General features: G+C 66.8%; 903 protein-coding genes, 14 tRNA genes, 3 rRNA genes and 3 pseudogenes (2 of these 923 running past the window's edge). 442 read left to right on the top strand and 481 right to left on the bottom strand.

Going from position 1 to position 881700, the window contains the following annotated elements:
- Both ACOZ4N_RS08980 and ACOZ4N_RS08975 read left to right on the top strand, forming a co-directional pair.
- Positions 1-574, top strand: partial view of a helix-turn-helix transcriptional regulator gene (locus ACOZ4N_RS08980; protein ID WP_424019585.1) — the 3' portion only. The gene continues 194 nt to the left of window position 1, outside the view; the window shows 574 of its 768 coding nt (coding positions 195-768); its start codon lies beyond the left edge, outside the window; it ends in the stop codon at positions 572-574.
- Between the two features lie 85 nt (positions 575-659).
- Positions 660-1001 (top strand): DUF7344 domain-containing protein, encoded by a 342-nt coding sequence (locus tag ACOZ4N_RS08975; RefSeq protein ID WP_424019584.1) that lies wholly within the window; start codon positions 660-662, stop codon positions 999-1001.
- Positions 1002-1007: 6 nt separating this feature from the next.
- Here the strand turns inward: ACOZ4N_RS08975 and ACOZ4N_RS08970 are convergent, their stop codons facing one another.
- Positions 1008-1445 carry a GNAT family N-acetyltransferase gene (locus ACOZ4N_RS08970; protein ID WP_424019583.1) on the bottom strand — a complete coding sequence of 146 codons (438 nt, stop codon included), beginning with the start codon at positions 1443-1445 and terminating at the stop codon, positions 1008-1010.
- A 39-nt stretch (positions 1446-1484) separates the two neighbouring features.
- Positions 1485-2444, bottom strand: coding sequence for an alpha/beta hydrolase (locus ACOZ4N_RS08965; protein WP_424019582.1), 960 nt, complete (start codon positions 2442-2444; stop codon positions 1485-1487).
- Positions 2445-2750: 306 nt separating this feature from the next.
- Here ACOZ4N_RS08965 and ACOZ4N_RS08960 point away from each other — a divergent pair, with 306 nt between their 5' ends.
- The 4 genes from ACOZ4N_RS08960 to ACOZ4N_RS08945 all read left to right on the top strand — a co-directional run bounded on the left by ACOZ4N_RS08960 (position 2751) and on the right by ACOZ4N_RS08945 (position 6066).
- Positions 2751-4037 carry a digeranylgeranylglycerophospholipid reductase gene (locus ACOZ4N_RS08960; protein ID WP_424019581.1) on the top strand — a complete coding sequence of 429 codons (1287 nt, stop codon included), beginning with the start codon at positions 2751-2753 and terminating at the stop codon, positions 4035-4037.
- A gap of 99 nt (positions 4038-4136) precedes the next feature.
- Positions 4137-4925 carry an aldo/keto reductase gene (locus ACOZ4N_RS08955; RefSeq protein ID WP_424019945.1) on the top strand — a complete coding sequence of 263 codons (789 nt, stop codon included), beginning with the start codon at positions 4137-4139 and terminating at the stop codon, positions 4923-4925.
- A 99-nt stretch (positions 4926-5024) separates the two neighbouring features.
- Positions 5025-5804, top strand: coding sequence for a hypothetical protein (locus tag ACOZ4N_RS08950; protein WP_424019580.1), 780 nt, complete (start codon positions 5025-5027; stop codon positions 5802-5804).
- Between the two features lie 70 nt (positions 5805-5874).
- Complete coding sequence (locus tag ACOZ4N_RS08945; RefSeq protein WP_424019579.1) at positions 5875-6066, top strand: DUF7333 family protein; 192 nt, start codon at positions 5875-5877, stop codon at positions 6064-6066.
- Here ACOZ4N_RS08945 and ACOZ4N_RS08940 read toward each other — a convergent pair.
- The 5 genes from ACOZ4N_RS08940 to ACOZ4N_RS08920 form a co-directional block, all read right to left on the bottom strand.
- Positions 6060-6572 carry a DUF7122 family protein gene (locus ACOZ4N_RS08940; RefSeq protein ID WP_424019578.1) on the bottom strand — a complete coding sequence of 171 codons (513 nt, stop codon included), beginning with the start codon at positions 6570-6572 and terminating at the stop codon, positions 6060-6062. The genes ACOZ4N_RS08945 and ACOZ4N_RS08940 overlap by 7 nt on opposite strands.
- 142 nt (positions 6573-6714) lie before the next feature.
- Positions 6715-7620, bottom strand: a complete 906-nt coding sequence (locus ACOZ4N_RS08935) for an RsmB/NOP family class I SAM-dependent RNA methyltransferase (protein ID WP_424019577.1) — start codon at positions 7618-7620, stop codon at positions 6715-6717.
- A 174-nt stretch (positions 7621-7794) separates the two neighbouring features.
- Positions 7795-8079: a hypothetical protein gene (locus tag ACOZ4N_RS08930; protein WP_424019576.1), complete on the bottom strand. Its 285-nt coding sequence runs from the start codon at positions 8077-8079 to the stop codon at positions 7795-7797.
- 62 nt (positions 8080-8141) lie between these two features.
- A complete protein-coding gene (locus ACOZ4N_RS08925) occupies positions 8142-8471 on the bottom strand; it encodes a DUF6114 domain-containing protein (protein ID WP_424019575.1) in 330 nt (109 codons plus the stop codon).
- Between the two features lie 39 nt (positions 8472-8510).
- On the bottom strand, positions 8511-9428 hold the full coding sequence (locus ACOZ4N_RS08920; protein ID WP_424019574.1) for an SDR family NAD(P)-dependent oxidoreductase: 918 nt from the start codon (positions 9426-9428) through the stop codon (positions 8511-8513).
- A gap of 159 nt (positions 9429-9587) precedes the next feature.
- Here ACOZ4N_RS08920 and ACOZ4N_RS08915 point away from each other — a divergent pair, with 159 nt between their 5' ends.
- The 4 genes from ACOZ4N_RS08915 to ACOZ4N_RS08900 all read left to right on the top strand — a co-directional run bounded on the left by ACOZ4N_RS08915 (position 9588) and on the right by ACOZ4N_RS08900 (position 12338).
- Positions 9588-10319 carry a proteasome assembly chaperone family protein gene (locus ACOZ4N_RS08915; protein ID WP_424019573.1) on the top strand — a complete coding sequence of 244 codons (732 nt, stop codon included), beginning with the start codon at positions 9588-9590 and terminating at the stop codon, positions 10317-10319.
- A 167-nt stretch (positions 10320-10486) separates the two neighbouring features.
- Complete coding sequence (locus ACOZ4N_RS08910; protein WP_424019572.1) at positions 10487-10633, top strand: hypothetical protein; 147 nt, start codon at positions 10487-10489, stop codon at positions 10631-10633.
- Positions 10634-10690: 57 nt separating this feature from the next.
- Positions 10691-11812: a pyridoxal phosphate-dependent aminotransferase gene (locus tag ACOZ4N_RS08905; RefSeq protein ID WP_424019571.1), complete on the top strand. Its 1122-nt coding sequence runs from the start codon at positions 10691-10693 to the stop codon at positions 11810-11812.
- A gap of 139 nt (positions 11813-11951) precedes the next feature.
- Positions 11952-12338, top strand: a complete 387-nt coding sequence (locus tag ACOZ4N_RS08900) for a hypothetical protein (RefSeq protein WP_424019570.1) — start codon at positions 11952-11954, stop codon at positions 12336-12338.
- Here the strand turns inward: ACOZ4N_RS08900 and ACOZ4N_RS08895 are convergent, their stop codons facing one another.
- Entirely contained in the window at positions 12339-13520 is a 1182-nt protein-coding gene (locus ACOZ4N_RS08895) for a redox-regulated ATPase YchF (RefSeq protein WP_424019569.1), read from the bottom strand.
- A gap of 124 nt (positions 13521-13644) precedes the next feature.
- Here ACOZ4N_RS08895 and ACOZ4N_RS08890 point away from each other — a divergent pair, with 124 nt between their 5' ends.
- Positions 13645-15297 (top strand): DUF7282 domain-containing protein, encoded by a 1653-nt coding sequence (locus ACOZ4N_RS08890; protein WP_424019568.1) that lies wholly within the window; start codon positions 13645-13647, stop codon positions 15295-15297.
- Between the two features lie 11 nt (positions 15298-15308).
- On the opposite strand, the gene ACOZ4N_RS08885 is transcribed toward ACOZ4N_RS08890, so the two are convergent.
- Positions 15309-16442 (bottom strand): polymer-forming cytoskeletal protein, encoded by a 1134-nt coding sequence (locus tag ACOZ4N_RS08885; protein ID WP_424019567.1) that lies wholly within the window; start codon positions 16440-16442, stop codon positions 15309-15311.
- A 145-nt stretch (positions 16443-16587) separates the two neighbouring features.
- On the opposite strand from ACOZ4N_RS08885, the gene ACOZ4N_RS08880 reads away from it, so the two are divergent.
- Positions 16588-16785, top strand: coding sequence for a DUF5800 family protein (locus ACOZ4N_RS08880; RefSeq protein ID WP_092693266.1), 198 nt, complete (start codon positions 16588-16590; stop codon positions 16783-16785).
- 44 nt (positions 16786-16829) lie between these two features.
- Entirely contained in the window at positions 16830-16967 is a 138-nt protein-coding gene (locus ACOZ4N_RS08875) for a hypothetical protein (protein ID WP_424019566.1), read from the top strand.
- A 128-nt stretch (positions 16968-17095) separates the two neighbouring features.
- Here ACOZ4N_RS08875 and pan1 read toward each other — a convergent pair whose 3' ends face one another.
- On the bottom strand, positions 17096-18310 hold the full coding sequence (gene pan1, locus ACOZ4N_RS08870; RefSeq protein ID WP_424019565.1) for a proteasome-activating nucleotidase Pan1: 1215 nt from the start codon (positions 18308-18310) through the stop codon (positions 17096-17098).
- 156 nt (positions 18311-18466) lie between these two features.
- On the opposite strand from pan1, the gene ACOZ4N_RS08865 reads away from it, so the two are divergent.
- From ACOZ4N_RS08865 to rad50, 4 genes are all read left to right on the top strand, one after another.
- Positions 18467-18739, top strand: a complete 273-nt coding sequence (locus tag ACOZ4N_RS08865) for a winged helix-turn-helix domain-containing protein (RefSeq protein ID WP_092693274.1) — start codon at positions 18467-18469, stop codon at positions 18737-18739.
- An 88-nt stretch (positions 18740-18827) separates the two neighbouring features.
- Positions 18828-19205, top strand: coding sequence for a hypothetical protein (locus tag ACOZ4N_RS08860; RefSeq protein ID WP_424019564.1), 378 nt, complete (start codon positions 18828-18830; stop codon positions 19203-19205).
- On the top strand, positions 19180-20499 hold the full coding sequence (gene mre11 / locus ACOZ4N_RS08855) for a DNA double-strand break repair protein Mre11 (protein WP_424019563.1): 1320 nt from the start codon (positions 19180-19182) through the stop codon (positions 20497-20499). Before ACOZ4N_RS08860 ends, mre11 begins: the two co-directional genes overlap by 26 nt.
- Positions 20496-23186: a DNA double-strand break repair ATPase Rad50 gene (gene rad50, locus ACOZ4N_RS08850; protein WP_424019562.1), complete on the top strand. Its 2691-nt coding sequence runs from the start codon at positions 20496-20498 to the stop codon at positions 23184-23186. Before mre11 ends, rad50 begins: the two co-directional genes overlap by 4 nt.
- Here the strand turns inward: rad50 and ACOZ4N_RS08845 are convergent.
- From ACOZ4N_RS08845 to ACOZ4N_RS08835, 3 genes are read right to left on the bottom strand one after another with little or no spacing between them, the layout of a single operon-like run.
- On the bottom strand, positions 23183-23629 hold the full coding sequence (locus tag ACOZ4N_RS08845; protein ID WP_424019561.1) for a DUF7346 family protein: 447 nt from the start codon (positions 23627-23629) through the stop codon (positions 23183-23185). The genes rad50 and ACOZ4N_RS08845 overlap by 4 nt on opposite strands.
- Before the next feature lie 46 nt (positions 23630-23675).
- Positions 23676-24026 (bottom strand): DUF7322 domain-containing protein, encoded by a 351-nt coding sequence (locus tag ACOZ4N_RS08840; RefSeq protein WP_424019560.1) that lies wholly within the window; start codon positions 24024-24026, stop codon positions 23676-23678.
- Between the two features lie 47 nt (positions 24027-24073).
- Positions 24074-24256 carry a DUF7331 family protein gene (locus tag ACOZ4N_RS08835; RefSeq protein ID WP_077205259.1) on the bottom strand — a complete coding sequence of 61 codons (183 nt, stop codon included), beginning with the start codon at positions 24254-24256 and terminating at the stop codon, positions 24074-24076.
- A gap of 113 nt (positions 24257-24369) precedes the next feature.
- Here ACOZ4N_RS08835 and ACOZ4N_RS08830 point away from each other — a divergent pair, with 113 nt between their 5' ends.
- Positions 24370-27135, top strand: coding sequence for a DNA-directed DNA polymerase (locus tag ACOZ4N_RS08830; protein WP_424019559.1), 2766 nt, complete (start codon positions 24370-24372; stop codon positions 27133-27135).
- Here the strand turns inward: ACOZ4N_RS08830 and ACOZ4N_RS08825 are convergent.
- On the bottom strand, positions 27128-28918 hold the full coding sequence (locus ACOZ4N_RS08825; protein ID WP_424019558.1) for a histidine kinase N-terminal 7TM domain-containing protein: 1791 nt from the start codon (positions 28916-28918) through the stop codon (positions 27128-27130). The two genes, ACOZ4N_RS08830 and ACOZ4N_RS08825, sit on opposite strands and share 8 nt — an antisense overlap.
- A 272-nt stretch (positions 28919-29190) precedes the next feature.
- Between ACOZ4N_RS08825 and ACOZ4N_RS08820 the strand changes: the two genes are divergently transcribed.
- The 3 genes from ACOZ4N_RS08820 to sufD are packed head-to-tail and all read left to right on the top strand — an operon-like array spanning position 29191 to position 32841.
- Positions 29191-30123, top strand: coding sequence for an ABC transporter ATP-binding protein (locus tag ACOZ4N_RS08820; RefSeq protein ID WP_424019557.1), 933 nt, complete (start codon positions 29191-29193; stop codon positions 30121-30123).
- Between the two features lie 54 nt (positions 30124-30177).
- Positions 30178-31608, top strand: a complete 1431-nt coding sequence (gene sufB / locus ACOZ4N_RS08815; RefSeq protein ID WP_424019556.1) for a Fe-S cluster assembly protein SufB — start codon at positions 30178-30180, stop codon at positions 31606-31608.
- A 15-nt stretch (positions 31609-31623) separates the two neighbouring features.
- On the top strand, positions 31624-32841 hold the full coding sequence (sufD, locus tag ACOZ4N_RS08810; RefSeq protein WP_424019555.1) for a Fe-S cluster assembly protein SufD: 1218 nt from the start codon (positions 31624-31626) through the stop codon (positions 32839-32841).
- Between the two features lie 32 nt (positions 32842-32873).
- Here the strand turns inward: sufD and ACOZ4N_RS08805 are convergent, their stop codons facing one another.
- Complete coding sequence (locus ACOZ4N_RS08805; protein ID WP_424019554.1) at positions 32874-33896, bottom strand: DUF2332 domain-containing protein; 1023 nt, start codon at positions 33894-33896, stop codon at positions 32874-32876.
- 122 nt (positions 33897-34018) lie between these two features.
- Between ACOZ4N_RS08805 and ACOZ4N_RS08800 the strand changes: the two genes are divergently transcribed.
- The 5 genes from ACOZ4N_RS08800 (at position 34019) to ACOZ4N_RS08780 (ending at position 36170) form a co-directional block, all read left to right on the top strand.
- Positions 34019-34498: a ferritin-like domain-containing protein gene (locus ACOZ4N_RS08800; RefSeq protein WP_424019553.1), complete on the top strand. Its 480-nt coding sequence runs from the start codon at positions 34019-34021 to the stop codon at positions 34496-34498.
- 31 nt (positions 34499-34529) lie between these two features.
- Positions 34530-34961: a metal-dependent transcriptional regulator gene (locus tag ACOZ4N_RS08795; protein WP_424019552.1), complete on the top strand. Its 432-nt coding sequence runs from the start codon at positions 34530-34532 to the stop codon at positions 34959-34961.
- A gap of 61 nt (positions 34962-35022) precedes the next feature.
- Positions 35023-35769 (top strand): HNH endonuclease, encoded by a 747-nt coding sequence (locus tag ACOZ4N_RS08790; protein WP_424019551.1) that lies wholly within the window; start codon positions 35023-35025, stop codon positions 35767-35769.
- A gap of 27 nt (positions 35770-35796) precedes the next feature.
- A tRNA-Gln gene (locus ACOZ4N_RS08785) sits at positions 35797-35920 on the top strand.
- Between the two features lie 91 nt (positions 35921-36011).
- On the top strand, positions 36012-36170 hold the full coding sequence (locus ACOZ4N_RS08780; RefSeq protein WP_424019550.1) for a hypothetical protein: 159 nt from the start codon (positions 36012-36014) through the stop codon (positions 36168-36170).
- On the opposite strand, the gene ACOZ4N_RS08775 is transcribed toward ACOZ4N_RS08780, so the two are convergent.
- Positions 36140-36655 carry a pyridoxamine 5'-phosphate oxidase family protein gene (locus ACOZ4N_RS08775; protein WP_424019549.1) on the bottom strand — a complete coding sequence of 172 codons (516 nt, stop codon included), beginning with the start codon at positions 36653-36655 and terminating at the stop codon, positions 36140-36142. The genes ACOZ4N_RS08780 and ACOZ4N_RS08775 overlap by 31 nt on opposite strands.
- Positions 36656-36729: 74 nt before the next feature.
- Here ACOZ4N_RS08775 and ACOZ4N_RS08770 point away from each other — a divergent pair, with 74 nt between their 5' ends.
- Positions 36730-37395 carry a DUF502 domain-containing protein gene (locus tag ACOZ4N_RS08770; protein ID WP_424019548.1) on the top strand — a complete coding sequence of 222 codons (666 nt, stop codon included), beginning with the start codon at positions 36730-36732 and terminating at the stop codon, positions 37393-37395.
- Here the strand turns inward: ACOZ4N_RS08770 and ACOZ4N_RS08765 are convergent.
- Positions 37386-38117 (bottom strand): GNAT family N-acetyltransferase, encoded by a 732-nt coding sequence (locus ACOZ4N_RS08765; protein ID WP_424019547.1) that lies wholly within the window; start codon positions 38115-38117, stop codon positions 37386-37388. The genes ACOZ4N_RS08770 and ACOZ4N_RS08765 overlap by 10 nt on opposite strands.
- Positions 38118-38347: 230 nt before the next feature.
- Here ACOZ4N_RS08765 and ACOZ4N_RS08760 point away from each other — a divergent pair, with 230 nt between their 5' ends.
- Positions 38348-39079 carry an HD domain-containing protein gene (locus ACOZ4N_RS08760; RefSeq protein WP_424019546.1) on the top strand — a complete coding sequence of 244 codons (732 nt, stop codon included), beginning with the start codon at positions 38348-38350 and terminating at the stop codon, positions 39077-39079.
- On the opposite strand, the gene ACOZ4N_RS08755 is transcribed toward ACOZ4N_RS08760, so the two are convergent.
- Genes ACOZ4N_RS08755 through ACOZ4N_RS08745 form a run of 3 tightly spaced genes read right to left on the bottom strand, consistent with a single transcriptional unit; the run spans position 39076 to position 41339 of the window.
- Positions 39076-39771, bottom strand: a complete 696-nt coding sequence (locus tag ACOZ4N_RS08755; protein ID WP_424019545.1) for a LysE family translocator — start codon at positions 39769-39771, stop codon at positions 39076-39078. The genes ACOZ4N_RS08760 and ACOZ4N_RS08755 overlap by 4 nt on opposite strands.
- 3 nt (positions 39772-39774) lie before the next feature.
- Positions 39775-40965: a threonine synthase gene (locus ACOZ4N_RS08750; protein ID WP_424019544.1), complete on the bottom strand. Its 1191-nt coding sequence runs from the start codon at positions 40963-40965 to the stop codon at positions 39775-39777.
- 53 nt (positions 40966-41018) lie between these two features.
- A complete protein-coding gene (locus ACOZ4N_RS08745; RefSeq protein WP_424019543.1) occupies positions 41019-41339 on the bottom strand; it encodes a hypothetical protein in 321 nt (106 codons plus the stop codon).
- 89 nt (positions 41340-41428) lie between these two features.
- On the opposite strand from ACOZ4N_RS08745, the gene ACOZ4N_RS08740 reads away from it, so the two are divergent.
- Positions 41429-42682 carry an NAD(P)/FAD-dependent oxidoreductase gene (locus ACOZ4N_RS08740; RefSeq protein WP_424019542.1) on the top strand — a complete coding sequence of 418 codons (1254 nt, stop codon included), beginning with the start codon at positions 41429-41431 and terminating at the stop codon, positions 42680-42682.
- Here the strand turns inward: ACOZ4N_RS08740 and ACOZ4N_RS08735 are convergent.
- The 7 genes from ACOZ4N_RS08735 to ACOZ4N_RS08705 form a co-directional block, all read right to left on the bottom strand.
- Positions 42674-43366, bottom strand: coding sequence for a metallophosphoesterase (locus ACOZ4N_RS08735; RefSeq protein ID WP_424019541.1), 693 nt, complete (start codon positions 43364-43366; stop codon positions 42674-42676). The genes ACOZ4N_RS08740 and ACOZ4N_RS08735 overlap by 9 nt on opposite strands.
- Before the next feature lie 42 nt (positions 43367-43408).
- The gene (locus ACOZ4N_RS08730) at positions 43409-43987 is read right to left on the bottom strand and encodes a J domain-containing protein (protein WP_424019540.1); all 579 of its coding nucleotides are present in this window, start codon (positions 43985-43987) and stop codon (positions 43409-43411) included.
- 66 nt (positions 43988-44053) lie between these two features.
- The gene (locus tag ACOZ4N_RS08725; RefSeq protein WP_424019539.1) at positions 44054-44812 is read right to left on the bottom strand and encodes a proteasome assembly chaperone family protein; all 759 of its coding nucleotides are present in this window, start codon (positions 44810-44812) and stop codon (positions 44054-44056) included.
- A gap of 5 nt (positions 44813-44817) precedes the next feature.
- The gene (locus tag ACOZ4N_RS08720) at positions 44818-45000 is read right to left on the bottom strand and encodes an RNA-protein complex protein Nop10 (protein WP_424019538.1); all 183 of its coding nucleotides are present in this window, start codon (positions 44998-45000) and stop codon (positions 44818-44820) included.
- A gap of 29 nt (positions 45001-45029) precedes the next feature.
- Positions 45030-45830: a translation initiation factor IF-2 subunit alpha gene (locus ACOZ4N_RS08715; RefSeq protein WP_424019537.1), complete on the bottom strand. Its 801-nt coding sequence runs from the start codon at positions 45828-45830 to the stop codon at positions 45030-45032.
- Positions 45831-46004 (bottom strand): 30S ribosomal protein S27e, encoded by a 174-nt coding sequence (locus ACOZ4N_RS08710; protein ID WP_092693317.1) that lies wholly within the window; start codon positions 46002-46004, stop codon positions 45831-45833.
- Positions 46005-46006: 2 nt separating this feature from the next.
- Complete coding sequence (locus ACOZ4N_RS08705; protein ID WP_077205237.1) at positions 46007-46291, bottom strand: 50S ribosomal protein L44e; 285 nt, start codon at positions 46289-46291, stop codon at positions 46007-46009.
- Between the two features lie 156 nt (positions 46292-46447).
- On the opposite strand from ACOZ4N_RS08705, the gene ACOZ4N_RS08700 reads away from it, so the two are divergent.
- Positions 46448-46702, top strand: coding sequence for an HAH_0734 family protein (locus tag ACOZ4N_RS08700; RefSeq protein ID WP_424019536.1), 255 nt, complete (start codon positions 46448-46450; stop codon positions 46700-46702).
- On the opposite strand, the gene ACOZ4N_RS08695 is transcribed toward ACOZ4N_RS08700, so the two are convergent.
- Positions 46699-49182 (bottom strand): DUF2298 domain-containing protein, encoded by a 2484-nt coding sequence (locus ACOZ4N_RS08695; RefSeq protein ID WP_424019535.1) that lies wholly within the window; start codon positions 49180-49182, stop codon positions 46699-46701. The two genes, ACOZ4N_RS08700 and ACOZ4N_RS08695, sit on opposite strands and share 4 nt — an antisense overlap.
- Positions 49183-49277: 95 nt before the next feature.
- On the opposite strand from ACOZ4N_RS08695, the gene ACOZ4N_RS08690 reads away from it, so the two are divergent.
- The 4 genes from ACOZ4N_RS08690 to ACOZ4N_RS08675 all read left to right on the top strand — a co-directional run bounded on the left by ACOZ4N_RS08690 (position 49278) and on the right by ACOZ4N_RS08675 (position 51644).
- Positions 49278-50042, top strand: a complete 765-nt coding sequence (locus tag ACOZ4N_RS08690) for a glycosyltransferase (RefSeq protein ID WP_424019534.1) — start codon at positions 49278-49280, stop codon at positions 50040-50042.
- Entirely contained in the window at positions 50039-50497 is a 459-nt protein-coding gene (locus tag ACOZ4N_RS08685) for a GtrA family protein (protein ID WP_424019533.1), read from the top strand. The genes ACOZ4N_RS08690 and ACOZ4N_RS08685 overlap by 4 nt, the downstream gene beginning before the upstream one ends.
- 69 nt (positions 50498-50566) lie before the next feature.
- Positions 50567-50641 (top strand) — tRNA-Met (locus ACOZ4N_RS08680).
- Between the two features lie 631 nt (positions 50642-51272).
- Positions 51273-51644: a hypothetical protein gene (locus tag ACOZ4N_RS08675; RefSeq protein ID WP_424019532.1), complete on the top strand. Its 372-nt coding sequence runs from the start codon at positions 51273-51275 to the stop codon at positions 51642-51644.
- A 37-nt stretch (positions 51645-51681) separates the two neighbouring features.
- On the opposite strand, the gene ACOZ4N_RS08670 is transcribed toward ACOZ4N_RS08675, so the two are convergent.
- From ACOZ4N_RS08670 to ACOZ4N_RS08635, 8 genes are all read right to left on the bottom strand, one after another.
- The gene (locus ACOZ4N_RS08670) at positions 51682-52113 is read right to left on the bottom strand and encodes a hypothetical protein (protein ID WP_424019531.1); all 432 of its coding nucleotides are present in this window, start codon (positions 52111-52113) and stop codon (positions 51682-51684) included.
- 4 nt (positions 52114-52117) lie between these two features.
- Positions 52118-52687, bottom strand: a complete 570-nt coding sequence (gene hpt, locus ACOZ4N_RS08665) for a hypoxanthine/guanine phosphoribosyltransferase (protein WP_424019530.1) — start codon at positions 52685-52687, stop codon at positions 52118-52120.
- 38 nt (positions 52688-52725) lie between these two features.
- Positions 52726-54594: a hypothetical protein gene (locus ACOZ4N_RS08660; protein ID WP_424019529.1), complete on the bottom strand. Its 1869-nt coding sequence runs from the start codon at positions 54592-54594 to the stop codon at positions 52726-52728.
- Positions 54591-55073, bottom strand: a complete 483-nt coding sequence (locus ACOZ4N_RS08655) for a hypothetical protein (RefSeq protein ID WP_424019528.1) — start codon at positions 55071-55073, stop codon at positions 54591-54593. Before ACOZ4N_RS08655 ends, ACOZ4N_RS08660 begins: the two co-directional genes overlap by 4 nt.
- A 102-nt stretch (positions 55074-55175) precedes the next feature.
- On the bottom strand, positions 55176-55706 hold the full coding sequence (locus tag ACOZ4N_RS08650) for a type IV pilin (protein WP_424019527.1): 531 nt from the start codon (positions 55704-55706) through the stop codon (positions 55176-55178).
- A 149-nt stretch (positions 55707-55855) separates the two neighbouring features.
- The gene (locus ACOZ4N_RS08645) at positions 55856-56386 is read right to left on the bottom strand and encodes a type IV pilin (RefSeq protein WP_424019526.1); all 531 of its coding nucleotides are present in this window, start codon (positions 56384-56386) and stop codon (positions 55856-55858) included.
- A gap of 135 nt (positions 56387-56521) precedes the next feature.
- Positions 56522-57052, bottom strand: coding sequence for a type IV pilin (locus ACOZ4N_RS08640; protein ID WP_424019525.1), 531 nt, complete (start codon positions 57050-57052; stop codon positions 56522-56524).
- A gap of 146 nt (positions 57053-57198) precedes the next feature.
- Positions 57199-57711 (bottom strand): type IV pilin, encoded by a 513-nt coding sequence (locus tag ACOZ4N_RS08635; RefSeq protein WP_424019524.1) that lies wholly within the window; start codon positions 57709-57711, stop codon positions 57199-57201.
- Positions 57712-58190: 479 nt separating this feature from the next.
- On the opposite strand from ACOZ4N_RS08635, the gene ACOZ4N_RS08630 reads away from it, so the two are divergent.
- The 10 genes from ACOZ4N_RS08630 (at position 58191) to ACOZ4N_RS08585 (ending at position 67269) form a co-directional block, all read left to right on the top strand.
- Positions 58191-59213 carry a monovalent cation/H+ antiporter subunit E gene (locus ACOZ4N_RS08630; protein WP_424019523.1) on the top strand — a complete coding sequence of 341 codons (1023 nt, stop codon included), beginning with the start codon at positions 58191-58193 and terminating at the stop codon, positions 59211-59213.
- Entirely contained in the window at positions 59210-59485 is a 276-nt protein-coding gene (locus ACOZ4N_RS08625) for a monovalent cation/H+ antiporter complex subunit F (protein ID WP_424019522.1), read from the top strand. The genes ACOZ4N_RS08630 and ACOZ4N_RS08625 overlap by 4 nt, the downstream gene beginning before the upstream one ends.
- A complete protein-coding gene (gene mnhG, locus ACOZ4N_RS08620; RefSeq protein WP_424019521.1) occupies positions 59486-59809 on the top strand; it encodes a monovalent cation/H(+) antiporter subunit G in 324 nt (107 codons plus the stop codon). It abuts the gene before it with no gap.
- A complete protein-coding gene (locus tag ACOZ4N_RS08615) occupies positions 59806-60342 on the top strand; it encodes a DUF4040 domain-containing protein (RefSeq protein ID WP_424019520.1) in 537 nt (178 codons plus the stop codon). The genes mnhG and ACOZ4N_RS08615 overlap by 4 nt, the downstream gene beginning before the upstream one ends.
- On the top strand, positions 60339-60863 hold the full coding sequence (locus ACOZ4N_RS08610) for an MnhB domain-containing protein (protein ID WP_424019519.1): 525 nt from the start codon (positions 60339-60341) through the stop codon (positions 60861-60863). Before ACOZ4N_RS08615 ends, ACOZ4N_RS08610 begins: the two co-directional genes overlap by 4 nt.
- Positions 60860-61246 (top strand): cation:proton antiporter subunit C, encoded by a 387-nt coding sequence (locus tag ACOZ4N_RS08605; RefSeq protein ID WP_424019518.1) that lies wholly within the window; start codon positions 60860-60862, stop codon positions 61244-61246. The genes ACOZ4N_RS08610 and ACOZ4N_RS08605 overlap by 4 nt, the downstream gene beginning before the upstream one ends.
- Entirely contained in the window at positions 61239-62744 is a 1506-nt protein-coding gene (locus ACOZ4N_RS08600) for a monovalent cation/H+ antiporter subunit D family protein (RefSeq protein ID WP_424019517.1), read from the top strand. Before ACOZ4N_RS08605 ends, ACOZ4N_RS08600 begins: the two co-directional genes overlap by 8 nt.
- Positions 62741-64570 carry a cation:proton antiporter gene (locus ACOZ4N_RS08595; protein WP_424019516.1) on the top strand — a complete coding sequence of 610 codons (1830 nt, stop codon included), beginning with the start codon at positions 62741-62743 and terminating at the stop codon, positions 64568-64570. The genes ACOZ4N_RS08600 and ACOZ4N_RS08595 overlap by 4 nt, the downstream gene beginning before the upstream one ends.
- The gene (locus ACOZ4N_RS08590; protein WP_424019515.1) at positions 64570-66306 is read left to right on the top strand and encodes a Na(+)/H(+) antiporter subunit D; all 1737 of its coding nucleotides are present in this window, start codon (positions 64570-64572) and stop codon (positions 66304-66306) included. Before ACOZ4N_RS08595 ends, ACOZ4N_RS08590 begins: the two co-directional genes overlap by 1 nt.
- A 69-nt stretch (positions 66307-66375) precedes the next feature.
- A complete protein-coding gene (locus ACOZ4N_RS08585; RefSeq protein ID WP_424019514.1) occupies positions 66376-67269 on the top strand; it encodes a hypothetical protein in 894 nt (297 codons plus the stop codon).
- 25 nt (positions 67270-67294) lie between these two features.
- Here ACOZ4N_RS08585 and ACOZ4N_RS08580 read toward each other — a convergent pair whose 3' ends face one another.
- The 3 genes from ACOZ4N_RS08580 to coaBC are packed head-to-tail and all read right to left on the bottom strand — an operon-like array spanning position 67295 to position 69801.
- Positions 67295-68068 carry an SDR family NAD(P)-dependent oxidoreductase gene (locus tag ACOZ4N_RS08580; RefSeq protein WP_424019513.1) on the bottom strand — a complete coding sequence of 258 codons (774 nt, stop codon included), beginning with the start codon at positions 68066-68068 and terminating at the stop codon, positions 67295-67297.
- A 42-nt stretch (positions 68069-68110) separates the two neighbouring features.
- Entirely contained in the window at positions 68111-68584 is a 474-nt protein-coding gene (locus ACOZ4N_RS08575) for a molybdopterin-dependent oxidoreductase (RefSeq protein WP_424019512.1), read from the bottom strand.
- Between the two features lie 38 nt (positions 68585-68622).
- Entirely contained in the window at positions 68623-69801 is a 1179-nt protein-coding gene (gene coaBC, locus ACOZ4N_RS08570; RefSeq protein ID WP_424019511.1) for a bifunctional phosphopantothenoylcysteine decarboxylase/phosphopantothenate--cysteine ligase CoaBC, read from the bottom strand.
- 135 nt (positions 69802-69936) lie between these two features.
- Between coaBC and ACOZ4N_RS08565 the strand changes: the two genes are divergently transcribed.
- Entirely contained in the window at positions 69937-70452 is a 516-nt protein-coding gene (locus tag ACOZ4N_RS08565) for an SCP2 sterol-binding domain-containing protein (RefSeq protein ID WP_424019510.1), read from the top strand.
- 67 nt (positions 70453-70519) lie between these two features.
- Here ACOZ4N_RS08565 and ACOZ4N_RS08560 read toward each other — a convergent pair whose 3' ends face one another.
- The 3 genes from ACOZ4N_RS08560 to trpB all read right to left on the bottom strand — a co-directional run bounded on the left by ACOZ4N_RS08560 (position 70520) and on the right by trpB (position 73082).
- On the bottom strand, positions 70520-70975 hold the full coding sequence (locus tag ACOZ4N_RS08560; RefSeq protein ID WP_424019509.1) for a YbhB/YbcL family Raf kinase inhibitor-like protein: 456 nt from the start codon (positions 70973-70975) through the stop codon (positions 70520-70522).
- A gap of 154 nt (positions 70976-71129) precedes the next feature.
- Positions 71130-71867: an FAD-dependent oxidoreductase gene (locus tag ACOZ4N_RS08555; protein ID WP_424019508.1), complete on the bottom strand. Its 738-nt coding sequence runs from the start codon at positions 71865-71867 to the stop codon at positions 71130-71132.
- 42 nt (positions 71868-71909) lie between these two features.
- Positions 71910-73082, bottom strand: coding sequence for a tryptophan synthase subunit beta (gene trpB, locus ACOZ4N_RS08550; RefSeq protein ID WP_424019507.1), 1173 nt, complete (start codon positions 73080-73082; stop codon positions 71910-71912).
- Positions 73083-73186: 104 nt separating this feature from the next.
- On the opposite strand from trpB, the gene ACOZ4N_RS08545 reads away from it, so the two are divergent.
- Positions 73187-73717, top strand: a complete 531-nt coding sequence (locus ACOZ4N_RS08545; RefSeq protein ID WP_424019506.1) for a type II toxin-antitoxin system RatA family toxin — start codon at positions 73187-73189, stop codon at positions 73715-73717.
- 21 nt (positions 73718-73738) lie between these two features.
- Here the strand turns inward: ACOZ4N_RS08545 and ACOZ4N_RS08540 are convergent, their stop codons facing one another.
- Positions 73739-74467 (bottom strand): halocyanin domain-containing protein, encoded by a 729-nt coding sequence (locus tag ACOZ4N_RS08540; RefSeq protein WP_424019505.1) that lies wholly within the window; start codon positions 74465-74467, stop codon positions 73739-73741.
- A gap of 99 nt (positions 74468-74566) precedes the next feature.
- Here ACOZ4N_RS08540 and ACOZ4N_RS08535 point away from each other — a divergent pair, with 99 nt between their 5' ends.
- From ACOZ4N_RS08535 to purL, 4 genes are all read left to right on the top strand, one after another.
- A complete protein-coding gene (locus ACOZ4N_RS08535; RefSeq protein ID WP_424019504.1) occupies positions 74567-74983 on the top strand; it encodes a DUF7541 family protein in 417 nt (138 codons plus the stop codon).
- A gap of 77 nt (positions 74984-75060) precedes the next feature.
- The gene (locus ACOZ4N_RS08530; protein WP_424019503.1) at positions 75061-75312 is read left to right on the top strand and encodes a DUF6684 family protein; all 252 of its coding nucleotides are present in this window, start codon (positions 75061-75063) and stop codon (positions 75310-75312) included.
- Between the two features lie 161 nt (positions 75313-75473).
- Positions 75474-77270, top strand: a complete 1797-nt coding sequence (gene ctaD, locus ACOZ4N_RS08525) for a cytochrome c oxidase subunit I (RefSeq protein ID WP_424019502.1) — start codon at positions 75474-75476, stop codon at positions 77268-77270.
- Positions 77271-77367: 97 nt separating this feature from the next.
- Positions 77368-79512: a phosphoribosylformylglycinamidine synthase subunit PurL gene (gene purL, locus ACOZ4N_RS08520; protein ID WP_424019501.1), complete on the top strand. Its 2145-nt coding sequence runs from the start codon at positions 77368-77370 to the stop codon at positions 79510-79512.
- A gap of 12 nt (positions 79513-79524) precedes the next feature.
- Here purL and ACOZ4N_RS08515 read toward each other — a convergent pair whose 3' ends face one another.
- The 3 genes from ACOZ4N_RS08515 to ACOZ4N_RS08505 all read right to left on the bottom strand — a co-directional run bounded on the left by ACOZ4N_RS08515 (position 79525) and on the right by ACOZ4N_RS08505 (position 80728).
- Complete coding sequence (locus tag ACOZ4N_RS08515; protein WP_424019500.1) at positions 79525-80016, bottom strand: cupin domain-containing protein; 492 nt, start codon at positions 80014-80016, stop codon at positions 79525-79527.
- A gap of 61 nt (positions 80017-80077) precedes the next feature.
- Entirely contained in the window at positions 80078-80500 is a 423-nt protein-coding gene (locus ACOZ4N_RS08510) for a hypothetical protein (protein WP_424019499.1), read from the bottom strand.
- Between the two features lie 42 nt (positions 80501-80542).
- Entirely contained in the window at positions 80543-80728 is a 186-nt protein-coding gene (locus ACOZ4N_RS08505; RefSeq protein ID WP_424019498.1) for a DUF7550 family protein, read from the bottom strand.
- Between the two features lie 109 nt (positions 80729-80837).
- Between ACOZ4N_RS08505 and ACOZ4N_RS08500 the strand changes: the two genes are divergently transcribed.
- The 4 genes from ACOZ4N_RS08500 to ACOZ4N_RS08485 all read left to right on the top strand — a co-directional run bounded on the left by ACOZ4N_RS08500 (position 80838) and on the right by ACOZ4N_RS08485 (position 84212).
- Positions 80838-80969 carry a hypothetical protein gene (locus ACOZ4N_RS08500; RefSeq protein ID WP_424019497.1) on the top strand — a complete coding sequence of 44 codons (132 nt, stop codon included), beginning with the start codon at positions 80838-80840 and terminating at the stop codon, positions 80967-80969.
- A 70-nt stretch (positions 80970-81039) separates the two neighbouring features.
- Positions 81040-81855, top strand: a complete 816-nt coding sequence (gene hisF / locus ACOZ4N_RS08495) for an imidazole glycerol phosphate synthase subunit HisF (protein WP_424019496.1) — start codon at positions 81040-81042, stop codon at positions 81853-81855.
- A gap of 66 nt (positions 81856-81921) precedes the next feature.
- Positions 81922-82893, top strand: coding sequence for a phosphomevalonate decarboxylase MvaD (gene mvaD, locus ACOZ4N_RS08490; RefSeq protein ID WP_424019495.1), 972 nt, complete (start codon positions 81922-81924; stop codon positions 82891-82893).
- A 65-nt stretch (positions 82894-82958) separates the two neighbouring features.
- Positions 82959-84212: an NAD(P)/FAD-dependent oxidoreductase gene (locus tag ACOZ4N_RS08485; protein WP_424019494.1), complete on the top strand. Its 1254-nt coding sequence runs from the start codon at positions 82959-82961 to the stop codon at positions 84210-84212.
- Here ACOZ4N_RS08485 and ACOZ4N_RS08480 read toward each other — a convergent pair.
- Together ACOZ4N_RS08480 and ACOZ4N_RS08475 are read right to left on the bottom strand one after the other, a co-directional pair.
- Positions 84209-85498, bottom strand: a complete 1290-nt coding sequence (locus tag ACOZ4N_RS08480; protein ID WP_424019493.1) for a chemotaxis protein CheW — start codon at positions 85496-85498, stop codon at positions 84209-84211. The genes ACOZ4N_RS08485 and ACOZ4N_RS08480 overlap by 4 nt on opposite strands.
- On the bottom strand, positions 85495-86394 hold the full coding sequence (locus ACOZ4N_RS08475) for a ParA family protein (protein WP_424019492.1): 900 nt from the start codon (positions 86392-86394) through the stop codon (positions 85495-85497). The genes ACOZ4N_RS08480 and ACOZ4N_RS08475 overlap by 4 nt, the downstream gene beginning before the upstream one ends.
- Before the next feature lie 174 nt (positions 86395-86568).
- On the opposite strand from ACOZ4N_RS08475, the gene ACOZ4N_RS08470 reads away from it, so the two are divergent.
- Complete coding sequence (locus ACOZ4N_RS08470; RefSeq protein ID WP_424019491.1) at positions 86569-87666, top strand: DUF4352 domain-containing protein; 1098 nt, start codon at positions 86569-86571, stop codon at positions 87664-87666.
- 3 nt (positions 87667-87669) lie between these two features.
- On the opposite strand, the gene cysS is transcribed toward ACOZ4N_RS08470, so the two are convergent.
- Entirely contained in the window at positions 87670-89148 is a 1479-nt protein-coding gene (gene cysS, locus ACOZ4N_RS08465; RefSeq protein ID WP_424019490.1) for a cysteine--tRNA ligase, read from the bottom strand.
- Between the two features lie 56 nt (positions 89149-89204).
- A complete protein-coding gene (locus ACOZ4N_RS08460) occupies positions 89205-89708 on the bottom strand; it encodes a DUF7523 family protein (protein ID WP_424019489.1) in 504 nt (167 codons plus the stop codon).
- A gap of 141 nt (positions 89709-89849) precedes the next feature.
- On the opposite strand from ACOZ4N_RS08460, the gene ACOZ4N_RS08455 reads away from it, so the two are divergent.
- The 4 genes from ACOZ4N_RS08455 (at position 89850) to ACOZ4N_RS08440 (ending at position 91862) form a co-directional block, all read left to right on the top strand.
- Positions 89850-89996 carry a hypothetical protein gene (locus tag ACOZ4N_RS08455; protein ID WP_424019488.1) on the top strand — a complete coding sequence of 49 codons (147 nt, stop codon included), beginning with the start codon at positions 89850-89852 and terminating at the stop codon, positions 89994-89996.
- An 84-nt stretch (positions 89997-90080) separates the two neighbouring features.
- Positions 90081-90959, top strand: coding sequence for a CbiX/SirB N-terminal domain-containing protein (locus tag ACOZ4N_RS08450; RefSeq protein ID WP_424019487.1), 879 nt, complete (start codon positions 90081-90083; stop codon positions 90957-90959).
- A gap of 218 nt (positions 90960-91177) precedes the next feature.
- Positions 91178-91549 carry an ArsR/SmtB family transcription factor gene (locus tag ACOZ4N_RS08445; protein WP_424019486.1) on the top strand — a complete coding sequence of 124 codons (372 nt, stop codon included), beginning with the start codon at positions 91178-91180 and terminating at the stop codon, positions 91547-91549.
- Position 91550: 1 nt separating this feature from the next.
- Positions 91551-91862, top strand: a complete 312-nt coding sequence (locus ACOZ4N_RS08440) for a DUF7521 family protein (protein ID WP_424019485.1) — start codon at positions 91551-91553, stop codon at positions 91860-91862.
- Positions 91863-91886: 24 nt separating this feature from the next.
- Here ACOZ4N_RS08440 and ACOZ4N_RS08435 read toward each other — a convergent pair whose 3' ends face one another.
- Complete coding sequence (locus tag ACOZ4N_RS08435) at positions 91887-93110, bottom strand: LolA family protein (protein WP_424019484.1); 1224 nt, start codon at positions 93108-93110, stop codon at positions 91887-91889.
- Between the two features lie 55 nt (positions 93111-93165).
- Entirely contained in the window at positions 93166-95145 is a 1980-nt protein-coding gene (locus ACOZ4N_RS08430) for a LolA family protein (RefSeq protein WP_424019483.1), read from the bottom strand.
- Positions 95146-95518: 373 nt separating this feature from the next.
- On the opposite strand from ACOZ4N_RS08430, the gene ACOZ4N_RS08425 reads away from it, so the two are divergent.
- Positions 95519-96604, top strand: a complete 1086-nt coding sequence (locus ACOZ4N_RS08425; protein WP_424019482.1) for a DR2241 family protein — start codon at positions 95519-95521, stop codon at positions 96602-96604.
- Here ACOZ4N_RS08425 and ACOZ4N_RS08420 read toward each other — a convergent pair.
- Positions 96601-97182 carry a DUF7524 family protein gene (locus tag ACOZ4N_RS08420; RefSeq protein ID WP_424019481.1) on the bottom strand — a complete coding sequence of 194 codons (582 nt, stop codon included), beginning with the start codon at positions 97180-97182 and terminating at the stop codon, positions 96601-96603. The two genes, ACOZ4N_RS08425 and ACOZ4N_RS08420, sit on opposite strands and share 4 nt — an antisense overlap.
- 38 nt (positions 97183-97220) lie before the next feature.
- The gene (locus tag ACOZ4N_RS08415; protein ID WP_424019480.1) at positions 97221-97415 is read right to left on the bottom strand and encodes a methytransferase partner Trm112; all 195 of its coding nucleotides are present in this window, start codon (positions 97413-97415) and stop codon (positions 97221-97223) included.
- A 159-nt stretch (positions 97416-97574) separates the two neighbouring features.
- On the opposite strand from ACOZ4N_RS08415, the gene ACOZ4N_RS08410 reads away from it, so the two are divergent.
- Entirely contained in the window at positions 97575-97937 is a 363-nt protein-coding gene (locus tag ACOZ4N_RS08410) for a group I truncated hemoglobin (protein WP_424019479.1), read from the top strand.
- Here ACOZ4N_RS08410 and ACOZ4N_RS08405 read toward each other — a convergent pair.
- Entirely contained in the window at positions 97934-99310 is a 1377-nt protein-coding gene (locus ACOZ4N_RS08405) for an adenylosuccinate synthase (protein ID WP_424019478.1), read from the bottom strand. The two genes, ACOZ4N_RS08410 and ACOZ4N_RS08405, sit on opposite strands and share 4 nt — an antisense overlap.
- A gap of 212 nt (positions 99311-99522) precedes the next feature.
- On the opposite strand from ACOZ4N_RS08405, the gene ACOZ4N_RS08400 reads away from it, so the two are divergent.
- Entirely contained in the window at positions 99523-99828 is a 306-nt protein-coding gene (locus ACOZ4N_RS08400) for a hypothetical protein (protein ID WP_092693407.1), read from the top strand.
- An 8-nt stretch (positions 99829-99836) separates the two neighbouring features.
- Here ACOZ4N_RS08400 and ACOZ4N_RS08395 read toward each other — a convergent pair whose 3' ends face one another.
- Positions 99837-102326, bottom strand: a complete 2490-nt coding sequence (locus ACOZ4N_RS08395; RefSeq protein ID WP_424019477.1) for a DUF7527 domain-containing protein — start codon at positions 102324-102326, stop codon at positions 99837-99839.
- Positions 102327-102494: 168 nt separating this feature from the next.
- Here ACOZ4N_RS08395 and ACOZ4N_RS08390 point away from each other — a divergent pair, with 168 nt between their 5' ends.
- Positions 102495-102779: a DNA-directed RNA polymerase subunit L gene (locus tag ACOZ4N_RS08390; protein WP_424019476.1), complete on the top strand. Its 285-nt coding sequence runs from the start codon at positions 102495-102497 to the stop codon at positions 102777-102779.
- Here the strand turns inward: ACOZ4N_RS08390 and ACOZ4N_RS08385 are convergent.
- The 17 genes from ACOZ4N_RS08385 to ACOZ4N_RS08305 form a co-directional block, all read right to left on the bottom strand.
- On the bottom strand, positions 102776-103642 hold the full coding sequence (locus tag ACOZ4N_RS08385; protein WP_424019475.1) for a hypothetical protein: 867 nt from the start codon (positions 103640-103642) through the stop codon (positions 102776-102778). The two genes, ACOZ4N_RS08390 and ACOZ4N_RS08385, sit on opposite strands and share 4 nt — an antisense overlap.
- 183 nt (positions 103643-103825) lie before the next feature.
- Positions 103826-105355 carry an NADH-quinone oxidoreductase subunit N gene (locus tag ACOZ4N_RS08380; RefSeq protein WP_424019474.1) on the bottom strand — a complete coding sequence of 510 codons (1530 nt, stop codon included), beginning with the start codon at positions 105353-105355 and terminating at the stop codon, positions 103826-103828.
- Positions 105355-106893 carry a complex I subunit 4 family protein gene (locus ACOZ4N_RS08375; RefSeq protein WP_424019473.1) on the bottom strand — a complete coding sequence of 513 codons (1539 nt, stop codon included), beginning with the start codon at positions 106891-106893 and terminating at the stop codon, positions 105355-105357. The genes ACOZ4N_RS08380 and ACOZ4N_RS08375 overlap by 1 nt, the downstream gene beginning before the upstream one ends.
- On the bottom strand, positions 106894-108963 hold the full coding sequence (gene nuoL / locus ACOZ4N_RS08370; RefSeq protein WP_424019472.1) for an NADH-quinone oxidoreductase subunit L: 2070 nt from the start codon (positions 108961-108963) through the stop codon (positions 106894-106896).
- A gap of 1 nt (position 108964) precedes the next feature.
- The gene (gene nuoK / locus ACOZ4N_RS08365; protein ID WP_092693418.1) at positions 108965-109267 is read right to left on the bottom strand and encodes an NADH-quinone oxidoreductase subunit NuoK; all 303 of its coding nucleotides are present in this window, start codon (positions 109265-109267) and stop codon (positions 108965-108967) included.
- Positions 109268-109618, bottom strand: coding sequence for a proton-conducting membrane transporter (locus ACOZ4N_RS08360; protein ID WP_424019471.1), 351 nt, complete (start codon positions 109616-109618; stop codon positions 109268-109270).
- Positions 109615-109890, bottom strand: coding sequence for an NADH-quinone oxidoreductase subunit J (locus ACOZ4N_RS08355; RefSeq protein ID WP_424019470.1), 276 nt, complete (start codon positions 109888-109890; stop codon positions 109615-109617). Before ACOZ4N_RS08355 ends, ACOZ4N_RS08360 begins: the two co-directional genes overlap by 4 nt.
- Positions 109891-110091: 201 nt before the next feature.
- Entirely contained in the window at positions 110092-110553 is a 462-nt protein-coding gene (locus tag ACOZ4N_RS08350; RefSeq protein ID WP_424019469.1) for a NuoI/complex I 23 kDa subunit family protein, read from the bottom strand.
- 25 nt (positions 110554-110578) lie between these two features.
- Positions 110579-111625: a complex I subunit 1/NuoH family protein gene (locus ACOZ4N_RS08345; RefSeq protein WP_424019468.1), complete on the bottom strand. Its 1047-nt coding sequence runs from the start codon at positions 111623-111625 to the stop codon at positions 110579-110581.
- Complete coding sequence (locus tag ACOZ4N_RS08340; RefSeq protein WP_424019467.1) at positions 111625-113301, bottom strand: NADH-quinone oxidoreductase subunit D; 1677 nt, start codon at positions 113299-113301, stop codon at positions 111625-111627. The genes ACOZ4N_RS08345 and ACOZ4N_RS08340 overlap by 1 nt, the downstream gene beginning before the upstream one ends.
- A 79-nt stretch (positions 113302-113380) precedes the next feature.
- Entirely contained in the window at positions 113381-114085 is a 705-nt protein-coding gene (locus tag ACOZ4N_RS08335; RefSeq protein ID WP_424019466.1) for an NADH-quinone oxidoreductase subunit B, read from the bottom strand.
- A gap of 3 nt (positions 114086-114088) precedes the next feature.
- Positions 114089-114499 carry an NADH-quinone oxidoreductase subunit A gene (locus ACOZ4N_RS08330; RefSeq protein WP_424019465.1) on the bottom strand — a complete coding sequence of 137 codons (411 nt, stop codon included), beginning with the start codon at positions 114497-114499 and terminating at the stop codon, positions 114089-114091.
- 121 nt (positions 114500-114620) lie between these two features.
- On the bottom strand, positions 114621-115376 hold the full coding sequence (locus ACOZ4N_RS08325; protein ID WP_424019464.1) for a hypothetical protein: 756 nt from the start codon (positions 115374-115376) through the stop codon (positions 114621-114623).
- A gap of 77 nt (positions 115377-115453) precedes the next feature.
- The gene (locus ACOZ4N_RS08320; RefSeq protein ID WP_424019463.1) at positions 115454-116218 is read right to left on the bottom strand and encodes a hypothetical protein; all 765 of its coding nucleotides are present in this window, start codon (positions 116216-116218) and stop codon (positions 115454-115456) included.
- A gap of 80 nt (positions 116219-116298) precedes the next feature.
- Positions 116299-116940, bottom strand: coding sequence for an AIR carboxylase family protein (locus tag ACOZ4N_RS08315; protein WP_424019462.1), 642 nt, complete (start codon positions 116938-116940; stop codon positions 116299-116301).
- Entirely contained in the window at positions 116937-118085 is a 1149-nt protein-coding gene (locus ACOZ4N_RS08310) for a 5-(carboxyamino)imidazole ribonucleotide synthase (RefSeq protein ID WP_424019461.1), read from the bottom strand. The genes ACOZ4N_RS08315 and ACOZ4N_RS08310 overlap by 4 nt, the downstream gene beginning before the upstream one ends.
- 61 nt (positions 118086-118146) lie before the next feature.
- Complete coding sequence (locus ACOZ4N_RS08305; RefSeq protein ID WP_424019460.1) at positions 118147-120021, bottom strand: flippase activity-associated protein Agl23; 1875 nt, start codon at positions 120019-120021, stop codon at positions 118147-118149.
- Positions 120022-120150: 129 nt separating this feature from the next.
- Between ACOZ4N_RS08305 and ribH the strand changes: the two genes are divergently transcribed.
- Together ribH and ACOZ4N_RS08295 are read left to right on the top strand one after the other, a co-directional pair.
- The gene (gene ribH / locus ACOZ4N_RS08300) at positions 120151-120552 is read left to right on the top strand and encodes a 6,7-dimethyl-8-ribityllumazine synthase (protein ID WP_424019459.1); all 402 of its coding nucleotides are present in this window, start codon (positions 120151-120153) and stop codon (positions 120550-120552) included.
- The gene (locus ACOZ4N_RS08295) at positions 120549-121697 is read left to right on the top strand and encodes a pyridoxal phosphate-dependent aminotransferase (protein ID WP_424019458.1); all 1149 of its coding nucleotides are present in this window, start codon (positions 120549-120551) and stop codon (positions 121695-121697) included. The genes ribH and ACOZ4N_RS08295 overlap by 4 nt, the downstream gene beginning before the upstream one ends.
- Before the next feature lie 84 nt (positions 121698-121781).
- Here ACOZ4N_RS08295 and ACOZ4N_RS08290 read toward each other — a convergent pair whose 3' ends face one another.
- Both ACOZ4N_RS08290 and ACOZ4N_RS08285 read right to left on the bottom strand, forming a co-directional pair.
- Positions 121782-122861: a PGF-CTERM sorting domain-containing protein gene (locus tag ACOZ4N_RS08290; protein WP_424019457.1), complete on the bottom strand. Its 1080-nt coding sequence runs from the start codon at positions 122859-122861 to the stop codon at positions 121782-121784.
- Positions 122861-127927, bottom strand: coding sequence for a hypothetical protein (locus tag ACOZ4N_RS08285; protein ID WP_424019456.1), 5067 nt, complete (start codon positions 127925-127927; stop codon positions 122861-122863). Before ACOZ4N_RS08285 ends, ACOZ4N_RS08290 begins: the two co-directional genes overlap by 1 nt.
- 358 nt (positions 127928-128285) lie before the next feature.
- Between ACOZ4N_RS08285 and ACOZ4N_RS08280 the strand changes: the two genes are divergently transcribed.
- Positions 128286-128669 carry a pyridoxamine 5'-phosphate oxidase family protein gene (locus ACOZ4N_RS08280; RefSeq protein WP_424019455.1) on the top strand — a complete coding sequence of 128 codons (384 nt, stop codon included), beginning with the start codon at positions 128286-128288 and terminating at the stop codon, positions 128667-128669.
- A gap of 173 nt (positions 128670-128842) precedes the next feature.
- On the opposite strand, the gene ACOZ4N_RS08275 is transcribed toward ACOZ4N_RS08280, so the two are convergent.
- On the bottom strand, positions 128843-129271 hold the full coding sequence (locus ACOZ4N_RS08275) for an adenylyltransferase/cytidyltransferase family protein (RefSeq protein WP_424019454.1): 429 nt from the start codon (positions 129269-129271) through the stop codon (positions 128843-128845).
- Positions 129268-129774 (bottom strand): Mov34/MPN/PAD-1 family protein, encoded by a 507-nt coding sequence (locus ACOZ4N_RS08270; RefSeq protein ID WP_424019453.1) that lies wholly within the window; start codon positions 129772-129774, stop codon positions 129268-129270. Before ACOZ4N_RS08270 ends, ACOZ4N_RS08275 begins: the two co-directional genes overlap by 4 nt.
- A 104-nt stretch (positions 129775-129878) precedes the next feature.
- On the opposite strand from ACOZ4N_RS08270, the gene ACOZ4N_RS08265 reads away from it, so the two are divergent.
- Both ACOZ4N_RS08265 and ACOZ4N_RS08260 read left to right on the top strand, forming a co-directional pair.
- Positions 129879-131783, top strand: a complete 1905-nt coding sequence (locus tag ACOZ4N_RS08265) for a DHH family phosphoesterase (RefSeq protein ID WP_424019452.1) — start codon at positions 129879-129881, stop codon at positions 131781-131783.
- A 154-nt stretch (positions 131784-131937) separates the two neighbouring features.
- The gene (locus ACOZ4N_RS08260; protein WP_424019451.1) at positions 131938-132795 is read left to right on the top strand and encodes a hypothetical protein; all 858 of its coding nucleotides are present in this window, start codon (positions 131938-131940) and stop codon (positions 132793-132795) included.
- A gap of 34 nt (positions 132796-132829) precedes the next feature.
- Here ACOZ4N_RS08260 and ACOZ4N_RS08255 read toward each other — a convergent pair whose 3' ends face one another.
- Positions 132830-134503 (bottom strand): phospholipase D-like domain-containing protein, encoded by a 1674-nt coding sequence (locus ACOZ4N_RS08255; RefSeq protein ID WP_424019450.1) that lies wholly within the window; start codon positions 134501-134503, stop codon positions 132830-132832.
- Between the two features lie 213 nt (positions 134504-134716).
- Between ACOZ4N_RS08255 and ACOZ4N_RS08250 the strand changes: the two genes are divergently transcribed.
- Positions 134717-138979, top strand: coding sequence for a PAS domain S-box protein (locus ACOZ4N_RS08250; protein WP_424019449.1), 4263 nt, complete (start codon positions 134717-134719; stop codon positions 138977-138979).
- 4 nt (positions 138980-138983) lie between these two features.
- Here ACOZ4N_RS08250 and ACOZ4N_RS08245 read toward each other — a convergent pair whose 3' ends face one another.
- From ACOZ4N_RS08245 to ACOZ4N_RS08230, 4 genes are all read right to left on the bottom strand, one after another.
- On the bottom strand, positions 138984-142046 hold the full coding sequence (locus ACOZ4N_RS08245; protein ID WP_424019448.1) for an FAD-binding and (Fe-S)-binding domain-containing protein: 3063 nt from the start codon (positions 142044-142046) through the stop codon (positions 138984-138986).
- Between the two features lie 84 nt (positions 142047-142130).
- Complete coding sequence (locus ACOZ4N_RS08240; protein WP_424019447.1) at positions 142131-143438, bottom strand: HEAT repeat domain-containing protein; 1308 nt, start codon at positions 143436-143438, stop codon at positions 142131-142133.
- 35 nt (positions 143439-143473) lie between these two features.
- Positions 143474-144238, bottom strand: a complete 765-nt coding sequence (locus ACOZ4N_RS08235) for a protein sorting system archaetidylserine synthase (RefSeq protein ID WP_424019446.1) — start codon at positions 144236-144238, stop codon at positions 143474-143476.
- 48 nt (positions 144239-144286) lie between these two features.
- Positions 144287-144556, bottom strand: a complete 270-nt coding sequence (locus ACOZ4N_RS08230) for a hypothetical protein (protein ID WP_424019445.1) — start codon at positions 144554-144556, stop codon at positions 144287-144289.
- Between the two features lie 107 nt (positions 144557-144663).
- Between ACOZ4N_RS08230 and ACOZ4N_RS08225 the strand changes: the two genes are divergently transcribed.
- Positions 144664-145161 carry a plastocyanin/azurin family copper-binding protein gene (locus ACOZ4N_RS08225; RefSeq protein ID WP_424019444.1) on the top strand — a complete coding sequence of 166 codons (498 nt, stop codon included), beginning with the start codon at positions 144664-144666 and terminating at the stop codon, positions 145159-145161.
- A gap of 90 nt (positions 145162-145251) precedes the next feature.
- Here the strand turns inward: ACOZ4N_RS08225 and ACOZ4N_RS08220 are convergent, their stop codons facing one another.
- Genes ACOZ4N_RS08220 through ACOZ4N_RS08205 form a run of 4 tightly spaced genes read right to left on the bottom strand, consistent with a single transcriptional unit; the run spans position 145252 to position 147752 of the window.
- The gene (locus ACOZ4N_RS08220; RefSeq protein ID WP_424019443.1) at positions 145252-145926 is read right to left on the bottom strand and encodes a 30S ribosomal protein S3ae; all 675 of its coding nucleotides are present in this window, start codon (positions 145924-145926) and stop codon (positions 145252-145254) included.
- Positions 145923-146144, bottom strand: a complete 222-nt coding sequence (locus tag ACOZ4N_RS08215) for a KEOPS complex subunit Pcc1 (RefSeq protein ID WP_424019442.1) — start codon at positions 146142-146144, stop codon at positions 145923-145925. The genes ACOZ4N_RS08220 and ACOZ4N_RS08215 overlap by 4 nt, the downstream gene beginning before the upstream one ends.
- Positions 146141-147289, bottom strand: a complete 1149-nt coding sequence (locus ACOZ4N_RS08210) for a hypothetical protein (protein WP_424019441.1) — start codon at positions 147287-147289, stop codon at positions 146141-146143. Before ACOZ4N_RS08210 ends, ACOZ4N_RS08215 begins: the two co-directional genes overlap by 4 nt.
- A gap of 1 nt (position 147290) precedes the next feature.
- A complete protein-coding gene (locus ACOZ4N_RS08205; RefSeq protein ID WP_424019440.1) occupies positions 147291-147752 on the bottom strand; it encodes a 30S ribosomal protein S15 in 462 nt (153 codons plus the stop codon).
- 314 nt (positions 147753-148066) lie between these two features.
- On the opposite strand from ACOZ4N_RS08205, the gene ACOZ4N_RS08200 reads away from it, so the two are divergent.
- Complete coding sequence (locus ACOZ4N_RS08200; protein WP_424019439.1) at positions 148067-149623, top strand: DUF7289 family protein; 1557 nt, start codon at positions 148067-148069, stop codon at positions 149621-149623.
- Here ACOZ4N_RS08200 and ACOZ4N_RS08195 read toward each other — a convergent pair.
- Genes ACOZ4N_RS08195 through ACOZ4N_RS08175 form a run of 5 tightly spaced genes read right to left on the bottom strand, consistent with a single transcriptional unit; the run spans position 149620 to position 152917 of the window.
- Positions 149620-150372, bottom strand: a complete 753-nt coding sequence (locus tag ACOZ4N_RS08195) for a DUF7289 family protein (RefSeq protein WP_424019438.1) — start codon at positions 150370-150372, stop codon at positions 149620-149622. The genes ACOZ4N_RS08200 and ACOZ4N_RS08195 overlap by 4 nt on opposite strands.
- Positions 150369-150818, bottom strand: coding sequence for a DUF7266 family protein (locus tag ACOZ4N_RS08190; protein WP_424019437.1), 450 nt, complete (start codon positions 150816-150818; stop codon positions 150369-150371). Before ACOZ4N_RS08190 ends, ACOZ4N_RS08195 begins: the two co-directional genes overlap by 4 nt.
- The gene (locus ACOZ4N_RS08185) at positions 150811-151755 is read right to left on the bottom strand and encodes a DUF7261 family protein (protein WP_424019436.1); all 945 of its coding nucleotides are present in this window, start codon (positions 151753-151755) and stop codon (positions 150811-150813) included. The genes ACOZ4N_RS08190 and ACOZ4N_RS08185 overlap by 8 nt, the downstream gene beginning before the upstream one ends.
- Positions 151743-152324: a DUF7288 family protein gene (locus ACOZ4N_RS08180; protein WP_424019435.1), complete on the bottom strand. Its 582-nt coding sequence runs from the start codon at positions 152322-152324 to the stop codon at positions 151743-151745. Before ACOZ4N_RS08180 ends, ACOZ4N_RS08185 begins: the two co-directional genes overlap by 13 nt.
- Entirely contained in the window at positions 152318-152917 is a 600-nt protein-coding gene (locus tag ACOZ4N_RS08175; RefSeq protein WP_424019434.1) for a DUF7287 family protein, read from the bottom strand. The genes ACOZ4N_RS08180 and ACOZ4N_RS08175 overlap by 7 nt, the downstream gene beginning before the upstream one ends.
- A 240-nt stretch (positions 152918-153157) precedes the next feature.
- Here ACOZ4N_RS08175 and ACOZ4N_RS08170 point away from each other — a divergent pair.
- The 3 genes from ACOZ4N_RS08170 (at position 153158) to ACOZ4N_RS08160 (ending at position 156521) form a co-directional block, all read left to right on the top strand.
- Positions 153158-153229, top strand: a tRNA-Ala gene (locus ACOZ4N_RS08170).
- Positions 153230-153567: 338 nt separating this feature from the next.
- Entirely contained in the window at positions 153568-154101 is a 534-nt protein-coding gene (locus tag ACOZ4N_RS08165; protein ID WP_424019433.1) for a hypothetical protein, read from the top strand.
- 161 nt (positions 154102-154262) lie between these two features.
- Complete coding sequence (locus ACOZ4N_RS08160) at positions 154263-156521, top strand: vWA domain-containing protein (protein ID WP_424019432.1); 2259 nt, start codon at positions 154263-154265, stop codon at positions 156519-156521.
- A gap of 34 nt (positions 156522-156555) precedes the next feature.
- Here ACOZ4N_RS08160 and ACOZ4N_RS08155 read toward each other — a convergent pair whose 3' ends face one another.
- The 9 genes from ACOZ4N_RS08155 to ACOZ4N_RS08115 all read right to left on the bottom strand — a co-directional run bounded on the left by ACOZ4N_RS08155 (position 156556) and on the right by ACOZ4N_RS08115 (position 167260).
- Complete coding sequence (locus tag ACOZ4N_RS08155; RefSeq protein ID WP_424019431.1) at positions 156556-157371, bottom strand: DUF7289 family protein; 816 nt, start codon at positions 157369-157371, stop codon at positions 156556-156558.
- Complete coding sequence (locus ACOZ4N_RS08150; RefSeq protein WP_424019430.1) at positions 157368-158672, bottom strand: PKD domain-containing protein; 1305 nt, start codon at positions 158670-158672, stop codon at positions 157368-157370. Before ACOZ4N_RS08150 ends, ACOZ4N_RS08155 begins: the two co-directional genes overlap by 4 nt.
- Positions 158669-159706, bottom strand: a complete 1038-nt coding sequence (locus ACOZ4N_RS08145; protein WP_424019429.1) for a DUF7261 family protein — start codon at positions 159704-159706, stop codon at positions 158669-158671. The genes ACOZ4N_RS08150 and ACOZ4N_RS08145 overlap by 4 nt, the downstream gene beginning before the upstream one ends.
- Positions 159700-160323 (bottom strand): DUF7288 family protein, encoded by a 624-nt coding sequence (locus ACOZ4N_RS08140; protein ID WP_424019428.1) that lies wholly within the window; start codon positions 160321-160323, stop codon positions 159700-159702. The genes ACOZ4N_RS08145 and ACOZ4N_RS08140 overlap by 7 nt, the downstream gene beginning before the upstream one ends.
- A gap of 1 nt (position 160324) precedes the next feature.
- Entirely contained in the window at positions 160325-160852 is a 528-nt protein-coding gene (locus ACOZ4N_RS08135; protein ID WP_424019427.1) for a DUF7287 family protein, read from the bottom strand.
- A gap of 13 nt (positions 160853-160865) precedes the next feature.
- On the bottom strand, positions 160866-162902 hold the full coding sequence (locus ACOZ4N_RS08130) for a type II secretion system F family protein (RefSeq protein ID WP_424019426.1): 2037 nt from the start codon (positions 162900-162902) through the stop codon (positions 160866-160868).
- Position 162903: 1 nt separating this feature from the next.
- The gene (locus ACOZ4N_RS08125) at positions 162904-165447 is read right to left on the bottom strand and encodes a type II/IV secretion system ATPase subunit (RefSeq protein WP_424019425.1); all 2544 of its coding nucleotides are present in this window, start codon (positions 165445-165447) and stop codon (positions 162904-162906) included.
- A 182-nt stretch (positions 165448-165629) separates the two neighbouring features.
- Positions 165630-166769: a pyridoxal phosphate-dependent aminotransferase gene (locus ACOZ4N_RS08120; protein ID WP_424019424.1), complete on the bottom strand. Its 1140-nt coding sequence runs from the start codon at positions 166767-166769 to the stop codon at positions 165630-165632.
- Between the two features lie 2 nt (positions 166770-166771).
- Positions 166772-167260: an Lrp/AsnC family transcriptional regulator gene (locus tag ACOZ4N_RS08115; protein WP_424019423.1), complete on the bottom strand. Its 489-nt coding sequence runs from the start codon at positions 167258-167260 to the stop codon at positions 166772-166774.
- Between the two features lie 142 nt (positions 167261-167402).
- Between ACOZ4N_RS08115 and ACOZ4N_RS08110 the strand changes: the two genes are divergently transcribed.
- Positions 167403-167711 carry a hypothetical protein gene (locus ACOZ4N_RS08110; RefSeq protein WP_424019422.1) on the top strand — a complete coding sequence of 103 codons (309 nt, stop codon included), beginning with the start codon at positions 167403-167405 and terminating at the stop codon, positions 167709-167711.
- Here the strand turns inward: ACOZ4N_RS08110 and ACOZ4N_RS08105 are convergent.
- Positions 167708-169360: an acyl-CoA synthetase gene (locus ACOZ4N_RS08105; RefSeq protein WP_424019421.1), complete on the bottom strand. Its 1653-nt coding sequence runs from the start codon at positions 169358-169360 to the stop codon at positions 167708-167710. The two genes, ACOZ4N_RS08110 and ACOZ4N_RS08105, sit on opposite strands and share 4 nt — an antisense overlap.
- A 53-nt stretch (positions 169361-169413) precedes the next feature.
- On the bottom strand, positions 169414-170127 hold the full coding sequence (locus tag ACOZ4N_RS08100; RefSeq protein ID WP_424019420.1) for a YqjF family protein: 714 nt from the start codon (positions 170125-170127) through the stop codon (positions 169414-169416).
- 85 nt (positions 170128-170212) lie between these two features.
- Here ACOZ4N_RS08100 and ACOZ4N_RS08095 point away from each other — a divergent pair, with 85 nt between their 5' ends.
- The gene (locus ACOZ4N_RS08095) at positions 170213-170629 is read left to right on the top strand and encodes an EamA family transporter (protein ID WP_424019419.1); all 417 of its coding nucleotides are present in this window, start codon (positions 170213-170215) and stop codon (positions 170627-170629) included.
- Positions 170630-170670: 41 nt separating this feature from the next.
- Complete coding sequence (locus ACOZ4N_RS08090) at positions 170671-171237, top strand: thioredoxin family protein (RefSeq protein WP_424019418.1); 567 nt, start codon at positions 170671-170673, stop codon at positions 171235-171237.
- Positions 171238-171342: 105 nt separating this feature from the next.
- Here the strand turns inward: ACOZ4N_RS08090 and ACOZ4N_RS08085 are convergent, their stop codons facing one another.
- Together ACOZ4N_RS08085 and ACOZ4N_RS08080 are read right to left on the bottom strand one after the other, a co-directional pair.
- Positions 171343-171642, bottom strand: a complete 300-nt coding sequence (locus tag ACOZ4N_RS08085) for a hypothetical protein (RefSeq protein WP_424019417.1) — start codon at positions 171640-171642, stop codon at positions 171343-171345.
- A 14-nt stretch (positions 171643-171656) separates the two neighbouring features.
- The gene (locus ACOZ4N_RS08080; protein ID WP_424019416.1) at positions 171657-172196 is read right to left on the bottom strand and encodes a DoxX family membrane protein; all 540 of its coding nucleotides are present in this window, start codon (positions 172194-172196) and stop codon (positions 171657-171659) included.
- Positions 172197-172395: 199 nt separating this feature from the next.
- Here ACOZ4N_RS08080 and ACOZ4N_RS08075 point away from each other — a divergent pair, with 199 nt between their 5' ends.
- The 7 genes from ACOZ4N_RS08075 to ACOZ4N_RS08045 all read left to right on the top strand — a co-directional run bounded on the left by ACOZ4N_RS08075 (position 172396) and on the right by ACOZ4N_RS08045 (position 178523).
- Positions 172396-173217: a BtpA/SgcQ family protein gene (locus tag ACOZ4N_RS08075; protein ID WP_424019415.1), complete on the top strand. Its 822-nt coding sequence runs from the start codon at positions 172396-172398 to the stop codon at positions 173215-173217.
- Between the two features lie 56 nt (positions 173218-173273).
- Positions 173274-174224 (top strand): mechanosensitive ion channel family protein, encoded by a 951-nt coding sequence (locus tag ACOZ4N_RS08070; RefSeq protein ID WP_424019414.1) that lies wholly within the window; start codon positions 173274-173276, stop codon positions 174222-174224.
- 59 nt (positions 174225-174283) lie between these two features.
- Positions 174284-174952, top strand: a complete 669-nt coding sequence (locus ACOZ4N_RS08065; protein ID WP_424019413.1) for an O-methyltransferase — start codon at positions 174284-174286, stop codon at positions 174950-174952.
- A gap of 112 nt (positions 174953-175064) precedes the next feature.
- On the top strand, positions 175065-175658 hold the full coding sequence (locus ACOZ4N_RS08060; RefSeq protein WP_424019944.1) for a chemotaxis protein CheC: 594 nt from the start codon (positions 175065-175067) through the stop codon (positions 175656-175658).
- A 68-nt stretch (positions 175659-175726) separates the two neighbouring features.
- Positions 175727-177385 (top strand): long-chain fatty acid--CoA ligase, encoded by a 1659-nt coding sequence (locus ACOZ4N_RS08055; RefSeq protein ID WP_424019412.1) that lies wholly within the window; start codon positions 175727-175729, stop codon positions 177383-177385.
- A 132-nt stretch (positions 177386-177517) separates the two neighbouring features.
- Positions 177518-177979: an Lrp/AsnC family transcriptional regulator gene (locus tag ACOZ4N_RS08050; protein WP_424019411.1), complete on the top strand. Its 462-nt coding sequence runs from the start codon at positions 177518-177520 to the stop codon at positions 177977-177979.
- A 181-nt stretch (positions 177980-178160) separates the two neighbouring features.
- Positions 178161-178523: a DUF7344 domain-containing protein gene (locus tag ACOZ4N_RS08045; protein WP_424019410.1), complete on the top strand. Its 363-nt coding sequence runs from the start codon at positions 178161-178163 to the stop codon at positions 178521-178523.
- A 21-nt stretch (positions 178524-178544) separates the two neighbouring features.
- On the opposite strand, the gene ACOZ4N_RS08040 is transcribed toward ACOZ4N_RS08045, so the two are convergent.
- Positions 178545-179402 (bottom strand): SDR family NAD(P)-dependent oxidoreductase, encoded by an 858-nt coding sequence (locus tag ACOZ4N_RS08040; RefSeq protein WP_424019409.1) that lies wholly within the window; start codon positions 179400-179402, stop codon positions 178545-178547.
- Positions 179403-179551: 149 nt separating this feature from the next.
- On the opposite strand from ACOZ4N_RS08040, the gene ACOZ4N_RS08035 reads away from it, so the two are divergent.
- On the top strand, positions 179552-180700 hold the full coding sequence (locus ACOZ4N_RS08035) for an acyl-CoA dehydrogenase family protein (protein WP_424019408.1): 1149 nt from the start codon (positions 179552-179554) through the stop codon (positions 180698-180700).
- A 26-nt stretch (positions 180701-180726) separates the two neighbouring features.
- Here ACOZ4N_RS08035 and ACOZ4N_RS08030 read toward each other — a convergent pair whose 3' ends face one another.
- The 6 genes from ACOZ4N_RS08030 to ACOZ4N_RS08005 all read right to left on the bottom strand — a co-directional run bounded on the left by ACOZ4N_RS08030 (position 180727) and on the right by ACOZ4N_RS08005 (position 186593).
- Entirely contained in the window at positions 180727-181383 is a 657-nt protein-coding gene (locus ACOZ4N_RS08030) for a hypothetical protein (RefSeq protein ID WP_424019407.1), read from the bottom strand.
- Positions 181380-182228 carry an ABC transporter permease subunit gene (locus ACOZ4N_RS08025; RefSeq protein ID WP_424019406.1) on the bottom strand — a complete coding sequence of 283 codons (849 nt, stop codon included), beginning with the start codon at positions 182226-182228 and terminating at the stop codon, positions 181380-181382. The genes ACOZ4N_RS08030 and ACOZ4N_RS08025 overlap by 4 nt, the downstream gene beginning before the upstream one ends.
- Entirely contained in the window at positions 182225-183157 is a 933-nt protein-coding gene (locus ACOZ4N_RS08020) for an ABC transporter ATP-binding protein (RefSeq protein ID WP_424019405.1), read from the bottom strand. Before ACOZ4N_RS08020 ends, ACOZ4N_RS08025 begins: the two co-directional genes overlap by 4 nt.
- A 131-nt stretch (positions 183158-183288) precedes the next feature.
- Positions 183289-184314 (bottom strand): sensor histidine kinase, encoded by a 1026-nt coding sequence (locus ACOZ4N_RS08015; RefSeq protein WP_424019404.1) that lies wholly within the window; start codon positions 184312-184314, stop codon positions 183289-183291.
- A gap of 153 nt (positions 184315-184467) precedes the next feature.
- A complete protein-coding gene (locus ACOZ4N_RS08010) occupies positions 184468-185739 on the bottom strand; it encodes a PQQ-binding-like beta-propeller repeat protein (RefSeq protein WP_424019403.1) in 1272 nt (423 codons plus the stop codon).
- A 134-nt stretch (positions 185740-185873) separates the two neighbouring features.
- The gene (locus ACOZ4N_RS08005) at positions 185874-186593 is read right to left on the bottom strand and encodes a DICT sensory domain-containing protein (protein WP_424019402.1); all 720 of its coding nucleotides are present in this window, start codon (positions 186591-186593) and stop codon (positions 185874-185876) included.
- 241 nt (positions 186594-186834) lie between these two features.
- On the opposite strand from ACOZ4N_RS08005, the gene ACOZ4N_RS08000 reads away from it, so the two are divergent.
- From ACOZ4N_RS08000 to ACOZ4N_RS07960, 9 genes are all read left to right on the top strand, one after another.
- Positions 186835-188739 carry a 2-oxoacid:acceptor oxidoreductase subunit alpha gene (locus ACOZ4N_RS08000; RefSeq protein WP_424019401.1) on the top strand — a complete coding sequence of 635 codons (1905 nt, stop codon included), beginning with the start codon at positions 186835-186837 and terminating at the stop codon, positions 188737-188739.
- Positions 188740-188741: 2 nt separating this feature from the next.
- Entirely contained in the window at positions 188742-189677 is a 936-nt protein-coding gene (locus ACOZ4N_RS07995; protein ID WP_424019400.1) for a thiamine pyrophosphate-dependent enzyme, read from the top strand.
- Positions 189678-189797: 120 nt separating this feature from the next.
- Entirely contained in the window at positions 189798-190226 is a 429-nt protein-coding gene (gene lrpA1, locus ACOZ4N_RS07990; protein WP_424019399.1) for an HTH-type transcriptional regulator LrpA1, read from the top strand.
- A 67-nt stretch (positions 190227-190293) separates the two neighbouring features.
- The gene (locus ACOZ4N_RS07985; protein WP_424019398.1) at positions 190294-191853 is read left to right on the top strand and encodes a DHH family phosphoesterase; all 1560 of its coding nucleotides are present in this window, start codon (positions 190294-190296) and stop codon (positions 191851-191853) included.
- A 54-nt stretch (positions 191854-191907) separates the two neighbouring features.
- On the top strand, positions 191908-192714 hold the full coding sequence (locus ACOZ4N_RS07980) for a CBS pair associated ParBc domain-containing protein (RefSeq protein ID WP_424019397.1): 807 nt from the start codon (positions 191908-191910) through the stop codon (positions 192712-192714).
- A gap of 54 nt (positions 192715-192768) precedes the next feature.
- Entirely contained in the window at positions 192769-193545 is a 777-nt protein-coding gene (locus ACOZ4N_RS07975; protein ID WP_424019396.1) for a crotonase/enoyl-CoA hydratase family protein, read from the top strand.
- Positions 193546-193598: 53 nt separating this feature from the next.
- On the top strand, positions 193599-195299 hold the full coding sequence (locus ACOZ4N_RS07970) for an acyl-CoA mutase large subunit family protein (protein WP_424019395.1): 1701 nt from the start codon (positions 193599-193601) through the stop codon (positions 195297-195299).
- Positions 195300-195438: 139 nt separating this feature from the next.
- Positions 195439-197787, top strand: a complete 2349-nt coding sequence (locus ACOZ4N_RS07965) for an ATP-binding protein (RefSeq protein ID WP_424019394.1) — start codon at positions 195439-195441, stop codon at positions 197785-197787.
- 75 nt (positions 197788-197862) lie between these two features.
- Positions 197863-199482 (top strand): long-chain-fatty-acid--CoA ligase, encoded by a 1620-nt coding sequence (locus tag ACOZ4N_RS07960; RefSeq protein ID WP_424019393.1) that lies wholly within the window; start codon positions 197863-197865, stop codon positions 199480-199482.
- Positions 199483-199485: 3 nt separating this feature from the next.
- On the opposite strand, the gene ACOZ4N_RS07955 is transcribed toward ACOZ4N_RS07960, so the two are convergent.
- The gene (locus ACOZ4N_RS07955) at positions 199486-199761 is read right to left on the bottom strand and encodes a DUF7520 family protein (protein WP_424019392.1); all 276 of its coding nucleotides are present in this window, start codon (positions 199759-199761) and stop codon (positions 199486-199488) included.
- 189 nt (positions 199762-199950) lie between these two features.
- Complete coding sequence (locus ACOZ4N_RS07950) at positions 199951-200415, bottom strand: halocyanin domain-containing protein (protein WP_424019391.1); 465 nt, start codon at positions 200413-200415, stop codon at positions 199951-199953.
- Positions 200416-200640: 225 nt separating this feature from the next.
- Here ACOZ4N_RS07950 and ACOZ4N_RS07945 point away from each other — a divergent pair, with 225 nt between their 5' ends.
- Positions 200641-201861: a TIGR04347 family pseudo-SAM/SPASM protein gene (locus ACOZ4N_RS07945; protein WP_424019390.1), complete on the top strand. Its 1221-nt coding sequence runs from the start codon at positions 200641-200643 to the stop codon at positions 201859-201861.
- 13 nt (positions 201862-201874) lie between these two features.
- Here the strand turns inward: ACOZ4N_RS07945 and ACOZ4N_RS07940 are convergent, their stop codons facing one another.
- The 5 genes from ACOZ4N_RS07940 to ACOZ4N_RS07920 form a co-directional block, all read right to left on the bottom strand.
- Positions 201875-202276, bottom strand: coding sequence for a DUF4260 domain-containing protein (locus ACOZ4N_RS07940; RefSeq protein WP_424019389.1), 402 nt, complete (start codon positions 202274-202276; stop codon positions 201875-201877).
- Positions 202277-202341: 65 nt separating this feature from the next.
- Positions 202342-210000, bottom strand: a complete 7659-nt coding sequence (locus tag ACOZ4N_RS07935) for a PKD domain-containing protein (RefSeq protein WP_424019388.1) — start codon at positions 209998-210000, stop codon at positions 202342-202344.
- A gap of 251 nt (positions 210001-210251) precedes the next feature.
- The gene (locus ACOZ4N_RS07930; RefSeq protein WP_424019387.1) at positions 210252-212606 is read right to left on the bottom strand and encodes a DEAD/DEAH box helicase; all 2355 of its coding nucleotides are present in this window, start codon (positions 212604-212606) and stop codon (positions 210252-210254) included.
- Between the two features lie 68 nt (positions 212607-212674).
- On the bottom strand, positions 212675-213358 hold the full coding sequence (locus tag ACOZ4N_RS07925; protein WP_424019386.1) for a halocyanin domain-containing protein: 684 nt from the start codon (positions 213356-213358) through the stop codon (positions 212675-212677).
- A 97-nt stretch (positions 213359-213455) separates the two neighbouring features.
- Positions 213456-213893 carry a universal stress protein gene (locus ACOZ4N_RS07920; RefSeq protein ID WP_424019385.1) on the bottom strand — a complete coding sequence of 146 codons (438 nt, stop codon included), beginning with the start codon at positions 213891-213893 and terminating at the stop codon, positions 213456-213458.
- Positions 213894-214027: 134 nt separating this feature from the next.
- Between ACOZ4N_RS07920 and ACOZ4N_RS07915 the strand changes: the two genes are divergently transcribed.
- Positions 214028-214801, top strand: a complete 774-nt coding sequence (locus ACOZ4N_RS07915) for an SCO family protein (RefSeq protein WP_424019384.1) — start codon at positions 214028-214030, stop codon at positions 214799-214801.
- A gap of 28 nt (positions 214802-214829) precedes the next feature.
- Here the strand turns inward: ACOZ4N_RS07915 and ACOZ4N_RS07910 are convergent, their stop codons facing one another.
- Positions 214830-215123, bottom strand: coding sequence for a DUF7521 family protein (locus ACOZ4N_RS07910; protein WP_424019383.1), 294 nt, complete (start codon positions 215121-215123; stop codon positions 214830-214832).
- Entirely contained in the window at positions 215120-215497 is a 378-nt protein-coding gene (locus ACOZ4N_RS07905) for a helix-turn-helix domain-containing protein (RefSeq protein WP_424019382.1), read from the bottom strand. Before ACOZ4N_RS07905 ends, ACOZ4N_RS07910 begins: the two co-directional genes overlap by 4 nt.
- Positions 215498-215728: 231 nt before the next feature.
- Here ACOZ4N_RS07905 and ACOZ4N_RS07900 point away from each other — a divergent pair, with 231 nt between their 5' ends.
- Complete coding sequence (locus tag ACOZ4N_RS07900; RefSeq protein ID WP_424019381.1) at positions 215729-216412, top strand: PHP domain-containing protein; 684 nt, start codon at positions 215729-215731, stop codon at positions 216410-216412.
- On the top strand, positions 216412-217527 hold the full coding sequence (locus ACOZ4N_RS07895) for an asparagine synthase C-terminal domain-containing protein (protein WP_424019943.1): 1116 nt from the start codon (positions 216412-216414) through the stop codon (positions 217525-217527). Before ACOZ4N_RS07900 ends, ACOZ4N_RS07895 begins: the two co-directional genes overlap by 1 nt.
- Before the next feature lie 61 nt (positions 217528-217588).
- On the opposite strand, the gene ACOZ4N_RS07890 is transcribed toward ACOZ4N_RS07895, so the two are convergent.
- Entirely contained in the window at positions 217589-218575 is a 987-nt protein-coding gene (locus ACOZ4N_RS07890) for a transcription initiation factor IIB (RefSeq protein WP_424019380.1), read from the bottom strand.
- 215 nt (positions 218576-218790) lie between these two features.
- Here ACOZ4N_RS07890 and gatC point away from each other — a divergent pair, with 215 nt between their 5' ends.
- Together gatC and gatA are read left to right on the top strand one after the other, a co-directional pair.
- Complete coding sequence (gene gatC, locus ACOZ4N_RS07885; protein ID WP_424019379.1) at positions 218791-219069, top strand: Asp-tRNA(Asn)/Glu-tRNA(Gln) amidotransferase subunit GatC; 279 nt, start codon at positions 218791-218793, stop codon at positions 219067-219069.
- The gene (gene gatA, locus ACOZ4N_RS07880; RefSeq protein ID WP_424019378.1) at positions 219069-220349 is read left to right on the top strand and encodes an Asp-tRNA(Asn)/Glu-tRNA(Gln) amidotransferase subunit GatA; all 1281 of its coding nucleotides are present in this window, start codon (positions 219069-219071) and stop codon (positions 220347-220349) included. The genes gatC and gatA overlap by 1 nt, the downstream gene beginning before the upstream one ends.
- A 46-nt stretch (positions 220350-220395) precedes the next feature.
- Here gatA and ACOZ4N_RS07875 read toward each other — a convergent pair whose 3' ends face one another.
- The 11 genes from ACOZ4N_RS07875 to ACOZ4N_RS07825 all read right to left on the bottom strand — a co-directional run bounded on the left by ACOZ4N_RS07875 (position 220396) and on the right by ACOZ4N_RS07825 (position 234391).
- The gene (locus ACOZ4N_RS07875; protein ID WP_424019377.1) at positions 220396-221211 is read right to left on the bottom strand and encodes a hypothetical protein; all 816 of its coding nucleotides are present in this window, start codon (positions 221209-221211) and stop codon (positions 220396-220398) included.
- A gap of 93 nt (positions 221212-221304) precedes the next feature.
- The gene (locus ACOZ4N_RS07870) at positions 221305-222255 is read right to left on the bottom strand and encodes an MBL fold metallo-hydrolase (protein ID WP_424019376.1); all 951 of its coding nucleotides are present in this window, start codon (positions 222253-222255) and stop codon (positions 221305-221307) included.
- 101 nt (positions 222256-222356) lie between these two features.
- Entirely contained in the window at positions 222357-223061 is a 705-nt protein-coding gene (locus ACOZ4N_RS07865; RefSeq protein WP_424019375.1) for a hypothetical protein, read from the bottom strand.
- 32 nt (positions 223062-223093) lie between these two features.
- Positions 223094-223438: a helix-turn-helix transcriptional regulator gene (locus tag ACOZ4N_RS07860; protein ID WP_129069012.1), complete on the bottom strand. Its 345-nt coding sequence runs from the start codon at positions 223436-223438 to the stop codon at positions 223094-223096.
- Positions 223439-223463: 25 nt separating this feature from the next.
- Complete coding sequence (locus ACOZ4N_RS07855) at positions 223464-224204, bottom strand: NRDE family protein (protein WP_424019374.1); 741 nt, start codon at positions 224202-224204, stop codon at positions 223464-223466.
- Between the two features lie 54 nt (positions 224205-224258).
- Complete coding sequence (menE, locus tag ACOZ4N_RS07850; protein WP_424019373.1) at positions 224259-225755, bottom strand: o-succinylbenzoate--CoA ligase; 1497 nt, start codon at positions 225753-225755, stop codon at positions 224259-224261.
- Positions 225755-226786 (bottom strand): o-succinylbenzoate synthase, encoded by a 1032-nt coding sequence (gene menC / locus ACOZ4N_RS07845; RefSeq protein ID WP_424019942.1) that lies wholly within the window; start codon positions 226784-226786, stop codon positions 225755-225757. Before menC ends, menE begins: the two co-directional genes overlap by 1 nt.
- A complete protein-coding gene (locus ACOZ4N_RS07840) occupies positions 226786-227736 on the bottom strand; it encodes a 1,4-dihydroxy-2-naphthoate polyprenyltransferase (protein WP_424019372.1) in 951 nt (316 codons plus the stop codon). The genes menC and ACOZ4N_RS07840 overlap by 1 nt, the downstream gene beginning before the upstream one ends.
- A 108-nt stretch (positions 227737-227844) precedes the next feature.
- Positions 227845-229947, bottom strand: coding sequence for a PKD domain-containing protein (locus ACOZ4N_RS07835; protein WP_424019371.1), 2103 nt, complete (start codon positions 229945-229947; stop codon positions 227845-227847).
- 83 nt (positions 229948-230030) lie between these two features.
- Entirely contained in the window at positions 230031-233411 is a 3381-nt protein-coding gene (locus tag ACOZ4N_RS07830; protein ID WP_424019370.1) for an Ig-like domain-containing protein, read from the bottom strand.
- A 104-nt stretch (positions 233412-233515) separates the two neighbouring features.
- Positions 233516-234391, bottom strand: coding sequence for a 1,4-dihydroxy-2-naphthoyl-CoA synthase (locus ACOZ4N_RS07825; RefSeq protein ID WP_424019369.1), 876 nt, complete (start codon positions 234389-234391; stop codon positions 233516-233518).
- Positions 234392-234493: 102 nt separating this feature from the next.
- Between ACOZ4N_RS07825 and ACOZ4N_RS07820 the strand changes: the two genes are divergently transcribed.
- On the top strand, positions 234494-235450 hold the full coding sequence (locus ACOZ4N_RS07820; RefSeq protein WP_424019368.1) for a J domain-containing protein: 957 nt from the start codon (positions 234494-234496) through the stop codon (positions 235448-235450).
- Positions 235451-235453: 3 nt separating this feature from the next.
- Here ACOZ4N_RS07820 and ACOZ4N_RS07815 read toward each other — a convergent pair whose 3' ends face one another.
- The 7 genes from ACOZ4N_RS07815 to ACOZ4N_RS07785 all read right to left on the bottom strand — a co-directional run bounded on the left by ACOZ4N_RS07815 (position 235454) and on the right by ACOZ4N_RS07785 (position 244303).
- Complete coding sequence (locus ACOZ4N_RS07815; RefSeq protein WP_424019367.1) at positions 235454-236455, bottom strand: AIR synthase-related protein; 1002 nt, start codon at positions 236453-236455, stop codon at positions 235454-235456.
- Positions 236452-237582 (bottom strand): ABC transporter ATP-binding protein, encoded by a 1131-nt coding sequence (locus ACOZ4N_RS07810; protein WP_424019366.1) that lies wholly within the window; start codon positions 237580-237582, stop codon positions 236452-236454. Before ACOZ4N_RS07810 ends, ACOZ4N_RS07815 begins: the two co-directional genes overlap by 4 nt.
- Positions 237582-239363: an ABC transporter permease gene (locus ACOZ4N_RS07805; RefSeq protein WP_424019365.1), complete on the bottom strand. Its 1782-nt coding sequence runs from the start codon at positions 239361-239363 to the stop codon at positions 237582-237584. Before ACOZ4N_RS07805 ends, ACOZ4N_RS07810 begins: the two co-directional genes overlap by 1 nt.
- Before the next feature lie 2 nt (positions 239364-239365).
- The gene (locus ACOZ4N_RS07800) at positions 239366-240430 is read right to left on the bottom strand and encodes a thiamine ABC transporter substrate-binding protein (RefSeq protein WP_424019364.1); all 1065 of its coding nucleotides are present in this window, start codon (positions 240428-240430) and stop codon (positions 239366-239368) included.
- Between the two features lie 71 nt (positions 240431-240501).
- Positions 240502-242277, bottom strand: coding sequence for a 2-succinyl-5-enolpyruvyl-6-hydroxy-3-cyclohexene-1-carboxylic-acid synthase (menD, locus tag ACOZ4N_RS07795; protein ID WP_424019363.1), 1776 nt, complete (start codon positions 242275-242277; stop codon positions 240502-240504).
- The gene (locus ACOZ4N_RS07790) at positions 242274-243617 is read right to left on the bottom strand and encodes an isochorismate synthase (protein ID WP_424019362.1); all 1344 of its coding nucleotides are present in this window, start codon (positions 243615-243617) and stop codon (positions 242274-242276) included. The genes menD and ACOZ4N_RS07790 overlap by 4 nt, the downstream gene beginning before the upstream one ends.
- An 89-nt stretch (positions 243618-243706) precedes the next feature.
- Positions 243707-244303: a sulfite oxidase-like oxidoreductase gene (locus tag ACOZ4N_RS07785; protein ID WP_424019361.1), complete on the bottom strand. Its 597-nt coding sequence runs from the start codon at positions 244301-244303 to the stop codon at positions 243707-243709.
- 224 nt (positions 244304-244527) lie between these two features.
- Here ACOZ4N_RS07785 and ACOZ4N_RS07780 point away from each other — a divergent pair, with 224 nt between their 5' ends.
- From ACOZ4N_RS07780 to ACOZ4N_RS07770, 3 genes are all read left to right on the top strand, one after another.
- Positions 244528-244743: a ribbon-helix-helix domain-containing protein gene (locus ACOZ4N_RS07780; RefSeq protein ID WP_129068998.1), complete on the top strand. Its 216-nt coding sequence runs from the start codon at positions 244528-244530 to the stop codon at positions 244741-244743.
- A gap of 164 nt (positions 244744-244907) precedes the next feature.
- Positions 244908-245186, top strand: a complete 279-nt coding sequence (locus ACOZ4N_RS07775) for a UPF0058 family protein (protein ID WP_092686485.1) — start codon at positions 244908-244910, stop codon at positions 245184-245186.
- Between the two features lie 134 nt (positions 245187-245320).
- Complete coding sequence (locus ACOZ4N_RS07770; protein ID WP_424019360.1) at positions 245321-246040, top strand: hypothetical protein; 720 nt, start codon at positions 245321-245323, stop codon at positions 246038-246040.
- A gap of 13 nt (positions 246041-246053) precedes the next feature.
- Here the strand turns inward: ACOZ4N_RS07770 and ACOZ4N_RS07765 are convergent, their stop codons facing one another.
- The 3 genes from ACOZ4N_RS07765 to ACOZ4N_RS07755 are packed head-to-tail and all read right to left on the bottom strand — an operon-like array spanning position 246054 to position 248616.
- Positions 246054-247211, bottom strand: coding sequence for a thiolase family protein (locus tag ACOZ4N_RS07765; protein ID WP_424019359.1), 1158 nt, complete (start codon positions 247209-247211; stop codon positions 246054-246056).
- The gene (locus tag ACOZ4N_RS07760; RefSeq protein ID WP_424019358.1) at positions 247208-247624 is read right to left on the bottom strand and encodes a Zn-ribbon domain-containing OB-fold protein; all 417 of its coding nucleotides are present in this window, start codon (positions 247622-247624) and stop codon (positions 247208-247210) included. The genes ACOZ4N_RS07765 and ACOZ4N_RS07760 overlap by 4 nt, the downstream gene beginning before the upstream one ends.
- On the bottom strand, positions 247621-248616 hold the full coding sequence (locus tag ACOZ4N_RS07755) for a hypothetical protein (RefSeq protein ID WP_424019357.1): 996 nt from the start codon (positions 248614-248616) through the stop codon (positions 247621-247623). Before ACOZ4N_RS07755 ends, ACOZ4N_RS07760 begins: the two co-directional genes overlap by 4 nt.
- A 287-nt stretch (positions 248617-248903) precedes the next feature.
- On the opposite strand from ACOZ4N_RS07755, the gene ACOZ4N_RS07750 reads away from it, so the two are divergent.
- From ACOZ4N_RS07750 to ACOZ4N_RS07740, 3 genes are read left to right on the top strand one after another with little or no spacing between them, the layout of a single operon-like run.
- Positions 248904-250862 (top strand): 3-hydroxyacyl-CoA dehydrogenase/enoyl-CoA hydratase family protein, encoded by a 1959-nt coding sequence (locus ACOZ4N_RS07750; RefSeq protein ID WP_424019356.1) that lies wholly within the window; start codon positions 248904-248906, stop codon positions 250860-250862.
- Positions 250863-251348: a PaaI family thioesterase gene (locus ACOZ4N_RS07745; protein WP_424019355.1), complete on the top strand. Its 486-nt coding sequence runs from the start codon at positions 250863-250865 to the stop codon at positions 251346-251348. It begins immediately after the preceding gene.
- Positions 251345-251791: a MaoC/PaaZ C-terminal domain-containing protein gene (locus tag ACOZ4N_RS07740; RefSeq protein ID WP_424019354.1), complete on the top strand. Its 447-nt coding sequence runs from the start codon at positions 251345-251347 to the stop codon at positions 251789-251791. Before ACOZ4N_RS07745 ends, ACOZ4N_RS07740 begins: the two co-directional genes overlap by 4 nt.
- 26 nt (positions 251792-251817) lie before the next feature.
- Here the strand turns inward: ACOZ4N_RS07740 and ACOZ4N_RS07735 are convergent, their stop codons facing one another.
- The 3 genes from ACOZ4N_RS07735 to ACOZ4N_RS07725 are packed head-to-tail and all read right to left on the bottom strand — an operon-like array spanning position 251818 to position 254402.
- Complete coding sequence (locus tag ACOZ4N_RS07735) at positions 251818-252339, bottom strand: Lrp/AsnC family transcriptional regulator (protein ID WP_424019353.1); 522 nt, start codon at positions 252337-252339, stop codon at positions 251818-251820.
- Between the two features lie 51 nt (positions 252340-252390).
- The gene (locus tag ACOZ4N_RS07730) at positions 252391-253266 is read right to left on the bottom strand and encodes an alpha/beta fold hydrolase (RefSeq protein ID WP_424019352.1); all 876 of its coding nucleotides are present in this window, start codon (positions 253264-253266) and stop codon (positions 252391-252393) included.
- 2 nt (positions 253267-253268) lie between these two features.
- A complete protein-coding gene (locus ACOZ4N_RS07725; protein ID WP_424019351.1) occupies positions 253269-254402 on the bottom strand; it encodes an acyl-CoA dehydrogenase family protein in 1134 nt (377 codons plus the stop codon).
- Between the two features lie 173 nt (positions 254403-254575).
- Here ACOZ4N_RS07725 and ACOZ4N_RS07720 point away from each other — a divergent pair, with 173 nt between their 5' ends.
- Positions 254576-255559, top strand: a complete 984-nt coding sequence (locus ACOZ4N_RS07720; protein WP_424019350.1) for an MBL fold metallo-hydrolase — start codon at positions 254576-254578, stop codon at positions 255557-255559.
- A gap of 18 nt (positions 255560-255577) precedes the next feature.
- On the opposite strand, the gene ACOZ4N_RS07715 is transcribed toward ACOZ4N_RS07720, so the two are convergent.
- Complete coding sequence (locus tag ACOZ4N_RS07715) at positions 255578-255889, bottom strand: hypothetical protein (RefSeq protein ID WP_424019349.1); 312 nt, start codon at positions 255887-255889, stop codon at positions 255578-255580.
- Between the two features lie 153 nt (positions 255890-256042).
- Here ACOZ4N_RS07715 and fer point away from each other — a divergent pair, with 153 nt between their 5' ends.
- Both fer and ACOZ4N_RS07705 read left to right on the top strand, forming a co-directional pair.
- Positions 256043-256714 (top strand): ferredoxin Fer, encoded by a 672-nt coding sequence (gene fer, locus ACOZ4N_RS07710; RefSeq protein WP_424019348.1) that lies wholly within the window; start codon positions 256043-256045, stop codon positions 256712-256714.
- Between the two features lie 70 nt (positions 256715-256784).
- Positions 256785-257162 (top strand): putative zinc-binding protein, encoded by a 378-nt coding sequence (locus ACOZ4N_RS07705; RefSeq protein ID WP_424019347.1) that lies wholly within the window; start codon positions 256785-256787, stop codon positions 257160-257162.
- A 203-nt stretch (positions 257163-257365) separates the two neighbouring features.
- Here the strand turns inward: ACOZ4N_RS07705 and ACOZ4N_RS07700 are convergent, their stop codons facing one another.
- The 7 genes from ACOZ4N_RS07700 to ACOZ4N_RS07670 all read right to left on the bottom strand — a co-directional run bounded on the left by ACOZ4N_RS07700 (position 257366) and on the right by ACOZ4N_RS07670 (position 264225).
- On the bottom strand, positions 257366-258577 hold the full coding sequence (locus ACOZ4N_RS07700; RefSeq protein WP_424019346.1) for an MFS transporter: 1212 nt from the start codon (positions 258575-258577) through the stop codon (positions 257366-257368).
- Positions 258578-258648: 71 nt separating this feature from the next.
- The gene (locus tag ACOZ4N_RS07695) at positions 258649-259245 is read right to left on the bottom strand and encodes a hypothetical protein (protein ID WP_424019345.1); all 597 of its coding nucleotides are present in this window, start codon (positions 259243-259245) and stop codon (positions 258649-258651) included.
- Entirely contained in the window at positions 259232-260296 is a 1065-nt protein-coding gene (locus ACOZ4N_RS07690) for a DUF3179 domain-containing protein (protein WP_424019344.1), read from the bottom strand. The genes ACOZ4N_RS07695 and ACOZ4N_RS07690 overlap by 14 nt, the downstream gene beginning before the upstream one ends.
- A 111-nt stretch (positions 260297-260407) precedes the next feature.
- Positions 260408-260764 carry a DsrE family protein gene (locus ACOZ4N_RS07685; RefSeq protein ID WP_424019343.1) on the bottom strand — a complete coding sequence of 119 codons (357 nt, stop codon included), beginning with the start codon at positions 260762-260764 and terminating at the stop codon, positions 260408-260410.
- 85 nt (positions 260765-260849) lie between these two features.
- Complete coding sequence (locus ACOZ4N_RS07680; protein ID WP_424019342.1) at positions 260850-262280, bottom strand: dihydrolipoyl dehydrogenase; 1431 nt, start codon at positions 262278-262280, stop codon at positions 260850-260852.
- A 63-nt stretch (positions 262281-262343) separates the two neighbouring features.
- The gene (locus tag ACOZ4N_RS07675) at positions 262344-263372 is read right to left on the bottom strand and encodes a patatin-like phospholipase family protein (protein ID WP_424019341.1); all 1029 of its coding nucleotides are present in this window, start codon (positions 263370-263372) and stop codon (positions 262344-262346) included.
- Positions 263365-264225, bottom strand: a complete 861-nt coding sequence (locus ACOZ4N_RS07670) for an SDR family oxidoreductase (protein ID WP_424019340.1) — start codon at positions 264223-264225, stop codon at positions 263365-263367. Before ACOZ4N_RS07670 ends, ACOZ4N_RS07675 begins: the two co-directional genes overlap by 8 nt.
- 189 nt (positions 264226-264414) lie before the next feature.
- Between ACOZ4N_RS07670 and ACOZ4N_RS07665 the strand changes: the two genes are divergently transcribed.
- Positions 264415-264591 (top strand): hypothetical protein, encoded by a 177-nt coding sequence (locus ACOZ4N_RS07665; RefSeq protein WP_424019339.1) that lies wholly within the window; start codon positions 264415-264417, stop codon positions 264589-264591.
- Positions 264592-264694: 103 nt separating this feature from the next.
- Here ACOZ4N_RS07665 and ACOZ4N_RS07660 read toward each other — a convergent pair whose 3' ends face one another.
- Complete coding sequence (locus tag ACOZ4N_RS07660; RefSeq protein ID WP_424019338.1) at positions 264695-264901, bottom strand: hypothetical protein; 207 nt, start codon at positions 264899-264901, stop codon at positions 264695-264697.
- Between the two features lie 120 nt (positions 264902-265021).
- Here ACOZ4N_RS07660 and ACOZ4N_RS07655 point away from each other — a divergent pair, with 120 nt between their 5' ends.
- The 3 genes from ACOZ4N_RS07655 (at position 265022) to ACOZ4N_RS07645 (ending at position 267132) form a co-directional block, all read left to right on the top strand.
- The gene (locus ACOZ4N_RS07655) at positions 265022-265579 is read left to right on the top strand and encodes a carboxymuconolactone decarboxylase family protein (protein ID WP_424019337.1); all 558 of its coding nucleotides are present in this window, start codon (positions 265022-265024) and stop codon (positions 265577-265579) included.
- Complete coding sequence (locus ACOZ4N_RS07650; RefSeq protein ID WP_424019336.1) at positions 265576-266535, top strand: sulfite exporter TauE/SafE family protein; 960 nt, start codon at positions 265576-265578, stop codon at positions 266533-266535. Before ACOZ4N_RS07655 ends, ACOZ4N_RS07650 begins: the two co-directional genes overlap by 4 nt.
- Before the next feature lie 141 nt (positions 266536-266676).
- On the top strand, positions 266677-267132 hold the full coding sequence (locus ACOZ4N_RS07645) for a hypothetical protein (RefSeq protein ID WP_424019335.1): 456 nt from the start codon (positions 266677-266679) through the stop codon (positions 267130-267132).
- Here ACOZ4N_RS07645 and ACOZ4N_RS07640 read toward each other — a convergent pair.
- Complete coding sequence (locus tag ACOZ4N_RS07640; protein WP_424019334.1) at positions 267036-267554, bottom strand: HTH domain-containing protein; 519 nt, start codon at positions 267552-267554, stop codon at positions 267036-267038. The two genes, ACOZ4N_RS07645 and ACOZ4N_RS07640, sit on opposite strands and share 97 nt — an antisense overlap.
- 194 nt (positions 267555-267748) lie before the next feature.
- Here ACOZ4N_RS07640 and ACOZ4N_RS07635 point away from each other — a divergent pair, with 194 nt between their 5' ends.
- The 4 genes from ACOZ4N_RS07635 to ACOZ4N_RS07620 all read left to right on the top strand — a co-directional run bounded on the left by ACOZ4N_RS07635 (position 267749) and on the right by ACOZ4N_RS07620 (position 270580).
- Positions 267749-268021, top strand: a complete 273-nt coding sequence (locus ACOZ4N_RS07635) for a MarR family transcriptional regulator (protein ID WP_424019333.1) — start codon at positions 267749-267751, stop codon at positions 268019-268021.
- Positions 268022-268090: 69 nt separating this feature from the next.
- On the top strand, positions 268091-268681 hold the full coding sequence (locus tag ACOZ4N_RS07630) for a helix-turn-helix domain-containing protein (RefSeq protein ID WP_424019332.1): 591 nt from the start codon (positions 268091-268093) through the stop codon (positions 268679-268681).
- A 111-nt stretch (positions 268682-268792) separates the two neighbouring features.
- Positions 268793-269215 carry a winged helix-turn-helix transcriptional regulator gene (locus ACOZ4N_RS07625; protein WP_424019331.1) on the top strand — a complete coding sequence of 141 codons (423 nt, stop codon included), beginning with the start codon at positions 268793-268795 and terminating at the stop codon, positions 269213-269215.
- Positions 269216-270580, top strand: a complete 1365-nt coding sequence (locus ACOZ4N_RS07620) for a dihydrolipoyl dehydrogenase (RefSeq protein WP_424019330.1) — start codon at positions 269216-269218, stop codon at positions 270578-270580.
- A 254-nt stretch (positions 270581-270834) separates the two neighbouring features.
- Here ACOZ4N_RS07620 and ACOZ4N_RS07615 read toward each other — a convergent pair whose 3' ends face one another.
- Together ACOZ4N_RS07615 and ACOZ4N_RS07610 are read right to left on the bottom strand one after the other, a co-directional pair.
- Positions 270835-271140: a hypothetical protein gene (locus tag ACOZ4N_RS07615; protein ID WP_424019329.1), complete on the bottom strand. Its 306-nt coding sequence runs from the start codon at positions 271138-271140 to the stop codon at positions 270835-270837.
- A gap of 583 nt (positions 271141-271723) precedes the next feature.
- A tRNA-Glu gene (locus ACOZ4N_RS07610) sits at positions 271724-271798 on the bottom strand.
- Positions 271799-272271: 473 nt separating this feature from the next.
- On the opposite strand from ACOZ4N_RS07610, the gene ACOZ4N_RS07605 reads away from it, so the two are divergent.
- Positions 272272-272946, top strand: a complete 675-nt coding sequence (locus tag ACOZ4N_RS07605) for a DUF6230 family protein (protein ID WP_424019328.1) — start codon at positions 272272-272274, stop codon at positions 272944-272946.
- A gap of 35 nt (positions 272947-272981) precedes the next feature.
- On the opposite strand, the gene ACOZ4N_RS07600 is transcribed toward ACOZ4N_RS07605, so the two are convergent.
- Together ACOZ4N_RS07600 and thyX are read right to left on the bottom strand one after the other, a co-directional pair.
- Positions 272982-274193 carry a helix-turn-helix transcriptional regulator gene (locus ACOZ4N_RS07600; protein WP_424019327.1) on the bottom strand — a complete coding sequence of 404 codons (1212 nt, stop codon included), beginning with the start codon at positions 274191-274193 and terminating at the stop codon, positions 272982-272984.
- A gap of 139 nt (positions 274194-274332) precedes the next feature.
- Positions 274333-275076, bottom strand: coding sequence for an FAD-dependent thymidylate synthase (thyX, locus tag ACOZ4N_RS07595; protein ID WP_424019326.1), 744 nt, complete (start codon positions 275074-275076; stop codon positions 274333-274335).
- 95 nt (positions 275077-275171) lie between these two features.
- On the opposite strand from thyX, the gene ACOZ4N_RS07590 reads away from it, so the two are divergent.
- On the top strand, positions 275172-275510 hold the full coding sequence (locus ACOZ4N_RS07590) for a cupin domain-containing protein (protein WP_424019325.1): 339 nt from the start codon (positions 275172-275174) through the stop codon (positions 275508-275510).
- Here ACOZ4N_RS07590 and ACOZ4N_RS07585 read toward each other — a convergent pair.
- Both ACOZ4N_RS07585 and ACOZ4N_RS07580 read right to left on the bottom strand, forming a co-directional pair.
- On the bottom strand, positions 275507-276175 hold the full coding sequence (locus ACOZ4N_RS07585; RefSeq protein ID WP_424019324.1) for an RAD55 family ATPase: 669 nt from the start codon (positions 276173-276175) through the stop codon (positions 275507-275509). The two genes, ACOZ4N_RS07590 and ACOZ4N_RS07585, sit on opposite strands and share 4 nt — an antisense overlap.
- On the bottom strand, positions 276175-276759 hold the full coding sequence (locus tag ACOZ4N_RS07580) for a HalX domain-containing protein (RefSeq protein WP_424019323.1): 585 nt from the start codon (positions 276757-276759) through the stop codon (positions 276175-276177). Before ACOZ4N_RS07580 ends, ACOZ4N_RS07585 begins: the two co-directional genes overlap by 1 nt.
- Positions 276760-276920: 161 nt before the next feature.
- Here ACOZ4N_RS07580 and ACOZ4N_RS07575 point away from each other — a divergent pair, with 161 nt between their 5' ends.
- Both ACOZ4N_RS07575 and ACOZ4N_RS07570 read left to right on the top strand, forming a co-directional pair.
- The gene (locus ACOZ4N_RS07575; protein ID WP_424019322.1) at positions 276921-277499 is read left to right on the top strand and encodes an MBL fold metallo-hydrolase; all 579 of its coding nucleotides are present in this window, start codon (positions 276921-276923) and stop codon (positions 277497-277499) included.
- A 106-nt stretch (positions 277500-277605) separates the two neighbouring features.
- Positions 277606-278745: a GAF domain-containing sensor histidine kinase gene (locus tag ACOZ4N_RS07570; protein ID WP_424019321.1), complete on the top strand. Its 1140-nt coding sequence runs from the start codon at positions 277606-277608 to the stop codon at positions 278743-278745.
- 12 nt (positions 278746-278757) lie between these two features.
- Here the strand turns inward: ACOZ4N_RS07570 and ACOZ4N_RS07565 are convergent, their stop codons facing one another.
- The 3 genes from ACOZ4N_RS07565 to ACOZ4N_RS07555 are packed head-to-tail and all read right to left on the bottom strand — an operon-like array spanning position 278758 to position 280104.
- Positions 278758-279558 (bottom strand): ATPase, encoded by an 801-nt coding sequence (locus tag ACOZ4N_RS07565; RefSeq protein WP_424019320.1) that lies wholly within the window; start codon positions 279556-279558, stop codon positions 278758-278760.
- Positions 279555-279851, bottom strand: a complete 297-nt coding sequence (locus ACOZ4N_RS07560; RefSeq protein WP_424019319.1) for a DUF5827 family protein — start codon at positions 279849-279851, stop codon at positions 279555-279557. The genes ACOZ4N_RS07565 and ACOZ4N_RS07560 overlap by 4 nt, the downstream gene beginning before the upstream one ends.
- A gap of 52 nt (positions 279852-279903) precedes the next feature.
- Entirely contained in the window at positions 279904-280104 is a 201-nt protein-coding gene (locus tag ACOZ4N_RS07555) for a hypothetical protein (protein ID WP_424019318.1), read from the bottom strand.
- A 113-nt stretch (positions 280105-280217) separates the two neighbouring features.
- Here ACOZ4N_RS07555 and ACOZ4N_RS07550 point away from each other — a divergent pair, with 113 nt between their 5' ends.
- Positions 280218-280604 (top strand): DCC1-like thiol-disulfide oxidoreductase family protein, encoded by a 387-nt coding sequence (locus ACOZ4N_RS07550; RefSeq protein WP_424019317.1) that lies wholly within the window; start codon positions 280218-280220, stop codon positions 280602-280604.
- Here the strand turns inward: ACOZ4N_RS07550 and ACOZ4N_RS07545 are convergent, their stop codons facing one another.
- The gene (locus ACOZ4N_RS07545; protein ID WP_424019316.1) at positions 280605-282080 is read right to left on the bottom strand and encodes a lipase maturation factor family protein; all 1476 of its coding nucleotides are present in this window, start codon (positions 282078-282080) and stop codon (positions 280605-280607) included.
- Between the two features lie 107 nt (positions 282081-282187).
- Between ACOZ4N_RS07545 and ACOZ4N_RS07540 the strand changes: the two genes are divergently transcribed.
- A complete protein-coding gene (locus ACOZ4N_RS07540; protein WP_424019315.1) occupies positions 282188-283372 on the top strand; it encodes an alpha-hydroxy-acid oxidizing protein in 1185 nt (394 codons plus the stop codon).
- 77 nt (positions 283373-283449) lie between these two features.
- On the opposite strand, the gene sod is transcribed toward ACOZ4N_RS07540, so the two are convergent.
- The 3 genes from sod to ACOZ4N_RS07525 form a co-directional block, all read right to left on the bottom strand.
- A complete protein-coding gene (gene sod, locus ACOZ4N_RS07535; RefSeq protein ID WP_424019314.1) occupies positions 283450-284055 on the bottom strand; it encodes a superoxide dismutase in 606 nt (201 codons plus the stop codon).
- Positions 284056-284188: 133 nt separating this feature from the next.
- Entirely contained in the window at positions 284189-285895 is a 1707-nt protein-coding gene (locus ACOZ4N_RS07530) for a histidine kinase N-terminal 7TM domain-containing protein (protein WP_424019313.1), read from the bottom strand.
- 64 nt (positions 285896-285959) lie between these two features.
- Positions 285960-287384, bottom strand: coding sequence for a cryptochrome/photolyase family protein (locus tag ACOZ4N_RS07525; RefSeq protein ID WP_424019312.1), 1425 nt, complete (start codon positions 287382-287384; stop codon positions 285960-285962).
- 93 nt (positions 287385-287477) lie between these two features.
- On the opposite strand from ACOZ4N_RS07525, the gene ACOZ4N_RS07520 reads away from it, so the two are divergent.
- The 10 genes from ACOZ4N_RS07520 to ACOZ4N_RS07475 all read left to right on the top strand — a co-directional run bounded on the left by ACOZ4N_RS07520 (position 287478) and on the right by ACOZ4N_RS07475 (position 296912).
- A complete protein-coding gene (locus tag ACOZ4N_RS07520) occupies positions 287478-288245 on the top strand; it encodes an SDR family NAD(P)-dependent oxidoreductase (protein ID WP_424019311.1) in 768 nt (255 codons plus the stop codon).
- A gap of 118 nt (positions 288246-288363) precedes the next feature.
- The gene (locus tag ACOZ4N_RS07515; protein ID WP_424019310.1) at positions 288364-289155 is read left to right on the top strand and encodes an enoyl-CoA hydratase/isomerase family protein; all 792 of its coding nucleotides are present in this window, start codon (positions 288364-288366) and stop codon (positions 289153-289155) included.
- A gap of 97 nt (positions 289156-289252) precedes the next feature.
- On the top strand, positions 289253-290629 hold the full coding sequence (locus tag ACOZ4N_RS07510) for an ABC transporter substrate-binding protein (protein WP_424019309.1): 1377 nt from the start codon (positions 289253-289255) through the stop codon (positions 290627-290629).
- A gap of 33 nt (positions 290630-290662) precedes the next feature.
- The gene (locus ACOZ4N_RS07505; RefSeq protein WP_424019308.1) at positions 290663-291535 is read left to right on the top strand and encodes a branched-chain amino acid ABC transporter permease; all 873 of its coding nucleotides are present in this window, start codon (positions 290663-290665) and stop codon (positions 291533-291535) included.
- Positions 291536-291539: 4 nt separating this feature from the next.
- On the top strand, positions 291540-292739 hold the full coding sequence (locus ACOZ4N_RS07500; RefSeq protein ID WP_424019307.1) for a branched-chain amino acid ABC transporter permease: 1200 nt from the start codon (positions 291540-291542) through the stop codon (positions 292737-292739).
- Positions 292736-293536, top strand: a complete 801-nt coding sequence (locus ACOZ4N_RS07495) for an ABC transporter ATP-binding protein (protein WP_424019306.1) — start codon at positions 292736-292738, stop codon at positions 293534-293536. The genes ACOZ4N_RS07500 and ACOZ4N_RS07495 overlap by 4 nt, the downstream gene beginning before the upstream one ends.
- Positions 293533-294288, top strand: a complete 756-nt coding sequence (locus ACOZ4N_RS07490; RefSeq protein ID WP_424019305.1) for an ABC transporter ATP-binding protein — start codon at positions 293533-293535, stop codon at positions 294286-294288. Before ACOZ4N_RS07495 ends, ACOZ4N_RS07490 begins: the two co-directional genes overlap by 4 nt.
- A gap of 140 nt (positions 294289-294428) precedes the next feature.
- Positions 294429-295994 (top strand): long-chain-fatty-acid--CoA ligase, encoded by a 1566-nt coding sequence (locus ACOZ4N_RS07485; RefSeq protein ID WP_424019304.1) that lies wholly within the window; start codon positions 294429-294431, stop codon positions 295992-295994.
- Between the two features lie 92 nt (positions 295995-296086).
- The gene (locus tag ACOZ4N_RS07480; protein WP_424019303.1) at positions 296087-296575 is read left to right on the top strand and encodes an Lrp/AsnC family transcriptional regulator; all 489 of its coding nucleotides are present in this window, start codon (positions 296087-296089) and stop codon (positions 296573-296575) included.
- Between the two features lie 79 nt (positions 296576-296654).
- Positions 296655-296912, top strand: a complete 258-nt coding sequence (locus ACOZ4N_RS07475; RefSeq protein ID WP_424019302.1) for a HalOD1 output domain-containing protein — start codon at positions 296655-296657, stop codon at positions 296910-296912.
- A 27-nt stretch (positions 296913-296939) separates the two neighbouring features.
- On the opposite strand, the gene ACOZ4N_RS07470 is transcribed toward ACOZ4N_RS07475, so the two are convergent.
- Both ACOZ4N_RS07470 and ACOZ4N_RS07465 read right to left on the bottom strand, forming a co-directional pair.
- The gene (locus ACOZ4N_RS07470; protein ID WP_424019301.1) at positions 296940-297218 is read right to left on the bottom strand and encodes a DUF7553 family protein; all 279 of its coding nucleotides are present in this window, start codon (positions 297216-297218) and stop codon (positions 296940-296942) included.
- 71 nt (positions 297219-297289) lie between these two features.
- Complete coding sequence (locus ACOZ4N_RS07465) at positions 297290-297436, bottom strand: DUF7560 family zinc ribbon protein (protein WP_424019300.1); 147 nt, start codon at positions 297434-297436, stop codon at positions 297290-297292.
- A gap of 183 nt (positions 297437-297619) precedes the next feature.
- On the opposite strand from ACOZ4N_RS07465, the gene ACOZ4N_RS07460 reads away from it, so the two are divergent.
- A complete protein-coding gene (locus tag ACOZ4N_RS07460; protein WP_424019299.1) occupies positions 297620-298945 on the top strand; it encodes a P-loop NTPase in 1326 nt (441 codons plus the stop codon).
- Positions 298946-299062: 117 nt separating this feature from the next.
- Here the strand turns inward: ACOZ4N_RS07460 and ACOZ4N_RS07455 are convergent, their stop codons facing one another.
- Positions 299063-299698, bottom strand: coding sequence for a helix-turn-helix domain-containing protein (locus ACOZ4N_RS07455; RefSeq protein WP_424019298.1), 636 nt, complete (start codon positions 299696-299698; stop codon positions 299063-299065).
- 614 nt (positions 299699-300312) lie between these two features.
- Here ACOZ4N_RS07455 and ACOZ4N_RS07450 point away from each other — a divergent pair.
- From ACOZ4N_RS07450 to ACOZ4N_RS07425, 6 genes are read left to right on the top strand one after another with little or no spacing between them, the layout of a single operon-like run.
- Positions 300313-303483, top strand: a complete 3171-nt coding sequence (locus tag ACOZ4N_RS07450) for a molybdopterin-dependent oxidoreductase (protein ID WP_424019297.1) — start codon at positions 300313-300315, stop codon at positions 303481-303483.
- 11 nt (positions 303484-303494) lie between these two features.
- The gene (locus tag ACOZ4N_RS07445) at positions 303495-304667 is read left to right on the top strand and encodes a 4Fe-4S dicluster domain-containing protein (protein ID WP_424019296.1); all 1173 of its coding nucleotides are present in this window, start codon (positions 303495-303497) and stop codon (positions 304665-304667) included.
- A 10-nt stretch (positions 304668-304677) separates the two neighbouring features.
- Entirely contained in the window at positions 304678-305403 is a 726-nt protein-coding gene (locus tag ACOZ4N_RS07440) for a TorD/DmsD family molecular chaperone (protein ID WP_424019295.1), read from the top strand.
- Positions 305400-306497, top strand: a complete 1098-nt coding sequence (locus ACOZ4N_RS07435) for an ethylbenzene dehydrogenase-related protein (protein ID WP_424019294.1) — start codon at positions 305400-305402, stop codon at positions 306495-306497. Before ACOZ4N_RS07440 ends, ACOZ4N_RS07435 begins: the two co-directional genes overlap by 4 nt.
- Positions 306494-307450, top strand: a complete 957-nt coding sequence (locus ACOZ4N_RS07430; RefSeq protein WP_424019293.1) for a HEAT repeat domain-containing protein — start codon at positions 306494-306496, stop codon at positions 307448-307450. Before ACOZ4N_RS07435 ends, ACOZ4N_RS07430 begins: the two co-directional genes overlap by 4 nt.
- 9 nt (positions 307451-307459) lie before the next feature.
- Positions 307460-308014, top strand: coding sequence for a hypothetical protein (locus ACOZ4N_RS07425; RefSeq protein ID WP_424019292.1), 555 nt, complete (start codon positions 307460-307462; stop codon positions 308012-308014).
- Here the strand turns inward: ACOZ4N_RS07425 and ACOZ4N_RS07420 are convergent, their stop codons facing one another.
- Positions 308015-308536, bottom strand: coding sequence for an HPP family protein (locus ACOZ4N_RS07420; RefSeq protein WP_424019291.1), 522 nt, complete (start codon positions 308534-308536; stop codon positions 308015-308017).
- 117 nt (positions 308537-308653) lie between these two features.
- Positions 308654-309607 carry a glycosyltransferase gene (locus ACOZ4N_RS07415; protein WP_424019290.1) on the bottom strand — a complete coding sequence of 318 codons (954 nt, stop codon included), beginning with the start codon at positions 309605-309607 and terminating at the stop codon, positions 308654-308656.
- 101 nt (positions 309608-309708) lie between these two features.
- Between ACOZ4N_RS07415 and ACOZ4N_RS07410 the strand changes: the two genes are divergently transcribed.
- Together ACOZ4N_RS07410 and ACOZ4N_RS07405 are read left to right on the top strand one after the other, a co-directional pair.
- A complete protein-coding gene (locus ACOZ4N_RS07410; RefSeq protein ID WP_424019289.1) occupies positions 309709-311079 on the top strand; it encodes a sulfatase in 1371 nt (456 codons plus the stop codon).
- Between the two features lie 140 nt (positions 311080-311219).
- Positions 311220-312245 (top strand): lysylphosphatidylglycerol synthase transmembrane domain-containing protein, encoded by a 1026-nt coding sequence (locus ACOZ4N_RS07405; RefSeq protein WP_424019288.1) that lies wholly within the window; start codon positions 311220-311222, stop codon positions 312243-312245.
- Here ACOZ4N_RS07405 and ACOZ4N_RS07400 read toward each other — a convergent pair.
- Complete coding sequence (locus tag ACOZ4N_RS07400) at positions 312242-313081, bottom strand: extracellular solute-binding protein (RefSeq protein WP_424019287.1); 840 nt, start codon at positions 313079-313081, stop codon at positions 312242-312244. The two genes, ACOZ4N_RS07405 and ACOZ4N_RS07400, sit on opposite strands and share 4 nt — an antisense overlap.
- A gap of 161 nt (positions 313082-313242) precedes the next feature.
- Here ACOZ4N_RS07400 and ACOZ4N_RS07395 point away from each other — a divergent pair, with 161 nt between their 5' ends.
- Positions 313243-313569, top strand: coding sequence for a DUF7521 family protein (locus ACOZ4N_RS07395; protein WP_424019286.1), 327 nt, complete (start codon positions 313243-313245; stop codon positions 313567-313569).
- A 54-nt stretch (positions 313570-313623) separates the two neighbouring features.
- Here ACOZ4N_RS07395 and ACOZ4N_RS07390 read toward each other — a convergent pair whose 3' ends face one another.
- The gene (locus ACOZ4N_RS07390) at positions 313624-313947 is read right to left on the bottom strand and encodes a PadR family transcriptional regulator (protein ID WP_424019285.1); all 324 of its coding nucleotides are present in this window, start codon (positions 313945-313947) and stop codon (positions 313624-313626) included.
- A 268-nt stretch (positions 313948-314215) separates the two neighbouring features.
- On the opposite strand from ACOZ4N_RS07390, the gene ACOZ4N_RS07385 reads away from it, so the two are divergent.
- Both ACOZ4N_RS07385 and ACOZ4N_RS07380 read left to right on the top strand, forming a co-directional pair.
- Positions 314216-314494, top strand: coding sequence for an ArsR family transcriptional regulator (locus tag ACOZ4N_RS07385; RefSeq protein WP_424019284.1), 279 nt, complete (start codon positions 314216-314218; stop codon positions 314492-314494).
- 70 nt (positions 314495-314564) lie between these two features.
- Positions 314565-315365, top strand: coding sequence for a hypothetical protein (locus ACOZ4N_RS07380; protein WP_424019283.1), 801 nt, complete (start codon positions 314565-314567; stop codon positions 315363-315365).
- A 269-nt stretch (positions 315366-315634) separates the two neighbouring features.
- Here the strand turns inward: ACOZ4N_RS07380 and ACOZ4N_RS07375 are convergent.
- The 10 genes from ACOZ4N_RS07375 to ACOZ4N_RS07330 all read right to left on the bottom strand — a co-directional run bounded on the left by ACOZ4N_RS07375 (position 315635) and on the right by ACOZ4N_RS07330 (position 322158).
- A tRNA-Thr gene (locus ACOZ4N_RS07375) sits at positions 315635-315708 on the bottom strand.
- Positions 315709-315725: 17 nt separating this feature from the next.
- Positions 315726-316229 carry a GNAT family N-acetyltransferase gene (locus ACOZ4N_RS07370; protein ID WP_424019282.1) on the bottom strand — a complete coding sequence of 168 codons (504 nt, stop codon included), beginning with the start codon at positions 316227-316229 and terminating at the stop codon, positions 315726-315728.
- Positions 316229-317419, bottom strand: coding sequence for a phosphoglycerate kinase (locus tag ACOZ4N_RS07365; RefSeq protein WP_424019281.1), 1191 nt, complete (start codon positions 317417-317419; stop codon positions 316229-316231). The genes ACOZ4N_RS07370 and ACOZ4N_RS07365 overlap by 1 nt, the downstream gene beginning before the upstream one ends.
- A 69-nt stretch (positions 317420-317488) precedes the next feature.
- Positions 317489-318058, bottom strand: coding sequence for a cyclic nucleotide-binding/CBS domain-containing protein (locus ACOZ4N_RS07360; protein WP_424019280.1), 570 nt, complete (start codon positions 318056-318058; stop codon positions 317489-317491).
- A 100-nt stretch (positions 318059-318158) separates the two neighbouring features.
- On the bottom strand, positions 318159-318920 hold the full coding sequence (locus ACOZ4N_RS07355; RefSeq protein ID WP_424019941.1) for a GTP cyclohydrolase III: 762 nt from the start codon (positions 318918-318920) through the stop codon (positions 318159-318161).
- A 64-nt stretch (positions 318921-318984) separates the two neighbouring features.
- Positions 318985-319353 carry a DUF7344 domain-containing protein gene (locus ACOZ4N_RS07350; protein WP_424019279.1) on the bottom strand — a complete coding sequence of 123 codons (369 nt, stop codon included), beginning with the start codon at positions 319351-319353 and terminating at the stop codon, positions 318985-318987.
- A 99-nt stretch (positions 319354-319452) separates the two neighbouring features.
- A complete protein-coding gene (locus tag ACOZ4N_RS07345; RefSeq protein ID WP_424019278.1) occupies positions 319453-319749 on the bottom strand; it encodes a DUF5785 family protein in 297 nt (98 codons plus the stop codon).
- A gap of 32 nt (positions 319750-319781) precedes the next feature.
- Entirely contained in the window at positions 319782-320864 is a 1083-nt protein-coding gene (locus ACOZ4N_RS07340; RefSeq protein WP_424019277.1) for an ATP-binding protein, read from the bottom strand.
- Positions 320865-321272: 408 nt separating this feature from the next.
- Positions 321273-321356 (bottom strand) — tRNA-Ser (locus ACOZ4N_RS07335).
- Positions 321357-321408: 52 nt separating this feature from the next.
- Entirely contained in the window at positions 321409-322158 is a 750-nt protein-coding gene (locus tag ACOZ4N_RS07330; RefSeq protein ID WP_424019276.1) for a hypothetical protein, read from the bottom strand.
- A gap of 91 nt (positions 322159-322249) precedes the next feature.
- Between ACOZ4N_RS07330 and ACOZ4N_RS07325 the strand changes: the two genes are divergently transcribed.
- The gene (locus ACOZ4N_RS07325; protein ID WP_424019275.1) at positions 322250-322468 is read left to right on the top strand and encodes a hypothetical protein; all 219 of its coding nucleotides are present in this window, start codon (positions 322250-322252) and stop codon (positions 322466-322468) included.
- A 1-nt stretch (position 322469) separates the two neighbouring features.
- Here ACOZ4N_RS07325 and ACOZ4N_RS07320 read toward each other — a convergent pair whose 3' ends face one another.
- Positions 322470-323099 (bottom strand): uracil-DNA glycosylase, encoded by a 630-nt coding sequence (locus ACOZ4N_RS07320; RefSeq protein ID WP_424019274.1) that lies wholly within the window; start codon positions 323097-323099, stop codon positions 322470-322472.
- Between the two features lie 116 nt (positions 323100-323215).
- Between ACOZ4N_RS07320 and ACOZ4N_RS07315 the strand changes: the two genes are divergently transcribed.
- Both ACOZ4N_RS07315 and ACOZ4N_RS07310 read left to right on the top strand, forming a co-directional pair.
- Positions 323216-323425 (top strand): hypothetical protein, encoded by a 210-nt coding sequence (locus tag ACOZ4N_RS07315; protein WP_424019273.1) that lies wholly within the window; start codon positions 323216-323218, stop codon positions 323423-323425.
- 25 nt (positions 323426-323450) lie between these two features.
- Positions 323451-324068, top strand: a complete 618-nt coding sequence (locus tag ACOZ4N_RS07310) for a class I SAM-dependent methyltransferase (RefSeq protein ID WP_424019272.1) — start codon at positions 323451-323453, stop codon at positions 324066-324068.
- Here the strand turns inward: ACOZ4N_RS07310 and aroC are convergent.
- Positions 324065-325297 carry a chorismate synthase gene (gene aroC, locus ACOZ4N_RS07305; protein WP_424019271.1) on the bottom strand — a complete coding sequence of 411 codons (1233 nt, stop codon included), beginning with the start codon at positions 325295-325297 and terminating at the stop codon, positions 324065-324067. The two genes, ACOZ4N_RS07310 and aroC, sit on opposite strands and share 4 nt — an antisense overlap.
- 207 nt (positions 325298-325504) lie before the next feature.
- Positions 325505-326797 (bottom strand): 3-phosphoshikimate 1-carboxyvinyltransferase, encoded by a 1293-nt coding sequence (aroA, locus tag ACOZ4N_RS07300; RefSeq protein ID WP_424019270.1) that lies wholly within the window; start codon positions 326795-326797, stop codon positions 325505-325507.
- 89 nt (positions 326798-326886) lie between these two features.
- Between aroA and ACOZ4N_RS07295 the strand changes: the two genes are divergently transcribed.
- Positions 326887-328080, top strand: a complete 1194-nt coding sequence (locus ACOZ4N_RS07295; protein ID WP_424019269.1) for a M24 family metallopeptidase — start codon at positions 326887-326889, stop codon at positions 328078-328080.
- On the opposite strand, the gene ACOZ4N_RS07290 is transcribed toward ACOZ4N_RS07295, so the two are convergent.
- Entirely contained in the window at positions 328056-328880 is an 825-nt protein-coding gene (locus ACOZ4N_RS07290; RefSeq protein WP_424019268.1) for a DUF7537 family lipoprotein, read from the bottom strand. The two genes, ACOZ4N_RS07295 and ACOZ4N_RS07290, sit on opposite strands and share 25 nt — an antisense overlap.
- Positions 328881-328964: 84 nt before the next feature.
- Between ACOZ4N_RS07290 and ACOZ4N_RS07285 the strand changes: the two genes are divergently transcribed.
- Entirely contained in the window at positions 328965-329711 is a 747-nt protein-coding gene (locus tag ACOZ4N_RS07285) for a Gfo/Idh/MocA family oxidoreductase (RefSeq protein ID WP_424019267.1), read from the top strand.
- Positions 329708-331123: a small ribosomal subunit Rsm22 family protein gene (locus tag ACOZ4N_RS07280; protein ID WP_424019266.1), complete on the top strand. Its 1416-nt coding sequence runs from the start codon at positions 329708-329710 to the stop codon at positions 331121-331123. Before ACOZ4N_RS07285 ends, ACOZ4N_RS07280 begins: the two co-directional genes overlap by 4 nt.
- A 1-nt stretch (position 331124) precedes the next feature.
- Here ACOZ4N_RS07280 and ACOZ4N_RS07275 read toward each other — a convergent pair whose 3' ends face one another.
- On the bottom strand, positions 331125-331436 hold the full coding sequence (locus ACOZ4N_RS07275; protein ID WP_424019265.1) for a hypothetical protein: 312 nt from the start codon (positions 331434-331436) through the stop codon (positions 331125-331127).
- Positions 331437-331541: 105 nt separating this feature from the next.
- On the opposite strand from ACOZ4N_RS07275, the gene surE reads away from it, so the two are divergent.
- From surE to ACOZ4N_RS07260, 3 genes are all read left to right on the top strand, one after another.
- A complete protein-coding gene (surE, locus tag ACOZ4N_RS07270) occupies positions 331542-332345 on the top strand; it encodes a 5'/3'-nucleotidase SurE (RefSeq protein WP_424019264.1) in 804 nt (267 codons plus the stop codon).
- Positions 332346-332428: 83 nt separating this feature from the next.
- Complete coding sequence (locus ACOZ4N_RS07265; RefSeq protein WP_424019263.1) at positions 332429-332674, top strand: DUF7120 family protein; 246 nt, start codon at positions 332429-332431, stop codon at positions 332672-332674.
- Between the two features lie 114 nt (positions 332675-332788).
- Complete coding sequence (locus ACOZ4N_RS07260) at positions 332789-333469, top strand: carbonic anhydrase (protein WP_424019262.1); 681 nt, start codon at positions 332789-332791, stop codon at positions 333467-333469.
- A gap of 4 nt (positions 333470-333473) precedes the next feature.
- On the opposite strand, the gene ACOZ4N_RS07255 is transcribed toward ACOZ4N_RS07260, so the two are convergent.
- The 3 genes from ACOZ4N_RS07255 to ACOZ4N_RS07245 are packed head-to-tail and all read right to left on the bottom strand — an operon-like array spanning position 333474 to position 335469.
- Positions 333474-334316: an ion transporter gene (locus tag ACOZ4N_RS07255; RefSeq protein ID WP_424019261.1), complete on the bottom strand. Its 843-nt coding sequence runs from the start codon at positions 334314-334316 to the stop codon at positions 333474-333476.
- 38 nt (positions 334317-334354) lie between these two features.
- Positions 334355-334660 (bottom strand): chorismate mutase, encoded by a 306-nt coding sequence (locus tag ACOZ4N_RS07250; protein ID WP_129068928.1) that lies wholly within the window; start codon positions 334658-334660, stop codon positions 334355-334357.
- Entirely contained in the window at positions 334618-335469 is an 852-nt protein-coding gene (locus ACOZ4N_RS07245) for a shikimate kinase (RefSeq protein WP_424019940.1), read from the bottom strand. The genes ACOZ4N_RS07250 and ACOZ4N_RS07245 overlap by 43 nt, the downstream gene beginning before the upstream one ends.
- A gap of 91 nt (positions 335470-335560) precedes the next feature.
- On the opposite strand from ACOZ4N_RS07245, the gene ACOZ4N_RS07240 reads away from it, so the two are divergent.
- Positions 335561-335992 carry a DUF5796 family protein gene (locus tag ACOZ4N_RS07240; RefSeq protein WP_424019260.1) on the top strand — a complete coding sequence of 144 codons (432 nt, stop codon included), beginning with the start codon at positions 335561-335563 and terminating at the stop codon, positions 335990-335992.
- A gap of 127 nt (positions 335993-336119) precedes the next feature.
- On the opposite strand, the gene ACOZ4N_RS07235 is transcribed toward ACOZ4N_RS07240, so the two are convergent.
- From ACOZ4N_RS07235 to ACOZ4N_RS07225, 3 genes are all read right to left on the bottom strand, one after another.
- Positions 336120-337061 (bottom strand): hypothetical protein, encoded by a 942-nt coding sequence (locus ACOZ4N_RS07235; protein WP_424019259.1) that lies wholly within the window; start codon positions 337059-337061, stop codon positions 336120-336122.
- Between the two features lie 198 nt (positions 337062-337259).
- Positions 337260-338258: a DUF5784 family protein gene (locus ACOZ4N_RS07230; protein ID WP_424019258.1), complete on the bottom strand. Its 999-nt coding sequence runs from the start codon at positions 338256-338258 to the stop codon at positions 337260-337262.
- 74 nt (positions 338259-338332) lie between these two features.
- The gene (locus tag ACOZ4N_RS07225; RefSeq protein ID WP_424019257.1) at positions 338333-338458 is read right to left on the bottom strand and encodes a hypothetical protein; all 126 of its coding nucleotides are present in this window, start codon (positions 338456-338458) and stop codon (positions 338333-338335) included.
- A 104-nt stretch (positions 338459-338562) separates the two neighbouring features.
- On the opposite strand from ACOZ4N_RS07225, the gene ACOZ4N_RS07220 reads away from it, so the two are divergent.
- Positions 338563-340494, top strand: a complete 1932-nt coding sequence (locus ACOZ4N_RS07220; protein ID WP_424019256.1) for an ABC transporter ATP-binding protein — start codon at positions 338563-338565, stop codon at positions 340492-340494.
- 74 nt (positions 340495-340568) lie between these two features.
- On the opposite strand, the gene ACOZ4N_RS07215 is transcribed toward ACOZ4N_RS07220, so the two are convergent.
- Complete coding sequence (locus tag ACOZ4N_RS07215) at positions 340569-340946, bottom strand: hypothetical protein (RefSeq protein WP_424019255.1); 378 nt, start codon at positions 340944-340946, stop codon at positions 340569-340571.
- A gap of 197 nt (positions 340947-341143) precedes the next feature.
- Entirely contained in the window at positions 341144-341623 is a 480-nt protein-coding gene (locus ACOZ4N_RS07210) for a redoxin domain-containing protein (RefSeq protein ID WP_424019254.1), read from the bottom strand.
- 145 nt (positions 341624-341768) lie between these two features.
- Here ACOZ4N_RS07210 and ACOZ4N_RS07205 point away from each other — a divergent pair, with 145 nt between their 5' ends.
- A complete protein-coding gene (locus ACOZ4N_RS07205) occupies positions 341769-342134 on the top strand; it encodes a hypothetical protein (protein WP_424019253.1) in 366 nt (121 codons plus the stop codon).
- 70 nt (positions 342135-342204) lie between these two features.
- Here the strand turns inward: ACOZ4N_RS07205 and ACOZ4N_RS07200 are convergent, their stop codons facing one another.
- The 18 genes from ACOZ4N_RS07200 to ACOZ4N_RS07115 all read right to left on the bottom strand — a co-directional run bounded on the left by ACOZ4N_RS07200 (position 342205) and on the right by ACOZ4N_RS07115 (position 358178).
- The gene (locus ACOZ4N_RS07200; protein WP_424019252.1) at positions 342205-342579 is read right to left on the bottom strand and encodes a VanZ family protein; all 375 of its coding nucleotides are present in this window, start codon (positions 342577-342579) and stop codon (positions 342205-342207) included.
- Positions 342580-342624: 45 nt separating this feature from the next.
- A complete protein-coding gene (locus tag ACOZ4N_RS07195) occupies positions 342625-343416 on the bottom strand; it encodes a cytochrome c oxidase subunit 3 (protein ID WP_424019251.1) in 792 nt (263 codons plus the stop codon).
- A gap of 10 nt (positions 343417-343426) precedes the next feature.
- Positions 343427-344158 (bottom strand): cytochrome c oxidase subunit II, encoded by a 732-nt coding sequence (coxB, locus tag ACOZ4N_RS07190; RefSeq protein ID WP_424019250.1) that lies wholly within the window; start codon positions 344156-344158, stop codon positions 343427-343429.
- Positions 344159-344161: 3 nt separating this feature from the next.
- On the bottom strand, positions 344162-345166 hold the full coding sequence (locus tag ACOZ4N_RS07185) for a transcription initiation factor IIB (RefSeq protein ID WP_424019249.1): 1005 nt from the start codon (positions 345164-345166) through the stop codon (positions 344162-344164).
- A gap of 36 nt (positions 345167-345202) precedes the next feature.
- On the bottom strand, positions 345203-345517 hold the full coding sequence (locus ACOZ4N_RS07180) for a hypothetical protein (RefSeq protein WP_424019248.1): 315 nt from the start codon (positions 345515-345517) through the stop codon (positions 345203-345205).
- Positions 345514-346608, bottom strand: a complete 1095-nt coding sequence (locus tag ACOZ4N_RS07175; protein ID WP_424019247.1) for a hypothetical protein — start codon at positions 346606-346608, stop codon at positions 345514-345516. The genes ACOZ4N_RS07180 and ACOZ4N_RS07175 overlap by 4 nt, the downstream gene beginning before the upstream one ends.
- A 37-nt stretch (positions 346609-346645) precedes the next feature.
- Positions 346646-346963, bottom strand: a complete 318-nt coding sequence (locus tag ACOZ4N_RS07170; protein ID WP_424019246.1) for a hypothetical protein — start codon at positions 346961-346963, stop codon at positions 346646-346648.
- Positions 346960-347442, bottom strand: coding sequence for a hypothetical protein (locus tag ACOZ4N_RS07165; protein ID WP_424019245.1), 483 nt, complete (start codon positions 347440-347442; stop codon positions 346960-346962). Before ACOZ4N_RS07165 ends, ACOZ4N_RS07170 begins: the two co-directional genes overlap by 4 nt.
- 80 nt (positions 347443-347522) lie before the next feature.
- Complete coding sequence (locus ACOZ4N_RS07160) at positions 347523-349091, bottom strand: cbb3-type cytochrome c oxidase subunit I (RefSeq protein WP_424019244.1); 1569 nt, start codon at positions 349089-349091, stop codon at positions 347523-347525.
- A gap of 23 nt (positions 349092-349114) precedes the next feature.
- Positions 349115-350500, bottom strand: coding sequence for a hypothetical protein (locus ACOZ4N_RS07155; RefSeq protein WP_424019243.1), 1386 nt, complete (start codon positions 350498-350500; stop codon positions 349115-349117).
- Positions 350493-352052, bottom strand: a complete 1560-nt coding sequence (locus ACOZ4N_RS07150) for a permease (RefSeq protein ID WP_424019242.1) — start codon at positions 352050-352052, stop codon at positions 350493-350495. Before ACOZ4N_RS07150 ends, ACOZ4N_RS07155 begins: the two co-directional genes overlap by 8 nt.
- A 136-nt stretch (positions 352053-352188) precedes the next feature.
- The gene (locus tag ACOZ4N_RS07145; RefSeq protein WP_424019241.1) at positions 352189-352392 is read right to left on the bottom strand and encodes a heavy-metal-associated domain-containing protein; all 204 of its coding nucleotides are present in this window, start codon (positions 352390-352392) and stop codon (positions 352189-352191) included.
- Positions 352393-352457: 65 nt separating this feature from the next.
- Positions 352458-353480: a hypothetical protein gene (locus tag ACOZ4N_RS07140; RefSeq protein WP_424019240.1), complete on the bottom strand. Its 1023-nt coding sequence runs from the start codon at positions 353478-353480 to the stop codon at positions 352458-352460.
- A gap of 5 nt (positions 353481-353485) precedes the next feature.
- Positions 353486-354283: a DUF2182 domain-containing protein gene (locus ACOZ4N_RS07135; RefSeq protein WP_424019239.1), complete on the bottom strand. Its 798-nt coding sequence runs from the start codon at positions 354281-354283 to the stop codon at positions 353486-353488.
- 151 nt (positions 354284-354434) lie between these two features.
- Entirely contained in the window at positions 354435-355604 is a 1170-nt protein-coding gene (locus ACOZ4N_RS07130) for a hypothetical protein (protein WP_424019238.1), read from the bottom strand.
- Complete coding sequence (locus ACOZ4N_RS07125) at positions 355601-356737, bottom strand: TIGR00341 family protein (RefSeq protein ID WP_424019237.1); 1137 nt, start codon at positions 356735-356737, stop codon at positions 355601-355603. The genes ACOZ4N_RS07130 and ACOZ4N_RS07125 overlap by 4 nt, the downstream gene beginning before the upstream one ends.
- A 75-nt stretch (positions 356738-356812) precedes the next feature.
- The gene (locus ACOZ4N_RS07120; RefSeq protein WP_424019236.1) at positions 356813-357379 is read right to left on the bottom strand and encodes a hypothetical protein; all 567 of its coding nucleotides are present in this window, start codon (positions 357377-357379) and stop codon (positions 356813-356815) included.
- 256 nt (positions 357380-357635) lie between these two features.
- Entirely contained in the window at positions 357636-358178 is a 543-nt protein-coding gene (locus tag ACOZ4N_RS07115; protein WP_424019235.1) for a HalX domain-containing protein, read from the bottom strand.
- 125 nt (positions 358179-358303) lie between these two features.
- On the opposite strand from ACOZ4N_RS07115, the gene ACOZ4N_RS07110 reads away from it, so the two are divergent.
- Positions 358304-358438, top strand: coding sequence for a hypothetical protein (locus ACOZ4N_RS07110; protein WP_424019234.1), 135 nt, complete (start codon positions 358304-358306; stop codon positions 358436-358438).
- 82 nt (positions 358439-358520) lie between these two features.
- Positions 358521-360515 (top strand): AMP-dependent synthetase/ligase, encoded by a 1995-nt coding sequence (locus ACOZ4N_RS07105; RefSeq protein ID WP_424019233.1) that lies wholly within the window; start codon positions 358521-358523, stop codon positions 360513-360515.
- 62 nt (positions 360516-360577) lie between these two features.
- Here ACOZ4N_RS07105 and ACOZ4N_RS07100 read toward each other — a convergent pair whose 3' ends face one another.
- Together ACOZ4N_RS07100 and ACOZ4N_RS07095 are read right to left on the bottom strand one after the other, a co-directional pair.
- Positions 360578-360937 (bottom strand): DsrE family protein, encoded by a 360-nt coding sequence (locus ACOZ4N_RS07100; protein ID WP_424019232.1) that lies wholly within the window; start codon positions 360935-360937, stop codon positions 360578-360580.
- A 57-nt stretch (positions 360938-360994) separates the two neighbouring features.
- Entirely contained in the window at positions 360995-361474 is a 480-nt protein-coding gene (locus ACOZ4N_RS07095) for a redoxin domain-containing protein (RefSeq protein WP_424019231.1), read from the bottom strand.
- Positions 361475-361585: 111 nt separating this feature from the next.
- Here ACOZ4N_RS07095 and ACOZ4N_RS07090 point away from each other — a divergent pair, with 111 nt between their 5' ends.
- On the top strand, positions 361586-361825 hold the full coding sequence (locus ACOZ4N_RS07090; RefSeq protein ID WP_424019230.1) for a glutaredoxin family protein: 240 nt from the start codon (positions 361586-361588) through the stop codon (positions 361823-361825).
- 6 nt (positions 361826-361831) lie between these two features.
- On the opposite strand, the gene ACOZ4N_RS07085 is transcribed toward ACOZ4N_RS07090, so the two are convergent.
- Positions 361832-362230, bottom strand: a complete 399-nt coding sequence (locus tag ACOZ4N_RS07085) for a cupin domain-containing protein (protein ID WP_424019229.1) — start codon at positions 362228-362230, stop codon at positions 361832-361834.
- Positions 362231-362306: 76 nt separating this feature from the next.
- Complete coding sequence (locus ACOZ4N_RS07080; RefSeq protein ID WP_424019228.1) at positions 362307-363071, bottom strand: SIR2 family NAD-dependent protein deacylase; 765 nt, start codon at positions 363069-363071, stop codon at positions 362307-362309.
- A gap of 131 nt (positions 363072-363202) precedes the next feature.
- On the opposite strand from ACOZ4N_RS07080, the gene ACOZ4N_RS07075 reads away from it, so the two are divergent.
- Positions 363203-363502, top strand: a complete 300-nt coding sequence (locus ACOZ4N_RS07075) for a hypothetical protein (RefSeq protein WP_424019227.1) — start codon at positions 363203-363205, stop codon at positions 363500-363502.
- A 1-nt stretch (position 363503) separates the two neighbouring features.
- Here the strand turns inward: ACOZ4N_RS07075 and ACOZ4N_RS07070 are convergent, their stop codons facing one another.
- Positions 363504-363773 carry a DUF7538 family protein gene (locus ACOZ4N_RS07070; protein ID WP_424019226.1) on the bottom strand — a complete coding sequence of 90 codons (270 nt, stop codon included), beginning with the start codon at positions 363771-363773 and terminating at the stop codon, positions 363504-363506.
- Positions 363774-364015: 242 nt separating this feature from the next.
- Entirely contained in the window at positions 364016-364465 is a 450-nt protein-coding gene (locus ACOZ4N_RS07065) for a universal stress protein (RefSeq protein ID WP_424019225.1), read from the bottom strand.
- A gap of 100 nt (positions 364466-364565) precedes the next feature.
- Between ACOZ4N_RS07065 and ACOZ4N_RS07060 the strand changes: the two genes are divergently transcribed.
- Positions 364566-364814: a DUF7385 family protein gene (locus ACOZ4N_RS07060; protein WP_424019224.1), complete on the top strand. Its 249-nt coding sequence runs from the start codon at positions 364566-364568 to the stop codon at positions 364812-364814.
- 75 nt (positions 364815-364889) lie between these two features.
- Here the strand turns inward: ACOZ4N_RS07060 and ACOZ4N_RS07055 are convergent, their stop codons facing one another.
- The 3 genes from ACOZ4N_RS07055 to ACOZ4N_RS07045 form a co-directional block, all read right to left on the bottom strand.
- Entirely contained in the window at positions 364890-365339 is a 450-nt protein-coding gene (locus tag ACOZ4N_RS07055; RefSeq protein WP_424019223.1) for a universal stress protein, read from the bottom strand.
- A 119-nt stretch (positions 365340-365458) separates the two neighbouring features.
- Positions 365459-366679 (bottom strand): acyl-CoA dehydrogenase family protein, encoded by a 1221-nt coding sequence (locus ACOZ4N_RS07050; protein ID WP_424019222.1) that lies wholly within the window; start codon positions 366677-366679, stop codon positions 365459-365461.
- 89 nt (positions 366680-366768) lie between these two features.
- Positions 366769-369171 carry a hypothetical protein gene (locus tag ACOZ4N_RS07045; RefSeq protein ID WP_424019221.1) on the bottom strand — a complete coding sequence of 801 codons (2403 nt, stop codon included), beginning with the start codon at positions 369169-369171 and terminating at the stop codon, positions 366769-366771.
- A gap of 252 nt (positions 369172-369423) precedes the next feature.
- On the opposite strand from ACOZ4N_RS07045, the gene ACOZ4N_RS07040 reads away from it, so the two are divergent.
- Both ACOZ4N_RS07040 and ACOZ4N_RS07035 read left to right on the top strand, forming a co-directional pair.
- Positions 369424-370590 (top strand): CaiB/BaiF CoA transferase family protein, encoded by a 1167-nt coding sequence (locus tag ACOZ4N_RS07040; protein WP_424019220.1) that lies wholly within the window; start codon positions 369424-369426, stop codon positions 370588-370590.
- Between the two features lie 63 nt (positions 370591-370653).
- The gene (locus ACOZ4N_RS07035) at positions 370654-371634 is read left to right on the top strand and encodes an LLM class flavin-dependent oxidoreductase (RefSeq protein ID WP_424019219.1); all 981 of its coding nucleotides are present in this window, start codon (positions 370654-370656) and stop codon (positions 371632-371634) included.
- A gap of 235 nt (positions 371635-371869) precedes the next feature.
- On the opposite strand, the gene ACOZ4N_RS07030 is transcribed toward ACOZ4N_RS07035, so the two are convergent.
- From ACOZ4N_RS07030 to ACOZ4N_RS06995, 8 genes are all read right to left on the bottom strand, one after another.
- Complete coding sequence (locus ACOZ4N_RS07030; protein ID WP_424019218.1) at positions 371870-372652, bottom strand: SDR family NAD(P)-dependent oxidoreductase; 783 nt, start codon at positions 372650-372652, stop codon at positions 371870-371872.
- 122 nt (positions 372653-372774) lie between these two features.
- A complete protein-coding gene (locus ACOZ4N_RS07025) occupies positions 372775-373500 on the bottom strand; it encodes an HAD family hydrolase (RefSeq protein WP_424019217.1) in 726 nt (241 codons plus the stop codon).
- Positions 373497-374486 carry an MBL fold metallo-hydrolase gene (locus ACOZ4N_RS07020; protein ID WP_424019216.1) on the bottom strand — a complete coding sequence of 330 codons (990 nt, stop codon included), beginning with the start codon at positions 374484-374486 and terminating at the stop codon, positions 373497-373499. Before ACOZ4N_RS07020 ends, ACOZ4N_RS07025 begins: the two co-directional genes overlap by 4 nt.
- 161 nt (positions 374487-374647) lie before the next feature.
- Positions 374648-376225, bottom strand: a complete 1578-nt coding sequence (locus ACOZ4N_RS07015) for a class I adenylate-forming enzyme family protein (RefSeq protein WP_424019215.1) — start codon at positions 376223-376225, stop codon at positions 374648-374650.
- A 75-nt stretch (positions 376226-376300) separates the two neighbouring features.
- Positions 376301-377467: an ABC transporter permease gene (locus ACOZ4N_RS07010; RefSeq protein WP_424019214.1), complete on the bottom strand. Its 1167-nt coding sequence runs from the start codon at positions 377465-377467 to the stop codon at positions 376301-376303.
- Between the two features lie 22 nt (positions 377468-377489).
- On the bottom strand, positions 377490-378671 hold the full coding sequence (locus ACOZ4N_RS07005) for an ABC transporter permease (protein ID WP_424019213.1): 1182 nt from the start codon (positions 378669-378671) through the stop codon (positions 377490-377492).
- Positions 378668-379387 carry an ABC transporter ATP-binding protein gene (locus ACOZ4N_RS07000; RefSeq protein WP_424019939.1) on the bottom strand — a complete coding sequence of 240 codons (720 nt, stop codon included), beginning with the start codon at positions 379385-379387 and terminating at the stop codon, positions 378668-378670. The genes ACOZ4N_RS07005 and ACOZ4N_RS07000 overlap by 4 nt, the downstream gene beginning before the upstream one ends.
- Before the next feature lie 59 nt (positions 379388-379446).
- Positions 379447-380952 carry a hypothetical protein gene (locus ACOZ4N_RS06995; protein WP_424019212.1) on the bottom strand — a complete coding sequence of 502 codons (1506 nt, stop codon included), beginning with the start codon at positions 380950-380952 and terminating at the stop codon, positions 379447-379449.
- Positions 380953-381172: 220 nt separating this feature from the next.
- Here ACOZ4N_RS06995 and ACOZ4N_RS06990 point away from each other — a divergent pair, with 220 nt between their 5' ends.
- The 9 genes from ACOZ4N_RS06990 to ACOZ4N_RS06950 all read left to right on the top strand — a co-directional run bounded on the left by ACOZ4N_RS06990 (position 381173) and on the right by ACOZ4N_RS06950 (position 392531).
- Positions 381173-381946 carry an SDR family NAD(P)-dependent oxidoreductase gene (locus ACOZ4N_RS06990; RefSeq protein ID WP_424019211.1) on the top strand — a complete coding sequence of 258 codons (774 nt, stop codon included), beginning with the start codon at positions 381173-381175 and terminating at the stop codon, positions 381944-381946.
- 124 nt (positions 381947-382070) lie between these two features.
- Positions 382071-383072 carry a TIGR04024 family LLM class F420-dependent oxidoreductase gene (locus tag ACOZ4N_RS06985; protein WP_424019210.1) on the top strand — a complete coding sequence of 334 codons (1002 nt, stop codon included), beginning with the start codon at positions 382071-382073 and terminating at the stop codon, positions 383070-383072.
- 249 nt (positions 383073-383321) lie between these two features.
- Positions 383322-384338 (top strand): TAXI family TRAP transporter solute-binding subunit, encoded by a 1017-nt coding sequence (locus tag ACOZ4N_RS06980; RefSeq protein WP_424019209.1) that lies wholly within the window; start codon positions 383322-383324, stop codon positions 384336-384338.
- A 42-nt stretch (positions 384339-384380) separates the two neighbouring features.
- A complete protein-coding gene (locus ACOZ4N_RS06975) occupies positions 384381-386753 on the top strand; it encodes a TRAP transporter permease (RefSeq protein ID WP_424019208.1) in 2373 nt (790 codons plus the stop codon).
- Between the two features lie 138 nt (positions 386754-386891).
- The gene (locus tag ACOZ4N_RS06970) at positions 386892-388337 is read left to right on the top strand and encodes an ATP-binding protein (protein ID WP_424019207.1); all 1446 of its coding nucleotides are present in this window, start codon (positions 386892-386894) and stop codon (positions 388335-388337) included.
- Between the two features lie 112 nt (positions 388338-388449).
- Positions 388450-389271: a hypothetical protein gene (locus tag ACOZ4N_RS06965; RefSeq protein ID WP_424019206.1), complete on the top strand. Its 822-nt coding sequence runs from the start codon at positions 388450-388452 to the stop codon at positions 389269-389271.
- A gap of 126 nt (positions 389272-389397) precedes the next feature.
- A complete protein-coding gene (locus ACOZ4N_RS06960; RefSeq protein WP_424019205.1) occupies positions 389398-391092 on the top strand; it encodes a thiamine pyrophosphate-binding protein in 1695 nt (564 codons plus the stop codon).
- A 73-nt stretch (positions 391093-391165) separates the two neighbouring features.
- Positions 391166-391738: a GNAT family N-acetyltransferase gene (locus tag ACOZ4N_RS06955; RefSeq protein ID WP_424019204.1), complete on the top strand. Its 573-nt coding sequence runs from the start codon at positions 391166-391168 to the stop codon at positions 391736-391738.
- 100 nt (positions 391739-391838) lie between these two features.
- Complete coding sequence (locus ACOZ4N_RS06950; protein WP_424019203.1) at positions 391839-392531, top strand: CDP-alcohol phosphatidyltransferase family protein; 693 nt, start codon at positions 391839-391841, stop codon at positions 392529-392531.
- Positions 392532-392550: 19 nt separating this feature from the next.
- Here ACOZ4N_RS06950 and ACOZ4N_RS06945 read toward each other — a convergent pair whose 3' ends face one another.
- A complete protein-coding gene (locus ACOZ4N_RS06945; RefSeq protein WP_424019202.1) occupies positions 392551-393978 on the bottom strand; it encodes an FAD-binding oxidoreductase in 1428 nt (475 codons plus the stop codon).
- 159 nt (positions 393979-394137) lie between these two features.
- Here ACOZ4N_RS06945 and ACOZ4N_RS06940 point away from each other — a divergent pair, with 159 nt between their 5' ends.
- From ACOZ4N_RS06940 to ACOZ4N_RS06930, 3 genes are all read left to right on the top strand, one after another.
- Entirely contained in the window at positions 394138-395010 is an 873-nt protein-coding gene (locus tag ACOZ4N_RS06940) for a universal stress protein (RefSeq protein WP_424019201.1), read from the top strand.
- Positions 395011-395092: 82 nt separating this feature from the next.
- Positions 395093-396064: a quinone oxidoreductase family protein gene (locus ACOZ4N_RS06935; RefSeq protein ID WP_424019200.1), complete on the top strand. Its 972-nt coding sequence runs from the start codon at positions 395093-395095 to the stop codon at positions 396062-396064.
- Between the two features lie 63 nt (positions 396065-396127).
- Complete coding sequence (locus tag ACOZ4N_RS06930; RefSeq protein ID WP_424019199.1) at positions 396128-396826, top strand: hypothetical protein; 699 nt, start codon at positions 396128-396130, stop codon at positions 396824-396826.
- A gap of 39 nt (positions 396827-396865) precedes the next feature.
- Here ACOZ4N_RS06930 and ACOZ4N_RS06925 read toward each other — a convergent pair whose 3' ends face one another.
- The 3 genes from ACOZ4N_RS06925 to ACOZ4N_RS06915 form a co-directional block, all read right to left on the bottom strand.
- Complete coding sequence (locus ACOZ4N_RS06925; RefSeq protein ID WP_424019198.1) at positions 396866-397552, bottom strand: 6-hydroxymethylpterin diphosphokinase MptE-like protein; 687 nt, start codon at positions 397550-397552, stop codon at positions 396866-396868.
- 188 nt (positions 397553-397740) lie between these two features.
- Positions 397741-398886, bottom strand: a complete 1146-nt coding sequence (gene folP, locus ACOZ4N_RS06920; RefSeq protein ID WP_424019197.1) for a dihydropteroate synthase — start codon at positions 398884-398886, stop codon at positions 397741-397743.
- A 57-nt stretch (positions 398887-398943) separates the two neighbouring features.
- The gene (locus ACOZ4N_RS06915) at positions 398944-401079 is read right to left on the bottom strand and encodes a PAS domain S-box protein (protein ID WP_424019196.1); all 2136 of its coding nucleotides are present in this window, start codon (positions 401077-401079) and stop codon (positions 398944-398946) included.
- A 136-nt stretch (positions 401080-401215) separates the two neighbouring features.
- Here ACOZ4N_RS06915 and ACOZ4N_RS06910 point away from each other — a divergent pair, with 136 nt between their 5' ends.
- Positions 401216-401740, top strand: coding sequence for a hypothetical protein (locus tag ACOZ4N_RS06910; RefSeq protein ID WP_424019195.1), 525 nt, complete (start codon positions 401216-401218; stop codon positions 401738-401740).
- Positions 401740-402474, top strand: a complete 735-nt coding sequence (locus tag ACOZ4N_RS06905) for an RNA methyltransferase (protein WP_424019194.1) — start codon at positions 401740-401742, stop codon at positions 402472-402474. The genes ACOZ4N_RS06910 and ACOZ4N_RS06905 overlap by 1 nt, the downstream gene beginning before the upstream one ends.
- Here ACOZ4N_RS06905 and gatE read toward each other — a convergent pair whose 3' ends face one another.
- Complete coding sequence (gene gatE / locus ACOZ4N_RS06900) at positions 402475-404352, bottom strand: Glu-tRNA(Gln) amidotransferase subunit GatE (protein WP_424019193.1); 1878 nt, start codon at positions 404350-404352, stop codon at positions 402475-402477.
- A 144-nt stretch (positions 404353-404496) separates the two neighbouring features.
- On the opposite strand from gatE, the gene ACOZ4N_RS06895 reads away from it, so the two are divergent.
- Entirely contained in the window at positions 404497-405069 is a 573-nt protein-coding gene (locus tag ACOZ4N_RS06895) for an SCP2 sterol-binding domain-containing protein (protein WP_424019192.1), read from the top strand.
- Here ACOZ4N_RS06895 and ACOZ4N_RS06890 read toward each other — a convergent pair.
- Together ACOZ4N_RS06890 and ACOZ4N_RS06885 are read right to left on the bottom strand one after the other, a co-directional pair.
- Entirely contained in the window at positions 405066-405674 is a 609-nt protein-coding gene (locus ACOZ4N_RS06890) for a hypothetical protein (RefSeq protein WP_424019191.1), read from the bottom strand. The two genes, ACOZ4N_RS06895 and ACOZ4N_RS06890, sit on opposite strands and share 4 nt — an antisense overlap.
- Positions 405675-405716: 42 nt before the next feature.
- Entirely contained in the window at positions 405717-407477 is a 1761-nt protein-coding gene (locus tag ACOZ4N_RS06885) for a histidine kinase N-terminal 7TM domain-containing protein (RefSeq protein ID WP_424019190.1), read from the bottom strand.
- 245 nt (positions 407478-407722) lie between these two features.
- Here ACOZ4N_RS06885 and ACOZ4N_RS06880 point away from each other — a divergent pair, with 245 nt between their 5' ends.
- The 4 genes and pseudogenes from ACOZ4N_RS06880 (at position 407723) to ACOZ4N_RS06865 (ending at position 409979) form a co-directional block, all read left to right on the top strand.
- Entirely contained in the window at positions 407723-408499 is a 777-nt protein-coding gene (locus tag ACOZ4N_RS06880) for a hypothetical protein (protein WP_424019189.1), read from the top strand.
- An 81-nt stretch (positions 408500-408580) separates the two neighbouring features.
- On the top strand, positions 408581-409366 hold the full coding sequence (locus tag ACOZ4N_RS06875; protein WP_424019188.1) for a zinc ribbon domain-containing protein: 786 nt from the start codon (positions 408581-408583) through the stop codon (positions 409364-409366).
- Between the two features lie 4 nt (positions 409367-409370).
- Positions 409371-409436, top strand: a pseudogene (locus ACOZ4N_RS06870) (zinc-ribbon domain-containing protein); the annotation flags it as partial.
- 63 nt (positions 409437-409499) lie between these two features.
- A complete protein-coding gene (locus ACOZ4N_RS06865) occupies positions 409500-409979 on the top strand; it encodes a hypothetical protein (RefSeq protein ID WP_424019977.1) in 480 nt (159 codons plus the stop codon).
- Positions 409980-410273: 294 nt separating this feature from the next.
- On the opposite strand, the gene ACOZ4N_RS06860 is transcribed toward ACOZ4N_RS06865, so the two are convergent.
- The 6 genes from ACOZ4N_RS06860 to ACOZ4N_RS06835 all read right to left on the bottom strand — a co-directional run bounded on the left by ACOZ4N_RS06860 (position 410274) and on the right by ACOZ4N_RS06835 (position 416141).
- Positions 410274-411686 carry a class II fumarate hydratase gene (locus tag ACOZ4N_RS06860; protein WP_424019187.1) on the bottom strand — a complete coding sequence of 471 codons (1413 nt, stop codon included), beginning with the start codon at positions 411684-411686 and terminating at the stop codon, positions 410274-410276.
- A gap of 63 nt (positions 411687-411749) precedes the next feature.
- Positions 411750-413351: a PH domain-containing protein gene (locus tag ACOZ4N_RS06855; RefSeq protein WP_424019186.1), complete on the bottom strand. Its 1602-nt coding sequence runs from the start codon at positions 413349-413351 to the stop codon at positions 411750-411752.
- A complete protein-coding gene (locus tag ACOZ4N_RS06850) occupies positions 413348-413809 on the bottom strand; it encodes a PH domain-containing protein (protein WP_424019185.1) in 462 nt (153 codons plus the stop codon). The genes ACOZ4N_RS06855 and ACOZ4N_RS06850 overlap by 4 nt, the downstream gene beginning before the upstream one ends.
- Positions 413810-413884: 75 nt before the next feature.
- Positions 413885-414496, bottom strand: a complete 612-nt coding sequence (locus ACOZ4N_RS06845; protein WP_424019184.1) for a hypothetical protein — start codon at positions 414494-414496, stop codon at positions 413885-413887.
- 79 nt (positions 414497-414575) lie between these two features.
- Positions 414576-415556, bottom strand: coding sequence for a flap endonuclease-1 (gene fen, locus ACOZ4N_RS06840; RefSeq protein WP_424019183.1), 981 nt, complete (start codon positions 415554-415556; stop codon positions 414576-414578).
- A 45-nt stretch (positions 415557-415601) separates the two neighbouring features.
- Entirely contained in the window at positions 415602-416141 is a 540-nt protein-coding gene (locus tag ACOZ4N_RS06835; RefSeq protein ID WP_424019182.1) for a GNAT family N-acetyltransferase, read from the bottom strand.
- A 72-nt stretch (positions 416142-416213) separates the two neighbouring features.
- On the opposite strand from ACOZ4N_RS06835, the gene ACOZ4N_RS06830 reads away from it, so the two are divergent.
- Positions 416214-416795, top strand: a complete 582-nt coding sequence (locus ACOZ4N_RS06830) for a class I SAM-dependent methyltransferase (RefSeq protein ID WP_424019181.1) — start codon at positions 416214-416216, stop codon at positions 416793-416795.
- Positions 416796-416842: 47 nt separating this feature from the next.
- Positions 416843-417277, top strand: a complete 435-nt coding sequence (locus tag ACOZ4N_RS06825; RefSeq protein WP_424019180.1) for a DUF3054 domain-containing protein — start codon at positions 416843-416845, stop codon at positions 417275-417277.
- Here the strand turns inward: ACOZ4N_RS06825 and ACOZ4N_RS06820 are convergent.
- Positions 417243-418481: an MFS transporter gene (locus ACOZ4N_RS06820; RefSeq protein WP_424019938.1), complete on the bottom strand. Its 1239-nt coding sequence runs from the start codon at positions 418479-418481 to the stop codon at positions 417243-417245. The genes ACOZ4N_RS06825 and ACOZ4N_RS06820 overlap by 35 nt on opposite strands.
- A 180-nt stretch (positions 418482-418661) precedes the next feature.
- Complete coding sequence (locus ACOZ4N_RS06815) at positions 418662-418826, bottom strand: DUF7331 family protein (RefSeq protein ID WP_424019179.1); 165 nt, start codon at positions 418824-418826, stop codon at positions 418662-418664.
- A 476-nt stretch (positions 418827-419302) separates the two neighbouring features.
- On the opposite strand from ACOZ4N_RS06815, the gene ACOZ4N_RS06810 reads away from it, so the two are divergent.
- On the top strand, positions 419303-419530 hold the full coding sequence (locus ACOZ4N_RS06810) for a hypothetical protein (RefSeq protein WP_424019178.1): 228 nt from the start codon (positions 419303-419305) through the stop codon (positions 419528-419530).
- A gap of 109 nt (positions 419531-419639) precedes the next feature.
- Positions 419640-420647 (top strand): ornithine cyclodeaminase family protein, encoded by a 1008-nt coding sequence (locus ACOZ4N_RS06805; RefSeq protein ID WP_424019177.1) that lies wholly within the window; start codon positions 419640-419642, stop codon positions 420645-420647.
- On the opposite strand, the gene ACOZ4N_RS06800 is transcribed toward ACOZ4N_RS06805, so the two are convergent.
- From ACOZ4N_RS06800 to ACOZ4N_RS06770, 7 genes are all read right to left on the bottom strand, one after another.
- Positions 420648-420848 (bottom strand): hypothetical protein, encoded by a 201-nt coding sequence (locus ACOZ4N_RS06800; protein ID WP_424019176.1) that lies wholly within the window; start codon positions 420846-420848, stop codon positions 420648-420650.
- 31 nt (positions 420849-420879) lie between these two features.
- Positions 420880-421914 (bottom strand): presenilin family intramembrane aspartyl protease PSH, encoded by a 1035-nt coding sequence (locus ACOZ4N_RS06795; protein WP_424019175.1) that lies wholly within the window; start codon positions 421912-421914, stop codon positions 420880-420882.
- Positions 421915-421977: 63 nt separating this feature from the next.
- Complete coding sequence (locus ACOZ4N_RS06790) at positions 421978-422379, bottom strand: PIN domain-containing protein (protein WP_424019174.1); 402 nt, start codon at positions 422377-422379, stop codon at positions 421978-421980.
- Between the two features lie 3 nt (positions 422380-422382).
- Positions 422383-422649 carry an AbrB/MazE/SpoVT family DNA-binding domain-containing protein gene (locus tag ACOZ4N_RS06785; protein ID WP_424019173.1) on the bottom strand — a complete coding sequence of 89 codons (267 nt, stop codon included), beginning with the start codon at positions 422647-422649 and terminating at the stop codon, positions 422383-422385.
- A gap of 84 nt (positions 422650-422733) precedes the next feature.
- Complete coding sequence (locus tag ACOZ4N_RS06780; protein WP_424019172.1) at positions 422734-422961, bottom strand: H/ACA ribonucleoprotein complex subunit GAR1; 228 nt, start codon at positions 422959-422961, stop codon at positions 422734-422736.
- Positions 422962-422963: 2 nt separating this feature from the next.
- Positions 422964-423242: a signal recognition particle subunit SRP19 gene (gene srp19, locus ACOZ4N_RS06775; protein ID WP_092659734.1), complete on the bottom strand. Its 279-nt coding sequence runs from the start codon at positions 423240-423242 to the stop codon at positions 422964-422966.
- 46 nt (positions 423243-423288) lie between these two features.
- Positions 423289-424413 carry a PGF-CTERM-anchored ABC transporter substrate-binding protein gene (locus ACOZ4N_RS06770; protein ID WP_424019171.1) on the bottom strand — a complete coding sequence of 375 codons (1125 nt, stop codon included), beginning with the start codon at positions 424411-424413 and terminating at the stop codon, positions 423289-423291.
- Positions 424414-424474: 61 nt separating this feature from the next.
- Here ACOZ4N_RS06770 and btuC point away from each other — a divergent pair, with 61 nt between their 5' ends.
- The 3 genes from btuC (at position 424475) to ACOZ4N_RS06755 (ending at position 427586) form a co-directional block, all read left to right on the top strand.
- Entirely contained in the window at positions 424475-425575 is a 1101-nt protein-coding gene (gene btuC / locus ACOZ4N_RS06765) for a vitamin B12 ABC transporter permease BtuC (protein ID WP_424019170.1), read from the top strand.
- Positions 425572-426801, top strand: coding sequence for a heme ABC transporter ATP-binding protein (locus ACOZ4N_RS06760; RefSeq protein WP_424019169.1), 1230 nt, complete (start codon positions 425572-425574; stop codon positions 426799-426801). The genes btuC and ACOZ4N_RS06760 overlap by 4 nt, the downstream gene beginning before the upstream one ends.
- A gap of 80 nt (positions 426802-426881) precedes the next feature.
- Positions 426882-427586 carry a DUF5518 domain-containing protein gene (locus ACOZ4N_RS06755; protein ID WP_424019168.1) on the top strand — a complete coding sequence of 235 codons (705 nt, stop codon included), beginning with the start codon at positions 426882-426884 and terminating at the stop codon, positions 427584-427586.
- A gap of 4 nt (positions 427587-427590) precedes the next feature.
- Here the strand turns inward: ACOZ4N_RS06755 and ACOZ4N_RS06750 are convergent, their stop codons facing one another.
- Positions 427591-428013: a universal stress protein gene (locus tag ACOZ4N_RS06750; protein WP_424019167.1), complete on the bottom strand. Its 423-nt coding sequence runs from the start codon at positions 428011-428013 to the stop codon at positions 427591-427593.
- Positions 428014-428063: 50 nt separating this feature from the next.
- Positions 428064-429812: an acyl-CoA carboxylase subunit beta gene (locus ACOZ4N_RS06745; RefSeq protein WP_424019166.1), complete on the bottom strand. Its 1749-nt coding sequence runs from the start codon at positions 429810-429812 to the stop codon at positions 428064-428066.
- 93 nt (positions 429813-429905) lie between these two features.
- Between ACOZ4N_RS06745 and ACOZ4N_RS06740 the strand changes: the two genes are divergently transcribed.
- From ACOZ4N_RS06740 to ACOZ4N_RS06730, 3 genes are all read left to right on the top strand, one after another.
- Positions 429906-430469 (top strand): MaoC family dehydratase, encoded by a 564-nt coding sequence (locus ACOZ4N_RS06740; protein ID WP_424019165.1) that lies wholly within the window; start codon positions 429906-429908, stop codon positions 430467-430469.
- A complete protein-coding gene (locus tag ACOZ4N_RS06735; protein WP_424019164.1) occupies positions 430466-431914 on the top strand; it encodes an acetyl-CoA hydrolase/transferase C-terminal domain-containing protein in 1449 nt (482 codons plus the stop codon). The genes ACOZ4N_RS06740 and ACOZ4N_RS06735 overlap by 4 nt, the downstream gene beginning before the upstream one ends.
- Positions 431915-432039: 125 nt before the next feature.
- On the top strand, positions 432040-432639 hold the full coding sequence (locus ACOZ4N_RS06730; RefSeq protein ID WP_424019163.1) for a hypothetical protein: 600 nt from the start codon (positions 432040-432042) through the stop codon (positions 432637-432639).
- A gap of 13 nt (positions 432640-432652) precedes the next feature.
- On the opposite strand, the gene ACOZ4N_RS06725 is transcribed toward ACOZ4N_RS06730, so the two are convergent.
- Positions 432653-433510 (bottom strand): class 1 fructose-bisphosphatase, encoded by an 858-nt coding sequence (locus tag ACOZ4N_RS06725; RefSeq protein WP_424019162.1) that lies wholly within the window; start codon positions 433508-433510, stop codon positions 432653-432655.
- Positions 433511-434326, bottom strand: coding sequence for a class I fructose-bisphosphate aldolase (locus ACOZ4N_RS06720; RefSeq protein ID WP_424019161.1), 816 nt, complete (start codon positions 434324-434326; stop codon positions 433511-433513).
- Positions 434327-434480: 154 nt separating this feature from the next.
- Here ACOZ4N_RS06720 and ACOZ4N_RS06715 point away from each other — a divergent pair, with 154 nt between their 5' ends.
- Positions 434481-435344 (top strand): 3-hydroxyacyl-CoA dehydrogenase family protein, encoded by an 864-nt coding sequence (locus tag ACOZ4N_RS06715; protein WP_424019160.1) that lies wholly within the window; start codon positions 434481-434483, stop codon positions 435342-435344.
- Positions 435345-435359: 15 nt separating this feature from the next.
- Here the strand turns inward: ACOZ4N_RS06715 and ACOZ4N_RS06710 are convergent, their stop codons facing one another.
- Positions 435360-435842, bottom strand: coding sequence for a hypothetical protein (locus ACOZ4N_RS06710; RefSeq protein ID WP_424019159.1), 483 nt, complete (start codon positions 435840-435842; stop codon positions 435360-435362).
- A gap of 32 nt (positions 435843-435874) precedes the next feature.
- On the bottom strand, positions 435875-436570 hold the full coding sequence (locus ACOZ4N_RS06705) for a TOBE domain-containing protein (protein ID WP_424019158.1): 696 nt from the start codon (positions 436568-436570) through the stop codon (positions 435875-435877).
- Positions 436571-436637: 67 nt separating this feature from the next.
- Here ACOZ4N_RS06705 and ACOZ4N_RS06700 point away from each other — a divergent pair, with 67 nt between their 5' ends.
- From ACOZ4N_RS06700 to ACOZ4N_RS06655, 10 genes are all read left to right on the top strand, one after another.
- Complete coding sequence (locus ACOZ4N_RS06700) at positions 436638-437687, top strand: extracellular solute-binding protein (protein WP_424019157.1); 1050 nt, start codon at positions 436638-436640, stop codon at positions 437685-437687.
- A 47-nt stretch (positions 437688-437734) separates the two neighbouring features.
- Positions 437735-438712 (top strand): ABC transporter permease, encoded by a 978-nt coding sequence (locus ACOZ4N_RS06695; RefSeq protein WP_424019156.1) that lies wholly within the window; start codon positions 437735-437737, stop codon positions 438710-438712.
- Positions 438709-439686: an ABC transporter ATP-binding protein gene (locus ACOZ4N_RS06690; protein ID WP_424019155.1), complete on the top strand. Its 978-nt coding sequence runs from the start codon at positions 438709-438711 to the stop codon at positions 439684-439686. The genes ACOZ4N_RS06695 and ACOZ4N_RS06690 overlap by 4 nt, the downstream gene beginning before the upstream one ends.
- A 71-nt stretch (positions 439687-439757) precedes the next feature.
- Positions 439758-440663: an alpha/beta hydrolase gene (locus ACOZ4N_RS06685; RefSeq protein WP_424019154.1), complete on the top strand. Its 906-nt coding sequence runs from the start codon at positions 439758-439760 to the stop codon at positions 440661-440663.
- Between the two features lie 46 nt (positions 440664-440709).
- Complete coding sequence (locus ACOZ4N_RS06680) at positions 440710-441852, top strand: acyl-CoA dehydrogenase (protein ID WP_424019153.1); 1143 nt, start codon at positions 440710-440712, stop codon at positions 441850-441852.
- A 212-nt stretch (positions 441853-442064) separates the two neighbouring features.
- Positions 442065-443114 (top strand): hypothetical protein, encoded by a 1050-nt coding sequence (locus tag ACOZ4N_RS06675; RefSeq protein WP_424019152.1) that lies wholly within the window; start codon positions 442065-442067, stop codon positions 443112-443114.
- Complete coding sequence (locus tag ACOZ4N_RS06670) at positions 443105-444811, top strand: GMC family oxidoreductase N-terminal domain-containing protein (protein WP_424019151.1); 1707 nt, start codon at positions 443105-443107, stop codon at positions 444809-444811. The genes ACOZ4N_RS06675 and ACOZ4N_RS06670 overlap by 10 nt, the downstream gene beginning before the upstream one ends.
- Before the next feature lie 85 nt (positions 444812-444896).
- Positions 444897-445223: a hypothetical protein gene (locus tag ACOZ4N_RS06665; RefSeq protein WP_424019150.1), complete on the top strand. Its 327-nt coding sequence runs from the start codon at positions 444897-444899 to the stop codon at positions 445221-445223.
- Between the two features lie 103 nt (positions 445224-445326).
- Entirely contained in the window at positions 445327-445992 is a 666-nt protein-coding gene (locus ACOZ4N_RS06660; protein WP_424019149.1) for a helix-turn-helix domain-containing protein, read from the top strand.
- 81 nt (positions 445993-446073) lie between these two features.
- The gene (locus tag ACOZ4N_RS06655; RefSeq protein WP_424019148.1) at positions 446074-446424 is read left to right on the top strand and encodes a hypothetical protein; all 351 of its coding nucleotides are present in this window, start codon (positions 446074-446076) and stop codon (positions 446422-446424) included.
- Position 446425: 1 nt separating this feature from the next.
- On the opposite strand, the gene ACOZ4N_RS06650 is transcribed toward ACOZ4N_RS06655, so the two are convergent.
- Positions 446426-446704, bottom strand: a complete 279-nt coding sequence (locus ACOZ4N_RS06650; RefSeq protein ID WP_424019147.1) for a helix-turn-helix transcriptional regulator — start codon at positions 446702-446704, stop codon at positions 446426-446428.
- Between the two features lie 26 nt (positions 446705-446730).
- The gene (locus ACOZ4N_RS06645; RefSeq protein ID WP_424019146.1) at positions 446731-447492 is read right to left on the bottom strand and encodes a DICT sensory domain-containing protein; all 762 of its coding nucleotides are present in this window, start codon (positions 447490-447492) and stop codon (positions 446731-446733) included.
- 130 nt (positions 447493-447622) lie between these two features.
- Here ACOZ4N_RS06645 and ACOZ4N_RS06640 point away from each other — a divergent pair, with 130 nt between their 5' ends.
- Together ACOZ4N_RS06640 and ACOZ4N_RS06635 are read left to right on the top strand one after the other, a co-directional pair.
- Positions 447623-448738 (top strand): hypothetical protein, encoded by a 1116-nt coding sequence (locus ACOZ4N_RS06640; RefSeq protein WP_424019145.1) that lies wholly within the window; start codon positions 447623-447625, stop codon positions 448736-448738.
- Positions 448739-448802: 64 nt separating this feature from the next.
- A complete protein-coding gene (locus tag ACOZ4N_RS06635) occupies positions 448803-449084 on the top strand; it encodes a DUF7111 family protein (protein WP_424019144.1) in 282 nt (93 codons plus the stop codon).
- 1 nt (position 449085) lies between these two features.
- Here the strand turns inward: ACOZ4N_RS06635 and ACOZ4N_RS06630 are convergent, their stop codons facing one another.
- Positions 449086-449742, bottom strand: a complete 657-nt coding sequence (locus tag ACOZ4N_RS06630; protein WP_424019143.1) for a helix-turn-helix domain-containing protein — start codon at positions 449740-449742, stop codon at positions 449086-449088.
- 268 nt (positions 449743-450010) lie between these two features.
- Between ACOZ4N_RS06630 and ACOZ4N_RS06625 the strand changes: the two genes are divergently transcribed.
- From ACOZ4N_RS06625 to ACOZ4N_RS06615, 3 genes are all read left to right on the top strand, one after another.
- Positions 450011-451309 carry a YncE family protein gene (locus tag ACOZ4N_RS06625; protein WP_424019142.1) on the top strand — a complete coding sequence of 433 codons (1299 nt, stop codon included), beginning with the start codon at positions 450011-450013 and terminating at the stop codon, positions 451307-451309.
- 123 nt (positions 451310-451432) lie between these two features.
- Complete coding sequence (locus tag ACOZ4N_RS06620) at positions 451433-452602, top strand: thiolase C-terminal domain-containing protein (protein ID WP_424019141.1); 1170 nt, start codon at positions 451433-451435, stop codon at positions 452600-452602.
- Positions 452599-452985 carry a Zn-ribbon domain-containing OB-fold protein gene (locus ACOZ4N_RS06615; RefSeq protein ID WP_424019140.1) on the top strand — a complete coding sequence of 129 codons (387 nt, stop codon included), beginning with the start codon at positions 452599-452601 and terminating at the stop codon, positions 452983-452985. Before ACOZ4N_RS06620 ends, ACOZ4N_RS06615 begins: the two co-directional genes overlap by 4 nt.
- Here the strand turns inward: ACOZ4N_RS06615 and ACOZ4N_RS06610 are convergent.
- From ACOZ4N_RS06610 to ACOZ4N_RS06575, 8 genes are all read right to left on the bottom strand, one after another.
- Positions 452982-453380 (bottom strand): hypothetical protein, encoded by a 399-nt coding sequence (locus tag ACOZ4N_RS06610; protein WP_424019139.1) that lies wholly within the window; start codon positions 453378-453380, stop codon positions 452982-452984. The two genes, ACOZ4N_RS06615 and ACOZ4N_RS06610, sit on opposite strands and share 4 nt — an antisense overlap.
- A gap of 1 nt (position 453381) precedes the next feature.
- Positions 453382-454371: an alpha/beta fold hydrolase gene (locus tag ACOZ4N_RS06605; protein ID WP_424019138.1), complete on the bottom strand. Its 990-nt coding sequence runs from the start codon at positions 454369-454371 to the stop codon at positions 453382-453384.
- 60 nt (positions 454372-454431) lie between these two features.
- Positions 454432-455241 (bottom strand): ABC transporter permease, encoded by an 810-nt coding sequence (locus ACOZ4N_RS06600; RefSeq protein WP_424019137.1) that lies wholly within the window; start codon positions 455239-455241, stop codon positions 454432-454434.
- Complete coding sequence (locus tag ACOZ4N_RS06595; RefSeq protein ID WP_424019136.1) at positions 455238-456089, bottom strand: ABC transporter ATP-binding protein; 852 nt, start codon at positions 456087-456089, stop codon at positions 455238-455240. The genes ACOZ4N_RS06600 and ACOZ4N_RS06595 overlap by 4 nt, the downstream gene beginning before the upstream one ends.
- A complete protein-coding gene (locus tag ACOZ4N_RS06590; protein ID WP_424019135.1) occupies positions 456086-457981 on the bottom strand; it encodes a NosD domain-containing protein in 1896 nt (631 codons plus the stop codon). Before ACOZ4N_RS06590 ends, ACOZ4N_RS06595 begins: the two co-directional genes overlap by 4 nt.
- A complete protein-coding gene (locus ACOZ4N_RS06585) occupies positions 457981-458601 on the bottom strand; it encodes a nitrous oxide reductase accessory protein NosL (RefSeq protein ID WP_424019134.1) in 621 nt (206 codons plus the stop codon). Before ACOZ4N_RS06585 ends, ACOZ4N_RS06590 begins: the two co-directional genes overlap by 1 nt.
- A gap of 137 nt (positions 458602-458738) precedes the next feature.
- Positions 458739-459782 (bottom strand): methylmalonyl Co-A mutase-associated GTPase MeaB, encoded by a 1044-nt coding sequence (meaB, locus tag ACOZ4N_RS06580; RefSeq protein WP_424019133.1) that lies wholly within the window; start codon positions 459780-459782, stop codon positions 458739-458741.
- Positions 459779-460198, bottom strand: coding sequence for a cobalamin B12-binding domain-containing protein (locus tag ACOZ4N_RS06575; protein WP_424019132.1), 420 nt, complete (start codon positions 460196-460198; stop codon positions 459779-459781). The genes meaB and ACOZ4N_RS06575 overlap by 4 nt, the downstream gene beginning before the upstream one ends.
- A 103-nt stretch (positions 460199-460301) precedes the next feature.
- Here ACOZ4N_RS06575 and ACOZ4N_RS06570 point away from each other — a divergent pair, with 103 nt between their 5' ends.
- The 3 genes from ACOZ4N_RS06570 to ACOZ4N_RS06560 are packed head-to-tail and all read left to right on the top strand — an operon-like array spanning position 460302 to position 461905.
- Positions 460302-460790 (top strand): DUF3592 domain-containing protein, encoded by a 489-nt coding sequence (locus tag ACOZ4N_RS06570; protein WP_424019131.1) that lies wholly within the window; start codon positions 460302-460304, stop codon positions 460788-460790.
- Positions 460791-460835: 45 nt separating this feature from the next.
- Positions 460836-461495 (top strand): DUF420 domain-containing protein, encoded by a 660-nt coding sequence (locus tag ACOZ4N_RS06565; RefSeq protein WP_424019130.1) that lies wholly within the window; start codon positions 460836-460838, stop codon positions 461493-461495.
- Positions 461496-461551: 56 nt separating this feature from the next.
- The gene (locus ACOZ4N_RS06560) at positions 461552-461905 is read left to right on the top strand and encodes a hypothetical protein (protein ID WP_424019129.1); all 354 of its coding nucleotides are present in this window, start codon (positions 461552-461554) and stop codon (positions 461903-461905) included.
- Between the two features lie 21 nt (positions 461906-461926).
- Here ACOZ4N_RS06560 and ACOZ4N_RS06555 read toward each other — a convergent pair whose 3' ends face one another.
- From ACOZ4N_RS06555 to cyoE, 5 genes are read right to left on the bottom strand one after another with little or no spacing between them, the layout of a single operon-like run.
- A complete protein-coding gene (locus ACOZ4N_RS06555) occupies positions 461927-462700 on the bottom strand; it encodes an ABC transporter permease (RefSeq protein ID WP_424019128.1) in 774 nt (257 codons plus the stop codon).
- Positions 462697-463677: an ABC transporter ATP-binding protein gene (locus ACOZ4N_RS06550; RefSeq protein ID WP_424019127.1), complete on the bottom strand. Its 981-nt coding sequence runs from the start codon at positions 463675-463677 to the stop codon at positions 462697-462699. The genes ACOZ4N_RS06555 and ACOZ4N_RS06550 overlap by 4 nt, the downstream gene beginning before the upstream one ends.
- A gap of 48 nt (positions 463678-463725) precedes the next feature.
- Positions 463726-463956 carry a SelT/SelW/SelH family protein gene (locus ACOZ4N_RS06545; protein WP_424019126.1) on the bottom strand — a complete coding sequence of 77 codons (231 nt, stop codon included), beginning with the start codon at positions 463954-463956 and terminating at the stop codon, positions 463726-463728.
- A 38-nt stretch (positions 463957-463994) separates the two neighbouring features.
- Entirely contained in the window at positions 463995-464681 is a 687-nt protein-coding gene (locus ACOZ4N_RS06540) for a DUF7546 family protein (RefSeq protein ID WP_424019125.1), read from the bottom strand.
- Entirely contained in the window at positions 464678-466111 is a 1434-nt protein-coding gene (gene cyoE / locus ACOZ4N_RS06535) for a heme o synthase (RefSeq protein WP_424019124.1), read from the bottom strand. Before cyoE ends, ACOZ4N_RS06540 begins: the two co-directional genes overlap by 4 nt.
- A 144-nt stretch (positions 466112-466255) precedes the next feature.
- On the opposite strand from cyoE, the gene coxB (ACOZ4N_RS06530) reads away from it, so the two are divergent.
- On the top strand, positions 466256-467254 hold the full coding sequence (gene coxB, locus ACOZ4N_RS06530) for a cytochrome c oxidase subunit II (RefSeq protein ID WP_424019123.1): 999 nt from the start codon (positions 466256-466258) through the stop codon (positions 467252-467254).
- A gap of 52 nt (positions 467255-467306) precedes the next feature.
- On the opposite strand, the gene ACOZ4N_RS06525 is transcribed toward coxB (ACOZ4N_RS06530), so the two are convergent.
- The 3 genes from ACOZ4N_RS06525 to ACOZ4N_RS06515 all read right to left on the bottom strand — a co-directional run bounded on the left by ACOZ4N_RS06525 (position 467307) and on the right by ACOZ4N_RS06515 (position 469009).
- A complete protein-coding gene (locus tag ACOZ4N_RS06525; RefSeq protein WP_424019122.1) occupies positions 467307-467573 on the bottom strand; it encodes a hypothetical protein in 267 nt (88 codons plus the stop codon).
- A gap of 102 nt (positions 467574-467675) precedes the next feature.
- Entirely contained in the window at positions 467676-468413 is a 738-nt protein-coding gene (locus ACOZ4N_RS06520; RefSeq protein WP_424019121.1) for a CAP domain-containing protein, read from the bottom strand.
- Positions 468414-468553: 140 nt separating this feature from the next.
- Entirely contained in the window at positions 468554-469009 is a 456-nt protein-coding gene (locus ACOZ4N_RS06515) for a MaoC family dehydratase (protein ID WP_424019120.1), read from the bottom strand.
- A gap of 91 nt (positions 469010-469100) precedes the next feature.
- Between ACOZ4N_RS06515 and ACOZ4N_RS06510 the strand changes: the two genes are divergently transcribed.
- Positions 469101-469952 carry an HpcH/HpaI aldolase/citrate lyase family protein gene (locus tag ACOZ4N_RS06510; protein ID WP_424019119.1) on the top strand — a complete coding sequence of 284 codons (852 nt, stop codon included), beginning with the start codon at positions 469101-469103 and terminating at the stop codon, positions 469950-469952.
- A gap of 79 nt (positions 469953-470031) precedes the next feature.
- On the top strand, positions 470032-471291 hold the full coding sequence (locus ACOZ4N_RS06505; protein WP_424019118.1) for a Glu/Leu/Phe/Val family dehydrogenase: 1260 nt from the start codon (positions 470032-470034) through the stop codon (positions 471289-471291).
- Here ACOZ4N_RS06505 and ACOZ4N_RS06500 read toward each other — a convergent pair.
- A complete protein-coding gene (locus ACOZ4N_RS06500; RefSeq protein WP_424019117.1) occupies positions 471288-472268 on the bottom strand; it encodes a hypothetical protein in 981 nt (326 codons plus the stop codon). The two genes, ACOZ4N_RS06505 and ACOZ4N_RS06500, sit on opposite strands and share 4 nt — an antisense overlap.
- Positions 472269-472458: 190 nt before the next feature.
- On the opposite strand from ACOZ4N_RS06500, the gene ACOZ4N_RS06495 reads away from it, so the two are divergent.
- Positions 472459-472938 (top strand): SRPBCC family protein, encoded by a 480-nt coding sequence (locus ACOZ4N_RS06495; RefSeq protein ID WP_424019116.1) that lies wholly within the window; start codon positions 472459-472461, stop codon positions 472936-472938.
- 45 nt (positions 472939-472983) lie between these two features.
- Positions 472984-474741 (top strand): MutS-related protein, encoded by a 1758-nt coding sequence (locus ACOZ4N_RS06490; RefSeq protein ID WP_424019115.1) that lies wholly within the window; start codon positions 472984-472986, stop codon positions 474739-474741.
- Here ACOZ4N_RS06490 and ACOZ4N_RS06485 read toward each other — a convergent pair.
- Entirely contained in the window at positions 474738-474902 is a 165-nt protein-coding gene (locus ACOZ4N_RS06485; RefSeq protein WP_424019114.1) for a hypothetical protein, read from the bottom strand. The two genes, ACOZ4N_RS06490 and ACOZ4N_RS06485, sit on opposite strands and share 4 nt — an antisense overlap.
- An 88-nt stretch (positions 474903-474990) precedes the next feature.
- A complete protein-coding gene (locus tag ACOZ4N_RS06480) occupies positions 474991-475269 on the bottom strand; it encodes a HalOD1 output domain-containing protein (RefSeq protein WP_424019113.1) in 279 nt (92 codons plus the stop codon).
- 216 nt (positions 475270-475485) lie between these two features.
- On the opposite strand from ACOZ4N_RS06480, the gene ACOZ4N_RS06475 reads away from it, so the two are divergent.
- Complete coding sequence (locus ACOZ4N_RS06475; protein WP_424019112.1) at positions 475486-475719, top strand: hypothetical protein; 234 nt, start codon at positions 475486-475488, stop codon at positions 475717-475719.
- A gap of 31 nt (positions 475720-475750) precedes the next feature.
- Here ACOZ4N_RS06475 and ACOZ4N_RS06470 read toward each other — a convergent pair whose 3' ends face one another.
- Together ACOZ4N_RS06470 and ACOZ4N_RS06465 are read right to left on the bottom strand one after the other, a co-directional pair.
- Positions 475751-477697, bottom strand: a complete 1947-nt coding sequence (locus ACOZ4N_RS06470) for a DEAD/DEAH box helicase (protein WP_424019111.1) — start codon at positions 477695-477697, stop codon at positions 475751-475753.
- Between the two features lie 79 nt (positions 477698-477776).
- Positions 477777-477911 (bottom strand): DUF7128 family protein, encoded by a 135-nt coding sequence (locus ACOZ4N_RS06465; protein ID WP_424019110.1) that lies wholly within the window; start codon positions 477909-477911, stop codon positions 477777-477779.
- A 77-nt stretch (positions 477912-477988) separates the two neighbouring features.
- Here ACOZ4N_RS06465 and ACOZ4N_RS06460 point away from each other — a divergent pair, with 77 nt between their 5' ends.
- The 3 genes from ACOZ4N_RS06460 (at position 477989) to ACOZ4N_RS06450 (ending at position 481793) form a co-directional block, all read left to right on the top strand.
- Positions 477989-480133 carry an AAA family ATPase gene (locus ACOZ4N_RS06460; RefSeq protein ID WP_424019109.1) on the top strand — a complete coding sequence of 715 codons (2145 nt, stop codon included), beginning with the start codon at positions 477989-477991 and terminating at the stop codon, positions 480131-480133.
- Between the two features lie 187 nt (positions 480134-480320).
- Positions 480321-480458, top strand: coding sequence for a hypothetical protein (locus ACOZ4N_RS06455; protein ID WP_424019108.1), 138 nt, complete (start codon positions 480321-480323; stop codon positions 480456-480458).
- 57 nt (positions 480459-480515) lie between these two features.
- Positions 480516-481793 (top strand): hypothetical protein, encoded by a 1278-nt coding sequence (locus ACOZ4N_RS06450; RefSeq protein WP_424019107.1) that lies wholly within the window; start codon positions 480516-480518, stop codon positions 481791-481793.
- A gap of 1 nt (position 481794) precedes the next feature.
- On the opposite strand, the gene ACOZ4N_RS06445 is transcribed toward ACOZ4N_RS06450, so the two are convergent.
- Genes ACOZ4N_RS06445 through ACOZ4N_RS06435 form a run of 3 tightly spaced genes read right to left on the bottom strand, consistent with a single transcriptional unit; the run spans position 481795 to position 484380 of the window.
- Positions 481795-482508, bottom strand: coding sequence for a cytochrome c biogenesis CcdA family protein (locus tag ACOZ4N_RS06445; protein WP_424019106.1), 714 nt, complete (start codon positions 482506-482508; stop codon positions 481795-481797).
- Complete coding sequence (locus tag ACOZ4N_RS06440) at positions 482505-483044, bottom strand: TlpA family protein disulfide reductase (RefSeq protein WP_424019105.1); 540 nt, start codon at positions 483042-483044, stop codon at positions 482505-482507. Before ACOZ4N_RS06440 ends, ACOZ4N_RS06445 begins: the two co-directional genes overlap by 4 nt.
- A 43-nt stretch (positions 483045-483087) precedes the next feature.
- Positions 483088-484380 carry an RNA-guided endonuclease InsQ/TnpB family protein gene (locus ACOZ4N_RS06435; protein ID WP_424019104.1) on the bottom strand — a complete coding sequence of 431 codons (1293 nt, stop codon included), beginning with the start codon at positions 484378-484380 and terminating at the stop codon, positions 483088-483090.
- 226 nt (positions 484381-484606) lie between these two features.
- Here ACOZ4N_RS06435 and ACOZ4N_RS06430 point away from each other — a divergent pair, with 226 nt between their 5' ends.
- The 3 genes from ACOZ4N_RS06430 (at position 484607) to ACOZ4N_RS06420 (ending at position 486645) form a co-directional block, all read left to right on the top strand.
- Positions 484607-485218: a DUF998 domain-containing protein gene (locus ACOZ4N_RS06430; protein ID WP_424019103.1), complete on the top strand. Its 612-nt coding sequence runs from the start codon at positions 484607-484609 to the stop codon at positions 485216-485218.
- A gap of 177 nt (positions 485219-485395) precedes the next feature.
- Positions 485396-485671 (top strand): HalOD1 output domain-containing protein, encoded by a 276-nt coding sequence (locus tag ACOZ4N_RS06425; RefSeq protein WP_424019102.1) that lies wholly within the window; start codon positions 485396-485398, stop codon positions 485669-485671.
- Between the two features lie 134 nt (positions 485672-485805).
- Complete coding sequence (locus tag ACOZ4N_RS06420; RefSeq protein WP_424019101.1) at positions 485806-486645, top strand: DUF7537 family lipoprotein; 840 nt, start codon at positions 485806-485808, stop codon at positions 486643-486645.
- On the opposite strand, the gene ACOZ4N_RS06415 is transcribed toward ACOZ4N_RS06420, so the two are convergent.
- Positions 486642-488273, bottom strand: a complete 1632-nt coding sequence (locus ACOZ4N_RS06415) for a potassium channel family protein (protein WP_424019100.1) — start codon at positions 488271-488273, stop codon at positions 486642-486644. The genes ACOZ4N_RS06420 and ACOZ4N_RS06415 overlap by 4 nt on opposite strands.
- 100 nt (positions 488274-488373) lie before the next feature.
- Here ACOZ4N_RS06415 and ACOZ4N_RS06410 point away from each other — a divergent pair, with 100 nt between their 5' ends.
- Complete coding sequence (locus tag ACOZ4N_RS06410) at positions 488374-488613, top strand: CDGSH iron-sulfur domain-containing protein (protein ID WP_424019099.1); 240 nt, start codon at positions 488374-488376, stop codon at positions 488611-488613.
- Between the two features lie 18 nt (positions 488614-488631).
- Here ACOZ4N_RS06410 and ACOZ4N_RS06405 read toward each other — a convergent pair whose 3' ends face one another.
- Positions 488632-489429 (bottom strand): enoyl-CoA hydratase/isomerase family protein, encoded by a 798-nt coding sequence (locus ACOZ4N_RS06405; protein ID WP_424019098.1) that lies wholly within the window; start codon positions 489427-489429, stop codon positions 488632-488634.
- A gap of 148 nt (positions 489430-489577) precedes the next feature.
- Here ACOZ4N_RS06405 and ACOZ4N_RS06400 point away from each other — a divergent pair, with 148 nt between their 5' ends.
- From ACOZ4N_RS06400 to ACOZ4N_RS06370, 7 genes are all read left to right on the top strand, one after another.
- Positions 489578-490321 (top strand): ABC transporter ATP-binding protein, encoded by a 744-nt coding sequence (locus ACOZ4N_RS06400; protein ID WP_424019097.1) that lies wholly within the window; start codon positions 489578-489580, stop codon positions 490319-490321.
- A 2-nt stretch (positions 490322-490323) separates the two neighbouring features.
- Entirely contained in the window at positions 490324-491733 is a 1410-nt protein-coding gene (locus ACOZ4N_RS06395; RefSeq protein ID WP_424019096.1) for a hypothetical protein, read from the top strand.
- 111 nt (positions 491734-491844) lie between these two features.
- Positions 491845-493236 carry an ATP-binding protein gene (locus ACOZ4N_RS06390; protein ID WP_424019095.1) on the top strand — a complete coding sequence of 464 codons (1392 nt, stop codon included), beginning with the start codon at positions 491845-491847 and terminating at the stop codon, positions 493234-493236.
- A 65-nt stretch (positions 493237-493301) separates the two neighbouring features.
- Positions 493302-494087 carry an HAD-IIA family hydrolase gene (locus tag ACOZ4N_RS06385; RefSeq protein WP_424019094.1) on the top strand — a complete coding sequence of 262 codons (786 nt, stop codon included), beginning with the start codon at positions 493302-493304 and terminating at the stop codon, positions 494085-494087.
- 90 nt (positions 494088-494177) lie between these two features.
- Positions 494178-494774, top strand: coding sequence for a DJ-1/PfpI family protein (locus tag ACOZ4N_RS06380; RefSeq protein WP_424019093.1), 597 nt, complete (start codon positions 494178-494180; stop codon positions 494772-494774).
- 50 nt (positions 494775-494824) lie between these two features.
- Entirely contained in the window at positions 494825-496072 is a 1248-nt protein-coding gene (locus ACOZ4N_RS06375) for a PQQ-binding-like beta-propeller repeat protein (protein WP_424019092.1), read from the top strand.
- 2 nt (positions 496073-496074) lie between these two features.
- Entirely contained in the window at positions 496075-496902 is an 828-nt protein-coding gene (locus ACOZ4N_RS06370) for a hypothetical protein (RefSeq protein ID WP_424019091.1), read from the top strand.
- A gap of 12 nt (positions 496903-496914) precedes the next feature.
- On the opposite strand, the gene ACOZ4N_RS06365 is transcribed toward ACOZ4N_RS06370, so the two are convergent.
- From ACOZ4N_RS06365 to ACOZ4N_RS06345, 5 genes are all read right to left on the bottom strand, one after another.
- Positions 496915-497706, bottom strand: coding sequence for a cyclase family protein (locus ACOZ4N_RS06365; RefSeq protein ID WP_424019090.1), 792 nt, complete (start codon positions 497704-497706; stop codon positions 496915-496917).
- A 42-nt stretch (positions 497707-497748) separates the two neighbouring features.
- Entirely contained in the window at positions 497749-498648 is a 900-nt protein-coding gene (locus ACOZ4N_RS06360) for a phosphatase PAP2 family protein (protein WP_424019089.1), read from the bottom strand.
- Positions 498649-498702: 54 nt separating this feature from the next.
- On the bottom strand, positions 498703-499257 hold the full coding sequence (locus ACOZ4N_RS06355; RefSeq protein WP_424019088.1) for a metal-dependent hydrolase: 555 nt from the start codon (positions 499255-499257) through the stop codon (positions 498703-498705).
- 93 nt (positions 499258-499350) lie between these two features.
- Positions 499351-500271, bottom strand: coding sequence for an arginase (gene rocF, locus ACOZ4N_RS06350; protein ID WP_424019087.1), 921 nt, complete (start codon positions 500269-500271; stop codon positions 499351-499353).
- 30 nt (positions 500272-500301) lie between these two features.
- The gene (locus tag ACOZ4N_RS06345; RefSeq protein ID WP_424019086.1) at positions 500302-501219 is read right to left on the bottom strand and encodes an NAD-dependent epimerase/dehydratase family protein; all 918 of its coding nucleotides are present in this window, start codon (positions 501217-501219) and stop codon (positions 500302-500304) included.
- A gap of 157 nt (positions 501220-501376) precedes the next feature.
- Here ACOZ4N_RS06345 and ACOZ4N_RS06340 point away from each other — a divergent pair, with 157 nt between their 5' ends.
- The 6 genes from ACOZ4N_RS06340 (at position 501377) to ACOZ4N_RS06315 (ending at position 508013) form a co-directional block, all read left to right on the top strand.
- Positions 501377-501910, top strand: coding sequence for an Rrf2 family transcriptional regulator (locus ACOZ4N_RS06340; RefSeq protein ID WP_092687071.1), 534 nt, complete (start codon positions 501377-501379; stop codon positions 501908-501910).
- A 190-nt stretch (positions 501911-502100) separates the two neighbouring features.
- Positions 502101-503264 carry an NAD(P)/FAD-dependent oxidoreductase gene (locus tag ACOZ4N_RS06335; RefSeq protein ID WP_424019085.1) on the top strand — a complete coding sequence of 388 codons (1164 nt, stop codon included), beginning with the start codon at positions 502101-502103 and terminating at the stop codon, positions 503262-503264.
- Positions 503265-503314: 50 nt separating this feature from the next.
- Positions 503315-503530, top strand: coding sequence for a hypothetical protein (locus ACOZ4N_RS06330; protein WP_424019084.1), 216 nt, complete (start codon positions 503315-503317; stop codon positions 503528-503530).
- 58 nt (positions 503531-503588) lie between these two features.
- Entirely contained in the window at positions 503589-504224 is a 636-nt protein-coding gene (locus ACOZ4N_RS06325; protein WP_424019083.1) for a rhomboid family intramembrane serine protease, read from the top strand.
- Between the two features lie 181 nt (positions 504225-504405).
- Positions 504406-505383 (top strand): twin-arginine translocation signal domain-containing protein, encoded by a 978-nt coding sequence (locus ACOZ4N_RS06320; RefSeq protein ID WP_424019082.1) that lies wholly within the window; start codon positions 504406-504408, stop codon positions 505381-505383.
- A gap of 404 nt (positions 505384-505787) precedes the next feature.
- Positions 505788-508013, top strand: coding sequence for an alkaline phosphatase D family protein (locus ACOZ4N_RS06315; protein ID WP_424019081.1), 2226 nt, complete (start codon positions 505788-505790; stop codon positions 508011-508013).
- A gap of 39 nt (positions 508014-508052) precedes the next feature.
- On the opposite strand, the gene ACOZ4N_RS06310 is transcribed toward ACOZ4N_RS06315, so the two are convergent.
- Together ACOZ4N_RS06310 and cdd are read right to left on the bottom strand one after the other, a co-directional pair.
- A complete protein-coding gene (locus ACOZ4N_RS06310; RefSeq protein WP_424019080.1) occupies positions 508053-508868 on the bottom strand; it encodes a nucleoside phosphorylase in 816 nt (271 codons plus the stop codon).
- 2 nt (positions 508869-508870) lie between these two features.
- Positions 508871-509260 (bottom strand): cytidine deaminase, encoded by a 390-nt coding sequence (cdd, locus tag ACOZ4N_RS06305; protein ID WP_424019079.1) that lies wholly within the window; start codon positions 509258-509260, stop codon positions 508871-508873.
- Between the two features lie 96 nt (positions 509261-509356).
- Here cdd and ACOZ4N_RS06300 point away from each other — a divergent pair, with 96 nt between their 5' ends.
- Positions 509357-510154, top strand: a complete 798-nt coding sequence (locus ACOZ4N_RS06300) for a hypothetical protein (protein ID WP_424019078.1) — start codon at positions 509357-509359, stop codon at positions 510152-510154.
- Here the strand turns inward: ACOZ4N_RS06300 and ACOZ4N_RS06295 are convergent.
- Together ACOZ4N_RS06295 and ACOZ4N_RS06290 are read right to left on the bottom strand one after the other, a co-directional pair.
- Positions 510151-511497 carry a phosphomannomutase gene (locus tag ACOZ4N_RS06295; RefSeq protein WP_424019077.1) on the bottom strand — a complete coding sequence of 449 codons (1347 nt, stop codon included), beginning with the start codon at positions 511495-511497 and terminating at the stop codon, positions 510151-510153. The two genes, ACOZ4N_RS06300 and ACOZ4N_RS06295, sit on opposite strands and share 4 nt — an antisense overlap.
- Before the next feature lie 61 nt (positions 511498-511558).
- Positions 511559-511999 (bottom strand): DUF5793 family protein, encoded by a 441-nt coding sequence (locus tag ACOZ4N_RS06290; protein ID WP_424019076.1) that lies wholly within the window; start codon positions 511997-511999, stop codon positions 511559-511561.
- A 116-nt stretch (positions 512000-512115) separates the two neighbouring features.
- Here ACOZ4N_RS06290 and ACOZ4N_RS06285 point away from each other — a divergent pair, with 116 nt between their 5' ends.
- From ACOZ4N_RS06285 to ACOZ4N_RS06260, 6 genes are all read left to right on the top strand, one after another.
- Entirely contained in the window at positions 512116-512730 is a 615-nt protein-coding gene (locus tag ACOZ4N_RS06285; protein ID WP_424019075.1) for a DUF7549 family protein, read from the top strand.
- A 123-nt stretch (positions 512731-512853) separates the two neighbouring features.
- Entirely contained in the window at positions 512854-514485 is a 1632-nt protein-coding gene (locus tag ACOZ4N_RS06280) for a type II/IV secretion system ATPase subunit (protein WP_424019074.1), read from the top strand.
- Position 514486: 1 nt separating this feature from the next.
- Positions 514487-516901 (top strand): type II secretion system F family protein, encoded by a 2415-nt coding sequence (locus tag ACOZ4N_RS06275; protein ID WP_424019073.1) that lies wholly within the window; start codon positions 514487-514489, stop codon positions 516899-516901.
- A gap of 36 nt (positions 516902-516937) precedes the next feature.
- Complete coding sequence (locus ACOZ4N_RS06270) at positions 516938-517600, top strand: class I SAM-dependent methyltransferase (RefSeq protein WP_424019072.1); 663 nt, start codon at positions 516938-516940, stop codon at positions 517598-517600.
- A gap of 154 nt (positions 517601-517754) precedes the next feature.
- Positions 517755-517825 (top strand) — tRNA-Gly (locus ACOZ4N_RS06265).
- Between the two features lie 382 nt (positions 517826-518207).
- On the top strand, positions 518208-518525 hold the full coding sequence (locus tag ACOZ4N_RS06260; protein WP_424019071.1) for a DUF6684 family protein: 318 nt from the start codon (positions 518208-518210) through the stop codon (positions 518523-518525).
- A 27-nt stretch (positions 518526-518552) separates the two neighbouring features.
- Here the strand turns inward: ACOZ4N_RS06260 and ACOZ4N_RS06255 are convergent, their stop codons facing one another.
- On the bottom strand, positions 518553-519245 hold the full coding sequence (locus ACOZ4N_RS06255) for a phosphoribosyltransferase (protein WP_424019070.1): 693 nt from the start codon (positions 519243-519245) through the stop codon (positions 518553-518555).
- 83 nt (positions 519246-519328) lie between these two features.
- Positions 519329-519754 (bottom strand): hypothetical protein, encoded by a 426-nt coding sequence (locus ACOZ4N_RS06250; protein WP_424019069.1) that lies wholly within the window; start codon positions 519752-519754, stop codon positions 519329-519331.
- A 100-nt stretch (positions 519755-519854) separates the two neighbouring features.
- Between ACOZ4N_RS06250 and pdhA the strand changes: the two genes are divergently transcribed.
- Complete coding sequence (gene pdhA, locus ACOZ4N_RS06245; protein ID WP_424019068.1) at positions 519855-520970, top strand: pyruvate dehydrogenase (acetyl-transferring) E1 component subunit alpha; 1116 nt, start codon at positions 519855-519857, stop codon at positions 520968-520970.
- 1 nt (position 520971) lies between these two features.
- On the opposite strand, the gene ACOZ4N_RS06240 is transcribed toward pdhA, so the two are convergent.
- The 3 genes from ACOZ4N_RS06240 to ACOZ4N_RS06230 form a co-directional block, all read right to left on the bottom strand.
- Complete coding sequence (locus ACOZ4N_RS06240; RefSeq protein WP_424019067.1) at positions 520972-522267, bottom strand: MFS transporter; 1296 nt, start codon at positions 522265-522267, stop codon at positions 520972-520974.
- An 82-nt stretch (positions 522268-522349) separates the two neighbouring features.
- Positions 522350-523183 (bottom strand): HD domain-containing protein, encoded by an 834-nt coding sequence (locus ACOZ4N_RS06235; protein WP_424019066.1) that lies wholly within the window; start codon positions 523181-523183, stop codon positions 522350-522352.
- A gap of 45 nt (positions 523184-523228) precedes the next feature.
- The gene (locus ACOZ4N_RS06230; protein ID WP_424019065.1) at positions 523229-523702 is read right to left on the bottom strand and encodes a redoxin domain-containing protein; all 474 of its coding nucleotides are present in this window, start codon (positions 523700-523702) and stop codon (positions 523229-523231) included.
- A 136-nt stretch (positions 523703-523838) separates the two neighbouring features.
- Here ACOZ4N_RS06230 and tatA point away from each other — a divergent pair, with 136 nt between their 5' ends.
- Positions 523839-524138: a twin-arginine translocase TatA/TatE family subunit gene (gene tatA, locus ACOZ4N_RS06225; protein ID WP_424019064.1), complete on the top strand. Its 300-nt coding sequence runs from the start codon at positions 523839-523841 to the stop codon at positions 524136-524138.
- A gap of 98 nt (positions 524139-524236) precedes the next feature.
- Here tatA and ACOZ4N_RS06220 read toward each other — a convergent pair whose 3' ends face one another.
- Positions 524237-524713, bottom strand: coding sequence for a cupin domain-containing protein (locus ACOZ4N_RS06220; protein ID WP_424019063.1), 477 nt, complete (start codon positions 524711-524713; stop codon positions 524237-524239).
- An 82-nt stretch (positions 524714-524795) separates the two neighbouring features.
- Between ACOZ4N_RS06220 and ACOZ4N_RS06215 the strand changes: the two genes are divergently transcribed.
- Both ACOZ4N_RS06215 and ACOZ4N_RS06210 read left to right on the top strand, forming a co-directional pair.
- A tRNA-Arg gene (locus ACOZ4N_RS06215) sits at positions 524796-524868 on the top strand.
- Positions 524869-525356: 488 nt separating this feature from the next.
- Positions 525357-526211, top strand: a complete 855-nt coding sequence (locus ACOZ4N_RS06210) for a DUF4399 domain-containing protein (RefSeq protein WP_424019062.1) — start codon at positions 525357-525359, stop codon at positions 526209-526211.
- A 313-nt stretch (positions 526212-526524) separates the two neighbouring features.
- Here ACOZ4N_RS06210 and ACOZ4N_RS06205 read toward each other — a convergent pair whose 3' ends face one another.
- Positions 526525-526812, bottom strand: a complete 288-nt coding sequence (locus ACOZ4N_RS06205; protein ID WP_424019061.1) for a ubiquitin-like small modifier protein 1 — start codon at positions 526810-526812, stop codon at positions 526525-526527.
- Between the two features lie 121 nt (positions 526813-526933).
- Between ACOZ4N_RS06205 and ACOZ4N_RS06200 the strand changes: the two genes are divergently transcribed.
- Positions 526934-527872, top strand: coding sequence for a haloalkane dehalogenase (locus ACOZ4N_RS06200; protein ID WP_424019060.1), 939 nt, complete (start codon positions 526934-526936; stop codon positions 527870-527872).
- Here the strand turns inward: ACOZ4N_RS06200 and ACOZ4N_RS06195 are convergent.
- Positions 527869-528849 carry a halocyanin domain-containing protein gene (locus tag ACOZ4N_RS06195; RefSeq protein ID WP_424019059.1) on the bottom strand — a complete coding sequence of 327 codons (981 nt, stop codon included), beginning with the start codon at positions 528847-528849 and terminating at the stop codon, positions 527869-527871. The genes ACOZ4N_RS06200 and ACOZ4N_RS06195 overlap by 4 nt on opposite strands.
- A 126-nt stretch (positions 528850-528975) precedes the next feature.
- Here ACOZ4N_RS06195 and ACOZ4N_RS06190 point away from each other — a divergent pair, with 126 nt between their 5' ends.
- Entirely contained in the window at positions 528976-530499 is a 1524-nt protein-coding gene (locus tag ACOZ4N_RS06190) for a cryptochrome/photolyase family protein (RefSeq protein ID WP_424019058.1), read from the top strand.
- Here the strand turns inward: ACOZ4N_RS06190 and ACOZ4N_RS06185 are convergent, their stop codons facing one another.
- Together ACOZ4N_RS06185 and ACOZ4N_RS06180 are read right to left on the bottom strand one after the other, a co-directional pair.
- Positions 530500-533115, bottom strand: coding sequence for a heavy metal translocating P-type ATPase (locus ACOZ4N_RS06185; protein ID WP_424019057.1), 2616 nt, complete (start codon positions 533113-533115; stop codon positions 530500-530502).
- 120 nt (positions 533116-533235) lie between these two features.
- On the bottom strand, positions 533236-533832 hold the full coding sequence (locus ACOZ4N_RS06180; protein ID WP_424019056.1) for a winged helix-turn-helix transcriptional regulator: 597 nt from the start codon (positions 533830-533832) through the stop codon (positions 533236-533238).
- Positions 533833-533969: 137 nt separating this feature from the next.
- On the opposite strand from ACOZ4N_RS06180, the gene ACOZ4N_RS06175 reads away from it, so the two are divergent.
- Complete coding sequence (locus ACOZ4N_RS06175) at positions 533970-534365, top strand: hypothetical protein (RefSeq protein WP_424019055.1); 396 nt, start codon at positions 533970-533972, stop codon at positions 534363-534365.
- Between the two features lie 255 nt (positions 534366-534620).
- Here the strand turns inward: ACOZ4N_RS06175 and ACOZ4N_RS06170 are convergent, their stop codons facing one another.
- The 5 genes from ACOZ4N_RS06170 to ACOZ4N_RS06150 all read right to left on the bottom strand — a co-directional run bounded on the left by ACOZ4N_RS06170 (position 534621) and on the right by ACOZ4N_RS06150 (position 541999).
- Positions 534621-538469: an Eco57I restriction-modification methylase domain-containing protein gene (locus ACOZ4N_RS06170; protein ID WP_424019054.1), complete on the bottom strand. Its 3849-nt coding sequence runs from the start codon at positions 538467-538469 to the stop codon at positions 534621-534623.
- Positions 538470-539618: 1149 nt separating this feature from the next.
- Positions 539619-540671: a tyrosine-type recombinase/integrase gene (locus ACOZ4N_RS06165; protein ID WP_424019053.1), complete on the bottom strand. Its 1053-nt coding sequence runs from the start codon at positions 540669-540671 to the stop codon at positions 539619-539621.
- Entirely contained in the window at positions 540668-541180 is a 513-nt protein-coding gene (locus ACOZ4N_RS06160; RefSeq protein ID WP_424019052.1) for a hypothetical protein, read from the bottom strand. The genes ACOZ4N_RS06165 and ACOZ4N_RS06160 overlap by 4 nt, the downstream gene beginning before the upstream one ends.
- Before the next feature lie 26 nt (positions 541181-541206).
- On the bottom strand, positions 541207-541797 hold the full coding sequence (locus ACOZ4N_RS06155; protein ID WP_424019051.1) for a peroxidase-related enzyme: 591 nt from the start codon (positions 541795-541797) through the stop codon (positions 541207-541209).
- Between the two features lie 43 nt (positions 541798-541840).
- Positions 541841-541999, bottom strand: coding sequence for a hypothetical protein (locus ACOZ4N_RS06150; protein ID WP_424019050.1), 159 nt, complete (start codon positions 541997-541999; stop codon positions 541841-541843).
- Between the two features lie 80 nt (positions 542000-542079).
- Here ACOZ4N_RS06150 and ACOZ4N_RS06145 point away from each other — a divergent pair, with 80 nt between their 5' ends.
- Positions 542080-542568: a metal-dependent hydrolase gene (locus ACOZ4N_RS06145; RefSeq protein ID WP_424019049.1), complete on the top strand. Its 489-nt coding sequence runs from the start codon at positions 542080-542082 to the stop codon at positions 542566-542568.
- Between the two features lie 26 nt (positions 542569-542594).
- Here ACOZ4N_RS06145 and ACOZ4N_RS06140 read toward each other — a convergent pair whose 3' ends face one another.
- On the bottom strand, positions 542595-542846 hold the full coding sequence (locus ACOZ4N_RS06140; protein ID WP_424019048.1) for an MTH865 family protein: 252 nt from the start codon (positions 542844-542846) through the stop codon (positions 542595-542597).
- A gap of 230 nt (positions 542847-543076) precedes the next feature.
- Between ACOZ4N_RS06140 and ACOZ4N_RS06135 the strand changes: the two genes are divergently transcribed.
- On the top strand, positions 543077-544777 hold the full coding sequence (locus ACOZ4N_RS06135; RefSeq protein ID WP_424019047.1) for an acyl-CoA carboxylase subunit beta: 1701 nt from the start codon (positions 543077-543079) through the stop codon (positions 544775-544777).
- Here the strand turns inward: ACOZ4N_RS06135 and ACOZ4N_RS06130 are convergent.
- Positions 544774-545538: a universal stress protein gene (locus tag ACOZ4N_RS06130; protein WP_424019046.1), complete on the bottom strand. Its 765-nt coding sequence runs from the start codon at positions 545536-545538 to the stop codon at positions 544774-544776. The genes ACOZ4N_RS06135 and ACOZ4N_RS06130 overlap by 4 nt on opposite strands.
- Entirely contained in the window at positions 545535-546959 is a 1425-nt protein-coding gene (locus tag ACOZ4N_RS06125; RefSeq protein ID WP_424019045.1) for an APC family permease, read from the bottom strand. Before ACOZ4N_RS06125 ends, ACOZ4N_RS06130 begins: the two co-directional genes overlap by 4 nt.
- 190 nt (positions 546960-547149) lie before the next feature.
- Between ACOZ4N_RS06125 and ACOZ4N_RS06120 the strand changes: the two genes are divergently transcribed.
- Entirely contained in the window at positions 547150-547383 is a 234-nt protein-coding gene (locus ACOZ4N_RS06120) for a hypothetical protein (RefSeq protein ID WP_424019044.1), read from the top strand.
- 77 nt (positions 547384-547460) lie between these two features.
- Here ACOZ4N_RS06120 and ACOZ4N_RS06115 read toward each other — a convergent pair whose 3' ends face one another.
- Genes ACOZ4N_RS06115 through ACOZ4N_RS06100 form a run of 4 tightly spaced genes read right to left on the bottom strand, consistent with a single transcriptional unit; the run spans position 547461 to position 550227 of the window.
- Positions 547461-547658: a CbaC protein gene (locus tag ACOZ4N_RS06115; RefSeq protein ID WP_424019043.1), complete on the bottom strand. Its 198-nt coding sequence runs from the start codon at positions 547656-547658 to the stop codon at positions 547461-547463.
- The gene (locus ACOZ4N_RS06110) at positions 547655-549370 is read right to left on the bottom strand and encodes a b(o/a)3-type cytochrome-c oxidase subunit 1 (protein WP_424019937.1); all 1716 of its coding nucleotides are present in this window, start codon (positions 549368-549370) and stop codon (positions 547655-547657) included. The genes ACOZ4N_RS06115 and ACOZ4N_RS06110 overlap by 4 nt, the downstream gene beginning before the upstream one ends.
- 47 nt (positions 549371-549417) lie before the next feature.
- On the bottom strand, positions 549418-549987 hold the full coding sequence (locus ACOZ4N_RS06105) for a cytochrome c oxidase subunit II (RefSeq protein WP_424019042.1): 570 nt from the start codon (positions 549985-549987) through the stop codon (positions 549418-549420).
- Positions 549988-549993: 6 nt separating this feature from the next.
- Positions 549994-550227 carry a hypothetical protein gene (locus tag ACOZ4N_RS06100; protein ID WP_424019041.1) on the bottom strand — a complete coding sequence of 78 codons (234 nt, stop codon included), beginning with the start codon at positions 550225-550227 and terminating at the stop codon, positions 549994-549996.
- A gap of 99 nt (positions 550228-550326) precedes the next feature.
- Here ACOZ4N_RS06100 and ACOZ4N_RS06095 point away from each other — a divergent pair, with 99 nt between their 5' ends.
- The 4 genes from ACOZ4N_RS06095 (at position 550327) to ACOZ4N_RS06080 (ending at position 553961) form a co-directional block, all read left to right on the top strand.
- Positions 550327-550539 carry a hypothetical protein gene (locus tag ACOZ4N_RS06095; RefSeq protein ID WP_424019040.1) on the top strand — a complete coding sequence of 71 codons (213 nt, stop codon included), beginning with the start codon at positions 550327-550329 and terminating at the stop codon, positions 550537-550539.
- Positions 550540-550562: 23 nt separating this feature from the next.
- Entirely contained in the window at positions 550563-551375 is an 813-nt protein-coding gene (locus ACOZ4N_RS06090) for a sulfite exporter TauE/SafE family protein (protein WP_424019039.1), read from the top strand.
- Positions 551372-553696, top strand: coding sequence for a heavy metal translocating P-type ATPase (locus tag ACOZ4N_RS06085; RefSeq protein ID WP_424019038.1), 2325 nt, complete (start codon positions 551372-551374; stop codon positions 553694-553696). Before ACOZ4N_RS06090 ends, ACOZ4N_RS06085 begins: the two co-directional genes overlap by 4 nt.
- Positions 553697-553769: 73 nt before the next feature.
- Positions 553770-553961: a DUF7501 family protein gene (locus tag ACOZ4N_RS06080; protein ID WP_424019037.1), complete on the top strand. Its 192-nt coding sequence runs from the start codon at positions 553770-553772 to the stop codon at positions 553959-553961.
- A gap of 72 nt (positions 553962-554033) precedes the next feature.
- Here ACOZ4N_RS06080 and ACOZ4N_RS06075 read toward each other — a convergent pair whose 3' ends face one another.
- Both ACOZ4N_RS06075 and ACOZ4N_RS06070 read right to left on the bottom strand, forming a co-directional pair.
- Positions 554034-554918, bottom strand: coding sequence for a 3-keto-5-aminohexanoate cleavage protein (locus ACOZ4N_RS06075; RefSeq protein ID WP_424019036.1), 885 nt, complete (start codon positions 554916-554918; stop codon positions 554034-554036).
- Positions 554915-555721, bottom strand: coding sequence for an enoyl-CoA hydratase/isomerase family protein (locus tag ACOZ4N_RS06070; RefSeq protein ID WP_424019035.1), 807 nt, complete (start codon positions 555719-555721; stop codon positions 554915-554917). Before ACOZ4N_RS06070 ends, ACOZ4N_RS06075 begins: the two co-directional genes overlap by 4 nt.
- Positions 555722-555881: 160 nt before the next feature.
- On the opposite strand from ACOZ4N_RS06070, the gene ACOZ4N_RS06065 reads away from it, so the two are divergent.
- Together ACOZ4N_RS06065 and ACOZ4N_RS06060 are read left to right on the top strand one after the other, a co-directional pair.
- Positions 555882-557705: an acyl-CoA dehydrogenase family protein gene (locus ACOZ4N_RS06065; RefSeq protein WP_424019034.1), complete on the top strand. Its 1824-nt coding sequence runs from the start codon at positions 555882-555884 to the stop codon at positions 557703-557705.
- A 45-nt stretch (positions 557706-557750) separates the two neighbouring features.
- Positions 557751-558971, top strand: coding sequence for a hypothetical protein (locus ACOZ4N_RS06060; protein WP_424019033.1), 1221 nt, complete (start codon positions 557751-557753; stop codon positions 558969-558971).
- 43 nt (positions 558972-559014) lie between these two features.
- On the opposite strand, the gene gyrA is transcribed toward ACOZ4N_RS06060, so the two are convergent.
- Entirely contained in the window at positions 559015-561498 is a 2484-nt protein-coding gene (gene gyrA / locus ACOZ4N_RS06055; RefSeq protein ID WP_424019032.1) for a DNA gyrase subunit A, read from the bottom strand.
- The gene (gyrB, locus tag ACOZ4N_RS06050; RefSeq protein ID WP_424019031.1) at positions 561495-563420 is read right to left on the bottom strand and encodes a DNA topoisomerase (ATP-hydrolyzing) subunit B; all 1926 of its coding nucleotides are present in this window, start codon (positions 563418-563420) and stop codon (positions 561495-561497) included. Before gyrB ends, gyrA begins: the two co-directional genes overlap by 4 nt.
- Before the next feature lie 246 nt (positions 563421-563666).
- On the opposite strand from gyrB, the gene ACOZ4N_RS06045 reads away from it, so the two are divergent.
- Both ACOZ4N_RS06045 and ACOZ4N_RS06040 read left to right on the top strand, forming a co-directional pair.
- The gene (locus ACOZ4N_RS06045; RefSeq protein ID WP_424019030.1) at positions 563667-566054 is read left to right on the top strand and encodes a DNA topoisomerase VI subunit B; all 2388 of its coding nucleotides are present in this window, start codon (positions 563667-563669) and stop codon (positions 566052-566054) included.
- 1 nt (position 566055) lies between these two features.
- Positions 566056-567159 carry a DNA topoisomerase IV subunit A gene (locus tag ACOZ4N_RS06040; protein ID WP_424019029.1) on the top strand — a complete coding sequence of 368 codons (1104 nt, stop codon included), beginning with the start codon at positions 566056-566058 and terminating at the stop codon, positions 567157-567159.
- A gap of 19 nt (positions 567160-567178) precedes the next feature.
- Here the strand turns inward: ACOZ4N_RS06040 and ACOZ4N_RS06035 are convergent, their stop codons facing one another.
- The 3 genes from ACOZ4N_RS06035 to ACOZ4N_RS06025 form a co-directional block, all read right to left on the bottom strand.
- Positions 567179-567877, bottom strand: a complete 699-nt coding sequence (locus ACOZ4N_RS06035; protein ID WP_424019028.1) for an MBL fold metallo-hydrolase — start codon at positions 567875-567877, stop codon at positions 567179-567181.
- 39 nt (positions 567878-567916) lie between these two features.
- The gene (gene ligA / locus ACOZ4N_RS06030) at positions 567917-569572 is read right to left on the bottom strand and encodes an ATP-dependent DNA ligase LigA (protein WP_424019027.1); all 1656 of its coding nucleotides are present in this window, start codon (positions 569570-569572) and stop codon (positions 567917-567919) included.
- A 123-nt stretch (positions 569573-569695) separates the two neighbouring features.
- A complete protein-coding gene (locus tag ACOZ4N_RS06025) occupies positions 569696-569872 on the bottom strand; it encodes a hypothetical protein (RefSeq protein ID WP_424019026.1) in 177 nt (58 codons plus the stop codon).
- Positions 569873-570157: 285 nt separating this feature from the next.
- Here ACOZ4N_RS06025 and ACOZ4N_RS06020 point away from each other — a divergent pair, with 285 nt between their 5' ends.
- Together ACOZ4N_RS06020 and ACOZ4N_RS06015 are read left to right on the top strand one after the other, a co-directional pair.
- Positions 570158-570532: a DUF555 domain-containing protein gene (locus ACOZ4N_RS06020; RefSeq protein ID WP_092687222.1), complete on the top strand. Its 375-nt coding sequence runs from the start codon at positions 570158-570160 to the stop codon at positions 570530-570532.
- Between the two features lie 43 nt (positions 570533-570575).
- Entirely contained in the window at positions 570576-571118 is a 543-nt protein-coding gene (locus tag ACOZ4N_RS06015; protein WP_424019025.1) for a CBS domain-containing protein, read from the top strand.
- Positions 571119-571145: 27 nt separating this feature from the next.
- On the opposite strand, the gene ACOZ4N_RS06010 is transcribed toward ACOZ4N_RS06015, so the two are convergent.
- From ACOZ4N_RS06010 to ACOZ4N_RS05990, 5 genes are all read right to left on the bottom strand, one after another.
- Positions 571146-571406, bottom strand: coding sequence for a hypothetical protein (locus ACOZ4N_RS06010; RefSeq protein WP_424019024.1), 261 nt, complete (start codon positions 571404-571406; stop codon positions 571146-571148).
- A gap of 345 nt (positions 571407-571751) precedes the next feature.
- Entirely contained in the window at positions 571752-572729 is a 978-nt protein-coding gene (gene purM, locus ACOZ4N_RS06005) for a phosphoribosylformylglycinamidine cyclo-ligase (RefSeq protein WP_424019023.1), read from the bottom strand.
- Positions 572730-572778: 49 nt separating this feature from the next.
- Positions 572779-573639, bottom strand: coding sequence for a hypothetical protein (locus tag ACOZ4N_RS06000; RefSeq protein WP_424019022.1), 861 nt, complete (start codon positions 573637-573639; stop codon positions 572779-572781).
- Between the two features lie 60 nt (positions 573640-573699).
- Positions 573700-574296, bottom strand: a complete 597-nt coding sequence (locus ACOZ4N_RS05995) for a metalloprotease (RefSeq protein ID WP_424019936.1) — start codon at positions 574294-574296, stop codon at positions 573700-573702.
- Positions 574297-574298: 2 nt separating this feature from the next.
- Positions 574299-575831, bottom strand: coding sequence for a TraB/GumN family protein (locus ACOZ4N_RS05990; protein ID WP_424019021.1), 1533 nt, complete (start codon positions 575829-575831; stop codon positions 574299-574301).
- Between the two features lie 108 nt (positions 575832-575939).
- On the opposite strand from ACOZ4N_RS05990, the gene ACOZ4N_RS05985 reads away from it, so the two are divergent.
- Complete coding sequence (locus ACOZ4N_RS05985; protein ID WP_424019020.1) at positions 575940-576395, top strand: acyl-CoA thioesterase; 456 nt, start codon at positions 575940-575942, stop codon at positions 576393-576395.
- A 63-nt stretch (positions 576396-576458) separates the two neighbouring features.
- The gene (locus tag ACOZ4N_RS05980) at positions 576459-576914 is read left to right on the top strand and encodes a hypothetical protein (RefSeq protein WP_424019019.1); all 456 of its coding nucleotides are present in this window, start codon (positions 576459-576461) and stop codon (positions 576912-576914) included.
- Here ACOZ4N_RS05980 and ACOZ4N_RS05975 read toward each other — a convergent pair whose 3' ends face one another.
- Entirely contained in the window at positions 576915-577058 is a 144-nt protein-coding gene (locus tag ACOZ4N_RS05975) for a rubrerythrin-like domain-containing protein (RefSeq protein ID WP_424019018.1), read from the bottom strand.
- Between the two features lie 129 nt (positions 577059-577187).
- On the opposite strand from ACOZ4N_RS05975, the gene ACOZ4N_RS05970 reads away from it, so the two are divergent.
- The 3 genes from ACOZ4N_RS05970 to cutA all read left to right on the top strand — a co-directional run bounded on the left by ACOZ4N_RS05970 (position 577188) and on the right by cutA (position 577966).
- Entirely contained in the window at positions 577188-577367 is a 180-nt protein-coding gene (locus ACOZ4N_RS05970) for an HEWD family protein (RefSeq protein ID WP_424019017.1), read from the top strand.
- 84 nt (positions 577368-577451) lie between these two features.
- A complete protein-coding gene (locus ACOZ4N_RS05965; protein WP_424019016.1) occupies positions 577452-577613 on the top strand; it encodes a hypothetical protein in 162 nt (53 codons plus the stop codon).
- Positions 577614-577654: 41 nt separating this feature from the next.
- Positions 577655-577966, top strand: coding sequence for a divalent-cation tolerance protein CutA (gene cutA / locus ACOZ4N_RS05960; RefSeq protein WP_424019015.1), 312 nt, complete (start codon positions 577655-577657; stop codon positions 577964-577966).
- A gap of 14 nt (positions 577967-577980) precedes the next feature.
- Here cutA and ACOZ4N_RS05955 read toward each other — a convergent pair whose 3' ends face one another.
- Both ACOZ4N_RS05955 and ACOZ4N_RS05950 read right to left on the bottom strand, forming a co-directional pair.
- Positions 577981-578505, bottom strand: coding sequence for a gamma carbonic anhydrase family protein (locus ACOZ4N_RS05955; RefSeq protein WP_424019014.1), 525 nt, complete (start codon positions 578503-578505; stop codon positions 577981-577983).
- A gap of 40 nt (positions 578506-578545) precedes the next feature.
- On the bottom strand, positions 578546-579838 hold the full coding sequence (locus ACOZ4N_RS05950; RefSeq protein ID WP_424019013.1) for a glycosyltransferase: 1293 nt from the start codon (positions 579836-579838) through the stop codon (positions 578546-578548).
- 262 nt (positions 579839-580100) lie between these two features.
- Here ACOZ4N_RS05950 and ACOZ4N_RS05945 point away from each other — a divergent pair, with 262 nt between their 5' ends.
- The gene (locus ACOZ4N_RS05945) at positions 580101-580340 is read left to right on the top strand and encodes a hypothetical protein (protein WP_424019012.1); all 240 of its coding nucleotides are present in this window, start codon (positions 580101-580103) and stop codon (positions 580338-580340) included.
- Positions 580341-580385: 45 nt separating this feature from the next.
- Here ACOZ4N_RS05945 and ACOZ4N_RS05940 read toward each other — a convergent pair whose 3' ends face one another.
- A complete protein-coding gene (locus ACOZ4N_RS05940) occupies positions 580386-583445 on the bottom strand; it encodes an oligosaccharyl transferase, archaeosortase A system-associated (RefSeq protein WP_424019011.1) in 3060 nt (1019 codons plus the stop codon).
- 221 nt (positions 583446-583666) lie between these two features.
- Between ACOZ4N_RS05940 and ACOZ4N_RS05935 the strand changes: the two genes are divergently transcribed.
- The 10 genes from ACOZ4N_RS05935 (at position 583667) to ACOZ4N_RS05890 (ending at position 594428) form a co-directional block, all read left to right on the top strand.
- Positions 583667-584134 carry a hypothetical protein gene (locus ACOZ4N_RS05935; RefSeq protein WP_424019010.1) on the top strand — a complete coding sequence of 156 codons (468 nt, stop codon included), beginning with the start codon at positions 583667-583669 and terminating at the stop codon, positions 584132-584134.
- A 35-nt stretch (positions 584135-584169) separates the two neighbouring features.
- On the top strand, positions 584170-585090 hold the full coding sequence (gene aglG, locus ACOZ4N_RS05930; protein ID WP_424019009.1) for a glucosyl-dolichyl phosphate glucuronosyltransferase: 921 nt from the start codon (positions 584170-584172) through the stop codon (positions 585088-585090).
- Between the two features lie 75 nt (positions 585091-585165).
- Positions 585166-586350, top strand: coding sequence for a glycosyltransferase (locus ACOZ4N_RS05925; RefSeq protein ID WP_424019008.1), 1185 nt, complete (start codon positions 585166-585168; stop codon positions 586348-586350).
- Positions 586343-587854 (top strand): alkaline phosphatase family protein, encoded by a 1512-nt coding sequence (locus ACOZ4N_RS05920; RefSeq protein WP_424019007.1) that lies wholly within the window; start codon positions 586343-586345, stop codon positions 587852-587854. The genes ACOZ4N_RS05925 and ACOZ4N_RS05920 overlap by 8 nt, the downstream gene beginning before the upstream one ends.
- Positions 587851-588648 carry a hypothetical protein gene (locus ACOZ4N_RS05915; RefSeq protein WP_424019006.1) on the top strand — a complete coding sequence of 266 codons (798 nt, stop codon included), beginning with the start codon at positions 587851-587853 and terminating at the stop codon, positions 588646-588648. The genes ACOZ4N_RS05920 and ACOZ4N_RS05915 overlap by 4 nt, the downstream gene beginning before the upstream one ends.
- Positions 588649-588705: 57 nt before the next feature.
- Positions 588706-590088, top strand: coding sequence for a sulfatase (locus ACOZ4N_RS05910; RefSeq protein ID WP_424019005.1), 1383 nt, complete (start codon positions 588706-588708; stop codon positions 590086-590088).
- Positions 590089-590149: 61 nt separating this feature from the next.
- Positions 590150-590983, top strand: coding sequence for a hypothetical protein (locus ACOZ4N_RS05905; RefSeq protein ID WP_424019004.1), 834 nt, complete (start codon positions 590150-590152; stop codon positions 590981-590983).
- A 76-nt stretch (positions 590984-591059) separates the two neighbouring features.
- Complete coding sequence (locus ACOZ4N_RS05900; protein ID WP_424019003.1) at positions 591060-592070, top strand: sugar phosphate nucleotidyltransferase; 1011 nt, start codon at positions 591060-591062, stop codon at positions 592068-592070.
- Positions 592067-593017: an NAD-dependent epimerase/dehydratase family protein gene (locus ACOZ4N_RS05895; RefSeq protein ID WP_424019002.1), complete on the top strand. Its 951-nt coding sequence runs from the start codon at positions 592067-592069 to the stop codon at positions 593015-593017. The genes ACOZ4N_RS05900 and ACOZ4N_RS05895 overlap by 4 nt, the downstream gene beginning before the upstream one ends.
- A gap of 55 nt (positions 593018-593072) precedes the next feature.
- Entirely contained in the window at positions 593073-594428 is a 1356-nt protein-coding gene (locus ACOZ4N_RS05890) for a sulfatase-like hydrolase/transferase (RefSeq protein ID WP_424019001.1), read from the top strand.
- On the opposite strand, the gene ACOZ4N_RS05885 is transcribed toward ACOZ4N_RS05890, so the two are convergent.
- The 4 genes from ACOZ4N_RS05885 to ACOZ4N_RS05870 all read right to left on the bottom strand — a co-directional run bounded on the left by ACOZ4N_RS05885 (position 594425) and on the right by ACOZ4N_RS05870 (position 598880).
- Positions 594425-595285: a hypothetical protein gene (locus ACOZ4N_RS05885; protein WP_424019000.1), complete on the bottom strand. Its 861-nt coding sequence runs from the start codon at positions 595283-595285 to the stop codon at positions 594425-594427. The genes ACOZ4N_RS05890 and ACOZ4N_RS05885 overlap by 4 nt on opposite strands.
- Before the next feature lie 65 nt (positions 595286-595350).
- Positions 595351-596880 carry an oligosaccharide flippase family protein gene (locus ACOZ4N_RS05880; protein WP_424018999.1) on the bottom strand — a complete coding sequence of 510 codons (1530 nt, stop codon included), beginning with the start codon at positions 596878-596880 and terminating at the stop codon, positions 595351-595353.
- Positions 596877-597983 carry a glycosyltransferase family 4 protein gene (locus ACOZ4N_RS05875; RefSeq protein ID WP_424018998.1) on the bottom strand — a complete coding sequence of 369 codons (1107 nt, stop codon included), beginning with the start codon at positions 597981-597983 and terminating at the stop codon, positions 596877-596879. Before ACOZ4N_RS05875 ends, ACOZ4N_RS05880 begins: the two co-directional genes overlap by 4 nt.
- A 48-nt stretch (positions 597984-598031) precedes the next feature.
- Positions 598032-598880, bottom strand: coding sequence for a TrmB family transcriptional regulator (locus ACOZ4N_RS05870; protein WP_424018997.1), 849 nt, complete (start codon positions 598878-598880; stop codon positions 598032-598034).
- Positions 598881-599158: 278 nt separating this feature from the next.
- Here ACOZ4N_RS05870 and aglJ point away from each other — a divergent pair, with 278 nt between their 5' ends.
- The gene (gene aglJ, locus ACOZ4N_RS05865) at positions 599159-600202 is read left to right on the top strand and encodes an S-layer glycoprotein N-glycosyltransferase AglJ (protein WP_424018996.1); all 1044 of its coding nucleotides are present in this window, start codon (positions 599159-599161) and stop codon (positions 600200-600202) included.
- Here aglJ and ACOZ4N_RS05860 read toward each other — a convergent pair.
- A complete protein-coding gene (locus tag ACOZ4N_RS05860; protein WP_424018995.1) occupies positions 600199-600525 on the bottom strand; it encodes a hypothetical protein in 327 nt (108 codons plus the stop codon). The two genes, aglJ and ACOZ4N_RS05860, sit on opposite strands and share 4 nt — an antisense overlap.
- 121 nt (positions 600526-600646) lie before the next feature.
- Between ACOZ4N_RS05860 and ACOZ4N_RS05855 the strand changes: the two genes are divergently transcribed.
- Positions 600647-600856: a ribbon-helix-helix domain-containing protein gene (locus ACOZ4N_RS05855; RefSeq protein ID WP_424018994.1), complete on the top strand. Its 210-nt coding sequence runs from the start codon at positions 600647-600649 to the stop codon at positions 600854-600856.
- Here ACOZ4N_RS05855 and ACOZ4N_RS05850 read toward each other — a convergent pair.
- The gene (locus tag ACOZ4N_RS05850; RefSeq protein WP_424018993.1) at positions 600853-601263 is read right to left on the bottom strand and encodes a hypothetical protein; all 411 of its coding nucleotides are present in this window, start codon (positions 601261-601263) and stop codon (positions 600853-600855) included. The genes ACOZ4N_RS05855 and ACOZ4N_RS05850 overlap by 4 nt on opposite strands.
- Positions 601264-601426: 163 nt before the next feature.
- On the opposite strand from ACOZ4N_RS05850, the gene ACOZ4N_RS05845 reads away from it, so the two are divergent.
- Entirely contained in the window at positions 601427-601720 is a 294-nt protein-coding gene (locus ACOZ4N_RS05845; RefSeq protein WP_424018992.1) for a PadR family transcriptional regulator, read from the top strand.
- Between the two features lies 1 nt (position 601721).
- On the opposite strand, the gene ACOZ4N_RS05840 is transcribed toward ACOZ4N_RS05845, so the two are convergent.
- On the bottom strand, positions 601722-602402 hold the full coding sequence (locus ACOZ4N_RS05840; RefSeq protein WP_424018991.1) for a hypothetical protein: 681 nt from the start codon (positions 602400-602402) through the stop codon (positions 601722-601724).
- 155 nt (positions 602403-602557) lie between these two features.
- On the opposite strand from ACOZ4N_RS05840, the gene ACOZ4N_RS05835 reads away from it, so the two are divergent.
- From ACOZ4N_RS05835 to ACOZ4N_RS05825, 3 genes are all read left to right on the top strand, one after another.
- Positions 602558-603244 carry a VOC family protein gene (locus ACOZ4N_RS05835; protein ID WP_424018990.1) on the top strand — a complete coding sequence of 229 codons (687 nt, stop codon included), beginning with the start codon at positions 602558-602560 and terminating at the stop codon, positions 603242-603244.
- 101 nt (positions 603245-603345) lie between these two features.
- Positions 603346-603687 carry an ArsR/SmtB family transcription factor gene (locus ACOZ4N_RS05830; protein WP_424018989.1) on the top strand — a complete coding sequence of 114 codons (342 nt, stop codon included), beginning with the start codon at positions 603346-603348 and terminating at the stop codon, positions 603685-603687.
- Position 603688: 1 nt separating this feature from the next.
- Positions 603689-604006 (top strand): DUF7521 family protein, encoded by a 318-nt coding sequence (locus ACOZ4N_RS05825; protein WP_424018988.1) that lies wholly within the window; start codon positions 603689-603691, stop codon positions 604004-604006.
- Between the two features lie 99 nt (positions 604007-604105).
- On the opposite strand, the gene ACOZ4N_RS05820 is transcribed toward ACOZ4N_RS05825, so the two are convergent.
- The 3 genes from ACOZ4N_RS05820 to ACOZ4N_RS05810 form a co-directional block, all read right to left on the bottom strand.
- The gene (locus ACOZ4N_RS05820; protein ID WP_424018987.1) at positions 604106-605119 is read right to left on the bottom strand and encodes a lysostaphin resistance A-like protein; all 1014 of its coding nucleotides are present in this window, start codon (positions 605117-605119) and stop codon (positions 604106-604108) included.
- A 290-nt stretch (positions 605120-605409) separates the two neighbouring features.
- Positions 605410-605700, bottom strand: a complete 291-nt coding sequence (locus ACOZ4N_RS05815) for a DUF5779 family protein (protein WP_424018986.1) — start codon at positions 605698-605700, stop codon at positions 605410-605412.
- A 57-nt stretch (positions 605701-605757) separates the two neighbouring features.
- Complete coding sequence (locus ACOZ4N_RS05810; protein ID WP_424018985.1) at positions 605758-606420, bottom strand: hypothetical protein; 663 nt, start codon at positions 606418-606420, stop codon at positions 605758-605760.
- Positions 606421-606513: 93 nt separating this feature from the next.
- Between ACOZ4N_RS05810 and ACOZ4N_RS05805 the strand changes: the two genes are divergently transcribed.
- The 8 genes from ACOZ4N_RS05805 to ACOZ4N_RS05770 all read left to right on the top strand — a co-directional run bounded on the left by ACOZ4N_RS05805 (position 606514) and on the right by ACOZ4N_RS05770 (position 615784).
- Positions 606514-607788, top strand: coding sequence for a LeuA family protein (locus ACOZ4N_RS05805; protein WP_424018984.1), 1275 nt, complete (start codon positions 606514-606516; stop codon positions 607786-607788).
- A gap of 282 nt (positions 607789-608070) precedes the next feature.
- Positions 608071-609864: a biosynthetic-type acetolactate synthase large subunit gene (ilvB, locus tag ACOZ4N_RS05800; RefSeq protein ID WP_424018983.1), complete on the top strand. Its 1794-nt coding sequence runs from the start codon at positions 608071-608073 to the stop codon at positions 609862-609864.
- Positions 609865-609866: 2 nt separating this feature from the next.
- Positions 609867-610514: an acetolactate synthase small subunit gene (gene ilvN, locus ACOZ4N_RS05795; protein WP_424018982.1), complete on the top strand. Its 648-nt coding sequence runs from the start codon at positions 609867-609869 to the stop codon at positions 610512-610514.
- The gene (gene ilvC, locus ACOZ4N_RS05790) at positions 610507-611508 is read left to right on the top strand and encodes a ketol-acid reductoisomerase (protein WP_424018981.1); all 1002 of its coding nucleotides are present in this window, start codon (positions 610507-610509) and stop codon (positions 611506-611508) included. Before ilvN ends, ilvC begins: the two co-directional genes overlap by 8 nt.
- A gap of 109 nt (positions 611509-611617) precedes the next feature.
- Complete coding sequence (gene leuC / locus ACOZ4N_RS05785) at positions 611618-613039, top strand: 3-isopropylmalate dehydratase large subunit (RefSeq protein ID WP_424018980.1); 1422 nt, start codon at positions 611618-611620, stop codon at positions 613037-613039.
- Positions 613036-613770 (top strand): 3-isopropylmalate dehydratase small subunit, encoded by a 735-nt coding sequence (gene leuD / locus ACOZ4N_RS05780; protein WP_424018979.1) that lies wholly within the window; start codon positions 613036-613038, stop codon positions 613768-613770. Before leuC ends, leuD begins: the two co-directional genes overlap by 4 nt.
- A 146-nt stretch (positions 613771-613916) precedes the next feature.
- The gene (locus ACOZ4N_RS05775; protein WP_424018978.1) at positions 613917-614666 is read left to right on the top strand and encodes a hypothetical protein; all 750 of its coding nucleotides are present in this window, start codon (positions 613917-613919) and stop codon (positions 614664-614666) included.
- Between the two features lie 137 nt (positions 614667-614803).
- The gene (locus ACOZ4N_RS05770; RefSeq protein WP_424018977.1) at positions 614804-615784 is read left to right on the top strand and encodes an isocitrate/isopropylmalate dehydrogenase family protein; all 981 of its coding nucleotides are present in this window, start codon (positions 614804-614806) and stop codon (positions 615782-615784) included.
- A 9-nt stretch (positions 615785-615793) separates the two neighbouring features.
- Here ACOZ4N_RS05770 and ACOZ4N_RS05765 read toward each other — a convergent pair whose 3' ends face one another.
- The 3 genes from ACOZ4N_RS05765 to ACOZ4N_RS05755 all read right to left on the bottom strand — a co-directional run bounded on the left by ACOZ4N_RS05765 (position 615794) and on the right by ACOZ4N_RS05755 (position 619946).
- Complete coding sequence (locus ACOZ4N_RS05765) at positions 615794-615949, bottom strand: DUF7576 family protein (protein WP_424018976.1); 156 nt, start codon at positions 615947-615949, stop codon at positions 615794-615796.
- A gap of 35 nt (positions 615950-615984) precedes the next feature.
- Positions 615985-616332 (bottom strand): HalOD1 output domain-containing protein, encoded by a 348-nt coding sequence (locus tag ACOZ4N_RS05760; protein WP_424018975.1) that lies wholly within the window; start codon positions 616330-616332, stop codon positions 615985-615987.
- 104 nt (positions 616333-616436) lie between these two features.
- Positions 616437-619946, bottom strand: coding sequence for a PAS domain S-box protein (locus ACOZ4N_RS05755; protein ID WP_424018974.1), 3510 nt, complete (start codon positions 619944-619946; stop codon positions 616437-616439).
- A 236-nt stretch (positions 619947-620182) separates the two neighbouring features.
- On the opposite strand from ACOZ4N_RS05755, the gene ACOZ4N_RS05750 reads away from it, so the two are divergent.
- The gene (locus ACOZ4N_RS05750) at positions 620183-620335 is read left to right on the top strand and encodes a DUF7557 family protein (protein WP_424018973.1); all 153 of its coding nucleotides are present in this window, start codon (positions 620183-620185) and stop codon (positions 620333-620335) included.
- Here the strand turns inward: ACOZ4N_RS05750 and ACOZ4N_RS05745 are convergent.
- The 3 genes from ACOZ4N_RS05745 to ACOZ4N_RS05735 all read right to left on the bottom strand — a co-directional run bounded on the left by ACOZ4N_RS05745 (position 620329) and on the right by ACOZ4N_RS05735 (position 622153).
- Entirely contained in the window at positions 620329-620793 is a 465-nt protein-coding gene (locus tag ACOZ4N_RS05745) for a DUF5799 family protein (protein ID WP_424018972.1), read from the bottom strand. The genes ACOZ4N_RS05750 and ACOZ4N_RS05745 overlap by 7 nt on opposite strands.
- Before the next feature lie 323 nt (positions 620794-621116).
- The gene (locus ACOZ4N_RS05740) at positions 621117-621845 is read right to left on the bottom strand and encodes a metal-dependent hydrolase (RefSeq protein ID WP_424018971.1); all 729 of its coding nucleotides are present in this window, start codon (positions 621843-621845) and stop codon (positions 621117-621119) included.
- A 62-nt stretch (positions 621846-621907) separates the two neighbouring features.
- Entirely contained in the window at positions 621908-622153 is a 246-nt protein-coding gene (locus ACOZ4N_RS05735) for a hypothetical protein (RefSeq protein WP_424018970.1), read from the bottom strand.
- 62 nt (positions 622154-622215) lie between these two features.
- On the opposite strand from ACOZ4N_RS05735, the gene ACOZ4N_RS05730 reads away from it, so the two are divergent.
- Together ACOZ4N_RS05730 and ACOZ4N_RS05725 are read left to right on the top strand one after the other, a co-directional pair.
- Complete coding sequence (locus tag ACOZ4N_RS05730) at positions 622216-622989, top strand: fumarylacetoacetate hydrolase family protein (protein ID WP_424018969.1); 774 nt, start codon at positions 622216-622218, stop codon at positions 622987-622989.
- A gap of 99 nt (positions 622990-623088) precedes the next feature.
- A complete protein-coding gene (locus tag ACOZ4N_RS05725; protein ID WP_424018968.1) occupies positions 623089-624717 on the top strand; it encodes a GMC family oxidoreductase in 1629 nt (542 codons plus the stop codon).
- Positions 624718-624736: 19 nt separating this feature from the next.
- Here the strand turns inward: ACOZ4N_RS05725 and ACOZ4N_RS05720 are convergent, their stop codons facing one another.
- Positions 624737-625192 carry a transporter gene (locus ACOZ4N_RS05720; protein ID WP_424018967.1) on the bottom strand — a complete coding sequence of 152 codons (456 nt, stop codon included), beginning with the start codon at positions 625190-625192 and terminating at the stop codon, positions 624737-624739.
- A gap of 93 nt (positions 625193-625285) precedes the next feature.
- Between ACOZ4N_RS05720 and hisC the strand changes: the two genes are divergently transcribed.
- The 4 genes from hisC to ACOZ4N_RS05700 all read left to right on the top strand — a co-directional run bounded on the left by hisC (position 625286) and on the right by ACOZ4N_RS05700 (position 628114).
- Positions 625286-626359, top strand: a complete 1074-nt coding sequence (hisC, locus tag ACOZ4N_RS05715; protein ID WP_424018966.1) for a histidinol-phosphate transaminase — start codon at positions 625286-625288, stop codon at positions 626357-626359.
- Positions 626356-626862, top strand: coding sequence for an adenylate kinase family protein (locus tag ACOZ4N_RS05710; protein WP_424018965.1), 507 nt, complete (start codon positions 626356-626358; stop codon positions 626860-626862). The genes hisC and ACOZ4N_RS05710 overlap by 4 nt, the downstream gene beginning before the upstream one ends.
- Positions 626859-627485 carry a CDP-alcohol phosphatidyltransferase family protein gene (locus ACOZ4N_RS05705; RefSeq protein WP_424018964.1) on the top strand — a complete coding sequence of 209 codons (627 nt, stop codon included), beginning with the start codon at positions 626859-626861 and terminating at the stop codon, positions 627483-627485. The genes ACOZ4N_RS05710 and ACOZ4N_RS05705 overlap by 4 nt, the downstream gene beginning before the upstream one ends.
- A gap of 65 nt (positions 627486-627550) precedes the next feature.
- Complete coding sequence (locus ACOZ4N_RS05700; protein WP_424018963.1) at positions 627551-628114, top strand: multiprotein bridging factor aMBF1; 564 nt, start codon at positions 627551-627553, stop codon at positions 628112-628114.
- Here ACOZ4N_RS05700 and ACOZ4N_RS05695 read toward each other — a convergent pair.
- A complete protein-coding gene (locus ACOZ4N_RS05695; RefSeq protein ID WP_424018962.1) occupies positions 628111-628677 on the bottom strand; it encodes a response regulator in 567 nt (188 codons plus the stop codon). The two genes, ACOZ4N_RS05700 and ACOZ4N_RS05695, sit on opposite strands and share 4 nt — an antisense overlap.
- 102 nt (positions 628678-628779) lie before the next feature.
- Between ACOZ4N_RS05695 and tpiA the strand changes: the two genes are divergently transcribed.
- Together tpiA and ACOZ4N_RS05685 are read left to right on the top strand one after the other, a co-directional pair.
- Positions 628780-629427 carry a triose-phosphate isomerase gene (tpiA, locus tag ACOZ4N_RS05690; RefSeq protein WP_424018961.1) on the top strand — a complete coding sequence of 216 codons (648 nt, stop codon included), beginning with the start codon at positions 628780-628782 and terminating at the stop codon, positions 629425-629427.
- Positions 629428-629482: 55 nt separating this feature from the next.
- Positions 629483-630193, top strand: coding sequence for a hypothetical protein (locus tag ACOZ4N_RS05685; protein WP_424018960.1), 711 nt, complete (start codon positions 629483-629485; stop codon positions 630191-630193).
- Positions 630194-630202: 9 nt separating this feature from the next.
- On the opposite strand, the gene ACOZ4N_RS05680 is transcribed toward ACOZ4N_RS05685, so the two are convergent.
- Positions 630203-632092 (bottom strand): helicase HerA domain-containing protein, encoded by a 1890-nt coding sequence (locus tag ACOZ4N_RS05680; RefSeq protein WP_424018959.1) that lies wholly within the window; start codon positions 632090-632092, stop codon positions 630203-630205.
- Positions 632093-632226: 134 nt separating this feature from the next.
- Here ACOZ4N_RS05680 and ACOZ4N_RS05675 point away from each other — a divergent pair, with 134 nt between their 5' ends.
- Positions 632227-632616 carry a hypothetical protein gene (locus ACOZ4N_RS05675; protein WP_424018958.1) on the top strand — a complete coding sequence of 130 codons (390 nt, stop codon included), beginning with the start codon at positions 632227-632229 and terminating at the stop codon, positions 632614-632616.
- Between the two features lie 27 nt (positions 632617-632643).
- On the opposite strand, the gene ACOZ4N_RS05670 is transcribed toward ACOZ4N_RS05675, so the two are convergent.
- The 5 genes from ACOZ4N_RS05670 to ACOZ4N_RS05650 all read right to left on the bottom strand — a co-directional run bounded on the left by ACOZ4N_RS05670 (position 632644) and on the right by ACOZ4N_RS05650 (position 637952).
- The gene (locus ACOZ4N_RS05670) at positions 632644-633261 is read right to left on the bottom strand and encodes a class I SAM-dependent methyltransferase (RefSeq protein ID WP_424018957.1); all 618 of its coding nucleotides are present in this window, start codon (positions 633259-633261) and stop codon (positions 632644-632646) included.
- 77 nt (positions 633262-633338) lie between these two features.
- A complete protein-coding gene (gene dinB, locus ACOZ4N_RS05665; protein WP_424018956.1) occupies positions 633339-634619 on the bottom strand; it encodes a DNA polymerase IV in 1281 nt (426 codons plus the stop codon).
- Between the two features lie 70 nt (positions 634620-634689).
- A complete protein-coding gene (locus ACOZ4N_RS05660) occupies positions 634690-635244 on the bottom strand; it encodes a hypothetical protein (RefSeq protein ID WP_424018955.1) in 555 nt (184 codons plus the stop codon).
- Complete coding sequence (locus ACOZ4N_RS05655) at positions 635241-636875, bottom strand: FAD-binding oxidoreductase (RefSeq protein WP_424018954.1); 1635 nt, start codon at positions 636873-636875, stop codon at positions 635241-635243. The genes ACOZ4N_RS05660 and ACOZ4N_RS05655 overlap by 4 nt, the downstream gene beginning before the upstream one ends.
- A 246-nt stretch (positions 636876-637121) precedes the next feature.
- The gene (locus tag ACOZ4N_RS05650) at positions 637122-637952 is read right to left on the bottom strand and encodes a hypothetical protein (RefSeq protein ID WP_424018953.1); all 831 of its coding nucleotides are present in this window, start codon (positions 637950-637952) and stop codon (positions 637122-637124) included.
- A gap of 148 nt (positions 637953-638100) precedes the next feature.
- Here ACOZ4N_RS05650 and ACOZ4N_RS05645 point away from each other — a divergent pair, with 148 nt between their 5' ends.
- Entirely contained in the window at positions 638101-640353 is a 2253-nt protein-coding gene (locus ACOZ4N_RS05645; protein WP_424018952.1) for an NADP-dependent malic enzyme, read from the top strand.
- 4 nt (positions 640354-640357) lie between these two features.
- Here the strand turns inward: ACOZ4N_RS05645 and ACOZ4N_RS05640 are convergent, their stop codons facing one another.
- Positions 640358-641851: an FAD-binding domain-containing protein gene (locus ACOZ4N_RS05640; protein WP_424018951.1), complete on the bottom strand. Its 1494-nt coding sequence runs from the start codon at positions 641849-641851 to the stop codon at positions 640358-640360.
- Positions 641852-641946: 95 nt separating this feature from the next.
- Here ACOZ4N_RS05640 and ACOZ4N_RS05635 point away from each other — a divergent pair, with 95 nt between their 5' ends.
- Positions 641947-642315: a DUF2237 family protein gene (locus ACOZ4N_RS05635; protein WP_424018950.1), complete on the top strand. Its 369-nt coding sequence runs from the start codon at positions 641947-641949 to the stop codon at positions 642313-642315.
- A 34-nt stretch (positions 642316-642349) separates the two neighbouring features.
- On the opposite strand, the gene ACOZ4N_RS05630 is transcribed toward ACOZ4N_RS05635, so the two are convergent.
- The 3 genes from ACOZ4N_RS05630 to ACOZ4N_RS05620 all read right to left on the bottom strand — a co-directional run bounded on the left by ACOZ4N_RS05630 (position 642350) and on the right by ACOZ4N_RS05620 (position 643712).
- Positions 642350-642527: transfer RNA gene (locus ACOZ4N_RS05630), tRNA-Trp, on the bottom strand.
- Between the two features lie 45 nt (positions 642528-642572).
- The gene (locus tag ACOZ4N_RS05625) at positions 642573-642800 is read right to left on the bottom strand and encodes a DUF5795 family protein (RefSeq protein WP_424018949.1); all 228 of its coding nucleotides are present in this window, start codon (positions 642798-642800) and stop codon (positions 642573-642575) included.
- A gap of 48 nt (positions 642801-642848) precedes the next feature.
- The gene (locus ACOZ4N_RS05620; RefSeq protein ID WP_424018948.1) at positions 642849-643712 is read right to left on the bottom strand and encodes a DUF5794 domain-containing protein; all 864 of its coding nucleotides are present in this window, start codon (positions 643710-643712) and stop codon (positions 642849-642851) included.
- A gap of 437 nt (positions 643713-644149) precedes the next feature.
- Between ACOZ4N_RS05620 and guaB the strand changes: the two genes are divergently transcribed.
- On the top strand, positions 644150-645631 hold the full coding sequence (guaB, locus tag ACOZ4N_RS05615; protein ID WP_424018947.1) for an IMP dehydrogenase: 1482 nt from the start codon (positions 644150-644152) through the stop codon (positions 645629-645631).
- A gap of 4 nt (positions 645632-645635) precedes the next feature.
- Here the strand turns inward: guaB and ACOZ4N_RS05610 are convergent, their stop codons facing one another.
- The 5 genes from ACOZ4N_RS05610 to ACOZ4N_RS05590 form a co-directional block, all read right to left on the bottom strand.
- Positions 645636-646196 (bottom strand): hypothetical protein, encoded by a 561-nt coding sequence (locus ACOZ4N_RS05610; RefSeq protein WP_424018946.1) that lies wholly within the window; start codon positions 646194-646196, stop codon positions 645636-645638.
- A gap of 113 nt (positions 646197-646309) precedes the next feature.
- A complete protein-coding gene (locus ACOZ4N_RS05605; RefSeq protein WP_424018945.1) occupies positions 646310-646882 on the bottom strand; it encodes a hypothetical protein in 573 nt (190 codons plus the stop codon).
- A gap of 72 nt (positions 646883-646954) precedes the next feature.
- On the bottom strand, positions 646955-651316 hold the full coding sequence (locus ACOZ4N_RS05600) for a DUF7286 family protein (RefSeq protein ID WP_424018944.1): 4362 nt from the start codon (positions 651314-651316) through the stop codon (positions 646955-646957).
- Positions 651317-651318: 2 nt separating this feature from the next.
- Complete coding sequence (locus ACOZ4N_RS05595) at positions 651319-652287, bottom strand: DUF7284 family protein (protein ID WP_424018943.1); 969 nt, start codon at positions 652285-652287, stop codon at positions 651319-651321.
- A 284-nt stretch (positions 652288-652571) separates the two neighbouring features.
- A complete protein-coding gene (locus tag ACOZ4N_RS05590) occupies positions 652572-652697 on the bottom strand; it encodes a hypothetical protein (RefSeq protein ID WP_424018942.1) in 126 nt (41 codons plus the stop codon).
- 84 nt (positions 652698-652781) lie between these two features.
- On the opposite strand from ACOZ4N_RS05590, the gene ACOZ4N_RS05585 reads away from it, so the two are divergent.
- Complete coding sequence (locus tag ACOZ4N_RS05585) at positions 652782-653876, top strand: ATP-binding protein (RefSeq protein ID WP_424018941.1); 1095 nt, start codon at positions 652782-652784, stop codon at positions 653874-653876.
- Positions 653877-653891: 15 nt separating this feature from the next.
- On the opposite strand, the gene ACOZ4N_RS05580 is transcribed toward ACOZ4N_RS05585, so the two are convergent.
- Entirely contained in the window at positions 653892-655205 is a 1314-nt protein-coding gene (locus ACOZ4N_RS05580) for a PQQ-dependent sugar dehydrogenase (RefSeq protein WP_424018940.1), read from the bottom strand.
- Positions 655206-655401: 196 nt separating this feature from the next.
- Positions 655402-655475 (bottom strand) — tRNA-Lys (locus tag ACOZ4N_RS05575).
- Between the two features lie 130 nt (positions 655476-655605).
- Between ACOZ4N_RS05575 and ACOZ4N_RS05570 the strand changes: the two genes are divergently transcribed.
- Complete coding sequence (locus tag ACOZ4N_RS05570; RefSeq protein WP_424018939.1) at positions 655606-657060, top strand: DHH family phosphoesterase; 1455 nt, start codon at positions 655606-655608, stop codon at positions 657058-657060.
- A 6-nt stretch (positions 657061-657066) separates the two neighbouring features.
- Here the strand turns inward: ACOZ4N_RS05570 and ACOZ4N_RS05565 are convergent, their stop codons facing one another.
- Entirely contained in the window at positions 657067-657363 is a 297-nt protein-coding gene (locus ACOZ4N_RS05565) for a PRC-barrel domain-containing protein (protein ID WP_424018938.1), read from the bottom strand.
- Positions 657364-657498: 135 nt separating this feature from the next.
- Between ACOZ4N_RS05565 and ACOZ4N_RS05560 the strand changes: the two genes are divergently transcribed.
- The gene (locus ACOZ4N_RS05560; protein WP_424018937.1) at positions 657499-658017 is read left to right on the top strand and encodes a hypothetical protein; all 519 of its coding nucleotides are present in this window, start codon (positions 657499-657501) and stop codon (positions 658015-658017) included.
- A gap of 12 nt (positions 658018-658029) precedes the next feature.
- On the opposite strand, the gene ACOZ4N_RS05555 is transcribed toward ACOZ4N_RS05560, so the two are convergent.
- A complete protein-coding gene (locus ACOZ4N_RS05555; RefSeq protein WP_424018936.1) occupies positions 658030-659364 on the bottom strand; it encodes a metallophosphoesterase in 1335 nt (444 codons plus the stop codon).
- Between the two features lie 216 nt (positions 659365-659580).
- Here ACOZ4N_RS05555 and ACOZ4N_RS05550 point away from each other — a divergent pair, with 216 nt between their 5' ends.
- Positions 659581-659892: a HalOD1 output domain-containing protein gene (locus tag ACOZ4N_RS05550; protein WP_424018935.1), complete on the top strand. Its 312-nt coding sequence runs from the start codon at positions 659581-659583 to the stop codon at positions 659890-659892.
- Positions 659893-659920: 28 nt separating this feature from the next.
- On the opposite strand, the gene ACOZ4N_RS05545 is transcribed toward ACOZ4N_RS05550, so the two are convergent.
- A complete protein-coding gene (locus ACOZ4N_RS05545; RefSeq protein ID WP_424018934.1) occupies positions 659921-662110 on the bottom strand; it encodes an LUD domain-containing protein in 2190 nt (729 codons plus the stop codon).
- Complete coding sequence (locus ACOZ4N_RS05540) at positions 662107-662604, bottom strand: LutC/YkgG family protein (protein ID WP_424018933.1); 498 nt, start codon at positions 662602-662604, stop codon at positions 662107-662109. Before ACOZ4N_RS05540 ends, ACOZ4N_RS05545 begins: the two co-directional genes overlap by 4 nt.
- A 128-nt stretch (positions 662605-662732) precedes the next feature.
- Between ACOZ4N_RS05540 and ACOZ4N_RS05535 the strand changes: the two genes are divergently transcribed.
- Together ACOZ4N_RS05535 and trxA (ACOZ4N_RS05530) are read left to right on the top strand one after the other, a co-directional pair.
- Entirely contained in the window at positions 662733-663026 is a 294-nt protein-coding gene (locus ACOZ4N_RS05535) for a HalOD1 output domain-containing protein (RefSeq protein WP_424018932.1), read from the top strand.
- 121 nt (positions 663027-663147) lie between these two features.
- The gene (gene trxA / locus ACOZ4N_RS05530) at positions 663148-663549 is read left to right on the top strand and encodes a thioredoxin (RefSeq protein ID WP_424018931.1); all 402 of its coding nucleotides are present in this window, start codon (positions 663148-663150) and stop codon (positions 663547-663549) included.
- Here the strand turns inward: trxA (ACOZ4N_RS05530) and ACOZ4N_RS05525 are convergent.
- From ACOZ4N_RS05525 to ACOZ4N_RS05515, 3 genes are all read right to left on the bottom strand, one after another.
- The gene (locus tag ACOZ4N_RS05525) at positions 663546-664082 is read right to left on the bottom strand and encodes a DUF7504 family protein (protein ID WP_424018930.1); all 537 of its coding nucleotides are present in this window, start codon (positions 664080-664082) and stop codon (positions 663546-663548) included. The two genes, trxA (ACOZ4N_RS05530) and ACOZ4N_RS05525, sit on opposite strands and share 4 nt — an antisense overlap.
- 84 nt (positions 664083-664166) lie before the next feature.
- The gene (locus ACOZ4N_RS05520; RefSeq protein WP_424018929.1) at positions 664167-664601 is read right to left on the bottom strand and encodes a hypothetical protein; all 435 of its coding nucleotides are present in this window, start codon (positions 664599-664601) and stop codon (positions 664167-664169) included.
- Positions 664598-664879, bottom strand: a complete 282-nt coding sequence (locus ACOZ4N_RS05515) for a hypothetical protein (protein ID WP_424018928.1) — start codon at positions 664877-664879, stop codon at positions 664598-664600. The genes ACOZ4N_RS05520 and ACOZ4N_RS05515 overlap by 4 nt, the downstream gene beginning before the upstream one ends.
- A 150-nt stretch (positions 664880-665029) precedes the next feature.
- Between ACOZ4N_RS05515 and ACOZ4N_RS05510 the strand changes: the two genes are divergently transcribed.
- From ACOZ4N_RS05510 to bioD, 5 genes are all read left to right on the top strand, one after another.
- Complete coding sequence (locus tag ACOZ4N_RS05510) at positions 665030-666082, top strand: hypothetical protein (RefSeq protein WP_424018927.1); 1053 nt, start codon at positions 665030-665032, stop codon at positions 666080-666082.
- A 63-nt stretch (positions 666083-666145) separates the two neighbouring features.
- Positions 666146-667273: a biotin synthase BioB gene (gene bioB, locus ACOZ4N_RS05505; protein WP_424018926.1), complete on the top strand. Its 1128-nt coding sequence runs from the start codon at positions 666146-666148 to the stop codon at positions 667271-667273.
- Between the two features lie 33 nt (positions 667274-667306).
- Positions 667307-668365, top strand: a complete 1059-nt coding sequence (locus ACOZ4N_RS05500) for a transcriptional regulator (RefSeq protein WP_424018925.1) — start codon at positions 667307-667309, stop codon at positions 668363-668365.
- On the top strand, positions 668365-669618 hold the full coding sequence (locus ACOZ4N_RS05495) for an aminotransferase class I/II-fold pyridoxal phosphate-dependent enzyme (RefSeq protein WP_424018924.1): 1254 nt from the start codon (positions 668365-668367) through the stop codon (positions 669616-669618). Before ACOZ4N_RS05500 ends, ACOZ4N_RS05495 begins: the two co-directional genes overlap by 1 nt.
- Positions 669615-670301 (top strand): dethiobiotin synthase, encoded by a 687-nt coding sequence (bioD, locus tag ACOZ4N_RS05490; RefSeq protein WP_424018923.1) that lies wholly within the window; start codon positions 669615-669617, stop codon positions 670299-670301. The genes ACOZ4N_RS05495 and bioD overlap by 4 nt, the downstream gene beginning before the upstream one ends.
- 161 nt (positions 670302-670462) lie before the next feature.
- On the opposite strand, the gene ACOZ4N_RS05485 is transcribed toward bioD, so the two are convergent.
- The 3 genes from ACOZ4N_RS05485 to ACOZ4N_RS05475 all read right to left on the bottom strand — a co-directional run bounded on the left by ACOZ4N_RS05485 (position 670463) and on the right by ACOZ4N_RS05475 (position 674307).
- On the bottom strand, positions 670463-671530 hold the full coding sequence (locus ACOZ4N_RS05485) for a phosphotransacetylase family protein (RefSeq protein ID WP_424018922.1): 1068 nt from the start codon (positions 671528-671530) through the stop codon (positions 670463-670465).
- Entirely contained in the window at positions 671527-673632 is a 2106-nt protein-coding gene (locus tag ACOZ4N_RS05480) for an acetate--CoA ligase family protein (RefSeq protein WP_424018921.1), read from the bottom strand. The genes ACOZ4N_RS05485 and ACOZ4N_RS05480 overlap by 4 nt, the downstream gene beginning before the upstream one ends.
- A gap of 81 nt (positions 673633-673713) precedes the next feature.
- Positions 673714-674307 carry a protein sorting system archaetidylserine decarboxylase gene (locus ACOZ4N_RS05475; RefSeq protein ID WP_424018920.1) on the bottom strand — a complete coding sequence of 198 codons (594 nt, stop codon included), beginning with the start codon at positions 674305-674307 and terminating at the stop codon, positions 673714-673716.
- Positions 674308-674389: 82 nt separating this feature from the next.
- Here ACOZ4N_RS05475 and ACOZ4N_RS05470 point away from each other — a divergent pair, with 82 nt between their 5' ends.
- Together ACOZ4N_RS05470 and dpsA are read left to right on the top strand one after the other, a co-directional pair.
- The gene (locus tag ACOZ4N_RS05470) at positions 674390-674761 is read left to right on the top strand and encodes a hypothetical protein (RefSeq protein WP_424018919.1); all 372 of its coding nucleotides are present in this window, start codon (positions 674390-674392) and stop codon (positions 674759-674761) included.
- 102 nt (positions 674762-674863) lie between these two features.
- Positions 674864-675409 carry a DNA starvation/stationary phase protection protein DpsA gene (gene dpsA, locus ACOZ4N_RS05465; protein ID WP_424018918.1) on the top strand — a complete coding sequence of 182 codons (546 nt, stop codon included), beginning with the start codon at positions 674864-674866 and terminating at the stop codon, positions 675407-675409.
- A gap of 48 nt (positions 675410-675457) precedes the next feature.
- Here dpsA and ACOZ4N_RS05460 read toward each other — a convergent pair whose 3' ends face one another.
- Both ACOZ4N_RS05460 and ACOZ4N_RS05455 read right to left on the bottom strand, forming a co-directional pair.
- Positions 675458-675628 (bottom strand): DUF7331 family protein, encoded by a 171-nt coding sequence (locus tag ACOZ4N_RS05460; protein ID WP_424018917.1) that lies wholly within the window; start codon positions 675626-675628, stop codon positions 675458-675460.
- Positions 675629-675668: 40 nt separating this feature from the next.
- On the bottom strand, positions 675669-676253 hold the full coding sequence (locus tag ACOZ4N_RS05455) for a DUF7504 family protein (protein WP_424018916.1): 585 nt from the start codon (positions 676251-676253) through the stop codon (positions 675669-675671).
- Positions 676254-676391: 138 nt separating this feature from the next.
- On the opposite strand from ACOZ4N_RS05455, the gene ACOZ4N_RS05450 reads away from it, so the two are divergent.
- From ACOZ4N_RS05450 to ACOZ4N_RS05440, 3 genes are all read left to right on the top strand, one after another.
- Complete coding sequence (locus tag ACOZ4N_RS05450; RefSeq protein ID WP_424018915.1) at positions 676392-676970, top strand: DUF7547 family protein; 579 nt, start codon at positions 676392-676394, stop codon at positions 676968-676970.
- Positions 676971-677083: 113 nt separating this feature from the next.
- Positions 677084-677584, top strand: coding sequence for an HTH domain-containing protein (locus ACOZ4N_RS05445; protein WP_424018914.1), 501 nt, complete (start codon positions 677084-677086; stop codon positions 677582-677584).
- An 89-nt stretch (positions 677585-677673) separates the two neighbouring features.
- The gene (locus ACOZ4N_RS05440; protein ID WP_424018913.1) at positions 677674-678156 is read left to right on the top strand and encodes an HTH domain-containing protein; all 483 of its coding nucleotides are present in this window, start codon (positions 677674-677676) and stop codon (positions 678154-678156) included.
- Here ACOZ4N_RS05440 and ACOZ4N_RS05435 read toward each other — a convergent pair.
- Both ACOZ4N_RS05435 and ACOZ4N_RS05430 read right to left on the bottom strand, forming a co-directional pair.
- The gene (locus tag ACOZ4N_RS05435; RefSeq protein ID WP_424018912.1) at positions 678098-678469 is read right to left on the bottom strand and encodes a Zn-ribbon domain-containing OB-fold protein; all 372 of its coding nucleotides are present in this window, start codon (positions 678467-678469) and stop codon (positions 678098-678100) included. The two genes, ACOZ4N_RS05440 and ACOZ4N_RS05435, sit on opposite strands and share 59 nt — an antisense overlap.
- Complete coding sequence (locus ACOZ4N_RS05430) at positions 678469-679623, bottom strand: thiolase C-terminal domain-containing protein (RefSeq protein ID WP_424018911.1); 1155 nt, start codon at positions 679621-679623, stop codon at positions 678469-678471. Before ACOZ4N_RS05430 ends, ACOZ4N_RS05435 begins: the two co-directional genes overlap by 1 nt.
- A gap of 120 nt (positions 679624-679743) precedes the next feature.
- On the opposite strand from ACOZ4N_RS05430, the gene ACOZ4N_RS05425 reads away from it, so the two are divergent.
- From ACOZ4N_RS05425 to ACOZ4N_RS05415, 3 genes are read left to right on the top strand one after another with little or no spacing between them, the layout of a single operon-like run.
- Positions 679744-680208 carry an MOSC domain-containing protein gene (locus tag ACOZ4N_RS05425; RefSeq protein ID WP_424018910.1) on the top strand — a complete coding sequence of 155 codons (465 nt, stop codon included), beginning with the start codon at positions 679744-679746 and terminating at the stop codon, positions 680206-680208.
- Positions 680209-680252: 44 nt separating this feature from the next.
- Positions 680253-681062 carry a YqcI/YcgG family protein gene (locus ACOZ4N_RS05420; RefSeq protein WP_424018909.1) on the top strand — a complete coding sequence of 270 codons (810 nt, stop codon included), beginning with the start codon at positions 680253-680255 and terminating at the stop codon, positions 681060-681062.
- Positions 681049-681624 (top strand): cysteine hydrolase family protein, encoded by a 576-nt coding sequence (locus ACOZ4N_RS05415; protein WP_424018908.1) that lies wholly within the window; start codon positions 681049-681051, stop codon positions 681622-681624. Before ACOZ4N_RS05420 ends, ACOZ4N_RS05415 begins: the two co-directional genes overlap by 14 nt.
- 79 nt (positions 681625-681703) lie before the next feature.
- Here ACOZ4N_RS05415 and ACOZ4N_RS05410 read toward each other — a convergent pair whose 3' ends face one another.
- From ACOZ4N_RS05410 to ACOZ4N_RS05400, 3 genes are read right to left on the bottom strand one after another with little or no spacing between them, the layout of a single operon-like run.
- Entirely contained in the window at positions 681704-682018 is a 315-nt protein-coding gene (locus tag ACOZ4N_RS05410; RefSeq protein ID WP_424018907.1) for a hypothetical protein, read from the bottom strand.
- Positions 682015-683595 (bottom strand): acyl-CoA carboxylase subunit beta, encoded by a 1581-nt coding sequence (locus ACOZ4N_RS05405; protein WP_424018906.1) that lies wholly within the window; start codon positions 683593-683595, stop codon positions 682015-682017. Before ACOZ4N_RS05405 ends, ACOZ4N_RS05410 begins: the two co-directional genes overlap by 4 nt.
- Position 683596: 1 nt before the next feature.
- The gene (locus ACOZ4N_RS05400) at positions 683597-684337 is read right to left on the bottom strand and encodes a beta-ketoacyl-ACP reductase (RefSeq protein ID WP_424018905.1); all 741 of its coding nucleotides are present in this window, start codon (positions 684335-684337) and stop codon (positions 683597-683599) included.
- A 230-nt stretch (positions 684338-684567) separates the two neighbouring features.
- Here ACOZ4N_RS05400 and ACOZ4N_RS05395 point away from each other — a divergent pair, with 230 nt between their 5' ends.
- From ACOZ4N_RS05395 to ACOZ4N_RS05370, 6 genes are read left to right on the top strand one after another with little or no spacing between them, the layout of a single operon-like run.
- Positions 684568-685731, top strand: a complete 1164-nt coding sequence (locus tag ACOZ4N_RS05395; protein ID WP_424018904.1) for an alpha-1 4-glucan-protein synthase — start codon at positions 684568-684570, stop codon at positions 685729-685731.
- Positions 685732-685773: 42 nt separating this feature from the next.
- Positions 685774-686982 carry an extracellular solute-binding protein gene (locus ACOZ4N_RS05390; protein ID WP_424018903.1) on the top strand — a complete coding sequence of 403 codons (1209 nt, stop codon included), beginning with the start codon at positions 685774-685776 and terminating at the stop codon, positions 686980-686982.
- A gap of 23 nt (positions 686983-687005) precedes the next feature.
- Positions 687006-688631, top strand: coding sequence for an ABC transporter permease (locus ACOZ4N_RS05385; RefSeq protein ID WP_424019935.1), 1626 nt, complete (start codon positions 687006-687008; stop codon positions 688629-688631).
- On the top strand, positions 688631-689788 hold the full coding sequence (locus ACOZ4N_RS05380; protein ID WP_424018902.1) for an ABC transporter ATP-binding protein: 1158 nt from the start codon (positions 688631-688633) through the stop codon (positions 689786-689788). Before ACOZ4N_RS05385 ends, ACOZ4N_RS05380 begins: the two co-directional genes overlap by 1 nt.
- Positions 689769-691799, top strand: coding sequence for a glycosyltransferase family 39 protein (locus ACOZ4N_RS05375; RefSeq protein WP_424018901.1), 2031 nt, complete (start codon positions 689769-689771; stop codon positions 691797-691799). Before ACOZ4N_RS05380 ends, ACOZ4N_RS05375 begins: the two co-directional genes overlap by 20 nt.
- A 24-nt stretch (positions 691800-691823) precedes the next feature.
- Positions 691824-692414, top strand: coding sequence for a gluconate 2-dehydrogenase subunit 3 family protein (locus tag ACOZ4N_RS05370; protein WP_424018900.1), 591 nt, complete (start codon positions 691824-691826; stop codon positions 692412-692414).
- Between the two features lie 6 nt (positions 692415-692420).
- Here ACOZ4N_RS05370 and ACOZ4N_RS05365 read toward each other — a convergent pair whose 3' ends face one another.
- The 4 genes from ACOZ4N_RS05365 to ACOZ4N_RS05350 form a co-directional block, all read right to left on the bottom strand.
- Positions 692421-693131, bottom strand: coding sequence for a dolichyl-phosphate hexose transferase (locus ACOZ4N_RS05365; protein ID WP_424018899.1), 711 nt, complete (start codon positions 693129-693131; stop codon positions 692421-692423).
- A 315-nt stretch (positions 693132-693446) separates the two neighbouring features.
- Positions 693447-693878, bottom strand: a complete 432-nt coding sequence (locus ACOZ4N_RS05360; protein ID WP_424018898.1) for a universal stress protein — start codon at positions 693876-693878, stop codon at positions 693447-693449.
- Positions 693879-693947: 69 nt separating this feature from the next.
- Positions 693948-695174: a permease gene (locus tag ACOZ4N_RS05355; RefSeq protein WP_424018897.1), complete on the bottom strand. Its 1227-nt coding sequence runs from the start codon at positions 695172-695174 to the stop codon at positions 693948-693950.
- A gap of 32 nt (positions 695175-695206) precedes the next feature.
- A complete protein-coding gene (locus ACOZ4N_RS05350) occupies positions 695207-695404 on the bottom strand; it encodes a heavy-metal-associated domain-containing protein (protein ID WP_424019934.1) in 198 nt (65 codons plus the stop codon).
- 564 nt (positions 695405-695968) lie between these two features.
- On the opposite strand from ACOZ4N_RS05350, the gene ACOZ4N_RS05345 reads away from it, so the two are divergent.
- The 4 genes from ACOZ4N_RS05345 (at position 695969) to rrf (ending at position 700986) form a co-directional block, all read left to right on the top strand.
- Positions 695969-697441 (top strand): 16S ribosomal RNA (locus tag ACOZ4N_RS05345).
- A gap of 118 nt (positions 697442-697559) precedes the next feature.
- A tRNA-OTHER gene (locus tag ACOZ4N_RS05340) sits at positions 697560-697624 on the top strand.
- Between the two features lie 170 nt (positions 697625-697794).
- Positions 697795-700715, top strand: a 23S ribosomal RNA gene (locus ACOZ4N_RS05335).
- Between the two features lie 149 nt (positions 700716-700864).
- Positions 700865-700986: ribosomal RNA gene (rrf, locus tag ACOZ4N_RS05330) — 5S ribosomal RNA — on the top strand.
- The 16S, 23S and 5S rRNA genes sit together here with 1 tRNA gene alongside, the layout of an rRNA operon.
- A 243-nt stretch (positions 700987-701229) precedes the next feature.
- Here rrf and ACOZ4N_RS05325 read toward each other — a convergent pair.
- Both ACOZ4N_RS05325 and ACOZ4N_RS05320 read right to left on the bottom strand, forming a co-directional pair.
- Positions 701230-703059: an archaea-specific SMC-related protein gene (locus tag ACOZ4N_RS05325; RefSeq protein ID WP_424018896.1), complete on the bottom strand. Its 1830-nt coding sequence runs from the start codon at positions 703057-703059 to the stop codon at positions 701230-701232.
- 177 nt (positions 703060-703236) lie between these two features.
- Positions 703237-703716: an Lrp/AsnC family transcriptional regulator gene (locus ACOZ4N_RS05320; protein ID WP_424018895.1), complete on the bottom strand. Its 480-nt coding sequence runs from the start codon at positions 703714-703716 to the stop codon at positions 703237-703239.
- A gap of 481 nt (positions 703717-704197) precedes the next feature.
- Between ACOZ4N_RS05320 and ACOZ4N_RS05315 the strand changes: the two genes are divergently transcribed.
- From ACOZ4N_RS05315 to ACOZ4N_RS05290, 6 genes are all read left to right on the top strand, one after another.
- A complete protein-coding gene (locus ACOZ4N_RS05315; RefSeq protein WP_424018894.1) occupies positions 704198-705070 on the top strand; it encodes a CoA transferase subunit A in 873 nt (290 codons plus the stop codon).
- Positions 705067-705858 (top strand): CoA-transferase, encoded by a 792-nt coding sequence (locus tag ACOZ4N_RS05310; RefSeq protein ID WP_424018893.1) that lies wholly within the window; start codon positions 705067-705069, stop codon positions 705856-705858. The genes ACOZ4N_RS05315 and ACOZ4N_RS05310 overlap by 4 nt, the downstream gene beginning before the upstream one ends.
- 79 nt (positions 705859-705937) lie before the next feature.
- Positions 705938-706909, top strand: coding sequence for a hypothetical protein (locus ACOZ4N_RS05305; RefSeq protein ID WP_424018892.1), 972 nt, complete (start codon positions 705938-705940; stop codon positions 706907-706909).
- A gap of 6 nt (positions 706910-706915) precedes the next feature.
- Positions 706916-707314, top strand: coding sequence for a Zn-ribbon domain-containing OB-fold protein (locus ACOZ4N_RS05300; protein ID WP_424018891.1), 399 nt, complete (start codon positions 706916-706918; stop codon positions 707312-707314).
- Positions 707311-708474, top strand: coding sequence for a thiolase family protein (locus ACOZ4N_RS05295; protein WP_424018890.1), 1164 nt, complete (start codon positions 707311-707313; stop codon positions 708472-708474). The genes ACOZ4N_RS05300 and ACOZ4N_RS05295 overlap by 4 nt, the downstream gene beginning before the upstream one ends.
- A gap of 83 nt (positions 708475-708557) precedes the next feature.
- Positions 708558-709337, top strand: a complete 780-nt coding sequence (locus ACOZ4N_RS05290; protein WP_424018889.1) for an enoyl-CoA hydratase/isomerase family protein — start codon at positions 708558-708560, stop codon at positions 709335-709337.
- A 5-nt stretch (positions 709338-709342) separates the two neighbouring features.
- Here ACOZ4N_RS05290 and ACOZ4N_RS05285 read toward each other — a convergent pair whose 3' ends face one another.
- Positions 709343-710476 carry an acyl-CoA dehydrogenase family protein gene (locus tag ACOZ4N_RS05285; protein ID WP_424018888.1) on the bottom strand — a complete coding sequence of 378 codons (1134 nt, stop codon included), beginning with the start codon at positions 710474-710476 and terminating at the stop codon, positions 709343-709345.
- 181 nt (positions 710477-710657) lie between these two features.
- Between ACOZ4N_RS05285 and ACOZ4N_RS05280 the strand changes: the two genes are divergently transcribed.
- The 7 genes from ACOZ4N_RS05280 to ACOZ4N_RS05250 all read left to right on the top strand — a co-directional run bounded on the left by ACOZ4N_RS05280 (position 710658) and on the right by ACOZ4N_RS05250 (position 717581).
- On the top strand, positions 710658-711827 hold the full coding sequence (locus ACOZ4N_RS05280) for an acyl-CoA dehydrogenase family protein (protein WP_424018887.1): 1170 nt from the start codon (positions 710658-710660) through the stop codon (positions 711825-711827).
- The gene (locus ACOZ4N_RS05275) at positions 711817-712743 is read left to right on the top strand and encodes a TIGR03619 family F420-dependent LLM class oxidoreductase (RefSeq protein ID WP_424018886.1); all 927 of its coding nucleotides are present in this window, start codon (positions 711817-711819) and stop codon (positions 712741-712743) included. The genes ACOZ4N_RS05280 and ACOZ4N_RS05275 overlap by 11 nt, the downstream gene beginning before the upstream one ends.
- A gap of 220 nt (positions 712744-712963) precedes the next feature.
- A complete protein-coding gene (locus ACOZ4N_RS05270) occupies positions 712964-714127 on the top strand; it encodes an ABC transporter substrate-binding protein (RefSeq protein WP_424018885.1) in 1164 nt (387 codons plus the stop codon).
- 50 nt (positions 714128-714177) lie between these two features.
- A complete protein-coding gene (locus ACOZ4N_RS05265; protein WP_424018884.1) occupies positions 714178-715074 on the top strand; it encodes a branched-chain amino acid ABC transporter permease in 897 nt (298 codons plus the stop codon).
- Positions 715071-716129, top strand: coding sequence for a branched-chain amino acid ABC transporter permease (locus ACOZ4N_RS05260; RefSeq protein ID WP_424018883.1), 1059 nt, complete (start codon positions 715071-715073; stop codon positions 716127-716129). The genes ACOZ4N_RS05265 and ACOZ4N_RS05260 overlap by 4 nt, the downstream gene beginning before the upstream one ends.
- Positions 716122-716871 (top strand): ABC transporter ATP-binding protein, encoded by a 750-nt coding sequence (locus ACOZ4N_RS05255; protein ID WP_424018882.1) that lies wholly within the window; start codon positions 716122-716124, stop codon positions 716869-716871. The genes ACOZ4N_RS05260 and ACOZ4N_RS05255 overlap by 8 nt, the downstream gene beginning before the upstream one ends.
- On the top strand, positions 716868-717581 hold the full coding sequence (locus tag ACOZ4N_RS05250; RefSeq protein WP_424018881.1) for an ABC transporter ATP-binding protein: 714 nt from the start codon (positions 716868-716870) through the stop codon (positions 717579-717581). Before ACOZ4N_RS05255 ends, ACOZ4N_RS05250 begins: the two co-directional genes overlap by 4 nt.
- A gap of 6 nt (positions 717582-717587) precedes the next feature.
- Here ACOZ4N_RS05250 and ACOZ4N_RS05245 read toward each other — a convergent pair whose 3' ends face one another.
- From ACOZ4N_RS05245 to ACOZ4N_RS05235, 3 genes are read right to left on the bottom strand one after another with little or no spacing between them, the layout of a single operon-like run.
- Complete coding sequence (locus ACOZ4N_RS05245; RefSeq protein ID WP_424018880.1) at positions 717588-719252, bottom strand: class I adenylate-forming enzyme family protein; 1665 nt, start codon at positions 719250-719252, stop codon at positions 717588-717590.
- A gap of 28 nt (positions 719253-719280) precedes the next feature.
- Entirely contained in the window at positions 719281-720288 is a 1008-nt protein-coding gene (locus tag ACOZ4N_RS05240) for an LLM class flavin-dependent oxidoreductase (RefSeq protein ID WP_424018879.1), read from the bottom strand.
- The gene (locus tag ACOZ4N_RS05235) at positions 720285-721835 is read right to left on the bottom strand and encodes a class I adenylate-forming enzyme family protein (RefSeq protein ID WP_424018878.1); all 1551 of its coding nucleotides are present in this window, start codon (positions 721833-721835) and stop codon (positions 720285-720287) included. The genes ACOZ4N_RS05240 and ACOZ4N_RS05235 overlap by 4 nt, the downstream gene beginning before the upstream one ends.
- Before the next feature lie 103 nt (positions 721836-721938).
- Between ACOZ4N_RS05235 and ACOZ4N_RS05230 the strand changes: the two genes are divergently transcribed.
- Positions 721939-723090 carry an acyl-CoA dehydrogenase family protein gene (locus tag ACOZ4N_RS05230; protein ID WP_424018877.1) on the top strand — a complete coding sequence of 384 codons (1152 nt, stop codon included), beginning with the start codon at positions 721939-721941 and terminating at the stop codon, positions 723088-723090.
- Between the two features lie 370 nt (positions 723091-723460).
- Here ACOZ4N_RS05230 and ACOZ4N_RS05225 read toward each other — a convergent pair whose 3' ends face one another.
- Positions 723461-724267, bottom strand: coding sequence for an enoyl-CoA hydratase/isomerase family protein (locus ACOZ4N_RS05225; protein ID WP_424018876.1), 807 nt, complete (start codon positions 724265-724267; stop codon positions 723461-723463).
- Positions 724264-725121, bottom strand: coding sequence for a 3-hydroxyacyl-CoA dehydrogenase family protein (locus ACOZ4N_RS05220; protein ID WP_424018875.1), 858 nt, complete (start codon positions 725119-725121; stop codon positions 724264-724266). The genes ACOZ4N_RS05225 and ACOZ4N_RS05220 overlap by 4 nt, the downstream gene beginning before the upstream one ends.
- A 102-nt stretch (positions 725122-725223) precedes the next feature.
- Here ACOZ4N_RS05220 and ACOZ4N_RS05215 point away from each other — a divergent pair, with 102 nt between their 5' ends.
- Positions 725224-725517 (top strand): winged helix-turn-helix transcriptional regulator, encoded by a 294-nt coding sequence (locus ACOZ4N_RS05215; RefSeq protein WP_424018874.1) that lies wholly within the window; start codon positions 725224-725226, stop codon positions 725515-725517.
- Between the two features lie 109 nt (positions 725518-725626).
- On the top strand, positions 725627-726649 hold the full coding sequence (locus ACOZ4N_RS05210) for an FAS1-like dehydratase domain-containing protein (RefSeq protein WP_424018873.1): 1023 nt from the start codon (positions 725627-725629) through the stop codon (positions 726647-726649).
- Positions 726650-726668: 19 nt separating this feature from the next.
- Here the strand turns inward: ACOZ4N_RS05210 and ACOZ4N_RS05205 are convergent, their stop codons facing one another.
- From ACOZ4N_RS05205 to ACOZ4N_RS05195, 3 genes are all read right to left on the bottom strand, one after another.
- Entirely contained in the window at positions 726669-726974 is a 306-nt protein-coding gene (locus ACOZ4N_RS05205) for an ArsR family transcriptional regulator (RefSeq protein WP_424018872.1), read from the bottom strand.
- A 61-nt stretch (positions 726975-727035) separates the two neighbouring features.
- Positions 727036-728019, bottom strand: coding sequence for a cyclase family protein (locus ACOZ4N_RS05200; RefSeq protein ID WP_424018871.1), 984 nt, complete (start codon positions 728017-728019; stop codon positions 727036-727038).
- 4 nt (positions 728020-728023) lie between these two features.
- Positions 728024-729013: a TAXI family TRAP transporter solute-binding subunit gene (locus ACOZ4N_RS05195; protein ID WP_424018870.1), complete on the bottom strand. Its 990-nt coding sequence runs from the start codon at positions 729011-729013 to the stop codon at positions 728024-728026.
- Positions 729014-729189: 176 nt separating this feature from the next.
- On the opposite strand from ACOZ4N_RS05195, the gene ACOZ4N_RS05190 reads away from it, so the two are divergent.
- A complete protein-coding gene (locus ACOZ4N_RS05190; protein WP_424018869.1) occupies positions 729190-731193 on the top strand; it encodes a TRAP transporter permease in 2004 nt (667 codons plus the stop codon).
- Between the two features lie 28 nt (positions 731194-731221).
- Here the strand turns inward: ACOZ4N_RS05190 and ACOZ4N_RS05185 are convergent, their stop codons facing one another.
- From ACOZ4N_RS05185 to ACOZ4N_RS05155, 7 genes and pseudogenes are all read right to left on the bottom strand, one after another.
- Complete coding sequence (locus ACOZ4N_RS05185) at positions 731222-731950, bottom strand: cyclase family protein (protein ID WP_424018868.1); 729 nt, start codon at positions 731948-731950, stop codon at positions 731222-731224.
- Positions 731951-732014: 64 nt separating this feature from the next.
- Positions 732015-733199, bottom strand: coding sequence for a CaiB/BaiF CoA transferase family protein (locus tag ACOZ4N_RS05180; RefSeq protein WP_424018867.1), 1185 nt, complete (start codon positions 733197-733199; stop codon positions 732015-732017).
- Positions 733200-733261: 62 nt separating this feature from the next.
- On the bottom strand, positions 733262-734479 hold the full coding sequence (locus ACOZ4N_RS05175) for a CaiB/BaiF CoA transferase family protein (RefSeq protein ID WP_424018866.1): 1218 nt from the start codon (positions 734477-734479) through the stop codon (positions 733262-733264).
- 116 nt (positions 734480-734595) lie between these two features.
- Complete coding sequence (locus ACOZ4N_RS05170) at positions 734596-735369, bottom strand: SDR family NAD(P)-dependent oxidoreductase (protein ID WP_424018865.1); 774 nt, start codon at positions 735367-735369, stop codon at positions 734596-734598.
- A gap of 49 nt (positions 735370-735418) precedes the next feature.
- Positions 735419-736588 (bottom strand): annotated as a pseudogene (locus ACOZ4N_RS05165) (3-hydroxyacyl-CoA dehydrogenase); the annotation flags it as partial.
- Positions 736589-736668: 80 nt separating this feature from the next.
- Entirely contained in the window at positions 736669-737409 is a 741-nt protein-coding gene (locus tag ACOZ4N_RS05160) for an SDR family NAD(P)-dependent oxidoreductase (RefSeq protein WP_424018864.1), read from the bottom strand.
- A gap of 25 nt (positions 737410-737434) precedes the next feature.
- Positions 737435-738652 (bottom strand): MFS transporter, encoded by a 1218-nt coding sequence (locus ACOZ4N_RS05155; protein WP_424018863.1) that lies wholly within the window; start codon positions 738650-738652, stop codon positions 737435-737437.
- 289 nt (positions 738653-738941) lie between these two features.
- Here ACOZ4N_RS05155 and ACOZ4N_RS05150 point away from each other — a divergent pair, with 289 nt between their 5' ends.
- The 3 genes from ACOZ4N_RS05150 (at position 738942) to ACOZ4N_RS05140 (ending at position 742556) form a co-directional block, all read left to right on the top strand.
- On the top strand, positions 738942-740186 hold the full coding sequence (locus ACOZ4N_RS05150; RefSeq protein ID WP_424018862.1) for an MFS transporter: 1245 nt from the start codon (positions 738942-738944) through the stop codon (positions 740184-740186).
- A gap of 110 nt (positions 740187-740296) precedes the next feature.
- Positions 740297-741310: an alcohol dehydrogenase catalytic domain-containing protein gene (locus tag ACOZ4N_RS05145; protein ID WP_424018861.1), complete on the top strand. Its 1014-nt coding sequence runs from the start codon at positions 740297-740299 to the stop codon at positions 741308-741310.
- A gap of 76 nt (positions 741311-741386) precedes the next feature.
- Positions 741387-742556 carry an acyl-CoA dehydrogenase family protein gene (locus ACOZ4N_RS05140; protein ID WP_424018860.1) on the top strand — a complete coding sequence of 390 codons (1170 nt, stop codon included), beginning with the start codon at positions 741387-741389 and terminating at the stop codon, positions 742554-742556.
- Between the two features lie 180 nt (positions 742557-742736).
- On the opposite strand, the gene rdfA is transcribed toward ACOZ4N_RS05140, so the two are convergent.
- The 4 genes from rdfA to ACOZ4N_RS05120 form a co-directional block, all read right to left on the bottom strand.
- Positions 742737-743327, bottom strand: a complete 591-nt coding sequence (gene rdfA, locus ACOZ4N_RS05135) for a rod-determining factor RdfA (RefSeq protein WP_424018859.1) — start codon at positions 743325-743327, stop codon at positions 742737-742739.
- 241 nt (positions 743328-743568) lie between these two features.
- The gene (locus tag ACOZ4N_RS05130) at positions 743569-744606 is read right to left on the bottom strand and encodes a tyrosine-type recombinase/integrase (RefSeq protein WP_424018858.1); all 1038 of its coding nucleotides are present in this window, start codon (positions 744604-744606) and stop codon (positions 743569-743571) included.
- The gene (locus tag ACOZ4N_RS05125; RefSeq protein ID WP_424018857.1) at positions 744603-744986 is read right to left on the bottom strand and encodes a DUF5805 domain-containing protein; all 384 of its coding nucleotides are present in this window, start codon (positions 744984-744986) and stop codon (positions 744603-744605) included. Before ACOZ4N_RS05125 ends, ACOZ4N_RS05130 begins: the two co-directional genes overlap by 4 nt.
- Before the next feature lie 506 nt (positions 744987-745492).
- Positions 745493-745645 carry a DUF7560 family zinc ribbon protein gene (locus ACOZ4N_RS05120; RefSeq protein ID WP_424018856.1) on the bottom strand — a complete coding sequence of 51 codons (153 nt, stop codon included), beginning with the start codon at positions 745643-745645 and terminating at the stop codon, positions 745493-745495.
- Between the two features lie 155 nt (positions 745646-745800).
- Between ACOZ4N_RS05120 and ACOZ4N_RS05115 the strand changes: the two genes are divergently transcribed.
- The 8 genes from ACOZ4N_RS05115 to ACOZ4N_RS05080 all read left to right on the top strand — a co-directional run bounded on the left by ACOZ4N_RS05115 (position 745801) and on the right by ACOZ4N_RS05080 (position 750687).
- On the top strand, positions 745801-746217 hold the full coding sequence (locus tag ACOZ4N_RS05115) for a universal stress protein (protein ID WP_424018855.1): 417 nt from the start codon (positions 745801-745803) through the stop codon (positions 746215-746217).
- 112 nt (positions 746218-746329) lie between these two features.
- Positions 746330-746488 (top strand): DUF7560 family zinc ribbon protein, encoded by a 159-nt coding sequence (locus ACOZ4N_RS05110; protein ID WP_424018854.1) that lies wholly within the window; start codon positions 746330-746332, stop codon positions 746486-746488.
- Between the two features lie 80 nt (positions 746489-746568).
- Positions 746569-747030, top strand: a complete 462-nt coding sequence (locus tag ACOZ4N_RS05105; RefSeq protein WP_424018853.1) for a pyridoxamine 5'-phosphate oxidase family protein — start codon at positions 746569-746571, stop codon at positions 747028-747030.
- A 112-nt stretch (positions 747031-747142) separates the two neighbouring features.
- A complete protein-coding gene (locus ACOZ4N_RS05100) occupies positions 747143-747367 on the top strand; it encodes a DUF7511 domain-containing protein (protein ID WP_424018852.1) in 225 nt (74 codons plus the stop codon).
- A 139-nt stretch (positions 747368-747506) separates the two neighbouring features.
- On the top strand, positions 747507-749075 hold the full coding sequence (locus tag ACOZ4N_RS05095) for an ABC1 kinase family protein (protein ID WP_424018851.1): 1569 nt from the start codon (positions 747507-747509) through the stop codon (positions 749073-749075).
- Positions 749076-749143: 68 nt separating this feature from the next.
- A complete protein-coding gene (locus ACOZ4N_RS05090; RefSeq protein WP_424018850.1) occupies positions 749144-749515 on the top strand; it encodes a truncated hemoglobin in 372 nt (123 codons plus the stop codon).
- Positions 749516-749556: 41 nt separating this feature from the next.
- On the top strand, positions 749557-750192 hold the full coding sequence (locus ACOZ4N_RS05085) for a helix-turn-helix domain-containing protein (protein ID WP_424018849.1): 636 nt from the start codon (positions 749557-749559) through the stop codon (positions 750190-750192).
- 102 nt (positions 750193-750294) lie between these two features.
- Positions 750295-750687: a helix-turn-helix domain-containing protein gene (locus ACOZ4N_RS05080; protein WP_424018848.1), complete on the top strand. Its 393-nt coding sequence runs from the start codon at positions 750295-750297 to the stop codon at positions 750685-750687.
- A gap of 33 nt (positions 750688-750720) precedes the next feature.
- Here ACOZ4N_RS05080 and ACOZ4N_RS05075 read toward each other — a convergent pair whose 3' ends face one another.
- From ACOZ4N_RS05075 to ACOZ4N_RS05060, 4 genes are all read right to left on the bottom strand, one after another.
- The gene (locus tag ACOZ4N_RS05075) at positions 750721-751449 is read right to left on the bottom strand and encodes a DUF2270 domain-containing protein (RefSeq protein WP_424018847.1); all 729 of its coding nucleotides are present in this window, start codon (positions 751447-751449) and stop codon (positions 750721-750723) included.
- A 79-nt stretch (positions 751450-751528) separates the two neighbouring features.
- On the bottom strand, positions 751529-752722 hold the full coding sequence (locus tag ACOZ4N_RS05070; RefSeq protein WP_424018846.1) for an MBL fold metallo-hydrolase: 1194 nt from the start codon (positions 752720-752722) through the stop codon (positions 751529-751531).
- Between the two features lie 111 nt (positions 752723-752833).
- Entirely contained in the window at positions 752834-753292 is a 459-nt protein-coding gene (locus tag ACOZ4N_RS05065) for a YeeE/YedE family protein (protein ID WP_424018845.1), read from the bottom strand.
- A complete protein-coding gene (locus ACOZ4N_RS05060; protein WP_424018844.1) occupies positions 753289-753762 on the bottom strand; it encodes a YeeE/YedE family protein in 474 nt (157 codons plus the stop codon). Before ACOZ4N_RS05060 ends, ACOZ4N_RS05065 begins: the two co-directional genes overlap by 4 nt.
- A gap of 246 nt (positions 753763-754008) precedes the next feature.
- Between ACOZ4N_RS05060 and ACOZ4N_RS05055 the strand changes: the two genes are divergently transcribed.
- The 3 genes from ACOZ4N_RS05055 to ACOZ4N_RS05045 all read left to right on the top strand — a co-directional run bounded on the left by ACOZ4N_RS05055 (position 754009) and on the right by ACOZ4N_RS05045 (position 755368).
- Complete coding sequence (locus ACOZ4N_RS05055; protein WP_424018843.1) at positions 754009-754266, top strand: sulfurtransferase TusA family protein; 258 nt, start codon at positions 754009-754011, stop codon at positions 754264-754266.
- Positions 754263-754862 carry a DsrE/DsrF/DrsH-like family protein gene (locus ACOZ4N_RS05050; protein ID WP_424018842.1) on the top strand — a complete coding sequence of 200 codons (600 nt, stop codon included), beginning with the start codon at positions 754263-754265 and terminating at the stop codon, positions 754860-754862. Before ACOZ4N_RS05055 ends, ACOZ4N_RS05050 begins: the two co-directional genes overlap by 4 nt.
- A 101-nt stretch (positions 754863-754963) precedes the next feature.
- A complete protein-coding gene (locus ACOZ4N_RS05045) occupies positions 754964-755368 on the top strand; it encodes a helix-turn-helix domain-containing protein (RefSeq protein ID WP_424018841.1) in 405 nt (134 codons plus the stop codon).
- A 162-nt stretch (positions 755369-755530) separates the two neighbouring features.
- On the opposite strand, the gene trxA (ACOZ4N_RS05040) is transcribed toward ACOZ4N_RS05045, so the two are convergent.
- Positions 755531-755935 (bottom strand): thioredoxin, encoded by a 405-nt coding sequence (trxA, locus tag ACOZ4N_RS05040; RefSeq protein ID WP_424018840.1) that lies wholly within the window; start codon positions 755933-755935, stop codon positions 755531-755533.
- A 190-nt stretch (positions 755936-756125) separates the two neighbouring features.
- Between trxA (ACOZ4N_RS05040) and ACOZ4N_RS05035 the strand changes: the two genes are divergently transcribed.
- A complete protein-coding gene (locus tag ACOZ4N_RS05035; protein ID WP_424018839.1) occupies positions 756126-756347 on the top strand; it encodes a YgaP family membrane protein in 222 nt (73 codons plus the stop codon).
- A gap of 84 nt (positions 756348-756431) precedes the next feature.
- On the opposite strand, the gene ACOZ4N_RS05030 is transcribed toward ACOZ4N_RS05035, so the two are convergent.
- The gene (locus ACOZ4N_RS05030) at positions 756432-757322 is read right to left on the bottom strand and encodes a universal stress protein (RefSeq protein WP_424019933.1); all 891 of its coding nucleotides are present in this window, start codon (positions 757320-757322) and stop codon (positions 756432-756434) included.
- A 260-nt stretch (positions 757323-757582) separates the two neighbouring features.
- On the opposite strand from ACOZ4N_RS05030, the gene ACOZ4N_RS05025 reads away from it, so the two are divergent.
- Positions 757583-758233 carry a helix-turn-helix domain-containing protein gene (locus ACOZ4N_RS05025; protein ID WP_424018838.1) on the top strand — a complete coding sequence of 217 codons (651 nt, stop codon included), beginning with the start codon at positions 757583-757585 and terminating at the stop codon, positions 758231-758233.
- Between the two features lie 30 nt (positions 758234-758263).
- Here ACOZ4N_RS05025 and ACOZ4N_RS05020 read toward each other — a convergent pair whose 3' ends face one another.
- The 4 genes from ACOZ4N_RS05020 to ACOZ4N_RS05005 all read right to left on the bottom strand — a co-directional run bounded on the left by ACOZ4N_RS05020 (position 758264) and on the right by ACOZ4N_RS05005 (position 761914).
- A complete protein-coding gene (locus tag ACOZ4N_RS05020) occupies positions 758264-759160 on the bottom strand; it encodes a hypothetical protein (protein WP_424018837.1) in 897 nt (298 codons plus the stop codon).
- 42 nt (positions 759161-759202) lie between these two features.
- Positions 759203-760483 carry a hypothetical protein gene (locus ACOZ4N_RS05015; RefSeq protein ID WP_424018836.1) on the bottom strand — a complete coding sequence of 427 codons (1281 nt, stop codon included), beginning with the start codon at positions 760481-760483 and terminating at the stop codon, positions 759203-759205.
- Between the two features lie 111 nt (positions 760484-760594).
- Positions 760595-761425 carry an MBL fold metallo-hydrolase gene (locus ACOZ4N_RS05010; RefSeq protein ID WP_424018835.1) on the bottom strand — a complete coding sequence of 277 codons (831 nt, stop codon included), beginning with the start codon at positions 761423-761425 and terminating at the stop codon, positions 760595-760597.
- A 93-nt stretch (positions 761426-761518) separates the two neighbouring features.
- Positions 761519-761914, bottom strand: a complete 396-nt coding sequence (locus ACOZ4N_RS05005) for a YlbF family regulator (protein WP_424018834.1) — start codon at positions 761912-761914, stop codon at positions 761519-761521.
- 183 nt (positions 761915-762097) lie between these two features.
- Here ACOZ4N_RS05005 and ACOZ4N_RS05000 point away from each other — a divergent pair, with 183 nt between their 5' ends.
- From ACOZ4N_RS05000 to ACOZ4N_RS04990, 3 genes are all read left to right on the top strand, one after another.
- On the top strand, positions 762098-763522 hold the full coding sequence (locus tag ACOZ4N_RS05000; RefSeq protein WP_424018833.1) for a hypothetical protein: 1425 nt from the start codon (positions 762098-762100) through the stop codon (positions 763520-763522).
- A gap of 69 nt (positions 763523-763591) precedes the next feature.
- On the top strand, positions 763592-764647 hold the full coding sequence (gene dph2 / locus ACOZ4N_RS04995; RefSeq protein ID WP_424018832.1) for a diphthamide biosynthesis enzyme Dph2: 1056 nt from the start codon (positions 763592-763594) through the stop codon (positions 764645-764647).
- A gap of 154 nt (positions 764648-764801) precedes the next feature.
- Complete coding sequence (locus ACOZ4N_RS04990) at positions 764802-765692, top strand: hypothetical protein (protein ID WP_424018831.1); 891 nt, start codon at positions 764802-764804, stop codon at positions 765690-765692.
- 31 nt (positions 765693-765723) lie between these two features.
- On the opposite strand, the gene ACOZ4N_RS04985 is transcribed toward ACOZ4N_RS04990, so the two are convergent.
- On the bottom strand, positions 765724-766665 hold the full coding sequence (locus ACOZ4N_RS04985) for an alpha/beta hydrolase (protein WP_424018830.1): 942 nt from the start codon (positions 766663-766665) through the stop codon (positions 765724-765726).
- A gap of 215 nt (positions 766666-766880) precedes the next feature.
- Between ACOZ4N_RS04985 and ACOZ4N_RS04980 the strand changes: the two genes are divergently transcribed.
- Positions 766881-767504 (top strand): METTL5 family protein, encoded by a 624-nt coding sequence (locus ACOZ4N_RS04980; protein ID WP_424018829.1) that lies wholly within the window; start codon positions 766881-766883, stop codon positions 767502-767504.
- Here the strand turns inward: ACOZ4N_RS04980 and ACOZ4N_RS04975 are convergent.
- Together ACOZ4N_RS04975 and ACOZ4N_RS04970 are read right to left on the bottom strand one after the other, a co-directional pair.
- Positions 767501-769183 carry a rhomboid family intramembrane serine protease gene (locus tag ACOZ4N_RS04975; protein ID WP_424018828.1) on the bottom strand — a complete coding sequence of 561 codons (1683 nt, stop codon included), beginning with the start codon at positions 769181-769183 and terminating at the stop codon, positions 767501-767503. The genes ACOZ4N_RS04980 and ACOZ4N_RS04975 overlap by 4 nt on opposite strands.
- Before the next feature lie 42 nt (positions 769184-769225).
- The gene (locus ACOZ4N_RS04970) at positions 769226-770446 is read right to left on the bottom strand and encodes an acyl-CoA dehydrogenase family protein (protein WP_424018827.1); all 1221 of its coding nucleotides are present in this window, start codon (positions 770444-770446) and stop codon (positions 769226-769228) included.
- 190 nt (positions 770447-770636) lie between these two features.
- On the opposite strand from ACOZ4N_RS04970, the gene ACOZ4N_RS04965 reads away from it, so the two are divergent.
- The 4 genes from ACOZ4N_RS04965 (at position 770637) to ACOZ4N_RS04950 (ending at position 776129) form a co-directional block, all read left to right on the top strand.
- A complete protein-coding gene (locus tag ACOZ4N_RS04965) occupies positions 770637-771713 on the top strand; it encodes a phosphotransferase family protein (protein WP_424018826.1) in 1077 nt (358 codons plus the stop codon).
- 62 nt (positions 771714-771775) lie between these two features.
- A complete protein-coding gene (locus ACOZ4N_RS04960; protein ID WP_424018825.1) occupies positions 771776-774604 on the top strand; it encodes a PAS domain S-box protein in 2829 nt (942 codons plus the stop codon).
- Positions 774601-775044: a response regulator gene (locus ACOZ4N_RS04955; protein WP_424018824.1), complete on the top strand. Its 444-nt coding sequence runs from the start codon at positions 774601-774603 to the stop codon at positions 775042-775044. The genes ACOZ4N_RS04960 and ACOZ4N_RS04955 overlap by 4 nt, the downstream gene beginning before the upstream one ends.
- 2 nt (positions 775045-775046) lie before the next feature.
- Positions 775047-776129 (top strand): ATP-binding protein, encoded by a 1083-nt coding sequence (locus tag ACOZ4N_RS04950; RefSeq protein WP_424018823.1) that lies wholly within the window; start codon positions 775047-775049, stop codon positions 776127-776129.
- A gap of 24 nt (positions 776130-776153) precedes the next feature.
- On the opposite strand, the gene ACOZ4N_RS04945 is transcribed toward ACOZ4N_RS04950, so the two are convergent.
- Positions 776154-776744 (bottom strand): flavin reductase family protein, encoded by a 591-nt coding sequence (locus tag ACOZ4N_RS04945; protein ID WP_424018822.1) that lies wholly within the window; start codon positions 776742-776744, stop codon positions 776154-776156.
- A 56-nt stretch (positions 776745-776800) separates the two neighbouring features.
- Positions 776801-777220, bottom strand: a complete 420-nt coding sequence (locus ACOZ4N_RS04940; RefSeq protein WP_424018821.1) for a DoxX family protein — start codon at positions 777218-777220, stop codon at positions 776801-776803.
- A gap of 139 nt (positions 777221-777359) precedes the next feature.
- Between ACOZ4N_RS04940 and ACOZ4N_RS04935 the strand changes: the two genes are divergently transcribed.
- The 3 genes from ACOZ4N_RS04935 to ACOZ4N_RS04925 all read left to right on the top strand — a co-directional run bounded on the left by ACOZ4N_RS04935 (position 777360) and on the right by ACOZ4N_RS04925 (position 779757).
- Positions 777360-777713 (top strand): winged helix-turn-helix transcriptional regulator, encoded by a 354-nt coding sequence (locus ACOZ4N_RS04935; protein ID WP_424018820.1) that lies wholly within the window; start codon positions 777360-777362, stop codon positions 777711-777713.
- 339 nt (positions 777714-778052) lie between these two features.
- Positions 778053-779396: an ammonium transporter gene (locus ACOZ4N_RS04930; protein WP_424018819.1), complete on the top strand. Its 1344-nt coding sequence runs from the start codon at positions 778053-778055 to the stop codon at positions 779394-779396.
- Entirely contained in the window at positions 779389-779757 is a 369-nt protein-coding gene (locus ACOZ4N_RS04925; RefSeq protein WP_424018818.1) for a P-II family nitrogen regulator, read from the top strand. Before ACOZ4N_RS04930 ends, ACOZ4N_RS04925 begins: the two co-directional genes overlap by 8 nt.
- 14 nt (positions 779758-779771) lie before the next feature.
- Here the strand turns inward: ACOZ4N_RS04925 and ACOZ4N_RS04920 are convergent, their stop codons facing one another.
- The gene (locus ACOZ4N_RS04920) at positions 779772-780803 is read right to left on the bottom strand and encodes a tyrosine--tRNA ligase (RefSeq protein ID WP_424018817.1); all 1032 of its coding nucleotides are present in this window, start codon (positions 780801-780803) and stop codon (positions 779772-779774) included.
- A 105-nt stretch (positions 780804-780908) separates the two neighbouring features.
- On the opposite strand from ACOZ4N_RS04920, the gene ACOZ4N_RS04915 reads away from it, so the two are divergent.
- Positions 780909-781364: a hypothetical protein gene (locus ACOZ4N_RS04915; RefSeq protein WP_424018816.1), complete on the top strand. Its 456-nt coding sequence runs from the start codon at positions 780909-780911 to the stop codon at positions 781362-781364.
- Here the strand turns inward: ACOZ4N_RS04915 and ACOZ4N_RS04910 are convergent.
- Positions 781361-781993: a hypothetical protein gene (locus ACOZ4N_RS04910; protein WP_424018815.1), complete on the bottom strand. Its 633-nt coding sequence runs from the start codon at positions 781991-781993 to the stop codon at positions 781361-781363. The two genes, ACOZ4N_RS04915 and ACOZ4N_RS04910, sit on opposite strands and share 4 nt — an antisense overlap.
- A 79-nt stretch (positions 781994-782072) precedes the next feature.
- A complete protein-coding gene (locus tag ACOZ4N_RS04905; protein WP_424018814.1) occupies positions 782073-783167 on the bottom strand; it encodes an Mrp/NBP35 family ATP-binding protein in 1095 nt (364 codons plus the stop codon).
- 137 nt (positions 783168-783304) lie between these two features.
- Between ACOZ4N_RS04905 and moaA the strand changes: the two genes are divergently transcribed.
- On the top strand, positions 783305-784285 hold the full coding sequence (moaA, locus tag ACOZ4N_RS04900; protein ID WP_424018813.1) for a GTP 3',8-cyclase MoaA: 981 nt from the start codon (positions 783305-783307) through the stop codon (positions 784283-784285).
- On the opposite strand, the gene ACOZ4N_RS04895 is transcribed toward moaA, so the two are convergent.
- Positions 784286-785101 (bottom strand): hypothetical protein, encoded by an 816-nt coding sequence (locus tag ACOZ4N_RS04895; protein ID WP_424018812.1) that lies wholly within the window; start codon positions 785099-785101, stop codon positions 784286-784288.
- A 166-nt stretch (positions 785102-785267) separates the two neighbouring features.
- On the bottom strand, positions 785268-786086 hold the full coding sequence (locus tag ACOZ4N_RS04890; RefSeq protein WP_424018811.1) for a hypothetical protein: 819 nt from the start codon (positions 786084-786086) through the stop codon (positions 785268-785270).
- Positions 786087-786275: 189 nt separating this feature from the next.
- Here ACOZ4N_RS04890 and ACOZ4N_RS04885 point away from each other — a divergent pair.
- The 17 genes from ACOZ4N_RS04885 (at position 786276) to ACOZ4N_RS04805 (ending at position 796295) form a co-directional block, all read left to right on the top strand.
- Positions 786276-786360, top strand: a tRNA-Ser gene (locus ACOZ4N_RS04885).
- A 20-nt stretch (positions 786361-786380) separates the two neighbouring features.
- Positions 786381-786911 carry a 30S ribosomal protein S13 gene (locus ACOZ4N_RS04880; RefSeq protein ID WP_424018810.1) on the top strand — a complete coding sequence of 177 codons (531 nt, stop codon included), beginning with the start codon at positions 786381-786383 and terminating at the stop codon, positions 786909-786911.
- Positions 786911-787429, top strand: a complete 519-nt coding sequence (locus ACOZ4N_RS04875) for a 30S ribosomal protein S4 (protein WP_424018809.1) — start codon at positions 786911-786913, stop codon at positions 787427-787429. The genes ACOZ4N_RS04880 and ACOZ4N_RS04875 overlap by 1 nt, the downstream gene beginning before the upstream one ends.
- 1 nt (position 787430) lies before the next feature.
- Positions 787431-787820, top strand: a complete 390-nt coding sequence (locus ACOZ4N_RS04870) for a 30S ribosomal protein S11 (protein ID WP_424018808.1) — start codon at positions 787431-787433, stop codon at positions 787818-787820.
- A gap of 1 nt (position 787821) precedes the next feature.
- Complete coding sequence (locus ACOZ4N_RS04865) at positions 787822-788589, top strand: DNA-directed RNA polymerase subunit D (protein WP_424018807.1); 768 nt, start codon at positions 787822-787824, stop codon at positions 788587-788589.
- Positions 788590-788706: 117 nt separating this feature from the next.
- Positions 788707-788791, top strand: a tRNA-Leu gene (locus ACOZ4N_RS04860).
- A 167-nt stretch (positions 788792-788958) separates the two neighbouring features.
- Positions 788959-789309: a 50S ribosomal protein L18e gene (locus tag ACOZ4N_RS04855; protein WP_092658964.1), complete on the top strand. Its 351-nt coding sequence runs from the start codon at positions 788959-788961 to the stop codon at positions 789307-789309.
- Positions 789306-789743 (top strand): 50S ribosomal protein L13, encoded by a 438-nt coding sequence (locus ACOZ4N_RS04850; RefSeq protein WP_424018806.1) that lies wholly within the window; start codon positions 789306-789308, stop codon positions 789741-789743. Before ACOZ4N_RS04855 ends, ACOZ4N_RS04850 begins: the two co-directional genes overlap by 4 nt.
- Positions 789737-790135 carry a 30S ribosomal protein S9 gene (locus ACOZ4N_RS04845; protein ID WP_424018805.1) on the top strand — a complete coding sequence of 133 codons (399 nt, stop codon included), beginning with the start codon at positions 789737-789739 and terminating at the stop codon, positions 790133-790135. Before ACOZ4N_RS04850 ends, ACOZ4N_RS04845 begins: the two co-directional genes overlap by 7 nt.
- A gap of 12 nt (positions 790136-790147) precedes the next feature.
- Positions 790148-790339, top strand: a complete 192-nt coding sequence (locus ACOZ4N_RS04840) for a DNA-directed RNA polymerase subunit N (protein WP_092692413.1) — start codon at positions 790148-790150, stop codon at positions 790337-790339.
- Between the two features lie 3 nt (positions 790340-790342).
- Complete coding sequence (locus ACOZ4N_RS04835; protein WP_424018804.1) at positions 790343-790519, top strand: DNA-directed RNA polymerase subunit K; 177 nt, start codon at positions 790343-790345, stop codon at positions 790517-790519.
- The gene (gene eno, locus ACOZ4N_RS04830) at positions 790516-791718 is read left to right on the top strand and encodes a phosphopyruvate hydratase (RefSeq protein ID WP_424018803.1); all 1203 of its coding nucleotides are present in this window, start codon (positions 790516-790518) and stop codon (positions 791716-791718) included. The genes ACOZ4N_RS04835 and eno overlap by 4 nt, the downstream gene beginning before the upstream one ends.
- Positions 791715-792527, top strand: a complete 813-nt coding sequence (gene rpsB, locus ACOZ4N_RS04825; RefSeq protein ID WP_424018802.1) for a 30S ribosomal protein S2 — start codon at positions 791715-791717, stop codon at positions 792525-792527. The genes eno and rpsB overlap by 4 nt, the downstream gene beginning before the upstream one ends.
- Before the next feature lie 188 nt (positions 792528-792715).
- Positions 792716-793078, top strand: coding sequence for a DUF5518 domain-containing protein (locus tag ACOZ4N_RS04820; RefSeq protein ID WP_424018801.1), 363 nt, complete (start codon positions 792716-792718; stop codon positions 793076-793078).
- Positions 793079-793117: 39 nt separating this feature from the next.
- Entirely contained in the window at positions 793118-794110 is a 993-nt protein-coding gene (gene mvk / locus ACOZ4N_RS04815; RefSeq protein WP_424018800.1) for a mevalonate kinase, read from the top strand.
- A complete protein-coding gene (locus ACOZ4N_RS04810) occupies positions 794107-794859 on the top strand; it encodes an isopentenyl phosphate kinase (protein WP_424018799.1) in 753 nt (250 codons plus the stop codon). Before mvk ends, ACOZ4N_RS04810 begins: the two co-directional genes overlap by 4 nt.
- Positions 794860-794990: 131 nt before the next feature.
- Positions 794991-796295, top strand: a complete 1305-nt coding sequence (locus ACOZ4N_RS04805) for a hypothetical protein (RefSeq protein ID WP_424018798.1) — start codon at positions 794991-794993, stop codon at positions 796293-796295.
- A 149-nt stretch (positions 796296-796444) separates the two neighbouring features.
- Here ACOZ4N_RS04805 and ACOZ4N_RS04800 read toward each other — a convergent pair whose 3' ends face one another.
- Both ACOZ4N_RS04800 and ACOZ4N_RS04795 read right to left on the bottom strand, forming a co-directional pair.
- Positions 796445-798664: a hypothetical protein gene (locus tag ACOZ4N_RS04800; protein WP_424018797.1), complete on the bottom strand. Its 2220-nt coding sequence runs from the start codon at positions 798662-798664 to the stop codon at positions 796445-796447.
- Between the two features lie 233 nt (positions 798665-798897).
- Complete coding sequence (locus tag ACOZ4N_RS04795; RefSeq protein WP_424019932.1) at positions 798898-800031, bottom strand: acyl-CoA dehydrogenase family protein; 1134 nt, start codon at positions 800029-800031, stop codon at positions 798898-798900.
- Positions 800032-800172: 141 nt separating this feature from the next.
- On the opposite strand from ACOZ4N_RS04795, the gene ACOZ4N_RS04790 reads away from it, so the two are divergent.
- Positions 800173-800982 (top strand): SDR family oxidoreductase, encoded by an 810-nt coding sequence (locus ACOZ4N_RS04790; protein ID WP_424018796.1) that lies wholly within the window; start codon positions 800173-800175, stop codon positions 800980-800982.
- Positions 800983-800991: 9 nt separating this feature from the next.
- Here ACOZ4N_RS04790 and ACOZ4N_RS04785 read toward each other — a convergent pair whose 3' ends face one another.
- Positions 800992-802464 (bottom strand): methyl-accepting chemotaxis protein, encoded by a 1473-nt coding sequence (locus tag ACOZ4N_RS04785; protein ID WP_424018795.1) that lies wholly within the window; start codon positions 802462-802464, stop codon positions 800992-800994.
- 686 nt (positions 802465-803150) lie between these two features.
- Here ACOZ4N_RS04785 and ACOZ4N_RS04780 point away from each other — a divergent pair.
- From ACOZ4N_RS04780 to ACOZ4N_RS04730, 11 genes are all read left to right on the top strand, one after another.
- A complete protein-coding gene (locus tag ACOZ4N_RS04780; RefSeq protein ID WP_424018794.1) occupies positions 803151-804500 on the top strand; it encodes an RNase J family beta-CASP ribonuclease in 1350 nt (449 codons plus the stop codon).
- Entirely contained in the window at positions 804497-805540 is a 1044-nt protein-coding gene (idsA3, locus tag ACOZ4N_RS04775; protein WP_424018793.1) for a geranylfarnesyl diphosphate synthase, read from the top strand. The genes ACOZ4N_RS04780 and idsA3 overlap by 4 nt, the downstream gene beginning before the upstream one ends.
- Positions 805541-805641: 101 nt before the next feature.
- Complete coding sequence (locus ACOZ4N_RS04770; RefSeq protein ID WP_424018792.1) at positions 805642-806169, top strand: hypothetical protein; 528 nt, start codon at positions 805642-805644, stop codon at positions 806167-806169.
- A 42-nt stretch (positions 806170-806211) separates the two neighbouring features.
- Complete coding sequence (locus ACOZ4N_RS04765; protein ID WP_424018791.1) at positions 806212-806937, top strand: MBL fold metallo-hydrolase; 726 nt, start codon at positions 806212-806214, stop codon at positions 806935-806937.
- Positions 806938-806988: 51 nt separating this feature from the next.
- Positions 806989-808761 carry a glutamate--tRNA ligase gene (locus ACOZ4N_RS04760; RefSeq protein WP_424018790.1) on the top strand — a complete coding sequence of 591 codons (1773 nt, stop codon included), beginning with the start codon at positions 806989-806991 and terminating at the stop codon, positions 808759-808761.
- Positions 808762-808813: 52 nt separating this feature from the next.
- Positions 808814-809143 (top strand): 4Fe-4S dicluster domain-containing protein, encoded by a 330-nt coding sequence (locus ACOZ4N_RS04755; protein WP_092692384.1) that lies wholly within the window; start codon positions 808814-808816, stop codon positions 809141-809143.
- Positions 809144-809314: 171 nt separating this feature from the next.
- Positions 809315-810169 (top strand): electron transfer flavoprotein subunit beta/FixA family protein, encoded by an 855-nt coding sequence (locus tag ACOZ4N_RS04750; protein WP_424018789.1) that lies wholly within the window; start codon positions 809315-809317, stop codon positions 810167-810169.
- 2 nt (positions 810170-810171) lie between these two features.
- A complete protein-coding gene (locus ACOZ4N_RS04745) occupies positions 810172-811836 on the top strand; it encodes an electron transfer flavoprotein subunit alpha/FixB family protein (RefSeq protein WP_424018788.1) in 1665 nt (554 codons plus the stop codon).
- A complete protein-coding gene (locus tag ACOZ4N_RS04740) occupies positions 811829-813496 on the top strand; it encodes an FAD-dependent monooxygenase (RefSeq protein ID WP_424018787.1) in 1668 nt (555 codons plus the stop codon). The genes ACOZ4N_RS04745 and ACOZ4N_RS04740 overlap by 8 nt, the downstream gene beginning before the upstream one ends.
- 15 nt (positions 813497-813511) lie before the next feature.
- Positions 813512-813898: a hypothetical protein gene (locus ACOZ4N_RS04735; RefSeq protein ID WP_424018786.1), complete on the top strand. Its 387-nt coding sequence runs from the start codon at positions 813512-813514 to the stop codon at positions 813896-813898.
- Between the two features lie 86 nt (positions 813899-813984).
- On the top strand, positions 813985-814389 hold the full coding sequence (locus ACOZ4N_RS04730; protein WP_424018785.1) for a DoxX family protein: 405 nt from the start codon (positions 813985-813987) through the stop codon (positions 814387-814389).
- 18 nt (positions 814390-814407) lie between these two features.
- Here ACOZ4N_RS04730 and ACOZ4N_RS04725 read toward each other — a convergent pair whose 3' ends face one another.
- Complete coding sequence (locus ACOZ4N_RS04725) at positions 814408-816294, bottom strand: PAS domain S-box protein (protein WP_424018784.1); 1887 nt, start codon at positions 816292-816294, stop codon at positions 814408-814410.
- Between the two features lie 165 nt (positions 816295-816459).
- On the opposite strand from ACOZ4N_RS04725, the gene ACOZ4N_RS04720 reads away from it, so the two are divergent.
- On the top strand, positions 816460-817194 hold the full coding sequence (locus ACOZ4N_RS04720; RefSeq protein ID WP_424018783.1) for an N-acetyltransferase family protein: 735 nt from the start codon (positions 816460-816462) through the stop codon (positions 817192-817194).
- On the opposite strand, the gene ACOZ4N_RS04715 is transcribed toward ACOZ4N_RS04720, so the two are convergent.
- From ACOZ4N_RS04715 to tmcA, 4 genes are all read right to left on the bottom strand, one after another.
- Positions 817191-817346, bottom strand: coding sequence for a hypothetical protein (locus ACOZ4N_RS04715; protein ID WP_424018782.1), 156 nt, complete (start codon positions 817344-817346; stop codon positions 817191-817193). The two genes, ACOZ4N_RS04720 and ACOZ4N_RS04715, sit on opposite strands and share 4 nt — an antisense overlap.
- Before the next feature lie 60 nt (positions 817347-817406).
- A complete protein-coding gene (locus tag ACOZ4N_RS04710; RefSeq protein WP_424018781.1) occupies positions 817407-818510 on the bottom strand; it encodes a glutamate-cysteine ligase family protein in 1104 nt (367 codons plus the stop codon).
- Positions 818511-818727: 217 nt separating this feature from the next.
- Complete coding sequence (locus tag ACOZ4N_RS04705) at positions 818728-819240, bottom strand: DUF456 domain-containing protein (protein ID WP_424018780.1); 513 nt, start codon at positions 819238-819240, stop codon at positions 818728-818730.
- Positions 819237-821480 carry a tRNA(Met) cytidine acetyltransferase TmcA gene (gene tmcA, locus ACOZ4N_RS04700; RefSeq protein ID WP_424018779.1) on the bottom strand — a complete coding sequence of 748 codons (2244 nt, stop codon included), beginning with the start codon at positions 821478-821480 and terminating at the stop codon, positions 819237-819239. Before tmcA ends, ACOZ4N_RS04705 begins: the two co-directional genes overlap by 4 nt.
- A gap of 93 nt (positions 821481-821573) precedes the next feature.
- On the opposite strand from tmcA, the gene ACOZ4N_RS04695 reads away from it, so the two are divergent.
- The 6 genes from ACOZ4N_RS04695 (at position 821574) to ACOZ4N_RS04670 (ending at position 824883) form a co-directional block, all read left to right on the top strand.
- On the top strand, positions 821574-822602 hold the full coding sequence (locus ACOZ4N_RS04695) for an NAD(P)H-dependent flavin oxidoreductase (protein ID WP_424018778.1): 1029 nt from the start codon (positions 821574-821576) through the stop codon (positions 822600-822602).
- A 214-nt stretch (positions 822603-822816) separates the two neighbouring features.
- Positions 822817-823179, top strand: coding sequence for a 50S ribosomal protein L7Ae (gene rpl7ae / locus ACOZ4N_RS04690; RefSeq protein ID WP_424018777.1), 363 nt, complete (start codon positions 822817-822819; stop codon positions 823177-823179).
- A 10-nt stretch (positions 823180-823189) separates the two neighbouring features.
- Complete coding sequence (locus ACOZ4N_RS04685) at positions 823190-823420, top strand: 30S ribosomal protein S28e (protein ID WP_092662976.1); 231 nt, start codon at positions 823190-823192, stop codon at positions 823418-823420.
- On the top strand, positions 823420-823908 hold the full coding sequence (locus tag ACOZ4N_RS04680; RefSeq protein WP_424018776.1) for a 50S ribosomal protein L24e: 489 nt from the start codon (positions 823420-823422) through the stop codon (positions 823906-823908). The genes ACOZ4N_RS04685 and ACOZ4N_RS04680 overlap by 1 nt, the downstream gene beginning before the upstream one ends.
- Positions 823905-824378 carry a nucleoside-diphosphate kinase gene (ndk, locus tag ACOZ4N_RS04675; RefSeq protein WP_424018775.1) on the top strand — a complete coding sequence of 158 codons (474 nt, stop codon included), beginning with the start codon at positions 823905-823907 and terminating at the stop codon, positions 824376-824378. The genes ACOZ4N_RS04680 and ndk overlap by 4 nt, the downstream gene beginning before the upstream one ends.
- A gap of 121 nt (positions 824379-824499) precedes the next feature.
- A complete protein-coding gene (locus tag ACOZ4N_RS04670; RefSeq protein ID WP_424018774.1) occupies positions 824500-824883 on the top strand; it encodes a hypothetical protein in 384 nt (127 codons plus the stop codon).
- 25 nt (positions 824884-824908) lie between these two features.
- Here ACOZ4N_RS04670 and ACOZ4N_RS04665 read toward each other — a convergent pair whose 3' ends face one another.
- Positions 824909-825130 (bottom strand): hypothetical protein, encoded by a 222-nt coding sequence (locus tag ACOZ4N_RS04665; protein WP_424018773.1) that lies wholly within the window; start codon positions 825128-825130, stop codon positions 824909-824911.
- 117 nt (positions 825131-825247) lie between these two features.
- Here ACOZ4N_RS04665 and rbcL point away from each other — a divergent pair, with 117 nt between their 5' ends.
- Positions 825248-826495 carry a type III ribulose-bisphosphate carboxylase gene (gene rbcL, locus ACOZ4N_RS04660; RefSeq protein WP_424018772.1) on the top strand — a complete coding sequence of 416 codons (1248 nt, stop codon included), beginning with the start codon at positions 825248-825250 and terminating at the stop codon, positions 826493-826495.
- Here rbcL and ACOZ4N_RS04655 read toward each other — a convergent pair whose 3' ends face one another.
- The 3 genes from ACOZ4N_RS04655 to ACOZ4N_RS04645 all read right to left on the bottom strand — a co-directional run bounded on the left by ACOZ4N_RS04655 (position 826496) and on the right by ACOZ4N_RS04645 (position 829954).
- Positions 826496-827377, bottom strand: coding sequence for a carbohydrate kinase family protein (locus ACOZ4N_RS04655; RefSeq protein WP_424018771.1), 882 nt, complete (start codon positions 827375-827377; stop codon positions 826496-826498). It lies immediately after the preceding gene.
- Between the two features lie 10 nt (positions 827378-827387).
- Complete coding sequence (locus ACOZ4N_RS04650) at positions 827388-828344, bottom strand: ribose 1,5-bisphosphate isomerase (protein WP_424018770.1); 957 nt, start codon at positions 828342-828344, stop codon at positions 827388-827390.
- 65 nt (positions 828345-828409) lie between these two features.
- Positions 828410-829954 carry an alkaline phosphatase family protein gene (locus ACOZ4N_RS04645; RefSeq protein ID WP_424018769.1) on the bottom strand — a complete coding sequence of 515 codons (1545 nt, stop codon included), beginning with the start codon at positions 829952-829954 and terminating at the stop codon, positions 828410-828412.
- 223 nt (positions 829955-830177) lie between these two features.
- Here ACOZ4N_RS04645 and ACOZ4N_RS04640 point away from each other — a divergent pair, with 223 nt between their 5' ends.
- A complete protein-coding gene (locus ACOZ4N_RS04640; RefSeq protein ID WP_424018768.1) occupies positions 830178-831053 on the top strand; it encodes a polysaccharide deacetylase family protein in 876 nt (291 codons plus the stop codon).
- Between the two features lies 1 nt (position 831054).
- Positions 831055-832089 carry a lysylphosphatidylglycerol synthase transmembrane domain-containing protein gene (locus tag ACOZ4N_RS04635; RefSeq protein WP_424018767.1) on the top strand — a complete coding sequence of 345 codons (1035 nt, stop codon included), beginning with the start codon at positions 831055-831057 and terminating at the stop codon, positions 832087-832089.
- A 10-nt stretch (positions 832090-832099) separates the two neighbouring features.
- On the opposite strand, the gene ACOZ4N_RS04630 is transcribed toward ACOZ4N_RS04635, so the two are convergent.
- The 3 genes from ACOZ4N_RS04630 to ACOZ4N_RS04620 are packed head-to-tail and all read right to left on the bottom strand — an operon-like array spanning position 832100 to position 835987.
- Positions 832100-833896 (bottom strand): ArnT family glycosyltransferase, encoded by a 1797-nt coding sequence (locus ACOZ4N_RS04630; protein WP_424018766.1) that lies wholly within the window; start codon positions 833894-833896, stop codon positions 832100-832102.
- A 40-nt stretch (positions 833897-833936) separates the two neighbouring features.
- Complete coding sequence (locus tag ACOZ4N_RS04625; RefSeq protein ID WP_424018765.1) at positions 833937-834995, bottom strand: methionine synthase; 1059 nt, start codon at positions 834993-834995, stop codon at positions 833937-833939.
- Positions 834992-835987 (bottom strand): 5-methyltetrahydropteroyltriglutamate--homocysteine methyltransferase, encoded by a 996-nt coding sequence (locus tag ACOZ4N_RS04620; protein WP_424018764.1) that lies wholly within the window; start codon positions 835985-835987, stop codon positions 834992-834994. Before ACOZ4N_RS04620 ends, ACOZ4N_RS04625 begins: the two co-directional genes overlap by 4 nt.
- A gap of 275 nt (positions 835988-836262) precedes the next feature.
- Between ACOZ4N_RS04620 and ACOZ4N_RS04615 the strand changes: the two genes are divergently transcribed.
- Positions 836263-836451: a hypothetical protein gene (locus ACOZ4N_RS04615; protein WP_424018763.1), complete on the top strand. Its 189-nt coding sequence runs from the start codon at positions 836263-836265 to the stop codon at positions 836449-836451.
- 25 nt (positions 836452-836476) lie between these two features.
- On the opposite strand, the gene ACOZ4N_RS04610 is transcribed toward ACOZ4N_RS04615, so the two are convergent.
- The 19 genes and pseudogenes from ACOZ4N_RS04610 to ACOZ4N_RS04520 form a co-directional block, all read right to left on the bottom strand.
- Positions 836477-837046, bottom strand: a complete 570-nt coding sequence (locus ACOZ4N_RS04610; RefSeq protein WP_424018762.1) for a HemK2/MTQ2 family protein methyltransferase — start codon at positions 837044-837046, stop codon at positions 836477-836479.
- On the bottom strand, positions 837043-838299 hold the full coding sequence (locus ACOZ4N_RS04605) for a mechanosensitive ion channel family protein (protein ID WP_424018761.1): 1257 nt from the start codon (positions 838297-838299) through the stop codon (positions 837043-837045). The genes ACOZ4N_RS04610 and ACOZ4N_RS04605 overlap by 4 nt, the downstream gene beginning before the upstream one ends.
- Complete coding sequence (locus ACOZ4N_RS04600; protein ID WP_424018760.1) at positions 838296-839165, bottom strand: 16S ribosomal RNA methyltransferase A; 870 nt, start codon at positions 839163-839165, stop codon at positions 838296-838298. The genes ACOZ4N_RS04605 and ACOZ4N_RS04600 overlap by 4 nt, the downstream gene beginning before the upstream one ends.
- A 34-nt stretch (positions 839166-839199) precedes the next feature.
- The gene (locus ACOZ4N_RS04595; RefSeq protein ID WP_424018759.1) at positions 839200-839796 is read right to left on the bottom strand and encodes a DUF655 domain-containing protein; all 597 of its coding nucleotides are present in this window, start codon (positions 839794-839796) and stop codon (positions 839200-839202) included.
- Positions 839797-839847: 51 nt separating this feature from the next.
- Positions 839848-840204, bottom strand: a complete 357-nt coding sequence (locus ACOZ4N_RS04590; protein WP_424018758.1) for an RNA polymerase Rpb4 family protein — start codon at positions 840202-840204, stop codon at positions 839848-839850.
- Positions 840201-840491, bottom strand: coding sequence for a 50S ribosomal protein L21e (locus tag ACOZ4N_RS04585; RefSeq protein ID WP_424018757.1), 291 nt, complete (start codon positions 840489-840491; stop codon positions 840201-840203). Before ACOZ4N_RS04585 ends, ACOZ4N_RS04590 begins: the two co-directional genes overlap by 4 nt.
- 72 nt (positions 840492-840563) lie before the next feature.
- Positions 840564-842843: a methyl-accepting chemotaxis protein gene (locus ACOZ4N_RS04580; protein WP_424018756.1), complete on the bottom strand. Its 2280-nt coding sequence runs from the start codon at positions 842841-842843 to the stop codon at positions 840564-840566.
- A gap of 193 nt (positions 842844-843036) precedes the next feature.
- On the bottom strand, positions 843037-843303 hold the full coding sequence (locus ACOZ4N_RS04575; RefSeq protein WP_092692295.1) for an elongation factor 1-beta: 267 nt from the start codon (positions 843301-843303) through the stop codon (positions 843037-843039).
- A gap of 38 nt (positions 843304-843341) precedes the next feature.
- The gene (locus tag ACOZ4N_RS04570; protein ID WP_092663026.1) at positions 843342-843521 is read right to left on the bottom strand and encodes an HVO_2753 family zinc finger protein; all 180 of its coding nucleotides are present in this window, start codon (positions 843519-843521) and stop codon (positions 843342-843344) included.
- Positions 843522-843605: 84 nt separating this feature from the next.
- Positions 843606-844232: a DUF2391 domain-containing protein gene (locus ACOZ4N_RS04565; protein ID WP_424018755.1), complete on the bottom strand. Its 627-nt coding sequence runs from the start codon at positions 844230-844232 to the stop codon at positions 843606-843608.
- Positions 844233-844236: 4 nt separating this feature from the next.
- Positions 844237-845136 carry a 3-hydroxyacyl-CoA dehydrogenase family protein gene (locus ACOZ4N_RS04560; RefSeq protein WP_424018754.1) on the bottom strand — a complete coding sequence of 300 codons (900 nt, stop codon included), beginning with the start codon at positions 845134-845136 and terminating at the stop codon, positions 844237-844239.
- A 50-nt stretch (positions 845137-845186) separates the two neighbouring features.
- Positions 845187-846608 carry a zinc ribbon domain-containing protein gene (locus tag ACOZ4N_RS04555; protein WP_424018753.1) on the bottom strand — a complete coding sequence of 474 codons (1422 nt, stop codon included), beginning with the start codon at positions 846606-846608 and terminating at the stop codon, positions 845187-845189.
- Positions 846605-847834: a thiolase domain-containing protein gene (locus ACOZ4N_RS04550; RefSeq protein WP_424018752.1), complete on the bottom strand. Its 1230-nt coding sequence runs from the start codon at positions 847832-847834 to the stop codon at positions 846605-846607. The genes ACOZ4N_RS04555 and ACOZ4N_RS04550 overlap by 4 nt, the downstream gene beginning before the upstream one ends.
- Before the next feature lie 105 nt (positions 847835-847939).
- The gene (locus tag ACOZ4N_RS04545) at positions 847940-848782 is read right to left on the bottom strand and encodes a hypothetical protein (RefSeq protein ID WP_424018751.1); all 843 of its coding nucleotides are present in this window, start codon (positions 848780-848782) and stop codon (positions 847940-847942) included.
- A 47-nt stretch (positions 848783-848829) separates the two neighbouring features.
- Positions 848830-849201 carry a hypothetical protein gene (locus tag ACOZ4N_RS04540; RefSeq protein ID WP_424018750.1) on the bottom strand — a complete coding sequence of 124 codons (372 nt, stop codon included), beginning with the start codon at positions 849199-849201 and terminating at the stop codon, positions 848830-848832.
- A 104-nt stretch (positions 849202-849305) separates the two neighbouring features.
- Positions 849306-850406 (bottom strand): P-loop NTPase, encoded by a 1101-nt coding sequence (locus ACOZ4N_RS04535; protein ID WP_424018749.1) that lies wholly within the window; start codon positions 850404-850406, stop codon positions 849306-849308.
- Between the two features lie 97 nt (positions 850407-850503).
- A pseudogene (locus ACOZ4N_RS04530) lies at positions 850504-850701 on the bottom strand (hypothetical protein); the annotation flags it as partial.
- A gap of 35 nt (positions 850702-850736) precedes the next feature.
- Positions 850737-852065, bottom strand: a complete 1329-nt coding sequence (nrfD, locus tag ACOZ4N_RS04525; RefSeq protein WP_424018748.1) for an NrfD/PsrC family molybdoenzyme membrane anchor subunit — start codon at positions 852063-852065, stop codon at positions 850737-850739.
- Positions 852062-853309, bottom strand: coding sequence for a 4Fe-4S ferredoxin N-terminal domain-containing protein (locus ACOZ4N_RS04520; protein ID WP_424018747.1), 1248 nt, complete (start codon positions 853307-853309; stop codon positions 852062-852064). Before ACOZ4N_RS04520 ends, nrfD begins: the two co-directional genes overlap by 4 nt.
- A 263-nt stretch (positions 853310-853572) precedes the next feature.
- Here ACOZ4N_RS04520 and ACOZ4N_RS04515 point away from each other — a divergent pair, with 263 nt between their 5' ends.
- The 5 genes from ACOZ4N_RS04515 to ACOZ4N_RS04495 all read left to right on the top strand — a co-directional run bounded on the left by ACOZ4N_RS04515 (position 853573) and on the right by ACOZ4N_RS04495 (position 857324).
- A complete protein-coding gene (locus ACOZ4N_RS04515; RefSeq protein WP_424018746.1) occupies positions 853573-854427 on the top strand; it encodes an NOP5/NOP56 family protein in 855 nt (284 codons plus the stop codon).
- Positions 854420-855052 carry a fibrillarin-like rRNA/tRNA 2'-O-methyltransferase gene (locus ACOZ4N_RS04510; protein WP_424018745.1) on the top strand — a complete coding sequence of 211 codons (633 nt, stop codon included), beginning with the start codon at positions 854420-854422 and terminating at the stop codon, positions 855050-855052. The genes ACOZ4N_RS04515 and ACOZ4N_RS04510 overlap by 8 nt, the downstream gene beginning before the upstream one ends.
- A 78-nt stretch (positions 855053-855130) precedes the next feature.
- Positions 855131-856213 (top strand): glutamate--cysteine ligase, encoded by a 1083-nt coding sequence (locus ACOZ4N_RS04505; protein ID WP_424018744.1) that lies wholly within the window; start codon positions 855131-855133, stop codon positions 856211-856213.
- A 49-nt stretch (positions 856214-856262) separates the two neighbouring features.
- On the top strand, positions 856263-856766 hold the full coding sequence (locus tag ACOZ4N_RS04500; RefSeq protein WP_424018743.1) for a winged helix-turn-helix transcriptional regulator: 504 nt from the start codon (positions 856263-856265) through the stop codon (positions 856764-856766).
- Between the two features lie 60 nt (positions 856767-856826).
- Positions 856827-857324 carry a phosphopantetheine adenylyltransferase gene (locus ACOZ4N_RS04495; protein WP_424018742.1) on the top strand — a complete coding sequence of 166 codons (498 nt, stop codon included), beginning with the start codon at positions 856827-856829 and terminating at the stop codon, positions 857322-857324.
- Position 857325: 1 nt separating this feature from the next.
- Here ACOZ4N_RS04495 and ACOZ4N_RS04490 read toward each other — a convergent pair whose 3' ends face one another.
- The gene (locus tag ACOZ4N_RS04490; RefSeq protein WP_092692259.1) at positions 857326-857634 is read right to left on the bottom strand and encodes a cyclin; all 309 of its coding nucleotides are present in this window, start codon (positions 857632-857634) and stop codon (positions 857326-857328) included.
- Between the two features lie 54 nt (positions 857635-857688).
- Here ACOZ4N_RS04490 and ACOZ4N_RS04485 point away from each other — a divergent pair, with 54 nt between their 5' ends.
- On the top strand, positions 857689-858204 hold the full coding sequence (locus ACOZ4N_RS04485) for an MOSC domain-containing protein (protein WP_424018741.1): 516 nt from the start codon (positions 857689-857691) through the stop codon (positions 858202-858204).
- A gap of 1 nt (position 858205) precedes the next feature.
- On the opposite strand, the gene ACOZ4N_RS04480 is transcribed toward ACOZ4N_RS04485, so the two are convergent.
- On the bottom strand, positions 858206-859564 hold the full coding sequence (locus ACOZ4N_RS04480; RefSeq protein WP_424018740.1) for a DolP-mannose mannosyltransferase: 1359 nt from the start codon (positions 859562-859564) through the stop codon (positions 858206-858208).
- A gap of 109 nt (positions 859565-859673) precedes the next feature.
- Between ACOZ4N_RS04480 and ACOZ4N_RS04475 the strand changes: the two genes are divergently transcribed.
- Positions 859674-859758: transfer RNA gene (locus tag ACOZ4N_RS04475), tRNA-Leu, on the top strand.
- A gap of 125 nt (positions 859759-859883) precedes the next feature.
- Here the strand turns inward: ACOZ4N_RS04475 and ACOZ4N_RS04470 are convergent.
- Positions 859884-861701 (bottom strand): ArnT family glycosyltransferase, encoded by a 1818-nt coding sequence (locus ACOZ4N_RS04470; RefSeq protein ID WP_424018739.1) that lies wholly within the window; start codon positions 861699-861701, stop codon positions 859884-859886.
- 151 nt (positions 861702-861852) lie between these two features.
- Between ACOZ4N_RS04470 and ACOZ4N_RS04465 the strand changes: the two genes are divergently transcribed.
- The 3 genes from ACOZ4N_RS04465 (at position 861853) to ACOZ4N_RS04455 (ending at position 864884) form a co-directional block, all read left to right on the top strand.
- A complete protein-coding gene (locus ACOZ4N_RS04465) occupies positions 861853-862479 on the top strand; it encodes a universal stress protein (RefSeq protein WP_424018738.1) in 627 nt (208 codons plus the stop codon).
- An 82-nt stretch (positions 862480-862561) separates the two neighbouring features.
- Positions 862562-863629: an mRNA surveillance protein pelota gene (locus tag ACOZ4N_RS04460; RefSeq protein ID WP_424018737.1), complete on the top strand. Its 1068-nt coding sequence runs from the start codon at positions 862562-862564 to the stop codon at positions 863627-863629.
- 103 nt (positions 863630-863732) lie between these two features.
- Positions 863733-864884 carry an ATP-binding protein gene (locus ACOZ4N_RS04455; protein ID WP_424018736.1) on the top strand — a complete coding sequence of 384 codons (1152 nt, stop codon included), beginning with the start codon at positions 863733-863735 and terminating at the stop codon, positions 864882-864884.
- On the opposite strand, the gene ACOZ4N_RS04450 is transcribed toward ACOZ4N_RS04455, so the two are convergent.
- The 3 genes from ACOZ4N_RS04450 to ACOZ4N_RS04440 form a co-directional block, all read right to left on the bottom strand.
- A complete protein-coding gene (locus ACOZ4N_RS04450; protein WP_424018735.1) occupies positions 864885-866411 on the bottom strand; it encodes a globin-coupled sensor protein in 1527 nt (508 codons plus the stop codon).
- Between the two features lie 126 nt (positions 866412-866537).
- Entirely contained in the window at positions 866538-867314 is a 777-nt protein-coding gene (locus ACOZ4N_RS04445) for an MBL fold metallo-hydrolase (RefSeq protein ID WP_424018734.1), read from the bottom strand.
- Between the two features lie 69 nt (positions 867315-867383).
- The gene (locus tag ACOZ4N_RS04440) at positions 867384-867554 is read right to left on the bottom strand and encodes a hypothetical protein (protein ID WP_424018733.1); all 171 of its coding nucleotides are present in this window, start codon (positions 867552-867554) and stop codon (positions 867384-867386) included.
- Between the two features lie 160 nt (positions 867555-867714).
- Here ACOZ4N_RS04440 and ACOZ4N_RS04435 point away from each other — a divergent pair, with 160 nt between their 5' ends.
- Together ACOZ4N_RS04435 and ACOZ4N_RS04430 are read left to right on the top strand one after the other, a co-directional pair.
- Positions 867715-870453, top strand: coding sequence for an ATP-dependent helicase (locus ACOZ4N_RS04435; RefSeq protein WP_424018732.1), 2739 nt, complete (start codon positions 867715-867717; stop codon positions 870451-870453).
- A gap of 170 nt (positions 870454-870623) precedes the next feature.
- Positions 870624-870758, top strand: a complete 135-nt coding sequence (locus tag ACOZ4N_RS04430; RefSeq protein ID WP_424018731.1) for a DUF7331 family protein — start codon at positions 870624-870626, stop codon at positions 870756-870758.
- Positions 870759-870889: 131 nt separating this feature from the next.
- Here ACOZ4N_RS04430 and ACOZ4N_RS04425 read toward each other — a convergent pair whose 3' ends face one another.
- The 4 genes from ACOZ4N_RS04425 to ACOZ4N_RS04410 all read right to left on the bottom strand — a co-directional run bounded on the left by ACOZ4N_RS04425 (position 870890) and on the right by ACOZ4N_RS04410 (position 875739).
- The gene (locus ACOZ4N_RS04425; protein ID WP_424018730.1) at positions 870890-871300 is read right to left on the bottom strand and encodes a hypothetical protein; all 411 of its coding nucleotides are present in this window, start codon (positions 871298-871300) and stop codon (positions 870890-870892) included.
- Between the two features lie 127 nt (positions 871301-871427).
- On the bottom strand, positions 871428-871649 hold the full coding sequence (locus ACOZ4N_RS04420; protein ID WP_424018729.1) for a hypothetical protein: 222 nt from the start codon (positions 871647-871649) through the stop codon (positions 871428-871430).
- A 69-nt stretch (positions 871650-871718) separates the two neighbouring features.
- Positions 871719-872954 carry a lactate racemase domain-containing protein gene (locus ACOZ4N_RS04415; protein WP_424018728.1) on the bottom strand — a complete coding sequence of 412 codons (1236 nt, stop codon included), beginning with the start codon at positions 872952-872954 and terminating at the stop codon, positions 871719-871721.
- 40 nt (positions 872955-872994) lie between these two features.
- Positions 872995-875739, bottom strand: a complete 2745-nt coding sequence (locus ACOZ4N_RS04410) for an AAA domain-containing protein (RefSeq protein ID WP_424018727.1) — start codon at positions 875737-875739, stop codon at positions 872995-872997.
- 144 nt (positions 875740-875883) lie between these two features.
- Here ACOZ4N_RS04410 and ACOZ4N_RS04405 point away from each other — a divergent pair, with 144 nt between their 5' ends.
- From ACOZ4N_RS04405 to ACOZ4N_RS04390, 4 genes are read left to right on the top strand one after another with little or no spacing between them, the layout of a single operon-like run.
- The gene (locus ACOZ4N_RS04405; protein ID WP_424018726.1) at positions 875884-876759 is read left to right on the top strand and encodes a DUF4129 domain-containing protein; all 876 of its coding nucleotides are present in this window, start codon (positions 875884-875886) and stop codon (positions 876757-876759) included.
- Complete coding sequence (locus ACOZ4N_RS04400; protein WP_424018725.1) at positions 876756-877343, top strand: DUF7269 family protein; 588 nt, start codon at positions 876756-876758, stop codon at positions 877341-877343. The genes ACOZ4N_RS04405 and ACOZ4N_RS04400 overlap by 4 nt, the downstream gene beginning before the upstream one ends.
- A complete protein-coding gene (locus ACOZ4N_RS04395) occupies positions 877340-878617 on the top strand; it encodes a DUF58 domain-containing protein (protein WP_424018724.1) in 1278 nt (425 codons plus the stop codon). Before ACOZ4N_RS04400 ends, ACOZ4N_RS04395 begins: the two co-directional genes overlap by 4 nt.
- Positions 878614-879378, top strand: a complete 765-nt coding sequence (locus ACOZ4N_RS04390) for a DUF7519 family protein (RefSeq protein ID WP_424018723.1) — start codon at positions 878614-878616, stop codon at positions 879376-879378. The genes ACOZ4N_RS04395 and ACOZ4N_RS04390 overlap by 4 nt, the downstream gene beginning before the upstream one ends.
- Here the strand turns inward: ACOZ4N_RS04390 and ACOZ4N_RS04385 are convergent.
- The gene (locus ACOZ4N_RS04385) at positions 879375-879764 is read right to left on the bottom strand and encodes a cupin domain-containing protein (protein WP_424018722.1); all 390 of its coding nucleotides are present in this window, start codon (positions 879762-879764) and stop codon (positions 879375-879377) included. The genes ACOZ4N_RS04390 and ACOZ4N_RS04385 overlap by 4 nt on opposite strands.
- A gap of 81 nt (positions 879765-879845) precedes the next feature.
- Between ACOZ4N_RS04385 and ACOZ4N_RS04380 the strand changes: the two genes are divergently transcribed.
- Both ACOZ4N_RS04380 and ACOZ4N_RS04375 read left to right on the top strand, forming a co-directional pair.
- A complete protein-coding gene (locus ACOZ4N_RS04380) occupies positions 879846-880745 on the top strand; it encodes a hypothetical protein (protein WP_424018721.1) in 900 nt (299 codons plus the stop codon).
- Positions 880746-880811: 66 nt separating this feature from the next.
- Complete coding sequence (locus ACOZ4N_RS04375; protein ID WP_424018720.1) at positions 880812-881354, top strand: hypothetical protein; 543 nt, start codon at positions 880812-880814, stop codon at positions 881352-881354.
- Here ACOZ4N_RS04375 and ACOZ4N_RS04370 read toward each other — a convergent pair whose 3' ends face one another.
- Positions 881355-881700 carry the 3' end of a carboxylesterase/lipase family protein gene (locus ACOZ4N_RS04370; protein WP_424018719.1) on the bottom strand. It continues 1313 nt past the right edge of the window, so 346 of the gene's 1659 nt are visible here — the last part of the coding sequence; the start codon falls outside the window, past its right edge; its stop codon occupies positions 881355-881357. It lies immediately after the preceding gene.

Raw genomic sequence — 881700 nt, 5'->3', positions numbered from 1 at the left:
GTTGACCAACTTCGGGGACCTCTGCTGTGCGGAGTTCGAGCGTGTGGCCGGGACGCTGGAGACACTCACCGAGGCCGAGACGTTGCTCTCACACCTCCCGCGCGACGCCGGACTCGACATGCGGCTTCTGGAGGGGGCCGAGGTCCACCACGCCGAGGATCACGCGCCCCACGAGCCACTGACGGAGATGGTCGACCTCGCCCGATCCGCCAGCGAGTTCTACGGCTACTCGAACCGGATCATCCCCTACATCGTCGAGGGGTTCTACCGACTGACCGTCGAAGAGGAAAAACCGGCCCGCCTCGTCCTCTCCGAGGAAGTCGTCGAGACCGGGCTGGCGAACTACCCCGAGAAGTTCGGCGCTATCGTCGACGCCGACACCACCACGGTGTACGCGACCGACCACGCATACAACTACGGCGCGGCGGTGGGTGACGGCCGCGTCGCCGTCTCCGTCTCCAACGACATGGACCGCCTGCTGGCAGTCGTCACGAACGACACCGACGCCGCCGTCGAGTGGGTCGAGGAGTTCCTCGACGGGATCGTCGCGTCCGACGACACACGCGAACTCTGAACACGATCACTTCGTGATCCTCGATCAGGATCTGATCGAAAGTCGCTCAGTAATACTTTCGCGGTGTAGTCCATACCCGCACTCGATGAACCAGCAGTCGGTTGGCGGACTCTCGGGATTCGGAGAGCTTTCGACGGATGCCGCGCTCGAAGCGCTCGCCGACGAGCGCCGGCGGGCCGTCGTCCGTGTCCTCCACGGGACCGAGGGGACCGTGACCACCCGGGAACTGGCGACCGAAATCTGTCTCCACCCGGAGACGCCACAGGACAGCGACCGGGTCGTCGTCGACCTGCACCACCGGACGCTCCCGAAACTCGACGCGCTCGGGGTCGTCTGCTACGATCCCGAGGCGACGGTGGTGGAGCCACGGCCCCCGCTCGACGATCTGGTCGGCCTCGTGGAACACGTCGAGTTCACGCGCCGCTGACCCCGTTCAGTCCAGTGCCCGGACCATCTCGACGTGGGGAATCCCTGCCTCCTCGAACTCGTCGCTCACCGTCCGGTAGCCGAGTCGCCGGTAGAACCCCTCGACCTCGGTCTGGGCGTGCAAGACGAGTCGCGTGAGTCCGCTCTCGCGGGCCGCGGTGTGGACGGTCGCCATCACGCGCCGGCCCCACCCTTCGCCGCGTCTCTCCTCGCGGACGGCGACGCGCTCGACTTTCCCCGTTCCCGTCTCGGGCTCGCGGAGCCGGGCCGCTCCGATGGGGTCTCCGTCGTCGTACGCGACGACGTGGACCGCCTCGTCGTCCAGCCCGTCCAGTTCGCGGTCCTCGTCGATACCCTGGCCCTCGACGAAGACGGCGTGACGGACGGCGAGGGCGTCGGCCCGCTCGCGTTCGGTGTCGGCGACGACGACGCCGGACTCGATCATACCGACAGGTAGTGAGCCGCCAGTAAAAACGCCGCGCCGTCAGGCTTTGCGGATCTGTTCGGCGACTTCCTCGACGCCCTCGTAGGTGTGGTCGACGATGCCTTCCATGTTGAGGAAGCCGTGGATCATCGACTCGTGGTTGCTGTACTCCACGTCGACGCCGGCCTCGGCGAGTTCCTGGGCGAAGGCGTGGCCCTCGTCCCGGAGCGGGTCGAACCCGCAGGTCAGGACGAACGCCGGCGGCGTCTCGGCGAGTTTGTCACGCCGAGCGTTCAGCGGGAACGCCCACGGGTGGTGAGCGTCGATCTCGTCGTCGATGTAGTGTTTGACGAACCAGAGCATGTCCTGGGCCGTCAGGAAGTAGCCGTCCCCGTTCTGTGCCCGCGAGGGCATCGGGTCCATGTAGGTCGTCGCCGGGTAGAGCAGGAGTTGCCGGTCGATGTTCGGCATGCCGCGCTCGGCGGCCATCAGCGAGACGACGGCGCTGAGGTTCCCGCCGGCGCTGTCGCCCGCGACCACGTGCGTGCTCGTGTCCCCGCCGTACTCGTCGGCGTTGCGGCTGGTCCACTGCGCGCCGGCGTAGGCGTCCTTGATCGGTTCCGGCCACGGGGCCTCCGGTGCCTTGCGGTACTCGACGGAGACGATCACCGCCTCCGCGCGGTTGGCCAGCATCCGGCAGAGTTCGTCGTGGGTGTCGATGTCGCCCGCGACGAAGCCGCCGCCGTGGTAGAACGTCACCGTCGGGTGGCCGTCTCCGGCCGGGGCGTACACCCGAGCCGGGATGGGTTCCTCACCGTTTCCGGCGCCCGGAATCTCGACGTCCTCGACGGTGTCGACGTCTTCGGGCTCGCCCGTCGAGAGGTTCGTCATGATCGTCAACTGCTCGCGTGCGTCCTCCGGTGTCCCCTTCGAGAGTGTGATGTCGTAGTCGTTGAGCAAGTCGAGCATGTTCTCGACGTGTTCGTCGAGCTCCCCCCGTACCGGCTGGTCGTCGAACATATGCCTTTCTTTCACACCGGGCCCCTGATGAACGTTCTACCTCTCACTTACGGCCACTTTTAAGCGCCCGCGATCCAGGCCGCGAGAGCCGGCTGTTTTCGCCGCGGAGAGGGTCCTTTTTTAGGAGATGAGGCGATAATGGAGAACAATGAGTGCGCAGTCCGAAAACATCGTGGGGGGTGACGCGGTGGGGGCCGTCGTCACGGACTCGGCGTCGGGGTGTCGGTGTTGCGCACGACGAGACGGTTCGGTTTCCGGTGGGGAACAGCGCCACGAGAACGGATCTGCAGTTCACAATACGACGCTATGACTGATCACTACGACGTAGTCGTCGCCGGTGCAGGACCGGCTGGAGCACAGTGCGCTCGCGACCTTGCGGCACGGGACTACGACGTCCTCGTCCTCGAAACGGAGGCCGAGGACGAGTTCCCGCGCCAGAGCAACAAGTCGACCGCCGGCACGTTCCCGTCGATGATGGCCTCGTTCAACGTGCCAAGCGACGTGGTGATGAACTACACCGACAACGTCGTCCTGGAGTCGCCCAACGACCACTACGTCCAGGAACGGGCCGGTGCGGTCCTCGAATTCGCGGACTTCAAGCAGTGGCTGGTCGAGGAAGGCCGCTCGAAGGGCGCGGAGTACTGGTTCGACGCCCGCGTCGCCAACCCCATCATGGACGGCGGCGAGATCGTCGGCGTCGAGTACAACGGCTCCGAGGAGGTCTACGCCGACGTGATCATCGACGGGACCGGCCCGTCCGCGCCGCTGGCCCGTGAACTGGGTGTGAGCGACCTGGAACGCCAGAACCAGGCTATCGGCATCGAGTACGAGTTCGAGGGCATCGACGTGGACCACGACCAGTACGCCGACCTGACCGACGCGATGATGCTCCGGCTCGACCACGACCTCGCGCCGGGCGGCTATTCCTGGATCTTCCACACCGGCGAGGACACCGCCAAGGTCGGCCTCTGTTACATCCAGAACGAGCGCTTCCAGTCCCGGGGGAAAGACGGGATGACCATCGACGAACATCTGGACTACTGGCTGGAGACCGATCCCCGCTTCGAGAACGCGACCAAACTCGAAGGCAAGATGCACCGCGGATCGGCCCACATCCAGATGCCCGGCCGGCTGAGTACGGACAACTTCATGGCCATCGGCGACACCGTGCCGACCATCGACCCGCTGTGGGGCGAGGGCATCCACAAGTGCATGGAGTCGGGCCGCGTCGCGGCCGTCACGGCCGACAAGTGCCTCACGCCCAACGAGCCCGACACCTCCGCCGAGAACATGGCGACCTACGACGACCTCTGGCACGACCGGGTCGCCCCACGGATGCGCAACCGACTGCTGATGACGAAGCTCCTCTATCTCGCCCCCAACGAGCGCTACGACCAGCTGATGGCGGACCTACGACAGACGCCCGACGAGACGCTGGCCAAGGCCAACAAGGGGAGTCCGCTGGCCATCGGGAAGCTCATCCACACCGGCGACCTCCCCCTGCTGGTCGACTACGCGAAACAGCGGTTCGACGGTGCCGGGTCCAACCCCGCCAGCGCCGTCGCGGCCATCGCGAAGCTCTTTCAGAACTAGATCGGTGCCGGTTTCACAACGGTTTTGCGCGCGGCACCCATTCCTCCAGTGACTATGACTCCCCAACTCGACTCCGAGAGCGTCCCGCGAGCCAGCGGCATGCCGATGCTCGGTCTCGGCACCTGGCAGAACGACGACGCCGACCAGTGTGCCGAGAGCGTCCGGACCGCGCTGGAGATGGGCTATCGCCACATCGACACCGCGCAGGCCTACGGCAACGAGGACGCCGTCGGTCGCGGCATCGCCGAGGCCGACGTGGACCGCGAGGACGTGTTCCTCGCGACCAAGGTGTGGATCTCACAGCTCTCCCACGACGACGTGATTCGAAGTACGGAAGACAGTCTCGACAAACTCGGCGTCGACTCCGTGGACCTGCTGTACATCCACTGGCCGGCCCGCGAGTACGACCCCGAAGGGACCATCTCGGCGTTCAACCAGCTGTACGACGAGGGCAAGATCGAACACTTCGGCGTGTCGAACTTCGAGCCCGACCACGTCGAGGAAGCCCGCGACCACGCCGACATGCCCGTGTTCGCCAACCAGGTGGAGATGCACCCGCTCCTGCCCCAGGAGGAACTGCGGGCGTTCGCCGCCGACACCGACCTCGAACTGGTCGCGTACTCGCCGCTGGCCCGCGGCCAGGTGTTCGAGAACGACACCATCGTCGACATCGCCGAGGCCCACGACGCCAGCCCCGCGCAGGTCAGTCTCGCCTGGCTCACCGAGAAAGGCGTCACCGCCATCCCGAAGGCCACGAGCGAGGCCCACATTCGGGACAACTTCGGGAGCGTCGACCTCGACCTGACCGACGAGGATATCGACCGGATCGACGCCATCGAGGAGCGCGACCGCCGCGTCCACCCGGACTTCGCACCCGACGCCTGGTGACCGACCGGAACGGCCGCCGAGCCGCTCGAATTCACTCGCGCTGACACTCGTCTGACGAGGCCAGAATGATTATGCCCCCCGCGTCGTAACCCGCCGCACATGGCAGCGGGACGCGGACGCGCGTCGGGCGGTGTCGTCGACGATATCCGCTTCGATCTCCGGCGGATGCACGAGACCTGGATGGAGCTGTTCTTTCCGCGCCAGCGCAACGCTTCGAGTTCGGTCCTCGGGAAGTGGCAACCGAAGACGGCCCGGGAGAAGGTGACCTACAACACCTGGTACTACCTCGGGATTCCGATCATCGGACTCGTCTACCCACTCGTCTTGCTCGGCGTGATCCTGCGCTTCCAGAGCCGGCGACTCGACAGCGCGGCGCTCCGACTCGGGACCGTGGGCGTCGTCGCCCTCTTTATCGTCCTCTGGGGCGCGCTGACTGCGGCGTCGTACGTCCGGTTCGACGGGCTCACGGAGGGCTTTTTCGCGGTCGCGGCCGCCTCGACGGTCGCGGTCGTCGCCGCGGCGCTGGCGGTCGGCTTCCGCGTCATCGGCGGCCGGGGAACGACGGTCCTGTTCGCGTGGCCCTTCGCGATGACGGCGATCTTCCTCCCGCCGGTCGTCGCGGCGCTGTACTCGCCGACGGTCGCGGAGGTCGTCCTCCCGCGGAGCGAGAGCCTCGCGATCTGGCTCCTGGAGAACCCGCTCGACTTCGCCGACGTGAACGCGTACCTCCGGACCCGCTACGACCTGGAAGGGATCGCCTTCGCCGGAATGTGGTTCGGGCTCTCGGTCCCCGTGGGCTGGGTCCTGGGCATCCTGGTGACGCTGGCCGACCTCGTCCGGCCGAAAGCCGACAGCGGTGACGACGGCGACGACGACTGAGGCCGCCGAGAGGAGCGCCGTCCCGCCCGGAAACACAATCCTGATTTTCGTCGCCCCCCACGGGTCAGATATGGAGTTCGACCTGACGAAGACGGTGGTACTGTTCGCGGCGGTGATCGCCGTCGGTGTGGGCGCGTTGCTCGTCGCGCCGATGATGGGGACACGGACGGTCCTGATGATGGTCCTGCCGTCGATGGCCGTCTTCGGGGCGATCTGTCTGTTCCTGGGCGTCAAACACGGGGAGTACCGCGCCGGTTACTGATCCGCACCGAGGTCCCGCCGCCGCCCTTTCGGGATCTGTGACCGCAACTCCCCGTGGAGGTAGAGGCCGACGCCGAGCGGTTCGGTCTCCCCGGCGATGTCGTGGGTGGCGATCAGGTAGCCCCAGTCGCCGTCCCACGGAAGCTCCTGATCCTCGCCCGCGACGAACGCCTCGGCCTGCTCGCGGGTGAGGTGGATCACGTTTCGCTCCGCTCGATTTCCGAACCGCTGGGCCGCGTTCGTCGTCGGTTTCCAGTGGTCGCCACGGGTCCGCAGGACGCTCATGCCGAGTCCCTCCACCTGGACGGGCGAGTCGGTGTCGGCGTGGAACGCCCAGATCTTCCCGCGACCCTTCTCCCAGTAGCTGAACTCGGCGAGGAAGTCCCGCGAGATTCCGAACCGCTCGTCCCACCAGTCGAGGACTTCTTCGCGAGTCGGCTGATCCTCGTGAATCCGGTCGTCGGGATCGGTCGGGAGGCGGACGAAGGTCTGACCGTCGTGGTTCACGCGAACCACCCCGTGTGGTGAGCGTGAGCAGGGAGTGGGAGACGAGCGAGCGGCAGATGGCGCGAAGCGCCCTGCCCGAGCGAGTGGGAACGACCGTGCTCCCGCGAGCGAAGCGAGTGGGAGGGGAGCGGAGCGACCGAGGTCATCCAGTCACCTCCAGTTTCGCACAGAAGAAGCCGCCCGTATCGTTGTGGTGCGGGTAGATTCGCTTCGCTTTCCGGACCGACTCGTCGAAGGTCTCGTCCGCGAACGCGGTGACGCCGGGCGCGTGGTCGAGGGGCAGATCGAACTCGACCAGCCGGCAGTCCTCCTCTGCCAGCACGTGGTCGAGGACGGCCTCGTTCTCCTCGGGTGCGAAGGTACAGGTCGAGTAGACGATGTGGCCGCCCTCACGGACCGTCTGGACCGCGCGTCGGAGGATGCCCTTCTGCGAGCCGGCGATGCCCTCGACGTGTTCGAGCGACCACTCATCCAGGGTGTCGGGGTTCTTCCGGATGGTGCCCTCGCAGGAACACGGTACGTCGACCAGCGCGGCGTCGTAGGGTTTCGACTCCCAGGGTTTCAGCGAGTGGTTGCGCGCGTCCTCGCGGGTGATGGCGACGTTCGTGACGCCCAGTCGTTCGGCGTTGCTCCGCAGTGCGGAGATGCGACCGAGATTGTTGTCGGTAGCCACCAGCAGGCCGCGGTCTTCCATCTGCGCCGAGAGCTGGGTGGTCTTGCTCCCGGGCGCGGCGCAGGCGTCCCACACCCGGTCGCCCGGGTCGGGATCGAGGACGGTCGCGGGGACGGCCGAGACCTCCTCCTGGCCGTGGAGCCAGCCGTGGTAGTAGGGCCAGTTCGCCCCGGGCTGAGTGTCCAGCCTGAACAGGCCGGGATGCCACTCGCAGGCGTCGACCTCGATCCCCTCGGCTTCCAGGGCTTCCCGTGCGGTCTCGGGGTCGGTCTTGATCGTGTTCACGCGAACCACCGACGGCAGGGGGCGTTCGCAGGCCGCACGGAACGCCTCGAAGTCGTCGATCAGCGGTTCGTAGCGGTCCAGTACCTCCATCGACCGTCCGTTCGCTCCCGGCGGTAAAAACGTCGGCCATCCGGCTCGGGAGACTCGACCAGCGGGAGCGTCTCCGAACGAGCGAGCGGGGACCGTCGGAGCCGCGAGCCGGGAGACTCGACCGGCGGGAGCGTCTCCGAACGAGCGAGCCGGGGCCCCACTCGGTCGGCGCGGTCAGTACGCTTCGCTCTCGATGTCTTCGAGGTGGGCCTGCAGGTCGGGGAACTGTTCCACGTCTGCGAAGCCGTACTCGGCCCCGCCGTAGAACGATTCGGGAATCTCGGTCTCGACGAGGACGTCCTCGGCGTCCCCGTCGACGTGGTTGACCTTGTCGAGGGGCACCAGGCGGACCGAGTCCTCGTCCGCATGCACGCAGACGACCAGCCGATCCCGGAACAGGACGGCGTCGAACGCCTGCGGCTCGTACTCCGACGTGGTAAAGAGGGTGATCGAACCCATACGGGACGCGACGAGTCCGAGACACAAAACCCTCTCGCGGCTCGGGACACCGGTCGGCCCGGTCACTCCGTCGACGGCTTCCAGGCGACACAGAGGCTCCCGCCGACGACGCCGAGCAGGAGGCCGACGACGAGGCCGCCGAGTGCGCCGAACACCGACAGCAGAGAGAGGCCGATGGCGACCACACCGAGTTCGGTCGTGAACGAGGGCTGGAGGTGGGCGGCCACGCCGACGAGGACGAGGGCACCACCGATCCCGAGCGCGACCGTCGGCACGCTGTCGGCACCGAAGACGGCGAGTACGTCCCCGAACAGGACGGGCACGGCGACGATGACGGCTCCGGCGAGGACGACCACGAACGGGCCGGCGACGGGACCGCGGTTCCCACGCATACCGGCACGTCCACGTTCGGACGGAAAACCCTTGGCTCGTCAGGCGTACTCGGCGAGCGGTTCCTCGATGCCCAGCAGGTCGGCGCTGCGCTTCCAGAGGTCGCGCTGGGCCGTCTCGTCGCGGGCGTCGGGCGCGGGGCGGCGCTTGCGACAGCGTGCGTAGTACTTCCCGGTGTCCCCTTCGACATCCCCGGACGCGGCGAGGTAGGTCATGGTCGCGGCCCCGTCCTCGGGCGAGTCCGTCAGCGGCACGTCGTCGAGCAGGTCGGTGACCTGCTGGACCGGGCCCGGGAGCGCACGCGAGAACTCGCTGCCGGGAATGATGCCGGGGTGGAAGGAGTTCGAGGTCACGTCGCTCCCGGCGTTGTCCAGTCGGCGCGCGAGTTCGTTCGCGAAGTGGATGTTCGCGAGCTTCGACCGGCAGTAGGCCGCCCACTCCGAGAACGGACTCGGTTCGATCAGGGCGTCGAGGTTCAGCGAGGAGACGCGGTGGCCGATGGAAGCCGTCGTGACGACGCGTGCGTCCGGCGCGAGCGTGTCGAGCAGTTCCGTCGTCAGCAGGAACGGCGAGAGGTGATTGATGTGGAAGTTCCGATCCACGCCGAGTTCGGTCGTCTCGCCGTCCTCGAACAGTCCGCCGGCGTTGTTACAGAGTACGTCGATCTCGTCGACGGACGCCTCGACCTCGGCGGCCATCTCTCGGACTGCATCCACGTCGGTGTAGTCCGCCGAGACGAACTGGGCATCCGAGCCGAGTCCGTCCAGTTCCCGGACGGCGCTCTCGCCTGCTGTCTGGTCGCGCCCGTGGACGATCACGTCGGCTCCGAGCCGTCCCATCGCCATGGCCGCCTGCCGACCGACGCCGCTGGTCGACCCGGTCACCAGCACCGTCTGCCCGGACATGTCCACGTCCTGTACCCCCGCTTTCACTTCCGGATCCCGTTCCCCGAGTATCATCACCCGACACTACCGTACAAATGCACATAATATTCGTGGAATTGTCCGCGGAGAGAACGCCTCTCTGGCCCTCGGGGATCGCCGACCACCCGTCCGGCCCCCGACCGCCACACGGCGACGGCCCGGAGGCTTTTATTCGCGCCCGTTCCATGATGGGCTATGGCACACGTCGAAGTCCACGACGACCGCTCGCTGGAATCCCCGGTCCTGATCGAAGGACTGCCGGGCGTCGGGCTCGTCGGGAAGATCGCCACCGACCACCTCGTCGACACGTTCGACATGAGTTACTACGCCTCCTGTCGGTGTGAGGGGCTCCCCGACGTGGCCGTCTATCACGAGGGCGATCCCGCAGTCGAGCCGCCGGTCCGGATCTACGCCGATCACGAGCGGGACCTGCTGGCCCTCCAGAGCGACGTGCCAGTCTCCCCCAGCGACGCGACGGAGTTCGCGGCCTGTCTCTCCGGCTGGATCGACGAGCAGGACGCCCTGCCGCTGTATCTCAGCGGTCTCCCGGCGGAGAAGGACGGTCCGCCGAAACTCCACGGCATCGCCACCGGCGAGGCCGGCGACCTGCTGGAGGAGTACGACATCCCCGCCCCGCCACAGAGCGGGCTCATCAGCGGCCCCACCGGGAACCTGCTCTCGCGGGCCGAGCAGGACGACCTCGACGGACTCGGATTCGTGGTCGAGTCCAACGCCCAGTTCCCCGATCCCGAGGCCGCGCGAACACTGTTGCTCGACGCCATCGCCCCCGTCGCCGGGATCGACGTCGACACCCAGAAGCTGGTCGACCAGGCCGAGGAGATCGCCCAGGCCCGCCAGCAACTCGCCCAGCAGATGGGCCAGGCCGGCGACGAGAGTTCCCAGGCTCAGCCCATCGGCTTCCAATGAGTCTAAATTTTTGCACCGTCGCTCGCGGTCCGCGAGGCTGACCGCCCGCTCGGGCAAAATCAGTCCTCGTTCGGTCGGCGCGCTCCGCTCGGTCGCGCGCTGAGCACGCTCGCGAACCCAATCTCGCCTTCGCAACCTTCACCCGCCCGCCTCTCGCAGGTTTCGGTATGACCGACACTGACGCCGCAGTCGAGCAGTTCCTGGCAGAGGCCGAGACCGTCTTCGAGGAGTACGATCAGGGCTACATGAACCCGGACGTGGCGCTGGAGCGCCTCCGGGGCCACATCGAGGACCTGGAGGAAGCACGCGACTGACGCCACCGAGGGCGACAACCCGGGGGAATTATCGGGGTCGGTGCCCGGGAGTAGCATATGACGGAGTTTTCCCACCGGATCGAGCAGGTGTCGATCTCGGGCATCCGCGAGGTGTTCGAGGCCGCGGGCGAGGACGCGATCAACCTCGGGCTCGGCCAGCCGGACTTTCCCACGCCCGACCACGTCCGCGAGGCCGCCGTCGACGCCATCGAGGCCGGCGAGGCCGACGCCTACACCTCCAACAAGGGGACCCGGGAACTCAGAGACGCGATCTCCGCGAAGTACGACCGGGACTACGGGCTGACTGTGGACCCCGAACACGTCATCGCGACCGCGGGCGGCAGCGAGGCCCTCCACGTCGCGCTGGAGGCCCACGTCGATCCCGGCGACGAAGTGATCTACCCGGACCCGGGCTTCGTCTCCTACGAGGCGCTGACCCACATCGCGGGCGGCGACCCCAAGCCCGTCCCCCTGCGCGAGGACCTGACGATGGACCCGGTGACGGTCGAGGAGGCGATCACCGACGACACCGCCGTCTTCGTCGTCAACTCCCCCGCCAATCCGACGGGCGCGGTGCAGTCGCCCGAGGACATGCGCGAGTTCGCCCGCATCGCCGACGAACACGACGTGCTCTGTCTCTCCGACGAGGTGTACGAACACATCGTCTTCGAGGGCGAACACCGCTCACCCCTCGAATTCGCGGAGACGGACAACGTCGCCGTCGTCGGCGCGTGTTCGAAGACATACTCGATGACGGGCTGGCGGCTGGGCTGGATCACGGCCAGCGAACGCCGGGTCGAGCGGATGCTCCGGGCCCACCAGTACGGCCAGGCCTGTGCGACCGCCGCCAGCCAGCACGCCGCCGAGGCCGCGCTGTCGGGCCCCCAGGAGCCCGTCGAGGAGATGGTCGCGGCCTTCGAGGAGCGCCGGGACGTGTTGCTGGACGGTCTGGCCGACATCGGCCTCGACTGTCCCACACCGGAGGGGGCGTTCTACGCGATGCCGCGAGTGCCGGAGGGGTTCGTCGACGAAGTGATCGACCGCGGCGTCGTGGTCGTCCCCGGCGACGCGTTCGGCGAACACGGTGCGGGCTACGCCCGCATCTCCTACGCCGTCGACGTGGAGACGCTGAAAGAAGCGCTGGAGATCATGGACGACGCGGCCGCGGCAGTTCGGTAATCTCGGCCGCCCGTTCCGTCGAAATTGCTTTCTGACCCCTCCAGTCGGTAATAATCAACTTTCTTAAAAATAAGGGGGTATAGCCGGCATCACCCCTACCGGGGAGTAGGTCCTCGTGAGTCGTACGGGAAGGGGTCACATGCCGACGTTTCAGAAAGCAATCTCCAAAGCACTGGAAGTTACCGAGGCGGAACTCGAATCGCTGGTCGTCGCCGACGACGCGATGTCGCTGGGCTATCGCGTCGCGGACACAGACGACCCGGACGCCGTGACCGAGCGGGTCGCGGCCGTCGCAGGCGCGTACCTGCTGGCGGTCCGCGACGGCGCGGGCCGGCCGCAACTGACGGTACACATCTACGGCGGCGAGGCATCCGTGCCCACGGCGTCGTACGTGATCGACGCCGACTGGGCGCGGGCCTGTGTCCTCGGCGACGTGAGCCACAGCGAGTACCTCCAGCGCGTGCTGGACACGCTCGCGTCCCGCCAGCAGCGGGCCGCCGGGAAAATCGAGATCGCCGAAGCCTGACTACTTGGCCGAGCTGACGATCTTGACCACGTCGCCTTCTTCGAGTTCGTGGTCGTCGCCGATCTTGCGGCCGTCCTTGGCGTCGACGGCGTGCAGGTACCCGTCGCCGATGTCGGAGTGGACGGCGTAGGCCAGGTCCGTCGGCGTCGAGCCGTCGGGCAACAGGAACGCGTCGGGCAGGACGTTCCCGGTGCCGTCGGTCCACTTGCTCTCGTTCTGGACCGGGTAGGCCGTCAGGTGATCGAGCAGGTCGTACACCGCGGTGTTCAGCGACTGCTGGACGCCCGTGCCACCCCACTCCTGCATGACCTCGCGGATGCGTTCGAGGCCCTCGGCCTGCTGGTCGCTCACGTCGCCGACGATGGAGAAGTCCGGGTCGCCCGGGTCGTAGTCGACGATGCCCGCCTCGGCCCCGTTCCGGAGGGCCAGCTCGCCGTCGGCGGTCGCGGGCACGACGTACTCGGCGGCCTCCCGGAGGCGCTCGACGTTGCCCTCGGGCGCGATGTCGGCCTTGTTCGCGACGACGACGATGGGTTTGGTCCGCTGGCGGATCTCGCTCGCCAGCGCCTCGCGGTGCTCGTCGGTCCACTGGATCGGGTCGTCGGGGTAGTCGAGTTCCCGGAGGGTCCGGGCCACGTCGAGTTCCGTCGCGCCGACGCCGGTGAGCATCTCCGCCAGCGCCTCGTCGATGTCGAAATCGGGCGAGCGGGACTGCCGTTCGACCGACTCCCAGTTGCGGTCGACGATACTCGCCAGCCAGAGGTCCATCTCCTCCTCGACGAAGTCCACGTCCTCGACGGGGTCGTGTTCGCCCACCTCGACGGGTTCGCCCTCCTCGTTGGTCCCGCCGGAGGCGTCCACGACGTTCAGGATGGCGTCGGCGTTCGAGAGTTCGTCGAGGAACTGGTTGCCCAGTCCTCTGCCCTCGTGGGCACCGGGGACGAGGCCGGCCACGTCGAGCAACTCGATGGGGACGTAGCGCTTGCCGTCCCGGCAGTGTTCGTCGCCACAGCGCTCGTCGCGTTCGAGGCAGGGGCACTCCGTCCGGACGTAGCTGACGCCCCGGTTGGCGTCGATGGTCGTGAACGGGTAGTTGCCCACGTCGACGTCGGCCATGGTGGCGGCCTTGTAGAACGTCGACTTGCCGGCGTTTGGCTTGCCGGCGAGTGCGACCGATAGCATGCCCCCTGATACCCGGGATGCGTGGAAGGGGCTTTCGGTCTCGGGGGGTCCTGATGAGCGCGTGGGACGTGCCGCGAAAACGTGTAGGACAAAGTACTTGTTCGGCACGGCCGAGTCGGCGGGCATGGCGACGGTCACCCGCGCTCTCCCTGCCCTCTGTCTGGTCCTCGCCGTACTCGCACTCGGTGCGTTGGGGGTTGCCACTGGAACTGCCGTGCAGACCGACGATCAGACGGCCAATGAGACGCGGGGGAACGAGTCCACGAGGTCGGTGAATGGGACAACCGTCACGAACGCGACGACGGCCGACGAGAACGCGTCCGTCACCGTCGGCAACGTTACAGTCTGGACCGGGAAGCCGGCGATCCGTGATCGCCTCGACGACTGGGCGGCCTTCGAGCGGGCCACTGAACACGGGACGCTCACACGGAAACCGTGGCTGCTCTGGAACGATACACTGGTCCTCCAGCTGAACGCCACCGGGCTGGATCGGCGGCTGGCGGCCGCCAACGGGTCGAACCTGACGATGCGGTTTTTCGACGCCACACACGGTCCGGACAGCGCGCTGACGCTCAGGCAGTCATACTCGACCGCTGAACGCGATCCGATTGGGGCGCTGTTAAACCAGACTGCGGCGACCAGTGTCATTGCCGATACAGCGAACGACAGCTATGCGCTGGTCGTCGATCTCCGGAGGCTGCGTGGCGAACGTGTCGACGACGATGAAATACCGCGCCCGGTCCAGCCAGTTCCGGACTACTATCCCACGTTCGGGTTGAACGTCACCCTCGACGGACACACGTCGCTGTTCAGGCCCGACCAGTACGGTAGGCCTATCCTCTTTCGCGTGCCGGATCTCGATGCAAGGGTCGTGACACGGGCCCGGAGTAGGCCAACTGGCCTTCCGCCCAGGGAGAACCAGTCTCTGCTGATCGAGGGTTCCGTGCCGACCGGCGTGAACGTCACACTCCGACTCGGGAACCGGTCTGACGGTGGCCCTCCGCTCCGACGGACCGTCCGAGCTCGTGGGGGCCGCATCGACGACGAGTTCATGCATATGGAGTGGAACACATCAGAAACGACGACCGTCGACCTGTCGGGGCTGGCTGCCGGGACGACGTTCGAGATACTGGTCTCCGCTCGCGGGCACCTGATCGACCGAGTCGACGGCTCGATCCGGCCCCGTTCCAGATTCATCACGGCACCCGAACGGATCAACTGGCAGGACGGCCAAGTCGTCGTGCCCCACCTCACCCTCCGCAGAGATGGCTACCTCGTTGCGATGCAAGGGAACTGGTCAGGGCTTGCCTGGCCGGAGGCGATGCACGCCGATCAGTATCTCGGCCACACCGCGCTCGATGCAGGTGTCCACGAGAACGTGACCGTCGAAACGCCGGACGTCTTGTACGAGGGTCGGACGCGTAATCCGGAACAGCCCGTCACGCTCGTCGCCGTCGTCGAAGCGAACGAGAACGGTCGGTACGATCCCGGGGATCACCAGTACGTCGAGAACGGGCGACTCGTCGCGGCGACCGTGCCGTCGATCTATAGTGACCTCACCGGTGACGGGGAGGCGTGGAACAGCACGGACCCCCAGGGACCGCGACCGCCCCTGACCCCGATCACTGAAACCAGAACTGTCACGACTACCGATCCGCCGTCAGCCACGCCGACGGGGCCAGCGACGACGACCGGCGAGAACGGCCCCGGATTCGGTGTCCTGGCGACGGTCGCCGCTGTCCTCGCACTGTTCCTGCTCGCCACTCGCCGGGACTAGAAAGCGCCGACTTACTCCGCGAGGCCGGCCTCGTGGCCGTTCTCGCGGTAGTCGTCGTCGGTGTCGACGGAATCGGACTCGTCTTCGGGCGCAGTCACACGCTCACCCGTCGAGTCCTCGGCAGTCACACGCTCCGTCTCCGCGTCGTCGTCCTCCTCGGGCACAGTCACACGCTCGTCGTCGGTCGAGTCGTCGGCCGCGTCGGCCGAGTCCTCCTCCGAGTCGCCCGTTTCGTCGGCGCCCGAGTCGTCGGCCTCGGTGGCCGCGTCGTCGGTCGCCGAGTCGGCCTCCGGCGCTCCAGTTCCGGAGTACGATTGCAACATGGTCATCTCACCGCGCGCACGGATGGATCCCTCGACGGTCGCGTCCTCGTGCAGTTGCACGTCGGTCGCGGAGATGTCGCCCCAGACGGTCACGCCCGGTGCGACGCTGACGGTGCCGTCCCGGGTCGTCACGTCGCCTTTGATCTCCGTGCCTGCGCCGACGTGCACGTCGGATTTGGCGCGGAGACTCCCGAAGACGACGGTGTCCTCGCCGACGGCCAGCCGCTCGGCGCGGATGTTGCCGTGCAGTCGGCAGTCGTCGCCGACGGTGGCCGGCGTCGAGACGCGCCAGGCGTCGTCGCTGACGCTCCCGTTCCGGGGGATCAGGACCGGATCGCTCTCGGCCCCGTCGTCGCTCAGCACTTCGGAGACGACCTCGTCGGCGGCCTCCTCCTCGCCGATCCGGAGGAGATGCGAGAGGTACACGAAAAGGAAGACGATGGTCGGCATCGGGTTGCGGATGACGATCCAGCCGTTGGCCTCGAAGCCGTCCTCGATGTCGACCTCGTCGCCGATGTCGAGGTCGCCCGAGACCATCAACTGGCCGCCGATGTGGACGCGCTCGCCGATGTAGGCGTTCTCACCGACGAGGACGTTCCCGGCCACGTCGCTCCACATGTCGAGCCGACAGTCGCCTTCGGCCTCGATGTCGCCGCCGAAGCGGACGCGCTCGCCCGCGATGACGTTGTGTCCGCGGACGCCGAACTCGACGGTACTCTGGCCGCCGACGATCACGTCCCCGTCGGTGACGAGGTCGTGTTCCTCGACGGTGGTCCCGTCCGGGATCTGCAGTTCGTCCAGGAGATCCGAGCGCAGCGGCACACCCGCATAACTGTCGGGCCCGATATTAAACTCGGGGGCAACGTCTGACGCCCGTCTGACGCCGGGGACGGCGCACGGGTGCTGGGACCGATCCGCCGACTGTGACACCGCGCAGTTTTTTACCGGCGACGGCCAACGTCGCGGCATGACGGCGCTTTCCTTCGACGAACAGGGTGTCGACGTGGTGTACCAGGGCACCGAATTCCGCCTGGAGAAGTCTCTCATCGAGGACGCTATCGGCAAGTCCTACCCCGACGTGACCGACCACGAGGTCCTGAAGATCGTCGCCGAGGACCCGGCGCTGTCGGGCGAGCCACGCCGCATCGCCGAGATCCTCGCCTGAATCGAGTCGGTACAACTAAATTCCGCGCCACGAATGTCTCCTGCATGAACGACCTCGTCGAGAAGTTCGATCATCCGTCGTGGTTCACTATCGGTGGGACAGTCGCCGGCTACGGGCTCATCCTCGTGGCGATGTTCGTGTTGCTGTTCGTGGTTCCGTTCCTCATCTTCTCGGTGCTGTGACGGCCGCAAGACGTTGATTCTCGGGCCCTGACCGTGCGTTTCCGCTCGCGTAGCGAACGCTGAAGCGAGTCGCCGTCAGAGTCGGTTCGACACCGTCGAAAAGTAGTCCCCTGGACCGTCGGTCCGCCCTAGGCGAACGTCTTCGAGACGTCTTCGTCCTCGTCGGCCTCCTTCTGGATCTTCTCCCAGGCCTCCTCGAAGTCCGTCATGCGGACTTCGGTACGGTCGTCGCGGATGGCGAACATCCCGGCCTCGGTACAGATGGCTTTCACGTCGGCCCCGGAGGCCTCGTCGGCCATCTCGGCGAGTGCCGCCCAGTCCACGTCGTCGGAGACGTTCATGTCACGGGTGTGGATCTGGAAGATCTGTTCGCGGCCCTCCGCGTTGGGCTTGGGCACTTCGATGAGGCGGTCGAAGCGACCGGGCCGGAGGATGGCGCGGTCGAGCATGTCGAAGCGGTTGGTGGCGGCGATGATGCGGATCTCACCGCGGTCCTCGAAGCCGTCCATCTCCGAGAGCAGTTGCATCATCGTCCGCTGGACCTCGGCGTCGCCGGAGGTCTTCGATTCCGTGCGCTTGGCCGCGATGGCGTCGATCTCGTCGATGAAGACGACGGCAGGTTCTTCCTGGCGGGCCAGGTCGAACAGGTCCCGGACGAGTTTCGCGCCCTCGCCGATGAACTTGTGGACGAGTTCGGAGCCGGCCATCTTGATGAAGGTGGCGTCGGTCTGGTTGGCGACGGCCTTGGCCAGCATCGTCTTCCCCGTACCTGGCGGGCCGTGGAGCAGCACGCCGCTGGGCGGATCGATGCCGACTTCCTCGAACATCTCGGGGTTCTTCAGGGGCATCTCGACGGTCTCGCGGACCTCCTCCATCTGGTCCTCGATGCCGCCGATATCCTGGTAGGTCACGTCGGGACTCTGGTCCACCTGCATGACACGGGCGCGGACGTCCGTCTCGTCGTCCAGGGACTTGACGATGGAGAGGGAGTTGTTGACGGCGACCCGGCTGTCGGGTTCGAGGTCCTCGCGCATCTCGTCGGTGACCTCCGTCAGGGCTTCCTGGTTGTTGCCGTGCTGTTTGATGATGACGCCCTCGTCGGTGAGTTCCTGCACCGTCGCGACGAACAGCGGGGACTGTTTGAGCTTCTTGTTCTCGTGGGTGAGCCGTTCGAGTTTCTGCTGGTACTTGTTGTTCTCGGCGTTGGCGTCCAGCAACTTGTCCCGCATCTCCTCGTTCTGGGACTCGAGGACTTCGAGCCGTTCCTGGAGGGCGTTGATCTTCTCCTGCTGAGAAGCGTCCTCGTCGTACGGCAACTCGACGTCGTCCACGGTGTCAGTCATTGACACCGGATAGGGGATGTAGTAATAAGAGACTTCGGGTAGACACAAGCACCGAAGGAAGCCCGAAGGCGCGCGATTCCGAATCCGGGCGATTACTACGGAGAATAAAATAGAACAGGAAATATTATTAGCCTGTATGTGAAACTGACGGGTAACATGAGTGCCTCAGAGTCCGCCGGAACGGACGCCGATGCCGCGGGCTGGGACGCGGTGCGGGAGCTCCCGCCCAGCGCGAAGCTGGTCGCGAAGACCTTGGAGTACAACGACACGCTGACCCAGAGTCAGCTGGCCGAGGAGACGCTGTTGCCGCCCCGGACCGTCCGCTACGGGTTGAACAGGCTGGAGGAAGTCGGCGTCGTCGAGTCGCGGTTCTCGTTCTCGGACGCGCGCAAGCGCATCTACACGCTGACCATCGACGAGTCCCGCTGAGCGGACTGCTCCGCCTCGACCGTCGCAGTCGCCAGTACACGAGCAACCGGCCGAAGGTTCAAGTACGGACAGGCGACCATGCCGGCGTGTGCCCGATACAGCAACCGTCAAACGAGCCCTCTCCCGTCTCGCGGAGCAGTCAGCGGACGCGCGGGCCGTCGAGGGCGGGTGGTTCGGCGGCGAGGAGTACCGGACCGTCGTCACGACGGCGGACGACGCCGTCGAGTCCGTCGGGGCGGCCGTCGAATTCCTCGAAAACGGCGGGCTCGACCGGCTCGACGATGCCATCGAGGCGGCCGAGGACGTGGGCGACCACGCCGCCGTTCGCCGTGGCCGGCGCGCCCGCGACGCCCTGACCGACTTCCGGCGGGCGGTTCGGTCGGACCAGTTTCACTCCGGTCGCGGAACCACTTTAGGGGGTGGTGCCCAAGGGGATGGAAATGACACGGGTGATACATACGGGTGATACCCACCTCGGGTACCGGCAGTACCACCGGCCCGAGCGCCGCGAGGACTTCCTCGCGGCCTTTCGACGGGTCGCCGAGGACGCGGTCGAGGACGACGTGGACGCCCTCGTCCACGCCGGCGACCTCTTTCACGACCGCCGGCCGGACCTGCCGGACATCCTGGGGACCCTCTCGGTCCTGCGTGACCTGGCCGACGCCGACGTGCCCTTCCTCGCCATCGTCGGCAACCACGAGACCAAACGCGACGCCCAGTGGCTCGACCTGTTCGAGTCGCTGGGGCTGGCGACCCGACTGGGCGACGATCCGGTCACCGTCGGTGACACCGCGTTCTACGGCCTCGATTTCGTCCCGCGGTCCCAGCGCGAGGACCTGGACTACGACTTCGAGCCACACGACGCCGCCCACAGCGCGCTCGTGGCCCACGGTCTGTTCGAGCCCTTCGACTACGCCGACTGGGACACCGAGCGCCTGCTCGCCGAGTCGACCGTCGACTTCGACGCCGTCCTGCTCGGGGACAACCACAAACCGCAGAAAGCCGAGATCGAGGACACCTGGATCACCTACTGCGGGTCGACAGAACGGGCGAGCGCCGACGAGCGCGAGGATCGGGGGTACAACATCGTCGAGTTCGACGAGCAGGTGTCGATCAGGCGGCGCGGGCTCCCGACCCGCGAGTTCGTCTTCGTCGAGGTCGAACTCGGCGAGGGTGAGGGCGTCGAGCGCGTGCGGGAACGCGTCGGCCAGCACGACCTCGACGACGCGGTCGTCGTCGTCCATATCGAGGGCGAGGGCGATCCGGTCGCACCGGCCAGCATCGAGGAGTACGCCGACGAGGAGGGCGCACTCGTCGCCCGCGTCACCGACCACCGCGAGGTCACCGACAGCGGCGAGATCGACGTGAACTTCGCTGACCCCGACGACGCCGTCGCCGAGCGCATCCGCGAGATGGGGCTCAGCCAGGCGGCCCGCGACATCGACGAGACCGTCCGGGCGAGCAAGACCGCCGACTCGAACGTCACCGACGAGGTGGAACGGCGCGTCCGGGACATCCTCGACGAGGGCGACGACGCCGCCTTCCGGGCCGCCGAGTCCGAGACTGCCGACGACGAACCGGCCGACGAGTCAGCCGCGGCCAACGACGCCGCCGAGTCCACGCCGGCCGAGGAACCGACGAAGACCGACGGCGGTGACGCGGGCGAGGGAACGTCGGCGGAGGACGACGCTGACACGGACCCGGACGCTGACGCCACTGCCGACGGGAACGGCCAGCCCTCGCTGGGTGATTTCGAATGAGATTCGAGCGCGTCAGGCTGGAGAACTTCAAGTGCTACGGGGACGCGGACCTGACGCTCGACAGCGGGGTGACGGTCATCCACGGCCTGAACGGCAGCGGGAAGTCGTCGTTGCTGGAAGCTTGCTTCTTCGCGCTGTACGGGGCCCGGGCGCTGGACGAGACCCTGGACGAGGTGGTGACCATCGGGGCCGAAGACGCCACGGTCGAGCTGTGGTTCTCCCACGGCGGCGGGTCCTATCACATCGAACGCCGGGTTCGCGTGACCGACGACCGCGCGACCACGGCCAGGTGCGTGCTGGAGACGCCCGAGGCGACCTACGAGGGTGCGCGCGACGTTCGCGGGCACGTCGCGGAACTGCTGCGGATGGACCACGAGGCGTTCGTCAACTGCGCGTACGTCCGTCAGGGCGAAGTGAACAAGCTCATCAACGCCTCTCCCGCCGACCGACAGGACATGATCGACGACCTGCTCCAGCTCGGCAAGCTCGAGGACTACCGCGAGCGGGCCAGCAAGGCCCGGCTCGGCGTCAAACACGTCCGGGACGGCAAGCGGGAACTGCTCGACGATCTCGAATCTCAGATCGAGCGGAAGGAAGACCAGGACCTCCACGGACGGCTCAACGCGCTCCAGACCGAGCGCAAGGACCTCGAAGCCGAGATCGAGCGGTTCGACGAGAACCGACAGGAGGCCGTGAAGACTCGCGACGAGGCCGAGGCGATCCTGGAGGAACACGAGGAGAAACGCGAGCGCCTCGACACGCTCGAAACCGAGATCGAGGAGCTGACCGAGACCATCGAGGAGACCGAGCGCGAACGCGAGCGCCTCGGCGACCGGATCGGCGAGCTGAAAACCGAGATCGAGGAGATCGAGGCCGAACGCGAGGATCTGCTCGCCGACGCGGAACTCGACGACCCCGACGAGGCGACCGTCGGCGAGACCATCGCGGACCTCGAAGCCCGGGACGAGCAGTTGCGCGACGACGTCGAGGACCACCGCGTCGCGGCCAGCGAACACACGAGCGAGGCCGAATCGCTCCGGGAGAGCGCCGAGGATCTGACGACCCGCGCGGACGAGAAACGCCAGGAGGCCGAGGAACTGGCGAGCGACCTCGCGGCGACCCGGGAGAAACTCTCCCAGCGGCGCGACCAGATCGAGCAACTCGAAGCCGACATCGAGGCCAAACGCGAGGCCTTCGAGGACGCCCCGGTCGCGGTTGGCGAGGCCGACGACCACTGGGACGAACTCGTCGACGAGTTGAACGAGACTCGCGAGCGACAGAAGGAACTGGAGACCAAGCTCGAAGCCGAACAGCGGAGTCTCGACGAGGCCGAACAGTTGCTCGACGCCGGGAAGTGTCCCGAGTGTGGCCAGCCCGTCGAGGACTCCCCGCACGTCGAGTCCATCGACGAGCACCGCGAGCGGATCGACGACCTGCAGGACGAACTCGTCTCGGTTCGCCAGCGCCGCGAACGGCTGGAGGAGGAGGTCGACGCGGCCAGCGATCTGGTCGACCGCGAGAACGAACTCCAGACGCTCCGGAACGACCTGGAGAACGTCGAACAACTGGTCGAGGAGAAAGAAGACGGGCTCGACGACACCGTCGAGAAGATCGAACAGCTCCGGGAGGAAGCCGAGGAACTGGACGCCGAGGCCGAGGACAAGCGCGATGCCGCCGACGAGGCCGAGTCGGCGGCCCGAGCGAAACGCGAGGCCGTCGCCGAGTGCAACGAGGAACGCGAGGAGATCGGCGACCGCCTCGACCGCCTGGAAGCCATCGCGGAGACCTTCGAGCGCGTCGCCGACCGCGAGGACGAGATCGAGCGCCTGCGCGAGCAACGGACCAACAAGGCCGAGTTGAACGACGAGCGCCGCGACCGGCTGGCGGACAAACGCGACCAGCGCGACGAACTCGACGCCGAATTCGACGAGTCGGCGGTCGAGCAGGCCCGCAGGGAGAAAGAGCGGGCGGTCGAGTACATCGAGAAAGTCGAGCCGAAACTCGACGAACTCCGCGCCGAGCGCGACGACCTGATCGACGAGATCGGCGGTGTCAAACAGGAGATAGAGGAACTGGAGGACCTCCGGGAACGCCACGCGGACCTCGAAGCGACGGTCGAGCGGCTGGACTCGCTGTACGGCGAGACCGAGCGACTGCAGGAGATGTACGGGCAGTTACGCGCCGAGTTGCGTCAGCGCAACGTCGAGAGCCTCGAACGGATGCTCAACGAGACGTTCGACCTGATCTACGGGAACGACTCCTACTCCCGGATCGAACTCGACGGCGAGTACGAACTCACGGTCTACCAGAAAGACGGCCAGCCCCTCGACCCCGAACAGCTCTCCGGCGGGGAGCGGGCCCTGTTCAACCTCAGTCTGCGGTGTGCGATCTACCAGCTCCTGGCCGAGGGGATCGAGGGTGCCGCGCCGATGCCGCCCCTGATCCTGGACGAACCCACGGTGTTCCTCGACTCGGGCCACGTCTCGCGGCTCGTCGACCTCATCAGACACATGCACGACCTCGGCGTCGAGCAGATTCTCGTCGTCAGCCACGACGAGGAACTGTTCGGTGCGGCCGACGATCTGGTGATGGTCTCGAAAGACGCCACGACGAACCGGTCGACGGTGGTACGGAAAGACCCCGACGAGGCGACGCGGGAGGCCGTCGCCGACGCCGCGACGGACTAATCGCTGTCTGCGGTCCCGGTCGTGCCGTCACGGAGGTGAGAAAGCCCCTCGCGCCCCACGTCGGTGAGTTCGTAGCCACGCTCGCCGGCGACGGTCGCTTCGGCGACCAGGCCGGCGGCGCGGAACTCCCCGAGCAGGCCGTGGAGGTCGCTCTCACAGAGGTCGTACCCGCTCATCAGATCGCGCACGGCGACCGCGCCGCGTCGGTCGAGTTCGAAGAGCAGACCGAGTGCCCGGTCGTCGCGAACGGCGGTCAGGACCGTCCGCGCCGGGGCTGGAACGGAGCGCGCGGCGGTCTCCAGGGGTGACTCGTCGACGAACTCCAGGTCGTCGTTGGGGACGTACCGCTCCTCGCCGGTTTCGGGGTCGCGGACGCGACTCGAATCGCCGGACTGTTTGACTAGCAACAGCCGCCTGCCGGACTCGTCGCGGACGGTACGCATCGCTCTGGGGTAGCACTCGGGGACGGGTAACCGTTCTGGACCGCGTTCACTCGTCGTCGGCGAACCGGTCTCTGGCGCGCTGGTACCGGACGTAGCCGTAGAAGAAGAAGGCGACGCCGAGGAAGAACACGGCTCCGCCGTCGACCAGGTCGCCCCGGAAGACGACGAGCATCGGGCCCAGCGCGATGGCGAACAGCGCGACGTTGAAGATGGCGACGAGCTTCCAGAACGACCGGACCAGCCCCTCCGGTGCGTCGTTCTCGGATGGGTCGGGCGGCTCGGGGATGTCGACCGACGGAGCCTCGGGAGCCAGATCCGACTCCGGATCGGGTTCGAGGTTCCCGGGACTCCCCGGGTCGTCGGGTTCGGCCGGCCAGCGCTCCTCGTCCTCGCTCACTACTCCATGCGTCGGATAGCCGCCGAGAAAAGGGTTCCGTGACTGGCTTACACCGCGTCCTCGAGCGTCGTCGCCGCACTCGACTGGACCCACGCGAGCGGGTTCTGGGCGTCGTAGAGGACGACTCCGTCGTCGGTCTCGTAGGCCTCGATTGTCTCGACTTCGGGGCCGTCCGGTCCCGTTTCGGCACTGTCCAACTCCGACCGACTTCCGTTTGCGCGGTCCGTCATGTCGCTTCAGTCTGTGGTATGATGTGTCATGGCATATACCTTGTGTTCCAGTCGCGGCTCGAAACGCGGGGACCGTCGGGATTTTAGTCGGGGGTCTCGAACGGGTGGACAGTATGGACGAGACCGGGGACGGAACACAGACAGGTCTCTCAGCCTTCGAGGACGGGACGGGGAGCGAGGACGCCGACCGCGAGGACGAGCGAAACGCCGCCGCCGAAGCCGCGGCCGTCGCGGGTAACGGCGGCGACACCTTCGAGATCGTCGACCTCGACGACATCCGGTATCCCGACGCCGACGAGTACGTGACCTTCGCGGTGACACAGGTCGACTACACCGTCGAGGGCCGGGGCGACGACGAGTTCCCCGTCGTCCACCTGTTCGGCCGCACGCCCGAGGCCGAGGAACTGGTCCACGTCGAAGTCTACGAGTTCAGACCCTACTTCTACGCGCCGACCGACTCGCTCACCGACGCGGACCTCCAGCGCGACCGGATCACCGGCTGGGAGGAGGAAGACGAGGACGGCGAGCCCTACGAATCCATCCGGGGCGAGCGCCTGACCAAGATCTTCGGCCAGACGCCCCGGGACGTGGGCCAGATGCGCGACGAGTTCGATCACTACGAGGCGGACATCCTGTTTCCCAACCGCCTGCTCATCGACAAGGACATCACCAGCGGCGTGCGCGTGCCCGTCCGCCGCGAGGCCGCGGACGAACCGATCCGGGTGCCCCACGAGGAGATCGAAGCCGTCGACGTAAGCGCCGAGCCCCGCGTCAACACCTTCGACATCGAGGTCGACGACCGCCAGGGGTTCCCCGAGGACGGCGAGGAGAAGATCGTCTGTCTCACCTCCCACGACTCCTACGACGACGAGTACATCACGTGGCTGTTCGACGCCGACGAGGGCATCGATCCGCCCGAGGCCCTGGCCGCCTACGACCCCATCGAGGACGACTTCGACGCCGACGTGCGCGTCTTCGAGGAGGAGGAGGCGATGCTCGAAGCGTTCGTGGACTACATCGAGGAGACCGATCCGGATCTTCTGACCGGCTGGAACTTCGACGACTTCGACGCACCCTACTTCCTCGACCGACTCGAAGAACTCCAGGGGCCACACCACGACTACGACCTCTCGATCGAACGGCTCTCCCGCGTGAACGAGGTCTGGCGCAACAACTGGCAGGGTCCAAATATCAAGGGACGCGTCGTCTTCGACCTGCTCTACGCCTACCAGCGCACGAAGTTCACCGAACTCGACTCCTACCGCCTGGACGCCGTCGGCGAACAGGAACTGGGCGTCGGCAAGGAGCGCTATCCGGGCGACATCGGCGACCTCTGGGAGGACGACCCCGAGCGCCTGCTGGAGTACAACCTCCGGGACGTGGAACTCTGCGTGGAACTGAACGAGCAACAGGAGATCATCCCCTTCTGGCAGGAGGTCGCCTCCTTCGTCGGCTGTAAACTCGAAGACGCCACCACGCCCGGCGACGCCGTCGACATGTACGTCCTGCACAAACTCCACGGCAACTTCGCACTCCCCTCCAAGGGACAACACGACGCCGAGGACTACGAGGGCGGCGCGGTGTTCGACCCCATCACCGGCGTCCGGGAGATGGTGACGGTGCTGGACCTGAAGAGCCTCTACCCGATGTGCATGGTAACGATTAACGCATCCCCCGAGACCAAGGTCGATCCCGATGCCTACGAGGGAGATACCTTCCGCGCCCCGAACGGCCAGCACTTTCGGAAGGAACCCGACGGCGTCATCCGGGAGATGGTCGACGAACTGCTGACCGAGCGCGAGGAGAAGAAATCCCTCCGGAACGACCACGATCCCGACTCCAGCGAGTACGAGCAGTTCGACCGACAGCAGGCAGCTGTCAAGGTAATTATGAACTCTTTATACGGCGTTTTGGGATGGGATCGATTCCGACTGTACGACAAGGAGATGGGCGCTGCGGTCACTGCAACGGGTCGTGAGGTTATCGATTACACCGACGAAGTCGCGGGCAGAATGGACAAAGAGGTCGTCTATGGTGACACTGACAGCGTGATGATAGAACTCGGTGGCGACATGTCGAAGGAGGCGGCTATCGACCAGTCGTTCGAACTGGAGGAACAGATCAACGACGCCTACGACGAGTTCGCCGAAGAGGAACTGAACGTCGACCTCGATGCCGGCGAGGGCCACCGCTTCGAAATCGAATTCGAGAAGCTCTACCGCCGCTTCTTCCAGGCGGGCAAGAAGAAACGCTACGCGGGCCACATCGTCTGGAAGGAGGGGAAAGACGTCGACGACATCGACATCACGGGCTTCGAGTACCAGCGCAGCGACATCGCGCCGATCACCAAGGAGGTCCAGAAGGAGGTGATCGACCGCATCGTGAAAGGCGCGGACAAAGCGGACATCAAGGACTACGTCCACGAGGTGATCCAGGACTTCGAGGCCGGCGAGATGAGTCTGGACGACATCGCCATCCCGGGCGGGATCGGGAAGAAACTGGACAACTACGATACGGACACGGCGCAGGTCCGCGGGGCGAAGTACGCCAACCTCCTGCTGGGGACGAACTTCTCCTCGGGGTCGAAACCCAAGCGAGTCTACCTCGACCGGGTACACTCGGACTTCTGGGACAAGGTCGAGGCCGAACACGGGCTGGACCCCTCGACGGACCCGCTGTACGGCGAGTTCCGGCGCGATCCGGACGTGATCTGTTTCGAGTACGAGGATCAGGTGCCCGAGGAGTTCGAGGTCGACTGGGAGAAGATGCTCGACAAGACGCTCAAGGGGCCAATCGAGCGGATTCTGGAGGCGCTGGACATCTCCTGGGACGAGGTCAAGAGCGGGCAGGAACAGACCGGCCTCGGCAACTTCATGTAGCGTTGGCGACCGACTCGACGTCGACGCCGTCGTCGGGGGAGTCCGGTGCCGTCTCGAACTCGAACCGTGCACCGGAAGACTCACTCCGTTCGTCTTCCGAACCCCCGCGCGTCTCACTCGCGGGGGTGCCCCCCGTCTCGGCCTCGGTGACGGTTATCTCCCAGCCGTGGGCATCGGCGATGGACTGGACGATGCTGAGTCCGAAACCGGTCCCGGACTCGCTGGTGGTGAAGCCCTTCTCGAAGATGTCGTCGCGCTTGTCCTCCGGGATTCCGGGGCCGTCGTCGGCGACGAAGAAGCCGTTCTCGAAATCCCCGACGGTGACGGTCACGTCCGGGCCGCCGTGTTCGACCGCGTTGCGAAAGAGGTTCTCGAACAGTTGCGTGAGCTGTGAGCCGTCGGCCGAGACGGTTCGGTCCGTCGTGATTTCGACGGTCGCCGACCGCGTGTCGACGTTCTCCCACGCGGATCGACAGATCCGGTTGAGCGGCACTGGCTCGCGGCTCAGGACGGTCTGTCCCTGTCGGGCCAGCGTGAGCGCGTCGGAGATGAGTTCGTCCATTCGTTCGTGGGCCTCGGCGATCTTCGCCATGTGGACGCTGTCGTACTCGTCGCGAGCGAGTTCGAGGCGGCCGTCAGCGACCGAGAGCGGGTTGCGGAGGTCGTGGGACAGGATGCTGGCGAACTCCTCTAACCGTTCGTTCTGTTCTTCGAGGCGCTCTTTCTGATCGCGGAGCTGTCGTCGCGCCTCGATCTGTGCGGTCACGTCCTGAAAGAGGACGACCGAACCGGTGTCCGGAGCCGTCCCGTCGTCGCTGGGACCGAGCGCCGACGTTTCGACGTTGTAGTACCGTTCGTCGCCGTCCTCCGCCCGGGTGATGGTGTTGAAGCCGTCGTCGCCTTCGAAGGCAGCCGCCACTTCGGGGAAGGTCGATTCGAGGACGCCCCGGTCACAGCCGAGCAGTCGTTCGGGGTCGATACCGAGCAACTCCGCGGCGCGGTCGTTGACGTCGACCACCACGTCACCGCGGTCCAGCACGAGGTAGCCGGTGTCCATCTCCTCGACGACGGACGAGCGCGCGACCGGAATGAGACGGAGGATGCGGTAGCGAAAGACCATCAACACGCCGATGGGCAGGGCGGCGGCGAAGCCGATGCTCGTGTAGTTGAACGCGGTCAGGTCGGTGAGATAGGCCACGTTGAGGAACCACGGAATGGTGAGCGCGCCGACGATGGACCACACCTGGCCGCGATAGTGACGGTTGGTCGTCTCGTAGGTGAGGAACATGAACGCGGCGCCGGCGACGAAGCAGTAGGCCAGGCCGTGGTGGAGGTAGAACATGGGGCCCCAGGTCACGTCGGCGACGACGGTGCCGTCGCGGGTGACGGTGGTCGCAGACCGGATCGTCCACGAGCGAAAGTTCGTGACTTCGAGGCCGGTCGAGACCAACAGCGGGGCGGTGACGAGCCCGAGCCGGCTCGGTCGGAGCCAGGCAGTCCGCTCGGTGTAGTCGGCGGCGAAGACGAACAGCGAGACCACGACGACGGTCCCCATGAGGTAGTAGCCAGGGTACAGCGCGAGTTTCGCGTCGATGCCGGTGACCGCGAGCCGCGCCGCGTCGCTGAGACACCACAGCGACACCGCGACGATCAACACGAGGGGTGGAATCGGCGACAGGCGGGGGTTCTCGAAGTTCCGGACGATCACGAGAATCGTCGGCACGGCGACGAGAAGCGGGAAGACGAGCGGCAAGAGGAGCCAGCTGAACTGCAACATTCCCATCAGGACTATTCAGCTACGGGGCATGAATGTTGTGGGCATTTCACGCACTCGCTGGCGAAAACAGGTGGCAACCGTCGGTTCGGTGGTCGACGGTTCCGCCGTGACGGACGACCACGATCCGCCACCGAGTGACGGCCTGTCTCGCCGTCGGGAGGCCCGGTTTTCCAGAATACGAAATCAAATTTTCCATTGCCGAAATCCTAACTGGGTGAATGCGAAAGCATTATGAACGTCTCGCACGGAGTTTGGGACGACTTAGGTGTCCCTAAACAATGGCAACACTCGAAATATCCAACCTACACGCTGAAGTTGCCGAGGAGGGCGGCGAGCAGATCCTGCGCGGGGTCGATCTCGAAGTCGAATCCGGCGAGATCCACGCGCTGATGGGTCCCAACGGGAGCGGGAAGTCGACGACCGCCAAGATCATCGCCGGCCACCCGGCGTACGAAGTGACCGACGGCGAAGTCCTGTTGCACATCGAGGACGACGAGTTCGACGACCTCGACGAGGAGATCCCCGAGGATCTCCGCACGTGGAACCTTCTTGACTTGGAACCCAACGAGCGCGCCGCGCTCGGTATCTTCCTGGGCTTCCAGTACCCCGCGGAGATCGAGGGCGTCACGATGGTCAACTTCCTGCGGACGGCGCTGAACGCCAAACTCGAGGAGCGCGAGGAACTGTTCGAGGAGGACGACGAAGACGAGGAGGCCGACGCCGACGACACCAACGAGGACGCGGCCGGCTACGACACGTCCCCGATGGAAGGGCCGGCCGACGAGGGCGACATCGGTGTCGCGGAGTTCCAGGAGATCCTGCAGGAGAAGATGGAACTGCTGGACATGGACGAGCACTTCGCCCAGCGGTACCTCAACGCCGGCTTCTCCGGCGGGGAAAAAAAACAGAACGAGGTCCTCCAGGCCGCGATCCTGGAGCCTTCCATCGCCGTGCTCGACGAGATCGACTCCGGGCTGGACATCGACCGCCTCCAGGACGTATCCAACGGCATCAACGCCCTGCGCGACGAGCAGGGCGCAGGCATCCTCCAGATCACCCACTACCAGCGCATCCTCGACTACGTCGAACCCGATCACGTCCACGTCATGCTGGACGGCCAGATCGCCAAGTCCGGCGACGCGTCGCTGGCCGAGGAACTCGAGGACAAGGGGTACGACTGGGTGCGCGAGGAGACTCTGGAGACCGCGTAACCGTGCAAGGCTAGCACAGGCTAATATAGCTAGAGAAATAAACCAACACCAACAATGAGTTCAGATCAAGATCATCTCAAAGAGACCGACACCGAGGCTCGCTTCGAGTTCAAGAAGGAGGAGAACTCCGCGTTCAAATCCGAGAAGGGCCTCACCGAGGAGACCATCCGGGTCATCAGCGAGGACAAGGACGAGCCCGAGTGGATGCTCGAACGGCGACTGCGCGCGCTCAAGCAGTTCCAGGAGATGCCGATGCCCGACGACTGGCCGGGTGCGCCCGACCTGAGCGAGGTCGACTTCGACGAGATCGTTCCCTACATCCGCCCCGACATCGAGACGCGCGGCGGCGCCGAGAACTGGGAGGATCTCCCCGAGGAGATTCAGGACACGTTCGACAAGCTGGGCATTCCGGAAGCCGAGAAGAACGCCCTCTCGGGCGTCGGTGCCCAGTACGAATCGGAGATCGTCTACCAGAACATGCAGGAGCGCTGGGAGGAGAAAGGCGTCATCTTCTGTGACATGGACAAGGCCGTCCAGGAGCACGAGGAGATCGTCAAGGAACACTTCATGACGAAGTGTGTCCCCCCGAGCGACAACAAGTTCGCCGCGCTCCACGGCGCGGTCTGGTCCGGCGGGTCGTTCGTCTACGTCCCCGAGGACACCACCGTGGAGATGCCCGTGCAGGCGTACTTCCGGATGAACTCCGAGGGGATGGGCCAGTTCGAGCACACGCTCATCATCGCCGAGGACAACTCCGAAGTCCACTACATCGAGGGCTGTTCCGCGCCGAAGTACTCGGCCTTCAACCTCCACAGCGGGGGCGTTGAGGTCTTCGTCGGCGAGAACGCACACGTCCAGTACTCGACGGTCCAGAACTGGTCGAAGAACACCTACAACCTCAACACCAAGCGCGCCATCTGCGAGGCCGACGGCACGATGGAGTGGGTGTCGGGGTCGATGGGATCGAAGGCGACGATGCTGTACCCCTCGACCATCCTGAAGGGCCCGGGCGCGACGGACAACCACATCACCATCGCGTTCGCGGGCGAGGGCCAGAACATCGACACCGGTGCGAAGGTCTACCACAACGCGCCGGACACGAAGTCGACCATCGAGTCCAAGTCGATCAGCAAGGACGGCGGCCGCACGAACTACCGCGGTCTGGTCCACATGTCCGACGGCGCGGAGAACTCCTCGACCTCGGTCGAGTGTGACGCGCTGATGTTCGACAACGAGTCCACGTCGGACACGATGCCGTACATGGAGATCCAGGAGAACAAGGTCGACGTGGCCCACGAGGCGACCGTCGGGAAGATCGGCGACGAGGACGTGTTCTACCTGGAGACGCGTGGCCTGGACGACGACGACGCCAAGCAGATGATCGTCGCGGGCTTCATCGAGCCGATCACCGAGGAACTGCCCATCGAGTACGCGGTCGAACTCAACCGCCTCATCGAACTCGAGATGGAGGGCTCGCTCGGGTAATCCCCGGATTCCACTATGAGCACGCAGGTACACGCAAACCTCACCGAGGAGCAGGTAACGGAGATCAGCGAACAGTTCGACGAGCCCGAGTGGCTGCTGGAGACACGACTCGACGCGCTCGACGCGCTCGAAGACCTCGACATGCCCGCGGTCATCGAGACGCCGGGCCGGGAGTGGACGAACCTCGACGCGCTCGACTACGAGAGCTTCGTCGATCCCCTCGAGATGGCCCAGGAGAAAGACCGCGTGGACGCCGAGGGCGTCGACGTGCTCTCCTGGTCGGAGGCGCTGGACGAACACGGCGACCTGATCGAAGAGCAGTTCGGCAGTGTCGTCGATCCCCAGCGCAACTACCTCACGGCGCTGTCGACGGCGCTGTTCTCGGCCGGGACGGTCGTCTACGTCCCCGAAGGCGTCGACGCCGAGGACGTGAAGATCCGGACCCGGATGAACTCCCGGGCGCTGTTCAACTACACGCTGGTGATCGCCGAGGAGTCCGCGTCGGTCACGATCCTCGAACGGCAGGAGACCGGCGAGGACGCCAGCGACGAGGACGCCCGCTACTACAGCGGCGTCGTCGAAGCCATCGCCGGCGAGAACGCCCACGTCCAGTACGGCGCGCTCCAGAACCTGGACGAGGACACCTACAACTACCAGGTCAAGCGCGGCCACACCGACCAGTACGCCACGGTCAACTGGATCGAGGGCAACATCGGGTCGCGCCTGACCAAGACCAGCGTCGAGACGCGCCTGCTCGGCGATAGCTCCGAGAGCAAGATCGTCGGTGCGTTCTTCGGCCACGAGGACCAGCACTTCGACCTCGGGTCGCGGGTCTGGCACGAGGCCGAACACACCACCGCCGACCTCGTGACCCGCGGCGTCCTCGACGACACCGCCCGCTCGGTCTACGAGGGCGTCCAGGACGTGGGTCGGGAGGCCTGGGACACCAACTCCTACCAGCGCGAGAACACGCTGATGCTGAGCGACGAGAGCGAGGCCGACGCCTCCCCGAAGCTGATCATCAACAACCACGACACCGAGGCCAGCCACTCCGCGACGGTCGGACAGGTCGACGCCGAGGACATGTTCTACATGACCTCCCGATCGATCCCCGAACAGGTCGCCGAGAACATGCTGGTCGAGGGGTTCTTCGAGCCCGTCCTCACCGAGGTCGCGGTCGACGAGTTCCGCGATGATCTCGAAGATCTGATCGCGCGCCGACTGCGCCAATAGCGGACTGCCGTTTTGCGGTCTCGTCTTTCAGGTCACGCCAGCCAGGAGAGCCAGCTCCCGTAGGCCTCGAACTCGGCGATGTCGGCGGACTCGGCCGTGCCGTCCTCGAAGCGGACGTGCCGGTAGGTCGGATCGCTGGGTGGCGTCGACGGATCGCCCGAGAGCCAGTGGACGGGGCGGTCGTGGCTGACCTCGGCCAGTGACTCTCGGACCGCGGCCACGGCGTCGTCGGGGAACTGGTAGAGCGCGATGGTACTGAACACGACGAGCGTCGCGTCCGTCGGCGCGTCGCCGAGGCGGTCGGGCAGGACCGCGGCGGCGTCACCGGCCACGAGTTCCGGGGGGTCGTCGGCGGCCAGGTCCAGCGCGGCGGCCAGCCGTTCGTGCCGTCGGTGCTGGTTGGGCAGGACCAACGCTCGGAGCCAGCGGGCGTCGGCGTCGTCGGTCACGTCGAGGGGATTCAGGTCGACACCCCACCGCTCTGTGACGGTCGGCGGTTCGTCGGGCAGTGGCGGCGTTCCGTCCCGGACGGTGGTCTCGATGCGAACCGGAGCGTCGGGGTCGCCGACGACGCGCCCGTCGAACTCGTAGCGGTACCGGTCCCACAGCAGGTTCAGCCCGGCGCTGGCCCCGAGTTCGACGAGGGCGAGAGGGCCGCCGTCGGCGTCGGCGACGCGAGCGAAGGCCGGGTAGAGGACGGCCGAGCGACCGACGTCGTTGGTCTGGACCAGCCGACTGTCGAGTCGCGCGCGGATCGCCTCGCGGTGGTCGCGACAGAACGCCTCGAACGCTGGAAAGGGATCGCGCTCGGTCGGGTCGGTGGGGTCCTCGGTGATAGTGGGATAGAAGTCGGCCAGCTGGTGGTCGACGCCGGAGAGGAGGAGGTCGTGGACGGCACCGAGCAGGAGGTTCGGGGCGGGTTGACTCGACGGGGCCGTCGCGGCGAGGTCGAGGAGGGCGTCGTCGTCGGCGGCCGCGCGGCTCAACCGTTCGTACAGCGGGGACTGGTCGCTCGCCCAGTCGGCGTAGTCGTGAAACTCGTCGGCGCGAGGCATGGTCACTGGTGCCCCAGCGGCCGCTTAGGGGTGTCGGTCCCGAGGGAACGGCTTAAGTTCCCGCCTCCCCGATTCCTGGGTATGCAGGCGGGACAGAGTCGATACCGCTGGCGGTGGTCACCGTGAGCGTCCAGCAACCGGTGTCCAACGACCACCAGCTGGCGCGGTTGTTGCAGATCGGCGTCGTCCTCGAAGAAGTCGTGGAGGCGCGAGCGGGCGAACACGCCCGGACGATGGAGGTCGACGACCCGGAACTGGAGGCGTTGCTCGCCGAGGCCGCCGAGGAGTCGGCCGGCCACCGCGAGCAACTGGAGGACCTGATCGACGACCTCGAAGCCGACACGATTCCGTTCGAGGAGATCAAGGGGCTGGTCAAGGCCCAGTACGAGTCCGAGGCGGACTTCGACGGCGTCCTCTACGACCAGCTGTGTAACGAGGAGACGGCCTACAAGTTCTACGACGACCTCATCGCGGCCATCGAGGACTCCGACGCGGCACTCAGCGTCGACCGGGAGCAACTGATCGAGACGCTGTCGTCCATCCGAGAGGAGGAAGCCGAAGGGGTCGAAGAGGTCACCGAACTCATGGAGAAACGAGAATGACTGGGAGCTATCCGTACGGAGGGGGTCTCGCGTGAACACGTCCGACCAGTATCTCAAGGCGATCTATCTCGTCCAGCAGGAGGAGGACGGTCCGGCCTCGACCGGCCGCGTCGCCGACATGCTCGACGTGAGCCCCGCGAGCGCCAACGAGATGATCGGCAAACTCGAGGACCAGGAACTGCTCGAACACGAGAAGTACAAGGGCGTCACCCTCACCGACGAGGGCATCGTCCGCGCCCGGGACGCGCTGCAGACCTACTGTATCATCGAGCGATTCCTGCTGGAAGTCCTCGAAGTCGAGGAGTTCCGGACCGAGGCCGAGCAACTCGAACCCGTCATCGACGAGACCGTCGCCGACCGGCTGGACACCATCATCGACCGGGCCCCGCAGTGTCCGGACTGCTTCGACCCCGAGAACGACGCCTGCAAACTGCTGGAAGTCGAGCCCGACCCGGCGGACTGACTACTTTTAGTTTCACTCCGGCTGGCTCGCATATTTGTGACTCTCAGTCGAACGGCTGTCCATGGAGTGTCCAACCTGTGGTAAGTCACTCACGACTGAACGTGGTGTCAAACAACACCATACGAAGGTCCACGACGACCCACTTCCGAACCGGGAGTGTGCTGGCTGTGGGACAGAGTTTTACGATCCGAAGGCTCGTCTGACGTACTGCGACGACTGCAATCCAAATTCCGGCGAACACAACGGCAACTGGAACGACGCGAAAGAGACGACGGAGTGCGAACGCTGTGGTGACGAGTTTGAGTATTACCCCTCAGATAAGAAGGGAGTCTACTGTCCGACGTGCGTTGAGGAAGCGGATGATTTCCTCGGGACCCATTACGCAGACGTTCACGACATCGAACCGGTATCACGTGAATGCAAGCAGTGCGGGAAACAGTTCGAGATTCTTCCCTGTTTTACAAGAGACGGGGACCGGAAGTTCTGTGACCACGATTGCCTCAGTTCGTGGCTCTCTGAGGAGTGGGGAGACGGGACTGCAGTATACAATGGCGACTGGCGTTCGATTCGGAGGCGAGCGCTTGAGCGGGATGATCATCAATGTCGTTTCTGTAGTAAGGACCGTGATGAGATGGGCCGTAATCCTGACGTTCATCATATCAGACCGGTACGGGATTTCGACGACCCGCAGGATGCCCACGTTATCGACAACGTGATCTCGCTCTGCCGGAGTTGTCACGGACTGGCCGAACACGGGAGCATCCCGGCATCGGTGCTTAGCGTCATGGCGAAATCCCGGAATCCATAAGACGCCAGAACCAGAACGGAGTATTGCAGTCCCGTGGTGTAGTGGCCAATCATCTAGGCCTTTGGAGGAGTGCACCCTGTACACGCTTGGAAACCCCAGCGGTGTATTCCGAGGATAGCCTAGGACGGCGGTTCGAATCCGCCCGGGACTACTAATATTTTACACAGCTTCCTACTCCGAACACGTTCCACCGGAACCGAAGCAGTTGAATCTCCGGGTAGCCTACGCGCTCACAGAGGACGATGATCGACCCGGTGTTCGCACACGCAGGTTCCTCGGAACTCCCCTTCCCGCACGCCGTCGTCGACGGCGTCGTTGGGGTGGGTGCCGGACTGGTGGTCGTGGCGCTGTTTTACCTGTTCCTGCGGTACTACGCGGGGTCGCCGCGGTCCGAATCCTGAACGTCTTTCATTCGGTCTGAGTAGTCCCAGGTGGCGACACGGGTCGGATCGATACGGATTTTGACTTCCTCGCGGTCCTTGTCGAGCAGTCGCTGGGCCAGCGCGGAGTCGGTGCCGCCGAGATAGCGGTCGATGAGCGACCGCAGGACGGTCTTCTCGGGGTCGGGGTCGACGGTGGCCTCGCCCTGGCCGCGGACGCCCCGGTAGGGCGGGTCGTTGACCGAGACCTCGAAGGCGACGCCGGGGTCGTGGTCGAGGAACTCTATCACGTCGGCGCTGGCGGCGGTGGCACAGTAGAGGGCGTCGTCGCGGAACTCGTACCACAGCGAGAGCATCCAGAGCCCGCCGCCGGGGGTTCGACAACTCAGCCGGATCGGGACGCGACTGTCGGTGAGGAAGGCGGCCGCCTCCGCGCGGGTCCAGGGGCCGGAGGGGTCCCACGACCGGTCGGCCTCGGCTCCGGTGGGTCGGTCGCTGTCGGTCACGGCTCGTAGGAAGGGCCCCAGACGGAAATGAGCGTGGGGCGGGTTCTTTTGTCGGCCCGGGGATACTGTCGGGCATGCGAGTCCGACAGGTACTCCGGAACAGTTTCATCGCGGGACTGGCGCTGCTGGCACCGCTGGTCGTGACCGTCGTCGCGATGCAGTTCCTGGTCGGCTGGGTGACGACGCTGATCGACCCGGTCGTGCAGGGGACGCGGCTGACCCAGTACACGGCCAACATCGAGGCGGTCGCGCAGGTGCTGGCACTGCTGCTGATCGCGGGCATCGTCGTTCTGCTGGGCTATCTCGCGCAGGGCCGGATCGGCCAGCGCGTGTTCGCCTGGATCGACCGCGGAATCGGCGTCGTCCCGCTGGTCAGCATCGTCTACTCCAGTGTCAGGCAGGTCGCGAACGCGCTGACAGAGGGCTCGAACCGCTACAAGCGCGTCGTCATGGTCGAGTATCCGCGCGACGGGGTCTACAGTATCGGGTTCGTCACGGGTGACGGCCCCGAAGAAGCCGCGAGCGCGGCCGGCGAGCAGTTGTACAACGTCTTCCTGCCGAACAGCCCGAACCCCACGGGCGGGCACTTTCTCATGGTGCCCGAGGACGAAATTCACGAACTCGACATCAGCGTCCGTCGCGGGGTTCGGTTGCTCGTGACGACCGGAATCGCCGAAAGCGACGAGGAGATGGCCGAATTGCGAGCCGAGGCGGACCTGCCCCGGTCTGACTACATGTAGGCCGCGTCCCAGCGCGTGGGTTTGCGGCTGTTGCCACACTCACCGCACTCGATGCGGCCCATGGCGTCCATCGCGTTGGCCAGCGAGTCGCACTTCCCGCAGTGGTAGCCGTACTTCTCCTCGCGGGTCTCGTCGGTGTAGACGACGTGGAAGGGCCCGGCCGAGCCCTTGTCCACGTCGTCGTGGTCGATGTACACCGTCTGGCCCTCGTCGGTCGTGCGCGGCTCCAGTCCCTCCGGTTCGGCTTCGAGGTAGAGCGCCTCGGTGTAGGGACTGCCGTCGATCTCGACTTCCCCCTCGCCGACTTTCTCGAAGCCGCGCTGTTTGTAGAAGGTGTTGCCGACTTCGTTCATCGAGAGGACGCGCCCGCGGAGCTGGGTGATGCCCTGCTCGCGGAGGCGGTCGCGGACGGCGTCGAACAGATCCGAGCCGATCCCCTCGCCACGGTAGTCCGGGTGGACGTGGAGCCACAGCAGGTCCGCGCCGGTCTCGTCGTCGTGGATCACGGTCTCGGTGAACGCGACCGGCTCGCCGTCGTATTCGGCCAGCAAGAAGAGCATGTCCTCGCGGTCCACCTTCTCCGCGTACTCCTCGTCGTCGTACCACTGGTGGACCGTCCCCTCGATGGTCCCGGGACTGAGGGTGTAGGACGCTTGCAGCGACCGTTCGGCGATCTCCATAATCGCTTGCTGATCGTCAGGAGTTGCCGCTCTGACTTCCATATGTTACAGTACGGCGGTGGCTCTCATAAATCCATGTCACAGCGTCTCGGTGTGGCGTGGGCTCACGACCCGGAGCGGACCGCTCGGGGTCCGTGCCGTCGCGCCGGAACCGGGATGCGGGGCTCGAATTCGGGGGTGTGGTAGATTTCAAGGTGTCGTAACGCTAAAGACCCGCACTCGCTTTTATATCCGTAAGATGAACAGCGAACGTCACGTCCGGAGGTGGTCCCGTGGGTGTTGAAATACGGGAGTCGCCCGTCTCGGACGCGGAATTCGAGGCGATGCAGGTCTTCGTCCACGACTACCTCGAAGCGAGCGTGGTCAACGAGGACGAAGGCGGGCGGATGCGGTGGTATCCCTGGCACTCGGCGGCCTATCGGTTCAACCACATCATGAACGTGGTCGAGCTGGCGACCGACATCGCGCGCGAGGAGGGCGCGAACGTCGACGTGACGCGCGTCGCGGCCCTCTTTCACGACATCGCCAAGCTCGAAGCCGACCAGGACGTCCACGCTGAGGAGGGCGCTCGCATCGCTCGCGAGTACCTGACCACCCACTGCGACTACCCGCAGTCGTTCGTCGACGAGGTGTGTACCGCGGTCGAGGACCACTCATACCAGGGGCCGCTCTCGGACCTGTCGCTGGAGACCCAGTGTCTCATCGAGGCCGACCTGCTCGACAAGGTCGGCGCGAACGGCACGGCGCTGATGCTGTTGCGGATGGGCTACGAGTCCCGCACGCACATGGACGCCGCGGAGATGGTCGGGCGCGTCCTCGAACGCGGCCGCGACGCCGCCGAGCGCGTCGAGAGCGACACGGCCGAGAGCGTCGTCCACCAGCGGCTCAAACGCGTCAAGTGGTTCAAGGAGTGGCTCGAATCCGAGGTGGCCATGATGGGCGACTCCGACGCCGAGTTGAGCCCCGGCATGGAGAAGGAACTCGACGACGAGATCGACGACTAGAGGAGCGCGCCGAGGCCGTCGGCCACGAACAGGAGGCCGAAGCCGGCCAGCACCACCGCGCTCCCGCCGGCGACCAGCGGCGTGAGTCGGTCGACCCGTCGCCCAGCCGCACGTAGCGCCGCGGGAAAGCCGACGATCCAGCAGACGATACCGCCGAACAGTCCCGCGAGCAGGAGCGGGCTTCCGGTCCGGACGACGACCAGCCCCGCCAGTTCCGCGCCGACGTAGGGCGTCTTTTCGAGGACGTCCACGGTGCCGGGTTCGAGCAGGCCCACGCCGACGGTCAGCCAGAACGCGATCTGGTAGGGGTTGGTCAGCGCCAGCACGAACGCCTTCCGGAACCCGCGGCCCATCCCGCCGTCGGTCGTCTCGCCCCCCGAGTCGACGCTCAGGGCCGCCTGCGCGCTCGTCGCGGCCCCGACCGCGAAGTACAGCATCAGTCCGCCACCGGCGAGGATCATCGCCGCTCGCAGGGTCGGGGCGTTCTGGACGACCGTGACGACGCCGGCCAGCGCGAGCGCGAAGAAGCAGGCGTCGGCGGTCATCGCACCGAGGCCGGCGGTGAAACCCGCCAGCCAGCCACGGAGGACGCTCTCCTCGGCGATGACGGCGTTCATCGGCCCGGGCGGTGCCGCCAGCGCCAGACCGAACAGAACGCCGGCACCGAGCGACGCGACGGGGCTGGCCGCCATGCCTCAAATGCCCTTGCTCACCAGGTGGTTCCGGAGGATGTCCGCTTCCGCGTTGCCCGGGAGCGTGTTGACCAGCACGACGGTGTCGTCGGGGCCGAACTCGCCCCGGTCGGCCAGCGCCGCCGCGCCGCTGGCCGCGACGCCCGCCGACGCACCGATCTCGACGCCCTCGGACTGGGCGATGCTCACCGCGCCTTCGAGGGCCTCGCGGTCCTCGGTGGCGACCGCACCGCCGTCGCTCTCCCGGATCGCCGCGAGTACGTCGGCCCCGCCCGCGGGGTCGGGTATCTCGATGCCGCCACAGATCGTGTCCGGCCGCTCCCAGACTTCGGTGTCCTCGTCGCCGGCCTCGAACGCCTCGACGACGGGCGCACAGCCATCTGCCTGTGCGGCGTACATCGCTGGTGTGTCCTCGACGATCCCCAGCTCTGCCAGTTCCTGCGCCCCGGCGTGTGCGCCGACGAGACCGACGCCCTCGCCGGTCGGGTAGACCACCGCGTCCGGCGCTGCCCAGTCGAGTTGTTCGACGAGTTCGTAGGCCAGCGTCTTCTGGCCCTCCCGGCGGTAGGGTGTCCCGAAGGGGGACAGCGAGTGCCAGCCCTCCTCGGCGACGGTCTCGCGGAACGAATCGACGGCGTCGCCGTAGCGGCCGCCGACGACCTCCATGTCGCCGCCGTGGACGTTGATCATCGCCTTGGCGTCGAAGGTCGCCCGCGAGGGGACGAACGAATGCGAGTCCAGTCCGGCGCGGGCGGCGTAGGCGGCCGCGGCCTGCCCTTCGATGCCCGTCGTGGGCAGGGCCACGTCCTCAGCGCCGGCCTCGACGGCCGCGGTCACCGCGACGGCCATCCCGCGGTCCGCGACGCTGCCCGTCGGATTCCGCCCCTCGTCTTTGACGTAGACCTCGCCGACGCCCCACTCGTCGGCCAGGTCGGGGCAGGCGACCAGCGGCGTCGCGCCCTCGTCCATCGTCACGAGCGTCTCGGCGGTGAAGGGGAGCAACTCGGCGTAGCGGGCGATCCCCTCGTACCGGCGGTCGGTGGCGGTCTCGGGGGTGAAATCCACCGCGTCGAGGTCGTATGAGACGGTCAGGTGGCCGTCACACGACGGACACGGGCCGGTCGTCTCGGCGGGGTCGAACGAGTCGCCACACGCTCGGCAGGTGAGGTCCCGAACGGCCGAATTGCGGGTCATGTCCGCCGTTCGGGGCGCGACGGACTAAGCCCTGTCCGTTCGCTCCCGGGCGGTCAGCGGTCGTGATCGTCGCCGTTGAACGCCGGCCCCGTCCGGCCGTCGGCCATCCGATCCATCGAGTCGGCCATCGACTCCATCGCCGCCGTCCGGCGCTCGTAGGCGGACGTGAACCACCTGACGAACCGCCAGACGACGTAGAGGCCGATCACCCACGAGGCGACGAGTCCGCCGAGGAGCGGTTGCTGGACGACGAGGAGGCTGTAGAGCACGACGAGCGTGGCGACCGTCAGGATCGCACCGAACGCGGCGTTCGACGCGAGTAGCGGCCGTCTGGTCGCACTCCCACCCGAACCGGAGGACGCTTCAGGGCACATCGACCCGGACTTGTCACGGCGTCTGAATAACCGTTGCCCTCGCGACCGACCGCGCGGGCTTTTAGTGGTCGCCGCCCCTTCCCCCGGTCATGACAGACGCCGTGGTCGTCGGTGGCGGACTGGCTGGACTGGTCGCGGCCCGCCACCTCGCCGACGCGGGCAGGGACGTGACGGTGCTGGAACGGCGCGACGCGGTGGGCGGCCGGGTCCGCTCGACCCGCGAGGACGGGTTCGTCTTCGACCGCGGCTTCCAGGTCCTCTTTACCGCCTACCCCGCGGCCAGGCGGGAACTGGACTACGACGCCCTCGATCTGCGCTACTTCTCTGCCGGCGCGACCATCGCCAACCCCGGTCGCCGGTCCGTGCTGGCCGACCCCCTCTCCAGTCCGGGCGACCTCTCTGACACGCTGTTCAACACCGACGTGACCCTGGGCGACAAGCTCAGACTGTTCACACTCCAGCGCGAGCTGAAGGCCGCCGACGTTGGGACGCTGTTCGATCCCGACGAGCGCCAGGACGTGCGGGCGTATCTGGAAGACAGGGGCTTCTCCGAGAAGTTCGTCGAGAACTTCGCCGCACCATTTTACGGCGGGATCACGCTGGACCGCTCGCTGTCGACCGACGCCGGCGTGTTCCGCTACACGTTCAAGATGCTTTCAGAGGGCGAGACCGCCGTTCCCGCCGACGGAATGGGGGCGATCAGCGAGCAACTCGCCGACCGCGCCCGCGCGGCCGGTGCCGACATCGAACTCGGGACCACGGTGACGGACCTCGACGCCAGCGAGGGTGGCGTCACCGTCGAGACCGACGGGGAGACGATCAGCGCCGACGGGGCGGTCGTCGCGACGGACCCGCCGACTGCGGCCGAGCTGACTGACGTGTCGGTCCCGACCGAGACCAGCGGCTGTGTCACCCAGTACTACGGCCTCCCCGGCCACGTCGAACTGGAGACCGGCAAGAAGATCGTCCTGAACGCCCGCGACGCGGAACCCAACCAGATCGCGCCGCTCTCGGCGGTCGCGCCCGAGTACGCGCCCGACGACCGGACGCTGGTGAGTGCGACCTGGCTGGGCGAGCGCGACGAGAGCGACGCGGAACTCCAGGCCCGCGGCCGCGAGGTACTGGGCCAGTGGTATCCCGAACGCCAGTTCGACGCCCTCGAACTCCTCCGGACCGACCGGATCGACGTGGCGCAGTTCACCCAGCCCCCCGGATTCCGTGCCGACCTCCCCGCGGTCGACGCGCCCGAGGGCCCCGTCGTCCTCGCGGGCGATTACACCCGCTGGTCGGCGATCCAGGGTGCACTGGAGAGCGGGCGGGTCGCCGCCCGGAAGTTAGAGTAGGTCGCGGAACTCGCCGAGGGGCGGGAACTCCCGGATCTCCTCGCGCTCGTCGTCCCAGACGATGGGTCGGAACTGGTCGAGGTCGCCGATCAGGGGCGAGTTCGTCGTGGCGGTGCCGCCGTAGCGCCGGTTGATCGAGACGCCCTCGATCAGGTGGGAGAAGGCGGGGAGGACGAGCAGGTCCGCTCCCTCGTAGACTTCGCGGCCGTAGAGATAGCAGTGCCACTTCTGCCCCTCGATGGTGATGGTGGGGTGGTCGTGGCCGACGACGTACAGATCGGCATCGGTCTCGGGTTCGAGGTGTCCGTGACAGACGACGGCCCGCCCCTCGTCGGTCCCGATCTCGAACTCGTGGGCGGTCGGGCCGGACCAGACCACGTCGAGCATCGCGTCGTGGTTGCCCGGCGTGACGAGCGGCGTCGCGCCCGTGTCCCGCACCGTCGTCTCCAGCGCGGTGACGGTCTCCTCGGCGGCCGAGGCGACCCGGTCGAACGAGTGGAGCAGGTCGCCGGCGAACACGACCGTCTCCGGGTCGTATCGGTCACAGAGTGCGGCCACGCGGTCGACGAGGTGGTCGCGCTCGCCGAGGGGGAGCGAGACGTTCGCCGCGGCGGCCTTCCCGACGTGGAGGTCGGCACAGACCAGTACGTCGCCGAGCAGGGCGGCCCGGTCTCGGTAGGTCACGTCCACACTCCCCGTCGGGTTCTGTGGTGTAAATGCCTGCCGTTAGCTGGCGTGTTGTTTGGCCGTGGTGTAGGCCTCGCGGACGCGTTTGAACTCGTCCTCGTCGCCGCCGTGGTCCGGGTGGACCTCCTTGACCTTCTCGCGGTAGGCGCGCTTGATGTCGTCGAGGCCGGCCCCGACCGGCAGGCCGAGGACGGCGTGGGCGGCCTCGCGCGGGTCGAGTTCACCGTCGGACTCGTCGTCGAAGCTGATCTCGGGCGTCTCGAAGGGGAGTCGTGCGCCGAGCGCGATACCCGGTAACTCGTGTTCGACGAGGACAGGAAACGTATCCGAGCGTTCGATGCGGTAGTACGCCCGGGCGTCGAAGGTGATCGCCACGTCGCGTTTGGGCAGGTAGAAGGCGACGTGTTGCCCTTCGACGAAGTGGCGCTCGGCGTACTGTTCGCCGATAGCGTCGAGATAGGTGCGGATCTCGTCACGGCGGTGTGATTCGCCGCTCGGTTCGCGGCCGTCGACCGCACCGCGGCCGGGAAATCTGGTGACCCCCACGTAGAACACGGCAGCGATTACGGCGCTGAGCGCGAGCCCGAGCAACGCCCCGTCGATGAGCCACTGTGGCAAACCCTCGAACACCTCCGGATACACGAACACGTTAGGGGATCATCGCTAAAGAACCCCTCGGAGCCGTCAGCCGATGTAGCGCAGGTCCTCGTCGGCTGGCCCCGCCGCCGCACTGCTCTCCATCTCCTGGATCTTCCGGACGACCTCCTCCATCTCCTCGGCCCGGTCTTCGAGCGAGCCGAAGTCGACCTCGAAGCCGACCAGATCTTCGAGGACCGTGAGGACCGCCTGCGCGCTCTTGGGGTCGACGAGATAGCCGCTGGTCTCGCCCATCAGGCAGGCCGCCTCGAAACCGCGGCGCTCGCCCAGGCCCAGCAGGAGGCCCGAGACGCCGACGATCCCGCCGGCCGGTTCGTCCTCGCGGAACTCCACGTCCGCCGCCTCGAGGTCCTCGACGAACCCCTCGTCGGTCGCGGCCCCGAGTACGTCGTACTCCTCGATGAGTTCGCCCGTCGGAACGCCCCCCAGGGCGAACACGCGCTCGACGCCGAACTCGTCGGCCACGTCGAGAATCCGGTCGGTCAGGCGGTAGTGGCCCTGGTTGTCCTGTGCCTGGTGGTCACCGGTCAACACGAGCAGGTCCTGCCCCTGTTCGGTCTCGACCGCGTGGAAGGCGGCGCCGGCGAGTTCCGAGCGCCCGTCGTCGATGCTGACCTGCGGCGGGAAGTGCTGTGAGTAGAGGCGGCGCACTTCCTCGCCGTCCAGTTCTTCGAGCAGGTGCTCGGCGGCGAGTTTCCCCACGTGACCCACGCCCGGCAGTCCCTCCACGAGCACTGGGTCCGTCAGCTCCGGGTCCGCGAGCGTCTCGATTTCGAACTCGTCCATACCCGCTACTGGCGGTTCCGGCGCTTAATAGCGCGTCGATATTCACCGTACCTGTCAGTTGGATCGAACGGCGCCGGGGCGCTGTTCTCCGCCGCGGCCCCACACTCCGGACAGGTCCCCGCCAGCGTGTACACCGGTCGCTCGTGGGCCGACTCCCAGGCCGAACAGACGCGGATATCCGATTTCATGACAAAAGCGGCGTGGCCGGAACGGTCGGTTACTCCTCGTCGGTGTTGCGTTCGCGGTGGTACTCGCCCGTGCCGCCGTGGTCGGCGACGACCGCGCTGGCGCGGTCGGCGCTCTGTTCGAGGTGGGACTCGGCGGTCTTGTAATCGGGCGCGCGGACGCGGATGCGGTACTCCGGCGAGCCGACGTAGGTGACTTCGAGTTCCACTTCCTCGGGGATCTCTCCGTTGCCCTCGGCGGCCTGCAGGGCCTCCTTGATCACGTCGACGCCGTCGGCCGTCGGGACCGAGAGGTCCACGTAGCCGGTGACGTTGACGTAGGGCACCGAGACGTTCTCGCGGGCGGTCTCGACGATCTGCTCGACCTCCTCGTCGTCGAGGTCGGTGTCGTCGAGGGCTTCCTGGCCGTGGATGGCCGCCTGCTCGAAGCCGTCGTACATCGAGCCGAACTCCGCGAGGAACTCGTTGGCGATGGCGGCGTAGGTCTCGTCGTCCAGGTCCTCGCCGAAGGCCAGTTCCATCCAGTTGTCGGCCTTCTGCTCGTTTTTCCACTCCTGGATCTTCTCTTTGCGCTGGTGGTCGTTGACGTCCTTGATCGAGAGGTCGACCTGCTGGGACTCCTCGTCGACTTCCAGCACTTTGGCGACGACCGTCTGGCCCTCGTTGACGTGGTCGCGGACGTTCTTGATCCAGCCGGAGGCGACCTCGGAGATGTGACACAGCCCGCGCTTGTCCTCGTACTCCAGCATGTCGACGAACACGCCGAAGTCCTCGATCTCGTCGATCCGGCCGACGACGAGTTCGCCGGGGTCGGGCCAGCCACTGTATTTCATCTATCGCGCCTCGACGGTGTCGGTGATTTCGCCCTCGATGGCCGCCTCGCCACCGGTCGGGGTCGCGAGCTGGTGGCCACACACCGCGCAGGCGACCTCCGTGGCGGCCTTGCCGAAGACGATCTGTTCGTTCTCACAGTCCGGACACGCGACGCTGTAGAAGTTTCCTGCCATTGTTACTCCTGGAATTCGAGTCGGCCGGCACGCCATCCCTCGCGGAGGTGGGCCTTGCCACACTCCGAGCAGCGGTACTTGAGGTCGGTCTTCTTGGTGGGCTTGTCCCCACCGGGCACCTTCGAGAACTTACCCTTGTTCCCGATCCCGGTGCCGCGTCGCTTGCGCTGGCGGTCGTTGACCTTCTTCATGCCCGAGGAACGCCCCGAGCGGACCTTTTCGACCTCCACTTCGTGGTGTTCGTTGCAGTGCGGGCAGTACGTGTTAAATCGGCGTGGCATCTCCATAGATATCTACCTTGTCCCGTGGTTAGACAGTGCCCGTTAAAACCCGTTTGGTTTCGGTATCCGCAATCGGCCGCGCTGGTGAGCGTGTGCGACCCGTCCACCGCCCGTTTTCTCGGCATCGAAGCGCTTAACAGCGATTCGGGCCAACCGGCGAGCATGAAACAGCTCATCATCAACGGGGACCCCGGTATCCGGAAAAACGCCGTCATCGAGTACGACGGCGAGGAGTACGTCTGTTTCGCCGTCGCACGGCAGGGCGACTGGCACGGCCCCGACCGGGTCCAGTTGTGGTGTACCGTCGGCTCCGAGGACGAACGCGAGGACTACCAGTACCGCCGGTACATCCCCAACCACCTCGACACGATGTCGGCCGACGCCGAAGCCGTCACCGTCGTCGAGTCCGCGACCTAGAGCCTCGACTGCTCGACTTCGTAGATAGTCACCGCGTCCCACTGTTTCGCGACCGTCACGCCGTCGACCTCGTCGACGGTGATCCCCTCCAGCGAGGTCCCGTAGGTCGCCCGTTCTGCCGGCCCGACGTAGACGTACCGCACGTCGTACGCTTTCAGCAGGGCCGCGCTCTCGTTGGGGTCGCCCGTGTAGATCGTCGTGAGATCTGCGGCCCGGCGGTCGTACGCTTCCTGCCCGCGGTAGCCAATCTCGTGGTGCCAGCCCAGAACCGTCGGCACGCCGGTCAGACTCGACGGCGCGCTGGACCCGCCGTTGCGCTCGCCGTCCCAGACGTAACTCCCGGGTGCGGTGGTGATCGTCGGTCGACCGTCCAGCCTGTCGATCCAGCGGATCGCGGCGGCCTCCTTCGGGTGGACGCGCTCGACGAACGCCGTCGCGTCCAGCGTCGGGTCGTCGGTCTGGGCGTACACCGAGTCGCTGGCGAAGTGGCTGGTCAGCGCGAGGCCGCCGTACACCGACGTGCCCGCGATCAGGAGTGCGGCGAACACCTGCAGGGCGGGTCGCCAGCGGCCACCGCTGAGTGCGAGTCCCGGCCGGTGTCGCCAGACCAGATGCGCCAGCGCCGCGCCGGCCGCGACCGCCCACAGCGCCCAGACCTGCGCGTAGGTCTTGAACACCGTGTTCATGCGGCCGGGGCCGGCCTGCTCTTTGACGTAGACGAACTCGACGAGCAGGACCAGTCCCGCGCCGGCGACGAGCAACACCGTCTCGAAGCCGGGGAGCGGGAGCGAGCGTCCGTCCGCGTCAGCCGATTCGTCGCCCCCTGTGCCGGCGTCCCCGTCGCCACCGTCGGCGCTCACGGCAGTCTCGGCGTCCGCCCGGTCGGATCGAAGCCGGTCCCCCATCCGCGTGCCGACGCCGCCGGGCAGGTCCCGCCAGCGGAGCAACGCCCAGCCGACGCCGACCAGCGGGAGGAAGAGGACGACCGCGGACGCCTGGCTCAGGACCGCGATCACGGCGACGACGGCGAGCATCGCGGCCGTGCGCCAGCCGTCCCGGAGCCGCGGGAGCGCGTGCCGGAGCAGGTAGGGGACGAACACCGGCAGGAACGTGCCGTGAACCAGCACGAGCGCGCCGAGACCGCTCCGGGGCGGGAACAGTGCGATCTCACGCCCGCTGGCCGCGATCAGCCAGAACGGCGCCGAGAGGAGGAGTCCGCCGACCACGACGACGGCCCCGGACCCCGCGGCGATCAGTAGCGTCAGGAGTTCGTCCAGCCGCCAGTCGTCGGTGTCGAGCCACTCGGCGACCGGTTCGGGCAACAACGTCCGGGCGGACGCGGGCGCGAACAACACCGTGAGTACCGTCAGCCCGGCGACGCTGGGGAACGACCAGGTGTTGACGACCGCCAGCAGGCCGGCCAGCGCCGGGAGCACACCGAACAGGAGTCCGCGCCGTCGCCAGACCGCTTCGGCCGGCGTCAGGTAGTACGCGAGACACACCGTCGCGGCCAGCAGGAGGAACGGCGGCCCCATCATGTGGGCGTGGAGGTCGCCGTTGAGCCAGGCGAACAGGGGGAACTCGTTGATCGTCCCGTCGATGACGCGGCTGGCGTCCCAGTAGTCGAACTTCCCGAGCCCGTTCGCGAGGCCGTCCGTCTCGACGCCGAGTATCTCGATCAGCGCGCCGATCAGCCCGTCGAGGACCGCGAAGACGAGCCGGACTGGGGTCAGGACGGTGCCGAGGATGCCGCCCAGTCCGCTCAGGGCCGCCGCCCAGCCGTCGACGAGTCCGACCACCAGCCGGAGCGGGGTCGTGAGGTTGCTCGCGATACCGACGAAGAAGGCACCGAAGACGCCGCCGAGCCACCGCGGACTGTCCCGGCTGGCGGCGACGGACCCCGCGAGCCCGTAGGCCGCGGTGACGAACGCCGCGAAGTAGCCCGCCAGGGCGAGGTTGTAGGCGAAGCGAGCCTCGGTCGCGGTGAGCCGGGCCAGCAACGAGGCCAGCAGGTGCCCGCCGTAGTAGTAGCTCACCGGTTCGCCGGCGAACCACATGTCCTCGGGCGGGAGCGTCTCGGCTCGCAGGAGCGACTGGAGCAGGCCGAAATCGAGGAACTTCTCGCCGCCCGGCGGGTGGACGGCGGGGTCGACCGCCCGGATCGCGACGAGAAAGAGGAAGGCGAGGGTGAACACGCCGACGGTCTCGGCGAGGACGCGGCGATCCAGTTCGACGCCGCGCCAGGCGACGAGGCCGCCCGCGAGGGCGAGCAGGGCGGCGACGGCGACGAACGGTGCGGCATCGAGCGAGACACGACCGACCCAGTAGGCCACGAGCCAGACGACGGTGAACGAGCAGACGAGGGCCACGCCGACACCCCGGTCGGCGAGGCGACCGAACAGCGCGTCGGCCAGCGGGAGCCCGGCCAGAAGCAGGGCCAGGAAGACTCCCAACCACAGGGCGACGAGCAGGAACTCCATCACCTGTGGGAGACGCCCCCGTGCCTATACCTTTTCTTGTTCGCCACCGTATCGAGACGAACCGTTTTTACTCACCCCGCGGAATTCTGGAGACGATGAGCCGGTCCCTGGGTGTCGTGGTCCCCGCCTACCGCCCGGACGTTGAGCGACTGTCGGCATACGTCGAGGCCATCGACCGGCGACTCGACCCGGCGGCCATCCGCATCGAACTCGACGCCCCCGACGAGCAGGTGCTCGACCGCCTCCGCGACCTCCCAGCCTCGCTCGGGGTCGTCCCCTATCGCCGCGGGAAGGGGGCGGCGGTCACCGCCGGGTTCGAGGCGCTGTCGACGGACGTGCTCGCCTTCCTCGACGCCGACGGGAGTACGACGACGGACTCGGCGGCCGCCGTCGTCGAGCCCGTTCTCTCGGGCGAGGCCGACCTCTCTGTCGGATCCCGACGCCACCCCGACGCGACCGTATCGGACCACCAGACGACGGCCCGCCGGTGGCTCGGCGAGGGCTTCGTCTGGCTCGCCCGTCGGTTGCTCGACGCGAAACTCCACGACTACCAGTGCGGCGCGAAGGCGATCACCAGGACGGGCTGGGAACGGATCCGGGAACACCTCTACGAGGCGGGGTTCGCCTGGGACATCGAACTCGTCGCCATGGCGGCCGCGTTCGACCTGCGGATCGCGGAGGTCCCGATCACCTGGGAAGATCAGCCGGGCTCGACCGTCGAACCGATCCGGACCTCGATCCGGATGGCCAAGGCGCTGTTCACCGCCCGGCATCGGGTCAAGCAGGTCCGGAACAGCCGACTCCACACCGCCATCGCGGACCGCCGGGAAGACGAGGAGGCCCTGATCGACAAACGATGAGTGACCGGGAACTCCCACGCAAACTGGACTCGCTGTTGTCCGGTGTCCGATTCGGGCAGTTCGTCTCAGTCGGGGTCGTGGGTCTGATCGCCGACACGATCACCCTCGTGGCCCTGACGGAACTGGTCGGCGTCGAGCCCTGGCTCGCGGGCCTGCTGAGCATCGAGGCGGCGATTCTCGTGATGTTCGCGGTCAACGAGCGCTGGACGTTCGCGGGCGTCGGTGAACCGGGAAAACTGCTGCGGCGGCTGGTGAAGTCCCACGCCGTGCGGTCGGTCGGGTCGTCGGTGCAGTACGGCATCTTCTACGGACTCGTGACGTTCGCCGGAATCTCGGTGACGCTGTTCGGGAACGACATCTGGTACCTGTTCTCGAAGTGGATCGCGGTCGGGGTCGCGATGTTCGTCAACTACGCGTTCGAGAGCCTGTTCACGTGGCGTGTTCACGCGGAGTGATCACGGGAGAAATTGACGGACGGCTTCGGAATCACAACCCTTAATTGGCGGTCGGGTTTACGAAGGTGTAGCGGGATGGGATAGCCAGGAGATTCCGGCGGGCTCATAACCCGCAGATCGGTAGTTCAAATCTACCTCCCGCTACTTTTTGACGCGACCAACGACGAGGAGCGAAGCGACGAGTCCCGGGAGCGTCAAAAATGGCAGAGTAGATTTGAGCCCTGCCACGAGCGACCGACGGGAGCGAAGTGGCTCCGGTTCAAATCTACCTCCCGCTATATTCTGTCGCTCACAATCCGTGAGCGACGAATGTAGACCGTTGTAGTTTGAACGAGAGAAACGCGAGCGGTGCGAGCGTTTCGCGTAGTTCAAATCTACCTCCCGATATTCTCGCGACGAACAAATCCGTGAGTCGCGAGAATCAGTTGTGTCGATTTGAACCCTGCCACGAGCGACCGACGGGAGCGAAGTGGCTCCGGTTCAAATCTACCTCCCGCTACTTTTTGACGCGACCAACGACGAGGAGCGAAGCGACGAGTCCCGGGAGCGTCAAACATGGCCGAGTAGATTTGAAGTAGACCACGAGGGAGCGACGCGACCGACGTGGGCGTAGTTCAAATCTACCTCCCGCTATATTCTGTCGCTCACAACCCGTGAGCGACGAACATGCGTCCCAGTCTGAACGAGAGAACGGTGAGCACACCGAGCGGTTCGCCTGGTTCAAATCTGCCCCCCGCGATGATTTATTTACGTGTCGCGAAGGACGGAGACGCGTATGGAGAGCGAACAGGGAACGACGGTGATTCGGACGGAGTTGTTCGTCGCGCTCTGTAGCCTGATCTCCGCATTTCTGATGTTCCCCACACGTCGACCGGGTGGCTGGCCGATTGCAGTCGCTGTCGCAGTGACGAGTGGCGCGATCTTCCTCGTGGCGGACCGGAGTCGTCGCGGGTTGTGGCTGCTGATCGGCACCGGGATGCTCTTTCTGTGGGTTCTTCCCATCGCTATCGCGACAGACGTTCTCACTTTCGGTGTCGTCCCGTGGATCGTTCTCGGTGTCGTGAGTGCGTTCACGCTCAACCGGGTCGTCTTCGGACTCGTTCGGCCCGTGCCGGCGTTTCGGCGGCAGCGTCGGGGCCTGCGATAACCGTCCCTCGAACGCTATTCTACGGCGGACACGGGATCTATCGTGCCGACTCGCGCTCCCGTTGCCACGCCCGGAACAGCGCACCGACGAGGCCGATCGCGCCGACGACGGCCGCCGCACCACCGGTGACGACAGCCACCAGATGTGCGAGCGTCCTGTCCTCTGCGGGGTCACCGACGACGACGCGGAGGCGATAGACCGACCCCTCGTAGCGGACGTAACTCGCGTTGGGACGCTGGTCGGGGTCGACCCGAGTGGACCCGTTCGCGTCGAGCGCATCGCTGACGAGTCGGCGGTCGCCGTCCGAGAGGTTCTGGAAGGCGGTGATCGTGGCGTCGTCGGGCGGGTCGACGGCGGTGAGTTCCAGCGTCTGTGGGCCGGCGGCCTGTTCGGGGGCGGTGGCGATCACGTAGCCGGTGCCGGCGAGACCGAGGACGAACAGGGCGGCGAACGCGAGGACGAGTCGCATCGCGTCAGTCGTCGCCGAACTCGTCGACGACGACCACTTCGCCGTCGACCACGTCGACGTTGATGAGCGTCTTCACGTCGTAGTCGGAGCCTTCGATCTTGTTCTCGCCGCCGACCTTCTTGATGACGGCGACCACGTCGACCACGTCCGCGCCGATGTCTTCGAGCGCGCCGGTCAGCGCCTTGAGGGTGCCGCCGGTCGAGAGTACGTCGTCGAGCAGGAGGACGCGGTCCCCTTCGTACACGTCGTTGACGTACATCTCGCTCTCGGAGTAGCCGGTGACCTGCGAGAGCGAGACTTCTCCGTCGAGGCCGTACTGGCGCTTGCGGACGACGACCAGCGGGATGTCGGTCATCAGGGAGACGGCCGTGGAGATGTGGATGCCCATGGCCGCGGGGGTGACGATCTTGTCGACGTCTTCGAGTTCGGCTTTGCGGATGATCTTGATGACGATCTCCCGGAGCAACTCGGGTTTGAGCATCGGCACGCCGTCGCTGATCGGGTGGACGAAGTAGTGATAGCCGTTCTTCTCGATGATCGGGGCCTCGCGAAGTGACTCCTGCAGTCGATCCATGTCGCGCGAGTTTGCCCCCGACGACTAAAAGGTGCCCGTCACGCGAGCGGCAGTGCTGCCGAGAGCCACCTGACGACCGGGAGTGCGAACTCCCCCGCGTACGCGAAGTACTCGATGCCCGACAGCAACACGAAGATCGTGCCGACACCGGCAGCCGCGCCGAGGACGACCGCGCCCGCGCGCTCGGAGACGGTATCGGAGAGCGTTCGGGCGACGGCCCAGACTGCGAGGACGGTCGCGGTCGCGAGCGCGAGCAGGGCGTGGAACTGGACCGCCTCACCGAGGCCGGGCTTGATGGCCGTCAGCGCGATGACGACGAGCTGGCCCCCGATGAACACTGTCCCACCGTACCCAAGCCCGGTCGTCCGCCAGTGATTCGTCACGGCGGACCGGACCGCCGGCAGTCTGGCGAGTCCGTACACGCCCAGCAGGAACAGCGGGTGGAGGTATCGGACGGTCACCTGTGCGTGGAGCGGGAGTCGGGGGAGAAAGAGGAACACGAACAGCACTCCCGACCCGAGCGCGACGGTATCGACGACGCCGGCCGCCGACTGGAGGTGTGACCCGAGGGCGGCGCGACCCCGGTCCCGGAGCCACAGGCTCGCCGCGACCGGGGCGGCGGCGAGGCCGGCCAGGAGCGGTGCGGATTCGAGGACCGTCAGTCGGATGGCCTGGAAGCCGTCCTCCGAGGCGACTGCGGGGATGTACCCGCCACGGAGGAACGTGCGGAACCACCGGCCAGGTTCGGTGAACGCGACGACGGCACCCTCCGAGAGCAGGGAGACGAACCGCATCACGATCCGTAGCAATCCGCCCACGAGCGGGATCGCAGTCAGGAGTCCGCCTCCGCCACCGCCACCGCCACTCAGGTCGAGCCCTTCCATCGCGCCGTAGGACGGGAGCATCCGCGGCGGTTCGACGGGATTGCCCGCGACCAGCAGGTTCGTGACGAAAAACGGGACGAGCGAGAGCGCGAAGGTGCCAGCGATCACCGCGAGCGTCCGCCGGTCGTTGGCGTCGGCCGTCGCGAAATCGACGACCACGAGCGGGACGAACAGGAGCAGTGCCTCGGCGGCGTGAATCCAGGCCAGCAGTGCAACCGGGACGTACGCCAGCGCCCGCAACCGGCGAATCCCGTCCGGTTCGCTCGCGGTGCGACTGCGGGCCAGCGCGTACAGCGCCGCCGCGATGCACAGCACGGTGAAGGAGTGTCGTTTCAACAGCGCCGCCCAGAAGGCGATCGGCGTGGCCACCAGCACGGCCGCCCCGGCGGCGACGCCGATCCGCCGCCCGTGCAGACACGCCACCAGACGGTAACAGAACACGCCAGAGAGCGCGGCGGCGACCATCCCCACGACCTGGAGCGCGAGGATGGGATACAGCGTCGGCGCGACCGGTGTCGCGAACGCGACGTTCGCGAGGAAGGCCAGCACCGCCGCGGCGCTCCCGCCGACGACCACCCACTCCCGGTCGACCAGCCGCCCGACGGTCGTGACGGCCCCGACGAGCGCCAGCGACCAGACGCCGATCAGGACGACACCGAGATCCAGCACCGCCCCGAGTCCTTGCAGGGCGTAGAGGACCGGCACCGCGAGGACGACGATCCCGTAGTTGCGGCCGACCGGCCCGTCGTCCCCGATGTAGGTCCCCGGAGCCTCCAGCCCGCTCCCGTACGGGACCTCGGTCAGGACGACGCGGCCCTCGGCGACGTTGACGAGCGTGTTCGCGATGGCGCTCCCGTCGGTGATGTAGATCCCCATCCGCCAGTAGAGACCGAAAAAGCAGAGCCCGCACAGAAAGAGTGCGAGGCCGACTCGATCACCGAACAGCACTCGCCACACGCCCGTCCGGACGGCCTCGGTCCGCGCGGCGAGTCGCTCCGTGACCCCCGAGTCGAGCGTACTCATCGCCGCACCTGCACTGTCACGTTTCGCTCCGCGACGACCCGTGATTCCTCGCCGGTCCGGTCGACGACGCGCAACACGCCCGCGTACGACTCGTTTTGCACCTTCTCCGGGGCGAGCTGGTCACGTTCGAGCGAGAGTTGCATCCGGTCGCCGGTGTCCGGCCCGAGGAAGAACGCCGACTCCCGGCTGTACTCCAGGCCGTCGATCTCCAGTTTGTAGGTCAGGATCGGTCGTCCCTCGACCTGCTCGAAGATCACGGTCGCGTCGGGAACCTCCAGAGAGTAGCTCTGTTCCCCGAACTGGCCCTGCTGGAGCGTCGCCGTCTCGGGCAGTCGGACCTCGCTGACGGTGACCGAGCCCGTCCCGACACCGCCGGTCTGCTCGGCGGGGCGGTCGGCCAGGGCGAACGGGCCGGACGCCAGCGTCCCGACGAGGATCAGCGCGGCCGCGACGGCGGGCGCGTACGAGCCGAAATCCATCTATGCTGTGACTGGTGTAACGGGGGCATAAACCTGACGCGGGTGTGACTGGTCGATGGCCGTCGCTGGTCGGCGTGAAGAAAACGAAAAGTGCGCGGTCAGTTATGCGTCGGGACCGGTCTGCTCGGAGAGGGTGGCGGAGGTGTCGCCTTCCTGGGGTTCCCAGACGAGCGACATCTCGAAGTCACTTGCTGCACCGATGCTGATGGTGTTGCCGCCGACGACGGCGGACTGGTCACCAATCTTACCGGAGGCGTTCGCACCGTCCCACTGTGTGCCGGACGTGGTTATCTGCGGATACTCGCTTGACGTACTGATCGCCGTTACGCCACTCGGTGGAGACCCATCAGTCGGATCCGCAAACCCAGTGCCGCGGAAGTACAGTTCGTTGGCTTTGATCGAGTCGCCACCGTCGTGGCTGACTTCAGCAATCCCTTCACCAACGTCCGTGCCGGTGACGTTGTTGTAGTCCCACGAGAACGAGGCCTGTGGCGTTTGCTGCTGGCTCCCGCCGAGTCCCAGCACGAACGAGGCGATCACGGCGGCCAGAATGACTGTAATCGCGACCATCAGGATGACCCCGATGACCGGACTCACTGCGTCGTCTTCTTCTAGCAGTTGGCGTACCTGCATGGGACTCTGTTACTTACTCCCTAACTTATACGTTCGGGTCGGCTCAACGGCCGAGTGAGGCGTTCCGACGACGAATTTGCGAAAATAAGTCGTGTCGGTAAACCAGGCCTTAATTGGCCGTTGCATCGAAAGAACGAATTAATGCGCCGTTACGCGTCGGGGCCAGTCTGCTCGGAGAGGGTGGCGGAGGTGTCGCCTTCCTGGGGTTCCCAGACGAGCGACATCTCGAAGTCACTTGCTGCACCGATGCTGATGGTGTTGCCGCCGACGACGGCGGACTGGTCACCAATCTTACCGGAGGCGTTCGCACCGTCCCACTGTGTGCCGGACGTGGTTATCTGCGGATACTCGCTTGACGTACTGATCGCCGTTACGCCACTCGGTGGAGACCCATCAGTCGGATCCGCAAACCCAGTGCCGCGGAAGTACAGTTCGTTGGCTTTGATCGAGTCGCCACCGTCGTGGCTGACTTCAACAATCCCTTCACCAACGTCCGTGCCGGTGACGTTGTTGTAGTCCCACGAGAACGAGGCCTGTGGCGTTTGCTGCTGGCTCCCGCCGAGTCCCAGCACGAACGAGGCGATCACGGCGGCCAGGATGACTGTAATCGCGACCATCAGGATGACCCCGATGACCGGACTCACTGCGTCGTCGTCTCGTAACAGTTCACGCACCTGCATACCACACCTGTTATTTGGTGCTTGTATTATACATTCGGGTCAACTCAGCGACGAAATCGAACTCGGGCACGCGAAGAAATGACTGCTTGAAGGTGGCGGTTAACGCAGTGTTAAAGCGGGGAAAACAGGGTAAATTTATGCGTCGGGCCCAGTCTTTTCCGAGAGGGTGGCGGAAGTATCGCCTTCCGAGGGCTCCCAGACGAGCGACATCTCGAAGTCACTTGCTGCACCGATGCTGATGGTGTTACCACCGACAACGGCGGATGTGTCTCCGATTTCGCCAGTCGCGTTCGCTCCATCCCACTGCTGTCCTGAATCCACGATCTGCGGGTACTCGCTTGACGTACTGATCGCCGTTACGCCACTTGGCGGGGACCCGTCAGTCGGATCCGCATACCCAGTGCCGCGCAAGTACAGTTCGGTATGTTTGATCGAGTCACCACCGTCATGGCTCAGTTCAACGATACCTTCTCCAGTATCCGTTCCAGTGACGTTGTTGTATTCCCACGAGAACGAGGCCTGCGGTGTCGATTGCTGGCTCCCGCCGAGTCCCAGCACGAACGATGCGATGACCGCAGCCAGAATGACCGTGATCGCGACCATCAGGATGACCCCGATGACCGGGCTGACTGCGTCGTCGTCTTGCAGTAGTTGGCGTACCTGCATAGGGAACCTGTTATTCTGACCATTACTTATCTATTTTGACTCGACATAACCAGGCATTAACCTCTGAAGATGGTGAGAAAAAGTCCGAGGAAATCGCGGGACTGCGCGTAGTAATCGCCGATTGAAACCGGAAAATAACTGGCCGGTTACGCGTCGGGGCCTTCCCACGTGGCGAGCGTCGCAGAGGAGTCGCCCTGCTGTTGCTCGTAGATGAGTCGGATCTGGCCGTCGGTTCCGATACCCATTTCGAGGTAGTCACCGCCGGTCACCGCGCTGGTACTCCCGATCTCACCGCTGGCGGTGCCAGAGGTACTCGCGCCGTACCCACTGGGGCCGCTTAACATGTTTTTCCAGGTGTTGTCGTACTGGAATGTACTGACGGCGTTCGAGCCGTTCTGCCCGCGCAGATACAGTTGCGTGGCCTTGACCGAGTCACCGCCGTCGTGGGTGATGGTCAGTCTGCCAGCTTTGTCGGTGTTGGTCTCGTCGAACTGGAACGCGAAGCTCGCCTGCGGTGCGGTGGAACTGACCTGCTCACCGAGCCCGAGCACGAAGGTTGCGATTACTGCTGCCAGGATGACCGTAATCGCGACCATCAGGATGACCCCGATGACCGGGCTCACGGCATCGTCGTCGGAAAGTAACTGTTTCAGTTGCATGGGTGGGGTGGGTATGGGGGCACGCGCGCCGTTGGGGTCGTCCCGGCCGGACTCGAATCGCCCGGACGGACGTCGTTCCCGTGGGGAGCGAGCGTGCTTACAGTCTGACAAGGCGGTGGCGTTACATAAAGGCTCGTACTGTTTTAATCGCCGTTTACACCCCCTTCACGCCATTCTACCTGCTGAAACGTAGTCCTCCCGTCCCCCGGTTTTCTCACTCGCCCCGCCAGCCGCCGCGTTTCGAGCTATGGCCTGCCATAACATGTCACTATTCTGGAATCGCGGCCGAGTGGACGGCGACTGTGGGGCTGGAGGGGCGGTGCCGTCGCGGTCCGGTGGTGGGTCGGCCGTCTGAAAACACAATGGCTTTGATTCGGACCTGCCATGGGCATCACGACAACAGTGACTGCTGTCAACTATCCAGCGGCCGAGTCAGGCCGGTCGGCGGTCCGGCGGCCCGCCACTGCGGGGGGCCGACCGTGACGGGCGAAAAACTGCTCGTGCCCGTCAGCGAGTCCCCGACGCTCCGGAATACGGTGGCCTACGCCGTCCGCAACGCCGTCGAGGGCGAGAGCCGCTACGACGCGGTCCACTTCGTCTACCCCGCTTCCCGCCGCATCGCGGGCGAGGAGTACATCGAGAGCGCCCGCGAGTTACTCGAACGGGTCGAAGTCTGGGCCGGCGAGGACCTCGGCGAAGACGACCCCGAGATCGCCGTCGAGACCGCGCTGATCGGTGTCGACGACTACCTGTTCAGCCCCGGCGACTACGTCGAGTTGCTGGCCGACTACGCCGACGCCAACGGGATCGCGTCGGTCCTGCTCGATCCCGAGTTCAACCCAGGCGAGAACACGCCGCTGTTACCGCCGCTGGAATCCGAACTCGAACGGGCCGGCCTCGTCGTCGAGACGGCGCCCGTCGAGCGCGGGACGCGCCGCGCCCGGCTCGTCCGACGCGCCGGTCTCGGCCAGTTCGTCCTGCTCGCCGCTCTCTCCTACGGTTTTTACCTCCTCATCGGCGGCTCGCTGGCCGTCTTCGATCTGGTGACCGGTGCGGTCAGCGCCGCCATCGTCGCCACGGTCCTGTGGCGCATCTCGCTGACCGGGCCGGTTCGGCCCGGGCGGCTCGTGGCTCGACTCGCCCGGATGCTCGTGTTCACGCCGTATCTCCTCTGGGAGATCGTGGTGGCGAACCTCCACGTCGCGTACGTGGTCCTCCACCCGAGTCTGCCCATCGACCCGGAGATGGTCGAGTTCGACGCCGCCGTCTGGTCGGAGATCCCGGTCACGACGCTGGCCAACAGCATCACGCTCACGCCGGGGACCCTGACGGTCGACGTGACCCGCCAGCACTTCACGGTCCACACGCTCACCGAGAGTTCCCGCGAGGACCTGCTGGACGGCGGACTGGAACGCGCCGTCCGGTTCGTCTTCTACGGTCGCGCGGCCGCCCGCGGTCCCGGTCCGCGCGAGCGGGGCGACGACGGAGGTGAGGAGTCGTGACGCTGGTCACCGACGCCCTGCTTGTCGCCGCGGCCGCCTACGTCGTCCTGTCGGTCGTGATCGTCTACCGGATCGTCCGCGGCCCGACGATGCAGGATCGGGTCATCGCGGTCAACGTCGTCGGGACGAACACGGTCGTCATCATCGCGCTGTTCGCCGCGGCGCTGGACTCGCCGGGCGTCCTCGACATCGCGCTGGTGTACGCCCTGCTCAACTTCCTGATGAGCATCGCCATCTCGAAGTTCACCGTCGAGCGCGGAGGGGTGATGTAGATGGTCACGCTCTACGAGGGCGCGGTCCTCGCCTTGCTCGTCGGCGGCGTCTTCTTCGGCATCGTCGCCGCCGTCGGCCTGCTCCGCCTGCCCGACCTGTACACACGCGCACACGGTGCTTCGAAGACGGACACGCTCGGGGCTGGCCTGTCGCTGGCGGCCGCCGCCGTGGTGCTGGGTTCTGGCCTGCCGACGGTCAAGGTCGTCCTCCTGCTCGTGTTCCTGTTCATCACCAACCCGACGGCGGCCCACGCGATCACTCGCGCGGCCGCCGACCAGGGCATCGAGCCCTGGACCTCCGAGGACGGGGGTGACGGCGAGTGATCGAGGTCGTCCCCGTCGTCCTGCTCGGACTCGTGATCGCCTGTGCGCTGGCGACCGCCGTCCTGCGGGACGTGCTGGCCGCGATCATCGCCTTCGCCGCGTACAGTCTCGGTATCGCGATGATCTGGGTCCTCCTGCAGGCACCCGACGTGGGCCTGACCGAGGCCGCGGTCGGCGCGGGCGTGACGACCGTCCTCTTCTTGCTCACCATCGCCAAGACCGTCCGGCCACCGGGCGACGACATCTTCGAGTCCGTCGACCCGAAGGGACTCGTCGTCGCGGTCCTGATCGTCGGCGTCCTCGCGTCGACGCTGGGGGCGCTCCCGCCGGTCGGCTCGGCGGAGACGCCGGTCGCCCAGTCGCAGGTGACCGACTACTACCTCGACAACGCCTACGAGCAGACTCACGTGAAAAACGCCGTGACGGCAGTGCTGGCGGCCTACCGTGGGTTCGACACCATGGGCGAGGCCGTCGTGGTCTTCGCCGCCGGCGTCGGGCTACTGGTCGTCCTCGGCCGGGAGGTGTTCGCATGAGCGCCGACGAATCCGGGAACGGCGACGGGACCGCAGTCGAGGCGGGCGAGAACCGCTCGCTGTACGTCGAGAGTCCGATCATCATGGCCACCGTCAGAGTCGTCGCGCCGTTCGTGTTCACCTTCGGCCTGTTCATCATGTTCCACGGCGCGAACTCGGCGGGCGGCGGCTTCCAGGGCGGCGTCATCGTCAGTACGGTCATCCTGATGCTGGCCGTCGCCTTCGGCGTCGAGTCCACGCGCGACTGGGTCACGCCCGAACGGCTCGTGGCCCTCGTCGGTGTCGGGGTCTCCGTCGTCTTGCTGATGGGCATCGGGACCGTCGCGCTCGGCGGCGGCTTTCTGCAGTACGACGTGGTCCCGATCTACCACTTCACGAAGTACGGGATCGAACTGTTCGAACTCGGTATCGGCATCATCGTCTCCGGTATCGTCACCGGCCTGTTCTTCGGGCTGGCCGCCGGGGCCAGCGGCGAGGGCAGCGCCGACCGTGATCCGGACGAACGGGAGGGGTTGCTATGATCGACGCACTCGCGACCGGCCCGGTCGACCTGCTCGCCACCCGGTCGTACTACGCCGGGACCTTCCTCCTGCTGGGGATCGGCGCGTACGTCATGATCGCCAGCCCGAACCTCGTCAAGAAAGTGATCGGCATGAACATCTTCCAGACCGGTATCTTCCTGTTTTTCATCGCCTCTGCCTACGTCGAGGGCGCGAAGAGCCCAATCGTCGGACCGAAGGCGACGGGACCGTTCGTCAGCCCACTGCCTCACGTCCTGATCCTGACCGCAATCGTCGTCGGGGTGAGCCTCACGGCCGTCGCCCTCGGGCTCATCGTCCGCATCTACAACGAGTACGGCACGCTCGAAGCCGACGTGCTCCAGGAGGTGCGTTCCGATGACTGACCTGCCACCGTTCCTCGTCGCCCTGCCGCTGGTGGCGTCGGTCGTCGTCCTGTTCGCCGGCCTCGCGCGCTCGGAGACCGGCTGGCCCATCGCGGCACTCGCGGGCCTCGGCCAGCTCGGCCTCGCCGTGACCGTCGCCTACCGCGTGTTCACGGCCGGCCCGATCAGCTACGTCGTCGGCGGGTACGAGGCCTTCTACGGCATCGAACTCGTGATCGACGGGCTGTCGGCCTCGGTCGTCGTCCTGATCGCGGCCGTCTCGCTCGGGATTCTCGCGTACGCTCGCACCGCGGGCCCGCGCGGGAACCCGTTCTACGCGACCTACCTGTTGCTCGTCGGCGGCCTGACCGGCGTCGCGGTCACCGGCGACGTGTTCAACATGTACGTCTTCATCGAGATCTCCGGACTCACCGCCTACGCGCTGGTCGCGAGCGGTGACACGGGGCGCTCGGCGGTCGCCGCACTGAAGTACCTGATCGTCGGGACCGTCGGCGCGTCCCTGTACCTGCTGGGTGTGGGCTACGCCTACATCGGGACGGGGACGCTGAACATGGCCGACCTGTCGGCCATGCTGGCCGATGTGGGGTATCAGTCCACGCTGGTCCAGACGGCCTTCGCCTTCATCGCCGTCGGCCTGTTCATCAAGACCGCCGTGTTCCCGCTGCACACCTGGCAGCCCGAGGCCTACGCGGGCTCGCCCGACAGCGTCAGCGGGTTCATCTCCGCGCTGGTCTCGACGACGTTCGCCTACGCGCTGATCCGCATCTCGCTGACGGTCTTTACCCCCGAGTTCTTCGCCGCGGTCGACCTCGCCCAGACCCTGCTGATCGTCGGGGCCATCGTCAGCATCGTCGCGGGGAGTCTGCTCGCGGTCTCACAGACCGAGATCAAGCGCATGCTCGCGTACTCGTCGGTCTCGCAGTTCGGCCTCGTGCTGGCTGGCCTCGCCGTGCTGAACCAGACCGCCATGATCGGCGCGACCGTCCACCTGTTGGGCCACGCCGTGATGAAGGGCGGCCTGTTCCTCGCGGCGGGGCTGATCGCCACCGCCACGGGAGCCCGCGAGGTCCACGAGTACGAGGGGCTGAGCGAGCGGATGCCCTACGCCGCCGGTGCGTTCGCCGTGCTTGCGTTCTCGATGGTCGGCGTCCCCCCGACGGTCGGGTTCGTCGGGAAGTGGTACATCGCCTTCGGGGCCGTCGAGGCCCAGCTGTGGCCGCTGGCGGCGATCATCCTCGCCTCGACGCTGTTGACGCTTGCCTACTTCGCACGGCTCGTCGAGCGGATGTACTTCCGAGCGCCAGCCACGACCGACGACCACGCCGCGGGTGAGGCCACGGAGGCCCAGCCGGACGCGGTGGTCGCCGACGGCGGGCGTCCCTCGCTGGGGATGTACGCCGCCGTCCTCGTGGCGGCCGTCCTGGCGGTGACCCTCGGTGCGGCAGTCGTTCCGTTCGCCGAACTGCTCGATCCGACCCTCGAACTCCTCCTGCCATGACCGAGATCTACTCACTCCGACCGCTCGCGGCGGTACTGGTGTCGGCAATCGCCGTCGTCCCGATCCTGCTGTCGGGTCGGCGACCCAACGTCCGGGAGTCCTGGACGGTGCTGGCCGCGCTGGCCAAGTTCGGTCTCATCGCCAGCATGGTGCCTGGCGTCCTCTCGGGCACCGTCTACGCGACCCGGCTGGGCACCTTCCTGCCCGGCGTCGAGTTCACGCTCCGGGCCGACCCGCTCGGCCTCCTCTTTGCCCTGCTGGCGAGCCTGCTGTGGATCATCACGAGCTTCTACTCGATGGGGTACATGCGCGGGCTGGACGAACACGCACAGACCCGATACTTCGCCGCGTTCGCGGCCAGCGTCTCCTCGGCCGTGGGCGTCGCCTTCGCCTCGAACCTGTTCGTCCTGTTCGTGTTCTACGAACTGCTGACCGTCGCGACGTACCCGCTGGTCACCCACGACGAGACCGATCAGGCCCGCGCGGCCGGCCGGAAGTACCTCACCTACACCTTCGGCGGCGGCGTCGCCGTCTTCGCCGGTGCCGTCCTCGTCTACTGGCTGACCGGGGGCGTCGCCTTCACCCCGGGCGGCATCGCGGACCTCGCGAACGCCGATCCGATGATCGCCCGACTCGCCTTCGCCCTGCTCGCGGGCGGGTTCGGCGTCAAGGCGGCGCTGATGCCACTGCACTCCTGGCTCCCGGACGCCATGGTCGCGCCGACGCCCGTCTCGGGCCTGCTCCACGCGGTCGCGGTCGTCAAGTCCGGCGTCTTCGGCATCGCCCGCGTCGTGCTGGACATCTACGGTCCGGGCCTCGTGGGCGAACTGGGCATGGGCACGATCCTCGCCGCCGTCGCCGCCTTTACCCTCGTGGTGGCCAGCGTCATCGCGCTCCGGCAGGACAACCTCAAGCGCCGGCTCGCGTTCTCGACGGTGAGCCAGCTCTCCTACATCGTCCTCGGACTGGCCGTCGGCGCTGTCGCGGTGGGGTCACCCGGAAACGCCTCGGCGTACGCCCTCGTGGGCGGCCTCCTGCACATCCCCGCCCACGCGTTCATGAAGCTCACCCTGTTTTTCTGTGCGGGTGCGCTCCACGTCGAGACCCACACCGACGACATCTCCAACATGGCCGGGATCGGCCGGCGGATGCCCGTCACGATGGGTGCCTTCGCCGTCGCCGCGGCGGGGATGGCCGGCATCCCCCTCGTAGCCGGCTTCGTCAGCAAGTACTTCCTGTTGATCGGGTCGGTCTCGGCCGGCGGGACGATCTACGCGGTCGCCCTGCTGGTCTCGGGCGTCCTCAACATCGCCTACTTCTGGCCGGTCGTCTACACCGCCTTCTTCGAGTCGCCGACCCAGCGCGACCCCAAACCGCTTGTCGAGGGGCCGCTCGGCGGCCGGTTCGGGGCGGCGGCATCGGCGCTTCGATCCGACGGCGGCGATTCCTCGTCGGACCTCCGGTCCGACGGTGGTCCCGCGAGCGGGGAGAGTGGGTCCTCGTCGGACCTCCGGTCCGACGGTGGTGAGCCGGACGACGGGTCCGAGGCCGAACAGGACGACCACGGCTTCGCGGCCGACCACGAGGGGCAGGGCATCCAGGACACCATGGAGACGGTCGAGCAACTCGACGAGGACCACGGCGAGGACGACCGACTCGACTGGGAACACCGGCGCTGGACCGGTGAGGAGTCCACGTGGCTCATGCTGGGGCCGATCTGTTTCGCCGCGGCCGGCTCGGTCGTCCTCGGGATCGTCCCCGACCTCGCCGTCTTCCTCAGGATCGTCCGCCTGATCGTCGCCGGCGTGACGGGGGTGACCGTCTGATGGTCGATCCCGTCGTCCCGCCGTTCGTCCCCGTCCTGCTGGCGACCCTGTTGCTCCCGCTGGTCGGGAAGTACCTCGGCCGGCGCGCGGCCCACGCGCTGGGCATCCTGGCGACTGCGGTCGTCGTCCCATACGTCTGGCTGGTGCCCGACGGCGTCTACTTCGCGGGGATCGATCTGTTCGGGTTCGAGACGGTCGTCTTCCACGTGGACGTGTTCTCGCGGCTGATGGGTCTGATCTTCGGGTTCATCGGCGCGGTCGCGGTGGCCTACTCCTGGGCCAGCGACGCCGACACCGTCCAGACGGCCTTCGCGCTCTCCTACGTCGGGACCAGTCTCGGCGCGGTGTTCGCCGGTGACTGGCTCACCCTGATCTTCTTCTGGGAGCTGATGGCCGTCACCTCGACCCTGCTCGTGTGGCACTACGGCGGGCAGGCCGTCCGCGCCGCCTTCCGCTACGCCCTCTTGCACGGCATCGGGGGGACGCTCCTGCTCGCGGCGATCATCTGGCAGTACGCCGCCGTGGGAACCTTCCTGTTCGGGAGTCTCCCGGGCGTCCAGCACGCACCGGGAATGGCCGGCACCGTCGCGCCCGTCCTCGCGGCGCTGGGTATCGGCGTCAACGTCGGCTTCGTCGGCCTGCACGCCTGGCTCCCCGACACCTACCCGCGGCCCCACGTCGCCGCCAGCGTCTTCCTCTGCGTGTTCACCACCAAGACCGGCGTCTACGGCATGTACCGGGCGTTCCCGGAGGGCGAACTCGCCATCGCGTACATGGGCGGCGCGATGGCCGTCTTCGGGGCCTGCATGGCCCTGCTCCAGAACGACATGCGCCGGCTCCTGTCCTACCACATCCAGTCGCAGGTCGGGTACATGGTCGCCGGTGTCGGCATCGCGGGCCACCTCGCGACCGCCGGAGCCTTCGGCCACGTGTTCAACCACATCCTCTACAAGAGTCTGCTGTTCATGACGGTCGGCGTCGTCATCTACCGCACGGGCGAGGAGAGCCTGAAGAAACTCGGCGGGCTGGGCCGGCAGATGCCGATCACCGCGATCACGTTCTTCGTCGCCGCGCTCTCCATCGCCGGGTTCCCCGGGTTCAACGGCTTCGTCTCGAAGGGCATGGTGATCGTCGCGGCCCACAAGAAACACTACGACCTGCTGTGGTATCTCCTGCTGGCCGGCGGCGTCGGGACCTTCCTCTCCTTCATCAAACTCGGCTACTACGCCTTCATCCACGGCGAGTACGACGGGTACGTCGAGGACGCCAGCATCGGGCAGGCCGTGCCGATGGTCGCCGTGGCGGCGCTGTGTGTCCTGTTCGGCGTCTACCCGCCCGCGCTGTACGAGATCCTGCCGGCGGGTGCCGATCTGGACTACACCGTCTTCACGTTCAAACACGTCCTCGAAGGCGTCGCGCTGGCGGCCGCCGGCGTGATCGGCTTCGTCCTGCTGAAGACGCCGCTCTCACGCGTGGCGAAGATTCCCGATATCGACCGGCTCTACAACCCCGGCACGATGTACGGCACCCGCGCCCTCGTCGTCGGCACGACCGAACTGTACGCCGCGGTCGACCGCACCGTGGTCCGGGCGACCCGGGTGACGGTTCGGCTGGTCCGCGATCCGCGGTCGGTGATCGACGACGCGACGGTCGACCGGATCACCAGACAGGACACCATCGGCTTCGGCGTCCTGCTCGTGGTGATCACACTGGCCGTGGCGGTCGTGGTGCTGTGAGGTCGTGCCCACGCGACCGCACCGACCTGTCTCGACCGATTTAAATCCGGGAACTCCTTTCATCGCCCCGTGCGACGAGCCCTCCAGACCGTTGCAGTCGTAACCCTCCTGCTGGTGGCCGGCTGTAGCGGACCGAGCGGACAGACGACGACCACTGCGCCCGACGCAGACCCCGCCTCGCCGACGATCACCGACGGGTCCACACCTGACCCGGCGAGCGATCGACCGGCAGCACAGACGACCGGCGGCCCGGCGACCGTCGATGGACCGGCGAACGATTCGGCAGCCGACGCGACAGCGTATCCACCCGGCGTGTCGGCCGACGGTGTGGTGAACGCGACGGCCCTGGTCGACGCGCACCGGAGCAGCGTCGTCTCGAACGGTGCCACGATGCGAACTACGACCCGGGTTAACGGCAGTGTCAACGGGACCGTGATCCGCATCCGCGGCAACGAGACCGCTCGTCTCGCGCCGGGGGCTGCACGGCTCCGGTGGACGGCCGGTGCGACCACCACTCGTGGGAACCAGAGCAGCGTCCTCGACGAGCGCTACTGGGCCAACGAGTCGGTGCTCGTCTCGCGGGTCGCCACCGCGGACGGGAATAGGACGGTGAACGTGCGAAACCGGAGCGCCACCATCGAACGGGTCGTCGTCTCCGCCGCGGCCAAAGCGCGGATCCTGACCCCGACGCTGTCGAACGTGGACTACGACATCGCGAACGTGACCGAACGCGACGGCCGACGAGTGACCACGCTCGTCGCGAGGAACGGGACCTACAGCGGACGCCGTCCGGTCACGACCTACGACGCGACCGTCACTGTCGCTGCCTCCGGGCGCGTACTCTCACTCGACCGGACCTGGACGACGGCCAACACCCGATACCACGACGAGTACGTGTGGACGGCGGCGACGCCGGTCGAGAAACCCGACTGGGTACCGACGAACGTGACCGCGACCCCCTGACGTCGCTCTCCGGGGAGCCTAACGCTCAGAAACAGGTCCCGCCGGCGTCGACGGCGATCTCCTGCCCCGTGATCTTCCGGGCGTGCGGCCCGGCGAGGTAGGCGACCTGCTCGGCCACGTCCTCGGGATCGATGAAGTACTCGGGCAGCGTGAAGTCGTCACCGCCGACGCTGGCGGGTTCGGCGTTCTCCACGTCGGCCAACTCGGCCTGTTCCTGGATCGCGTCATCGATCCGGTCGCCCTGCACCGGCCCGGGCTGGATCACGTTGACCGTCACGTCGTCCCGACCCAGTTCGGCGGCGAGCGTCCGGCTCAGCCCGACCAGTCCCATCTTCGACGCGCTGTAGGGCGTGCGGTTCGCGTAGGGGCGTTTGCCGCCGATGGAGCCGATGTTGACGACGCTGCCCTGATCGCTCTCGCGGAGGTGCGCGCCGGCCTGTTTCACACAGCGCCACGCGCCGATCAGGTTCACGTCCAGCACCTGCTCGAAGTCGGCCTCCTCCACCCGGTCGTAGGGCTGGACCGGACCGGCGATGCCGGCGTTGTTGACCAGACAGTCGAGGCCCCCGAAGGTGTCGACCGTCTCCCGGATGGCGGCTTCGACCGATTCCTCGTCGGTCACGTCGGTCTCGACGGCGAGCGTGCGGTCGGGGGCGTCGATGGCGTCGGCGGTGTCGTGGATGCCGTCCCCCCGCGCGGCCAGCGCGACGTTCGCGCCGTGGTCGGCGAGGGTGATCGCGATCTCGCGGCCGATGCCCTGGCTCGCGCCGGTGACGAAGGCTGTAACGTCGTCGAGCATGGGAGAGCCTCGGGGGTGTCCCGCAAAGGCGTTCCGACTCTCTCACGGCTCGACAGCGGGATCGCTCGCCGGTGCCAGCGATTCCAGTTCGGTCGGATCGGTGTCTGCGTCGAGCGCCACCGGTTCGATCCGGACGACGCCCTTCGCGCTCCGCCCGCTGTCGATCCCCGGTCCGACCACCCGAATCTCGTCCGGGTCGAGCGGGTCACCGTCCCGGCGGTAGGCCAGCACCCCCGACAGCGCGTCGGTCACGTCGAGACAGACCCGATACCCGTCCCGGCAGGTCACGAGGACGTGCGTGGCGTCGGGCGGGCTCTCGGCGGCCGTCAGGAGGTCGCCGAGGTCTAGCCCGGTCCAGGGGCCGTCGATGGGGCCGCTGTCGTCACACGCCATGTCCGTCCGTATCTCGACCGGTTCGAACCCCTCGCAGGCGTCCAGCGTCGTCGGGAGCAGGAGCTGTCGCTCGCCTTCGATCTCCACGTAGGCCGCCCCGGGCCGCTCGTGCTCGCCAGTCACGTCGGTTCGGTGTCGTGTCGGCGCACACAAAAGCCCGGCTACACGTTCTCGGAGTCCGGGAACGACAGTTCGGTCGCGAGCTCCTCGGCGACGCGCGCGCCGAGGCCAGCCTTGCCCCCGGCGTACTCGTCGGTCCCGTCCCGGCGGATCACGAGCGCCTCCGTTTCGGCCTCGCCCATCACGTCCGCACGGTTCCCGACGACGAAGGACAGATCGGCCCGCTCCATCGTCTCGCGGGCGCGCTCCACGAGGGTCTCCTCGTCGCCTTCCGTCTCGACCTTGAACCCGACGATGGACAGGTCGGGGTGGGCCTCCCGCACGGTGTCGATCAGTTTCGGCGTCGGCGTCAGTTCGAGCGTCAACTGCTCGTTCCCGGACTTGATCTTCTCGTCGGCCGCCTCGACGGTGTAGTCGGAGATGGCCGCCGCCGAGACCAGCGCGTCGGCGTCGTCGGCGTGCGCCTGCACGGCGTCGAGCATCTCCGCGGCGCTCTCGACCTGTTCCACGTCGGCGTAGTGAACGTCCGGCCCGTCGTGTACCAGCGTCACGTCCGCGCCGCGGACGTAACAGGCACGCGCCACTGCGCGGCCGGTCTTGCCCGACGCGCGGTTCGAGAGCGTCCGGACGGGATCGACGGACTCGGTGGTGGCCCCGCTCGTGACGATCACGTGTTCGCCCGCCAGCGGGTCGGGCGTCGTCGCGCGGGCGACGCCGGTGACGATGGCGTCCTCGGTGGCGATCTTGGCCTTGCTCTCCTCGATCCGCGGGTCGACGAACTCGACGCCCCAGGACTCGACGCGGGCGATGGTTTCGAGGACACCCGGGTGGTCGTACATCGGTTCGTGCATCGCGGGCGCGACGACGACGGGCACGTCCGCGCCCAGCGCCGTCGTGGCACAGGTCGTCACCGGCGTGTCGTCGATGGCCGCCGCCAGTTTCCCGACGGTGTTCGCCGTCGCCGGCGCGATCAGCAACACGTCGGCCCAGCCCTCACGACCGCACAACTCGACGTGTTCGACCTGCCCGGTGATCTCGGTGACGACGGGCTCGTCGGTCGCGAAGTCGACGGCCCACGGGTGGACGATCCCCGTGGCGCTGTCGGTCATCACGGCCCTGACCGACGCCCCCTGGCGGCGTAACTCGTGGGCCAACTCCACCGTCTTGACCGCCGCGATGGACCCGGTGACCCCGAGTGCAACGTTCACTCCGGAAAGCATTATCACCCCGTTGGCCCCCGCGGGGTAAATCCGTAGGGGTTCCCTTAGCGAGCCCCCGATTTGGGGGTGCTTAAAAAGAGGCCGTAGATTTCCCCGTGAAGTTTTACTAGGGTTGGGGTCTCACGTGGTGATGCTATGGCAGATGGACTCATATTCCCGAGTTCGGAATGGTTCGAAGACTACCAGGAAAAAGTAAACAGTAACGAGGAGTACGCGGAGAAGTCCGCCGGGTGGGGGGTCGACTTCAACGGCGACTTCATTTTCAAGATGACCGACATGCCGCTCGACGATATCGACGTCGATGCCATGCCCGAACACATCCAGGACGAACTCGATCAGTACGTTTCGGAGGGTGCTTCGGGGTACACCGGGCAGACGTTCGTCGGCCTCGAAGACGGGAAGTGTACCGACGCGTACCTCATCGAATCCGAGGACGAGGTCGACAACGGCTTCAAGCTCACCGGCACCTACGAGAACTGGGTCGAGCTGACCAAAGGCAACATCGGTGCCGTCGACGGCATGATGTCCGGCAAGTTCGAGCTGGACGGCGACATGCAGAAGATCCTCCAGTACTCCGACGCCGCGACGCTGCTGACCGAGTGCGCGACACAGGTCGACTCCGTGTTCGCACACGAGGAGTATTCGCAGTAAGCGACTCCCGGAACCGTCGAACCGCGCCTGGCACCCCTGGGGGTGGGGCGCGCGAACTTCGTCTTTCTTAGGGTGCGTACGTTCCCTCCAGCCGCGCGTTCGCCAGTACCTGTCCCATCATCTCGTCTTCCAGGTCGCCCTTGCCGGTCGATGCCGGCAGGTCCAGCGTCGCGTCGAGGGCGTACAGGCGGAACCGGTAGGTGTGTTCCCGATCCGGCGGGTTCGGCCCGCCGTAGCCGTGTTCGCCGTAGTCGTTTTGCCCCTCGGTAGCGTCGTCGGCCGCCCAGTCCTCGGGAATCTCCCCGATGTCTGGGTCGATGTCCCAGACGAGCCAGTGGTCCCAGATCTTCCCCGCCGGCTCCATCGCGTCCGGGTCGTCGACGATCAACACCAGCGACACCGCGCCGTCGGGCACGTTCTCGACGTGCAGTGGCGGGTTCACGTCGTCCTCGGTGTAGCCGTACTTTTCGGGAATGCGCTCCCCGTCCTCGAAGGCCGGACTCTCCAGTCGTAGGTCGCTCACGGTATCCCTCCACCGGCAATAGAACCGCCCGAGGGAAGAAACTACGGCGTGGCTTCGCCGCTCGCGCGTTCGGCGGCCTCCCTTCGGTCGTCCGCCTACTCCCGGTTCCTGCGTCACCGCTCGCGCGTTCGGCGGCCTCCCTTCGGTCGTCCGCCTACTCCCCGTCCTCGGCGACACTCGGATGCTGGGTCGGCTCGTCGGGGTGGCGCTCGGCGAACGCCTCGGTCATCACGTCCATGGCCTCGCGTTCGCGGACTTCCCGCTCGGCCCCGTCGATCTCCTCACAGCCCGGCGGCACGTCCCGACCCCGGCCCGAGAAGTACCCCTCCGGTGCCACCCAGTCGTGGTAGAACGGCCGGTCGTCTTCCTCCAGGAGCGTGACGGCGACCTCGGCCCCGTGGCCTGCACAGACCGCCGTCTGGTGGGGTTTCTCGGCCAGTCGCCCGGCGGCGTAGAGGCCGTCGACGCCGGTCCGCCCGCGCTCGTCGGTATCGACGTACATCTTCCCGCGGTCGACGAAGCCGACGCCCTCGATCCCGCGGAGGTAGTCGACCGTGTTCTTCGTCGCGGCCACGACGTAGTCCGCCCAGAACTGGTCGCCGGCGGCCGTTTCCACGTCGAACCCCTCGTCGTCGACGGTGACACCCGTCACTTCGGCCTCGTGGAAGGCACAGCCCGCTTCCTCGGCCTGCTGTTCGAGGAGGTCGAGGAACCGCCGCGCGTTCACGCCGGCGGGGAAGCCGGGCACGTTCTCCAGATGGCCGTTCCGTCGGAGGAGCGACTCGCCGTCGTTCACGACGGTCGTCTCCAGCCCGTGCCGGGCGGTGAACACGCCCGCGCTCAGCCCGGCGACGCCGCCGCCGACGATCAACACGTCCGTGGTTTCGGTCATGACAGCGGGGAGTTGACCGGCCCCCGAATAGAATGGTTCGGTTTACTCGCCGAGATCGAACTGCTCGGCCGCGGTCTCCATGTCCTTGTCGCCCCGGCCCGAGAGGTTGACCACGATGGTCTCGTGGTCGGTCTCCGCGGCCACCTTCCTGGCCATCGCCAGCCCGTGGGCCGTCTCCAGCGCCGGGATGATCCCCTCGGTCATCGAGAGCGTCCGGAACGCCTCCAGGGCCTCGTCGTCGGTGATGGCACGGTACTCGGCGCGTCCCATCTCGCGGAACCGGGCGTGTTCGGGGCCCACGCCGGGGTAATCCAGGCCCGCCGAGACGGAGTGGACCTCCACGTCCTCGTCGATCACGCGGGTCTTCATGCCGTGGATCACGTCCTCTTTGCCCTCGTCCAGCGGTGCGGCGTGGCGACCCGAGCCGGCCCCCTCGCCGCCGCCTTCGCCGCCGTAGAAGGCCACGTCGTCGTCGCGGAACGCGTGGAACAGGCCGATGGCGTTCGAGCCGCCGCCGACGCAGGCCACACAGGCGTCGGGGAGTCCGCCGATCTGTTCGATGGCCTGCTCGCGGGCCTCCTTGCCGATGACCGACTGGAACTCACGGACCATCCGCGGGAACGGGTCGGGGCCGACCACCGACCCCACCATGTAGTGGGTGTCGTCGATGTTCTCCATGAAGTCCTCGAGGGCCACGTCGACGGCGTCGGCCAGCCCCGCGCCGCCCTGCGTGACGGGGTTGACCTGCGCGCCCATCAGCCGCATCCGGAAGACGTTCATCCGCTGGCGCTCCACGTCCTTTTTCCCCATGTAGATCTCCGTGTCCAGGTCGAACAGCGCGCCGACCATCGCGGTCGCGGTGCCGTGCTGGCCAGCGCCCGTCTCGGCGATCAGTCGCTCCTTGCCGGCCTTCTCGGCGAGCAACGCCTGCCCGATGGCGTTGTTGATCTTGTGGGCCCCGCCGTGGAGCAGGTCCTCGCGTTTGAGGTAGATCTCGGCACCGTACGCCTCGGAGAGTCGCTCGGCGTGGTACAGCGGTGTCGGACGGCCTGCGTAGGATTCGAGGATCGACCGGAACTCCGCCTCGAACTCCTCGGTCTGTGCGATGTCCTCGAACGCGGCCGCGAGCCGCGCGAGCGGTTCCTGCATCGGTTCGGGGACGTGTCGGCCGCCGAAACCACCGAACGCATCGTCCGTGTCGTCGTGTTCACTCATGTCGATCCCAGTGTCTCGGGAATGCACATATGTCTACTGTTTGCCGACTGGTCGCCTCGCCGAGCCTGCGGAATACTTACGGCGCGGTCGCACCCAAAGGGGGTGTGGACAGAGTCGAGGTCAGCACCGTCGTCTACCTGCCACCCGAGGAGATCTACGAGTTTCTCGAGGACTTCCCCGGGTACGCGGAGTACTCGAAGTACCTCAGGGAGGTCCGCAGCGACGGCGACGGCAGTCCGGGGACGCGCTACTTCCTCACCTTCGCCTGGTGGAAACTCACCTACACCGCCCACTCGAAGGTGACCGACACCGACCCGCCGAACCGGATCGACTGGGAGATCACGAAAGACATCGACGCCGAGGGCCACTGGACCGTCGAACCGATCCCGGACGAACGCCCCGACAGCCAGGAACACGCCTGTCGCGTGCGCCTGACCGTCACGTTCCGCCCCGATTCGGCGGACTCGGGCGTACTCGATCTCCCGCGATTCGTCTCGATGGACTGGGTGATCGAGAAGGTGAAACCGAAGATCCAGGCCGAGGCCGAGCGGGTCGTCGAGCGCATCGTCGCCGACCTCGAAGGCCGTCAGCGCGAGGTCGACCTCGAAATCGAAACCGTCGATACGTCGGTGTGACCGGCCGTCCGCCCCGCGGCGCTACTCGTCGACCTCGTAGTCGCCGCCGTACTTCATGAAGATGTAGGACAGCCCCAGCGACGCGCTCATGACCAGCGCCGTCGCGACGCCGATGGCCTTCGCACTGCCGGGGAGTGCGGGGCCGCCGCCACCGCCGCCGCTCTGGGGTTCGATGGTCGGGTAGTCCGTCCCGACGACGACCGAACCGAGCATTCCCTGACCCTTGTGGGGGCTGCAGTAGTAGTTGTAGATGCCGTCTTCCTCGAAGGTGTGCTCGTACTGGACGCCCGAGCCGCCGACCGGGGACCCGGAGTCGAGCGGTCCCTCACCCTCGGAGACGACGTTGTGCGCGCCACCCTCGCCGGTCCACTCCCACTGGACGGTCGCGCCGTTGTCGACGTGGACGCCTGCGGGACTGAACGCGAACCCGTCGCCGGCACCGACCTGCACCGTGACGGTACTCTGTCCGGTCTTGTCGGTGACGCTTCCGCCGTAGGTGTTGGCGCCGTCCAGATAGCCGCCGAGGTCGGGGATGCCGCCACCGCCGCCACCGCCGCCTTCGGTCCCTTCGGGGGCGCTCGTCCCGTTGGTGGCCGTCCCGTTAGTTGCCGTCCCGTTCGCCGTCGCGGTGCCGCCAGTCTGTGTGGTCTCCTGGGCAGCCGCCGTGCCCGCGACGCCGGCGGCCGCAGCGCCGCCCGCCGTCGCCATGAGGAAACCCCGTCGTGACACGTCCTCCGAACGGTCGCTCATGGTCGGGCGTTAGAAGGGGGTGGTAGTGAATATGTTGGTTCCGAGTCGACGGCTCGGGGTTTCGATGCGCATTTTACGCGTGAGCCCTACTGTCTGGGCATGGAAGAGGAACCCGGCCTGAGCGACCAGTACCGGAAAGCCAGCCCGTGGCCCATGTTCGTCGCGCTCGGGTTCGTGCTCTCGGAGGTCGGCATCATCGTCGGCATCTTCTCGATCGCCGTCGGCGGCCTGTTGCTGTTCGGCGGGAGCGTCGCCGGCATCCTCAAAGAGTCGGCGTACGTCGAGACGCTCTGGGGGTCCCTGCTCGCCTTCGGTGGCGTCCTCGCGGCCATCGGCGTCGGCGTCGTCGCCTGGCGGGTCGGCGTCGATCCCGGCGTGCTGGTCGACGTGATCGCCACGCCCGGTGACTTCGGACTCCTCGTCCCGCGCGCACTGGCGGTGGCGGTCGCCGGCATCATCCTGCTGGCCGCCGGGGGGACAGTCCAGGCCCTCGAACGGAACGTCGACGCTCGCTAGCTGGGACGACTCCGGGCCGTGACCGATCACGCGACGATTCCGACAACCTATTTATCGTCGTCTCCAAACCGGTTGGTATGCTCCCGAGTACATTCGACCGCGAAACCATCCTCGATCTCACGGTCAACATGATCCCGCTTGGCATCCTGTTGTTCTTCATCGTGGCGTTCGGCCTGGTCAACCCCTTCGGCTGGAACAACGTCATCTCCTCGCTCCAGTTCGGTATCCTGATCGCCTCGTTCGTCCTGCTGGCCATCCTGACCTACTACTCCGGGAAGGCCATCTCGAAGGCCGAAGCCGAGATGGAAGACGAAGACCACACGGCCTGAATCGACGCTCGTTTCTCTCTCTGTTCTCTCGGGCGTTTTCGCTCCGATAGTCGCGCCGCCGCGACACCGCTGTATCGCCGCGTCGTCCCCCGACGAACACGTTCGCGCCGGGAATCAAAGGGAATCTTTCTTTAGCCCCCAGTCCTGAGAGTCGAGTATCAATGGCTGCAGGACAGCTCGCACTAACGGTGCTGATGGGCGTGTTCCTCATCGCCGTGGCAGCGTTGCTGACACGGATCGAGGACTGGCGCTCGTACACGCCACTCGCCGGCGGCGGTGCCATCGGCGAGGAGGCGGGGTACGGGCACGACGAAAAGCCCGGCGGAATCGTGCGGTGGCTCACCACCGTCGACCACAAAGATATCGGGATGCTGTACGGCACCTACGGGGTGCTGGCGTTCGCGGTCGGTGGCATCATGGCCTTCCTCATCCGGATGCAACTCATCGTTCCGGCAGGGGCCATCATCGAGAACGGCTTCTACAACGCCATTCTGACCAGTCACGGCATCACGATGCTGTTCCTGTTCGGGACGCCCATCATCGCGGCGTTCTCGAACTACTTCATCCCGCTCCTGATCGGTGCGGACGACATGGCGTTCCCGCGGATCAACGCCATCGCGTTCTGGCTGCTTCCGCCCGGCGCACTGCTGGTCTGGGGCGGCTTCCTCATCCCCGGCATCGGCACCGCCCAGACTTCCTGGGTGATGTACCCGCCGCTGTCGGTCGAACAGACCCAGATGGGGGCCGACCTGATGATGCTCGGCCTGCACCTCACGGGGGTCTCGGCGACGATGGGTGCGATCAACTTCATCGCGACCATCTTCACCGAGCGCAGTGAGGACGTGACCTGGGCCAACCTGGACATCTTCTCGTGGACGATCCTCACCCAGTCGGCGCTGATCCTCTTTGCCTTCCCCCTGCTGGGATCGGCGCTGATCATGCTCCTGCTGGACCGGAACTTCGCCACGACGTTCTTCGCCGTCGAGGGTGGTGGGACGATGCTGTGGCAACACCTGTTCTGGTTCTTCGGACACCCCGAAGTGTACATCCTCGTGCTCCCGCCGATGGGGCTCGTGAGTTACATCCTGCCCCGCTTCGCGGGCCGGAAGCTGTTCGGGTTCAAGTTCGTCGTCTACTCCACGCTGGCCATCGGGGTCCTCTCGTTCGGCGTGTGGGCCCACCACATGTTCACGACCGGGATGGACCCGCGACTGCGGGCTAGCTTCATGGCGGTCTCGTTGGCGATCGCGATACCGAGCGCCGTGAAGACGTTCAACTGGATCACGACGATGTGGAACGGCAAGATCCGGCTGGCGGCACCGATGCTGTTCTGCATCGGCTTCGTCTCGAACTTCATCATCGGCGGTGTCACCGGCGTCTTCCTCGCGTCGATCCCCGTCGATATGATCCTCCACGACACCTACTACGTCGTGGGCCACTTCCACTACATCGTGATGGGTGCCATCGGCTTCGCCGTCTTCGCGGGCATCTACTACTGGTTCCCGATCTTCACCGGTCGGATGTACCAGCGCACGCTCGCGAAGTGGCACTTCTGGCTGTCGATGATCGGCACCAACATCACGTTCTTCGCCATGCTGGCGCTGGGGTACCTCGGGATGCCGCGCCGGTACGCCACCTACGAGTTCTCCGAGACTATCGCGCCGCTGGCGTCGGTCACCACCTTCCACCAGCTGGCCTCCGTGGGCGCGTTCATCCTGCTGGTCGGCCAGCTCATCTTCGTCTGGAACCTCGTCCAGTCGTGGCTCGAAGGCCCGCGCGTCGGTCCGGACCCCTGGAACCTCAAGGAGGAGGCGCCGGAACTGTTCGGCCGCGAGTTCACCTGGCACGAGAACCGCCTCGAAACCCAGATTGCCACGGACGGCGGTGACGAGGAGGAGGTCGCGGCCGACGGTGGCGAGCCTGTCGAGACCGAATCTGAAGACGACACCGCCGAGTAATCGCGGCCGACGACGAATCGCCGTTCGCCGCTCTTTTTCGCCGTCCGCACGCGCGACATGGAAAGCGATTTAGCCGGCCTGTGGCTACCCGTGCCCAATGAGTCTGTCCGATCAGGACCACGATCTCGTCACCGCGGAACTCGGCCGCGAGCCGACGCCGGCCGAGGCCGCGCTCTTCGAGAACCTCTGGAGCGAACACTGCGCGTACCGCTCCTCGCGACCACTGCTGTCGGCGTTCGACAGTGAGGGCGAGAACGTCGTCGTCGGCCCCGGCGACGACGCGGCCGTCGTCTCCCTGCCCGACGGCGAGACCTACATCACGCTGGGCATCGAGAGCCACAACCACCCCTCCTACGTCGATCCGTTCGACGGCGCGGCGACCGGCGTCGGGGGCATCGTCCGGGACACCCTCTCGATGGGGGCCTACCCCATCGCGCTCGCGGACTCGCTGTACTTCGGCGACTTCGACCGCGAACACTCCCGCTATCTCTTCGAGGGCGTCGTCGAAGGGATCAGCCACTACGGCAACTGTATCGGCGTCCCGACGGTGACGGGCAGCGTCGCCTTCCACGACGACTACGAGGGCAACCCGCTGGTGAACGTCTCCTGTATCGGCCTGATCGAGGACCCCGACCGCCTCGTGACCGCCGAGGCCCAGGAACCGGGCAACAAACTCGTTCTGGTCGGCAACGCCACGGGCCGGGACGGCCTCGGCGGAGCCTCCTTCGCCAGTGAGGACCTCGCGGAGGACGCCGAAACCGAGGACCGACCCGCCGTGCAGGTAGGCGACCCCTACACGGAGAAACTCTTGATCGAAGCCAACGAGGCCCTGATCGACGAGGACCTGATCGAGTCGGCCCGCGACCTCGGCGCGGCGGGCCTGGGTGGCGCGACCAGCGAACTCGTCGCGAAGGGCGGGCTGGGGGCCCACATCGAACTGGAGCGGGTCCACCAGCGCGAGCCCAACATGAACGCGCTGGAGATCCTGCTCGCCGAGTCCCAGGAGCGGATGGCCTACGAAGTGACACCCGAGAACGTCGACCGGGTGGCCGAGATCGCCGAGCGGTACGACCTCGGATGCTCGGTCATCGGTGAGGTGACCGACGGCAACTACGTCTGTGAGTTCGAGGGCGAGACCGTCGTCGATGCGCCCGCGGAGTTCCTCGGTGACGGCGCGCCGTTCAACGACCTGGACTCGGTGGAGCCGAGCCAGCCCGAGCGGGACCTCCCGGAGAGGGACCTCGGTGACGCGTTCGAGGCCGTCGTCGGCAGTCCCAACACGGCCTCCAAGCGGTGGGTCTATCGGCAGTACGACCACGAGGTGCAGGTCCGGACCGCGACGCCGCCGGGCGACGACGCGGCGATTCTGGCGATCCGGGAAGCCGAAACCGGGCTGGCCTACTCCGCCGGAGCCGACCCCAACTGGACGGACGCGGCACCCTACGACGGCGCGCGGGCGGTGGCGCTCGAGAACGCGACCAACGTCGCCGCCAAGGGCGCCACCCCGCTCGCGGCCGTCGACTGCCTCAACGGCGGCAACCCCGAGAAACCCGACGTGTACGGCGGGTTCGAGGGGATCGTCGACGGGCTGGCCGACATGTGCGCCGAACTCGACGTGCCCGTGGTCGGCGGGAACGTCTCGCTGTACAACGACTCGAACGCGGGGCCGATCCCGCCGACGCCGACGCTGGCGCTGGTCGGGACGAAGGATGGGTACGAGGCCCCGCCCGCCGCACTCTCCGGCGAGGCCGACCTCCTCGTGGTCAACGACCGCGCGCTCTCGGGCGAGGCCGACCCCAAACTCGGCGGCTCGGAGTACCTCGCACAGCACGGCGGAAGCGACGGGTTCCCGACCCTGCCCGACGACCGCGCCGCGTTCGTCGAGACGCTCGCGGACGTGGCCGACCACGAGGCCACGCTCGCGGTCCACGACGCCAGCCACGGCGGCCTCGCGGTGACGCTCGCGGAGATGGTCACCGAGACGGCCGGCGCGGACGTGACCCTCGACGGCGACGCCTCCGCCGCCGAACACCTCTTTCACGAACAGCCCGGTCGCGTCGTGATCGAGACCGACGATGCCGACGCCGTGGCCGCGGCCTTCGAGGGCGTCGCCCCCGTCGAACACGTCGGGTCGGCCGACGACTCGGGCGCGCTGTCGCTGTCGGTCGGCGACGCGACGCTGGACTACGAGGCCGCGGAGATCGCGGACCTGCGGTCGGTCATCGAACGCGAACTGGAATAACGTCCGCGTCTATCACTCCTCGTCCTCGTCGTCCGGCCAGTACGCCACCTCGTCGTCCGTGGGGTAGTACCCCTCGAAGGTGCGTTCGTCGCGGCCGCCGGGCGGCGAGCCGACGTAGACGCCAAACTTCTCCATCTCCGGGTAGATCGTCACGTCCGGTTCGTTCATCGTCGAGACCATCAGGTACCGGAGGGTATCGTCGCCGTCGTTGACGACGCGGTGGCCGCCGGACTCGTCGGCCGGGAGGGTGACGAAATCGCCCGCCTGGAGGTCGTGTTCGCCGTCCTCCGCCCGGAGCAGGCCCTCGCCGGCCAGCACGTAGATCGCCTCCTCGTTGGCGGTGTGGTAGTGGTACGGCCAGGCTCGGGTCCCCGGCGGCATCTCGTAGAGGCTACAGCCCAGGTCGTCGGCCTCGACGGCCGCGCCGAGTTCCTTCCGGTGGAACGTCGCGTCGCCGTTGTCGTAGGTCTTCCAGTCCAGGTCGGACTCGTTGATCTTGTCCATCGGTTGGCCGTACTCGAACCAGTTACAAAACCCACACGAATTTTCACCAGAATTGCGAGCGTCACTCGCGGTAGTAGTCGGGGTCGTCGCTGGAACCGATCCATTCGCTGATATCGCCGTCCTCGCGGACGCGAAACGTCACCGACACGAACTGGTCGTCCTCGCCGAAGTCGGCGGCGTCTACGTCGGTGACGGTGTCCTCGTGCCGTGCGGTGACCGTGTACTGTCCTGGCTCGTCGACCGGTGACGGAATAACCACACGCGTCCGGGTGTCGTACCCGCCGAGTACTGTGACCGTCTCGGTGAACTCAGTCGCGCCGTCTTCGGCGATCTCGACGGTCAGGTCCATCGGAATGCCGGTCGTGTTGACCAGTTCGACGTGGTCGACGAGTACTCCGTCCGGGCCGAGAACACTGTCTAGACAGCCACTCACCGAGAGACAGCCGACACTGGCGAGAAGGCAGAGAGACTCCCGTCGCTCCATAGTTGCGATGCTGGCAGGACGAACAAAACGTCACCGACTGCGCTACAGCAGGAACGGGATGCCGAACGTGACCGCGAGGCCGATCACGAGGACGACGAAGCCGAAGCCGACCTGACTCATCGTGTAGTCGCTCTGCGGTGCGGTGCTGCGTAGCGGCGGTTCCCCGTCGGGAATCTCGGGACTCTCCGGATCGTACTCGGGTCGGTCCTCGTCGTGGTCGTCGCTCATACCTCGGCGTTCGCAGTCGGTGTACTTCGGTGTGTCGGAACCGCGGTCCGCACGACTCAGCGACCGATACGCGGCGAGCGCTGAAGTAGCACTCCGCCTATCCCCGTGTATGTTCGGAGCCGAGTTCGTCGCCGGAATCGCCCTCGCCGCACTGCCCTGCATGATCGCGCTGTTCTACGTGTTCCTCCGTTTCGAACCGGCCGAGGAACCCGTGGTCGAGGCCGACGGGCTTTCGCGGTAACCTCTGTCGGGGCCCCGACTGCGGGAATCAGACGCCTTTTGTCGGGCGGTACCGTAGCCGGAGGCAACTGATGACCCTCACGAAACGGATCATTCCCTGTATCGACGTGGACCTGGACGACGAGGGCAACGCGGCGGTGTACACGGGCGTCAACTTCGAGGATCTGGAGTACACCGGCGACCCGGTCGAGATGGCCAAGAAGTACAACGAGGCCGGGGCCGACGAGTTCGTCTTCCTCGACATCACCGCCTCCGCCGAGGGCCGCGAGACCATGCTCCACGTCGTCGAGTCCATCGCCGACGAGGTGTTCATCCCCCTCACCGTCGGCGGCGGCATCCGCACCCGCGAGGACGTGAAAGAGACCCTGCGAGCGGGCGCTGACAAGGTCTCGATCAACACCGGCGCGCTCCAGCGCCCGGAACTCATCGAGGAGGGCGCGGCGGCCTTCGGCAGCCAGTGTATCGTCATCAGCGTCGATGCCCGCCGCCGGTTCGACGAACAGGGCGACCACTACGTCGAGGTAGACGGCGAGTCCTGCTGGTTCGAGTGTACGGTCAAGGGCGGCCGCGAGGGCACCGACATCGACGTGATCTCGTGGGCCGAGGAGGCCGAAGACCGCGGCGCGGGCGAACTGTTCGTCAACTCCATCGACGCCGACGGAACCAAGGACGGCTACGATATCCCGCTCACGAAAGCCGTCTGTGATACCGTCTCGACGCCCGTGATCGCCTCCTCGGGCTGTGGGAGTCCCGAAGACATGTACGAGGTGTTCACTGAAGCAGGCGCGGATGCCGGGCTGGCGGCCTCTATTTTCCACTTCGGCGAGTACTCGATCCAGGAGACCAAGGAGTACCTGGACGAGCGCGGTGTGCCGGTGCGCTTTTGAGAGCTGCGTGTGGGTGCCTGCGAGGAACTCCGGTTGTAATAAGTTCCGGTGCCCGAATCGGGACGTATGAAAGCGACGGCGAAGGCACATCCGATTCAGGGGTTGGTGAAGTACCACGGGATGCGCGACGAGGAGTTGCGCCAGCCGTACCACGACTCGATCAGCGTCAGCACGGCACCGAGCAGGACGGTGACGACCGTCGAGTTCGAACCCGACAGCAACGAGGACGTGTTCCTGATCGACGGCGAGGCAGTCGAGGGTCGGGGCCGCGAACGCATCGAGAACGTCGTCGATCACGTCCGCGACCTCGCGGACATCGACCACGCCGTGCGGTTCGAGTCCGAGAACGACTTCCCGACGAACATCGGGTTCGGGTCGTCGTCGTCGGGCTTCGCCGCCGCCGCGCGGGCCCTGGTGGGAGCCACCGATCTGGACATGACGCTCCCGGACATCTCGACGGTCGCGCGTCGCGGCTCGGCCTCGGCCGCACGGGCCGTGACGGGCGCGTTCTCGCACCTCCGGACCGGGCTGAACGACGCCGACTGTCGCTCCGAGCGTATCGAGACCGCCCTCGAAGACGACCTCCGGATCGTCGGCGCGGAGGTGCCGGCCTACAAGGAGACCGAGGAGGCCCACCGCGAGGCCGCCGACAGCCACATGTTCGAGGCGCGGATGGCCCACATCCACGGCCAGATCGCGGAGATGCGCGACGCCCTGCGCGAGGGTGACTTCCACCGCACCTTCGAGCTGGCCGAACACGACTCGCTGTCGCTGGCCGCGACGACGATGACTGGCCCGGCAGGGTGGGTCTACTGGCAGCCCCGGACCATCGAGATCTTCAACACGGTCCGGGAACTCCGCGAGGAGGGCGTGCCGGTCTACTTCTCCGTGGACACGGGCGCGAGCGTCTACGTCAACACGACCGCCGACCACGTCGACCGCGTCGAGGGTGCCGTCGCGGATTGCGGCGTGGATACCCGCGTCTGGGAGGTCGGCGGGCCGTCGCAGTTGCTCGACGAGAGCGCGGCGTTGTTCTGAGGCCGACTCCGCGGGTCCGGGGATCGGCGGAGCGCTTTACCCCTCGGCGACCCAACGGGAACATCATGAACGTCGCAGTGTTCGGGGCCGGCTACGCCGGCCTGACGCTCGCTCGCCGGTTGGAGCGACGGCTCCCGCCGGCGGCAAACCTGATCGTCGTCGACGAGAGCGAGGACCACCTCGTCCAGCACGAACTCCATCGCGCGATCCGCCGGCCGTCCATCACGGAGGACATCACGGTCCCCATCGCGGACTGTTTCGACCGCGCCGAGATCCGCCAGGCTCGCGTCACCGACGTGGACGCAGAAGCCGGGGTCGCCACGCTCGACGGCACGGACGAACTCACCTACGACGTGGGGGCGGTCTGTCTCGGCGCGGCGACGGCCTTCTACGACCTGCCGGGGGTCGAGGACCACGCGACGCCGCTGAAGCGTCTCGACGACGCCGAGCGGATCAGGGCAGACGTACTCGACGCCTTCGACGCCGGCGACGCCCGGATCGTCGTCGGCGGGGCCGGACTGTCGGGTGTCCAGGTCGCGGGCGAACTCGCCGCGCTGGCCCGCGAGGAGGGCGCGAACGATGCGGTCGAGATCACACTGCTCGAACAGGAGGGGGCCGTCGCGCCGAACTTCCCCGGCCCGTTCCAGCGTGCCGTCGACCAGCAGCTCCGCGACCGCGGGATCACGGTCCGGACGGACGCGGCCGTCGCCGGAGCCGACGAGTCGACGATCACGCTCGACGATGGCTCGGAACTCGACTACGACGAGTTCGTCTGGACCGGCGGGATCCGCGGCCCGGACGCGCTGGCCGGCGACCGCCCGATAGTGCGAAGCCGGCTCCAGCTGGCCGGCGACACGTTCGTCGTCGGTGACGCCGCGCGCGTCGTCGATGCCGACGGGCAGGCCGTCCCGGCGAGCGCGCAGGCGGCCATCCGGGAGGCCCGCGTGGCGGCGGCGAACGTAGAAAAACTCGTCGACCACCGCCTCGGGGACGGAAGTGGGGGCTTCGAGCCGCGACTCGACGACTTCCAGTTCGACTCGCCGGGCTGGCTGGTCAGCGTCGGCGACGGAGCCGTGGCTCAGGTCGGGGGGACGGTGCTGACCGGTCCGGCCGCGGTGGCGCTCAAGACGACCGTCGGCGTCGGCTACCTGACTTCGGTCGGGGCCGTCCGGAGAGCCGTCGGACTCGTGGGCGAAGAACTGGATCTTGACGGCGTCCCCGACGAGGCCGCCGACGCTATCGACGGCGAGGCGGGAGACGGCGAGTCGGGGACTGTCGACGTGACTGTCGGCAGTGACGACGAAGACGGCGGCAGTTAGGACGAGGAGTTCAGCGCGAGGTCGGGCGTCGTCCAGACGATGAAGTCGTCCTCGTCCTCGCGGTTGATGATGCCGTTGATGTGCTCGTCGTCCTCGTCGGGCGACTCGTTGACCTCCTCGTCGCTGACGGGCGTGACCTGCCGGACCTCGTCGACGACCCAGCCGAGGTGGCCCTGTTCGTCCATCTCCTCGGAGTCGAAGACGACGATGAGATCGCCCCGGCCGTCGTCCTCGACTGCGAGGGCGTCTTTCGGGTTGATGATAGCGGTCACCTGCCCGCGCAGGTCGACCACGCCCTCGACGTAGGACGGCGAGTTGGGCACGCGGGTCATGTTCTCCAGCTCGACGATCTCCTCGATGTACTCGATGTCGAGACAGAACCGCTCGTCGCCGAGTTCGAACTCCAACACGCGGGTGCGGTCGCCGGCGTGGGCCGTGCGTCGGCCCGCCGCGGCCGCTCGCGCCGCGGCGACGGTTCCCTCCCCGTCCAGCATCGACTGCTCGTCGTCCTCCGAGACCGTCGTCGCCTGCTCCGGGATGGCGAACGTTTCGCTCCCCGAGAGTGCGTCGACGGCCTCCGCCGCGTCCGCGGAGGACACCGAGGCCGCGACGCCGGACTGCGGTGTCGTCCGCTCGGCCGCCTCGGCCGCCGCGTCCGCGGCCGTCGACTCCCCGTCGTCCTCGCGCTCACCAGTCTGGTCGTCCCCGTCCCCGTCCGTGGGTTCGTCACCGGCCGACTCGGCGAACTCGAAGCCGCTGGTCTCGACCGCGTCGGATTCGTCGGCGGCGGGTTCGTCGGCGGCACCCTCGTCGTCGCCTCCGTCAACCTCGTCGGTCTCCGCGCCATCGTCGTCCTCGGTCGCGGGGTCGACCGCTTCGGACGCCTCGTCGGCCGATGGTTCCTCGGTCGACTCGCTCGCCTCGGCCGGGGCGTCGGCTGTCGTCGATTCCGCGGCCGGGTCGACCGTCTCGTCGATGGTCGGCGTCGATTCGACGGGCTCGTCGGTCCCGGTGTCGTCCGCGTCCTGATCGCCGCCCTCGTCGTCGATGGGTTCCGGATCGGCTTCGTCCGAATCGGCCTCGGCCGCGGCCTCGTCCGTCGCGTCGGCCACGTCGGCCGCCGGTTCGCTCTCGGCCTCGCCGCCGTCGGCGGTCGCGTCGGCCGCGTCCGCGTCTGTGTCCGCGCCGTCGCTGTCCTCGTCGGCTGTGCGGCGTCGTCCTTCGCGCATCTCTCGAATGCGGTTCGCCCGTTCCATCCGGTCGTTGGTGTCGTCCTCGTCGGTCATTGTGGTATCTCCTCGGCGAATCCGAACTGTCTGTCGAGGTCGGCGGCGATCTCCAGGAACACGTCGGCCATGTCGACGCTCGGGTCGTACGCGAACAGCGACTGGCCGCTGGAGAAGGCCCGCTGGAGCGCGACGCGCTTGCGGACCGACCAGACCGGCACGTCCTCGAACACCGCCTCCAGCCAGTCGAGCATCTCCGTGTCTTCGTTGGTCGACTCCACCCGGTTTGCGACGACGCCGACCTCCCGCACCGTCTCGCCGGTGCGGTCCTCCAGCGCCGCGATCTGGTCGAACAGGAGTTCGATGGCCCGTTCGGAGGTGGCCTCTGTCAGCGCCGGGATCAAGACGTTCCCCGTCGCGTAGATCGCGGTGTCGGTCAACTGACCGTAGAAGGGTGGCGAGTCGACGACCACGTAGTCGTAGCCGGTGAGTTCGTCGAGTACCTTGTCCAGCCCGTCCAGTGCCGTGTCGCCGCTGACGGTGTCCGGCCCGACGTTGATCGTCAGCGGTTCCAGCACCGCCGGATCGACGTCGAGCGTCGGGTCGGCGTCGAGTTTGGCCATCACGTTGGCCAGCGTCAGCTCGTGTTCGGCCTGGAGCATGTCGATGCTACTGGGCAACACGTCCATCTCGTCGTGGGGGCGGATCAGGTCGTGGACCGCCGACCGCTGCTCCGGGTCGGTCAGCACGTCGAACAGCGTGGGCGGTGCCGCGTCGTAGGCCTCGACCAGGCCCAGCCCCTCCGTGGCGTTGCCCTGCGGGTCGAGGTCGACGAACAGCACGTCCCGTCCGCGTTCGTTCAACGCGCCCGCGACGTTGATCGCCACCGTCGTCTTCCCCGTCCCGCCCTTGGCGTTTGTGACACAGAGCGCCGCGGGACGGTCGTTTCGATCCATCGCTACTACCGGTGCTGGGTCACCGCTCCTTATAAAAATCCGCTCCCGATTCTCAATTGTTGTAGAGAGCGCCTGTCCGTGGTTCACACCCTCGCGTTCAATCGGTACGTCGTCAGTTTCGAAGTTGAGTATCGGTGGTGACGATTATAATTCGGCCTGACCGTACAGTCGTGTATGGAGACACGACGGCGCTTGCTTCGGCTCGTGGGTGCGAGCGCGACGGTGACGGCAATCGCCGGTTGCACGGACGGCGGGTCCGGTCCCGGCGGTACCGATGAGTCCGGCGAGAACGGCGATACGGCGGGTTCCCCGGACGGGTCGGACGGCACGGACGAGGCGGACCTCGGGGTCCAGGGACGGGACCTCGGAGAGTCGGTCACGTTCACCAACGGTGACAACGAACTCCGACTGGCTGCGACCTCGGTTCGGTTGACAGACCTGCTGGTCGGTGCCGAGTACGCATCGCTGGCCTCGCTCACGCCCGAAGATCCGTGGGTGGGGTCGGACGCGGACGACCTGTTCTTGCTCGTCGAACTGCAGGTCGAAAACACCGGGAGTACGACGTACCAGCAGCCGCTGGGCTTCAGGTTCGAGACCGCCGAGGGGACCGAACACGAACGGGTCGCGTTCGAGGAGATCTCCGGATTGGGGTTCGCCTTCCCCATCCGCCAGCAGTACGGCCAGCTTCAGGCCGGCGCGGAGCGGACCATGTGGATCGGGTTCCCCGTGCCGGCGGACACGGCCGCCGGGCGGCTGGTGGCCGACCTCGACATGGCCGCCTTCGATCCGGAGCCGGAAGCCTGGGCGCTCGATCTGTCCAGTGTCACCCCGGAAACGCACGACTTCGGGACACTCGACGTCGGCGAGGGCGCGACCGTCGGGGACTCGTCACTGGGACTTCGCGCGACCGTCCGGAACGTGCGCGAGGAGACTGGCCAGTTCGAGACCACCTACTCGGGCAACGAGTTCGAGTACGACGCGCCCCCCGAGGGCGAGAAGTACGTCCTCGTGGACTTCGCACTGGAGAACGTCTCGACGCGACAACTCGGGGCGATCCGACCCTACAAGATGACGCTCCGGGGCGACGGCTGGGAGGAAGAAAACGCGTCCTACACCGCGGACGATACCTACCACCGTGGCACCTATCAGGGCCTCGACCCCGGCGAGACCAAGGCCGGAATTCTGCTGTACACCGTTCCGGCCGATGCGAACCCCGAGACCTTCGCCGTCGAGATGACCTCCCACGTGACGCTCACGTGGTCGCTGAACTGAGCGTCAGTCGAACCGCGCCACCGGCCCGTCGTCGGTGTCCTCGACCGTCGCACCCAGCGCTTCGAGTTCGTCGCGCAACTCGTCGGCCCGTTCGTAGTTGCCCGCCTCGCGTTCCTCCTCCCGGACCGTGAGGAGCAGGTCGGCCAGTTCCTGCGCGACGCGCACGTCGCCCTCGTTCTCGCCGCCGAAACTGAGTCCCAGCACGCCCTCGCCCAGGTCCTCGAAGGCCTCGATGGCCCGCCGCAGGCCCACGTAGTCGTACTCGTCGTGGTCGTCGACGTGACGGTTGACCGCGCCCGCCAGATCCAGCAGTGCCGTCGTCGCCTCCCGCGTGTTGAAGTCGTCGTTCATCGCCGTCGTGAACGCCTCGCGGATCTCGGCGACCGTCTCCCGGAGGGCGTCGTCCTCGACCGTGGTGTGGGCGTCGACGCTGTCGGCCGCTTCGACGGCCCGCCGGTGCCCCGTCCGGAGTCGCTCCCACCGTTCCTCGGCTTCGGCGACGGTCTCGGCGCTGTAGGTGGCCTTGCTGTGGTAGGCCGTCGAGAGCAGGAAGGTCCGCGCGACGTTGGGACCGTGTTCACCGACGAACTCCGCGACCGTCGAGAAGTTGCCCAGCGACGAGGACATCTTCTCGTCTTTCGTTTCGAGCAGGCCGACGTGGAGCCAGTAGCGGGCGAACTGCTGGCCGGTCGCGGCCTCGCTCTGGGCGATCTCGTTCTCGTGGTGGGGAAAGACCAGATCCTGCCCGCCGACGTGGATGTCGATGGTGTCGTCGAGGTGGGTCGTGCTCATGGCCGAACACTCGATGTGCCAGCCGGGGCGACCCTCGCCCCACGGCGAGTCCCACGTCTGTGCGGTTTCGCAGGCCTCCTCGGGTGAGGCCGCGCCCTCGTGCTGGTGTTCGGCGATGTCCTCGGGGTCGACGCCCCCGGCCTTCCAGAGCGCGAAGTCGGCGGGGTTGCGCTTCTCGCCGGTGTGTTCGCCCTGGGCGTCGAGTTCGTCGACCTGCTGGTTCGAGAGTTTGCCGTAGTCGTCGAAGGCGGTCACGTCGAAGTAGACCGAGCCGTTCACCTCGTAGGCGTAGCCCCGCTCCAGCAGCGTCTCCACGAGGTCGATGATCTGGGGGACGTGCTCGGTGACGCGGGGGTACACGTCCGCGCGCAGGAGATTCAGCGAGCGCATGTCCCGGATCACCTGCTGGACGTAGGTGCGGGCCACGTCGGCCTCGCTCTCGCCGTCCTCGCCGACGCGCGCGACGATCTTCTCGTTCACGTCGGTGAAGTTCTCGACGTGGCGGACGTCGTAGCCCAGGTGGTCGAGCCACCGGTGCATCACGTCGACGTGGACCCAGCCCCGGGCGTGGCCCAGGTGTGCTGGGTCCGAGGTCGTCAGACCGCAGTAGTAGAGCAGCACTGAGTCGGGGTCCCGTGGCTCGAACTCCTCGCGCTCGCCGGTGAGCGTGTTCGTCACGCGAAGCGTCATTACCGGAGTGGAGCGCGGGGGACGGTTTCAATGCGTCGGAAAGCCACCGCTCGCCGTCAGTCGCCGGTCGCCGGCGTCGTCTCTAGCGCCGCCTCGACCGCCCTGACGGCGTCGGCCCCGGCGCGACGCTCGACGACGACCAGCAGTGCGTCACCGCCGACACCGGCGGCCGTCACCGCCACCTCCTCGGCCCGGAGGTGGTTCAGGACGTGCGCGAGCGCCGTGGCGTCCACCCCGCCGGTCGCCAGAATGCCCGTCAGTTGCCCGCCACCGGGGACCAGCGCGGTGTCGCCGACGGCCAGGAGCGCGTCGGCGGAATCGCCTTCCTCGACTTCGCCCAGCCCGCTCTCCATCGAGACGCGTGCCTCGGTTCCCGCCGGGTCGTACTCGGGCAGATCCTCGGCGTAGCGACGGAGCGCGGCGACGACTGCCTCGTGGTCGTCCGCGCCGAGGTCCAGATAGCGTGCGGCGGCGGTGTAGTTGACGACGCCTGCCCGCAGTCCCTCGTAGAGAAACGGATGGGTGCGGACGGCCTCACGTGTGCGGGATGCCAGCGACATACCGCTCCTGGCGCTCGCGGCGACAAAAAACGCCCCGCCTCGACGGGGTACTAAAACGCCCGTAACTTTGTGGCAGTTCAGCTATTCCCGTGGGGATGGACCACATGGACGTGTCGGGGGAGTGCCCGACCGGGACCCAACATGACCGACTTCACGATACCGAACTGCACGGAGAACTGTCCGTACAAGCAACCAGTCAGCGGTGCCTGCGACCACGACCTCGAACAGTCGCTGGTCCAGGAGTTCCTCGACAACCCGGAACAGGGGTGTCCGTTCGGGTCCGAGTGACGCACGCACCCAGCGGACCGACGCCGAGACGATTCCCTCGCGAACATCCGAACCCCTAAGACTCGCCTGTGCCTAGGTCGGGATATGCAAGCGCTGGTCATCGCGGCCCACGGGTCACACCTCAACGCGGAGTCGAGCACGCCGACGTTCGACCACGCCGACACGATCCGGCGGTCGGGCGCGTTCGACGAGGTCCGCGAGAGTTTCTGGAAGGAGGAGCCACACTTCCGGGAGGCGCTTCGGACGCTCGAATCCGACGAGGTGTACCTCGTGCCGCTGTTCGTCAGCGAGGGCTACTTCACCGAGCAGGTCATCCCCCGCGAGTTCCGCCTCGACGAGTGGGACGTCGACCAGTGGGACTCCGACGGCACCGGCGCGACCCACACCACGCTGACCGCGACCGACACGGGCCAGACCGTCCACTACTGCGGCCCGGTCGGCACCCACGACGCGATGAGCGACGTGATCGTCCAGCGCGCCGAGTCGGTCACCGGCGACCCCGAAGTGGGGGACGGGTTCGGTCTCGCCGTCGTCGGCCACGGGACCGAGCGCAACGAGAACTCGGCGAAAGCCATCGAGTACCACGCCGACAGCATCCGCGAACGAGGCCGCTTCGACGAGGTCGAGGCCCTCTACATGGACGAGGACCCGGAAGTCGACGACGTGACCGACTTCTTCGAGAGCGACGACGTGGTGGTCGTCCCGCTGTTCATCGCCGACGGCTACCACACCCAGGAGGACATCCCCGAGGACATGGGCCTGACCGACGACTACCGCAACGGCTGGGACACGCCCGCCGAGGTCGACGGGCATCGGATCTGGTACTCGGGGGCGGTCGGCACCGAACCACTGCTGGCCGACGTGGTGCTGGAACGCGCGGCCGACGCCGGTGCGGACGTGCGCGAGGCCATCGAGCGGGTCCGTGAGGAGACCGGTGGCGGGCGAGTGACGGCGGACGACTGACGGGCGACGCGACCGGGGCGTGGACGACCGAAGGGAGTCCTCGGACAGTCGAGCGGTGAAACCGCGAGACGGGGAGCGTCGCCGAACGGTCGAGCGGCGCGGGCGCGAGACTGCGTAGCCACGGAACGAGTGTCCGGCCCGTGCGTCCGTTCCGCCCGTTTTCAGAGTCGGAAAGCGACTGTGGGCTTTTAACCCCTGGTGGTGCCAACCCTCGACTCGTGAGTGAGGATTGGGAGCTGGCCGAGGTCCTCGACCTGCTCAGCGACGAGTACGCCCGCTCAATCCTCGCGGCAACGAGTGTCGAACCCATGTCCGCCAAACAGCTCTCCGAACAGTGCAACGCGTCCCTCCCGACGGTCTACCGACGGATCGAGTGGCTCCAGGAGTACGATCTGATCGAGGAACGCACGAAAGTCGAATTGAGCGGTAACCACCACAAGGTGTACTCGGCCACTCTGGACGAGTTCGCGATGGACCTCGACGACGGCGGCTACGAAGCCACCATCGAACGAACCTCCCGCGCCGAATTCCCCGGCGAAGACGCCGACGACACCGCCGACCGATTCACCAAAATGTGGGAGAACCTCTAACATGATCGGGACCGACCAACTCGCGTACTGGCTGATATTCGCCCTCTCGGCCGGCTCGGTCGTCGTCGGGAGCTACGTCGGCTACCAGGCCTACCGTGGGTTCCGCCGCCACGACAGCCGACCGATGCAGTACCTCTCTATCGGTCTGTTCCTGCTGACGGCCGTCGCCTTCGGGCTCTCGTTCGTCGGTTCGATCCTGCTGCAGATGCAGGTGCTTCCACCGGAGACCTTCCAGCAGCCGCTGACGCTTCTGACGCGGTTGCTCCAGTTCCTCGGCGTCTTCTTCATCGCCTACTCGTTGCACAAGCGGTAATCCGGCCGGGCGGACACTCGACACTCACTCGCAGCCGACTGACCTGGCGACCTCGATCAGCAGTTTCGGCGAGACGGCTTTGCCCGACACCTGATAGTGGTATCCGTCACACGACCAGGAGACGTAGGTGGTGTAGCCGACGCTCACGTTCGCCTGCTGGCCGGCGACCCGTGTCGACCGGTCGGGTGTCGGTGGGTAGAACAGGCCCTCGACCTTCGAGACGGAGATCTCCGTGCTGGCGTTGACGTACTTCAGACCGAGGCTCGTGATGCGGGGGCTCTCGGTCTTCGAGGCGAACTGGAGCTGGAACGACGGCGGGAGGTCCGGCGTCGGAACCGAGACGTTCGTCACCCGTCGCAGGGCCGCCGTCGACGCGTAGAAGTCCCGGCGCGGCGTGTCTTCCAGTTCGACGGAGACGTTCGCGGACGGGTCGAACCGGAACACGGACTCGTCGAGGCCCGGATTGAACGTGACGTTCTCGTAGACGACCGTCTTCGCGTGCTGGACGCCGTTCGAGCGCCACTCGGAGTGGCGTTTGAGCGGGAAGAACCACTCCGTGTCGACCCACAGCGTCTGCCGGAAGTCGCCCACCAGTGACCCGTTCCGGGGCGTGATCTTCAGGACGTGGACCGACCGGCCGTCGACGGTGTCGGTGCCGTTGTAACTCACGGCGAAGGCGGCGTTCCCGACGCCGTCCGGTCGCTCACCGGCCTGCCCCTCGGGGGCACCGCCCGACTGCGGGACGGCGGGCAACGGGTTGATGCCCGGCGTCGGCGTCGCGGCCGTCCGGTCCGTGCCGTCGGTCACGTTCAGCCGGGCGAACAGTCGTTCGATCCGCTCTCCCTCGGTGCGCTGCGCGGAGAGACTCGGGTTGCTCAGGTTGAGCCGCTCGACGACCCCCGACGTTCGGTTTTGCCACCACATCATCGACCCGTTCGAGACGGTCAGGTTGTGCCGGTGGCGCGGACCGTACAGCAACCGCTCGCGGAACCGATCCGTCCCCGGACGCATCGAGACGCGATAGACCGACCGGTTCACCTCGTCGCCCTCCCGGTTGATCGTGGTCCGCGTCGCGTTGAGTCCCTCGACCGCCGCGTATCGCTCCGAGGCGTTCGCGCCGATCTGCCGTGGCGTCGGCTCCTCGGTGCTATCGGCCGACAGAAATCCGACCGCGAGAACGCCCCCGACGAGTGCCAGCAGACAGATCCCCGCGAGGATCTGTTTCGCTGTGACGGTTCCGCGAGACATCTGCTCGTTCGACTAGAGGTCGAGACGTGTTGATAGTCGTTTCGAGACGCGCGGTTCAGGGACAGGGCATCGATTCGGCCACCTCGACCAGCACGGGTTTCGAGACGAACCGGCCGCTGACGCTGTACCGAACCTCGCCACAGGACCACGACACCGAGCGGGCCAGTCCGGTCTGCGTGTACCGGCCCGTCCGGTTTCCGATCCGTATCCGCTCGCCGGTGGCGACCCCGTCGTCCGTCTCGTTCCCGGGCAGCGCCGACTCGTTGGTCGCGTACGCACTGACGATCAGCCGCGAGGTCTCGTTTCGGTACGTCAGCGTCACCGATTCGACGTACTTCGAGTCCGCCGTCCGACCCGAGGTGAACGAGAAACTCGGCGGCACGGTCGGTTTCGCGACCTCGATGGTCGCGTTCTCGACCGTCGCGTCCGCGCTCTCGTAACTCTGTGAACTACCGAGGTCGCTCCGCGTGACGTTCGCGTCCGCCGGTGGCTCGAAGGTGAAGGTCCCCTCGGCGAACCCGTCGGTGATCGTCACGTTTCGGTAGGTGACCGACACGGTGAACCGGTCGTCGCCGGTGCCGAACTCCGTGCGCTGTTTCACCGGGAAGAACGTCTCGGCGTCGATCCACAGCGTCTGTGAGTAGTTCGCCAGGGTCGACCGGTTCCCCGTCGCGTTTCGGTCCCGTTCCGGGCGTATCTCGAGGACGTACGTCGTCCGTCCGTCGACCTGTGCGGCCCGGTCGAGCGAGACGCCGAACTGATCGGCGGGGAGTTGCGGCGTCGGCGTGGACGGTCCCGACCCGGGAACCGGGGTGAGTCCGGGCCCCGGAATCGACGCTCCGTCGTCCGGCGTCGTCCGCGTCCGATTCAGCCGGGCGAACAGCTGTTCGATCCGTCGGTACTGCTGTCGTCGCCCGGTGGCGTCGACCTCCAGCCGCGTCGCGTTGTTCGCGGCGCTGTCGTACAGCCACGACACCGATCCGTTGGAGACCAGCAGGCTGTTGTTGGCCGTCCCGGGGACCGACGAGGAGCGCAACACCTCCACGCGCTGTTTGCCCGTGCCCGGTACCATCCGCACCCGCTGGACGGTCTCGTAGGTCGTCTCGTCGGTCCCGTTCGACCCGCTCAGGTTCAGTCCGCCGTAGCGTCGCTGAAGCGTGGCCGAGAGTCCGTCGATCCGCTGGATTCGCTCGCTGGCGTCCTCGCCGAGGTTCGGCGTGACCACCGCGGCGTCAGCGGGCGGCTCGTAGTCGAACGCGTCGTCGCTCAGGCCGGGATCGAAGGTCGGGTCGCGGTACTCGACGGTCGCCGTGACCGGCTCGCCGTCGTCGACCCACTCGGTCCGGTACTTGAGGGGGACGAACCACTCGGCGTCGACCCACAGCGTCTGTGAGACGGTCGTCGCCGCGCCGTCACGGGGCCGCACGTGGAGGACGTGGACCTCGCGACCGGAGACCGTCGTCGTCCCGTCGTAACTCACCGTCACCTGGTCGCCGCTCCGGTTGGTCACCGGGGCGTCGGGTGTGTCCGGCCCCTGGGGCATCACCGGCAGCGGCGAGACGCCCGGTGTCCGCTCCCTGGAGGCGGTCTCCGTCCCGTCGGAACCGACCGCACGGTCGAAGAGGCGTTCGATCCGCTCGCCGCGCGTCCGCAGTCGCTCGCTCACCCTGCCGGCGTCGGTCCGGCTCACGAGCCCCGTCTCGGGGTCGTAGGTCCACTTGGTCGACCCGTTCGTGACGACGACAGCGCCGTCGTCCGTCGACCCATCGACCGTCCGCAACCGCACCTGGCCGGCCCCCGGACGCATGGCGACCGCTCGGACGGTCCGGTTGGTCTCGCCACCGCGCTCGACGGTCGTGACGACCGTCGCGTTCAGGCCGTCGAGGGCGACGTACTGTTCGGACGCGTTGTGACCCACCGGCGGTGACGCCTGCCCGCCGGTCGTCAACAGCCCGACGGCCACGGCACCGCCGGCTATTGCGAGTACGCCGACGACTGCGAGGACCGTCGTGGGGGAGGGCTCATCGAACGGCATTCGTATAGTTGGACGACACGACAGGAGGCCGAAATAGTTTTCGTACGCCGACAGTACCGCGCGGTGTGCGTGTATACATCCGTGGAAAGATTGGGGAAGGGCGGTGGTCACGGGCGAGGGGGGCCGAAGCGGGACCGGGTGGGCCGAAGCGTGGAGGGCCGAAGCATGGTCGCGGGCAACCGATTGCTGACAGGGCGGCACCCATCGTCAGCGTGAGACCATGCACTGCTACCTATACCCCCCTGTACCAAAAAGGGGGAATCGACGTTTCCGACCCGGAAGTTCGGCCAAAAATATAAATACGAGAAAGAAATTCCCGGCGGTTCGGGACGGAAAGACGGAGTTTATTCGACTGGCATCCCACCGTTCGGGTATGAGCGAGACGGCGGTTCGCCGGTTGGCGGAAGCCGCGAGTGAGGGCGGCGTCGACTGTGACGGTCTCCGGGCGGAGACGACGGATGCGGGCTATCGCTTCCGGACGCCCGACATCGACCGTGCGGGACTCACCGAGGCCGAGTTCGAGGCGGTCGCGTCGGAGAACCCGGCCTACGTCACGAACTGGGACTTCTGGACTCGCGTCGCGCCCGACGCGCCAGCCGACCGGGCCTACCTGCGCTGGCTCGAAGGTGCCGAGGAAGGGGCCGTCCCCGAGCGTTACGACCGACTGGCCGAGGGAGTGACCCGCGAGTGGGGCCAGTTGCGCCTCGCCGTCGAGCGGGCCGAGGACGGCCAGCGCCGCTACGAGGTGCGTCACGTCGACGACGCCGACGCGGCTGTCGCGGACCTGGAACGCCACGACGACCCGCTGGACGCCCGTCGGATCGCCAAGCACGACGAGCGCGACCGGTACCGGCCGCTGAAGACAGCGCCGACGCTTCGGTCGGGCTGGGTGTTCCCGGAGCTGAGCCCGCGAGAACTGGTCAGCACGGTCGACTTCTTCTACCCGGCGACGGTCGTCAACTGGCACCGCGAGCGCGAGGGCGAACTCGACGTGGACCACTGGACGGAGACCATGGGTCGGCAGTCGGGCATCTACGGCGTCATCCAGACCTGGGACCGCGGCGAGGGGTACGAACACGTCAACTGGGTGGCCGACGCCTGCTGTGACGACTCGCAGTGTCTCAAGCGCCGCGAGTGGGAGTACGACGACGAGACCGACCTCGACGTGGACGGCGGCGACGGCGCGTTCCCCTGCCGGGAGCCGTGTTCGCTCGTCGTCTCGGCCGCGCGCCAGTGGACGAAACTCGAAGGCGAGCAGTCACGGACCTACGAGTTCGAGCTGACGCCCAGCGAGAAAGAACAGATCGAGGCGATCATCGACGCCGTCGCCGAGGGCCGGAGCGACGAGATCCGCGAGGCCGACGTGTACGACGACGCGAACCGCTATCGCACACGATACCTCCGGGCGAAGCTGTTCGACGACGACGGCAACCTCTGTGGCGTCGAAACTGAGGACTAGCGAACGAGCAGGTAGCCGGCCAGCAGGACGGCGACGAAGACCGCGACTGCGCCGGCGGCGACCAGTCCGCTCTCGAAGACCGCCGCCGCGCCGACGGCGACGGCCACTGCCAGCGCACCCAGCACCAGCACCGGCAACGCCGGACGATCCGCGAGTACCGAGCCGGAGGCGGCCCCGTCCGTAGCGCGCTCCTCGTCCGTGTCGCGCTCGCCGCCACCGGGTTCCGCGAGGCTCTCGTCGACCTCGACGCTCCCGGCGTCGTCGGGTTCGGTCAGCTTCACGTCGACCCACCGCGTCGTCGCCCCGTAGCCCGCCGAGAGTTTGATCTTCCCGTGGACGACGCCGTGTTCGTGGACGCTCACCGGAATCGCCTGCGCGCTGTTTGCCTCGACGTAGTAGTTGGTGTCCTCAAGCGAGGCGACCGCCGAGAGGTTCTCGTCGAGGTGGACGTGGACCCGGCTCGCGTTCCCGTGATTCCGGACCCTGATGACGAACGAATCGTCGGTCTCGATGGACGCCGGGACGTTCAGGGAGTTGCGCTCCCGGCGGTTCACGTCGACGGGTAACTCGTCGGGCACACCGCCACCTGCGCGTGGCGGGGGGAAAAAGGTTCAGTCTACGCCGGTGACTCCTCGCGCATGTCCGGCGGCAGGAGGTTCGGAATCCCGTCCTCGACGGGATACTCCTCGCCACACTCGGTACAGACCAGTCGCCCCTCCATGATCTCCTCGTCGTCCCGGCGGATGACCTCCAGGTCGAGTTCGTGTTTGTCGAGTGGACAGCAGATGATGTCCATCAGGTCCTCGCGCATACGTCTACCTCCGGCCGGCCGAGGCAAAAACGTGCCGAACCGACCCCCGCCGCGCTCGGGCGACACACATAAATCCTCTCCCGAACGTATTCGCAACGTACACGCCTGCTACGCCCTGTTTACGGCACTCTTTTCACCGGTCCACCGCCCTCCCCGGACATGGAGGCAACGACCCTCTACGAGAGACTGGGTGGCGCCGACGGGATCGAGACCGTCGTCGACGAGTTCTACGACCGGATGCTCGACGACGAACGGATGCAACCGTTCTTCGAGGACGTGGACATGGACCGCCAGCGCCAGCACCAGACGCTGTTCATCAGTCAGGTCGCCGGCGGGCCCGCGGAGTACAGCGGCGAGAACATGCGCGCGGCCCACCGTGACCTCGCCCTCACGCAGGACGACTTCGAGACGGTCGTCTCGCACCTCCGGGCGAGTCTCGACGCCTGCGGGGTCGACGACGCCGACGCTGACGAGGTGGTCGCGGCGGTGCGGGGACTCGAAGACGACGTTCTCTGTCGCTAGAAGGGACGTTCCCGGACGATGGTCTGGGACCGTCCCGGGCCGACGCCGACCGCGTAGATCGGCGTGTCGAGTTCGTCGCTGAGGTAGTCGAGGTACGCCCGCGCGTTCTCGTGGAGCGCGTCGTACCCCTCGCTCGCGACCGCGGCCCAGTCCTGCTCGGGCCAGCCATCGAAGGTCCTGAGGTTCACCTCGCAGTCGGCCCACTGCTCGGTGGTGGCCGGCATCGTCTCCAGGGTCTCGCCGTCCAGTTCGTAGGTGTGGCCGACCTGTAACTCGTCGAGGCCGGCCAGCGTGTCGACGTGGTTGACCGCGAGGCCGGTGAACCCGCTCGCGCGGGCGGCGTGGCGGAGCATCGGCATGTCGAGCCAGCCGACCCGGCGCGGGCGGCCGGTGACGGTGCCGTACTCGTCGCCCTCCTCGCGGATGTAGGTGGCCAGTTCCTCGTTCTCGCCCTCGCCCTGTTCCTCGTAGCCCGGCGTGTCGCCCTCGACGCCGCCGAGTTCGGTCGGCATCGGGCCGCTCCCGACGCGGGTCAGGTAGGCCTTGACGATGCCGACGACTTCGCCGTCACCGACGACGCCCGGGGAGAGCCCGGTCCCGGTGCAGGCCCCGCCCGCGGTGGGGTTCGAGGAGGTGACGAAGGGGTAGTTGCCGTGGTCGATGTCGATGATCGTTCCCTGGGCCCCTTCGAGGATGACGTTCTGGCCGTCGTCGATGGCGCTGGCGAGGAACTCGCCCGCGTTGACGGTCATGCCTTCGTCCGCCAGTCGACGACCGAACTCGCGGAACTCCTCGTAGAGCGCGTCCACGTCGAGCGCGTCGGGGTCGTCGAGGTCCGCCACGTCGAGACCGTACACGTCCTCGACGATGGCGCGTTTCTGCGGGACGACGTACTCCAGTCGGTCACGGAGGACCTCGGGGTCGAGCAGGTCGCCGACGCGGACGCCGCGGCGACCGGCCTTGTCCTCGTAGGTGGGGCCGATGCCGCGGCCGGTGGTGCCGACCTCGTCGTCGGTCTCGCTCTTTACCTCCTCCTCGATACCGTCGAGAACCCTGTGGTAGGGAAGAATAACGTGTGCGCGCCGGGCGACCCGCACGTCGGGGTCGAGCCCGCGGTCCCGGAGCGCGTCGAGTTCGTCGAACAGGGTCCGCGGGTTGACGACACAGCCGTTGCCGAGGACGCCGACCTTGCCGCGGACGGCTCCGCTCGGGACGAGCGACAGTTTGTACTCCTCGTCCCCTTCGACGACGGTGTGACCGGCGTTGTCGCCACCCTGGTAGCGGACGACGACGTCGGCGGCGTCGCCGTACAGGTCGACGATGCCGCCTTTGCCCTCGTCGCCCAGCTGGGACCCAACGATAGTTACGGTCATCACCGGGGTTTCTGCCCATCCCGATAAACAGGTTACGGTCCCCTCGCAATCGTCCACTGCACGCGCACAGCGCCGCCCGCTCGGGCGGCCCGTGCCGTGTGGTATCATACAAAGTTTTAAACCCGTACCCGTCGAACACGTAATTTGAGGCTGCTCTTTAAGTAGGCCGGACAGCAACCTTTAAAACCTGCGAACACAAGTTAACAATTGCCATGATAGACAGGCTTGAGAAGGAAGTAGATATGCTCGAGCGCCATCTGCAGGTCCTCCGGATGGTAATCGAGAACGAGCCGATCGGCATCGTCAAGATGTCGAACGAGACCGGCTACCCACATCACAAGGTTCGGTACTCGCTGCGCGTCCTCGAGGAGGAGAACCTCATCGAACCCTCGAGTCAGGGCGCCATCACGACCGAACAGACCTCCGAATTCGTCGACGATCTCGACGAGAAGATCGATCACATCATCGAGAAACTCGACGACATGAAGATCGAAGACGTCGCCGAAATCGAAAACTGAACCCTCTCTCAGATCTCGGGCACGGAGAGGTTGAAATTCTCCTCGCGCGCTTCCACCAGGCAGAGGTGGAATCCGTCTTTTCGAGAGAGCTTCACGAAGCTCTCGCGTTTGTCACGGCTGAGCAGACCGCTCCCCGTCGCGTCCGAAGCCGCCTCCATCGCTTCCGGCTCGAAGAAACTCGACGTGACGAGGAAGGCACCGGCCAGTGACTCCTTGGACTCGCCGACCCGCTGTGAGGCCGTGATCAGCCCCTCCATCATGCTCTGGCTCGCGGGCTGGCGGGACTCGTTCATGTTCGCGACGATCAGCGGATTGCCCATCCGGTCGCGCAACACCACGTCGAAGCTCTCCTGACTGCGGTGTTCCTCGCCGTCTTCCTGGTACTGGACGGTGATCGCGCCGTTCAGCTCCGCCCGGTCGATCTTCGGGAGCGCGTCGTACAGCGGGCCCAGCGCCTCCTGGTGGCCCGTATCGCGGATCTCGTAGGGCAGAACCCGCACGACCCACTCGACGAAGCTGTACTGGATCGTGTCCGTGAGGTAGGCCGCGAACGGCTCCCCGTTGACGGCCACGTCGTCGGCCTCGAACTGGGTGTGGAACTGGATCTGCATGTTGTCGTTGACCGCACCAGCCTCGGCGTTCCCGGCGTGGGCCGCTTCCAGCGTCGCGTCGCCTTTCGAGGCGTACCGGACGAAGAGGTTCGTCCCCTCGATGGCCTCGGCTGGGCTGAGCCGCTCCCGGTCCGCGACCGACTCTCCGCCCTCCTCGGTGCGGAGTTCGTCGATCCGGCGTTCGAGCTGTTCGACCCGCTCGCGGAGTTCGTCACGCTCGGCCGCCAGCTCGTCGCGTTCCGCCTCCAGTTCGTCGCGCTCGTCCTCGACCGTCGCCAGCGTGGATTCGAGTTCGTCGATCTCCTCCTCCCGTGCCTCCAGTTCCGCCTCTAGCTCCTCGATCTCGGCCGGCGCAGGGCCGTCGGGTTCGGGGTCCGGCTCCGTATCGGCCGGTTCCCGGTGTGGCTCGCCCTGCTGACCCTCCGCCGGCGGCCGCTCGGGCTGGCCCCGATCCCGTCGTGGCGTCCCCTGCCGCGACGCGGACTCCGGCCCCTGACCCGCCGGTCCCGATCCGCGACGAGGTTCACTGCCCGGATTTCCTGCGGGCCCGGGGTCGGGTTCCGAACGCGCGTTCGACCCGGCCGCCGTCGGCCCCTGTTGCCCGTTCCCGTCGTCCGGCTCGCTCGTCCGGTCGGGATCGAGCGACGGGATGGATCGGGTCTCCAGTTCACCGACGTTGCCGGTACTGCTCTGCTGTTGCTTCTGGCGCGCGCGGGGGGACTCGCCAGCCCCCGACCGAGGCCCGCTCGCACTCCCGGTGGTCCCGGCACTCCGTGATCCGGTATCGCGCTGTGCGTCTCTCGGCGTCGGTTCCTGGGCGCTGGATCGCTGCTGTCGGGGCTGTGTCTCACCGCTCCGCGAGGACGCCCCGCGGTCGGACCGTTCTCGCTGTTGCTCAGTCCCCGTGGACTCGGTACGCTGGCTCTCGCGTCGCGATCCACTGGACTGCTGTCGGTCGGGTTCGTCCCGCCCCCGCTCGTCACGCGCGGCCGCCCCCGCCGTGCCACTGCTGGCCGCGCCGCCGCGTCCCTGGTCCCTCGTCTCGGCCGACTCCGGCGTGGATTCGGACGCGGACTGGTCCGCTGTGTCCGCCTCCGCTCGCGCTGGTTCGGACTCGTCGGCCGGTGGCTCGCTCGTCTCCTCGGCGTCGTCGGGGGCCGGCTCCCCCTCGTCTCCCCCCGCCTCGCTGGCGTCGTCGGCCGTCGACGGTTCGGCTGGGGAGGCCGGTTCGGCCGGCTCGTCGCCGGCCGCTTCCGGGCTGGTCGCCTCGGACCCGGTATCGCTCTCGGCCGTCGTCGCGGCCGCCGTGCCGGTCTCCGAGGTGGACCCGCCGGTCGCGGGTTCGGTCGGCTCCGGAAGCTCGACGACCTCGATGTCGACGGGTCGCACCTCGTAGATGCCGACCTCGCCGTTGGCCTGGTCGAAGGCCTCGTCGTCGATCAGGAGTTGCTCGCTCGCGCCGACCCAGGCGACGCTCATCGAGCGGCCCTGGTGGTAGACCAGATAGTAGTCGCCGCTGAGGACGTTCTCGGACAGTTCGACGTAGCCCGTGAAGTTCCCCTGCGTGAGTGTCCGGTCGACTTCCTCGATGCTCGTCTCCTCGGTGTAGTACTGGGCGCGGACCTCGTCGCTGCGCTCCTGCATGACCGAGAGCAGGGGCAGCGCCGGCGAAGGTGCCTCGTAGGCGGTCCCCTCCGCGTCCTCGAAGTCCTCGATGGTGCCGTCGAGGATGCCGATCACCCGGCCGGAGGTCATGCAGAGTCGCGTCGGTCCCGCCGCGACGATACCGGAGAAGTCGTCGTCAGCCAGGTCGTGCAGGCCGCGGTACCCGCCGGAGAACGGGCGGGAGTCCCAGTCGTCGACCTGCTCGACCGCGCGTGTCGTCATTACCTCACACAAGTCCCATGCGGTCCTAATACTTTGCGGGGAAAACGCGGCCCGCCGGACGTGACCCGGTGCGCCGGGGACCGACCCGGCCGGTCGGGGTCACGAACCGGCGAGACCGCCCCTCCCGTGTTCGTAAGCTTCAATGCCGCCAAGTGTGGACGGGAGACCATGGAACTGCGGGTCATCGAGAAGACCGACACGGAACTCTCTATCGAGATCGCGGGCGAAGACCACACCTTCATGAACGTCCTGAAGGGCGCACTGCTGGAATCGGACGGCGTCGAGGCCGCGACCTACGACGTGAACCCAGAACAGTCCGGTGGGCAGACCGAGCCGATTCTGACGGTCAAGACCCAGGAGGACGTGGACGCACTCGACGCGCTCGAAGCCGGTGCCGAACGCGTCATGGAGAAAGCCGACGACTTCCGGTCGGCCTACGAGGCGGCGGCCTAACAGACGATCCGCGTGACGTAGAGGACGCCGTCCGGCCCCGCGTGGAGATCGACGCCGATCACTGCCTCCGGTGCCTCCTCGAAGGAACGGGTCTGGTCGTAACTCGCCGCGAGCCGCCGCGCCAGTTCGCGCTCCGTGGGCGTGTCGCTCGCCCGATCCAGGTCGTAGGAGTACGTCGCGGGCGCGTACCCGTCCGCGCAGGCGTCACCGAGCCGTGACCCGACTTCGGACTCGTCGATGGTCGGGCTTTCGTCGGTGTACTGCGCCCGCACCACCTGCTGGTTGATGTACGTCGCCGCCGAGGCGAGATTCCCGTCGGCGGTCAGATTCGCGAACCCATCGGCGGACCGCCGCGCGTTCAACTCGTCGACGTAGGCCGACTCCACGTCCGCGAACACCAGGCCGTCCGCGGCGGTGGCGTTCCCGGGCACCGGTGGCGCGGGGGAGATCCCCGGGATCTGGACGATCCCGAGAAAGCCCAGCGCCAGATACGCCACCAGCGCGGCCACGCCCAGAAAGAGCAAGACGAGCTTGGCGTCGAGGACCTCCAGATAGCTCACGTCCGCGCTCGGGGTCCGCCCGGAACTGTCCTCCAGCATCTCGGAGACGATCTCGTCCTCGTCGTAGCTCAGCTCCCGGCGTTCCAGTGTGGCGTTCCCACACCGGTCACAGGGCGGCGTGTGCTTGGGATGGTCGTTGCCACACTCCGTGCAGATCCAGGCGTAGGTCTTGCTGGCCTCCTCGTCGTCGGCTTCCGGGGCCATCGGCACGACTGCCTTCTCGAACTCGCTGTGGCCACAGTTGTCACAGGGTGGATCGTTGCGTTCGTGTGGCTTCCCACAGTGCTCACACCGCCACTTCATCGGCCGGAGCGAGGGACCCGTAGACGGAAAGGCTGTCGGTTAGGAGAGGCGACCGACGAGAGTCTCTCCGGACAGGTGAGCGGGGAGCGCCAGCGACCCGCGAGCAGGACGACGCGAACGGAGTGAGCGTCGTCGAATGCGCGAGCGGCGAAAACGAGCGACGAGCGAAAGCGACCCGCGGCGTCAGAAGAGCGCGGCCGCGGCGTCGAAGGCCGTCCCGGAGACGACGCCGAAGGCCGGCAACAGGAGGAAGGTCACGATGGCCGCACCGACGACGGCCGCGTAGAGGCCGGTCGGGTACGACGAGACCTCGAAGTCACCGGTCGGTTCTTCGATCCACATCGCCTTGACGACCCGGGAGTAGTAGAACAGCGACAGCGCGCTGTTGACGATCAGTGCCGCCGCGAGCAGGTATGCACTCAGCGTGGCGGCGCTGGCCGTCGCCGACAGGAGCGCCCACTTCGAGAGCGCGCCGCCCCCGATGGGCAGGCCCGCGAGGCTGAACAGGAAGATCGTCATCGCGAAACAGGCGACGGGTGCCTGCTTCGCCAGCCCGTTGTAGTCCTCGAAGGTCCGGCCGACGCCCCAGTACTCGACCAGGGCGACGAACAGGAACGCGCCGGTGTTCATGAACCCGTAGACGAACAGGTGGAGCATGCTGGCCCCCAGGGCGTAGCCCTGGTTGGCCGTCCCGGTCACGATGGCGATACCGATCAGCGCGTAGCCGGCGTGGCCGATCGAGGAGTACGCCAGCATCCGCTTGACCTTGTCCTGGGTGGCCGCGGCGAAGTTGCCGAGCGTCATCGTCACCAGCGCCAGCACGGTGAACGCGAGCGTCCAGTCGAGGGTGCCGGCGACGACTTCCAGCGGGAAGGCCGTGACGAACACGCGGAAGGCGAGCACGAACCCGGCGGCCTTCGAGGCCGAGGAGAGGAACCCGGAGATCGGGGCCGGCGCGCCCTCGTAGGCTTCCGGCGCCCAGAAGTGGAAGGGCACGGAGGCGGTCTTGAACGCGAAGCCGCCCGCGACCATCAAGATGCCCACGCCGAGGACGCCGAGCGTCCCCTGTCCCGCGACGCCGCCTTCGAGTGCCGTCGCGATTGCGGGCAGTTTCATGACGCCGGTCGTGGCGTACACGAGGCTGATCCCGTAGACCAGCACGGACGAGGAGACGGCACCGATCAGGAAGTACTTCAGGCCCGCCTCGACGCTCCCGCGGTTGTTCTTGAGGAACGCGACCAGGCCGTAGGACGGGAGACTGGACAGTTCCAGCGCGACGAACGCCGTCGCGAGGCTGTTGGCCGAGGCCATCAGCGTCATCCCGGTCGCCGCGAGCAAGACGAGCGCGTAGTACTCGGCCTGGTGGGCGCGGTCGGCCAGGTAGTCGTAGCTGGCGACGCTCACCAGCGCGGACACGCTCGCGAAGATGAACGTGAAGAACAGGCTCATCCCGTCGATGATCAGCTGGCCGTTGAACAGCTCGATCGCGCCGCCGGTCCGGGGCATGCCCGTCCCGGCTACCAGGTACCAGCCCGTGACGACCATCGCCAGAACCGAGCCCAGCGTCGCGACGCCAGCGAGCAGGCCCGGCGAGTCCTCGTCCGGGTCGATACTGTCGACGAGCAACAGGGCCAGCGCGGTCAGCCCGAGCAGGAGTGTCGGGGCCAGCGCCGCCCAGTCGGGCAACGTACTCTGTGTCTGGAGTGGAATCATCAGGCACCACCTCCCAGGCCCAGTGCCGTCACTTCGAACACTGCGTCCTGGATCATCTGGTAGAACAGATCAGGCGCGACGCCGAGCGCGATGACCAGCGCCAGCAGGACGAACAGCGGTGCCACGTCCTGTAGCGGGGCACGCCCGATCTCGTAGTCCGTTTCGAGCCGGAAGGGCCCGAACAGCGTCTTCTGCATCGCACGCAGCAGGTAGCCCGCCACGATCACGATACCGAACATCGCGATCCCGGTAAAGAGCGGGGCCATCGGAATCGTCGTCGACCGGAACGCCCCCATGAACACGAGCACTTCGGCCGCGAAGCCGCTCATCAGCGGCAGGCCCATGTACCCGAAGGCGGCCGCGACGAACACGCCCGCGGTGACGGGCATCCGGTCGGCCATCCCGGACATGTCGCCGATCATCCGGGTGTGAGTCTCGTTGTAGATGACGCCGACCGCCATGAACATCAGCCCGGAGATCAGGCCGTGGCTGACCATCTGGAAGGTCGCACCGCCGACCCCGTGGGGCGTGAAGGCGACGAGTCCCAGGATGACGTAGCCCATCGAGGAGATAGAGGAGTAGGCGACGATCCGCTTGAGGTCCTGCTGGGCCAGCGCCAGCATGGCCCCGTAGATCACCGAGACGACCGCGAAGATAGCGATGAGCGCGGCGTTGGCCCGCGCCACGTCCGCGAGCATCGTGAAGTTGAACCGGAGCAGCGCGTAGGTCCCCATCTTCAGCAGGACGCCGGCCAGCAGCACCGACACCGGCGTCGGGGCCTCGACGTGTGCGTCCGGGAGCCACGTGTGGAACGGGACGACCGGCACCTTGACCGCGAAGCCGAAGAACAGCGCGGCGAAGGCGGCCAGCTTGACGGTGCCGGGGCCGAAGCCGCCGACGCTGCCGAGCTGTCCCGCTTCGAGCGCCTGCGCGATTGCCGGCAGGCCCAGCGTGCTGATGGAGTCACCGAGCCCGAAGACCAGCGTGAAAAAGCCCGCGAACATCACGAGGCTGGCCACGTTGGTGTAGACGAAGAACTTGATCGCGGCGTACTTCCGGCGCGGCCCGCCCCAGACGCCGATGAGGAAGTACATCGGCACGAGGACGGCCTCCCAGAAGACGAACCACAGCAGGAAGTCCAGCGCCGCGAAGACGCCGATCAGCGCGGCCTGCATGAACAGCACCAGGCCGTAGAACTGGGACTTCCGTTCGTCGATGGGCGTCCACGCGCTGACGATGGCCAGCGTGGTCAGGAGCGTGGTCAACACGACCAGCGGCATGCTCACGCCGTCGAGCCCGACGTGCCAGCTGATCGCGTACGGCCCGAGCGTGATCCAGTTCGCCACCGTCTCGAAGGCGGGCTGCCCCCCTTCGAGCAGGGCGTTGCCCGTGCCGTCGAAGACGCTGTACATCCACAGGCTCACGCCGACGGGCACGAGACTGAGGACGGCCGCGAACTGGCCCGCGTACTCGTCGGGGACGAGGAAGACCAGTCCCGCCGCCATCAGCGCGAAGACGATGAGCAGTTCGACCAGCATTCAGAACCACCCCCCGACGATGCCGAAGGCGATCAACAGGAGCGCGAGCCCGATGGTCAGCAGGGCCGCGTAGTTGGAGACGACGCCGGTCTGGATCCGCCGGACGCGGTCGCCCGAGAACAGGCTCACGCTAGAGATTCCGTTGACGACGCCGTCGATGATTCCCTGGTCGAACGTGTCGGCCACGCGGGCCAGCGGGAGGGTCACACCCTCCGCCAGCCACACCTGGTACTCGTCCTGGTAGTAGTTGTGCATGAGCAGCGTCCGCAGTCCGCCGAGTTTCTTCGTGTGTTCGACCGGCTCCGGCACCGCGTACAGCCGGTAGGCCAGTCCGACACCGGCCAGTGCCAGCCCGAGCGACAGCGCCGCCGAAATCAGCAGTGTCGGAATCTCACCGCCAGCGATGTAGCTCGCCTTGATGCCGGCGACCTCCTTCAGGATCGGCTCGTAGTGGTGGAGTCCAGTCAGGAACTCCGCGTTGACCGCTTCGGACCCCATCAGCCACTGGTGCAGGTAGTCGATCTTCAGCCCGGTCAGCTTCTTGATCGGCACCATGTTGATGAAGCCGATGGTCGCCGCCAGCACGCCGAGGATGCCAAGCGGGAGCTTCACGTTCCAGCGCACCGACTCGGGGTCCTCGGCCGTGTCGGACCGCGGTTCACCGTGGAAGGTCAGGAAGACCATCCGGAAGGTGTAGAAGCCGGTCAGGAAGACCGCCAGCAGGCCCATCGCCCACGCGACGAGCAGGACCGGGTTACCGAGGCCGTGGATCAGCGCCTCGTACAGCACTTCGTCCTTGGACCAGAAGCCCGCGAAGGGCACGATCCCCGCCAGCGCGAGCGAGCCCGAGAGGAACGTCCAGTAGGTCACGGGCATCTTCTCCTTGAGCCCGCCCATGTCCCACATGTTCTCGTTGTGGTGCATCGCGATGATGACCGACCCCGCGCCGAGGAACAGGAGCGCCTTGAACACGGCGTGAGTCGTCAGGTGGAAGACCGCGGCGACGTACCCGCCCGAGCCCAGCGCGAGCATCATGTACCCGTACTGGGAGATGGTCGAGTACGCCAGCACCTGCTTGAGTTCCTGCTTGACGACGCCCATCGTCGCCGCGAACAGCGCGGTGAAGCCACCGATCAGCGCGATGATGGCCATCGTCGTCGGGGTCAGCAGGTAGAACCCGTACATGCGCGCGACCAGATAGACACCGGCCGCGACCATCGTCGCCGCGTGGATCAGCGCGGAGACGGGGGTCGGACCTTCCATCGCGTCGGGCAGCCAGGTGTGCAGCGGGAACTGCGCCGACTTGCCGACGACCCCGCCCAGCACGAGCAGGCCCAGGATGGTGAACCACTGCTGGGCACCCATGCCGACCGCACCGAGGAACTCGCCGACCGGCCCGGGCATCTCGCCGGTGATCGCCTGCTCGGCCATCGCGGGGAAGCCCGCCTCCGTGGCGAACAGACCCGTGCCGAAGGTGGCGAAGATGCCGACGACGCCGATCAGGAAGAAGAAGTCACCGAAGCGGGTGACCAGGAACGCCTTCTTCGCGGCGCTGGGCGGCGCGTCCTCGCGGAACCAGAAGCCGATGAGCAGGAACGAACACAGGCCCACCAGCTCGAAGAACATGAACGCCATCAGGATGTTGTCCGCGAAGACGAAGGCGAGCATGCTGAAGCTAAAGAGCGAGAGCGAAGCGTAATACCGGGGCAGCCCGGTTTCGTCCTCGTCGTTCATGTACCCGAGCGAGAAGATGAACACGAGGACCGAGATCAGCGAGACGATCAACAGCATCAGCGAGGAGAGCGGATCGACGAAGACCCCGAGATGCAGGTCGAAGGTTCCGAGCCCCGTCGCGAACGTCCAGATTTCCTCGTGATACGCCGTCTCCGAACCGAGGATGCCCGCGACCGTCAGTGCGGTCCAGATCGAGATGAGCAGGGAGCCGACCGTCGCGAAGATCCCGGCCAGGGCACCCTTCTTGGGCATCCACTTTCCGAAGGTCAGCGCGACCACGAACGATACGAGTGGCAACACCGCGATCGCCGGAACGAACTCGAATGCACTCACCATCTTACCACCTCATAGTCGTCGGTTTGGTCACGTCGATGTCCGCGAAGTTGCGGTACAGCACCAGGATGATCCCGATCCCGATGGCGACCTCGGCCGCGGCAAGCGCCATCGTGAACAGGCTGAACACCTGTCCCGTGAGGTTCCCCCACTGGTAGGAGAACGCCACGAGGTTGATGTTCGCCGCGTTGAGCATCAGCTCGACGGACATCAGGAAGATCAACGCGTTACGCCGCGTGAGGATGCCGAACAGCCCGATACAGAACATCGCGGCCGACAGCAACAGGTAGTACTCGGCTGGGACCATTCAGTCGTCACCTCCGTCCCGTTTCTGGTCACGCCCGCCGTCGGTCAGCACGCCGAGGACGGACCCGTCGTCGCGCCGGGCCAGCATGACGGCGACGACCAGCGCGGCCACCAGCACGAGGTCGATGATCTCGAACACCACCAGGAAGTTCTCGCTCGGGAACGTGGCCTGATCGGGCATGTCGAACATCGCGTAACCGATACTCGCCGTGATCGACCCCTCGCCACTGAACCCTGCCGCACCGGGGAACCCGGCAGTGACGAAGACGGCCGCCAGCACGGCGAACAGGCCGAGGGCAGCGACGCCGGCGACCCAGTTGGCGTCGTCGGCCAGACGCGGCCGAGTGGTCATGTTGTCACCTCGGGCGACTCCGCCGGCTCGTCCTTGCGGGTGAGCATCACGGCGAAGGTGATCAGGATCAGGACGCCGCCCACGTACACGAGTATCTGCATCGTCGCGACGAACTCCGCGTGCAACATCACGTAGTGGATCGCGACGCTGAGCAACGCGACACCCAGCATGAGCGCCGAGTGCCACATGTCCCGTAAGAGGACGACGCCGAGGCTGCTCGCAATCGTGACGAACGCGAACAACCCGAATGCTATGGTTTCGTACAGTGCCATCTTACTTCACTCTCCAATCGGCGGGCCTTTGAAGATTTCTTTATCAGATTCGCGCGCGCGTCGCCGAGATCGGGTTCTCGACCGAGACGCGTCTGTTCTCCCGCCGGTGTGATTGTCGTGTGTCATGTGTGTCTGGTGTTACGTGTCGTTCAGACGGATCGGGGAAAAAGCTGCACCCGGACGGCGGTCGGTCGTCCGTGGTTACTGGTAGTCGAGTTCGCCCTCGCCTTCGCCGATCCACGCGCCCCGGTCCGGTTCGCGGGACTCGAGCGGATCGATGTCCTTGTACCAGGGAACGTTCTTGAGCTGTTCCTTGTTGTAGGCGAGTTCGTCTTTCGTGTCGGCGGTGAACTCGAAGTTCTGGGTCAGCAGGATGGCGTCGACGGGACAGACCTCCTCACAGAGCCGGCAGTAGATACACTGGCCGATGTGGAGGTTGTACTCCTCGCCGTTGCGCTGTTCGTCGGTGACGATCTGGATCGTGTCGTTCGGGCAGACGTTCTCGCACTGCCGACACCAGATACAGCGCTCCTGGCTGAACTTGTGGACCCCGCGGAACCGGGGGCTCACTTCGGGTGCTTCTTCGGGATACTCGACGGTGAACGTCTCCCCGTCGAGCGCGTGTTTCATCGTCGTCGCCATGGATTTGAGCAGTCCGATCATGAGTTACCTCCGAAGGTCACGTCGGTCATGCGGCGATCACTCCGACGATGATTGCCGTCAGGACCAGGTTGGCGAAGGAGAGCACGAGCATCCCCTTCCAGCCGATCTCGATCAGCTGGTCGATACGAACCCGGGGCAGCGCCGACCGCGCCCACTGGGTGAACAGGAACACCGCCCAGATCTTGATCAGGAACCAGACGATCCCGGGCAGGACCGGTCCGGCCGGCCCGCCGAGGAAGATCGTCGTGATGATCGCACCACCGAGGAAGATGTGAATGAACTCCCCGAGGTACATCAGCACGAAGTACACCGAGGAGTACTCGGTCTGGTACCCGGCGACGATCTCGGTCGGCGCTTCCGGCGTGTCGAACGGATTCCGGCCGACCTCCGCCAGATTGGCCGCCAGGAACAGCACGAACGCGAACGGGTTGACGAACGCGTACCACGACGGGATCCCGATGCCGGCGATGGTCACCAGCGTCTCGGTCTGGGCCGTGACGATCTCGCTCATCTGGAGCGTGCCGGCGAAGATGACGACCGACGCGCCCGTCAGCACGAGCGGAATCTCGTAGGCCAGGTTCTGCGCGACCGCGCGCAGGCCACCCAGCATCGAGTACTTGTTGTTCGACGCGTAGCCGGCCATCACGAGGCCGATAGAGGCCAGCGACGCGACCGCGAACACGTACGCCAGGCCGACCTCGGGGTCGGCGACCTGCACGCCGCTCCCCATCGGAATGACGGCGAAGCCAAAGAGCGCGGACCCGGCGATGATCAGCGGCGCGAGGTCCCACGCCGGCCGGTCGACTTTCTCGGGAACGATCAGTTCCTTCGACAGCAGTCGCACCGCGTCGGCCACGATGATCATCAGGCCGAACGGTCCGATCCGGTTGACCGCGATCCGGTCGGTAAAGGTCGCGGTGATCTTCCGCTTGGCCCACGGCCCCGCGATAGCGACGTTCACGAGCATGAACGTGCCGACGATGGCCGACGCGATGATCGCCGCGACGAAAAACTGCAGCGGATCGTTCGCGTTCAGACCGAGCAGCCCGGCGATGGTGTCCGACAGCGTCATCAGCGGTCCACCTCGCCCATGATCGTGTCCAGGCTACCCAGCGACGCGATCAGGTCGGCGATGTACTCGCCCTCGGCCATCTCCGGCAGGGTCTGCAGGTTGGAGAACGACCCCCCGCGGATCTTGAATCGGGCGGGACTGTCGGTCCCGTCCGAGCGGATGTAGATCCCGAGTTCGCCCTTCGCGGCCTCGACGGACTTGTAGACCTCCGTGTCCGGTTCGGGCTTGATCGTCCGGGGCACGTTGGCCTGAATCGTGCGGTCCTCCTCCGGCCAGTCCTCCAGCAGGTCGACACACTGGTTGATGATCTTGGCCGACTCCTCGACTTCCTGGAGCCGCACCAGCAGACGGGCGTAGTTGTCACAGCCGTCCTCGGTGACCACGTCCCAGTCGAGTTTGTCGTAGTAGCCGTAGGGATCGTCCCGCCGGATGTCGTAGTCGATACCCGAGCCACGGGCGACCGGCCCCGTCGCGCCGTAGTTCTTGGCGACTTCCGGGTCGAGGTAGCCGGTATCGACGGTCCGGACCTGCAGGATCTCGTTGCTGGTCAGCAGGTTGTGGTACTCCTCCAGCTTCTCGGGCAGGTCGTCGATGAACGCCCGAATCTTCTCGAAGAACTCCTCGCGGGGCTCGGGCAGGTCCCAGGCGACCCCGCCCAGCCGGAAGTAGTTGAACATCAGCCGCTGGCCGGTCAGGTCTTCGAGGATGTTCTGAACCGTCTCCCGGTCCTGCATCCCGTACATGAAGGTTGCCGTGAAGTCGCCGACGATGTCCAGCGCGTACGCGGCGACCGCGAGCATGTGCGAGAGGATCCGCGACAGCTCGGCGGACATCGTCCGGATGACCTGTGCGTACTCGGGCACGTCGATGTCGGCCAGCGTCTCGGCCGTCCGGGCGTAGGCCCACTCGTTCAGCAGGCCCGCTCCGCCCCAGTCCCAGCGGTCGGGGTAGGGCATGATCTGGTGGCGGTAGGTGCCCTGCTGGCACATCTGCTCCTCACAGCGGTGGATGTAGCCGATGTCGGGCTCCACGTCGGCGACCTGCTCGCCGTCCAGCGTGGCCTCCACGTGGAGGACGCCGTGGGTCGCCGGGTGGTGGGGCCCGATGTTGAGCAACATCGTGTCGCTGTCGTCGTCGAGCCGCTGATCCTCCTCGAGCGGGTTCTTGTTCTCCCGCAGCGTGACGATCTGTGGCTTGGTCTGGTCGTAGTCCATCGAGAGCGGATGGCCCTGCCAGGTCTCTGGCAGGAGGATCCGGCGCAGATCCGGATGATCCGCGTACTCGATACCCACCAGGTCGTAGGCCTCCCGCTCGTGCCAGTCGGCCGTCCGGAACACCGGTTCGGCCGACTCCGAGACGGGGTCGTCCTTGCTCGTGGGGACGACGACGCCGACCTCCTGTGTCCGGTCGTCGTACTTGGTGAGGTGGTAGATCGTCTCGTAGCGGTCCTGGTACTCCTGTGCGGTGACGCAGTTGCAGTTGTCGAAGCCGGCCTCCTCCTTCAGCGTCGAGAGGGTGTCCTGCACGGCGTCGGGCCGGATCACGAATGCCTCTGCGTTGAGGTGGGTCTCGCGATCCAGCACCGCGTCGCCCAGCAGGGCTTCGAGTTCGTCGTAGTCGACTTCGCCCGCTTTCGTGAGGCCCACGTCGCGTGGTCCCGGTTCCTCTAGGCTCATGCGAGCCACCTCCGGTGGCGAGCATGAGTAGATGAGTCGCAGCCCGCGCAGTTACGCGAGCAGGAACGTCTTAGCGTACTCATGGCGAATCAACCCAGTTGTACCGCATGACGAGATCGTCGTGATCGATCTGGTCGGCGAGTTTCTCGACGAGTTCGTCCCGTTCGAGGTCGCCGAACTGCTCCAGTTCGTACGGTTTGACCGTCACGGGCGCGGACTCGCCGTTGGCGACCCGTTCCTGGAGCTTGGCGATCCCGTAGATCAGGGCTTCCGGGCGGGGCGGACAGCCCGGGACGTGGATGTCGACCGGGATGACCTCCTCCGCGCCCTTGATCACGTTGTACCCCTCCTGGAACGGTCCGCCGGAGATGGTACACGAGCCCATACCGACGACGAACTTGGGCTCGGGCATCTGGTCGTACACCCGCTTCATCCGCGGGGCGAACTTCGAGACGATGGTCCCGGGGACGATGATCACGTCGGCCTGTCGCGGCGAGGCCCGCGGAACGCCGGCCCCGAATCGGTCGAGGTCGTGCTTGACCGAGTACGTGTGCATCATCTCGATACTGCAGCAGGCGATCCCGAACTGCAGCATGAACATCGACGAGCCCCGAACCCAGTTCATGAACTTGTCGAACTTCGTGAGGATGAACGGGGACGAGCCCAGCGCCTTCCGGAGCGGGGAGTTGAATCGGTTGTCCGCGCCCTCGCCCATGCGGGCGTCCTGTGTCGACTGTCCGGTGTCGGCACCGACCGTGTCCGTAAGTTTGTCTTGACTACTCATGTGTTACCTGGCATCTTTGCGTTTCTCGGCCCGCGGTGAGCGGACCCACTTGACCGCGCCGTTGCGCCACGCCCACCCGAGACCGACGACGAGAACGCCGATGAACACCAGCATTGGCCCCAGCGTCTTCGTCAGCCCGACGCCGTTCTCCAGTGCGCTGCGGTAAATGACCGTCCACGGGAAGATCAGGACGGTCTCGATGTCGAAGATCACGAACAGCAGCGCGACCATGTAGTACTGGATGTTGAACCGAATCCGGGTGTCACCGGTCGGAATCTCACCGCTCTCGTAGGTGGAGCGTTTTCCCTGCTCGGGCACGCTGGGCCGGAGAAGCTTCGATATCACCATCATCCCGACTGGGATGAGAAGACCGACCAGCGCCAGCGCCCCGATGGCTATCCATGGATTGCCCATCCGTGTACACCTATCGTTCTACGGGTTAGGAACGGTGGCATATAAGGGTTCATAGATTCCACGCGCCGGAAAACCACGGTTTCGACCGTTGACAGGAGTTCGGTCCTCGCTCACCGGGCGATCAGGGTCGCTGGAAGTCGGCCAGCCGGTAGTCCTGATCGCTCGTATCGACTGCCAGCGCGAACGGCCAGTCGTACTTCACGCAACTCGTCGGACCGGTCTCGTTCCCCGTGATCCGGAGTTCCATGGTGTAACAGGTCTCACCGGCGACGGTCGCCGTACCGGTGATCTCCGCCGTCGCCTCGTCCCAGCTCACCGCGAACCCGTCCCCGACGGTCACCTCGTCGCCCCGGACCGTCCACGAGTTGCCCACGGTCAGATCGTGGCCGTAGGCGATGAGTACCGGTATCCTGACGTACCGGAACTCGCTGCCGACGGACCCCTCCGTGATCGTCTCCGTGAAGATATTCGACTGGGTCCCGGTGCTGGTATTCGAGTACGGGCCGACGGTGACGTTGACGGTGATCTCGTCGTCCAACAGTGGCCGCCCGTCCGGCGCGGCCGTGACGACCCACGACATCCGGGTCGTCGTGTCGGAGTAGTTGGCGAGGTAGCCGTACGCCTCGCTCTCGTTGAACAGGAAGAACGTGTCCCACTCCTCGTCGACCGCCGGTTCGCCGTCGCTCTCGTCGCCCCCGGTCTCCCCGCCGCCGGTCGCCGTGTCGGTCGTCGTGACGGGCGTCTCCGTCACTGTCTCGGTGACGGTGTCCGTCCCTGCCGGGTCACTGTTGGCACCGCCGCCGCTACAGCCCGCCAGAACGAGCAACAGCGCCAGTAGTACTGTACCCCCAACCGTCCGCGTCCGCAACGTCCCCATAGATACCTCTACTGCAGTCTGGTGTTTAATTTTACTGAATACGTCACCGCAGGTGAAAGAACCGATCCGGCCCGTGCCTACGGTCGGTTGTAGTCGACCAGCACGAACGAACTCGTCTGCGTACTCGTCTGGGTCTCGCCGCCGGTCGTGGTCCGGGTCTGCAACTCGAACGTGGCCGACAGTGCGAAGGGCCAGCCTTCCTTGACACAGCCGCTGAACGTCTGGTTCTCCGTGGTCGCCTCGAACGTGTAACACTGCGTGCCCGAGACCTGTGAGGTGCCGGTCACGCTCACGTCGATCTCCCGGGACTGCTGTTGGGTCTGGAGCCCGCCCGTCTCGAATTCACTGCTGGACACCGTCCAGGAGTTCCCCGGCGAGAGCTCCCGGCCCTGGACGAACAGCTGGGGGACCTGCATCAACACGAACGTGAACGCCTGGGGGTTCTGGCTGGAGCCACTGAAGATGTCTCCCTGCGGCCCAGTGAGCGTCGATGTCTGGGTCTGGCCGCCGAAACTGCTCGACAGGTCGGCCGTCACCTGTCCGTCGCTCACGTCGGTGACCGTCCAGGAGTATTCGCTGGTACTCCCCTGTGCGGCCTCGCTCTCGTACGTGTAGGATTCCCCTTCCTGCCACTGGTAGTCCACCGCCGGGATGTCCGCCTCGCCACTCGCCTCGGCCTCACCGCTGGCCGTCATCTCGGCGCTGGCCGTCCCGTTCGTGTCTGTCGATTCGTCCGGAGCCTCCGTCGTTGCAGGGCCGCCACCACCCGAGCAGCCTGCCAGGACCATCGTCGCGGCCAACAGTATCGCGACGATGACCTGTCGGTTGCCAATACTGGACATACCCGCCCTTTGTGAGAATGGTTGAAAAGTCTATGGGATCGATCAGTTTCGAATCGGTCGGGGGAGTTCGGGGCCGCGGTTCACTCCTCTCGCGTCCTGAACGCCGGCGTCCCGAGTTCGTGCAGGTCGCGCGAGACATCGGCCACACCGTCCTGCAGTCCCTCGTGGTACTCGACGAGGCGGTCCCGCAACTCCTCGTGCTGGCGCGCGAGGTACTGGACCGCCGACAGCGCGGCGTTGAACGACTTCCCCGCGTCGACGGCGGTCAGCGGCGCGCCCTGTGGCATCCCGATCACCGAGTCGACCGACTTCTCCTGGACGGGAACGCCGATCACCGGCAGGGGATAGGCGATGGAGGCGGTCATGTTCGGCAGATCCGCCGACTTCCCGCCCGCGCCGGCGATGATCACGTCAAGCCCGCGGTCCTCGGCCGTCTCCGCGTACGCGTACATCAGTTCAGGCGTCCGGTGGGCCGAGACGACGAACGTCTCGAACGTGAACCGCGCCTCGGGTGGCTCGTCGTAGCTCGTCTGCTCCGCAAAGCCCAACTCCTCGGTCAGGGCGTCGTAGGCCCCGGGACGGCCCGACTCGGAGCCGGCCATCACGTCCAGGTCCGAGTCCGAACCCATGACGATGCCGATCTCGGGAGTGTCCTCGGCCGGTCTGTCCCGCGTTGCTTCCTCGTGCAGTTCCTCGATCAGTGCGTCGACGTTGTCGCTCATTCGAAGCTGAGTTCGTCGCGTAGTTGTCGTGCCGATGCCAGTAGTTCGTCGGTCCCCTCGCCGTCGCCGGTCAGCGTGACGTGACCCGTCTTCCGGAGCGGGTACACCTCGCGTTTCCCGTACCAGTGGAGGTGTGCACGGTCGCGCTCGAAGACCGCGTCCGCACCGGTGAGCCGCGCTTCCCGCCGCTCCTCGCCGTCACCGAGGATGTTGACCGAGACGGTCGGGTCCCGGCGCTCGGTCGAGCCGAGCGGCCGCCCGGTCACGGCCCGGACGTGCTGCTCGAACTGTGAGGTGTGACAGCCCTCGATGGTCCAGTGCCCGGAGTTGTGCGGTCGCGGCGCGATCTCGTTCAGCAGGATCTCCTCGCCCGTGTCGAACAACTCGATGCCGTAGACGCCCCGCCCCGCCATCTCGCCCAGCACGTCCCGGGCGACCTCGCGGGCGGCGTCGATCCGCTCGTCGGGCGCTCGGGCGGGCGAGACGGATTCCCGGAGGATCTCCGCCTCGTGGATCGTCTCGGTGACGGGGAACGTGTCGGTCCCGTCGGCTCCGTTACAGCCCATCACCGCCAGTTCGCGCTCGAAGGGGACGAACGCCTCGACCATCGCCGGGCCGGCGATCTCGTCCATCGCCGACTCCACGTCCTCGCGAGTCTCGACGAGGACGTTGCCGCGCCCGTCGTAACCCCCCTGTCGCGCCTTGAGCATCGCGGGCGTCCCGAGGTCGTCCAGCGCGGCGTGGAGGTCTTCGACCGAGTCGACCTGTCGGAACTCCGGCACTGGAATCCCCGCCTCCCGGAGGCGCTCCTTCTGGACGAGTTTGTCCTGGATCAGCCGGAGGGTCTCCGGCGCGGGGTGGACCGGGACGCCGGTCTCCTCGCTGACTGCTTCCAGCAGGTCGGGATCGGCCAACTCGATCTCGAAGGTGAGGTAGTCGGACCGTTCGGCGAGTGCCCGCAGTGTCTCGCGGTCGTCGAAGTCGCCGACGAGCTGGTCGCGGACGACCGGCGCGGCCGGCGCGTCCGGCGTCGGGTCCGACACCACGAGTTCCACCCCGAGCGGTGCCGCGGCCTCGCCGAGCATCCGGCCGAGCTGGCCACCCCCGACGACGCCGAGGGTCGGGCCTGGCGACGTGAGTGTCATCGACCGGCGCTTCCCCGGGCACGCGCTTAAGGATTGTCAACCCGGGAGCCAGCGGCCGCGATCACTCGGGCGGCGTCGCCGACGCGTTCACCTCGCCCACGTAGTCCGGGTGGATCAGAAAGACCGTCTCGGTCCCGTAGGTCCGGAGTTCGTACGTCGCCGTCCAGTACTCCGGGAACTGCGCGCGGGCCTGTGCCTCCTCGTTCTCCTGATCGTCCTCGTCGTCCTCGTCGTGGGCGCGGACGATGACGACCGGCGGCTCCGACTCGGCCGCGTCCTCCAGTTCGAAGGTGCTGTCGGCACAGCTCACGTTCGCCCCACTCTTGTTGAAGTACCACGGGAGCGGCAGCGCGTTGAACCAGTCCGCGCACGCGGGGGAGAGCGTGATCCCACGCTCGTCTTTGGGCACCAGTTGCGAGTCCCGCGGGTAGCCATTGTACACGAAGTCGGTCGTGGCGTTGGTCCCGCGGTCGACGAAGAAGTCACCGTACAGCAACACGTCGGTCCCCTCGTTGGCGGCGGCGGCCATCTCCATGCTGTCCAGCGCCGGCCGCAGGTCGTCGCCCGGCTGTGCGTACTGGACGAGCGCGTTCTCCCCTTCCTGGGCCTGCGGTGCGAGATAGACGCCGTAGACGCCCATGCCGACGACGAAACTGACGGCGACGATCACGACGACCGCGGCCGCGCCCATCCCGACGGGGTCGTCCTCGGCGAGCGCGTCCCGGCCCCACCGGAGGACGAGTCCAAGCCCCACTGCCGCGGGGATCGCCAGCGGCACCACCGCGTGGAGCGCCGCCCACGGGGCCTGAATGTCCGTCACGATGGGATAGCCCAGGACCGAGACGAATCCACAGTAGAACGAGAAGGCCACCAGATCACGCGGCCGTTCGCCCGAATACCGGTCGACGACGAACCCGATCACCGCGAACACGACGAGCGCGAGCGCACCGTACCCGAGCGTCTCGGCGAGGTCGCCGAGATAGGGGATGTAGGCGTGGTCGCTCATTCCGCCGTCGATCCACAGCCCGTAGAACTCCTTCCACGAGCCGACGATGGCCCGGTCGACCACCGTCGCGAACATCCCGATGTCGCCCTGGCCGATGGCGTTGTACAGCCCCACGTCGCCGGGGTCGCCGTCCCGAGGTCCGTAGAAGAACACGATGATCGCGACGAACTCCAGGACTGCGAGCAGAATCCAGTGGGCCCAGTTCCAGAGCCCGTAGACGACGCCGACGATCCGGTCTTTCAGGATCGTCGTCCACGCAGGGTCGCCGTCGCGGGCGAGAAACAGCCGGTGATCGAGCAGGAGGACCAGCGCGCCGATCCAGGTAACCGGGTAGATCAGCGCGTTCTCTTTCGCCGTGAGCGCGAGCGCGACGCCGGCGACGCCCAGGAACAGGTACCGCGCCCGCCGGAAGTCGATCAGGCGGACGAAGGCGACGACTGCCCCGAACATGAAGAACGCGACGATGGGGTCGCCCCGCATGAACCGCGAGTAGTACAGCAAGAGCGGGTTGGCGGTCAGAAAGAGGGCCAGCAGGGCGACCTCGATGTCGCGCAGGCGGTGGCGCAGACCGAGCGCGGCCAGTGGCGTCAGCCCGCCCAGCAACGCCACGACTGCCCGCATCCAGAAGTCGGTGGTCCCGAACACGCTGAACAGGAGGCCGTTGACGTGGTGGTAGAACGGGCCGTGGATGATCGCCCGATACGCGTAGTCGCCGGTGTGGACGTACTGGAGGATCCACCAGCCGACTCGCCCTTCGTCCCAGTGGGCGATGCGCTCGCCGAGGAACAGGAAGCGAGCGAACAGCGCGAACGCGGTGATGACGGCGACGACCAGCACGAGGCGGTCGACGCCGAACCACGTGGGGAGGGCGGACTCGGACCGCTGGGCGGCGGACTCCGTCGCCGAATCGTCGTCCTCGACCGTTGCCATTGTCGGTGCAGTCTGTCCGGGGATTTAGAACCCTTCTGGTTGCAAACGAGCGGTCGTCGGATCGGTATCGGCTCCACCCGACGACCGCCGAACGGTATTTCTTTAGGTCGGCGTTGCTATCGCCACCACATGGTACGGCTCGGACTGGTGGTCGCGGAGTTCAACCGCGACGTCACCGAGGAGATGGAGGCGGCGGCAAAGGCGCGCGCCGACGAGCTGGACGTGGAGATCGTCGAGACCGTTCACGTCCCCGGCGCGTACGACTCGCCGCTGGCCGCCGACCGGCTGGCACGCCGGGACGACGTGGACGCCGTGACGGTCGTCGGCGCGATCAAGTCCGGCGACACCGACCACGACCAGGTGATCGGCAACGCCATGGCCCAGGGGCTGACCGACGTGAGCCTCGACCGGGACACGCCCGTGACGCTCGGCGTCACCGGCCCCGGCATGAGCATGGACGAAGCCCGCGCCCGCACCGACTACGGTGCCGCCGCACTGGACGGAGCCGTCGACCTCGTGGAGGAACTATGACTATGGACTTCGCATCCCGCGTACAGCGAGTGGAACCGTCCGCAACCCTGGCGATCAGCAACCTCGCCGCCGAACTCGAAGCCGACGGCGTCGACGTGGTGGACCTCTCGGTCGGCGAACCCGACTTCGACACCCCCCAGAACATCAAAGACGCCGGCGAGGCCGCCATGGAAGCCGGCCACACCGGCTACACGTCCTCGAACGGCATCCCCGAACTCAAGGAGGCCATCGCCGCGAAACTCGACGACGACGGCCTCGATCACACGACCGACGAGATCATCGTCACCCCCGGCGGCAAGCAGGCCCTGTTCGAGATCTTCATGTCGCTGATCGACGACGGGGACGAGGTCTGCCTGCTCGACCCCGCGTGGGTCTCCTACGAGGCCATGGTCAAGATGGCCGGCGGCAGTCTCTCCCGCGTCGACCTCTCGCCCCACGACTTCCAGCTCGAACCCGCACTCGACGCCCTCGGCGAGACCGTCTCGGACGACACCGAACTGCTGGTCGTCAACTCCCCGTCGAACCCGACCGGTGCCGTCTACTCCGACGCCGCCCTCGAAGGCGTCCGGGACCTGGCGGTCGAACACGACATCACCGTGATTTCCGACGAGATCTACAAGGAAATCACCTACGGCGTCGAGCCGACGAGTCTCGGCGCTATCGACGGCATGGCCGACCGGACGATCACCCTCAACGGGTTCTCGAAGGCCTACGCGATGACCGGCTGGCGGCTGGGCTACTTCGCCGGCCCCGAAGAACTGGTCTCCCAGGCCGGGAAGCTCCACAGCCACTCGGTCTCGTGTGCCGTGAACTTCGTCCAGCACGCGGGCGTCGAGGCCCTCGAAAACACCGACGAGGCCGTCGTGGAGATGCGAGACGCCTTCGAGGAACGCCGCGATATGCTCGCCGACCTGTTCGCCGACCACGGCGTCGACGTACCCGTCGGCGACGGCGCGTTCTACATGATGCTGCCCGTCGACGACGACGACCAGGCCTGGTGTGAGGGCGCCATCGAGGACGCCCACGTCGCCACGGTTCCGGGGAGCGCCTTCGGGACGCCCGGCTACGCGCGGCTGTCCTACGCCGCGAGCAAGGAGCGCCTGCAGGAAGGCGTCGAGCGACTGGCCGAGCACGGCTACCTGTAACCGGCAGAGTCGGTTCTTTCGCCACTGCTACCGGTGTAGTGACGATCAAACCGAAAAAACGGGCGCGCCGCGATTACCGTTCTGCTACAGTCGCCGCCGAACCAGCAACGCCACGGCCAGCAGTGCGGCCACGGCGAGGGAGACGCCGAAGCCCGGACCGGACCCTGCCGTCGTCCCGGCGGCGGTCGCGCCGGACCGTTCGGTCTCCGCCGGAGCGTCGGTCGGTGCCATCGTCGCCGGCTCGTCGTCGCTCGTCGCGTCCATCGCGGTCCCACTGTCCGTCTGGCCGTCGGACCCGCCGTCGTCGCCGGTGGCGGTTCCGTCGCCCGAGTCCGAGTCCGTTGCCGTCGCCGTCTCGGTCTCCGTAGTGGTCTCCGTGGTGGTCGACGTGTCGGCGGTACTCGATCCGCCACCGCCGCCACCGCCGTTGTTGTTGTTATTGTTGCTCGTGCTGGCGACCGAAAGCGACTCGCTCTCGCTGATCGACTGGCCGTTGCCGCCACTCAGGCTGGCGGTGAGGGTGTAGTCGCCGCTACTGTCGCCGGTGACGGTGTACTCGACGGTCTCGGTCGCACCGCCGGCGACGGTCCCGCTGGCCGAGCCGGTACTCAGGCTCGTCGAGTACCCGCTCGCCGAGGACAGCGACAGGCTGTAACTCGTCGAGGCGTCCCCGGAGTTGTGGACGACGGTCGTCAGCGTGGTCGATTTCCCCTCGTCGATACTGCCCGAATCCAGCGAGGTGGACAGCGTCAGACTGGCGGGGCTGATCACGTCCAGCCCGGCCTGGGTCGACCGCGAGGGGTCCGGATCGTCGCCGGAGCTGACGCCCGAGGCGCTGACGGTGATCTCGCCGCTGTAGTCGCCTTCCACGTCGGCGGTGCAGTCGAAGCTCGCCTGCGCGGTGCCGCTACTCAGCGTGACGGTCTGTGATCCCGACGGTGAACACGAGAGACCGTCGGGCAGGGTCAGCGACACGTCGACCTCGTCGTTCTGTAGCTCCTCGCCGGAGACCGAGACGGTGAGGTCGAACGAGTCGCCCTGCGAGACGCTATCGGGCATCGACACGTCCGTGATCGAGAGTTTCGTGTCGGCGGCCGCGATGCCCGTGGTTCCGACGAGTACGGCGAGCGTGACGACCACGACGAGGGTCGGTCGTCGCGACATCAGTCACTGACCTCCACGAGCGTGTCGTCGACGCTCGTCGCCTGCTCCGAATCGAGCCTGACGAGATACACGTCTGCGGGCCGATCCGTCGAGAGGACGCCGTAGTAGGTGTCCCCGCTCTGTTGATCCAGCTCGATCTCGTAGGTCGCGTTCCGACTGATAACGGTCGCAGTCATGCCTTTCTCGTTGGTCTTCACGTAGATGTCCTCGGTCGTCGAGAACGTCGTCGCGTTCGCGCTCACGCTGGTTCCGGTCCAGACCGTCTGTTCGCCGCTGGCCGGCTGGACCTCGATGACCTCGGTCAGCGTGCCGACGCTGGGCACCGACAGCTTCACGATGTAGGTCCCCGGCGACCCGATGGTCATCGACTTGTCGGTGTCGCTGGAACTGGACACCGACACGCTGTCGTTGAACGCGACCGTCTCGGCGTTCGGCGAGAAGGCCGTCAGCGTGGCGGTCGTGTCGACGCTCCCGTTGACCGTGACGGTCGTCGCCTGCCCGGCGGTGACCGGGCCCGCGATGGAGAGGTTCGCGCTCTCGGAGTCGTCGCGCACCTCGACCAGCGTCGAGTCGGTGTCGCTGGTGCGGTCCTTCTGGAGCGTCACGCTGATCGGGCGCGTCCCGGTGACGCTCCCGTCGTCCGGCACGGTCACCGATACGGTGTACGGCGACGAACCGGACAGCGACAGGGCCTGCTCTGCGTTGCTCCCGGGGAGGACCAGACTCAGCGAGCCGCCGGTCGCCGACACGGCGTCACCGTTGGAGTCGTTGGCGAACACCGTCAGCGAGACGCTGTCGCCGGGTGCGAACGGCCCGTCCTCGGCGCTGATGCTCACGTCGAAGTCACGGACCCGGAAGCCGCTGTACGCCCGGATCGACGCGGTGTCGTTCAGCGCGGTCTTCAGGACGTACTCCCCGTTGGCGTCCGACGGGATCTCGTAGTCGTAGGTCGCGACGCCGTCTGCGTTGGTCGAGACCGTCGCGACCCGGTTCTCGGCGCTCCCCTCGGCCTGGAGGACGAAGTCCACGTCCTCGTTGGCGATGGGTGCCCCGTCGCCGGTGGTCACCGTCGCGGACAGCCGTGCGGAACCACCGGGCGTGTAGGCACTCTCGTTCGTCGCCGCGCTCACCTGTTTCGCGTTCGCGCCGGTGACGTTCAGCACGCCGGCGGCGGTGCCGGTGCCCTCCGTCGTCGTCACGCCGACTGCGAGGCCGTACTCGCGGGCCGGGACCGACTGGGGCACGTCGAAATTGATACTCGCCTCGCCGTTCGTCGTCGTGGCACTGCCGAGTTCGATCCGCTGGTCGAACGCGTCGACGAACGCCGTCACGTTCGAGCCGTCGGGGACGGCACCGCCGCCCGCCTTCGTGGCGTCGACGTACAGCGTCTTCGTCGTCCCCGGTTCGGCCTCGTAGCCCTCGACCGCGTTCCCGCTGCTGTCTTCCAGCCGGACGGACACGTCGCTGACGAACAGCCCGAGGTATCGCTCCTGCTGGCCCACGGTCACCTTCACGAAGTGGCCGCCGCCGGAGCTGGACGACAGCGAGAACGACGCTTCGCCGCTCGACCCGGTGGTCTTGCTTCCGGAGTCGACCTCCCCGGGGCCACTGGCGTTCAGCGACACGTCGACGGTCTGTCCGGAGACGGCGGTGCCGTCCGGTTTGCGGACGCCGACGGTCAGCTCGATCGTCTCGCCGGTCTCGAAGGATCGCTTGTTGAGCGACGCCGAGATGTCGTAGCTCTTGATCGGGACCTGCGTCGTCGCCGTCTGTGCGACACCGGACCCCGTCGTCACCGTCGCGGTCACGATGTGGTCACCGACCGGGAGCTGTCCCAGGTCGACCCGGTAGAGGCCGCTGGCCGGGTTCGAGACGGCACTGCCGCCGATGCTCACCTGCTCGCCGTCGAGTTCGGTGACTTTGACGGAACTGATCGTCTTGTCCGTGGGGACGAACACGTCAATTTTCGCCGCTTCGCTCGGCGTGAACGACCGGCTCGCGGGTGCGGCCCGCGCCTCGAAGGCACGGACCTCGAACCCGGTCCCGGTGGTCTTCCGGACCACGCCGGTGTCGGTCTGCTGGATCAGCGTCACCGTGATCGGGTGCCCGCGGTTCCAGCTGCCGCTCTGGGTGTACTCGCTCGGATCGAGACGGATGGTCGACTCGCCGTTCGCGTCGGTCGCGGTGATGTTGCGCGAGCCGTTGATCCGGAGTTCGACGGTCGCGTCCTCGATGGCGTTCCCGCTGGTCGCGTCCGACGCCTCGACGTTCACGGTGACCGTGTCGGTCGGGCTGTAGGTGCGCTTGTTCGTCTCGACTTCGAGATCGACCTGGCTGACGCGGACGGTCCGCTGGGCGATGCCCTGTTTGGTGCCGGTGTCGACTTTCGTGGTGACGCGGTAGCGACCCGGATCGTCCGGCATCGACACGCTGAACGACCCTTCGCCGCTCGTGATGCCGTTGTCGGGGTTGGTCGTCGAGACCTGCTTGCCGTTCTCGTCGTACACCGAGATGTCCACGTCGCTCGCGCTCGCGCTGACACCAGTCCCGTCGTCGTAGGCCGTCACGAGGCCGAGGAGTTTCGACCCAGGGGCGACGGTCCGGGAGCTGAACTCCATGGACGTCTGGATACCCGTCACCTGCGCGGGCGCGCTGACGGTCGTGTTGTACGTCCTGGTTCCCGCGGTGTGTGAGGCGGTGATCGCGATATCGTAGGTGCCGGCGTCGACGCCCTGTGCTTTCGGTTTGAACGTCTTCGTGTCGAAGCTCTGGTCCGTGCTGTTGTAGCTCAGGGTCACCGGCGTCATCGTCGTGGTGCCGTCGGGGGCGAGGAGCTGTGCCTTCACCGTGAGTTCGCTGTCGGTGAGCAGGTTCCCGGTCGCGGGGTCGACCACCTGCACCGCGAGCGTGTTCTCCCCGTCGCGTTTCAGCGAGCGCTCGAACCGGTCGAAGATCGGCCGGATCTCGAACGACCGGCCGCGGTCGAGCGTCACGGTCTCGTGAGTGCCCGACGTGACCGATACCTTGGCGGTGTCGTTGACCGTCGTCCACTGGCTGAACTCCCCGCGCGGACGCAATTCGAGTTCGTAGTCGCCCGCGGGCACCGGGATACTGACGTTCGTCTTCGGCCCCTTTCGCTGGACGAACGATTGCTGTGCCCCGTCGGGACCCAGGTAGGCGACGACGTCACCGTTCGTGGCTTTGCGGACGACGAGTTCGTTCTCGAAGAAGAACCCGAAGTCCTCGACGGCCGCCTGCCGCGACGTGCTCTGCTGGACGATACTCCGGTACTCGTCGACGCGGAGGTCGATGTACCCGCCGTTGGCGAGGCTACAGGTCGAGGCCGTGTCCTGTCCCTGAGACACGTCGACGTTGTTGGCACAGAGATACTTCCCGATGCTCTGGCCGAGCCCCCAGACGTTGTAGGTGACCTGGGTGTCACTGCCGGTGGTCGGGGCCAGCAGATCCACCGACGCACTCTTGGGCGTCTGCCGGCCGAACGCCAGCGTCGTGAAGGTGTTGGCGTTGGCGGTCCGGGTCAGTTGCGGGAACGCCGACGAGACCTGTGAGAGCGACGTGAACACGGTGCTGGCGGGCAGTTTCGTCTTCTTGCTCGTCACGTCCACCTTGATCCGACCGCCTTTCTGGAGCACCATCGGCGGCAACACGGTCTTGCCGGACTGGACCGTGTACCCCTCGCCGTCGTTCGTGTCGGTCGTGGGGTAGTAGACCGGCGTCCCGCCGCTGGTGTCGGTGCCGACGATCCGGAAGCCGATGCCGTCCTCGAACTGGTCGGTCTCGGGGACTTTCATCGAGAACAGCCCGTTCGAGTCGGTACTGGTCGAGTTGTACACCTCCAGCTGGCTCCCGGCGGTTCGTTTCGGCTGGGCGATCACGACGGCGTCGGCGACCGGGTTGCCGCTCTCGTCGACGACCTGACCCGCGACGGTCGATCTGTCGACGCTCCCGGTCGGAATCTTCAGCGACGCGCCCGAGGTCCCCTTCGCGGGATAGACGAGCGTCCGGTTGTAGGTGCCGAAGGTGCCGCCGTTCTCCAGGCTGACTACGTAGCGCGTGTTCGGGCGCAGGAAGACGGGCACCATCGTCTCCCGGCTCACGCCGGAGTCCCTGTAGACGACGTTGTCAGTGTCGCTCGCGACGACGGAGATGTTCTCGACGTCGGGCAGTGGATTGTTCCGGAGTGAACTACCCCAGTTGACGAACACTGGCGCTCTGGGGTTGTCGGCCGTGAGTGACACCGACCCACGGCTCCCCGGATCGACCTTCTTCGAGGCGTTCGACTGCGAGAGTGCGAACGTCTGGAAGGTCACCGGTGCGGCACTCGAGGCCGGACTCTGACCGGCGGGGACGACGGTGCCGGCCGTGTCGGTGTCCGGGTTCGTACACGTGCCACTCTTGTCGAACCCCTGGCAGTGGAACCCCTTCGCACTCCCGCTGAGGAAGGCGAATCCGCCCGACTCGTTCGTGCCCTCCTGATAGAACATGATGGGCACGCCGCTGAGGGTGTTCCCTTTGTGGTCGACGCCGCTCACCCGATAGTGGTTGGCGGTGATTATCGACCGGTTCCCGGTGTCCGCGTTGCTGTATTTCGTGTCGTACCCGGTCACGTTGACTCGGAACGCGTTCTGGACGTAGTCGAACCCGTTCTTGCTCGAATCGAACGTGAAGGTCACCATCCCGTTGTCGCCTGCGCCCTGGTGTACCGGGTCGCCGACCTCGTAGGCGGTCCTGTTGTCGTACACCGCCGAGACGAACGCCGAGGCGTTGCTGTACTCCAGCGGTCCCTGCGTACTGCCACCGGTGAGGTCCCGGTAGGTGAAGTTGAGGTCGGTGACGTGTTTACTGCTCGTTCCCCGAACGGTTACGGTGAGATCGCCCGAATTCTGTCCCACGTCGACGATCTCGATCCGTGACGGCGTCGTCTCGGAGTTGCCCGCTGCGGCGGCCGTCCCCGACAGGGCGACCACGCCCACGAGGACCGACGCGACCATCACGGCGGTGAGCGAAACCGCGAGCAGTTTCTCGCGCTCGGCGCGCTCGCTCATTCTACTGTCCCTCCGTGACTCGCTCGCCCGCGATCACTGCATCGACGATCCAGTCGTCGACGAAACTCCGGGACGCTCACCCGGTTTCGGTTATTTTCGAAAATGATTCCAAACTGTTCCGATACCCGACTCAGCATAGCCTCAGAATCTCATACTTGCAAATATAGCTAGGGTGCTGACTATCATCCGTAATATTGGATTTACACTGGCAAGAAAGATGCGCGAGAAGTTAACGGAATGTCACACGTCTCGACCTCGATTGACCGGTGGTATCCGGTGACACACTGGTCCCGCTCCACGTTCGTATCGCCGTCACGGGGGCGCCTACATTCAGGTGGCTGGGGGCCGAACTCCGGATATGGCGTCCATTCCGCCGGAAGCCGAGGACCACCTCACGAGCGAACTGCTCGTCGCCCATCTCGCGACCAGTCGGGACGACCGCCCCCACGCCGCGCCGGTCTGGTACGTCTACCGCGACGGGGCCATCGAGATCGCGACCACGGGGACGAAACTCGCCAACATCCGCGCGAATCCCCGCGTCGCACTCTCTATCCAGAAGGTCGAGGCGGGTGATCCCCTGTGGGGGATGACGATTCGGGGGACGGCGACGGTCGTCGAATCCGAGAGCGACGGGATCAATCGCCGACTCAACGAGAAGTACGGGGCCGACGAGGACGCCTGGACCGAGAACACCGGCGTCCGGATCGACGTGGGGTCGGTCGATCACTGGACGTACGATTGAAGGCTCATCGTACGCGCAGCGCGGCTCCGCCGCGCGAGCGCACGCCTGAAATCAACTGGCGTGATTTCCGAGCAGTCAGAGCGCGACGCGCTCTGACGACGCCGACGAGCGACCAACGGGAGCGAGGTGTACTAAATTTTGCCCGAGCGAGCGTAGCGAGTGAGGTGTAAAATTCAGCAGCGCTCGTCGCAGATCCGGTCGATGATCTTCCCCGTCGAGAGGAGTTCGTCGTCGTGTACCTGCTCGCGGCCGGACGCGCGCTCGACCCGGCAATCCAGGCCCGCTTCGTCCAGTGCGCCGGCGAGTTTCTCCTCGTCGTGGTGCTGGTCGTAGCCCAGCGCGATCACGTCCGGGTCGATCTCGCGGATCGGGACGAAGAAATCCTCCGGGTGGCCGACGTGTGCTTCGGTCACCGCGTCCAGCGCCGCCACCATGTCCCGGCGCTGGCGGTTCGAGAGGACCGGCGGGTCCTTGTGGGTGACGTTCTCCCGGCGGGCGACGATGACGTGGAGTTCGTCGCCCATCCCGGCGGCTTCTTCGAGGTAGTGAACGTGGCCGGGATGGAGAATGTCGAACGTCCCCTGGGCGACGACGGTCGTCATCGGACGCCCCCGTCGAACTCCTCGTCGCGCAACTCCGCGTCGATGTCGGCCTGCGTGAAATCGAAGAACTCCTCCTCGGGGAGGTCGATGTCGAGCACGTCGAGTTTTCGTGGGTTCCCTTCCTGATCGAAGGCCTGCCAGTCGGTCTCGCCGTAGGGCGCGCCGACGATGATGTGGACTTTCCCCTTGTTGAACGTCGCGAGGTCGGCGTCGCTCGGGCGGAGGACACCGTTGGGGTGTGAGTGGACCGACCCGGCCGCGCGCATGTCGTTTGGAATCATGTTCGTCTTGACGGTGGCGCTGACGGGGTTGGACTCGGTGCCCGGGATCACGAGTACGTCGGTGATGACAGTTCCCTCGCGGTCCAGGCCGACTTTCTGGGCGCGTTCGCCCCGGAGCAACCCCATGTACTCGTTGGGGTGCGCGTCCTCGGAGGCTTCCAGCGCGAACTCCAGCGCGTCCTCGGCGATGCCGAGGATTTCGCCCGACCGGAACAGCCGCATGTGTCCATCTCGGGCCGGTTACCTTCTAAGGGTTCCGGATGCGCCGGGACCGACTCGTCAGCGTTTCCAAAGGTTAAAACACGCGAGCGCCGAACCTCTGGCAAATGTCTCCACAGACTCCCGATGACGGGGCGGAGGTCTCCGCCGACGGGGTTCCTACGGTTTACGACCTCGCTGACGGCTGTTCGCTCGACGACGTCGAACGCGGCGAGTACTACCGGGCGACGGTCAACGGCGTCGTGGCCTACGGCGTGTTCGTGGACCTCACCGAGGGCCTCTCCGGCCTCGTCCACGAGTCGAACCTGCTCGGCACGTACGACGTTGGCGACGAGTTGCTCGTCGAACTCTCGGAGGTCCGCGAGGACGGCGACGTGAGCTTCGAGGAAGTCGAACTGGCCGACTACGAGACCGAGCGGGTCGACGCCGGCGAGTCGGTCGCCATCGCCGACCTCGAAGACGCCGTCGGATCGACGGTCACGCTGGACGGGGAAGTCGTCCAGATCAAACAGACCGGCGGCCCGACCATCTTCCACGTCCGCGACGAGTCGGGGGTCGTCCCCTGTGCCGCCTTCGAGGAGGCGGGCGTCCGGGCCTACCCCGAGATCGAACTCGACGACGTGGTCAGGCTCACCGGCCGCGTCGAGATGCGTGAAGCGGCCGTCCAGATCGAAGTCGACAGCCTGGAGCGCTACGAGGGCGAGGCTGCCGACGAGACACGCGAACGGCTCGACGACGCGCTGGAGGAGTACGCCGAACCCAACGCCGTCGAGCCCATGGTCGAGTGGGAGGCCTTCGAGAAACTCCGACCCGACCTCGAACGGGTCGCCCGACGGCTCCGCGAGGCCGTGCTGGAAGGGCGCCCGATCCGGATGCGCCACCACGCCGACGGTGACGGCCTCTGTGCGTCGGTTCCCCTCCAGCTGGCACTGGAGCGGTTCATCAGCGAGCACCACCACGACCCCGACGCACCGCGGCACCTGCTCAAGCGCCTCCCGAGCAAAGCGCCGTTCTACGAGATGGAGGACGTGACCCGTGACCTCAACTTCGCGCTGGAAAATCGCAAGCGCCACGGGCAGAAGCTCCCGATGCTCCTGATGCTGGACAACGGGTCGACCGAGGAGGACACGCCGGCCTACCGGAACCTCGCGCACTACGACGTGCCCATCGTCGTCGTCGACCACCACCACCCCGACCCCGACGCCGTCGGCCCGCTGGTCGACGAACACGTCAACCCGTACCTCCACGACGAGGACTACCGGATCACGACGGGCATGATGTCGGTCGAACTCGCGCGGATGATCGACCCGTCGCTCACCGACGAACTCGGCCACGTGCCCGCCGTCGCCGGCCTCGCGGATCGCTCGCAGGCCGAGGTGATGGACGAGTTCATCGACCTCGCCGCCGAGAAGGGCTACTCCGAAGCCGACCTCCGGGACGTGGGCGAGGCGCTGGACTACGCGACCTTCTGGCTGAAGTACAACGACGGTCGCGAACTCATCAACGACGCACTGAACGTCGCCTGTGACGACCGCGAGCGCCACGAGGAGCTCGTCGAGTTCCTCGCCTCCCGGGCCGAACGCGACGTGGACAAGCAACTCGACGCCGCGATGAGCCACGTCGAACACGAGCGCCTGGACAACGACGCCCACCTCTACCGGATCGACGTGGAGAACTACGCCCATCGGTTCACCTACCCCGCACCGGGGAAGACGACGGGCGAGATCCACGACCGGAAAGTCGAGGAGACGGGCGATCCCGTCATCACCATCGGCTACGGCCCGGACTTCGCGGTCCTCCGATCCGATGGCGTCCGGCTGGACATCCCGGAGATGGTCGAGGAACTCGTCGACGAGATCGACGGCGGCGGCGTCTCCGGCGGCGGTCACCTCGTCGTCGGTTCGATCAAGTTCGTCGAGGGGATGCGCGAGGAAGTCATCTCGGCGTTGGTCGAGAAGATGGCCGACGCGGAACTCGACGAGGACCTCGCCGCGACGCTGCCCGACGAATAACCGACGCTCGCGGCTCCGGCCCACCGCATTGGGCACGGCTTACTCGTTTTCACGCACGTTCGATACGCCACATCCAGCGGCTACCGGCGGTTTGGGCGCGCTTATCCAGTCTACGCCACCCATAACGAAACGTGGCCGGACGGAATCGACGGCCATGAGCGACAGCGAGGACGACACCGGGACGGACTTATCGAAAAAGGAGCGACTGATCAACGCCTGGATCGCCGTCGGGCCGGAGGGCAAGACGACAGACGTGAGCGACCTCACCGGCTCGTCGCGGGGATACGCGTCCGACATCAGACGTGCGATGGCCGGCGAAGAGGACGACGACGACCTCTCGTTCGAGGAGATCGCCGCCGCACACGAACCGAAACTGGTCGCGCGGTACCGCTCTGACCTCGCCGACGACGACATCGACGGTCGATGGCCCTTCGCCGACCGACTCGAACCGGCCGAATCCAGTCGGTCCGCGGACGAACCAGCACCCCCCGAACCGACGACGGGCAGTCCGGTCCCGCGGTCCCGGACTGGTCCGACACAGCCCTCCTCACCCCCGCCGACCGGAAGCCAGCCACCGACGGCCGGTCGAACCGGCGCGGCCCGGCCACCGCAGCAGTCTCCCCGACAGCCACCGGCGTCGGGTGTACAACCGTCTCAGCCGAGCGGCCCGTCTCAAGGGCAGGGTGGGGTTCCACCGTCACAACCGACTGCCGCCGGTCACCCTCGGCCACCGGCGGGTGGCGGGCGAACCCCGCCCGCGGCGCAGACTCGGCAAACAGGCCACCAGCAACCGGCCCCGGTTCACTCGAATCAGCCGGCGACACCTAGGTTCCACGACCGACTCGCCGAACTCGACCGTCAACTGATGGTCCAGCAACAGCAGGCGACCGCCGAGTTGAACTCCGTGCCACAGGGTTCACAGGCCCAGACAATCGCGATCTCCAAGTACAACCTCGTCGTCGACCTGCGCGAGTCACTCCGGCAACTGGCGGCTGTCGCCCCAGGCCCCTGATTTCCTATCGCGAATAGTAGTTTACGAGACCCACTCACGGCGCCGGACGGGTCTCGAACTCGAACCGGCGTGCGACCAGTACAGCCCCCAGCGCGGCCAGAGCCACGACGAGTAGCAGGCTGGCCGGGAGCCGCCAGTCGCCACCCTGCCAGTCCGCCCGGAACACGCCGACGAAGTAGCCGGCGACGCCCTCGCCCTCGATCAGAACCGCGACCTCGCGGTTCTCGCGCGCGGAGTTGTTGTTCCAGTTGAGCGAACCGACCAGTACCTGGTCGTCGTCGACGATCACGCCTTTGGCGTGGATCTTCTCGAACCGGCCGTTCGGGTCGGCGACCCGGGCCGTCAGCGGCAGGTCATCGCGGGCCGCCCGCTCGTTCAGCCACTCGACCAGCTCTCGGTTCTCCTCCTCGACGTACCAGGCCCCGCTGAGCAGAATCCGCACGTCGACGCCCCGCCGTGCGGCCGCGAGCGTCGCGCGAAGGAACGGCTGGCGTCGGCTCCCGATGGAGACCTGCTCGATACGGATGGTCTCGTCCGCGTTCCGGAGCAGGCGGCGGACGCGCCGCTCGGCGTTGTCGGGCGCTCGCAGTAACTCGACGCGCTCGGGATCGAAGCGGCGTGGACTGGCCCTTTCCGGAAAGGTCCCGTTCGCTGGGGGACCGTCCGCCGGCTCGAAGCGCTTCCCGGCCCGATACCGACGCCAGGACTCCGCGTCCAGCCCGCTCGCGTCGGCCTGGAACGTCGCCGCCAGCGCGGAGACGATTCGATCCGATCGCACGACGACACCCCAGCCGCGGCTGGCGTGGCCGCCGGTGCCCGCCGGCTTCCAGTTCTCCGTGGTGACCAGGGCCCGCCCGTCGACGACGGCGTATTTGGCGTGGTGGAAGGCGTACCGTGCGGGGTCGCCGGAGAGAACCGTGACCTCGACGCCGCGTTCGGCGAGTGTGTCGAGCGTCCGCGCGGACCGACGCGACAGCCCACCGACCGGACTGCCGTCGACGAGGACGCTGACCGCGACGCCGTGGCGGGCCGCCGCGACGAGTTCCCGCTCGACCCGCGGCGAGGTGAGCGTGTAGCCCGCCAGCAGGATTCGCTCGTCTGCGGCGGCGAGCGTCTCGGCCGGGACCGCCGCGCCGTCGGGCAGGACGAACGCCCGAGTCGATTCGCCCGGGGCGGCCACGACGGGGAACTCCGTCGCGCCGACCGGTCGCCAGCGGATGCCGTCGCGCCCCGGGATGGCGATCTCCCCTTCCGGTGCGTCCGCGTACCGAATCGTGTCGACTGGCTCGCCGTCGCGTGAGAGCGTGACGTGATCACCGCCGTTCGCGAGCGCCAACCCCTGGCCGAGCGCCAGGATTCGGGCGTCCGTCCGGTTTCGCGTCAGGTTGGGTGCGGTCGTGAGTGCGATCCGACCCTCGACGGTCCGGTCCGGGAGTCGAATTCGGTCCTCCCCGTCCGTGATCGTGTAGTTCCCCAGCGATGTCGGCGTCGTGACGTTCAGGATCACGAACTCGCCGGCGTCGCCGTCGGGAACCGGATTGGGGTAGACACCGGTTAGCCCGACGGGTACTGTCTCGTTGATCGGTGCCGGAGCGACGCCGGCTACCTGTTCCGGCCCTTCGTCGAAACCGGCCGCTGGCGCAACGATGAGACCGAATCCGGCTGCCAGAAGCACGAACACGGCGACCGGCGCTCTGAATCGGGGCACGCGATCGGGTGGTCCCGGCTTGGATCATAAACCCTCGGCCGCGATATCGATTCACTCGCTCGTCGGCCGGCGCCTACCCGGTCGTCAGGCGAGGGACCACGGAGTTATCATACTGTAGAATGGAGAGTACGATTCATCTATCTACGGTTCCTAGATTGTGCAACCGTGTCGACGCCAAGCGACGAATCTAACGAGTCTATACGCGTTCTCTACGTGAACGACGACGAAGCGTTCGCCGATCTCGTGCGGACCAAACTCGATCTAATCACTCCCAGTGTAGATCTCGCTGTTGAGAACGGCCTGGAACCGGCGCTGGACCGACTGGACGAGGGTGTCGACTGTGTGGTCACCGCGTATTCGGTGGCCGGCGGGAGTGGGATCGACCTCATCGAGCGCGTGCAGGGGCGTGACGCCGACGTTCCGACGATTCTGTTTACTGGCCGTGGGAGCGAGCGAATCGCGAGTCAGGCGACCCAGGCGGGGGTTTCGGACTACATTCCGATCCAGTCCGAACAGGACGACTTCGAAATTCTCGCGGCGCGCATCGAGACGCTGGTCGATGCGGCCCGGCAACGACGGCGGGCCGACGCGGTGACCGACCGGTTCCGTCGGACGATCGAACGGACGACGGACGCGATCTACGCCGTCGACTCGGACTGGCGCATCGAGTACATGAACGAACGGATGGCGACGCGGGTCGACTGTGACCCCGACGCGGTTGTCGGAACAGTCCTCTGGGAACAGTTTCCGACAATCCTGGGGACGGACCTGGAAGCGAACTACCGGGAGGCGATGGCTTCGGGCGAGCCGATCTCGTTCGAGCAGTACCTCGACGAGCCCTACGACTACTGGGTCCAGGTGCGTGCGTTCCCGGACGAGGACGGATTGACGGTGTTCTCCCGCGAGATAACCGGCCAGCGTGAACGCCAACTGGAGTTACAGCGACAGGAGCGAATCCTGCAGAACGTCCACGACGTGGTCTTCGCCGTCGATGAAGACCTCGACGTCCGCTTCGCGAACTCGGCGGCCGCTCGGCTGTTGGGACAGGACAGCCCGGCCGACCTCGAGGACCGGTCGCTGGCGGCGCTCGTCGACGGAATGGCGACCGCCGAGGCTGTCGAGGAGTTCCGGACGGCAGTGAGTCGGACTCTCTCGGGGACCGGGACCGAATCCGACGGGGGGCTCACGGGACTGTACGACTTCGACCTCAGAATCGACCTGGAGACGCGGGCCGGGAAGCGGACCTTCGACGTGCGGCTCACGCCGTTCGAGGCGGCCGACGTTCGGCAGGTGCTCGTGGTGGCACGCGATGTCACCGACCAGAGCGAGGCTCGAACGCAACTCGAACGCGAGCGCGACGCGCTGGGCGAGATCCAGCGCGTGATGGCCGACAGCGACCTGACGACGGACACTCGACTGCAGCGAGTGCTGGCGAGTGCCCGTGAGGTCCTCGACCTCGACGTTGGGATCCTCGCGGAGATCGACGGCGACGACTACGAGATCACCGCCGTTTCGGCACCGGATATTCCGCTCAGCACCGGTGACGAGTTCGACCTCGGCGAGACGTTCTGCGATCTGGTCGTCGAGCGGGGCGAACCGGTGAGTTTCCGCAGTGCCAGCCGCGGTGACGTGGCGACACACCCGGCCTACGAGAAACAGGGGATGGAGTCGTATCTCGGTGCGCCGGTCGCCGTCGACGGGTCCTTCTACGGGACCCTGAACTTCTCGAGTTCGGACGGCCGTGACCGACCGTTCAGCGCCTTCGAGACGACGCTCGTCCGCCTGCTCGCACAGTGGATCGGCACGGAGTTGAGCCGTCGCCGGAGCAAAGAGCGGGCCGAAGCGAGCCGTGACCGATTGCGACAGATCATCGATATCCTCCCGCACCTCGTGTTCGTCAAGGACGCGAGTGGCGAGTATCTCCTCGCCAACGAATCGCTGGCCGAGGCGTACGGAACCTCCGTCGACGAACTCGAAGGGGCCACGGATGCGGCCTTCGCCGCCTCCCCCGACGAGGTCGAGCAGTTCCAGACCGACGACCTAGAGGTCATCGAGTCCGGCGAGCCCAAACACATCCCCGAAGAACCGCTCACGACCGACGACGGCGAGCGGCGCATCGTCGAGACGACGAAGATCCCGTACGAACCCATCGACGCCGATGGCGACGCCGTCCTCGGGGTTGCGACGGACATCACCGAACGCAAACGCCGCGAGCGGGAACTGGCCCGCTACGAGGCGCTCGTCGAGAGCATGGACATCGGTGCAGTTGTCGTCGACAGCGACGGACGGCTCGAATACGTCAACGAGCGCATCGTTGAGCAGTCCGCGGACTCCCGGGCGGAACTGGAGGGTCGCCCGGTAATGCCGTTCGCGCGCGAAGTGACCAGCGACGCGTCCGATCTCGATCAGTTCGAGGCGGCACTCGACGCCGCGCTCGCCGGCGAGGACGTTCCCCACGACCGGGTGGAACTCGAAGTCGAGGCGGCGACCGGCGACCGGACCGTCGAGTACCTGTTCTCGTCGTTCCGTCACGACGACGAGCGGAAGGCAGCCATCGTGACCCGCGATATCACGGACCGGACCGAGCGCGAACAAGAACTCCGGGAGATCAAAGAACGTCTCGATCTGGCGGTCACGGGTGCCAACCTCGGCGTCTGGGACTGGAACGTCGAGACGGGCGAGGTAACGTTCAACGACCAGTGGGCCGAGATGCTGGGGTACGCGCCCGAGGACATCGAGAACACCCTCGACGCCTGGGAACGGCGCGTCCACCCCGACGATCTGCCGGAGATCGAAGCCACGCTCCAGCGCCACCTCGACGGCGAGACCGACTACTACGACACCGAACACCGGATGCGGACCAAAGACGGGGACTGGATGTGGATTCGCGACGTGGGCAAAGTCGTCGAGCGCGGCGACGACGGGACGCCGAAACGCGCCGTCGGCATCCACATCGATATCGACGAGCGGAAAACCTCGGAGGCCTCGCTGGAGGAGGAGCGCGATATGTTCGCCGAGGGGCCAGCGGTCGTGTTCAAGTGGCGCAACGAGGACGGCTGGCCCGTCGAGTACGTCTCGGACAACGTCACCGAGACGTTCGGGTACTCGCCGGAACAACTCCAGTCCGGTACCGTTCCCTACAGCAATCTGGTCCACGACGACGACCTCGAACGCGTCGGTGAGGAGGTCGAGGCCAACAGTGACGACACGACCGAACGGTTCAGTCACGATCCCTACCGCATGGTGACGGCCGACGGGGCGGTGAAGTGGGTCACCGACAACACGAAGATCGTCCGGGAAGACGGCGAGATCACCCACTATCTCGGGTACCTGATCGACATCACCGAGCGAAAGCGACTCGAACGCAGGCTTCGTGCCCTCCAGCGGGTCGCCAGCGACCTGGCGACCGCTCGCTCCGTCGAGGAAATCGGAGAGATGGCCGTGGACGCGGCCAACGACATCCTCGGTCTCGATCTCACGGGCATCTGGGTCTACGACGAGCGGGCCGAGGCGCTCGAACCGGTCGCCGGGACCGAGAGCGCACGGGCGGTGATCGGTGACTCACCCAGGTTCACACCCGGAGACAGCCTCGCCTGGGCGGCCTTCGAGGCGGGCGAACTCCGCACGTACGACGACGTGTCCGAGATCAAAGGCCGATACAACGACGGAACGCCCATCCAGAGCGAGATCATCCTCCCGCTGGGCGATCAGGGCCTCATGTCCACCGGTGCGACCGAGCCACGCGAGTTCACCGAGATGGACGTCGATCTGTTCAGGGTTCTCGGTGCGGCTGTCGAGGCGGCGATGGTCCGGGCCGAACGCGAACACGAGTTGCGGCGACAGAACGAACGCCTCGACCGCTTCGCGAGCGTCGTGGCCCACGACCTCCGGAACCCGCTGTCGGTCGCGAAGGGGTTCCTGGAAGTCGTCGAGGAAACCGGTGACCTGAATCATCTGGAGCGCGTCGCGTCGGCCCACGACCGGATCGAACATCTGATCGACGACCTCCTGACGCTGGCCAAGGGCGAGTCGACGGTCGAGGACCCCGAACGGATCGCCCTCGACGCCGTCGCCACGGAGGCGTGGGGCTACGTCGACACCGACCAGGCGTCGCTGACGGTCACGGAACAGGCTCCCACGATCCACGGCGATCCGGGCCGCGTAACCCAGTTGTTCGAGAACCTGTTCCGTAACAGCGTGGAACACGGCGCGACGAGTGGTGACACGGAGACCGACCTGACGATCACCGTGGGCGCCCTCTCGGACCGGGACGGCTTCTACGTCGAGGACGACGGCGTGGGAATCCCGCCGGACCGCCGCGACGAGGTTCTCGAACACGGTGTCAGCTACGGCGAGGGCGGCACCGGGTTCGGGCTCTCGATCGTCTCCGACATCGCGAGCGCCCACCGGTGGGACGTGTCGCTCACAGAGGGGTCGGACGGCGGTGCCCGCTTCGAGTTCGAGACGACCGCGTAGCCCGTCACTCCGCCAGCGCGTCCGCGACCGACTCGATGGGGTGGGGTGGCTCCGCGTCGGCGTCGGGACGGTCGCCGAGTTGCGTCCGGCAGGACGCGCCGGGTGCGACGACGCGCTCGCCCTCGCTGTCTGCCACCTGCTCGAACAGGATCTCGCCGATGGCGCGGCTCATCGAGTAGTGTTCGGCCTCGTAGCCGAAGGAACCGGCCATCCCACAACAGCCCGAGTCGAGCGGGTCGACGCGGTAGCCGGCCCGCCGGAGGACGCCGACGGCGTGGTGGTCCTTGGCCGTCGCCTTCTGGTGGCAGTGGCCGTGGTAGGTCAGGTGCTCGTCGGGCGCGTCGAACTCCATGCCCGCGTCCAGCCGGTGGGTATCGAGGTACTCCAGCACGCCGTACGCGTTCTCGGCGACGGTCTCGGCGGCCGCCGCGTCGTCGGTATCGCCCAGCAGGTCCAGGTAGTCCGACTGGTACATCACCGCGTCGGAGGGTTCGACGACGACCACGTCCCAGCCGTCTTCGACCCGCGGCGCGAGGTCGGCGACGTTCGTCCGGGCCGTCTCGCGCGCTTTGCCGAGAAAGCCCTTCGAGAACGCCGCGCGGCCGCTGTCGGTCAGGCTCGCGGGCACCGCGACGTGGACGCCCGCCGCCTCTAGCACACGGACGGCCGCTTTCCCCGCTTCCGGGCGACTGTAGTTGGTGTAGGTATCCGGCAGGAGGAGGACCCGCCGGTCGGCCGCGTCGGCCGGAACGTGGCTCCCGCGCTTGCGGAACCACTTCGCGAAGGTCCCTCGACGGAAGGTCGGGAGCGACCGCTCGCGGGCGATGCCGACGGTCTTCTCGATGGCCGTCCGCGCACCCGGTACCTTCGCCGCGAGGTTCGAGAGCGGCGCCAGCGCGCTCCCGACGGCCGACAGCGTGTCGACGTTGGCGAACAGCCGGTCGCGGAGACTCGCCCCCTCGCGCTGGTGGTGTTCGTGCGTGAGTTCGGCCTTGAGCTTCGCCATGTCCACCTCGCTCGGGCAGTCGTGGGCACAGCCCTTACAGCCGATACAGAGGTCCAGCACCTCCGTGACGAACTCCTCGGAGAACTGCTCGTCCTCGGGGAGTTCGCCCGACATCGCTCGCCGGAGGCTGTTCGCGCGGCCCCGCGTCGACAGCGACTCCTCCTCGGCGGCCCGGAAGGTGGGGCACATCACGCCGCCGGTCGTGTCCTGGTGGCCCCGACAGCCGCCACAGCCGTGACAGAGTTCGGCCATCCCCTGGAGCCCGTTCTCGTCGTCCCACTGGAGTTCGGGCTCGAACCCCGCATCGAACTCGTAGTCGGGGTCGAACCGGAGGTGCTCGGTCATGTCCGTCGGGTCGTCGGGTCTGGAGACGACCTGTCCCGGATTCAGGAGCCAGTCGGGATCGAACGCGGTTTTGAGATCCCGGAAAGTCTCCCACACGTCGTCGCCGTACAGTTTGCGGTTCCACTGGGTGCGCGCGCGGCCGTCCCCGTGTTCGCCCGAGACCGAGCCCCCGTACTCGACGACCAGGTCGGTCACGTCGTCGGCGATGGCTTCCATCTGCGCGACGCCGGCCTCGGTCTTGGTGTTGACCAGCGGTCGGATGTGGAGGACGCCCGGGCCCGCGTGCGCGTAGAAACTGGCGTACGTGTCGTGCTCGTCCAGCACGGCCCGGAAGTCCGCGACGAACTCGGGCAGGTTCTCCGGCGGGACGGCGGTGTCCTCGACGAACGCGACGTGTTTCGCGTCGCTGGTCCGGCCCAGCAGGATCGGCAGGCCCGACTTCCGGAGCTTCCAGAACTGCTCGCGCTCGTCCTCGCCGTGGGCTTCGTCGGCCGACGCGGCCCGGATCGGGGCGTCCGTCTGCACGCCGTCCCCGGTCGGCTCGGCCAGCGTCTCCGTTCCCGGTGCGCGGTCGGCCAGCAGGTCCGCCACCTTCTCCCGGCCCTCGGCGTCGTCGTCCGCGTAGAACTCCACGAGCAGGACCGCGCCAGTACCAGTCGGAACCATCTCGTCGACGAGCGCTCCGAACTCGGCGGTGTCACGGGACAGGTCGAGGAGTACGTCGTCGAGCACTTCGACCGCGGCGGGATCGTGGTCGAGGATCGGCGCCACGTCCTCCATCGCGTCGAGCAGGTCGTCGTACCGCAGGAGTGCGAGCGCCTTCGTCTCCGGCACCGGTTCCAGCGAGACTTCGGCCTCGGTGACGACCGCGAGGGTGCCCTCGCTCCCCGCGAGCAGACCGGGCACGTCGACCACGCCGTCCTCGCGGGCGCGTTCGATCAGCCAGTCGAGGTTGTAGCCAGAGACGTTGCGCTTGAGGTCTGGGTAGGCGTCGGCGATGTCTTCGTCGTCCAGCAGGTCCCGGACCGCCGCGTAGATCCGCGCTTCGAGGCCGCCGTCGGGGTCGGCCAGTTCGTCCAGTTCGTCGACGGGGACCGGTTCGAACGTGGTGACGGTGCCGTCGGCCAGCACCACCTCGCAGGCCTCGACGTAGGCGTCGGTCTTGCCGTACTGGAGTGAGTGAGCGCCGGTGGAGTTGTTGCCGATGGCTCCACCGAGGACAGACTTGTCGCCCCAGGCGGGGTCGGGCGCGAACTTCAGGCCGTCGTCGGCCAGCGCGGCGTTCAGGTGACCGAGCGTGATCCCCGGTTGTGCGCGGGCGCGTCGTGCGTCCGCGTCGACTTCGAGGAGGGCGTCCATGTGCTTCGAGAAGTCGAGGACGACCGCGCGGTTGACCGTCTGTCCGGCGAGGCTCGTCCCCGCGCCCCGCGGGAGGACGGGAATCCCGCGGTCGGCGCAGTACTCGACGACGGCGGCCACGTCGGTCGTCGAGGTGGGGAACACGACGCCGACGGGGGTCACCGCGTAGATGCTCGCGTCGGTGGCGTACTGTTCCCGGGAGTACTCGTCGAAGCGGACCTCGCCGTCGATCAGAGACTGGAGGTCGGCGACGAGCCCCGGCCGCGCCACGTCGCCGCCCTGGTAGTCGTAGGCCGCCCGGTCGTCGGAGCGGGGATCGTCCGACGACGTACCGCTGGCTCCCGACTCGGAACTCATAGACGGTGATAGCGGCCGGAGCAGGGAAACAGTTGGCGTTGCGGAACGGGAGGGCGGTTCGCGGGCGGTGAGTCCGGCGACGGCTCAGGCCGACGTGGACTCGGCGGCCTTCTCGGCCTCGACCTGCACGAGGTAGGCGCGGTCGTCGGCGTAGTCGGCGGCGGCCTCGCGGGCGCGCTCGGTCCCGATGGCGTTCAGCGCCCAGGCGGCACTGGCCCGCACCTCGTCGGCGTCGTCCTCGGCCAGCACGTCGGCCAGCGGGTCGATGGCGCGGGTGTCGCCGATCAGCCCCAGCGCGCGGGCGGCCGTACTGCGGACCTCCGCGTCGTCGTCGACGAGCTGGTCGGCCACGACCTGCGTCGAGCGCTCCTGCCCGATAGCGCCGATGGCGCGCAGGGTCACCTTCCGGAGCGCCACGTCGCCGCCCTCGACGTACTCCTCGATGGTGTCCAGTGCCTCCTCGGCCCCGATCCGGCCGAGGATGCGGATGGCCTGCTTGTTGCGTTTCTCGGCCATCGCCAGCAGGTCCTCGGTGGCTTCGGGCGGGGCGATCCGCTCCAGCGAGTCGAGGACGTTCTCCTCCATGAAGTCCGACTCGAACTTCTCCAGTCCCAGGAGGATCATCTCGACTGCCTCCTCGTCACCGTCTTTGTAGGCTTTCTCGTGGAGCTTGACGGCGTTCCACTCGGCCGGGAAGTCCTTCCGGTTTTCCGGGTCGAGCGGATCGTAGAAGCCCTGTGCGTCGAGCTGTTCCCGGACGAGCAGGTCGTCCCACTCCTCGGCATCGTCGAGCGCGGTTTCGAGGCTCTCGCCGGCCTCCAGCAGCGTCTCGATGGTCTCGGCGTCCTCGTCGGCGTCGAGGTCGGTGTCCGCGACGATCTCGCTCACGGTCCGGAGTTCGGCCGCGAGGTCGCCCATCTCGTCGCTGTCGGGCTCGAAGGTCTCGACGAGTTGACTGCCGGCGGTGTCGAGGAACTCCTCGACGGCCGGGATGACTTCGAGTTCGCCGTCCTCGGTCCACTCGGTGGTCTCGACGGTGTCGGCGGCGGTCTCGATGATCTCGGTCACGTCCTCGGCGTAGGGGCCGCGCTGGCTCGCCACGTCGTCACGGAGCGAGTCGAGGCGGTCGCGCAGGTCCGCGGCTTCCTCGTTCTCCTCGTCTTCGTCGTCGGGTTCCAGGGCCTCGACGGCCTCCTCGATGGCGTCGAGGTCCGCGTCGATTGCGTCGAGGTCGGCCTCGGTCTCGGCGTCCTCGAGTGCCTCCTCGACCGAGTCGAGCCGGTCCCCGACCGCGTCCGCGTCGGCCGCGGGTACGTCGGCTCCGCCCTCGGGTGTACTCTCGGCGTCGGTGTCGGCCTCGTTCGCGCCGTCCCCGTCGTCGCCGTTGCTCATACCCGAACACTCGACTGTCCACACAAAAGGCGTTTCTATTCGGTATCCGCGCCTGGGGCCGGGTCCGGGCTCTCCTCGGCCCCCTCATCGGGCGCGTCGACGAGGTACCGCCGGTAGAACCACGGCCCGATCAGGTAGAGGACTGCGCCCACGAGCAGGGCCCGGGGAAACAGCCGACCGAAGGCGGTCGGCGCGACGATGGCTCCCGCCTGCACCGCGCCCATCCCCAGCGCGTGGGACGCGCGCAGTTCCGGGTAGGTGATCGTCGTGATCATCAGGTACGTGAACACGGCCGTCATCGCGAGCAACGCCGTCGCGCCGCGAGCGCCGGGGACGCCCGCCAGGTAGACGACGGCCAGAATCGTGGCCGCCAGCGTCGTCTGGACGCCCTCGGTCTCGTCGCTGCCGATGTCGTAGGCGGTGTACATCCCAAGCCGGACGACACCCGACCCGACGAACAGCGCCGGGACGACGAGTGCCGTCGCCAGCAGTGCCGGCGGATCGGCCCCCGAGAGGGTCAGCCCCCACTCGGCGCTGGCGACGCTGTAGACGAAGATGGCGGGCGCGACACAGAACGAGGCCACGTCGGCCAGCGAGTCGATGAACTCACCGACTGGTGTACTCCCGACCTTCCGGGCGAGGACGCCGTCGAGCCCGTCGGCGACGGCGGCCAGGAGGATCAGGCGCGCGCCCAGGGCCGGACTGGCGGTGGCGGCGACCGCGGCCGCGAAGCCCAGGCCTGCGTTTGCCACCGTCACCAGGTCGGCGAGTCCCAGCCGACCGACGAACCGCGGCTGCATATCACGGGCTCGGTGGACCCCAGCCTTAATCGGTTCGGTACGACCCCGCTACTCGATGCGGTGCATCAGCGCGGTCACGAGTAACCCGAAGGCCGCGACCGCCCCGAAGACCACGAGGACGCCCGCGATCCGGTTGTCCCCGTCGGGATCGAACCCGTAGCCGAGCACACTCGCCAGGCCGAGCAGCGCGACGACCGCGCCCGCGCCCACGCCGACACCGGTCAGTCGCGGGATCTTCGTGCCGAACTCCACCACGGCGGCCGCGACCGTCGCGAGCCCGACCGCGAGCAGGCCCGCTCCGAACTGCGTTCGCTCCATACCCCCCGTCCGAGCGCCGGGTAGAAAAGTCCGCTCACTCCGGGTCACGCCGCCCGCGCCCGTCCGAAACCGCGCGACATATCACGCTCCGGTCCTGACCTTCAGGTATGCGCAGACGGGCCTTCCTCGCGAGCGTCGGTGGCACGGCCGTCACACTGTCGGTCGCCGGTTGCCTCGGCTCGGGCGGCGCCGGAACGGCGGACGACGAGTACGACATCGGCATGTCGACCTCCGCGTTCCGCCCGGCGGAGTTCTCGGTCGCCTCCGGGACGACCGTGGTGTGGAAGAACACGAGCAAGAGCACTCACACCGTCACGGCCTACGAGAGCGCCATTCCGGACGAAGCGGACTTTTTCGCCTCCGGGGGGTTCGAGAGTACGAAGGCCGCCCGCGACGGCTGGTTGCAGAACAGCGGCGGCGGGTTCTCCAGCAACGAGACCTACGAACACACGTTCACCGTCCCCGGTACCTACGAGTACTTCTGTATCCCCCACGAGAAGACCGGGATGGTCGGTACCATCGAGGTCACCGAGAACGCCACCCGCACGCCGAAGACGCCGGTGAGGACCGCGGACGGCACCCCTTCCGGGACCGACACCGAGTGATCGATCCGGGCCCGGCCGCCCCAGCCATCCCGACTGTTGTGGCCAGCGTCGCCACTCCCGGAGCGTGAAAAAATCGAAAAGCGAGTCGGATTACTCCTCGTCGGCGTCCGCGTCGGCCTCGTCGGTCTCGGTGACCTCGGAGTCGTCCTCGCCCACGTCGACGCTGGTCTCCTCCTCGGCGGCGACTTCTTCCGGGCGGGCTTCCAGCGTCGTCTTCTGGATCTCGACGCGGCGCACCGGGTAGATCTGCTTGGCCTCGTTGTAGATGGCCGATGAGAGGCGACCTTCGACGACGCTGTCGACCAGGTCGCTGAAGGTGCGGTCGCTCGCGCTCTCCTCGACGAGGTCGATCATCGTCCGGCGGATGGCCTTCTCCTGGCTGTGGTCCGCGGACTTCGTCGTGTAGGCGACGGGCTGGACCTGGAGGCGGTAGTCGTCGGTCGTCAGGACCGTCACGAAGGCCTCGATCTTCGAGGAGCCCCGGCGGACGAGGCTCCGCTTGTAGTCGCGTGTCAGCTCGAAGGTGTCGAACTGGGTGTAGGCGGAATCGCCGGCCACCTCGTCGACCTGGAAGGTGAGCTTCTTGTTGTTCTCGCTGGCGTCGTTTTTCAGATCGCCCAGCGTGGTTTCGATGGTCCGTCCGAGGACCTGTTCCGATTCTTCTGCGGGCGTGTCACCGAGTTCCTCGCGCTCGAACTGCTCGGGCGAGAACACGGTGTACCACTGCTTGCCCTGCTTCTGCCGTGAAACTGATCGTTCGCTCATGTCTGTGTCTGTGTGAGTTCGTCCGCAACTGTACAGTTGACCACGTAGTCGTCGACCGTCGCGTGTAACCCGCCGGTCGACGCCCGTTCGATCACCGTCCTGACCGTCTCGCCGTCGACCGTCGTCTCCATCTCGTCGGTGTTGTCGGGGGCGAGCGCGGCCGCGACCATCGCGGCCCGCTCGTGAGTGCCGTGGGTCGTCTCGATCACGGCTCTCATAGTGCCTCCCTGAACGCCTCGATGAACGTCGCGGTGTCGGTCTCGAAGGACGCCCGCGCGCGCCGGCCGGTGCCGGCCGCGCGACCGCCCGCGCTCTCGACTGCCGCGTCCATCGTCGCGCCGAGCTGGCGGTCCGCGACCGACGCCGCGGCGGCCTCGCCGTCGGTGACGAACAGCGCCACCGGCTCCGGCGACCGGAAGTCCCGGCACAGGCGCGCGGCCGTCGCGACGGGCGGTTCGGCGTCGCCATCTCCCGCGCCTCGCGCGACGAACAGGCCGTCGTACCGGCCGGTCGTCGCGTTCGCGAGCGCGCGGTGTGCGCGCTCGCCGTGAGTGCGCCACGCGTCGAGGGCCGCCTCGCGCGCGTCGTGGCCCAGCGCCAGCGCGACGCCGGTGCCGGGCCGAACGCGAGCGACCGCATCGAGTACGTCGCCGTACCCCTCGACGGTCCCGAAGGGACCGCCATCGTGGGGGCGGAGCGCGTCCTCGACACACTCGGCGGCGCGCCGACTCGCGTCGTCGGTCCCGACGGTGCGGAGCGCGACCATCGAGGCCAGTCTGCGGCGGTCGTCCTCGTCCATGCCGTCGGCGTCCTCGGCCGCGAGCATGAGGTTGCATTCGGCCAGCGCCGTCCGCACGGACTCGGGGTCGCCCGAGAACGGTGCGTGCAGGCGCGTGCCGTAGGCCAGTCCCTCGGTGAGGTCCGGTGTCGGCGTCGCGACGCCGGGGCGGCGCTCGACGCCCGCCGCGTCGGCGAGCGTGGCGCTCGGCGTGGCGTCGGCCACGGTCGCACCGGCCAGCGCGAGGACGGCGTCGGCACTCCCGAGTTCCTCGGCGGCACGGAACGCGACCTCGCTCACGGGTTCTGGCCCGGTCGGAATCGCCGCGTCGGCGGCCGCGTCGGCGCGGCCCAGCGTGACCGTCGCGTCGGCCTCGGTGGCGCGCTCGGCGGTCGCGGTCGGGGCGACGACGCTGGCCTGGAAGGGCCGGTCGGCCGCCGCGAGCGCGCGGGCGAGAACGCCGGTCGCCGCGAGGGCGTCACCGTCGGCGGTCGCGACGAGCCGAACGAACTCGGCGTCGCGACAGACCGCGGCGACGTCGCTGGCGGCGGACGCGGACTCGGTGGGACGGTCGGCGGTGGACATCCTACAGGAGTTCCTTGGCGGTGTCGTAGGAGTACGTGAACTCGACGTCGAGTTCGTCGCCGCGGTAGTAATCGACCAGGCGGCGGATCTTCGATTCGGTGTTCTGGAGCGCGCGCTTGTTCTGATGGTCGTTTGGGTTCTCGTTCATGTGCTCGCGCAGGCGAACGGCCCGCTCCATCAGGTTGCGCAGGTCTTCGGGCAGATCGGGCTCGGCGTCGTGTTCCTCGAGGATCTCGGTGATCTTCTTGTCCGTGGCGAGAGTCACGTCGGGGACCGGGGTCCCCTGGACGCCCTCGTCACGGAGCTTCAGCCCGATCTCGCTGGGACTGTGCCCCTGCTCTGCCAGTTCGACGACGCGTTCCTCGACGGCATCGGCGTCGACGTCGCTCCACTCCGGCGGTTCGTCTGCCACGGGCTTGTCCGAGTCGGACGAGCCGCGGCGGCGTGTGTGCATTCGTGCCATAGTTAGATTGGAACCGCGACGACCGCTGTCCGGCGTGCCGGCAGGCGGTGCTGGCCGCTGGGGCGCACACCGCGGGCCGGCGGACTGCCGAAACACTACCGCAATCCCAAGCCGCGTAAGTGATCGTCGCGGCGAGTCGGATTTGCGGTCGTGCTGTTCCCACCCCAACCTTCCCGCTCTCCCACTTTACGGTTTCTACTCGCGGCCGCCGACTCGACGGTCGCGCTGGCCACGCGCCGTCTGTACCCGCGATTCTCAGATCTCGTGCTCACGGCCAGAGCGCTTTTGCTACTCGGTACGTAACGTGAGTGAACATGGCAGCAGGGACGCGGCGGCCGGGCACGCGCGCACAATCCGGTCCTATCGGCTACGTTCTCGTCTTCGCCATCGTCATGGCCGGGATGGCGATCATCGTGCTCATCGGCGTCGGCGGACTGTCCGAGACCCAGTCCCAGTCGGAACTCCAGCGGGCCGAACACTCGATGACGCTGTTTGACTCCCGGGCGGCGATGGTCGCGCTGGGCGACTCCAACGGACAGAGCATCTCGTTCGGCCAGGGCGGCGGGACCTTCGAGGTCGAGGAGGGGACCGGCTGGATGCGGATCGTCCACAACAATTACACCGACGACGGCGACGACGAGCGCGAGGTCATCTACAACAAGTCGATGGGGTCGCTGACCTACGAGAACGGCGACCGGCGACTGGCCTATCAGGGCGGCGGCGTCTGGGAGCGCTCAGCCAACGGCGAGGCCGGCATGATCTCCCCGCCGGAGTTTCACTACCGGGGCGCGACGCTGACGCTCCCGATCATCCGCACGCTCGGTGCCGGCAACGCCAAGGGGAGCGTCGACGTGTCGATCCAGCCCCAGAAACAGGCCGACCTCGTCTTCCCCGCCAAGTCGCCGCCGACCGCCGGCGACGAGGTCGGTGTCCCCTACAACGGGACCGACCGCAACTACACGAACCCGATCCGCAACGGGACGGTCAACGTCACGGTCCGCAGTGACTACTACCAGGCCTGGGCCGAGTACTTCCGTGAGCGGACGACCGGGGAAGTCACCGTCTGGGACGCCAATCGAACCGTCCGCCTCCAGCTGAAGTCCATCGGCGGCCCGCCGGGCTCGTTCACCATCCCCGAGGAGGGTGAGAGCGTCCCCGCCGACGGGATCGCAGACGGCCACCCGCTCACGGAGTTCGAGTTCGACATCGTCTACACCAACGGGAACAACGACCACTTCTCGCTGTACGACGAGAAGAACAATCAGGAGTACGAGTTACACGTCGTCCCGACGGGGAGCAACTACCACAACAGCTGTCCGTCCACGCCGACCTCGGACGTGTACGTCGGGATGTACTACTACTCCGGAGACGGCTCCGGCGAGTACGAGTTCTGGGAGGCGACGATCGACCCCTCCAACAGCGCCATCAGCTGGAGCTGTACCAGCGACGGCCCACAGCTGTCAATCGACATGTTGTCGAGCACCGTCGACATGGACTACGACCAGAACGCGCCCGGGATCAGCTGTGGGAACAACGGCAACAAGTGGCGCTTCGGCGAACACATCAAGTGTGACTACACCCACGGCGACGCCACGCTCGACCAGCACGACGGGGACGTTGGCTGGGAGCCGGCCGGTCCCTACTCCCCGGGCGACACCTCGACCGGGCGCACGCTCGACGAGATCGTCAACCACTACACCTCGCTGATGGGGCCGGACATCGACATGACCTCACAGATGGGACCGGGCAACAGCCGCGCCATCGTGCAGGACGCATCCTCGGGCTCGCTCAACTACAAGACGGCGAGTGGCGCGGAGTACATCACGTACCTGCACGTGACCGAAAACGAGATCGCGGTCGAGTTCGACTAGGTCTCGAACTCGAAGTTGATCAGCGTCCGCGTGACCGCCAGCCGCTTCGGATCGTCGATCCGACACTGGACCGTCTCCGGGCGAGTCACCGTACACGTCGCGTCGGCGTCGTCTTCCAGGTAGCGTCGCCAGAGCCGATACCGGGGCGAGGTGACGTTGACGATCAGGGCGTCGAAGTCGGCCTCCCGCTGGACGAATTCGGGCAACGGCTCACGAACCGCTCGCTCGGCCCGCACCCGAACCGTCCCGCCGCTGACGCTCGTGGCGTTGCCCATCTGCTGGGTCTGGATGATCGGGATGATCACTTCGCCGTCAGAGAACCGGAACGGCGGCTGTTCGCTGACGACGCCGCCCTGTGGCGAGTCACGGAAGACGGCACCGCCCTCGTAGACGATGGCCGTGTCGCTGCGCCCCTCGTACATGATCGGGATCGCCGAGTACGAGACGTTGGGGTTCGTGCCGCTCGGATCGACGCCGGTGACGTTGATCTCGACGGGGGATCGCACCTCTAGCCGTGCGTTGTCGAGTTTGATCTCCGTCGAGCGGCTCGGCGCGCCCTCCTGGTGGATGTCGGCCATGTTGTCCGCGAGCACGTCGAAGGCCCGCTCGGCGTTGTTCACCTGCTCGGCGTCGCGTGCGTCCTGCAAGATGCCGATACCGGTGACGGAGACGATGCCCACGGTCGCCGCGACCAGCGAGAAGACGATCACGAACCCGAGTACGTCGCTCACTGCACGATTCCGGCTCATATCGATTCGTCCTCCAGTCTGAGTTCGTCGCTCGCGGTGAGGTTGATCGCGATGGTCCCGCCGGACACCGACGAGGCTTCTATCGGTGTCGACGTCTTGACGGGGACCGTGACGGAGATCTCGGGGTCGGTCGTCCGGACGACGACCTGCGGGTCCGACCCCCCTTCGATACTGATCTCGTAGGTGCTCCCGGCGACGCGTGGCGGGAGGCTACGGCCCACCTGGACCGACTCGTTGTCGCTCGTCGTCTCGGCCAACCGGTCCGCCATCATCACGTCGGAACTCACCTGTTCGCCCAGCACCTCCAGTTCCGTCTCGATGCTCCGGTCGCGCTGGTCCTCCACGAACGTCCCGCCCGCCAACAGCAGGCCCGTGATCAGGATGAGCGCGATAGCCAGACCGAGGACGTAGTTCAGCGTCGTCGAGACGCCGCGGTCGTCAGTCATCGCTCTCACCCGGGCGCACCCGCGTGTCGGTCGCGTACGACAGCGACGTGGACTGATACTCGACGTGGACCGTCGCCTCGTAGACCGCCGGCAGTGCGAACGGCACGTCGGGCGCAGTCCCGTAGTTCGTCGAATCGATGGTCGCATCCCGGACGACCAGCGAGTAGGTGCCCTGGAACTGGCGGCCGTTCCGGACTTCGATATCGTAGGGCGCGGCGACGCCCTCCCCGTAGTCGAGCGCCGGACAGTCCGTCCCGTTGAACGTACCCGCCGTCAATCCGACGGTGGGGTCGGACCCGGCCGAACAGACGCGGGACGGTCCCGATGGCGGATCGACCTCGATTGCAGTCACGGAGCCGTCGCTGACGTTCTTGAACAGCGTGAGCGTCCAGGTCGAGCCGTCGGTGACCCGGAATTCGAGCGGGGAACCGGTGTCGAGGGCCAGTTCCGACGAGTCGGTCACGTTGAACCGTGCCGAGCGCGTCGCCGCGACGCCCGTGGCGACCGTCCAGTCGCTGGCCACGTCGGCGCTTGCCGGCACCGTCGAGTTGGTGAAGTTCCCGGTCGTCCGATTCTGGCCGATACGGGTCCCCCACTCGACCGAAACCAGCGTCGCGTTGGCACTGATCCCGCGCAACACCTGGAACTGCGCGGCCCGGCGACTCGTCGAGACGACCGCCCGCGAGAGTTTGTCCCGGAGGACGGACTGTGTCGACCCGTTCCGGTTGACCGACTCCACGACCGACTCCAGGCCGTCGGCCACGTCGTTGCGATAACTGATCGCGTCACCGCCCCCGGCGTCGTCCCCGCGGGTGGCGAGGTTCTCCGTGTAGATGACCGAGTTCAACACCAGCGTCAGCGCGACGAACGACGCCGCGAGGACGAACCCCGCGACCAGCAGGACCTGCGCCCGGTCGTCGCTCCTCAGATCCGCCACACGACCACCTCCACGCGAAGCACGTCGAAGACGGGTCCCTCGCCGTTCTTGTCGGCGTAGAAGTTCGAGCTGTTGATCCGGGGCCCGCTGGTCATGTTCTCGTTCAACAGGTGGGTGTCGTTCGCGATGACGACCGTCCTGCCCGCCGACACCGCGTTGTCGGTCGGCTCACCCCGGTAGAGGATCGCCTTGCGCTGTGGCCGCCCGGACTTGTAGTAGGTCACGTAGACGTTGTAGGCGATGCCGCGGTCCCCGAACGTCTGTTCGAGCTTCTGGCCCAGTTCCGTCGGGAGCGAACGGGTGTAGAACCCGTTGACCGTCGCGCCGTGGAACCGACTCGCCGTACTGTTCCAGTACAGCACCGTCTCGCGCAAGGAGTCGTCCCGGGCCGCCATCGCCAGCACGCCCGCCGCGCTGGCCTGCTGCTGGTTCTCGATGTGCTGACTCGACGTACTCGCAGATAGCGGCGTCACCGCCGTCATCTGGAGCGCGAAGACGATACTCGACGTCAACAACAACCCCGCGACGATAGCCTCCAGCGTGTGAACTTGCCCGCGCTCGCTCACCATAGTTTCACCACCAGCGAGACGCTGGTCCCGTTGATCGACACCGCACGACGGGCCGTCACCGACGACTGCGCGCCCGATTCGGCATCGTCACCGACCGCGAGCGTCTCCACGTCGGCCGCCGTGCAGTCCGTGTCGCCCTGCTCGACCAGCTCCCCGGCCGTCTCGTCCCAGCAGAGCAACTCGTTGGGCGATGCCGACCCGCTCACGTTCCCGCGTATCGTCACGTTGAGGAACGCACTCCCGGTCACGCCGACCTGCTCGTCGAGTGGTTGGTCACTGAACCGGCAGTCCGCAGGTGGACTCCCGCCCTCGAAAAACGCCACCGTACAGTCCGTATCGAGGGTGTAAGGTGTGTCCGGATCGCCGAGCGTGTCTTGCCCCAGTCCGTCGGCGACTCTGTTGACCGCCACGATATCCTCCTGATCGCCCGTCGTGAACGGCTGGACGGTCCCCGCCACGAACGCGAAGATGGCGACCAGGACGAACACGAACAGCACGACACCGGTCGTGAAATCGAGCGTCGTCTGCGCGCGTCTCCGTGACCGGTGACTGCTGGCCGCGTTCGTCCCGTCGGCCGCGCTTCCGTTGTCCATGCAAATCCCTCGTCTGAACGAGGCCGAACAGTCTCCACTCGATTCCCGCACGTCGCCCGGCCCGCTGCCGACTCGTACTCTCAACTACCCCTAATCACAGCACCGGGAATATAGGAATTGTGGCCGTCACCGCTTGCATATAATGATTTTGGCCGGGCCAACACGTTGTGAGTTGTCCTCCCCCGCGGGGGATCTCCTTCGATGGGTTTAAGAAAACTCGACGGATACCGATGAGTGCGCGGGCTCGTAGATCAGCGGTAGATCATCCCCCTGGCACGGGGAAGGCCCGGGGTTCAAATCCCCGCGAGTCCATGATTCATGCGTCGCTCACACATCGTGAGCGGCGCGAATCGTCGTCGAAGCTGGGATTTGAACCCTGGAAGTCGCAGCACCGAGCGGAGCGAGGTGACCGTCTTCCTCTGGTTCAAATCCCCGCGAGTCCACTCGTTTCCTTCCGTCGCTTCGCTCCGTCAGTCACTCGTTCCCTCGCGTGGTCCCACTCACTTCGTTCGCGGGACCCCCGCGAGTCCACCCGATTCATTCGGTGTATTCATCGCTCGCCGAGTTATCGCACGGCAGCCACGACAGTGCCGCTCGCCACCAGCGACCGACCGGAATACACAACACGCCGTCGTCCGTTGGCACGTGGCATGGGGTTGCTGAAAGACGTGGGGCCGGCGGGGCTGGTGCCGGCGGCCTGGATCTTCGCCGCGGCGGCGGTGCTGGGGCTGGTCACGGCCCGGACCGTCCTGATCGCGATGGTGGTGATGGACGTACTGCTGGTGACCTTCTTCGTAACGACCCTGTCGGAGATGACCGGCCCGGTCCTGAGCGCGTGGCAGCGCGTCCTGGCGGTCGGAGCGGTCGTTAACGTTCTCGGGACGGTAGACCTGGTCGCCACGCCGGGGAGTGATCCGCTGGCCGCGCTGGCGCTGTACGCCTGGATCGCCCTGCCGGCGGCCGCCTACGTCAGGACGTGGACGGCGATGTCGGGGCCCGCCTACCGACACGTCTATCTGGTGGGCGCGGCGCTGTCGCTCGTCGGGCTCGGGCTGTTCGCGGCTGGCGGGGCAGCGCTCCTCGACGAGGCGGTGGTCGCGGTTGCGGGGCTGGCGGTCGTCGGGCTCGGACAGACGGCTGGCATCGTGACGGCGGCGCTCCAGAACGGCGGTCGACTCGGTTGAGCGTCACGCGGTGGTATCTGCTCACGGCCGGTACGTCGCGGACGGTCGTCGCTGTCGCCGTCGAGGCGGAACTGCAGGACGGGAACGCTATCGGTCGCGTGTGCCGAACTATCCGGCAAATTTATAGCTCCTGATTAACAATTCAAGGTGATTCAGAGCGTATGACCGGAGACAGGTGTCTACTGACGGGGGACGAACGGGGTGTTTCGGAGGTCATCGCGTACTCGCTAATCATCGGTATCGCGGCGCTGGGGTCGATCCTGGTCGTGGTTTTCGGTGGGGGTGTACTCGATCAGGCTACCAGCCAGAACCAGCAACAGAGTGCCGAGCTGGTGCTACAGGAGATGGACTCGCGGTTGTCGACGCTCTCACAGCTTGACGACATCGGCGCTGTCGAGTTCAATCTCGGCGGTGCCGCCCCGGAGAGTCTCAGCACGCGCGAGGGGGGAACGGTGAACGTCACGGTCAACAGGAACGTCTCCAGATCGGGGCCGGACTGCCGGGCGGTCGTGGGCTTCGATACCGTCGAGTACCAGACCGAGGACGGGAACAGAATCGCCTATGAGGCCGGTGGCGTGTTCAAGGGCGGGCGGGACAACGGGAGTTCGCTCGTGACGCCGCCGTCACTGACGTTCCGGAACGGGTCGCTGTCCATCTCCGTCGTCAACATGTCCGGCCGGGTCACGGCCGAGCGGAACGAGGCCGTCCTGAACGTCGGGACCTCGCGGACACAGAGTGAGAACGCGTCGTCGACCGTCCTCGACGGCCCGTGTATCAGGCCCAACAATGTCACGATCAAGGTCCAGAGCGACTACTACCGTGCCTGGGGCGCACACATGGAGACCGAGTTCGGGAACACCGCACGCGTCGAGACGTTCGAGGAGAACCGAACTGCGTTCGCGTACGTCCCACAGGACGGCCTGCCCCGTTCGCTCGACGACGAGGTCAACCGCGTCGTCAATCTCTCGGGCGCGTCGTACATGACCGTCGCCAAGACGGTGAAAGACGACAGTGACAGCCTGCCACCGTACGTGGAGATCTCCAAAGAGGACGCCACGACGACGCTGGACAACCGCTACCGCGTGAACATTCGCCCGCTCGCGAACGGGTCGTTCATGATCGGGAACACCACGACCGTCACCACCGTCACCACCAGCAACCCCAAAACGCGTGACGTGGTGTTCGTGCTGGACGACTCGGGGTCGATGGCTTGCTTGAGTAGTAACGCCCCATCAGAGCCCGAATGTCAGTATCTGAGTAATTACGGTGAAGAGAAAATAGAATCCGCGAAGACCGCTGCAAAAGCAGGTGGGATCGCCGCACTCAACGCGACTGACCGGGCTGGTATCGTTGGTTACGACGATACGGCTCGATATCCTGGTGCTGGCGACCACGCCTACCTGACCCGCAACTTCGAGGCGGTCAACGACAGCATCGACACCCTCACTGCCAATTCCCAGACGTGTATCAATTGTGGTCTGAATGCTGCACTCCGAGCATTCAGCGCCACGGGCGGACAGTCGCAAAACCGGTCGGTCGTGCTGCTCTCGGACGGGAAAAACACTGCGAGCGGCGCATCGGACTCGGCGACGCTCGATGCCGCGCAAAGGGCCGCCGACCGTGGCATCGTCATTCACACGGTGGCGTTCGGATCGGGCGCCGACACCGGACTGCTCGAAGACATTGCCGACATCACGGGCGGTCAGTACGAGCAGACCGGGACGCCCGACGAAGTCCGTGAATTCTTCCGCGAGGCCGTCACCAACCCGGTGTCGGAGGATCGCGTCCGGTTGACGGCGATGACGACCAACGCGACCGCGGGTGGCGGCCTCGACGGCGTCCGGGCCCCGTACCTCACCGGCGAGACCGGCCAGATTTCCTTCTACGAGGCCGGCGGGACGGAGTTCCCGAACATCAACGATCCGAAGGCCCCGTCGACGTTCCGGCACAGCTTCGCCGTCGAGGACGGCGAGAAGGTGTTCCTCGGCGCGTCCTGGTACGGGTGTGAGGAGTGGCGCGTCCTCTCGCTCCAGGCCGACGGCAAGCGGGTGAGCCGCTGTGCGAAGCTGAACGAGGACAACATGCACAACGTCTCCGAGGAGAACGTCGGCATCTACCTCGACGGCTACGACGCCGAGTCGAACCTCTTCGACAGGAGCAACCCCCGCAGCTACTCCTGGCAGACCCCGTTCCACGAACACATCGAGGAGTTGCTGGTCGACACCGACGGTGACGGAGACGGCGACGAACTCGAACTCGCGAGCAACCAGGCGCTGGTCGTCTACAACTTCTCGATCTCCGGTGAACCCGAAGACAGGTACAACCGCCTGCCGGTCATCTACGAGGTCGGCCTCTCCGAGGACGCCGTCCAGCCCGAGGACGTGATCAACATTCAGGTCCGGAACGTCCGAGTCGACTGACCCCGGCGGGACCGTTTTCTGACGCTTCCGTTCGTCACCGCGACGCCGTCACGGTGAGGACCGTCTCCCGGACGTAGACGCGACCGTCCGACCCCACGTCACATTCGACGGTCCCGCTCGTCGCGCCGTCCTCCCACGCCTCGCCCTCGGTGACGAGGTAGTTCTCCCAGCCGCGGTCGAACACGGTGTTGAACTCGACGGTGACGCCGGTCGCGCTGGTGGCGTTTTTCGCGCCGGTCAGGTTCGTCGGATAGAGCACACGCGTGTGCTCCTGGTAGCCGGTGATCTGCACCGTCCCGGAGCCGTACCCCACGTTGATGCTCTCGTTCAGTCGGACGAACGAGAGGATGGCCGTCTCCTCGCGACAGACCATTCGCGGCTCGTTCTGGACGACGGCGACCCCGTCTGCCTGCGTGTTCCCACGGAGAGTCGCCCCGTTCTCGTAGACGATCCGTTCGCTGCTGCCCGACCCGGTGCCGAACTCTATCGACCCGGGATAGATATCGTAGACTGCCGGACTCGCCGTGCCGTCGTGCTCGACCGTCACGATCATCCGTGACTCGTTGCGGACGTAGAGCGACCCGTCGCTCAGATCGAGTTCGCTGGACCGTCGCGGTCCTTCTCCGCTCGCGAGGGCATCGAAGTTGTTCGCCAGGACGCTCAGCGCGAGTTCGGCGTTGTCGTCCTGTTCTGCCTGCTGGACGTTCTCCAGGACACCGATGCCGAATATCGAGACGAACCCGACGGCCGTGATGATGACCGCGAACGCGAGGACGAAGCCGATGACGTTACTCAGCGCGCGATCCGACTCCTCGAAATCACTGATTCCGTTCCCGTCGTTTCCCATCATGGTTCAGGTGGTGCTGTAGCTTCGAACGAAGTCGCGTTCGTACGGCCGTTGACAGTGTGTTCGATGACAATTCTGAGTGGCTCATTCTCTGGCCACGGATCAGGTTCCACGATCCCGACCGTTCCCAGTTGCCCCGGTCCGAACGTCGCCGGATTCGTAACCGAGGATCCTTCGGGAATGATGACTCCTCTTTCGGTGACCTCCGGATCGTACCTGATCCATTCGACGTAATTGTCGCCGTCGTCGTCGATGCCGACCCAGTCCGTCTCGAACGTCACCCCTGGCGTCGTCGCGTTGATATAGATGCCCGTAATTTCGATGTCGTAACTCGCCCACTGGTTTCGCATGTCGAACAGGATGCAATCCCCGCTACAACCGATGCTGAACCCACCTACCAATTCGAGCCCGGAGACGCTGATATTCCTGCTGACGTACGTCGACCGACCGTTGCCGTTCCGGTCGGTCACGTTCAGCGTGACGTTGTAGACGCCGGGCGAGTCGAAGTACTCCGAGTTTCCGCCGAGGACCGTCGTCTGCTGGCCGGTGCCGTTCCGGTCCCAGTTGCCGTCGTCGTCGAAGTCCCACCGGTAGTAGAGCTTCGAGTCGTCACCGTCGGGGTCGCTTGCGCCCGGAATCCCGTCGTCGTACGCCACGAACGTGATGTCGCTCCCGACGGACGGGTAAGATGGGTCGGTCCGGAAGGTAGCCACCGGTGGCACGTTCGTGACGCCGCCGTCGGTCGAGCCGAAGGTCTCCTCGCTGACGTTCTCTCCGATGCCGAGCTGGAGGCTCGCCCGGAGCGACGAGACTGCCCGGTCCGGACCGGCACGGGTTGCGATCCGGCTCGATCCCTCCGAGACGTACCGGAACCGGCCCTGTGTGCCCTGCGAGATTTCGATATTCGTCTCGTTCTGCAGTGGCACGTACTCCGTCAGCTCCGGCGTCACCGATTCCAGTATCACACAGCTCTCGGTCGTAATTGTCGGCACGTCACACTCCGACCCGTGTTCTATTCGGACGGAGTAACTCGATCCCGCGATCCGGTCGGGGTGGCTCGCCTGCATGCTGACGTCGGTCTTGCTGGCCTGCAACCCGTCGAGCATGGTCAACTCGTTGGCGATGTTGTTCCCGACCGACTCTAGCCCCTGCCGGACCGCGGTCTCTTGCTGGTCCGCGAGGTAGGAGTTGGCGGCGAACAACAGCGTGACGACCAGGAGGCTCGCGATGCCGATCGCCAGGACGTGGCTCACGTTGGCCGCGATCGCACGCCGGTCGTCGCTGAATCTGGGTCGCCTGCTCATGGGTAGATGCTCACGTTGTGTTGGCGGCTGTAGTCGATGCGATCCGACTGGTAGGTGACGGTCGCGTTCGCGATCCAGACCGCCGGCGTCGCACAGGGATCGTCACCCGGTGGTGCCACCGGCGGTGCCGGAGCCGTGCAGTCGTCGTACGGGAAGTCCGTCAGCGACAGGTCGTCGGCGTACTCGACCGATCTGTTCATCACGAGACTGAACTTTCCGACGACGCTGGCACCGCCTTCGACCTGGACGCCGTAGGGCGGCTCCAGCGTTCGTGACGGATCGCTCGTGTTGACGATGCCGCCGAACGAACACTCGGCGTTGAACGCCGATCCGGTCTTCAGCTCGACCAGCAGCCGGTCCTGTGTCGGACTACAGCTGGTCTCCGGCGGGTCCGGCGCAAAGTTTCGGACGGTGTCGACGAGCACGCTGTCGTTGGTCTCTTTCTCGACCCGAATCCGGGTGGTGTACCCCGTACTCTCGTTCGTGACGGTGACGACCATCGGATTCGTCTCGCTTCTCGTCACGTTCATGTTGACGACGAACCGGCCGATGTCGGCGTTGTCGTCGCCGTCAGACCGGTCGTTGACCACTGGACGCCAGTCACTGCTGTTGGTCGATGCGGGTGATACGATCCCGTCGTCCGTCACCTGGACCACCCGCTGGCCCCAGGTACTTCTCCCATCGGCGAACTCGATGTTCACCCAGGCGCCCTCGTCCCGGACTGTCGTCTGGGCCAACAGCTGGCTGTAGTTTCGGATACTGCTGTTGATCCGGGACGAGATCTGGTCCTGCGTCCGGAGCCGTGAGCGGTGATTCAGCCGGAGGACGATCTCGCGGACGTTCCGGACCGCCTCGGCGTCGAACCCCGTCGCCTCGTCGGCGACACCGACCGATTCGCTCCGGGCCACGTTCTCGGTCAACAGTACGGAGTTGACGACCACCGCGAGGCCGATGACGACCACGGCGATGGCGAGGCTCCCGACGAGCAGGAGTTGCGCCCTGTCGGATCGCTCCGGGTCGCGTAGTGTCACCATACTGTCACCCGTACCTTGACGACGTTGTAGACTGTGCCGTTGACGGCGTTCGGAATCGGATAGTAACTCGCCTCGCTGTTGGTCGCGTTCGTGTCGTACTGCCGGAGCCGTGCCCGCGACGAACTCGGCGCAGTCAGCGTCTGGTTGTCGTACAGCGTGACGACCTGCGAGACCGTCACCGCATCGTCGGACGGCTCACCACGGTACACCATCGTGATCGAGCGCGTACCGTTCGAGATGTTCTTCCGCTGATACTCGACCTCGATGTTGTACGTCTCGCCACGGGCGGTGAACACTTCCTCAAGCAGGACGCCCAACTCGCCGGGCGGCCGGCGATCCCCGTACCCGATCCGCGTGTTGATCGCACCCTGGAACGTCAGCGCGTCCGGCGACCAGTACCGCACGAGTTCGCTGAGTCCGAAGCTCTCGTTGGCCGCAACCGAGGTCAGGATGTCCTTGGCCTCCGCACGTGTGTCCGATTGCACGCGTTCGTCGATGGCACCGCCGGTCGTCGGCGTCACCGCGACCGACTGGACGGCGAACAACACCGCCGTGACGAGTACGAGCCCGGCGGTGAGCCCTTCGAGCGTGAACGCTTGCCCTCGTGTTTCCTTCATGTTACCACACCTTGACGATCAGTCGACAGCCCGGCTGGCACTTCTCGCTCCCCGCGATGGAGACGATCCGTGAGACCGAGCCGCTGGTCTCGTTGGCCCGGTCGCTCCCCATGGCGAGTGTCGTCCCGTCGTACCTGACGATTCGCCGTCCGTCGATCTCGCGAACGGTGACGTTGATGCTGGCCGTCGTCGCGAGCGCGAACCGCTCGCGAAACGTCGACTCGGGCTTTTGCATCGTATCGGCCAGCTGTGTCCCGTTCAGCGTGTTGTCGGCCGCCTCGACCGAGTGATTCTCGATCAGATTGCGCGCTAGACGGTCCGCCTGTGCCCGTTCGGCCGCGTCGACGCCCGCCGTGAACGGCGACAGGAAGTTCGGGAACAGCCCGAACACGAACACGACGACGATGAGGAAGATGCTGACGCCCAGGACGAAATCCTGTAGCGTCTGTCCCCGGTCGTCGCTCAGCAGTCCTTCGTCGCCCGACGGCTCCTGTCCTGTCTCGAATTCCATGACTTCTGAATCCCCCACTGTCGACACTCCGTTACCCCACCGCCATCCACGTGATGAGCGCGATCGTCGGCAGGATGACGGCGAATTTGACCCCCGAGATCAGGTCGACCTCGCGGATGTATCCCGCGATGAACGACGACAGGACCGCCTGCAGCGTCACCGCGTGGAAGAACAACACCGACAGCAGGCCGGTGTCGACGTTCGAGCCGAACTGGCCGCCACCAGCCGCCGCGGAACTGCTGCCCCCACTCCCGCCGACCTGATTGGCCAGGCCGGACATGACGTCGAGGAACTGCGTCTTCAGCAGTGCCATCACGCCCAGCAGGGTCAGGTAGGTCATGATGATGATGACCACCTGCATCCGCGTCCGGGACTTCCGGTCGCGGTCGATGTCGTCCTGATTCTCCGAGGCCTGTGCCGCCGTCGTCAGCACGTCCTCGATCTGACTCGACGCTTCCTGAGCCTTGCTGATGAGTTTGACGGTCCGCGCGAGCCGCGGGATGTGATACTTGTTGTTGAACTCCCGCAGCGCGTCTTTCAGGTTCGTCCCGTAGTTGACCTTCGCGTACATCGTCTCGAACTCGTCGGACAGTTTGCCCGAGGAGGTCTCGGAAACGACGTTCAGCGACTCCAAGAGCGTCATCCCGGTGTCGTTCGCACTGGAGAGTTTCCGGAGGTTCTCCGAGAGCTGGCTGACGACGCCCCGCCGCGAGCGAACGTTCCACTCGTAGAAGATCATCAGCGGGACGAAGTTGACGTACAGCGGGACGTAGAACCAGAAGAACGTCGAGCCGACCGGATTCTCGACGAACCCTTCCGGGGACAGCGGCGCGAACCCGTACAGCACGGCCAGCACGACCGCCACGAGGGAGATGGGAATCGTCAGTCCGAGGACGACCGTCGGGTTGTCCCGGAAGAAGATGTGTGGCCGCCGGAGGATCGAACTCAGTTCGTAGGATCGCTCGCGGCTCTTGATCTTCTCGAAGACCCCGTGGTCGCCGGTGTATTTCTCGACGAGGCCGAGGTTCAGCACATCCAGCCCTTCGCGGACGACCACGTCGTCGCGGCCACCCTCGGGCCGGAGGTACCCGTCACCGATCTCGTCTTGCGTGACCGTCGACACGAGCACCAGGAACCCGACCCCGGTCAGCGGGATCAGGCCGTAGACCGTACCGAGAAGCAGGAACTGCTGGGAGTTGCCCATCATCGACATGATGACGAGGATGATGATGAGCAGGAGGGGGAACAGCGAGAGGGTCATGTACATCTCGCCGAACAGTTCCATCGTCTCCAGCACCATCTCCTGTTCCTGCTTTGCCGTCCGCATGTGCTTCTCCTTCTGGTCCTCGAGGAAGCCGGTCATGTCACCCCCCGAGTCGACGATGGAGAGCATGTCCGTCAGGAACTGCGCCAGCTCGTCGCTGGGCGTCTGGAGCGCCTGGTTCCGGATCGCCGTCCGGTAGTCCGTGTCGAAGTACTCCGTCTCCAGCACGATGGACTGGAACTCCTTGGACACCTCGCCGTAGGTGTCGTCGGCGCGGGCCATCGCCTGCAGGATCTCCAGCTGGTTGAGCCCCCCGACCGACAGCGCGTACATGAACGAGATCGAATCGGACAGCAAGACGTTGATCTCGCGTTTGCGCGCCCCCGCACGGAAGTACGGGATCGAGACCATCGAGCCGAAGCCGATGCCGAAGCCGATCAGCCCGAACACGATGCCGGTGACGAACACCAGGAACGGGATCTTCAACTGCAACAGGATCGGCGGGATCTGGCTCTCGGCGAGGCCGAGCAACACCGGCGCGTCCGGCAGGAACAGGGCGAAGATGAGGTAGCCGAGCAGTGAGCCGACGATCCACAGCGTCACGCCGGCCAGCGCGCCGACGCCGAGGGCTCGCGAGAGGAACAGCTCGACGTTCTGTGGCATCCGGGCCTGGGCGAGTTTGTTCTCGACGCCGCTGACGAAGTCGCCCTCGCTGTCGAACAGCGACTCGTAGAGGGGATAGAACGTGTCCCCCAGCGTGCTGGTGCTACCGACTGTCTGCCCGCTTCGCGTGTCGAGGCTCATGTTAGTCCCCTTCCTCTGCTTCCGCGCCGGCTTTGGTCACGAACTGTCCGAAGTCGATCTCGGTGTCGTCTTCCTCCTCCTCGGTGGCGGGCACGTCCTCATCGGTCTCGATGCCCGACAGCGCCTTCACGATCTCCGGGGTGTCCATGCTCTTGTACCGGTCGAACAGCGGCGTGGCGTTGTCGAGGATGTTGCTCGTCTCCTCGCTGATCTCCTCGCCGGCGTCCGGCCGGGGGACCATCTCCTCTTTCTTGGGGTCGATGTTGATCTTGACCGACTCCATCTCCCGGAGGTCTTCGAGACTGTTCTCGAGTTGATCGTGGGCGATCAGCGTCAGGATCGTGTCGGGGTCGTTGATGAACGCCTGGATCGTCGCCGCCACCTGCTGGTAGGTGTTGATCCCGTTGTTGATGAGGTAAGCCAGGACGACCTTCCGCTTGAACAGTTCCTCGTCGAGTTTCTCCTGGTCCCACCCGCGGTCGAACTTGATCTCCTCCAGCGTGTTGGACTGGCCCATCTGGATGAACGTGTCCGTCTCGGCCTGCCACTGGTAGACGTCCCTGACGTTGATTTCGTCGTTCTCCGCGGAGTACTCGTTGATCTCGGTCAGGGTCTTGTTCCGACGGACCTTCCGGCCGCCCGTCCGGGTCTGGGTCTGGATACTGACCAGATCGAGCGCGGTAAACAGCGTCTTCGAGACGTTGATCGGCTCGGTCGTAAAGCGCTTGATGACCTCGCCCACCGAGTCGGCGTGGAACGTGGTGTAGGTGGTGTGCCCGGTCGACATGACCTGAAAGAGGGTCCGACCTTCCTCACCACGGATCTCACCCATGACGATGTAGTCGGGACGCTGACGCAGTGCGGCCTCCAGCAGGTCGAACTCGTCCACGTCGCCCGTGTCGTCCTCACCGAACGAGGGCCGGGTGACGCTGGCGACCCAGTTTCGCTGGGGCAGTTCGACCTCCCGGGTGTCCTCGATGGAGACGATCTTGGCGCTGGAGGGGATAAAGAGCGACACCGCGTTCAGGCTGGTCGTCTTCCCCGACGCCGTACCGCCCGCGAAGATGAGGCTCTTGTTGTTCTCGATACAGAGCCACAGGAAGGCCATCTCGTCGAGGCTGAAGGTGTTCCAGTTGATCAGGTCGATGGGCGTGAACGGCACGTCCTTGAACTGACGGATGGTGTAGTTGGTCCCGTGGTCGGACACCTCCCGACCCAGGGTTAGCTGGGCACGCGATCCGTCCGGGAGGGTGGCGTCGACCTGTGGCTGACGCTTGGAGATACCTTTGCCCGAGCGCTGGGCGAGTTTGACGACGAAGTCGTCGAGTTCCTCCTCGCCGTGTTCGACGTTGGAGATGATCTGCTCGTAGTCGGTGTGGTAGACGAACACCCGACTGTTGTACCCGTCACAGGACACGTCCTCCACGTTGATGTCGTGTTTGACCGGGTCGATCTTCGCGAACCCGATGAAGTTACGTTTGAGGACGTACAGCATCTTCTCGACCTGGTACTCGCTGAGCGTGTCGGGGTCCTCGTCGAGGATGGCGGGCTCGGGCCGGGCCTTGATGCCAGAGAGGTCACCCGACGGCGTGGTGGGCAAATCGACCTCCATCCCCATCATCTGCTTGAACTTGCCCATGGTTCCCAGGTCCGGCTCGACCGCGCCGTCCTCGCGCAACAGGTCGTACCGGTCGAGCAACCGCTGGGCCTCCCGCTGGATGACCTCGGCGCGGTCCTCCTCGCTCCCCTCCACGACCACGTCGTCTTCGGAGTACTTGATCGCCGTCCGGAGCTTGCCGGCGAGGAAGTCCTGTAGCTCCTCTTCTATCGGATTGAGGTGTGGCTCGATGACGTAGTACTTCTTCTCGTTTTCCTTCTTGGAGTGGAAGATGATGACGCAGGCGTAGGGCTTGTTCACCCAGTAGCGTTCGATCTCCTCGAAGTGGGATTTCTTCGATATCGGGACGGCCTTCTCCACGTCGTAGCGGTTGACGACCGTCGTCTTGCCGTCGACGGTCGAGAAGAACATGTCCTCGTCGAGATCCTCGTTGACGTTGACGGTCCGCTCCTCGACCATCTCGTCGAGTTCGGAGGCCAGCCCCTCGCCGAAACTCAGGACGCCCTCGGTCTTCTCGGGGTCGAACCCCAGGGCGTCGGCCGGGTCGAACTCCTTTTTCTCCCCGTCGCTCGTCGTCGGCGGCGTCCCGTCGGTGTAGTAGTACTCCTGCTTGTAATGTTCCCACTTGTAGGTGTCCTTGACGACGGGTGCCTTCGTCGGATCGAGAAACTGCTCGAAGGGCTCGTGTAGCCCCTTCGCGGCGCTCGCACCCTGGATCAGTTTGTCCTCCGTTTTCCGGGGATCGAACCCGAGAAACTCCGTGCGGTCGAACGGACCACCAGTGTGAAACTCGCGTCGGAAGTCCTCCCAGGTATACTCTCCGACTGTGGCACGTTCGACCCGAGCGAGTACCTCCTCCGCGTCGGCGCTGGATTCCTCGGCGTCGACGGGATCGGCATCGCCCCCCTCTTTGTCATCGGTTGCCATTGCTCATCACTCTGCTGTTACGAGGGAAAAAAGTTTATGTCCACATTACCAGCCGTAAGCCGACGTTACGACCGGCGGAGATGGCAACTAACCGACCGCTCGACCGATCTGTGGCTTTATTCCGGATTTCTAACAGGGGATTCCCGATCCCCCGGCAGACGGCGTACTGTGCCCGATACGTGTCAGTCTATGAACGATTCGATGCGGTTCAGTGCCGTTTTGAGGTCGTCCAGTCCCGTCGCGTACGACACGCGCAGGTGGCCGGACCCGCCCGCGCCGAACACGTCGCCGGGGACGACGGCGACTTTCTTCTCCTGGATCAACTCCTCGGCGAAGGCCTCGCTGTCGTCGGTCGGGCACTCGGGGAACGCGTAGAAGGCCCCGGAGGCCTCGAAGCAGTCGATACCCATCTCCGCGAAGCGCGAGAGGACGAAGTTCCGGCGGCGGTCGTACTGCTCGCGCATGTCGGCCACGTCGTCGTCGCAGTTCTCCAGCGCGTCCAGTGCCGCGTGCTGGGCGGTCGTCGGCGCCGACAGCATCGTGTACTGGTGGACGCGGTTCATCGCCCCGATGGCCTCGGGTGGCCCCATCGCGTAGCCCAGCCGCAACCCCGTCATGGCGTAGGCCTTCGAGAACCCGTTGAACACGACGGTCCGCTCGCGCATCCCCGGGAGCGTCGCGATGGACGTGTGGTCGTGTTCGTAGGTCAGCGCCGCGTAGATCTCGTCGGCAAGCACGATCAGGTCGTGTTCGCGACAGAAGGCGGCGACTTCCTCGAGTTCGTCGCCGGTCATCGTCGCCCCGGTCGGGTTGTTCGGGTAACAGTAGACCAGCGCGTCGGCCTCCTGTGCGCCCGCGTCCTCCAGCACCTCTCGGGTCAGCTTGAACTCGTCTTCGGCCCGAGTCGGCACTGGCAGTGGCTCTCCGCCGGAGAAGATGACGCCGGGGACGTAGGAGATGTAACTCGGCTGGGCCACCGCCACGGTGTCGCCGGGGTCGACCAGCGCCCGCATGGCCAGGTCGATCCCCTCGCTGGCCCCGGTCGTGACGATGACCTCGTCGTCCGGGTCGTACTCCAGCCCGTAGTTCTCGGCCTGGTGGTCGGCGATGGCCTCGCGGAGTTCCCGCTTCCCACGGTTGGCGGTGTAGGAGGTTTCGCCCCGTTCCAGCGAGGCGATGGCGGCGTCGCGGGCGCTCCAGGGGGCCGAGAAGTCCGGTTCGCCCACGCCCAGCGAGATGAGGTCGTCCATCTCCTCTGCGAGTTCGAAAAAGCGCCGGATGCCCGACGGCGGCACGCCGTCGACGCGATCTGACACCTGCATGGTTACGGGGACACGGAGAGGCGGTCGTCGTCGTCGCCGTCGCCGAAGACGATGCCCCGCTCCTTGTAGGACTCCATGACGTAGTGGGTCACCGTCTGGGTGATCTCGGGGACGGGCGCGACCTTCTCGCTGATGAACCGCGAGACCTCGCTCATGGAGTCGCCCTCGACCTCCATGTCGAAGTCGTAGTCGCCGCTCACCAGCCGGAGGCCCTCGACCTCGGGGAACTTCGCCAGCCGTTCGGCGATGTCGGCGTAGCTGGTCTCGCGGTCCAGCGTGACGTTGAGTTCCACCAGCGCGCGCACGCGCTCGTCTTCCAGTTTGCTGTAGTCGAGAACCGCCTGGTAACCTGCGATGACGCCGTCGGCCTCTAACTCTGCGATCACGTCCTCGACGTCGGCTGGGTCGAGGTCGGTCTGGCGCGCCATGTCCTCGGCGGAGTAGCGCGCGTTCTCCCGGAGCAAGGCCAGTATCTCGGCGCGACTGCTCATACCTAACCCCACCAGAGCGCGGACTAAAGACTTGCTATCGACCGGTCGAACCCGGTCGCCGTCCTCGCTTCCGTCGGGACCTCGACAGCGAATACCGTTCCTAGCTTTAAGCCACCCTCGTCCGTAGCGGTGTCTCAGTTACATGCAGAGCGACACACGGGCCGACAGCGGCTGGGGATTCGTCGCGGACCACGACTCCATGGCGACGATCATCGACACGCTCCTCGACCTCGACCCCGAGGAGACCTACACCCGCTCGGAACTGGCCGACGAGACCGGCATCGCCCTGAAGACCCTCCACCTGATGGACGACGTGGACGGCGTCGTCGACCTCGGGATGCTCGACAAGCACCACCCCGAGGACGAGGAAGTCTACTACACGGTCAACGCCGATAGTCCGGTTCTCGAAGCCGCCCGAGAGTTCGAGCGCGCGGTCGAGGCGAACCGCTAGTCCTGCCCGCGCAACTCCGTCCGGCGGATCTTGCCGGTCGTGGTCTGTGGCAGTTCGTCGACGAACTCGATCTCGCGGGGGTACTCGTACTCGGCCAGCCGATCCCGAACTAACTCGCGAATCTCGGCCCGGAGCGCGTCCGACCCCGCGACGCCGGCCGCGGGTTCGACGTAGGCCTTGATGATCTCCCCGCGGGTCTCGTCGGGAACGCCGACGACGCCGACCTGTGCCACGTCGTCGTGTTCGAGGATCGCCTCCTCGACCTCCATCGGACCGACCCGGTACCCGGCGGTGATGATCACGTCGTCCTTGCGCGATTTGAACCAGATGTACCCCTCCTCGTCGCGCTCGGCCAGATCGCCGGTCAGGAACCACTCGCCGACCTGCTTGGCCGCCGTCTTCTCGGGCAGGCCCAGATACTCGTCGAAGAAGACCGACCGGTCGTGTGGGCGGACGGCGATCTCGCCGGTCTCGCCCCGCGGCAGGCGCTCGATCTCGCCCGCGTCGGCGGCCTCGGGATCGAGGATCGCCACGTCGTAGCCCGGGAGCGGCTTGCCCATGCTCCCCGGTCTGGTCTCGAACCAGCCCGTGGAGTTGGCGACCACGAGGTTGAGTTCGGTCTGACCGTAATACTCGTTGACCGCCACGCCGTCGAGTTCCTCGTCGGCCCAGTCGAGGATCTCGGGCGTCAGCGGTTCGCCCGCGGCGGCGACGGTCTCCAGCGAGAGGTCGTACTGTTCGGTCGGATTCGCCACGTCCATCAGCAGTCGCAACGCCGTCGGCGGCATGAACGACTGGGTCACGTCGAACTGCTCCAGCAACTCGAAGGCCGCCGCCGGGTCGAACTTCTCCGAGGGGTACGCCACCATCGTCCCGCCGTGGTGCCAGGTGGCAAAGAGCGTCCCGCCCAAGGCCGACCCCCACGCCCAGTCCGAGGGCGTCCAGACCGTCGCCTCGGGACCGAGGCCCCGATCCATGTAGTTGTACGACGCCGCCGCCCGACCGAGCCAGAGCGCGTGGGAGTGGAGGACACCCTTCGGCGGGCCCGTCGAGCCGCTCGTGTAGAGGATGGCGCTCTCGGTGTCCGGCGTCGCGTCGTAGGCGTCGACCGACGCGCTGGAGTCGGCCAGCACGTCCTCGAAGGCCACGGCGTCGCCTGTCGCCGTCTCCGTCTCGATCTCGATCACGTGATCCAGGGCCGGGCAGTCCCGGCGGGCCTCGTCGATCTCCTCGCGGACCGCCGGGTCGACGACGACGGCTTTCGCGTCGGCGTCGGCCAGTCGGTACTGGAGTGCGTCGGGACCGTAGAGAACGGAGAGTGGCACCGACAGCGCACCGAGCTTCCAGTTGGCCAGGTGCGTGATCGGGTTCTGTGGCTTCTGTGGCACGATGACGCCGACCCGATCCCCGGGGCCGACGCCCAGGTCCCGGAGACCCGCGGCGAGGCGGTCGGATCGCTCGTCCAGGTCCCGGAACGTGTAGGAGGCTCGCTCGCCATCGGGCGTCAGGTACTCGAGCGCCGTCCGCTCGGGGTCGTCGTGTTTGCGGAGAAAGTCGACTGCTGGGTTGAACTCGTCGGGTAAGTCCCACTCGAACTCCTCGCGCGCGGTCGCGCGGGACTCGAAATCCGGCATGACGCTCCAGGGCATGCTCGAACCGTCACCGTCCATCCCGTTTCACCTTTCGGTTGCCACGAACCGAGTCACAGCGGGAGCAGACTCGACCCGTCCACGGGGCGGAGCGCGCTCGCTTCCACGTCCACGCCGGAACTGTAGTGGACCAGCGGCTCTCCCGCCGGTTCGTCGAACCCGTTGGCGGCGAACAGGTCGTTCTCGCGGACTTCCAGCGCCGCGCCCTGGAGCGGCCAGGGTGGATGCTCGACCGGGCCGACGTACACCCGGCCGCCGTCGTCGGCCACGTAGAAGCGATACCGCTCGGTGAGGAAGTGTTCGAGCGACCCCGGGTCGGGTTCGGACGGGTCGCCCGTCGGCCGGTAGGTGGCGTCGAAGCCGGCCATCGGGACGCCGGGGTGGACCCGACCGCTCCGGAGTCGGAACCCGTCGGCCGACTCGGCCAGGTCCATCTCCGCCCGGTAGTAGGGCAGTTCGAAGAACTGGCGGGCGACGGTCACGCCCAGCCAGTCGTCGGCGTCGAGATTGAAGAAGTAGATGCCCGGCCCGTCCGGGCCGTCGACGTAGGTCCGGAGATTCAACTCGGGGAACGAGAGGCCGACCGGCGCGCCGCGGGGCCGGATCGACTCCATCTGGAACCCGATCACGCCGAGGTACGCCTCGCCGTCGAACGTGTCGGCCGAGAGTCCGTCGGGGAGCTTCGCGTCGACGACCGCCGGGTCGACGCTCCAGTGTGCGAAGAGGACGTCCGCCCAGCGCATCGCCAGCAGTGACGGCGCGTTCATGCCCGGGCGTAGGGTCTCGACGCGTTTCGACCTGTCGGCTGGGGGAACCGGAACGGATTTGTCGTTCGGTTTTGCCTCTCCGACGATGAGCTATCTCCTCTGGGCACTCCTGGCGTTGCTCGCGTACAGTCTGGTCGCACCGCTGGCGAAGGTCGCGACGGCGGAGATTCCGAGTACGGTGGTGCTTCTGATCTCCAACGGGATGCTCGTGGTGGTCGCGACGGGCGTCGTCGTCGCCACCGACACCCCCGTCCTCCAGTACCTCTCTCACGACCGGGCGGTCTACGCCTACGCCGCGGGGCTCGCGCTCGCGGTCGGCATCCTCGCGTACTACCGGGCGCTGGCGGCCGGCCCGGTCAGCGTCGTCGTCCCGATCTTCGGCCTGTTCATCGTCACGAGTTCCGTCCTCGGGATCGCGTTCCTCGACGAGTCCCTGACCGCCAGGAAAGTCCTGGGGATCGCGCTGGCGGTCGCGGCGGTGTACCTGACCGCCGTCGAGTGACTCGACCCTTTTTGTCCGGCACGGCCGTACCACCGCCCGTCATGGTCGCACTCGACTCCGAAGACGACGCCATCCAGCGGGGCGAACCGGCACCCGACTTCGAGTTGCCCGGCGCGGACGGCGAGACGTACTCGCTGTCGGACTTCGCCGACCGCGAGGCCCTGCTGGTGGTGTTCACCTGCAACCACTGCCCGTACGCACAGGCCAAGTTCGACGAGCTGAACCACCTCGCCAGTCATTACGACGACCTCGCCGTCGTCGGGATCAACCCCAACGACGCCGAGGAGTATCCCGACGACTCCTTCGAGGCGATGCAGGACCTCGTCGACGACGGCACCATCCAGTACGACGCCTACCTCCGCGACGAGAGCCAGGCCGTCGCTCGCGAGTACGGCGCGGTCTGTACGCCCGATCCGTTCCTGTTCGAACGTACTGGAGACGATTTCGAGCTGGTCTATCACGGCCGCATCGACGACGCGCTGAATCCCGACGACGAACCGACCGAGATGGAGATGCGCGATATCGTTGACCGACTGCTGGCCGGCGAGACGATCGACGACGAGTTCAAACCGTCGCGGGGCTGTTCGATCAAGTGGAGCGAGGAGTGAGCGTCACAGAGCCGCCGCTGTCGGGTATCGGTCGGACCTGAGCGGCGACGAACTAGCGTCGGTTCGCGGGTGTGACGCGATGGTCACACCGGAGCGGTGCGCCGATCATTCGGTCATCGCGGCGGTGCCGGTCGGAGCGCCCTCACCGCCGGTCGGGGCGGCGAGCTTGTAGACGCCGTAGCAGCCCCAGACCAGCAGGCCGAGGCCGATCAGCGTCGCCCTGATCTCGACCGGGATCGTCGGGGCCGCGATCACGTCGCCGGCTTCGTTGGTCACGGGAACCGGACTGGGGTTCCCGACGAACGTCTCGATCAGACCGAGGACGACGGTGCCGATGACGATCAGCGAGCCACCGACGAGCATCGCCGCCCTGTCAGCCGCGGACATCGTGGGTGTGTCTGTCATATCCTGTCACCTCGTTAGCCGAGCAGGTACTTCAGGCGCGGGTGGTTCTGGACCAGGTCCCAGTTCTCGACGTACCGGTCGAGGCCCATGATCCGGCCCGCGCCGAGGACGATCAGCGTCACGAACAGCAGCAGGCCCATCAGGTCGCCGTTGACGAACCCGTGGCTGAAGCCGGCGTTCCCGAGGTAGAAAAAGGCCATCAGGAACGCGCCCCAGAAGGCCGCGAACCTGACGAGAACCCCGAGGAGCAGGGCCAGCCCGATCAGCGTCTCGCCGAGCGGGATCATGAAGTTCACGAACCACGCGGCGTTGTTGCCGAACCAGACGGTGATCGGGGCCACGACGGTCCCCTGGGTCGCGCCGGTCAGCCAGCCGGTCGCGGTGAACGGCTCGGCGCTCGTCCAGAGGTTCGCGTACTTGGTGATCCCTGCGTGGAAGAACCACCAGCCGGTCAGGAGTCGCAGCATGGCGACCCAGTAGCCGGCCCAGGTCCCCGACAGCTCCAGCGAGACGCCCTCGCCGAGGACGTTCCGGGTGTCGACGTTCGTTGCCATTGTTGTAGCACCTCTACAGGTGAACCTACACGGCCAGTATATATCAAACGAATATGGCATTTTCAGCACGTTGGAATCCCGCGACGTTCCGGCCAGATCGAACGAATACGGTAAATTCCGTCCCGAATACGTTCGGATGCTGCTCGTCACTGGCCGCGACGCCGGAGCGACTATACGGATCGTCACTGAACGGTGACATATGTCACTCGATCTCGACGCGACGTTCGGGACGACCAGTCCGGTCGTCGGCATGGTCCACCTCCCACCGCTCCCCGGATCGCCGGAGTACGACCCCGACGGGGGTCGCGAGGCCGTGCTGGAACGCGCCCGGACCGATGCTCGCGCGCTCGCCGACGGCGGCGTCGACGGCCTGATCGTCGAGAACTACGGTGACGCGCCGTTCCACGCCGAGGACGTGCCCCACCACGTCGTCGCCGGGATGACGCGTGCGGCAACGGCGGTCACGGAGACCGTCGACTGCCCCGTCGGGATCAACGTCCTCCGGAACGACGCGACTGCGGCGCTATCGGTCGCGGCGGCGGTCGACGCGGCCTTCGTTCGCGTGAACGTCCACACCGGCGCGCGCGTCACCGATCAGGGACTCGTCGAGGGCCGGGCCGCGGAGACTATGCGCCTGCGCGAGCGCATCGACGCCGACGTGGCCGTGCTGGCGGACGTGGCGGTCAAACACTCCGCACCGCTCGGTGAGCGGGACCTCGGCGCGGCAGTCGCCGACGCGATAGGTCGGGGCCGCGCGGACGGACTCGTCGTCTCCGGTCCGGCGACCGGGTCGGTGACCGACGCCGACGACTTGCGGACCGTCGCGGCCGCCCGCGACGACACCGACCCGGACGTGCCCGTGTTCGTCGGGAGCGGGGTCACCGCCGACTCGGTGGCGGAGCTCCTGTCGGTCGCAGACGGTGCCATCGTCGGGACGGCCCTGAAAGAAGACGGGGAGACGACGAATCCGGTCGATCCCGAACGGGTAGCCGCGCTCGTCGCCGCCCGGGACGAGGGATAGCCCCCGATCCGGTAGGCGACCAAAGCGTTTAGTCGCCGCCACGAGCAGAAGTCGGGGTGAAGCGTCCGCTGGGGTACCTCTCGTTGCTCGCCGCCGTCGGCTGTGGCGTGGCGGCCGCCGTGATCGGTCGAACGTCGCCGCTCGGGACGGTCGCGGGACTCGAACTCGCCGCGGTCGCAGTGAAACTGCTGTCGGTGCTGGCCGTCGTCCTCGCTGGATTCGGCTTCTACCTGCTGGTCGCGGGGTCGATGTCGCGGTTCGGCGCGAGCAAACGCCGCCAGCACGACGTGCGCGGCGTCCTGCGACTGGCCTTCGGCGCCGGGACGCTGGTGGCGGTGCTGGGCGTCCTCACCGAGCAGTGGGTCGGCCTGCTGTTCTCGCTCGGTGTCGTCGGGTTCGCGGTCACGTTCGCGCTCCAGCAACCCCTCTTTTCGCTTTTGGGCTGGATCTACATCATGCTCAAGCGGCCCTACCAGGTCGGGGACCGGGTCGCCATCGAGGACTCGAAGGGCGACGTGGTCGAAGTCTCCTTTCTCGTGACGACGCTGTGGGAGATCGACGGCGAACTGGTCTCCTCGAACCAGCCCTCGGGCCGGATCATCACCCTGCCAAACAGCGTCGTCCTCTCCAGCCACGTCAAGAACTACACGCGCGAGGAGTTCCCCTACGTCTGGAACGAGCTGACGATACAGGTGGCCTACGAGACGGATCTGGCGTTCGCCCGGGAGACGATGGCCGGCGTCGCCGACGACTTTCTGGGCGACCAGATGGCCGACCGCATCGCCACGTATCGGGAGCGACTGGACGAGACGCCCGTCGAACTGGAGGTCCAGGACCGCCCGTCGGTCAACGTCGTCCAGCAGGAGTCGTGGGTGGAGCTTCGGCTCCGGTATCTGGTCGATCCGAAGCGCGGCCAGCGGACGCGAAACCAGCTCTACGAACGCGTCCTGGCGGCGTTCAACGAACACCCCGACCGGGTGGACTTCCCGCTCGGGCGCAACCGATAGGTGCCGCGGCTGGCACCCGAGGACCAGCTCTTTTGCCTGGGCCCGCCGAATCCCGGAGCATGGCCGACATTCTGCCCGACGCCACCGCCGCGTTCGCCCGCGAAATCGGTCCCGAACCCGACGGCGTAATCGAGGAAATGGACGCGCAGGCCGAGAGCGAGGGCTTTCCGACCGTCGGCCCCGAAGTCGGGGGCTGGCTCCAGTTGCTGGCTCGCGTGGTCGACGCCCGACGGGTCTTCGAGTTCGGCTCCGGGTTCGGCTACTCGGCGTACTGGTTCGCCCGCGCGCTCCCCGACGACGGCGAGATCGTCCTCACCGAGATCGACGCGGACGAACTCGACCAGGCCCGCGAGTACATGCGCCGCGGTGGGTTCGACGACCTGGCCAGCTACGAACTCGGCGACGCCATCGAGACGGTCGACGTGTACGACGGGCCGTTCGACGCCGTGCTGATCGACAACGAGAAACACCGCTACCGCGAGGCCTTCGAGGCTGTCCGTCCGAAGGTTCCCGAGGGTGGGGTCGTGATCGCGGACAACGCCGTGACTGCGAGTCCCATCGACTTCGAGGCGCTGTCGGCGCTGGTGCGGGGCGACGATCCGGGCGAGGTTGACGAACACACGGCGGGCGTCGCGGACTATCTCGGTGCGGTCGGCGACGATCCGGCCTTCGAGACGGCGCTGATTCCACTCGGGGAGGGGATTGCCGTGAGTCTCCGGGTTGACTGACGGGCCGTGGTTTCGCCGCGCAGACGTTACAGCATTTGATATTCGCTGGGTATCAGTTATATACGGCCGACCGGAAGGATTCGCTACCTCGGGGTCTCACATGAGCGAGTTGATGATCGATATACGGAAGTTGAGTATTTTCAACAAGATGGCCAAGGAGGGTGGGAACACGGTCGCCAACCACATGAGCCAGATGACCGGGATGAACACCGAGATGGAGATCACGAAGATCAACTTCATCGACATCCCGGACATCAAGACACACGTCGGCCACGACGAGCAGATCGGGATCTACATCGAGATGCAGGAGCCACCGCACGGCCACGTCCTCTTTCTGTTCAACGCCGACAGCGCCAAGCGTCTGGCCGCCGGGATGCTCGGTGACATGGGCGGGACCGACCCGGATTCGGAGGGATTCACCGAGATGGAAAAGAGCGCGATCCAGGAGATCGGCAACATCATGACCAGCGGGTTCATCGACGGCTGGGCCAACGTGCTGGAGACGACAATCGACATGTCGACGCCGAACTTCACGTTCGGGCCCGGGAGCGGCACCGTCGACGAGATCATCGGCGACCGCGACAGCGACATGGCCCTCATGTTCGACTCCCGCGTCCACGCCCAGGACGCGGACATCAACGTCAAGGTCTACACCTTCCCACAGCTCGAAGAACTCGTCGGCCTGATGCAGCGTCTGGAAGTCTGACCGTTCTTGACGGTCCTCCGTCACATCCGAGGGGAACTATGATATGACATGCGCCGCTGGTATAGCGCATGCCAGGAGGCACTGACCAGACACTGCGGCCGTTCCTGTGGCGTGCGGAGAACCTCTATCCCGACACGGAGATCGTCTCCCGGACACACGAGGGAATCGAACGCTACACCTACGAGGAGTACAGCGACCGCACGGCCCAGCTGGCCCACGCCCTGACCGACGCGGGCATGGGCGAGGGCGACCGCATCGCGACGTTCTGCTGGAATCACCACCGTCACTTCGAGACCTACTTCGGCATCCCGACGCTGGGCGCGCAACTCCACACGATCAACCCCCTCCTTCCCGACGAGCACATCCAGTTCATCGTCGAGAACGCCGCCGACAAGGCGATCTTCGTCGACCCGTCGCTGGCCGAGAAACTGGCCGGTGCCTACGACCCCGACTCCTTCGACAGCGTCGACCAGTTCGTGGTCATGGGCGACTCGGTGCCGGACCTGCCGTTCGACGCCGTTTCCTACGAGTCGTTCATCGAGGGCCACGAGACCGAGTACGACTGGCCCGTCGTCGATCAGGACCAGCCCGCCGGGATGTGTTACACCTCCGGGACCACGGGCAAGCCCAAGGGCGTCGAGTACACCCAGCAGATGCTCTGGGGCCACACCATGGCGACGATGACGCCCCAGGGACTGGGCATCGAGGACGACGACGTGGTGATGCCGGTCGTCCCGATGTTCCACGTCAACGCCTGGGGGATGCCGTTCTCGACGACCGCCGCCGGCGCGAAACACGTCTATCCCGGCCCCTCGCCCGAACCCGCGGACATCGCCCAGTTGATCGAAGAGGAAGGGGTCACCATCACCGCGGGCGTCCCCACGGTGTGGCTCGGCCTCCAGGAGTACATGCAGGCCGGCAACGAGGTCGACCTCTCCGAACTGGAGACCGTCATCATCGGCGGGTCGGCCGCGCCGAAGGCCATGATCGAGTGGTTCGACGAGTACGGCGTCTCCGTCACCCACGCCTGGGGCATGACCGAGATGAGTCCCATCGGCTCGGTCGCTCACCTCAAATCCGGACTGGCCGAGGAACTCAGCTACGAGGAACAGATCGACCGCCGGGCCAAGCAGGGTCTGATCGTCCCCGGTCTGGAGTTCAAGGTCATCGACGACGAGGGCAACGAGGTGCCCTGGAACGGCGAGGACTTCGGTGAACTGTACGTCCGCGGTCCCTGGGTCACCCAGGAGTACTTCCAGCGGCCCGAGGCCAACGAGAACGACTTCGAGGGCAACTGGCTCAAGACCGGCGACGTGGTGACCGTCGACGAGGACGGCTACATCAAGATCGTCGACCGCGCGAAAGACGTGATCAAGTCCGGCGGCGAGTGGATCTCCTCGGTGGAACTGGAGAACGCCATCATGGCCAACGACGACGTGGCCGAAGCCGCCGTCGTCGGCGTCCCCCACGAGCGCTGGCAGGAGCGGCCCGTGGCCTTCATCGTCCCGGTCGAGGGGGCCGACCCCGACGCCGTGGCCGACGAACTGCGCCAGGAAATCTCCGAGGACTACCCCAAGTGGTGGCTCCCCGACGACTTCATCCAGATCGACGAGGTGCCAAAGACCGCGACGGGCAAGTTCTCGAAGAAGGACCTCCGCGAGGAGTACGCCGACGAGGATCTGGTCGAGGGCCAGGTGCCCGAGGACGCCGCGCCCGAGAGCGAGTAGTCCGCGACCGCACCGAATCACCGCTGTTCTTTCGCGAATCGACACGAGGCGCGACAGTTCCGGTCGTCCCGAGCGCCGCCACCGTCGCTCGTTCGAACGGGAATTATGGTCTCTCGGCGCGACGGTACACGTATGAGCGAGGTTGCACTCGACGAGGTGGATCGTGGTATCCTGTTCGCCCTGCAACGGGACGCGCGCAACACGACGATCGAGGAGATCGCGAGCGAGGTCGACGTGTCCCCGAGTACAGTCCGGAACCGGATCGACCGGATGGAATCGTCGGGCGTCATCGAGGGCTACTACCCGAAGATCGACTACGAACAGGCCAACTTCCCGTTGCACGTCCTGTTCGTCTGCAGTGCCGCGTCCGACGAACGCGAGGAACTGGCGGCCAAGGCACTCGACGCCCGCGGGGTCATCGACGTGCGGGAACTACTCACCGGCAAGAATAATCTCTACATCGAAGTCGTGGCGACGGACACGCGCGACCTGACCGAACTCACGAACGAACTGTCCAATCTCGGCTTTCAAGTCGAATCCTCGGAGATCATCACGAACCACTCCGTCCAACCCTGGGGCGAGTTCGAGTTCTGACCCGGGACGGTCCAGCACAGGACGACAGGCTCACGACAGAACTGTGCTTTTCACAACTCGGTGTCGAAAATTGCGGAAAATACTAACATGTAAGAGCGGATGAACGCAACACTTTTGCGATTGCCACAGAGTAAGGGGTGTAGGGAAGGCGGTTGGCTGTGCCGCGTTCTCGAACCCAACAATGAACGACACCAGTACCGCGACGGGCGGTGGTGAGCGCGACTCGAACAAACCGGACCTCGACCGTGTGTTTCGAGCCCTGAGTCACCAGTACCGCCGTCGCACCCTCCTGGTTCTCGCGACGGCCAACCCCCGCGACGAAGACGAGTTCTCCCCGGCGGAACTGCGGGCCGAGGACGACGACCTGGAACTGTTCGAGACGGAACTGTTCCACGTCCACCTTCCGAAACTCGAAGCGGCGGGCTACGTCGACTGGGACCGGGAGAATAACACGATTACGCGGGGCGACAACTTCGACGAGATCGAGCCGCTGATCCAGTTGATGCAGAACCACGAGGACGAACTGCCGGCCGACTGGCGCTGAGCCGGCCCCGGGCGCGTCGCGTTATTCCAGCAGTTCGTCGAATCGCTCGCTCAGTTTCTCGACCGTCCAGCCCTCGGAATCGACCATCGAGTTCTCGTCTTTCGGATCGGCCACGAGCGACACCATGTCGCCCTGCGCGCGGACGGTCTTGCCGTTGACGCCCTCGGCGGCCTCGCTGACGAGGTAGCCGACGACGGGCGCGACCTTCTCGGGCGGGAAGTCGTCCTCGCCGAAGGGCTGGTGGGGCATGTCCTCGATCATCCGGGTGTACGCGATGGGGAGGAGTGCGTTGGCACGAGCGTCGAAGCGGGGCAACTCCGCCGAGGCGGTGCGGATGAGCCCGAGGACGCCGGCCTTGGCCGCGGCGTAGTTGGCCTGCCCGGCGTTACCCAGCGCGGAGGGGCTGGTGACGCCGACGAAGGCCCGCTCGCGGTCGGCCTCGTCGGCCGTCTCGTCCCAGTGGCGCGCGAGGTTCCGGAGCAGGGCGAAGTGCCCCCGCAGGTGCACGTCGATCACCGTGTCCCAGTCCTCGCCGGTCATCTCGGTCAGGTAGGCGTCCCGCAGGACGCCCGCGAAGTTGACGGCGGCGTCGACGCGGCCGAACTCGGCGGCCGTGTCCGCGATCAGTTCCTCGGTGTAGTCCAGGTCGGTCACGTCGCCGAAGTGTGCCATCGCGGTGCCGCCCGCGTCGCGGATGGCCGCCACGGTCTCGTCCGCGGGTTCCTCGCTCGCGCCGTCGCCCGAGAGTGTGGTCCCGAGGTCGTTCACGACGACCGTCGCGCCCTCGCCCGCCAGGTGTTTGGCCGTCGCCTCGCCGAGGCCGCGGCCGCCACCAGTCACGATACAGACCGTCCCGTCGAGCGGACCTGTGTCCGTCATCACCCGTGTAGCTGTCCGGCTCCGTGATAGGAATGTCGACAGCGAACGGCCGCCAGCGGGACCCACCGCCGAAAGAAACTCGAACTCCGTTCACAATTTACAATGTTCCAGTCCGTTTTTGTTTGTGCAGGCCTTGTTAACTCTCGGTCATGGAACTGCTAACGGAAGACGTGGTGCCGGCCGAGGCCCGCGACGTGAAACAGGAGGCTCGGGAGTTCGCGGAAGAACACATCGAGCCGGTGGCGGCGGACTACTACGAATCCGGCGAGTACCCCTGGGAGGTGCTGGAAGCCGGGATGGAGGCCGGGCTGGTCGCTCAGGACATCAGCGAGGAGTACGGCGGTCGCGGGCTGGAGCTGCAGGAGATTCTCGCCATCGCCGAGGAGTTCTACCGGGCCGATGCCGGAATCGCGCTGACCCTCCAGCTGGCGAGTTTCGGCGCGGAGATGCTCCAGGAGTACGGCGACGACTGGCAGAAAGAGGAGTTCCTCCGGCCCGTCGCGGAGAACGAGCAGTTGACGGGGCTCGCGGTGTCCGAACCCGACACGGGGAGCGACCTCGCCGGGATGGAGACCACGGCGGAGAAGGACGGCGACGAGTGGGTGATCGACGGCGAGAAGTACTGGATCGGCAACGGCGTCGAGGCCGACTGGGTGACGCTGTACGCCCGCACGGGCCACGACGAGAACGACCGGTACGGCAACTTCTCCCTGTTCATCGTTCCCACCGACACCGACGGCTACGAGGCCGAACACATCCCCGAGAAGATGGGTTTCCGAGCCTCGAAGCAGGCCCACATCCACCTGAACGACGTTCGGATTCCCGAAGACCACGTCATCGGGACCGAGGGGACCGGCTTCTACATGCTCGCGGACTTCTTCAACCACGGGCGCGTGGTGGTCGGCGGGCACGGTCTCGGCCTCGCCGCGGCGGCCATCGAGGAGGCCTACGACTTCGTCCACGGCCGGCAGGCGTTCGGCCGCGACGTGAGCGAGTTCCAGAAGGTCCAGCACATCCTCGCGGACATGCGGACCGAATTCGAGGCCGCCCGCTCGCTCAACTGGCGGGCCGCCGAGAAGGTCGCCAACAACGACAACTCCGGGTTCTGGGCGGCACAGGCCAAGGTCAAATCGACCGAGACGGCGACGATGTGTGCCGAACGCGGCATGCAACTCCACGGCGGCCGCTCGGTCCTCACCGAGAACCGCATCTCCCGGGTCTACCGCGACGTGCGCATCCCCGTCATCTACGAAGGGGCCAACGAGATCCAGCGCAACCTGATCTACGGGCAGTGGTAACCGCCCGCGACAGGGAGTCGTGACAGCTACGGTTTCGACCGGAGATACCCGCCGCTCCCGAGCATGACGACGCCCGCCAGGACCGCGACGAACCGGAGCAGGTTCCCCGAGTCCGTCAGGGGCGGTTGCCCGAGGCTGGTCCGGAGCAGCGTGTACTCGTTTTCCTCTTGCTGTTCGGGCGGCCGGTCGCCAGTCCCGTCGGCAGGTGTCTCCGTCGTGTTGCTGGACTCTCCCACGGTCTCGCTGCTGCCAGTCCCGGCAGCCTCGTCTGGTTCGCTGTCCGGGGGTCGGCGGTCCGGCACTCTCTCGTCGAGTGTCGGCAGGTCACTGTCCTCGGGCCGCTCGATAGCGATAACTCGTGGACCGAACCGCCGTCGCGGCTCGCTCTCGTCGTCGGCCTCGAGTTCCGTGCGATACTGGAAGTCCGACGCGCCCTGTCCAGCTGGAACCTGATAGTCGCCGCCGTTCCGGAGCGCCCGCTCGTACAGGTCCTTCCCGCGGTCGGACAGGTTCTCGTAGGCGATTACGTCGACGCCGCGCTCTTCGAGAGCCGACTTTTCTGTGATGAGCGGGCCGTCGACCTCGTGATAGAGCACGGGCTGGACCGGCGCCAGCGCCGGTGCGATCAGCAGGACGGCACCGACCACGAGGAACGCGGCCGAGATTCGCGACCGGGAGATCACTGCAGATCACTCCGTTGGAACCGCACGTAGCCGAGCGCGAGCGGGATCACCAGCCAGGCCGCGAACACGACGACGGAGAACTCGTCGGTGAGATAGACCGGAATCGACTGGCGGGCCTCCTCGGGCAGTCGGAAGATGTTTCGTTCCATCGCCGCGGGATAGACGAGGTTAGCCGCCTTCTGGAGGGCGATGTACGGACTGACGTAGTCGACGGCGGCGTATAGATGCGGGTTCTCGCCCAGTCCGAGGATCGTGTCGTAGACCAGTCGGACGACCTGCGAGAACCGGACGGTCAGGTTGAGGATCACCAGCAGGAAGTACGACCCGACCGCCGCGGCGATGGCCTGGCTCCGGCTGGCGGTCGCCGAGGAGAACGCGACGGAAAGCGCGACGAACACCCAGGCGTACACCAGCGTGACCGCGAACACGCCGACGGCGACGCCGATTGGCAAGACGCCGTACTTCGCGACCGTGATGGCCGTCGCCGAGACGAACATGAACAGCACGATGACGCCGACGACGGCCAGCCGGCTGAGGAGCTTGCCGACGAACACGTCCCGGCGCGTGTTCGGGAACGCGAGCAGGAACTTGATGCCACCGGTGGCGCGCTCGCCGGTGATCGACATGTAACTCGCGACGATGGCGACGATGGGGACCAGCACGCCAACGAGCCCGACCAGCAGGCCGTAGGCGTTCTGGGCTTCCCTGAGCGGCGGCGCGCCGTGGCCGAGGTTGACGTACGCGACCATCGTCGCGAGCATGGCCAGACAGACCGCGACGCCCCAGAGCGCGCCGGACCGGCGGACACTCGTGAGGTCCTTCGAGAGGACGCTCTCGATGCTCACTGTGCCACCTCCGGGGCCGCCTCGCCCTCGCGGCCGCCCTCGGTCAACTCGTTGAACAGCGTCTCCAGAGACACCGTCGTCGAGAGGATGTCGACGACATCGGCACGCTCGGCGACGTGTGTGACCACGTCGACCTTCCGGTCGGGTTCGACGCAGGTGACCGTCAGCGTGTGGTCCTCGACGGTCACGTCGACCACGCCGTCGAGTGCCTCGACCCCCAGGTCCGTCGGTGGCGACGCACACTCCAGTTCGATGGCGGCGTGTCCGCCGACGGTGTCGCGGAGGCCGTCGATGCTGTCGACCGCGACCAGTTCCCCCTCGTTCATCACGCCGACGCGGTCACAGACCGCCTCGACCTCGTTGAGGTGGTGGCTCGAGAAGAACACCGTCGTCCCGTCGGCGGCCACGTCGGCGACGACTTCCCGCATCGTCCGGATGCCGTTGGGGTCCAGACCCGTGGAGGGCTCGTCGAGGATCAGCAGCTCCGGGTCGTCGACCAGCGCCATCGCGAAGGCGAGGCGCTGTTGCATCCCCTTGGAGTAGTCCGCGGCCATCCGGCCGGCGTCGTCCGTCAGACTCACCAGGTCGAGTAGCTCCTCGGGATCGTCGTCGGCGTCTTTCGTCCGGATCGCCCAGTCGAGGTACTCACGACCCGTGAGCGGATCGTCGAAGCCGTAGCCTTCCGGGAGGACGCCCACGCGCTCGCGGATCTTCGCCGGGTGTCGCTGGGCGTCGATGCCGAACACTTCGACGCGCCCGCTCGTGGGGCGGATGTAGTCGAGCAGGAGGTTGATCGTGGTCGATTTGCCCGCGCCGTTGGGGCCGAGAAAGCCGAAGACCTCACCCTCGTCGACCGTGAGGTCGAGGTCGAGGACGGCATCCACGTCGCCGAAGGATTTCGTCAGCCCGCGGGTCTCGATGGTGGGCACGGTCAGGTCACCACCGGATCTCGTCGGGCGGGGTCGTTCACCGTCGCTGTGCGTGGAGGGGCGTCACTGGACAGGGGACCGTCCATACCGGGCGTCGTGCATCCGAATTGATGGGTTTTCCGGTCCGACACTCAGGCCGCCGGCAGGCGGAGGTCCACGGCCGCGCCGTCCTCGCTCCGGATCGCCATCTCGCCGCCGTAGGACTCCGTGATCGCTCTGACGGTCCAGAGACCCAGCCCGGTCCCGTGTTCGAGCTGGGTGATGTCCCGCTCACCGAGGACGACCCCCCGCTCCACGTCCGGGATGCCCGGGCCGTCGTCGGCGACGGTACAGACGACGTAGTCCCCTTCCTGTCGTGCCGATAGCGTGATGTCGGGGTCCTCGCCGGCGTACTCCACGCTGTTCTCGACGAGGTGGAATAGCGCCGTCTCCAGGTGATCGTCCGCGCGGACCGCCAGCCCGTCGGGCACGTCGATGGCGACCGTCGCGCCGTCCGCCGCCCGGGCGACGACGCGCTCGGCGAGGTCGTCGAGCGCGACGACCGATTCGGTCCCGGGGTCGTGTTCGACGGCTTCCTGGTAGTCCTTGAGCGTGTCGTTGAGACCCGCCAGTCCTTCGGCGTTCCCCCGGAGTTTGCGGGCGATGTCGGCGAGGTCCTCGTCTTCGATTCTGTCGGCGAGTACGTCCGCGAGTCCGACGATCACCTGCGTATCGTTGCGGAGGTTGTGCCGGGTCAGCCGGTTGAGGACCGCCAGTTTCTCGCGTTCCTTGGCCAGTTCGCCGGCCCGGATGCGGCGCACGTCGTTGACGCCGATCAGGACGTGAGCCACCGCGCTGACGCCGAGGACGACCGCGGCGACGAACGGCGGGAGTCTCGCGCCGGGATAGGCCAGCACCAGCAGGAGGACGGCCCCGAGCGCAACCAGCCCGAGCAGGTTCCAGCCGGCCACCCGGAGCGCCCGGTTGCCGGCGAGGTCGCTCCGTGCGAGCCAGCCACCGCCGGCCACGAGCAGGAGGCCGAGGACGACGCCGATGCCCGCGACGAGACTCCCGTACAGGCCCAGGCCGCCGCTCAGCAGGGCCAGCAGAGGGGGACCGAGGACGCCGGCACCCGTCAGCGCGACCGACGCGCCCGCGAGCAGTCGCTTCGGGTTCATCGTCGCGTGCGTTCCGGAGAACCACGTCGTTGGGAGGCCGAGCGGGGGAGACCGGACGAACGGATCATGCCTCTCCCTGCGTGTCCGACGGCAAGAAGTGTTGGTCTCGGCTCAGTGGTCGAAACGGTGGCGAAGCGGACGCGTTCTGGCGTCCTACTCCCCCGTCAGCTTGTGGAGTTTGTCCCCGACGGCGGTGAAGATCGCACCGTCCTGGAGTGCCGCCGGCCAGGTGACGCCGTCGTCACCCGTCCCGGACAGGGACAGCGAGATCGTCTGGGTCCCGTCGGCGGTATCGAACGCCAGCAACTTCCCGAAGTCGAGCCCGAGGTACACGTGTCCGTCGGCGACGACCGGTGATCCCTCGGCACGGTACTGGACGTTGGCGGTCCAGTCGACGGTGCCACTGCTGGCGTCTATCGCGTGGAAGGAACTCCCGGTCTGGGACGTGACGTAGACCTTGCCGTCGGCGACGGCCGGTGAGGTAGTCATCCGCCCGCTCAGCCCGGTTGCCCACAGTTCCGACCCGTCCGCGGCGTCGATGGCCCGGACGAACCCTCGTTCGGGCCGGTTGTCGACGACGTAGATGGTCCCGTCGGTGGCGGCCGGCGTCGGCGTGTTCACCGTCGAACCGTCACCCACGTCGGCCGTCCACCGCAGCGTCCCGTCGAACGGATCGACGGCGTGGAGCACGTCGTTCTCGGACTGGATGGCGACGACACCTTCCTGATGTTCGACGACGGGCCAGTGGTACAGGTAGTCGCCGACGAGTGCGGGGTCGGGCTCCGAGTTGAGGTCGCTGTACTGCCAGTACACGGAGCCGTCGTACGAGTCGAGCGCACGGATGCCGGTTCGGGCCGCGATGAAGGTGATGCCGTACGAGACGGTCGGCACGCCGGGCGAGGGTCCGTCACCGGTCTCGCTCGACGTTTCGTAACTCCACAGGATGCTCCCGTCGCCCGGGTCGTGTGCCGTGAGGTAGTTCCAGCGACTCGCGAGTATCGCGTCGCCGCTGTGGGCCAGCGCATCGGCCTGACTCCACTTCGTGCCCGGGTAGAACGTCCACTCGACCGACCCATCCGCGGTGTCGAACGCGAACAGCCCCTTACTGCAGGCGGCGTAGGCGGTCCCGTCGACCACGACGACGTTCGACTGGAACGGGTTGTGATCCGTCTGTTCGAACAACGGCGTATCCTCCGTCTCGTAAGACCACGCGACCGAGGGATCGGCAGTCGGGGGCGACACGTCCGTGTGGTGGCCAGTGTTCCCCTCGTCGGCCTGATGTTGTACCCAGTCGCTACCAGTCGCCTCGGCCCCGGCGGTCCCCGTCAGTGCCGTCGAGACGACGCTACCGGCCGCGAGCGCACCTGCCGTCCGAAGTAGTGATCGTCGATCCAACCCAGAGCGGTCTATGTGTTTCTCGGACATCATTTTACTGAATAAAACGTTCAATTAAATAACTTATGCAAAAGGAAAATGTCCCGTGGTGACTGGTCACAGCTGTGACTGCTCGGGAGTGTCGTCGCAGTGTTCCGGGGGCGAGAAGCGCGGTCGGCAGGCGGTTACTGTTCGAGGACGCCGTAGGTGGAGTCGAGGTGGTCGATTATCCAGTCGACGGTGTCGGGGTCGTAGGTCCAGAAGCCGTAGAACTTCCGTGGTTCGCGCTCCTCGGCCAGCAGGGCGCACTTGTTCTCGTCGACGCCGTCACCGTCGAACACGACGAACCACGACTTCTCGATCTCCTCGGCGCGTTCGATGTGGAGGGTGAACCCTTCGTGTTCCGGCGGGTCCTCGTCGGGGGCGGCGTACGCGTGTACGTCGAGGTTCTTCGAGCCGAGTCGCTCGTAGACGGGCAGTTCGCCCCGGAGCGTCGAGAGGTACTGGAACCCGGCGTGGAGCGATCCGTCGCCGACCCGCCAGGCCCGGTCTTCGATCTCCCGGGAGGCCGCGACCATCTGCTCGATGCTCCAGGAGGTGAACATGGTCTCGTCCATGTGATCGAGGATCGGCTGGTACGGGCTGTCCGCGAGGCCCAGCGCCACGTCCGCGTCCTCGATCATCCGCTGAAGATCGGTGATACTCGTCGCCGTCAACACCTCGCCGTCCTCGCTGAGGGTGACGAACTCGCCCGGTTTCCCGCTCGGTGTCGACTCCTGCCTGACCGTCACGTTCCGGTCCGCGAACCGCTCGCGAAACGCCGCGACCACGTCCTCGCCCGCGTTGAAAACCGTCAGCGTCTTCTCGTGTTCCTCGACACCCGCGATCAGTTCCGAAAGAGACATTCGCTTCGTCAGACCCACGTCCTCGGTGCGTAAATCGTTTGCGAGACGTTGCCGTACCACCGCGACCTCTCGGATTCCGAAGACGCGCGCCGCGCTCCGGATCGGCCAGCTCCGACCCCATCTCCCGACTGTGTGAATCAAGTGCAACTGTCATGATTAATGTGTGGTAACGCGTCGCAAACTCTTTTGTCCCGGCGCGCCGTTTCTCCGCTAGGGCGGCCGATTCGGCCACTGATTTATCATGACAGAACTAATGTGGCGCATCGCTGGTGGCTCCGGCGACGGGATCGATTCCACGAGCCAGAACTTCGCCAAGGCCCTGATGCGCGCGGGACTGGACGTATTCACGCACCGGCACTACCCATCACGGATCCGGGGCGGCCACACCTACGTGGAGGTACGGGCCGACGCCGACCCCGTCCGGTCGCGGGGCGACGGCTTCAACTTCCTGCTGGCGCTCGGCGATAGCTTCGCCCGCAACCCACAGGAAGGGGCCGACACCGTCTACGGCAACGAGGAGATCAAACCGCTCTCGGAGAACCTGGACGACCTCAACGAGGGCGGCGTGATCGTCTACGACGAGGGCCTGCTCGACGAGGAGACCCTGGAGCGTGCCGATCTCGACCTGGAGGCCCGGGCCGAGGAGAACGACTGGCACGTCTACCCCCTCGACCTGCGCGGCCTCGCCCGCGAACACGGGCGGGAAGTGATGCGAAACACCGCCGGCGTCGGCGCGACCGCCGCCTTGCTCGACATGGACCTCCAGCACATCGAGGACCTGATGGAGGACGCGATGACCGGCGACGTACTCGAAGCCAACCTCGACATCCTCGAACGCGCCTACGACTCGGTGCGCGAGGAGTACGAGATCACCCACGACCTCCGGGTCCCCACCGGCGACCACGACGAACAGCAGGTCCTGATGTCCGGGAGCAACGCCGTCGCCTACGGCGCTATCGACGAGGGCTGTCGGTTCATCGCCGGCTACCCGATGACGCCCTGGACCGACGTGTTCACGATCCTCTCGCAACATCTCCCCAAGTTCGGCGGCATCGCCGAACAGGTCGAGGACGAGATCGCCGCGGCGTCGCTGGCCGTGGGGGCGTCCCACGCCGGCGTCAAGGCCATGTCCGGGTCCTCCGGCGGCGGGTTCGCGCTGATGTCCGAACCCCTCGGCCTCGCGGAGATGACCGAGACACCCATCGTCTTGATCGAGGCGATGCGGGCCGGCCCCTCGACGGGGATGCCGACCAAACCCGAACAGGCCGACCTCGAACACATCCTCTACACGAGTCAGGGCGACTCCTGTCGGGTGGTGTTCGCGCCCGCCAACGTCCGGGAGTGTTACGAGCAGACCCGCGCGGCTTTCCGGCTGGCCTACGAGTACCAGCTCCCGGCCATCGTCGTCATCGACCAGAAGCTCTCGGGCGAGATGCGCAACGTCGACGAGTCGTTCTTCGACCGCGAACCGAACGCCGACCCGGGGAGCGTCCTCACCGAGGAGGAGATCCGCGAGGCGGCCCACCACGAGTCGGGGAAGTTCAAACGCTACCAGCACGACGCCGAGAACGGCGCGAGCCCGCGGTCGATCCCCGGGCAGAAGGACGGCCGCTTCCTCGCGTCGGGCAACGAACACACCCCGGAGGGCCACATCAGCGAGAGCCCGACCAACCGGGTCGCACAGATGGACCGCCGGATGCGGAAACTGGAGTCCATCCGTGCGGAACTGGACGAGGGCGACGGCTCCCACCAGACCCACTACGGCCCCGACGACGCCGACTACGGCCTGCTGGTGTGGGGTAGTCAGCAGGACACCGTGTTCGAGGCCGTCGACCAGTTGACCGACGCCGGCGAGTCGGTGAAGGCCCTCGGCGTCAGCGACATGCTCCCCTACCCCGAACAGGAGGTGACCGACTTCCTCGAATCCGTGGAGTCGTGTCTGGTCGTCGAGATGAACGCCTCGGCGCAGTTCAGGGGGCTGACCCAGAAGGAACTCGGTCGCTTCGGGCCGAAGCTCAACAGCCTCCTGAAGTACAACGGCGAGGCCTTCGAACCCTACGAGATCGTGGAGGGCTTCGAGCGCATCGTCTCCCGGGACGCCGCGATCCCGGAGGGAACGAAGTTCGTCCCCGCGGCAGGTGACTAACCATGAGTGTATTCAGTGCAATCGGCGAGGACCGCGAGATCGACCGCGACGAGTTCACACCCGGCATCGAACCGCAGGCGACGTGGTGTCCGGGCTGTGGCGACTTCGGCGTCCTGAAGGCGCTGAAACAGGCCATGCCCGAGGTGGGCCGGACGCCCGACGAGACCCTCCTCGTGACGGGCATCGGCTGTTCGGGCAAGCTCTCCTCCTACTTCGAGAGTTACGGCTTCCACAGCATCCACGGCCGGTCGCTCCCGGTCGCCCGGGCCGCGAAGCTGGCCAACCCGGGTCTGGAGGTCATCGCGGCCGGCGGTGACGGCGACGGCTACGGCATCGGCGGCAACCACTTCATGCACACCGCCCGGGAGAACCACGACATGACCTACATCGTGTTCAACAACGAGATCTTCGGGCTGACGAAGGGCCAGACCTCCCCCACGAGTCCGAAGGGGCACAAGTCCAAGACCCAGCCTCACGGGAGCGCCAAGGACCCCGTGCGGCCCATGTCGCTGTCGCTGGCGTCCGGGTCATCGTTCATCGCCCGCACCGCGGCGGTCAACCCCAACCAGGCCAAGGAGATCCTGATCGAGGCCATCGAACACGACGGGTTCGCCCACGTCGACTTCCTCACCCAGTGTCCCACCTGGAACAAGGACGCAAAGCAGTACGTCCCCTACACGGACGTGCAGGACGACGAGGAGTTCGACTTCGACGTGACCGACCGGCGCGAGGCCGCCGACGCGATGTACGAGGCCGAGTCCCGCCTCTACGAGGGCGAGGTTCTCACGGGGCGGTTCTACGTCGACAGCGACCGCCCGTCCTACGGGACGGAGAAGCGCGCCACCGGGGAGATGCCCGAAGACCCCCTCGCGGAGCGGTACCTCGACGCGGACAGCGAGTGGGAGCGCTCGGCGGACCTGCTCCACCACCACCGCTGAGGGCGGCCCCGTGGCCGATCCCGGCGTTTGCGCTTTCGGTTCGTGAGGTGAAACTTTCGGCCTGTTCGACCCGTTTTCGGGTTCGGAAGATATTTTTTCTCGGACGCAAAACCTACCCCTATGGCAGCCGAGTCCACGGAGGAGCGCATCCTGTCCGTCCTCGAGGAGGACGCACAGGCCTCCTACGCAGAGATCGCCGAGCGGGCCAACGTGTCCAAGCCGACGGTGCGCAAATACATCCAGCAACTGGAAGACGAGGGTGTGATCGTGGGCTATTCAGCGGACGTGGACCCGAAGAAACTCGCCTCCAAGTCCATCGCGCTGGTTGGGATCGACGTGGAGAGCGAACGCTACGTCGAGGTGACCCGGGAACTCAAAGAGATCGACGCCATCGACTCCCTCTACACGTCCAGTGGCGACCACACGCTGATGGCGGAGGTCCACGCCTCCGACGGCGACGCGCTCGGTGACGTGATCAACGAGGAGATCGTCGCCCGCGACGGCGTCGCCGCCGCACACCCTTCTTTCCTCCAGGAACGGCTGAAGTAACGCGTCTCCGTGGACGCGGCTCGGCCGAAATCGAAGGTTTATGCCCGCTCGTCCGTGATGGAGCAACATGGAAACCCGGCTGGTCGTGGGGTGTGGATCGGTCGGTTACGACCTCGTCTCGGCGCTCGCGGACAGGCCGGGAACGGTGTCGGTGCTGGAGGAGAGCGAACGGCGCGTCGAGCGCCTGCGCGAGGAAGGCGTCGCCGCGACCCACGTCGAGTCGCTCGACGCCGCGACACTGGCCGAACACGCCGACGGCGTCGATACGGTCGTCGTCGCCGGTGACGACCCACGGGAGAACTACCGCCGCGCCTCGGTCGCCAGCGAGGCCGTCCCCGACGCGATGCTCTTTGCCTTCGCCGGCCTCGAACCCGACACGGCCGTCCTCGAACGACTCCGTGACCTGACGGACACGCTGGTCGAACCGGGAGCCGCGACCGCCGACTTTCTCGGCCGCCGGATCGGCGACGAGGGCCTGCAGACGCGAAAACTCCGTCAGGCGTTCTGGGAGGTCGAGGAACCGCTGGCGATCGTCGCTCACGACAATCCCGATCCGGACGCCATCGCGAGCGCGGTGGCACTCCAGCGGATCGCGGCCGTGCTGGGCGTCGAGGCCGAGGTCTGTTACTACGGCCGCATCTCCCACCAGGAGAACCGGGCGTTCGTCAACCTGCTTGAGTTCGATCTCACCCGGCTGGAACCCGACGCGGACCTCGACCGGTTCGGCGGCTTCGCGCTGGTCGATCACTCCCGCCCGGGCGTCAACGACCAGTTGCCCGAGGACACGCCCGTCGACATCGTGATCGATCACCACCCGCCACGTGCGCCGGTGGACGCCCGCTTCGTCGACCTCCGGAGCAACGTGGGCGCGACCAGCACGCTGCTGGTCCAGTACCTCGACCAGTTCGGCATCACCATCGAGGAGGACGTGGCGACCGGCTTGCTCTTTGGCATCCGGATCGACACGAACGACTTCAGCCGGGAGGTCTCGACGGCCGACTTCGAGGCGGCCGCGACGGTCGTCCGGGCCGCCGACATGGGCGCGCTCGACCGGATCGAGTCCCCGTCGATCAGCGGCGACACCTTCGAGACCATCGCGCGAGCCATCGGCAACCGCCACCGCCGCGGCCCCGTCCTGACCAGTTGCGTCGGCGAGTTGAACGACCGCGACGCCCTCGCGCAGGCCGCCGACCGACTCCTGAATCTGGAGGGGGTGCAGGCGACCGTCGTCTACGGCATCATCGACGGCGTGATCTACGTCTCCGGCCGCGCTCGCGGGACCGACCTCGACCTGGGCGAGACGTTGCGCTCGGCGTTCGACCAGATCGGGAGCGCCGGCGGGCACGCCGACATGGCCGGCGCACAGATCCCCGTCACCGACACCGCGCTCGATCCCGCCAGCGACGGCGCGGACGCCGCCGGGGCAGTCGAGACCGCGGACGCCGACGGGAGGCCCGACGAGCGAGCGGACGGGGAAGCCGGGAGCGCCGACGGTGCCGAACTCGCCGGCGACCTGGAGGAGTTCGTGGCCGAGCGGTTCTTCGAGGCGCTCCGGGAGCGCCCGCCGGGCGAGCGGACGGGGCTACTGCTCGGCGGTCCGTTCGCGACCGAGGACGCTGGCTGGTGATCGCGAGTCCGTCCGCCGAAGGGGTTTTCCCGGCGCGGGGAGATGTCACGGACGATGGATTCCGAGGACGAGAAGCCACGCGTCAAAGACTACATGACCAGGGACGTGGCGACCGTCTCGCCCGACGACACGGTCGAGGCCGTCGCCCGCCGGATCGCCGACAGCGACGACACCCACAGCGGGTTCCCTGTCTGTGACGGCCGCCACGTCGAAGGGTTCGTCAGCGCCCGCGACCTCCTGCTCGCGGAGGACCACGACCCCATCTTCAAGGTCATGACACAGGATCTGCTGGTCGCCCACCCGGACATGAAGCTCAACGACGCCGGGCGCGTCATCCTCCGGTCGGGCATCCAGCGGCTCCCCGTCGTCGACGACGCGGGCAACCTCGTCGGAATCATCTCCAACGCCGACGTGATCCGCAGTCAGATCGAACGCGCCACGCCCGGCAAGGTCGACAAACTCCAGCGCACCCTCGAAACGATCCACGGCATCGAGGCCCGCGAGGACCGCCGCGAAGTGCCCCTGGAGAAACTCACACCCACCCAGAGTCGCGTGTACGCCGACGAGCTAGAGGGCCGGCGCTACGAACTGGAGCGCGGGCTCGCCGAACCCCTCGTCGTCATCGACAACGACGGGGAGTTCCTGCTGGCCGACGGCCACCACCGCGTCAAGGCCGCCGACAGCCTCGGCATCGAGGAGATGGACGCCTACGTCATCGTCATCGACGAGCGGGTCGAACTCGGGATGGCCGAAACCGCACGGAAGGAGAACCTCGACTCCATCGACGACATCGAGGAAGTCGAGTACGCCCACCACCCGCTCGTGGAGACGACCAAGCGCCTGCAGGAAGACGAGGCCTGAGGTCGCTTCGCCCCGTGGTTCTATCACTTCTCCCCCGTACTGTGAGCGCGTACCATGGTCAGCTACGAGCGTGACGGCCCGGTCGCCGTCGTCTCGATAGATCGTCCGGACGCGAAACACGCAATCGACGGCGAGACGGCCCGCCAACTCCGGGCCGCCTGGGAACGGTTCGACGACGACGAGGACGCCGCCGTCGGCGTCCTGACCGGCGACGAGGAGACGTTCTCGGCGGGCGCGGACCTCGAAAAGATGGATCTGGAAGACGGCCCCGAGGGGTGGCTCGGCTTCACCCGGACCACGGTCGACAAGCCAACCATCGCGGCCGTCGAGGGCCACTGTATCGCCGGTGGCCTGGAGATGGCGCTGTGGTGTGATTTACGCGTCGCGGGCGAGAGCGCCACGTTCGGCTGTTTCGAGCGTCGGTTCGGCGTCCCACTGGTCGACGGCGGCACCCAGCGCCTCCCCCGCGTCGTCGGGCAGGGCCGGGCGCTGGAGATGATCCTCACCGGTCGCCCCGTCGAGGCCGAGGAGGCCCGGGAGTGGGGGCTGGTCAACCGCGTCGTCGACGACGGCGACGCTCTCGATGCGGCCCGGGAGATGGGCGAGACCATCGCCGAGTTCCCACAGCAGACCGTCCGGACGGACCGGGCGGCGGTGTACGACGGCGCGGGCCTCCCGCTGGACGAGGGGCTGAAAGTCGAGGCCTGGCACGGGAGCCGGTCGCTCTCGACGGCCCACGAGGGGGCCGAGCGGTTCGCCAGTGGCGAGGGGCGACACGGCGAGGGGATCGAGGGTGTGGACGGCGACGACCCGCCCGGTTCGACGGACTGACCCTCGTCACTCCGGCCGAACTGTTAAGCGAACTCCGTGTGTAATTGACTGGCATGTACGACGAGGACGACCTCGCGGCAATCCGGGAGGACCGCGAGGAGTGGGAGCGCGAGACGCTCGACCCCGTACTCGACCGACACGGCGAGCGCCGAGACCGGTTCGCGACCGTCTCGAACCACGAGGTCGACCGGCTGTACACCCCGGAAGACGTGGCCGACCTCGACTACGGCGAGGATCTGGGGTTCCCCGGCGAAGAACCGTACACGCGCGGGGTCTACCCGACGATGTACCGGGGCCGGACCTGGACGATGCGCCAGTTCGCCGGCTTCGGCACGGCCGAGGAGACCAACGAGCGGTTCCACTACCTGATCGATGAGGGCCAGACCGGGCTCTCGGTGGCGTTCGACATGCCGAGTCTGATGGGACTGGACAGCGACGACCGGATGAGTCAGGGCGAGGTCGGCAAGGAGGGCGTCGCCGTCGACACGCTCCGGGACATGGAGATCCTGTTCGACGGGATCGACCTGGGCGAGGTCTCGACGTCATTCACCATCAACCCGAGCGCGCCGGTCATCTACGCGATGTACCTGGCGCTGGCCGACCGGCAGGGCGTCCCCCGCGAGGAGATCCGGGGCACCCTCCAGAACGACATGCTCAAGGAGTTCATCGCCCAGAAGGAGTGGGTGGTCCCCCCGGCGGCCTCGCTGGATATCGTGACCGACGTGATCGAGTTCGCCGTCGACCAGACCCCGAAGTTCAAGCCGGTCTCGGTGTCGGGGTATCACATCCGCGAGGCCGGCTCGACCGCGGTGCAGGAGCTGGCGTTCACCCTCGCGGACGGCTTCGCCTACGTGGAGGACTGTCTGGATCGCGGCCTCGATATCGACGCCTTCGGCCCCCAGCTGTCCTTCTTCTTCAACTCGCACAACTCCATCTTCGAGGAGGTGGCGAAGTTCCGGGCGGGGCGGCGCATCTACGCCCGGCTGATGGACGAGTGGTACGACGCCGAGAGCGACGCGGCGAAACAGATGAAGTTCCACACCCAGACGGCCGGGCAGTCCCTGACTGCACAGCAACCGCTCAACAACATCGTCCGCGTGACGATCCAGGCCCTGGCGGGTGTGCTGGGTGGGACCCAGAGCCTCCACACCAACAGTTTCGACGAGGCGCTGGCCCTGCCCAGCGAGGAGGCGGTCCGGGTCGCCCTGCGAACCCAGCAGATCATCGCCGACGAGTCCGGCGCGGCCGACATCGTGGACCCGATGGGCGGGAGCTACGCCATCGAGGCCCTGACCGACGAGGTCGAGGCCGAGACGATGGCCTATCTCGACGAGATCAGGGAGATGGGCGACGGGTCGGTCCGGGACGGCGTGCTGAAAGGCATCGAGGACGGCTACTTCCACCGGGAGATCCAGGACGCGGCCTACGAGTACCAGGAGCGCGTCGACGAGGGCGAGGAGGTCGTCGTCGGCGTCAACCGGTACACCATCGACGAGGACACGTCGCCGGACCTGTTGCGGGTCGACGAGACGACCGGCGAGCGCCAGCGCGAGCGCCTGGCCGAAGTGAAAGCCGAGCGCGACGACGGCGCGGTCGACGACGCCCTGGCCGACGTGCGCGCGGCCATCGAGAACGGCGAGAACGTCATGCCGGCCATCGTCGACGCGGTGAAGGCCTACGCGACGATGGGCGAGATCATGGGCGTCTTCGAGGACCACCACGGCTCCTACCAGGAGACCGTCGGACTGGCCTGACGCGGGTCTCGGGCCACGAACCGTCCCGTACTTTGATGCTGGTTCCGTTCCTCGGGGTGAGCATGACTGACCGAACGACGCTCTCCATGCGGTCTGCAGACGCCCCATCCCGCGCCAGCACCCGGGTACCGATCCAGGGATGACGGCGCGACTCACGACGGAGGTCGTCACCGACGGCGAGGCCGTCCGCGGTGACGTTCTGCGGGCTCTCGAAACCGTTTACGACGACGTTATCGTCGCCGACGAGGACGGGACGGTGCCGGACTGTGTCGTCGCCGTCGCGCCGCTCTCGGACGCCGACTGGGAATCGCTCGGCGACCGGGACGGCGTGCCCCTCGTCGTCCTCACGACGCCGACCGACGCGCCGGGGGTCCGCCCCCGGGCGTCCGAGGCCGACGCGACCGACGTGGTGGTCGCCGACGAGGACCGTTACACGGCGCTGGCCAATCGTGTGCGCGGCGTCGTCCAGGGTCGGCGAACACGCGCCGACTCGCCGACGCCCGACGTGCCCGCCGACGGGCGGTATCTGCGTGACCTCTACGACGTGGCGACCGACGAGACGCTTTCCTTCGAGGCGAAGGCCGACCGCATCCTCGGTATCGGCCTCGACAGGCTCGGCGTCGAGAACGCACACCTCTCGACCATCGACCGCGACCCGGAACGGTACGAGGTGGTCGCGAGCGTCGGCGAGTTACCCATCGAGCCCGGGGAGTTGATGGAACTCCCGACGACGTTCTGCCGCCGAACCATCGAGTCCGAGGACGTGCTGGCCTTCGAACACGCCGCCGAACAGGGCTGGCTCGGCGACCCGGCCTACGAGGCAAACGACATCGAGTGTTACCTCGGTGCCCGCATCACGGTCGGCGGATCGCTGTACGGCACCGTCTGTTTCATGGACCGGTCGCCACACGGCCCCTTCAGTGAGGCCGAACAGGCGTTCGTCAGCCTCGTCGCGCGGTGGCTCAGCCACGAACTCGAACGGACGCGCCGCGGGACGGCACTGGACGCGCTCCACGACGGCACCGCCGACCTGATGCGGGCGACGACGGCCGATTCGGTCTGTGACACGGCCGCCGCGGTCGCCGTGGCCGCGCTCGACGCACCGCGGACGCGCGTGTGGCTCGTCGACGACGACCCCGGGACGACGCTCCGGGCGGCCGCGAGTCACGGCTGCCCGGCCGACCCGGACCCGCTCGACCGGGCCGACGGCCAGGGGACCTGCCTCTGGGACGCACTGGACGACGGCGACCTGTGCCAGTACGACGACGCCGACGGTCTGGACGGGACCGGCTTCGCCGAGACGACGCGGAGTCTGGTGGTCGTACCGCTGGACACCGAGGGCGTGCTGGTCGCCGGGTCCGGGACGGCCGCGGCCTTCGACGACATCGACCGGTCGATGGCCGGAATGCTAGGTTCGAACGTCGTGGCCGCCCTCGAACGGACCGACTGGATCGACCAGCTCCGGACCGCACGCGAGCGGTTCAGCCGGATGTTCGAGTCCGCCAGCGACGGCCTGCTCCTGGTCGAGCCCGACGCCGACAGCGTCGTCGACTGCAACGACCGGGTGTGTGAACTGCTGGGCTACGACCGCGCGACCCTGCGGACCGTCGCGCCGTCGACGATCTGTCGCGACGACCTCGCGGACTTCCAGCGGCTGGTCGCGACGGCACTGGACACCGGCCGCGCGCGGGCCGACGAACTCCTCCTCCGGCACCGCGACGGGAGCCGAATCCCGGTCGAGGTGTCGGCCGCCGAACTCGAACTCGACGGTACCGACCACGTCCTCGCGAGCATCCGCGACGTGCGCGACCGGAAACACCGCGAACAGGCGTTGAGCGTCTTCAATCGCGTCCTCCGACACAACATCCGCAACGACATGAACGTCATCATCGGGCGGGCCTCGATGCTCGAAGACGCCATGGCGTCGGGCGACGAACAGGCCCACCTCGCGCGCATTCTCGACACGGCTCGCGGCCTGACCGAACTGGGCGAGAAGGCCCGGACCTTCGGCCAGCTCGACGAGCGCGACCCCGACGCCGACAGCGTCGAGATCGGCCCGTTGATCGACCGGGTGTGTGACTCGCTGTCCGAGGCGTACCCCGACGCGCGGATCACCGTCAGGGGGGACGCCGACGCCGTGGCCGCCGTCGAACCGACGCTCGACGTGGCCATCCACGAGCTACTGGAGAACGCGATCAAACACGCGACGACGGACGCCCCGACCGTCGCGGTCGACATCGACAGCGACGGCGACGACGTGACGGTCCGGGTCGCCGACGAGGGCCTGGGCCTCCCCGAACAGGACCGCGCCGTGCTGGAAGGCGGCTCCGAGACGCCGCTGGACCACGGGAGCGGTCTCGGCCTGTGGCTGGCCAACTGGGTCGTCACCGCGGCCGGGGGGTCGATCACGGTCCGCGAAGCCGGTTCCGACGGCTCGGTCGTCGTGCTGTCCCTGCCCGTCGACCGCGACGCGACGACTCGCCCGTGACGCCCGAGCGGTCGTTCTCACGCGGCGGGATCGTCGAAAACTTCTATTAGGTTTTCCCCCGTTTTGCGAGGCGCGATGGAAAAACCACTGCTGGTCACGGACTTTCTGGATCGGGCACGACGCCACTACGGCGACGAGGAGGCCGTCGTCGCGACGACCGGGGAGCGGTACAGTTACGACGAACTCGGCGAGCGCGCCGACCGTTTCTCGGCGTTCCTGCAGGATCGGGGCATCGAGAAAGGCGACCGCGTGGCGGTACTGGACCCGAACACCCACTACCACCTCGAAGCCGCCTACGGGAGCATGCAGGTCGGTGCGGTCCACACACCCCTGAACTACCGGCTGGTTCCCGACGACTTCGAGTACATCCTGTCAGACGCCGAGGTCGACGCCATCTACGCGGATCACGAGTACGCCGACCGGATCGAGGCCGTCCGGGACGACGTGCCGACAGACACGTTCGTGACGAACGACGCCGACGCCGTCGACGGGGACTGGGAGTCCTTCGACGACGTGATCGACGCCGCCGGCACCGACTACGACCGGCCGGAGATGGACGAGGACGACGACATCACGATCAACTACACCTCGGGGACGACCGGCGATCCCAAGGGCGTCGTCCGGACCCATCGAACCGAGACGATCCACGCGTACCTCGTCTCCGTCCATCAGGAGATTCGCGACGACGACGTGTACCTCTGGACCCTGCCGATGTTCCACGTCAACGGCTGGGGCCACATCTACGCCGTCACCGGCATAGGTGCGACCCACGTCTGTACCCGCGGCGTCGACGCCGAGTGGATCTTCGACACCGTCGCCGAGGAGGACGTGTCCTACATGTGCGGTGCGCCGACCGTGTTGAACATGCTGAGCGATCACTACGAGAGCGAGGACGGCGACGTGGCGACGACCGGCGCGAACGAGGTCCGCATCGCCACCGCCGGGAGCGCGCCGCCGGAAGCGACCATCCGCACGGTCGAAGACGAGTTCGGCTGGCACCTCAAACACGTCTACGGCGCGACCGAGACCGGGCCGCTCATCACCACCTCCGACGCCAGACGGCTGTACGACGACGACAGCGACGCCCGGTTCAAGATCAAGAAACGACAGGGCCTGGGCTATCTCGGGACGGACGTGCGCGTCGTCGACGAGAATGGCGAGGAAGTCGAGTGGGACGACGAGACCATCGGCGAAGTCGTCGTCCGTGGCAACCAGGTGATGGATCGGTACTGGAACAAGCCAGACGCCACCGAGGAAGCCTTCACCGACCGGATCGAGGGCTACTACCACACCGGCGACCTCGCCGTCGTCGACGACAACGGGATGATCTCCATCCAGGACCGGAAGAAAGACATCATCATCTCGGGCGGGGAGAACATCTCCAGCATCGAGCTGGAGGACACCCTCTACGAACACGACGCGGTGAGTCAGGTGGCGGTCATCCCCGCGCCCAGCGAGGAGTGGGGCGAGACGCCCAAGGCGTTCGTCGTCCCCGCCAACGACGACCCCGAGAACCCGCCGGTCTCGACGGACGAACTCAAGGAGTTCTGTGAGTCGCGGCTGGCCGGTTACAAGGTCGTTCGCCGGTTCGAGTTCGTCGCGGAACTCCCGACCACGGCGACCGGGAAGATTCAGAAGTACGAGTTGCGCGAGCGCGAGTGGGACGACGAGGACAGCATGGTCGGGCAGGGCTAGAACTCAGTCGCTCCCCGCGTACCGATCCGAGACGTAGATCACCAGCCCGAGCATGATGCCCAGCCCGATAGCGACAGTCAGCATCCCGTACAGGGCGGTCCCGAAGGCGTTGGGCGGCAACTGGATGAACCCGAACAGCTCCGGGTCGAGGTCCTCCGGGCGGGCGTTCCCGAGGATGAAGCCCATCACGCCGGCGATGGCGACGATGGCGACGTAGATGAACAGGACGACGCGAGTGCCCGGACGACCGGCCGGAGACCGGGTGACCGTGTCTGTCATTGCCCGAAGTTAGAGACGAAGGTAATTAGCCGTTTCACTTCCTACTGGGAGTAATGTCCGAGAAAGACCTGCTCTTTCTGGTCCTGGCCGGGATCGCACTGCTGATGTTCGTGACGGGGTTCGTGCTGGTCGTCAGCTGAGCCGGTGCTGGTCGGCCGGGCGCACCGAAAAAGTAGAAGACTGCCGCCGTTACTCGACGATGACTGCGGCGTGCATCCCCAGCTGTTCGTGGGGCACGCAGTAGTAGGTGTAGTTGCCGGCCTCCTCGAAGGTGTGTGCGAAGGTCGAGCCGGCGCTCGACATGCGTTCGCTCTCGAACGCGTCGTCGGTCGAGACGACGTTGTGCTGGCCGCCGTTGCCCGTCCAGACCCACGTCACTTCCGTCCCGGCCGAGACCACGACTGCGGCGGGGTCGAAGGCGTACCCTCGGTCCCCGGCACCGACGCTGATCTCGACGGTATCCTGGCCGGTCATGTCGGCCGCGGAGCCATCGTACCCGTTGGCGTCGTTGTCGTTCAGGTAAGTGTCGACCTCGCTGGGAACGCTGGCACCGCCACCGCCGCTCGTGGTGGTGTTGTTCCCGCCGCCGTCGTCGCCACCGTCTCCGTCGTTCCCACCGCCGCTACAGCCTGCCAGCGCGCCGGCCACTGTCATCGCTCCGATTCCACGCACGAACGTACGTCTCTCCATCTCACTGGTCACCTCGATAGTAACTCAGGGGTGGACACGGGTAAATAGCGGGATCCGTTCCCAGGGTGTGAGAACGCACAGTGACTGTTTGTGAACGTGTTCCCTTCGCTCACGTATGTCGCCGAGACTGCAGACTCGCGCCCGCAGTATCGTGGGTCCCGACCGGTCGCCGACGGCAGGGGTGGACCGATGATCTCGGTCAGCAAACTCCTCTGTGACCTGGACGCCGAGGGCGACGGCCTGCGGTACGACGCCGCCGACGAGTCCGACCGCGAGCAGATCCGCGAGGAGAAACAGCGCCGCCCGGTCGTCGTCTGGAACACCACCAAACAGTGCAACCTCTACTGTGACCACTGCTACGCCGCCGCCGACACCGAGTGTGCCCCCGGCGAACTCTCGACCGCCGAGGGCAAACGCCTGCTCGACGACCTGGCCGACTACGGCGTCCCCGTCGTCCTCTTTTCCGGCGGCGAACCCCTCGTCCGCGAGGACCTCGAAGAACTCGTCGCCTACGCCGCCGACGCGGGGATTCGCCCGGTCCTCTCGACCAACGGGACGCTCATCACCGAGGAGCGCGCCCGCGACCTGCAGGCGGCGGGGCTGAAGTACGCCGGCGTCTCCGTCGACGGCCTCCCCGAGCGCAACGACGCCTTCCGCGGGGAGGAGGGCGCGTTCGACGCCGCACTCCGGGGGATCGAGGCCTGCCAGTCGGCCGGCCTCAAGACCGGCCTCCGCTACACCATCACGAAACACAACGCCGACGACCTCGAGGACGTGGTCGCCCTGCTCCACGACGCCGGCCTCGACCGGTTCTGTTTCTACCACCTCGATTACGGCGGTCGCGGGTCGGAGATTCAGGACGTGGACCTCACGCCCGAGGAACGCCGCGAGGCCGTCCGGACCGTCTGTGACATGACCCGCGAGTACCACGCCCGCGGCGAGGAGATCGAGACCCTGCTGGTTGGTAACTACGCCGACGCCGGCTACCTCGTCGAGTACGCTCGCGAACACCTGAGCGAGGCCGCCGCCGAGCGGATCTACCGGTACCTGCAGGTCAACGGCGGCGATCCGACCGGCGAGCGCGTCGCGGACGTTGACTACCAGGGCAACGTCCACCTCACCCAGTTCTGGCAGGGCTACTCGCTGGGCAACGTCCGGGACCGCCCGTTCGGCGCGATCTGGGAGGACGAGTCGAACCCGCTCCTCGAACAGCTGCGCAACCGCGAAGACCATCTCAAAGGCAAGTGCGCCGACTGTGCCTACCAGTCCATCTGTCGCGGTGGCTCCCGCCTCCGCGCCCTGTCGGTCCACGACGACCCGTTCGCCCCCGATCCGCAGTGTTACCTCCACGACGACGAGATCGAGGGGCAGAACCCGGTCTTCGACACCGGGCCGGAACCGGCGGACTGATCGCCGAGGGGTCTCAGTCGCTCGGCTCCGGCTCGACCGGCGGCGCGTCCACCGATCCGGCCACGCTCGTCCGGCTCAGGTGCGTGTCTCCGAACCCGCTCGGGTACTTCAGCCCGTAGCCGACGGCACGGTCGACGCCGATGTGGGCCGTCCACACCAGCGCGACGGAGACGGCCAGCGGCGTGGTCACCCAGACGCCAGCGGCCCCCAGCAGGAGCGGCCCGACGTACGTGTGTGCGGCGTTGTAAAGTCGACTCCCGCTCACCGGGCCGGCGAGGTACCCGAGCATCGCGAGGTCGGGGGCGAGCGCCAGCAGGAGAAACAGCCAGAGCGGGCCGCCGAGCCAGAAGTACGCCGCCGTCGCGACGCCGAAGACCGCCAGCCCTTCCGCTCTGAGTATCGGTCGCGGGTTCATACGCCAGTAACGCGCCCCGAGGAGATATAGGTATCTGGCCCGCGGCGGCTGGGGCCGCGGTGCGTTCACTCCCGCCGTCTGCGAGCCGTGAGTGCCAGCGAGCCGATCAGCGCCACCAGCGTGACGACGAGTCCGAAGCCGGGGCCGTCCGCGGTGGTCGTCTCGGTCGCGCCCGGGTCGTCGGCCGGTTCGTCCGCCCCACCGGTCGGCGGGGTCACCGGGTCCGGTGACGCGGTGGGTGGGGCGGTCGTGGCCGGCGGTTCGGGCTCGTCCGTCGTCACCGGGCGCGTCGTCGTCTCCGTCTCGGACCCCTCGCCGTCGGCCGTTCCGTCGTCGGTGGTCGTGACGACCCCGGGACCGTCGGCGTCGATGTCGACCGGCCCGTCGATGCCGCTGGGGCCGGTACCCGCACTCTCGCCGCCGTCGCTACTCCCGGCCCCGTCGTCGCCACCGGTCCCGCTGTCACCCTCGCCGGCGTCGCTTCCGTCGGGACCGCCGGTGGTGTCGGTCGCGGCCACGACGATCCGGTAGTCGCCCGCAGGGAGCGTCACCGAGAGGTTGCCGCGCCTGCTGCTCGTGTCCAGTGCCGTCGGAGTGCCACCGCCCACGGCGTAGGCGGTTGCGTTGCCGGCGGTGCCGGGGAGTCGGACCGTCGCGTTACCGGTGCCCTGGACCGTGGCGTCGTACCCGGCGACCGGGGTGCCGGTGACCGACGCCTGCCCGGTCCCGGCCGCGTCGAGGTGGACGCCCGTGACCGTTCGGTCGGCCGCCACGAGGCTCGCGTTCGCGACCGACGTGTCCAGCGCCAGGACCGACAGGCCGGTCTCGACCGAACCGGCGGTCTCGGCGCTGACGTTGACCGTCCCGGTGAACCGCGTGGCGTCGTCGGCGGGCAGATCGACGGTCGCGGGCAGGTCGACGGTGAGGTTCGCGGTCACCGTCTCGCCCGCGGGCACGCGCTCGATTCCGTCGAGCGTCACCGCGTCAGCCGGCAGTTCCACACCGGCACCGTTCGTCAGGTTCCCGACGGTCACCGTCGGGTCTGCGATGGCTCGCTGGCCGCCGACTTCGGCGATGTCGAGCGCCGCCGACCGCTCGCTGCCGGGCGTGGCCGACACGTCGACCGCCGACGGGATCACGCCCATCATCGCCGGGCGCTCGGGCGTCTCGATAGCGATGACTTCGACCGGGACGGCCCCCTCGCGACCCCGCGCGTTGGCACTCGCCGTGACCGAGAGTTCCAGCCCGCTCGCGTTCTCGATCCGGACGCGGTTGACGACGCCGCCGTCCCCGTACCGGGAGTCGGGAATCGCCGCCGTCGTCCCGTCAGTGGTTCGGCCAGCGCCGTCGGTCACCGAGAGCCCGGTGTCGGCGTCCGGTGGGCCGATCAGCACGAGCGTCAGGCTGTCGGTGTCCTCGCCGGTCGTCAGACTGGCCGCCGCCGATCCCTGCGGACCGAGTTCGGTGTCGACCAGCGTCCGCACGCGCGGTTGTTGCTCGCCGAACGCCTGGCGAGTCATCGCCCGGCCGGGCACCGACTCGGCGGTCGTGTACACGGCGTCGGGCGTCCGCATCCGGTCGGCGGTCCCACCCGTCGCGGCCAGTCCCGCGCCGGCGGAGACGTCCGGTCCACTGGCGGGCTGACTCGGCGGGCCGTCGTCGCCGTCGATCTCGGTGAAGTCGTAGCCCAGCCGCTTGTCCGGGTCGACCGTGCAGGGCTCGCCGTAGGGCCCCTCGCTGGCGCTCGTCTTGTAGTTCGCACAGTCCGTGGTGGATATGTTGACGAACGTCCAGTCGGTCTCGTGATCGACCTGTTTGCCCTCCATGACGAGCATGGTGTGGACGAAGTGGACCCGGAGCGGATCGGTCTCGGGTTCGCCGATGGTGACCGTCGCGTCCCGGCGAACCGTCTCGCCCGGCTGGAGGGTCAGCGCGTCCTCGCTGGGCTCCGGGACCGTCGTCGCCTCGCCGTAGAGGCCACGCGACCCCTCGCCCTGCTCCGAGTGGTAGGAGCCGGCCACGACGACGCGCGTCGGCACGGCTGCCTCGCCGGTGTTCGTTATCGCGACCGGTCGCTCGTCCACGTAGCGCGTCCGGGTGTCGGTAAAGCCCGTGTCTCTGGGGCGGTTCGCCTTCACGACGTTGACGCCGTACCCGTTCTCCTCGAACTCCGGACTGTCGACGATCTCGCCGGAGACGTTCCCGACCGAGGGATTCCGGTACTCGGTTTCGAGCCAGTCCGCGATGTCTCGGTTGATCATCCCGACGTTCTCGATGTCGTGGAGCGCGTACAACTGCGTCCGGACGTTCCGTTTCACCGTCTCGTAGCGGGCGAGTTCCGTCTTGACGCCGAACAGGACCTCGCCGCCGGCACCGACCGCCTCCACGCCGGACCCGACGACGACCCCGAGTGCGTTCCCGTGGGCGGCACTCCCGGTCGAGATGACGCTGCCGACCTTGCCGACGAACGACGAGAGCTTCTTGGCCCCACTGGAGCCCTTGAACTTCCGATAGGCCCGCTTGTGTGCCTGGCGTGCCCCGCTGGTCTTGTTGATCGAGTACACGTCACCGTTCGGCGTCACGACGAGGCCCTGCGTGAGCCACTGGCCCGTCACCGCACGCTTTTGAGTCTGCACGACGTCTCCGACCGCCGCCGGGTCGAACGACTCGGGCGGGCGCTCGGGCACCCCCTCACCCCGCCGGATCAGTTCGGTCCGTTCGTGGTTGTTGTAGACCTGCTGTTTCGCGTCGGCGACGTGTGAGATGCTGTCGAAGGCGGCGCCCGCCTTTCCGGCCTTCCCGGGCGCGTAGCGGAAGTCCGTCATCCACTCCGTCTCGCTGAGCGTCCCGGCGTAGGCGGCGTACCGCTCGGCGTCGGAGCGCTGTGCGGCGGCGAACGCCCACTCCCCGTAGAGGCGCTTGATCTGGTTGCGCGTCGCCCTGACGAGCGCGCTCTTTGCCAGTTCGGTCGCGAACGTCGTCACCGCCTCCTTGGCCGCGGCCTTGGGATTGGCGCCCCGCTTTGCCGATGCCAGCGCCGCTTCTTCCATCCCGGCCCGGATCGAGCCGATGGTGTTTTTCAGCGTCACCGGTTTCTTCCCGGCCAGCACCTCGCCAGTATTGAGGTAGGCGTTGGTCGCGAGCCGACCGGTCTCGCCGATCTTGCCGAGCGACCCACGCTCGATCCGGTAGAGGTCGTCGGACAGGTGATCGAGGCTGGTGTCGTTCGTGTGCGTGACCGTCACGTCCTCGACGGCACTTCCGGACACCGTGACACACTCGGTCCGGACGTTCCGCGGGCTGTAATCCGGCGGCGCGACCAGCAGGCAGTACTCGCCCGCCGTCAGGTCGGTTAGCCGAACCAGGCCCTCCGGCCCGGTGCGGTAGAAGTTCCCGTCCGGCCCGCCGGGGAGTGTCCGCGGATACTGCGTGTACTCGGTCAAGGCGCGGAAGGTTCTAATCTCTCCCGTCCGCTCGTCGTAATACTCGAGCCCGTCGTACCACTCGAGCAGGTCAGCAGTGGTGAGCGGATCGGCACCGCCCGTCAGTTCCTCGCTCTCGTAGAGGTAGACCTTCACGCCCGCGAACGGCCGGTCGTCGGTTCCGTTGTTCACGTCGACCGAGATACCGATGGCGTCCTCGCTCGCCGGTTCGCCGAGCGGGTTCCGGCAGGTGACGTTGCCGAGACAGCCGTCGAACGCTCCTGGCCCTCGCGGCGTTCCCCACCAGTTCCGGCGGGCGTTCCCGCGTGGATCGGCCCGCGTCGCGTCGATCGTCGCGCCCGCCACCAGGTTCGTCCGGTGGACCGCCCACCGGCCGGTCGTGCCAGTCGCGACGAGACCGTTGTTCGTCAGATCGGTCGTTCCCTCGACCGACCAGTTGCCGTCGGCGTCGCCGGCGTCGATTCCCGCGCCGTCGTTGAACTCGACGGTCGCGTTGTCGACCGTCCAGTCGCCGGTACTCCGGGGCGCGACCACGCCGTCGCCGTTCCGGCTGACCGACGTGTCGACGACCTGCCAGTCGCCCGCGGTCCCGGTCGCTTTGACCCCCGCACCGGCGTTGCCCTCGACCACGCTGTCGGTGACGAACCACTCGTCGGTCGCGTCGGTCGCGAGGACACCGATCCCGTTCGCGCTGACGTTGCTCACCTGCACCGACCAGGCACCGGTCGTCGCCGCGGCATCGACACCTGCGGCGTCGTTGGCCCGGACCGACGAGTCGGTGACCAGCCAGCCGCCCGTGGCTTCCACCAGCGAGAGCCCGTCGTTGCCGTTCCCGACGACAGTTACGTTCTCGAACCGTGCGTTCCCGCCCAGTCTGGCCGCCGCGATCCCCCGACCGGCGTTGTCCCGAACCCGCGTGTCGAGGACTTCCCAGTCGGTCGGGTTCTGTGTGCCGCCAAGTCCCGGTGGGACGCTCCCGCTGGACTCGTCGGCCACGTCCCGGAGGACGAGTCCGGGACCGCCGTTCTCCGAGATCCGCGCGTCGAGGATGCGGAGCCGACCGCTGGACTGGCTCGCCGCGATCCCTGCGCCAGCAGTGCCGGTGACGGCTGTCTCCACGATCCGTCCGAAGCCACCGGTCTCGCGCACGTCGATCCCGTCCTCGTGGTCCCGGATCACCACGTCGCTGATCTCCCAGCCGCCGTCGGTCCCCGCCGCGTCGATGGCGGTCGCCGACCCGGACTCGACCGTCGTGTCGCTGATCGTCCAGTCGCCGTCGGCCGCGTTCGCGGCGATCCCCTCGGTGCCGTCGAGTCGCGCGTCCGTGATCGTCCACGCTCCGTCCGACCCCGAGACTTCGAGGCGGCCGCCGTCGGTGACCGTCACGCCGCTGATGGTCCAGTCGCCGTCGGCGTCGCGTGCCTCGACCGGGTGATCGTCAACGCTCGATATCGTCGCGTCCGTCAGCGTCCAGTCGTCGTCGGTTCCCGTCGCGTCCAGCGCCGTGATGCCCTCGAACGCGAAGCCGCGGATCGTGGGTGCCGCCTCGCTCCCCGCCGGAATCCGGAAGGCCACGTCGGTGGTGCCGGAGCCAGCGCCCACCGTCGGCTCGTCCGTCCCGACCAGCGTGACGTTCTTCCCGACCGTGATGCCACCGTCGTACCGGCCGGCTTTCACGACGATTCGGTCGCCGTCGGAGGCGTTCTCCACGGCCGGTTCGATGGCGTGGTACACGTCCGACCCACCGTCCTCGTCGACGACGAGTCGCGTGTCGGGTGCCGAGACGTTCACCGTCCGCGAGAACGTTTCTTCGAAGCCCTGGCGGTAGGTTATCGTCAACTCGACCGTGTACTCGCCGGACTCGTCGTAGGTGTGTGTCGTCGTCTCGCCGTTCCCGACCGACCCGTCCCCGAACGCCCAGGCGTAGCTGCCGACCGAGTCCGGGGCCGCCGGGTCGGCCGCGAACGTCACCGGCACGTCGACCGTCGCGTTCTCGGGATCGACGGTGAACGCGTCCGTCCCTTCCTCACCGACTTCGACCGTGGTGGTCGTCGCGTTCGTCAGCCCCTGATCGTCGGTGACGGTGAGTTCGACGGTGTAGGTTCCGGGGTCCTCGAACGCGTGTGTGACCGTCTCGCCGTCGCCACGCTCGCCGTCTCCGAACGACCAGTCGTAACTCTCGATGGTGCCGTTGTCCGTCGAGTCGGACCCGTAGAACGTGAGTTCCTCGCCGACGGTCACGTCCGTCGCCGACACGGCGAGGACCGCACTCGGTGGATTCGGCGTGGGACAGTCCGTGTCGACGCCGTCGGGCGCGGTCACGCCGTCGGGTGCCTCGACACACTCCGTGTCGTCGCCGTCGGTGCCGTCGCCGTCGGTGCCGTCGCCGTCGGACGGGCCGTTCGTGCGTTCCAGCGTCAACCGATAGGTGAACGACTGATCGGAGAGGTTCACGGCGTCGGTCCGGTCGTAGTACGTCTCGCTCCCCACGTCGATGCTGAAGGTGCCGTTCTGTTCGAGCGTCGCCGTCATCGTCGCGGGGTCGTTGCCGAACCCACTCCGACCGACCCAGCCGAGGCCACCGTCTGCACCGGGCCGGACCTCGATGAACGGCGAGTCGTCGGTCGGGGTGAGTGCTTCCAGCGTGATCCGGATCCGGTCACCCGCCGACCCCTGGAACTCCACGTAATCGTTGTAGCCGCGGGTGGTCTTCCGGTCGCTCCCGTCCAGCCGACCGACCACCGTCTCGCCGTAGCTGATGGACTCGGGATCCTCCGCGTCGACCGTCGGTCCGTCGCTGGTCCCGTCACTCGACCCGTTCGTCCCATCGGTCTCGTTCGTCGACTCGTCGCCGTTTCCGGATCCGCCGCCCGTGTCCACGTCCTCACAGACCGACGCGATCCGATCCAGGGGCAGCAGCGACGACTCCGGGAGCGAGCGGTTCGCGGCCGCCCGCTCGAACCGTCCACAGTACTCGGTCGCGTTCGCCGACTCGACCGTGATCGACCCGTCGAAGGTCTTGACGGTACCGCCGACACCGGTCACCGTCAGATCGTAGTCGTAGCTCCCGGGTCCGTCGTAGGTGTACCGCACCTCGGATCCGGTCTTCGTCGTCCCGTCGTGGAACGTCCACTCGTAGGACTGTGGCGGCTGTTCGTCGATCTCGGCGCTGGCCCCGAACAGGCCGACCGGTCCCACCGCGAAACTGTACTGGGTCACGTTGTACGGAACCGTCTCGTCGGTCCCGTTGCCGGCGTCCGTTCCGTTCGTGCCCGACGAGCCGTCGCCCCCATCGGCGCTGTCGGTGACGGTGATCTCCACTGTCGTCGAGTTGGTGAGTCCCTGATCGTCGGTGACGATCAGTTCGGCCACGTAGGTATCCGGGGTACCGTATGCGTGACTGACCTCGACGCCGGTCGCACCCTCACCGTCGCCGAACGTCCAGCCGTAGTTCTCGATGGTGCCGTTGTCCGTCGAATCGGAGCCGTCGAACGTGACCTCCTCACCGACGGTGACGGTGGTCGCCGAGGCACTGGCGACGGCCGTCGGCGGGTTCGGTGTCGGACACGGATCGGCGTCGACACCCGGTGCCGGGGCCACGCCGTCGGGCACCTCCACACAGTCCGTCGTGTTCGTGTCGCCGGTGTCGTCCGTGCCGTCCGACCCGTTGGCCGGGTCCGACCCGCCGTCACCGTTCTCGTCCTGCGGAGGCTCGATCCAGATGGTCCCGACCAGCGTGTCCGTCTGTCCCTCGTCGTCGGTCACCGTCACGCTTGCCCCGTAGGTACCGGGCTCGTCGTAGGCGTAGGCCACCGTCTCGCCGGTCGCGGTCGACCCGTCGCCGAAGTCCCACTCGTAACTCACGATGGAGCCGTCGTCGCTCGACCCCGACGCGTCGAACCGAATCGTCTCGCCGACCGTCACCTGCGTCCGCGACGCGATGTAGTCGGCCGTCGGCGGATCAGAGGTCGGACCGCTTTCGTTCTGCTCCGTGTCGTTCGTCGTCCCGCCGCCGTCCCCGCTCGTCTGGTTGCCGCCGCCACCGCCACCACCGCCGCCCTCGAAGTAGTCGTCGTCCGCCGCGGCCGTGGCGGGTACCGTCGCTCCGACACCGAGTGTCCCGACCACCGGTGCAGTCACCAGCGACAGCAATACCGTGAAAAAGACCAGCCGTCCGACCAGCCCGCGGACCGTCACCCGGGCGTGCGTTCCGTCCGATCTGTACGTCTGTCCACCCGCTGGTCCCGTCCCACCGGGACCCTGACCCCACTGCCGATCCATACCTCTGGTTTTAATTTTTCTGACCGCTGGTATAGTATAAATCTACTGAACTTACGGTTACAACAGACATCCTGGGTCGTGTATATTTCCGTCTCGACAGGACCGAGATTCGGGACGTCAGCCGATCTGCTCGGGGTCGTGCCGGTCGTGGACCCCATCGCCGAACAGTGGAAAACGGCGTGCCGGATTGGTCGGTCGGGTGATGGGCTATCCCCACGCAGTCGACGGGTTCGCCGTCCAGCGACGGGCGGTCATCCGTCCTCGTCCAGTTCCCGGAGCAGGTCCAGCGCCAGGTCCTTGTCCAGCGGGTCGTTTGCGTTCCCGCAGTGGGGCGACTGGACGCAGGCCGGACAGCCGTCGGCGCAGTCACAGGAGGCGACCATCCGGCGGGTCGTCGACACGAGCGATCCGATGTCGGCGTAGGCGCGTTCGGTCAGGCCGACGCCGCCGGGGTAGCCGTCGTAGACGAAAATCGTGGACTGGTCGGTGTGGGGATGCAGGGGCGTCGACAGGCCGCCCACGTCCCGGCGGTCACAGAGCAACTCCGCGGGCATCATCGCGATCATCGCGTGTTCGGCGGCGTGGATGCCGCCCCCGAACGCCTCGTCGGTGTCGCCGGTCTCGCTCCGTTCGCTCGCCCGCTCCCGCATCGCCGCCTCGACCGGCTCGGGGACGGTGAAGTAGAAGGCCCGGGTCTCCAGGGTGGTCTCGGGCAGGTCGAGTGCGAACCGTCCCAGGGGTTCGCCGCTGGAGCCGTCCCGGCGCTCGTAGCCCGTGATCTGCTTGCGCATGGTCACGTCGGCCAGCCGGAGTCGGCTGTCCTCGCGCCCGGGCATCGGTCGCTCGTCGTGGTCGTCCTCGACAGTGATCGTCTTGTCGTGGAGGACCTTCGTGTAGTAGTCGGCGTGGGTCCGTGAGAGTTCGGCCACGCCCAGATCGAGGTCCAGGTCGACCACCTCGTAGGTCCGGCCCTGGTGGTGGTAGATCGCGCCGGGGTGGGCGTCGCGCAGGGCGTCGCCGAAGGGGAGTTTCGCGACGGTGTCGCCGCTGGAACGGTCACGCAACTGGACCTGCTGGTCGTCGATGGTCCGGAGGCTCATCTCGTGCTGGGGGCTCCCGTCGGCGTCGTAGAGCCAGCGGATGCCGGCGTCCGTCTCCCGCCGGTCGAGGTCGCCCGTGTCGGTCAACTCGGCCACGACTTCGGGGAACTCCGGCCCGAAGTGGCGGTCGTCCGTCGGCGTCAGCCAGGTCTCGCGGGCCGCCGAGCGGACGTGCCCGGGCATGAGCTGGCGGTTCTCCGGGTTCGAGATGGCTCGCTCCGGCTCCGCATCGAAGAACTCGGTCGGATTCCGCATGAAGTACTGATCCAGCTGGTCCTCGCCGCCGACGAGGACGACGAGGCTCGGATCGGTGCCCCGTCCGGCCCGGCCGGCCTGCTGGAAGGCCTGCATCCGCGTCCCGGGGTAGCCGTCGAGGACGACGGCGTCGAGGCCGCCGATGTCCACGCCGAGTTCGAGCGCGTTCGTGCTCCAGACGCCCCGGATCTCGCCGGACTGGAGCCCGTCCTCGACCGACCGACGGCGTTCGTTCGTCAGCGCCGCCTGGTACGCCGTCACCGTCTCGGCGGCGTCGCGGTCGCCCCGCCGGCGCAACTCGTCGGCGCTCTCGGTGGCGTAGCGCTCGGCGGTCTGGCGCGAGCGGGTGAAGACGACCGTCTGGAAGCCACGGCTCACGAGGTCGACGAACAGCCGTTTCGTCTCGGTGTGACTGGACTTCCGGCGGCCGCCGCCCCAGCCCTCCTTGTCTTCGTATTCGGGCGGGTTCCAGAACAGCCAGTGGGTCGGCCCCGTGGCGCTCTCGTCGTCGGTGAGCGCCGCGAACGAGGACTCGGGCCGGCCCGTCACGGTCGCGGCGTGTTCGACCGGGTTGCCGATGGTCGCCGAACAGCAGACGTACTGCGGCGACGAGTCGAACCGCTCGCAGACGCGGTTGAGTCGACGCATCACGAGCCCCACCTGACTGCCGAACACGCCGCGGTACTCGTGGACCTCGTCGATCACGACGGTCTCCAGGCGCTCGAAGAACCACTCCCACAGGCGGTGGCTGTGGGGCAGGATGCCGTAGTGGAGCATGTCCGGCGTCGTGAGCAGGACCGTGGGCTGGCGCTCGCGAATATCTCGCTTCTCGGATTTGGACTGGCGGCCGGTGTACTGGGCGACGGTGACGCGACTGCCGAAGCCGAGGCCGCGTGCGAGGTCCTGGAGGGCGTCGGTCTGGTCCTCGATGAGCGCGACCTGCGGGGCGATATAGAGGGTACAGCCGGTGTGATCGAGGGCGCGCTCGAAGGCGGGGACGGTGTAGGCCAGACTCTTGCCGCTGGCGGTGTCGGTCGCCAGCACCACGTCGTCGCCGTCGCGGACGCGCTCGACCGCGGCCGCCTGGTGGCCGTACAGCCGCTCGATTCCCTGCTTTTCGAGCGCGGTGGCCAGGCGATCCGGGAGGTCCAGATCGGCGAAGGTCGCGTCGTGTCCGGGGACCGTCTCGTGGTGGGTGAGCTGCCCGTCGTAGTAGGGGCGGTCGCGGAGCCAGCGGATCGTCTCGTCCACGGCCCGGCTTACGGGGCGACGGTGCTAACTGTTTCGTCGCCGGTGCGGTCCGGGGGCGGAGTCGACCCTCAGGAGTCGATCCGCTTGAGGTCGCCGTCGCCGGAGTTGCCGCCGCCGCCGAGTTTGTCGCTGTTGAGCGAGAGGTGGATCGCGAACAGGATCGGCGAGAGGACGCCCAGCACGATGGCGACGCCCATCGCCAGCAGGCCGTCCGTCAGGACGAGTTTGCCGCCGCCGTGTTCGCCGCCACCGTGCTCGCCGCCCATGGCCGCCTCGCCCACGACGACGACGCCCTGCATGACGCCGGCGTGGGGCTCACAGAGGTACTTGACGACGCCTTCTTCTTCGAAGGTCTGCTCGAAGGTCGTCCCGGTCTCGCTCGTCGGTTCGCCGCTGTCGAAGTCGCGGTTCTCGCCGACGACGTTGTGGCGGCCGCCCTGCCACTCCCAGGTGACCGTCGTCCCGGGATCGACCTGTACTGCGGGCGGATCGAACACGAGGCCGTCGCCGCCGACCCCGATGGTGACCGCGTCCTCGCCCGTCATGTCGACGACTTCGCCGTCGTAGTTGGTCGTGTCCGACAACCAGCCGTCGAACGTCGGCCCGCCGGACTCCGTCCCTTCCTGTGCCGTCGCCGTGCCGGACGCACCGGCCGCGACGCCCGCGGCCGCCGCGCCCGTCGCCGCAGTCCGCAGAAAGCCGCGACGACTGGCCGTCGACCCGTCGGATTCGCTCGAACGTTCTGTCTCCATACCCGTCGGTTTTTCACCATCCTGTATAAGCCCGACTAAACGTGACAGGGGTTGGGAACCCGTTTCACACTTCCCGAAAAGTCGGGGCGAGCGGGCCTCAGCGGATGATCGTGACGGGACAGTGCGCCCGTCTGAGTACCGTCTCGGCGACGCTACCCAGCAAGATCCGGGAGACGCCCGAGCGGCCGTGGCTCCCCATGACGACGTGATCGACGGGTTCGGTGTCGGCGAACTCGACGATGCTCCGGGCCGGCTTGCCCAGCGTCGTCTCCGTCTCCAGGGTGACGCCGTACTCGTCGGCGGTCGCCTGTGCGTCCTCGAACAACTGTTCGGCGTTCGCCTCCTCGCTCTCGTACCAGTCCTCCCAGTAGCCCGGGAGCGAGGCCTCCATCGGTGCGCCGTAGCCCGCCTCGACGAAATCCAGGACGTGCAGGACGGTGATCGTCGCGTCGTCGGCGTACTCGTCGAGGGCGAACTCCAGTGCGCGTTCGGACAGCGGCGACGCGTCGAGCGGGACCAACACGTGATCGGTCATACCCCATCTTGGCGCTCGCCCGGATTAGTATCCGTCGAGATTCCAGGGCTCCGGGAATCGCCGTCCGTGCGCTCACCGCACACGACCGCGGGAGAACGCGACGCTTTACTCCGTCCAGTCGCAACGTCCGCACAATGGACAGACGACAGTACCTCCGGACCGCCCTCGGTACGACGGCGGGAACGGTCGCGGTCGCCGGGTGCCTCGGTGGGGGCGACTCGGCCGACGAGTACCCCAATATGAAACTGCCCAAACAGGAGATGTCGTTCGACCCCGAGGACGTGCGGTTCCCGGCGTGGGGCCAGCGGATTCCGGCCGCGACGCTTCCGCGGGCGCTGGGCGAGGGTGAGATGTCGACGCGGGGGTTCGACGAACCGCTCGCGCTAACCTTCGTCTTCAGCAACTGCATGACGGCCTGTCCGCTGTTGACGCAGGCGCTCGTCTCCGCCCAGGGCAAAGCCCTCGACGAAGGGTGGGGCGACGCCGTCGAATTCGCCGAAATCACGTTCGATCCGGCGCGGGACACGCCCGAGCGCCTCCGCACCTACGCCGACGAGCGAAACGTCGCGCTCGACGCCGGCAACTGGACGTTCCTCCGTCCCGAGACGGAAGCCCGGGCGAAGGCGGTCGTCCAGGAGCAGTTCGGCGTCCACTTCGAGAAAGCGTACCCCGAGAACGGGACGGGGACCGACTCGACCGGGACCGAGACGGACGCAGACAGTTCCACGCCGTCGACGGCGACCGCGTCCGAACCGAACGACTCCGAGGGCTACATGTTCACGCACCGCTCGCTGATCCTGCTGGTCAACGCCGAGGGCTACGTCGAACGGTTCTGGCGCGGAGACGCGGCGACCTCGACGGCCGCGGCGGAGCTACCAGACGCGATGAATCGGCTCAGAACGGCCTGAGTTCGGTCCGGCCTGCCGACGGCCCCGCTCACCTGGCGTACAGCGAGTAGACGATGACGCCGAAGCCAAGCGCCGTCAGCCCCGTCTCGGCGATGATGGCGTACTCCCGGGGGAGCGCCAGGCCGAGATCGAACACGCCGGCCAGGATGCTCCCGAGGGTGACGACCGCGAACCCGAACGCGAGCAAGCCGAGCGGTTTCGCGCCGGTTCGGCGGTAGGCCTTGTACGAGAAGAACGTGATCATCGCGCCCAGCACGAGCGTGACCGTCTTGAGCGCGGTGATGACCGTCGGCAGGTGGACGAGGGGATAGAGTTCGATCACGTTTCTTTACGCACCTCCGACCAGAGATCGCGCAGTCGTTCGTCCGCGGTCCGGGGGACCCGGCTGATCCCGACCTCGAACGCCCGGTCGTCGTCGAGGCCCACGACGACCTCCTCGAAGTCCACCTCGTACTGGCTGGCGTGTTGCCCGTCGGGGCGAATCTCCATGCCCTCCCGGAGCAGGGACGCCTCGGTCAACAGATCCAGTTTCCGGTAGGTGGTCGAGAGGGGAACGTCACAGACCTCCGAGATCTCTTCGGCTGTCATGGGTTCGTCGAGGTTCCGGACGATGGCTCGACACTTCGGGTCGTCCAGCGCGTCGAGCACGTCCTGTAGATCCGGCTGGTCCTCGTCCGCGAACGGGTCTCGGACCATGTGTCCGCATCTGGACGGGCGACGCTTATAATCGCTCCGACACGCGACCGCCGACAGCGGCCGTGCGTCCGCCTCTGGCCGCCCGTTCGAGGGAACATGTTCGAGCGCCGTGTCGTGGACCCCGTGACGTGTCAGCGGATCGGAAACCGCCGCGCCACGTCCCGGCTGTGTCGGCGGACACGCGATTGGCGGACCGGTTCGCTTTTGACAGGCCCGGGTCAATGAACGGACGTGCTCGCCGCCGAGTTGCACTCCCACTCGTCGCTGTCTCACGACGGCCGTGATCCCATCGAACTGCTTCTGGGACAGGCCCAGGCCGTCGGACTGGACGCGCTGGCCGTCACCGATCACGACGAGATCGAGGCCAGTCTGGCGGCCGTCGAGAAGGCCGAGGAGTACGGCCTCGTCGGCATCCCGGGCATGGAAGTCTCGACGGCCGCCGGCCACGTCCTCGCGCTCGGCGTCAGGGAAGCGGTCCCGCCCGGGCTCTCCTTCGGCGAGACGCTGGACCGCATCCGCCGGCTCGGCGGCATCGCCGTCGTGCCCCACCCGTTCCAGGAGTCCCGGAGCGGCGTCCTCGCGAACATCTCACAGGAGACGCTGACGGCCGCCGACGCCATCGAGGTGTACAACTCGCGCCTGCTGACGGGCCGGTCGAACCGCCAGGCCGAGCGGTTCGCTCGCCGCAACGGCATGCCCATGACCGCCGGGAGCGACGCTCACATCAGCGAGATGGTCGGCCAGGCCGTCACCCGTATCGACGCGGCAGAGCGAAGCGTCGACGCCATCCTCGACGCTATCCGCGAGGGCCACACCACCGTCGAGGGCAAGCGCACGCCCTGGCGGATCAGCTTCCGGCAGGCCGCTGGCGGGGTCAAGCGCCGCGTCGCGCGCCGCCTCTCCGATCTGCGATGATCGACGGTGCCGACCCGGCGACTGTCCGGGCCGCACTCGACAGTGGCGACCCACTGCCCGGGACCCGCGGATTCGCCGGACGACTCGACGCCGAGGACGGATCGCCCCGGCTCGTTCGTGACGTTCTCGGTCGGTACCCCTGCTTTTCCGAGGCCGACGATCCGGCCGCCTGGAGTTTCGACCCCCGAGATCTGACCGAGCCCGACCCCGTTCCGGCGGGCCACGCCCGAACCGCCGACGGCGACGAACAGGTCTGGACGCTGCCGGACCCGCCCGCGAGCGACGACGACGCGGCGGCAATCGAGGTGGTGCGGGAGGCGGTCGCCGCGAGTACCGCCGCGGTCGACGCGGCGGGCCTCGCGGTCGCGTTCTCCGGCGGCGTGGATTCGGCGATCCTGGCCGCCCGGCTCGACGCGCCGCTGTACGTCGCGGGGTTTCCCGACAGCCACGACGTGGAGGCCGCCCGTTCGGCCGCCGCCGCGATGGATCGCGACCTCACGGTCGTCGAACTCACGCACGACGACCTCGAACGCGCGGTGCCCGAACTCGTCGCCGCCACGGGCCGGACCAACGCGATGGACGTGCAGATCGCCCTCCCGCTCTATCTCGTGGCCGAACGGGTCGCCGCCGACGGCTACGACCGACTCGCGGTAGGCCAGGGTGCCGACGAACTGTTCGGCGGCTACGCCAAAGTCGCGAAAGCACCCGACGACCCGCGCGTCGACGCCGAGACGGTCCGGGGCGCGCGCCGCGAGGTCGTGACCACCCTGCCCGACCAGCTGGAGCGGGACGTACTCGCACTGCGGGCCGCGGGCGTCGAACCCGTCGCGCCGTTGCTGGACGACCGCGTGATCGACGCGGCGCTCCCGCTCCCAGGGCACCTGCTCGTCGCCGACCCCGAACCGGGCGCGGACCGCGGGGACGCCGAGCGGAAGGTCGCGCTCCGGCGGGCGGCCGAGTCGTGGCTCCCCGAGGCGGTCGCGGGGCGGGACAAGAAAGCGGTCCAGTACGGGAGTCTCGTGGCCCGGGAACTCGACCGATTGGCCCGACAGGCCGGCTACAAGCGGCGGATGGACGATCACGTCACGAAGTACGTCCGGTCGCTGGTGGAGTGACCGTCGGTGATCGCGTTGTCGTCGCTGTCGGGCACTGCGACAGCGAGAGGAGAGCGGTGAGTTACTGGGAGACCGTGTCTTCGGCTTCCAGCAGTTCGTGGTAGCGGTTACGGATGGTGACCTCGGAGATGGATGCGACTTCGGAGACTTCCGACTGGGTGACCTTCTCGTTGGCCAGCAGCGAGGCGGCGTAGACGGCGGCCGCCGCGAGGCCGACCGGGGACTTCCCGGAGTGGACGCCCTTCTCCTTGGCGGAACTCAGCAGGTCCCGCGCCCGACGCTCGACCTCCTCCGAGAGGTCGAGATCGGAGGCGAAGCGGGGGACGTAGCTCTCGGGGTCTGCCGGCTGGATCTCCAGGCTCAGCTCCCGGACGACGTAGCGGTAGGTCCGGGCGATCTCGTCCTTGTCGACCCGGGAGACCGAATCGATCTCGTCGAGGCTTCGCGGTGTGCCCGCCTGCCGCGCGGCGGCGTACAGCGAGGCCGTCGCGACGCCCTCGATGGAGCGGCCCGGGAGGAGGTCCTCGTCGAGCGCGCGGCGGTAGATGACGCTGGCGGTCTCCCGGACGTTCTCCGGGAGGCCGAGCGCGGAGGCCATGCGGTCGATCTCGCCCAGCGCTTGCTTGAGGTTGCGCTCCTTGGAGTCACGGGTGCGGAACCGCTCGTTCCAGGTGCGCAGTCGCTGCATCTTCTCGCGCTGGCGCGAGGACAGGGAGTTCCCGTAGGCGTCCTTGTCCTGCCAGCCGATGTTGGTCGAGAGCCCCTTGTCGTGCATCATGTTGGTGGTCGGGGCACCGACCCGGCTCTTTTCGTCTTTCTCCTTGGCGTCGAAGGCGCGCCACTCCGGCCCGGGGTCGACCTCGTCTTCGGAGACGACCAGTCCACAGTCTTCACAGACCGTCTCGCCGCGCTCGGAGTCGGTCGCCAGCGAGCCGCCACACTCCGGACAGGCGACCTGCTCCTCGTTTTCCCGTTCGTCCGATTCCGTCGGCTCTTCGCGCGTGCGCTCGCGCTCGCCCGTATACTCTCTGATGGTGGTGTCGGTCATTGGTTGAATCGGCGGGCGCTGGTGCCCGGAAAACTCTCTAATGCGTTATTATGTTGTGGGTCCGCCGACTTAAAACTTTTGGCCTCTTGAGCGGTCGTACGTGCCGATTTCGGCCGTTGAACGTGCTGCCTCGCGCGAGCGCGCTCGCGGGCGACCCACTGGAAGAAAGCCCGAGTATCGAAACCCTTACCGCCGGTCCGGGCCTCGCCGCGAACATGAGCGATTCGGCCGTCGAACCCGAGGACGTGCGCCACGTCGCCTCGCTGGCCCGCGTCGACCTCGACGACGAGGAGGTCGACCGGTTCGTCGAGCAGTTCGCGGACATCCTCGACTACTTCGAGACGCTGGACGAGGTCCCGGAGGTCGACTCCGAGACGGACCTCGCGAACGTGATGCGGGCCGATGAGGTTCGCGACTCCCTCGATCAGGACGAAGCGTTGCGAAACGCCCCCGAGAGCGAGGAGGGCTTCTTCAAGGGGCCGAAGGTCTCGTAATGTCGCACAACGCCTACATCACCGACGAGCGGATCGAGAGCGACGACGACGGCCCGCTGGCCGACCGGACCGTCGCCGTCAAGGACAACATCTCGACCGAGGGCGTCCGGACCACCTGCGGGTCGGCCATGCTCGACGACTACGTCCCGCCCTACGACGCGACGGTCGTCGAACGCCTCAAATCGGCCGGCGCGACCATCACGGGCAAGACCAACATGGACGAGTTCGGGATGGGAACCACGACCGAGACCTCCGCGTTCGGCCCGACCGAGAACCCCGCCGCGCCGGGCCACGTCCCGGGCGGCTCCTCCGGTGGCTCGGCGGCGGCCGTCGCCGCGGGCGAAGCCGACCTCGCACTTGGCACGGACACCGGCGGTTCGGTGCGCTGTCCCGCCGCGTTCTGTGGCGTCGTCGGCATCAAGCCGACCTACGGCCTGGTCTCGCGGTACGGCCTGATCGCCTACGCCAACTCGCTGGAACAGATCGGTCCCATCGCGCCCAGCGTCGAAGAAGCCGCCGAACTGCTGGGAGTCATCGCCGGCCCCGACGAACACGACGCGACGACCCGGGAGGCAAGCGAGGAGGGGGCCGACACCGATTACGCCGCCGCCGCGGACGGCGACGTGGAGGGCATGGAGATCGGGATTCCGACGGAACTGGTCGAGGGAGCCGACGAGGGGGTCGTCGAGACCTTCTGGGACGCCATCGCCGACCTCGAAGCCCAGGGGGCCAGTTACCACGAGGTCGACCTTCCGTCGGTCGAACACGCCGTCGAGGCCTACTACGTGATCGCCATGTCCGAAGCCTCCTCGAACCTCGCGCGGTTCGACGGCGTCCGCTACGGCCCCAGCCCCGACTACGAGGGCAACTGGAACGAGGAGTTCGCGGGCGTCCGCGAAGACGGGTTCGGCGAGGAGGTCAAGCGCCGTGTCCTGCTCGGGACCTACGCCCTCTCGGCGGGGTATCACGACAAGTACTACAAGAAGGCCCAGGACGCCCGGGCGTGGGTGAAACAGGACTTCGACGAGGCCCTGACGGAGGCGGACGTGCTGGCCTCGCCGACGATGCCCGTCCCGCCGATGGAGATGGGCGAGAGCCTGTCGGACCCGCTCACGATGTATCTCGCCGACGCCAACACGACCCCGGTCAACCTGGCGAACCTGCCCGCGATCTCCGTGCCCGCAGGCGAGACCGACGACGGCCTCCCCGTCGGGATGCAGTTCGTCGGGCCGGCGTTCGGTGAGACGGAGATTATCCGGGCCGGGAGTGCGCTGGCGTAGGTTCGCTCCGAGAGCAAGGCTGCTTTTGCGTGGATGCAGGGCCCGATCAGACGATCAATTCGGCGTCGTCGAGGTACTCGTTCCGGATGCGTTCGACTTCGGGCCCCTCCGGGACCAACCCGGGGGTCGTCGCGGGCTCGTCGAAGCGGTCCGGGTCCGGCGTGACCGATTCGAGGACTTCCGAGAACACGGGGCCGTCTCGACCGGTGATGTGAACGAAGCCGCCGTACTGGCGGTCTTCGGCGCGCGACGCCGCCGGGTCCGGGAACGCAACTCGGATCAGATCGGTTCGTTCGCGGATGTACTCGGCCGCTCTCCGCTGTGAGTACTGGCATTCCGCGTGGTAGCGGTCTCGATACCGGGAGTCGAGGTCCGACTCGTCGTGTTTTGGCGACTCGTAGCGGATGGCGTCGCCGGCCACCTCGCCGTCGAAGAAACTGAAGTTCACGGTAAAGGAGTCCGGGTAGCGAAGGACGGTCAGCACGCAGATATCGTCGTCGACGGTGAACCGTTCCTGCAACCGGCAGTAACACTCCTGATAGTAGACGGCGAGCGCGCCGATCCAGTCGTCACGCTCGCCGCGAAGATACTCGTCGGCGACGGCGTGATACTCCTCGCCGACGATCTGCTGGAGCCGGTGTTTGAATCCCTGACTCATCTCGTCGAGCTCGTACTCGTAGGCGTCGGTGAGCGGCACGTCGGGATCGGCGAGTAACTCGGCCTTCCGGTCACCGGCGTCCGCGATGCGGTGCATGTTCTCGTGGAGCGTTCGCTCGGCAGCGTCGTCCGGCAGCGGCACCCTGACGGCCTGCCGAGCGAGAATGTCGGTCCCGCGTCCCAGTCGCTGTCGCCAGTCGTCCATTTCCCGACCCGGGATTCCGCCGTGGGCTTGAAAACTGTCGTGACGGACTCACCGGTCGATGCGAACGAAACTGCGGGACGGCTCTCGCTCCGCTCACTCGGCGGCGGGCCGCTCCCGCTCGTCCCGCGGGGCTCCCTCCTGCTGGTCGAGATACGTCACTGCCCCCGAGAAGTTCATCCGGAGTTCGCCGTACTCCAGATCGTCGCTCCAGCCCTCTGGCACGTCGTTCACCTCTAGCAAGTGCTTGAACGCCGCGCGGTCGTCGTCCTGCCGGCGGCGCGTCTGTGCGACCCGGGCGACCCAGGCTTTCAACACGTCGGCGTAGGCGTCGAGCGCGCCGTCCGCTGGTCGGGGTCCGAAGTGGCTGTACAGGAGGGTCTCGGCGTCGATCTCGCGGAGTACTTCGATGTCGTCCAGACACTGGTCGAGATCGAACGTGGGCGGCGGCGTCGCGACCCGAGCGGTGTCGAACTGCTCGTAGAAACAGCCCAGTACGTCGGCGGTGAACACGGCGTCGTTGGCAGGATCGTGGTAGACCACCTGATGAGTGGCGTGACCCGGGGCGTAGTGGACGGCGAGTTCGTGGTCACCCAGGTCGATCACGTCGCCGTCGGTCACCTCGCGAATCCGATCCTCGGAGATGGGCTCCGGGTCCGTGTAGAACTGCCAGCCGGACTCGCCGACGACTTGCTTCGTCCCGGCGACGAGCGTGGCGGGATCGACGAGGTGGGGCGCCCCCTGTTCGTGGACCACCACCTCCGCGTTCGGGCACGCCGCGGCGAGTTCCCCGGCCCCACCGGCGTGATCGAGGTGGACGTGCGTGAGTGCGATTACCTCGATCTCCTCGCGACTGATCGCCAGTTCGTCCAGCGCGGCCAGCACGCGGTCGGTGTGTTTCCCGATCCCCGACTCGATGATCGCCGGCCGCTCCCCGTCCAGCAGATACACCGACGTGTGTCCCGACACTTCGTACACGCCGGGATCGACGTAGTACAGGTCGGTGCAACTCCCCGTCTCGACACGACGCATGTCCCCAATTCCCATGGCGTGCGGTAATTTCCTCCATCGTAATGAATGTAATGAAGCAAGCAATCCGGAATGGGCGCTGGGCGGCCGGGTTGGTCCCAGTACTGACAACGCAGACACTATTCTGCGTCCCGACGAGCCAGCCAGAGTCTGTGCCCCCGGGTCAGGAACCCGAGGCCGAGGAGTGCGGCCAGCAGCGACAGCACGATCAGGCCGGGTGGACCGTCCCTCTCGCCGAGTTCGATCACGTAGTAGTAGCGGTCGCCGTCCCGGACGAGCAGGCCTCTTTCCATCTCGGTCTCTCCGTACGCCGATCCGCTCCGCACGGCGTTGGCGACCGGGGGACGTGCGTCCGACAGGGCGACGCTCACCGCCGCGGCGACCCGTTCGCCGTCGACGGGCTCGTAGGAGACCGTCGTCGACTCGTTCCCGCTACGGATCGTTCGTCTGTAGAAGCCACCCTCGAAGTCCGAGTAGAACGTGGGGAAGTGGACGTACCTCGTGGGCGGTCGGTCGTCGTACTCGACAGTGTCGACGGTGACGTTCCCGGTCCGGACGACGTGTTCCTGGAGGTAACAGTCCCAGGTCTCCCACCGGAAGCCACAGTCGATGCCTGACACGCCGCCGGTGAAGATGACGCCGCTCTCGCTGTCGAACCGGATGGTGTCCGCGGTCGGTTCGGCGTCGTACGCGACGTACTCGTACCGCGGCTCGTCGAGATCGAACGCCTGGACTGCGAGCGGATTCAGGACCAGCGCGAGACCGACGATCACATAGAAGCCGATTCGCGTTCGTTCGCCGGGGGACCAGCCGCGGGCGACCATGCCCGCCAGTTTTCACGCCACTCCGATGACAGTTACTCCTCGTAGGCGAGGTTCATGACCCACTGGGAGAAGGCGTCGGAGTGTGGGTCGACTTCCTCGTCACCGATAAAGGGCGAGAGCATGTCGCCGGCCATCAACAGGGAGAAATCGAGGTCGCGGGGCGCGGGGGTGAGGTGGTAGGTGTTGTGGCCCTCGTAGACGGTCTCCTCGCGCTGGATGAGACCCTTGTCGGCCAGTGACTCGACGATGCGGCTTCCCTTGCGGGAGGAGACGTCGAGTTCCTTCCAGAATTCGCTCTGGTGGATGCCACCGGTCTCCCGGACGAGTTCGAGGCCGCCACGCTCGTCCTCGGTGAGTTCGGATTCGGGCGTAACCATACCCGTCTCTGGGACTCTCTGCGGTTTAAAACTGACTTTCGACCGGCCGATACTCGGTCTCGCAGGGTGGGCCGTCGGCGAACCGGTAGCGACTCCCTTCGGGACCGATGGTCACGAGCGAGGACGAGCGCGTCCCGAACCGATCCCGGTGGACGCAGACGCCGTACTCGTGGTCTGCGATCACGTCGGCCGCGCGCTCGATCCACGCGCCAGCTCGCTCGCCGGGTTCGGGTCGGAGTGCGGTCCGGACCGCCGCGGCGTTCTCGCCCTGCTTTCGGCCGTCCTCGGACTTTTCGTCGGGAATTCGCCAGTCGCCGTCCGCGCCGACGTTGACCACGACGTGGACGCCGGGCTGGAAGTTCCGGACGGCGAGCTGGCCGTCCCACTCCAGCAGGAGGGCGGCGTTCTCGTCGGCCACGACGAGATTGAACCCCTCGAACTCGTGCTCGCGGACCTCGCTCTCGATGAACCGAGCGGCCTCCTCCGCACCCTCCTGCCGGAGGGCATCCCTGGTGAGCAGACCCCGGGAGCGCTCGCCCGCCAACTCGGCGTCGGTCCACCGGTTCGTGATGCCGACGAACAGCCCGTGTTCGTTGTGCCCGATCCAGGTCCCGCCGGCCTCGCTGTCACGCGGTGCGATCACCGTGGGCTCGTCGTCGAGCCGTTGGGGTGGTTCCGAGGGGCGGTCGACCATCTCGTCGCGGTTCGCCGCGACGGCGACGGGCGTGTCGGCGAACACCTGCCAGGCGAGAACGAGTGTGCACACGGACTTCCGTAGTGGCTCGGGCCGCTTAAGCGGTCGGTGAGCGAGCGGTAACCCTCACCCCCGCCGGTCGCGCAGGCGCTCCCGCACCCGTTCCCGGTCGACGGTCCCCGACGCCGTCCGCGGCAGTTCCTCGGCGAACGCGACCGTCCGCGGGAGTTTGAACCCCGCCAGTCGCTCCCGGCAGTGGGACTCGATGTCCTCGGCGGTGAGGTCTATCCCGTCTTCGGGGACCACCAGCGCCGCGACCCGCTCGCCCCACTCCGGGTCGTCCAGTCCGACGACGGCGGCGTCCCGAACGCGGTGATGCTCGCGCAGGACCGCGACGACCTCGCCGGGGTCGACGTTCTCCCCGCCGGTGACGATGCGGTCGTCTTTGCGGTTGTGGACCCAGAGCCGCCCGTCCTCGTCCCGGGACCCAACGTCGCCGGTGTGCAGCCCGTCCGGGCCGAACGCGTCCTCGGTGACCGCGGGGTCGAGATAGCCCGGCGTCACGGTCGGGCCGGAGACGACGATCTCGCCCGTCTCGCCCGGCGCGACGGGATCGCCGGCCTCGTCGACGACCGTGACGGTGGTATCGACGAGCGGCTGCCCGACCGTCCCCTCGTGGGCGGCCGCCTGTTCGGGCGTGGCCGTGGCGATCTGTGAAGCCGTCTCGGTCATGCCGTAGGTCGGGCAGGCTGGCACGTCCCGCTCCCGACAGCGCGCGAGCAGTTCCTCGCCGGCCGGCGCACCGCCGAGCAGGACGAACCGCAACCGCTCGGGTGGCTCCCAACCCGCGTCCAGCAGTCGAGTGAGCATGGTCGGGACGAGCGAGACACCGGTGATCTCGAACTCGTCGAACACCCGTGCGGTCTCCGCGGCGTCGAATTCCCGCTGGATCACGACCGTCGAGCCGTACAGCGCCGACCGGACGACCGGCGCGAGTCCGCCCATGTGGTAGGTCGGGAGGCAACAGAGCCACCGATCATCGGAGGAGACACCGAGCCGGAAGGCCGAGGCCGTCGCGCTCGCCACGAGATTCCCGACTGTCAGTCGGACGCCCTTGGGTCGGCCGGTGGTCCCGGAGGTGAACATGACCAGCTGTTCGGTCTCGGCGGTCAGCGTCGCCGGTTCGACCGGGGGGCCGTCGATTTCGTCGAGCGCCCGCACGCCGTCCTGTTCGGTCCCGTCGACCGACGCAATCGGGCCCTCGAACACCTCGGTGGCCGTCGCTGCCGTCGCCGATTCACAGACCAGCGCGTCGGGATCGGTACGTTCGATCTGTTCGGTCACTTCGGCGGGCGTCAACCGGACGTTCAGCGGGACGACCGAGACGCCCAGCCGCATGGCCGCGAAGAACAGTTCGGCGAAGGCCGGTCGGGTGTCGAGTATGAACGCGATCCGGTCGGTGTCGTCGTCCGTCAGCCCGGCCAGCGCCGCCGCCCGACGGCCGACCGCCGCGTCGTACTCGCGGTAGGTGATCGACTCGTCGCGGTCGGCGTCGATCAGGGCAGTTCGATCCGGCGTCGCGGCGGCGCGGGCGGCCACGAGGTCCCGGGTCGGCCAGTCCATCACTCGTCCCCGAGGTCGACGCCCAGCCCCTTGTCCTGTGGGACTTCGATCTGGCCGTCGGCGACCGGCGCGGGGTCGGGGCCGAGGTCGTCGGCCAGCCAGCCGGCCGTCGCCAGGCCACAGGCCGGGATCTCGGGGACGGCCGCGGCGACGTGGACCGCCGCGGTCCGCGCGACGACGCCGTCGATCGTCGTGGAGATCACGGGCGTCACGCCGGCCTGTCTGGCCTGTCGCGCGACGTTTCTGGCCCTGTCGGGGCCGCCCAGCGCCATCGGCTTGAGGACGAGGTAGTCGGCGGCCTCGGCGGCCAGCAGGTCCGTCACCGGCCGCTCGGCCAGCGACTCGTCGAGGGCGATGGGGACCTCGTTGCCCCCGTTTCGGAGGCCGGCGTGGGCCGCCACTTCCTCGGCGGGCATGGGTTGCTCGACGTACTCCAGATCGAGGGGTTCGACGGCTTCGAGCGCGCGCTCGGCCTGCTCGCGGTCCCACGCGCCGTTGGCGTCGGCCCGGAGCGTCACCTCGTCACCGACGACCTCCCTGACCCGCCGGAGGCGGTCGGCGTCTTCCGCGACGCGCCGTGCGCCGACCTTGATCTTCACGCAGTCGAAGCCGTCCTCGACGGCCTCTTTGACTTCCCGGGCGGTCGTCTCGGCGTCCGCGTCGCCGACGGTCGCGTTCACCGGCACCCGGCGCACGAGTCGCTCGTTGCCGAGGTAGCGGTACAGCGGCGTGTTGTCGAGTTTCGCCCGCGCGTCGGCGAGTGCCAGCGCCAGCGCGTGGCGGGCCGCCGGCGCGGAGGTCTCACCCAGGGCCACGCCCCAGTCCTCGTCGCTCGCGAGTTCGGGCGCGTACTCCAGAGCCTCTCGACAGGCATCCAGCGATTCCGTCCAGCCGGGAAGCGGTGCGGCCTCGCCCAGTCCAACCTGATCGGCGTACTCGACCCGCACGAGGAAGCCCTCGCGCTCGTCCATCTCGCCGCGGGCGGTCGAGAGCGGTCGTGCCAGGTCCAGGTGGTAGGGTTCGATGTCGATCATGCGAGTGCGAGTCCGGCCGCGAACAGCGCGGAGTGGGCCGCCAGCAACTGGCCGGTCCGTTCGAGTGCCGGGTTGAGCGCCGCGCCGTCGGTTCGTTTCATCACTGTGGCCCCGACCCTGACAGCCAGCGGCAGGGTCACAAGCGGTGCGAGCGCGGGGAGACCGAAGGTCGGGTCCAGCGCGAACAGGACGGGGACGACGTAGGCCATGCCGACCATCGCCAGCCACTCGATCCGGCTGAACGTGTAGCCGAAGATCACCGCGAGCGTCCGCTTGCCCGCCGCGGCGTCCTCCTCTTTATCGCGGACGTTGTTCGCGATCAGGATCGCGGTCGAGAGGCCGGCCGCCGGGAGGCTCGCGACCAGCGCGGCCGCGGTCACGGTGCCCTCGGGAATCCCCATCGCGAGCGGCTGGACGCTCGCCAGCGCGGCCGCGGCCTGCACGTAGTAGGTCCCGACGACGGCGATCACGCCGAAGTAGAGGAACACGAACAGATCGCCCAGCCCGCGGTAGCCGTAGGGGTAGGGCCCGCCGGTGTAGGCGATGCCGGCGGCGATGCTTGAGAGCCCGACCACGAGGATCGGAAGGCCGCCGACGTAGACGAGATACAGGCCGACGACGACCGCCAGTGCGTAGGTCGCGGCCATCGCCTGCTTGACGCGAGTGGGCTCGATCAGTCCGCCGGCCGTGACACGGGTGAACCCCTCGCGGTCGGCCGAGTCGGTCCCCTTGACGGCGTCGTAGTAGTCATTGGCGAAGTTGGTCCCCACCTGCAGGAGGAGCGCCCCCAGCAGCGCCGCTATCGCCGCGGCCGGCGCGAACACCCCGTCGTGGAGCGCTAGCCCCGTCCCCACGACGACCGGCGCGGCCCCCGCGGGCAGGGTCTGGGGCCGTGCGGCCATCAGCCACGCCTTCGTGCGCGATACCTCCGCGTCTGCCGTTGCCATTGCCGTACAGTTGGTGGTCCAGCCGTGTGAAGGTTGCCACTGTGAACGTGAACTGTGCGCATCGAACATCGTGTGACGGGTCGGTCGGCCCGACTGCACGGCGACCGGTCAGTCGCGCGTGATCAGCAGGGTCGCGAGTACCAGCGTGACGGCACCGACCATCGGACCGAACCCGGAGCCGACGGCGGCCGTTCCCTCACTCGAGGCACTCGAAGCGGTCCCGCCGTTCTCCGTCGTCGGCAGGTCTCCAGCGTTTCGGTCGACGACCTCACCCTCCACACCACGGGTTAGCTCGACTGACTCGTAGTCCGATCCGCCGTACTCGTCGGCGAGCCTCGCCTCGACAGTAGTCCCCAGTTCCCGGAACTCGAAGCTGATCGCGTGTCCGGTCAGGACGGTCCCGTTCGGGAGTCGCCAGCGGACCGTCGCGTTCCCGACGGCGTTGGTCACGTCGGCCACGAGCCGGGCCTCGTAGCCCTCGTCGTACGACTGCGAGGAGATGTCTTCGACCGACAGGGCGAGTTCCGGCGGATCGTTTCGCCGGGTCTCGATCAGCCGCGAGGTGGTGTCGCGCTGTCCCGCTCCGTCGACGACTGTCAGTCCGACTTCGTAGGAACGGTTTCGCCCGCCGAACGCGTGGACGACCGTCTCGTTGTCGGTCGTGGTCTCCGGCTGGCCGTCGCCGTCGAAGTCCCAGCGGTACGTCAGAATCGCCCCGTTGTCACGGCTCCCGGCCGCCGACAGGGTGGTCGGTTTTCCGGCGGCCACCAGCCCCGACGATGGCCGGGAGATCACCGCAGTCGGTGGGGTCGTGTCCGTCACCTCGACGGCCGTGGTCGCGGTCGCCGTGTCGATCCGTCCGCCAGCGTCCTCGACTGTGACTCGTGGCCGGAACGTGGCGGTCTCCGTCGGGACGTACCGCAAGATCGGTTCCCCGGTGGTCCGGTCGGCCGTACCGTCGCCGTCGGTGTCCCAGTGGTATCGCGCGACCCCGAAGTTGTCGGTCGAGTCGTTCGCGCGGAGTGTGACGGTCGTGTTCCCGACTTCTGCACGGTCGGTCCCGACCGTGATCGCGGCGGTCGGGGGCCGGAAGTCGATCCGCGTCGCGTAGGCGTCGAGGTGCCCGCCGTTCGACCGCGCACCGACGGCGACGGTCGTTCCGTTTCGCACCGGGAGCAGTCCGTTGATTTCGGTGCCGTGGCGGCCACGCCACCGCTCCCGGCCGCCAGCGCCGAACTGGGCGACGACGCCGGTGCCGTTTCCCGTCTCGCCCGCGGCGAGTACCGTCCCGTCCGGGCCCCGGGCCACTGCATCGACTCGGCCGCCGTCCGGGAACGGTCGGCGCGTCCACAGCGCGTCCCCGTCCGCGTCCAGACGTGCCAGCCAGCCCCGCTCCCCGTCGGTCCCACCGACGACGATGTCGTCTCCGACGGTCGTGATAGCCCGCAACCGAACCGACTGCTCACCGACCGTCCGGCTCCAGTGACGAGTCCCGTCGGGGCCCAGTTCGGCTACGTACCCGGCCGTCACGCCGTCGGTCGTCTCTCGCGCACCGGCCACGAGAACGCCGTCGTCGGTCGCCGTCCCTGCCCGAAGTGTGACCGCACTCGGCGGGGTGTGGGTCCACGTACGGCCGCCGTCGTCACGGGCCGTCTCGACGGCCCAGACCCGCTGGGACCCGACCGCGACGACGTGGGTCGTGTTCAGCGGGAACACGTCGTAGAACGCGCCGTGGCCGCGAGCGTACCGCCAGGTGTGGACGTTGCCAGTGTTGTCGAACAGGAGGTAGTTGCCCACGCCGGTCATCGACGGGGCGTTGGTCGTCCCCGCGAAGACGTACCGGCCGTCGTCGAGTTTCAGGCCGTCGTGAAGGGCGCGCGTGTGCGTCGCGGCGTGCATGTACGGCCGGCCCCAGGTCTGGCGACCGTCGCGTGTCGCCTCGGCGGCGTAGGCGACGACCTCGTCACCGAACAGGTCGCCCCGGCCCGTCCCGACCAGCAGGAGACCGTCGTCCGTCCGCGAGACGCCGTAGAGTCGCTGATCCCACTCGTCTCTGGCGCTCGTGAAGTAGTCCTGCGACCAGAGGCTCCCGTTGTCGGTCGGCTCGTCGGTGGTCTGGGCACCGGTCGCGCCGGCGCTCACCCCGGCGACGGTCGCGACGGCCGCCAACAGGAGTACGCCGACCGCGACACTGCGCGCGATACTCGTCACGGGCGGCAATTGTCACGCTATCGGTAATAAGTGGTCGGGCCGGCCGAGTGTCGGACGCCCGGTCGGTCCCGACAAACGGTGGTTCAGTTCCGGCGAGCCCCCTCGCTCCGCTCGCGGGACTTCCGGCGGAGTCGAACCACGGCGAGCGTCAGCGCCACGAGCGCGGCGACGACGCCGAACCCGGGACCGTCGCCCGCCGATGTCCCGGAACCGTCGTCCTCGTCGTTTGGATCGTCGGCCGCCGCGACCGAGACAGTGACGTTCGCGGTGTCGGTGATTCCCTCCGATCCCGTGACGAGCAACGACACCGTGTGCGTGCCGGCGTCCGCGAACGACGTGTGTGTCCGCCGGCCACTCGCTTCGGTACTCCCGTCCCCGTCGAGGTCCCAGGCGTACCGCTCGACCGACCCGTCGAGGGAGAACGACGAGGACGCGTCGAGCGCGACTGCTTCGCCGGGTCTCGCCGTCCGCGGACTCGCCTCCGCTACGGCGATGATCCGCGCGTCCAGGGCTGGCACACTCGCGCCCGGTTCCACGGTCCGGTTCGTCGCCACGCCCGTCGCCGCGTCCGCCACCGCGTAGCTACCGTTCCGTCGGACGACCCGGGGATCGTCTCCGGTCCGCGTGACCGCCGTTCGGTAGGCGAGGGTCACGTTCCCGCGAGCGGCACCCCCCGTCGCCGGAGACGAGGCCGCGCCGTCGCTCCGGACGCGGAACCGGACATCAGCGTCCCGCGGGACCGAGATCCACTCCAGGCCGTCCCGGTCGCCGGACGCTCTCGCCCCCGGAATCTCGGTCACGTACTCGCCGCTCGCGGTGACGCCGACACGTCGGCCCCGGTCGTCTATCGCGAGCAGATGGAGGTCCTGTCCGTCGGTCCGGTTGCCGGGCGCGGCGATGATCCGGTCGGGTCCCGTTCGTACCCGATCCTGCATGACGACCGTGTGCGTGTTCGGCCGCGGCGTCGTGGACGCGACCGAGACCGTCGCCCCGTCGTCGCTTTTACCCGTCAGCCCGAACCGGAGGAACGTCGGCGATCTGATACCGGTCGGGTACCGGAGCGACTCGCCGACCGTGGTGAGGGTCCCGATCCGCTCTCTGACCTCGCCGAAGAGCCCGGAATTCGCCCGGTAGAGCCAGAGGACCGTCTTCTCGTAGCCTGGCGGCCGTCGGTATCCGGGGACGAACGTCGACCGTCCGTCGATCACCGGCACCTCGTCACCGAGAGCCAGCGTTTCGAGCCGCGGAACTTCGACCGCGACGCCGTCCGACTGGAGGTCGGCGACGGATATCCGACTCGCGTCGAGCCACTTGACCCCCGGTTCCCACGAGCCGTTGTTCAGCCCGAGTCGGCTGAGCGTCCCGATTTTCCGGTCAGTCAGTCCGGCACCCATCAGCGTCGCGATCGAACTCCCGCCCTCGTAGAGGTCGTCGAGCCCCCGGTCGTGGCCGAACTCGTGGAGCCACACGTCGTTCCCGTGTCCCCCGTCACCGACCAGCCCGGTCGCGGTCACGTACACCGTCCGGGCTCCGGACCCGGAGTTGTCACACCCCCACCCATAGAAGTCGAGTTCCGTTCGGAGTCCCTTCTCGGGGAGTTGCGGGCAGAAGAACGCCCGACCGAGGGGCTTGCCCGTATGGGACGCGACCCAGAAGTCGAAGCGCTCGAAGGCGATCTCCGAATCGACGACCGCGCGGAGGTCCTTGGCGAACCGCGGATGTGCGTCGTCGTCCTCGTAGGTGGAACGCGTGCCGTCGACCCGGTAGAGGTCGCCGTCGTTGGTGAACAGCTCGAGGGTGAACCCGACGGCACCCATCGACCCGTTCCCGGAGCCGTAGTAGTCGTTGACCGACAACTCGCGGGCGAAGCGCCACTCGCGACGCCCCTCGCGGCCGGGAATCTCACTCCTGGGGACCGGTTCGTCGGCCAGTTCGCCGACGACCACCGCCGCGTCTCTGACCCGCTCGAAGAGGTAGTAATCGAGGTCGAGGTCGGTCGTCGACGCGACGGCACCCGGCGGCGCAGCGCCGCCGTAGAACCGGTCCAGCGTCGCTGATCCGGCGTCGTTTTCCGCCCGGACGGTCAGGTCGACCTCCGCCCCGGCGTCGAGGCCGTCCAGTACTGCGGCGTCGTCGAGGTCAGTCGTCCAGCGGTCGCCGCCGGCGTTGATCATCGGCACCGTCGCGGTCTCGTCGCTCCCTACGGGATCGACGACGACCGACGCGGACTCGGCGTTCGCAATGTCGACCTCGACCACCGGATCCGTACCGACGGGAACGGGATAGGGTCTGAGCCGCAGTGACGATGCATCGACGCTCGGCGCGCCGGTGCCGAGGCCGTCGAGCGGGAACCGGAGATTGGTGTTCCCGAACCAGTACTTGCCGTTCGAGAGCCGCGGGGTCCCGTCCGCGTACGTCGACCCGTCCTCCCGGGCGAGGGGTTCGACGCGCATCTCGACGCCCGTCGGAGCCGAGGTGATCGTGTCCCCCGGTTCGTAGGGCTGTGCCGGGCGCAGGTTCGAGAACCGGACGGTCTGCGTCGTCGCCCCGGTCGACAGCGTCACGTTGTCGATCCAGTGTTCTACACCGCCGACGCTGAAGGACGTAATGTCGCCTGATAAGACGATTGTACCGGCCGATCCGCCATCACCGTGTTCCCGTACCGACACGGTCGCGCCGCCGACGGTCGCCCCGTCCAGCGACGGGAACGCCGCGAACCGGCGGTCGCCGTTGACCGCCAGGTTCGGGTCGGGGCCGTAGTTCCGGTAGTCGAACGCGATCCGCGAGACGCCATCGCCCTCCGACTCCTGGACTTCGACCGTGACGCTCGCCGTGTCGGTCCTGCCGTTCCCGTCGCGCACCCGATACTGGAACCCGGCGGTCCCGGTGAAGCCGGCTGGCGGCCGGTAGGTAAACTCGTCACCGGTCACCTCGACCGTTCCGTGGGTCGGACGCTGGACGAGAGAGTACTCCAGCGAACCGCCGTCGGGATCGGTCGTGTCGAAGGTCCCCGACACCGCCGCCCCCGCTGTCGTCGAGACCGTCACATCCTCGGCCGTCGGTGGCGCGTTCCCGAGGGGCATCACCGGGACGACGACCTCCCCGGCAGCGGCACTCTCGATCACGAACGGCGAGTCGCGGTGGTACCGCTGTGACACCACGGTGATCTCGACGCGGGCACCTCGTGGCACGTCCAGCAGCACCCGGCCGTTGGGTTCGGTCTCCTCGAGTACCGAACCGCCGTCCCACTCCGCGAAGACGCTGATCCCATCGATCGGATCCTCCGATCCCGCTTCGATCACGGCGACCTCGACGGAGGCCTGCTGTGCGCCCCCGACTGCGGTCGCGTTCGTGGCCGTCACCGCTCCCGAAGCCGTTGCCGTCCCCGTCGCGAGACCGAAGACCGCCGCCGCCGCGACGATCAGTGCGGCGACCCGTAACCGTCGAAAAGACTCCTCTGACACACCCTGGGGATATGACTGGGGATTTATAAAAATTATCTATCGAGAGATCGCCACCTCCGCGGTTCGGTCGCTCGCTCACCGGCCAGAACGGTGTCGAATGATTGTCAGTAGTGCCAGGGGAATTCGGAGAAGTCCGGCTCGCGGCCCTCGACGAAGGCGTCCCGGCCCTCCTGGGCTTCCTCGGTCATGTAGCCCAGTCGGGTCGCTTCCCCGGCGAAGATCTGCTGACCGACCAGCCCGTCGTCGGCGAGGTTGAAGGCGTACTTGAGCATCCGGATCGCCGTCGGCGATTTGGTGTTGATCGCCTCGGCCCAGGCCAGGGCGACCTCCTCCAGTTCCTCGTGGGGGACGACCTCGTTGACCATGCCCATCTCCTCGGCCTCGTCGGCGTCGTAGGTCTTCCCGAGGAAGAACACCTCGCGGGCCTTCTTCTGGCCGATCTGCTGGGCGAGCAGGGCAGAGCCGAAGCCGGCGTCGAAAGAGGCCACGTCGGGGTCGGTCTGGAGGAACTTGGCGTGTTCCTCGCTGGCCAGCGTCATGTCACAGACGACGTGCAGGGAGTGGCCGCCGCCGACGGCCCAGCCCGGCACCACGCAGACGACCGGCTTGGGCATGAACCGGATGAGTCGCTGGACTTCGAGGATGTGCAGACGGCCGGTCTTGCCTTCCTCGTCGTATTGATAGCCGTCCGGTCCGCGAACGCGCTGATCGCCGCCGGAGCAGAACGCCCAGCCGTCGTCTTTCGGGGAGGGGCCGTTGCCGGTCAGGAGGACACAGCCCACGTCGGTCTGCCGTTTTGCGTGGTCGAGCGCGACGTAGAGTTCGTCCACGGTCGGCGGGCGGAAGGCGTTGCGTACTGCGGGGCGGTCGAAGGCGATGCGGACCGCACCGGTGTCGGTCGCGCGGTGGTAGGTGATGTCCTCGAAATCGAACTCGTCGACCGCCTCCCAGCGGTCGTCGTCGAAAAGTGCCGAGACCATACGCGGACTCGGGCCGGTGCCGTCAAATAGGTTCCCGGTCACGGCCGGTATCAGCGCCGAGAACGCGGGGGGAGATTTATCAGCACGCTCGCGTAATTCCGTGTGAACGAATCCCGAAGCCGTGCCCGCTCGGTGTCGCCCCGCAACTACCCCACCCACCCACCACAACCCCCGATGCACGCCCAGCCCACGTTCTACGACGTGCTCGACGTGCCGCCCGACGCCTCCCGCGACGAGATCAAGGCCGCCTACCGCGAGAAGGCCAAGGAGACCCATCCCGACGTGAGCGACCACCCCGACGCGGAGCAGCGGTTCAAACGCGTCACGCGAGCCAGGGAGGTGTTGACGGACCCGGACGAACGGGCCCGCTACGACCGACTGGGCCACCGACAGTACGTCACGGACGCGGGCTGGGCCGCGGACGACACCGACGCGGACGGGTTCCACGAGCAGGACCGATCCGACGAGGCGACGGGCCAGCGCGACGCGGAGCGAACCGCCAGTCAGTCGACCAGTGACACGACGGGTCACGCCCGCTCGTCGGACAGCGCAGATCCCAGCGCGGGCGGATCGACAGGTGCGAGCGGTTCGGAGGCGGCCGACGCCACGACGGGGAGTGCCGCTGGCGGGACCGACTGGCGGGAGACGGACAGTCGACGCGGCGGTGCGAGCGCGACGACGGCCGGCTACGCCACACGGACGGACTACAAGGAACAGTCCTTCGACCGCGTTCGGGTGCCGTTGACACCGCAGTCGCTCATCCAGGTCGGGACGATGTTCGCGTTCTACCCGCTGTTCCTGTTCGCCTCGGTGGGGCCCGTCTTCCCGTCGGTCGTCAACCTCGTCGTCGGACTCTGCACGCTGTTCGTGATCGGCTATCTCCTCTCGATCCCGGAGGTCGGGATGGTCGTGTTCGGCGGCTGGGGCGTGCTGGCCCCGGCCGTCCTGATCGCGTTGCCCGGCGTCGGCGTCGTCTCGCTCGTCGGTGTCATCGCACTGACTGCCTGCTGGGTCCCGTTCGGCCTCGCGGTGCTGACCCGGGCCGCACTCCGGACCTGACCGTCACGAGAGTCGCTCGAAGGCGTCCCACGCGGGGTCGCTGTCGGGCGGTTCGATAGCCTCGCCGTCGACGGCGACACCCGACCCGTCGGTCACGGACCCGACGACGGCTGCGGCGGTCCCGCGCCGTCGCACTGCCTCGGCGACCGCCGCTCCCTCGCCCGACTCGACCGCCATCAGGAGCGTCCCGGCGCTGGACACCCGCCACGGGTCCACGTCCACCGCGTCACAGACCGCCTCGACGCCCGGAGCTACGGGTACCCGGTCGGACTCGATCTCGAACCGCACCCCCGCGCCGCGGGCCATCTCGGTCAGCCCGCCGGCGACGCCCCCCTCGGTCGCGTCGTGCATCGCGGTGACCGCCCCTGCGTCGAACGCCGCGCGTGCATCGGCCACGGCCGCGATGTCGTCGACGCGTTCCTGTGCTATTGCGACGGTCTCGGCGTCCAGCCCCAACTGCTCGGGAAACAGCGTCGCGAACAGGCCGGTCATCTCCGCGGCCGGCCCCGTGGTCAACACGAGGTCGTCGCCGGGACTCGCGCCGTCGGGCCGAACCACGTCCTCGGGGTCGCCCACGCCCAAGACTGTCGCCCCGCCGACCCAGGAACTGTCGACCTCGGGGTATCGCGCGGTGTGGCCCGTGACGACGCTCACGCCCAGCCGTTCGGCGTGGTCGGCGAGCCCGGTCCACACCGCGGCCAGGCCCTCGTCGCTCCAGTCCGGCGGGAGCGTCAGGCTGATCGCCAGGTGTGTCGGGGGGATGCCGGACACGGCCACGTCGGTCAGGACGACCTCCAGCGCGAAGCGCCCCGCCCGTTCGAGGCCCAGTTCGGGCAGCAGCGAGACCGGATCGGCCGCCAGCACGACCGCGCGCTCGCCCACCTCGACGACGCCGAAGTCGATCCCGTGTTGCGGGCCGAGCGCCACGTCGTCCCGGTCAGCGCCCAGCGCCGGGTAGATCACCTCCCGGAACACGTCGCGGTCGATCTTCCCGAGGTCGGTCATCGGTCACCTCCGGTTCCCGCGGGCCGGTCGCCGTTCGAGAGGACGTGAACCGCGTCGGGCTCGAACCCGAGCGACACCGCTCCCTCGGGCGGGCTCGTGCTGTCGGTCTTGACCGTGACCGGCCGGTCGTCCCACCGGCAGTGGACGCGGTAGGCGTCCCCGAGGTACTCGACGGTCTCGACGCTCGCGGATCGTGTCACCGCGGTTCCCGGTTCCCGCTCCGCCGCCGAGCCGTCCCCGTCGGTCTGTGCTCGTTCCCGGTCGCGGATCGAGATCGCCTCCGGTCGAACGGAGACCGTCGCACTCGCCCCGGCCGTCAGGTCGGTCCCGGCGGGGAGCGGGAGCGTCGCCGTCCCGTCGACGGCGATCCGGTCGCCCGCCTCCGTGACGACGCCGTCGAAGACGTTGTTGTCGCCGACGAACTCCGCGACGAAGCGGGTGGCCGGTTCGCGGTACACGTCCTCCGGCGTTCCGACCTGTTCGATCCGTCCGTCGCGGACGACGGCCACGCGGTCGCTGATCGCCAGCGCTTCGCCCTGATCGTGGGTGACGTACACCGTCGTGATGTCGAGGTCGCGTTGAATCGAGCGGATCTGCACCCGGAGCCGCTTCCGGAGGCTGGCGTCCAGCGCCGACAGCGGCTCGTCCAGCAGGAGCACGTCGGGTTTCGGAGCCAGCGCGCGGGCCAGTGCGATTCGCTGTTGCTGGCCGCCCGAGAGCTGGTCGGGTTCCCGGTCGGCGACGCCAGCCAGATCCACGAGGTCGAGCAGTTCGCCGACCCGCTGGTCGTCGGGTTCGGGGAGGTCGTGGAACTGGAGCCCGTAGGCGACGTTCTCCCGGGCGGTCATGTGGGGAAAGAGCGCGTAGTTCTGGAAGACGACGCCGACGCCGCGGTCTTCGGGCGGCTCGTCGGTCGCGTCCCGGCCGTCGATCCGGACCCGGCCCGCGGTCGGCGTCTCCAGGCCCGCCACCGTGCGCAACAGCGTCGTCTTCCCACAGCCCGAGGGACCGACGAGCGTGAAGAACTCGCCGTCGTCGATGGACAGCGACACGTCCACGAGCGCCTCCACGTCGCCGAAACTGACCGTCAACTCGTCCACGTCGACGCCGCCGTCTGCGCCAGTCATCACTCCCACCTCCCGCCGACGCGGTCGATCAGTACGAAACTGACGGTCGTCACCGCCAGCAGGACGGTGCCCATCGCCGTCGCCGGGCCGAGGTTCGGGCCCAGCGAACGGTCGCCGACGTACCGTTCGAGCGCGACCGGCATCGTCGCGCTGTCGACGCCCGTCGAGAGCAGGACGGTGGAGTCGAACTCCCCGACGCTGATCGCGAAGGCGAAGGCCGCGCCGGCAACCAGCGCGGGCGCGACCAGCGGGAGTTCCACGTCGGTCAGCACGCGCGTCCGGTCGGCCCCGAGCGAGCGCGCGGCCTCACCCAGTCGGTCGTCGATCGAGCGAAGCGCCGGGGTGACACTGCGGGAGACGAACGGGTAGGCCGCGACGGCGTGAGCGGCCACGATGGCGACCGGTCCGGTGACGGTGAGCCGGTAGCCGAACAGTGTCGTCCCGAACACGAGCGCCTGCAACATCCCCAGCCCGAGGACGATGCCGCTGACCGCCAGCGGGGCCGTCAGCAACGCCTCGGCCGCGCGGGAGCCACGGCCCCCGCGGGTCGCGACCACGGCGACGACGACACCCATCGGGATCGACACGAGGAGCGTGCCCACGCCGAACAGCAGGGAGTTGACGACGGCCGGGAACGGACGGACGGTCCCCGCGGCCGTTGAGGCCTGTCGCGCCAGCAGGAACGCGTAGTAGTCGAGCGTCGGCTGGCCCGCGGGCGTCGTGACGCTCTCGATCACGAGGCTGACCAGCGGCCCCGCGAACAGCACGAGGGCGACGACACCGTACGCGAAGATCGCGACCCTGCGGGGGTCGACCAGCGACCGAACCCCGTCGACCAGCGGCCGGCGGGACAGCCCGCGACTCGTTCCCCCTGGTTCGGTCCGGCGGGCCTCGTAGCGCAGGTAGACGTACAGCAGGCCCAGCGAGAGGGCGGTCTCGATGGCACCCAGCGTCGCCGCCTCCGTCAGATCGAGGCTCTGGACGCGTGCGAACAGCCAGACCTCGACCGTCGCCAGCTCCAGCCCACCGAGCGCGAGGACGATGGGGAACGACATGAACGTGAACACGAAGGTCAGGACTGCGGCCGTCGCCAGCGCCGGCAGGAGTTGCGGGAGGATCACGTCCCGGAACGCTCGTGCGGGGGAGGCCCCGAGCGTCCGGGCGGTCTCGACGCGGTCGGCGTCGACCGATTCCCAGGCCGCCGTCACCAGCCGCGTCACCAGCGGCGCGTTGTAGAAGGCGTGCGCGAGGACGACGATCTCCAGCGTGAAGGTCAACTCGACGGGCCCGAGACCGACGATTCCGAGCAGGTCGTTGAACAGGCCCGTCCGGCCGAACATCGCGAGGAAGCCGACCGCGACGAGGATCGACGGCAGGACGAACGGGATGATCGTCACCGACCGGAGGAATCGCCGGCCGGGGAACTCGAACCGGGCCAGCACGTACGCGCCGGGGAGGCCGACCAGCACGCTGACGAGCGTCGAGAGTAGCGCCTGGTAGGCCGTGAAACCGAACAGACCGAACTCGACGGGCGGTGCGCCGGCCGCGAGCCAGCGGACGATCCCCGACGGCACCGCCCCAGGGTCGGTCACGAGCGTGTGCGCCGCGCCGGTGTAGAACGGATCGCCAAGCACCGAGGCGACCGGGGCGAGCGAGAACTGGCCGTCGACGGCCACCGCGTCGGCGAAGACGCGGCCCACGGGGTAGTAGAAGACGACGACGAGCGTCGCGAGCGTCGCGGCGACGCCGATCCACAGTGCCCAGCCGTCCCGGCGGGCCATCGCTACTGGCCTGCGATCTGGCGCGCCCAGTCCTCGATCCAGCCGTCGACGTTGCCGGCGAGTTCGTCGTAGTTGTACGTCACCGGTTCGGGCGGTCTGAGCGCGTACTTCCCGAAGTCACCGCCCGGCTCGACGCCCTCGACCGCCGGGAACTGGACGTTGCGCACTGCGATCTCCTTCTGTGCCCGCTCGGAGAGGACGAACGACATGAACTCCCGGGCCAGCTCCGGGTTGTCGGCGTCGGCGAACTGCGCCATCCCCTCGGGGTTGGCGTAGCCCTGATCGTTCAGGAACCCGACCTGGTGGCGCGACATGTCGACGCCCTCGCCGTGGTAGTACACCTGATCCGTGGAGTAGGAGACGACCATCGGCGCTTCCTCGTTGGTGTAGGCCTGATACGCCGGCTGCCAGTCCGAGAGGATCTGGACACCGTTGTCGACCAGCCCCTCCCAGTAGTCGAGGTAGCCGTCGGGTCCCTTGGCCTTGATCGTCCACAGCAGGAAGGCACGGCCGGGGTCGGACTGCTGGGCGTTCTGGGCGATCAGCCCGTCCTCGTAGGCCGGTTCGAGCAGCGCGTCGAAGGTCCCCGGCGCGTCGACCTCGCCCTCGTCGTACACCAGACTGATGAAGCCCGTGTCGTAGGGGATCGCCCGGCCCTCGGGGTCGAACGACAGCGAGGGATCGACCGTGTCGGCCCCCTCGACGCTGTCTTCGACCGTCGCGAACAGTGACTCGTCGAGTTGCTGATCGACCCGGACGAGTTCGCCCGTGTTCAGCCCGACGAACAGGTCGGCGTCGACCGTCGCACCCGACGCCTTCCGCTGGATGAACCGGTTGATCCCGTTCTCCGGCGTCCGGAACTCGACGGTCGCATCGGAGTGTTCCTCCTCGAAGGCCGACTTGAGCCAGTTGCCCGCCGTGTCTTCGCCGGTGAAGGAACTGTACGTCGCGACCGTCAGCGTCCCGTCGCCCGAACCGGAGTCCGACGAGTCGCCCATGCATCCGGCCGTCGCCGCCAGTCCTGCCGTCGCGAGACCCGCTCGCGAGAGAAACCTGCGTCGTTGCATTACCCAGTGGTCACACCGGGTCATACTTGACGCTGGCGTTTGGGAGCGACGGTTTCGGCGGCCTCGCTCGCTCAGCGGCTGGATTCGACCAGTCCGACCGCTCGCTCGTGGATCGCCTCCCGCGTCCGGTGGCTCGACTCGGCGTCGAACACGACCTCGATCACCTGCGTGCCGTCCATCTCCCGTGATTCCGCGAACGCGTCGGCGAAGCCGTCGGGTCGCACGCGCTGGAAGGCGAGGCCGTAGAGGTCCGCCGTCGGCTCGAAGTCCAGGCCGTGGGGCGTCCGGAACTGCTCGGTGAACGGCGGGTCGAAGTCCTCGATCGGGAGGATGTGGAAGATGCCGCCGCCGTCGTTGTTCACGAGGACGATGGTCGCGTCGACGCCACAGCGGGCGACCGAGAGCAGGCCGTTCGAGTCGTGGTAGTAGGCGAGGTCGCCCGTCACGAGGACCAGCGGGTCGTCGGTCGCGCTCCCGGCCCCCAGCGCCGTGCTGGTGATCCCGTCGATGCCGCTCGCGCCGCGGTTGCCCAGCACTGTGAGGTCCGCCGCACGGGGCCGCCCGAACCGGTCCAGATCGCGGACGGGCATGCTGTTCGAGACGAAGACGGTGGCTGGATCGGGCGACCGCTCGGCGACCGTCGCCAGCACCTGTCCCTCGAAGGTCTCGTCGGCGCGGGCGTCGTCGATCAGGTCCCAGTACTCGCGCTCGGCGGCGGCGAAGCGGTCGCGGTAGTCGGCCGTGGGTCCGGCCGCGCCCCCGCTGACCTCCGCCGCCAATCCGGCCGCCAGCCGCGAGGGATCGGCCACGAGATGATCGGTGGCGGTGAACTCGGCCTCCCGCCAGCCGCCGGCCGGGTCGACGACGAACTGTCGGCCCGCGTGGTCCCGGAGGTACTGCCGGAGGACCTTCGAGGTCGGCGAGGCTCCGATCCGGAGGACGACCTCGGGGTCGGGCCACGCGCTCGCGCCGGCGAGATAGGAGTCGTAACCGCCACAGACGGTCACGCCGTCGCGGTCGAGGTGGTCGCCGAAGCGCAGTCCCGAGAGCGGGTCGGCGAGGATCGGGAAGCCGGTCGCGGCGGCGAGGTCCGCCACCGCGTCGGCGTCGAGTGCGGGCGCGTCGGTCGGCCCGGCGACGAGCAGGCCGCGGTCGGCCTCGTCGAGGGTCGCGGCGACCGATTCGACCTCTCCATCGGTCAGGGTCGGCCGGCCGCCGGTCCGCTCGACGAAGGGACCGTCGCGGCCCTCGACGGCCAGCGGCGCGCGCTCGGCCAGGTCCTCTGGTACGTCGCCCTCGACCGCCACGGGTTCGAGGGGCTTCCGGAACGGGCAGTTGAGGTGGACCGGGCCGGCCGGGACGCCGGTGGTCTCGCCGACGGCCCGGTCGATGGTGGTCCGGAGCGAGCGGAGTTTTCTGTCGGTGGGTTCGGGTTCGGGGAGCGTGCGGTACCACCGGACCGCGTCGCCGTACAGTTTCTCCTGGTCGACGGTCTGGTTGGCCCCGCTGTCGGCGAGTTCGGGCGGGCGGTCGGCGGTCAGGAGGAGCAAGGGCACCCGCGACTGGCTGGCCTCGATCACCGCGGGGTGGTAGTTCGCCGCGGCGGTCCCGGAGGTACAGACGACCGCGGTGGGGTCGCCGGTCCGGCGGGCCCGACCGAGCGCGAAGAACGCCGCCGAGCGCTCGTCGAGTACGGAGAACGTCTCGATCCCGTCGTGGTCGGCGACGGCGACGGTCAGCGGCGTCGAGCGACTGCCGGGGGAGAGGACCGCGCCAGAGACGCCGGCCGCGGCGAGTTCGTCGGCGATCACGCGACCCCACAGCGTGTTGCGGTTCGGCGCGGTCATTCCCGTTCGAGTTCGTCGAGGATCGGCCGGTACTTGTGTTTGACCTCGTCCCACTCCTCGTCGGGGTCGGAGTCGGCGACGATGCCGTTGCCGGCGAACAGCGTCGCCCGTCGCCCGCCGGCCACGCCCGAGCGGATGCCGACGGCGAACTCGCCGTCCCCGTCGCTGTCGAACCAGCCGACTGGCGCGGCGTACCAGCCCCGCTCGAACGTCTCCGTGTCGCGGATGACTTCCCAGGCCCGCTCCGGCGGGAGCCCGCCGACGGCCGGCGTCGGGTGGAGCGCCTCGACGATGGTGAGGACGTGTTCGTCGTCCGCGAGCGTCGTCTCGATGGGCGTCTGGAGGTGCTGGATGTTCGTGAGCTTCCGGACGCCCTGCTCGCCCTCCGCAACGTCGCCCAGCGGTGCGAGCTGGTCCATGATGGCGTCGACGACGAGCCGTTGCTCGTGCTGGAGTTTCTCGCTCTCCAGCAGGGACTGGGCGTGATCGGCGTCTTCCTCGGGTGTCTCGCCCCGCGGGACCGACCCGGCCAGCGCCTCGGTCTGGACGTGCCCGTCGGTCAGTTTCACGAGCCGTTCCGGCGGCGGGCCGAAGAAGGCCGCCTCGTCGGTCGGCTGGACGAGGAAGCGATAGCAGTTGGGGTAGGTCCGGCGGAGCCGTTCGAGCACGTCCGGCACGTCGATTTCGTCGGCGAGGTCGACCGACAGCGCCGTCGCGAGGACGACCTTCCGGAGGTCGCCGTCGGCGATACGGTCGATGGCCGCCTCGACCTGCGTGGTCCACTCGGCCTTGGTGGGCGTGACTTCGGTGCGCTCGACGCCCGGCGGACCGCCGCTGGGACACATCGAGGGGAGCGTCTCCAGGTCCTCGCGGGTCCGCTCCAGCCGTTCGACCACCTCGTCGGGCGAGACGTCCTGCCCGTACTCCCGCACGGTCAGCCAGGTCGTCCCGTCGGCACGGGTCAACTGTGTCTCGGGGAGCGAGAACGCCGCCGCGGGGAAGCCCGTCCAGGGCGGTGCCGGATCGTGGTTCTCGTTGAACGCCAGACCGCCGAGGAATCGCGGTCGCGTCTCGGTCGGGCCGGTACGGTCGACGTCGCCGAAGACCGTCGCCGCGTCCTCGCGGAGTCGACCGAACCGGTCCGTCCCGTGGGCCGTGAGCGTCACTGCCGCCCCGCTGCCGACCACTTCGAGGCCGTCGGGTGCGGCCCAGTGAAGCCGCGGGGCCGGGTGGCTGGACAGGAACGCCCGGTAGGATACGTCGGGTACCTCGCAGGTACGACTGACCAGCACCGCACCAGCGCGTGGACCCACTCTCTCCTCGCGTTGGGCCGGTTCCATTCCCCTGAATCTCAGGGTTGGTCCCTCTTGAGACTGTCCTTCCAGCGCGCGAGAACGAGTCGCCGACCCGGCCAACGCCGCGCTCGCGGTCAGCTGTACCGGTCTTCCGCCCACGGGTCGGCCGTGACCGAGTACCCCCGCTTCTCCCAGAACCCACGCTCGGGCTCGGTGAGGAACTCGACGCCACACACCCACTTCGCGCCCTTGTAGGCGTACTTGTGGGGCGTCACGACCCGGAGCGGACCGCCGTGGTCGGCGGGCAGGTCGTCGCCGTCGAACCCGTAGGCGAACAGGACTTCCTCGCGCATGCAGTCCCCGAGGGGCAGGTCCGTCGTGTAGTCGTCCAGGGAAGTGAACATGACGTGACAGGCGTCGTCGTGGACGCCAGCGCGCTCGGCCAACTCGGGGAAGGTGACGCCGGTGAACTCGCAGTCGAACCGGCTCCAGCCGGTGACACAGTGGAAGTCCTGTCGCTGTGTGACACTGGGGAGGTCGGTGAACTCGTCCCACGATAGTTCCAGCTCCTCGTCGACGGCCCCGCTGACCCGGAACGTCCACGTCTCGGGGTCCCACGTCGGGGTGTTCCCCTTCGACAGGATCGGGAAGTCGCTGGTCTCGTGCTGGCCGGGCGGGAGCCGCTCGTCGCCGAACTCCTCGTAGAGGTCCGTAACGTCGGTAACGGGCACAGCAGAGCGAACGGGCCACAGCTACGTATGCGTGCCGGATACGGGTGGACGAACGTATCGGATCGGCGACTGCTTGCCGATTGCGGAACCCTAATGCCGTATTCTGGAAACAGAACGCGCGTGTCTGAAAAGACAAGTTTGCGAATGATGACGAAATCTTTTACGCGAACCGAAGAACCCCCGTCAGAGTTAAATACCCCTCAGTCGAAACCTCGAACGTTCAAATGCCGAAGGCAGAGATAACGATCCCCGAGCACCTCGAGATGCAGATCGCCCAGCTCGTCGAGAAAGGGGAGTTCCTGAACCGCGAAGAAGCCATCGAAGACCTCCTCTCGACCGGTATCAAGGCGTACAAGACCAGCGGTCCGGTCGACGACGACGAGGAGGCCGGCCTCGAAGACGACGGGATGATGGGTCACGACGACGAGTACGTCTTCTGACAGACCGGGGAGCCACCCCGGGCCCGACTCCCCGCTTGGGACCCGCCGCCGTCGGCCGAAGTAGCTGCTGTGGGCTCTCGACCCCGCCCACGGGGAGTGTGCGGACCTGTGACACGGGTTGTCAAAAACCCTTAAACAGTGCTTTTGCGTATGTCACAGTAGAGATGCACAAAGACGAACTGCTCGAACTGCACGATCACATGGTGCAGATCAAAGATTACTTCTCGGATCTGGAGGACGTCGATTCGGAGCTTTTCGACCCGTACGAGGAACTCGACGTGACGCCCAACGACGTACACAAGTCGAAAAGCGAACACAAACACGCCGTCTTCGTCCTCGGGAACGCGCTGGCCACCGCGATGAGCGAAGACGAGTTCTCCGACGCCGGCCGGATCGGCAAGCGGATGAAGGAACTCGCCGAGGACGCCGAGAGCAAACTCTAATCCGGGTACGTCGGTCGGGCTGGGCTCCCCGAGGAGTCGCATCGCGCGCTGGAACGTCCGGAACGTTCCCGTTCGTTTGATTTGTTCGGAAACCAATGGGTTGATGACCCCCGGGTGTGGTTGTATCGAACGAGATGGCGTCCCTCCACCACGCGACACTCACAGCCGTGCTGACGTTCGTCGTCCTCGTCAGCGGCGCCGGCATCGTCCCCGGAACGGGGGCCACGTCTGTCGGCGAGCAGGCGGTCTCGATCCAGTCGGACGCGCTCGACGCGATGGAATCGGTCGACAGCTACCGGGCGGTCACGAACATGGACGTGTCCATCGGCGCGAACCGCACGTTCAGCAACGTCACGACGCTGGCCAACCGGTCGCTGGACGCGACGAGCGTCTACAGCACCGACAGCAACTACACCACCCACGTCGTCGACGACCGGGCCTACCGCAACACCAGCGACGGCTGGGAGCCGTTGCCCAGCGAGTCCGCCGACGTGAGCGACCCCGCACGCGCGCAGGCCGCCCTCCTGACCGCAGCGACGGTGACCGACTTCCAGCGGGCCCGGACGAACGGCCGGCTGACGTACCAGCTCGAACTGGCCCCACGGAACAGCACGCTCGCGGGAATCCTGGCGGACCAGCCCGGCAACGGAATCGAGCTGGCCGGGTCGGTGACGGTACTCGACCGCTCCTACGAGATGCACGTGAACCGGACGACACACCGCGTCCAGCGGGTCGAGATGACGCTGAAGTTCCGGCACCGATCCGAGATCGGGCGCGCCACGATGGTGACCTGGTTCACCGGATACAACGAGACGGTGCCGACGGTCCCCGACCGCGCGTCGCTCGAAAACTGAGACGCGACGCGTCTCAGGGCCGCTCCAGAATGTTCACGCAGGAGACTGCGCCGGTCGCGTTGCGGCCGATACCGATGTTGTGCTGGAGGCCGACCTCCGGACTGTCGACCTGCACGTCACCGGCTTCGCCGCGCAACTGTTCGAAGATCTCCGCGATCTGCGCGACGCCCGTGGCCCCGATGGGGTGGCCCTTCGAGAGGAGGCCGCCCGAGGGGTTGACCGGTTTGTCGCCGTCGAGGTGGGGCCGTCCCTCGTCGACGAACTGGCCGCCCTTGCCCTCCTCGCAGAAGCCGAGGTCCTCGTAGGTGATCAGCTCCGTGATGGAGAAACAGTCGTGGACCTCGGCCACGTCGATGTCGTCGGGGCCGAGTCCGGCGCGCTCGTAGGCCTGACTGGAGGCCTGCCGGGTGGCCGGGAAGTTCGTCAGCGCCTCCGGTGCGCCCCGCTGGAAGGTGTCGCTGGCGAGGCCGTAGCCCGCGACACGGATCGGGTCGTCCGTGAACTCGCGGGCGCGCTCCTCGCTGGTCACGAGCACCGCACACGCGCCGTCGGTGACCGGACAGCAGTCGTAGAGGTTCAGCGGGTACGAGACCGTCGGGGACTCCTTCACGTCCTCGACGGTACACTCGAACTGCTGGTGGGCGTGGGGGTACTTCGTCCCGTTCTCGTGGTTCTTGACGCTGATCTCCGCGATCTGCTCGCGGGTGGTCTCGTACTCCTCGAGGTGGCGGGTCGCGCGCATCCCGAAGTACGCGGGCATGGTGACGCCGCGGCCGCGCCAGAGCCGTTCGAGGGCGGCGCTGGCGATCAGCCCCTCGGTGGAGTCGGTCATCTTCTCCGCGCCGACGACCAGCGCCACCTCTGCGTCGCCCGCCTTCACGGCCTGGGCCGCGTTCCGGAACGCGTCGCTCCCGGTCGCACAGGCGTTCTCGACGCGCGTGATGGGGGTCTCGAACAGGCCGGTGGCGTGGGCGACGGCCGACCCGGACGACCCCTCGTTGGCGATGTCGATGGTGCCGTACCAGGCCGCGTCGATGTCGCTCGGGTCGACGCCCTTGTCGACGTTCTCGATGAGCGAGAGGTAGGCCGATTCGAGCAGGTCGTCGAAGCTCTGCTCGTACAGTTCGCCGAAGTCGATCATCCCTGCGCCGACGACGTGTGGATCCGTCATGCTTTCTCCTCCCGCGGAACGCTGAATTTGAACGAGTTGATCGGCCGCTCGCCGTCGCTGAACAGTTCCCGGAACCGGGCGACGACCTCGGTACCCACGTCGATCTCGTCGAGGTCGGTCTCGGTCAACAGGCCGTAGGCCCGCGCCGGTTCGCCCTCGCCCTCCTGGGGCAGGTCGACGATGGCGACGGGCTGGGGCGTCTCGATGTCGTCGGGGAGGTACTGCTGGACGACGAACGTCTGGATCTCGCCGCGCTCCTCAAGTCGTACCTCCGCCATCTCGGCCGGGGCGTCTCCACAGCGCTTGCAGGTCCGTTTCTCCTCGGGGAAGGAGACCCAGCCACAGGCCTGACACTCGAAGCCGATCAGGTGCTGGTCCTGGCGCTTGCTCCGGTCGTAGCGCGGGCCGCTCATGGCGTCTTCACCCCCTCGTACTCGACCGGCTCACGGTATTCGAGGTGTTTGGCGTAGGTCGTCTCCTCGCTGGCGTCGAGGTAGGTGGCGACCGACTGGGCGTCGGCGGGCCCGACGCCATCGGCGGTCTCCAGGGCGACCGCGCCGGCACCGCCAGCGCCGTATGCGACCACGAGTGCGGTCTCACCGGCCGCTGTGGTCTCCAGCAGGTGCGCCAGGTCGAGCAGGGCGGCGGCCGCGCCGGCGTCGCCGACCTGATCGCGGGTCGAGACCCGTTCGGCGTCGACACCACCGAGGGCGGCCCCGGCGAGTCGGTCACTCGGGGCTGCGGCGACGGCTTTCGCGGGTGTCGCGCCGTCGAGCGCGCGCTCGGTGGCCGCGGGTGCGGCCTCGGCCACGCCGTGCTGGCTCTCGAATTTGGCGTCGCCCGTCTCGGCGGCCTCGCCGTGACGGCGGTGGTGTTCGACGAAGCCGGTGGTCTCCTGCGCGACGCCGACGAGTTCGGCAGCAGGGCTGTCGGCGTCCGAGCTGAGGACCACCGCGCCCGACCCCGCGCCGGCCTCGGCCACGTCGTCGCTGTCCGGGTCGGCGGGGAGTACGTCCACGCCCACCACGAGGGCTGGCGCGTCGTTCGCGGCGACGAACTCCCGGGCCGTCGCGAGCGCGTCGGTGGCCGCGCGGCGGCTCCCGCGCAGGTCCGCCGTGCGTACGTCGCCGGTGGCACCGAGCCGGTAGGCGACGTGGGCCGCGATCCCGTGTTCCGCGAACGGGTCGCTCACGCTCGCGGTGACGACGGCACCGAGGTCCTCGCCGGCCACGTCGGCGCGGCCCAGCGCGTTGTCGGCGGCCTCACAGGCCATCGTGACGTGGTTCTCGTCGCGGGCCGGCACGGCGCTCTCGCCGCGGCCCCGGCCGCCGTGCTGGGCGGCCACTTCGCTCCTGTCGACGCGGTACAGCGGGACGTACCCGCCGTGTCCGTCGATCACGACCATTCCGACCACCTCACGGCGACCGGATCGATGCTGCGTTGCCAGTGCATACCATTAACGCTCCACGAAGGCCTGGTAGTAATCCCTTCCGATGGAAGACGAAAAGCATATATACGAAACGTTGGAAGAAGCTGATGGGTTGCAACCTGTACCCGGTGTACCAGGCAGGTCTTAACACGATCACCTGCTCACCCCTCTCTACTTTACGACCGACGAGATAAATCTGAATTAATCTAACACTGTTCCACTGCTCCGGTGGAGTTATACCGGTGGGGGTACAGCTACCCCGCATGTCAGTTGACGACATCGAGCGAGTCGCAGTACTCGGCGCCGGGAACATGGGTCACGGCATCACAGAAGTCGTCGCCATCGCCGGCTACGACGTGGTGATGCGTGACATCGAACAGGAGATCGTCGACGAGGGCTACGAGGACATCCAGTGGAGCCTCGAGAAGCTCTCGGAGAAGGGCATCGTCGACGAGGACCCCGACGACGTGATGGCCCGGATCGACACCGAGGTCGACCTGGAGACCGCCGTCGAGGACGTGGACCTCGTGATCGAGGCCGCGCCCGAGCAGATGGACCTCAAGAAGGACATCTACTCCGATCTCACGGAGTTCACGCCCGAGGACGCCATCCTCGCGTCGAACACGTCCTCGCTGTCGATCACGGAGATCGCGACGGCCACGGACAAACCCGACAAGGTCGTCGGGATGCACTTCTTCAATCCGCCGGTGAAGATGGACCTCGTCGAGGTCATCTACGGCGAGGAGACCAGCGACGAGACCGCCGAGACGACCTACGACTTCGTCGAGTCTATCGACAAGACGCCGATCTACGTCCGGAAGGACGTGAACGGCTTCGTCGTCAACTCGGTGCTGGGCCCGTTCGGCGACGAGGCCGGCTGGATGGTCAGCGCCGACGAGGCCACCATCCGCGAGGCCGACGCCACGATGGTCCACGAGCGCGGCTACCCGATGGGGCCGTTCGAGCTGGGCGACCTCACCGGCATCGACATCGGCTATCACGTCCGGAAGGAAGCGGGCAAGCCGGTCCCGCCCATCGTCGAGGAGAAAGTCGAGGCCGACGAACTCGGCCAGAAGACGGGCAAGGGTTACTACGACTACGAGGACGGTGACGGGGCCGATTACGGCCACGAGGACGTGTCCGAGGACTTCGACTGGCTCCGCATCGAGGCCCGGATGGTCAACGAGGCCGCCAAGCTCATCGGCAACGACGTGGCCACGCCCGACGCCATCGACACCGGGATGCGCTTGGGCGCGGGCTTCCCCGAAGGCCCCTGCCGCCGCGCGGACAAGATCGGACTGGACCAGGTACTCGACAAACTCGAGCACCTGTACGAACAGACCGAGGCCGAACGCTACCGGCCGGCCGACTACCTCGTCGAACTCGTCAACAACGGTCACACCGGCGAGGACGCCGGGCAGGGCTTCTACGAGTACGGCGGCGACGACGGCGACCGCGAGTACCGCACCCTGAACGTCCTCCGCGAGGACGAGGTGCTGGCCATCGAACTCGACCGGCCCGAGCGGATGAACGCCCTGAACGAGGACCTGATGGACGAGATCGAACACGTCCTCAACAACGCCGACCTCGACGAGGTGCGCGTCGCGACCTTCGAGGGCGCTGGCGACCGCGCGTTCTGTGCCGGCGCGGACATCGGCGGCTTCGCCGGTGCGAAACCCTGGGAGCGGGGCACCATCACCTCGATGTTCGAGACGGTCAACGACTTCCCCAAGCCCACCATCGCCAAGATCGACGGCTTCTGTCTCGGCGGCGGCCACGAACTCGCGCTGGCCTGTGACCTCCGGATCGCGACCACCGAGTCGGAGTTCGGCTTCCCCGAGATCAACCTCGGCCTGCTGCCCGGCGGCGGCGGCACCCAGCGCACGATGCGGATGATCGGCGAGGCACGCGCCAAGGAACTCGTCTTCCGCGGCGAGCGCATCTCCGCCGAACGCGCCGAGAACTGGGGCCTGATCAACCGCGCGGTCGAACCCGAGGAGTTCGACGACGTGTGCGCCGAGTTCGTCGACGACATCGTCGAGGGCCCGCCGGTCGCGCTCGACTACGCGAAGAAGGTCATGAACCGCGGCGAGGACGCGAGTCTGGAGGCGGCGCTGACCATGGAGAGCCAGAGCTTCGGCCTGCTCCTGAGTACCGAGGACGTGCTGGAAGGCACCTCGGCGTTCGCCGAGGACCGCGACCCCGAGTTCGAGGGCAAATAGATGGGCGAGGACGGTGACGACGCCCCGGAGAGCCCGGTCGACATCGACCCGGACGCCCCGAGCGCGGAGGTCGCCGCGTACGTCCTGGAGAACCACGGCTACCTCTCGTGGCTGAACATCACGGTCGAGGACCTGGAGGAGGGCCGCGCGGTCATGCACTTGCCCTACCAGGAGAAACTCGCCAACTGGGTGACGGGCACCATCCACGGCGGCGTGACCGCCACGCTGATCGACACGTGTAGCGCGTTCGCGCTCCGGACCACGATGGACGACCCGATGGAGACGACGCTCGCGACGACGGATCTGGACGTGAAGTACGTCCGACCGGCGACCTCGGACATCGAGGTCGAGGCGGAGGTCATCCGCTCGGGCACGTCGACCGGGGTCACCCGCGTCACCGTCACTGGCGAAACCGACGACGGCGAACGCAAGGTCGTGGCTATCGGCGCGACGACCTACCGACTCTTCACGGACAGCAGCCTATGACAGAGAGCTACTTCGAGACGGTCGAGATCGGCGAACAGCGCGAGACACAGGCCCGGACGGTCACGGAAGCGGACGTGGTCAACTTCGCGGGCGTCAGCGGCGACTTCAACCACCTGCACACGGACGCGGAGACGATGGGCGAGTCGGACTTCGGCGAGCGGATCGCCCACGGCATGCTGGTGTTCTCCATCGCGACGGGCCTGCTCTGGCAGTCCCGGTCGGAACTGGAGCGCGACGCCGTCGTCGCGTTCTACGGCATCGACAAGGTGCGGTTCGTCGGGCCGACGTTCATCGGCGACACGATCCACGTCGAACTCGAAGTGATCGACAAGGAAGAACGGGATCACCCGGTCGCGACCGGCGTGGTCCGGTACGACATCGACGTGGTCACCCAGGACGACGACACGGTGTTGTCCTGTGAGATGCTCTCGCTGGTGACCTGACGCGAACGAGCGGAACTCGCGGGTCTTCAGTCCTCTTCGTGGAGCGTCTCCAGAATCTCCGGATCGGTCCGGAACTTCAGGACGTTGTGGACCACGGAGTTGCGGATGTTGTGGACGACGTGGCCGTGTTCCTTGTAGAAGTCGTGGATCCACTTGGATTCGGTCTGGCGGTCGGGGAACATCATCACCGACTTCCACTGGTACTCGCCGTCCGAGAGGAAGTACATCAGCGTGTTCGGCGAGTCACGGATGTACTCCATGGCGTCGCGCCAGCCTTCCTCGAACTTCTCGGGATTGATCTTGAACTCGAACATCCCGAAGATGAAGTACTCCTCGTTGGGGATGATCGCCTCGCGGAAGACGCCTTCCTCGCGCATCCCGCGGATCGACTCGCTGACGGTGACGTGGGACACCTCGATGTCGTGTTCCGTTTCGAGGATTCTGGCCAGGTCACGCGAGGACAGCTGTGGGTCCCGCGATAGCTCGCGCAGTATCAGTACGTCCCGTTCCTTGAACTCCCAGTCCGGTGCGTCTCGTTCTCCGCTCACGCGTCTCCCTCCATCGTTTGAGTGGTGGTTTGTACGTTCATTTTACCCTTTTCACTTGGACACAAACTGCGACACTTCCTCGGCGAACCGCTCGGGACGGTCCTCGACGACCCAGTGGTAGGCGTCGAGTTCGATCACCTCGCCCCCGACCTCCTCGGCCAGTCGTTCCCCGTACTCCAGGGGCTGGAAGGTGTCGTCCGCGCCCCACAGACAGAGCAGGTCCGCCGAGATGTCGCCGTAGTCGATCTCGGTGGTGTGATTGGTGTTGGTCGCGACGGCGTTGCGGGACAGTGAGGTCTGGCCTTCCTCTGAGTCCCAGGGGGCGACCATCCCCTCGACGAAGGCGTCGTCGGCCTCCTCGGCGTAGACGCCCTGACTGAACGCCCCTTCGACCTGACCGATGACCGCGCCGTGATCCCGGTCGGCCACCTCGGGCAGACCGAGGTTGGTGATGAAATCGACCGGCCAGGAGTCGTAACAGACCGCGTTGGCCATCACCAGATCGGTCACCTCGTCGGGCCGGTGGGCGGCGTACCGCACCGCCGCGCCGCCGCCGATGTCGTGGGCGACCAGCGCGAACTCGTCGATTTCGAGTTCCTCCAGCAGGTCCCGGAGCATCAGCTCCTGGGCGCGGACCGACCGGTCGAACCCGTCGTGCATCGCCGAGTTGCCGTAGCCGAGCAGGTCCGGGACGATCACCCGCCGATCCGTGGCCTCGGCGACCGCCGGGGCCACGTCCCGCCAGAGGAACGACCACGTCGGGATGCCGTGCAGGAAGACCACCGGCGGGTCGTCGTTGGCGGTGTCGGCCTCGCCCTCGTCCGCAGAATCCCAGAAGGCGACCGACAACTCGTGCCCGTCGACGGTGACGGTCGCGTCGCTTTGCTCGCTGGACCACTCGTCGTGTGTGTAGCGTGTCTCGGACATCGTTAGAGGTGTTCCGCGATGATGTTCTTCTGAATCTCGCTGGTACCGTCGTAGATCTTGGTGATGCGGGCGTCGCGGTAGAACCGCTCGACCGGGTGATCGGTGACGTACCCCGCGCCGCCGTGGACCTGAAGTGCCTCGTCGGTCACGTCGACGGCCCGTTCGGAGGCGAACAGCTTCGCCATGCTGGCGAGTTTCGTCGCCAGCGCGTCGTCGCCGGAGTCGATGGCCGCGCCGGCGCGGTAGGCCATCGACCGGGCCGCCTCGACGTTCGTCGCCATCTCGGCGAGTTTGTGCTGGATGGCCTGGAATTCCGAGATCTTCCGGTCGAACTGCTCGCGCTCGTCGGCGTAGTCGAGGGCGGCGTCGAGCGCCGCCTGCGCGACGCCGGTGGCCTGTGCGGCCACGTCGGCCCGCGCCGGGGCGAAAAACTCCATGAGCTGGTAGAAGCCCCGGTCGACCTCGCCGACGACGTTCTCCTCGGGGATGCGCAGGTCGTCCAGCACGATCTCGGCGGTGTCCTGGGCGCGGATGCCCAGTTTGTTGTCGATGCGGGTGGCCTCGTAGCCGTCCACGTCGGTCGGCGTCAACAGTGCGGAGATGCCGCCGTGGCCCTCGCCGCCCGTCCGGGCCATGATGATGGCCACGTCGGCGACCGTGCCGTTCGTGATCCACATCTTCTGGCCGTCGACGACGAACTCGTCGCCGTCTTTTTCGGCGGTGGTCTCCATGCCCGCGACGTTGCTCCCGTGGGCCGGTTCGGAGATGCCCGTACAGATGGGCGTCTCGCCGGCCGTGATCTTCGGGAGCCACCGCTCTTTCATCCAGTCGTCGCCGTACTCCAGGAGCATCTCGGTCCCGAAGCGGGCGGCAGAGATGGACCCGCCGATGCCGGGGTCGGCCCGCCACAGCTCCTCGGTCACGAGGAGTTCGCTGACGGGGTCCATCCCCGCGCCCCCGTACTCCTCGGGGACGTTCGGTGCGACGAAGTCCAACTCGGCGGCCGCTTCGAGCAGGCCGTCCGGATACCGCTCGGCGGCCTCGTACTCGCGCGCGACCGGGCGGATCTCGGCCTCGCCGAACTCCCTGACCGCCTCCCGGACGGCGCGTTGCTCCGCTGTCAGCCGGAACGACATACCGGCCCATCGTTACCATTGGAAAAATAAGTTCCGGGCGGCGGAAACGCCGTTAACTTCCTCGGCGGCCGACGCAGTAGGCCAAACAGCGGCTATCACCGCGCAGTACGGTGAATCGGGGCGGATTTCCGGGCACGTCCGTTTTATGATGGTTCGACCTGTACGAGCGTTCGATGGAACGGATCACACTCGGAAACACGTACTTCGAGGGCGAGAACGACACCTATCTGTTCACTGGCGACCGGACGACGCTGATCGACACCGGCATCGCGACCGAGGGGACTCGCGAGCAACTCGCCGACGGCCTGGCCGAGTACGGCGTCTCGTTCGCCGACGTGGACGACATCTTTCTCACGCACTACCACGCGGACCACGCCGGCCTCGCCGCCGAGATTCAGGACGCTGGCGGTGCCACCGTCCACGCCCACCCCGAGGACGCACCCCTGATCGAGGGCGACGACGACGCCTGGGACGACTTCCGCGACCAGCAGCGCCGCGCCTTCGACGAGTGGGGGATGCCCGAGGACCGACAGGAGGCGCTGTTGACGGTCATGCAGACCGGTGTCGACCACCACGCGGCCGGGAGCGAGGTCGAAACCTTCGCCGACGGCGACCGCTTCGACGTCGGCGAGACCACGCTCGAAGTGATGCACACTCCCGGCCACACGGCCGGTCTCAGTTCCTTCGTGCTGACCGACCGTAACGAAGTGTTCACTGGCGACGCGGTCCTCCCAGTCTACACGCCCAACGTCGGTGGCGCGGACGTTCGCGTCGACCGTCCGCTGGCGCGGTACGTCGACGCACTCGGCAGAATCGCCGACGCGGACTTCGACCGCGCCTGGCCGGGCCATCGCGACCCCATCGACGACCCCACGGCTCGCGCCGAGGAGATCGTTCACCACCACGAGGAACGCGCGTATCGGGTCCTCCGAGCGCTCGACGACCTCGGCCCCGCGACCGCCTGGGAAGTCAGCGCCGAACTGTTCGGCGACCTGGAGAACATCCACGTCCTCCACGGGCCCGGCGAGGCGTCCGCCCACCTCGACCACCTGACTCGCGCGGGTGCCATCGAGAGAGACGACGACGGAACCTACACGCTCCCCGCCGACACGCGCGAGCGGTTCGCCGACCGCGACGACGGTCGCTGGCCGCTCTGAGAAACCGCTCGTCCGCGATCAAGCGCCCTGTTCGGGGTCTGCCGCCATGTCGCCGAAGCCGGCGAGCCGGAACGCTCGCGAGTCGGTGCAGTCCTCGACGGCGGCGGCGAGGGTACCGATGGTGTAGTCGAACCGGTGTTCGAAGGATTCGTAGCTGTCGTCTGCCAGGCGGTCGGTCACCTCCGCGACCGTGAGGTCCTCGTGGTACTCCTCGCGGAAGGCCGCCGCCTTCTCCGCGGCGGCCGCCGCCGTCTCCTCGTCGGCCTCGAACTCCTCGACGAACGCCGTTTCGAGTTCCCTCGCGAACTCGCTGTCGTCTGTCTCGCTCATACTCTGTCCACCGGCGGCGTGCCACCTATTCGTTGTGGATTCCGGTCCGTCCCGGGCCCCACCACCCAGCTTCGTGGGGCATGTCCACGTCCCCCACCCGGAATAACTTGTTGCGGAAGGAGGGGCTTTATACGACAGAGCCGTAGCGAAAGCGTGGACTCCCCATTCGACGTTCTCGGGATCGACCCTGACGCCGACGACGCGGCGATCCGCGACGCGTACCGTCGGCGGGTAAAGGAGGCCCACCCCGACCGCGGTGGGTCCGCCCGCGAGTTCCAGCGCGTCAAGGAGGCCTACGAGAAGATCGAGAACGGATGGGAGCCCGACGAGCAGTCCGAGCCTGGTCCCCCACAGCCCGGTCAGTCGGCGTCGAGCGCCGACGAGACGACACACGAACCGGACGGTGCCCGCGTCGAGTACCTCAACTACGAAGTCCTCGACGACCACGGCTGGGAACTCACCGACGACGACCTCTTCGAGAAGGCCGCCGGTGCGTACCTCGACGACGACGATTACGGCGAACTGCGGGTCGAGGACAACCAGTCGCTGCTCGAAGCCGCCGAGGACGACGGCCACGCCTGGCCCTTCGCCTGCCGTGGCGGTGCCTGTACGAACTGCGCCGTCGCCGTCGTCGAGGGCGAGATGCCGACACCGACCAACCACATCCTCCCCCAGGAGATGCTCGACCGCGGCATCCGCCTCTCCTGTATCAGTTCGCCCGTCTCCGACGACGCGAAGATCGTCTTCAACGTCAAGTACCTCCCCGGCGTCAACGAACTCCTCTTGCCCGCCAGTCGGTTCGAGGGCGCATCGACGACCGATTGAGCGGTCCCGTCGCCCCGATCCCGACGTGTTCGGGACACCGCTTATCGCCCTGCCCGAAGGAGAGTCGACCATGTCCGACGACTACGACGACCTGCCGCTGGTGTACGCCTGTTCCGGGTGTTCCAGCGCCGCGCAACTGGCCAACGACCTCGCCGTCTGGCTCGACAGGGAACGACTCGCCGAGATGTCCTGTATCGCCGGCGTCGGTGGTGACGTGGCACCCCTCGTCGAGACCGCGAAAAGCGACCGCCCCATCGTCGCCATCGACGGCTGTCCCCTCGAATGTGCCAAGAACTGTCTGGCGAACCACGACGTCAGGCCGGACGAGCACTACCAGCTCACGGCCGAAGGCATCGCCAAGGAGTACCACACCGACTACGACGCGGACGAGGCCGCGGCACTCCGCGAGCGACTCGCCGACGAGGTTCCGGCGCTGTCCTCGGCCTGATCGCTGTCCAGCCGGGTCGCAGTCACCTCGACAGCTGCGCTGAGATCGTTCGGTCAACCGAGTCGGTCGGCCCCGGCAGGGCGTACCGCGGGACGGCGGCGTTCCAGTGCCGGTCCCGTTCGGAGCCCCGTCGGACTGCCCGCCCGAACACCCTGCCAGGGCACCTATCGCACCAACACCACCGAGTCGCGAACGGTTCACACTCACCTGTTCCCGTCGGCGAGTCGGCTCGCTGCCGAGGACCCCCTGAGCGTCAGCATCGACGCGGTGCCGACGACGGGGCCGACAGCCAGCGGCGCGAACGCCCACTGCCAGCCGACGATGTCCGCGATCATCGGCACTGCCTGAATCGAGACCGTGGTGAGCAGGAACCCGATGGCCGTCTGGAGCGTCAGCGCCGTGCCGACGTAGGATTCCTCGGCGAGTTCGGACACGGCCGCCGAGAACTGGGCAGAATCGGCCACGATGGCGACCCCCCAGATCAGGAGGAAGGGGACGAGGACGAGCAGCGAAGCGCCGAACAGGAACCCAGCCGCGAGACACGAGAGGCCACTGACGGCCATACTCACGCTCGTCACGCTGGTTCGACCCCAGCGGTCGGCAGCCGAGCCCGCGAGTACGGCACCGACACCGCCGATGGCTATCGTGGCGAAGGCCAGCAGCGATCCGAGTCCGGCACCACGCCCGGCGGATCCGGACGCCGCCAGACTGGCCGCCAGGAACGTCGGGATCCACGTCCAGACGGCGTACAGCTCCCACATGTGCCCGAAGTAGCCACCGTTGGCCAGCATCGTCGGGCGGTCACGGAGAATGCGGCCGAGCGCACCGGGATCGAACGGCGCTGCCGGTGCCTGATGTGGTCCCGGCTCGACGAACAGCGCCAGCAGGCCGCCCAGGGTCGCGACGATCGCCGCGCCGTAGAGGACGAGTTCCGGATCGCCGACGCCGCCGACGCCGCGAAAGAGGTGCGGGAGCGCCGAGCCGACGGTCAACGCGCCGATGAGGAGGCCGATCGCGAACCCGCGTCCCTCCTCGAACCAGCCAGCGAGGATCTTCATGCCCGGCGGGTAGACGCCGGCCAGCGCGACGCCGGTGAGAAATCGGAGCCCGATCGCGGGCAGGGCGCTCGTCACGACGCCCGCGATGAGTGCGGTACAGACCGCGCCGGCGACGGCCGAGACGGCGAACAGATATCGCGGCCGGATCACGTCGGACAGCGTGAAAAACGAGGAGAGCAAGGCTCCGGCGACGAACCCCAACTGGACCGCGTTGGTCAACCAGGTGGTCTCCGTCGGAGTCAAATCCCAACTCGCCGCCAGTTCGGGCGCGACCGCCGTCGCGCTGAACCAGAGCGACATCGTCAGCAACTCGGCGACCGCGATGACGACGAGAACGTTCCGTTTGCGAGCGGCCATCGGACGTAGTTCGACTCCGTCCCTCAAAAAGTATCAGTTACCTTCGAGTAAGTCGCAACCGGCAGTCCGGGTCACTCCGCGAGGGTCACCCGTCGCCCGACCAGCACGAGACTCCCGACCAACAGTAGCACGGCCACTGGGAGGAGCAACTGGAAGCCCGTCAGGAGGACGCCCGACGCCTGGACGCCGACCACGAGCAGGACGACGGGTCCACAGCAGGCCGTGCCCGAGAGCAGTGCCGGCACGCCCGCGAGCAATCCCGTCGACGACCGACCGATGCCACAGGCCGCTGGCTGTCGCCAGATCAGATACGTCAGCGCCAGGTTCAGGCCGACCAGCGCGGCGAGCCCGAGCCCGACGAGAGTGTTCAGCGAGAACAGGTAGGTCACGGGACCGAGGGCAACTCGGGCGACCGGCGTGAAAGAGAACGGACCGAGTTCCGGCCGCAGGAGCTTCCCGAGCGGGTCGGCGACGATCAGCAGATCGAACCCACCGAGGCCCGGCGCGAGATGACCGATGGCCCAGAGGTACGTGAGGAGATAGAGCCCGGTGACGAGGGCGAACACGGAGAGGCTATCGCGTCGACGGAAGACCAGTGCGGAGGCCGCCCGCGTCCGCGACACCGCGGTTCGGACCCTGCTCGCGAGGTGGCGCTCACTCGGCGACATCGGTCTCGGGGTAGTAGCCCGCCCACGCGAACCACATCGAATCGAACGTGTGGACGCGGGAGAGCGGCAGTGCATCCGGCTCGTGGGCGGTACCGCTCGCGTCGACCAGTCGGTTGCCGTCCCGCTCGAAGGACTGGTCGTCGGGGTTCAGGTAGCCGTAGCCGGTATCGTAGCGGTCGTCGTAGACGGCGAGAACCGGGGTCTCGCCGACACTCCCGCGCAGTTGGCCCGCCGAGCGGAGCGCGTCTTTCGGGAACGCGGCCGCACCGCTGGGCGTCCGCAAGCCCATGACCACTCGCTTGGGGCCGAAGCGGTCGCTCCCGTTCAGCGCCGGAAACAGGAGGTCGTCGTCCGCGTAGTAGCCCCTGCGCGGATTGTACGAGCCGTAGGGATCACGGCTGTAGTTTTTCGCGTGCCCGGTATTCGTCGAGAGGACCCGTGTCTCGGGGTTGTGGTCGCGCCACTGCTTCCAGGTCGTCCAGAGCAGTCGGAACTCCCGGAGCGACCGGATCTCCGGGTCGGTGTTCCACGGTCCCGGGATCGACGTGGCGAGCATCTGGGGCCACCACGTCTCGGTGTGGCGGTCGTACATGACGAGGTTGCTGTTGATGAGACGGCCGGAGACACCGAACGTCGTGTTCCCCCGCTCGAACCCCTGGACGGTGCCGGTGAGCGGACAGTATGTGACGCTGACCGGGGTGCCGGCGAGCGTGTCGTTGACGATCTCGTGCTGTGCGAGGATCTTCTGGGGGTAGGCCTTCGCCACGCCGTCACGGACGACGCCGAACACCGGGTCACCGTCCGCGAGGAAGTCCGCCTCGGACGGCCCGACGAACCGCGGATCGTCGATCGATGGGATCCCGTCTTTCGAGGGGCCACCCGAGCGGGCCGCATCCCGAAGCCGCGCCGGTGACGCTGGTAGCGGCAAGCGCTCGTCCGCGGTCGGTAAGGAGAGCGGACCGCTGGGCGTTTTCGAGGCCGAATCGCCGAGACAGCCGGCGACTGCAGTGAGTCCGACTGTGGCGAGGAATCCGCGTCTCGAAGCGGGCATGACCGAAATAACGGGGGGTGACCGGTTAACGGTTGAGCGAGTGTGCGGGACTGGTACATAACGGCACACCCGGGAGGCGATCCGCTCGGCTACAGCGCCGCCGCGGGCCGCTCAGAAGGTGATGATCTCGTAGTCGTCGTCGACGAGCGAGCGGATGCTCGGGTGGCCGTCGTGGTCGTCGAGTCGGACGACGCCGGCGTCGTCTACCGCGTCGTCGACGCCGAACGCGCCGGCACAGAAGTCACACACTGCGGCGTCGTCGCTGACGGCCCGGTACAGTTCGTGGTAGTCGCTGTCCTCGTCTTCGAGTTCCGGAATCCACTCCGTCCCGGCACCGTCGAAGATGACCTCCACCTCGTCGCCCTCGGTCTCCTCGAACTCTTTGGCGGCTTCGAGCCCGTTCACGAGCCGACCGGTGTCCGCGTGCGATTCCGTCCCTGCGAGGATTACGATTGCTGCGTTTGCCATTGCGGATTACGATACCGTACCGAGTTACTAAATCGTACCCGAACGTTCGGGTAACCCGCTGACATCCGTGTCACCGCCGGGGGCCTCAGTGGTGCTGGTGGCTGTCTCCGCGGCTGAACTGCCCAGAGAACGCGCGCTGGACGACCTCGGGGAGCGCGGGGTGGACGTGGATCGACTCCCGGATGTCGCGGACCGTTCCGGTCCCGGCTTTCATCGCCACGACGACCTCCTGGATCAGCGTCGACGCATCGGGGCCGACGATGTGACAGCCCAGAATCTCGCCCTCCGGATCGATGATGGCTTTCACGAAGCCGGTGGCGTTCATCGCGTCGCCGCGGGCGGTGTCCGCGAACTGGTAGGTGTTGGTCGCGTACTCGCGACCCGCCTCTTGGAGTTCTCGCTCCCGCGCGCCGACGCCGGCGACCTCGGGCGAGGCGAACACGGCGAACGGCATCGCGGTGTAGTCGACCGGTTCGAGGTCGCTCCCGAACAGGTTCCGCGCGACGGCGCGGGCCTCGTGATTGGCGCTGTGTTTCAGCAGGTACTCGCCCGCGATGTCGCCGAGCGCCCAGACGCCGTCGACGGTCGTCCGCAGGTACTCGTCGGTCTCGACGAATCCCTGCGCGTCGGTCTCGATGGCCGTCCGGTCCAGACGCAGTGTGTCCGTGTTCGGCGTCCGCCCGGCCGCCACCAGCAACTCGTCGCCGGTGACCGTCACGCCGTCGGCGTCCGCGACGAGGCCGCCGTCGTCACCGTACTCGTACGGCCGTGCTTCGACCGTTATCGTCCCGTCGTCGGCCGAGACGGCCGTCGCCGCGTGGCCGGTGTGGAGGGTGAACCGATCCGCGTACATATCGGTGAACGCCGCGGCGACCTCGGTGTCGGCCTGCGGGAGCAGGTTTGGCCGCCGACCCACGATGGTCACGTCGCTGCCGAAGGTCCCGAAGAAGTGCGCGAGTTCGGCCGCGATGTAGCCGCCCCCGACGATTACGAGATGCTCCGGCGGGTCTTCGAGCTGGAGGGCTTCGGTACTCGTCAGGTAGGGCACGTCCTCGATACCGTCGATGTCCGGAATCGCAGGTCGGGTTCCCGCCGCGATCAGAACCGTCTCGGCCTTGAGTCGTGCCCCGTCGTCCTCACCGCCGACGATTTCGACGGCCCGGTCGTCGACGAACCGTCCCTCCCCCTGGTAGAGGTCGTGCTGGGACGAGGATTCCAGTCCGCGTCGGATTCCCGCGGCGTCCTCGCCGACCTCCTCGTTGACTTTCCCGACGATGTCGGCGAAGGCCACGTCCTCGACGGTCGCCTCGATGCCGAACTCGTCGGCGCGCTGGATCGTCTCGAGTACGTCTGCGTGGTACAGCAGGTGTTTCGAGGGGATACAGCCGCGATTCAGACAGGTACCGCCGAGCGGCCCCTTCTCGATGACGGCGACCGATTGGCCCTGTCTTGCCGCGACGTTGGCGACTTCGAGGCCGGAACCCGATCCGACGACGAGAAAGTCGTATTCGTCCATGGCCAATCGGTGTGGCTGGACACTATTCAACGGCCCAGTTACGTGGGACTCACCGCCGGGCGGTCACTTCTCGTCGAGAAACTGGGCCGCCTGCTCGTGGCCGAGTTCCATCAGTTCGTTCAGAAAGTCCCTGTCGCGGTCGACTTTCGTCGAGCAGTGGAACCGCTCGCCCATCTCGATCCGGTGAATCTCAGTGCGTGAGAACTCCGATTCGGGGAGGTAGCCGTCGTCGATCCAGTCGTTGACGCGCTCGATGAAGTGTAGTTCCTGATTGAGCGAGATGTTCCCCGACAGCTCGTTGCGCCGGTCCGCGATCACGTCGAGCGTGTCGGGTTCGCCCTCGAACTCCTGGGGGTTGATCTGGACGATCCAGAGTTCGTCGGGTTTGCGCTCCGGAGGGACCGACATGAGGGCATTGATCGGCGGATTCTGGGAGAACAGGCCGTCCCAGTGGTAGTGGCCGTGAATCTCGACGGCCTCGAAGAAGTTCGGGACGGCCGCCGAGGCCAGCACAGCCTCTGGTGTCACGTCTTCGTTCGTGAACGTCTCGAAGTGGCCGCCGTTCACGTCGACGGTCCCGACCACGAGTTCCGGCGATTCCCGGCCACAGAAGTCCGGGATGGACTCGAAGTCGATGTGCCGTTCCAGCGTCTCGGTGATCCGCTCCTTGCCGACCTCTGGGCCGGGAATCTGATACGGACTGACCGACGGGATCGGGAGCCCGCTACTTTCGAGGCGGGACATCCCGGTCACCCACTGGTTCATCATCCGGTCGGCCCAGCCGTCGGTGGCCAGGTCGTCCCAGATGGCGTCGAGGGTGTCGATGGCCTTCCCGTGGTCGCCGGTGACGATGCCGTACCAGGCCGCCAGCGCGTTGTACGCGCCGCCGGAGGTGCCGCTGATGCCGACCAGTTCGTATTCGTCCTCGTCCCACACCTCCAGGAGGTGCTGGAGGACGCCCGCGGTGAACGCGGTGTGGCTCCCGCCGCCCTGGCAGGCGATGGCGACGTTGGTCAGTTCGTCGTCGCCAGCGCCGCCGTCGGGGACGACTCGCGGTCCGTCTCGCTCGTCGCGCTCCGCTGACTCACTCATACGTGTGGGTGTAGCCGCCGTCGAACAACAGGTCCGCGCCGTTGAGGTGGCTGGCGTGACTGGAGAACCCGAAGGTGAACAGATTCGCGACCTCGGCGGGCGTCATCATCTCCTTGGTGCGGGCCTGGCCGAGCATCACGTCCTCGACGACTTCCTGCTCGGAGATGCCACGTTCCGCGGCCGTGTCCGCGATCTGGTCGACCATCAGCGGGGTCAGGACGTACCCGACGCTGACGGAGTAGCCGCGCAGGCTCCCGTCGCCTTCGGCGGCGATGGCCCGAGTGAGGCCCGTGATGCCGTGCTTGGCGGTGATGTAGGCGGGCTTGTCCTTGGTCGCGTAGTGGCCGTGGACCGAGGACATGTTGGCGATGGCACCGACTCCATCGTCGGTCTCCCGGATGTGTGGCATCGCCGCCTGTGCCATCTTGAACGGGGAGCGCAGCATGATGTCGGTCAGCAGATCGTACTTCTCCATCGGGAACTCGTGGATGCCCGCGATGTGTTGCATCCCGGCGATGTTGGCGACGAACCGCAGGTCGCCCTCGTCGGCGGCCGCCTCGACGACGGCCTCCACGTCGCCGTCGTCGGTCAGGTCCGTCTCGATACCGTGGATCGTCCCCGACACGTCGAGGTCGGCGGCGATCGATTCGGTCTCGTCCAGCCCCTCGGCGTCGATATCGGCACCGACGACGGTGAGGTCGTTGGCCGCCAGTCCGACCGCCGTCGCGCGGCCGATGCCCGAGGCCGCGCCGGTCACGATGGCAACCGTCCCCGGACCGAAATACGGATCTTCCAGGACGAGCAGGTCCTCACGGGTCAGTTCGGGCGCGCTCAGATCGAAATCTCCAGTCATGGACTCGTCCGAAGGAACGGCTCCCTGACGGTTAACTGCACCTCACGTCAGCGTAACTCCGACTGGACGACCGGGGCGACGAACCGAGTTACCGGTGGGTAACCAGGTGAGCCAGGGGTTCGAGAACGCCTATGAGTTACCAAACGTAACTTCCCTACACGGGCTGGCGACGCCAGCACGACACCCACGATGCCAACGAACACCGCCGACCCCGGGGACGGACTCCCCACGACCGGACCCGCGACCGCGTCGTACGACCAGTACAGCTACGTTTCCACCGACAGCGGTGGAATAGTCTATCACGTCGACCGTCCCGAGGAGTGGGTCGAAGCGGACCTGATCCTCGACCTCGGCGACTGGCAGTAGCCGATTCCGTTCGAGAATCAGTTCCAGGACGTATCAGTACCGGCCAAGCTCCGTCTCGCTCGCCACCGTCCGGGAAACCGCGGCCATACCGATGGCCGGTCCGTCACTCCGGCGACCACTCGCAGGCGTCGCCGCTCGTGAGGTCGTTCTCGTCGATGTGGGCCGACAGACACGCGTGGTTACAGAAGTACGTCGGCGAGCCGCAGTCGTCCGTGCAGTCCCGGACGCACACGGGGTCGTGGTCGAAGATCCGCGAGCCACAGTACGCACACGACTCGTCGGCCTGAGGTGTCTCGATTGTCGTCGACATACCCGAACGGAGGCGACGATTCGCGGAAAAGCTTTCGCCCGTACGGGTAACTGCGCGCGGATTCACCGGGTTACTGCGGTGTGAGCTACGGATTTAACGCCCCGTGGTGATCTGTCGAGCGTGACCCGAGTCGATCTGCTCGAACTGGACGAGATCCCCGAGGAGTACCACTACCTGTTCACCGAGGACTACCTGGGCGACCGCCACATCTTCCGCGCCTGGGCGCACAACCCCGAGGTGCTGGAGGCGACCCTGGAGTACCTGAACACGCTGTACGACCAGCTGACGCCCCGGACGAAGGAACTGGTGATCCTGACGGTGGCGTGGGCCCGCGGGGCACGCTACGAGTGGCACCAGCACGTCGACATCGCTCGCGACAAGGGCGTCACGACCGAGGAGATGCGGGCCATCGGCGGCGGCGACTTCTCCGGATTCGACGACGCGGAGTTCGTCCTCCTCCAGTACGCCCAGGCCGTCGCGGAGGGCGAGGTGACCGACCAGATTCATCGGGCGCTGACGACCCACTACACGGACGCCGAGATCGTCGCGGTCGGCCTGCTGGTGGATTTCTACGTCGGCCTGTGTAACTACGTGGCGTCGGTGGACCTGCCCTTCGAGGGCGGAGAGTTCGTCGGCTGGACGCCCACGGACGAGACCGTCGACGAGCTGTTCGCATGAAGCGGACGCTCGGGACCGCGCTGGTCGCAGTCGGATTGGTTGTCACCGTGGGGACGGCCCTCGGGTCGACGGGTGGCGGATCGGCGGTCCCGGGTGGGTTTCCAGTAGACCGGTTCCTCACCCACTGGTGGGTGTTCCCGGCCTCCATCGCGTTCTCGACGGTCGCGCTGGCCTCCGGCGTCTCCGGCGCGCTCTTTTTCAGTCCGTTCTTCATGCTCGGAGTCGGGCTCACACCATCCCAGGCCATCGGTGCCGGCCTGCTGACCGAGGTGTTCGGCATGGGGAACGGCCTGCGATCCTACGTCAAACAGCAGGTCGTCGACTTCCGGACGGCGAAGTGGCTGCTGGCCGGCGCGGTTCCGGCCGTCGTCGTCGGCGCCTTCGCCGCACACTTCGTCGACCCGCAGATCCTGAAGGGCATCTTCGGCGTCGGACTGGTCGGACTCGGTGCATTCCTGGTCTACTACGACCCCCCGGAGGAGTGTGTGCCCGGCGAGTGCGAGGGCGAGTTCCTGCAGGAGAAGAACTCGGGCCGTGGAACGACGACCATCGAGGCGGCCGACGGCGAGACGTTCACCTACGACACCTGCTGGCGGCCCCCGGGCGTGGCGCTGTCGACGGTCGGTGCGTTCGTCACCGGCCTCATCAGCGCCGGCCTGCCCGAGATCGTCACGACCCAGCTGATCGTCCGCTGTCGGATTCCGCCCCGCGTGGCCGTCGCAACGAGCGTGTTCGTCCTCGCGATTGCGGCGGGTGCGGGCGCACTCGTCCACGCACTCACCGCGACGCCCGTCTGGTACGTCGTCGCCTGGTCGATCCCCGGCGTCCTGATCGGCGGGACCGTCGGCACCCGCGTCGGGAAGTACGTGCCGAGTGACCTGATGGAGGTCGGCCTCGGGGTCGTCTTCGGCCTCGTCGGTCTGCTGATCCTCCTTACCGAGTTCGTGATCGCCTGACTGGTCGTGCGCGACGCCGACGAGCCGGGTTTCCCCGGCGTAACCGGCTTTCCTCTAATTCAGCAGACAATTATTACCGCTGACAGTCAGTAGGTTACTAGAGGTAACCCAGTTCCGGGTAACGCCTCGATCAAAGAGACCATGGCTGACCCAACGATACTCAACGGACTGGCAGGCGGACTGATTGCGACCATCGTCATGACGGTGTTCATGATGGCACTGGGCGACGACTCGCCGCCACCGACGGCGGCGCTGTGGTCGAAATACGTCGGCGACGGGCCGCCCGAGGAGTACATGCCACAGGGGATGGCCTTACACATGCTGTACGGCATCGGGGCTGGTGTGGCGTTCGCCGTCGCGTTTCCGTTGCTCGGCGTGAGTCTCACGCTCGCGACGGCGGTCGGGCTCGGACTCGTCTACGGGATCGTCCTGACCGTCGTCGGGATGGTGCTGTGGATGCGGATCGTCCTGGCGATGGAGCCCCACCGAAGACGATGGGGCTATTTTTCTTCTTCCACCTGGTCTACGGTGGCGTCCTCGGCGCGTGGCTCTCGCTGGGCCTCGTCTGATAGACCGTCGACACTCCCCCGTTCGTAGTCACCCAGCCGATCCGCGACGGTCGTCTGCTCACCGTCGTCACTCGACGGTGCGACGAACGTGAGTTCCCCGTCGCGGTACTCGGCCAGCGTGAGCCGCGGAAAGACGATTCCCGTGACGGTCGCTCCGGTCAGTATCGACTTCGTGTCCCGTTTCTCGAAGCCGACGAGGTCTCGGCCGGTCTCCTCGGCCCACGTCTGAAACGCGTCGTGCCGGTCGAGGAGGAACTCTCCGGGGTCCGTCTCGGCCGTCGCCGCGCGTGGACAGACACACTCCCCACAGAGGACGACCTCGAATCCCCGGATTCGGCCCGCCTCGTCGAGCCCTCGCAGCCGCTGGACGATACGGTCCTGTTGTTCCCGACCCGTACTGGGTGCCAGTGAGCGACAGAGGAGTTCGATCCGCGGTGACTGCCGCGCCATCACTATCCAGCCTCGGCGGAACCGTGGTCCACACCCGTCAGCTGTCGTCGCCGATACATATCACACGATATACGAAGGCCCCTCTTGAGAATGGCTGAGGTCGAGGTAACAGGGTGAGGAGAAGGTACACAAGAAGTTTTAGAAGACGATACTAACACACAGGCTACACGCGACTCCTCGCCAGTCACCGATCAATGACCCCCTCACCATACCGCCTGCTCGAATTCGTCGCCGGGACCTACGACGACCTCGAACGACCGCTGACGCCGGCCGACGCTGCGACCCGGTTCGGGATGACACGCGAGCAAGCCGACGAGTGTTTCGACCGACTCGTCGAGTGTGAGCTTCTCACGAGGGTCGACGACGGGTATCGGCCGACGATCACGGCCAGAGAACTGCTGGAACTGAATATCGACGACGAGTTCGTGGTCGTGGACGCGAGTCTCGACGAGTGTGATTCGGACTAGCACTAGGTTTTAATCTCTCGCATTCGATTCCCAGTACGAGACGGCTACTCGGGTGGCCAAGTCCGGATCATGACCGACGACGATACTACTGTGAACGAACCGGCCGGGGAAAGCGACCTCCGGGACCGCCAGTACGGTATCTACCAGTGTAACGACTGCGAGAACGTCGTCCTGACGTTGCAGGACTGTGACGGCGGCATGACCTGTCACGGACAGGTGATGGAGCGGGTTACGGACGTGAACATCGACATCCAGCCACCGGACGTGAAACAGGTGTTGCTCGACGCGTTCGGCCTCCCGAAGCCCGGTCTGGACATCTGTCTCTGCGTGATCGGTGAAGGACCGATGCCACCCGCGGACGTGGCCGAGCATCTGGACTACGACGAGACGACCGTTCGTCGCTATCTCAACCGCCTGGTCGATATCGGCCTGCTGGAGAAGTCTCAGTTGAACCGTGAAGGCGGGGGCTTCGTCAACGTGTATCACTCCATCGACGTGACGGAGATGCGCAGGGACACGCTGATCGGCTTCTACGCCTGGGCGGGCGAAGCCGCGGCACTCATCGAGGAGGCCAACCTCACCAAAGAGGAGTACCTCGACGAGGACTACTCCGAGGGACTCAACGACGTCTTCTGGGAGAAATTCGAGAGCGAATCGTGAGGCCGCCGGCGGTCGCTGGCTGATTCTGGTATAAATATTTACTGGGGACGCGAACTACTGGCACGCGTCCGGGCCGTCTTGAATACGGTCTCGGTCGTCGGATGAGGCACGATGAGTTCGGAATCCAGACTCGACCGGACCGGCGACGCTCGGGGGCCTTCGGGCCCGCTGTTTACCGGCGTCGAGGAGACGCTGCTGTCGATGCAGGAGATCATCGGCCGGAAGTGGCAACCGATCATCGTCTACCACCTGCTCGACGACGGGCCACTGGGCTTTAGCGCGCTCAAAGACCGCGTCGACGACATCTCCTCGAAGATGCTCTCGGAGAGTCTCGACGATCTGGAGGCGGCGGGCCTGGTCGACAGACGCCTCCTCAGCGACAAGCCGGTCCGTGTCGAATACGAACTCACCGAGGCCGGCCGTTCCCTCGAACCGCTCATCACCGAGATGGTCAACTGGGGGGCCGAACACGACGTGACCGCCGACGAATCCGAAACGGCGGGGCAATCCGAGATACTCGTGGAGGGCGAGTAGATGCCCCACCACGATCTCCTGGTGATCGGTGGCGGCACCGGCAACAACGTCGCGGCGGCCGGGGCCGACGCCGGACTCGACACCGCGCTGATCGAACCGGGACCGCTCGGCGGCACCTGTCTCAACCGCGGCTGTAACCCCTCGAAGATGCTGATCCAGGCCGCGACCGCCGCCAATCACGTCCGTGATGCCGAGACGTTCCATCTCGACGCCTCACTCGACGGCGTGGACTTCGCGGGGATCGTCGACGACATGGACGAGACGCTGTCGGCGCTGGCCGAGGGCATGGAAGCCAGCTACCGCGAGAAAGACGCCCTCACGATCTACGACGACTACGCGGAGTTCGTCGACGAGCGCACGCTCGACGTCGACGGAACGGAGGTCAGCGCCGACAAGGTGGTCGTCGCGGCGGGGAGTCGACCGCTCGTCCCACCTATCGACGGACTGGACGACGTGGAGTATCTGACCAGCCAGGACGCGCTGTACCTGCGCGAGCAGCCCGATTCGCTGGTCATCCTCGGCGGCGGCTACATCGCCGTCGAACTCGGCTACTTCTTCGAGTCGCTGGGCACCGACGTGACCATCGTCGAGATGATGGACTCACTCGTCCCTCGCGAGGACCCGGACGTGGCCGAGACGTTCACGGAGATCGCGAGCCAGCGCCACGACGTGTACACCGGCCACCGCGTCACGGCCGTCGAGTCCGACGGCGAGATGGTCAGGGCCCACGCCGAGACCGAAGCCGGCGGTGAGGTTTCGGTGACCGGCGACGAACTGCTCGTGGCCCTCGGCCGTCGACCCAACACCGACACCCTGGCTGTCGAGGCTGCCGGGATCGAGACAGACGACAACGGGTTCGTCGCCACGAACGACCGTTTGGAAACCTCCGCCGAGAATGTCTGGGCGCAGGGCGACATCGCCGACAATGCGATGTTCAAACACTCGGGCGACTACGAGACGCAGGTTACCATCGAGAACGTCCTCCACGGGGGCGACGCGACCGCCGACTTCACCGCGATGCCCCACGCCATCTTCACCGAACCGCAGATGGCCGGCGTCGGCGAGACCGAGGCGGAACTAGAGGAGGCCGGGGCGGAGTACGTCGTCGGCCGCGCGGACCTGCCGGACACGCCGATGGGTCGCGCGAAGAAACTCGACGAGGGATTCGTGAAGGTGCTGGCGGCCCCGGACGGCGAGATCCTGGGCTGTCACGCCCTGGGCTACGAGGCCTCGACGATGATCCACGAGGTCGTCGTCGCGATGCGTGCCGGGTCCGGGCAGGTCTCGGATATCACCGAGACGATCCACGCCCATCCGACGCTGAACAAGGTCGTCGAGTACGCCTTCGACGACGTACCGCTGTGATCGTTCACCGCTCAGGCGGGACCGAGACAGGACCGAACCGACCGACAGGAACTGAGTCGCCTGTGCTAGAGACGACCCGGATCAGTCGCCGAAGTTCTCCTCGTACTTCTCCGGATGTTCCTCCTTGGCGTGTACTCTCAGTTCGATGAACTCACGAATCTCCGCGGAACTGTACTCCAACTCTAGATCGTCGACAGTCATTCGTACTGACCTCGTTTCTCGTCGTCTCCATTCACATCAACCGACTGGGAGCATCACCCGTTGGTCACCAGTCGCTCGACGCTCTCGACACAGACCGCGTCGGAGAGTCGCTCACGCAGGTCCTCGAGGGACGCGTCGCTCTCGACGGTGACGGCGAACGTCACCAGGGTCGCGGTGAACCGCGGTTCGAGGCCGCGGAGGCCGTCGACAGTCACACTGCGGACGCCCGCTATCCGGCCGAGTCGCCGCTCTGCATCCGTTGCCAGGTCGGCCCCGGCGCTGTCGGGGATCCGGACGGCGATGATCCCCGTCGCAGTCGTCCTTCGCGTCGATTCCGTGTCGGTGTCTGTAATCGTCATGCTTCGGAGAGTGCTGATCGGATACGCCAGTCGCGTCGGCAGGCTACTGGCCCGCCGTCGGTCGGTGGACAGCCACTCGAGTGGGCAGTCACTGGCAATGCGTGAACGGACCGAAAATAGCCACAGAACCGTGAACGCCGCTCTCGGCGTCTGGAACTGTGGTGTCCGGGTTCCCGGCCCCCGACGGGTAGTCCGTGTGTGGGGGCCGGTTGTCCGGACTTAGACGTGGCCTGCGCCACGTGCAGTGAGTGCGGCGTCTACCGCCGCCCGACCGGGCGCGACGGCGAGTGACAGCCAGGGAGAATCGTGGACACCGCTCGCGCTCGGGCCGAACGAGCGTCCTCCGTCCGATCTGGCTGTGTGCATGGATTGCCACCTCTGGGGCACGCCGTCGTGACTGCCCGCGTTCACTTCCAGAATACCGATAGTGGGTATTAAATTTAGTTAGGGTGTGTGAGTCACACCCACCGCGTTCGACAACCGATCCCGAGGCTACGGTTACGTGTCTCGCGCGGTCTCGAAGGTGTCAGCACGACCCACTGCGTAGCCACACACGTCACTCGTGGATCGATTCCGACAGAAGTGCTCCGACAGGGATTTGAACCCTGGTCATTGCCGTGAGAGGGCAATATGATTGGCCGGACTACACCATCGGAGCGCACCGGCTTCGGGCGTCCCGCACGCCCTCGGCGCGTCTACTCCACGGTAACCGCGAGTTGTGTTTAACAGTTCCGTTTTCGGACCACCGTGGTCCGGTGTACCAACCGGTCTCTGCCACTGGAAACCAGGGACGACGGGGACGACAGCCTGCGCTTGGGTACCACGTTGCTACTGACTCCACCGGACCGTGGTCCGGATCGGGCCGGTATGCGAAGTGAACGCGAAAGCGGCCGGTAACGGGGTGGATGTGTCCGGCCCGTGTCGGGGGCCAGTTCGTCGCCAAGTGCCGACTGGTCGGCCGCTTTCCCGCGAAAATACTCACACTGGACACTCACGTAGGGATGCAGGTGGTTGTGGCGTGGGACGGCCGAGTGAGGATCGGCCAGTAGAGGGGGTCGGCGACTCCTGGGGGCGGACCGGCACCGTCGAGCGGCGGGACTCCCGGCGGGGCGGTGGAGCCTGTGACGCCGCGTGGCCGACGAGGCAACCACGAAAGGGAACACCATGTACGACAAATCACTACTGGCAAAGAGTACCGGCGTCTCGCTGGGCGTGATCGCGATCATCGGCCTGCTCTTTCTGAGTACCGGAACGGGACTGGCCGTCCCGGTCGCCGGCATCGGCGGGTTCACAATCGAGGCCGACAGTATCGAGGGTGACGATCTGATCCTCTATCCCGACGTTGTCGAACGGGAGCAGGGATCGGACGCCCCGCAGGCGATCATCGAACTCCAGGCCAACCGTATCGAGGGCCTGCGACTCGTCAAGACCGTCGACCTCGGTGACGTGTCCGTGGACACCCTCGACGGCACCGTCCGCATCCTGATCGAGTCCGGCGGGACCGTCGAGACCGACCAGATCCTCATCCAGTCGCCGGGACTGAACGCGAGCGAGGGAACGTTCAACGGCCTCCAGATGCGTGGGTCCGACTCCGACGACCTGACAGAGACGTTCCAGATCTCGGCCCCCTCCGAACCGGTCGAGGGGAAGACGGTGGACCTCGACGGCGGTGAGAACCCCGGGATCGAACTCACCGATCCCGAGATTCACGCGACCTACCTCGCGACCAACCAGATCACGCTCCCGGAGCTGGAACTGCGCGTGCAGTACGACTCCGACGACGACGGCGAGTACGAGTTCGGATAGCGCGCGTCCACGTCAGCCTGCGCCGTCGGTCCCGCTCACTCGTCGTCGAACGGCGAGCCGGCGGCGTCCGGCTCGTGGCCTTTGAGACTGATGATGTTCTCGCGCCCGACCCGCAACTTGCTGATGTGTTCTTCGTCTTCCATGTCCGAGAGGAGCATACTGACCTTCGACTTCGACCAGCCGGTCTCGTCGACGATGTTTGCCTGTTTCATCCGCCCGCCGTTGTCCTCGAGCAGCGAGAGGACTCGATCCTCGTCGGTCAGCAACTCCTCGTCCGGGATCGGTGACTCCTCGTCCGGTTCGCCCGCGGCCTGTTGCTCGGGTTCCGTCTCCGCCGCGGCGCCGCCGGCCGGGCCGTCCGTGTCGTCGGTCTCGGTCGTCGTCGACCCGAACATCCCGGTCCGCCAGGCGATGCCCGCGCCGGCACCGACGGCGACGACCAGCACGCCGACGAGGACGATGGGGAGGAGGCCACCGCCGTCGTTGGACACCTGATCGGGGTTGCCCGTGGTGGTCGCTACACCGCCGCCGTTACCGAGCGCGTCGGGCTCGCCGCTCGTGAACACGACCTGTGGGTTGTCGTCGGCGAACGACTGCGGGCCGGCCCAGCTGACCGACGCCGTCTCCCCGCCGGTCGTGCTGTCCGGTTCGGGGGCGGTCCGGTCCGTCACCAGGGAGAGGTCGGGACCGGCCTGGAAGACGAGTTGCTGACTCTCTCCGACGTAGAACTCGCCCTGGAACACGTCGCCGACGGTCACGCTGTCGCCGGCCACCTGCGCGAAGTTCGTCCACAGGAACGACATCTCGACGACGCCGCTGTTGCCCTGCGGGTTCAGCCCGGCCGTCCGGGTGAACTTCGTGGCGGTCATGTTCCGACCGGTCGCGTCACTGCCGGCGGCGGTCAGCCCTGCCGCGCTGTCCTGGAAGTTCGTCCAGAGGTCGGTCTCCTCCGTACGGAACCGCTCGGCGTAGTCCTGAAACTGCGCGCGTTCGCTGTCGTTCAGTGGCCCGCCGGTGAAGTGCTTGAACGTCCACCGTGCGGAGCCGTTCGCGTACACCGTGACGACGAATCGCGTCGACTCGAACTGCTGTGGCGTCGCGAGCGCTCGCCCGTCGCCGGCCTGTGCCGATGGGCCGTCGACGGCGGCCGCCCCACTGCCCCCCAGAGGAGCGGCGACCACGCTCTGTCCGAGGGCGACCCCGGCCAGCAGGAGACAGACGAAAGCGAGCGAGAGCGGACGAGACATCTAGTGGGAGAAAGAACCCCCGGACTCCATAAAAACACTGTGTCTGACCCACGTTCGTCGATGCCGACAGGTCAAGTACCCTATCGCCTTCTGGCGGTTAGTCGGTCACGAGTGGGCGTCGGCTGGTCGTCGCCCGCTCTCAGGGTGCCAGCCGGTTCTTCCGGTTTTTCATGTGTTCGTCGTAGTACTCGAAGGTGATCGGACACCACTCGGCCGCCAGGTCGAGGACGCTCTCGGTCAGTTCCCGAATTTCCCACTGGGCATCGGCGGCCGCTCGCATGTCCGCCACGTGCATGAGCATCCGGACGTTCATCGACATGACCATGTTGACCTCGGTGCCGATGGGCAGCACGAACCGGGCGTCCTCGGGGGGCATCCCGAGATCGAGCAGTTCCTGATAGGACTCGACGGCGTCGGCGACGGCCTCCTGGAAGACTTCCTCGCGCTTCTCTGCCGTCTCCTCGCCCACCGCGCCGCTCTTTTGATTGCGCCCTACCCAGTCGGGATCGGTCGCCGACGGCGGAGTGACGACCATCTCCCCCTCGCGCACGTCGTCGGGGTCGACTTCGTCGAAGGAGACGTAGCGCATCGACTGGATGTCGAACGAGACGTGCCTGTGACGGGTGATCTGGGCCATACAGGAGCGGCTGATCCCCTTCACTGCGAAGGTGGCCTGTGGATGCTCGAACGGGCCGAAGTGGCCGTGATCGAGCAGGTGGCCGATCAGCGTCTCCTGTTTGTCTGCGAGCGAATCGCCGTCGATGGACGCCATGACATCGTCGAACGGTGTCTCGCCGACGAACTCCGCCATGTAGTCGTTGCGGGCCGCTTTGCAGACGAGTTCCTCAGGGTCCTCGGTGGCTTCGAGTAGGCGGACCTCCATACCCTCACGCCGGAGCGGAGAATGATAAAGTCACCTTTCGATCACTCGACCCACCCCGTCGGCGGATTGAAACCGGCCGCGGTCGAAGAACCGACATGGCCTACCAGAAAGCCTCGACCGACGACGTGGAATCGGTGATCGACGACGAGTACGGCGGCATGTGGTTCCTGAAGGAAGCCCTCGACACCGACGAGGTGGGCGTGACCGTGATGCGCCTGGAACCCGGTTCGAAGGGCAAACCCCACGACCACAGCGAGGACGGCCAGGAGGAAGTCTACTGCGTGGTCGAGGGTGAGGTCGTCGTCGAGTTCGACGGCGAGACGGTGACGCTCGGCGAGAACGAGGCCGTGCGGATCGATCCGGACCAGCGCCGCCAGATCCGAAACGAGAGCGACGACCTGGCGCGGCTGGTGCTGGTCGGCGCGCCGATCTAGAGCGACTGCCAGTCCGTGGGGCCGTCGGTCAGCCCCATGACGCGTGCCTCGCGGCCGGCGTCGCCGTCGCGGACTTCGATCAGGCCGTCGAAGGCCTGTTTGATGACCTGGAGCGTCTGGTCGTCGTGGGCACCGCTGTCGATGGTGAACACGCCGATGTAGCCCGCGGCGTCCAGCCGCGAGGAGAGGACGTGACAGAACTTGAACACGGTCTCGCGGTTCGTGTAGGTGAGCATCGTCGACAGCGAGATCAGGGCCATCCGCCCCTCCTCTGCGCCCGCGCCGTGGAGCGCTTCCAGACACTTCGTGATCCCGATCCCGATGCCGGTCAGGTCTCCAGGTGAGGAGACCTTGTGAACGTACAGGCCGGGCGGGGTGTCGCCGTCGGCGAGGCCGCCGCCGGACCCTTCCGCCCGGCAGTCGACGACGCCCAACTGGAGGTTGGAGACGCCGGCGACGCGGTCGCGGTAGTCCTCGACGATGGTCTCGGCGCTGTCGCTCGTCGAGACGACCAGCGCGCCGTCGCCGTTCCGCGAGCCCTCGGCCAGAATCTCCATCGCGAGGCTCTCTTTGCCCGTCATCGCCGGGCCAGCGATCAGGACGCTGGTCCCCGGGCGGACCTCCGACACTGCCTCAGTTTCCAGAACAGATGATAGGTCGTACATTACGTGTCCTCACTCCCGCCGATCTGCTGAATCGCCGTGATGAAGTCGGCGTCGTCCTCGACGCCGCCCATCGTCTGTGAGAGTTCCTCCTGCAGCTCGGCGATCCGGTTCTGTAGCTGTGCGTATTCGTCGCTCTCTGCGAGTTCTGCGCCACTCTTTGCCGTTTCGAGCGTGGCCTGCTTCTCGACCAGTGCGTAGTACTTCTGGAGCAGGCGGTCGTAGGTCGATCGTTCGAGGAGTTTCTCGACGGTCTCGATGAGTTCCTCGCTCCTGATCGGTTTGCTGAGATAGGCGTCGAACCCCATCTCCAGAATGTCGAAGTCGGGTTCGACGGCCGTCACCATCGCCACCCGACAGCCCAACTCCCGCTCCCGAATGCGTTCGAGCACCTCGTCGCCCGACAGTCCGGGCATCATCCGGTCGAGCAGAACCACGTCTACCTCCTCGTCGAGTTTGTCGAGCCCCTCGTCACCGTCCCCCGCGATCCGCACCTCGTAGTCGTCGGCGAGCCAGAGGTTGTAGGTCTCGGCGACGTCGGGCTCGTCCTCGACGATGAGCACGACAGGTGCTGCTGAATCAGTCATCTGCGCTCTTGTACGCTTTTACCATTCCTCATACATAGCCCTGTGGGTCGATACTCGCGCCTGATACCGATCCACGGGTCTCCTCACACGGATCAACCGCCTGTCAGGTCGTGTCAGTCTGAAGCGACACGCAAAAGCCGCCGGTCGCTGTAGCGGGGGCCATGATCGTAAACCTCGCTCGTGGCGTCCGCGCGTTCACGAGCAACGTCTTCCTGGTGGACGGCGACCGGACCGTGATCGTCGACGCCGGCAACGAGTTCGACGTCGTCGACGCGGCCCGCGAGTACGTCGACGACGTGGATGCCCTCGTGATGACGCACACACACCCCGACCACGTCGGCAACCTCCCCGACATCGTCGACGAGTTCGACGTGGACGTGTGGGGCTACGACACCGACCAGTCCGGCGTCGACCACGCCATCGACGACGAGGAAACCGTGACGCTTGGCGACCACGACTACCGCGCGCTCCACACCCCCGGCCACAAGGACGACCACCTCTGTTTCTACTCGGCGACCGCCAGCACCCTGTTCGCGGGCGATCTGATCTTCGCCAACGGCGGGTTCGGCCGGACCGACCTCGCCGAGGGGAACCGCGAGGTCCTGATCGACAGCATCGAACGCGTCCGTTCGGTCGTCCCCGAAGACCTCGGCGAGATGCACACCGGGCACGGTCCGAGCGTCACCACCAACCCCTACCAGGACATCGAACTCGCCGCACAGGCCGCCAGGATGGGATAACCCGATTTCGAGCGCGGAAACCCCCTCAGGATTTTAGTCGAGCAGTCGCTTTCGTGGGTGTATCACCGATCCCACTGAGCCGGACGGGTCGGCAGACCTCGACGCGATGACGGCCCGCCGACGCCTCTACGAGGTGATGCAGGGGGACGCTCCCTTCGAGGCCAAGGCCGAACAGGCGCTGGCGCTCGGCGAGGAGTACCTCGGCGTGACCTACGGCCGTCTGACGCGGATCGACCCGGAGAGCGAGTACTGGCGCATCGTCGTCAGCACCGATTCGGCCGACGACGAGTATCCGCCGGGCCTGGTCCTGGATCTGGGGATGACGTACTGTCGCCACACCATCGGTGCCGAGGACTCGGTCGAGATCGACGACGCGCTGGAGAGCGACTGGGAAGCGGATCCGGCCTTCCAGCGCCAGGGATTCCGGTGTTACCACGGGACTACGATCACCGTCGAAGGGGAGGTGTACGGCACGGTCTGTTTCGCCGCCGAGGAGCCACGCGAGGAGTCGTTCTCCGAGGACGAGACGCTGTTCGCGGAACTCATCGGTCGGATGCTGGAGCACGAGCTCGAACACCAGCGGACCCAGCGCAAACTCGACCGGCTCGACGAGTTCGCAGACATCGTCTCCCACGACCTCCGCAACCCCCTGAACGTCGCGCAACTGAACCTCGAATCCGTCCGTGCCGACCGGGACGACGAACGCCTCGGGCGTGCCGACGACGCGCTCGACCGGATGGAGGGCCTCATCGACGACGTTCTCACGGTCGCCAGACAGGGCCAGCACGTCACCGAGACCGAGACGGTCTCGCTGTCGAGCGTCGCCGAGGACTGCTGGACGATGGTCGACACCCGCGACGCGTCGCTCGTCGTCGCGGACGACCTGCAGTTTCGCGCCGATCCGGATCGGCTGCGACGGCTGTTCGAGAACCTCTTTCGAAATTCGGTGGAACACGGCGAGCCCGGGGTGACCGTCCGGGTCGGCACCCTCGGCGACGACGGGTTCTACGTCGAAGACGACGGCCCCGGGTTCCCGCCGGACGAGCGCGAACGCGCCTTCGAGAGTGGCTTCTCGACCACCGACGGCGGGTCGGGCCTCGGCCTCGCTATCGTCGGGAGCATCGTGGACGCCCACGAGTGGTCGATAGAACTCACCGAGAGCGCGGACGGGGAGAGCGCCGACGACGCCGGATCCACCGGCGCACGCGTCGCGATCACCGGCGTGGTCGTCGACCAGACCGACTGACGCACCGACGAGTCACGGGAGAGCCGCCAACAGTGCCTCGTACCCCTGTTCGTACGCCGCCGCCACCGCAGACGGGTCCTCGCGGTCCTCGCCGGACAGCGCCGGAAGCGGTACCGACTCGACCGGGTCGATCAGGTCGACGACGCCCGGAACGCGTTCCTCCAGTTGCCCTTCTTCCGGGCCCCCGCTGGTGATCGAGCAGGCCTTGCGGTAGCGCTGGCCCTCGTAGATCCGGACGCGGGCGGGTTCCACGACGGCCACGGCGTCGGGCTCGAACTCCCGGAGCGGCCGGGCCACGTCGCCGTAGGACTCGACGACCGCGTGCTCTCGCGCTTCGATTCGGCGGGCGATGCCGTCCAGCGCGACCAGGTGGAGGTTCTCCATCACCTCGTTCAGTTCTGGGAGCGAGGAGACGTGGATCGCCTCGTCGAGCGGCAGGGACTTCCGGACTTCCGCCGGGATCTCGACGGTGTCGTTGACGACGTAGTTCTCGGCGACGCGGTCCACGACGAACTCCCGGTCGGTCTGGCCGAGCATCCCCGCGCCCGACCCCGGCGAGGGCCGCCAGAGCCGGTGGATCGGGTTGATGTCCTCCGGATCCAGGTCGTCGGGACTGGCCGCCGCCAGCCGCTTCGCGTCCTTCCCGAACAGGCGGCCCTGCTCGACGGCGTGGCGGTAGTCGTCGTGGTGGAACCAGTGGTCGTTGCCCGCGCGGGGTTTGAAGCCCACGGCGTCGAGGCGGTCGAGCAGACCGACGGTGAAGGTGGTCTTGCCGGCGTCGACCCGGTCTGCCCCGGCGACGAGCAGCTTCATTCCTCGCCGGTCCCGCCGCCCGTGCTGTCGGTCGCCAGCCCGTAGTGGCCGGGCTCGTCGTCGTCGGCCGGTTCGGCGAACACGAAGGCCTCGCTGTTGTCGAGCATCCACGGGATGGTCCAGTCGAGCAGGATGTCCTCGGTCGCCGGATCGAGGTCCTGACCCGGTTCCAGCCCCTGGAACAGGCGGGCGATCTCGTAGACCGTGTACATCTCGTCGGGGTCGAGTACCTCGTCGGGATCGCGGAACTCCAGGGAGCGCAGATCGTCGAATTCGGACTTGGGTACTGGCATGGCGGTGGATTACCGCCCGCCGCTCAAAACCCTCCCGTCTCGTGCTGACCGGTCAGAGCGACAGTTCGCTGTAGATTCCCCAGGCCAACCCGGCGACGCCCGCCACGGCCAGAGCGACGCCTGCCAGCCACGGGAGTGAACCGACCCGGAAAAGCGCCGTCAGCCAGAGGCCGGCGACCATCGTGATACCGCCCGCGACGACGGCCTGGACGAACCGCTCGACCGTACCGGGGACGAACCGTTCGGTGGACACGGCTCTCACTGGCCGCCCGATCGGTATGGGTCTGGCGGTGCGGGGGCCAGCCGACCCGGAGGCAGCGGCGTCCCGACCGGAACGGTTTGAACCTGGAGTGCCTACCGCCGAGCATGGCGGACGCGACGCTCGTCTACGACGACGACTGTGCCTTCTGCTCGCGGAGTGCCGAGTACGTCGACGACCACGCGCCGGTGGACATCGTCGGCTTCTCCGAACTGGCCGAGACGGACCTCCGCGAGCGCCTGCCCGACGAGTACGAGGACTGCTCGCATCTGGTCACCGAGGAGACGGTGTACTCCTGTGGCGAGTCCATCGAGCAGGCGTTGCTCATGTCGGACGTGGGCGAGGAGTACCACGCCGTCGTCGAGTTCCTGCGGGAGTTCGAGGAGTACGAACGGCTCCGGGAGTGGGGGTACGAGCGCGTCGCCCACAACCGCTCGTTCTGGGGTGACCTCGCCTCGCTCGTCGGCGGCGACGACCGGCGTTCTGGCGGGTGACTACGGCCCAGGCCGACGCCCACCCGCGGGCGACCGGAGCTCCGACAGCGACGCGGGGTGGACGTAGACGCCGACGAGGTCACGCTCCCACCACTCGCCGGTCTCGGCACGCTCCTCGGGCGTGGTGTAGCGGTAGCGGAACCGCCGTACCCGGACTTTCTCCGGCGGCTCGTCGGGGAACGGATTGGACCGCAGCAGCGACAGGGTCGAGGCGTCGTTCTCCAGGAGGTCGGCGAGGAAGGCCGTGAACCAGCGCTGGCGGCGTCCCGGACGCGGTTGCATGGCCGCGAACCAGAGTTGCCAGTCCAGTCGCAGGTGGTACGGTGCCCACTGTGACGGGCGCTGGTCGGTCCGGACCGGCTGGCCCTCGAACTCGTAGGCTCGCCAGTCGTCCTCGTCGGGGTCGTCGGCCCGCGTCCCCTCGACGACGAGCTGGTAGCGCCGCGTCGTGATCGAGCCGAACGCGCCGTAGGTGTTCACGAGATGGAGCGGATCGAAGGCGGTGTTCATCGTCTGTGACGACGAGAGCATGTTGCGGACGGGGTTGCCGCTCAGGGCGACGACGAGTGCGGCGACCAGCACCGACGCCACCTGCAGGGGGAGCGGTGCCGGCGCGGACGGGGCCGCGGGGAGCGGGAGGGCAGCCGTCAACACGCCGTCGCTGAACGTCGCGACCCCCTGGATCGCGGTGAGGGCGTTCAGCCACGAGAAGTTCCCCGTCAGCATGAGCCACAGCTGGAAACCGATGGTCGCGAGGCCGCCGACAGTGGCGTAGGGCTGGGGGGCGAAATAGAGGAACGGGATCGCCAGCTCGACCACGTGGTTGCCCAGCACCTCGACCCGGTGAAACCGGTCGGGGAGGTGGTGAGCGTACCACGAGAGCGGGTTCGGGATGGGCTGGGTCTCGTAGTGGTAGTCCATGCAGGTCAGGTCCCGCCAGCAGTCGTCCCCGCGCAGTTTGATCAGGCCCGCCCCGAACATATTGCGAAAGAGGACCCACTTGACGAGCCAGATCACCAGCACCGGCGGGCCGGTCGTCCCGGCACCGAGAAAGATCGCGAGAAAGCCGGTCTCCAGCAGCAAAGACTCCCAGCCGTAGCCGTAGAAGATCCGCCCGGCGTTGACGAACGACTGGTAGAGTCCCCACATGACCGCCCAGATCGACACCGAAGCCACGAGCGGCCACGGCTCCGGGAGCAGATACGGGACACCCAGCAGGGCCAGCACCGCCAGCCCGACTCCGGTCCAGGCGGCGAGGCCGACGACGCGATCCGTGGGGTAGAGATAGAACAGGCTCGGCCGGTCCCGGAACTCGACGGCCTCGACGAACTCGTCGATGGGGAGCAGGCCGTCCTCGCCGACCAGTGCCCGGAATTGGCTGGCCGCCACGAGGAAGGCCACGAGGTAGATCAGCGCCAGCCCGCGCTGGAACAGGAACCGGACGTACCAGTACCCCCCGGCGTCCAGCAGCTGCATGCGAGACGTTCCGCTCGCCGAAGGGGAAAGGTCTGACGCCCGCAACCGTCGGCCAGCGGAGCCCGGGAGCCGAAACTGGTATTGAGACGGCGCTGTTTCGGGGGCGTATGCCAGACTCCGACCGATTCGGCGACGACCGCGTCAACGACATCTATCGCCGCGGTATGTTGGAGAACGAGACCACGGACTTCCCGGTGTCCTACGAGGACCTCCGGAAAGCCGCCCACGCGGCCATGAGCGACGAAGGCCGCGCCTACGTCCACGGCGGTGCGGGCAGCGACGAGACCTTCGAGCGCAACAAGGACTTCTCGCCGTGGCGGATCGTCCCCAAGATGCTCCGGGGCGTCGAGTCCCGCGACCTCTCGACCGAGATCGCCGGCGTCGACTTCGACGTGCCCATCGCGCTGACACCGCTGGGCGTCCAGTCGCTCCTCCACGAGTCCGCCGAGATCGGCACCGCACAGGGCGCTTCCGAGATGGACGTGCCCCTGATCCTGAGTTCCCTCTCGACGGAACCCATGGAGGACGTGGCCGAGGCGCTGGGCGACACCCCGAAGATGTTCCAGTTCTACTGGTCCTCGGACGACGCCATCGCCAAGAGCTTCCTCGACCGCGCCGAGCAGGCGGGCTACGACGCCATCGTCGTCACCGTCGACGCTCCAATCCTGGGCTGGCGCGAGCGCCTGATCGAACGCGGCTACTACCCCTTCCTCGAGGGCGAGGGCGTGGGCAACTACTTCTCCGACCCCGAGTTCCGCTCCCAGCTCGACGAACCGCCGGAGGAGAACCCCTCTGCGGCGGTCGAACACTTCCTCGATATCTTCGGCGACCCCGGCCTCACCTGGGAGGACCTCCAGTTCGTCCACGACAACACCGATCTGCCCGTCCTCATCAAGGGCATCCTCGACCCCGAAGACGCCCGGCTGGCCATCGAACACGGCGCGGACGGCATCGGCGTCTCGACCCACGGCGGCCGCCAGGTCGACGGCTCGATCTCGGCCATCGAAGCCCTCCCTGCGGTGGCCGAGGAAGTCGACGGCGAGGTGCCGATCACCTTCGACAGCGGCGTCCGGCGGGCCTCCGACGCGTTCAAGGCTATCGGGCTGGGTGCCGACGCCGTCTTGCTCGGCCGGCCGTACGCCTACTCGCTGGCGGTCGACGGGGCCGACGGTGTCGAGACCTACCTGCGGAACTTCGTCGCGGAGTTCGATCTGACGATGGGGCTCTCGGGCTGTCGCAACGTCGACGAGATCACGCGGGACACGCTCCGCCACGAGTCGGAGTTGCACTGAGCCGGATCCCGTTTTCCCGACGGACCCGGGGCTGATGGATCGAGCGTCGAAAGAAATGTCGTGGTTCGACTACGGCGCTACTGCGAGGTGGCCTTCGCGTACTGGTCTGCGACTTCGTCCCAGTCGATCACGTCGAAGAAGCCCTCGATGAAGCTGCCGCGGTCCGGACCGTAGTCGTAGTAGTAGGAGTGCTCCCAGACGTCCAGCGCCAGGATCGGGTGCGAGCCCCACAGCGCCCCCTGGTCGTGCTTGTCGACGACGAGGTTGCGCAGCTGGTCGGCGACCGGGTCGTACACGAGCAGGGCCCACCCACCGGCGGCGCCGGCGGCGGCCTCGAACTCGCCCTTCCAGCCCTCGTAGGAGCCGAAGTCCTCCTCGATGCGGTCGGCGAGTTCCCCGGAGGGTTCGCCGCCGCCGTTGGGGTCCATGTTCTCCCAGAACAGCGTGTGGAGATAGTGCCCACTGCCGTTGTGGGTCACGTTACGGATGGCACCCGCGGAGCTCCCGAAGTCACCGTTCTCACGGTTCTCCGCGAGGGTCTCCTCGGCGCTTTCGAGGCCGTTGACGTAGCCCTGGTGGTGGGTGTCGTGGTGCCATTCGAGCACCTGCTCGCTGATCGACGGCTCCAGCGCGTCGTAGTCGTACGGAAGCGGTGGCAGTTCGGGGTTAGATCTCTCGGGCATATGTAATTCTCCTCCACCACAGTAGTCGGCTGGCCACCTGTTAAAGGTTTAGAAGGCGGGTGATATCGTGCAAAATCCGGCCGACGCGTAACCGGTATCGGCTAGGATCGGGTCGCCGGCACGGCCGCGGATCTCACTCGCTCGCGGCCTGGTTCGAGTCCTCGATCACCGGCACTTCCAGCCGGATGGTGGTGCCCGACTCGTCCGACTCGACGATGGTGACCGTCCCGCCGAGCCGTTCGATCCCCCAGGAGACGAGCCACAGGCCCAGGCCACTGGAGTGCTGCAGCGGCGTCTCCTCTTTGGTCCGCAGGACCGACCGCTCCTCGGCGGGGATGCCGGGGCCGTTGTCGACGACGTCGATGACCGCCTCGTCGCCCTCGATTCGGGCGTCCACCCGGACCCATGGCTCGTCGCTGTCGTTGTGTTCGGCGGCGTTTTCCAGCAGGTTCCGGAGGACAGCCCCGAGCGGCCGGTCGCAGGTAGCGTCCCCGTCGGGGGCCGTCGACTCGAAGGTCACGTCGGGGTAGGTCTCCCGTGCGCGTTCGATCTCGAGGTCGAGGACCTGCGAGACTGTGATCGGATCGCCGTCACCCTCGTCGTCGAGGATGCGGTCGATCTCGCGGGCCTTGTCGCCGAGTGTGACCATGCGCATGGCCTTCTCCTGGATGCGGTCGACGGCCTCGCCATCGTCGAGTCGGTCAGCGTAGCCGTAGATGACGTTCATCTCGTTGCGGAGGTTGTGCCGGAGGACGCGGTTCAGCACGTCGAGTTGCTGGACGCGATTGCGCCGGTCGGTCACGTCGTGGATCAACACGATGTGGCCGTCGGTTCCGTCGACGGTCGACCCCAGATCGGTCTCGCTGAGTTCGTAGTAGCGAACCCCGTCCGGGCGTTCGATCTCGATGGTCTCGGTGTCACCGTCGTCCAGCTCCGAGTACGTCGGCAGGAGTGCCGACACCGGCCGTTCGACGGCGGCGTCGCGCTCGCAGTCGAGGATGTCGGCCGCCCGGGGATTGCAGTCGATCACGGTGTCGTCGTCGTCGACGACGATCACCCCGTCGTCCATGCTCTCGACGACCGAATCCCGGGCGACCCGGCTGGAGACCGGGACGGCGTCGAGAAACCGGAACTGCGACAGCGCGGCCAGCCCCGCCGCCCCGGAGATGACGAACATGAACGGCGTCGGGTCGAAGTTCGTCAGCGACAGGTCACTGCCCGTCAGCAGGACGACCGGGAGGTAGTCGGTGGCGTAGATGAGGTTTCCTACCCACGGCGCGAGGACGGTCACGAGCAGGGCGGCCGCCTGCCCTCGGTACAGCGACCGGCTACTGACCGCCAGCTGGATGACGTGGAAGGTTCCGGCCGCCAGTAACGCGTACGCGTAGGTGATGAACACCCAGAACCAGGGGCCACGCCGCGCTTCGACGAGGGCGATGTCGCCGTACCGTCGGACCGCCCGGTCCGTGTACAGCAGATGGTGGGCGTCGTTGGTCGCCAGCAAGAGCAGGGTGACCAGCGGGACGACTCCGAGGGCTGCCAGCGTCCGCCGGGAGACGTACTCCTCGCGGCTCGTGTACTCCAGGGCGAACACCAGCCACGCCGGCGGGAGGATGGCGGGACCGACCCACTCCAGGTTGTGCAGGAGTATTCGCCGGCCGGAATCGAGGGTGAACAGACCGATAGCGGAGGTCACGACCCACCACGTCCCGGCTCCCATCATCGCCGCGAACGGCGTCGCGCCGGGTTTGGGCCGCTGTCGCCACGCCAGAAGCGTCAGCGCGGCGGAGGCCGTGATCGTCCCCCAGATGAGCACGAACGAGACGTGAGAGACCGCCATAATCGCGACTCCCGCGTATCTCGTGTGGCTGACGTTATAAAGACAACCGGTGGCTCTCCGGGGATTAGTCGTCCCCGCGAGCGGACTCGAACATCTCGATGGCCTGCTCGCGCCGGTCGCCGTGATCCACGATGGGCGCGGGATACTCCGGTGCCGCCTGCTGGCGCTGGGTCAGCGAGAGGGTCGGCCAGTCGTGGATCAGGTCTGGATCGACGCCGCGCAGTTCCGGCACGTACGTCGTGATGTACTCGGCGTCGGGGTCGTAGCGTTCGCCCTGTGTCGTGGGGTTGAAGATCCGGAAGTACGGCTGGGCGTCGGTCCCCGTCGAGGCGGCCCACTGCCACCCGCCGTTGTCGTTGGCCGTGTCGTGGTCGACCAGTTTCTCGCGGAACCAGTCGTACCCGTGTCGCCAGTCGAGCAGGAGGTCCTTCGTCAGGAAGGAGGCGACGATCATGCGCACGCGGTTGTGCATGTACGCCTCCTCGCGCAACTGGCGCATCCCGGCGTCGACGATGGGGTAGCCCGTCTCGCCGTCCTTCCAGGCCTGCAGTGCTTCTGGGTCGTCTCGCCACTCTATCGCTCGCTCGTAGGTCTTGTAGTTCTCCGTCACCACATCGGGGTTGTAGAAGAGAACCTGCGTGTAGAACTCCCGCCAGGCCAGCTGGTCCTGGAACTCGACCACTGACTCGGCCTCGTCGCTCCCCTCCGCCACCTCGAACTTCGCGGCCTCGGTCTCCTCGTACACCTCCCGGATGCCGATGGTCCCCCACTTCAGGTGGGCCGAGAGCCGGGACGTACAGTCGTCGGCGGGGTAGTCGCGTCGTTCCTCGTAGCGGTAGATCGGTCCGTCACAGAAGTCGGTGAGCCGGTCGCGTGCGGCCGCGGGACTCGCGGGCGGCACGTCGGCCTCGGGGTCGTCGAATCCCAGCTCCGAGAGCGACGGCAGCGGCTCGTCGTCGGACACGTCGGCCAATTCGTCGCCGGTGGGTGCGTCGAAGGGATCGGGTTTCCGTCGGTCGTGCCACTTCTTCGAGAAGTAGGTGAACACCTGGTAGGGGTCGCCGTCGTTGGTGGTGATCGCGCCGGGTTCGTGGAAGATCGCGTCGTGGACGCTCTCCCGTGTCACGTCTTCCTCGGCCAGGGCCTGCCGGACTTCGGCGTCGCGTTCGGTCGCCAGTCCGGAGTAGTCCTTGCACCAGGTGACGCCCGCGGCGTCGAACTCGGCGGCGAGGTCGGGGAGGACCTCGCGGGGGTCGCCCCGCCGGACGAGCAGGTCGCTGCCGCGGTCGCGGTACCACTCCCTGAGCGAGTCGAGCGCGTCGAGCATGAACGCGACCCGGGGCGGCCCGGCGTGGGCCAGCACGTCACGGTCGAAGACGAACACGGGGACCACACCGGGCGTATCGTCGTCGGTGGCGGCAGTCGCGGCCGCCCGGAGGCCGGCGTTGTCCGCGCCCCGCAGGTCCCGCCGATGCCAGTGAATGCGCATAACTCCTGTAGGGACGGGCTTGTCCAAAAGTCCCCGCCCAACCAGTGGGGCACTCGCACAGTATTTATCGGCGTCCCGGTCGCAGGCGGGGGTATGCACGACGAGTTCGACCTGAGTGGACGTGTCGCAGTCGTCACCGGCGGGAGTCGCGGCATCGGGCGGGCCATCGCGGAAGGGCTGGCCGGTGCTGGCGCGTCGGTCGTTCCCGCGTCCCGGACGGCCGAGGACGTGGAGACCGTGGCGGCGACCATCCGCGAAGCCGGCGGTGAGGCCCGGGCCGCGACGGTGGACGTGACCGACGAGGACAGCGTCGGGGCCCTGTTCGACGAGGCGGTCGACGCCTTCGGCGGCGTCGACGTGGTGGTCAACAACGCCGGTGTCAACCCCGACCCCGCACTCGGGTCGCCCGAGCGGGTCGACCTGGAGGACGGATTCGACTTCACGGTCGACGTGAACCTCCGGGGCGCGTTCGCGTGCGCGCAGGCGGGCGCGGAACATCTGGCAGACGGCGGCGGCAGTCTGATCAACGTCGCCAGCGTCGGCGGGCTGGTCGGGCTTCCCCGCCAGCATCCCTACGTCGCCTCCAAACACGGCCTGGTGGGCCTGACCAAGAGCATGGCGCTGGACTGGGCTCCCGAGATTCGGGTCAACGCCATCGCGCCCGGCTACGTCGCGACGGACCTCATCGAGGAAGCGATGGAAAACGAGGACATCCGCCAGTCACTGCTGGACCGGACGCCGCTGGAGCGGTTCGCAGAGCCCGACGAGATCGCCGGCCCGGCCGTCTTCCTGGCCAGCGACGCCGCGAGTTACGTTACCGGCTCCGTGCTGTCGGTCGACGGTGGCTGGACGAGTCGCTAGCTGGGACCTCACGGTCGGATACCGGCTAAATTACAATGTTAGCGTAAACTGGCGATGACGAACCAGTGGTAGCCGATGGGGAAATTTTTTGAACGGGTGGGCCGACAGGGGTCGTAGTATGTCGGACGAATCAGTACTTTTCGAAGTCGAGGACGGCATCGCCACAGTGACGCTGAACGAACCGGACATGCGCAACGCGCTGACGGGCGACGTGGCCGAGGGCATCGTCGACGCCATGGATCGGGTCGACGAGTCCGACGCACGGTGTGTCGTCCTCACCGGCGCTGGCGGTTCCTTCTCCGCCGGCGGAGACATCAACGCCATGCTCGAAGGCCTCCACGGGGAGGTCCAGCCCTACGAGAAGGTCCAGAGCATCAACCAGACCTCCGAGGCGCTCGTTCGGGTCCACCAGTGTGAACTGCCGGTGATCGCCAAGATCGACGGGGCCTGTTTCGGCGCGGGCGCGAACCTGGCCATCGCGTGTGACGTGCAGGTCGCCAGCGAGAACTCCCGGATCAGCTTCGGGTTCCGACAGGTCGGGCTCGCGGTCGACACGGGTACGTCGTACTTCCTGCCCCGGATCGTCGGCCAGAACAAGGCCCAGGAACTCGTCTTGACCGGCGAGATGCTCGACGCCGAGGAAGCGGAGGACGTCGGCCTGTTCACCCAGGTCTACGACGAGGACGAGTTCGAGGAGAAGGCCGCCGAATACGTCGACCGGATCGCCACTGGCCCCACGGTCGCGCTGAAAACCTCGAAACGACTCATCCGCCAGGGGCTCAACAGCGACCTCGATCAGGCCATGACAAACGAGGCCGCGGGCCAGGCGCAGGTCTTCGAGACGCACGATCACGAGGAGGGTGCGACGGCGTTCATGGAGGGTCGGGACCCCGACTTTGAAGGCCGGTAATACGAGGCCTTTTATAGTAGCTTCAAATTTCCTGTCGTGCTGCCAACAAACGCCACGAACATTTATTACCCTCGTTTACAATGTGGGGACAGACACCATGGTTAACGATGGAAGTAGTAGCGGTGCAGGAGGCGCCAATGGTAGCAAAGAAATTGGGGACGAATACAATGGAAATAAATCGAAGCTTAACCGTCGCCGGTTCATTCAGGCGGCCGGTGTCGGGGCGGCAGCGACAGGGTTCGCGGGTTGTCTCGGGGGCGGTCCCGGAAGCTCGACCGAGGGCATCCCGAGCGAGGTGACCATCGGGGTACTCGCTCCGGCACCGGAGAACAACCCGATCGGTGCGGCCATCGCCAACTCGGCGGAACTGGCCGCCAAGAAGATCAACAACAGCGACGAGCTGCTGAGCGAGGCCGACAACGTCAAGGTCTCGATCAAGAACACCGAGGAGAGCCCGTCGACGGGTCGACAGCGCTATCGTGCGCTGACGCTGGACGAAGGCGCGCACATGACGACCGGTGTGTTCACGAGCGAGGTCCTGCTCCAGCTGATGGACCCCATCGCACAGCAGAAGACGGTCCACATGACGACCGGCGCGGCGTCCCCGAAGGCGAGCAAGCAGGTCAACGAAAACTACGAGAAGTACAAGTACCACTTCCGGACCGGCCCGATCAACGGGTATCACCTGGGCCAGAACATGGTCGACTTCCTCGGCGCGAAGGGGAGCGACCTCGGCTGGGACTCGGTGGCGCTGCTGGTGGAGAACTACGAGTGGACCAATCCGGTCCAGAGGGCCATCGACGACCACATCGGCGATCTGGACGTCGACGTCGCGATGGAACGACGGTACGCCTCCGGGACCCAGAACTTCGGCCCGATCTACGACTCCGTGGAGGACTCCGGCGCGGACGCGGCCTTCGTCGCGATGGCCCACACCGGGACGCCGGCGGTCGTCCAGTGGGCGCGTGACCAGCGACCCTTCGAGTTCGGTGGCATCCACGTGCTGACGCAACTGCCGGCCTACTACAGCATGACCGGTGGGGCCTGCCAGTACACGGTCACGCAGAACACGGCGACCCCCCAGAGCGAACTCACCGACAAGACGCTGGACTACGCCGAAGCCTACAACGAAGCCAACGGCGGGTACCCGGTCTACACCGGGTACATCACCCACGACGCGGTCATGCAGTGGGCGAACGTCGCCACCGAGCGCGGCACGGTCAACTCCGACGAGATCGTCAAAGGACTCGAACAGAGTTCCTACACGGGGACCGCGGGCAGCATCGACTACTACGGCAAGGATCACAAGTACGCACACGACATCAAGTACAACTTCACGACCGACAGTCCGCCGGAAACTGGCGTCAACCCCGTCTTCCAGCAGTGGCAGTCGGAAGACGGCAGCGGCGTTCAGGAAGTCCTGCACCCGAGCTACGTCTCGAGCGCCGACTACGAAACTCCGCCCTGGGTGTAACGCGGACTGACCTTCTCAGTTCATATTTCACATATGGCAAGTATACTCTCAGTCGCACTCACAATCATCGTACAGGCGGCAATGATCAGCGCCCTGTACGCGCTGATCGCCATCGGATTTACCCTCATCTTCGGCGTCGGGGGTGTCCTGAATCTCGCCCACGGGGCCACCATCACGATGGGCGCGTTCTCGGCGTACTACGCCGGCCAGTTCGGCCTCGGTATCCCGGGGGCGGTGCTGGCCTCGGTCACGATCCCGGCGCTGTTCGCCGGCCTGCTGTATCTCGGCATGGTCAAGCGGCTCGAAGAGGAGCCGATCATGGTGATGATCACGACGCTCGTGGTGAGCGTCGTCATCGAACAGGCCATCGTGGTCTTCGAGGGAACGACCAGCCGGTCGCTCCCGAGACTCATCGAGGGTCAGTTCTCCATCGCCGGGTCGACGTTCCAGAACCTGCTGGGCGTGATGTTCGTCGTCTCGTGGATCATCATCGGCCTGTTGTTCCTGTTCGTCAACTACACGAAAACCGGCAAAGGCATCCTGGCGGTCAGCATGAGTCACAAGGGCGCATCGCTCGTCGGGATCAAGAGCAGTCGCATCAACCTGATCACGTGGATCATCGCGGGCGCGTTCGCCGGCATCGCCGGCCTTTTCCTGGGATCGTGGCTGACGGCCGACTTCGCGATGGGGCAGGCACAACTCGTGCTCTCCTTCTCCATCGTCGTCGTCGGCGGGATCGGCTCGATCCGTGGAAGCGTCATCGGCGCGTACCTCATCGGCTTCCTCGAGATCGCGACGACGAACCTGATCTCGTCCAGCCTCCAGGGGCTGGCACCGCTCGTCGTCCTCGTGGTCGTCCTGCTGGTGAAACCTGAAGGCCTCTTCGGCCGGGAGTTCGCGGAGTGATACCATGACTGACAATTCAAAATCTCGACTACGCCTGCTACTCGGGCAACTGAACCCGCTCGGACTGCCGCTGCGACAGAAGATCGGCGTGCTCGGACTGGCCTTCCTCATCGCGCTACCGCTGCTGGTCTCGCTACCGGTCGTCGGCCAGCTCGTGGTGATCATCCTGCCGGCCAACTCCTGGGAACTCGGGCTGTACAACGTGGCGGCCGCGCTGTTTTTCGCCATGTTCGCGATGAGCTGGGACGCCGTCTCCGGCTACACCGGCGAGATCAGCTTCGGGCACGGCCTGTTTTTCGCCGTCGGGGGCTACACCTCGGCGTTGCTGAACATGGGCCACGGACTCTCGCCGTGGATCTCGATCCTCGGCGGTGTCTTGCTGGCCGCACTGGCCGGCGTCATGATCGGCGTGCCGGCCCTCCGTATCGAAGGGCCGTACCTGTCGCTGGTGACGCTGGTCGCACCGCTCATCTTGCTCCAGGTGTTCATCTTCATGAGCGACATCTTCGGCGGTGAACAGGGCCTGAGCAACCCCGACAATCTCATCGGCCTGGGCTTCGTGAGCAACTACTTCCTCGCGCTCGGGCTGTTCCTCGCCATCTTCGCCCTGCTGTGGGCACTCACCCGCTCGAACACGGGATCGATCCTCACCGCGATCCGCGAGGACGAAGACGCCGTGTCGGCCGCGGGCCTGAGCAAGGCGAAGTTCAAGATCTTCGCGTTCGTCCTCAGCGGCGCTATCGGTGGCCTCGCCGGCGCAGTGTACGTGCACACGCCGGTCGGGTCGCCGACGCCCTCGGAGCTGATGTCGGTCATCATCAACGTCGAGGTCATCATCGCAGCCGTGCTGGGCGGAATGGGGACCATCGTCGGGGCTGCACTCGGCGGCCTGTTCGTCGCCATGGTGCCCGACTACCTCAATCTCGTCGAGTTCACCGTCCCGGTGCTCGGGAAGTCCATCTCGGAGATGTCGTTCTTCCTATTTGCCATCGTGACGCTCTTCCTGCTGAACATCTTCCCCGGTGGCGTGTTGCGCTGGGGCATCGCGCTGGGCCGGCGCGCGACCGGCCGCGACGGCGGTGAAGAAGGCATGGCGGCCGACGGGGGCCAGTCCCCCGAGGACGCCGGCACCAACCCGGTCGCACAGACCATGGAACGCTATCAGGAGTACTACGACAACATGTTCGGAGGTGACGACGAATGAGCGCCGACACGACGGCAGAGGAAGCGGCGACGGCGACGGTCGACGACGAGGTCGGCCCCGACGACGGCATCCTCGCCGTCGAGGGCCTGCGCAAGGAGTTCGGCGGCCTCGTGGCCGTCGACGATCTCTCCTTCGCGGTGCAGGAACAGGAGATCCTGGGCTTTATCGGCCCCAACGGCGCGGGCAAGTCGACGACGTTCAACTGCGTGACGGGCACGTACCCCCCGACCGCCGGCACCGTCTGGTACAAGGGCGAGGAGGTGACCGGAACGCCGCCACACGAGATGGTCAAACGCGGGATGGCCCGCACGTTCCAGTCGTTCGCACCGCTCGAAGACCGGAGCGTCCTGAAAAACGTCGCGCTCTCGATGATGAAGGACAAACTGGTCACGACCGACGGCCTGCTGGGCGAGTTCCGGTCCGATGCCAAGGAGATCTGTGAGCGCGTCGGCCTCGGCGACCGGCTCCACCAGACGCCCGCGGAACTGCCTCACGCCGGGATGCTCCGGCTGGAACTCGGGCGCGCGCTGGGGACCGATCCCGACCTGTTGCTCGTCGACGAGCCGTTCGCCGGTCTCTCCGGGCCGGAGGTCGAGAGCGTCTCGGAACTCCTGCTCGAACTGCGCGACGAGGGGATGACCCTCGTCGTCGTCGACCACAACATGCGCGGACTCCTGCAGTTGATCGACCGCGCCATCGTGATCAACTTCGGTTCGCTGCTCGCGGAGGGCACACCCGACGAGATCAAGAACAATCCCGAGGTTCAGGAGGCGTATCTCGGAGGTGGACTCGAATGAGCTCCGACGCAGAGGGCACCACGGGCGCGGCGGCCGGCTCCCGTCCCGGCGGCGACTCGATCCTGTCCATCGACGACGTCCACGTCTCCTACGGGAAGGTCCAGGCGCTCAACGGCGTCGACCTGGAGATCGGAACCGGCGAGTTGATCTCGGTCATCGGTCCCAACGGCGCGGGCAAGTCGACGCTGGCCAACTCCATCTCCGGCTTTCTCCCCTACGACGGCTCGATCACGTACAAGGGCGAGGAGGTCGGCGAGAGCGATCCGGAGGGCCTCGTCGAGCGTGGCCTCATCCAGTGTACGGAGAAACGGGACCTGTTCGGGTTCATGTCCGTCGAGGACAACCTCGATCTGGGCACGTACGTCCGGGGTGACTACGACGAACGGCTGGAGTTCGTCTACGACCTGTTCCCGACGCTGGAGGAGCGCAAGGACCAGCACGCCCACACGATGTCGGGCGGGGAACAGCAGATGCTCGCCATCGGCCGCGCGCTGATGAGCGACCCCGAACTGCTGGTGCTGGACGAACCGACGCTGGGGCTCGCACCCGTCATCCTCGACGACATCAGCGAGGGCATCGACCGCATCCAGGAGGAAGGCGTCACTATCCTGCTGTGTGAGCAGAACGTCACCTTCGCGATGAACCACGCCGACCGGATCAACCTGCTCGAAAACGGCGAGGTCGTCCGGCAGGGACCGCCGTCGGAACTGCGCGACGACGACTACATCCGCGAGTCCTATCTCGGCGGATAACCCCTCACACCGCCGAACCGCTTCCGTTGTAAGCTCCACCGCTCCCCACGGCACCGTTGTTAGCGCCTGACACGAAATGCCGAAACGATGGTGGAGGATAAGACAACTATTTTAATCACGTCAGCCGTTGGTGGCGAGTGATGACAAACCTCGTAAACGACGTGGCCGAGACGGTCGCAGAATACCCCGAACAGACCGCTATCTCCTTCCGGGACACGGACATCTCCTACGAGGCGTTCTGGCACCGGACCGGGCAACTCGCGGCCGCACTGCGGGACGCCGGCGTCGAACCCGGCGACCGCGTGGGCGTCTACCTGCCGAACCTCCCGCAGTTCGTCACCTCCTACTACGGCGTCCTCCGGGCCGGCGGGGCCGTCGTCCCGATGAACCCCCAGTACAAGGCCCGCGAGATCAGCCACATGCTCGAGGACAGCGAGGCCAAGGCCGTGGTCGCGCTGTCGGATCTGGTACCGTTCGTTCGCGAGGTGCAGGACGACACGAACGTCGAGCAGATCGTCAGCGTCGGCGGTGACGCCGAGGGCGCGACCGAATTCGACGCCTTCCTCGCCGACGAACCGATGGAGACCGTCGAGCGCGACGACGAGGACGTGGCCGCCCAACCCTACACCAGCGGGACCACGGGCACGCCGAAAGGCGTCCTCCTGACCCACCGCAACCTGGGCTGGATGACCCGCCACGCCGGCGACGTGATGGAGGAGGACTACGGCCCCGAGGACAAACTGCTGGGCGTCCTGCCCCTGTTCCACATCTACGGCATGACCGTCGTGATGAACGCCGGCCTCTACAACGGCTCGACGTACTACCCCCTGCCCGAGTGGGACGCCGAGACCGCGATGGGTCTGATCCAGTCCGAGCAGTTGACCATCATGCACGGGGTGCCCGCGATGTACAACGACATCATCAACCACCCCGACGCGGGCGACTACGACTTCTCCAGTCTCCGCTTCGTCAACTCCGGCGGGAGCAGTTGTCCGGTCGAGGTCATCAACCGCTTCGAGGAGATCTTCGGCGTCGAACTGTTCGAGGGCTACGGCCTGACCGAGACGAGTCCGATCACCCACGCCAACCGGCCCGGCGCGCGCCGGAAAGGCTCCATCGGCCAGCCCATCCCCGGCGTCGACGCCAAGATCGTCGACGAGGACTTCGAGGAGATGCCCCGCGTCGAGGAGGGTCCCATCGACGAGGAGGAGGTCAACCTCGACGAGATCGTCGGCGAGGTCGTCGTCTCCGGCCCCAACGTGATGAAGGGCTACCACGGTCGCCCCGGCGCGAACGAGGAGGCCTTCACCGAAGTCGACGGCAAGACCTGGTTCCACACCGAGGACCTCGGCTACTGGGACGAGGACGACTACTTCTACGTCATCGACCGGGAGAAACACATGATCGTCACGGGCGGGTACAACGTCTACCCGCGTGAGGTCGAGGAGTTGCTCTTCGAGCACGAGGACGTGGCCGACGCGGCCGTCGTCGGCATCCCGGACGAGCGCCGTGGCGAGACGGTCAAGGCCTTCATCGTGCCCAAGCCCGACGCCGACGTGACCCCCGAGGAGATCAAGGAGTACTGCCTCGAACACATGGCCGAGTACAAACACCCCCGCCAGGTCGAGTTCGTCGAGGAACTGCCCCGCACGACGACCGGGAAGGTCCAGAAGTTCGAGCTCCGCGAGCAGGAAGAAGCGAACTGATCGGCCCGGCAGGGTCCGGCCATCGACGGGCCGACCGAACTGTGTGAGCGCTTGCAAAAATTCACTTCACCGTGGGTGACCTACTGTCACCCATGTCCTCAGCGGACATCGACAGGGTCGACAAGGGGATTCTCTATTTACTCCAGCAGAACGCCCGGAGCCACACGACCGCGGACATCGGCGAGAAAGTCGGAGTCTCGTCCAGCACGGTCGCCAACCGCATCAACGATCTCGAATCGGCCGGCGTCATCACCGGCTACTTCCCGTCGATCGACTACGAGAAGACGGATCTGCGACACCACGTGCTCGCTATCGCGACGGTCCCGATCACGGAACAGGGCGACACCGCCGACGATATCCTCTCTATCGCCGGCGTCGTGAGCGTCAGAGAACTGCTGACGAGCAAGCAGAACCTGTCGATAGAACTGGTCGGTCACACCCAGGACGACATCGAGCGGAGCCTCACGGCACTGAACGAAACCGGTGTCGACGTCGAACGCATGGTCATGATGAAACGACACCGGTTCCAGCCGTACGATCACTTCGGAAAACAGTACACCAGCGAGGCCGAGAGTCGATGATTTCCAGCCTGTTTAAAATGCGGCTGTATATTGTAAAATTATCAATACTTTCAAGAACGTGGGGCCGTTGTTTCGAAGCATGACTGCCCCGGCCAGTACGGTGATCGGAGGGAATCGGAGCGTCAGTCAGTCCGTGGTGGAGGCGGTGGCGCGGGAGAAGGGAGTCGACCCGTCCGACATCACGCCCAAATTGTACGAGGCGGTCGATCCGGAGGCGCTGGACAGGATCTTCGCCGGTACCTCGGCGGCCGGTCAGCGGGAGGGACGGATCGTCTTCACCTACCACGGATGCGAAGTCACCGTCCACAGCGAAGGGTCGGTCTCCATCGAATCCTGACGGACTCGAATCCGTTTTTCTGCCCTGTCACACGGCTGCCGTCGCGTCTTCCCGACAGGCACAGATCTCGTCGATTGCGGCGGCCACCAGGTCACGCCGCCGCCCGTGAACCTGTTCGCGGAGGACGGTCAGGCGGTACTGGACGCGTTCGAGTCGGCCCTGATCCGGCGGGCGCTCCTTCTCGGTCGCGAGGTACCAGAGCTGTCCCGCCAGTTCGTCCAGTTCGTCCTCCATCCCGGTTTCGGGCGGCGTCTCGATGGCGTCCAGGAGGGCCCGGTTGGCCGCTTCGAGGTGTTCCCGCGTCATGCGCGAGGCTCGCGTCCGCAGTCGGATAAGTTACTCCCCACGGAACTGTGACGACGAACGCCCACCACGGTTCAGGCCGCAGTCCCCCGTGTGAAGGCGTCTCCCGTGACGACTCCGCCACAGACGACACAGCCGTTCGCGACGAGGAGTCGGCGGACCGCCTCGTCGACGACCGTCCGCTCCCCGCAGTGGGGACACTCGAACTCGAAGTCGGGCATCGGGCGTCGGTTCGGCCACGGTGGGACTAAAACGCGGGCCACAATGCTGTGGGGGTTGTGATGCCCCTGCCAGACACGGCCCGACCGGCACCGCTCACTTAAACCGCCACGACGTTTTGGTCGGGAAGCTACCGAGGCCCGGGTGCTATGGCTAGGCGACGCGTTCGCGTCGGAGACACCAGCATGTCATGCGAACTCGAATCCGCGGTCGAGTCGGCGTTGGGGCAGGTACAGAATCCGTCGCTCGGAACCGACGTGTACGAGGCCGGGCTGGTCCACGACCTCACGGTCGAGGACGGCGACGTGACGGTCGCGCTCGACACGACCGCCGTCGACCCCTCGATGGCCCGCGGAGTCGCAGACGCCGTGGTCAGCGCGGTCGGCGGCGTCGACGGCGTCGGCGAGGTGCGCGTGCGGCAGGTGACGCCGCAGTCCGGCGGCGGCCACGCGATGGGCGGCGGTCACGGGACCACGCCGGCGCACGACCACGGCGGTCGTCCCGACAACGGGCACGACGCCGAGTCCGCCGACAACACTGATGCCTTCGAAGGGATCGACCGGGTGATCGCGGTCGCAAGCGCCAAAGGCGGCGTCGGGAAGTCGACTGTCGCGGTCCAGCTGGCCTGTGCGCTGGCCGCGGACCGCGCGGTCGGGATCTTCGACGCCGACCTCTACGGTCCGAACGTCCCGACGCTACTCGACGTGGACGGGCCGGTCCGGGCGGGCGCGGACGACCGGCCCCGGCCCGTCGAGACCGGCGGCGTCGAGGTGATGAGTACCGGGCTGATGAGCGACAGCCAGCCGCTGGCCTGGCGCGGGTCGGTCGCCCACGACGCGGTGACGGATCTGGCCGAGACGACTGCCTGGACCGACCGGGACACGCTCGTCCTCGACTTGCCGCCCGGAACCGGCGACGTGCCGCTGTCGATCCTTCAGGAGACGAGCGTGGACGGTGTGCTGTTCGTCACCACGCCGTTCCAGTCCAGCGTCGCCGACACGCGCCGGAGCGTCGAGTTGTTCGCCGACGAAGGCGTGCCGGTGCTGGGGACGGTCCTCAACATGGCCAGTCACACCTGCCCGGAGTGTGGGGACGAACATCCGCTGTTCGCGGGCGAGGCCGACGACCTCGACGTCCCGGTCCTCGCGGAGTTGCCGTTCACCGACGACGTGCAGGAGACGGCCGTTCCCCGGGAGGCACCGGACCCGTTCGCGGAGCTGGCCGAGCGTGTGACCGAGCGGCTGGCCGAGGTCGGCCACATCGACGTGCCCGAGGCCGCCGTCGACGTGCGCGGTCTCGACCCTGAGGCACGGTACGAGGCCGTCGAACAGGGGTTCGCGTCGGTCGCGTCGGGCGACCCGTTCCACCTGGTGAGCGACCGGGACCCGACGCCGGTCCGGGAGTACCTCGGCGAACTGGCCGGCGTCGAGGACCCCCTGCTGGCCTTCCAGCCGTTCGAGGTCGAAAAGCGGGGGCCCGAGACGTGGGTCCTCCGGACGAGACGGCCCTGAGAATCAGTCGCCGTCCGCGCGAGCGAAGCGAGGGCGGGCTCGATTGACGAACGGGGCGAATCAATCGGTGTCCGCGCGAGCGAAGCGAGGGCGGGCTCGATTGGCGAGCGAAGCGAGTCAATCGGCGTCGACGATGGCGTCGAGCACTTTCGACTGGGCGATGGCGAGGTGTTCGGTGAACGTCGACAGCGTGATCCCGAGTTCGCCGGCCACGTCGCTGGCGTTGGCCTCGCGGGGATGCTCGAAGTAGCCCATCCGGTAGGCGGTTTCGATGACCTCCTGCTGGCGGTCGGTCAGCCGGCTCCGGTCCACGAGGACGAGGTTCTCGTCGTCCACGTCACCGGACTGGCTGAGGTGTTCCAGCTGGACGCCCTCGTAGCGCTCCCGGAGCTCGGAGACGATCTCTCGGACGTGGTCCACGTCCGGCGCGTAGAAGGTCAGGTGGAGCCGGCCGTCCTCGGCGCGGACGTTCTGGAGCGGACAGCCCTGCAACTCGACGGTCTCACAGACACAGGGGTCGGTCCAGTCGCGGTCGAACCGGTAGCGGGTCCGGCCGTCGGTCTCGAAGACCGGGTCCACGTCCGCGCGGTCGAGGTCGGCTTCCACGGTGAACTCCTCGGTGACGCTCCCGTCGCCGGCACGGTTCCAGGTTACCGACTCGACCGAACTACCGGTGTCCGCCGATACCTCGCCCGCCGGACACCCCGCCGGGGCGTCGACCGCCATCGCGATCTGGAGACCGGTCGCGCTCATAGTCACTCATCGGTGTTCCCACAGCATTTGGGTACTCCCGGAGATGTTCGGACCCACTCGGAGCGGTGTCCGGGACGGTCCCAGCGGGGGCGGAGAAAAAGCCCCATCCAGTTTTGGCCCCACACTGATTCCCCATCCGCCGGTATCTACACGTGCAACCGAACCCGACCTGGCTTCGGTTGCCGGACAGAACGGATCGGGCTACCGAACCACGACCGGCGAAGCGTCCACAGTTCGGGCGGTTCAGATCGCCCGGCATCACAGCGGTCCGAGTGCTGGTGTCCTCCGCCTCGGCGGTGCCGGGACTCCCCCGGCACGTTCGCCCGCTTCCATCGGAACGCACTCGATACCTCTGTTTCCTTATTATTTATCTGGACCCGAATACAGTAAGATACGAATACTGATAAATAACTGGTTAAACGCATCTATGTAATGCGAATTTTTAAGCTAGCCTAAAATACAGTTCTGTGGGAGTATAAAAACCAAAGCCCGAACGTTTTCCCGTACGTTCCAGTCTTCTGAGAACACGCTCGCGGAGTCAAATAGATCCGGGCGAACGTTCCGGTGTATGACAGCGCATGGTGGACGGACGACCGCGGCACAGGAGGTGAGCCATGTCGCTCTCACGGCGTGAGTTCCTCGCGGCGGCGGGGACCGGCGCGGTGGGAGCGCTCGTGGGCGACGCCTGGTCGGCGACCCAGGCCGTCGAACCGGTGACCAGCGTGGACAACCCGCTCAAGTCCTATCCCAATCGTGACTGGGAGCGGGTCTACCACGAGATCTACGAGTACGACAAGGTGGACTGGACGGTCTGTCACCCCAACTGCACCCAGTCGTGCGCGCTGAACTTCTACATGAAAAACGGGGTGCCGATCAGGGCCGAGCAGATCTACCACGAGGAGGAGGGCAGTCCCGGGCCGGGGAGTCCGGGCGGCTACGAGGAGGCCGACGTGAGCCGCCACTGGAACCCTCGCGGGTGCATGAAGGGGCTGACACTCCACCGGCGGACCTTCGAGCCGTCCCGGATCAAGTACCCGATGGTCCGGAAGGGGTGGGACCCCGAGGACCCCAGTCCCGAAGGTCGGGGCGAAGACGAGTTCGAGCGCGTCTCCTGGGACGAGGCCATCGACCTGATCGCCGAGAAGATGGCCAATCTGGAGGACGAGAAGCGGTTCCACGTCTTCAACGCCATCAAGGCCGACGGGCTGATCACCCGGCACGGCGCTGGCCGGCGGCTGGCCTCCATCTTCGGCGGCTGTGAGTGGACGGAGTACGACTGGTACGCCGACCTGCCGCCGGGCCACGTCATCACGACGGGCTACCAGACCAGCGACGCCGACGCCGCCGCATGGCGGAAGGCCGACTACACGATCATGCAGGGGAAGAACCTGATCCACAACAAGCTCGCGGACAACCACTGGCTCCAGGAGACCCGCGAGCGCGGCGGCGAGATGGTCGGCGTCTACCCCGACTACTCCCCGACCGTCCAGAAGTGTGATCGGTGGCTCCCCATCCGCCCCGGGAGCGACGCCGCGTTCGCGCTCGGGGTCGCCCACGTCATCATCGACGAACAGCTGTACGACGAAGAGTTCATGCGCCAGTACACGACCCTCCCGCTCCTCATCCGCCAGGACGACGGGAAGTACCTGCGCGCACACGAGGTGTTCGAGGACGTGGAGCCGCCGGCGGACGGCGAGGGGGGCGAGCCCGAGTCCGGCGGCCACGGCGGCCACGGCGAGGGCGACTGGGGCCAGTTCGTCGTCCTGAACCAGAACGGCGAGCCGGTCCCGCTGGACCGCGAGGAGGTCGGCACGGAGACGCCGGTCACGCCCAAACTCGAAGTCGACACGGAACTCTCGCTGGTCGACGGCGACTCGGTCGGGGTCCACACGGACTTCACCCGGCAGAAGTCCAACATCATGGAGAACTACGACCCCGAGACGGTCGAGGAGATCACGACGATCCCGGCCGACGGACTCCGGAAGACCGCCCGGGAACTCGCCGCCGCGGAGAAAGCCCAGTGGTTCACCGGCGAGGGGATCAACCACTGGTTCCACAGCAACGACTCGCTCCAGCGGACGATCTTTTTCGTCCAGTCGATGCTGGGCAACATCGGCGAGGCCGGCGCGGGCTACTACAACTACTCGGGCCAGTACAAGATCGAGTTGCTGGACGGCTACCCGACCTTCGTCAACCCCGACGGCAACGCGGCTCACGGGATGTACCCCGGCTACGCCTTCGCCTTCTTCGGCGGCGAGCAACTCGACCCCCACCGTATCCGCGGGGACTTCGACGAGGAACTGGACCTCGTCCCGCAGGGTGACGCCGACGAACCGGTGATCCCGGAGAACGCCGAGGGGTACACGATGTCCCGGCCGGCCGTGCTGTGGACGATGAACTGCAACCTCCTGAACCAGACCAAACACCAGGAGCACGTCGTCGAGAACTTCGTCAAACACCCGGACACGGGCAACGAGCTGTTCATCGTCTCGGACATGCACATGACGTACTCGGCCCGGCACGCCGACATCGTCCTGCCCGTGCACTCCTGGCTCGAATGCGAGTACCCCGACATCACGGTCGGGCCGGAGAACCCCTTCCTGCACATGGACCACGGGGTGATGGACCCCATCTACGACACCAAACAGGACGGGGAGATCTGCGCGCTCGTCGCCGAGAAACTCGACGAGAAGATCCCGCCGGCGGAGCGCAACGTCGACTCCTACCGGGACTACTTCGACAAGTTCCTCGACGACGACAAGGACGTCCGGGACTACATCCAGGAGACGCTGGACGCGGGCATGACCACCCGCGACATCGACGTGGAGGACATCGAAGACGGGCCAGCGCGGTTACAGCTGAAGACCTACCCGCGAGTCCCGTTCTGGTCGCAGATCCACGAGGATCGTCCCTTCTACACAAAGACCGGCCGGATGGAGTTCCACAAGGAGGAAGACCGCTTCCTCGAACTCGGCCGGTCGGACCTCGATCACGTCGAGAGTCCCGAGGGGACGCCCTACGGCCGCAACGAGAAGTGGGAGACGGCCAAGGATCAGACCAATCCGATCTACGAGGACGGCAAGCAGTTCTACTACAACACGCCCCACCCGAAGTACCGGACCCACTCCTCGTGGGGCATGACCGACTGGAACCTGATCTGGTCGGCCAGGGACTTCGGGTCGACCAGCGCCGACCCGGCGGGAACCGACCGCCTCGTCGAGGACTTCTCGTTCCCGCAGGGCGAGGGCGAGACCAACGACGTGCCCCCGCTCGGCGAGCCGTTCGTCGAGATCCACCCCGAGGACGCCGACGACATCGACGTGGAGACCGGCGATTACGTGCGGATCACCGGCCTGCGGGGCGACCTGGTGATCCGCGCGATGGTGAGCGAGCGGATGCGGCCCCGCTCCGCGGGGGACATGGGTCAGCTGACGATCTGGCACGGCTGGTGGCCCCAGCAGTTCCCCGAGGACGAGGAGCAGGGCGACGGCATCACGGGCTACAACGTGACGACGAACATCTGGCTCGACCCCGCTCAGGAGACCGACGACCTCGTCCACAAGGGCGTGTTCGGCGACCCGAACATCTCGGACGTGGTCGAGGACTCGATCGCCTGGAAGGGCGCGGAACTGGAATCGGGCTACACCGAGACCGTCTGGGCACCGACGGGGACGAACCGCGACGACCTCGTGGAGGTCGAGAAGTACGAGGAGGCCGACTGGCGGCCCGGCGACGCCCGCCGGGACGACCTGGTCGAGGGCTACATCGACGGGCAGCTACAGTGAGGTGAGCAGTCATGGCAAACGTCTACAACCCCCAGCTCGGTCGCGAACACACCTACCCGTACGAACACCGGGAGGAGGAACGCGACTGGCACTGGGGCATGGTCATCAACACGAACCGCTGTATCAACTGTAACACCTGCTCGTTCGCCTGCAAGTCCACCTGGACTTCGGGCAAGGGCCAGGAGTACATGTGGTGGATGAACGTCGAGACCGAGCCCTACGGCGGCTACCCGATGGGCTGGGACATGCGCCTGCTCGACGATCTCGACTCGGGCGAGACCATCTTCGAGGCCGCCGAACAGGACGAACGCGTCCACGGCTACGTCGCCCAGAAGGAAGACTGGGAGTACCCCGCTCTCGGGGACGACTCCGTCCACGGAGAGTACCCCGAGGACGAAGTGGTCGAGAGCGACGTGGACGAGGGCGAGTACCACGACATGTGGCAGTTCTACCTGCCGCGCCTGTGCAACCATTGCAAGAACCCGGCCTGTCTCGCCGCGTGTCCGCGCCAGGCCGTCTACAAACGCGACGACGGCATCGTCCTGATCGACCAGGAGCGCTGTCGGGGCTACCGCCGCTGTGTCAAGGCCTGCCCGTACCACAAGCCGATGTTCAACGCCGAGACCGGCGTCACGGAGAAACCCATCGGCTGTTACCCGCGCATCGAGGACGGCAACGTCCCCCGGTGTGTCTCCTCGTGTATCGGGAAGACCCGCCTGCACGGCAACATCAACCGCGGGCCCGACGCCGAATCGCCGGGCGGCGATGCCCCGGGCGGTCGCAGTCCGATCAACTACCTCGTCAAGTCCGACGAGAAGGTGGCCCTGCCGCTGTACCCCCAGTTCGGGACCCAGCCGCAGGTGTTCTACATGCCACCCTACCACGTGCCGCCGGACTTCCTGACCCAGATGTTCACGCCCAACACCGACGAGAAACGCAACGACTGGCCCGGCAGCACGTACCGCGAGAGCATCGAGATCGTCCAGCAGCGGGTCCGCGACCCGAGTCACGAAGTGCTGGGTATCCTCCAGCTGTTCGGCGCGACGACCCGGATGATCGAGACGTACAACGTCAAGGAGACGCGGGTCAAGGGCTGGGACCCCGACGGCAAGAAAGTCGTCGACATCCCCATCGAGGAGCCCATGGAGATCCGCGAGGGCGAACAGTGGACCAACCAGCCGTGAGGTGATCAGGATGGACGACACTACCTTCCCCGACGACGCGACGGCGACCGAGCGCCACGGTGCCCGGAGCGCCCTCTACGGCGCGCTGGCCGGCGTCTTCGTCTACCCCGACGAGGACGCGCTCGCGGACCTCACAGCGCCCGAAGCCGTCGAGGGAATCCGCTCGGCGGCCGAGACGCTCGGCCTCGACGCGGCGGCCGACCGCTTCCTCGACGCGCTCGCGGGGACCGACGCGAACGCGCTCGAACCGACGTACAACGAACTGTTCGGCCTCCCCGGCGAGGACGGCACCTACGAGGTCGTGCCCTACGAGGCCGAGTACACGGTCGGCGACGACGTGAGCCTCGCCCAGCGCCGGATCGCGACCGTGGCCGGCCTGCTCGACGCGTTCGACCTCGAACGGTCGCCCGACTTCGCCGAGCGCCACGACCACCTCGCGCTGGAACTGGAACTCATGCAGATCCTCGCGGCCCAGCGTGGGGCATCCCTGGCGGCCGACGCCGAGGACCGGGCGGCCGATATCGAGCGGATCGAGGCTACCCTGCTGGACCACCACCTCGGTGACTTCCTGCCCGCGCTGGCTCACGACCTGCGGGCGGCGACCGACGATCCGGTCTACCTCGCGGCCGCGGACCTCGCCGAGGGACTGGTGACCGCCGACGTCGCCGCGCACCCGCCCAGCGACGTGGAGGCCGACGCCGACCTCTCCGGTCCACCGGGGGTGAGCGCGCAATGAGCGGCCGCCTCCCAGACCGGGTGCGTGCGGCGCTGGGCGTCCCGAGTCGCGTCGCAGAGCGGCTGGATGCGTACCCGCCGGCGGTCGCCGCGCTCGCGGTGGCGCTGGCGGCCGGCGTGTTCGCCGTGGGTCTCGTCGTCGCCGCGCAGGCCGGGCTGGCGATGGCGGTCACGAGCGGGGCCCAGCCGGTCGCGCACACGTCGACGGTCCCGATGGACGTGCAGGCATCCCAGTGGCAGAACGCGCCGAGTCGGACCGTTTCGCTGTACGAACAGCAGATGGCCCTGCCCTACGGCGGCGGGAGCGTCGGCGAGGTCGACGTGGCGGCGATGACCAACGACACGCACGTCGGCTTCCGGCTCTCCTGGGACGATCCGACCCGGGACACGGGGCTGGCCAAGCCCAACGACTACAGCGACGCCGCGGCGGTGATGCTGCGCACCGGCGACCGCCCGCCGATCACGATGGGTGGCACCGGCAAACCCGTCGACATCTGGTACTGGCGGGCGAGCTGGCAGTACTCCAACAACACCGGCGCGAGCGCCGGCGACATGTACAACTACCCGCACCCGGACAACGAGACCAGGCCCGGCACTGCGGCGGGCAACCCCCTCTCCCACGCGGCGTACGACCGGTACGCACAGAACTACTACGCGAAGGGGTTCGGCTCGCTGAGCAACGCGTCGGCACAGAACGTCGTGGCCAACGCCGAACGGACCGACGAGGGCTGGCAGGTCGTGTTCGTCCGCGAGCGGTCGACGGAGGGCCAGTACGACGCGGCCTTCGGGACCGACGAGCCGGTGTATCTCGCCTGGGCGGTCTGGAACGGGAGCGCCGGCGAGGTCAACGGCAAGAAGTCCGTCTCCCTGCAGTTCACGAAGCTGACGAGCGACGGGTCGCAACTGGTCGCCGCCGACAGCGGTCCTGGTGGGGACGCGACGCCCACGCCGACCGCGGACTCGAACACGTCGACGACCAGCGGGCAGGGCGACGGCCTGCTCGGCGGTGACTTCGGCAGTTACGTGGTGCTGCTGCTGGTCGCGACCGGCCTCGCGTGGCTCTACAGCTACCGGAAGTTCGACGGTGAACCATGACAGACTTCGCCATGGAGAGCGCCCGTGGCCGGGCGCTCGACGACGGTGACGGATCGCTCCCCGAGACGCGGCTCCTGGCGGCGCTCTCGGCCGACGAGGCCAGAACCAGACGGGACGCGACGCTCGCACTGGTGGACCGCGCCCGGGACGACGGCCTCGGCGACGACCTCCGGGAGGCGCTGGCGGCGACGGCACGCACCGACGACGATCCGGACGTGCGCCAGTTCGCCGTCGAGGCGCTGGGCGCGGCCGGCGGGCCGGTCGACGCCCTGACCGCCGCGCTGGCCGACGACGACGAGTGGGTCCGCGCGGAGGCAGTGGTCGCGCTCTCCCGCGTTTCGGGGGACGTGGCCGAGGCGATCCGAGCGGCGACCGACGACGACAGCGGGTGGGTCCGACGCAACGCGATCATCGCGCTCTGCAAGCGCGAGGCCGCCAGCTGGGACCTGCTCGCCGACCGCCTCAAGAACGATCCACACCCGCCGAGCCGCGAGTACGCGGCCGCGTTCCTTCCCGACTACGCCGACGAGGCCGGCGACGAGGACGCCGTCCGACTGCTGGCGGCCGTGCTGGCCCGCGACCAGAACGCCTTCGTCCGCGCGAAGGCCGCCGTCTCGCTGGGCGATCTGGGCACCGACCGCGCCGAGCAGGCGCTGGAGGACCACGGCCTGCCGGACCGCTCGGACGACGTGCAACGGGCTGCCAGGCGCGCGCTGGCCCGCGCCCGCGGCGAAGACCCCGAAGAAGTCGAGGCCAGCGAGTGTGGCCCGGACGCCCCGGGCGAGGAACTGGCTCCCGGTCGGGCCGGCGCGCCCGCCGACGCACCCAAGTACGGCGGGCCGGGCGGCGGCCGGCCGGGCGGTGGCGGACCGAGCGGGCCCGGCCCCTCCCCGTCGCGGGAGGGATTCGGCGGTCCGGACAGCCCACGACCGAACGACGGGCCCGGCTACTGACAGGAACCCATGACCGACACAGACACGGACACTGGTGAATCGCTCGCGGTATCGATTCCGGACGAACACGCGGGCGCGTTCGTCGCCGAGGTCTTCGAGGACGCCGAACGCTCGACCACGTGGGAGGAGGCCGTCGACGCGATGGTGGCTCCCGCGGCGCGGGACGCCTGGGAGCGACTCTCCCCGCAGGAGCAGGTGGTCGAGGTCCTCGAGAAGGCCGACGAGTACGACGAGCGCGCGGTCGCCGAACTGGAGGACGTGCCGCTGCGCGGTGAGGAAGCCTCCCCGGAGACCCGCCGGGCCTTCGAGGAAGCCCTGCGCTTTCGGCGCAACGCCGACGTGTTGCGCGACGGTATCGCCGACGCCTACGCCGCGGGCGTCGTGGACGGCGAGGAACTGGAGGCGGCCGTCGAAGCCGTCGGGTTCGACACCGAGACCATCGCCCGCCGCGAGGACGTGCTGGAAGACGTGGCGAGCGTCTACGAACTCGACTTCCGCCCCTACGGCGGCACGCTCATCCAGGACGACGAAGGGGACGGCACCACCGAGGCCGACGCCTGGTAATCAGTCGACGAGCGCGTCTACGGCCCGCTTTCCGCCAAGATGGGCGAGGTAGAGCAGACAGACCGAGACGGCGATGAACCCGGCCTCCTCGGGTGCCGAGAGCAGGCCCAGCGAGACGATCAGGGTCGTCGCACAGGCCGGCGCGTGTTCGGTGCCGGTCGTGCGCATCCCAGCCGTCGTCAGCACGACCGAGACGACGCCGCTGGCGATGAGTCGGAACTGCGCGCCCGAGTACGACGGGTGGGCCGCGACGATGGAGAGCCCGCCTGCGATGGTGTGATACGCGAGCAGGCCGGCGAGGACGCCGATCAGGTGCCCGCCGATCACGCGCCGCCCGGTCTGGAGTTCCGTGTGGACCGTCGCCAGCAGGTACGCGGTCGGGCCGAGGCTCGGGAAGACGAACGCCTCGCCGGTCACCCACGCCAGCGCGCCGGTGACGACGAGCAAGACGCCGGCGTACCCGGCGTCGACGAGTGGGCGTGTCCGCTCGAACGCCGACCAGCCGAACGACGACTCCTGCATCCGTCGCCCACTGGCCGACTCACGGGTTTATGCCTGACGAATCGACCGGAGGAGAACTGGGCAAACGGTCGGTTCGGGACCACAACCGAGGGTTGGATCGCCGTGTGGACGGGGCCGTCACTCGCCGAGAACCACGTCGACGAACGCCGGCGCACCGTTCTCGTAGTCCGGCCGTTCACCGGAGGTGCGGAACTGCTCGACGCTGTCGACGACCTCCCGCACCGAGGTGGCTCTCGCGATCCCGTCGATACGCTTCCGTTCGGCCCGCTTGGCGATGGCCTTCTGGAAGGGCAGGAACGGATAGATCACGCAGGGGGTCCCGGCGACGACCGTGTCCGCGATAGAGGAGAAGCCGGTACAGACCACCACGTCCGCGGCCGCGGTGTAGGGCGTCATCGCCGGTTTCGTCTCCCACTCGTCGTCCCCGACCGACCTGACGTGGAGTCCATCGGCCTCCAGTCGCCGCCGGATCGCGTCGAAGTTCTCCCCGTGGGTCCCCGGGTTGAGGAGCACGTCGTAGGGTTCCACCTCGTCCGTCGCCTCGCCTTCCTGGGCCAGCGGCCCGACCCGCGTGATCCCCTCCGGATCGGGATCGTCCGCCCACAGTGACGTGACGATGATCTGCTCGGCGAAGGCCAGCGAGATCTCGTTGTAGGCCGTCAGCGGGACTCGCCAGAGGGGGTCGAGCAGATCCGTCGTCAGGTGGTCGATCCGGTAGAATTCGATCCCCTGCTCGGCCGCCGCGAGCCCCGCGAACACGTCGTCGGTCACGAGCTTGTCCGGGTCTTCCGCCTCCAGCCACCGGTAGACCTCCCGCATCCGCCGGGCCGCGGACGGAACCAGATCGAACGCCGTGTGCTTGAGGAAGGACAGCGGCGTGCTGCCCTCGACCGTCACCGTGGTCAGGTCGGGGTGTTCGAAGCCGTTCATCTCGACGAACTTCTGTCCCTTGCCGCCGCCGGCGACTGCGACCTCGATACCGCGGGATTCGAGTTCCTGTGCGACCGGGATGGCCCTGGCGGCGTGCCCTGCGCCGTCACACCAGTAGACGATTGCGACTTTCTCGGTCATGCTGAGTCCGTCGCATCCCAACCAGTAAAGCCAGTGTGGTCTCCGATCACAGCCAGGTTGAAAGCAAAGTTACTAATGACGCTCCCACCTCGCTGATGTGCATGGAGGGTACACCCACGGGGACAAAGAACGTGGTGTTCCTCGTTTTGGACTCGCTACGGAAGGATCGCCTCTCCGTCTACAACGAGGCGGTCGACTTCACGAGCCACATCCAGGGGCTCGCGGACTCGGCCGTCGTGTACGAGAACGCCGTCACGCAGGCCCCATGGACGCTCCCGTCCCACGCGTCGATGTTCACCGGGGAGTACCCGTGGGACCACGGGACGAACCACACCAGGAGCTACTTCCAGGGCGGCGAGACGTTCGTCTCCGAGTTCACGGCGGCGGGCCACTCGACCGCCGCGATCACGCCGAACGTCTGGATCACCCCGCACAAGGGGATGACGGAGGACTTCGACCACGTCGAGAACTTCCTCGGCAAAGCGGACAACCGGGTGAGCGTCCGGCTCTCGAAGCTCGGGACGAAACTGTTCGACTCACTCGGCGACGGCACGCGTCGCGTGCTGGGCCGGCAACTCGACCGCATCTTCAGACTCGTCGGCGTCGACGACTCCACGAAATCCGAGGAGACCGTCGCGGCGGTCGAGGAGTACCTCGGCCAGCGGGGTGCCGACGAGGACTTCTTCCTGTTCGTCAACCTGATGGAACCCCACGAACCGTACCATCCCCCGAAGTCGTACGCGGATCGCCACGGCGTCTCCGAGGACGCGAACATCCCCCACCGGCAGAAGGACATGTTCACCATGGACGACATCGACTTCGAGGAGTTGCGGAAGGTCTACGACGCCTCGGTGGACTACACGGACGACCTCGTGGGGCGCATCGTCGACGCGCTCGAAGCGAACGGCCTCGACGACGATACGGTGGTGGTACTGCTGTCGGACCACGGCCAGGCGCTCGGCGAGGACGGCGAGCAGTTCGGGCACCAGTTCACCGTCGCCGAACCGGTCGTGAACACCGTGTTGCTGGTCGACCACCCGGATATGGGCCCCGAGAGGGAAGACCGACCGATCGAGTTGCGAAAACTCGCGGAGCTGGTCCCCTACTACGCCGGCATCGCGTCCCGTCCCGAGGGAGTTTTCAGTGACACGGTCAAAGGCGGCATCGAGTACCCGGAGAACTTCACCGGCTACATCCCGAAAGAACGGTGGGAGGAGTACTACCGGAAGTACAGATACGCCAAGCGCGACGGGACGAAGGTCGTCAAGTCCGTCGACGAGGACGGCACGGCGGACTACGAGGCGTACGATCTCGACGCCGGAACCGAGGTCCCCGTTCCGGACGATCTCAGAGACGCGGTCGACGAGATCACGTCGGCGGACCAGCCGTCGAGTGGAGACGCGGACGCGCCGCCGGACGACGAGGTGGACGATGAGGTAACGCGGCGACTCGAAGAACTGGGCTACAAGTAAGCCAGACCAGAGACGATGGGAACGCCGGGATACTGCACGGACGGACGGCCTCGCACGGACCACGCCGACACCTGTATCGCCATCCCGAGAGCGGCCGCGAACGGAGCGAGGGGCCCGACGGTATCCATTCGGAGGTGTCGATGCGACTCCCGATAAGCTTCGGTCGGAAGGGGGCGCTCTGGTTCGGCGTCACCGGCCTGCTGTTCGCGATCCTGTTCTATCTGGCCGACGTGGACGAACTGCTGTCGTCGATCAGCCGTGCCGATCCCCAACTGTTCGCGGTCGCCGTCTGCGTCGGGTTCTCCTCGCTCCTGGTCTGGGCGCTGGTCTGGTACCGGTATTTCCAGCGCATGGGCATCGACACGTCGATCTCACGCACCGTGCGGATGTTCCTGACGGGGCACTTCCTGAACTCGATCACCCCGCTGGGCCAGTTCGGCGGCGAGCCGATCATGGCCTACATCGTCTCGGACAACACCGACACCGACTACGAGCGCTCGCTGGCGTGTGTCATCTCCGCCGACATCCTGAACGCCACGCCCTTCTTCACGTTCACGCTCGGCGGCCTCCTCTATCTCGCCGTGATGGGGTCGATAGAGGGCTTGCTCGTCGACATCACGATCCTCTCCGTGGGCATCGTCGTCGTCGGCGGCCTGCTGGCGTACCTGCTGTGGTCCGACAACGACGCGCTCGGTACCGCCATCACCCGGTTGCTGACCGCCGTCGAGAGTCGCTTCGGCCGCGCCGAATCACTCATCCGGTCGCTGAAAGAACGGGTCGACCGGATCGAGGACGCGTTCCAGGAGGCCGGGAGCGACCCACAATTTCTGGTGACGACCGCCGGGGTCTCCCATCTCGCGATCCTGGCCCAGATCGTCTCGCTGTACTTCGTCCTCCTGTCCATCGGGATCGAGCCAGATTTCGTCCCGCTGTACCTCATCGTGAACCTCTCGGTCATCGCGACGCTGTCGCCGACGCCCGGCGGTTCGGGGACCTACGAGGTGGCGTTCTCGGCACTGATGACGCTGTTTTTCCCGGTCGGGCTGGCGACCGCCGTGACGGCCGCCGTCCTCTTTCGGCTCACGACGTACTGGCCGGGGTTGCTCGTGGGGTACGTGTCCATGCTGACGTTGCAGGGCCGCCCGACGCCGGAGAGTGCCGATTAGGCGAGAACGTACCTGTCCGGATAGGATTCGGGTACGCCGAACCCCGCCGTGTGCAACCGGTCGTGGCCGCCGGTGAGCCGGTCCACCCAGGGCTGTCCGGCGTCGGTGAGCGCCGTCGCCGCGTACCGGATCGGCCGCCCCCGAACCGTCCGGTCGTCGAGGTCGTAGGACACTCGGGCGTAGCTGTCGGCCGACGCTGGCGTGGAGAAGTCGATCCGGTCCGGCAGGGAGACGAGGGGGAGGTCGCGCTCGACGGCCATGTTGCGGTAGACGAACGCGGCGTCGAGGTCGCCCCGTTCGAGGACGTTCGCCAGGTCCGTCTCGGGCAGGATACGGGCGTTGTCCAGCGCCCGGTCGGCGTCAAGCAGGTCCTCCCGGGCCGCCAGTTCGAGCGCCATCACCGTCCGGTAGCCCAGCGGGTCGACCGCGGGGTCGGTCCGGCCCACGGCGACCCCGGACCGCTGAACGGCGCTGGCCCAGTCGTCGCGTATGGCGTCCGCGCTGGTGCTGTCGGGATTGTAGGCCACCACCAGAGCGTTCGTCGCGAAGGTCGTCACCTGCTCGGCCACGCCCTCGAACAGGCGCGGGTCCGCGAGCGCGACCGCGTCCGGATCCCGGAGTCCGTCCCGGATCAACTGGCGGACGGCCACGCTCCCGTGGGCTTCGACCGTCGCACCGGGCACCTGCGACGCGACGCCCAGCAGACTGCCCGCGACCAGCGCCGACGGCGTGTCGTCCGCGCCACTGGTCACCCCGCCGTACACCGCCGCCCCGAGACCGCCCGCGACGGCCGTGCCACCCAGCCCGACGAGTAGCTCCCGACGTGTCAGATTCATTGTCTTATGTGTGGGTGTGAGGTAACCGTAACTGGCTACGCGAACTCTACTTCGTGACTGGATATCATTTCGGGCGCGGCATAAGTATGTTCCCGAACGGCGTTCCCGGAGCCTGGAAACACTCGCTCGTTTATATCTGTGACCGGGTCGCAGTTGGCCGTATGTACGGGAGTACGACCCTCCTGACCGCCGCGAAGGCGGTGACCCTGCTGTTCGGCGGGATACTGACGTTGCTGTCGCTCCGGGCGTATCGACGGACTGGATCGCCGGCCCTCCGTGCGCTCGCCGTCGGCATCGGACTCGTCACGACGGGGGCCATCCTCGGTGGTGCCCTCCACCAGATACTCGGACTGCCGCTGGAGGCGAGCGCGACGCTGCAGAGCGTGTTCACCGCTATCGGGTTCGGTGTCCTCACGTACTCGCTGTACACGGAATCGCCAGCACCCTCACGCGACCGGCAGTCTGGACATCAGATGGGAGACGACTGATCGAAGACGCGACTGAACGGGGCATCCGGGTCGCCGAGCCCGTCGTGCCGACCGTCAGTCCAGCAGTTCGTTCAGAGCGTCCGCGTGGGCCTGCAGGAGCGACAGGCCGTCCGCAGTCAGCGTGTATCGGTTCGTCCGCTTGTCGATCTCGCCGCGTTCGACGAGCCCGAAGTCGACGAGTTCGTCGAGGTTCGGGTAGAGACGGCCGTGGTTCACGTCGTCGTCGTATCGGTCTTCGAGCCGGCGTTTGATCGCCAGCCCGTAACTGTCCTCGTCGCTCGACTCCAGTCGTCGCAGGACGATGAGTACGTCCCGCTGGAACGCACTCAGGTCCGCATACGTTACCTCGGCCGTGGTACTAGATTCGGATTCGGTCATCTGAGATCACTCGGCCCACCATCGGTACCGCAACCGCCCGCCCGCTCACAGAGGACCTGCCCTGTCGAGCGTCGTGTCGTTCGGTTCGTCGAACTCGGTTGCGGACCGCCCGGGTTCACCACCCGACGACGAACCGCCTGTATCAACAGCCCTGTTGGTAACCCACTTAATTGTTACCACAACGATCGTCCATAAACTCCAGTCGTATCTTGTGAGGTGACTGTGAAATGAGAATGAATTTTAAGGAGGCCGTCATTACGATACGACGATGCAGCCGCCGCTGGCTTCCTGGATGACACCCGTCGACCGCGACGTGCTGGAGCTGCTCCGGAACGGGGACGAGCGGGAACTCGTTCTCACCCCGGGCGTGATCGCGGTCAACTCCGACTGGGAGCGACAGACCGTTCGTGAGCATCTCCTCCAGCTCTCGGACGAACACCTCGTCGAGTATTACGACGAAGCCCGGGCCCTCTACCAGTTGACCGACCGCGGCCGACGATACCTCCGTGGCGACCTCGCAGTCGAAGCGCTCGAAGCCGACGACTGACCCGCAACCACTCGGCCGGTATCGGAAAGAAAGGAGTTCATAAGACCCTCCGGAGTATCGCCGGACGGACATGATCGAGGCCCTCCTGCGGCTGGTGCTCGGTGTCGGGATTAGCGTCCTCGCGGTCCTCGTCGCGCTCCCGCTGACGCTCGCGCTCGGGCGCGCTTTCCGACGGACGCTGGGCGGCAGTACCGTCCGCCGGGCCTGTGACCGACTCGGCGGCGACGACTGGACTTTCGAACTCGCCGACAAGGTCGAGACCGCCATCATCGGCGGCCTCATCGGCGGCGTCGTCTTCGCCAGCCTCAGCCCCGCCGTCGCGCCCGCGATGTACGACCTCCACGTCCAGAGCGGTATCGTCGACAGCCCGACCCCCGCCGTCGAGGTCGACCACCTGGAAGTCCCGGACCGCGAACTGCAGGCGCGGTACAACCTCAGCGCCGGCAACTACTCCGCGTATCGACTCGAACTCAGCAACCCGGATCAGCGAACCCTCCGGAACTTCGAGCTGAACGCCCGGTTCCCGGGCTGTGTCGAGCGCTCCTCGCTGGGCGCGACCAACTTCGGGACCGCCCTGGTCTCCAACGAGACCAACGAGGTGCGGGTCGGCGAATACGCCAACCGCTCGGCCAACGCCACCTGTTACGGCGCGGTCGGGGTCGAGGAGTTCCCGCCCGGCAAGGCCGCTCGCGTCACCTTCGTCGTCGACGAAAATGCCTCGGCCAACCGCACCCGGCTCTACGATCCCCCCGAATCCGGGTCGGTGCTGCTCGCGGATTCGTTCTCCTGGACGTACAACGGTCGCAGTTACTCCGACCCCGCGGCGGTACACCGGCAGTCACTCGGCGAGAATCGAACGCGGCGGGCATAGCGCCGCTCGTTGTTCGGTGAAGCGGAAAGAGCCAGGGGTGGGATACTGAACCACGGTCGCTCCCGTTCGTTCGCTTCACTCACTCACCTCCCGCTCTCTGATTCAAATCCCAGACGGCTCGCCGCGCTCACGAGTTGTGAGCGCGTCGAAGCCAGGGGTGGGATACTGAACCACGGTCGCTCCTGTTCGTTCGCTTCACTCACTCACCTCCCGCTCCCCGATTCAAATCCCAGACGGCTCGCCGCGCTCACGAGTTGTGAGCGCGTCGAAGCCAGGGGTGGGATTTGAACCCACGAACTCCCGATTACAAGTCGGGTGCTTGGACCGCCCAAGCTCCCCTGGCACACCTCCGGATAGCGCCTACCCCTTTGAGTGATTATCGCTTTCCACCGGCTTCTCCAGTTGCACCCGATGCGGATCGTACCCGTGTCGTCGGTAGAACCGCCGCGCCGCCTCGTTGGCCGCCAGCACCTCCAGCTTCACCGCGTCGACACCGCGTGCCGCCAGCTTCTCCTCGGCTGTCGCCATCAACTCACCACCGATGCCCCGATCGCGGTACTCGGGACGCACGTACAGGTTCTCGATGGTGCCCCGCGTGGCCGTCGTCGCCAGCAGTTCGCTCCCCGCGCTGAACATGACGAATCCCAGCACGGTACCCGGGTCGGCGTCGAACTCGTCGTCGACCTGGGCGACGGCGACGTAGAGGCCGTCGGCCACGATCGCCCGACGGACGTTCTCGCCGATGGTGTCCCGGTTCTCGGCCGCCTGGAGGTGTGAGCCGACCTCGCGCTGTTCCGCCGCGAGGTCCACCCAGAGGTCGGCGATGGCGTCGGCCGCGTCCGTGTCCGGGCGTTCGACGTTCACTACTCGCGCAGCACCTCGACCGCCGGCAGTTCCCCGCCGGTCAGCAACCGGAGGGCCGCACCGCCGCCGGTGCTGACGTGATCGAACCCCTCGATACCGAGCTGGCGAAGCGACGCCGCCGTGTCGCCGCCGCCGACGATGCTGTACTCGGCGCTGGTCGCCGCGCCGAAGATCTCGCGGGTCCCGTGGGCGAACTGCTCGTCCTCGAAGACCCCGGGCGGCCCGTTCAGGATGGCCGTGCCGGCGGTCTCGAACACGTCCGCGTAGGCGGCCGCGGTGTCCGATCCCACGTCCAGCGCCGGCGCGTCGACGGGCAACTCGTCGATGCCGACTTCGACCCGCTCGCCGTCCCGCTCGACGGCCACGTCCTCCGGGACGTGGATCTTCTCGCCGTATTCGTCCAGCAGTGCCTCGGCCTGTTCGACGGCCGTGGCGTCGCGGTCGGTGATGGCGTCCATCGACGGCTGGCCGACGTCGACGCCGCTGGCCGCGAGGAACGCGTTACCGGTCATCCCGCTCGTGAGGATCTCGTCGGCCAGTCCGCGTTCGAGGACGCTCTCGGCCACGTCGAAGGCGTCGGCGATCTTCGCACCGCCGAGGGCGTACACCCGCGGGCGCGGCGTGTCGTCGATGTTGCTCAGCACGTCGAGTTCCCGCTCCATGACTCGGCCGGCGTAGCTGTCGACCCGCATCGGCAGGCCGACGATGGAGGGCTGTGAGCGGTGTGCGGCCGCGAACGCGTCGTTGACGAACGCGTCGACGACCGGGGCCAGCCGGTCGACGAGGAACGTCTCGGCGGCCTCCGCGGGCGGGAACTCCATGTACTCCTCGCTGTAAAAGCGGGTGTTCTCCAGCAGGACCGCCTCGCCGGACTCGAGGTCGGCGATGGCGTCGCGGGCGTCCGCCGAGAAGGTGGCGTCGCAGTAGGTTATCGGGTGGTCCAGCAGTTCGCCCAGGCGGCGGGCGTGGTCTTCGAGCGTGGCGAACTCGTCGCCCCCGGGTCGGCCCTGGTGGGCGAGGACGGCGAGTTTCCCGCCACGGTCGAGCAGTTCCTGCAGCGTGCCGACGTGCGCGTGCAGCCGAGCGTCGTCGGCGAGGCGTCCGTCCTCGCCCAGCGGGCTGTTGATGTCAACGCGCACCCCCACCGTCGTGCCGTCGACGGCGAGGTCGTCGAGCGTCGGTATCCCCATGCTCCCCTCTCCCGTTCGGTGGAGGATATGTGTTTTGTTGTGGGGTCGACGTGGCGGATCCCGTCACGCTCAGACGTTCTTGCAGTCGCTACAGACGAGCTGTCCGTTGAACGTCGAGAGGTTGCGACTCAACGACCCACACAACTCACAGATCCCCTGGTTCGAGTACTCCTCGTCCGTCGCCCCGGCTTCGGCCGTCGCCGTCACCGCGTCCACCGTGGCCCGTTCCGTCTCCACCCGTTCGCTCTCGACTCCCGGGTCGAGCGTCGAGGCCGTCACCACGTCGTGTTCCGTGATCACCCCGGCCAGTTCGTCGCCCTCCGTCACGAGGAGGTGGCGCGAGTCCGTCCCGGACATCCGGTCGGTCGCCGCCGCCAGCGTCTCGCCGGGCCCCACCGTCGGCGGATTGTTCTGCATCACGTCCGCGACAGTCACCGAGGTCAGGTCACCCCGCTCGACCGCCATCTCCAGCACGTCACGCTGAGTGACCATCCCGATGGGGTCGGTCCCGCGCAACACGACGACCGTCTCCACGTCCTCTTCGAGCATCAGCGCGGCCGTCTCCGCGAGGCCGTCGCCCTCGCTCGCACCCACGTAGTCCCGCCGCATCACCTGTCCGACCGTCACGTTGCCGTTCATGTGATACACTTTCACACACGGTGTCTAAAAGCTACCTGCACCACGCTTAAGACTGCCCGTGCCCTACTTTCCGACCCTTCGGAGATTCGTGCGAGCGGGGTCAGAAGTCCAGTTCCACGTCCGCGCCGGTCGCGCGGCACTCCTCCAGCGCGTGTTTCGCGGCCATCCCGGCGTTCTGGGCCGTCCGCCCGCGGCCGACGCCGACTTTCAGGTCCACGTCGACGGCGTCGTTGACGTGGTCGATGGCGTCCCGATAGTCGTCCCCGTCGAGGTCTGGACAGACGGCGATGACGTTGTCGCCGCCGACGAAGAAAGACAGCGAGCCGTGGGCCTGGCGCATGTACCGCATCAACTCGGCGTAGCCCTGTTCGATCCGGATGAACGTGTCGAACTCGTTGAGTTCGTCCGTGTACTTGCCCGTCGCGTCGTTCACGTCGAAGTGGGCGATCTGCACGTCCGCGTCGGTCCGGAACTCCTCGTCGATGGTCCGGCCTCGCAGGATCTCCCGCCGGTGTTCGTCCTGGGCGCTCCCGGCGTCCTGGAGTTCGCTCGTGGCGTCACCCAGCGCCTTCACCGGTGTCGTCCCCGTCGCGACGGCCATGCTCATCGTCACGGGGTAACGGTTGCCGACCGATTCCTGAATCATCGCGTGGTCGTCCACGTCGAGCCCGTTGGTCACCGCGATCATGTTGTCGAACCTGGAGAAGAAGACGTAGCCGTTCCGGTTCCCGAACAACTGCGAGAGGTCGGCGTACAGCCGGGATTGCAGCGTCTGCAGGTCGACCTCGCGTCGCGGCTCCGGGGTGACCGTCCAGGGGCCGTAGTTGTCGATCTGGACGTGGGTCACCTGCGTGTTCGTCACAGTGGCCACGGCTTGGCTCCCGGCCGCTATTTGTCTTTGGTTCTGACAGCGATCTCCGGGCCGTCTAGGGTTCCTCGTCCAGCCGCGCCGTCAGTCCCGGTCCGCCGACGAACTCGACGGTCCCCAGCCGGGAGTCGAACGCGACCACACCCGTCTCCATGAGCCGCGGCAGATGGTGCTGGTAGATGTCCGCTCGCGCTCGCCGCCGGTCGGTCGGCACGCCGTCCTCGTCCGCGTCCGGACTCCCGGCGTCGGCCGCCGACGCTGCGACCGCGGCCGCCAGATCGTCGACCGGCATCGGCTCCCCCGCGTTCCTGAGCTGTCGGAGCATCCGTCGGCGCGCCGGTGACGCGAGCAAGCTATCCACCACGTCTGCCGGTAGCTCCAGATCCCCCTCGCCGCCGGATCGCCTGTTCACTGTATGGGTGGCCATGGCTCGTCGTAGAGCTACGCCACCCCTGCACAAGTATGTGTCGCGGTCACACACCGCGCCCCGGACCGCCGGGCCGAAAAGAACCGTGGTCGGTGTCCGTCAGGCGAGTTCGTAGGGCCAGTAGCCCGCATCGCGCATGGACTGTCCGACGACCCTGTGGAAGTGCGGGAAGTCCTCGAACTCCTCCTCGTCGACGTTCTCGAAGATGTCGGCCACGCTGACGACCGTCTCGTAGTCGATCCGGATCGGCTCGTCGCCGAACTCCTCGACGAACTCCTCCTGAGAGAGGGGGAAGTCCTCGTCCTCGTCGATCTTCTTGGCGAGGATCGCCTGCCCGTACTTGCGGCGTCCCTCGCTACCCTCGTCACCGTCGGGATCGTGGGGCCAGTCGCTCATACCACACGCTCGGGCCGAACCACGCAAAAGCGTTACTCTCCACGCTCGTCACCGGAATCGAGAGACGCCGTATCGGCGTACAGCGACTCGAAATCCACCTCCAGTCGTGCCCCGCCACTGGCACCCTCGGTCGCCCGAACCATCCATCCGTGGGCCTCCGCGAGCGTCCGGACGATATTCAGTCCCAGTCCGGTCCCCGCGTCCGCCCCGCTGATGCCCGGCTCGAACACCTCGTCCACGACTTCGGCGGGGAATCCCCCGCCGTCGTCCTCGATGGCGAACCCCGTTTCCGTGTCTTGGACGGTCACCGTCACGCCCCCGTCCCCATTGTCGACCGCAGTCGCCCCGACCGAGTGCCCGTCCGCCTGCCCGTGTTCCACAGCGTTCCGGAAGACGTTCTCGAACAGTCGCTGGAGGCGACTCGCGTCGGCCTCGACCGTCGCGTCCGTCCGCACTTCGAGCGTCCCGCCGGTCGTCTCCACCGCGGCCCACGCCGCGCGCGCCACGGTCGCCAGTTCGACCGGCTGTTTGTCCAGTACCGTCTGTCCCTCCTGGGCCAGCGTCAGCACGTCCTCGACGATGCCCTCGATCCGGTCGAGCGCCTCGGTGACGCTCGTGACGGTTTCGGGGTCCGGATCACCGTTGACCGCCTCCAGCTGTAACTTGGCCACCTGGAGCGGGTTCCGAAGGTCGTGAGCTACCACGTTCGCGAACTCCCCCAGGTGCTCGTTCTGGCGCTCCAGTTGCCACTCGCGCTCCCGGACCGTCGTCACGTCCCGCCCGACGCCACAGAATCCCAGAATCTCGTCGTCCGCGTCGGTCAGCAACTCGCCGGTCAACTCGAACAGGACCGTCCCGCGCGTGGTTTCGGCTCGCGCCTCGACGACCGTTCGCCCCGTCTCCAGCACTTCCTCGATAGCCGCCTCGACCTGAGGCCTGTCGGCCGAGACGAAGAAATCCGTGGCCGCCATCCCGGACAACTCCGAGTCAGACAGATCGAACAGCTCCGCTAACACCGCGTTCCAGTGGACGAGTTTCCCCCGCTCGTCGTACACGTAGAACACGTCGTCCAGCGTGTCCAGTGCCTCCGCGACGAGCCAACTGTCCGCACCCATAGGACTCCCACGAATCGAATATACATAACAACTCTGTCATACTTCTGCCAGTATCGCTCTGCATTAGCAATCTTGGGGGTGCTACCGACGGATTGTGAATACCGCAATCCCGGTAACCAGCAGACCGACCCACACAGTACCGAGTCCCCCGGTAGATACGCCAGCAGGAGCGTCACGACGCCAGAAGTGATGAGCGACCACCCGACCGTCGTCCGACAGGTCATACGTCCCGGTCGGTTCGCGGTCCGGTGTTCGTTGCGCCGGCATTTGCAAGCCCGTCTGAGCGACAGAATACGGTGGGACGGGGATTCGAACTACGCCCAGACGCGCTCGCTTCGCTGTGCGCGTCTGGTCTACTTCCAATCCCTTCGCCGAATCTGTCGCTCACGAGTTGTTCGCGACAGAATACGGTGGGAAGGGGATTCGAACCCCTGAGTCCGTGAGGACACCTGCTCTCAAGGCAGGCGCGTTAGGCCACTTCGCTATCCCACCGCGGTCTCCACTTTTCTCCGCCGACTATAAGACCTGTCGGTCACTGCCGACGCTACTCCCGCACCAGTTCCGGCCCGTCCGCACCCGCGATCACGTCCACTCCCAACTCCGCCAGACACTGGGCCGTGTGGCCGGGATGATTGCGTCCGGCCTCGGCCCGCGCGGCGGTCTGTGTGATCGCCGTCACCAGATCCCCCCGGGACTCGACGACCGGCGTCATCGGCAGGAAGTCGACGCTGTGGTCGGCCGCGACACCGCGGTCGGTCAGCGTCTCCACGGCCGGCGGATCGTACGCGTCCTCGAAGTCGATCCCGTCCGCGAACCCCGCGTAGTACACCCGCCCGTCGCCCGCCGGTCCGAGGACGACCTCGTGTCGCCGGAGTTTCATCGCCGCGTTGTCGACGATCCCGCGGGTCAGGAACGCGGCCGTCGGCTCGACCACCGCGGCCGAGGTGACCTGCTCCTGATCGAGCAGGTGCGAGACCGTGTTGCCGGCCCGCGCCGAGAACGACGAGCCGACCTGCACCTCGTACCGCGCCTCGCCGGGGGATTCGAGCGCCGGCGCGACGGCCGCGCGAAGCTGTGCCTCCGAGGACTCCCCGTCGTACGCCGGGAGGTCGTCGTCGGCACGGTAGTTGACGAGCAGGTCGCCACCGCTGGCCTCGACGGCGCGACACACGTCCCGAAGCATCGCGGTGTACAGTTCGACCGCCTCGGCCTTCGAGAGTGGCGTTGCCGCGGCGAGTTCCGACAGGACGAGTCCCTCGCGCGGCGGGTCCGCGAGTACGGCGACGGTAGTCATGTCCCATCCTCCGCGCGGGCGGCCCTTGAACGCGCCGTTTCCAGCGCCGGAACCACCCCCGTTTATGTCACCCGTGGGCCAAACCGATGATATGATCTACGAACAGATGACCGGGTTCGTCGCGGCGATCCTGATCGCCGTGATGGGCGTCGGCAGCGTCGTCGGAATCGCAACCCTGGTCGCGGACGTCCCAGGCGTGACCTCCATCGCGGCGGTCGGCGCGACCCTCGCGCTCACAGTAATCTTCGTCCTCGGCCTCGCGGCCGCCGGCACCGCCGGCAGTGACACCGTCTCGAACCCCTACTGGTAACTCACCGGCTCCGTCGCCCTTTCGTCTGCCGATAGTCCCGATCCAGCAGCGACGCGAGGTGATCCAGCAACGCCGTTCGCTGCTCGCCCGTCTGTTCCGTCGGTGGGAGCATCGGCACGAGTTCGAAGCCCCGACCCCTGATCGTCGTCGCGTGATCCGCCGCCACGTCGAAATCGTCGGCCCGCCTGGTCGTGTACTCTAGCGCCAGCGCCTCCAGCGGTCGCTGTCCCACTGGCAGGATCACCTCGGGGTTGATCATCCGCACCTCGGCGGTCAGGAAACCCTCGCAGTTGCGCACCTCGTCTTCGCTCGGCGGTCGCTCCGGGTGGTGACACCGCGTCAGCGTCGTCAGGAAGACGTTCTCGACTGCCGGCTCGTCGCCGTCAGGCGCGTCGACGAACCCCAGATCCGAGAGAATCGACAGGACCGCGCGGCCGCTCTCGTCGCCGGTGAAGGGAACGCCCGTCTCGTCCGCGCCCGGGCCGGGCGCTTCCCCGATGACGAGGAAGTCCGCGCCCACGTCGCCGTAGCCGTGGACGACCTGTGTGCGCGTCTCACAGAGCGCCGGACACTGCCGACAGTCCGCGTCCATCCCGAACGGATTGGCGACGGTCTCCTGGTTCGCGTCCATGGGTGAAGCACGGCCGGGCCGCCCATAAGCCCGGGGTCGGTCGGGTGCTACCTTTCAGGGCCGACACGTCGAAACGATGGGATACGCTAACTACGCTCGATTCCTAAACCGAGGTGATGGGTCACCTCAGACGCCTCGCCGAACTGACCTTCCTGATCGCCTTCGGGCTGACCGAGATAACGACGACCGTCTTCGACCAGTATCCGATACTGATGTGGCTCGGCGCGGTGGTCGTGCTGGCGATTCTCGTGGACTCGCTCCGCTGTGCGCGGTCGCAGTGGCGGCAGTTGCGCGAGGCCCGGTCCGGCGGTGAGGCGTCAGGCTGATTCCGGCGGCGTCCCTGGGGGTGTTATGCCCTCGGTCCTCTCAGAGGCCGACAGACAGCGCCTTCTCGACGGTGACGACGACCGATTCTACGAGCAACCGCGATTCGTCCAGCACGTCGACGAGCCGTTCCGAGAGCGACTGACGGCGCTGTACCGCGACCGACTCTCGCCACAAGACGACGTTCTCGATCTGATGAGCAGTTGGGTGTCGCACCTCCCGTCGGATCTGGAACTCGGCGAGGTGGTTGGCCACGGCCTGAACGAAACCGAACTCGACCGGAACGACCGCCTCGACCGCTGGTTTCGCCGGAACCTCAACGACGATCAGACGCTACCCCTGGAGAGCGCATCTGTCGACGCGGTGCTGTGTGCCGTCTCCGTCCAGTATCTCCAGTATCCAGGTCGGGTCTTCGCGGAAGTAGCACGGACACTCCGACCCGGTGGCGTCGTCATCGTGAGTTTCTCGAACCGAATGTTCGCACAGAAAGCGATCCGGGCGTGGCGGTCCCGGTCGATGGACGAACGCGCGGCGCTCGTGGCTGAGTATCTCGATTCGACGGGTGCGTTCGGCGCTCCGTCCGTCCACAGCACGGTCGAGCGAGGACAGGACCCGTTCTACGCGGTGACGGGAGTGAAACGCTAGTCGTCGTCCTCGGTCGACTCGGCCCTGGTCGCGGCGTCCTCGGGGTCGTCCTGCGGACTCGACGGGTGGTAGTCGGTGTCGTACTCGCCGGGGCGGTCGTCGATGCGGTCGGGGTTGATCCGGCCCGACAGCAGCATGAAGTCCAGCACGGTGCAGGCCAGCATCGACTCGACGACGGGCACGGCCCGCGGCGGCAGGACGGGGTCGTGGCGGCCGACGACCTGAATCTCCTTGCGCTCGCCGTCCTCCCAGTCGGCGGTGGTCTGGGTCTTCGGGATCGACGTGGGCGCGTGCCAGGTAACCTCGCCGTAGATGGGTTCGCCGGTCGTGATGCCGCCCTGGAGACCGCCGTGGTCGTTGCCGACCGGGACGGGGTCGCCCTCCTCGCTCACCGTCTCGGGGTGGGACTCGCCGTCGTCGAACTCCCAGTCCTCGTTGCGGTCGATACCCGCCACGTCGCGGGCGTCGCGCCCGAGGCCGTACTCGAAGGCCGTCACGGCCGGGATGGCGAACATCGCCTTCCCGAGGCGCGCGGGCACGGAATCGAACCGCGGTGCGCCGAGGCCGCGCGGGACGCCGCGACACTCGAAGTAGATCGACCCGCCGATGGAGTCGCCTTCTTTCTGGTACTGGTCGGCGACTTCGCGCATCTCCTCGGCCGTCTCGGGGTGGGCACACCGGACTTCGTTCTCCTCGGTGTGTTCGAGCATCTCCTCGAAGGTGACTTCCGGCGCTTTCACGTCGCCGATCTGGTTGACGTGGGCCTTGATCTGCACGTCGTACTCCGAGGCGTCCAGCACCTGCTGGGCGATGGCACCCGCGGCGACCCAGTTGACGGTCTCGCGGGCGGACGAGCGGCCGCCGCCACCCCAGTTGCGCGTCCCGAACTTCGCCGAGTAGGTGTAGTCGCCGTGGGACGGTCGCGGGGCCGTGACGAAGGGCTCGTACTTGCCCGACCGCGCGTCCTTGTTCTGGATGACCATGCCGACGGGCGTCCCCGTGGTGTAGCCGTCTTGGACGCCGCTGTTGATCTTCACCTTGTCCGGTTCGCCCCGGGAGGTGGTGATCATCGACTGGCCCGGCTTGCGCCGGTCGAGTTCCCGCTGAATCGTCTCCTCGTCGATCTCGACGCCCGCCGGGACGCCCGAGACGGTACAGCCCATGGCCTCCCCGTGGCTCTCCCCGTAGGTGGTCACCTGAAAGAGCCGCCCGAAACTGTTGCCGTTCATTACTGGCTTCTGAGTGGCCCTGGCATTTGAAGGTTGAGAAAGCGTCGAACCCCGCCTTCGCCCGCACGAGGGTTTATGTCGAAAGCCGGGACCACCGCGGACCGTGCGCTGAGAGCCGCCGCGGCGCAGTCCGCGATAGCACGGGACACTGCGCCGCGACCCGCCCGTCCCGTCTGCTCGCCCTCATCGCTCACTACCGGCGAGCCGTTACTCCCGAGTGACCGTCGCCCCGATTCCCTCGAACACGTCGAAGAAATCCGGGAACGACACGTCTACGTGTTCACCGCCCTCGATGGTCGTCGGTCCGTCGGCGACCAGCCCGGCCACCGACAGCGACATCACGATCCGGTGATCGGCGCGGCCGTCGACCGTCGCGCCCTGCAACTCGGTCTCGCCGCCGTGGATCGTCAGGGTGTCCTGCTCCTCCTCGACCGTGGCTCCCATCGCCGTCAGTTCCTCGGCCATCGCGCTCACGCGGTCGGTCTCCTTGTACCGGACGTGCTCGCAGTCGGTGATCGTCGTCGTGCCGTCGGCGACCGCGCCCAGCACCGCGATCGTCGGCAGGAGGTCGGGTGTGTCCTCGACGCCCACCTCGATCCCCGAGAGCGAGGACTGGCGGGTCGTGATGACGCCCCGATCACGGTTCCAGTCGATGTCCGCGCCCATCCGCTCCAGTACGTCGACGATGGCCGCATCCCCCTGTGCGCTGGGCTGTGCGCCACGCACAACCAGGTCGTCGTCGGCCGCCAGCGCGCCCGCCGCCAGCAGGTACGACATCGAGGAGAAGTCGCCGGGGACGGCGTACTCGCCACCTCCCGGCGCGTAGGACTGCCCGCCGTCGACCCGGAAGCCCGCGTCGGTCTCGACGGCCTCGACGCCGAACGCGTCAAGAACCTCGATGGTGATCTGGACGTACGGCGCGGATTTGAGTTCGGTCTCCAGATCGATCTCGATGCCCTCGTCGGTGACCGCACCGGCCATCAACAGGGCGGTGATGTACTGCGAGGACACGTCGCCGGGGATCGAGACCGATCCACCGTCGACCGGGCCCTCGACAACGAGCGGGGCCTGGCCGTTCCCGCGGGTACTCTCCGCACGGCCACCGAGTTGCTCGACCGCGTCCAGCAGTGGCCCCTGGGGCCGTGACCGGAGCGAGTCGTCGCCGGTCAGGACGGTGATCCCGTCGGCGAGCCCGGCGGTCGCGGTGACCAGTCGCATCGTCGTCCCGCTGTTGGCGCAGTCGATCACGTCGTCTGGCACCTCGGGGCGGCCGTCGAACCCTTCGATGTCGAGGGTGCTGTCGTCGGCACTGCGGTCCACGGTGCCGCCGTAGGCCTCGACCGCGCGCATCGTCGCTCGCGTGTCCGCGCTCACGAGCGGGTCGGTCACTGTCGCGCCGTCCGCGTATCCCGCCGCGAGAATCGCCCGGTGGGTGTAGCTCTTCGAGGGCGGGGCCTGCACGGTCCCGCCGACCCGAGACGGTGAGATCTCGACGTTCATGGGGAAGTCGTCGCAGTCCCCCGGCATGAGGGTACCGGAGCGCCCCGAGGACCCACGAGGTTTTGTCGGTCGGGACCGGACACCGCCGTATGGAACGCGACCTCTCCGCTCTCGACGCCTTCCTCGACGAGACGGGCGTCGACGGCTTCCTGATCGACGCCGCTGGCGACGACTCCGACCAGTTGTATCTCTCCGGATTCGACGCACCGGACCCGTTCCACACGCTCTACGACGGCGAGGTTCACCTCCTGGTCTCCAGCCTGGAGTACGGCCGCGCGATGACCGAGAGCCGGGCGGCCTCGGTCGAGCGCCACGTCGACTACGACCTGCCCGCGCTGGTCGAGGAACACGGTCGGCTCGAGGGCGGGCGTCGCGTCCTCGCCTCGTTCGTCGGAGACCGCGGCGTCGAGTCGGTGGCCGTCCCGTCACGCTTCCCCGTGGCGACCGCCGACGGCCTCCGCGACCACGGCATCGAAGTCCACTCACCCGACACGCCGCCCATCGGCCGCGGCGGGACCAACGTCATCGAGAGCACCCGTGCGAAAAAGACCGACGCGGAAGTCGACCACGTTCGCACGGCCCAGAAAGCCAACGAAGCCGCCATGGCGGCCGCCGAGGACCTGATCGCCGCGGCGAGTATCGAGAACGGGACGCTCCACCACGAGGACGAGCCGCTGACCAGCGAGCGGGTCAAAGAGGAGATCGAGGTGACGCTCCTCCGGCACGGCTGTGCGCTCGACGAGACCATCGTCGCCTGCGGGGCCGACGCCGCCGACCCCCACGACCGCGGGAGCGGCCCGCTCGCGGCCGACGAACCGATCATCGTCGACATCTTCCCGCGGGACAAGGCCACGAAGTACCACGCGGACATGACCCGGACCTTCCTGAAAGGCGACCCGCCCGAGGAGATCCGCCGGTGGTACGACCTGACAGCCGAGGCGAAGCAGGCAGCCCTCGAAACCGTCGAACCCGGCGCGACCGGCGCGGCGGTCCACGACGCCGTCTGTGACGTGTACGAGGATGCCGGCGAACCGACTCTCAGGAGCGACGAGACGACCGAGACGGGCTTCATCCACAACACCGGCCACGGCGTCGGGCTGGACGTCCACGAACAGCCCCTCGTCGGCCCCGGCGGGGGTGAACTCGAACCCGGCCACGTCATCACCATCGAACCGGGCCTGTACGATCCCGCAGTCGGTGGCATCCGGATCGAGGACATCGTGGTCGTCACCGAGGACGGCTACGAGAACCTCACCGACTATCCCGAGGCACTCGTCGTCTGAGACCCGCTCGACGTTGCATTCCCGCTCTCTCGCGCCTCGTCCAGCCACCCCGGCGGCTGGATCGGCACGTTCCCAACCTGCGTGATCCGGTAGTCGACGGCGTAGACGAACGGCTCGCCACGCTGGGTGCCCCGCAGGTCGATGCTCGCCCGGCGGATCACACCGCTCGGTGCGATCAGGATTCGGCCCGACGAGGAGTTCAGCGTCACTGTCGCGTTCGGGCCGGTCGCCGCCGCAGTCAGGTCGAAGGCGGCGTATTTACGGCCATTGCGGGTGACGTTCCCGGCCGGCTCGAACTCGCCGAACTCGTAGATCCGGCGGAGCTGTCGGGTGCGGAGGCTACTGCCGTGGACGGTGTTGACGAACGCGACGGAACCGTCACCGTCGGTGGTGAACGTGACGTTCTCGTCGCCGAGGTCGGCCGTGTCGAACGTCGTGGAGCCGTCGGCGACGAACCTGGTGAACAACTCCGCCCCGTCCACGTACCGGTCGAGGGTGCTGTCGGTCGTCCGTCTGTGTATCAGCTGTCGCTCGCTGGCTGGGTCGCTGGCGACGCTGACGGTCTCGTTCGAGCTCCCGTTGGGAGACCTGATCCGCACGTCGAGGCTGAGTTCGTACCCCCGATCACGGAGCGCGTCGGCGTGTGCGGCCAGTCGGTCGTACGGGATTCCGGGGCCGCCACCGGTTTCGGTCGTGTTCCCCGGTGCGGGTCCTGCGGGCTCGGGTCGTTCGACCCACGAACACCCGGCGAGAATCGTCGCGACGGCGACAAGGAACGCGAGCGCCACCCGCCTGTCCATATCAGATAGCGTCAGCGCGGCGGTAAAAGGCTCGTGGTCGGCGACCCGAACCGCTTTTGAGCGGGCCACGGTTACCACGTCTCCATGAACGTACTCGTGGTCGGTGCCGGCGCGATGGGCCGCTGGTTCGCCGACGCGGTCCGGGCGGGCCCAGACGAGGTGGCCGTCGCCTTCGCCGATCCCGACGACGCGGCCGCCAGCGCCGCCGCCGAGACCGTGGGCGGCCGGACGGTCCCGCTCGACACCGACGAGTCCTTCGCCGCCGTCTGTATCGCGGTCCCGATCCCGGTCGCCGTCGAGGCCATCGACACCCACGCCGACCGGGCCGAGGACGCACTGGTCGACGTGACCGGCGTCGCCGCCGACCCCGTCGCCGCAATGCGCGAGGCGGCCCCCGACCGCGAACGGCTGAGTCTCCACCCACTTTTCGCCCCGGAGAACGAACCGGGGAACGTCGCCGCCGTCGTCGACGCCGCCGGACCGACGACCGACGCGATCCGGGACGCACTGCAGGCCCGCGGCAACACCGTCTTCGAGACGACTGCGGCCGAACACGACCGCGCGATGGAGACCGTCCAGGCCAAGGCCCACGCCGCCATCCTCGCGTTCGGGCTGGCCGCCGATCCGGTGCCCGAGCAGTTCCAGACGCCCGTTTCCGCCGCGCTGTTCGATCTGGTCGAACAGGTTACGGGCGGCGATCCACGCGTGTACGCCGACATCCAGACCGCCTTCGAGGGAGCCAGCGACGTGGCCGCGGCGGCCGAGGAGATCGCGGCGGCCGACGACGACGGGTTCGGAACCCTGTACAGCGACGCGGGTGATCGCCGATGAACGCCGACCAGCGCGAACAGGTCCGGGACAACGCCCGGTACCTCCAGTCGGTCCGCCCAATCGACCCCGAGGAGATACAGGAGTACGTGGAGGGACAGCCGCACCCAGCCACGATCACGCAGGTCCTGCGGGAGGACGCCTTCGACCTCGGGCTGCTGGAGAACGACGACGGCACGTTCGAACCCGTCGAAGAAGGCCCCCTCTCGGTCCCGTTCCACGGCGTCGAGGGGTTCCCGTCGGCGTACTCGATGGCGCTCGAAGACATGTTCGTCGAGCAGTACGGCGCGGGTTGGCCAGAAGGGGAGTCTGGCGACGCCATCCGCGAGCGGATTCGCGACCTGAAGACCGACTACCTGTGGGGCAACGACGTGGACTACGACGCGGAGACGGCGCTGGCCTACGCGCTCTATCACCTGCCCGACTACTACGCCGCGGTGCAGTACGTCCTCGCGGACCTGATCGCGGACGGTCTGTGTCCACGGAAACTGCGCGTCCTCGACGTGGGCGCGGGTGTCGGCGGCCCGGCGCTGGGGCTGGCCGATCTGGTCCCCGAGGACGCGCTGGTCGAGTACCACGCCGTCGAACCGAGCGCGGCGACCGACGTGCTCTCGACCCTGCTCGAGGAGACCGGCCGGAACTTCCGGACGACGGTTCACGAGACCACCGCCGAGGACTTCGAACCCGTCGGGGAGTACGACCTGATACTCTTCGCCAACGTCCTGAGCGAACTCGACGATCCTGCCGGCGTCGTCGACCGCTACCGGGATGCACTCGCAGCGGACGGTTCGCTCGTCGGACTCGCGCCCGCCGACCGCGAGACCGCTATCGGACTGCGCGAAGTCGAACGCACAGTCGAGGACGGACTGACCGTCTACGCGCCGACGGTGCGGCTCTGGCCGTCGGCGACGCCGACCGACGAGGGCTGGTCGTTCGACGTGCAGCCGGACCTCGAACCGCCGGCCTTCCAGCGTCGTCTCGACGAGGCCGCCAGCGGCCCGGACCACGAACCCGGCGAGTTCGTCAACGTCGACGTGCAGTACGCCTACACGATCATGCGGCTGGACGGCCAGCGCCGGATCGACTTCTCACCGTCCGTCAGCGAGTTCGCCCGAATGGCCGAGATGGACACCCACGTCTCGAACCGCATCGACGTGGCGGCGATCAAACTGAGCCACGACCTCGCTGGCGAGGACGCCAACCCGCTGTTCAAGATCGGCGACGGGAGCGAGCAGGTCGCCCACTACGCCGTCCTCACCAAGGAGTCGGCGCTGAACAGCGACCTGGCGACGGCCGCGTACGGCGACCTGCTGGTCTGTGAGAACGTCCTGGCGCTCTGGAACGACGACGAGGGCGCCTACAATCTGGTGGTGGACGGCGAGAGCGTCGTCGACCGGGTGCCCGCCGACGCCTGAGTTACTCGGTGTCCGCGCCCAGGCCCTCGCCGCTCTCGAACCACTCCGCGAACGAGCCGAGAGCGAGCAGCCAGACGAAGGCGAGTGTCCCCGCTCCCAGGAGACCCAGAATCAGCGCGACCCACCACAGCCCGAGACTCTGTAGGAGCGCCGACGTGGCCGCGACGAAGGCGAGAAAACTCGTCGCCAACCCGACGAAGACGAACGCGCTCCGGAGTCGGTCGGCCCGCGACTCGTCGAACTGGTCGAACAACAGCCACCGGCAACTCCCGAGTACCGATAGATCCTCGGGTGGGTTCCTCTCCTCAGTCATATACAGTACCTTATAAAAAGCGTCATATAAAAACTGGTGCCGACTCAGTTCCCGAGCGTCGCGGGTGAGCGGTGGGCTTTTGCGAGGGCCGTCCTACCACTCGACATGGCCGATCCGGAGATTCTGTTGACGAACGACGACGGCATCGAGAGCACCGGGTTTCGCGCCCTCTACGACGCGCTCTCGGCCGTCGGGACGGTGACGGCCGTCGCCCCCGCCGCCGATCAGAGTGCCGTCGGCCGTGCGCTCTCACACAACGTCGAGATACACCAGCACGAACTGGGTTACGCCATCGAGGGGACGCCGGCCGACTGCGTGGTCGCGGGTCTGGGGACGCTGGTTCCCGACGCCGACCTCGTCGTCGCGGGCTGTAATCAGGGGGCCAACCTCGGCGCGTACGTGCTGGGCCGGTCGGGGACCGTCAGCGCCGCCGTCGAGGCCACCTTCTTCGACGTGCCGGCCATCGCCGTCTCCCTGTACGTCCCCGTCAGCGAAGACACGAGCTACACCGACGTCGACGTGGACCTGTCCGCCTACGACAACGCCGCCCGCGCGACGCGGTACCTCGCCGACCACGCCCTCGACGCCGGCGTCTTCGAGCGGGCGGACTACCTCAACGTCAACGCACCCGTCCCCGAGCAGAGCGGTGACGGGCCGGCGGAGATGGTCGTCACCGAACCCTCCCGGACCTACATGATGGACGCCGAGCGTGACGACGGGGAGATCACCCTCCACGACCGCATCTGGGAACTGATGGGCGAGGGCGAGATCCCCGACCCCGAGGGGACAGACCGCCGCGCCGTCGTCGACGGGAAAGTCAGCGTCTCGCCGCTGACGGCACCGCACACCACCGAACACCACGAAGCACTCGACGCGCTCGCGGAGACCTTTTCGGACACTGCCGACTGAGTTACGCCCCCGGTCGCGTGCCGAGCGTTTCACCCTCAGATAGGAGACCCAAACCTTACCTGCCTGTTGCCCTGAGCGGGGGTATGGCCAAGATCGAGATGGAGCTGTCCGACCGCGTCGAGAACGACATCGAGCGCATGGTGAACCAGGGCGAGTTCGTCAACTGGGACGAGGCCGTCGAGAAACTGCTCACGCAGGGCCTGTCGGCCTACGGCCCCATCGAGGAGGAGAGCGAGGAACTCGGCGAAGACATGTTCCAGCAGTCCGTCGCCGATCAACAGGACCCCGCCATGCGCGACGAACCCGGCGACGACGAGTACACGCTGTAGCCCGTCGCTCGCTGCCGAGCACAGGCCGAACAGTTCTCGCGAATCGAGCGCCGCTACTTGTCGATTCCGCGTGAAAACCAAGAGTTACGGTGGTTCCGTGTCCCTCTCGTGAGTATGGACCAGACGTTCGTCGACCTGCTGGCGCGAAACGCCGAACACGCCGAGCGGTTCGACTCACGGTTCGACGACGTGCAAGACGCCCAGCACCCCGCCGTCGTCACCGTCTGCTGTTCGGATTCGCGCGTCCTCCAGGACCAGATGTGGGGGAACGACGAACCCGGTCGGATATTCACCTGTGGCAACATCGGCAACCGGGTCGTCCAGCGGACCGCGGTCGGCGAAACCGTCTCCGGCGACGTGCTCTACCCCATCGAACACACCGGCACCGAGATCGCCGTCGTCGTCGGGCACACGGGCTGTGGAGCCGTCACCGCCACCCACGACGCGCTCGTCCACGGCGTCTCCGAGCCCGACGGCATCGGGCACTGTCTCGACCTGCTGAAACCCCACCTCGAACCCGGACTGGACCGCTTGCCGGCCGACCTCTCCCGACCCGATTCCATCAACCACCTCGTCGAGTACAACGTCGACCGACAGGTCCAGTTCCTCCGTGAGAGCGGCGATGTCCCCGATTCGGTCACCGTCGTCGGCACCGTCTACGACTTCCAGGACGTGTACGGCGGCCGTCGCGGCGAGATTCACGTCGTCAACGTCGACGGCGAGACCGACGTGGACCGGCTCCGGGCCGACCACCCCGAGATCGAAGCCCGGATCGACCGCCGCTGGGAGTATTGAGGGATCACTCCCGGGAGTCGTGTTCCTGGTAGATGACGTGCCCGCAGGCCTTGCAGTGTGAGGCGTCCGGATCGTGATACGAGAGGCCACACTCCGGACAGGTGACGTTGACCTTCTCCCGACTGGTCCACTCCTTGAGGATCTTGCTGGCCTGCCGCGGGATGACGATGATCGCCGCGAGGATCGACGCGACGGTGATCCACTTCCCCGCCGCCGTCGTCGGCACGATGTCGCCGAAGCCGACCGTCGAGAGCGTGACGACCGTGTAGTAGAACGCGTCCCCGAACGTGTCGACGTTGGGGTTGACGCCGTGTTCGGCGCTGTAGAAGAGCCCGGCCGAGGCCGACAGGAGGACCAGAATCGTGAGGAGGAGTTTCATCGCCCGGAGGGTGTTGTCCGAGACGGTCCCGAAGAAAAACTCCGCGTCCTGCGTGAATCGGTAGAAGCGCAACACCCTGACGATCCGGAGGATTCGCAGGAATCCCACGTTGACCGCGAAGATCGACGCCGGGAACGCGACCAACAATAGCGTCGGCAGGATGGCGAACAGGTCCACCATCGTGTAGCCGTTCAGGAACTCGCCGAGTCGGTTTTCCGCGCCGTAGAGCCGGAGGACGTACTCGACCATGAACACGGCCGCGATGGCGACCTCGAACGTCCAGAGCAGGTCCCGGAACCGATCCGCGACCGGGTACGTCTCGACGACGAACAGACAGACGAACAGCAGGTTCAACAGGAGCAGTGCGATGTCGATAGCCTTCCCGAGGTACGTCCGGTGGTCCAGCAGGTAGAATCGGACCGTCTCCCGGAGGCCGTCTCCGCCCGACACGGACTCGTCGCCGTCCATACGCCCCGTTTTGGCGGCCCCGTTACAAAACTGCCTGTCTACCGGGATTCGCGCTGTTCGACCTTGTTCAACTCGATCAGCAGTCGGAAGACGGCCTTGACGAGGTTCGAGTCCACGTCGAACCGTTCGGCGTTCTCGCCGGCCCGCTCCATCACGGCCTGTTCCTGCTCCTCGTCGGTCGTCGGGAGGCCCTGTTCCTCCTTGACGGCCGCGATGGTCTCGGCGACGTAGGTTCGCTGGGCGATCAACTCCACGAGTTCCCGGTCGATGGACTGGATCTCCTCGCGGAGTTCGTCCAGGTTCATCTCGTCTGTGCGCCGTCGGTCTGTGTCGTTGTCAGCCATGTGTTACCGTCTCGTTCCGTCCAGATATCCCGCACTGTCTTGAGCGCGCTGTGCTCGCCGACCGCAGTGAAACTCGGGCCGGTCCCCGAGAGGGAGACGCCCTCGACCAGCGGCATCGCCTCGACGATGGGCTCGGTGGGGAAATCGAGGGCCGCACAGTAAGCGAGGCCGTTGACCGTCATCGCCCGCGCGAAGTCACCGCCGAGCGCGAGGTCGGCCACCAGTTCCGCCATCGGCGCGACCTGCTTGCACCGATCCACGTCGGCGTCGGCCGAGAACGAGCGTTCCGGCGGCGTCCAGACCAGCACGGACCAGTCGCGTTCCTCGCGCGCCAGCAACTCGTCCTGGGTGTTGTCGGTGACCGTCACGCCGCCGAGCATGCTCGCGCTCGCGTCGTCGAACGCGCCCGTCACCGTGACGCCCGCGTCCCGGGCGGCCTGGACGCCGATCCGACAGGCGTCCTCGCGGTCGATCTCGTCGCTCGCGTCGAGCGCCGAGAGGGTCGCCAGCACGGTCGCGTTCGCGGCCGCGCTCGAACTCTTCAGCCCGGAGGCCATCGGCACCTCGCTCTCGGTCCGAACCGTCCCGCCCTGTCCGTCGCCGAACTGCTCGGTGACGCGTTCGACACACCGCTCGATCAGCCGCGTGTCCGCGTCGGGCGCGCCGGCGATCTCGCCCTCGACGCCCCCCTCGGGGTCCAACTCGACGGTCGCCGTCGTGTAGGCGTCGATGGCGAACGCCGATCCCGTGCCGGTCGCGAGGGCGTTCAACACCGTCCCTGCCGCTGGAGCCTGTGCCCGACCTTCCATCATCCGTTCCTCTCGTATCTCGGTACTTACCTGTGGTGGTTGTCGGTCGCGCGTTCGACGGGATTTTGCCCTCGGGACCGAACGTTCCACTATGACCACCCGCGAGGAAGTCTCCCCCCAGACCCTGCCGATAGAGCTCACCGAGGACGGGATCACCGTCGAGTACAACGACGGACGCGAGGCGTTCTACCGGGGCGTCCCACAGAAGCGGGAGTCGCCGCTGCGGACTGCGCCCGGCCGGGACGTACACGTCCTCGTCACCGACGGCAGCGAGACACAGGGCGTGTTGACCTACGTGAACGACCTGAAAACGCACGCCGAGATCCTCGAAGACACCGGCGTCGGTCGCGTCATGCTCGAACCTGACGAGCAGACCACGGTCTTTCCCGGCGTCAGTGTCCGCAACGAGGCCCACCGCGTGATCGTGGAGGCCGACCTCGACCGCGCCGACGGCCGTGTGTTCGTCTTCGAGGAGAACCAGATGGGCGAACGGTCCTTCGAGATCGTCGCCGACGCGGAGTGACACCGCAAGTACCACGCTATCTCCCCGGGTGGCAGCTTGGAATCACGGACAGCAGACTGCACAGTCAGTTCAGCGTGACTCCGCCGGTCTGTCGGCGTCGATAGCAAGACGAGAGCGTGAGCGACAATCAGCGACTGCCCCGTCGCTTCTCGAAAAACCCCTGTATCACGTAGATACTGGCGGAATACAGGAATAGAATCACCCCACCAGCTAACAAGAGGTTCCCGCTTCCCGACGCACCAGCGACGAACGACGAACCGGCCTCGTTTAACATCACCCCGTAGATGATGATCATGATCCCCATGATTCCTGCCACGTTCTCTTTCCGGGCGCGCCACGATCCGAAAAGATAGAGATTGAAGTAGTCGTCGACCGCCGAGACGGCGACAAAGAGCGGCGGAAAGACGAAGATGAGACCCAGGACTGCTGCCACGGGTGACCGACCGACCACCAGACCGATTCTGGAAATGAGTGGAGCCAAACCGATCAAAGCCAGGCCGCTCCCGATGATCATGACGAGCGTCTCGACGAGTGATGCCTGTTCTTGAGCCATTTCACCCGTCGATTCGTCGACCGGTTCGGCAGTCCCGGCCGAATCGTGACCCGCGCCTGTCGAATGCGTCTCAACACCGCTCCCAGTGTCAGTCCCACCCGACGAATCCGGCATCGCGATGCTGTCAGCAGCCAGGTCGAACCCCGTAGTATCGTCCAACACCTCATCGGGTTGTATGAGGTCGATATCGTATTCGGCCGCCGCCTCCTGTGCCTCCGGACTGATTCCACCGGGGGCCGTGAGTGACAGGTTTCCAACGTCTTTCTTCTTTCCGGCCTTGAGCAAATATTTCACATGATCGGTACTGATCGCCGTATCCGATCCGGTCTCGACGAGGCAGAGACAGCGTTCCGTCCGGTCGGATTCGTCACGTGAAACACATCCGATCACCGCAGCTGAAGGGTTGATTACGTTCGTTTCCGTATCGTAGCCACGAGAGTGAAGAAAGGCCACTACCTCGTCGAGATACTCTGAAGGGGTTTGTTCACTGTTCTGAGCACGATCGGACCGGACCATCTAGTACAACCAGATAGCCAGATTGTATTAAATGTCAGTTATTTACTCTGTTCGAGATGACAAATAAACCCGCCCTGATGACGGGATCCCTCCTGCTGGTTACGGATTCCCGTTTTGATTACCCGTCTCGCCTGGTGACTCTGTACGCATCCGGGCGGGTATCCCTCCGGCGGCAACGAAACGGGTTGTCGCCGTTTTTCACGCGGTCTCGATACCCTCGGGCAGATCCAGCGGGACGCTTCCCTTCGTGTAGCCCTCCACGCGGCCGTCGGGCCAGGCCCGGAACACGACCGCGGGGCGGTGCCGGACCTCGGGTCGTTCCTCCAGCAGCGTCTCCCAGTGGTGGTCGGCGAAGGAAGAACAGTCGACGAACAGCGTCACGCCGCCCTCGTGTTCGGACAGCTGGCCGCTGACTTTCGTCTCGGCGGTCTCGCGGATCGACTTGCTCGCCGAATTCGCGGCCCGTTCCGCGGGCGGTTGCGGCCGGGTGACCTCCACGAGGACGCCCCGGCCGTTCTTGTCCGCGCGGAAGTCGATGAAGTGGCCGGTCGTCACCTCGATCTCCGGGGTGACCTCGTAGCCGGCCTCGTGGAGAATCTTGGCGACGGTGAACTCGCTCATCGTCGAGCGCATCCGGCCGACGTTGAGGTGTTCGCTCGTGCCGAGTTTCGACGCCATCGTGTAGCGGTCGTCGAGCGCGTCGGTCCCCAGGAACTCCTCGTAGAACTGGAGTCCCTCGTCAGGGTCGGCATCGGGGAAACCCGCGGCGTGGTCGTGCAGGAACTCACGGGTGGTGTGTCGGCCGTCCTTCGAGAGCAGGACGGGCAGGAAAAAGTGCGAGATCGTCGGGTAATCGGCCAGCCACGGCGACTCCTCGTGGAGCTGGGCCAGCAGTTCGCGCTGGGCCCACTCCGAGATGCGGTCTGGCACCTGCGAGAAGGTGTACTTCTCGGTGCGCCAGAGGGCGCTGGGCGTCTCGGTGTTGCCCAGCCAGTAGCCCTGTCCGTTCCAGGCGAACAGGGCGATGTCGCCGTTGTCCATCTCGAACCGACGGGCGTCGTAGCCCGCGGGCTGTTTGTACCAGGGGCGACGCATGGTGGCCCCGAGGTTGGCGTCGAGGGGGCCGAGCAGGTCCGACCGGACCCGTCCCTCGGTCCAGCGTTCGTTCGATACCCGAAAGCGGAGCGGCTTCGCCACACCAGCGCTTGACTATCGAGCGCATTACGTGTTGCGCGTCGTCGCCGAAGAAAACGGTCGGTTACGACTCCTCGTCACGCCGGTGCCGCGGCCGGGGACGGGTCGTCGCCCCCGTTGATGATCCGTTCGACGACGTCACCGATGTCCGGCGCGTCCCGGTCCTCGTCGCTCTCTCGCGGGTCGTACGGAGCGATCGGCATGGGAGTCGCACCCCGTCGAACGTCGTCGGCCCGGCGAAAAAACGCTTGTGCCGACTGCGACCCGAGTGCGGGCCATACTTGGCGCTGGAGCCGTTGCCCAGAACATGGCGGACGAACACGGGGGATTCGAACACGTTCGCGAGACCGTCGACGGCAACGCAGTCTGGCGGCTCGTCGGCTACGCGCGCCCCTACTGGCTCACCCTCTCGGTCGGCGTCGTCGCCTCGTTCCTGACCCGCTTCGCCCGACTGGTCCCGCCGATCATCGTGGCGACCGCTATCGACCGCGTCGTCCTCCAGTCCGGCGACCCGGGCCTGCTGGCGACGGTCGGGCTGGTTCCTGCAGGGACGATCACCGGCGAAGCCGCGCGGCTGGCCTTCCTCGAACGGCTGGTCGTCATCGCCGCGCTGGCCTACCTCCTCCGATCTGTAACCCGGTTCGCGGGCCGCTACCTGATCCAGGCGACCGCTCAGAAGATCCAGCGGGACCTCCGCGACGACGCCTACGACCACCTCCAGCACCTCTCGATGGATTTCTTCGCCAACCACCAGACCGGCGGAATGCTGTCGATCCTCAACTCCGACATCAACAGACTGGAGTCGTTCCTCAACACGGAGTTCCGGCAGTTCATCCGGATGCTGGCCACGGTCGGCGGCATCGCTATCGTGCTGGCGTACTACTCGCCGCGGCTGGCGCTGATCGCGCTCGCGCCGGTGCCGCTCATCGGTATCGCCAGCGCGGTCTTCCTGCGCTGGATCGAACCCAGATACCGGGAGATCCGACAGACCGTCTCGCGGCTGAACACCCGGTTAGAGAACAACCTCGGCGGCGTCGCCGTCGTGAAGGCGTTCAACCGTTACGGCTTCGAGCGGGACCGCGTCGCCGCCCAGAGCCAGCAGTACCACGACGAGAAGGTCGCCGCGCTCCGCATCCGGCGGGCCTTCTTCGCCGCGCTCCGCATGCTCACGGGTATCGTGTTCGTCCTCGTCCTCTACATCGGCGGCCGGGACATCATCCTCGCCGGCCCGGAGGAGGCGATCATCTCGACCGGGGCTTTCGCCGCCTTCTTCCTCTATCTCCGGCGGCTGTACTCGCCGATGCGCCGCATCGGCAAGTCGGCGAACAAGTACCAGCTCGCCCACTCCAGCGCCGAGCGGGTGTTCGGCCTGCTCGACACCGAGCCGACGATCACCGACCCCGACGACCCCTACCGCCCCGACGAGATCGAGGGCGCGGTCGAGTTCGACGACGTGACCTTCGCCTACGGCGAGGGCCAACCGGTCGTCCGCGGCGTCTCACTCGACGTGCCCGCCGGCGCGACGGTGGGGCTGGCCGGGGCGACGGGTGCGGGCAAGTCCACACTGCTCAAACTCGTCCCACGGCTCTACGACGTGGATTCCGGGACCGTCCGCGTCGACGGCACCGACGTGCGGGAGTACGACCTCCGGCGACTCCGCGAGGAGATCGCCGTCGTCGAGCAGAATCCCTACCTGTTCTCCGGCACCGTCGCCGAGAACATCGCGTACGGCGACGAACTCGCCCTGGAGGTCGAGAGCGACAGCCGGTCGGTCGACCCCGAGCGCGAGGCCGCGGTCCGCGAGCGCGTCGTCGAGGCCGCGAAGGCCGCCGAGGCCCACGAGTTCGTGCAGGACCTCCCCGACGGCTACGACACGCAGGTCGGCGAGCGCGGGATCAAGCTCTCGGGCGGCCAGCGCCAGCGCGTCGCCATCGCGCGGGCCCTGCTGAACGACCCCGCCATCATCGTCTTCGACGAGGCCACCAGCGACGTAGACACCGAGACCGAGGAGTTGATCCAGGAGAGCCTCGACCGCCTCATCGAGGACCGCACCGCCTTCGTCATCGCCCACCGGCTCTCGACCATCAAGGACGCCGACCGCATCGTCGTGATGGACGAGGGCGAAATCGTCGAGTCGGGAAGCCACGAGGATCTGCTGGCCGTGGAGGGTGGTGCGTACGCCGATCTGTGGGCGGCACAGGCCGACGAAGAACGGTCGAAATCGGTCGCCGACGACTGAGGGGATGCATCCTTTCGAGACCGACAGTCGGCGATGGGTTTCGAGTGCCGTGCTGAATACGGGTCGCATCTCGGTCACGCCACCGCATGGGTAACGACCGAAACGGTGCCGTTGGTTTCGACGCGGAGTTCGTAGGACTCGAAGTGTTGTACCGTTCGATTCCACTCGATCGTTCCGTTCACCCGAATCTCGACCCGATAGTCGCCATTTTCACGAAACACATCTTTCTTGTCGAATTCGATCGTCGTCCGGTCGTCGTACGTCCGACCGAGAACGACCCCGCGTCCATTTTCGTTCAGCTCGGTAATCGTTATGTGTACCGGGGCACGGGCCAGATTTTGGATGTCCACAGTAGCCGTGAGCCCAGGGTGAACGTCTGGTTCGGTGAATGCCCCCGCGTCGCTTTCCGGTGCTGTAGTGGGATCGTATCCAGAACACCCCGACAGGACCATCAGCAACGCTATTATGACGAGACGGAATGAAAACCCCGAGGACCGCCTTGTTGTCATTGATACAGACTATCTACTCTCGTTGCAAAGGTCTGGTGGGTCGCTGACCGCTCGAAGAACGAGCTCTCTGTTCAGCAAGTCGTTGTAGTAACTACTGATGCTGTAGCCAGTCTGCAAAGAATTCGACTCCGGATCCCGGTTTATCCAGCGGCCTCGACGGCCTCCTGCACCGCGTCGAAGTCCGGCTGGGTGTGGGGGTCGTCGGCCACCCACTTGTAGGTGATTTCGCCGTCGCCGTTCACGACGAAGACGGCGCGCTGGGCGAGTCCGTAGTAGCCCATGTCCGCGAAGTCGATCTTCACGCCGTAGTCCTCGATGACTTCCTTGTTCGAGTCGCTGAGCATGTGGAACTCGAAGCCGTTCTCCTCGCGGAAGGCCTTCTGGGCGAACGGCGAGTCGACGCTGACGCCGTACAGGGTCGCGCCCATGTCTCGATACTGGTCGATGTCGTCCTGGAACTGGCTCATCTCCTCCCGGCAGGGCGGGGTGAACGCGCCGGGGAAGAAGGCCAGCACGATGGGGGCCTCGTCGAGGTGGTCCGACAGCGTGAACGGTTCGGGATCGCCGTCGTGGGCGAGCGGAACGGTGAAGTCCGGTGCCTGATCACCAGCGTCTGGCATACGGGAACACGGACGGCCTCGATGTCCGTAAAACCCGGCCGCAACCTGTTCGGGCTCCGACGCGTCCGCGTGTTCGGTCTGGCGTCCGCGGTTCGGCGCTCGAATTCGGCGCGGTGCTTACAACCCGGGACTGCCTAGGGCGGGTATGGTACTGACACCCGGAGACGACGGCGAGGGCGACGCGGGCACGGAGCGGTCGTCGGTCGAGGACGGGTTCGGGGTGCTGGCGGAGCGGCTCGGGCGGCTGTCCGCCGTCCTCCCCTGGTCGCTGGACGACGCCGTCCTGTTCCGGGACGACGAGCAGGTCGTCCTCGCGCGGTCTGCGGGCGGTCCGGGGCCGGTCGGTCCCACCGTCGGTCCCGCACCCGCGGCAGTGGACGACGACGCGGACGTGCTGGTCGTCGCCAGCGACGACGACGGACTGGTGGTCGAACACTGCGAGCCAGGGGCTGTCGATTTCGACTCGCTGGCGTGGGTGCCCGGCGGTCTGGAGGCGGCGACCCGGGAGTGAATCAGGCGTCGGCCTCGCTCGCCGGCAGGAACGACGAGAGCGGACGGAGATGCAGATACGGCTCGACCGCCTACCAGACGACCACCAGCGCGGCACCGATGGCGTTCGCGTAGGCGTCCTCCACGCTGAAAAAGCGGTTCGGGATCGTCCACTGCCAGAGTTCGATCCCGATGCCGTACAGCATCGCCACGCAGACCACGCCGGCGGCGAGGTGGGTTCGCGGTCGGTCCGAGTCCGCCAGGGCGTACGCCAGCGCGTAGGCGATGGCCGCGTACGCGAGGAAGTGTCGCCACTTGTCCAGCGGGAGCGGGTCGGCCTTCCCGGGAATGACCGGTTCGGGTGGCGGTGCGACCAGGATCGAGGTGACGAAGACGAATCCGGCGACGGCGGCGACGCCGAGCCACCGCAGCCAGGCCGGGAGGAGCGGGACCGGGAGGCGTCGCATACGTCGTGTCGCGCCCGACCGGACGAAAAAAACCAGCGGTCGCTATCAAACCGTGACCTGCGCACCGACGTACAGCGTCGCGACGAGGACGAGCCAGACCGTATCGACGAAGTGCCAGTACACCGTGACCGCACGGAGCGACGCGTCCGGGAGCGTGCCCCGCCTCGTCCGCGACCACAGCACCACGAGCGCCAGGACCCCGGCGGCGACGTGGAGCCAGTGTAGCCCCGTCAGCAGGTAGAACAGCCCGGCGTATGTCCCGACCTCCGGGCCGAAACCTGCCGACAGCCGTGTGTAGTACTCGCCGGCCTGGCCGACCAGAAACAGGCAGCCGAGTCCCGCAGTGGCCGCGAGGGTCCTGCCGACGGTCGCGGCGTCCCACCGGTCCCGGGCTGGACCGGCCGCCTGGATCGTGGCGCTACTGGCGAGCAAGACCAGCGTCAGTACGCCGACTCTCGCCACGTCGAGGGTCGGGAGCGCGGCCGGCGGCCAGGCTCGAACCCTGACGACCGCGTACGTCGCCACCGCCGCGCCGAACGTCGCGGTTTCGGTGCCAACGAACGCGAGCGCCGCTGTTCGAGCGACCGCGACCGCACGCGCTCCGGACCGCCGTCGAACGAGGCCGAGGATCCATCCACCGACGCCAGCCAGCGTCAGGCCGACCGCGACGGCGACGACGGGCCACAGGGGGACAGCGCCGGCCCGTGCGTGACCGACCACCGCGAGCGCGACCGCGAGATACCCCGCGGCGACTCCGGCAGCGACGAGACCCGGGACGGGACTCCCGTCCACGGAGTTCTCGGGTGTCGGAGGGTCGTCGGTCTCTCGTTCGTCCATCGCGTGTGTCTCAGTGGCCCCGGGGAGTCCGTTCCAGTGTCGTCCCGGGGTCGTCGAGCCAGTCCCTGTAGTCATCGGGCGGAACGACGACGACGCGACCAGTCATTCGTGCGTGGCCACTCCCGCAGTACTCGGCGCAGTAGAGCCGGTAGCTTCCGGGACGGGTCGGTGTCGTCCTGATCGTCGTGGTACGGCCCGGGAACGCGTCGCGTCTGAGCGCCAGCCCCGGGACGGACAGCGCGTGGATCACGTCCCGCGACCGGAGCTTGAGCCGGACGGTTCGGTTGGCCGGCAGGACGATCCGGTCCCGGACCGTCACGCCCGCGTCCGGGTACGTCACCCGCCAGTTCCACTGGGACGCGACTACCTCGACCGTAACCGCGTCCGGCGAGACCGACGAGTCGGTTCGGCTCCCGGACACCGCTGGCGAGGCCATCGCCTGGTAGGAGACGACGCCGACGACGAGGACGACCAGTGCCATACCGGCAGTCCACGCGAGTTCCAGCCGTCGGTCGTTCGCCGGGAGCGGTGCGTCGTCCCGGACGAGTGCGTAGGCGAGCGCGCCCTCCGCGAGCAGTGTGGCCGGCACTGCGATGGCCAGCAGGGTCCGCGCGAGGCCGCCGGTCACCGCGTCCGTCGTCGAGGCGTATCCGCCGACTTCGGCCGAAACGGCCAGGAGCAGGCCCGCCAGGAGCGAGACGCCACCCGTCGCCAGCAGGAGCGCGCGTGGGCGGTCGGCCATCCGTCAGGCCGGGTCGCGCCAGGCGTCGAGCAGTTCCTGGTAGTGGGTCCGGATCGTCATCGTACTGATGTCCGCGACGGCGGCGATGTCGGCCTGCGTCACGTCGGCGTCTTCGAGCAGACAGCCCGCGTAGATCGCCGAGGCGGCGATCCCGGCGGGGTGCTTGCCCACGTGGTATCCCTGTGCCTTGGCGGCGTCGAGGACCGCCGTCGCCCGACGCTGGACCCGCTCGCTCACCGACAGCTCCGACGCGAATCTGGTGACGTGGTTGCTCGGGTCCGGCGGGCCGATCTCCAGTGACAGTTCCGTGATGAGGTTGCGGTAGGCCCGCTCGAAGGCCGCTCGGCTGACGCGGCTGGGTGCCGTCACCTCGTCCATGGTCAGCGGGACACCGGCCTGCCGAGCGGCCGCGAACAGCGACGCCGTCACCGTGGCCTCGACGGAGCGGCCCAGGTGAACCTCGGCGTCCTGTGCCTGCCGGAAGATCACGCTGGCGGTCTCCCGGAGGCTGTCGGACAGTTCCAGCGCGGCGGCCATCCGACCGAGTTCGCCCAGCCCGAACTGGAGCGAGCGCTCGGCGGGCTGGCGCGTCATGAACCGCCTGTTCCAGGTCCGTAACCGCTCGACGCGCCGCCGCTTGCGCGGCTGGAGCCGTTTGTTCTGTGCGTCCCGGTCCGAGGCCGCGATCACCGTCGCCAGCCCGTCGTCGTGATACTGGGGTGTCGTGGGGGACCCGAACCGCTGGCAGTCGGTCGGGTCCGACTGCCGACTGGGCCGGCGGTCGAGGATCGTCTCGTCGACGACCAGTCCGCACTGTTCGCAGGCCACCTCACCGCGTGAGCGGTCGGTCCGGAGTCGGCCGTCACACTCCGGGCAGTGGCGGCGGTCGATCCGCCCTCGTTCGCTGGCATCTCGCGGCTCCGTCGACGACTCGTCGGCCCTCGACCGACTGTGTTGGTGTTTCGCGTGGCTGTGCGTCTCCGTTCGTCTCGTCGTGCGTCGTGACATGGGTAAGATCTGTCCCCGACGCCCCACCGATCCGATTCAGGGGCCGAACGCGGCCTTGTGTTCCCTGTAGAGAATACCGGTGAACAGGGCGAACGGCACGAGGCCGACGACCGACAGCGCCAGGCCGAGCGTCAGTAGTGCCGGCAGTGCCGTACTCGACAGGAAGTAGAGCACGACTGCGCCGCCGGTCGCGATGAACGCGACCACACTGACGATTGCCAGTGCGAAACTCCACTTGCGCCACTCCCAGGGCAGGTTCTCCGACCGCCTGAGTTGCTGGATCAGCACCGCTATCGGCGGAATCGCCAGCGCGACCAGCTGTAACAGCGCCAGCGCGACGTCCTGACTCATTGCCCGCTACCCCGTTCGACGATGGTCCCGCTCTCGCCGATGGCCACGTCCGGATCGCCGACGGACACGGCCGTCAGCTTCGAACCTGTGGGCGATTCGAGCGACCGCCAGCCGCCGGTGTCGCCCGGCCGTTCGACGATCTCGCCGCCGGCACCGACCGCCACGACGGTCGATTCGTCGCCGTCGATTCCCAGCAACGGTCCCGTCCCGGCCTGGACCGGCGTCCAGTTGCGGCAGGCGCGGTCGTACCGGTAGACCAGGCCGCCGCCGGCCGAGACGAGCAAGCGACGACTGCTGGCCGCGATGTCGTGGAAGTTGACCTGTGCGTTCCTGATACCGATGTCGCGCCACTCCGAGGTGTCCGCGACGGTCGCGTCCGTCCCGCCGTCGCCGGCGAGGGCGTCCGATCCGGCGGTGTCCGCCGACTCGTCGCCGTCCGTCGGTCCGTCACTGTCGGTCGACCCGGTCGCGTCCTTTGCGAACACGTTTCCGCTGGTGTCGATGGCGTAGGCGGTTTGATCGCCGAAGTCGAGGCCGGAGATGGTCGAGCCACTGCCGGGCTTGACCACCTCCCCGAAGGTCGGGCAGCCCTCGGCGTCGATGGTCGCCGACAGCACTTCGCCCGAGCCGTTGGCGATCAACAGCTGTTCCTCGCCGACTTCGCCCCGGATGGCGATGGCCTCCCAAGTGCTGGTCTTCTCGTCGGGTGCGGAGTAGTCGTACTTGCGTCCGGTCTGTGTGTCGTAGACCCCGAGTGCGCCGCTGGACCCGGCGAACCAGATCCGCTCGCCGTCGTCGGTCACGTCGACGCAGGTCAGGGTGTTGCGTTTCGTCGCGGGGCCGGCCGGGATCACCGTCTCCCAGCCGCCGTCGGTCCGGCGGAGGACGATCCCACCGGTGCCGACGGCGAACGGTCCCGCGACGGTCTGGACGACGCCGTGTAGCGTCTTCTTGGCCGAGCTCTCTGCCGTGGCCCAGCCGCTCTCTGTCTGTTCTGGCATGGTTGTCTCTCCGCTCGTATCGTCGATACCGAAGCCGCGGCGGAGCGACGCGGCGACGCTGTCGATGAGACTGCTGTCCGTGTCTGTCATTGGTGGTGTGTCCGCGTCCGCGGTGACCCGTCTCCGATCAGACGAGCGCGAAAAATCCGGCAGTGAGCGCCCAGGAGACCGCGCCGAGCAACAGCGCGACCGGCCATCGTTCGTCGACGGTGTAGCGGACGACGAGCGCCCAGGCGAACGGCGAGAAGAAGCGACCGAGAACCGGAATCCAGCCGAGGAGTACGTCGGTGAGTCCACCGACGAACACCCCCACGAGCGCGATTGCGACGGCGACCGGGAAGTCGACCGCCTCGTCGATCACCGTCGTCCGCGTGCTGGCGTAGAGGGCCGGCCCGACGAGCAGGACGGCCGCCACGACGCCACCGACGAGCCCGACGAGGATCACTCCTCGACACCTCCGTCCATCCCGTCGTGACCGTCGTCGGACCCCGGGAGACAGACGTTGCTCCCGGTTCTCCGTGTCTCACCGTCCTCGCCGGTGGCCACGCAGTCGACGCCCCACTTGAGGTACGCGCGCAGACAGGACCGGGCTTTCTCGGTCGGTCGGTAGCTGTACGTCCGGCCGTCTATCGGGGATCTGGCGACGAACCCCTTGTCCTGCAGTTCCCGGAGGTTCCGGTAGAGTTGGCCGTGACTGGTCTCCGGGGAGCGGACGGCGACGAGTTCGGAACTGATGTCGGAGCCGCTGGGTCTGGTGTCGGTCAGACCGCTCAGGACGAACAGGAGGTCGCGCTGGAATCCCGACAGGGGCGTCACGTCCTGCAGCCGTTCCGGATCGACGACTCCGGGACCGCCCGGGTCCAGATACTCGAGAAGCGATACACCGACTTCCGTGTCACCGGTGTCGCCAGTGTCTTCTGCCATCGTGCATCTCGGCGGACGAACCGCCGATGTCGCGGCCGGGCCTCGAACCCGGATGCCGGCCTGCCTACCGGACGCGACTGTCACCGTTCCCGGTGACGGGTCTCGGTTTCGGTCCCGCTCCACTCGGTGGCCCGTGGCGTGTCATCGGCGACGGACCAGGGATCGGCGTCGGTGACGACCCTGCCGACGACGGCGGACCGGACGACGGTGAACAGCCACGGCAACTGCCCGATACCGACAACGTACCCGCCCAGGGTCGCGAGTGCCTGCACCGGAACCAGTTCGGGTGGATACGTCGCGCTCCGACGAGGGAGGCCGGCGACACCGAGGGCTAGCAACGGAAGCAACAAAACGAGCGCGCCGACCGCCGTGAGGAGGAAGTGCGTCCTGGCGAGACGCTCGTCGTAGTGCCGTCCCGTGATCAGCGGAAACCAGTAGTACGAGCCGGCGAACAGCGCGAACACGACGGTGCCGACGAGGACGAGGTGGAAGTGGCTCACGACGTAGTAGGTCCCGTGCAACCGGAGATCGACCGGAACCGAGGCGAGGAGAACGCCGGTGACGCCGCCGAGGACGAAGAAGCCGACCGCGCCGAGACAGAACAGCGCCGGTGCCTGCAGGCGGACGCGTCCGCCCCAGACCGTCGCGATCCAGTTGCAGACCTTGACCGCGCTGGGCACCGCGATGGCCAGCGAGACGGCCATGAAACTCGCCTGGAGGCGCGGGTCCAGTCCCGTCGTGAACATGTGGTGGGCCCAGACGCCGAAACTGAGCGCGCCGATGGCAAGCGTCGAGTAGACGATTCCGCGGAAGCCGACGAGCGGCCGGCCGACGAACCGCGGCAGGACGTGGCTGACGATCCCCATCGCCGGCAGGAGCAGGATGTAGACTTCTGGGTGGCCGAAAAACCAGAACAGGTGTTGCCAGGTCGTCGGGCCGCCGGCGTCGACGGCGAAGAATGCCGTTCCGAGGTTCCGGTCCGCGAGCAACATAACGAGCGCGCTCCCCAGGACCGGAAACGCGAACAGCACGAGGCCAGCCGCGGTCAGCATCGACCAGGTGAACGCGTCCAGCGCGTGCCACCCGACCGTCCGCTCCTCGAAGATGGTCACGAGCAGGTTGAGCGCGCTCAGGATCGTACTCACACCGGCGAGGTGGAGGCCGAGCAAGAGGAGATCGAGGTTCGGCCCCGGAACCTGCATCGAGAGCGGGACGTACAGCGTCCAGCCGACGGCCGGAACCGTCGGTCCCGAGGGGGCCACCAGGCCGAGGAGGACGTTGCTCCGTGCCAGCAACAGTGCGGGCGGCAACAGCCAGAACGCGACGGCGTTGAGCCGCGGGAAGGCGAGGTCCGACGCGCCGACCAGCCGCGGAACGACGACGTTGGCGAACCCGAACGCGACCGGCGTGACCGCGAAAAACAGCATCGTCAGACCGTGAGTCGTGAAAAACGCGCCGTAGGTCGAGGCCGACCAGATCGTCGGCGTCGGCGTCAGCAGTGCCGTTCGGATCGCCATCGCGTCGAGGGCACCCCAGAGCCCGGCCACCGTCCCGAACGCGAGGTAGAGTCGTCCCACGTCCGCGTGGTCGGTGGTCGTCACCCACCGCCGGACGCCGGCGGCGAGGCCGGTGGGTGTGTTTCTGGGCATGGGTCGGATCGAGACGGCGACGATCAGTCGGCGGTCGTTCGCGTGGGTGCGTCGGCGGCGACCGAGAACTGCATGAACTCCCGGAGCGCGACGCTGCCGACGGCCGTCGCGACGCCGAAGGCCAGCACGGGACCGCCCGCGTACAGCAGGCCGCCAACGAGCGCGCTCGGGGCGACGAGCAGGTCGCGCAGTCGTCGATAGCCGTCGGGGTCGACCGGCAACGCCGCCAGCGCGTCGTCAAGGTGGGCCGTCAGTGGTGCGGTCGCGATGTCGCGGAGCCCGTACAGTCCGAACAGTGCGGCGACGACCCAGCCCGTCGCGGGAGCGCTCACGAGCGCCAGCGGGAACAGGGCGGTGACGAACCCGGCGAGCAACAGCCGACTGTCGGCACCGAACCGCCCGCCGGTCCGACGAACGGCCGCTCTCGCGGCACCGGCGACGAGCAACTCGACCGCGACGAGGCCGCCGAACACCACGCTCGGACCCAGGGTGAGGCCGAGAACCGACACCTGCACCGACAGGACGCGCGTGACGACGAGGATGGTGAACACGGACACGAGGCCGGTCGCGACCCGGAGGAACAGGTCGCCGACCAGAAGCGCCCGGTAGCCGGACGGGAGCGAGGCGAGTCCCCCCAGGACGGACCGCCAGTCGGGCAGTCGTGGGCCGGACGACGATTCGTCGCCGGCGTCCGCTTCGGACGGATCGCCCTCGGCATCTGGGGCAGCCCAGCGAAGCACCCCGAGGCCGACGCCCAGCGCCGCCCCGAGCGCGAGGACGACCCGGAACGCGGCCCCGACCGACCCCGTCGCCATGACGAGACAGGCGAGTATCAGGACGCCGCCGGCCGCCGCGAGGCCGCCGAACCCGTCGGCCCGCCCCGCAGCGGTCGAGACCGACCCGGGCCACGGGGCAAGCGGTGTCTCCCGGCCGAACGCGAGCGCGCCCAGTGGGAGCACGCCCACGAGGACGACGACCCATGCCGGCAGGCCGACGCTGCTGCCGATAGTCGGGGCGACGAGCCACGTCAGGAGACCGACCGCCGCGACGACCGGGACGGCGACGGCCGTGGTCCCGTCGGCCCTGCCGGCTTCGAGGAATCCCGCCAGCGCCGGGAGCGCCAGTGCGACCGTCCCGAACAGCCCGATGGCCAGCGGCCCGGCACCGAGCCTGCCGAGGTACTCGGGGACGTACCTGGCGAGGGCGTAGACGATTCCCTCGAAGGAAAGGGCGGTCAGGAGCAGGCCGGCCGCCGGGTCGCCCGATTCGAGGCGCTCCCGCGCACTCCGTGCGATCCGAAGCGGATCGGTTCCGGTCCTCGCTTCGATGGTTCGCCGGACGGTCTCGCCCGGTCCGGCGTCGGCGTCCGCGGCGATACTGTCGGTGGCTGTGTCGTCGCTGTCAGTCATGGTCGGTGTCGGTCGTGGCGTCGCTCTCGGGGTCGTCGGTCGGTCCGTCGGCTGCGAGTCGGCTGGCGATGCGGGCGATTCCGTCCCCGATTGCACGGACGAGCCGGCCGGTGCCGGCCCGGACCGAACGGCTCGCGGTCCGGAACTGTTCCCACGCCGCATCGAACTCGAACAGCGGTCGGTCGCCGTCGGCGACGCGGGCGACGGCACTGCGCGGGTCCGTGAGGAGTGCGCCGAGCGCGGCGGCCGCGAGTGCGGTCGCACGGCCGACCCGTGCGACTGCCGTCAGCGCGAATCGGCCGACGCGAAGGGTCCGGTCGCGGATCGTGGCCCGAACCGTGTCCCAGCCGTAGGTGACGACCATCTGGCCGACGAATATCGGCGTGAACAGCAGGTTCAGCGCGGTCGTGTAGGCGTCGGGAACGGTGCCGCCGACTTCGCCCGGCGGTGGCACCAGGCCGAGGCCGCCGACGAGGTAGTGGACGGTGAGGCCAGCGACGACTGCCGCGACCGCCAGCGCGACGACCAGCGTCGCGGCCATCCGGCCGCCGTAGTACTGGCGGTAGACGTTGACCAGCGGCGGGATGAGCAGGTCGGCGTAGACGAACGCCAGGACAGCCCCGTAAGAGAGGCCGTTCTGCCACAGCACGAGCGCGAAGGGGACGTTCCCGACCGAACACATCACCGTCACGACGCCGATGCCGACGCCGACGAGGGTGTCGCTCAGGACCGCAGCGAACGAGTGGCCGCCGGTGAACGCCGCCGTCCACCAGCCCTCGGGGACGAAGCCGCCGACCAGGCCGGCGATCACGAACCCCAGCGCCACGTCGGTCCAGAGCATCTCCCAGTCCTTGCTCGCGGCCCGGGCGGCACTGCGCCACCCCTCGGCCGACAGCAGGCGGGACGTGAGCGGTTGGTCGTCGCCGTCCTCGCGTGCGTCGTAGACGCGCCGACAGCCGCCACAGCAGAAGTAGACCGTGCCCGCGGCCGTCTCGCGCGTGACCGCGGCCGGATCGGCCGGGTCCACGTCGACGTTGCAGGTCTCACAGGTGGTCGTCTCGGACTCGCGGACGCGTGTGCGGGCGGCCTCGATCCAGTCGGCCGGGACGACGTGCCGGAACAGGAGCGCGAGGACGGCCACGGCGACGAGGCCGCCGAGGTACTCGCCGACGACGAACTCCCAGCCCAGCAGGACCCACAGCACGAGACCGAGTTCGATCACCAGGTCCGTGCTGGCGAACATGAACGCGCCGAGGCTCGCGACGCCGGACGCGCCCTTCCGGAACAGCGTCTTGGTCGTGCTGACCGCCGAGTACGAACAGCTCGACGAGGCCGCGCCCAGCAGGGTCCCGCGGCCGACCTCGCGCCAGCCGTCGCCGCCGAGGTACGCGCTCATCGTCTCCGCGCTGACGAACGCCTCCACCGCGCCCGAGAGTGCGAAGCCGAGGACGAGCGCCCACCAGGTGTCCCACGTCATCTCCGCGATCAACGTCCCGGACCGGACGAGTCCGTCGACGAACCAGCCGACTACGAGGTGGGTGAGCCACATCATGAGGCAGTTCTCGGCGGACGACCGCAGTACGGCGAGGGGCCAGCCGGGCGAGCGGTTGCCCGGTGGCTGGTCGGTGGTCGATACGACTGTGATCGACGGCGCAGTGGTGGTCGGCTACCGTCCGACCAGACTCGCGTCAGGCGTCGATCACGAAGCCCATGTCGTCGATGCAGGCCCGGACCGCCGACTCGGCGTCGGGGGCGCACTCGACGGTGACGGTGTCCGCGTCGGCGTCGGCGGTGACCCAGGCGACGCCGTCGAGGTCGGCGACGGCGTCACAGACGATGGCTTCGCAGTTCGAGCAGGTCATCCCGCTGACGGTGAGGGTGTATTCGGACATCCCATCCCGTCGCAGGGCCGACTCGCTTGTAAGTCGGCGAGACGTTCTGATCCACGGCACTGTTCTCACCCGAAGCGTTCGAGGAGCGTGCCGCCCTCGCCGACGGCCACGTCGACGTACTGGTCGGTGCCGAGGGCACACCCGTGGAGGGTGGTGCCGGTGGGCGTCTCCTGTTCGGTCCACGCGTGGTCGGTCAGCGCGAAGATCCGGCCCTCCGCGCCGGCCACGAGTCCCCGGCCGCCGCGGCGGTCGACCGCACGGAGCGAGCCGTCGGTCACGTCGTCTCGCATCCACGCGTGGCCGTCGTAGTCGAAGACCTCGCCCCCGTCCGTCACGGTGAGGACGAGGTCGTGTTCGAAGGCGACGAGGTCGGTGAGTTCCGCCCCGGTGTCGTCGATGCCGATGGCGGTCCACCGTCGCTCTCTGTTGTCGGATCGGGCCCGGAACGCGCGTCTGGCCACGGTGCCGCCCGTGTCGGCGACGAAGGCGCGGCGGCCGACCAGATCGACGGCCGAGGCCGACTCGCCGCCGGTGGGTTTGGTCACGGTCCCCCACTCGACGGTTCCGTTCCGGTTCTTCCCGGGCAGATACTCGCCGGAACTGTTGACCAGCGCGACCCGTTCGTTGCCGGCGCGGCCGGCGACGGCCACGTCGGCCCAGGAACTGGTCTTCCCCTCGGGGGCCGAGAAGTCGGTCAGCCGCTCGTCGAGGGTGTCGTAGGCACCGACCGCGCCGCTCCCGCCGCAGAACCACAGCTGTCGGCCGCCGTCGCTCACGTCGGCCCCGTAGAGGGTGTTCCCCTCCTCGCCGGGCCCCTGCTTCGTGACGGCGGTCCAGGCGTCGTCGGCGCGCGTGAGGACGGCACCGCCGCCGCCGACGGCGTACGGGCCGGCCTGCGTGATCACCACGTCGTAGAGCGCGTCACCGACCGGCGTGTCGACCGTGTTCCAGCCGCGAGCGGGTGTCGAGTCCGAACAGCCGGCGACGGCACTCGCGAGCGTCGCACCGCCGGCGGCGAGCAACGAGCGGCGTGACAGGGCCAGCGCCGAGCCGTCGTCGACCGATCCGGCGGACGTGTCCGGCACCATGCCGGTCAGGGGAGCAGGACCGTCAGGACGAGTACGGTGCTTGCGGCCGCGCTGACGATGCCGATGGCCGTCGACACTTCCTCGCCCCAGGCGGGGAGGCGCTCGGCGGCCACGACGACCGTCAACCCGAGCATGACGACGGGGTTCATCGAGCCGGCGGCGACCATCAGCGCGAAGAATGGCCAGGTGGCGCGAACGCACTGTTTGCCGTGGTCGAAGCCGCGTTCGAGCGCGCCGGTGAACGAGCGGTCCGACACCACCACGTCGCGACAGCAACCCGCGAGCGCGTCGCGCTTGTAGTCGGACTGCTGGTAGCCGGCGATCAGGAGGCCCAGCCCCGCGAGTACGAGCGTGCCGTGTCCGGCGACCAGCCCGCGAATCCCGACGAGCGCGTCGACCAGCAGGGGGACGACGCCGGTCGCGGTCCAGACGAGGCTGTACCCCAGGAACAGGGTCGCCACGAACGTGCCGGTCGACCGGGCGTCCGCCTCGTCGAGCGCGTCGACGTAGCGGCGCGCCGTGGGCAACATGGCGGGATACATCATCGCCGACATCATCACGCCCCACACGAGCAGGTAGGCCGCGACGCCGACGAGTCCGTTGCCGGTCCCCATCGCCTCGGGGACGCCGGGAACGGCCATCGGACCGGGCATCGACGGCGTGGGGAGCCAGCCGCCGAGCAGGACGGCCCACAGCAACAGCGAGACGGCGGCGACGCCGACGGACGCCGGCGGGACGTTGTCCGGTCGGACCTGTCGTTCGAGTTCCGTTCTGTACGAGCGTAGTGTGTCTCCGAGAGTCATCGTCGCGTGAATACAGCGCGGCGAGCGAATCGCCACGCGGGGAGTCGTTCGGGCGGGCGGTACGTGACAGAGGGCGGGGGCAGTCCGGCGGCGGACGGCCCCGCCAGCAGTCCCGGTTCTCGTCGGGTGGTGGCGTCCCTACCATGGCTGGTCAGTCCGTTTCGGAACGGGTGTCGCCCTCCTCGCGGTGGGTGGTGTGTGGCGGCGTCTCGCGGCGCGGGGTGAACGCGCCGGGCGCTGCCGTCCGCTGGGCGATGGTCGCGATGCGCAGGACGAACGAGAGCAAGACGGCAAACGGGAGTGTGACGACGGCCACCGCACCGCTGAACAGCACGTACAGCAAGAGCGGGTGGCCCGCGAGCGGTTGCCCGTTCGCGTAGGCCATGATGACGAAGACGGCGACGACGAACGAGCCGACGCCGGTGTACCCCACCAGCCGCGAGAGGTACGATAGCTCCTGGGTGAGATACAGCGCCTTGAAGTACTGTCTGAGTACGTCCAGCGAGACGAACACGTCTTCGAGGTCGGCCAGTCGCTCCCGGGCGCGGTCCGAGAGGCCGTCGTCGAGGCGGCCGAGCCGCCGGGCCTCGTTGACGTTCCGGGAGTAGCTGTCGCCCATCATCGCGGGCAGTATCTCGAACAGATCCTGGTGGGTGCCGTCGAGGCGTCGTCTGACCTCCGCTGTCTGTCGTCGGATCACCGCGACGTAGGCACGGGCCGCGTTCGCGGCCTCGGTATCGTCGTCGGCGACGGCGGCTTCCAGCCGGTCGGCGCGGTCGGCCACGACTTCGACGGCAGCCTGCAGGAATCCTGCGGGTTCGGTCGGGCTGATCGACAGCGAGGGGTGCTGTCGTTCGATCTGTTCCCGGAACGCGTCCACGTCACGGATCTGGCTCCGGACCTGCTCGGGCGTCCCGAACACGCGGTTGACCACGAGCTGGTTCACCGCGATGACGATGGGGACGAACGAGAACAGTCCGGAGATGACCGCGCCGAACGTGGTCGCGACGAAGGTCCCGCGGGCGACACCGACGACGCCGAGCAGGCACAACAGCAGGCAGAGCAAGCCGATGCCGCCCACGAGGAGCCAGACGATGGTCCAGCGGTCGCCTTCGAGCAGGAGCCAGCGGTGCAGTCTGCGGCGGCGGTCGGCGTCGGTCACCCAGCGCGCGGCGACGAGGACGCCAGTCACGGCGAGTCGGACGAGGACCCACGCCAACCGCAGGGCGACCACGAGTGCCCGGCCGATCTGTGCGCCGGCGTCGTCGCGCTCGTCGGTCGTCGGACTGTTCGTCGTCTGATCGTCGGAATTTCGGGTCATACTGATAGTATCGCGCCTGCGGTGGGCACCTGTGTCAACACGACCGTCAGGCCGAGGATGATCGCCACGAGCGTGACGACGCGGACCAGCATCGTGCGCCGCGCCGGCCGGAGCTTTTCGAGGCTCTCCGGGTGAAAGCCCAGGTACCAGAGGCTGACGATGGCCGCGAGCAACATCGCGTGCAGGTTCAACAGGACGACCGACAGCGAGCCGAGCGCGATCACCGGGTACGTCCACGCGACGGCGACGCCGACGACACCGATTGGTGGCATCACCGCGGCGGCGATCATCACGCCGACCAGATCGATGGTGTCGCCGGTCGAGAGACTGAGGGCGCCGGCGAACCCGGCACCGAGTGCGACTGCGACCAGCAGGAACGTCGGGGCCGTGTAGCCGCTGATCGCCAGTAACGTCGATCTGTCGACGGCCGGCGTGATCGAACTGAACCGGACCAGTGCCGCGAACGCGACGGTGCTACAGAGACCGCCGGCGACGCCGATCACCTGGTGTTTCAGGCCCTCGAAGAACAACATGTCGTCGTCGATGATGGTCCCGACGGCGGTGGCGATCATCGGTCCGATCAGGGGGGCGATGACCATCGACCCGATCAGCACGCCGATGGAGTCGAGCAGGACGCCCGCGGTGGCGACCACCGAACTGATCGCCGTCAGCAGGACGTAGATGCTCAGGTCCGGGATCAGGTCACCGGCACGGCCTTTGAGTTCGCTCCGGGAGACGCCCCAGTACCCGCGGCCGCCGATCTCTCGGTAGAGTTCGTCGGACTCGAACCGGTTCGAGACGACGACTTCGGGATCGACGACGACCGTGTACAGGTCCTCGTCGATGCCCATGGACTCGAACCGGCTCTGCACGTGTTCGACGAGGTGGCTCGGGAGCGGGAACCTGACGACGGCCGACCCGTCGGTGTCGTCTGTCCGGTCGGAGACGACGTAGTCGAGTTCGAGGTCGTCGAGGACCGCGACGGCCCGTTCGAAGGTCTGGGCCGTCAGTACCAGCAACTCGACGACGCGCATGTCTTCCTCGACGACGAACGCCCGGTCCGGAGCGGTACTCGACCGCGTGGTCGGTGTCTCGTCGGCACCGTCGACTGGGTCGTCGGTATCGGTATCCATGGCGGGCTTCCGTACAGGGCTTCGCGGACGTGTCGTCCCGTGTCTGTCCGGGCTGTGCCAGCGACTGCAGGTGTGTCACAGCTGGAGGTACGTCTCCGCTGCTGGCGGGTTCGGATCGGGGAACGCCACCGTGTAGAGGTCGGCGACGAGGTCCCTGATCTCGGCCAGGCAGTCGAGTCCCCGGTCGGCGCAGTTCGTCGCACACTGGGCCGTCACGGTGTCGCCGACGGTCCGGTACTGGAGGCGACCGTGACAGAACGGACAGCGCGGCGCGGCGTACCCGTTCATCCAGGCCGAGTCGTATCCGTACCGGTCGAGCCGTCGTGCGAGCGCGAACCAGACGTGTACGTCCCACTCCTGTCGGCCAGTGGCGGCCGACTTGAGCCGCCTGATCGCCAGCGACGCGCGGCGGACGGCGTCGTCGTCGGCGTCCCGATGACGCTCGCGACACCGCTCGTAGTACACGATCAGCGCTTTCCGCGAGGAACGGACGGCGCCGTTCGTGAGTGCGCCGACCGTCTCTGTCGGCCCGGACTCGTCGTCCGGGTCGACCGCCCGCCATGGTCGTCCGTCACCGTCGTAGTGTCGTTCCCGAGAGAGAGCGGCACCGCTCTCGGGGCAGAACCTGTGTGTTCCAATCATCTGTATCGATAAACGGGGGTCTGTTCGGTCGGGGGTCATCCGCGTTCGCCACGAACGCGTTACCCGGACCGGCGTCCGGCTCTATCTATTCACTACCCATAGAAAAGGATAGGAGACAGTACGGATCTCTGGAGTATATTATCAATGATAATTTTGATCAAAAATCAACAATTTACGAGACAATGACGGCTATCCGATAGACGAGTATCATACTCGATAATTGTCACGGGGCGTCGGGTGTCCGTCGGTTGCGGGCTCAGTTGGGGTGGCCCGAGACCCGTTCCTCCAGTTCGTCCAGAGGGGTTTCGGAGCGGGCACGGAGTTGATCGAGCCGTTCCGTGTGTCGTTCGTACGTGTCGTGATCGGCTCGTTCGGTCGGCGTCAACTCCAGTTCCAGGGTCGCCTGACTGGCCGCCAGCGAGAGATAGGTCTGCCTTCGAACGGCTTCGTCTGACATCGCGGCCGCCGTCGCGACGGCCTCCCGGAGTGTCTCCGGCTCCAGCGGTCGGACCAGATACTCCGTGAACCGCAGTCCGAGTCCGTTAGCGACGGCCGCGTCGTCGCTAATCACGACGACAGGCCGGTCGATCTCACGCGCCACGAGCTCGTCGAACAACCGGTCGAACCCGTCCGTGACTCCGGCCTCGACGACGATAGCGGCCACGTCGGCCGTGACTGTCGACAGCAACTCCGCCACGTCCTCGACTGTCTCCGTGGCCCAGTCGTCGAGCCACCCGTCGTACGTCGCCGCGCGCTCGCTCGACCCCACGACGAGAACTCGGTCGTCACGTTCCGTCATACCACATCTCGTCCGTGAACCGGCATAAACCGCCGCGGCTGTTCAAACAGTTTATTTCGTACGACTGTCTCCGGAAGCGACAGGTTTCCCGGCAGGCTGAAGGTGGTTCGGGACGACCTGAGAACGTGACGCTGCTCGTCGATATCGCCTGCCCCTCCTGCGGTCGCACGCGACCGGTCAGGAAAGTCGCCATCGGAACCTACCGGTGTGGTGATTGTGGCCGTGAGTTCACCGAGGCCGATATCGACCCCACACCGTAGCGTTCGTATGAGGTGCCTTTTATGAGAGGTGGCCGAATCATTCCCGAACGTATTATTGTGTGGGACTGCGTGGGTCTCGCCAATGACCACAACGGAGGAGTTGTTGCAACTGGAGCGTGAGTACACCGACGAAGTGACCGGGTCGGGGACGGTCCCCGAGTTGTTCGAGGCCAGCGTCGAACGCCACGCGGGACTGCCTGCCCAGCAGTACAAGGGCGGCGTCTACGACCGGTCGCTGACAGAGGACGTGATCCCCGAACCCGCCGCAGGGGAGTGGGGGCTGTTGACCTACGACCGGATGGCAGAGATCGTCCGGAACCTGGCGGCGGGCTTTCGGGAACTCGGCGTGGACCACGGCGAACGGGTGGGGCTGTTCTCGAACACCCGGATGGAGTGGGCCCAGACGGACTTCGCGCTCCTGGCCGCGGGCGGCGTCGTCACGACCATCTACACCGAGTCCTCGCCGCGACAGGTCCGCTATCTCCTGAACGATCCCGGTGCCACGGGCGTCGTCGTCGAGAACGAGGAACTGCTCGCCCGGGTGCTGGACGTACAGGACGACACGGACGTGGAGTTCATCGTCATCGTCGACGGCGTCGACATCTACGACAACAACGACGACATCTACACGCTCGGCGAGGTCCACGAACTCGGCCGCGAGGCGTTCGACGAGTCGGCCTACCAGTCCTGGCTCGACGAGCAGTCGCCCGACGACCTCGCCAGTCTCATCTACACCTCAGGGACCACGGGCAAACCCAAGGGCGTCCAGTTGACCCACGCCAACTTCCGGGCCAACGTCACCCAGATCCGGAAGCGATTCGGCCCGCGACCGGACAAGGCCGAGGACATCCCCGTCCTGGACTCGGACGTGAAGACGCTCTCCTTTCTCCCGCTGGCGCACGTCTTCGAGCGGACCGCCGGCCACTTCTCGATGTTCGGTGCCGGCGCGACAGTCGCTTACGCCGAGAGTCCCGACACGGTCCAGGAGGACATGAAGGCGGTCCAGCCGTCGACGGCCACGAGCGTCCCGCGGGTGTACGAGCGGGTCTTCGACGCCATGCGCGAACAGGCCGCCTCCTCCGATCTGAAAGAGAAGATCTTCCAGCGCGCACTGGAGATCGGCAAGGAGTACGGCCGGACCGAGGACCCGGGTCGGCGGCTCAAACTGGAGTACTACGTCGCGAACAAACTCGTCTTCCAGCAGGTCAAAGACCAGCTGGGCGGCAACATCGACTACTTCGTCAGCGGCGGCGGCAGCCTCAACAAGGAGTTGGCGGAACTGTTCCAGGGCATGGGCCTGGAGATCTTCGAGGGCTACGGCCTCACCGAGACCTCACCGGTCGTCTCGACCAACCCCGCCGAGGACCCGCGACCCGGGACGCTCGGCCCGCCGATGGCCGGGATGGAGACGCACCTCGACGACTCCGTGATCGGCCCGGACCGGAAGGAGAAAGCCGACGGCGAGATCGGCGAACTCCTCGTGCGCGGCCCCAACGTCACCCAGGGCTACTGGAACAAGCCCGAGGAGACCGAGGACGCCTTCACCACCCTGCCCGGCGACGACGAGGACGACGACGAGTGGTTCCGGACCGGCGACATCATCGAGCGGACCGAGGACGGCTATCTGGTCTACCACGACCGGCTGAAGCAACTCCTGGTCCTCTCGACCGGGAAAAACGTCGCGCCCGGTCCCATCGAGGACGCCTTCGCGACCAGCGAGCGCGTCGACCAGGTGATGGTGATGGGCGACAACCAGAAGTTCATCAGCGCGCTGATCGTCCCGAACTTCGAGGCGATCCGTCGCTGGGCCGACGAGGAAGGGATCGATCTGCCCGAGGACCGCGACGACGTGTGTGACGACGAGCGCGTCCACGAGTGGGTCCAGGACGCCGTCGACGAGGTCAACGAGCGGTTCGAGAAACACGAGACGATCAAGCAGTTCGAGCTTGTCCACGTCGAGTGGACGCCGGAAAACGACATGCTCACCTCCTCGATGAAGCTCAAGCGCCGGAACATCCGCGATCACTTCTTCCACAAGGTCGAAGCGATCTACGGCGAGTCGGCCAGTGCGGACTGACCCCACCGTACTGACCCCTCGCTCCGAGTACGGCGAGCGAACGTCGGCCCCGACGCCGACGCTTACGGCAGTTTCAGGTACGTCGCCCCCCGCTTCTGGGCGCGGGTGACTTCTGCGACGCCGGACGGAACGGTCGTGACTCCGTCGGCGAGGTCGTCGACCGCGTGGTCGAACCGTTCGAGGGAGTTCGCACAGGCGGAAATTTCCACGCCAGCGTCCGCCATCCGTTCGATCTTGGCCGCTTCCGGGGCCGTCGCCAGCAGGAACCGGACCGCCGGGCCGTTGACGACGACCTTGATTAGCCCCGGCGGCGTCGACACCGACTCGTCCTGAACGAGGTTCACGAGGTTGCGCAGTGCCATCCGCCAGTCGCCGCTCTCGCCGCTCGTGACGTGGATCACGATCTCGCTTCCAGCATCCATATAGTCGACACCGAGGGTCGAAGACGTAAATCCCTGCCTCGACACGTCCGGCCGAACTCAGAGATCGGCCACGGCCGCCTCCACGTCTTCGTGGGGGAGCGGACCGATCCACTCGTCGGCGACGTAGGCGAACTGCACAGTCAGATCGGGATCGACAACGAAGACGGACCGCCAGGGTGTCGCGACGTTGGCCATGTGATCGCGGTCGGTGAGCAGGTCCAGTGCCTCGGAGACTTCGCCGTTCACGTCGGCGAACATCCGGAACGGCGGGCGGCCCAGCCAGCGCAGGAAGTCGTTCTGGGCGTAGGGCCCGTCCCGGCTGATCCCGAGAACGGGTACGTCCTCGAAGTCGTCCCAGCCGTACTTCTGGAAGCGCTTCCACCAGTTCTGTGCGATGGCGCTGTAGACGAAGCCGGTCGAGACGAGGACCGCGCCGCGGTCACCCACGGCCGCCGAGAGGTGGGTCGAGCGGAACGTCTCGCCGTCACAGCACAGTGCCTCGAAATCCGGGAGTTCGTCGCCGTCGGTGGGTGGCATACCCGGGCATGGGGTGCCTCCCTCAAAAACCCCGGCGAAGGCACGGGCACGGTGGGTCCGGCGACGACCCCGAGCCGCAGTTTTTTGCCAGCCGCCTCCATAGCGGGTGGTATGACGATGACACTCTATCGGCTGGAGGGCTGTCCGTACTGCGAACTCGTCGTCGACCGCCTCGACGAACTGGACATCGACTACGAGTCGGTCTGGGTCGAGGGGCTGCACTCCCGACGCAACGAGGTCAAGCGGATCTCGGGCCAGCGCCAGGTCCCCGTCGTCGTCGACGAGGACCGCGGCATCACGATGGCCGAGTCCGAGCGCATCCTCGAATACCTGGATCAGAGCTACGCCTGACCCGTTTCAGTCCAGGCTGTGCGGGTCGAGCCCGGGGTCCTCGACCGCCGGCGCGCCGACCGCGAGGACGACGCCCTCGTCGTCGCCGACGTAGCGGTGGCCGTGGCCGATCTCCGGGCCGGCCGCCCAGAACGCACCCGGGCCGACCTCCATCGTCTCCTCCTCACCGGACCGGCCGAGCTTCAGCGAGAACTCGCCCTCGATCACGTAGTAGAGTTCCTCCTGTTCGCTGTGGGCGTGATACTGGATCTCCTCGCCGGGCTCGAAGTACCACAGCGTCACGTGGAGGTTGTCGAGTCCCATCGTCCGTCCGACGGGGCGGATGTCCAGGTCCGGCGGCACGCCCTCGACTTCCGACAGGTCGGTGACCGGTACGTCCTCGGTGTCGAGCACTTCGTACTCCATAGCGGCACAACCCACGCCCGGTCACACCAAAAGCGTAGGGGGCGAGGTCGCCGGCCGAGGACAGCCGCGACCGCTCTCACTCCTCGACCGCTCGGCGCAATTCCGGGAGCGCCTCGGTCACGTCCGCCCGGAAGTCGTAGTCGGCACGGTCCGAGAGCGGTGTGGATTCGAGGTTGACCAGGACCAGCGTCGCGCCTCGTTCGGCGGCGACCCGCGGGAGCGAGGCGGCCGGTTCGACGGTCAGCGACGAGCCGACCGCGAGGAACACGTCCGCGTTCTCGGCTCTGGCCTGTGACTGCATCAGTGCGTGTTCGGGCAACTGCTCCCCGAACAGTACGGTGTCGGGTTTGAGCGTCCCGTCGCAGTCGTCACAGGTCGGCGGGAGGTCGCCGTCCCGGGCCCGCTCCATGGCTGGTTCGGCGTCGAACCGCTGGCTACAGTCCCGGCAGACGACACGCGCGGCGGAGCCGTGGATCTCGATCACGTCCTCGGAGCCGGCGTCCTGGTGGAGCCCGTCGATGTTCTGTGTGACGACGGTGTCGAGGTGGCCCGCCGATTCGAGAGCCGCCAGGGCCTCGTGGGCGGCGTTGGGCGCGACGTTGCCGTCGTCGAACGCCGACGCCTGGAGTTGCACGCGGTCGCGCCAGAACCCACCGGGATCGGCCCGAAAGCGGTCGATGTGGAAGTCCATCGGGTCGTGTCGCTCCCAGATGCCGTCTTCGCCGCGAAAATCCGGGATCCCGGACGCGGTGCTGACGCCGGCTCCGGTCAACGCGACGACCGACTCCGCGTCGCGGATCGCCCTGGCCACCGCCCGCACGTCCGACTCGTCGACGCTCATACCACTGTCACAGACCGCCTGCGGGATTAAAATCACCGGATCGCCCGCTCCGTTCGGCGAATCTCTCCTGCCCGAACGATCCGGTAATTTGGCACTGTGTTTATCCGTGTGTGGGTGCAAGTACCACACTGATGCCAGCCGAATCGGTCGCCGACCGCGAACGGGAAGACTCGGATTCCGAACCACTGCCGGCCAGGCTGGCGGCCGAGATCGACCGGCTCTGGGACGACATGGTCGACGAGGCTGGGTCGGAGAGCGACGCGGCGGACGAGTCGGGTGACACCGAGAGCGAGACGGCGACGGCCGTGATCGACGCGGTGGTCGAACCGCCGACGGGCGCGAGTCAGTCGGCCGTCGAGGCGGCAGTCGCGGACGCCGAAACGGACGGGCGGAGCCGCGAGGCCGACGACGACGACCACCTGTCCATGTGAGTCAGAGGGATCGCCGCTCGACCTCGGGGTCGATATCGGCCGCGGCCAGGTCCTGGCGAATCCGCTCGCGTAGCGGCGTCGGTACCGTGTCACGTCCCACCGGGACGGCGATATCGCCGTCCGGCGAGACTTTCCAGTAGACCACGCAGTCGCTCGGCTCGTAGTACTCGATGCTGTAGCGCTCACCTCCCCCGTCGTAGTGAACGCGCGCCGCGGCGTTCTCGACGCGCCACCCGTCCTGCTCGGCCAGTCCGTCGAGGACAGCAGTCATACCCCGTCGTAGGGTAGCCACGGGCTAGTGATTTCGGTCACGGACAGGTCTGCCGGAAGGCACCACTACTCGGAAACGTTCGAAGAGGGGGAGCGGAAAGAGGGAGGGGGAAAACCGGTTCGGGATTGGGAGCGAACCGCACTTGATTCAACGAACCCATTGTGGTTCAGTTTTCTTCACGATATCATCGGCCAGTTATAAGCGGTCGCTGTGGGGCCCGTGAGTCGAGGAAGTGTGAGCGATCAGTCGGAGTGTCGCACGATGTGTACGTCGTAGCGCGGGTCCTCCGAAACGGGGCTCCCGACGCTGGTGACCGGCGTCGAGACCCGGCCGGCGTTCTCGCTGCCGATGAACACGATGGACGCGTCCACGTCGTCGGCGACGTGTCTGATCGTCCGCGTGATGTCGTCGATGACCGTCGCGGTCATCGAGTCGCTGGTCTCGGGGTGTTCACACCGATAGGTCGCGTTCGGTGCGACCTCCTGGACGGTGCGCTCGAACTCCTCACAGACGGCGGCCTGATCGTAGGTGCCGTCCTCGTCGATCCAGCCGCGTTCGCGGGCGAACTCCTCGTCGTCGGGGATGATGGTCAGCGCCACGACCGACTCGTCGCGGTAGTCGGCGAACTCGCTCGCGCGTTCGAGCGCCGTCCGGGACAGCGCCGAACCGTCGAACGGGACCAGAAGCGTCATGCAGTTGGGTTCTCCAGCCCGCGTCTTAACGCCCGGGGAGCCGGCAACGCCTCCCGAACCGCTCCGGACATTGATATCGCTCCGTGACCTGCCATCCCGCATGGAGACGCTGGGCGACGGTGACGGTCCCATCGACATCCACGACTATCGACACGGGCTGAAACTCCGCAAGGAGACCCGCGATACCAGCCACTGGGCGAACAAGAAGGGGTACGCCTGCCCGGCCTGCGGGAAACCGTTCGAGCAACTGTTCGTCTCCGAGAAGACCGACAACACGTTCACGCCGTCGTCGGTGACGCCGTTCTGTATCCGGCACGAACCCGACCGCATCCTGATGTTCCGACATTGACCACGCCGACCCGACTCCGTCGGAAGCTCGACGGCGTGTTCCGGGCTGGTCTTGCAGGCTCGCCCCGTCGGTCGGTCACTCGGTCACTTCGGTCTTCACGACGGTCGCGGGGCGAGTCGTCAACCGCACGACACGGTCGGTGACGCTTCCGAGCAGCGTTCGGTACTCCTCGGGCCGCCGTTTCGTCCCGAGGACGAGCAGGTCGGCGTCGACCTCGTCGGCGTAAGCGACGACCGTGTCGGCCGGCTGGCCGTGCCGTATCTCGTCGACGACCTCGACGCCCGCTTCGGCCGCGGCCTCGCGGATCGCCGCGAGTCGCTCCGTTCCCAGTTCCTCGAGCCCGTGTTCCGGGCCTTCGCTCTCGTCGACGTACTCGTCGCCGCTGTAGGCGGTCACGACGTTCTCGTCGACGACGTAGAGGGCGTGCAGGACGGCATCGTTGGCAGCCGCGAGTTCGATGGCGTGCGCTTCGGCGTCGTCCGATGCGACAGTGCCGTCCGTCGCGAGCAAGATCCGGTCGTACATACAGTTCGGCGTTGGGGGGCCGGTCGATTAAATACACACTGCGATTCTCAACCCACGGGAGTGGCCCCCGCAACGCTCGACGACGGCCGGACAGGTACCCAGCCCCGTCTCGTCGACGCTTACGACACGCCCAGCTGTTTCGCGATGGTGTTGAGCTGGATCTCGTCGGTACCTTCGACGACCCGGAGGATGCGGGCGACGTGGAGGTGGTCCATGAACGGGTTGTCCTCCGAGAGCCCGTTGCCGCCGTGGACCTGCACCACGTCGTCGGCGATGTCGAAGTAGACGTTCGTCGCGAGGTACTTGAAGATCGACGACTCCTCGATGGCCTGCTCGCCCTGGTCCATCTGCCAGGCGAGTTTGAGGCCGGCGGCGTCGGCGGCGTAGTTCCGCGCTCGCCCCTCGGCGAGTTTGTGAGAGATGCCCTGGAACTTCCCGATGGGTCGCCCGAAGGCCTCCCGGTCGTTGGCGTACTCGACGCCCTTCTCGATGAGGTGTTCGGCGTAGCCCACCGCCTCCGCGCCGAGTTCCAGCCGGCCCAGCGAGAGGAAGTCCATGGCGTTGTAGAACGCGGTGTCTGGCTGGCCCAGCACCCGATCTTCACCGAGGCGCACGTCGTCGAACAGCAACTCGGCCTGCATCCCCTCCAGCCCGACGGCGTTGTTCATCGATCCGAGTTCGAACTCGTCGGCCTCGACGATGAAGCAGGTGATCCCGCCGTAGCGGCCGGCCTCCTCCTGGGGTGTCGTCCGCGCGAACACCTGCACGAAGTCCGCGTAGGGCGCGTTCGTGATCCACTGCTTCTGGCCGTTCAGGACCCACTCGTCGCCGTCTTTCTCGGCGTGGGTGTCCATGTTCGGCGAGTCCGACCCCTGCCCGGGCTCGGTCTGGGCGAAGGCCGTCGAAACTTCGCCTGCGACGGCCGGCTTCAGGTACTTCTCGACCTGTTCACCCTCGGCCTGCATCAGGAGGGGCTTGGGGCCCTCGGGACCCGCGAGGACGTACTCGGTCAGGCCGATCCCGTGGCTCGCGACGTGTTTCTTCGCCCGGTACCAGGTGACGTTCGAGACGTCCTCGCCGCCCACGTCCTCGGGGAGGTTCATCGCGTAGTAGCCGGCGTCGGCGCTCTTTTTCCGGATGGTCTCGATGGCATCGACGACTTCCGGGACCAGCCGCCCGTCGTCCTCGTGGCGCAGTCGCGGGTTCTCCCACGTCTCGCCCAGGTCGTCCCTGATCGGTTTCACTTCCTGCTCGATGAACTCGTCGAGACTGTCGAGGATGAGCCGCGTCTCCTCGCCCGTGTCGAAACTGACCGACCGTTTCTTGTTTTCTGTTGCCATGGCGCAAGCGAACGCGCGCCATTGCTATGAATCCACCGCTCCAGCTGATCGGCGTCGCCCGCGGGGCCACGGGCGGGAACCCGGCTCGATCAGCGCCGGCGCGCCGCGAGTACGGCCAGCCCGACGGAACTGACCATACCAGCCAGGGCGACCCCGAGGCCGAGGCCCTCGTCGGGGGTCCCCGGTCCCGGCGTCGTCGTGCCGGGGGTTCCCTCCCGCCCCGGAATCGGTTCGTCCGTCACGGGTGGCTCGGTGACCGGTTGCTCGGTTTCCGTTTCCTGTGGCTGTTCAGTGTCGGGTGAATCAGTCTCCAGCGGTGGTTCGGTCTCGGTATCCAGTGGTGGCTCTGTCGGTGTCTCGACCGGTTCTTCGGTTTCGATGGGCGGTTCGATAGTTTCCGTCGGTGTCCGTTCCTCGGTCTCCGCTGGCTCGTCCTCCGTCGGCTCCGTTTCGGTGAGCGTCTCGGTCGGCGACGGCTCAGACTCGTCCGGAGTCTCGGTTTCGTCCGCCGGTTCCGTCTCGGTGCCACCGGGTGGCGCTTCCCCGGCCGGCGTTTCGGTTTCGGTCGGCGTTTCAGTTGGCGATTCGGTCTCGGTTTCGGTCGGCGTTTCAGTTGGCGATTCGGTCTCGGTTTCGGTCGGCGTTTCAGTTGGCGATTCGGTCTCGGTCTCGGTTTCAGTTGGCGTGGCAGTCTCGGTCTCGGTCGCTGTCGCAGTCTCGGTGGCCGTTTCGGTCGTGGCCGGTGGCTCGGTCGTGATCGCCGGAACGTCGATCCGTGCTTCCTCCTGTTCGTTCACGGGAACCGGGTCGCCGTCCTCGGTCTCGGCGGTCACGTCGTACTCACCTGGATCGGGTGTGTCGGTCACGCTGTCGCCGGCTGGCACGTCCGAGACGAGCGTCTCGCCGGTCTCGCTCGTCAGCGTCACGACCACCGTCACGTCGTTGGGGTTCTCGACGGTCACCTCGGGACCCTCCTGCGTGACGGTGACGCTCTCGTAGTCCCGTTCCTCCTGTGCTTCCTCGTCGGCGCTCGCGGCCGACTGGGCGTTTTCGGCGATCTCGTCGGTGTCGGTGACACCTTGCTGGGCGGCCTCGCTGGCCGAGGACGCCGCCGCCTCCACCGCGATCACCTGCAGTTGCTCGATCTCGATCTCCTGGCGCTGGCTACGCTCGATAGCACCGTTACAGGCCCCTCTGGCCGCGGCCTGGATCTGGTCGACGTTCGCCGTCTGGGCCTGGCTCAGTGCGCCGGCGGCCGCGCCCTGCGTGATGGCCTGTATCTGGACGACGTTGACGACCTGCACCTGCACGGTCGCGCCTTCGCCCGCGCCCGCCGCGGCGGCCTGGATCTGCTCGACGTTGGTCACCTGGTTCTGGACCGCGGCCGCGGTCGCGCCCGCTGCCGCACCCGCCGCGGCCTGTTGGATCTGGACGACGTTGACGACCTGCACCTGCACCAGCGTGCCCCGGGCGGCCCCCGACGCGGCGGCCTGGATCTGCCGGATCGATGCCCGCTGGTGCTGGCTGATCGCCCCCTCCGCGCCGCCGGCCGCGGCCTGCTGGATCTGGGTGACGCTGGCCCGCTGGCGCTGGATCAGCGCACCGCTCGACCCGCCGCGGGCCGCCGCCTGAATCTGGGTGACGCTGGCTCGCTGGCTCTGGACCAGCGCGCCCTTCGCGCCGCCGATAGCGCCGTCCTGGACTTTCTTCGGATCGGCGTCGTCGTCGGTGATCGCGCCGCCCGCGCTCCCGAAGGCCGCGGCCTGGACCTGCTCGACGGCGATCTCCCGTGACTGGAGCAAGGCACCGTAGGCACCGCCCTGCGCCGCCTCCTGAATCTGGCTGACGGCGGTGCGCCGTCTCTGGACGGCCGCCTGGACCGAGCCGGCGGCCGCGCCCGCGGCGGCGAACTGCCGTTGCTCGACCGTGACGTTCCCCCGCTGCGCGAGCGCGCCGTGGCTCGCGCCCGCTGCCGCGGCCTGGAGTTGCGAGACGTCGGCGTTTTGGGACTGGCTGAGCGCGCCCAGCGTCCCGCCGTAGACCACCGCCTGCAGTTGGTCGATCTCGGCGTCCTGGCGCTGGACCAGGGCACCGTGACTCGCGCCTCTCGCGGCGGCCCGAATCTGCTCGACCGATGCCCCCTGCATCTGACTCGTTGCTCGCGCCGCGGCGGCTGCGGCCGCGTCGACCTGCCGCTGGCTCACGTCGACTCCCTGCTCCCGTACCAGCCGTGCGCCCGCCCGAGCGCCCTCTCGGGCCGCCTGCGTCTGCGCCTGGGTGAGCGCGTTCGGGTCACCGTTCTGGCGACTCGCCGCCGCCAGACTCCGCAGTTCGTCGTCGTAGGCCTGTATCGCCGCTGGGCCGGCGCTCCCCTCGCTGTCGGTGACGCCGTCGGGTGCCGAGTCGAGGACCGTGGGTCCGCCGACCGCGAGGGCGGCGACGAGGCCGAGAACCAGGATCGCCGCACCGGTCACGGACAGACCCGTCCTCATCGGCCACCCCGCCGGTCTGTACGTCCGTCAGTGCGCTGAACTCGTGTGTGCATTCGAAACTCCCCCAGTCGCTGTGGACCGTCACAGCACACCGCGCCCGTACCGCGAACCAGCGAATAAAGGCGCCCGACCGTTGCACGGCATCGTCGAGCGTCGCCCGATTCGCCAGTCCGTAAGTCCACCTTTCCCGACCGGTCGCCGGCCTTGCAGCTGGGGACGTGGGCTTATGGTCGTGGCCTCGGGAGGAGGGATATGCGACTCGACGGAGTACGCGTCCTCGACCTCTCGCGACTGTTGCCCGGCCCTTACGCGACGCAACTGCTCGCCGACGCCGGCGCGGACGTGATCAAGGTCGAGGACACGGACGCTGGGGACTACGCGCGAATCCTCCCACCGTACACCGACGCGGGCGTCGGTGCCATCTTCGATGCGGTCAACCGCGGGAAGCGGAGCGTCGCCCTCGACCTCAAGACCGACCGCGGCCGGGAGGCCTTCCTCGATCTGGCCGCCGAGGCGGACGTGGTGTTCGAGCAGTTCCGGCCCGGCGTCGTCGAGCGCCTGGGTGTGGATTACGAGGCCGTCCGCACGGTCAACGACGACGTGATCTACTGCTCGCTCTCCGGGTTCGGCCAGGACGGCCCACACGCCGACCGGGTGGGCCACGACCTCAACTACGTCGGCATGGCCGGCCTGCTGGACATGACCCGCGAGGACGAGGACAGCAAGCCACAGATGCCCGGTTACCCCGTCGGCGACATGGCCGGTGGGCTGTTCGCCGCGTTCAGTACCGTCGGCGCCCTGCTCTCCCGCGAGTTAGGCAACACCGGCGGCGAGTACGTCGACGTGGCCATGACCGACGTGGTGGCCTCCTTCTCCCAGGCCGTCGCCCACGACGCGCTCACCGGCGGCGACCCCCGCCCGGGCGACACGGAACTCTCGGGCTCGCTCCCCTGGTACGACACCTACGAGACCGCCGACGGCAACTACGTCACGCTCGCGGCGCTCGAACCGAAGTTCTGGGACGCCTTCTGCGAGGCAGTCGGGCGCGAGGACCTCGCGGACGCGCACATGACCGGCGATCCGGCCGAGCGCGAGGCCGTGCGCGAGGAACTCGAAGCCCTGTTCGCCGAGCGGACGCGTGACGAGTGGGAGGCCGAACTGGGCGACACCGAGGCGATGGTCGCGCCGGTCCGGACGCCCGCCGAAGCACTCGACAGCGAGGCCGCGGACGCTCGTGACCTGATCGACCACTCCGGAACCGTGCCCCGCGTGGGGTTCCCCGCTCAGTCGACCGCGGAACCGGAGGAGGCCGCCGGCGCGCCGCCCGGGCACGGCGAACACACCGACGACGTGCTCGAAGCGGCGGGATACGACGCCGACCGGATCGCATCGCTCCGCGAGGACGGCATCGTCGAGTAGTCGTCGATACTGGCGGCTCCGCCGGAGGGAGCTTTTTGTGCCGGGGCGGCGATTGCGGAGACCATGCAACCGGGCCTGCTCTTGCCGCCTGCGGACGTGATGGACCCGACCGGCGTCGCGACCACCGCCGAACAGCTTGGCTACGGCTCCGTCTGGATGCCCGAACTCTGGGGGAGCGACGCGTTCGTCCAGCTCTCGGCGGTCGCCGAGGCGACCGACAACGTCCAGTTGGGCACCGCCATCGCCAACGTGTTCTCCCGCACACCCGCCGTCCTCGCGATGGCCGCGGCCACCGTCGACCGCTACGCCGACGGCCGGATGGTCCTCGGCACCGGCGTCAGCACCGCCAAAGCCATCGAGGACCTCCACGGCATGGAGTTCGAGAACCCGGTCCGGCGCGCGCACGAGACCATCGCCATCGCCCAGCGCTACCTCTCGACCGACGACGGCACCGTTTCCTACGAAGGCAAGCTGTTCGAGGTCGAGGACTTCGAGCCGCTGGGACGGGAGGTGCCGGTCTACCACGCGGCGCTCGGCCCGGCCAACCGGCGGGTCGTCGCCCGGCTGGCCGACGGCTGGATTCCGCACAACGTGCCGTTCCCGGACCTGCCCGAGGCCTTCGAGGACATCGAGGGGACCGCGGCCGAAGCGGGGCGGGACGCCAGCCAGATCACGGTCGCACCCTACGTCCCCTCGGCGGTCAGCGACGACGACCCCGACGCTGCCCGTGACGCGATCCGGGGTCACGTCGCCTACTACGTCGGGAACGGCGAGGGCTACCGGAAGGCCGTCGCCCAGCGGTTCCCCGACCAGGCCGGGACGGTCGCGGAGCGGTGGCAGGCGGGCGACCGCGACGAGGCGAAGGCCGCGGTGACCGACGAGATGGTCCACGCGCTCGGCGTCGCCGGGACGACCGAGCAGGCCCGCGAGCGCCTGGCCGAGTTACAGGACGGGTTCGTGGATCTGCCCATAATCACGGTGCCGCGGCAGGCCGCCGGCGAGATGGCGATGTCGACGATTCAGGCGCTCGCGCCGGACGCGTGAGGAGCGGTAAGCTGTCGAGCGGATAGGATGCAGTGGCTGTGTTGAACAAGCATCCGCGCGAGCGGAGCGAGCGCGGTTCACCGCGAGCGCGCCATAGGCGCGACTCGCGGGAAGTTTTTATACTAAATTTTTGCGAGTAGTGCGGGACCGAAGGTCCCGCATACCATGCGAACGGGCGGCTTCGCCGCCCGTGAGCAGATGGGGGTGCCCGCAGGGCACCCTCCGAAGTAAAAATTCAGTAGGTGAACAGATCGACGCCGCCGGTGACGCCCATGACCTGGCCGGTGATGTACTCGGCCTGCTCCGAGGATAGATAGGCGACGAGGTTGGAGACGTCCTCCTCGCTGCCGAGTTTGTCCATCGGCGTGGCGCGGGCGATGTCGGCCCAGTGTTCGTTGATGTTCTCCAGCTGGTCGTGGGGCAGTTCGGCGAGGTCGCCGACGACGATGGTCGGCGCGAGGATGTTGGAGGTGACGCCCTCGGGTGCGCCTTCCAGGGCGAGCGTCTTCCCGAAGCCGATGAGGCCGGCCTTCGTTGTGGAGTAGGAGATCTGGCCGTAGCCGCCTTCCCAGCCGGCCAGCGAGGACATCGTGATGACGCGGCCCCAGCCCCGGTCACACATGTTGGGGAAGATTTCGCGGGTGATGTTGTACGTGCCCGTCAGGTTGACCGAGAGGTCGCGGTCCCAGATGCTGGGGTCGAGGTCGCCGGCCGTACCCACGGCGTCCACGAGGCCGGCGTTGTTGACGAGGATGTCGACGCCGCCGGTCGCGTCCTGCAGGTCGTCGACGACCTCGCTGACCTGATCGCGGTCGGTCAGGTCACACTCGATGGCGATGGCCTCGCCCTCGGCGTCGCTGTCGTTGATGTCGTCCGCCACGTCCTGTGCGCCGTCCTCGTCCACGTCGAGGACGACGACCTCCGCCCCTTCCTGGGCGAGTGTCTTGCAGTCTTCTTCACCGATGCGGCCCGCACCCCCCGTCACGAGGGCCGTCTTGTCGTCGAGTCCGAAATCCATTGCACCTGCCCAGTACCGAACACACTTTGTTAACAGTTCCTCCTCAGAAGGGAGGGGGGTTTATCAGTAGGGGCCACAGTGCCGTCGAAAAACAGCGGTAGCGGGCCGCTCCTGTGGGCCGGTTACTCGACGCCGACGATCTCCAGCACCGTCCGGTGGTCCTCGATGGCGTAGTCGATGGCGTCGTCGCCGACGACCCGGTGTCCGTCCCGGCCGACTTCGGCGGCGCGCTCGAAGGCGGTGCCGTTGTAGGCAACGGTATCGAGGCCCGCCTCCGTGCCGCCCTGCATGTCGTGATCGTAGCGGTCGCCGATCATCAGTCCGGTCGCGGGATCGATGTCGGCCTTCCCGAGCGCGTCCTCGAACATGCGCTGGTCGGGTTTCTTGTAGCCGACGGCTTCGGAGGTGGTCACGCCGTCGAAGGCGTCGTCGATGCCGAACTGGTCGAGCATCCGGTGGGCCTCGCGCGTGTCGATGTCCGAGACGATACCCAGATAGACGCCGGCGTCGTCCAGTGCCTGGATGGTCTCGACGACGTTGGGTTCGGTCTCCATCGCTGCCTTCGTCGCGGCCTTGAATCCGGGTTCCCAGTCATCGCGGTCGAGGTCGGCGTCGACGATGGCCTGGAAGGCCTTGTGGTACCCCTCGGCCGCGGACATGTACTCGGTCCCTTCGGCGGATTTGAAGTGTTCACCCAGCCGTTCCCGCCAGGTCTCCAGTGCGGGCTCGGGATCGAGGTCACGCTCCGTCGCGAACTCCCTGAGGAAGTCGACGTAGCCCTGTCGGATCGAGGGGAGCGAGACGATGACGCCGCCGATGTCGAAGAAGACGGCTTCGTACTCGGTCATGCGACCTCGTAGCGGCGGACGCCGTGGTCGTCCGTCTCGCTCGTGAGGACGCCCTCGCCTTCGAGGTGGGCCAGCGCGCTGGCGGTCTCGATGACCAGGTACTCCATGTTTCGGTCGCCCGAGCGCTGGAACGCGATCTCGACGGCCGTCGAGCCGCTCCCGTCCTCGAGGGCTTCCCGGGTCCGGTCGAGCAGGCGGTCCAGACTCTCGCGGTCGTGCTGGACCCGCGCTTTGAACTCGGTGTGGGGGTCGTCGTGGCCGGTGAACACGCGGTCCACGTCGAGGTCCGCCAGCGTATCGAGTGCGGCGTAGAACTGCCCGATGGCGTCCTCGTAGCCGTCGTCGAAACCGACGTGCATCGCGACGGGGCGGAAGGTGCCCAGCGCCATGTCGCCCGAAAAGAGGACGCGCTCGCCGTCCAACTCGGCCAGATAGCAGAGGTGGTCGGCCTGGTGGCCGGGCGTGTGAACCGTCTCGACGGTGAGCGGGCCGACCTCGACGGTCTCGCCGCGGCCGAGCCAGTGGTCGACGGCCTCGCTGGGGAGGAGACTGCTGTCGCGTTTCAGCGATTCGACGGACATCTCCACCGCGTCGTCGAGGTACTCGCCCTGAACGCCCGCCGCCTTGGCGTTCGCACGGACGGTGTCGCCCAGGTCCTCGGGGTCACGCTCGAAGCGGCGCTGGATCGAGGCGGGAGCGTACACTTCGGGATCGGCGGCGTCGATGACTGCCTGTACCTGCCCGATGTGGTCGGTGTGCGGATGGGTGACGACCAGGTGTTCGATGTCCGCGAGTTCGTAGCCGTGGGTCGCGATGTCGTCGGTCAGTTCCTCGCGGGCCGTCTCGCCCGCCATCCCGGCGTCGAACAGAATCGGTTCGGCACAGTCGACGAAGTACGCGGCGACGTTCTCCGGCGGCCAGTCCACGCTACACTCCAACCGATGAACCGTCGTCGACTCCTGCATTTGCTCTGCTTGCTCGTTCATTTTCAGAATAGGAGAGTCTTCCGACAGATAAACGTTCCCCTAGAACACAACAATGGAAACTAATACCTGCAAAAACAGCAACAGAGCCAGTTATTTGGGGCAGTTTATTTAACGGTGTGTACGATTTAGTCGTCCAGTCGGTCCCGGGCCGAGTTAGTGGATCACTCGTCGTCCCGGAGTTTGTACTTTTGGATCTTCCCGCTGGTCGTCCGGGGGAGGCTGTCGACGAACTCGACTTCGCGGGGGTGTTTGTACTCGGCCAGTTCGTCGAGTGCGAACTGTTTGATCTCCTCGGCGGTCACGTCGTCGCCGGGCTCGACATCCGGGCGGGCGACGACGTAGGCGACGGGAATCTCGTTCCGGCGCTCGTCGTCGATCCCGACGACGGCGGCCTCGGCGACGGCGTCGTGTTCGGTGAGCAGTTCCTCGACCTCGCTGGGGTAGACGTTGTACCCGGCGGTGACGATGACGTGTTTCTTCCGGTCGACGATCTCGTAGTAGTTGTCCCGGTCCCGCCGGGCCACGTCGCCGGTCCGGAAGTAGCCGCGTTCGGTGAACGCCGCCTCGGTCGCCTCGGGCATGTGGTGGTACCCTCTCATCACCTGCGGGCCACGGACGAGGAGTTCGCCCTCCTCGCCCGGCATCACTTCCTCGCCCGACTCGTCGACGATCTTCGAGTCGGTCATCTGGAGGGGCTGGCCGACGGTCCCCTCGCGGTGGCCGAACGCCGTTTCGTTTTCCGTGTGCGTCGCGCCGCAGGTCTCGGTCAGACCGTACCCCTCGGTGATGTCGACGCCCGCTGTCTCCTCGAACTCACGCTGGACGGCGACGGCCATCTTCGCGCCGCCCTCCGCCGCGACCTCCAGACTCGACAGGTCGTGATCGCCGAAGGCGTCGTCGTTGACCATGTCGACGTACATCGTCGTGACGCCGACGAAGTGGGTGATTCCCAGGTCCTCGATGGTCGCCATCGCGTCGGCGGCGTCCCACCGCATCGCGCTCCGGAGGTGGAGCGATCCGCCGTACAGCAGCGGCTGCCACCCGCAGTGGATAAAGCCCGTGATGTGGTACATGGGCAACCAGATCAGGCTCTTGAGTTCCGCGGGCGTCAACGGGGCTTTCTCGTCGTCGTCGACCAGCATGTCGATGCCCTGCGCGCGGACGTTCCGGTGGGTCAACTGCACGCCCTTTGGCTGGCCAGTGGTCCCGCTGGTGTACGGCTGGAGTGCCACGTCCTCGCCGTCTCGGTCGACGTGGGTCGGGTCGCCCGCCACGTCGTCGACGTGGTGGTCGTCGTCGGGCACCTGTTCGCGGTCGCCCGCCGTGATGACCACCGGGTCCACGTCGGTCTCCGCCAGGGCGTCGTCGACGGTACCCCGGAGCCACCAGTGGGTGACGATGGCCTCGGCGTCCGTGTCCTCCAGCTGGTGGACCATCTCCCGGGGCTTGTACTGTGGGTTCATGAACGAGACCGGTGTCCCCGCCTTCAGTCCACCCAGCGAGGCGATCACGTAGGTCGGCCCGTTGGGCAGGTAGAGGACGATCCGGTCGCCCGGTTCCAGCCCGAGGTCGTGGAGCCCGCCGGCGAACTCCGCCGACCGGTTCCGTAACTCCGCGTGTGTCAGCGTCTCGCCGTCCATCTCGACGGCCGTCAGGTCGCCGTCGGCCTCCGCTGTCCGGTCGTGCAATTCCGCGGCGTTGCCCTCGAGCGGTTCGTCGCCGAGATCCTGAAAGTCCATGGCACCCGATACCATTCAGCATCATTAATAACTACCGTCGTTCACGTACGCGAACTGGTAGGAAGTGAGCGGTAGTCAGCCCCTGAGGGCTTCGACGGGGCGCTCGTTGGCGGCCCGCCAGGCCGGGTACGCGCCCGCGACGAGACTGGTGCCGATGCCGAACGCGACGGCACCGACCAGGTAGAGGATGGAACCCGACGTGAACGCGAAGGGACTCCCGAGGAAGATGGCGTTCGCGGCCAGCACGACCAGCAGGGCCAGGGCGATGCCGATACCCGCGCCGATGGCTCCCAGCAGAGCGGCCTCCACGAGCAGGATGCGCAGGATGTCGACCTTCGAGTAGCCGACCGCCCGGAGGACGCCGATCTCCTCGCGTCGTTTGGTCACCGACATCAGCATCGTGTTGGCGATGGAGACGCCGGCGACCAGCAGCGACAGCGAGCCCAGACCCGCCAGGAACACGTTGATTCCGTTGACGATGGACTTGAACAGGCGCACGAGCGACGTGAGCTCGAAGACGATCAGCGTGTCTTTCCGCCCGTTGAACTCCTCGCGCAGTGCCGTGGCCGCGGCCTCGGCCTCATCGACCGATTCGGTGGTGATACGAACCTGCCCGTACCGTCGATCACCGGTCGCTTCGATGGGCAGGTAGACCTGATCGACGCCGAACGCCTGGGTTTCGGCCAGCACGGCCGTCACGCGGTAGGCCCGGAACTCGGCGGTCTCGCCCTCGTCGGTCCCCGGCGACAGCACGATGCGGTCGCCGGGGTCGAGGTCGTAGTCCATCGCGAACTCGTGAGAGACGACGGCGCTGCGCCGCCAGTTCGTCGGAATCTCTCCCGCCGCGACCTCGTAGAGCCGGCGCGGGTCGTCGAGATACGTCACCGAGAGGGACCGCTGGCGATTCGACCGGACCCGATACTCCATCGAGCGCGACTCCGTGGCGACGATGCCGGCCCCGCCGACCGTCTCGTCGATCCGCATCAGGTCGGTCCGGTCGAAGTACCGATCCGCCTTGTCGAAGCCAGGCGAGACGTAGACGTTCGTCGCCCCCTGCTCCTGAATCCGGTCGAGCTGGCTCTCCTTGAACGCCGCGCCGCCGGCCCCGATGGCTCCGATGGCCACGACGCCGATCATGATCGCCGCGGCCGCCAGCAACGACCGCGTGCGTGCCCGCGAGATGTTCCGCCGGGCGATGACGACCGAGGGGAACCGGCCCGTGATCCGTCGGAGCCAGCTCATCGCCACACCTCCGTCCCCGACATCAGTCCAACGCCTCCACGGGCCGTTTGTTGGCCGCCTTCCACGCCGGATACAGGCCCGCGACCAGCGCGGTCACGACGCCGAAGACGACGCCGATCCCGACGTACCTGAGTCCCGCCGCGGTGAACGCGAACGGATCGCCGAGCAGGAGCTGGTTGACCGCCATCCCGATGCCGAGTGCGAGGGGTGCGCCGATGGCCGCTCCGACCACGCCGAGGATCGTCGACTCGGCGACGAGGAGACTGACGACCGCCCGTTTGGGATAGCCGTAGGCCCGGAGAACGCCGATCTCGCTCTCGCGCTCGATGGCCGCCATCAGCATGGTGTTGGCGATGGTGACCGCAGCGACGAGCAACGAGATCGCGCCGACGCCGATCAGGAACTGGTTGACGGTGCCGAAAAACTCCGTGAACTGCTCGCGTTGCTCCTGGACCTGCTCGACCCGGACGAACTGCTCGCGGGCGTTGAACTCCCGCTCGATGGCCTGGGTCGCGGCGTCGACGGACCCGGTCGTCGTGTCGACCCGGACGATAGCCTGCTCGTAGCCGTCGCTCTCGAACTGCGACGCCGGGACGAAGACCGTCTGGTCCGCCCCTAGCGGCGCGCTAAAGCCCTGTGGCTCCAGCACCGCCGCGATCTCGAAGCTCCGGTCGAACTCGTCGGTGACGTTGACCCGGAGCCGGTCGCCAGGCTCCAGATCGTTCTGGTCGGCGATCCGCGACCCGATCACGACGGTTCGTCGCCAGTTGTCCGGGATCGTCCCGTTCCGGGCCTCGTAGAACTCGCCCGGGTTCTCCAGCCCTTTCACCTGGGCCATGAACAGGAGCGTCCCCGACTGGGTCTGGACGAACGAGCCGGCCGGCTCGTGGACGGGCAACACCGTCGCACTGCCGGCGGCCTGCCTGATCCGGTCGATGTCACCGTCCGAGAGTTCCGTGTTGGTCAGGTTGCCGTCCTCGAACTTGATGTCGGGCTCGACGGTCGCCGTGCCGCCGAAGCCCTCGTAGGCCTCCAGTTGGTCCTGTTTGAACGCCTCGCCGCCCGTGCCGATGGCCCCGATGGCCACGACGCCGATGACGACGGCCGTGATTGCCAGCGCCGAGCGCAGCGTCGCACGCGAGAGGTTCCGCCGGGCCAGCGCCAGCGTCGGAAACCGCCCGGCGAGCCAGCGGAGCGGGTTCACGGATCGGGACCCTCCTCGAAGTTGGCCCGCCGGCTCTCCGTGTCCCGAATCCGCCCGTCGATGAGTGTCACGACGCGGTCCGCGGCCTCGGCCACGTAATCGTCGTGGGTCACCGTGACGACGGCGACGTTCTCGTCGGTGCGGAGTTCGTCGAACAACTCCAGAATCCGGTCGCCGGTGTCCCGATCCAGGTTCCCCGTCGGCTCGTCGGCCAGCAGGATGTCCGGGTCGTTGATCAGCGAGCGCGCGATGGCGACGCGCTGTTTCTGCCCGCCGGAGAGTTCGTCGGGATAGTGGTCGAGCCGGTCGCCCAGGCCGACGCGTTCGAGCAACTGCGTCGCTCGCTCGCGCGTCTTCGTGGGCGTCCGGTCGAGCATCCGGGGCATCTCGACGTTCTCTAACGCGGTAAGCGTCGGGATCAGGTAGAAACTCTGGAAGACGAACCCGATGGTCTCCTTGCGTTTCCGTGTCTGCTCCCGGTCGGTGAACGTCGACACGTCCTCGCCGCGCAGGCGCACGTCGCCGCTCGTCGCCACGTCCAGCAGGCCGAGCAGGTTGAGCAGGGTGGACTTGCCGCTCCCGGAGGGACCGACGACCGCGACGAAGTCGGCGGGCGCGATGCCGAAGTCGACGCCTTTCAGCGCCCGGACGACCTGCCCGCCCGTCTCGTACTCCTTGACCACGTCGGTCCCGCGGATGATCGCGTCCGTCGGGATCGTCTCACCCGTCGTGCCGGCACCGAATCCGTCCTCGTCCGGGTCGGGTGCCACAGCGGTCACCCCCGCCGGCGGTAGATCACGACCGCCGCGATCAGGGCCACGAGCACGACGATCGGCACGATGGGGAGCCCGCCTCGCTGTGGCGACCGATCCGGCATCGCGGCCTGCGTGACCGGAAGTTCGGTCGTGTAGTTGCGCCGGACGCCGTCGACCACGTAGCTCACCTCGACGGGGACCGTCGAGACGTTCCCCCGGATCGACGGCGTGAGCGTGAACGACGAGAAGTCGCTCGCGTCGACCGACCCGACGAAGTACTTCTTGCGCCCGACGTTCTCGGCCTCACCCGTCGAGACGATGACCGATTTCACCTCGTCGGAGCCGACGTTGCTCGCGGTGGCGGTGATCTCGACCGTCCCGCCCCTGGCGACCGCTTCGACGCCGGTCAGCACTACGTCGCCGGGATTGGGGGGCGCGTCGAACGCCGCCTGGAACCGGTCGGTCACCTGCTTGCGGGTGCCGTCGTCGGTGTAGTTCAGCGTCACCGTCACCGGGTAGGTGCCGCTCTCGGCGACGCGTGCGGGGAACCGGAAGTCGGTGGTCTCGCCGGCCTGGAGCCGGGAGGTGACGCGCTCGCTCGCGGTGAAGGTCGCGACCGGCGAGTCGACGGCCACTTCCACCTGGCTCAGGTCGCCGTCGAGGCCGTTCGCGACGGTGACGTTGACCGGCCGGGTCGTCCCGGGCAGTCCGTCGGCGACCGAGAGGGCCAGTTGCGGGCCGTCGACGGCGGCGGTCCCGCTCGGCGTGTCGAGGCTGACCGTCCGCTCCAGTTCCTGGGTCTGGCCCATCGTGTTCGTGTATTCGAGGACCGCCGTGAGACTGGCCGTGTCACCGTCGGGAACCGACCCGGAGTAGGTGAACGTCCGCTTGGTGCCGGGTTCGAGCTTCGCGTCGAGCCGTTCCGGATCGTCGATCCGGACGTTCCGGCCGTCGACGGTGAGATCGAGGTTCCGGATGGCCTCGCGCTGGCCGTTCGAGACGTTGACCGCGATCTCGCGGTACTTGCCGACCGATCCAGCAACGTCGATGCTCATCTTCGGGCCGCTCTCGGAGACGACCACCGTCACCGGATAGTGGAACTGGACCAGTTCGTCGTCGGCCGTCTCGACGGAGACGGTCAACTGGAGCTTCTTCACACCGGGTTCCTCGAACGTCGTCGTCAGCGGCGCGTTCACCGACCCGCCGGGGGTCAGCGTCCCGAGATTTCTGACCTGGCCGAACCGCTCGAAGCCGGACCGACTCTCCAGCCGAACCGTCCGGACCTCCGCGGACTCGGAACTGGCCGCCGCGTTCGAGATCTCGGCGCTGATCTCGACCAGATCGCCGGGACCGGGCTGGGAGGGCGTGATTTCCACGTTGCTGAGCGAAATCTGTGGCCCGGCGGACTGGGTACTGTTCGCCGTGTTCGCAGCCGCGAGCGGTGCGCCGGCCGCGGACGCGACCAGCAACACCGTGATAGCGATCGCCGTCACCGCCGATAGCGGCCGTGAGAGGACGCTACTCATGGCTGCAACCTCGGAGGGGAAGGACAGTTGGGGACCATCGTCCTATGCGTAGGTCTCCCACTTCTTCCCATTAGAATTTTTTTACTTGACATTGGTAGCGGGGAAATTCACACACCCGACCCGCCGCCCGCCGGCCCCGCCTGTATGTGCAGATTTATTAACATTGAGGTTGAACGCGGCATTGTTGATTAACAATGGTAACTGAAACGGAGGCAGCACGATGAGAGAGCAGTTCGCAGTCGAGGGCCAGACCGCTATCGTCACGGGTGCGTCCCAGGGGATCGGTCGGTCCATCGCCGAGCGGTTCGCCGACGACGGGGCCGACGTGGTCATCTGCTCGCGCGAGCAGGAGAAAGTCGACGAGGTCGCCGAGGGCATCAACGCCGAGGACGGCGGCGAGTGTCTCGCCATCGAGTGTGACGTGACCGAGCGCGACGCGGTCGAAGCGCTGGTCGAGGCCACAGTCGAGGAGTTCGGCAGCGTCGACATCCTCGTCAACAACGCCGGGGCTTCCTTCATGGCCAACTTCGAGGGCATCAGCGAGAACGGCTGGAAGACAATCGTGGACATCAACCTCCACGGTACCTACCACTGCACGCAGGCCGCGGGCGAGGTCATGCGCGAGGGCGACGGCGGCGTGATCGTCAACTTCTCGAGCGTCGCGGGCAATCGCGGTGCGCCGTTCATGAGCCACTACGCCGCCGCGAAAGCCGCGGTCTCGAACCTCACGTCGACGCTCGCGCACGAGTGGGCCGACGATGGCATCCGTGTGAACTGCATCGCCCCTGGCTTCGTCGCCACGCCCGGTGTCGAGAGCCAGATGGGGGTCAGCGCCGACAACATCGACCGCTCGGAGGTCGACCGCCAGATCGGTCTCGAAGAGGAGATCGCCGACCTGGCCCAGTTCCTCGCCAGCGACGCGTCCTCGTACATCACCGGCGAGACCATCACGGCGAAGGGCGTCCCGGACATCATGGAAGATCCGGACATCTAGGTCCGCGACAACCCGCTTCGATTTTTTCGGCCCGTCCCGTGAGTCGCACCGATAGCACCGCCTCACGGTCGAACTGGCGCGCCGAGGCGGCAACTTATTTGCCGGTCCCGGTCGGTGAGATGGTATGGCACGCGACGTATTCCTGCCGGTTGCGGCACAGCCCAGCGTGGATACCCTCGTCGAACAGGCCCAGACCGCGGAGGAGCTGGGATACGACCGCGCGTGGCTCCCCGAGACCTGGGGCCGGGACGCGGTGACCACACTCACGAGCATCGCCCACGGCACCGACGAGATCGGCATCGGGACCTCCATCATGCCCATCTACTCCCGGTCGGCCGCCCTCATCGGCCAGACCGCCGCCACCCTCCAGGAAGTCTCGGACGGCCGTTTCCGCCTCGGCCTCGGCCCGTCGGGTCCCATCGTCATCGAGAACTGGCACGGCAAGGACTTCGCCAACCCGCTGAAGTACACCCGCGAGACCGTCGAGGTCGTCAAGCAGGTCCTCTCCGGCGAGACCGTTAGCTACGACGGCGAGTACTACGACCTCGACGGGTTCCGCCTGCGCTGTGAGCCGCCCGAACAGATGCCCCAGATCGACGCCGCCGGGATGGGGCCCAAGTCCGTCGAACTCGCCGGGCGCTTCGCCGACGGCTGGCACGCCCTGATGCTCACGAAAGACGGCCTCCGCGATCGCCTGGAGGACTTCGACCACGGTGCCGACCTCGGTGACCGGGACCGGAGCGACCAGGAAGTCACGGTCTCGCTGACCTGCTGTGTAGACGAGGACCGCGAGCGAGCGCGCAGACTCGTCAAACAACACATCTGCTTCTATATCGGCGGCATGGGCACGTTCTACCGGGACGCGCTGGCCCGCCAGGGCTACGAGGACCTGGCCCACGACATCGCGGACAACTGGGACGACGGCGACCGCGAGGAAATCGTCGCGGAGTTCCCGGACGATCTACTCGACGAACTCGCGGTGGCGGGCACACCGGAGGAGTGCCGGGACCGCATCGACGAGTTCGAGGCCATCGACGGCGTCACCTCCGCATCCGTCTCCTTCCCCCGCGCGGCCGAACAGGCGGACATCCAGCGGACCATCGAGACGCTCGCACCGGATAACTGATAGGAACGCGTATCTTTGACGAGGGGACTCGTCCGGGACCGAATCGGCCACCCGAGTCACCTCGTCCACATTCCGGAGCGAGAGGCGGGAAAATATTATATGGTAGGCACTGTATAACACAGCCAACTGTTAAGACAGATACTATTCACTTTTACACTTCTATTATGAAAGGCTATATATGCAGTAAACGTTAATTGGGTTCCTATGCGTGGAGAATCCACATTAGATGCCGTCGATAGGCGGTCGTTCATGAAGCGTTCGCTCGGTACTGCAGGGCTCGTCGGTGCCGCTGGACTCGCCGGGTGTTTCGGCGACGACGGCAGTGGGAGCGGTGAGGCCCCCGGTGCAGACGGCGAGATGGTCATGACGACCTCGACCCAGGACACTGCGGCCTACACGATGAGTACGGTCATCGCAAACGTCGTCAACCAGAACAACGACACGGTGAGCGTACAGGCCCAGCCCAGCGAGGGGACCAACGCTAACATCGGTCGACTCAGCCAGGACCAGTCCGACATCGCCTATATTCAAAACTGGACGGCGAGCAAGATCGCAAACGGGGAGAAGCCGTTCAAGAACCTCGATTTCACGCCGGTCCAGACCTTCCACCTGTACGACCTGGCCTGGTTCATGTGTTCGGCCAACGACGGCTGGACCAGCGTCGAAGACATCGGTCAGGGCGACCGGATTTCGCCGACCCCGAGCGGTTCGGGGACTGCGGAGATGCTCGAATACGCGCTCAGTTTCGCCACGGAGGACTACGAACGCATCAGTATCGGCTACGGCGAACAGGGCAGTGCGATGAGCGAGGGCCGCCTGGACGCCGGAGCCGGTACCTTCGTCAACCTCGCGGTCGAGCCGAGTTGGCTCCAGCAGATGAAGAGTACGGTCGACCTCCGCCTGCTCCAGTTCCCCAGCAACGTGGTCTCCGAACTCGAACAGGACCCGTCGATCATCATGAGCGAGGTCGACACGACGCAGTTCGAAGGGTACGGGTACGCGCCCGACACGCTGAACACGCCGGCGCTCGCCTACAACTTCGTCACCCGGGACGACTTCGACTACGACACGCTCTACACGTTCCTGGAGACGCTGTGGGCCAACCGCGACGGCCTCGGGGAGCAGAACGCACTGCTCGGCCGGATGGAAGAAGGCGAGTTCTGGATCGAGAACGGGTACACGACCCTGCCGTTCCACCCCGCGGCCGCCGACTTCTACAAGGAACAGGGCATCTGGAACGACGAGTACACGGTCGCCGAACAGTAGCGTCCGGGGCCGAGTGCCGCCGCAACCACGTTTTCGATTACTATGACCGATATCACGTCAGAAACCGAGATTTGGTCGCCGCGTGAGGATCTTAGCGCCTTCCGCGACCGGGGGATAGCCGAACAAGTACTGCTGGTCCTGATCACGCTCATCGGCGTCGGTCTCACCGCCGTGACGCTGTACTTCGCCTGGGCCAGACCCCTCGTCCGTGCCAAGTTCGCCGTCGGCTTCTTCGGCGTCGGGACGGCCCTGTACTACCTCGCACAGGCCCTGTCAGTCGCCGAGGACCCGACCGACCGCAGCGACGCGACCGTGGTGACGGACTGGCTGTCCGACCGGCCGTATCGACTCGTCAGGATCGTCGACGGCCTCGTCTGCGTCGCGCTGGCGGTCGCCGCCATCGCGGCCAGCTACCACGTCTTCACCAACTACCTGCGCCTCGACGGTCCGGCTCTCATCTCCGGGTTCCGGAACCTCGACCTGTACGTCGGGCTGATCATCGTCACCCTGGCGATCGACGCGACACGGCGGGCCTACGGCTGGTCTATCGCCCTCGTCGCAGTCGGTTCGGTACTCTACGCCTACTTCGGGGAACTGATGCCCGGCTTCCTCCAGCACCCGGGGTTCTCCCTCGAGGGTGTCGCGACCTACGGTGCGGTCCGGCTCACCGGTGCCTTCGGGTTCATCATGGAGATCGGTGCCACCTGGGTCGCCATCTTCATCATGTTCGCCGGACTCGCCCGCGAGTTCGGCGCGCTGGACGTGATCCTGGGCCTCGGACAGAAACTCGGTGAGAACCTGAAGAGTGGTGTCGTCCACGTCGCCGTCATCTCCAGCATGGCGATGGGGTCGATCACCGGGAGCGCGGCCGCCAACGCCGCGACCACCGGCTCCTTTACGATCCCGATGATGAAAGAGCAGGGCGTGCGGAAGGACTACGCGGCCGCCATCGAGAGCGTCGCCTCCTCCGGCGGGCAGATCATGCCGCCCGTGATGGGCGTCGCCGCGTTCCTGATGGCCGACATCCTGGGCGTCTCTTACGTCCGGGTGATCCAGGCTGCGATCATCCCGGCGCTCCTGTTTTACTTCTCCGTCGGGGTCGCCGTCCAGTTCGCCGTCCTTCGGTACGGCTGGACGACCGAGAACACGGACGGCCCCGGTATCCTGGCGTCCCTGTTCAGTCAGGCTGCGCTGTTGAAGACGCTGTACGCGCTGGTCGTCGTGGGCGCGTTCTACGTGATTCGGTCCGTCGTCGGCCGCAGTCTCTTCGAGGCGGCCGCGGCCGCACTGGGTGCGCTCGTCGCCGTCCGCCTGGTACAGGCCGTGGCACTGTCGGGGGCCGACACCAGCCCCGCCGAGGACTTCGCGAGTGCGGTGGCCCGCTTCTTCGACGGCACGCACTTCGCCATCCCGATGTCGGTGCTGGTCTACACGCTCGTGGTCATGCAGCTCTCGCCGATGGCCGCGGGCCTGTACACCTCACTGACGATGATCGGGACGATGGTTCTGGGGAATCCGGTCGCGACGCTGGCCCGCAACCTCGGCGGCATCACCGACGAGGGTGACGCCGACGCCACCGATTCCGGCGTCCCGATCCGAACGACTCTCGTGCGGACGCTCGATGCGTTCGCCGGGACTGTCTACCGGACGCTCAAGGGATTCCGTCGCGGCGCGATGGACATGGCCCCGCTCGTGGGTGTCCTGGCCGCGATGGGTATCATCATCAGCATGCTCACCCAGACCGGGTTGACCGCCGAGATCAGCGTTCGGATGGTCGCGCTGGGCGGCGGCATCCTGCTCATCGTGCTGATCCTGGCGATGATCACGAGCATCCTGTTCGGCCTCGGAATGCCGACGCCGGCGGCCTACATTCTCGTCGCGACGCTTCTGGTGCGGCCGCTGGTCGAACTGGGTGTGACCCAGATCACGGCCCATCTGTTCGTGTTCTACTTCGCGATGCTGTCGGCGATCACGCCGCCGGTCGCGGTCGGTGTCGCCGTCGGCTCCCGGATCGCCAACAGCGGGTTCATGATCTCGGCCAAGCAGGCGCTGAAGATCGGTGCGGCCGGCTTCCTGATCCCGTACGCGCTCGTGGCCAACGACAGCCTCGTCAACTGGTCGCTGACCGCGACGCCGGTCGCGGTGTTCTGCGTGTTCATCGGCGTCATCGCGCTCACGGCCACGACCATCGGCTTCGACGGCCGGCACGTCCTGGGGGTCCCGCACCGGGCGGCGTACCTCGGCCTCGCCATGGTGGCACTGTACGCCCCAGCGATGAGCGTCTACGTCGGGAGCGGCGTGACGATGATGCTGCAGATCACCGCGGCCGCCATCGCGCTGGCCGGCCTCGCGCTGACCCAGATCGACCGACTGCCCACGGCCATCACGCCCGCGCCACGAGCGCGGGACCGCTGACCGCAGCGTTCTCTCTCCCCCGCCGATTTTTAGAGTGAACGCCGCACCGACGACCGTCCAGCGACGCCTGCGGGGGACAGTATCAGTCCTGAATACGGAGACGATGGATACTTTGCACCGTCCCCTGCTACAGTGGCTATGCTCGCGTCGGATACCCTGGATGTGCTGGTCGTTGACGACAGTGACTTCTTCGTGAGCGTCACCGCCGACAAACTCGGCGAGGAACACGGGATCGCGACGCGAACCGCAAACAGCGGTGCCGAGGCGCTGTCGATCCTCGAAGACGAATCCGTCGACTGCGTGGTCAGTGACTACCAGATGCCGGAGATGAACGGACTCGAACTGTACCGGCGGATCGAGGATCGGTACGGCATCCCGTTCGTCATGGTGACCGGCGAGGGCGACGAGATGGTGGCCAGTCACGCCATGAGTGCCGGCGTCGACGAGTACTTCAAGAAAGACGAGATCGCGGCCCAGGACCGGCTGGAACTGCTCGCCAACCGGATCAAAAACGTCGTGGCGCAACAGCGGGCCCGCAACCGGTACGAGATGCTCGTCGACAACACGCCCGACGAGATCGTCCACGTCGACACCGACGGCACCATCGTCGCCGCCAACAGCGCGATGGCGACCTCCTTCGGGGCCGACGAAGAAGACCTGATCGGCCAGCAACTCGGCCACGTGGTGCCGGGCGACGTGGCGCAGGGGCGGATCGAGGAGGGCAAGCGGGCAATCACCGCCGGGAGCGCGGTCACCTTTCAGGACAGTATCGGCGTCCGTCACTTCCACAACATCGCCGTCCCGATCACGGAGGGCAGTGGCGACGAGTCCTTCCAGCTCATCTCGCGGGACATCACCCAGCAGAAACGCCGCGAACGGGAACTGGCCGCGACGAACGAGGAACTGGCGGTCATCAACCGCCTCGTGCGACACGACATCAACAACGACGTGCAACTCCTCCTCAGCTGGGCCGAAGTCGCCAAACAGTCCGCGGAGGGCGAGCCCTGGGAGTATCTCGACCGCATCGAGGACGCCTCCGAACACATCGCAGAGCTGACAACCGTCGTCGGCGACATCGTCGACTCCATCGCCCACGGTGAGACGTTCGACCTCGAACCGGTCCCGCTGGAGCCCGTCGTCACCACCGAGGTCGAGAAGCGCCGCACGGCCGACGACGTGACAATATCCGTCGTCGGGGACGTGCCGTCGGTCGACGTCTGCGCCAACGAGCTACTCCGGTCGCTCGTCGGTAACCTCCTGAGCAACGCCGTGCGCCACAACGACAGCGACGACCCGACCGTCTGGGTCGTCGTCGAGGAGGAAGCCGAGGACGTGATCGTCAGCGTCGCCGACGACGGCCCCGGCATCCCGGACGACCAGAAAGACGAGATCTTCGGCAAAGGTGAGATGGGGACCGAGAGCCCGGGCACCGGAATCGGGCTGTACCTCGTCAACCGACTCGCAGAGGCCTACGGCGGCCGCGTCTGGGTCGACGACCGCGAGGACACGGACATCCCACCCGAATCCACACCGGGGGACAGCGGGGCCGTGTTCAGAGTACGGATCCCCAAATACACTGCCTAGCGCGGTTCGAATAGCTCCCGTCGCCCAGCCCCCGAAGTTCGTCCTGACCGGCACTTGTTATACTAGCGGAAAGATTGAAAACAAGTTCAATTGAACATACTGGCGTGGGGATATGAACCGGAGACAGTACCTGCAGGCAGTCGGCATCGGCGTGGCAACGACTGGCGTATCCGGAGTGGCGAACGCCCGGGGCCGGGGTCGACCCGGAGCCGACGGCCTGACCACGACACTGACGACGACGGGGGAGACCAGCGACCTCGACGAGGACGCGGAGATCACCTGTGGCGGCGCGACGGTCGTCACTGGGACTATCGTCGCCGCGAACGGCTGTGCGGAACCCGCAGTGGCCAGCGCGAGCCTGACCGACGGGACGCTCCGACTGGAACTGGAGACGGTCGACGACACCGGGCCACTGACGTTCTGCACGCAGGCGCTGGTCGGCCACGAGTACGTCGCGACGGTCGCGGGCTACGACGACGCGCCTGACGAGGTCGTCGTCGTCCACAACGGCACGGAAGTCACGAAGAAGTCCTGTGACGGCGGCTCGGGCGACGTGTTCGTGACGACCGGAACCGGCAACGAGACCGAGGACTCGGCCGACGCGGTCTGTGGCGGGGTGCCCGTCGTCCGTGGGACCATCGTCGCCTCCGACACGTGTAGCGACCCGAAACTGGCCGACGTGTCCGAATCCGACGGGACCGTCCGCTTCGAGGTGGTTACCGAACGACCCGAAGATGCCGATGTGTGCACACAGAAGATCGTCAGCCACGAGTACGTCGCGGTCGCGCCTGGCCTCGACGACGCGCCCGAGGAGATCGTCGTCGTCCACGACGGCGAGACGGTGACGGAGACGACCTGTCTCACCGCCGACGGCGGCGACGGCGGAGACGACGGCGGAACTGGCGGCTTCTTCGGCCGCCTGTCCGGCGCGTAGATAACGATCGGGGTGGAACCCGAGTTAACAGATTTTTCCGAGCGGTCGTCGCTGAAAGCCGCTGGTAACCCCTCAGGCCTGGTGTGTAACTATTTTAGGGGTGCCCGCCGCAGACACAGTATCTCCATGACAGGCTATACCGGTTCGGATCTGTTCGTCGACGCGCTGGAGCAGTACGGCGTCGAACACGTCTTCGGCAACCCCGGGACGACGGAGTTGCCGGTCCTCGACGCGATCAGTCGGAGCGACCTCGAATACGTCCTCGGACTGCACGAGGACATCGCGGTCGGGATGGCTTCGGGCTACGCAAGTACCCGCCGCTACCACGCCCATCACGACGAGAACGTGATGCCGGCCGGCGTCGTCAACCTCCACATCACGCCCGGCCTGGCCCACGGCGTCGGCAACACCTACGCCGCCCAGTTCGCGGGCACACCGCTGGTCATCACCGCCGGCAACCACGAGCGGGACTTCCGCCACGAGGAACCACTCCTCCACGGCGATCTGGAGGCGATGGTCGACCAGTTCACCAAGTGGTCCGACGAAGTACTCGACGTGACGGCCCTGCCGACGATGCTCCGGCGCGCCTTCCGCGTCGCGCTGACACCGCCGACGGGACCGGTCTTCCTGGGACTTCCCCAGGATGTGATGCTGTCCGAGACCGACCCAGAGGCAATCGAACCGCTGGGCCCGATCCCGAACGCCGGGCCGGGCGACGCCGGCCAGATCGAGCGGGCGGCCGACCTGCTCGCCGAGGCCGACGACCCCGTCCTGATCCTGGGCGATCACGTCGCTCGCTCGGGGGCCGATGCCGTCGACGCCGCCGTCGACTTCGCCGAGGCCGCCGGCGCGCGCGTCCACGCAGAGATACTCTCTTGCGAGGTGAACTTCCCCGGCGAACACCCGCAGTGGATCTCCCACATCCCGCCCAACGAAGGCGTCGCGAGCATGCTCATGGACACCGACACGCTCGTGTTCGTCGGTACGTCCACCCACACGACCCTGCTGAACCACGAGAACGCGCTGGTCGACAGCGACACCACCTGCATCCACATCTCCGACGACGCCTGGGAAGTCGGGAAGAACCACCCGGCACAGGCCGCCGTCGTCGGCGACCCCGGCCTCGTCATGGACCAGCTGGCCGAGCGTCTCGAAGACCGGATCGACGACGCGGAGCGAGAGCGCCGGATCGACAGCGTCGAGACCACCAAGCAGGCGCTGGCCAGTACGATCCAGTCGATGAGCGAGGACGAGACACCCGAGGGCGAGACCCGTGCCTCCAAGGCCGAACTCGTCGACGCGCTCAAAGCGACCGCGCCGGACGCCTACATCGTCGACGAGGGCGTCACCTCCAAGTACCCCCTCCTGATCCGCTGGGAGATGGAGGCCGAACAGATGATCTCGAACAAGGGCGGCGGCCTCGGCTACGGCCTCCCCGCCTCGGTCGGCGCGGCCCTGGCCGAATCGATGACCGAGGACCCCCGCGACGTGGTAGGGTACATCGGCGACGGCTCGTACCTCTACTACCCGCACTCGATCTACACCGCGGCCCGCCACGACCTCGACCTCACCGTCGTGATCCCGGACAACCGCAATTACCGCATCCTGAAGGACAACACTATCTCCATCTTCGGCGGTGACGACGAGGACCACGACTACGTCGGGATGGACTTCGAACCGCCGGTCGACCTCGTGAAAAACGCCGAGAGTCACGGCGCGCGGGGCCACCGCGTCGAGACGGCCGACGAGATCGCCGACACATTCGCCGACGCGCTGGATCGGGAGGGCACGGACGTACTGGACGTGCTGGTCCACGACTGAATCGCCCTCACCGACCCGCCACGGGCTGTCCGGTCGACAGGTATTTTTTCGACGGGGCGACTACCGCCGGATCGTGCAGAATCCGCTGTGGCGGCTGACGCGCAACGCGTACGGTCGGCAGATGTACGAGGCCCTCGCCGACCTCGGGATCAAAGTCGCCAAACTCGACCAGTACGTCTGCGACCTGACGACCGTGCCCGACCCCACAGCGCCCGCCGGCGTCGTTATCGACTGTCGCCGCGCGGGGGAACTCGACCGGTCGGAGGCCGATGCCTTCGTCGAACCGGCCCCCATCGACCGGGTGATCACCGCCCGGATCGACGGCGACCTCGTGGGCTACTGCTTCCTGAGCCACAACCGCCCGGTCTACGTCGAGGCGCTGGACTCGGAGCGCCTGTTCGACGGCGCGTACGTCTGGCGGGTGTTCGTCGACCCCGACCACCGGAACCGGGGCATCGCCACGGCGCTGGTCAGCCGGGCACTCCGCGAGGCGGCGAGTCGGGGCGCAAACCGCGCAAACGCACTCGTCGCCGTGGACAACGTCCCCTCCAGGCGCGTCTTCGCCGCCAACGGGTTCGAACCGGAAAAGCGCGTCAGCTACTACCACCTGTTCGGGTTCGAGCGCCGCAGGACGAAACCCCTGTAGTGCCGAACGGACCCGAACGGGGCGGCATACGGCCCTATATAGTACTTTTAGTTACCTTTATACAGTCAGTTATATTTCGGTATAAACAGGGAAGGGGCCCATGACCGACGTCAAAACACACGTTCGAACAGCCGTGCGGAACGTCAGGCGACAGGTCGACCGGCGGAAACCACCGGCCGACGAGGAGTACATGCTGTTCAGTCTCGGCGTCGCCGACTACATCAGCCTCGTGGCGCTGTTTTTCGGCTGGACGGCGACGATGTTGATCGCGACCGGCGAACCCAACTGGGCGCTCGTCTCCATGTTGATCGCCTTCGGCTTCGACAAACTCGACGGGTTCTACGCCCGGGAGTTCGGCGAACCGACGACGATGGGCCGCCACATCGATGCGTTCATCGACGTGTTCACCTATCTCGTTCCCGCGGTCGCGATCTATCACTTCGTCCTGTCGCCCGCCACGTTCCTCAGCGTCGTCGTCGGCTTCACCGTTCTCGCGTTCGGGCTCCTCCGACTGGTTCGGTTCGCCAGCGAGGGACTCGACGACGACGAGGGCACGAGTTACTACCGGGGGATCACCGTCGTCCACCTCAACGTGCTGGTGGTCGCCAACTACTTTCTCGCCGCCTTCTTCGGCCAGTGGAACGGCTGGCTGGCCGCCGCGACCGTCCTGCCCGCCGCACCGCTGATGATCTCGAACTACCGGAGCTACAAGACCGTCGGCAGTCACACCGTCGCTGGACTGCTGGCGCTCGTCGTCGTCGCGCTCGCGCTGGTCCTCGAATTCGGGGTCTGAATCTCGATCGTCGCGGTACTCAGTCGTCGCTCTCCGCCCGCACCCGCTCGCCCTGCGCCGTCTCGGGGAAGATCTTCCCCGGATTCAGCGTGTCCCTGGGGTCCAGGGCACGTTTGAGCGCCCGCATCGCCTCGACGCTCTCCTCGCCGTGTTCCTGGACGAGGTACTTCCGTTTCCCGCGGCCGACGCCGTGTTCGCCGGTGCAGGTGCCGCCCATCTCGATCGCGCGTTCCACGATGTCGGTGTAGACCTCCTCGCCGGTCGCGATGGTCTCGGGGTCGTCCAGATTCACCATGACCGAGTAGTGGACGTTCCCATCGCCCGCGTGCCCGAAGCAGGGGACGACGATGTCGTCTTCCGCGCCTCGATCCTTGGCGTAGCGGATGATCTCCGGGAGCTTGCTGATCGGCACGGTGATGTCGCCGGGGTGGAGCGGCTGGAGGTCTGGCTCCCACATCTGGATCGCGAAGGCGAGTTCCGCGCGGGCCTTCCAGAGCTGATCCATCTCCTCCTCCGCGGCCATCTCGAACCGCTCGACGTCGTGAGCCTCGAAGATCGACCGGCAGTAGTCGATCTCCTCCTCGATCCCGTGGTTGGCGTGGAACTCCAGGAAGACCATCGGGTCCGGCGGGAGGTCGGCGTCGCCGTCGGCGTAGTCCGCGGCGATCTCGGCGCTCACGTCGTCGACGAGTTCGATCTTGGCCACGTCCACGCCGGACTGGATCGCGTCCATGACCGCCTCGGCGGCGTCGTCGAGCGTCGGGAAGATCGCCCGCCCGCCCCGGATCTGCTGTGGTCGGCCTTCGAGTTCCAGCGTCGCACGCGTCACGACGCCCAGGGTGCCCTCGCTCCCGATCAGGAGTTCCTTCAGGTTGTAGCCACTGGAGGTCTTGACGGCCTTCGAGCCGGCCGTGATCACGGAGCCGTCGGCGAGGACGGCCTCCAGTTCCAGCACCCAGTCGGCGATCTCGCCGTACTTGACCGTCTGCATGCCGCTGGCGTCGTTGGCGATCATGCCGCCGATGGTGGAGATATCGCCGGAGGAGGGCAGCGGCGGGAAAAAGAGGCCGTGAGTGCCGACTTCCTCGTCGATCACGTCGCCCATCACACCGGGTTGCACGTCGATCTGGAAATCCTCGGGACGGACCTCAAGCACGTCGTTCATCCGCGTCATGTCCATGCTGACGCCCTCGTACTCGGGAACGGGGTTCCCTTCGAGGCTGGTGCCCGCGGCGTACGGTGTCACGGGGACGCCGCGTTCGTCGGCGGCGGCCAGGACCGCCGACACCTCCTCGGTCGACTCGGGCCAGACGACGGCGTCCGGTTTGACGCCCGTCCCGGCACCGTCGGAGGCCCAGTCGCCCGCGTGGTTGTCCCTGTCTGAGTCTCCGAACGACACCTGCTCGTCGGGCAGCACGTCCGTCAGAAACGAACAGTCGTGTGGCATTGTTGTACACCCACGCGCGGGCCGGCTTAAATCCATGCCGTACGCTGTCGGTTCTGGTGGGGTGTTCACTGCCAGCCAGTCCTCGCCGGAAATGCGGGTGAGCAGCGCGATTCCGGGGTCGACCTGCTCTTTTATTGGTCCGCCGTGTCATCTGGACGTATGTACGACAGAATCCTGCTGCCGACCGACGGGAGCGAGGAGGCGACGGCGGTCGCAGACGTGGCCCTCGAGATCGCGGCGGCTCACGACGCGGCGGTCCACGTGCTCAACGTCGCGGATACGACACGGGACAGCGTGACGAACGTCCGCGGTCAGATCGTCGACGCCCTCGTGGAGGAGGGTGAACGGATCGTCGACGATGTCGGTGAGCAGGCCCGAAACTGGGGTGTCACCGTCCAGACGGCGGTGCTGCAGGGTGACCCGTCACCGACGATCGTCGACTACGCCGCCGAGTACGACATCGACCTCGTCGTCATGCCGACCCGGGGGCGGCGCGGGCTGGAACGAGTCCTCCTCGGAAGCGTCACCGAGCGGGTAATCGCGTCGGCTCCGGTCCCCGTGCTCGTCTGCAACCCCGGGTCGGAGTTCGCGTTCACCTATCCGTCCGAGCGGGTGCTGGTTCCGACCGACGGGAGCGACGCGGCCAACCGGGCCCTCTCGGCCGGGATCGACGTCGCCGACGCGACCGGCGCGACGCTACACCTCCTCACCGTCGCCGAGACGGCATCGCTCGGCCCCGATGTTCGGTCGGCCAGCACGACGGAGCGACTCACCGAAACGGCCGAGGAAACGATCGAGGACGCCCGGACCCGTGCAGCGGACGCCGGGGTCGACTCGCTCGAAACCGCCGTCCGGCAGGGACAACCCTATCAGGAGATCCGATCGTTCATCGACGACGAGGACATCGACCTGGTCGTCCTTGGCACCGGCGAAGCGTCGGATTTCGGCCGATTTCTCTGGGGCGGTGTCACGTCGAAACTCGTCAGGTCGTCACCGATCCCGGTCCTGATGGCCCGGAAACGTGCCCGATAGTCCCCACTCGGACAACTCTCCACAACGGCAAAGTTCCCCCAAACCGGGGGACTTTACATAGAGGGGTTTCCATTGTAAGGCCATGAAGGTAGCTGAGGTAACAGAGTTCGGCGGAAACGAGAATATCGAGGTCAACGAACGGGAGAAACCGGAGCCCGGGTCGGGCGAGGTCCGGATCGAGGTCGAGGCCGCGGGGATCAACTTCGCGGACATCATGCAGCGCCGCGGGCACTATCAGGGCGGTCCGGAGCCGCCGTACGTCCCCGGGATGGAAGTCGCGGGTGTCGTCGACGCCGTCGGCGAGGGCGTCGGCCGCGAGGTCGGCGACGAAGTGATGGGCTTCGTCGAGGAGGGCGGCTACGCCGAGTACGCCATCGCCAACGCCGCAGGTCTGTTCGACCTCCCGGAGGACATGTCCTACGAGGAAGGCGCAGGCTTCCCGGTCCAGTTCCTGACAGCCCACAACTGCCTGTTCGAGTGGGGCGACATGACCGAGGGCGAGCAGGTGCTGATCCACGCCGCCGCGGGCGGGGTCGGGACCGCCGCCGTCCAGCTGGCCAGCAACGCCGGCGCGGAAGTGTTCGGCACCGCGAGTACCGAGGAGAAGCTCGAACTCGCCGAGGAACTGGGCTGTGACCACCCGATCCAGTACACCGAGGAGGACTTCGTCGAGCAGGTCAACGACATCACCGACGGCGACGGCGTCGACCTCGTGCTGGACGGCATCGGCTCCGAAACGACCACCGAGAGCCTGAAGGCGCTGACTCACTTCGGCCGGATGGTCTCGTTCGGCGCGGCATCGGGCGAACCGGGCCAGCCCAACACGGCCGACCTCCTGTTCAACAACCACACCGTCATCGGCTACCACCTCGGGCAGGCCATGTACCGCGACCCGGGTCGCGTGTTCCAGGCCGTCCCGAAGCTGACGGGCCAGCTCGAATCGGGCGACCTCGAGGTGATCGTCGGCACGAGCTTCGACCTCGAAGACGCCGCGGAGGCCCACCAGTACATCGAGGACCGCAAGTCCAGCGGGAAGGTCGTCCTGACGCCCTGAGCCGCGGTCTCCCGGCTCGAAGCGACCAGTACCATTAGGAACCGGTAGTCCCTAGCCCGGGTGATGACCCGTGAGGCCGTCCGAGCCGGGTTCGAGGAGTTCGTCGCCGATATCGTCGACACAGCCTACGACGAGTTCGACGTGGTCGCCGTATTGCGTGGCGAATCGGGGACCAGCGGCCGACTGCTCAACAGACTCCTCAAGAACAGCCGCCGCCTCGACCAGCGCGTCGTCCGCCCGGAGTTGCGGGCGTACCGCCGACAGGTCCTCGACCAGTTCGAACCGGTCCTGGCCTACGCCGCCGACGGCGAAAGCGACTTCGAGGAGTACCGCGACCGCATCCGCGACGCCGACGTGTATCTCGACCACCTCCGACCCAGTGTCCGGGGCGACCGGCGTCGGACCATCGAGCAGGCCCAACTCGACAGACAGCGCCGGCTGGCCGAGGCCGCCCGACCGCTGGTCGAGTCGCCCGAGTCGGACTTCTGGGCCGCCGCCGTCGACGCGCTGGATCGCGATCACGCCCGCGACCTCGTGCAGACGCACTTCACCTTCACCGACCCGCTCCGCGAGGACCCGGACGCGTACGTCTTCGAGACTGAGATCGAACCGGGCGACGTGTTCGGCGGTCCGCTGGCCGCGCGACTCCCCTCGGTCACCGTCGAGTACACCGACGAGGTGATGCGGGTGCTGGAACGGGCCGAAGAAACCGTGGTCGAGCGAGCGCTGTCCGAACTCGACCGGCGGTTCGACCGCGACTGATCCCGTTCAGTCGGGCGGTTCGACCGCGACTGATCCCGTTCAGTCGTCCATCCACGACAGCGTGAGCGTGTCCCGCCGCCCCTCCAGCACGTCGAACCGCTCGCCGCGTCGTTGTTCGAGCCAGTGGAGCAATCGTTCGGCCCAGCCGAGTTTCCGCCGTTTCGCCTCGCTCACGTCCGGATCGTCGAAGTCCCAGCCCACGAACACCAGTTCGGCTGCGCCGAAGTGGTCCGCGAGGAACGCGGCCCGGTCCCCGTCGGTGAACCCGCCGAAGTTCTCGACCGGCCCCGACGGCTCGGCCTGCGTCGTCGGGAGTACCTGCCCGCCCTCGAACGCCGGGACCAGTTCGCGGACGGCCGCGACGTTGTCGCCGTGGGCGTGGGCCGCGACCGGGACCCCCTCGTGGGTCAGTTTTCGGGCCGTCTCCGGGTTCTTGTCGAGGTCGGTGACCATGCAGTCCACGGTGACGCCGGCCTCACGGAGGGTATCGGCGGCCGTCGACGCGGCGATCACGGCGTCGGCCTCGGCCGCCCGGTCGGTTTCCTCGTCCAGCGACGGCCCGGCCCCAGCTATCGCGACGCGCTGGTCGGAACAGTCCAGCCGCAACGTGTCGAACGGCTCGACGAGGTCGGCGAGTACGTCGCGGGCGTGTTCGTCGGCCTCCCGGTCGTATCCGAAGTCCGCGAGGATCGCCTCGTAGACGGGTTCCCAGGTACGAAATTCCATGCTACGCGCTCACCGGTTCGGTCCTATATAAATCGAGGTGAGCCGAAGTGGCACAACCTGGTACCCCTACCCGGGTGCCCTTTCGGCCTTCACCCCCCTGTTCTGGCGGATCTGGCATAAGTTTTGTCTTCGTCAGACGGTCCGGGCGGCCGTCGTACGGCGGCTGACGGCTGACGAGTAAGCGGGGCTTACGGGTCCGGTAGCCCGTCCGTAATCGCAGCCAGGACCGGCGCGACCCCATCTCCGTCGACACCTGCGGTCAATCGCCGGAGGGAACCGACCGTCCCGAACAGGAGGAGTTCGCGTCCGTCGCCGTCTCCGCCGCTCTCGACGGCCGTGACGCCGTACGTGCTGGCCTCGGTTCGGAGCAGGTCTGCGGCCTCCCGGTCGAGCCCAGATACCTCGAACACCCGGACTACGGCGTCGTCGGCGTAGGTACCATCGACGCCGAGCCGGTCGAGATGGCGGCTCACCTCGCCGGTCGTGGTCACGTCGAGTTCCTCGACTTCGGGCGTCCGGACGCGTTCGCGGGTGAACGCGTCGCCAACCAGCGCGGCGTCGCGTGTCTCTTCCACGTCGTGGGTCCGGATCACGTGCGCGCCGCGCTCGACGGCCATCGCCGTGGCCGCGAGGCTCACGGGGAGGGCCTCCTCGGTCGTCCGGCCGGCGATCTCCCGGAGGAAGTTCTTCCGGTTGATCGAGACCAGCAGGGGGTAGCCGTAGCCGCGGAACTCACGGAGCCGGTCGAACGTCTCGCGGTCGTCGTCGGTCGTCTTGTCCTCGCTCCAGCCGCCGAACGCGGGGTCGAGGATCGTCTTGTCGGTGAACCCGTTCAGTTCCAGGGCGTCGTAGATGTCGTCGACGTCCTCGATTGCGCCCGGCCGTTCCAGATCCGGCGGGCTGGCCATCTTCGCGACGGCCACGTCGTAGTCGGCACAGACCTCGGGTAGCTTCGGGTCGGCGAACCCGCAGATGTCGTTGACCATGTCGAACCCGCGGTCGAGGGCGGCCTCGGCGACCTCGTGATAGCGCGTCTCGATGGAGAATACGGCGTCGCCCGAGACGCTCTCGATCGTCTCGACGGCCGTGTCGAGCCGGTCGAGTTCCTGCTCGGCGGAGAGCACGTCGAACTTCTTGTTGGCCGACTCCAGACCCACGTCGACGATGTCGGCCCCCTCGTCGATGAGTTCCTCGTCGACGTACTCGGCGGCCTCTCCGGGGTCGTCGTAGACGCTGGGGTCGTACGGCGACTCGCTGGAGACGTTCAGCACGCCCATGATGCGGGGCGGATAGTCGTCACCGATTCCCAGCCCGGCTGCGTCGACGTTGCGCATACCACCTCCAAGGAATCCAGCCGCTAAAACGACGTGATTCGCGCCGGGTGCCGGCCGTCAGGCTTGCTCCCGTCGCTCGACGCCCGTGATCTCGAACCGTGCGCCCCCATCGGTACCGTCCGTGACCCGGATCTCCCACCCGTGAGCGGTGACGATCTCCTCGACGATATTGAGCCCGAATCCGGTTCCGTCGTCGTCGGTCGTGTAGCCGTGTTCGAAGACCGCCTCGCGCTCCTCGGGCGGGATGCCGGGGCCGTCGTCTTCGACGTAGAACCCGTCGGAGAGCGTGCCGACCCGGATCGTCACGTCCCGGCCGCCGTGTTCGATCGCGTTCCGGAAGAGGTTCTCGAACAGTTGCTGGATGCGGCTGGTGTCGACCGAGATGGTCCGGTCGGTGTCGACGACCAACTCGGCGTCGCCCGTCTCGACGGTTTGCCAGCAACTCTCGACGAGGGGGGCGATGTCGACCGGTTCTCTGTCCTCGACCTGTTTGCCGTGCCGGGCGATGGCGAGCACGTCCTCGACGAGTTCCTCCATCCGGACGAGTTGGTCTTCGAGGACGGCGAGGTGTTCGGAGTCGCTGGCCTGTCGTTCCAGCTCCAGACGTGACTGTGCCGCGTTGAGCGGGTTGCGAAGGTCGTGGGTGACGATGCTCGCGAACTGTTCGAGCTGTTCGTTTTTGCGTTCGAGTTCGCGTTCGCGCTGGCGGCGATTCGTCACGTCTTGGAGGATCCCGTCGATGTAAGTCTCGCCGTCTTCTTCCGTCAGGATCGCCGTGAGCGTCACGTCGATACGTTCGCCCGAGAGCGTCCGGTGTTCGACCTCGAATTCGGTGATGCGTCCGTGCTCCTCCAGTTGGGCTCTGAACTCGGCGCGGTCGTCGGCGTCGGCGTAGAACGTGTCGACGCTTCTGTCCAGCAGTTCCGACTTCGAGTAGGCGTCGTAGATCGACACGAGCGACGAGTTCACCTCGACGAACTCCCCGCCCGCCTCGTGCGTCGTTCGGTAGACGCCGACCGGCAGGTTCTCGATGATGTTCTCGTAGCGCTGGAGCCGTCGTTCGTACGCCTTCCGCTGGGTCACGTCCGTGTTGATCGCGACGAACCGGTCGACGGTGCCGGTCTCGTCTTCGATCGGTGCGATGGTCTGCTCGACGACGTACCGCTGTCCGTCGCGACGCTCGTTTATCACCTCACCTTTCCAGACGTTCCCCGTGAGGATGGTGTTCCAGAGCCCGGCGTAGAACTCGGGCCTGTGTTCGCCGGAGTTGAGGATGTTCGGATTCTCTCCGACCGCTTCCGCCCGGGAGTAGCCCGTCGACTCCTCGAACGCGGGATTGACGTACTCGATGGTCCCGTCCGTGTCGGTGATGTAGATCGCGTGGCCGGCCTGTTCGACGGCCCGGCGGAATCGGCGGAGCTGCCGTTCCTTCCGCTTTCGGTCGGTCACGTCGGTCAGCGTCACGATGACGCCGTCGATTGCCGGGTCCTGCAACTGGTTCCGACATCGACACTCGACCCAGCGGCGGTCGCCGTCCTCGGGCCGGACGCGTATCTCGCTGGTCACCGTCCGGCCCGGGTTCGCGAGTACGGTTTCGAACATATCGCGTACCGACTCGCTGTCGACGGGTTCGACCGCTCGGAGCGCGTCGTCGCCGACGACCGCCGACGGGTCACAGCCGAACAGCCGCTCTGTGGCGGCGTTCGCGAAGGTGATCGTTCTCGACTCGTCGACCACCCAGATCGCCTCGGTCGCCGCCCCGACGAGCGCCGACGCGAACTCGTCGTGGTCGGTCGGTTCCCGGCTGTGACTCCCCTCGACGGCCTCGCGGACGCGTTTGGCCGCCGTCGCGTAGGGTTCCGGATCGGTATCTACGAACACGTACTCGGCCGCGCTGTCGTCGCGCAGGTCCGCGAGTACGGCGGTCTCGCCGTCGCCGACCAGAACCACGAACGGGAGCGTCGGGGCTCGCTCGCGGGTGGTCTGCCGGACGCTCAGTGCGTCACCGTCCGGTAACTCCGCGTCACAGACGACACATTCGAACGGCTCCGCCGACAGCCTGTCGAGCGCGTCGTCCGCCGTTCGTTCGGCAGCGACGTCGAGAGATTCAGAATTGATATGCCTGGCGAGCGCAGGTGCGAGTCGATCATCGCTCCCGACGTAGAGAACGCTGAAACTCGGGTGTTCGGCCATAAATTTTTAGTTAGTTGTCTTCCGTTTGGGACGTGATTCTCAAATACTACCCGGTCCATCTCAGATTCCGAGAATTGGAGCGGGACCCTGGAGTCCGAGTCGCGCGCTTTTTGGTCGGCAAACGAGTACGACCGGTATGGGCAAGGTCAACATCGGGTTGCGTGGCTGGCGGTTCGACGAGGACGAAGTGTTCGACGACGACGGCGACCTCAAGCCGCTCGGAACGCTGGAGCCCGAGACGCGCGACCGCATCGTCCGGCTCTCGACGATGATGGGTGAGCCGTGTGACGCCTGCTATCTGGTCCACGGCGACGAGAACATCCAGGAGTGCAACGTCGCCCGCATCGTCTACGGGGAACCGCTCGGGGAAGTTCTGCTCTGTCCCGAACACGAGGCCGACTTCCTCTACTGGTTCCGGGAGGAGGGCGGCAAAGAGTACGCCGGCGAGACCGAACTGGAAGACGCCTTCCACGCCTGGTTCGACGACGGCGGGCGCGCTCCGGACGGATACGCCGGCATCGACCACGTGGACACCGACGCCGACGACATTCCCGCGCCCGACCCCGCCGAGGAACTCCCCACCCTCGAAGAGGAACTGGAGAAACTGGACGACGAGAAACTGGACGACCTGGGCGTCGACCTCAGCGATCTCGATCTCTGATGGTTTCCGTCGCCGTCGTCGACGCGACCGAACCCGGGAACGTCGGCACCATCGCTCGCTCGATGAAGAACTTCGGGCTCTCGGATCTCCTCCTCGTTGACCCGCCGGACCTCGACCCCGAGGGCGAGGCCTACGGCTTCGCCGGCCAGGCCCGCGAGGACGTGCTTCCCGCGGCCCGCGAACTCTCCTTCGACGAACTCTGCAGTGAGTACCACACCGTCGGCACGACCGCGGTGACCAACGAGGACGCGACCAAACACGTCCGCTATCCGTTCCTGCGACCCGCCGACCTGGCCGAGGAACTGGCCGACATCGAGGCCGAGACCGCCGTCGTCTTCGGCCGCGAGCGCGTCGGCCTCACCAACGACGAACTCGCCGAGATGGATCAGGTGTGTTCGATCCCCGCCAGCGCCGACTACCCCGTCCTGAACCTCGGACAGGCCGCGACCGTCGTGCTGTACGAACTCCGCGATCTGACCGTCGACGAGACACAACACCCCGACGAGCGCCACGAACGTGCCGACCAGCAGGCAATCGAAGGACTGCACGAGCAGTTCGGGGCGTTTCTGGACGACATCGGCCATCCCGAGGAGAAGCGAGCGAAAGCCCAGCGACTCTGGCGGCGGTTCGTCGGCCGCGCGCACCCCACTGGCCGTGAAGCGAGAACGCTACGCGGGATCTTTCGGAAGGCTGGCCAGCGGATCGACCGGGCCGAGAACGGCGACGAAGACTGACTACGCCCGCTTCTGGATCTCCTCGCGCAGCACCTCGCTCACGAGGTCGCCGTCGGCCTGCCCGCGCAGGGCTCCCATGCACTCGCCCATGAGTCCGGAGAAGGCCTGCATTCCTTCCGCTTCGACCTGTTCGGCGTTGCGCTCGACGACTTCGACGACGGCCTCCCGCACTTCGTCCTCGGCGGCGCTCCCGAGATCCTCCTGCTCGGCCGCCTCGGCCGCGGTCAAGGCCGGATTCTCCGCGAGCGCGGTCAGCAGGTCCGGGACGCCCTCCTTGGCCAGTTCGCCGTCGGCCAGCAGATCGAACACGCCCCGGAAGTGGTCCTCGGTCAGGTGCTCGACCGGCACGTCGTCACGCCGGAGTTCGGTCACGTCGGATTCGACCGTCCGGGCCGCCAGGTTCGGGTCGACGCCCGTCTCGACGGCCTCCTCGAACAGGTTCCAGCGGCGGCCGTACGCGACCTGCTCGGCGACGCCCTCGCCGAGGCCGAACTCGGACTCGTAGCGCTCGACCTTCTCGGTGAGCAACTCGGGCGTCTCGACCTCCGTGGGATCGGGTTCGACCGGCGGCACGTCCGTCTCGGGATACATCCGCGCCGCACCCGGGAGCGGCCGGAGGTACCGGGAGGTGCCGTCCTCGTTGGCGTCGCGGGTCTCCTCGGGGACGCCCGCCATCGCCGTCTCGGCGCGCTCGGCGACGGCCTCGATGGCCAACTCGGCGGTCTCGGGGTCGTCGGCGACGATGGCCACCGCGTCGTCGGGGTCGGCACCGACTGCCTCCCGGAGCGCCTCGACTTCGGGCTCGGTGACGCCGTAGGCCGGGAGTTCGTCGGTGTGGAAGATGCCGCCGGCGCCGTGGCGCTTGGCGTGGTCGGAGAACTCCGTGCCGAGCCGGCGGTCGGGCTGGATCTCCCGCCCGACCAGCCCGTCGAACCCCTCCAGCAGGACCGCCTGCACGACGCCGCCGGAGTCGAGTGCGCCGCCGATGACGCCCGAGTCCGTCCCCTCGAACACGTCGGTCACGTCCTCGGGATCGCCGACGGCGGCGTCGCGTGCGTCGAGTTCGTCGGCGATCTCGACGAGTTCGACCTGCCGGCGGACCTCGTTGCGCACCAGGTCGTCGATGTCGTCGAGGCTCTGGACGCCTTTCATCTCGATGCGCGCGCCGTCGGCGATGGAGACGTTCACGTCCTGACGGATGGTGCCCAGGCCGCGTTTGACGTGGCCGGTCGAGCGCAGGAGCATCCCGATCCGTTTGGCGGCCTCCTTGGCCTGCTCGGGCGAGCGGATGTCGGGTTTCGTACCGATCTCGACCAGCGGAATCCCGAGCCGGTCGAGGCTGAACCGCACCCCCGAGTCGGTCTCCGCGACGCGCTGGCAGGACTCCTCCTCCAGGAGCATGTCCTCGATGCCGACCGGCCCCTCGGAGGTCTCGATCTGCCCGTCGTTTGCCACCAGCATCGACCGCTGGAAGCCCGTGGTGTTCGAACCGTCGACGACGATCTTGCGCATGACGTTGACCTGATCGACGATCTGCATGTCGAGTAGCTGGGCGATCTCCAGGCTCGTCGCGAGCGCTTCCTCGTCGACGCGGTGTGGCGGTTCGTCGTCTTCCTCGACCAGACAGGTCGTGTCGTAGGCCAGGTACTCGAACTCGCGTTCGACCTGACTCTCCTCGAGGGCGGCCTCGTCGATCTCGCCGAGTTCGGACTTGGTGGGGTGGAGGTAGCGGGTGAAGCGTCGCGTCGATTCTTCCGGTTCGCGCAACTCGGTCGGACACGCACAGAACAGCTTCGTCTCGGTGTCGAGTTGCTGGTGGATCTCCAGGCCGGCCACCAGCCCCAGTTCCTCGTAGTCGAAGGCGTCCGCGTCAGTCATTGCCCGAACCTGCGAGGCCGGCGGTCAAAAAACGCACCCTTCCGGCCAGTCCGTGCCCGACTGTCGACCGCGGCGACGGCCCACGCATAAATCGCCTCGGAACCGACGAGACACACACTTTCGGGCCGGTCGTGAACGGGAACCATGAGCGACACCGCGGAACTCGCCGAGGAAGTCGAGCGCGTGCTGGAACTGCCGACCGACGAACTCACCGAGGAACTGCCCGAGCTACTGGCGGACCTCGAAGGCGAGGTCGAAGTGCTGGCCCTGGAGAACCCACTGCTCCTGTCCGACGTGATCGACCGCGTCGGCGACGTGGACGTGGCCGAATTCGCCCAAGAGAACCCCGAGACGGTCGATCAGTTCCAGGAACTCCAGTGGCAGGGCGTCGAACTGCTGGCCCAGTTCAGTCCCGACGTACAGCAGTCCATCGAGGAAGACACCACGGTGAACTTCGAGGCGACCGACGCGCCGATGGCCAGCCACCTCGAACTCGACGCCGAGGCGGGGACCGTCTCGGGCGGCGCGGGGCTGGCCGAGAACCCCGACCTCGAAATCCGCGGGCCGGCCGACACGCTGACGGCGCTGACGACCGGCCAGCTCGACCCCGTCTCGGGCTACGAGGACGGCCAGTTCGAGATGGACGGCTCCGAGGCGACCGGTGACCAGCTGGCGACGACGATGGGGAAACTCGCGGAGAAACTGCCGGACAACTAGAACGGCGCGCGGTAGATCCGGAACGTACAGCCACAGTAGTTCTCGCCGGGACACTCCGGACAGTCACGGCCCTCGCCGTAGTACTCCTCGTACTCGGCGACCAGTTCCCCGTAGGTCTCGACCAGTTCGAGGTTCGCGGCGTTGCTCTCCCGGACCCACGCGACGGCGATGGCCTCGTCGACGCGGTCGTCCTCGACGAACGTCTCGCCGATGGCGCGCAGGCCCAGTTCCGTCCCGATTCGCCTGTCACGGGCGCTCGGCTTCACGACCAGCGACTTGAACATCCCGACGGGACAGTCCTCGCGGTCGAACAACTCCCCGACCGGTACCTGCAACTCGGCGTCGAGTTCCTCGTAGGTGTGGACGCAGGTCAGCGTGAACCCCAGCACCTCCCGCCGTATCTCCGCGCTGTCCTGCGAATCGAGTTCGCGATACACCACCCCGTCGCCGTCCGCGAGGGCGACCCAGAGGTGTCGGTCGGCGAGGTCGATCTGCCGCCGGAGGTCGCCAGCGGTCCACATCCCCTTCAGGAGTTCCGCGTCGCTGAGTTCGACGATCTGTTCGACAGCCGGCCCGTGCGTCGAGGTCTGCGTTTGATCCGTCACTCGTGCCACCTACGTGCGGTATATTCACCGAAGCGAGTGAACTTAATTTTTCCCCGGTGGCTGGTGGTTCGATCTGGTGGCGACATCGGCGGCCACGTCGTCGGCCCGGGTCTGATCGGTGTACGGGAGCGAGACGGCGACTGCCCCGCCGTGGTCCGTCTCCGGGAACGCGACCGAGCCGCCGGACAGCTCGACGATCCACTTGACGATCCACAGTCCCAGGCCGCTGCCGTGTTCCAGTGCCGTCTCGTAGCCCTGTTCCAGCGCGGCCACGTCGGCCTCCGGAATCCCGGGGCCGTTGTCGACGACGAGCAGGCGAACCCACGTCCGGCCGTCGCGTTCGTAGGTGTCGACGGTCGCCCGGATCCAGGGGTTTTCGTCGTCGTTGTGCTTGCAGGCGTTCTCGACCAGTTGGGTCACGGCCGTCGGGAGCGACTCGACGGCCAGCACGGGTGCGTCGTCGGGGACGGCGGTTTCGACCTCGACCCCCGGGTACGCTTCGGTAATCTCGCCGACGGTCTCGGTGACGACCGCCGACAGATCGTGGACTGTCCGGGACTCGCCGGACGCTTCGAGGACAGTGGCGATCTCCCGGGCCTGATCGCTCAGCGCCGACAGTTCCCACGACTGGGCGAGGATGCGGTCGGCGGCCGTCTGGATCTCCTCGTCGTCGGCCCGCTGGCTGATGACCTGTGCGTAGCCGATGACGCTGGCCGTCCCGTTGCGGAGGTTGTGCCTGAGCACGCGCATGAGGACGTTCAGCCGCTGTTCGCGCCGTCGCTGGCTGGTCACGTCCCGGAGGCTCACCAGCCGGCCGGCGACCAGTCCGTGCGCGCGATGGAGTCTGGCGACGCGAACGTCGAAGTCACGGTCGATCCCGTCGACGGCGAGCCGAACCGACCCGGGTCCGTCGGCGTCGCCCTCGTCCAACTCCGCGTGGAGTTCGGGCAGGACCGACGACAGCGGTTCGCCCACGATGGAGTCCCGGCCGACGAGGCGTCGGGCCGAGGGATTGGCGTCGACGATCCGGTCGTCGGCGTCGAGGACGAACACGCGGTCCTCCATCTCCGTGATGAGTTCCTCCCGGGCGATCTCCTTGGCGACAGGGACGATTTCGAGCAACCGCTGGCGGAAGATCGCGACCGCGAGGACGACGCCGGTGAACACGAACCCGACGTTCGTCTCGACGCCCGGTGGCAGGAGGCCGAGCAACCAGAGCGCGTTCGCCGCGAGCGGACCACAGACCGCGAGCAGGAGCGCGACACTCTGATCGCGGTAGAGCCGGTCCGTGTTGACGACCAGTCGCGTGAGCAGGACCGCCCCCGCGAGAAAGAGCAGGTAGGTGTACGCGATGTGGGCCTCGAACAGTGGCCCGGGCTCGTACCCGAGCACCTGCATCCCGCCGGCGGGTTCGAGCGTCACACCCGACCGGAGCAACGGACCCGGATCGAGCGCCCAGATCACGGCCGTGAACGCGACCGGTTCGGCCAGTAACGCCGGCACGCTCCACCGGTTGACCCACTCCTCGTGGCCGGTGTAGACGACCGCGAACCAGAGCCAGCACAGGACCGCAAGCGGCGCGAGCGACATCTGCAGGCGGCTCAACAGCAACTTCCCCTCGATCCCGGCGACCGCGACCGCGGCCAGATCGAGCGCCGACCAGAGGCTCGCGGTCCCCATCAGCGCCGCCAGCGGGACCGCGCCGGCGACCCGCCGGTTTCGCAGCGAGAACACCGCCACGCCGACCCCCAGGACCGTCGACAGCGCCGTCAACACCGCGTGCGGACTGAACCACCAGACCATGTCGGTCTGTGCGAGTGTTTAACGGCCGACCAGAAAAGTATTACCCGGGTGATACTTGTCACTCTAATTTATTAATCTATTGGCCGGTTCGCGAGCCCCGTTCACAGTCGGATCGTCGCCTAACCCAGGTAACGCCGGTGATGCGACCCGATGCGGGTTCGTCACCGTCCGGCCACGGAAACGTACCGCGGGTGTGAACAGTCGCCAGTAGTTATTTTTGCACAGAAATGTAAATGGAAGTTATTGTGGGTGACTCGGACACCTTCCCGGACGACTACGCGGACTACTGGAGCCTCGTCCAGCAGATCCACAGCGGCGTGCGGTCCGACGCTATCACGCTCCGAAAACGCAAGGACAAATCCGAGACCGGAAAGCACGTCACGTACACGCGAGCGCAACTGGCCACGAAACTCGCGGCGTCACACGGTGCCGCGCGCGAGATGGCCAGGTCGAACGCGACGTTTGCCGGAGTCGACATCACGAAATCCGATATCGAGACGGCCCTGGGGACCCCCTCGTCCTACGCCTCGGCCGCGGACTGGCTGGCCTGGGCCGGCGTCCACGAAGGGTCCTGGTACGACACGTACAAGAAGAAAATCCACGAGGACGACGCGACCTGGTATCGACCGGACACCGAGTCGTCGTCGGAGTTCAGCAGCGACACGCTCCACCAGGACGTTCACTTCCGGAAGGACGAGACGTTCCTCCGGGAGGGGTGGAACGAATCGAACCCGGACGCCGCCTTCGTCTGGGGGTGGGATCCCAAGGACTGGGACCCGACGGATCACGGCTACGGGAAGGGGTACGTCGGCACCCACGTCGGCTATCCGTTCTCGAAGGGCGAGGCCAGCTGTATCGTCTGGATCACGCCACAGGTGGCGTTCGTCGAGGTCATCAGGCCACACCCGGACCTGCCCCGACGGCTCCGGACGAGCGCGACGCCGAAGGGCTGGGACTGGGGCTACGGCCAGTGGAGCGTCAAGCTCCGCGACGGGATGTTGACACCCAGTTGCGGACGGTGATTCCCAAGACTCGCTCCAGTTCGCGTTTCAGTCCCCGAAGCGCACCCTATCACTTTACATTCCTGTCGGCAATCAAATATTATGGTCACTCCAGACCCCGCATCCGGCGGCGATGGAGCGACGAAGTACTGCTGGGACTGTGGCGACCCGGTCACGGAAGGAATGGACTTCTGCTCGAATTGCGGTGCGAACCTCGATGGGCCGACGGACACCGGTCGGACAGACCCCGTCGAAGACACCGGTGGGTCGACAGTCACGACTGACTCACAGTGGTACACGTACATCTTCGTCGGCATCGTCACGTTGACCGTCGGACTGTTCGCCTACGCTGCCACCGCGTCGGCCGCACCGACGGCGACGAGTCGGGGTGGAGCACTGGCGCTGTTGCTCACCTACACCGGGGTCGGAATCCTCCTGGTGTCCGTCTACAAAGACACGACACACATCGCCCGCCACAGCGAGTGGTCACCGAGACGCTGGTTCTGGACCATCGGGGCGTTCGTCGGTGTCGTGAACTACGTCGTCGTCGCGGTGTATGCACGCCGACGCGCGGACCGTACCGGGCAGTCGTGGGTCCCGCGGAATCCGCTCCGGGGCGCTGACGACGACCTCGTCAGTTTCGACCTCCCGCGGATCTCGCTCACGCTGCTCGTCTTCCTGTTCTACAACTGGGTGCTGTGGTTCGCCGCGCCCGACCTCGGGAGCGTGCTGGTTGGATTGATTTCGATCTGGGAAGTCACTGGCACGACCGTCCTCGGCAGTTCGACGACCTACACCATCACCGGCTACAGCCCGATCGGCGGCGTCGTCAGCCTACTGGCATCCTACGGGCTGGTGTGGCTAGCAGTCACGAAATACGGAGGCTGAGGCGATGTACTGTCACGAGTGTGGCGCCGAAGCCGCTGAGTACCAGTCCTACTGTACCGCGTGTGGTGCGAAGCTCCGCCACGGATCGACAGATCGACCGGCGGATTCGGGAGACACTGTCGGAACTGCGGACGTGACGACGTACGACGAGGACGCGGGAACGGACGAGGCGGACACGTCGACGAGCGAGACGGACTCGGAACCGCACGCCGGCCCCACACAGGACGACGATACGGCCGAACCCGAACCACGCGATTTCGACGGCGAACCGCCGACTGCGGGCTCGGCCGGAGAGCTGGCGACCTCGGCGTTTTTCGGCTACCTGGGAATCGTGTTGCTCCGCGCGACGGGTGTGAGCGCACTGGTGTTCGCTCCGTACGGTACGTCACTGGCCGCCGGCCCGCTGCACGCCGCCGGTGTCTTCGTCTTCTACGACGGATTCCTCCTCGCCCTCGTGAGTCTGGCCGCGAGTGGCTACCTGACAGCCCGGCGATTCCTGACCTGGAGTGACACAACTGGAACGCTCGCGACGGTCGACCGGATCGCTGCCGTGGCGCTTTCGCTGTCGTCGCTCCTCTACGCACTCGGCCTCGGCGCGGCGGTGGTGGGCTGAACCGGAGGGCCCGCGGCTATCGCCGCTCGCACATTCGGAGACGCTCCCTGACGGTCGCGTCTCCCGACTCACGGGTCACTCCGCTCCCCGTTCCCGGAGGACTCGCTCCGCTCGTCCTCCCGGCTCGCGGCTATCGCCGCTCGCACATTCGGAGACGCTCCCTGACGGTCGCGTCTCCCGACTCACGGGTCACTCCGCTCCCCGTTCCCGGAGGACTCGCTCCGCTCGTCCTCCCGGCTCGCGGCTATCGCCGCTCGCACATTCGGAGACGCTCCCTGACGGTCGCGTCTCCCGCTACTCGTCCGCGCTCAGAATCCCGGTCTCGGTCATCTTCATCGGGTCGAGTACGTCGTCGACCTCGTCCTCGTCGAGATACCCCTCCTCGAGGACGACCTCCCGGATCGTCTTGCCCTCCGCGAGGGCCTTCTTCGCGACCTTGCTGGCCTTGTCGTAGCCGATGGCGGGGTTGAGTGCCGTCGCCAGCGCCATGCTCTGCTGGACGCGCTCCTCGCAGTGTTCGGCGTCGGCTTCCAGCTTGTGGACGAACTTCTCGCCGAAGGTCTCGCTGGCGTTGGCCAGCAGCTTCGCGGACTGCAGGAAGTTGTGCGCCAGCACCGGCTTGTAGAGGTTGAGGTCGATCTGCCCTTCGGCCGCGCCCGCCGAGACCGCGGCGTCGTTGCCCACGACCTGCTTGTGGACCTGGTTGACCGCTTCGGCCACGACGGGGTTGATCTTCCCGGGCATGATCGACGACCCGGGCTGGTTCTCGGGCTGGTCGATCTCACCGAGGCCGTTGCGCGGGCCGGAGGCCAGCAGCCGCAGGTCGTTGGCGATCTTGTTCAGCGAGCCCGCGATGGTGCGAAGGGCACCGTGGGCCTCGCTCATCGCGTCGTGAGCGGCCTGTGCCTCGAAGTGGTTGTCGGCCTCGCGGAACTCCAGGCCCGTCTCCTCGCTCATGTACTCGGCCGCGAGTTCGGGGAAGTCCGGGTGGGTATTCAGGCCCGTCCCGACGGCGGTGCCGCCCAGGGCGAGTTCGCCGAGGTGGTGTCGCGTGTCCTCGGCGCGGGTGATGCCCTTCTCGACCTGCGCGCGGTAGCCGCCGAACTCCTGCCCCAGCGTGACGGGCGTGGCGTCCTGGAGGTGGGTCCGGCCGGTCTTGACCACGTCGGCGAACTCCTCCTCTTTGGCTTCGAGTTCGTCGCGCAGGACCTCCAGCGCGGGGATGAGGTCCTTCTGGACGGCCTCCAGGGAGGCGACGTGCATCGCGGTGGGGATCACGTCGTTGCTGGACTGGCCGAAGTTGACGTGGTCGTTGGGGTGGATCTCGCGGGTCCCGATCTCGCCGCCGTAGAGTTCCGTGGCGCGGTTGGCGATGACCTCGTTGGCGTTCATGTTCGAGGAGGTTCCGGAGCCGGTCTGGAACACGTCGACGGGGAACTGGTCGTCGTGCTCGCCGGCGATGACCTCGTCGGCGGCCTCGACGATGCAGTCGGCCTTGTCCTCGGGGACGGTGCCGAGGTCCTTGTTGGCCTGCGCGGCGGCCTTCTTGACGATCCCGAGCGCGCGAACGAACCGACGGCCGAAGGTCACGTCGGAGATGGGGAAGTTCTCCACGGCACGCTGTGTCTGTGCGCCCCAGTAGGCGTCCGCGGGCACCTGCATTTCGCCGAGACTGTCCCGCTCCGTACGGTAGTCCTCGTCAGTCATGATCGTCCGAACCTCCGTCCGGAACGGTCCTAAAAGCACACGGTCCGGACCGAGAACGGCCCGTCAGTTCCCACCGTGGAGACTCGCCTGCAATCGCTCGCGATTCAACTCGTAGAGCTCGCTCGCCGTGTCGGCCTCGATGTCGTAGGCGGTGGCGTCCTGACGGCCCAGCAGGGACGCGGTGGCGGTGTCTGCGGTCAGGTGTGCGAGGTCCAGCCGACGCTGGAAGACGGTCCGCTGGCGGATCACCGTCTGGAGCCGGTAGTAGGGGACGATCCGCGTCTTCCGGTTCCAGAAGCCGTCCCGGACGACGAAGTGATCCTCGCCGACGCAGTAGCCGCGGTGTTTCCACTTCAGGTGAGCGGCCGGCGGCACACCTACCAGTAGCACGAGCGGCAGGTACCAGAGACCGAACGCGGGGACGGCGACGGAGAGCCCGAACGTCAGCGCCGACAGGCCGAGGACGACCAGTCCGTACCGAACTGCGTAGCGTCGCCGCGCCCGTTTGGGCGGGCGGGTGAACGACAGCTCGTCGAACGGTTCGAGTTCCCGCGCCAGCGCGAGCGTGTGCTCCCGGTCGGCCAGCGGAATCGCGGACTGTGGCCCCTGGTCGCTCTGTCCGGGGCTGTAGCCGGCCGTTTCGACGGTGAAGCCGGCGTAGCCGAGCGCGCGCATCAGGACGTTCTCCTGGATCGTCAGCGTCTGGATCTTGTCGGTCGGGATCGACCCGCTGTACCGCTGGAGCAGGCCCCGTTCGTACACCAGATCCTCGCCCTGCCGACCGAGCGTGAACCCGTAGTACTGGAGGAACGTGACGACGGTGCTGACCGCCCACATCGTCACGGCGGCGAAGGCGACGGCCAGCAGGCCCACCAGGATCGCCAGGTCCGGCGTGCCGGTCAGCGCGTCGACCGGTGCCTCGATCCCGGTGACGCTCGCGAACACCCCGACGAGCAGGTCCTCGACGATGGGAAAGCCAAAGAGGAGGAAGGCGACGGATGCGAGCTGGAAGGAGGTCAGCGCGAGGACGAGCAGTTCGGTCGATCCCAGCTCGAACAGCGTCGTCTCGGGTTCGAGGTCACCCTCCCGGGAGAGCCGGTCGGCCACCGCCTCGGGATCGGCGTGGCGGGTCCCGGACGGACTGTCGGTCGCCTCCGCCGACGCCTCGCCCGCCGTCTCGGTGGCTGCGGCATCCCCGTCCGCCGTGTCTTCCTCGCGAGCGCGGGCCCTGCGGTCGCGGATCTCCCGCTGGAGTCGGCGGGCCTCGTCGGCGGCGACGAAGTTCAGCGTGGCCTCAGTCTGGGAGCCACCGGCGGTCTCGATCTGGACGATGGCGACGCCGACGATCCGGTGGAAGATGCTCTCGGTCACGTCGACGTTCTGGATGCGCCGGTAGGGAATCTCCCGTTCCTGCCGACCGATCACACCCGAGTACACGTCGAACGTGTCCGGCGTCAGCGCGTACTCGAAACGGTAGTAGTAGGCGACGCCGTACGCGACGCCGACGGCGAACAGGAGCACGAAGAGTCCGGCGATGAGGGCGAACGAGCCGAGCAGTTCCGGGGCGGCAAACCGGCCGATCCCGGTCAGGACGAAGGCCATCGACGCCGCGACCAGCCCCCGCTGGAGGCTCCGCGTGACCGCACTCAGCGGGTGGAGTTTCATACGCCGTCCTCCGGCTCGCTCTCGATGGCCAGGTCCCGGAGTCGATTCCGGAGGTCGCGGGCCTGGTCCGGTTTCAGGCCGGGAATCGTCACGTCGGCACCCCGCGACCCGGCGGTGTAGACGACGACCTGACCGAGGCCGAGCAGGCGGTCGAGCGGCCCGCGCTGGGTGTCGACGTGCTGGACGCGGACGTAGGGCACGGCCGTCTCGACGTTCGTGACGACGCCGCGTTCCAGTTCCAGGGCGTCGTCGTCGAGGCGGTAGCCCCAACTGCGGTACAGCGCCTGTATGTACGCCGCCGCGAGGAGGGCCAGCACCACCGCGAAGCCCGGGCCGAGCAACGGCGAGAAGTCGAGGACGAACCGGTCGATAGCGTAGACGACCGCCCCGAGAACTGCCGCGACGACCAGTGCGACGATGCCCCACCTGACTCGGACGCGCGACTGGAGGGCGTTCATGTCTCCGATGTCCGAGGCGAGGCGTGAAAGCGTTCCGGAAGGGCACAGGCCGTGGTCAGGGTCGTCGCCGGCCGATCACGCCCCGTCGGACCGGTTTCGCGCGTAGGCCTCGCTGGCGTTCAGGGCTCGGGCCCACGCGCTCTCGTTCATCGACGGCGGTCGGGCCACCGCGCTGGTCGACCACCCGCCGCCGCCCCAGCGGGTCCGGTAGGTCATCTCCCTGAGGAATCCGTCGTGGGTGACCAGCACGGTGAATTCCCGGGTATCGGGGAGCGCAACCGTCACGTTGTATCGGCGCTCCAGATAGCAGTCCTCTGTCCGGTTGCCCGGGGAGCGCCGCAGGTCCAGACGGTACCGATGCTCCCCGATCTCGTCGACCGTCGCGGTCACCTCGCTGTCGACCGCCGCGACCGGGAGCGTCCCGTTCAGGCTGAGGTACGTGGTGCCACCCGCCGTCCGCTGGGCCTCAGATCCCGACTGGCGCAGGTGGGTTCCACAGTGGGCCTCGCTCGTCTCGACGCTCGTCACGTTCGCCGCGGCTGTGTCTCCCGCGCCCGCCGAGAAGTCGGCGACGGCCACCGCGAATCCAAGCACCAGAGACAGGACGAGGAGCGCACCGACGACGACGGCGGCGGCGAGCCACCGCGGCCGCCCCCCGTCGTCGAGCAGATTCGATTCGATCGGCATCTACTCCGACAGCGGTCCCGCTCCGTAAATAGATGCCCGTCGCCCGACGAGTCTTCGGGTCACGGCCCGCACGGTCACGTCACGTCCACCGGTCCAGCCCGGTCTGGACCGTCGCGTCCGCGATCCGTTCGAAGCCGCGTTCCACCTCGTCGGCCGCGACGCCCCACTCGTCCGTGACGAACGCCTTCGCCGCGTCCACGTCCGGTTCGATCTCGGTGTCGAACGCCACGTCGTCGGCCACCGGCGGATCGAGAAAGAGGTTCCTGATGCGGTCGACGTTCTCGACGTACACGTCCCGCGCCTCGAACACGCCCCAGATGTCGCCGTGTTCCCGGACCGTCTTCACCGCCGTCTTCGGGCCGATTCCGGTGACCCCCTCGTTGAAGTCGGTGCCACAGAGGATGCCCACGTCGACCAGTTGCTCCCAGGTGAGGTCGTGTTCGGCCAGTGTCGCGTCCAGGTCCATGCACTCGGGGTCGCCCTTGGAGGTGAGTTGCCGCAGCGTCAGCGGCGAGCCAAAGAGCAGCGCGTCGTAGTCCTCCGTGCCGGCGTAGTCGACGGTGCCGGAGCGGGCCATCCGCGCGGCCTGGGCCTCGCCCTCGGCGGGGGCGTCGACGACGGGCACGTCGAGCAGGGCCAGCAGTTCGCGGGTCGTGTCGACGATGGTGTCGGTGAGCCGCTGGGTGCGCGAATCCAGTTTGGCGACCTCGACGGCGTCGCCCTCCTCGCGGGCCTGCTCCAGCTGTTCCTCGTACTTCTCGCGCTGTTCGCGGCGCTTCTGGACTTCGGCTTCCTTGAGATCGGTGACGCCGCCGTCGAAGACGAACACGGGCGTCACGTCGTGTTCGAGGAACTTCGGGAGGCCCTGCACGACGCCGATGAGGTTGGCGACTTCCTCGCCGTCGTCGGTCGTATAGGCCGAGTCACGGGTGAACTTGACCGTCGTCGTGAGATAGCGATACAGCCAGTTGTGGGCGTCGACGGCCACGACCGACCCCGCGAGGTCGTCGTAGGCCACCTCCTCGATGACCGCGAGATCGCGCAGATCTGCGTTTCCCATTACCTTCCGGTAGCGGCGGCCACCGCTTGAATCTCCCGACCCCGATCAGGCGTCCCCGGTGGGAGTCGACGGGATCACCGCCGGTGGGTCCGCGTCCTCGCGCTCGCGCAGGAACGTCCGTTCGGCTTCGGAGAGGTCCCGCTCGCGGTACACGTCGAGGCCGGACTGGTAGGACTCCCGAGTCCGTTCGCCGGGCCAGACCATCACGAGTTCGGCGATGCCGGTCTCCTCGCCGGTGAAGGCGAAGCCGGCTTTCGACAGCGCCTCGAAGGCGAAGGGGTTGTTGACGGCGATCCGGATGCGCTCGTAGCCCCTGTCTCGGGCGTGCTCGGCGGCGAACCGGCAGAGCCGCGGGCCGACCCCCTCGCCGCGGTGGTCCTCGCGGACGGTGACGTAGCGCAGCCAGAGCGTGTCGGCGTCTGTGCGGTCCTCGTTGAACGCGACGGCGGCGACGATGTCCTCGCCCTCGCGGACCACTGCCTTCCCGGTCGCCGACATGACGAACTTCCCGGCGTAGCTGAACCGCCGGTAGTCCAGCTGGAATGTCGGTCCGTCCGGGGGCCACCCCAGCAACGCGTACTCCATGGACGCTCCTACGGGCGGGACCCGCTTTACTCCGGGGGAACGACTGAGGGGATCGGGAGCGATAGGCGAACTATGCCATCCGACACACGCACCGGTGACGTGGCCATCTTCGACCGGATCGCACGGCTGTACGATCTGAAGCCGGCCACTCGCCGGGCGAAACTCGCACCCGCGCTCGCACTGGCCGACCGTCCCGTCGAGCGCGTCCTCGACGTGGGTGGCGGCACCGGACAGGGAATCCGGGCGCTGGACGTGCCCACGGGCGTCGTCGTCGACGCCGCGCCGGGGATGCTCTCGCAGGCGCGGGACCACGGCCTCGCCGGGGTTCGCGGGGACGCCACGCGCCTCCCCGTCGCCGACGAGTCGGTCGATGCCGTGTTGATCCTCGACGCCCTGCACCACATGGGCCAGCCCGAACCGGTCGTCGAGGAGGCGGCCCGCGTCCTCGGGCCCGGGGGCGTGCTGGTCTGTCTGGAGTTCGATCCGACGACGCTCCTGGGCCGGGGGCTGGTCACCGCCGAACACCTGTTCGGGTTCGACTCGCGGTTTCTCACCGCTGGCGATCTGGCGGCGATGGTCCGGGCGGCGGGACTCTCGGCGTCGATCCCCCGGACCGGGTTCGAGTACACCGTCGCGGGCGTCAAGCGGTTCTGAGCGCGGAAGTCGGGACACCCAAGTCGGGCCGGCCCGAACACCCGCCCATGACCGCGCTCGACTGGGTTCGGAGTCGCGTCGATCCGTCCACCGCGACGGCACTCTTTCTCGTCGGTGACCTGCTGGCCATCGCCGTGTTCATCGTGATGGGCGAGATCAGCCACGAGTACCCGCTGCTCTCCGTGCGCGTGCTCGGAACCTACGCCCAGTTCGTGATCGGCTGGCTGGTCGTGGCGATTCCCGCTGGCGTGTACGCGACCGACTACAGACGCGACCTGACGCGGTCGACGGCGCTGGTACTGGGTGCGTGGCTCGGTGCGGACGTGGTCGCCCAGGGCCTGCGCTCCACGTCGGTGTTTCCGGGGAACGCGGCCCTGACGTTCGCTATCGTCGCGTTCCTCGTCGGCGGCATCCTGCTTCTGGCCTGGCGGCTGACCCTCGCGCTCGTCACGTCCCGACGGCAGTCGACGGCGCCCGCGTGACGAGGTACGCCCCGAGGCCGGCGGCGACCACCGCCAGTCCCGCGAGGACGAGGAACAACTGCTGGGGCGCGAAGAAGGTCAGCATCGTCCCCGCCAGCGTCGCTCCCAGCGCGCCGACGCCGAACACGCCCAGATAGGTGAACCCGTAGGAGAGTCCCCGGGTCCCCGCGGGCGTGTACTCGGCGACGCTGGCCTGGTAGAACGGCTGGACGAAAAACAGGAAGAAGCCGAGCAGTGCCGAGACGACCAGCAGGGCCGGCAGTCCGAGCGCGGCCGCGGGCAGGAACAGGACGGCGACGACGGCCAGGGCACCGAAGCCCGCGAGGATGCCGAACTCGGGGCGGCCCCGGTCCGTGAGCTTGCCGGCGACGAACTGCCCGCCCACACCGACCATCAGGAGGCCGACGTAGACGTACCGACTGGGCTGGAGGGTGCGTCCGCCGAACTCGACGGGGGCCAGCGCGGCGACCTCCAGGTTGTCGAGCAGTTCGGGCAGGAAGGTCAGCACGCCGCGGTAGTACAGGCCCGAGCAGAGCGTCACGGCGAAGACGACGACGAACGCCCCCGCGAACAGGTGGCGCGACTGGGCGAGGAAGTCGCCGAGCGAGTCGACGCCGCCGCCGGCACGACTGTCGCCGTCGGTGGCACCGCCGTCGGCGGCCGCCACGGCCGCACGCTCGTCGATATCCGCCCGGAAGGCGTAGAGGGCGGCGAGGGCGGCCGGCACGGCGAGGATGGCGACGACGACCCGCCAGTCGAACGCCAGCAGGAGGAGGATCGTCAGGAGCGGGCCGACGGCGATGCCGACGTTGCCGGCCATCCCGTGGTAGGCGAAGGCGCTCCCGCGCTGTTCGACGCCGCGGCTGATCAGCGAGAGCCCGGATGGGTGATAGACGCTCGCGGCGACGCCCCAGACGGCCATCGCGAGGCCGATCACCGCAGGAGTCGGCGAGACAGCAAGCAGGAGGAACGAGAAACCCATCCCGACCAGACAGGCCGTGATGAGGACGCGGGCGTCGATGCGGTCGACGAGGACACCGCTGGGGAGCGCGCCGAGGCCGAACAGCGCGAACCCGACGGTCACGAGCGCGCCGACGGTCGCCTCGTTGACCGGGAACTGCGCGAGTCCCACGTCGATGACTGAAAACTCCGTGAGCCAGATGGGGATCAAAACCGGGATCGACAGCTCGTACGTGTGGACCATCGCGTGGGCGACCGTCACGAGACCGACGATCGATCGGTCGTTACTGTTCACGCGGCACGTCTTCGACGTTGAGCCGCTTCAACGCGTCGGTTCCGCGCAGTCCGGGTATCGGTCACGCTCGGCTGTCGCCGGTGGTATCGAGAGAAACGTGAGTATGGGCCTTCCCCCCTACGGTCGGCCTCAGCACTCCTCGTCGACCGGGATCGACACGCTGGACTGAATCCAGGCCTGGTGGTTCTCCCGGTCGTAGATGACGAACTCGTCCTCTCCGATGTTGAGTTCGGCGTACTGTGGCTGCTGGGAGTTGCCTGCTTCGTCGTCGGTGTCCGTGTTGTGGATGCTCATGTGTGACCTCGGCGGCCATGCCGCCTCCGTCCGCCTCGATCAGAATTTTCCCGCACGTCCTCATAAGGGCTTGCTCCAGATTATCACTCAATATAATGCTATATACTCGACAAAGCTGGAGAAATACCGATATTCTCAGTAGTAAAAAACGGAGCGGATATCGTAGGTGTAACAGTGTGTCTCCTCGAACTCCGTGTTTCTCCGACGATGCGATGCAAGAATCGGGACGGCTCCACGTCCGTTGGATTCCTCGCGGACCCCTCTGGAGGGGGATAACCCGAATTCCCGACCGGACATAAAACGGGTGACGATGGGGGCCGACTGCAGTCCTGCGATTTCGCGCTCATAAGTTATGAGTTGGATACGCTTGTAGTACTCAAGAAGTTCAGAGTAAATACCCGGTGCCTACAACAGATACTATCCAGTGCCTACAGGAAAACACTTATTACCCCATCAATGCTATATTAGTGTACGTTATGACAGGTTACTACGACTACGTTCTCGGTCTCATTCCGGTGTCAGTTGCAGGAATCAGTGCTGCGCTTCTCGGTGCGGGAATCACACTTACCGTCGCCGTTCCGGTCGCCCTGTTGTTCGCGATCGGTCTGATCGGTCACGCGATGTTCGTCAACGGTCCGGTCGACGACGTGACGCCGACCAGGCCCGCGGCCTCGCAGGACACGCCGCAGTTCTCGGCCGACTGAAGTCGATTTCTCTCCCGCTCCGATCTCCTCTCTGCGGTTCTGTCGTCCTGTTACTTTCGTGACCTCCCCTTCCAGCACACCTATGAGTGGGTCGTCCGAACGGGCGGGCATGACGACACACAAGGAAGCGCTGTTCCTGCGAAGCGACGAACTCGCCGGCCTCGCCGAGCCGGCCGAATACGTCGACGCCGTCCGGGAGGGGTACCGCCAGCGCGGCGAGGGCGCACCGGCCGAACCGCGAACGAAACTCCCGAACGCCGACCCGCCGGGCTTTTTCACCGGCTATCTCGCTATCCTGCCCGAGACGGGCGCGATGGGAACGTACACCTACGGCGCTGGCTTCGGCGCACAGGACGCCCACTTCATGCTCTCGCTGTTCGATTCCGAGAGCGGCGAACCGCTGGCGCTCATGGACGGCGCGAGCATGAACCCGTTCAAGACCGGCGCGGTCGGTGCGGTCGGCATCGACGCGCTGGCCCGCGACGACGCCGCCACGCTGTCGATCATCGGGAGCGGCGCGCAGGCTCGGGGCCAGCTCCGCGCCGCGACGACCGTCCGAGACTTCGACCGAATCGACGTGTACTCCCCGACGAAAGAACACCGCGAGAGCTTCGCGGCGGAAATGAACGACGCGCTCGACGCCACCGTCGCAGCGGTCGCCTCCAGCGCGGCCGCCGTCGAAGGATCGGACGTGGTGATCACCGCCACCAACGCCTCCCAGCCCGTGTTCGACGGCGACCTCTTGGAGGACGGCGCTCACGTCACCGCGATGGGGCAGTACGACGCCGACGTGCGCGAGGTCGACGCCGAGACGGTCGAGCGCGCCACCTACGTGCCCGACCTGCGGGCCCGCACCGAGAGCGACGCCGGCGCGTTCATTCAGGCCGTCGAGGAGGGTGTCATCGGCGAGGATCACGTCCACGCGGAACTGGGCGAGGTCGTCGCCGGCGTCGAACCGGGCCGGACGAGCGACGACGAGATCACGCTGTTCGACAGCGGCGGGACGGCCGTCGAGACTGTCGCCGCCGCCCACATGCTCTACGAGCGGGCCGTCGAGCGGGGCCTGGGGGAACCGCTGGAGTTCGCGCCGGCCAGTCAGGCCCTGACCGGGAAGTAACTACCCGAAGCGACGGGCGAGTTCGTACGCGACCGTCGCCGGGGCCGAAACCCACAACACGACGAACCCCACGGTTTCGGGGGACGGCTCACCGGGACGGAGTGCCGCGTAGAAAAAGAGCGCACCAGTCGCAACCACCATCACGACCGTCGCGACGTACGCCGGATCGGTCCACGAATTCGGGAACTCGCGGGCGGACATACCTGGTCCTTCCGACGCCGAGCGGAAAAACTTAGATGAAGCCCGCGAGCCCGAGCGCCTCCAGCAGCGGGAGGCCACTGACCAGTGCGGCGACGAGGTAGCCCCCAATGACGCCACCGTTCAGCAGCGGGAGGCCCGCGTGGGCACGCCCCTCCAGCACCATCCGCAAGAGCAAGGCCAGTCCGAGGAAGGTGCCGATCATCGCCCCCAGCGCGGTGACCGGAATCACCAGCCCCAGCGCGCCCACGGTGGGGACCGACGCCGGCGCGAAGAAGGCCGCGCTGGCCACGAGGACGGTTGGAATCACCGCATCGCCGAGGCCGATGAACAGCGCGTCACGGTCCATCGGGTCGTCCTCGGGGTCTCCCTCGTCCCCGCCGTCTTCGGTCTCTGCCTCGTCGGGAGCGCCGCCGTTGGCCGCCGCCTCGCCCTCGACCTCGCCAGTGGGATCGGGCGTCTCGGCCGACAGGAACGAGTACGAGAGCGTGAGCGGGACGACCAGCACCACCGGAACCTTCAGATCCATCACGCCGGACGCCAGCGTCAGCATGTGTTCGGTGCCGTAGACGCTGATGGCGTCGTAGATGGCCAGCACGGCCAGCAACAGGATGGCCGGCAGGAGGCCGAAGCTGATCCCGAACAGGCCGGCCGCGCCGGCTCCCATGACGACCCCGGAGGCGTCGATGACGTACCACTCCGGATACAGCAGGAGTGCGGCCCCGAGCGCGAGCGCCGCCGCCACACCCAGCACGTTGAACCCCGCGTAGGTGACGACGCTCGGGACGACGACGCTGAACACGTACCACGAGAGGTAGACGCCGGCGAAGACGACGAACGCCCGGATGAGCTGGTCCACGTCCAGCTTGATCGCCAGCAACATGAGCCCGGTCGCGACGAGGATCGCCGCCACGTAGACGACGGTGTTCGTCGGGTCGCTCGGGTCCTCGACGGCCTGGTAGCCGGCCGCCTCGAACGGCTGGACCAGCGCCAGCGCCCCCAGTTGCACGAGCAGAAAGATCAGTCCGATGAATGCGCTCGCGACGAGCGCCCGCGTTCGCTGCTCCATACCAGCCCCACGCCCGTCTCCCGTTTCAGGATTGCGAAGACGGCGTCGTCGAACGCCGGGCTCTCACCCCGACGAGTCGCGTTCCAGCGGCGTACGGTCGAGGCCGACAGCATCGTAGTCCTGCTCGGTCGAGAACACACGGCCGTCGCGGGTCGTGACGAGGCCAGCGTGGAGTGCATCGAACGGAGTGAGGTCGTACTCGTCGAGGAACGCAGCGGCGGCCAGGACCGCATCCTCGTGGGATTCTGGCTCGATGGGGACCAGTTCGAGCAGATTTGTGATCGCTCGCGGAGCATCGATCTCGTACTCGGCGGCCTCGCGGTCGTAAAACAGTACCAGAATCTCGGCGTAGGCGAGTATCGAGGTATGGATGTCATCGCGCTCCTCGAGGGCACGGATCGCGGCGTCCTGTAGCCAGTCGTCGTCTTTCACCAGAGCGATGAGAAAGTCCGTTTCGACGTACACGGCTCACTCCCCATCGTTCCGTGACCGCTCCGTTGCTTCCGCCCGAACCTCCCGGGAGACCCCCTCGCGTGCGTCCGATTTCAGCTCGTCTGCGTCCGTCTCCGCGAGAGCATCGCCGACGGCTGCCTGAAGCCCGTCCAGCGGGTCCTCGTCGACGGGGAAGAGTGCGACGTGGCTCGGTAGTTCGACGATCCGATACTGCTCACCGAACCGCTCGCGAACGGCTTTCGGGAGGTAGAGCCGCCCCCGTTCGTCCGTCGACTTGGACATGACGTACCCGCTCGTTGAACGGGAGAAACAAAAAGTGTTCCCGTAATCAATAGATGATTCCCGTCTCTCTGGTGTGACGATGATTCACCGCGCGTACAGCGCCGACCCCAGCAAGGTCGGCAGGCGAACCCCTTCGTCGGCCGAGACGGCCACGTAAGGTTGCTCGACGGGCCCGAACACGTCCACGACGCGGCCGATCTCGTCCAGGTTCTCGTCGACGACGGTCGTGCCGAAGTCGGGGTGGCCGTCGTCGGGCGAGCGGACCACCGCGAGGCCCTGCGCGGTGCGGACGACCTCGCCGACGCGTTGCATGCTCACGAGCGGATCACGTCGAGGTAGGCCGCGACCGCCCCGAGGAGGTCGCTCTTGGTCGCGTCGTCGGCGTCCTTGACGAGGACGCGACCCCGCGGCTCGAACTCCCGGGAGTACTGTTTGTCCCGCTCGATGACGGCGTCGTAGCCCACCTGCTGGACCGCCTGTGCGATCTCGTCGACGGTCGGCTCGGGGACCGCCTGCTCCAGATTGACCCGCCGACCCTCGGCGCGGGTCAACTCCGCGTCGAGGTAGGCGGGCCAGATGACGTTTTCGACCATACTCGCCTCTGGCCGGGCCGTCGGTAAGGACTTTTCCGTCCAGCCTTCACCGCCGACGCCCGACGAGAAGCGCCGCCGCGATCAGGGCCAGCACGGCGAGCGTCGCCACCGCGACACCGAAGCCGGGGCCGTTCACCGCAGTCGTCTCCGCCGCCGTCCGGTTCGGCGACGCCACGTCGGAGGCGTTCACCGTGCGGTTGGCTTCGGCCAGCCCCTCGGGGTACCAGGTCCTCGCGAGTTGGGTTAGCGGGATGGCCACGCGAGGCCCGGGCTGGTTGATGTAGCTGTAATCCAGCGCGATGGTCTGGTTTTGCCGGATCGCGCTCGTCTGGTTGTACGGCGTCCCCTCGGGGATCGCGTAGTCGTCGGGGTAGACGATCCACTCCGGGTTCCGGTCGATCACGATCTCGTCGCTGAGTTCCTTGTACCCCTCCAGTCCGGCCTCGGCGGCGACGTTCTCCCCGCCGGCGGCCTCGATGGCGTCGTGGATGTGGGTTCCCGTACCGGTCGTGAAGCCGAAGAAGGTGTACAGCACGGACGGCCGGTCGCTCGCGTTCGCGTGGGCCGCCCGTGCGCGCTCGACGGTGAGTCGGAACTCGTCGGCTTCCTCGCGCGCGGACTCGCAGGACCCGACCAGCCGGCCGACGGTCTCGACGTTCCGTGCGATTCCCTCCAGCGACTCCACGCCGGCGAAGTGGTACACCGTCACTCCGGCGTCACGGAGCGACGCGACCGTCTCCGGATCGGAGACGTTCGCCGCCAGCACCAGATCGGGGTTGGTGCCGACGACCTTCTCGACGACGCCCTCACCGCTCACGTCCGCCTTGCCGGACCGACCGTCGAGATACGACGTGTACTGGTTCACCGGCATCCCGACGACCCGATCCTGCGCGCCGATCTCCCAGAGGATCTGGGCGTCGCTGGGCTGGAGCGCGACGATCCGCTCCGGCCGCTCCTCGACCGTGACCTCGGTCCCCGTCACGTCCGTCCGCGTGACCGGGAACTCACAACTGCTCTGTGCAACCGACGCCGCCCGATCACCGACGGACGGCCCCAGGGCAGATCGGTCGGCCGAAGTACCGTCGGCCGACCCACCGGCCACCGCGCCGGTCGCCGCGAGTCCGCCGGCGACCAGCACGACCGCCGCGAGAACGAGTGTTCGCGTGTTCATCTGCGTCAGCCTCTGTCGGTATCCAATAAGTATTTGCCTACTCCAATCCAGCTTGGAGACTATGCACACGGGCGTCCGGACCGTCTGGTGGTCGGCCGGGCTGTCCGTCCTCCTCGTGGCGGTCGTCCTCGCGAGCGCGACCGTCGGACCCGTCGCCATCGACGCCGTCACCGTCGCCAAGGCCACGCTCAACGCCGTCGCCGTCCCGGTCGGCGTCTCGGTGAGCGTCGAATCCGCCGGCGCGTTCGGTGCGTCGGTCCCCGTCCCGGTGCCGGACCTGTCCTACTACTACCCGCTCTCGCTGTCGGTGCCGACGACCGCCGAGATCATCGTCCGGCAGGTGCGCCTCCCCCGGATCGCGCTGGCGGCCGTCGTCGGCTTCTCGCTGTCGTCGGCCGGCGCGGTCATGCAGGGCTTCTTCCGCAACCCCATGGCCGACCCGTCGATCATCGGCGTCTCCTCGGGCGCGGCCGTCGGCGCGGTCGCGACCATCGCCTTCCCGCTCGCGATCCCCTTCGGCCTCCAGACCGCCGCCTTCGTCGGGGCGCTGGTGGCCGCCTTCGGCGTCTACGCCATCGCCAGCGAGGGCGGCCGCACGCCGGTCGCCACGCTACTCCTGGCGGGCGTCGCGGTCCAGACCCTCCTCGGGGCGGCGGTCTCCTACATGCTGTTGCAGGCCGGGGGGAGTCTCCGGGAGGCCGTCTACTGGCTGATGGGCCAGCTCTCGGGCTCGTCGTGGGCCGAGGTGGAGGTGACCCTGCCGCTCGCCCTGCTCGCGTTCGCGGTCCTGTATGCCTACGCCCGCGACCTGAACGTCCTCCTGCTCGGGGAGGCCGACGCGCACACGCTCGGCATCGAGGTCGAACGCACCAAGCGAATCCTGCTCGCGGTTTCCAGCGTCATCACCGCCGCGGCGGTGTCGGTCGCGGGCGTCATCGGCTTCGTCGGGCTGATCGTCCCCCACGTCATGCGATTGCTCGTCGGCCCGGACCACCGCATCCTGCTCCCGACGAGCGCCCTCGCGGGTGCGGCCTTCCTCGTCGCCGCCGACACGTTCGCCCGCGCCGGACCCGCGGAGGTCCCCGTCGGCATCGTCACCGCCGCGCTGGGCGCACCCTTCTTCCTCTACCTGCTCCGGAACCGGGAGGTGCACGCGCTGTGATCGACGTCTCCGATCTCACGGTCGCTCGCGGCGGCGTCACCGTCTTCGAGGACGTGTCTCTGTCAGTCGACGAGGGGGAGTTCGTCGCCCTCGTCGGCCCCAACGGCGCGGGCAAGACCACGCTCCTGCAGGCCATCACCGGCGTTCTCACGCCCGAATCCGGGACCGTCAGGGTCGACGGTCGGCCGATTAGCGACTGTTCGGCCCGCGAGCGGGGGCGACTGGTCGCGACCGTCCCCCAGGATACCCACGTCGGCTTCGACTTCTCCGTCGAGGACATCGTGGCGATGGGACGGACGCCCTACCACACGCGCTTCGGGCGGACCGACCGGGAGGCCGACCAGCGAGCGATTCGGCGCGCACTGGACCGGACAGACACAGCCCGATTCGCCGACCGCCCGGTCGACGAAGTGAGCGGCGGCGAGCGTCAGCGCGTCCTGCTCGCCCGTGCCCTCGCACAGGACACGCCCGCGCTCCTGCTCGACGAACCCACCGCGAGCCTCGACGTGAACCATCAGGTCGAGACGCTGTCGCTCGTCTCGGAGCTGGCCGCCTCGGGCAAGGCCGCGCTCGCGGCGATCCACGACCTCGACCTGGCCGCGCGGTTCTGTGATCGCATCGTCCTGCTCGCCGACGGCCGGGTGCTGGCGAACGGCCCGCCGGCGGAGGTGCTGGACGCCTCCGCACTCGGCGCGGCCTTCGACGCCGATGCCGCGGTGACGACCCACCCCACCACGGGGACGCCCTCGGTGACGGCCCTCGGCGACCGCCGGGACCGTGAGCTGACCGTCCACGTCGTCGGGACCGGCCGGACCGCCGCGCGGGTGATCGCCCGGCTCCACGACGCCGGCGTGACGGTCACGGTCGGTCCGCTTCCCGAGGGCGATCTCGCCGCCGAGACCGCCCGCGCTCGCGATCTGGAGACCGTGACCGCCCCGGCGTTCGGATCGCCGGACGCCGCGATTCGCGACCGCGTGCGCGTCCTCCGCGACGAGGCGGACGCACTCGTCGCGGCCGACCCACCGGCCGCCGACGGCATCGCGGCCGTACTCGACGCCCGACTCCCGGTCGTGACGGTCGACGGAGCGAGGCCGGTAGACACCGAATGCGAGGACCGAATTGCTCCGACCCGACCCGAGAAATCGACACGGGTCGCGTCGCCGGCGGACGTACTGGAGGCCCTCGTCACCGTCGCGCCCGAGCGGGAACTGCCCGCCGACGACTGAGCCGGTACACCGCCGGTCGCAGTTTCAGTGTCAGCAACCGTCACTGCTAGTTTATGTCCACACCGGACGTACATTCAGGTATGTCTTCAGTATCCAACTCACAGGGCATCGGCTCGGGGACCGTCAGCCGCACCGTCGACTGGGCTGTCACCCTCGTGACGATCCTCGCAGGCCTGCTGTTCGCGGCGGGCGGAATCGCGCTCTACAGCGCGGCCGACCGCAGTTGGATCGCCGCCGCCGTCGCCGAGGGCACCGTCCGCTCGGACGGACTCACCGAGGCGCAACTCGTGGACGCGCTCTACGGCCTCGCCTGGTGGGGCGGTATCGGCCTCGCCGTCACGGGCCTGCTGTTCGTGGTCGCCGGTGTCGCGTTCATGGCCTACCGCACTCGCTGGCACCGCCGCCGCGCCGAGACCGGCGAGGCCGGCCCGGACACGACCACCAACGCCGTGATCGGCGCGGTCGTCACCGTCGTCACCTCTTTCGTCCCGTTCTCGCCCGTGCTCGGTGGGGCGGTCGCGGGCTACCTCGGCCGCGGTGACGGGAGCAACGGCATCCGCGCCGGCGCGTACTCGGGGCTGGTCACGTCGATCCCGGTGATCGTCCTCTTTGCGTTTCTGATCGGCGGGGCCGCGGTCGTCGGTGCCGAGATCGGCGTCGGCCTCGGTGCAGTCGCCGTCGCGCTCGTCCTGCTGTTCGCGCTGGTCGTGACCGTCCTCACCGTCGTCGGACTGTCGGCGCTGGGCGGGTACCTCGGCGTCGAACTGGCCGAGCGGTCGGCCTGAGAAGTCAGGACAGATCGACGGTCAACACCGGGACCGACGCGTCGGCGACGACTTTTTCGGCCGTACTGCCGAGGATGTTCTGCGTGTAGTCGTCGCCCTGTGTCCCCATGGTCACCACGTCGATGTCTTCCTGCTCGGCGTAGGCGACGATCTCGTCGGCCGGCGTGCCACGTCGGATCGCGGTGACGGCATCCAGGCCGGCGGCCTCGACTTCGTCGGCGACAGTGCCCACGGCGTCGGTCCCTTCCGCCTGGAGGTCCTCGAGGACCTCAGACTTCATCTCGTCGTCGAGGGTCAGGAACGCACGGTCGTCGACGACGTAGAGGACGTGGACGGTCGCCGTGTCCGGTGCGATTTCGACGGCGCGGTCCAGGACGGCACCGAACCCCTCGCCGCCGTCGGTCGGAATCAGAATGTCGTCGTACATAGCGAAATCTCACCCCGCGGTGTACACACGCCTTTCGGTTGCGGGTCGGGTCAGATGACGGTCCCGTGTTTCTTGCTCGGTCGCTCTTTCTCCACGTCCTCGTAGAAGGCAAAGCGGGCGGCCAGTTCCGTCCGGAGGTCGCTCGGGGGCACGATCTCGTCGATGACGACCTCGCTGGCCATCCGATGCACGTCGATGTCCTCGCGGAACTGTTCGCGGAGTTCTTGCTCCCTCGCGGCCCGTTCCTCCTCATCGTCGATGGCCGCCAGCCGGTTGGCGTAGACGGCGTTGATGGCCGCCTCCGGGCCCATGATCGCAATCTCGCCGCTCGGGAGCGCGATGGTCGACTCGGGGTCGTAGGCCGGCCCCGACATCGCGTAGATGCCCGCGCCGTAGGCCTTCCTGACCACGACGCACTGCTTGGGGACCGTCGCCGCCGAGGTGGCGTAGATCATCTTCTTGCCCTGTTCGAGGATGCCCTCCTTCTCGACGCCGGACCCGGCCATGAAGCCTGGCGTGTCACACAGGTACAGCAGGGGCACGTCGTAGGCGTCGCAGGTCCAGACGAACTGGGCGGCCTTCTCGGCGGCGTCCGGGAAGATCGCCCCCGCGCGCTGGGCGGGCTGGTTGGCCACGACGCCGACGGGTCGCCCGTCGATGCGGGCGAAACCGGTCAGAATCTCCGAGCCGAACTGCGGGCGCAACTCGAAAAAGGAGTTGGCGTCGACCACGCGCTCGATCACGCGGGTCATGTCGTAACCCTTGTTCGGCTCGGCGGGGACGATTGCGTCGATCCCATCGGGCGATTTCGCGGGTGCGGAACCCGCGGTCTTTGGTGGTTTCTCGTCGCTGTTGTCCGGGAGATAGGAGAGCAGTTGCGCCACGAGCGCCCGGGCGTGTTCCTCGTCTTCCGCGATCAGGTCCGCGCTGCCGGTGTGGCGGGCGTGGACCTCCGCGCCGCCCAGGTCCTGCAGGTCGATCTCCTCGCCGGTGACCATCTCGACCATCCGGGGGCTGGCGATGGCCATCGCGCTCACGTCCCTGACCATCACGGTGAAGTCCGCGAAGATCGGCGTGTAGGCCGCGCCGGCGATACAGGGGCCATAGAGGACGCAGATCTGTGGCACCCGGCCCGAGAGCCGCGAGTGGTTGTAGTAGTACTTCCCGATCCCCTCGCGGTTGGCGAAAAAGCCCGTCTGCTGGTCGATCCGGCCCCCCGAGGAGTCCATCAGGTAGAGGACGGGTTTGCCCGTCTTCAGGGCCCGCTGTTGCATCCGGAGGAACTTCTCGACGCCCTTCTCGGCCATGCTCCCCGCCTTCACGGTGAAGTCGTTGGCCATGAAGTGTACGTCCCGGCCCTCGAACTCCGCGGCACCCGTGAGCAGGCCGTCGGCGGGGAGGCGGTCGCCGTCGTTCTCGTCACCGTCCGCCGCGTTCTCGTGCCAGCTATCGAAGTTCGCGAACTTCCCGTCCTCGAACGCGACGCCGTCCTCTCCAAACCAGAGGTCGAGGCGGTCGCGGACGAACAGTTTCCCCTGTTCTTCGAGGCGGTCGCGGTACTTCTCGGGACCGCCGCGCTCGATGTCTTCGATCTCCTCGCGCAGGCGTTGCTCGCGTTCGGTCGGCCCCAGGTCCCCGTCCGGTTCCGGTGTGGCGTTCGACGGTGCCGTGTGCGTGACGGCGGGTTCGGTCGCGTCGCCGACGTACAACTCGACGGTATCTGCGACGTGCTGGGCCATCGCCTCGGCGATGGCGGCCAGTTCCTCCTCGTCTGCCCCCTCGGGAACGCGGACTTTCATCGCCCACGACTGGGCCCAGGAGTGTGAAACCGTTTTCCCCTGTCTCGGTTCCCGACCGACACTGACACAATCCCGGCGTTCGAGGGAGGGGTTATGCCTGCAGACACGGACGACACCGACCGCCGCCTCGTGGAGGGGTGGCAGGGCCGCTTCTTCGAGGACTTCCGGATCGGCGACGTGTACAAACACCCCTACGGCCGGACCGTCACGGAGACGGACAACGTCTGGTTCACGAACCTCACGATGAACGCAAACCCGATGCACTTCAACGAGGCCTACGCCGCCGAGACGGAGTTCGGCGAGCGCCTCGTCGACGGCACCTTCGTGATCGCGCTCGCGGTCGGGATGAGCGTCGTCGACGTGTCGGCCAACGCAACGGCGAACCTCGGCTACGACGACATCCGCCACCACGCGCCCGTGTTCCACGGCGACACGCTGTTCGCCGAGAGCGAAGTCATCGACAAGCGCGAATCGGACTCCCGGGACCACGTCGGCATCGTCACCACCGAACTCAGGACGTACAACCAGGACGACGAACTCGTCCTCACGCTCGAACGGACGCCGATGGTGCTGAAACGCGAGGCCGCCGAGCCCTCGGCGGCCGCGCCCACGGGCTGGCCCGACGGCGTCGGCACCCAGCCGGAGGACCTGTCGTGACCGACCAGCGGATCGAGGGCGAGCTTCCAGTCACCGACGCCGCCAGCGCGGCCGCCGACGTGCCCGCGGACGCGACGATGCTGGTGAGCGGTTTCGGGAGCGTCGGCTACCCGAAGGCCGTCCCGCTCGCGCTGGCCGAGTCGGACCGAGACCTCTCGCTCACGGTCGTCAGCGGCGGGAGCGTCGGCGAGGAGATCGACGTGGAACTCGTCGAGGCCGACGCCATCGCCCGCCGCTACCCCTACCAGGCCCGCTCGCCGGCCCGGGCGGCGGCAAACGACGGCCGGATGGCCTTCGCCGACCGCCACATCTCGACGCTCGGCGACGACGTGCAGTTCGGCGGGCTGGTCGACCCCGACGTGGCCGTGGTCGAGGCCGTCGCTGTCGGCGAGGACTGGCTGATTCCATCGGGATCGGTCGGGCACACTCCGGCCTACGTCGAGCGCGCCGAGGCGTTGATCGTCGAGGTCAATCACGCACAGCCGCGGTCGCTCGCGGGGTTCCACGACATCTACCGCCCTGCCCTGCCGCCCGACCGTGACCCCGTGCCGCTGTCCGCGCCGGGCGAGCGCATCGGCGGCCCGCGGATCGAGTTCGATTCCGACGCGCTGACCGCCGTGGTCGAGACCGACCGCCGCGACGAGCCCTACGAGTTCCGCGAGCCGACCGCGACAGACCGGGCCATCGCGGGGAATCTGCGCTCGTTTCTGACCCACGAGGTCGAGCGCTCGCCGCTGTTCGCCGACTCCGTGCGCGTCCAGTTCGGCGTCGGGAGCCTCGGCAACGCGCTGATGGGCGCGCTCGCGGACGCCGACTTCGGCGACCGCGACCTGATCTACTTCGGCGAGGTCATCCAGGACGGCTTGCTCGACCTGCTCGATGCTGGCGAGTTGGCGTCGGCCAGCGCGACATCGCTCGCGCTCTCGGCCGAGGGACAGGATCGGCTGTTCGCCGACGCCGAACGCTACGCCGAGGACGTGGTGTTGCGCCCCGCCGACGTGTCGAACCGGCCTGCACTCATCGACCGCGTCGGCGTCGTCGCGGTCAACAGCGCCCTCGAAGTCGACCTGTACGGCCACGCCAACTCCACGCACGTCGACGGCTCCAGAGTGCTGAACGGCATCGGCGGGAGCGCCGACTTCACGCGCAACGCGGCGCTGTCGATCATCGCCCTGCCCTCGACGGTCGGTGACGGTGACCGCTCGCGAATCGTCCCGATGGTGCCCCACGTCGACCACACCGAACACGACGTGGACGCCGTCGTCACAGAACACGGCGTCGCCGACCTGCGCGGCACCGCCCCGCGGGAGCGCGCTCGCCTGCTCGTCGACCGCTGTGCCCACCCCGACTACCGCGACCGACTGGCGGCGTATCTCGACCGCGCGCTCGATAGTGGGGGGCACGAACCCCACGACCTCGACGCGGCGCTCTCCTGGCACGAGTGAGTCTCGGGTTTCCGGGACTGGCTCCATTCGGTCTGTCATGTGGGAACCCCAACAATTACTTCCGGGGCCCCGAACAGACGCCTGAACTCACGATGTTGGCACGGGTGCGGGACGGTGGGCGGTCGGTGCAGCGGGCGGGAATCAGATCGGTGCTGGTCGCGCTGGGGGTGTCGGTCGGCACCAGCGGCGTCGGGGCGGCTCAGCCGATGCCGGTGGGACGGACGGCTCCGGTGGTGCCCCTGGAGATCCGGGTCGCTGTGGGCCTCGCGCTAACGACCTTCGTCGGCGTCTGCATGCTGGCGCTGTTTCAGACCTACACACACGAGTCACTGGACGCGATTCGAGCGAATGCGCCAGTCTCGCTCGCCATCGGCATCGCCGTGCAACTCTGCTTCCTGGTTCTGGCGTTCGCCGTCGGGTTCGTGTCGGTCATCCCCCTGATGGGGCTAGTCACGATCCCGGTCTGGATCGCGCTGCTCGTGTTCTACGTCGCCTGGGGCATCCTCGGCGTGATCTCGGTCGGCCGGTTCGTCGCGAACCGGTTCGCCAGTGGCGGCCCCTGGCTCGGCCTCCTCGTCGGGGCCGTCCTCGTGGTGGCCTTCCAGCTCGTCCCGTTCGGGGAGGTTCCGCTGTTTCTGATCCTTTCGCTCGGCATGGGCGGTGCCGTCCGGCGGCACATGGGTGCCTCGACGAGCGAGCGCTCGGTGCCCAGCGGGCGGTTCTAGAACGAGTCGGCGGTCAGTCCAGCGCGCCTTCCAGTCGCTCGATCAACTCGGTGTTGCCGACGTGGACCGGGACGCGCTGGTGGAGTCTGTCGGGTTCGACCTCCAGGAGCGACTGCTCGCCGTCGGAGGAGCGTCCACCGGCCGACTCGACGATGTAGCCGATGGGATTGCCCTCGAACTGGAGGCGGAGCTTGCCGTTCTCGGCGGACTCCAGCGAGGGGTACGCGAAGATACCGCCGTACTCCATGACCTGGCTCACGTCGCCGATCATCGCACCGCCGTAGCGGAGTTTCAGTTCGTCCTCGATCTCGCGCACGAACGCCTCGAAGTCGGCGTGCCAGTCCGGGACGCGGCCGCCGAACCCGTAGACCACCGGATCGGCGGGGAGCGTCACGTCCTCCTCGACCACGCGGCGCTCCACGCCCTCGTCGGTGTCGTCGATCACGTACTCGGTCACCGTGTCGTCCCGGGCCAGCACGAGCGTCGTGATCGGACCGTAGAGAACGTAGCCCGCGGCGACGAGCGCTCGGCCCGGGGCCGGCAACGGCTCGTCGTACACCGCGAGGATCGTCCCCATGACGTTGTTGGACTTCAGGTTCGACGAGCCGTCCAGCGGGTCACAGGCGACGTGGAGGTCACCGTCGCCGGACTCGACGATCTCCTCGCGCTCCTCGCTGGCGTAGCTGGCGACGCCGTCGATGGCGAGCAGGCGGTCTTCGAGCAACTCGTCGGCGTGGCGGTCGGCCGCCAGCATCTGCTCGCCCGAGGGGTTCTCGCTGGTCTCGTACTCGCGCCGACCGGTCAGGCCCGCCCGCACGTCGGGTGCGGTTTCGGTGACCACGTCGACGATCTCGGATACCGTGTCGCGCATCTATTCGGCTTCGGGGGCCGCGCCCTCGGCGGCGGCCAGGGCCTCCTCGACGGAGGACTCCTCGAAGATCACCTTCTCCAGGGCGTCGAGGATGCGCTCGGGGTTCTCGCGCTGGAAGACGTTCCGGCCGACCGCCAGCCCCGCGCCACCCGCGTCGATCACGGACTTGACGTTCGAGAGGAACTCCTCGTCGCTTCGCTTCGAGCCGCCGGACATGACGACCTTCGTCTTGCCGGCCATGCGGACGGTCTCCTCCATCGCGTCCTGACTGCCGGGGTACTTCACCTTGGCCACGTCCGCGCCGAGTTCGAGGCCCAGGCGGGCCGAATAGGCGATGCTCTCGGGCGTCTTGGCGTTACGCAGGCCCTGGCCGCGCGGGTAGGACCACATGACGACGGGCATGTCGTACTCGCGGGCCTTCTCCTGGGCGTCGCGGAACTCCTCGACCATCTCGATCTCGTGATTGGAGCCGCCGTAGACGGTGAACCCGACGGAGTCGGCACCGACCTCGTTGGCGTAGTCGACGGTCCAGTTGACCGCCGAGTTGGGCTCGCCGCGCCAGAGGTTCGACGTGCCGTTGAGCTTGGCCAGCAGGTTCACGTCGTCCTCGTAGGAGGGGTAGTACGCTTCCGCGACGCCCTTCTGGACCGCGAGGGAGGTCACGGCGTCGTGCGTCGCCACGTCGAAGACGTGTGCGGGGTCTGCGCTCTCCGGTACGTCCTCGAAGTCGACCGGGCCGTGTTCCAGGCCGTGGTCGTACGCCAGGATCAGCACCTTCCCGTCCCGGGTCAGGGGGCTGTCGTCGATAGGGATCATCTCACCTTTCTCTGCCCCACGTTCGCTAATTAAGTTGTTGGAGACGGGTAGCGAAATCTTGATCCGGATGCGAGTAAACCTTCTCTTTGCGAACAGTTCTGTCGGATCGGGAACTGCCGACACACTTACGCGAGTCCGGGTGGAGTCTCCCGGTATGCGCGGATTCGACGAGATCGAGACCTGGGGCGTCGTCGGCGCGGGAACGATGGGCCACGGCATCGCACAGGCCGCGGCGACCAGCGGCTACGACGTGGTAATGCGGGACGTCGAGGGGGATCTGGTCGCGGAGGGACTCCAGGGCATCGAGTCCAGCCTCTCCCGGTTCGAGGAGAAGGACGAACTCACCAGCGAGGAGGCCACCGCAGCCCGCGAACGAGTCACCGGCACCACCGACCTCGGGGACCTGGCGGACTGTGATTTCGTCGTCGAGGCCATCGTCGAGAACATGGACGTCAAACGGGACGTGTTCGCGGACCTGGACGAGACGGTCGACGCGGACGTGGTACTCGCCACGAACACCAGCACGCTCTCGATCACCTCCATCGCGAGCGCGACCGACCGTGCCGAGCAGGTGGTCGGCCTGCACTTCATGAACCCCGTCCCGCTGATGGAGGGCGTCGAGGTCGTCGTCGGGGAACGCACGAGCGACGCGGTCGCCCAGCTCGCCCACGACCTCGCAGAAGACGTGGGCAAGACCACCTGGGAGTCCGACGACAAGCCCGGCTTCGTCACCAACCGCGTGCTGATGCCCTGGATCGCCGAGGGCATCCGGGCCTACGACGAGGGCGTCGCCACCAAGGCCGACATGGACCGCGGGATGAAACTCGGCACGAACGTCCCGATGGGGCCGCTGGAACTGGCCGATCACATCGGCCTCGACATCTGTCTCGACGCGATGGAGACGCTCCACGAGGAACTCGGCGACCGCTACCAGCCGCCGTACCTCCTGAAACGGAAGGTCGAGGCCGGCGACCTCGGGAAGAAATCGGGAACGGGGTTCTACGAGTACGGGGAGTGACGACGGGCGGCCGCGTTACCCCTCACTCAGCGACTCTTCGAGTGCTTCCACGTCCGCCAACAGCGACTCGAACTCGTCGCTCACGTCATCGCGGTCGCCGAACTGGCGCTCGGCGCGGGTCTTGAGCTGTGTCGCGTCGTCGCCGAGTTGCTGGACCTGTGCCTGCAGTTCGTCACGCCGATCCAGTAGCTCGGCGACCTTCTCGGCGAGTTCGTCGAGGTCGGCGTCGCCGAGCATATCGTACTCGTCGTAGAGCCCCGAGCCAACGGCGCCGTGGCCGGAGCCGGTCAACTCGTGGATCACGCCGTCGTCGGTGTCGGTCTCGGTGGTCAGACCGAGCGTCGAGAGTTGCTGACAGCGGGTCTCGACCTGCGACCGGTCGAGGCCGGTCGCCTCGACGAGTGTGTCGAGACCGGCCCCCTCCTGCTCGTCGATGGCGTGCAACACCGTGACCGCTTCCCAGTCGAGTACGTCCGAGAGTTCAGAAATCGTCGGCATACCCAGGCCGAGGGAAGCCGTCCGTGTAAGCCTTAACACTCCGCTCGCGCGACGGCGCGCGTCGCCGTCGCCTTGAACGTCGCGACGACCCCGGTCCCGGGGGCAAGCTCCAGCCGTTCGACGCTCTCGACGGTCACCAGCGCGGTCAGGTCCAGGTCCGGATCGACCGCGACCGTCACACGGGCCAGCGTCTCCCCACGCTCGACGCCGGCCACCTCGCCCTCGAACCGGTTGCGCGCGCTCGTCCCGCCGGGTTCGGGGGCGTCGGCCGGTCGGTTCAGCGTCACCGCGTCGGCGCGGATCGTGACGACGACCTCGGTACAGTCCGGCGGGGTCACGGCTCGGATTCGGCCGGCCGCGGTCTCGACGGTGGCGAGTTCACCGTCCCGTTCGGTCACTCGGCCCGAGACGACGGTCTCGTCGGCCTCGGCGACGCCCGCGAACTCCGCGCGAACGCGGTCGAACGTCGCGAGCAACTCCCGGGCGCGGTCGGTGAGTTCGCTCCCACCGCCGCCCCCGCCGCCGCGACTCCGGTCGACCAGTGACCCGAACGCGTCTTCGAGTTCGACCACGCGACGCTGTGCGTGGGCGTACGAGCGGCCCAGCGAGTCCGCCGCGGCGTTCAGCGAGCCCGCCTCGTCGATAGCCGCCAGTAACTCCCGGTCCCGAACCGTCAGCGCCACGCCGTCGCGACCGAGTTGCACGTCGAAATCCGGGGACACGTCCATAGCCGATGGTTGCCAAGCACTGACAAAACTGTTATGTCAGGGGCCGCACAACGGCGTTGTATCGACTATGGCACAACGCAACGGATCGCAGGGTGAGACGGGAGCGACGGATCGGACACGACGGGGATTCCTCGCGGCGGCGGGCGCGACGGGCGCGGCCGCGCTGTCCGGGTGTATCGGGGGCAGTGACGGGAGCGGCGACTCGCCGGGGTCGATGCTGGCGTTCCACGCCGGGAGCCTCGCACCGCCGTTCAGTTCGGCCGAGCCACAGTTCGAGGCGGAGACCGGTATCGACGTGACCCGGGAGGCGAAGGGGTCGGTCGCCTCGACGAAGAAGATCACCGAACAGCGTCGCCGAGCAGATGTACTCGGCGTTTCGGACTTCCGACTCATCCGGGACATGGTGCTCGGGGAGTACGGCGAGTGGCTCATCGTGTTCACGACCAACGCCATGTCGATCCAGTACCGGGAGGACTCGCCCGGGGCCGACGAGATCGGGACGGACAACTGGTGGGAAGTCCTCTCCCGTGACGACGTGACCATCGGCCACAGCGACCCCGCCGTCGACCCCGGTGGCTATCGCGCGGTGATGGCCCAGCAACTCGGGAAAGAGGAGTTCGAGGGGAGCCGACTCTACGACGAGTCGACCTACCAGGCGATGCGGGACAACTCCACGGTGCCGACGGGGACCGAGACGAATCTGGAGGGTCAGCTCGAGAGCGGTGAACTCGACTACGTGTTCTACTACCAGTCGATCAGCACGTCCTCGGACCTGCCCTACGTCGACCTCCAGCCACAGGTCGACCTCTCGAAGGCGACCGCGAAGTACGCCGAACACTACGCGAAAGCCGAGGTCGAGACCGAGGATACGACTTACGTCGGCGCACCCATCGCCTACGGGATGACGGTGCCCGGCGTCGCCCGGAATCCCGAGAACGGAGCCCGCTGGGTGGAGTACATGATCACCGAACCCGGCAAGCAGGTCCTGCGGGACAAGGGCCTCCAGCCGGTCGAGACGCCCGCGGTCAACGCCAGCGGCGAGGGGAGCGTGCCGGACCGGGTGATGCAACACGCAGAGGCCAAAGAGACGCTCGGCCCGCTCCAGCTGGACTCGTGACGACCGAGCGGAAGGCTCAGTAAGCTCCCACCGGGACCCACAATCAGATGGCAACACGCACGACGCCGCTCCCGATGCACGCCCTCGGCCGCGGCTCGGTCGCCCTGGCGGTCGTCGCCGTCCAGCTCGTGGCCTTCGCCGCCGCCTACTCGCTGGGTCGGCCCACCCTCTACGCCGCTTTCGTCGTCCTGAGCGCCGCTGGTCTCGGGTTCGCGTCACGGCGCGGGCTGTTCGGCGTCGCGATGGCGACCCTCGGGAGCGTCCTGCTGGTCGCACTGGGGCTTCCGCTCTTGCTCTTTGCCGCCCGCCAGTCCCCCTCGCTGATCGCCGAGAAAGCCCTGGACCCGGGCGTCCACCGCGTGCTGTACCTGGGCGTCTACGCGCCCCTCTTGGCCGCCGTCGCGAGTCTGGCCTTCGGCGTCCCGCTGGCCTACCACCTCTCGCGGGGGTTCGCGGGCCAGCCGCTGGTCGAGAGTCTGGTGGACCTCCCGCTCGTCGTGCCCCACAGCGTCGCGGGCATCATCATCCTCTTTGGCTTCGGGCAGGGCGGGGCCTTCCCGGGACTCTCGGTGCTGGGGACGCTCCCCGGGATGGTGCTGGCCCTGACGTTCGTCAGCGCGCCCTACGCGGTCAACGCGGCCCGTGAGGCCTTCGAGTCGGTGGACGACCGGCTGGAGTACGCCGCCCGGGTCCACGGCGCGAGCCCGTGGCAGGCGTTCCGGCGGGTGACCGGTCCGCTCGCGGTGCGGGGAATGGTCACCGGTGGCGTCCTCGCGTGGGCGCGTGCGGTGTCGGAGTTCGGGGCCGTCGCCGTCGTCGCCTACAGCGTCGAGTTCTTCTACCCGCCGGCGGGCGAGCGGGTGATCGCCCAGCACGCGCCCGTGTTCGTCTACAACACCTACCTGCAGGGCGGACTCGACGAGAGCGGCGCGGTCGCGGCCCTGTTGCTCGCGGTCTCCGCCGCGATCTTCCTGCTGGTGCGCTGGCTCACGACCGACGCGACGACGACACAGGGTGTGGCATGACCCTCGAAGTCGACGTCGAGGCGACGTTCTCGGCCGACGGGGCCGACGCCTTCCACGTCGCCGCCGACTTCGCGGTCCGGGAGGGCGAGACGGTCGTGATCCTCGGCCCGAGCGGGAGCGGGAAGACGCTCCTGCTGGAGACCGTCGCGGGCTTTCACGATCACGAGGGCACCGTCGAGAACGGCGACCGCATCCTCTCGGACCGTCCGCCCGAGGGCCGGGACTTCGCGTTCGTGTTTCAGGACTACGCGCTCTTTCCACACATGACCGTCAGCGAGAACGTGGGGTTCGGCCAGCGGTACCGCGCGGCCGATGCGGACCCAGAGGCGTTGCTCGCTGATCTGGGCGTCGCCGACCTCACGGAACGGTATCCGCCGACGCTCTCGGGCGGCGAGGCCCAGCGCGTGGCGCTCGCCCGGGCGCTCGCGGTCGATCCCTCCGTCCTGTTGCTGGACGAACCCCTTTCGTCGCTGGACGTGCCGACCCGCCAGTCGCTCCGGGACGACCTGCAGGACGTGCTGGCCGACGTGACCTCGATCTACGTCACGCACGACCGGACGACGGCGCGGGCGCTGGCCGACCGGATCGTCGTGATGAACGACGGGCAGGTGGTCCAGACCGGCACGCCCGAGGACGTGTTCGAGCGACCCGCCTCGCCCCTCGTGGCGCGGTTCACGGGGAGCAACGTCGTCCCGCGCTCGGCGCTGGGCGACCGGGGGGAGCGACTGCTGGACGGTGACCGCGACGCGACCCACCTCACCGTCAGACCGGAAGACGTGGAACTGGGAGCGCACGACCCCGACCTCACGGGGACCGTCGAGCGCGTGACTCGCGAGGACGCCACCAGTCGCGTGACCGTCGCGGTCGGGGGTGTCCCGGAGCCGATCACCGTCTTCAGCGCGGACCCGCCTGCCCCGGGGGCCTCCGTCTCGCTCCGATTCCCCCGCGAGCGGGTGGCGACCTGTCGGGACTGACGAGCGCCCGTAATAATAGGCCTCCCAATCGCGGCCGAAAATCTACGCCCCCTTCGCGGAAACGATTAGGTATGGATTTCGAGCGACGAGACGCCGACTTCGAAAGCGACGGGACTCGCTGTGCAGCGTGGCTCTACGAACCAGCAGTCGAGAACCCGCCCGTCATCGTCATGGCGCACGGATTCGGCGGGGAGCGCGAGGCACGCCTGCCCGCGTTCGCCGAAGCGTTCGCCGAGGCTGGCTACGCCGTCTTGCTGTTCGACTACCGTGGCTTCGGTGACAGCGACGGCGACCCGCCCCACATCGTCTCCGGCCCGCGCCACGTCGCGGACTATCTGGCGGCGATCGACCACGCCCGGTCGCTCGCCGCGGTCGACGGTGATCGTGTCGCCCTGTGGGGCACCTCGTTCGCCGGCGGTCACGTGATCGAAGCGGCGGCCAGGGACGGCGACGTCGACGCCATCGTCTCGCAGGTCCCGTTTACCGACGGCCTCCGCAACGCGCTCCATCTCGTCCGTCGAGGCGGGCTGAGCTACGTGACGGGCGCCGCGACGGCGATCGCCCGCGACCTCGGCCGGATGGTCACGTTCCGGGACCCCCACTACGTGCCCATCGCGGCCGACCCCGACGAGTTCGGCGTTCTCAACACGCCCGACGCGAAACAGGGCTACCTGTCCCTGATCCCCGGCGGCAGGGTCGAGGAGTGGGACAACGAGTGTGCCGCACGGATTCTCGCCACCGTGGGCCTGTACCGGCCCGTGACTTCGGCGAGTGACGTGGACTGTCCGGCGTTCGTCGCCGAGGCGACCGAGGACTCGATCATCCCCTCGGACTCGGTAGACGCGCTGGTCGACGAACTGGACGACGTGGAGCGAGTGCGCTACGATCTCGGACATTTCGGGCCCTACAAACCGCCGGCGTTCGAGCGGGTCGTCGCGCGCCAGCGGGACTTCTTCGACCGAACCCTTCGGAACTGAAGGGGAGATGGGAAAAGTAAAGGATTGACTGGCCTAGGGTTTCGGTATGGATCTGAGTCTCACGCAGGAACAGCGCCAGATCAAGGAGATGGTCTCGGACTTCGTGGACGAGGAAGTCGTGCCGCGAGCCGCCGAGATCGACAAGGAAGACGAGTTCCCCTGGGATCTGGTGGACGAACTCGCCGAACTCGGGCTGATGGGCATGCCCTTCCCCGAGGAGTACGGCGGTGCCGGTCTCGACTACCACGCCTACCCCATGGCGCTGGAGGAGATCTCGCGGGGCTCGGGCGGCCTGGGCACCATCGTCGCCGCCCACATCTCGCTGGCGGGCAACATGATCTACGAGTTCGGGAACGAGGCCCAGAAGGAGGAGTACCTGACGCCGCTGGCAGAGGGCCGCGACATCGGAGCCTTCGCCCTCTCTGAACCCGGCGCTGGCTCGGACGTGCCGGCCATGGAGACGACCGCCGAGAAAGACGGCGACGAGTACGTGGTCAACGGGAACAAGCTCTGGATCTCCAACGGGTCGGTCGCCGACACGGTCACGCTGTTCGCCAAGACCGACCCCGACGCCGGGAACAAGGGCATCTCCTCCTTTATCGTCCGGCCAGAGGAAGACGACGGGTTCATCGTCGAAGGGACGGAGGACAAACTCGGCGACAAGGGCTGTCCCACCGCCGAACTGCGCTTCGACGACATGCGGATTCCCGAGGATCGCCTCCTGCAGGAGGAGGGTGCGGGCTTCGTCCACGCCCTGAAGACGCTCAACGGCGGACGAATCACCATCGCCGCGCGCTCGGTCGGGATCGCACAGGCCGCCCTCGACGAGGCCGCAGAGTACGCCGGCGACCGCGAGCAGTTCGGCCAGCCCATCGGCGACTTCCAGGCCATCCAGCACAAACTCGCCGACATGGACACCAAGACCCGCGCGGCGCGCCTGCTGATGCACGACGCCGCCGACAAGAAGATCCGCGGCGAGAAGTTCATCAAGGAGGCCGCCCAGGCCAAGCTCTACGCCTCGGAAGTCTCCCGCGAGGTCGCCAACGAGGGCATCCAGATCCACGGCGGCTACGGCTACACCAAGGACTTCCCGATGGAGCGGTTCTACCGCGACGCCAAGCTCAACGAGATCTACGAGGGCACCAGCGAAGTCCTCCGGAACACCATCGGCCAGCAGATCCTGGAGTAGACCGCCGGCTTCCCACTCTTTTCCCTCTCGTGGGTTCGTAAAAAGCCCTTCAGAATCACACCAGAACGCCTTTTGTCAGTCCATCGGACCTGTCGACGAGAATCGAATCGCAGCGGAGGGGGTTTCAGAGAGCAGGTCGAGCACCGTCGGGGGGCGAACAGTGCGGGAATCGAACGGAGGCTGCACAGCGGGGGCTGCTGTGCGGGGGTACGATGGCGGACGAACGAGACGACACACGACAGCGGACGGACGGAGTTGCACAGTCGAACGAACGCTTCGAACTCTCGCGGCGGACGGTGATGGCGGGGGCGGCCGGGATGGCGACCCTCTCGATTCCGAGTGGGTTCGCGGCCGCGGATGTCAACGCCGACGGGCACACGCTGGCGACCTACCGGGCGCTGGTCGACGGAATCGTCCCGCGGACGCCGCAACTGGGCGGCGAACAGGTGCCCGGCGCGGCCGACGTGGAACTGGAGAAGTTCCTGATCTACAACGTCAACTACGGGAGCGATCTCCCCTCCATCGACCAGATTACCGGCGATCTCGCGAGTTCACTGGAGGTCGATCTGCCGTCGGCCAGCGACGCGCTGGAGTCGCTGATCGAGCGGCTGGAGTCGCTACTGGGCTTTTCGGTCACGGACGCACTGGGGATCACCCGCGACGAGGTCTTCGGTGCCCTGGAGGGAATATCGCTGTCCATCGGCGACGATACGTCGATTCTGACGGTCGAGTCGGACGCGAACGGCGACGGGAACGTCGAGACGACGCGCAAAGAGCAGGCGACGATCAGCATCGCGTCGATCTTCGCGATGATCCTCGACCTGTTCGCGGTCGTCTTCGTCTGGCGGGGCAAAAACGAGGACCTGCCGTCGACGAGTCCGGCCGTCGAGAACGGCGGCTTCTTCACCTACCTCTCGGAGACCGACCGCGCCCGGTGTCTGGAGTACGTGATCGACATCTCTGATCCGCTGGGTGGGCTGGAAGACGAGATTCTGCCGATTCCGGACCTGCTGGAAAAGATCGCGGTCAACTGCTTCGTCCTCACGTACTTCGGCTACTACAACGAGTGGGCGGGCTACGGCGACACGAAGACCGACGCACCGAACGACCGGGAGTTGCAGAAACCGTCGAGCGAGGTCCAGGGCCACAGACAGGTCGGCTATCCCGGGCCGGCGAAGGGGTACGCGGACTTCCGCGGGTTCCCCATCGACGGGTTCCGCGACAACGACTGGGACTCGGGGGGTGACGACGGATGGTTCTGAACCCCGACGTGGTCGTCGTCGGCGCTGGCGGCGACGGGCCGGCTCTGTCCTGGCGACTCGGCCAGCTGGGGCTGGAGGTGCTGGTGCTGGAAGGCGGCCCGTGGCACGGCAACGAGAACTGGCCCGACCCGTACGAGGCCCCCGGTGGGACGCGAAGCTCCGATCCCGACGACCTGAGCGGCGACCTGCTGGACGAGCAGTTGCCGGGCCTGGAGAACGACGCGAACAACACGGCGACCGGGAAACTGCGGTTCGGCCCGGCCGACCGCTCGCAGGGGGCGTGGGGTCGCCAGAGCGAGGGCGAGTTGCTGGTGACGCAGGTCGCCGGCGTCGGCGGCTCGACCCTGCACTACTACGGCAATCACCCGCGGGCGACGGTGCCCTCGGTCAACGACTCGGACCACTGGCCAATCGACTACGGCGACCTGGTGCCGTACTACCGGCTGATCGAGGACAAGTTCGCGTTCGGCCCCGGTGCGAACACGACCAAGGAGGAGGTGTTCTACCACGCCGCCGAACAGGCGGGGTACGAACTCAACGACCAGTTGAACGTCACGAGCGATCAGTTGCCGAGCTATCGGCCGACGCCCAGCCTGATCGACCCGCCCGATGAAAAACTGCGCGGCGACTACGACGGGTCGTTCGAGTATCCCGATGTCGAAGGCGACACCCTCGCCAACGACGACTTCCAGGGCGGGTACGCGCCACGCGGTGCGCCGGTCAGCGAGCGAGCGCGAAAATCCGCCAACGTCAGCTGGGTTCCCGAGGCGTTGGAGACCGGGAACGTCACGATCCAGCCCAACACGTTCGTGACGAACGTCCGGACCAGCGGCGGCGCGGCCCAGGGTGTCGACTTCCGGAACACCTGGTCCGGAGAGACGGGCAGTGTCGACGCCGAGGTGGTCGTCCTCGCGGGCGGGGCCATCGAGACGCCGCGGCTCTGGAAGAACTCCGGGCTCCCCGAGCGCGAGTGGGTCGGCAAGGGACTGACTCACCACTGGTTCGACGCCGTCCACGGCGTGTTCGATCCCGACACGCTCGAAGACATCGTGGGCGAGCGGGACCTCCGTCCTCACGTCGGCCAGACGTGGGCTGGCCGGGTCGAGGCCGAGGAGGGCATCATCGGGCTGGTCGGGAACACGCCCGGCCTGCACGGCGTCCTGACTGGGTCCAGTCGGTCCGGACTGGCCGTCGACAACAGCACCTGGGGCCGTCCGTGGGACACCGTGGGCCGGCTCACCGGCGCGGATCTCAAGGAGTTCATGGGCGACTACCGCCGGACGCTCTCGGTGCTGATCAGCGTCGACGACGAACCCCGCAAGGAGAACGGCGTCGAACTCGACTCGCTCATGTCGGACGCCAACGGTGCGTCCCCGAAAATCTCCTGGGACCCGAGCCTCTCGGACACCTACAAGCGCGACACGCTGGCCTGGAAGGCCGCCGAGATGTTCGAGGCCGCCGGTGCCGAGCGCATCCACCGGAGCGACCTCGAACCGAACCTCATCCACATCCACGGCACCATGGCGATGGGCAAAGTCGTCGACACGGGCTGTGAGGCCAAAGACGTGGATCGACTGTTCGTCGGCGACCACAGCGTCATCCCGAACGCGCTGGGCGGCCAGAACCCCACGCACACGGGGCAGGCGCTGGCTATCCGGACCGCCGAACGGATTCACGACCGGTACTTCTCCGCCTGAGGCGGAATAACACGCACCCCCACTTCAATCGCGGATAATCGAAGGCACAGGCTTTGTGCTATCGAGTCACTTGTGATGGGTACACATGACGGCAGCAGCTGACAACGTCGCCGACGGGCGGGAGCCAGTAGCGTCCGACGGTGAACCGACAGTGCGCGACGTGGTTGGGGAAGCAGTGGACACAGCGCCGGAACAGATCGCCTACCGCGAGAACGTCGGCACGCTCGACGCGCCCGAGGAGCGGTGGCACCGCTACGAGACGGTGGCCGAACTGCCCGACCGGGCCTTCGACGGCTGGGACGAACTGTACGTCTACACCGAGACCCACGTCTACCACTGGGTCGCGGGCGGCTTCGCCCAGGGGCCCGAACGGATGCCCCGCGACCCCGAGTCGCTTCCGGACGGGGAGTAACAGGGCGTTTCGGCTTCGAGGGGCCGACTGCAGTCAGCCGACCCGAGTGAGCCGTCGGTCCGGAGCCGCAACGGTCAAACGTCCGAACCTGCTAGAGCGTGTAGTGTTCGTCATCGCCGAGCTCGCGCTCTCCTCACCGACCCTCGTGCTGACGCCGACCATCGAGGCGAATCCGTCGGCACGGGTTCGCATCCAGTTCCAGCCAGCGATGGATCCCGAGCGGCGGCGCTTCTTCGTCCTGGTCGAGGGCCCGGACTTCGACGCCTTCGACGACGCGCTCGACGACGACTACACCGTCGCGGAGCCGACCGTCCTGGCCGAACAGGACGGCGTGCGGATGTACCGGCTCGGGCTGACCGAGGACGTGATCGCCGTGACGCCGACGGTCACCGAACTCGGCGGGATGGTGCTGGAGATGCACAGCACCGGCGGCGTCTGGTTCGTCAAACTCCAGGTCCCCGACCGGGACGCGCTGGCCGCCTTTCGCGAGTTCTGCATCGACAGCGGTATCGAGTACCGTCTCGAACGCCTCTACCGAACCGAACCCACGCGGAGCGACGACCACGGCCTGACCGAGCAACAGCGCCGGACGCTGTTGACTGCCGCGCGGGAGGGCTACTTCGACGTCCCGCGGTCGATCAGTCAGGCCGAACTCGCCGCGGAACTGGGCGTCTCCGACTCGGCGGTTTCACAGCGCGTCCGCCGCGCCGTCGCCGCGTTGATCGACGGGACGCTCTCCGTCGACGAACCGCCGGAACGACGGGTCTGAGGGTCGAGGGGATATCTAACTTAAAACGTGGCATATCGAAGCCGACAGTTTGGGACCGTGCAGTGCCAACCCCTGGCAACGATGCAGGAACCAGCCACCGCGACGACCGAAGGAGAGCCCGGGGAGTCGGTGCGTCCCGACACCACTTCGGGATCGACGATCCGTGACCGAGTGGCGTCGGCGCTGTCCGGCGAACGGTTCGTCGCCGCCTTCCGCCGCCGGACCGAGGGATCACCGTCGAACCCGGCGGTCAGCCGGGAGCGGTTCGACGCCATGGATCGACTCCCCGACGAGCCCTTCGACACCACACCGGTCCGGACGGAACTCGTCGTCTACTCCGAGACGCACGTCTACCGCTGGGTGATGACCGCCGGGACCGTGGAGCGAACTCGACTCCCCCGCGACCCGTCGGCGATGGCCCGCGAGCAGTGAGCTACTCGAGCTGGTCGCACAGCCACTCGTAGTGGTTCCGGAGCCGTTTCTCGCCGGCGTCGGTCAGCGCGTACACGTCGCTCAACCCCTCCGTCCGGGACTCGACGAACCCCTTCCGTTCGAGGTCTTCGAGCGAGCCGTAGAACTGCCGCGGCTCGATCCGGTCGTCGTAGTGGCCTTCGAGCCGCGTTTTGAGTTTCTGGGCGGGCAACTCGCCGTCCTCCGCCCCGCCGAGGAGGACACAGAGATCCCGTCGGGTACCGCTCTGGAGCCAGCGCATACTCGAAGGGCGAGCCGCGACCGTTTTTAGGTACTGATCTCGCGTAGTCGCGCGATGATCTCGTCGACGATACTGGCCCGGTAGGTCCAGAAGCCACTGTAGACGTTCTCGCCCACTTCTTCGGCGAGCAGGGCTCCCTTCGCGTCGTCGTTCCCACCGCCAGCACCGGCTCCGCCGGTTCCCTCCGGTGTCGCGGAGGCCCCGCCGTCGAAGACGACGAACCAGGTCCGGCCGATCTCCTCGGTTTCGGTGGGGTACACGTCCACCCCCAGACTCTCCGGAACGTCCCAGTCGGGATAGCCGAAGACGTGTACGTCGACGGCGCTCTCGCCGAGTTTCTCGTAGATCCGGTGTTGGCTCTTGACCAGGGAGAGGCGCTGGAAGCCGGAGTAGAGATTGCCCCCGCCCGTGTTGTACGCCAGCTTTTCGATCTCGCGGGAGGCGACGATCATCCGTCGCTTGCCGAACTCCGTGAACGTCCGGTCGTCGATAGCCGTGAGAACGTCCGGTGTCGGTACGTCCTCGAACTCCGCAGCCATCGCGCTCTCCACGTCGGCCCGTTCGGCCAGGTCCCGGAGGTCAGAGGCCGCACGGAACTCGCCGTCGTCGTGGAGGATGGCGACGTTCTTCGGGGTCCCCGAATCGGTTTCGTCCGTTCTGACCCGGACGTGCTGGGCATCGAGGTAGTCGCGAATCCGGCCGGTCGCTGCCGGTGGAACGTCCGGGTTGAGCAGCGTCAGCGTCTCCTGGGACCTGTTGACTCGCTCGATGATCTCCCGCAGGGTCATGCCCACCGATACGGTCCAGGACCGCATAAATCCGGTCGGCGACTCGGCGGCCGAGTCGGTGCTGAACGTCGCCGCTCAGTTCCCGATCCCACCCGAAGGTCTTTCGGCCCGCCGGCGATGGGTACCGTCGATGGGTGGACGACGACAGTTCGACCGCCGCAGCGTAGTGCGATGTCTCGGACTCGCGGCCGCGGGTGGGCTCGCTGGCTGTTCCGGATCACCGGACGGGAGTCCCGACACGGCTACGGACACGCGAGGCGACAAGTCCTCGCCGACCGAGACGGACGCGACAGCGACCTCGGCCGCCGAGTCGGTCGCGGTCGAGAGCGGGACGATATCGGCTGGCGAACTCCCGCCGTACGCCGACTTGCTCCCGGCACTCGACGACGACTCACTCGTGTTCGCCGTCTTCGGAACCGAAACCGAGAGCGGCCACAAGATCGCTGCGACGCCCGACGAGCCGAGCGACCCGCTCCGGTTCGACGGCCTGGCGGGCGCGGTGACCGGCCGGGTCCTCGCCGCGTTCCTCCTGTCGACGGACTTCGGATTCCGCGTCGACCGACTGGGAATCGACGAGACGAAACGCGTCCTGAGCGTCGGCGGCGTCGGCGTGCAGGTGTTCCCGGTCGACTTCGAAGGGGCGATGGCGGACCTCGAAGGCGCTGACGTGTCGATGCGCTTCCAGTCGGACGACCGCGCCGTCTTCGTCGGCCCCGAAGACGACGTGTTCGGGCTGACTGCCGACGCACTCGTGTTCGCCGGTGCCGAGCAACGGTCCGGATCGTTCGATCCGGTGGAGCGAATTCGGGCCGTCGTCGACGCGCGGACGGGTGCCGAGCGACCGAAACACGAGACGGACGCCGAATTCGCGACCCTCCTCCGACACGCCGAGGACGGTGGCAGCGTTGCCGGTGCCTACGCACCCGACGCCGACCTCGCGACGCTGATCGCCGACCGCACGAGCGACGGGTCTCAGTCCCGCGTGAATCTCGTGACCGACGGGTTCGAGGCCGCCACTGCCGGGGTCTTCCGGATGGGGCTGAACAACGGCGACGCGCCCCAGCCCGCCCGCGGGACGCTGTTCTACCCGGATCGGGACGCTATCGACGCGGACGCGCTGACCGCGACCGTCGGCGCGGCGGCCTCGAACCGTTCGTACGTCCGGGACGGGTCGACCGTCCGCGTCGAGGGGTCGTACTCCTGGGCGGCGCTGAGCGAGTTCGAGACCGAGAGTGCCTTCTCCTGAGGACTGGCCGCACGGACTCGCCGGGACCGACAGGTTCGACTGTCCCACGGCCCAAGTCGGGGTCATGCCAGACGCAGAGAGCGAGGTGACTGCCGAGGGAATCACCGCGCGCTACTACGAGACCGACACCGAGCGGGTCCTCGCGTTCGAGCGCGACGGTGCGAGCGCCGCCGTCGCGCAAAACCGGGAGGGGTACGCCATGCTGAAGGTGCGGCCGACGGCCGACGGCGACGAACTGGAACGCTACTACGGGTTCGACATGGCGCTGGACCACGCCGCGGAGTTGCTCGGGGTCTCGCCCTCGACCCTGCCCGTCCCCGATGCCGCGGCCGACATGGGGATGTGACTCAGGAATCGAGGACGGCGGCGACCAGCGCCGCCTCGGCCCGTCGCAGGAGGTCGTTGGCGGCGCTTGGCACACAGTCCAGTTCCGCCGCGATCTCCTCGTAGCTGGTCGCCCGTGGTGACTGGTAGAAGCCGAGTTCGAAGGCGGTCTCCAGGGCCTCCCGCTGGCGGTCGGTGAGCTGTGCCAGCGGTCCGCTGTAGCCGGGTTCGTAGTCGCCCAGCCAGTCGATTGTCAGGTCGAACTGGTCGCTGATGCGGGTGTGGGCCTGCTGGATGTCCTCGGTTCGGCCCGCGATGGTGATGGTGACGCCATCGTCGGTCCACTGGTAGGGACCGTCGACGAGCAACGTGTACTCGTCGGCGATGTCGAGCAAGGTTCCCATGAGATCGCTGCGGTCCGCGTGGACGAACACGTAGAGCCACTCGCCGTCCATCTCGATGAGTTCGTACTTCTGGACGGTCCCGTCGCCGTCCAGCGCGGTCCTGACGGCGTCGGTATCCTCGGCCACGACGCGGTAGAGCGCCGACAGGCTCCCGTCGTCCATCCACTCCAGGTTCAACACCGCGTCGCGGGTGACCCCTGCCGTCTCCGCGAGCGTACTGTCGACGCCCGGGAACGCACCGCCGGGCGGGTCGAGCGTGACCTCCGTGACCTTCATGCCTCGCTGCCCGTCCCCCGTCGAGTCGACGGTTCCTGTGCCCCCGTTCGCACGTCGGTTCGCGTCATCGTCCCACCCTCTACCGGCCAGCGACAAAAATCGATGGGCTCGCCCTCCCGTCGTATCTTCCGGATCATAGTTCGTTAAAAATACGTCTCTATATCCGCGGAAAATATCAATCGGTAGCTTCCAGAAACGGTACCTGCTGGCGAGACGCCAGCACGTCGCACGCACTGACGTGGGGTCGGTGGGTGCGAGGGGGAACACTATGGACGAGACCGACGAGACGACAGACAGAGGGGGCACAGCAAACCGGGTGGACCGGGACCGAACCGACAGCGAGGCGTCACCGGCAGGGCACACGTCGCGCCGGCGTGTGGTGGCGGGCTCCGGCGCGGCGCTGGCCACGGCGGCACTCGGCGGCGTGCCGTCGGCGGCCGCCCAGTCGGGCGACACCAGAACGGTACTGGTCGTCGGCTGTCAGGGCACGGGGACGATCACGCTGGCGGACGCTACCACGTACGAACACATCGAGGACTTCGATTCGAGTCCCGGCGAGGACAGTCCACCGCTGACGGACCCGATCAAGAAGATCGCCAAGCCGATCATCGACAGCGTCGCCGGCCGGCCGAACGTCTGTGAACACGTCAACGTGAGTCCGGACGGCGAGACGCTGTACGTCTCCCGCGCGAACCTCGGCGACACCGTCGCCATCGACATGCGAACACGCGAGATCGAGTGGCGAACGGAGATGCTCGGCTTCCGCTCCGATCACGCCAAGATCACGCCCGACGGGGACTACCTCTATCAGGCCGACATCCTCGCCGACAAGGTCTGGAAGATCGACACGGACACGGGCGAGAAGGTCGACTACTTCGAGGCGGAGGACTGGCCACACGGGACCCACGTCCACGAGGATCGGATCATCAACGGGTCGCTGGGCAGTATCCTCCTGCCCGACGAGATCGACGGGAACCACCGTTTGACCTTCGCCGACCGCGAGACCCTCGAGGTCACCAAGACCATCGACTTCGAGGAGGGGGTCCGCCCGTTCGCCTTCGCCGACGACGACGAGACGGTCTACGTGCAGATCTCCTACATGCACGGCTTCCACGAAGTCGACGTGTCCTCCGGCGAGATCGAACGGACGAAGGATCTTCCGATCAACGAGAACGTCCCCGACTCGAAGGAGGACTACCCGCTCCAGTCGGCCCACCACGGGATCGAGGTCTCGCCCGACGGGCAGTACATCTGTGCCGCGGGTACCACTGGCAACTACGCCGCCGTCGTCGACCGCGAGAGCTTCGAGACAGTCGGGATCACCGACGTGGGGAAGTATCCCTACTGGGTGTCGAACGCGCCCGACGGCGAGCACGCCTTCGTCTCGGTGAAAAACGAGGCGAAGATCTCGGTGATCGAGTACGAGACCGCCGAGGAGGTCGCGACGATTCCGACCGGCGACTACCCGATGGTCACGCAGGTGGCCGACGTGCCCGAGGCCGCCCTCGGGACCGGCAGGAAAGTCACCGATCCCGACGACGGCCTGTTCGGGGGGCTGTTCGACTGATCGGTTCCGACCCACTTCCATCCCGTCTCATACCCGTCTTTCGGCGGCTTCCTGTCGGCGGTCGTGTGCGAAAACTGGCCACACCGGCAAGCCTAAATGCTGAACGACTCGTAAGCCGTTGTGATGTCTGACCCACGCGTAGCCGGCGTCGGCCTCACCCACTTCGGCAAGCACCCCGAGCGGACCGGGCGTGCGATGTTCGCCGAGGCGGGGCTGGCCGCGCTCGACGACGCCGGGATCGATCCCGACGACGTCGAGGCACTTTTCTACGGCAACTTCATGGGCGAACTGGCCGAACACCAGGGCCACCAGGCACCGCTGATGGCCGAAGCCGTCGGGCTCGACGTACCGGCGACGCGCTACGAATCCGCCTGCGCGTCGAGCGGCGCGGCGGTCCGGGACGCCGTGTTCCGCCTCCGGTCGGGTGAGGCCGACGTGGTGCTGGTCGGTGGTTCCGAGCGAATGACCAACATCGGGACGGCCGCCGCGACCGACGCGCTCTCTATCGCCGCCGACGACCTCTACGAGGTTCGCGCCGGCATGACCTTCCCCGGCGCGTACGCGCTGATGGCACGCGCGTACTTCGAGGAGTACGGCGGGTCGAAAGAAGACCTCGCCGAGATCGCCGTCAAGAACCACGAACACGCGCTCCCCAACGAGTACGCCCAGATGCAACAGGCGATCACGACCGAGGACGCGCTGGACGCGCCGACCATCGCCGACCCGCTCGGGCTGTACGACTCCTGTCCGATCACCGACGGCGCGACCGCCGCAGTGCTTGTCAGCGAGGAGTACGCCGCCGACCACGATCTGGACGCCGGCGTCGCGGTCACCGGCACCGGGCAGGGCGGCGACAAGATGGCCCTGCACGACCGCCAGTACTTCGCGCGCACGCCGGCGACCGAGGACGCCGCCGACGAGGCCTACGACGACGCCGGCATCGGTCCCGACGCCGTCGACTTTCTGGAGGTCCACGACTGTTTCACTATCGCCGAAGTCCTCGCGCTGGAAGGACTGGGCCTGTACGAACCCGGCGAGGCCATCGGGGCCGCGGGCCGGGGCGAGACCACCCGCGAGGGTGACCTCCCGGTCAATCTCTCGGGCGGGCTGAAGGCCAAGGGCCACCCCGTCGGCGCGACCGGCGTGGCACAGCTGATCTCGCTCACGAAACTGCTGGAGGGGCGCCACCCTCGCGCCGAGGACGTCGAGGGTGCGACGACTGCCCTCGCCCACAACGCAGGTGGGACCGTCGCGAGTGCGACCGTCCACGTGCTCCAGGAGGTAGAGCAATGAGCGACGAACCGCGCGACGAGGGCTTCGACGACCTGCTCGACGCCATCGCCGACGGCGAGGGCTTCTACGTCGAGTGTGCGAACGGGCACGGTTCGCTCCCGCCGCGACTCGCCTGTCCGCAGTGTGGGTCACAGGACCTCTCGGAGGAACCGCTCCCCGACTCCGGCGAGATAAGCACCTACACGGTCGTCACCGTCCCGACGCCGCAGTTCGAGGACGACGCGCCCTACGTCACCGCCGTCGTCGACTTCGGTCCGGTGTCGATCACCGGCCAGGTCCGGGGCGTCGACCCCGACGACGTGGACACCGGGCAGGTCGTCGGCATCGGCGTCGGCGAGACCGTCACGCGTGACGAGCGATTGATCGTCTTCGAGCCGCGCTAACTGGGTTCCCCGGCACCCGCGGACTGGGGGTCCGACTCACCCTCCGCGACCGCGGACCGGACCATCACGACGCCGACCAGGAACGAGGCGGCGGCGATCCCGTACGCCAGAATCGCCAGGGCCGCGCCTTCTCGAACCGTCACGCCGAGTCGATTGTTGATGTAGGGCATCGTCCCCAGCGTGAGAACCACCACGAACAGCCCGTTCCAGCGGTTCGTCGCCCACGACTCGCCTTTCGGGATCGCGGTGCGGTGCCCGACGAACAGCCACGTCAGGATCGCGTAGACGACCAGCACGTGGACGGCCACGAGAGCGTCGCCCGCGAGCCAGTAGCTACCACCGCCAGCGAGGACACCGACGAGCGCCGCGAGGACGGCACGGGGACCAGTCCGCATGCTACTCCTCCCGCTCGGCGGGGTCGCCCTCGCCGGGGACTTCGATCTCGATGCTGGTCGCCGCGCCGGGCTCCTCGCCGTGGACGACCCGGCGGACGAACTGATCGGCGTGTTCGACGTGGGGTTGCACGTCGGACTGATCGAACACCAGGAGCCGGGCGTTCGCGCGCTCGGCGAGTGCCTCGCCGTCTTCGAGCGGCGAGACGGTGGCCTGGCGGCCCCAGACGAGGGTCACGGGTGCGTCGAGGTCGGCCAGCGTCTCGCCGAGATCGGCGTCGAGGTCGAGGAAGCCGCCGAAGAAGGAGGCGGGCGCGAAGCGCGCACCGGGCTGGTGGGCCGTCGCCCACTGGTAGTCGACCAGTTCGTCGGTGACGTTGGCCGCGTCGTAGTAGCCGTGATCCGTGTTGAAGTAGCGGATCGCGGGCTTGCAGGTCGCGAGGTTGTAGAGCGCGGTCCCGAGCAGTGGCGTCCGGACGAGCGAGCGGACCAGCGGCCGCCGGCCCTCGAAGGTGGTCGCGTCGGGACAGACCAGAATCAGTTCCGCTACGTCGGCGTCCCCGGCCGCGACGGCGGTGTACGCGCCGGCCAGCGAGCTGGCGATCACGGTCGCGTCCTCGGTCATGTCGTCGAGGAAATCCCCGACGAACGTGGTGTACAGCGATCCGGAGTACAGCAGTGGCGGGCGGTCCGAGCGCCCGAAACCGGGTAGATCGGGTGCGATCACGTGGTAATCTTCCGCGAGCGCGTCGAAGATACCGCGGAACTCGTGGCTGGAGCCGGAGGCGTTGATCCCGTGGAACAGGCAGATATCGGGGTCCCCGGGGTCGCCGGCCTCGGCGTAGGCCACGTCGAACCCGCGCCAGCGATACGTCCCGGTCTCGCCGTCGAGCGGCGAGTCGAGGCCGTCCGCGCGCCGGCCGAGCAGTCGGTTGGCAGCCGCGGTCAGTCCGACGGTGCCAAGCGCCCCCAGTGCGACGTTGCGGAGCTTCATACGGGAATCAAGGGGCGACAGGCGTTTATACGTGATGGGGAAGGTGGCGATCACGCCGAGTTACCCGCGCCAGACGCGGGCGACGGCCACGCCCAGCGCGCCGATGAACCAGAGCGTCAATCCGGCCACGCCCGCGACCAGCGAGGGCGTCGGCGCGCTCCGGGTGTACACGTCCCCGACAGCGAGCGTGTAGACGAGTCCCCGGTAAGCGCTGTTCGGGCTGAGCGCCGTCAGCGTCCCGAGCGCGTCGGGCCCGATCAGCCCGCCCGACAGCGCCGCGACGATGGTGGCGTCGAACCCCAGCACGAGCGCGATCACGAGGACGACGGCGACGGCCAGCGCCTCGCGGGCCGACCGTGCCGCCGCCGAGACGGCCACCGCCACGGCCAGCGCCACCGCCGTGAACAGGACGGTGAGCGTCACGAACCGCAGGAACAGCACGGGCGCGTCGACGGTGCCGTGCCGCACGACGACTGACACGGCGTCCCCGGGCGCGAACACCACCGCACCGGCCGACAGCCCCAGGGCGACCAGCACGACGGGCAGGAGTCCGGCCAGCCGGCCGAGGAAGACGCCGCCGACGAACGAGAGGCGGCTCACCGGGTAGGTCTGGATCGTCTCCAGTTCCCCCCGGTCCGCGTCCGACTGGATCGCTCGATAGCCGAAGGCGAACGCGAGCAGGGGCACGAGAATCTCCATCGGTCCGACCAGATCGAGGATCAACGGGAGGTAGCCGCCGGTCCCCGCAGCGACGACGAACCCGGCGACGACGACCACGAACCCGAGTGCGAGGACGAGGATCGTCGGCGTCCGGAGGAGCGTGGTGAACTCCCGCTGGGCGACGACCAGCGCGCCCCGAGCGCGACTCATTCGCCCACCTCCGTGCCGCGCGTGGCGACCTGTCCCGACTCGCTGGCGACGAGTTCGCTCATCGCCGACTCCAGGTCGTCGGTGCCCGTCGACTCTCTCAGCCCTGCCGGACTGTCGGCCGCGACGATCCGCCCTCGATCCAGTACGAGGACCTGATCCGCGATCCGCTCGACGGCCGTGAGGTCGTGGCTCGTCACCAGCACCGCCGCATCGGCGGCGAGGTCGGTGATCACGTCGGACACGTGGCGGGTCATCATCGGGTCGAGGCCGCTGGACGGTTCGTCGAGCAGGACCAGCGGCGGGTCACCGACCGTCGCCTGCGCGATGCCCAGCAATCGCGTCATCCCACCGGAGAGCGCGTCGACTCGCCGGTCGGGGACGCCGCCCAGTCCCACGCGGTCGACGGTCGCGTCCACGTCGACCGCCTCGCCGGTGAGGTCGGCGTAGAACTGCAGAGTCTCGGCGACCGTGAACTGCGGCCGGAACGCCGGTGCCTGCGGCAGGTAGCCGACCGGCCGCGTCGCACTCTCGGGGCGCTCGACGGTGCCGTGATCGGTCCCCACCAGGTCCGCGACGGCGCGGATCAGTGTCGTCTTGCCGGACCCGTTCGGGCCGACGAGGCAGGTCACGGTGTCCGGTGCGACGGCGAACGACACGTCGTCGACCGCGATCAGGTCGCCGAAGGCCACCGTCAGGTCCTCGACGACCAGCGCCGGATCGGCGGCGTCCGTCCCTCCCGTCGCCGCTGTGTCGGCCGTCTCCGGCGATTCGGTGTCGTTCGTCCCGGCGTCGGCTGTCGCCGTCTCGACTGTGCCGTCGGTCGTGGTGTCGGGTGATTCGTCGGTCATGGTCGGCTCCCGTTCACTCGCGCGAGCGTGTCCGGTCGCGCCGGTTCGGTCAGCGGTGCAGTGTCGACGACGCCGCTGGACCGGAGGCCCGGCAGACGGTCCCGGACGGACCGCAACAGCGTCACCGCTGGTGACTCCCTGAGTGCGAGGCTGCCCTCGGCCGTGAGGAGCGCGGCGTCGACGGCTCCGGTTGGGCGGTAAGACTCGTCCAGCGTTCCGTCGCCGTCGGCGTCGGTGCCCGGGAGTCGTCCCCAGTAGTTCCCCCGGCCGTCGGCCGTCCAGATCCGGACCGGCCCCATGTCGGCCTCGGCCTGCTGGTCGTTGCCAACCACGTCGTTCCCGGTGACCGTCAGCGAGGGCAGGAGGAGGTCCGCTCTGATGCCGATTCCGTTGTCGACGACGACGTTGTGGGCGACGTAGGAGCGCGCGGCGGCCATGCCCAGCCCGACCTCGTTGTTCGCGACGACGTTCTCGGCGACGAACGAGGCGCTCCCGGCGACGATCAGCCCCGCCTCACTCGCCCGCACGTCGTTGCCTCGCAGGACGTTCCCCCGCGGCCGGGTCATCACGATCACGCCGGTGGAGGCCTGACGGACCGTGTTGTTCCGGATCAGCGCCCCCGAGGTGTACATCTCGTGGACCCCGAACCGGAGCCCGGTCATCCGGGAGTCACGGACGACGATGCCGTTCGCACGGTGCGTGTAGACGCCGTCGCGGCCGCCCTCGAAGGTGACGTTCTGCACCACGACTGGATCGAACATCGCCAGCACGCCCATGAAGCCGTCCTCCCACTCCGGGGGCCCCTCGACGCGGGAGTCACGGACGACGAGGCCCCGACCGCCCCGGACGAGGACGCCGTTGGCGCGCGTCTCGATGTGGACGTTCGCCACGAGCGAGCCGGTGCCGTCGACGAACCGGATCGCCGAGTCGCCGCGGCCGTACGCGAGCCGGACGAACTGGTCCCACTCGCCGCCCGACGCATCGCCGAACGACCGCGCGCCGGTCGACCCGACGCCGCTGATCCGCAGGTCGGTGACGGCTACCCGCTCGGCCGTGACCGAGAGTACTGTCCCCTCGCGGTCGCCTCGGACGTGTGTCTCCGGCCCCGCACCGACCAGCGTCAGGGGTTTGTCGACCGTGACGTTCCCGTCGTAGGTCCCCGGTGGGAGCCGGACAGTCGTGTTCGCGGGGGCCTGGTCGACAGCCGCGGCCAGCGTCGGTGCGTCCTCGCCCACGACGACGGACACCGGCCGGTCACGGAGCCGGGCGGTCGTGTCGACCCGCCGGTCGGCCCACCGACTTCGGTTCGCCGTGATCCGGTCCATCTGCGTCTCCGGCGGTGTTCGTTCCGCAGTCCGGGACTGGACGCCGGCCCAGTCGACGACCTGCCCCCCGTAGCGGTCCGCGAACGACCGGGCGGCCCCCCGGTCGCCGAACGGGACGATAGCGGGGCCCCCCGGCGTCCTGGCGCGGCTGTCGACGACGAACGACGCCTCGCGGGCCGACACCCAGCCGCCGCCGAGGCTGTTGCGCTCGATCAGGAAGCCGTTCTCGTTCAGTGAGGGATCGGTGCCGGCGTAGTCGGTCACGAGGACGCCGACCGGTTCGCCGAACTGTTCGGTGGTGCGCGGCCCCCGGAGGTGGGTCGCGACGGCTTCGATGCCGTAGTAGCCGACGACGTACTCGTACTGGGAGAAGAACACCTCGGCCCGGGGAATCGAGAGGTTTCGCTCCTGGGCCTCCTCGACGTCGACGCCCGTCATCCCCATGGTGAGCGTCGAGTCGAACGACACCGGCTCGACCTCGCGCTCGCCGTGGGGATCGACCGTGAACCCCGTCGCCGTCACGAGGACGACGAATCCGATTCCCGCGAGAACGTACTTCACGTCCATTATCGGCCGAGCCGGGAGATGAGTTGCGGCGTCACCTCGTCGGCCGTGACGAGTTCGCCCCCGTACTCGTCGCGGAACGACGCGGCGTCCCCCTCGTCGCCGAACCCGATCAGATCCCTGCCCATCGCCCCGACGACCTCGGAGTTGGCGACGAAGGTCACGTCGCTGGCCGGCGCGAACGCGGACGCTTCCGGGTGTGTCGAGATCCCCGTGGTGTCCCTGAACTCGAACAGGTCGTACTCCACCGCCGAGTAGTCGGTGACGTACATCACCGACCGCTCCCAGCCGCGGTCGCTGCGCTCGAAGTCGTACTGGAACGCCTCCCAGGTGCTGTCGAACCGCGCCGGATTCTCGTGGCCCGACGGCTGGTGATCCGGGTAGAAGATCTCCGCCGAGGGCCCCGGGTGGTTCACGATGTTCATCCCACACACCTCGCAGGTGTCGCCCTCCGTCAGCGTCACCGCCGCAGGTACGTCCGCCGTCCCGTTCCCCGAGTCCTGTTGCTCCGAACAGCCCGCGAGTGCCACCACTCCGACCGATCCCAGGCCGCCGAGGACCGCCCGTCGGTTGTACAGGTCGTGCCGGTTCGCGTCCGCCGAGTGTGCATGATTGTCACACATGTATTGTCACCCGTTCCCGACGAGAGGCCGTTTCGTCGGCGACTGGCGCGGCCGTTGGTCGGGATGGTATTGTGTCATAGTTACAAGCACTCGGCCTAAAACCCGCCGGGGGTTCCCGGAACGTGGGAACGCGCTCGTCATCTATTCTCCTCGACGCACTCCTCGATGGGGGAAAGCAGTTCGTCGGCGACGGCGTAGGGGTCGGTCTCGCGGTCGAGGACGCGGTCGACGAATCCCTCGATGCCGCCGCGGGCCTCGATCTCCTCGGCCAGGAGGTCGGCCGTGTCTTCCCGCAGGAGCGTCCGGATCTCGGCGGCGTAGCGGTCGCGGGCCTTTGTCTCCAGGCGGCCCGACTCGACGAGGTACTCGCGGTGGTCGTCCAGTACCGAGAGGAGGTCCGCCAGTCCGTCGCCACGCTTGGCCACCGTCTCGACGATGGGCGGTGACCAGGAGGGGGCCTCGTCGTCGGCCGCATCGCTGGCCTCGCCCTCGTCGCCCGTCTTCTCGACCGTTCCGTGGTGGCCGGTGGCGACGGCGAGTTCGTCCCGGCGCATCTCGATCATCTCCCGGAGTTCCTGGACCGTCCTGTTGGCCCCGTCCAGATCGGCCTTGTTGACGACGAACAGGTCCGCGATCTCGAGGATACCGGCCTTGAGCATCTGCACGTCGTCGCCGCTGGCCGGTGGGACCAGCACGGCGACGGTGTCGGCGGTCCGGACGATGTCGACCTCGTTCTGTCCGGCCCCGACGGTCTCGATGATGATCTTGTCCTTCCCGAAGGCGTCCAGCGCTTTGACGGCGTCCGTGGTGGCCGTCGAGAGCCCACCCAGCGAGCCACGCGCGGACATCGAGCGGAAGAACACGTCCATGTCGCCCGTGTTCGAGGCCATCCGGATGCGATCCCCGAGGACCGCGCCACCGGTGAACGGCGAGGACGGGTCGATGGCGATCACGCCGACGGTGAGCCCACGGTTGCGGTACTCCTCGGCCATCTTGTCGACCAGCGTCGACTTGCCCGCGCCGGGGCTGCCGGTGATGCCGATCACGTCGGCGTGGCCGGTGTGTTCGTGGAGTTCCGACACGAGGTCGCGGTAGCCCGGCGCGCGGTCCTCGATCTTGGTGATCGTGCGGGCCAGCGCGCGGTGGTCGCCGTCGAGGAGGTCCTCGATCAGATCCGTCATCGTCGCTCGGGCGCGTTCTCCTGGACGAAGTCGACGATCTCGTCCATGGACGCTCCGGGGCCGAAGATGCGTGCGACACCGAGATCGAGCAGTTCGTCCCGGTCCTCCTCGGGGATGATCCCGCCGACGAGGATCAGCGTGTCCTCTTTCGCCCCGTACTCCTCGAGTCCGTCCATGATCTTCGGAACGAGCGTACTGTGTGCGCCCGAGAGGATGGAGATGCCGAGTACGTCCACGTCCTCCTGAACCGTCGCCTGAACGATCTCGTCGGGGGCTTTGTGCAGACCCGAGTAGATGACCTCGAAGCCGGCGTCGCGGAACGCCCGCGCGATGACGTGAGCGCCCCGGTCGTGACCGTCCAGCCCGACCTTTCCGACGAGACACCGGATCGTCCGCTGTTCCTGCGCTTCGCTCATGCCACCTCGTAACACGTTGGTCACTTTCACTCTTGCCGTTACGGAACGGTCCACGTCGGTCGCGAACGGAATATTGATGTATCGAACTGTATTTCTCGCGGACATGTCGGAGGGCAGTCCGGTGAAGGGTGGCATCGCGCTGGCCATTTTGGGGTTCGCCATGCTGGCCGGCAGCGTGCACGGAATCGTCCCGGCGATCACCGGGGCCTCGGGGTACGAACGAGTGCAGGCGACCGTGATCGAAACCGGGATCGAGGAGTACGACGACGACGAGGAGTACCGGCCGGTCGTCGTCTACGAGTACGAGATCGACGGCGAGACCGTCCAGGACGATAACTTCTATCCCGGATTCGGCCACCCACCGTACTCGGAATCGAAAGCCCGTGATCGAGTCTCGGGGTACGAGTCCGGCGAGAACACGACGGTGTTCGTCGATCCAAGCGACCCGGATCGCGCGTTTCTGGAGCGAAAGCCACTCGGCGAGCGCCTCGTCAGCGTCGGCGGGTACGCCGTCGGCATCCTGATCGGGGCACCGCTTCTCGTCGGCGGTGGAAAACTGACCGTCTCGGGCCTGCGCTCGACCGACGAGTGAGCGGGTTCCGACGGACTGATGCCCGAGGCGTCCTCACGATCGGGTATGGCAGTCGCCGACGACCTCCAGCGCTGGCCGAAGGCTCACCCGCGCGCCGTCACGACGATTCTCTCGATCATCGGGTACGCCCTCGTGATCGGCGCGTTCGGCGGGTTCCTCCCGCTCCCGGAGTTCAGCCGGGGAACGGTCATCTTCCTGGGTGACGCCATCGCCGTCGTCAACACGCTCGCACTCACCGCCATCGTCGCCGGCGTCTACTTCATCCGGAACGACCAGATCCGGAAACACCGCGCGGCCATGCTGACCGCGTTCACCCTCATCATGGTCTTTCTCGTCCTCTACCTCCTGAAGGTCGGGGGCGGGTTCGAGAAGGCCATCGCCGTCGAGGGGCCAGTCAGGGTCGCGTATCTCGTCATGCTCGCGATCCACATCCTGCTGTCGGCGCTGGCGGTCCCGGTCGTCCTTCACGCCGTCGTCCTCGGGCTGACGCACTCGCCCGCCGAGTTGCGGGACACCATCCACGCCAGGGTCGGCCGGATCGCCGTCGCCGCGTGGGGCCTCTCGCTCGCGCTGGGTATCGTGACCTACATCCTCCTGAACCACGTCTACGGCTGGACGCCGCGGGGCCACAGCGCCGGGTTGCTCCTGTTGCTGTTCTCCACGCGGCCCCTCTCGGCCGTCCGTCCGATCTTCGACTGCGAGTGATTCCGGGCCCGGATCTGGAGGTAATTTGATGTATCTGTCCGTCAGTGTCCTATAACATGGACGAACTCGTTCGGGAGTTTCGGGATGTGGACGCGAATCTCCGCCTCGTCTTCGCGCTCTCGGAAGTCACGTGGGACCTGCTGTACGTCAGGGACGACGTGGCAGACACGTATTCCGAGTCGGATTTCGAGGCGACGTACCGCGAGCACATGGGGAACCGAATTTCGGCCGGTAACCTGCGCCAGACCATCGAGGGGGGCGAGTACTACGGAGAGATGTACTTCTTCGAGGATATCGTCGTCTTCCAGTTCCCGTCCACCCGTCACGAGGCCGTCGTCGTCTCGTACGACTGGGACGAGACGGCCCCGATAGCCGACGTGTTCGAGATCGCGAAAGACGCCGACATGTGAGCTGTCGGGGGACGAACCCTCTCAATCCGTCCGCGGGAGCGCCGCGGCACCGCCGGCGAAAAAGACCAGCGTCAGCCCGGCCAGCACACCGAGATAGAACGGCCAGCCCGTCGGCAACCCGGCCAGCGGTTCGATCCCGGGACCGTAGGTCGCCGCTCGCACGCCGCGCGAGAAGTAGGTCAAGGGTGACAGCAGGATGGCGGGCCGGAACCACTCGGGGAGCATCGACGGCGGGACGAACGTCTCCGAGAGAAAGAGCAAGGGGAGCGCGATCCCGTTGCTCGCGGCGATGACGCCGTCCTGTGAGCCGGCGAAACTGCCGATCAGCGCACCCCCACCACAGAACAGCGCGACGCCGAGGAAGACGAACGGGATCAGGAGCGGCGAGAACGCGATCTCGGCTCCAGTGACGACGACGATCAGACCGAGCAACAGCAAGCCGGCGAGGCCGATGATGACGACGTTGACCAGCGTCTGTGCGAGCAGCCACTCCGACCGCGAGAGCGGCGTCGTCGCCAGTTTCTCGAACTGATTGCCCTCGCGGTGGCGGGCGACCTCGCTCCCAACTCGCGAGAGCGGCGTGAACAGGACGACCACGGCCAGATAGCCGGGCACGTAGTACGCCGCCGGTTCGGTGAACAGCCCCGTCCCACCGCCGCCGGTCTGGACCAGCGCCCCGAAGATCAGGATGATGATGACCGGGAAGAAGAAGGTGAAGAAGACGGCCGTCCGCCGGCGCAGGAACGACTTCCCGGCGGCGACGGTCGCCGCACCGATCCGGCCGACTGCCGTCATCGTGGCTCACCTCCAGTCTCGATAGCGTCACCGTCCAGCCGCCCGCCGTCGGCCAGCGGCGTCTCCCCGCGGCTGACCGTCTCGCCGCTCGCGGTGACTGCCTGCCCCGTCAGATCGAGATACACGTCTTCGAGGTCGGGTTCGGTCCAGTTGATCGACTCGTAGGTCGCACCGGCCGCGTCGAGGGCGGCGACGACCGTGCCGATCTCCTCTGGCGGCACGTCGTAGACGGTCAACTGGCCGTCCGCGAGTTCGGCCGGGTAGTCCAGATCGCCGGTGATCGCGGGGTCGGCGTCGGTGTCGATCACCAGTCGACTCTCCCCGCCGTGGTCGGCGATCAACGCGTCGGGCGAGTCCCGGGCGACGAGTTGCCCGTCGGCCAGCAGGCCCACCTCGTCGGCCAGCCGTTCGGCCTCGGCCATGTAGTGGGTCGTCAGGAAGACGGTCGTCCCGCCGGCGGCGAGGTCTTCGATGAGTCGCCAGAGCGCCCGCCGGCCCGCGGGGTCGATGCCCGTCGTCGGTTCGTCGAGTACGAGCAGGTCGGGGTCGTTGACCAGCGCGGTCCCGACACAGACCCGACGCTGTTGGCCGCCCGAGAGGTTCTCGTACCAGGTGTCGGCGTCGTCGGCCAGTCCAACGTCGTCCAGTACGTCCGCGACCGGCCGGCTCTCGTCGTAGAGTCCGCCGTAATAATCGAGCAGTTCACGGGCGGTCAGCCGCGCGGGCGGTTCGAACGACTGGGGGAGCGACCCCAGCCGCGCCCGCTCGACCGCTCTGGGGTCCGTTCCGAACACCGTCACGTCGCCCTCGGCGTCGGTCGTGCCGAGCACGGCTCGGACGAGTGTGGTCTTTCCCGCGCCGTTCGGTCCGATCAGCGCGAACACGTCCCCCTCGTCCACGGTGAGCGAGACCCCGTCGAGTGCGGTCGTGTCGCCGTAGACCCGACGAACGTCCTCGGCGACGACGGCTGCTGTCATTGTCGGATGGCGGTCCGGTACCGCCCTAAGCCCGTCGGTTCGGTGCCGTCAGACGTGGTCGCGCACTCGGCGGACGATCTCGTCCACGTCGAAGGCGTCCTCTTGCTTGTCGTACACCCGCTCGCCGTCGACGGTCACGCGAAACACGCCGTTCGCGCCGGTTCGGAGCGTCACCGCGTCCAGTCGCTCGCCGAACGTCGTCAGCAGGACGTGCTGGACGTTCTCGGCGCGGTCGAGGAAACCACAGGGGACGCAGTACTCGATCTCGACTTCTGGCATACCACGAAGTTGGCGAGTGATGCGGAAAAACCCGTCCGTCACCGCCCGAACGGCCGCCAGTACAGCAGGCCGACCGTCACCACGAACACGAGCGTCGAGAGGCCGTAGGACTGGGTGTACACCGCGCCGGCGAGGGCGCTCCCGCTTCCCAGGAGGCCCGTCGCCAGCGAGGCGAGGACCGGCCAGCTACAGCTCACACAGGAGAGCAGGCCGAGCAGGCCCGTCACCGCCGACCCCGTGGCGTCCAGCACCGTCGCGTACACGAGATAGGCCAGCGCGACGTAGCCGACGACTTTGAACGGGAACAGCGCCGCCGAGAGGTAGGTCCCGTTGTAGATGAGCGTCGGGGCCCAGCCCGGTGGTAGTGCCAGCACCGTGACCCGCAGGCTCCGTCCGGCCATGCTACTGGCGGGGCCGACGATCCCGCCGGCGTAGGCCAGTACGGCGAAGTAGCCGACCGCGATGCCGCCCGCGAGCCAGCGGTCACGGCTGGGAGCCGGGGCCGGCGTCGTCCGGAAGATTGCCAACAGTCCGACGTTGATCCAGATGAACGGGTAGAGCCAGTAGCGGACCGCCCAGATGCTGGTCAACTCGCTCGGGCTGACGAGCCAGTAGACGCCCAGCAGGAGCACCTCGGAGTTGACGATCAGCAGTGCGATCAGCAGGTCCTCCCGGGTCGGTCTGAGGCCCGCGAGTCGGTCGGTGATCGTGGCGTCGGTGGTCATACGACGAGTGCGTCGACGACGATTGCGAGCAGGAGCGCACCGAGGTAGGCGTTCGAGGCGTGGAACGCCCGGAACGCCGCGGACTCGTCCCGTTCGCGGTGGAGGCGGACGACCGCCCACAGGAACACCGCGCCGAGTGCGGTGGTCGTGATTGCGTACAGCCAGCCGAGGTTCGTCAGGGCCGCCAGCCCCGCCGCGGCCAGGAGCGTCGTTCCCAGCCACAGCAGGATGTGTTTGCGGGTGGTCGCCTCACCGCGGACGACCGGCATCATCGGGAAGCCGCCGCGCTCGTAGTCGTCCTTGTACGCGAGCGCGAGGTTGTAGAAGTGCGCCGGCGTCCAGACGAAGATGACGCCGGCCAGCATCAGGCCCGGCAGACCGACCGTCCCCGTCACGGCGGCCGAGCCGATCAGGGCCGGCAGGGCACCGGCCGCCCCGCCGATGACCGTGTTCTGCACGGTGTTGGGCTTGAGGACGAGCGTGTAGACGACGCTGTAGAACAGGATGGCCGACAGGCCCAGCGCGGCCGCGAGCAGGTTCACCTGCAGGAAGACGGCCACGGAGGCGGCCGCAAGCGCCAGCCCGAACGCGACGGCGTTGCGGACCGGCAACTGGTGGGTCGCGACCGGCCGGTCGCTGGTCCGGTCCATCTTCTTGTCCCGGTCGCGTTCGAGGACGTGGTTGAACGTTCCGCTCGCCCCGATGGCGAGGACGCCGCCGCCCAGCGTCAACACGATGGTTCGGACCGTCAGGTCCGTCCCGGCGGCACCGGCGGCCAGCGCCATCCCGGCCGACGCCACGAGACAGAGCAGCCACATCAGGCGCGGCTTCATCAGACGGAAGTACGCCTCGACGACGTGGATCGCACGCGCGAACGAACTCTCCGGAAGCGGTGGCTGGTCCCCGGGTTCGGTCGCCGGCTCCGTGGCCGGCGTCGGCTCCGGGTCGGGGTCGGCCGCCGACGCATCGGCGTCGCGGGGTTCGAGGTCCCACGCGAGAGCGAGCGTCAATCCGGCGAAGATGCCCATTCCGGTGAGCAGGTGGGCGGCCGGGAACGGGTTCGCGGCACCGGTCGTCGCGACCTGTGCGCCCAGTGCGACCTGCACCGGAAAGAGGACGAGTGCGAACCCGAGCGCGGCCTTCACGCGACGCGAGACGGTGGATCGGCGCAGGCCGACCACTGCGGTGGTGAGGACCAGCACGCCGACGACCGCCGCGACTACGCGGTGCCCCCAGGCGACGAGCAGTGCGGGCTCGGCGAGCGACGGCGGGCTGGAACAGACCGGCCACGCCGAGCAGGCGCTCGCGGCGTCCGCGATGGCCGCCGTCGCGCCGGCGACGACGAGCAGGTAGACACCGACTGCCGATCCGGCCAGCAGCGTCGCGAAACTGGGACGAGAATAGCGTTCGATCACGGCTGTACCTCTCACTACCGAATCCTTGGAGTGGGCGTACTTATGACCCGCGCTTTCGGTCAGTCAGGCGACTCCCGACACCGCGCGAAACCGTCGCAGGGGGGCCGAACTCGCCCGAAGACAGCAGCTATTTATGGCCCAATTCCTAAGCCCCGCGTAATGATGAACCGCAAGCGCGTCGGGGCACTGGCGCTTTTCGGTGCTGCGTTGCTGCTGATGGCGGTCGAACCCGCGGCCGCCCAGTCAGGGTACGCGTCGACCACCGAAGGAGCGATCTGGGGACTGAACAGTAACCTGATCTACGTGGCGGTCCCGATCACGATCCTCGTCGAGGGGATCCTGATCTACACCGTCTGGAAGTTCAGCAAGACCGACGAGGCGAAGCCGACCCAGGAGAACCGTCGACTGGAGATCACCTGGACCGTCGCGACGGCCGTCATTCTGCTTTTCGTCGGCGTCGCCTCCTACCAGGTGCTCGGGAACCCCTACGTCGCCGCGGAGTCACAGGCAGAGATGCCCGGCAACGCGGCCGAGGAGGTCGAAGTGTACGGCCAGAAGTACAACTGGAACTTCGTCTACCGGAACGTCAGCGTCGACGGTGCGAGCGCCACCGACGTGTCGATGACGAACGTCTCGATCGAGGGCGCGACCGTCGAGAACGTCACCAGCGAGGGAATCGTGATATCGGGTGGGTCGGCCTCCAGTGCCGGGGACGGCGCGCTCGATAGCGCCTCGCTGGTCAACGGGACCGTGACCGCAGGCGCGGGCAACGCCTCCCAGTACGAGACCGGTGAACAGGTGAGCTTCACCGACGTGAGCGTCAGCGGGGCAGCCGTGGAGGGTGCGAGCATCTCCGACGCCACCGTCAAGAGCACGAACACGCTGGTGATGCCCAAAGACGAGAACGTGCGCCTGAACATCACATCGCGTGACTGGTTGCACGCGTTCCACGTTCCCGACCTGGGGCTCAAGATGGACGCACTGCCCGGCCAGTCGAACTACATCGTCACCAGGCCCACGTCGACGGGCGAGTACCAGCTCTACTGCGCCGAGTACTGCGGTGTCGGGCACTCCGGGATGCTCGGGACCGTCGAAGTCCGGTCACAGTCGAACTACGACTCCTGGCTGGCCCGGACCTGGTTCGGCGCACAGGGGTAACGGCGTCGCTCTTTCCGTTTCGATTCGTCGCGACAACCAGCGTTCGGCCCGATCAGTCACTCGTCGCCGTGTCCGCTGTCTCCGTCTCTAACTCGGCTTCTTCCAGAAATCGTTCGCCGCGCTCGGTCGTCCGGTAGACGACTTCGCCACTGACCGGTTCCACCATCCCGTGATCGACGAGGACCGCACACCGGCGTTCGACGTAGCGCAGGTGCATCCCGAGACGGTTCGCGACCAGCGCGAGGTAGTCCGGCCGCTCCTCCTGGAGCTGCCGGAGAATCCGCTCGTCCGCTGATCGCATCCAGTTGGGTCCGGACATCGTTCTCGCTCGTAGTATGTGTATCGGTACCATATAACGTTATCGCAAGTCTTGCCGAGGGCTCCGGACGGGAAGCCGAGACGAGAAACGGCGAGTGCGGGGTTAACAGAGGTTCCCGGTCGCGTAGACGTCGCCGTCCTGGGTGATCTCGATGCCGACGCCGATCTGCTTGGCGTTCTGATAGAGGAGCCGATCGCGGCTCGTTCCGGAGAACCAGTCGGAGACGATGGCCTGCGCGACTTCCTCCTCGTTCTCGAGGAATTCACCGTCGTGGGTCCGTCCGGCGACTACGTGGTCGATCACTTCGAGTCGGTTGTACCGCGCGTCGACGACGTAGGTTCCGGGGTCGGACTCGAACTGGCAGGAGCTGTACAGGCCGGCCGCCTCGTACCGGTCGCGACTGGTGTTCCCGTCGATACTGTGGCTGACACGTGCCTCGTCGGCCATCGCCACGCTGTGACTGCGGGCCATCCTGTCGAGTTTGTCCGTGACCTGTCCGTCCGTGATCAGATTCGACAGATCACGATCCGTCCGGCGCTGGTTGATCAGGCGTTTGATCTCCGCGCTGATCTCCCGTCTCTCGAATCGTCTGGCGGGAATCGTCTGCTCGTCCTCGGGTGGCTGGACGGTCTCCACCTCTCCGCCGGGAATCGTGGTTCGCGCTCGGGGGTTCGATTCACCGTCGCTCTGTCCCTGTGCCGTGCTCTCGCCGGGTGTCGGGGTCGACATGCTCGTCGTGTCGGCACCCCCACCACCGATCTGCATCCCGATGAGTACACCCACACCCATCGAGACGAGAACGATGACGCCAAGTACCGACAACGCCGCCTTGTTCACCATACTATATGACCCATTACCGACCTAGTAAATCAACTTTTGGTGGGCTTCTCCCTCTCGTAATCGGTCGTTACACTCGCTGATTCCCGCCGGTTCGGCTCACGACCCCTCCGCAGGTGGCTCCGATCCCGCCTCGCCACCAGTCAGTCCGGTCGCTTCAGCGAGAGTGCCGTCCGGTCGAACTCACAGACCAGTCGCTCGTCCTCGCCGACGACGAACGCCTCGACGTGCATCGTCACGACACCACGGTCGCCGTCGCTCGTCTCGCGTTTGTCCGTGACCGTCGACTGGGCTCGGATCGTGTCGCCGTGGTAGACCGGGGCCGGATGTTCAACGTTGTCGTACGAGAGGTTCGCGACGATTGTCCCGTCGGTCGTGTCGGGAATCGTCAGGCCGACGGCGAGGCTCATGGTCAGGAGACCGTTGACGATCCGCTCGCCGAAGTCCGTCTCGGCAGCGAACGCCTCGTCGAGGTGGAGCGGTTGCTGGTTCATCGTCATGTCACAGAACCGCTGGTTGTCGCTCTCGGAGATCGTCCGGCGTTTCTCGTGGCGGATCGTCTCCCCGACCTCGAAGTCCTCGTAATACAGACCAGTCATGGCCGCCCCGTCGTCCCCGGGACCAATAACGGTGACGCCGGGTCGATTCGCCGGGGGGAACGGACTTACGGCTGGGCACACACGCCAGGATATGGCTCGCAGAAGCGTCCTGTTCTCCCCCGGTGACCAGCCGGACCTCATGCGGAAAGCGCCCGGTTCCGGGGCCGACGCCGTCGTGTTCGACCTCGAAGACGCGGTCGTCCCCGACCGGAAACCCGCGGCCCGGGAGGCCATCAACGAGGTCCTCACGGACTCCGAATTCGACCCCGACTGCTCGGTCTGGGTGCGCGTCAACCCGCCGGGGACGGTGGCCGACGCCGACGTTCCCACTGCGCTGGCCGATCCGACGGCCGTCGACGCCGTGATGGTACCGAAAGTCGGCGACGCGGCGGGTCTCGAACGCGTCGTCGATCTGCTCGACGACCACGGTGTCGAGGTCCCCGTTGTCGCGCTGATCGAGTCGGCGGCAGGTGTCCTCCACGCCGAGGAGATCGCCGCGGCCGACCGGGTGGACGCCGTCGCCATCGGGGCCGAAGACCTCGCCGCAGACATCGGCGCGACGCGGACCGAGGAGGGTATCGAGGTGCTCCACGCCCGCGAGCAGATCGTCCTCGCCGCCGCGGCCGCGGGCATCGACGCGCTCGATACGATCCACGTCGACGTGGACGATTCCGAGGGACTGGCTTCGGCCGCCGAGTTCACCGTCCAGCTTGGATTCGACGGGAAGATGGCGATTCACCCCGCCCAGGTGCCGATCATCAACGACGCGTTTACCCCGAGCGAGGAGCGCATCGACTGGGCCGAGCGCGTGCTGGCGGCCAAGGCCGAAGCCGACGCGGAGGGCCGCGGCGTGTTCCGCGTCGACGACGAGATGATCGACGCGCCCTTGATCGCCCAGGCCGAACAGGTACTCGACCGGGCACGCGCCGCGGGGAGGCGGTAGTTTACCTTATACAATATTAATTCTTCCACATGATAATAACACCACAACGTTTACTACCGAAACGGTCGAGGAATCTGGCATGTCTGGCGACGTAAACCCGTTCGAGAGTCTGCAGGAGCAGATCGACGACGCGGCCGCGTACGTCGACGTGGACTCCGACGTGCTCGAACGGCTGAAACGGCCCGAGCGCGTCCTCGAGACCACCCTCTCGGTCGAGATGGACGACGGGTCGATCGAGGTGTTCACCGCCTTCCGGTCGCAGTTCAACGGCGACCGCGGTCCCTACAAAGGAGGGATCCGGTACCATCCCAACGTCAGCCGCGACGAGGTCAAGGCGCTCTCGGGGTGGATGGTGTACAAGTGCGCGACCGTCGACATCCCCTACGGCGGCGGGAAAGGCGGCATCGTGATCGACCCGCGCGAGTACTCGCTGTCGGAACTGGAGCGGGTCACGCGGTCGTACGCCAAAGAACTCCGGCCGCTGATCGGCCCGGATCGGGACATCCCCGCCCCGGACGTGAACACCGGTCAGCGGGAGATGAACTGGATCAAAGACACCTACGAGACCCTCGAAAACACCACCGCACCGGGGACGGTAACGGGGAAGGCACCGACGAGCGGGGGAAGCGCTGGCCGCGTCGAGGCGACTGGTCGCTCGGTGATGCTCACGGCGCGGGAAGCGTTCGAATTTCTCGGGAAGACGGCCTCGGAAGCGACCGTCGCAGTCCAGGGCTTCGGCAACGCCGGTTCGGTCGCCGCCCGACTGATCGACGAGGAACTCGGCGCGAACGTCGTCGCCGTCTCCGACTCCAGCGGTGCGATTCACCAGCCCGACGGCCTCGACGTGGCCGACGCCAAGGACCACAAGAAAGAGACGGGCCAGCTCGCCGGTTACCCCGGTGCCAGCGAGGAACTGACGAACGAGGAACTGCTGACGATGGACGTGGACCTGCTGATCCCGGCGGCGCTCGAAAACGCTATCGACAGGGAGATCGCCCAGCGAGTCAGTGCCGACGTGATCGTCGAGGCCGCCAACGGACCGCTCACGCCCAACGCCGACGACGTGTTGACCGACCGCGACGTGGCGGTGTTCCCCGACATCCTCGCCAACGCAGGCGGTGTCACGGTCTCGTACTTCGAGTGGGTGCAGAACCGCCAGCGATTCTACTGGACCGAACAGCGCGTCAACGAGGAACTCGAACGCGTCGTCACCGAGGCCTTCGACACGCTTACCGATACCTACGAGGAAACCGACGTGCCCAACTACCGGACCGCGGCCTACGTCACCGCCATCGAGCGCGTCGCCAACGCCGCCGACGAGGCGGGCGTTTTCCCCTAGTCCTCCGAGAGAGCCCGGTACTCTCCTTCGACGATCACGAGGGGCCCGTCGATCTGGATGGCCCGCTCGTCGGCCTCCTGTCCCAACTCGGACTCGATGGTCCCGCGGTCGTCGACCGCGTCGGCGCTGGGATAGCGAAGCGCGACCGATGCGGTCATGTCGTCTTCTTCGATGCTCGAACTGCCAGCGAACCCGAGTACGTCCGGGTCGAGGTCGGTATCCTGCAACGTCGTGAAGTCGCGGTCGGAGTCGCCCTCGAGGACGCCACCATCCGGATCGAATTCGACACCGCTGTACCCACGGATCGGGAGTGCAGACTGGAGTTCGTCGTACGCCTCGTGTTCGGCGGCGAACCGGGTACCCTCGTTCGTGGCGGCGTCGATAGTCGCCTCGATTCGCGCCGTCGCGTCGTCGACGCCGGCCGCCTCGTCGCTCACGTACAGCACGGCCTCCTCGGAGACCGCGGTCGTCGCGCCGCCGTCGATGTAGAGCGTGTACCCCTCGTACTCCTCGCTCCGACTCGCGTTGCGCTCCTGTGTCTGTCGGATGGCGTCCGTGTCGTAGTCACCCTCGAACACGCGCGTCCCGTTGACGAGGGTGAACCGATCCGTGTTCGACCCGTCGGCGGTCGGTTTGGCGATCCCTTTCGGATTCAGGGCCTGGGAGAGCCAGCCGATGGGAACGGCCCACTCCGTGACGGACATCGCGAGCGCGTCGTCCTGGATGCGCTGGTTCTCCTGTGCTGATCCCCAGTCCCGTCTGAGTATCGACCCGCTGGCCGAGGAGACGTCGATGCCACCGGCCCCATCCGTCGTACCGGCTCCGATCCAGGCGTTGTACGCCGCGGGTTCGCCCTCGCTGACGCTCCCCCCGCCACCGGTGACACCGTTCAAAACGCCGCCGAGACACCCTGCCAGCGACGTGGTCGCCAGTGCCCCTGCCGTGCCAGCCGCTCTGACGAACTGTCGTCGATCCATGCCGAACACAAAATATGTCTTACAGTTAAAATTTCGGCACTCGGGATAGCCGGCGAGCGTCGGACAGCGCCGGTTCTCAGGCTTCTGTCGGAGTGGTTGATTTTCCGACCGATCTTCGGTAGCAGTGGTTCGACGCTCCAGCGATCTCCTCGAACGCCGGAGTTTTACCCGTGCTGGCCCTAGTCCGTCCGTGTCTCAGTACCAGCGAACAGTCCGGGTCGATGCGCCGTTCGACGAGGTGTGGGACTTTCACTCCCGGGTGACGGGGCTCGAAGCGTTGACGCCCGGCTGGATGAACCTGGAGATCGAGTCGGTCACTGGTCCCGACGGCGACCCCGATCCCGGGATACTCGAAACCGGATCGCGGATCGAGTCGTCGGTTCGCCCGTTCGGCGTGGGCCCACGCCAGGAGTGGATCTCGGTGATCGTCGAACGCGAGGAGAGCGACGGCTCGGCGATGTTCCGCGACACGATGGACGGCGGTCCCTTCGCCGAGTGGGAACACACCCACTCCTTCTTCGCCGACGGCGACGGCACCATCGTCCACGACAGGGTCGAGTACGAACTCCCGCTGGGCGCACTCGGCCGGGCGGTGTCACCGCTCGCGGTCGTCGGGATGGAACCGATGTTCCGGTACCGTCACCGGCAGACGCGGAAACTGCTGGAGTAGTCGGGTTTCCGAACCACTAAGACCGCGCCGTGTCTGGCCGGGGGTATGCGACTGGAGGAGTACTGGGGCGTCGGGCCCAAGACGAAGGCGGTGCTGGCCGACAGTATCGGCGAGGCGGCGGCCATCGAGGCCATCGAGAGCGCCGATAGCCGCGCGCTGATGGAGGCTGGACTCGGCCGGGGACGCGCCACCCGGATTCTCCGGCGCGCCAACGGCGGCGAGGGGATGGCCGTCCTCGCGACCCGCGACACGCGGGACGTGTACAAGTCGATCCTCGACCTGGCCAGCCAGTTCGCCGTCACGCGCCACGCCGAGGACCGCATCCGCGTGTTGACACCCCTGCGCGAGCGCGAGGCGATGACGGATCGCCTCGATACCGTCCTCGCGGCCGTCGACGCCTGGACTGCGCTCTCGGAGGGCGACCGTGAGGCCGTCGTCGAGGCCTTCGAGGCCCACGACAGCGTTTCCGGCGGCGAACGCTCGGCGGTCGAGACGGCGGTCGAACTGCTCGATCTGGGCGTCAGCGGCGGCGTCTTCGACCGCGTGTCCGAACTGGACCGCGACGCGCTGGCCGACGCCGCCGACGCGCTCGCGGCGCTGGGCGAGGGCGGCGTCGACAGGGGTGTCGACGACCGCCTCGACGAGTTGCGCGACCAGTACGCTGCCGTCGACGAACTCGCCGCGAACCAGAGCGCGGTCGTGGAGGCAGTCCAGGGGAGCGCTCGGGGGGCCGACGAGTTCCGCGAGGCGTTCCGCCGCCACGTCACCGACGAGAGTGGCGTCCCCGCGGCCGCGGTCAGGGAGGCGATGCCCGGCGACGCCACCGACGCGGCGGGCTTCGTCGGCGAGAGTCTCCGGAACCTGGCCGAGGACCGCCGGAGTGCGGTCGAGGAGCGCGAGGCCGAGATCGTCGCCGATCTGGAGGGGGCCATCGAGGACGCCCGCGAGGATATCGACGCCGCCGTCGCCGCCGTCGACGACGCGGCGCTGTACGTCTCGCTGGCTCGCTTCGCCGACGCGTTCGACCTGACGCGACCGACCTTCGTCGAGGACCGCGAGACCGTCGCCGTCCGTGGCGCGCGGAATCTCGACCTGCAGGCGGCCGACGTGACCGTCCAGCCCGTCGACTACGCCGTCGGCGACCACGACCTGGACTTTCCGTCCGCCTCCGCGCCGCCGGCCGGCGACCGCGTGACCGTCCTCACAGGGGCCAACAGCGGGGGGAAGACGACCCTGCTGGAGACGCTCTGTCAGGTACAACTGCTCGCCCAGATGGGGTTGCCGGTCCCGGCCGAAGCCGCCGAGGTCGGCATCGTGGACGTGATCGTGTTCCACCGCCGCCACGCCAGTTTCAACGCGGGCGTGCTGGAGTCCACACTGCAAACCGTCGTGCCACCGTTGACCGACGCGGGTCGGACGCTGATGCTGGTCGACGAGTTCGAGGCCATCACCGAACCGGGGAGCGCCGCCGACCTGTTGCACGGGCTGGTGACGCTGACCGTCGACGAGGACGCGCTGGGCGTGTTCGTCACCCACCTCGCCGACGACCTCGAACCGCTCCCCGAGGAAGCCCGGACCGACGGCATCTTCGCCGAGGGCCTGACCACCGAGCTTGACCTCTCGGTGGATTACCAGCCCCGCTTCGGCACTGTGGGGAAGTCCACGCCGGAGTTCATCGTCTCACGACTCGTCGCCAACGCCGACGACCGGAAGGAACGCGCCGGATTCGAGACGCTGGCCACTGCGGTCGGACAGGAGGCGGTCCAGCGGACGCTGGCCGACGCCAAGTGGTCACAGAACTAGTCGAGTTCGGTGAGGTCTTCGACGGCGACAGCCAGCGCCGACTGCCCGTCCGGCCCCGGCTCGTCGAGCGTCACTTTCGCGATCAGGTTTCCCTTCTTCGGCGTGTACGTCACCGATTCCACGGTCCCTCGCACGTCCGCACCGTCGAGTGTGGTGCGCACTCGCTGGCCCTCCGCCGGCCGACTCCCGGGTTCATGCATACCCGGCGTTACGGCCGCGACGCCCCTGTGTCTTGTGGAACCTGCCAGCTCAACTCACGGTCACGCCGTCGAGCGTCGAGACGACGACTGCCAGCCCGGCGTACTCGAAGGACAGTCGTCCGTCGGTATCCCGCGTGAACAAACGGTTCAGCGCGTCGCCGTCCACGAACTCCTCCAGTGGTGGCAACGACACCGCGTCGGTGCCCGTCTTCGCCACGGCGGCCTCGACGACGGCACTGCTGACGGGGTCCGGCCGGGACCAGTCTATCGTCCGGGTGGTCTCTCCACCGCCGGTCGACACCGCGTCGTCGTGCGAATCCGAATCCATGGGGTCCACTTACACCCCGACCGAGATAAGCGTCGTGACGGCGACCAGTCGCCGGTGCCACGACGGAATCGCCGTTCGAGGTGAGATAACCATCTCGTATTATTTTTGGATTATTTTCTGAACCGCCGCCGGTGTTCGAAGTGTGTTCACTGAACTGTATCGGAGTAAGATTTTAGTGGAATTGTGTGGTAGTTACAACTGGAGGAGGTGACACGCATGCCCCGGAGTGACAACGCTGGCTCGGATCGTATCGGACTCCAGACGCTCGACTCCCTGTCGCGGTACGATCTCGTACTCGCGTTCATTCCGGTGGTGTTCGTACTGAGCGTCGTCCTCGGCCATCTGCTGTCGGTGCCGTTCCGGACGACGCTCGTCGGCGCGTCGGCGGTCGGCGCGCTCGCGTTGCTGGACGCGCTGTTCGTCAACCCGCCGATCCGACCGACGCAGTGACCCGGTTCTCCCTTCGTGCCGTCCCGACTCGTCAGCGACTGCTATCCTCGTCGTCGGTGGCCGCGTCTCCAGCAGCCGTGTCTCCCTCGGCCGCGTCGTCGGTGACCGCCTCCGCTTCGGCCTCGGAGACGCGGACGCCCTTCGACGAGAGGTGGCGCATCCGGCGTTGGGCGAAGTCCTCCTCGCGGCTCCCGCGCGTGGCCAGCACGTAGACCAGCGATTTGCCTTCCGGGCGCATGGTCCGCCCGGCTCGCTGGGCCCCCTGCCGGCGCGACCCGCCCAGCCCGGAGGCGACGACCGCAAGCTCGGCGTCGGGGAGGTCGATCCCCTCGTCGCCGACCCGGGAGACGATCAGCGTGTCGCGGTCGCCACGCCGGAACTCGTCGAGATAGCGCTCGCGCTGGCTGTGTGGCATCTCGCCGCTGACGAATGGCACGTCGAGAGCGGCCGACAGCTCCCGCCCCTGATCGAGGTAGTCACAGAAGACGAGCGCCTTCTTGTCGGGATGCCGGGAGAGGATGTAGCGCGCTTCCTCCACCTTCGCCGGGTTCGACGCCGCCAGCTGTCGGCGCTCGTGGCCGTCGGAACTGACGTACTGGTTGCGCGCGTCCTCGTCGACCCAGGGGACGTATCGGATCTCGACCTCCGGCTCGGCGACGAAGCCGGCCTCGAACAGGGCGTCCCAGTCCGTCCCGATGGGCGGGCCGATCAGCGTGTAGATCTCCTCCTCCCTGTCGTCCTCGCGGACGGGCGAGGAGGAGAGTCCGAGGCGGTGTTTGGTCTGGAGGTCCGCACTCCGTCGCGCGACGGCGGCGGGAATGTGGTGGACCTCGTCGTAGATCACCAGCCCCCACTCGCGGCTGTCGAACAGCTGGCGGTGCCGGTCCATCCCGGCGGTCTGGTAGGTGGCGATGGTCACCGGCGCGACGGTCTTCTCACCGCCGTGGTACTCGCCGACCTGTTCTTCTGTCAGGGTCGTCCGCGCGAGGATCTCCTCGCGCCACTGGCCGGCGAGTTCGCGGCTCGGGACGAGGATCAGCGATTCGCCGCCGACGCGAGCCAGAATGCCCAGCGCCGCGACGGTCTTGCCCGCGCCGGGCGGCCCCACCAGCACGCCGGATTTGGTCTCCATGAACTCGCTCACCCACTCGTGCTGGTAGTCCCGGAGGTCGAGGTCCAGATCGAGGTCGAGCGCTTCGCCGGAATCGAGGTCGCGCTCGTCCTGAACCGGGTAGCCGGCCTCGTAGAGGGTGCGCTTGACTTCGGCGACCGCTTCCTCGGCGACCCAGCTCTCCGTGTCGGAGATGGCCGCCCGGAGCTGTCCCTCGTCGAGTTTCTCGCGGGCCACGTTGCCCATCAGCGCGTCCGTCGCGGCTTCGAGGACGACGTAGCCGTCCTCGTGTGTCCGGAGGGTAAAGCGGTGGGCGCGTTTCCACTGGTCTTCGATCCACTCCTCCAGTTCGGGCGACCGTTCGGGCAGCACGTCCCTGACGGTGCCCAGCAGGTCCTCGAACTCGTCGTAGGGCGCGCCCCAGATGTCCTCGCGGCGGAGTTCGTAGAGATACCCGCCTCGGTGGGTGGTGTCGACGAGGTGGGCGAACTGCGAGAGTTGTGCCCGCGTGAACTGCGTCGGGTGATCGACGACGATCTCGCGGCGGCCGGGGAACAGGATCACCCGCTCGCGTTCGACCAGCCGCGACCAGTCGGTCGGGTACCAGACCACGGGGTCGGCCGACACGTCGAGTCGGTCGACCGCGCGCTCGTCGGCCAGCGCGTCGAGGGCGGTGCTGGCCTCGTCCTGGGTCCACTCCAGCGCCTGCGCGACGTGGCTGGCGGTGACGACTGGCCGGCCGATCTCCTGCACTACGTCGGCGAACGTCTCGGCGTCGAGCGCCGCGTCGCCGGCCGGTGGGTCACCGTCGGTATGCGTCTCCTCGTCCGCCGTGTCGGTACCGTCGGACTCGTCGCTGTCGGTCACTACAGGGCGATTGGCGGTGGACGGACAAACGGCTTACGTCCCGCGAACGTTTGAGAAAGCGCCCGGTGGCCCCCGACGATCACTGGATGTACGACGGGTCTTCCCCGTCACAGTCGGACTCGTGCTGACGGGCGTCCTCCTTGGAGTCGAACATGAGTCCGCACGCCTCGCACTTGTACCAGGTAACCTCGTCGCGCTGGGTTTGCACGACCATGTGAGAGAGTGGTACGCCCGGCGGTATATGCGTTTCTCCGGGGAAACCTCTTGACGGTGGGGCGACTACGGCCGCGCATGAGTGACGAGCACGGCGTCGAGTTGACCGTCGCCGGCGCCGACAAACGCGACGCCGGCCGCGGCGTGGCACGCCTCCCCGAGTCCGCGCGGCGTCGACTGGGCGTCCTCAGCGGTGATCCCGTCGTCGTCCGCGGCGAGCGCGAGACCGTCGCGAAGGTCTGGCCGACCGACGACGGCGACGACGTGGTCCGCATCGACGCCGACACCCGCGCCAACGCCGGCGTCAACATCGGCGAGACCGTCACCGTCGCGACCACGTCCGTCGCGGAAGCCAGCATCGTCTCGGTCCGGCCAACCGAGTCACTGCCCGAGGACGGGGACGCCGACGCGCTCGTTGCCGACGCCCTGCTCGACCGCCCGATCCGGGAGGGCGAGCGCGTCCACGTCGACGGCCTCGGCGTCGTGGTCGTCTCCCTGACCGATCCGGACGGCCCGGTCCGTGTCGTCGAGGAGACCGAGGTCACCGTCCTGCCCGGCATCGACCTCGACCTGGGCGACGGTGCCGCCGGCGGCGACGCACTCCCGGACGACGCCCCCGACCCCGACGCCGACGCGGCCGCCGGGGCCGGCGAGCAGGCGGAAGACCTCGGTTCGACCTACGAGGACATCGGCGGCCTCGACGACGAACTCGACATGGTGCGGGAGATGATCGAACTCCCGCTCTCGGAGCCGGACCTGTTCCGCCGCCTGAGCATCGACCCGCCGAAGGGCGTCCTGCTGTACGGCCCGCCCGGCACCGGGAAGACGCTGATCGCCCGCGCCGTCGCCAACGAGGTCGACGCCCACTTCCGGACCATCTCCGGGCCGGAAGTCGTCTCGAAGTACAAAGGCGAGAGCGAGGAACGACTCCGGGAGGCCTTCGAGGAGGCCGAGGCCAACGCACCGGCGATCCTCTTTATCGACGAGATCGACTCCATCGCCGGCCAGCGCGACGAGGACGCCGACATGGAAAATCGTGTGGTCGCGCAACTGCTGACCCTCCTCGACGGGCTGGAGGATCGGGGCCGCGTGGTCGTCATCGGCGCGACCAACCGCGTCGACAGCATCGACCCCGCACTCCGGCGGGGCGGCCGCTTCGACCGCGAGATCGAGATCGGCGTCCCGGACGAGACGGGCCGTCACGAGATCCTGGAGGTCCACACGCGCGGAATGCCACTCGACGACGACGTTGACCTCGACCGGCTCTCCGCCCGGACTCACGGGTTCGTCGGTGCGGACCTCCAGTCGCTCGTCACCGAGGCCGCGATGTCCGCGCTCCGGCGCACCCGCGAGGAACCGGTCGTCGCCCGCGAGGACTTCGAGGCGGCGCTGGCGGCGGTCGACCCCTCCGCGATGCGGGAGTACGTCGCCGAGTCGCCGGGCGTCTCCTTCGACGACGTGGGTGGGCTGGCCGAGGCCAAGGACCGCCTCACCGAGGCCGTCGAGTGGCCGCTTTCCTACACCGAACTGTTCGAGGCCACGAAGACCGATCCGCCCTCGGGTGTCCTGCTGTACGGCCCGCCCGGAACCGGCAAGACCCTGCTCGCGCGGGCGCTGGCCGGCGAGAGCGACGTGAACTTCGTCCACGTCGCCGGCCCGGAACTGCTGGACAAGTACGTCGGCGAGTCCGAGAAGGCCGTTCGGGAGGTGTTCGAGCGCGCCCGGCAGGCCGCCCCCTCTATCGTCTTCTTCGACGAGATCGACGCCATCGCCGGCCGTCGGGGCGAGACCGGCGAGGCGACCGAGCGGGTCGTCTCGCAACTCCTGACGGAACTCGACGGGCTGGCCGAGAACCCGAACCTCGTGGTGCTGGCGGCGACGAACCGCCGAGACGCGCTCGATCCCGCCCTGCTTCGCCCTGGTCGACTGGAGGAACACATCGAGGTGCCCGACCCCGACGCCGACGCTCGCCGCGAGATTCTCGACGTCCACACCCGCGAGAAACCCATCGCCGACGACGTGTCGCTGGTCGATCTGGCCGCCGAGACAGCGGGGTTCTCCGGGGCGGAACTCGACGCACTGGTCCGGGACGCCTCGATGCGCGCCATCCGCGCGTTCGCCCGCGAACACGGGCCTTCGGAGGCGACCGCCCGCGCCGACGAGGTGGTGATCGGGGCCGATCACTTCGAGGCGGCCCTGGCCGAACTGGAGCGACGCGAGTGAGGTAGCGACTCCCGCCGCGAGATGCACCTCCCGATTCCCGGCACGCGGGTCTGACAGGAACATTTATTACAGATTGCGAACTACCCCTACGTGTCACGATGATACCGATAGTACGCGGGCGCTGTTCGCTTCTCTCCTGACCCGTATCGGTATCGTTCCAAGATTGCGCGGTTCGCAGACATCCACAATGAGTACACGCACACCGACCCCGACGACTCGACCCACGACCACCGGCGACGAGACCACCGGCGCACCGCTGACGTTCGCGACCGACAACGAGGTCCCGATCACGGGGCTGTTCGACGCAGAGAGCGACCAGCACTGAGCCGCCGTCAGCCGGTTTTCTCCCGAGCTTTATATCGCCCGGCGTGGACCACGGGGTATGCGACGGGCCGCCCGTATCGCCGTCTGCCTCCTGGTGTTGTTCGCGGGGTGTAACGCGCCGATCAAGCCCTCGACGACGGACACCCCCGACACACCGACGGAGTCGGTCGCGCCAGCAGCAACCGATCCGTCGACGGACCAGTTGCCGCCGCTCCCGGGGACGCCGGAACCAGCGACGGTCGCGGTCGCCGACGGCGACCTCCCCGTCAGCCCGGGGCCGGTGTTCGCACGGCTTCGCCACCTGCTGGACGCGTCGACGGGGCCACCGACGGTCGAGGTGCGCGACCAGCCGACCCGGGGTGACGGCCTTCGACCCGAGGCCGGCGAGTTCGAGGCGTCGCTGGGGATCGAAGCACCACGCCCGGCCGCCGAGAGCGAGATCCGGGTCGGCGGTGCGACGACGCCCGACGAGACGGTGTACGTGGCTCCCGGCGACGCGTCCCCGGACCGGATCGAGCGCACGCTCGCCCACGAGTTCGTTCACGTCGTCCAGTTCGACCGCGGCACGGTCTCGCGGCTCCCCGACCGACTGCCCCCCACCCGGGCGGACACCACGGACGGGGAGTACGTCGTCCGGAGTCTCGTCGAGGGTGCGGCCACGTACGTCTCGACTCGCTATACGCGACGGTACCTGCCCGAGGTCGAGACCGAGCGGGAGACGCTGGCTCGCATCTACGCCGACGCCAGCGCCGGGACGCGCCTGTTCTGGGGGGCGTACTACCACGGGGCGCGGTACGTGGCCGCCTCGGTCGACGGCACCCGGGACCTGCAGTCGGTGTACGCCGATCCGCCGGCGACCACCGAACAGTTACTCCACCGCACCGGCGACCCGCCGACACCGCTCGCCGTCACGGTCGCGGACGCCGACACGGCGTGGGTCGACGATTCGACCGACAGCCGCGGTGAACTGTTCCTGCGCCTCCTGCTGGACAGCGAACTCCCCCACGACCGGGCGGTCGCGGCGGCCACCGGCTGGGGCAACGACCGCCTCGTCCCGTTCTACCGCGAGGCGGACCGGAGCTACGCCTGGGTCCTGCGCTTCGACGACGGGGCGAACGCGACCGAGGCCCGCCGTGCCGTCGCCGACTATCTCGACGGCTACGCCACCGACTCGGCCGCGGGCTGGACCCGCGGGACCGACGCGTTCGCGCTGCGACGGATCGACGGACGCACGTTCGCGTTGCTCGTCGGCGAGCGTGGCTTCGTCGACGGGACGACCGTCTCGACCGAGGACGGCGAGGTCGTCGTCGAACCGCCCGAATCGGAAGCGGAGTGACTCAGGCCAGCCCGAGCGTCGCCAGTCCGTCGAAGACGACCAGGAAGTAGTACAGCTGTACCAGCCCGGCCAGCACGACGACGAGGCCAGCGACCTGCGAGATACGACCGGTCGCCGCCGACAGCCGTTTCAGCACGGCGTCACGACCCAGCGCAGTCGCGGTCGTGACGCCGATCATCAGGACGCTCATGCCAGCGGCGTACGCGCCCAGCGTCGTCACCGTCGCGACGGGGCCGGTCGTCACAGCGGCGAAGGCCACGCCGAGAAAGAGCGGGGCGGTACACCCCGCGGCCGCCGCGGCGTAGACCACGCCGAACAGGACGTAGCCCGCTGCCGAGCGCCGCCGCTCGGGCAGGGGCACGTGTAGCGTCGTCGCCCGGAACCGCCCGGTCGCCATCACGCCGCCGACGGCGATCAGCGCGAGGCCGACGACCAGTTCCAGCGCCGCGATGTTCTCGACGATCCGTGGCCCGACCGCGGCGAGGGAGAGCGCGAGCGCGCCGTACACCAGCGCGAACCCGAGACTCACCAGCAGGCCGACGCCGACCGCGCGACCGAGGCGGCGCGGGACCGACCCCGTCGATCCACCGTCCTCGGAGGTCCCGAGATAGTAGGCCACGTACCCGGGCAGGAGCGGGAACGCACAGGGAGCGAAGAAGGTGCCCGCCCCCAGGGTGAACGCGTAGGTCAGCCGGGCCACCCCGAGGTCCGTCACTGCCGGGCCGCCTCCAGTTCCGCCTCGATGGTCGCCGCCGCCGCGAGCCCCTTGTGTCGCCAGGTCTCGGTCCCGTCGGCGTCGACGACCAGCATCGTCGGCAGTGCCTGCACGTCGTAGGTCGGCCCCGTCTCGACCTCGGGGTCCATCGCGACGGGCCAGGTCCCGTCGTACTCCCGCCAGAACGAACGGACGGTGGTCTCGTCCCGTTCCCAGGTGATCGACAGCATGTGTACGTCCGGGAACGCCGACCGGACTTCCCGCAACTCCGCCATCTGTGGCTTGCAGGGGGCGCAGTACGTCGCGAAGAAATCGAGTAACGTCACGGTGTCCTCGGGCACGACCGGCATCGTCTCGCCGGGGGAGCCACCCACGTCGAGCGTATCGAGCGTTTGCGCGCCGTCGCCGGTTCCGGCACCGTTCCCCCCGCCCGCGCCGGGCCCATCGCGCGACCCGGGCAGTTGGGTACACCCACTCAGTGCCGTCACTGCGGCCCCGGTGGCGGCCAGGAACGTCCGACGGTCGTACCCGCGCATACTCGGGCCTCGGGGCCGGGCGTAGAAAAAAGGCCCGTCATCGTCAGCTACCCACCGCTGAAGCGGTGGGCTTGTCGGTGGACTCCCGTTCTGCCGACACGGGAGTGTCGGACGCTACGTCAGTCGCGTTCACGGTCATCACCCCCGACTTCAGGGCGTACTGACAGAACGCCCCTCCAGCAGGGGACTTCTGCCCCCGCTGGAGTTTGAGTGCGAGTTTCCGGGCGATATTCTTCGCCGCGTTGTAGTCGGCGTTCACCGAGTACGAACAGTCGAGGCAGGCGAAGCGTTGCCCGTCGCGGTTTTTTTCGAGCGTACAGCCACATTTCGAGCATTGCTGGCTCGTGTAGGACGGTTCGACTGTCTCGACCACGACGCCGTGTTCGTCGGCTTTGTACGCAACTTGTTCCTGTAACGCACGGAATGCCCACTGCTGGAATTTCTTGCCGTCGCTGATGCACTCTCGAATCTGTGCCAGGTCCTCGAACGCGATGTGCGTACAGCCGTGGCCTTGGGCTTCCGAGATGATCTGCTTGGAACACCGATGCAGGTAGTCCTCGCTCCAGCGTCCGAACCTGTCACCGATGCGGTGGTAGGTCAGGTGGGCGCTTCGCGTCCCGGTCCGTTGCAGGCTGGCACGCCGTTTCTCGAACTCGCGGCGCTCGTGGTTGAGGGAGTCGGCGTTGCCGATGAACGTCCCAGTCGAGGTCACGGCGATGTGGTCGTCAACGTTGCAGTCCACGCCAAGGACTCTCGAATCCTCGGCTTTCTCAGGACTGCTCGCGTCGAGTTCCCGTTCCATCGCGGCGTGAAGGTAGAACTCGTCGGCTTCGCTGTCGTAGTGGACGGTGCTTGTTGCAAACTCGTAGTCGTCGTTCAGCAGGTACTCGCCGTGGGGAGTGCCGTCGGGGTCGTCGGGCAGGTCGTACTCGCATTCGACTCTGCCGTTGACCGTGGCGAGACTTACCTTGTCGCGGTAGTAGGTGGCCGCTCGCTTGTCGTAGACGATGCTGAACGTATCGTATTCGGGCTTGCTGGTGGTCTCGCCCTCGGTAAGCCTGTCTACGCAGTTCCCAATATCGTCGGTAGCGCGTTTGATGGCTTTCTGGACGAGGTTCGCGTGCAAGCCGTCCGTCTCGTCGCGGAGATCGTCATAAATAGCGGCTTCGGCTTCACTCTTGCTGGTCACGCAGTCTTCGTCGGGATAGCGCCACGCCCAGTCTGCGGTGCGGTTCGCACAGTACTGGAACTTGCTGTTGGTAGCGTGGAGGTCGCTCTTGCGGTCGTCGGGTACGTCGAGACGGACGCGAACCGTTCGAGTCACCTCCCACGCCATACGTCACAGTAGTATCTATTCTTTATTAATATTTTTATTATATTGGGAGTCAGGAATGCTGATACTGGTGGATCGTTGCACGGAAGGTACGCGCTTGCTCCCACCCCTGAAGGGGTGGGCTTCCGCGCTGTTACAGCTGTGAGCCGAGACCGCACGACCGTTACGCGACCGAACGGTCGCTATGGAGACCGAACCGTTGATTAGTCGGCGTCTGGACAGCGGGTCTATGACCGACACAGTCGAGCGGGCGAGCGTCTGGGCCGGGGTGGCGGCCCCTGTCCTCTCGTTCGTCGGCGTCCTGCTCGCGACAGTCGTCTCACCCTCGTTCGCGTGGACCGGGAACGCACTCTCCGAACTCGGCGGCCCGACCGGCCCCGTCGCGACGGATCTGACGCGTCTCCTGTTCAACGGCGGCCTGATCTCGGGCGGGGTCGTCGCCCTCGGGTTCGGGTACGCCCTGTTCCTGGCCGCGCGCAACCTCGTCGAACTCGCGGGCATCGGGCTGTTCGGGCTCACGTCGCTCTCGATGGCGCTGATCGGCGTGTTCCCGCTCCCGCAGGACGCCCACTTTTTCGTCGCCGTCTCCTTCTACGTCCTCCTGTCGCTGGCGCTGTGGGTGTATGGAGCCGGCAACCTCCTGGCCGGTGACCGGACTCGCGGCGGCGTGACCGTTTTCCTGGGCCTGCTCAACGTCGGCGCGTGGGCGGTCTGGGTAGCCACTGGGGAGTTCAGCCGGCCGGGGCTGGCCCTGCCGGAGGTCGTCGGCGCGGCCGCGCTGGCCGGCTGGACCGTCGCGACGGCGCTGTGGGTCCGACGACGGCTCGGGCTGTCCGGCTGACCGTCGATCCGGAACCGCACCCACCTCTCGGCAGCCACTCGTCGACGGAACGCTGTACGTTCGTCAGCGTTGGTCCCCCAGTACCGTGGTGTCCGTGCCGCGAAACCAGCACTCGATTGCGCCGTGCGTGCCGGAATAGCGGAGTCTTTGCACTTGGGACGGGTACGTCTCTCGGCAATGGCAGACAGTCCCGACGACCGGATCGTTCGCCGGACGCTCGACACCGATGCCGAGGAACCGGCGGTGGAGGTCGCCCAGGCCGTCGCCGACATCGAGGACCGGGAGCCGACGGACCTGGCGACGATTTTCGAGTGTGCGGACCACGTGCTCGATCACCTGTTCTCGAACCCGCCAGCGGAGGAGGCCCAGATGTGCATCGAGTTCAGCTACGAGGAGTACCGGATCACCGTCCACCAGGACGGGACCGCCGAGTTCGTTCGGCCCGACGCCTGACCGGAATCTCGACGTACGCCACCGTCGCGGACGCCTCCCTTCTTCCGACTCCTGGCGGCGATGATATTTCTGTCACCGTCCGTACTGCTAACGTGGGCGATACGTTTACAAAAGACGGTTGCCGATAGGGTGATATGCGAAAACGAGTTCTCGTGACGCTGGCGCTGACTCTCGTCGTCGCCCTCGCGGGCTGTACAGGGGGTCTCTCCGGTGGGGAGGGAACGACCACGGACGCAGGGACGGATTCGACGGACGCCAACGAGGAGGCGCTCGACTCGACGACGGCGACGGTGACGAACTTCGCCTATCCGGCCGGTGCGACGCCCTCCGGCATCGAGAACGTCACCACCCTGCTCGACGAACACGAGGCCGCGCTCTCGGGGTCGAGCGTGACGCTCTCGGGCACGAAGGGATTCTCCGCCGGCGGGAGTCAAAGCTCCGCCAGCGCGGGCATCGAGTACACCATCGAACACGAGGCGAGCAGTAACGAGACGCTGACACGGATCGTCGGCGGTGGCTCCGGAAACACCTTCACCTCGTACCTGACCGACGGGACGGCGGCGTACCGGGTCGACGGGTCCACCGGCGTCGAGTACGGCGCGGTCTCGACGGCGGTCGACGCGCCGTTCGCCGACACCGCACCGGACAGCTTCACCGGGCGGACGCTGCTGCGGACCATCCTGGGCTCGGGCGAGTACAACGCGACCGACGTGGTCAGCCGCAACGGGACCGAACTCGTCCGCTACGACCTCGAAACCGTGGTGTCGACGCCCGACGCGAAACTGAACATCGGGAGCGACACGCAGGTCGAGGGCACGGTGTTCGTCGACTCCGAGGGGATCATCCACGAGGCCTCTTTCAGCGCGACTTCGGGCACCGACGAGGGCTTCTCCTTCGGCTACGAGGCCAGCGCGGTCTTCTCCGATATCGGCTCGACGACGGTCGAGGAACCCGATTGGCTCGGCGAGGTCTAGTCGTAGCGCGCGGCGAACTCGGTGATGTTCTCGTCGGGGCCGGCGACGATCACGTCGTCCCCCTCCTGAATCTCGAACTCCGGCGCGAGGTCGGTGATGACGGCCCCGTTGCGTTCGACGGCGATCACGGTACAGCCGGTCTCGGCACGGATGTCGGCCCCGGCCAGCGTCTCGCCGACGAGTTGCCCCGGTTCGAACCGCACGACCTCCACTTGCTTGTCGTAGGAGATGATGTCTTCCTCGAAGATCGTCGAGGCGAGCATCCGCCCGCTGACGGTCGCCAGGGCGAGAACGTAGTCCGCACCGGCCTGGTAGAGTTTGCGGACGCTCTCGGTCTGGTCGGCGCGGGCGATGATCTCGACTTCGGGGTTGAGCTGGCGGACCACCAGCGCCGCGAAGATGGTCATGGTGTCCGAGGACAGCGCGAGGATGACCGTACTCGCCTCGTCGACGCCGGCCTCACGGAGTACGTCTTTCTCGGTTACGTCACCGACGATGTCGACACCCTCGTAGTCTTCTTTGTCGACGGTCGTACAGGGTACCCCCTCGGCCGTGACGCGCTCTTTGACGGTCGACCCGACCTCGCCGTGGCCACAGATGACGACGTGGCCCCGGCGGCGGCGGCGCTTCTCCGAGAGCGTCATCTCCTTGAGCGGTTCGAGCTGGCGCTCGTGCCCGGCGACCAGCAGGATCGTCTGCTCGTCGAGCCGTGCGTCGAGCGAGGGTGGACTGACGAACTCGCCGCGGAACCACGCGCCGATGACGTTCGCGCCGGTGCGCTCACGGATGCCGCTCTCGGCGATGGTCTCGCCGACCAGTTCACTGCCGGCCATCACCGGCAGTTCGACGATCTCGAAGTCCTCGCCGATCTCGACGGCGTCGCCCACCTCGGCGGTGATGCCGGTGGTCACCTTGCTCGCGAGGCTCTCGCCGATGAGTCGTCTGGGCGAGTACACCTGATCGGCCCCGGCATACCGGTGATAGGTCGCGATGTCGGGGTCCTCGACGAAGGTGATACACCGCACGTCGGGCGCGGCGGCTTTGGCCGTCAGGACGATACTGGCGTTGGTCGAGTCGTCCACGTCCGCGACCAGCGCCCGCGCTGATCCCAGATTCACCGCTTCGAGCGTCTCCATCGACTCCGGATCGCCGTGGACGACCTCGACGCCCTCCTCGACCAGCTCCGCGGCACGGTCACGGTCCGGTTCGAGGACGACGTACGGCACCTCGAACACGTCCAGTTCGTCGATGAGCATGTCGATCCGCGGAGAGTACGCACAGATGACGACGTGATCCTCGACGTCCTCGGCTGCCGTCGGCGGCGTCGTGGAGATCGTCTCCTCGAACAGCGGGAACAACAGCACCGGCAGGGCGAGAAAGATCAGAACCACGCCGGTCAGGTCCATGACGATGACGAGCAGGTTCGTCTGCCAGGTGTCCCACGACGAGGCGTCCGAGCCGAACCCGGTCGTCGTGAACGTCTCGACGACGATCTGAAGCGAGCGCAGGAAAGTGCGGTCGATCCCCTCGAAGGTCGACATCGCCCAGTGATAGACCAGCGCGTAACCCAGCATGATCCCACCGAGCGCGAGGAGATAGTATCCCGTCCGACGCTGCCACGTGTCCATCGCTATCGGCCCAAACGAACAGCCTCCCCTTACGCTTTCTGACCAGGGTTGCCTCCGAATCACCCCGCGCCTTTTTGCTTCGTGAGGTCCTTGTCAACGTGTGACACGAGAGATCACCCACGAGGCGACCGGGCCGAAGATCGTCGACGAGGACGACATCGGAGAGAAAGGGAACATCGCGATCTGTATGTGCGGGTTGTCGGGCGACTACCCGTTCTGTGACGGTTCCCATCAGGCGACCGCCGACGAGGACGACGGGAAACTGTACAAGTACGAGGGCGACGACGACGAGAACACGCGCCACGAAATCGCGGAGATGGTGTTTACCGATTCGGACTAGTCCGAGTCGGTGCGCCCGTCACTTGCCCTCGAATTCCGGTTCCTGGTCGGTGACGAAGGCGGTGATGCCCTCGCTCAGGTCCTCGGTGTCGAGCAGGTGGCCGAAGGCGCTGGCCTCCAGTTCGAGGCCGGCCTCCATGTTGTCCCAGCCTTCCCGCATGGCGCGTTTGGTGTACTTCTGCGCGATGGGCGGGCCGCCGGCGACGTTCTCGGCGAACTCGAGGGCCTTCTCCTCGAACTCCTCGTCGTCGTAGACTTCGTGGACGAAGCCGAGTTCGTGCATCCGTTCGGCGGGGATGCGCTCGGCGGTGAAGACGACGTACTTGGCGGCGCTCTCGCCGATGAGTCGCTGGAGGCGCTGGGTGCCGCCCCACCCGGGCAGGAGACCGAGGTTGTGTTCGGGCAGGCCCATCTCCGAGGACTCACTCGCCACGCGGAGGTCGGCACACATCGAGAGTTCGAGGCCGCCGCCGAGCGCGTACCCGTCGATGCCGGCGATCACGGGCAGGTCGCTCTCGCGGAACTTGCCGAACACGCGCTGGCCGTACCGGGAGTGTTCGACGCCCTCGCGGTTGTCCATCGCGCCGTTGGAGGACACGTCCGCCCCCGCGGAGAAGGCCTTCTCCCCCTCGCCGGTGATGTAGATGGCCCGGACCTCCTCGTGATCCTCCAGCACGTCGACGGCCTCGTCCAGTTCTTCCAGCATCGTCGCGCTGACGGTGTTCATGTCCTCGGGCCGGTCCAGCACGAGGTGGCCGACGTAGTTCCCGGGCGTCTCGATGCGAATCGTCTCGAAATCGGTGTCGATGTCAGTCATGTGATCCCCCGTGGACCGCGCGGTCCACTCTGTGGAACTGGTGTGCCCACGACCGGCCTAACCCTTTAGCGTCGGATATGGGGTCGTTGAAGTTCAGTGGTTGAAGCCCCGGCAATCCTTTTCTCGCTGGCCCGACACCACTCGGGGGATGACCGCCATCGAGACGGACGAGTTGACCAAGCGCTACGGCGACGTGGAAGCGCTGGTCGACCTCTCACTGACCGTCCCCGACGGCGAACTGTTCGCCCTGCTCGGCCCGAACGGGTCGGGCAAGACCACCACCATCGAGATCCTGACCGGTCAGCTCGAACCCACCTCCGGCACGGCCTCGGTTCTGGGTCACGACCCCGTGGCCGACCCCCTCGCGGTCCGGCGGTCGGTGGGCATCCTCCCCGAGCGCGAGGACCCGCCGAGCTTTCTGACGCCCCGGGAGTATCTGGAGTTCGTCGGGAGCGTCCGGGACCTCGACGACGTGACCGCTCGTATCGACGAGTGGGCCGAGCGCTTCGAGTTCGCCGGCCTGCTCGATACGCTCTCGACGGATCTCTCGGAGGGGGAACGCCAGCGAGTCATGCTCGCGGCCGCGTTCGTCCACGAACCCGACCTCGTGTTCATCGACGAGCCACTGGTCAATCTCGATCCGCTGATGCAGGAACAGATCAAGGGCCACTTCCGGGAGTACGTCGAGCGCGGGAACACGGTCTTTCTCTCGACGCACTTCATCGAGGTGGCCGAGGAACTCTGCACGCATGTCGCCATCGTCAGCGACGGCCGGCTCGTCGCCGAGCGTGACCCGCGCGAACTGGACGACGGCGAGCGCCTGCTCGACGTGTTCCGGACGGAAGTGGAGACCGCCGACGCCGATACGCCGGCCGGGCCGGCCCAGCACTGACGATGTCGCTCACGACCGACCTGTTCCGGCGGATGCTTCGCGAGGAGTGGCGACTCCACGAACACCTCTTTGGCGGCCGGCGGTTCGCCGCCTTCCCCGCCGCCGTCGCCGTCCTCTCGGCCGGCGGATTCGCACTGCTCTCCTATACTGGCACGGACTTCAGCGCGATCGTCGCCGGCCTGCACGGCCTGCTCTTTTTCTTCGGCCTCCAGGTCGGCACCATCGGTCTCGTGGGCCGGGACGCCCTGCGCGACGCGCTGGGCGACGTGACACTGCTCGTGTTCTCGGCCCGGACGCTCCCGGTGTCGTGGAATCGCCTGCTCGCCGTGTTCCTCTGGAAGGACCTGGTCTACTACACCGGCTTCTTCATCGCTCCTATCGGCGTCGCCGCGGTTCCGACGGCGCTCGACGCGGGTATCGCCCCCGGTCGGATCGCACTGCTCTGGTTGACGCTGATCGGGGCGTTCGCACTGGGTGTGACGCTCTCGCTGACGCTGGCCGGCGCGGCGACCCGGAGTCGCTGGCTGGTGGTGGTCCCGGTCGGGCTCGTGGTTGCCGCCCTTCTCTGGCCGGACATCGACGCGCTGGCGTACACGCCGTACGCGCTGTACCGGGAGCCCTCGACGCTCGCGGCGGTCCGCGGATTCACGCCGGTCGCGGTCTTCGGCGTCCTGGGTCCCGTCCTGTTCCGGCCGGCCGACAGCGGAGCCTATCGGACCGCCAGCGAGCGGTTCACGACCCTCGGATCGTGGCTCCGGGACGACGAGGGGTTGACGACGCGGGCCCTGCTGGAGGTGAGTCGCTCCAGCGGGTCGGTCTGGAAGGTCCTGTTCTCCATGGGCGTCCTGTTCGCGGTGACGGCACTGCTCCTGAGACAGATCACGGCCGCCACGGGGCTCCAGCCCTCGCCGGGCGTGGCCTTCGGGACCTTGCTCGGGCTGGGATCGTTCACCACCTACAGCTGGGTGACGCAGTTCGACAGCGCCGACGAGTACCTGCGGTACCCGGTGTCGGTGGCGACCGTCTTCGCGGCGAAACGGCGGGCGTATCTCCTGCTCTCGGTGCCGGCGGGCCTGATCTACCTCGCCATCGCGGCGGTCTGGTACGACCCGGTCGCGCTGGTTCCCGGCCTCGCCGTCCTCCCCCTGCTCTCGGTGTACGTCTTCGGCGTGACGGCCTTCGTCGCTGGACTCTCGCCGACGGAACTGCTGTTCGACACGCCGCGCTTTCTGGCCTTCGGCGCGGCGCTGTCGGTCGTCGCGATGCCCCTGCTCGTGGCGGCGCTGATCGAACCAGCGTTCGGGCCGGGGGCGACCGTCGCCGCGGTCGCGCTCGCGGCGGTCGCCGCCGTCGTCGGCATCGCCCTCCAGCGACGGGCCGGACCCCGGTGGGAGCGGCGGCTTCGGGGCTAAAATCGCCCGAGGATATTTGACAGTGGGCGAATTTGTTGTGAGTAGTACGTATGGCCAGTCCGTCCGTCGTCTCGCGCTGTGTGTGTCGTTCCCTCACGGAGGACCGGAGCCGTGAGTGACGACATTCGTGTCCTGGTCGTCGACGACAGCGAGTTCTTCGCAGAGATGACTGCCGAAACCCTCTCGGAGGACCACGGGATGGAGTCACACTGGGCGACCGGTGCCGACGAGGCGATGGGCGTGCTGGCCGACGCCGAGATCGACTGCATCGTCAGCGACTACGAGATGCCCGGCCCGAACGGACTGGAGCTGATGGAGATGGTCCGGGCCGAACACGGCGACGTGCCGTTCATCCTGCTGACCGGCCGGGGAACCGAGGAGATCGCCAGCGAGGCCATCTCCGCGGGGGTCGACGACTACATCCTCAAACTCGAAGTCGTCGAGGACCAGCAGTACCAGCAACTGGCCAACCGGATCACGAGCGCTGTCGACCAGCAACGGACCCAGCAGCGCTACGAACTGCTCGTCGACAACACCCCCGACGTGGTCGCACAGGTCGAACGCGACGGGGAGATCGTGGCGGCCAACCCCGCCATGGCGGACCTCGCGGGTGTCGACCGTGACGCGCTCCGGGGAGCGTCGCTCACCGAGCAGTTCCCCGAGACGGGCGAGTCGTGGCTCACCGCGGGGCAGGCGGTCCTCGAAACCGGCGAGTCCCGGACCTTCGAGAGCGAACTCGACGGTCGGCACTTCCACAACATCGTCGTCCCGGTCGACATCCGGACCGAACGTGACACCTTCCAGTTGATCGCCCGGGACGTGACCGAGCGGACCGAGCGCGCTCGGGAACTCAAGCGGAAAAACGAGCGGCTCGACCGCTTCGCGAGCATGGTCTCACACGACCTCCAGGGCCCGCTCGACATCGCGACGATGAACGCGAAACTGCTGGCCGAGGAGTTCGACGAGAACCCGGACGAACTCGACGCCATCCAGCGCTCTCACGACCGGATGGAGCGACTCATCGAGGACGTGCTGACGCTGGCACGGCAGGGCGACACCGTCGACGACCCCGTGGCGACGACCATCGGGACGGCCGCCAAGAAGGTGTGGCCGTACGTCGACGCGGAGGGCACGGACCTCGTGGTGGAGACGGACGCGGAGATCATGGCCGACGACGCGCGCCTGCAGGAACTCCTGAGCAACCTGTTTCGCAACGCCATCACCCACGGCAACGCCGACACGGTACGGGTCGGCACGTTCGCGGACGGCACCGGCGAGGACGAGGCGTCCATCGCCTTCTACGTCGCCGACGACGGGACGGGCATCCCGGAAGACGATTACGAGACGGTGTTCGAGACCGGTTTCTCGACCGCCGGTGACGGCACCGGGTTCGGCCTGGCTATCGTCGAGCAGATCGCCGACGCCCACGGGTGGACGGTCGACGTCGGCGAGAGCCAGGACGGTGGCGCGCGCTTCGACGTGACCGGCGTCGACCCGACCTGAGTCGCCCTCCGGCGGCCCGCTCCGGACCGCGGTCGTTATGCCGATTCCGTCCGTGATCCGGGACGATGACATACCGCGGCGTGGTGCTCGATCTCGACGGGACGGTCTACCGTGGCAACGAACTCCTCCCCGGCGCGGCCGAGACGGTCGACGCGATCCGGGCCCGCGATATCTCGCTGTGCTGTTGCTCGAACAACCCCACCAAGACCCGCACCGAGTACGTCGACCGACTCGCCGGTATGGGTGTCGAAATCGACGAACACGAGGTCCTCTCGGCCGGGACAGTCACCACCGACTACCTCGTCGCCGAACACGCCGGCGACGACTGCTTTCTGATCGGATCGCCGGGCCTGCGCGACCAGCTGGCCGCCGCCGGTGTCACCCTGATCGACGACCCGACCGCCGCCGACGTGGTCGTCGCCTCCTGGGACCGCGAATTCGACTACGACGACATGACCGACGGCCTCCGCGCGCTGGCCGACCCGACGACGGTCTTCGTCGGCTCGGACCCCGACCGGACCGTCCCGGCCTCGGGCGGCCGCTCGGTCCCGGGTTCGGGGGCGATCATCGGCGCCGTCGCGGCCGTCGCCGACCGCGAGCCGGACCGCGTGATGGGCAAGCCCTCGCCGGAAGCCATCGACGCCGTCAGGGAGGCCCTCGGCGTCTCGCCCGGCGAGTGCCTGCTCGTCGGCGACCGCCTCGACACCGACATCGCGATGGGCGAACGCGCCGGGATGACGACCGCCCTCGTGCTGACCGGGGCCGCCGACCGCGACGACGTGGCCGACGCCGACGTGACGCCCGACCACGTTCTCGATACCATCGGCGACGTGCCCGACCTGCTGGGCTGAGGACGTTCCCGACCGTCCTCATTGCCGGCTAGCTTTATGTCTGTGCCGTCCGTTAGCACACCTCGTGTTCCAGCCGAACACGGATTCACCATGACTGGCAAGCAGATCCTGATGATCGTCGGCGACTTCGGGGAGGACTACGAGACGATGGTGCCGTTCCAGGCGCTCCAGGCAGTCGGCCACGAGGTCGACGCGGTCTGTCCGGACAAGGAGGCGGGCGACACGTGCAAGACGGCGATCCACGACTTCCGGGGCGACCAGACCTACATGGAAGCCCGGGGGCACGACTTCGCGGTGACGGAGACGATGGCCGCCATCGACCCCGCCGACTACGACGCGCTGGTCGTCCCCGGCGGGCGCGCGCCGGAGTACCTGCGCACACACGAGGAAGTCATCGAGACGGTCCAGCACTTCTTCGAGGCCGGCAAACCCGTCGGGGCGCTCTGTCACGGCCCCCAGATTCTCGCCGCTGCGGACGTACTCGACGGCTACGGGATGACCAGCTATCCCGCGGTGCGGGCCGAGGTCGAGGCCGCGGGCTGTTCGTGGGTCGACGGGGTGACTCGGGACCGGAACCTCGTCACCGGACAGGACTGGAGCGACCACGTCGAGTGGCTCTCGGAGTTCCTCGACATGCTGGGCACCGACATCGAACACGGGGAACCGGTCGCGCCGGCGGACGACTGACTGGTCACTGAACCACAAGGTTGTCCACGATGGCGTGAGAACCGGCCCGCGTGACACGCCGCCCTCCACTCTCCAGACGCACCTTCCTGTCGGGCGTCGGTGCCCTCGGACTCGGTGCTGGAGCCCTCGTCGCCAGTGCCGACGGCACCGACGGTCCCGACTGGCCGATGTACCGCCACGACCCCGCCGGGACCGCACACGCCCCGGACGCCAGCGTGCCACGAGCGAGACCGACCGAGCGCTGGCGCTACGAGTTCGACGACGTGGGCGGACTCCGGACGCCCGCACCGATCCTCCACGACGGGCGCGTGTTCGTTGCGCGCCGGTCGCTGACCGCGTTCGACGCTGACTCCGGCGACCGAATCTTTCGACTCGATCCCGACGACGACGCGAAACCGTTTCTCTCGACACCAGCGGTCGCGTCGGCACGGGCCTACGTGACGCCGAGTCTCGTCGCGGCGACGGAGTACGGACTCCGGGCGGTCGGGATCGGCGGTGGTCCCGACCTGCCGCTGACCGACGGGAGCGGGCTGGCACAGCGCTGGTCCACGGGACAACAGCCGAACAACTCGGCAGTCTCGTCGTTGAACCTCGGCAGTGGGTGGCAATCACCGGCGGTCGCCGCCGACGGTACGGTGTACGCCCCCGAGGACGGCATCGTGGCGATAGACGCCAGTTCCGGGTCGATCCGCTGGTCGGAGCCCCGACAGTACACGAGCACTCCGTCGGTCGCCGATGGCGGGGTCTACGCCGTCACCTTCGACGGGGTTCGGGAACTGGCGGTCGAGGACGGGACTGTGCGATGGAGCGAGTCCGTCCCCGACATCAGGCCGGATCTTCCCCCCGTCGTCGCCGACGGGCGGGTGTACGTCGGTCACGAAACCGGGCTGGTCGCGATGGACGCCGACGGCGGAAACCGTCTCTGGACGACCGGGCCGCGGTCGGGCGACCACGGACAGTTCTTCACACCACCCGCCGTAACGTCGGATGCCGTCTACGCCGCCGGGACTGGCGTCCTCGACGACGGCAGCGACGGGCTCGTCGCGCTGGACCCCGAGACCGGCGAGCGACTGTGGGACGCCCCACTCTCGATGGTCGGTCCGAACACGGACGGTCCGGTCGTCGCCGGTGGCGTGGTCGTCCAACCCGGCGACCACGACCTGGACGCGTTCGACGCCGCGACTGGCGAACGACTGTGGCGGATCGAGCGCGACGCGATCATCTCCCAGCCTGCCCCCGGTGACGGTCGGTTCTACCTCGCGGACGGCGACGCTCTCACCGCGTTCGGAGGTGCCTGACCGTGCCCTATCGCGTTCCCGGGATGTCGGCACGGGACGAGGCCGGCGGGGGCGGCGTCACCAGGGCGTTCACCCACGCGACGAGTGTCTTCCTGAGCCGACCGGCGCTGTTCGTCCCCTTCCTCCTCGCCGGCCTCGTGATCGTCGGCGTCGAGCAGGCGATGCTCGCCGACCCGGTGCCGGTCACGACGACGGAATCACTCACCGGGACCGGCGTCGATCTGCAGCTCCCGTATCTGCCGGTCGAACAGCGCCGCGTGACGACGCCGCCTGTCGCCCTCTGGGGGCTCGAACTCCGCTGGCTCGCCGAGCGCGGCCTGTTCGCGCTCGTGACGACCGGAACCACCGCGCTGGCCGGCGCGGTCGCCGTCGCCGGGATGTACGAGGGCGGGCTCCGTCCGGGGCTCCGGGCGCTCGACGGGGCGTCCGCCGCACGCGCGGTCGGCTACGTGGTCGGGTTCGGGCTGACGCTGGTTCCCGTCGTGGCGCTCGTCCTGGTGGCCCCCATCCTCGTCGTCCCGGCGTTCGTCCTGACCCTGTTCGTCGCCGTGCGCCTGTTCGTCGCGTTCCCGCTGGTCGTGCGCGGCGAGTCGATCACGACCGCGGTCCGGACGAGCTGGCGACGCATGGGTGGCTACGGTATCTCGCTGACCTTTTTCATCCTGCTGCTGGCTGTGTTCGGTCTGTCGCGGCAGATCGGTTTCTTCGGCGGCGGACTGGCGACGGTGCTGGTCGGGGTCCCGCAGGTCGGCACGATGACCACGCTGGCGTTCTGGACCGAACCGAGCGACGACGGCGACGGGGTCGCCGCCGATGCAGGCTCCGTCTGACCCGCCGCCGACTCACGCTTCTACCATCGCCACGGGGCGCACCCACCCGGCGCTCGCGTCCTCTATCTTCACGGGGAAGGTGACGACCGGCACGTCGGTCCGGCGGGGCAACTCGTCGAGGTTGGCCATCTTCTCGATCTGGCAGTACTCGACCTCACGACCCGCGAAGTGGGCGGGCCAGAGTTCGGATTCGTCGCCTGTCTCGACGTACCGCCGCCCCATCTCGTCGAAGGGCTTGTCGAAGCCGTAGGCGTCGGTGCCGACGACTTTCACCCCCTGCTCGACGAGGTGTTTCGTCGCCGCTGCGCCCATTCCGGGGAACTCAGTCAGGTACTCGGCCTGGCCCCACAACTCGTCCGCGCCCGTCTCGATGAAGACGAGTTCGCCGGCCGAGAGGTCGTGACCGAGGTCGTCGAGTCGGTCGTCGATCATATCCGGCGTGATCTCTGCACCCGCGTCGAGATCGGTGAAATCGAGGATCACGGCGTTGCCACAGCACCACTCCAGCGGAATCTCGTCGATGGTCTTGGCCGGTTCGCCGTCACATTCGGGGCCGTAGTGCCAGGGCGCGTCGAGGTGGGTCCCGGCGTGGGGGATCGCCGTGATCTCCTCCCACGCGAGCCCCTGTCCGTCGGGGAACTCCTCGCCCGCCACGTCGTGGCCCAGTGCCTGGAGGTTGCCGGCGAGACTGGCCGCGCCCGCCTCGTGATCCATGTAGTCGATCTCGGGCGGGTAGGGTTCGCTCGCGACGCCCGGTTCGAGGCCGACGCTCAGGTCGATCAGTCGCTTGCTGGCGAAGTCCATGCGAGCCACGTCGGACACCGACGACAAGGACTTTTCCCGGCATCAGGCGACTCGTTCGCCGACCAGCGGTGCAGCGACGATACCCCCACCGGCGACAACGGCACCGACGAACGCGACCGGGACCGACGGGCCGAACACGTAGAGAACGCCGCCGAGTCCGCCCACGACCACCAACACGACGCTCCCCACGATCACCTCCCGGCGAGTCGAGGCGAGCGTCGGAATCGCGTCGGCGACGGCGTACCAGACCAGCCACGCGCCGACGGCCGCCCCGACTGCGGCCGCGCTCTCGGGGTGGCCGTCGACGAACAGCCCGACGATCCCGACTACCACTCCGACGACGAGGACCCGGCCGGGCGCGGTCCCGCCGTCGGCGAGCCAGTAGCACGCGGCGAGTATCGCCAGTCCGAGTCCGACGCCGGCGATCACGTCCACGAGATAGTGGACACCGAGGACGAGCCGCGATGTCGCGACGACCGTGACGACGACTGCGGCGAGTCCGATCCGTACGCGGTCGCGTACTCCGTCGAGAACGAGCGCCAGTCCACCCCAGACCATCGTACTGCCGAGCGCGTGCCCGCTCGGGAACCCGGAACTCGAAGCGGTGGTGATGTTCTCGAACACCGCGGCCAGTATCGGCGGGAGCCATCCGACTGCGGGGGCCTCGCTGGCCCCGGGCGGTCGCGGGAACCCGAACATCGGTTTGAGCGTGCCGACCACCACGACGTAGGTCACCACGAGTGCGAAGACGAACAGTCCGCGGGGGCGGTCGACAGCCGAGCGTGGGATCGCGCTCCCGCCGACGTACAGTCCACCGCCGAGGACGAACAGAAACCACACGTCGCCCAGCTGTGTGAGCAGGGCGAACAGCGTGACGACGGCTATCTCTGCCTGCCCGTGCAGGACCTCCGTGACGCCGACACCGCGTCCAATCGGGAACACGGCTACGCGCCGGACGGGGCGATAGCGGTTCGACCGACGAAATCCGAACTGTGCCTACACATCGGTGATACGGTATTGGTGATCGAACGGATCGACGATCAGTGCAAGGAACAGGTGGAGTAAAACGGTGACGGCTAGCAGTCCCGCGTTCCAGAGGGGCGAATTGTACCAGATGAGGTCCACGATCACGGGTTCGGGGTAGACGGGCCAGAACGGTTCGAGGGGTTGGGCGATGTCCGGTGCCGAGAGAATATCGGCGAACAGGTGGCTGAAGCCGCCGATCATGAACGCCGTCACGGTGAACATCACCACGCCCGGCGTCGTGGCCCGTTCGCTCCACAGCCAGCGGTCGAGCGGTCGACGTTGCGTCGCCGCGACGATTCCACCCACCGCCAGGCTCAGGGCCACGACGAAGACCACTGTGTGGGTGATCCCGTGGTGGTGGATCAGCGCCGGCGCGAGTTTCTCGATCCAGAGGTCCATATCGAGAAGCGGGGCCGCGACGACCGCGATCCCGACGAAGGTGAGGCTCACCCGCCGACTCCAGAGGAACCACGCCGGAGCAGCCCACAGCAGTCCCATCGCCAGGTGTCCCATCACGTCGACCATGCAGGCGGCTATGGGGCCGGTTCGGATACAGGGACGGCCTGCATTTGCAAGTCGCCGCGGCCCGATTCCCTGCCAGGGTACGACCGTGGGACCTTACAGAATAACCTTCCCGAGCGCGCTCGTGGCGAGTTCGACGGCGAGTTCGGCGGTCTGGTTGTGTTGATCGAGGATGGGGTTGACTTCGACGAGTTCCATGCTCGCCAGTCGGCCGGGGTCGGCGGCGCGTTCGGCGATGATCTCCATGGCGGCGTGGGCCTCGCGGTAGGAGACGCCGCCGCGTTCGGGAGTCCCGACGCCGGGCGCTTCGGTGGGGTCGAGCCAGTCCAGGTCGAGACTGACGTGGACGCCGTCGGTGCCGTCGGTGGCGATGTCGAGTGCCTCCGAGACCACTTCGGTGACGCCGCGGGCGTCGATGTCGGTCATCGTGTACGCGGTCACGTCGCTATCCCGGATGTTCGGCCGTTCGGCCTCGTCGATGCTCCGGAGCCCAACGAGGGCGACGTTCTCCTCGGCGACGTTGGGCGCGGGGGCCCAGTCGGTGTCGGCGAACGATCCCTTCCCGAGGATGGCGGCGAGGCTCATCCCGTGGACGTTCCCGCTGGGCGTCGTCGCGGGCGTGTTGAAGTCACCGTGAGCGTCGAACCAGACGATGCCCGTCTCGGCCTCGCGTGAGACGCCGCCCGCGGTGCCGATGGCGATGGAGTGGTCACCGCCCAGTATCAGCGGGAAGTCACCGTCGGCGACGGCGTCGTCGACCTCGTGAGCGAGCCGAGTACAGACGGTCTCGGTCTCGCCGAGGAACTTCGCGTCGCCCGACGCCGGGGCACCGCTGTCGGGATCGGTCTCCTCGGGGCGCGGGACGTGTACGTCACCCCAGTCGGTGCAGGCCACGTCCAGCCCCTCGATCTCCCCGGCCAGACCGGCGTACCGGATGGCCGAGGGCCCCATGTCGACGCCACGTCGGTCCGCCCCGAGGTCCATCGGGACGCCGATGATCCGCACGTTCCGATCCATCACCTCGACCACTCTCGCGGATCTACAAAACTACTGGTACTGTGCACACACCTGCGCGATTCCTTCCTCGAAGGAGATCTGTGGTTCCCAGCCCGTCGCGTCGTTGATCTTCGAGTAGTCCGCGCAGGTGTCGTGGACGTACACGTCCTCGGGGATGGGGTTCTCGACGTACTCCGGGTCGATGTCGGTCCCCAGTTCGTCGTTGAGCATCTCGACGACGGTGTTGAACGAGTACGCCTCGCCGGTGCCGAGGTTGTAGATGCCGGTGAGTTCGTGATCGGCGGTCAGTTCGATGCCCCGCACGATGTCGTCCACGTGCGTGAAGTCCCGGGTTTGCTCGCCGTCGCCGTACAGCACTGGCGATTCGCCGCTGGCCATGTCGTCGGCGAACTGCGCGATGACGTTGGCGTACTCGCCCTTGTGTTCCTCCGCGCCACCGTAGCCCTGATAGACCGAGAAAAAGCGCAGACCCGCCATGTTCATGTCGTGGTAGTTGGCGAAGTACTCCCCGTAGCGCTCGCGGCCGAGTTTGGAGGCCTCGTACCCGGTGTTCACGCTCACGGGCATGTCTTCCGGCGAGGGCTCGGTTCGACTGCCGTAGATCGAGGAGGTCGTCGCGTAGACGACCGTCTCACAGCCAGCCTTGCGCGCCTGCTCGACGGTGTTGACGAACCCCTCGATGTTGACGCGGGCACCCCGCTGTGGGTCGTCCTCGTGCATCTGGAGCGAGGAGAGCGCGGCGAGGTGAAAGACCACGTCCACGTCGACGGGCAGGTCGTCGTCGAGGACGCTGGCGTCGACGAATTCGACGGACGCGTCCAGGTTCTCGGGCGTTCCGAGATAGCCGTCGTCGAGCGCGATGACCTCGTTGTCGTCGGCAAGGTGGTTCGCGAGATTCGAGCCGATGAACCCTGCACCCCCAGTGACGAGTACGCGTTTGTCCTGCATATCTGGACATCTTAGTCGACCATCAAATGTGTGTCGTTCCCCGGAATATCTGACACTGATCGGCGTCGGTGAGCCCGTCGTCCCTCGGTTTCCGGACACGTCCGCAAGCACTCGTTTATCCGCCGGGTTTATGGAAAGCTACAACGAACGTCCTCTCATGTCATCAATCGAACTCACGCCGAGCCAGAAGAACATCCTTCAGGAGCTGGTCAATCTCCACCGACAGTCCGAGAGCGCCGTCAAAGGCGAGGATATCGCCGAACAGGTCGACCGCAATCCCGGCACCATACGGAACCAGATGCAGAGTCTCAAGGCCCTCCAGCTGGTCGAGGGTGTACCCGGGCCGAAAGGTGGCTACAAGCCGACTTCCAACGCGTACGAGGCACTCCAGGTCCAGAACATGGACGAGGCGGCGGACGTGCCGCTCAAGCACAACGGCGAAGCGGTCCCCAGCGCCAACGTCGAGGAGATCGACCTCACCAGCGTCCACCACCCCGAGGAGTGCCGCGCCGAGATCAAACTCCAGGGGTCGATCTCGGAGTTCCACGAGGGCGACACGATCACCGTCGGTCCGACACCGCTGTCGAAGCTCCGCATCATCGGCACCATCGAAGGGAAAGACGACACGAGCAACATCCTCATCCTCACTATCGACGACATGAAGGCCCCCGTCGGCGAAGTCGAGAAGTAAGTTCCGTTCGTCCAGTAATCCTCGCTATTTCTTCGATCTCCAAGCCGTCCGTCCAGCCGTCGAAATCCCGGCAGTCGTCGCCGCTAGTCGGTCAAACCCCAGTCACCGAAACGGGCGCACCTATAAAAACTGACGACATGGCGATGGCGATTTCAAAGCCTTTGTATCGGGTGACTCCCGAGGTCCGGGTATGACCGACGACGTCGTCGTGCTCGGCTCCGGCTACGCCGGTGCGGGCGCGATCAAGAGTCTCGAATCGGAAGTGGGAAGCGACGCGGACATCACCTGGATCTCCGACGTCGACTACCACCTCGTTCTCCACGAATCTCACCGCTGTATCCGGGACCCGAGCATTCAGGAGAAGATCACCATTCCCGTCGAGGATATCAAGTCCCCCAGCACGCGCTTCGTCCAGAGCGAGGTCGAGGACATCCACACGGACGACCGCACCGTCGAGCTGGCCGACGACTCCGAAGTCGACTACGACTACCTGCTGGTCGCGCTGGGTTCCCAGACCGCCTTCTTCGGCATCGACGGCCTCGAACAACACGCCCACACGCTGAAGGGCCTCGACGACGCGCTCGGCATCCACGAGGACGTGAAGGAGGCCGCTCGGGAGGCGTCCCAGTCCGACCCCGCACAGGTCGTCGTCGGCGGTGCCGGCCTGTCGGGCATCCAGAGCGCCGGCGAGATCGCGGAGTTCCGCGACGACCACCGCGCCCCCATCGACATCCACCTCGTCGAGGGCCTCGACGAGATCTTCCCGGGCAACGACCCCGAAGTGCAGGGTGCCCTGCGGAAGCGCCTGGAGGCGCTGGACGTGAACATCATGACCGGCGAGTTCATCGGGGAAGTCGACGAGGAGACGGTCTACATCGGCGACGAGACCGAACTCGACTACGACGTGTTGCTCTGGACCGGCGGCATCACGGGCCAGGACGCCGTCGCGGACGTGGACCTCGAACAGGACGAGCGCAACCACCGCATCAACACGGGCATGAACTTCCAGACCGAGGACGAGCGCGTCTTCGCCATCGGTGACTGTGCCCTCATCGACCAGCCCGGCGAGAACCCCGCGCCGCCGACGGCCGAGGCCGCCTGGGAGGCCGCCGACCACGTGGGCAAGAACATGGCCCGCGCCATGCGCGGCCAGCCGCTGGACGACTGGACGTTCAAGAGCAAGGGGACCGCCATCTCCGTGGGCGAGGACGCCGTCGCCCACGACGTGATGTTCATGCCGATGGAGACCTTCGGCGGCTTCCTCGCGCGCAACCTGAAGAAGGCAATCGCCGCGCGCTGGATCTCCTCGATCACCGGCCCGGGCCGCGCGATGAAGGCCTGGCCCGATATGTAAACTCCTGTTGACCAAACAATACTAAGACGTTCGGGCGATCACGCGCCGCCATGGACGCGTGGACCCCTCGCGAGGCCGCCCGGAACGCACCGCTCGTTTTTGTGCTCTCGCTGGCCACCGTCGTCCCACTGGAACTGCTGGTCTTCGATTCGACGGCCACGGTGAGCGAGGCGGTCGTCCGCGGGCTCCCGACTGCGACCGGCCTCGCCTTCGGATTCGCCTTCGTCCACGTCGCTCGCTGGCACTACGAGCGGAAAGCGGCCTGAGCCGAACGCGTCGGTGACGCTACCTTTTTGTCATCCGTCCGTGAAGTTGCTGGCGTTCGTGCCTCGTCGACCGAATCTGTCCGGGACGCTCCCCGAGATTCCGTTCCTGTCCCTGTTCAAACGCAAATTTCCGTTCACCATCTTCCTGATCGCCGGCGTCGGGTGGGTACTCGTGACCAACGGCGTCCGGATGGCGGACGTGTTCGGCCCGTCGCCGAGTCCGTTCAACCCGCTCGTTCACCTCTCGAATCAGTTCTTCCACGCGAGCCTCGACCACTACCGGGGGAACATGCTCGTCCTGGTTCCGCTCGGGGTCGTCCTGACGCTGTTGACGAGCGACAAACACGTCCTCGCCGTCGTCGTCGGGGCCGACGCGCTGGCGAGTTTCGTCTACCACGTCGGGTCCGGTCCCGTAGTCGGGTCCAGCGGGATCGCCTTCGCCATCATCGGCGTGCTGATCGTCAGGACCGTCGGCGACGCCATGCAGAACGCGTCGATGGAGTGGCTGCTAACGATCATGGTCGGCCTGTTCCTCCCGTTCTTCCTGGTGTTGCTGATCGTCGCCGTCGCCCTCCACGGGGCCTGGGTCGCTCACTTCGGGCACCTGCTGGCGTTTTGCTTCGGCGGCATGCTGGAGGCCGCGTTCGTCGTCGTCGGGCACGCGAGCGACGACCGACTCGTGTTGTCGTGGTAGTACACAGCGGGACCACCGACGGATGTCGTGGTGAGGGCACCGTGCCCGTCGGCTCCGTCCCGCCATCGCTACTCGTTCGATGCCCCGACGCCCGAAATTAATTTCATTAATAATTTTGATTGCATCAATTCGTATCGTATACACAAAGAATTTACAAAACCCCGGTCAAGCCGGCGATGGCATGGCAGATAACAGGTCTTCGAGTCGACGCCAGTTTCTCAGAGGAACAGGTGCGACGCTCGCGGTGGGGGCTGGTATCAGTGTCGCCAGTCAGCCTGCCACAGCGGCGCTCACGGACAAGCTATTCCAGATCGAGATCATCCCGATAAACTCCGAGACGGCGTTCGATATCGACTTCGACTGGACTGTCGACCCGGTGGTGGTCTCCGAGCCCTGGGACGGCTACGCCAACAAGAGTGGTGCCACGGTTTCCGGGGAGATCACGAGCAGTTGGGGGTCGGTGGTAATCGGTGTCGAGGAGTACGCCCTGGAAAGTGTCAGTGCCAGCAGAGGTCCGCTCGCTTACGGTGCCCAGTACCTCCCTCAGAACGCCGAGGCGCAGTACGACACGCCGGAAGGCGACGGCGACCGCTTCTCCCAGATCGAGGTCTCTGGCGACGGGAAATACGTGTTCGCAGTGCCGTTCGCAGAGGACGTCGGTACCTCAACTTCAACGGGTGAAGATTACGGGCACGTCTGGGAAGCCGGCGACAGCGTCGAACTGGAGCCCACCCAGTTCGCCGGCCTCGACCAGACCGGCCGTGAGGACGGCGCGGTCTCGACGTTCTACGTCCCGATCGCCGTCCGGCGGAACGGAGAAAATTACGGGCCGGTCGGGATCAACTTCGAGTCACAGGACCAGATCGTCACCATGCAACACGAGGGTCGGGACCAGTCCGTCGGGAGCCGGTTCGGGCCCGGGGAACAGGAACTTTCCGACAGGTCGGAACCCCACGACGCAATCGGTGGAATCGGCATCGTCGACGGGGGGTCCGACAAGTATCAGGCCGCCGCCTTCGACAAGGATCCCGCCACCTGGTGGGATAGCTACGACCTCTACAACCCAGCGGCCCGCCATCCCTGCTGGATGCGGCTCGAAGACGGCGTCTCGGTCAACGTCTTCACCACCGACACCGACCGCGGCTGTCGGTTCGTCTGAGCCCCACACCGAGGGACCATCGACGCGGTAGCCACCCGTCGAACGGGACGGCTGTCCCGCCGTCACCGACCGTCACCTTCGCGCAGTCTGTCACCTTCGAGCATCCGCTAGCGGTCTGATTCGTGCGATACTGGCGGTCGTGACCGTCGTCGGCGACGCGAGTGACGACCGACTGGTACACCGTCGCGAAAGCAGGGTCGAAACCGACCAACGGCGAACCGATATCTCCCCACCGTTCCATAGCACAAGTAGTCGTCACTATCGAACGACACTGCTCGTCCCGGTCACGAGAGACATGTGTCCGACGTATCACGCCGAGTCGATACCAATCGGACACCTGTCGAATCCAGTTGAATATATCAAAATTATAAAATTTAAGTCGGGGTTCGGGCGGAACGGCGGGTGTGGAGCCCAAGAATCTCCCAGACATCGACCCGACGGCGCACAACAGACGAAAATTCCTGCAGCGAACCGGTGGCGTTTCGCTGGCGGCCGTGGTCGGCCTGTCCGGCGGCGCGTCGGCACAGGTGACAGAAGACGGCGAGTTCGAGACCGATCCGTACTCGCTGGGTGTCAAGTCCGGCGACCCGCTCCCGAACTCGGTGATTCTCTGGACGCGACTCGCACCGAATCCGCTAGAAGCCGACGGCGCGATGCCGAACGAGCCCTTCGAGGTGAACTGGAAAGTCGCGTCCGACGAGGCCATGTCGAACGTGGTCTCGTCGGGAACCGCGACGGCCAAACCCGAACACGCCCACACCGTCCACGTCGACGCCGACGGCCTCCAGCCCGACACGGAGTACTACTACCAGTTCGAGTGCCGGGGCGAGACGAGTCCCGTCGGTCGGACCAAGACCGCCCCAGAACCCGGTAGTTCCGTCGACGAGTTCCGGTTCGGATTCGCCTCCTGTAACCGGTGGGCCGACGGCTACTTCACGGCCTACGGCGACATAGCCGAGGACGAACTCGATCTGATCGTCCACCTCGGCGACTACATCTACGAGTACGGCATCGACGGGACCCAGACGCCTCGGAACCGCCAGCTCCCCCAGGAGTACAAGAAGGAAACCACCGACCTCGAGACCTACCGCCTGCGCTACGCTCTCTACAACACCGATCCCGACATGCAGGCGGCACACGCCAGTGCCCCGTGGCTGGTCACGCGGGACGACCACGAGGTCGACAACAACTGGGCCGGCGACGTGCCCCAGGACCCCGACGAACAGAGTACCGAGGAGTTCGTCGAGCGCCGGGCGGCGGCGTTCAAAGCGTACTACGAGCACCAGCCGTTCCGGATGGCCCAGAAACCCGACGGCCCGAGCCAGAAGCTCTACCGGTACTACGAGTTCGGCGACCTGATCGACTTCAACGTCCTCGACACGCGACTGTACCGCTCCGACCAGGCCTGTGACGACGTGTTCAACAAGGTCGACTGCGAGGAGCGGTTCGAGGAGGACCGTACCATCCTCGGCGACGCACAGGAAGACTGGCTCCTGGGCAACCTCGCGGAGTCCGACAATACCTGGAACGTCCTCGCCAATCAGCTGCCTTTCGCGAAGATGGACTTCAAAATGGGGCCGAAGGAAGGGTACCGGACCGAGCAGTGGGACGGCTACGTCCCCGAACAGCGCCAGGTAAAGCGGGCATTCGAGGAGGACGCCAACAACCCAGTCGTCATCACCGGTGACTTCCACTCCCACTGGGCGAACAATCTGATCAGCGCCAAATCCGGCTCCGACGAACCCGTCGGGGCGGAGTTCGTCGGCACGTCCATCGCCTCAGGCGGCGACGGGGCCGACATGGACGACTTCGGCCGGTACGTCGTCACCGAGAACGACAACGTCGAGTACTACAACAATCGTCGCGGCTACGTCCGCTGTACTGTCACGCCCGAGGAGTGGACCACGGAGTTCCAGGTCGTCGAGTACGTTGAGGAGCCCGGCGCGCCCTCGCGGACGGACGCAGTCTTCCGGGTCGAAGCCGGTCAGCCGGGCCTCCAGCCCAAGCACCCGAAGGTCCTGGCCGATTCGGTAGCCGTCGGCAACGGCAAGACCGGAACGGCGGAGCTGACGGCTCGCTGGCTCGACGAGGGCCTCGCCGGTGGCTCGGTGACGCTCTCGCTCTCGAACCCCGAGGTGGCGACGATCACCGACGCCTCGGTCGTCGACGCCTTCGGCATGGCCGAAGCGACCGTCGCGAGCGACGGTTCGTCGGCGACGCTCCGGTTCGCCGACCTCGACAAGAACGTCCAGTCGGTCGTCGCGGGGACGGACACCCCGCTCGCGAGCCTCGACGTTCGCGGGGACGCCACGGGCACCACCGACCTCGAAGTCGAGGTCGGCCGCCTGAACGACGAGGGCGGGGCCGACCTCCAGACCACTACCGAGATGGGCGTCGTGGTCGTCGGGCCGCCGCCGGTCGGCGGTGGCGACGCTCCGCGCGATCCCGACGGCGACGGCCTGTTCGAGGACGTGAACGGGAACGGTCGCCTCGACTACAACGACATCGAGACGCTGTTCGAGCACTTCGACGACGACAGCGTTCGGCTGAACAGGGCCGCCTACGACTTCAACGAGAACGGGAAACTGGACTACGACGACGTGGTGACGCTGTACGAGGGCATCAACTGACCGGCGTCGCTCCGGTCTGCCCCCCGAACCCCCTTCTTTTCACTCGATTCCCAGCCCCGCGTGCCACTCGCCCGCGCCCGATTCGGCGACCCGCTCGTCCATCTTCGCCAGCAGGTGCGTCGCGAGACTCGCGGTCTCGGCGGCCCGCCGCTCGCCCTCGGTCCGGAACTCGCCAGTGACGCGGTTGGCGTAGACAGAACAGACCGCGCCCGCGCGCAGGCCGTAGACGTTCGCCAGCGTCAGGATGGCGCTGGCCTCCATCTCGAAGTTCAGGACGTTCGCCGCGCGCAACTCCTCGACCAGCCCCTCGCTTCCGCGAGCCTCGAAGTCCTCGAAGCCGGGGCGACCCTGGCCCGCGTAGAACGAATCCGTCGAGCAGGTCAGGCCGACGTGGTAGTCGTAGCCGAGGCGCTCTGCGGCGGCGACGAGGGCGGCGACCACGGCGTGATCCGCGACGGCGGGGTAGTCCTCGCGGACGTACTCGTCGCTGGTCCCCTCCTGCCGGACCGCGCCGCGAGTGATGACGAGGTCGCCGACGGCCGCGTCCTCGCGAATCGCACCGCAGGAGCCGACGCGGATCAGCGTGTCCGCACCCACGCGAGCGAGTTCTTCGACTGCGATGGCCGCCGAGGGACTGCCGATCCCCGTCGAGGTGACCGAGATCGGCGTGCCGTCGTAGGCACCGGTCGCCGTGCGGTACTCGCGATGTTCGGCTCTCACCTCGCTGTGGTCCCACGCGTCGGTGACCTTCGGGACGCGCTCGGGATTGCCGGGGAGCAGGACGGTCTCGGCCACGTCTCCGGGGCCGACTTCGAGGTGGTACTGCTCGCCGTCGTTGGGGTCTTCGCTGTCCATCCTCACTTCCCCAGCGTCTCTGCGCTGATGGCGTCGGGCAAGAGGTCGCCCAGTCGGTACTCGGGCGTCGCGTCGCCCTCGTCACAGACCACGACGAGGTCGTCGTGGCAGAACTCCACGAGCGTCTGTCGGCACATCCCACAGGGGGTCACGCCGTCGCGTTCGCTCGACGAGACCGCGAGGCGGTCGAACTCGCGGTGGCCGGCCTCGACCGCCTTCCCGACGGCCAGCTCCTCGGCGTGCAGACTGTTGCTGTAGTTGGCGTTCTCGATGTTACACCCGGTGAAGACGGTGCCGTCCGCGGTCCGGAGCGCGGCCCCGACCCGATACTCCGAGTACGGGACGTGAGCGTCGTCCTGCGCGGACCGCGCACGCTCGACCAGATCCTCCATGGCCGGTGCCGACGGGGCGACCGGACAAATACCTAGCCCGACTCCGCGGCGAGAACTGACGGACGATTTATGAGGGACTATTGACAATGGACGGGCATGCGGTACACGCGTTCGCTCTATCGGTCACTGGTGGGGACCTACTGCGCGCTGGTCGTGGGGCCGTTCGCCGCGGCGCTGGCGGGGGTATCCGGCCTCCTCGACCCCTGGATCAGCCTGGCGGTCGCCGGCCTCGTCGCCGGTGGACTCGGGTACTGGGTGGGGAATCGTCTCGACGTGGAGCGGTTGGCCACGTCGCTACCGCTGGCCGTGCCGCCCGTCGTCCTGCCGCTGGGCTACCTCGTGTGGCTCATCGCGCTCCTCGCACACAATCCCGGGATCAGCCCGCTGACGCTGCTGGGCCGACCGGCGACGCTCGGCGTGTTGGCCGTCGGACCGGCGGTCGCGCTGGTCGAACTCGGCACTCGTTCGGTGACGGTCTCCCGGATCGAAGCCGCCACCGTCCTGTACAGCTTCCAGACCCGTCCCGACAAGCGGGAACGCCGGATCACCTACGGTGCGCTGGCCGTCGGACTGGGTGCCGTCGCCGGCTTGCTCGGGGTGCTGGTGCTGTCGGGGCAGGCGTCCATCGCGGCGGTCCTCGGATTGCTCGTCGTCGTGCCGCTCGCGCTGGCCGTCCTCCGGTCGGACGACCGGACCGTCGTCGTCACCGACGCCGGGCTGGCCGTCGACGGTGCGTTCACCGGCTGGGAGGAGGTTGACTCGTTTACCGTCGCCGAGGACTCGCTGGTGATCCGGCCACGCGGCTGGTTCGCCGACGTGTACCGGCTCGACCTCTCGTCGGGCCCCGATCCCGACCAGCTACGGTCCACGTTCGAGAGCCACGCCAGCCGCTAGTCCACGGCGCGTTCGACGGTCGCGACCGCGTCCGAAATCAGCGCGTCCACGTCGTCGCTCTCCGCGTAGATTCTGACGTACGGTTCCGTCCCGCTCGGCCGGACGAGTAGCCACGATGCGTCGGGAAAGGAGAGCCGAACGCCGTACTCGGTTTCGACGGTGGCTTCCGGGAACCGCTCGGGGAGCCGTGTTTCGAGAGTCGCCATGGCCTCGGCTTTGGTGTCGTCCGGACACCGGACGTTCTCCTTCCGGTAGGGCCGTTCGGTCACCGGTTCGCGCAGGCGGTCGAGGCCCGACGCCGCGACGAGTCGCGTGAGGACGGCCGCGCTGACCACGCCGTCGATCCAGTCGCCGAACCCGGTGTGCATGTGTTTCCACGGTTCGGCGGCGAACACGACCTCGGTCTCCCCGTCGCCTGCGGCGCGGGCCGCGGTCAGTCCCTCGTGGAGGATACCGAGCGCCGTCCGCTCGACGCGACCGCCCGCGGCCTCGACCCGCTCGTCGATCCGTGCCGATGCGTTGGGCGTCGTCACCACCACCGGGTCACCCGCGGCGCTCTCGCGGACGTACCGCTCGGCCAGAATCGCCAGCACGGTGTCCTCGTGGACCACCTCGCCCGATTCGTCGACGAGGACGATCCGGTCGGCGTCGCCGTCGTGTCCGATGCCGATATCGGCGTCACCGTCGGCGACGAACGCGCGGAGATCGGCCAGGCTCTCCGGGGTCGGCTTGCTCTCCCGGCCGGGGAAGTGGCCGTCGACGGTCGCGTTCAGCGCCCGCACGTCGGCCCCGAGCGCCCGGAGGACCTGTGGCGTCGCGACGCTGCCCACGCCGTTCCCACAGTCGACGGCCACCGTCAACCCGTCCGGAGCGGCTCCGAATCCCTCCGCGTAGGTCACGACGGCCTCACGATAGCGTTCCAGTACGTCGAGGTCCGTGGCTCCGCCCCAGGCGTCCCAGGCCACCGGATCGGGTTCCCCAGCGACGCGCTGTTCGATCCGAGCTTCGGCGTCGTCGCCGTACTCCTGCCCGTCGACGAACAGTTTCAGTCCGTTGTCGGTCGGCGGGTTGTGGCTGGCGGTGATCATCACGCCACGTCGATCCTGCGAGGCGTAGGCGAGCGCCGGTGTGGGCACTTCGCCGACCCGACGGACGGTCGCGCCGCCGCTCTCCAGGCCGGCGGCGACCGCCGCCGCGAGCGCCTGACTCGTCTCCCGTCCGTCGCGTCCCAGGACGAACTCGTCGCCGTCGGCCGCCGCCGCGCGACCGACCGACAGCGCCAACTCGGGCGTCACCTGCTGGTCGACCGGGCCGCGGATGCCGGCCGTTCCGAACAGTTCCATAGCTACCGAGAGCGGCGACACACACTTAGAGGCAGGCGGTCCGCCCGTCTCGCCGGACCGCTCAGAGTTCGACGCCGGAGGGGATCAGCGAGTGGTTCCGGAGGAGACTCCCGTCGTCGTCGTAGACCAGCAGTGTCCGCTTGTCGGTGGTGTAGCGGTCGCCGCCGGCCACGTCGATTTCGAGGCTGTAACAGCCGGGGGCGTCGCTCTCCTCCTGGCCGTAGGCCTTCGCGGCGTCGACGAGGTCGAGGATGTCGTCGGCGTCGGCGTTGACTTCGAGGACGAAGTCGCCGGTCAGCCGTTCGGTGATGGCGAGGACGCCGTCGGCGTCGGGGTCGTCGACCGGCGTCTGGAAGCGGAAAGCCAGGTCGAGGTCGGTCCCGGGTGTCAGGCGCGTCTCGAGTTCGTCCGACGGGCCGTCGTACTCGATGTGTACCGTCGGTTGCTCGACTGGATCGTCCGCCACGTCGCGCAACTCGAGTTTGAAGTAATCGCGCCTCATTCAGTATGACAACCTACGTCGTCCGAACCAATGAACGTAACGCCTGTTTCAGATGTGCCCGGTGATTTCCGGCCGCGGCGTGGGGATTTTTGACGGACGCGTTCGGGAGGGCTGGTATGGTCTGGGTGAAGTCGGAGTACGCCGAGGAACTCGCCGTCGTGTCGGCCTGGCTGAGCGCACTCATCCCGTGGTCGATCTCGGTCTCCATCGGCGAGATTCAGGGGGGATCGCTGATCGAGTTTCACTTTCCGTTCCTGTTGATCCGGGTCCTGCTGGGCATCGAAGTACCGGGACCGAACCCGCTCATCATGCCCCCGTGGGAGGCCATCGCCTACTACAGCGACGCGCCCGGCCCGCTCCCGTTCGCCGTCTGGACCGTCGGTGCCGCCGTCGTCGGCCTCGCCGTCCTGCTGAGTCTGGCCATGTACGTCTTCGAGGAGCGCTTCCGAACGGCCCGGCGGGACCCCGTTCGCATCATGGGCGGCCTCCTGCTCGTCGCCGCCGTCCTCCACACCGTCGCCAGCGGTCTCCTCCAGTTCGGCGCGCTTCCGATCTCCGGCATCGCGACCGACGCCTTCCCCGGCATCCTGTTGCCCGTCGGCGTCGTCTTCCAGTTCGCCTTCGCGTACACCCTGCTCCGGGTCGAACGGGTCGACGACCCCGACGTCGAGGCGTCCGGGACCGACGCGGACCCCGACAACACCGAACCCGACGAAACCAGCGAGGAGTGAGGCGCCCGCAGCCGCCAGGGACCTGTCAGTTTGCACGATTAAACGGACGGAAACGAGATGCGAATTTAAGTAAGTGGGTCCGTAAGCGCCAGTAACGCATTCGCCGGACGGCGAGGTCGATCTATGGCAGGACAGAACGCGAGCGCCGGTGACGAGGTCGGTGAGTCACGAGTCGAGGAGGTACGCCGCTGGCTCTCCTATACCGCCGACCTGCTCCGGGGGACGACGCTCCCGGTGCAGAACTACGACCCGGACAAACACGACCGGCTCATCTCCTTTTCCGGCCTGCCGGGCTACGAGGAGACCGACCGCTACTGGCTGAACGTTCCCTTCTCGTTCGTCTCGATCAACTACGACCACGAGGACGACAAACACCTCTATCACGTCGTCGAGCCCCAGCTGGACGAACTGGAGGCCGAACTCCTCGACCGGCTGGCAGAGGACATCCGCGAACCGCTGTTGTACCGCGAGGACGTGGCCGACGACCCCGAGGCCGCACTGCGCGAGGAACTCCAGGACCGCCTGGAGGAGTACGGCGTCGACATCAGTCTCGAATCGTTCTACCGGCTGTTCTACTACCTGCACCGGCGGTTCCACGGCTACGGGCAGATCGACCCGATCATGCACGATCCCCACGTCGAGGACATCTCCTGTGACGGGCCCAACCTGCCCATCTTCGTCTATCACGACGACTACACCGACGTGGAGACGAACGTCACCTTCGAGAGCCAGGAACTGTCGAACTTCGTCATCCAGCTGGCCCAGCGCTCGGGTCGCCACGTCAGCGTCTCCGATCCGGTGGTCTCGGCGACCCTGCCCGACGGCTCCCGGATCGAGCTGGCGCTCGGCGAGGAAGTGACGCCCCGCGGGTCCGCGTTCACCATCCGGAAGTACGCCGACGAGCCGTTCACGCCGATCGACCTGCTGGAGTACGGCACCGCGAACCTCGACATGCTCGCCTTTCTCTGGCTCTGTATCGAGAACAACCGCTCGCTCCTCTTTGCGGGCGGGACCGCGGCGGGCAAGACCACCTCGATGAACGCCGTCTCCATGTTCATCCCGCCGCGGGCGAAGGTGCTGACCATCGAGGACACCCGCGAACTCTCGCTGTACCACGACAACTGGCTCTCGTCGGTGACTCGCGAGCGCCTGGACGACGACGACATCACGATGTACGACCTGCTCCGGTCGGCCCTGCGCCACCGGCCCGAGTACATCATCGTCGGCGAGGTCCGGGGCGAGGAAGCGATCACTCTTTTCCAGGCGATGAACACCGGTCACACCACGTTCTCGACGATGCACGCCGACTCCGTCCAGACCGTCATCAATCGGCTGGAGAACGAACCCATCAACGTCCCGCGACCGATGGTCCAGTCGCTGGACGTGCTCTGCGTGCAGGTCCTCACGCGGAGTCAGGGCGAGCGCGTCCGCCGGATGCGCACTCTCGCAGAGATCGAGGGCATCGACCAGCGGACCGGTGAACTGGACTACTCGAACACATACTCCTGGCGAGCCACCGAGGACCAGTTCTCCGACAGCGGGAGCGATCTGCTCGACGAGATCCGCGAGGAGCGGGGCTGGAGCCAGTCCGAGTTGCTCCGCGAGATCCGGAACCGCAAGAAGTTCCTCAAGTACCTCCGCGAGGAGGGCGTCAACGACTACCGGCGGTTCACGGCGATGGTGAACAAGTACTACGCCGACAGCGGAACCGTCCTCGACCGGATCGAGGACGCCGGCGTCGAAGTGGAATCCTGACATGGTCTCGCCACTCTCGCTCGTCCCGGCCCTCGTCGCGCTCGGCCTCGGAGCCATTCTGATCGCGGCCGGATCGAGCGAGTCACTCAACCGCCGGCTGACCCGAATCTCCCGGGGCGTGTTCGGCCGGTTCGTCGGCGACAGGATCGACCGGAAGGAACTGTTACAGTCGGCCTACGTCCCGGAGACCTATCGGGCCTACGCGGCCAAGACCTACCTCTACGCGGTGCTGTTCGCCGTGCTGGGCGGGATCGTCGGCGGCTACGTCGTCGCCGGACTGATCCTCGCCATCCCGCTGATCGGCGGCCTGCTGGCGGGCCTGCCCAACACGATGACGGCGGTGCTGGGACGCCCCTCGACCTGGTCGCTCGAACTCGCGCCCGACGTGTTCCTCGCGGTCGCCGTCGCCGGCGGTGTCGTCTCGTCGCTCGTGTCGGGTGCGCTGGCCTACACGATGCGCTGGCAACTGCTGGCCAGTCGCGCCGAGGCGCGCCGCCGTCGGATCAACGAGAGTCTCGCCCGGACCGTCGCCTTCCTCTACGCGCTCTCGCGCGGTGGCATGCCGTTCCCGGTCATCATGCGCACGCTGGCGGACAACAGGCGGATCTACGGGGAGAGCGCCCGCGAGATGTCGGTCGCCGTCCGGCAGATGGACCTGTTCGGCACCGACATGATCAACGCCATCCGCCGGATGTCGAAACGGACTCCCAGCGAGGAGTACAAGACGTTCAGCGAGAACCTCTCGTCGGTCCTCCAGAGCGGTCAGAGCCTCCCGCAGTTCCTCCACGACCAGTACGAGCGCTACCAGGAGGAAGCCGAGGAACGGCAGGAGGAACTGCTCGAACTGCTGGCGACCATCGCCGAAGCGTACGTCACCGTCCTCGTCGCGGGGACGCTCTTTCTGATCACCGTCTTGCTCGTGTTCGGCCTCACGACGACCGACACGCTGGGCATCCTCCAGTTGCTCGGGTATCTGGCGATCCCGCTCGCCAACGTCGGGTTCATGGTGTTTCTGAACCAGCGACTGGAACTCCTGGGTATCGGGAGCGACGGCGTGTCGGTCCCGGACGAGTCCTCGCTCGTGGGCGGCGGTACGTCCCAGGGTGGTGACGTGCCCGCCGCCGACGGGGGTCACACGAACGCGCTGGCGCACAACTTCGAGCGACTGGCCATCTACGACCGGCTCCAGCGGTACAAGCGCGTCCTCAACGCCCCCGTCGAGACGGTGCTGCGGAACCCGTCGGCGCTGTTGTACGTGACGATCCCGCTCGCGGTCGTCGTCACCGCACTGCGCCTGCCGGCCGCGCTCACCGGCGTCGGCGTCAACGTCCGCGTCCTCGACGACCTGCTCATTCAGGGGCTCCTGTTCGTCCTCGGCACCTACGCCGTCGTCCGGTACGCCCAGCAGCGCCGGCTCGGGCGGGTCGAGGCCGCCTCCCCCGAGATGCTCGAACGCCTCGCCAGCCTCAACGAGGCCGGGATGTCCGTCGTGGAGAGCTTCGACCGCATCCGCGGGAGTGATCTCGGCGCGCTGACCGACGAGATCGAACGCATCTGGGCCGACATCAGCCTCGGCGCGAACGTCGAGGAAGCGCTCGTCCGGTTCGGCACCCGCGTCCGGACCATCCCCGTCACCCGCGCCGTGACGCTGTTGACCAACGCGATGCGGGCCAGCGGGAACATCGGCGCTGTCCTGCGGATCGCCGCCACGCAGGCCCGCGCGGACCTGCGGATGAAACGCCAGCGCCGCCGGCAGATGCTCACCTACCTCGTCGTCATCTACGTCGCCTTCCTCGTGTTCCTCGTCATCATCGTCGCCGTCGAGGAGGTGCTGGTCCCGAGCCTGCCCAACAGCGTGCCAACGCCGTCCTCGAACAACCGGCTCGGCGTCGACCCGAGCCAGTTCACCCGCTTCGGGAGCGTCAACAAGGCCGCCTACACCCTCGTCTTCTTCCACGTCGGGATGGTCCAGGCCTTCTTTTCGGGCCTCGTCGGCGGCCAGCTCGGTGAGGGGTCGATCCGTGACGGCGTGAAACACGCCGCGATCCTGTTGACCGTGGCCTACGTCGTCTTCGTGTTGCTCTCCTCGCCCGTCGCGTCGATGAACATGGAGGCCCAGTTCGGCGGGAAAGCCGAAGTGAACGTCGAGTCCGCGTCGCTCTCGGAAGGCGGGTTCATCGTCGTCCGCCAGAGTACCGCCGACGGGAAGGTCCTGGGCGTGAGCGAGTACCTCCCCGCCGGGACCTCCGAGGACATCACCATCCAGCTCAGTCAGGAGGTCGACGACGAGGAGACCATCGTCCTGATACCGCACATGGACACCGACGATGACCGGACCTACGACGAGGGCAACGATACCGATGGCGTCTATCCGCCCAGCGCCGACGCCAATCAGGTGGAATTCACCTTCGGCTAACACAATCGTCTTGAGCCACGGCCCGAAAGCGCGAGCATGGACGACGACCCGGCCCGTGCTGGCGTCCGGGACACCTACGACCGGATCGCCGACCACTTCTCGGCCACCCGCGAGTACGCCTGGCCGGAAGTCGAGTCCTTTCTCGCCGACCGTTCCGGTACCCTGGGCCTCGATATCGGCTGTGGCAACGGCCGCCACGCCGAACTGCTGGCCGACGCGACGGATCGCGTCTGCGCCCTCGACGTGAGTCGCGGCCTCCTCGACGCGGCCCGCGAGCGCGTCGCCGGTACCGACGCGAGTTCGGCCGTCCGCCTGGTGCAGGGCGACGCGTCTTCGCTCCCGGTCTCGACCGGGACCGTGGACCTGGCCGTGTACGTCGCGACGCTACACCACCTCCCCACTCGCGAGTTGCGCGTGGCGAGTCTGGACGAACTCGCTCGCGTCCTCGCGCCGGAGGGGCGGGCCCTCGTCAGCGCCTGGAGTACGGCCCACGACCGGTTCGATGCAGACGAGGGGTTCGACACCACCGTGGACTGGACGCTCCCCGGCGGCGAGCGCGTGCCGCGGTTCTATCACATCTACAGCCCCGCGGAGTTCCGGGCGGATCTGGACGCGAGTGGGCTGGCACCGGTCGAGGTGTTCGTCTCCAGCGGGAACTGTTACGCCGTGGTGGCCGACGGCGAAGGGAAAGCCACATAAATCGCCACGCGGAACACTCGGCTGTCACCTCGTGCCGCGGCGATCCAGCCTGGATCACTGGCGCGCCCGGTCGGGGCGACGTTCGAGCGGCGATGGTGAGCAAATCCGACGGATTTGCGATCTACGCCGCACGAGTGAACGAAGTGAACGATGTGCGGCGATGGTCTAGTGGTAGGACCTGAGCCTTCCAAGCTCATGGCCCGGGTTCAAATCCCGGTCGCCGCATTCCTGACGAACAATTCGTGAGTCGCAGGTATCGCAGAGGGATTTGAACCCTGGGAGTCACAGCCCGCACAGCCGAGCGGAGCGAGGCGAGCAGGAATGTCTCCCTCCGGTTCAAATTCCGACCGACGAAGTCGGTCGACGTGCGCGACGTGGTCGCGCACTCCCGGTCGCCGCATTGTGAGGCGCGAACGAAGTGAGCGCCTCGGGGATACGAACGGCGAGCGTCGCGAGCCGTGAGTGGAGCGAGCAAACGGTGAGCGACGATTGCGGTACGAGGCGATTCGACCCCTTGGAGTCGCACTCAGCGGGCCCGTGTGACCGACAGCCCGGAAGAGCAGGAATTAATCGTCTCTACGCCCTGACCAACGATGTCGAACCGACGATGGCACGAGACACCGAGTCGGCGGAGACGGGAGGCGAGACGCAGCCCGAACATTCGAACACGGGCCGGAGCGGCTTCGACAGGCAACTGCTCTCGGATCTGTTCGTCAACGTCGTCCCCATCGCGATCATCGCGGCGTTCGTCCTGCTGTTCGGACTTTTCTCGTCGGGCGGCGTGGGTGGCGATCCGCTCCTCCTCTTTCACGGGGCGCTGATCGGCGGGGTCGTCCTCGTCAGCGTCGTCGCCGGGTGGGTCATCAGCGGCGAGGACAGTCCGCTCGAAGGGAGTGCGGCGAACGAGTACGAGGGCGAAAACTGAGTTCGACCGGTCGTCGCGGACGCCCGGTCACTCCACCAGCCGCCAGCCGTCACCCGACGCTTCGGCCACGTCGCGGCGGACCATCTCGGCCATCACCTCGTCGAAGCGGTCGGGCTGGGCGATCTCCATCTCGATGCGTTCGATGCCGTGGACCTCCCGGAGCGCGCCGCGGATCTCGGTCTCGGTGAACACGTCCCCGTCGGCTTTGCCCATCACGTCGGAGACGAGGTCGATCATGTCCTCGACGAAGTTCCAGGGGTAGACGACCCAGGTCCAGTCGGCGAGGCGTTCGCCGACGAAGTCGGGCTCGAAAGAGCTGGTGCCCAGAAGCTGGAGGGTGGCGGTGCGGACCTCGTGGCAGTCCCGGTCTGTCACGTAGTCGTGGGCGCGGCTGATCGAGCCGCCGGTGTCGGCGATGTCGTCGACGATCAGCACGTCTTTGCCCTTGACGGAGCCCTCGGGCATGGGGTAGCGGACGGTGGGTTCGTCGGACTTCTCGGCCGCGCCGACGTAGTGTTCCATCTTGAGACTCGTCAGGTCGTCGAGGCCGAGGAAGTCACAGCAACAGCGGCCGGCGAACCAGCCGCCGCGGGCGAGCGCGACGACGATGTCGGGCTCGAAGTCGGCGGCCTTGACCTGATCGCTCACGTCGCGACAGAGGCCGTAGATGTACTCCCAGTTCGTGATCGTGCAGTCGAATTCATCCGGCAGATCGGACACGCGTAGTCACCGTTTACCCCCCGGAGCGCCGAGAACTTGAATGTCACCGCCTGCGCTGTGGCTGGGCCGGCGGACCTGCACCCTCACGGTTCGACGTCTTCCCAGGTGTCGGAGGTGATCCGCGCGTCCGCCCGGTCCGGATAGTAGATCGAGAGCTGGCCGTCGTCCTCGGTGGCTTCGAGGTCGGGCGCGTTCTCCTGGCCGGTGTCGCGGGCAGGCTGGACCAGGGGGAGCGAGCGGTCCGGCAACGCCGGCTGCGTGTCGTCGGGGTCCACATCCTCGTCCCGGTGGGCAGGGCGGAGGCGGCGGGAGTCGGCGACTTCCGTATCGTCGACGACGAACGCCGACGCGAGATTCAGTGTCGGGAACACCGAGATGCGGCGGCGCACGCGACCGAGGGTAGACCGCACGAACCCGACTACCGCCTCCCGCACCGACCCGCCGGCATCCGATTCGTCCGCGCCTGGGGAGTCGCCTTCGTAGGGCTGTTGGGTAGGCGTGTTACCCATACCCAAAGATACGGCCGCCAGTACAAAACGATTGTGTCGGGGTGGATCACCTCTCCGAGCGATACCATTATGTCCCGGTGCTCCGTGCCCATTCCACACCGTGACGAATCAGGGGAGCCTGGGCGACGACGCCAGCGACCGCGTGCAGGTCCTCGACGAAGACGGCCACGTCCTGGAGGGCGCGTCGGTGCCGGACCTCCCGGACGAGCGACTCGTCGAGATGTACCGCCAGCTGTGGCTCGCTCGCCACTTCGACGAACGGATGATCAGCCTCCAGCGACAGGGACGGCTCGGCACCTACCCCTCGCTTGCCGGCCAGGAAGGGGCCCAGATCGGCTCGACCCACGCCCTGGCCGACGAGGACTGGATCTCCTTCCAGTATCGCGAACACGGGGCCGTCGTCGTCCGCGGGCTGGAGCCGGAGTACCTGCTCTACTGGATGGGTCACGAGCGGGGCAACGAGTGGCTCGCCGAGAAGAACGTCTTCCCGCTGAACATCTCCATCGCCTCCCACCTCCCCCACGCGACGGGGATGGCATGGGCCTCGAAACTCAAGGGCGACGACCGGATCGTCGCCTGTCACTTCGGGGACGGCGCGACCAGCGAGGGCGACTTCCACGAGGCGCTGAATTACGCCGGCGTCTTCGACGTGCCGGCGATCTTCTTCTGTAACAACAACCAGTACGCCATCTCGCACCCCCGCGAGCGCCAGACCGCGAGTCCGACCATCGCCGGGAAGGCCGACGCCTACGGCATCGACGGCATCCAGGTCGACGGGATGGACCCCCTCGCCGTCTACGAGGTGACCCGGCAGGCCGTCCGCAAGGCGAGGGACCCGGACGACGAGCAGTGTCGGCCCACGCTGATCGAGGCGATCATGTACCGCTTCGGCGCGCACACGACCGCCGACGACCCGTCGGTCTACCGCGACGACGAGGAGGTCGAGGAGTGGAAAGAGCGCGATCCCATCCCGCGGATGGAGACGTTCCTCCGCGAGCGCGGCCTGCTCGACGACGAGCGGATCGACGCGATACAGGAGGCGGCCCGCGAGCGAGTCGCGGACCTGATCGACGCCGCCGAGCAGTTCGAACCCGATCCCGAGCAACTGTTCGCCAACGCCTACGAGTCCGACACGCCTCGGATCCGGGAGCAACGGGAAGCGTTCCGGGCGCTCCGGGAGCGCCACGGCGACGAGGCGTTGCTGGACGAGGAGTGAGTCAGTCGGCGGTCGCCGTCTCCACACCCTCGGCGGGATCGACCCGGTAGAGGACGAGGAAGGCAACGGTCGCGACGGCGATGAGCGCGCTGGCGGTCCAGAACGCGACGAACACGTCGGTGTAGTCCCAGAGCGTCCCGACGGTCACCGGGCCGACGACCTGACCGACTTTCCAGGCGATGGAGCGCAGCGACATGCTCCCGGCGACGGCGTCGAACTGCTCGCCCTCCTCGACGAACAGCGCCATGCTCGCGGGCAGGCGGATGCTGTCCGCGACGCCACAGACGCCGAAGGCGACGAACAGCGGGAGGAAGGCAGGCGGGAGGGTGACGGCGGCCGCGCCCGGAATCGGGACCGCGACCGCCGGCACCACTCCGACCGCGAACTCCGCGAGGGGGATCAGCGCCGCGCCGAGCGCGTACAGCATGGCCCCCACGAAGACGAAGCGGTGTTTCCGGCCGATCCGGTCGGTGAGGTCGCCGACGTACCCCTGCGTGAGCGCCTTCGTCAGCTTCCCGCCCGCGAGGATGCCGCCGACGAACAGCGCGGACATGCCGAACCCGGTCCGGGCGTAGATGGGCAGGAAGATCAGGACGGCCATCTTCCCGAAACTGAGGCCGAGGCGGAAGATCACCAGCGCGCGGACCGTCGTCCGGTCGAGCAACAGGCGGAACGTCTCGACGCTCCCCTGGTCGTCGGGGTCGGCCTGTCCGCCCGGGTCGTCCCGGAGGTGGCGATAGACCAGCAGACCCGACAGGAGGGTGACGCCGCTCAACACGGCGTAGGTGAGCGTGAATCCGTAGAGAGTGAGCAGGAGACCGCCGACCACGTCGCCCGCGAGGCTGGAGAACGCGCCGACCTGGTTGTACGCGCCGAGCCAGCGGCCGCGGGCGTCCTCGGGGCCGATCTCGCCGACGACAGTCGTCCCGGTGATCCAGAGGATGCTCGCGCCCAGTCCCTGGAGAATCCGGACGAGCAGGACGTGTTCGACCGCCGAGACCAGCGTGAACCCGACGAAAGTGACGACGTTGATGCCGAGGCCGAGCAGGAGGATACGTTTCGCGTTGTTCGTGTCGACGTACCGCCCCAGTGGCAGGACGATCAGCAGTTGCGTGAGGGCGAAGACGGTCCCGAACAGACCCTCGACGAACCCGGAGGTCGAGAACAGGTCGGCGTACAGGGCAAGGGCGATGATGATCGTCGAGTAGGCCTGACTCCGGGCGAAGGCGGTGCTGGCGAGCGCGCGAAACTCGGCGTTTTTCAACAACCCCAGCGCACCGCCGGCATCCTCGCTCACGGTCGCGTTCGGCACCCGCGAGAATAAGGGGTTACGTCTCGCCGCGGGTGTGTGTCCGGATCGCACCCGGTCGACAGTTGGACTACAACTCGATGCGTTCGACGATCTGATCGCCGTCCTCGTGGACGTTGAGCGCGACGATCCGGAGTCGATCTTCGAGCCCGGACCCGTCGACTTTGGCTTTCAGGAGGTTGTCGACCTGGTAGACGCCGGCGGCGTTGGTCATCTCGATCTCGATGAGGACCGCGTTGTCCTCGCCGGGATGGAGCGTGACCGCCTTGATCGCCTGACTTGAGACAGTGTTGATGCCGCGGCCGCCGCGCTCGTAGGGGATGCGCGACCGCCCCTGTTCCATGTCCAGTGCGTCCGCGACGCGGAGGACGCCTGCCTCCAGGGTCAGCGGGTCTTCTTCGACGTGATGGCAGAGAATCGCGTGCAGGACCTCGCCTTTCATCCGGACGGCCTCGGCCACCTCGTACCCGAGATCGGGGAGGATGCGGTCGAGCAGGTCCGCCGCGAGCGGGATCGAGTAGTACGGGTGTTCGTCGCGGTGGACGACGTGGCCGATGTCGTGGAGGGTCGCCGCCAGCGCGACGATGACCGGTTCGTCGGCCTCGGCCAGTCCCTGCTCGGCCGCGCCGTTGAACTCGACGCCCTCGCCCTTGAGGAGGTCGTAGAGACAGAGCGCCCGATTCCGGACGATCTCGACGTGTTTCGTGCCGTGATCGTTGTAGCGCTTTCGCGCGACGGGGTTGACGTTCTGGGCTTCGAGGTAGGCCGTGATCTCCTCGTCGTCCTCGATATATTCGAGGGTCTCGGTGAGTCGCTCGTCGGGGAAGTTGTGGTCGCCGTCCACGTCGTACACGCGGCCGTCGCCGCCGGTCCCGCTATCGCCGCCGCTGGTGGCGTCACTCATGCCACCATTCTCGCGCGCGACGGAGAAAAAGACTCGGTGAGTACCTCAGGCGTCGGCGGCGGCCGACTCGACCTCGTCGTAGTCGGGTTCGACGCCGGGGTCGTCGCTGACCCACGCGTAGGTCACGTCGCCGTCGCCGTTCACGACGAAGACGGCGCGCTTGGCCACGTCGTGGACGCCCAGGTCGGCGAAGTCCATGCCGATGCCGTACTGCTCGATGATCTCCTTGTCGGCGTCGCTGATCAGGCCGAACTCAAGCCCGAGTTTGTCGCGGAACTCGTTGAGGGCGAACGGGGAGTCGACGCTGATGCCGTAGACGGTCGCGCCCACGTCCTCGAAGTCCCCGAGGCGGTCCTGGAACGTGTTCATCTCGTGAGAGCAGACGCTCGTGAACGCACCGGGGAAGAAAGCCAGAACCAGGGGTGCGTCGTCGAGATTCTCCGAGAGCGTGAACTCGGCGATGTCGCCGTTCGCGAGCGGTGCAGTGAAGTCGGGGGCCGCGTCTCCTTCGTCTACCATGACAACCATCCCTTCGGACGGGGGTGGGATTACTGTTGTGCCATCGACGCGCCGCGAGAGCGCCCCTGTGGCCGTTGTTACGATCTGCAGACGAGCAAAAAGCCTATAATTAGCCTCCGGTTATGCTCAGGTACAGATGATCCCACTGTTCATTCCAGGGGCTCCTGGCGGACCGGAGCTGCTGGTGATCCTGCTCATCGCAATCCTGCTGTTCGGTGCGAACAAGATCCCCGAACTCGCCCGGTCGTCCGGGCAGGCCATCGGCGAGTTCCAGAAAGGCCGTGAGGAGATCGAAGAAGAACTCGAGGAGATGAAAAATCCCGACGTTGACTCCTCGTCCGACACGTCGGCCGAGACCGGCGGCTCGGTCGGCTCCGAGGTCGACTCGGAAGTCGAGTCCACCAGCGAGACCAGCACCGACACTTCGAGCAGTTAGACGCGCTCCGATCAATTTTCCGGCCCGCAACCCGTCACAGTAACAACCCCGCGACTGTGCCGGATGCGGGGCGGGCCTGTCGAACGCCGGCCCACCGATCAGGCCTGCGGATCGTTGCCGCACTCGCGACACGAGAAGGCGAACTGTCCGTCGTCGGTGAGTTCCATGCCGTGGTCGGTCTCCTCCTCGCACTCGGTGCAGTACACCAGCGCGTCGAGTTCGTCCCAGTCGTGTCGGGCGTCGGGTGCGCCGATGGCGAACCCGCGGACCACGTCGTCGGTCTCGTTGCCGCCGGTCTGGTACTCGCCCGGCTCGAAGCGGATACAGCCGTCCTCGGGAACCTCCACGACGTCCTCGGGCGTCTCGAAGGTGGCCGTACCGTCGAGGATGTAGAACAGTTCTTCCTGATCGTGGTGGCGGTGCATGCCGCCGGAGAACGATTCGCCCGGCTGAAGCTCGAAGTAGTTGAACGCGAAGTCGGTCGTCCCCAGCGCGTCCGAGACGGGTTTGCGGACCGAGTGGACGCCCAGCGGGTTGTTCTCGATGCGAACGTCCTCGAGTGCGACTTTCTCCATAGGAGTTCCTGCGGTGGCTCCGACATAACCGTTGGGAGCAAAGAGCAATCGTTTTTCAACCGGACCGACGCAATTGGGAGTAGGGCGTGTGGCCTAGTGGACAGGGCGAGAGGTTCCTAACCTCTCGATCCCGGGTTCGAATCCCGGCACGCCCGTGCAGGGAGGCGCGAGCGGGGCGAGCGCCGACCGAACCGGACCCGGGATTCGAGCCCTGCCAGTCGCGCGCAGCGCAGCGAGCACGTCTGGCTCCGGTTCGAATCCCGGCACGCCCGCTCCCCACTTTTCCCGCTCGGGTGGCCTGTGGCCACCATCTGCTCACGGGCGAGAAGCGCCCGTTCGCATGCTATGCGGGAGTGGTTCGAGAGAGCGAAGCTCTCTCGTCATCACGAGGGACTTCGTCCCTCGAACGACTTCGCTCCCGCACTACTCGCGGCAAAAACTCCGGGAAAAAGCGGAACCCCCGGCACGACGGCTCTCTGCGGTCGCGGACGTGCCGATGTCCCACTCACTGCGCTCGCGGAACCCCCGGCACGTCTGCTCGCCTCACGTCGCCTGTCTCACAGGACACCCCGCAAGCCTGCGGGTAAATATCGTGACGATTCGAGTGGTATTTAATCTCCTATCGTAAATGTCCGAGCGTAACATGTTCGGTAACGTTGACAGACGGGAGTTCCTCGGTCTGACTGCCGGTGCTGCTGCGGCGGGGGTCGCGGGGTGTACGTCGAACGATGGAAGCGGTACAGACACCGAGACGGACGGTTCCAGCGGCTCTCCCGAGTCGACTACGTCGTCCGGCGATGGCGAGTACATGAACGGCGTGGGGAGTGACGCGTCGGTCTCTCTCGCGGTCCCCTCGGACGGGGCGACGCTCAACAGTCCGTACGTCCAGTGGAAGGGGTCGGCCAGTGGCGTCACCATCGAAGAATCGGGGGCCGTCAACGAGGGGGCCGGCCACTACCACATCATGGTGGACACGGACCCTGTCGAACCGGGCGAGACCATTCCGAGCGACGACCAGCACGTCCACTACGGGACGGGGCAGAAAAACGGCGTCCTCGAACTCGAACCGGGCGACCACACGCTCCACCTCCAGGTCGCCGACGGCAAGCACAAGGCGATGGCCCTGACCGACACCGTCGAGGTGACCGTCGAGGACACCGCCAGTCTCGCCCTCTCGACCAGCGTCGACGGAAGCGTCGTCGAGTGGGACGTGACGGCGGAGAACTACACCATCGAACCGTCCAGCGAGGGCATCAACGCCAACTCCGGCCACCTCCACGCCGTGATCGACACCGACCACGTCCCCGTCGGCGACGTGATCCCGAGCGACGCCAACCACGTCCACTACGGCGATGGGTCGACCAGCGGGTCCATCGACCTGGCCGAGCAACTGGGTGACGCCTACGAACCGGGCGAACACACCATCCACTTCCAGGTGGGGACGGGCACCCACCGCGCGACGATGGTTCACACGCATACGACCGTCACGACCGAGTGACGCGGCACTCGAACCGTCGAGACCGGACCGATCCCGGATAACACACACGAAGGAAATATCTCGACGGTGTATCTTCCAGATTTCCGGGGCCAGGAACAAACTTTTTGTTGGATTATTCCCGACATTGGAATGCAGTATGGCACAAGCGGAACGGTCCGGTTCCAGGGAGGAAAACCGGGACGGAGAGGAGACGGACCGCGAGTCCGAGATGCCGACACCGGGCGGACTCCGCGGTCTGATCTAACCGGGTACAGACCGTCCTACCACGGGACGAACCACGTGGAGCGAACCATTTTTTCGAACTCGTCGACGGTCACTCCTGTCCGCCAGCGACGCCGGGCGCGAGACTGACCGTCGCACCGTCGGACAGAGTCGTCGCCGATCCGTCACCGTTCCGGACGTTCTCCTCGTCGACGAGGACGTTGACGTGCGGTCTGAGTTCGCCGTCCCCGTCGAAGAGCAACGGGCCGAGGCTCTCGTAGTCGTCGGCGAGCGCGGAGAGTGCCTCGCCGACCGTCGTACCCGAATCGAACTCCCGTTCGAGCCGTTTCTCGCCGATGCTGTCCCGGATCGTCGCGTACGTGACGAACTCGACGTGCATGGCCGGTCTCCGACCGCGATCCGGTTAAGCCCGGCGGTGGCCGAACGCTGTTAGCAAACTCGCGCTCAACGTTACTGCTGGAAGGAAAATAACTATGAATGATGGGGGAGTGGAAACCACCATGTCACTGGAACGCGCACCAGACGAGCGGTTCGATGACCTGCCGGGCTACGACTACGAGGCCAATTACGTCGACGTCGGTGAGGGAACCTCACCGGGCAACCAGAACGCGGGGCGTTCTGGTGACGTCGGCGGCCCCGAGATGGCGTACGTCGACGTCGAGGGCGACGGCGACGAGACGTTCCTCTGTCTCCACGGGGAACCGACGTGGTCGTACCTCTACCGGAAGATGATTCCCACGCTCTCGGAGGCCGGCCGCGTCGTCGCGCCGGACCTGATCGGGTTCGGCCGCTCGGACAAGTGGCCCGAGCAGGAGGACTACACCTACAGTGCGATGTACGACACGGTCGAGCAGTTCCTCGAGGAACTCGACCTGCAGAACGTCACGCTGATCTGCCAGGACTGGGGCGGCCTGCTCGGGTTGCCCGTGGCGGCCAACAACCCCGACCGGTTCGCCCGGCTCGTGCCGATGAACACCGGACTCATGGACGGGAGTCAGTCGATGCCGGACATCTGGCACGACTTCAAGGACATGGCCGCGGAGGACCCCGACTTCGACGTTGGCCAGCTCGTCGAAGGTGGCTGTCTCTCGGACATCCCCGAGGACGTGATCGAGGCCTATCGTGCGCCCTTCCCGGACGAGGACCACATGGCGGGTGCGCGCATCCTGCCGAGTCGGGTCCCGATCGAACCGGATATGGACGGCGCCGAGACCATGCGCGAGGCGAAAGCGACCTTCGAGGAGTGGGAGAAACCGGTGTTCGTCCTCTTTTCGGACTCGGACCCGATCACCCACGGATCGCGTGACTATCTGCGCGATCTGTTCCCGACCGCGAGCGAACAGCCGGACATCTGGATCGAAGGCGGTGCCCACTTCCTGCAGGAAGACAAGGGCGAGGAGATCGCAGCGGAGATCGTCGACTTCGTCGAGCGGACCTAGCGGACGACGACCGCACCGCGGCCGTTGTAGGGTCGGTCGCCGCGGCAGTAGTACAGGTAGACGCCTGGCTCGTCCATCGTCACGCTGTAGGTGTAGCTGGCGTCCCTCACGTTGTCGCTGGGCTCGAACGAGTCGTTCTTCCAGGTCACGTCGTGTGAGCCGCCGCGGCCGGTCCACTCGAACACGATTTCGGTTCCCTGATCGACGAGGATCGCGACCGGCGAGAAAGATCGGTTCTGCCCGTCGTAGCCCGCGCCGACCTCCACCGAGACCGACGATTCGCCAGTCCTGTCTGTCAGCCGGCCGTCGTACTCACCGTAATCGCTGAGCCACTCGTCGACCTCGGGGTAGCCGCTGAGGGTCTGCTCGTCTTCCACGATGATCGCACCGCGCATCCCGAGCGGTCCGCCGTGGTTCGAACACTTGTAGAGGTAGACGCCGGGTTCGGTCAGCGTCACCGTGAACGTCTTTCCGGACGACGTTACGGGGTCTCCGCTGTCGAACAGTCCGTTTCGCTCCCGGACGTTGTGCGCGTTGTTCGGGTCCTCCCAGATCCACTGGATACGGGTTCCAGTCGTGACCCTGACCGCCGGCTTGCCGAACGCGAAGGTACTGCCCGACGTATCGTCGACGCCGACGCCGATCGACACGTCGGTCTCGCCGATCTGATCGTTGATGTTGCCGTTGTAGTTTTTCGTGTTCCTGAGCCAGTCGTCGATGGCCTGCTCCGGGTTCTGCACGTCGGCCGGTTCGTCGGGTTCGGTCGGCCCTTCCGGCTCGTCGGGTTCTTCCGGCGTCTCTACGTTTTCCTCCGTCTCCTCGGGCGTGGCCGTCTGTGTCCCCGCGTCGGTCTCGTCGTCCTCGTCGTCCCCGCCGGGGTCGTCGCCCGAACCGTTGTCGGAACAACCGGCGACACCCGCTGCTGTCGCCACCACTGCGGTTCGGAGAAACGCTCGACGCTTCGATTGCCAGGTCATGCGGAAAACCTCTGTGGCCACAAATATAAATCACTTGACCTTCCCTCGCACTCCGACACGCAGTTTTTGTGTTTTCCGGCCTACGATTGTGTATATGCTGGCCAGCCACCGGGGAGTGAACGACCGATGACGGTACTGGTGCTGGGCGATCAGTTGACACGGACCGTCGGCCCCCACGACGGCGACAGTCGCGTACTCATGATCGAAGCCCGCGAGTTCGCTCGCCGCCATCCGTACCACCCGCACAAACTCGCGCTGGTGTTCGCCGCGATGCGTCGGTTCCGCGACACGCTCAGAGCGGACGGCCACACGGTCGACTATCGGAAGTGTGAGACGTTCGCCGACGGTCTGGACGCACACTTCGAGGCCCACCCTGGGGACGACCTCACCGTCGTCCGCCCGGCGAGCCACGGCGGGGCCGACCGGTTGCGAGATCTGGTTTCCGACGCCGGCGGCACGCTCACGGTCGTCGACGACGAACGGTTCCTCTGTTCGCCCGCGGCGTTCGACGAGTGGGCCGGCGACCGCGACAGTCTCACCCACGAGTCGTTCTACCGTCACATGCGACGCGAGACCGGGTACCTGATGGACGGCGACGAGCCCGTCGGCGGCGAGTGGAACTACGACGAGCAGAACCGCGAGACACCGCCCGAAGGGTACGAACCGCCCGAGCCGCCGACCTTCGAGTACGACGAGGAAACCCGCGAGGTGATCGAGTGGGTCGAGTCGGAGTTTTCCGGCGGCTACGACGACCCACCCTACGGCGGCGACTGGGCCGACCCCGACGAGTTCCGCTGGCCCGTGACCCGCGAACAGGCCCTGCACGCGCTGGACCGGTTCGCGGAGAGCCGGCTCCCGGAGTTCGGTCCCTACCAGGACGCCATGCGCGAGGACGAGTGGGCGATGAACCACAGCCTGCTCTCGGCTCCGCTCAACCTCGGACTGCTGACGCCCGACGAGGTTGTCGAGCGCGTCCTCGACGCGTACGAGTCTCGGGACGTGCCGCTCAACAGCGTCGAGGGGTTCGTCCGGCAGGTGATCGGCTGGCGGGAGTTCCTCAGACACGTCTATCGCCGGGAGATGCCCGAGCTGGCGACGGCCAACCAGCTCGGCCAGACCGAAGCCCTGCCGGAGTTCTACTGGACCGGCGAGACCGACATGGCCTGTCTCTCGGACGTGATCGACGGCGTGCGTCGCCGCGGGTACTCTCACCACATCGAGCGCCTGATGATCCTCTCGAACTTCGCGCTGATCTACGGCGTCGAACCGGCCGCGCTGAACCGCTGGTTCCACGCCGGCTACGTCGACGCCTTCCACTGGGTCACGACCCCGAACGTGATCGAGATGGGATCGTTCGGCGCGGGCGTGTTCGCCACGAAACCCTACGCGGCCTCGGCCAACTACGTCGACAAGATGAGCGACTACTGTTCGGATTGCCCCTACTACAAGACCAAGACCACCGGCGAGGGGGCCTGCCCGTTCAACACGTTCTACTGGGACTTCCTGGACCGCAAGGAGGACGAACTCCGGTCGAACCACCGCATGGGACTCGTGTACGGCCACCTCGACGACAAGGACGACGCGGAGCGAGAGGCGATCCGCGACCGCGCCGCCGACCTGCGCGAGCGAGCCGAGAACGGCGACCTCTGATCAGCGGAACCGGCCCAGCAACTGGTAGTCCTCGCTGGGCGTGTACGACCGGAACGTGAGGCTGTTGGCCAGCACGGAGACGCTCGACAGCGCCATCGCGCCCGCCGCGAGGACCGGCTGGAGCAGACCCAGCGAGGCCAGCGGAATCATCGCCGTGTTGTACCCCAGCGCCCAGAACAGGTTCTGCTTGATCTTGGCCAGCGTCCCCTCGGAGACGCGGATGGCCTTCAGCACGTCCTGGGGATCCGAGCGCATCAGCGTCACGTCGGCGGCCTCGATGGCCACGTCCGTCCCGCTCCCGATTGCACAGCCGACGAACGCCGCCGCGAGCGCGGGCGCGTCGTTGACACCGTCGCCGACCATCATCGCCTTCTCGCCGTCGTCCTGGATCGCCTCGATGGCGTCGGCCTTGTCCTCGGGCAGGACCTCCGCCCGGACGTTCTCCGGACGGATGCCCACCTGCTCGGCCACGGCCTCGGCGGTGCGCTCGTTGTCGCCGGTGATCATGTGGACCGTCAGTCCCCGTTCGTGGAGTGCGCTCACGGCCGCCTTCGCGGAGTCTTTGATCGTGTCGGCCGTGGCGACCACGCCCACGAGGTCGCCCTCGACCGCGACCAGCATCGCCGTCTTGCCCTCGCTCTCCAGTCGTTCCATCGTCTCGGCCGCGGGGGTCGGGTCGACGCCCTCGTCCTCCAGCAGGCGGCGGTTCCCGACGAGGACCTCGCCGTGGTCCGTCGTCGCCCGCACGCCCTGCCCGGGGACGTTCTCGAACTCGTCTGGTTCGGCGGGGTCGAGGTCACGCTCGCGCGCGCCGGCGACGATGGCCTCGGCCAGCGGGTGTTCGCTCCCCCGCTCGGCGCTCGCGGCGGCCGAGAGGACGAACGACTCGTCGGTTTCGGGCCGCAATTCGCCCCCGTCGGGCGCAGCGCCGCCGTCGGCGGTCGCCTCGCCGCCCACGACTTCGACGTCGGTCAACTGCATCTCGCCGGTGGTCAGCGTCCCCGTCTTGTCGAAGACGACGGTGTCCACGTCCCGGACCCGCTCCAGCACGTCACCGCCCTTGAACAGGACGCCGTTTTGCGCGCCGATGGAGGTCCCGACCATCGTCGCCGCGGGGGTCGCGAGTCCCAGCGCACAGGGACAGGCGATCAACACGGCGCTGGCGAAGACGACCACCGAGAACTCGAAGACCGAGACGGTGCCACCGGCCACCATCGGACCGCCAGCCACGAGTCCGAGGAACGGAACCGCACCGACGATTCCGGCGAGGAGTTCGGGGAAGGCGTACCAGGCGCCCGCCCAGAGCAGCGCGTTCACGATGACCGCGGGGACGAAGTACGCGCTGATGCGGTCCGCGACGTTCTGGATCTCGGGCTGGCGGCTCTGGGCGTCCTTGACCATGGAGACGATCTGCTGGATCGCCGTCTCCGAGCCGACCTTCGTGGCCTCGACCACGAGGACGCCGTTCTGGTTGACCGTCGAGCCCACCACCTCGTCGCCCTCGCTTTTCTCGACCGGGACGGACTCGCCGGTCACCATCGACTCGTCGACCGCGCTGGAGCCGTCCACGACCGTTCCGTCGGTAGGAATCTTCTCGCCCGGCCGCACCTTCATCCGGTCGCCGACCTCGATCTCCTCGACGGGAACCTCGCGCTCGGTCCCGTCCTCGTCGACGAGTGTCGCCGTGTCCGCCTGCATCTCCAGCAACTGCCGGATCGCCTCGCCGGCCTGCCCCTTCGAGCGGGCTTCGAGGTAGTTCCCGAGCGTGATGAACGTCAGGATGAGCGCCGCCGAGTCGAAGTACAGCCCCTCGGAGGCGATTAGTCCGAGCAGGACGGTCACCGAGTAGACGTAGGCCGTCGACGAACCCAGCGCGATCAGCACGTCCATGTTGGCCGTGCGGTTCTTGACCAGCGCCGTGTAGCTGTTCTCGTAGAACTCCCGGCCCAGGACGACCTGGACGGGCGTCGCGAGCAGGAACGCGATCCAGCCGACCCCGATCCCGACGACCTCCTCGGGCATCGTGGCGGGGGCCAGCAACTCCACGGCCATCATCGCGACCAGCGGGAGCGACAGCACCGCACCGAACAGCACGAGTCGCTTCTGGCGGTCGATTTCGGCCTGGCGGGCGGCGTCCTGGCGGTCCTGGGAACTCGCTCCCGCGTCGCCGCCTTCGTCGCCATCACCGCCCTCGTCGTCCCGGACCGGCGTGTAACCCGCGTCCTCGATGGCGTCGTACAGCGCCGACCGGTCGGTTTCGGCGGGGTTGTACGTCACGCTGGCCTCGTCGGTGGCGAAGTTGACTTCCGCCTCGATCACCCCGGGCTGGTCTTCGAGGGCCCGCTCGTTGGTGTCCGCGCAGTTCGCACAGGACATGTCCGTGATCGGGATCGTGACCGACTCCCGGACGACGCCGTAGCCGGCGTCCTCGACGGCCGCGTAGATCTCGGCCAGCGAGGTCTCGTCGGGATCGTAGGCCACCGTCCCCTCGTCGGTGGCGAAGTTCACGTCCGACTCGACGACGCCGTCCAGCTCCGCGAGCGCGTCGTCGATGGTGCCCGCGCAGTTGGCACAGCTCATCCCCGTCAACTCCAACCGCGTGCGCCGTTCGGTCATCTCGTCTGAACGTAGGCTACCCACGTTCAAGCGGTTTGTCCTTGTCTTCCTGCCCCCGATTCCGGGCGAGACTTTGGTTTCGAAAGTATTGTCCGGTGGACAGTCTCGGACTTCGTCCGATCAGGAGGTGGCACCCTCCCGGAGTTCCTCGTACTGCTCGACGAACCGGGACTCGCAGGACGAACAGCAGAAGTGGTAGTGCGTGCCGCCGAGTTCCGTCGTCTCGCCCTCCGCGTCGACGGTGTTACCACACTCGGCACACTCGGGGGCGAACTCCGCGTCGTCCATCGAGGGGGACCAGGCGGTGTCGTCGAGCAGGTCCACGTCGTACTCGCCGATGTCGTCCATCTCGAGCGCGTCGGCGAGCATGCCGCTCACGTCGCCGTCTCCGACCGTCGCCGTGGCCACGATCCGCTCGTCCGCGGTGGTGAAGACGTGTTCGACCGGGTCTGCCGCCGAGAGCGCGTCGGCGACCGCGTCCCCGCGACCCGGCCGGACCTGCAGGTCGACCAGCACCGGCACGCCCTCACGGAGGACCGACCGGTCGAGGTCGACGGTGAACCGGCGGACGACACCCAGTTCCTGGAGCCGGTCGATTCGATCCGACACCGCGGGCGGCGAGAGGTCGACCGCGTCGGCGATGTCGCTGTAGGAACGCCGCCCATCGGACAGCAGGATGTCGAGGATCTCCCGGTCCGTGTCGTCGAGTCCGCGCATGCAGGCAGTGCGACCGGCCCCGGCAAGTCAGTTTCGCCGCCATCCCCGCACTCGGTGTGTCGATACCGCAAACCCCTCTCCCTGTTAACACGACCAAACGAAGGACTGAAAGCCGAGAAACCGAACTATCTCGGAATATGGACCACGATTTCGTTGATGTCGTCTGGGACCATCTACACGAGCGCATCGGCGAGGACCTCCGGTCCGTCGTCCAGTACGACGCCGGATCCTCGGCGGTGACGTTCCGGCCCGACGTGCGAGAACAGTACGAACAGGACGAGCGACAGCAGATCCTCGACGACGCCATCGTCCAGCAACTGAGTTTCTCCGACCAGGGTTCGGTGTTCAAGACCGGCGACCTGAAATCGTTCGTTCGCGTGTTCGAGGACGCGTGGGTCCTCACGTGGCGCGAACCCTCGAACGTGAAAGCGGGCTTTCTGATCTCCATTGAACGCGACGGCGAGACCGCCACGATGGAAGACGTGGAGTACTGTATCCAGTATCTCGACGAGGAGATCGAACCGCAACTCTGAGGCGGTGGCGGCCGCGTGCTACTCCCGCCCGAGCGTGTAGAACTCCTCGTTGTAAACTCTTACGACTGTAGATTCTGTGTAGTTTCGAGCGGTGTTTCTGCCCTACAGGCACCGATTCGGACAGTGTGGGAGAGACGTACAGAGCTGTTATCCGGGCGGAATTTGCTCTGTGTCCGGTCGAAAACCGGGGTGACGTGTCCACCGTTCGACCTGCCGAGATCGATATGCGCCCCGATTGAAGGCTCGAAGACGTGCTCAGTCGTTCAGTTCGTCGTACTTCTCAAGCACCAGGTCGAAGTACTCGTCGGTCATCATACGGGGGTTCTGGACTTGGTAGAAGTCATCGAGTACGAACTCAGTTTTCTCGCGGGTCAATCCGTATGCATGGAACGCAGCAGCATCAAGTTCGGCCTGAATTTCTTGTCGCTCTTCATCTTTGGTTGCCGGTTCGATACCACCGAGTCGCTTACGCATCTCCTCAAACTCCTCACCATAGCAATTCAGACGCGCTGATCGAGTCCAAATCTCCTCAAACCATTCAGTATCACTTGACAAATGTGGGAGAGGAGAATACTCGAATTTATACTTAGAGATGTTAACGTCTATCTTAGTTCTCATCAAGAAGTCGAACGGTATACTATTTAACAGACCTAACAACACGAAAGACTCTCTATCTGATAAGTGCTTCTCATAGGCGCTGTGTAAGTTGTTGTTTGAAAGGTCTTCTTCTGTCGGATTAAACCGGAACGGCCGGATTGTCGACAATGCGTGGTAACAGATGATACCCGGAGGGATCATGGACGCCACAAAAGTCCGTTCATTAGTCGATTTAGTAATACAACGAAAGGCAATCCGATAATCCGTGCAATCAAGTTTGACATCATCAAGTTTCAGTGGCTCACCCCGATAATCTTCGAGTAAATCATTCACGAACGCCTTTTTAGATTTACTCGTCTCATCACCGTCGAATTTGTCGTAGAGAGCACTCTTCAATATTGTCAGATTCTTTTCTCTCACCCGACGTTTTGCGCTCTTATTTGGATTTACATCTTCTTCAACGCTCCAATATTTTGGCTCTTCCAAATCGAAGTACTCGCTATTATAAACAAATTGGTAGAGATTGCTTCCACCATACACAGGATAGTCTGCGTCAGCCTTGGATTCGGTAAAGTAATCTGAATCTCTTGTGTAAATTTCTATATATGGGTCTGCGGACCAGCCATCGTTATCATTCGCATTTGGATGCTGAAGGATAGTTTCTAATACATTTAGTTCAGTCTGTGATCGGACAAATGGGAAGGTGATTGCCTCAGGTGAATATTCCTCCAGAGTCTTTCTTTTGAGCCGAACCGCCTTGTTATAAAAGTCGCTCAATACGCTCGTATCACGCTGCATAAATATAGCCGGGAATTCTGTGGATTCTCCAGAATTCTTGAAGTTTAAGACCCCAAAAGTTTGTCTGTTGTCTATATTGTCAAATATTCCTTTATTTTCAAACACGGCAATAGATCGGATCGTCGTCTCATTTAATAAGTGCAAGCGAAGATTCTTACACGTCCCACTCCGAAAAATTTTACCTGGGAGTAATTGCTGTACATATGCGCCATCGTGCGAGATCTCGAATACTCTCTCCAGAAAGAGCATCGATAATTCATTCCTTCCAGTTCTTGTACGACCGTCAATTTCGCCCCACTGTAACGAATAATCACTGCTCTCGGTGAAGTAGGTGGAGCGAATCTCAAAGTTGCGCTTATACTCCTCCCACTGTGTCTGGGTTCTTTCGTTCTCTAACAGTTCCTCCTGAACTTCTTCTTTTTCATCCGGTTTTAGTGATCGGAAATCAGATCTGTATCTTGTGAAAAATTCATCCCGTCGAGGCTGTAGCATGTCCCAAGGCGGATTGCCGACAATCACATCGAAACCACCGTCTGCATAGACCTTAGGGAACTCAAGCATCCAGTGGAACGGACGTTGGTCAGAGAGATCATCTTCAGTCGCACCATCCACAGCCACTTGAAACTCGTGGAGGAAGTCCTTGTCTAACGATTTTCGGTGCTTCTGTTGCAACTTCTTTGCTTTCTGTCGATGTTTTTTAGCCTTCTCAGGGAATGCTGCACTCTCCTCATACAGTTCAATGTGCTCTATGATTTCCTCATACCGATCTCGGACACTGTTATCGTTGAAGTTCTCAAAGGTCTGATCACCGTCATCGGTTTCTTCTGGGAAATCGACGTATCCGATGAGACTATTACCTTGTTGAACGTTGAACCCGATGTTCGGGAGTGCGAGTTCTTCAAGTTCCAGATCCTCTCTATCTTCCTCTCGGAGTTCGGAAATGATCGACAGCCAGAGCCGTAGTTTTCCGATTTCGACCGCCGGTTCCATGATGTCTACGCCATAGATGTTGTTCTGGATAGTCGTCTTCTTGAGTCGATGACGGCTCGGATAGTCTTCCTGTTCCTGCCGGGCGTAGAGTGACTGGCGGATATTGACGATCTCCTCAACTACTGATGTCAGGAAGTGTCCGCTCCCCATACTTGGGTCGATGACGTAGAACTCATCAACTTCGGAGAGCAACGATGTAATCATATCACCTGAACCCGGTACTCCATCAATTAGTTCATACAGAGTATTGTACTGCTGGAGTTCGGCTTCGGGCCAGCCACGTTCCTCATGGAGTACTGTTTTGAACCGTTCCAAGAGGGCAGGCCGAACGGTTTCCTCAGCACAGAACCGCGTGATCTCACTCGGAGTGTAGTACGCCCCGAGTTCTTTGTTCTGGTCGCCCGGATCGGTTGACAGGTAGTTTATCGTCTTCTCGAACACACTACCCAACACACTCGGGTCGATGTCAGTCGGCCCACCATCGGTCGAAAAGCGGTATCGTTCGAGAAGGTCGATGATCGATTCCAGAACACTGTCACTCACATCGAAGTCTCGCTCGTTTATGGTGGACGAACCATTGAGTTCTGGCCGAAACAGACCCCCATTGAGGTACGGGATGTCGGCGAAGACATCGATGCTTTCGATTTGTGGATCACGTTCCGGCTTCTCGTTGAACACGTCATAGAACAGCGGATCGAGGAAGGTCTTGTAGAATGACTGGGGATAGATTCCTTCCTCGTAGGTTTCTACCAACGTATCGAGCAAGTCTGGCCGGACAATCCGCTTGTCCTCAAGGAACTTGACGAAGATCAACCGGTTCATCAACTCGACAGCGAACAGTCGGACGTCATCTCCATTTGCTTCTTCAGGCGATTCGATACCTCCTTCCCCTATGAGGCTTCGAGCACGTCGTTCCTCGCTTTCTTCTGAAACCCCGAAGACAATCTGGATGTAGTCATCGTAGAACTCCTGCGTGATTGCCTCCTTTTTCTCACTGAGGACAGTTGGAGCGTCACCGACAATCGAGACGAAGTTCCCGTAGTTGAAGGTCCGGAGTAGAGTGGAAATGAGTTCTCGCTGCTCCTCGGTTACGACAGACGTAGGTGAATCGGGATTCACCGCTGTAGCATTCTCGAACAGAGTAAGGAAGACCGGACGTAGATCGACTTGCTCGATGATGTTGTGTGTGTATGAATCGGGGTTGTATCGGACGAAGATCCATCTCACACCATCAGTAGCAAACCCAAAGTCAGATTCGAACTCCCGTTGACTGAGCCAACTTTCAACTTGATCAAGCCCGTGGCCACGGTTTTGTAGGGGTTTATTGACTGGCTCCGCTTCGATCAACAGGCGAGTTGAATCGACGGTGTCGACGTCCCGTAGTGAAACCGCATAGTCGGCTTGTTCACCCCGATCCTCTGCAAAACTACCCGCTTCATATCCGTAGTCCTCGTACCCGAGCGAATCAAGGAGGGGTTCAATCACTCGATTTTTCGTAAGTGGTTCTGGATCGAGTTGATCTTGTGAGTGTTTGGCCTTTAGCGTGTACCGACCAGGATCGTGTTGGAACATCCCGTCCAGAAAGTCATCATCCACCTGATCACGGAGCCGGTCAATACTGTCTGCGAGTGTTTCGATGACCCGGTCTTTGTCTGCCTCTGAAACCGCCGTCTCGAACTCGGAGAAGTCAAATTCGGTTTGTGTTCCTTCGGTAGACATACGTTAGATAGCATCCCTTCATCCGAGCATGCCTTCAAAGTAGGCGTTCCTCCCTCGTTTTTTATATGAGTATCTTCGCCCCCGACTGGAGAACGGCGGGGGACCATCGCAAAATATCTGGAATACTGAAGCCTGATTTCTGCCCCTCCCACCTACGAAATAACGGTCAGAAACTACTCGACCACGTCGTTGAACGGCTATATCTGCATATCGCAAACAATCCAATGAAGATCTGTATTCCTTGGATTCACAGACTCACGGCTCTGAAAGCCCAAAAATGAAAAACTCACTGTGAGAAGGTCAGAAAAGACGGATCTCAGGTAGTGGCGATTCGCTATCAGGTTCCGAGGAGGGTCACACAACGAGGTGTCTGGTGGTGTATCCCTCAGTGTGGAACGACCAGTGTTCCGTGTCGATTCTCACCGACGCCACTCGGTAAGTGCTCCGAAACGAGGGTGCGACAGACACCTCGTCGTGGTGCCCTCCTCGATGACTCGTTTAGAGCACCACGGAACACAGGTCGTTTTCCACCTTGGAACTCCCCGACTCGAACCGGAGTCAGTCGAACACGACACCACTGCGACAATCGTTCCGAACCGGGACTCGGTTCGGGATGTCTCCCCAGAACTGGTGTCGTGTCCCACCCAACCGGGTTTCGGTCGGGGACGAACCACGTCCTTACTGCGGGCGACACGCAGGGCGATGTTGCCACTGTGCTGTCGGGACGTGGTTGCCCTACACACCTACGCCGTTTCCGACGTAGGTCCCACAGACCATGAACGGCTTACCTGTGGGCAGCGACCCCATCGTAGGTCCCGGTCCCCGACCGGAAGGGTACAGCATATAAGAGGGACCCTATGGCTTCACAGCCACCTGTCGTGGTGTTAGGCTTGCTCTCCTTCATCTACACTGACCATTACAGCCAGGGCATCCGGATCGAGTGCGACATGCGACGTTTCCACCGAATCGGTGGTCGAGGACCGGAACCGACAAGAGCATGAGATCGCTCGTCGGGCCGGAAAGTGAGAGGGTCGTCGAGACGCGGAAGCCTCTCGCACTTCGCCTCACATACACCTACGATACCGAAACACTTAAATCTTTCGGTTATTCACTCCGGGTAAATCAGGAAGAAGGCAGTCCGTCCAGTAGTCAGGTTTCTGATTTCCGTACCGGCTCCGTACCCGGCCCCTTCTCAGCGAAGGCTTCCCGCAGGTCCTCGTCGAGGGCGTCCAGGTATACACGAGTAGTGTCGAGTTCTTCGTGTCCCATGGCCTGCCGGATGTATTCGAGGTTCCATCCGTTTCTGAGGGCTTGGACAGCGAAACTGTGACGTAGTACGTGAGCGTGGATCTTGTGTTTCGTGCGACCCATCTGATCAGTATACTCTGATTCCTGTATTCCTGCTTCCTCTGCAGCTTGCCTGATCATGTGATTCAGCTGGTCCGGCGAGACTTGCTCCGACTTCTGACTAACGAACAGATACGGCGAGTCTTCTGCTGTCTTGAAGCCAGGTCGTTCCACCTCGATCCACAGTTCCATCAGATTCTCAAGCGACGACTGATACCAGACCTTTCGAGTCGATTCCGTCTTGTCAGACCGGACGGTGATCTGTCGCTTTGAGCGGTCTATCGCGCCAAGTGTGATGTTGCAAGCCTCATGTGCCCTAAGACCGGTCTGCCATAACAGCCTAATAATCAGCGCATTCCGGGTACGGGGCCACGGTACATTTTCCACCAACTGCTCTTTGTCCGCCGGCTGGATGTGAGGGGGTGCATCGTCTCCGACTTCTGCCTCTCGTTTGCTGCTGTTCAGATCGATGTTCGAGGTGTCGAGGTCGTCAACTGGATTCTGATCTATCTGTTCGACCGTCTCTTCCTCCAGACTTGCCAGTACTGTGACCGTCTGGTCGTTGACAAGTTTCTGACAAGCGTCATAGAACGATTTGACCGACGCTCGACGTAGTTTGATAGACTGCGGAGCGTATCCGTCCTGGCTCATTTGTCGCAGGTGGCTTTCGAGCGTTTCCGGATTGACGTCGAAAACGCCATCGAGTGCTGGATTTCCATCGGATGTCTCAGCAACCCATTCCAGATACTGCTTCACGTTGTTCTCGTATCTGACGACCGTAGAGTCCGACAGTTCGGTTCCTTCGATGTGCTCGACGTAGGCTTCGAGGAGGTCGGCATGATCTACCTGCGTCATGATTGCTTCCAGTAGTACTTGAGCCGACGCCCACCTTCCTCGAATACTCGTGACTGGACGTTCGGGGTCGTTTCATCGAGAATGTCGAGTGCCTTCGCCACTTCCCGTTCACCTGCATCAACTGAGTTCGCCACTTCTCCGGCCATCGCACCTCGTTCCCCGTCGTTCAACTCGGAACGCTTAGGGAGTGAACGGAGGACAGCTTGCTGAAGGCTCGCATCCACTTCATCGGACTCCACTTCTCGACGAACGGTATCAATCGTGGTTTCCAGATCGTCAAGACGGTTTTGAATACCCTTTAGTTCCGTCTCGACCCCACCGAGATTCACATCACCAGTAACGGCTCCACCGACTGACTCACGTCCTCCGTCAGTCTCGATATAGAGTTCGACAGCTGACCGAATCAACTCGGCCATTGAACTGACCTTGCTCGATTCTTCCTTGTACTTGTCCCATCTGTCCTTCTGCTCCTGGTCGAGATAGATGTTCACTTGCGCATCCTTGGTCATGCTTGTACCTCGGACGTGGAGGCCTATCAGTCCTGTGTAGATCCTCTACGACCAAGAGTATAGAACTCCTCGTTGGGCCGCATGTCCGCGAGGTGAGCCATCCGGTTCGAGAGGTTGTAGAAGGAGACGACGTTGCCGATGTCCCAGATCGCCTCCTGGCTGAACCCGTGATCCCGGAGACGCTGGAGGTCCTCGTCCGCGATCCGTTCCGGTTCCTCCGTGAGTTTGACCGCGAAATCCAGCATCGCGCGGTGGGTCTCGCTGATGTCGGCCGTGCGGTGATTCGCGGTCAGTTGCTCGGCCAGCATCGGCGCGTCGGCGTAGATCCGACAGAGCGCGCCGTGTGCGACGATGCAGTAGAGGCAGTCGTTGACGCCCGAGACCGTGACGATCAGCATCTCGATCTCCTCGCGTTCCAGCGCCGTCTCCTCCAGCAGGGCGTCGTGGTACTCGATGAACGCCCGCGCCTGCTTGGGCCGGTATCCCAGTGCCAGGAAGACGTTCGGCGTGAACCCGGCGCGTTCGGTCTCCTCCTCGATCCGTTCCTGCAGGTCCGCGGGCAGGTCCTCGATATCGGGCACTTCGAACCGCGTCATCGCGTCCGTTTCGTCTCCCATGCCACCCCACTCGACCAGCGGGGGCTTCAGTGTTGGCCGCGACTCACTCCTCCGGAGCGTCGTCGTCGATCACTGCCCCGTCGCGCCAGCGGTAGAACAGCCACAGCAGGGCGTAGACGACCACCCCGCCGGCGAACAGGACGACCGGGATGACGAACGGTCCGACGCGACCCAACACGTCTCCGGCGACCGACGCGAACATATCGGGATTCGGGCGGGAAGCCGGTTAAACGTCCCCATCGCGGCCGAAGGTTCATATCCGAACGCGAACGACTCACGCGTGTGTACAGGGCTGGCCATCTCGGCGTCTCGCTGCTGGTCTTTCTCCCGGTCGGCGTCGGGCTGGTACTGGCGGGGCGGGCAGACCTGGCCGTCCTCGGGGAGCTGTGCGTGCTGTCGGTCGCCTCCCTGCCCGACGTGGACCACGAGTTGCCGCTGGTCTCACACCGCGGCGTGACCCATACGGTCTGGTTCGCACTCCTGGTCGGCATCGGGTTCGGCGCGGTCGGGTGGGTTCTCGGCGGCCGTCCGGCCACACCGGCCTCGTTCGACCTCGCGCTCGCCGGGTTCGTGTTCGGAACGCTGGGCATCTGTGCCCACCTGCTGGGGGACGTACTCACCCCGATGGGGATCACGCCGCTGTGGCCGCTCTCGGGGCGGACCGTCACCCTCGATCTCGTTCGGGCGAAGAACCCGCTCGCGAACTACGGACTGCTCGGACTCGGTGTCCTGGGCACGATGTCGGCAGTGCTGGTCGTCACACCGGGCTGAGAAACGACACGGTGACGCACGCCTGCTCAGATGAGGTCCTGGTCCTCCAGTTCGTCCACGATGTCGTCGACGAAGTCCTCGGCGCTGTCGTACGGGAAGTCCCCCCCGGAGAGTTTCGTGTTCAGTTCCATGGCCGTCATCGAGAAGTTCCCGGACTCGAACGTCGTCGACGGCCCGTTGGGCAGGGCAGGCACGAGATCCATCGGACTCGAGATCGGATAGTCGGCCCCCTCGAACGCTTCGATCATCTGCTGGCGCAGATCGTCTTTGTCTGCCATGATCCATTCCAACGGTTCTCGAACCTACTGTAAAAAACATTGCGTCCCGCGATACGGTCCGTTCAGCGCCGTTTCCGCGACGATTCGTGAGTCAACGGTTGCCCACTCGACCGTGCGTGAGAGACCCATACATATTTTACCGTCCGGCGAGAGTTTGCTGTCACTATGCGAGTCAATTGTAAACACTGCGTGAGTTTCCCGGCCGGTCCGTCGGCAGGTGAGTGCTGACCATGGAGATCACAGTCGACGGCGAGACCGACGAGGACACCGCTCGCGTGATCGCGACGGCCGTCGCCGAACACCTCGGCCAGCCCGTCGAGATCGTCGATCCCGGCGGCGACCGGGTCGCGGCCGACGAGGAGGAGTGGACGGGCGGCGGCGACATCGTCACAGAGCGCGAACAGCAGCTCCGCGACCAGATCGAGGAGATCATGTCCGGCGGGCCCGAACGGGGTCACGAGAAACTGGAGGACCTCGGGAAGGCGTTCGTCCGCGACCGGCTCGACCTGCTGTTCGACGAGATCACCTACGAGGACGGCACCTTCGCCCGGTTCACCGACGACGACGAACTGCCGGCCGACGGTCTGCTGACCGGCGTCGGCGAGATCGAGGGTCGGGAGGTATTCTTCACCGCGAACGACTACAGCGTCAAGGCCGGATCGCTCGGCCAGATGGGCGTCGAGAAGGAGATCCGTCTCTCCGAGCGGGCCGCCGAAGCCGGCGCGCCCATCGTCCGCCTGATCGACTCCACGGGCGCGCGGCTCAACGCCGAGGAACGCGAGAAAGGCGACACGCACATGGACCGCTATCGGGGCGGGAAGATGTTCTACAACCAGTGTCTCCACTCCGGGCAGGTCCCGCAGATCGGCGTCCTCTACGGCCCGAACATCGCCGGCTCGGCCTACACGCCCGTCTTCTGTGACTTCCTGATCATGGTCGAGGACATCTCCGGCATGGCCATCGCCTCGCCCCGCATCGTCGAGGCGATGACCGGCGAGTCCGTCGACATGGAGGACCTGGGGGGGCCACAGGTCCACGCCACCCAGTCCGGCAGCGCCGACCTCGTGGTGCCCGACGAGGAAACCGCCGCCGAGGCCGTCAAGGCCCTGCTCTCCTACCTCCCCCAGAAGTACGACGCCCCGAACCCGACGCGGGAGCCGAAACCGCCGGTCAAGAACCCGAAGGGGCTGGACGCGGTGATCCCCGACGAACCCAACGCCGCCTACGACGTACACGAGGTGATCGACCGCGTGGTCGACCGCGACTCCTGGTTCGAGACCAAACCCCAGTTCGCCCCGGAGATGGTCACCGGCTTCGCCCGCATGGGCGGCCGCCCGGTCGGCATCGTCGCGAACCAGCCGAATCACGTCAGCGGTGCGATCTTCCCCGACTCCGCGGAGAAGGCCGCCGAGTTCGTCTGGATCTGTGACGCCTACGAGATTCCGCTCGTGTACCTGTGTGACACGCCCGGCTTCATGGTCGGCTCGAAGGTCGAACGCGAGGGCATCCTCCAGCGCGGTCGGAAGTTCATCTACGCCACCTCCAACGCCCAGGTGCCCAAATTCTGCGTCATCACGCGGAAAGCGTACGGTGCGGGCATCTACGCCATGTGTGGGCCGGCGTTCGGTGCCGACGCGACCCTCGCGCTCCCGAGCGCCGAGATTTCCGTGATGGGCCCGGACGCCGCCGTCCACGCCCTCTTTGGCGGGCAACTGGAGGACATGGAGGGCGAGACCCGCGAGGCGTTCATCGAGAGCGCCAAAGAGCAGTTCGACGACTTCGTGGACCTGCGGGCCCAGGCCGCGAAGATGCAGGTCGACGAACTACTGCCGGCGGGCGACCTCCGCGAGCAACTGCTGGCCAGGCTCTCGGCGTTCCGGAACAAGCGCCGGGACGACCCCGACCGCCACCACGGGACGATCCTGTTCTAGTTCTCCGTCTCTCCGTTTTCACTCCCGTCGCGCCGAACGACGAGGACGGGCGCGACGGCCCCCTCCGCGATCCGTTCGCTCGTGTCACCGAGGACCGTCGTCAGGAGGGTCTGTTCCCCTTCGCCCATGACGATCACGTCGAAGTCGTCCGAGCGCTCGACGATGGCCCGCGTGGGAAACTCCACGTCGTCCGACTCCGTGCGGATCTGGGCGTCCGTCAGGCCACGGTCCCGGAGCGTTCGCTCTGACTGATCGAGCAGGGCGGTGTCGTCGCCGACCGTCAGGTCCCAGAGCGTGACCCGCCTGTCGTCGCCGTCCACGAGTGTGGCCACGAGGTCCGCCAGCCGGTCCACGTCGACGACCCCCCGGAGCGGGACCAGAATGTCGTCGATCTCGCCCGTCGGGTTGGGCAGGAGGACGGCCGTCGCGTCGACATCGTCGGCGACGCGGTCGAGCGTCTGCTCCCGGTCGTGCGTGAAAGCCACCCGTTCTTCCACGTCGCTGTGTGCGTCGGCGAACGACGCGGCGATGTCCTCGACGGCCGCGTGGGCTCGGTCCTCGAACTGCATGCTCGCCTGTTCGGTCGGCGTCTGTTCGGGGATGACGTGATAGCCCAGGATCACCACTTCGGCGGGCGCGAGGAAGTCCACCAGCGACTGCGGGATGGTCTGTCCTTCCAGTACTTCGATGGGCACCAGCACGCGCGGTGGCTCCCGTATCGAGAGCGCGCCCGCCCCGTCCGGCTGGTCGTTCCCTGTCATCGGAAGACTCCCTTGAGGGCAACGTCGCTCGCGTAGTACTTGTACCACACGCCGGCGGCGACCATGATGGCGGCCCCGATGATCTGTGACTCTCGCTGCATGAAGCCGAGCATGGCGAAACTGGCGAGCGCGCCGAGTCCGGCCACGAGCGGGGCCGCGGGAACCCGAAAGTCCGGGTCGTACCAGTCGGGGTCGTCGCGCCGGATCACCAGCAACGCGACACAGATCAGGCCGTACATCACCAGATGGAGGAAGGAGGCCACCTCGGCCAGCACCTCTACCTCGCCGAACGCGACCAGCGCGAGGACCGGTCCACCGGCCATCGCGAGCGCGACGTGCGGTGTCCCGTACTTGAGGTTCATCCGACTGGCGTATCTCGGGATGATGGCGTCTTTGCTGACCGCGAAGACCGCCCGCGAGGTCGAGAGGATCGACGCGTTCGCGCTGGAGATCGTCGCCAGCAGACCCGCGACGAGGATCAGAATCGCGCCGGGGCCGCCGAGGAAGGATCGGGCGACCTCGACCATCGCCGTCTCGCCGAACGTCGAGAGTCGTTCGCTCCCGAACGCGCTGGTCGCGACGAAGATGGTCACGACGTAGAGGACGCCGACGATCAGGACCGAGCCGACCATCGCCAGCGGGAGGTTCCGGCCCGGATCCTTGATGTCGCCGGCGACGGTCGCCACCTGTGCGAACCCGAGATACGAGGTGAAGACGAGCGCGGCCGTCGTGAACACCGGCATCGGGCCGAACGGCACGAACGACTCCGGGGCGCTGGGCTGGCCGACGATGCCGAGCGCGTCCAGACCGCCGTAGCCCAGGAAGACGACGAGAATCGTCAGCAACAGCCCGACGACGTAGTTCTGGAGCGTCGCGGCGTTTTCGGTCCCGAACAGGTTCAACCCTGTGAGAAACACGCCGAACACCAGCGCCAGCGGGAGGACGACGTTCGCTCCGCCGAGCGCGACGCCGGCTTCGGCCAGCACCGCGGCCGCGTAGTTCCCGAACCCGACGAGATAGAACGCTGTCGCGAACACTAGTCCGAGCCAGACGCTGATGCCGACGACGGCCCCGGGGAGCGCGCCGAGTGCGCGCGAGACGAAGTAGTACCCGCCGCCGGACTTGGGCATCGCCGTCGCCAGTTCGGAGGCTGGCAGGGCCACGAGCAGGGCGACGACCGCGCCGATGGCGAACGAACCGGCCGCAGCCGGGCCGGCCTGGCCCGCCGCGATGCCGGGGAACACGAAGATCCCCGCGCCGATCATCGTCCCGACGCCCACCGAGAGGCCGCCGACGAGCCCGATGGACCGCTCCAGTTCCGACCCTTCTTCGGTTACAGTCGTCTCCTCGTCGGTGGCCGCCGGTGACGCGACTTCGACGGGTGCCACGCCGGCTCTGTTGGTCTGGTCGCTCTCGGACACAGTCTCTCTCGCCTCGTGTCGAGCTATTCGGGTACAAAACGCCGGACCTAATCAGTGCGGCGGTGGTTCCCCCGCGCTGGGAAGGCTCCCGGTCGACTCGGCGGCGGACCGAACGGCCCCACGGCCGTTCTCACGTCGTGGGAACGCGCTCCACGGGTTTCATCGGACGATCACGTACTCCCAGACAGCCATGACACGGCAAACGACGGCGGAACAGGTGACAGTCTGGCTCGGACGGCTCGTCGGCGTCCTCGCAGTGGGATACACGGCCCTCGGTACCTGGGTCCTGCTCGGACGACCGACGAGCCTCGGGGCCGACGGCTACCTCGTCGGGTCGCTCGTCTCGCTCCTGCTGTTGCTCGGGGTCGCGTACGTGCTGGCAGAACAGCGTCCGCGGCTGCGTGACGGCGGCCACTCGTTCTGAGCGCGGTCGTCGAACCGACGCTCCTTCTCCGTGTACTCGGCCGGTGAGCGACGGCTGGGGTCCGCGGTCCCGTGGCGTCAGGCGTCCGCCGCCTCTGGCTTCTCGCTGACCTCGGACCAGATCAGCACGAGCGCGAACGCGACCACACCGATGCCGAGCGAGGCGGTCATCGACAGCTCGACGCCGACGAACGACAGCACGACGGGCAGTTCGATGAACAGCGGCACCATGAACGCGCCGACGATCAGCAGCGCGGCCGGCGAGAGGCGGCTCATGCGATCACCTCCAGCAACGGCGCGATGACCGCTGGCGTGGCTTCGTGCCCGGCCGGGTAGAGACCGGCACCCTGCACGATGCTGTACAGCGGCAGCGAGTAGGCCAGGATCACCAGCACGACGGCGATCAGCGCCCAGAGCTTGAGGTTGTCCAGCACCGTCGGCGACTGTTCGGGCCCGGACAGGGCCGGCGGGAGGGCCGAATCGAGGCCCCGTGCGGGCTCGTTGTTCATCGCGGTGAGGCCGACGTTCATCAGGAACAACAGCGCCGAGACGAACAGCAGGACACCGCCGAAGGCCAGCTGGAGCCGGAGACTGCCGACCGACCCGGCGACCGTCTCGAAGGCGACCTGCGGGTACTGCGGTTCGGCCGTCCGGCGCGGGATACCCGCGAGGCCGCCGCGGTGCATGGCCGCGGACATGAACACCATGCCGATGAACCAGAGGACGACCTGAAAGAGGCCGATAGGGCGACTGTACAGTTCGCGGCCGGTGACGCGTGGCACCAGCCAGTAGGAGGCGGCCATGAAGGTCAGCGCCACGGCCGTCCCGACGGTGAGGTGGAAGTGCCCCGGCACCCAAATCGTGTTGTGCACGAGGTAGTTGATGTTCATACCTGCGTTGACCATGCCGCTGAATCCGCCGGCGGCGAACATCAGTCCGGCCAGCGCCATGCCGGTGAAGGCCGGGTCACGCCACGGGAGGGCCTTCAGCCAGCCGAAGTAGCCGGTGCCGCCGCGCTGGCGTGCGCCGTGTTCGATACTGGCGACGACGGTGAACGCGGTCAGCAGGCTCGGCAACAGCAGGAACATCGTGTTCGTCATCGCGATGAACTTGAACCCCTCGGCGATGCCGGGATCGACGTACTGGTGGTGGATCCCGACCGGGGTCGAGAGCAACAAGAAGAGGACGAACACGACCCGCGCGAGCGGATCGCTGAACAGCCGGCCGCCGGCGATCTTCGGCAGGACCGTGTACCACAGCAGGTACGCCGGCATCAGCCAGAAGTAGACGACGGGGTGGCCGAAGAACCAGAACAGCGTCCGCGTGAGCAGCGGGTTCGGAGCGGGCATGATCCCGAGCGACCACGGGATCAGGAAGACGACGACTTCGACGGCGACGCCCATCGTGGCGACGAACCACATGATCATCGTCGTCAGGACCATGAACGACTGCAGCGGGATGCGTTCGCCGGCGTTCTCGCGTCGCCAGGCCAGATACTGGCGGAACCAGTCGATGCCGGCGAGCCAGGTCCCGATGACGAACAGCGCGAGGCCGATGTAGAACAGCGGATGGGCCTGCAGGGGCGCGTAGAACGTGAACAGCACGTCGGCGCTAATGTCCGAACTCGGGATCAACCCCGCGAGGATCGAGACGCCCGCCATGGCGGTCCCGACGGACATCGTGGCCACCCAGAACCAGGTGAACCGCTTGCTGACCGGCGGGCGGTCCAGGCTCCGCGTGTTCGCCCAGGTGAACACGCCCGCCAGGAAGAAGATGGTGAACACGATCGCCAGCAGGACACCGTGGAGCGTCAACAGCGTGTAGTAGTCGGCCGATTCGACGATCCGGGCGAGCCCGGTCCGGTGGAGCGCCTGGAGGACGCCCATGAACGCACCGATCCCGAAGGCGACGAAGGCCGTCAGGAACAGCGACCGGACGACCCGCGAGACGTGCGGGTACTGTATCAGGAAGGAGTTGTCCGGCAGCATCTCCCGGGCCGACTCGACGGTCTCGCCAGCCGTCTCACCGGGCGTGCTCACGCCGACTCACCTCCCGTCGGCGTCGCGGTCGCGTTCGTCGTCCCGTTCCCACTGGTCTGTGTCTGCGTGTCGTCTTGCATCGTGAAGTTGGACGGTTCTTTGACGAGTAGCTCGGCGGCCATGCTGTGGTGGCCCGACCCGCAGTACTCGTGACAGACGATGCCGTACTCGCCCGGCTCGTCGAAGTTCACGGTGATCTTCGACACTTCGCCGGGGATGACCATCGTGTTGGCGTTCGTGCCGACGATCTGGAACCCGTGGATCACGTCCCGGGAGGTCACGTAGAAAGTGACCGTGCTGTTGGCCGGGACCTCGACGGTCCCGGGCTGGAAGGCGAACCGCAGGGCGACGACGTGGACCTCGTACTCGTTGGGTCCGACCTTCGTCACTCCGGGGTCGTCGAACCCGCTCGTGTTCGCCAGATCGCTCGGATTCACCTGCCCGCCCTCGTCGTTGACCATGACGACGCCGGCACCCACCGCCCCGTAGACGATGGTCGAGATGAAGCCGACGATCAACAGGAGCGACGCCCCCAGCCAGAGTTTCTCGTAGTTGTGGACGTGCATCCCAGATCACCCCACGACTGTCGGCCCGTTCCCCAGGAACTCGACGAAGTACATGTACGTCCACATCAGTCCCAGGATGAGAAAGTACACCAGCAGTAACGCCAGCGTCCCCTTTGGATTGTACTCGTCCTGTGAGAGTGACTCCTCGATGTCTGGATCCCTGACCAGCGTCCCGTCGGTGTACACGTCTTCACCGACGACCGCGGAGTCCGTCTCCGCCTCAGCCTCTGTCGCGGTCATAGGAGGGTGTACGCACATGTTCGTTAAATCCAATACCGGGAGTTCCCACGGAGTGAGAACAGCGCCCAGGATTATACTTCGCGTTCGCCAACCACCGGTATGATCCAGGCATTCGACTCGCTGTCGCCACGGATTGTCATCGCGGTTGCATTACTGGCGCTGGTGCCGGTGGTAACCTTCGGCCTCACGCTATCCTTCTACGTGGCACTCGCAGTGACGGCCACGAACGTCGTGCTGATCACCACGAGTCTCTACCTCCTGTTCTCGCCGACCGAATCGGAGGACCACGGTACCGAGGCCGCACACGGCTGAGACGTGGCGAGGACCTTCGATAGATGACCGTGACGCCGCTCCAGCTGGCCGGTGTCTCTGCCGTCGAGGGCAACGTGGACCTGCTGGTGTTCGCGGTGATCGGCCTGCTGGCCGGCGCGCACTGTCTCGGGATGTGCGGGCCGCTGGTGACGCTGTACGCCGACCGGATGGACGCGAAGACCGGCACCGACCGCGAGCGCCGACTCACCACGTTCGCCGTCCGCCAGCACCTGCTGTTCAACCTCGGACGCACGGTGAGCTACGCCCTCGTCGGTGCGCTCGCGGCCGCGGCCGGCGGCCTGGTGTTCGCGTCCGTCGACGGACTGCCCGCCATCGCCGATCCCGTCCGGATCGTCGCCGGGCTGACCGTCGGGGCAGTCATCGTCGCGACCGGTGTCAGATACCTGCTCGGCGGGACTGGTCACCTCGACCGGTTCACGCCTGCTCTCGTCACGCGGGGCTTCCAGCGGATCAGCGGGTGGCTCACCGCACGCGTCGACCGACTGGTCGGCGGGCCGAGGATCGTCGGCCTCGGAGCCGTCCACGGAATCCTCCCGTGCCCGATCCTCTATCCCGCCTACGTCTACGCGTTCGCGCTGGGCGATCCCGTCAGGGCCGCGCTCAGCCTCGGCGTCCTCGGCCTGGGGACGGTCCCGACGCTGTTCGCCTACGGCACGGTGCTGGGCACGCTCGGTGACCGCCACCGGCGGAGCCTCCACCGGATGCTGGGCGGAGCCTTCATCCTGCTCGGATACATCCCCCTCTCACACGGCCTGGTGTTGCTCGGCGTCGGCGTGCCGATGCTGCCGGTGCCGTTCTACCAGCCCCTCGCATGACCGACTGCACTCTCTGTGACCGACCGACGCCGGACCCGCCGATCACCGACGGTGACGGCGGCGCGTACTGCTGTCGGGGCTGTCTCTCGGTCGCCCGTGCGCTCGACGACGTGGCGACGACCGAGGACGACCTCGGGGAGCGTCGCGGGACGGACGAGGTCTCGGTCCCCGACGACGCCGAGACGGCGTATCTCGCCGTCGACGGGATGCACTGTGGTACCTGCGAGGCCTTCGTCGAGTCCCGCGCCGTCGAGCAGTCGGGCGTCCACGACGCCGCCGCCAGCTACGCCACGGACACGATGCGGCTGGTCTACGACCCCGAGGAAACCCGACCCGACGAACTCGCGGCGGCCGTCTCGGGCTACGGCTACACGGCCCGGGACCGCGAGGTCGAGGCCGAGAGCGAGGTCGACGAGTCCGCCTGGGCGCTGGCGCTGGGCGGCTTTTTCGGCATGATGGTGATGGGCTGGTACGCCCTGTTTCTCTACCCGACGTACTTCGGCTACGACGCGCCGTTCGTCGACCTGCAGAGTCTCGTCGGCCTCTATCTGTTCGGGAACGTCTGGCTGATGACGTCCATCGTCCTGTTCTACACGGGGTGGCCCATCCTCCGGGGCGCGTACGTCAGCCTCCGGGCCGGTCACCCGAACATGGACCTATTGGTCGCGCTGGCGGCCACGGCCGCCTACAGCTACAGCACCGTCGCCATGCTGCTGGGGCGGACCCACCTCTACTTCGACGTGACCGTCGCCATCGTCCTCGTGGTCTCGCTGGGCAACTACTACGAGGGGAGAGTCAAGGACCGCGCGGTCGGCCTGCTCTCGGAGCTGACCGAGTCCAGAGTGACCGAGGCGCGCCGCCTGACCGCCGACGGAACGGAGACGGTCCCCGTCGAGGACCTCTCTGCCGGCGACCGCCTGCTGGTCAAAGCGGGCGAGCGGGTACCCACCGACGGCGAGGTGGTCGAGGGGTCGGCCGCCGTCGACGAGTCACTGCTCAGCGGCGAGCCGATGCCGGTCGACAAGCGCGTGGGCGACGCGGTGATCGGCGGGAGCGTCGTCACCGACGCGCCGCTGACCGTCGAAGTCGCGGCCGACGCCGAGAGCACCCTCGACCGCATCGTCGAGTTGCTCTGGTCGATCCAGAGCGCCCGGCCGGGGATGCAGCGACTCGCCGACCGGCTCGCCACGGTGTTCGTGCCGACGGTCATCGCGCTCGGCGTCCTCGCGGCCGCGGCCGTACTCCTGACCGGCGGGAGCGGCGTCTCGGCCCTGCTGATCGGACTCACGGTCCTGATCGTCTCCTGTCCCTGCGCGCTGGGGCTGGCGACGCCGCTCGCCGTCGCGGCGGGGGTCCGCGAGGCCGCCGACGCGGGCATCGTCGTCGTCTCCGAAGCGGTGTTCGAGGCCGTCCCCGAGGTCGACGTGGTCGTGTTCGACAAGACCGGGACGCTGACCACCGGCGAGATGCGGGTCGCCGATGTCGTCGGCGACGATCCGGGGGCGCTCCGCCGGCGCGCGGCCGCGGTCGAGTCCCGGGCGAACCATCCCGTCGCGACGGCCATCACCGATACCGTCGATAATCCGCCCGATGCAACCGACTTCGAGCGCCACGCCACCGGGGTCAGCGCCGACGTGGACGGCGACCGCGTGACCGTCGGTCGGGCGGACTGCCTGCGGTCAGCGGGACTCGCGGTCCCGGACGAACTGGACCGGCAGGCCACCGAAGCGGCCGAGGCGGGCCAGCGCCCGGTGTTCGTCGGCTGGGCGGAGCGGGCGCAGGGCCTGCTCCTGCTGGGCGAGCGCGAGCGCCCGGAGGCCGCAGCGGTCGTCGCGGACCTCTCGGCCGATCACGAGGTGGTCGTGTTGACCGGGGACGAGGGCGGCGCAGTCGAGCGGATCGAGGACCGTATCGACGCCGACGAGGTGTTCGCAGGCGTCCCGCCGGAGGCCAAAGCCGAGACCGTCGAGCGACTGCGTGGCCGGGGCACCGTCGCGATGGTCGGCGACGGGAGCAACGACGGCCCCGCGCTGGCGGCCGCGGACCTCGGCATCGCGCTGGGGAGCGGGACCGACCTCGCCGCGGACGCGGCCGACGCCGTCCTGCTGGACGACGACCTGCGGAACGTCACCGCGCTGTTCGAGATCGCCAACGGCACCCACGGCCGCATCCGGCAGAACCTCGGGTGGGCGTTCCTCTACAACGCCGTGGCCATCCCCATCGCCGTCGCCGGCCTGCTGAACCCCCTGTTCGCCGCGGTCGCGATGACCGCCTCCAGCCTGCTGGTCGTCACGAACTCGTCGCGGTCGCTCCGCTCGTGACATATTAGGACATTTAATCCAACCTCGGACGTTAGCGTAAACAATTATATGCAACCATGCCGATCGTGGTCCCATGGGGGATACAGGTACACCAGTGCCGACGACGTGGAACAACCCGAACGTCTGTCCGTTCTGTGAGATGCAACTCGAATCGCCGGGCGCGGGCTTCATGGATCACCTGAAGTCCAACCCCGACTGCGAGTCGGGCTTCGACCAGTGGCGTGGTAACATCAACAGCGACATCCGCGGCGGCTGGTCAGGCTAGAACGACACCGCTTTTCGCCGAACAGATCCCGTCGGCCAGCCGCAGGTTCGGGCGGTCCCGGAAACCGCTCGGTCAGTCGATGCTCATGATCTCGCGAGCCTCGTCTGGCGTCGCGGGTTCCCGGCCCACGTCGCGGGCCATTCTCGCGGCTTTCGCCACGAGGTCGGCGTTGCTCTCCGCCATCTCGCCCTCGCTGACGTAGAAGTTGTCTTCGAGGCCGACCCGGACGTTCCCGCCCATCGCCAGCGCCGCGCCGACGAGCCGCCACTGGTCCTCGCTGATCCCGATGACCTGCCAGGTGGCGTCGTCGGGGAGCTGACGGACCTGATGGGCCAGGTTCTCCGCGGTCGCCGGGATGCCGCCCAGCACGCCCATGATGAGGCTGAAGTGGAGCGGGTGTTCGAGTTTGCCCTCGGCCAGTAGCGGGCGGGTGTTCCCGATGTGGCCCGTGTCGAAACACTCCAGTTCCGGTTTGACGCCGGCCTCCTGCATCGTCGTCACCATCTCGCGGATCTCCGAGAAGGAGTTCTCGAACACCATGTCGAACACGTAGTCCTCCCGGGATTCGGAGTACTTCGCGTAGTTCATCGAGCCCATGTTGAGGGCGGCCACCTCGGGCTGGGTCTCGCGGACGTACTCCGCGCGGCTCTCGACGGGTTCGTGGATCGCGCCCGTCGAGAAGTTGATGACGATGTCGGTGCGGGCCTGCACCTCGTCTTTGATCTCCTGATAGCGCTCGGTCGAGTAGGTCGGCGAGCCGTTGTCCGTCCGGGCGTGGATGTGGGCCACGGCCGCGCCCGCCTCGCGCGCGGCGGCGGCCTCCTCGGCGATCTCCTCGGCGGTGTAGGGGATCGCCTCGCACTGATCCCGGGTCGTGAGCGCGCCCGTCAGCGCCGCAGAGATGACCACTTTGTCGGGGTCGTTGCCCTTCACGGACTCGCGGTTCGCGTCGGTCATTGTCGCACCTCCCACTCTGGGTCATCGTCCATCAGGAACGAGTTGATCCCCTCCTCGGTCGCGTCGCTCATCGCGACCACCGTGATGATCTCCTTCAGATAGGAGAGCGCCTCCTGGAAGCCCATGTCCCGCTGGGTGTAGTAGGCCTCCTTGCCCACCTCGATGAGGACCGGACTGTTGTTCACGAGCTGGTCCACGAGGTCGTCCAGCGTGGCCTCGAACTCGCCTTCGGGAGCCAACTCTGTCACGAGCCCCATCTCGGCGGCCTCCTCGGCGGTGACGTGCTCGCCGGTAAAGAGGAGCTTCAGCCCGGCCTTCTGGTCGACCGAGCGCATGATCGGCGCCATCGCCTGGGCCGGGAACAGCCCCACGTTCACCTCGGGCGTGCCGAACTCGGCGTCGTCCCGCGCGACGACGAACTCACACGCCGACGCGAGGCCGAGTCCGCCAGCGAGACAGTAGCCCTCGACCGCCGCGACGGTGAGGACGCTGGCGTCGACCATCGCCTGGACGATGGCCGACAGCGAGGAGAACTGCTCCCGGTAGGCCTCCGATCCCTGCCCGATGACGCCGGACATCTCCGAGAGGTCGCCGCCCGAGCAGAACGTGCCGCCCGCGCCCCGGAGGACGAACACACGTGCCTCGCTCTCGTCGGCGAACTTGATCGCGTCCAGCAGTCCCAGAATGACCGGTTCGTTCAGCGAGTTGCGCTCCTCGGGCCGGTCGATGGTCGCCCGGACGACGAAGCCGTCGTCGCTCACCGATACGTCGAGCGCCTCGTTCGAGAGTTCCTGATCTTCCATGAGGTTTTGTATCGTGGCACACGCCGCCGCAATAGTATTTCGGACAGGAAGAAACTCACAAGGAGTTCCCCGTTTTCAAAAGATTCGCCGCTCGACGGTCGCAATAAACGAACAACGGGTGGGCTGTGTCTTTATGTGGGTCGTCCGCAAATGGCGTGGTATGGTGGACACGCCAATCGACTACAGCCAGTACGAGGAGGGGCGACACGTCAACTACTGGACTCTCGACCCCGCGTTGCGGGCGGAAGTCGAGCGGACCTATCCCGACGCGGAGTTCGAGTGGGCCGAGTCCGAACTGTCGGACCTCGGCGAGGTGACGGGCCACACCATCGCGGACAACGCCGAGGTCATCGACCGCGAGGGCCACGAGTTGCGGACCTACGACAAGCACGGCGAGATCCAGAACCACGTCCAGTACCACCCGCTCCAGCACGAGAACGACCGGCTGGTCTACGACCGTGGCGTGACACACGACATCTTTCACGCGCCGCCGGGTCGGGACGAGCCGCTGGGATTCCAGCACGTCCTGACCCAGCAGACCATCCTCTCGTTCGTCGACGGCGGCTTCGTCTGTCCGGTCTCGATGACCACCGGTGCGGCCATCGTCCTGGAGAAGTACGTCGACGACGACCACCCCAACGCCGACCTGCTGGACGAGTACTTCCAGGGCCTCACCAGCCGCGACTACGACGACCACATCGAGGGCGCGATGTTCCTCACCGAGAAGCAGGGCGGCTCCGACGTGGGGGCCAACGAGACCACCGCCGAACCCACCGACGAGGACGGCATCTACGAACTCTACGGCGAGAAGTGGTTCTGCTCGAACATCGACGCCGAAGGCACGCTCGCGCTGGCCCGCCGGCCCGACGCCCCCGACGGCACCGCGGGGCTCTCGCTGTTCCTCGTTCCCCATACAAAGCGTGACGGCAGTCTGAACGACCAGCTCTACCGCCGGCTGAAGGACAAACTCGGCACCATCGCGGTCCCTACGGGCGAAGTCGAGTTCCGCGGCGCGGAGGCCTACCTCGTCGGCGAACCCGAGAACGGGTTCAAGCTGATGGCCGAGATGATGAACTTCGAGCGGCTGACCAACGCCACCGGCTCGGTCGGCGGGATGGGGCGCTCCCTGCTCGAATCGAAGGTCCAGGCCGCGACGCGTGACGCCTTCGGCGAGACCATTCAGGAGTACCCGCTGATGCGCCGGGACCTCGTGAACATGCAGACCGACTACGAGGCCGCGCTCGCGTTCACCTTCGAGGCGACCCGCCACTACGCCAACTACATGGCCAACGAACAGCGCCTCGACGAAGCACCCGAGGACCGCGACGACGACGCGGCGCGAGCGTTCAAACTCATGCGCCTGCTCGTGCCCATCGCGAAGTACAAGACCGCCCGGATGGCCGTCGACACCGCCTCCTACGCCTGTGAGGTCCTCGGCGGCAACGGTTACGTCAACGGCTTCGCGACCGAGCGGATGCTCCGGGACTCGCAGGTCCTCCCCATCTGGGAGGGAACCTCGAACGTCCTCTCGCTGGACGTGTTGCGCGTGCTGAACCGCGAAGCCGCCCACGAGGAACTGTTCCCGCTGGTCGAGGACAGTCTCGACGCCGCCGAGCATCCCCACCTCGACGACCTCGCGGCGACCGTCGCCGAGGAGTTCGAGGACATGCAGGCGGCGATGATCTCCCTGGCGACCGAGGATCAGGACTACGCCCAGCACGAGGCCAAACAACTCGCCGACTACATCTTCGACGTCGTGACCGCCGCCCTGCTGATCGAGCGCGCCCAGGACGCCATCGACGAACGCGACGACGCACGGAAGGCCCTGATCGCCGAGTGGTTCGTCGAGACCCGCTTCGCCGAGCGGGACGCCCGCGGCATCACGGACGGCGAGAAACTGCCCGACGACCACTTCGCGGAGATCGTCCGGCACGCGCCCCTCTCACCCGATCAATTGGCCGACGCCGCGCCCGCGGACGACTGAGTAACCGACAGACGTTTTCACCTTGGCCGCTCAACAGGTCGTCAGATGCCAGACGTACCCGCTTCCCGGCGTGCGCTGTTGCGGAGCGGCGCAGCGGTGACCGGGACTGGATTGCTCTCCGCGCTCGCAGGGTGTCAGGGAATGCTCTCGGACGGATCGACAGCGACCCCGTCCGGGGACGGTGGGACCGGGGCACCGCTCACCTACGCGCCCGAGGGTTCGACGTTCGTGGCGACGGCCGACCTCGACGGCCTCCGGTCCGACGACGCCTTCCGATCCGCCGTCGACGACCTGCTCGGGTCGATTCCCGATACCCCGGCGTCGCTCTCGGCTGCCCTCGACCTCGTTCGTGGCTCGACCGGACTCGATCCCCGTGCGGCGTCGCGACTCGTCGTGTACGGCGGAATGAACCGCTACGGAACTGTCGTCCGGGCCGACTGGTCGACTGACGACGTGGTCGCCGGCGTCATCGGTGGCTCGGCGAGGGAACGGACCTACGGCGGCCGGACGCTCTACCTTCCGGACAGCGACGACACGGGTGCCGTCGTGGCGTCACTGGACGGCGGCCGATACGCGCTGGGCGGACTCGGCGCCGTCCGCGATGCCATCGACGTCGAGCGCGGCGAAACCGACCCCGTCGGCGGCACGGTCAGGACGCAGTACGAGGCGACGCGAGACGCGCTCGTCAGATTCGGTGCTACAGTCCCGAGCGCGGTCCGAGTGACCCCATCTGGTGAGGCACTGTCGAACGTCACCGCCGCACACGGGTCGATCACCGGCGGTGAATCCTCGCAGTTGCGCGTCAACGCAGCGACCGCTGGCGGGACGAATTCCGTCGCGTCGACGCTCCGGGCCCGGATCGACGAGATCGGTGCCGACATCGCGGCGAATCCACAGGTCGACGCGAACCGGGTACTCGGCGAGGTCGTCGACGCGACGACCGTCGAGACCGACGGATCGACGGTGGCGGTCCCGCTGGCGTCGTTCTCGTTCGACTACGACGAAGCTACCCAGGTTGGGACGATTTCACACGACGGCGGCGACGCGATTCCCGCCTCGAATCTCTACATCCGCGGGACGGGCTTTACCGATACCGAGGGTGCAGAGCTGGTCGGCCCCGGCACCTGGCCGTCGGGTTCGGACGGTCGTGTCGAGGCTGGCGATCAGGTGACGGTCGGCCTGCAGTCTGGGGCTACGATCAGAATCGTCTTCGAGGGTGACGAGAATACGGCGACGCTCGCGAGTTTCACCGGTCCCGACGGCTGACCCACACCGGCGAGGCAACGACCGCCGGCGCTGGGAGCCCTGGTTACTCGTCGTCGGGGTCGGGAACCACGGTCACGCTGGCGACCCGATCCTGTCCTTCGAGTTCCATGATCGTGACGCCCTTGGTGTTCCGGCCGACCGTCGAGATGTCGGCGGCGCGGATACGCATGATCTGGCCGCTCTCGCTCATGATGATGAGGTGATCGGCCTCCTCGACAGCCTTCACGTCTGTCACCGGGCCGTTCCGGCCGTCGGTCTTGATGTCGATCAGCCCCTTGCCGTAGCGGGACTGCTGGCGGTACTCGTCCAGTAGCGTCCGTTTCCCGTAGCCGTTCTCGGTGACTGTCAACAGGGCGCGGTCGTCCTTGCCACTCGTGGCGACCAACCCGACCACGTGGTCGTCGTCCTGGAGTTTGATCGCGCCGACACCGCGGGCGTTCCGGCCCATCTGCCGGGCCTCCGTCTCCGCGAAGCGGATCGTCATGCCCTGTGCGGTCGCGATCACGAGGTCCTGCTCGCCGTCGGTCACCTCCACGTCGACGAGTTCGTCGCCGTCTTCCAGCGAGGCGGCGATGATCCCAGTCGACCGGATGTTCTGGAAGTCGGTCGTACAGGTCCGCTTGACGTAGCCGTTCCGCGTGACCATCGTGAGACACTTGTCCTCGGTGAACTCGTCGGTGTCCACGACGGCCGTGATCTCCTCGCCGTCGTCGATCCCTTCGATGACGTTCCGGATGTGGTTGCCACGGGCCGTCCGGCTCATCTCGGGTACCTGGTATGTCTTGAGCCGGTAGACCTTGCCCTGGTTGGTGAAACAGAGCAGATAGTCGTGGCTGTTGGCCCGGAAGACTTCGTTGACGCGGTCGCCCTCCTTGGGGTCCGCGCCGATGATGCCCTTCCCGCCACGGCCCTGGGGCTCGAACTTCTCGACGGGCATCCGCTTGATGTAGTCGTCCTCGGTGATGACGACCACGCAGTCCTGCTCGGGGATGAGGTCCTCGTGGGTGACCTCGCCGTCGTCCTCGACGATCCGGGTCCGGCGCTCGTCGCCGTAGTCCTCCCGGATCTCCCGGAGTTCGTCCTTGATCACGTCGAGCAGTTCCTGCTGGTCGCCCAGGATCTCCTCTAGCCTCTCGATCCGTTCCTGGACCTCCTCGTACTCGGTCTCGATCTCGCCGACCTCCTCGGAGGTCAGGCTCCCGATCTGGATGCGGACGATGTGGTCGGCCTGGTCCTCGGAGAAGTCGTACGCCTCGCGGAGGGCTTCCTTGGCGTCGTCGCGGGTGTCGGCGTCCCGGACGATCTCGATCACGTCGTCGGCGTTCTTGACCGCCGTCAGCCGACCTTCGAGGATGTGGGCGCGATCCTCGGCCTCGTCGAGTTCGAACTGGCTCCGACGGCGGACGACCTCCTTGCGGTGGTCGACGTACTCGGCGAGGGTCTCCTTGAGCGTCAGGACGCGGGGCTGGCCGTCCACGAGGGCCAGATTGATGACGCCGAACGTGGATTCGAGGTGGTGTTCCAGCAGCTGATTCTCCACCACGTCGGCGTTGGCCCCGCGCTTGAGGTCGATCACGACCCGGACGCCGTCCCGGTCGGACTCGTCGCGCAGGTCGCTGATCCCCTCGATCTTCCCCTCGTTGACGTTCTCGGCGATGCGTTCGACCACGCGGGCCTTGTTCTCCTGGTAGGGCAACTCGGAGATGACGATGCGGCCCTCCTCGCGGTCGACCTCGTACTCGGCGCGGACGGTGAGCCGACCGCGCCCGGTCTTGTACGCCTTGTGGATGTCGTTGCGGCCCACGATGTTCGCGCCCGTCGGGAAGTCCGGCCCCTTGATCGGCCCCGGACTCTCCTCCAGGTGGATCAGGTCTTCCACGTCACAGTCCGGGTTGTCGATCAGGTGGATCGTCGCGTCGATGACCTCGCCGAGGTTGTGGGGCGGGATCTTCGTCGACATCCCGACCGCGATCCCGGTGGACCCGTTGACGAGCAGGTTCGGGTACGCCGCCGGGAGGACTTCCGGTTCTTCGAGGCGGTCGTCGTAGTTGGACTGGAAGTCCACGGTGTCCTTCTCGATGTCCGCCAGCAACTCCTCGGCGATGGGGCTCATCCGGGCCTCCGTGTACCGCATGGCCGCGGCGGGGTCGCCGTCCATCGAGCCGAAGTTGCCCTGCCCGTCGATCAGGGGTTCCCGCATCGTGAACGTCTGGGCCATGTTTACCAGGGTGTCGTAGATGGCCTGGTCGCCGTGGGGGTGGTAGTCACCCATCGTCTCCCCGACCACCGAGGAGGACTTGCGGTGGCTGGAGCCGCTGGTGACGCCCATGGAGTGCATCGCGTAGAGGATGCGTCGGTGGACCGGCTTGAGCCCGTCACGCACGTCCGGGAGGGCGCGGCCGGCGATGACGCTCATCGCGTAGTCGATGTAGCTCTGCTCCATCTCGTCTTCGACCCGCACGCGCTCGACGTTGGCCGCGGGGGCCGCCGTCGCGTCGTCGGGCTGATCCGGCAGGTCCGAGCTCATATGTCGACCCACTCCGCTTCCGGTGCGTGTTCCTTGATGAACTGTTTCCGTGGCTCGACGGCGTCGCCCATCAGGACGTTGAACATCTTGTCCGCCTTCGCGGCGTCCTCGATAGTGATCTGCTTGAGGTGGCGGTTCTCGGGGTTCATCGTCGTCTCCCAGAGCTGTTCGGGGTTCATCTCACCCAGCCCCTTGAACCGCTGGACCTGCGTGGGGTTGCCGTCACACTTCTCGGCGACGATGCGGTCCCGTTCGGCCTCGGTCATCGCGTCGTAGGTCTCACCGCGATACCGGACGCGGTAGAGGGGCGGCTGGGCGGCGTAGACGTAGCCCGCCTCGACCAGTGGTCGCATGTGTCGGTAGAACAGCGTCAACAGCAGAGTCCGGATGTGTGCGCCGTCAACGTCGGCGTCACACATGAAGATGATCCGCTGGTACCGGGCGTCGTCGAGGTCGAACTCGTCGCCGATCCCGGTCCCGATGGCCGTGATCATGTTCCGGATCTCGTTGTTCTCCAGAATCCGGTCGAGCCGGTGTTTCTCGACGTTCAGGATCTTCCCGCCGAGCGGGAGGATCGCCTGGAACTCGGGGTTGCGCCCCTGTTTGGCCGAGCCACCTGCGGAGTCACCCTCCACGATGAACAGTTCGGACTCGCTGGGGTCTTTGGTCTGGCAGTCGGCGAGTTTGCCGGGCAGGGCCGTCGACTCCAGCGCGTTCTTCCGGCGCGTGAGTTCCTCGGCCTTCTTGGCTGCCTTGCGTGCCTTCGCGGCCTCGACGGCCTTCCGGATGATCGACTGTGCGGTGTCGGGGTGTTCCTCGAAGAAGGTCGTGAGTCGTTCGTGGACCGCACTTTCGACGATGCCCCGGACCTCCGAGTTGCCGAGTTTTGTCTTGGTCTGACCCTCGAACTGCGGGTCGGGGTGTTTGACCGAGATGACGGCGGTCAGTCCCTCGCGGATGTCCTCGCCCTTGAGGTTCTCGTCGAGGTCCCCGATCAGGCCGTGGTCGTTTGCGTAGTCGTTGACGACTCGTGTGAGCGAGGTCTTGAAGCCGGTGAGGTGGGTGCCGCCCTCGCGTGTGTTGATGTTGTTGGCGAAGGCGTGGATCGAGCCCTGCAGTTCGTCGGTGGCCTGCATCGCCACCTCCAGCTGGACGGTCCCCTCGTCGATCCCCTCCTCGTCCTCGAAGTAGATGACCTCCTCGTGGAGCGGTTCCTTGGTCTCGTTGAGGTAGGTGACGAACTCCTTGATGCCGCCCTCGTAGCAGAAGGTAGACTCGGTGCCGTCGCGCTCGTCACGGAGCGTAATCTCGACACCGGAGTTGAGGAACGCCAGTTCGCGCAGGCGCGCTTCCAGCGTCGAGAACTCGAACTCGGTCGTCTCGAAGATGTCGTCGTCGGGCCAGAACCGGATCGAGGTCCCCGTCTCCTCGTCCGATTCGAGGTCCCGGACCTCCTTCAGTTCGTACTCGGGTTCGCCGTGATCGAACCGCTGTTTCCAGACTGCGTCGTCGCGCTTGACCTCGGCTTCGAGCCACTTCGAGAGCCCGTTGACGACCGAGACCCCAACCCCGTGGAGCCCGCCGGAGACCTGGTAGGACTTGTTGTCGAACTTCCCGCCCGCGTGGAGGACCGTCATGATGACCTCCAGTGCAGGGCGGTCGTGTTCGTCGTGCGTGTCGACCGGAATCCCCCGTCCGTCGTCGCTGACGCTGACGGAGTCGTCCTCGTGGATCGTGACCTCGATGGTGTCACAGTACCCCGCCAGGGCCTCGTCGATAGAGTTGTCGACAACCTCGTAGACGAGGTGGTGCAGTCCACGGGAGTCCGTCGACCCGATGTACATCGCCGGCCGTTTGCGGACGGCCTCCAACCCTTCCAGGACCTGAATCTGCCTGGCTCCGTACTCAGACTCGTTAGACATGAAATCTACTACGGCGTAGGATTTGGGGACTGATAAAACCCCCGCACGCACGCGCTCGCGTGCGAACTCACCCAGTAGGGGCACGTTTCGCCGTCTCTCCGCGGCGCTGTGACCGTCCTCGACTCGCCGGTTCGGTCGCTCGTCATCGGTCGCTCCGTGGCCTGTAAGAGAGTAACACTCACACTTTCACTTTCACCGAGCCGTCGTGCAACATTTAACCCCTCCGGGGGTAGAAGGGGGCAGAGAATGACCTCGTACCAGTCGACACTCGCCGAGGGGGAGGGGATCGCAGAGGAGCTGGCGGAGGCCCAGCGGTCCATCTCCATCGCCGAGTTCTTCGAGAAGAACCGTCAGATGCTCGGGTTCGACTCGGGCGCGCGGGCGCTGGTGACGGCCGTCAAGGAGGCCGTCGACAACGCCCTCGACGCCACCGAGGAATCCGGTATCCTCCCGGACATCTACGTCGAGATTCAGGAGAACGACGACTACTACCGCCTCATCGTCGAGGACAACGGCCCCGGGATCACCAAGGAGCAGATTCCCAAGATCTTCGGCAAACTGCTCTACGGCTCCCGGTTCCACGCCCGCGAGCAGAATCGCGGTCAGCAGGGGATCGGTATCTCCGCGGCCGTCCTCTACTCCCAGCTCACCAGCGGCAAGCCCGCCAAGATCACCAGCCGCACCAAAGGCAGCGACGACGCAAAATACTTCGAGTTGACCATCGACACGGACTCCAACGAGCCCGAGATCGAGGGCGAGGACACGACCTCGTGGGACCGGCCCCACGGCACCCGGATCGAACTGGAGATGGAGGCGAACATGCGCGCCCGCAACCAGCTCCACGACTACATCAAACACACCGCGGTCGTCAACCCCCACGCGCGACTGGAACTCCGGGAACCGCAGGAACACTTCAAGTTCGAGCGCGCGACCGACCAGCTCCCGGAGGAGACCGAGGAGATCCGGCCCCACCCCCACGGTGTCGAACTGGGCACCCTCCAGAAGATGCTCGACGCCACCGACTCCTACTCGGTGTCGGGCTTCCTGCAGGAGGAGTTCACCCGCGTCGGCGGGAAGACCGCCGACAAGGTGATCGACAACTTCCGGGACCGGCACTTCGGTCGCGAGATGGCCTGGAGCGCCCCCGCGACACACGAGGAGGCCGACGTGGAGGCGGCGGTCTCCGAGGCCGTCGCCAACAAGGGCGCAGACGCGACCGCCGAATTCGCCGAATCGGTGGCCGCCGAGATCGACGACGCCGGGTCGGTCACCCACTCGCGGGTGCAGGGCATCGTCGAGACGGTCGCCGAGGGCGTCGAAGACGAGTACGGCACGACCTTCGGCTCGACCGTCCGGGAGAAGGCCGTCGCGGCCGCCTGGGACGCGGTCACCGACGAGCGAACCGGCGACATCTACGCGCTGGTCGACGAGGCCACCACGGACCGGAAGGACGACGCCCACGTCCAGGGGCTGGCCGAGCGCATCGCCGCGAAGTTCGAGGACGAGGACACTCCCCACGACCGGCTCACCCGCGATCAGGTCGCGGACTACGTCGACCGGGCCGCAGACGCGACCGAGGAGTACGACGAGGCCACCTTCGGCGAGACGGCCCGCGAGAAGGTCGTCGACGCCATCTGGGAGCGGATGGCGACGGTCCCCGACGAACCGCCGAACATCGGGGCCATCGACGACGACCGCGACACCGCCAGCGAACTCCACGAGGCGATGCGCGAGACGGACATCATCGCGCCGCCGACGGACTGTCTCTCCCCTATCTCCGACGAACTGGTGCTGGAGGGACTCAAGAAGGAGTTCGACGCGGACTTCTACGCGGCCTCGACCCGGGACGCGGCCGTCCACGGCGGCGACCCGTTCATCGTCGAGGCGGGCATCGCCTACGGCGGTGACCTCGAGGAGAGTTCCAGCGCCGACGTGATGCGCTTCGCCAACCGCGTCCCGCTGGTCTACCAGCGCGGCGCCTGTTCGATCACCGACGTGGTCAAGACGATCAACTGGCGCAACTACAAACTCGACCAGCCCGGCGGGAGCGGCATCCCCAACGGCCCGGCGGTCATCATGGTCCACGTCGCCTCCACGAACGTGCCCTTCACCAGCGAGTCGAAGGACGCGGTGGCCAACGTCCCCGAGATCGAGGACGAAGTCGAGCGGGCCATCCGGGAGGCCGCCCGCGACCTGAAGTCCTACCTCAAGAAGCGCCGGTCGATGGAGAAGCGCCGGCGCAAGCAGGACAAACTCGCGACGATCCTGCCCGAGATGGCCGAGAAACTCGAGGAGGTGACGGGCAAAGGCGAGTTGAACATCGACGACTCGCTGGCCCGGATTATGAACAACGTCCTCGTCGACCGCGAACGCGACGGCGACACGGTGCGGCTGATCGTCGAGAACAACGACGACACCAACGCCACCCTGGAGATCACCGACATCGTGAGCGAGGACCCCGGCGAGGTCGAGGGGGCCAACGTCGTCGAGATGGACGGCGAGTACTTCGTGAAGTGGACCGCGGAGGTCAAAGCGGGAACGGAAGCGAGCATCGAGTACAGCGTCGACGGCGACGCGACCTTCGACGTGCAGGTCGAGGGCATCGAAGACGAGAAACTGACTATCAACGCCTGACATGAGTACAGACAGCGATACCCAGAGCGAAAGTGACGCGCGCGAGCAGTTGATCGACCTGGCCGCGGAGTTCTACGACCAGTTCGCCGACGGCGAGGTGCCGACCATGTCGATCCCGACCCGGACGAAGTCCAACATCGAGTACGACGAGGACATGGACGTCTGGGTGTACGGCGACCGAAAGAGCACCCGCAGTGCCAAGACCGTCAGCGGCGCACAGAAGTTGCTGAAAGCCACGTACGTCATCGACTTCCTGGCCCAGCAACTCGAAGAGGACCGCTCGTCCACCCTGCGTGAGCTCTACTACCTCAGCGAATCGTTCGACCACGAGGAGGCACAGTTCAACAGCCAGGACGAGTCGAACCAGCTGATCGAGGACCTCGAAATCGTCTCGGACGTGCGCCGCGAGGAGTTCCACATGCGCCCCGAGGAGTCCGGGGCGACCGTGATGGGTCCCCTGCTCATCCGCGAGCAGACCCGGCGGGGCGAACGCGAGATCCACTGCCAGGAGGACGTGGGCGAGGGCGGCTACCAGATCCCGAACAACCCCGACACAATCGAGTTCTTGGACAACGACGCCGACTTCGTACTCTGCGTGGAGACCGGCGGGATGCGCGACCGGCTGGTCGAGAACGGATTCGACGAGGAGCACAACGCCCTGATCGTCCACCTCAAGGGTCAGCCCGCACGGGCGACCCGGCGGCTGACCAAGCGGCTCCGGGACGAACTCGGCCTCCCCGTCACCGTGTTCACTGACGGTGACCCCTGGTCGTACCGCATCTACGGCTCGGTCGCATACGGGTCGATCAAGTCCGCCCACCTCTCGGAGTACCTGGCGACGCCCGACGCGCAGTTCATCGGCATCCAGCCCGCGGACATCGTGGAGTACGACCTGCCGACCGACCCCCTCTCGGATTCGGACGTGAACGCGCTGGAGTCGGAACTGGAGGACCCGCGATTCCAGACCGACTACTGGCGCGAGCAGATCGAACTGCAACTCGACATCGAGAAGAAGGCAGAACAGCAGAGCCTGGCGGCGCGGGGCCTGGACTTCGTGACGGACACGTACCTGCCGGAGCGACTGGACGCGATGGACGTGATCTGACCGGCTTGCTGCTCCTGTTCTACCCGTCCAGGACGACCGGCACGCCGCGACTCGCCACGTCGGCGGCGAAGGCTTCGGCGTCCGTTTCGATTGCCTCGAACGTGTCGTAGTGGATCGGGAGGACGAGCCCAGGGTCCATCGCTTCGGCGAGGTCGGCGGCCGCTTCCCGGTCCATCGTGAAGGTGCCACCGATGGGTGGCAGGAACAGGTCCACGTCGAGTTCGGCGTGTCCGTCGAGTACGTCGGTGTCTCCCGGCCAGAAGACGGTGGTGCCGTCGACGGTGAGCAGGAAGCCACAGCCGAAACCCTCGGGATGAATCGGCTCGCCGCTGGCGTCGGTGTGGGGGCCGTCGGCGTGGTTGTACGCCGCCGTCGTCCGGACGATCACGTCACCGACGAGGTCGTCGAGTTCGGCGTCGACCCGGCGGGTGTCGTGGGGCAAGTCTCGAACCGCCGTCACGTCGCGGTCGGTCTCGCTGTGGTGGACCGCGTCGTAGACCAGCACCGTCGCGTCGTCGCGGGCGACCCGCTCGATTCCGTTGCTGTCGTAGTGGTGGACGTGGCTGACACAGACAATGTGGCCATCCCCGGCGTCGTACTCGTCCAGCACGCCGTACCGACCAGGGTCGAGGTAGACCACGGTCCCGTCGGGTGCCTCGATGCGGACGGTCGCGTACCCCAGCCAGTCGACCTGGAGGTCGTCGAAGTGGACGGTCATACCGGACGGTTCGGTCGGCGCTGGAAAACCCGTGTCGGTTCACTCGCCGTCGGCCAGTCGCTCGACGCGTTCCAGCGTGTCCGCACTCTCCGGGTCCTTGTCTTCGCGGACGCCGAGATAGCGGGGGAATCGGAGCGCGTAGCCCGAGGAGTACGTCGGCGAGGTCTGGATCTCCTCGTAACCGACCTCGAAGACCACGGCGGGGTCGATGGTCACGTCCTTGCCGTCCTCGGACAGCACGTGCGGCTCCAGCAGGTCGGTCAGGTCGGCGAGTTCCTCGTCGGTGATCCCCGTCGCGACCTTGCCGATGGTCTCCAGGTCGTCGGGGCCGGCACGCACCGAGAGCTCGAAGGTCCCCAGGAACTCCGCCCGGCGGCCCTCGCCCCACTCCGCGCCGGTGACGACGCAATCCAGCGTCTCCACGTCGGGTTTTCGCTTGAGCCACTCCTTGCCGCGTCGACCGGGGGAGTACGTCGACTCGGCGTCTTTCAGCATGATGCCCTCGTGGCCCGCGTCGAGGGCATCGGCCTCGATCCCGGCGATTTCGTCGGGATCGTCGGTGACGGTGGGCGTCGACACGCCCGCATCGAGGATGTCGGTCAGCCGGTCGTGGCGCTCGACCAGCGGCGTGTCGAGCATGTCCTCGCCGTCGGCGTGGAGACAGTCGAACGCCCACAGCTGGACCTCGACCTCCTCCCGTGCCTTCGCCACGTCGTGTTTGCGCCGGAAGCGACGCAGAACTTCCTGGAAGGGGAGCGGGTCGCCCGCGTCGTCCACGGCCACGACCTCGCCGTCGAGAATGGCCGGGACGGCGAGGTTCTCCTCGACGAACGCGACGACTTCCGGCAGGGGGTCGGTCACGTCCTCCATGTTCCGGGAGAACAGCGACACCGAGTCCCCGTCGTAGTGGACCTGCACGCGAGCGCCGTCGTACTTGGTCTCGACGGCGACTCGCTCCCACGCGTCGACGGCGTTGGTGACCGTCCCGGCCTGCGCCAGCATGGCCTGGACCGGTCGCCCGACTTCCAGATGCAGGTCCGCGAGGCCCGACTCGCCCTCGTCGCGTGCGACGGTGGCGACCAGGCCGTAATCGTTGGTCACCTGGAGCGCGCGTTCGACGGCGTCGACGGGCACGTCGAAGGCTTCCACGATGGCGTCTCTGACCGTCCCTTCGCCGACGCCGATGCGCATCTCCGAGAGGACGATCCGCGCGAGATAGCGCGCCTCCGCGGGCTCACAGCGATTGAACAGGCCAAAGAGCAGGTCGAGCTTGCGGTCCTGACTGCCGGACCCGGCCGCCGCCGCGAGGTCGCGCAACTCGGATTCGACCTCGGCGACGGTCAGACCGGCCTGGCCGCCGCCGTCGCCGAACGCGCCCAGGCCCTGCTGGCCGCCGAAATCGTACTCCGCGGCCACGTCGCCCACGTCGCCGACCGCCGCGACTCGGGACTCCACGTCCTCGGCCGAGACGTTGTGGCCCGCCGCGCGAGCGATCGCGGTATAACAGAGACTCGGGCCGATATCGAGCGTCGTCGACTCGTGTGCGGGAAACACGCGTCCCTGGACGAACCGGGCGACGGTGTCGAGGTCGTCGGTGGCGAGCGCGAACAGATCACGAACGAGCGAGACGATCTCCAGATCGGCCGCAGTCGCCTCTATCTCGTCGGCACGCTCGGCGAACACGGCGAATTCCATCGACACGCAGTAGCCGCGACCGGGTGTTAAAACGTCCGGAGTCGGCGGGTCATCGATCCCGGAAAAGCGGGTGGCCCCGGTAACGGGGTCGGCGAGTGGCCGGGCGGCGACGGTAGTCGCGACTTACTCTCCAGCGCTGGTCCGTTCGTAGGCCGCGCCGAGTCGGTCGACCATCCGGTGGATCGGCAGGTTGACGCCGAATCGACTCGTGACGAACGCGACGGGCATGAGCGCGATGCCGAGCATCAGGCTCAGTTGGTACAGCGCGAACAGCAGGCCACTGTGCAGGCGGGTTTCCATTGTCCTCGTCTGTGCCTGGGTCCATCGGTATATATAAACATTCCTTCTGTATCAGAATCATAATCGTCTTTTCTACGAGTTCGTGACGCTCCCGTCTTGCGATTCAATTCCAGTTGGGGAAACGACAACCGGAGGCGCGTCTCGTCGGCCGCGAACGGTAACACGGAGATAATCGACGCCAGTCGGTGCCATAAGTTATGGCCATTATCGAAGTCACGTGCGCATCTGTCGCGGAGACGCGAGCGAATCACAAGACACGTGGGGGTGGGGGCCCGACGGGTAGATATGAACTATCTCGTAGCGATGGAAGCCGCCTGGTTGGTTCGAGACGTGGAGGACATCGACGACGCTATCGGTGTCGCGGTCAGCGAAGCGGGCAAGCGCCTCAACGATCAGGACATGGACTACGTCGAAGTCGACGTGGGGGCGACGGGCTGTCCCGCCTGTGGCGAACCCTTCGACTCGGCGTTCATCGCCGCCGACACCGCGCTCGTGGGCCTGGTGCTGGAGATGAAGGTCTTCAACGCCGAGAACACCGAACACGCCCAGCGGATCGCGAAAAGCGAGGTCGGCGGTGCCCTCCGTGACGTGCCACTCTCCGTCGTCGAGACCATCGAGTTCGAGGAAGACGAGGAAGCCGACGCCTCCGCCGGCGCCTGACGACTGGGCAACCTTTTTGTATTACCCTTGGTTATCGAGCTGTATGGAGTTACCGACCCCTGAGGATCTCAAGGACCGCCGCAAGGAGGTGGATCTGACCCAGAGTGAACTGGCAGAGCGTGCGGACGTGTCTCAGCCACTCATCGCTCGGATCGAGGGTGGGGACGTGGACCCGCGGCTCTCGACGCTCCGGCGGATCGTCAACGCGCTCGAAGAAGCGGAGGGCGGTATTCTACGCGCCGGCGACCTGATGCACAGCCCCGTCTACGGCGTCGAACCCGACGACAGCGTGATGACGGCCATCGAGGTGATGAACCAGGAGGGCTACTCCCAGTTGCCCGTCGTTCGGGACGACTACCCCGTGGGAATCGTCGCCCACAGCGACATCCGCCACTCCGACGAGGACGACCCCGGCGAACTCCCCGTTGCCGAAGTGATGCGCGAGTCCATCACCACCGTCACGAAAGACGCGACCGTCGACGAAGTGGACACTCACCTCGACCATCACGAGGCCGTCATCGTCATCGAGGACGCCGAGATGGTCGGCATCATCACCGACGCGGACGTGGCCGCCAACATCAGCTAACCCGATCAGGATCGTGGGTTGCCCTGCTTACCGGTCCGGTTCGAGGGCGTCGGTCACGACCTGTCGTCTGTACCTCGCGACGTGATATCTGGTCAGTACCACCGACATCGCCACCGCGAGCAGTGCCAGAATCAGTCCGAACGCGAGCGGCCCGTCGTTGAACAGTCCACCCAACACCTGCAGGAGTGCGAACGCGGGTAGGCCGAGCGTAAAGAGACTGGTTCGGAGCGGGAACGCACGCGCCATCGCCAGGAACGCGTCCCGCTCGTCGGAGAGGTCCTCAGTCATGTGTGTCGAGCAAGCGGCAAGGGGACACATAGGCACTTCGGATCCGGGTACTCCCAGCTTACTTCCCAGCGAACGGATCGATTCGACGGCGGTCCCTACAACTCCAGTCCGCGAATCGCGACCGCTTGCTCGCCGTCCCGCACGTCGCCGATGACCCGACCGTCGGTCTCCGCGACCAACGACTCGGCGTCCTCGGGAGCCAGCGCCGCCACGCCACCTTTTTACAGCGGGGGGATTCGCCGAGGGCGAACCCCCCTTGCAAAAACGTGGGCGAAAAACGACCTGCCGACTCGCACCTCCGGCGCTCGTCGGCAGTGAACCGCGCTCACTCCGTTCCCGCGGATGCTACAACTCCAGTCCGCGAATCGCGACCGCTTGCTCGCCGTCCCGCACGTCGCCGATGACCCGACCGTCGGTCTCCGCGACCAGCGCCTCGGCGTCCTCGGGAGCCAGCGCCGCCACGAAGCCAGTTCCCATGTTGAACGTGCGGTGCATCTCCTCGTCGGCCACGTTGCCCTCCTCCTGGACGAACTCGAAGACCGGCTGGGCCTCGAAGGGGTCGGTGATCTCGTAGCGGAAGTCGCCCATCCGGGTGAGGTTCCCCCAGCCACCCCCGGTGACGTGGGCCGCCGCGTTGGTGTCATGGTCCCGGAGCGGGTCGAGCAGATCCGTGTAGATCCGGGTCGGCTCCAGCAGTTCCTCGGCGATGGAGCGGTCAGGATTCGGCGGGAACGGGTCGGTGTACGCGTGGTTCTTCGTGACTGCCTGCCGAGCCAGCGTCAGGCCGTTGGAGTGGATGCCGCTGGAGGGGAACCCGACCAGTCTGTCGCCGGCCTCGGCCTCGCCGGGGAACAGCGCGCCCTTCTCGGCCAGTCCGGCGCAGGTCCCCGCGATGTCGAGTCCCTTGACGACTTCGGGCATCACGGCCGTCTCGCCGCCGACGAGTTCGACGCTGGCGCGGTCCGCACCCTCCGCGAGCCCCTCGCCGATCTGTTCGCTGGTCTCGTCGTCGGGTTCCGCCACGGCGAGGTAGTCGACGAACGCCACCGGGCGCACGCCCGCCGCGACGAGGTCGTTGACGTTCATCGCGATGCAGTCGATACCGATGGTCGAGTAGTCGTCGATGGCCTCGGCGACGAGGAGTTTCGTGCCGACGCCGTCGGCCGCCAGCGCGAGGTAGCGGTCGCCGATGTCGAGCAGGCCCGCGAAGTCGCCCTCGAACCCCTCGGTCGCGCCGATCAGGGCGGCCGTCGCCGCCTCGCTGGCGTCGATGTCCACCCCGGCCTCCGCGTAGGTCATCCCGTCGTCAGCGTCGTCGGTCATACCCGAGTTCGCGCCCGGCGCGCGCAAAAGCCCGTCGGTCGCAGGCGGCTCAGCTCGCCCGCCCCGCCGAGTAGATCCGCCACTGCCCGTTCTCCGGCCGCAGCTCGATCCGGACCCGATTGCTCCGCTCCCGGTCGCCCCCGGCCGGGGAAACGATCACCGTGACATCGACCGTCGCGGAGTCGGCTCCCCCCTCGACCAGCGTCACGTTCTCGGTCGCTAGCGACGCGTCCTCCATCGTATCGGCCGCCTGCTGGGTCACGTCGATGCCCACCGCCTCGCTGTGGAGTCGGGCGTTGGCCGCCTCCCGGTCGCCGGCGTTCAACGCCGCGTAGAACTCGGTGACGACGACGGTTGGATCACCGGTCGGACGGGGCCCGGGACCGGAGTCGGGGGTCGGTTCCTCCTCCGTCGCCTCGTCGCCCGGTGCCTCGCCCGTGTCGTCGACCGGTTCGACCGAGTAGAGCCGCCACTCACCGGCCTCGGTCCGGAGTTCGATCTCCAGTTCCCGGGTGACCTGTCGATCCGTATCCGCAAACGCCGCGTCCAAGGTTGTCCGGACCACGGCCCGACCCTCGCTCCGCTCGACTACCTCGGTGGAGCTCGCAGTGACTGACCCCTCGTCGAGGCTCCCGTACTGTTCTTCGGTCACGGGCGGCTGCGAGGTCTCGTTGTGCAACAGCCCGTTGGCCACGTCGAATCGACCCGCATCCAAGGCGGCGTAGAACGTCTCGACCGCCGCCGCAGGTCCGTCGCCCCTGTCCCCTCCGTCGTCTTCGTCGTCATCGTCGTCTGCTTCGGGATCCGAACTACCACTACCGCCGCTCCCGTCGAGTACGTCCTGACACCCACTCAGTGCGGCGATGCCGACGAGTCCGGCGAGATAGCCCCGCCGTGATGAGTTGTTCACAGGGATGGTTGCGATACCCGGGGTATAAACCCCGGATCCGTTCCATCCGCCGAACCGCCGTCAGAACAGGCCGAAGCCGAACAGCGCCCACAGCCCGAGCGCCAGCGACGGGACGAATACGGCGACGAACACCGGGAGACTCCACTCCTTGACCGTGTTCCCGTCCAGCGGCCCGAACGGGATCATGTTGAACGCGGCGAGAAAGAGGTTGATCGTCAGCCCGAGACCACCGATGGAGCCGAGGAATCCCCCGGCGAAGAATGCCAGCGGCGCGAACAACGCCGCCAGGACGAGATTCGTCACCGGTCCGGCCAGCGCGATCAGGCCGTTCTGTCTGAGCGTCGACCGACCCTGATGGTAGACCGCGCCGGGTGCGGCAAAGAGGAAGCCGATCAGCGCCCCCATGATCGCGACGAACAGCATGCTGTAGTCCGCGCGGAACTCGGCGATCTTGCCGAAGCGGATCGCGACGACCTTGTGCGCGAGTTCGTGGAGCAGGAAGGCCACGCCGACGGTGAGAAAGCTCAGGCCGAACGTCTGGACTGCCTGTGGGATCGAGAAGCCACGGAATCCGGGGAGCAAGAGGATGCTGAACGCGACGCTCAGCGCGACCCAGGCGGCCCCGAGATCCAGCAGTTCGCGGGTGGAAAACCGGATGTTCACGTCACCAGCCCCCAGAGCAGGCGGGCGCTGTTCTCCGCGCCCTGAGCCATCAGCCCGACGACCTCGCCGGTCGAGCCGATCTCGGCGAAGAAGTACGGCAGGAGGACGAAGCCAAAGAGGCCGCTGGCGATCATGCTCCCGACGTTGGTCATCGCGACGATCAGGATGAGTCTGAACAGCGGCACGTCGTACATCCGGCCGAAGATGTCTCGCACCGGGGCCTCCTCGTCGCTCATGATCTCGTTGAGCGTGTTGATATCGCCGATGTTGACCGAGGTGTACCGGAGTTCGACGTAGCCGGCGAACCAGCCCGGTGCCAGCAGCGGGTTGAGGCTGGTCAGCCAGGCGACGGCCCCGCCGACGGTCGCGCTCTGCCAGTGTGCCCCCGCGAGTTTCGCCAGTCCGAACGCGATGATTCCGTTGATCAGGAACCACGAGCCGAAAATCTGGATCAACAGCCCGGTCGAGATGCCCTCGACGCCGGTCGCGACGGCCATCACCAGTAGCGCGAAGATGACCAGGAAGCCCAGCGTGAACAGGTAGCCAAAGAGCTTGAACAGCGAGAACCGGCGGCCCGACTCGACGCCGATCAGCGACTCCATCGGCGGGAGGGTCTCCGGGTTGTCGAGGTACTCCTCGATTCCCGCCCGGTGACCCGCGCCGACCACCGCGACGACCGAGTAGCCCGCGTTGCGCAACTCGACGAGGTTGTGCGCGATGTAGGCGTCGCGTTCGTCGATCAGCGCCTCCGCGCCCCCGGGGGAGAACCGGCGGAACTCCTCCATCATCGCCGAGACCACGTCCGTGTTCGTCATCTCGGACATGTCCAGGTCCTCCAGATCCTCCTCCTCGCCAGAGCCCGAGAGCAGGAGGGCCAGCGGCATCCCGACGGCCAGTCCGATGGTCACCACGAGCGCCAGGCCGTCGAGGACGCCGACGAGGATGCCCGGGACGAACGCGACGCCGCCCAGCAGGAGCGGGCCGGCGAGCAGTTCCAGCGGGATCGCCAGGAAGAACCCGATCATGAAGCCGAAGGTCATCCCGGCCACGATGGGGTCGGCGACGCCGGCCATCAGCCCGCCCAGTAACTTGATCTTCTCTAACCCTGTGAGGCGGGCCCAGAACCGCTGGATCGTCGTCTGGATGTCGCGGTCGACCAGCGCGACCCCGAGTCCGAACTCCTCGGCGGTGTCGACCGCGGCCATCATGTCCGCGCCGGGGTCGACGTCGAACTGGTCGCCGAGTCGGGCCTGCACGTAGGACAGCATCCAGTAGGCCAGAAACTGGAAGACCGTGTTCCCGCCCAGCAGGTCGCTCGGGTCGAGGTCGTCCGGCGTCTCGCCTTTGAGCTGGCGATACCGCCCGTCGTCGAGTTCGACGGCGACCACGTCCGGCCGCTGCTCCTCGATGGTCTCCTCGACCTCGCGGACGCTGTCCTCGGAGACGTGGGCGGTCCCCAGTACCGTCACGCTCCCCTCCCCCGACGGGGCCGACGGGTCCGACGGCGTCGGTGCCGACCGTTCGCTCATTGCCCCGTCATAGACAACCCCCCGTCTTACGATTGTCGGGACGACAACGCCCGCCCCGCGAGCGACGGCTCGGAAGACTCTTTTCCCGCCGAAGGAAATCCCGGGCAAATGCCGGATCTGATGGACACCTACATCGAGAACCGCAAGATGATCCAGCCCAACCACGCCAACAACCTCGACACCACACACGGCGGGAACGTCCTGAAGTGGATGGACGAAGTGGGCGCGATGTCCGCGATCCGTTTCGCCGGCAGCGACGTGCTGACCGCCCGGATGGAACAGACCAACTTCCGGGGTCCCATCCCGGTCGGCGAGAACGCCCTCATCGAGAGCTACGTCTACGAGACAGGGACGACGAGCATGCGCGTTCGGGTGCGGACGTTCCGCGAGGATCTCCGGACCCCCGAGACCGAGTTGACCACCGAGTCCCACCTCGTCTACGTCGCCATCGACGAGGAGTTCGAACCCCGGAGCGTCCCGGAGTTGACCGTCGACAGTGAGCGCGGCGAGGAACTGCTGGAAGCCGCCAGAGCCAGCGACGAGAACAACGACCACGTCGAGTGAGGCCGGCCGCCCCCGTCAGTTCCGAGGGTGGTCCTTTTCCCCGCCGGCGTCCTATCGTCGGTCATGGGACTGGATGTGGACACCCCCGAGCCACCGGAACTCGAAGCGTTCGACCCCAACGAGTACGACGACGCCGAGGTCGTCGGCGACACGGACTTCCGCCGCGACGAGATCGAGGAGTTCCTCCATGACGGGGCCTGGGACCGGGCGTTCGGTGAGTGGACCGACCACACCGATCTCGACACCGAGGAGTACGCCATCGTGACCGACCTCGGCCTGATCGAGCGGTTCGACTTCTTCTGGGACTCACACGCCGACCGCGTGGGATATCACGCGCCAGGACTGCCCGAGGACTGGAAACAACACGATCTCCACCCCGATCTGGACTCGTGGGGGACCGTCTCCTCGATCAACGCCGAACTCACCGAACTCGGCCAGATCGTCTGTGACGTGCTGAAAGACGACTACATCGACTGGGAGACCGACTACGAACCACCCGAGGACCTCCCCGATTTCTGATTACTCGCGCGGGACCGCGATGTTGCGTACGTCCCCGCCACACCCGTCACAGCTCGAAATGTGATCGTCCGTTCGGATTCGACCGTTACACTCCACACATTCGTACACCGATTCCCCCGGCTGGTACGGGTCGATCCCATTCATGCGAGCTACTGACAAACGAACCAAAATAACCCTTTCGTTCCGACTCACCACCCGGTTCGCCGGGATCGTGGGCGGGGGATTCGACGGCAGTCGGGACCTTCTTAACGGGTGCCTGCCCTCCTGTTACACATGGCAGAGGTCATCCCGCCGACGGAACGGGTCTGCGAGCGCTGTGGCCGTCACGACCGCTGGGACGAGGAGCGCGACACCTGGATCATCGTCACCGAGGACGACGAGAAAGCAGTCGGGAACCCCCACTGTCTCCACGAGTGGGACATCAACGGCGATTACAACCCCTTCGAAGGGTAACTGCGTTCCACGACGCGGCCACGTTCTCGCCAGTTACACACGCCGACCGGCAGGTTTTCCCGCTACTCTGTGGTACCAGTTATCATGGCTATAGGCTGTAAACTCTGCCGGCATCGACTGCCCGACACCGGTCACGACGCCGACTGCACCTGCGGCTGGTGGCTCGACCGTAACTGTAGCGAGAACCACCGGAAGTGGTGTCCCCACGACGGGGAAGACAGCTGGATCGGAGCCGTCGAAATCTGACCGTCGCAACACGTTTTTACCTGCTTCTCCTGCGTTCGGGTATGCCGACAGTGTTCGTGACTGCGCCACCGGACGAGGCCGCGTCCCTCGCGGAAACGCTCGTCGAGGAACGGTTCGCCGCCTGTGTGAACCGGTTTCCCTGCCGGTCGACGTACCGCTGGAACGGCGAGGTTCACGCCGACGACGAGGAGATCCTGCTGGTCAAGACCACCGAGAGCGGCTACGAGGACGCCAAAGAACGCATCGCGGAGTTACATCCCTACGACGTACCGGCTATCGAGCGGTTCGACGACTCCGGCGTCTCCGCCGAGTTCGCCGACTGGCTGCAGGAGTCTGTCGGCCCGACGGAGTGACCGCCCTGCCCACGTCAGTCCTCGTCGGGGATGTGTGCGTCCGCGATAGGCTCGTCCGTCTCGGCGTGTTCCCGGGCGATCTCGACGTACTGGTCGCCGGCGTACTGCCAGATGGAGTCCTCGACTTCCTTGACCACTTCCGCGGGCTGACCCGCGACCAGCACCGACTCGGGTACGTCCGTGTCTTCAGTGACGACGCTGTTGGCTCCGACCAGACTCTCCGCACCGATGGTCGAGCGATCCAGGACGATGGCACCCATCCCGACCATCGCGCGTTCTTCGACGGTCGAGGCGTGGACGATGGCGTTGTGCCCGACAGTCGCGTACGGACCGATCTCGACGCCCTCGTGGAGCGTCGCGTTGTCCTGTACGTTCGCGCCCTCGCGGAGGACGATCTCGCCGTGGTCGCCACGGAGCACGGTTCCGGGCCAGACGCTGGCGTCGGCTTCCAGCGTCACGTCACCGATGACCGTGGCCGCCGGGTCGACGTAGGCGGAGTCGGCGATGGTCGGTTCGACACCGTCGAATGCTCTGATCATCGTGCGTGCTGTCCGACCCCAGCGACAAAAACGACCCGGCTCAGCTCCCCTTCTCGACGCTGTACCAGTCACCGTCCCAGCCGTAGGCGTACTCGATGACGGCCTTGATCGCGGTGAGGCTGTACAGCGGGACGATCACGGGGACGACGAGCCAGGCCCAGCCGAGGCGGTCGACCGAACCGACACGCCAGTCGTGGAATCGGACCGCGGCCGTCACGCCGATCACGGCGACCAGCGGCGGGACGAAGTAGCCCTCCATCCCGACCAGAAAGAGGACGGCGAACTTCGAGAGGATGGTCAACAGCAGGAAGCTCCCGACGACCGTTCCCGCACAGATCGCGGCCGACGTGAGATTCCGCATCTTCCGGATCGGGCGCGCGTTGGCCACCAACTTGTGGAGGACCTGTACGTATCCGGTCATCCAGCGTTTGCGCTGGCCCCACCAGTCCCGCAGGGAGTGTGCCGACTCGATCCTGGAGGGATGGCCGAGTTGCTCGTCGACGTCCAGGTGATTCTTGTAGCAGGTGTACGCGAAGTCGAAGTCCTCGGTCAGCATCTCGGTATCGTAGCCGCCGGTGATCGAAAGCGCCGCGCGACGCATCACCACGGCACGACTCGCGGCCATCCGGAACTCCGTGAACACGTAGAGCAACCGTCGGCCGACGTAACTCAACAGGACCGACTCGTAGTAGGCCAGTTCCTCGACGAGACCGTCTGGCTGGGGGACCGTGCGGCCCTGCACGACGTCACAGTCGTCGAGGCGGGCGACCGCCTCCGGCAGGAACTGCGGATCGACAACCTCGTCCGCGTCGAAGACGGCCACGTATTCCCCCTCGGTCTCCTCGACGGCGTAGTTGATCGCGCCGGCCTTCGAACCTGGGTAGCGCGTGTTGACCAGCGCGGACACGCCCTCGCGGGTCGCGAGTTCGCGGGCGCGTTCGCGACTCCGCTCGTCGTCTTCCTCGGTGACGATCAGTACTTCGAGGTCCTCGTACTCGCTCGCCAGCAGGCTCTCGACACTCCTGTCGAGGACGTTCGCGTCCCGGTACACCGGGACGATAGCTGTGACGGTGTCGCCAGCGTACACCGGTTCGGGATCGGCCTCGCGGAGGAGCGACCACAGGAAGGTGATTCCCGACAGACCGATGAACCCGGTGAACAGCAGACTGGAGATCACCGCCTGGAGGAGGACCACGGCCAGGACGACGAATGCGAACTCGAACCGGATCGTGCCACCCAGCGCCACGTTCCCCTGGACGAACCCCCAGGCGAACACGCCACTGGTCACCCCCACGAAACTGATCCGGTCGAGCCAGCGTCGTATCAGTTCCATAGCTCTCCGATTCGGACATGTCGATAGAACCGTAAATGTATCTATCGGTCGACCAACAACCGCCGCCCAGCTGCGGTCACGGGTGGTTTCGATCCGGTCGGAATCCGGACCTGTCAACGAGTTCGTCGTGACAGGCGTACGCGCTCCGTCCGACGGACGTTCTCGAAACCGGTTCTATCCCCGCTATATATGGGGGGTTCCGGTTTTCAAATTTCGTAACTGACGCGGTGGACTTATTTCGGATGTTCGATGAGTAGGGTGTATGCCAGCAAACGGACGTGACATCGCCGTCTTCGTCGTCGGGCTCGCGGTGGCCGGTATGGCCCCGATTCTGGCGTTCCCGACGCTGGAGTTCTCCCCGATGCTCGCGCAGGTTTCCGCGCTCGCGGGTGGCGTCCCGATCCATCACATCGGGGTCGTCGTCCTCGTCGCGCTCGTGGCGGCCGCCTGGGTCGACACGGGTCTGCGTGAGGGACCGAACGAACACGAACACTGGGACTGACGGACAACAAACGGAGACTGATTGCGAAAGAACGTCGTCGGGTTCTCAGGGAGCCACGATGCCAGCGCCGCTTGCGGGTTCCGCGATCAGCGACTGACTCTCCGAGTCGTTGGTCGACGTGTTGGTCGAACCGTCACTGCCGGAGGTGTCGCCGGTCGTGCCGTCATCGCTGGTCTCGTTGGTCGTGCCGTCACTGCTCGTGCCGTTCGTCGACTCGTTGCCATCCGGCTGGGGCTGGCTGAGGTTGGTCCGCTCCAGCTCGACCTGCACGGGCGAACTGTCCTCGCCGATGACCTTCGCTTCGCTCACGTGGGCCGTGGCGTTGTACATGTAGCTCGAGCTACTCCCCAGGTTCCGGTACACGTTCGTTCTGATGGAGTACGGCCCCGTGGCTTCGACAGCAACGTCCGTGTAGCCCTGTTCGGGCCCCCAGTTCTCGTAGCCCGTCGTCGAGTACGGTACCGTCATGGAGAACTCGCCGTCCGGCCCCGTCTGGACGCGCTGGATGTACCGGAACGTCGAGTTGCCGCTGTTCATCTGCATCTGAGCGGATGCGATCACCGTCCGGTTTTCCGGCCCGGTCCCCTCGATGGTCGCCCCGGGGACGCGCTCGAACACCTTGGTCCAGGGGGGCGTCGATCCACGACCGAGGAGGATGCTCTGGATGCCCTGCAGTTCCGCGCGACTGGAGTTCCGGAACTCGCCGATCCCACCGGCCAGCGAGGTCGCCTCACGCTGGAATCCGCGGGTGTACGGACTCCCGGTCTGGAACGCGGACGTGTTCGAGTTGTAGACCAGCCGATAGTGGCTCAGGGCCTCGACGGCCTCCGGCGGGTTCGGGCCGACACCGCCGACCTGTGCAGTGCCGTCTTCCTCGACGTAATCACGCGCTTCCTGCATCGAGTTGAACACGCGGTACGGCTGGCTCTCCTCGCTGGTCGGGAGCACCTTCAGTTCGCCGCCCCGGGTCTGTCTGGTGTTGTAGTCCATGACGACCGGCCTGGGCTGGCGACTGCTCCCGTGGAAGTGCCACAGCCGGTTGACCATGCTCTCGTAGTAGCGCTGGGTCTTGAGGTTGTACCCGACACGGGGCTGTCCGGTACCGATGTCGATCACACGGCTGTAGTAGTCCGTCGCCGTCGTGCTCTCGTTGAACACGATGGGCGCGAAGAACTTCCCGCGCGAGAGCCGCGAGTACGTGTTGACCATCTTCCAGTCGATCATGACGTACCGCGTCTCGGCGTCGTCCTCGCTGACCTGTTCGATCACGTCGTTGGCCTGCTGTTCGTTGGGTGCGAGCAGGAAGTTCGCCGCTTCGGCCGCGCCCTGCTGGAACGGGTTGGCGTTCGGGATCCGCTCCGCCCGCTGTGTGATCCAGTGGCCGTAGTCCCACCAGGACATCACGCCGTAGGCACCTTCGTCGTAGTCGTAATCGTCCTGTCTCGGGAACGGTTCCGTGAACTGCATCTGGTTGTCGGCACCGCCGTAGGTCCCCGGAACCGGCGTGTTGTTCTGCATCCATCCGAGGCTGTCCGTCCAGCCGACCACGCCGGCACTCGGCCCCGCCTGGCTGCCTGCCTCCATCGCGGTCGTGGAACCGCTGGTCATCGGCACGACCATCGGTGCGATCACCAGGATCAACACCGCCATGATCGTCAGTACCTGGAACGTCTCGACCTCTTCGAGCGAGCCCGTCGGGGAGACGTACTTCGCGATCAGGGCGATGACGTAGGCGTTCACCACGGCGACCGGGAGCGTGAGGTAGTACCCGAACCGGACCTGGGTCAACGTCGCCAGCAACATGATGACCGTCCAGATCATCACGAAGATCGTCTCGGCTCGGCGCTCGGTCCCACGGACGTGGCTAGCCAGCATCACCACGATGCCGGCGAAGGCACCGAACCAGGCCAGCCCGTAGCTCCCGAACAGACGCGGGAGCAGATCGCCCAGCGGGAGCGGCTGTGCCTCACCGATGGTACCCGCCTGCGCCCCGCCGCCGAGGCCGATGAACCGCTCGGTGTTCTTGACGATGTACCCGAACACGTCGGGCAGCACCACGGCGGTCACCACTGCCACTGCCGCGATGGCACCGAACACGGCCGCCGGATACGCCCACCGATCCACGTCGGCGTCGTCGACCTGTCGGGCCAGCCACGCCATGAACACGGCCCCTGCGGCCACCGCGAACGCGAGCAACGGCTGGATGAACGTGAAGTCGACCGCCGTCAACTCGAACGTGCTGAGCGGGACGAACGAGAGCAGACCCGTGACGACGAGCGCGACCGCACCGACGAACGCGATGTGTTCCGGACTGCGACCGCGGAGATAGTCGAGGTTCAGCTGGATGACGAGGAAGATACCGAAGATACCGACCAGCAGAATCGCGGGCGGCCACACCCAGATGTACAGGGCCATCGCGACGCCTGCGAGTGTCGCCCAGCCGACGGGCCGACGGAGCGCGTCCCACTCGCGGTTGACCACGAGTTCCCAGACCGGCATCTCCTCCTCGGCGACCGCGACGGCGACCATGATCGCCAGCACGGCGGTCATCTGGAGGAGGGCCTCGGCGACGTGGTGGTCGGAGAAGCCGACGATACTGCGGCTGAGGAAACTCCCCGAGGAGAGCGCGAGAATCAGCACACTGACGAGGCCACCGAACCGCCCGCCGAGTCGCTTCCCGGCGAAGTAGACCGGAATCGCCACGAGCGCCCCGAACACGGCCGGCGCGATCAGCACCGTCATCGCGACAGTCTGATCGCTGGGGTTCCCGAGGCCGACGATCAGCGCCACCGTCGCGATCAACTGGTCGAACAGCGTCCCGAACTGGCCCGAGGAGGTCCCGTACGGGAAGTACGTCCACGGATCGAACGGCATCGTCTGTGGCCAGTTGTTCACGACGTACTGGGTCTGCCTGTAGTGATACCACGCGTCGTTACCAGAGAAAAACACCTGTCCGCCCCTGACGAAGTTACTCCAGCTTTGCACCCGGACCCACAGCATGAACCCGAGCAACGCGACCAGAGTCGGAATATGATACCAGTCTTGGACATCTCCGAGGACTGTGCCGAAGTCGTAGTCCTCGAAGTACCCCCGGCGTTGACTCATTGCCCGGGGTAAAAACGAACGCGGGGATAAGCTTTGTCAAATCGTCTTCTTCTCGCCCGCCCTACAGTGGTTGTGATACCGTTCAGAGAGTGCTTCTATAGACGGTATTCCGGACTTTCCCCTTTCGAATCGAACCCCGACACCGACACAACACTCACGTGGGGTCACTTCGAAGGGTCGGGAACCCCCGGCGTGCCCTCCGGCACGTCGGACCGACGACGATGCCCCGCCAGGACACACGACGGACGGTTCGAGGCGACGAACGAGCCATCACGGTCACCGATAGCATCGCCGCCGGTTCGCTCGTCGTTCTGGCCGTGGTACTCGCGGCCGGGCTCGGGCTCGGCGTCCTCTTCGCCCCCTCGGAAGGGGGGAACAACGCGACGCGCGCGGACTTTTCCTACCAGCATTTCTCGGAGGATTCGGTGCTGGTCGTGACGTTCGTGGAAGGCGATTCGATCCAGGCAGGGGACCTGTCGGTCGTCAGCGGCGAGACCAACCGAACCTGGGCGATGCTGGCCAACACGACCGAGTCCCAGGAGGTCTCCCAGGGCTCGACGGTCCAGTTGACCGGGACTGGCCGGTTCGGCAGGCCCATCACGACGGACACGACGGTCCGGATCGTCTACACCGGCGGGAACGAGACGCGGGTGCTGTCCCGCTGGCCGCCCAACAGCAGCGCGGGATAGAAATACCTTTGCCGGGCGGGTGACGACGCGTCTCTATGCGGGTCTCGGTCGTTCTCTGTACCCACACGCTCGACCGCTACGACGCTTTCACCGAGGCCGCCCACAGCGTCCTCGAACAGACACACGACGACACGGAACTGGTGCTGGTCAGCGACGGCTCCGAGGCCGTCTACGAGCAGTTCCGGACCGACTTCGGTGACCGCGAGGACGTGATCACCCACTGCAACGACGAGAACGTCGGCCTGCTGGAGAGCCGCAACAACGGGGCCGAGGTCGCCACCGGCGACGTGGTCGCGTTCATCGACGACGACGCCGTGGCCGACGAAGACTGGGTCGCCCAGCTCGTCGAAGCCTACGAGTATCGAGACGCCGTCGCCGCCGGCGGGAAGATGACCCCGGAGTGGGTCGCCGGTCGCCCCGCTTTCCTCCCCGAGGAGTTCTACTTCCTCGTCGGCGTCACGCAACGCGGATTCGCGGACGGTCCCGGCGAGGTCCGCAACACCTTCGGCTCGAACATCTCCTTTCGCCGCGACGTGTTCCTCGACCTCGACGGGTTCGACACCGATATCGGGGGTCGGAAGGGCGACGAGAACCTCCAGGGCGGGGAGACCGAACTCTGTGCCCGACTGCGCGAGGCCTACGATGCCGGGGTCTATTACAATCCTGACGCACGCGTCGCGCACAAGGTCTTCGAGTACCGGACGGATCCGAAGTGGCTACTCGACCGCGCGTTCTGGCAGGGCTACTCCAAACGCGGGATGGAAGTCCTGGTCCCCGAGTCGACCGGCGAGGAGTACGACTTCCTCGGCCAGTTGCTCGGCGAGTTCGTCCCCCAGCGACTCCGTGGTCTCGTCACAGAACCGTCCCGCGAGAAGGCGCTCCAGTTCGTCATGCTGTTCGTGTTCACCGCCGCGGTCGGGTTCGGCTATTTCTACGGCGCGACCAAGTGGCGGTGAGTGCAGGGTTCGACCCGCCCCGAGCCGGGGACTGTCGTCGGTACGCTTAAGCGCGCGCCGTCGCTCGACCCGACAATGACAGATGGGGTGACGGACGGCGACGCTGGGGCCGACGGACCGGCGACCCCGACCCTCGCGGACCTCGACGTGGCCGTCGCCCACTGGGGGATCAACGCCTGGGGCGGTGCCGAGTACCTGGTCACCCACCTCGCGGAGGCGCTCGACTGTGACCGGGTGTACACGCTCGGCGAGCCCGACCCCGACGACCCCAATCCCTACGGCGACGTGCAGTTCGTGGACGTGACGCGTGACCTCTCGCCCGCACCGCTCAGACGAGTGCAGGCCAGTGTCGGCCGCGTCTTCGAGTACGCCCTCTGGGAGGACGTGGACTGGCGGGCGTACGGCGATCCGGACGTACTCGTGACCTCTGGCGCGACCACGCGTGCGGTGATTACACCCGACGACACCCTCCACCTGAACTACTGCCACTCGCCGCCGCGGTGGTTCTACGACCTGTATCACGACCGGAAAGAGTCGCTCGTGGGCCAACTCGCCCGCCCACTTGTCCGGTACCTGCGGATGCGCGACGCGACCGTCGACCCGCGCGTCGACGGCTACTTCGCCAACAGTCCGGTCGTCGCCCGCCGCATCCGGAAGTTCTACGACCGGGAGTCCGAGATCCTGTATCCCCCCGTGGATCTCTCGGCCTACGAGGACCGCGGCGACGAGGGCTTCTACCTCCACCTCGGCAGACTCGACGAGGAGAAAGGCGTCCCCGCAGTCGTCGAGGCCTTCGCGGGGAGTGACCACCGCCTCGTGCTGGCGGGCGGCCGCGGCGACGTGGACGACGCCGTGATGGATCGGATTCGCCGCGCCGACGGGATCGACTACCGCGGATTCGTCGACGAAGCCGAGAAGTACGACCTGCTCGCCGCGTGCCGCGCGCTGGTGTTCAACGGCCGCGACGAGGACTTCGGGATCGTCCCCATCGAGGCGAACGCCAGCGGCAAGGCGGTGCTGACTCGCGACGAGGGGTTCCCCGCGATCTTCGTCGACGACGGCGAGAACGGCTACCGACACGACGGGTCGGCCAGGGGCATCCTTGCGGCCATCGAGCGGTTCGAGCGCGACGGAATCGCCGCAGATCTGGGGGAACAGGTCGAAACCTTCTCAACGGACGCCTTCGTTGACCAACTCGAATCGAGTGTCGTCCGGCGGTTCGAACGCTTCCGGGCGACCGGGACACGAGATCATGACTGAGACGATCGTACTCGGCCTGGACGGGGCCAACTGGGCCTTGCTCGAACCCTGGCTCGATGAGGGTCGATTGCCCAACATCGCCGCCCTCCGGGACGAGGGGGTGTGGACGGACATGCACAGCTGTTTCCCGCCGGTTACCTGCCCGAACTGGCGGTGCTACTCGACCGGCAAGAACCCCGGCAAACTCGGCGTGTTCTGGTGGGAGACCATCGACACCGACCGGCGGACGCTGACGACGCCGGACTCCCGCTCGTTCAAGAGCGCGAACTACTGGGACTACCTGAACGACGCGGGGCTGACCGCCGGAATCATGAACCTCCCGATGACCTACCCGCCCTTCGAGGTCGACGAGTTCATGATCGCCGGTGGCCCCGACAGCGAGCCGGAAGGGTACGCCCACCCGCCGGAACTGGGCGACCGGCTCGACATGGAAGGGTACCGCCTCCACCCCGACGTGCCGGTCACCTCGAAGGAGGACCGCGACGCCGCCGACGCCGTCGTCGACCTGATCCGGGAGCGACTCCTCACGTTCCGCGAACGGCTGGACGACACCGACGTGGACGTGGCCCACTGCACCGTCTTCTACGTCAACGTCCTCCAGCACTTCTTCTGGCGCGGGGAGCCGACGCGGCGCGCCTGGGAGGTCATCGACGAACAGATCGGCGCGATCCGCGACTCCCATCCCGACGCCACGCTGTTGTTGATGTCCGATCACGGCTGCAAGGACGTCGACACCGTGTTCTACGTCAACTCCTGGCTCGAAGAACAGGGGTATCTCGTCACCGAAGACACATCGGGCCTGCTCACCGAGTACGGGATCAACAAGGAACGGCTCTCGAAACTCGCACACAGACTCGGCGTTCACGGTCTGGTGACACGGCTGACGCCCGATTCGGTCACCGACCGCCTCCCGGAAGACGACGAGGGGTTCAAACGCGAGCAGAAACTGGAGAAGGTCGACTGGGAGCGGTCGCGCGCCGTCGCCAGCGGGCAGGGCCTCGTCTACGTGATCGACGACGACCCGGAGACGGTCGACGCGCTCGTCGACGACCTCGAATCCCTGACCGACGACGACGGGAACCCAGTCGCTCGGCAGGTGATGCGCCGCGAAGAAGCCTACGACGGCCCCTTCGTCGACGACGCGCCGGAGATCGTGTTCGACCAGCGACCGGGTGTCCACACGAGCGGGGCTATCGGCTCGAATCCCGTGTTCGCTGACGCCGGCCAGTGGGAGGCCGAGAACGTCCGCACCGGCCTGTTTCTGGCCGACGGGCCGGCCGTCGAGGCGACCGGGATCGACGGCCCGATCTCGATTACCGACATCGCGCCGACCGTACTCCACAGCGTCGACTGTGCCGTCCCGACCGACGTGGACGGCAGTCCAGTCCCGCTGTTCGGCGACCGCGAGGTCGAGACCTGCGACCCGCTCCCGTTCGACGCTGTGACCGACGCGGCCCGGGGGGACGTGCAGGACCGCCTCGAAGACCTCGGCTATCTCGAATGACCGTCTGCATCACTGGGGACGTTCACCACGTGTCGATGGCGACCCGCGATCAGGAGTACCTGGAGGGCACGGAAGTCGAGGCGGCCGTCGAGTACGCCGAGATCGCGGCCGAACACGACGTGCCCGTGACGCTGTTCTGTACGGGCAAGTGCATCGACGAGGACCCCGAACGGATGCGAACGCTGGCCGAGATGGACAACGTGGAACTGGGCGGGCACAACTACTGGGCGTTCACGACCCCCGTTCACTCCGCGTGGCGTGCGCTGGGGAAGGTGACCGGCGGACGAATCGGCTCGTGGAACGGGCCCCGCCCGTTCCAGGCCTACGAGATTCGGAAGACGCTCGACGCGTTCGAGCGACTGGGCGTCCGCGTCCGGAGCTGGCGCGACCACGCCTACCGCCACGACCGCCACACCGCCGACCTGCTCTCGCGGTACGGCGTCACGCACTTCTCGGATCACGTCGACCCCGACGGCGAAGTCGGACAGGACGACCGGCTGACGGTGGTCCCGATCAACACGCCGCCCGATCACGAACACGTCTATCACGCGTTCCGGACCCCCGAGTTCGTCGCCGCCGACGACTTCGAGGGACCGTTCGGGACCGAGTCGCGGTCGCCCGCGGACTGGGCCGACTGGGTGCTGGAACGCGTCGAGGACCACCGGGAGTCAGGGACGGTCGCGACCGTCCTGGCCCATCCCGCGTGCATGCAACTCGCGGACGGATTCGAGGCGTTCGAGCGGCTGTGTGACGCGGTCGACCACGGGGTCCACCTCTCGGATGTCGAGGCCTGACTCGGCCACGACGCGACTCGGAATACTTTATCAGACACGCGATTGACGACTGCACCAATGAAGACGTTACTGCTGACCGTCGACGCGCTCCGTGCCGATCACCTCGGTCAGTACGGGTACGAACGCGACACGATGCCGGTGCTGGACGACCTCACGGGGGTAGGGACGCGGTTCGAATCTGCGTTCTCGAACGGGACGTACACCCGCATCTCGGTCCCGTCGTTCCAGACCTCGCGCTACCTGGCCTACGAGAATCTGGACGCCGTTCCGAAGCTCGCGCCGACGCTGGAATCGGGCGGGACAGAGACCGCGGTGATCGGGACACAGACCGGGATCGGGCTCGTCCACGGTGGGTTCGAGTACGGGGAGACCATCGACCTCGGGCGCGACGAGAACTTCGACGAGGCCAACGCCGACCGCCCGCTGACGGAACTGATCGGTTACCGGGTGAACAAGGTCGCGACGTGGATCAGCCAGCAACTCCAGCGTCGCGGTGCCGACAGGCTCTACGACGTGTTGAAGCGGCCCTACCGGACGCTCTATCCGGAGACGCCCTTCGAACACAGCGGCTACACCAGCGCCGAGGTGGTCACCGACCGGGTCATCGACTGGTTCGAGGAGACCGACTGCGAGGACTTCTTCCTGTGGGTCCACTACATGGAGGCCCACCGCCCGTACGGCGTCCACGACGACGACCCGGCCTACCACGACGGGGCGGTCGACCAGGAGCGCGTCCGTGAACTGATGAAGACGGCCGGGACCGACCCCGACGCCGTCTCCGAGTCCGAGCGCCAGTTGATGGTCGACCTCTACGATTCGGACGTTCGCTACTGCTCGCGACACATCGCTCGACTGTTCGACTACCTCCGCGACCGGGGGCTCTGGGACGAGACGAACCTGCTGTTCTCCAGCGACCACGGCGAGGAGTTCTACGAACACGGGAACTACTTCCACCGGAACTACCCCTACGACGAACTCATCCACGTGCCCCTGATCGCCAAGCGGGCGGACGACCCCGCGGGCGGCGCGACCGTCACCGAACAGCGCCAGTTGCTCGACCTGGCACCGACGATCTGCCAGTTCCACGGCCTCGACCCCGACGCGTACGACTTCCAGGGGACGCCGCTGTTCGAGGGCGACGGACGCGAGGTCGTCACGCTCGGCCAGCCCAACGACCGGGACCCGGCCGTCGCGGTGCGTCACGACGGCTGGAAGTACATCGACACCGGCGACGACGAACGACTGTACGACCTGACCGCCGACCCGGCCGAGACCGAGAACGTCGTCGACGACAACCCGGACGTGGCCGCCCGACTCGCACGGTCGATCCCCGACTCCGTGCTCGACCGCGACGTGGAGGACCCGCGAGAGCCGGAAGACGAGGTGGACCGCGAACAACTCGAAGCCCTGGGCTACATGGAACTGCGCGAGGAGGAGTAGGGCCCGTTCACGCGAGACGTTTCCGAGATTTTATCATTCTCTCCGGAGTACGGCTCCACCGATGGATACGGGAGTGCTCTACGTCGCGACCGGTGACGAGTACGTCGCGGAGGCGAAACGTTCGGCCGAGACGCTCCGGGACGCGATGCCGGACGTATCGGTGACGCTCGTCACGGACGGCGACCTCGAGTCGCCCCTGTTCGACCGCGTGATCCGGATGTCCGATCCGGCGTACAGCTACGTCGACAAGATCACGGGCATGGAACTGTCGCCGTACGACCGGACGGTGTTTCTCGACACCGACGTGTACGTCGCCGACGCGGTCGACGAGCTGTTCGAGATGCTCGACGGGGTCGACATCGCGGCCGCCGTCGCCCCGAACCGCGACCTCAACACGACCAATCCCGGCGTCCCAGCCTCCTTCCCCGAGTACAACACCGGGGTGCTTCCGTACACCGACGCGGCGAGCGACCTGCTCGACGAGTGGAAACGCCTCTACCAGGCCGATCACAAGCACGACCAGCCCGCGTTTCGCGAGGCGGCGTACGAGAGCGACCTGCGGATCGCGACGCTCCCCCGGGAGTACAACTGTCTGTACGGCGCACCCGGGCACCTGGTCAACGACGTGAAGATCCTCCACGGCAACATCGCGTACACCGAGTACCCGTCGGATCGCCGGTTCCCCCGCCTCGCGAAACTCTGGTACTGGGGCGGTGCCGAACGGGTCCTCGACGACCTCAACTCCTGCTCGTCACACCGGCACTACCACCGTCACGGATCGACGGCGTGTCGCGACGTCACCACGTGGAACCGGTTCGTCCTCTCGGTTCGGCGGCACGGACTCGGCGCGACGGCTCGACGGATGGCCGCTATCCTCGCGGAGAAAGTATCGTAGTCACGGTGGGTTTTTTAGCACCCCTCCGAATGACGCTTACAATGAGAGCCGCGAGTCCGGCGGTGGGGGGCCGACGATGAAGGCAGTCATTCCGACGGCTGGCGAGGGAACACGCCTCTACCCCCACACGCACACGAAGCCGAAACCGATGGTCCGTGTCGCAGGGAAACCGATACTGGGACACATCCTCTCGAAGCTCGCCCGGACGAGCGTCGACTCGGTCGTCCTGGTCGTCGGTGGACGGATGCAGACGCAGGTCATCGACTACGCGGAGGCCGCCTTCGGTGACCGGTTCGAGCTAACCTTCGTCGAACAGGAGACTCCGGAGGGGCTCGGCCACAGTATCTATCAGGCAGAACCGGTCGCCCGTGGTGACGACCTCCTCATCGCGCTGGGCGACATGCTGTTCCAGCGTGGGTACCGGGAGTTCCTGGAGGCACACGCCTCGCTCGAAACCGCCGACGCCAGTATCGGCGTCAAGCGCGTGGCGGAGCCACAGCACTACGGTATCGCGAGCGTCAGTGACGGGCGCGTGACCGGCCTCGTCGAGAAACCCGACGACCCCGAGTCGAACCTCGCGATCAGCGGCGTCTACATCGTGGAGGACTCCGAGGGGCTGTTCGACGCGCTGGCCCACCTCGTCGAGAACGATATCCGCGGTGCGGGGAACGAGTATCAGCTCACCGACGCGCTGGCGCGAATGGTCGATCAGGGCGCGACGATCCGGACGTTCGAGGTCGAGGACTGGTACGACTGTGGCCGTCCGGAGACGCTCCTGGAGGCCAACCGCGTCCTGCTCGACGACATCGACACGGACGGCGCGGCGGACGCGACGGAGACGGTCGTCCGCGAGCCCGTCGACATCGGCGACGACGTGACCATCGAGGGGAGCGTCGTCGGCCCGTACGTCAGTATCGACGACGGGGCGACGGTCGTCGACAGCATCCTGCGAGACGGGATCGTCGGCCGCGATTCGACGCTCCGGACGGTGAACCTCGCGGAGAGCATCATCGGTGACAACAGTACGGTGACCGGCAGTACCAACCATCTCAACGTCGGCGACAACAGCACACTCGATTTCTCATGACGAAGCCACACGCAATCGTCACCGGCGCGGCAGGGTTCGTCGGGAGTCACCTGGTCGACCGACTCCTCGACGACGGGTATCGGGTGACGGGACTCGACAACCTGAGTAGCGGACGCGCGACCAACGTGGCGCACCTGTCCGACGACGACGCGTTCGGGCTCCTCGAACGGGACATCACGGAACCGCTCCCGGAGTTCGATACGGTCGACACCGTGTACCACTTCGCGTCCCGGGCCAGTCCGGTCGACTTCGAGTCCCATCCGATAGACATCGCGATGACGAACTCGCTGGGCGCGCACAACGTCTTCGAACTCGCGGTCGAGACCGACGCGACCGTGGTCCTGGCGTCGACCAGCGAAGTCTACGGTGATCCGGAGCGCCACCCGCAGAGCGAGGCGTACAACGGGAACGTCGATCCGCGTGGCCCACGCGCCCCCTACGACGAGGGCAAGCGGTTCGCGGAAGCCCTCGCGACGGCCTACCGGACCGAACACGACCTGGACGTTCGGACGCTCCGGATCTTCAACACGTACGGGCCGCGGATGCGACTGGACGACGGCCGTGTGATGCCGACGTTCCTCAAACAGGCGCTCCGGGGCGACGACCTCACCGTCCACGGCGACGGGTCCCAGACGCGGAGCTTCTGTTACGTGTCCGACCTGATCGAGGGCGTCGTCCGGCTCGGCACCCGCGAGGGCCTCGACGGCGTCGTGGTCAACGTCGGCAGTACCGACGAAGTCTCGATCCGGACGCTCGCCGAGACGATTCTGGAGCTGATCGACACCGAGTCGGAGCTGACCTTCGAGCCCCGGCCCGTCGACGACCCCGATCTGCGCCGCCCCGACATCGACCGGGCGCAGGAGGTCCTCGGGTGGAGTCCGTCGGTCTCCCTCGAAGACGGACTGGTGCGGATGCTCGACGACTTCCGGGACCGGATCGACGAGTGACTGACCGCGCGATGGGAAAAAGCTCATCACGGCGTCGAATAGAAGTCAACCCACGATGACTGTCGACAACGTGCTTCTCGTCACTATCGATAGTCTCCGCTACGACCGGGTACTGGGCGACAGGGGGGTCGATCCGGCACCGACGATCTCGCGTCTCGCGGAGTCAGGCACGTCGTTCACGAACGCGTTCTCGAACGGCCCGAACACGCCGACGAGTTTTCCGTCGATCCTGACGAGTACCTACCCGCTGATGTACGGCGGCTACGACTATCTCGACGACCGCCGACCGTTCCTCTCGGAGACGCTGGCCGACGCCGGCCTCTCCACCGTGGGCTACCACTCGAATCCGCATCTCGGACCACAACAGAACTACAACAGCGGCTTCCAGAACTTCAACGACGGTGCCGAGGAGGACGACGACGCACGGACGATCAAGAACTTCGTCGACGCGAACCTCGACCCCGACTCTCGCCTCTATCGCCTCCTCCGTCGCGTCTGGCACTACTTCACGATGAAGACGGACAGTTCGGCTTACGTGAAAGCGCCCGAGATCACCGACCGGGCCATCGACTGGCTCGACGACACCTGGGACGGCGAGACGCCGTATTTCATGTGGCTCCACTACATGGACGTCCACTACCCGTTCACGCCGCCGGACGAGTTCGTCTCGGAGATCGGGGCGGAGCCACCGTCGACCCGCCGGACCGCCGATCTCAACGGCAAGATGCAGGAGAACCCCGAGCAACTCTCCGAGGCCGACCGCGGGACCCTGCTCGACCTCTACGACGGCGAGATCCGGTACATGGACCACCACCTCGGTCGGCTGGTCGACAGGCTGGAGGCGCTGGACGAACGGGAGAACACGGCTATCGTCGTGACCGCCGACCACGGGGAGGCGTTCGGCGAACACGACCGGTACGGCCACCACGAGTACATGTACGACGAGCTGATGCACGTTCCGCTGGTCGTCGACGTGCCGGGCCGGGCGGGCCGGACCGTCGAGGAACAGGTCTCGCTGATCGACATCGGCCCGACGGTGTGTGATCTCGTCGGCACCGATGTTCCGGAGGCCGTGCAGGGCGAGAGTCTCGATCCGTACCTCAGCGGCGAGTCTTCGGAAGATCGGACCCTCATCGGAACCTCCTCACAGGGGGACCGGCTGGCCGTCCGGACGCCGTCGTGGAAGTTCCTCTGGCATCGCGCGGACGAGCGGGTCGAACTCTACGATCTGGAGAGCGACCCCGAGGAGCGTCGGGACGTGAGCGACGACCGGCCGGAGGAAGTGTCGCGATTCCGCGAGCGACTGGAGGAGTATCTGGAAGAAGCGGCCGCGACGAACACCGAGCTACCCGACATCGACGAGAGTCCCGAGACGAAACAGCGACTGAAAGACCTCGGCTACGTCGACTAGAGGTAGCCCAGATCCTCGAGCCGGTCCTGTACCTGCTCGCCGCTCGCTTCGCTGGTCTCGCCCGCGCGAATCTCGCGGCGCTCGCCGTCGAGAACTGCCCACGGTATTTCGACGAGCCCCGGGAGCCGGAGCCGCGGCTTGTGGCCGCCCAGGCCCAGTTTGTGGGCGAGTCCGGTGGCGTGGGCCTGCCCGTGATCGGCCGTGATAACGGTCCTGCCGGGGACCTTTTCCACGATATCGTCGGCGTACGGGAGGACGTATTCGAGGTTCTCGGTGTAGGCCTGCCAGTACTCGCCGTCGTCCGCGTAGTCGCCTTGCTTCTCGGCCCCGATGAACGGCCCGTGCGGTTGCATGAAGTGGACGATCAGCCGCTTGTCGGGGAACTCCTCGTGGGCTTCGATGGCGGCGTCGCGGACGACTTCGGGGCGGACGACGCCCGCGTCGTCGTCGAAGTCCGTCTCCCAGAGTTCGACCACGTGGTGGAAGGCGTCGCCGGCTTCGAGTGCGGTGTGCGGATTGGCCGAGACGTACACCGTGTCCCCGAACGAACCCCCCTGGAAGTTCCGGCGGGTCCACTCGCTGGAGTGGCTCCCGAGGCTGACGCGTGACTGGTACTCGTCGAAGCGGTCGAGGTCGACGGTCCGCTCGAAGTAGTCCGCCCGACAGGCGTCGAGGACGATCATCGTATCCCAGTCCTCGTCCATGACGCGGACGGCTTCGCCGTACCCGGGATACCCCGGATAGAGCCTGGTCGCCGTGCCGAAGACGAACGGGACGAACACCCGGTTTCGCCACCAGTTGAGCGAGGTGAAGTTCTTGCGCACCTCGGAGAGGGCGTGTCGCGGATCGAGACCCATCATGCGTAGGTGTCAGAGCGGCCGATTTAGGTGTGTTGGTTTCCCGAACGGTCCCGACTGGTCCGTCAGTTCGCGAGCCAGCGGATGAGCCCGTCGACCCGGCCCAGCGGGAGCCCGTACTGTTCCTCGGCCGAGCGGATGATCATCACGTCCGTCTCCGAGAGCCCGAAGACCAGCAACACCGCGACGACGTAGGCGGTGGCAGTCACGCCCGTGATCCCGACGAGCCAGAGGAAGGTTCCGGGCGTCGCCGGCGCGACGACCGTCCAGACGACTGCCAGGAAGGGGACGGCGAGGGTGACCGACCGGGTGGCGCGCCAGGACAGCGGCGTCTCGTCCAGCGCGAGGTAGACCTGGATCGCGGCCAGCCCGTCCCGGAGGAGGAAGGAGGCGGTCGTCGCGACGGCTGCGCCGACGATGCCCATGCGCGGGATGAGGACGAGGTTGAGGCCGAGGTTCGTGACGGCCGCGATGGCACTGTTGACCGAGAGTACCTTCGAGCGGCCGACCGCCTCCAGGATCGAATTGTGGATGCTCAGGACGTTCTTCACGGCGAATCCGACGGCGAGAATCGTCAGCACCGTCCCGCCCGCGGCGTACTTCGAACCGTAGATGACGTCGATGAAGTCGGTCGCGAACACGCCCAGGGGCACCAGGGCACACACGCTGGCGACGAGCAACCACCGCACGACCGCCCGGAACATCGCCATCACGTCCTCGACGGCACCGTCGCTCTCCAGCCGGCTCGCGATGGGCGAGCCGAGAAAGTTCACCGCCGTCGAGAACATGCCCATGAAGCTCACGGCCGCGTAGGCGACGCCGTAGACGCCGGTCGCCGCGTCACCGATGAAGTACAGGACGAGGAAGATGTCGATGCTCCGGTAGACGAAACTCGACACACCGGTCACGGTGAACGGCAGGGAGTAGCGGGTCAGTTCCTCGATCCGGTCGCGGTCGAAGTCGGTGCGGGTACGCGGGAGCGTCCGGTGTAACAGGACGAGTCCGATAGTCGCGCTGACGACGTAGGGGACGGCGTAGGCCCCGGCCAGTCCGGCCTGGTCGGCACCGTAGAGGACGGCGGTGACGACGAGGCCGATGCGGACGATGGGGTGGACGATGTTCTTGACCAGCACCCAGTATGTCGACCGCTCCTGACCGCGGATGCCGCCGACCGCGACGTTCAACAGCGTCGCGAACGGGATCGCGGCACCGAACACCCGAATACTGACCGTGACGTTTGGGTTTCCGAACACTTCGCTGGCGATGAAGCCGGCGTTCGTCGCGACGGCGACACCCAGCGCCGTCGAGGTCACCAGCGACAGGCCGACGGTCACCAGTGCGAGCATGCGCTTCTCGCCCGTTTCGACCCGCGGAAGGTACCGCGTCAGTCCCGACGCCAGGCCCAGGCCGGCGACGATGGCCCCGATATCCAGCAGTGCCGTGCCCGCAGTCAGGCCACCGAAGTCGGCGGCCGAGAGGTAGCGCGCGGCGACGACCTGCGCGACGAACGCGATGAGCAACTCCAGGAACAGCCCGATGGTGACGACGCTCGCCCCCTTGACCACGTCGCGGATCGCCTGGTCGATGTCCGTCATTCGATCACCTGCCGCAGGTACCGCTCGTACCGCTCGTACAGCGCCGGCCACGAGAACTCGGTCTCGACGGCCGCCCGGCCCTGCCGCTCCAGACGGTCCCGCTCCCCCGCGTCCGCCGCCAGTCGGTCCAGCGCGTCCGCCAGTCCCTTCGGGTCGTGGGGGTCACAGAGCAGACCCGTCTCGCCGTCCTCGATCACTTCCGGGACACCGCCGACGCGGGTGGCGACGACCGGCGTGGCCGTCGCCTGCGCTTCGAGGACGACGCGGGGCAGTCCCTCGGTGTGAGAGGGGAGCGCGAACGCGTCGAACTCGTGGTACAGCGCCGGGATCTGTTCGTACGGGACGGAGCCGAGGAAGGTCGCCTGCTCGCCGACCCGTGCGTCGAGCCGGTCGCGTTCCGGCCCGTCGCCGGCGACCAGCAGGTGCCAGTCCCGTTCCGTCCGGTCCAGCGCGTCCGCCAGGTCGTCGAGGCCCTTGTAGGGCTGGAGGCCGCCGACGTAACCGACCACGAGTCCGTCATCCGACGGGAGCGGGTCCCGGAACCGGTCGGCCAGCGGCGTCGGCACCCGGTCCGGGTGGAACCGGTCCACGTCGACGGCGTTGCGAACGTCGAAGATCCGGTCGGGAGCGACACCACGCTCCCGCAACTGGTCGCCGATATGCGCACAGACGACGAAGTAGCCGTCGTGCGGGGCGCGGAGCCGCGCGCCGAACGACGCCAGGTCGAGGCGTCCCGTCAGGCCCTCGACCGGCGGGTCGAGACTCGACCCGACGTGGACGACGTGGGGGACGCCCAGCCGGCGGGCGGCGAACAGCCCGGGGAGGTAGGTCTTGCGCGTCTTCGAGACGATCACGTCCACGTTCCGTCGGTCGCCGACCCGGACGGCGTGGCCGAGCGTCCGGAGCGGTCCGTCGACGAATCGGGTCCGAGGCGACACCGAGAGCTGGAACGGGCGTTCCGGCGCGTCGTTCCAGTCGACCAGTGTCACGTCGTGGCCCCGGTCACGCAGGCCGGTGACGACGTTCCGGACGTGAATCGCGCCCCCTCGGACCATCGCGTCTGAAAAGGAGATGGCCTCTTCTGTGAGATAGAGGACGCGCATGTTCCGAGACGTGGAGGGGCAGCTAATATATCCCGCGGTCCGCGCCGGTCAGTCCGGGTACTCGGCGACGCTCTCGTGTTCCCAGACGAGGTCGAAGTACCGCTGGAGGCCGGCGACGAACGACCCGTTGTCGGTCAGTGCGGCCTGGCGCATGTGGAGGGGCACGTCTTTCTCCTCGACGAGGATGATCGCGCGTCCGGTCTCGTAGTCCATGCTGGGATCGGCGACGGTCCCGCGCCAGGGGAGCTGTTCGCTGCTGAACCGCAGGTCGACGGAGGGGTAGGTCGCCCTGATCTCCGCGACGATCTCGGCCTGGATCGGCCGGTTCTCGGCTTCCAGCAGGTCCGGGTGGAGAAAGAGCGCGTCCACGTCGATCCCGCGGTCGATGGCGTCCTCGAAGGCCGGCCGAACCGAGTCGAAGTACTCGAAGCTCTTGGTGATGATCCGGACCCGTTCGTCGGCCTCGTGGTAGAGCTGGCGGGTCTCGCGCTCGCTGGGCTGGCCCACGTCGACGACGTGGAACAGTTCTTCGGTCGGCGTGATGTCTTCGCTGGCGCGCTCGAAGCGGGGCTGGAACTCCGCGAGGAACTCCTCACGTACGGCCTCGAGTTCCTGGACGAACCCCTCGAACTCCTGGCGGCGGTTCTCTTTGGCCCGATCCAGGATCGCGTCGGGCGATTTGGGCTGGTACTCCTTGGGCCGACCGGGGATGATCTTGATGAACCCGCGATCCGACAGCGAGTCCAGCACGCCGTAGATGCGGGCCTTCGGGATGCCCGTCGCCTGTGCCAGGTTCGGAGCCGTCGTCCGGCCCAGCGTCAGCAACTCCTGCAACGCCGTCGCCTCGTACTCGGTCAGGCCGAGCCGATCCAGCAGGCCGACCGCTTCGTCGGTCATACCTCGGCCTGTGGCCGGCCGGCCTTGTAAACTCGCCGAAAGGTATTTATCGCTCGTCCACGAACCAGTTACTCACAGACTGAGTAACCATGTCGGACGACCTTGCACAACAGGACGCGGACGAGCATCTGGACGACGTGAGCGACGGGTGCGGGTGTACCGAAATGTGGGAACACATGAGCGAACACCGCGACGAGGAGTGAGGACCGCGCCGCCACGGGTCGGTTCGGGAGTCGGGAACCGTACCTTTTTGCGCCCACCGTAACGATAGAGCGACGATGCCCGACCGCTCGGAGGTCTGTGTGCTGGTGCCGACGCTCAACGAGGCCGAGACTATCGGCACGGTCCTCGAATCCTTCTCCGAGCACGGCTTCGAGAACATCCTCGTGATCGACGGCGACTCCACCGACGGGACGCGCGAGATCGCCCGCGACCACGGGGCCCGAGTCATCGTCCAGTCGGGGACGGGGAAGGGGCAGGCAGTCCGCGAGGCGCTCCGCCACATCGAGGCGCCGTACGTCCTGATGCTGGACGGCGACGCCACGTACCGCGTCGAGGACGCCGAGGCGATGCTGGAACCGCTGTTTTCCGGGCGGGCCGAACACGTCATCGGCGACCGGTTCGCCGACATGGAGTCGGGCGCGATGTCCCGGCTCAACAGGACGGGCAACCGGATCATCAACCGGGCGTTCCGCTGGATTCACGGCCGGAACCTCGAAGACATCCTGAGCGGCTATCGCGCCTTCACCCGCGAGTCGGCCGAGCGACTCACCCTGACGGAATCGGGCTTCGGGATCGAGACCGAGATGGCCGTCGAGTGTGTCAAACACGGCGTCCGGACGGAGGTGGTCCCGATCCGGTACGAGGCCCGACCCGACGAGTCCGAGACGAACCTCCACCCGTTCCGGGACGGCGCGACGATCATCCTGACGCTGTACCAGATGGCGAAGACGAACAACCCGCTCTTTTACTTCGGGAGCGTCGGCGCGCTCAGTTCGCTCGTCGGGTTCGTCCTCGGCGGGTACGTCGCCTACGACTGGTTCGTTCCGCCCCGCACGTCACACGAGGTCATCGCCATCGTCAGCGTGTTCTCCATCCTCGTCGGGATTCAGCTCCTGATCTTCGGCGTCCTCTCGGACATGATCGTGGCGCTGAACCGCGAGCAGACCCGCCGGCTCGAAGAACTGGCCGAGCAACTGGGCGGTGAGCGACGCGACACGGTGGCCGAGAACCCCGCCGCACGGGCACCGGCCAGCGGGGCGGCCGACGCGGACGGCGACCCGGAGGCCGAGGAACTCGCGTCCGCCGGCGACCGCGATTAGAAGGGGACGAGCGCCCGCAACTGCATCAGGACACTCGAGGAGGCCGATTCGCGCATCTCCTCGAACACGGGATGGAGCGCGTTCAGCAGTTCCTGCTCGGTCTCGAAGTACTCCTTGCCCGAGCGGTCGATGGCCTCCGCGACGGTGACCTTGTTCCCGGTCGCGTTGTAGGGAATCTTGCGGTCGCCGAGTGCGGCGACGATGCTGTCTTTGTCCGCCGGGAACGCCACCCCTGCCTCCGAGAGCCGGGCGTCCAGCGCCGCGATGCCGAACTCGATGGCATCCGGTTCGTCGTCGTCCTGTTGTGGTGGCCGAACTCCCATCGTCCTCACTTTCGCTTCCAGCCCCGAAAACCCTATCCCTCGCTCCGACACGAACCGGACCGTTGACAGATCGGCTCCGGACAACACAATCCATATCCGAACGGTCGACCTGCACGTCCACATGACAGACTACACCACCGTCTCGATCCCCCAGGACCTGGCCGACAGCGTCGAGGAGACCATCGAGGGCACCAGCTTTTCGAGTACGAGCGACCTGGTGCGGTTCCTGCTCCGGAGTATCGTCATTCAACACGAGAGACGCGGCGAACTCACCGAGTCGGAGTTCCAGGAGATCACCGAACAGCTGCAAGATCTAGGTTATCTGGACTAGGCGACCCGTTCCTCGGGCGGTTCGGCGTCGACGATCTCCAACTCCTTCCGGCGGCCGCTCCGGTCGAACGCCGCCAGTGACTCCTCCTCGTACGGCGGTACAGCCACGAAGACCACTTCGGCGAGGTCGTCCCGCTCGGAGATCGACAGGTCGCCGACGGGATGGGAGACGAACAGCCCCTGCGTCTGTCCCGGGGGCGTTCCGAGGTCGATGCCGAACACTGCACCGACGGACCCCCCGGCTTCGGGCATGTAGAAGTGCGTGAACACCGGGGTCTCCGGGGGCAGGTCGGCGTCGTCGAGGTCGCTCGCCGGTGACACCGAGAGCCGGATCGTGGTCGAGTCCGGATCACGGTCCTCTCCCAGCCTGAGCAGTGTCTCGGCCAACCCCCGAGTGATGTAGACCACGATGGCAGTTCGTGGCACGGCGATTTAATTGCATCGCCATCTCGGTTCCGCAACCGCCGGCCGACGACCCGACGGCGACACGGAACACGCTACCAATCGACTGGAAGGTGGTGTCTCCCTGCCAACACGTTTTTCCCTGTCAAAACATAACACATAACGAACGATGCACGACCTGACCGCGTTCCAGCGCGACGTGCTGTACGTCCTTGCCGGACTCGACGAGGCTTACGGGTTGGCGATCAAGTCCGAACTGGAGGAGTACTACGAAGGTGAGGTCAACCACGGGCGGCTCTACCCGAACCTCGACGATCTGGTCGAGCGCGGCTACGTCGAAAAAGGGCAGATCGACCGCCGGACCAACTCCTACGAGTTGACCGATGCCGGCACGGAGACCCTCTCGGAACGCCGGGAGTGGGAGGACTCCTACCTCGACGACCTGGAGGTCGTGACAGCGTGAGTCAGCCGAAGACGAACTCCTTGCCGATCTTCGCGTAGAGCGCGGGCGTCCGGGAGCGCGATCCCGACACCGCGTCGTGGAGCGCCTCGGCCGCGTCCTCGTGAATCCCGGTCCCGTGTCCGACCAGCACCGTCCCGGGCGAGAAGCGCTTGAGCTTCGTCGGTGGTTTGAGCCGGAGCGCCGGGTGAACGCCCAGGCGTTCCGAGGACGACAGGAAGTAACTCGCCGTCCCGACCGATTCCGGGACGAGCAACTCGTCGTGGTCCTCGATGGAGACGGCGGCCTCCTGCCAGAATCGGTTGTCGATGAGTTTGTGAACTCCGACCCCCGTGTCTTCGAGTTCGACGTGGACACGTTCGACCGGCGCGTCGAGTTCGCCGGCGACACCATCCATCCAGTCGGGCACGTACACCGGTACGTCGTGTCTGTTGGCGACTTCGGCCGAATCCCGTTTGTGTCGGTCCAGCAGGATCAGGACGCCCGCGACCTCGCCCAGATCCGCGAGCAGGTCGTCGAGTCCGTCCACGTCGACCGGATCGACGACGTACACGTCCCCGTCGACCTCGAAGGCGTGGCTCGCCCGCTGCATTCGCTCGTTGGGATAGGCCATCCACCCGACGCCGTGTTCGCGGCGGTCGATCTCGCGATACTCCGTCGCCGGCCCCGAGCCTTTCATCGGCATATACCCGTCGTACGGGGCCACGACTCAAAAATAATCGTAAACTGGCAACGATCCCTCGGCCGTTGGCTACCAGTGTAAACTCCGAATCCCGGCCGGGAGTCGGCACGGCATTCCCCGTCGCCCACCGTTAAGGCCGGACGGGACCAAATGCGAGTATGCTCACGGAGTTGCGCTGGCTCGCGCTGGAGGCCAAGTACCTCGACCGGGCCCAGTCGTTCTACGAGTCGTTTCTCGATCTGAACGTACGACGCGAACGGGACGCAGAAGTGGCCCTGGCAGCGGGCGAGACGGACCTGATCCTGCGCCGCCCGACCGACGTTCCGCGGGGCGGCGTCCACACCCACTACGCGTTCTCGACGCCGTCGGCGGCGTACGACGGCTGGTGGGACCGTCTCTCCGAATCCTTCGACCTCGTGGAACACCAGTTCGGGGACGCCAAGTCGCTGTACTTCTACGACGTGGACGGGAACTGCGTCGAGGTCGGCCAGCGTGGCGAGGGAGCCGCGACCGACGGCATCACGGGTATCTTCGAGGTCGTGTTCGAGGTCGCAGACCTCGACCGGGCCGAGTCCTTCTATCGGGACCTCGGGATGGAGTTGATGGGGCGGGGCGACGACCGCAAGCGAGTTCGGCTGACGGCGGGGTCGTTCGACTTCGAACTCTGGGAACCACAGCTCGGTCTCGCGGACGGGCGCGGCGGCGTCCACGTGGACGTGGGGCTGGGAGTAGAGGATCGCGAGGAAGCAGTCGAAGCCGTGCGTGAGCGTGCACGGTCGGTGACCGAACTGGGCGAGGGTATCCGCCTCGAAGATCCCGACGGGCACCGGCTGACGCTCGTCTGAGTCCGTGAAAGCGGTTCCGTGTGGCTTCACCGGCTGAAGCCAGCCACAACCACGAGGTCGACACAACGCATATCAGCGAGATAGGAGATGGATCACATATCGTGTCCGACGTGCGAGACCCCGAGGGGCTCGCGGATCTGCTCGGTGACGAGTGCGTGCGCACCATCCTCGTGGAGGCCAAAAAGGAGCCTCGCTCCGCGTCCGAACTCAGCGACCGCGCGGGCGTCTCGGAGCCGACGGTCTATCGCCGCCTCGAACGACTTCGCGAGTACGATCTGGTTACCGAAGACATCCAGCCGGTCACCGACGGCAAAAACTACAAACTGTACCGGACACGGCTCGAGGGTATCGAACTCGATCTCGACGAGGACGGGTTCGAGATAACGATTTCGCGCCGTGATCGGATGCGTGACCGCTTCATGCAGTTCGTAGAGGGACCCTGATATGCTCGACATACTGCTCCAGTCGATCGACCTCGAAACGCTCCGCGTCGTCCGTCAGGCCAGCGAAGCGATCGTCATTCTGTTCGGGATGGCGATCAGCTACATCGCCTACACCGCGTACCGCGAGAACCAGAGCCGTCCCATGTTGTTCGTCGCCATCGGGTTCGTTCTGGTGCTGTTCGTACCGGGCGTTCTGGCGGTCGGACTGTACGTCCTCCTGGACGTTCCCGCACCGATCGTCAACAGCGCGAACCAGTTCGTCGAGATCGCCGGCCTGGGCCTGATTCTGTACGGACTGTGGACGCCGCGCCGGGACTGAACCAGTCCACCGGCGATCGGCGACGGCCTGCGAGTGTCCGGATCGACGCAAGTGCCGCGTCAGACGCGCTGGGACGGCGAATCCGTGGGGGGACGCCAGTCAGTCCCGTGACTCCCAGGTTGCCAGGTCGGTCCGGAGACCGAGCCCGCCACAGCGGTATCGGGCCCAGGCCAGCGTGGCGGCCATGCCGACGACGACGGTCGCCGCGTTGACCGCCCCGGGAATCCCGACGACTGCGTTCGGACCGGTAAACGTGAGGTCGAGAACGCTCGGGACCCGCTCGCTCTCGACCATCGTGAGCCCGAACAGGGTGTTGCCGGCGAGGTTGTACGCGATGTGGAGCCCGAGCGGTAACGCCAGGTCACCGGTGACGACGTACGCGGTTCCGAGTAATCCGCCCCCGATCAGGCTCCAGAACAGAAAGGCCACCGGCGAGGTGACCTGACTGAAGTGTACCACCGCGAACACCGCCGACGAGACGGCCCAGGCACCGATCAGGGCGGCCCGGTTCGAAAGGCGACCGAGCCCCTCGGCGGCGTTGGGGATGAACAGGCCACGGAACAGCAGTTCTTCGGAGATAGCGACACAGACCCACGCGACAGTCCATCCGAGGACGACCAGTGTGAACGGACGCGTGGCGGCCCCGACGTGGACGAAACCGGTCACCGTAACCCACCCGCCAGCGAGGAAGACGGCGAGCGCCAGGGCGTGAATCCCGATACCGATCACCAGTCCGGCGAGGAGATGCTGGAGACTGTCGGAGGCGAAGTGGATACCGTACGCAGACACGGTGCGGCGGTCGACGTATCGCGCCCAGACGATCAGCAGGCCGACGGCGAGGGCGGCCCGGAGCGAGTAAATCAGCAGGCTCCCGGCGGTCATCCCGAACCGGGGAGCGATCACGGCCGCGAGTATCTGGGAGCCAGCCAGAAAGGCGAGAAGCGGTACCAAGACACGCCAGAACGCTCTGATCCGTCCCTGTCTTCGATTGTAAAACGGTGCGAGCAGTGCCTGCCCCGCTCGCCGGACGGGACTGTCGCCTCTGTCGGCCGAGTCGAGGGCCGAACGTGCGGTGTCGTCCGTCGCGTCAGCGGGGGAACTCTCATTCGACATCTCCATTCGGGGGACGGTGCCCTACACATACGATATTGGCCGCCCGGCTTCAGCCGCTGAAGCCGGGCACAACCGATAGCGACCACCGTATCTGGGCCTGAACAGCGTCCGTCGGGTCACTGCCCGAGCAGATTCGTGCCAGCGGCCGCGTTGGACGGCTCGTCCACTTCGTGTCGGCGTCGTGGCTGTTCCGTCGCCGTGCATCACGTACCGAACGGTCCGCCGAGAGGTGACGGTCCCACGATCCGGTGTTCCCGGCGGGCCACGAGAGGGAGACCTGTCCCGACCCGTTACAGTCGCTCGGTGTCGATGACGACGCCCGGCGGCGTCACGAGCAGGAAGTCCCGGAACCGCATCAACTCGCCGCCCATCTCCGTCACGTCGCGGGCGAACCCCGAGGCGAGTTCGTTCACGTTCCCCTCCACGTCCAGCACGAGTACGGCACCGCCGTCGACCTCCGCGATCCACTCCTCGTCCGGCGTCGAACCGTCGAGGATGCCGAGCACGATCCGGCTCCCCTCGCGCTCGTCGTCGTCCATCTGGTCCTCGACCGCCTGCAGGTCGAGGTCGAAATCGCTCATACCGGCTCCCTCGCACCGGGCCGGCAAAAACCCCTCGCAACGTCTGACGACTCGGCCTCAGGTGAACAGCCGGAACGGCCGAAGGATGCGCTGGGGGAGGCCGTCGATCCGCTCACGCGCCCGCCGCCGTTCGGTCCGGAGTGTGTCGGTGAGGCTCCGGTCGTCCAGCCGCGACGTGTAGCGCTCACCGTCGCGTTCGATCACGTCCAGATCCAGGAGCGTGTCGAGTGCGTCCTCGATCCGTGACCGGGAGAGGTCGAGGGCGTCGTCCAGTTCCGCGACGGATTTCGGCCGTTCGTCGAGGGACTGGCCGACGATGGACGCGTCACCGAACCGGTCCATGGCGTCGGGTGCGCCGGGGTCGGTCCGGCCGGCACCGGACTTGAGGTCGTAGACGCCGTCGAGTGCCAACCACGCGCCGACGACGAGGAACGCCACTTTGAGAACGTCGTTGCCACCGGTGAACGCGAGGGCGTACGCGCCCAGTCCGATCAGTGCGAGGCCGAGCGGTAGCTTGCCCCAGCCCCGGTTGATCCCGTAGCGCCGCCGGACGTGGGGCCAGACCGTCGCCGCGGTGATTCCGACAGCCGCGCCACCGAGGCCGCCCGCTGAAATGTCGGTGAAATACCAGACGAGCAGGAGTGCCGTGGCGGTGCCGGCCAGTTCGAGCGCGAGCGAGTATCGCTTGAGGAGGGCGATGGGTCGCGATTGCGGGGACATGTCCGGTCGTCACGGTTCGAGTATCAAAAACGTTGACGCGGGCTGACTGGCTGGCCCGGTCGAACACGCCCGTGCTAATTAAACCCACACTGGATGTCGCACGGACAGTTTTATATACGATACGCGGTTTTGGAACAAGTGCTACAATGTCCAACGATACAGAGGGCACGTCGGGATCCCCGGCGGATCGAGTTCTTCCAGGGCACACTGGATTCCACTTCTGAGATAACAGAAGCACGCATTTTCGACACCACGCTGCGCGACGGTGAGCAGTCGCCACGCACGTCGTTCTCGTACGACGACAAACGTGAGATAGCGGCTGTACTGGACGACATGGGCACCCACGTCATCGAGGCGGGGTTCCCGGTCAACTCGGACGCGGAGTTCGAGGCCGTCCGCGACATCGCCGAATCCGCACAGAACAGTGAAATCTGTGGGTTAGCGCGCGTGGTCGACGAGGACGTCGAGGCTGCACTCGACAGCGGCGTCGACCTGGTACACGTGTTCGTGTCAACCAGCGACGTTCAGCTGCAAGACTCCATGCACGCCACTCGCGAGGAGGCCAAACAGGCCGCCGTCGAGAGCGTCGAGCGTGTCACGGAGGCCGGCGTCGAGTGCATGTTCTCGCCGATGGACGCCACGCGAACGGACGAAGACTTCCTGATCGAGGTCGTACAGGCCGCCGACGCTGCCGGCGCCGACTGGGTGAACATTCCGGACACCTGCGGCGTCGCCACGCCCCGACGGTTCTACGACATGGTCGAGAAGGTAGTCGACGCCATCGACGCGCGCGTGGACGTTCACACACACGACGACTTCGGGCTGGCAGCGGCGAACGCCCTGTCCGGCTTCGAAGCTGGCGCGAGCCAGTCGCAGGTGTCGGTCAACGGCATCGGTGAGCGGGCGGGCAACGCGGCCTACGAGGAGGTCGTGATGGCCCTCGAATCGCTGTACGACGTGGAGACCCACATCGACACGACTCGCATCACCGAGCTGTCGCGGCTCGTCGAGGACCGGTCGTCGATTCCGGTGCCGGCGAACAAGCCGGTGGTCGGCGAGAACGCCTTCTCCCACGAGAGCGGCATCCACGCCGCGGGCGTCATCGAGAACTCGGACACGTTCGAGCCGGGTGTGATGACGCCGGAGATGGTCGGGGCCGAGCGCGAGCTCGTCCTCGGGAAACACACCGGCCAGCACTCCGTCCGGGAGCGGCTGGTCGACGCCGGGTTCGACCCCACGGAGGAGGAAGTCCGTGAGGTCACTCGTCGCGTCAAAGACTACGGCGCCGAGAAAAAGCGGGTCACGATGGACGTGCTGGAGAAGTTCGCCCGTGAAGTCGGCGTCACCGAGGAGGAGGTCCGGGTCTAACATGGCCTCCCCTCGCGGTGTTCGCGCCCGTCAGCGGCTGGTAAAGGGCGTCACGACTCGGAAGAATTATGTCACTGGACGGGCCTACTCGGCATACGATGACCGCGCGTGCTGGACCCGGGAGCGCCCCCGACCCCAGCGGCGCGCTCGTGATTCTCGCGGGTATCGTAGGGGCCCTATAGCCCCTACACACGTTCTCACCCCGAATTCTGCAGCACAGTCGGTAGCGACCGGGAGGCGACACATGCAACGACCACGCACACAACGGACGGAGGAACCCACATGAGCGATAGCGCACAGACACCACACGCGGACGAAGTCGAAACGGAAGCGACGGACGACAGACCGGACGAACCCGAGGGCGAGAGCCACGTCGAACCCATCGAGACCGGCGCGGACGCGGTCGTCGCGGCCCTGAAATCGGCCGGCGTCGACTACCTGTTCGGCGTGCAGGGCGGGGCGATCATGCCCGTCTACGACGCGCTGTACAGCGAGTCGGACATGACCCACGTCACGATGGCCCACGAACAGGGCGCGGTCCACGCCGCCGACGCATACGGGATCGTCACCGGCGACCCCGGCGTCTGTATGGCGACCTCGGGCCCGGGTGCGACCAATCTGGTGACCGGCATCGCCGACGCCAGCATGGACTCGGACCCGCTGATCGCGCTGACGGGGCAGGTACCGACCGATCTGGTGGGCAACGACGCCTTCCAGGAGACCGACACCATCGGCGTCACGCAGCCGATAACCAAGTACAACCACTTCGCGGCCTCGCCCGACGAGGTAGGCGACGACGTGAGTACGGCCTTCGCGCTGGCCGACGAGGGCCGCCAGGGGCCGACGCTGGTCGACCTGCCCAAGGACGTGACCCAGCCCGAGACCGACGTGGAACCGGGCAAGCCGGAGACGCCGGACACGTACAACCCGCCGGAGAAGGCCGACGAAGACGCCGTCTCCGAGGCGGCCGACGTGATCTCCGACGCCGAACAGCCGATCATCCTGGCGGGCGGTGGCGTGATCAAGGCAAACGCCAGCGACGAACTGCGGGCGTTCGCCAAGGAACACGAGATTCCCGTCATGACGACGATGCCGGGCACCGGTGCCTTCGATCAGACTCACGAACTCTCGATGGGCATCGCCGGCATGCACGGCACCGGCTACGCCAACATGGCGATCACGCTGACCGACTGCATGCTCGCCATCGGGACGCGGTTCGACGACCGGCTGACCGGCGACGTGAAGACGTTCGCACCGGACGCCGACATCGTCCACGTCGACATCGATCCGGCCGAGATCAGCAAGAACGTCGAGGCCGACTATCCCCTGCTGGGCGACGCCAAGGCGGTGCTCGACCAGCTGGGCGACGCCATGACGGACTCGCCCGAGGCAGACGCGTGGCGCGAGCAGTGCCAGACCTGGAAGGACGAGTACCCGCTGGACTACGAGATGCCGGAAGACCGTCCGCTCAAGCCCCAGTACATCGTCGAGCAGTTCGACGAGGCCATGCCCGACGACACCATCGTCACGGCCGGTGTCGGGCAACACCAGATGTGGGCCTGGCAGTACTGGACCTGGACGGAGCCCCGGACGTGGGTCACCTCCCACGGCCTGGGGACGATGGGCTACGGCTTCCCCGCGGCCATCGGCGCGAAACTGGCCAAACCCGACAAGGAGGTCATCGCCTTCGAGGGCGACGGTTCCTTCCTGATGACGAGTCAGGAACTCTCCGTGGCGGTGCGGGAGAACCTCGACATCACCATCGTCGTCCTGAACAACGAAGCGGTCGGGATGGTCCGCCAGTGGCAGGACGGCTTCTACGAGGGCCGCCGGATGGCCTCGGAGTACCCGTGGGTGCCCGAATTCGACAAGCTCGCGGAGGCTTACGGCGCGCGCGGCTTCCGGCTGGAGGACTACGACGAGGTCGACGAGGTCATCGAGAAGGCGCTTGCCTACGACGGGCCGGCGGTCGTCGACGCGATCATCGACCCCGAGGAGAACGTGTACCCGATGGTACCCAGCGGCGGTGACAACAGCCTGTTCGCGCTGTCGGAAGACCATCTGGACGAGATCTAACGATGACAGGGAAACTTCCAGGGCCGGGCCCGGGCGAGCGGATGCGACCCGAGGGCCGGCGTAACGAGGACGGTATTCGCATCGATCCCGAAGCGGAGGCGAAACACGAACCGCGTCGCGCGGTGCTGTCGGCGCTGGTCGAACACGAGCCGGGCGTCCTCGCGGAGGTCTCCGGCCTGTTCAGCCGCCGGCAGTTCAACATCGAGAGTCTCACGGTTGGTACGACCGTCGACGAGTCCCGTGCCCGGATGACAATCGTCATCGAGGAGACGCGGCCGGGGATCGAGCAGGCCAAAAAGCAACTGCGGAAGCTGATCCCCGTGGTCTCGGTGCGGGAGCTGGCCGACGATTCGGTCCAGCGCGAACTGGTGATCGTGAAGGTCAACGGCGAGGAACCGGACAAGGTCCACGCCATCACCGAGATGTACGGCGGCGAGACCCTCGACGCGGGGCCCCGAACGATCACCGTCGAGATCACCGGCAACGAGCAGAAGATCGACGACGCCATCGACGCGTACAAGCAGTTCGGCATCCGGGAGATAGTCCGGACCGGCTACGCGGCGCTGGCCCGGGGCGAACAGCAGACAGCGGAAATCGAAGACGAAGTGAAACTGACTGCGGACACAGAGGTGCCAGCCGACGATGACTGACGAATTTACCAACGAGATCTACTACGACGACGACGCAGACGTGTCGCACATCGAAGACAAGACCGTGGCCGTGCTGGGCTACGGGAGTCAGGGCCACGCCCACGCGCTGAACCTGCAGGACAGCGGCGTCGACGTGGTCGTCGGCCTCCGGAAAGGGTCGTCCTCGCGCGAGGCCGCCAGCGAGGAAGGACTGGAGGTCACGACGCCGGTCGACGCGGCCTCGCGGGGTGACATCGTGAAGATGCTCGTTCCCGACACCGTCCAGCCCGCGGTCTACGAGCAGATCCGCGACGAACTCGACGCCGGCGACACGCTCCAGTTCGCCCACGGGTTCAACATCCACTACGGCCAGATCGAACCGCCGGAAGACGTGGACGTGACCATGGTCGCGCCCAAGTCCCCCGGCCACCTCGTGCGCCGCAACTACGAGAAAGGCGAGGGGACGCCCGGCCTGCTGGCGATCTACCAGGACGCGACCGGCGAGGCCAAGGAAGAAGGACTCGCCTACGCGAAGGCCATCGGCTGTACGCGCGCCGGCACGATCCAGACCACATTCCGCGAGGAGACCGAGACCGACCTGTTCGGCGAGCAGGCCGTCCTCTGTGGCGGCGTGACCGACCTCGTGAAGGCCGGCTTCGAGACGCTCGTCGACGCGGGCTACTCCCCGGAGATGGCCTACTTCGAGTGTCTGAACGAACTCAAACTCATCGTCGATCTCATGTACGAGGGCGGCCACATGGAGATGTGGAACTCCGTCTCCGACACCGCCGAGTACGGCGGCCTCACGCGCGGTGAGGAAGTCATCGACCGCGAGGGCATGGAGGAGATCCTCGAAGGCGTCCAGAACGGCGAGTTCGCCCGCGAGTGGATCAACGAGAATCAGGCCAACCGGCCGGCCTACAAGCAGTACCGACAGGCCGAACAGGACCACCAGATCGAGGAGGTCGGCGCACGTCTGCGCGACCTCTTTGCCTGGGGCGAGGAGCAAGAATGACCGAGGAATCCGACCGACAGACGATGCGCGACGTGGACCACACACCGCCACACGGCGAAGGCGCCGAACGTGCCTTCGAGCGTGGCACCGAAGGACGAGCTGAGACAGTATGAGCGAAGGAACTCTGTACGACAAAGTCTGGGACCGGCACAAGGTGACGACGCTGCCCAACGGGCAGGACCAGCTGTTCGTGGGCCTGCACCTCATCCACGAGGTCACGAGCCCGCAGGCGTTCGGGATGCTCCAGGAGCGCGACCTGGAGGTCGCCCGGCCCGACCTGACCCTGGCGACGGTCGACCACATCGTCCCGACCGCGGACCAGTCCCGGCCCTACAGCGACGACGCGGCCGAGGAGATGATGTCGGAACTGGAGGAGAACGTCCGGGACGCGGGCATCGAGTTCCTCTCGCCCGAGACGGGCGAGCAGGGCATCGTCCACGTCATCGGTCCGGAACAGGGGCTGACCCAGCCCGGCAAGACCATCGTCTGTGGCGACAGTCACACCTCGACCCACGGTGCGTTCGGCGCGCTGGCCTTCGGCATCGGGACCAGCCAGATCCGCGACGTGCTGGCGACCCAGACCATCGCGATGGAGAAGCAGAAGGTCCGGAAGATCCAGGTCGACGGCGAACTCGGCGACGGCGTCGAGGCCAAGGACATAATCCTGGAGATCATCCGCCGTCTGGGCACGGAGGGCGGCGTCGGCTACGTCTACGAGTACGCCGGCGAGGCCATCGAGGACCTCGGCATGGAAGGCCGGATGTCCATCTGTAACATGTCCATCGAGGGCGGCGCTCGCGCGGGCTACGTCAACCCCGACGAGACCACCTACGAGTGGCTGGAACAGACGGACTACTTCCAGGAACACCCCGAGAAGTTCGAGGAACTCAAGCCGTACTGGGAGTCCATCCGCAGCGACGAGGACGCCGAGTACGACGACGTGGTCCACATCGACGCCGACGAACTGGAACCCGTCGTCACCTGGGGGACCACGCCCGGACAGGGCGTCGGCATCACCGACCCCATCCCGGCCCCCGAGGACCTGCCGCCGGAGAAACAGGACACCGCCCGACGCGCCCAGGAGCACATGCGCGTCGAGCCCGGCGACACCATGGAGGGCTACGAGATCGACGTGGCCTTCCTGGGGTCGTGTACGAACGCCCGCCTGCCCGACCTGCGCCGCGCGGCGAAGATCGTCGAGGGCCGCCAGGTCCCCGACGACGTGCGCGCGTTCGTCGTCCCCGGCAGTCAGCGCGTCCAGAAGGCCGCCGAGGAGGAAGGCCTGAAGGACATCTTCACCGAGGCCGGGTTCGACTGGCGTAACGCCGGCTGTTCGATGTGTCTCGGGATGAACGAGGACCAGCTGGAGGGCGACGAGGCCTGTGCCTCCTCGTCGAACCGCAACTTCATCGGCCGGCAGGGGAGCAAGGACGGCCGGACGGTCCTGATGAACCCCCAGATGGTCGCCGCGGCGGCGATCAACGGGGAAGTCACAGACGTGCGCGACCTGGAGGAGGTGGTCAGTGTATGAGTCGGGAGGACGAACGGCGCGAGGACGACCGCGGGGAGTCCTCGGATGGTCGAGCGGCGAAGCCGCGAGACAGTGAGTCCTCCGAACGGGCGAGCGGAGAGCGAAGCGAACCGCGAGCCGATGGCGGTGAGGAAGTCGAGATCCCCGAAGTCAAGGAAGTCACGGGCTCGGGCATTCCGATCCGCGGGAACGACATCGACACCGACCAGATCATCCCGGCGCGGTTCATGAAGGTCGTCACCTTCGACGGCCTCGGGGAGTTCTCCTTCTTCGACCAGCGGTTCGACGACGAGGACGAGCCCAAGGACCACCCGATGAACGAGGACCGGTTCCAGGACGCCAATATCATGGTCGTCAACGCGAACTTCGGCTGTGGTTCGTCCCGCGAACACGCGCCCCAGGCGCTGATGCGCTGGGGTATCGACGCGTTCATCGGCGAGTCCTTCGCCGAGATCTTCGCGGGGAACTGCCTGGCGCTGGGGATGCCGACGGTCACGGCCGATCAGGAGACCATCGAGGACCTGCAGGACTTCGTGGACGAGAACCCCGACGCCGAAATCGACATCGACGTGGCCGCAGAGACCGTTACCTACGACGGCAAGACCGTCGACGTGACCGTCGACGAGGGCCAGCGGAAGGCCCTCGTGGACGGCATCTGGGACACGACAGCCCTGATGAAGGCCAACCAGCAGGCCATCTCCGAGACGGCCGAGAGTCTGCCCTACGTGTAGTCGGCGGACTGACCGCTGAACCCGTCGAATTTTCCGCAGTCTCGACGGGATGCGAGCAACTGTCGTCGATCCGCGTCTCACAGCGTCGAGTTCACTCGTCGGAGTGGACCCAACATCTATTGTCGACGTATCGGGATATGGTCGCTATGATACCGGACGGAGACGACGTTTCGAATGCGCTCTGCCGTCGGAGATTGCTCGCCGCAGGCGGCCTCGCCGTCGCTCTGGCGGGCTGTGTCACTGATCCGGAGGGCAGTACCGACACTCCGGAAGCCGATGCCGATACTGGCGACCCGGAAGCCGTCGTCGAACGGTTCTTCACCGCGCTCGACGACGAGGATATCGAGCGGGTGAACAGCCTCATCCACGAGGACGCCCCGACCGACGGGATCGGGGAGGCAGTTCAGGAGGAGTTACGGTACGTGACCTTCTCGATACAGGGGATAGAGACCCGCGAGGAGACCGACGAGCGGGCGACCGTACACGTCGTGTACGAGCTGACCGACGAGGAACGGGGCAGGACGGTGGACAAGGAAGGGACCGTCGAACTACGGACCGGCGACGATGGCTGGAGAATCGTGGGTATCGAACCGCCGATCTTCGGTGCGAGCGTCGCCCAGACGGCTCCGAGTGTCTCGTTTTCGTTCGATCTGCGCGCGGACGGAACGCTCGTCATCACTCACAGCGGCGGGGAGGCGGTATCCGGCGATGGGGCGGTCGCCCAGATCGACGGCGACCGTGTCGACGGTGTGTTCGAGGCCGGCGAAACTTACACTGCCGGAGACAGCGTTCGCGTCCAGCCGCCGGGCGGGGAGTGGAACGGACAGGAAGTCAAAATTGTGTGGGAGTCCGGCGGGAGACCGAGGGTGTTGGGGAGTTACACGACCCCGGAGTAGCGTGTCGAACGGACGGAACTCGTGGCGTCACGACACGGCACCCCTGCTGGAACCCGTTCCGGGAGAGTCCCCGGCCGCCCGCTCGATGTTCCGGGAAACCGCAAGCCTATTCGCTCGGGCACTCGCCTGACGTGGTAATGACACACCGGATCGCGGTCATCCCCGGCGACGGTATCGGCGGCGAAGTCGTCCCTGCGGCCATCGAGGTCCTCGAAGCACTCGATCTCGGCTTCGAGTTCGTCGACGGTGAGGCGGGCGACTACGTGAAAGAGGAACGCGGCGAGGCGCTCCCACAGGAGACCTACGACCTCGCGGCCGAGGCCGACGCGACGCTGTTCGGCGCGGCGGGCGAGACCGCGGCCGACGTGATCCTCCCGCTCCGGGAGGCCGTCGACTCGTTCGCCAACGTCCGCCCGGCCCGCGCGTACCCGGGCGTGGACGCGGTCAAACCCGAGACCGATCTCGTGTTCGTCCGGGAGAACACCGAGGGGGTCTACGCCGGCATCGAGGACGACCTGACCGACGACGTGACGACGCTCACCCGACTGATCACCGAGTCGGCCTCCCGGCGGATCGCCGAGTACGGCTTCGAGTACGCCGAGGAGAACGGATTCGACGACGTGACGGTGGCGCACAAGGCAAACGTCATGCGAAAGACCGACGGGCGGTTCCTGGAGGCCTGCGAGGCGGTCGCAGCGGAGAGCGGCTACGAGTACGACGACGCGCTGATGGACGCGCTGGCGATGCACCTCATCATGCACCCCGAGGACTACGGGGTCGTGATCTGTCCGAACCTCGCGGGCGACATGCTCTCCGATCTGGCGGCGGGACTCGTCGGTGGGCTCGGTCTGCTCCCGAGTGCGAACATCGGACCGGACAACGCGCTGTTCGAGCCGGTCCACGGGTCGGCACCGGACATCGCCGGTGAGGGCATCGCGAACCCGGCGGCGATGATCCTGAGCGCGGCGATGATGCTCGATCACCTGGGCTACGGCGAGGAGGCGACGCAGGTCCGGGATGCAGTTACGGCCGTGCTGGAGGACGGGCCGCGGACGCCGGATCTCGGCGGGGACGCGACGACCACGGACGTGACCGAGGCAGTCCTCGACGCGCTGTAGGCGGTCCAGTCACCGTTCCCAGGCGGACCGACAGCGGTCGGAGCAAAACGAGTGAAAGCGGAGGGTCCCGTCACCCGCCGTCGCCGTCTCGACGGGATACCATTCGTTCGTGTCGATGCCGGTGCCACAGTGTTCACAGACCGTCGTCGTGGGTGCTGCGTTCATGTTCGATGGTCTCCGGGGCGGAGACGACTCCTGGCTCACCTGTGATTCCCTGGTCCGGTTCTCGCCACGCCCTCGAACGTGGCCTGGTCCTGGGGTTCGCCGTCGACCGTGATCGTCCCGTCGCCCTCGATCACGATTTCGTGCCCCCAGGCCTCGAACACGACGGTAAGACCGGTCCCGGACTGGGACGAAGCGACGAGTGCGTCCAGCGCGTCGGGGTCGACGAACGCGAAGACGGGCTCGGACAGGTCGACGGGGTCGACGCCTTCGACCCGGGCGACCGCGTTGACGACCGACTCGACGATGGGTTTGTTCGATCCTGGTACGCCACTGGTGTCGCTGAAACTCGCACGCATGATTCCAGGTAGAACACACGGTACCATCTCCGAAGTCGATACTCACGATATAGATAACCGTCGCCGACACGGGGCGTTATCAGTATAACACCGTGGGCCGGTCTGGCCGTCTGGGGACCCCTATCGGTCGCTCAGCGATCCAGTGCCTCGCTCTCGACCACGTTTCCCGACAGGAGCCAGTCGAACACCGTCCGCTGGGCGACCCGGAGATGGCGGTTCACGGCTGGCTGTGAGACGCCGAGGGCGTCCGCGATGTCCTGGCCCGTACTCTCGCGCGGTCGCTCGAAGTAGCCGCTCAGGTGGGCCGTCGCCAGGACTTCGCGCTGGCGCTCGGTCAGGTCGCTCAACACGTCGCTCCGGAGTTGTTCCTCGCTGCGAAGCTCTCGGGTCACGTCCCTGCGAGCGATCAGTTCCGTCGTCGGGTAGCTCGCGCGGACGGCATCGACCAGTTCCCGGACGTGGATGTCGTGAGACACGTCGACGATCAGGTCCATCTCGCCGCCCTCGACGGTGAGGTCCCGCGGGAGGCCGCCGTGTTCCAGCAGGGTCCCAAGGACGGTCACATCGGCGAATTCGACCTCGTACACTTCGCTGTCGCGTTCGCCGACGTGGCGGTGATCGGCGACCGCGACTGCCTGGCGGAGTGCGGTGACGACGGCCGCCGAATCGGCGCCGGAGATCGTGAGGAACGCACGCAGTCCGTCGGCGGTCCATGTGTTGACCCCTTCGAGCCGGATCGTACAGTCGAGGGTCCGAGCGAGCGAGACCAGCGGACTCGTCTCGTCGTCGAGGCGGAGTTTGAGTCGGATGGCGTCGTCGCCCAGCAGTGACTGTTTCGTCTCGATTCCGTTGATCGCGTTGGCGATGGTCTCGCCCAACTCCGCGAACACTGGGCGCTCGGTTTCGCCGAAGGCGTCGCTCTCCGCACCGTAGACTGCCAGCACACCGTAGGTGTAGTTCTCGTACTCGAGCGGGACGGCCACGACCGACCGGAAGCCCCGGAGCAGTGCCGCCTGCCGCCACGGTTCGTCGTGGAGTCGGTCCGACACCTGCGAGACGATCACCGGCTCACCGTCGTCGAGCGCGCGGGAACTCGGCTCGCTGGCGTCCGCGCCGAGGGTATCGAGGTACTCGCCGCCTTCGCCGGCCCAGGTCCGTGGTGTCACATCGTCGGTGGCCGGATCGAACTGGCCGATCCAGGCGAACCGATAGGACCCCTCCGAGACCAGCCGCTCGCAGACGGACTGTTCGATCTCGGTCCGCGTAGTCCCGTCGACCAGTGCCTCGTCGACCCCGCGGATCACCTCGTTGATCTTCACCTGCCGTTTCAGCCGGCGGTTCTGTGTCTCGAGTTCGGCGTCCCGGGCCCGGAGGTTGGCCTCGCCCTCCACTCGGTCCAGGGCGGCCTCGGCCGAGGTTCCGAACAGTTCGAGGACGCGCCGGAGGTCGCCGTCGAATCCGGTCGGATCGGTCGAGAGCGCGATCAGGAGGGCGTGGTCGCCGAGTGGGACGGCCAGGCCGCTCCGACTTCCCTCGTCGGCCAGGACTGCCAGGTCGGTGGCGTCGAACACGGTCGTCTCGCCGTCGAGGAACGCCGACCAGGGCGCGGCACCTGCCGTGTCCGGATCGGACAGGCGGTCCGCGACGAACTGCTCGGTGAACCCGTCGGTCGACGCGGTTCGGACGAGGTCGCCGTCCTCGTCGAGCAGGAAGACGCCGATGTTGGCCGTCTGCAGGACGTCCGCGGCGGCACAGACGACGCGATCACACACCGCCTCCTTCGAGTCCGCGTTGATGAGTTCGCGGGTCGATCCCTGCAGCGTCGTGAGCAACTGCTCGCGTTCCTCGCGGTCGATGGTGGCCAGCGCGTAGCCGAGCGTTTCGCCGAGTTCGCCCAGTACCGTCTCCTCGCGTTCGTCGAACGCGTCCGGTCGGGACGCGAACACCGAGAGCAGTCCGTAGGTGGTGTCCTCGAACGTCACGGGGATGATCGCGAGCGACCGGACGCCACACTCGAACGCGGCTGACTCCCAGGCGTGGAGGCGGTCGCTGGCCCGCAGGTTCTGGATCACCTGGACCGAGCGGGTACGGATCGCCTCGCGCCCGGGCCCGTCGGGGGCCGTCCCCATCGCCTCGATCACGTCGATTCGCTCGTGTTCGCCCGCACCGGTCCGTGGGACGAAGGTGTCGGTCGTCGGATCGTAGCCCGTGACGGTCGCGAACCGGTAGGCCTCCGAGGCGGCCAGTCGATCACAGACGACCCGTTCCGCCTCCTCGCGGCTCTGGGCGCGGATCAGGGCCTGGTCGATGTCCCGGATGACCGCGTTGATCCGGTTCAACTCGTCGAGTTCGTCCCGCTGGCGTTCGATCTTGCGCTCGCGTGCGACCCGATCCGAAACGTCCCGTCCCATCCCGGCGACGCCGATGAGTTCGCCGTCGTCGTCGACGACCGGACCGCCGCTGAACTCGTGGGGGACACGCTCGCCGTCTCGCGTTCGCAGGTTCGCCTCGACGTGTTCGATGCGGCGGTCGGAGACGACCGTTCGGAGCGTGTCGGCGACGCGGGCGCGGTCTTCGGGCGCGAGAAATTCGAGCGGATCCAGGTCCTCGATCTCCGCGTCGCTGTAGCCTGTCGCCGCCGGGACGCGGTCGTTCCACCTGAGAAACTCGCCGTTCTCGTCGAAGGCATAGAGCAGGTCCGGAACGGCCTCGAAGATGGCTTCCACCAGCGCGCGCTCCTCTCTGAGTCGGCGCTCGCGCTCGCGCTGTTCGCTCACGTCGCGGACGACACCGACGTTCCCGAGGAAGTGGCCGTCGTCCTCGACGATTGCGAGGCGATTCTCGCATGGAATCTCTTCGCCGTCCGGTCGCACGATGGTCTGGTCCATGGTCCCGACGTGGCGGTCGTCGTCGGCCAGCAACTCCCGGATCAACCGTCGGCCGCGCCTCACGTCCGCGTCCGGGAGGACAGTCGAGACGTGCCGGCCCACCAGGTACTCCCGCGGGTATCCCGTCAGGTCCTCGGTGGCATCGTTGACCGCGACGAAGCACCCGTCGGCATCCATCAGGTAGATCCCGTCTTCGACCGTGTCGAGGATCGTCTCGTAGCGCTGGAGAATGTCGTCGTACTGCTGTGGATCGGTGTGGGCCGGGTCCGGCGACCGGTCCAGGACGATGCCACCGTCTCGCTGTGTCGATTTCCCCGCGCCGTCGGCCGAAGCCGTGTCGGCCAGCGACCGCATCGTGGGTGAACTGCCGTCGCTCCCGGGCCTCGAGTCGCCCCGTTTCATGCGGGCCAGTAACTCCGGCCCGTCCGGGCCGACCAGCCGTGGCACCGTCTCGGGGGTGACGACGCCCGTCGCACCCGCCGCGAAGAGAGCGTCGTCGGCCTCGCTCCGCTCTTCGACGACGGCGACGACCGGTGTGTCGGGTGCCGCCTCGGTGACCCGTTCGATCAGCGTCGGTGTCACCCCGTCCGCGGGCTCGGCTGTCAGCACGACCGTCTGACCACCGGCGAGGGCGTCGAGGGCCGCGGTTTCGTCGGCCACCTCGCGTATCCGTCCTCCCTCTTGTCCCGCGACCGCTGTCGGCACTGTCACGTCGGACCGTGCGACCAACAGGATCGGGTCTCGGTCGGTCATGTGAACCTCGTCCGAACCTCGTGGTCCCTCGGCGACAGCCATACAAACGCTTGCCTGATCCGGTACGCAAGGGTGAACAGGCCGTACTAACGCCGGGGCCTGGTCGGTACCGTCCCGCAAGCACGTCCGGTCGTGATCCAGTGAGGCGGAAGGGAAAGCGGTACCCCGTCGCCGGGCTGTCGGTTCGGCCGCGGCGACGTGGAACTTAACTGAATGGGCGGAGTCAGTGTTAGTGTATGCCACGTGTGGATCTCGACGAGGAGACCATCGAGCGACTGGACGGCCTCCGGATCGAAGACGAGAGCTACGACGAGGTCATCAACGAACTCATCAACATCTACCAGGCCGAGGAGTTGACGCTGTACCGCGGCAGCGACGAGGACTACTGATCCGACTCGGCGGCCGCGGCCCGGACGGTACTCCACCTGCCGGTCTCTTCGAGGTGAGCCTGTAACTCGGCGGCGTACTCGTCGGCGAGCCGCTCGGCCGTCGCCAGGCGCTCCTCGTCGAGTTCGTCGTCACCGCCGTCACCACCGAGTCCGAGGGCGTCCTTGATGCCGCCGAGCACGCCGCCGCCAGCGTCGCGACCGCCCGGACCGCCGGGCCCGCCCGGGCCGGCCATCGGGTGTTCGTCCATCGAGTCCAGTTCCGGGATGACCGACGGGAGCGCGCTCGTGTCGGCGACGAGCTCCGCCTCGTCGTCGGCCGGGCTCTCGATCTCGAACTCGATGGCGGTCATGACCAGTCCCCACTGCTGGCGGGAGAACGGCGACGATTCCACGCGGTCGGTGAACTGCTGGTCGACCGTCATCCGGTCGCCGACGATCCGGTCGGTCCAGTGTTCCATGCGTCGACTGTGGCGGCCGAGTGGCTTCAGCGTTGTCACGGCCGCGTCGCTCGACGGTCGGTCGTGAAGAAACGGTGTCCGCGGCGGACGAAGCGTGTCGGTGCCACCCCCACGTGGCAACTGGGTCCCCACCCATGGTGCGTCGTCCGACAGGCCGAAGCCTGTAACACGGTGCCCCCCGGTCGCTGGTCCCACCCCCCGACCGAAGTAGCAACTAATTCAATCCGCCCATCCCCACTGATGCTGTCGCCGGTTATGGACGGTCGTTTATTACAGTGGGGGTCGTTGACACGCCGGCACCCCGAAAAACAGCGCCGTCGCAGTTACAGCTCGTTCAGGTCGACCGACTCGTCACCGTCGAGGACGTGGACCGCGGCGTCACTGCCGGTCGCCGCCACCTCGTCGACGAATCGGTCGGTGTCGATCTCGATGGGCGGGAACGTGTCGTAGTGCATCGGGAAGACGTGATCCACGTCGAGCCAGTCGGCCGCGACGGCGGCCTGCATCGGGCCCATGGTGAAGTGGTCGCCGACGGGCAGGGCCGCGGCGTCGGGTTCCAGGTACGGGCCGATGACCTCGCGCATCTCGGTCATCAGGCCGGTGTCGCCGGCGTGGTAGAACGTCGTCGAGTCCGCGTCGGACACCTGCGTCGGTACGGTGTCGCTGATGACGTAACCAGCACAGTTGCCCCCGCTGGGGGCGTTGAAGCCACCTTCGAGGCCGTTCGTGTGGTCGGCGCGGTGCATCGTGACGTAGGCGTCGCCGAACTCGACGGTGCCGCCGAGGTTGAACCCGACAACGTCGTCCTCGGCGAAATCGTGTTGTTCGGCGAGGTGGCCGACGACCTCGGGCGTCCCGCCGAGCGTGGCGTCGGTGTACTCGCCCACGTCGGCGACGTGGTCGTCGTGGCCGTGTGTCACGAGTACCACGTCGGGGTCGAAGTCGGCGGCCTCGGCGTCGGTCTTGGGGTTGTCGAAGAACGGGTCGATCAGGATGTCCGTGTCACCGACCGAGACACTCCAGGTCGCGTGACCGTGCCAGGTGAGTTCCATTGCAACGCGTCGGTTGGGTCGAAGCCCACTTAACGGTACAGGAGCCTGCAGAGCCGACCGCCTCAGCCCCGGAGATAGCGGTACGAGCCCGCGGCCACGACGGCCAGAATCGCCGCCCCGAGCGTGAACCCGCCGAAGGTGCCGTCCGAGGCCATCACCGTCCGGTCGGGCGTCGCAGTCTCCGTCGCCGTCGTGGTGTCGGTCGCCGCGGCGGTGGTCGAGGTGCCATCGGTCGCGCGCCCCGTCACTACTCCAGCCGTCGACACGATGGCGAGAATCACCAGCAGGCAGCAGGCCAGTCGGAACACGTGCCGGTGTAAGTGATGAGTGCTTGTAAACGCTTATCAGGCGGCGCTCCGATTCGCGGGACATGAAACGCGTGCGCTTCCGGGATTCCGCGGGCAACGTGCGTGGGGGTCGCTGGACCGTCGAGAACGGGGAGGAACTGGTGACGGCCGCGGCCGGACCGTACGGGCGCATCTCTTTTGGCGACGAGAAGTTCGCTCCCGACGACGTCGAGATTCTCCCGCCATGTGAACCCACGAAGATCGTCTGTGTCGGCCTCAACTACGCCGATCACGCCGCCGAACGGGACGCGGACGTGCCGGATCGGCCCCTGCTCTTTCTGAAGCCGCCGAACACGGTCACCAGCCACAACAAGGAAGTCACGCTCCCGGCTGACAAGGCACGCATCGACTACGAGGCCGAACTCGCCGTCGTCATCGGCGAGCGGTGCAAGGGCGTCAGCGCCGACGAGGCCATGGACTACGTCTCCGGCTTCACCTGCCTCAACGACCTCTCGAACCGGGACGACCAGGAGGTCGAACAGAACTGGGTCCGCGGGAAGGCCTTCGACGACGCCGCACCCATCGGCCCGCTCGTCTCGACTCCGGAACACGTCCCCGAGGACGCGACCATCGAGTGTCGCGTCAACGGCGAAGTCAAACAGCAGTCCTCCCGCGACCAGTTCATCTTCTCCGTCCCCGAACTCATCGAGGAGATCACGACCTACATGACCCTCGTACCCGGCGACGTGATCTCGACGGGTACCCCCGCCGGCGTCGGTCCGCTGGCCGACGGCGACGAGGTGGAGGTCGAGATCGAGGGTGTCGGCACCCTGCGAAACACCGTCCGGATTCCCTGAATCGCCGATTCTCGGTTCTCCCGCCACTCCTCCCAGCCACGGGTGTCCGTCGGCCGACACCAGAAGCCATAAGTTTAGGCTCACCTAATCCCGGCCGAGATGGATCGACGGCCGAGCGAGCGGGCTGACGTGTGCGTCGTCGGGGCGGGACCGGCTGGCGCGCTCGCCGCGCACCGACTCGCCGAGCGGGGCCACGAGGTGGTCGTGCTGGAGGCGGGGCCGCGGTTCGAATTCGAGTCCCGGCTGGATCGGATGGAGCGGGCCATCAGGCCCGCTCACTCCGATACCTCGGTGTGGGACATGGGCGGCGAGCGGGACGCCTACAGTTCCAGCGGCGAGATGTTCTACCCCCTCAATTCGGCCCGCGTCAAGGGGATCGGTGGCTCCACCCTCCACTGGCAGGGGATGGTGATGCGCCACCACGAGGCCGACTTCGAGCGCCGGACCCGGGACGGCGTCGCCGCCGACTGGCCCATCGGATACGACGACCTGAAGCCCTATTACGCCACAGCCGAGACGGAACTGGGTGTATCGGGGGCCTCGGACAACCCGTTCGCGCCGCCGCGGGACGAACCGCACCCGCTCCCCGCGTTCGAGCCGTCCTACAGCGACTCGCTGTTCGCCGAGGCCTGCGAGCGACTGGGCGTCGTCATGCACTCGGTCCCGAACGCCCGCAACTCCGAGGGCTACGACGACCGGAGCGCCTGCGTCGGCTACGGCACCTGCAAACCGGTCTGTCCCTCCGGCGCGAAGTACAGCGCCGACGTACACGTCCGGAAAGCCGAGGACGCGGGCGCACGCGTGATCGACCGCGCGCCGGTCCAGGAACTCGTCACCGACGACGCAGGGCGGGTTGAGGCCGCCCGCTACGCCACGCCCGACGGCGAGACCCACAGCCAGACAGCCCGGGAGTTCGTTCTCGCCTGTGGCGGCGTCGAGATTCCCAGACTGTTGCTCATGTCGCGCTCGCCCGATCATCAGGACGGACTGGCCAACAGCTCCGGCCTCGTCGGCCGCTACTTCACCGAACACCTCTTTTGCGGTGCCGGTGGCCTGCTCGACGAGCGAACCCGGCAGAACCACGTCGGGTTCATCACCAGCGAGTGCCACCAGTTCTACGACGAACCGGGCCAGGCCACCGAGGGGACCGACGGTGGAATTCCGGGAAGCGACGCGGACCTCGGCCCGATGAAGCTGGAGTTTTTGAACTACGCCGGCCCCTCGCCGGTCGAGCTGGCCCTGACCGCCGACGAGTTCGGCGACGACCTGCTCGACTCGCTTCGGGATGCGTACGGCAACAACATCGCCATGGGCGGCCTGGTCGGGCAGTTACCCAGGAAGGAAAACCGCATCACGCTCGACACGTCCCGGACCGACGACCACGGCAATCCGGTGCCCGACATCACGTGGTCGCTGGATGCCCGGACGAAACGGACGATCCGCCGGGCCAACGAGATTCAGCACGCGATTCTGGAGGAACTCGGCGTCGACATCGGCTGGACGGTCGGCCCCGAGAACACCGGCCCGGCGTTCCACCACATGGGGACCACGCGGATGGGCACCGATCCAGCGGAGAGCGTGGTGAACCCGCAACTCCGGACCCACGACGTGCCGAACCTCTCGGTGGCCTCCAGTAGCGTGTTCGTCACGCCCGGTGCATTGAACCCCACGCTGACCATCGCGGCGCTGTCGCTGAAGTGTGCGGATCACGTCGACGAACGGCTGTAGGAGAACGGTTTCGGCCGGATCAGACGCCGCCCAGGAGCAGGCCGGCGACCACGAGCAGGCCGAGCGCGGCCACGGAGCCGCCGAGGAAGAAGGGTCGGGCGTTGTTCGCGGGTTCGCGGAGCTTCCGTTCCGCGAGGCCGTCGCTGATCTTGCTGGTGCCGACCTCGACGAGGCCCGCCAGCGCCAGCCAGAGGACGATCATGGCGATGACGAGGTAGCCCCGCGTTGTGCCAGTCAGCCGTTCGACGGTGTAGATGTTTCCAGCGAGGTGGCCGCCGGTCAGGAACAGGACGAGCGCGCAGGCCCGCGAGAGCGTGAGCAGGCGGCTCGTGATGTCGGCGAAGGGGTCGGTGTCGATACTGCCCTCCCGGGCGATGGGGAGGACGCCGTAGGTCATGAACAGGACGCTGCCGGTCCAGAGGCCGGCGAACAGCATGTGGATTACGTACCCGATTGTCAGGTCGATAGACGCCATACCCGAGTGCTGGGGGCATCACCTCTTGAAACTGGTGAGTTCCGGCCGCCTCGTTCAAGCAAACTTAAGAATCGGGGTCCGTTTTGCTCGGACATGGAACCACGGGACCTGTCGGACCACTCCGTCTATCGGGCCGGGCGGGGGATCGAAGAAGTCGCCCGGGAGCTGGGACTCGATCCCGGCGAGCTGGTGAAACTCTCCTCGAACGAGAACGTACTGGGTCCCAGCCCGAAGGCGGCCGCCGCGATCCGCGAACACGCCGACTCGGTACACCTCTACCCGAAGAGTTCACACACCGACCTGATCGAGCGCCTGGCCGACGACTGGAACCTCGCGTCCGAGCAGGTCTGGCTGGCAAACGGCGGGGACGGCGTCCTCGATTGCCTCTCGCGGGCACTCATCCGGCCGGGCGAGCGCGTGCTGGTGCCGCGCCCGGGTTTCGCCTACTACGCCATGAGCGCCCGCTACCACCACGGCGAGGTGGCGACCTACCGCCTGTCGAAGGCCGACGACTTCGAACAGACGGCCGACAGGGTGCTCGACGCCTACGATGGCGAGCGCATCGTCGCCGTCACCAGCCCGCACAACCCGACCGGCTCGGTCATGCCGCTGGACGAGGTGGCGCGACTGGCCGACGAGACCGGCGAGGACACGCTGATCCTCGTCGACGAAGCGTACGGCGAGTTCGCGGACATCGAGAGCGCGGTCGACCTCGTCCGCGAGCGCGACGACGTGGCCGTCCTCCGGACGTTCTCGAAGGCCTACGGCCTGGCCGGGATGCGCCTGGGCTACGGACTGGTCCCCGAGGACTGGGCCGACGCCTACGCCCGGATTCACACCCCCTTCGACACGGGCGAACTCACCTGCCGGGCGGGGCTGGCGGCGCTCGACGACGACGAACACATCGAGCAGACCGTCGAGATGGTCGAAGACGCCCGCGAGTACCTCTACGAGAACCTCGACGCCCGGACCTGGGAGAGCCAGGGCAACTTCGTGCTGGCCGAAGTCGGTGACGGCGAGGCGGTCACCGACGCCGCCCAGCGCGAGGGGATCATCGTGCGGGACTGTACGAGTTTCGGCCTGCCCGAGTGCATCCGGATCACCTGTGGCACGCCCGAGCAGATGGAACGGGCGGTCGAGGTCCTCAACGGGGTGATCGACGCGTGAGAGTCGCGGTCACGGGCACGCCCGGGACGGGCAAGACCACCGCGACGGACCTCGTCGAGTCCGACCTCGAACTCGTTCACCTCAACGAGGTCATCCGCGAGGAAGGGCTGGCCACCGGCCGGGACGAGGACCGCGACAGCCTCGTGGCCGACCTCGACGCCGTGGCCGACTGGCTGGGCGAGCGGGACGATCTCCTGCTCGACTCCCACCTGGCCCACCAGCTGGACGTGGACCGCGTGGTCGTCCTGCGCTGTCACCCCGAGGAACTCGAACGCCGACTGACCGAACGGGGCGAACCAGCGGCGAAGGCCGAGGAGAACGCCGAGAGCGAGGCGCTGGACGTGATCCTCGCGGAAGCGGTCGAGCGCCACGGCGAGGAGTCGGTCTACGAGATCGACGCGACGGACCGGGACCCCGAGGCAGTGGCCGGTGAGATAGAGCGCGTGATCGACGGCGAGCGCGAACCGAGCGCCGGGACCGTCTCGTTCATCGAGTATCTATGACGCTGGACAGACTCAGGCCGCTGGCCGACCGCGCGCTGACGCCGTTCGTGAGTGCGTCGAGCAGATTGGGTGTGACGCCCAACGTCGTGAGCGTGATCGCCTTCCTGCTGGCGGCCGGTGCTGGCGGTGCGTTCTATCTCGGGGGCGGTGGCCGGACCGGCGCGACCGACCCGATCTGGTACCTCGTCGGCGCACTCTTGGTCTTCCTGAACGGCTGGCTGGATCTGCTCGACGGCGCGCTGGCCCGGCGACTCGGGACCGACTCGCGGGCAGGAGACCTGCTGGATCACGTCCTCGACCGCTACGCCGACATCGTGATGATCGTCGGCCTGGCGGCGGGGGTCGACCGCTACCCGCTCGGGCTGGCGGCCGTCACCGGCGTCCTCATGACCTCCTATCTCGGCACGCAATCACAGGCGGTCGGGCTGGATCGGGTCTACGGCGGCCTGCTCGGGCGAGCGGATCGGCTCGCGTTGATCGGCGTCATCGGCCTGTACTCGTTCGTCATTCCGGCGGAACTCTACGGATTGACGGCGGTCGGCTGGTTGCTCGTGGTCTTCGCCGTCGTCGGTCACTTGACGGCGCTCCAGCGGTTCGTCGGCGCGTTCCGGGCACTGTCCTGACGGCCGTCTCGACGGCTGTGTCGCCTGGCGTACGATTTATACCGGGGCGCGGCGAAGGCACTGGCATGGTCCAGTGTGAGATGTGCGGCGCCGATACGGCCTCGCCGAACACGGTGAAAGTCGAAGGCGCAGAACTCGACGTCTGTGACGACTGTGCCGACTTCGGCACCGAGGTCCGCACCCAGAGCAGTTCGAGCTCGTCCACCAAGTACTCGACGAGCAGTTCCTCCGGGTCGGGCTCGGACAGTTCGAGCTCCAGCGGGGGGTCGAGTTCCGGCGGGAGTGCCTCGTCGGGTGGCGGCGGTGGCGGCGGTCGCGGCCGGCGCGACATGTTCGACGAGATGGACGAAGTGGCACAGGATTACGACCAGCGCATCCGGCAGGCCCGGGAGAACGCGGGACTGAACCAGGAGGAACTGGCCAACCAGCTCAACGAGAAGGCGAGTCTCATCCGCAAACTCGAACGCGGTGACACCCTCCCGAGCGACTCGGTGCAACAGAAACTCGAAAGTGAACTCGACATCGTCCTGACCGAAGGCGGCGGGAGCGCCGACGACACGGAGTGGAGTGGCGGCTCGAGTGACGGTGAGTACACGCTCGGCGACGTGGTACAGCGAAAGGATTCCTAGATGTGACGCTGGACGTCTTCGATAGAGAGGTCCTCGCCGATCTCGTCTAGCTCGGCTTCGAGCCCTTCTATCTCGCCGGTCAGACGCTCGAACCGGTCGCTCCGTTCCAGTTCCGCCGCGCTCTTTTCGACCTTGAGGACGTTGCGTTTCAGTTTCTTGGAGGTGAGTTGCTGGTGTTTCTCGCTGTACTCGGACAGTTTGAGCAGGCGCTGGACCACGTCGAGCAGGTCGTCACGGGAGACTGGTTTGACCAGGTAGTCGTCACAGCCCATGTCGATGATATCGAAGCCGGGGTTGACGGCGGTCACCATCGCGACCCGGCAGTCACAGCCGTTCTCGTTGATATCCGCGAGGACCTTGTCGCCCGAGAGGTCCGGCATCCGGCGGTCGAGCAGTGCCACGTCCACGTCGACGCTGTCGTCGTGGAGAATCTCGACTGCGTCCTCCCCGCCGTAGGCCGTCAGCACCTCGTAGTGTTCGGCCAGGTAGTCGGTGTAGAGGTCCGCGAGGTGCTGCTCGTCTTCCGCGACCAGCACCGTCGCCTCAGAAGTTCGCGATGACACGACTATCACTGCAACCGTACTGGCCCGGACGTATTAAAACGGCCCTCCGACTCACCGTGCCGAACTCCCACCCTTTATGCACGCCGCGGTCGCCCCCTCGGTATGTTCGTCCTCGTCAACCTGAAGGCGTACCCGTGTGACCCCGTCGCGGTCGCGACCGCGGCCCACGAGGTCAGCGAGTCCACGGGCGTCCGTATCGCCATCGCACCGCAGGCCGCCCACCTCTCGGCCGTCGCCGACACCGGCGTCGAGACCTGGGCCCAGCACGTCAGCCCCGTCGACCACGGCAGTCACACCGGTTCGACGCTCGCCGAGGCCGCCGCCGACGCGGGCGCGGTCGGAACCCTGCTGAACCACTCCGAGAACCGGCTGAAACTCGCCGATCTCGACGCGAGCCTCGACGCCGCCGAACGCGCCGACTTCGAGACCATCGTCTGTGCCAACAATCCCGACCAGATCGCCGCCGCCGCGGCGCTGGGCCCCGACGCCGTCGCCGTCGAACCGCCCGAATTGATCGGCACCGGCACACCCGTCAGCAAGGCCGACCCCGACATCGTCCGGGACGCCGTCGACGCCGCGGCCGCCGTCGACGCCTCCGTGGACGTACTCTGTGGGGCCGGCATCTCCACCGGCGAGGATCTGGCGTCCGCGAAGGACCTCGGCGCGGAGGGGGTCCTGCTCGCCAGCGGCGTCGCGAAGGCCGACGATCCGAAAGCGGCGCTGGAGGATCTGGTCGAGCCGGTCGCCTGAGCCGGACCTGTTCGATCCACCAACACTTTTGCGGTCGCTGTGAGTCTCGGCGAGTGTGAGCGACGGTTCGGACCGAAGCGGCGGGTACACGGTTCGCCGGAACGTGATGGACGAGCGCGAGCAGACTGGGACGACAGCGGCGGACCCGACGGTCTGGGACTATCTGCCGGTGACCGTGTTGACCGTCTTCGTCGTCGCGGGCGTGTTCACCCTCGCGGGCATCCGACTGGTCCGGATTCCCGCGTTCGGCGTCTGGGCTCCGCTGGTATCGCTGGTCAACTTCGCCACCGCCCACGTGGTGAGTCTGTTCGTGCACGGGGGGCTGAGCCACTACCTGGGGAACATGGTCCTGTTCCTGCTGTTCGGCGGTGTGTTGACAGCCCTGACCAGTGACGAGCACGTCCTCGGCGTGATTCTGGCGTCCCACGTCCCCGTCTCGATCCTGTTTCCGATCCTCTATTCGGCGTACGGTGTCGGGACCAGCCTCGCGGTCGCCGGGATGATCGCGGCCACGGTCGTCCGCGCCGCGGCGGTCGTGACCGGACGGGTAGACGCCGACGCGGTGCGGGCGATCCTCGGCGGGGCTATCGCCGTGCTCGCCCTGGCCCTGTACACCTGGGGCTTCCTGACCGAGAGCTTCTTCTACGTCCGGATCACCGATCACCACCTCGGGGGCTGGATCGCCGGTGGGCTAGCCGAGGCGCTGTGGCTCGTCTGGCTCGGAGTCCGGGGCGGGGACTGGTCCTGGAAAACGATCCGGCAGTGAGTCGGCCAATCACTTCACGAACGATTCCTCGATGGCGGCCACCAGTGCGTCGAGTTCGTCGGCGTCCGGGTCGCCGGGGTACTCCTCCTCGACGAGGTCGGCGAGTCGGTAGCCGTAGTAGCCACGGCCCACGTGTTCGATGTAGCCGTGGGTCCGGAGGGTGCGGTTGTGGGCGTACGCGCTGGTGCGGTCGCCGTCGCCGCCACCCGCGAAGTGCGCGTCGAGGGGCTTGGCGGGCCCCTCCTTCCGGTAGTAGCGCAACATCCCGCGCGTCTTCGGAGGCATCGCGTCGATGGCCTGGCGCAACTGCTCGACGAGTTCCTCCCCTGCGGGTGGAACCTCCCCGGGCCAGGGGTCGGCGTCGACGGAGACGGCCTCACCGGACTCGCCGTCGATCATCGCCTCGTCGTCCCCGACCGCGGCCATCGCCGCCGCCACGTCGCCGTCGTCGGCGTCGTCACCCTCGCCGTTCCGACTGACCGCCTCGTCCACGCCCTCGTCCTCACCGGGTGGGCCCTCGAAGAACGCCGTCGGAGCCGTGGCTGGGTCCGGGTCGGCGGCGGGTCCATCGTCGCCGCCCGGCCCCGCCGTCGCGCCACCGTCGGCCGTCGCAGTTTCGTCGCCGTCGCTGGCCGTGGCCCCGCTTCCGTCGCCCCCGTCTGCCCCACCCAAATCGGGCATCGGCTGGAGGTCCGGGTCGTCCTCGCCGGCGGCCGTGTCACCGGGCGCTTCCTCCGCGGCGGCTTCACTGGTGGCTCCGTCGGCCGCATCGTCGACCGACGGCTCGCCGGTCGCCAGTTGCCGCTGCTCGCGCATTCGCTCCTGTTCGGTGCGGCCGGGGTTGACGCCCTTGACGGTGTCCAGCAGGGCGTCGACGAACTGGTCGGCCATCCGCGACATGTCCCGGGCGTCCTGTAGCTCCTTCTCCAGTTCCGCGATCCGGGAGTTCTTCTCGTCGAGTTCCTGCCGGAGTTCCTGGATGCGGTCCTCGGTGCGCTGTTTCTCCTCGCTGATCTCCTCCAGCTCCGAGACGAGATCGGAACTGACCGACTTGAGGTCCGGTCGGTCCACGTCGTCCAGTCCGGGGGTCGCGCCGGCGTCGAAGGTCTGCTTGCGGTGGAACTGGACGCGCTGGACGCGCTCGGTCCAGTCGTTCATCATGAAGGCCTCGCCGTCGTCCAGGTCTTCGACGGCCTCGGCGTACTCGCTCCCGAGGATGCGGCTGACGACCTTCGTGTCGTTGTTCCAGGTCAGCCGGTGCCAGACCAGCCAGTCACACTGCGTGATGAAGTCTTTCTTCACGTCGGCCGGCCGCTGGCTGATCCCGACCATCCCGAGGCCGTGTTTCCGGCCGCGTTTTGCGACCTTGATCAGCATCTTCCCCGCTTCGGTCATCCCTCCCTTCTCGGGGATCCACTCGTGGACCTCCTCGACGAGCATCAGGAACGGCTGTTTCAGCTTCTTCTCCTTGGCGAACAGCTGTTTCGAGACCTCCGTCAGCAGTGTCTCGGCCTCGTCCTCGTCGAGGAAGGAGGACACGTCGAGGATGATGGGGACGTTCTGTTCAAGCGCCAGCGAGGCGATCTTGCCGGCGTGTTCGGTCGTCACCTGGATGTCACACTCCTCGTCGGCCCCGACGTGGAGGATCTCGTACTCCTCTTTCAGGCCGTAGTACTCCCCGTCGATGTCGACGATGAGGATGCCGAAGCCGGCGTCGAGCAGGTTCTCGGCGATGACGCTGGCGGTGTTGGACTTCCCGCTGCCACTCTTGCCGGTGACGAACCCGCGCCCGGTCAGGATCTCGACGACCGGGAGATCGACCGACTGTTCGGGCGTCGTGCCGGTCGGCGGCCCGTCGCTCAACTCGGCGACAGTAATGGTCTCTTTCTCGTCTCCCATCGCTTGTCGGGTACTCACACCGAGACGACATAATCCTCCGTCAGCCAGCCGTCAGACGCGAGTTGCACCGGCGATACGGGCCGAACCCATATTACCGAGGGGTGTGAAGGGGACACATACCGAGACCGTTCACCATGCGCCGTCACGAGACCACCGTCGAGGACGACACCGTCTACGTCGAGACCGACGACGGCCGGTTGGAGGTCGGCGCGCTCGACCGCATCGTCGAGGCCGTCGGCGGCCACGCCTGGACCATCGAGTACTCCGACTGGGAGAAAGAGTACTACGACGACCTCGACACCTCCGACGAGGGCATGATCGTCGACGTGGTCGACATGACCGAAGCGCTCACCCACGGCGAGTCGTTCGTGGAGATGCTCAGGACTCATCCGTCCGAACCGCCGGTCCCGCCCGCCAGTGGGGGAGACGGCGAGGCCGAGACCGACGACGAGACCGACCTCTCGCCGCGGATGGGGCTGTTCGTCGGGAAACTGCTGGAGAACCTGGAGAGCGGGCTGGACTGAGCGGCTGTGGAGCAGGTCGGCGGCCGATCAGGGGACGCGAAACACCCGGATCGTATCCCGATCCGTCGGCTCGCGGATCAGCTGGGCGAACCCTCGCTCCGAGAACACCTGTTTCCAGTCGCGGTGATACAGCGGGAACTCGTCGTCGACGTAGCTCACGTCGGTCTCGCCTCGCCCACGGTTGGGGCCGTTCCCCTCGTTTTCGGCAGTCACGAGCAGATCGGTCGTGAGCCGCTGGAACTCGTCGAACACCCACGCATCGTCGGGGTGGACGTGCTGGAGCGTCTCGACGGTGTAGATGGCGTCGAACGCACCGTCAGGCATCTCGGGCAGGTGGTCTTCCAGCGCCCCGTCGAGGAACGTGCCGGTCTCGACCAGTTCGGGGTAGTGGTCGGACATGACCTCGAAGGCGTCCGGGTTGATGTCGATCCCGGTGAGGTTCTCGAAGCCCTGCCGACGGAGGTGTTCGAGGTGGCGGCCACAGCCACAGCCGACTTCGAGGATGCTGGCGTCCTCGATGGCGTAGTGGTCGAGGACGCGGCCGATGGTCTCGCTCACGTCGTTGGGGCCGATCTCGGCGTAGTAGCTGGGCGAGAACCGCCCGGAACGGTCGGCCCAGTCCTGGCGAACGTCCTCGGGGTCCATGTTCAGACGCTGACGCCCGCCGGTAATACAATGTGCGGTCTCACCCTAATCGTCGGGTCCTCCGTCCTCGAAACTCGTCACTCGAACTCGCCCAGCGAGGTCTGCCCCTCCGGGCCCCGGTCGTCGTTCTCCCGGGTATCGTCACGCTCGGTGAACGCGCCCAGCGAGTGGTTCTCTCGGCGGGCAGAGCCGGCCTCGCCGGGTGACGCGTCCTCGAACCCGTCGAGGCTAGCCTGCCGAGCGTCCGAGAAGTCCAGATTGGAGACGCGCACCCCGACCTTTCGAACGTCGTCGTCGCGAAACTCCGCCAGGAGGTCGAGCGCCACCTCCTCGACGAGGTCGGCGTCCTCGACGGGACCCGGGAGCGACTCCGCGCGGGTGTGCACGTCGAACGGCGGCGTGACGACTTTGATCCCGATAGTCCGGTAGAGCGCGTCCTTGCTCCGGGCGCGTTCGGCCACGTCGCCGGCCAGCGCCCGGACGCGCTCGCGCTTGCGCTCGCCGTCGTCGGTCGCCTCGGTGAACGCCGACTCACGGGAGAGGCTCTTTGGCTTCCCGACGGGTTCGACGGGTCTGTCGTCCTCGCCGCGGGCGTACGACCAGATCTCGCGGCCGCGCTCGCCGAAGCGGTCCTCGATGCGGTCCGGATCGGCGTCGGCGAGGTCGCCGGCCGTCTCGACGCCCATCGACCGGAGTTCGCGGGCGGTGACGGGACCGACGTTGTGGACTTCTTCCACGTCGAGTGGGGCGAGAAACGCCTGGACTTCGCCGGGTTCGACGATCACCAGCCCGTCGGGTTTGTCGTGGTCGCTGGCGATCTTGGCCGCGCTCATCGTCGGCGCGACCCCGACGCTGGCGACGACGCCAACCTCGTCCTCGATCCGATCTTTGAGGTCCTGGGCGAACTCGGCGGTCGCCCCCCAGTCCACGGTCTCGGTCACGTCGAGGTAGGCCTCGTCGATGCTGACCTCCCGCACCGTGTCGGCGGTGTCGTGCAGGATGGCCTTGACCTCGCTGGCGACCGACTCGTAGTAGTCCAGGTCGACCGTGCGGTAGAAGCCTGCCTCCTCGGGATCGATCTCCGGGTCGTCGACGGCGTCGACTTTCCGGGGGAGCAGTTCCAGCGCCTGCGAGATGGGCATGGCGCTCTCGACGCCGAACTCGCGGGCCTCGTAGCTCGCCGTGGCGACTGCGCCGTGGCTCTCGCCGGACTCGTAGCCCATCCCGACCACGAGGGGTTCGTCTTCGAGGGCGGGTTCGCGAAGACGCTCGCAGGCGGCGTAGAAACAGTCCATGTCGACGTGACAGATCACCTGCTCCGGCGAGCCGTCCTCGACACCCGGCAGCCGCCCGTCCATGCGCCGGGGTTCGGACCGCCCCCACCTAAGTCTCTCGCCCGGGGCGTCGGAACGGGCCGTGCTGCCCGGATCAGCGATCGGCGGGTCCGGCCGTCAACCGCGGCGTCTGTCCGTCGAGGCGGTCGCGGTTGTCCTCGATGGCCAGTCGCACCTCGTCGCTCACGCCGGGGAGGAAGCCGACGGCGACGACCGCCTCGACGGGGTGGGCCTCCAGTTGACTGCGCGCCTCGAACAGTCGGCCGTAGCCGTCCGACCCCCACTCCACGTCGCTCGAAAAGACCATCTCCCGGAACGTCCGGCCGTAGTTGGCCGCGGCCTTCCGCGAGAGCGTGTCCAGGCGCTGGGTGATGGCCGATCCCTCCCTGTAGGTCCCCAGCAGGAGGTCGGTCAGCGGGTACGCCGTGTTGTCCTCGATGGGTGGCGCGTACGCGCCGGGAATACGGGTGAGGTGTGGCCCGTCCGCACCGGTCGCGGTACCGTCGTCAGTATCCTCGCCCTCACCGACCTCGTAGGCGAGAAACCGGGGGATGCCGCCCTCGTAGAGGTGGGCGACGACGGCGGGTTCCACGCCGCCACCCAGCGGCGGGGCAGTCCCGATCTGGACGACGGCGGTGAGGGCGCTCATCGCTGGTCGAGCAAGGCGCCGGGGTTCATGATCCCGGCGGGGTCGAGGCGGTCCTTGGCGGCGTGGAGCGCGTCGCGGAACTCGTCGGGTGACTCCTTCTCGTACCACTCCCGATGAGTCCGGCCGACGGCGTGGTGGTGGGTGATCGTCCCGCCGTACTCCTCGATCACGTCCGAGGCCGTCGCCTTTATTTCGCGCCACTGTTCGAGTTCCCGGCCCACGTCGGCGGGGGCCAGCAGGGTGTAGTACGGCGCTGGCCCGTCCGGGTAGACGTGGGTGAACCGACAGGAGAGGAAGCCGGCACCGCACTCCGCCTCCATCACCTCGGTCACCTGCTCGGTGATCTCCTCGTGGAGCCGGTCGAACTGGTCCCAGGTGACGGCCGTCTCGAAGGTGTCGACGATGACGCCGAGACTCACCAGCGCGTTGAACTTGTAGGGGGCCTCGAAGAAGGCCGACCGCCAGTCGCCTTCCTCGTCGTCGCGGTCGGCGTCGTCGCCGTCTCCGTCGCGGTGTGGACCCTCGTAGCTCGGATCGCCCGAGACCGTCCCGCCGTGATCCTCGGCGATTTCGAGGGCGCGAGCGAGGTCGTCGTCGACGGGACGATCGGTCGACTCGAAGCCCAGCACGAGGACGTGACTGCCGTCCATCGCGACCTCGTTCATCATGGCCTCCCTGCTATCGAGGAGGCGACAGTTCGCGGGGTAGAGTCGCGCCTGGACGATCTCGCGGGTCGCGTCGACCGCCGCGTCGAAGTCGGCGAAGCGGACCGAGGCGCGAGCGCGGTAGGGCGGGCGGGGCTGGACGCGGAGCCAGCCCTCCGTGATCACGCCGAGCGATCCCTCGGAACCGAGGACGAGGCGGTTCGGGTCGGGACCGGCACCCGAGGCGGGGAGCCGGCGGGACTCGAACTCGCCGGAAGGGGTCAGCATGCGGACGTTCTCCACGAAGTCGTCGATGTGCGTGTAGACGGTGGCGAAGTGGCCGCCGGCGCGGGTGGCGATCCACCCGCCGAGCGTCGAGAACTCGTAGGACTGTGGGTAGTGCCTGAGCTGGAGGCCGTGTTCGCGGAGCTGGTCGTTGATCTGTGGCCCGGTCGCACCCGCCTGGATCTTCGCCGTGCGGGAGTGCTCGTCGACTTCCAGCACCTGATCCATCCCTCGGAGGTCCAGCGAGAGCACGCCGGCGTAGCCGGCCCCGTCGCCCGCGGGGTCGCACTCGACGCCGGCGACGACGCTCGTGCCGCCGCCGTAGGGGACGACCGCGATCCGCTCGTCGGTCGCCCAGTCCAGAATCGCGCGGATCTCGTCTTCGTCCGTCGGCTCGGCCACCACGTCCGGGGCCGACGAGAAGTCGCCGTGGAACCCGCGGACGAGGTCGCGGTAGCCGCTCCCGTAGGTGTGGCGAATCCGGTCCTCGGTCGCGGTCGAGCAGACCGCCGAGAGGTGGTCCGGGACGGAAACTGACGACTCGGGGATCGACACGTCGGAGAGGGTGGGTGGGTCGAGACGGGGGCGTTCGGGGAAGCCGAGCATGGTCTCCATCCTGGTCGCGAGTTCGTCGCGCTCGGACTCGTCCGGGAACTTCTCGGCGTAGCCCCAGCCCCAGAAACTCAGGTCACTGTCGGACATCATCCTACCTGTGTGCAACCGTCTCAAAAGTGTTGGGCCGCAGTACTCGGTCGCCGTATCAGGGTAGGGGTACCAGAAAATCGGATCCCGGAACGCGGGTCGGCTGGCCAGCCGTCTGCCGGGAGTCCTGATCGTTCGCCGATGCCAATTCCCGAGCGGTTACGACGGTCGTTCCCGTCGAGAACCCCCAGCGAATCGGGGTTCTACTACCATGTTAGAGAGTATCAAACATAACTCTTTCGCCGGCTACTCGCGGACGTACCGGGCGGTCAGCGCCGCCCCGCCGATGCCGTAGCCGAAACCGGCGGCGTGGGCGAAGACGTTCGTGACGGCTCCGCCCTCGACGATCTCGGCCGGGAACAGGACCGAGACGAAACTCACCAGCAGGATCACGACCAGCACGGTCTGGGCCAGCTGGATCAGTTCCAGCCGCGAGCGAGGCCGGGAGAGCATCGTGGGGCGTGTGGACTCCCGGCGGATTCCCACCAGACAGGCCCCCCAGCCGACGGCGAACAGCCCGCCGACGACCGGCGTCACGTTACCGACGTAGATGAGGTACACCTCGAACAGGAGCAACAACCAGATGGCGAGTCCGCTGTAGCCCGCCACCCGGTAGTCGTAGAGTCGGTTCAGCGACGCCAGCAGGGCGACGAAGACGAAACCGGCGAAGGCCGCACCGACGCCGGAGAAGCCCCGGCTCACCGGCTCGATGCCGGGGTAGAGGAGGCCGATGATGACGTAGCTGGTGAGACTCACTGCGACGGGCAAGACGAGCAGGAAGCCGACGAACGTGACGCGGAACCACCGGCGGTGCCCGATCTGGACACAGAGTCCGTACGCCACGAGGGCGGCGGCGACGAATCCCGCGACGTTGCCCACGAGGTGGGTCAGATCGAGGTGGACGAACGCGCTGGTGTACAACGAAACTGGGTCGACGGACTCGTGACGGAGGGCCATGCGCGTGCGGACGGCCGATGGGAGCGCGACGTGAATCCAGACGAGGACGACCGCGACGACGCCGATCAGCCCCATATCACGGAGCGCCGTCCGGGAGCGGTCCACGCTGGCGGCATCCATCGGATCGAAGCAGGGGCGCCAGTGGCGAAAGAGTCCCGGTTCCGGAGAGTCGCCGCTCCGGATCCGATGCCCGGACCGGCACGTCACTGTGGCACCTGTCGGCGAGGCCCGGGCACGATTTTTGTCCGCGCGGTGACTGGCCACACGTATGGGACTGGACGAGGACGCACTGGAGTATCACCGGACCGATCCCCCCGGGAAGATCGAGATGGAGACGACCAAGCCGACCAACACGCAACGCGACCTGAGCCTCGCGTACTCGCCGGGCGTCGCCGCCCCCTGCCGCGAGATCAGCGACGACGCCGGCGAAGCCTACACCTACACCGCGAAGGGCAACCTCGTCGGCGTCGTCTCGAACGGGTCGGCCGTTCTGGGCCTGGGCGACATCGGCGCACAGGCCTCGAAACCCGTGATGGAGGGGAAAGGGGTCCTGTTCAAGCGGTTCGCCGACATCGACGTGTTCGACGTCGAGTACGACTTCGACGACCCCGACACGTTCGTCGAGGCCGTCGCCGGCATGGAACCCACCTTCGGCGGGATCAACCTCGAAGACATCAAAGCACCCGAGTGCTTCGAGATCGAGGAACGCCTCCGCGAGCGCATGTCGATCCCCGTCTTCCACGACGACCAGCACGGCACCGCCATCATCACCGGCGCGGCCCTGCTGAACGCGACCCACATCCTCGAGAAGGACATCGAGGACCTCTCGATCACGTTCGCCGGTGCGGGGGCCGCCGCGACCGCGACCGCCCGCTTCTACGTCTCGCTGGGCGTCCCCCGTGAGCAGATCACCATGGCCGACGAGCACGGGATCATCACGACCGAGCGCGACGACCTCGACGAGTTCGTCGAACCGTTCGCCAGCCCGCCCGAGGAGCGCGGCGACCTCGCGGACGCGATGGTCGGTGCCGACGTGTTCGTCGGCCTCTCGGTCGGCGGCATCGTCTCCCCGGAGATGGTCCAGTCGATGGCCGAGAACCCGGTCGTGTTCGCCATGGCCAATCCCGACCCCGAGATCGGGTACGAGGAAGCCAAGGCCGCCCGCGACGACACCGTCATCGTCGCCACCGGGCGCTCGGACTACCCCAACCAGGTCAACAACGTGTTGGGCTTTCCCTTCATCTTCCGGGGCGCGCTCGACGCCCGCGCGACCGAGATCAACGAGGAGATGAAAGTCGCCGCGGCCGAGGCCATCGCCCGCCTGGCCCGAACGGACGTGCCCGACGCCGTGCGCAAGGCCTACGACGACGAACCGCTCCAGTTCGGCCCGGACTACATCATTCCCAAGCCGCTGGACTCGCGAGTCCTGTTCGAGGTCGCCACCGCCGTCGCCCGGGCCGCCATCGACAGCGGCGCGGCCCGCCGCGACCTCGACCTGAGCGCCTACCGCGAACGCCTCGAAGCCCGCCTCGGCAAGTCCCGCGAGATGATGCGCGTCGTCCTCAACCGCGCCCAGAACGACCCCAAACGCGTCGTGCTGGCCGAGGGCGACGACGAGAAGATCGTCCGCGCGGCCCGCCAGCTCTCGGCGGAAGGCATCGCCGAACCCATCCTGGTCGGCGACCGCGAGGAGATCTGGCGCTCCATCGACGACCTCGGACTCGATCTCAATCCCGTCGTCGTCGACCCCGAGGCAGACCAGCTCGAACCGTACGCCGAACGGCTGTACGAACTCCGGAAGCGCAACGGGATCACCCGGAAGGAGGCCGCCGAACTCGTCGAGAACGACAACTACCTCGCGAGCGTCATGGTCGAGATGGGCGACGCCGACGTGATGCTCACCGGCCTGACCCACAACTACCCCTCGGCGCTGAAACCGCCCCTGCAGGTCGTCGGGACCGCCGACGACGCCGACTACGCGGCGGGCGTCTACATGCTCACCTTCAAGAACCGCGTCGTGTTCGTCGCCGATGCCACGGTCAACCAGAACCCAGACGCCGACGTGCTCGAAGAAGTCACGCGCCACACCGCCGATCTCGCCCGGCGATTCGACGTTGATCCCCGCGCGGCCCTGCTCTCCTACTCGGACTTCGGGAGCGTCGACAACGAGGGCACGCGCAAGCCACGCGAGGCCGCCCAGCGGCTCCGGGCCGACCCGACCGTCGACTTCCCGGTCGACGGGGAGATGCAGGCCGACACCGCCGTCGTCGAGGACCTGCTCACCGAAGACTACGAGTTCTCGGATCTTGACGGTCCCGCGAACGTCCTCGTGTTCCCCAACCTCGAAGCGGGGAACATCGGCTACAAACTCCTCCAGCGTCTCGGCGGTGCGGAGGCTATCGGCCCGATGCTCGTCGGCATGGACAAGCCCGTCCACGTCCTCCAGCGTGGTGACGAGGTGAACGACATCGTCAACCTGGCGGCGGTGGCGGTGGTCGACGCCCAGGAGAACGGGTACTAGCTCGTCAGAAGTCGCCGAGGCGCGACTGGCCGCCGGTAGTGGTCTCGTCGCGCTCGCGCTCTCGACGCCCCCCACCGCGCTGTGACAGGCTCGCCCGTCGCCGGATCTCCGGGTCGGACAGGGCTTCCTCGGCCCGGTCCGCGAGCCGTCCGAACACCTCGCGGGCGCGCTCCCGGCGCGCTTCGAGTTCGACCACTGGCCGGGGGTAGTCCTCGCCGATACGAATCCCACACTCCTCCTGCACAGCGAGCGGTGCTTTCTCTGGCTGATCGAGGTGTTCTGTGGGGAACCCACGGAGTTCCGGGACGTACGCCCGGACGAACTCGCCATCGGGGTCGTTCTCCCGGACCTGTTTGCGCGGGTTGTAGATGCGGACCGGACTGACGCCGGTCAACGCCGACTGGGACTGCCACTGCGTGTAGTTGATCGCCGCGTCCGCGTCGATCAGGTGCCGGTAGAAGTGATCCGCACCAACCTTCCACCAGCACTGGAGAACGTACGTGTAGAAGCTGGCACACATCGCCCGCATCCGGAAGTTGAGCCAGCCCGTCTCCCGGAGCGCGCGCATCGAGGCGTCCACGAGCGGGTAGCCCGTCCGTCCCGCCTTCCACGCGGCGACCAGCTCCGGATCGTGCCGGTCCCGAAAGAGCCCGGTGTAGACCGGGTTGACGGCACGCTCCATCCACCCCGGCCAGTCGGCGAGTTTCTGGTTGTAATGGCGGTTCCAGAACAGTCGGCTCGTGAACAGCTCCCGGCCGGTTCCGGCGGGCGCGTTCTCGTGGACGTAACCATAGACCTGCCTCGGTGTGAGACAGCCCATGGCGAGATACGGCGAGAGCCGACTGCCGTTCCGCTCCGCTCTCGCTGGCGGGGAGATACTGCCCGGATAGTCGGTGATCGCGCCCACGAACGCGGTCAGTCGGTCCCAGCCAGCCGTCGCACCGCCGTCGGGTACATCCGTCTTCCCCGGCTCGATACCGTAGTGACGTTCGATTTCGCCTACGCTCGTCTCGCTCTCCAGATGGTTGTCGGGCAGCCGGCCGGGCGGTCGTATCGGATCGCGCTCGAAGTATGCCTCCGCCTGCTCGCTCCAGTCGTAGTCCCCGCGAGCGCGGTCGGTCCAGTCGATCCCGTCGTCGGCGAACACCCGAACGTCCGGGCGGTCGAACAGCCGTTCGTCACGCTCGCGGCCGTACCGCCCGGTGACGCTCCGGTTGACGTAGATCCGGTCCACCGGCAGGTCGTCGAGGACGTCCCCGGGGTCGCCGTGGCACAGCGCCAGGTCGCTGCCGTGATCGCGGTACAGTCGGCGGAGATCCGCGACGGATTCGTGGACGAACCGGAGCCTGGCGTCACAGGCCATCCCGCTCCGGTAGAACTGCGGATCGACGACGTAGATCGGGCACGCACGCCCGTCCGCGACTGCCGCGTCGAGCGCGGCGTTGTCCCGGACCCGCAGGTCGTCTCGGTGCCAGACCGCGATCCGAGGCTCGCTCATCGACCGTCCTAGCGGCCTCGGCGACCTAAATCCCCGCCTCCGTCGACCCGCCGTCCAGGGACCAGGCCTTTCACCGATCCGCCGTAACCCCCTGTATGACCGACGAGGAGAACGTCCTCGGGACAGAACTGGAGCCCTGCAGTGAGGACCCGATGACCGGCTTCGAGCGTGACGGCTGTTGTCGACCCCACCCGGCCGACGCTGGCCGCCACGAGATCTGTGCCGTCGTCACCGAGGAGTTTCTCGAGTTCAGCAAGGCCCGCGGTAACGACCTGATCACGCCACGGCCGGAACTGAACTTTCCGGGCCTGGAGCCAGGTGACCGGTGGTGTCTCTGTGTCGGCCGGTGGCTCGAAGCTGCGGAAGAAGGCGTCGCTCCGCCCGTCGTTCTGGAAGCGACGAGCGACGCCGTCCTCGAGGACGTCATGTTCACGACGCTGAATCAGTACGAGTTCGAAGGGTGAACCCGTCGCTCTCGGATATCGGTTCGTCAGGAAGTGGGGTCGGAGAGATTTGAACTCCCGATCGACTGATATCTCCGGTCGCGCCTCGGAACTCCAGAGGGTCATCAGCGCGGGCGGTGATCAGCCGTCCGCTCAGTATATCAGTCTGGAGTTTCGTCACCGGGCGCGGTGCCTCTGGAGTCAGTCGCCATGCCGGACTTGGCCACGACCCCGCATCACCTGCTTGGATCAGTCTCCCTAAAGGGATTTCGATTCGGTCAGTCCCGATCCGTGTCGGACCAGTCACAGTCCTGACACTTCTGGCCCGTGACGAACTCGGTGACGGAGGGCATGTAGCCGACTTCGAGGACGTTGCCGCCACAGTCGGGACAGTCCCGGTCGGCGTCTTCGATGGCTTCTGCGTCCATCACACTGTCGCCTTCGATGAGTTCGGCCAGTTTGCCGGGTGTGACCATCCGGCCCTGGACGACGCGGTTATCGGCCATACCCACAGTCACGGGGTCACGTCCCTAAGCCTTCCCTTCGACGCGAAGTTACAGCCACGGCGCGTGGTCTTCCTCGGCCACCGTATCGGCACTCGCGGGCCCGACGGAATCGTACTCGTCGTCGGCCCGGGACTGCTCTCCGGGCTTGCCAGACTCGTCGTCGGAACGGAAGTCCGCGACCGAGTCCTCCGGATCGAACGCGAACAGGAACGTCATGCCCAGCACGGCCAGGGCCAGCGGCGCGTCACCGGGCACGAGGCCGAACAGCCCCAGCGGGAGGACACCGAGGGCGACGGCGCTCCCGAACCGGAACCGGTCGATGTCCACGATGTCCCGGAGCCACGGGCCGAACAGGGCCAGGTGGAGCGCGAAGGCGACGGCGACGAGCGCCGCGGCGGCGGCCCGGGCCATCAGTCCGGGGTCGAACTGGACGGCCAGCTGTGCGCCCGCGGGGTCGAAGCTGGCGACCAGCCCGAGCGCGATGATGATCGCCGGTCGGGGCAGGTAGTCGCCGATCCGCGCGCTGGCGGTCTGGGCGGCCACGGCGAGGATGACGAGGCCGGCGAACCGCTCGAACACCGCGAGGTCGAGGAACCCGGCGATGGTCGGGGCCAGCGCCGCCTCGACGACGGCACCGACCACGACGACGCTCCCGACGAGCAGGACGGATCTGGCCTGCTCGCGCGGACTGCCGTCCATGTCGGCCAGGATGACTGCGACCGTCGCGCTGCCGCCGAAGATCAGCAGGCCGACCTCCAGAATCCCCGTGGGCTCGGACAGCGCGCCGGCGAGGACCAGTGCCGGGAAGATACCGTCCAGTAGCGGGAGACACATGACGGTCGCGAGCAGGCGCGTCGCACCGCCGACCCGCTGCTCGATGCGGAGCGCGACCGGATGCTGAGACTGGCTCATTCAGTGCGAACGGCCCTCTCCCGTGGCCATCGGGTGGTGAGCACGATATACCGGGGCGCGTCGGCGCGGTCCGCCGTCGCCCGCCGTGGCCGATTTCTCCGCCAGATTGAATGTGCGACCGTCGCAGAATGTGTTGTCGCCACCCGCAGGGGCGGCCTCGCTCGCGACACGCACGTTCGATTGGCTGGCGGAGTCCATACTCGAAACAAGTATTGTCGGAGCCATAAGCGTTGTGTGGTATACGACCCCACACCCCGCGAATCGTCCAGTCTTGCAGTCGGGAACTGTCCGGTCGTATCACTTCTTGCCCACGGCTGGGACGAACACACACTTCTGGTCGGACGCGTGGCCAGACCGAGACGAGTCGGCCAGTGTGAAGCGGCCACGAAGACGGGCCGTCTCGCAACGTTTTTCCCCGGCCCGGTTCCACGGTTTACATGGCGAACGACAACGAGTTCTTCTCGGAGAAACTCCGGGTTCCAGAGGCGCTGACGTTCGACGACGTACTCCTCCGACCCAAGGAGAGCCGCGTCGAACCGGACGAAGCCGACACGACGACACGCGTGTCGAAAAACGTCGAGTTGACCGTGCCGGTTCTCTCGGCCGCGATGGACACCGTCACCGAGAGCGACATGGCTATCGCGATGGCGCGGCAGGGCGGCCTGGGGGTCCTCCACCAGAACATGACCGTCGACGAGATGGTGACCGAGGTAGAGCGCATCAAGCGCGCCGACGAACTCATCATCCGGGACGTGGTCACGGCAAGCCCCGACCAGACGGTCCGGGACGTCGACGAGATGATGGAGCGGGCAGGCGTCTCCGGCGCACCCGTCGTCGACGACGACGAGAAGGTCCTCGGCATCATCTCCGGCACCGACATCCGGCCGTACCTGGAGGTCGGCGACCGCGACGAGGTCAAGGAGGCCATGACCGACGAGGTCATCACGGCCCCCGAGGACGTGACTGCCCGCGAGGCGCTCGAACTGATGTACGACCACAAGATCGAGCGCGTCCCCATCGTCGACGCGGAGGACCGCCTCGTCGGCCTCGTGACGATGCAGGGCATCCTCCAGCGCCGCGAGTACGACGACGCGGCCCGCGACGAGGCCGGCAAGCTGCGCGCCGGCGTCGCCGTCGGCCCCCACGACATCGACCGCGCGACCGCCGCCGACGACGCCGGTGCCGACGTCCTGTTCATCGACTGCGCGCACGCCCACAACCGCAACGTCGTCGAGAGCGCCCGCGAGATCAAAGACCTCGTCGACGCGGACGTGGTCGTCGGCAACATCGGCACCCGCGAGGCCGCCGAGGCCGTCGTCGACTTCGCCGACGGCGTGAAGGTCGGGATCGGCCCGGGTTCGATCTGTACCACCCGCGTCGTCACCGGTGCGGGAATGCCCCAGATCACCGCCGTCGCACAGGTCGCCGACGTGGCCAGCCAGCACGACGTGCCCGTCATCGCCGACGGCGGCATCCGCTACTCCGGCGACGCGATCAAGGCCATCGCGGCCGGTGCCGACGCCGTGATGCTCGGCTCCTATTTCGCCGGCACCGCCGAGGCCCCGGGTCGGGTCATCACGATGAACGGCAAGAAGTACAAGCAGTACCGCGGCATGGGGAGCGTCGGCGCGATGAAGTCCGGCGGCGGCGAACGCTACCTCAAGGAAGACGACGAAGACGAGGAGTTCGTCCCCGAGGGCGTCGAGGCCGCCACACCGTATCAGGGCCCCCTCGAAGACGAACTCCACCAGCTCGTCGGCGGCATGCAGAGCGGCATGGGCTACGTCGGTGCCGAGACGATCCCCGAATTCAAAGAACGCGCCGAGTTCGTCCGCGTCTCCTCGGCCGGCCAGCAGGAGAGCCACCCCCACGACGTAGTGATCACGGACGAGGCACCGAACTACAGTCCCGGCGAGTGACGAGTTAGCCGGTTCGGTCGCGGATCTCCGCGATCCGCTCGCGGCTCCGGCCGCGTCTCCCGTCGATCTCGTCTTCCGTGTACCCGGTGCGATCTTTCGTCTCCTCGTGGAGATAGTCGACCCGGAGGCGGAGGTAGAACCAGTCACCGAGATCACTGTACGCCTCGGGAACTGGCCCCGGCGGCAGGTCGACGATCTGTCCGACAGCCACTCCATCGAGCGTCTCGACCCGGAGGTCGAACCGGCTCCCGAACGCGTGGGATCTGGTGACCTCGGCGAGCAGGTCGATCACTCGCGTCCGCTCCCGGAGCGACACCGGTTCGACGTGGGGATCGTCCGGTTTCTGGCGTCCGAACGGTGTCAGCGTGAGACGATGATGGGCCGGGACGTATCGTCCCGACTCGGGGTACACCATCGGTGCGAACTGGACGGTTCCGTGCCGTTCCGCGTCGCGATACGACTCCGACGGCGCGGGCTCCTCGAAAAAGCTCTCGTGCAACGACGGACCGTCCGCCCACAGCTCCCACTCGCTGGACTCCCCCTGATACGTGTAGCTTTCGGCCATGTGGGGAGTCGTACGCGGCCGACGCACTATTTTGTCCCGGTCGGGGTCCCGTGGCGGTCACGACGGTCCTGAACCACGGGAGCGAGCGCCACCAACGGCAACGCGGCGGGCGGTCAGAAGTGACGGTCCCGAAACTCCGCGAGTGTCTCCCGGTAGTCCTCGCGATACTCCGTAAACGTCTCGTCGGTGATCTCCGAGTCTCGGCCGAGCGTGTCGGCTCTGAACCGCAGAAACTCCGTCATGAACCGGTGATCGTACTCGAGTTCGACCGTCAGATAACCGATATCGCCCGGTTCCCGAAACCAGTCCACGTCCGGGTAGGGGTATTGCATCGACAGTTCACCGACTGTCTCGTCCCCGCCCCGTTCCCGAAGCGCCACGAACTCCAGACCGAGATCCGTCTCCAGTTCGACCGTGAACTCGACTGTCGACTCCGTTTCCCCGACCGTCCGTTCCACGTCTCGCGGTTCTTCCGAGAACTGAAACGTCGTGCGGAGCATCGCGTCCTCGTACCGCCCCTGTTCCGGTACGATGTCCACTGGACAGGTGAACGTCCCGAGGTCGTCTCGATGCCGCCAGTCCTGATACTTCTCGGGCCGTTCGTAGACGGCGTGTGCGGCCGTCGGAACGCTGAATCGGTCTCTGAACTTGTTCTGATCGATGGCGCACTCGAGTGTCTCGGTCATGACTGAAGGGTCGACGACGGGGACACCGTCTCGGTCGTGCCTACCTAACCGACACAAAAATAGCTTCGTGCTTTACCCCGTCTCCTCGTGTTCCGCGGGGTCGCTGTCGTCGGGTTCCTCGAGCTGGTGGTGGATGCTCTCCGCGAGTTTGTCACCGATCCCGTCCACCTGTTTCAGTTCCGCAACGTCGGCGTCACGGATATCCGACATGGACCCGATCTCGTCGGAGAGCCTGTTCCCGAGTTCCGTTCCGACACCGCGGATGTCACTCGGCGTCTCGTACTCGTCGTCACCACGGGACGTGATCTCGTCGTGGACGTGATCGAGTGTCGCGTCCGCGTTCCTGGACGTGATCACGCTATCGCCCTGCATGCACGAACAGGCCGTGACCTCGAAGACGATATCGTCGTGGATGCCGGTCCAGTAGGCGTTCTGGATGTCGATCCCGAACTGCCCGTCGAGTCGCTGGAGCCGCTCGATGGTGTCCTCGTGTGGGAAGCCACTGAGTTTCTTGCTCGAAGTGACGACGGTCGTCGGTTCGACCGCCTTGATGAACGCCTCGCCGTTGGCCTCGTTGCTCCCGTGATGGCTCAGTTGCAGGACGTCCGCCTCGACGTTGTACTGGTCCTCGATGTCGTCTTCCTGTGGTTCCCGAATGTCCGAGGGGAGCAGGAACGACTTGCCGCCGTACTCGAACTTGAGGACGATCGCGTTGCAGTCCGGCGGCTGGCTACAGCTCCGATCCGACCCCGACGGTGGGTTCAGCACCGTGAAATCGGCCCTGTTGTCCTCGCCCAGAACGCTCCCGTCGCCGGCCCGAAGCTCGTCGAAGTCGTCGAAACCGGAGACGCCGCTCCGGGCGGCGACGATGTCGGACTCGAACCCTGGGTTGGCCGGGTGTTCCACCCCGGAGTAGTGAATCCGGTCGACGAACCGGTCGTTGCCGTCCTCGTTGCTCCCTTCGGGAACGTTCAGCAGTGTGTCGACGAGACTGAGGTGATCCTGATGGTTGTGCGTCAACACGAGGTGTTCGATGTCGTCGACGCCTTCCTCGGCCAGGTACCGGAGCACCGTCTCCTCGTTGGTCGACGGTGCGGTCGTCCCGGCGTCGATCAGTATCTCCTCCTCCTCGTCGCCGTCTTCCTCGACTTCGGATTCGGGCTTCGGTGCCTCTATCAGTATCGACCGCCCCTGGCCCACGTCGATGAAGTGGACCTCCATCTCCTCGCCACACTCGTCCGGAATCGAACTCGTCGCCGCGGGTGGCCGACCCAGTTCACCGACCACTCCGGGCCGTGCGATCCTGGCTGACGTGGCCGCGTCGATGACGCCGGCCGCACACGACACCGACGGACTGGTGTCCGGCAGGAACCGCTGGAAGTTCACGCCGCTCCCCGGCTGACAGTTCCGCGACAGCGACCCCGTCGGCTGTTGCACCCCGGGCCCGTACTGTGGCCACGTCTTCGAACAGGTCTCGCCTTTCACACGCCACAGTTTGTCACCGACGGCCGGGACGCCCGGGACGGGCACGCTCCCGCCCGGCACCGCGACGAACACCGAGGTCATGCTCTCGAAGTTGATCGGCCGCACGTCACCGACGTACCGCTCTCTGCCGTCGATCAGGAGTTCTATCCGCTGGTCCTGCCGGACGTATCTGGTCGTGGGTGAACCCGGCGCGTCGCCGCGAGTGGCCTTGACCTCGAAACGCGCGTACTCGCCTTTCGACTCCATGACCCAGTTGTCCACCGAGAGCAGCCAGAACGCCGGCCACGGGACGATCGGGAGCCCCGGATACCCGAACATGTCGTTTCGCTTCACCGAGAGCGGCGCGTGCATCGCGTCCCGCGGGATATCCGCCGGCGTCCCCGCCGGCCGCACCGACGGGACCGTCAGCCGACTGACGGTCTTGGACGGCAAATAGGTCGGCGACCCCTTGACCTCGTAGGAGACGTCGTCGAGCAACGGCGACCCGGCGAAGTTACCCGAACGACGCTGCATCGTGTTGCTGTTGAACAGCCGCTGGACGAACCCGAGCGACTCCCCGATGACATCCGTCGGCAGGTTGGGAACCCCCGACATCTTGTTGCCGAGCTTGTCGTTGATCTTGCCCTTCGCGTCCTCTTTCTTCTGTGACACCTCTCGGATCATCTCCCGGATCCGCTGGTAGTACAGCTGTCGGACCCGAATGCGAGCCTTGTCCGCCGCGGTCCGGTGGCTGTCCGGCCCCGAGGGACCGTAGATGATCTCCGTTTTGTGATCCGCCAGGTTCCGGAGCAGATCCTGATGCGGGTTCCCCGTCGCCATCGCCATCGTGTCCGTCGAGACCGGGTCGACGTGGTTCACCGTGTACTGGTGGGCGTTCGGGAGGACGTGTTCCCGCAGCCACGTCCGGAGCGTGTTCTGGTCGCCGTCGAACAGATCACTCGCGACCAGGAGACCGTTTTGCTCGACGGACTGGAGATCCGAATCGAAGTCGCTCTCGTAGACGATGTCGTTCGCGTTCACCTCCCCGCGGACGTACGACTCGAAGCCGCTCTCCGCGTTCCCCGGATCGACGCTGAACAGTTCTCGCAGCGACTCGCCCGGCGCACGGCGGAAGTTGTCCGGCGTGTAGCCGAGGTTCGGGTGTGAGCCACCCCGCTCGTACTCCTGTCCGTCGCTGATTCCCCTGTTGATACCGGTTCCCGACGGGAGGCCCGCGCTGTGGCTCCCGCCGACCGTGATCGTCGCGTGGTACTCGACGGTCCCGGTGTCCTGTGAGGTCGTCCAGTCTTCGTCGTCCGGGTCGGCCGAGTAGTTCACCCACTTCTGTCGCTCTTTGAGCGTGTTCCTGACCTTGACCTCGAACTCGTGGAAGGTGCGGTCGCGCCCGCTCTGTCCCTGCCACGGTTCGCTGTAGTCGACGACCTCGACGGTCGAACTCCGGACCTCGTAACTCGAATCGCCCGTTTCACTCCAGTCCCCGTTGTTCTCCGGTGGGTTGTCGTTGTCCGGGAGGTTCCGCTGGGTCGTCCAGACGTTCTGGACCTGCGAGTCGAGGTCGACCCGGTAGATCTCGTCGATAGCTGGCTGGACCTGTCCGCCGTTGTCGATCAGATCGGACGGACTGTCGTCGAGCGAGTACTCGTCCTCGTTGTCCTGATAGTTCCGGGGCAGACTGTTGTCCTCGTGGATGTTGTCCGTGTCGTCGATCCACTGGGCGGCCGCACGCTGGGGATTGGACTCGGCCAGTGCCGCCGTCGCGTACTTGTCGACCGACAGCTCGACCGACTGCTGGCTCGGGCCCTGTCCGTTGAACAGTCCCCGGAGCCCGCCGAGTCCGACGTTGCCCTGCTTCACGATGTTCCACGGTGGCGAGTTGAGCAGGCCACTCGGTGTCGCGCCGTCGACGTCGCCGAACACGTACTTCGTCGCCCGGCACAGCGAGTTCTGCATCGACCGGATCTGGCTCGTCTTCGACGTGTAACTCGTGATCAGCGACGTGCTCTGTCGGGAGATGAAACAGAGCCACGCCCCCTTCATGTAGCGGTCGGCGTACCGGTCGTGCTTCCCGAAGACCGAATTCTGGACCTGATAGATGGCCTGGTTGGTGAGGAACGTGGCGTCCTTTTTCGTCAGGATCTTCTTGAACGACGCGCTGGTCAGGCTCTGCAGGTACGCCTTCGAGTAGGCGAGCAGATAGTAGCGTGCCGCCATCTTCCGACCGAGGCCTCTGTAGACGCCGGCCCGCCGGTCGAAAAAGCCCATGTTGAGGTTTCGCTCGTAGCGCTGTGTCCTGTTGTGGAGGTCGAAGGCCGTCGTCGCGACGGTGACGGTGACATCCCTGGTCGTCCGTTCCTCCAGCTCCCCCTGACGATAGACACCGATATCCAGGCCCTCGATCTCGGCTTTCAGCTTCCCCGGTTCGAGGGTGTCGTCCTGCTTGCCGACGGTGAGGTGTACTCTGTCGATGGCATCTTCGAGACTCCCCTCGGTGTTTTCGACCTTCGGCAGGGACACCTTCGTCGTCAGATTGTCCTGTCGCTCGTGTCGAACACTCCCCAGTTTGTCCTGGGCTTTCAGGTAGATCCGGAGCCTGACGTACCGTCTGAACGTCCGGTAGCGGATCTCCGACGTGTTCAACTGCCCGGTTCGAATCGAGTCGTTGATCGCGTTCCCGGCCGGCGTCCCGGCCGCTCGCAGGAGCGGTTCTTCGGCCGCGGCTTTGGTCGCCTCGCGCACCGACGACTTCAGGACCGTCTGCGACGAGGAGACGGCCTGATCGAGCGCCATCGAGACGTCGACGTTGGAGTCGTCCCTCGGGTCCTGGGGACGCGTCTCCAGCACTCCGATCACGGCCGTACTGGAGAGCAGGATGATCACACCGATCATCGCAAACGGGATTCGTGCCCGGTCGTCCGCTGCAATCGAGATCGTCTGTGGTCTGTCAGTCATAGTCAGGTCCAGGTCTGCACGACGATTCGTACGTCACCAGTCGAAACGTCGTTCGCGAGTTCGTCCGCGGTCACGTCGTCACCGTACTCGTCACGGAGATTCGCCTCGATGTTCCGTGCCAGAGATGCAGTGATCCGCGAGTTCGCCGCTCTGGCGTTGGCCCCCGACGACGAGATGACACTCGAAGTGAGGAGTGGAACGTCGGTCGTCCGGTACCCGTTGAACCCCAGCACGGTCTCGGCGCGCCTGTACCGATAGACCGCCAGCGCGCGGTTGATGCCGTTACTCTCGAGGGCGTGCTGTGTGCTGACTGGCGGGAAGTACCCCTCGACGACCCGGTTCGCGATGACGGTCGCCAGCCCGTCGTAGCCCGCGTTGAGATAGACCTCTCTGACGCGTTCGTCTTCGATAGGTGGCATCCCACTCGGGACGACGAGCGTCGAACTGCTCACGTCCTCGTCGCCCGGCGGTCGATTGCCCACCGACACGGTGCCCTCGATGTCCGACTTCTCGTACGGCCGCCAGACCGCCCGAACGTAGGCGTCGACGCCGGTGTTCCCCAGCACCACGCGGACGTTTCCGCTCGTCGCGTCGACGAAGTCGGCACCCTCTCTCGTGAATCGCTGTCCGTCGATGGTCGCCTTCGACACGGCGGCTTCCGCGAGCAGTGCCGCGCTGGTCCCGTGTGTCGTCCGGCTGTAGTCACCGCTCGAAAAGTCGGTTCTGGTCTGTAACACGTCGTTTTTCGCCTGTCGCCACTCCGGACCCGAGAGCGAGTCCAGCGAGTAGGTTACGTTGACCGTCGTACTGCTCAGCAGTTCCGCGGTCTGATCCGCCCTTGCCGCCTCGTGGTCCCGTGCCGTCTCCTCGTCGTTGATGTAGACTGCGAGCATCACCACGCTGGCGCTGATCAACAGGAGCGCCATCGACACGTCGACGACGGTGCTGATACCGCGGTCAGACCGCCGCATCGGCACCCCTCCTTGCCACCGTTCGACCGCCATGGAGACGGCCCGTACTCGGGCTGACCCAGTGTCCGGGCGGGGCTCGTCCGACAGCAGACCCCGCTCTCGACGGCGGTCCCTGCGACTCACCCGATAGCCAGCGCTGCATACTGCGCTTGGCCGAGTGATCCTATTTAAACTCAAGCAGGACTATCGAGTTCTGTCGGCCCCCACGACGGGGTTCGCACGGGCAGTCGGCGGTCGAAAAAGTGTGTTCGTCGTCGGTCGGCCCCGCTGTCAGCCTGCCGTTCTCAGAGGTCTTTCCCGTCGGTTTCGCAGGCGGGACTGCAGTACGTGTTCGCAGCGGCGTTCGAGCTCGGGTGTGCACTGAACTCCTCTGTACAGTTGTCACAGGTGTAGGTCTCGAACTCCGACATCACTACACACTGTACGAGGCCGACAGAAGAAGCCTTCGTTCATCCAGAACACATATTCCCGCCCGGACCAATCGTTCGTGTACAGTGGGCGCTGCCACGGCTCCGATAGACAGGCTCGCCGATGCGGTGCCACCACCAGTAGCCGTGTACGCGCTCGCGCTCACGCTACTCGCGGTTTCGGTGGTGAATTTCGTCCGCGAAGCCAGTACCATCGGGCTCAGCCTCGGCCCTGTCCTCGCTGTCTCGATCAACTCGACGCTCTCCCTCGGTGTCTGCTATGCCGGCTACAGGCTCTCGAAATCGTCGCTCGATCGCGGTCGACAATCCGTCGTCGCGATGTGGTGTCTCGGGGGCGCGGGTACAGCCGTCCTCGTCGTCTGGTTCACCGTCTTCGTCCGTGAACTCGAAGGGCGGACGGTTCCGGAACCGGTGTTCGCGCTGGTCGTCATCACCGCCCTCGGTGGCCTGTTCGGCAGCCGGATCGGGTTCCTCTACGAGAGTCTGAGAGAGGAGGCAGCGCGAGCCAGCGAAGCACGTGACGCGATGGCCTTCACCAACAGTCTGCTCCGGCACGACGTCCTCAACGGACTCCAGATCATGCAGGGACACGCGGAAATCGTCGAACGGACCGACGACGATCTGGTCAGCGAGTCGGGCCGAGCCCTCACGAAACAGGTGGACACGCTCACCGAACTCGTCGAGGAAGTCCGCGCCGTCTCGAACGTCCTTCTGGGCGACGCCGAATCACGGCCGATGGATCTGGTACCGATGCTCGAAGACACCGTCGAGACGGCCAGTGAATCGTTTCCCGACGCGACCGTCGAGACCGAACTCCCGGACTCCCTCGAAGCCGTCGGCACTCTCGCACTCAAACCGGTCTTCACGAATCTCCTGAACAACGCGGTCCAGCACTCCGCCGACGATCCGACAGTTCGTGTCACCGGCCACCGCGACGGTAACCGGGTCGTGGTCACTGTCGCCGACGACGGCCCAGGCGTCCCACCTGACGAGCGCGACCGTATCTTCGAGCGTGGCGTCACGTCGGACGGCGGCGACGGCGGCCTCGGCCTCCACATCGTCGCGACCATTCTCGACCGTGCGGACGGTGACATCCGCATCGAAGACAGCGACCTCGGCGGCGCGGCCTTCGTCGTCGCGCTCCCCGCGAGCGAAAACTGACCGACTCGCCGCCGCTCACACCGCCACGAGTCGGTGGACTGCGCCGGAAGCCCCTTCCGGCCCACCCGATCCGGTCGTCAACACGTACAACCGGCCCTCGGCGTCCCGCCCGAACGCCAACAGATTCGGCCCCGGCGGGTCGCCGCTGGCCGTCTCCAGGTCCACCCGTGACAGGTTCCACAGCCCGTCACCGTCCGGCTCCCTCGCCGTGAAGATGGTCCCCTCCGCCCGGTAGTCACCGAAGACGTACCGGTCCGTGAGCGGTCCGATCCCGCCGGTGTAGTAGTAGCCACCGATGACCGAGATCCCGCTCACGCCGTCGCCGTCGTGGGGATACTCCACGATTGGCCCCTGCAGCGGCGTCCCGTCGTCGGTCTCGGTCGGACAGCTCGCCGGCGGTGCCCCCGGGTCCTCCGTACTGAAACAGTGGGCCCCCTCCCGGACGTTCCAGCCGTAGTTCCCGCCGCGGTCGACGATGCTGACCTCCTCGAACCGGTTCTGCCCCACGTCCGCGACGAACAACCGGCCGTCGGTGAAGGAGAACCGCCACGGGTTCCGGAAGCCCCACGCGTAGTGTTCGTCCAGCCCCTCGCGGCCGACCAGCGGATTGTCGTCGGGGATCCCGTACGCCCGGCCGTTCCCGCCAGCACCCTCGCGCACGTCGAGACGGAGGATACTCCCCAGCAGGTTCTCGGTCACGTCCTGTCCGTTCCCGCCGTCGTTGCGGTCGTACCAGTCGGAGACGTGCCCTCGCCCCACGTCGTTCCCGCCTCCGCCGTCGCCCACGCCGACGTAGAGGAAGCCGTCCGGTCCGAACGTGATCGACCCGGCGTTGTGGTTGGCCTGTGGCTCTGCGATCTCCAGCACGATCCGCTCGCTCGACGGATCGGCCTGCAGGCTCTCGTCGACCGCGAACGACGAGAGGACGAACGTGTGACTGTACCCGTCGGGCATCCCCGGCCGGAGCGGCGCGCTGTATCGCACGAACAACCGCCGCCGCTCGGCGAAATTGGGGCCGACTGCGATCCCGAGCAACCCGCGCTCGTCGTAGCCCGGGTTGAGCGTCACCATCCGATCCCGCAGGTCGAGGACCGGCCGTGACTGCTGGCCGTCGGCGTCGACCAGGTACACCTGCCCGGGCTGATCCGCGATCAGAAATCGCCCGTCGCCCACCGTCTCCATCCCCAGCGGTGCTGTGAACCCCGTCGCCACCGGTTCGGTGCCGACCGACTCCGATGGCTGTGTTCGACTCTCCAGTAACGAACACCCTGCCAGCGCCCCGCCGACCGCCACCGCACCGGCCCGGAGGAAGTCCCGTCTGCGTGTCATGGCCGCCCTACGGACGGGTGCCTGATAGGCGTTGGTTCCCCGGCGAGCACACGCTACGCGGTGCTCGCGGAAAAGTTCGTCAGAGAAGCGGGCCGAAAGGGATTTGAACCACGGTCGTTCCGCTCCGCTTCACTCCCTGATTCAAATCCCTTCGGACGTACACCCGACGCTCACGAATTGTGAGCGCCGGGAGAGACGGGCCGAAAGGGATTTGAACCCTTGACCGACGGCTTAAGAGGCCGTCGCTCTGCCGGACTGAGCTATCGGCCCTCGCGGCGACTGAACGTAACGGGGTGGTATTGAAATACGTTTCCTTCTTCGTGCGGTTTCCGATCACCCCAGTTCGAAGACGTGACGGGAAGGTGTGTTATAAGTAGCTCCCGGACCGAGCGCCTGTACCATGAGCAGCGCCATTACGATGGCCTCGATGTCTACGTATGCGATTCTCGGGTGCGGGAGTGTGGGCCACGCCGTCGCGGAAGAACTCGAAACGGAGGGCAAAGACGTACTCATTCTGGACAAGGACGAGGGCCGCGTCGAGGCCCTCCGCGACCAGGACCTCGACGCCCGCACCGCGGACATCCGCGAGTCGACGACCGCCGAGGCCATCGAGGACCGGGACGTCCTCCTGATCCTCTCCTCGGACGTGGAGGCCAACATGGCCGCCGTCCAGAACGTCCGGGACCGCGGCGGCGAACAGTTCATCGTCGCCCGGGCCTCAGACCCCGTCTCCGCCGACGAACTCACCGAGGCCGGGGCCGACGTGGTCATCAACCCCTCTGCCGTCATCGCCGACTCCGCGCTCCGGGCGCTGGAGACCGGCGAACTGGAGTACAAGGCCACCCAGCTCGCCGACGTCATCGCCGACACCGACGAGCGCATGGCCATCCTCATCCACCGCAGCCCCGACCCCGACTCCATCGCCAGCGCCGCCGCCCTCCAGCTGATCGCCGACAGCCTCGACGTAGAAGCGGACATCATCTACCAGGGCGAGATCGGGCACCAGGAGAATCGCGCGTTCGTCAACCTGCTGGGCATCGAACTCCAGCAGAGTAGCGACGTGGACCTAGAAGGCTACGACACCTTCGCGATGGTCGATCACGCCAAGGGCGGCGAGCCAGAGGTCGAACACGAGGTCGACGTGGTGATCGACCACTTCGAGCCCGAACACGACCACGACGCCGCCTTCGTCGACGTGCGCCCCAACGTCTCCGCGACGTCGACGATCCTCACGAAGTACATTCAGGAACTCGATCTGAGCCTCGACGGCAACGTCGCGACCGCGCTCCTCTACGGCATCCGCGCCGAAACCCTCGATTTCAAACGCGACACGACACCCGCCGATCTGACCGCCGCCGCCTACCTCTACCCCTTCGCCGACCACGACACGCTCGAACAGGTCGAGTCGCCCTCGATGTCGCCCGAGACGCTGGACGTGCTCGCCGAGGCCATCCGGAACCGCGAGGTCAAGGGGTCCCACCTCATCTCCAACGCGGGCTTCATCCGCGACCGCGACGCGCTCTCACAGGCCGCCCAGCACCTCCTGAACCTCGAAGGGATCACCACGACCGCCGTGTTCGCGCTGGCCGACGACACGATCTATCTGGCCGCCCGCTCGAAGGACATCCGCATGGACATCGGTGCGGTGCTCGAAGACGCCTTCGCCGAGATCGGCGAGACGGCCGGCCACTCCACGGACGCCAGCGCGGAGATTCCGCTGGGCATCTTCACGGGCATCGAGACCAACGAGGACAACCGCGACACGTTGCTGGAACTGACCGAACAGGCCGTCAAGCAGAAGCTCTTTCAGGCGATGGGCGTCGACGGCAGTGAAGGCGGTAGTAACGGGAGTTAGAGAGCGTCAGGCTGTAATCTCTTCTTCCTGCTCTTCTTCGGGGGTGCGAAGCCGTTCGATGATGTCGCTGACCAGCACGACATCCCCGACGGCCTGCACCCAGTCGTAGGGCAGGATGATGCCGCGGTTGCCACGGACGCGCTCGCCGAACAGGTCGTGGTTGACCTCGTGCAGGGCCAGACCGGTCACCTGCACGTCGTCCAGATCCAGTCGCACGTCTTCGACTTCGCCGACGAAGACACCGTTGCTCGAATACACTTCTCGCCCCACCAGCGCGGTAATTTCCTGCGTTGGTCCGTCCATACGAACCCCCAACACAGCCTCCCTCTTAACTTTTGGCAGGTGTCTGACGTACGTCAGCCGAGGGGATGCCAGAACCCGGCGTTCGCGGCGTAACCGATGGACATACGGCGTCTGCGCCCCCAGTGATCACACTGCGTGTCCGACCGTTGGCCCTCCCTCGCGGCCCTGTACTACGCCGCCGAGACCGCCCTGATCGCCCCCGGCATCGTCAGCCACGAAGCCGCCCACCTGCTGGCCTGTCGGCTGGCCGGCGTCGAAGTGGTCGGGACCTCGATACTGAATCCATTCGCCGCCGACGCGTCTCTCGATCACGAGCGCGTCACGTCGTTTCCCGCGGATCTGCTGATCGCGGTCGCGCCTCTCCTGCTCAACACCGCGCTCGCGTTCGGCGCGCTCGCGCTGGCACGGACGGCCGGAACGCCGATCCTGTCGATCCCGCTGTTCTGGCTGGGAGCCTGTTTCGCGCTGACGGCGTTCCCGAGCGTCGGCGACACCGAAACCCTGTTCGAGACGGCCGACGACCTCCCCCGATTGCTTCGACCGGTCGGCTATCTGCTCGCCGCACCCGTTCGAGCGTTCACCGTAGTCCCCGGTTCCGCGGGCGTGGCTGGCTTCGCCCTCCTCCTCGTCCTGTTCGGACTGACACGGACCTGAGTCGCGCCCCGGTCACTCCGCCGGTTCCGGCTGTGTCGCGGGCCGCTCGTTCGGTATCTCCGCTCGTTCCGGGAGGTCGGGGTCCGGTTTCCGGCCCACCGTGAGCAGTCGCTCGGTGAGCGTGAGTTCCTCCGGACTCGGACTCGGTTTCCGGATCTCCTCGAACTCGACGGCTACGCCGTCGGCCTCGGCGGCGATCCGGACGGCACAGAGCTGGTAGGAGGGGTAGAACACGGGCGGGAGGACGCCGATAGCGCCGTCGCGGCGATGGAGCCGCTTGAGCCACGTCCCGCTGTTGACGAGGACCCCGCCTTCGACCTCGGAGAGTGCCGGTCGGTGAGTGTGTCCGTAGCAGTAGATGGCCGTCTCCTCGTCGGCGGCGAAGCGTTCGCGTGCGGCCTTCTCGTACGGCACCTCGGCATCGACGGTCAGTGTGGTCTCGAAGACGCCGAACCGGTCGATAGTCTTGCGCACGTCACGCCGGAGGAAGTACAGGGGGATTCCCACGAGCAGGAGGAGCCCGGCGATGGCGACGTTCACGGCGAGCAGAAACCAGAGCGCCGTGCCGGCGGCCCCGAACTGGCCGAGAAACGCCGTCCCCAACTCGACCGGCGTGGACCAGATGTCAGCCACCGAGAGTCCAGCGAGAACCGCGAGGACGGCACTGACGTTGAACAGCAGGAGGAACGGGACCAGCGCGTACCGCAAGAGCGGGTTCATCTCGCGGTAGAAGTACTTCGAGAGCAACCACACCGGCATCCGTTCGGTCGGCGTGACGGCCTGGACGTCTTTCAGCCAGTTGTACCGGCCCCGGTCCGAAAGCTGGCCCGCGCGGCTGGTGACGAGCGTGTTGTAGTAGTAGCCCAGCGGCGACGCGTTGGGGTTTCCCCAGTCTTCGATCCGGTTGTTCGGGTCCTGCTGGTGGCCGTGCTCGAAGTACACGACGCGGTCGCCGACGCGTCTGGTGAGCGATTCCTCCTGCACCAGATTCACGTTGTACGCCGCGAATCGCTCGACGTACTCGTCGTAGGCGGCGAGCTCGTGGTCGTGATTGCCCGGCAACAGCGTGATCGTGACGTTGTCGCCGGTCGCGCGCAACTGCTCGAACAGTCGGGGATACGTGTCGGTGAGGTGGTCGAACTTCGCCGTCCCCTCGACGCTCGTGATCTCCCAGAGCCCGAACGCGTCACCGTTGACGATCAGTTCCGTGTTCTCGTCGGTCCGTTCCAGTCGTTCAAGAAAGTCGAGTAGTTCGGGTAGGGCCTCGACCTCGCCCAGTTGCTCCTCCCCGCCGACGTGCAGGTCGCTGATCACGTAGTACACGCGGTCGTCGGCGTCGGTCGGCACTGTCACCGTGTGACGACCCTGTCGTCATAGGCCTTGTTCTTTCGGCGGCCTCGCTCGGTAGAGGGTGGCCCCACCTCGTCGTCCCGGGTGTCCCGTCGACGGCACTGACCCGGTCGTCAGTCACGGTGCTTTCGGGACCCACTCGTGTTAACACAACGCATAGCGGCACGTGAGACGAAACTACACTGGTTAGGGGCGGCCACGTCGGTCTTCGGTATGCGAGACCTGCATCGCGGAGACGACCTGCTCCCGGACGAGGAAACGGGCATCATCTTGACACAGATATCGCCAGATCCCGAGACCGCCGAATTCGACTTCCTCGAACTGGTCGCGACGCTGGAGGACGAGCCGGTCGACGAACTGCCGCTGTTGTACGACGAAGTGGACCATCTGGTCGAGCGGTTGTTCCAGACGCCGCCCTCGCTGGACGCACAGGTCGAGATCGCGTTCTCGTACTCGGGCTACCGGATCACGATCAACCGGAACGGGAACGTGAAACTCATCCCGGTCAAAGAGACCGAGGAGTGACCGCCGGAACCGGACCCGAATCGGTCGGCTACCGCGGCGCGATCAACTCGATCGGGTGAGGCACCGCCCGCTCGTAGAGCACGTCCAGTTGCTCCTGGCAGGAGGTCCCGCTGGCGACGAGCGTTCGATCCTCGACCGCGCCGAGGTCGTCGTGCAGGTGCTCGCCCACGTCCATGCTGACCTCGTAGTACTCGGATTTGTAGCCGAAACTCCCGGCCATCCCGCAACACTCCACGTCTGAGGTCCGGACGCTGTAGCCCAGGTCCGAGAGGACCGACTCGGTGTACTCGTCGACGCCCATCGTCCGCTGCTGGCAGTGACTGTGGTAGGCCACCCCGGCGTCTTCGTCGGGGGCATTCAGGTCGTCCGCGTCGGCCCCGTTGTCCAGCAGGCCGTAGACGTACTCCAGCACGTCGTAGGTGTTCTCGGCCAGTCGCTCGGCGGATCGCTCGGGCAGGAGGTGCTCGTAGTCCCGGCGGAACATCGCCAGGTCGCTGGGTTCGATCACCACCACGTCCCGGCCGTCGTCGATGTGGGTCACCAGCGCGCCGTGAACCGCCTCGGCCTGCTCGCGGGCCGTCTCGATCATCCCCTGTGAGAACGGAGCCCGACCGCTCTCGGGCACTGCCGGAACGTGGACACGGACGCCCAGCGCTTCGAGGACTCGCACGGCCGCTTTGCCCCGGTCGGGGTCGAAGTAGTCGGTGTACACGTCGGGGTACAGCACCACGTCGCGGTCGGGATTGCTCACCTGCGCGCCGCGAGCGCCGTACCACTCCCGCAGCGTCTCGTCGGCGAACTCGGGGAGGTCACGGCGCGGATCGACGCCGAACGCCTGCTCCAGGACCCACTTCCCGGGCCGACTCCCCGCGACGGCGTTGCTCAGGCCGGGCGCGAGCGAGCCGACCTTCGCCAGCGTCTCGACGTTGCCGAACAGCCGTTTCTGGAGGTCCAGTCCCGCGGGCTCCTCGTCGGGCGTGAGCCCCTCGACGAGGAAGTCGAAATCGTCCCCCTCGCCCCGATGGTTGATCCGGTCGCGGACGACCGTGTTGATCCACGGGATGTCGATCTCGACCGGACATTTTGGTTCACAGCGGGAACACCCGGTACAGAGGTCGTTCATCTCGCCGGCGCTGTCCAGATCGTGGACGCCGGCCTCCCAGCCGGTGCCGATACCGCCGGTGTAGGTCTCGCCGCCGAAGCCGTGGCCGCCGACGGCCTGGAAGTTCGAGCAGGCGTTCGAGCAGGCCCCACACCGGATGCAGTACAGCGTCTCCCGGAGGTCGTCGTCCTCGCGCATCCCCATCCGGCCGTTGTCGAGCAAGACGAGGTGGAACTCCCGGTCGTCGGCGGGTCGCATCTCGTCGGCCTCGAAGTCCGGGATCGGGGAATCGACGGGTGGCGTCAACAGCGAGACGTAGGAGGTGATGTCCTGTCCCGTCCCCGTGCGGGCGATGAGTTCCGTGAACGGCTGGAGGTCCGCCAGACTGGGTACGAGTTTCTCGATGCCCGCGACGGCGACGTGCGTATCGGGCGTCACCGCCGTCTTCCGGGCGTTGCCCTCGTTGGTGACGAGCATCAGCGTCCCGGACTCGGCGACGACGAAGTTCGCGCCCGTCATGCCCACGTCGGCCTCGCGGATGTGCTCGCCCACGCGTTCGCGGGCGAATTCGGTGAGTTCGTCGGGGTCGCCCGACAGGTCCTCCGCCAGGTCGAACTCGCTGTTGAACAGGTCGGCGATGTCCTCGGGCGTGCGGTGCATCGCCGGGCCGATCAGGTGCGAGGGTGCCTCGTCGGCGACCTGGATGACGAACTCCCCGAGGTCCGTCTCGACCACCTCGTAGCCTTCGTCTTCGAGGTGGTCGTTCACGTCGATCTCCTCGGTGGTCATCGACTTGCTCTTGACCAGTTTCTCGGCCTCGCGGTCGGCCATGATCGACTCGACGATCCGGTTGGCGTCCGCCGCGGACTGGGCGACGTGGACCTGCCCGCCGTTCGCCTCCACGGCTTCGGTGACCTCGTCGATGAGTTCGGGAAGGTTCTCGATGGCCGACTCCTTGATCCCGCGGGCCGCATCGCGCAGATCCTCGTAGTCGTCGAACCCCTGGATGGCGTAGTCCGAAAGCTGGTTGACGGTGCGCGTGTTCTGGGCGACGGCGTCGCCCTCCGTCGCCATGAGCCGCCGGAGCCGCTCGGCGGTGTCGCGGCGGGAACTCATCGGTCCTCCAGCACGACGACGTGCGTTTCCGAGGGACCGTGAACGCCCTGGACGAGCGTCCCCATATCGGCGGTCGCGCTCGGGCCGGTCGCCAGAATCTGCGTGTCCATTCCGGCAGCGAAGTCCTCGCCGAGCCGTTCGTACGCCGTCGGCATGTCCGGCACGATATCGCTGGCGGCGACGACGGCGACGTGGCGGGGCGTGTACAGACTGACCAGTTCGTCGCCCGCCGCACCCGAGGGAATCGTCACGGTGCCGTAGTTAGCGATGCCCAGCGCCGCAGGTGTCACGCCCGTCGTGGCCGCCTGAAGCGTCGACGGCGACGGGTCGGTGTCGACGGCGTCGGGCAGTGCCACCTCGTCGTACGGCAACGCTGTTCCGACGGCTGGTTCGTCGATGGCCTCGGCGAGGGTGGCGTCGGCGTCCGCGGCAGGAGTCCGGTGGACCGGACCCGGAACTGACGACTCGAACGTCGAGAGCGACTCGGAACTCATGTCACGTGGTGTCTGGTACCAGGTACCTAATTGCTTTGCCCTCGCGCGGCCCGAACCCGGCCGTGAGCGTATTCAGAGCCTGAAATTGCTGGTAGGTTTATATAAGGGTATAGGATATAGGGGGTTGTATGGGTGCAAACGACGGTGAGGTCTACATCCTCCGGCCGGACGAGGAGGGTGACACCGACGACGAGGAGGCCTGGGTCAGTCCGCAGCCGGCGAGTCGGGTCGTGCTGGAAGCGGTCGCGGAAGCCGTCGACGGCGACGTCGACGATTTCGACGATCTCGACGCCTACGTCGATCTCGACGATCTGGCTGCCGTGTTCGACGAAGACGACGTGGACGATATCACGTTCTCCGTCGAGGACCACGACGTGACGGTCGATGCAACCGGCGACGTAACGGTCGACGCCGCCGACTGAGAGACTGGCCGACGTGGGGGCGATCCGCCGATGCTGGCGTACCGATCCGTGAGCCACGGCTGCCGTGTCCACTGCGCGCACAGCCAACGCCGTTATACGGCACGCTACCGTACGGAATGGTATGAGTGACGCCAGTGATACGGACGATATCGAGTCGATCCGCGAGCAAAAGAAAGAGCAACTGCAGTCGGAGCTGTCCGGTGAGTCGCCGGACGAACCGGTCCACGTCGAGGACGGCGATCACTTCGCCGACCTCACGGGCGAGGGTGTCGTCCTCGTGGACTTCCACGCGGACTGGTGTGGTCCCTGCCAGATGCTCGAACCGACCGTCGAGGCCATCGCGGCCGAGACGGCGGCGACCGTGGCGAAGGTCGACGTGGACGAACACCAGGCGCTGGCCCAGCAGTTCAACGTCCAGGGTGTGCCGACGCTGATCCTGTTCGCCGACGGCGAGGCCGTCGAGCAGGTGGTCGGGGTCCAGGACAAGGGCACGCTCGTCGATCTGATCGAGCAGTACAGCTAGACGCCCCGCACCGTGTCGAAGCGGTTCTGGAGCCTGGCGAACGTCTGCTCCCCGATGGCTCCCTTTACCACGGTGTAGGCACCGCTGACTTCCCGTTCGCGAGTTTTCTGGACGAAGTGATCGACGAGTCGGTAGACCTGCTGTTCGTCGGCGTACATCAGGAGGACGTTCAGGTTCTCGAACAGCACCCACCCGTGACCCCTGGTGAGATGCTGGAGCGACCGGGTGAACGCCATGCTGAGTCCCGTCAGGTCGCTCGGGGAGATCGCGTCGGTCGTCCACAGTGGTCCCTCGTAGGTGTGGGCCGACCCCGAGATCGGGATGAGACCGACGTTCGACACGTCGATCTCTCTGTCTCTGAGATCCGCCTCCACCTGTTTGGGTGAGTTCGGCGAAATCAACAGAAGATTGTCGAACGCGCCCGCTGGCGGCACCGACAGCGCCGACTCCATCGACGACAGCGCCGCCAGCAGTTGTGTCCCCGGAACGACCCCCTGATCGCTCCCCTGCGTGGCGTTACTCGTACTCGTCATCGCCGATTCTCCCACCGTCCCACCGGTTTGTAGTAGCATGTATTCGCTCCATTCCGTGAGCCCCCGTCGTCCTGTCGTGCGGGATTACCCGTCTACGTCGTCCCCGAATCCCCCACTGCTGTCGCCGTCTTCGTCGCCGACCAACTTAACCCGTTCGGCAGTATCGACGAACGAACTGGCGAATTCCCAGCAACCAGCGCCGAAGCTGACGGCACTGGCCAGCGCCAACACCGGCGCGACGAGATCCGGGACGGGGACGAACTCCATCGCCCACTGGGCGCTCAGGAGCAAGAACCCCAGGGCCAGAAGTCCCACGCCGCGACTGTGAGCCACGTTCTGTGGATGCCGGAGCACCGGATACACCAGAAACAGGCTGGTCACGAGCAGGAGGACCGTCTGGATGAAGTGCAGGAGCCACTGGAACAGGTCGGCGTACCGCGACAACTGGACGCCACCGATCCCGAGCCACGCCGCCGGATCGCCGATCAGCGGCCCCGCCGCACTCGCCAGGTCGATCATAGCTTTCGCCTCCCCGTCAGGAGCATGAGTGCCTCGAAGGCCATCGCGAACGACGCGGCGACGGCCAGCGACGAGACGACCGTGGAGTAGACGACCGGCGGGTCGACCGCGAGTATCGTCGGCACGTGCAACGCGACGAGCGCACCGACGATGGCCGGGAGCGGCCGCAGGAGCCGACTGAACGGTGCCTGCCAGTACCCACGGACGGCGATCACTGCCAGCGGAAGTGTCCCCGCCAGCACCATCACCGTCGCCAGCGAGAGGATCCTCGTGTACATGCGACGACTCGCTTGCCGAGGACTCAGGGGGTGAGGAGTTAACTCTCACGGTGCGACAGTCGGATCGGGAATCGGGTGGCGGTCGTCTTCCCGGACCGGGAGTCATCCCGATGGCCAAGGTATTTCAGACGGACGTGTTTGATGCCGGACATGCGACGACGGGACTGTCTCGCGGCGCTGGTAAGTGGTGCAACCGTTCTGGCCGGGTGTAGCGAATCGACACAGGAAGATCCACGGACGGACGAACCGACCGAGGAGGGGTCGTCGACTGATCCGTCCACCGAGGCCGAGAACCGCACCGTTCGCCCGTGGGAGGGGCTGGACCGACTGGTCGAAGTCACCGAGCGGAGAGAGAAAGACGGTGAGGAGGTCCCGTACCACACCGTCACGAACGAACTCGGTCTGGGAGCCTGCCTCCAGGAGTACACCTACGAGACCTACTCCTCGTTCCACGAACGGAACGTCTGGCGAGACCACCGGCGACTACACGTCGGCGTCGGGGCGGACGAGACCATCGAAGACGTACGGGCGGCCTACGAACCGGACTACTATCCGCCGTCGAAGCCGTTCGATCCCGTCTACGGGCGGGAGATCGTCGAGGGCAGGGAGACCGAAAGCGGCATCGAGTTCGACGCGGGCCTGTCCGGCGAGATTCAGGACGTACTCCTCCCGTTCGATCTGGTCGACTCCGCCGACGGATACCGCGTCGACGGCGACGACAACGTCGTCGTCCCGTACGACAACCTGCTGCCGCACTATCTCTCGCGGCCACTCTACCAGGTCGACGTGACGACGACGCGGGCGGAGGAGTCGTACCTGCTGAAAGTACCCCAGCCCGACGTGTCGATGTCCGTCCAGAACGTCACGACGGCGGAGACGGACGACGGCGTGATGCTCCGGACCATCGCCGCCGACGTGACCCTGGACTCGAAGAAGCCGACCCAGTACGTGAACCTCCACACCAACTACGGGTCGACGGCGAGTTACGACTACGGCAGCCAGATCGAAGCCGACGACTTCACCGCCATCGACGGCCAGGGAACCGTCCGTATCGAGCGCGACTTCTCCAAGTCCGTGGACACCGTCGATCAGTACTACTTCCGGGAGTTCTACCCCATCGACCGGCTGAACTTCGACGTGGTGCTGGGACAGGTGGCGCCGCTGGCCAGCGAAGCGGTTTCCGCCGACCGGTTCATCCCGTAGCTGGCCGTCACGGCGGCTGGGCTGACCCCTAGCTTTAACATCTCGTCAACTGCCTATGCAGTCGTGGTTTACGAGACCGGTAACCGGACGATAGACGACGCCGTCGAGCGGGTGCTGGCGGGCGAGCAACTGGATCGCCGTGACGGGCTCGCGCTGCTGGCACAGCCGGTCGAGGAACTCGCGGCCGGGGCCGACTACGTGCGCTCACAGCTGGGCGACGACACGGTCGACGCCTGTTCCATCGTGAACGCGAAGGCAGGCAACTGCGCCGAGGACTGTGGCTTCTGTGCGCAGTCGGTCCACTTCGACACCGGCATCGAGACCTACGGATTTCTCGATCCCGAGGAGATCCTCGACGCGGCCAAACGCGCCGAACGCGACGGTGCCCAGCGGTTCGGCATCGTCGTCGCGGAGAAAGGCGTCTCCAAGGAGCAACGCCCCGAGGAGTGGCAGGAGGTCCTGCGTGCGATCCGGCTGGTTCGCGACGAGACCGACGTGGAAGTCGACGCCAGCCTCGGCATCCTCACGCGCGAGGAGGCCGAGATCCTCGCCGACGAGGGGATCAACCACTACAATCACAACATCGAGACCTCGCCCGCGTTCTTCCCGGAGATCGTCGACACCCACTCATTCGAGGACCGGGTGCAGACGCTGGAACTCGCCAAGGACGTGGGTATGGACCTCTGTGCCGGCGTCATCCTCGGGATGGGCGAGTCGCCCACGGACCGGGTCGACGCGGCCGTCGCGCTCCAGGACATCGGCGTCTCCTCGCTTCCAGTGAACATCCTCAACCCCGTCGCGGGGACGGCACTCGGGGAGAAACTGGGCGACTCGGCCGCCATCAGCACCGAGGAGATCATCGAGACCATCGCGGTCTACCGCCTGCTCCACCCCGAGGCCAGGGTGCGACTGACGGGCGGGCGCGAGGTCAACCTCGACAAGGACGAACAGCACCTGCCCTTCGAGGCGGGTGCCGACGGCATCCTGACCGGCGACTACCTCACGACGGGCGGCCAGTCGCCCGGCGACGACATCGAGGTGATGGAAGAAGCCGGGATGGAGCCCAACATGGACGCGAACGAGTTCGACAAGGAGGCGGTCAAGGCCCGCGCCGGCGAGGACCCGGTCGACGCCGACGACGTGGAGACGGCCGCCGGGACGGCGACGAGCAACGCGGAACTGGACGACTAACGACTCGCGGATTTCGGAATACGGCTACGATACATGGACGAAGTCAACTTCGCGGTACTGGGATGCGGTGGCATCGGCCGACGAACACTGGAAGTCTCGACGGACAAGGATCACCTCACGCCCGTCGCGGCGTGTGATCGCAACGGCGTCGCCGTCGATCACGACGGATTGGACGTGGACGAACTGCTCGCGGCGACGGAAGGGAATATCGCGAGCGATGGCGGCACTGCGGCAGCGAGTGGCCCGGGTGCGGACTCCGGCGGCGTCAAACAGACCGGCGAAAACGCCGGCGTCGCGGCCTCGGTCCAGGCCGATCCGACCGAGGAACCCATCGCGGATATCATCGAGGCCAGCGACGACATCGACGCCGTGCTGATCGCGCTCCCGAACTTCGAGCACGACTTCATTCCCCGGGTTGCTGATCGCTTCGCCGAGGCCGGGTACGAGGGCGTCCTCGTGGACGTGCTGAAACGCTCGCGGGTGATCGACATGCTCGACGACCGGACCGACGAGTTCGAAGAACAGGGGATCACGTTCGTCTGCGGCGCGGGCGCGACGCCCGGCTTCCTCACCGGCGCGGCGGCCATCGCCGCCCAGTCGTTCGTCGAGGTCCACGAGGTCGAGATCTGGTGGGGCGTCGGGCTGAAATCGGGCTACGAGGACAACCGCGGCACCGTCCGCGAGGACATCGCTCACCTGCCCGAGTACGACATCGACGACGCACGGGAGATGAGCGACGCGGAGATCGAAGCCGTCATCGACGAGTACGACGGCGTCATCGAGTTCGAGGACATGGAACACGCCGACGACGTGCTGCTGGAGCGGGCCGGCATCTGCGATGCTGAGGACGTGACCGTCGGCGGAATCCTCGACGTGACCAGCGACGAGAAACCGACGACGACCACGGTTCGCGTGACCGGAACCACTTTCGACGGCGAGACCGGGACGAACACCTTCGAGCTGGACGACGCGACGAGCATGGCGGCCAACGTCAACGGTCCGGCACTTGGCTACCTCAAAGCGGGCGTTCGCCGGAACCGTGCGGGCGAGTACGGCGTGTTCGGCCCCGCCGACCTGATGCCCGGATTCTGATGGCCAGCGACGCCTCACTGGACGACCGGACGGAGCGGCGCGGCACTGGCGACCGCGGGTTCGATCCCGCCGGCCGGCTCGCCGAACGCGAACGGCGCGGCCTCCGCCGGGAACTCACGCCCGTCGCGGCGGTCTCAGCGCGAAGTCCCATCGCGGACGACCCTGGGGGCGACGCGCCGGTCTTCGACGGCCCCGGGCAACTGATCTTCGCCGCGAACGACTACCTCGGGCTGGCCGGCGACGAGCGCGTTCAGCAGGCCGCGGCCGAGACCGCCCGCGAGATCGGCACCGGCGCGGGTGCGAGTCGGCTCGTGACTGGAGACACGCCGGCCCACCGCGCGCTGGAGCGGGACCTCGCCAGGACCAAGAACGCCGAGCGCGCCCTCGTCTTCTCGTCGGGGTACGCCACCAACGTCGGTGTGATCGCGGCGCTCGGGCCGGACGTGGTGTTCTCCGACGAACTCAACCACGCGAGCATCGTCGACGGCTGTCGGCAGGCCGGCGCGGAGACGGTGGTGTACGACCACTGTGACCCCGCGGACCTGCGGGCGAAGATGGACGAACGGGCAGCGTCGGGCGGCCCTGACGAGTCCTGGCTCGTCCTCACCGACTCGGTGTTCAGCATGGACGGTGACGTGGCACCCCTCGAATCCATCTGTGACGTGGTCGAGGACTTCGGCGCGTGGCTGATGGTCGACGAGGCCCACGCCACGGGTCTCTACGGGGACGGCGGCGGCATCGTCCAGCGGGAGAGTCTCTCGGATCGCGTTCACGTCCAGATGGGGACGCTCTCGAAGGCCCTCGGGAGCCAGGGGGGCTACGTCGCCGGGAGCGAGGCCCTGATCGAACACCTGCTCAACGCCGCGCGGTCGTTCGTCTTCTCGACGGGGCTGGCCCCCCCGGCGGCGGGTGCGGCGCGGGAAGCGTTGCGGATCGCTCGTGAGGACGACGCCCACCGCGAGCGACTGTGGGAGAACGTCGCCCGGCTTCGGGACGGCCTGGAAGACGCCGGCTACGAAGTCTGGGGCGAGACGCAGATCCTGCCGGTCGTGGTCGGGGACCGTGACGACGCCATGGCGCTGGACGACCGCCTCCGCGACTCCGATATCGTCGCCCCAGGTATCCGGCCGCCCACCGTCCCGGAGGGGACGAGTCGAATCCGCGTCGCACCGATGGCGACCCACACGGAGAGCGAGATCGACCGCTGTCTCGCGGCGTTTCGCGAGGCCGGCCGGGAACTGGAGCTGGTATGAGCGACGGCTTCGACGACCCCACCGACTTCGCCGTCGTCGGCACCGATACCGGCGTCGGCAAGACCGTCGTCACCGCTGGCCTGGTCGGCTGGCTCCGCGAGTCCGGCGTCGACGCCCGCGCAGTCAAACCCTGCCAGACCGGCTATCCGCCGGACGACGACGCCGGATTCGTCGCCGATGCCTGTGGCGACGACGAGGCGGCCACCTGTTTGCGCCGGCTCGAACCGGCGCTCGCGCCCGCCGTCGCCGCCGAGCAGGCCGACGCGGACCTCTCCTACGAGGCGATCCTGTCGGGCTGTCGGGACGCGATGGACGAGGCCGAAGTCGGCGTGGTCGAGGGAATCGGCGGCCTGCGCGTCCCGCTGGCGAACGGACGGGAAGTGGTCGACCTCGTCGCCGACCTCGACGTGCCGGCGCTCGTCGTGGCACGCTCGGGACTCGGGACGATCAACCACACGGCGCTGACCGTCGAGACCCTGCGAGCGCGGGGCGTCACGGTCGGAGGTGTCGTTCTCAACGAGTACGCGGGCGAGACTACGGCCGAACGCACCAATCCGGACGTGATAACGGGGATGACCGGTGTGGCAGTCGAGACGCTGCCGCCGCTCTCGCTCGACGAACCCGCAGATGCGGTAGCTGGCGTCGCCGAACAGCTCCCGCGCTCGGTGGTCCCGGCCGAGTAACAGTGCGGCCGCTCGTCGGTCGATAGTACAGGGAAACCAGGGGGCGTGTGCCCCCGGCGTGTGACACTACGGAGCCAACTGGCTCCACACAGTGGTTGGGCGCGAATCTGTATAAACCTACAGTCTTTATCTTTCACTGACAGATACGCGAAAACTACGTCTCAGTCGCCGAGGGCCAGCACTGCGCCCAGATCGACGGCGTCGGCCAGCAACTCGCCCATTCGCTCGACGGTCTCGGGGTCGCGGGTGCGGCCACTCCGGATGACCGACTCTGCGCGGTCGATGGTGGTCCGGGTGTCGCCCTGCACGAGCAGGATGGGCTTGCCCGCCTCCTCTGCGCGGCCGACGACGGCACCGCTGGGGCGGTGGCCGCCGGTGAGCAGGAGGCACTTGATCCCGGGGGCACCCAGTGCGGCCGTCTGGATGTCCGAGCGGTCGCCGCCGGTGATGACCGCCGCTTCGCGGGCCCGTCGGAAGCCCGAGAGCGCGGCGTCGCGTCCCATGGCGCCGACGAGGAACCGCTCGACGTAGGCGTCGGTCGGCGCGTCGCTGGTGAGCACGTCCGCGCCCAACTCGTCGGCCAGTTCGCCGACGGTGACGCCGGACAGTTCCTGCACCTGTGGGATCGCGCCGTAGACGGTCACGTCCCGCTCGGCGAGGAACGGAATCACGTCCTCGGTGAGTTCGTCGAACTCGTCGTCGGAGACGCCGTTGAACAGGACGCCGCCCAGTCGGTCGCCGAAGGCGTCGGCCGCCGCCAGCACGTCGTCCAGATCCGCGGGTTCGTCGTAGTTCGAGAGCAGCAGAACGCGGGCGTCCAGCAGGTCCGCCAGGTCCGGATCGGTCAGGTCGATGATGCCGCCGGTCCGGTACTCGCCGGCCCCCTCGACGACGACGGCGTCCTTGTCTTCCGCGATCCGTTCGTAATTGTCCGTGACGCTCTCGTGGAGGGCGTCGCGGTCCTCGCGGCCGCGGACGGCCTCCTGGACGAACGTCGGCGAGTAGACGATGGGCTCCATCTCGTGCATCTGCTCGTCCAGGTCGAGGATCTCGCGGGCCAGCATCGGGTCCTGGTCGAGGGTCTTCCCGACCGCGCTCTGCAGGCGGGTGCCCTTGGGTTTCATGTAGCCGACCGACTTGCCCTCGTCGGCGGCGTGCCGGGCCAGCGCGAGCGCGACGGCCGTCTTGCCTGTACTTGCCTCGGTCGAACTGACGAGTAGCGGGTTCATAGTTGCTCCTGGTCGATAGTGAGTCGCACGTCGACCGCCGAGACGCCGTCGGGCGTCGCGACGAGCGGATTGATGTCCAGTTCCAGTATCGCGGGGAAGTCCGTCACCAGCTGTGAGAGGCGCTGGATGGTCTCGACGACGCCGGCCTCGTCGACCGGCTCGCGGCCCCGCGCCCCCCGCAACAGCGGCGCGGACTCGATCTCGTCGATCATCGACTTCGCCTCGGGTTCGCTGACCGGCGCGACCTTCACCGTCGTGTCCTCCAGCACTTCCACGAAGATGCCGCCCAGTCCGAACAGGACCAGCGGACCGAACTGCGGATCGCGGTTCATCCCGACGATGGTCTCGGTCGCGTCGTCCAGGTCCAGCATCTCCTGGATCTGGACGCCCAGGATCGTCGCGTCGGACTGGTAGTTGCGCGCCCGGGTGACCAGATCCTCGTAGGTGTCGGCCACCTCCTCGGCCGGGACGCCGACCTCGACGCCGCCGATGTCGGACTTGTGGAGGATGTCCGGACTGACGATCTTCATCACGACGCCGTCGCCGTCGTCGATCCGTTCGGCGGCCTCGCGGGCCTCCGTCTCCCCGTCGACGATCTCGCCCTCGGGGATGGGGATGCCGTACGCCGACAGCAGGTCCATCGCCTCGACGCCGAGGCTGTTTGTGTCCCGGCGCTTCGCGGATTCGAGGACCTCGCGGGCGCGCTCCCGATCCACGTCGAATTCGGTCGGTTCGGCGTACTCGCGGGCCTGAATCTCGCGGAACTCCCGGAGGGCGTCGAGGCTTCGAACCGCGCGTGCCGGGTCGAAGTACGTCGGGATGCCGGCCTCCGAGAGGATGGCCTGGGCCTCCCGCGTCGAGTCGCCGCCCATCAGCGACGCCGCCACGGGCGTCCCGTATTCGGCCTGTAACTCCACCGTGGCCTCGGCCAGCGCGTCGAACGAGAGCGTCGCGGTCGGGCAGGCCATCACGATGGCCGCGCCGACGTTCGGGTCTGCGAGTGTAATCTCGATTGCCTCCCGGAACCGCTCCACGTCCGCGTCCCCGATCACGTCGATGGGGTTGTAGACGTTCGCGCCCGCGGGCAGGGCCTCGGTCAGGTCGTCGATGGTCTCGTTCGAGAACGAGGCCAGGTCGAGGGCGGAGTCACCGATGGCGTCGGTCGTCATGACGCCCGGGCCGCCGGCGTTGGTGACGATGGCCACCCCGTCGCCCTCGGGCAGCGGTTGGCCCGAGAGGATGCCGGCGTAGTCGAACAGTTCCTGGACCGTCTCCACGCGGAGGACGCCGGCCTGTTCCAGCCCCGCCTCGTAGGCCCGTTCACTGCCGGCCATCGTCCCGGTGTGAGAGGCCGCGGCCGAGGCTCCGGCCTCGGTGCGGCCGGACTTGACCATCAGGATCGGCGTGTCCTGGGTGACCTCGCGGGCGGTCCGGATGAACTGTCCGCCGTTCTCGATCCCTTCGAGGTAGGCCAGGATCACGTCCGTCTCCGGATCGTCGCCCCACTCGGCGACGAAGTGGCGTTCGTCCAGCACCGCCTTGTTGCCCAGCGAGACGATGTCTTTGAAGCCCACGTCGCGGTCGTTGGCCCAGTCCAGCACGGCAGTGACGAACGCGCCGGACTGGCTCATGAAGGAGATCGGGCCGGGCTGGGCGTTCTCGGGGCCGAACGTCGCGTTCATGCCGACGCCGGTACTCATGATTCCGAGACTGTTGGGCCCGACGACGTTGAGGTCGTACTCCTCGGCAACCGTCCGGAGGCGACGCTCGCGGCTCGCCCCGTCACTCCCGGCCTCGCTGAACCCGGCCGTGATGACGACCACGTTCTCGATGCCGACCTCGCCACAGCGTTCGACCACGTCCACGGCGATGGCTGCCGGCACCACGACCACTGCCACGTCGACCGCTCCCGGTACCGAGGCAATGTCCTCGTAGCACTGTCGCCCGAGGACGGCGTCGGCGTTGGGGTTGACGGGGACCACCTCGCCGTCGAAGTCGGCGGCGAGGTTCGACGTGATGGCGCGGCCGACTGAACCCTCGCTCTCGGTCGCGCCCACGACCGCCACCCGGTCGGGCGCGAACATCGTAGCTAGCTCGCCCATCGTGTGGCGGTTGACCTCCGTGACGGATATAGTTCGGGAAACCGGCCAGCGTGACCCCGGCGATCCCGTGACGGCGGGCGGTCAGCGGTCGACCAGCCGCGTCTCGCCGGCCGTGACCGTCTCGCCTTTCTCGACGCGGAGGTCCTCGCGCTCGACGCCCTCGGGCAAGAGTACGTCGACGCGGCTGGAGAAGGAGATGTGCCCGATGCGCTGGCCGCGCTCGACGGTCTCGCCTGGTTCCACGTAGGGATGGATACGTCGCGCGACCGCTCCGGCGATCAAGACCACGGTGTACTCCTCGAATTCGACGTGGACCTTCTCGTTGCGGTCGGACTCTTTCGTGAACGCAGGCCAGTGCTTCCCCGGCGAGTGGGTCACGGCTTCGACGGTCCCGGACAGCGGTGCCCGGTTGACGTGTACGTCGGTCAGGTTCATGAACACGCCCACTCGGAGGCGGCCGCCCTCCTCGCGGACGACCGAGACCGTCCCGTCGGCGGGTGCGAGGAGGCCGTCGGCGGGCGGCCGGCGGTCCGGGTCGCGGTGGAACCCCAGGGCCGCACCGCTGGAGAGGAAGGCGACGGCCGCGCCGGCCAGCGAGAACGGCAACAGAAAGAGCCCGACGAGCGCGGGGGGTGCCGCGTACCGCCAGGATCCGCGGGCGAAACGAGCGCACATACCTCCCGGTTCGGTCCCGAGGGAATGAACCTATCGGACGGTGGCGACGGTGTTTTTATGCCTGCCACTCCTCGTTGGGACGATGACCGAGGACTTGCTCGCACCGTTCGACGACGACCTGCTCGCGACAGTCGCCGGCCGGCACGACCTGGACGAGGCGACGCTCCGAGATCTGCTGACCAGCCACCAGCGACAGGTCCGTGACAATCCGGGCGTCGAAGATATCGTCTACGAGTGGCGCTCGCAGTTCCACGAACAGCCGGTCCTCCAGCGGACCGACGACACCTACTTCCTCCGCCTGCGCGCCCACGTCTGGGACGAGTTCGCCGACGCGCTCGACATCGCCGAGGCCGACCTCCACGCCGTTCTGGACGCACACGAGGAGCAATGCCGGCGCGAAACGGGTGCTGGCATCGGCGAGGACGAGCGAGCGATGGTTCTGAGCCGCCCCTGAGGGACCCTCGAATTTTGGCTCACCAAAATCGGTTTTGGGGATGCGAAAAATTGTTTTACGAACCCAAAGTTTATGATACAGCGGGACCACCCTCTAAACGAGATGAGCACTGAGAAAACCGTCCGGAAAGAGTTCGGAGAAGTCGAAGAAAATTCACTGCGGCTCGACCAGGAGAAGGCGGAACAGATCGTCGAGGCACTCAACGACGACCTCGCGGACGCGTACGTCCTGTACCACCAGCTCCGCAAGCACCACTGGAACGTCGAGGGTGCGGAGTTCCGCGACCTCCACATCTTCCTCGGTGAAGCCGCCGAGAACGTCGAGGCCGCGGCCGACGAGATCGCCGAGCGACTCCAGGCCATCGGTGGGACGCCCGTCGCCAGCATGCCCAACCTCTCGGAACGGGCCGGCGTCCCCCACGAGGACGGCGACGTGTACCCGATCCGCACCTCGCTGAAGAACGATCTGGAGATCTACGGGGACGTCATCGAGAGCCTGCGGGAACACATCGAACTCGCGACCGAACTCGGCGACCACGCCACCGCGGAGATGCTCCGTGAGATCCTCGTCGAGACCGAGGACGACGCCCACCACCTCGACCACTACCTCGAAGACGACACGCTCGTGTTCGAGACGAGCGCCGAATAGAACTGCGGCCGCGAGGAGAGTCGTACCGTCCCGCAAAACCTCGTTTCTTTATTCTCGACACTCGACGGTCAGATCCGTCGCGATCCAGCCGTCGGTGTTGCCGTCTTCGGTGAACACAGTGCGTTCGTCGGTCGCTCTGTGGCTCTTGATCACTGGTGCGTCGTCTTCCGGTTCGGCCGTCGCCTCGGCGTCGTCGACGGTATCCGGCGCGTGACTCATTACCGGATGTTAGGCGTGCCTAAATCTAAAAGGGTTTTGGTTAGCCTAAATCGATCCAGTCGGTGGTGACGCCGTGGTCGGGGAAGTGCCAGCGCTGGCGGGGCCCCGGGTCGGCGTCGACCTCCACGATGGCGTCGAACAGCGGTTCGAGCCGTCGGACGAGGTCGCTCTCGTACGGCTCGGAGACGTGGACGTGGCCCAGCGCGTTCACGCGGCCGAGTTTCTCGAGAACGGCATCGAGAAAGACCGACTTGGCCTGGAGCGTGTCCGGCGCGACCGGCCCGAGACAGACCCGTAACTCGGCCGGGGCCAGCCCCTGGCTGTGGGCCTCGATGGCCTCGGTCACCCGGTCCGCCAGCGTCGACGACTGCAGGACTGCTCCGGCACGGCAGGCCGTGGTCTGTGCCGGGCGTCCCTGCACCACGGTCGCCTCGTGGTCGCAGTCCGCCGTCAGACGGGAGTCCTCCGCCCCGACGACGACCCGTTCCCGTTTCGGCGATCCGAGCAGTCGGCCACAGAGCCGCCGCTGTTCGCCGGGCACACCTACGACGAGGATTCCACCCCCACGGCGTTTGAGGCCCGACAGCGCACCGGGGACCTTCGTCGCCGCGGATTCCACGCTCATTGCCGATAATTTACGCGCCCAGAAGTATAAGATTTGCACGGATTTCGGCGCTCGAAACCCGTCGGTCTGTCCGCCGCGGTGGCGGGTCGACCGGCGGTGAGGACCCGGGCTTAAGACCCGACGCGCCGTAGGCCAGGTATGAGCGATTCGGCCAGCGACGAGGACCTCGCGCGACTGGCGGCGGACCTCGCACGGTCGCTTCGGGACCTCCAGCGTGAACTCGAACCGGGCCGGCGACGACGGCTCCGTCCGCCCTCGCCACGGGAACTCCTCCGGTTCACCGACGAAGTGGCGATCCCGGGTGCCATACTGATTCTGGAGACGAACGTCCGGGCGCTCCGACTGCTCCAGCGGGCGATCCGGCTCGCCGACCCGGATCGAAGCGTGACGGGCGAACAGGACACGCCCGTCCGCGACCGGGCGGTGCAACTCAGTCAGACCACCGTCCAGAAACTCGACGACGTACTGGCGGACGTACAGGACGCAGTCGAAGGGCGGCCGACCGACGACGAAGCTGAGCGCGTCCTCCGGGAGGCACGGTCGCTCCGCGACGAGATCGACGACCGGCTCGCCGCCGAAGCGGACTCCGGCGAACCAGACCCCGATCCGGAAGCGGACGCGACGGTCCCGGTCGACGTGGACGCCGAACTCCAGTCGATCAAAGACGACCTCGACGACGGTGACGGCGACGGTAACGGCGACTCCGGTTCGACGTAGGCCGTCCGGCCCCAACCTCGTGACCGCCACCGGTCCCCTCCCGTGCGTAACAGTGTCAATAATGCCTAACATAGCAGGTTTTATTTATTTCATAGCCCCATTCTGTAGTACGAATGAGCGGTAACGGGAGTACCGCCGGGACACGGGTCGAACTGTTCGCTCGGTCCTCGCTGCCCGAGGTCGCGTCGCGGCGACGGGACGAGGTGGCGGGCCGGCTCAAACAACTCGTCGAGGACGGGCACGTCGACGACGTGGCCATCCGCACCTGGGAAAAGAAAGTGCCACTGTCGAGTGACCACGACGAACTCACCGAGTACGAGCGCTTTCGGGACTGGGCCGAGGAGACCGGGGTCTCGCTCGACCCCTTCTTCGACACCCGGTCGTGTTACTCGATGGAGACCGGTGAGCGCGGCGAGTGGCTGGTCCTGCCCGCGCTCTGTCTCGCCGTCTACCGCGACGGTGACCTCGACGCCGTCTATCCCCACTCGACCAACGACGGCTCCCGCTCCGTCCTGGACTGTCTCCACGCCATCGAAGCCGCCCCGGGTCGCGTCACCGAACCGCTCGAATCCGAGGGGACCGAACAGCTCGACCTCGCCGAAGTGTCCGACTGACCACTGCCATCCTCGCCGGTCGTCCCACTCACCACTGTGTGACCGTTTCCCAAACAGCTAAGCACACGGGCAGCGTCTCTGGTGCAACCATGACACGGGTCACGCGAGCGGAGCTGTACCTCCGCGAGGGTGTGCCGATAGCCGCCGAGACCGAACAGTCCCGGATCCTCGGTCGTCTACAGGCACTGGCGGCCGCCGGTATCATCCGGGACCTGCAGGTCCGCCGCTGGCCCCGTCGTGTCACGGACGGCGACGTGTGTGCCCGTCGCGAATTCGCCGTCTGCCGGGAATTCGAGGGCTGGGCCGCGGAACACAGTGTCCGCCTCGCGCCGGCGTTCAATCGTCACGACTGCCACAACGGTTTCACCGGCAGTGACTACACCACGACGACTCTCCCGGTCATCTGTCTCGCGCTCTACGACGACGACGATCTCGTGGCGATCTATCCCCACACCGGCGAAAACGGAATCAGAACGCTACTCGACGGACTCTCGATGCTCGAAGCCGACGGGCTCAGTCGAGCGGACGGAACTGGAACCCGTCCCACTCCTGATCCGCGTCGACAGGCTTGAGCCCGACACCTGGCTCGCGCAGTTCCTCGGCGTACACCGGTTCCACCTCGTCACCGGTCTCCACGTCGGCGTTGTCCGCGACCTGGCCGAGTGCGCGCACCGGCGTGCCGTCGACCTCGAATTCGACGAACGCCAGGACGTTCGGCTCGCGGACGCCCGGCGGCGTCGCGGTGCTCTCCGTCCAGGTGACGACTTCGCCCGTCCGGTCGCTCAGATCGACGGTTTCGACCGGTTCCTCGCCACACTCCGGACAGCGCGGGTGCGTGGGATACTTCACGTGACCGTTCGGACAGCGGATGGCGTCCATCGACATTATCGTCCCTCCATGATGGTGGTGATGACGCAGTTCCCGAAGCCGCCGACGTTGCAGGCCAGCCCCGTCTCGGCGTCGACCTGCCGCTCGCCGGCCTCTCCGACCAGTTGCTCGTAGATCTCGTAGCCCTGTGCGACGCCGCTGGCTCCCAGCGGATGGCCCTTCGACTTCAGCCCGCCGGAGGTGTTGATCGGGCGGTCGCCGTCGATGGCCGTGCGGCCCTCCTCTGCGTGTTTCCAGGCTTCACCCTTGTCCGCGAAGTCCAGCCCCTCCATCTGGAGGAACTCGAGGATGGTGAACATGTCGTGGAGTTCTGCCACGTCGATGTCGTCGGGGCCGATCCCGGCCATCTCGTAGGCCTCCTGTCCCGAGTCGACGACGCCGCCCATCGTCGTCGGATCGTCGCGCTCGTGGACGACGTGGGTGTCGGTCGCGCCGCCGATGCCCGAGACCACCACGTAGTCGTCGGCGTACTGTTCGGCCACCTCGACGGGACAGAACATCAGCGCCGCACTGCCGTCGGTGATCGGACAGAAGTCGTACAGCCGGAGCGGGTCGGCGATGATCGGACTCTCCAGTGCTTTCTCCTCGGTGATCTCCTTCTGGAACTGTGCCTTGGGGTTGCGGGTGCCGTTCTCGTGGTTCTTGACGGCGACTTTCGCGAGGCTCTCTCGGGGCGCGTCGAACTTTTCGAGGTAGTGTCGCGCCGTCATCCCCGCGAACGACGGGAGGGTCACGCCGTGTTTGTACTCCGCGGGGTGGGTGATCGACGCGATGATGTCGGTCGCGCCGCCGGTGCCCTTGTGGGTCATCTTCTCGCCGCCCACGAGCAGCGTCATGTCGCTGGCCCCGGACTTGATCGACTGCCAGGCCGCGTACATCCCGGCCCCACCGCTGGAACTGGTCTGGTCGATGCGCTGGCTGTAGGCCGGCAACAGTCCGAGATCGTGGGCCACTGCGTTCATGATCCCGCCCTGCCCCTCGAATTCGCCGCTGGCCATGTTCGACACGTAGACGTGGTCGACGGCGTCCGGTGCGACGCCGGCGTCGGCCAGACACTCCTCGCCGGCCTGGGCGAGCAACTCGCGTATCCAGGCGTCTCGCTGGCCGAACTTCGTCATCGACCCGCCGATGATGGCAACCTCCCTGTCCATATCACCTGCAACTGCAACGGGCGGTATTGTAAATCTGGCTGAAAGCGCGGTTTTCGACGGGCCTCCAGCGGAGCGCGGCGTCTCGATGCCCTCTTGTAAGCCGGTTCACAACTGAAGGCTATGACCGGCACCGTCGAGCGCATCCACGTCGCACCGACACCCGGCGCGCCGCCCGAGCGGGTCGAAACCGTTCGGGCCGTCGCCGGCGAGGGACTGGAAGGCGACCGCTACTTCGAGGGCGAGGGCACCTTCGGTGGCGGCGAAGACCGCGCCATCACGCTCATCGAGGCCGAAGCCCTGGCCGCCGCCGAACGCGACTACGATATCGACCTCGAACCGGGCATCCACCGCCGGAACGTCACGACGCGGGGCGTCGCGCTGAACCACCTCGTCGACACCCGCTTTCGCGTCGGCGACGCCGTCTGCGAGGGGGTCGAACTGTGTGAACCCTGTTCGTACCTCGAACGGCACACCGAACTCCCGGACGTCGAGGAAGCACTCGTCCACCGTGGCGGCCTCCGGGCCCGCATCGTCGAGACCGGGGCCATCGGCGAGGGAGATCCGGTCGGATCGGGTTCGGAGTGAGCGCGAAACTCAAGTTTCAAACTTCCGCGGGCCCAATGCAGGGTATGAACGAACCGGGAGTCGAGGTCCTGCTCGATCAGGAGACGCTCGCGGACCGCGCGGCCGCGGGCGACCTTCCGGACTGGGGGATCGACCACTGGGAGAGTTTCCGGGACGGCCTGCTGGGCGAACGCAACGGCTCGCCGTTCCCCTGCTTTTTCGGCGTCGAGTCGGTCCAGAACGGCGATCCGCTGTACACCCTCTGTTCGTCGATGACCGACAAGGACGCACTCCTGGGCTTTCGGGACACGCTCCTGGAGTACCTCGACACCTACAGGGACCACTCCGAGCAGGCGTCGCTGGTGACCTTCTTCAGACCGCCCGAGGTGCCCCTCTCCGAACGGGAGTATCACGAACGGCTCTGGCATCTCCTGCAGTTCCTGCACGTCCACGACCCCGAACCGTGGCCCGAGGACGTGCCGACCGATCCCGACGACCCCTACTGGGAGTTCTCCTTCGGCGGCGAGCCGATGTTCCCGACCTGCCGTGCGCCCTTCTACGACACGCGAAAGAGTCGCTACTGTCCCGTCGGCCTCGAGATCACCTTCCAGCCCCGGTCGCTGTTCGAGGGGATCACTCACGACACCGACGCCGGCCAGCGCGCCCGCGAGGTCATCCAGGACCGCATCGAGGACTACGACGGCGTCTGTCCCCACGCCGACATCGGCGACTACGGCGTCGAGGGCGACCGCGAGTGGCCCCAGTACATGCTCTCGTCGGACCCGACCCAGGCCCCCGACGAGTGTCCCATCAACGTGACCCGCGACCACCCCAAAGCCCCGAACACGCTCCCGGACGGCTATGCCGCCGATTGAGGAGCGGTCGGCGACCGTCGCCGACGACGCGGTGCTGGTCCTCGTGGACTTCCAGCAGGGCTTCGAAGATCCCGCCTGGGGTGAGCGCAACAACCCCGAGGCCGAACGGCGGGCGGCGGATCTGCTCACCGCGTGGCGGGAGACTGGTCGGCCAGTCGTCCACGTCCGCCACGACTCGACCGAACCGGATTCGCCGCTCAGACGCGGCGAACCCGGGTTCGCGTTCACAGACGGACTGACACCGACCGACGGCGAGCGCGTCGTCACCAAACCGAAGAACGGTGCCTTCGTCGGCACCGACCTCGGCGACTGGCTCGACGAGCGCGGGGCCGAACAACTCGTGATCGCGGGCCTGACGACCGATCACTGCGTCTCGACCACGACCCGGATGGCCGAGAACCGCGGCTACGAGGTCCTGCTCGTGGCGGACGCGACGGCCACGTTCGAACGCGAGTTCGACGACGAGTCGATGCCCGCCGAGCGGGTCCACCGGTCCGCGCTGGCGCATCTCGACGGGGAGTTCGCGAGGGTCGTCACTGCGGACGCGGTGCTGTCGGCGTAATTTCTCGGACCGGAACGGATTTTCAGTCGACCTGTCGCCGAACTCGGCTGGGTACGCTCAGCGAAACCGTGGCGTGGCGTCACAGCGAGCGCGCCGCGGCCCGCCACTCGCCGCCGCGTTCGACGTTCCGCGGGCGTCGCCGGTGCGTGACGCCGTTGGATCGCAGGCGACCGTCGAGCGTCCACTCGGGAATCGTCTCCGGGTCGCGCTCGGCGGCGGCCTCGGCGGCCGCGACGGCCCGGTCCGTCCGGTGGGTCGCGATGGCCGCCGCGACGGCCGCCGCCTCGCGCTCGTTCGGGACAGCGCCGTCGAACTCCAGACTGGCGAGCAACGCCTCCAGATCGACTTCGACGAGGTCGTCCTCGCGGTCCATGTCCAGGTCGGTCCGGCTCATAGCGGGATGTTGCCGTGATCTTTGGGCGGCGTATCCTCGCGTTTGCGTTCGAGCAGTTCCAGGTCGTCGATCAGGCGCTTGCGCGTGTTCTGGGGCTCGATCACGTCGTCGAGGTAGCCGCGTTTCGCCGGACCGTAGGGGTGGGCGAACTCCTCGCGGAAGTCGTCCATCAGCTCCTGGCGTTTGGCGTCGGGGTCGTCGGCGTTGGCGATCTCCTTCCGATAGAGGATGTTGACCGCGCCGCGTGGCCCCAGCACGGCCATCTCCGCGCCGGGCCAGGCGTAGTTCACGTCCGATCCGAGGAACTTCGAGGACATCACGATGTAGGCCCCGCCGTAGGCCTTCCGGACGACCACCGACATGAGCGGGACGGTCGCCTCGGCGTAGGCGTAGATCAGCTTCGCGCCACGGCGGATGATGCCGTTGTGTTCCTGGTCGGTCCCGGGCATGAACCCGGGCACGTCCACCAGCGTGACGATGGGGACGTTGAACGAGTCACAGAAGCGGACGAAACGGGCGGCCTTCTCGGAGGCGTCGATGTCGAGGGTCCCGGCGGAGACGCGAGGCTGGTTGGCGACGACGCCGACGACGCGCCCGTCGAGGCGGCCGAAGCCGGTGACGACGTTGCGTGCGAACCCGTCGTGGACCTCGAAAAACGAGTCCTCGTCGACGATCCGCCCGATCACGTCGTTCATGTCGTAGGGCTTGCGCGGTTCCTCGGGCACGATGTCCACGAGGTCGTCACAGGTCCGGGTCGGATCGTCCCAGGGCTGGACCCGCGGCGGGTCCGCCATGTTGTTCTGGGGGAGATAGGAGAGCAGTTGCCGGATGTCGTCCAGCGCTTCCTCCTCGGATCGCTCGGCGAAGTGTGCGACGCCGGACTTGGTGGCGTGGGTCTTCGCGCCGCCGAGCTCCTCCTTCGACACCTGCTCGCCGGTGACCGTCTCGATCACGTCCGGCCCCGTGATGAACATGTGGCTGGTGTCTTCCACCATGAACGTGAAGTCGGTCAGCGCGGGCGAGTAGGTCGCGCCGCCGGCACAGGGGCCCATGATCGCCGAGATCTGCGGGATCAGGCCCGAGGCTTCGGTGTTGCGGTTGAAGATCTTCGCGAACCCGACGAGGGAATCGACGCCCTCCTGAATGCGCGCGCCGCCGGAGTCGTTGAGGCCGACGACCGGGACGCCGTTCTCGATGGCCTTGTCCATCACCTTGCAGATCTTGTCGGCGACGACCTCGCCGACCGACCCGCCGAGGACGGTGAAGTCGTGGGCGAAGACGAACAGTTTCCGGCCGTTGACCTCGCCGTAACCCGTCACCACTGCATCGCCGGGGAACTTCTTCTCGTCCATCCCGAACGACTGGGCGCGGTGTTCGACGAAGGGGTCGACCTCGCGGAAGGTCCCGTCGTCGAGCAGGTAGTCGACCCGCTCGCGGGCGGTCATCTTCCCCTTCTCGTGCTGGCGTTCGATGCGCGCCTCGCCGCCCCCGAGTTCGGCCTCGCGGCGCCGTTCGCGGAGTTCCTCGACCGGTGACTGGCCCTCCTGGTCGGACGCTTCTTCCTCTTGCTGGCTCATGTTACCACTCCATACCGCCGTTGACGGCCAGCACCTGCCCGGTCATGTAACTGGAGTCCTGACTGGCGAGGAAGCGGACGATCCCGGCCACGTCGTCGACCGTCGCGAACCGGTTCAGCGGGATCCGGTCGAGAATCTTCTGCTGGACGCGCTCGGGCACGTCGTCGAGCATATCGGTCTCGACGAACCCGGGGGCGACGCAGTTGGCCGTCGAGCCGGTGGAGGCGAGTTCCAGCGCAAGCGTCCGGGTGAAGCCAAAGAGGCCGGATTTCGTGGCGGCGTAGTTGGCCTGGCCGTAGTTGCCCTGCTGGCCGACGACCGAGGAGATGTTGACGAGTCGCCCCTCCTCGGCGGCCTTGATGTCCTCGAAGAAGGCGTTTGTCGCGTTGAACACGCCGCCGAGGTTCACGTCCATCACCGTCTCCCAGTCCTCCTTGGTCATGTTCTCGAACTTCTTGTCGATGGTGATGCCCGCGTTGTTGACCAGCACGTCGGCCGACCCGTACAACTCCTGGACGCGCTCGGCCATGGCGTCGACCTCGTCCTGGTTGGCAACGTCGGCCTGCAACGGAACGGCGTTTCCTCCCTCCGATTCGATCCGGTCGGCCACCTCGTGTGCCGCCGCTTCCGAGGTCCGGTAGTTGACGACGACGTTCGCCCCGTGACGGCCCAACTCCTCGGCGATGCCGCGGCCGATACCTCGTGATGCACCGGTTACCACACAGGTCTGATTTTCGAGCATGGTTAGTGAGCTGCGGTGTGACCAGCGGCCGGCCGTCGTCTGTCAACCGCGCGACTGTACGGCCACACCCCTGTCTTCACGTAATCCTGCCCAGGCACTGGCAAATAATAGTTCCCCTTATACTACGTTAATCAAAAACGGTAGTGTATAATGTGCTACTGAGTGTGGTTCCCACGCGCCGGTAAGACACGACAGGTATTTTTGGGAGGCCTAAAGAGAACGGATAAGAAATGAGTGGAGACGTTTGTGTGATCGTGCCGACGATTCGGGAGTTCGAGTGCATGCGGACGTACTTCGAGAACGCGCGCGACCACGGGTTCGACCTGGATCGACTCCACGTGGTCCTCGTCACGGAGGACTTCTGTGACACCGACGAGATGCAGGCGATGCTCGACGAGGAGGGCGTCGAGGGCCGCGTCTTCGACGGGACCGCCCGCGAGGAGTGGTTCGAGGAACAGGGCGTCGCGGAGTACAACCACCTGATCCCGGAAGCCAGCCACGCGCAGACGAGTTTCGGCCTGCTGTACATGTGGGCCCACGACTTCGAGTACGGCTTCTTCATCGACGACGACACGCTTCCGCATCCCGACTTCGACTTCTTCGGGACCCACTTCGACAATCTCGCCTACGAGGGCACCATCGAGTCGGTCGGGTCCGACGAGCGCTGGGTGAACGTCCTCTACCAGAACGTCGAGGAACACGGGCTCTACCCCCGTGGCTATCCCTACAGCGCGATGGACGAGGAGATCGAGACCGAGGAAGTCGAGATCGACGACGTGGTGGCCTCACAGGGCCTCTGGACGAACGTCCCCGACCTCGACGCAGTGCGCATCCTCATGGACGGCGACCTGCAGGGGCAGGCCCAGACCCGCACCTCGACCGACGACTACGAGGGCAACTTCGTCGCCGAGCGGGGTAACTACCTGACCGTGTGTTCGATGAACCTGGCCTTCCGCCGGGAAGTCGTCCCCGCGTTCTACCAGCTCCCGATGGACGAGAACGAGTGGGACGTGGGTCGGTTCGACGACATCTGGAGCGGTCTGTTCCTCAAACGGGCCTGTGACGTGCTGGACAAGCGGATCGTCAACGGATACCCGCTCTGTGAACACAACAAGGCCCCGCGCTCGACGTTCTCGGACCTGAACAACGAGGTCCCCGGGCTGGAGCTGAACGAACACGTCTGGGAGATCATCGACGAAGTGGGCGACGACGCCGACACGTACGCCGGTGTGTTCGCGGCGATGGCCGACGCGATGGCCGAGGGTGACTTCGACTACGAGAACGCCGCGTTCCTCAACTACTGCGGCGAGTTCATGCGGGACTGGCTGTCCTGTCTCGAGGAGATTCGCCCGGGATCGGTCTCCGACCACGCGCCCGCGGCCGCAGACGACTAGAACCGGCAGGTATAAGTGTTTTAGGCGGGCCTAAATTGAGATATGGAAGACGAAGTCGACTCTCGCGAACGGAACGTATCACGACGGCGGCTCCTGCAGAGTGGGGCCGTTCTCGGAACTGCGTCCGTGGCTGGCTGTTTCGGGATGTTCAACGACGGCGACGGGAATACTACGCCCCAGAACGCGAACGTCTCGGACTTCCGCGGGACCGGACCGCTCGTCGAGGGCAACTTCCGTGGGTCCGGTCGACTGGCACAGGGTCGCCCCTATCCGGGTGGGACCTCGATCAACGACCTGCCGGACCTCTCGGGCGACCTCGCCCTCTACATCGGCGGCGGGGAGGGCGGCATCTACATGGACCTGATCGACAAGCTCGAGAGTATCTACCCGGACTTCTCGGTCGAGCCACAGAGCGCCGGCTCGGCGTCGCTCGCCCAGACCATCGTCAACGAAGTCGAGAACGGTGTCAGCAGAGGTGACGTGTTCTGGTCAATCGACGCCAGCTCGCTGGGTTACGTCGCGGACAACGACGCCTACGAACCGCTCTCGGACGAGGCCGTCAGTGCCGTGGGCAACTCACAGTTCGTCGGCGACGACAACGCCTGGGCCGGCGTCGCGGGTCGCGCACGGGCCGTCCCGTACAACACGAACCGGCTGAGTGCGTCGGACATCCCGAACAAGGTCCAGCAGTTCCCAGAGACGAGCGCACTCCAGGGCACGATGGGCTGGGCACCGACCTACGGCGCGTTCAAGTCCTTCGTGACGGCGATGCGCCTCATCCGCGGGGACGAGGCGACGCGCCAGTGGCTGGTCGACATGCGCGAAGCCGGCACCGAACGCTACGGCAACGAGTACGCCATCTCACAGAACGTCGCCAACGGGTCGCTGGCGGCGGGCTTCGCGAACCACTACTACGCGCTCCGGGTCAAGAACCAGCGACCGAACGCGCCCCTGGAACTCGCCTTCACCGAGGGCGACGCGGGTGGACTCGTCAACATCTCCGGCGCGATGAAGATTCAGGGCACCGACAAGGGTGAACTGGTCGACAACTTCGTGCGTCACCTGCTGTCGGCGGAGGCCCAGGAGTTCTTCGCCACGGTGAGCTTCTCGTATCCGATGATCAAGGGCGTCGAACCCGTCGCGGGCCTGCCGACGGTCGACGAACTCAGCCCGCCGGACATTCAGCTCTCGCGGCTCTCGAACGTACAGGAGACCATCGAGTTGATGGAATCGGCCAACGTTTCCCCATGACCAGCGAGGAGGACCTCGAGCGGATGCGCGGACGCTCCGCAGACAGGTCCTCCACTATCGACACCGGTCTGGTCCTGCTCGCGGCGGCGCTCGCCGCGGTCCTGGTCCTTCCAATCGCCTGGCTCGCCGTCGACGCGGCCGGCCTGGGCTGGACGGCGGTCGAACTCGCCATCAACTCACGGACCACCGCGGTACTGGTTCGGAGCGTCGCGCTGGTGGCGGTCGTCACCGGCGCGAGCATCGTGCTGGGTGTGGCGCTCGCCCTGCTGACGGTGCAGGGCGACCTGCCCTTTCCGCGGTTCTGGACGGTCCTCTGTGCGCTCCCGCTGGCGGTGCCCAGTTACCTCGGTGCCTTCGCGTTCGTCTCGGCGTTCGGGCCGAACGGCGCCCTCGCCGACCTGCTGGCACCGCTCGGCGTCGAATCGCTTCCCTCGGTGTACGGCTTCACCGGCGCGGCGTTCGTGCTGACGCTGTACACCTATCCATACGTCTTCCTGACGACGCGGGCGTCGTTGCTCTCGCTCGACGGGACGCTCGTCGAGGCGGGCCAGACGCTCAACTCCGGCCGTCTGGAGGCGCTCAAGCGGGTCACGATCCCACAGATCCTCCCGGGAATCGCCGCCGGCTCCCTGCTGGTGGCCCTCTACACGCTGGCGGACTTCGGGACCCCGAACATCATGCGGGTCGAAGTGTTCACGCAGTTCATTTACGCGCAATACAACGCCTTCGCCCGGGACTACGCGGCCGTCCTCTCGCTCCAGTTGCTGGGTGTCACGGCCGTCGTCTTGGCCATCGAGTCACGCATCGGCGTCGACGAGTCCGGGGCCTACGAGAGCGGGGGCAACCGCGGCGCGGTCGACCTCGACCTGGGCGCGTGGCGCTACCCGTCGCTCCTGGTCCCGGTCGCAGTGTTCGCGCTCGCGATTGTCGTGCCAATCGGTATCTTCGGCATGTGGCTCACTCGCGGTGGCCCGGGGTACGAGGCCGGTCGGATCCCGTTCGCCTGGGAGTTCGCCTGGAACTCGGCGAACCTGGCGCTTCTGGCCGCCGTGGCCTCCGTCGTCGTGGCCCTGCCCATCGCCATCGCGTCCGCCCGCTCGGACTCCCGGCTGTCGGAGCTGGCCGACCGCGCCTCCTACGTCGGGTACGCGACGCCTGGCATCGTGCTGGCCATCGCCCTGCTCAGTTTCAGCCTGGATCTCTTGCCGACGCTCGCGGACCTGACGGGTGTCGACGTGGTCGCCCTCTTTTACAAGACCATCCCGATGCTCGTGTTCGCGTACGTCGTCCGGTTCATGCCACAGGCTATCGGGTCGATCAGGACTTCGACGCTCCAGGTCGACCGGGAACTGGTCGAGGCGGCACAGACGCTGGGCCGGTCGCGACTGAGCGCCTTCCGGTCGGTGACGCTCCCGTTGATCCTTCCGGGGGTCGCCGCCGGCGCGGCGCTGGTCTTTCTGACGACGATGAAGGAGTTGCCCGCAACGCTGTTGCTCCGACCGCTGGGCTTCAATACGCTCGTGACCTACATCTGGACCGTACAGGAAGCGGGCTTTTACGGGCAGGCGGCGGTACCGGCACTCATCCTCGTCGTCGTCTCCGGTCTCTCGATGGCCGTCATCCTCTCACAGGAAACAGGTGACTCATGATGAACGATTCAACGCAGACACAGACACGGACGGAACGGGTCGTCGCAGCGAATTTCGACGACGGGAACCGGTCACGCGAGACGGTCCTCGAACTCGACGGCGTGACGCGGACCTTCGGTGACGAGCGCGCAGTCGCCGACTTCTCGCTGTCGGTCTACGAGGGCGAACTGCTCACTTTGCTCGGCCCGTCGGGCTGTGGCAAGACGACGACGCTACGCCTGTTGGCCGGCCTCATTCGCCCCGACAGCGGCACGATCGCCGTCGACGGCGACCTCGTCGCGGGCAACGGACAGTTCGTCAACCCCGACCAGCGCGACGTGGGCCTCGTGTTCCAGGACTACGCCCTCTTTCCCCACCTCTCGGTCGGGGAGAACGTCGCCTACGGGATCGACGACTGGGACAGCGACACCCAGGATGCACGGGTCGAGGAACTGCTCGAACTGGTCGGGCTGGCCGACTACCGCGACGCGAGTCCCGACGACCTCTCGGGCGGCCAGCAACAGCGGGTCGCGCTGGCGCGCTCGCTGGCTCCGGAACCGGACGTGCTCCTGCTGGACGAGCCGTTCTCCAACCTGGACGTGTCCCTCCGCAAGCAGATGCGCGAGGAGGTCCGCCGTATCCTGAAAGAGGCCGGCGTCACTGCGCTGTCGGTCACGCACGACCAGGAGGAGGCGCTCTCGATCAGCGACCGTGTGGCGGTCATGTCCGACGGCCAGATCGAACAGGTCGGGCGGCCGGAGGTCGTCTTCCAGCAACCCGAATCGCGGTTCGTCGCGGAGTTTCTCGGCCAGGCCGGGTTCGTCTCCGGCCGTCTCGACGAGGACACCATCGAGACGGGGCTGGGAACGCTCGACACCGACATGATCCAGGGGCTGGGCCCGGAGTACGACGGCGCGGAGATCGACGTGCTGGCCAGGCCCGACGACCTGCGGGCGATCCCGACCGAGGAGACCGACGGCGACGGGCAGATCGTCGAGCGCGAGTACACCGGCCCCTCGTTCGTCTACACCGTCGAACTCGACACGGGTGACGTGGTGTACTGCGAGCACAACCACTCCGATCACCTCGATCTGGATCGCCGCGTCAGAGTCGACCTCGTCGCCGACCACCGGCTCGCCTGGTTCCCCAGCGATAGCGATGGCCTCCGGGACGACTGACCTCCGGTCACGGACGTGGCGCGTCGGCGTCGTCGCCGTCGCCGCGGTCGCCGCGGTCGCGGTCTGGCTTCTGGCCACGCGGCTGTTTCCGTACCACTCGCTGAACCACGACGAGGGGGTCTACCTCCAGCAGGCGGCGATGTTGCTCGACGGCCAGCTGTTTCTCTCCCCGCCGGTCGAAGAAGTCTTTCACCCCTGGTTTTTCGTCGAGGACGGGGGCCAACTGTACTCGAAGTACGCCCCGGTAGTGCCTGCGCTGTTCGCCGTCGGACAGCTGCTGGGTGCGGCGCGACTCGCGCTGGCCGGTATCGCCGCCGCCAACGTCGCGCTGGTCGCGCTGGTCGTCCGGGAACTGTTCGACCGCCGAACTGGGCTCGTCGCCGCGCTGTTCGTCCTCGCGTCCCCGCTGTTCCTGATCGACTCGGCGGTGTTCCTGCCGTACGCGCCCACGACGCTGCTCAACCTCACCTTCCTCTACGCGTATCTCCGGGCGGACCGGACCGGCGACCGTCGCTGGGCCGGGGCGGCCGGCGCGGCCGTGGGACTCGCCTTCTTCGCCCGACCGTACACCGCGGTGCTGTTCGCGGCTCCGGTGATCGGACACGCGCTGTGGACGCTCTATCGGGACGGCGGCGACGCGCTCCCGCGACAGGTCGTGACCGCGGTGTTCGGCCTGGCCGGGGTCGTCCTCTCGCTCGGGTACAACGCCGTGATGACCGGCTCGCCGCTGGTCTTTCCCTACCAGGAGTTCGCGCCGGAGGACGGACTCGGCTTCGGCCACCACGAGATTCTCGGCCACGAGGTCGACTACACCGTCGGCCTCGCGCTCCGGGCGAACGCACTGGTGCTGGAACAGCTGACGACGACCTGGCTCGCGGGCGGACTGCTCGGGGTCGCGGTCGCACTCGGCGGCATCGCGGTCGCCGTCAGGCGCGGGATCTCGGCCCGGCAGGGAATCCTCGTCGGCCAGATCGGTACCATCGTCGTCGGGAACGTCTACTTCTGGGGCAACTACAACGTACTCGGTGTGCTGGACCGGGCCGGCGACGGGCTGATCGCCTCTCACGGCCCGTACTACCACTTCGACCTCCTCCTGCCGTTCGGGGCCTTCGCGGCCGTGGGTGCGCTGGCACTCCTCGACGCAGTCCGGCGGGCGGCCGACGAGCGGGTCGAGCCCCGGGCGGTGCGTGTAGTGGTCGTCGCCGTGGCGCTGGTGAGCGTCGCGATGCTGGGAGGTGTGACTGCGACGAACGCCGAGCGTCCGGTGGAGATGAACGCGCTCGCGACCGAGACGTACGAGCGGGCGTACGACCCCTTCGAGGAGCGGTCCTTCGACGAGGCGCTTGTCTTCCTTCCGACGCCGTACGGTGACTGGCTGAATCACCCGTTCCAGGCGCTCCGGAACGACCCGGGATACGACGGATCGGCGGTCTACGCCATGGACGAACGCCCCTTCGCGGTCGTGGACGCCTACCCCGACCGGACGCTGTACCGCTACACCTTCCGCGGTGAGTGGGAACCGTACAGCGGCGCACCACGCGGCGCGCGGATCCAGCCCGTCGATCACGCCGCCGGCGAGACGGTCACGCTGAACGCGACCGTCGGCCTCCCGTCGACCTACCGGTCGGTCTCGGCGACCCTCACCGCCGACGAGGAGAGCTTTACCGTCGTGGCACGCAACGCGACCGATCCGACGACCGCGCGGATCCGCTTTGAGGACGGTCGCGCCCGACTCGTCGGCCCGAACTGGCCCACGCACTCGGTCCCGTACGACGAGCGCGAGGCGGTGTCGCTGACGCTGTTCGTCGACAAGGGACCCGGCGCGAGCTTCAGCTACCGGTTCGAGACGCCCGTCAGTCACGAGGGGCGTCGCGTCCGCGCGCTGACGCCGCGGATCGAACGCTGTGTCGCCATCGGCGAGTGCGGCGGGGACGCCGGCTACGTGCCCGATCTCGCACCCGACTGGGCGACGGTCCGGACCGACCTGACGGCCCGAGAGGACAACCGATAAGCCCGTGAGCGCCCAGCCTCCGGTATGGAACTGACTCGACGGGACGCCGTGGCGGCGCTGGGTGCGGTCGGCGTCGCCGGTGGCGCACTGGCCGTGTCGCAGTCGGACGGGTCCGACACCAGTGAGGGCGACGACTCGACGCCGACGCCCACGCCGACGGAGTCTGACGAGGGGGAGTCAGGTCTCTCGGACCACGACCTCGATACCGCCGTGGCAGTCGCGGAAGCCATCTATCCCTCGGCCGTCGAGAACGTCGAGGGGTTCGTGACCGACTTTCTGCGCGGGCGCGTCGCGGACGATCCCGAGCGAGCGACAGAGATCGGCGAGACGGTCTCCTACCTCGACGACTACGTGGCGACGTGGTACGACGTGGACGGGTACCTCTCGCTCCCGCCGGAAACCCGAGCCGAGGTCTTCGAGGACATGAACGCGAACACGGTCGACCCCGAACCCGAGGGCGGGGATGTCCAGCGCGTGCGTTACTACCTGATCAACGACCTGCTGTTCGCCCTCTACGCGTCTCCGACCGGCGGGGAACTGGTCGGCATCGAGAATCCGCAGGGCCACCCTGGTGGAACCGCCAGCTACCAGCGTGGACCGCGACCCCAGAAGTAGCCGCGTTCAGCGCAGTCGTTCTTCGGCCGCGACCGTGACGATCGACTTCGCGATGGCGTAGCCCCCGCTGATGGGATCGAGTTTCGTCTCGCCCGCGCGCTCGCCGTACTCGATGGGGATCTCACACACGTCGTACTCCCGCATGAGCGGCCTGATCAAAAGTTCCGCCGACAGGCCGGTGTTCTCGGTCCAGTCGATCTTCTCGATCACTTCACTCCGGTAGGCTCGCATCCCGGTCGTCGTGTCGTGAACGCGCTCGCCGAGCAGGGCACTCGCCAGCGCGGCGAAGGCGTGGTTCCCGAAGCGGTTGAACGCCGGCATCGTGTCGGCCCCGTGGTAGAGTCGGTCGCCGCTGACCACGTCGTAGCCCTCGTTGATCCGGTCGAGGAAGTCCGGCAGTCGATCCATCGGGTAGGTGTCGTCGCAGTCGGTCGTGACGACGACGGGTCTGTCCGCTGCCCGGAGCGCGGCCTCGACCGCGACGCCGTAGCCCTGGGGCTCCTGTTCGATGACCCGAGCACCGTGTTCGCGGGCGATCTCCGGGGTCCGGTCGTCGGACCCGTCGACGCAGACGACCTCGGCACGGCCGCCGGTCACGTCGTCGATGTCTTCGAGTACCGTCCCGATCGCTGCTTCCTCGTTGTACGTCCCCATCACGACACTCAAATCGTCGAACGTGAATCGCTCGCTCTCCGTACGCGCCTGCTGAAGACTCATTGTGTACCCGTCGGCACGTATGCCTCTTGAACTTTTAGGTTCACCAAAATTAGTATCAACGAACCTATCGGATTGGGCGGGTCGTGATACCCGACCGAGATGGCCCTCTGTCTCGGCAGAGTGGTCGGAGTGGACAGCGGGCCGTGCGAGTTAGGGCCGGGTACCGTCGGGACCGACTATCAATGGCTGTCGCCCGTTACCGGAGACATGCCGAAATTCGTCCTGTACGGGGGGAAGGGTGGCGTCGGCAAGACGACGTGCGCGGCCGCGAGGCGCTCGAACGCCTAGCGGACCGGATCGAGATCTGACGACCGCTCAGTCGGCTGACTCCGAGCCGACGGTGAGGACCGCGACGGGTGCCGCCCGGACGACTTTCTCCGTCACGCTCCCGAGGAACAGACGGTCCAGCCCGGTCCTGCCGTGGGTCCCCATCACGACGAGATCGATCCCGTTCGCGTCGATGTAGTCCAGGATGGCCTGGTGCGGGGCACCCTCCGCGACCTTCCCCTCGACGGTCCCCACGTCGGCGGCCTCGGCGGCGTCGATAACGTCCTGGATCGCCCGTTCACCGGCCGATTCGAGTGATTCGAGGACTTCCGGACCGGCAGTTTCGTCCATCGGCGGTTCCTCGACGACGTAGAGGGTGTGCAGGGCCGCGTCGTATCGCTTCGCGTGGTCGACGGCGTGGTCGACCGCCGTCTGTGCCGTGTCACTCCCGTCGGTCGGGACGAGGATGGAATCGTACATACCGGATCTTGGGTAGCCGGGCGTATATGCGTACTGTGCGTTCCCGCTGGACTGGAACGACTGCTCCGGTCACCCGGCGCGTGCGTCCCCCTTCTCGGCCGCCTCGCTCTCGCTCCAGTACCCGACGTACACCTGGCCAAGGAACAGCAGGGAGAACGCCGCGTTGAGGTAGATGGTGTATCCAGAAGGGGCGGTGCCGCCGGCCTCGCCCTGGGGCGGGACGAGTCCGATCCCACTCCAGAGGTAGTGGATAATCACGCCCGAGATCACCGCCGTGACGAAGATACTGCCGAACAGCACTGCGGCCATCCTCAGACCGTAATATCGTCGATACGCGTCGTCGATAGTCGGCACGATCAGGTCCGCGAAGATGAACGACATGACCCCGCCGAAGGCGATGCCGTTCGACCAGAGAATGACCGCGAACGGAACGTTGCCGACCGAACACACGAACGTGACGACGCCGATGAGGACGCCGATGACGGCGCTCGCGAGTACCCAGGTGAACGTGCCTTCGGCACCGACGCCGAACAGCGTGGTCCACCACGCGCGTGGGACGAACGCGCCGATGAGGCCAGCGATCAGGAATCCGGCGACGATGTCCGTCCAGAGCATGTTCCACTCGCCCAGCGCGTTTTTCGACGCCAGCCGCCAGCCGTCACGAGTCAACAGCCGGTCGCGCCACGTCGCTCCCGACTGGCGCTGTTGCTCACGGTAGGCGTCCCTGCATGACTCGGAACAGAAGTACTCCGTACCGCCCTCCGTCTCTAGCGCGAGAACATCGTCGCTGGTCGGATCGACTTCCATCCCACAGGCGGGGTCACGGACACCCTCGGCCGATCTGAGGTGGTCGCGGGCGGACGCGAACCAGCTGTCGGGCACGACGTACTTGAACGTGACCGCGAGGAGCGCGATGAGAACGAGCCCGGCGACGTAGTCGGCGAGTACGAACTGCCAGCCCAGCAGAATCCACATCACGAGACCGAGTTCGATCACGAGGTTCGTCGAGGCGAACTGGAACGCGGCGAGGCTGGCGACCGGCGAGGCTCCTTTCTTGAACAGTGACTTCGTGGTCGCGACCGCGCCGAACGAACACGACGACGACGCCGCACCGAAGACGGTCCCCAGGCCGAGCGCTCGCAAGCCGTCGCCGCCGAGAACCGCCGACATCGTCTCTTCACTGACGAACGTCTCGACGGCACCGGCGATAGTGAAACCGAGTACCAGCGCCCACCACGTCTCCCAGCCCATCTCGGCGGCGAGTTCCAGTCCCGCGATCAGGGTATCGACGATCATGCGTGGTCAGTTCGATAACGGTCGGTGGCGTCTCATGCCGACGCCTCGTACCCGGCCGCTTCGACGGCCTCGACGAGTGATTCCACCTCTGCGTCGCCGTCGACGGTAGCGGTCGCAGTCTCGCGGTCGACGCTGACCGCCGTCACACCATCGACGCCTTCGAGCGCTTCGGAAACGGTCCGTTCGCAATGCTCACAGCTCATCCCTTCGACCGTGATCGTTTGGGACATGCGGTCGAGTATGGGAGCATAGCTTTTCTCGATTATCACTTCGATATCGAGAGCGATTCCGGATGAGACATTGGAAAGTCGGGAGCACTTCTCCGAGATGTTTCGATCCCGAACCATACTGGCGCAGCCACGACGAGGGGGATCGAGAACGTATCGACGGCGGTAGTATATACTCGATGCGACAAGAACGGTCTCGTATCGTGGTCTCAGTTCGCATACGGTCTCTCTATCGACGGGTATTTATGTACCACCCTCATCGAATGGAATGCACACGACGGATGGCGGCGAGCGGGGGTCGCCCGCTACGCCATCCACACCCTAGACGAGTTTCCTCGTCGATGATGGCGATGTGAGCGAGATTCCACACAGTGGCGTCTCGCTCCCCACGTTGGTTAGTGGGGCTCGCGAAAGTATGAGGATTCCACCCCTGCGGCCTCGCCGTACAGATGGTATCTGATGTGAGCCTTGACAGTTCGGTGATACACTATCGAATATCTCGATACCTTGTCACCGAATGACGGACACATAGCGTGTCTCCGCCAGCCCCCCATGATTGGGGAATGCATTCCGGTTGATCCTGCCGGAGGCCATTGCTATCGGAGTCCGATTTAGCCATGCTAGTCGCACGAGTTCAGACTCGTGGCAGATAGCTCAGTAACACGTGGCCAAACTGCCCTACAGATCGCGATAACCTCGGGAAACTGAGGCCAATAGCGAATACGGCTCTCACGTTGGAGTTGCAGAGAGCTGGAAACGCTTCGGTGCTGTAGGATGTGGCTGCGGCCGATTAGGTAGACGGTGGGGTAATGGCCCACCGTGCCGATAATCGGTACGGGTCGTGAGAGCGAGAGCCCGGAGACGGAATCTGAGACAAGATTCCGGGCCCTACGGGGCGCAGCAGGCGCGAAACCTTTACACTGCACGACAGTGCGATAAGGGGACTCCGAGTGCGAGGGCATACAGTCCTCGCTTTTGTACACCGTAAGGTGGTGTACGAACAAGAACTGGGCAAGACCGGTGCCAGCCGCCGCGGTAATACCGGCAGTTCGAGTGATGGCCGCTCTTATTGGGCCTAAAGCGTTCGTAGCCGGCCACGCAAGTTCGTCGGGAAATCTGCCCGCTTAACGGGCAGGCGTCCGGCGAAAACTGCGTGGCTTGGGACCGGGAGACTCGAGAAGTACGTTCGGGGTAGGAGTGAAATCCCATAATCCTGAACGGACTACCGATGGCGAAAGCATCTCGAGAGCACGGATCCGACGGTGAGGAACGAAAGCTGGGGTCTCGAACCGGATTAGATACCCGGGTAGTCCCAGCTGTTAACGATGCCCGCTAGGTATGGCACAGGCCACGAGCCTGTGCTGTGCCGAAGTGAAGACGCAAGCGGGCCGCCTGGGAAGTACGTCTGCAAGGATGAAACTTAAAGGAATTGGCGGGGGAGCACTACAACCGGAGGAGCCTGCGGTTTAATTGGACTCAACGCCGGACATCTCACCAGCACCGACAGTGTGCAGTGAAGATCAGGTTGATGACCTTATTGGAGCCACTGAGAGGAGGTGCATGGCCGCCGTCAGCTCGTACCGTGAGGCATCCTGTTAAGTCAGGCAACGAGCGAGACCCGTGTTCCTAATTGCCAGCAGCAACCACGTGTTGGCTGGGTACATTAGGAAGACCGCCACGGCTAACGTGGAGGAAGGAACGGGCAACGGTAGGTCAGCATGCCCCGAATGTGCTGGGCAACACGCGGGCTACAATGGCCGAGACAAAGGGTTGCTACCCCGAGAGGGGACGCTAATCTCCGAAACTCGGTCGTAGTTCGGATTGCGGGCTGAAACCCGCCCGCATGAAGCTGGATTCGGTAGTAGTCGCGTGTCATTAGCGCGCGGCGAATACGTCCCTGCTCCTTGCACACACCGCCCGTCAAAGCACCCGAGTGAGGTCCGGATGAGGCCACCATGCGGTGGTCGAATCTGGGCTTCGCAAGGGGGCTTAAGTCGTAACAAGGTAGGCCTAGGGGAATCTGGGCCTGGATCACCTCCTACAGACCGGGACTGGGGTCACACCCAGCCCACTCGTCCTGTCTTCGGACAGGAATGGTGACAGCCAGCCGCTTCGGCTGGCCACTGAACTGTCAAGGTTCACACCCTCTCACGAGGGCAGACCGATAGCTCAGTGGTAGAGCACCGCATTGCGGATGCCCCGGTTCGATTCCGGGTCGGTCACTACCGCGGACGGCGATCCCGTTCGCGCAACCGATGCACCATCCCGCGAAAGCGTGGTTGGGAAGGGTACGATGTCGCACGCAGAACCGCCGCGTGTGAACGATGACGACCGTGTGTACGTGCAATCCAGACGTCAACTGGACCCGTTTCATCGTGGAACGTGTGTCCGACATCAATTGGCTACTATGCCTCTTGGTGGATGGCTCGGCTCGAGCGCCGACGAAGGACGTGCCAAGCTGCGATAAGCCTGAGGGAGCCGCACGGAGGCGAAGAACTCAGGATCTCCGAATGGGAATCCCCACCGCAATTGCTTCGCGCAATGGGGAACGCCGGGAATTGAAACATCTCAGTACCGGCAGGAAGAGAAAACGAATGTGATGTCGTCAGTAACCGCGAGTGAACGCGACGGAGCCCAAACCGAAGCGCTTACGCGCAATGTGGTGTTTGGACTGACTCTCACCGTCCGACAGTCTTCACGAAGTCTCCTGGAACGGAGCGTGACACAGGGTGACAACCCCGTAGTGAAGACCGGTACGACGTGCGTCAGCTCCAGAGTATCGGGGGTTGGAAATCCCTCGTGAACACGGCAGGCATCTACTGCTAAGGCTAAATACGACTCGAGACCGACAGTGAACAAGTAGCGTGAGCGAACGCTGAAAAGCACCCTCAGAAGGGAGGTGCAATAGGGCCTGAAATCAAGTGGCGATGGAGCGACGGGGCATACAAGGCCTCTCCAGAAACGATCGAAGGGCGACCTTCCAGTAGGACTGGCGAGGAGCCGATGTTCCGTCGTACGTTTTGAAAAACGAACCAGGGAGTGTGTCTACGAGGCGAGTCTAACACGATCATCGTGGAAGGCGCAGGGAAACCGACATGGCCGCAGTGCTCTGCACGAGGGCCGCCGTGTTCAAGCGCGGGGAGTCTCGTGGACACGACCCGAAACCGAGTGATCTACGCGTGGGCAAGGTGAAGCGTGCCGAAAGGCACGTGGAAGCCTGTTAGGGATGGTGTCCTACAATACCCTCCCGTGACCTACGTGTAGGGGTGAAAGGCCCATCGAACTCGGCAACAGCTGGTTCCGACCGAAACATGTCGAAGCATGACCTCCGCCGAGGTAGTCCGTGAGGTAGAGCTACTGATTGCCGTGTCCGCCCTCGAGAGAGGTCGGCGCGGCTGTCAAACTCCAAACTTACGGACGCTGTCGACGCGGGGAGTCCGGTATGCGGGGTAAGCCTGTGTACCGTGAGGGAGACAACCCAGAGCTGGGTTAAGGTCCCAAAGTGTGGATTAAGTGCGATCGAAGGTGGTCTCAAGCCCTAAACAGCCGGGAGGTGAGCTTAGAAGCAGCTACCCTCTAAGAAAAGCGTAACAGCTTACCGGCCGAGGTTTGAGGCGCCCAAAATGATCGGGGCTCAAATCCACCACCGAGACCTGGCCGCAGGAGTCACATCCTGACCGCGTAGGTCGGCGATCCGATTGGGTGGAAGCACGGGCGAGAGCTCGCGTGGACCGATTGGGTACGAAAATCCTGGTCAAAGTAGCAGCGATAGTCGGGTAAGAATCCCGACGGCCTTACGAGCAAGGGTTCCTCGGCACTGTTCGTCAACCGAGGGTTAGTCGGTCCTAAGTCACACCGTAACTCGAATGTGACAAAAGGGAAGCTGGTTAATATTCCAGCACCATCACACAGTGAAAGTCGACGCTTTGGGGCAATCCGGTCCGGGCCTTCGCCCGGACGAATCATCGAACCTCGTGGAAGCCGTAATGGCACGAAGCGAGCGAAGGGTGAGATAGCGCAAGCCGGACGTACCCAGAGCCCGTGAAAAGACGAGTGTGATGTCCGTACCGAGATCCGACACAGGTGCTCGTGGCGGCGAAAGCCAAGGCCTGTCGGGGACAATCGACGTTAGGGAATTCGGCAATCTAGTCCCGTACCTTCGGAAGAAGGGATGCCTGCCTCGGAAAGAGGCAGGTCGCAGTGACTCGGGGCCTCGGACTGTCTAGTAACAACATAGGTGACCGCAAATCCGCAAGGACTCGTACGGTCACTGAATCCTGCCCAGTGCGGGTATCTGAACACCTAGTACAATAGGACGAAGGACCCGTCAACGGCGGGGGTAACTATGACCCTCTTAAGGTAGCGTAGTACCTTGCCGCTTCAGTAGCGGCTTGCATGAATGGATCAACCAGGGGCCCGCTGTCCCAACGTCGAGCCCGGTGAACTGTACGTTCCAGTGCGGAGTCTGGAGACCCCCAAGGGGAAGCGAAGACCCTATAGAGCTTTACTGCAGGCTGTTGCTGGGACATGGTCGCTGATGTGCAGGGTAGGTAGGAGACGCCACACAGGTGCGTGCGCCAGCACGTCGCCGAGTCACACATGAAACACTACCCGTCAGTGACTGTGACCCTCACTCCGGGAGGAGGACACCAATAGCCGGGCAGTTTGACTGGGGCGGTACGCGCTTGAAAGAATATCGAGCGCGCCCCAAGGCCATCTCAGCCGTGTCGGAGACGCGGCGAAGAGCGCAAGAGCAAAAGATGGCTTGACAGTGTCCTGCCTAACGAAGGACGCTGACGCGAAAGCGTGGTCTAGCGAACCTATGTGCCCGCTTGATGCGGGCCATAGATGACAGAAAAGCTACCTTAGGGATAACAGAGTCGTCACGCGCAAGAGCACATATCGACCGCGTGGCTTGCTACCTCGATGTCGGTTCCCTCCATCCTGCCCGTGCAGCAGCGGGCAAGGGTGAGGTTGTTCGCCTATTAAAGGAGGTCGTGAGCTGGGTTTAGACCGTCGTGAGACAGGTCGGCTGCTATCTATTGGGGGTGTCATGGTACCTGACGGGAACGTCCGTATAGTACGAGAGGAACTACGGATGGTCGCCACTGGTGTACCGGTTGTCCGAGAGGGCACGTGCCGGGCAGCCACGCGACACGGGGTAAGAGCTGAACGCATCTAAGCTCGAAACCCACCTGGAAAAGAGGTACCGCCGAGATCACTCGTAGAAGACGAGGTCAATAGACTCGGGGTGTACGCACCGAGGTGACGAGGTGTTTAGCCCGCGAGCACTAACTGATCGAAGCCACCAATCATACCGCATTGGACACACAGACCCGACGAATCGGGTCCAGGCGTTAACTGGATTGCACGTACACATGGTCGTCCGCATCGTACTACCGACGACTGGCGTTCCGAACTGCTCGGCAGTTCGAGACGCGGTTCGATTCCGCGAGTCGGCGTTAAGGCGGCCACAGCGGCGGGGTTACACCCGTACCCATCCCGAACACGGAAGTTAAGCCCGCCAGCGTTCCGGGGCCTACTTGAGTGCGCGAGCCTCTGGGAGACCCGGTTCGCCGCCTCCACTCATTTCGACCCGCACCAGCAGCGCGCTGGTGCGGGTCTTTCTATTTCGAACCACCCAGCGACGGCTGGCGTTCGCCTAGCCGGACTCGGTAGCGTTCCCGCTCACCGGAGTGGCCGGGTATCGCTGATCGGAAGACAGAGCGACGGTGTCCAGTGGAGTAGGGCACCGACAGTACCGGCTCGCGGACGGTCGTCGAACTGGGGACTGACGAGATCGCAGCGGGGCCGATGCGTTCGGTCGGTCAGGTCATCGACACCGACTCGTAGTCCATCTCGGCGGCGACCTCGGGGTGGACCGCCGCGAGGAGGTATCGGGTGGTATCGGTGAAGTACTCAATGAGGCGTTCCGTCCGAGAGGCGTCGAACGCGCCGAGTGAATCGACCAGCAGGAAGGGGGAGACCTCGTCGACGTCGTAGACGAGGAACCCGGCCAGACCGAGGACGAGTCCGATGACCGCCCGTTCGCTCTCGGCGAGGTGTTCGATGGAATCCTCCCGGACGACGCCGTCGACCTCACGCGCGATGACGATGTCGAAATTACCGGTGAGGCGAACGCGCTCGATGCGCTCGAAATCGAGTGCGTCGAGCAGGTCGTCCATCGTCTCGTTGAACACGTCTCGCAGCTCCTGTTCCTGGTTCTCGATTCGGTCGGTCAGCGACCGGATATCCGCGCTCAGCCGTTCGATTTCCGCACGCTTTCGCTCGCGCTCGTCGCGTTTCGACTCCAGATCCTCGATGGTTTCTTCCAGACGCTCGGCGTCCCGGCGGAGCGTCTGGAGTTCGAGACGAGTCTCCTCGATTTCGGTCGCCAGGTCCGACCGGGATTCGGCGCGCTCGCTCTCGTGGGAGTCGATCTCGTCGGTGACTTCGTCGAGTTCGGACTCGATACGGTCCAGCTCCGTCCGCTTCTGTTCGAGGGAATCGCGACGCTGCTGGAGCTGCTGGTCGATGTCTGTCAGGTCTCCCTCCAGTTCTTGAACGCGCCGGCGCGCGTCCGTGGCCGCCTCGATATCGTTCTCTATTTCGGACAGCTCCGGTTCCCGTTCGCGCTTGCGTTGTTTGTCCTGTTTGAGGACCTCCTGGAGCTCTTCGACGGTGTCCTCGAAATCACTTCGGGGCGCAGGGTTGCCGCAGGCCCAACAGGAGAGCTCGTCGTCCACGAGTCCGGGTTCGTAGCCGAGGCTCCCGGCGTACTCCGAGTCGAGTAGTTCCCTGTTCGCCGACAGCACCGACTGGAGGATGTCGATCCGTTCGGTGATCTCGGAGAGTTCCTCACGAACGGACTCACGCTTCTGTTTGAGACGCTCGATGTCGTGGGAGTCGGCGTGTTCACGGGCCGCTTCGAGTTCGGATTCGGTCGTCGACCGACGTTCGGTCAATCGGTCGATGGTCTCCTCCAGTTCTTCGATCTGGTTGCGATAGTTCTCCCGTTCGGCCCGCAGGTCGGTTCGTCGCTCCCGGAGTTCCTCGAGTCGTTCGTCGTCGGTTTCGGTGTCGTTTTGCTCGGCGTAGAGGGCGTCGAGTTCCGAGTCGAGTGCCTCGATCCGCTCCCGTGTCTCGGCGAGTTCGTCTGTCCGATCTGCCAGTCGCTCGTCGATATCGTCCAGGCGTTCGACGTCGCTACGCAGGTCGCGCTTCCGTGACATCTTCTCGGACCGCTCGGATTCGAGTGCCTCGATGTCGATCGGCTCTTTCAACAGCGACTCGACGTCTTCACCCTTCTCGACCGCGCTCCGGAGCGAATTCGTGCCGAGGAGGCATGCGAACTGGGTGACGAGCTCGGTGTCGTCCGGGTCGCTCAGCCAGCCGTCGCCGCTGATCTCGTATCCGGCCCCGTTTCGTCGGGCCTGACGCTGTATCTCGTTGCCGTCGAGTCTGAGCCGAACGCTCGCCAGGTCGGCCCCGCTGCGAACGGGAATCTCGTCGGCACCGAGTGCGAACTGGATACTTCGCAGGAGCGATGTCTTGTTCGAGGCGTTGCGGCCGACGACGAGCGTCGTTCCCGGCTCGAAGCTGAACGAGGCGTCCGATATCCCACCGATGTTCTGGACGTCGAGTTCGATCTCACTCATTGTCTACCTGTGTGGGTTCGACGGCGGTCGGTCCCCAGAGAGGCGACAGGAGGCAACCGGTGTTCGACGAAACCCGTTCCATCTGTTGGTTGCAGTTGCACAGCGGCGAGCAAATATTCGTCGGTTCGCTCCCTCCGAAACCGCTACCGCGCGGCTCCGGGCTTCGAGCCACACGAGTCACTCCCGCTGCCCGGCCGAGAGATAATCGTCGACGTTGGTGTCGCGGCTCGTCTCGATCGACTGCTCCACGTCTGCGACGACGTCGAGTTCTCGAACCTGGCTGACGAGTTCGTCGACCCGGGAGTTCGTGGCGGCCGTCGCGACGGCGTAGATGTCGTACGTGCCGACGCCGCGGGTCACCAGCCAGAACGGCATCTCGGAGATCCGATCCAGGGCCGTCGACTTGGCCTCGGCGTCGTCGGTCACTGTGATCGCCAGACGGACGATCTCCCACTCGTGTTCTTCCGGTTCGAGGAGAAAGAAGATCGAAGTCCGGTCGAGCAGCTTCGACACGCGGTGTCGGACGCCTTCACTTGACATCTCGTGTCCCTCGCGGGCCAGTCGCTCTGCGATGTCCGAGTACGGTGTTCGCGGACCGTTCGCGAGAGCTTTGAGGATGATCCGGTCTACCTCGTCGGCGTCGGGTTCGAGAGACATACCCTGACAGGTGCCATCTACCCCCATCGTCTTTTCGGTAAACCCTGTGACGGTGGTCGACTCACCGATCACCGCCGGGTCCGACGAAATAACAATTCTAAAGGATAGTAATTTATATGTCTATTTCGGATAAGTATGTACCAGTCGTCCCGCTGTCAGTTATATCGAATATTGGATACCGAGGTCTTTAGAGCCTTAGTTTGAGCGGTTTCGAAAATACAGTACCGATACCCGCCCGTGGTGACGAGCGACTAAATCCGAGCCCCCTATATTCGGTATCTGCGGCTCAAAACTGCGTATGGCCGGATTTGATACGAGTTCCGAGATCCGACGGCGGATCGTCACCGGTCCACGATATAATTATAACTTTTCTGGGTACTATGTGAAAGTAATCAGTTTTGTATATTTCGTATCCGGAGTTGGAGTGTCGTGTGTTTCCGCCCCCACAACAATAATAATCGGATGTGGCAATATCGAAGCAATGGTTGTTTCGACGATGACGAAGGCGATCGAAGCCGTCGACGGCGGCGATGTCGTGTACGTAGGCGGGTTCGGATTCGCCCAACCGTTCTCCGCAGTTCACGAACTGATCCGACAGGGCGTCTCGAATTTACACGTGATCCGGTCGTCCGGTGGTGTCTTGCTCGACCAGCTGGTCGGTGCTGGCTGTGTCTCGGAGACGACGATCGCCCACTGCTGGAACGCGGTCGGACCGACGCCGACGAGCGCGTTCCGGCGGGCGGCCGAGGACGGCGTCCCGCGGCCCATCACAGTCGAAGAACACGGCCTCGGAAACCTCGTCTTGCGGCTGTTCGCTGGCGCACGGCGTCTGCCGTTCGTCCCGGCTGGTCCCGTCGAGTCGACGGGGCAGTTCGAGAATCAGTCCTTCTCGGGGAAGTTCAGCGAAGTTACCTTCGACGGCGATAGCCACTACGTGATGGAGCCGCTGAATCCGGACGTCAGTATCGTCCACGTTCCCCGTGCCGACGAGCGGGGGAACGCCCAGTTGACCGGCGCCCGCGCCGAGATAAAACACGGCGCGATGGCCGCCGACACGCTTCTGGTCACGACCGAGGAGATAGTCCCCTCGGATCAGATCCAGGACACACCGGACGAGACGGTCGTTCCCGGGTTCATGGTCGATCACGTCGTCGAATCGCCCGGCGGTGCCCATCCCTCGGGCGTCCTCGGGTGTTACGGGCGGGACATCGACTACCTGGAACACTACGGCGAGGTGACGGGCTCGCTCGACGAATTCGAGGCGTACCTCGACGAGTGGGTCTACGGCGTCAGCGACCGGGCGGAGTACCTCGAAGCAGTTCGAGCCAGCGGGTTCGCGGAGGTGTCCCCGTGAGCGACCCCGAGCCGACACAGCGCGAACAGTTGCTCTACACGGCAGCCCAGGAGTTCCGTGACGAGAGCACCGTATTCACCGGGTTTCACTGGCCCGTCGTCGCCGCCAGAGTGGCGAGAAAACTCCACGCCCCGAACCTCACCTCCGTCTTCGAGGCCGGCATCGTCTACAGGGGCACCTCCGAGACGCTGCCGACGAGTACGACCGAAATAAATGCCTTCGACGGAAACGCCGACATGTACGGCAACTCGCTGGACACGTTGCACACGTTCCTCAAATCGGGCCACCTCGACCGCGCGGCCATCGACGTGTCGAACGTCGACCGCTTCGGTAACGTCAACACCACGGTCATCGGGGAGTACGACGACCCCGCAGTCCGCCTGCCCGGCCCGGGCGGTGCCAACGATATCGCAACGCACGCCGAGGATCTGACGCTCATCTGTGGCTCGGCCGACCCGGAGCGCTACCAGGACCGGGTGTCCTACGTGTCGAGTCCCGGCCACATCGACGGGGACGGCTCCCGCGAAGAAGCCGGCTTCGAGCCGGGGACCGGCCCCTCGAAGCTTCTCACCCCGCTCGGAACCTTCCGCTTCGACGAGACGGGGCGCACACGACTCGACCGGCTCGTTCCCGGGGCTACCGTGGCGGACGCCCGGGAGATGACGGGCTGGCCCATCGAGGACGGGGACTACGGGACCCTACCCGCCCCCGACGCGGACGAACTGGCTGTCGTCCGCGAGGTCCTCGAAGAAGCGGCGGACCGCAATTACGCGGCGATTCGTCCCTGAGCGGCCGACGCTGCTCGCCGCGCAGTTTCCGGAGCCGGGATATCTTTAACAGTCCCCGTCGAACCGATTGTGTGAGCCAATGGCACATGTAACGAACAGGGAGTTGGTCCTCCCCGGATACCGAGTCTCCACTGGTACCATCCGCGACCAGTGGGGTGGCGGAGCGAGTGGCGTACAGCACAAGACCGTGCAGGCGAAAGACGACGATTCGACGACGCTGGCGACGCGGGCGGGACGCGCCGCGCTCGACGGACGGACGGACGTGGACGGCGTCTTCTTCGCCACGACGACACCGGCCTACGAGTACGGGTCGGTGACGCCGTTTCTCGCGGAGTCACTGGGCCTCGACGACGACACGCACGTCCAGACGTTCGGCGAGTCGGCCCGGGCCGGCACCGCCGCGCTCCGGGCGGCCGGAAACGCCGTCGACGGCGACAGCGACGCGGTCCTCGTCGTCGCCGCGGAAGCACCGTCCCCCGCACCGCGAAGCGACTGGGAGAAAGTCGCTGGAGCGGGGGCCAGCGCCGCCGTGGTCGAGAGCGACGGGGACGGCCTCGAACGAGTGGCCGCAGGTACCTGTGCGCGCCCGCTGCTCGACGAGTGGCAGGCCCCGGGTAGCGACACACTGTCGACCGCCGACGACCGGTTCGCACGGAACGTCGGGTACGTCGAGACGACCCAGCGGGCTATCGAGCGAGCGCTCAACGCCGCCGACTGGTCGGCCGAGTCGCTCGACGCGCTCGTGGCGACCCACCCGAACGGCAAGTTCGCCGGTCGGCTGGCCGGTGCCGTCGGCGTCGGCGACGACGTACTGGCGACGCCTGCGTTCGGTCGCGAGTACGGCGACCTCCGTGCGGCGAGCGCGCTGGGGTCGCTGGCACTGGCCGACCTCACCGCAGGGGACCGTCTCGTGGTTGCGGGCTACGGCGTCGGGACGGCCGACGCGCTGGCCTACGAGGTGTCCGAACCGCCCGCGGCGGCGTCAGTCGCCGACGAACCGACCGAACTCGACTACGTCGACTACCTTACCCACGTCGATCAACTGGAGTGAGAACTGATGCACACCACTATGCGGGAGTTCCGCGACCGGGCAGCGAAGTTCGGCCTCGACCGGGCCGAGTGTACCGACTGCGGTCGGATGAACGATCCGACGGCCGAACTGTGTTACCACTGCGGCGGAGACGCCTTCGAGGACGTGACCCTCTCGCCGCGGGGCGAGGTGCAGACCTACGTCGTCCAGCACGCCCTCCCGGAGACGTTCGACACACCGCTCCCCATCGCCATCGTCGAGACGCCGGAGGGCGGGAAAGTCCTCGGGATGTTCACGGAGATCGACGAGCCCCATTCGGTGGCGATCGGTGACGCCGTGACCATCGAACTGAAACGGTTCGACCGGCAGGACGGACAGGTCCTCTACGAACCGAAGTTCCGACTCGACGGAGGTGCGTCGGCGTGAGCCGCGATGTCGCCGTCGTCGGAGCGGGGATGATCCCCTTCGGCGAACGGTTCGAACTCGGCTACTACGACATGATCGGCCGGGCCTACAGGGAGGCCACGTCCCACGTCGACCACGGCATCGACGACGCCGACGTCGACGCCGCCTGGCTCGGGACCGCCTACGGGACCCTCTCGAACGACGCCGAGATCGTCTCGGGGGCGCGCCTGAGCGAGGCGACGGGGCTGCAGGGAATCCCGATCACACGCGTCGAGAACGCCTGTGCGACGGGCAGCGACGCGGTGCGCAACGCCGCTGCCGCGGTCCAGGCCGGCCAGGCCGACGTTGCCGTCGTCGTCGGGGCCGAGAAGATGCGTGACAAGCCCACCGACGAGTTCATGAAGACAGTGACGAACCGGCCGACGACTCGCGGGATGACCGCGCCGGCCTTCTTCGCCATGTACGCCCAGCGGCACATGCAGGAGTACGGCACCACCCGCGAACAGATGGCCGAGGTGGCCGTCAAGAACCACGCGAACGGGACCAAGTGCGAGTACTCACACTTCGACTTCGAGGTCGACGCCGAGTCCGTCCTCGACGCGCCGTACGTCTCTTACCCCTTCGGGCTGTACGACTGTTCCCCACAGACCGACGGGGCCGCCTGTCTCGTGCTGGCGAGCGAGGACGTGGCCGATTCCTACACCGACGACCCCGTCTGGGTCCGCGGGACCGGCAACAGCACGGTGCCCTACGACATGACCAAGCGGGACGACTACCTCGAAGCCCGGCCCACCATCGAGGCCGCGAGCCAGGCCTACGAGATGGCCGGCGTCGGCCCCGACGACGTCGACGTGGTCGAACAGCACGACTGTTTCACCTTCACGGAACTGCTAAACATGGAGGACCTGGGCTTCTGTGAGAAAGGCGAGGGCGGCGAGTTCGTCGCCAGCGGTGCGACCCGGCTGGACGGCGAACTCCCGGTCAACCCGTCGGGCGGCCTCAAGGCCAAGGGGCACCCCATCGGCGCGACCGGCGTCGCACAGATCTGCGAACTCGTCTGGCAACTCCGGGAGGAGGTCGGCGAGCGACAGGTCCCGGACGCGACGACCGGCCTCCAGCACAACCTCGCCGGGTCGCTCGCGGTCAGCAACGTCACCGTCGTCTCGACGGAACGGAACTGAGACGGTTGGACCCGGGACCGGCGTCCCGGGCCCTTGCGACGGTACCTACACTCAAGTGGTGGCGCGCCCTTGTCCGAGAGGAGATGTACGAAGACGTGCAGTACGAGGCGAGCGAGGGTATCGCGACCATCACCATCGACCGTCCGGACGTACTCAACGCGTTTCGCGAGCAGACGATCCTGGAGTTGAACGCCGCGATTCGGGACGCCCGCGAGGACGACGGCGTCTACGCCATCGTGCTCACCGGTGCCGGCGGGGCGTTCTGTGCCGGGGCCGACACCACCGAGATGCCCGCCTGGGACGAACAGGCCAAAGAGGATTACGCGGGCTACCTCTGGGGCGTCCAGAACGTCGTCCGCCAGCTCCGGGCGGCATCGAAACCCTCCATCGCGGCCGTCGCCGGCCCCGCCGTCGGCGCTGGCTGTGACTTCGGGCTGGCCTGTGACATGCGCGTGGTCGGCCCCGACGCCTTCTTCCGCGAGGGGTTCGTCCGCGTCGGCCTGATCCCCGGCGACGGCGGCGGGTGGCTGCTCCCCCGGCTGATCGGTGAGTCCGCCGCCAAACAGTACCTGCTCACCGGCCGCGACATCGAACCCGACGACGCCGTCGACCTCGGGCTGGCCGTCGAGGCGGCCGACGACCCGCTCGCGGCCGCCCACGACCTGGCCGAGGAGTTACTCGGCCTGCCCGCGACCGCAGTCCAGCGGACGAACGACCTGATCGACTCCGAACAGGGGTTCGAGGAGTACTGCGAGCGCGCCATCGAGTATCAGTGGGAGTGCGTCAACGACCCGGAACACCACGAGGCCGTGGCGGCGTTCAACGAGAAGCGCGACCCGGAGTACGACCGCGACTACAGCTAGAGGGTTCAGACCAGATCCGGGATGCCGTTTTTCTTCAGTTCGGCGGCGATCTGGTTCTTCTGGATCTCGTCGGTGCCCGCCGCCAGCCGCCGACCGCGGGCGCGTTTGTAGAGGTTCTCCAGCGGGTGGCCCTGCTGGTAGCCGTTCGCGCCGAACACCTGCAGCGACTCGCTGGTGACGTGCTCGACGGTCTCGGAGGCGAGCAGTTTCGCCAGCGACGCGTCCAGCCGGTCCGGAATGCGCCCCTGCTGTTCGGCGTTGACCGCCGCCCGGTAGGTCAGTGCCCGCGCGGACTCCAGCCGTTTCGCCATGTCGGCGAGTTTCCACTCGATGCCCTGGAACTCGCCGATGGCCTGGCCGAACTGCTCGCGCTGCTGTGCGTAGTCGATGGCCTTCGAGAGCGCGTTCCGGCTCCAGGCGTTCGCGACCGTCGCGCTGCCCAGTCGCTCCCAGTTGAGTGCCTTGAGCTGCTGTTTGAATCCCTCCTCGCCGCGAGTGACGACGTTCGCCTCTGGGACGACCACGTCGTCCATCCGGAAGTGGGTCTGTTCGTGTTCGGCCATGTTGGTGTAGTGCTGTTCGATCTCGACGCCGTCCCAGTCGAACTCGATCACGACCGAGCCGAGTCCCTCGGGGAACTTCGTCCACACCAGGGCGGCGCTAGCCGACTTGACGTGGCTGACCCAGATCTTCTCGCCGTTCAACACGAGATCGCCGTCGTCCTCGGTGATCTCGGTTCGCATCGAGCCCACGTCCGACCCGGATTCGGGTTCGGAGATCGCGATCACGACGGCGTCCTCGCCGGCCGTGACCGGCGGAAGGTACCGTTCCTTGGCCTCGTCGGTCCCGAACATCTCGATGGCCCGCGGGGCGACCATCTGCTGATTGTAGAGGAACTCGGCCGTGTCGGGACAGACTTTCCCGACTGCCTCGATGGTCAACATGGCTTCGAGTTCACCCATACCGCCGCCGCCGTACTCCTCGGCGATGTTGACCCCGAGGAAGCCACGGTCGGCGAGCAGTTCGACGTTCGGCCACGGTGCTTCGTGCCAGTCGAACGCGTCGTCCTCGAACTCCGATTCCGCGAGGTCGACGAGCGACGACACCAGCATCTCCTGTTCCGCGGAGAGCGAGAGCATACTCGGGATAACGAGTACGTGACCGTAAACCTTCCCCGGCCGGAAATCCACCGTCGTCGGGCCGTATCGCTACCGGACTTGCCGGGACGATCCGACCGCAGTCGGACGGTCGACGGGTGTGGACGGGGCGCGTCACTGCCGTGGTACGAACTTTTATTTCCGCACCGCGGGAGTCTGGGGTATGACGGTCAATCTGACCGACGAGGAGCGGGCCTTGCGTGACCGCACGCGCGAGTTCGGTACCGAACACATCCAACCCGTCGCGATGGAGTACGTCGAGTCCGGGGAGTGGCCCTGGGACATCTACGAGAAGGCGGCCGACGAGGGGCTCATCGGCCTTCCCTTCGAGGAGGAATACGGGGGGCAGGACGCCTCGCTGGTCGAGCAGTCGCTCGTCGCACAGGAGTTCTGCCGGGCGGACTCCTCGGTCGGGATCGCCCTCCACGGGTCGATGACGGGCTGTCACGCGATGTCCTCGCTTGGCACCCACGAGCAGAAGGAACGCTGGCTCGAACCGGTCACCCGCGGCCAGATGACGACCGCCATCGGCCTGACCGAACCCGACTCCGGGTCGGCCCTGGCCGAGACGACGACGACCGCCGAGAAGGACGGCGACGAGTACGTCATCGACGGGGAGAAAGACTGGATCGCGAACGGCGTCAGCGGCGACTGGGTGGCGACGCTCTGTCGCACCGACCCCGATCCCGAGAAACCCCACCGCGGACTGAGCCTCATCGTCGTCCCCACGGACGCCGACGGGTACGAGGCCGAGGAACGGGAGAAGCTCGGGCTGGACGCCGCCGAACACGCCCGGATGACCTACGACAACGTGCGCGTGCCCCAGGAGAACCTGCTCGGCGAGGAAGAAGGAAAGGGGTTCTACCAGGCGCTGGACTGGCTCGAACACGGCCGGGTGGACATCGCCGCCGCCCACCTCGGGATGGCCGAGGGGGCCTTCGACCGCGCGCTCGCCCGGGCCAAGGACCGCGAACAGGGCGGCCAGCGTATCGGCGACTACCAGGGGATGCGCTGGAAACTGGCGGACATGCGCAAACAGATCGAAGTGGCCAACTCACAGGTGTATCGCGCCGCCAGGGCCATCGACGAGGCCGAATCCGGTGGCGAGGTCGAGGAGAGCCTGATAGAGCAGGCCAGTATCGCCAAGCTGTACGCCACCGAGATCGCCTGCGAGGTGGCCGAGGAAGCGGTCCAGATCTTCGGCGGTGCCGGCTACGGGACCGACGAGGAAATCGAGCACTTCTATCGTGACGTAAAAGCCGGCACGATCTACGAGGGGACCAGCGAGATCCAGCGCAACACTATCGGGAAGGTGCTCTTCGATGAGCTCTGAGATGGACTTCGGCGTCATGCTGTCGACGTTCGGCGACCACGCCTCGCCCGAGGCGTTCCGTCGCGTCGCCACGGCCGCCGAGGACGCCGGGTTCGACTCGGTCTGGGCCGGTGACCACGTCTCGTTCCCGGCCGAGATTCCCGACGAGTACCCCTTCTCGCCGAGCGGCGAGTCCCCGTTCCACGTCTCGCAGGACACCTACGACGTGTTCGGCGTCCTCTCACACCTGGCGGCAGTCACCGAGACGGTCGATCTGGGGACCAACACTTGCATCGTCCCCTACCGGCACCCGGTGGTGCTGGCGCGGAACGCCCTCACTGTCGAGGCGCTCTCGGACGGTCGGTTCGACTTCGGCGTCGCCCCCGGCTGGATGCGCACCGAGTTCGAGGTCCTCGACGTACCCTTCGAGGAACGAGGGAGCCGGACCGACGAGTTCCTCGACATGTTCACGCGGGCCTGCGAGGCGGGCGAGATCGACTTCGACGGCCCGCACCACTCCTTCCAGGAGACCGGCTTCCACCCGACGCCCGACGACGACGGGCCGACGATCTGGCTGGGCGGGAAGTCCGGTGCGGCGTTCCGGCGGGCCGCACAGTTCGGCGACGGCTGGACGATCTTCTGGGACCGGCCCGACGACATCGCGGCGGGCCGGGAGCGACTCATGAACGCCTGGACCGACTTCGAGCGCGAGGGCGACCCCGAAGTGGCCGTCATCCGAGCTACCGAGGTCGGCGAGGACACCGACCGGGACCCGTCGAAGCCGCTGGTCGGTGAACCCGCCGAGATCGCCGCGGATATCGAAGCCTACGCCGACGCCGGGACGACCCGCGTCGTGATCGACTTCTACACGACCGATATCGACGAACAGATCGAACAGGTCGAGCGGTTCGCCGACGGCGTCATCGACGCTGTGTGACCGCCGGGTCGGGCGAGTAGCGGTCCTCGACCCCCCATTCGCACGACAGGTCCAGTGTCGAAACCGACCGAATGAGCGGAAAATGGTCGGTAGGAGGTCTCTCGCGGCCCCGGTTGCGCTGGTACATAATTTTAAATCATCGATATCCGAATGGGTGTCCATGTCATCTCACAGACGGAGAGACGTCCTGAAAGCTGGCGGTGCTGTCGGTGTCGGTGCAATGACCGCGCTCGCCGGGTGTAGCGACCAGGGAGGAAGCGGCGGTTCCGGGACAGTGACCTTCGGGCACCTCGCTCCCCTGTCGGGGCCGTTCGCGACGATCGGCAAACCATCGAAGAAGGGGGCGGACCTCGCGGCCAAGCAGATCAACAACGGTGACGGCGACCTCTCCGTGGAGGTGACCCACGCAGACACGCAGGGTTCGCCGGAGACGGGCGTGACCAAGGCCCGGGAACTGGTCCAGCAGGACGACGTCGACGTCCTCATCGGGTTCGGGAGCAGTTCCGTGGCCAAGGCCGTCTCCGAGTTCGCCAACACGCAGAACAGGCTCTGTGTGGCCACCATCGCACAGACGCCGGACATCACCACGAAAAACTGCAATCGCGTGACGTTCCGGACGGCCTCGAACCTCGACCAGCTCACGAACGCGCTCGCCCGGACGACGAACGAACTGTCCGACGGGACCCGCGTGGCCGGCATCCTCCCGGACTACACGTTCGGGAAACAGACCTGGAACGTCTACAAACAGCAGATGAAATCCAGCGGCGCGACGGTCGTCAACGAGACGTTCCCGTCGTTCGGGCAGGGAGACTATCAAAACGAAATACAGGAGACGCTCAACGCGAATCCGGACATCGTCTACACGTCGATGTGGGCCGGTGACCTCATCACGTTCATCAAGCAGGCCTCCGGGTTCGACTTCTTCGAGCAGGTTCCGGACTTCGTGGCCGGCAGCGGGGCGATCACGGACGTCTCCCGGAGCCTCGGTTCGAGCATGAAGGAGATGATCGCCGTGGACCGGTACTTCTTCCAGTACCCGGACACCCAGAACAACCAGCAGTTCGTCGACTCGTGGCGCAGCGAGTACAGCGAGATTCCGGTCAACGTCGGCCAGGAGACCTACGCCGGCGTCAACGGCGTCGTTCAAGCCGCAGCAAAGAGCGGCGGGACCAGCACGGACGACCTGATCAGCGGCCTGGAAGGCCTGGAGTGGCAGGCACCCGAGGGGACCAAGACGATGCGCGCCGCGGATCACCAGGCCATCGACGACAGCATCTGGACGGGCGCCGTCGGCCCGGTCGAGGACCTGGACTTCTACGGCTTCACCGAGATGCTGCCCGTCGACGGCGCGAGCGTGACGCCCGAACCGAACTGTAGCCTCTGAGGCGTCGGTTCCGACGACTATCCAACTTATTTCAACATGACTCCAGTACCATGGTAGCACTCGACAGCATCGGGTTAGCGATCGTCAGTGGCATCGCGAACGGGATGTTGCTGTTCCTGGCAGCGGTCGGGCTGACGCTCATCTTCGGCGTCCTCGACGTGCTGAACTTCGCGCACGGGTCGCTGTACATGCTTGGCGCGTACTTCACGTATTTCCTGGTCAGCGACGGCGGGCTGCTCGCCAGTCTCCCCGGGAGTTTCTGGTTGGCGGTCGTGATCGCACCCCTCCTCGTGGCGCTCGTCGGCGTCGTGATGGAGCGGTTCATCATCCGCCCGGTGTACGACCAGGATCACGAGTTTCAGCTCCTGTTGACCTTCGGCCTCGTCCTCATCATCGACAACGGCGCGCGTATTCTCTGGGGGACCGACTTCCGGTCGGTGAGTCCCCCGGGGCTGCTCGACTTCCAGATCAGCCTGTTCGGGAGCGGCTACCCGTTCTACAACGTCTTCCTGATCGTCACGGGTGGGGTGGCCGCACTGACGATGTGGCTCTTGTTCGAGCGCACGCGCGTAGGCAAGATCGTCCGTGCGTCGTCACAGGATCGGGGCATCGCCAACGCCTTGGGCGTGAACGTTCCGCTGGTGTTCACCGGAACGTTCCTGCTCGGGAGTTTGCTGGCGGGCCTCGGTGGGGCGCTGGCCGCACCGTACCAGTCGATCCAGCCGACGATGGGTGAGAGCATCATCATCGAGTCGTTCATCATCGTCGTCATCGGCGGGCTCGGCTCCTTCGGCGGTGCGTTCGTCGGCGCACTGCTCATCGGCGTGGTCAACTCCCTGGCGTTCCTGTACCTGCCGTCGTTACAGCCGGTGATCCCGTTCGTGCTGGTCGCAGCGGTCCTGCTGACTCGACCGGCCGGCCTGTTCGGGAAGGAGGTGGCAGCATGAGCGTCGCCGACCGCGTCACCGAGTCGCGAACGACCCTGCTCGCGCTGGGACTGTTCCTCGCAATGCTCGCGCTGCCGGTCACCGGGCTGCTCTCGACGTTCCACCTGGGTCTGGTCATCTCGGCGATGGTGCTGGCCCTGTTCGCGCTGAGCTTCAACCTGCTGTTCGGGTACACGGGGCTGCTCTCGTTCGGCCACGCCGCGTACTTCGGGACCGGCGCGTACACGCTGGCGCTGGCGCTCGACGGCAAGCTCGGGTTCCTCCCGGGGGTCTTCGAGACGTTCGTCCCGGCGCTGTTGCTCAGCGTCGGCGTCGCCGGACTCGTCGCTCTCGTGTTCGGGTACCTGTGTGTCCAGCGGGGCGATATCTACTTCGCCATCCTCACACTGGCACTCAGCATGATGCTGTACGAGACCATGTACACGTGGAACGACTTCACCGGCGGGTCCGACGGCATCACCGTCCTCGTCGAACCCATCGAACTCGGCGGGCTGACCGTCAACCTGATCGACACTGGGACGTTCTACTACCTGGCCCTGCTGGTACTCGCAGCGTCGGGGCTGGTGCTCTGGCGACTCGTCAACTCCCCGTACGGCGAACTGCTGCTCTCGATCCGCGAGAATCCCGAACGGGCGAAGATGGTCGGCATCCCGGTCAAACGCTACCAGTTGTCCGCGTTCGTCATCGCGGGGCTGTTCGCGGGACTCGCCGGCACGCTGTTCGCCGTCCGGACGTTCATCGTGACTCCGCACACCCTCCACTGGTCGATGAGTGCCGAACCCGTGATGATGACGTTGCTGGGCGGGCCGAGTGCCTTCTTCGGCCCGATCATCGGCGCAGTGGTGTTCGTCGGTCTCGAACAGGTGCTGTCCAACGTGACCGAGTACTGGCAGTTCGGGCTCGGTCTCATCATCGTTCCCGTCGTCCTGTTTTTCCCCGACGGGATCGCAGGACTGGTCCGGGGCGACGACTCCGCACTGGCCGACGCCAGGGCGTACCTCGACGACATTCGCGGCGGCGACGAGCCAGGAATCGAGGAGAACCACCATGAGTGAGCCAGTACTGGAACTCGACGGCCTGACGAAGCGCTTCGGAGAACTGACCGCGGTCGACGACGTGACGAGATCGGTAGACGCGGACGATCTGACCGCACTCATCGGCCCGAACGGGGCCGGAAAGACCACCATGTACAACCTCATGACCGGTACGCTGTCGCCGACCAGCGGCGCGGTTCGGTTCATGGGTGAAGACGTGACCGACCTCGACCCCCACGAGCGCGTCCATCGCGGTCTCGGTCGCTCCTACCAGGTGACGAACGTCTTCGAGGGGTTGAGCGTCCGACGGAACATCCGCGCCCCAATCATCGCGCGGTCGAAACACCGCTGGAACCTGCTCGGGTCGACGACCGAACCGATCGAGGCGGAAACGGATCGCGTACTCGATCTCGTCGGGCTGGGCGACATCGAGGACACCGAGTGTTCGGCGCTATCCTACGGGGACAAGCGCCGGGTCGAGATCGGCGTCGCGCTGGCGACGGACCCGAACCTCGTTCTCCTCGACGAGCCGACCGCGGGCATGAACCCGACGGAGACGGAGAAGATGGTCGAACTCATCGAGGATCTGGACGCGGAGACCGACCAGTCGTTTTTCATGACTGAACACGACATCGACATCATCTTCTCGGTCGCCTCGCGTATCCTGGTGCTCGACCGGGGCGCGGTCATCGCCGACGGCACACCGGCGGAGATCAGAGAGAACGAGCGCGTCCAGAACGCGTACCTCGGAGGTGAAGCATGAGCATCCTCACAGTCGACGACATTCACACGTACTACGGACAGAGCCACGTCCTGCACGGCGTTTCGCTCGATATCGACGAGGGCGAGAGCGTCGCCTTGCTGGGCCGCAACGGGGCCGGGAAGACGACCACGCTCCGCAGTATCCTCGGCATGACACCGCCGCGATCCGGCGAGATCACGTTCAAGGGCGAGCGCGTGGACGGGAAGGAACCGTACCAGATCGCCCGTCGTGGCATCGGACTGGTGCCCGAAGAACGGCGCGTGTTTCCCGAGCTGAGTGTCGCGGACAACATCGAGGTCGTCATGGACGACGGTGGCGAGTGGACGCGTGAACGGGTCTACGACGTCTTCCCGGCGCTCCGGGAGCATCAGCATCAGCTCGGGGGACAGCTCAGCGGCGGCCAACAGCAGATGCTCACCATCGCCCGTGCGCTGGTGACCGACCCCGACCTGCTCTTGCTCGACGAGCCGAGCGAGGGCCTGGCTCCGAACATCGTCGCCGACCTGAAGTCGCTGCTATCGGACGTGCTCGACACCGGCATCACCGTTCTCCTGACCGAACAGAACACCGAGTTCGCGTTCGATCTGGCCGAACGTGCCTACATCCTCAGCAAGGGCGACGTGGCCTGGCGCGGCGACATCGAAACGCTCCGGGAGAGCGAAGACGTGATCGGGAAGTACCTCTCGGTCGGTGCCGTCGAAGTCGACTAGGCGGCGTTACTCGCCGCCCGCCTGGATGCCGTGCTGTAACGGTTCGGGGACAAGTTCGCTTTTCAGCACCTTTCCACCCGGATTCTTGGGCAGTTCGTCGAGTATCCGGATCACCTCGGGTACCTTGTAGTCCGCGAGGCGCTCGCGTGCGTGATCGCGGAGTTCGTCCTCCGTGAGCCGTTCGCCGGGCTTCGGGACGGCCCCGGCGAGGACGCGTTCGCCGAGTATCGCGTCGGGGAACCCGGTGACGGACACTTCGAGGACTTTGCGGTGGCTGGTCAGCGCCTCCTCGACGTCGAGGACGTAGATGTTCTCGCCGCCGCGGACGATCTTGTCCCGACTCCGCCCCTTGAGCGACACGAAGCCGTCCTCGTCGATGGTCGCCAGATCGCCCGTGTAATGCCAGCCGTCCGCGAAGGCTTCGGCGGTCGCCTCGGGTCTGTTCCGGTACTCGTCGACGACGATCGGGCCCCTGATCGCCAGTTCCCCGACCTCGCCGGGACCGAGCGGGTCGCGGTCGTCGTCCACGACGGCGAGTTCGATGGGCGGTGCCGGGAGCCCGATGGTCTCGGCGTAATCGTCGGTGTAGTCGTCCGGGCACATCGTCACCAGCCCCGCGGTCGTCTCCGTCGTCCCGTACGCGTCGCTGAGCGCGGCCTCCGGGAACACCTCGCGGAGTCGGCGGACGTTCTCCTCGGGCATCGGTGCGCCGCCGTAGGCCGCGGTTTCCAGCGAGGAGAGGTCGTACTGCTCGGGGTCGCCCTGCTCCATCGCGAGGACGTACGTCGTCGGCACCGTGAGCGTGAACGCGATCCCGTGTGTCTCGACGGCCGAGAGGAACTCGTTCGGCCCGGTGCCGTCGTAGACGACGGTCGTCCCGGCGTTGGCGAGGGCGTGCAGGACGTTCGAGACGAGCCCCGCACCGTGGAACAGCGGCACGTTGACCAGCACTCGAAGCCCCTCGTCGGTGTCGAAGGATCGCCGGTAGTTGATCGCGCCGTTGACGAGGTTGAACGCCGAGATGACACAGCCCTTCGGCCGGCCGGTCGTCCCGGAGGTGTAGAGGATGGTCGCGGGGTCGTGTTCCCCGCGGTCGGCGGTCGGCGGGGTCACGTCGGACTCGAAAAGCCCCTCGTAGGAACGACCCTCGCTCCCGTCGCCGACCACGTAGTACGATTCCGGATCGAGGTCGTAGCCCGCGTCGGCGACGACGCCCGTCAGGTCCGGTTCGGTGACCAGCACGCTCGGATCGGCGTCCTCGAGCAACGGTGACAGCTCCCGGCCGGAGACGCGCGTGTTGATCGGTGCGGCCACGGCACCGAGTCGGATGCAGGCGAAGTACGTCTCGACGAAGGCGGGGCGGTTCGTGAGCAGCATGCTCACGATGTCACCCGATGCCACGCCGGCAGCGGCCAGCCCTGCGGCCAGCCTCTCGACCCGGTCGGCTAGCTCGGCGTAGGTGTCCGTTCGGTCGTACTCGGGGTAGACGAACGCGTCGGTGTCGGGCGCGCGGTCGACCGCCGCGTCGAACAGCGCCGTCACGCTCTCCGGTCGGTCGGGGTAGGCGAGACAGCCGTCGTGGTCGGTCCGTTCGAGGTCGAAGGCGTCCGGGTCGTGGTGGACGATTCCGTCGGTCCGGGTGATCGTGTCGGTGTCGTAGCCCTGTTTCATGGGTTGCAGTGGTGTGTCGCCTTCATCGTCAGTTCAGTTCGGGCGGCAGCGCGTCGAGCGTCGCCTCGAACATCTCGTCGGTCGCGCCCTGCGGGAACGAGATGAGCGCCGTGTCGACGACGCCGTCGAGCAACTCGGTGACACGTTCCCGGGCGTGTTCGGGCGTGCCGGCGATGCCCAGGGCGTCCTGGAGGTCGGTCGAGACCGCTCGGGCCGCGCCGGCCTTGTCGCCGTCCTCCCAGGCCGCCTGGATCGCCTCTGCTTCCTCGGGGAAGCCGTGGTCGGCGACCACGCCGTTGTAGAAGTCCGTCGAGCCGACGTAGTAGGCGACGTGTCGCGAGAGGACCTCGCGGGCCTCCTCGGGGTCGTCGCTGACCGCCGTCGGGATCGACGGCGAGACGTGGAGGTCGCGGTCCCGATTGGCCCGCTCGCGCGCCGCCTCGATGGCGTCCTCGATGGCCGGCAGTGGCATCAGGTGCGGGAGCAGGCCGTCGGCGAAGTCGATGGACATCGCGATGTTGGTCGTCCCGAGCGCCGCGTTGAGGACCGGGACCGCCTGGCCGTCGGCGTGGTTGAGCGCGAATCCGCCGAGGTCGAATATTTCGCCGTCGTAGTCGATCCGGTCGCCGGACAGCGCGAGGTCGAGTATCTCTATCGTCTCGCGGATGCGCCGGAGTGGGCGCTCGAACGACTGGCCGTGGTAGCCCTCGACGACCTGCGGCGTACTCGACCCGAGGCCGAGCAGGAAGCGGCCGTCGGTGGCCTCGTGGATCGTGAGCGCGTTCGCCGCGAGGGCCGCCGGGCTGCGTGCGAAGGCGTTGGCGATGCAGGTGCCCAGCGCGCAGTCGGTCCGTTCGGCGATCCGGGCCAGTAGGGAGAATGGGTTGTACCCCCATCCCTCGCCGACCCACACGGAGTCGAACCCGCTCGCGGCGGCGTCTTCGGCGTAGTCGACCAACCAGTCTCCCGACCGGTCGGCGTACTCCGGGAGTACGATACCTGTGCGCGGATAGTCGAACGTCGTGTCTGAACTCATGAATTGGTCTCCTCGACCGCCTCGCGGAGGTCCTGTCTCGATATCTTCCCGCTGTTGGTCTGTGGCAGCGACGACCGGATTTCGTACCGGCGCGGTCGCTTGAAGTCCTCGATGCTCGTCGACGTCTGGAAGTAGTCGTCGAGGTCGTCGGCCGACAGGTCGTCGGTCGCCGGGACGACGAAGGCGGTGACGACCTGTCCCCACTCGGGGTCGGGTGCGCCGATCACGGCCGCAGTGCTCACGTCCGGATGCTCGTGGAGGACGTTCTCGACCTCTGCGGGATAGATGTTCTCGCCCCCGCTGATGATCATGTTGTCCTTCCGGTCGACGAAGTAGAGGAAGCCGTCCTCGTCCCGACGGCCGAGGTCGCCGGTCCGGTACCACCCGTCGACGATGGCCGCCTCGGTCTTCTCGGGGGCTTTCCAGTACCCGGTCATGCAGGTCGGCGTCTCGACGAGTATCTCGCCTTCCGCCCCGCGTTCGACCGTGTTGTCGGGCATCGGGTCCTCCGGGTCGACGAGGCGGACCCTCGCTTTCGGGACCGCGTGCCCGATGCTCCCGAGGTGGTCGTCGTGGTACTCCGGATAGAGGAACGCCCCGAAGATAATCTCGGTCGTGCCGTAGGCGTTGACGAAGTCCACGTCCGGGAACTGCTCGCGACAGCGCGTGACCACTTCCTCGGGCATCGCCGACCCCGAGTACTGGATCATCCGGACGCCTTCCGTGTCCCGTTCCGCGATGGTGCCCTCGTCGAGTATCTCGTTGAAGTGTGTCGGGACGCCCCACAGGGCGGTCACGCCCTCGTTCTCGATGTAGTCGAGCGTCACCGTCGGGTCGAAGTCCCGCTGGATCAGGTTCGTCGCGCCGACCTGTAGTGCCGGCATGAAGTTCGCCAGCAGTGGGCCGACGTGGTACAGCGGCCCCAGCGCGACGCTCGTATCACCCGGTCTGAGGCGGTTGTACGGGACCGACATCAGATTCGCCTCGACGACGTTGCGGTGGGTGTGAGAGACGCCTTTCGGATCGCCGGTCGTGCCCGAGGTGTACAACAGCATCGCGGGGTCGTCCTCGGCGACGCTGATCCCCGGTGGCCGATCGGAGCCGTCGGTGACGGACTCGTACGGGATTCCGCCGGGAAGGTCGACGTCACCCACGCCGATCCGGATGTCCGGGAGCGACTCGGTGTCCAGTTCCCGGGCGGTGTCGATACAGGCCTCGTCGACGGCGATGCCGTCGGCCTCGGAGTGATCGAGGACGTAGGAGAGGCGACCCGGCGGCGCGCGGTAGCTGACCGGCGTGACGACGAGTCCGATCTCGAGGCCACCGAAGAGCAACACCAGTAGTTCGACGGAGTCTTTCACCATCACCGAGACGTGGTCGCCCGGGTCGAACCCGGCGTCCAACAGCCCGTTGGCCGTCCGTGTGACGCGCTCGTCCCACTCTCGGAACGTCAGTACTTCGTCGGCTGCCGGGTCGACGAGCCCGACCTGCTCGGGCCGACTTGCGGCAGCCTGTGAGAGGAGGTCCCTCACAGTCGGATGCGACATACGACCCGACTTCTATCTCTCACCTAATAGTCCTTGTCGCTGCGGTATGGACAGGTATTATGGTACTTGCACCGCTGGTACGGACGAGGCTCGACAGCCAACCATGATGACACACTTCAAGCTCGAAGATCGTCACAGAGCGCAGCGCGACGCGGTACGGGAGTTCTGCGAGTCGGAAGTCGCCCCCCACGTCGAGGAGTACGAACGGAGCGGCGAGTTCCCCCGCGAAATCGTCGAAGCCGTCGGCGAGGCCGGCTTCCACGGTGTCCCCTACCCCGAGGAGTACGGCGGTGCCGGTGGGGACTACCGGTCATTCGCGATCACGATCGAGGAACTGGCGCGGTGCTGGAAACTGCTCGCCGGCACGGTCTCGGGCGCGAGTTGTCTCGTGGGCTACCCCATCGCCGAGTTCGGCGACGAGTGGCAGAAAGACGAGTGGCTCCGCGGGCTGGCGACGGGGGAGATAGTCGGCGCGCTGTCGATGACCGAACCCGAGGCCGGCAGCGACGCCGCGGCGATGGAGACGACCGCCGAGCGGGACGGCGACGAGTACGTCATCGACGGCCACAAGGTGTGGACCACGAACGGTGCCGTCGCCGACCTCGTCGTCGTGGCCGCCCGGACCGGCGATACCGGGACCCACGACGACATCAGCCTCATCGGAATCCCGAACCCCACCGAGCGGGACGGGTTCGAGGTGGTCCGGGACATCCCCTGCATGGAGGGCGAGGCCGCCGTCGAGAGCGAGATCGAGTACGACGGGCTCAGAGTGCCGGCCGACAACCTGATCGGCGAGGAGGGCAAGGGTTTCCGGTACATCATGGAGGGGCTGGACATCGGCCGGATCGGCACGGCCGCACAGGGGGTCGGCGTCGCGCAGGCCGCCTTCGAGGCGAGCCGGGACTTCGCCGACGAGCGCGAGCAGTTCGGGGAGCCCATCCGGGAGAACCAGGGCGTCTCCTTCAAGGTCGCCGACATGGCGATGGAGGTCGAGTCGGCCCGCATGCTGACGCTCCACGCCGCAAACGAGCGCGACCGCGGCGAGCGAGTCACCAAGGAGGCCGCCATGGCGAAGACCAAGGCGACCGACGTGGCGATGGACGCCGGTGTCGAGGCCGTCCAGATCCACGGCTCCCGCGGGTACTCGAAGGACTATCCCGTCGAGCGCTACATGCGCGTCGCCAAAGGGATGCAGATCTACGAGGGAACCAACGAGGTCAACCGCATCGTCATCAGCAACTCCCTGTACGAGTAACTCGACCGACGAATCACGGCGTCGCCGGGCGTCCGGTCCCTGACCGACGCCGCCCGCTCGTTCTCGGTCGCTCGTCGGCCCGGCAGCGACCGGTCCTCGGTGCTGGGTACCCGCGAAATCCTAAACTCGCTCGAAAAACCTGTGAACCGTTTCCGCAAACCAAACTCGACCCCCGGATCATGGACTGGATTAACGCACTTAGTTCGTTATTTCATCGACCAAGCGTTTTGCTCTGGCAACTTTTGCACGGGGCCGTGCAAAATCATGAAGGATCGGCCGCTGTGCGAGATGGGTCTGGAGACGAGTCGCTCGCGGTCGAGCGCGTGGGTGGAAATGCAGGGGAGAAAGCGTGTGGGAACGGACGGGCCGACTACTGCCCGGTGAACTCGGGGTCGCGGTCTTCGAGGAACGCGCGGACGCCCTCGGTCTGGTCGTCGGTGTCGAAGAGAGCGCTGATGAGGTCGACCTCGGTCCGCCGGCCCTCGTCGAGTCCCTGGCGACTCGACGCGAGTACGGCTTCCTTGGCGTACTGGAGTGCGATGGGGCTTTTCTCGGCCATCTGTCCCGCCAGGTCCTCGGCCTTGTCGTAGAGGTCGTCGTCGGGGACGACGTGGTCGACGAGGCCGATCTCGTCGGCTTCCTCGGCACCGATGACACGCCCGGTGAGGACGAGATCCATCGTCATTCCCTCGCCGACGAGTCGGCGGAGACGCTGCGTACCGCCGCCGCCGGGGATGATACCGAGGTTGATCTCGGGCTGGCCGAACTTCGCGCTCTCGGCGGACACCCGAACGTCGCAGGCCATCGCCATCTCACAGCCGCCGCCGAGGGCGAACCCGTTGATCGCGGCGATCACGGGCAGCGGGAACCGCTCGACGTCCTCGTAGATGGCGGGGATCGACAGGACCTCGCGTTGCTCGTGGACCGAGCGACCCTCGAAGTCGTCGATGTTGGCACCGGAGACGAAGGACTTGTCCCCGGCCCCGGTGAGGATGACCGCGCGTGCGTCCGTGTCCGCTTTGACGTGGCCGAGTGCGCTCCGGAGATCCGTCTTCACCTGCTCGGTCAGGGAGTTGCGCTTCTCCCGGCGGTCGATGGTGACGGTCGCGACCCGGTCGGAGACGTCGACGGCGACGGTTTCGAGGTCGTCGGGGTCGGCGGGTGGGTAGGTCGTCATTGCTCGTCCTCCCAGTTGTAGAAGCCCTGCCCGGTCTTCACGCCGAGATCACCCGCTCGTACCATCTGCTTGACGATGGTCGGCGGTTTGAACACGTCGCGACCGAGTTCCTCGGCCAGCGACTCGCCGATCTCTACCCGCACGTCCCAGCCGTTGTAATCGCCCAGTTTCAGCGGTCCCATGGGGAAGTTGTACCCCTTCTCCATTCCCGTGTCGATGTCCTCGGGCGAGGCGACGCCCTGCTCGACCATCCGCGCGGCCTCCATCCCCAGGATGACGCCGAGACGGGACGTGGCGAAGCCCGGGAAGTCGTCGACGAGGATGCTCGTCCGGCCGAGTCCCTCGGCCAGTTCCTCGGCGCGGTCGACGGTTTCGTCGTTCGTGTGGTGGCCCGTGATCAGTTCCAGCAGTTCCATCTTCACCGGCGGGTTGAAGAAGTGCGTCCCGATGACCCGTTCCGGCGAGTCGGCCGCGCTGGCGATCTCCGTCACCGGCAGCGACGACGTGTTCGATCCCAGCACCGTGTCCGGGCCCGCGTGTTCGTCCAGTTCTTCGAACACGTTTTTCTTCAGGTCCATGTCCTCGGGCACCGCCTCGATGATGAACGTCGGCTCGTCGGTCACCACGCCGATGTCCGTCGTCCCGGAGACGCGTTCGAACGTCGCTCCGGCGTCGTCGATTATGTCGCGGTCCTCGGCCTCCGCCAGGTTCTCCTCGATGCGTGTCAGCCCTTCGTCCACGAGTTCCTGTTCCACGTCACGGATGATCACGTCGTAGCCGTTCTGGGCGGCTAACTGTGCGATACCACTGCCCATCGTTCCGGCGCCGATGACACCGATGGCTTGCTCTGCCATACGGTCGACTCCCGCTGGACCGACAATAGACTTTTCGACGGCGGTATCCGGGCTGCCGCCGGGGCAATCTATTTCACCGGGGGGTGCAAATCCTAGTTTGGCATGAGTACGCACACAGTGGAGAAGCCACAGCAGTGTGGAGTGTCCGCGGAGGACATCGAGAGCCTCCCCCCGAGCGCGAAACTGGTACTGAAATCGCTACACCGAACCGACGGGCAGACGACGAGCGAACTCGCGGCCGAGGCCGACCTCGCCGAGCGGACGATCCGGTACGCGCTGACCCAGCTGGACGAGATGGGCATCATCGAGTCCCGGTATCTGCTCTCGGACCCACAGACTCGCAAGTACATGCTGACGCCCGACGACCAGCGGATCGCCGACCTCCTCGACCGATAGTGTCCCGGAACACGCAGGGGTCCCGCGGTCCCGTAGCCGAGCGGCCGTCCAGACCGCGCTGGCCGCCCCAGCGACCTGTGCCCGCGACACGCCGAGGGGGACGCTGACGATGCCCGAGCGACCGCTCTCGGAGTTGAAAGCCCGCGTCGGTGACTCGCGACGGACCGTCGAAGGGCTCCGCGTCGAGGTCGGCAAGGTCGCGGAGTTCGCGACCGCCCTCCGGGACGAGAACCCGATTCATCACGACGCGGCCGCCGCGGCCGACCGCGGGTTCGACCGGATTCCCGCGCCCCTGACGTTCACCAGAACGGCGTACTTCCCGCGGTACCGGCCGGACGGGGTAGACGGGACGCCCGGCTTCGACCTCGGCTTCCGACAGGCATACACCGTCCACGGCGAGCAGGCCTACGAGTACGAACGGCCGCTGGTCGTCGGCGACGTCCTCAGCGGCGAGACGACGCTGGTCGACGTGTTCCAGCGCGACGGTCGCCGCGGCGGGACCATGACCTTCGCAGTCTCGGAGACGGCGTTTCGCGACCAGGACGGGGACCTCGTCGTCACCGCCCGGTCGACGGCCATCGAGACCGGGGGAGCCATCGACGATGACGACGACACCGACGACGAGGGCGACGACCTCGACACCAGCGGCGACGACCCACCCGCGGCGAACGGCGCTGGGACCGAGGCGACCGCCGAGCGACCGCCGCGCCCGACGGCGACGGCAGGGTCAGTCTCGGTCGGTGACACCGCCCCGCCGCTCGTCGTCGCGGACCTCGAACGGAAGGACTTCGTGAAGTACGCGGGCGCGAGCGGGGACTTCACGCCGATCCACTACGACGAACCGTACGTCAGAGCGGCCGGCCACGACGCGGTCTTCGCCCAGGGGATGCTCACCGCCGGGTACGCGGCGCGCGCCGTCTCGGACTGGCTCGGTCTCGCGACCGTCACCCGGTTCCGAACCCGGTTTCAGTCACAGCTGTTCCCGGGCGAGAGCGTGGTCGTCACCGGCGAGATCGACGAGGTGACCCGGACCGGATCGGGTGCGACGGTCGTCGCGTCGTTCGAGGCCACCACCCGGTCCGACGACGTACTCCTCACCGGCGAGGCCGAGGCCGACCTGCCCGCCGAGTGAACGCGGACGGTCGAACTGGTTACTCTCCCGCAGGGTCCTGCCGCGACCGCTCGCGGTCGGCCAGCGCTATCTCGCGTTGCGGGCCCGACCCGTCCACGACGCGCCAGCGGCGAACGACCAACTCGGCGTCGTCGAGGTCCGCAATCGCGCGCCGGAGCGTCCGGTCCGCGAGCCGCGTCCGCTCGCGTAGTTGCGCCACGGTGAGTCGCTGTGGTGCCGCCCGGTCGACGACCAGATAGGTGAGCTTCGCGCTGGGTGTGAGTTCGCGCAGCCGAGTGGGCCGCCCGTGGCCCGCGGCTGGCGAACTGCGACAGTTCGATGCCATGGTGTGACACCACATATCTCGTGAGACACGAAAAAGACCTTTCGCGGGCGGCAACCGACGATCAGCGGATCACGACCGGGTTCGCGGGCGCACCCGTGCCGCCGACCAGCGGCAGCGGCCCGCTGACGAACAGACAGTCGTAGCGACCGTCGTCGGCGCAGGCGGCGGCGAGATCCTCCAGGGCGAGCAGTTCGGTGATCACGACGCCGAGGTCCCGCAACAGCGCCGGATGGAGCGGGATGAGCGTGTCCGTCTCCCGGGAGTGGGTCTGCTCGGCCGTGAGCGTGTCCGTCCCGTAGACGGCCACGTCGTTGTCGGCGAACCACGCCGCGGTCTCGTCGGTGTAGGTCGGCCCCGGTTCGTCGAGTGTGTCCGGGTCCTCCGGCGGCGAGTAGGCGGCGTAGAACGCCTCGGGCCCCTCGTCGTAGAACAGCGACAGCGCACCGGTCCGGACCAGGACGATGTCTCCGGCTTCCAGCGACACGCCCTGCTCGTCGGCGCAGGCGTCCAGTTCCGCGGCCGTGATCCGGTCGCCGCGGTCGAGGCGATCAACGCCGCGGTGACGGGCCACATCCAGCAGGACGGCGCGTCCGACGATCCCCCGCTCGCCGAGGTGTTCGGCACCGCACCGGGAGAGCCCGCCGACGGTCGTCTCGGCGTCGAAGCCGTTGTACAACTCGTCGTCGTACCAGCTGTGGCCGAGCGCGTCGTGGTGGGTCGTCCCGTGGGTGAACACGTCGACGGCGTCGTCGGAGGACTCCATGAACCCGAACGGCTCGCGGTCGGCCGCCCCGGCGTCTATGTGGCTCTTGTCCCGGACCATCCGGTGGTCGATGCCGTCCCGCGTCGGCCACACGGGATCGCCACCGGGGGCGTTCAGCGGGACGCCGAGCGTGTACCGCTCGCCGGACTCGACGGTCTCGACGGCCCGGAGGACGCGTCCGGCGTCGAGCAGGTTCACTGCGCCGAGTTCGTCGTCGTCGCCCCAGCGCCCCCAGTTGTCGGGGGCGTCGTCGAGGATGTCCTCGATGCGTGGCCGTGCCATCCGGTTACGAGGACGGGTAGTCCGCGCCGATGTCGTCGAAGAAGTTCTTCGCGGCCGGGTGGATCGGAATGGCGGGACTCAGCTTGCCCGAGAGGAACGACTTCTTCTGCCACGCGCTGGCCAGCGAGTGATACTCCGTGAGGCTCTCGACGTTGTCCCACATGATGGTCAGGATCTCGTTGAGGACTTCCTGATCCATCCCCGACCGGACGAAGGTCACGTACACCGTGTCGGTCCACCACTCCTCGGTGCGGTCCCCGTAGTTGGGACCCTCCATCGTGCTCGCGTCGTAGTAACTGCCGTTGATGGTGTCGTCGTCCTGGATCGAGGAGACCGTCGAGTCCGGCCAGCCGATCAGCCACGCGTCCTCGACGATGCTGTACTGTTCCTGGACGTAGCTCGGCGTGAGTTCGGCGTTGATGCGGATGTCGGTGACTGCGTCCGCACGCCCCTCCGCGAGCGCGGATGCCTCCTCGCCGTATCCCAGCGCCAGTTCCTCCATGTCGTCGAGGTTGAAGTCGGCGTGTGAGAGGTGTGCGAGCATCACGTCCCGCATCGCCGTCCCCACAGGGTTTGGCGAGACGGCCGCACCGGCCAAATCGTTCACCGTCCGGATGTCCGTACTCTCCTTCGTCACCAGACCACCCTGGATGTCGTAGTAGTGCCACACCTGCTTGATGTCGTTATCGAACGGCTTGTCCTCGTACGCGCCCAACCCGTTCGTGATCCGGTACGCGTTGAGCGTGTCGGTGTACGCGATGTCGGCTTCGCCACTGTCGAGTAGCCGCATGCTCTGTTTTGCCCCGTCGCCCGGACGAGCCGAGATCTGGATCGAATCGCTGTTCTCGTTCACCACCGCCGCGAGACCCTGTGACATCTGGTACGCCGCCGTGTCCTCCGTCGACGTCATCATCGTCAGTGCCGATCGACCACCGCTGCCACCGCCAAGCGGCCCTGTACACCCTGCCAGTCCGAGCGCACCGACGGTACCCATGGTTGCGAGAGCTTTACGACGGTTGATTCTGCGTGCCATAGTTCCTCATACTTTCTTCATTACAAATAACCACCGGCAATAGAAGTTATACTAGTGATAATACCAAACTAGCTACCGATGGTTTCGTGGTGCCGCCTGGGGAAACTTTTTGTTCGTCGGTTTCGGTTGTAGTCCATATGTCAACCCGTCGCAAAGCAGCGACAGAGGCACTTCCACAGATCGTTCCGCGGAGCCGGGACGACCTGACGGTCAAGCGAGTCGTCAGATTGCTCGTGTACGTTCTCGGCGTCATCACGGTCGGATGGCATCTCTACTACGCATTCCAGGGAACGATGCCCCGCCAGCAACACGCCAACATCCACCTCGGGCTCTTGCTGTCCGTGTTTTACCTGACGACGCTCGATTTCGACCCCGACGGGTGGCGCGATCACTTGAACAACGGGATCTCGGTGGTCCTGCTCGGTGTGATCTCCGCGGGGACGATCTACGTCCACCTCAATTTCTGGCGCTGGCTGAACGAGGCACGGCAGAATCTCATCTACACGAACGTCGACCTGTTCGTCGGGGCCGCGATAATGCTCGTCACCATCCACGCCACGTGGCGCGCCTACGGACGCCTCCTCGGGATCGTCGTCATCGCCGGCCTGTTCTACGGGTGGGCCGGACCGCTGTTCCCAAGCATCCTGTTCCACGGCGGATTCGGCCTCGAACGGCTGGTGTACATGAACTCGGTCGCCATCGGCGGCGTCTACGGGTTCATCCTCGGCGTGGGCGCGACCTGGGTTGCCGTGTTCATCCTCTTTGCCGGGATCATCGAGGGATACGGGGGGCTGGACTACGTCACCAGGGTCGGACGGAACGTCGGGAGCCGGCTCCGCTCCGGCGTCGTCCAGGTGGCGGTCGTCTCCAGCATGCTGATGGGGTCGATCACGGGGAGTTCCGCCGCCAACGTCGCGACCACCGGCTCCTTCACGATCCCGCTGATGCGCGAGGAGGGTGTCGAAGGGAAGTTCGCGGGCGCGATCGAATCCATCGCGAGTACCGGCGGCCAGATCCTCCCGCCCGTGATGGGATCGGCCGCCTTCCTCATGGCCGACATCCTCGGCGTCTCCTTCTTCAGCATCCTCCAGTCGGCGATCCTGCCAGCCCTGCTGTTCTACATCACCGTCGCGTTCGTGGTCCACATCGCCGCGATCAAGAACGGCTGGACCTCCGGAACGGAGGATCTCGTCGACGAGGAGAGCGAGGACTCCTCGATCCTGGAAACGCTGGTCGACACGCTCCCCTACACCGGACCGCTCGCGGTCCTCATCTACACGCTCGTGATCCTCCGGTACGATCCGATGTCCGCGGGGATGTACGGGATTCTGGCCGTCCTCCTGGGCGGGATCGCCCGTGACCTCCTGCTCGACGGCGGGGACTTCCAGACGGTGAAAGCCTGGACTCGCCGCACCGTCGAGGGCTGCAAGATCGGTGCCGAGAACATGGCCCCCCTGACGGCAGTCCTGGCCTCGCTCGGGATGGTCATCGCCGTCATCACCCAGTCCGGGTTCACCCAGCGGTTCTCGCTACAGATGATATCGCTCGCGGGCGGCGTGTTCGTCCTCGTCCTGTTGCTCGCGATGCTGGCGAGCATCCTCTTTGGCATGGGGATGCCGACGCCGGCCGCCTACGTCGTCGTCGCCATCCTGACCGCCCCGGGGCTGGTGCGACTCGGCATCCAGCCCATCACGGCCCACATGTTCGTGTTCTACTTCGCGCTGCTCTCGACGATCACGCCGCCCGTCGCACTCTCCTGTGCCGTCGGCGCGGGCATCGCCGAGGCGCGCTTCTGGGACGTGGCCAAAGAGACCATTCGGCTCGGGCTGTTCGCCTTCGTCATCCCGTTCACCTTCGCCCTGAACCAGGAACTCATCTACTGGAACGGGCTCCAGACGTTCACGACCTTCGGTGCGATCAGCGTCGGACTGCTGATGATGAGCATCGCGCTCGTCGGCTACGACCTCACCGAAAACGTCCCGATCTGGCAGCGTCCGCTCTACCTCGGGCTGGCGGCGGCCATCTTCTTCGTCCCGATGTACACCGTCCAGCTCGGCCTCGCCGTCGTCGGTGCCGTCTGGCTGGGCGTCCTGGTCTTCAGAACGCGCGGGCTGGCGACCCCAGAAACCGCGACGCAGTAACGGCGAACGAAGAACGCAGTCGGTGTTTTCAGTTCGCGTCGACGATGGCGACCGCTCGCACCGGACTGGCCGTCGCGCCCTCGATGGGTAACGGCGTCGCGCTGAACGTGAACCGGTGATCCGGGATGCGGTCGATCCCCCGGAGGTTCTCCGCGACGAGCGTATGTTTCTCGGGCACGTCACGCCGGAGGAACACCTGGTGTGCCGGCAGCGACGTGGCTCCGGCCACGTCGACGTTCCCACAGTCGATCCCGACGAGGCTCACGTCCCGGTCGTGGAGCCACTGGGCACCGGCCTCGGAGAGGCCGGGATGATCGTCGAGGTAGGTCTCCTGATCGTCGGGCAGGTGTCGGTCCCAGTCCGTGTGGAGCAAGACCGTGTCGCCGGCTTCGACCGCGACACCCGCGGCGGTCGCCGCCGCGTCGAGGGCGTCGGGGCCGATGGCCTCGCGCGGACCGGCCTCGGAGAGGTCCAGCCACACTGCCGATCCGTAACACTCCTCCAGGGGTACCTCGTCGATCCCCGCCCCGTCGGGGTGGATGTGGACGGGCGCGTCGACGTGTGTCCCGTTGTGTTCGGCGAACAGGACGAACCCGTTCATGACGGACATGTCCTCGACACCCTTGCCGCGCCAGGTGTCTTCGGTCTCGTCGTGATTCATGCGCGTCCCGGTGAGAAAGACGGGACTCCGGCCGTGAGCCGGGTGGTTGGCCATCTCCTCGTGGATCGTCGCAGTCAGGTCTACCAGTTCGACCATGGGCGGACTTCGGCGAATCGCTCAATAAGAGTTGTCCCCGCGGCGACCGCGCCGCGCCGGCGACTCACTCCCCGTCGAGTTCGGCCGCGGCCAGCATCCGTTCGATCTGGTCACCTTCGTAGCCGAGGCCTTCGAGGACGGTCCGCGTGTGTTCGCCGCGTTCCGGCGGCCGGTCGTCGAGTTCCGGCCGGCCGTCCCCGGTCCGGAACGGTGCGGCCGCCGTCTTGACGGGCGTGTCCCGGTAGACGTTGTGTGATTCGGTCAGGAACTCCCGGGCGGCGACGTGGGGGTCGTCCTCGACGAGTTCGTCGACGGTCCGGACCGGCCCGGCCGGGACGCCCGCCTCCGCGAGCAGTTCACAGAGGTCCGCGCGGTCGTACTCGGCGAACTCCGCTTCGAGGTCGGCGACGAGAGCGTCTTTGTACTCCCAGCGTTTCTCGTTGGTCTCGTAGCGGTCGTCCTCGAGGAGGTCCTGCCGGTCGATGGCCCTACAGAGTCGCTCGTACAGATCGTTGTTGACGACACAGAGGTAGAACGGCTCGTCGTCGGCCGCGTGGAACACCTCGTTGGGGGCGAGGCCCGCGAAGCCCTGGCCCTGGCGCTCGGCCACCTCGCCGGTGCCGGTGTAGTGAGCGATCCAGTACCCCATCCAGGCGACGGCCACCTCGAAGAGGTTCACGTCGATGTGGTCGCCCTCACCAGTCTGCTCGCGCTCGTGGATCGCCGACGCGACGAGGAACGCGGCCAGGGTGCCGGTCCCCCAGTCGATGACGCTCGCTCCGATCCGGACCGGCGGCCTGTCCTCGTAGCCGATCGTCGACATCAGCCCGCTCATCGCCTGGATCACGGGATCGTACGCCGGCCACTCGCTGTAGGGGCCGTCCTGACCGAAGCCCGTCAGGGACAGGTAGACGACGTCGTCGTTGGTCTCCGAGACGGTCTCGTAGTCCAGGCCGAACTTCGACAGCACGCCCGGACGGAAGCTCTCGACGACCACGTCGGCCTCCGCGGCGAGGTCCCGGGCTGCCTGCTGTCCGTCCTCGGTCTTCAGGTCGAGGCAGACGCTCCGTTTGTCCGAGAGGTTGACCGAGGCGAACATCGCGCCGTCGAGCAGGCCACGGAACGCGTCCCCGCCCGGCGGCTCTACTTTGACCACGTTCGCGCCGAGCAGTCCGAGAAACTGCGTCGAGACGGGCCCGGCGATCGACTGGGTGAGGTCCAGCACGTCGATGTCTTCGAACGGTCGCATACACCGATGTGTAGACGGGTCATTAAAATTCCATCCCTCCCGGAAAGCGCCGTCCGGGGCGATTACCGGTCGGCGCGGGCGTCGATGACGCCGTCGGCGGCGAGGGCGTCGATCTCGTCGTCGTCGTAGCCGAGTTCGTCCAGAATTTCGCGATTGTGTTCGCCCAGCACGGGCGCGTGTCGTGGGTCCTGGACCGGCGTCTCCGACAGCGACAGCGGCGTGTCGGTCAGGGTGAGGCGATCCAGTCGAGGGTGGTCGACTTCCCGGAACACGTCGCGCTCCCGGACGTGATCGAGGTCGGCCGCCTCGTCTATCGTCCGGTGGTGGGCCGCCGGGATGCCGGCGTCGTTGAGCCGGTCGACCGCCTCGTCGGCCGGTTGCTCGGCCAGCCACTCCTCGAACAGAGCGGTGAGTTCGGCGGCGTCGTCCATCCGGCCCGCGTCGGTCCGGTACTTCGGGTCCGTCAGCAGGTCCTCGCGACCGATGAGCTCACAGCAGGCCTCCCACATCGGATCGGAGTAGAGCAACAGCGCCACGCAGACCCAGCCGTCGGCGGCCTCGGCGGCTCCGTACAGCATCTCGTCGTTGAAGAAGGCGCTCCGCCCGCCCCGGCGCGGCACCTCCCCGCAGTTGTGGTAGTACTCGAAGGCCGCGTCCATGTTGTGCAGCAGCGACTCCAGCAGCGACACGTCGATCTTTTGCCCGGCCGCGTCGTGGACGTCCCGGTGGCGCAGCGCCGCGAGCGCGCTGATCGCGGCGTGACAGCCCGCGTAGAAGTCCGCGACCGACGACTGGGCGCGGATCGGCGGCTTCCCGTCGTCGTAGCCCATCAGACTCGACAGCCCGGAGACGTGCTGGACGATGGTGTCCATCGCGGGCTTGTTCGCCATCGGTCCCGTCTCGCCGTAGCCGGTGACGTGGACGTAGATCAGGTCCTCGTTGATCTCCCGTAGCGTCTCGTAGTCCACGCCCAGTCGCTCCGCGACGCCCGGCGGCCAGTTCTGGACGAACACGTCGGACTCGGCGACCAGATCGTACAGCGTCGCCATCCCGTCGGGGGCCTTCATGTCCAGACACAGCGACCGCTTGTTACGGTTGAACTGCTCGAACCCGGGATTGAACGGCTCGCCGTCTTTCTCGCGCCTGTCGGTGCGGTAGACCTCGCCGCTCGGCCGCTCGATCTTGATCACGTCGGCCCCGAGGTCGCCCAGGTACGTCGCACACAGCGGGCCGGCGATGGCCTGCCCACAGTCGACGACTCGCACGTCTGAGAGAGGCATACCCAAGCCTGCACGCGCCGTCCCTTAAGCGTAGCCCCGGTGGCAGTGCCGCGGCGGAGCCGCCGTGAAACGACCCCGACCGCACCGCAGTCCCCGACGCCCGGCGACCGCGCCGCTCAGTCCTGACGCGCCCCGGAGTCCAGATTGATGTCCTGTGCGGTGAGGTTGCGGGCGTGGTCGCTGGCGAGGTACGCGACGAGTTCGCCCACGTCCTCGGGTGCGACGATGCTGTCCAGTGGCAACCGGTCGGTCACCCGTTCGGCCATCGCCGCCTCGAAGGAGATCCCGCGTTCCTCGGCCTGCCGCTCGATCATCCGCTCGATCCGGTCGCCTTCGACCGCGCCCGGACAGATCGTGTTCACCGTCACGTCGTCCTCGCCGAGTTCGTACGCCAGGCTGCGACCGAACCCGATCATCCCGGCCTTCGACGCCGAGTAGGGCGTTCGCGTCGGATACGGGTCCTTGGCTGCGATGGACGAGATGTTGACGACACTCCCGCGGTCGCTCTCGCGCAGGTGCGACGCGGCGTGCTTGCACATCAGGAACGCTCCCCGGAGGTTCACGTCCTGTGTCCGATCCCACTCCTCGACGGTCACCTCCTCGATAGGCGCGGTCGGGCCGCCGATCCCGGCGTTGTTCACGAGTACGTCGAGGCCGCCGAACGCGTCTACGGTCGCGTCGACCGCGTCACGAACCGACGCCTCGTCGGTCACGTCCAGTTCCACGGGCAGGGTCTCGGCGTCGTCGCCGATCAGCTCCGCGGTCTCGTAGATGCCGTCGCTGCGCGCGCCGAGGGCCACGTCAGCCCCGTGATTCGCCAGCACGATGGCGATGGATCGGCCGATACCCTGACTCGCTCCGGTGACCAGCGCGGTCTGTCCGTCGAGCATACCCGTTCCTCGTCGCTGGTCCCCTTAGAAGTTCGCCTTACCACACTCAGTACTCGTGAAACCCCGCGCCGGCTTCGCGCCCGGTCCGACCTGACTCGACGAGTTCCACGAGGTGATCGGCCGGTTCGTACCGCTCGGCCCCGTACTCCTCGTGGAGGTCCCGGAGTTTTTCCAGAACGGCGTCCAGTCCGATATCGTCGCCGCGCTCGCAGGGCCCCTCCGGCCAGCCCGTGCCGAGGGTCATCCCGGTGTCGACGGCGTCGGGTGTGGCCACGCCGTCACCGATCAGGTGGGCCGCCTCGTTGATGATGGTGGCCTCGACCCGGAAGGCGTCGAAGTCCTCGCCGTCGCCCGCCTCGTAGTCCACGCCCGCACCGTCTTCGTAGTCGTAGTAGCCCTCGCCAGTCTTCTGGCCGTAGTTGCCCGCCGCCACTTTCTCGTCCATGAGCGGCGGGATCTCGATGCCACCGGCCTCCCGGATGTGGTGGGAGATTTCGATCCCGGTCATGTCGAGCAACTCGAACGGACCCATCGGGTACCCACGGCGGTGGACCATCGCCGCGTCGGCTTCCCTGATCGTGGCCTCGCCCTTCGAGACCATCCAGTTGGGTTCGTCGATGAACGGGCCGAGGACGTTGTTGACGACGAACCGGTGGACGTCTTTCCGGACGTAGATCGGCGTCTTCCCCATCGACTCACAGAACGCGAACGCGGTCTCGGCGATCTCGTCGGTCGTCTCCGCACCGTAGATGACCTCGACCAGGTCCATCTTGACCGGCGGATTGAAGAAGTGCGTGCCGACGACGCTCTCGGGGCGGTCGGTCGCCGCCGCGATATCGGTCACCGACAGCGACGACGTGTTCGATGCCAGGATGGCATCGGCCGGTGCGTGTTCGTCGATCTCCCCGAAGACCTCCCGTTTGATCGCCATGTCCTCGGGGACCGCCTCGATCACCATGTCGGCGTCGCCGACCGCCGCGGCGAGATCCGTGGTCGTGTCGATCCGGTCCAGTACGTCGCCGGGCGCGTCCTCGATCCGGCCGGACTCGGCGAGTTTCTCGACCGACCAGACGATCTCGTCGTGCCCCTCCTGGACGATCTCGGCCTCGACGTCCCGCATCGTCACGTCGTAGCCCGCCAGCGCGGCGACTTCGGTGATTCCGTGCCCCATGTTCCCCGCGCCCAGCACCGCGACGCGGTCGATACCGTCGAGTGTCATACCGTCCGCTGGCGGTGCAGTCACCTTAACGCCACCGCGGGCGGCAACGTCCCCGCTCGACCGACCGTCCGGCGAGTCGCTCAGCGCATCAACTGCCCGCCGTTGACCTGCAGGGTCTCACCGGTGACGTAGCCAGCGTCCCGGAGGTACGCCGCCGCCTCGGCCACGTCTTCGGGTCGACCGAGCCGTCCGACGGGGATCACGTCCCGTCGCTCGCGTTTGTCTTCCGCGTCGTTCGTGGCGTCGGTCATGTCCGTCTCGACGTAGCCGGGCGCGACGCAGTTGACGCGTATCTCCGGGGCGAACTCCCGTGCGTGACTCCTCGTGAGTCCCACGACGGCGGCCTTCGAGGCGGCGTAGTGGCTCTCGTAGGCGGCACCGTCGAACGCCAGCCGCGAGGCAACGTTGACGACCGACGGCCCCGGTGTCGCCGCGGAGTCCCGGAGGTACGGGAGCGCCGCCCTGGTGACGGTGAACGCGCCGGTGACGTTGACGTTCAACACGTTCGCGAACGCGTCCGGTGAGAGGTCCGGCGTGTAGACGTGCTCGTTGATCGCCGCGTTGTTCACGACGTGATCGAGGCCGCCGAACGCGTCGACGGCCCCGTCGACGAGGTCGGTCGCCGCGACGGGGTCGCCGACGTCGGCCTGGATCGCGACGGCCTCGCTGTCGGTCTCGGCCTCGATCTCGTCGACCGCTGCCGCGGCCGCTCGCTCGCTCGTGTTGTAGTTCAGGACGACGTCACAGCCGTCCGCGGCGTACTGGCGGGCGATAGCCCGTCCGATCCCTCGGGACGATCCGGTTACGACGGCGACTGGCATACCGCCCAATCGGCGGGGGCACCTACTAATCTTTCCCGGCCGGAACCGGCAAGACCAGACAGAACAGCGCGGCGAGCAGCGTGAGCGCGGCGAGTGCAAAAAACGCCTCGTCGAACAGGTTCAGGTCGGCCATGACGCCGACGGCGGTCGAGCCCAGCGACCCCACCAGCAGGTAGAACGTCCTGAGCAGGCCCAGACCGCTCGCCTGCCCGTCGTCGGGCAGCGCCGCGACGGTGTAGGAGAAGACGATGGGCCAGTTGCCGAGCTGGATGCTCAACGCGAGGACCGCCGGGACGAGCGTGGCGAACCCGGAGACGAACGGGAGCGCGAACAGCGTCGCGGCGCTGGCGAGCAAGAGCAGCGCCATCGTCCGTCGCTTGCCGAACCGGTCGCCGAGGTTGCCACCGACGACCTGTGCGACGACACCGCCGGCGAAGAACACGCCGAACAGCGTGGCCGCCAACTGCGTCGACAGCCCCTTCGCCGTCACCAGATACGTCGTGAGAAACGCCGTCAACCCCTGGTAGACGAAAAACATCACCAGCATGATCGCCGTCGCGAGTACGACCTCACGGTTCCACAGTCCCGCGACGAGGCCGGGCAGGTCTTCGAGAAATGACCCGGTGTCCTCGGCCTTCCCCGCGTCCGGCGGGACGACTCGCCAGGCGAGGAGCGTCCCGACGGCGAACAACGGGACTGCGAAGGCGAACCCGTACTGCCAGCCGACCACGGCGGCGAGGACGCCGGCCACGACCGGCAGGATCGTCGTCCCGACGTTGCCTGCGGCCGAGCAGATGCCGATGGCGGTGCCATCACGATCCGGATACACCGCCGAGAGGACTGTCACACGCGGCGTGCCGTACACGCCGGTCCCGACTCCGAACAGGACGATGCCGAGGAGAAACACCGGGACACCGGGCGCGACAGCGAGCAGTGTCGTCCCCGCGAGGCCGGCGGCGAACCCGAGCGTCAGCACGGATCGACCGCCCACGCGGTCGGCGACGACCCCGCCGGGCAACTGCAACAGCGCGGCGACGCTCAGGAGGATCGTGTAGACCGACCCGGCGATCGTGTTCGAGAAGGCAAATTCCGCGCGGATGCTCGGGAACAGCGCCGGGACGGTCAGCCGCACGCCGAGCAGGAGGAACCAGCCGAACCCGACGACCACGAGCACGCTCAGCCGCTCGTCCACCAGCGGCGAGGCTCGAAGTGATCGCCTGGCTCTCGTCAGGTCCGGGAACACGGTCGCCCGTTCCCGACCCTTCGATTTCAATCTTACCTTGTGGTAGTTGCTACCACACGCCAGACGCCGGTCTGGAAAATCGCAACGGGTGGGAAAGAAATAACGTACTAAGTACGTTATCGTATCGACACCCTCGCCGAATATGTCTGTGTTTCACAGATCCGACCGTGCTGATTCGCCCTCGACTGGACGGGCCGACCGGCGTTGGTTGGACGGGCAGGTTCGGGAGTCGGGTTCGCATCTGCCGCAGTCGGTGCAGCTAATGTGGGTCAGTGAGAACGCCCGGTCAGTGATCTCAGCCGCGACACTGCTCGGTGAGGACGCTCCGATCATCAGGGACCGTAGTTTCCAGTTGCTGTTGCTCGCGAACTTCAGTCCGCCGCTGGGGAGTGCGCTGATCTCGCCCCTGCTGGACACGCTCGTCGGGCCGTTCGCCGTGAGCGAGGCCGAGATCGGGCTGTTGATGACCGCGTTCACCGCGCCGTGTATCGTCCTGATTCCACTCGTTGGTGTGCTGGCCGACCGGGTCGGACGGAAACTCGTCATGATCGGGGGCCTGCTCTGTTTCGGGGTCGGTGGCGTCGCCATCGCGTTCACGACCGACTTCCGGGTGGCGCTCGCGCTCCGGCTACTGCAGGGGATCGGGTTTGCCGGCCTGACGCCGATCATCGTCACGAGCATCGGCGACCTCTACCGCGGCGGTGCCGAGGCGACGGCCCAGGGCGTCCGGTTCGCCACGTCGGGGTTCACGCTGATGACGTTTCCCCTGCTGGGTGGGGCGCTCGCCGCAATCGCCTGGCAGTACCCCTTCTTCCTCTACGCGCTCACGTTCCCGACCGCCGTGTTGATCGCGCTGTTTTTCGAGGAACCGACCAACGAGGACACGCGTCGCGGGAGCGCCGACACCGATCTCGGCGACCTCCTGCAGTTCGTCTCCAGGCCCCGGGTGGCCTCGGTGCTGGTCGGTCGCGCCATCCCGAACTTCCTCTACACCGCCTTCCTCACGTACAACTCCTTCGTCGTCGTCCGGCTCATCGGCGGGAGCCCGGGCGAAGCCGGGTTGCTGATTACGGCCGCCAGCGTCTTCCATACCGCCTCCGCCACGCAGGCCGGCCGGATCACCGCGCTGTTCGACAGCCGGCTCTACCCGCTACTGGGCGCGAACCTGTCGATGGGCGCGGGCTTCGCGGTCGTCGGTCTCGCGGGGTCGCTCCCGGCCGCACTCCTCGGGAGCGCCGGCGTCGGACTCGGGTTCGGAACGTCGCTGTCGCTGTACCGGAGCGTCATCACCGGATTCACCGTCGAGTCGCTCCGTGGCAGCGTCGTCAGCACCGGGTCCGCCCTCGGCCGGGTCGGTGCCACCGTCGCCCCTATCGTCATGGGTGCCGCCGTCGCGTCCGCCGAACCGCTGATCGGGTTCGACGCCGCCGTTCGCGGCACCGTCGTCGCCGCGGCCCTACTGTGTGGCATCGGCGGGACGGGCTGTCTCCTGATCGCTCGGTGGTCACCCGCCGTCGATCCCACCGCTAGATAAAGCCTCGGTCGCGGCTCCGCATCGCCTCATCGCTCACAACGCCGTCCTGCACCCCCTCGCATTCTTCCAGCCCCCACAGCTATATGGCTCGTGCAATCACAGACGCTGGTATGCGCGCTGCTGTCTACCCCGACTCCGGCGATCCCGCGGACCTCACCGTCGAGACCGTTCCGGAACCCGACTCCGACCCGGGGCAGGCCATCGTTCGCGTCCAGGCGTGTTCGGTCAACCATCGCGACCTCTGGAAACTCGAGGGGACGCGCGAAACCGGCGACGGATTCGTCGGTGGTGCCGACGTGGCCGGCGTCGTCGAACGGGTCGAACCCGGTCGCCGGGAGCTGTCGGTCGAACCCGGCGACCGAGTCCTGCTGTGCCCACTCCTGACCTGCGGGACCTGTCGGTACTGTCGGGAGGGGCCGGAGAACCTGTGTGCCGAGTACGACAGCTACGACGGCGGGTTCGCCGAACGAGCGGCCGTCGAGGCCGACCGCCTGGTCGCGCTCCCGGACGGCGTCGACTTCACCGCGGCCTCGACGCTCCCAATCGCTTACATGACTGCCTGGCGGATGCTCGAACGGGCGTCCGTGACCGCTGGCGACCGCGTGTTTGTTCCCGGTGCCACGGGTGGTGTCGGCGTCGCGACAGTCCAGCTGGCCGGGGTCCGTGGTGCCGAGACTATCGGCACGTCCACCTCGGCGCGGAAACTCGACCGCCTCCGCGAACTGGGATGTGACGTTACGATCGAGACTGACGACCCCGACGAGATGGTCGACCGCGTCGAGGATATCGGCTCCGTGGACGCCACGATCAACCATCTCGGAGGCTCGTACGGTCGGGCTGGCATGGAGGTCCTCCGTCGGGGCGGGACACAGGTGGTCTGTGGACGGACGGCGGGCGATACCACGGAACTCGATCTCTGGGACACCTACTGGAACCAGAAGACGCTGCGTGGAAGCACGCTGGGGACACAACCCGATCTCGAACGAGCCGTTTCCTTCCTGGGCAACGGCGACATCGAAGCGATAGTCGCCGACACCTACTCGCTGGCCGAGACCTCGCAGGCGTTCCTCGACATGACCCGCCGGGATTTGTTCGGGAAGGCCGTCGTAAGGCCACAGGCGTGAGTGAGGGTCCCGTTTCTCGGATCCCTGCGGTACCGCCGGGCCCAGGTTTATGTGATCGCCGTGAGTCGTTCACACAATGAACTTCGAACTGGGCCAGGAACGACGGCTGATCCGCGAGCAAATCCGGGAACTCTGTGCCGACTTCGGCGACGAGTACTGGCGGGAGAAGAATCGGAACCACGAGTTCGCCTGGGAGTTCTTCGATACCTTCGCCGACGACGGCTGGTGTGGCATCACCATCCCACAGGAGTACGGCGGGCAGGGGTACGGCGTGCAGGAGGCCGCGCTGGTCCAGCAGGAGATTGCCCGCTCGGGCGCGGCGATGGCCGGCACCTCGATCACCTCCCATCACGTCTTCAGTACGGCCCCACTCGTCGAATTCGGCGACGAGGAACACAAGCGACGGTACCTGCCGAAGATAGCGGACGGCGACGTGATGGTCTGTACCGGCGTGACCGAACCGAACGCGGGCACCGACACCTCGAGCATCGAGACGGTCGCCGAGCGCGACGGCGACGAGTACGTCGTCAACGGGCAGAAGATCTGGACTTCGAAGGCTCAGGAAGCCGACGTGATCATGTTGCTCGCCCGCACCGCGCCCCGCGAGGAGAGCGATCGGTTCGGCGGGCTCTCGCTGTTTTTCACCGAGTTCAGCAAGGACACGGACGGCGTCGACGTCAGCGAGATCCCCAAGGCCGGCCGCGGCGCGGCCGACTCGAACGAAGTCTGGTTCGACGACGTACGCATCCCCGCGGCGGACCGCATCGGCGAGGAAGGTGACGGATTCAGCTACCTGCTCTCGTTCGCCAACTCCGAGCGCATCAGTATCGCCGCGAACGCGGTCGGCATCGGGCAGGCCGCCGTGGAGAAAGCCGCCGATTACGCCCGGGAACGGGAGGTGTTCGACAGTGCCATCGGCTCCTATCAGGCGATCCAGCACCCGCTGGCCGACGCCTGGAGCAAACTCGAACTCGACGAGCTGGCGGTCCGAAAAGCCGCGTGGCTCTACGACAACGACGAGGACGCCGGAGCCGCGGCCAACGCGGCGAAGCTACGGGCCAGCGAGGACGCCCTCGAAGCCTGCGAGCGGGCGATGCGCGTCCACGGCGGAATGGGTTACGCACAGGAGTACGACGTCGAACGGTACTGGCGCGAGACGATGATCAACGTCATCGCACCCATCTCCAACGAGATGGTGAAAAACTACATCGGTCAGCACGTCCTCGATCTGCCACGGTCGTACTGACGGTAACCACCGGGAAAGCGGCAAAGGTGGCACTGCCCGGGCCGATTCATACGTCTCGGTCCAGTACGAATACGTGGCGCGGTGCCCAGTCCAGCCCATCGGTAACCATGGTGGCGTTGTCCCTGTGGCATCGGCCACATCTCGGACCTCTCACCTCCCGTTTTCGAGATCACCGACGCATTACTCCTCCGCTTGTTGAGAGACGTATCCCCGACGGAGTGCGCGACCGATCGGAACGCGCGAGTGACAGCCCTCACACTCGACTTCGAGCGTGACGTGGACGTCGATGTCACCGCAGGCCGACAGTTTTCCCTTGCTGACGAGCGACCGAACGGCGTCTTCGAATTTCTCGGTGGCGTGTTCACGCGTGTACTCGATCGCGTCTCGTTCCCAGTCGGTCGGTTCCACGTCGCGTTCGAGATTCAGACACTCCTTGAAGTGGGTGCGGACGACACCGTAGGAGACGAAATCGACGAGTAGGGCCTCCACATCGATCCCCTCGTTGCGAAGGTCGGTCCGGACCTCGGCGGCGACCGTCTCGTCGTCGTCCCGGAGCCGTTCGTACTTCGATTCGGGTTCGTTGCCCAGCGTCGACAGCCCCGCGCGGTCCATCTCGCGCCTGAGCATCATCGTGTTCAGCCACTCCGCGAGTTGTCGGTATCCCTTTCGCTGTGGTTTGTCGGCTTGCCACTGGTCGACCAGCCGATCTTCGTATTGCTCCATATCCCGCTCGTCCAGCACACGACACACCTTACACCCGTACTCGCTCATGGTCGGCGATAGGCCACCGGAAAACATAGGTTTTGGCGTGATTGCTCCACTGGTTCCGGCAACCAGCACCATCCGGACCGTCTCCAGCCTCGTCCGTCTTTACAGCGATCTTCGGTTGGCTCGACTACGACCTGGCAGGGCAGATTGTGTATAGCGACATGCGATTTATACGTTCGGACGCGGACACGAATAGACAAGGATGGAATAAAAAATATCTGATAGCTACTGGCGAAACCCCGGCTCAGACCAGTGAGTAGATGTGAGTCTCGTAGGTTTCCCGGACGCGACTGCCCCAGTTGTGGGTGTAGGTGTCGATCACGTCCGACGCCACGTCCCCGCGGAGGTACTTGACGATACCGCGATCCCCCGTCCGGTCCCGGAGGTGAGTCGTGAAGAAATGCCGGAAGTAGTGAGGTGTGACGTTCTCGTCGGCCCCGCCGCCGGTCCGGTACCAGCCCATGCGTTCGGCGTTCGTGGCGACGACGTGATGGACGGCGTCGATAGTGACGCGTTCGCCCCAGTTACGGCTCGTGCTGACGAATACCGGTTCGGCCGGGGAGACGGGGTCCGGTCGGACGGCGAGCCACCGCTCCAGTGTCGCTTTCAGCTCCGCGTCGACGGGGACGACCGTCGCCCGCTTGCGTTTGTTCGACGCGTCGCGGCGTTCACCGTTGATGCGTTCGCCGCGTTCCGGTGCGTCGTCGACGTAGATGGAGTCCGGTCGGCCCTGTAACTGGGGTCGAATCTCGTCGATCCCGGCGTCGGACAGGGCCACACCCTCCAGGTTCAGGTCGCGAATGTCGAGATTGCACAGTTCGCCGGACCGCATCCCCGTCTTGAGCAGCGTCGTCACGATGGCGTCGGCCAGCGGATGCTGGATCGTCTCGACGAATCCCCGCATCTCCTCGATGGAGAGGTCGCGCCTGGTCGGATCGGTGTGGATCGACTCGTCCATCTCCTCGATGACGACGGTCATCGGATTCGCGTCGAACACGCCGACCTGGACCATGTAGGAGTAAAACCGGTGGAGGTAGGAGGCGTACGTCGCGATGGAACTCTCCGCGTGCGAACCACGGAGCGTGTGGATCCAGGACATACAGTCCCGATAGGACGCATCGTCGAGAGTCCCCATCCCGTTCGCGTCGAGATACGTCTCGAACTCCCGCAGAACCCGGTCGTAGGAGTTCCGTGTCCGGGCCGATTTGCCCTGAAACTCGATGTCCTGGAGGAAATAGGCCACCGGATCGTCCGGCGTCTCGGCGGACTGGGCCTGGCTCATTCGTCCTCCAGAACGTAGCCGCCCTGTCGGGGGCTGTGCTGAATGCGTGGACTCTCCTGAAGCGTCCGCTCCAGCTCTGACTCGATGTCGTCGGTCACGGCGGTCACGAGGTCGTCCCAGGAACAACAGCCCCGCTCGCGCAGTTCGGCGACGATCTGTGCCTCCAGCCCCTGATCGTTCTCGGCCGATGGATTCGTGGACGCGGCTCCGTCGATGCCGCCCTCGAAGCCCCGACGACCGGCCTGTACCATCGAGCGGACGAACTCGCTCAGACTCATGTCCATCCGGTCGGCCTGTCGGCTCCACTCCTCCTTTTGATACGCCGGGACGTACGTCCGGACGCTGGTCCGAGATGTGTCGACGTCACCGTCAGCGGACATGTTCGATTACTCGGACGCCGGTGACTAAAGCTTGTCCCCACTAACCCGAATAAGGGAGGTTATTTGTGCTGATAAGCCCCCAAACACGCCGACCATATTTTGTTATTTGTATTTGTGGTATTGTTCAGATCTCAGTATAGTGCTAAAAATCAGGATATTAATTTGGGCCCTCCCGACGGGCGCGGATGATCAACGGATCAGTGAGAGTTGGTATCTATCGACCTGACCCCAGGGGTCGAGGGCCCGAAGTTCCCCCTGCAGTGAATCCCACTCTCACTCACCACGTTGCTCGTGAAGAATCGACCCACTGCGCGATACGTACTATTCGGGCAGTCGGCATCGGTGACGAGTCTCCGACCTCAGAGAATGCCAGATACCGAAAGTCCCCCGGCGGTCGTCGCAAGCCAGTCGTGTAAACCGTATCTGGCTATAAGCAAGACGACACTCGTCGTGAGGGGGAGAGTGGTTAGAATGTCGTCACTTTCCCCGAACCCGACGCGGGGCGTTCACTCGGGGGAAAATTCGTCACTGGTCACGGTGGCACTGCAGATCACACAGCCTTTCTCGATGAGGGTCTCACGCATCGCGTCGTTGACCTCCAGCGACTCACCGCACTCGTCGCAAACGAACCGATACTCCGCGGCCCCGTTTTCGACCATCCGTACGGGGAGTATGCGTCCAAGGGATAAATGAAGCCCTCTGTTTCCAGCCGAGCGGGAATTGCGCTGGCTGGCCGGAGACTGGATTTCTCACCTCGTAGGAATCACTGGAGCGCTTATCGCGAACCGCGTCGTACGATCACTCGTGGGGAACAATGTACGACGTAATACTCGCTGCGACTGACGGAAGCGCTCCGGCGAACCGGGGGGTCGAACACGCGTTGAGTCTCGGGTCCAGATACGACGCCGTCGTCCACGTCATCTCGGTCGTCGATACGGGCCGGTACGGAGAGCCGGCGCTGTCCAGCACGGAACTGGTACTCGAAGAACTGGAGGACCGCGCGCACGAGCACCTGGCCGAGATCGACGAGCGCGCGGACACGATGGACGTGGAGATCGTCACAAAGACCTGCCACGGTGAACCACACGAGGAGATCGTCGCGTACGCCGACGAGATCGACGCCGACCTGACACTGCTCGGCAAACACGGGCAGTCCCAGACCGGCCACCACATCGGGAGCGTCGCCAACCGCGTCGTCGACCGGTGCGACCGACCGGTCCAGCTCGCCTGAGCGAACCCCGGTCGAACAGTGGCTCGGACTCGGTTTTCCGCCGCCGGATCGTTCCCACTGGGCTGGAAGCAGAGAATCGCCTTTATCACGTGGCACCGTAGGAGGACGTATCATGGCCACTGGACCGGACTACACCTTCGCCTGCCCGGAGTGTGACGAGTCCATGTCGGTGAACGCGTCGATGCGGGACGCGCTCGTGGAACACGGCTGCGTGGTCTGCGGGACGAGCGTGACGCCGACGGTGTTTTCGTCGTCGCCCGCGGGTGAGTGACCGCCGGCGCTGATCGACCGTCTCGCGCCGCGGGACGGACAAGTATTAATTGGACACTGCTGTATTGGGGGTGCGAACAAATGGCTCTGGATCAGCAGACATCGCTGTCGGAGGACGAGACCGATGCAGTCCTCGCCCGCCACGAGACCGGCGTCCTCTCGCTGGCTCGTGACGACGAACCGTACGCGATTCCGATCTCGTACGGGTACGACAGCGACACACGGCGGTTCTATCTTCGACTCGTCTCGACGCCCGGCAGTGAGAAACGGCAGTTCCTGAGTTCCACGCCGCGGGTCCGCCTGGTCGTCTACGAGAACGAAAGCGGTGTGTACCGGAGTGTCGTCGCGATCGGCAGGCTCGAAGAGATCCCACGCTCGGAGTTGACGGTCGAACACATCGAACAGTACGGCGAGGCGAAACGCCCGCTTTTCGAGATCTGGGGCGAGTCCAAGGAGAACCTCGACATCCAGCTGTACCAGCTCGTCCCCGACGAGCTGAGCGGCCGACACATCGACGTCGACGACGCCCTCGAATCCTCGTGAGCGCGAGCGACCGAGTACCGACGACTTCTCAGTCCGCGGGAATTTCACTGGGGCATTATCCGCGCGTGACCCGTCCGTTCGAACGAGCCACGCGGCCAGGAGGGTAATCACGATGAGTACACACGCGACCGACGACGACGTTCGAGACGAGGCACCGCTCCCGATCCCAGCGGACGACGTGGCGGAGGCCGTGCCGCTGGCCGCCGAGATCGTCGTCTCCCGCGGGCGGCCAGCCGAGTGTACCCTCTACCCGGCCGACGCGAGCGGGCTGGAACTGATGTCGTCCTGGATCACCGCCAGGGAGGGATCCTTCGTGAGCCTCGAACGGATGCGGTAGCGGGGATTCGGACGGACGATGGGCAACCACGAACCTCCGGAACCGCCCGAATACACTCTCCCCACACAGATATGAGTCGGTCACCCGAACGTGACATCATGAACTGTCGACGCAGAGACGAGACGCACGGCCGTGAGCGATGAGCGGATTCGTCCGCCGGTATCTGGCCGTCGTCGGTCGATTTCTGCCGTTCGCCGTCGCCTTCCTCAGGGACCGGCGACGGTTCCTGCTGTTCGGCGGACCGAGGCGACTCGACGAAGCGGCCCACCGACGGCGTGCCGAACGGATGCGGGACACGATGCTCGAACTCGGGCCGGCGTTCGTGAAGGTCGGCCAGGTACTCTCGACGCGTCCCGACATCGTTCCGCCGGTCTACGCGGACGTGTTCGCGACGCTTCAGGACGAGATACCCGAGGACGCCGGCGGTGATCCGCGTGCGGTGGTCGAGACCGAACTGGGTGACGATCTGGACCTCTCGACGCTCGAAACGGTTGCCGGCGGCTCGCTCGCGTACGTCTACACGGTCGCGTACGAGGGCGACCGGATCGCGCTGAAAGTCCGTCGTCCGGGACTGAAGCCGATCATCGAGCGCGACCTCCGAGTGGTCCGGGCGCTGGTGCCGGTGATCAGCGTCTTCGTCGACGAGCGGCAGGAGTACTCCATCCGCAACGCCGCCGACGACTTCGAGGAGATCATCCTGGACGAACTCGACTTCGAGCGGGAGCGGCGGGTCATGGCCGACGTGCGTGCGAACTTCGTCGACGACGACCGCGTCGTCGTCCCGGCGGCCCACGAGGAACTCTCCTCGGACCGAATCCTGGCGATGGATTACCTGACCGGCCGCAAGATCACCGACGAGGACGCGCTCGCGGGCCTCGACGTGACGCCACACGAGATGGCCGAGCGCATCGCGACGGTGTATCTGGAGATGGGGCTGGTCGACGGCGTGTTCCACGCCGATCCACACCCCGGAAACCTCGCGGTCACGGACGAAGGCGCGCTGTTGATCTACGATTTCGGCATGAGCGAACGGCTCCCCGAACGCGTCCGCGGCGACATCGTCGACCTCTATCACGCGCTCGTCAGGCGGGACGTTCGCGAACTGGTCGACGCGCTGATCGCACTGGACGTGCTCGACCCCGACGTCGACCGCGCCAGGGTCGGTCGCGTGCTGGAACTGGTCATCGAGAATCTCGAGGGTCGGTCGGAGATCACCTGGCGGGCGATCATCACCGAGTTGACGACGATGTTGCAGGACTTCCCGTTCCGGATCCCGCCCGACGTGATGTTGCTCGTTCGAGTCGGCACCGTCGGCGAGGGCGTCTGTCGCCAGCTCGATCCCGAGTTCGACTTCCTGGTGGTCATCCGCCGGTTCCTCGTCGAACAGGGATTCGTCGAACGGGAACTCGAAGGGATGGTCGAGGAAGCCTGGACCGACGCGCAGCGATCACTGCCCGCGCTCACGCGACTGCCGGCGAGGCTCGACCGCTCGCTGGATCGGCTCGAACGCGGCGAACTCGTCGTCCGGACCGAGCCCGCAAACGGGCGGGCACGCGGCGATCAGCACCTCGGATACGCCGTCCTGGCGGGGTCGCTCGCGATCGCGGCGTCGATACTGACCGTCCGGCCGGGCCCGCACGCGGCCGTGGTGGCCGGTCTGTCTGGCGTCTTCCTGGTGACGTATCTGGTTGCCCAGCGGGGTACCTGATCGAGGCCGTTTCCAGGGAGTGGGAAGACCGGACTCGTTTTTTCATCGGGGTCTCCGAACGGCCGAACATGTCCGAGACGACACTGTACGAACGGCTGGGCGGGCGAGACGGCATTCGAGCCGTCGTCGACGACTTCTACGACCGACTCGTCGCCGACGAGCGGCTGGGGCCGTTCTTCGAGGACGCGGACGTGGAGCGATTGCGGCGGACACAGACCGACTTCCTCTGTGAGGCCGCCGGCGGGCCGGAGACGTACGATGCGGAGCCGGTACGGGAGGCACACCTGCACGTCCCGTTCGAGCCGGCGGACATCGAGCGGGCGGTCGCCCTGCTCCGGGAGAGCCTCGATGCCTTCGACGTGCCCGAAGACGACGCCGAGGCGGTCGTCGAGGCCGTCGCCGCGTACGAGGACGAGTTGCTGGACGGGCCTCCCGAGTGACCTGTACACTGAAGTGACTGCCCGGGAAACGTCCGGCACCGATGTCGTCCGGGATACGAGCGACGGTCGAGTTTTCGACACCCGACATCTGTCCGGTCGTCGAACACGCCACCGAGGCAGGGGCGACGGTCGATTCCGTGGCGACGAGTGTTCGTCCCACTGCGGACGTGCAGTGTGCGACGGAATTTTCCATCGACGCGGAGTACGATCCCGAGGGCGACCTCACACCGGTGTTCTCCCACGGATCGACCGAGCGATACCGGATCGTACACGACGACGGTATCACCTGTCCCTGTGAGTGTCTGGGCCAATTCGGCTGTCCCGTGACCCGGTACGTGGCCCGCGATGGACGCCTGACGGTCGTGTTTCACGCGGCCGATTACGACCAGCTCCAGACCGTCGTCGGGGAGCTCCGCGAGCGCTTCCCCGACGTGGACATCAAGCGGTTCGTCCGGGCCCCGGCCGGTGAGACCGCCGAGGATTCCGTTCTGATCGACCGGAGCAAACTCACCGACCGCCAACTGGAAGTGCTGGAGACGGCCCACGAGATGGGGTACTTCGAGAACCCGCGACGAGCCAACGCGACGGAGGTGGCCGAGGCACTCGACATCAACCCCTCGACGTTGCGGGAACACCTCTCGGCCGCCGAGACGAAACTGCTGGGCGACCTGCTGTGAGCGACCACGGGTGAACGGGAGACGAACGTCTTCGACTCGCATATAAACCATCCCGGATACTGGGGCTGTCAGTTCCTCACCCTCGACGGTGTTGTCTGTAGTATGAGTCAGTCACCGTCCGCCGTTTCGTCCGTGAAGTTCGCCGAGACCACCTCGAACGACGTGACTACCGTCGACAGTGCCGAGAACATCCAGCACGTCCTCGACGCGCTCGACGACGCGGACTGCCGTGCCATTCTGGAGGCGACCAGCGAGGACGCACTCTCGGCGAACGAAGTCTCGGACACCTGTGACCTCCCGCTCTCGACGACCTACCGCAAGCTCGAACTGCTGACCGACGCCGGCCTGCTCGAAGAGCGCACGCGACTCTGTACGACCGGGAAACACAGCAGCGAGTACGTCCGCACGGTCGAGGACGTGGTCGTGTCGCTGGGTGCCAGCGGCGAGATGGGCCTCGAAGTCACCCAGCGCGCACGGTCGCCCGGCGACCGCTGAATCGACTGCGATCCCGTACGGTCCCGTCGCCGATCACTCTCCGTTCTGTCTGAGGTCCTCGTCGAGGAGCTCACCGCGTGTGTGCCAGGTCCGTGGGCGACAGCAGATCACGAGCGCACCGACGTACAGCACCGCGACGATGGCAGTGACCGCGGTGCCGGGAATGGTACCGACCGCGGCGCTGGCGGGCCAGTCCGTGCCGGCGAAGGCGGTCACCCGGAGCAGCCACGCGCCGTTCAACACGGTGAAGATCGGGAAGTAGACCCGCCGGAGCCGGTGGGCGATGGCCTCCTCCGTCGATATCTTCAGCCGCGGTCGCCGGTAGTCCTCGGCGAGTCGTTCGCGCCAGCCGTCGTCTTCGAGGTCCTGGCTGGGGTCGAGACCGACGGCCCAGACGTGTTCCTGCAGGGTCCGCACGCGGGAGCGCCACACGTCGTAGGCCCGGTAGCGCCGGGCCTCGATGAACAGGAACATCACGACCGCGGCGTGGCCGACGAGGATCACGTAGTGCGGATTCGCCTCGCTGGAGAACGCCCACGTCAACACGGCCGCGATCAACAGCACCGCCCAGTTGGTCGTGCGGTCCAGGCGCTCGCGCCAGAGCTTCATCCGGTGGATCTCGCCCCGGTAGAGGTGCGCCATGGCCGAACTCGGCCCCATATCGCGGTCGAGCAGGCCCTCTCCGACGCGCGGGTCGAGCCGCCGGTGGTCGTCGTCGAGCGTCTCCTCGCCCGCCCGCTCGCGCGTCGAGTGTTCAGTCATGCCGATCCCCCGCGCGTCGTCGCATAGTCACGTTAATATTGTCCACTTGTATCAACACTGTGGTCGTGGGTGGCCGCGATCAGTCGCCGGTGAGGGCGTCCTGGCTGGCCGCGCAGTTGTTCGGCCCGAGTTCGAGTTCGAAGGCTTCCGCGTCGTCGGCCGTGCGCTGACCGAGGTTCGTCCCGATGATGTCCTCGTAGTTGGCCGGCCGGGGCGGCATGTCCGAGAGGACCAGCTCGACGAACTCCCGTTCGTCCATCGTCAGCGCGTCCATCTCGTCCTCCAGCTGGCCGATGGGAGCGGTGTAGGTGCCGTCCGCGGCCGGTTCGGCGGCGTCGCTGAAGTGTGCGCCGCCGATCAGCACGTCGTCGTCCAGCGTGAGGACCTTCGTCTGGAGGGTCTCGTAGAGCTGGCGGGCGGCGTCGGGTGCGCCCTCGTCACCTTCTTCGAGGTCCGGGCGGGCGACGCTCTCGACGAACAGCCCGTCGCCGGTCGCCAGCAGGTTCTCGCCGAGCAGGTAGGAGGTCATGCCGCTGGTGTGACCCGGCGTGTGGATCGTCTCGACGGTGGCCGCGCCGACCGCGTAGGCGTCGCCGTCCGCGGCCGTTTCGAGGTCCTCGATGTAGGTCACACCGCGCTGGCGGGCCGCCTCGGGGACGACGCCCGTGACGCCGCGCTCGTCGAGCGCGCGCACGCCGCTGATGTGGTCGGCGTGGATGTGCGTGTCGAAGGCGTAGGTCAACTCGGCCCCGAGGTCGGCGGCGTCGTCGAGGTAACGGTCCGTGAACGCCCGCAGCGGGTCCACGACGGCCGCCTCGCCGTCGGAGACGAGCAGGTAGCCGAGACAGCCACTGGAGGGACGCTGGTACTGGTAGAGGTCGCCGGGTCCGTCGTACCGCGAGACAGGTTCGCGCTCGTAGATACGGGCCCAGCCGTTCATTCCCTCCCCGAGGTGCGTCACGTCGCGGCCCGCTTCGGCCAGCCGGCCGGCGACGTACTCGCTCGCGCCCCCCTTGGCACAGAGGACGACCAGCGGGTCGCCCTCCGGCACGCGCTCGAGGAGGCCGTCGTCCACCGCTTCGTCGAGGAAGTGGAAGTACGGGACGTTGGCGATCTCGACGGACGCACCGTCGACGTGCCACTCCTGGAAATCACTCTCCATCCGTGCGTCGAGGATCGTCACCGACTCGCCGTCGTCGATCCGTCGCTTCAGCTCGTTCGGCTCGATCTCGTCGACCTCGACGTCCGGCGTCGGGAAGTCGTCCGGGTCCATGTACACTCACCGGTACACGCTCGACGGACATATATCTTGTGCGTATTGCACAACACAACCAATTAGAGAAGGTAGTCGACAGTCGGGCTCGACGACGTGGATCCGAAAATCTCAGTCGGCCGTGGTGGGACCGGCGCTCGAATCGGCCATGTGCGAGCGCAGTCGTCCCTGCGCGTACGCGCCGAGGAACATGCCAGCGACGGCCCAGAGGATCGGCCAGTTGCCGAGGCCGACGCTGGCGTAGGCGGCACCGGGACAGATTCCGGAGATGCCCCAGCCGGCACCGAAGACGACGCCGCCGACGACGACGTTGCGGTCGAACGACTTCACACGGCGGACGTACTCCTCGCCCGTGATCGGTGCGTGGTCGAGGGTGTTCGTCGCGACGGTGAAGACGATCCCCGTCACCACGGCCGCTCCGCCCATCACGAACAGCAGGCCGAGGTCCTCGAACTGGAGGAAATCGAGGACGACCTCGGGACGGGCCATGTGGCTGTAGGCGAGCCCGAAGCCGAAGATCAGCCCGCCGACGAGGATGGACAGGTAGAACGCGGGGCCGCGGTCGCTCACGGCGACACCCCCAGTGCCTGAACGAGTTGGGCAGTCCCGACGGCGATGGTCATGAACGTCGCGACGTTGACGATGGAGGTCCGGGACAGCGAGCCGACGCCACAGACGCCGTGGCCGGACGTACAACCCTTCCCGAGACGGGTCCCGACGCCGACGAGGATGCCGCCGCCGAGCAGTCGCCACCACTGAACCTCGGTGGTCCAGGCACCGCCCTGCCAGAGCAGGGCGTAGACGCCAGCCCCGAGGACGATCCCCGCCGTGAACACGACGCGCCAGTCACGAGACGTGACGTAGGGCAATCGGTTGAACCGCGGGACGCCCGACACGTACGAGAGCGTCGATTCGAGGAAGGTACTCGCGCCCGCGATGATACCGGTCGCGAGGTAGATCACCGCCGCACCGCCGCCGATGAGCAGACCGCCGATCAGGTACCGCGCGATGCCGTTCGGGAACAGTTCGGCACCGATCATCGGCGGGTCACCCCGCCCGAGCGAACCGCCGAACCGAGTCGATTTCTGGGCATGTCTCACCCGTCCTATCGGCTGCTCTGCAAAAAGGATTTGCATAGCAAACCATATTTTTCACAATACTGCTCCTGCCATTTCCCCTCCAATTACGCGTTGAACGGCCTGATTTCGATTTAGCCTATTATAGTAGTGGGCACTATCGACACAATTATCAATGCCGGACATAGTATTGTACGGCGAGGACACAACATGAGCTACGAGGCAGATGTCACCGAGACGCTGGACGTGAAAGGACTCTCGTGCCCGATGCCGGTCGTGAAGACGAAACAGGCGGTCGACGATCTCGGCGGTGGCGACGTGCTGGAAGTCGTCGCGACCGACTCCGGGAGCGTGAGCGACATCGACGGCTGGGCTGGTGGGACGGACGGCGTCGCCCTGCTCGACCAGGAAGAACGCGAGGCGGGCGGCGAGAGCGTCTACGTCCACTACGTGCAGGTGGAGGAATGAGTACGGAGACGGACGAGAGCGCCGAGACCGACGGGCCGGCACCGGACGTCGACCCGGCCGAACTCGAGGAGTTGCGCGCACGCGTCGACGAACTCGAAGACGAGTTGGCCGGCGTCGAGACCGAGGTCGACGACGGCCAGAAGTCGATGGTCATCGTCGCGACCAAGGGGACGCTGGACATGGCCTACCCGCCGCTGATCCTCGCGTCGACGGCCGCCGCCTTCGGCTGGGACGTGACAGTCTTCCACACGTTCTGGGGGCTGGACATCCTCCACGAGGACCACTCCACGGACCTCCAGATGAGTTCGGTCGGGAACCCGAATATGCCCGTCCCGAACGCCATCGCGTCGCTCCCGGGAATGGATCGCGTGACGACGAAGATGATGCGCAAGCGGATCGCCGACAACGAGACGGCCAGCATCGAGGAGCTACTGGAGACCTGTTTCGACATGGGCGTCGAGATGCAGGCCTGCCAGATGACCGTCGAGTTGATGGACTACGACGAGGACGACTTCTACGACGACGTCACCGTCGGCGTCGGTGCCGCCACGGCCCTGGAGCAGATGGCCGACGCCGACATCCAGCTGCTGGTCTGACCAACCTGCTGTTTCGCGGCTACACCTCCGCTCGCACGCTCGACGGAGTGTTGTGTAAACCATACATAACTCTTTTAGCACCGCGCCAACTACGTACAGCTATGCCAGACTCGATGGCGGAAATGTTGCGCCAGGATATGGAGTGTGAGGGGCTCCTGGAGTGTCTCCACGGGCTCAAGGATCTGGACAGGGAGTGTTTCGAGACGCTCGCGACGAGCGACGAGCGGTTGACCGTCGACGAGATCGCGGACCGCGTCGAGCGGGAGCGCTCGACGGCCTACCGGTCGATCCAGCGCCTCCTCCAGACCGGTCTCGTCCAGAAAGAACAGATCAACTACGAGCAGGGCGGGTACTACCACGTCTACTACCCCGCGGATCCCGAGGAGGTCACCGACGACATGCAGCGACTGCTCAACGACTGGTACGCCCAGATCGGCCAGCTGATCCAGGAGTTCCGAACCAAGTACGAGGACGAAGCGGTCCCGACGACTCCGTCGGAATCCTGAGTTCTCGCGCAACGCCCCGCTGATCGACTGTGTACTCTCCATCCGAGCTATCCTCTACAGTGACCGGTTCGCGGTAACTGGACCGACGAAATATCACTCGAACCACCGCCGGAGAGCGGTGCAGGCGGAACAGACGACTGGAATACGGAGTTGGCGCGAGCGTTAGCTGTACGCGCCGATCAGCTCGGCCAGATCGTCTTTGCTCTGGACGCCGACCAGCTTTTCGACGGGTTCCCCGTCGGCAAACAGGAGGAGCGTGGGCACACCCTGCACGCCGTACTGGCCGGCGAGTTGCTGGTTCCGGTCGACGTCGACCTTCGCGACGGCCGCTTCGGTTTCGGCCGCGAGTTCCTCGACGGTCGGTTCGAGCATCTTACACGGGCCACACCAGTCCGCGTAGAAGTCCACGAGGACCACGTCGTTCTGGTCGACGGTCTCCGAGAGATCTCCCGGCGATCCGATGTGAACAGGCTCGGACGGCGACCCGCCAGCGCTCGCGTCGGCCGACTCGCGCAGTTCCTCGAGCTTCGCTTCTTTGATGTCGTCGATGGATCGGTTCTCGCTCATCGACAGTCGCTACGTCCCACGCGTACTTAGTTGTTTTGTGCTATTTAGGCAATACTGCTACGCCGGAATCGACCCAGAGGACCACTGATCGAGTCTCTTTCCCGATTCGAGGGAGTCCGGATTCAGTTCTGATCCGGTGTTGTGTCCAATATCCACAACATACAATACAGTGGCGTCCGTAACAGTCGGTATGGACCGAAACGTCGGTAGTGTCGACCGTACAGTCCGGATCGCGCTCGGTGTCCTGGTCGCCATCGCGGGTGGAGCGGCCGTCATGGGGTACTGGACCGCCGGTGTCGCGGTTGGAGCGCTGATCGTCGCCATCGGCGCTGTGCTGGTCGTGACCGGCACGACACAGCGGTGTCCGATCTACGCCGGTGCGGGGATCGACACCTGCGACGCGGACCGCTGATCGGTTCCGAGGCACCGGATCGACCGGCGGTGTCGCGGTCTCCCTGGTTCGCCGCCACGGTGGCGAGGACGAACGAATCGCTCCCTACTCGTCCGTCGTTTCGCGGGCGTTCACGGCGAGGACTGGCGCGTCCGCGTGCCGGATGATTCGCTCGGTGGTACTCCCCAGCAGGAACCGGTTCAGGCCGGTCCGGCCGTGTGTCCCCATCGCGAGTAGATCGATACCCTCCTCGCCTGCGTACCCGATCAGATCTTCCGCCGGGAACCCCTCCCGGACCTCGGTCCGCACGTCGAGACCGGCCGCACGTGCGCGGTCGGCGATTGCTTCGGTCGCATCGGTCCGTTCGTCGCGGACCCGTTCGAGCGCCTCGGTCGGTGGCGTGTACTCCACCCGGGTGGCGAGGTCGCCCACGTCGACGATGGAGACCGCGTGAATCCGTGCGTCGAACTGTTCGGCGATCGCGATCCCGTGATCGACGGCCACGGTTGCCAGGTCGCTCCCGTCGGTGGGGATCAACACGTCGTCACAGTCGCCAGCGGGCCCGAGTTCGACACCCGCCCGGGCCGTCAGCACGGGGGCGTCGGCCAGCCGGACGACGCGTTCGGTGACGCTCCCGACCACGTAGCGATGCACCCCCGTCCGGCCGTGAGTCCCCATCACGATCAGGTCCGCGTCGAATTCTGCGGCGTCGTCGACGATTGCGGTCGCGGGCGTCCCTTCGAGGATGTCCGTGTCCACACGCTCGTCGGTGAGCGCTTCGACCGCCTCGATAGCTTCACGGGCCTGTGATTTCTGGTTCTCGACGAACGCGTCGTCGACGCCGCCCGCATCGAACGGCCCCGCCGCTCCCTGTATGTCGACGACGCCGATCACCCGCACTGTCGCGTCGAACGCACGTGCGAGCGCCATCGCGTGTTCGGCCGCACGTATTGCGTGATCGCTTCCGTCCGTCGGTATGAGAATCCGCTCGTACATCCCTTCGCCGACGCTACTTCCCGTGAGTACAAAAAGCGAGGGTGCCGTTCTCATCCGACGGAAGTACGAATCGCCGCCCGTCGTTGCCCGAACCACGCCCTACAGGCACCGATTGTGTAGCCAGCCCAGAATAATTCACTCGTTACCGAAGTAATAATCTACAATCGGCCGTCCGAGAGCGCACTTGTAAATCTCATATCGCTATATAGAAACTAGAGTTCAACGGGTACGTTTATGCGCTCGACTTGTCATTCGTCTCCATGCGATACGCGCAGATAGTCCTCACACTGCTGGAGCCAACGTCACCGACCGAGGCGGCGCTGGCGGCGGCCGACGACATCACCCGCGAGCAACTCCACCACCTCGATCTGCTCGACGACGGGACGGCCACGACCCTCTACGAGATGTCCGGGAACGTCGACCGCGTCAGGGAGATCACGGCGGCCGACGACGCGCTCATCGACTACCAGATCTCGGCCGGGACGGACCGGATCACCGTCTACGCACACTTCGAGCCGAGCGAGGAACTGACCGAACTGCTCGAATTCGTCCGGACGAGCGAACTCATCCTCGACATGCCCATCGAGTACACTGACGACGGACGCGTCCGCGCACTGGTGATCGGACAGGCCGACACGTTCCAGGCGGCGCTGGCGAACGTCCCCGGGCCCATCGACGTGGAACTGGCACGGATCGGCGAGTACGAACCGGAGTCCGAACGGCTCTACGCGCAGCTCACCGAGCGCCAGCAGGAGACGCTTCTGGCGGCGCTCGAGGTCGGGTACTATCGGACGCCGCGAGAGGCGACACAGCGCGACGTTGCCGACTACCTCGACCGCTCGGACGGCACCGTCGGCGAACACCTCCGGAAAATCGAGGCCACGGTCCTCACTGCCATCGCGCCTCAGTGATCGGGCGGGGTGGACTGGTTCGTCGTCCGGTCAACTCGCGAGCTTCGTCTCCAGGTCCGCCCCGACGAACAGGTCGGTCGCCCGCTCGGTCGCCGCCGTCGTCTCCGCGGTATTTTCGAGCAGGACCGTCTCGCTCGGGAACAGCCGTTCGCCCAGTTCCAGCCCGTAGTCGTGGGCCGTCGATCCGGTGACGGTCAGGTACACCCCGAGCCCCGTCTCCGCGATAGCCGCCTCCTCGACGGCCCCTTCGTCGGGATAGGTGAACTCGATCCCCTCGATGGCGTCCGTCCCGAGGACCGCCTCCACCAGGCGTTCGTAGCGGGGTGAGATACAGAGAGTTCCTTCGTAGGCATCGACGAACGACCGGTCGAGGTCGGTGTCGAGTTGCCGTCTGGTCTCCGGTGTCGCCAGGAGTGTGTGCCAGACGGTGTCGCCGAGGCCCGAGACGACCCGAACGTCCGTATCACGGGGGTCGATCCGTTCGTTGACCTCGTCCAGCCCCGTCAGCGGTTCGGGGTCGAGGCCGACCACTTCTTCCAGCACCAGATCGGCACTGTCGAACCCGAGCGCGAACTCGTGGGTCCGGAGCGCCCGGAACGGTTCCTCACGGCCGACGAGCTGGAGGTCGTACCCGTCGAGATCGAGCGTGAGGCTGTCGAAGACGATCCGGCGGGGCATCCCGGCGCGGTCGTCGCGCAGGAGCGTGAACTCGGGGGCCGTCGGATCGTCGGTGTCGGAGTAGGCCGCCAAGCGGTCGTACACGTCACGCTCCGCGGTCTGGTTGTCCTTGGTGATGGCTTTCTCGTACTGGAGCGTCGAGATGACGTCGTCGGCGAGGTCGGTCGTGCCCGTCCGGGCCGCGAGCCGTTCGAGGACGGCCTCCAGCGGCCGTCCCTTGCGCGGGACGGCGACGCGGACAGTAGTCATTATCGAACAGGTCGCGAGCCGAGAGTAAAACGCCGCCGGTTTCTAGTCGCCGTCGGCCGCGCCCAGCACGTTGCTGAGCTGTTCGCGCCACTCTTTGAGTTCCACGATGTCGTCCTCGATGTCGTCGACGCGGTCGTCGACCTCGTCGATGTCGTCCAGTTCGTCTTCGAGGTCGTCGATAGCGCCCTGGATCGAGTCGATATCGTCGTCCACGTCCTTCACGTCGCCCTTGAGAGACTGCAGGTCGCCCTGGATGCCTTCGACGCTGTCTTCGAGCGAGGCCACCTGCTGAGTGTTGTCCTCGATGTCGTCTTCCAGCCCCCCGAGCTGGTCTTCGAGGTTCGCCACGTCTTCCTGCAGGCCTTCGATGAGGTCCTGGCCGGTCCCGTTCTCCTCGAGGAACTCCTCGAGTGCGTCCACGTACGCGTCGAGTTCCGTCACGTCGCTCTGGAGTTTCTCGAGGCGTGCCTCGACGGCACCGCCGGTCCCACCGCTGCTCTCGATTTCGAGTTCGGACCGAAGGACCTCGAGATCGTCGTCGTCGACCTCGCCGGCCTCGATCTCGGTGGCGAGTGCCGACGCGACGCTCTCGATGTCGAGCGAACCGCCGGTCTCTGGCTCGGCGGCTTCGGTCTCGTCGGATTCCGCCTCGGACTCGTCCTCGGTGTCTGCGTCCTGGTCGGCCTCGTCGGCGTCCTCCGCTTCCTCCTCGTCTGCGTCCTCGGCCTCGGCCTCGTCTTCGTCCTCCTCGTCGGTGTCCTCGTCGTCGCCCACGAGGTCCACCTCGTCCGGATCCGCCTCGGCCCCCTCGGCGTTGGGATCGGTGAGATCGAGCGTCCCGATGTCCTCCTCGTCGGCTTCCTCGTCTTCGAGGCCGGGGACCGAGTCGGCGTTGCCGGAGATCACGTCACGGACCACGTCGCTCCCGCTCCCGCCGACGACGCCGTCCTCGTCCTCCAGCGGCGGGTCGACCTCGGCGATTTCCGGTTCCGTGAGAAACTGTTCGACGTTGTCCGTCCCCGTCGCCCGGATGCCGTAGACCGTCGTGTACTGTTCCTCGGCCTCGATCTCGCGCTCGAAGGTAATTTCGTCGTCTTCGATGGTCCAGTACTCACTCCCGTACTCCGGATGGAACCCCAGATCCTCCACGGCGACGTTTTCCGGCACGTCGTCGACGAGCCTGACCGTCACCGCTTCGGTCCTGTCCGAGTTGATCCGAAACGCAATCGCGGGGACAGGAAACGCGTCGGCCTCGAACGTCTTGATCACGGTGACCCCGTTCGAGGCGACGGTCACCTCCTCGTAATTTTGCGATTCGCTCATGCTTACACTTCGAGTAACCAACGGTATTAAAGCTACGTACCGTTTCTCCCCGCGTGGTAGGGACTCACAACCGCGTTCCGCCGTCGTCCGTCGCCCCGCAGTAACGACCGGTTACAGGTCGGTCCGGTCGCCGATCTCGGCGATTTCGAGCCGTCGGGGATACTCGTGGCTCCGAACGTGATCGTGCAGCGCCGTCGGGTCCGCAGTCAGTCCCTTCCACATGTCCCAGTGGGTGGGGAGCAACCGATCCAGCCGGAGCTGCCGGGCGGCCTCGCTGATCTCGTTCTCGTCGCTGTACCACTTGGTGTACTTTGGCTCGCGGGTCTCTTTGTCGGGAATCTGGCCGTCCGATCCGAACGCGAGGACGCCGAGGTCGATGTCGTAGGTCTCACCGACGCGCTCGAACGCCTCGCCGGGGCGGGCGTCGCCGCCGTGGAAGAAGGTCCCAGCGTCGTGTTCGAAGACGTAGGAGACGGGATGGGTCGCGTCGGGGTCGTTCGCAGGCTCGACGTGAACGTGGAGGCTACCCACCTCGAAGCTGTCGCCTTCGCTCACCTCGCGGAACTGGTCGTCGTCGACGGCCCACTCGTCGGTCCAGCCCTCTGACTCGGCCACGGCCAGGGAGTCGTCGGGGCCCACGTAGTCGGCGCCAGTTTCGGCGAGGATCGGGGCCTGACTCGGGCCGTGAACGTGATCGGAGTGTTCGTGGGTCGCCAGAACGGCGTCGGCCTCTCGAACGTCGGTCGGCTCGAACGGCACCGGGATCATCCGCACGGTCCGGGGCGGGTCACCCGTGCCGAGATACGGGTCGATAAAGAGAGTGGTCCCGTCGTCGGCCTTCAGGACGAACCCGTTGCAACCGAGATACCAGAGCGCCAGTCCGTCGGGGTCGGCGTCGGCGACGGCCGCGGGCAGCCAGTCGCCCCAGTCGCTGTGAACCATGTCCCTGGGTCCGCCGGGCCAGCAAAAGAGGATTTCGACCCACGCGGCGCTCGGGGCTTCGGCGTCGGGGAGAAAACGGACTGGGATCCGGGCTCAGTCTTCGCAACAGCCGCCGGCCTTCTGGCCGAAGTCGATCCGCAGGGGCTCGGAGATGGTCTCGTTGATCTCCTGGAGGTGGAGTTCGAGTTCGTTCTGTGCCTGCAGGAACTCTGCCATCACGGGGATGTCGTGGAGCGCTTCCTGTTTGGACTGGAGTTCGCGGAGGTCCTCCTGGGTCGCCTCGCCGGTCTGGCGGGCGAGCATGAACTCCTCGCGGAACGACTCGAACTCCTGAATCTTCTCCTGGGCTTCCTCGTCGTTCTCGACGGCTTCTTTGGCCTCCTCGAAGCGCTGGTAGGCCGGGAGATCGGCGATGGCCTCGCCGAGGTCGCGGCTGAGCTGGTCGACTGTCGACTGGGCGGACTCGCCGGATTCCGTTTCGATGCTCATCGCCGTGGGCTACGTGCTTCAGCGGTTTCAACCTGCCGAACCGTCCGCCAGCACAGCCCCACGCGAGTGAAGCCACGGCCGGCCACGTCGGTCGCGCCGTCGCAGTGAAGATATCAGTTTCGATATTTTGAAAGTTACTGCTTTAGCCGGAGAGAAGAATCGTTCGGTAACGGTCGTAATTCGATGGTATCTGTCGCATCTCCTCGCAGTGGGCTGACTTTTGTATTATTGATTTTTGGATTTGCAGTCGTCGCGACTGGAAGTGCGGCCGCAGCCCCCGCCGACGGGAGTCCGAACGCGACCACAGCGGGCGGACCGTCGGTCGCGTCGACCGTCGACCGGATCGAGGGCACCGGGGCACTGCGCTACGAGGTCACGGTAACCGGTCTGTCCGGGTACGAGCGGGTCAAACTCGTCGTCGGGCGGGATGCGACGGTCGTCGAGGTCGAGGGCATGACGACCACCCGACGCGACGGGCGGACGTGGTTGCGGCGGGCTGGCGATAGCGCCACGGCGAGCGTCCGTATCCGGACGACGACCGCGGCGGCCGACCGTCCCACCGAGGGCGGCGAGTACTTCGCGACCGACTCGTGGGTGCTGGGTCGGGTACCGCTGGTGGAACTCCGGTGGGCCAGGGCCGGCGAGCGGGTCGAGCGCCGTCGGCTGTTCGCCGATGGCCGCACTTCCTCGTCCCGGGTCACAGTGAGGAACCGGTACGCACTGGTCGGCGACCAGCGTTCCGTGTCAGTCACTGCGGCCGACGGTGAGATCCGGATCGTCAGCCCCGAGGGAACCCAGTTGGGTCCGGACGAGGACGAGCTTCTCTCGGCACTCGGCGACGCCGCCGCGCGGTTGGACGTGGGCGACCGTGGCGACGACGTGGTGTTGTTCGCGCTGGGGAGTCCCGCCCGTCGGGGTGGCGAGTCGTTCCCGGTCCACGACGAGGCGTGGATCAACACCGACTCGCCGCTCGACGACCCCAACAGCGTGTGGCTCCACGAGTACGTCCACACGCGACAGGACTTCGTCCTCGCCACGGACATGCGGTGGTTCCGGGAAGCCAGCGCCGAGTACTACGCCGCGCGACTGGCCTACGAACAGGGACGGATCGACAGGGCCGCGATGGAAGCCCACTTCGACGGGGCCCCGACTACGGCCGCGCTGACCGAGCCAGGCACCTGGGACGATCCGACGGTCCCGTACACGAAGGGGGCGCGCGTCCTCGCGCTCGTGGATCGTAAGATCAGACTCTCGACCGACGGCGAACGGTCGCTGGAGGACGTGTTCCGGCGGCTGAACGAACAGGACGGGCCAGTCACCTACGCGGACTTCGAGGACGCCGTCGCCGCCGTCGCCGGCCACCGGATGGACGGCTGGCTCGACCGCTACGTCGACGGGACCGCACCGGTCGCGAGTTTCTATCCGGGCGGTCCCGAACGGCAGGGGTTGCTCGCGCCGCTCGTGCAGGTAGTGAGCGGAGCGGGGGCCGCCGGCGTGTTTTTCGTCCTCTCGCTTTTCCTGAGCGGTGTCGGCTCGGTCCCGCTGTACCGCTATCTCGACCGGACCGATCCGGACGGTGGAGACGGTCGACCGGGCGAGCCGGTCTGAATCCTGGCTAGCGATCCCCGGTGTCCGAAAGCGTCGGCGTTTTACGCGCCCGGCGGTTACCGGAGTGCAATGAGCCAGGATTCGTCGGAGAGCTACTCGGAGGGGGACCTCCGGGGGACGGGGATGTCCCTGAAACACGACCGCGAGTGGGATTACGAACTCGACCGGATCACCGAGGCCGTCGCAGAGCGCGACGCCGAGACGGTCGGGTTGCAGTTCCCCGAGGGTCTGAAGCGCCGCGCCAGCGCGGTCACCGACGACCTCCGTGCGGAACTCCCCGAGGACGTGACCGTGATGACCTCGGGCCAGCCCTGCTACGGGGCCTGCGATCTGGACACCTACATGATGCGCCGGACGGACGTGTTCGTCCACTTCGGGCACAGCCCGATGAAGGAGTCCGAGAAGATCATCTACGTCCCGCTGTTCTCGAACGTCGAGGTCACGCCGATCATGGCCGAATCGCTGGACGAACTCGCCGACCCCGAGGACGATCCCGACGTGGGGCTGGTGACCACCGCCCAGCACATGAACAAGTTCGAGGAGATGCGCGAGTGGCTCGAAGACCGGGGCTACGAGGTCCACACCCGCCGCGGTGACGACCGGTTGACCCACGAAGGGCAGGTGCTGGGCTGTAACTACGCCAGCGCGGACGTGGACGCCGACCAGATCCTCTACGTCGGCGGCGGGAAGTTCCACCCGCTCGGCCTGGCGATGGAACACCCCGACAAACACGTCGTCATCGCGGATCCGGTGAACAACGCCATCACCGTCGCCGACCCCGAGAAGTTCCTGAAACAGCGCTACGCCTCGGTCCACAAGGCCATGGACGCCGAGGAGTGGGGCGTCATCTTCTGTACCAAGATCGGGCAGGGTCGCTGGGATCAGGCCCAGGAGATCGTCGACGACAACGACAACGCCTACCTGATCACGATGGACGAGGTGACCCCCGACCGGCTGACGAACTTCGGCTTCGACGCATACGTCAACACGGGTTGTCCGCGGATCACGACCGACGACGGCCCGCAGTTCAAGAAGCCGATGCTCACCCCCGGGGAGTACGAGATCGCCATCGGCGAGAAACCGCTGGACGAACTCTCCTTCGACACCTTCCACGGTACCTGGTGACGCGCCCGCGTGCGCGCAGGTCGACTCGGGATTCATCGCGCCGGGATGCGATTCGCAGTCCGCACGCTCGCGTGCCGACGCCGCAAGTAGACGACCCACAGACGTGGATCGACCTGCAGAATCCCATACAACCCCCCGGGTTCTGGCTTCGGACGTGTCACGCACTCCACTCGTCACGGTCGGTATCATCGTGTGTGTCGCCTTCGGTGTCGCTGTCGTCCTGACGGCCGGCACGGCCCTCGTGGCCGCGGCCGGACAGATCGCCGGCGACATCGCCCTGAAGTCCGGCCCTGCGAGCGATTCGCCCGACGGCGACGCCGGCAACGCGTCCGTGCCCGGCGTCACCGCCAACGGTACCGCCGACATCTCCACCGTCCTCGAATCACATCGCAGTGCTCTCTCGGACCGTGGCTACGTCGCCGTGACCAACGCGACCCGGCGGGACGACGGGTCGGTGGTCGCGGCCAGGAACCGATCCTACCGCGCGAGTCCGAATGGTTCACACCTCCTCGTCGTCGCGCGCGGCTTCGCCCGGCAGGGTCAGCGTCGGCGGGCCACCATCTGGGCCAACGACAGCCACCGCGTCACCCGACGGACGACGCCCGGAGACGACGAGTACACCGCGGCGGGTCGCGTCCCGGTCACACCGGTGCCACCGACGATCGAACCGTTCACCGCGGCGTTCAGTCGGGTCAACGGCGAGTTCGTCGTCACGGACTCTGAGACGGTCGACGGCCACCGAGTCGTGACCATGGCGGCACCGCTCGAACGGCCGACCGAGTGGACCGGCGACACCGGATCGCTGACGCTCCGGGTCGACGACCGGGGGGTCGTCCGGAACGCGACCGCGATCCGGCCCACGCCCGACGGGACCGAACGGATGACCTACCGGCTCGTCGACCTCGGCGTCGAGCGCGTGCCCAGGCCCGACTGGACCGGAAACGTGTCGAGAACCGCCGCCGAGTCAGGATCGGCCGTTGCCGACGGCGGGAGCCCTCCGGAAACCTCGGTCACAGGCTGGGAACGGGGATCACAGTCTCCGTGAATAGACCAGTGGTTCGGACCCCCTCGAACACTCAGAACGCGTCGTCGAGGTCGGCGGCGATGCTCTCGATAGCCTCCTCGGCGGCGTCGACGACGCCGACCATGCTGGCGAAGCCGTGGATCATGTCCTCGTAGTGGTCGAGGGTCACGTCGACGCCGTCGGCTTCGAGGCGGTCGGCGTAGACTCGGCCCTCGTCACGGAGCGGGTCGAACTCGGCGGTGAGGATCGTCGCGGACGGGACGCCCGAGAGATCCTCGGCCAGCAGTGGCGCGAAGTACTCGTTGCGGAGGTGGATCTCGTCCTGAACGTACTGCTCGACGAACCACTCCATGCTCTCGGTTTCGAGGAAGTAGCCCTCGGCGTTCTCCTCGTAGGAGTCGAAGTCCTCGTCGAGGACGGGCGAACTCACGGCCGGATAGATCAGCACCTGGTGGGCAAGGTCCGGGCCGTCACGGTCCTGCACGGCGAGGGTGGTCGCGGCCGAGAGGTTCGCGCCGGCTGAGTCGCCCCCGACTGCGATCCGGTCGGTATCCACGTCGATGTGATCGCCGTGTTCGGCGACCCACTCGACGGCCGCGTAGGCGTCCTCGACGGCCGCGGGGAAGGGGTTCTCGGGTGCGAGCCGGTAGTCCACCGACAGCACCGCACAGTCGGCGGCGTTGGTGAGCGACCGGCACAGCGCGTCGTGTGTCTCCAGACTGCCGATGACGAAGCCGCCACCGTGGAAGTACACGAGTACGGGATGGGGCCCGTCGCCGTCGGGCTGGTAGAGGCGGACCGGGAGCGCCCCGCCGGGCCCCTGGATCTCGAAGTTCTCGACGGTGGCCACGTCCTCCCCGTCGCCGCGCATGGCGGCCATCGCTTCCAGCTGGTTGCGGGCCTCCTCGACCGACACCGCGTACGTCGGCGGCACCGGCTGGTCGTCGATCATCTGCAATACGGCCTGCACCTGGGGATGTGGTTGGTCTGCCATACCGTGGCCCACGGACCGCGCCAGTGTTAATTCTGTCCCACGCTGAGCTAACGACGTAAACCAGCTCGGTGTTTCGCCCCGCCACTGTTACTCGATGGTGCCGAGCGGCGATTACTACAAAGCATACACAAACATTTTTCAATGATTGTTGCGTATTCCCGGGTAGCGATGAGCACAGGTGTTCTCGGGACCGGCTGTCGGGGTGAGCGCTCCGTATGAGTACGAAAAGCGGGCTCGCACAGCGGTTGGCGATAGTCGCCGGGTTCGAGAACCCGTCGGCGTCGCTGGAGCAGTACCGGACACCGCCGGAACTGGCTGCTCATCTGGTCCACACGGCCGATCTGCAGGGCGACATCGAGGATCGCACCGTCGTCGACCTCGGGTGTGGTACCGGAATGCTGGCGCTGGGGGCCGCGCTCCGGGGCCCGACGCGGGTCGTCGGGATCGACGTGGACCCCGCGCCCCTGGCGACGGCGACGGAGAACGAGCGGAAGGTGGCCTCCGCGTCGGCCGTCGAGTGGCTCCGCGCGGAGGCGACCCGGGTCCCGCTCTGCCCCGACGGGCCGACGACGGTCGTGATGAACCCGCCGTTCGGCGCACAGGCCGGCAACGAACACGCCGACCGCGCCTTCCTCGAAACCGCCGCCGAGATCGCCGACGTGTCCTACTCGATCCACAACGAGAACAGCGACGAGTTCGTCGAGGCCTTCGCCGCGGACGAGGGCGGCGAGGTCACCCACGCCTTCCGGGCCACCTTCGAGTTGCCCAACCAGTTCGATCACCACACCGAGGAGTCCCGGACCATCGACGCGGAAGTGTTTCGCGTCGCGTGGCGCTAGGGCCGGCCCGCGATCCGGACGCGCGTGTCGTTCGTGAACGCGAACAGGCTCCCCGATTTGGTCCGGTTGAACCGCAATCCGCTCGCAGAGACGTTCCTTCCCACGGTCGGCACCTGTGTCTCGCCGAGCGTCTCGGTGCGGTTGCTGACGGCGAGTCCGAAGCGCTCGTCGGCAGGCGCGAGGACGATCCGACGGCCGGCGATCCGCGGCTGTACCGTCGAAGGGGTCGAGCTAAACGCCAGCCGTCGAGTGTCTCCGTGGGAGAGGTAGACCTTGTAGACCGAGTCGTTGCCGACGGGATTCCAGGCCGTCCGGTTCGCCACGACCCGCTCGTACCGGCCGGGACTGCCCAGGACCAGCGTCACCGACCCCCTGGCCGCCAGTTCTCGCTTCCCCGCGAACGTGTAGAAGATCTCCCGGGACTCACTGGTGACGATGACGCCACTGGTGTTGACCTGGCCGCCGTCGCCGAAGGGTCCGACGGCGAACGCGGAGGTGTACTCGTCGGTGATCCCCTCGGCGTAGGTGACCTCGTAGCCGTCGACGCTGATCTCTCCGTCCACGCCGTCGTCGAGGACGAACAGCCCAGTCCAGACGGCCGTCAGCGAGAGCGCGACGACGACGGCACCGAAGACGATGCCGGCTAGCTCCCTTGTTCGCAGGTCCGCCGTCAGCGACCGGTCGGTCAGCGGGAGGTCGAGCCGCGACAGGAACATCCGGTCGCCGTAGTCCCCCATCCCGGCGACGACCAGCGCGGCGAGCAGGAAGATCGCGGCGACGCCGACGGCCCGATAGAGGACGAATCGACCGCCGGAAAGCGGCGTGTACAGTTGCCAGAGGCCCTGCAGAACGGCGAACAGCAGGGTCGCGAACCACAGCCGACTCGGACCGGGTAACCGGTCCCGGCGCACCGCCAGATACCCACCGAGCGCGAGCCCGAGGAGGAAGCCGTAGAGATGCCCCTGGATCGCGATGTTGGCCCAGCCCGGCGTGACGAACACCTCGCTCGCCCGGGAGACGGAGAAGGGGTCGGTCGCCGCCCGGATCACGAGGTCGACGATCCGCGCGCCGAGAAAGACGAGGATCGACGTGATCGGATAGGAGGCGAGTGCGAACCCCGCGATGGCGAACACGACCCCGGAGAATCCGATGGTCGGCCCGAACGAGAACACGCCCGAGAGCAGTCCGACGGCGACCGCGACGACCGGAACCACGAGGATTCTGACGAACGGATTGTCCCGGAGTCGGGCGAACGACTGGCTGCCCCGTGACTGGGGGAAGTGTCCCCAGGCGTACTCGGCGACGGGCATGAACGTCAGCGTCCCGATCAGGTTCGACGTGACGTGATTGAGTCCGGAGTGGGCGAACGGCGACGTGAGGACCCCGAACGGGTAGAAGTACGACCAGCTGACGAAGGGGATCATCAGCGGCTTTCGCGGGTGTTCGTACCCGCTCTGAACGACGAGATAGAACGCGGCCACGCCGGCCACCGTCAGCAGTGTGCCCCACGGGATGCCGAGGACGAACCGCCGACGGAGCGCGTGGCCCCAGCGTCCACGGGGACGCTCGAACCGAAGTGTGACACCCAGCGAGAGCAACACGGCAACCAGCACCACGCCGGCCCAGACCCACCAGGGAATCGCCCGCAACAACGCGATCTGTAACACGCCGGCTACCATACCGGTGTCTCGGCCCCGGTTCCATTCAACCTACCGGACCAGTCAGAACCGCGGCAGGTTGGTCAACTCGCCCTCGGGCACGTTCTCCTCCTCGAATGCCTCGCGCGCGATGGACCGCTTGTGGACCTCGTCGGCACCGTCGATGATGCGGAACGCGCGCACCGACTCGTAGAAGTCCGCCAGCGGGAGGTGCCGGGAGATTCCCGCGCCGCCACAGGCCTGCAGTGCCAGGTCGATGGTCTCCTGCACGACGTTCGCGGTGTAGTACTTGCTCATCGCGACTTCGATGCGGGCCTGCTCGCCGCGGGCGATCTTCTCGGCGGCGTGGCGCACCATCGTCCGGGCGGCGTGGAGCTGGGTCTCCTGCTCGGCGATGGCGAACCGCTGGGCCTGTTTCTCGGAGAGTTGCTCGTCGAACGCCGTCCGTTCCTGCATGTACTCCTTGGCGATGCCCAGCGCTCGCTCGGCCATCCCGGAGAAGCGCATACAGTGGGTCAGGCGGGCCGGACCGAGGCGTTCCTGCGAGATGGCGAAGCCCTCGTTCTCCGGGCCCAGCAGGTTCTCCTCGGGGACGCGCACGTCGTCGTACCGGATCTCGGCGTGGCTCTCCTCCATCAGCGTCTGCCCGAGGTGGGGCGTCGGTTCGACGACCTCGACCCCGTCGGTGTCCATCGGCACGAGGATGATGGACGTGCCCGCGTACGGGTGTGCGTCCATGTCGGTGCGGGCCATCACGAGCAGGAGGTCGGCCTCGTCGCCCTGTGTCGTCCACCACTTGTGGCCGTTGATGACCCACTCGTCGCCGTCTTTCTCCGCCGTCGTCTGCATCATCTTGGGGTCCGAGCCGGCGCCCTGCATCGGCTCGGTCATCGAGAAGCCCGACCGGATCTCGCCGGCGACCAGCGGCTTCAGCCACTCCTCCTGCTGTTCGTCGGTCCCGAACATCTCCAGCGTGTGCATGTTGCCCTCGTCGGGCGCGTCGACGCGCATCGCGGCCTGTCCGAGCAGGCTCTTGCCCGCCTCCTCGAACAGGGGCAACACGTCACGGAAGTTGTACCCGCCGCCGCCGAACTCCTCGTCGATCTGGGGACAGTAGATGCCTCGCTCCTGTGCGATCGCCCGCAGGTCCTCGATCTCCTCGTGGGGCACCGGCCCGTCGCCGAGGTACTCGCGCTCGACCGGAATGACCTCGTTCTGGACGAACTCGTGTGCTTTCTCCCGAAGCTCCGCAGCCGTGTCCGAATCCTCGTACTCGACTACCATACCACCCCTTACAAACACAACATTGTAAAACATCCCCCAGTCGTGACAGCACGGCCCACGGGCGATCACCCAGGATATACCCCCTCGGTGACGGGGCCGCGGCTCGGCAACCCCCACTTATTCATACGTGGACCGCAATCCACCTAACAATGTTAGCGGACACTGGTGTTGCGTCCGGGGTGACAGTCCCGTGACCGACGAGAGCGAGGCGTACTTCGACCGGATCGTCGATACGGAGAAACTGGCCGACTACCTCGAAGCCGAACTCGGCCCCGTCGAAACGTACGACGTGGCCCACCACCAGGAGGGCCACTCCAACGAGACGCTGTTCGTCACCTGGGGCGAGCAGGAACTGGTCATCCGACGGCCGCCGCCGGGCGAGACCGCCGACAAAGCCCACGACGTGCTCCGCGAGTACAAGGTGGTCGACGCGTTGCAGGACACCGACGTTCGCGTGCCGCGGACGGTCGCGGCCACGGACGACCACGACATCATCGGCTCGGACTTCTACGTCATGGAGCGCGAGGAGGGGACCGTCCTGCGGGACGAGGAACCCGAGCGGTTCCGGAATCCCGACGCGCGCCGACAGATCGGTGCGGAACTGGTCGACCGACTCGCCGAGATCCACCAGGTCGACTTCGAGGCCGTAGGCCTCGGCGAGTTCGGTTACCCCGAGGGGTTCACCCAGCGCCAGGTCAAGCGGTGGAGCGAGCAGTTCGAGTGGGCCTTCCAGGTCACCACCGAGGAGCGTGAGGTCCCGGTCGTCCACGACGTGATGGAGTGGCTGAAGGAGAACGCCCCCGAGGACCACCCGGAGACGCTGGTCCACGGCGACTACAAGCTCGACAACGTGATGTACGCGCCCGCGGACGACCCCGAGATCGCCAGCATCTTCGACTGGGAGATGTCCACGCTGGGCGACCCGCTCACCGACCTGGGCTGGATGCTGTCGTACTGGTGGGACGCGAAGGACCCCGCCCCGCCAGAGTCGACGGACTCGCTGTCGACGACGTTCATGGCGAACGACGACTACATGACCCGCCAGGAACTGGTCGCCCGCTACGAGGACGCGACCGGCTTCGAGTTCGAACACGAGCGGTTCTACCGCGCGCTGGCGGTCTACAAACTCGCCGCGCTCGGCGAGATGTTCTTCCGCCGGTTCCTCGAAGGCAACAGCGACGATCCGATGTACCCGAAGATGCGCGAGGGTGTCCCCGCGCTGGCCGACCGCGCCCAGCGGATCATCGACGGCGAGGAACCGCTGTAAGACGTTCTCAGTATTTGATATTGGCCAGATAGGCAAATGTACCGGAAGCGTCAAGCGCACGCATGGGAACTGAGCCTGCGGATTCACGGGTCGAGCCCTCGCCCGACCTGTTCGAGGTCTCCCGCGATCCGATTCTCGTTGCCGATCTCACCACGCAGTCGGTCGTCGACGCCAACGAGGCGGCAGTCGAGTTGCTCGGGTACGACCGGACGGAGATCGTCGGTCGACGTGTCGCGGACCTCACACCGGTCGGGGCGGAGACGGTCGGGGCCGACATCGAGACGGCGCTGACCGAGGCCGCCGAGACGGGCGAACACGGGTTCGAGTGTCGGCTGGAGCGGGCCGACGGGACGGTCGTTCTGGTCGACATCTCACTGTCGCGTGCGACCTTCGACGGCGAGGAGCGACTGCTGGCGTTCCTCCGGGACGTGACCGACCGCCGACGACAGGCCGCGGAGTTGCGATCGAGCAGGGAAGCACTCCAGCGCCTCCACGAGATCACCATCGAAGACGCCGACGCCGACACGACCATCCGGCAGGTCCTCGATACCGGGACCGAGTTTCTCGATGTCGACTTCGCGTACGTGACCGACATCGACGACGAGACACAGACGATCAGCCACGCCGTCGGGCACGGCGTGGGACTGGAGATCGGCGACGAAGCCCCCATCGATGAGACGTACTGTGAACACACCGCCGCGGGCGACGACGACGAGACCGTCCGGGCGGTGACCGACGTGGCCGAGACGGAGTGGGGAGCGAGTGCGGCTGTCGAACGGTTCGAACTCGGGAGTTATCTCGGGACGGCACTCCTGGTCGACGGTCGTCAGGTCGGGACGGTCTGTTTCGCCGCGACGGAGCCGCGGGACCAGCCGTTCACCGAGACCGAGCGGATGTTCGTCGACGTGGCTGCGCGACTGCTCGGTTCGGTTCTCGAACGGGAGCGACGAGAGGCGCGGCTGGACGAACAGCGACGCCAGCTCAAAGCGGCGTTCAACGCGCCGCGGTCGTTCATCGGCATACTCGATACCGATGGCACCCTGCTCCGGGCCAACGAGACCGCCTGGAAGTTCGTCGACCGTGACCCCGAGGAGTTCGTCGGCGAGAAGTTCTGGGACGGCCCGTGGTGGGATCACTCCGAACCCCTCCAGCGACAGGCGAGAGACGCGGTCGAGCGCGCCCGCGACGGTGCGACCGTCGAGTTCGAGGCGACACACGTCGACGCGGCGGGGAACGAGATCGACGCCGACGTGACGATCCGGCCGGTGATCGAGGGCGGCGAGGTCACGACGATCGTCGCTCAGGGCGTGGACGTGACCGAGCGCAACGAGCGCGAACACCGCCTCGAAATGCAGAACCAGCGGTTGCGAACCCTGTTCGACAACGCGCCCCTGATCATGTACGCGCTCGACGACGAGGGCGTGTTCCTGCAGTCCCAGGGGCAGGGCCTGGCCGATTTGGGTCTCGAACCCGGTGAAGTGAACGGTCTGCACGTGGAGCAGGTGTACGGTGACAACTCGGAGGTCGTCGAGATGGTCGACCGCGCGCTCGAAGGCGAGAAAGTCGAGTCCACCGTGTCAGTTCAGGGTCGCTGGTACCGGTCCTGGCTCCAACCGATCCTCGACGACGGCCGTGTCACGCGAGTCGTCGGCGTCAGCGTCGACGTGACCGAGCAGAAGCGACGCGAGAATCAGGTCGCCGCGATCAACGAAGCGACCCGGCGACTCATGTACGCCACGTCACCGACCGAAGTCGCCGAGACCATCGTCGACATCGCCGACGAGACGCTGGATCACTCCCTCGCGACCGTCTGTCGATACGATCAGGAGTCCGAGACGCTCGATCCGGTGGCCAGCAACCAGGCCTTGCGGGACATGCTCTCGGCGGCCGGGATGGACGAAGTGCCGACCATCGACGACGATACCGTCGAGATGACGATCTTCGAGGCCGGGGAGACCCGACTCATCGACGACTACGCGAACACCGAGGACACCGTCATCGAGAACGTTCACCCTGACGTGGAGACCGTCCTCGTGCAGCCACTGGGCGATTTCGGGACGCTCCACGTCGCGGCCCGGACGGAGACGGAGTTCGGCGAGACGGAGGTCAGGCTGCTCGACACGCTCGCGCGGAACGCGGTCGCGGCCCTCGCCCGGGCCGAACGCGAGGCGGAACTCAAAGCCACGAAAGCGGACCTGGAGCGCTCGAACGAACGCCTCCAGGAGTTCGCGTACATCGCCTCCCACGACCTCCAGGAACCGCTCCGGATGGTCTCCAGTTACGTCGACCTGCTGGCGAGGGAGTACGGCGACCAGCTGGACGACGAGGCCGACGAGTACATCGAGTTCGCCGTGGACGGCGCCCAGCGGATGCAATCGATGATCGACGCGCTGTTGACCTACTCCCGGGTCCACACGCAGGGCGCGGATTTCGCCGAGTGCGACACCGAATCGCTGGTCGAGGAGACGCTTCAGGACCTCGAACTGCTGATCGAGGAGTCCGACGCGACCGTTTCGGTCGAGTCACTGCCGACGGTCGCCGCCGACCGCGACCAGTTGGGCCAGGTGTTCCGTAACCTCGTGAAAAACGCCATCGACCACGCCGATGTCGACGACGCCCCGACGGTTACCATCTCCGGCCAGCGGACCGACGAGGGCTGTCGGTTCGCGGTGGCCGACGACGGGCCAGGGGTCCCGGAGAGCCAGCGGGACGCGATCTTCGAGATCTTCAAACGCGGTGACCGCACATCGGACGAGGGGACCGGGATCGGCCTGGCGGTCTGTCAGCGGATCGTCGACCGCCACGGCGGCGATATCCGGGTCGAATCGGCCGACGACGGGGGCGCGAAATTCGTCTTCACCATCCCCGAGGACGAGGAGGTGACGCCATGACGCCGCCCGAGAGCGAACCCATCGACGTGTTGCTGGCCGAGGACAACCCCGGCGACGTACGCCTGACCGAGAAGGCCTTCGAGGAGGGATCGGTGCTGAACAACCTCTACACCGTCCCCGACGGCATCGAGGCCATGAAGTTCCTCCGGCAGGAGGGCGACTACGCCGACCGGCCGCGGCCGGACCTGATCCTGCTGGACCTCAACATGCCAGGCAAGGACGGCAAGGAGGTCCTCAGGGACGTGAAGGCCGATCCGGAACTGCGGCGGATTCCCGTCGTCATCCTCACCAGTTCCGCAGCCGAGGAGGACATCCTGGAGTCCTACGACTTCCACGCGAACGCCTACCTCACGAAGCCGGTCGACTTCGAGGGATTCCTGGAGGTCGTCGAGCGGATCGAGGACTTCTGGCTGACCGTCGTGAAGATGCCACCGGAGTGACCATGTCGGGGATCATGCAGGAGCCGACGGACGTGCTGATGGTCGAGGACAACCCCGGCGACGCCAAACTGCTCCGCCACCACCTCCGGGGGAGTTCGTTCACCAGCGCCGCGGGCGGCCCCGACATCACTCACGTCGACCGCCTCGACGACGCGTTCGCGGAACTGTCGGAACACCCGTTCGACGTGGTCTTTCTCGACCTGGGACTGCCGGAGAGTTCCGGCATGGACACACTCGACCGCTTTCTCGACCGCTACACGACGGTCCCGGTCGTCGTGCTGACGGGCCTGAAAGACCACGACCTGTCCGTGGAGGCCATCCAGCGCGGTGCTCAGGACTACCTGGTCAAAGACGAGATCGACGGTGACACGCTCGCCCGATCGCTTCGGTACGCCATCGAGCGCAAAAAGAGCGAGCGGGAACTCCGGCGGCAGAAAGAGCAGATGGAGTTTTTCAACTCCATTCTCCGACACGACATGCTCAACGGGCTGGAAGTGATCAAGATGCGGGCGGAACTGCTCGAACGCCGCGGTGAGGGCAGCGTCGAGAGCGACGCCGAGACCATCGTCGAGTGGAGCGACAACATCATCGACCTCACCCGGAAAGTGAAATCGGTCCTCGACACGCTCACGGACGATTCGGACCCGGAACTCGCACGCGTCGACCTGGTGCCGGTCGTCCAGGACGAGACCGAGCGCGTGCGAGGGATGGACGACGACGTGACCATCGACGTCGATCTCCCGGACAGCGCCCCAGTGATCGCGGACGACCTGCTGTCGGAGGTGGTCGGGAACCTGCTGTCCAACGCGGTCGAACACGGCGGCGACGGGCCGACCGAGATCGAGGCCACCGTCACCGATACCAACGGGCAGATCCGACTCGACATCCGGGACGACGGCCCGGGCATCGACGACGAGACGAAAAAGCGGGTGTTCGACCGCGGCGAGACCGGCGACCAGTCCGGCGGGAGCGGGTTCGGCCTCTACTTCGTCAACTCGATGGTGTCGGTCTACGGCGGCGAGGTCACGCTCGCGGACAGCGAGGACGGCGGCACGGTGGTCACGGTGGAATTACCGGCGGCCTGACCGGTTCCGGATGCGACTGTCCCGTCAGTCCGGCCGTTCGATTCTGAAGCGGTCGTCGGTACTCGCGTAGTAGTTGCCCGCGAGCCGACCGACGGCGTCGACCTTCTCCACGTCGACTTTCCCGTCGGTCGTCACGGTGTCGTCGACGTGGACGAGGACGATCTCGCCGAGGATCATCGTCCCGACGCCCACGTCGACCACGTCGTACAGTTCACACTCGAAGGCGATGTCGGCCGCGGCCACGCGCGGCGGCGCGACTTTCTCGCTCTCGACGCGCTCCAGCCCGGTGTGATCGAACTCGCTCTCCTCGGCCGGGAGCGTCGCGCTGGTCTCGTTCATCGACTCGGCCAGCGGTCGGGTGACGGCGTTGTGGACGAACTCGCCGGTGTCGACGACGTTGCGGGCCGAATCCTTCAATTCGTCCGGTCCCTTGTCGGCGGGGGAGAACATCACGACCGGCGGGTCGACGCTGACCACGTTGAAGTAGCTGTAGGGGGCGAGGTTGTCGACGCCGTCCTCGCTCGTCGTCGAGATCCAGCCGATGGGACGGGGCACGACCGCGCCCGTCATCGTGCGATACAGCGACCGGTCGTAGGTTTCGGGGTCGATCTGCATGGTGGGGTGGGTGGAACGTGCGTGTCGAGGGCCCCGATCCCTCTAATCCTGCCGTTTCAGAACAGGCCCACGCCGACGGCGTACGGCCAGTCGGCACTGCCCAGCGCGAGGAAGACGAGCGCGCCGCCCAGCATCGCGACGTTCTTGAGGAAGTTGATCATCTCGTCTTGCTGGTCTTCCTCGGCGGCCGCCCAGAAGTCGTGCATCGTCGGCGTCGCCACGAGCAGGAACAGCGCGAGCGCACCCGCGCCGAGTACGGGGTAGGCCCCGAGCGCGATGGCGAGGCCACCGAACAGTAACTGCCCGCCGCTGAACGGCACGGCGAGTCCCGGGAACGGGATGCCCTTGAACTGGGCGTAGGGCACCATCTCCTCACCGTTCAGGAAGTGGTTGAGACCCATGAACGCCAGCACTGCGCCGAACAGAACGCGGCCCAGCAGGAACGCGACGCCGGCTCCGGCGGTGTCGAACACCATCAGGCCAGCACCTCCGCGACCGCAGGTAGTTCCGTTTCGATACCCAGTTTCACTTTGATATCTGATTTCATCGCAGTATCTGGTTACAATGCGAACCTATATATTCGTTCCCGGACATTACTGTTAGTAGGTGACATCGATGACAGCGGAAGACAATCCCGACGCCTGCCCGATCGTGCGGTCCATCGAGCAGATCGGGTCACAGTGGCGGCTCGTCGTCTTGCACGACCTCCGGGAAGGAGAGAAGCGGTTCAACGAACTCAAGCGGTCGACGGGCGCGAGTTCGCGGACGCTCTCGCGGGTCCTCGACGACCTCCAGGAGATGGGTTTCGTCTCCCGACGGCTCGAGGAAGACGCACCGGTCGCGACCTACTACACGCTGACGGCGAAAGGCGAGTCGCTCTGTCCCGTCTTCGACGAGATCGAGACCTGGGCCGACGAGTGGCTGGCGCCGGAGGCCGAACCCGAGACCGAGCCCGCGACCGCGGACTGAGCCGTCGGCTCGCCGCTGGATCCGCGTCTCACCCCTTCGGTGGCACGCTCCCCGTCGTGCGCGCCCGCTCTGACGGGCGTTCAAGCCGGGGTACCCGACGAACGATTGTGCAAAATCCGGCCCCAGGTCATCCGCGAAACACACGCTTTACAACCTAATATCCGTTATATTCTTCACAATTTTCCGTCTCTGTCCGAAAATACTCGCCATAGTTGCGGTTCGTAAACCCAGATATTAAATAGGGCATCTCCAGAACGAATCGCTCGGTTATGGATCACGACATTGGCAACCTCTCGGCGGTTTCGGTAGACGTTCGGTCGGAAAACGAGGTGGGTCGCGATGAGTGAACTGTCGGCGCTCGTCCAGGGGGTGAACCTGGTCTGGGTGTTGCTGGTCACCTTCCTGATCTTCTTCATGAAGGCCGGGTTCGCGATGCTCGAAGCCGGGCAGGTCCGGGCGAAAAACGTCGCCAATCAGCTGACACAGACGCTGATCACGCTCTGTGTCGGGTTGCTCGTGTACTTCCTGCTCGGGGCCGGTGTGGCGAATCTCGTGGGGCAGGCGACCGGTCCCGACCCGGTGAGCCTCTCGGCGGCCTTCTCGTACCTGTGGGGCGGGTCGGTCGACTGGGTGAACTGGCTGTTCGGCGGGATGTTCGCCATCGCGGCGGCCAACATCGTCAGCGGCGGGGTCGCCGGCCGCTGCAAGCCCCGGATGTACGTCATCTACACGGTCGCCATCGTGGGCGTCATCTACCCGGCGGCGGTGGGGCTGGTCTGGAACAGCGGCTTCCTCGCCACCCTGGGCTTTCACGACTTCGCCGGCGGCATGGTCATCCACGGGATGGGCGGCATCTCCGGCCTCGTCGCGGCGTGGGTGCTGGGCTCCCGCATCGACCGGTTCGACGACGAGGGTGGCGTCAACGTCATCCCCGGCCACTCGGTGACGCTCGCGGTCCTGGGCACGCTGATCCTCGCGTTCGGCTGGTACGGGTTCAACGTCGGCACCGCGGTCAAGGTGCTGACCGTCGACGGCGGGTCGGTCGCGCTGGCGGACTTCGGTTACGTCGGCCTCGTCGCGATCAACACCACGCTCGGCATGGTCACCGGCGGCCTCGCCGCCGGACTGGTCACCTGGTACCGGACCGGGAAAGTCGACACCCTCTACCTCGCCAACGGGATGCTCGCGGGACTGGTCGGCGTGACCGGCGTCGCGGACGCCATCGTCTGGCCCGGTGCGCTCCTGCTCGGCACCGTCGCCGGCGTCCAGTTGCCGCTGGTCTTCCAGTTCGTCGAGCGCCGCCTCCGGATCGACGACGTGTGTGCGGTCTTCCCCGTCCACGGGACCGCCGGCATCCTCGGCATCGTCGCGTTCCCGCTCGTCAGCACCGCGACATGGACAGGCGGCGGGTCACTCACGAGCGCGCTCTCACAGGTCGGAATCCAGCTGGCCGGCGTCGCGATCATCGGTCTGTGGACTGCCGTGACGACGTTCGCCCTGTTCGAGGTCGCGACGGCCACGGGCCAGGCCCGCGTCACCCGTGACACCGAGGAAGACGGCCTCGACCTGTCACAGCACGGCGTCGAGACCTACCCCGAGTTCGGCGATCAGGGCGTCAACGACAGCGCGGTCCGGACCGATGGAGGTAACTTCCGGGCCGAGAGTGCACGAAGCGATGACTGACGACACGAACGACGACCGCGAGATCGAGATGGTCGTGGCGTACATCCGACCGAAACAGCTCAACGAGGTCAAGCAGGCGCTGGCGGAAGTCGGCGCGCCATCGCTGACTGTATCGAACGTGCGCGGGCGCGGGAGCCAGCCCGCAAAGAAGGGGCAGTGGCGCGGCGAGGAGTACACCGTCGACCTCCACGAGAAGGTCAAACTCGAATGTGTCGTCGCGGACGTGCCGGGATCGGAAGTGGCGGAGGCGATCTGTGACGCCGCCTACACCGGCGAGGCGGGCGACGGCAAGGTGTTCGTCCTCGACGTGGCCGAAGCCTACCAGATCCGGACGGGCGAGCGCGGCCCGGACGCGGTCTGACCGAAAAGAACGGCCTACTCGTAGTTCTCCGGATACGCCTCGGCCAGCAGTTCCGGCTGGTCGGTCAGGCGCTCACGGATCGGTGCGATGGCCTCGTCGATGTAGCCGGCGGCGGCGTTCTTCAGATCCTGGGGGTGGAGTTCGCCCTCGACGTACGTCGCTTCGAGGTCGTCGTACTCCTCGAAGACGAGGTCGCCGCCGTACTCCTCGGGGCGTTCGACGACGAAGTCCGCCTCGCGTTCTTCGAGGATCGGGAAGATCAGGAAGCGCACGTACTCCAGCACGCCGTTGTCCTCGACCTCGCCCTGCGGGCAGTACGCGCCGTTGATCTTCTCCGCGACCTGCTCGGCGTCGTCGGTGAGGTTGATCTTCGAGGTGGCGTCCGAGGCGCTCATCTTCCCGCCGGAGAGACCCGAGAGCAGGGGGGCGAACAGACAGACGGGGGCCTCGCCGCCGTGGTCGGGGAGGATCTCGCGGCCGAGCATGTAGATGCCCCGTTGATCGATCCCGCCGTAGGCGATGTCGGCGTCCAGTGCCTTCACGTCGAGGCTCTGCATCAGCGGGTAGATGAGGCCGCCGAGCGCCGGGCTGTCGGACTGGCGGACGACCTCGCTCGCGGCGCGCTGGGCGCGCGAGAGCGTGGTCTCGGCGGCCATCCGGTACATCTCCAGCGTGTATTCCTCGTCGAGCTGGAACTCCTGGCCGCGCACGAAGTCGATGGATTCGGGGTCGCCGCCGGCCGAATCGAGCATCGCGCGGATCGACTCCTCGTAGTACTCGCTGCGGGCGTCGAGCAGGTCCCAGGGGCTCTTCTCGCTGTCGAGGTGGGCGTGCAGGTCGGCGATCAACACCGTGACGTCGACGCCGGCCCGCTGGAAGTCCGCGAGTTTGCGGATCGTCGTGAAGTGGCCGATGTGCATCTCGCCGGTGGGGGCGTAGCCGATGTAGGCGGTCGGCTCCCCGTCGAGCAGTTCCTCCAGTTCGTCCTCGGTGACGACCTCCTCGGTGTAGCGCGTCAGGAGGTCGAGCCGGTCGGCCGTGTTCATACCTCCGAGTCCCGGTGCCGGCGATTAAAACCTTGTCAGTCGCGTCGGTCCAGCGTCGAATCCGGATGGAACAGACACAAGCCGGTCGACTCCCTAACGCTGTCTATGTACACGGGGAAGACGGAGAAGCCCTGTTGCCTGTGCGGGAACCCCGACACCGAGTCGCGGCTCGACCTGCCGCCCCGCGCCGTCCAGCAACTGGACAACAGCGGCCCCATCGCCTGGCAGGACATCGTTGGGGAGGTGTCGATCTACTTCTGTGCCAGCGACTGGGAGACCGTCGTCGATCTGGTGCTGGACGCCGGGATGAGCCCGCTCTCGCGGTGTAACGCCGCCCGCGCGGACTTCGACCTCCGCGAGGACTTCGAGGCACTGCTCAACGACGTGCGCGACGAACCCGACCAGCGACCGCTGGAACGGGAGATGCGCGAGGAGAGCCGTCGCGTGATCGAGGAGTACGACGAGGACGACCACGTCGACGTGCGGGATCTGGTCGAGGCCCGCGTCGTCACCTGGGCGCTCGAAGACCTGACCGACGACGCGGTGGCGGCCGACGACTAGCGGTTGCTCCCCGACTCGCCCGACAGTTTCGCCCGCCCCAGCGAGATGTACTCCTCACCCGGCAGTGGCGTCGCGATCCCCTCCCAGACGAGCCGATAGTCACCGACCTGCGTGTCCTGTGCCACTCCGGTGGCCCGGGTCACGGTCCCGTCGTCGGCCACTGTGACCGTCCAGTTCGTGAGGACGCCGTTGACCCGGCTCCAGGTGGTCAGTTGGACGGTCGCCGTACCGTCGCCACGCTCGACGGTTTCCGCAGGGTCGACACCCGGATAGACCGACATCCGCGTCACGTTCGACTCCGGCCACGGGATGGCGCTCGTGTTCTCGACGTACCGGAACCGCATCACCGTGTCCGGCCCGCTGGCTGTCGCGTTGCCGTCGTCGGCCGTTCGATTCGCGGCCGACCGGAGCCGGTAGTCCTCGACGAACGCGACGGCGCGCCGGACGTGATCCGTGTCGGTGGCGGCAGGCGCGGGCGTCGAGTGCGCCGCTGGCGACCCCTCCGGAGTCGACGACGCGTCGGCCGGCGACGTATCGGTCGGCGTTCGGTCGACGCCGCCGACGCCGAGACAGCCCGATAGCACGAGCAGACAGACGATACCACCCACCGCGAGACCCATCCTGATCATAGAGCGAGCGTCGTCGGCACCGCCCATCAATCCCGAGAAGGCTCAAATGACCGTTTGTGCCACGGCGTCGACGCCGCGATCAGTGCGCGTGATCGTGGTCGTGTTCGTGGTCGTGATCGTGGTCCGGCGTCGAACGCTCGATGGAGAGCCCGCGGCGGTGGACGATCCCCTGCATGTCGGCGGCTTCGGCGGCGAACTCGCGGAAGGCTTCGCCCGTTTCGGACTCGTCGTCCAGCACTGTGGGTTCGCCGTCGTCGCCGCCCTCGCGGACGCGGGGATCGAGCGGGATCGAGCCCAGGAACGGCATGTCGGACTCGTCGGCGAACTCGCGGCCCCCGCCCTCGCCGAAGATGTGGTGCTGTGAGCCACAGTCGGGACACTGGAAGGAGGCCATGTTCTCGACGATGCCCAGGACGGGCGTGTCGTGCTTGCCGAACATCTCCAGGCCCTTGCGGGCGTCGTCGACGGCTACGTCCTGGGGCGTCGTGACGATCACCGCGCCCGTGACGGGGACGGTCTGGAGCATGCTGAGCTGGGTGTCGCCGGTTCCCGGCGGGAGGTCGATCACCATGTAGTCGAGCGCGCCCCACTCGACGTCTTCCCAGAGCTGGGTGAGGACCTTGTGGACCATCGGGCCGCGCCAGATGACGGGGTCGTCCTCGCCGACGAGGAAGTCCATGCTCATCAGCTTCATCCCGAACTTCTCGACCGGGACGAGTTGCTCGTCCTTGGTGGCCTTGGGCCGTTCCTCGGCGGCGACCATCCGCGGGACGTTGGGGCCGTACACGTCGGCGTCGAACAGGCCGACACGGGCACCCATCTGGGAAAGCCCTGCGGCGAGGTTGACGGCGACGGTACTCTTGCCGACCCCGCCCTTGCCGGAGGCGACCGCGATGATGTTCTCGACGTTTGGCAGGATCTGTTCCTCGGGGTCGACCCCGCTATCCACGTCCGCCGAGAGGTCGATGTCGAGGCCGGAGTCGGCCAGCACCTCGCGCACGTCGTTCGCGATAGCCGTCTCCGTCGGGGAGTAGGGTGCCCCGAGCGCCAGCGAGATGTGGACCGTCTCGCCGTCGACGGTGATGTCGTTGACCAGCCCGAGTGAGACGATGTCGTCGCCCAGGTCGGGATCGGTCACGTTCCGGAGCCGGTCCCGGATGTCGGCTTCGTTCATACCGCCACTGAGGGGCCGGCGCGGCGATAAGGATTGTGAACTGGGGAACCGGTCACGACGAGAGTGTAACCACAACCGATTACACGAACCCCGCGTTCGTCAGCGGATTTAAGCACGCGGCCACCACAGAATCGGATATGTTGGTCGACCAGTTCGGGCGCGAGGTGTCGGGGGTCCGTGTCTCGCTGACGGACCGGTGTAACTTCGACTGCGTCTACTGCCACAACGAGGGACTGGGCGACACGCGCGGGCCGATGGAGCCGCGGGACGACGAGATGAGTACCGACGACGTGGTTCGATTTCTGGAGGTCGCGCGGGAGTTCGACGTGGAGGCGGTGAAGTTCACGGGCGGCGAGCCGATGCTCCGGGACGACCTCGAGGAGATCGTCCGGCGCACACCCGACGGGATGGAGACCTCGCTGACGACCAACGGGACCTACCTCCCCGGCCGCGCCCCGGATCTGGTCGACGCGGGCCTCGACCGGGTGAACGTCTCCCAGGACGCCCTCGACCAGGAGGCGTTCGCCGAGGTCACGAAAAGCGGCGAGTACGAAGCCGTCATCGAGGGTGTCGAGGCCGCGCTCGAAGCCGGCCTCCAGCCCGTGAAGCTGAACATGGTCGTGTTCGAACAGACTGCGGGCTACGTCCCCGAGATGGTCGACCACGTGGCCGAGAACGACGGCCTGCAGCTCCAGCTCATCGAGTACATGCCCGAACTCGCCGGCCGGCCGGAGTGGGCCGTCGACATCCAGCGCGTCCACGACTGGCTCGAAGAGCAGGCCGATCACGTCGAACAGCGGGACATGCACGACCGGCGGCGCTACTGGGTGGGTGGAACGCCGGGCGACGACGCGAGCGGCATGGTCGAGATCGTCGACCCGGTCGGGAACGCGGACTTCTGTGCGAACTGCCATCGCGTGCGCGTGACGCACGAAGGATATCTCAAGGGCTGTCTCAACCGGAACGACGACCTGCGGTCGATGGGCGAGATGACGAGAGCCGAGATCCGGGAGGCGTTCCGCGAGACAGTCCACGAGCGGGTGCCGTACTACGGTGAGTACATGATCAAGGACGACGACGGCGAGTGGACGATCAACGAGGAGTACATCGGCGTCTGATTACCGGTAGAGCGCGCCGTCCCGTTCTCCCGGGCGTTGATCGACGTACAGCATGCCGAGCGTGACGACGAACAGCCACTTCCCGACCTCGTAGACGACGCGGCGGGCGAACGCGAAATCGAGCGTGGGGGCGGTCCCGGTCGGGAGCCACTGCAGGGCGGTGACCAGGCCGACGATCCCCGCGAGGAACGCCCCCGCGACGAGTCCGGTCGCGAGCAACGCGCCGACGACGGTCCAGCGGGCGTGTCTGACCGCTTTCCAGCCGAGACTGCCCGCGAACGTCGGACGCGCACGGTCGATAACAGCCGCTGGAACGATCAGCGCCGAGGACACCAGCAGGTAGAGCAACAGGGGATACAGCGGCACCAGGTACAGTTCGAGCATCCCGGTGGTCCAGACGCCGGGGACGAACTCCGCCACGTCACCGCCCAGCAGCGCGAGCAGTGCGAGCGTGGCGAGTGAGATGGGCAACAGCGGAACCGCCACCACGGCCGACCCGACGACGGTTCCCTGCACGAACGAGATCGGTGTCTGGGGATCGACGCCGGTCCAGTCTGCCACGGCGAGGTAGGTCACCGCGAGCACCGGACAGGAGACCAGGAACTTGGCGACGAGCAGTTCCAGCGACGTGAGATACGTGGGTGCGACCGACGCGAGGACGCCGACGGCCAGATACAGCGCCGCGAGCGACGGCAGATCACGCAGGAACTTGACCGACCGCACCTGGAGCGAGAGCGTGTGCCCGACCGGTGTCGGGAGCGACGAGACGACGGTCCCGACCCAGCCCCGCCCTCGCTCGGAGCGAGGCGTCGTCATCGGCTCTGATCGGCGAGTACGGTCGCCGGCGCTGTCGGTCGCCCCAGTCGAGCCCCCTTCATCGTCCGGTCATTCCAGTCGCGTACACAAAATACCTCTCCCTCAAAAGACAGGTTCGGGTGCTCCACACGGACGGGGTCGACGCCCGATCCGCGGGTCACATCCGCTAGTCGCCGTCGATCCGGTCGCCAGCAACCCGAAGCCGGTCGATGTACAGATACCCGAGACACAGCGTCGTCACGAGCAGTGACCCGGCGGTGACCGTCCCCCTCGCGACGCCGAAGGCAACCGGACCGGCCGACGGCACGGCCACGATTACCCCCAGCGTCGCCACCTCCTGTGCGAGGGCCGAAGCCACGGACAGCACGACCGACAGCCACAGCACCGTCCAGCGAACGGAGTCGACGGCGGCCCAGCCGCGACGAAGACCCTCGCGGGGACCGACTTGGTCCACGAGCGTCGCAGGCACGACCAGCGACAGCGAGATGGCGAGGTAGACCGCGACGACGAATCCAACCACGGCGACCGGCCAGATGAGACCGACATCGCCCGCGATCAACCCGAAGATCAGTGAGAACACCCAGACCGTATCCAGTGCGACTGCCAGAACGACGGACAGCGGTGTGCCGATCACCACGGCGCTGAGTATCGCTTGCCTCGACTGCGCGCTCCGGTCAGTGACGTGCCCGATACTCACGAGCCCCACGGTCATGACGAACCCGAACAGCAGGTATCGCACTGCGTACCACGCCAGTTCCGGGAGGGACATTCGCGTGACGACCGCGTAGATCACGGCGGTCACTGCGAGCGGGGCGAGCGTGAGCGGGTGTCGCCGGAGGTGTCGGAACGACTGCGTGACGAGCGCCACTATTCCGGCGACCGAGGGTTCCGACGCCTCGGTCCCCACGTCAGTCGCCGTCGCCACGGCAACGGTCACCCCCAGCGGAACCATCCCATTCCATCGCTCGACGTTTCGGCGATCCATCACTAAAGTGGCGGTGATCCACGACCACCCGGACGGGGATGCGCCAGCGAGGGCGGGGGCCGCGGGACGGTTCCGTTGCGTTTAAATAGACCCTGGCAATACGAGAGAGTACAGATCGTGTAGGGGCGTCGGGCCCCGAGTCCGGTCGAGACGTGGTGTCTCGCGGGCGGAGATACAACAGCCAAGCGGGTCGTGGTAGCCAAGTCTGGCCCAAGGCGCAGGGTTGCTAACTCTGTGGCGTCAAGCCTCCGGGGTTCGAATCCCCGCCACGACGCTCACCGACAACGGTTACACATGAGTGCAGAAGACCCACCCGAGGACGAAGACGCGGAGGAAGAGGAGGACATCCGCTACTTCGTCCGTATCGGACAGACAGACCTCGACGGGACGAAGTCCGTCGAGCGAGCACTGACAGACATGAACGGTATCGGACACCGGGCCGCCCGGATCATCACCGACAAGACGGACATCGACCGTCGGGACACCTTCGGCAAACTCGAAGACGAGGAGATCGAGGAGATCGTCTCCCTCGTCGAAGGGTTCGCCGACGAGGTGCCCGAGTGGATGACCAACCACCAGTCGGACTACTTCTCGGGGGAGACGACCCACGAGATCGGCAACGACCTCAACATGACCCGCCGGCAGGACATCAACCGGATGAAGATGATCGACTCCTACCGGGGCGTCCGCCACAAGCGCGGGCAGAAGGTTCGTGGCCAGCGCACGAAGTCCACCGGTCGTACCGAGGGGACCATCGGCGTCAACGTCGAGGCGATCAAGGAAGAGCAGGCCGAGGAGGCCGCCGAAGAGGGCGGTGAGGAATAATGCCACTCGGAACCAAGACCAAACTCTACGAGACGCCGAACCACCCCTTCCAGGGTGAACGTATCGCCGACGAGCACGACCTCGTCGCTCGCTACGGGCTCAAGAACAAGGAGGAACTCTGGCGCGCCCAGTCGGAACTGCGGTCCTACCGGCGCGAGGCCCGGGAGCTGCTCGGTGCCACACAGGGCGACGCCGAAGCCGCCGAGAGCCAGGAGTTCCTGGCCCGGCTGAAGAAGCTCGGCATCCTCGACGAGGAGGACAGCCTGGACGCGATTCTGTCGCTGGACGTGACCGACGTGCTGGAGCGTCGTCTCCAGACCGTCGTCTACCGCAAGGGGCTGGCCAACACGGCCAAGCAGGCTCGCCAGTTCATCGTTCACGGACACGTGACGGTCGAAGGGAGCCGCGTCACCGAACCCTCGCGGAAGGTCGCCGTCGCGGAAGGCGACGCCGTCGAGTTCGACAGCACGAGTCCGCTGACGGACGAACTCCACCCCGAACGCGCGGAGGAACAGTAACATGCCAGAAGGGAAAGACGACATCTGGGGCATCGCCCACGTGCACGCATCGTTCAACAATACGATCATCACGATCACCGACCAGACCGGCGCGGAGACGCTCGCGAAGTCTTCCGGCGGGACGGTCGTCAAGCAGAACCGCGACGAGGCCTCGCCCTACGCCGCCATGCAGATGGCCGAGACGGTCGCCGAGGAAGTGCTCGCGCAGGGCGTCGAAGGCGTCCACGTTCGCGTGCGCGGTCCCGGCGGGAACCAGCAGAAGAATCCCGGCCCGGGCGCGCAGGCGACGATCCGGGCGCTGGCGCGAGCCGGCCTGGAGATCGGTCGTATCGAGGACGTGACACCCATCCCGCACGACGGCACTCGCGGCCCAAAGAACAGCGGATTCTAACATGGCACCGGATTACGACGTGGAGTTCATCGACCGGGGCGACCGCGACCGCGAAGCACGATTCCTCGTGCGCGACGTGAGCCCTGCGTTCGCGAACGGGATCCGGCGGGCGATGATCGCCGACGTGCCCACACTCTCCATCGACGAGGTGCGGGTCATCGAGAACTCGTCGGTGATGTTCGACGAGCAGATCGCGCTCCGGCTCGGGCTGGTCCCGCTGACCACGCCCGAGGACTACGAGATCGGGGAGACGGTCACGCTCGCGCTGGACGTCGAGGGACCGGGCACCGCCTACTCGGGCGACCTGGTCAGCACCGACGACCGCGTCGAGCCGGCCGACAAGAACGTCCCGATCATCGACCTCAAGGACCCGGAGGGGTCCGAGACCCCCCAGCGCCTGGAGGTCGAGGCCGACGCCGTCTACGACGTTGGTCGGGAACACGCCAAACATCAGGGCGGCGTGGCGGTCGGGTACCGTCACCTCCAGACCGTCGAGGTCGTCGGCGACGCCGACGAGTACGGCGACGACGATCCCCACATCCTGCGTGGGGTCATCGAGGAGGACGGCGAGTTGATTCCGACCGAGGAATTCGACCACGACCTGACCCAGCGGTATCCGGGCAAGGAGGTCGAAGTCCACGACGTTCCCAACGCCTTCGTGTTCCACGTCGAGACCGACGGTTCGATGTCGGTCGACGACCTGGTGACCCAGGCGGTGGACACGATCCACGGCCGGGCGAGCGAACTCAAAGACGCGGTACAGCTATAATGATCGACACTGCCCCAGCACACCGACATGACGCCTCCCGCCCCCTGAAGAGCGGCCGGGCCGACCGGTGGGCAATCGAAAGCGGTTTGAAGGGGCAGTCGGAACTGACACGTGCGAGCAGGGATAGCCAAGTCAGGCCAACGGCGCAGCGTTCAGGGCGCTGTCCCGTAGGGGTCCGCAGGTTCAAATCCTGCTCCCTGCATTCTTCGGCTCGCCTGGACCGGCGAGCCGTGAAAGCGAGCAGAGCGGGTTTGAGCCACGGGAGGCCGACGGTCTGCCGGTGGTTCAAATCCTGCTCCCTGCATTGTTCGGCTCGTCAGGACCGACGAGTCGTAAAAGCGAGCAGACACACTTCTTCGGAGGTAGGATATGAGTAAGACGAACCCGAGACTCAGTAGTCTCATCGCCGACCTGAAGTCGACCGCCCGGAACTCGGGCGGCGAGGTCTGGGGCGACGTGGCTGACCGGCTGGAGAAGCCGCGAAGCACGCACGCCGAAGTCAACCTGGGCCGCATCGAGCGGTACGCCCAGGAAGACGAGACAGTGATCGTGCCCGGGAAGGTCCTGGGCAGCGGCGTCCTGCAGAAGGACGTCACGGTCGCCGCCGTTGACTTTTCCGGCACGGCCGAGACCAAGATCGACCAGGTAGGCGAGAGCATCACGCTAGAACAGGCACTCGAACGCAACCCCGACGGCGGCAACGTACGGGTGATTCGATGAGTATCGCAGAATTCGACGCGGACGTCGTCGTCGAGGCACGTGACTGCATCATGGGCCGGGTCGCCAGCGAGGTGGCCCAGCGCGCGCTCGACGGTGAGCGCGTGGCCGTGATCAACGCCGAGCAGGCGGTCATCACGGGCAACGCCGAGGACACGATGGAGACGTACCGGAAGCGCCGCGATCTGGGCTCGGACCGGGGGCCGTACTACCCGAAACAGCCCGACCGCATCTTCAAGCGCGCGATCCGCGGCATGCTGCCGTACAAGAAGGATCGCGGCCGTGAGGCCTTCGAGAACGTCCGTGTCTACATCGGCAACCCCCACGACGAGGACGCGGAAGTCGTCGAGGGGACGTCGCTGGATCGGCTCTCGAACATCAACTTCGTCCAGCTGGGCGAGGTCAGCGAAGAACTCGGAGCGAACGTCACATGGTAACTAACACGTCAGGCAAGAAGAAGACGGCCATCGCACGCGCGACGGTCACCGACGGCGAGGGTCGGGTTCGGGTGAACTCCCAGCCCGTCGAACTCGTCGAGCCGGAGCTGTCGCGGCTGAAGATGCTGGAACCGTTCCGGATCGCCGACGACGACCTGCGCGAGGAAGTCGACATCGACGTGCAGGTCGAGGGCGGCGGGACCTCCGGGCAGGCGGACGCGGTGCGCACCGCCATCGCGCGCGGGCTGGTCCAGTTCCACAACGACGCGGAACTGCGGGACGCCTACATGGAGTTCGACCGGTCGCTGCTGGTCAACGACGTGCGCCAGACCGAACCCAAGAAGTGGGGCGGCCCGGGCGCTCGGGCGCGCTACCAGAAGTCCTACCGCTGAGGTGATTCAAGTATGATGGTACCGGTCCGGTGTTTCACCTGTGGTAACGTCGTCGGCGAACACTGGGAGGAGTTCAAGGCCCGCACCCAGGACGGCGAGGACCCCGAGATGGTCCTCGACGAGCTGGGCGTGGAGCGACACTGCTGTCGCCGGATGCTCGTCTCGCACAAGGACCTCGTCGACATCGTGGCACCGTATCAGTGACACATGGCAGGACAGGACAACAGATACGAGAAGGCACGCATCATCGGCGCGCGAGCGCTGCAGGTGGCATACGGCGCACCGGTGCTCATCGACACCGAGCAGACCCAGCCGATCCTCATCGCGGCCGAGGAGTACGACGCTGAGGTCCTGCCGTTCACCGTCAAGCGAGGTGAACAGTGACGTTGATCGCCGACGTGTCCCTCCGACGGATCCTCGACTCCCGCGGTAACGGGACGGTCGAGGCTGAGGTGACCACGGATTCGGGCGGATTCGGTCGTGCGGCCGCCCCGAGCGGTGCGTCCACGGGCGAGTACGAGGCTATCGAACTCGAACCCAGCGAGGCCATCGCGAAGGCTCGCGAACTGGCGGTGCCGCGACTCGTCGGCGAGGTGTTCGCCGGCGACCAGCGCGGCGTCGACCAGGCGCTCCACGGCGCGGACGGCACGGACGACTTCTCGAAGATCGGGGCCAACAGCGCGGTCGCGATCAGCATGGCCGCGGCCAAGGCCGGTGCCGACACGCAGGGGATTCCCCTCTACCAGCATCTCGGCGGCGCGTTCCGGGGGCGGAACTTCCCGGTCCCGCTGGGCAACGTCGTCGGCGGCGGTGAACACGCCGCGGACGCGACCCACATCCAGGAGTTCCTGGCCGCACCCGTCGGCGCGCCGAGCGTCGCGGACGCGGTGTTCGCCAACGCGGCGGTCCACCAGGAGGTCCACGACATCCTGACCGAGCGCGGTATCGCGGCCGGCAAGGGTGACGAAGGCGCGTGGGCGCCCTCGGTGGACGACGCCGAGGCGTTCGAGATCGTCGCCGAAGCCACCGAACGCGTCGAAGACGAGTTCGGGTTCGAGGTCCGGATGGGGCTGGACGTGGCCGGTGCCGAACTGTACGACGCCGAGGACGGCGTCTACAGCTACGGCGAGCGGACCCGTGACACGGCCGAACAGATCGACTACATCGCGGACCTCGTCGACGAGTACGACCTCGTCTACGTCGAGGACCCGCTCGACGAGGACGACTACGCGGCCTTCGCCGACCTGACGGATCGGGTGGGCGAGGAGACGCTGATCTGTGGCGACGACCTGTTCGTGACCAACACGGACCGACTCGCCGAGGGGATCGAGCAGGGTGCGGCCAACAGCATCCTGATCAAGCCCAACCAGATCGGCACGCTGACCGACGCCTTCGACGCCATCGAACTGGCGGTCGAGAACGGATACGCACCGGTCGTCTCCCACCGGAGCGGAGAGACCGAGGACACGACGATTGCACACCTCGCCGTGGCGACCGACGCGCCGTTCATCAAGACGGGCGCGGTCGGCGGCGAGCGCACAGCGAAGCTGAACGAACTGATCAGAATCGAGGACAACGCATGAGTGGAAACGAAGAAGAGGGTCTCGACGCCGCCGAGTCGGAGGTCGACCCGGAGCCGACCGGCGAGTCCGGTGCGGAGCCGGAGCCCGATCCCGACACGGACGTCGCCGAGGCCGACGACGAGGAACAGACCCCCGACGCCGAGTCGGGCGAGACAGAGGCGGCCGAGGAGGCCGCCGAAGAAGCCGAGGAGGAGCCGCGACTGGACGAGGACGTCATGCCCGACGACGAGGCGGACCTCCTCATCCCGGTCGAGGACTACCTCGCGGCCGGTGTCCACATCGGGACCCAGCAGAAGACCAAGGACATGGAGCGGTTCATCCACCGCGTCCGGACCGACGGGCTGTACGTGCTGGACGTCTCGATGACCGACCAGCGCATCCGGACGGCCGCGGACTTCCTGGGCGATTACGACCCCGAGCAGATCCTCGTGGCCTCCTCGCGCCAGTACGGTCGCTTCCCGGCGGAACAGTTCGCGGACGCCATCGGCGCTCGCGCACGCACCGGTCGCTTCATCCCCGGGACGCTCACCAACCCCGACTACGAGGGCTACATCGAGCCCGACGTCGTGGTCGTGACCGACCCCATCGGTGACTCGCAAGCCGTCAAGGAGGCCATCACCGTGGGCATCCCGGTCATCGCGATGTGTGACTCCAACAACCAGACGAGCAACGTCGACCTCGTGGTCCCGACGAACAACAAGGGTCGCAAGGCCCTGTCGGTCGTCTACTGGCTGCTGGCCAACGAGACGCTGGATCGGCGCGGTGCCGAACCCGCCTACGCGCTCGAGGACTTCGAGAGCGAACTCTGAGTTTCGCGCGATAGATTCGACTTTTTCGATTGCGCTCAGTTCCGTCGTGATAGCGGCTGGTCGCGGGTTCCGCGTTATGACTCGTTGCACAGAATCGGACAGTGTCCGAGCTGATGAAACGAGGAATAAAGGGACGACGACCTACGGGTCCCTCAAGACCTTTGGTTCACCCCGTCGAGACCGAACGTATGGCCGACGATTCGACGATGAACGCCCTGATCGGTGGTGTCGTGACGATAGTACTCTCCTTTACCGGCTTCTCGCCGGTTCTCGGCGGGGCAGTCGCCGGGTACCTGAATCAACGCGACGGCGTGCGCGTCGGCATCCTGGCCGGACTGGTCGCGCTCGTGCCGATGGTCCTCGGGGTGTTCTTCCTCGGTGGCTTCATCGGCCTGTTCTCGATGTTCGGGGGCCGTGGTGCGATGATGGCCGGTGGGATGGGACTGATCGTCGTCCTGCTGGTGTTCGTGTTCGCGTCGGCGGTCATCGTTGGCCTGTCGGCGCTGGGCGGGTACATCGGGGAGTACCTCTACACCGAGGACGTGCTCTGAACCCGGTAGTTCCATTACCCGAGAGTGGAATGGGCGGATATGGTCGTTTCCAGCGCACCGGGGAAGGTCTATCTCTTTGGGGAGCACGCGGTGGTGTACGGGGAACCGGCGGTGCCGTGTGCCATCGAGCGGCGGGCGCGCGTCACCGTCGAGGAACGCGACGACGGCGCGCTACGGGTCCACTCAACGGACCTCACGCTCGACGGGTTCACCGTGGAGTACGACGGCGCGGCCGACGCCTCGGCCGACGTGGACGTGCCCGAAGCACTGGTCGAAGCGGCCGTGGGGTACGTCGACGCGGCGGCGGCCCAGGCCCGTGACGCGGCCGACCGGCCCGACGCGGGCTTCGACATCACCATCGAGAGCGAGATTCCGCTCGGCGCGGGACTGGGCTCGTCCGCGGCGGTCGTCGTGGCGGGCATCGACGCGGCGACGCGCGAACTGGGTGTCCAGTTGTCCGCCAGGGAGATCGCCGACCGGGCCTATCAGGTCGAGTACGAGGTACAGGACGGGCAGGCCTCGCGGGCGGACACGTTCTGTTCCGCGGTCGGCGGCGCGGTCCGCGTCGAGGGCGACGACTGCCAGCCCATCCGGGACGTGCCGAATCTGCCGTTCGTCATCGGCTACGACGGCGGGGCCGGGGACACGGGCGAACTCGTCGCGGGCGTTCGCCGACTCAGAGAGGAGTATCCGTTCGCGGCCGACACCGTCGAGACTATCGGTGACCTCGTGCGGCAGGGGGAGCGGGCGCTCGAAGCCGGCGACCTGGCGGAACTCGGCCGGTTGATGGACTTCAACCACGGGTTGCTGGAGGCGCTGGGCGTCTCCTCGCGGTCGCTGGACGAGATGGTGTGGGCGGCCCGGGAGTCCGACGCGCTCGGGGCGAAACTGACCGGCGCGGGCGGCGGTGGCTGTATCGTCGTGCTTGACGAGACCGAGGAGGCGCGGACCGCGCTGTCGTACACGCCCGGCTGTGAGGAGACGTTCCGGGCGGAACTGGACACCGACGGTGTGCGGGTGGAGGAGCGATGACGGTCGTCGTCAAGCTCGGCGGGAGCGTCGTCACGGAGAAAGACGAACCGGAGACGCTCGCCGAGGCGGCCATCGAGCGGGCGGCACGGGCGGTCGCGAACGCAGACGAGGGGGTCGTCGTCGTCCACGGCGGCGGGAGCTTCGGCCACCATCACGCGACCCGCCACAGCGTGTCCCGGACCGACGGGACGACGGACGCGACGGCCGTGCGCGAGATTCACGGGGCGATGAAGCGACTGAACGACGCGATGGTCGAGGCGCTCGCAGCGGCCGGCGTTCCGGCAGTTCCAGTCCACCCGCTGTCGGCCGGTACTCGGGACGCAGACGGGGACCTCGATCTGCCGACCGAACAGGTGCGGACGATGCTGGACGAGGGCTTCGTCCCGGTGTTGCACGGGGACGTGATCGCCCACGCGGGGGCGGGGGCGACCATCGTCAGCGGCGACGAACTCGTCGTGGCGCTGGCGACGGGTCTCGACGCCGACCGGGTGGGGCTTTGCTCGGCAGTGCCGGGCGTCCTCGACGCCGACGACGACGTGATCGACCGGATCGACGCGTTCGAGGACGTGGCCGCGGTGCTCGGCGGGAGCGACGCTGCAGACGTGACCGGCGGGATGGCCGCGAAAGTCCGGACACTGCTGGCGCTGGAGACCCCGGCGTCTATCTTCGCGCTGACGGATCTCGACGCGTTCTTCGAGGGCGACCGACCGGGGACGCTGGTGGCCGGCGGTAGCGGCAACGAGTCCTGACGAGTCACGACATCTCTCGTCCGTGATAGGCCGTCGAACCGTGGTGTGGCGGGAAACCTCTCCACGGCGGAGCCTCGTGCTCCCCGAAACGTGGCGTACTCTTATTGGGGATTGTTACCAATAACAGCGACATGACAACTGTGAGAATCGTAGACGGGGCCAGATACGGCTTCAAGATGGTCGGTCTCGTCTTCGGACTGCTGGTGGTCAGCGGTGTCCTGTTCGCGCTCGGGGGCCTGCTGGCGACTGGCGGCGAGCTAACGATGCGGGGGTCCCTCCTGGCGCTCGGCCAGCCAGCGATGCTGGCCGCCGGCGGGTTCTTCGGGTTGGCCGGCGTGGTGGTCCTCTACGCTGGTACCGTGGGCCTGATCCACAAGCTGATCGCCGATAGCGTCACCGCGGGATTCGAGAACGCCGAGTCGGCCGTGGCCGCGCCGGAACCGGCCGACCCCGAAACGGCCGCCCAGTCGGCGACCGACTCCGAGTCGATCTTCGACCGGGAGGATCGGCCGGAGACCGAACCGATCGCGCCCGATTCACCGACGGACAGTGAACCCACCGCGGCCGACTCACCGACGGAGACCGAACCCGCTGCGGCCGAAACCGAATCGTCGGCGACGACGGATTCGGCCTCGGAGCCGGTCGAGCCCGATGCGGTGGATCTGGTCGATGAGCCGACGAAAAAGCCCGGACAGGCCCAGCCGTCGTCGGAACCGACCGCCGATGCTGCCCGGGGCGACGTGGCCGACCCGGGACCGGGGTCCGAGACGACGGACACCGACGAGGACTGGGACCCGACGAGTGAAACGTCCGAGCCGGACAGGACTTCCGGGACGCCCGTCGGGGTGGACTCGGACGACGGTGAGACGGTCAGTGATCCGGTCGTCGAGGCGGACGACCCGATCACGTCGGCTCCGGACACCGACGTAGCGGGGGCCGAGGAGACGACCGAGGACGAACCCGCCGCCGCGGACGAGGAGCCGTCGATGCCGGATGACATCGACCGGGCCGTCAGCGAGGCGACCGAGAGCGGTCTCGGCGAGTCACCGGCCGAAGACGAATCCACCGTGGACGAGGAGCCGGCCGAAACCGCCGAGGAGGTCCCGGAGGAACCCGCTGTCGACGAGACGCTGGACGAGGACGACGCGATACCGGCGGCGGACGAACAGGAAGAGGCCGACGAGAGCGACGCCGAGGACGTGTTCGCCCCGCCGGGGGACGAGGCGGACGAGGACGAACACGAGGACGAGGACCCCTCGGAGATGGCGAAAGCCGACGTGATCGACCGTGCGTTCGAGGAGGAAGACGAGGAGGACCTCGACGAGGACGCACACACGATCGTCGACGACGCCATCTCGGAGGGCGATGTCGAGGACACCACCGACGAGCCGGGCGACTGGGAACCGCTCGACGAGAGCGATCTCAAAGACGACTGATTCCCGGCGTCGCGCCGGGCCTCGCTATCTTCCGTTGTCCTGGTAATTCTCGCTAGCGGCGCTACCCGTTCGGGTCGGCCGGAAAAAACGAATCGAGCGTGGTCAGCAGCGGTCGGTCGGTGGCGCGAGAAGCGTTGCGCCGCCGGCGATCACTGGTTGGTAATCACGTGGGTGACGCAGTCGGAGTGGACGACGGCACCGTCGACTGCGAGTCGCGCGCAGTTCCGGACTTCGTCCGACCCGCCGGGGAACGCGCTGGCCGGGACCACGTCGACGGTCAGCGTGAGCAGCGGGAGGCAGTCACCGGGCGCGAGTCCGCCGGTGTTGGCGTGGGTCGCAGTGACGACGCCGTTGTTCACGGAGGCGCTCCAGCCGCTTCCACTGGCGGCGACGAACGTCATGCCGTCCGGGATGTCGTCGGTGACGGTGACACTGCTGTTGCACTGCGTATCCGCCGTGTTGCAGACCTGAATCTCGTAGTTGTTCTGGTCACCGTAGGTGAACTGGGACGCGGTGGTCTTCTCGACTTCGAGCCCGTCACACCCCTCCTCCATCGAGGTCACGGGGACGCTGACACAGCTCTGGTCGAGGTCCGGGTCCACGTTCTCGCCTTCGAGGTGGGCGCAGTTGCGGATCACGTCGCCCGTCTCGTCCATCGAGCCGACCTCGACTTCGATGGTGATGGTCGGCAGGCAGTCACCGGGTGCGAGCCCGCCAGTGTTCGGGTGTTCACACTCGATCAGTCCGCCGTTCTCGGTGAAGCTCCAGCCAGTGCCGGAGGCACCGACGTAGCTCACGCCGTTCGGCAGGTCGTCGACGACCCGCACCGGGTCGACACAGGTCCCCTCACCGTCGTTGCAGACGACGATCTGGAACTCGGTCGTATCACCCGCGGCCACAGGCTCACCGTCGTGGCGTTTCGTGATGGAGAGGTCACACTCGCCGTTGCCACCGTTCGGGTCGACCGGTACCTGGACGCAGTCCCGGTCGTTGGTGGTGTCGGCGTCCCCGTACTTGAGGTGGGCACAGTTGCGGATGGCGTCACCGACCTCGTCCTGACTCCCGACCTCGACCTCGATGGTGATGGTCGGCAGGCAGTCGCCGGGTGCCAGGCCGCTCGTGTTCAGGTGTTCGGCGGTGACGACGCCGCCGGATTCGGAGACGCTCCAGCCACTGCCGGTCGCGCCGACGTAGCTGACGCCGTTCGGCAGGTCGTCGACGACCGTCACCAGCCCGCGGCAGAGTCGGTCGCCCTCGTTGCAGACGGTAATCTGGAACTCGGTGGTGTCGCCGGGTGCGACGGTCCCACCGGCGTGGGTCTTCTCGATCGCGAGGTCGCACTTCCCGTCCGGCTCGCCGACCGGGACCTTGATGCAGTCTTCCTTGTACGTGGCGTCGGCGTCGCCCTGCAGGACGGTCGCGCAGTTGGCCAGCACGTCGCCGACCTCGCCCTGGCTCCCGACGTCGACCTCGATGGTGAGCGTCGGCAGGCAGGCACCGGGTGCCAGTCCGTTCGCGTTCTGGTGTTCGGCGGTGACGACGCCGCCGGATTCCGTCGCGGTCCAGCCGCTCCCGGAGACGCCGGTGTAGGTCGTCCCGCCCGGCAGGTCGTCCTCGACGGTGACGGTGTCTTCACAGCGGCCGTCGCCGTCGTTGCAGACAGTGATCTGGAACTCGGTGGTGTCTCCGTAGGTCACGGATTCGCCGGAGTGTTCCTTCCTGATGGAGAGGTCGCACTCGCCGTCGTCGACGGGTGCGTCACAGTCACAGAACAGGTCTGCGTCCACGAGCAACCCGGAGACGGTCAGATTGTTCCGGACGCGCGCCCGGAGCGTGTACTGACCGGCGGTTACCGGCTGGAAGACCGGGCCCTTCAGCGTCTGGTGCCCCGCGCCCTGGTCGAGCTGGGTCGTCCCGGACGGCCCGTCGAGTTCGAGCGTCGCCTGGTCGTCGACCGACCAGTTGTGGATGCGGAGTTGACACTGGCCCTCCTCCCAGGTGTCCGGGACCGAGAAGTCGATCTCGTAGACGTAATCGCCGACGGGGTCGACGGTCGTCGGCCAGCCGCCGGTCCCGTAGGGGTCGATCCAGTTCGCACTGGTGAGCGTGACCCACTGGCTGACCGGCTGGACGCTGATCGCCTGCCCGGTCGTGTTGTCCGGGGACGACACCACACGCCAGTCGGTGTCGGTCACACCGAACGCGTCCGGGACGAAGTTCGTCGTCCCCGTACTCAGATCGACGTGTCGGTCGCGACACGGCGGATCGTCGTGAATACAGCCAGCGAGCGCCAGCGCCCCACCCGCCCCGACCGTCTGGAGCGCGCGGCGGCGAGTCATCCGGCCATTCGACGGTACCTCACCGCTCATCAGTCCGACCCCCGTCCGATCCGCCCCGGTGTCCACCCGCCCGCCGACCCAACCGACCGCGTCGACGGCCCCTCACAGTGCTGCAGCTGTCCGCAGTACGTCATTATCATCAATCATCACCTATCGGCATCTCGTGTCGGTTTCACGGACACGAGCGTTGACAGATACTATACATTGTCTATTAAACTATATAACGGTGTCTGGAATTTTACCCTCGCTGAAGGTTTTATATATTACAGATCGAGCAACTCCTTGGCGATAATGTTGCGCTGGATCGCGCTGGCTCCCTCCCCGATCTGGTAGAGTTTCGCGTGGCGATACTGGCGTTCGACCGGGTAGTCGCGGGTGTAGCCGTTGCCGCCGTGGAGTTGCATGGCGTCGCTGGCGACCTCCTCGGCGACCTCGGAGGCGTAGAGTTTGGCCATGCTGGCGAGCTTCGTGGGTTTCTCGTCGCGGTCGATGCGTGCGGCGGCGTCGTAGGTGAGCCGACGGGCGTTCTCGACCTTGACCGCCATGTCCGCGATGGTATGCTGGACGGCCTGGAACTCCTCGAGCTTCCGGTCGAACTGCGTGCGCTCGTCCACGTACGCGACGGCTTCGTCGAGACACCGCTGAGCGATGCCCAGCGCCTGCGCGGCGATGCCGACCCGCTCCTCCTCGAAGAACTCCATGAGCTGGTAGAAGCCGGCGTCCTCGTAGCCGACGAGGTTCTCCTCGGGGACGCGGACACCGTCGTAGCGCAACTGGGCGGTATCGGAGGCGTTCCAGCCCATCTTGTGGATATCGGACTCGACCTCGAACCCGTCGCGGTCGGTCTCGACGATGATCGCGGAGATGCCGGCGTGGCCCTCGACGCCGGTCCGGCACATCGTGAGGACGTAATCCGCGATGGAGCCGTGCGTGATGAACGTCTTCACGCCGTCGATGACGTACTCGTCACCTTGCTTCTCCGCGGTCGTCTCGATGCTCGCGGCGTCGCTCCCGTGGTCTGGTTCGGTGTTGCCCAGCGCGCCGATCAACTCGCCGGAGGTGATGCCCTCCAGAATCCACTCTTTCTGTTCTTCGGTGCCGTACTCCGCGATCATCCGGGTCCCGAATTCGGTGCCGATTGCGGCGAGCATTCCGGCGTCCGCGCGAGCGATCTCCTCGGCGAAGATCGAGGCCTCGATCTGACCCATCCCCGCGCCGCCGTACTCCTCGGGGATCGAGACACCGATCAGCCCGGCGTCGACGGCCGTCTCCCAGACCTCACGGGGCCACTCGCCGCTCTCCTCGTGTTCGCGAGCGACCGGTTCGATCTCGTTCTCGGCGAACTCCCGCGCTGTCTGTCGGACGGCCCGTTGCTCCTCCGTCAGGGAGAAATCGATCATAGCCCAGCGACGGCGAGTAGTGTGTTAACTGTTTCCGAACGACAGGAACCGGCCACTCGTTTATCGTTTCCTGCGCTATGAAAACGTATCACAAGAAATTAGAAACGCATTTACCGTGGCTGGCCGGGTGTGTAGGGGATGACAGGGTTCGAGCCGACGCCGCCGAGTACCGACGTGTTCGCCGAGGACTTGTTAGCGGGCGAGAGGGCGCTGATTACCGGTGGTGGGACGGGAATCGGTGAGGAGATCGCACTGGCGATGGCCGATCACGGCGCGGACGTAGCGGTCGCGAGTCGGGACATGGACCACCTGGAGCCGGTGGCCGAGGCCATCGAGGCGAAAGGCCAGGACGCCTGCGCGACGACCGTGGACGTGCGCGACGAGGACGAGGTGGACGCGATGACGGAGACGGTGATCGACGAGCTCGGGGAGATCACGATCCTGGTCAACAACGCGGGCGCGAACTTCATCACACCCACGGAGGAACTGTCGGCCAACGGCTGGCGGTCGGTGGTCGGGACTATCCTCGACGGAACGGCCTACTGCTCGTTTTCCGTCGGCGAACACATGATCGAGAACGGCGGCGGGTCGATCATCTCGATGGGCGCGACCAACTCCGAGTTCGGCGCGCCGTACCACGCCCACTCCGGCGCGGGCAAGGCGGGCGTCCACAACCTGATGCAGTCGCTGGCCAGCGAGTGGGCCAAGTTCGGCATCCGCGCGAACACGGTCGCACCGGGGATCATCGAGACGGAGGGCATCGCTGGTGCCGTCGGCGGGTCACTGCCCGAGCAACTGCTGGAAGATCTGGCCGCGGGCCGCTTTGGCGATCCGGCAGACTGTGTGCCGGTGGTTCTCTTTCTCGCCAGTCCGGCCGCGAATTACGTGACGGGGAGTTACTACGCGGTCGACGGCGGGCATTTGCTCCACCAGTCGCCGATGGAGTGACCGGCAGCCTCACCGGGACTCGGTTAGTTCGGCGACCGACGCGTTGAGTTCGTCGACCATCGCGGCCTGTTCTTCGGTGTTCGCGACGATGTTCTCGACCGAGCCCGAAATCGTCTCGGCCTGGTTCACCGCTTCGTCGACCATGCTGGCGATCTCCTCGGCGCTGGCGGCCTGGTCGTCTGTCGCGTCGGACACCTGACTGATGCCGTCGGTGGCCTCGTTGATGGCTTCGACGATGGCGTCGAACCGGTCCATCGCGTCTTCGACCTGGTGGATTCCCTCGTCGATCTGTTCGGTCGTCTCCTCGAGGTTCTGGACCGTGTCGTCCGTCTCGGCCTGGATCTGCTGGACCATCTCTTCGATCTGGCCCGCGTGCTCCTGTGACTCCTCGGCGAGCGACTTGACCTCGTCGGCGACGACGGCGAAGCCCTCGCCGGCCTCGCCGGCCCGGGCAGCCTCGATGGAGGCGTTGAGCGCGAGGATGTTCGTCTGTTCGGCGATGTCGTTGATCACCTCGACGATCTCGTCGATGTCGTCGACACGGTTCTGGAGGCGATCGACATCATCGGCGACGGCGTCGGCCGATCCCGACACCTGCTCCATCACGCCGATCACTTCGGTCGCGGCCTCGTCGCCGGCCGCCGCGAGGTCCGCGGCCCGATCACTCGTCTCGACGACGTTGTCGGTCGTCGAAGCGATCTCCTCGACGGTCGCACTGAGGTTCGAGACCTCCGAAGAGATCGTCTCCATGCTGTCTGCCTGGTCGGTGGTGATGTCGTTGATCTCCTGAGAATTGCGAGCGACGTCGTCGGCGGACTGCTGGAGCTGTTCGGCGTCCTGACGGACTTCTTCCACGAGATTCTGGATCGATTCACCCATCTCGTTCATGTTCTCGACGATCCGCAGGAACTCCACGTCGAGGAGGCTGTCTTCGCGGTCGAACTCGACCCTGGCAGTGAAGTTCCCCTCCTCGTACTCGGCGATGGTGTCGATGAGTTCCGTGAACAGTCGCTGCAGTTCATCCTGGTAGCGGGCAGAATTCGTGAGGTCCTGAACGATCTCGATCACGCCGACGAACTCGTCGTCGCGGTAGACGGGCGCACAGATGAACCAGATCTCCGTCCCGTCGATGACGCTCGTGTCCTCGTAGACGCGATCGCCGCTCAACAGGGTGTACTCGTCCTCCGCGAGATCGACATCGGAGAAGGATCGATGCGCGGTCTGTGGCTCCTCGACTACCTTCTCGGCCAGGGTGAGATTGCGCTGGTCCGTTCCGTAAAACTGCTGTCCGAGGTTGTCGACCCCGAGAACCTCCTCTCTGGACGCACCCAGGAGATCGGCGATCTGCTCGTCCCAGGCGATGACCGTGCCCGTTTCGTCGAGTGCGAACGCTGGCAGATCGAACGTGTCGAGAATCAATTGTGTGTCGAATCCGTGGGAATCGCCGTCGGTAGACGACCTGACGTTCATCGCGTCACTCATAGTACAGCGATGCGGCTCCGCCCGAGGATAATATGAGGGGTGTATTTCAAAAGACAATAGGTCGCGTAACGCTTTTATATAAAATGGGAGAAACGTCACTTCTAGAGGACATCCGTCGGCGGTGATATGGGCGCAACGAGACGCTTGGAACCCGATGTCGCGATCTCCGGCGTACACCTCCGTCAATAATTTGACTCGTCCGGTTCGACCGAACGGAACGTCGATTCGGAGAACCGGTGTAACACTCGGTGAGTCGAGGGATCCAGGCGACTGCCAGTGGGTCGAACGCGAGGGAATCGGTGGCGTCACAGACGGTTTGCTGGAGGTCGGTTCCGCATCGACCGCCCGCAGTCGGACGGCCGTGGCGGTACTGAGATACAGGATCCCGTCTCAGGTTTGGGGGTGTCCAAACCCAACAGTTTTAATAGCGGGCGTCGAAGGGCTGGGTAACCGAGCGCACGGCCGCCCGGACTCGGACGCGGCGGCCGGCAACACATCGAGCGGTTCGGTGTGTCCGGAACGGGATCGACTCCCGTCCGTCGACGCGCGGCGCGGGCCAGATTCTGGCCTGTGGCCGCACGGAATCCGTCGGCTGCCGGGAGTCGCTAGCCTTCGGACCAGAATCGCGTGTTTGCCGGTCACCGCGAGTCGTCCGTCTCCGCGGGGCCCGTCTCGGCGACACAACCATGGAAATCGAAATTGCGACAATCGGCGGCTACGAGGAAGTCGGCCGGCAGATGACTGCGGTGCGAGCGGGCGACGACGTCGTCGTCTTCGACATGGGTCTGAACCTCTCGAAGGTTCTGATCCACGACAACGTCGAAACCGAACGGATGCACAGCCTCGACCTGATCGACATGGGCGCGATCCCGGACGACCGGGTCATGTCCGACCTCGAAGGTGACGTGAAGGCCATCGTGCCGACCCACGGCCACCTCGACCACATCGGAGCCATCTCGAAGCTGGCCCACCGGTACGACGCCCCCATCGTCGCCTCGCCCTTTACCATCGAACTCGTCAAACAGCAAATCAAGGGCGAGGAGAAGTTCGGCGTCGAGAACGACCTCCAGAAGATGGAGGCCGGCGAGACGATGCAGATCGGGGAGCGCAACGAACTCGAGTTCGTCAACGTGACCCACTCGATCATCGACGCGATCAACCCCGTCCTCCACACGCCGGAAGGCTCCATCGTCTACGGGCTGGACAAGCGGATGGACCACACACCGGTCATCGGCGACCCAATCGACATGAAGCGGTTCCGAGAGATCGCCCGCGAGGACGGCGGTGTCCTCTGTTACATCGAGGACTGTACCAACGCCGGTCGGAAGGGCCGGACGCCCTCCGAGGCCGTGGCCCGTCGCCACCTCAAGGACGTGATGTACAGCATCGAGGACTACGACGGCGGCATCGTAGCGACCACCTTCTCCTCGCACATCGCACGTGTGAGTTCGCTCGTCGAGTTCGCCGAGGACATCGGTCGCCAACCGGTCCTGCTGGGCCGGTCGATGGAGAAGTACTCCGGTACCGCCGAACGGCTGGACTTCGTGGACTTCCCGGACGACCTCGGGATGTACGGCCACCGCAAGTCCGTCGACCGGACGTTCAAGCGAATCATGAACGAGGGCAAGGAGAACTTCCTGCCCATCGTCACGGGCCACCAGGGCGAGCCGCGCGCGATGCTCACCCGGATGGGCCGTGGCGAGACGCCGTACGAACTGGACGACGGCGACAAGGTCCTGTTCTCGGCGCGGGTCATCCCGGAGCCGACCAACGAGGGCCAGCGCTACCAGAGCGAGAAACTGCTGGGCATGCAGGGCGCGCGGATCTACGACGACATCCACGTCTCGGGCCACCTGCGCGAGGAGGGCCACTACGAGATGATCGACACGCTCCAGCCCCAGCACATCATCCCGGCCCACCAGGACATGAAAGGGTTCGCCCCGTACGTCGACCTCGCGGAGAACATGGGGTACAACCTCGGGCGTGACCTCCACGTCACGCGGAACGGGAATCTGATCACGCTCGTCGACGAATGACGACCCCACGCGCGGATCAGGCGGCCGTCGAGGAGGCGATCATCTCGCGTCGGGACCTCGTCAACGACGCGATCCCCGAGCAGTTGCCGATCATCCGCCCCGAGCGCCTCTACGAGGCGTCCCGGTACCTGCTGGACGCGGGCGGCAAGCGCCTGCGCCCGACGATCCTCCTCCTGGCCGCGGAGGCCATCGCCGACGCCGACCCGCTCGGCGAGGACTACCACGCCTTCCCCGCTCCGGACGGCCCCGTCGACGTGATGTCGGCGGCGGTCAGCATCGAGATCATCCAGTCGTTCACCCTCATCCACGACGACATCATGGACGACGACGACATGCGTCGTGGCGTGCCGGCGGTTCACCGCGAGTACGACCTCGAAACCGCGATCCTCGCGGGCGACACGCTCTACTCGAAGGCCTTCGAGGTCATGCTCGAAACCGGCGCGCCCGCCGAGCGGTCGGTCCGGGCGCTGTCGGAACTGGCGACGACCTGCACGAAGATCTGTGAGGGCCAGGCCTTCGACATCGACTTCGAGTCCCGCAGCGCCGTCGAACCCGACGAGTACCTCGACATGGTGGAGCTCAAGACCGCGGTGCTGTACGCCGCGGCCGCGAGCGTCCCCGCCATGTTGCTGGGCGACGACGACGCGGTCGACGCGCTCTACGGCTACGGACTCGACATCGGGCGTGCGTTCCAGATCCAGGACGACCTGCTGGACCTGACGACGCCGAGCGAGAAACTCGGCAAGCAACGCGGCAGTGACCTGATCGAGAACAAGAAGACGCTGGTGACGCTCCACGCCCGCGAACACGGTGTGGACGTGGACGGACTGGTCGACGCCGACACCGTGGAGGCGGTCGACGAGGCGGAGATCGAGGCCGCCGTCGGCGAGTTGCGCGACGCCGGCAGCATCGAGTACGCCCGGGAGACCGCTCACGACCTCATCGCCAGCGGCAAGGCCAACCTGGAGGTCCTCCCGGACAACCACAGCCGGGACCTGCTGGGCGGCATCGCCGACTACCTGATCGAACGGGAGTACTGACCCCTCGATCCGGTCTCGTCGGGACACTCGCGATCACGACGCACGCGCTGTGATAGCAGATCGACGACAGGTTTTCACTCACTCCCGGCGTCGAGAGCGGTATGATCGACATCGCATGGGTGCTTGGGTGGGCAGTTCTCCAGTTCGGAGACGTGGGCAGTGGCCCGGGCGTGAACGTGAACGTCGACCCGGTGGCAGGTGTAGCCTCTAGCGCGGTCGGGTCCTTCGTCCTCACGGTCGTCGTGGGGGCGATCATGGTCACCATCGCGCCCGGCTACACGAAGTCGAAGCTGGACACCCTCCGAGACGAGCCGGTTGGCTCGTTCGTCTACGGCGTTCTCACCCTCGTTCTCTCGGCGATCATCTTCGTCGCCCTGTTGTTCTCGCTGATCGGCATCCCCGTCGCCATCGTGCTGTTTTTCGCCCTGCTCCTGGTGTGGGGTGTCGGGTCCGCTATCGCCTTCCTCGCCATCGCCGACCGGCTGGTCGACGCCGACGACGGGTGGCTGAAACCCCTCTTGCTCGCCGGCGCGCTGAACGGCGGCCTGACGCTGACCGGGATCGGCGGCCTGGTGGCCTTCTGCATCGGCGCGGCGGGGTTCGGTGCCGTCCTCCGGGACTACCTCTGAAACCACCCCGAGAGTTATGCCGGTCCCGCCCGCCCGAGAGGTATGGCCGCGATACAGCTTCTCCGACACGCCACACTCCTGCTCGACCTGGACGACACCACGTTCCTCGTGGACCCGATGCTGAGCGAACCCGGCGAGATTCCGCCGATCCCGAACTCGCCGAACGACCGCGAGAATCCGCTCGTCGATTTGCCCGACGTGGACCTGACGTACGACGCCGTCCTCGTCACCCACCGACACCGGGATCACTTCGACGACGCGGCGGCCGACCAGCTCCCCGCCGACGTTCCGATCCTCTGTCAGCCCGAGGAAGCGGACGACTTCCGAGACGACGGGTTCACCGACGTTCGAGCGGTCGAGGAAACCGAATCCTTCGAAGGCATCGACGTGACACGGACGCCGGCCCGCCACGGACACGGCGATCTGGCCGAGCAGATGGGGCCGTCGTCGGGCTACGTCCTCGACGGCTCCTGCACCGTCTACCTCGCGGGCGATACGGTGTGGTACGAGGCGGTGCCCGAGACCATCCACGCCCACGACCCGGACGCGGTGGTCGTCAACGCGGGCGGGGCCCAGTTCGTCGAGGGCGAGCCGATCACGATGACGCCCGAGGAGGTCGGCGAGGTCAGGAGTGCGGTCCCCGACGACGTACCGGTGATCGCGGACCACATGGAGGCGATCAACCACTGTCTCGCGACCCGGGAGGACCTGGCGGCGGCGGTCGAGGGCGTGACGATTCCCGAGGACGGCGAGCGAATCGGGCTGTGAGCGGGGACGGAACGGCGGAGTTTTGAGGGGGCGCGCCGGAGTCTCCACAAAATGGACGACGAGGTACGCGAGCGAGTGAAAGAGGAGGCAGAGAAAAACGCCCTCTTCAACGCCCTGAAACACGAGAGCGACCCGCAGGTCGGTGCGATCATGGGGCCGCTGATGGGCGAGAACCCCGAGTTCCGCGAGTACGGCGACGAGATCCCCGAGGTGATCGGACCGGTGGTCGGCCAGATCGGGAGTATGTCGACCGAGGAGCGTCGGGACCGCCTCGAAGAACTCGATCCGGACCTCGTGGCCGAACTCGACGCCGAGGACGAGGACGACGAACACGACCTGCCGGATCTGCCCAACGCCGACGACTACGACGAGATCCGACTCCGGGCCGCCCCGAACCCGAACGGCCCGTGGCACCTCGGCCACGCCCGGATGCCGTCGGTCATCGGCACGTACAAGGAGCGGTACGACGGGGCCTTCGTCGTCCGGTTCGACGACACCGACCCCGAGACCAAACGGCCCGATCTGGACGCCTACGACGAGATCCTCGACGCGATCGAGTACCTCGGCTTCGAACCAGACGAGGTGATCCGGGCCAGCGACCGCCTGGAGACCTACTACGACCACGCACGGGAGTTGATCGACCTCGGGGGTGCCTACACCTGCTCCTGCCCCCAGGGCGAGTTCTCCGATATGAAGAATTCCGGCGAGGCCTGCCCGCATCGGGACAAGGACCCCGAGACCACTCGCGAGGAGTTCGAGGCCATGATCGACGGCGAGTACTCGGCGGGCGAGAAGGTCCTGCGGGTGAAAACCGACATCGAACACAAGAACCCCGCGCTCCGGGACTGGGTGGCCTTCCGGATGATCGACACGCCCCATCCGCGCGAGGAAGCCAGCGAGTACCGGTGCTGGCCGATGCTGGACTTCCAGAGCGGGATCGACGATCACCTCACCGACATCTCCCACATCATCCGGGGGATCGACCTGCAGGATTCGGCCAAGCGCCAGCGATTCGTCTACGACTACTTCGGCTGGGAGTACCCCGAGGTGATCCACTGGGGCCACGTGCAGGTCGACGCCTACGACGTGTCGATGAGCACGTCGACGATCAAGGAGCGGATCGAAGCCGGCGACCTCGACGGCTGGGACGACCCGCGCGCGCCGACACTGGCGAGTCTCCGACGGCGAGGCATCCGCGGCCAGGCCATCGTCGACGCGATGGTCGGCCTCGGGACCTCGACCTCGAACGTCGACCTGGCGATGTCGTCGATCTACGCCAACAACCGCGACATGATCGACGAGGACACCGACCGTGCGTTCCTCGTTCGGGACGGCGAGCGGTTCGTCGTCGAGGGCGGTCCGGACGCGGGCCATCCGCCGGTCCACCCCAACCACGAGGACCGCGGCGAGCGCGACATTCCCGTGGACGAGGCGGTCCTGCTGGAACCCGACGACGCGCCGGCCGACGGCGAACGCGTCTGGCTGAAGGGGTACGGGCCGGTCCGCCGCGAGGACGATACCCTCGAATTCACCGACGACGACATCGACGTGGTGCGGGACGGCGACGTGGACGTGATCCACTGGGTCCCGGCCGAGGAGAGCCAGCCCCTCCGGCTCCGGACGATGGACGGTGACGTGTCCGGGCACGCGGAACCCGGCATCACCGACTACGACCCCGACGCGATGGTCCAGTTCGAGCGGATCGGATTCGCACGGATCGACAGCGTGCCCGGACAGGGCACGGAACAGTCGAGCGGCGAGGACGGCGAACCGCGAGACCGACACGAGAGCGACGAGACGGTGGCCTACTACGCGCACCAGTAGCGTTCGGTCCAACCTTTAAGTAGTTCCCCGGCGGAGGTGAGGATAGCTACCAATGGCCATAGATCCCGAGTTCGAGCAGAACCGCGAGAAGGTGGAGGACCACGACGGGCACGCCGTGTGGGGGCCGGTCGACGAACCCGAGGAACTGGGTATCCACGGGACACACGTCGCCGTCGACTTCGACATCTGTATCGCCGACGGCGCGTGTCTGGAGGACTGTCCGGTCGACGTGTTCGAGTGGGTGGACACGCCCGACCACCCCGAGAGCGAGATCAAGGCCGACCCGGCCAAAGAGGAGCAGTGCATCGACTGCATGCTCTGTGTCGACGTCTGCCCGGTCGACGCCATCGACGTGGACCCCGGCCGCGCGGGCCGTATCTGATCGACCGCTGATCGACCGCTGACGACTGCCGACCGCTGACGACGCCCCGATTTTCTCCCTCCCGATACTGGCCGGTAGCCCCCCAGCTACCTGTAAGATCTTGGAAAAAGCACAATAGCAAAATACCAGGACGACAGTGGTAGTGATGTTCACCCAAATGGCGTGATACCTATGCACACACTGGTACTTACGAAAGGCGTTCCGGACTTCAGGGAGGGACAGGTGTCGTTCGACGAGGACGGACACCTCGAGCGCGGGAAGACACCGACCGTGATGAACCCCAACGACAAGCACGCGCTGGAGGCGGCACTCCAGACGAAGGTTCGTCACGGCGGCACCGTATCGCTGATGAGCATGGGCCCGCCGGGGTACAAGGAGGTCCTGCAGGAGGGGATGGCAGACGTGTACGCCGACGACCTCTATCTCCTCTCGGATCGTGAGATGGGCGCAGCCGACACGTGGGCCACGTCGATCACCCTCTCGACGGGCATCGACCACCTCGACGAGGAACCCGACATCGTGTTCGCGGGCTTCAAGACGGCAGACGGGGAGACGGGCCACACCGGCCCACAGACCTGCTGGTGTCAGGACTGGCCAATCGTCACCCACGTCGTCGCGCTGGATATCGACGAGGAGGAACGCACCCTTCGGGCCAAACGGCTCGTGGAGGGCGACGTGGAGGAGATCGAGACCGTCGAAGCGCCGCTGCCGTGTTTCGTCGTCGCAGATCCGGAGTTCGAGCCGACCTACCGGAAGGCCGAGCACCGGCTCCGGCACAAGGACCTCCGGGCCGAGACGCAGGAGCGAGCCGAGAACTTCGAGGACCACCTCGACGTGTACGATCAGGCAGAACTGAACCTCGATCCGGACTTCATCGGCCTGGACGGCTCGCCGACCATCGTGGCCGGCGTCGACCCGATTCCGAAAGCCCCCTCCGAACGGGAGGCGACGATGGTCGACCCGGGCGACGAGGGGGCGATGGCAACGGTGTTCGAAGAACTCGAACCGTACGCGGAGGCTGACTGACGATGGAGATCGATCCCACCGACCACGAGATCGCCGACCTCGGACCGAAGATCAAGGACATAGAGGACGCCGACGAGTTGCGCGAGATGCTGGCGGCCGAGGAAGACGGGGAGGACCGCGCGCCAGTGAAGACGCTCATCGAGGACCGACTCGAAACGGTCGAGGGCGAGGACGAGGACGTCGATCCGAGCGACGCCGACCTGGACGACATGACCGTCGCCGACGTGGCGAACATGGTCCGGGACATCGAGGACGTCGAGGTCCTCGAAGACCTGCTGGAGCGCGAGAAGGCCGGTCAGGACCGCAAGACGGCAAAGAGTCAGATCGAGGGGCGTATCGACACGCTACAGGACAGCGACGACGACGGCGAGGACGAGGAAGTGGTCATCGAGGACCCCGAGGAGAAGTACCCGGACCTCGATCACCCGACGGCGGACAAGAAGCACGTCCGGGCGCTGGAAGACGGCGACTACCGGGACATGTGGGTCTACTGTGAGACCCAGCAGGGGCAGTTGATCGACGTATCGAAGGAGATGCTCGGGAAGGCCCGCGAGTTGATGGACGGGTACAACGACGAGTATGGGGAGAGCGAGTCGGTCATCGCCGTGCTGATCGGCGACGGCGTGGGCGAGCTGGCCGAGGAGTGCATCGCCTACGGGGCCGACCGCGTGATCTACCTCGAAGACGAACGCCTCGACCGGTTCCGCCACACGCCCTACACCCGGATCTTCTGTGACATGGCGCGCAACGGGGGCCACCCGTTCGGCCGCGACGACCGGGCCGAGGACGACTGGCGCGACTACGACGAACCCCGCTACACCGTCTTCCCGGCGACGAACAACGGCCGTGACCTCTCGGCGCTGGCTCAGGCCGAATTCGACTCCGGCCTGGCCTCTGACTGTTCGGACCTGTTCATCGAGGCCGCGGACATCTCGAACCCGGCGAAGACGGGCAAGCCCGGCGAGACCGTCGAGTTCCAGCGCGTGCTTCACATGAAGCGCCCGGACTTCTCCGGGTTCGAGTACTCGACGATCCTCTGTCTTGACAAGCCCGGGCGGGAGTTCCACCCGCAGGGCGCTTCGGTGATCCCGGGGAGTTTCGACGTGCCCGATCCCGACCCCGAGCGCGAGGGCGAGGTGATCGAACACGAGATGCCGCTGGACGACGACTGGTTCAGGGTCGAAGTCACCGACTACGACCAGCTGGAGGGCGGCGTCGACCTCACGGGCAACGATGTCATCGTCGCGCTCGGTCGCGGGATCGGGTCGGACCCGACCGAGGGGATCGAACTCGGTCTCGACCTGGTCGACCAGTTCGAGGAGGCCGACCTCGGGCTCTCCCGGGGGGTCATCACGGCCTCCTACCAGTTCGCGGGCCACGTGGAGCAGTACGTGACCGAAGAACGCCAGATCGGCGAGTCCGGCCAGGAGGTCGAACCGGACGTGTACATCGCGGCGGGCATCTCCGGGGCCGTCCAGCACAAGGTCGGTATGGACGAGTCGGACACGATCATCGCGATCAACACCGACGCCGACGCCGACATCGTCGACTTCTCCGATTACTTCGTCCAGGGCGATCTGTTCGAGATCCTGCCGGAACTGACCGATTCCCTGGAGAAAGGCGAACTGGACATCCAGGCGCTGGCAGGAGGTGCATCCGATGACTGACGATTACGAACACTACGAAGCCGTCGTCGTGGGGGCCGGTCCCGGCGGCGCGGCCGCGGCGGCGACACTCGCACAGAACGGCGTGGAGACACTCGTCCTCGAACGGGGCGTCGAGTCCGGCTCGAAGAACGTCTCGGGTGGACTCATCTACGCCGAGGAGTCCGCACCGTACACCATCGACGGCCTGTTCCCGAACTTCCGGGCGGAGGCCAGCGAACGGCCAGTCACGGAGTACTATCTCCACAACGTGGCCGGCCGGAAGGTCAAGACAATCGACCTGACCGATCTCCACGAACACGACACGATGTGGTCCGACGCCGTCCTGCGGCGACACATGGACTCGTGGCTCGAAGATCGCGTCCACGAGGTAACTCGCGAGACCGGCGGCGGCCTGCTCACCGGCGTCCACGTCGACGGCCTGCTCCGGGAGGCCGGCGAGATCGTCGGCGTCACCTGCGAGGAACTCGACCCGATCAAGGCCGACGCGATCATCGCGGCCGACGGCGTCAACTCCGAGCTGGCACGTGACGCAGGCCTGATGGACTGGGAGGACCCCGAGGAGTGGTTCCAGGGGGTCAAGGCCATCGTCGACATGCCCGAGGGAGCCATCGCCGAGCGGTTCGGTGTGGCCGACGACGAGGGCGTAGCGCACCTGTTCTCGGGCGATCTGTTCGAGGGCGTCCGGGGCGGGGGCTTCCTCTACACCAACGACGACTCGCTGTCCATCGGGACCGTCTTCCATCTGGACTCGCTGGTCGCGGAGGAGGCCGAACCCCACGAACTCCTAGACGCCCTGCTGACTCACCCGCTGCTGGACCAGTGGCTCCAGGGCGAGTACGAGGAACTGGAGTACGGGGCGAAACTCGTCCCGGACTCGAAGAAAGTCGCCCATCCCTCGCCACACCAGGGTCGGCTCATGCTCGTCGGCGACGCCGCCGGGCAGATGCAGGCCCAGGGCCCGATCATCAAGGGGATGAACCACGCCGTCTCGGCGGGCGCGCTGGCCGCCGAGGCCTTCAGCGAGGCCCAGACCCGGGGACGGCCCGAGGAGGCCGGCCAGCGCTACGAGACGAAACTCCGCGACGAGGGCGTGATGCAGAAGCTCCGGCCCACCAGCTACAAAGTCGCGAGCACGGTCGGCGAGAACGGTGCCGTGGCGTCGGTCACGGACTCGCTCGTCGACTCGTCGCTCGGGAAGCTGGGGATCAAGGCGGCCGACCGGCTGGGCCTGCTCGGACGGTCGTTCAACTCGCCGTTCGTGATGTCGGTCATGCCCGACACGCGGACGCCGTACGTGACCGCGCCGACGGCCATCGCGGAGGCGCTCGGGACGCCGGTCCGGGAGGAAAACGACGTGGAGCCGCCGGACCTGGCCGACCGCATCGGCGACCTCACCTACGACGTGGGCGACCCGCACATCGAGTTACAGGACAACTCCTTCGCGGCCAGCGGGGCCGCGGTGTCGGCCTGCCCGGTCAGCGCGAAGGACTTCGGCGGCGGCTGTTACCGCGACGAGACGGTCAAGACCAACGGCCACGAGGAACACCTCGTGAGCCTGGACACCCAGCCCTGCGTCGAGTGTGGCACCTGTGCCATCGTCGCCGACACGGAGTGGGAACACCCCGCCGGCGGCAAGGGCGTGGAGTTCAAGCAGGGCTGAGGCCCCTCGTCTGGAATGACCGACACCGAATCGTACCCCGCCCGGATCGAGTCCGCCGTGGAGCGCTACCGGGCGGACCGGGACGCGTTCGACCCGCCGGACGATCCGCCGACGCCGGACAGGGCGATGGAGTACTGCCGGGAGGGACTCGGGCCGACGGTGATGATCTACGTCGACGCACGGGCCAACGACTGGGGGGTCCGATTCTCCGAACGGGAGTTCGACCTGTTGCACGAGGCGATGAACGGTTACCTCTCGCTGTACACGGCCTGTTACGGCGTCGAGACGGATCCGGACGCGACGGTGCGTGAAGCCGCCGAACTCCTGCTCGACACGCACAACATCCGGGACGTGGCGGCGATGCTGACCGGCGTCCCCGAGCGTGGTACCGGCGACGACTGACGGCACGACACGGAGGTGTCGAGTGGGGTCGCCGGAACGCCGACGAGATGCGAAGGATCAAAGCCCGAACGGCCACGAGCAGTGATATGTCCACGCAGAGCTACGAGTTGTCGCAGGTGAAGACGCCGCTCGTCTACGTGATGGGGACCGTCTACGTGGTCGCCGGTGTGTTCCACTTCGTCGTGCCGGACCTGTTCGCCCAGATCGTCCCGCCGCAACTGCCTGCGGCTACGGCGCTCGTCTACCTCTCGGGGATCGCCGAGATCGGCCTGGGGATCGGCGTGATGGTGCCCCGGACGCGCCGGGTCGCGGCCTGGGGACTGGTCGCACTGTTGCTCGCGGTCTTCCCCGCGAACGTCTACATGGCCACGTCCGGCGTCGTGATCCAGGGCGCGCCGGCGGCCATCGCGGAACCGGGACTGGGCCGCTGGGTTCGGCTCCCGTTCCAGGGGGTCCTGATCGCCTGGGCGCTGTGGTACACGTACGAGTAGCCGACCGCACTGTCTCTCTCAGAAGCGTTCGACGCCGGTGAACTCGAAGCGGGCACCGCCGGATGACGACTGGCCCTCGCCGTCGGCGTGCTCCCAGCCGTCGCTCTCGGTCACCGTGACCGACCAGCCGTGGGCCTGCGCGATGTCGTCGACGATGGTGAGCCCCAGCCCCGGACTGTCCTCGGCCGTCGAGTAGCCCATCTCGAATATTCGGTCGCGGTGTTCGGGTGGAATGCCGGGGCCGTCGTCCTCGACGACGAAGCCGAACTCGGAGTCCGCCTCCGCGCCGTCACGGTCCGCTGCGGGTTCGACCGACGCGAGTCGAACGGTCACGTCATCGCCAGCGTGTTCTATCGAGTTCCGAAAGAGGTTCTCCAGTAACTGTTCGAGCCTGCCCACGTCGGCGAGAATGTGCGCGTCCGTGTCGACGGTGAGGGTCGCATCGCCGGTCGGGATCGACGCCCAGCGGTCGCGAGCGACGGTGGCGAGGGACACTGGCGACGGATCGTCGATGGTTCTGCCCTCTCGGGCCAGCGCGAGGACTTCGTCGATCAGTCGCTCCATGCGGTCGACGGCGCGGTGGCCCCGGTCGAGGTGGTCGCTGTCGACTTCGGCGTCGAGCAGGTCGAGCGATGTGGAGACGGCTTCCAGCGGATTGCGGAGGTCGTGGCTGATGACCGAGGCGAACGCTTCCAGCCGTTCGTTCTTGCGTTCCAGGTCGAGTTCGTTGCGTTTCCGCTCGGAGATGTCCCGCGTCGTCGCGAGGATGAACTCACTGTCGTCGTCCGTCTCCAGCGGCCGGATTCGGAGTTCGAGGTAGTCGGTCGACGGCGGGACCTCCGGTTCGAGGACGAGCGTGACCTCGTCGCGTTCGCCGGCGGCGACGTCGTCGACCGCCGCCCGAACGTCCGCGACCGCCGACTCGGAGAAGATTCCGACCTCGTCGAGATAGGAGACGTGCTCCCCGATCCACGCCTGTGCCGAGAGGTCGACGGTCCGGGAGGCACGGAAGTTGATGAACTGAAACTCGTAGTCGCGGTCGAGGACGTAGACGCCCTCGTCCATGCTCCGGATGACCGAGCGATGCCAGTCCAGTTCCGCTTCGCTCTCTTTGCGGGCGGTCACGTCCCGGACGTTGCCGACGATGCCCTCGATGCCCGGGTCGTCGAGCAGGTTCCGGGCCCTGATCTCGACCCAGCGCCAGGAGCCGTCCCGGTGTTTCGTCCGGAGTTCCACCGTCTTCTCCGCGTTCGGCGCGTCCAGTACGTCGGCCAGTTCGGACCGAATCCGCTCCACGTCGTCGGGATGGAGGAACTCGAACGCGTTTTCGCCCGTCAGGTCCTCTGGCTCGTAGCCGAGGATCCGCTCGACCGACGGGGTGACGTAGGTCAGGGTCCCCGCCGCGTCGATGATGAAGATGTAGTCGGCGGAGTGTTCGAGCAGCTTCGAAAAGCGGGTCCGCGTCTCGTCGACCTCGCGCTCAGCGACGTGGTGTTCGACCGAGTTGACGATCCGATTCGCCAGCAGTGCGTACTGGTCTTCCCGGGGCCCCTTCTGTAGGTAATCGGTCACGCCCGCGGAGATCGCCTCGCTGGCGATCTCCTCGCTCCCTTTGCCGGTAAAGAGGACGAAGGGTAGCTCCGGGTGGTCCTCGCGGACGCGCCGGAGGAACTCCAGCCCGTCCATCTGTGGCATATCGTAGTCGCTGACGACGCAGTCGAACGACGACGACGCGAGTCGCTCCAGCGCATCGCGGGGGTCGGTCTCGGTCGTCACGTCGAGCGGTTCGTCGGTGCGGTCCAGCATCTCACCTGCCAGATCCAGAAACGCCGGATCGTCGTCGACGTGCAGGACGCTGATCGGTCGGGCGGACAATCCGGTCGGAGAGAGGTGTCGTTCGTCCATCACGGATACACACGGCCGAATGCCGACGGCAAATCGTCTAACATCAGGACCCTACCCGTATTAAATCCAGCCCCTGTATCGGGGAGATTAACGGCTGGCGACAGTGCCGTCGCGACTGTCCCCAGTTGACAAACAGTTAAGTGTCGTGGCGTGGTAACGCATCGCATGGAACTCACGGAGAAGTTAGAGTTCGGCCACCGCGGGCGCAAAGACGTGTACGAGTACGTGGAGAGTCACGGCGACGTGGCCCAGGAGCAAGCGCGCGACGCGCTGAACATGGAGCCACGGGAGTTCGGCCACCACGTGGCGATTCTGAAACGCGACGGGATTCTCACGGAGACCGACGAGGGGCACCTCCAGATAGCGTACGACGAAGCCGCCGAGGAGGAGTACGAGGAAGACGAGATCGAGTACACGATCCGGCAGGCCCGGCAGGCCGACATGACCGGCATCGTCGGTGTGATGCGCTCGGCCATCGACGCGGGCACCTACGTCGTCGCCGAGAGCGTCGCGGACATGCTCGACCACGAGGAGGTCCTGCTCAGACACAACGAACTGGAGTCGCGGATGTTCTTCGTCGCCTGCGTCGAGAACGACGTGGTCGGCTGGGTCCACCTCGAACACCCGGAGATGGAGAAGCTGTCACACACCGCGGAGCTCACCGTCGGCGTCCTCGACGAGTACCGGGAACACGGCATCGGGAGTCACCTCCTCCAGCGCGGCCTCGAATGGGCCGCACAGCAGGGCTACGAACGGATCTACAACAGCGTGCCCTCGACGAACGAGGCCGCCATCGAGTTCCTCAAAGAACACGGCTGGGAGGAGGAGGCCCGCCGCCACGATCACTACAAGATGAACGGCGACTATATCGACGAAGTGATGATGGAGATCGACCTCTAGAGGTCCGCGTCGTCGAGCGGGTCGGGGACCACACCGTCTTTCTGCGCCCAGACTCGGGCGTGGCCGGCACACACTAATCGGTTCTCGTCCCAGGGGATGTGTAGTTCCACGGCGGCCGACGCCTCACAGTCGGCCTCCGAACAGGTGGCCATAGGCGACCGTTCGTCGGCCTCCCTAATCGTTCACTCGATAGCGACCGACGGCCCGCTCGCTCAGTCGTCGCCGACCACCTGGGTTCGCCCCAGGTCCCGTTCGAGTCGGTCGGCCTGTTCCAGTCGGAGCGAGCGTGCCTGCTCGGGCGTCACCGTCCCCTCGCCGTCGATGTCGTGAGCGAGCGGTTCGTACGCCGCGATGTCGAACCCCATGCGTTCCAGGTACGACCGGACCTGGCCCGAGGCGAGCCCCTCACGGATGGCGGCGTTGACGTGTTCGATCACCGTCTCGAACGGCGGGAGGACGATCTCCGCGTCGGTCACGCGTCCGGTATCGTCGCCGATACGGACCGGCGTGTCCGCGGCGTTCGTCGCGACGGTGGCCACCGAGTCGGCGAGGCTGACGACCTGACTGGGGAGTGCGGTGTCGGGCGAGCGCCACTCGACGGTTCCGAACCGGTCCCGCAACTGGACGGGCGTCCAGACCGCACTCTCGGGGTCGAAGTTCGCCGCCACCGCGTGGCGGTCGACGCCCGCCTCGTCGGCCGCACGCTCGAACTCCTCGTAGCGCCGTTCGAGCCGTCGGGTCCACTGGTCGCGCTCGTCGAGGTAGCGCCACAGCCGCCCCTGGTGTGGGAGGTCGTCGTAGGCCAGCCAGCGGTAGAGTTTCGACCGCGCGCCAGCCGCGAGCCGCCGCCCGCGGAAGTACGGCGAGGAGTTGACCAGCGCCAGCGCGGGATCGAGCGCGATCAGCGTGTTCAACTGGTCGATCTCGTCGCCCGGTGACTGCTCGACGTGGACGTGGGTGCCCGCGCAGTGGCGCACGTACTCGAAGTCGTCGCCGAGGATGCGGTCCTGAATCCGGGTCCGCTCGCTGGGCCGATCCCGGATCACGCCATCGTGGATCGGGGTCGACAGCGGCACGAGTCGCTTTCCCGACCGCTCGGCCTGACGCAGGACGGCTCCGATCCGCTCGAACAACTCGCGGCGGAGTTCGCGGGTCGTCTCACACGGTGTGGTCTTGATCTCCAGCAGTGGCTCCACGAACTCACGCTCGACGCCCGGGGACGCGTTCACGAGGTCACCCGGCTCGGCCAGCCGTCCCTCGGCGTCGACGACCCAGTACTCGACCTCGATGCTCCGACGGAGCGAGTTCCCTGACATAGTGATCCCGACACGGGACCGGCAGTGCCGACGATCGGACACCGCGACCCGTGGTAACGTTTGTCGCCTCGACCAACGAACCTCTCCGACAAGTAAGTTCCGCCACTTGCAAATATTTTCGCCCCATTTCCGCCCGGAACAGCTATATCTCTGCCTCAAAGTAGTTGTATATGCTATAGAAGTCGGAGAAAGATGCCCATCCGTCAGGTAGGGCCACTCAGATCAAGATTGCGAGCAGGAATCCGAGGACCAGCAGTGTCGTCAGCAGGAACTGCGCGACGGTACTCGCGAGCATCCCGACGGTCGTGTAGACGGCCGTGCGGGCGCTGGCGGGGCCGTCGCCGGTCCGTCGGATCTCCGCGAGAAAGACCACCCCGGCGACGCCGAGCAGGATGCCCACCGGTCCGGCGACGAAAAACAGCAGGAACCCGGCGACACCGGCCAGGAGGCTCGTCGTGGTACCGGCCCCGCTGACTTTCGCCGAGACAGCGCCGGCGAACCAGTCGACCACGACGATCAGCAGACCCAGTGCCGTCAGTGCGCCCAGGACGAGCACGCCGGGGTCAGTGTAGCCCGTCGACCACCAGTAGAGGTAGACACCACCCAGCGAGATGAGCGCGCCGGGAACGAGCGGGACGAGCGTGCCGATGACGCCGGCCAGTGCGAGCCCAATCGCGAGCCACACCACCAGGTCCGTGCCGAGAACGGTCGTGAGTACGGGTCCAGTCATCTGTATCGGTCAGCCTCCGTCAGTGCCGCGTCCGGGCCGAACTCGTCGACGAGCGGTTCCAGCGCGTCGCCGAGCGCGCGCATCGCCTGTGCCGTCGAGTGGTAGTCGAGTGCGTCCGCCACGTCGTCCCACGGTCGGGCCTGCAGTGGTTTCATGACGAGCAGTCGCTCCTGGCGGGCCGTGAGGTCGCGGTCCACGTCGGCGGTGAAGTACGTGACGGCCAGCCGGCGATACGGGCCGGGTGCCATGTCGAACAGCCCGGGACCGAAGGCCGCGCTCGCGACCTGTCGCCACTCCCAGTCGGCGAGACCCGGGTCGGCGTCGCGGTCCAGTCCCGAGAGGGTGGCCCGCGCCACGTCTGGATCGAGGTCTGCCAGCGGGTCCGCCAGCACGTCCCCGATGCGCGCGACGAACTGGTCGGCGTGACGGTCGAACAGGTCGGCCCCCGCGTCGCTCGTGGGGTCGAGCATCAGCGCGGAGTACTCCCCGCTCTCGTCGTTGCGCGTCGTCGAGAGGTGGACAGGTGCGTAGCCGTTCCCGGTCCAGAAATCCAGCAGTTCCGGGGTCGCGCCGTACCCGACACCCAGCCAGTCCACGTCGTCGCCGAACTCCGCGCGGACCTCGCTGAGCAGGCGCGACCCCAGCCCACGGGACCGGGCCGCGTGGTGGGTGGCGATCCGGAGGACGCGGTAGCCCACGGGGACGCCAGCCGACTCGTCCCGGAGCTGGGTCGTCAGCACGTCGGGGAGCATGTTCCCGCGAATCCGTGCCCCGTCGTACATGTCCGCTCGCGTCTCGGCGTCGAGCCCGCCTTCCCGGGCCAGCAGTGCGACCGAGACGACGTGGCCGTCGAACCGCAGGGCGCGGACGGCCACGTTCGGGGCATCCAGCAGTCGCGCCAGGTCGTCGGGCTCGGTCCGGTAGTGCGCCAGCACGAGCAGGCCGAACACGTCCCGGAGGAGGGGCTCGTCGGCCACGAGGTCCGCGGGGTCGAGCGCGACGTACTCGGCGGACTCGGGTTCGGCGTCGGCCACGAGCGGGTCGACCGGCGGGCTGGCGTCGAGCAACAGCGCGCGGAACGCCCACACCTCCACGGGGTCGCCGGCCGCGTACCGGATCGGCTCGGCCATGCGGATCTCACCGACCGCGTGGTCGCTCTCGTCGAGGGCGTCGCGAAAGCGCACGGAGAAGCCCCGGCCCGCGCCCTCGTAGCCGTGGACGGTGGTCGTGAACGCGACCGACGGTGCGTCGAGGAACGATTCGAGGACGTGGACCGGGAGCGCGGCCGCCTCGTCGACGATCACCGCGTCGGGATCGTCGGGGAGGCCGCCATCCGCAACGTCGGCCGCCCGCCGGAATCGAATCCGGCCCTCCGGCGCGGCCAGTTCGTGAGGTGTCTCCGGGTCGTCCGCGGAGACGAGCGCGTCCGCGGCGCACAGGCGTTCCTGGGCGCGCGCGAGGACTTCGGCGGCGTTGCGGTACGCTGGTGCCGCGACCAGTACGTCCTCGCCAGCGAGTGCGAGCGCGCCGGCGGCCAGACCCGCGGCGCTCGACTTCCCCCGCCCGCGGTCGGCCTCGACCACGACGGCCTGGCCGTCCTCGCGCAGGCGTTCGAGTGCCAGCACCGCCTCGACCTGATCGTCGGTCAGGCAGGCCTCGTAGACGTGATCGGGGAAGGTTCGCGCGTCGGGGAGTAACAGTCCGCCACCGGCGAGCACCGGCGCGGGCTCGGTCAGGCCGTCGCGGTCGATCCGCTCTGCGTCCACGTCGACGATTGCGATTCCGGGGTGGGTCCGGAGTGTGTCGACCAGCCGGCGGCGGAAGTGACCGCTGACGGCCGACAGGTCGGCTGGCGGGACGGCCAGTCCCTCGTCGAACCCGTCGCGGCGGTCGGCCCAGGCGTCCAGTGGCGGCGTCAGCAGGACGAGGAGGCCACCACCGTCGACGACGCCGACGGCCCGGCCGATGGTGTTGGGCCGACAGGCCGCGTGCAGGTCGAGGACGACGGCATCGCGGGTGGTGCCGAGCAGTTCCGCCGACCGTTCCGGCGGGAGGTGTTCACAGTCGAGCGCGGGATCGGGACCGACCAGCGTCGCATCGGCGGGGTTGACGGCCGCGGCGTCGAGGGCCTCCGCCGCGGCCCGGCGGGTCCGCTCGGGGTCGCCCGCGAGGACGAGCAGGCGGCGCTCGTCGGTCTCGCGAGCCTCCGCTCGTAACCGGCGGACGGCACCGTCGAACATACGCGCCTCTCGACGGGCCGGCGGCTTGGGTCTGGCGGTCCTGCCGGATCTCGTGCCCGAACACTCAACTGCGGGGCCTCGGAAGGGCCGCCCATGTCGACGCTGCGGACCCCCCTCTGTGATCGGCTCGGCATCGACGTGCCCATCGTGCAGGCCCCCATCGGGAGCGTCTCCTGTCCCGACCTCGCGGCCGCCGTCTCCGAGGCCGGCGGACTCGGGACGCTCGCGGTCACCTGGCTCGGCCTCGACGCCACGGCGTCGGTGATCGCGGCGACCCGAGAGCGAACGGATCGCCCCTTCGGCGTGAACCTCGTCCTCGATCCGGACACGACCATCCACGCGACCGCGGACCACCTGGAAGTCTGCCTCGGCGCGGGCGCGGAGATCGTCTCGTTCTCCTTCGGCGACGCAGCCCCGTACGTGGAGCAGGTCCACGACGCCGGCGGGACGGTGTTACAGACCGTCGGGAGCGCCGAGGAGGCGCGCGAGGCCGTCGCGGCGGGCGTGGACGTACTGGTCAGTCAGGGCTGGGAGGCCGGAGGTCACGTCCAGAGCGACGTGGCGACGATGCCGCTGGTGCCGGCGGTCGCCGACGTAGCGGGCGAGGACGTGCCGGTGATCGCGGCCGGCGGCATCGCGGACGGTCGCGGGCTGGCCGCCGCGCTGGCGCTGGGCGCGGACGGCGCGTGGCTCGGGACCCGGTTCGTCGCCGCCGCCGAGTCACAGGCCCACCGGGAGTACCAGCGGGCAGTCACTGAGGCCGACGCCCGAGCGGCCGTCCGGTCGGAGCTGTACGACGGCGGCTGGCCCGGCCAGCCCCACCGAACGCTCGAAAACGACACGTACGCCGAGTGGGTCGAGGCGGGCCAGCCGCCGGTCGGTGAACGCCCGGGCGAAGACGAGGAGGTCGCACGATACGGGAACGGCCATCCGGTCGAGCGGTACGACGACGATCCGCCGATCGCGGACATGGAGGGGGCCGTCGACGAGATGGCCATGTACGCCGGTCAGAGCGTGGACCTGACCGACGACGTGCGCCCGGCCGCGGAGATCGTCGACGACCTGGTCGCCGGAGCGCGCGAGCGTATCGACGCCCTGTCAGAATTCACGACCGGGCCCTGACCCGGGGGACCGACCCGGAGATCATGTGTGGACGGCTGACACGGTTGTGGCGGCATCGAAAGCGCTTTTAGCAGGGGATAGCCAATGAAGGGATACAGCCTGCGCGGGGTTGATGATGCTCCTAGCCTCTCAGGACTTTGCCGTCCGCCGTCACGAGTGATCGGCGGACTCTCAGGCGGGGGAGCGCGAGCCCACGCGCGGGAGGTGAATACCAATGTCAGTATACGTCGATTTCGACGTCCCAGCCGACCTCGCCGAGGACGCCCTCGAGGCTCTGGAGGTCGCACGGGACACAGGAGTTGTAAAGAAGGGGACAAACGAGACGACCAAAGCCGTCGAGCGAGGGAACGCCGAGCTCGTCTTCATCGCCGAGGACGTTCAGCCCGAGGAGATCGTCATGCATCTGCCCGAGCTGGCGGCCGAGAAGGACGTGCCCTATCTGTTCGTCGAGTCCCAGTCCGACGTGGGTCACGCGGCCGGGCTGGAGGTCGGCAGTGCCGCGGCGGCCATCGTCACGGCCGGCGAGGCCAGCGGCGACGTCGACGACATCGCACAGAAGCTCGAGGACCTCCAGTAGGTGACTCGATATGAGCGCAGAAGAAACTGAAGACGGAGGCGGCTCGACGCCCGCGGAGGTCATCGAAGTCGTCGGCCGAACCGGAATGCACGGGGAGGCCATGCAGGTCAAGTGTCGCATCCGCGAGGGCGAGAACCAGGGCCGCATCATCACCCGGAACGTCCTCGGCCCGGTCCGCGAGGGCGACGTACTCCAGCTCCGGGAGACGGCCCGCGAGGCCGACCAGATCGGAGGACAATAATGCCACGAACCCGCGACTGTGACTTCTGTGGCGACGACATCGAACCCGGCACGGGCACCATGTTCGTGCAGAACGACGGCTCGACCGTCATGTTCTGCTCCTCGAAGTGCGAGAAGAACGCCGACCTCGGCCGCGAAGCCCGCGACATGGGCTGGACCGAGGCCGGCCGCGCCGCCGGTGGCAAGCGCGCCGCCGAGACGGCCGACGAACCCGACGAGCCCGAAACCGAGGAAGAAGCCGAAGCCGAACCCGAGGACCCCGCGGCCACCGAGGCCGACGTGGTCGAGGACACGGGTGCCGCACCCGACCTCGAAGACGCCGAGTCCGAGGCCACGCCCGGCCCGGAAGGCGAAGGTGCCGAGGAAGCGGCCGCCGACGCGGACGCCGACTCCGCGGAGGCCGTCGACGAGGACGCCGATGCCGACGAGGCGGACGCCGACGACGAGGCCGACGAAGAGGACGCCGAAGAGGAGGAAGCTGAGGCATGAGCCACCACGACGAGCGGACGTTCGTGATGGTCAAGCCCGACGGCGTCCAGCGCGGCCTGATCGGCGAGATCATCGGTCGCCTCGAGGAGCGCGGCCTGAAGCTCGCCGGCGCGAAGTTCATGCAGATCGACGAGGAGCTCGCCCACGAGCACTACGGCGAACATAAGGACAAGCCCTTCTTCGACGGCCTGGTCGAGTTCATCACCTCCGGTCCGGTGATGGCCATGGTCTGGGAGGGGCAGGACGCCACCCGGCAGGTCCGACAGATGATGGGGACGACCGACCCCGCCGAAGCCCAGCCCGGCACCATCCGCGGTGACCTCGGCCTGGACCTCGGCCAGAACGTCATCCACGGCTCCGACCACGAGGATCCCGGCGCGAACGAACGGGAGATCGACCTGTTCTTCGACGACGACGAACTGGTCGACTGGGAGAAGTCGGACGCCGAGTGGGTCTACGAGGACGTCTAACGCGTCTCCGAAACCTTTTCACGTATTTTGTGGCGTCGAGAGCGACGGCGACGGTCGTCGGGCCGCTCGCGAACGGGCAGGCCGGGAGTAACTATTTGGCCGCCCGCCCGATAGCGAGGGTATGCGCGACGGCCAGCGTGGGCGATTGCTCGACGACGAGCGCGGGACGGCGACGCTGGCGGTCGGCGGTGGGTCGACGTTCCCGTTGCTGGTCGGACTCGTTCTCGGTGGCCCGATGCTGGCCGCGTTGCTCGGCGCGGCGGTCCGGCGGGAGCGAGCCTTCGACTACGTGGCGACGGCCGGCGCGGCCCTGATCGCCGTGTTCGCGCTGACCGGGACGACCGGGTTCGCGCCCCACTGGACGGTACTCGGAATCGTAGCGGTTCTGGCGGTCGTGGCTGGCCACTGGCTCAGCTTCCGGGGCGACCGGGCGAGTCTGGTGATCGTCGGGTGTATCTACGCCGCGCCGGTGGCGCTGGCGGTGGCACTGCTGGTGACGCTGTGAGGGGCTTCACCGAGCGGGGGAGACCTCACTCGGTGAAAATTTCGATCGCCGCCTCGACGAGACGGACGATGGTCGCGACGAACGTCGAGAGGAGGCGCTCGACGAGTGAGATGTAGACGCGATACGCGTGTGCGACGCGCCGGCCGAGCTGGTAGATCCGCCAGAGTCCGCGCAACAGTGTGGCCCGCTCCGGATCGTCTATCTGATCGAGCATGCGCGAGACGCGGACCGCGGGCGCGGTGGTCATCCTACTTGCACGTTCCAGCAACCGGCGTCTTACACGTTTCGGCTCCCGACAGATTTCGACGGCCCCGGACCGCCACCCGGCGGCAGTTTAAGGGTCCACGGCGACCAAGGCCGTGGCATGCCCGGCATCAACTACGAGGACTTCCTCGACCTGGACCACGAGCCCCGCGACTCGGAGCTGGTCTGTACGTTCGCCGTCGAACCGGCCAGCGACATGGACATGGCCGACGCGGCCGGCCGCGTCGCCTCCGAGAGTTCCAACGGCACCTGGGCCGAACTCCAGGTCGAGGGGTCGATCACCGACCTCTCGGCGACGGCCTGCGCTATCGACGGGAATCGCGTCACGGTGGCCTACCCCGACGCGCTGTTCGAGGACGGCAACATGGCGCAGGTCCTCTCGTGTATCGCCGGGAACATCATGGGGATGAAAGCAGTCGAGCGCATCCGCCTGCTGGACTGTGACTGGCCGGAGCCGCTGGCGACCTCCTTCCCCGGCCCGCAGTTCGGATCGAGCGTCCGCCAGGAGATCTTCGACGCCGGCGACCGCCCGATCACCGCGACGGTCCCCAAACCGAAGGTCGGCCTCTCGACGGATCAGCACGCACAGATCGGGTACGAGGCCTGGACGGGCGGGCTGGACCTGCTGAAAGACGACGAGAACCTCACGGATCAGGACTTCAACCCCTTCGCGGATCGGCTGACCGAATCCCTCGCCCAGCGCGACCGTGCCGAGGACGAGACCGGCGAGACGAAGTCCTACCTCGTCAACGTCACCGCCGACACCCGACGGATGCTCGAACGGGTCGACATGGTGGCCGAACACGGCGGCGAGTACGTCATGGTGGACGTGGTGACCTGTGGCTGGGCGGCGGTCCAGCGCGTCCGCGAGCGATGCGAGGACCACGGGCTGGCCATCCACGCCCACCGCGCGATGCACGCCGCGTTCGACCGCATCCCCGACCACGGCGTCTCGATGCGGGTCATCGCACAGATCACGCGCCTCTGTGGAGCCGACCAGCTCCACACCGGCACCGCGGACCTGGGCAAACTCGAAAACGAGGACACCACTGGAATCAACGAGTGGCTCTACGCCGACCTGCACGGCCTGAACGACGTGCTTCCGGTCGCGTCGGGCGGTCTCCACCCCGGCCTCGTCCCCGAACTCATCGACCGGGTGGGGACGAACGTCTGCGTGCAGGCCGGTGGGGGCGTCCACGGCCACCCCGAGGGAACCCACGCGGGCGCGAAGGCATTCAGAGCGGCCGTCGACGCGGCCGCTGCCGGACAGGACATCGAGGCCAAGGCCGACGAGGTACCGGAACTCGCGACGGCAATCGAGAAGTGGGGCACTGAGACGCCGCGGTAGCTACCCGTCGAGCAGACACTCGATCCGATCCCAGGAGAGGTCGGCGTGGGGGCCCCGTTCGCCTGCGGCCAGCGCGCCACAGGCGTTTGCGACGGCCAGACAGCGGTCGTAGTCCGGGTCGTCGGCGTCGAGCCACACTGTCAGGAAACCGGCGGCGAAGGCGTCGCCCGCGCCGGTCGTGTCGACGGCCTCGACGGGGAAGCCGTCGTGACTCGCGTAGTGGCCACAGGGCGTCAACACCTCCGCGCCTGCGGCACCGTGTTTCAGGACGACCGTCTTGTCGAGGCCGTCGGCCGGCCCGAGGTGGTCCTCGATGGCCGTCGCCGCCTCGCGCTCGTTGACGAAGACCAGATCCGCGCGGGCGAGCGGGGCCGTGAAGTCCCGGGCGTCGATACGGCGGCCGGGGTCGAAGCTCACCCGGAGACCGTGGTCGTGCGCGCGGTCGGCCAGTTCGGCGGCGGTGTCGGGGTCCTGGCTCGTCAGGTGGAGGTGGTCGGCGGCCGAGAGGGCCGACCCGGAGAGGTCGTCGGCTCCGAACGCCTCGTTGCCGCCCTCGTTACCGAGTACCGCCACCTCGCCATCCGGGTCGACCACGAGGTACTTCACCGCTGTCTCGGTGTCCGTGACCACCAGTGGCTCGCAGTCGACACCGGCGGCGTCGAGCGCCCGGACCGCGAGGTGGCCGTGCTCGTCGTCGCCGACGCTCCCGAGGATGGCAGCGTCGTTTTCCAGCGCAGTCAGTCCGGTGGCGACGTTGCAGGCGCTCCCGCCACAGGACTGGGACTGATCGGTGATGGTCGCCTCGCCGTCGGCCCCGGGCAGTCGGTCCACCGAGAGCGTCACGTCCCAGTTGACGTGCCCGGCACAGATCAGACGCGCCACGGTCCACCTCTCACACCGGGTCCTCCCACGGTCGTGCGGAGGTCTCGCCGAACAGCTCGCGCATCAGGGTGACGATGCTCTCCGGCGGGAACTGCCCGCGCTCGGTGACGATGGCGTCCATGTATCGAGGCGGCGTCACGTCGAACGCGGGGTTCTCGACGGTGATCTCGCCGATGGCCTCCCGCTCGCCTGGGTCGACGACCTCGTCCTCGTCGCGCATCTCGATCTCGACGGTGTGGCCCGTCATGGTGCCCGGATGGAGTTTGATGGTCTGGGCCGCGGTCATGATCGGGACGCCGCGTTCCCGCGCCGACACCGCGAGGCCGCTGGTCCCGATCTTGTTGACGACGGAGCCGTCCGCCGCGACTGCGTCGGCCCCGACGAGGACGTGATCCACCTCGTCGAGGTAGCGGCGGGCGGCGCTGTCGACGATCAGCGTCACGGGCACGTCCCACTCCCGGAGCTGTTCGGCGGTGATGTGCCCCTGATTGCGGGGTCGCGTCTCCTTGACGACCGCCGACAGGTCCTTGCCCTGGTCGAGGGCCGCCTCGACGCAGGCCAGTGCGTCCGTCGAGTGGCAGTGGGTCATCACGGTGTCGCCGTCGCGGAGACGGTTGGCACCGATCTCGCCGAGGTCGTCCTGGGCGCGGTCGAGCTGTGACTGGAACCGCTCGGCGGCGTCGACGGCGGACTGCCGCAACGTCTCGACGGTCGTGCCGTCCATGCCCTGGAAGACGAAGCGGAGCGCGTTGGGCAGGGAGACGGCCGTCGGGCGAGTGTCGTAGAGTACGCCGGCGGCCGCGTGCATCTCCGCCCTGAAACGGTCGGCCGTCTCGGCGTCGCTCGCCTTGGCCTGCGTGGCGAGGGCCTCGGCCGCGGCGTCGGCGATGGTCGCCGCGCCGCGAATCTCCATCTCGGCGATGTCGGCGGCCACGGCCTCGACCGCCGGGGCTACCTCCGTGTCCATGGCGTCGAACTACGCGGTCGGCCGTGAAAAGTGACCGGGCGGCCACACGGGGGTTCGGCGGCCGCTCACTCCATGTAGCCCAGTTGCTTCAGCCGCTCGGCGACCTCCTCGTCGTCGCGGCTGTCGTCCTCGTCGGCGAGTGCGATGGGGTCGCGACGCTGCCAGTCGCGGTCGTCGGCGAAGATATCGAGGACCTCGCCGGTCATGTCCTCGGGCACGTCACAGCCGCTGGCGACCAGCAGGGTCGGCGCGATGTCGAGGATGCTGATGTCGTCCATCTCGCCCGCGGCCTCGAAGTCCGGCCCGTTCGCGAGGAAGATGCCGTTGGGCGTGTTCTCGGCGGCCCAGCGGTCCGGGCCGGTCTGGATCACGCCGCCGCCCACGCCGTCGTTGACGTGGACGCCCGGGCGCTGATCGACGACGATTTCCGGCGCTTCGTCGACGTACGGCCCCTCGTAGACCTCCTCGCCGCGGTACACGTCGGTGAAGATCCGGCCGTGTTCGTCCTCGACGGCGGCGAGGTCGGCCATCAACTCCTCGCGGACGGCCTCGGTGTCGAAATCCGGGTTGAGGTAGATCGGCCCCTGGGCGCTGGCGACGGCTTTCGTCTCGTCGAGTTCGATGGCCTCCAGCTTGCGGGACCGCTTCAGGCCGGCGCTCTGGGGGACCAGTTCCTGAATGCGCTCGGGGACGATTTTCGCGAGGAGATCGACCGCGCCGGCGCGCTTGGCGACCGAGAGGACGGTCTCGCGGTCGATACCGACCCGCTTGAGCAGGCCGTCGACGGTCTGGGTGCGGGCCTGGTAGCCGTTCTCGGCCAGCCACTCGTTGACGTAGAACTCCGTCTGGGTCGCCGCCGACCCGTGGTCGGACATGAGGACGAGGTTGGTGTCCTCCAGGTCCTGCAGGCGGCCGACCCACTCGTCGACGAGTTCCCAGGCGCGTTTGCTCGGCTCCTCGTCCCAGAAGAAGTGGTGGATGACGTTCAGGTAGAAGAGGGTGACGTGCACGAAGTCGAGATCGCGGTCCTCGAACAGCGAGAGCGCGACCTCGAAGCGTTTGTCCAGCAGGTCGAGAATGGCGTCGACCTCCGCACCGCGTTCCGCGTTCGAGGACAGCAGCGGGTCGGGGTGAACGCGGTAGTCGAAGCGGGCTTCCAGCTCGTCGGCCAGCGATTCGGGCGCGGTGTAGCCCGACGAGATCGAGCGGTACTCGCCCTCGACGGCGTCGGGGCCGCCGGCGACGACGGGGCCGTCGATCTCCCGGGGCGGGTACATCGTCGGCATGTTGACGACGCCGGCGGTCTGGCCGTCGTCGTTGAGGTAGTCCCACAGCTCGGCGGTGTCGTAGTCGCCGCCGTTGACGACCTCGATGACGCCCTCCTCGAGGTCGATCCGCTCGAACCAGAAGACGCCGAAGCCGCCCGGGTCTTTGCCCGAGGAGTAGCACTTCCAGTTGGGGAAGGTCACGGGCGGCAGGCAACTCCGGTGCTGTGCCCAGGCCGATTCCTCGCGGAGGGCGGCGAGGTTCGGGAGGTCGCCGGCCTCGATCCAGGGGTCGAGCAATCGCCAGCTCGCCCCGTCGAGACCCACGACGAACGTCCGTGTCATGGCCGAGTCGACGATACGGACGCAACTATGTCTTTCCGTCCGCGTTCGTGGACGGATTTCGCCACAGCGTCCGCGAACCCTGGACAACGACAGGTTGAAGTGAACCGACCCGGGCCACTTCACCAGTGCCCGTCGTCGCTCACGCCGCGCCGCTCGCCGCCCTCCAGCCACCGACGACCAGTTCGTCGCCCCAGTCGCGGTCCCGACCGCACGGAGGGGCCCCATGAGCGACCGCGCCGTCCTCTCTATCGACTTCGAGTTGTTCTCTCAGACGCCGGCCTACCGCGATGCCGCGGGGGAGACGACTGAGACCGGCGTCGGCCTCGCGGGCGGGGCGTTCCTCCGCGAGACCCTCCGGGATCACGACGCGACGGCGACCTGTTTCGTCGTCTCCGAGGTCGCGGAGGAGTATCCCGACGCCGTAACCGCCCTCGCCGACGCCGGCTTCGAGATCGGATCCCACACCCACACCCACCGCCACCTCTCCGAACTCTCGCCCGAGGACTGCCGCGAGGAGATCGCGCGCTCGAAGGAGATTCTGGAGCGAGTCACCGGCGAGCAGGTGACGGGCTTTCGCGCGCCGTCGTTCGACATCGGCCCGAACCAGTTCGAGGCGCTGGCCGACGCGGGCTACCGGTACGACTCCAGTGTCGTCCCGAGCCGGGCGATCCCGGGCTGGTACGGCGGCGAGTTCGACCTCCACCGACCCGCGGCCGCGACCGAGGTCGATCCCGACGCACCGGAGGGGCTGGCCGAACTGCCCGTCAGCGTCATGCCGGGCCTGCGCCTCCCGCTGACGGGGACGTGGATTCGCTTTTTCGGGCCGCGATACACCGTCCTCGGGATGAGACTGCTGGCCCGGCGCGGGATCAGGCCGGTCCTGTACGTCCACCCGTGGGAACTCGTCGATCTGCCGGCCGTCGAGGGTGTCCCGAGTCGCGTCTACTACCACACCGGCGCGTGGATGCGCCGGGCGATAGCGCGCATCCTCGAACAGGACTTCGCGTTCACGACCGCCCGATCCGTGGTCGAGGACAGCATCGCGACCGATCCGGTCGGCGCGACCGGAGCCACCGAGACCAGACTGGAGGAGCGATAGCGTGTCAGAGCGCACCCGTCGCGGGATCGCGGTCACGCTGGTGCAGTACGCGCTGGGCATCGCCGCGCTGGCCTGGCTGGTGACTCAGATCGACATCGGGAACGTCCTCGACCTGCTCGGACGACTCGACGCCACGACGGTCCTGGCCGTCCTGGCGATAAGCGTCGCCGGCCTGCTGGCGCGCTTCTACACGTGGTACGTCGTGAGCCGGCCGTTCGGAGACGTGCGCTACCGGGAGGCCGCCAGCGCCGACCTGATCGTGAAGTTCGTCAACCAGTTGCTCCCCTCGCGGCTCTCCGGTCGCGTCGCCGCGCCCTTCGTCATCCGGAGCCAGACGGGGATCAGCTACGCCGACGCGACGGCGACGGCCGGCGTCCACACCGGCATCTACGCGGTCTACTACGGCCTCGTCGCGCTGATCGGCGTCGGGTTCGTCTCCGGCCGACTCCCCTGGGGCCTGCTCGCGCTCGTCGGACTCTCGACCGGTCTCTACGTCGCCGCCGGCGGGTTCGTCCTCCTCGCGGGGATGAACCTCGCGTTTCTCGACCGGGTGATCGAGGGGCTCGCCGCGCTGATCGGCCGGGTCCCGCGCGTCGGCGCTGGGCTGGCAGACCGCCTGCGTAACGTCATGGAGTTCACGACCGCCTCGACCGTCTCGTTCCGGGCGCTGACGACCGATCCGCGCGTCTGGCTCCACTACGGCGCGGGCTGGCTCGGCGCGCTGGTCCTCGCACCCGGTCTGCGAGTCCTCCTGTTGCTCGGTGGCTTCGGGTCGGGGTTCGAGCCTGCCGTCCTGCTACCGGTCGTTCTCGTGGCGGCCTACAGCGTCACCCTGCTCCCGCTCACGCCGGGCGGGGTCGGAGTCACCGAGGCGACCGCGACCGCCGTCTTCGTCGCGCTCGGGGTCCCGAGCGACGTGATCGTGCCGGTCATTCTGATCGACCGCGTACTCGGGACCTACCTCCCGGCGGTCGCGGGCTGGTACCCCACGCTGAAAGTGGACGTGTCCTCGCTGGCTCCGGACCGAGAGGCGTGAGTGCCGGCGCTCAGAACGGCGGGAACCGGCCGTACCCGCACTCGCCCTCCCGCTGTAAGATCACGGTGTACTGGTTCTCCGCGAGTTCCTGCTCGTCGGCGAACTGGTCGGTCTGGGGAACCAGCCCGACGTGGAACAGGTCCGTCAGCGACCCCGGTGTCGGCCGGTCCGGGACGAAGTTGGGCGGGCGCGGCCCGAACTCCGCGACGATGCGGTAGCTGTACTCGCCGGAGAGCAGTTCCCGGAAGTACTCCCGCTGGTCCTCGCCGTTGCGATAGTAGGTGCCGTTCTTCAGGTAGAGCAGGTCGCGGTAGCCGAGCTGGATGTACTCGGGGCAGTCGACGATGGCGGCCGCTTCGGCGTCGTCTTCCGGCCCGAACAGGTGGTTGATCCGCATGTCGTGCGGGACGGCGGCGTCGTGGAAGTCACGCCGGTACACCTCCATCGTCGCGTTCTCGTCGGCGTTGTCCTGTAGCCACTCGGTCGCCTCGTCGCGGGGCATCGAGGCGTAGCCGCCGACGCCGACGCCGGCGTAGATGCCCGTCGTCACCAGCAAGACCGCGATCACTGGCGCTCCGATGCTCGGGTTTCGCTCGCGCAACGCGATCAGCGACAGCGCGAGCAGGAGTGCGATCAGCGGGAAGGTCGGCAACAGGTGATGCACCCGGAAGTCGTGCCACCGCGAGAACAACAGCAGGTAGATCACGAGCGGGAGGAGCGTCAGCGCGTAGGCGGGCGTGTACGTCGCGCGGTCGCGCAGGGTGGCGAGGCTGGCGACGACGCCGACGAGCGACGCGAAAAAGAGCGGCAGGCCGAGGCCACTGAAGTAGCCCCGCAGGAACCACCACCAGACGGGCGCAGTCGGACCGGTGACGCGATTCCCTCGCGCGACCGACTGCCCGAACAGCCGCTCGAAGACTGGATCGACGGCTCCGACCAGGAAGGTCGGGTAGCCGGCGAGGATGGCGACCAGCCCCAGGAGCGCGCCGCCGACGACAAGCCACGGCTGGAACAGCGCCGACCACGTGGACTCCTCGGCCCCCCAGGCCCGCAGGACGAATCCGATCCCGATCAGGAGGACGATGGGCGCGGCGGTCAGCTTGAACGCGATAGCGACGCCGCCGGCCGCGCTGGCCGCGAAGAACGTGGTTCCGTCACCGGCCCGGACGTAGCGAACGACCAGATACAGCGCCAGCAGGAAGAAAAAGAGTGCGGGCATGTCCTCGCCGCCCTCGTGGGCGATGGTGAGAAACCCGAAGGTGAGCGTCAACACGAGCGCGGCCAGGCGGCCGGTCGCGCGGTTCCGGAGTTCGGTGCCGAGCCGGTAGGTCAGGTAGACCGCACCGACGGCGAACGCGGCGTTGAACAGCCTGACGAACACGAGACTCCACGTCCAGATCCACTCCGGCGTGGTGTGCCAGGCCGGGTAGAACCCGAACTCCGGCGCGGGGTACCCGAGTTCGGTGAACGCCCACAGGTCGCCGACCAGCGCCGCCACGAGCAGGACGGGCAGGAGAGCCAGCCCGAACAGGTACAGCGTCGGGCCGAACGGGACCCGGCTCCACTCGACGCTCTGCTGGAGCGTCTCGATACTCGGATCGGCGAGCATCCGCCCCATGGGGACCATCGCGTCGAGCAAACGGCTCTTCTCGTCCCTGGTGGCGAAGTTGGGGATGCGGTGCCAGAACCAGAAACTGCACAGCACGACCGCGAGCAAGACGACGAAGGGCAGGTACGGATCGGACCGGAGGTCGTCCGCGACCTGCGCGCGGACGCGACTGAGGAGGGCACGAATACGGGACGCCATACCGGACCCAATCCGCGACTGCGGTAAAAACGGAACGGAGTCAGTCGCTCGTCGGCGCGGCCAGCCCCACGTCGATCTCGCCGGCGTCGAGTTCCTCCTCGACCTCGCGTGCGGCCTGGACCATGTTCTCCATCTTGCCGTAGGCCACCTCGCGGGGCAGGAGCTTCAGGCCGCAGTCCGGTGAGACGGTGAGTCGCTCCGGCGGGACGACCTCGAAGCCCTTCACGATGTTCTCCTTGATCTCCTCGACTGGTTCGACCTCCGCGACGTGGGCGTCGACGACGCCCAGCGCGAGGTCCTTCGTGAACTCGTGCTCGGTGAACACGTCGAGTTGCTCGTAGTTGCCGTTACAGAGTTCCAGATCGTACTCGTCGACGGGGTAGTCGAGCATCTCGGGGTAGATGCGCGAGTAGTCGCCGTAACAGACGTGGAGGCCGACGCGCACGTCCTCCGGGATGTCGTCGACGATGCGGTCGAGACAGGCCCCGACGATGGCGTGGTCGTCCGGGGTCGTCGCGAGCGCGGGTTCGTCGATCTGGATGTACTTCGCACCGGCGTCGACGAGGCGTTCGATCTCCTCGTTCACGAGGTCGGCCAGGTCGTAGGCCAGCTGTTCCTCGTCGTCGTAGACCTCGTTGAACGACCAGTTCGCGAGAGTGTACGGCCCCGTGATGGGCACCTTGACCGGGCGCTCCGAGACCGAGTCGGTGAATTCGAACTCGTCGACGAGCCACTCCTCGCCGTACTCGACCTCCTCGACGACCGAGGGCTTGTCGAAGTAGTTGTGGCCCCAGACCTTGACGCGGCCGTTGAACTCGTAGCCCTCGATCAGGTGGGCGAAGTACTCCACCATCTCGTTGCGGCGCATCTCGCCGTCACAGATCACGTCCATTCCGGTGCGCTCGTGTTCCTCGGTGATGAGACGGGCGGCGTCGTCGGTGGCTTCCTCCCAGTCGTCCTCGTCGAAACTCGCGTCCTCGTCTTCGAGGAGTTCGCGGGCGCGGTCGAGCCACTTGGGCTTCTTGTAACTGCCGACGACGGTCGTCAGCAGGAAGTGGTCGTTCGGGTGGTTCTCGGGGCGGAACTGTTCTCGCGTCATGCGGAGATCACCTCTTTGTTGACGGCGGCCAGCGCGTCCAGTTTCGCCTCGTACTTGTTGACCGGGAGATAGAACGTCTCGGTGTTGATCGTGGCGTAGATCGTCTCGAAGTCCGTGCCGGGCGTGTTGTCGTCGACCCACTCGATGCGTTCGGCGATGGTGTCGGGTTCTTCGACCAGCGTGTTCTGGCCGTCGACCACGCCCAGCGCCACGTCGTCTTTGGTGCCGTACTCGCTGATGTTGTAGACGTTGTCCTCGTGGTCGGCCACGAAGTCGAAGCCGATGGCGTCCACGTCGGCGTCCATCAGATGGGCGTACACCTTCTCGTCGAGCGCGCCCCAGTAGGTGTGGGCGACGACCTCGGCGTCGGCGGCCGCGGCGACGGCGTCGATGGCCTCGCTCGCGCGCTCGTCCTCGCCGTCCTCGGGCGGGTTCTCCACGAGGGAGGGTTCGAGCAGGAACAGCGTCTCCACGTCGGGGAACTCGGCGATCTCGTCGGCCAGGAAGTCCGCGACGGCGTCGAGGAAGGCCCCGTCGTCGCCGTAGTGTTCGTCGGTCGCCAGATCGGCCAGCGAGTACGGACCGGGGAGAACCGCCTGCAGACCGGAATCGACCTGTTCGCTCGCCGCGTCGAGTTCGGCGGCCACGTCGCCGGTCGCGGCCAGATCGTCCGTCACGACGGGCTCTCGGTAGAAGTTGTTGTTGTCGTAGTACCGGACGATCCCGCGGGTCTCGACGGCGTCGGCGACGGCCAGCGGGTGGGCGATCATGTCGTCCCAGCGGCCCTGCCCCTCGACGATCCGGTCGAGGCCGGCCGACTGCTGGTGATCGACGTACTCGCTCCGGACGCGGTCGTAGGCGTCTTCGATAGCGTCACCCTCCGTCCCGTCGATCAGGTCGGCCTTCTGGTGGCCCTTCAGATCGGATAACTCGTCTTTCGCCCAATCGGGCAACGGGTACAATCCCGGTGTCGTCGTAACTACCTCTGACATTGAAACACCGTACGAAATGACGCCCTTTAATATTTGCTAATCGGTTTGATGACTATTGGTTATACACGATCCGTCATCGACCGAGCATAGCCCGCCCGAACACGACTTCGCCTTCGCGACCGGCTTTTCCATCGACCACCGGATTCGTCAGTGGCAGCTGTCGGCCTCTGTGGATTTATTTTCGATTAATTTTTTACTAAAATTAGTTTTGTTTCAGGAGATCTGAGTGGTCAATCATCTTCCTTATTAGTCGAGTCCGAGTAGTGGCGGGTGGCATGAAACGGATTGCCATGAAAGCGGTCCTCGCCATTCTGGCGGGGGTGTTCGGGGTTGGAACAGCAGCGGCCCAGAGCTCCGGGGGGAGCGGGGGTCTGAGCAACATCCTGCAGAAACTCCTCAGCGCCTTGCCGCCCGAGATCACCAGCCAGCTCTTCGAGCTTGCGCGGTCGCTGGGTCTCGCGTAACCGGCAGCTGCGGCGCTTTTTTCGATCAGCGGCGAATCGACAGGACGACGAGTCGCTCGAACGCGTGTTTCTCGGCCGCGACTTCCTCGGCGGAGAGCCCCTGCCGGGCGGCGTCGTCCACGACCGCGTCGAGTCCGGTGAGCGTCGAGAGCAAGAGCAACACGCGACCGCCGGGCGCGAGGACGCGTTCGACACCGTCGAGGAAGGGTTCGATCACCGCACGGCCGTCTTCCCCGCCGGAGAGGGCGTACTCCATCCAGTCGTCGCGTTCGTCCTCCGGCGGCGTCGGCAGGTACGGTGGGTTGAACAGAACGTAGTCGAACGCGCCGTCCCGAAAGGGATCTGTCAGGTTGCACTGCACCACCGGAACGCCGTTCTCGCGGGCCTCGCGGCAGGCCAGCGGGTTGATGTCCGCACCCACCACGTCGGCCCCGGCGTCGGCGGCCACGCTGGCGACGTAGCCGCTCCCGGTCCCCACGTCGAGAACGAGGTCGCCGTCCCCGACGCGTTCGGCGGCCGTCTCGGCCAGCAGTCGGGAGTCCTCGGCGGGCTGGTACACCTGCTCCAGGTCGCGGCGCTCGGCGAGATCGGTCACGACTCGTCGGCCTCCGGTGACTCCCCGTCCGCGTCCGGGTCGGCTGGTTCGGTCCCACTCCCCTCCGCAGTCCTGGAATCGTCCGACGATGCCTCGTCGCTCCCGTTGGCCGTCTCGCCGTCGCCTGCATCGCCGTCGGTCGATAGCGCGGCAGTCTCACCGCCGGCGAGTTTGAGTCCCGACGCCTCCTCACGGCCCATGAGTTCCCGCTGGGGGAACGGGATCTTGATGCCCTCTCGCTCGAAGGCGGTCTTGACGGCCTCGACGACGGCCGACCGGATTTGCCAGCGGCGCTGCGCGCTCGGATTGTCGATCCAGAACCGACACTCCAGCACGACGGCCGAGTCGCCGAAGCGTTTGAGGATCACGAACGGATCGGGTTTTTCCAGAACGTCGTCGAGATCGGTCATCGCGTCCCGCGCCACTTCGGCGGCGCGTTCCGGGTCGGCGTCGTAGTCGACACCGACTTCCACGTCCACCCGGAGTCGCCCGGCGCGCGAGCGGTTGACGACAGCGTTGCTCGTCACGATGTCGTTGGGGATCAGGACGTACTCGTCTTCGGGCGTCTTGATCTCCGTGTTGAAGATCGTCACGTCGGTGACGATCCCCTCGCGCTCGGAGATCTCGACCCAGTCGCCCACGTCGAACGGCCGCGAAAAGAGCAGGACGAACCCAGCCAGCACCGCGGCCAGTGTCTGTCGCGCGGCCAGGCCGACGACGACACCGAGGAACCCCGCCCCGAGCAGGAGGTTGCTCAAGTCCACGCCCCAGATCGAGAACGCGCCGAGGATGGCAAACAGGTAGACGCCGACCTGCGCGAGGTGGTAGCCGATCTCGCGCTGGTGGGTCGAGATGGCCGACCGCTGTTCGGCCAGATCCTTCATGATCCGCTTGACGAGGATCGTCAGCGCGTACGCGAAGACGAACAGGAAGACGGTGATGACGACCCGGACCAGCGAGCGCGGATCGGCCCGGACCAGTTCGATCAGCGTCGCCGCCTCGTCGGAGGCCCGCCAGACGATCAGGACGAGCGTCCCGGCCGCGATGGTCGACACGATCACCAGCCCGGCCTGGACACTCTCGACCAGGGGATTACTCAGCGAGAGCCGGTTCTTGAGCGGCGGCCCGGCCCGCCGGATCGTGACCGACAGGGCGACCAGCGCCGCGACGATGGCGACCGTCGCCAGGACCCGTAGCAGACGAGTGTCGACTACCCCCTGAATCGCCTCGACGAACGAGACCGCGAGGCTCACGGCTCGCCCACCTCCCAGGCCAGCCGTGCCAGTTCCGCGAACTCGGCGGGTGTGACTTTGCCGGCCCGACGACCCATGAGTTCCTCGTCGGCCGCGTCGACGACGGCGTCGGGATCGCCGAGCCCCGAGATGTGCGCGGTGTTCCGGACGGCGTTGCGCATCGTCTTCCGTCGCTGGGTGAACACGGCCGTGACGAAATCGAGGAAGAAGTCGTCGTCCGGCACGTCGTAGTCGGGGTCGCGCGGCCGTGCGCGCACCACGGCACTCTCGACGGCCGGCGGCGGCGAGAACGCCGCCTTCGGGATGGTCTCGACGACCTCCACGTCCGCGTAGTGACCGGCCGTCACCGAGAGGCGACCGTACTCGTCGGTCGCCGGCTCGGCGGCCATCCGCTCGGCGAACTCCCGCTGGAACATCAGGACGAGCGGGCGGTCACGGGGCAGGAGGCGAAACGCGATCTCGCTGGACACGCCGTAGGGCAGGTTCGAGATAGAGAGGGAGAAGTCCGGCAGCTCCACGTCGAGCGCGTCGCCCTCGATCACGGTGAGTCGGTCGGCGTCGATTTCGGCGGCGAACTCCTCGCGGAGGAAGGCGGCGAGGTCGCGGTCGCGCTCGATCACGGTCACGCGGTCGGCGAGGGCGAGCAGGCGGTCGGTCAGCGCGCCCGTCCCGCCGCCGATTTCGAGGACGTGGCTCGTGTCGGCGTCGATCTCGGTGGCGTAGCCCGGCAGTCGGTCGAGGACGCGGTCGTCGACGAGGAAGTGCTGGTCCCGGTCGGGGTCGCCGCGAACGCCTGCGCGGGCGAGGAGGGCGTCGGGGTCGCGGCTACCGGGCGTCGGCGCGTCGTCGGCGGGGCCACCAGTCATTGCCGGAACCTGAACCTCGCCGACCAAAAACGTGTCAGTCCTGGTCGTCGGTGCCGACGAACGTCCTGTACTTCAGGTCGTCCTCGCGCATCTCCTCGAGGACGCGCTCGACCAGCACCTCTCTGGGATTGTGGAGGCCGCTGACGCGCGCTTCCAGATCCTCGAAGTTCTGGAAGGGGCGGCGGTCGCGCTCGTCGAGGATGTTGTTGCGGAGCTTCTTGCCGATCCCCGGGAGCAGGTTGAGCTGGTGGAGCCGCAGCGTGATAGGTTGGGCGTCGTTGTAGAAGTCGACGAACCGGTCCTCGTTGGTCGTGACGATCTCCTCGACGACGTACTCCAGTTCCGAGCGCGCGCCGCTCGGGAGGTCCTCGTACTCGATACTGCGGATGCGCTGGACTGGGCTGTCGTCCCCCCGTTCGACCGGGATACGGTCGCCGATCTGGACGCCGGCGTCGTCGTCGACCCGGAGCTCGAACAGCTCGAACTCGGACTCGGTCAGGACGTACGCGAGCGGCGACTTCTCGTACTGTGGGCGGTCGTCCTCCGTGCGCCCGTGTGGCAGGAAGTCGAGGACGACACCCGTCTCGCGCTCCGTGTCTGCGGCCGGGTCGCCGCTCTCGGAATCGCTCATGCACGCCGATACGGCGACGGGATACATAAAAGCCCCAGCCGAGGGGGTCCGTTAGACGTACTTCGCGACGACGTCGAGGATGTCGTCGAGTTCGTCGCCCGAGAGGGAGAACCGTTCCTGGGCGTAGATCGCGCGCAACTCGTCGCGGTCCTTCGGCGTCGTGTTGGCGATCTTGTAGGCGGTCGCCTCGTCGACCTTCTCCAGTTCCAGCAGTTCGTCGACGAACTCCTGGGACTCCTCGGGGTCGAGCGTGGCGAACCGGTTGACGTGCTCGATGGCCCGCGCCAGTTCGTAGCGCATCTCCCGCTCCTCGTCGGCGGCCCGCTCGCGTTCGAGCGTCTCGAGGATCTCCTTGGTCTCGGCGAGCGTCAGGTACTCCTCGCCGACCTTCTCCTTGAAGATCGTCATTCCTGGACGGAGATGTGGGCGGGCTTTGCGATGATCGTCTTCTCTTTGCCCTGATCTTCGATCAGGACCTTGTAGGCCTCGCCCTGCTTGCCGTCGACCGTCCCCGTGTGACCGTTGAAACGGGGGTGGAACCGACCGTCGTTGACCGACGGGTCGATCTTGAGGTGGACCTTCTGGCCCGCCTCGAACTCCTGAACCGACCGCTGGGGCGGCGACGTACCCCGGTCACGGGGGTCGTTTTTCAGCTTGTGGCGCGTCTTCTTGAGTGGACCGTGCGAATTGGGCATTCGTGGCTGTCGGTTGTGTGGTCGGGCTTATAAAACGTGCGTTCCGTCGCGGACAGCGGTGTGACGACCCCGTCAGTCGTCGGTCGTCGCCAGATCGGGGTCGGCGGCGTCGATCTCCACGTCGGTCGCGTCGACGGTGAACTCGTCCATCAGTGCGCGCAGGTCCGCCGCCTGCTCCGCGATGGTCCGGGCGGTCTCGGTCACCGACTCCAGCTGGTCCGCCTGACTCGTCGCGGTGTCTGCCACCTCGCCGGCGCGGTCGGCGGTCCGTTCGCTCACGTCGGTCGCCTGGTCGGTCATCGAGACGACTTCCTGAGCCGAGGCCGCCTGATCGTCGGTCGCCTCGCTGATCTCGCGGACGCCGTCGGTGGTCTGCTCGACCTTGTCCGCGATGTCTTCGAGCGCGTTCAGCGCGCCCTCCGTCGTCTCGACGCCGCTCTCCACGTCGTCCTGCATCGCCTCGATGTCGGCGACGGCCTCGCGGGTCTGTTCGGACAGCTCCGAGAGGAGGTGGTCGATCTCCTGGGTCGCCTCGCGGGTCTGTTCGGCGAGTTCTTTCACCTCGTCGGCGACGACGGCGAACCCGTCACCGTCCCCGTCGGCGTGGGCCGCCTCGATGGAGGCGTTCAGCGCCAGCACGTTCGTCTGTTCCGCGATGTCGTCGATCAGGTCGACGATCTCGGCCACGCGGTCGACCTCGTCGTCCAGCGCCTGCACGTCCGCGACGGTCTCCTCGGTCGCGGTCTCGATTTCGGCCATCTCCGCGGCGGCTTCGCTGGCGGCCTCGGCCCCTTCGGTGGCCGCGGCCTCGGTCTCGGTGGCCAGGTCGGCGACGGTGTTTGCGGTCGCCGCGACCTCCTCGACGGTCGCGCTGAGATCGTTCATCTCGTCGGTGACACCGGTGAGTTGCTGGTTCTGTTCGACGGCGTCCTCGGCGATCCCCTGGACGCTCTCGGAGACGGTTCGACTGCGTTCCCGGGAGGACTCGGTCGCCTCGACCGCACGGGTCGTCGACTCGGCCACGTCGTCGGCGAACGACCGGACGCGGGCGACCGTCTCCTCCAGTTCGCTCAGCGTCTCGTTGAACGCGTTCGCGATCTCGGCCATCGCCGAACTCTCGTCGTCGGGGTCGAGCCGACGGGTGAGGTCGCCGTCGGCACAGGCCCGGATCACCGAGCCGTACTCGTCGGCCGTCGCCTCCAGATGTTCGGTGAACTCCTCGGCCTCGCGGCGAGCGGCCTCGGCTTCCTCGCGTGCGGCCTCGGCGTCGGCCCGGGCCTCCTCGCGGGCGCGCTCGATCTCGTCGATACGGTCGGAAAGCGAGTCGCGCATGCTCGCGAAGGAGGCAAACAGCGTCCCGATCTCGTCTTTCCGGTCCGTCTCCATCGACACGTCGAGATCGCCGTTCTCGATGGATTTGGCCCGGTCGACCAGTCGGTTGATCGACTTCGCCGTGGGCCGGACGATCACGAAGCCCAGCAGGAACATACTCCCGGCGACGAGCCCGAAGATGAGGACGAGGTACTGGAGCGACTGCCAGCCGACCGCGTAGGCCGACGTGGGCGCTCGCAGCAACACGATGAGGTCGGTGCCCGGCACCTGCTGGTAGCTCAGCACCGTCCCGTTGGCCTCGAAGATCTCACCCTCGGCGGTCGTGTTCGTGAGGATCCGTTCCTCGCCCGCGCCCGTGTAGAGGTTCGTCGAGGACTGGTTACCGTCGTACAGCATGAACCCGTTCCCGTCCATCACGATCACGTTCGACCCGTTGACCTGCGTCTGGAAGTCGAACGAGTCGGTGACCGACACCTCGACCGCCACGGAGTGGTTCTCCCCGGGCACGGGGCTGACGAACGCTGCGTAGCGCTCCCCGTCGATGAGGTATGACTGGGAGAGATACACGTCGTCCGCGCCGTCGAGACCGTAGCTCTTGCGGGTGATCCACGGGATTCGCATACTCGCGGTCGCGATGTCGGCCGTACTCCCGACGACCGATCCGCGAGCGAGGTCCACGTAGTGTACCGCGCTCACCTCGTCGGCCAACCCGCTCTCCGTATCGTTGAGCGCGCGCTGGAGGGCCGGTCCCGGTTCCGCCTGGAGCGCACTGGAGGTCGACACCGTGCGTGCCGTGGTCCGGTACTGTGTCAGCCACTGGTCGACCTCGCCGCTGTTGCGCTCGGTATCCGTTTCGAGTTGGTCGTAGACGGTCCCCTGTTCGGCGTCACCCAGGACACCGACGACACCGAGCAGCGATACCGCCAGCAACAGGAGGATCACCGCGACGGTGAAGACGAACTGCCGGATGTAGGTCCGGCGGACCCGATCCGGGAGATATCGTGTGAGACGGAAATCCATATATCGGCGCTCTCACACCGACTCTCATAAGCGTTCGTCCCGAATTATGCAGTCTGATAATCGACGGTTGGTGCAGTGACACGGCGCTAAACGTGGCGAACCACGCCGAAAGCTGCCGCTGGCGATATCGCTGGTGAAAATTCCGGTGAGCGGTTGCTATCGGATCGGGGAACCGAAACGGCGAGCGACGGAATTAGAGGCGGCCGACCGAGTCGACGTCGACGGACTCGACGCCTTCGACTTCGGCGAAGGACTCCTCGACGGCGTCGGTGCCGCCGGAGTCGTCGGGGACGACGACGGTCGGGAACAGCGCGACGAGGCCGAAGGCCACGTCGTCACGCTCGAATCCGTTGATCTTGGCTCCCTCGGGGAGGGACTGTTCGAGACGTTCCTGCAGGGCGTCCAGGTCCACGTCCGGGCTCTGCGGCATTACCTTGATCTTGGCTGCGACTTTTCCCATGGTAGTAGATTGCGGTGAGGGTTGATTGGGGTTGCGATTCAGGGTCCGGTGAACCCGCAGTCCGGGCACTCGTAGAGGTTGCTCTGCTTGCGGCACTTGGCACACCGGTAGATCTGGTGGCCACAGTCGGGACACTTGAACGCGGCCGCGTTCGTCCCCGAGATGTTGATCCCGCAGGAGATACACTTCTGTTTCCGCTTTTGTTGAGTGTCGCTCATACCTACCGCGAGGACAGCCCGACATATAACCCTTAACAAAAGCCGTAGCCGCGGCGTCGGCGGGGCATCCCCGGACCGCGGCCCTCACGAACCCGGCAGGATGTCCCCCAGTGCGGCACCGATGGCCATGGGTACGAACGCGACGGCACAGGTACAGAAGGCCAACCAGGGGTCCGCCCAGTCGACGCGGCCCCAGGCGGTACTCATGACGAGCGACAGCAGGAGCGAGACCCCGACCACGCCCAGCAGGCGTCGCGGGACGAACCCGAGGATCGGCTTGTAAATTCGCACGTCCTGAAACTCGGCGACGTAGAGGATTCCCACCGTCGTCGCGACGGCGAAGGCGAGGGTCCCGACGAGGTAGACCGGACGGGTGGCGACGAACGCGCCGACTTCCTGGGTACCGCCCTCGACCATCATCGGGATGCCAAAGAGGAGCGCGCCGAGCATCGCCTCCATGAGGTCCGCACGGTCGAACCCGACGATGGTCCGGCCGAACACCGCCGGCTCCTCGACCTCGGTCGCGGTTTCGATGATATCCTGAATCCGCTCCCGACGAGCCGGGTCGGACAGCGACTCCTCGTACTCGTCGAGTTCGTCGAGCAGGTCACCCAGCGTCGGCGGCTCGTCGTCCGGATCGTCCCCGTCGCGGTGGCGACGGCGTTGCTCGGGGTCGAACTCGTCGCCGCCGGCCTCTGCGCCGTCCGCCATCGCCTCAGATCACGTCCTCGATGTCGTAGTCCTCGTCGTCGGCCACGTCCTTGGGTTCGCCGCCCTCCCAGACGTAGAACCCGCGGCCGACCTTCTTGCCGGTGTCGCCGTTCTCGACCTTCTCGCGGAGGATCTCCGGCGGTTCGAAGCGGTCGCCCAGTTCCTCGTGGAGGTACTCACAGATGTCGAGTCGCACGTCCAGCCCCACGCGGTCGGTGAGTTCGAGCGGGCCGACGGGGTGGTTGTACCCCAGTTCCATCGCGGCGTCGATGTCCTCGACGCTGGCGACGCCGTTCTCGACCATCCGCATCGCCTCGACGCCCAGCGCGACACCCAGGCGCGAGGAGGCGAATCCGGGCGTGTCGGTGACGACGACGGGTTCCTTCCCGAGGCCGTCGACGAACTCCTCGGCACGGTCGGCGGTCTCCTCGTCGGTCTGGTCGGCCAGGACGACCTCGATCAGCCCCATCTTGTGGGGCGGGTTGAAGAAGTGCAGCCCGACGGCGCGTTCGGGGTGTTTCAGCGCGGCCGCGATGGACGATACCGACATCGAGGAGGTGTTCGTCGCGATGATCGTCTCCTCGTCCACGTGGTCCTCGGCGTCGGCGAAGGTCTCGCGTTTGAGGTCCAGATCCTCCGGGACGGCTTCGATGACGAGGTCGGCACCGTCGAGCGCCGAGTCCAGATCGGTCGTCCCGTCGAGGTCGTCGACGGCCTGTTCCTTCTCGGCCTCGGTGATGTAGCCCCGGTCGACGCCGGCGCTGAGACGGTTGCTGATCGTATCGATGGCGTCCATCACGACGTTCGGTTCGATGTCGCGGATGCTCACGTCGTGGCCGGCGGCCGCACAGACGTGGGCGATGCCGGCACCCATCGTCCCTGCGCCGATAACTGTGACTCGCATGCCAGGACCCGCGAGTCCGAGGGGTTAAACGTTTACGAGAGTTTTTCGCCCTACTCGTCGTCCGCGACCCGGGCTTTGCGTCCGTAGCGGATCACGCCCTCCTGCTTGTAGATCCGCCGGATGACCGTCGTCACCGCGTCGCCCACGTCGGGCGAGGTCTCCGCGCCGACGACCTGCAGGGGCATGCTGACCGAATCGCCGTCGGCCTCGAAGGCCGCGATGGCGACGCCGTACTCGCCGCTTTTCTGCTGCTGGACGGCGAACTCGGGCGGCTCACCGCCGCGCGAGACGGCGGTGACCGCCTCGACCTCACCCGTGTCCGGCAGTTCGACCGGTTCGAACTCCACGAGCGAGCGACAGTCCGGACACGCGCCCTCGGGCGGGAACGCCAGCGAGCCACACTCCGGACACCGGCCCGCGACGAGGCGGTGGCGCTGGGGGATCGACCGCTTCCACGTCGGCACGGAGACGTACGCCGCGCCGCCGTTGGGTTCGCCGCTGGTCACGTCGCCCCGGCGACGCAGGTACTCGGCGTAGGTCAGGTCGGTCCCGCCGTCGAGGGCCAGTTCGGCGGGCACGTCGTCGGTGGCCTCGACGACGAACGCGTCCGCGCCGCCGCCGCTCCCGTACCCTGCGCCCAGCACGGTCTCGTGACCGTCGGCGAGGGCGTTCGCGAGCGACAGCGGCACGCTCGCGGCGGCCGTGTCGCCCAGGTCCTGCACCGTCGCGCAGGTGTGGATCGTGCCGTTGTCCAGCCCCATCGCACCGGCGGCGCGGTAGGGGAGGCCGCCGTCGGGGGCCTGCACCGCCGCGGCATCCGGGTCCTCGGGGACATCCACGGCGTCGACCGCACCGGCGAGCGTCTCGCGGAACGCCTCGCGGTCGTAGCTGGTCACGTCGATGCCCTCTACCTCCTCGCTCCCGGCGCGACGGAACCGCGTCCCCGGGTAAGGTTCGGCGTGTTCCGCGCGGTCAGTGATCGGTGCCGGCGCGTCCGGGCCGACGAGGACTGCCGCCGCGCCCGCACCGGCGGCGTGTTCGTGCGCGTCGCTGGGTTCGCTCTGCGGGCAGTCCGCGGCGACGACCAGCGCGAGCCCGTCGGTCTCGGCGTCCAGCGCCGCGAACAGCGCCCGCGTACCGGCCCGTGTACTCCCGGTGAAGGACTGGCGGGTGCTGTCCTCGGCGACGCCGAGGAACGAGCCCAGCCGAACCGTCGGGTCCTCCTCGGCCATCGGCGGGGTCGTGGTCGAGAAGCCGAGCCAGTCCACGTCGCTGGCGTCCGCGTCGCCCGCGGCGAGCGCGCGTCGGGCGGCCTCCCAGCCCATCGTGAGCGCGTCCTCGTCGGCTTCGGGGACTGCCTTCTCCTCGATGCCCGAGGCCTCGAAGCTCCCCCAGGCGTCGGCGAACTCCTCGGCGGCGACCCGGAGGCGGGGCGCGTACGCACCGACGGCGTGAATCCCGTCGTCGCTCATGCCGCATCACCTCCCGTGTCTCGCGGGCTTCGCCCGCTCGCTGACCCCGGGGCGCTGGGCGCCCCGCCCTTCTCAAATACGTGGACGACCGCCGCACCGCCCGAACCGCCGACGTTGTGTGTCAGCCCGATCTGCGGGTCGTCGAGCTGGCGGTCGCCCGCCTTTCCGGAGAGCTGTTTGAACGCCTCGACGACCTGTCCGGCCCCGGTCGCGCCGATGGGGTGGCCCTTCGATTTCAGGCCGCCGGAGGTGTTGACGGGCATCTCGCCGTCGCGTTTCGTCTTCCCGCTGGCGACGAACTCGCCGGCTTCCTCGGGCTCACAGAGGCCGAGGTCGGAGTAGGCCATCAGCTCGGCGATGGCGAAGCAGTCGTGGACCTCGGCGAAGTCCAGGTCGTCGGGGCCGTAGCCGGCCATCTCGTAGGCGCGGTCGGCGGCGTACTGCGAGGCCGGGACCGAAGTGTAGGTGTCGCGCTGGAACAGGCCCACGCGGTCGCTCCCGGCACCGACGCCGGCGACCCGGATCGGGTCGTCCGTGTAGTTCTCCACCACGTCCTCGCTGGCCAGCAGGACACAGGCCGCCCCGTCGGTGGTCGGGCAGCAGTGATAGAGATTGAGGGGGTCCGCGACCGTCGGCGCGTCCATGGCGTCCTCCAGCGAACACTCGAAACCGAGCTGCGCGTGAGGGTTCTTCGCGCCGTTCTCGTGGTTCTTGACGGCGACGTGGGAGAGCTGTTCGCGCGTGGTGCCGTACTCCTGCATGTGCCGGCTGGCCATCTGGGCGTAGACGCCGGCGAAGGTGGTGCCCGAGAGGCGCTCCCACTCTGTTTCCCCAGAAACGCCGAGCCAGTAGCGCACGGCGTCGCCGGACACGTCGGTCATGATCTCGACGCCGCTGGCCAGCACCACGTCGGCCATCCCGCTCCGGATGGCCTGAACGCCCTGCCGGACCGAGTAGCCCGACGCCGCGCAGGCGTTCTCGACCCGCGTGACGGGGATGCCGTGCAGGCCGACGTGTTCGGTCACGGCTGGGCCGGGGAGCCCGAGTTGTCGTCCGCCGACGCCGAGGGTGCCGACGACCGCTTCGTCGACGGCTTCGGACTCGATACCGTCCGGCACGCTGTCACGGGCGTTCTCGAACGCCGTCCGAAACAGTGACCGGTAGCTCTCACCCGGGAACGAGCCGTAGTCGGACTGACCCGCCCCGATGAGGTACGCATCGCGCATACATATCCTGCAAACCCGCGGTCCATAAACTTGTCACTACGTGCCGGCGGTTTGTGACGAATCTGGTACGTCGTGGCGGCCGGAGCGCGAAACGGTCCTGCGGGGTCAGGCCGCCGCGGCCACGTCGGAGGCGTCGACCTCGAACAGTCGCGAGTTACAGTCCTCACAGGTCACGGCGACCACGTCGACGGTCCGACAGCAGGACTCGACGACTTCCTGGCCGAACCGCACCTGGCCGTCACAGGCGGGGCACTGTTCGACGAACAGCCGGAGCCCGGCGAGCAACTGTCCGCGGCCGGCCGGACCGGTGTCGGCCCAGCCGTCGTAGTAGTCGGGAAGCACGCGGCCCGCGGCCACGTCCGCGAGGAAGGCCGCGCGGGACTCCCAGCGCCCGACGGTCTGTCCCTCCGCGTGGGCCACGAAGGCGGTGCCGTACTCCTCGAAGGTCAGGTCCGCTGGGTCGATACCGACGATAGCGGCGACGGCTTCGCGGTCCGACTCCTCGTCGCGTTCGCGTTCGACCCGTTCGCGGAAGTCCGCGGCGAACGCGGGCGTCAACCCGAGGTCGCCGTGGGGTTTCTCCTCCAGCACGCCCGCGTCCAGCAGCGTCGTCTCCACGTCGATCTCCTCGACCTCTGGGGCAGTGGCCGTCTCGTCGCCGGTCTCGGCCTTGTCGAACCAGGCCAGCACCCGCTCCGGGAAGTACCGTTTCGTCAGTGTCGGGGTGCCGGGGACCAGGTAGCCGCGCAGGTAGATGGCGGCGACCGAGAGTGCGAAGACCATCCCGCCGACGGTGGTGCCGACGAACGATCCCGCGGCGGTCGTGACGACGTATCCGACGGCGACGGCCACCGCGACGGCGATGGCGGTGTTCACCGCCGTACACGGCACACAGCGATTCTCCCCCGTGTATTCGGGTCGGCGGACCCGATCCAGTACGGTTCCCATGTCTCCCGGTAACGTCGGGTGAGAGGAAATGGTTGTCGGCGCGACAGTCACTCGCGACGGTCCCGAATCCGCTCGACGGCGTCGCCGAAGCGGTCGTCGTCCTCGAGGTGGTCGAGGACCTCGTCTTCGGCGATGTCCAGCGCATAGGCGGGACGGCCCTTCCCGGTGGGTGACTCCTTGCGTTGCTCGCCGAGCAGGTCGGCCGATTCGAGTTCCGACAGGGCGTTGATGACGCGCTGGCGGGTGACGCCACCGGGCACCATCCCGTCGAGGTCGTCGAACTCGTCGAGCAGGTCCTCACACACGCCGGTCACGTCGAAGGAGTGGACCGGCACGTCGTCACGAGCCCGCAGATCGATCACCGAGAGCAACACGAACCGGTGGAACGGGTCGACACCGTCGATATCGGCACCTGTCATGTGCAAGCCTACCCCCTATCGCGTAAAGAAAGTGTGGACTTCTCGCAGCCACTGGGAACGCGAGGTCACGGGTAGAGTCCGATCTCCGACCGTTCACGGAGTTCCTAGACCGACTCGGCGTCTGTCGGGATCGTCTCACCGTCCACGTCGGCACCGCCGACGTGTTCGGCGACGGTGCGACGGTTGATCGCGCCGATGCGATCCGAGACCGAATCGACGAACGCGAACAGGTCGTCCTGGATGGCACTGTCGTCGTCGCGGATCGTCGGACCGTCGGCACCGGCGCTGTCGAAATCCGGGTGGACCGGCAGTTTCGAGAGGACGGGCACGTCGTAGTCGTCGCCGATCTCGTCGGCACCGCCCGAGCCGAACACCTCGTGGGTGTCCTCGCAGTTCGGGCAGTGGTAGCCGCTCATGTTCTCGACGACGCCCAGCACGGGCGTGTCGTGTTCCTCGAACAGCCGCAGTCCCTTCCGGGCGTCGGCGACGGCCATCTCCTGTGGCGTCGTCACGATGACGACGCCCGCCACCGGGAGCGTCTGGAGCAGGTTCAGGGAGGCGTCACCGGTGCCCGGCGGGAGGTCGACGACGAGGTAGTCCAGCCGCCCCCACTGCACCTCGTCGATGAACTTCATCATCACGTTGTTGACCATCGGGCCGCGCAGGATTGCGGGGTCGTCGTTGTCGGGCATCAGGTGGTCGGTACTCATCACCATCACGCCGTCCGAGCGCGGGGGCACGATGTCCTCGTTGGGCGTCACGCCCGGTTCGTCCTCCGTCGGGAGGATGCGCGGGACGTTCGGCCCGTGTACGTCGGCGTCGAGGATGCCGACGCGGGCCCCGCGGTCGTTGAGGCCGGCCGCGAGGTTCGCCGCGACGGTCGTCTTCCCGACGCCGCCCTTCCCGGAGGCGACGGCGACGACGTTCTTGACGCCGGGCAGGACCGATTCGTCGAAGCCGTGGTCCTCACTCACCCGAGCGGTCAACTCGGGTTCGAGTCCGGCGTCTTCGACGGTATCCCGGATCTCGTTGCCGATCTCGATCTCGGCCGGCGAGTAGGGTGCGTTGAACGCGAGCGACACCGAAGCGGTGTCGCCGTCGATCTCGATGTCGTTGACGAGCCCCATCGAGACGATGTCGTCGTCGTTCTGTGGGTCCTCGACGTCGGCCAGTCTGTCTTCGAGTGCGGTTTCGGTGATTGGCATGGGTGTGTGGTGTCTCCGCCGCGGCGGGCGTCGCCCGCCGAGTGTCCGGGGGCGGCCCCGGACCGGTTCGCGCGCGATACCGTGCCTGCTCTCCGGGTCAGAAGAACAGGAAGTCGATCACCATCGTGGCGACGAAGAGGCCGCCCCACAGCGAGGTCGTGATACCGACGACGTAGCTGACGCCGAGCAGCCCCTTCTTCGTGTCACTGGGCTCCCCGAGGAACCACGCCGCGATCATGATGTACACCGGCACCAGCACGATGCCGAAGATCAGGTACGTGCCGGGACCGACGAACGGGAGCGTGTACTCGGGGGAACTGGCGAGTGGCATCATTCGTGATCACCTCCGTCGTGTTCGTCCTGGATCGCGTGCAGTTCGACCACCGGAATCGCCTTCGAGACGATCAGGAAGAACAGCAGGACGATGCCGACGGTGCCCAGCAGCGACGACAACTCGACCGCCGACGGGACGTACGCGCCGGGCACACCGTCGTACAGCGCGAAGTGCGCGTGCTGGAGCCCCTCGACGACGAACAGCGTCTTCTCGATCAGCGTCCCGACGAGGACGGCGAACGAGAGGCCGACCATCACCGGGATGCTGAACAGCCGCGGTTTCAGCGCCGAGGCGAAGATGTACAGCAGGGCGATCCCGACCAGCCCCAGCGCGACCCAGTACAGGGGCGTGGTAATCTTGGTGTGGGTTGCGTGTCGCAGCGTCGTCGGCGCGGCGAAGATGCCGGTCAGCACCTGCTGGAGCTGGAGCCACAGGAAGATGACGCTGAAGAAACCGAGCCACTTGGCCAGCCCCTGGAACACCTCCCGCGGGATGAGGTCGTCCCAGTCGTAGATCCAGCGGAACGTCGCGGCGATGATGATGATGCCCGCGACGGCGGAGGTCAGGGCGATAGAGAGGAACGATGGACCCTGCACGCCGCCGGCCCAGCCGGCCATCGACGGCAGCGTCGAGAACAGCCACGGGATGACGCCGCCGTGCAGGAGGAGCGGCGCCATGATGATGATCGCGAACGCGACCCACCAGACCATCCGCTCGACGATCTCGTCTTCCTTCTCGGTGTACCCGACCATCAGGAGCTTGTAGACCGGTTCCAGTCTGTCGGGGAGCCGGTCGCGCAGCCGGTGGATGTCGTACCGGATGGTGAGCAGGAGATAGGTCGCAGTCAGCACGAAGTACGCGGTGATGACGGTCACGTCCCAGGCCAGCGGCGACCACTGGACCCGCCAGGGCCACGCGGGGAGGACGCTGGTCACCAGCCGATCCGGTCGACCGACGTGGATCAGGATGTACAGCCCGGCACACGACAGCGCGGCGATGGTCAGCAACTCGGCCATCCGGGCGACCGGCTGGTAGGTGTCCAGGCCGATGAGCCGCACCGCGGCCGACAGGATGATCCCGCCGTGGGCGATGCCGACCCACCAGATGAACGCGCCGATGTACAGGCCCCAGGGGACGCCGCCGCCCGACCCCCAGTCGGCGAGGTTCGTGACGATCAGCCCCTCCTGGAGTTGCTGGACGTAGAAGAACAGCCAGACGCCGATGGCCGCGAGCGCGACCAGTAGCGCCAGCAGGTACTTCTTCGAGGTGGACTCGATGGGGCGAACCAGCGTGTCCCGACTCACGTCCGTCACGTCGGTACTCACGCGTTCTCACCTCCGTTCTCGTTGGCCATCGCACCGTTGGCCAGCACCTCCTCCTTGCGGTTGTCGACGATCCCGACGTCTTCGTAGGCGACCGGCCCCTCGACCTGTCTGGCGTGCTGGGACGGTTCGTTACCGATGTAGCGGACGTTCGGGTTCGTCCCGCGTTCTTCCAGCAGCTCGAACGTCGAGACGGTGTGTTCCTTCCGGTCGGGATAGGTCGACAGGTCGTTTTCCTGCTGGTTCTTGTACTCTTTCAGGTGCTGGTTCGGGGCGCTCTCGGGGTCGTTGAGGTCGCCGAAGTGGATGGCGTCCATGGCACACGCCTCCTCGCAGGCGGTGGTGCCGATCTTGTCCTCGCCCATCTGGCCGTCCTGCCGGTCGACACAGAAGGTACACTTGCCCATCACGCCCTTGGGCGGGCGGGCACCGACCCACTTCCCGCGCTCGTCGTACTGGTGGTCGTCGTCGATCTCCGAGTCGGGCACGTCGGGTTCGCCCCACTGGAAGTAGTTGACGCCGTAGGGACAGGAGACCTCGCAGTACCGACAGCCGATACAGATCTCGTAGTCGGTGAGGACCAGACCGTCCTGTTCGCGGGTGTGACGCGCGCCGACGGGACAGACCTTCGTACACGCCGAGTCGGTGCAGTGCTGGCAGGGCCGGACGAGGAAGTTCTCGTCGCCCTGATCCTCGTCCTCGTAGGTGAAGACGTACATCCAGTTGGCCCCGCGTGAGGTCCCGTGTTCCTCCTGGCAGGCGACCATGCAGGCCAGACACCCGTCGCAGTTGTTGAGGTTGATCGTCATGCCGTACCGGGTGCCGTTCTGCTCTGGCTCCTCGGCAGCCGAGGCACCGCCACCGCCGGCACTCGTGATCATCCCCAGTGCCAGCGCGGCCGCACCGCCTTTCTTCATCACCTCGCGCCGGGAGAGGTCCTCGCCGTCGGCCAGCTCGGTCAGGCGATCCGACAGCGTGCCGTTCTCGGCGGCCTCGTCGAGGGTGTCGGCCTCCAGTCCCTCCAGCAACTCGTCGAGTTCGCGGGCGTCCTCGCCGAACTCGTCGAGTATTCGCTCGTGGTACTTGCGGTAGAACTCGGCCTCGTTCAGTTCGCCTGCCGTGACGCGCTGTGCGTCTTTGGCCATCTCCATCCCGAGGTCCGTGTCGTACTCGGTGTCGGCCAGCAGGCGCTCCATGCGCTGCTCTTCGTCCTCGTCGAACGATATCGGTGAATCGTCTTCTGTCATAGCTGAGAGTCGGTCACACGTCCGTCAGCGCCGGCGACACGGGGTGTCGGTGCCGGCGCGCCCACCATGCAACGGACACACGTTCGATCCATCTGTTCGACCGTCGACGGAACTCTGGACGGGACGGAAAAGAACGCGCAGGCGGATTTTCACGGTCTGGGATCGGGCACGAATATATTCGGGGGTCGACATAGGTCGCGGAGAACCCAATCGACCGTCACGCATCGCGAAGCTTTACCGCCGCGGGGGTCCGATGGCCGAGCATGACCGACGACGCGTGGTTCGCCGACCTCGATCCGGGGGACCGGGAGACTGCTGTGGGCCGGATCCGGGAGGGGAGCGCCGACTCGCCCGCCGACTGGCCCGCGCTGGCCGTCGAGACCAGCTTCGCGGCCGACGAAGACGACTACTACGACCGGCTCCGGGCGGCGACCATCGAGGCCGGACAGGCGGCCGTCGAGGAGCGCGAGGGGGCCGTCGACCAGCAACTCGTCCACGCCGTCCGGGCCATGGACGACTGCCGACGACAGGCCAACGAACTCGCCGAGCGAGTCGCCGAGTGGGGCGGCAGTCGCTTCGAGGAGGCAGGGACGGGCGTCGAGTACGCCCGCGAGCTGAGCGAGCGCGATCCGGATGCAGTGGGCGATATGCGAGCCGTCTCGCTGGCTCGCCGGGTCGTCGCACTCGACGAGGAGGCCGACGCGCTCAGAGCGTTCGTCGAGGCGACGACGCCCGAGGTCGCGCCGAACCTCGCGGCCCTGGCCGGTCCCGTGCTCGCCGCTCGCCTGCTCTCGCTCGCGGGCGGGCTGGAGTCGCTGGCGAAGAAGCCCAGCGGGACGGTGCAGGTGCTGGGGGCCGAGGACGCCCTTTTCGCCCACCTTCGCGGTGACGCGCCGTCACCGAAACACGGGATCATCTACACCCACGACGCGGTGCGTGGGACCCGGCCCGAGGACCGGGGCTCGGCGGCCCGCGCGCTCGCCGGGAAACTCGCAATCGCCGCGCGGATCGACCACTACAGCGGTGACCGGCGGCCCGACCTGGAGGCCGAACTCGACGACCGCATCGCGACCATTCAGGCCCGAGCGGACGACACGGAGGCGGACGACGATGAGTGATTTGCCCGAGGGGGTCGAGCGTCGCGAGATCGACGGCGCGACCGGGTTGGCGACCCAGGGGCCGCCGGCGTACGGCGAACCGACCGACGACGAGGGATGGCGGCGGTGGAATCCGCGCCGCTCGAAACTCGGAGCGATGCTGGCGTCCGGGATGGACACCGGCCTCGCCGGCGGCGAGACGGTCCTCTACCTCGGCGCGGCCGCGGGGACGACGGCGAGCCACGTCGCGGACTTTTCCGGGCCGACCTACGCCGTCGAGTTCGCACCCCGGCCCGTGCGGGACCTGCTGGAGGTTGCCGAGGACCGGGACCGACTGTTCCCGCTGCTGAAGGACGCGCGCAAACCGGAGACGTACGCACACGTCGTCGAGCCCGTCGACGCCATCGTGCAGGACGTGGCGACCCGGGGGCAGGCCGAGGTGGCGCTGGCCAACCGGGAGTTCCTGCGCGAGAACGGACGGCTCCTGCTGGCGGTGAAGGCCCGCAGCGAGGACGTGACCGCCGATCCGGAGGCGGTGTTCGACGAGGTGGTCGGGACGCTCTCGGAGGGGTACGAAATCCTGGAGCGCGCGCGACTGGAACCGTACCACGCGGACCACCTCGGGGTCGTGGCGCGGCCGCGGTGAGGTCGGCGATGGGTCGCTGCAGCACCCGTCGTTCCGGAGGGGAAGGTTTAGGCCGGGGGGAGTCCAACCCGCGGAAAGATGGACCGGAGGGGCTCTTCAGAGACGTTCACCCGGATGGGAACGCTGGGTATCGAAGAGGAGTTTTTCGTCGTCGACGACCGGGACCGGCCGACCTCCGGCACGGACGAACTCGTCTACGAGACCGAACCACCGGAGATTCTCGAGGGTCGGCTGGACCACGAACTGTTCAAGTGCGTCATCGAGACCCAGACGCCGACGATCAGCGCCGACGACATCGACGAGGCCCGCGAGCAACTGGCCGCCGTGCGGTCGGCGCTGGTCGACCACGCCGAGCGTCACGGCTACGGAATCGCCGCGGCGGGTCTGCACCCGGCCGCGAAGTGGCAGGAACTCGAACACGCCGAGAAACCGCGCTACCAGTCCCAACTCGACCGCATCCAGTACCCGCAACACCGGAACACGACGGCGGGCCTGCACGTCCACGTCGGCGTCGACGACGCGGACAAGGCGGTGTGGGTGGCAAACGAGATCCGCTGGCACCTGCCGATCATGCTGGCGCTGTCGGCGAACTCGCCGTACTGGAACGGGTTCGACACCGGCCTCCACTCCGCGCGGGCCAAGATCTTCGAGGCACTCCCGAACACCGGCGTCCCGACGACGTTCGACTCCTACGCCGAGTTCGACGAGTTCGAGCGCACGATGGTCGAGACGGGCTCGATCGAGGACCGGGGCGAACTCTGGTACGACGTGCGCCCCCACTCCGGGCTCGGCACTGTCGAGATACGGACGCCCGACGGCCAGGCCGATCAGGAGACGGTCATGGCCTTCGTCGAGTACACGCACGCGCTGGTGAGGGACCTCGCCGCGCGCTACGAGGACGGCGAGACGGGGCGGAAACACCGTCGCGAGCCGCTTGACGAGAACAAGTGGCGCGCGATCAGGCACGGTCACGAGGCGAGCCTCCTGTCGCGTGATCTCTCGGAAACCGTCGACCTGGGCGAACTGGTCGACCGCGAGTGCGAGCGACTGGGCGTCAGCGGCATCCGCGAGGTGTACGACGCCGAGAGCGGCGCGGAGAAACAGCGGCGGCTTCGCGACGAGAAGGGGATGGACGCCCTCTGTCGGTCGTTGCGATTGTAGCCAAGGATTTTTACCCGGCTACATCCTTCCGTCGGAATAGAAGCAACTCATGTCTACAGACGACGGGCCATCCGAACCGGAGGACGAGGGGCTGGACGTGGCCGACGGCGAGGCCGTCCGCGACCGACTGGAAGCGGAGACCGACCGGGCCGTCGAGCGGTTCGACGACGGCGTCGTCGATCTGCTGTCCTGGGTACTGGACACGGAAACGCGAGCGCGCATCTACGTCTACCTGCGCCAGCACCCCGACAGCACGAGCGACGAGGTTGCGGACGGGACGGGGCTGTACCCCAGCACCGTCCGCGAGGCGCTGGCGGAACTCCACGAGGAGGAGAAGGTGTCCCGGAGCAAGCGCGAGAGCGGCGGTGCGGGGAACAATCCCTACGAGTACACCGCCATCGCACCGAGCGATCTGGTGTCGAGCATCGTGGGCGACGTGCAGTCGGAGTTGAACACGGTGTTCAATCTGGACGACCATCTCGACGAGGCGTCGGAATCGACGGACGAGACCGACGAGCCGGTGACGATCACCGTCGAGGAGTCCGAGCAGTGAGACCAGTCGGGGCGGGGCAATCCGAAGCCACTAAACCCTGAGGGGACCATGCCCGGAGATATGAAGGTCGCGCTGGGCGGGACGTTCGACCCCGTACACGATGGGCACCGTGCGCTGTTCGAGCGCGCGTTCGATCTGGGTGACGTCACCGTCGGGCTCACGAGCGACGAACTCGCACCGAAGACCCGCGACGAGGATCGCCACGTCCGGACGTTCGAGCAACGCCGGCGCGACCTCGACGCGGAACTCTCTCGCTTCGCCGACGAGTTCGACCGCGAGTACGAGATCAGAAAGCTCACCGAACCCACTGGCATCGCTACCGAATCGCAGTTCGACTATCTCATCGTCTCCCCCGAGACCGAGACGGGCGGTCGCCGCATCAACGAGATCCGCCGCGAGAACGGCGACGACCCCCTCGAAATCGAGGTCGTCGACCACGTCTACGCCGACGACGGTGAGATCATCTCCTCGACGCGGATCGTCAGAGGCGAGATCGACGAACACGGGAACCTCACGCCCGACCGCGACGGGCGGCCGAAACGAGAGACCGAAACCTGACTCACCAGTCGGGGGCGTCCAGCCCCGTGCGTTCGAGCAACTCCTTCCATCGCTGTTGGACCGAGAGTCGCGAGACGCCGACAGCGTCGGCCACCTCCCCCTGCGCGCGGCGGTCGCTCGTGACCAGCGTCGCGACGTAGAGGCTCGCCGCCATCGTCGGCCGCTTCGAGCGGTCGCTGTCGGGAAGCGTCGAGAGAAACAGGTCGGCCGCCCGCGTTCGCGCCTCGTCGTCGAGGTCGAGGCGGTCGGCCGCCGCCTCCAGTTCGGCGAGCCACTCCTCGTTGTCGACCTCGTCGCTGGCGCGGTACATGCCCGTCCGTTGACCGGCCGGGAGTATAAACGCTGTCGCCACCTACCCCGTCCCATGGCAGGCACCGTCGAGCGCATCTGGGTGACCGAGGAGGGATCGGCACCGATGGAGGCCATCGAGCGCGTCCGCGCCGTACGGGGCGGCCTGGAGGGCGACCGATACCAGCGCGGCACCGGCTACTACTCCGGGTTCGACGAGTGCGAGGTGACGCTGATCGAAGCCGAGGCCATCGAGCGCATCCGGGACGACGAGGGGATCGACCTGGCCGACGGCCGCCACCGCCGGAACGTCGTGACTCGCGGCGTCGACGTCCACGAGTTGCTCGACACCCGGTTCCGTATCGGCGAGGCGACCTTCGAGGGGACGCGCCCGCGACCCCCCTGTGCTCACGTCGAGCAGGTGGCGGGCGAGGACGGCGTCGCGAAGTCGCTGGGCAACGACCGCGGTGGAATCTGTGCCCGTGTGGTCGACGGCGGAGAGATCGCGGTCGGCGACGAGATCGAAGTGGGCGAGTCGGTCGCGCCAGATCCGGACGGACTCGCCGAGGCGATACGGGATCGGTTGTCCTGAGTCACCAGGGAGTGAGGGCGTCGACGAGCCACGGGAGCGGCGGGTCGTCGAACGGCCAGTGGCCACACGTGGGTTCCTGCAGGGTCCCGCCGGTCGCGTACACGAAGGCTCGCTGTTTCCTGTCCATCCGGTAGTGACAGGTGGCCGGCCGGCGCTGTTCCCAGTAGATCGTCTGCATCGAGGGGACCCCCGGAGGTCGCTCCGCGAGGGGGCCGTACTCCACGGTCCCGAGCGACTCCTGCAGGTCGGCCAGTTCGTCCCGGACCGGCGTCGTCGCGCTCTCGTTCCAGTGCAGACTCGACGCGACGAGCAGGACGACGAGACCGAGCAGGAGGACCCGTCGGGAGGGCGTCCCCGTCTCCGCGACGACGGCACCGACGCCGAGGGCCGCGAAGGGTGCCGCCATCACCGCGTCGATGGCCCCGGCCATCTCGACGAAAAAGAGGCCCTGGTAGGCGATGCCGCCGGCCGCGACCCACCAGTACTCCGACCAGTCGCCGTCGCTGGCCAGGAACCACCCGTAGATGCCCAGCGGGAACGCGGCGATGCCCCACCCGACCTCGTAGATGGGCTCCAGCAACCGGGCCGCCAGCGAGTACTCGCCCGCGCCGTAGATCGGCGTGAGAACCACCTCGACGAACAGCGGCACGAGGTTGCCCGTGAGCGCGAACGGGGCCAGAACGATTACGGTCACGAGCGCGCCCCCACCAAGCGCGCGCTGGAGCCCCTCGCGGCCGCCATCGGCGTAGCTCATCGCGGCCACCAGCAGCGCCAGCGGCGCGCCGAGGTGCCAGAAGCCGGCGGTGACGGCGGCGACGGCACCGCTGGCGAGGAAGCGATCTTCGACCGCCAGCAGGAGCGCGAGCGCGCCGAAACACAGCGCCATGTACTTCGGTCGGATGCCGGCCCAGGGGTAGGTGTACAGCGTCGTGACGACGAACACCGTCCACCCGGCGGCGACGCTGGCGACGCCGCTACCGGTGAGGCGGTAGTTGATCACGCCGACGAAGGTGACGCCTGCGACGATTGCCGCCGCGGCGACGACGACGCTCAGGACGTGCAGGACGGCCATGTTGCCCCCCGAGAGGAGGGCGAGCGGTGTCGTGACGGCGTAGATCAGCGGCGGTTTGAGGTCCCAGAAGTCGACGTAGGGCGTCGCACCCTGGGTGACGTACCAGCCGCCGTGCTGGAACAGGGCGGAGTCGTCGCTGACGTACCAGGGGTGATCGAGGAACTGGTAGCCGATCCCCGCGACGAGGAGGGCGATGGCACCGCCGAGCAGGAGGGGGAACCAGTGGGTCTCGATCCAGTCGTGGAGGTCGGTCCGCGTTCGTGGGACCGTGGAGGACACCCCCTGCATTGCTTGCTCGGGGATTTCGGTTCGTCTCGTAAGTCAGTTGGCAAACCGGTCGGGGGCGGTCGGTCTGGCTCGTGATATTTATAAGCAGGCGTCGGGAAGGGAGGGGTGCGCGCGGGTTGCCGAGCCAGGCCAAAGGCGCAGCGCTTAGGACGCTGTCCCGTAGGGGTCCGCCGGTTCGAATCCGGTCCCGCGCATTGCTGTCGCGAACAACTCGTGAGCGACAGCAATCGCCAGCGGATTCGAACCCTGGAAGGAACGCGCAGCGAACGCAGTGAGCGAGCATTTCTTCATCCGGTTCGAATCCGGTCCCGCACGTTTTCTACCACCCCGGCACGTCCTTCGAACACGCCCCGTCCCGCTCCAGAATCACGACGTACTGGCCGGGGCCGAGTTCCTGCTCGTCGCCGTAGAAGTCGTTGCGGGGGGTGATCCCCATCGGGAGGATGTCGACCAGCGAGCCGGGCGTCGGTCGCTGGGGAACGTAGTTCGGCGGGCGGGGGCCGAACTCGGCGGCGATTTCGTAGGCGTACTCGCCCGCCAGCAGGCCGCGAACGTACGCGGCGCGGCGGGAGACGTTCCGGCGGACGCCGGCCTCGCGCTGGGCGCGGGGCCGGTTCTGGAGGTACAGCAGGTTCTCGTAGGAGAGCTGCACGTACCGGGGACAGGTGACGTTGCGGTCTTCGTGGCTGGCGGGACCCCAGCGGTGGGCGACGGCCATGCCGTGGGGGACGGCGGTCTCGTCGAACCCGTGGTGGTAGGTGGCCATGGTGGCGTTTTCGGGGGCGGTGCGGTCGAGCCAGTCGGTCGCGGCGTCCCGCGGCGTGGTGGCGTAGCCAGCGACGCCGACGCCGGCGAAGGCGGCGGTGGTGACGAGCAGGACGGCGATCAGCGGCCGCGCGACGGCAGGGCGGCGATCCCGGAGCCGGGCGAGCGCGTCGGCGGTCAGCAGAACGACGAGGGGAAGCGTCGGGAGCAGGTGGTGCGGGCGGAAGTCGTGCCAGCCCGAGAGGACGGCGAGGAAGGCGGCGAGCAGGGCGAGAACGAGGATTCGCGCGTCGCGGTCGGTGGTATCGTCGCCCGAGTCCGGGCGGAGCGCGGCGGCGCTCGCGAGGACACCGGCGATCCCGGCGACGGTGAGCGGGAGGCCGAAACTGGCGAGGTAGCCGCGGAGGAACCACCACCAGGCGGGCGCGGTGGGACCGAGCGCGACGCTGGCGCGGCCCGCCGATTGCCCGACGAAGCGTTCGACGACGGGATCGACGTGCCCCACGAGGAGTGTCGGGAAGCCCAGCGCGATCACGACAGCGCCGGTCGCCGCGCCACCGAGGAGGAGGTGCGGTCGCCGGAGCGCCGCGGCGAGGGGTCGGTGCTCGCGCCGAGCGCGGAGCAGATAGCCGAGGCCGATCACGGGGACGAGCAGGCCGGCGGTGAGTTTGAACGCGACGGCGAGGCCGCCGGCGGCGCTGGCCTCCAGAAACCGGCGGCGTGAGCCGGTCCGGACGTATCGGACGAGCAGGTACAGCGAGAGCAGGAGGGCGAACAGGGCGGGCACGTCCTCGCCAGCCTCGTGGGCGAGCATGGCGAGGCCGAAGGTGACTGCGAGGAGGGCGGCGGCCAGGCGGCCGGTCGCGCGGTCCCGGAGGGTGGTGCCGAGGCGGTAGGTCAGGTAGACCGACCCGACGGCGAGACAGGCGTTGACGAGTCGGGTGGCGACGAGACTCCCGGTCCAGATCCAGGCCGGCGTCGCCTGCCACGTCTCGAAGTAGCCGTACTCGACGTTCAGCGAGTGGATGCCGGCGAGTGCGCCGCCCTCGCCGAGCAAGAGGGCGAGAACGACGACCGGGAGGACGGCGAGGCTGTAGAGATAGAACGTGGCACCGAAAGGAGCGCGGCCCCAGGCGACGGATTCCCGAAGCGCGGCGAGGCTGGGGTCTTCGATCAGGGAGCTGTAGACCACCAGCGAATCGAGCAGGCGGTCGCGCTCGTCCCAGGTGGCGAAGTTGGGGGCGCGGTGCCAGACCCAGAAGCTCGCCAGGACGGCGGCGACGACGAGGACGGCGACGAGATAGGGGTCCGCACGGAGATCGCGGCGTACCTGGGTTCTGACCCGTTCGATGACGCCCGACGCCACTGGCATTCGTGTGGCACGAGCCGTCCCTCGCGGATTGCGCTTTCGGGATGCGATGGGAGCGTGTCCGGCGACCGCGGCCGGTGTAGCGGTGTGGAGAGTTCCCGCCCACTGAGAAATTGGTTGCGATCATATAAGCCACGAACTCGTTCGTCTCACTGTGTACGAACGTATCCTGATTCCGACGGACGGGAGTACAGGGACGGCCCACGTGGCCATGCAGGCGCTGGACCTCGCCGAGCAGTACGGCAGCACGGTGTACGTCCTCCACGTCGTCGACGAGACGGCGAGTTCGCTGCTGGAAGCCACGGGGTCGGAGAGCGAACTGGAAGAACAGGGTGAGCGCGCGGTCGAGCGCATCGAGCGGATGGCTCAGGTCCACGGCGTCGACACGGTGACGGAGATTCAGACGGGCGATCCGGCCTCGGGGATCATCGACTACGCCGAGGAGATCGACGCCGACCTGATCGTCGCCGGCACCCACGGGCGGTCGGGCGTCCAGCGTCGCCTCATCGGGAGCGTCGCCGAGCGACTCGTCCGACACGCGGCCTGTCCGGTGATGACCGTCCGCCTGCCCGAGTCCGACGAGACGGTGACGAACGAGGCGGACGCCCGCGAACTCGCCGCGGAAGCGCTGGCACAGAGCGACCGCGGCGACGGCGAGATAACGGGCGTCGAACGCCAGGTCAGCGTCTGGGTCGTCGACATCGAGAGTGACGACGGCGAATCGCTGGTGGCATACATCGACCCGGTGACCCAGCGGACGAGTCTGGTCGCGCGGCACTGACCCGTCGGGAGGGATCGCCGGACGATTTTTGCCGGTGGCCGAAACCGGAGGGCACTTACCCGACAGCGCCACACCGACAGGTATGCGTATCGCCGACCGGGTGCAGGTCGAGGGCGGGAAAGAGCGGATCACCGTGGTCCCGGAGACGCTCGACGATCTGTGGCACCTCACCTACGTCCTGGAGCCGGGCGACCGCGTCGGCGGGGACACGACGCGGCGCATCCAGCGCAACGACGACAAGATGCGCGACACGGGCGGCGAGCGCGAGCATATGTACGTCACGCTCGCGGTCGACGACGTGGAGTTCGCACGCTTCGCCAACCGCCTCCGGGTCGGCGGCGAGATCGTCGACTGCTCCCGGGAGGACCAGCTGGGCCACCACCACACCCTCAACGTCGAGGAGCGCGACGAACTGGAGGTCGAGAAGCGCTGGAAGTCCGACCAGCTCGAACGGCTGAACGAGGCCGTCGAGGCCTCCGAGAACCCCGACGTGGCCATCGCAACCGTCGAGGAGGGGCAGGCCTACGTCCACACCGTCGCCCAGTACGGCACCGAGGAACGCGCGAGCATCACCGCCCCGACCGGGAAAGGCGAGTACGCCCGCCCCCGCGAGGAACTGTTCTCGGACCTGACCGACGTACTGGCGCGACTGGACGTGGCCGCGATCATCCTCGCCGGCCCCGGCTTCACCAAACAGGACGCGCTGGACTACATCGAGGACGAGAGCCCGGACGTTGCGGAGTTGATCACGACCGTGGACACGAGCGGCGTCGGCGACCGCGGCGTCCACGAGGTCCTCAAACGCGGTGCGGTCGACGAGGTGCAGGAACAGACCCGCATCGCCGAGGAGGCAGACCTCATCGACGAGTTGATGGACCAGATCGGGCAGGGCGAGAAGGCGGCCTACGGGCCGGAACAGACGGCCAAGGCCGCGGACTACGGCGCGGTCGACCACCTGCTCGTGCTGGACGAGGCCCTGCGCCGGGAGCGGGGCACGGACGGCGAGTGGGACGTGGACGTGGACGACGTGATCGAGTCGGTCGAACAGCAGGGCGGCGAGGTGACGGTCTTCTCCAGCGAGTTCGATCCCGGGATGCAACTGGCGAACCTGGGAGAGATCGCGGCAGTGCTTCGGTATCGGCTGGAGTGATGCGGGGACGACCGGGACGGTCCCGCGCGACGTTTTCCGATCTGTTACGGTCACAATCGTTTTGAGGAGGTATTCCGTTGGTCGAGTCGGTACGGATCGAGCGATGGGTTCCCAGGAGCCGGATTTCACGTCACAGGTCGCCGACCTCAACAAGTACGGACAGGCGCTGAACAACTGCGAGTCCGTCGAGGAAGTCGTCTCACTGAGCCTGGAGGCCGTGTCGCTGCTCTTTGGCTTTCCCTACACCACGTTCGTCGAGGTGCGCGACGGGGACCTCCGGGTCGTCCACAGCACCTACCCGGCGGTCTCGGCGGGGGACGAACCGCTCGCGGTGGCCTACGAGGCGTACGAGAGCGGCGAGACGACGATCAGGAGCGGCGAGGCCGCCGGCGAGGCCGATGACGGTGTCGGCGCGACGGTGGCGGTGCCCGCGACCATCGCCAGCGACGTGGTGGCGATCATCGTCACTCGCTCGGTCGAGAACCAGGAGTTCGGCGACGAGGTCGTGCGGCCGCTGGAGATCCTCTCGACCCACGCGGCGACGGCCATCGGCAACATCCGCTCGCGCGAGCGCCTCGAACGCGCTCGCCGAGATCTGGAGAAGCGCAAGGAGATGGTCGAGATGTACGACCGGCTCCTGCGTCACGATCTGGGCAACGACCTGCAGGTAATCTCGGCCTTTTCCGACGAGATCGCAGGGAACGTCGACGACGAGTGGAGCGACTACGCCGAACGCGTCCACCGGACCGCGGAGGGGGCGATGGACCTGATCCGGCGCGTCGGCGACCTCGTCTCCACGCTAGAGCGACAGGACGAGCCGACGCCGCGGTCGCTCTCGGATATCCTGTCGGCGGTCGTCGCGGACGCGCGCGACCAGTACGAGGGACTGACGGTCGAGTTCGATCCCGACGACGTGGACCTGCGCGTCTACGGCGGCGATCTGCTCGATTCGGTGTTCACGAACGTCCTCACGAACGCAGCCGTCCACAACGAGGGCGAGGTCCGCGTCCGAATCCGCCTGATAGAGGCCAGCGACGACCGCGTGACGGTCTCGATAGCGGACGACGGACGCGGGGTTCCCGACGACGTGGCCGACCGCCTGTTCGAGATGGGTGTCAAGAGCGAGGACAGCGACGGGACCGGGTTCGGCCTCGGGTTCGCGAAGGCGCTCACCGAGTCCTACGGTGGGGACATCGACGTGACAGAGAGCGAGCGCGGCGGGGCCGACTTCCGGATCACGCTGGATCGGGTGTGATCAGGCGTCGTCGGTGAGTCGACCGACGGCGTCGTTGATCTCGCCGACGCGCTCGGCCTGGGTGCCGGTCGCGGCCGCGATGTCGTCGGCGGCGGTCGACACGTCGCGGGCCCGTTCGACGGCCTCGTCGACCATGCTGGCGATCTCCTCGGCGCTGGCCGCCTGGTCGTCCGTCGCGTCCGAGACCTCGCGTATGCCCTGGGACGCTTCGGTCACGGCCTCGGCGATCTCCTCCAGGTCGGCCATCGCGGCCTCGACAGCCTCGATCCCTTCTTCGACGCGGTCGTTCGTCTCGGCCAGTCCCGCCACGGTCTCCTCGGTGTCGGCCTGGATCCGGTCGACCATGGCCTCGATCTCCGCGGCGTTCTCCTGTGATTCTTCGGCCAGATTCTTCACCTCGTCGGCGACGACGGCGAAGCCCTCACCGGCCTGGCCGGCCCGTGCGGCCTCGATGGAGGCGTTGAGCGCGAGGATGTTCGTCTGGTCGGCGATGTCGTCGATCACGTCGACGATCTCGTCGATCTCCCGGACGCGCTCGCGCAGGTCGTCGAGGTCCTCGGCGACGGTGTCGGCGGACTCGCTCACGTCTTCCATCACGTCGATGGCGTCGCTGGCCGACGCCTGGCCCGTCTCGGCGCGGCGTTCGGCCTCGTCGCTCGTGGCTTTCACCTGATCGGCCGTCGACGCCAGTTCCTCGATTGTCGCGCTCATGTCGGAGACTTCGGCGGCGATGGTGTCCATGTTCTCGCTCTGTTCGGTGGTGAGCGCGTCGATGTCGTCCGCGTTCTCCGATACCTGGTCGGCGGTCGCCGCCAGATCGGTCAGCGGTGCTTCGACCTCGTCGCTGACTTTCCGGGACTGCCGGCGTCTGCGCTCGGCCTCGCGCTCGGCCTGCTCGTTGTAGGAGTGGATGTAGGTGTCCATCGCTACCTGCTGGTCGAGGTTGATGATCTTCGTGAGCGCGAGCGTCCGCTCGACGACCTCGTCGACGGCGTCCTCGACCGCGGCCTCGACCTCGGCGTCGCCGGCCGTCGTGGCGTTTTCCTTCGCCTGTTCGCCGATCTCGGAGAGGAGCCCCCGGTAGTAGATCGAGTACGCGCCGAGGTAGACGCGGGGACCGAGATCGAGCATGTCGTGGAGCTTCCCGATCCGGGCGCGGCCCTCGAAGTAGTCCTGGCCGTACTCACCCTGTCCGAGACCGAGGAGGTACTCGCGCTGTGTCGTCTTCAACTGCTCGACGGTCTTGGTTGACCGGCCGAAGATCTCGACCGTCCGCTCGTAGTCCGTGAGGTGATCGTAGAACTCGTCGACGAGGTCGTCGGCACAGTCCTCGAAGAGCCCGCGCATCCCTTCGAGCGTCGCGGCGGTGTCCGCGTCGAAGGCGGTAAACTCCTTGCGCCAGTCGATCTCCGCCTCGTCGAGGCCGATATCGGCGGCGAGACTGCCGCCGTCGACACCGCGTCGATCCGATTCCGAAATAGTATCGAAATCTGACACGTCACTGCCGGACTGCAGACTATCACTCATTACGCGCCCGGATCACTTTCCCGAATAAATACGACACGGCGCAGTTATCACACCTGATATATCGAGCGCGCCCGAGAGAATGGTAACGATCCACACAATGTCGCCTTCTGTATGGTTCGAGGTGCGTTATCGTATCTCGAACGAGAGCCCGTCGCGGGCGAACCGTACGTCGCCGTCGTACTGGTCGGTCAGCGATTCCAGCATCGCCTCGTGGTTGCCTTCGGTGTGGGGGTACAGGTGGGTGAGGTAGACGCGGCCGATGTCGGCGTCCGCGCCCGCGAGTGCCGCGCCCAGCGAGGCCGGGGTCGGGTGGTTGGACACGTCCACGTCGTCGGGGAACGAACAGTCGTGGGCCACGACGGCCGCGCCGTCGAAGAAGTCGATCAGTTCGGGGAAGGCTTCGCTGTCCCCGCTGTAGCCGAAGACCGGTGGTTCGGTGTCGTCGTCGCCCTCGTCGTCGTGGGAGAGACGGTAGGCGAGACAGGGCATGGAGTGGCGGGTCTCCATCGCTGTGCCCGTGAAACCGGCGGCGTCGAAGGAGTCGTCGGCGTCGACGCTCCGCACGGTGAGGTCGATGCGATCCTGCATGTACTCGTGGACCGAAAGCAGGTCCTCGACGAGTTCGGGCGTCCCGGGCGGGCCGACGATCTCCAGGGACTCCGCACCCGCCAGCCAGCGGGCCTTCAGCAGGGGCAGGAGGTCCGCGACGTGATCGAGGTGGTGGTGGGTCAGGAGGACGGTATCGACCCCTTCGTACCCCACGTCGGTGGTTGCGAGGGCGTGGACTACGCCGCTCCCGCAATCGACCAGGAGCCGATCCCCCGCGGCTTCGAGCAGGATACCGGTCTGGAAGCGCTCGCCCGTCGGCATGGCGCTCCCCGTTCCGAGGAAGGTGACGCGCATATCTGCTCGTCGGCACGCACCCCAAAAAGAGCCGGGACCGAGTTCCGGGTCTGCCGGCCACGGCCGGCCTCAGAAGTCGACGGCACCGACCTCCAGTTCGTCGGCACACTCCGGGCAGTTGAACCGCTGTTCGTAGCTGGCACACTGTTCGTGGATCGCGTCGCCACAGGCGTCACAGATCGTCGCCTCGTCCGACCCCACGTCGTCGTGGCAGACCGAACACCGTTTGTGAATGAGCATACTGTGAGACCTCGCCGACCGACCACATATCTTTGCTAAACGATCATTAAGGTTAGAGATCGTTCACGCGTCTGCCCGCTGTCGGTCTCCCGCGACGGCGGTTTCACTTTCACCGTGCGGTCACAACCGACTTGGGAGCCTCGCCCTAAGGGGTGTCAGGATGGGAGAGCGCGAGCGACTGGCTGGCGAGTCCGTCGACTTCGATCCCGCGGCCGTCGAGATCGACGACGCCGACGTGCTGGATTCCCTCGAACCCGTGGTTCGTGAGTGGTGGATCGAGCAGTTCGGCGAGTACGTCCCCCGGAACGGCGGGTACTTCACGCCGCCACAGAAGGAGGCGATCCCGCTGATCCACGAGGGGACCAACGCGCTCGTCGCGTCGCCGACGGGCAGCGGGAAGACGCTGGCGAGTTTCACCGGCATCATCGACGAACTGTTCCGCCGAGATCGCGCGGCGGGCCTCGACAACAGCGTCTACTGTCTCTACGTCTCCCCGCTGAAGTCACTGGCCAACGACATCCACCGGAATCTGGAGGTCCCCCTCGACGGGATCACCGAGAAACTGGACGAACGTGGCGAGGACGTGGAGATCCGCCACGCGATCCGCCACGGCGACACGCCCGACAGCGAGCGCCAGAAGATGCTGGAGGAGACGCCACACATCCTCAACACCACGCCGGAGACGCTGGCCATCCTGCTCAACTCCCCGAAGTTCCGCGAGAAACTCAGAACTGTCGAGTACGTCGTCGTCGACGAGATCCACAGCCTCGCCGAGAACAAACGCGGCACCCACCTCTCGGTGTCGCTGGAGCGACTGGAGGCACTCGCCGAGACTTCCCCGACGCGGATCGGCTGTTCGGCGACGGTGGAACCGCTCGATACGATGGCGGAGTTCCTGGTCGGCCAGGCCGAACCCGGTGGCGACCCCCGGGACTACGAGATCGTCGACACGCGGTTCGTCCGCGAGTTCGACGTGGAGTTGACCTGCCCGACCGACGACCTCATCAACACCCCGCGGGACCTGATCACCGACCGGTTCTACCGGGAACTCCACGACCTGATCGGGGATCACACGACGACGCTCGTGTTCACGAACACGCGGTCGGGGGCCGAGCGCGTCCTCCAGAACCTCCGGGAGCGCTACGACGGCTACGACGAGACCAACTCGGGCTGTCACCACGGCAGTCTCTCGACCGAGGAGCGCCAGCGCGTCGAGGAGATGCTCAAAGACGGCGCGCTGGACGTGGTGACCACCTCGACCAGCCTCGAACTGGGGATCGACATGCCCGACCTCGATCTGGTGGTGCAGGTCGGCTCTCCCAAATCCGTCGCCGCCCTGCTCCAGCGGGTCGGCCGCGCCGGCCACCAGCTGGGCGAGACCGTGACCGGACGCGTCGTCGCGCTGGATCGGGACGAACTCGTCGAGTGTGCGGTGATGCTGAAAAAGGCCGAGGAGGGGTTCGTCGACCGCGTGTTCGTCCCCGAGAACGCCCAGGACGTGGCCGCCCAGCACGTCTACGGCATGGCGATCAACGGTCCCCGACCCGAACGCGAGATCGAGAGCATCCTCCGGCGGGCCTACCCGTACCGCGAGTACGGCGACGAGGACTGGGAGCAACTCCTGCGGTACCTGACGGCCGACTACGACGGACTCGAAGACCGGAACGTGTACGCGAAGGTGTGGCGCGACGAGAACGATCCGCCCGACGGCGAGTACCACTACGACGACTTCCCGGTCGGCGAACCGCTGATCGGGAAGCGCGGCCGCCTCGCGCGGGTCATCTACATGACCAACATCGGGACGATTCCGGACTCGTTCACCTGCGACGTGATCACCCGGAACGGCGACGAGTGGGTCGGCCAGCTGGACGAGGAGTATCTGGACACCCTCGAATCCGGCGACGTGTTCGTCCTCGGCGGGAGCAACTTCGAGTTCAAGTACCGCCGCGGCTCGAAGGTGTACGTCGACCGGACGAACGCCCGGCCGACCGTGCCGTCGTGGTTCTCCGAACGCCTCCCGCTCTCCTACGACCTTGGTCGGGAGATTCTCGCCTTCCAGCGGGACCTCGTGGATCGACTGACCGACCGCGGTCCGGCGGCCGTCCGGCGCTGGCTCCGTGAGTTCCCGCTGTCGGACGACAGCGTGCGCGCCATCACGCGGATGTTCGAAGAACAGGTCGAGTACGCCGGTCCCGAGAGCGTCAGCACGGACGGACGGCTCGTGATCGAGACCGAGATGGACCGGGAATCGTACGAACGCCACTACTACGTCCACTCCAACTACGGCCGGCGGTTCAACGACGGCCTCTCGCGCCTGTTGGCCTACCGGGTGGCCCAGACCGCCAACGCCAACGTCCAGGTCGCCGTCGCGGATCACGGCTTTACCCTGTCGATGCCGCTCAACCGGAAGGTCGACCTCGCGGGCCTGCTGGAGGACGTCGACCCGGCGGCGGTCCGCGGTGACCTCAGGGCGAGCCTGGAGGGGACGGACCTCCTGAAACGCTACTTCAGAATCAACGCGACGCGTGCGCTGATGATCCTCAAGCGGTACAAGGGAACGGAGAAATCCGCCAGCCAGCAACAGGTCTCCAGTGACATGCTACTCGGGTTCGCCGAGGACCTCCCGAACTTCGCCGTGATGGAGGAGACCTACCGGGAGATACTCGCGGACAAGCTCAACGTCGAGGCCATCGAGGACGTCCTCGGAGCCCTCCAGGCGGGCGAGGTCGAGGTCGTCACCCGGCGGGTCGAATCGCCCACCCCGCGGGCGTTCGGACTCGCGACGCTGATGGCCTCGGACGTGGTCCTGGCAGAGGACGAGAGTCAGGTCCTCCAGGAGTTCCACGAACGGGTCCTCGACGAGATCGGCGAGGAACGGAGCGTGACGACCGGCGGGTGAGCGCGGTAACGTTCACCTCCGGTGACACCGACGGGCACCGACCGGCCCAGAGCGGGGAAAGCGGACGCTACCCCGGCCGGTATCGGTGGGGCCCCGGCAACGTCATCCCGTCGACGTGTCGCGAAATCCCCGATTAAGCTCATATAGGCACCGTCTGTTACCCCCGAGTGATGCAGCAAAGAGAAAATCAAGGTCGGTTCGTCGAGGAGGAGGCTCCCGACGGTACTGTCGTCATCTACGACTCCCAGAACACCCGCGCGTGGCTCCAGTCGGACGCCCCCGTCGATCTCGGCCGCCAGACCTGACCGGGCGAAACCGGACCTTATCCCGGATAGCCGGCGATTACCCGCGGATATTCCGCCGGAATAGGCGACCCGCCTAGCCGAACGGCTAGCACAGCCGACACACTCCGGTCGAGTCGAGCGTCGTGGCCCCGTCAGCCGGACATGCTGCCCTCGGTCGTGGTGGCATCGGACGCGCTGCCATCGTCCGTCATTCCGCCACCATCCGTCCCGCTCTCTGTCGTGCTGTCGTCCATCCCTCCACCGGACATCCCATCGTCGGCCATCTCGTCGTCGTTCATTCCGTCCTCGGTCATTCCATCGTCCATCGTGTCCTCGTCCGTTCCGCCGTCCATGCCACCGTCGGACATCTCGCCGTCGTCCGTCATTCCGTCCTCGGTCGTCCCGCCGTCCATCGTGGCCTCGTCGGTGTTCATGCTGCCGTCCCCGTCCGTGGGTGTGCCGCCGTCACCACTGCCGCTGTCGAGACAGCCGGCGAAGCCGACCGCAGCGATGCCACCCGTCACCTGCACCATCCGCCGTCGCGTGAGCCTGTCGTCCGTCATGTTGCAGTCGGATCGAGAACGTTTCAACTAAAGACAATTTTTCAAGATCGGTCCGAACTCCCTTTCGGATGGGGGCAGGGTCGGTCCGGACTCGTGTCGGATTCGTTCTAGAATTCGGCGCGGCGCGTCACTGGTCCCGTCGCTGGTCTTCGAGGACGCGTGCTTTCTCCTCCATCTGTGCGATCTCCGACTCCAGCCCGGTGTTGCTACCACCGTGAGCGTACCGCACGGAGGCGTCGAGGGCCGACGGGACGAATCGGGACTGGTCCGGGTCGTCCGAGTCGTCGCTCCCGGTCGCGTCGGCGAGTCCGAGGCGGATGCCGAGTCGCTGGAGGGCACCGCGGATCATGTGGGATACTACGCTGGTGTGGCACATAAGTGTTCAGTCGAGCGGCACGTTCGATCCACGACGCGGGACTCAATCGTCGCTCTCGACCAACAGCGTGTCTAGCGCGTCGGGAACGACCAGCACGTCACTGCCGGGGTCGACGGCATCGGCCACGGACTCGCGAGCCTGCATCAGACAGTCGTCGACGATTTCGGGATGCCGGCTGTCGGTCACGACGATGTCGTGGTCCCGGAGCGCCCGCGCGACGACGAACGCGCGCTGTGCGCCTGGTTCGTAGCCGGCCCGCATCTCGTCGTAGAGCGCGGCGGCGCTCTCGGCACCGCCGAGGCGGTCGTAGAACCGGCGTTCGCCGGTCCCCTCCCCCGCACCCTCGGGGAGCGCGGCCGGAATTACGACCCGCCCGCCCTCGCGGAGCGGGTTGCGGTCGCCCAGCACCACGTAGGTCGCCGCCCGCGTCGTCTGGTAGAGGTTGGCGTCTTTCGGCGCGCCGACGCCCGCGATCACGGCGTCGTAGTCTCGGCTTACCGGCACCGAGAGGGCCTCACGGCCGACCGAGGCGAGGTCCCGAACGACCGCTCGCGGCTGGCCCGCACTCGCCCCCAGAAAGCCCGACGGGCCGTGGGTCACGTTCAGACAGAAGTCCAGCCCGATCTCGTCGCCGGCACGGTCGACGGCCTCGCGGAAGGGGTTGTCTTCGACCCGCCCGAGGCGAACGCCCTCGCTGGCGAGCATCGCCGGACCGTGAGTGTACCGGATCAGCGACTCGCTCCCGGCACCGATGGCGACCGTCTTGGCACCGCCGGAGAAGCCCGCGTACTGGTGGGGTTCGACCATCCCCGTCGAGACCACGAGGTCGGCGTCCGCGACTCGCTCGTGAACCTCGACCGGGCAGTCGTCGACGGAGCCGACTTGTACGGTCTCCTCGGGGTCGTGATTCGTCGCGAGGTCTGCGTGGTCGCCGAGACCCGCCTCGATCTCCTCGTCGGTCATCGGCCGGTGGAGCCCGAGGCCGAGCAGGACGGTGACCTGCTCGCGGGCGACGCCTGCCCGCTGGAGTTCCGCGAGCAGTACGTCCACGAGTACGTCGTCGGGCGTCGCGCGGGTCACGTCGGTCACGACGACGGTCACGAGGTCGTCCGGGTCCGCGAGTCGTGCGAGTTCGGGGCCGTGCGGGTCGGCCACGGCGCGCTCGGCCGCCGCCCGTACGTCGACCGCCTCGCCGCCCGGCGGTTCGGCGACAGTCACGTCGCAATCCGGGAGCGAGACCGAGATCTCCGAGTCGCCCAGCGGGAGCGTGAAGGACATGGCCGAGTCTGGGTGGGTCAGCGAAAAGAGCCTACCGGCGTCACCGCGCCCACTCGACCATCCGGCCATAGACCGGATCGGTGCCGAGCGCGTCGGCGTCGCCCACGAGGACGAGCGACTTCTTCGCCCGTGTCAGTGCGACGTTGATCCGCCGGTAGTCCTCGAAGATGGGGCCGTCCAGCGAGTCAGTGGCGACGAACGAAACCACGATGACCTCCTTCGAGGAACCCTGGAACCGGTCCACGGTGTCGACGGTCACGCCGGCCGGCGCGCGCTTGTTGATCTCCGCGACCTGCGCGCGGTAGGGGGCGATGACGCCGATTCCTTCTGGCGGCACGCCCGCATCGACGTAGGACTGGACGGTCTCGACCACCGCCTCGGCTTCCACGGGGTTCGTGTTGCCCCGGGCCTGCCCGTCCGGGTCGACGAACGCCACGGAATCCCGAAGCTTCGGGGGCAGGGCGTCCATCTCTACCCCCGGGAGATCGTCGATGCGCTGGCTCGCCACCTCGCCGGTCGCGGGACGGAGTTGGCCGTCGTAGAACTCGCGGGACGCGAAGGCCTGGATGCGCTGGGACATCCGGTACTGGCGGTCGAGCATGACGCCTGCGTCGGGATACTCCTCGATCAACCGCTCGAACAGCGAGGTCTGGAGGGGCGCGGCCGCCCCCTCTCCGTCATCTTCCGCGGCCTGCACCACGGGCGGGAGTTGCTGGTGATCGCCGACGAGGACGGACGTGTCGGCCAGCGAGACCGCCGCCAGCGTGGCCGGCTCGGTCAACTGCCCGGCCTCGTCGACCAGCGCCACTTCGAAGGACTGCTCGCGCATCACCGTCGAGCCACAGGACGCAGTGGTCGCCGCCACCACCGAGGCGTCCCGAAGTTGCCCCGCGAGCGCCTGCGGATCGCCGCTGTCCGGGAGCCGGTACGCCTGCATGTCCGGCCGGACACCCGTCTCGGTGCCGACCCGGACGACGTCCTCGAATCCCTGCTCCTCCAGGGCCTCGATGGCGTTGTCGACCGCGCGGTTGGTGAAGGCCGTCAGCAGAACGCGCTCGCCCCGTGCCGCGAGCGCGCGGACGGTCCGGGCGAGCGTGTAGGTCTTCCCGGTGCCGGGCGGGCCGTGGATCAGCGCCACGTCCTCGGCCCGGACCGCCAGCGAGACCGCCTCGTTCTGGGCCTCGTTGTTGTCGATGTAGACGGTATCGTCCGTGCCGAATTCGGGCTCGCGGCGGCCGAACAGGACCGCCTTCTTCTCCGGTGACTGCTTGAGGACGGCGTCGTGGAGCGCGGTGAGCATCCGGTCGGTGCCGATCTCGGAGGGGTACACGTCGAGTCGCCGCAACTCGACGGGTTCGTCCGTGGTGACGACGACCTCCTCCCCCAACTGCTCGACGCGGGCCAGCTCCGCCCGGCCGCGGACCGGGTGGCCGTCGCTGGCCAGTACCACGTCGCCCTCCCGGATCTTCGAGACTGCACCGGTCCCCTTCGCCCGGAGTTCCCAGCGGCCGCCGTCGCGCTCTGTCCGGCCGATGGGTTCGAGGTCGATCAGCGCGCGGTCGTCGTCGGCCCGTTCCTCCCCGCTCTGGCGCCACAGTTTCGTGTACTCGCGGTGGACCGCCCGGCGCTCGGCCTCGATGGCCCGGTAGAACCGGTCGAAGTACGCCCGTTCGTCCTCGGGGATCGGACTGCCGACCTGGCCGGCCTTCGATTCCTGATCGAGCCGGCCCGAGACGGCCATGCAGGTGTCCTGCTCGAAGCAGTACTCACACTTGGCGTCGGCCTCGAAGCCCGTCGGCACGCTCATGTCGTGTTCCATCGCCGCGATCTCGTTGCGCGTGCGGACGACGAATTTCAGGAGTCCGGGGCCGAGCGAGAACTCCTTGGCCGGCGAGAGGTCGCCCGTCTCCTCGGTCCGCTCGACGGCGGCGTTCTTCGTGTAGAGCAGTGTCCCCGTGTCGGGGGCTTCGGCGGCGTGGTCACCGTCCGGAACGGTGCCCTGACCGCCATCCGCGGCGGTCGCCGCGCCATCGACCACCGCCTGCTCGCCCAGCAGGAGGGCGTAACAGGCCGCCTGAATCTTGTCCTGGAATCTGGGCTCCCGTTTGGTGTTCTTCCCGGTCTTGAGTTCGACCGGTCCGCCACGCCGCACTGCGTCGGCCCGCCCCTTCAGGCCGTACGTCTCGCTGACGAGCGTCTGCTCGGAGCGCCACTGATCGGTGTCGGTCAGCGTCCCTTGCTGGAGCCACCCCTCGATGGCGCTGGCGTGGTCCCTGACCTCGGCGGCGACTGCCTCGGGGTCCTTGTCCAGCAGGCCGAGTTCGAGACCGGCCTCGGCGACGTGTTCGTCGATAGCCTCGTCGAGGTCCCGGCCACGGAGGAGGTCGCCGAACACCTCGTGGACGATAGTCCCCTTGACGACGGGGTACGCCAGTTCCAGCCCGGAGAGCTTGTTGAGATAGTACATCCGGGGACACTGCACCCACGAGCGCACGTCGGTCACGTCGACCAGAAAACCGGGTTCGACGACGACCATCGACTCCCGCTGGGTGGCGTACTGGATCTCGCCACGGAACTCGTCTTCCTCGACGTTGGTCACGAGCAGTTCCATCCCGGGGTCGAGGCACTCGGCGGTTTCGGTCCACTTCCCCCAGAGCGTGACCGTCACGGCCTCGGCCTGCCCGCCGTCGGGCCGCATCCGAACTTCGGCGAGGTCGCTGGTCCCCCGACTGGTCTCCACAGTTCGGGCGTCCCCGACCTCGACGACTGGTCCGCGGAGTTGCACTTGCGGGGGAACCGGCCGAGCGAACAAAAGCCCTCCCCTCGACGGCCCGCCGATGGTCGAGTCGCCCCCGGTACGCTCGACTTACCGTGGGATGGGACCGCCTCGCGCTGTCAGCCCAGCGTCCGGTACAGGGTGGATAACAATGTGGGCTGGACGGGACTGACCGACGAACACGCCCGCGGTCACGCGACCCGGGCGACCGCCCACATGAATCGGACACAACTCACGTCTCTGGTGGTGGCGCTCGCGTGTTTCGGCGCGGTCGGCGTCTCGGCGTCCACGCTGTCCTCGACGGTGGCTGCCGACCCCTCTGACGCGCTGGACCCCGACTACGAGGTGATCCCCGTCGCTGGCGACGGCCTCGCCCAGCTCGAAGCCGCCGTCGCTGGCGGCACCGGCGGGCCCGAACCCGGCGGCGACGACGGTCCCGAGCGACGGGCCGGCGGGTCGGGATCGAGCGACGACCAGGCGGAGAGCGACGCCGGCGACAGCGAGGAGTCAGCGAACGCGGGCGACGGCGAGGGTGACGCCGAAAAGGGCCAGGGCGGGAGTGGCGACAGCGGGGGCGGCGGTGCGGGAGACGGCACCTCCCGCGTCCCCGGCGAGCGCTTCACGCTGGTCGATCTGCTGACACTGCTCGTCCTGGCCGGGCTGGTGGTGGCGACGGCGTGGCTCTGCTACCGGTATCGGGATCGCTTCCGTGGGCTGTTCACGACCGAGGAACCACCCGCTGAGGACGACCCGCGACCGGTCCCGGACGGGCCGCCCGCCGACGACAACCTCGTCTTCGAGGCCTGGGACGACCTCCTGTCGGATCTGGACGTGGACCGGCCCGAGACGTTGACGACGCGGGAGTGTGCCGACGCGGCCGCTGCGGCAGGGTTCGACCGTACCGAGATCGAGCGGCTCCGGCTGGACTTCGAGGCCGTCCGGTACGGCGGCCTGCCCGTGACCGACAGCCGTCGCCGTCGCGCCAGGTCCGCGCGGAAACGACTCGGCCTCAACGGTGAGTCACCGTGACGCGACGACGGATCGCCCTCGTGGCCGGCGGTCTGCTCGGCGCGCTCGCGCTCGCTGCAGTCATGTTCGACGGACTGGACAAGGCGGGCTCGACGGGGTGGCTCGCGCGGCCCGGCCACGACTACCTGCTGGCCGCGGGCGTCGGGACGCTGGTCGTCATCGCGGGCCTCGGGGTCGTGACCGCCCGCTCGCTCTCGGGCTTCGACGGCGCGACGCCGCCCCCGGCCGAGGAGGTCCCGGCGGGAACACCGCCGGGCCGGGAGATCGACCGGGTGATCGACGGGGACCTCGGCCCGCGAGCGCACCTCCGGGGTGACGAGCGGGCGACCGTCCGCGCCCGACTCCGGACCGCGGCCGTCGAGACCCTCGTTCGAGTCGAGGGGGACTCCCGACTGGACGCGCGCCAGCGCGTCGCGAGGGGCGAGTGGACCGACGACCGCATCGCGGCGTCGTTCCTCGCCGAGGGCGGACCGGGACCGCTCGGGTCCCGACTGGTCGACGCGCTCCCGGGCGGGTCGCGCTTCCAGCGGCGCGCGGAGCGAACGGTGACGGTCATCCTCGATCTGGCGGAGGGTGAGTCGTGACCCGGACGCGCCGGACCCACCACTGGCGGGGTGCCGTCGCGGTGGCGTTGCTCGGGGCCGCGCTCGGTGTCCTCTTCAAGCGACCGCTGATCGTGCTGGCCGCGTCGGTCGGCGTCGGGTTCGCGGTCTACCCCCACCTCTCGACCCCGCCCGCGGTCTCGCTGTCGGTGGACCGCCGACTGAGCGAGCGCGATCCGGCCCCCGGCGAGACGGTGACGGTCACCGTCACGGTGACCAACGAGGGCGAGTCGTGGGTGCCGGACCTGCGGCTGATCGACGGCGTGCCCGCGATGCTCACCGTCGTCGACGGGACGGCCCGCCACACGGCCACGCTCCGGCCCGGCGAGGCCACTACCTTCTCCTACACCGTCGCCGCGGAACACGGCGCACACCGGTTCCGCCCGCTGACGGCCATCGCCCGCGACGCGAGCGGCGAACACGAGGTCGAGACCGAGGTCGAGGCGGTCGACGAGATCGAGTGTCTCCGCGCGCCCTCCGAACCGCCGGTCGACGACGCGACCGCTCCGTATCCCGGGCGCGTGCTGACCGACGACAGCGGCGCGGGCGTCGAGTTCGACCACACGCGGGAGTACCACCCCGGCGACGCCCGCTCCCGGATCGACTGGCGACAGCTGGCGAAAACAGGGTCGCTGGCCACCCTGGAGTTCCGTCAGGAGCGAAGCGTGTCGGTGACCGTCTGTGTCGACGCCAGAGCGGCCGCGTACCGCGGCCAGTCCGGCGAGCCGCACGCGGTCTCCCACGCCGTCGCCGCCGCGCGGGAACTGCTCGAATCGATCTGGGACCTCGGTGAACGGGGTGGCCTGACCACGCTGGGCGGCCCGGACTGCTGGCTCCCGCCCGGGCGCGGCACTGACCACGCCGCCCGCGCCCGACGGCTCCTGCTCACCCATCCGTCGCTCTCGCCGCGACCGCCCGATGCGGGCCGCGCTCGCGGCGACGAGGACACCGACCCGAACCCGTTCGACCGGCTCAGGGCGCGACTGGGCGGGAACGCACAGCTGTTCCTGCTCACGCCGCTGGCCGACGACGAGATCGTCGAATTCGCGCTTGAGCAGGCCGCCAGGAGCCAGTCGGTCACCGTCGTCAGCCCGGACGTGACTGGCGCGGACTCGCCGGGCGAACGGCTCGCGACCGTCGAACGCCGCAACCGGATCGACCGGCTCCACCGCGGCGGGGTCCGCGTGGTCGACTGGGACCCGGCGAACCGACTCCGCAAGAGCGTCGCGACGGCACGGAGACGATGGCAACGATGACCGACAGAACACTGACGAACGACGGGACGGTCGACGGAACCGGCGAGTCGCCGGCGAGCGACCGCGGGACCGACCGCCCGGACCGGCAACCGGTCGATCACCGACCCGCCAGCGTCGCGAGCGTCCTCGCGGTGGCGCTGGCCGCCTGTAGCGTGGCGCTGGTCGCCACCGGCCCGACTCAGACCCGCTCCATTCTGGTCGTCGTGGCCGGCCTGTTCGTCCTCGGCGTGGGGTTCAGGCGGCGTGCGGGACTGGTTCCCGTGGCCCGACTCGTCGTCGGCCTGGCGCTCGTCGGCGCGGGGATTCAGCTGTCCATCGCCGCCGATCTCGGCCGGATCGCGGACGCGGAACTGCTCCCCGGCCTCTACGGGCTGGCCGTCCTCGGTCTCGGACTGCTCCCGGTTCGGCGGGGCTGGGAGACGCGGCTCGCGACGCTGGGCGTCGCGCTGGTCCTCGTCTCGGTCCTGTTCAGCGGGATCACCCGCGACGGGGGACTGGTCGGCATCCTCGGGGCCACCGTCGCCGGGGTCGCCGCGTGGGACGCCGCCAGGCACGCGATCACGCTGGGCGAGCAGGTCGGGCGGGCGGGGACGACACCCCGGACGGAACTGGTCCACGTCGGCGCGACGGGACTGGTCGGGGTAGCGACTGTCGGGGCCGCCGTCGCCGTCTGGCGAGTCCGGGTGACCGACCTGCCGCTGCTCGCGCTGGTCTTCCTGCTCGGGGCCGCCGCCGTACTCTCGTTCGCGCTCTACGACTAGAGGGTCTCGGGGTCGCGGAAGGTGTCGTCGACGGGCGGCGCGCCGATGGCCAGCACCAGCCCCTCGTCGTCACCGAGGTACTCGTGGCCGTGCCCGACCTCCGGGCCGGCGGCGTAGGCCGTCCCCGGGCCGATGGTCCGGGTCTCGGGGTCCTCGGGGTCGCCGAGCGTCACCTCGAACTCGCCCGCCAGCACGTAGAACACTTCCTCCTGTTCGCGGTGGGCGTGAAACGCCGTGCTGTCGCCGGGTTCGTAGCGCCAGACGTTGACGTGGCTCTCTTCGAGGCCCAGCGCCGCGGTGAGCTGTTTGTGCCCGGCCGGGAACTGGTCGATCCCCGCCATCTCGATCTCGTCGACGTCGTCCAGATCCACCACCTCGTACTCCATACGACTCCGGGCGACCCCACGCGGCTTGAAACCGACGGGGGATCGGCCAGGCTTTTTATTACCCGACTGCTATCCCGAATCATGCGACGGGCTCGACGGGTGGTAACGACGGGTGCGCTGGCGGTGTTGCTGGTGCTGGCGGGCTGTAGCGGGCCCAGCGGCGACTTCGGCGGCGATCCGACGCCGCTCCCGACGCCGGACCTCGACGACGAGGACGGGACGCCGACGCCGCCGGCGGTGACGCCCGCGCCGCCGTCGAGCGCCGACACGGACCGCGGCCGGGCCTTCCTCGACGGGCTGTCGACCTCGCAGTTCCCCGTCCGGTCGGTGACGACGGCGAACGAGGCGTTCCGGGTGACCTACGTCTCGAACGACAGCCGCCTGCTCCGGGACGCCTACGTCCTGGGACTGGCTTACGGCGGGACGGTCAACCGGACCTGGCGGAACGACTCGACCTGGGCCGCCACCCGAATGGACGCGCTGGCGGTCGGTGCCGACGGTGGGGCGCTCGCCCGCTACCGGATGCCCGCGTCCTGGCCGCTCCAGTACTTTCGGGGGACGATCTCGGCGGAAACCTTCAGTTCACGACTCCGGGCCACGCTCGAACGGACTGGCTCGGACGGCCGATATCCGGAGCGGAGCGGGCAGTTGACCGACTTCTACACCGCGGCCGACCGGACGGCGGTGAACGTCGCCGGCGCGTCGGTGCGCAACCGGACCGTCTTCGTGACCGTGCGTGCGCCGGCCGGCGACCGCGAGCGCCTGCGCTCGGCGCTCTCTGAGGTCGTCGCGTCGTACGGCTCCGCGACGGCGGACTGGGAGACGGTGGCGCTGGAACTCTCGATCCGGGACCGCGACGGCGAGTTCGTGGGCTGGTACCGGGCCGAGGCGGACTTCGCGGCGAACGTCTCGGCTGGCGCGGCCGGGGTGACGCTCGCCGAGCGGCGGTTTCTGGCAGAAGACGGGCGGCTCGTCGGGTGATCCGGCGGTGCGAGCCGGCGGCTATCGACACGTTTTCGGCGGGCGCGACCCACGAATCGAGTAGCTATGCGCGTCAGAGACTGGCAGGACATCCTCGAGGACGTCGTGGAGAGCGACGCGGACCCCGGTGGGTGGCGGGCCGTGGGTGGCGACCGCGCGGGCGGCATCGGCGAGGACCTGTACGTCGGCCACCCTGACGCCGCCGTCTACCAGCTCAAGACCTACGCGAAGAATCCCTTCGAGGTCCAGGGCGTCGGGACCCGCGTCGCCCGGCGCATCGACGAGGACCTCGACGACCTGTTCCCGAGCGAGGATTCGGGCCGCTTCGGCGTCCAGCAACCCATCGAGGAGGACGACGCCGAAGACAAGGCCTCCGAACTGGAGGAAGTCCTCAAGGCCCACGCCGACGCTCCGACGACCCCGGACGCGCTGTTCGACGACGTGATGGAGACGCTGGACAGCCCCGCGTTCGGCCCTGCGGACATCGAGTTCGACGACCGGCCCGAGGAACTCGACGACCTCTCGTCGACCTTCGAGGAGGCCGAGGAACTGCTCGACGCGGAACTGGACGATCTGGTCGAAGACACCGTGAGCCGCGGGTTCGAGTAGTCAGCGGCCGATAGACCGGAGATAGCTGTAGATATCCCGCATCACCGCACAGCCGTCGCTGGCCCCCGTCTCGACGGTCACCGAGTCCTCCTGCAGGCGGACCCGGCGCTGGTTCTCGTTCGCCGCCGGCCACTCGGGCAGGTGCGGGCCGTTGGGGTCGCCGCTGGCCGCGAAGTTCGACCAGTATCCCTGCATCCGGTCGCGGAGTTTCCAGTCGCCCGGGCCGTTGATACCGGTCGGGAGCCCCTGCTGGGTGACCGTCTCGCCGAACACGTAGGAGAGTTCGGCGGTGTGGTACGCGCCGGGGTCCTCGGAGAGCAACGTCACCGGGATGGTCGGCGTGTCG

This window comes from Halorientalis pallida (genome assembly GCF_049605515.1).
GTDB lineage: Archaea > Halobacteriota > Halobacteria > Halobacteriales > Haloarculaceae > Halorientalis > Halorientalis pallida_A.
Note: the sequence above shows the minus strand (reverse complement) of the source record. Positions and strands in the feature narration are given on the sequence as shown.

Bases quoted from the DNA above. Each gene is read 5' to 3' on its own strand.
- ACOZ4N_RS07465 (WP_424019300.1), bottom strand. From the start codon at position 297,436: ATGCCCGACTTCGAGTTCGAGTGTCCCCACTGCGGGGAGCGGACGGTC.
- ACOZ4N_RS06980 (WP_424019209.1), top strand. From the start codon at position 383,322: ATGAAGCGTTCGCTCGGTACTGCAGGGCTCGTCGGTGCCGCTGGACTC.
- ACOZ4N_RS04895 (WP_424018812.1), bottom strand. From the start codon at position 785,101: ATGACGACGCCTCGCTCCGAGCGAGGGCGGGGCTGGGTCGGGACCGTC.
- ACOZ4N_RS07240 (WP_424019260.1), top strand. From the start codon at position 335,561: ATGACCACCCGCGAGGAAGTCTCCCCCCAGACCCTGCCGATAGAGCTC.
- ACOZ4N_RS07740 (WP_424019354.1), top strand. From the start codon at position 251,345: ATGACAGAGAGCTACTTCGAGACGGTCGAGATCGGCGAACAGCGCGAG.
- ACOZ4N_RS07260 (WP_424019262.1), top strand. From the start codon at position 332,789: ATGGACCAGACGTTCGTCGACCTGCTGGCGCGAAACGCCGAACACGCC.
- ACOZ4N_RS05605 (WP_424018945.1), bottom strand. From the start codon at position 646,882: ATGACCGAGACACTCGAGTGCGCCATCGATCAGAACAAGTTCAGAGAC.
- ACOZ4N_RS05720 (WP_424018967.1), bottom strand. From the start codon at position 625,192: ATGGCGTCTATCGACCTGACAATCGGGTACGTAATCCACATGCTGTTC.
- ACOZ4N_RS05350 (WP_424019934.1), bottom strand. From the start codon at position 695,404: ATGTCCCAAACGATCACGGTCGAAGGGATGAGCTGTGAGCATTGCGAA.
- ACOZ4N_RS06945 (WP_424019202.1), bottom strand. From the start codon at position 393,978: ATGCCACACGACTGTTCGTTTCTGACGGACGTGCTGCCCGACGAGCAG.
- ACOZ4N_RS08100 (WP_424019420.1), bottom strand. From the start codon at position 170,127: ATGAACGCGCCGTCACTGCTGGCGATGCGCTGGGCGGACGTCCTCTTC.
- ACOZ4N_RS06675 (WP_424019152.1), top strand. From the start codon at position 442,065: ATGGCGGACGAACGAGACGACACACGACAGCGGACGGACGGAGTTGCA.
- ACOZ4N_RS05725 (WP_424018968.1), top strand. From the start codon at position 623,089: ATGGATCGACGGCCGAGCGAGCGGGCTGACGTGTGCGTCGTCGGGGCG.
- ACOZ4N_RS08360 (WP_424019471.1), bottom strand. From the start codon at position 109,618: ATGACCACTCGGCCGCGTCTGGCCGACGACGCCAACTGGGTCGCCGGC.
- ACOZ4N_RS06160 (WP_424019052.1), bottom strand. From the start codon at position 541,180: ATGACCAAGGATGCGCAAGTGAACATCTATCTCGACCAGGAGCAGAAG.
- ACOZ4N_RS06335 (WP_424019085.1), top strand. From the start codon at position 502,101: ATGACCGACGACGTCGTCGTGCTCGGCTCCGGCTACGCCGGTGCGGGC.
- ACOZ4N_RS07215 (WP_424019255.1), bottom strand. From the start codon at position 340,946: ATGGTCCTGTCGGGGTGTTCTGGATACGATCCCACTACAGCACCGGAA.
- ACOZ4N_RS07120 (WP_424019236.1), bottom strand. From the start codon at position 357,379: ATGATTGGAACACACAGGTTCTGCCCCGAGAGCGGTGCCGCTCTCTCT.
- ACOZ4N_RS05275 (WP_424018886.1), top strand. From the start codon at position 711,817: ATGAGCTCTGAGATGGACTTCGGCGTCATGCTGTCGACGTTCGGCGAC.
- dinB (WP_424018956.1), bottom strand. From the start codon at position 634,619: ATGGACGGGCGGCTGCCGGGTGTCGAGGACGGCTCGCCGGAGCAGGTG.
- ACOZ4N_RS07965 (WP_424019394.1), top strand. From the start codon at position 195,439: ATGACGGCGCGACTCACGACGGAGGTCGTCACCGACGGCGAGGCCGTC.
- ACOZ4N_RS06600 (WP_424019137.1), bottom strand. From the start codon at position 455,241: ATGAGTCGCGCTCGGGGCGCGCTGGTCGTCGCCCAGCGGGAGTTCACC.
- ACOZ4N_RS08450 (WP_424019487.1), top strand. From the start codon at position 90,081: ATGCAAGCGCTGGTCATCGCGGCCCACGGGTCACACCTCAACGCGGAG.
- surE (WP_424019264.1), top strand. From the start codon at position 331,542: ATGGCCGATCCGGAGATTCTGTTGACGAACGACGACGGCATCGAGAGC.
- ACOZ4N_RS05600 (WP_424018944.1), bottom strand. From the start codon at position 651,316: ATGACTGACAGACCACAGACGATCTCGATTGCAGCGGACGACCGGGCA.
- gatC (WP_424019379.1), top strand. From the start codon at position 218,791: ATGAGCGATTCGGCCGTCGAACCCGAGGACGTGCGCCACGTCGCCTCG.
- ACOZ4N_RS06685 (WP_424019154.1), top strand. From the start codon at position 439,758: ATGGATTTCGAGCGACGAGACGCCGACTTCGAAAGCGACGGGACTCGC.
- ACOZ4N_RS08040 (WP_424019409.1), bottom strand. From the start codon at position 179,402: ATGACGGACACAGGTCCGCTCGACGGGACGGTCTGTATCGTGACTGGT.
- ACOZ4N_RS05570 (WP_424018939.1), top strand. From the start codon at position 655,606: ATGAGCAGCGCCATTACGATGGCCTCGATGTCTACGTATGCGATTCTC.
- ACOZ4N_RS08650 (WP_424019527.1), bottom strand. From the start codon at position 55,706: ATGCAGGTACGCCAACTGCTAGAAGAAGACGACGCAGTGAGTCCGGTC.
- ACOZ4N_RS07925 (WP_424019386.1), bottom strand. From the start codon at position 213,358: ATGGAGACAGAACGTTCGAGCGAATCCGACGGGTCGACGGCCAGTCGT.
- leuD (WP_424018979.1), top strand. From the start codon at position 613,036: ATGAGTCGGGAGGACGAACGGCGCGAGGACGACCGCGGGGAGTCCTCG.
- ACOZ4N_RS05590 (WP_424018942.1), bottom strand. From the start codon at position 652,697: ATGTCGGAGTTCGAGACCTACACCTGTGACAACTGTACAGAGGAGTTC.
- ACOZ4N_RS05235 (WP_424018878.1), bottom strand. From the start codon at position 721,835: ATGTCGCATCCGACTGTGAGGGACCTCCTCTCACAGGCTGCCGCAAGT.
- ACOZ4N_RS07630 (WP_424019332.1), top strand. From the start codon at position 268,091: ATGACCGACGACGATACTACTGTGAACGAACCGGCCGGGGAAAGCGAC.
- ACOZ4N_RS05000 (WP_424018833.1), top strand. From the start codon at position 762,098: ATGGTATCTGTCGCATCTCCTCGCAGTGGGCTGACTTTTGTATTATTG.
- ACOZ4N_RS06220 (WP_424019063.1), bottom strand. From the start codon at position 524,713: ATGGAGAAAGTCGCACTCGAGGACGTTCGCATCGAGAACAACCCGCTG.
- ACOZ4N_RS07700 (WP_424019346.1), bottom strand. From the start codon at position 258,577: ATGGCCGCTCGCAAACGGAACGTTCTCGTCGTCATCGCGGTCGCCGAG.
- ACOZ4N_RS05375 (WP_424018901.1), top strand. From the start codon at position 689,769: ATGGCCTCCGGGACGACTGACCTCCGGTCACGGACGTGGCGCGTCGGC.
- ACOZ4N_RS05355 (WP_424018897.1), bottom strand. From the start codon at position 695,174: ATGATCGTCGATACCCTGATCGCGGGACTGGAACTCGCCGCCGAGATG.
- ACOZ4N_RS05510 (WP_424018927.1), top strand. From the start codon at position 665,030: ATGCGACGACGGGACTGTCTCGCGGCGCTGGTAAGTGGTGCAACCGTT.
- ACOZ4N_RS04785 (WP_424018795.1), bottom strand. From the start codon at position 802,464: ATGAGTGACGCGATGAACGTCAGGTCGTCTACCGACGGCGATTCCCAC.
- ACOZ4N_RS05170 (WP_424018865.1), bottom strand. From the start codon at position 735,369: ATGCTCGACGGACAGACCGCGCTGGTCACCGGAGCGAGTCAGGGTATC.
- ACOZ4N_RS06750 (WP_424019167.1), bottom strand. From the start codon at position 428,013: ATGTACGACGACATTCTGATTCCGACCGACGGCGGCGAGGGGTTCGGT.
- ACOZ4N_RS07010 (WP_424019214.1), bottom strand. From the start codon at position 377,467: ATGAGCTGGCTCCGACGGATCACGGGCCGGTTCCCCTCGGTCGTCATC.
- ACOZ4N_RS06715 (WP_424019160.1), top strand. From the start codon at position 434,481: ATGCGCGGATTCGACGAGATCGAGACCTGGGGCGTCGTCGGCGCGGGA.
- ACOZ4N_RS07345 (WP_424019278.1), bottom strand. From the start codon at position 319,749: ATGAGCGACTGGCCCCACGATCCCGACGGTGACGAGGGTAGCGAGGGA.
- ACOZ4N_RS07680 (WP_424019342.1), bottom strand. From the start codon at position 262,280: ATGGACGAATACGACTTTCTCGTCGTCGGATCGGGTTCCGGCCTCGAA.
- ACOZ4N_RS06300 (WP_424019078.1), top strand. From the start codon at position 509,357: ATGCGGTACACGCGTTCGCTCTATCGGTCACTGGTGGGGACCTACTGC.
- ACOZ4N_RS05925 (WP_424019008.1), top strand. From the start codon at position 585,166: ATGACAGATGGGGTGACGGACGGCGACGCTGGGGCCGACGGACCGGCG.
- ACOZ4N_RS06170 (WP_424019054.1), bottom strand. From the start codon at position 538,469: ATGTCTACCGAAGGAACACAAACCGAATTTGACTTCTCCGAGTTCGAG.
- ACOZ4N_RS05410 (WP_424018907.1), bottom strand. From the start codon at position 682,018: ATGAGCCGGACCGACCTGGACATGGACCGCGAGGACGACCTCGTCGAA.
- hisC (WP_424018966.1), top strand. From the start codon at position 625,286: ATGGAACCACGGGACCTGTCGGACCACTCCGTCTATCGGGCCGGGCGG.
- ACOZ4N_RS05470 (WP_424018919.1), top strand. From the start codon at position 674,390: ATGACCGAGGACTTGCTCGCACCGTTCGACGACGACCTGCTCGCGACA.
- ACOZ4N_RS05385 (WP_424019935.1), top strand. From the start codon at position 687,006: ATGCGCGGACGCTCCGCAGACAGGTCCTCCACTATCGACACCGGTCTG.
- ACOZ4N_RS06915 (WP_424019196.1), bottom strand. From the start codon at position 401,079: ATGGCCGAACACCCGAGTTTCAGCGTTCTCTACGTCGGGAGCGATGAT.
- ACOZ4N_RS08340 (WP_424019467.1), bottom strand. From the start codon at position 113,301: ATGAGCCTAGAGGAACCGGGACCACGCGACGTGGGCCTCACGAAAGCG.
- ACOZ4N_RS05500 (WP_424018925.1), top strand. From the start codon at position 667,307: ATGGACGAAGTCAACTTCGCGGTACTGGGATGCGGTGGCATCGGCCGA.
- ACOZ4N_RS08050 (WP_424019411.1), top strand. From the start codon at position 177,518: ATGAGCGAGGTTGCACTCGACGAGGTGGATCGTGGTATCCTGTTCGCC.
- ACOZ4N_RS04425 (WP_424018730.1), bottom strand. From the start codon at position 871,300: ATGACGGACGACAGGCTCACGCGACGGCGGATGGTGCAGGTGACGGGT.
- gatA (WP_424019378.1), top strand. From the start codon at position 219,069: ATGTCGCACAACGCCTACATCACCGACGAGCGGATCGAGAGCGACGAC.
- ACOZ4N_RS07135 (WP_424019239.1), bottom strand. From the start codon at position 354,283: ATGACTCTCGGAGACACACTACGCTCGTACAGAACGGAACTCGAACGA.
- ACOZ4N_RS04665 (WP_424018773.1), bottom strand. From the start codon at position 825,130: ATGACCACCGCGCCCGCGGTCCGCGTCTCGCGCATGCTCGATCAGATA.
- ACOZ4N_RS04820 (WP_424018801.1), top strand. From the start codon at position 792,716: ATGGCCGACGATTCGACGATGAACGCCCTGATCGGTGGTGTCGTGACG.
- ACOZ4N_RS06065 (WP_424019034.1), top strand. From the start codon at position 555,882: ATGGTGGACACGCCAATCGACTACAGCCAGTACGAGGAGGGGCGACAC.
- ACOZ4N_RS04910 (WP_424018815.1), bottom strand. From the start codon at position 781,993: ATGATCAGGATGGGTCTCGCGGTGGGTGGTATCGTCTGTCTGCTCGTG.
- ACOZ4N_RS06500 (WP_424019117.1), bottom strand. From the start codon at position 472,268: ATGGATCGACGACAGTTCGTCAGAGCGGCTGGCACGGCAGGGGCACTG.
- ACOZ4N_RS07155 (WP_424019243.1), bottom strand. From the start codon at position 350,500: ATGACTGACAGCGACGACACAGCCACCGACAGTATCGCCGCGGACGCC.
- ACOZ4N_RS08005 (WP_424019402.1), bottom strand. From the start codon at position 186,593: ATGTCTCTTTCGGAACTGATCGCGGGTGTCGAGGAACACGAGAAGACG.
- ACOZ4N_RS07650 (WP_424019336.1), top strand. From the start codon at position 265,576: ATGAAGCGGACGCTCGGGACCGCGCTGGTCGCAGTCGGATTGGTTGTC.
- ACOZ4N_RS08960 (WP_424019581.1), top strand. From the start codon at position 2,751: ATGACTGATCACTACGACGTAGTCGTCGCCGGTGCAGGACCGGCTGGA.
- ACOZ4N_RS05980 (WP_424019019.1), top strand. From the start codon at position 576,459: ATGGGACTGGATGTGGACACCCCCGAGCCACCGGAACTCGAAGCGTTC.
- ACOZ4N_RS07470 (WP_424019301.1), bottom strand. From the start codon at position 297,218: ATGACGCGGGAACACCTCGAAGCGGCCAACCGGGCCCTCCTGGACGCC.
- ACOZ4N_RS06070 (WP_424019035.1), bottom strand. From the start codon at position 555,721: ATGGAAGATCAGGAACTCTCGAACGAGGCGCTCGACGTATCGGTGAGC.
- ACOZ4N_RS08710 (WP_092693317.1), bottom strand. From the start codon at position 46,004: ATGGCAGGAAACTTCTACAGCGTCGCGTGTCCGGACTGTGAGAACGAA.
- ACOZ4N_RS06805 (WP_424019177.1), top strand. From the start codon at position 419,640: ATGACGACACACAAGGAAGCGCTGTTCCTGCGAAGCGACGAACTCGCC.
- ACOZ4N_RS07310 (WP_424019272.1), top strand. From the start codon at position 323,451: ATGCCCTCGGTCCTCTCAGAGGCCGACAGACAGCGCCTTCTCGACGGT.
- ACOZ4N_RS08590 (WP_424019515.1), top strand. From the start codon at position 64,570: ATGGTCGATCCCGTCGTCCCGCCGTTCGTCCCCGTCCTGCTGGCGACC.
- moaA (WP_424018813.1), top strand. From the start codon at position 783,305: ATGTTGGTCGACCAGTTCGGGCGCGAGGTGTCGGGGGTCCGTGTCTCG.
- ACOZ4N_RS04985 (WP_424018830.1), bottom strand. From the start codon at position 766,665: ATGGCAGACCAACCACATCCCCAGGTGCAGGCCGTATTGCAGATGATC.
- ribH (WP_424019459.1), top strand. From the start codon at position 120,151: ATGGTACGGCTCGGACTGGTGGTCGCGGAGTTCAACCGCGACGTCACC.
- ACOZ4N_RS06835 (WP_424019182.1), bottom strand. From the start codon at position 416,141: ATGGAGTACGCGTTGCTGGGGTGGCCCCCGGACGGACCGACATTCCAG.
- ACOZ4N_RS07690 (WP_424019344.1), bottom strand. From the start codon at position 260,296: ATGCCCGCTTCGAGACGCGGATTCCTCGCCACAGTCGGACTCACTGCA.
- ACOZ4N_RS08470 (WP_424019491.1), top strand. From the start codon at position 86,569: ATGGAGACACGACGGCGCTTGCTTCGGCTCGTGGGTGCGAGCGCGACG.
- ACOZ4N_RS05855 (WP_424018994.1), top strand. From the start codon at position 600,647: ATGACAGACTACACCACCGTCTCGATCCCCCAGGACCTGGCCGACAGC.
- ACOZ4N_RS05860 (WP_424018995.1), bottom strand. From the start codon at position 600,525: ATGGGAGTTCGGCCACCACAACAGGACGACGACGAACCGGATGCCATC.
- ACOZ4N_RS06990 (WP_424019211.1), top strand. From the start codon at position 381,173: ATGAGAGAGCAGTTCGCAGTCGAGGGCCAGACCGCTATCGTCACGGGT.
- ACOZ4N_RS07380 (WP_424019283.1), top strand. From the start codon at position 314,565: ATGATCGAGGCCCTCCTGCGGCTGGTGCTCGGTGTCGGGATTAGCGTC.
- ACOZ4N_RS05810 (WP_424018985.1), bottom strand. From the start codon at position 606,420: ATGTCCCCGCAATCGCGACCCATCGCCCTCCTCAAGCGATACTCGCTC.
- ACOZ4N_RS05745 (WP_424018972.1), bottom strand. From the start codon at position 620,793: ATGGAACACTGGACCGACCGGATCGTCGGCGACCGGATGACGGTCGAC.
- ACOZ4N_RS08790 (WP_424019551.1), top strand. From the start codon at position 35,023: ATGGAGTGTCCAACCTGTGGTAAGTCACTCACGACTGAACGTGGTGTC.
- ACOZ4N_RS06645 (WP_424019146.1), bottom strand. From the start codon at position 447,492: ATGACCCTGCGGGAGATCATCGAGCGAGTCAACAGGTCCCAGGAGACG.
- ACOZ4N_RS07415 (WP_424019290.1), bottom strand. From the start codon at position 309,607: ATGACCGAGAAAGTCGCAATCGTCTACTGGTGTGACGGCGCAGGGCAC.
- ACOZ4N_RS07625 (WP_424019331.1), top strand. From the start codon at position 268,793: ATGAGTTCGGAATCCAGACTCGACCGGACCGGCGACGCTCGGGGGCCT.
- sod (WP_424019314.1), bottom strand. From the start codon at position 284,055: ATGCCCGAGAGATCTAACCCCGAACTGCCACCGCTTCCGTACGACTAC.
- ACOZ4N_RS08740 (WP_424019542.1), top strand. From the start codon at position 41,429: ATGACAGACGCCGTGGTCGTCGGTGGCGGACTGGCTGGACTGGTCGCG.
- ctaD (WP_424019502.1), top strand. From the start codon at position 75,474: ATGGCTGCAGGACAGCTCGCACTAACGGTGCTGATGGGCGTGTTCCTC.
- dph2 (WP_424018832.1), top strand. From the start codon at position 763,592: ATGAGCCAGGATTCGTCGGAGAGCTACTCGGAGGGGGACCTCCGGGGG.
- ACOZ4N_RS06330 (WP_424019084.1), top strand. From the start codon at position 503,315: ATGGACGCGTGGACCCCTCGCGAGGCCGCCCGGAACGCACCGCTCGTT.
- rbcL (WP_424018772.1), top strand. From the start codon at position 825,248: ATGCCCGGCATCAACTACGAGGACTTCCTCGACCTGGACCACGAGCCC.
- ACOZ4N_RS07400 (WP_424019287.1), bottom strand. From the start codon at position 313,081: ATGAATCTGACACGTCGGGAGCTACTCGTCGGGCTGGGTGGCACGGCC.
- ACOZ4N_RS08355 (WP_424019470.1), bottom strand. From the start codon at position 109,890: ATGGCACTGTACGAAACCATAGCATTCGGGTTGTTCGCGTTCGTCACG.
- ACOZ4N_RS07105 (WP_424019233.1), top strand. From the start codon at position 358,521: ATGACCACAACGGAGGAGTTGTTGCAACTGGAGCGTGAGTACACCGAC.
- ACOZ4N_RS04415 (WP_424018728.1), bottom strand. From the start codon at position 872,954: ATGTCCTTCACGCTCCCGCTGGGCGACTCGGAGATCTCGGTCTCGCTC.
- ACOZ4N_RS06795 (WP_424019175.1), bottom strand. From the start codon at position 421,914: ATGGAGCAGCGAACGCGGGCGCTCGTCGCGAGCGCATTCATCGGACTG.
- ACOZ4N_RS06110 (WP_424019937.1), bottom strand. From the start codon at position 549,370: ATGCTGCCGGACAACTCCTTCCTGATACAGTACCCGCACGTCTCGCGG.
- ACOZ4N_RS07480 (WP_424019303.1), top strand. From the start codon at position 296,087: ATGTCCTCAGCGGACATCGACAGGGTCGACAAGGGGATTCTCTATTTA.
- ACOZ4N_RS08610 (WP_424019519.1), top strand. From the start codon at position 60,339: ATGAGCGCCGACGAATCCGGGAACGGCGACGGGACCGCAGTCGAGGCG.
- ACOZ4N_RS05660 (WP_424018955.1), bottom strand. From the start codon at position 635,244: ATGAGCGCCCTCACCGCCGTCGTCCAGATCGGGACTGCCCCGCCGCTG.
- ACOZ4N_RS08130 (WP_424019426.1), bottom strand. From the start codon at position 162,902: ATGAGCCTCGACACGCGAAGCGGGCAGACAGTCGGTAGCACCAGCACG.
- ACOZ4N_RS06135 (WP_424019047.1), top strand. From the start codon at position 543,077: ATGGAGATCACAGTCGACGGCGAGACCGACGAGGACACCGCTCGCGTG.
- ACOZ4N_RS04720 (WP_424018783.1), top strand. From the start codon at position 816,460: ATGGAACTCACGGAGAAGTTAGAGTTCGGCCACCGCGGGCGCAAAGAC.
- dpsA (WP_424018918.1), top strand. From the start codon at position 674,864: ATGAGCACTGAGAAAACCGTCCGGAAAGAGTTCGGAGAAGTCGAAGAA.
- ACOZ4N_RS07810 (WP_424019366.1), bottom strand. From the start codon at position 237,582: ATGACTGGCGCAGACGGCGGCGTCGACGTGGACGAGTTGACGGTCAGT.
- ACOZ4N_RS04520 (WP_424018747.1), bottom strand. From the start codon at position 853,309: ATGACAGAAGACGATTCACCGATATCGTTCGACGAGGACGAAGAGCAG.
- ACOZ4N_RS05400 (WP_424018905.1), bottom strand. From the start codon at position 684,337: ATGCTCGAAAATCAGACCTGTGTGGTAACCGGTGCATCACGAGGTATC.
- ACOZ4N_RS08725 (WP_424019539.1), bottom strand. From the start codon at position 44,812: ATGGACGAGTTCGAAATCGAGACGCTCGCGGACCCGGAGCTGACGGAC.
- srp19 (WP_092659734.1), bottom strand. From the start codon at position 423,242: ATGGTCGAAAACGTCATCTGGCCCGCCTACCTCGACGCGGAGTTGACC.
- ACOZ4N_RS04740 (WP_424018787.1), top strand. From the start codon at position 811,829: ATGACTGACGATTACGAACACTACGAAGCCGTCGTCGTGGGGGCCGGT.
- ACOZ4N_RS05650 (WP_424018953.1), bottom strand. From the start codon at position 637,952: ATGGATGCCGCCAGCGTGGACCGCTCCCGGACGGCGCTCCGTGATATG.
- ACOZ4N_RS08640 (WP_424019525.1), bottom strand. From the start codon at position 57,052: ATGCAGGTACGCCAACTACTGCAAGACGACGACGCAGTCAGCCCGGTC.
- ACOZ4N_RS04790 (WP_424018796.1), top strand. From the start codon at position 800,173: ATGACAGGGTTCGAGCCGACGCCGCCGAGTACCGACGTGTTCGCCGAG.
- btuC (WP_424019170.1), top strand. From the start codon at position 424,475: ATGCACACGGGCGTCCGGACCGTCTGGTGGTCGGCCGGGCTGTCCGTC.
- ACOZ4N_RS06740 (WP_424019165.1), top strand. From the start codon at position 429,906: ATGCCTGCAGACACGGACGACACCGACCGCCGCCTCGTGGAGGGGTGG.
- ACOZ4N_RS04835 (WP_424018804.1), top strand. From the start codon at position 790,343: ATGGCAGGACAGGACAACAGATACGAGAAGGCACGCATCATCGGCGCG.
- ACOZ4N_RS05380 (WP_424018902.1), top strand. From the start codon at position 688,631: ATGAACGATTCAACGCAGACACAGACACGGACGGAACGGGTCGTCGCA.
- ACOZ4N_RS05250 (WP_424018881.1), top strand. From the start codon at position 716,868: ATGAGCATCCTCACAGTCGACGACATTCACACGTACTACGGACAGAGC.
- ACOZ4N_RS06910 (WP_424019195.1), top strand. From the start codon at position 401,216: ATGGGCAAGGTCAACATCGGGTTGCGTGGCTGGCGGTTCGACGAGGAC.
- ACOZ4N_RS06440 (WP_424019105.1), bottom strand. From the start codon at position 483,044: ATGCGCGGGTACGACCGTCGGACGTTCCTGGCCGCCACCGGGGCCGCA.
- ACOZ4N_RS04810 (WP_424018799.1), top strand. From the start codon at position 794,107: ATGACGGTCGTCGTCAAGCTCGGCGGGAGCGTCGTCACGGAGAAAGAC.
- ACOZ4N_RS06635 (WP_424019144.1), top strand. From the start codon at position 448,803: ATGCCAGACGCAGAGAGCGAGGTGACTGCCGAGGGAATCACCGCGCGC.
- ACOZ4N_RS07285 (WP_424019267.1), top strand. From the start codon at position 328,965: ATGAACGTACTCGTGGTCGGTGCCGGCGCGATGGGCCGCTGGTTCGCC.
- ACOZ4N_RS05095 (WP_424018851.1), top strand. From the start codon at position 747,507: ATGAGCGGATTCGTCCGCCGGTATCTGGCCGTCGTCGGTCGATTTCTG.
- idsA3 (WP_424018793.1), top strand. From the start codon at position 804,497: ATGACGACCCCACGCGCGGATCAGGCGGCCGTCGAGGAGGCGATCATC.
- ACOZ4N_RS05395 (WP_424018904.1), top strand. From the start codon at position 684,568: ATGAGTGGAGACGTTTGTGTGATCGTGCCGACGATTCGGGAGTTCGAG.
- ACOZ4N_RS04575 (WP_092692295.1), bottom strand. From the start codon at position 843,303: ATGGGAAAAGTCGCAGCCAAGATCAAGGTAATGCCGCAGAGCCCGGAC.
- ACOZ4N_RS07505 (WP_424019308.1), top strand. From the start codon at position 290,663: ATGGCAAGTATACTCTCAGTCGCACTCACAATCATCGTACAGGCGGCA.
- ACOZ4N_RS04445 (WP_424018734.1), bottom strand. From the start codon at position 867,314: ATGCGCGTCACCTTCCTCGGAACGGGGAGCGCCATGCCGACGGGCGAG.
- ACOZ4N_RS06700 (WP_424019157.1), top strand. From the start codon at position 436,638: ATGGCACAACGCAACGGATCGCAGGGTGAGACGGGAGCGACGGATCGG.
- ACOZ4N_RS04760 (WP_424018790.1), top strand. From the start codon at position 806,989: ATGGACGACGAGGTACGCGAGCGAGTGAAAGAGGAGGCAGAGAAAAAC.
- ACOZ4N_RS08345 (WP_424019468.1), bottom strand. From the start codon at position 111,625: ATGACGCTGTCGGACACCATCGCCGGGCTGCTCGGTCTGAACGCGAAC.
- ACOZ4N_RS07995 (WP_424019400.1), top strand. From the start codon at position 188,742: ATGAGTGTATTCAGTGCAATCGGCGAGGACCGCGAGATCGACCGCGAC.
- ACOZ4N_RS07860 (WP_129069012.1), bottom strand. From the start codon at position 223,438: ATGGTTACGCCCGAATCCGAACTCACCGAGGACGAGCGTGGCGGCCTC.
- ACOZ4N_RS04970 (WP_424018827.1), bottom strand. From the start codon at position 770,446: ATGGTAGTCGAGTACGAGGATTCGGACACGGCTGCGGAGCTTCGGGAG.
- ACOZ4N_RS06665 (WP_424019150.1), top strand. From the start codon at position 444,897: ATGACGGCAGCAGCTGACAACGTCGCCGACGGGCGGGAGCCAGTAGCG.
- ACOZ4N_RS07955 (WP_424019392.1), bottom strand. From the start codon at position 199,761: ATGACAGACACGGTCACCCGGTCTCCGGCCGGTCGTCCGGGCACTCGC.
- ACOZ4N_RS08540 (WP_424019505.1), bottom strand. From the start codon at position 74,467: ATGAGCGACCGTTCGGAGGACGTGTCACGACGGGGTTTCCTCATGGCG.
- ACOZ4N_RS08955 (WP_424019945.1), top strand. From the start codon at position 4,137: ATGCCGATGCTCGGTCTCGGCACCTGGCAGAACGACGACGCCGACCAG.
- ACOZ4N_RS04555 (WP_424018753.1), bottom strand. From the start codon at position 846,608: ATGAGCGACGACGGGATTCACGCCGTCGGTGCGTACGCGCCCCGCCTC.
- ACOZ4N_RS06830 (WP_424019181.1), top strand. From the start codon at position 416,214: ATGCCATCCGACACACGCACCGGTGACGTGGCCATCTTCGACCGGATC.
- ACOZ4N_RS06455 (WP_424019108.1), top strand. From the start codon at position 480,321: ATGAGTACACGCACACCGACCCCGACGACTCGACCCACGACCACCGGC.
- ACOZ4N_RS06505 (WP_424019118.1), top strand. From the start codon at position 470,032: ATGTCTGGCGACGTAAACCCGTTCGAGAGTCTGCAGGAGCAGATCGAC.
- ACOZ4N_RS05895 (WP_424019002.1), top strand. From the start codon at position 592,067: ATGACGAAGCCACACGCAATCGTCACCGGCGCGGCAGGGTTCGTCGGG.
- ACOZ4N_RS08460 (WP_424019489.1), bottom strand. From the start codon at position 89,708: ATGTCGCTGGCATCCCGCACACGTGAGGCCGTCCGCACCCATCCGTTT.
- ACOZ4N_RS06595 (WP_424019136.1), bottom strand. From the start codon at position 456,089: ATGACCGACGAATCACCCGACACCACGACCGACGGCACAGTCGAGACG.
- thyX (WP_424019326.1), bottom strand. From the start codon at position 275,076: ATGGAGGTCCGCCTACTCGAAGCCACCGAGGACCCTGAGGAACTCGTC.
- ACOZ4N_RS04580 (WP_424018756.1), bottom strand. From the start codon at position 842,843: ATGGATTTCCGTCTCACACGATATCTCCCGGATCGGGTCCGCCGGACC.
- ACOZ4N_RS08120 (WP_424019424.1), bottom strand. From the start codon at position 166,769: ATGCAGGTGTCAGATCGCGTCGACGGCGTGCCGCCGTCGGGCATCCGG.
- ACOZ4N_RS05140 (WP_424018860.1), top strand. From the start codon at position 741,387: ATGAACTTCGAACTGGGCCAGGAACGACGGCTGATCCGCGAGCAAATC.
- ACOZ4N_RS07140 (WP_424019240.1), bottom strand. From the start codon at position 353,480: ATGGTGCCGGACACGTCCGCCGGATCGGTCGACGACGGCTCGGCGCTG.
- ACOZ4N_RS06460 (WP_424019109.1), top strand. From the start codon at position 477,989: ATGAGTGACGAGCACGGCGTCGAGTTGACCGTCGCCGGCGCCGACAAA.
- ACOZ4N_RS05820 (WP_424018987.1), bottom strand. From the start codon at position 605,119: ATGTCGAATGAGAGTTCCCCCGCTGACGCGACGGACGACACCGCACGT.
- fen (WP_424019183.1), bottom strand. From the start codon at position 415,556: ATGGGAAACGCAGATCTGCGCGATCTCGCGGTCATCGAGGAGGTGGCC.
- ACOZ4N_RS08075 (WP_424019415.1), top strand. From the start codon at position 172,396: ATGTCACTCGATCTCGACGCGACGTTCGGGACGACCAGTCCGGTCGTC.
- ACOZ4N_RS05670 (WP_424018957.1), bottom strand. From the start codon at position 633,261: ATGGACCCCGAGGACGTTCGCCAGGACTGGGCCGACCGTTCCGGGCGG.
- ACOZ4N_RS08945 (WP_424019579.1), top strand. From the start codon at position 5,875: ATGGAGTTCGACCTGACGAAGACGGTGGTACTGTTCGCGGCGGTGATC.
- ACOZ4N_RS06950 (WP_424019203.1), top strand. From the start codon at position 391,839: ATGACCGACGTCAAAACACACGTTCGAACAGCCGTGCGGAACGTCAGG.
- pan1 (WP_424019565.1), bottom strand. From the start codon at position 18,310: ATGACTGACACCGTGGACGACGTCGAGTTGCCGTACGACGAGGACGCT.
- ACOZ4N_RS07585 (WP_424019324.1), bottom strand. From the start codon at position 276,175: ATGTACGACCTATCATCTGTTCTGGAAACTGAGGCAGTGTCGGAGGTC.
- ACOZ4N_RS05920 (WP_424019007.1), top strand. From the start codon at position 586,343: ATGACTGAGACGATCGTACTCGGCCTGGACGGGGCCAACTGGGCCTTG.
- ACOZ4N_RS05145 (WP_424018861.1), top strand. From the start codon at position 740,297: ATGCGCGCTGCTGTCTACCCCGACTCCGGCGATCCCGCGGACCTCACC.
- ACOZ4N_RS06560 (WP_424019129.1), top strand. From the start codon at position 461,552: ATGGACGAACTCGTTCGGGAGTTTCGGGATGTGGACGCGAATCTCCGC.
- ACOZ4N_RS05180 (WP_424018867.1), bottom strand. From the start codon at position 733,199: ATGCGACCGTTCGAAGACATCGACGTGCTGGACCTCACCCAGTCGATC.
- ACOZ4N_RS07660 (WP_424019338.1), bottom strand. From the start codon at position 264,901: ATGTCGACGACAATCGAGACACCTCAGGCCGACGAGTCGTGTGCGTAC.
- ACOZ4N_RS07670 (WP_424019340.1), bottom strand. From the start codon at position 264,225: ATGACTGGAGATTTCGATCTGAGCGCGCCCGAACTGACCCGTGAGGAC.
- ACOZ4N_RS04755 (WP_092692384.1), top strand. From the start codon at position 808,814: ATGGCCATAGATCCCGAGTTCGAGCAGAACCGCGAGAAGGTGGAGGAC.
- ACOZ4N_RS08095 (WP_424019419.1), top strand. From the start codon at position 170,213: ATGAGCTATCTCCTCTGGGCACTCCTGGCGTTGCTCGCGTACAGTCTG.
- ACOZ4N_RS06960 (WP_424019205.1), top strand. From the start codon at position 389,398: ATGACAGGCTATACCGGTTCGGATCTGTTCGTCGACGCGCTGGAGCAG.
- ACOZ4N_RS04490 (WP_092692259.1), bottom strand. From the start codon at position 857,634: ATGTACCGCGCCAGCGACGAGGTCGACAACGAGGAGTGGCTCGCCGAA.
- ACOZ4N_RS07245 (WP_424019940.1), bottom strand. From the start codon at position 335,469: ATGGAAGGTCGGGCACAGGCTCCAGCGGCAGGGACGGTGTTGAACGCC.
- mvk (WP_424018800.1), top strand. From the start codon at position 793,118: ATGGTCGTTTCCAGCGCACCGGGGAAGGTCTATCTCTTTGGGGAGCAC.
- ACOZ4N_RS08475 (WP_424019492.1), bottom strand. From the start codon at position 86,394: ATGGATCGAAACGACCGTCCCGCGGCGCTCTGTGTCACAAACGCCAAG.
- ACOZ4N_RS04865 (WP_424018807.1), top strand. From the start codon at position 787,822: ATGGCACCGGATTACGACGTGGAGTTCATCGACCGGGGCGACCGCGAC.
- ACOZ4N_RS05550 (WP_424018935.1), top strand. From the start codon at position 659,581: ATGCGAGACCTGCATCGCGGAGACGACCTGCTCCCGGACGAGGAAACG.
- ACOZ4N_RS04585 (WP_424018757.1), bottom strand. From the start codon at position 840,491: ATGCCCAATTCGCACGGTCCACTCAAGAAGACGCGCCACAAGCTGAAA.
- meaB (WP_424019133.1), bottom strand. From the start codon at position 459,782: ATGACGGATCTGATCGAGGACCTCCTCGACGGCGACCACCGCGCGCTG.
- ACOZ4N_RS06085 (WP_424019038.1), top strand. From the start codon at position 551,372: ATGACCGACTGCACTCTCTGTGACCGACCGACGCCGGACCCGCCGATC.
- ACOZ4N_RS05450 (WP_424018915.1), top strand. From the start codon at position 676,392: ATGAGCGATTCGGCCAGCGACGAGGACCTCGCGCGACTGGCGGCGGAC.
- ACOZ4N_RS05080 (WP_424018848.1), top strand. From the start codon at position 750,295: ATGAGTCAGTCACCGTCCGCCGTTTCGTCCGTGAAGTTCGCCGAGACC.
- trpB (WP_424019507.1), bottom strand. From the start codon at position 73,082: ATGAGTGAACACGACGACACGGACGATGCGTTCGGTGGTTTCGGCGGC.
- ACOZ4N_RS08455 (WP_424019488.1), top strand. From the start codon at position 89,850: ATGACCGACTTCACGATACCGAACTGCACGGAGAACTGTCCGTACAAG.
- ACOZ4N_RS06625 (WP_424019142.1), top strand. From the start codon at position 450,011: ATGGACGAGACCGACGAGACGACAGACAGAGGGGGCACAGCAAACCGG.
- ACOZ4N_RS08105 (WP_424019421.1), bottom strand. From the start codon at position 169,360: ATGCCCTGGAGCGTCATGCCGGATTTCGAGTCCCGCGCGACCGCGCGC.
- ACOZ4N_RS07250 (WP_129068928.1), bottom strand. From the start codon at position 334,660: ATGGCTGACAACGACACAGACCGACGGCGCACAGACGAGATGAACCTG.
- ACOZ4N_RS07460 (WP_424019299.1), top strand. From the start codon at position 297,620: ATGTCATGCGAACTCGAATCCGCGGTCGAGTCGGCGTTGGGGCAGGTA.
- ACOZ4N_RS04440 (WP_424018733.1), bottom strand. From the start codon at position 867,554: ATGCTCATTCACAAACGGTGTTCGGTCTGCCACGACGACGTGGGGTCG.
- menE (WP_424019373.1), bottom strand. From the start codon at position 225,755: ATGGACTGGCCGACCCGGGACCTCGTGGCCGCCCGCGCCGCCGCGACG.
- ACOZ4N_RS06130 (WP_424019046.1), bottom strand. From the start codon at position 545,538: ATGACAGGGAACGACCAGCCGGACGGGGCGGGCGCGCTCTCGATACGG.
- ACOZ4N_RS08745 (WP_424019543.1), bottom strand. From the start codon at position 41,339: ATGTGCCCTGAAGCGTCCTCCGGTTCGGGTGGGAGTGCGACCAGACGG.
- ACOZ4N_RS07035 (WP_424019219.1), top strand. From the start codon at position 370,654: ATGCAACCGGGCCTGCTCTTGCCGCCTGCGGACGTGATGGACCCGACC.
- trxA (WP_424018931.1), top strand. From the start codon at position 663,148: ATGAGTGACGCCAGTGATACGGACGATATCGAGTCGATCCGCGAGCAA.
- ACOZ4N_RS06985 (WP_424019210.1), top strand. From the start codon at position 382,071: ATGGCACGCGACGTATTCCTGCCGGTTGCGGCACAGCCCAGCGTGGAT.
- ACOZ4N_RS05905 (WP_424019004.1), top strand. From the start codon at position 590,150: ATGGATACGGGAGTGCTCTACGTCGCGACCGGTGACGAGTACGTCGCG.
- ACOZ4N_RS04480 (WP_424018740.1), bottom strand. From the start codon at position 859,564: ATGCAGGGGGTGTCCTCCACGGTCCCACGAACGCGGACCGACCTCCAC.
- ACOZ4N_RS07935 (WP_424019388.1), bottom strand. From the start codon at position 210,000: ATGGATCGGCAGTGGGGTCAGGGTCCCGGTGGGACGGGACCAGCGGGT.
- ACOZ4N_RS04595 (WP_424018759.1), bottom strand. From the start codon at position 839,796: ATGAGCGATTCCGAGAGCGGCGACCCGGCCGCAGACACGGAGCGCGAG.
- guaB (WP_424018947.1), top strand. From the start codon at position 644,150: ATGGCGAACGACAACGAGTTCTTCTCGGAGAAACTCCGGGTTCCAGAG.
- tmcA (WP_424018779.1), bottom strand. From the start codon at position 821,480: ATGTTCGACGGTGCCGTCCGCCGGTTACGAGCGGAGGCTCGCGAGACC.
- ACOZ4N_RS08415 (WP_424019480.1), bottom strand. From the start codon at position 97,415: ATGCGCGAGGACCTGATGGACATCATCTGCTGTCCACTCGACAAACAC.
- ACOZ4N_RS05835 (WP_424018990.1), top strand. From the start codon at position 602,558: ATGCTCACGGAGTTGCGCTGGCTCGCGCTGGAGGCCAAGTACCTCGAC.
- ACOZ4N_RS08675 (WP_424019532.1), top strand. From the start codon at position 51,273: ATGGAGAGCGAACAGGGAACGACGGTGATTCGGACGGAGTTGTTCGTC.
- sufB (WP_424019556.1), top strand. From the start codon at position 30,178: ATGAGTTCAGATCAAGATCATCTCAAAGAGACCGACACCGAGGCTCGC.
- ACOZ4N_RS04380 (WP_424018721.1), top strand. From the start codon at position 879,846: ATGCGACGGGCTCGACGGGTGGTAACGACGGGTGCGCTGGCGGTGTTG.
- ACOZ4N_RS05120 (WP_424018856.1), bottom strand. From the start codon at position 745,645: ATGGTCGAAAACGGGGCCGCGGAGTATCGGTTCGTTTGCGACGAGTGC.
- ACOZ4N_RS06425 (WP_424019102.1), top strand. From the start codon at position 485,396: ATGGCAGACAGTCCCGACGACCGGATCGTTCGCCGGACGCTCGACACC.
- ACOZ4N_RS07550 (WP_424019317.1), top strand. From the start codon at position 280,218: ATGGCGGACGCGACGCTCGTCTACGACGACGACTGTGCCTTCTGCTCG.
- ACOZ4N_RS08395 (WP_424019477.1), bottom strand. From the start codon at position 102,326: ATGACGACACGCGCGGTCGAGCAGGTCGACGACTGGGACTCCCGCCCG.
- ACOZ4N_RS04435 (WP_424018732.1), top strand. From the start codon at position 867,715: ATGGGAGAGCGCGAGCGACTGGCTGGCGAGTCCGTCGACTTCGATCCC.
- ACOZ4N_RS06250 (WP_424019069.1), bottom strand. From the start codon at position 519,754: ATGGGTAACACGCCTACCCAACAGCCCTACGAAGGCGACTCCCCAGGC.
- ACOZ4N_RS08055 (WP_424019412.1), top strand. From the start codon at position 175,727: ATGCCAGGAGGCACTGACCAGACACTGCGGCCGTTCCTGTGGCGTGCG.
- lrpA1 (WP_424019399.1), top strand. From the start codon at position 189,798: ATGGCAGCCGAGTCCACGGAGGAGCGCATCCTGTCCGTCCTCGAGGAG.
- ACOZ4N_RS04735 (WP_424018786.1), top strand. From the start codon at position 813,512: ATGACCGACACCGAATCGTACCCCGCCCGGATCGAGTCCGCCGTGGAG.
- ACOZ4N_RS07025 (WP_424019217.1), bottom strand. From the start codon at position 373,500: ATGACCGAGTACGAAGCCGTCTTCTTCGACATCGGCGGCGTCATCGTC.
- ACOZ4N_RS06885 (WP_424019190.1), bottom strand. From the start codon at position 407,477: ATGGTCTGGTGGTTCAGTCCGCACGCGGTGTTGACGGCGCTGTCGACG.
- ACOZ4N_RS05365 (WP_424018899.1), bottom strand. From the start codon at position 693,131: ATGAGTCTTCAGCAGGCGCGTACGGAGAGCGAGCGATTCACGTTCGAC.
- ACOZ4N_RS08695 (WP_424019535.1), bottom strand. From the start codon at position 49,182: ATGGAGTTCCTGCTCGTCGCCCTGTGGTTGGGAGTCTTCCTGGCCCTG.
- ACOZ4N_RS05300 (WP_424018891.1), top strand. From the start codon at position 706,916: ATGCACACCACTATGCGGGAGTTCCGCGACCGGGCAGCGAAGTTCGGC.
- ACOZ4N_RS05435 (WP_424018912.1), bottom strand. From the start codon at position 678,469: ATGTCGATGGACGCCATCCGCTGTCCGAACGGTCACGTGAAGTATCCC.
- ACOZ4N_RS07715 (WP_424019349.1), bottom strand. From the start codon at position 255,889: ATGAGCGAGACAGACGACAGCGAGTTCGCGAGGGAACTCGAAACGGCG.
- ACOZ4N_RS07145 (WP_424019241.1), bottom strand. From the start codon at position 352,392: ATGTCCGAATACACCCTCACCGTCAGCGGGATGACCTGCTCGAACTGC.
- ACOZ4N_RS06550 (WP_424019127.1), bottom strand. From the start codon at position 463,677: ATGACAGCAGCCGTCGTCGCCGAGGACGTTCGTCGGGTCTACGGCGAC.
- ACOZ4N_RS07695 (WP_424019345.1), bottom strand. From the start codon at position 259,245: ATGTCGCCGAGTGAGCGCCACCTCGCGAGCAGGGTCCGAACCGCGGTG.
- ACOZ4N_RS06520 (WP_424019121.1), bottom strand. From the start codon at position 468,413: ATGGTGAACAAGGCGGCGTTGTCGGTACTTGGCGTCATCGTTCTCGTC.
- ACOZ4N_RS07290 (WP_424019268.1), bottom strand. From the start codon at position 328,880: ATGGACAGGCGGGTGGCGCTCGCGTTCCTTGTCGCCGTCGCGACGATT.
- ACOZ4N_RS07615 (WP_424019329.1), bottom strand. From the start codon at position 271,140: ATGACGATTACAGACACCGACACGGAATCGACGCGAAGGACGACTGCG.
- ACOZ4N_RS07425 (WP_424019292.1), top strand. From the start codon at position 307,460: ATGACCGACACAGACACGGACACTGGTGAATCGCTCGCGGTATCGATT.
- ACOZ4N_RS04805 (WP_424018798.1), top strand. From the start codon at position 794,991: ATGACAACTGTGAGAATCGTAGACGGGGCCAGATACGGCTTCAAGATG.
- ACOZ4N_RS04950 (WP_424018823.1), top strand. From the start codon at position 775,047: ATGTCGGGGATCATGCAGGAGCCGACGGACGTGCTGATGGTCGAGGAC.
- ACOZ4N_RS05225 (WP_424018876.1), bottom strand. From the start codon at position 724,267: ATGACGACCTACCCACCCGCCGACCCCGACGACCTCGAAACCGTCGCC.
- coxB (WP_424019250.1), bottom strand. From the start codon at position 344,158: ATGGCCGACCGCCCACGCGCGCTCCTGCTGGCGACGGGTGGCGTCTCG.
- purM (WP_424019023.1), bottom strand. From the start codon at position 572,729: ATGACCGACGACGCTGACGACGGGATGACCTACGCGGAGGCCGGGGTG.
- ACOZ4N_RS05075 (WP_424018847.1), bottom strand. From the start codon at position 751,449: ATGACTGAACACTCGACGCGCGAGCGGGCGGGCGAGGAGACGCTCGAC.
- ACOZ4N_RS07600 (WP_424019327.1), bottom strand. From the start codon at position 274,193: ATGTCTCGTCCGCTCTCGCTCGCTTTCGTCTGTCTCCTGCTGGCCGGG.
- ACOZ4N_RS07940 (WP_424019389.1), bottom strand. From the start codon at position 202,276: ATGAACCCGCGACCGATACTCAGAGCGGAAGGGCTGGCGGTCTTCGGC.
- ACOZ4N_RS06995 (WP_424019212.1), bottom strand. From the start codon at position 380,952: ATGAGTAGCGTCCTCTCACGGCCGCTATCGGCGGTGACGGCGATCGCT.
- ACOZ4N_RS08430 (WP_424019483.1), bottom strand. From the start codon at position 95,145: ATGCCGTTCGATGAGCCCTCCCCCACGACGGTCCTCGCAGTCGTCGGC.
- ACOZ4N_RS06100 (WP_424019041.1), bottom strand. From the start codon at position 550,227: ATGACCGCGACAGAGGCTGAGGCGGAGACGGACTCCGCGGTCGTCGGT.
- ACOZ4N_RS07225 (WP_424019257.1), bottom strand. From the start codon at position 338,458: ATGCCGATCGCTCCGTACGACCCGCGAGAGAGCGACGAGGACCGGGAC.
- ACOZ4N_RS05845 (WP_424018992.1), top strand. From the start codon at position 601,427: ATGCACGACCTGACCGCGTTCCAGCGCGACGTGCTGTACGTCCTTGCC.
- ACOZ4N_RS04765 (WP_424018791.1), top strand. From the start codon at position 806,212: ATGGCCGCGATACAGCTTCTCCGACACGCCACACTCCTGCTCGACCTG.
- ACOZ4N_RS08905 (WP_424019571.1), top strand. From the start codon at position 10,691: ATGACGGAGTTTTCCCACCGGATCGAGCAGGTGTCGATCTCGGGCATC.
- ACOZ4N_RS07730 (WP_424019352.1), bottom strand. From the start codon at position 253,266: ATGTCCGAGACACGCTACACACACGACGAGTGGTCCAGCGAGCAAAGC.
- ACOZ4N_RS05115 (WP_424018855.1), top strand. From the start codon at position 745,801: ATGTACGACGTAATACTCGCTGCGACTGACGGAAGCGCTCCGGCGAAC.
- ACOZ4N_RS06260 (WP_424019071.1), top strand. From the start codon at position 518,208: ATGGCACGAGACACCGAGTCGGCGGAGACGGGAGGCGAGACGCAGCCC.
- tpiA (WP_424018961.1), top strand. From the start codon at position 628,780: ATGTTCGTCCTCGTCAACCTGAAGGCGTACCCGTGTGACCCCGTCGCG.
- ACOZ4N_RS08150 (WP_424019430.1), bottom strand. From the start codon at position 158,672: ATGAGCAGGCGACCCAGATTCAGCGACGACCGGCGTGCGATCGCGGCC.
- ACOZ4N_RS08195 (WP_424019438.1), bottom strand. From the start codon at position 150,372: ATGAGCCGGAATCGTGCAGTGAGCGACGTACTCGGGTTCGTGATCGTC.
- ACOZ4N_RS06140 (WP_424019048.1), bottom strand. From the start codon at position 542,846: ATGGCAGACAAAGACGATCTGCGCCAGCAGATGATCGAAGCGTTCGAG.
- ACOZ4N_RS06510 (WP_424019119.1), top strand. From the start codon at position 469,101: ATGGCTCGCAGAAGCGTCCTGTTCTCCCCCGGTGACCAGCCGGACCTC.
- ACOZ4N_RS05440 (WP_424018913.1), top strand. From the start codon at position 677,674: ATGACACGGGTCACGCGAGCGGAGCTGTACCTCCGCGAGGGTGTGCCG.
- ACOZ4N_RS04890 (WP_424018811.1), bottom strand. From the start codon at position 786,086: ATGGATCGCCGAAACGTCGAGCGATGGAATGGGATGGTTCCGCTGGGG.
- ACOZ4N_RS05940 (WP_424019011.1), bottom strand. From the start codon at position 583,445: ATGAGTCAACGCCGGGGGTACTTCGAGGACTACGACTTCGGCACAGTC.
- ACOZ4N_RS07525 (WP_424019312.1), bottom strand. From the start codon at position 287,384: ATGCGCATTCACTGGCATCGGCGGGACCTGCGGGGCGCGGACAACGCC.
- ACOZ4N_RS06690 (WP_424019155.1), top strand. From the start codon at position 438,709: ATGACCCTCGAAGTCGACGTCGAGGCGACGTTCTCGGCCGACGGGGCC.
- ACOZ4N_RS06280 (WP_424019074.1), top strand. From the start codon at position 512,854: ATGGCAGGACAGAACGCGAGCGCCGGTGACGAGGTCGGTGAGTCACGA.
- ACOZ4N_RS07890 (WP_424019380.1), bottom strand. From the start codon at position 218,575: ATGACCGACACCACCATCAGAGAGTATACGGGCGAGCGCGAGCGCACG.
- ACOZ4N_RS05950 (WP_424019013.1), bottom strand. From the start codon at position 579,838: ATGGAACTGATACGACGCTGGCTCGACCGGATCAGTTTCGTGGGGGTG.
- ACOZ4N_RS08500 (WP_424019497.1), top strand. From the start codon at position 80,838: ATGTTCGGAGCCGAGTTCGTCGCCGGAATCGCCCTCGCCGCACTGCCC.
- ACOZ4N_RS07350 (WP_424019279.1), bottom strand. From the start codon at position 319,353: ATGGCCACCCATACAGTGAACAGGCGATCCGGCGGCGAGGGGGATCTG.
- ACOZ4N_RS05880 (WP_424018999.1), bottom strand. From the start codon at position 596,880: ATGACGGACATCGACCAGGCGATCCGCGACGTGGTCAAGGGGGCGAGC.
- ACOZ4N_RS06275 (WP_424019073.1), top strand. From the start codon at position 514,487: ATGGTCTCGCCACTCTCGCTCGTCCCGGCCCTCGTCGCGCTCGGCCTC.
- ACOZ4N_RS05370 (WP_424018900.1), top strand. From the start codon at position 691,824: ATGGAACTGACTCGACGGGACGCCGTGGCGGCGCTGGGTGCGGTCGGC.
- ACOZ4N_RS07530 (WP_424019313.1), bottom strand. From the start codon at position 285,895: ATGGCGGTCTCTCACGTCTCGTTCGTGCTCATCTGGGGGACGATCACG.
- ACOZ4N_RS08325 (WP_424019464.1), bottom strand. From the start codon at position 115,376: ATGGGGACGTTGCGGACGCGGACGGTTGGGGGTACAGTACTACTGGCG.
- ACOZ4N_RS08145 (WP_424019429.1), bottom strand. From the start codon at position 159,706: ATGGTGACACTACGCGACCCGGAGCGATCCGACAGGGCGCAACTCCTG.
- aglJ (WP_424018996.1), top strand. From the start codon at position 599,159: ATGCCCGACCGCTCGGAGGTCTGTGTGCTGGTGCCGACGCTCAACGAG.
- ACOZ4N_RS06770 (WP_424019171.1), bottom strand. From the start codon at position 424,413: ATGAACACGCGAACACTCGTTCTCGCGGCGGTCGTGCTGGTCGCCGGC.
- ACOZ4N_RS04925 (WP_424018818.1), top strand. From the start codon at position 779,389: ATGACTGACGACACGAACGACGACCGCGAGATCGAGATGGTCGTGGCG.
- ACOZ4N_RS06585 (WP_424019134.1), bottom strand. From the start codon at position 458,601: ATGTGTGACAATCATGCACACTCGGCGGACGCGAACCGGCACGACCTG.
- folP (WP_424019197.1), bottom strand. From the start codon at position 398,886: ATGCGCAACGTCGACGCAGCCGGGCTGGGAATCGGTGACGACTATCCG.
- ACOZ4N_RS05625 (WP_424018949.1), bottom strand. From the start codon at position 642,800: ATGGCCGATAACCGCGTCGTCCAGGGCCGGATGGTCACACCCGGCAAA.
- ACOZ4N_RS05405 (WP_424018906.1), bottom strand. From the start codon at position 683,595: ATGAGCCAGCAAGAGGAAGAAGCGTCCGACCAGGAGGGCCAGTCACCG.
- ACOZ4N_RS05445 (WP_424018914.1), top strand. From the start codon at position 677,084: ATGAGCGGTAACGGGAGTACCGCCGGGACACGGGTCGAACTGTTCGCT.
- ACOZ4N_RS08205 (WP_424019440.1), bottom strand. From the start codon at position 147,752: ATGGCACGAATGCACACACGCCGCCGCGGCTCGTCCGACTCGGACAAG.
- ACOZ4N_RS08375 (WP_424019473.1), bottom strand. From the start codon at position 106,893: ATGCTGGTCGAACTGCTCATCGTCTTCGCGCTGATGGCGGCGGGACTG.
- ACOZ4N_RS08390 (WP_424019476.1), top strand. From the start codon at position 102,495: ATGGAACTGCGGGTCATCGAGAAGACCGACACGGAACTCTCTATCGAG.
- ACOZ4N_RS07875 (WP_424019377.1), bottom strand. From the start codon at position 221,211: ATGGACGACTGGCGACAGCGACTGGGACGCGGGACCGACATTCTCGCT.
- ACOZ4N_RS06780 (WP_424019172.1), bottom strand. From the start codon at position 422,961: ATGCAACGCGTCGGCGAGGTCGTCCGCACCGCGCAGGGCCTCGCGGTG.
- ACOZ4N_RS07280 (WP_424019266.1), top strand. From the start codon at position 329,708: ATGAACGCCGACCAGCGCGAACAGGTCCGGGACAACGCCCGGTACCTC.
- ACOZ4N_RS08950 (WP_424019580.1), top strand. From the start codon at position 5,025: ATGGCAGCGGGACGCGGACGCGCGTCGGGCGGTGTCGTCGACGATATC.
- ACOZ4N_RS08295 (WP_424019458.1), top strand. From the start codon at position 120,549: ATGACTATGGACTTCGCATCCCGCGTACAGCGAGTGGAACCGTCCGCA.
- ACOZ4N_RS06435 (WP_424019104.1), bottom strand. From the start codon at position 484,380: ATGGCGTGGGAGGTGACTCGAACGGTTCGCGTCCGTCTCGACGTACCC.
- ACOZ4N_RS08535 (WP_424019504.1), top strand. From the start codon at position 74,567: ATGGAAGAGGAACCCGGCCTGAGCGACCAGTACCGGAAAGCCAGCCCG.
- ACOZ4N_RS06565 (WP_424019130.1), top strand. From the start codon at position 460,836: ATGGCAGTCGCCGACGACCTCCAGCGCTGGCCGAAGGCTCACCCGCGC.
- ACOZ4N_RS05885 (WP_424019000.1), bottom strand. From the start codon at position 595,285: ATGGGTCTCGATCCGCGACACGCCCTCTCCGAGGTGCGCAAGAACTTC.
- ACOZ4N_RS04645 (WP_424018769.1), bottom strand. From the start codon at position 829,954: ATGACACGGACGTTCGTCGTGGGTCTCGACGGGGCGAGCTGGCGATTG.
- ACOZ4N_RS08920 (WP_424019574.1), bottom strand. From the start codon at position 9,428: ATGATACTCGGGGAACGGGATCCGGAAGTGAAAGCGGGGGTACAGGAC.
- ACOZ4N_RS08755 (WP_424019545.1), bottom strand. From the start codon at position 39,771: ATGGCGGCCAGCCCCGTCGCGTCGCTCGGTGCCGGCGTTCTGTTCGGT.
- ACOZ4N_RS08180 (WP_424019435.1), bottom strand. From the start codon at position 152,324: ATGGTGAGCGAGCGCGGGCAAGTTCACACGCTGGAGGCTATCGTCGCG.
- ACOZ4N_RS08320 (WP_424019463.1), bottom strand. From the start codon at position 116,218: ATGTCCAGTATTGGCAACCGACAGGTCATCGTCGCGATACTGTTGGCC.
- gyrB (WP_424019031.1), bottom strand. From the start codon at position 563,420: ATGTCTAACGAGTCTGAGTACGGAGCCAGGCAGATTCAGGTCCTGGAA.
- ACOZ4N_RS07865 (WP_424019375.1), bottom strand. From the start codon at position 223,061: ATGGTCGCCCGCGGCTGGTCCCCCGGCGAACGAACGCGAATCGGCTTC.
- ACOZ4N_RS05255 (WP_424018882.1), top strand. From the start codon at position 716,122: ATGAGTGAGCCAGTACTGGAACTCGACGGCCTGACGAAGCGCTTCGGA.
- ACOZ4N_RS08315 (WP_424019462.1), bottom strand. From the start codon at position 116,940: ATGAGCGACAACGTCGACGCACTGATCGAGGAACTGCACGAGGAAGCA.
- ACOZ4N_RS08915 (WP_424019573.1), top strand. From the start codon at position 9,588: ATGGCACACGTCGAAGTCCACGACGACCGCTCGCTGGAATCCCCGGTC.
- ACOZ4N_RS06680 (WP_424019153.1), top strand. From the start codon at position 440,710: ATGGATCTGAGTCTCACGCAGGAACAGCGCCAGATCAAGGAGATGGTC.
- ACOZ4N_RS08225 (WP_424019444.1), top strand. From the start codon at position 144,664: ATGCGCAGACGGGCCTTCCTCGCGAGCGTCGGTGGCACGGCCGTCACA.
- ACOZ4N_RS05190 (WP_424018869.1), top strand. From the start codon at position 729,190: ATGTCAACCCGTCGCAAAGCAGCGACAGAGGCACTTCCACAGATCGTT.
- ACOZ4N_RS08010 (WP_424019403.1), bottom strand. From the start codon at position 185,739: ATGTCCGAGAAACACATAGACCGCTCTGGGTTGGATCGACGATCACTA.
- ACOZ4N_RS08305 (WP_424019460.1), bottom strand. From the start codon at position 120,021: ATGGCAACGGTCGAGGACGACGATTCGGCGACGGAGTCCGCCGCCCAG.
- ACOZ4N_RS04650 (WP_424018770.1), bottom strand. From the start codon at position 828,344: ATGGACACGGAGGTAGCCCCGGCGGTCGAGGCCGTGGCCGCCGACATC.
- ACOZ4N_RS05210 (WP_424018873.1), top strand. From the start codon at position 725,627: ATGCCCGAGCGACCGCTCTCGGAGTTGAAAGCCCGCGTCGGTGACTCG.
- ACOZ4N_RS05285 (WP_424018888.1), bottom strand. From the start codon at position 710,476: ATGCTCTCGCTCTCCGCGGAACAGGAGATGCTGGTGTCGTCGCTCGTC.
- nuoL (WP_424019472.1), bottom strand. From the start codon at position 108,963: ATGGTGAGTGCATTCGAGTTCGTTCCGGCGATCGCGGTGTTGCCACTC.
- ACOZ4N_RS08080 (WP_424019416.1), bottom strand. From the start codon at position 172,196: ATGGCAACGAACGTCGACACCCGGAACGTCCTCGGCGAGGGCGTCTCG.
- ACOZ4N_RS04500 (WP_424018743.1), top strand. From the start codon at position 856,263: ATGTCTACAGACGACGGGCCATCCGAACCGGAGGACGAGGGGCTGGAC.
- ACOZ4N_RS06365 (WP_424019090.1), bottom strand. From the start codon at position 497,706: ATGGACTTCGCCAGCAAGCGACTGATCGACCTGAGCGTCGGCCTCGAA.
- ACOZ4N_RS04420 (WP_424018729.1), bottom strand. From the start codon at position 871,649: ATGATCCGCGGTGCCCTCCAGCGACTCGGCATCCGCCTCGGACTCGCC.
- ACOZ4N_RS05900 (WP_424019003.1), top strand. From the start codon at position 591,060: ATGAAGGCAGTCATTCCGACGGCTGGCGAGGGAACACGCCTCTACCCC.
- tatA (WP_424019064.1), top strand. From the start codon at position 523,839: ATGATCCCACTGTTCATTCCAGGGGCTCCTGGCGGACCGGAGCTGCTG.
- ACOZ4N_RS06860 (WP_424019187.1), bottom strand. From the start codon at position 411,686: ATGACTGACGAGGACTACCGTACGGAGCGGGACAGTCTCGGCGAAATG.
- ACOZ4N_RS05015 (WP_424018836.1), bottom strand. From the start codon at position 760,483: ATGAGCGAATCGCAAAATTACGAGGAGGTGACCGTCGCCTCGAACGGG.
- mre11 (WP_424019563.1), top strand. From the start codon at position 19,180: ATGACACGGGTGATACATACGGGTGATACCCACCTCGGGTACCGGCAG.
- ACOZ4N_RS05515 (WP_424018928.1), bottom strand. From the start codon at position 664,879: ATGTACACGAGGATCCTCTCGCTGGCGACGGTGATGGTGCTGGCGGGG.
- ACOZ4N_RS08670 (WP_424019531.1), bottom strand. From the start codon at position 52,113: ATGCGACTCGTCCTCGCGTTCGCCGCCCTGTTCGTCCTCGGTCTCGCC.
- ilvN (WP_424018982.1), top strand. From the start codon at position 609,867: ATGACAGGGAAACTTCCAGGGCCGGGCCCGGGCGAGCGGATGCGACCC.
- ACOZ4N_RS08655 (WP_424019528.1), bottom strand. From the start codon at position 55,073: ATGGATTTCGGCTCGTACGCGCCCGCCGTCGCGGCCGCGCTGATCCTC.
- ACOZ4N_RS05565 (WP_424018938.1), bottom strand. From the start codon at position 657,363: ATGGACGGACCAACGCAGGAAATTACCGCGCTGGTGGGGCGAGAAGTG.
- ACOZ4N_RS07490 (WP_424019305.1), top strand. From the start codon at position 293,533: ATGAGCTCCGACGCAGAGGGCACCACGGGCGCGGCGGCCGGCTCCCGT.
- ACOZ4N_RS08505 (WP_424019498.1), bottom strand. From the start codon at position 80,728: ATGAGCGACGACCACGACGAGGACCGACCCGAGTACGATCCGGAGAGT.
- rdfA (WP_424018859.1), bottom strand. From the start codon at position 743,327: ATGAGCGAGTACGGGTGTAAGGTGTGTCGTGTGCTGGACGAGCGGGAT.
- ACOZ4N_RS06120 (WP_424019044.1), top strand. From the start codon at position 547,150: ATGACACGGCAAACGACGGCGGAACAGGTGACAGTCTGGCTCGGACGG.
- ACOZ4N_RS06205 (WP_424019061.1), bottom strand. From the start codon at position 526,812: ATGCACGTCGAGTTCGTCACGTACGCGACGATCCGGGACAGCATCGGC.
- ACOZ4N_RS08140 (WP_424019428.1), bottom strand. From the start codon at position 160,323: ATGAAGGAAACACGAGGGCAAGCGTTCACGCTCGAAGGGCTCACCGCC.
- ACOZ4N_RS07960 (WP_424019393.1), top strand. From the start codon at position 197,863: ATGGAAAAACCACTGCTGGTCACGGACTTTCTGGATCGGGCACGACGC.
- ACOZ4N_RS08400 (WP_092693407.1), top strand. From the start codon at position 99,523: ATGATAGACAGGCTTGAGAAGGAAGTAGATATGCTCGAGCGCCATCTG.
- ACOZ4N_RS07095 (WP_424019231.1), bottom strand. From the start codon at position 361,474: ATGCCACCCACCGACGGCGACGAACTCCCGGATTTCGAGGCACTGTGC.
- ACOZ4N_RS04630 (WP_424018766.1), bottom strand. From the start codon at position 833,896: ATGGCGTCCCGTATTCGTGCCCTCCTCAGTCGCGTCCGCGCGCAGGTC.
- ACOZ4N_RS05005 (WP_424018834.1), bottom strand. From the start codon at position 761,914: ATGAGCATCGAAACGGAATCCGGCGAGTCCGCCCAGTCGACAGTCGAC.
- ACOZ4N_RS07410 (WP_424019289.1), top strand. From the start codon at position 309,709: ATGGAGGGTACACCCACGGGGACAAAGAACGTGGTGTTCCTCGTTTTG.
- ACOZ4N_RS08280 (WP_424019455.1), top strand. From the start codon at position 128,286: ATGGCGTCCATTCCGCCGGAAGCCGAGGACCACCTCACGAGCGAACTG.
- ACOZ4N_RS07675 (WP_424019341.1), bottom strand. From the start codon at position 263,372: ATGAGTGAGTCAGCGGAGCGCGACGAGCGAGACGGACCGCGAGTCGTC.
- ACOZ4N_RS08805 (WP_424019554.1), bottom strand. From the start codon at position 33,896: ATGCCTCGCGCCGACGAGTTTCACGACTACGCCGACTGGGCGAGCGAC.
- ACOZ4N_RS06295 (WP_424019077.1), bottom strand. From the start codon at position 511,497: ATGGAACTGTTCGGAACGGCCGGCATCCGCGGCCCGGTCGACCAGCAG.
- ACOZ4N_RS07045 (WP_424019221.1), bottom strand. From the start codon at position 369,171: ATGAGGACGGGTCTGTCCGTGACCGGTGCGGCGATCCTGGTTCTCGGC.
- ACOZ4N_RS05050 (WP_424018842.1), top strand. From the start codon at position 754,263: ATGAGTACGGAGACGGACGAGAGCGCCGAGACCGACGGGCCGGCACCG.
- ACOZ4N_RS07085 (WP_424019229.1), bottom strand. From the start codon at position 362,230: ATGGAGTACGAAGTGCTCGACACCGAGGACGTACCGGTCACCGACCTG.
- ACOZ4N_RS06060 (WP_424019033.1), top strand. From the start codon at position 557,751: ATGCCAGACGTACCCGCTTCCCGGCGTGCGCTGTTGCGGAGCGGCGCA.
- ACOZ4N_RS05260 (WP_424018883.1), top strand. From the start codon at position 715,071: ATGAGCGTCGCCGACCGCGTCACCGAGTCGCGAACGACCCTGCTCGCG.
- ACOZ4N_RS08115 (WP_424019423.1), bottom strand. From the start codon at position 167,260: ATGAGCAGTCGCGCCGAGATACTGGCCTTGCTCCGGGAGAACGCGCGC.
- ACOZ4N_RS08110 (WP_424019422.1), top strand. From the start codon at position 167,403: ATGCAGAGCGACACACGGGCCGACAGCGGCTGGGGATTCGTCGCGGAC.
- ACOZ4N_RS05460 (WP_424018917.1), bottom strand. From the start codon at position 675,628: ATGAGTCACGCGCCGGATACCGTCGACGACGCCGAGGCGACGGCCGAA.
- ACOZ4N_RS06820 (WP_424019938.1), bottom strand. From the start codon at position 418,481: ATGGTCCACACGTACGAGCTGTCGATCCCGGTTTTGATCCCCATCTGG.
- ACOZ4N_RS06610 (WP_424019139.1), bottom strand. From the start codon at position 453,380: ATGCGGACTGGTCCCCGTGCCGTCCTCGCGGCGCTCGTCGGTGTCCTC.
- ACOZ4N_RS06670 (WP_424019151.1), top strand. From the start codon at position 443,105: ATGGTTCTGAACCCCGACGTGGTCGTCGTCGGCGCTGGCGGCGACGGG.
- ACOZ4N_RS05520 (WP_424018929.1), bottom strand. From the start codon at position 664,601: ATGATCGACCTGGCGAGTGCGGCGGGGCCGCTGATCGGCGATCCGGCG.
- ACOZ4N_RS04375 (WP_424018720.1), top strand. From the start codon at position 880,812: ATGCGCGTCAGAGACTGGCAGGACATCCTCGAGGACGTCGTGGAGAGC.
- ACOZ4N_RS08515 (WP_424019500.1), bottom strand. From the start codon at position 80,016: ATGGACAAGATCAACGAGTCCGACCTGGACTGGAAGACCTACGACAAC.
- ACOZ4N_RS04955 (WP_424018824.1), top strand. From the start codon at position 774,601: ATGACGCCGCCCGAGAGCGAACCCATCGACGTGTTGCTGGCCGAGGAC.
- ACOZ4N_RS06695 (WP_424019156.1), top strand. From the start codon at position 437,735: ATGGCAACACGCACGACGCCGCTCCCGATGCACGCCCTCGGCCGCGGC.
- ACOZ4N_RS06400 (WP_424019097.1), top strand. From the start codon at position 489,578: ATGACCGCCATCGAGACGGACGAGTTGACCAAGCGCTACGGCGACGTG.
- ACOZ4N_RS08895 (WP_424019569.1), bottom strand. From the start codon at position 13,520: ATGCTATCGGTCGCACTCGCCGGCAAGCCAAACGCCGGCAAGTCGACG.
- ACOZ4N_RS08875 (WP_424019566.1), top strand. From the start codon at position 16,830: ATGAACGACCTCGTCGAGAAGTTCGATCATCCGTCGTGGTTCACTATC.
- ACOZ4N_RS07150 (WP_424019242.1), bottom strand. From the start codon at position 352,052: ATGATGTGGCTCACCCACCTCGTAGTCGGCTGGTTCGTCGACGGACTC.
- ACOZ4N_RS06200 (WP_424019060.1), top strand. From the start codon at position 526,934: ATGTCACTGGAACGCGCACCAGACGAGCGGTTCGATGACCTGCCGGGC.
- ACOZ4N_RS05675 (WP_424018958.1), top strand. From the start codon at position 632,227: ATGCGCCGTCACGAGACCACCGTCGAGGACGACACCGTCTACGTCGAG.
- ACOZ4N_RS08825 (WP_424019558.1), bottom strand. From the start codon at position 28,918: ATGGGAATGTTGCAGTTCAGCTGGCTCCTCTTGCCGCTCGTCTTCCCG.
- ACOZ4N_RS08425 (WP_424019482.1), top strand. From the start codon at position 95,519: ATGAGCGAGACGGCGGTTCGCCGGTTGGCGGAAGCCGCGAGTGAGGGC.
- ACOZ4N_RS04680 (WP_424018776.1), top strand. From the start codon at position 823,420: ATGCCACGAACCCGCGACTGTGACTTCTGTGGCGACGACATCGAACCC.
- ACOZ4N_RS05090 (WP_424018850.1), top strand. From the start codon at position 749,144: ATGTCCGAGACGACACTGTACGAACGGCTGGGCGGGCGAGACGGCATT.
- ACOZ4N_RS08380 (WP_424019474.1), bottom strand. From the start codon at position 105,355: ATGATTCCACTCCAGACACAGAGTACGTTGCCCGACTGGGCGGCGCTG.
- ACOZ4N_RS06800 (WP_424019176.1), bottom strand. From the start codon at position 420,848: ATGTCCGCCCGCGAGTTCCCGAATTCGTGGACCGATCCGGCGTACGTC.
- ACOZ4N_RS06230 (WP_424019065.1), bottom strand. From the start codon at position 523,702: ATGGTAGACGAAGGAGACGCGGCCCCCGACTTCACTGCACCGCTCGCG.
- ACOZ4N_RS07210 (WP_424019254.1), bottom strand. From the start codon at position 341,623: ATGCCAGACGCTGGTGATCAGGCACCGGACTTCACCGTTCCGCTCGCC.
- ACOZ4N_RS07540 (WP_424019315.1), top strand. From the start codon at position 282,188: ATGCCAGACTCCGACCGATTCGGCGACGACCGCGTCAACGACATCTAT.
- ACOZ4N_RS06725 (WP_424019162.1), bottom strand. From the start codon at position 433,510: ATGCGCGACACGGTATCCGAGATCGTCGACGTGGTCACCGAAACCGCA.
- ACOZ4N_RS08165 (WP_424019433.1), top strand. From the start codon at position 153,568: ATGGGGTTGCTGAAAGACGTGGGGCCGGCGGGGCTGGTGCCGGCGGCC.
- ACOZ4N_RS06845 (WP_424019184.1), bottom strand. From the start codon at position 414,496: ATGCCGATCGAATCGAATCTGCTCGACGACGGGGGGCGGCCGCGGTGG.
- ACOZ4N_RS08970 (WP_424019583.1), bottom strand. From the start codon at position 1,445: ATGATCGAGTCCGGCGTCGTCGTCGCCGACACCGAACGCGAGCGGGCC.
- ACOZ4N_RS06420 (WP_424019101.1), top strand. From the start codon at position 485,806: ATGCGAAAACGAGTTCTCGTGACGCTGGCGCTGACTCTCGTCGTCGCC.
- ACOZ4N_RS04495 (WP_424018742.1), top strand. From the start codon at position 856,827: ATGAAGGTCGCGCTGGGCGGGACGTTCGACCCCGTACACGATGGGCAC.
- ACOZ4N_RS05765 (WP_424018976.1), bottom strand. From the start codon at position 615,949: ATGAACGCAGCACCCACGACGACGGTCTGTGAACACTGTGGCACCGGC.
- ACOZ4N_RS06755 (WP_424019168.1), top strand. From the start codon at position 426,882: ATGTCTTCAGTATCCAACTCACAGGGCATCGGCTCGGGGACCGTCAGC.
- ACOZ4N_RS06450 (WP_424019107.1), top strand. From the start codon at position 480,516: ATGCGACGGGCCGCCCGTATCGCCGTCTGCCTCCTGGTGTTGTTCGCG.
- ACOZ4N_RS07765 (WP_424019359.1), bottom strand. From the start codon at position 247,211: ATGACGGATCCACACGTCGTCGGCGCAGGGATGATCGACTTCGGCGAA.
- ACOZ4N_RS08385 (WP_424019475.1), bottom strand. From the start codon at position 103,642: ATGAAGTGGCGGTGTGAGCACTGTGGGAAGCCACACGAACGCAACGAT.
- ACOZ4N_RS06640 (WP_424019145.1), top strand. From the start codon at position 447,623: ATGGGTGGACGACGACAGTTCGACCGCCGCAGCGTAGTGCGATGTCTC.
- cysS (WP_424019490.1), bottom strand. From the start codon at position 89,148: ATGACGCTTCGCGTGACGAACACGCTCACCGGCGAGCGCGAGGAGTTC.
- ACOZ4N_RS05805 (WP_424018984.1), top strand. From the start codon at position 606,514: ATGTCGCACGGACAGTTTTATATACGATACGCGGTTTTGGAACAAGTG.
- ACOZ4N_RS06430 (WP_424019103.1), top strand. From the start codon at position 484,607: ATGACCGACACAGTCGAGCGGGCGAGCGTCTGGGCCGGGGTGGCGGCC.
- ACOZ4N_RS06965 (WP_424019206.1), top strand. From the start codon at position 388,450: ATGAACCGGAGACAGTACCTGCAGGCAGTCGGCATCGGCGTGGCAACG.
- ACOZ4N_RS06850 (WP_424019185.1), bottom strand. From the start codon at position 413,809: ATGAACGCCCTCCAGTCGCGCGTCCGAGTCAGGTGGGGCATCGTCGCA.
- ACOZ4N_RS07560 (WP_424019319.1), bottom strand. From the start codon at position 279,851: ATGCCAGTACCCAAGTCCGAATTCGACGATCTGCGCTCCCTGGAGTTC.
- ACOZ4N_RS08910 (WP_424019572.1), top strand. From the start codon at position 10,487: ATGACCGACACTGACGCCGCAGTCGAGCAGTTCCTGGCAGAGGCCGAG.
- ACOZ4N_RS08685 (WP_424019533.1), top strand. From the start codon at position 50,039: ATGAGTGACCGGGAACTCCCACGCAAACTGGACTCGCTGTTGTCCGGT.
- ACOZ4N_RS07015 (WP_424019215.1), bottom strand. From the start codon at position 376,225: ATGGACTTTCAGGATCTCGGCGACGAACCGCTCGAGGGCAACGCCGCG.
- ACOZ4N_RS07645 (WP_424019335.1), top strand. From the start codon at position 266,677: ATGGCTGACCCAACGATACTCAACGGACTGGCAGGCGGACTGATTGCG.
- ACOZ4N_RS05055 (WP_424018843.1), top strand. From the start codon at position 754,009: ATGAGCTACGAGGCAGATGTCACCGAGACGCTGGACGTGAAAGGACTC.
- ACOZ4N_RS08770 (WP_424019548.1), top strand. From the start codon at position 36,730: ATGCGAGTCCGACAGGTACTCCGGAACAGTTTCATCGCGGGACTGGCG.
- ACOZ4N_RS06195 (WP_424019059.1), bottom strand. From the start codon at position 528,849: ATGACCTGGCAATCGAAGCGTCGAGCGTTTCTCCGAACCGCAGTGGTG.
- ACOZ4N_RS04730 (WP_424018785.1), top strand. From the start codon at position 813,985: ATGTCCACGCAGAGCTACGAGTTGTCGCAGGTGAAGACGCCGCTCGTC.
- ACOZ4N_RS06380 (WP_424019093.1), top strand. From the start codon at position 494,178: ATGACTGGCAAGCAGATCCTGATGATCGTCGGCGACTTCGGGGAGGAC.
- ACOZ4N_RS08530 (WP_424019503.1), top strand. From the start codon at position 75,061: ATGCTCCCGAGTACATTCGACCGCGAAACCATCCTCGATCTCACGGTC.
- ACOZ4N_RS07640 (WP_424019334.1), bottom strand. From the start codon at position 267,554: ATGGCGCGGCAGTCACCGCGGATCGAACTCCTCTGTCGCTCACTGGCA.
- ACOZ4N_RS06540 (WP_424019125.1), bottom strand. From the start codon at position 464,681: ATGACCACCGACGCCACGATCACCGACCGACTCGCGGGCCTCAGACCG.
- hisF (WP_424019496.1), top strand. From the start codon at position 81,040: ATGACCCTCACGAAACGGATCATTCCCTGTATCGACGTGGACCTGGAC.
- ACOZ4N_RS06020 (WP_092687222.1), top strand. From the start codon at position 570,158: ATGAACTATCTCGTAGCGATGGAAGCCGCCTGGTTGGTTCGAGACGTG.
- ilvC (WP_424018981.1), top strand. From the start codon at position 610,507: ATGACTGACGAATTTACCAACGAGATCTACTACGACGACGACGCAGAC.
- ACOZ4N_RS07205 (WP_424019253.1), top strand. From the start codon at position 341,769: ATGGTACTGACACCCGGAGACGACGGCGAGGGCGACGCGGGCACGGAG.
- ACOZ4N_RS06525 (WP_424019122.1), bottom strand. From the start codon at position 467,573: ATGTCCGGACCCAACTGGATGCGATCAGCGGACGAGCGGATTCTCCGG.
- ACOZ4N_RS06095 (WP_424019040.1), top strand. From the start codon at position 550,327: ATGATCCAGGCATTCGACTCGCTGTCGCCACGGATTGTCATCGCGGTT.
- ACOZ4N_RS07420 (WP_424019291.1), bottom strand. From the start codon at position 308,536: ATGCAGGAGTCGTCGTTCGGCTGGTCGGCGTTCGAGCGGACACGCCCA.
- ACOZ4N_RS05990 (WP_424019021.1), bottom strand. From the start codon at position 575,831: ATGAGCGAACGGTCGGCACCGACGCCGTCGGACCCGTCGGCCCCGTCG.
- ACOZ4N_RS08705 (WP_077205237.1), bottom strand. From the start codon at position 46,291: ATGGAGATGCCACGCCGATTTAACACGTACTGCCCGCACTGCAACGAA.
- ACOZ4N_RS08930 (WP_424019576.1), bottom strand. From the start codon at position 8,079: ATGGGTTCGATCACCCTCTTTACCACGTCGGAGTACGAGCCGCAGGCG.
- ACOZ4N_RS07060 (WP_424019224.1), top strand. From the start codon at position 364,566: ATGGAGACGCTGGGCGACGGTGACGGTCCCATCGACATCCACGACTAT.
- ACOZ4N_RS08580 (WP_424019513.1), bottom strand. From the start codon at position 68,068: ATGCTCGACGACGTTACAGCCTTCGTCACCGGCGCGAGCCAGGGCATC.
- ACOZ4N_RS08410 (WP_424019479.1), top strand. From the start codon at position 97,575: ATGGAGGCAACGACCCTCTACGAGAGACTGGGTGGCGCCGACGGGATC.
- ACOZ4N_RS06935 (WP_424019200.1), top strand. From the start codon at position 395,093: ATGAAGGTAGCTGAGGTAACAGAGTTCGGCGGAAACGAGAATATCGAG.
- ACOZ4N_RS04800 (WP_424018797.1), bottom strand. From the start codon at position 798,664: ATGAGCGGTGAGGTACCGTCGAATGGCCGGATGACTCGCCGCCGCGCG.
- ACOZ4N_RS05840 (WP_424018991.1), bottom strand. From the start codon at position 602,402: ATGCCGATGAAAGGCTCGGGGCCGGCGACGGAGTATCGCGAGATCGAC.
- ACOZ4N_RS05955 (WP_424019014.1), bottom strand. From the start codon at position 578,505: ATGATCAGAGCATTCGACGGTGTCGAACCGACCATCGCCGACTCCGCC.
- ACOZ4N_RS07325 (WP_424019275.1), top strand. From the start codon at position 322,250: ATGATCTACGAACAGATGACCGGGTTCGTCGCGGCGATCCTGATCGCC.
- ACOZ4N_RS08635 (WP_424019524.1), bottom strand. From the start codon at position 57,711: ATGCAACTGAAACAGTTACTTTCCGACGACGATGCCGTGAGCCCGGTC.
- ACOZ4N_RS06465 (WP_424019110.1), bottom strand. From the start codon at position 477,911: ATGGTCGTGCAAACCCAGCGCGACGAGGTTACCTGGTACAAGTGCGAG.
- ACOZ4N_RS06415 (WP_424019100.1), bottom strand. From the start codon at position 488,273: ATGGACACGTGGCAGCGTCGGACGGGATACTATCTCCTCGCGCTCGGT.
- ACOZ4N_RS07080 (WP_424019228.1), bottom strand. From the start codon at position 363,071: ATGAGCGTCGACGAGTCGGACGTGCGGGCGGTGGCCAGGGCGATCCGC.
- cutA (WP_424019015.1), top strand. From the start codon at position 577,655: ATGCCGACAGTGTTCGTGACTGCGCCACCGGACGAGGCCGCGTCCCTC.
- ACOZ4N_RS05825 (WP_424018988.1), top strand. From the start codon at position 603,689: ATGCTCGACATACTGCTCCAGTCGATCGACCTCGAAACGCTCCGCGTC.
- hpt (WP_424019530.1), bottom strand. From the start codon at position 52,687: ATGGATCGACTGCAGGAGTCACTTCGCGAGGCCCCGATCATCGAGAAG.
- ACOZ4N_RS06210 (WP_424019062.1), top strand. From the start codon at position 525,357: ATGTTCGGTAACGTTGACAGACGGGAGTTCCTCGGTCTGACTGCCGGT.
- ACOZ4N_RS05130 (WP_424018858.1), bottom strand. From the start codon at position 744,606: ATGAGCCAGGCCCAGTCCGCCGAGACGCCGGACGATCCGGTGGCCTAT.
- ACOZ4N_RS06080 (WP_424019037.1), top strand. From the start codon at position 553,770: ATGGGGGATACAGGTACACCAGTGCCGACGACGTGGAACAACCCGAAC.
- ACOZ4N_RS07725 (WP_424019351.1), bottom strand. From the start codon at position 254,402: ATGTCGTTCCGGCTGACAGCGGAGCAACGCGCCGTCCGGGAGGCGGTC.
- ACOZ4N_RS04430 (WP_424018731.1), top strand. From the start codon at position 870,624: ATGCAGCAAAGAGAAAATCAAGGTCGGTTCGTCGAGGAGGAGGCTCCC.
- ACOZ4N_RS07635 (WP_424019333.1), top strand. From the start codon at position 267,749: ATGACCCCCTCACCATACCGCCTGCTCGAATTCGTCGCCGGGACCTAC.
- ACOZ4N_RS07050 (WP_424019222.1), bottom strand. From the start codon at position 366,679: ATGGCAACAGAAAACAAGAAACGGTCGGTCAGTTTCGACACGGGCGAG.
- ACOZ4N_RS07180 (WP_424019248.1), bottom strand. From the start codon at position 345,517: ATGAGTCAGGACGTCGCGCTGGCGCTGTTACAGCTGGTCGCGCTGGCG.
- ACOZ4N_RS07315 (WP_424019273.1), top strand. From the start codon at position 323,216: ATGGGTCACCTCAGACGCCTCGCCGAACTGACCTTCCTGATCGCCTTC.
- ACOZ4N_RS05480 (WP_424018921.1), bottom strand. From the start codon at position 673,632: ATGGGCGAGCTAGCTACGATGTTCGCGCCCGACCGGGTGGCGGTCGTG.
- ACOZ4N_RS04640 (WP_424018768.1), top strand. From the start codon at position 830,178: ATGAGCGACCGCGCCGTCCTCTCTATCGACTTCGAGTTGTTCTCTCAG.
- ACOZ4N_RS06490 (WP_424019115.1), top strand. From the start codon at position 472,984: ATGCGACTGGAGGAGTACTGGGGCGTCGGGCCCAAGACGAAGGCGGTG.
- ACOZ4N_RS07450 (WP_424019297.1), top strand. From the start codon at position 300,313: ATGTCGCTCTCACGGCGTGAGTTCCTCGCGGCGGCGGGGACCGGCGCG.
- ACOZ4N_RS07385 (WP_424019284.1), top strand. From the start codon at position 314,216: ATGCAGCCGCCGCTGGCTTCCTGGATGACACCCGTCGACCGCGACGTG.
- ACOZ4N_RS04390 (WP_424018723.1), top strand. From the start codon at position 878,614: ATGACCGACAGAACACTGACGAACGACGGGACGGTCGACGGAACCGGC.
- ACOZ4N_RS06285 (WP_424019075.1), top strand. From the start codon at position 512,116: ATGGTCTGGGTGAAGTCGGAGTACGCCGAGGAACTCGCCGTCGTGTCG.
- ACOZ4N_RS04850 (WP_424018806.1), top strand. From the start codon at position 789,306: ATGAGTATCGCAGAATTCGACGCGGACGTCGTCGTCGAGGCACGTGAC.
- ACOZ4N_RS06825 (WP_424019180.1), top strand. From the start codon at position 416,843: ATGACCGCGCTCGACTGGGTTCGGAGTCGCGTCGATCCGTCCACCGCG.
- ACOZ4N_RS05200 (WP_424018871.1), bottom strand. From the start codon at position 728,019: ATGGCACGGCCACGCATCGAGGACATCCTCGACGACGCCCCCGACAAC.
- ACOZ4N_RS07200 (WP_424019252.1), bottom strand. From the start codon at position 342,579: ATGCGACGCCTCCCGGTCCCGCTCCTCCCGGCCTGGCTGCGGTGGCTC.
- ACOZ4N_RS07365 (WP_424019281.1), bottom strand. From the start codon at position 317,419: ATGGGGATACCGACGCTCGACGACCTCGCCGTCGACGGCACGACGGTG.
- ACOZ4N_RS07295 (WP_424019269.1), top strand. From the start codon at position 326,887: ATGGAACGCGACCTCTCCGCTCTCGACGCCTTCCTCGACGAGACGGGC.
- ACOZ4N_RS07980 (WP_424019397.1), top strand. From the start codon at position 191,908: ATGGATTCCGAGGACGAGAAGCCACGCGTCAAAGACTACATGACCAGG.
- ACOZ4N_RS06705 (WP_424019158.1), bottom strand. From the start codon at position 436,570: ATGGACGTGTCCCCGGATTTCGACGTGCAACTCGGTCGCGACGGCGTG.
- ACOZ4N_RS08190 (WP_424019437.1), bottom strand. From the start codon at position 150,818: ATGACTGACGACCGCGGCGTCTCGACGACGCTGAACTACGTCCTCGGT.
- ACOZ4N_RS05655 (WP_424018954.1), bottom strand. From the start codon at position 636,875: ATGTCCGACAGTGACCTGAGTTTCTGGGGCTGGGGCTACGCCGAGAAG.
- ACOZ4N_RS06480 (WP_424019113.1), bottom strand. From the start codon at position 475,269: ATGGATTCGGATTCGCACGACGACGCGGTGTCGACCGGCGGTGGAGAG.
- ACOZ4N_RS05020 (WP_424018837.1), bottom strand. From the start codon at position 759,160: ATGACTACTGTCCGCGTCGCCGTCCCGCGCAAGGGACGGCCGCTGGAG.
- ACOZ4N_RS08555 (WP_424019508.1), bottom strand. From the start codon at position 71,867: ATGACCGAAACCACGGACGTGTTGATCGTCGGCGGCGGCGTCGCCGGG.
- ACOZ4N_RS07780 (WP_129068998.1), top strand. From the start codon at position 244,528: ATGCCGAAGGCAGAGATAACGATCCCCGAGCACCTCGAGATGCAGATC.
- ACOZ4N_RS05215 (WP_424018874.1), top strand. From the start codon at position 725,224: ATGAGTACGCACACAGTGGAGAAGCCACAGCAGTGTGGAGTGTCCGCG.
- ACOZ4N_RS08935 (WP_424019577.1), bottom strand. From the start codon at position 7,620: ATGGAGGTACTGGACCGCTACGAACCGCTGATCGACGACTTCGAGGCG.
- ACOZ4N_RS05635 (WP_424018950.1), top strand. From the start codon at position 641,947: ATGACCGACGAGGAGAACGTCCTCGGGACAGAACTGGAGCCCTGCAGT.
- ACOZ4N_RS08830 (WP_424019559.1), top strand. From the start codon at position 24,370: ATGGACGAGACCGGGGACGGAACACAGACAGGTCTCTCAGCCTTCGAG.
- cdd (WP_424019079.1), bottom strand. From the start codon at position 509,260: ATGGAGGATCTGGTCGAGCGTGCGCGGTCCGCGCAGGACGACGCTCAC.
- ACOZ4N_RS05610 (WP_424018946.1), bottom strand. From the start codon at position 646,196: ATGGCCGAAAGCTACACGTATCAGGGGGAGTCCAGCGAGTGGGAGCTG.
- ACOZ4N_RS06970 (WP_424019207.1), top strand. From the start codon at position 386,892: ATGCTCGCGTCGGATACCCTGGATGTGCTGGTCGTTGACGACAGTGAC.
- nuoK (WP_092693418.1), bottom strand. From the start codon at position 109,267: ATGGTCCCAGCCGAGTACTACCTGTTGCTGTCGGCCGCGATGTTCTGT.
- ACOZ4N_RS07815 (WP_424019367.1), bottom strand. From the start codon at position 236,455: ATGACCGACCTCGGGAAGATCGACCGCGACGTGTTCCGGGAGGTGATC.
- ACOZ4N_RS07160 (WP_424019244.1), bottom strand. From the start codon at position 349,091: ATGCCCAGAAACACACCCACCGGCCTCGCCGCCGGCGTCCGGCGGTGG.
- ACOZ4N_RS06355 (WP_424019088.1), bottom strand. From the start codon at position 499,257: ATGGTCGACGTGATGGGACACCTGGCGATGGGACTGCTGTGGGCTGCT.
- ACOZ4N_RS07705 (WP_424019347.1), top strand. From the start codon at position 256,785: ATGTCCGACGACTACGACGACCTGCCGCTGGTGTACGCCTGTTCCGGG.
- ACOZ4N_RS05945 (WP_424019012.1), top strand. From the start codon at position 580,101: ATGCCAGCAAACGGACGTGACATCGCCGTCTTCGTCGTCGGGCTCGCG.
- ACOZ4N_RS07915 (WP_424019384.1), top strand. From the start codon at position 214,028: ATGGACAGACGACAGTACCTCCGGACCGCCCTCGGTACGACGGCGGGA.
- ACOZ4N_RS06040 (WP_424019029.1), top strand. From the start codon at position 566,056: ATGAGTACAGACAGCGATACCCAGAGCGAAAGTGACGCGCGCGAGCAG.
- coaBC (WP_424019511.1), bottom strand. From the start codon at position 69,801: ATGCTTTCCGGAGTGAACGTTGCACTCGGGGTCACCGGGTCCATCGCG.
- ACOZ4N_RS08975 (WP_424019584.1), top strand. From the start codon at position 660: ATGAACCAGCAGTCGGTTGGCGGACTCTCGGGATTCGGAGAGCTTTCG.
- ACOZ4N_RS06940 (WP_424019201.1), top strand. From the start codon at position 394,138: ATGTACGACAGAATCCTGCTGCCGACCGACGGGAGCGAGGAGGCGACG.
- ACOZ4N_RS06930 (WP_424019199.1), top strand. From the start codon at position 396,128: ATGACCCGTGAGGCCGTCCGAGCCGGGTTCGAGGAGTTCGTCGCCGAT.
- ACOZ4N_RS06710 (WP_424019159.1), bottom strand. From the start codon at position 435,842: ATGCCGACGATTTCTGAACTCTCGGACGTACTCGACTGGGAAGCGGTC.
- ACOZ4N_RS04770 (WP_424018792.1), top strand. From the start codon at position 805,642: ATGATCGACATCGCATGGGTGCTTGGGTGGGCAGTTCTCCAGTTCGGA.
- ACOZ4N_RS05475 (WP_424018920.1), bottom strand. From the start codon at position 674,307: ATGTGCGCTCGTTTCGCCCGCGGATCCTGGCGGTACGCGGCACCCCCC.
- ACOZ4N_RS04845 (WP_424018805.1), top strand. From the start codon at position 789,737: ATGGTAACTAACACGTCAGGCAAGAAGAAGACGGCCATCGCACGCGCG.
- ACOZ4N_RS04905 (WP_424018814.1), bottom strand. From the start codon at position 783,167: ATGAACGAAGCCGACATCCGGGACCGGCTCCGGAACGTGACCGATCCC.
- mnhG (WP_424019521.1), top strand. From the start codon at position 59,486: ATGGTCACGCTCTACGAGGGCGCGGTCCTCGCCTTGCTCGTCGGCGGC.
- ACOZ4N_RS07515 (WP_424019310.1), top strand. From the start codon at position 288,364: ATGTCGGACGAATCAGTACTTTTCGAAGTCGAGGACGGCATCGCCACA.
- ACOZ4N_RS08090 (WP_424019418.1), top strand. From the start codon at position 170,671: ATGGTCGCACTCGACTCCGAAGACGACGCCATCCAGCGGGGCGAACCG.
- ACOZ4N_RS06395 (WP_424019096.1), top strand. From the start codon at position 490,324: ATGTCGCTCACGACCGACCTGTTCCGGCGGATGCTTCGCGAGGAGTGG.
- ACOZ4N_RS06575 (WP_424019132.1), bottom strand. From the start codon at position 460,198: ATGAGCGAAGCGCAGGAACAGCGGACGATCCGGTGTCTCGTCGGAAAG.
- menD (WP_424019363.1), bottom strand. From the start codon at position 242,277: ATGACCGCGCCGAACCGCAACACGCTGTGGGGTCGCGTGATCGCCGAC.
- ACOZ4N_RS06035 (WP_424019028.1), bottom strand. From the start codon at position 567,877: ATGACCGTCCACTTCGACGACCTCCAGGTCGACTGGCTGGGGTACGCG.
- ACOZ4N_RS05935 (WP_424019010.1), top strand. From the start codon at position 583,667: ATGCCCCGCCAGGACACACGACGGACGGTTCGAGGCGACGAACGAGCC.
- ACOZ4N_RS04945 (WP_424018822.1), bottom strand. From the start codon at position 776,744: ATGCAGATCGACCCCGAAACCTACGACCGGTCGCTGTATCGCACGATG.
- ACOZ4N_RS07390 (WP_424019285.1), bottom strand. From the start codon at position 313,947: ATGACCGAATCCGAATCTAGTACCACGGCCGAGGTAACGTATGCGGAC.
- ACOZ4N_RS07440 (WP_424019295.1), top strand. From the start codon at position 304,678: ATGGACGACACTACCTTCCCCGACGACGCGACGGCGACCGAGCGCCAC.
- ACOZ4N_RS05390 (WP_424018903.1), top strand. From the start codon at position 685,774: ATGGAAGACGAAGTCGACTCTCGCGAACGGAACGTATCACGACGGCGG.
- ACOZ4N_RS05890 (WP_424019001.1), top strand. From the start codon at position 593,073: ATGACTGTCGACAACGTGCTTCTCGTCACTATCGATAGTCTCCGCTAC.
- ACOZ4N_RS07055 (WP_424019223.1), bottom strand. From the start codon at position 365,339: ATGTACGACCGGATCTTGCTCGCGACGGACGGCACTGTCGCATCGGAC.
- ACOZ4N_RS08595 (WP_424019516.1), top strand. From the start codon at position 62,741: ATGACCGAGATCTACTCACTCCGACCGCTCGCGGCGGTACTGGTGTCG.
- ACOZ4N_RS06150 (WP_424019050.1), bottom strand. From the start codon at position 541,999: ATGTTCGCGTCGGTCGCCGGAGACGTGTTGGGTCGCGTCGGACCGTTC.
- ACOZ4N_RS05525 (WP_424018930.1), bottom strand. From the start codon at position 664,082: ATGACGAGTACGAGTAACGCCACGCAGGGGAGCGATCAGGGGGTCGTT.
- ACOZ4N_RS08335 (WP_424019466.1), bottom strand. From the start codon at position 114,085: ATGAGTAGTCAAGACAAACTTACGGACACGGTCGGTGCCGACACCGGA.
- ACOZ4N_RS06555 (WP_424019128.1), bottom strand. From the start codon at position 462,700: ATGACGGCAGTCGGCCGGATCGGTGCGGCGACCGTCGCCGCCGGGAAG.
- leuC (WP_424018980.1), top strand. From the start codon at position 611,618: ATGAGCGAAGGAACTCTGTACGACAAAGTCTGGGACCGGCACAAGGTG.
- ACOZ4N_RS07565 (WP_424019320.1), bottom strand. From the start codon at position 279,558: ATGAAGCTGCTCGTCGCCGGGGCAGACCGGGTCGACGCCGGCAAGACC.
- ACOZ4N_RS08485 (WP_424019494.1), top strand. From the start codon at position 82,959: ATGAACGTCGCAGTGTTCGGGGCCGGCTACGCCGGCCTGACGCTCGCT.
- ACOZ4N_RS06925 (WP_424019198.1), bottom strand. From the start codon at position 397,552: ATGGAATTTCGTACCTGGGAACCCGTCTACGAGGCGATCCTCGCGGAC.
- ACOZ4N_RS08435 (WP_424019484.1), bottom strand. From the start codon at position 93,110: ATGTCTCGCGGAACCGTCACAGCGAAACAGATCCTCGCGGGGATCTGT.
- ACOZ4N_RS04725 (WP_424018784.1), bottom strand. From the start codon at position 816,294: ATGGACGAACGACACCTCTCTCCGACCGGATTGTCCGCCCGACCGATC.
- ACOZ4N_RS06875 (WP_424019188.1), top strand. From the start codon at position 408,581: ATGGTCACTCCAGACCCCGCATCCGGCGGCGATGGAGCGACGAAGTAC.
- ACOZ4N_RS08240 (WP_424019447.1), bottom strand. From the start codon at position 143,438: ATGAGCAACGGCGACGACGGGGACGGCGCGAACGAGGCCGACACCGAC.
- ACOZ4N_RS08865 (WP_092693274.1), top strand. From the start codon at position 18,467: ATGAGTGCCTCAGAGTCCGCCGGAACGGACGCCGATGCCGCGGGCTGG.
- ACOZ4N_RS07455 (WP_424019298.1), bottom strand. From the start codon at position 299,698: ATGAGCGCGACCGGTCTCCAGATCGCGATGGCGGTCGACGCCCCGGCG.
- ACOZ4N_RS05755 (WP_424018974.1), bottom strand. From the start codon at position 619,946: ATGACCGACCGAGACCCGATCCTGTTGGTCGCACGGTCCGACGTGACA.
- ACOZ4N_RS05265 (WP_424018884.1), top strand. From the start codon at position 714,178: ATGGTAGCACTCGACAGCATCGGGTTAGCGATCGTCAGTGGCATCGCG.
- aroA (WP_424019270.1), bottom strand. From the start codon at position 326,797: ATGAACGTCGAGATCTCACCGTCTCGGGTCGGCGGGACCGTGCAGGCC.
- ACOZ4N_RS08175 (WP_424019434.1), bottom strand. From the start codon at position 152,917: ATGGACAACGGAAGCGCGGCCGACGGGACGAACGCGGCCAGCAGTCAC.
- ACOZ4N_RS07870 (WP_424019376.1), bottom strand. From the start codon at position 222,255: ATGGGAATTGGGGACATGCGTCGTGTCGAGACGGGGAGTTGCACCGAC.
- bioD (WP_424018923.1), top strand. From the start codon at position 669,615: ATGAGCGACGGCTTCGACGACCCCACCGACTTCGCCGTCGTCGGCACC.
- ACOZ4N_RS08285 (WP_424019456.1), bottom strand. From the start codon at position 127,927: ATGAGCGAGCGCGCCGAGCGCGAGAAACTGCTCGCGGTTTCGCTCACC.
- ACOZ4N_RS07495 (WP_424019306.1), top strand. From the start codon at position 292,736: ATGAGCGCCGACACGACGGCAGAGGAAGCGGCGACGGCGACGGTCGAC.
- ACOZ4N_RS07320 (WP_424019274.1), bottom strand. From the start codon at position 323,099: ATGGACGCGAACCAGGAGACCGTCGCCAATCCGTTCGGGATGGACGCG.
- ACOZ4N_RS05035 (WP_424018839.1), top strand. From the start codon at position 756,126: ATGGACCGAAACGTCGGTAGTGTCGACCGTACAGTCCGGATCGCGCTC.
- purL (WP_424019501.1), top strand. From the start codon at position 77,368: ATGAGTCTGTCCGATCAGGACCACGATCTCGTCACCGCGGAACTCGGC.
- ACOZ4N_RS07970 (WP_424019395.1), top strand. From the start codon at position 193,599: ATGTACGACGAGGACGACCTCGCGGCAATCCGGGAGGACCGCGAGGAG.
- ACOZ4N_RS06745 (WP_424019166.1), bottom strand. From the start codon at position 429,812: ATGAAAGTCCGCGTTCCCGAGGGGGCAGACGAGGAGGAACTGGCCGCC.
- ACOZ4N_RS06650 (WP_424019147.1), bottom strand. From the start codon at position 446,704: ATGCGCTGGCTCCAGAGCGGTACCCGACGGGATCTCTGTGTCCTCCTC.
- ACOZ4N_RS04560 (WP_424018754.1), bottom strand. From the start codon at position 845,136: ATGCGAGTCACAGTTATCGGCGCAGGGACGATGGGTGCCGGCATCGCC.
- ACOZ4N_RS08330 (WP_424019465.1), bottom strand. From the start codon at position 114,499: ATGGGCAATCCATGGATAGCCATCGGGGCGCTGGCGCTGGTCGGTCTT.
- ACOZ4N_RS06810 (WP_424019178.1), top strand. From the start codon at position 419,303: ATGACAGGTTACTACGACTACGTTCTCGGTCTCATTCCGGTGTCAGTT.
- ACOZ4N_RS07665 (WP_424019339.1), top strand. From the start codon at position 264,415: ATGCCAACGAACACCGCCGACCCCGGGGACGGACTCCCCACGACCGGA.
- ndk (WP_424018775.1), top strand. From the start codon at position 823,905: ATGAGCCACCACGACGAGCGGACGTTCGTGATGGTCAAGCCCGACGGC.
- ACOZ4N_RS06105 (WP_424019042.1), bottom strand. From the start codon at position 549,987: ATGCACGTCCACAACTACGAGAAACTCTGGCTGGGGGCGTCGCTCCTG.
- ACOZ4N_RS04685 (WP_092662976.1), top strand. From the start codon at position 823,190: ATGAGCGCAGAAGAAACTGAAGACGGAGGCGGCTCGACGCCCGCGGAG.
- ACOZ4N_RS08290 (WP_424019457.1), bottom strand. From the start codon at position 122,861: ATGTCGCGACGACCGACCCTCGTCGTGGTCGTCACGCTCGCCGTACTC.
- ACOZ4N_RS07805 (WP_424019365.1), bottom strand. From the start codon at position 239,363: ATGGCCCGCCGGGACGGCTGGGCACTGTGGATCGGCGTCGCCGCGACG.
- ACOZ4N_RS07905 (WP_424019382.1), bottom strand. From the start codon at position 215,497: ATGGTCCGAGACCCGTTCGCGGACGAGGACCAGCCGGATCTACAGGAC.
- ACOZ4N_RS04460 (WP_424018737.1), top strand. From the start codon at position 862,562: ATGCGTATCGCCGACCGGGTGCAGGTCGAGGGCGGGAAAGAGCGGATC.
- ACOZ4N_RS08220 (WP_424019443.1), bottom strand. From the start codon at position 145,926: ATGAGCGAACGATCAGTTTCACGGCAGAAGCAGGGCAAGCAGTGGTAC.
- ACOZ4N_RS08405 (WP_424019478.1), bottom strand. From the start codon at position 99,310: ATGACCGTAACTATCGTTGGGTCCCAGCTGGGCGACGAGGGCAAAGGC.
- ACOZ4N_RS04535 (WP_424018749.1), bottom strand. From the start codon at position 850,406: ATGCCAATCACCGAAACCGCACTCGAAGACAGACTGGCCGACGTCGAG.
- ACOZ4N_RS06045 (WP_424019030.1), top strand. From the start codon at position 563,667: ATGACCTCGTACCAGTCGACACTCGCCGAGGGGGAGGGGATCGCAGAG.
- ACOZ4N_RS07125 (WP_424019237.1), bottom strand. From the start codon at position 356,737: ATGGATACCGATACCGACGACCCAGTCGACGGTGCCGACGAGACACCG.
- ACOZ4N_RS05965 (WP_424019016.1), top strand. From the start codon at position 577,452: ATGGCTATAGGCTGTAAACTCTGCCGGCATCGACTGCCCGACACCGGT.
- aroC (WP_424019271.1), bottom strand. From the start codon at position 325,297: ATGAACGGCAACAGTTTCGGGCGGCTCTTTCAGGTGACCACCTACGGG.
- ACOZ4N_RS08160 (WP_424019432.1), top strand. From the start codon at position 154,263: ATGACCGGAGACAGGTGTCTACTGACGGGGGACGAACGGGGTGTTTCG.
- ACOZ4N_RS06570 (WP_424019131.1), top strand. From the start codon at position 460,302: ATGTCGGAGGGCAGTCCGGTGAAGGGTGGCATCGCGCTGGCCATTTTG.
- ACOZ4N_RS07950 (WP_424019391.1), bottom strand. From the start codon at position 200,415: ATGACAGTGGCCGGCGCGCTGGCAGGCTGTAGCGGCGGTGGGAACGAC.
- ACOZ4N_RS05205 (WP_424018872.1), bottom strand. From the start codon at position 726,974: ATGGCATCGAACTGTCGCAGTTCGCCAGCCGCGGGCCACGGGCGGCCC.
- ACOZ4N_RS08270 (WP_424019453.1), bottom strand. From the start codon at position 129,774: ATGCGGCTGTTCCGGTCGGGCGAAATCCTCGGCATCGCCGAGGACGCG.
- ACOZ4N_RS07920 (WP_424019385.1), bottom strand. From the start codon at position 213,893: ATGACCGATCACGTGTTGGTCCCGCTCGACGCGTCGCCGCTGTCCGAA.
- ACOZ4N_RS05360 (WP_424018898.1), bottom strand. From the start codon at position 693,878: ATGTACGATTCCATCCTCGTCCCGACCGACGGGAGTGACACGGCACAG.
- rad50 (WP_424019562.1), top strand. From the start codon at position 20,496: ATGAGATTCGAGCGCGTCAGGCTGGAGAACTTCAAGTGCTACGGGGAC.
- ACOZ4N_RS06010 (WP_424019024.1), bottom strand. From the start codon at position 571,406: ATGACTGAGGACCTCTCCGACGAGCGGGACGCGTTCCTGGCGATGGCG.
- ACOZ4N_RS07520 (WP_424019311.1), top strand. From the start codon at position 287,478: ATGCACGACGAGTTCGACCTGAGTGGACGTGTCGCAGTCGTCACCGGC.
- ACOZ4N_RS04470 (WP_424018739.1), bottom strand. From the start codon at position 861,701: ATGCCAGTGGCGTCGGGCGTCATCGAACGGGTCAGAACCCAGGTACGC.
- rpsB (WP_424018802.1), top strand. From the start codon at position 791,715: ATGAGTGGAAACGAAGAAGAGGGTCTCGACGCCGCCGAGTCGGAGGTC.
- ACOZ4N_RS07165 (WP_424019245.1), bottom strand. From the start codon at position 347,442: ATGGCAGAAGACACTGGCGACACCGGTGACACGGAAGTCGGTGTATCG.
- ACOZ4N_RS05535 (WP_424018932.1), top strand. From the start codon at position 662,733: ATGGGTGCAAACGACGGTGAGGTCTACATCCTCCGGCCGGACGAGGAG.
- ACOZ4N_RS04870 (WP_424018808.1), top strand. From the start codon at position 787,431: ATGCCAGAAGGGAAAGACGACATCTGGGGCATCGCCCACGTGCACGCA.
- ACOZ4N_RS05240 (WP_424018879.1), bottom strand. From the start codon at position 720,288: ATGAGTTCAGACACGACGTTCGACTATCCGCGCACAGGTATCGTACTC.
- ACOZ4N_RS05975 (WP_424019018.1), bottom strand. From the start codon at position 577,058: ATGAATGGGATCGACCCGTACCAGCCGGGGGAATCGGTGTACGAATGT.
- ACOZ4N_RS06905 (WP_424019194.1), top strand. From the start codon at position 401,740: ATGGTTTCCGTCGCCGTCGTCGACGCGACCGAACCCGGGAACGTCGGC.
- ACOZ4N_RS07985 (WP_424019398.1), top strand. From the start codon at position 190,294: ATGGAAACCCGGCTGGTCGTGGGGTGTGGATCGGTCGGTTACGACCTC.
- ACOZ4N_RS05030 (WP_424019933.1), bottom strand. From the start codon at position 757,322: ATGTACGAGCGGATTCTCATACCGACGGACGGAAGCGATCACGCAATA.
- ACOZ4N_RS07975 (WP_424019396.1), top strand. From the start codon at position 192,769: ATGGTCAGCTACGAGCGTGACGGCCCGGTCGCCGTCGTCTCGATAGAT.
- ACOZ4N_RS05705 (WP_424018964.1), top strand. From the start codon at position 626,859: ATGACGCTGGACAGACTCAGGCCGCTGGCCGACCGCGCGCTGACGCCG.
- ACOZ4N_RS07175 (WP_424019247.1), bottom strand. From the start codon at position 346,608: ATGACAGACACGGACAGCAGTCTCATCGACAGCGTCGCCGCGTCGCTC.
- ACOZ4N_RS05420 (WP_424018909.1), top strand. From the start codon at position 680,253: ATGAACGAACCGGGAGTCGAGGTCCTGCTCGATCAGGAGACGCTCGCG.
- ACOZ4N_RS05160 (WP_424018864.1), bottom strand. From the start codon at position 737,409: ATGCCAGTCGCCGTCGTAACCGGATCGTCCCGAGGGATCGGACGGGCT.
- ACOZ4N_RS04600 (WP_424018760.1), bottom strand. From the start codon at position 839,165: ATGACTGGTGGCCCCGCCGACGACGCGCCGACGCCCGGTAGCCGCGAC.
- ACOZ4N_RS07100 (WP_424019232.1), bottom strand. From the start codon at position 360,937: ATGGATGCTGGAAGCGAGATCGTGATCCACGTCACGAGCGGCGAGAGC.
- ACOZ4N_RS06185 (WP_424019057.1), bottom strand. From the start codon at position 533,115: ATGACCGAACGGCGCACGCGGTTGGAGTTGACGGGGATGAGCTGTGCC.
- ACOZ4N_RS04515 (WP_424018746.1), top strand. From the start codon at position 853,573: ATGACCGACGACGCGTGGTTCGCCGACCTCGATCCGGGGGACCGGGAG.
- ACOZ4N_RS08440 (WP_424019485.1), top strand. From the start codon at position 91,551: ATGATCGGGACCGACCAACTCGCGTACTGGCTGATATTCGCCCTCTCG.
- ACOZ4N_RS07580 (WP_424019323.1), bottom strand. From the start codon at position 276,759: ATGACTGATTCAGCAGCACCTGTCGTGCTCATCGTCGAGGACGAGCCC.
- ACOZ4N_RS04980 (WP_424018829.1), top strand. From the start codon at position 766,881: ATGAGTACGAAAAGCGGGCTCGCACAGCGGTTGGCGATAGTCGCCGGG.
- ACOZ4N_RS05010 (WP_424018835.1), bottom strand. From the start codon at position 761,425: ATGGTTCACAGCGACTGGGGCGACTGGCTGCCCGCGGCCGTCGCCGAC.
- ACOZ4N_RS08645 (WP_424019526.1), bottom strand. From the start codon at position 56,386: ATGCAGGTGCGTGAACTGTTACGAGACGACGACGCAGTGAGTCCGGTC.
- ACOZ4N_RS05680 (WP_424018959.1), bottom strand. From the start codon at position 632,092: ATGGGAGACGAGAAAGAGACCATTACTGTCGCCGAGTTGAGCGACGGG.
- ACOZ4N_RS05305 (WP_424018892.1), top strand. From the start codon at position 705,938: ATGGCACATGTAACGAACAGGGAGTTGGTCCTCCCCGGATACCGAGTC.
- ACOZ4N_RS05870 (WP_424018997.1), bottom strand. From the start codon at position 598,880: ATGACCGACGAAGCGGTCGGCCTGCTGGATCGGCTCGGCCTGACCGAG.
- sufD (WP_424019555.1), top strand. From the start codon at position 31,624: ATGAGCACGCAGGTACACGCAAACCTCACCGAGGAGCAGGTAACGGAG.
- ACOZ4N_RS07475 (WP_424019302.1), top strand. From the start codon at position 296,655: ATGACTGCCCCGGCCAGTACGGTGATCGGAGGGAATCGGAGCGTCAGT.
- rpl7ae (WP_424018777.1), top strand. From the start codon at position 822,817: ATGTCAGTATACGTCGATTTCGACGTCCCAGCCGACCTCGCCGAGGAC.
- ACOZ4N_RS06235 (WP_424019066.1), bottom strand. From the start codon at position 523,183: ATGAGTGACGCCACCAGCGGCGGCGATAGCGGGACCGGCGGCGACGGC.
- ACOZ4N_RS06475 (WP_424019112.1), top strand. From the start codon at position 475,486: ATGCCCCGGAGTGACAACGCTGGCTCGGATCGTATCGGACTCCAGACG.
- ACOZ4N_RS06190 (WP_424019058.1), top strand. From the start codon at position 528,976: ATGACGGTACTGGTGCTGGGCGATCAGTTGACACGGACCGTCGGCCCC.
- ACOZ4N_RS07075 (WP_424019227.1), top strand. From the start codon at position 363,203: ATGCCAGCCGAATCGGTCGCCGACCGCGAACGGGAAGACTCGGATTCC.
- ACOZ4N_RS06855 (WP_424019186.1), bottom strand. From the start codon at position 413,351: ATGAAACTCCACCCGCTGAGTGCGGTCACGCGGAGCCTCCAGCGGGGG.
- ACOZ4N_RS07945 (WP_424019390.1), top strand. From the start codon at position 200,641: ATGATCTCGGTCAGCAAACTCCTCTGTGACCTGGACGCCGAGGGCGAC.
- ACOZ4N_RS07755 (WP_424019357.1), bottom strand. From the start codon at position 248,616: ATGGTCGTGATCGACGGACACGGCGGGTACGTCCCGCTGTACCGCGTC.
- ACOZ4N_RS06615 (WP_424019140.1), top strand. From the start codon at position 452,599: ATGAGCGACGAACCGCGCGACGAGGGCTTCGACGACCTGCTCGACGCC.
- ACOZ4N_RS07115 (WP_424019235.1), bottom strand. From the start codon at position 358,178: ATGACGGAACGTGACGACCGAGTTCTCGTCGTGGGGTCGAGCGAGCGC.
- ACOZ4N_RS08035 (WP_424019408.1), top strand. From the start codon at position 179,552: ATGGAACTGCTAACGGAAGACGTGGTGCCGGCCGAGGCCCGCGACGTG.
- ACOZ4N_RS07800 (WP_424019364.1), bottom strand. From the start codon at position 240,430: ATGCAACGACGCAGGTTTCTCTCGCGAGCGGGTCTCGCGACGGCAGGA.
- ACOZ4N_RS08000 (WP_424019401.1), top strand. From the start codon at position 186,835: ATGACAGAACTAATGTGGCGCATCGCTGGTGGCTCCGGCGACGGGATC.
- ACOZ4N_RS08750 (WP_424019544.1), bottom strand. From the start codon at position 40,965: ATGACCCGCAATTCGGCCGTTCGGGACCTCACCTGCCGAGCGTGTGGC.
- ACOZ4N_RS04590 (WP_424018758.1), bottom strand. From the start codon at position 840,204: ATGACGATCTTCAAGGAGAAGGTCGGCGAGGAGTACCTGACGCTCGCC.
- ACOZ4N_RS04930 (WP_424018819.1), top strand. From the start codon at position 778,053: ATGAGTGAACTGTCGGCGCTCGTCCAGGGGGTGAACCTGGTCTGGGTG.
- ACOZ4N_RS07340 (WP_424019277.1), bottom strand. From the start codon at position 320,864: ATGGGTGCGGACAGTTGGCTCGTCGCGGAGGCACTGGACACGCTGGAC.
- ACOZ4N_RS06155 (WP_424019051.1), bottom strand. From the start codon at position 541,797: ATGGGAGACGAAACGGACGCGATGACGCGGTTCGAAGTGCCCGATATC.
- ACOZ4N_RS05910 (WP_424019005.1), top strand. From the start codon at position 588,706: ATGAAGACGTTACTGCTGACCGTCGACGCGCTCCGTGCCGATCACCTC.
- ACOZ4N_RS06385 (WP_424019094.1), top strand. From the start codon at position 493,302: ATGACATACCGCGGCGTGGTGCTCGATCTCGACGGGACGGTCTACCGT.
- ACOZ4N_RS07620 (WP_424019330.1), top strand. From the start codon at position 269,216: ATGCCCCACCACGATCTCCTGGTGATCGGTGGCGGCACCGGCAACAAC.
- ACOZ4N_RS05085 (WP_424018849.1), top strand. From the start codon at position 749,557: ATGTCGTCCGGGATACGAGCGACGGTCGAGTTTTCGACACCCGACATC.
- ACOZ4N_RS08085 (WP_424019417.1), bottom strand. From the start codon at position 171,642: ATGACAGACACACCCACGATGTCCGCGGCTGACAGGGCGGCGATGCTC.
- ACOZ4N_RS04625 (WP_424018765.1), bottom strand. From the start codon at position 834,995: ATGACGCGAGAACAGTTCCGCCCCGAGAACCACCCGAACGACCACTTC.
- ACOZ4N_RS04615 (WP_424018763.1), top strand. From the start codon at position 836,263: ATGAAACGGATTGCCATGAAAGCGGTCCTCGCCATTCTGGCGGGGGTG.
- ACOZ4N_RS05100 (WP_424018852.1), top strand. From the start codon at position 747,143: ATGAGTACACACGCGACCGACGACGACGTTCGAGACGAGGCACCGCTC.
- ACOZ4N_RS05175 (WP_424018866.1), bottom strand. From the start codon at position 734,479: ATGCCTCTCTCAGACGTGCGAGTCGTCGACTGTGGGCAGGCCATCGCC.
- ACOZ4N_RS08700 (WP_424019536.1), top strand. From the start codon at position 46,448: ATGAAACAGCTCATCATCAACGGGGACCCCGGTATCCGGAAAAACGCC.
- ACOZ4N_RS05985 (WP_424019020.1), top strand. From the start codon at position 575,940: ATGCCGGATCTGATGGACACCTACATCGAGAACCGCAAGATGATCCAG.
- ACOZ4N_RS06815 (WP_424019179.1), bottom strand. From the start codon at position 418,826: ATGAGCATCCACAACACGGACACCGACGACGAAGCAGGCAACTCCCAG.
- ACOZ4N_RS07130 (WP_424019238.1), bottom strand. From the start codon at position 355,604: ATGACCCGAAATTCCGACGATCAGACGACGAACAGTCCGACGACCGAC.
- ACOZ4N_RS08510 (WP_424019499.1), bottom strand. From the start codon at position 80,500: ATGGAGCGACGGGAGTCTCTCTGCCTTCTCGCCAGTGTCGGCTGTCTC.
- ACOZ4N_RS07685 (WP_424019343.1), bottom strand. From the start codon at position 260,764: ATGGCAAACGCAGCAATCGTAATCCTCGCAGGGACGGAATCGCACGCG.
- ACOZ4N_RS06320 (WP_424019082.1), top strand. From the start codon at position 504,406: ATGGCAGATAACAGGTCTTCGAGTCGACGCCAGTTTCTCAGAGGAACA.
- ACOZ4N_RS05045 (WP_424018841.1), top strand. From the start codon at position 754,964: ATGCCAGACTCGATGGCGGAAATGTTGCGCCAGGATATGGAGTGTGAG.
- ACOZ4N_RS07510 (WP_424019309.1), top strand. From the start codon at position 289,253: ATGGTTAACGATGGAAGTAGTAGCGGTGCAGGAGGCGCCAATGGTAGC.
- ACOZ4N_RS05540 (WP_424018933.1), bottom strand. From the start codon at position 662,604: ATGAGTTCCGAGTCGCTCTCGACGTTCGAGTCGTCAGTTCCGGGTCCG.
- ACOZ4N_RS08480 (WP_424019493.1), bottom strand. From the start codon at position 85,498: ATGACCGACGAGGACGACACCAACGACCGGATGGAACGGGCGAACCGC.
- ACOZ4N_RS07185 (WP_424019249.1), bottom strand. From the start codon at position 345,166: ATGTCACGACGCACGACGAGACGAACGGAGACGCACAGCCACGCGAAA.
- ACOZ4N_RS08565 (WP_424019510.1), top strand. From the start codon at position 69,937: ATGGCAGATGGACTCATATTCCCGAGTTCGGAATGGTTCGAAGACTAC.
- ACOZ4N_RS04915 (WP_424018816.1), top strand. From the start codon at position 780,909: ATGTACACGGGGAAGACGGAGAAGCCCTGTTGCCTGTGCGGGAACCCC.
- ACOZ4N_RS04485 (WP_424018741.1), top strand. From the start codon at position 857,689: ATGGCAGGCACCGTCGAGCGCATCTGGGTGACCGAGGAGGGATCGGCA.
- ACOZ4N_RS04705 (WP_424018780.1), bottom strand. From the start codon at position 819,240: ATGACTGGACCCGTACTCACGACCGTTCTCGGCACGGACCTGGTGGTG.
- ACOZ4N_RS07825 (WP_424019369.1), bottom strand. From the start codon at position 234,391: ATGGTCTCGGCACTTTTCGACGACGACCGCTGGGAGGCGGTCGACGAG.
- ACOZ4N_RS05270 (WP_424018885.1), top strand. From the start codon at position 712,964: ATGACCGCGCTCGCCGGGTGTAGCGACCAGGGAGGAAGCGGCGGTTCC.
- mvaD (WP_424019495.1), top strand. From the start codon at position 81,922: ATGAAAGCGACGGCGAAGGCACATCCGATTCAGGGGTTGGTGAAGTAC.
- ACOZ4N_RS07445 (WP_424019296.1), top strand. From the start codon at position 303,495: ATGGCAAACGTCTACAACCCCCAGCTCGGTCGCGAACACACCTACCCG.
- ACOZ4N_RS06975 (WP_424019208.1), top strand. From the start codon at position 384,381: ATGACCGATATCACGTCAGAAACCGAGATTTGGTCGCCGCGTGAGGAT.
- ACOZ4N_RS06620 (WP_424019141.1), top strand. From the start codon at position 451,433: ATGTCTGACCCACGCGTAGCCGGCGTCGGCCTCACCCACTTCGGCAAG.
- ACOZ4N_RS06340 (WP_092687071.1), top strand. From the start codon at position 501,377: ATGTCATCAATCGAACTCACGCCGAGCCAGAAGAACATCCTTCAGGAG.
- ACOZ4N_RS06345 (WP_424019086.1), bottom strand. From the start codon at position 501,219: ATGCAGGACAAACGCGTACTCGTCACTGGGGGTGCAGGGTTCATCGGC.
- ACOZ4N_RS05730 (WP_424018969.1), top strand. From the start codon at position 622,216: ATGAAACGCGTGCGCTTCCGGGATTCCGCGGGCAACGTGCGTGGGGGT.
- ACOZ4N_RS08275 (WP_424019454.1), bottom strand. From the start codon at position 129,271: ATGACGACCGTCGTCGCCCAGGGGACGTTCGACATTCTCCATCCCGGC.
- ACOZ4N_RS07030 (WP_424019218.1), bottom strand. From the start codon at position 372,652: ATGGATTTCGGACTCGACGACAAGACGGCCCTCGTGACGGGGGGTGCG.
- ACOZ4N_RS06545 (WP_424019126.1), bottom strand. From the start codon at position 463,956: ATGCCAGAAGTCGAGATCGAGTACTGCGTCCCCTGTGGTTTCCTCGAC.
- ACOZ4N_RS08245 (WP_424019448.1), bottom strand. From the start codon at position 142,046: ATGAGTTCCGAGTCGGGAGCCAGCGGTACGTCGTCGGACGATCCCCGC.
- ACOZ4N_RS04880 (WP_424018810.1), top strand. From the start codon at position 786,381: ATGAGTGCAGAAGACCCACCCGAGGACGAAGACGCGGAGGAAGAGGAG.
- ACOZ4N_RS05495 (WP_424018924.1), top strand. From the start codon at position 668,365: ATGGCCAGCGACGCCTCACTGGACGACCGGACGGAGCGGCGCGGCACT.
- ACOZ4N_RS06720 (WP_424019161.1), bottom strand. From the start codon at position 434,326: ATGATCCCTATCGACGACAGCCCCCTGACCCGGGACGGGAAGGTGCTG.
- ACOZ4N_RS05315 (WP_424018894.1), top strand. From the start codon at position 704,198: ATGGTTGTTTCGACGATGACGAAGGCGATCGAAGCCGTCGACGGCGGC.
- ACOZ4N_RS05760 (WP_424018975.1), bottom strand. From the start codon at position 616,332: ATGGTACCGTGTGTTCTACCTGGAATCATGCGTGCGAGTTTCAGCGAC.
- ACOZ4N_RS05060 (WP_424018844.1), bottom strand. From the start codon at position 753,762: ATGATCGGTGCCGAACTGTTCCCGAACGGCATCGCGCGGTACCTGATC.
- ACOZ4N_RS04670 (WP_424018774.1), top strand. From the start codon at position 824,500: ATGCGCGACGGCCAGCGTGGGCGATTGCTCGACGACGAGCGCGGGACG.
- ACOZ4N_RS07500 (WP_424019307.1), top strand. From the start codon at position 291,540: ATGACTGACAATTCAAAATCTCGACTACGCCTGCTACTCGGGCAACTG.
- ACOZ4N_RS05620 (WP_424018948.1), bottom strand. From the start codon at position 643,712: ATGAGCCAGTCTCAGCATCCGGTCGCGCTCCGCATCGAGCAGCGGGTC.
- ACOZ4N_RS07220 (WP_424019256.1), top strand. From the start codon at position 338,563: ATGGCGGACGAACACGGGGGATTCGAACACGTTCGCGAGACCGTCGAC.
- ACOZ4N_RS08880 (WP_092693266.1), top strand. From the start codon at position 16,588: ATGACGGCGCTTTCCTTCGACGAACAGGGTGTCGACGTGGTGTACCAG.
- ACOZ4N_RS04780 (WP_424018794.1), top strand. From the start codon at position 803,151: ATGGAAATCGAAATTGCGACAATCGGCGGCTACGAGGAAGTCGGCCGG.
- ACOZ4N_RS06630 (WP_424019143.1), bottom strand. From the start codon at position 449,742: ATGAAGGTCACGGAGGTCACGCTCGACCCGCCCGGCGGTGCGTTCCCG.
- ACOZ4N_RS07090 (WP_424019230.1), top strand. From the start codon at position 361,586: ATGACGATGACACTCTATCGGCTGGAGGGCTGTCCGTACTGCGAACTC.
- ACOZ4N_RS05700 (WP_424018963.1), top strand. From the start codon at position 627,551: ATGGTCCAGTGTGAGATGTGCGGCGCCGATACGGCCTCGCCGAACACG.
- ACOZ4N_RS04960 (WP_424018825.1), top strand. From the start codon at position 771,776: ATGGGAACTGAGCCTGCGGATTCACGGGTCGAGCCCTCGCCCGACCTG.
- ACOZ4N_RS06180 (WP_424019056.1), bottom strand. From the start codon at position 533,832: ATGCGCGGACTCGACGACACGGACCGGGAGATCCTCGACATCCTGCTG.
- ACOZ4N_RS08890 (WP_424019568.1), top strand. From the start codon at position 13,645: ATGGCGACGGTCACCCGCGCTCTCCCTGCCCTCTGTCTGGTCCTCGCC.
- ACOZ4N_RS06895 (WP_424019192.1), top strand. From the start codon at position 404,497: ATGAGCGACACCGCGGAACTCGCCGAGGAAGTCGAGCGCGTGCTGGAA.
- ACOZ4N_RS08765 (WP_424019547.1), bottom strand. From the start codon at position 38,117: ATGGAAGTCAGAGCGGCAACTCCTGACGATCAGCAAGCGATTATGGAG.
- ACOZ4N_RS06165 (WP_424019053.1), bottom strand. From the start codon at position 540,671: ATGACGCAGGTAGATCATGCCGACCTCCTCGAAGCCTACGTCGAGCAC.
- ACOZ4N_RS05320 (WP_424018895.1), bottom strand. From the start codon at position 703,716: ATGTCTCTCGAACCCGACGCCGACGAGGTAGACCGGATCATCCTCAAA.
- ACOZ4N_RS04540 (WP_424018750.1), bottom strand. From the start codon at position 849,201: ATGACAGGTGCCGATATCGACGGTGTCGACCCGTTCCACCGGTTCGTG.
- ACOZ4N_RS05815 (WP_424018986.1), bottom strand. From the start codon at position 605,700: ATGAGCGATTTCGACCTCGACCTGCAGGCGGTCGAGGACCAGATGGAC.
- ACOZ4N_RS04855 (WP_092658964.1), top strand. From the start codon at position 788,959: ATGAGTAAGACGAACCCGAGACTCAGTAGTCTCATCGCCGACCTGAAG.
- ACOZ4N_RS06090 (WP_424019039.1), top strand. From the start codon at position 550,563: ATGACCGTGACGCCGCTCCAGCTGGCCGGTGTCTCTGCCGTCGAGGGC.
- ACOZ4N_RS05195 (WP_424018870.1), bottom strand. From the start codon at position 729,013: ATGGGTACCGTCGGTGCGCTCGGACTGGCAGGGTGTACAGGGCCGCTT.
- ACOZ4N_RS08015 (WP_424019404.1), bottom strand. From the start codon at position 184,314: ATGAACCCGAAGCGACTGCTCGCGGGCGCGTCGGTCGCGCTGACGGGT.
- ACOZ4N_RS05770 (WP_424018977.1), top strand. From the start codon at position 614,804: ATGACACACCGGATCGCGGTCATCCCCGGCGACGGTATCGGCGGCGAA.
- ACOZ4N_RS05105 (WP_424018853.1), top strand. From the start codon at position 746,569: ATGGCTCTGGATCAGCAGACATCGCTGTCGGAGGACGAGACCGATGCA.
- ACOZ4N_RS08845 (WP_424019561.1), bottom strand. From the start codon at position 23,629: ATGCGTACCGTCCGCGACGAGTCCGGCAGGCGGCTGTTGCTAGTCAAA.
- ACOZ4N_RS04940 (WP_424018821.1), bottom strand. From the start codon at position 777,220: ATGGTGTTCGACACCGCCGGAGCCGGCGTCGCGTTCCTGCTGGGCCGC.
- ACOZ4N_RS05425 (WP_424018910.1), top strand. From the start codon at position 679,744: ATGACCGGCACCGTCGAGCGCATCCACGTCGCACCGACACCCGGCGCG.
- ACOZ4N_RS04385 (WP_424018722.1), bottom strand. From the start codon at position 879,764: ATGGAGTACGAGGTGGTGGATCTGGACGACGTCGACGAGATCGAGATG.
- ACOZ4N_RS05645 (WP_424018952.1), top strand. From the start codon at position 638,101: ATGGGACTGGACGAGGACGCACTGGAGTATCACCGGACCGATCCCCCC.
- ACOZ4N_RS08215 (WP_424019442.1), bottom strand. From the start codon at position 146,144: ATGAGAGCCGTGATCGAGACGACCCACGGCACTCACGAGCGGGCCGCG.
- ACOZ4N_RS08235 (WP_424019446.1), bottom strand. From the start codon at position 144,238: ATGCAGCCGCGGTTCGTCGGTCGGCTGGGACTCGCCGACCTGGTGACG.
- ACOZ4N_RS05430 (WP_424018911.1), bottom strand. From the start codon at position 679,623: ATGGACAGGGAGGTTGCCATCATCGGCGGGTCGATGACGAAGTTCGGC.
- ACOZ4N_RS06015 (WP_424019025.1), top strand. From the start codon at position 570,576: ATGGAGTTACCGACCCCTGAGGATCTCAAGGACCGCCGCAAGGAGGTG.
- ACOZ4N_RS08835 (WP_077205259.1), bottom strand. From the start codon at position 24,256: ATGACGGACCGCGCAAACGGAAGTCGGTCGGAGTTGGACAGTGCCGAA.
- ACOZ4N_RS05740 (WP_424018971.1), bottom strand. From the start codon at position 621,845: ATGGAACTCACCTGGCACGGTCACGCGACCTGGAGTGTCTCGGTCGGT.
- ACOZ4N_RS05775 (WP_424018978.1), top strand. From the start codon at position 613,917: ATGATACCGGACGGAGACGACGTTTCGAATGCGCTCTGCCGTCGGAGA.
- ACOZ4N_RS07040 (WP_424019220.1), top strand. From the start codon at position 369,424: ATGCGACTCGACGGAGTACGCGTCCTCGACCTCTCGCGACTGTTGCCC.
- ACOZ4N_RS06655 (WP_424019148.1), top strand. From the start codon at position 446,074: ATGCAGGAACCAGCCACCGCGACGACCGAAGGAGAGCCCGGGGAGTCG.
- ACOZ4N_RS08310 (WP_424019461.1), bottom strand. From the start codon at position 118,085: ATGACACTCACGTCGCCAGGCCCGACCCTCGGCGTCGTCGGGGGTGGC.
- ACOZ4N_RS07360 (WP_424019280.1), bottom strand. From the start codon at position 318,058: ATGAACGGCAACGTGACGGTCGGACAGGTGATGCGGCGGGACTACGTG.
- gatE (WP_424019193.1), bottom strand. From the start codon at position 404,352: ATGACTGACGCGGACGCCTTCGACTACGAGGAACTGGGGCTGGTGGCC.
- ACOZ4N_RS05230 (WP_424018877.1), top strand. From the start codon at position 721,939: ATGATGACACACTTCAAGCTCGAAGATCGTCACAGAGCGCAGCGCGAC.
- ACOZ4N_RS04455 (WP_424018736.1), top strand. From the start codon at position 863,733: ATGGGTTCCCAGGAGCCGGATTTCACGTCACAGGTCGCCGACCTCAAC.
- ACOZ4N_RS07545 (WP_424019316.1), bottom strand. From the start codon at position 282,080: ATGCAGCTGCTGGACGCCGGGGGGTACTGGTACGTCCGGTTCCTGTTC.
- ACOZ4N_RS07760 (WP_424019358.1), bottom strand. From the start codon at position 247,624: ATGAGCGGCCCGCGCTACGACCGGAGCAAGCGCCAGGACCAGCACCTG.
- ACOZ4N_RS05640 (WP_424018951.1), bottom strand. From the start codon at position 641,851: ATGAGCGAGCCTCGGATCGCGGTCTGGCACCGAGACGACCTGCGGGTC.
- ACOZ4N_RS08155 (WP_424019431.1), bottom strand. From the start codon at position 157,371: ATGATGGGAAACGACGGGAACGGAATCAGTGATTTCGAGGAGTCGGAT.
- ACOZ4N_RS06075 (WP_424019036.1), bottom strand. From the start codon at position 554,918: ATGACCGACGCGAACCGCGAGTCCGTGAAGGGCAACGACCCCGACAAA.
- ACOZ4N_RS05915 (WP_424019006.1), top strand. From the start codon at position 587,851: ATGACCGTCTGCATCACTGGGGACGTTCACCACGTGTCGATGGCGACC.
- ACOZ4N_RS04510 (WP_424018745.1), top strand. From the start codon at position 854,420: ATGAGTGATTTGCCCGAGGGGGTCGAGCGTCGCGAGATCGACGGCGCG.
- ACOZ4N_RS05595 (WP_424018943.1), bottom strand. From the start codon at position 652,287: ATGCGGCGGTCTGACCGCGGTATCAGCACCGTCGTCGACGTGTCGATG.
- ACOZ4N_RS05280 (WP_424018887.1), top strand. From the start codon at position 710,658: ATGACGGTCAATCTGACCGACGAGGAGCGGGCCTTGCGTGACCGCACG.
- ACOZ4N_RS07745 (WP_424019355.1), top strand. From the start codon at position 250,863: ATGGGCGAGGACGGTGACGACGCCCCGGAGAGCCCGGTCGACATCGAC.
- ACOZ4N_RS08265 (WP_424019452.1), top strand. From the start codon at position 129,879: ATGTCTCCACAGACTCCCGATGACGGGGCGGAGGTCTCCGCCGACGGG.
- ACOZ4N_RS07570 (WP_424019321.1), top strand. From the start codon at position 277,606: ATGACGGCCCGCCGACGCCTCTACGAGGTGATGCAGGGGGACGCTCCC.
- ACOZ4N_RS06270 (WP_424019072.1), top strand. From the start codon at position 516,938: ATGGACGACGACCCGGCCCGTGCTGGCGTCCGGGACACCTACGACCGG.
- ACOZ4N_RS08065 (WP_424019413.1), top strand. From the start codon at position 174,284: ATGGCCGACATTCTGCCCGACGCCACCGCCGCGTTCGCCCGCGAAATC.
- ACOZ4N_RS04450 (WP_424018735.1), bottom strand. From the start codon at position 866,411: ATGAGTGATAGTCTGCAGTCCGGCAGTGACGTGTCAGATTTCGATACT.
- ACOZ4N_RS06785 (WP_424019173.1), bottom strand. From the start codon at position 422,649: ATGTCCAAGTCGACGGACGAACGGGGGCGGCTCTACCTCCCGAAAGCC.
- ACOZ4N_RS06405 (WP_424019098.1), bottom strand. From the start codon at position 489,429: ATGACTGACATCGACACCGATTTCGAGACGATTCGCATCGAGACGCCC.
- ACOZ4N_RS05185 (WP_424018868.1), bottom strand. From the start codon at position 731,950: ATGGTCGAACTGGTAGACCTGACTGCGACGATCCACGAGGAGATGGCC.
- ACOZ4N_RS07770 (WP_424019360.1), top strand. From the start codon at position 245,321: ATGGCGTCCCTCCACCACGCGACACTCACAGCCGTGCTGACGTTCGTC.
- ACOZ4N_RS05455 (WP_424018916.1), bottom strand. From the start codon at position 676,253: ATGAGCGTGGAATCCGCGGCGACGAAGGTCCCCGGTGCGCTGTCGGGC.
- ACOZ4N_RS05580 (WP_424018940.1), bottom strand. From the start codon at position 655,205: ATGACACGCAGACGGGACTTCCTCCGGGCCGGTGCGGTGGCGGTCGGC.
- ACOZ4N_RS08720 (WP_424019538.1), bottom strand. From the start codon at position 45,000: ATGAAATCGGATATCCGCGTCTGTTCGGCCTGGGAGTCGGCCCACGAG.
- ACOZ4N_RS05290 (WP_424018889.1), top strand. From the start codon at position 708,558: ATGTACGAAGACGTGCAGTACGAGGCGAGCGAGGGTATCGCGACCATC.
- ACOZ4N_RS05125 (WP_424018857.1), bottom strand. From the start codon at position 744,986: ATGTCCGCTGACGGTGACGTCGACACATCTCGGACCAGCGTCCGGACG.
- aglG (WP_424019009.1), top strand. From the start codon at position 584,170: ATGCGGGTCTCGGTCGTTCTCTGTACCCACACGCTCGACCGCTACGAC.
- ACOZ4N_RS04745 (WP_424018788.1), top strand. From the start codon at position 810,172: ATGGAGATCGATCCCACCGACCACGAGATCGCCGACCTCGGACCGAAG.
- ACOZ4N_RS08060 (WP_424019944.1), top strand. From the start codon at position 175,065: ATGATCGATATACGGAAGTTGAGTATTTTCAACAAGATGGCCAAGGAG.
- ACOZ4N_RS04505 (WP_424018744.1), top strand. From the start codon at position 855,131: ATGGACCGGAGGGGCTCTTCAGAGACGTTCACCCGGATGGGAACGCTG.
- ACOZ4N_RS08045 (WP_424019410.1), top strand. From the start codon at position 178,161: ATGAACGACACCAGTACCGCGACGGGCGGTGGTGAGCGCGACTCGAAC.
- ACOZ4N_RS07275 (WP_424019265.1), bottom strand. From the start codon at position 331,436: ATGACTGAGGAGAGGAACCCACCCGAGGATCTATCGGTACTCGGGAGT.
- ACOZ4N_RS05025 (WP_424018838.1), top strand. From the start codon at position 757,583: ATGCGATACGCGCAGATAGTCCTCACACTGCTGGAGCCAACGTCACCG.
- ACOZ4N_RS04565 (WP_424018755.1), bottom strand. From the start codon at position 844,232: ATGGCGGACGGCGCAGAGGCCGGCGGCGACGAGTTCGACCCCGAGCAA.
- ACOZ4N_RS04695 (WP_424018778.1), top strand. From the start codon at position 821,574: ATGTCGACGCTGCGGACCCCCCTCTGTGATCGGCTCGGCATCGACGTG.
- ACOZ4N_RS05970 (WP_424019017.1), top strand. From the start codon at position 577,188: ATGGCAGAGGTCATCCCGCCGACGGAACGGGTCTGCGAGCGCTGTGGC.
- ACOZ4N_RS08925 (WP_424019575.1), bottom strand. From the start codon at position 8,471: ATGCGTGGGAACCGCGGTCCCGTCGCCGGCCCGTTCGTGGTCGTCCTC.
- ACOZ4N_RS04620 (WP_424018764.1), bottom strand. From the start codon at position 835,987: ATGTCAGAGGTAGTTACGACGACACCGGGATTGTACCCGTTGCCCGAT.
- ACOZ4N_RS08965 (WP_424019582.1), bottom strand. From the start codon at position 2,444: ATGTTCGACGACCAGCCGGTACGGGGGGAGCTCGACGAACACGTCGAG.
- ACOZ4N_RS07065 (WP_424019225.1), bottom strand. From the start codon at position 364,465: ATGACGCTTCTGGTCCCGTTCGACGGTTCGGCGCTGTCCCGGACGGCG.
- ACOZ4N_RS07255 (WP_424019261.1), bottom strand. From the start codon at position 334,316: ATGGACGGCGACGAGTCCGTGTCGGGCGGAGACGGCCTCCGGGAGACG.
- ACOZ4N_RS04715 (WP_424018782.1), bottom strand. From the start codon at position 817,346: ATGGCCACCTGTTCGGAGGCCGACTGTGAGGCGTCGGCCGCCGTGGAA.
- ACOZ4N_RS07330 (WP_424019276.1), bottom strand. From the start codon at position 322,158: ATGACTACCGTCGCCGTACTCGCGGACCCGCCGCGCGAGGGACTCGTC.
- ACOZ4N_RS04545 (WP_424018751.1), bottom strand. From the start codon at position 848,782: ATGGGAACCGTACTGGATCGGGTCCGCCGACCCGAATACACGGGGGAG.
- ACOZ4N_RS07750 (WP_424019356.1), top strand. From the start codon at position 248,904: ATGTCAGTTGACGACATCGAGCGAGTCGCAGTACTCGGCGCCGGGAAC.
- ACOZ4N_RS05875 (WP_424018998.1), bottom strand. From the start codon at position 597,983: ATGCGCGTCCTCTATCTCACAGAAGAGGCCATCTCCTTTTCAGACGCG.
- ACOZ4N_RS05750 (WP_424018973.1), top strand. From the start codon at position 620,183: ATGCCACGTGTGGATCTCGACGAGGAGACCATCGAGCGACTGGACGGC.
- ACOZ4N_RS08715 (WP_424019537.1), bottom strand. From the start codon at position 45,830: ATGAAATACAGTGGCTGGCCCGACCCCGGCGAACTCGTCGTCGGCCGG.
- ACOZ4N_RS06025 (WP_424019026.1), bottom strand. From the start codon at position 569,872: ATGGAAACCCGCCTGCACAGTGGCCTGCTGTTCGCGCTGTACCAACTG.
- ACOZ4N_RS07265 (WP_424019263.1), top strand. From the start codon at position 332,429: ATGGCCAAGATCGAGATGGAGCTGTCCGACCGCGTCGAGAACGACATC.
- ACOZ4N_RS07070 (WP_424019226.1), bottom strand. From the start codon at position 363,773: ATGACTGCTGTCCTCGACGGACTGGCCGAGCAGGACGGGTGGCGCGTC.
- ACOZ4N_RS04920 (WP_424018817.1), bottom strand. From the start codon at position 780,803: ATGAACACGGCCGACCGGCTCGACCTCCTGACGCGCTACACCGAGGAG.
- ACOZ4N_RS06175 (WP_424019055.1), top strand. From the start codon at position 533,970: ATGGACCACGATTTCGTTGATGTCGTCTGGGACCATCTACACGAGCGC.
- ACOZ4N_RS08200 (WP_424019439.1), top strand. From the start codon at position 148,067: ATGGCAGCAGGGACGCGGCGGCCGGGCACGCGCGCACAATCCGGTCCT.
- ACOZ4N_RS08605 (WP_424019518.1), top strand. From the start codon at position 60,860: ATGATCGACGCACTCGCGACCGGCCCGGTCGACCTGCTCGCCACCCGG.
- ilvB (WP_424018983.1), top strand. From the start codon at position 608,071: ATGAGCGATAGCGCACAGACACCACACGCGGACGAAGTCGAAACGGAA.
- ACOZ4N_RS07435 (WP_424019294.1), top strand. From the start codon at position 305,400: ATGAGCGGCCGCCTCCCAGACCGGGTGCGTGCGGCGCTGGGCGTCCCG.
- gyrA (WP_424019032.1), bottom strand. From the start codon at position 561,498: ATGAGCTCGGACCTGCCGGATCAGCCCGACGACGCGACGGCGGCCCCC.
- ACOZ4N_RS06290 (WP_424019076.1), bottom strand. From the start codon at position 511,999: ATGAGGCGCGATTACTTCAAACTCGAGTTGCGCGACGTGGCGGACGAT.
- ACOZ4N_RS08600 (WP_424019517.1), top strand. From the start codon at position 61,239: ATGACTGACCTGCCACCGTTCCTCGTCGCCCTGCCGCTGGTGGCGTCG.
- ACOZ4N_RS07430 (WP_424019293.1), top strand. From the start codon at position 306,494: ATGACAGACTTCGCCATGGAGAGCGCCCGTGGCCGGGCGCTCGACGAC.
- ACOZ4N_RS07720 (WP_424019350.1), top strand. From the start codon at position 254,576: ATGGAACGGATCACACTCGGAAACACGTACTTCGAGGGCGAGAACGAC.
- ACOZ4N_RS04750 (WP_424018789.1), top strand. From the start codon at position 809,315: ATGCACACACTGGTACTTACGAAAGGCGTTCCGGACTTCAGGGAGGGA.
- ACOZ4N_RS08350 (WP_424019469.1), bottom strand. From the start codon at position 110,553: ATGATCGGACTGCTCAAATCCATGGCGACGACGATGAAACACGCGCTC.
- ACOZ4N_RS05245 (WP_424018880.1), bottom strand. From the start codon at position 719,252: ATGAAACAGGGCTACGACACCGACACGATCACCCGGACCGACGGAATC.
- ACOZ4N_RS05325 (WP_424018896.1), bottom strand. From the start codon at position 703,059: ATGAGTGAGATCGAACTCGACGTCCAGAACATCGGTGGGATATCGGAC.
- ACOZ4N_RS08210 (WP_424019441.1), bottom strand. From the start codon at position 147,289: ATGTCCACCGCCGACCGTCCCACCGAGTCCGCGTCCGCCGCCAGCGAC.
- rocF (WP_424019087.1), bottom strand. From the start codon at position 500,271: ATGGATCGGAACGTGCGGATCATCGGCGTCCCGATGGACCTCGGGGCG.
- ACOZ4N_RS07575 (WP_424019322.1), top strand. From the start codon at position 276,921: ATGATCGTAAACCTCGCTCGTGGCGTCCGCGCGTTCACGAGCAACGTC.
- ACOZ4N_RS05110 (WP_424018854.1), top strand. From the start codon at position 746,330: ATGGCCACTGGACCGGACTACACCTTCGCCTGCCCGGAGTGTGACGAG.
- ACOZ4N_RS07235 (WP_424019259.1), bottom strand. From the start codon at position 337,061: ATGGTCCGGTCCGATCGTGCTCAGAACAGTGAACAAACCCCTTCAGAG.
- ACOZ4N_RS05415 (WP_424018908.1), top strand. From the start codon at position 681,049: ATGCCGCCGATTGAGGAGCGGTCGGCGACCGTCGCCGACGACGCGGTG.
- ACOZ4N_RS06115 (WP_424019043.1), bottom strand. From the start codon at position 547,658: ATGAGCCGCCTCTCGCCGGCCGCGCTGCTGATCGTCGGCGCGTTCATG.
- ACOZ4N_RS04840 (WP_092692413.1), top strand. From the start codon at position 790,148: ATGATGGTACCGGTCCGGTGTTTCACCTGTGGTAACGTCGTCGGCGAA.
- ACOZ4N_RS07195 (WP_424019251.1), bottom strand. From the start codon at position 343,416: ATGGACGAACGAGAGACCGACGACCCTCCGACACCCGAGAACTCCGTG.
- ACOZ4N_RS07775 (WP_092686485.1), top strand. From the start codon at position 244,908: ATGCACAAAGACGAACTGCTCGAACTGCACGATCACATGGTGCAGATC.
- ACOZ4N_RS05485 (WP_424018922.1), bottom strand. From the start codon at position 671,530: ATGAACCCGCTACTCGTCAGTTCGACCGAGGCAAGTACAGGCAAGACG.
- ACOZ4N_RS07590 (WP_424019325.1), top strand. From the start codon at position 275,172: ATGGCCTACCAGAAAGCCTCGACCGACGACGTGGAATCGGTGATCGAC.
- ACOZ4N_RS04710 (WP_424018781.1), bottom strand. From the start codon at position 818,510: ATGTCAGGGAACTCGCTCCGTCGGAGCATCGAGGTCGAGTACTGGGTC.
- ACOZ4N_RS07395 (WP_424019286.1), top strand. From the start codon at position 313,243: ATGTACGGGAGTACGACCCTCCTGACCGCCGCGAAGGCGGTGACCCTG.
- ACOZ4N_RS05070 (WP_424018846.1), bottom strand. From the start codon at position 752,722: ATGGACCCGGACGACTTCCCGACGCCGGACGTCGAGGTCGACGAGATC.
- ACOZ4N_RS08230 (WP_424019445.1), bottom strand. From the start codon at position 144,556: ATGGAGCGAACGCAGTTCGGAGCGGGCCTGCTCGCGGTCGGGCTCGCG.
- ACOZ4N_RS06515 (WP_424019120.1), bottom strand. From the start codon at position 469,009: ATGACTGGTCTGTATTACGAGGACTTCGAGGTCGGGGAGACGATCCGC.
- ACOZ4N_RS04550 (WP_424018752.1), bottom strand. From the start codon at position 847,834: ATGCGCGATGCGTACCTCATCGGGGCGGGTCAGTCCGACTACGGCTCG.
- ACOZ4N_RS04935 (WP_424018820.1), top strand. From the start codon at position 777,360: ATGACAGCGGAAGACAATCCCGACGCCTGCCCGATCGTGCGGTCCATC.
- ACOZ4N_RS07485 (WP_424019304.1), top strand. From the start codon at position 294,429: ATGACAAACCTCGTAAACGACGTGGCCGAGACGGTCGCAGAATACCCC.
- ACOZ4N_RS07790 (WP_424019362.1), bottom strand. From the start codon at position 243,617: ATGGAACCGGCCCAACGCGAGGAGAGAGTGGGTCCACGCGCTGGTGCG.
- ACOZ4N_RS06590 (WP_424019135.1), bottom strand. From the start codon at position 457,981: ATGGACGTGAAGTACGTTCTCGCGGGAATCGGATTCGTCGTCCTCGTG.
- ACOZ4N_RS08125 (WP_424019425.1), bottom strand. From the start codon at position 165,447: ATGGCAACCGATGACAAAGAGGGGGGCGATGCCGATCCCGTCGACGCC.
- ligA (WP_424019027.1), bottom strand. From the start codon at position 569,572: ATGGAATTCGCCGTGTTCGCCGAGCGTGCCGACGAGATAGAGGCGACT.
- ACOZ4N_RS07020 (WP_424019216.1), bottom strand. From the start codon at position 374,486: ATGAACGAGCAAGCAGAGCAAATGCAGGAGTCGACGACGGTTCATCGG.
- ACOZ4N_RS07405 (WP_424019288.1), top strand. From the start codon at position 311,220: ATGCGACTCCCGATAAGCTTCGGTCGGAAGGGGGCGCTCTGGTTCGGC.
- coxB (WP_424019123.1), top strand. From the start codon at position 466,256: ATGATGAACCGCAAGCGCGTCGGGGCACTGGCGCTTTTCGGTGCTGCG.
- ACOZ4N_RS07840 (WP_424019372.1), bottom strand. From the start codon at position 227,736: ATGGCAACGGCAGACGCGGAGGTATCGCGCACGAAGGCGTGGCTGATG.
- ACOZ4N_RS08900 (WP_424019570.1), top strand. From the start codon at position 11,952: ATGCCGACGTTTCAGAAAGCAATCTCCAAAGCACTGGAAGTTACCGAG.
- ACOZ4N_RS06605 (WP_424019138.1), bottom strand. From the start codon at position 454,371: ATGAAGCTCCGCAACGTCGCACTGGGGGCGCTTGGCACCGTCGGACTG.
- ACOZ4N_RS08690 (WP_424019534.1), top strand. From the start codon at position 49,278: ATGAGCCGGTCCCTGGGTGTCGTGGTCCCCGCCTACCGCCCGGACGTT.
- ACOZ4N_RS04570 (WP_092663026.1), bottom strand. From the start codon at position 843,521: ATGAGCGACACTCAACAAAAGCGGAAACAGAAGTGTATCTCCTGCGGG.
- ACOZ4N_RS08260 (WP_424019451.1), top strand. From the start codon at position 131,938: ATGAGCGACAGCGAGGACGACACCGGGACGGACTTATCGAAAAAGGAG.
- ACOZ4N_RS06310 (WP_424019080.1), bottom strand. From the start codon at position 508,868: ATGGACAGCGAAGACCCCAACGACGGCGAGCAGTACCACCTCGAAGTC.
- ACOZ4N_RS08780 (WP_424019550.1), top strand. From the start codon at position 36,012: ATGATCGACCCGGTGTTCGCACACGCAGGTTCCTCGGAACTCCCCTTC.
- ACOZ4N_RS08660 (WP_424019529.1), bottom strand. From the start codon at position 54,594: ATGAGTACGCTCGACTCGGGGGTCACGGAGCGACTCGCCGCGCGGACC.
- ACOZ4N_RS04975 (WP_424018828.1), bottom strand. From the start codon at position 769,183: ATGGTAGCCGGCGTGTTACAGATCGCGTTGTTGCGGGCGATTCCCTGG.
- trxA (WP_424018840.1), bottom strand. From the start codon at position 755,935: ATGAGCGAGAACCGATCCATCGACGACATCAAAGAAGCGAAGCTCGAG.
- ACOZ4N_RS08820 (WP_424019557.1), top strand. From the start codon at position 29,191: ATGGCAACACTCGAAATATCCAACCTACACGCTGAAGTTGCCGAGGAG.
- ACOZ4N_RS05220 (WP_424018875.1), bottom strand. From the start codon at position 725,121: ATGGCAGAGCAAGCCATCGGTGTCATCGGCGCCGGAACGATGGGCAGT.
- ACOZ4N_RS05545 (WP_424018934.1), bottom strand. From the start codon at position 662,110: ATGAGTTCCCGCCGCGACACCGCCGAGCGGCTCCGGCGGCTCATGGCG.
- ACOZ4N_RS04875 (WP_424018809.1), top strand. From the start codon at position 786,911: ATGCCACTCGGAACCAAGACCAAACTCTACGAGACGCCGAACCACCCC.